At 72.5% G+C, this 922,746-nt stretch carries 821 protein-coding genes, 4 tRNA genes, 6 rRNA genes, 16 pseudogenes and 1 riboswitch (2 of these 848 running past the window's edge); of the genes and pseudogenes, 379 read left to right on the forward strand and 468 right to left on the reverse strand.

Translation table 11 applies throughout. The features are described from left to right. The 7 genes from IOD16_RS22815 to IOD16_RS22845 form a co-directional block, all read left to right on the forward strand. A protein-coding gene (locus IOD16_RS22815; protein WP_201436063.1) for an MEDS domain-containing protein crosses the window boundary here: on the forward strand, positions 1-433 show its 3' portion. 410 nt of this gene lie to the left of the window's left edge; 433 of the gene's 843 nt are visible here — the last part of the coding sequence; its start codon lies beyond the left edge, outside the window; the stop codon is at positions 431-433. Next, positions 430-1,374: a sensor histidine kinase gene (locus IOD16_RS22820; protein WP_201436064.1), complete on the forward strand. Its 945-nt coding sequence runs from the start codon at positions 430-432 to the stop codon at positions 1,372-1,374. Before IOD16_RS22815 ends, IOD16_RS22820 begins: the two co-directional genes overlap by 4 nt. 311 nt (positions 1,375-1,685) lie before the next feature. Continuing rightward, entirely contained in the window at positions 1,686-2,501 is an 816-nt protein-coding gene (locus IOD16_RS22825) for an alpha/beta fold hydrolase (RefSeq protein WP_201436065.1), read from the forward strand. Continuing rightward, on the forward strand, positions 2,501-3,775 hold the full coding sequence (locus IOD16_RS22830) for a PP2C family protein-serine/threonine phosphatase (RefSeq protein WP_201436066.1): 1,275 nt from the start codon (positions 2,501-2,503) through the stop codon (positions 3,773-3,775). The genes IOD16_RS22825 and IOD16_RS22830 overlap by 1 nt, the downstream gene beginning before the upstream one ends. After that, positions 3,763-4,086 (forward strand): STAS domain-containing protein, encoded by a 324-nt coding sequence (locus IOD16_RS22835; RefSeq protein ID WP_123747068.1) that lies wholly within the window; start codon positions 3,763-3,765, stop codon positions 4,084-4,086. Before IOD16_RS22830 ends, IOD16_RS22835 begins: the two co-directional genes overlap by 13 nt. Positions 4,087-4,193: 107 nt before the next feature. After that, complete coding sequence (locus tag IOD16_RS22840; RefSeq protein ID WP_201436067.1) at positions 4,194-5,423, forward strand: serine hydrolase domain-containing protein; 1,230 nt, start codon at positions 4,194-4,196, stop codon at positions 5,421-5,423. Positions 5,424-5,531: 108 nt separating this feature from the next. Further along, complete coding sequence (locus IOD16_RS22845) at positions 5,532-5,783, forward strand: hypothetical protein (RefSeq protein WP_201436068.1); 252 nt, start codon at positions 5,532-5,534, stop codon at positions 5,781-5,783. 62 nt (positions 5,784-5,845) lie between these two features. Here IOD16_RS22845 and IOD16_RS22850 read toward each other — a convergent pair whose 3' ends face one another. From IOD16_RS22850 to IOD16_RS22860, 3 genes are all read right to left on the reverse strand, one after another. Further along, positions 5,846-6,607 carry a zf-HC2 domain-containing protein gene (locus IOD16_RS22850; protein WP_201436069.1) on the reverse strand — a complete coding sequence of 254 codons (762 nt, stop codon included), beginning with the start codon at positions 6,605-6,607 and terminating at the stop codon, positions 5,846-5,848. A 141-nt stretch (positions 6,608-6,748) separates the two neighbouring features. After that, a complete protein-coding gene (locus tag IOD16_RS22855; RefSeq protein ID WP_201436070.1) occupies positions 6,749-7,954 on the reverse strand; it encodes an ATP-grasp domain-containing protein in 1,206 nt (401 codons plus the stop codon). Then, on the reverse strand, positions 7,951-9,015 hold the full coding sequence (locus IOD16_RS22860; protein WP_236594291.1) for a cysteine synthase family protein: 1,065 nt from the start codon (positions 9,013-9,015) through the stop codon (positions 7,951-7,953). Before IOD16_RS22860 ends, IOD16_RS22855 begins: the two co-directional genes overlap by 4 nt. Positions 9,016-9,282: 267 nt before the next feature. Here IOD16_RS22860 and IOD16_RS22865 point away from each other — a divergent pair, with 267 nt between their 5' ends. Genes IOD16_RS22865 through IOD16_RS22875 form a run of 3 tightly spaced genes read left to right on the forward strand, consistent with a single transcriptional unit; the run spans position 9,283 to position 12,723 of the window. Further along, positions 9,283-10,407 carry a FecCD family ABC transporter permease gene (locus IOD16_RS22865; RefSeq protein ID WP_236594292.1) on the forward strand — a complete coding sequence of 375 codons (1,125 nt, stop codon included), beginning with the start codon at positions 9,283-9,285 and terminating at the stop codon, positions 10,405-10,407. Continuing rightward, a complete protein-coding gene (locus tag IOD16_RS22870) occupies positions 10,404-11,471 on the forward strand; it encodes an ABC transporter ATP-binding protein (protein WP_201436072.1) in 1,068 nt (355 codons plus the stop codon). The genes IOD16_RS22865 and IOD16_RS22870 overlap by 4 nt, the downstream gene beginning before the upstream one ends. 43 nt (positions 11,472-11,514) lie before the next feature. Beyond that, positions 11,515-12,723, forward strand: coding sequence for an ABC transporter substrate-binding protein (locus IOD16_RS22875; protein WP_201436073.1), 1,209 nt, complete (start codon positions 11,515-11,517; stop codon positions 12,721-12,723). A gap of 16 nt (positions 12,724-12,739) precedes the next feature. On the opposite strand, the gene IOD16_RS22880 is transcribed toward IOD16_RS22875, so the two are convergent. From IOD16_RS22880 to IOD16_RS22895, 4 genes are all read right to left on the reverse strand, one after another. Next, positions 12,740-13,477 carry a class I SAM-dependent methyltransferase gene (locus IOD16_RS22880; RefSeq protein ID WP_201436074.1) on the reverse strand — a complete coding sequence of 246 codons (738 nt, stop codon included), beginning with the start codon at positions 13,475-13,477 and terminating at the stop codon, positions 12,740-12,742. A 165-nt stretch (positions 13,478-13,642) separates the two neighbouring features. After that, the gene (locus tag IOD16_RS22885; protein ID WP_201436075.1) at positions 13,643-14,629 is read right to left on the reverse strand and encodes a (2Fe-2S)-binding protein; all 987 of its coding nucleotides are present in this window, start codon (positions 14,627-14,629) and stop codon (positions 13,643-13,645) included. A gap of 113 nt (positions 14,630-14,742) precedes the next feature. Beyond that, the gene (locus IOD16_RS22890; protein ID WP_123747062.1) at positions 14,743-16,029 is read right to left on the reverse strand and encodes an SLC13 family permease; all 1,287 of its coding nucleotides are present in this window, start codon (positions 16,027-16,029) and stop codon (positions 14,743-14,745) included. A 182-nt stretch (positions 16,030-16,211) separates the two neighbouring features. Further along, positions 16,212-16,679: a CBS domain-containing protein gene (locus IOD16_RS22895; protein WP_201436076.1), complete on the reverse strand. Its 468-nt coding sequence runs from the start codon at positions 16,677-16,679 to the stop codon at positions 16,212-16,214. 303 nt (positions 16,680-16,982) lie between these two features. On the opposite strand from IOD16_RS22895, the gene IOD16_RS22900 reads away from it, so the two are divergent. Next, positions 16,983-17,936, forward strand: a complete 954-nt coding sequence (locus tag IOD16_RS22900) for a HAMP domain-containing sensor histidine kinase (protein ID WP_201441518.1) — start codon at positions 16,983-16,985, stop codon at positions 17,934-17,936. A gap of 2 nt (positions 17,937-17,938) precedes the next feature. Continuing rightward, positions 17,939-18,595, forward strand: coding sequence for a response regulator (locus tag IOD16_RS22905; RefSeq protein WP_123747060.1), 657 nt, complete (start codon positions 17,939-17,941; stop codon positions 18,593-18,595). A 73-nt stretch (positions 18,596-18,668) separates the two neighbouring features. Here IOD16_RS22905 and IOD16_RS22910 read toward each other — a convergent pair whose 3' ends face one another. From IOD16_RS22910 to IOD16_RS22965, 12 genes are all read right to left on the reverse strand, one after another. After that, positions 18,669-18,956, reverse strand: a complete 288-nt coding sequence (locus tag IOD16_RS22910) for a hypothetical protein (protein ID WP_201436077.1) — start codon at positions 18,954-18,956, stop codon at positions 18,669-18,671. A gap of 86 nt (positions 18,957-19,042) precedes the next feature. After that, positions 19,043-19,429 carry a hypothetical protein gene (locus tag IOD16_RS22915; protein WP_201436078.1) on the reverse strand — a complete coding sequence of 129 codons (387 nt, stop codon included), beginning with the start codon at positions 19,427-19,429 and terminating at the stop codon, positions 19,043-19,045. Positions 19,430-19,546: 117 nt separating this feature from the next. Next, complete coding sequence (locus IOD16_RS22920; RefSeq protein WP_148089041.1) at positions 19,547-19,891, reverse strand: hypothetical protein; 345 nt, start codon at positions 19,889-19,891, stop codon at positions 19,547-19,549. 122 nt (positions 19,892-20,013) lie between these two features. After that, positions 20,014-20,886 carry a universal stress protein gene (locus tag IOD16_RS22925; RefSeq protein ID WP_201436079.1) on the reverse strand — a complete coding sequence of 291 codons (873 nt, stop codon included), beginning with the start codon at positions 20,884-20,886 and terminating at the stop codon, positions 20,014-20,016. 97 nt (positions 20,887-20,983) lie between these two features. Then, entirely contained in the window at positions 20,984-21,316 is a 333-nt protein-coding gene (gene mnhG / locus IOD16_RS22930) for a monovalent cation/H(+) antiporter subunit G (protein ID WP_201436080.1), read from the reverse strand. Further along, positions 21,313-21,582, reverse strand: a complete 270-nt coding sequence (locus IOD16_RS22935; protein ID WP_236594293.1) for a monovalent cation/H+ antiporter complex subunit F — start codon at positions 21,580-21,582, stop codon at positions 21,313-21,315. The genes mnhG and IOD16_RS22935 overlap by 4 nt, the downstream gene beginning before the upstream one ends. Before the next feature lie 5 nt (positions 21,583-21,587). Further along, complete coding sequence (locus tag IOD16_RS22940; RefSeq protein ID WP_201436081.1) at positions 21,588-22,079, reverse strand: Na+/H+ antiporter subunit E; 492 nt, start codon at positions 22,077-22,079, stop codon at positions 21,588-21,590. A gap of 14 nt (positions 22,080-22,093) precedes the next feature. Then, a complete protein-coding gene (locus IOD16_RS22945) occupies positions 22,094-23,476 on the reverse strand; it encodes a complex I subunit 5 family protein (RefSeq protein WP_236594294.1) in 1,383 nt (460 codons plus the stop codon). Next, complete coding sequence (locus tag IOD16_RS22950; protein WP_201436082.1) at positions 23,476-23,952, reverse strand: sodium:proton antiporter; 477 nt, start codon at positions 23,950-23,952, stop codon at positions 23,476-23,478. Before IOD16_RS22950 ends, IOD16_RS22945 begins: the two co-directional genes overlap by 1 nt. Next, a complete protein-coding gene (locus IOD16_RS22955) occupies positions 23,949-24,413 on the reverse strand; it encodes an MnhB domain-containing protein (protein WP_201436083.1) in 465 nt (154 codons plus the stop codon). Before IOD16_RS22955 ends, IOD16_RS22950 begins: the two co-directional genes overlap by 4 nt. Continuing rightward, positions 24,410-26,698, reverse strand: coding sequence for a hydrogen gas-evolving membrane-bound hydrogenase subunit E (gene mbhE / locus IOD16_RS22960; RefSeq protein WP_236594295.1), 2,289 nt, complete (start codon positions 26,696-26,698; stop codon positions 24,410-24,412). Before mbhE ends, IOD16_RS22955 begins: the two co-directional genes overlap by 4 nt. 320 nt (positions 26,699-27,018) lie before the next feature. After that, on the reverse strand, positions 27,019-27,714 hold the full coding sequence (locus IOD16_RS22965; RefSeq protein WP_201436085.1) for a helix-turn-helix transcriptional regulator: 696 nt from the start codon (positions 27,712-27,714) through the stop codon (positions 27,019-27,021). A gap of 86 nt (positions 27,715-27,800) precedes the next feature. Here IOD16_RS22965 and IOD16_RS22970 point away from each other — a divergent pair, with 86 nt between their 5' ends. Continuing rightward, complete coding sequence (locus IOD16_RS22970; RefSeq protein WP_201436086.1) at positions 27,801-28,232, forward strand: hypothetical protein; 432 nt, start codon at positions 27,801-27,803, stop codon at positions 28,230-28,232. A 238-nt stretch (positions 28,233-28,470) separates the two neighbouring features. Here IOD16_RS22970 and IOD16_RS22975 read toward each other — a convergent pair whose 3' ends face one another. Together IOD16_RS22975 and IOD16_RS22980 are read right to left on the reverse strand one after the other, a co-directional pair. Then, a complete protein-coding gene (locus IOD16_RS22975) occupies positions 28,471-29,889 on the reverse strand; it encodes an RICIN domain-containing protein (RefSeq protein ID WP_201436087.1) in 1,419 nt (472 codons plus the stop codon). A gap of 17 nt (positions 29,890-29,906) precedes the next feature. Continuing rightward, complete coding sequence (locus IOD16_RS22980; RefSeq protein ID WP_236594296.1) at positions 29,907-31,340, reverse strand: pectinesterase family protein; 1,434 nt, start codon at positions 31,338-31,340, stop codon at positions 29,907-29,909. A gap of 255 nt (positions 31,341-31,595) precedes the next feature. On the opposite strand from IOD16_RS22980, the gene IOD16_RS22985 reads away from it, so the two are divergent. Then, positions 31,596-33,656, forward strand: coding sequence for a sigma-70 family RNA polymerase sigma factor (locus IOD16_RS22985; RefSeq protein ID WP_201436088.1), 2,061 nt, complete (start codon positions 31,596-31,598; stop codon positions 33,654-33,656). Positions 33,657-33,665: 9 nt separating this feature from the next. Here the strand turns inward: IOD16_RS22985 and IOD16_RS22990 are convergent, their stop codons facing one another. Beyond that, positions 33,666-34,889 carry a PP2C family protein-serine/threonine phosphatase gene (locus IOD16_RS22990; protein WP_201436089.1) on the reverse strand — a complete coding sequence of 408 codons (1,224 nt, stop codon included), beginning with the start codon at positions 34,887-34,889 and terminating at the stop codon, positions 33,666-33,668. Positions 34,890-35,180: 291 nt separating this feature from the next. On the opposite strand from IOD16_RS22990, the gene IOD16_RS22995 reads away from it, so the two are divergent. Next, positions 35,181-35,453, forward strand: coding sequence for a GlsB/YeaQ/YmgE family stress response membrane protein (locus IOD16_RS22995; RefSeq protein WP_123746795.1), 273 nt, complete (start codon positions 35,181-35,183; stop codon positions 35,451-35,453). Between the two features lie 183 nt (positions 35,454-35,636). On the opposite strand, the gene IOD16_RS23000 is transcribed toward IOD16_RS22995, so the two are convergent. The 13 genes from IOD16_RS23000 to IOD16_RS23060 form a co-directional block, all read right to left on the reverse strand. Then, positions 35,637-36,242, reverse strand: a complete 606-nt coding sequence (locus IOD16_RS23000; RefSeq protein WP_123747044.1) for a GTP-binding protein — start codon at positions 36,240-36,242, stop codon at positions 35,637-35,639. A gap of 28 nt (positions 36,243-36,270) precedes the next feature. Continuing rightward, a complete protein-coding gene (locus IOD16_RS23005; RefSeq protein WP_123748569.1) occupies positions 36,271-36,708 on the reverse strand; it encodes a roadblock/LC7 domain-containing protein in 438 nt (145 codons plus the stop codon). Positions 36,709-36,731: 23 nt separating this feature from the next. Then, positions 36,732-38,468, reverse strand: coding sequence for a sensor histidine kinase (locus IOD16_RS23010; RefSeq protein ID WP_201436090.1), 1,737 nt, complete (start codon positions 38,466-38,468; stop codon positions 36,732-36,734). A gap of 16 nt (positions 38,469-38,484) precedes the next feature. Further along, positions 38,485-39,117, reverse strand: coding sequence for a DUF742 domain-containing protein (locus tag IOD16_RS23015; protein WP_201436091.1), 633 nt, complete (start codon positions 39,115-39,117; stop codon positions 38,485-38,487). 44 nt (positions 39,118-39,161) lie between these two features. Continuing rightward, the gene (locus tag IOD16_RS23020) at positions 39,162-39,443 is read right to left on the reverse strand and encodes a hypothetical protein (RefSeq protein ID WP_201436092.1); all 282 of its coding nucleotides are present in this window, start codon (positions 39,441-39,443) and stop codon (positions 39,162-39,164) included. A 33-nt stretch (positions 39,444-39,476) separates the two neighbouring features. Further along, positions 39,477-40,715: an NAD(P)/FAD-dependent oxidoreductase gene (locus tag IOD16_RS23025; protein WP_201436093.1), complete on the reverse strand. Its 1,239-nt coding sequence runs from the start codon at positions 40,713-40,715 to the stop codon at positions 39,477-39,479. Next, positions 40,712-41,554 carry a 4Fe-4S domain-containing protein gene (locus IOD16_RS23030; RefSeq protein ID WP_236594298.1) on the reverse strand — a complete coding sequence of 281 codons (843 nt, stop codon included), beginning with the start codon at positions 41,552-41,554 and terminating at the stop codon, positions 40,712-40,714. The genes IOD16_RS23025 and IOD16_RS23030 overlap by 4 nt, the downstream gene beginning before the upstream one ends. Further along, positions 41,545-42,354 carry a DUF4142 domain-containing protein gene (locus IOD16_RS23035; protein ID WP_201436094.1) on the reverse strand — a complete coding sequence of 270 codons (810 nt, stop codon included), beginning with the start codon at positions 42,352-42,354 and terminating at the stop codon, positions 41,545-41,547. Before IOD16_RS23035 ends, IOD16_RS23030 begins: the two co-directional genes overlap by 10 nt. A 514-nt stretch (positions 42,355-42,868) precedes the next feature. Continuing rightward, positions 42,869-46,111, reverse strand: a complete 3,243-nt coding sequence (locus IOD16_RS23040) for a S8 family serine peptidase (protein ID WP_201436095.1) — start codon at positions 46,109-46,111, stop codon at positions 42,869-42,871. A 361-nt stretch (positions 46,112-46,472) separates the two neighbouring features. Beyond that, on the reverse strand, positions 46,473-46,904 hold the full coding sequence (locus IOD16_RS23045) for a hypothetical protein (protein ID WP_123747037.1): 432 nt from the start codon (positions 46,902-46,904) through the stop codon (positions 46,473-46,475). Between the two features lie 159 nt (positions 46,905-47,063). Continuing rightward, the gene (locus tag IOD16_RS23050; protein ID WP_201436096.1) at positions 47,064-47,222 is read right to left on the reverse strand and encodes a hypothetical protein; all 159 of its coding nucleotides are present in this window, start codon (positions 47,220-47,222) and stop codon (positions 47,064-47,066) included. 196 nt (positions 47,223-47,418) lie between these two features. Next, positions 47,419-47,703, reverse strand: coding sequence for a helix-turn-helix domain-containing protein (locus IOD16_RS41305; protein WP_201436097.1), 285 nt, complete (start codon positions 47,701-47,703; stop codon positions 47,419-47,421). A gap of 7 nt (positions 47,704-47,710) precedes the next feature. Continuing rightward, on the reverse strand, positions 47,711-47,944 hold the full coding sequence (locus IOD16_RS23060; RefSeq protein WP_201436098.1) for a hypothetical protein: 234 nt from the start codon (positions 47,942-47,944) through the stop codon (positions 47,711-47,713). Between IOD16_RS23060 and IOD16_RS23065 the strand changes: the two genes are divergently transcribed. Together IOD16_RS23065 and IOD16_RS23070 are read left to right on the forward strand one after the other, a co-directional pair. Beyond that, positions 47,934-48,749 (forward strand): hypothetical protein, encoded by an 816-nt coding sequence (locus IOD16_RS23065; protein ID WP_201436099.1) that lies wholly within the window; start codon positions 47,934-47,936, stop codon positions 48,747-48,749. The genes IOD16_RS23060 and IOD16_RS23065 overlap by 11 nt on opposite strands. A gap of 793 nt (positions 48,750-49,542) precedes the next feature. Next, on the forward strand, positions 49,543-51,594 hold the full coding sequence (locus IOD16_RS23070) for a TIR domain-containing protein (RefSeq protein ID WP_201436100.1): 2,052 nt from the start codon (positions 49,543-49,545) through the stop codon (positions 51,592-51,594). Between the two features lie 53 nt (positions 51,595-51,647). Here the strand turns inward: IOD16_RS23070 and IOD16_RS23075 are convergent, their stop codons facing one another. Beyond that, positions 51,648-52,205, reverse strand: coding sequence for an EF-hand domain-containing protein (locus tag IOD16_RS23075; protein ID WP_123747034.1), 558 nt, complete (start codon positions 52,203-52,205; stop codon positions 51,648-51,650). Positions 52,206-52,300: 95 nt separating this feature from the next. Between IOD16_RS23075 and IOD16_RS23080 the strand changes: the two genes are divergently transcribed. The 4 genes from IOD16_RS23080 (at position 52,301) to IOD16_RS23095 (ending at position 56,201) form a co-directional block, all read left to right on the forward strand. After that, positions 52,301-53,347, forward strand: a complete 1,047-nt coding sequence (locus IOD16_RS23080) for an SDR family oxidoreductase (RefSeq protein WP_268957741.1) — start codon at positions 52,301-52,303, stop codon at positions 53,345-53,347. After that, positions 53,344-55,017, forward strand: coding sequence for a fatty acyl-AMP ligase (locus IOD16_RS23085; RefSeq protein WP_201436102.1), 1,674 nt, complete (start codon positions 53,344-53,346; stop codon positions 55,015-55,017). The genes IOD16_RS23080 and IOD16_RS23085 overlap by 4 nt, the downstream gene beginning before the upstream one ends. After that, on the forward strand, positions 55,010-55,255 hold the full coding sequence (locus tag IOD16_RS23090) for an acyl carrier protein (RefSeq protein WP_201436103.1): 246 nt from the start codon (positions 55,010-55,012) through the stop codon (positions 55,253-55,255). The genes IOD16_RS23085 and IOD16_RS23090 overlap by 8 nt, the downstream gene beginning before the upstream one ends. An 88-nt stretch (positions 55,256-55,343) precedes the next feature. Continuing rightward, the gene (locus tag IOD16_RS23095; RefSeq protein ID WP_201436104.1) at positions 55,344-56,201 is read left to right on the forward strand and encodes an alpha/beta fold hydrolase; all 858 of its coding nucleotides are present in this window, start codon (positions 55,344-55,346) and stop codon (positions 56,199-56,201) included. Between the two features lie 30 nt (positions 56,202-56,231). Here IOD16_RS23095 and IOD16_RS23100 read toward each other — a convergent pair whose 3' ends face one another. Genes IOD16_RS23100 through IOD16_RS23125 form a run of 6 tightly spaced genes read right to left on the reverse strand, consistent with a single transcriptional unit; the run spans position 56,232 to position 62,579 of the window. Further along, positions 56,232-57,890, reverse strand: coding sequence for a glycoside hydrolase family 43 protein (locus IOD16_RS23100; RefSeq protein ID WP_201436105.1), 1,659 nt, complete (start codon positions 57,888-57,890; stop codon positions 56,232-56,234). Between the two features lie 38 nt (positions 57,891-57,928). Beyond that, on the reverse strand, positions 57,929-58,603 hold the full coding sequence (locus IOD16_RS23105; protein WP_201436106.1) for an RraA family protein: 675 nt from the start codon (positions 58,601-58,603) through the stop codon (positions 57,929-57,931). Continuing rightward, on the reverse strand, positions 58,600-59,955 hold the full coding sequence (locus IOD16_RS23110) for a hypothetical protein (protein ID WP_201436107.1): 1,356 nt from the start codon (positions 59,953-59,955) through the stop codon (positions 58,600-58,602). Before IOD16_RS23110 ends, IOD16_RS23105 begins: the two co-directional genes overlap by 4 nt. After that, a complete protein-coding gene (locus IOD16_RS23115) occupies positions 59,955-60,896 on the reverse strand; it encodes an aminotransferase class IV (RefSeq protein WP_201436108.1) in 942 nt (313 codons plus the stop codon). The genes IOD16_RS23110 and IOD16_RS23115 overlap by 1 nt, the downstream gene beginning before the upstream one ends. Beyond that, complete coding sequence (locus IOD16_RS23120) at positions 60,893-61,645, reverse strand: TenA family transcriptional regulator (RefSeq protein ID WP_201436109.1); 753 nt, start codon at positions 61,643-61,645, stop codon at positions 60,893-60,895. The genes IOD16_RS23115 and IOD16_RS23120 overlap by 4 nt, the downstream gene beginning before the upstream one ends. Then, positions 61,638-62,579 (reverse strand): hypothetical protein, encoded by a 942-nt coding sequence (locus IOD16_RS23125; RefSeq protein ID WP_201436110.1) that lies wholly within the window; start codon positions 62,577-62,579, stop codon positions 61,638-61,640. The genes IOD16_RS23120 and IOD16_RS23125 overlap by 8 nt, the downstream gene beginning before the upstream one ends. Positions 62,580-62,953: 374 nt before the next feature. Between IOD16_RS23125 and IOD16_RS23130 the strand changes: the two genes are divergently transcribed. Continuing rightward, entirely contained in the window at positions 62,954-64,075 is a 1,122-nt protein-coding gene (locus IOD16_RS23130; protein ID WP_201436111.1) for a cytochrome P450, read from the forward strand. A 145-nt stretch (positions 64,076-64,220) separates the two neighbouring features. Continuing rightward, a complete protein-coding gene (locus IOD16_RS23135; RefSeq protein ID WP_201436112.1) occupies positions 64,221-65,468 on the forward strand; it encodes a cytochrome P450 in 1,248 nt (415 codons plus the stop codon). A 45-nt stretch (positions 65,469-65,513) separates the two neighbouring features. On the opposite strand, the gene IOD16_RS23140 is transcribed toward IOD16_RS23135, so the two are convergent. Beyond that, positions 65,514-67,619 carry an ATP-binding protein gene (locus IOD16_RS23140; protein ID WP_201436113.1) on the reverse strand — a complete coding sequence of 702 codons (2,106 nt, stop codon included), beginning with the start codon at positions 67,617-67,619 and terminating at the stop codon, positions 65,514-65,516. Between the two features lie 192 nt (positions 67,620-67,811). On the opposite strand from IOD16_RS23140, the gene IOD16_RS23145 reads away from it, so the two are divergent. From IOD16_RS23145 to IOD16_RS23170, 6 genes are all read left to right on the forward strand, one after another. Then, entirely contained in the window at positions 67,812-68,123 is a 312-nt protein-coding gene (locus IOD16_RS23145) for a trypco2 family protein (RefSeq protein WP_123747020.1), read from the forward strand. Positions 68,124-68,132: 9 nt separating this feature from the next. Beyond that, complete coding sequence (locus tag IOD16_RS23150) at positions 68,133-72,071, forward strand: trypsin-like peptidase domain-containing protein (protein ID WP_201436115.1); 3,939 nt, start codon at positions 68,133-68,135, stop codon at positions 72,069-72,071. Between the two features lie 4 nt (positions 72,072-72,075). Next, positions 72,076-72,543, forward strand: a complete 468-nt coding sequence (locus IOD16_RS23155; protein WP_123747018.1) for a DUF4913 domain-containing protein — start codon at positions 72,076-72,078, stop codon at positions 72,541-72,543. Positions 72,544-72,602: 59 nt separating this feature from the next. Continuing rightward, entirely contained in the window at positions 72,603-73,028 is a 426-nt protein-coding gene (locus tag IOD16_RS23160; protein ID WP_201436116.1) for a DUF3592 domain-containing protein, read from the forward strand. 228 nt (positions 73,029-73,256) lie between these two features. Continuing rightward, positions 73,257-73,694: an RICIN domain-containing protein gene (locus tag IOD16_RS23165; RefSeq protein ID WP_201436117.1), complete on the forward strand. Its 438-nt coding sequence runs from the start codon at positions 73,257-73,259 to the stop codon at positions 73,692-73,694. A 273-nt stretch (positions 73,695-73,967) separates the two neighbouring features. Beyond that, complete coding sequence (locus IOD16_RS23170; RefSeq protein WP_201436118.1) at positions 73,968-75,041, forward strand: alpha-hydroxy acid oxidase; 1,074 nt, start codon at positions 73,968-73,970, stop codon at positions 75,039-75,041. A 36-nt stretch (positions 75,042-75,077) separates the two neighbouring features. Here IOD16_RS23170 and IOD16_RS23175 read toward each other — a convergent pair whose 3' ends face one another. Further along, complete coding sequence (locus tag IOD16_RS23175) at positions 75,078-75,842, reverse strand: ABC transporter permease (protein WP_201436119.1); 765 nt, start codon at positions 75,840-75,842, stop codon at positions 75,078-75,080. 12 nt (positions 75,843-75,854) lie between these two features. Further along, positions 75,855-76,907, reverse strand: a complete 1,053-nt coding sequence (locus IOD16_RS23180) for an ATP-binding cassette domain-containing protein (protein ID WP_201436120.1) — start codon at positions 76,905-76,907, stop codon at positions 75,855-75,857. A gap of 800 nt (positions 76,908-77,707) precedes the next feature. Here IOD16_RS23180 and IOD16_RS23185 point away from each other — a divergent pair. Next, complete coding sequence (locus tag IOD16_RS23185; protein ID WP_201436121.1) at positions 77,708-78,826, forward strand: DegT/DnrJ/EryC1/StrS family aminotransferase; 1,119 nt, start codon at positions 77,708-77,710, stop codon at positions 78,824-78,826. Positions 78,827-78,859: 33 nt separating this feature from the next. Here IOD16_RS23185 and IOD16_RS23190 read toward each other — a convergent pair whose 3' ends face one another. The 6 genes from IOD16_RS23190 to IOD16_RS23215 all read right to left on the reverse strand — a co-directional run bounded on the left by IOD16_RS23190 (position 78,860) and on the right by IOD16_RS23215 (position 85,957). Beyond that, positions 78,860-79,864: an aminotransferase class I/II-fold pyridoxal phosphate-dependent enzyme gene (locus tag IOD16_RS23190; protein ID WP_201436122.1), complete on the reverse strand. Its 1,005-nt coding sequence runs from the start codon at positions 79,862-79,864 to the stop codon at positions 78,860-78,862. Continuing rightward, positions 79,861-81,141 carry an FAD-dependent oxidoreductase gene (locus tag IOD16_RS23195; RefSeq protein ID WP_201436123.1) on the reverse strand — a complete coding sequence of 427 codons (1,281 nt, stop codon included), beginning with the start codon at positions 81,139-81,141 and terminating at the stop codon, positions 79,861-79,863. The genes IOD16_RS23190 and IOD16_RS23195 overlap by 4 nt, the downstream gene beginning before the upstream one ends. Next, complete coding sequence (locus tag IOD16_RS23200; protein WP_201436124.1) at positions 81,138-82,796, reverse strand: prenyltransferase/squalene oxidase repeat-containing protein; 1,659 nt, start codon at positions 82,794-82,796, stop codon at positions 81,138-81,140. Before IOD16_RS23200 ends, IOD16_RS23195 begins: the two co-directional genes overlap by 4 nt. Beyond that, on the reverse strand, positions 82,793-83,812 hold the full coding sequence (locus IOD16_RS23205) for a UbiA family prenyltransferase (RefSeq protein WP_236594300.1): 1,020 nt from the start codon (positions 83,810-83,812) through the stop codon (positions 82,793-82,795). The genes IOD16_RS23200 and IOD16_RS23205 overlap by 4 nt, the downstream gene beginning before the upstream one ends. A gap of 30 nt (positions 83,813-83,842) precedes the next feature. Then, positions 83,843-84,862, reverse strand: coding sequence for a polyprenyl synthetase family protein (locus IOD16_RS23210; RefSeq protein WP_201436125.1), 1,020 nt, complete (start codon positions 84,860-84,862; stop codon positions 83,843-83,845). A gap of 81 nt (positions 84,863-84,943) precedes the next feature. Beyond that, the gene (locus IOD16_RS23215) at positions 84,944-85,957 is read right to left on the reverse strand and encodes a methyltransferase (RefSeq protein WP_123747009.1); all 1,014 of its coding nucleotides are present in this window, start codon (positions 85,955-85,957) and stop codon (positions 84,944-84,946) included. Positions 85,958-86,031: 74 nt separating this feature from the next. Here IOD16_RS23215 and IOD16_RS23220 point away from each other — a divergent pair, with 74 nt between their 5' ends. After that, positions 86,032-86,895, forward strand: coding sequence for a TauD/TfdA dioxygenase family protein (locus tag IOD16_RS23220; protein WP_123747008.1), 864 nt, complete (start codon positions 86,032-86,034; stop codon positions 86,893-86,895). On the opposite strand, the gene IOD16_RS23225 is transcribed toward IOD16_RS23220, so the two are convergent. Further along, entirely contained in the window at positions 86,889-88,058 is a 1,170-nt protein-coding gene (locus tag IOD16_RS23225; RefSeq protein WP_201436126.1) for a cytochrome P450, read from the reverse strand. The two genes, IOD16_RS23220 and IOD16_RS23225, sit on opposite strands and share 7 nt — an antisense overlap. 76 nt (positions 88,059-88,134) lie before the next feature. Between IOD16_RS23225 and IOD16_RS23230 the strand changes: the two genes are divergently transcribed. Together IOD16_RS23230 and IOD16_RS23235 are read left to right on the forward strand one after the other, a co-directional pair. After that, positions 88,135-89,301: a nucleotide disphospho-sugar-binding domain-containing protein gene (locus IOD16_RS23230; protein WP_201436127.1), complete on the forward strand. Its 1,167-nt coding sequence runs from the start codon at positions 88,135-88,137 to the stop codon at positions 89,299-89,301. Then, positions 89,298-90,482 (forward strand): cytochrome P450, encoded by a 1,185-nt coding sequence (locus tag IOD16_RS23235; protein WP_201436128.1) that lies wholly within the window; start codon positions 89,298-89,300, stop codon positions 90,480-90,482. The genes IOD16_RS23230 and IOD16_RS23235 overlap by 4 nt, the downstream gene beginning before the upstream one ends. Here IOD16_RS23235 and IOD16_RS23240 read toward each other — a convergent pair. After that, complete coding sequence (locus IOD16_RS23240) at positions 90,442-91,848, reverse strand: condensation domain-containing protein (RefSeq protein ID WP_201436129.1); 1,407 nt, start codon at positions 91,846-91,848, stop codon at positions 90,442-90,444. The two genes, IOD16_RS23235 and IOD16_RS23240, sit on opposite strands and share 41 nt — an antisense overlap. Then, on the reverse strand, positions 91,841-92,044 hold the full coding sequence (locus tag IOD16_RS23245; protein ID WP_201436130.1) for a hypothetical protein: 204 nt from the start codon (positions 92,042-92,044) through the stop codon (positions 91,841-91,843). Before IOD16_RS23245 ends, IOD16_RS23240 begins: the two co-directional genes overlap by 8 nt. Positions 92,045-92,274: 230 nt before the next feature. On the opposite strand from IOD16_RS23245, the gene IOD16_RS23250 reads away from it, so the two are divergent. Together IOD16_RS23250 and IOD16_RS23255 are read left to right on the forward strand one after the other, a co-directional pair. Further along, positions 92,275-92,931, forward strand: coding sequence for a hypothetical protein (locus IOD16_RS23250; protein WP_201436131.1), 657 nt, complete (start codon positions 92,275-92,277; stop codon positions 92,929-92,931). Between the two features lie 29 nt (positions 92,932-92,960). Next, positions 92,961-94,655: a hypothetical protein gene (locus IOD16_RS23255; RefSeq protein WP_201436132.1), complete on the forward strand. Its 1,695-nt coding sequence runs from the start codon at positions 92,961-92,963 to the stop codon at positions 94,653-94,655. Positions 94,656-94,766: 111 nt separating this feature from the next. Here IOD16_RS23255 and IOD16_RS23260 read toward each other — a convergent pair whose 3' ends face one another. From IOD16_RS23260 to IOD16_RS23270, 3 genes are read right to left on the reverse strand one after another with little or no spacing between them, the layout of a single operon-like run. After that, positions 94,767-96,104: a tetratricopeptide repeat protein gene (locus IOD16_RS23260; protein WP_236594301.1), complete on the reverse strand. Its 1,338-nt coding sequence runs from the start codon at positions 96,102-96,104 to the stop codon at positions 94,767-94,769. Beyond that, on the reverse strand, positions 96,101-97,351 hold the full coding sequence (locus IOD16_RS23265; protein ID WP_201436133.1) for an ATP-binding protein: 1,251 nt from the start codon (positions 97,349-97,351) through the stop codon (positions 96,101-96,103). The genes IOD16_RS23260 and IOD16_RS23265 overlap by 4 nt, the downstream gene beginning before the upstream one ends. Next, positions 97,348-97,791: a hypothetical protein gene (locus IOD16_RS23270; protein WP_201436134.1), complete on the reverse strand. Its 444-nt coding sequence runs from the start codon at positions 97,789-97,791 to the stop codon at positions 97,348-97,350. Before IOD16_RS23270 ends, IOD16_RS23265 begins: the two co-directional genes overlap by 4 nt. 417 nt (positions 97,792-98,208) lie before the next feature. Here IOD16_RS23270 and IOD16_RS23275 point away from each other — a divergent pair, with 417 nt between their 5' ends. Continuing rightward, on the forward strand, positions 98,209-101,796 hold the full coding sequence (locus IOD16_RS23275) for an nSTAND1 domain-containing NTPase (RefSeq protein WP_201436135.1): 3,588 nt from the start codon (positions 98,209-98,211) through the stop codon (positions 101,794-101,796). 142 nt (positions 101,797-101,938) lie between these two features. Next, complete coding sequence (locus IOD16_RS23280; protein WP_201436136.1) at positions 101,939-102,163, forward strand: hypothetical protein; 225 nt, start codon at positions 101,939-101,941, stop codon at positions 102,161-102,163. Positions 102,164-102,219: 56 nt separating this feature from the next. On the opposite strand, the gene IOD16_RS23285 is transcribed toward IOD16_RS23280, so the two are convergent. Then, entirely contained in the window at positions 102,220-103,800 is a 1,581-nt protein-coding gene (locus IOD16_RS23285) for an extracellular solute-binding protein (protein ID WP_201436137.1), read from the reverse strand. Between the two features lie 348 nt (positions 103,801-104,148). Here IOD16_RS23285 and IOD16_RS23290 point away from each other — a divergent pair, with 348 nt between their 5' ends. The 4 genes from IOD16_RS23290 to IOD16_RS23305 are packed head-to-tail and all read left to right on the forward strand — an operon-like array spanning position 104,149 to position 107,226. After that, a complete protein-coding gene (locus IOD16_RS23290) occupies positions 104,149-104,685 on the forward strand; it encodes an EF-hand domain-containing protein (RefSeq protein ID WP_201436138.1) in 537 nt (178 codons plus the stop codon). Beyond that, on the forward strand, positions 104,682-105,776 hold the full coding sequence (locus IOD16_RS23295; protein WP_201436139.1) for an isocitrate/isopropylmalate family dehydrogenase: 1,095 nt from the start codon (positions 104,682-104,684) through the stop codon (positions 105,774-105,776). Before IOD16_RS23290 ends, IOD16_RS23295 begins: the two co-directional genes overlap by 4 nt. 20 nt (positions 105,777-105,796) lie before the next feature. Next, positions 105,797-106,402, forward strand: coding sequence for a cysteine hydrolase (locus tag IOD16_RS23300; RefSeq protein ID WP_236594302.1), 606 nt, complete (start codon positions 105,797-105,799; stop codon positions 106,400-106,402). Next, on the forward strand, positions 106,378-107,226 hold the full coding sequence (locus IOD16_RS23305; protein ID WP_236594303.1) for an SAM-dependent methyltransferase: 849 nt from the start codon (positions 106,378-106,380) through the stop codon (positions 107,224-107,226). Before IOD16_RS23300 ends, IOD16_RS23305 begins: the two co-directional genes overlap by 25 nt. A gap of 58 nt (positions 107,227-107,284) precedes the next feature. Here the strand turns inward: IOD16_RS23305 and IOD16_RS23310 are convergent, their stop codons facing one another. Then, entirely contained in the window at positions 107,285-108,334 is a 1,050-nt protein-coding gene (locus tag IOD16_RS23310; protein ID WP_201436141.1) for an NAD-dependent epimerase/dehydratase family protein, read from the reverse strand. 66 nt (positions 108,335-108,400) lie between these two features. Next, positions 108,401-109,069 (reverse strand): DUF1990 family protein, encoded by a 669-nt coding sequence (locus IOD16_RS23315; RefSeq protein ID WP_201436142.1) that lies wholly within the window; start codon positions 109,067-109,069, stop codon positions 108,401-108,403. Between the two features lie 147 nt (positions 109,070-109,216). Between IOD16_RS23315 and IOD16_RS23320 the strand changes: the two genes are divergently transcribed. Continuing rightward, positions 109,217-109,609, forward strand: coding sequence for an OsmC family protein (locus IOD16_RS23320; RefSeq protein WP_123746992.1), 393 nt, complete (start codon positions 109,217-109,219; stop codon positions 109,607-109,609). Between the two features lie 21 nt (positions 109,610-109,630). On the opposite strand, the gene IOD16_RS23325 is transcribed toward IOD16_RS23320, so the two are convergent. Next, positions 109,631-110,128, reverse strand: a complete 498-nt coding sequence (locus tag IOD16_RS23325) for a MarR family winged helix-turn-helix transcriptional regulator (RefSeq protein WP_123746991.1) — start codon at positions 110,126-110,128, stop codon at positions 109,631-109,633. Between the two features lie 171 nt (positions 110,129-110,299). On the opposite strand from IOD16_RS23325, the gene IOD16_RS23330 reads away from it, so the two are divergent. Beyond that, entirely contained in the window at positions 110,300-111,244 is a 945-nt protein-coding gene (locus tag IOD16_RS23330) for an NADP-dependent oxidoreductase (RefSeq protein WP_201436143.1), read from the forward strand. 340 nt (positions 111,245-111,584) lie between these two features. Then, on the forward strand, positions 111,585-114,329 hold the full coding sequence (locus IOD16_RS23335; RefSeq protein WP_201436144.1) for a PKD domain-containing protein: 2,745 nt from the start codon (positions 111,585-111,587) through the stop codon (positions 114,327-114,329). Between the two features lie 65 nt (positions 114,330-114,394). Here the strand turns inward: IOD16_RS23335 and IOD16_RS40540 are convergent, their stop codons facing one another. After that, entirely contained in the window at positions 114,395-115,489 is a 1,095-nt protein-coding gene (locus tag IOD16_RS40540; RefSeq protein ID WP_236594304.1) for a hypothetical protein, read from the reverse strand. A gap of 273 nt (positions 115,490-115,762) precedes the next feature. On the opposite strand from IOD16_RS40540, the gene IOD16_RS40545 reads away from it, so the two are divergent. Continuing rightward, positions 115,763-116,179 carry a BBE domain-containing protein gene (locus IOD16_RS40545; RefSeq protein ID WP_236594305.1) on the forward strand — a complete coding sequence of 139 codons (417 nt, stop codon included), beginning with the start codon at positions 115,763-115,765 and terminating at the stop codon, positions 116,177-116,179. 30 nt (positions 116,180-116,209) lie between these two features. On the opposite strand, the gene IOD16_RS23350 is transcribed toward IOD16_RS40545, so the two are convergent. The 4 genes from IOD16_RS23350 to IOD16_RS23365 form a co-directional block, all read right to left on the reverse strand. Continuing rightward, entirely contained in the window at positions 116,210-117,490 is a 1,281-nt protein-coding gene (locus IOD16_RS23350; protein ID WP_236594306.1) for an FAD-dependent monooxygenase, read from the reverse strand. 214 nt (positions 117,491-117,704) lie between these two features. Continuing rightward, the gene (locus tag IOD16_RS23355) at positions 117,705-117,986 is read right to left on the reverse strand and encodes a hypothetical protein (RefSeq protein WP_201436147.1); all 282 of its coding nucleotides are present in this window, start codon (positions 117,984-117,986) and stop codon (positions 117,705-117,707) included. Between the two features lie 28 nt (positions 117,987-118,014). Next, the gene (locus tag IOD16_RS23360; RefSeq protein WP_201436148.1) at positions 118,015-118,359 is read right to left on the reverse strand and encodes a hypothetical protein; all 345 of its coding nucleotides are present in this window, start codon (positions 118,357-118,359) and stop codon (positions 118,015-118,017) included. 165 nt (positions 118,360-118,524) lie between these two features. Then, positions 118,525-119,811, reverse strand: a complete 1,287-nt coding sequence (locus IOD16_RS23365) for a M14 family zinc carboxypeptidase (RefSeq protein ID WP_201436149.1) — start codon at positions 119,809-119,811, stop codon at positions 118,525-118,527. A gap of 401 nt (positions 119,812-120,212) precedes the next feature. Here IOD16_RS23365 and IOD16_RS23370 point away from each other — a divergent pair, with 401 nt between their 5' ends. The 4 genes from IOD16_RS23370 to IOD16_RS23385 all read left to right on the forward strand — a co-directional run bounded on the left by IOD16_RS23370 (position 120,213) and on the right by IOD16_RS23385 (position 124,498). Further along, a complete protein-coding gene (locus IOD16_RS23370; RefSeq protein ID WP_236594307.1) occupies positions 120,213-120,440 on the forward strand; it encodes a hypothetical protein in 228 nt (75 codons plus the stop codon). A gap of 327 nt (positions 120,441-120,767) precedes the next feature. Then, positions 120,768-120,923, forward strand: a complete 156-nt coding sequence (locus IOD16_RS23375) for a hypothetical protein (protein WP_201436150.1) — start codon at positions 120,768-120,770, stop codon at positions 120,921-120,923. A 147-nt stretch (positions 120,924-121,070) separates the two neighbouring features. Next, a complete protein-coding gene (locus tag IOD16_RS23380; protein ID WP_201436151.1) occupies positions 121,071-122,492 on the forward strand; it encodes an ABC transporter substrate-binding protein in 1,422 nt (473 codons plus the stop codon). Further along, complete coding sequence (locus IOD16_RS23385; RefSeq protein ID WP_201436152.1) at positions 122,489-124,498, forward strand: ABC transporter permease; 2,010 nt, start codon at positions 122,489-122,491, stop codon at positions 124,496-124,498. Before IOD16_RS23380 ends, IOD16_RS23385 begins: the two co-directional genes overlap by 4 nt. Before the next feature lie 165 nt (positions 124,499-124,663). Here IOD16_RS23385 and IOD16_RS23390 read toward each other — a convergent pair whose 3' ends face one another. From IOD16_RS23390 to IOD16_RS23400, 3 genes are read right to left on the reverse strand one after another with little or no spacing between them, the layout of a single operon-like run. Beyond that, positions 124,664-125,248: a TetR/AcrR family transcriptional regulator gene (locus tag IOD16_RS23390; RefSeq protein WP_201436153.1), complete on the reverse strand. Its 585-nt coding sequence runs from the start codon at positions 125,246-125,248 to the stop codon at positions 124,664-124,666. Between the two features lie 29 nt (positions 125,249-125,277). Continuing rightward, entirely contained in the window at positions 125,278-125,958 is a 681-nt protein-coding gene (locus tag IOD16_RS23395) for an ABC transporter ATP-binding protein (protein WP_201436154.1), read from the reverse strand. Further along, a complete protein-coding gene (locus IOD16_RS23400; protein WP_201436155.1) occupies positions 125,955-127,082 on the reverse strand; it encodes an ABC transporter permease in 1,128 nt (375 codons plus the stop codon). The genes IOD16_RS23395 and IOD16_RS23400 overlap by 4 nt, the downstream gene beginning before the upstream one ends. 195 nt (positions 127,083-127,277) lie before the next feature. On the opposite strand from IOD16_RS23400, the gene IOD16_RS23405 reads away from it, so the two are divergent. The 4 genes from IOD16_RS23405 to IOD16_RS23420 all read left to right on the forward strand — a co-directional run bounded on the left by IOD16_RS23405 (position 127,278) and on the right by IOD16_RS23420 (position 131,968). After that, positions 127,278-128,057 carry a hypothetical protein gene (locus IOD16_RS23405; RefSeq protein ID WP_201436156.1) on the forward strand — a complete coding sequence of 260 codons (780 nt, stop codon included), beginning with the start codon at positions 127,278-127,280 and terminating at the stop codon, positions 128,055-128,057. A 361-nt stretch (positions 128,058-128,418) separates the two neighbouring features. Then, positions 128,419-128,985 carry a hypothetical protein gene (locus tag IOD16_RS23410; RefSeq protein WP_201436157.1) on the forward strand — a complete coding sequence of 189 codons (567 nt, stop codon included), beginning with the start codon at positions 128,419-128,421 and terminating at the stop codon, positions 128,983-128,985. Positions 128,986-129,265: 280 nt separating this feature from the next. Continuing rightward, the gene (locus tag IOD16_RS23415; protein WP_201436158.1) at positions 129,266-130,399 is read left to right on the forward strand and encodes a hypothetical protein; all 1,134 of its coding nucleotides are present in this window, start codon (positions 129,266-129,268) and stop codon (positions 130,397-130,399) included. Positions 130,400-131,086: 687 nt separating this feature from the next. Further along, positions 131,087-131,968 carry a hypothetical protein gene (locus IOD16_RS23420; protein ID WP_201436159.1) on the forward strand — a complete coding sequence of 294 codons (882 nt, stop codon included), beginning with the start codon at positions 131,087-131,089 and terminating at the stop codon, positions 131,966-131,968. On the opposite strand, the gene IOD16_RS41310 is transcribed toward IOD16_RS23420, so the two are convergent. Further along, a complete protein-coding gene (locus IOD16_RS41310; RefSeq protein WP_328809355.1) occupies positions 131,947-133,176 on the reverse strand; it encodes a hypothetical protein in 1,230 nt (409 codons plus the stop codon). The genes IOD16_RS23420 and IOD16_RS41310 overlap by 22 nt on opposite strands. A 374-nt stretch (positions 133,177-133,550) precedes the next feature. On the opposite strand from IOD16_RS41310, the gene IOD16_RS40555 reads away from it, so the two are divergent. Next, positions 133,551-134,477, forward strand: a complete 927-nt coding sequence (locus IOD16_RS40555; RefSeq protein ID WP_236594308.1) for a tetratricopeptide repeat protein — start codon at positions 133,551-133,553, stop codon at positions 134,475-134,477. A gap of 74 nt (positions 134,478-134,551) precedes the next feature. Here the strand turns inward: IOD16_RS40555 and IOD16_RS23430 are convergent, their stop codons facing one another. After that, positions 134,552-134,920, reverse strand: a complete 369-nt coding sequence (locus IOD16_RS23430; protein WP_201436160.1) for a hypothetical protein — start codon at positions 134,918-134,920, stop codon at positions 134,552-134,554. Between the two features lie 336 nt (positions 134,921-135,256). On the opposite strand from IOD16_RS23430, the gene IOD16_RS23435 reads away from it, so the two are divergent. Further along, entirely contained in the window at positions 135,257-135,688 is a 432-nt protein-coding gene (locus tag IOD16_RS23435; RefSeq protein ID WP_201436161.1) for a DUF6892 domain-containing protein, read from the forward strand. 276 nt (positions 135,689-135,964) lie between these two features. On the opposite strand, the gene IOD16_RS23440 is transcribed toward IOD16_RS23435, so the two are convergent. Together IOD16_RS23440 and IOD16_RS23445 are read right to left on the reverse strand one after the other, a co-directional pair. Continuing rightward, a complete protein-coding gene (locus IOD16_RS23440) occupies positions 135,965-136,972 on the reverse strand; it encodes a CU044_5270 family protein (RefSeq protein WP_201436162.1) in 1,008 nt (335 codons plus the stop codon). After that, a complete protein-coding gene (locus tag IOD16_RS23445; protein WP_170185339.1) occupies positions 136,965-137,486 on the reverse strand; it encodes an RNA polymerase sigma factor in 522 nt (173 codons plus the stop codon). The genes IOD16_RS23440 and IOD16_RS23445 overlap by 8 nt, the downstream gene beginning before the upstream one ends. Before the next feature lie 352 nt (positions 137,487-137,838). Between IOD16_RS23445 and IOD16_RS23450 the strand changes: the two genes are divergently transcribed. Then, the gene (locus IOD16_RS23450; protein ID WP_201436163.1) at positions 137,839-140,592 is read left to right on the forward strand and encodes a hypothetical protein; all 2,754 of its coding nucleotides are present in this window, start codon (positions 137,839-137,841) and stop codon (positions 140,590-140,592) included. Between the two features lie 248 nt (positions 140,593-140,840). Here the strand turns inward: IOD16_RS23450 and IOD16_RS23455 are convergent, their stop codons facing one another. Next, complete coding sequence (locus IOD16_RS23455) at positions 140,841-141,845, reverse strand: DUF2399 domain-containing protein (protein WP_201436164.1); 1,005 nt, start codon at positions 141,843-141,845, stop codon at positions 140,841-140,843. A gap of 607 nt (positions 141,846-142,452) precedes the next feature. Between IOD16_RS23455 and IOD16_RS23460 the strand changes: the two genes are divergently transcribed. Then, a complete protein-coding gene (locus IOD16_RS23460; RefSeq protein WP_201436165.1) occupies positions 142,453-144,087 on the forward strand; it encodes an RICIN domain-containing protein in 1,635 nt (544 codons plus the stop codon). Between the two features lie 137 nt (positions 144,088-144,224). Here IOD16_RS23460 and IOD16_RS23465 read toward each other — a convergent pair whose 3' ends face one another. Next, a complete protein-coding gene (locus tag IOD16_RS23465) occupies positions 144,225-145,697 on the reverse strand; it encodes an MFS transporter (RefSeq protein ID WP_201436166.1) in 1,473 nt (490 codons plus the stop codon). A gap of 55 nt (positions 145,698-145,752) precedes the next feature. Next, entirely contained in the window at positions 145,753-146,649 is an 897-nt protein-coding gene (locus IOD16_RS23470) for an ABC transporter substrate-binding protein (protein WP_123746966.1), read from the reverse strand. A 194-nt stretch (positions 146,650-146,843) separates the two neighbouring features. Between IOD16_RS23470 and IOD16_RS23475 the strand changes: the two genes are divergently transcribed. The 4 genes from IOD16_RS23475 to IOD16_RS23490 are packed head-to-tail and all read left to right on the forward strand — an operon-like array spanning position 146,844 to position 152,020. After that, positions 146,844-148,466, forward strand: a complete 1,623-nt coding sequence (locus IOD16_RS23475; RefSeq protein WP_201436167.1) for an ABC transporter substrate-binding protein — start codon at positions 146,844-146,846, stop codon at positions 148,464-148,466. A gap of 46 nt (positions 148,467-148,512) precedes the next feature. After that, positions 148,513-149,535 (forward strand): ABC transporter permease, encoded by a 1,023-nt coding sequence (locus IOD16_RS23480; RefSeq protein ID WP_201436168.1) that lies wholly within the window; start codon positions 148,513-148,515, stop codon positions 149,533-149,535. After that, complete coding sequence (locus IOD16_RS23485; RefSeq protein WP_201436169.1) at positions 149,532-150,404, forward strand: ABC transporter permease; 873 nt, start codon at positions 149,532-149,534, stop codon at positions 150,402-150,404. Before IOD16_RS23480 ends, IOD16_RS23485 begins: the two co-directional genes overlap by 4 nt. Beyond that, positions 150,401-152,020 carry an ABC transporter ATP-binding protein gene (locus IOD16_RS23490; RefSeq protein WP_201436170.1) on the forward strand — a complete coding sequence of 540 codons (1,620 nt, stop codon included), beginning with the start codon at positions 150,401-150,403 and terminating at the stop codon, positions 152,018-152,020. The genes IOD16_RS23485 and IOD16_RS23490 overlap by 4 nt, the downstream gene beginning before the upstream one ends. Positions 152,021-152,041: 21 nt before the next feature. Here IOD16_RS23490 and IOD16_RS23495 read toward each other — a convergent pair whose 3' ends face one another. Then, positions 152,042-152,482 carry a hypothetical protein gene (locus IOD16_RS23495; protein WP_123746961.1) on the reverse strand — a complete coding sequence of 147 codons (441 nt, stop codon included), beginning with the start codon at positions 152,480-152,482 and terminating at the stop codon, positions 152,042-152,044. Positions 152,483-152,575: 93 nt separating this feature from the next. Continuing rightward, a complete protein-coding gene (locus tag IOD16_RS23500) occupies positions 152,576-152,929 on the reverse strand; it encodes a transposase (protein ID WP_201436171.1) in 354 nt (117 codons plus the stop codon). A 672-nt stretch (positions 152,930-153,601) separates the two neighbouring features. Between IOD16_RS23500 and IOD16_RS23505 the strand changes: the two genes are divergently transcribed. The 3 genes from IOD16_RS23505 (at position 153,602) to IOD16_RS23515 (ending at position 161,166) form a co-directional block, all read left to right on the forward strand. Beyond that, on the forward strand, positions 153,602-153,892 hold the full coding sequence (locus IOD16_RS23505) for a hypothetical protein (RefSeq protein ID WP_201436172.1): 291 nt from the start codon (positions 153,602-153,604) through the stop codon (positions 153,890-153,892). A gap of 294 nt (positions 153,893-154,186) precedes the next feature. After that, on the forward strand, positions 154,187-159,787 hold the full coding sequence (locus IOD16_RS23510) for a hypothetical protein (RefSeq protein WP_201436173.1): 5,601 nt from the start codon (positions 154,187-154,189) through the stop codon (positions 159,785-159,787). Further along, positions 159,784-161,166: a hypothetical protein gene (locus IOD16_RS23515; RefSeq protein WP_201436174.1), complete on the forward strand. Its 1,383-nt coding sequence runs from the start codon at positions 159,784-159,786 to the stop codon at positions 161,164-161,166. Before IOD16_RS23510 ends, IOD16_RS23515 begins: the two co-directional genes overlap by 4 nt. Positions 161,167-162,290: 1,124 nt before the next feature. Here the strand turns inward: IOD16_RS23515 and IOD16_RS23520 are convergent. The 4 genes from IOD16_RS23520 to IOD16_RS23535 are packed head-to-tail and all read right to left on the reverse strand — an operon-like array spanning position 162,291 to position 167,845. Beyond that, positions 162,291-163,328, reverse strand: coding sequence for an NlpC/P60 family protein (locus tag IOD16_RS23520; RefSeq protein ID WP_201436175.1), 1,038 nt, complete (start codon positions 163,326-163,328; stop codon positions 162,291-162,293). A gap of 19 nt (positions 163,329-163,347) precedes the next feature. Beyond that, a complete protein-coding gene (locus tag IOD16_RS23525) occupies positions 163,348-163,833 on the reverse strand; it encodes a poly-gamma-glutamate biosynthesis protein PgsC/CapC (protein WP_201436176.1) in 486 nt (161 codons plus the stop codon). Then, complete coding sequence (gene pgsB, locus IOD16_RS23530; RefSeq protein WP_201436177.1) at positions 163,830-165,698, reverse strand: poly-gamma-glutamate synthase PgsB; 1,869 nt, start codon at positions 165,696-165,698, stop codon at positions 163,830-163,832. Before pgsB ends, IOD16_RS23525 begins: the two co-directional genes overlap by 4 nt. Beyond that, a complete protein-coding gene (locus IOD16_RS23535; RefSeq protein ID WP_201436178.1) occupies positions 165,695-167,845 on the reverse strand; it encodes a HAMP domain-containing protein in 2,151 nt (716 codons plus the stop codon). Before IOD16_RS23535 ends, pgsB begins: the two co-directional genes overlap by 4 nt. 304 nt (positions 167,846-168,149) lie before the next feature. Between IOD16_RS23535 and IOD16_RS23540 the strand changes: the two genes are divergently transcribed. From IOD16_RS23540 to IOD16_RS41070, 7 genes are all read left to right on the forward strand, one after another. After that, positions 168,150-168,992 (forward strand): hypothetical protein, encoded by an 843-nt coding sequence (locus tag IOD16_RS23540; protein ID WP_201436179.1) that lies wholly within the window; start codon positions 168,150-168,152, stop codon positions 168,990-168,992. A 158-nt stretch (positions 168,993-169,150) separates the two neighbouring features. Further along, complete coding sequence (locus IOD16_RS23545) at positions 169,151-171,556, forward strand: CapA family protein (protein ID WP_201436180.1); 2,406 nt, start codon at positions 169,151-169,153, stop codon at positions 171,554-171,556. A 265-nt stretch (positions 171,557-171,821) separates the two neighbouring features. Next, positions 171,822-172,427: an NAD(P)H:quinone oxidoreductase gene (gene wrbA, locus IOD16_RS23550; protein WP_201436181.1), complete on the forward strand. Its 606-nt coding sequence runs from the start codon at positions 171,822-171,824 to the stop codon at positions 172,425-172,427. A 162-nt stretch (positions 172,428-172,589) separates the two neighbouring features. Continuing rightward, a complete protein-coding gene (locus IOD16_RS23555; protein WP_201436182.1) occupies positions 172,590-172,763 on the forward strand; it encodes a hypothetical protein in 174 nt (57 codons plus the stop codon). Positions 172,764-172,824: 61 nt separating this feature from the next. Continuing rightward, positions 172,825-173,109: a hypothetical protein gene (locus tag IOD16_RS23560; RefSeq protein WP_201436183.1), complete on the forward strand. Its 285-nt coding sequence runs from the start codon at positions 172,825-172,827 to the stop codon at positions 173,107-173,109. A 246-nt stretch (positions 173,110-173,355) separates the two neighbouring features. Beyond that, a complete protein-coding gene (locus tag IOD16_RS23565) occupies positions 173,356-174,189 on the forward strand; it encodes a hypothetical protein (protein ID WP_201436184.1) in 834 nt (277 codons plus the stop codon). Between the two features lie 120 nt (positions 174,190-174,309). Continuing rightward, positions 174,310-177,381 carry an AfsR/SARP family transcriptional regulator gene (locus IOD16_RS41070; RefSeq protein WP_268957639.1) on the forward strand — a complete coding sequence of 1,024 codons (3,072 nt, stop codon included), beginning with the start codon at positions 174,310-174,312 and terminating at the stop codon, positions 177,379-177,381. 15 nt (positions 177,382-177,396) lie between these two features. Here the strand turns inward: IOD16_RS41070 and IOD16_RS23575 are convergent, their stop codons facing one another. Beyond that, positions 177,397-178,191 carry a Calx-beta domain-containing protein gene (locus IOD16_RS23575; protein WP_201436185.1) on the reverse strand — a complete coding sequence of 265 codons (795 nt, stop codon included), beginning with the start codon at positions 178,189-178,191 and terminating at the stop codon, positions 177,397-177,399. A gap of 281 nt (positions 178,192-178,472) precedes the next feature. On the opposite strand from IOD16_RS23575, the gene IOD16_RS23580 reads away from it, so the two are divergent. Then, positions 178,473-178,613: a hypothetical protein gene (locus tag IOD16_RS23580; protein ID WP_201436186.1), complete on the forward strand. Its 141-nt coding sequence runs from the start codon at positions 178,473-178,475 to the stop codon at positions 178,611-178,613. Between the two features lie 72 nt (positions 178,614-178,685). On the opposite strand, the gene IOD16_RS23585 is transcribed toward IOD16_RS23580, so the two are convergent. Continuing rightward, on the reverse strand, positions 178,686-180,296 hold the full coding sequence (locus tag IOD16_RS23585) for an FtsX-like permease family protein (protein WP_236594309.1): 1,611 nt from the start codon (positions 180,294-180,296) through the stop codon (positions 178,686-178,688). 430 nt (positions 180,297-180,726) lie between these two features. Between IOD16_RS23585 and IOD16_RS40570 the strand changes: the two genes are divergently transcribed. Continuing rightward, positions 180,727-180,942: a hypothetical protein gene (locus tag IOD16_RS40570; protein WP_236594310.1), complete on the forward strand. Its 216-nt coding sequence runs from the start codon at positions 180,727-180,729 to the stop codon at positions 180,940-180,942. A 480-nt stretch (positions 180,943-181,422) separates the two neighbouring features. Here IOD16_RS40570 and IOD16_RS23590 read toward each other — a convergent pair whose 3' ends face one another. Both IOD16_RS23590 and IOD16_RS41075 read right to left on the reverse strand, forming a co-directional pair. Beyond that, positions 181,423-182,187, reverse strand: a complete 765-nt coding sequence (locus IOD16_RS23590; protein ID WP_201436187.1) for an AfsR/SARP family transcriptional regulator — start codon at positions 182,185-182,187, stop codon at positions 181,423-181,425. Between the two features lie 368 nt (positions 182,188-182,555). Continuing rightward, positions 182,556-183,023, reverse strand: a complete 468-nt coding sequence (locus IOD16_RS41075) for a calcium-binding protein (protein ID WP_201436188.1) — start codon at positions 183,021-183,023, stop codon at positions 182,556-182,558. 823 nt (positions 183,024-183,846) lie between these two features. On the opposite strand from IOD16_RS41075, the gene IOD16_RS23600 reads away from it, so the two are divergent. The 3 genes from IOD16_RS23600 (at position 183,847) to IOD16_RS23610 (ending at position 186,248) form a co-directional block, all read left to right on the forward strand. After that, complete coding sequence (locus IOD16_RS23600) at positions 183,847-184,074, forward strand: hypothetical protein (protein ID WP_201436189.1); 228 nt, start codon at positions 183,847-183,849, stop codon at positions 184,072-184,074. Positions 184,075-184,405: 331 nt separating this feature from the next. Then, positions 184,406-185,440 (forward strand): hypothetical protein, encoded by a 1,035-nt coding sequence (locus IOD16_RS23605; protein WP_201436190.1) that lies wholly within the window; start codon positions 184,406-184,408, stop codon positions 185,438-185,440. A 484-nt stretch (positions 185,441-185,924) separates the two neighbouring features. Next, entirely contained in the window at positions 185,925-186,248 is a 324-nt protein-coding gene (locus IOD16_RS23610; protein WP_201436191.1) for an integrase core domain-containing protein, read from the forward strand. 139 nt (positions 186,249-186,387) lie between these two features. Here the strand turns inward: IOD16_RS23610 and IOD16_RS23615 are convergent, their stop codons facing one another. The 3 genes from IOD16_RS23615 to IOD16_RS23625 form a co-directional block, all read right to left on the reverse strand. Beyond that, positions 186,388-187,602, reverse strand: a complete 1,215-nt coding sequence (locus IOD16_RS23615) for an FHA domain-containing protein (RefSeq protein WP_201436192.1) — start codon at positions 187,600-187,602, stop codon at positions 186,388-186,390. Continuing rightward, a complete protein-coding gene (locus tag IOD16_RS23620; RefSeq protein ID WP_201436193.1) occupies positions 187,541-189,058 on the reverse strand; it encodes a protein kinase domain-containing protein in 1,518 nt (505 codons plus the stop codon). Before IOD16_RS23620 ends, IOD16_RS23615 begins: the two co-directional genes overlap by 62 nt. A gap of 1,510 nt (positions 189,059-190,568) precedes the next feature. After that, the gene (locus tag IOD16_RS23625; RefSeq protein ID WP_201436194.1) at positions 190,569-191,471 is read right to left on the reverse strand and encodes a phosphatase PAP2 family protein; all 903 of its coding nucleotides are present in this window, start codon (positions 191,469-191,471) and stop codon (positions 190,569-190,571) included. A 440-nt stretch (positions 191,472-191,911) separates the two neighbouring features. Here IOD16_RS23625 and IOD16_RS23630 point away from each other — a divergent pair, with 440 nt between their 5' ends. After that, positions 191,912-192,544: a GNAT family N-acetyltransferase gene (locus IOD16_RS23630; protein ID WP_201436195.1), complete on the forward strand. Its 633-nt coding sequence runs from the start codon at positions 191,912-191,914 to the stop codon at positions 192,542-192,544. A 238-nt stretch (positions 192,545-192,782) separates the two neighbouring features. Beyond that, positions 192,783-193,817 carry a diacylglycerol kinase family protein gene (locus tag IOD16_RS23635; protein WP_201441529.1) on the forward strand — a complete coding sequence of 345 codons (1,035 nt, stop codon included), beginning with the start codon at positions 192,783-192,785 and terminating at the stop codon, positions 193,815-193,817. 64 nt (positions 193,818-193,881) lie between these two features. Here IOD16_RS23635 and IOD16_RS23640 read toward each other — a convergent pair. The 3 genes and pseudogenes from IOD16_RS23640 to IOD16_RS23650 all read right to left on the reverse strand — a co-directional run. Continuing rightward, positions 193,882-193,983 (reverse strand): annotated as a pseudogene (locus IOD16_RS23640) (IS5/IS1182 family transposase); the annotation flags it as partial. Between the two features lie 169 nt (positions 193,984-194,152). After that, positions 194,153-194,488: a hypothetical protein gene (locus IOD16_RS23645; protein ID WP_201436196.1), complete on the reverse strand. Its 336-nt coding sequence runs from the start codon at positions 194,486-194,488 to the stop codon at positions 194,153-194,155. Then, positions 194,458-194,865, reverse strand: coding sequence for a hypothetical protein (locus IOD16_RS23650; protein ID WP_201436197.1), 408 nt, complete (start codon positions 194,863-194,865; stop codon positions 194,458-194,460). Before IOD16_RS23650 ends, IOD16_RS23645 begins: the two co-directional genes overlap by 31 nt. Before the next feature lie 790 nt (positions 194,866-195,655). On the opposite strand from IOD16_RS23650, the gene IOD16_RS23655 reads away from it, so the two are divergent. The 7 genes from IOD16_RS23655 (at position 195,656) to IOD16_RS23685 (ending at position 201,991) form a co-directional block, all read left to right on the forward strand. Then, positions 195,656-195,859, forward strand: a complete 204-nt coding sequence (locus IOD16_RS23655) for a hypothetical protein (protein ID WP_201436198.1) — start codon at positions 195,656-195,658, stop codon at positions 195,857-195,859. Further along, positions 195,856-196,074, forward strand: a complete 219-nt coding sequence (locus tag IOD16_RS41555; protein WP_201436199.1) for a transposase domain-containing protein — start codon at positions 195,856-195,858, stop codon at positions 196,072-196,074. Before IOD16_RS23655 ends, IOD16_RS41555 begins: the two co-directional genes overlap by 4 nt. A 176-nt stretch (positions 196,075-196,250) precedes the next feature. Then, complete coding sequence (locus IOD16_RS23665; protein WP_201436200.1) at positions 196,251-197,159, forward strand: trimeric intracellular cation channel family protein; 909 nt, start codon at positions 196,251-196,253, stop codon at positions 197,157-197,159. A gap of 824 nt (positions 197,160-197,983) precedes the next feature. Then, positions 197,984-198,931 (forward strand): quinone oxidoreductase family protein, encoded by a 948-nt coding sequence (locus tag IOD16_RS23670; RefSeq protein ID WP_201436201.1) that lies wholly within the window; start codon positions 197,984-197,986, stop codon positions 198,929-198,931. A gap of 236 nt (positions 198,932-199,167) precedes the next feature. Further along, positions 199,168-199,722, forward strand: coding sequence for a GNAT family N-acetyltransferase (locus IOD16_RS23675; RefSeq protein WP_201436202.1), 555 nt, complete (start codon positions 199,168-199,170; stop codon positions 199,720-199,722). Positions 199,723-200,144: 422 nt separating this feature from the next. Further along, positions 200,145-201,347 carry a sensor histidine kinase gene (locus IOD16_RS23680; protein ID WP_201436203.1) on the forward strand — a complete coding sequence of 401 codons (1,203 nt, stop codon included), beginning with the start codon at positions 200,145-200,147 and terminating at the stop codon, positions 201,345-201,347. Next, the gene (locus tag IOD16_RS23685) at positions 201,335-201,991 is read left to right on the forward strand and encodes a response regulator (RefSeq protein WP_201436204.1); all 657 of its coding nucleotides are present in this window, start codon (positions 201,335-201,337) and stop codon (positions 201,989-201,991) included. Before IOD16_RS23680 ends, IOD16_RS23685 begins: the two co-directional genes overlap by 13 nt. 377 nt (positions 201,992-202,368) lie before the next feature. Here IOD16_RS23685 and IOD16_RS23690 read toward each other — a convergent pair whose 3' ends face one another. Continuing rightward, complete coding sequence (locus tag IOD16_RS23690; RefSeq protein WP_201436205.1) at positions 202,369-204,873, reverse strand: ABC transporter permease; 2,505 nt, start codon at positions 204,871-204,873, stop codon at positions 202,369-202,371. A 3-nt stretch (positions 204,874-204,876) separates the two neighbouring features. Continuing rightward, positions 204,877-205,734, reverse strand: a complete 858-nt coding sequence (locus IOD16_RS23695; protein ID WP_201436206.1) for an ABC transporter ATP-binding protein — start codon at positions 205,732-205,734, stop codon at positions 204,877-204,879. Between the two features lie 319 nt (positions 205,735-206,053). Here IOD16_RS23695 and IOD16_RS40580 point away from each other — a divergent pair, with 319 nt between their 5' ends. The 8 genes and pseudogenes from IOD16_RS40580 to IOD16_RS23740 all read left to right on the forward strand — a co-directional run bounded on the left by IOD16_RS40580 (position 206,054) and on the right by IOD16_RS23740 (position 213,647). Next, positions 206,054-207,358 carry an integrase core domain-containing protein gene (locus IOD16_RS40580; protein WP_236594314.1) on the forward strand — a complete coding sequence of 435 codons (1,305 nt, stop codon included), beginning with the start codon at positions 206,054-206,056 and terminating at the stop codon, positions 207,356-207,358. Between the two features lie 296 nt (positions 207,359-207,654). Beyond that, complete coding sequence (locus IOD16_RS23710; protein WP_268957742.1) at positions 207,655-208,074, forward strand: hypothetical protein; 420 nt, start codon at positions 207,655-207,657, stop codon at positions 208,072-208,074. Between the two features lie 1,295 nt (positions 208,075-209,369). Beyond that, a complete protein-coding gene (locus IOD16_RS40585; RefSeq protein WP_236594315.1) occupies positions 209,370-210,086 on the forward strand; it encodes a helix-turn-helix domain-containing protein in 717 nt (238 codons plus the stop codon). A 110-nt stretch (positions 210,087-210,196) separates the two neighbouring features. Continuing rightward, positions 210,197-210,295, forward strand: a pseudogene (locus IOD16_RS40590) (hypothetical protein); the annotation flags it as partial. A 216-nt stretch (positions 210,296-210,511) separates the two neighbouring features. Then, entirely contained in the window at positions 210,512-210,781 is a 270-nt protein-coding gene (locus tag IOD16_RS23725; protein ID WP_201436208.1) for a hypothetical protein, read from the forward strand. 119 nt (positions 210,782-210,900) lie between these two features. Continuing rightward, positions 210,901-211,491, forward strand: a complete 591-nt coding sequence (locus IOD16_RS23730; protein WP_201436209.1) for a DoxX family membrane protein — start codon at positions 210,901-210,903, stop codon at positions 211,489-211,491. A gap of 133 nt (positions 211,492-211,624) precedes the next feature. Further along, positions 211,625-212,821 carry a globin domain-containing protein gene (locus IOD16_RS23735; protein WP_201436210.1) on the forward strand — a complete coding sequence of 399 codons (1,197 nt, stop codon included), beginning with the start codon at positions 211,625-211,627 and terminating at the stop codon, positions 212,819-212,821. A gap of 88 nt (positions 212,822-212,909) precedes the next feature. Then, positions 212,910-213,647 (forward strand): DUF6544 family protein, encoded by a 738-nt coding sequence (locus tag IOD16_RS23740; protein ID WP_201436211.1) that lies wholly within the window; start codon positions 212,910-212,912, stop codon positions 213,645-213,647. Between the two features lie 25 nt (positions 213,648-213,672). On the opposite strand, the gene IOD16_RS23745 is transcribed toward IOD16_RS23740, so the two are convergent. Next, the gene (locus IOD16_RS23745; RefSeq protein ID WP_201436212.1) at positions 213,673-214,287 is read right to left on the reverse strand and encodes a CBS domain-containing protein; all 615 of its coding nucleotides are present in this window, start codon (positions 214,285-214,287) and stop codon (positions 213,673-213,675) included. A gap of 210 nt (positions 214,288-214,497) precedes the next feature. Beyond that, positions 214,498-215,010 (reverse strand): flavodoxin family protein, encoded by a 513-nt coding sequence (locus IOD16_RS23750; RefSeq protein WP_201436213.1) that lies wholly within the window; start codon positions 215,008-215,010, stop codon positions 214,498-214,500. A 156-nt stretch (positions 215,011-215,166) separates the two neighbouring features. On the opposite strand from IOD16_RS23750, the gene IOD16_RS23755 reads away from it, so the two are divergent. From IOD16_RS23755 to pflA, 3 genes are read left to right on the forward strand one after another with little or no spacing between them, the layout of a single operon-like run. Next, complete coding sequence (locus tag IOD16_RS23755) at positions 215,167-216,204, forward strand: zinc-dependent alcohol dehydrogenase family protein (protein ID WP_201436214.1); 1,038 nt, start codon at positions 215,167-215,169, stop codon at positions 216,202-216,204. Then, the gene (gene pflB / locus IOD16_RS23760; RefSeq protein WP_201436215.1) at positions 216,201-218,447 is read left to right on the forward strand and encodes a formate C-acetyltransferase; all 2,247 of its coding nucleotides are present in this window, start codon (positions 216,201-216,203) and stop codon (positions 218,445-218,447) included. Before IOD16_RS23755 ends, pflB begins: the two co-directional genes overlap by 4 nt. Next, positions 218,447-219,172 carry a pyruvate formate-lyase-activating protein gene (gene pflA / locus IOD16_RS23765; RefSeq protein WP_201436216.1) on the forward strand — a complete coding sequence of 242 codons (726 nt, stop codon included), beginning with the start codon at positions 218,447-218,449 and terminating at the stop codon, positions 219,170-219,172. Before pflB ends, pflA begins: the two co-directional genes overlap by 1 nt. On the opposite strand, the gene IOD16_RS23770 is transcribed toward pflA, so the two are convergent. The 4 genes from IOD16_RS23770 to IOD16_RS23785 are packed head-to-tail and all read right to left on the reverse strand — an operon-like array spanning position 219,173 to position 224,594. After that, complete coding sequence (locus IOD16_RS23770; RefSeq protein WP_201436217.1) at positions 219,173-220,780, reverse strand: SulP family inorganic anion transporter; 1,608 nt, start codon at positions 220,778-220,780, stop codon at positions 219,173-219,175. Next, on the reverse strand, positions 220,777-221,112 hold the full coding sequence (locus IOD16_RS23775) for an ArsR/SmtB family transcription factor (RefSeq protein WP_201436218.1): 336 nt from the start codon (positions 221,110-221,112) through the stop codon (positions 220,777-220,779). Before IOD16_RS23775 ends, IOD16_RS23770 begins: the two co-directional genes overlap by 4 nt. 42 nt (positions 221,113-221,154) lie before the next feature. Then, positions 221,155-222,228 (reverse strand): acetate/propionate family kinase, encoded by a 1,074-nt coding sequence (locus IOD16_RS23780; protein WP_201436219.1) that lies wholly within the window; start codon positions 222,226-222,228, stop codon positions 221,155-221,157. Continuing rightward, positions 222,228-224,594, reverse strand: coding sequence for a phosphoketolase family protein (locus IOD16_RS23785; RefSeq protein ID WP_201436220.1), 2,367 nt, complete (start codon positions 224,592-224,594; stop codon positions 222,228-222,230). The genes IOD16_RS23780 and IOD16_RS23785 overlap by 1 nt, the downstream gene beginning before the upstream one ends. Positions 224,595-224,730: 136 nt before the next feature. Between IOD16_RS23785 and IOD16_RS23790 the strand changes: the two genes are divergently transcribed. Then, positions 224,731-225,027, forward strand: a complete 297-nt coding sequence (locus tag IOD16_RS23790; RefSeq protein ID WP_201436221.1) for an HPF/RaiA family ribosome-associated protein — start codon at positions 224,731-224,733, stop codon at positions 225,025-225,027. A 74-nt stretch (positions 225,028-225,101) separates the two neighbouring features. Here IOD16_RS23790 and IOD16_RS23795 read toward each other — a convergent pair whose 3' ends face one another. Genes IOD16_RS23795 through IOD16_RS23820 form a run of 6 tightly spaced genes read right to left on the reverse strand, consistent with a single transcriptional unit; the run spans position 225,102 to position 232,223 of the window. After that, the gene (locus IOD16_RS23795) at positions 225,102-227,621 is read right to left on the reverse strand and encodes an HAD-IC family P-type ATPase (RefSeq protein WP_201436222.1); all 2,520 of its coding nucleotides are present in this window, start codon (positions 227,619-227,621) and stop codon (positions 225,102-225,104) included. Continuing rightward, positions 227,602-228,225: a CBS domain-containing protein gene (locus IOD16_RS23800; protein WP_201436223.1), complete on the reverse strand. Its 624-nt coding sequence runs from the start codon at positions 228,223-228,225 to the stop codon at positions 227,602-227,604. The genes IOD16_RS23795 and IOD16_RS23800 overlap by 20 nt, the downstream gene beginning before the upstream one ends. Beyond that, complete coding sequence (locus IOD16_RS23805) at positions 228,222-228,695, reverse strand: universal stress protein (protein WP_201436224.1); 474 nt, start codon at positions 228,693-228,695, stop codon at positions 228,222-228,224. Before IOD16_RS23805 ends, IOD16_RS23800 begins: the two co-directional genes overlap by 4 nt. Then, positions 228,692-229,114: an OsmC family protein gene (locus IOD16_RS23810; RefSeq protein WP_201436225.1), complete on the reverse strand. Its 423-nt coding sequence runs from the start codon at positions 229,112-229,114 to the stop codon at positions 228,692-228,694. Before IOD16_RS23810 ends, IOD16_RS23805 begins: the two co-directional genes overlap by 4 nt. Further along, positions 229,111-231,750 (reverse strand): bifunctional acetate--CoA ligase family protein/GNAT family N-acetyltransferase, encoded by a 2,640-nt coding sequence (locus IOD16_RS23815; RefSeq protein ID WP_236594316.1) that lies wholly within the window; start codon positions 231,748-231,750, stop codon positions 229,111-229,113. Before IOD16_RS23815 ends, IOD16_RS23810 begins: the two co-directional genes overlap by 4 nt. Further along, a complete protein-coding gene (locus IOD16_RS23820) occupies positions 231,747-232,223 on the reverse strand; it encodes a universal stress protein (RefSeq protein ID WP_201436226.1) in 477 nt (158 codons plus the stop codon). Before IOD16_RS23820 ends, IOD16_RS23815 begins: the two co-directional genes overlap by 4 nt. 198 nt (positions 232,224-232,421) lie before the next feature. Here IOD16_RS23820 and IOD16_RS23825 point away from each other — a divergent pair, with 198 nt between their 5' ends. Continuing rightward, positions 232,422-232,856: a universal stress protein gene (locus IOD16_RS23825; protein ID WP_201436227.1), complete on the forward strand. Its 435-nt coding sequence runs from the start codon at positions 232,422-232,424 to the stop codon at positions 232,854-232,856. 82 nt (positions 232,857-232,938) lie between these two features. Here IOD16_RS23825 and IOD16_RS23830 read toward each other — a convergent pair whose 3' ends face one another. Next, positions 232,939-233,814: a universal stress protein gene (locus IOD16_RS23830; protein ID WP_201436228.1), complete on the reverse strand. Its 876-nt coding sequence runs from the start codon at positions 233,812-233,814 to the stop codon at positions 232,939-232,941. A gap of 186 nt (positions 233,815-234,000) precedes the next feature. On the opposite strand from IOD16_RS23830, the gene IOD16_RS23835 reads away from it, so the two are divergent. The 3 genes and pseudogenes from IOD16_RS23835 to IOD16_RS40595 form a co-directional block, all read left to right on the forward strand. Then, on the forward strand, positions 234,001-234,708 hold the full coding sequence (locus IOD16_RS23835; RefSeq protein WP_201436229.1) for a universal stress protein: 708 nt from the start codon (positions 234,001-234,003) through the stop codon (positions 234,706-234,708). Between the two features lie 106 nt (positions 234,709-234,814). Next, a complete protein-coding gene (locus IOD16_RS23840) occupies positions 234,815-235,465 on the forward strand; it encodes a response regulator (protein ID WP_201436230.1) in 651 nt (216 codons plus the stop codon). 33 nt (positions 235,466-235,498) lie between these two features. Next, a pseudogene (locus IOD16_RS40595) lies at positions 235,499-235,882 on the forward strand (IS481 family transposase); the annotation flags it as partial. 15 nt (positions 235,883-235,897) lie between these two features. On the opposite strand, the gene IOD16_RS23845 reads toward IOD16_RS40595, so the two are convergent. Beyond that, positions 235,898-237,592, reverse strand: a complete 1,695-nt coding sequence (locus tag IOD16_RS23845) for a sensor histidine kinase (RefSeq protein WP_236594317.1) — start codon at positions 237,590-237,592, stop codon at positions 235,898-235,900. Between the two features lie 139 nt (positions 237,593-237,731). On the opposite strand from IOD16_RS23845, the gene IOD16_RS23850 reads away from it, so the two are divergent. From IOD16_RS23850 to IOD16_RS23860, 3 genes are all read left to right on the forward strand, one after another. Then, a complete protein-coding gene (locus IOD16_RS23850; RefSeq protein WP_201436232.1) occupies positions 237,732-238,718 on the forward strand; it encodes an Acg family FMN-binding oxidoreductase in 987 nt (328 codons plus the stop codon). A gap of 71 nt (positions 238,719-238,789) precedes the next feature. Then, positions 238,790-239,881, forward strand: coding sequence for an XRE family transcriptional regulator (locus IOD16_RS23855; RefSeq protein ID WP_201436233.1), 1,092 nt, complete (start codon positions 238,790-238,792; stop codon positions 239,879-239,881). Continuing rightward, positions 239,874-241,064 (forward strand): hypothetical protein, encoded by a 1,191-nt coding sequence (locus IOD16_RS23860; protein WP_201436234.1) that lies wholly within the window; start codon positions 239,874-239,876, stop codon positions 241,062-241,064. Before IOD16_RS23855 ends, IOD16_RS23860 begins: the two co-directional genes overlap by 8 nt. Before the next feature lie 3 nt (positions 241,065-241,067). Here IOD16_RS23860 and IOD16_RS23865 read toward each other — a convergent pair whose 3' ends face one another. Next, positions 241,068-241,682 (reverse strand): hypothetical protein, encoded by a 615-nt coding sequence (locus IOD16_RS23865; protein ID WP_201436235.1) that lies wholly within the window; start codon positions 241,680-241,682, stop codon positions 241,068-241,070. 271 nt (positions 241,683-241,953) lie between these two features. Between IOD16_RS23865 and IOD16_RS23870 the strand changes: the two genes are divergently transcribed. Continuing rightward, complete coding sequence (locus tag IOD16_RS23870) at positions 241,954-242,226, forward strand: GlsB/YeaQ/YmgE family stress response membrane protein (protein WP_123746795.1); 273 nt, start codon at positions 241,954-241,956, stop codon at positions 242,224-242,226. 152 nt (positions 242,227-242,378) lie between these two features. Beyond that, a pseudogene (locus IOD16_RS23875) lies at positions 242,379-242,621 on the forward strand (FAD-binding protein); the annotation flags it as partial. Here the strand turns inward: IOD16_RS23875 and IOD16_RS23880 are convergent. Continuing rightward, positions 242,555-243,145, reverse strand: coding sequence for an IS5 family transposase (locus IOD16_RS23880; RefSeq protein ID WP_201436236.1), 591 nt, complete (start codon positions 243,143-243,145; stop codon positions 242,555-242,557). The pseudogene IOD16_RS23875 and the gene IOD16_RS23880 overlap by 67 nt on opposite strands. Before the next feature lie 392 nt (positions 243,146-243,537). On the opposite strand from IOD16_RS23880, the gene IOD16_RS23885 reads away from it, so the two are divergent. The 4 genes and pseudogenes from IOD16_RS23885 to IOD16_RS40610 all read left to right on the forward strand — a co-directional run. Then, positions 243,538-244,284, forward strand: a complete 747-nt coding sequence (locus IOD16_RS23885; RefSeq protein WP_236594318.1) for an integrase core domain-containing protein — start codon at positions 243,538-243,540, stop codon at positions 244,282-244,284. Positions 244,285-244,319: 35 nt separating this feature from the next. Further along, on the forward strand, positions 244,320-244,544 hold the full coding sequence (locus IOD16_RS40600; RefSeq protein ID WP_236594319.1) for a hypothetical protein: 225 nt from the start codon (positions 244,320-244,322) through the stop codon (positions 244,542-244,544). After that, the gene (locus tag IOD16_RS40605; protein ID WP_236594320.1) at positions 244,541-245,107 is read left to right on the forward strand and encodes a helix-turn-helix domain-containing protein; all 567 of its coding nucleotides are present in this window, start codon (positions 244,541-244,543) and stop codon (positions 245,105-245,107) included. Before IOD16_RS40600 ends, IOD16_RS40605 begins: the two co-directional genes overlap by 4 nt. 66 nt (positions 245,108-245,173) lie before the next feature. Next, positions 245,174-245,386, forward strand: a pseudogene (locus tag IOD16_RS40610) (integrase core domain-containing protein); the annotation flags it as partial. 404 nt (positions 245,387-245,790) lie between these two features. Here the strand turns inward: IOD16_RS40610 and IOD16_RS23900 are convergent. The 3 genes from IOD16_RS23900 to IOD16_RS41315 form a co-directional block, all read right to left on the reverse strand. After that, positions 245,791-245,862 (reverse strand) — tRNA-Val (locus tag IOD16_RS23900). Positions 245,863-245,911: 49 nt separating this feature from the next. Beyond that, complete coding sequence (locus tag IOD16_RS23905) at positions 245,912-246,340, reverse strand: TIGR02611 family protein (RefSeq protein WP_236594321.1); 429 nt, start codon at positions 246,338-246,340, stop codon at positions 245,912-245,914. 566 nt (positions 246,341-246,906) lie between these two features. Beyond that, entirely contained in the window at positions 246,907-247,128 is a 222-nt protein-coding gene (locus tag IOD16_RS41315; protein WP_328809497.1) for a sigma factor, read from the reverse strand. Between the two features lie 277 nt (positions 247,129-247,405). On the opposite strand from IOD16_RS41315, the gene IOD16_RS23915 reads away from it, so the two are divergent. The 5 genes from IOD16_RS23915 to IOD16_RS23935 all read left to right on the forward strand — a co-directional run bounded on the left by IOD16_RS23915 (position 247,406) and on the right by IOD16_RS23935 (position 249,409). Next, positions 247,406-247,831, forward strand: coding sequence for an SsgA family sporulation/cell division regulator (locus tag IOD16_RS23915; protein ID WP_073893954.1), 426 nt, complete (start codon positions 247,406-247,408; stop codon positions 247,829-247,831). A gap of 144 nt (positions 247,832-247,975) precedes the next feature. Continuing rightward, positions 247,976-248,048 (forward strand) — tRNA-Gly (locus IOD16_RS23920). A gap of 58 nt (positions 248,049-248,106) precedes the next feature. Further along, positions 248,107-248,178: transfer RNA gene (locus IOD16_RS23925), tRNA-Cys, on the forward strand. Between the two features lies 1 nt (position 248,179). Beyond that, positions 248,180-248,254, forward strand: a tRNA-Val gene (locus IOD16_RS23930). A gap of 921 nt (positions 248,255-249,175) precedes the next feature. Continuing rightward, complete coding sequence (locus tag IOD16_RS23935) at positions 249,176-249,409, forward strand: hypothetical protein (RefSeq protein WP_201436238.1); 234 nt, start codon at positions 249,176-249,178, stop codon at positions 249,407-249,409. Positions 249,410-249,682: 273 nt separating this feature from the next. Here IOD16_RS23935 and IOD16_RS23940 read toward each other — a convergent pair whose 3' ends face one another. Further along, positions 249,683-250,924 (reverse strand): acetyl-CoA hydrolase/transferase family protein, encoded by a 1,242-nt coding sequence (locus tag IOD16_RS23940; protein WP_201436239.1) that lies wholly within the window; start codon positions 250,922-250,924, stop codon positions 249,683-249,685. 355 nt (positions 250,925-251,279) lie between these two features. On the opposite strand from IOD16_RS23940, the gene IOD16_RS41320 reads away from it, so the two are divergent. Beyond that, positions 251,280-251,480 (forward strand): hypothetical protein, encoded by a 201-nt coding sequence (locus IOD16_RS41320; RefSeq protein WP_328809356.1) that lies wholly within the window; start codon positions 251,280-251,282, stop codon positions 251,478-251,480. Positions 251,481-251,592: 112 nt separating this feature from the next. Next, positions 251,593-252,051, forward strand: a complete 459-nt coding sequence (locus IOD16_RS41325; RefSeq protein ID WP_328809357.1) for a hypothetical protein — start codon at positions 251,593-251,595, stop codon at positions 252,049-252,051. A gap of 222 nt (positions 252,052-252,273) precedes the next feature. Here IOD16_RS41325 and IOD16_RS23950 read toward each other — a convergent pair whose 3' ends face one another. The 3 genes from IOD16_RS23950 to IOD16_RS23960 all read right to left on the reverse strand — a co-directional run bounded on the left by IOD16_RS23950 (position 252,274) and on the right by IOD16_RS23960 (position 255,429). Beyond that, a complete protein-coding gene (locus IOD16_RS23950) occupies positions 252,274-252,618 on the reverse strand; it encodes a hypothetical protein (RefSeq protein ID WP_201436240.1) in 345 nt (114 codons plus the stop codon). A gap of 114 nt (positions 252,619-252,732) precedes the next feature. Beyond that, complete coding sequence (gene ligD, locus IOD16_RS23955) at positions 252,733-253,833, reverse strand: non-homologous end-joining DNA ligase (RefSeq protein ID WP_328809358.1); 1,101 nt, start codon at positions 253,831-253,833, stop codon at positions 252,733-252,735. 186 nt (positions 253,834-254,019) lie between these two features. Beyond that, the gene (locus IOD16_RS23960) at positions 254,020-255,429 is read right to left on the reverse strand and encodes a glycosyl hydrolase (protein ID WP_201436241.1); all 1,410 of its coding nucleotides are present in this window, start codon (positions 255,427-255,429) and stop codon (positions 254,020-254,022) included. A 221-nt stretch (positions 255,430-255,650) separates the two neighbouring features. Between IOD16_RS23960 and IOD16_RS23965 the strand changes: the two genes are divergently transcribed. Then, the gene (locus IOD16_RS23965) at positions 255,651-256,784 is read left to right on the forward strand and encodes an ROK family transcriptional regulator (protein ID WP_236594322.1); all 1,134 of its coding nucleotides are present in this window, start codon (positions 255,651-255,653) and stop codon (positions 256,782-256,784) included. A gap of 148 nt (positions 256,785-256,932) precedes the next feature. Continuing rightward, complete coding sequence (locus IOD16_RS23970; RefSeq protein ID WP_201436242.1) at positions 256,933-257,979, forward strand: LacI family DNA-binding transcriptional regulator; 1,047 nt, start codon at positions 256,933-256,935, stop codon at positions 257,977-257,979. Positions 257,980-258,037: 58 nt separating this feature from the next. Here the strand turns inward: IOD16_RS23970 and IOD16_RS23975 are convergent, their stop codons facing one another. Beyond that, entirely contained in the window at positions 258,038-259,240 is a 1,203-nt protein-coding gene (locus IOD16_RS23975; RefSeq protein WP_236594323.1) for an extracellular catalytic domain type 1 short-chain-length polyhydroxyalkanoate depolymerase, read from the reverse strand. A 691-nt stretch (positions 259,241-259,931) separates the two neighbouring features. Between IOD16_RS23975 and IOD16_RS23980 the strand changes: the two genes are divergently transcribed. After that, a complete protein-coding gene (locus IOD16_RS23980; protein WP_201436243.1) occupies positions 259,932-261,533 on the forward strand; it encodes a glycoside hydrolase family 27 protein in 1,602 nt (533 codons plus the stop codon). A 151-nt stretch (positions 261,534-261,684) separates the two neighbouring features. Here the strand turns inward: IOD16_RS23980 and IOD16_RS23985 are convergent, their stop codons facing one another. Beyond that, a complete protein-coding gene (locus tag IOD16_RS23985; protein WP_201436244.1) occupies positions 261,685-262,818 on the reverse strand; it encodes an epoxide hydrolase family protein in 1,134 nt (377 codons plus the stop codon). 60 nt (positions 262,819-262,878) lie between these two features. Between IOD16_RS23985 and IOD16_RS23990 the strand changes: the two genes are divergently transcribed. Next, positions 262,879-263,826 (forward strand): helix-turn-helix transcriptional regulator, encoded by a 948-nt coding sequence (locus IOD16_RS23990; RefSeq protein WP_236594324.1) that lies wholly within the window; start codon positions 262,879-262,881, stop codon positions 263,824-263,826. A 113-nt stretch (positions 263,827-263,939) separates the two neighbouring features. Here IOD16_RS23990 and IOD16_RS23995 read toward each other — a convergent pair whose 3' ends face one another. Continuing rightward, positions 263,940-264,920, reverse strand: coding sequence for an alpha/beta fold hydrolase (locus IOD16_RS23995; RefSeq protein WP_201436246.1), 981 nt, complete (start codon positions 264,918-264,920; stop codon positions 263,940-263,942). A 125-nt stretch (positions 264,921-265,045) separates the two neighbouring features. On the opposite strand from IOD16_RS23995, the gene IOD16_RS24000 reads away from it, so the two are divergent. Then, complete coding sequence (locus IOD16_RS24000; RefSeq protein ID WP_201436247.1) at positions 265,046-265,996, forward strand: helix-turn-helix transcriptional regulator; 951 nt, start codon at positions 265,046-265,048, stop codon at positions 265,994-265,996. A gap of 145 nt (positions 265,997-266,141) precedes the next feature. Here IOD16_RS24000 and IOD16_RS24005 read toward each other — a convergent pair whose 3' ends face one another. Together IOD16_RS24005 and IOD16_RS24010 are read right to left on the reverse strand one after the other, a co-directional pair. Beyond that, positions 266,142-266,474, reverse strand: a complete 333-nt coding sequence (locus tag IOD16_RS24005; protein WP_201436248.1) for a hypothetical protein — start codon at positions 266,472-266,474, stop codon at positions 266,142-266,144. A gap of 505 nt (positions 266,475-266,979) precedes the next feature. Continuing rightward, positions 266,980-268,257 carry a GAF domain-containing protein gene (locus tag IOD16_RS24010; RefSeq protein ID WP_236594325.1) on the reverse strand — a complete coding sequence of 426 codons (1,278 nt, stop codon included), beginning with the start codon at positions 268,255-268,257 and terminating at the stop codon, positions 266,980-266,982. A 308-nt stretch (positions 268,258-268,565) separates the two neighbouring features. Between IOD16_RS24010 and IOD16_RS24015 the strand changes: the two genes are divergently transcribed. From IOD16_RS24015 to IOD16_RS24055, 10 genes and pseudogenes are all read left to right on the forward strand, one after another. Further along, on the forward strand, positions 268,566-269,210 hold the full coding sequence (locus IOD16_RS24015; RefSeq protein ID WP_201436250.1) for a hypothetical protein: 645 nt from the start codon (positions 268,566-268,568) through the stop codon (positions 269,208-269,210). Further along, complete coding sequence (locus tag IOD16_RS24020; protein WP_201436251.1) at positions 269,207-270,361, forward strand: PrsW family intramembrane metalloprotease; 1,155 nt, start codon at positions 269,207-269,209, stop codon at positions 270,359-270,361. Before IOD16_RS24015 ends, IOD16_RS24020 begins: the two co-directional genes overlap by 4 nt. Before the next feature lie 397 nt (positions 270,362-270,758). Next, on the forward strand, positions 270,759-272,153 hold the full coding sequence (locus IOD16_RS24025; RefSeq protein WP_201436252.1) for an RICIN domain-containing protein: 1,395 nt from the start codon (positions 270,759-270,761) through the stop codon (positions 272,151-272,153). A gap of 191 nt (positions 272,154-272,344) precedes the next feature. Further along, on the forward strand, positions 272,345-272,875 hold the full coding sequence (locus IOD16_RS24030; protein WP_201436253.1) for a DUF6301 family protein: 531 nt from the start codon (positions 272,345-272,347) through the stop codon (positions 272,873-272,875). Beyond that, positions 272,872-273,333, forward strand: a complete 462-nt coding sequence (locus tag IOD16_RS24035; RefSeq protein ID WP_201436254.1) for a TY-Chap domain-containing protein — start codon at positions 272,872-272,874, stop codon at positions 273,331-273,333. The genes IOD16_RS24030 and IOD16_RS24035 overlap by 4 nt, the downstream gene beginning before the upstream one ends. Before the next feature lie 240 nt (positions 273,334-273,573). Next, positions 273,574-273,726 (forward strand): annotated as a pseudogene (locus IOD16_RS41560) (hypothetical protein); the annotation flags it as partial. A 25-nt stretch (positions 273,727-273,751) separates the two neighbouring features. Then, positions 273,752-275,455, forward strand: a pseudogene (locus tag IOD16_RS24040) (DUF6541 family protein); the annotation flags it as partial. A gap of 104 nt (positions 275,456-275,559) precedes the next feature. Continuing rightward, the gene (locus IOD16_RS24045; protein ID WP_236594326.1) at positions 275,560-277,230 is read left to right on the forward strand and encodes a PP2C family protein-serine/threonine phosphatase; all 1,671 of its coding nucleotides are present in this window, start codon (positions 275,560-275,562) and stop codon (positions 277,228-277,230) included. Beyond that, positions 277,227-278,396, forward strand: coding sequence for a cobalamin B12-binding domain-containing protein (locus tag IOD16_RS24050; protein WP_236594327.1), 1,170 nt, complete (start codon positions 277,227-277,229; stop codon positions 278,394-278,396). The genes IOD16_RS24045 and IOD16_RS24050 overlap by 4 nt, the downstream gene beginning before the upstream one ends. Further along, positions 278,393-278,833, forward strand: coding sequence for an STAS domain-containing protein (locus IOD16_RS24055; protein WP_201436257.1), 441 nt, complete (start codon positions 278,393-278,395; stop codon positions 278,831-278,833). Before IOD16_RS24050 ends, IOD16_RS24055 begins: the two co-directional genes overlap by 4 nt. A 64-nt stretch (positions 278,834-278,897) precedes the next feature. Here IOD16_RS24055 and IOD16_RS41080 read toward each other — a convergent pair whose 3' ends face one another. Next, positions 278,898-279,032 (reverse strand): hypothetical protein, encoded by a 135-nt coding sequence (locus tag IOD16_RS41080; protein ID WP_268957640.1) that lies wholly within the window; start codon positions 279,030-279,032, stop codon positions 278,898-278,900. 56 nt (positions 279,033-279,088) lie between these two features. Between IOD16_RS41080 and IOD16_RS24060 the strand changes: the two genes are divergently transcribed. Further along, the gene (locus tag IOD16_RS24060; protein ID WP_201436258.1) at positions 279,089-279,457 is read left to right on the forward strand and encodes a hypothetical protein; all 369 of its coding nucleotides are present in this window, start codon (positions 279,089-279,091) and stop codon (positions 279,455-279,457) included. 231 nt (positions 279,458-279,688) lie between these two features. Continuing rightward, positions 279,689-282,973 (forward strand): SpoIIE family protein phosphatase, encoded by a 3,285-nt coding sequence (locus IOD16_RS24065; RefSeq protein WP_236594328.1) that lies wholly within the window; start codon positions 279,689-279,691, stop codon positions 282,971-282,973. 68 nt (positions 282,974-283,041) lie between these two features. Here IOD16_RS24065 and IOD16_RS24070 read toward each other — a convergent pair whose 3' ends face one another. Continuing rightward, positions 283,042-283,635 (reverse strand): hypothetical protein, encoded by a 594-nt coding sequence (locus IOD16_RS24070; RefSeq protein WP_201436259.1) that lies wholly within the window; start codon positions 283,633-283,635, stop codon positions 283,042-283,044. Between the two features lie 270 nt (positions 283,636-283,905). Between IOD16_RS24070 and IOD16_RS24075 the strand changes: the two genes are divergently transcribed. Further along, positions 283,906-284,178, forward strand: a complete 273-nt coding sequence (locus tag IOD16_RS24075; RefSeq protein WP_123746795.1) for a GlsB/YeaQ/YmgE family stress response membrane protein — start codon at positions 283,906-283,908, stop codon at positions 284,176-284,178. A gap of 79 nt (positions 284,179-284,257) precedes the next feature. Here IOD16_RS24075 and IOD16_RS24080 read toward each other — a convergent pair whose 3' ends face one another. The 5 genes from IOD16_RS24080 to IOD16_RS24100 all read right to left on the reverse strand — a co-directional run bounded on the left by IOD16_RS24080 (position 284,258) and on the right by IOD16_RS24100 (position 290,383). After that, positions 284,258-284,629, reverse strand: coding sequence for an STAS domain-containing protein (locus IOD16_RS24080; RefSeq protein ID WP_201436260.1), 372 nt, complete (start codon positions 284,627-284,629; stop codon positions 284,258-284,260). A 95-nt stretch (positions 284,630-284,724) separates the two neighbouring features. After that, on the reverse strand, positions 284,725-285,732 hold the full coding sequence (locus IOD16_RS24085) for a hypothetical protein (RefSeq protein ID WP_201436261.1): 1,008 nt from the start codon (positions 285,730-285,732) through the stop codon (positions 284,725-284,727). 59 nt (positions 285,733-285,791) lie between these two features. Beyond that, positions 285,792-286,736 carry an acyltransferase domain-containing protein gene (locus tag IOD16_RS24090; protein ID WP_201436262.1) on the reverse strand — a complete coding sequence of 315 codons (945 nt, stop codon included), beginning with the start codon at positions 286,734-286,736 and terminating at the stop codon, positions 285,792-285,794. A gap of 89 nt (positions 286,737-286,825) precedes the next feature. After that, positions 286,826-289,936 (reverse strand): amidohydrolase family protein, encoded by a 3,111-nt coding sequence (locus IOD16_RS24095; RefSeq protein ID WP_201436263.1) that lies wholly within the window; start codon positions 289,934-289,936, stop codon positions 286,826-286,828. Between the two features lie 219 nt (positions 289,937-290,155). Next, entirely contained in the window at positions 290,156-290,383 is a 228-nt protein-coding gene (locus IOD16_RS24100; protein ID WP_201436264.1) for a hypothetical protein, read from the reverse strand. A 431-nt stretch (positions 290,384-290,814) separates the two neighbouring features. Between IOD16_RS24100 and IOD16_RS24105 the strand changes: the two genes are divergently transcribed. The 7 genes from IOD16_RS24105 to IOD16_RS24135 all read left to right on the forward strand — a co-directional run bounded on the left by IOD16_RS24105 (position 290,815) and on the right by IOD16_RS24135 (position 300,172). Further along, on the forward strand, positions 290,815-292,161 hold the full coding sequence (locus IOD16_RS24105; RefSeq protein ID WP_201436265.1) for an ATP-grasp domain-containing protein: 1,347 nt from the start codon (positions 290,815-290,817) through the stop codon (positions 292,159-292,161). After that, entirely contained in the window at positions 292,158-293,591 is a 1,434-nt protein-coding gene (locus IOD16_RS24110; protein WP_201436266.1) for a pyridoxal phosphate-dependent decarboxylase family protein, read from the forward strand. The genes IOD16_RS24105 and IOD16_RS24110 overlap by 4 nt, the downstream gene beginning before the upstream one ends. Then, the gene (locus tag IOD16_RS24115; protein WP_201436267.1) at positions 293,588-294,118 is read left to right on the forward strand and encodes a hypothetical protein; all 531 of its coding nucleotides are present in this window, start codon (positions 293,588-293,590) and stop codon (positions 294,116-294,118) included. The genes IOD16_RS24110 and IOD16_RS24115 overlap by 4 nt, the downstream gene beginning before the upstream one ends. 109 nt (positions 294,119-294,227) lie before the next feature. Beyond that, positions 294,228-295,370: an acyl-CoA dehydrogenase family protein gene (locus IOD16_RS24120; protein ID WP_201436268.1), complete on the forward strand. Its 1,143-nt coding sequence runs from the start codon at positions 294,228-294,230 to the stop codon at positions 295,368-295,370. 360 nt (positions 295,371-295,730) lie between these two features. Continuing rightward, the gene (locus IOD16_RS24125; protein WP_201436269.1) at positions 295,731-296,537 is read left to right on the forward strand and encodes an alpha/beta fold hydrolase; all 807 of its coding nucleotides are present in this window, start codon (positions 295,731-295,733) and stop codon (positions 296,535-296,537) included. 427 nt (positions 296,538-296,964) lie between these two features. Beyond that, complete coding sequence (locus tag IOD16_RS24130; protein ID WP_236594329.1) at positions 296,965-299,079, forward strand: PQQ-dependent sugar dehydrogenase; 2,115 nt, start codon at positions 296,965-296,967, stop codon at positions 299,077-299,079. A gap of 70 nt (positions 299,080-299,149) precedes the next feature. Next, positions 299,150-300,172, forward strand: a complete 1,023-nt coding sequence (locus IOD16_RS24135; RefSeq protein WP_201436270.1) for an SMP-30/gluconolactonase/LRE family protein — start codon at positions 299,150-299,152, stop codon at positions 300,170-300,172. Between the two features lie 13 nt (positions 300,173-300,185). Here the strand turns inward: IOD16_RS24135 and IOD16_RS24140 are convergent, their stop codons facing one another. Together IOD16_RS24140 and IOD16_RS24145 are read right to left on the reverse strand one after the other, a co-directional pair. Continuing rightward, entirely contained in the window at positions 300,186-300,614 is a 429-nt protein-coding gene (locus tag IOD16_RS24140; protein WP_201436271.1) for an HNH endonuclease, read from the reverse strand. Positions 300,615-300,695: 81 nt separating this feature from the next. Continuing rightward, positions 300,696-301,313, reverse strand: a complete 618-nt coding sequence (locus IOD16_RS24145; RefSeq protein ID WP_201436272.1) for a CGNR zinc finger domain-containing protein — start codon at positions 301,311-301,313, stop codon at positions 300,696-300,698. A gap of 137 nt (positions 301,314-301,450) precedes the next feature. Between IOD16_RS24145 and IOD16_RS24150 the strand changes: the two genes are divergently transcribed. The 3 genes and pseudogenes from IOD16_RS24150 to IOD16_RS24160 all read left to right on the forward strand — a co-directional run bounded on the left by IOD16_RS24150 (position 301,451) and on the right by IOD16_RS24160 (position 303,738). After that, a complete protein-coding gene (locus IOD16_RS24150) occupies positions 301,451-302,395 on the forward strand; it encodes a pyridoxamine 5'-phosphate oxidase family protein (protein WP_201436273.1) in 945 nt (314 codons plus the stop codon). 10 nt (positions 302,396-302,405) lie between these two features. After that, positions 302,406-302,779: pseudogene (locus IOD16_RS24155) on the forward strand (DUF1348 family protein). A gap of 140 nt (positions 302,780-302,919) precedes the next feature. Further along, a complete protein-coding gene (locus IOD16_RS24160; RefSeq protein WP_201436274.1) occupies positions 302,920-303,738 on the forward strand; it encodes a lipase family protein in 819 nt (272 codons plus the stop codon). A gap of 57 nt (positions 303,739-303,795) precedes the next feature. Here the strand turns inward: IOD16_RS24160 and IOD16_RS24165 are convergent, their stop codons facing one another. Beyond that, complete coding sequence (locus IOD16_RS24165; RefSeq protein WP_201436275.1) at positions 303,796-305,325, reverse strand: MFS transporter; 1,530 nt, start codon at positions 305,323-305,325, stop codon at positions 303,796-303,798. Between the two features lie 187 nt (positions 305,326-305,512). On the opposite strand from IOD16_RS24165, the gene IOD16_RS24170 reads away from it, so the two are divergent. The 3 genes from IOD16_RS24170 to IOD16_RS24180 all read left to right on the forward strand — a co-directional run bounded on the left by IOD16_RS24170 (position 305,513) and on the right by IOD16_RS24180 (position 309,146). Further along, positions 305,513-306,496 (forward strand): methyltransferase, encoded by a 984-nt coding sequence (locus tag IOD16_RS24170; RefSeq protein ID WP_442978057.1) that lies wholly within the window; start codon positions 305,513-305,515, stop codon positions 306,494-306,496. A 129-nt stretch (positions 306,497-306,625) separates the two neighbouring features. Beyond that, positions 306,626-308,683 (forward strand): NACHT domain-containing protein, encoded by a 2,058-nt coding sequence (locus tag IOD16_RS24175; RefSeq protein WP_201436276.1) that lies wholly within the window; start codon positions 306,626-306,628, stop codon positions 308,681-308,683. Positions 308,684-308,972: 289 nt separating this feature from the next. Further along, positions 308,973-309,146 (forward strand): hypothetical protein, encoded by a 174-nt coding sequence (locus IOD16_RS24180; protein ID WP_201436277.1) that lies wholly within the window; start codon positions 308,973-308,975, stop codon positions 309,144-309,146. A 95-nt stretch (positions 309,147-309,241) separates the two neighbouring features. On the opposite strand, the gene IOD16_RS24185 is transcribed toward IOD16_RS24180, so the two are convergent. Next, positions 309,242-310,429, reverse strand: coding sequence for a PucR family transcriptional regulator (locus IOD16_RS24185; protein ID WP_201436278.1), 1,188 nt, complete (start codon positions 310,427-310,429; stop codon positions 309,242-309,244). Between the two features lie 121 nt (positions 310,430-310,550). On the opposite strand from IOD16_RS24185, the gene IOD16_RS24190 reads away from it, so the two are divergent. The 3 genes from IOD16_RS24190 to IOD16_RS24200 all read left to right on the forward strand — a co-directional run bounded on the left by IOD16_RS24190 (position 310,551) and on the right by IOD16_RS24200 (position 312,690). After that, a complete protein-coding gene (locus IOD16_RS24190; RefSeq protein WP_201436279.1) occupies positions 310,551-311,234 on the forward strand; it encodes a response regulator transcription factor in 684 nt (227 codons plus the stop codon). 185 nt (positions 311,235-311,419) lie between these two features. Then, on the forward strand, positions 311,420-311,821 hold the full coding sequence (locus tag IOD16_RS24195; protein WP_201436280.1) for an STAS domain-containing protein: 402 nt from the start codon (positions 311,420-311,422) through the stop codon (positions 311,819-311,821). 176 nt (positions 311,822-311,997) lie between these two features. Beyond that, complete coding sequence (locus IOD16_RS24200; protein ID WP_236594331.1) at positions 311,998-312,690, forward strand: GAF and ANTAR domain-containing protein; 693 nt, start codon at positions 311,998-312,000, stop codon at positions 312,688-312,690. Positions 312,691-312,703: 13 nt separating this feature from the next. On the opposite strand, the gene IOD16_RS24205 is transcribed toward IOD16_RS24200, so the two are convergent. Next, positions 312,704-313,462, reverse strand: coding sequence for a GAF and ANTAR domain-containing protein (locus IOD16_RS24205; protein WP_236594332.1), 759 nt, complete (start codon positions 313,460-313,462; stop codon positions 312,704-312,706). Positions 313,463-313,815: 353 nt separating this feature from the next. Here IOD16_RS24205 and IOD16_RS24210 point away from each other — a divergent pair, with 353 nt between their 5' ends. Beyond that, entirely contained in the window at positions 313,816-315,399 is a 1,584-nt protein-coding gene (locus IOD16_RS24210; protein WP_201436281.1) for a lipase family protein, read from the forward strand. 16 nt (positions 315,400-315,415) lie between these two features. Here IOD16_RS24210 and IOD16_RS24215 read toward each other — a convergent pair whose 3' ends face one another. Further along, positions 315,416-315,949: a hypothetical protein gene (locus tag IOD16_RS24215; RefSeq protein ID WP_236594333.1), complete on the reverse strand. Its 534-nt coding sequence runs from the start codon at positions 315,947-315,949 to the stop codon at positions 315,416-315,418. 227 nt (positions 315,950-316,176) lie between these two features. Between IOD16_RS24215 and IOD16_RS24220 the strand changes: the two genes are divergently transcribed. Then, positions 316,177-316,641: a RidA family protein gene (locus IOD16_RS24220; protein WP_201436283.1), complete on the forward strand. Its 465-nt coding sequence runs from the start codon at positions 316,177-316,179 to the stop codon at positions 316,639-316,641. Between the two features lie 60 nt (positions 316,642-316,701). On the opposite strand, the gene IOD16_RS24225 is transcribed toward IOD16_RS24220, so the two are convergent. From IOD16_RS24225 to IOD16_RS24240, 4 genes are all read right to left on the reverse strand, one after another. Continuing rightward, entirely contained in the window at positions 316,702-317,541 is an 840-nt protein-coding gene (locus IOD16_RS24225) for a PhzF family phenazine biosynthesis protein (protein WP_201436284.1), read from the reverse strand. A 63-nt stretch (positions 317,542-317,604) separates the two neighbouring features. Beyond that, entirely contained in the window at positions 317,605-318,408 is an 804-nt protein-coding gene (locus tag IOD16_RS24230; RefSeq protein ID WP_236594334.1) for a 2OG-Fe(II) oxygenase, read from the reverse strand. A 126-nt stretch (positions 318,409-318,534) separates the two neighbouring features. Then, a complete protein-coding gene (locus IOD16_RS24235) occupies positions 318,535-318,708 on the reverse strand; it encodes a hypothetical protein (protein WP_170185301.1) in 174 nt (57 codons plus the stop codon). Positions 318,709-318,853: 145 nt separating this feature from the next. Beyond that, the gene (locus IOD16_RS24240) at positions 318,854-321,754 is read right to left on the reverse strand and encodes an alpha/beta hydrolase (RefSeq protein WP_201436286.1); all 2,901 of its coding nucleotides are present in this window, start codon (positions 321,752-321,754) and stop codon (positions 318,854-318,856) included. A gap of 269 nt (positions 321,755-322,023) precedes the next feature. Here IOD16_RS24240 and IOD16_RS24245 point away from each other — a divergent pair, with 269 nt between their 5' ends. From IOD16_RS24245 to IOD16_RS24275, 7 genes and pseudogenes are all read left to right on the forward strand, one after another. Further along, on the forward strand, positions 322,024-322,428 hold the full coding sequence (locus tag IOD16_RS24245; RefSeq protein WP_201436287.1) for a hypothetical protein: 405 nt from the start codon (positions 322,024-322,026) through the stop codon (positions 322,426-322,428). 179 nt (positions 322,429-322,607) lie between these two features. Further along, positions 322,608-323,192: pseudogene (locus IOD16_RS40620) on the forward strand (RNA polymerase sigma factor); the annotation flags it as partial. Between the two features lie 383 nt (positions 323,193-323,575). Further along, the gene (locus tag IOD16_RS24255) at positions 323,576-324,505 is read left to right on the forward strand and encodes a hypothetical protein (RefSeq protein WP_201436288.1); all 930 of its coding nucleotides are present in this window, start codon (positions 323,576-323,578) and stop codon (positions 324,503-324,505) included. A gap of 227 nt (positions 324,506-324,732) precedes the next feature. Further along, entirely contained in the window at positions 324,733-324,945 is a 213-nt protein-coding gene (locus IOD16_RS24260) for a hypothetical protein (protein WP_201436289.1), read from the forward strand. An 83-nt stretch (positions 324,946-325,028) separates the two neighbouring features. After that, a complete protein-coding gene (locus IOD16_RS24265; protein WP_236594335.1) occupies positions 325,029-327,644 on the forward strand; it encodes a CHAT domain-containing protein in 2,616 nt (871 codons plus the stop codon). Positions 327,645-327,959: 315 nt separating this feature from the next. After that, positions 327,960-328,370 (forward strand): STAS domain-containing protein, encoded by a 411-nt coding sequence (locus IOD16_RS24270; protein ID WP_201436290.1) that lies wholly within the window; start codon positions 327,960-327,962, stop codon positions 328,368-328,370. A gap of 98 nt (positions 328,371-328,468) precedes the next feature. After that, positions 328,469-328,699, forward strand: coding sequence for a hypothetical protein (locus tag IOD16_RS24275; RefSeq protein ID WP_123746765.1), 231 nt, complete (start codon positions 328,469-328,471; stop codon positions 328,697-328,699). A 55-nt stretch (positions 328,700-328,754) separates the two neighbouring features. Here the strand turns inward: IOD16_RS24275 and lexA are convergent, their stop codons facing one another. Then, positions 328,755-329,414 carry a transcriptional repressor LexA gene (lexA, locus tag IOD16_RS24280; RefSeq protein ID WP_201436291.1) on the reverse strand — a complete coding sequence of 220 codons (660 nt, stop codon included), beginning with the start codon at positions 329,412-329,414 and terminating at the stop codon, positions 328,755-328,757. Between the two features lie 86 nt (positions 329,415-329,500). On the opposite strand from lexA, the gene IOD16_RS24285 reads away from it, so the two are divergent. Beyond that, positions 329,501-330,172, forward strand: coding sequence for an enoyl-CoA hydratase-related protein (locus IOD16_RS24285; protein WP_201436292.1), 672 nt, complete (start codon positions 329,501-329,503; stop codon positions 330,170-330,172). A gap of 129 nt (positions 330,173-330,301) precedes the next feature. Here the strand turns inward: IOD16_RS24285 and IOD16_RS24290 are convergent, their stop codons facing one another. From IOD16_RS24290 to IOD16_RS24335, 10 genes are all read right to left on the reverse strand, one after another. Next, positions 330,302-331,525 carry a putative PEP-binding protein gene (locus IOD16_RS24290; RefSeq protein ID WP_236594336.1) on the reverse strand — a complete coding sequence of 408 codons (1,224 nt, stop codon included), beginning with the start codon at positions 331,523-331,525 and terminating at the stop codon, positions 330,302-330,304. Positions 331,526-331,810: 285 nt separating this feature from the next. Next, positions 331,811-333,682, reverse strand: a complete 1,872-nt coding sequence (locus IOD16_RS24295) for an FAD/NAD(P)-binding protein (RefSeq protein ID WP_201436293.1) — start codon at positions 333,680-333,682, stop codon at positions 331,811-331,813. A gap of 373 nt (positions 333,683-334,055) precedes the next feature. Then, entirely contained in the window at positions 334,056-334,601 is a 546-nt protein-coding gene (locus IOD16_RS24300; RefSeq protein ID WP_236594337.1) for a TetR/AcrR family transcriptional regulator, read from the reverse strand. 161 nt (positions 334,602-334,762) lie between these two features. Further along, positions 334,763-335,761 carry a carotenoid oxygenase family protein gene (locus IOD16_RS24305; protein ID WP_201436295.1) on the reverse strand — a complete coding sequence of 333 codons (999 nt, stop codon included), beginning with the start codon at positions 335,759-335,761 and terminating at the stop codon, positions 334,763-334,765. Between the two features lie 133 nt (positions 335,762-335,894). Then, on the reverse strand, positions 335,895-336,506 hold the full coding sequence (locus IOD16_RS24310; protein WP_201436296.1) for a hypothetical protein: 612 nt from the start codon (positions 336,504-336,506) through the stop codon (positions 335,895-335,897). A gap of 142 nt (positions 336,507-336,648) precedes the next feature. Next, positions 336,649-338,187 carry an acyl-CoA carboxylase subunit beta gene (locus IOD16_RS24315; protein ID WP_201441544.1) on the reverse strand — a complete coding sequence of 513 codons (1,539 nt, stop codon included), beginning with the start codon at positions 338,185-338,187 and terminating at the stop codon, positions 336,649-336,651. A 65-nt stretch (positions 338,188-338,252) separates the two neighbouring features. Continuing rightward, a complete protein-coding gene (locus IOD16_RS24320) occupies positions 338,253-339,272 on the reverse strand; it encodes an SDR family NAD(P)-dependent oxidoreductase (RefSeq protein ID WP_201436297.1) in 1,020 nt (339 codons plus the stop codon). 34 nt (positions 339,273-339,306) lie between these two features. Next, a complete protein-coding gene (locus tag IOD16_RS24325) occupies positions 339,307-339,813 on the reverse strand; it encodes a flavin reductase family protein (RefSeq protein ID WP_123746757.1) in 507 nt (168 codons plus the stop codon). Beyond that, complete coding sequence (locus IOD16_RS24330; protein WP_123746756.1) at positions 339,810-340,268, reverse strand: acyl-CoA thioesterase; 459 nt, start codon at positions 340,266-340,268, stop codon at positions 339,810-339,812. Before IOD16_RS24330 ends, IOD16_RS24325 begins: the two co-directional genes overlap by 4 nt. 1 nt (position 340,269) lies before the next feature. Further along, positions 340,270-346,056 (reverse strand): type I polyketide synthase, encoded by a 5,787-nt coding sequence (locus tag IOD16_RS24335; RefSeq protein WP_201436298.1) that lies wholly within the window; start codon positions 346,054-346,056, stop codon positions 340,270-340,272. Between the two features lie 438 nt (positions 346,057-346,494). Between IOD16_RS24335 and IOD16_RS24340 the strand changes: the two genes are divergently transcribed. The 5 genes from IOD16_RS24340 (at position 346,495) to IOD16_RS24360 (ending at position 351,628) form a co-directional block, all read left to right on the forward strand. Continuing rightward, a complete protein-coding gene (locus IOD16_RS24340) occupies positions 346,495-347,478 on the forward strand; it encodes a hypothetical protein (RefSeq protein ID WP_236594338.1) in 984 nt (327 codons plus the stop codon). 25 nt (positions 347,479-347,503) lie between these two features. Beyond that, entirely contained in the window at positions 347,504-348,568 is a 1,065-nt protein-coding gene (locus IOD16_RS24345) for a cobalamin-independent methionine synthase II family protein (protein ID WP_201436299.1), read from the forward strand. 261 nt (positions 348,569-348,829) lie between these two features. Beyond that, positions 348,830-350,149 carry an ABC1 kinase family protein gene (locus tag IOD16_RS24350; RefSeq protein WP_201436300.1) on the forward strand — a complete coding sequence of 440 codons (1,320 nt, stop codon included), beginning with the start codon at positions 348,830-348,832 and terminating at the stop codon, positions 350,147-350,149. A 7-nt stretch (positions 350,150-350,156) separates the two neighbouring features. Continuing rightward, positions 350,157-350,762: a carboxymuconolactone decarboxylase family protein gene (locus tag IOD16_RS24355; RefSeq protein WP_123746752.1), complete on the forward strand. Its 606-nt coding sequence runs from the start codon at positions 350,157-350,159 to the stop codon at positions 350,760-350,762. Beyond that, complete coding sequence (locus IOD16_RS24360; protein WP_123746751.1) at positions 350,759-351,628, forward strand: SDR family oxidoreductase; 870 nt, start codon at positions 350,759-350,761, stop codon at positions 351,626-351,628. The genes IOD16_RS24355 and IOD16_RS24360 overlap by 4 nt, the downstream gene beginning before the upstream one ends. A gap of 68 nt (positions 351,629-351,696) precedes the next feature. Here IOD16_RS24360 and IOD16_RS24365 read toward each other — a convergent pair whose 3' ends face one another. Then, a complete protein-coding gene (locus IOD16_RS24365) occupies positions 351,697-353,244 on the reverse strand; it encodes a GMC family oxidoreductase (RefSeq protein WP_201436301.1) in 1,548 nt (515 codons plus the stop codon). Between the two features lie 366 nt (positions 353,245-353,610). On the opposite strand from IOD16_RS24365, the gene IOD16_RS24370 reads away from it, so the two are divergent. From IOD16_RS24370 to IOD16_RS24380, 3 genes are all read left to right on the forward strand, one after another. Continuing rightward, the gene (locus IOD16_RS24370) at positions 353,611-354,603 is read left to right on the forward strand and encodes a DUF1702 family protein (protein WP_236594339.1); all 993 of its coding nucleotides are present in this window, start codon (positions 353,611-353,613) and stop codon (positions 354,601-354,603) included. Further along, a complete protein-coding gene (locus IOD16_RS24375) occupies positions 354,600-355,967 on the forward strand; it encodes a cytochrome P450 (protein ID WP_201436302.1) in 1,368 nt (455 codons plus the stop codon). The genes IOD16_RS24370 and IOD16_RS24375 overlap by 4 nt, the downstream gene beginning before the upstream one ends. Positions 355,968-356,254: 287 nt before the next feature. Beyond that, complete coding sequence (locus IOD16_RS24380; protein WP_236594340.1) at positions 356,255-357,280, forward strand: carboxymuconolactone decarboxylase family protein; 1,026 nt, start codon at positions 356,255-356,257, stop codon at positions 357,278-357,280. A 115-nt stretch (positions 357,281-357,395) separates the two neighbouring features. On the opposite strand, the gene IOD16_RS24385 is transcribed toward IOD16_RS24380, so the two are convergent. From IOD16_RS24385 to IOD16_RS24395, 3 genes are all read right to left on the reverse strand, one after another. Beyond that, positions 357,396-357,620, reverse strand: a complete 225-nt coding sequence (locus IOD16_RS24385) for a hypothetical protein (protein WP_201436304.1) — start codon at positions 357,618-357,620, stop codon at positions 357,396-357,398. A 13-nt stretch (positions 357,621-357,633) separates the two neighbouring features. Then, complete coding sequence (locus IOD16_RS24390) at positions 357,634-358,443, reverse strand: helix-turn-helix transcriptional regulator (RefSeq protein WP_201436305.1); 810 nt, start codon at positions 358,441-358,443, stop codon at positions 357,634-357,636. A gap of 135 nt (positions 358,444-358,578) precedes the next feature. After that, a complete protein-coding gene (locus IOD16_RS24395) occupies positions 358,579-359,340 on the reverse strand; it encodes a helix-turn-helix domain-containing protein (RefSeq protein ID WP_236594341.1) in 762 nt (253 codons plus the stop codon). Between the two features lie 1,838 nt (positions 359,341-361,178). Between IOD16_RS24395 and IOD16_RS24400 the strand changes: the two genes are divergently transcribed. Beyond that, positions 361,179-361,871 (forward strand): TetR/AcrR family transcriptional regulator, encoded by a 693-nt coding sequence (locus IOD16_RS24400; RefSeq protein ID WP_201436306.1) that lies wholly within the window; start codon positions 361,179-361,181, stop codon positions 361,869-361,871. Positions 361,872-362,073: 202 nt separating this feature from the next. Here the strand turns inward: IOD16_RS24400 and IOD16_RS24405 are convergent, their stop codons facing one another. Then, positions 362,074-362,775 carry a DUF899 domain-containing protein gene (locus IOD16_RS24405; protein WP_201436307.1) on the reverse strand — a complete coding sequence of 234 codons (702 nt, stop codon included), beginning with the start codon at positions 362,773-362,775 and terminating at the stop codon, positions 362,074-362,076. Between the two features lie 764 nt (positions 362,776-363,539). Here IOD16_RS24405 and IOD16_RS24410 point away from each other — a divergent pair. The 3 genes from IOD16_RS24410 to IOD16_RS24420 are packed head-to-tail and all read left to right on the forward strand — an operon-like array spanning position 363,540 to position 367,029. Then, a complete protein-coding gene (locus IOD16_RS24410; RefSeq protein ID WP_201436308.1) occupies positions 363,540-364,061 on the forward strand; it encodes a hypothetical protein in 522 nt (173 codons plus the stop codon). Continuing rightward, the gene (locus IOD16_RS24415; protein WP_201436309.1) at positions 364,058-366,007 is read left to right on the forward strand and encodes a CRTAC1 family protein; all 1,950 of its coding nucleotides are present in this window, start codon (positions 364,058-364,060) and stop codon (positions 366,005-366,007) included. The genes IOD16_RS24410 and IOD16_RS24415 overlap by 4 nt, the downstream gene beginning before the upstream one ends. Positions 366,008-366,012: 5 nt before the next feature. After that, entirely contained in the window at positions 366,013-367,029 is a 1,017-nt protein-coding gene (locus IOD16_RS24420; RefSeq protein WP_201436310.1) for an enediyne biosynthesis protein, read from the forward strand. 825 nt (positions 367,030-367,854) lie between these two features. Here the strand turns inward: IOD16_RS24420 and IOD16_RS24425 are convergent. Then, positions 367,855-368,640 carry a helix-turn-helix domain-containing protein gene (locus IOD16_RS24425; RefSeq protein ID WP_123746738.1) on the reverse strand — a complete coding sequence of 262 codons (786 nt, stop codon included), beginning with the start codon at positions 368,638-368,640 and terminating at the stop codon, positions 367,855-367,857. A gap of 1,229 nt (positions 368,641-369,869) precedes the next feature. On the opposite strand from IOD16_RS24425, the gene IOD16_RS24430 reads away from it, so the two are divergent. The 3 genes from IOD16_RS24430 (at position 369,870) to IOD16_RS24440 (ending at position 372,723) form a co-directional block, all read left to right on the forward strand. After that, on the forward strand, positions 369,870-370,526 hold the full coding sequence (locus tag IOD16_RS24430) for a winged helix-turn-helix transcriptional regulator (RefSeq protein ID WP_236594342.1): 657 nt from the start codon (positions 369,870-369,872) through the stop codon (positions 370,524-370,526). A 414-nt stretch (positions 370,527-370,940) separates the two neighbouring features. Next, a complete protein-coding gene (locus IOD16_RS24435) occupies positions 370,941-371,498 on the forward strand; it encodes a hypothetical protein (protein ID WP_123746736.1) in 558 nt (185 codons plus the stop codon). Between the two features lie 4 nt (positions 371,499-371,502). Next, positions 371,503-372,723 (forward strand): DUF6239 family natural product biosynthesis protein, encoded by a 1,221-nt coding sequence (locus tag IOD16_RS24440; RefSeq protein ID WP_201436311.1) that lies wholly within the window; start codon positions 371,503-371,505, stop codon positions 372,721-372,723. 24 nt (positions 372,724-372,747) lie between these two features. On the opposite strand, the gene IOD16_RS24445 is transcribed toward IOD16_RS24440, so the two are convergent. Next, positions 372,748-372,954, reverse strand: coding sequence for a DUF2795 domain-containing protein (locus tag IOD16_RS24445; protein WP_201436312.1), 207 nt, complete (start codon positions 372,952-372,954; stop codon positions 372,748-372,750). 274 nt (positions 372,955-373,228) lie between these two features. On the opposite strand from IOD16_RS24445, the gene IOD16_RS24450 reads away from it, so the two are divergent. Next, complete coding sequence (locus tag IOD16_RS24450; protein WP_123746733.1) at positions 373,229-373,567, forward strand: VOC family protein; 339 nt, start codon at positions 373,229-373,231, stop codon at positions 373,565-373,567. A 111-nt stretch (positions 373,568-373,678) separates the two neighbouring features. On the opposite strand, the gene IOD16_RS24455 is transcribed toward IOD16_RS24450, so the two are convergent. From IOD16_RS24455 to IOD16_RS24475, 5 genes are all read right to left on the reverse strand, one after another. Beyond that, the gene (locus IOD16_RS24455) at positions 373,679-374,095 is read right to left on the reverse strand and encodes an RbsD/FucU domain-containing protein (protein ID WP_123746732.1); all 417 of its coding nucleotides are present in this window, start codon (positions 374,093-374,095) and stop codon (positions 373,679-373,681) included. A 7-nt stretch (positions 374,096-374,102) separates the two neighbouring features. After that, positions 374,103-375,563: a family 43 glycosylhydrolase gene (locus IOD16_RS24460; protein WP_201436313.1), complete on the reverse strand. Its 1,461-nt coding sequence runs from the start codon at positions 375,561-375,563 to the stop codon at positions 374,103-374,105. A gap of 195 nt (positions 375,564-375,758) precedes the next feature. Next, complete coding sequence (locus tag IOD16_RS24465) at positions 375,759-376,259, reverse strand: YdeI/OmpD-associated family protein (RefSeq protein WP_201436314.1); 501 nt, start codon at positions 376,257-376,259, stop codon at positions 375,759-375,761. Further along, positions 376,247-376,426, reverse strand: a complete 180-nt coding sequence (locus IOD16_RS24470; RefSeq protein WP_201436315.1) for a hypothetical protein — start codon at positions 376,424-376,426, stop codon at positions 376,247-376,249. The genes IOD16_RS24465 and IOD16_RS24470 overlap by 13 nt, the downstream gene beginning before the upstream one ends. A 41-nt stretch (positions 376,427-376,467) precedes the next feature. Then, a complete protein-coding gene (locus IOD16_RS24475; RefSeq protein WP_123746730.1) occupies positions 376,468-376,755 on the reverse strand; it encodes a hypothetical protein in 288 nt (95 codons plus the stop codon). A 397-nt stretch (positions 376,756-377,152) separates the two neighbouring features. Here IOD16_RS24475 and IOD16_RS24480 point away from each other — a divergent pair, with 397 nt between their 5' ends. The 5 genes from IOD16_RS24480 (at position 377,153) to IOD16_RS24500 (ending at position 381,985) form a co-directional block, all read left to right on the forward strand. Continuing rightward, positions 377,153-378,124, forward strand: coding sequence for an arabinan endo-1,5-alpha-L-arabinosidase (locus tag IOD16_RS24480; RefSeq protein WP_442978058.1), 972 nt, complete (start codon positions 377,153-377,155; stop codon positions 378,122-378,124). Positions 378,125-378,329: 205 nt separating this feature from the next. Next, entirely contained in the window at positions 378,330-379,601 is a 1,272-nt protein-coding gene (locus IOD16_RS24485; protein ID WP_201436316.1) for an ABC transporter substrate-binding protein, read from the forward strand. Then, positions 379,598-380,569 (forward strand): carbohydrate ABC transporter permease, encoded by a 972-nt coding sequence (locus IOD16_RS24490; protein WP_236594344.1) that lies wholly within the window; start codon positions 379,598-379,600, stop codon positions 380,567-380,569. Before IOD16_RS24485 ends, IOD16_RS24490 begins: the two co-directional genes overlap by 4 nt. After that, the gene (locus IOD16_RS24495) at positions 380,566-381,402 is read left to right on the forward strand and encodes a carbohydrate ABC transporter permease (protein ID WP_201436317.1); all 837 of its coding nucleotides are present in this window, start codon (positions 380,566-380,568) and stop codon (positions 381,400-381,402) included. Before IOD16_RS24490 ends, IOD16_RS24495 begins: the two co-directional genes overlap by 4 nt. Before the next feature lie 4 nt (positions 381,403-381,406). After that, positions 381,407-381,985 (forward strand): hypothetical protein, encoded by a 579-nt coding sequence (locus IOD16_RS24500; RefSeq protein ID WP_201436318.1) that lies wholly within the window; start codon positions 381,407-381,409, stop codon positions 381,983-381,985. A 306-nt stretch (positions 381,986-382,291) separates the two neighbouring features. Here IOD16_RS24500 and IOD16_RS24505 read toward each other — a convergent pair whose 3' ends face one another. Then, a complete protein-coding gene (locus IOD16_RS24505; protein ID WP_201436319.1) occupies positions 382,292-383,290 on the reverse strand; it encodes a LacI family DNA-binding transcriptional regulator in 999 nt (332 codons plus the stop codon). A 129-nt stretch (positions 383,291-383,419) separates the two neighbouring features. On the opposite strand from IOD16_RS24505, the gene IOD16_RS24510 reads away from it, so the two are divergent. Further along, positions 383,420-384,595 (forward strand): MFS transporter, encoded by a 1,176-nt coding sequence (locus IOD16_RS24510; protein ID WP_201436320.1) that lies wholly within the window; start codon positions 383,420-383,422, stop codon positions 384,593-384,595. Here the strand turns inward: IOD16_RS24510 and IOD16_RS24515 are convergent. Both IOD16_RS24515 and IOD16_RS24520 read right to left on the reverse strand, forming a co-directional pair. Continuing rightward, positions 384,567-386,924 carry an ABC transporter permease gene (locus IOD16_RS24515; protein ID WP_201436321.1) on the reverse strand — a complete coding sequence of 786 codons (2,358 nt, stop codon included), beginning with the start codon at positions 386,922-386,924 and terminating at the stop codon, positions 384,567-384,569. The two genes, IOD16_RS24510 and IOD16_RS24515, sit on opposite strands and share 29 nt — an antisense overlap. Next, positions 386,921-387,613, reverse strand: coding sequence for an ABC transporter ATP-binding protein (locus tag IOD16_RS24520; protein ID WP_123746723.1), 693 nt, complete (start codon positions 387,611-387,613; stop codon positions 386,921-386,923). Before IOD16_RS24520 ends, IOD16_RS24515 begins: the two co-directional genes overlap by 4 nt. Before the next feature lie 204 nt (positions 387,614-387,817). Here IOD16_RS24520 and IOD16_RS24525 point away from each other — a divergent pair, with 204 nt between their 5' ends. Together IOD16_RS24525 and IOD16_RS24530 are read left to right on the forward strand one after the other, a co-directional pair. Next, on the forward strand, positions 387,818-389,086 hold the full coding sequence (locus IOD16_RS24525; protein WP_236594345.1) for a sensor histidine kinase: 1,269 nt from the start codon (positions 387,818-387,820) through the stop codon (positions 389,084-389,086). Then, positions 389,083-389,754, forward strand: coding sequence for a response regulator (locus IOD16_RS24530; protein WP_201436323.1), 672 nt, complete (start codon positions 389,083-389,085; stop codon positions 389,752-389,754). Before IOD16_RS24525 ends, IOD16_RS24530 begins: the two co-directional genes overlap by 4 nt. Before the next feature lie 3 nt (positions 389,755-389,757). Here the strand turns inward: IOD16_RS24530 and IOD16_RS24535 are convergent, their stop codons facing one another. Beyond that, positions 389,758-390,876: an alpha/beta hydrolase family protein gene (locus IOD16_RS24535; RefSeq protein ID WP_236594346.1), complete on the reverse strand. Its 1,119-nt coding sequence runs from the start codon at positions 390,874-390,876 to the stop codon at positions 389,758-389,760. Between the two features lie 222 nt (positions 390,877-391,098). Next, positions 391,099-394,206, reverse strand: a complete 3,108-nt coding sequence (locus tag IOD16_RS24540) for a BTAD domain-containing putative transcriptional regulator (RefSeq protein ID WP_201436324.1) — start codon at positions 394,204-394,206, stop codon at positions 391,099-391,101. 126 nt (positions 394,207-394,332) lie between these two features. Between IOD16_RS24540 and IOD16_RS24545 the strand changes: the two genes are divergently transcribed. Together IOD16_RS24545 and IOD16_RS24550 are read left to right on the forward strand one after the other, a co-directional pair. Continuing rightward, entirely contained in the window at positions 394,333-395,193 is an 861-nt protein-coding gene (locus IOD16_RS24545) for an alpha/beta fold hydrolase (protein ID WP_201436325.1), read from the forward strand. 39 nt (positions 395,194-395,232) lie between these two features. Next, positions 395,233-396,420 carry an FAD-binding protein gene (locus tag IOD16_RS24550; protein WP_236594347.1) on the forward strand — a complete coding sequence of 396 codons (1,188 nt, stop codon included), beginning with the start codon at positions 395,233-395,235 and terminating at the stop codon, positions 396,418-396,420. Between the two features lie 208 nt (positions 396,421-396,628). On the opposite strand, the gene IOD16_RS24555 is transcribed toward IOD16_RS24550, so the two are convergent. Together IOD16_RS24555 and IOD16_RS24560 are read right to left on the reverse strand one after the other, a co-directional pair. After that, positions 396,629-397,639: a TerC/Alx family metal homeostasis membrane protein gene (locus tag IOD16_RS24555; RefSeq protein ID WP_201436326.1), complete on the reverse strand. Its 1,011-nt coding sequence runs from the start codon at positions 397,637-397,639 to the stop codon at positions 396,629-396,631. A gap of 1 nt (position 397,640) precedes the next feature. Continuing rightward, entirely contained in the window at positions 397,641-397,841 is a 201-nt protein-coding gene (locus IOD16_RS24560; RefSeq protein WP_201436327.1) for a hypothetical protein, read from the reverse strand. A 237-nt stretch (positions 397,842-398,078) separates the two neighbouring features. Between IOD16_RS24560 and IOD16_RS24565 the strand changes: the two genes are divergently transcribed. Beyond that, positions 398,079-398,438, forward strand: coding sequence for an STAS domain-containing protein (locus IOD16_RS24565; RefSeq protein WP_201436328.1), 360 nt, complete (start codon positions 398,079-398,081; stop codon positions 398,436-398,438). Here IOD16_RS24565 and IOD16_RS24570 read toward each other — a convergent pair. Beyond that, the gene (locus tag IOD16_RS24570) at positions 398,428-398,904 is read right to left on the reverse strand and encodes a DoxX family protein (RefSeq protein WP_201436329.1); all 477 of its coding nucleotides are present in this window, start codon (positions 398,902-398,904) and stop codon (positions 398,428-398,430) included. The two genes, IOD16_RS24565 and IOD16_RS24570, sit on opposite strands and share 11 nt — an antisense overlap. Positions 398,905-399,005: 101 nt before the next feature. On the opposite strand from IOD16_RS24570, the gene IOD16_RS24575 reads away from it, so the two are divergent. Continuing rightward, a complete protein-coding gene (locus tag IOD16_RS24575; protein WP_201436330.1) occupies positions 399,006-399,557 on the forward strand; it encodes a TetR/AcrR family transcriptional regulator in 552 nt (183 codons plus the stop codon). A 101-nt stretch (positions 399,558-399,658) separates the two neighbouring features. Here the strand turns inward: IOD16_RS24575 and IOD16_RS24580 are convergent, their stop codons facing one another. After that, positions 399,659-400,102 (reverse strand): MarR family winged helix-turn-helix transcriptional regulator, encoded by a 444-nt coding sequence (locus IOD16_RS24580; protein ID WP_201441551.1) that lies wholly within the window; start codon positions 400,100-400,102, stop codon positions 399,659-399,661. A gap of 63 nt (positions 400,103-400,165) precedes the next feature. Then, positions 400,166-402,160: an elongation factor G gene (locus IOD16_RS24585; protein ID WP_201436331.1), complete on the reverse strand. Its 1,995-nt coding sequence runs from the start codon at positions 402,158-402,160 to the stop codon at positions 400,166-400,168. 536 nt (positions 402,161-402,696) lie between these two features. On the opposite strand from IOD16_RS24585, the gene IOD16_RS24590 reads away from it, so the two are divergent. Continuing rightward, positions 402,697-403,242, forward strand: a complete 546-nt coding sequence (locus IOD16_RS24590) for a hypothetical protein (protein WP_236594348.1) — start codon at positions 402,697-402,699, stop codon at positions 403,240-403,242. Positions 403,243-403,302: 60 nt separating this feature from the next. Here IOD16_RS24590 and IOD16_RS24595 read toward each other — a convergent pair whose 3' ends face one another. From IOD16_RS24595 to IOD16_RS24615, 5 genes are all read right to left on the reverse strand, one after another. Beyond that, positions 403,303-406,587, reverse strand: a complete 3,285-nt coding sequence (locus IOD16_RS24595; protein ID WP_236594349.1) for a discoidin domain-containing protein — start codon at positions 406,585-406,587, stop codon at positions 403,303-403,305. After that, positions 406,566-408,005: a glycoside hydrolase family 43 protein gene (locus IOD16_RS24600; protein ID WP_201436332.1), complete on the reverse strand. Its 1,440-nt coding sequence runs from the start codon at positions 408,003-408,005 to the stop codon at positions 406,566-406,568. The genes IOD16_RS24595 and IOD16_RS24600 overlap by 22 nt, the downstream gene beginning before the upstream one ends. Positions 408,006-408,034: 29 nt before the next feature. Further along, positions 408,035-410,548 carry a glycoside hydrolase family 127 protein gene (locus IOD16_RS24605; RefSeq protein WP_201436333.1) on the reverse strand — a complete coding sequence of 838 codons (2,514 nt, stop codon included), beginning with the start codon at positions 410,546-410,548 and terminating at the stop codon, positions 408,035-408,037. 67 nt (positions 410,549-410,615) lie between these two features. Further along, complete coding sequence (locus IOD16_RS24610; RefSeq protein WP_236594350.1) at positions 410,616-411,458, reverse strand: hypothetical protein; 843 nt, start codon at positions 411,456-411,458, stop codon at positions 410,616-410,618. 407 nt (positions 411,459-411,865) lie between these two features. After that, on the reverse strand, positions 411,866-413,782 hold the full coding sequence (locus IOD16_RS24615) for a glycoside hydrolase family 127 protein (RefSeq protein ID WP_201436334.1): 1,917 nt from the start codon (positions 413,780-413,782) through the stop codon (positions 411,866-411,868). A 168-nt stretch (positions 413,783-413,950) separates the two neighbouring features. On the opposite strand from IOD16_RS24615, the gene IOD16_RS24620 reads away from it, so the two are divergent. Beyond that, positions 413,951-414,976 carry a LacI family DNA-binding transcriptional regulator gene (locus IOD16_RS24620; protein ID WP_201436335.1) on the forward strand — a complete coding sequence of 342 codons (1,026 nt, stop codon included), beginning with the start codon at positions 413,951-413,953 and terminating at the stop codon, positions 414,974-414,976. On the opposite strand, the gene IOD16_RS24625 is transcribed toward IOD16_RS24620, so the two are convergent. Continuing rightward, positions 414,950-415,810, reverse strand: coding sequence for a TetR/AcrR family transcriptional regulator (locus tag IOD16_RS24625; RefSeq protein WP_236594351.1), 861 nt, complete (start codon positions 415,808-415,810; stop codon positions 414,950-414,952). The two genes, IOD16_RS24620 and IOD16_RS24625, sit on opposite strands and share 27 nt — an antisense overlap. Before the next feature lie 79 nt (positions 415,811-415,889). On the opposite strand from IOD16_RS24625, the gene IOD16_RS24630 reads away from it, so the two are divergent. Then, complete coding sequence (locus IOD16_RS24630) at positions 415,890-416,528, forward strand: GNAT family N-acetyltransferase (protein ID WP_236594352.1); 639 nt, start codon at positions 415,890-415,892, stop codon at positions 416,526-416,528. Here the strand turns inward: IOD16_RS24630 and IOD16_RS24635 are convergent. The 5 genes from IOD16_RS24635 to IOD16_RS24655 all read right to left on the reverse strand — a co-directional run bounded on the left by IOD16_RS24635 (position 416,487) and on the right by IOD16_RS24655 (position 420,775). Continuing rightward, positions 416,487-418,778, reverse strand: a complete 2,292-nt coding sequence (locus tag IOD16_RS24635; protein WP_201436337.1) for a heavy metal translocating P-type ATPase — start codon at positions 418,776-418,778, stop codon at positions 416,487-416,489. The genes IOD16_RS24630 and IOD16_RS24635 overlap by 42 nt on opposite strands. Continuing rightward, on the reverse strand, positions 418,771-419,736 hold the full coding sequence (locus IOD16_RS24640) for a hypothetical protein (RefSeq protein ID WP_201436338.1): 966 nt from the start codon (positions 419,734-419,736) through the stop codon (positions 418,771-418,773). The genes IOD16_RS24635 and IOD16_RS24640 overlap by 8 nt, the downstream gene beginning before the upstream one ends. Positions 419,737-419,823: 87 nt before the next feature. Beyond that, positions 419,824-420,030, reverse strand: a complete 207-nt coding sequence (locus IOD16_RS24645) for a heavy-metal-associated domain-containing protein (RefSeq protein WP_077005321.1) — start codon at positions 420,028-420,030, stop codon at positions 419,824-419,826. A 65-nt stretch (positions 420,031-420,095) separates the two neighbouring features. Continuing rightward, positions 420,096-420,377 (reverse strand): metal-sensitive transcriptional regulator, encoded by a 282-nt coding sequence (locus tag IOD16_RS24650; protein WP_123748523.1) that lies wholly within the window; start codon positions 420,375-420,377, stop codon positions 420,096-420,098. Between the two features lie 206 nt (positions 420,378-420,583). Continuing rightward, positions 420,584-420,775, reverse strand: coding sequence for a hypothetical protein (locus IOD16_RS24655; protein ID WP_201436339.1), 192 nt, complete (start codon positions 420,773-420,775; stop codon positions 420,584-420,586). A gap of 322 nt (positions 420,776-421,097) precedes the next feature. On the opposite strand from IOD16_RS24655, the gene IOD16_RS24660 reads away from it, so the two are divergent. The 3 genes from IOD16_RS24660 to IOD16_RS24670 are packed head-to-tail and all read left to right on the forward strand — an operon-like array spanning position 421,098 to position 423,467. After that, on the forward strand, positions 421,098-422,459 hold the full coding sequence (locus IOD16_RS24660; protein WP_201436340.1) for a HAMP domain-containing sensor histidine kinase: 1,362 nt from the start codon (positions 421,098-421,100) through the stop codon (positions 422,457-422,459). A 5-nt stretch (positions 422,460-422,464) separates the two neighbouring features. Then, complete coding sequence (locus tag IOD16_RS24665; RefSeq protein WP_201436341.1) at positions 422,465-422,680, forward strand: hypothetical protein; 216 nt, start codon at positions 422,465-422,467, stop codon at positions 422,678-422,680. Next, the gene (locus IOD16_RS24670) at positions 422,670-423,467 is read left to right on the forward strand and encodes an alpha/beta hydrolase (RefSeq protein ID WP_201436342.1); all 798 of its coding nucleotides are present in this window, start codon (positions 422,670-422,672) and stop codon (positions 423,465-423,467) included. Before IOD16_RS24665 ends, IOD16_RS24670 begins: the two co-directional genes overlap by 11 nt. Before the next feature lie 4 nt (positions 423,468-423,471). On the opposite strand, the gene IOD16_RS24675 is transcribed toward IOD16_RS24670, so the two are convergent. Beyond that, positions 423,472-423,675, reverse strand: coding sequence for a hypothetical protein (locus IOD16_RS24675; protein ID WP_123746699.1), 204 nt, complete (start codon positions 423,673-423,675; stop codon positions 423,472-423,474). Between the two features lie 45 nt (positions 423,676-423,720). Then, the gene (locus tag IOD16_RS24680; RefSeq protein WP_236594353.1) at positions 423,721-425,880 is read right to left on the reverse strand and encodes an amylo-alpha-1,6-glucosidase; all 2,160 of its coding nucleotides are present in this window, start codon (positions 425,878-425,880) and stop codon (positions 423,721-423,723) included. Positions 425,881-426,066: 186 nt separating this feature from the next. On the opposite strand from IOD16_RS24680, the gene IOD16_RS24685 reads away from it, so the two are divergent. The 7 genes from IOD16_RS24685 (at position 426,067) to IOD16_RS24715 (ending at position 430,969) form a co-directional block, all read left to right on the forward strand. After that, positions 426,067-426,909: a hypothetical protein gene (locus IOD16_RS24685; RefSeq protein WP_201436343.1), complete on the forward strand. Its 843-nt coding sequence runs from the start codon at positions 426,067-426,069 to the stop codon at positions 426,907-426,909. 8 nt (positions 426,910-426,917) lie between these two features. After that, entirely contained in the window at positions 426,918-427,250 is a 333-nt protein-coding gene (gene cmtR / locus IOD16_RS24690) for a Cd(II)/Pb(II)-sensing metalloregulatory transcriptional regulator CmtR (RefSeq protein ID WP_201436344.1), read from the forward strand. Continuing rightward, positions 427,247-427,906, forward strand: a complete 660-nt coding sequence (locus IOD16_RS24695) for a cation transporter (protein ID WP_201436345.1) — start codon at positions 427,247-427,249, stop codon at positions 427,904-427,906. Before cmtR ends, IOD16_RS24695 begins: the two co-directional genes overlap by 4 nt. 126 nt (positions 427,907-428,032) lie before the next feature. After that, positions 428,033-428,326: a hypothetical protein gene (locus tag IOD16_RS24700; protein ID WP_201436346.1), complete on the forward strand. Its 294-nt coding sequence runs from the start codon at positions 428,033-428,035 to the stop codon at positions 428,324-428,326. 7 nt (positions 428,327-428,333) lie between these two features. Further along, complete coding sequence (locus IOD16_RS24705; protein ID WP_236594354.1) at positions 428,334-429,263, forward strand: ornithine cyclodeaminase family protein; 930 nt, start codon at positions 428,334-428,336, stop codon at positions 429,261-429,263. A gap of 103 nt (positions 429,264-429,366) precedes the next feature. Beyond that, on the forward strand, positions 429,367-430,524 hold the full coding sequence (locus IOD16_RS24710; RefSeq protein ID WP_201436348.1) for a glycoside hydrolase family 6 protein: 1,158 nt from the start codon (positions 429,367-429,369) through the stop codon (positions 430,522-430,524). A gap of 91 nt (positions 430,525-430,615) precedes the next feature. Then, positions 430,616-430,969, forward strand: coding sequence for a DUF2203 domain-containing protein (locus IOD16_RS24715; protein ID WP_425471358.1), 354 nt, complete (start codon positions 430,616-430,618; stop codon positions 430,967-430,969). Between the two features lie 36 nt (positions 430,970-431,005). Here IOD16_RS24715 and IOD16_RS24720 read toward each other — a convergent pair whose 3' ends face one another. From IOD16_RS24720 to IOD16_RS24745, 6 genes are all read right to left on the reverse strand, one after another. Next, positions 431,006-433,075: an AfsR/SARP family transcriptional regulator gene (locus IOD16_RS24720; RefSeq protein WP_201436349.1), complete on the reverse strand. Its 2,070-nt coding sequence runs from the start codon at positions 433,073-433,075 to the stop codon at positions 431,006-431,008. Between the two features lie 341 nt (positions 433,076-433,416). Continuing rightward, on the reverse strand, positions 433,417-435,006 hold the full coding sequence (locus tag IOD16_RS24725; RefSeq protein WP_201436350.1) for a S8 family peptidase: 1,590 nt from the start codon (positions 435,004-435,006) through the stop codon (positions 433,417-433,419). A 194-nt stretch (positions 435,007-435,200) separates the two neighbouring features. Beyond that, positions 435,201-435,839 (reverse strand): hypothetical protein, encoded by a 639-nt coding sequence (locus IOD16_RS24730; protein WP_123746692.1) that lies wholly within the window; start codon positions 435,837-435,839, stop codon positions 435,201-435,203. Continuing rightward, positions 435,823-436,218 carry a DUF4383 domain-containing protein gene (locus tag IOD16_RS24735; RefSeq protein ID WP_201441554.1) on the reverse strand — a complete coding sequence of 132 codons (396 nt, stop codon included), beginning with the start codon at positions 436,216-436,218 and terminating at the stop codon, positions 435,823-435,825. Before IOD16_RS24735 ends, IOD16_RS24730 begins: the two co-directional genes overlap by 17 nt. 115 nt (positions 436,219-436,333) lie before the next feature. After that, positions 436,334-436,954 carry an STAS domain-containing protein gene (locus IOD16_RS40625; protein ID WP_236594355.1) on the reverse strand — a complete coding sequence of 207 codons (621 nt, stop codon included), beginning with the start codon at positions 436,952-436,954 and terminating at the stop codon, positions 436,334-436,336. After that, positions 436,951-437,910 (reverse strand): Ppx/GppA phosphatase family protein, encoded by a 960-nt coding sequence (locus tag IOD16_RS24745; protein ID WP_201436351.1) that lies wholly within the window; start codon positions 437,908-437,910, stop codon positions 436,951-436,953. The genes IOD16_RS40625 and IOD16_RS24745 overlap by 4 nt, the downstream gene beginning before the upstream one ends. A gap of 100 nt (positions 437,911-438,010) precedes the next feature. Between IOD16_RS24745 and IOD16_RS24750 the strand changes: the two genes are divergently transcribed. Continuing rightward, positions 438,011-438,811, forward strand: coding sequence for an SDR family NAD(P)-dependent oxidoreductase (locus IOD16_RS24750; RefSeq protein ID WP_123746689.1), 801 nt, complete (start codon positions 438,011-438,013; stop codon positions 438,809-438,811). A 68-nt stretch (positions 438,812-438,879) separates the two neighbouring features. On the opposite strand, the gene IOD16_RS24755 is transcribed toward IOD16_RS24750, so the two are convergent. Next, positions 438,880-439,158, reverse strand: coding sequence for a hypothetical protein (locus IOD16_RS24755; protein WP_201436352.1), 279 nt, complete (start codon positions 439,156-439,158; stop codon positions 438,880-438,882). Positions 439,159-439,210: 52 nt separating this feature from the next. On the opposite strand from IOD16_RS24755, the gene IOD16_RS24760 reads away from it, so the two are divergent. From IOD16_RS24760 to IOD16_RS24790, 7 genes are all read left to right on the forward strand, one after another. After that, a complete protein-coding gene (locus IOD16_RS24760; protein WP_201436353.1) occupies positions 439,211-439,582 on the forward strand; it encodes a hypothetical protein in 372 nt (123 codons plus the stop codon). A 10-nt stretch (positions 439,583-439,592) separates the two neighbouring features. Continuing rightward, positions 439,593-440,117, forward strand: coding sequence for a GNAT family N-acetyltransferase (locus tag IOD16_RS24765; protein WP_236594356.1), 525 nt, complete (start codon positions 439,593-439,595; stop codon positions 440,115-440,117). 73 nt (positions 440,118-440,190) lie between these two features. Further along, entirely contained in the window at positions 440,191-441,108 is a 918-nt protein-coding gene (locus tag IOD16_RS24770) for a sensor histidine kinase (RefSeq protein ID WP_123746685.1), read from the forward strand. Positions 441,109-441,309: 201 nt separating this feature from the next. Continuing rightward, complete coding sequence (locus IOD16_RS24775; protein ID WP_236594357.1) at positions 441,310-442,050, forward strand: alpha/beta fold hydrolase; 741 nt, start codon at positions 441,310-441,312, stop codon at positions 442,048-442,050. A gap of 122 nt (positions 442,051-442,172) precedes the next feature. After that, complete coding sequence (locus IOD16_RS24780; protein ID WP_201436354.1) at positions 442,173-444,611, forward strand: NACHT domain-containing protein; 2,439 nt, start codon at positions 442,173-442,175, stop codon at positions 444,609-444,611. Positions 444,612-444,620: 9 nt separating this feature from the next. After that, the gene (locus IOD16_RS24785; protein WP_201436355.1) at positions 444,621-445,268 is read left to right on the forward strand and encodes an HAD family hydrolase; all 648 of its coding nucleotides are present in this window, start codon (positions 444,621-444,623) and stop codon (positions 445,266-445,268) included. An 8-nt stretch (positions 445,269-445,276) separates the two neighbouring features. Beyond that, on the forward strand, positions 445,277-446,233 hold the full coding sequence (locus tag IOD16_RS24790) for an LLM class F420-dependent oxidoreductase (RefSeq protein WP_123746680.1): 957 nt from the start codon (positions 445,277-445,279) through the stop codon (positions 446,231-446,233). A gap of 58 nt (positions 446,234-446,291) precedes the next feature. Here IOD16_RS24790 and IOD16_RS24795 read toward each other — a convergent pair whose 3' ends face one another. From IOD16_RS24795 to IOD16_RS24805, 3 genes are all read right to left on the reverse strand, one after another. Further along, positions 446,292-447,623 carry a serine/threonine-protein kinase gene (locus IOD16_RS24795; protein ID WP_201436356.1) on the reverse strand — a complete coding sequence of 444 codons (1,332 nt, stop codon included), beginning with the start codon at positions 447,621-447,623 and terminating at the stop codon, positions 446,292-446,294. Positions 447,624-447,932: 309 nt separating this feature from the next. Beyond that, positions 447,933-448,421, reverse strand: a complete 489-nt coding sequence (locus IOD16_RS24800) for a hypothetical protein (RefSeq protein WP_201436357.1) — start codon at positions 448,419-448,421, stop codon at positions 447,933-447,935. A gap of 51 nt (positions 448,422-448,472) precedes the next feature. Continuing rightward, the gene (locus IOD16_RS24805; RefSeq protein ID WP_201436358.1) at positions 448,473-449,741 is read right to left on the reverse strand and encodes a PucR family transcriptional regulator; all 1,269 of its coding nucleotides are present in this window, start codon (positions 449,739-449,741) and stop codon (positions 448,473-448,475) included. Between the two features lie 81 nt (positions 449,742-449,822). Between IOD16_RS24805 and gabT the strand changes: the two genes are divergently transcribed. From gabT to IOD16_RS24840, 7 genes are all read left to right on the forward strand, one after another. Further along, entirely contained in the window at positions 449,823-451,082 is a 1,260-nt protein-coding gene (gabT, locus tag IOD16_RS24810) for a 4-aminobutyrate--2-oxoglutarate transaminase (RefSeq protein WP_201436359.1), read from the forward strand. Next, complete coding sequence (locus IOD16_RS24815) at positions 451,079-452,506, forward strand: aldehyde dehydrogenase family protein (protein ID WP_201436360.1); 1,428 nt, start codon at positions 451,079-451,081, stop codon at positions 452,504-452,506. Before gabT ends, IOD16_RS24815 begins: the two co-directional genes overlap by 4 nt. 3 nt (positions 452,507-452,509) lie before the next feature. Next, a complete protein-coding gene (locus tag IOD16_RS24820) occupies positions 452,510-453,211 on the forward strand; it encodes an effector-associated domain 2-containing protein (RefSeq protein ID WP_201436361.1) in 702 nt (233 codons plus the stop codon). Positions 453,212-453,314: 103 nt separating this feature from the next. Further along, complete coding sequence (locus IOD16_RS24825) at positions 453,315-454,814, forward strand: VMAP-C domain-containing protein (RefSeq protein ID WP_148088990.1); 1,500 nt, start codon at positions 453,315-453,317, stop codon at positions 454,812-454,814. Further along, on the forward strand, positions 454,811-455,836 hold the full coding sequence (locus tag IOD16_RS24830; RefSeq protein ID WP_201436362.1) for an AAA family ATPase: 1,026 nt from the start codon (positions 454,811-454,813) through the stop codon (positions 455,834-455,836). Before IOD16_RS24825 ends, IOD16_RS24830 begins: the two co-directional genes overlap by 4 nt. After that, on the forward strand, positions 455,833-460,164 hold the full coding sequence (gene fxsT, locus IOD16_RS24835) for an FxSxx-COOH system tetratricopeptide repeat protein (protein ID WP_201436363.1): 4,332 nt from the start codon (positions 455,833-455,835) through the stop codon (positions 460,162-460,164). The genes IOD16_RS24830 and fxsT (IOD16_RS24835) overlap by 4 nt, the downstream gene beginning before the upstream one ends. A gap of 182 nt (positions 460,165-460,346) precedes the next feature. Then, on the forward strand, positions 460,347-460,928 hold the full coding sequence (locus IOD16_RS24840; protein ID WP_201436364.1) for a hypothetical protein: 582 nt from the start codon (positions 460,347-460,349) through the stop codon (positions 460,926-460,928). Here IOD16_RS24840 and IOD16_RS24845 read toward each other — a convergent pair whose 3' ends face one another. Both IOD16_RS24845 and IOD16_RS24850 read right to left on the reverse strand, forming a co-directional pair. Further along, the gene (locus IOD16_RS24845) at positions 460,929-462,581 is read right to left on the reverse strand and encodes an aKG-HExxH-type peptide beta-hydroxylase (RefSeq protein ID WP_236594358.1); all 1,653 of its coding nucleotides are present in this window, start codon (positions 462,579-462,581) and stop codon (positions 460,929-460,931) included. Between the two features lie 89 nt (positions 462,582-462,670). After that, positions 462,671-462,886 carry a hypothetical protein gene (locus IOD16_RS24850; RefSeq protein WP_148088987.1) on the reverse strand — a complete coding sequence of 72 codons (216 nt, stop codon included), beginning with the start codon at positions 462,884-462,886 and terminating at the stop codon, positions 462,671-462,673. A gap of 24 nt (positions 462,887-462,910) precedes the next feature. On the opposite strand from IOD16_RS24850, the gene IOD16_RS24855 reads away from it, so the two are divergent. Further along, positions 462,911-463,264, forward strand: coding sequence for a hypothetical protein (locus IOD16_RS24855; RefSeq protein WP_201436367.1), 354 nt, complete (start codon positions 462,911-462,913; stop codon positions 463,262-463,264). A gap of 412 nt (positions 463,265-463,676) precedes the next feature. Next, entirely contained in the window at positions 463,677-464,192 is a 516-nt protein-coding gene (locus IOD16_RS24860) for a lytic polysaccharide monooxygenase auxiliary activity family 9 protein (protein WP_123746668.1), read from the forward strand. 173 nt (positions 464,193-464,365) lie between these two features. On the opposite strand, the gene IOD16_RS24865 is transcribed toward IOD16_RS24860, so the two are convergent. From IOD16_RS24865 to IOD16_RS24875, 3 genes and pseudogenes are all read right to left on the reverse strand, one after another. After that, positions 464,366-465,094 carry an SDR family NAD(P)-dependent oxidoreductase gene (locus IOD16_RS24865; RefSeq protein ID WP_201436368.1) on the reverse strand — a complete coding sequence of 243 codons (729 nt, stop codon included), beginning with the start codon at positions 465,092-465,094 and terminating at the stop codon, positions 464,366-464,368. A 301-nt stretch (positions 465,095-465,395) separates the two neighbouring features. After that, positions 465,396-466,070, reverse strand: a pseudogene (locus IOD16_RS24870) (UdgX family uracil-DNA binding protein). Positions 466,071-466,072: 2 nt separating this feature from the next. Continuing rightward, on the reverse strand, positions 466,073-466,255 hold the full coding sequence (locus tag IOD16_RS24875; RefSeq protein WP_123746665.1) for a CsbD family protein: 183 nt from the start codon (positions 466,253-466,255) through the stop codon (positions 466,073-466,075). Between the two features lie 586 nt (positions 466,256-466,841). Between IOD16_RS24875 and IOD16_RS24880 the strand changes: the two genes are divergently transcribed. Continuing rightward, complete coding sequence (locus tag IOD16_RS24880; protein WP_201436369.1) at positions 466,842-467,354, forward strand: ANTAR domain-containing protein; 513 nt, start codon at positions 466,842-466,844, stop codon at positions 467,352-467,354. Here the strand turns inward: IOD16_RS24880 and treZ are convergent. From treZ to IOD16_RS24910, 6 genes are all read right to left on the reverse strand, one after another. Continuing rightward, the gene (gene treZ, locus IOD16_RS24885) at positions 467,317-469,062 is read right to left on the reverse strand and encodes a malto-oligosyltrehalose trehalohydrolase (RefSeq protein WP_201436370.1); all 1,746 of its coding nucleotides are present in this window, start codon (positions 469,060-469,062) and stop codon (positions 467,317-467,319) included. The two genes, IOD16_RS24880 and treZ, sit on opposite strands and share 38 nt — an antisense overlap. Beyond that, positions 469,059-471,221, reverse strand: coding sequence for a malto-oligosyltrehalose synthase (gene treY, locus IOD16_RS24890; protein WP_236594359.1), 2,163 nt, complete (start codon positions 471,219-471,221; stop codon positions 469,059-469,061). The genes treZ and treY overlap by 4 nt, the downstream gene beginning before the upstream one ends. A 170-nt stretch (positions 471,222-471,391) precedes the next feature. Continuing rightward, on the reverse strand, positions 471,392-473,515 hold the full coding sequence (gene glgX / locus IOD16_RS24895; RefSeq protein WP_201436371.1) for a glycogen debranching protein GlgX: 2,124 nt from the start codon (positions 473,513-473,515) through the stop codon (positions 471,392-471,394). A 51-nt stretch (positions 473,516-473,566) separates the two neighbouring features. Next, positions 473,567-473,905: a hypothetical protein gene (locus IOD16_RS24900; RefSeq protein WP_123746660.1), complete on the reverse strand. Its 339-nt coding sequence runs from the start codon at positions 473,903-473,905 to the stop codon at positions 473,567-473,569. Between the two features lie 91 nt (positions 473,906-473,996). Next, positions 473,997-475,901 (reverse strand): 4-alpha-glucanotransferase, encoded by a 1,905-nt coding sequence (gene malQ, locus IOD16_RS24905; protein WP_201436372.1) that lies wholly within the window; start codon positions 475,899-475,901, stop codon positions 473,997-473,999. 136 nt (positions 475,902-476,037) lie between these two features. Then, the gene (locus IOD16_RS24910) at positions 476,038-476,961 is read right to left on the reverse strand and encodes a LacI family DNA-binding transcriptional regulator (protein ID WP_201436373.1); all 924 of its coding nucleotides are present in this window, start codon (positions 476,959-476,961) and stop codon (positions 476,038-476,040) included. Between the two features lie 109 nt (positions 476,962-477,070). Between IOD16_RS24910 and IOD16_RS24915 the strand changes: the two genes are divergently transcribed. After that, positions 477,071-477,535, forward strand: coding sequence for a peroxiredoxin (locus IOD16_RS24915; protein WP_123746657.1), 465 nt, complete (start codon positions 477,071-477,073; stop codon positions 477,533-477,535). 6 nt (positions 477,536-477,541) lie between these two features. Here the strand turns inward: IOD16_RS24915 and IOD16_RS24920 are convergent, their stop codons facing one another. From IOD16_RS24920 to IOD16_RS24950, 7 genes are all read right to left on the reverse strand, one after another. Further along, positions 477,542-478,126 carry a TetR/AcrR family transcriptional regulator gene (locus IOD16_RS24920; protein WP_201436374.1) on the reverse strand — a complete coding sequence of 195 codons (585 nt, stop codon included), beginning with the start codon at positions 478,124-478,126 and terminating at the stop codon, positions 477,542-477,544. A gap of 2 nt (positions 478,127-478,128) precedes the next feature. Next, positions 478,129-479,079 (reverse strand): LLM class F420-dependent oxidoreductase, encoded by a 951-nt coding sequence (locus IOD16_RS24925; RefSeq protein WP_201436375.1) that lies wholly within the window; start codon positions 479,077-479,079, stop codon positions 478,129-478,131. Between the two features lie 175 nt (positions 479,080-479,254). After that, positions 479,255-480,178 (reverse strand): M23 family metallopeptidase, encoded by a 924-nt coding sequence (locus tag IOD16_RS24930; protein WP_236594360.1) that lies wholly within the window; start codon positions 480,176-480,178, stop codon positions 479,255-479,257. Between the two features lie 309 nt (positions 480,179-480,487). Continuing rightward, positions 480,488-482,602 carry a transglycosylase domain-containing protein gene (locus IOD16_RS24935; protein ID WP_236594361.1) on the reverse strand — a complete coding sequence of 705 codons (2,115 nt, stop codon included), beginning with the start codon at positions 482,600-482,602 and terminating at the stop codon, positions 480,488-480,490. Between the two features lie 326 nt (positions 482,603-482,928). Beyond that, a complete protein-coding gene (locus IOD16_RS24940) occupies positions 482,929-484,035 on the reverse strand; it encodes a carbohydrate kinase family protein (protein ID WP_201436377.1) in 1,107 nt (368 codons plus the stop codon). 22 nt (positions 484,036-484,057) lie between these two features. Next, on the reverse strand, positions 484,058-484,756 hold the full coding sequence (gene shbA / locus IOD16_RS24945) for an RNA polymerase sigma factor ShbA (RefSeq protein WP_201436378.1): 699 nt from the start codon (positions 484,754-484,756) through the stop codon (positions 484,058-484,060). Between the two features lie 180 nt (positions 484,757-484,936). Then, positions 484,937-486,184, reverse strand: coding sequence for an SAM-dependent methyltransferase (locus tag IOD16_RS24950; protein ID WP_201436379.1), 1,248 nt, complete (start codon positions 486,182-486,184; stop codon positions 484,937-484,939). Positions 486,185-486,411: 227 nt separating this feature from the next. Here IOD16_RS24950 and IOD16_RS24955 point away from each other — a divergent pair, with 227 nt between their 5' ends. From IOD16_RS24955 to IOD16_RS24965, 3 genes are read left to right on the forward strand one after another with little or no spacing between them, the layout of a single operon-like run. Beyond that, positions 486,412-487,239 carry an alpha/beta fold hydrolase gene (locus IOD16_RS24955; RefSeq protein WP_201436380.1) on the forward strand — a complete coding sequence of 276 codons (828 nt, stop codon included), beginning with the start codon at positions 486,412-486,414 and terminating at the stop codon, positions 487,237-487,239. A 37-nt stretch (positions 487,240-487,276) separates the two neighbouring features. Further along, entirely contained in the window at positions 487,277-487,462 is a 186-nt protein-coding gene (locus IOD16_RS24960; RefSeq protein WP_123746651.1) for a helix-turn-helix domain-containing protein, read from the forward strand. Positions 487,463-487,466: 4 nt separating this feature from the next. Further along, complete coding sequence (locus tag IOD16_RS24965; RefSeq protein WP_201436381.1) at positions 487,467-488,033, forward strand: nucleotidyltransferase family protein; 567 nt, start codon at positions 487,467-487,469, stop codon at positions 488,031-488,033. 32 nt (positions 488,034-488,065) lie between these two features. On the opposite strand, the gene IOD16_RS24970 is transcribed toward IOD16_RS24965, so the two are convergent. Together IOD16_RS24970 and IOD16_RS24975 are read right to left on the reverse strand one after the other, a co-directional pair. Continuing rightward, a complete protein-coding gene (locus IOD16_RS24970) occupies positions 488,066-488,689 on the reverse strand; it encodes a hypothetical protein (protein ID WP_201436382.1) in 624 nt (207 codons plus the stop codon). 22 nt (positions 488,690-488,711) lie between these two features. Beyond that, positions 488,712-489,530, reverse strand: coding sequence for a lysozyme (locus IOD16_RS24975; RefSeq protein WP_201436383.1), 819 nt, complete (start codon positions 489,528-489,530; stop codon positions 488,712-488,714). 290 nt (positions 489,531-489,820) lie between these two features. Between IOD16_RS24975 and IOD16_RS24980 the strand changes: the two genes are divergently transcribed. After that, entirely contained in the window at positions 489,821-490,246 is a 426-nt protein-coding gene (locus tag IOD16_RS24980; protein ID WP_201436384.1) for a hypothetical protein, read from the forward strand. A 133-nt stretch (positions 490,247-490,379) separates the two neighbouring features. After that, entirely contained in the window at positions 490,380-492,512 is a 2,133-nt protein-coding gene (locus tag IOD16_RS24985; RefSeq protein ID WP_201436385.1) for a transglycosylase domain-containing protein, read from the forward strand. A gap of 548 nt (positions 492,513-493,060) precedes the next feature. Here the strand turns inward: IOD16_RS24985 and IOD16_RS24990 are convergent. Beyond that, positions 493,061-493,825, reverse strand: a complete 765-nt coding sequence (locus tag IOD16_RS24990; protein WP_201436386.1) for a DeoR/GlpR family DNA-binding transcription regulator — start codon at positions 493,823-493,825, stop codon at positions 493,061-493,063. A gap of 103 nt (positions 493,826-493,928) precedes the next feature. Here IOD16_RS24990 and IOD16_RS24995 point away from each other — a divergent pair, with 103 nt between their 5' ends. Beyond that, positions 493,929-494,669 carry an SIS domain-containing protein gene (locus IOD16_RS24995; RefSeq protein ID WP_201436387.1) on the forward strand — a complete coding sequence of 247 codons (741 nt, stop codon included), beginning with the start codon at positions 493,929-493,931 and terminating at the stop codon, positions 494,667-494,669. A gap of 61 nt (positions 494,670-494,730) precedes the next feature. After that, a complete protein-coding gene (locus IOD16_RS25000) occupies positions 494,731-496,302 on the forward strand; it encodes a penicillin-binding transpeptidase domain-containing protein (RefSeq protein ID WP_201436388.1) in 1,572 nt (523 codons plus the stop codon). Positions 496,303-496,327: 25 nt separating this feature from the next. On the opposite strand, the gene IOD16_RS25005 is transcribed toward IOD16_RS25000, so the two are convergent. The 4 genes from IOD16_RS25005 to IOD16_RS25020 all read right to left on the reverse strand — a co-directional run bounded on the left by IOD16_RS25005 (position 496,328) and on the right by IOD16_RS25020 (position 501,760). Further along, positions 496,328-498,256 carry an ABC transporter ATP-binding protein gene (locus IOD16_RS25005; protein ID WP_201436389.1) on the reverse strand — a complete coding sequence of 643 codons (1,929 nt, stop codon included), beginning with the start codon at positions 498,254-498,256 and terminating at the stop codon, positions 496,328-496,330. Between the two features lie 606 nt (positions 498,257-498,862). Continuing rightward, the gene (locus IOD16_RS25010) at positions 498,863-499,678 is read right to left on the reverse strand and encodes an enoyl-CoA hydratase/isomerase family protein (RefSeq protein ID WP_201436390.1); all 816 of its coding nucleotides are present in this window, start codon (positions 499,676-499,678) and stop codon (positions 498,863-498,865) included. 66 nt (positions 499,679-499,744) lie between these two features. Continuing rightward, positions 499,745-499,954, reverse strand: coding sequence for a helix-turn-helix domain-containing protein (locus IOD16_RS25015; protein WP_015103570.1), 210 nt, complete (start codon positions 499,952-499,954; stop codon positions 499,745-499,747). A gap of 177 nt (positions 499,955-500,131) precedes the next feature. Then, entirely contained in the window at positions 500,132-501,760 is a 1,629-nt protein-coding gene (locus IOD16_RS25020; protein ID WP_201436391.1) for an ABC-F family ATP-binding cassette domain-containing protein, read from the reverse strand. Between the two features lie 142 nt (positions 501,761-501,902). On the opposite strand from IOD16_RS25020, the gene IOD16_RS25025 reads away from it, so the two are divergent. Continuing rightward, positions 501,903-502,676 carry an SDR family oxidoreductase gene (locus IOD16_RS25025; protein WP_201436392.1) on the forward strand — a complete coding sequence of 258 codons (774 nt, stop codon included), beginning with the start codon at positions 501,903-501,905 and terminating at the stop codon, positions 502,674-502,676. 138 nt (positions 502,677-502,814) lie between these two features. On the opposite strand, the pseudogene IOD16_RS25030 reads toward IOD16_RS25025, so the two are convergent. The 6 genes and pseudogenes from IOD16_RS25030 to IOD16_RS25055 all read right to left on the reverse strand — a co-directional run. After that, positions 502,815-503,727 (reverse strand): annotated as a pseudogene (locus IOD16_RS25030) (IS110 family transposase); the annotation flags it as partial. Between the two features lie 729 nt (positions 503,728-504,456). Then, positions 504,457-504,915 carry a hypothetical protein gene (locus IOD16_RS25035; protein WP_201436393.1) on the reverse strand — a complete coding sequence of 153 codons (459 nt, stop codon included), beginning with the start codon at positions 504,913-504,915 and terminating at the stop codon, positions 504,457-504,459. Next, a complete protein-coding gene (locus IOD16_RS25040) occupies positions 504,908-505,423 on the reverse strand; it encodes a SigE family RNA polymerase sigma factor (RefSeq protein WP_123746637.1) in 516 nt (171 codons plus the stop codon). Before IOD16_RS25040 ends, IOD16_RS25035 begins: the two co-directional genes overlap by 8 nt. Positions 505,424-505,427: 4 nt before the next feature. Next, positions 505,428-505,817, reverse strand: a complete 390-nt coding sequence (locus tag IOD16_RS25045; RefSeq protein WP_201436394.1) for a hypothetical protein — start codon at positions 505,815-505,817, stop codon at positions 505,428-505,430. 81 nt (positions 505,818-505,898) lie between these two features. Then, positions 505,899-506,585: an acVLRF1 family peptidyl-tRNA hydrolase gene (locus tag IOD16_RS25050; RefSeq protein ID WP_201436395.1), complete on the reverse strand. Its 687-nt coding sequence runs from the start codon at positions 506,583-506,585 to the stop codon at positions 505,899-505,901. A 13-nt stretch (positions 506,586-506,598) separates the two neighbouring features. Then, positions 506,599-507,174: a hypothetical protein gene (locus tag IOD16_RS25055; RefSeq protein ID WP_236594362.1), complete on the reverse strand. Its 576-nt coding sequence runs from the start codon at positions 507,172-507,174 to the stop codon at positions 506,599-506,601. Positions 507,175-507,481: 307 nt separating this feature from the next. On the opposite strand from IOD16_RS25055, the gene IOD16_RS25060 reads away from it, so the two are divergent. Then, on the forward strand, positions 507,482-508,459 hold the full coding sequence (locus IOD16_RS25060) for a helix-turn-helix transcriptional regulator (protein ID WP_123746634.1): 978 nt from the start codon (positions 507,482-507,484) through the stop codon (positions 508,457-508,459). A 61-nt stretch (positions 508,460-508,520) separates the two neighbouring features. Here IOD16_RS25060 and IOD16_RS25065 read toward each other — a convergent pair whose 3' ends face one another. The 5 genes from IOD16_RS25065 to IOD16_RS25085 form a co-directional block, all read right to left on the reverse strand. Next, positions 508,521-511,253 carry a S8 family serine peptidase gene (locus IOD16_RS25065; protein ID WP_442978059.1) on the reverse strand — a complete coding sequence of 911 codons (2,733 nt, stop codon included), beginning with the start codon at positions 511,251-511,253 and terminating at the stop codon, positions 508,521-508,523. A 202-nt stretch (positions 511,254-511,455) separates the two neighbouring features. After that, complete coding sequence (locus tag IOD16_RS25070; RefSeq protein ID WP_201436396.1) at positions 511,456-513,024, reverse strand: deoxyguanosinetriphosphate triphosphohydrolase family protein; 1,569 nt, start codon at positions 513,022-513,024, stop codon at positions 511,456-511,458. 128 nt (positions 513,025-513,152) lie between these two features. Beyond that, positions 513,153-513,269: ribosomal RNA gene (gene rrf, locus IOD16_RS25075) — 5S ribosomal RNA — on the reverse strand. Between the two features lie 114 nt (positions 513,270-513,383). Continuing rightward, positions 513,384-516,465 (reverse strand): 23S ribosomal RNA (locus IOD16_RS25080). A gap of 354 nt (positions 516,466-516,819) precedes the next feature. Beyond that, positions 516,820-518,337 (reverse strand): 16S ribosomal RNA (locus IOD16_RS25085). The 16S, 23S and 5S rRNA genes sit together here, the layout of an rRNA operon. A 513-nt stretch (positions 518,338-518,850) precedes the next feature. Between IOD16_RS25085 and IOD16_RS25090 the strand changes: the two genes are divergently transcribed. From IOD16_RS25090 to IOD16_RS25110, 5 genes are all read left to right on the forward strand, one after another. Further along, on the forward strand, positions 518,851-519,819 hold the full coding sequence (locus tag IOD16_RS25090) for an MASE1 domain-containing protein (RefSeq protein WP_236594364.1): 969 nt from the start codon (positions 518,851-518,853) through the stop codon (positions 519,817-519,819). After that, positions 519,819-520,904: a lycopene cyclase family protein gene (locus tag IOD16_RS25095; protein ID WP_201436398.1), complete on the forward strand. Its 1,086-nt coding sequence runs from the start codon at positions 519,819-519,821 to the stop codon at positions 520,902-520,904. The genes IOD16_RS25090 and IOD16_RS25095 overlap by 1 nt, the downstream gene beginning before the upstream one ends. Before the next feature lie 41 nt (positions 520,905-520,945). Further along, positions 520,946-522,649: a GGDEF domain-containing protein gene (locus IOD16_RS25100; protein WP_201436399.1), complete on the forward strand. Its 1,704-nt coding sequence runs from the start codon at positions 520,946-520,948 to the stop codon at positions 522,647-522,649. 82 nt (positions 522,650-522,731) lie between these two features. Beyond that, complete coding sequence (locus tag IOD16_RS25105) at positions 522,732-523,844, forward strand: carboxylate-amine ligase (RefSeq protein WP_201436400.1); 1,113 nt, start codon at positions 522,732-522,734, stop codon at positions 523,842-523,844. A 68-nt stretch (positions 523,845-523,912) separates the two neighbouring features. Then, the gene (locus tag IOD16_RS25110; RefSeq protein ID WP_123746628.1) at positions 523,913-524,326 is read left to right on the forward strand and encodes a CBS domain-containing protein; all 414 of its coding nucleotides are present in this window, start codon (positions 523,913-523,915) and stop codon (positions 524,324-524,326) included. Between the two features lie 476 nt (positions 524,327-524,802). Here IOD16_RS25110 and IOD16_RS25115 read toward each other — a convergent pair whose 3' ends face one another. The 8 genes from IOD16_RS25115 to IOD16_RS25150 form a co-directional block, all read right to left on the reverse strand. Then, entirely contained in the window at positions 524,803-525,219 is a 417-nt protein-coding gene (locus IOD16_RS25115) for a metal-sulfur cluster assembly factor (protein ID WP_123746627.1), read from the reverse strand. Next, positions 525,216-525,659: a Fe-S cluster assembly sulfur transfer protein SufU gene (sufU, locus tag IOD16_RS25120; RefSeq protein WP_201436401.1), complete on the reverse strand. Its 444-nt coding sequence runs from the start codon at positions 525,657-525,659 to the stop codon at positions 525,216-525,218. Before sufU ends, IOD16_RS25115 begins: the two co-directional genes overlap by 4 nt. A gap of 1 nt (position 525,660) precedes the next feature. Beyond that, positions 525,661-526,938 (reverse strand): cysteine desulfurase, encoded by a 1,278-nt coding sequence (locus tag IOD16_RS25125; RefSeq protein ID WP_201436402.1) that lies wholly within the window; start codon positions 526,936-526,938, stop codon positions 525,661-525,663. Positions 526,939-527,000: 62 nt separating this feature from the next. Next, entirely contained in the window at positions 527,001-527,774 is a 774-nt protein-coding gene (gene sufC / locus IOD16_RS25130; protein WP_201436403.1) for a Fe-S cluster assembly ATPase SufC, read from the reverse strand. Positions 527,775-527,828: 54 nt separating this feature from the next. After that, the gene (locus tag IOD16_RS25135) at positions 527,829-528,149 is read right to left on the reverse strand and encodes a non-heme iron oxygenase ferredoxin subunit (RefSeq protein WP_201436404.1); all 321 of its coding nucleotides are present in this window, start codon (positions 528,147-528,149) and stop codon (positions 527,829-527,831) included. 34 nt (positions 528,150-528,183) lie between these two features. Next, entirely contained in the window at positions 528,184-529,374 is a 1,191-nt protein-coding gene (sufD, locus tag IOD16_RS25140; protein ID WP_236594365.1) for a Fe-S cluster assembly protein SufD, read from the reverse strand. A 1-nt stretch (position 529,375) separates the two neighbouring features. Beyond that, positions 529,376-530,821 (reverse strand): Fe-S cluster assembly protein SufB, encoded by a 1,446-nt coding sequence (gene sufB, locus IOD16_RS25145; protein WP_106620034.1) that lies wholly within the window; start codon positions 530,819-530,821, stop codon positions 529,376-529,378. Further along, a complete protein-coding gene (locus IOD16_RS25150; RefSeq protein ID WP_236594366.1) occupies positions 530,818-531,573 on the reverse strand; it encodes a helix-turn-helix transcriptional regulator in 756 nt (251 codons plus the stop codon). The genes sufB and IOD16_RS25150 overlap by 4 nt, the downstream gene beginning before the upstream one ends. Positions 531,574-531,689: 116 nt before the next feature. Between IOD16_RS25150 and mptB the strand changes: the two genes are divergently transcribed. Beyond that, complete coding sequence (mptB, locus tag IOD16_RS25155; RefSeq protein WP_236594367.1) at positions 531,690-533,252, forward strand: polyprenol phosphomannose-dependent alpha 1,6 mannosyltransferase MptB; 1,563 nt, start codon at positions 531,690-531,692, stop codon at positions 533,250-533,252. Between the two features lie 260 nt (positions 533,253-533,512). Further along, positions 533,513-537,154: a patatin-like protein gene (locus IOD16_RS25160; RefSeq protein ID WP_236594368.1), complete on the forward strand. Its 3,642-nt coding sequence runs from the start codon at positions 533,513-533,515 to the stop codon at positions 537,152-537,154. Positions 537,155-537,413: 259 nt separating this feature from the next. Here the strand turns inward: IOD16_RS25160 and IOD16_RS25165 are convergent, their stop codons facing one another. Next, entirely contained in the window at positions 537,414-539,441 is a 2,028-nt protein-coding gene (locus IOD16_RS25165) for a glycosyltransferase (RefSeq protein WP_201436405.1), read from the reverse strand. Further along, complete coding sequence (locus tag IOD16_RS25170) at positions 539,438-540,079, reverse strand: DUF998 domain-containing protein (RefSeq protein ID WP_328809359.1); 642 nt, start codon at positions 540,077-540,079, stop codon at positions 539,438-539,440. The genes IOD16_RS25165 and IOD16_RS25170 overlap by 4 nt, the downstream gene beginning before the upstream one ends. A gap of 122 nt (positions 540,080-540,201) precedes the next feature. Between IOD16_RS25170 and IOD16_RS25175 the strand changes: the two genes are divergently transcribed. The 3 genes from IOD16_RS25175 (at position 540,202) to IOD16_RS25185 (ending at position 542,925) form a co-directional block, all read left to right on the forward strand. Then, on the forward strand, positions 540,202-541,140 hold the full coding sequence (locus IOD16_RS25175) for an ABC transporter ATP-binding protein (protein WP_236594370.1): 939 nt from the start codon (positions 540,202-540,204) through the stop codon (positions 541,138-541,140). Positions 541,141-541,205: 65 nt separating this feature from the next. After that, on the forward strand, positions 541,206-541,925 hold the full coding sequence (locus IOD16_RS25180; protein WP_201441563.1) for an ABC transporter permease: 720 nt from the start codon (positions 541,206-541,208) through the stop codon (positions 541,923-541,925). Positions 541,926-541,971: 46 nt separating this feature from the next. Then, positions 541,972-542,925 carry a COX15/CtaA family protein gene (locus IOD16_RS25185; protein WP_201436406.1) on the forward strand — a complete coding sequence of 318 codons (954 nt, stop codon included), beginning with the start codon at positions 541,972-541,974 and terminating at the stop codon, positions 542,923-542,925. Here the strand turns inward: IOD16_RS25185 and IOD16_RS25190 are convergent. The 4 genes from IOD16_RS25190 to IOD16_RS41085 all read right to left on the reverse strand — a co-directional run bounded on the left by IOD16_RS25190 (position 542,862) and on the right by IOD16_RS41085 (position 547,158). After that, the gene (locus IOD16_RS25190) at positions 542,862-543,326 is read right to left on the reverse strand and encodes a GbsR/MarR family transcriptional regulator (RefSeq protein ID WP_123746618.1); all 465 of its coding nucleotides are present in this window, start codon (positions 543,324-543,326) and stop codon (positions 542,862-542,864) included. The genes IOD16_RS25185 and IOD16_RS25190 overlap by 64 nt on opposite strands. A gap of 181 nt (positions 543,327-543,507) precedes the next feature. After that, complete coding sequence (locus IOD16_RS25195) at positions 543,508-544,035, reverse strand: DUF742 domain-containing protein (protein WP_201436407.1); 528 nt, start codon at positions 544,033-544,035, stop codon at positions 543,508-543,510. 7 nt (positions 544,036-544,042) lie between these two features. Further along, positions 544,043-544,486, reverse strand: a complete 444-nt coding sequence (locus tag IOD16_RS25200; protein ID WP_123746617.1) for a roadblock/LC7 domain-containing protein — start codon at positions 544,484-544,486, stop codon at positions 544,043-544,045. Continuing rightward, positions 544,483-547,158 carry a nitrate- and nitrite sensing domain-containing protein gene (locus IOD16_RS41085; protein WP_268957641.1) on the reverse strand — a complete coding sequence of 892 codons (2,676 nt, stop codon included), beginning with the start codon at positions 547,156-547,158 and terminating at the stop codon, positions 544,483-544,485. The genes IOD16_RS25200 and IOD16_RS41085 overlap by 4 nt, the downstream gene beginning before the upstream one ends. A 329-nt stretch (positions 547,159-547,487) precedes the next feature. On the opposite strand from IOD16_RS41085, the gene IOD16_RS25210 reads away from it, so the two are divergent. Both IOD16_RS25210 and IOD16_RS25215 read left to right on the forward strand, forming a co-directional pair. Next, the gene (locus IOD16_RS25210) at positions 547,488-547,904 is read left to right on the forward strand and encodes a DUF485 domain-containing protein (RefSeq protein WP_201436409.1); all 417 of its coding nucleotides are present in this window, start codon (positions 547,488-547,490) and stop codon (positions 547,902-547,904) included. Then, positions 547,904-549,478, forward strand: coding sequence for a solute symporter family protein (locus IOD16_RS25215; protein WP_123746614.1), 1,575 nt, complete (start codon positions 547,904-547,906; stop codon positions 549,476-549,478). The genes IOD16_RS25210 and IOD16_RS25215 overlap by 1 nt, the downstream gene beginning before the upstream one ends. Before the next feature lie 122 nt (positions 549,479-549,600). On the opposite strand, the gene IOD16_RS25220 is transcribed toward IOD16_RS25215, so the two are convergent. Together IOD16_RS25220 and IOD16_RS25225 are read right to left on the reverse strand one after the other, a co-directional pair. Continuing rightward, positions 549,601-550,452: an ATP-grasp domain-containing protein gene (locus tag IOD16_RS25220; protein WP_201436410.1), complete on the reverse strand. Its 852-nt coding sequence runs from the start codon at positions 550,450-550,452 to the stop codon at positions 549,601-549,603. Further along, positions 550,449-550,736, reverse strand: coding sequence for a hypothetical protein (locus tag IOD16_RS25225; RefSeq protein WP_201436411.1), 288 nt, complete (start codon positions 550,734-550,736; stop codon positions 550,449-550,451). Before IOD16_RS25225 ends, IOD16_RS25220 begins: the two co-directional genes overlap by 4 nt. Before the next feature lie 103 nt (positions 550,737-550,839). On the opposite strand from IOD16_RS25225, the gene IOD16_RS25230 reads away from it, so the two are divergent. Further along, complete coding sequence (locus IOD16_RS25230) at positions 550,840-552,462, forward strand: DUF885 domain-containing protein (RefSeq protein ID WP_236594371.1); 1,623 nt, start codon at positions 550,840-550,842, stop codon at positions 552,460-552,462. 94 nt (positions 552,463-552,556) lie between these two features. Then, positions 552,557-553,528, forward strand: a complete 972-nt coding sequence (locus tag IOD16_RS25235; RefSeq protein ID WP_201436412.1) for a quinone oxidoreductase family protein — start codon at positions 552,557-552,559, stop codon at positions 553,526-553,528. A gap of 91 nt (positions 553,529-553,619) precedes the next feature. Here the strand turns inward: IOD16_RS25235 and IOD16_RS25240 are convergent, their stop codons facing one another. Next, positions 553,620-554,207, reverse strand: a complete 588-nt coding sequence (locus tag IOD16_RS25240) for an FKBP-type peptidyl-prolyl cis-trans isomerase (protein ID WP_201436413.1) — start codon at positions 554,205-554,207, stop codon at positions 553,620-553,622. 221 nt (positions 554,208-554,428) lie between these two features. On the opposite strand from IOD16_RS25240, the gene IOD16_RS25245 reads away from it, so the two are divergent. The 3 genes from IOD16_RS25245 to IOD16_RS25255 are packed head-to-tail and all read left to right on the forward strand — an operon-like array spanning position 554,429 to position 556,800. Continuing rightward, entirely contained in the window at positions 554,429-555,436 is a 1,008-nt protein-coding gene (locus tag IOD16_RS25245; protein ID WP_201436414.1) for a hypothetical protein, read from the forward strand. 6 nt (positions 555,437-555,442) lie between these two features. Next, entirely contained in the window at positions 555,443-556,090 is a 648-nt protein-coding gene (locus IOD16_RS25250) for a hypothetical protein (protein ID WP_201436415.1), read from the forward strand. Between the two features lie 59 nt (positions 556,091-556,149). Further along, the gene (locus tag IOD16_RS25255) at positions 556,150-556,800 is read left to right on the forward strand and encodes an HD family phosphohydrolase (RefSeq protein WP_123746607.1); all 651 of its coding nucleotides are present in this window, start codon (positions 556,150-556,152) and stop codon (positions 556,798-556,800) included. Positions 556,801-556,886: 86 nt separating this feature from the next. Here IOD16_RS25255 and IOD16_RS25260 read toward each other — a convergent pair whose 3' ends face one another. Continuing rightward, positions 556,887-557,810, reverse strand: a complete 924-nt coding sequence (locus IOD16_RS25260; RefSeq protein ID WP_123746606.1) for a heme o synthase — start codon at positions 557,808-557,810, stop codon at positions 556,887-556,889. A gap of 255 nt (positions 557,811-558,065) precedes the next feature. Between IOD16_RS25260 and tkt the strand changes: the two genes are divergently transcribed. From tkt to IOD16_RS25295, 7 genes are all read left to right on the forward strand, one after another. Next, positions 558,066-560,159, forward strand: a complete 2,094-nt coding sequence (tkt, locus tag IOD16_RS25265) for a transketolase (RefSeq protein ID WP_123746605.1) — start codon at positions 558,066-558,068, stop codon at positions 560,157-560,159. Between the two features lie 22 nt (positions 560,160-560,181). Then, entirely contained in the window at positions 560,182-561,294 is a 1,113-nt protein-coding gene (tal, locus tag IOD16_RS25270; protein WP_123746604.1) for a transaldolase, read from the forward strand. A gap of 24 nt (positions 561,295-561,318) precedes the next feature. After that, positions 561,319-562,935 carry a glucose-6-phosphate isomerase gene (locus IOD16_RS25275; protein WP_201436416.1) on the forward strand — a complete coding sequence of 539 codons (1,617 nt, stop codon included), beginning with the start codon at positions 561,319-561,321 and terminating at the stop codon, positions 562,933-562,935. Next, the gene (gene zwf, locus IOD16_RS25280) at positions 562,932-564,473 is read left to right on the forward strand and encodes a glucose-6-phosphate dehydrogenase (protein ID WP_123746602.1); all 1,542 of its coding nucleotides are present in this window, start codon (positions 562,932-562,934) and stop codon (positions 564,471-564,473) included. Before IOD16_RS25275 ends, zwf begins: the two co-directional genes overlap by 4 nt. Next, a complete protein-coding gene (gene opcA, locus IOD16_RS25285) occupies positions 564,470-565,654 on the forward strand; it encodes a glucose-6-phosphate dehydrogenase assembly protein OpcA (RefSeq protein ID WP_201436417.1) in 1,185 nt (394 codons plus the stop codon). The genes zwf and opcA overlap by 4 nt, the downstream gene beginning before the upstream one ends. Then, the gene (pgl, locus tag IOD16_RS25290) at positions 565,651-566,421 is read left to right on the forward strand and encodes a 6-phosphogluconolactonase (protein WP_201436418.1); all 771 of its coding nucleotides are present in this window, start codon (positions 565,651-565,653) and stop codon (positions 566,419-566,421) included. The genes opcA and pgl overlap by 4 nt, the downstream gene beginning before the upstream one ends. Before the next feature lie 221 nt (positions 566,422-566,642). Beyond that, positions 566,643-567,941 carry a sensor histidine kinase gene (locus IOD16_RS25295; RefSeq protein ID WP_201436419.1) on the forward strand — a complete coding sequence of 433 codons (1,299 nt, stop codon included), beginning with the start codon at positions 566,643-566,645 and terminating at the stop codon, positions 567,939-567,941. Between the two features lie 3 nt (positions 567,942-567,944). Here IOD16_RS25295 and IOD16_RS25300 read toward each other — a convergent pair whose 3' ends face one another. The 4 genes from IOD16_RS25300 to IOD16_RS25315 all read right to left on the reverse strand — a co-directional run bounded on the left by IOD16_RS25300 (position 567,945) and on the right by IOD16_RS25315 (position 571,866). Then, entirely contained in the window at positions 567,945-568,508 is a 564-nt protein-coding gene (locus IOD16_RS25300) for a TetR/AcrR family transcriptional regulator (protein ID WP_201436420.1), read from the reverse strand. Then, on the reverse strand, positions 568,501-569,337 hold the full coding sequence (locus IOD16_RS25305; RefSeq protein WP_201436421.1) for an alpha/beta fold hydrolase: 837 nt from the start codon (positions 569,335-569,337) through the stop codon (positions 568,501-568,503). The genes IOD16_RS25300 and IOD16_RS25305 overlap by 8 nt, the downstream gene beginning before the upstream one ends. A 61-nt stretch (positions 569,338-569,398) precedes the next feature. After that, the gene (locus IOD16_RS25310) at positions 569,399-571,063 is read right to left on the reverse strand and encodes a serine/threonine-protein kinase (protein ID WP_201436422.1); all 1,665 of its coding nucleotides are present in this window, start codon (positions 571,061-571,063) and stop codon (positions 569,399-569,401) included. Next, entirely contained in the window at positions 571,060-571,866 is an 807-nt protein-coding gene (locus IOD16_RS25315) for a hypothetical protein (protein WP_201436423.1), read from the reverse strand. Before IOD16_RS25315 ends, IOD16_RS25310 begins: the two co-directional genes overlap by 4 nt. Before the next feature lie 110 nt (positions 571,867-571,976). Here IOD16_RS25315 and IOD16_RS40635 point away from each other — a divergent pair, with 110 nt between their 5' ends. Beyond that, positions 571,977-572,840, forward strand: a complete 864-nt coding sequence (locus tag IOD16_RS40635; RefSeq protein WP_236594373.1) for a hypothetical protein — start codon at positions 571,977-571,979, stop codon at positions 572,838-572,840. Positions 572,841-572,935: 95 nt separating this feature from the next. Here the strand turns inward: IOD16_RS40635 and IOD16_RS25325 are convergent, their stop codons facing one another. The 5 genes from IOD16_RS25325 to gap form a co-directional block, all read right to left on the reverse strand. Beyond that, positions 572,936-573,280, reverse strand: a complete 345-nt coding sequence (locus IOD16_RS25325) for an RNA polymerase-binding protein RbpA (protein ID WP_015103628.1) — start codon at positions 573,278-573,280, stop codon at positions 572,936-572,938. A gap of 74 nt (positions 573,281-573,354) precedes the next feature. Next, positions 573,355-573,588: a preprotein translocase subunit SecG gene (secG, locus tag IOD16_RS25330; protein ID WP_123746595.1), complete on the reverse strand. Its 234-nt coding sequence runs from the start codon at positions 573,586-573,588 to the stop codon at positions 573,355-573,357. A 90-nt stretch (positions 573,589-573,678) separates the two neighbouring features. Next, positions 573,679-574,467, reverse strand: a complete 789-nt coding sequence (gene tpiA / locus IOD16_RS25335) for a triose-phosphate isomerase (RefSeq protein ID WP_123748504.1) — start codon at positions 574,465-574,467, stop codon at positions 573,679-573,681. Further along, positions 574,467-575,663, reverse strand: coding sequence for a phosphoglycerate kinase (locus IOD16_RS25340; RefSeq protein ID WP_201436424.1), 1,197 nt, complete (start codon positions 575,661-575,663; stop codon positions 574,467-574,469). The genes tpiA and IOD16_RS25340 overlap by 1 nt, the downstream gene beginning before the upstream one ends. Positions 575,664-575,685: 22 nt before the next feature. Continuing rightward, a complete protein-coding gene (gene gap, locus IOD16_RS25345) occupies positions 575,686-576,690 on the reverse strand; it encodes a type I glyceraldehyde-3-phosphate dehydrogenase (RefSeq protein ID WP_073894620.1) in 1,005 nt (334 codons plus the stop codon). A gap of 434 nt (positions 576,691-577,124) precedes the next feature. Here gap and IOD16_RS25350 point away from each other — a divergent pair, with 434 nt between their 5' ends. Then, positions 577,125-579,182: an acyltransferase family protein gene (locus IOD16_RS25350; RefSeq protein ID WP_236594374.1), complete on the forward strand. Its 2,058-nt coding sequence runs from the start codon at positions 577,125-577,127 to the stop codon at positions 579,180-579,182. A 103-nt stretch (positions 579,183-579,285) separates the two neighbouring features. On the opposite strand, the gene whiA is transcribed toward IOD16_RS25350, so the two are convergent. The 7 genes from whiA to IOD16_RS25385 all read right to left on the reverse strand — a co-directional run bounded on the left by whiA (position 579,286) and on the right by IOD16_RS25385 (position 585,774). Next, entirely contained in the window at positions 579,286-580,272 is a 987-nt protein-coding gene (gene whiA / locus IOD16_RS25355) for a DNA-binding protein WhiA (RefSeq protein WP_053721404.1), read from the reverse strand. Continuing rightward, positions 580,263-581,294, reverse strand: coding sequence for a gluconeogenesis factor YvcK family protein (locus IOD16_RS25360; protein ID WP_201436425.1), 1,032 nt, complete (start codon positions 581,292-581,294; stop codon positions 580,263-580,265). Before IOD16_RS25360 ends, whiA begins: the two co-directional genes overlap by 10 nt. Continuing rightward, positions 581,291-582,148: an RNase adapter RapZ gene (gene rapZ, locus IOD16_RS25365; protein WP_442978131.1), complete on the reverse strand. Its 858-nt coding sequence runs from the start codon at positions 582,146-582,148 to the stop codon at positions 581,291-581,293. Before rapZ ends, IOD16_RS25360 begins: the two co-directional genes overlap by 4 nt. A gap of 26 nt (positions 582,149-582,174) precedes the next feature. Beyond that, positions 582,175-584,178, reverse strand: a complete 2,004-nt coding sequence (uvrC, locus tag IOD16_RS25370; RefSeq protein ID WP_236594375.1) for an excinuclease ABC subunit UvrC — start codon at positions 584,176-584,178, stop codon at positions 582,175-582,177. Between the two features lie 113 nt (positions 584,179-584,291). Beyond that, positions 584,292-584,756: a Rieske (2Fe-2S) protein gene (locus tag IOD16_RS25375; RefSeq protein WP_201436427.1), complete on the reverse strand. Its 465-nt coding sequence runs from the start codon at positions 584,754-584,756 to the stop codon at positions 584,292-584,294. A 101-nt stretch (positions 584,757-584,857) separates the two neighbouring features. Then, positions 584,858-585,268, reverse strand: coding sequence for a Rieske (2Fe-2S) protein (locus IOD16_RS25380; protein ID WP_201436428.1), 411 nt, complete (start codon positions 585,266-585,268; stop codon positions 584,858-584,860). A gap of 14 nt (positions 585,269-585,282) precedes the next feature. After that, entirely contained in the window at positions 585,283-585,774 is a 492-nt protein-coding gene (locus IOD16_RS25385) for a hypothetical protein (RefSeq protein WP_123746588.1), read from the reverse strand. 275 nt (positions 585,775-586,049) lie between these two features. Here IOD16_RS25385 and IOD16_RS25390 point away from each other — a divergent pair, with 275 nt between their 5' ends. The 3 genes from IOD16_RS25390 to IOD16_RS25400 are packed head-to-tail and all read left to right on the forward strand — an operon-like array spanning position 586,050 to position 589,092. After that, a complete protein-coding gene (locus IOD16_RS25390) occupies positions 586,050-587,606 on the forward strand; it encodes a helix-turn-helix domain-containing protein (protein WP_201436429.1) in 1,557 nt (518 codons plus the stop codon). 2 nt (positions 587,607-587,608) lie between these two features. Then, positions 587,609-588,091, forward strand: a complete 483-nt coding sequence (locus tag IOD16_RS25395; RefSeq protein ID WP_201436430.1) for a hypothetical protein — start codon at positions 587,609-587,611, stop codon at positions 588,089-588,091. A 44-nt stretch (positions 588,092-588,135) separates the two neighbouring features. Continuing rightward, entirely contained in the window at positions 588,136-589,092 is a 957-nt protein-coding gene (locus tag IOD16_RS25400; protein ID WP_201436431.1) for a helix-turn-helix transcriptional regulator, read from the forward strand. Between the two features lie 56 nt (positions 589,093-589,148). On the opposite strand, the gene IOD16_RS25405 is transcribed toward IOD16_RS25400, so the two are convergent. The 7 genes from IOD16_RS25405 to rpe form a co-directional block, all read right to left on the reverse strand. After that, positions 589,149-590,486 (reverse strand): M28 family peptidase, encoded by a 1,338-nt coding sequence (locus IOD16_RS25405; RefSeq protein ID WP_201436432.1) that lies wholly within the window; start codon positions 590,484-590,486, stop codon positions 589,149-589,151. Positions 590,487-590,739: 253 nt separating this feature from the next. Then, positions 590,740-591,177: a PH domain-containing protein gene (locus IOD16_RS25410; protein ID WP_123746584.1), complete on the reverse strand. Its 438-nt coding sequence runs from the start codon at positions 591,175-591,177 to the stop codon at positions 590,740-590,742. Between the two features lie 8 nt (positions 591,178-591,185). Then, positions 591,186-591,665, reverse strand: a complete 480-nt coding sequence (ribH, locus tag IOD16_RS25415) for a 6,7-dimethyl-8-ribityllumazine synthase (RefSeq protein ID WP_123746583.1) — start codon at positions 591,663-591,665, stop codon at positions 591,186-591,188. Continuing rightward, on the reverse strand, positions 591,662-592,936 hold the full coding sequence (locus tag IOD16_RS25420) for a bifunctional 3,4-dihydroxy-2-butanone-4-phosphate synthase/GTP cyclohydrolase II (protein ID WP_123746582.1): 1,275 nt from the start codon (positions 592,934-592,936) through the stop codon (positions 591,662-591,664). Before IOD16_RS25420 ends, ribH begins: the two co-directional genes overlap by 4 nt. After that, positions 592,933-593,544, reverse strand: coding sequence for a riboflavin synthase (locus IOD16_RS25425; protein WP_123746581.1), 612 nt, complete (start codon positions 593,542-593,544; stop codon positions 592,933-592,935). The genes IOD16_RS25420 and IOD16_RS25425 overlap by 4 nt, the downstream gene beginning before the upstream one ends. Before the next feature lie 9 nt (positions 593,545-593,553). Further along, entirely contained in the window at positions 593,554-594,549 is a 996-nt protein-coding gene (gene ribD, locus IOD16_RS25430; RefSeq protein WP_201441567.1) for a bifunctional diaminohydroxyphosphoribosylaminopyrimidine deaminase/5-amino-6-(5-phosphoribosylamino)uracil reductase RibD, read from the reverse strand. 14 nt (positions 594,550-594,563) lie between these two features. After that, positions 594,564-595,214: a ribulose-phosphate 3-epimerase gene (rpe, locus tag IOD16_RS25435; protein WP_123748501.1), complete on the reverse strand. Its 651-nt coding sequence runs from the start codon at positions 595,212-595,214 to the stop codon at positions 594,564-594,566. Between the two features lie 165 nt (positions 595,215-595,379). Between rpe and IOD16_RS25440 the strand changes: the two genes are divergently transcribed. After that, positions 595,380-596,018, forward strand: coding sequence for an SDR family NAD(P)-dependent oxidoreductase (locus tag IOD16_RS25440; RefSeq protein ID WP_201436433.1), 639 nt, complete (start codon positions 595,380-595,382; stop codon positions 596,016-596,018). A 16-nt stretch (positions 596,019-596,034) separates the two neighbouring features. Here IOD16_RS25440 and IOD16_RS25445 read toward each other — a convergent pair whose 3' ends face one another. The 20 genes from IOD16_RS25445 to pyrR form a co-directional block, all read right to left on the reverse strand. Further along, complete coding sequence (locus IOD16_RS25445) at positions 596,035-598,395, reverse strand: LuxR C-terminal-related transcriptional regulator (protein WP_201436434.1); 2,361 nt, start codon at positions 598,393-598,395, stop codon at positions 596,035-596,037. Between the two features lie 255 nt (positions 598,396-598,650). Further along, positions 598,651-599,184 carry a flavoprotein gene (locus tag IOD16_RS25450; RefSeq protein WP_442978060.1) on the reverse strand — a complete coding sequence of 178 codons (534 nt, stop codon included), beginning with the start codon at positions 599,182-599,184 and terminating at the stop codon, positions 598,651-598,653. A 36-nt stretch (positions 599,185-599,220) separates the two neighbouring features. After that, positions 599,221-600,648: an RsmB/NOP family class I SAM-dependent RNA methyltransferase gene (locus IOD16_RS25455; protein ID WP_123746578.1), complete on the reverse strand. Its 1,428-nt coding sequence runs from the start codon at positions 600,646-600,648 to the stop codon at positions 599,221-599,223. Further along, positions 600,645-601,574 carry a methionyl-tRNA formyltransferase gene (gene fmt, locus IOD16_RS25460; RefSeq protein ID WP_123746577.1) on the reverse strand — a complete coding sequence of 310 codons (930 nt, stop codon included), beginning with the start codon at positions 601,572-601,574 and terminating at the stop codon, positions 600,645-600,647. The genes IOD16_RS25455 and fmt overlap by 4 nt, the downstream gene beginning before the upstream one ends. A gap of 197 nt (positions 601,575-601,771) precedes the next feature. Next, a complete protein-coding gene (def, locus tag IOD16_RS25465) occupies positions 601,772-602,314 on the reverse strand; it encodes a peptide deformylase (protein ID WP_201436435.1) in 543 nt (180 codons plus the stop codon). Between the two features lie 48 nt (positions 602,315-602,362). Then, on the reverse strand, positions 602,363-602,515 hold the full coding sequence (locus tag IOD16_RS25470; protein WP_170185289.1) for a hypothetical protein: 153 nt from the start codon (positions 602,513-602,515) through the stop codon (positions 602,363-602,365). 200 nt (positions 602,516-602,715) lie between these two features. Beyond that, a complete protein-coding gene (ggt, locus tag IOD16_RS25475; RefSeq protein ID WP_201436436.1) occupies positions 602,716-604,503 on the reverse strand; it encodes a gamma-glutamyltransferase in 1,788 nt (595 codons plus the stop codon). 113 nt (positions 604,504-604,616) lie between these two features. Beyond that, on the reverse strand, positions 604,617-606,602 hold the full coding sequence (locus tag IOD16_RS25480; RefSeq protein ID WP_123746574.1) for a primosomal protein N': 1,986 nt from the start codon (positions 606,600-606,602) through the stop codon (positions 604,617-604,619). A gap of 220 nt (positions 606,603-606,822) precedes the next feature. Beyond that, positions 606,823-608,025, reverse strand: coding sequence for a methionine adenosyltransferase (gene metK / locus IOD16_RS25485; protein WP_201436437.1), 1,203 nt, complete (start codon positions 608,023-608,025; stop codon positions 606,823-606,825). Positions 608,026-608,088: 63 nt separating this feature from the next. Then, complete coding sequence (coaBC, locus tag IOD16_RS25490; RefSeq protein ID WP_201436438.1) at positions 608,089-609,327, reverse strand: bifunctional phosphopantothenoylcysteine decarboxylase/phosphopantothenate--cysteine ligase CoaBC; 1,239 nt, start codon at positions 609,325-609,327, stop codon at positions 608,089-608,091. Beyond that, complete coding sequence (gene rpoZ, locus IOD16_RS25495; RefSeq protein WP_053721631.1) at positions 609,324-609,602, reverse strand: DNA-directed RNA polymerase subunit omega; 279 nt, start codon at positions 609,600-609,602, stop codon at positions 609,324-609,326. The genes coaBC and rpoZ overlap by 4 nt, the downstream gene beginning before the upstream one ends. An 83-nt stretch (positions 609,603-609,685) precedes the next feature. After that, positions 609,686-610,285: a guanylate kinase gene (gene gmk, locus IOD16_RS25500; protein WP_201436439.1), complete on the reverse strand. Its 600-nt coding sequence runs from the start codon at positions 610,283-610,285 to the stop codon at positions 609,686-609,688. Further along, complete coding sequence (gene mihF / locus IOD16_RS25505) at positions 610,282-610,599, reverse strand: integration host factor, actinobacterial type (RefSeq protein WP_077005726.1); 318 nt, start codon at positions 610,597-610,599, stop codon at positions 610,282-610,284. The genes gmk and mihF overlap by 4 nt, the downstream gene beginning before the upstream one ends. A 301-nt stretch (positions 610,600-610,900) precedes the next feature. After that, on the reverse strand, positions 610,901-611,701 hold the full coding sequence (gene pyrF, locus IOD16_RS25510; RefSeq protein ID WP_123748498.1) for an orotidine-5'-phosphate decarboxylase: 801 nt from the start codon (positions 611,699-611,701) through the stop codon (positions 610,901-610,903). A 29-nt stretch (positions 611,702-611,730) separates the two neighbouring features. Next, the gene (carB, locus tag IOD16_RS25515; protein WP_201436440.1) at positions 611,731-615,045 is read right to left on the reverse strand and encodes a carbamoyl-phosphate synthase large subunit; all 3,315 of its coding nucleotides are present in this window, start codon (positions 615,043-615,045) and stop codon (positions 611,731-611,733) included. Further along, entirely contained in the window at positions 615,045-616,172 is a 1,128-nt protein-coding gene (gene carA / locus IOD16_RS25520) for a glutamine-hydrolyzing carbamoyl-phosphate synthase small subunit (protein ID WP_201436441.1), read from the reverse strand. Before carA ends, carB begins: the two co-directional genes overlap by 1 nt. Continuing rightward, positions 616,169-616,654: a PH-like domain-containing protein gene (locus tag IOD16_RS25525; RefSeq protein WP_123746569.1), complete on the reverse strand. Its 486-nt coding sequence runs from the start codon at positions 616,652-616,654 to the stop codon at positions 616,169-616,171. Before IOD16_RS25525 ends, carA begins: the two co-directional genes overlap by 4 nt. Beyond that, entirely contained in the window at positions 616,651-617,931 is a 1,281-nt protein-coding gene (locus IOD16_RS25530; protein WP_201436442.1) for a dihydroorotase, read from the reverse strand. Before IOD16_RS25530 ends, IOD16_RS25525 begins: the two co-directional genes overlap by 4 nt. Continuing rightward, complete coding sequence (locus tag IOD16_RS25535) at positions 617,928-618,887, reverse strand: aspartate carbamoyltransferase catalytic subunit (protein ID WP_201436443.1); 960 nt, start codon at positions 618,885-618,887, stop codon at positions 617,928-617,930. The genes IOD16_RS25530 and IOD16_RS25535 overlap by 4 nt, the downstream gene beginning before the upstream one ends. Then, complete coding sequence (gene pyrR, locus IOD16_RS25540; protein WP_123746566.1) at positions 618,884-619,456, reverse strand: bifunctional pyr operon transcriptional regulator/uracil phosphoribosyltransferase PyrR; 573 nt, start codon at positions 619,454-619,456, stop codon at positions 618,884-618,886. Before pyrR ends, IOD16_RS25535 begins: the two co-directional genes overlap by 4 nt. Positions 619,457-619,713: 257 nt before the next feature. Here pyrR and bldD point away from each other — a divergent pair, with 257 nt between their 5' ends. Further along, a complete protein-coding gene (gene bldD, locus IOD16_RS25545; protein WP_015103676.1) occupies positions 619,714-620,202 on the forward strand; it encodes a transcriptional regulator BldD in 489 nt (162 codons plus the stop codon). 130 nt (positions 620,203-620,332) lie between these two features. Here bldD and nusB read toward each other — a convergent pair whose 3' ends face one another. From nusB to IOD16_RS25560, 3 genes are all read right to left on the reverse strand, one after another. Continuing rightward, on the reverse strand, positions 620,333-620,752 hold the full coding sequence (nusB, locus tag IOD16_RS25550) for a transcription antitermination factor NusB (protein WP_123746565.1): 420 nt from the start codon (positions 620,750-620,752) through the stop codon (positions 620,333-620,335). Position 620,753: 1 nt separating this feature from the next. Beyond that, positions 620,754-621,317, reverse strand: a complete 564-nt coding sequence (gene efp, locus IOD16_RS25555; RefSeq protein ID WP_123746564.1) for an elongation factor P — start codon at positions 621,315-621,317, stop codon at positions 620,754-620,756. Positions 621,318-621,393: 76 nt separating this feature from the next. Continuing rightward, positions 621,394-622,479 (reverse strand): M24 family metallopeptidase, encoded by a 1,086-nt coding sequence (locus IOD16_RS25560; protein ID WP_123746563.1) that lies wholly within the window; start codon positions 622,477-622,479, stop codon positions 621,394-621,396. Positions 622,480-622,625: 146 nt separating this feature from the next. On the opposite strand from IOD16_RS25560, the gene IOD16_RS25565 reads away from it, so the two are divergent. Next, on the forward strand, positions 622,626-623,045 hold the full coding sequence (locus IOD16_RS25565; RefSeq protein WP_201436444.1) for a B-4DMT family transporter: 420 nt from the start codon (positions 622,626-622,628) through the stop codon (positions 623,043-623,045). 64 nt (positions 623,046-623,109) lie between these two features. Here IOD16_RS25565 and IOD16_RS25570 read toward each other — a convergent pair whose 3' ends face one another. The 9 genes and pseudogenes from IOD16_RS25570 to IOD16_RS25605 all read right to left on the reverse strand — a co-directional run bounded on the left by IOD16_RS25570 (position 623,110) and on the right by IOD16_RS25605 (position 631,176). Beyond that, a complete protein-coding gene (locus tag IOD16_RS25570; protein WP_236594377.1) occupies positions 623,110-624,657 on the reverse strand; it encodes a beta-xylosidase in 1,548 nt (515 codons plus the stop codon). Between the two features lie 159 nt (positions 624,658-624,816). Next, positions 624,817-625,078, reverse strand: a pseudogene (locus tag IOD16_RS41330) (GNAT family N-acetyltransferase); the annotation flags it as partial. 353 nt (positions 625,079-625,431) lie between these two features. Next, positions 625,432-626,544, reverse strand: coding sequence for a 3-dehydroquinate synthase (gene aroB / locus IOD16_RS25575; protein ID WP_123748497.1), 1,113 nt, complete (start codon positions 626,542-626,544; stop codon positions 625,432-625,434). 19 nt (positions 626,545-626,563) lie between these two features. After that, positions 626,564-627,601 (reverse strand): DNA glycosylase AlkZ-like family protein, encoded by a 1,038-nt coding sequence (locus IOD16_RS25580; protein ID WP_201436446.1) that lies wholly within the window; start codon positions 627,599-627,601, stop codon positions 626,564-626,566. Next, a complete protein-coding gene (locus IOD16_RS25585) occupies positions 627,602-628,120 on the reverse strand; it encodes a shikimate kinase (RefSeq protein ID WP_201436447.1) in 519 nt (172 codons plus the stop codon). Further along, a complete protein-coding gene (gene aroC / locus IOD16_RS25590) occupies positions 628,117-629,316 on the reverse strand; it encodes a chorismate synthase (protein ID WP_123746558.1) in 1,200 nt (399 codons plus the stop codon). The genes IOD16_RS25585 and aroC overlap by 4 nt, the downstream gene beginning before the upstream one ends. 520 nt (positions 629,317-629,836) lie before the next feature. Further along, entirely contained in the window at positions 629,837-630,394 is a 558-nt protein-coding gene (locus IOD16_RS25595) for a prepilin peptidase (RefSeq protein ID WP_201436448.1), read from the reverse strand. Between the two features lie 96 nt (positions 630,395-630,490). Further along, on the reverse strand, positions 630,491-630,943 hold the full coding sequence (locus IOD16_RS25600) for a PTS sugar transporter subunit IIA (protein WP_201436449.1): 453 nt from the start codon (positions 630,941-630,943) through the stop codon (positions 630,491-630,493). Then, positions 630,940-631,176, reverse strand: coding sequence for a glucose PTS transporter subunit EIIB (locus IOD16_RS25605; RefSeq protein ID WP_123746555.1), 237 nt, complete (start codon positions 631,174-631,176; stop codon positions 630,940-630,942). The genes IOD16_RS25600 and IOD16_RS25605 overlap by 4 nt, the downstream gene beginning before the upstream one ends. A gap of 166 nt (positions 631,177-631,342) precedes the next feature. Between IOD16_RS25605 and IOD16_RS25610 the strand changes: the two genes are divergently transcribed. Genes IOD16_RS25610 through IOD16_RS25620 form a run of 3 tightly spaced genes read left to right on the forward strand, consistent with a single transcriptional unit; the run spans position 631,343 to position 633,718 of the window. Beyond that, positions 631,343-632,113 carry a GntR family transcriptional regulator gene (locus IOD16_RS25610; RefSeq protein WP_123746554.1) on the forward strand — a complete coding sequence of 257 codons (771 nt, stop codon included), beginning with the start codon at positions 631,343-631,345 and terminating at the stop codon, positions 632,111-632,113. Continuing rightward, positions 632,110-633,417, forward strand: a complete 1,308-nt coding sequence (locus IOD16_RS25615) for a PTS transporter subunit EIIC (protein WP_123746553.1) — start codon at positions 632,110-632,112, stop codon at positions 633,415-633,417. The genes IOD16_RS25610 and IOD16_RS25615 overlap by 4 nt, the downstream gene beginning before the upstream one ends. Before the next feature lie 31 nt (positions 633,418-633,448). After that, positions 633,449-633,718: an HPr family phosphocarrier protein gene (locus tag IOD16_RS25620; RefSeq protein WP_123746552.1), complete on the forward strand. Its 270-nt coding sequence runs from the start codon at positions 633,449-633,451 to the stop codon at positions 633,716-633,718. Positions 633,719-633,890: 172 nt separating this feature from the next. On the opposite strand, the gene IOD16_RS25625 is transcribed toward IOD16_RS25620, so the two are convergent. From IOD16_RS25625 to IOD16_RS25650, 6 genes are all read right to left on the reverse strand, one after another. Continuing rightward, complete coding sequence (locus IOD16_RS25625) at positions 633,891-634,742, reverse strand: shikimate dehydrogenase (protein ID WP_201441569.1); 852 nt, start codon at positions 634,740-634,742, stop codon at positions 633,891-633,893. Further along, positions 634,739-635,959, reverse strand: coding sequence for an endolytic transglycosylase MltG (gene mltG, locus IOD16_RS25630; protein WP_201436450.1), 1,221 nt, complete (start codon positions 635,957-635,959; stop codon positions 634,739-634,741). The genes IOD16_RS25625 and mltG overlap by 4 nt, the downstream gene beginning before the upstream one ends. Further along, positions 635,956-636,468: a Holliday junction resolvase RuvX gene (ruvX, locus tag IOD16_RS25635; RefSeq protein ID WP_123746550.1), complete on the reverse strand. Its 513-nt coding sequence runs from the start codon at positions 636,466-636,468 to the stop codon at positions 635,956-635,958. Before ruvX ends, mltG begins: the two co-directional genes overlap by 4 nt. Positions 636,469-636,475: 7 nt before the next feature. Beyond that, positions 636,476-639,166, reverse strand: a complete 2,691-nt coding sequence (alaS, locus tag IOD16_RS25640; RefSeq protein WP_201436451.1) for an alanine--tRNA ligase — start codon at positions 639,164-639,166, stop codon at positions 636,476-636,478. Between the two features lie 80 nt (positions 639,167-639,246). Continuing rightward, the gene (locus IOD16_RS25645; protein ID WP_123746548.1) at positions 639,247-639,516 is read right to left on the reverse strand and encodes a hypothetical protein; all 270 of its coding nucleotides are present in this window, start codon (positions 639,514-639,516) and stop codon (positions 639,247-639,249) included. Next, the gene (locus tag IOD16_RS25650; protein WP_123746547.1) at positions 639,513-639,908 is read right to left on the reverse strand and encodes a DUF948 domain-containing protein; all 396 of its coding nucleotides are present in this window, start codon (positions 639,906-639,908) and stop codon (positions 639,513-639,515) included. The genes IOD16_RS25645 and IOD16_RS25650 overlap by 4 nt, the downstream gene beginning before the upstream one ends. 268 nt (positions 639,909-640,176) lie before the next feature. Between IOD16_RS25650 and IOD16_RS25655 the strand changes: the two genes are divergently transcribed. Genes IOD16_RS25655 through IOD16_RS25675 form a run of 5 tightly spaced genes read left to right on the forward strand, consistent with a single transcriptional unit; the run spans position 640,177 to position 646,837 of the window. Further along, positions 640,177-641,559 carry a pyridoxal phosphate-dependent decarboxylase family protein gene (locus IOD16_RS25655; RefSeq protein ID WP_236594379.1) on the forward strand — a complete coding sequence of 461 codons (1,383 nt, stop codon included), beginning with the start codon at positions 640,177-640,179 and terminating at the stop codon, positions 641,557-641,559. Continuing rightward, positions 641,556-643,205, forward strand: a complete 1,650-nt coding sequence (locus tag IOD16_RS25660) for an IucA/IucC family protein (protein ID WP_201436452.1) — start codon at positions 641,556-641,558, stop codon at positions 643,203-643,205. Before IOD16_RS25655 ends, IOD16_RS25660 begins: the two co-directional genes overlap by 4 nt. Next, positions 643,202-643,780, forward strand: coding sequence for a GNAT family N-acetyltransferase (locus IOD16_RS25665; RefSeq protein WP_236594380.1), 579 nt, complete (start codon positions 643,202-643,204; stop codon positions 643,778-643,780). Before IOD16_RS25660 ends, IOD16_RS25665 begins: the two co-directional genes overlap by 4 nt. Continuing rightward, positions 643,777-645,099 carry a lysine N(6)-hydroxylase/L-ornithine N(5)-oxygenase family protein gene (locus IOD16_RS25670; RefSeq protein WP_201436453.1) on the forward strand — a complete coding sequence of 441 codons (1,323 nt, stop codon included), beginning with the start codon at positions 643,777-643,779 and terminating at the stop codon, positions 645,097-645,099. The genes IOD16_RS25665 and IOD16_RS25670 overlap by 4 nt, the downstream gene beginning before the upstream one ends. Then, positions 645,092-646,837, forward strand: a complete 1,746-nt coding sequence (locus IOD16_RS25675) for an IucA/IucC family protein (protein WP_236594381.1) — start codon at positions 645,092-645,094, stop codon at positions 646,835-646,837. Before IOD16_RS25670 ends, IOD16_RS25675 begins: the two co-directional genes overlap by 8 nt. A 118-nt stretch (positions 646,838-646,955) precedes the next feature. Here IOD16_RS25675 and IOD16_RS25680 read toward each other — a convergent pair whose 3' ends face one another. After that, positions 646,956-647,684 carry an SAM-dependent methyltransferase gene (locus IOD16_RS25680; protein ID WP_236594382.1) on the reverse strand — a complete coding sequence of 243 codons (729 nt, stop codon included), beginning with the start codon at positions 647,682-647,684 and terminating at the stop codon, positions 646,956-646,958. A gap of 41 nt (positions 647,685-647,725) precedes the next feature. Then, complete coding sequence (locus IOD16_RS25685; protein ID WP_201441574.1) at positions 647,726-649,060, reverse strand: replication-associated recombination protein A; 1,335 nt, start codon at positions 649,058-649,060, stop codon at positions 647,726-647,728. A gap of 102 nt (positions 649,061-649,162) precedes the next feature. Between IOD16_RS25685 and IOD16_RS25690 the strand changes: the two genes are divergently transcribed. Genes IOD16_RS25690 through IOD16_RS25705 form a run of 4 tightly spaced genes read left to right on the forward strand, consistent with a single transcriptional unit; the run spans position 649,163 to position 651,496 of the window. Beyond that, entirely contained in the window at positions 649,163-649,960 is a 798-nt protein-coding gene (locus IOD16_RS25690; RefSeq protein WP_201436454.1) for a type VII secretion target, read from the forward strand. Then, positions 649,960-650,979, forward strand: a complete 1,020-nt coding sequence (locus IOD16_RS25695; RefSeq protein WP_201436455.1) for a CHAP domain-containing protein — start codon at positions 649,960-649,962, stop codon at positions 650,977-650,979. The genes IOD16_RS25690 and IOD16_RS25695 overlap by 1 nt, the downstream gene beginning before the upstream one ends. Next, on the forward strand, positions 650,976-651,254 hold the full coding sequence (locus IOD16_RS25700; protein ID WP_236594384.1) for a YbaB/EbfC family DNA-binding protein: 279 nt from the start codon (positions 650,976-650,978) through the stop codon (positions 651,252-651,254). Before IOD16_RS25695 ends, IOD16_RS25700 begins: the two co-directional genes overlap by 4 nt. Further along, positions 651,242-651,496 (forward strand): hypothetical protein, encoded by a 255-nt coding sequence (locus tag IOD16_RS25705; protein ID WP_170185287.1) that lies wholly within the window; start codon positions 651,242-651,244, stop codon positions 651,494-651,496. Before IOD16_RS25700 ends, IOD16_RS25705 begins: the two co-directional genes overlap by 13 nt. 94 nt (positions 651,497-651,590) lie before the next feature. Here IOD16_RS25705 and IOD16_RS25710 read toward each other — a convergent pair whose 3' ends face one another. Further along, positions 651,591-652,355: an ESX secretion-associated protein EspG gene (locus tag IOD16_RS25710; RefSeq protein ID WP_201436456.1), complete on the reverse strand. Its 765-nt coding sequence runs from the start codon at positions 652,353-652,355 to the stop codon at positions 651,591-651,593. A 54-nt stretch (positions 652,356-652,409) separates the two neighbouring features. Between IOD16_RS25710 and IOD16_RS25715 the strand changes: the two genes are divergently transcribed. Beyond that, complete coding sequence (locus IOD16_RS25715; protein ID WP_123746539.1) at positions 652,410-653,177, forward strand: helix-turn-helix transcriptional regulator; 768 nt, start codon at positions 652,410-652,412, stop codon at positions 653,175-653,177. On the opposite strand, the gene IOD16_RS25720 is transcribed toward IOD16_RS25715, so the two are convergent. Genes IOD16_RS25720 through IOD16_RS25740 form a run of 5 tightly spaced genes read right to left on the reverse strand, consistent with a single transcriptional unit; the run spans position 653,104 to position 656,266 of the window. After that, positions 653,104-653,640, reverse strand: coding sequence for a hypothetical protein (locus IOD16_RS25720; protein ID WP_236594385.1), 537 nt, complete (start codon positions 653,638-653,640; stop codon positions 653,104-653,106). The genes IOD16_RS25715 and IOD16_RS25720 overlap by 74 nt on opposite strands. Before the next feature lie 29 nt (positions 653,641-653,669). Beyond that, positions 653,670-654,308: a hypothetical protein gene (locus tag IOD16_RS25725; protein WP_201436457.1), complete on the reverse strand. Its 639-nt coding sequence runs from the start codon at positions 654,306-654,308 to the stop codon at positions 653,670-653,672. Further along, positions 654,301-654,567 (reverse strand): WXG100 family type VII secretion target, encoded by a 267-nt coding sequence (locus IOD16_RS25730; RefSeq protein ID WP_123746536.1) that lies wholly within the window; start codon positions 654,565-654,567, stop codon positions 654,301-654,303. The genes IOD16_RS25725 and IOD16_RS25730 overlap by 8 nt, the downstream gene beginning before the upstream one ends. Continuing rightward, positions 654,564-655,805, reverse strand: a complete 1,242-nt coding sequence (locus IOD16_RS25735) for a PPE domain-containing protein (protein WP_201436458.1) — start codon at positions 655,803-655,805, stop codon at positions 654,564-654,566. Before IOD16_RS25735 ends, IOD16_RS25730 begins: the two co-directional genes overlap by 4 nt. Then, a complete protein-coding gene (locus tag IOD16_RS25740) occupies positions 655,802-656,266 on the reverse strand; it encodes a hypothetical protein (RefSeq protein WP_201436459.1) in 465 nt (154 codons plus the stop codon). Before IOD16_RS25740 ends, IOD16_RS25735 begins: the two co-directional genes overlap by 4 nt. Before the next feature lie 274 nt (positions 656,267-656,540). Between IOD16_RS25740 and IOD16_RS25745 the strand changes: the two genes are divergently transcribed. From IOD16_RS25745 to IOD16_RS25760, 4 genes are all read left to right on the forward strand, one after another. Then, positions 656,541-657,116 (forward strand): uridine kinase family protein, encoded by a 576-nt coding sequence (locus tag IOD16_RS25745; RefSeq protein WP_236594386.1) that lies wholly within the window; start codon positions 656,541-656,543, stop codon positions 657,114-657,116. 30 nt (positions 657,117-657,146) lie between these two features. Next, a complete protein-coding gene (locus IOD16_RS25750; RefSeq protein ID WP_123746532.1) occupies positions 657,147-657,566 on the forward strand; it encodes an SRPBCC family protein in 420 nt (139 codons plus the stop codon). Between the two features lie 113 nt (positions 657,567-657,679). Continuing rightward, positions 657,680-658,981 carry an MFS transporter gene (locus IOD16_RS25755; RefSeq protein ID WP_201436460.1) on the forward strand — a complete coding sequence of 434 codons (1,302 nt, stop codon included), beginning with the start codon at positions 657,680-657,682 and terminating at the stop codon, positions 658,979-658,981. 141 nt (positions 658,982-659,122) lie between these two features. Next, positions 659,123-660,250: a lytic polysaccharide monooxygenase gene (locus IOD16_RS25760; protein ID WP_236594387.1), complete on the forward strand. Its 1,128-nt coding sequence runs from the start codon at positions 659,123-659,125 to the stop codon at positions 660,248-660,250. A gap of 27 nt (positions 660,251-660,277) precedes the next feature. Here IOD16_RS25760 and IOD16_RS25765 read toward each other — a convergent pair whose 3' ends face one another. The 4 genes and pseudogenes from IOD16_RS25765 to IOD16_RS25780 form a co-directional block, all read right to left on the reverse strand. Continuing rightward, positions 660,278-661,069 (reverse strand): energy-coupling factor ABC transporter ATP-binding protein, encoded by a 792-nt coding sequence (locus tag IOD16_RS25765; protein ID WP_201441577.1) that lies wholly within the window; start codon positions 661,067-661,069, stop codon positions 660,278-660,280. A gap of 12 nt (positions 661,070-661,081) precedes the next feature. Continuing rightward, positions 661,082-661,723 (reverse strand): annotated as a pseudogene (gene cbiQ, locus IOD16_RS25770) (cobalt ECF transporter T component CbiQ); the annotation flags it as partial. Then, the gene (locus tag IOD16_RS25775; RefSeq protein ID WP_123746529.1) at positions 661,720-662,028 is read right to left on the reverse strand and encodes a PDGLE domain-containing protein; all 309 of its coding nucleotides are present in this window, start codon (positions 662,026-662,028) and stop codon (positions 661,720-661,722) included. The gene IOD16_RS25775 and the pseudogene cbiQ, both read right to left, overlap by 4 nt. Beyond that, a complete protein-coding gene (locus IOD16_RS25780; RefSeq protein ID WP_201436461.1) occupies positions 662,025-662,714 on the reverse strand; it encodes an energy-coupling factor ABC transporter permease in 690 nt (229 codons plus the stop codon). The genes IOD16_RS25775 and IOD16_RS25780 overlap by 4 nt, the downstream gene beginning before the upstream one ends. Before the next feature lie 213 nt (positions 662,715-662,927). Between IOD16_RS25780 and IOD16_RS25785 the strand changes: the two genes are divergently transcribed. Next, complete coding sequence (locus IOD16_RS25785) at positions 662,928-665,414, forward strand: DEAD/DEAH box helicase (protein ID WP_201436462.1); 2,487 nt, start codon at positions 662,928-662,930, stop codon at positions 665,412-665,414. 79 nt (positions 665,415-665,493) lie between these two features. Then, on the forward strand, positions 665,494-668,442 hold the full coding sequence (locus IOD16_RS25790) for an AfsR/SARP family transcriptional regulator (RefSeq protein WP_201436463.1): 2,949 nt from the start codon (positions 665,494-665,496) through the stop codon (positions 668,440-668,442). A gap of 42 nt (positions 668,443-668,484) precedes the next feature. Here IOD16_RS25790 and IOD16_RS25795 read toward each other — a convergent pair whose 3' ends face one another. Further along, a complete protein-coding gene (locus tag IOD16_RS25795; RefSeq protein ID WP_201436464.1) occupies positions 668,485-669,039 on the reverse strand; it encodes an RICIN domain-containing protein in 555 nt (184 codons plus the stop codon). A gap of 1,254 nt (positions 669,040-670,293) precedes the next feature. Between IOD16_RS25795 and IOD16_RS25800 the strand changes: the two genes are divergently transcribed. Genes IOD16_RS25800 through IOD16_RS25820 form a run of 5 tightly spaced genes read left to right on the forward strand, consistent with a single transcriptional unit; the run spans position 670,294 to position 674,748 of the window. Then, positions 670,294-670,602 carry a hypothetical protein gene (locus IOD16_RS25800; protein WP_053721693.1) on the forward strand — a complete coding sequence of 103 codons (309 nt, stop codon included), beginning with the start codon at positions 670,294-670,296 and terminating at the stop codon, positions 670,600-670,602. A gap of 36 nt (positions 670,603-670,638) precedes the next feature. Continuing rightward, a complete protein-coding gene (locus IOD16_RS25805; RefSeq protein ID WP_201436465.1) occupies positions 670,639-671,478 on the forward strand; it encodes a LytR/AlgR family response regulator transcription factor in 840 nt (279 codons plus the stop codon). Further along, positions 671,475-671,861: a DUF485 domain-containing protein gene (locus IOD16_RS25810; protein ID WP_201436466.1), complete on the forward strand. Its 387-nt coding sequence runs from the start codon at positions 671,475-671,477 to the stop codon at positions 671,859-671,861. Before IOD16_RS25805 ends, IOD16_RS25810 begins: the two co-directional genes overlap by 4 nt. Continuing rightward, entirely contained in the window at positions 671,858-673,579 is a 1,722-nt protein-coding gene (locus tag IOD16_RS25815) for a sodium/solute symporter (protein WP_201436467.1), read from the forward strand. Before IOD16_RS25810 ends, IOD16_RS25815 begins: the two co-directional genes overlap by 4 nt. Beyond that, positions 673,576-674,748 carry a histidine kinase gene (locus IOD16_RS25820; RefSeq protein ID WP_201436468.1) on the forward strand — a complete coding sequence of 391 codons (1,173 nt, stop codon included), beginning with the start codon at positions 673,576-673,578 and terminating at the stop codon, positions 674,746-674,748. Before IOD16_RS25815 ends, IOD16_RS25820 begins: the two co-directional genes overlap by 4 nt. Positions 674,749-674,883: 135 nt before the next feature. Here IOD16_RS25820 and IOD16_RS25825 read toward each other — a convergent pair whose 3' ends face one another. Both IOD16_RS25825 and IOD16_RS40640 read right to left on the reverse strand, forming a co-directional pair. Then, positions 674,884-675,135, reverse strand: coding sequence for a hypothetical protein (locus IOD16_RS25825; RefSeq protein WP_123748486.1), 252 nt, complete (start codon positions 675,133-675,135; stop codon positions 674,884-674,886). 103 nt (positions 675,136-675,238) lie between these two features. Next, a pseudogene (locus IOD16_RS40640) lies at positions 675,239-675,580 on the reverse strand (transposase); the annotation flags it as partial. Positions 675,581-675,997: 417 nt separating this feature from the next. Between IOD16_RS40640 and IOD16_RS25835 the strand changes: the two are divergent. The 4 genes from IOD16_RS25835 (at position 675,998) to IOD16_RS25850 (ending at position 679,979) form a co-directional block, all read left to right on the forward strand. Continuing rightward, positions 675,998-676,843: a metallophosphoesterase family protein gene (locus tag IOD16_RS25835; RefSeq protein ID WP_201436470.1), complete on the forward strand. Its 846-nt coding sequence runs from the start codon at positions 675,998-676,000 to the stop codon at positions 676,841-676,843. After that, positions 676,840-677,499 (forward strand): 4'-phosphopantetheinyl transferase family protein, encoded by a 660-nt coding sequence (locus IOD16_RS25840; RefSeq protein WP_201436471.1) that lies wholly within the window; start codon positions 676,840-676,842, stop codon positions 677,497-677,499. The genes IOD16_RS25835 and IOD16_RS25840 overlap by 4 nt, the downstream gene beginning before the upstream one ends. Positions 677,500-677,523: 24 nt before the next feature. Beyond that, positions 677,524-679,002 (forward strand): glutamate--cysteine ligase, encoded by a 1,479-nt coding sequence (locus IOD16_RS25845; protein WP_123746518.1) that lies wholly within the window; start codon positions 677,524-677,526, stop codon positions 679,000-679,002. A gap of 104 nt (positions 679,003-679,106) precedes the next feature. Further along, entirely contained in the window at positions 679,107-679,979 is an 873-nt protein-coding gene (locus IOD16_RS25850) for an effector-associated domain 2-containing protein (RefSeq protein WP_201436472.1), read from the forward strand. A 10-nt stretch (positions 679,980-679,989) separates the two neighbouring features. Here IOD16_RS25850 and IOD16_RS25855 read toward each other — a convergent pair whose 3' ends face one another. From IOD16_RS25855 to IOD16_RS25875, 5 genes are all read right to left on the reverse strand, one after another. Continuing rightward, positions 679,990-681,234 carry an SEL1-like repeat protein gene (locus IOD16_RS25855; protein WP_201436473.1) on the reverse strand — a complete coding sequence of 415 codons (1,245 nt, stop codon included), beginning with the start codon at positions 681,232-681,234 and terminating at the stop codon, positions 679,990-679,992. A gap of 219 nt (positions 681,235-681,453) precedes the next feature. Then, a complete protein-coding gene (locus IOD16_RS25860; RefSeq protein ID WP_201436474.1) occupies positions 681,454-682,884 on the reverse strand; it encodes a cellulase family glycosylhydrolase in 1,431 nt (476 codons plus the stop codon). A 155-nt stretch (positions 682,885-683,039) separates the two neighbouring features. Next, positions 683,040-683,432: a hypothetical protein gene (locus tag IOD16_RS25865; protein ID WP_148088981.1), complete on the reverse strand. Its 393-nt coding sequence runs from the start codon at positions 683,430-683,432 to the stop codon at positions 683,040-683,042. A gap of 37 nt (positions 683,433-683,469) precedes the next feature. Beyond that, positions 683,470-683,877: a hypothetical protein gene (locus IOD16_RS25870; RefSeq protein ID WP_123746514.1), complete on the reverse strand. Its 408-nt coding sequence runs from the start codon at positions 683,875-683,877 to the stop codon at positions 683,470-683,472. A 4-nt stretch (positions 683,878-683,881) separates the two neighbouring features. After that, on the reverse strand, positions 683,882-684,430 hold the full coding sequence (locus IOD16_RS25875; RefSeq protein WP_201436475.1) for a TetR/AcrR family transcriptional regulator: 549 nt from the start codon (positions 684,428-684,430) through the stop codon (positions 683,882-683,884). Between the two features lie 44 nt (positions 684,431-684,474). On the opposite strand from IOD16_RS25875, the gene IOD16_RS25880 reads away from it, so the two are divergent. After that, the gene (locus IOD16_RS25880; protein WP_123746512.1) at positions 684,475-686,082 is read left to right on the forward strand and encodes an AMP-dependent synthetase/ligase; all 1,608 of its coding nucleotides are present in this window, start codon (positions 684,475-684,477) and stop codon (positions 686,080-686,082) included. On the opposite strand, the gene IOD16_RS25885 is transcribed toward IOD16_RS25880, so the two are convergent. From IOD16_RS25885 to IOD16_RS25920, 8 genes are all read right to left on the reverse strand, one after another. After that, entirely contained in the window at positions 686,049-686,849 is an 801-nt protein-coding gene (locus IOD16_RS25885) for a DUF998 domain-containing protein (RefSeq protein WP_201436476.1), read from the reverse strand. The two genes, IOD16_RS25880 and IOD16_RS25885, sit on opposite strands and share 34 nt — an antisense overlap. A 510-nt stretch (positions 686,850-687,359) precedes the next feature. Beyond that, on the reverse strand, positions 687,360-688,346 hold the full coding sequence (locus IOD16_RS25890) for a LacI family DNA-binding transcriptional regulator (protein WP_201436477.1): 987 nt from the start codon (positions 688,344-688,346) through the stop codon (positions 687,360-687,362). A 55-nt stretch (positions 688,347-688,401) separates the two neighbouring features. Next, on the reverse strand, positions 688,402-690,114 hold the full coding sequence (locus tag IOD16_RS25895) for a discoidin domain-containing protein (RefSeq protein ID WP_201436478.1): 1,713 nt from the start codon (positions 690,112-690,114) through the stop codon (positions 688,402-688,404). After that, positions 690,111-691,373, reverse strand: a complete 1,263-nt coding sequence (locus IOD16_RS41335; RefSeq protein ID WP_201436479.1) for a DUF1996 domain-containing protein — start codon at positions 691,371-691,373, stop codon at positions 690,111-690,113. Before IOD16_RS41335 ends, IOD16_RS25895 begins: the two co-directional genes overlap by 4 nt. Positions 691,374-691,626: 253 nt before the next feature. Then, positions 691,627-692,202, reverse strand: a complete 576-nt coding sequence (idi, locus tag IOD16_RS25905) for an isopentenyl-diphosphate Delta-isomerase (protein WP_201436480.1) — start codon at positions 692,200-692,202, stop codon at positions 691,627-691,629. Positions 692,203-692,227: 25 nt separating this feature from the next. Further along, positions 692,228-693,580, reverse strand: a complete 1,353-nt coding sequence (locus tag IOD16_RS25910) for a class I adenylate-forming enzyme family protein (protein ID WP_201436481.1) — start codon at positions 693,578-693,580, stop codon at positions 692,228-692,230. 6 nt (positions 693,581-693,586) lie between these two features. Beyond that, positions 693,587-694,660 (reverse strand): 3-dehydroquinate synthase II family protein, encoded by a 1,074-nt coding sequence (locus IOD16_RS25915; protein ID WP_201436482.1) that lies wholly within the window; start codon positions 694,658-694,660, stop codon positions 693,587-693,589. Between the two features lie 85 nt (positions 694,661-694,745). After that, positions 694,746-695,543 carry a 2-amino-3,7-dideoxy-D-threo-hept-6-ulosonate synthase gene (locus IOD16_RS25920; protein ID WP_201436483.1) on the reverse strand — a complete coding sequence of 266 codons (798 nt, stop codon included), beginning with the start codon at positions 695,541-695,543 and terminating at the stop codon, positions 694,746-694,748. Positions 695,544-695,755: 212 nt separating this feature from the next. Here IOD16_RS25920 and IOD16_RS25925 point away from each other — a divergent pair, with 212 nt between their 5' ends. Next, the gene (locus tag IOD16_RS25925) at positions 695,756-696,712 is read left to right on the forward strand and encodes a LysR family transcriptional regulator (protein ID WP_236595220.1); all 957 of its coding nucleotides are present in this window, start codon (positions 695,756-695,758) and stop codon (positions 696,710-696,712) included. A 140-nt stretch (positions 696,713-696,852) separates the two neighbouring features. On the opposite strand, the gene IOD16_RS25930 is transcribed toward IOD16_RS25925, so the two are convergent. The 4 genes from IOD16_RS25930 to IOD16_RS25945 all read right to left on the reverse strand — a co-directional run bounded on the left by IOD16_RS25930 (position 696,853) and on the right by IOD16_RS25945 (position 700,232). Then, on the reverse strand, positions 696,853-697,563 hold the full coding sequence (locus IOD16_RS25930; RefSeq protein WP_123746504.1) for an AfsR/SARP family transcriptional regulator: 711 nt from the start codon (positions 697,561-697,563) through the stop codon (positions 696,853-696,855). A gap of 87 nt (positions 697,564-697,650) precedes the next feature. After that, positions 697,651-698,010, reverse strand: coding sequence for a cupin domain-containing protein (locus tag IOD16_RS25935; protein WP_123748481.1), 360 nt, complete (start codon positions 698,008-698,010; stop codon positions 697,651-697,653). 396 nt (positions 698,011-698,406) lie between these two features. Next, positions 698,407-698,832, reverse strand: coding sequence for a hypothetical protein (locus IOD16_RS25940; RefSeq protein WP_123746503.1), 426 nt, complete (start codon positions 698,830-698,832; stop codon positions 698,407-698,409). After that, complete coding sequence (locus IOD16_RS25945; protein ID WP_201436484.1) at positions 698,829-700,232, reverse strand: hypothetical protein; 1,404 nt, start codon at positions 700,230-700,232, stop codon at positions 698,829-698,831. The genes IOD16_RS25940 and IOD16_RS25945 overlap by 4 nt, the downstream gene beginning before the upstream one ends. 76 nt (positions 700,233-700,308) lie before the next feature. On the opposite strand from IOD16_RS25945, the gene IOD16_RS25950 reads away from it, so the two are divergent. From IOD16_RS25950 to IOD16_RS25960, 3 genes are all read left to right on the forward strand, one after another. Further along, positions 700,309-701,712: an SDR family NAD(P)-dependent oxidoreductase gene (locus IOD16_RS25950; protein ID WP_236594388.1), complete on the forward strand. Its 1,404-nt coding sequence runs from the start codon at positions 700,309-700,311 to the stop codon at positions 701,710-701,712. A gap of 240 nt (positions 701,713-701,952) precedes the next feature. Continuing rightward, the gene (locus tag IOD16_RS25955) at positions 701,953-702,903 is read left to right on the forward strand and encodes a hypothetical protein (protein WP_123746500.1); all 951 of its coding nucleotides are present in this window, start codon (positions 701,953-701,955) and stop codon (positions 702,901-702,903) included. Further along, positions 702,900-705,182, forward strand: coding sequence for a hypothetical protein (locus IOD16_RS25960; protein WP_201436486.1), 2,283 nt, complete (start codon positions 702,900-702,902; stop codon positions 705,180-705,182). The genes IOD16_RS25955 and IOD16_RS25960 overlap by 4 nt, the downstream gene beginning before the upstream one ends. 31 nt (positions 705,183-705,213) lie before the next feature. Here the strand turns inward: IOD16_RS25960 and IOD16_RS25965 are convergent, their stop codons facing one another. The 4 genes from IOD16_RS25965 to fxsA form a co-directional block, all read right to left on the reverse strand. Then, on the reverse strand, positions 705,214-706,389 hold the full coding sequence (locus IOD16_RS25965) for a hypothetical protein (RefSeq protein WP_148088980.1): 1,176 nt from the start codon (positions 706,387-706,389) through the stop codon (positions 705,214-705,216). A 31-nt stretch (positions 706,390-706,420) separates the two neighbouring features. Beyond that, positions 706,421-707,413 (reverse strand): hypothetical protein, encoded by a 993-nt coding sequence (locus IOD16_RS25970; protein ID WP_123746497.1) that lies wholly within the window; start codon positions 707,411-707,413, stop codon positions 706,421-706,423. A 19-nt stretch (positions 707,414-707,432) separates the two neighbouring features. Beyond that, a complete protein-coding gene (fxsT, locus tag IOD16_RS25975) occupies positions 707,433-711,167 on the reverse strand; it encodes an FxSxx-COOH system tetratricopeptide repeat protein (protein ID WP_201436487.1) in 3,735 nt (1,244 codons plus the stop codon). A 92-nt stretch (positions 711,168-711,259) separates the two neighbouring features. After that, entirely contained in the window at positions 711,260-711,427 is a 168-nt protein-coding gene (fxsA, locus tag IOD16_RS25980; protein WP_170185280.1) for an FxSxx-COOH cyclophane-containing RiPP peptide, read from the reverse strand. A 215-nt stretch (positions 711,428-711,642) separates the two neighbouring features. Here fxsA and IOD16_RS25985 point away from each other — a divergent pair, with 215 nt between their 5' ends. The 4 genes from IOD16_RS25985 (at position 711,643) to IOD16_RS26000 (ending at position 718,400) form a co-directional block, all read left to right on the forward strand. Further along, complete coding sequence (locus IOD16_RS25985) at positions 711,643-712,773, forward strand: FxsB family cyclophane-forming radical SAM/SPASM peptide maturase (protein WP_201436488.1); 1,131 nt, start codon at positions 711,643-711,645, stop codon at positions 712,771-712,773. Then, a complete protein-coding gene (locus IOD16_RS25990; RefSeq protein ID WP_201436489.1) occupies positions 712,770-713,915 on the forward strand; it encodes an aKG-HExxH-type peptide beta-hydroxylase in 1,146 nt (381 codons plus the stop codon). The genes IOD16_RS25985 and IOD16_RS25990 overlap by 4 nt, the downstream gene beginning before the upstream one ends. 230 nt (positions 713,916-714,145) lie before the next feature. Continuing rightward, positions 714,146-717,589, forward strand: coding sequence for a TM0106 family RecB-like putative nuclease (locus IOD16_RS25995; protein WP_236594389.1), 3,444 nt, complete (start codon positions 714,146-714,148; stop codon positions 717,587-717,589). Between the two features lie 169 nt (positions 717,590-717,758). Beyond that, a complete protein-coding gene (locus tag IOD16_RS26000) occupies positions 717,759-718,400 on the forward strand; it encodes a hypothetical protein (RefSeq protein WP_201436490.1) in 642 nt (213 codons plus the stop codon). Positions 718,401-718,458: 58 nt separating this feature from the next. On the opposite strand, the gene IOD16_RS26005 is transcribed toward IOD16_RS26000, so the two are convergent. The 6 genes from IOD16_RS26005 to IOD16_RS26030 form a co-directional block, all read right to left on the reverse strand. Beyond that, positions 718,459-719,448 carry a zinc-dependent alcohol dehydrogenase family protein gene (locus IOD16_RS26005; protein ID WP_201436491.1) on the reverse strand — a complete coding sequence of 330 codons (990 nt, stop codon included), beginning with the start codon at positions 719,446-719,448 and terminating at the stop codon, positions 718,459-718,461. Continuing rightward, the gene (locus IOD16_RS26010) at positions 719,445-720,245 is read right to left on the reverse strand and encodes a carbohydrate ABC transporter permease (RefSeq protein ID WP_236594390.1); all 801 of its coding nucleotides are present in this window, start codon (positions 720,243-720,245) and stop codon (positions 719,445-719,447) included. The genes IOD16_RS26005 and IOD16_RS26010 overlap by 4 nt, the downstream gene beginning before the upstream one ends. Continuing rightward, the gene (locus tag IOD16_RS26015) at positions 720,242-721,213 is read right to left on the reverse strand and encodes a carbohydrate ABC transporter permease (RefSeq protein WP_201436492.1); all 972 of its coding nucleotides are present in this window, start codon (positions 721,211-721,213) and stop codon (positions 720,242-720,244) included. The genes IOD16_RS26010 and IOD16_RS26015 overlap by 4 nt, the downstream gene beginning before the upstream one ends. Before the next feature lie 31 nt (positions 721,214-721,244). Continuing rightward, positions 721,245-722,588 (reverse strand): ABC transporter substrate-binding protein, encoded by a 1,344-nt coding sequence (locus IOD16_RS26020; RefSeq protein WP_201436493.1) that lies wholly within the window; start codon positions 722,586-722,588, stop codon positions 721,245-721,247. A gap of 68 nt (positions 722,589-722,656) precedes the next feature. Then, entirely contained in the window at positions 722,657-723,418 is a 762-nt protein-coding gene (locus IOD16_RS26025; RefSeq protein WP_123746489.1) for a DeoR/GlpR family DNA-binding transcription regulator, read from the reverse strand. 401 nt (positions 723,419-723,819) lie between these two features. Then, the gene (locus IOD16_RS26030) at positions 723,820-724,893 is read right to left on the reverse strand and encodes an alkene reductase (protein WP_201436494.1); all 1,074 of its coding nucleotides are present in this window, start codon (positions 724,891-724,893) and stop codon (positions 723,820-723,822) included. Positions 724,894-725,038: 145 nt separating this feature from the next. Here IOD16_RS26030 and IOD16_RS26035 point away from each other — a divergent pair, with 145 nt between their 5' ends. Further along, complete coding sequence (locus tag IOD16_RS26035; RefSeq protein WP_236594391.1) at positions 725,039-725,509, forward strand: MarR family winged helix-turn-helix transcriptional regulator; 471 nt, start codon at positions 725,039-725,041, stop codon at positions 725,507-725,509. On the opposite strand, the gene IOD16_RS26040 is transcribed toward IOD16_RS26035, so the two are convergent. The 6 genes from IOD16_RS26040 to IOD16_RS26065 form a co-directional block, all read right to left on the reverse strand. Further along, on the reverse strand, positions 725,493-727,013 hold the full coding sequence (locus IOD16_RS26040) for a glycoside hydrolase family 13 protein (RefSeq protein WP_123746486.1): 1,521 nt from the start codon (positions 727,011-727,013) through the stop codon (positions 725,493-725,495). The two genes, IOD16_RS26035 and IOD16_RS26040, sit on opposite strands and share 17 nt — an antisense overlap. 25 nt (positions 727,014-727,038) lie before the next feature. Next, on the reverse strand, positions 727,039-727,878 hold the full coding sequence (locus IOD16_RS26045) for a carbohydrate ABC transporter permease (protein WP_236594392.1): 840 nt from the start codon (positions 727,876-727,878) through the stop codon (positions 727,039-727,041). After that, the gene (locus tag IOD16_RS26050; protein ID WP_201436496.1) at positions 727,875-728,744 is read right to left on the reverse strand and encodes a carbohydrate ABC transporter permease; all 870 of its coding nucleotides are present in this window, start codon (positions 728,742-728,744) and stop codon (positions 727,875-727,877) included. Before IOD16_RS26050 ends, IOD16_RS26045 begins: the two co-directional genes overlap by 4 nt. Next, positions 728,744-730,102, reverse strand: coding sequence for an ABC transporter substrate-binding protein (locus IOD16_RS26055; RefSeq protein ID WP_201436497.1), 1,359 nt, complete (start codon positions 730,100-730,102; stop codon positions 728,744-728,746). Before IOD16_RS26055 ends, IOD16_RS26050 begins: the two co-directional genes overlap by 1 nt. Before the next feature lie 317 nt (positions 730,103-730,419). Next, a complete protein-coding gene (locus IOD16_RS26060; protein ID WP_123746483.1) occupies positions 730,420-731,421 on the reverse strand; it encodes a LacI family DNA-binding transcriptional regulator in 1,002 nt (333 codons plus the stop codon). After that, positions 731,418-731,960, reverse strand: a complete 543-nt coding sequence (locus tag IOD16_RS26065; protein ID WP_201436498.1) for an enoyl-CoA hydratase/isomerase family protein — start codon at positions 731,958-731,960, stop codon at positions 731,418-731,420. The genes IOD16_RS26060 and IOD16_RS26065 overlap by 4 nt, the downstream gene beginning before the upstream one ends. An 80-nt stretch (positions 731,961-732,040) precedes the next feature. Between IOD16_RS26065 and IOD16_RS26070 the strand changes: the two genes are divergently transcribed. The 5 genes from IOD16_RS26070 to IOD16_RS26090 all read left to right on the forward strand — a co-directional run bounded on the left by IOD16_RS26070 (position 732,041) and on the right by IOD16_RS26090 (position 739,652). Then, positions 732,041-732,595 carry a hypothetical protein gene (locus IOD16_RS26070; protein WP_201436499.1) on the forward strand — a complete coding sequence of 185 codons (555 nt, stop codon included), beginning with the start codon at positions 732,041-732,043 and terminating at the stop codon, positions 732,593-732,595. 162 nt (positions 732,596-732,757) lie between these two features. Next, positions 732,758-735,667, forward strand: a complete 2,910-nt coding sequence (locus tag IOD16_RS26075) for a type 2 lanthipeptide synthetase LanM family protein (RefSeq protein WP_201436500.1) — start codon at positions 732,758-732,760, stop codon at positions 735,665-735,667. Beyond that, complete coding sequence (locus tag IOD16_RS26080; RefSeq protein WP_123746480.1) at positions 735,664-735,876, forward strand: hypothetical protein; 213 nt, start codon at positions 735,664-735,666, stop codon at positions 735,874-735,876. Before IOD16_RS26075 ends, IOD16_RS26080 begins: the two co-directional genes overlap by 4 nt. A gap of 89 nt (positions 735,877-735,965) precedes the next feature. Next, positions 735,966-738,905 carry an ATP-binding protein gene (locus tag IOD16_RS26085; protein WP_201436501.1) on the forward strand — a complete coding sequence of 980 codons (2,940 nt, stop codon included), beginning with the start codon at positions 735,966-735,968 and terminating at the stop codon, positions 738,903-738,905. Between the two features lie 60 nt (positions 738,906-738,965). Beyond that, positions 738,966-739,652 (forward strand): peptidylprolyl isomerase, encoded by a 687-nt coding sequence (locus tag IOD16_RS26090; RefSeq protein WP_201441580.1) that lies wholly within the window; start codon positions 738,966-738,968, stop codon positions 739,650-739,652. Here IOD16_RS26090 and IOD16_RS26095 read toward each other — a convergent pair. Further along, positions 739,649-740,374, reverse strand: coding sequence for a hypothetical protein (locus IOD16_RS26095; protein WP_201436502.1), 726 nt, complete (start codon positions 740,372-740,374; stop codon positions 739,649-739,651). The genes IOD16_RS26090 and IOD16_RS26095 overlap by 4 nt on opposite strands. 96 nt (positions 740,375-740,470) lie before the next feature. Here IOD16_RS26095 and IOD16_RS26100 point away from each other — a divergent pair, with 96 nt between their 5' ends. Then, positions 740,471-741,124, forward strand: coding sequence for an MOSC domain-containing protein (locus tag IOD16_RS26100; protein ID WP_201436503.1), 654 nt, complete (start codon positions 740,471-740,473; stop codon positions 741,122-741,124). 29 nt (positions 741,125-741,153) lie between these two features. Here the strand turns inward: IOD16_RS26100 and IOD16_RS26105 are convergent, their stop codons facing one another. Continuing rightward, the gene (locus IOD16_RS26105) at positions 741,154-741,993 is read right to left on the reverse strand and encodes an aldo/keto reductase (RefSeq protein ID WP_201436504.1); all 840 of its coding nucleotides are present in this window, start codon (positions 741,991-741,993) and stop codon (positions 741,154-741,156) included. A gap of 131 nt (positions 741,994-742,124) precedes the next feature. Continuing rightward, positions 742,125-744,149: a phenylacetic acid degradation bifunctional protein PaaZ gene (gene paaZ, locus IOD16_RS26110; protein ID WP_201436505.1), complete on the reverse strand. Its 2,025-nt coding sequence runs from the start codon at positions 744,147-744,149 to the stop codon at positions 742,125-742,127. Between the two features lie 138 nt (positions 744,150-744,287). On the opposite strand from paaZ, the gene IOD16_RS26115 reads away from it, so the two are divergent. From IOD16_RS26115 to IOD16_RS26125, 3 genes are all read left to right on the forward strand, one after another. Continuing rightward, positions 744,288-745,535, forward strand: a complete 1,248-nt coding sequence (locus IOD16_RS26115) for a glycoside hydrolase family 16 protein (RefSeq protein ID WP_201436506.1) — start codon at positions 744,288-744,290, stop codon at positions 745,533-745,535. Positions 745,536-745,557: 22 nt separating this feature from the next. After that, a complete protein-coding gene (locus tag IOD16_RS26120; protein ID WP_201436507.1) occupies positions 745,558-746,637 on the forward strand; it encodes an acyl-CoA dehydrogenase family protein in 1,080 nt (359 codons plus the stop codon). 66 nt (positions 746,638-746,703) lie between these two features. Beyond that, positions 746,704-747,672 (forward strand): LLM class flavin-dependent oxidoreductase, encoded by a 969-nt coding sequence (locus IOD16_RS26125; protein ID WP_201436508.1) that lies wholly within the window; start codon positions 746,704-746,706, stop codon positions 747,670-747,672. Positions 747,673-747,713: 41 nt separating this feature from the next. On the opposite strand, the gene IOD16_RS26130 is transcribed toward IOD16_RS26125, so the two are convergent. Beyond that, the gene (locus IOD16_RS26130) at positions 747,714-748,091 is read right to left on the reverse strand and encodes a chorismate mutase (protein ID WP_236594393.1); all 378 of its coding nucleotides are present in this window, start codon (positions 748,089-748,091) and stop codon (positions 747,714-747,716) included. Positions 748,092-748,171: 80 nt separating this feature from the next. Next, positions 748,172-749,071, reverse strand: a complete 900-nt coding sequence (locus tag IOD16_RS26135) for a proteasome assembly chaperone family protein (RefSeq protein WP_123746473.1) — start codon at positions 749,069-749,071, stop codon at positions 748,172-748,174. A 164-nt stretch (positions 749,072-749,235) separates the two neighbouring features. On the opposite strand from IOD16_RS26135, the gene IOD16_RS26140 reads away from it, so the two are divergent. The 4 genes from IOD16_RS26140 to IOD16_RS26155 all read left to right on the forward strand — a co-directional run bounded on the left by IOD16_RS26140 (position 749,236) and on the right by IOD16_RS26155 (position 752,361). Further along, positions 749,236-749,919: an aspartate/glutamate racemase family protein gene (locus tag IOD16_RS26140; protein ID WP_201436509.1), complete on the forward strand. Its 684-nt coding sequence runs from the start codon at positions 749,236-749,238 to the stop codon at positions 749,917-749,919. 78 nt (positions 749,920-749,997) lie between these two features. Continuing rightward, on the forward strand, positions 749,998-750,540 hold the full coding sequence (locus tag IOD16_RS26145; protein ID WP_123746471.1) for a hypothetical protein: 543 nt from the start codon (positions 749,998-750,000) through the stop codon (positions 750,538-750,540). A 286-nt stretch (positions 750,541-750,826) separates the two neighbouring features. Next, positions 750,827-751,147 (forward strand): YciI family protein, encoded by a 321-nt coding sequence (locus tag IOD16_RS26150; RefSeq protein WP_123746470.1) that lies wholly within the window; start codon positions 750,827-750,829, stop codon positions 751,145-751,147. Further along, positions 751,144-752,361 carry an RNA polymerase sigma factor gene (locus tag IOD16_RS26155; RefSeq protein ID WP_201436510.1) on the forward strand — a complete coding sequence of 406 codons (1,218 nt, stop codon included), beginning with the start codon at positions 751,144-751,146 and terminating at the stop codon, positions 752,359-752,361. Before IOD16_RS26150 ends, IOD16_RS26155 begins: the two co-directional genes overlap by 4 nt. 36 nt (positions 752,362-752,397) lie before the next feature. Here the strand turns inward: IOD16_RS26155 and IOD16_RS26160 are convergent, their stop codons facing one another. Beyond that, positions 752,398-753,219 (reverse strand): TIM barrel protein, encoded by an 822-nt coding sequence (locus IOD16_RS26160; protein WP_201436511.1) that lies wholly within the window; start codon positions 753,217-753,219, stop codon positions 752,398-752,400. Between the two features lie 228 nt (positions 753,220-753,447). Between IOD16_RS26160 and IOD16_RS26165 the strand changes: the two genes are divergently transcribed. Together IOD16_RS26165 and IOD16_RS26170 are read left to right on the forward strand one after the other, a co-directional pair. After that, positions 753,448-754,704, forward strand: coding sequence for a hypothetical protein (locus tag IOD16_RS26165; RefSeq protein ID WP_201436512.1), 1,257 nt, complete (start codon positions 753,448-753,450; stop codon positions 754,702-754,704). A 157-nt stretch (positions 754,705-754,861) separates the two neighbouring features. Then, positions 754,862-755,476 (forward strand): TetR/AcrR family transcriptional regulator, encoded by a 615-nt coding sequence (locus tag IOD16_RS26170; RefSeq protein WP_123746466.1) that lies wholly within the window; start codon positions 754,862-754,864, stop codon positions 755,474-755,476. On the opposite strand, the gene IOD16_RS26175 is transcribed toward IOD16_RS26170, so the two are convergent. Together IOD16_RS26175 and IOD16_RS26180 are read right to left on the reverse strand one after the other, a co-directional pair. Continuing rightward, entirely contained in the window at positions 755,457-756,566 is a 1,110-nt protein-coding gene (locus IOD16_RS26175; RefSeq protein ID WP_201436513.1) for a Gfo/Idh/MocA family protein, read from the reverse strand. The two genes, IOD16_RS26170 and IOD16_RS26175, sit on opposite strands and share 20 nt — an antisense overlap. Continuing rightward, the gene (locus tag IOD16_RS26180) at positions 756,563-757,297 is read right to left on the reverse strand and encodes a sugar phosphate isomerase/epimerase family protein (RefSeq protein WP_201436514.1); all 735 of its coding nucleotides are present in this window, start codon (positions 757,295-757,297) and stop codon (positions 756,563-756,565) included. Before IOD16_RS26180 ends, IOD16_RS26175 begins: the two co-directional genes overlap by 4 nt. 197 nt (positions 757,298-757,494) lie before the next feature. On the opposite strand from IOD16_RS26180, the gene IOD16_RS26185 reads away from it, so the two are divergent. After that, positions 757,495-758,229 carry a MerR family transcriptional regulator gene (locus tag IOD16_RS26185; protein ID WP_268957744.1) on the forward strand — a complete coding sequence of 245 codons (735 nt, stop codon included), beginning with the start codon at positions 757,495-757,497 and terminating at the stop codon, positions 758,227-758,229. Between the two features lie 48 nt (positions 758,230-758,277). Continuing rightward, positions 758,278-759,456, forward strand: a complete 1,179-nt coding sequence (locus IOD16_RS26190; RefSeq protein ID WP_236594394.1) for an alpha/beta hydrolase — start codon at positions 758,278-758,280, stop codon at positions 759,454-759,456. A 162-nt stretch (positions 759,457-759,618) separates the two neighbouring features. On the opposite strand, the gene IOD16_RS26195 is transcribed toward IOD16_RS26190, so the two are convergent. Next, positions 759,619-760,758 (reverse strand): polyprenyl synthetase family protein, encoded by a 1,140-nt coding sequence (locus IOD16_RS26195; protein ID WP_201436517.1) that lies wholly within the window; start codon positions 760,756-760,758, stop codon positions 759,619-759,621. A gap of 374 nt (positions 760,759-761,132) precedes the next feature. On the opposite strand from IOD16_RS26195, the gene IOD16_RS26200 reads away from it, so the two are divergent. Beyond that, complete coding sequence (locus IOD16_RS26200; RefSeq protein WP_201436518.1) at positions 761,133-762,899, forward strand: 1-deoxy-D-xylulose-5-phosphate synthase; 1,767 nt, start codon at positions 761,133-761,135, stop codon at positions 762,897-762,899. A gap of 45 nt (positions 762,900-762,944) precedes the next feature. On the opposite strand, the gene lipB is transcribed toward IOD16_RS26200, so the two are convergent. Genes lipB through IOD16_RS26230 form a run of 6 tightly spaced genes read right to left on the reverse strand, consistent with a single transcriptional unit; the run spans position 762,945 to position 766,892 of the window. Beyond that, entirely contained in the window at positions 762,945-763,625 is a 681-nt protein-coding gene (gene lipB / locus IOD16_RS26205; RefSeq protein WP_201441582.1) for a lipoyl(octanoyl) transferase LipB, read from the reverse strand. A 53-nt stretch (positions 763,626-763,678) separates the two neighbouring features. Continuing rightward, positions 763,679-764,116 carry a 3-hydroxyacyl-ACP dehydratase FabZ family protein gene (locus IOD16_RS26210; RefSeq protein ID WP_201436519.1) on the reverse strand — a complete coding sequence of 146 codons (438 nt, stop codon included), beginning with the start codon at positions 764,114-764,116 and terminating at the stop codon, positions 763,679-763,681. Beyond that, positions 764,113-764,475 (reverse strand): 3-hydroxyacyl-ACP dehydratase FabZ family protein, encoded by a 363-nt coding sequence (locus IOD16_RS26215; protein ID WP_201436520.1) that lies wholly within the window; start codon positions 764,473-764,475, stop codon positions 764,113-764,115. Before IOD16_RS26215 ends, IOD16_RS26210 begins: the two co-directional genes overlap by 4 nt. A gap of 3 nt (positions 764,476-764,478) precedes the next feature. Then, entirely contained in the window at positions 764,479-765,450 is a 972-nt protein-coding gene (locus IOD16_RS26220; protein ID WP_201436521.1) for a beta-ketoacyl-ACP synthase III, read from the reverse strand. Positions 765,451-765,460: 10 nt separating this feature from the next. After that, positions 765,461-766,672, reverse strand: a complete 1,212-nt coding sequence (locus IOD16_RS26225) for a beta-ketoacyl-[acyl-carrier-protein] synthase family protein (RefSeq protein ID WP_201436522.1) — start codon at positions 766,670-766,672, stop codon at positions 765,461-765,463. Beyond that, positions 766,659-766,892 carry an acyl carrier protein gene (locus IOD16_RS26230; RefSeq protein WP_123746455.1) on the reverse strand — a complete coding sequence of 78 codons (234 nt, stop codon included), beginning with the start codon at positions 766,890-766,892 and terminating at the stop codon, positions 766,659-766,661. Before IOD16_RS26230 ends, IOD16_RS26225 begins: the two co-directional genes overlap by 14 nt. Positions 766,893-767,002: 110 nt before the next feature. On the opposite strand from IOD16_RS26230, the gene IOD16_RS26235 reads away from it, so the two are divergent. Continuing rightward, complete coding sequence (locus IOD16_RS26235) at positions 767,003-767,683, forward strand: SDR family oxidoreductase (protein WP_201436524.1); 681 nt, start codon at positions 767,003-767,005, stop codon at positions 767,681-767,683. Positions 767,684-767,705: 22 nt separating this feature from the next. Then, on the forward strand, positions 767,706-768,329 hold the full coding sequence (locus IOD16_RS26240) for a DUF4230 domain-containing protein (protein WP_201436525.1): 624 nt from the start codon (positions 767,706-767,708) through the stop codon (positions 768,327-768,329). Here the strand turns inward: IOD16_RS26240 and IOD16_RS26245 are convergent. After that, positions 768,313-768,981, reverse strand: coding sequence for a TetR/AcrR family transcriptional regulator (locus tag IOD16_RS26245; protein WP_201436526.1), 669 nt, complete (start codon positions 768,979-768,981; stop codon positions 768,313-768,315). The genes IOD16_RS26240 and IOD16_RS26245 overlap by 17 nt on opposite strands. 104 nt (positions 768,982-769,085) lie before the next feature. On the opposite strand from IOD16_RS26245, the gene IOD16_RS26250 reads away from it, so the two are divergent. Beyond that, positions 769,086-769,676: a DUF4386 domain-containing protein gene (locus IOD16_RS26250; protein ID WP_201436527.1), complete on the forward strand. Its 591-nt coding sequence runs from the start codon at positions 769,086-769,088 to the stop codon at positions 769,674-769,676. A gap of 94 nt (positions 769,677-769,770) precedes the next feature. Here the strand turns inward: IOD16_RS26250 and IOD16_RS26255 are convergent, their stop codons facing one another. Beyond that, on the reverse strand, positions 769,771-769,989 hold the full coding sequence (locus IOD16_RS26255) for a hypothetical protein (protein WP_201436528.1): 219 nt from the start codon (positions 769,987-769,989) through the stop codon (positions 769,771-769,773). A gap of 178 nt (positions 769,990-770,167) precedes the next feature. Between IOD16_RS26255 and IOD16_RS26260 the strand changes: the two genes are divergently transcribed. After that, positions 770,168-771,070 (forward strand): RluA family pseudouridine synthase, encoded by a 903-nt coding sequence (locus tag IOD16_RS26260; protein ID WP_201436529.1) that lies wholly within the window; start codon positions 770,168-770,170, stop codon positions 771,068-771,070. Here the strand turns inward: IOD16_RS26260 and IOD16_RS26265 are convergent. Then, positions 771,067-771,636 (reverse strand): DUF305 domain-containing protein, encoded by a 570-nt coding sequence (locus IOD16_RS26265; protein WP_201436530.1) that lies wholly within the window; start codon positions 771,634-771,636, stop codon positions 771,067-771,069. The two genes, IOD16_RS26260 and IOD16_RS26265, sit on opposite strands and share 4 nt — an antisense overlap. A gap of 89 nt (positions 771,637-771,725) precedes the next feature. Beyond that, complete coding sequence (locus IOD16_RS26270) at positions 771,726-772,466, reverse strand: lytic polysaccharide monooxygenase (protein WP_201436531.1); 741 nt, start codon at positions 772,464-772,466, stop codon at positions 771,726-771,728. Between the two features lie 339 nt (positions 772,467-772,805). Between IOD16_RS26270 and IOD16_RS26275 the strand changes: the two genes are divergently transcribed. After that, positions 772,806-772,979: a hypothetical protein gene (locus IOD16_RS26275; protein ID WP_201436532.1), complete on the forward strand. Its 174-nt coding sequence runs from the start codon at positions 772,806-772,808 to the stop codon at positions 772,977-772,979. Between the two features lie 70 nt (positions 772,980-773,049). Further along, on the forward strand, positions 773,050-773,892 hold the full coding sequence (locus IOD16_RS26280) for an alpha/beta fold hydrolase (protein ID WP_201436533.1): 843 nt from the start codon (positions 773,050-773,052) through the stop codon (positions 773,890-773,892). A gap of 42 nt (positions 773,893-773,934) precedes the next feature. Here the strand turns inward: IOD16_RS26280 and IOD16_RS26285 are convergent, their stop codons facing one another. After that, positions 773,935-775,002, reverse strand: coding sequence for a glycoside hydrolase family 19 protein (locus IOD16_RS26285; RefSeq protein WP_201436534.1), 1,068 nt, complete (start codon positions 775,000-775,002; stop codon positions 773,935-773,937). A gap of 171 nt (positions 775,003-775,173) precedes the next feature. Here IOD16_RS26285 and IOD16_RS26290 point away from each other — a divergent pair, with 171 nt between their 5' ends. From IOD16_RS26290 to IOD16_RS26300, 3 genes are all read left to right on the forward strand, one after another. Further along, positions 775,174-775,956, forward strand: a complete 783-nt coding sequence (locus tag IOD16_RS26290; RefSeq protein WP_201436535.1) for an AraC family transcriptional regulator — start codon at positions 775,174-775,176, stop codon at positions 775,954-775,956. A gap of 118 nt (positions 775,957-776,074) precedes the next feature. Beyond that, the gene (locus IOD16_RS26295; RefSeq protein ID WP_201436536.1) at positions 776,075-776,707 is read left to right on the forward strand and encodes an FG-GAP repeat domain-containing protein; all 633 of its coding nucleotides are present in this window, start codon (positions 776,075-776,077) and stop codon (positions 776,705-776,707) included. A gap of 138 nt (positions 776,708-776,845) precedes the next feature. After that, the gene (locus IOD16_RS26300; RefSeq protein ID WP_123746442.1) at positions 776,846-777,355 is read left to right on the forward strand and encodes a carboxymuconolactone decarboxylase family protein; all 510 of its coding nucleotides are present in this window, start codon (positions 776,846-776,848) and stop codon (positions 777,353-777,355) included. Here IOD16_RS26300 and IOD16_RS26305 read toward each other — a convergent pair. After that, positions 777,348-778,823, reverse strand: a complete 1,476-nt coding sequence (locus IOD16_RS26305; protein ID WP_201436537.1) for an alpha/beta fold hydrolase — start codon at positions 778,821-778,823, stop codon at positions 777,348-777,350. The genes IOD16_RS26300 and IOD16_RS26305 overlap by 8 nt on opposite strands. Continuing rightward, on the reverse strand, positions 778,820-779,686 hold the full coding sequence (locus IOD16_RS26310) for an LLM class flavin-dependent oxidoreductase (RefSeq protein WP_201436538.1): 867 nt from the start codon (positions 779,684-779,686) through the stop codon (positions 778,820-778,822). The genes IOD16_RS26305 and IOD16_RS26310 overlap by 4 nt, the downstream gene beginning before the upstream one ends. Before the next feature lie 169 nt (positions 779,687-779,855). Between IOD16_RS26310 and IOD16_RS26315 the strand changes: the two genes are divergently transcribed. Further along, the gene (locus tag IOD16_RS26315; protein ID WP_201436539.1) at positions 779,856-782,747 is read left to right on the forward strand and encodes a glycoside hydrolase family 9 protein; all 2,892 of its coding nucleotides are present in this window, start codon (positions 779,856-779,858) and stop codon (positions 782,745-782,747) included. Between the two features lie 291 nt (positions 782,748-783,038). Here IOD16_RS26315 and IOD16_RS26320 read toward each other — a convergent pair whose 3' ends face one another. Together IOD16_RS26320 and IOD16_RS26325 are read right to left on the reverse strand one after the other, a co-directional pair. Then, the gene (locus tag IOD16_RS26320) at positions 783,039-783,770 is read right to left on the reverse strand and encodes a maleylpyruvate isomerase family mycothiol-dependent enzyme (RefSeq protein WP_201436540.1); all 732 of its coding nucleotides are present in this window, start codon (positions 783,768-783,770) and stop codon (positions 783,039-783,041) included. Positions 783,771-783,779: 9 nt separating this feature from the next. Then, positions 783,780-784,448, reverse strand: coding sequence for an alpha/beta fold hydrolase (locus IOD16_RS26325; protein WP_123746438.1), 669 nt, complete (start codon positions 784,446-784,448; stop codon positions 783,780-783,782). Between the two features lie 42 nt (positions 784,449-784,490). Between IOD16_RS26325 and IOD16_RS26330 the strand changes: the two genes are divergently transcribed. Beyond that, complete coding sequence (locus IOD16_RS26330) at positions 784,491-785,447, forward strand: helix-turn-helix transcriptional regulator (RefSeq protein ID WP_170185278.1); 957 nt, start codon at positions 784,491-784,493, stop codon at positions 785,445-785,447. Here the strand turns inward: IOD16_RS26330 and IOD16_RS26335 are convergent. After that, positions 785,401-786,108 (reverse strand): SDR family oxidoreductase, encoded by a 708-nt coding sequence (locus tag IOD16_RS26335; protein ID WP_201436541.1) that lies wholly within the window; start codon positions 786,106-786,108, stop codon positions 785,401-785,403. The two genes, IOD16_RS26330 and IOD16_RS26335, sit on opposite strands and share 47 nt — an antisense overlap. A gap of 99 nt (positions 786,109-786,207) precedes the next feature. On the opposite strand from IOD16_RS26335, the gene IOD16_RS26340 reads away from it, so the two are divergent. Then, the gene (locus IOD16_RS26340) at positions 786,208-787,248 is read left to right on the forward strand and encodes a serine hydrolase (RefSeq protein ID WP_123746435.1); all 1,041 of its coding nucleotides are present in this window, start codon (positions 786,208-786,210) and stop codon (positions 787,246-787,248) included. Positions 787,249-787,302: 54 nt separating this feature from the next. Here IOD16_RS26340 and IOD16_RS26345 read toward each other — a convergent pair whose 3' ends face one another. Beyond that, positions 787,303-787,488 (reverse strand): DUF397 domain-containing protein, encoded by a 186-nt coding sequence (locus IOD16_RS26345; protein WP_201436542.1) that lies wholly within the window; start codon positions 787,486-787,488, stop codon positions 787,303-787,305. Positions 787,489-787,511: 23 nt separating this feature from the next. Further along, the gene (locus IOD16_RS26350; protein ID WP_201436543.1) at positions 787,512-788,366 is read right to left on the reverse strand and encodes a helix-turn-helix domain-containing protein; all 855 of its coding nucleotides are present in this window, start codon (positions 788,364-788,366) and stop codon (positions 787,512-787,514) included. A 155-nt stretch (positions 788,367-788,521) separates the two neighbouring features. On the opposite strand from IOD16_RS26350, the gene IOD16_RS26355 reads away from it, so the two are divergent. Continuing rightward, on the forward strand, positions 788,522-788,788 hold the full coding sequence (locus tag IOD16_RS26355; protein WP_123746432.1) for a hypothetical protein: 267 nt from the start codon (positions 788,522-788,524) through the stop codon (positions 788,786-788,788). Between the two features lie 33 nt (positions 788,789-788,821). Here IOD16_RS26355 and IOD16_RS26360 read toward each other — a convergent pair whose 3' ends face one another. Continuing rightward, the gene (locus IOD16_RS26360; protein ID WP_201436544.1) at positions 788,822-789,682 is read right to left on the reverse strand and encodes a PP2C family protein-serine/threonine phosphatase; all 861 of its coding nucleotides are present in this window, start codon (positions 789,680-789,682) and stop codon (positions 788,822-788,824) included. 192 nt (positions 789,683-789,874) lie between these two features. Beyond that, positions 789,875-790,846, reverse strand: coding sequence for a quinone oxidoreductase family protein (locus IOD16_RS26365; RefSeq protein ID WP_123746430.1), 972 nt, complete (start codon positions 790,844-790,846; stop codon positions 789,875-789,877). Between the two features lie 285 nt (positions 790,847-791,131). Here IOD16_RS26365 and IOD16_RS26370 point away from each other — a divergent pair, with 285 nt between their 5' ends. Both IOD16_RS26370 and IOD16_RS26375 read left to right on the forward strand, forming a co-directional pair. Next, positions 791,132-791,707 (forward strand): SRPBCC family protein, encoded by a 576-nt coding sequence (locus IOD16_RS26370; protein ID WP_236594395.1) that lies wholly within the window; start codon positions 791,132-791,134, stop codon positions 791,705-791,707. Between the two features lie 87 nt (positions 791,708-791,794). Continuing rightward, positions 791,795-793,147, forward strand: a complete 1,353-nt coding sequence (locus IOD16_RS26375; protein WP_201436546.1) for a Dyp-type peroxidase — start codon at positions 791,795-791,797, stop codon at positions 793,145-793,147. Here IOD16_RS26375 and IOD16_RS26380 read toward each other — a convergent pair. The 3 genes from IOD16_RS26380 to IOD16_RS26390 are packed head-to-tail and all read right to left on the reverse strand — an operon-like array spanning position 793,144 to position 796,228. Continuing rightward, the gene (locus IOD16_RS26380) at positions 793,144-793,977 is read right to left on the reverse strand and encodes a sugar phosphate isomerase/epimerase family protein (protein ID WP_236594396.1); all 834 of its coding nucleotides are present in this window, start codon (positions 793,975-793,977) and stop codon (positions 793,144-793,146) included. The two genes, IOD16_RS26375 and IOD16_RS26380, sit on opposite strands and share 4 nt — an antisense overlap. After that, entirely contained in the window at positions 793,974-795,092 is a 1,119-nt protein-coding gene (locus IOD16_RS26385; RefSeq protein ID WP_201436547.1) for a dihydrodipicolinate synthase family protein, read from the reverse strand. Before IOD16_RS26385 ends, IOD16_RS26380 begins: the two co-directional genes overlap by 4 nt. Then, on the reverse strand, positions 795,089-796,228 hold the full coding sequence (locus tag IOD16_RS26390; RefSeq protein WP_201436548.1) for a Gfo/Idh/MocA family protein: 1,140 nt from the start codon (positions 796,226-796,228) through the stop codon (positions 795,089-795,091). The genes IOD16_RS26385 and IOD16_RS26390 overlap by 4 nt, the downstream gene beginning before the upstream one ends. A 186-nt stretch (positions 796,229-796,414) precedes the next feature. On the opposite strand from IOD16_RS26390, the gene IOD16_RS26395 reads away from it, so the two are divergent. From IOD16_RS26395 to IOD16_RS26410, 4 genes are all read left to right on the forward strand, one after another. Continuing rightward, positions 796,415-797,056 (forward strand): TetR/AcrR family transcriptional regulator, encoded by a 642-nt coding sequence (locus IOD16_RS26395; RefSeq protein WP_236594397.1) that lies wholly within the window; start codon positions 796,415-796,417, stop codon positions 797,054-797,056. Between the two features lie 66 nt (positions 797,057-797,122). Next, positions 797,123-798,163 carry a LacI family DNA-binding transcriptional regulator gene (locus tag IOD16_RS26400; protein ID WP_123746425.1) on the forward strand — a complete coding sequence of 347 codons (1,041 nt, stop codon included), beginning with the start codon at positions 797,123-797,125 and terminating at the stop codon, positions 798,161-798,163. Between the two features lie 151 nt (positions 798,164-798,314). After that, a complete protein-coding gene (locus tag IOD16_RS26405) occupies positions 798,315-799,682 on the forward strand; it encodes a hemolysin family protein (protein ID WP_201436549.1) in 1,368 nt (455 codons plus the stop codon). Next, a complete protein-coding gene (locus IOD16_RS26410; RefSeq protein WP_201436550.1) occupies positions 799,679-800,713 on the forward strand; it encodes a hemolysin family protein in 1,035 nt (344 codons plus the stop codon). Before IOD16_RS26405 ends, IOD16_RS26410 begins: the two co-directional genes overlap by 4 nt. Before the next feature lie 74 nt (positions 800,714-800,787). Here the strand turns inward: IOD16_RS26410 and IOD16_RS26415 are convergent, their stop codons facing one another. Continuing rightward, the gene (locus tag IOD16_RS26415) at positions 800,788-801,450 is read right to left on the reverse strand and encodes an LmbU family transcriptional regulator (protein WP_281277825.1); all 663 of its coding nucleotides are present in this window, start codon (positions 801,448-801,450) and stop codon (positions 800,788-800,790) included. A gap of 157 nt (positions 801,451-801,607) precedes the next feature. On the opposite strand from IOD16_RS26415, the gene IOD16_RS26420 reads away from it, so the two are divergent. From IOD16_RS26420 to IOD16_RS26430, 3 genes are all read left to right on the forward strand, one after another. Then, positions 801,608-802,177: an RNA polymerase sigma factor gene (locus tag IOD16_RS26420; RefSeq protein WP_201436551.1), complete on the forward strand. Its 570-nt coding sequence runs from the start codon at positions 801,608-801,610 to the stop codon at positions 802,175-802,177. Next, the gene (locus IOD16_RS26425) at positions 802,170-803,108 is read left to right on the forward strand and encodes a CU044_5270 family protein (protein WP_123746421.1); all 939 of its coding nucleotides are present in this window, start codon (positions 802,170-802,172) and stop codon (positions 803,106-803,108) included. The genes IOD16_RS26420 and IOD16_RS26425 overlap by 8 nt, the downstream gene beginning before the upstream one ends. A gap of 61 nt (positions 803,109-803,169) precedes the next feature. Continuing rightward, positions 803,170-803,442 (forward strand): hypothetical protein, encoded by a 273-nt coding sequence (locus tag IOD16_RS26430; RefSeq protein WP_201441778.1) that lies wholly within the window; start codon positions 803,170-803,172, stop codon positions 803,440-803,442. A 102-nt stretch (positions 803,443-803,544) separates the two neighbouring features. On the opposite strand, the gene IOD16_RS26435 is transcribed toward IOD16_RS26430, so the two are convergent. Beyond that, positions 803,545-804,753, reverse strand: coding sequence for an MFS transporter (locus IOD16_RS26435; RefSeq protein ID WP_201436552.1), 1,209 nt, complete (start codon positions 804,751-804,753; stop codon positions 803,545-803,547). 171 nt (positions 804,754-804,924) lie between these two features. Between IOD16_RS26435 and IOD16_RS26440 the strand changes: the two genes are divergently transcribed. The 3 genes from IOD16_RS26440 to IOD16_RS26450 all read left to right on the forward strand — a co-directional run bounded on the left by IOD16_RS26440 (position 804,925) and on the right by IOD16_RS26450 (position 808,567). Continuing rightward, positions 804,925-805,749 carry a 3-methyladenine DNA glycosylase gene (locus IOD16_RS26440; protein WP_236595222.1) on the forward strand — a complete coding sequence of 275 codons (825 nt, stop codon included), beginning with the start codon at positions 804,925-804,927 and terminating at the stop codon, positions 805,747-805,749. A 98-nt stretch (positions 805,750-805,847) separates the two neighbouring features. Further along, on the forward strand, positions 805,848-807,629 hold the full coding sequence (locus tag IOD16_RS26445) for a substrate-binding domain-containing protein (RefSeq protein WP_201436553.1): 1,782 nt from the start codon (positions 805,848-805,850) through the stop codon (positions 807,627-807,629). Positions 807,630-808,030: 401 nt separating this feature from the next. Further along, the gene (locus IOD16_RS26450) at positions 808,031-808,567 is read left to right on the forward strand and encodes a hypothetical protein (RefSeq protein ID WP_123746416.1); all 537 of its coding nucleotides are present in this window, start codon (positions 808,031-808,033) and stop codon (positions 808,565-808,567) included. A gap of 55 nt (positions 808,568-808,622) precedes the next feature. On the opposite strand, the gene IOD16_RS26455 is transcribed toward IOD16_RS26450, so the two are convergent. Continuing rightward, positions 808,623-809,582: a helix-turn-helix transcriptional regulator gene (locus IOD16_RS26455; RefSeq protein ID WP_201436554.1), complete on the reverse strand. Its 960-nt coding sequence runs from the start codon at positions 809,580-809,582 to the stop codon at positions 808,623-808,625. 49 nt (positions 809,583-809,631) lie between these two features. On the opposite strand from IOD16_RS26455, the gene IOD16_RS26460 reads away from it, so the two are divergent. Next, a complete protein-coding gene (locus IOD16_RS26460; RefSeq protein WP_201436555.1) occupies positions 809,632-810,033 on the forward strand; it encodes a DUF3224 domain-containing protein in 402 nt (133 codons plus the stop codon). Here the strand turns inward: IOD16_RS26460 and IOD16_RS26465 are convergent. The 9 genes from IOD16_RS26465 to IOD16_RS26505 all read right to left on the reverse strand — a co-directional run bounded on the left by IOD16_RS26465 (position 810,018) and on the right by IOD16_RS26505 (position 818,798). Next, positions 810,018-811,106 (reverse strand): hypothetical protein, encoded by a 1,089-nt coding sequence (locus tag IOD16_RS26465; protein WP_201436556.1) that lies wholly within the window; start codon positions 811,104-811,106, stop codon positions 810,018-810,020. The genes IOD16_RS26460 and IOD16_RS26465 overlap by 16 nt on opposite strands. 91 nt (positions 811,107-811,197) lie before the next feature. Next, positions 811,198-814,086, reverse strand: coding sequence for an aminomethyl-transferring glycine dehydrogenase (gene gcvP / locus IOD16_RS26470; protein WP_201436557.1), 2,889 nt, complete (start codon positions 814,084-814,086; stop codon positions 811,198-811,200). Positions 814,087-814,241: 155 nt separating this feature from the next. After that, positions 814,242-814,332: riboswitch (glycine riboswitch) on the reverse strand. Positions 814,333-814,440: 108 nt separating this feature from the next. Then, positions 814,441-815,007 (reverse strand): MerR family transcriptional regulator, encoded by a 567-nt coding sequence (locus tag IOD16_RS26475; protein WP_123746411.1) that lies wholly within the window; start codon positions 815,005-815,007, stop codon positions 814,441-814,443. A gap of 562 nt (positions 815,008-815,569) precedes the next feature. After that, entirely contained in the window at positions 815,570-816,043 is a 474-nt protein-coding gene (locus tag IOD16_RS26480; protein WP_053720858.1) for a bifunctional nuclease family protein, read from the reverse strand. A 143-nt stretch (positions 816,044-816,186) separates the two neighbouring features. After that, positions 816,187-816,852, reverse strand: a complete 666-nt coding sequence (gene ftsR / locus IOD16_RS26485) for a transcriptional regulator FtsR (RefSeq protein WP_123746410.1) — start codon at positions 816,850-816,852, stop codon at positions 816,187-816,189. Between the two features lie 14 nt (positions 816,853-816,866). Continuing rightward, entirely contained in the window at positions 816,867-817,328 is a 462-nt protein-coding gene (gene garA / locus IOD16_RS26490; RefSeq protein WP_033427969.1) for a glycogen accumulation regulator GarA, read from the reverse strand. A 113-nt stretch (positions 817,329-817,441) separates the two neighbouring features. Continuing rightward, positions 817,442-817,825, reverse strand: coding sequence for a glycine cleavage system protein GcvH (gene gcvH, locus IOD16_RS26495; protein WP_123748469.1), 384 nt, complete (start codon positions 817,823-817,825; stop codon positions 817,442-817,444). 61 nt (positions 817,826-817,886) lie between these two features. Further along, complete coding sequence (locus tag IOD16_RS26500) at positions 817,887-818,474, reverse strand: CDP-alcohol phosphatidyltransferase family protein (RefSeq protein ID WP_236594398.1); 588 nt, start codon at positions 818,472-818,474, stop codon at positions 817,887-817,889. A gap of 81 nt (positions 818,475-818,555) precedes the next feature. Then, positions 818,556-818,798, reverse strand: a complete 243-nt coding sequence (locus IOD16_RS26505) for a hypothetical protein (RefSeq protein WP_123746408.1) — start codon at positions 818,796-818,798, stop codon at positions 818,556-818,558. A gap of 445 nt (positions 818,799-819,243) precedes the next feature. On the opposite strand from IOD16_RS26505, the gene IOD16_RS26510 reads away from it, so the two are divergent. Further along, positions 819,244-819,663, forward strand: a complete 420-nt coding sequence (locus IOD16_RS26510; RefSeq protein WP_201436558.1) for an STAS domain-containing protein — start codon at positions 819,244-819,246, stop codon at positions 819,661-819,663. Between the two features lie 24 nt (positions 819,664-819,687). Here IOD16_RS26510 and IOD16_RS26515 read toward each other — a convergent pair whose 3' ends face one another. Next, entirely contained in the window at positions 819,688-820,443 is a 756-nt protein-coding gene (locus tag IOD16_RS26515) for an ATP-binding protein (protein WP_123746406.1), read from the reverse strand. A gap of 125 nt (positions 820,444-820,568) precedes the next feature. Here IOD16_RS26515 and IOD16_RS26520 point away from each other — a divergent pair, with 125 nt between their 5' ends. Together IOD16_RS26520 and IOD16_RS26525 are read left to right on the forward strand one after the other, a co-directional pair. After that, on the forward strand, positions 820,569-821,000 hold the full coding sequence (locus IOD16_RS26520; RefSeq protein WP_236594399.1) for an ATP-binding protein: 432 nt from the start codon (positions 820,569-820,571) through the stop codon (positions 820,998-821,000). Further along, a complete protein-coding gene (locus IOD16_RS26525) occupies positions 820,997-821,788 on the forward strand; it encodes a SigB/SigF/SigG family RNA polymerase sigma factor (RefSeq protein WP_123746404.1) in 792 nt (263 codons plus the stop codon). The genes IOD16_RS26520 and IOD16_RS26525 overlap by 4 nt, the downstream gene beginning before the upstream one ends. 104 nt (positions 821,789-821,892) lie before the next feature. On the opposite strand, the gene IOD16_RS26530 is transcribed toward IOD16_RS26525, so the two are convergent. From IOD16_RS26530 to IOD16_RS26550, 5 genes are all read right to left on the reverse strand, one after another. After that, complete coding sequence (locus tag IOD16_RS26530) at positions 821,893-822,183, reverse strand: WhiB family transcriptional regulator (protein ID WP_123746403.1); 291 nt, start codon at positions 822,181-822,183, stop codon at positions 821,893-821,895. Positions 822,184-822,291: 108 nt separating this feature from the next. Then, entirely contained in the window at positions 822,292-822,486 is a 195-nt protein-coding gene (locus tag IOD16_RS26535) for a hypothetical protein (RefSeq protein ID WP_123746402.1), read from the reverse strand. Further along, entirely contained in the window at positions 822,483-823,466 is a 984-nt protein-coding gene (locus IOD16_RS26540) for a TIGR03557 family F420-dependent LLM class oxidoreductase (protein WP_123746401.1), read from the reverse strand. The genes IOD16_RS26535 and IOD16_RS26540 overlap by 4 nt, the downstream gene beginning before the upstream one ends. Positions 823,467-823,475: 9 nt before the next feature. Further along, entirely contained in the window at positions 823,476-825,260 is a 1,785-nt protein-coding gene (locus tag IOD16_RS26545; protein ID WP_201436560.1) for a thiamine pyrophosphate-requiring protein, read from the reverse strand. Between the two features lie 96 nt (positions 825,261-825,356). Continuing rightward, the gene (locus IOD16_RS26550; RefSeq protein WP_201436561.1) at positions 825,357-826,013 is read right to left on the reverse strand and encodes a M50 family metallopeptidase; all 657 of its coding nucleotides are present in this window, start codon (positions 826,011-826,013) and stop codon (positions 825,357-825,359) included. 10 nt (positions 826,014-826,023) lie between these two features. On the opposite strand from IOD16_RS26550, the pseudogene IOD16_RS41100 reads away from it, so the two are divergent. The 3 genes and pseudogenes from IOD16_RS41100 to IOD16_RS40645 all read left to right on the forward strand — a co-directional run. Beyond that, a pseudogene (locus IOD16_RS41100) lies at positions 826,024-826,278 on the forward strand (aldo/keto reductase); the annotation flags it as partial. A gap of 140 nt (positions 826,279-826,418) precedes the next feature. After that, entirely contained in the window at positions 826,419-826,727 is a 309-nt protein-coding gene (locus IOD16_RS41105) for an aldo/keto reductase (RefSeq protein WP_268957642.1), read from the forward strand. A 1-nt stretch (position 826,728) separates the two neighbouring features. Further along, entirely contained in the window at positions 826,729-826,875 is a 147-nt protein-coding gene (locus IOD16_RS40645) for a hypothetical protein (RefSeq protein WP_236594400.1), read from the forward strand. A 128-nt stretch (positions 826,876-827,003) separates the two neighbouring features. Here the strand turns inward: IOD16_RS40645 and IOD16_RS26560 are convergent, their stop codons facing one another. Further along, entirely contained in the window at positions 827,004-827,753 is a 750-nt protein-coding gene (locus IOD16_RS26560; protein ID WP_201436562.1) for a DUF4383 domain-containing protein, read from the reverse strand. A gap of 592 nt (positions 827,754-828,345) precedes the next feature. Here IOD16_RS26560 and IOD16_RS26565 point away from each other — a divergent pair. Next, a complete protein-coding gene (locus IOD16_RS26565; RefSeq protein WP_201436563.1) occupies positions 828,346-829,305 on the forward strand; it encodes a zinc-binding dehydrogenase in 960 nt (319 codons plus the stop codon). Positions 829,306-829,364: 59 nt separating this feature from the next. Here IOD16_RS26565 and IOD16_RS26570 read toward each other — a convergent pair whose 3' ends face one another. The 5 genes from IOD16_RS26570 to IOD16_RS26590 all read right to left on the reverse strand — a co-directional run bounded on the left by IOD16_RS26570 (position 829,365) and on the right by IOD16_RS26590 (position 834,402). After that, a complete protein-coding gene (locus tag IOD16_RS26570) occupies positions 829,365-830,066 on the reverse strand; it encodes an anti-sigma factor family protein (protein WP_201436564.1) in 702 nt (233 codons plus the stop codon). After that, complete coding sequence (locus tag IOD16_RS26575; protein ID WP_201436565.1) at positions 830,063-830,617, reverse strand: sigma-70 family RNA polymerase sigma factor; 555 nt, start codon at positions 830,615-830,617, stop codon at positions 830,063-830,065. The genes IOD16_RS26570 and IOD16_RS26575 overlap by 4 nt, the downstream gene beginning before the upstream one ends. A gap of 80 nt (positions 830,618-830,697) precedes the next feature. Next, positions 830,698-831,606, reverse strand: a complete 909-nt coding sequence (locus tag IOD16_RS26580; protein ID WP_201436566.1) for a DUF1996 domain-containing protein — start codon at positions 831,604-831,606, stop codon at positions 830,698-830,700. A gap of 56 nt (positions 831,607-831,662) precedes the next feature. Beyond that, the gene (locus IOD16_RS26585) at positions 831,663-832,109 is read right to left on the reverse strand and encodes a hypothetical protein (RefSeq protein ID WP_201436567.1); all 447 of its coding nucleotides are present in this window, start codon (positions 832,107-832,109) and stop codon (positions 831,663-831,665) included. A 223-nt stretch (positions 832,110-832,332) separates the two neighbouring features. Continuing rightward, complete coding sequence (locus IOD16_RS26590) at positions 832,333-834,402, reverse strand: PQQ-dependent sugar dehydrogenase (protein ID WP_201436568.1); 2,070 nt, start codon at positions 834,400-834,402, stop codon at positions 832,333-832,335. 270 nt (positions 834,403-834,672) lie between these two features. On the opposite strand from IOD16_RS26590, the gene IOD16_RS26595 reads away from it, so the two are divergent. Genes IOD16_RS26595 through IOD16_RS26610 form a run of 4 tightly spaced genes read left to right on the forward strand, consistent with a single transcriptional unit; the run spans position 834,673 to position 838,623 of the window. Further along, positions 834,673-835,878 carry an extracellular solute-binding protein gene (locus tag IOD16_RS26595; RefSeq protein WP_201436569.1) on the forward strand — a complete coding sequence of 402 codons (1,206 nt, stop codon included), beginning with the start codon at positions 834,673-834,675 and terminating at the stop codon, positions 835,876-835,878. Continuing rightward, a complete protein-coding gene (locus IOD16_RS26600; RefSeq protein WP_201436570.1) occupies positions 835,875-836,939 on the forward strand; it encodes an ABC transporter ATP-binding protein in 1,065 nt (354 codons plus the stop codon). The genes IOD16_RS26595 and IOD16_RS26600 overlap by 4 nt, the downstream gene beginning before the upstream one ends. Then, positions 836,936-837,814: an ABC transporter permease gene (locus IOD16_RS26605; RefSeq protein ID WP_201436571.1), complete on the forward strand. Its 879-nt coding sequence runs from the start codon at positions 836,936-836,938 to the stop codon at positions 837,812-837,814. Before IOD16_RS26600 ends, IOD16_RS26605 begins: the two co-directional genes overlap by 4 nt. Further along, positions 837,811-838,623 (forward strand): ABC transporter permease, encoded by an 813-nt coding sequence (locus tag IOD16_RS26610; RefSeq protein ID WP_201436572.1) that lies wholly within the window; start codon positions 837,811-837,813, stop codon positions 838,621-838,623. Before IOD16_RS26605 ends, IOD16_RS26610 begins: the two co-directional genes overlap by 4 nt. On the opposite strand, the gene IOD16_RS26615 is transcribed toward IOD16_RS26610, so the two are convergent. Beyond that, positions 838,624-839,010, reverse strand: a complete 387-nt coding sequence (locus tag IOD16_RS26615) for a DoxX family protein (protein ID WP_201436573.1) — start codon at positions 839,008-839,010, stop codon at positions 838,624-838,626. 126 nt (positions 839,011-839,136) lie between these two features. On the opposite strand from IOD16_RS26615, the gene IOD16_RS26620 reads away from it, so the two are divergent. Then, positions 839,137-840,033 (forward strand): RNA polymerase sigma-70 factor, encoded by an 897-nt coding sequence (locus IOD16_RS26620; protein ID WP_201436574.1) that lies wholly within the window; start codon positions 839,137-839,139, stop codon positions 840,031-840,033. Between the two features lie 3 nt (positions 840,034-840,036). On the opposite strand, the gene IOD16_RS26625 is transcribed toward IOD16_RS26620, so the two are convergent. The 5 genes from IOD16_RS26625 to IOD16_RS26645 all read right to left on the reverse strand — a co-directional run bounded on the left by IOD16_RS26625 (position 840,037) and on the right by IOD16_RS26645 (position 848,882). Beyond that, positions 840,037-841,416, reverse strand: coding sequence for an alpha/beta hydrolase family protein (locus IOD16_RS26625; RefSeq protein WP_236594401.1), 1,380 nt, complete (start codon positions 841,414-841,416; stop codon positions 840,037-840,039). 122 nt (positions 841,417-841,538) lie between these two features. Continuing rightward, a complete protein-coding gene (locus tag IOD16_RS26630) occupies positions 841,539-842,108 on the reverse strand; it encodes an ArsR/SmtB family transcription factor (protein WP_201436575.1) in 570 nt (189 codons plus the stop codon). A 41-nt stretch (positions 842,109-842,149) separates the two neighbouring features. Beyond that, positions 842,150-843,895, reverse strand: a complete 1,746-nt coding sequence (locus tag IOD16_RS26635; RefSeq protein ID WP_201436576.1) for an AMP-dependent synthetase/ligase — start codon at positions 843,893-843,895, stop codon at positions 842,150-842,152. A gap of 11 nt (positions 843,896-843,906) precedes the next feature. Then, positions 843,907-846,027: a molybdopterin oxidoreductase family protein gene (locus tag IOD16_RS26640; protein WP_201436577.1), complete on the reverse strand. Its 2,121-nt coding sequence runs from the start codon at positions 846,025-846,027 to the stop codon at positions 843,907-843,909. Between the two features lie 80 nt (positions 846,028-846,107). Next, the gene (locus IOD16_RS26645; protein WP_201436578.1) at positions 846,108-848,882 is read right to left on the reverse strand and encodes an ATP-binding protein; all 2,775 of its coding nucleotides are present in this window, start codon (positions 848,880-848,882) and stop codon (positions 846,108-846,110) included. 117 nt (positions 848,883-848,999) lie between these two features. Here IOD16_RS26645 and IOD16_RS26650 point away from each other — a divergent pair, with 117 nt between their 5' ends. Beyond that, on the forward strand, positions 849,000-850,193 hold the full coding sequence (locus IOD16_RS26650) for a serine hydrolase domain-containing protein (protein ID WP_201436579.1): 1,194 nt from the start codon (positions 849,000-849,002) through the stop codon (positions 850,191-850,193). Here the strand turns inward: IOD16_RS26650 and IOD16_RS26655 are convergent. Further along, positions 850,190-850,822, reverse strand: a complete 633-nt coding sequence (locus IOD16_RS26655) for a TetR/AcrR family transcriptional regulator (protein WP_170185275.1) — start codon at positions 850,820-850,822, stop codon at positions 850,190-850,192. The two genes, IOD16_RS26650 and IOD16_RS26655, sit on opposite strands and share 4 nt — an antisense overlap. Positions 850,823-850,936: 114 nt before the next feature. Here IOD16_RS26655 and IOD16_RS26660 point away from each other — a divergent pair, with 114 nt between their 5' ends. After that, entirely contained in the window at positions 850,937-851,920 is a 984-nt protein-coding gene (locus IOD16_RS26660) for a PHP domain-containing protein (RefSeq protein ID WP_201436580.1), read from the forward strand. Here the strand turns inward: IOD16_RS26660 and IOD16_RS26665 are convergent. Then, entirely contained in the window at positions 851,883-852,935 is a 1,053-nt protein-coding gene (locus IOD16_RS26665; RefSeq protein WP_201436581.1) for a radical SAM protein, read from the reverse strand. The genes IOD16_RS26660 and IOD16_RS26665 overlap by 38 nt on opposite strands. 212 nt (positions 852,936-853,147) lie before the next feature. Between IOD16_RS26665 and IOD16_RS26670 the strand changes: the two genes are divergently transcribed. The 4 genes from IOD16_RS26670 (at position 853,148) to IOD16_RS26685 (ending at position 856,329) form a co-directional block, all read left to right on the forward strand. Continuing rightward, complete coding sequence (locus IOD16_RS26670) at positions 853,148-853,789, forward strand: sensor histidine kinase (RefSeq protein WP_201436582.1); 642 nt, start codon at positions 853,148-853,150, stop codon at positions 853,787-853,789. A gap of 6 nt (positions 853,790-853,795) precedes the next feature. Then, positions 853,796-854,470, forward strand: a complete 675-nt coding sequence (locus tag IOD16_RS26675) for a response regulator (protein WP_201436583.1) — start codon at positions 853,796-853,798, stop codon at positions 854,468-854,470. A gap of 66 nt (positions 854,471-854,536) precedes the next feature. Then, positions 854,537-855,163, forward strand: coding sequence for a helix-turn-helix transcriptional regulator (locus tag IOD16_RS26680; protein ID WP_201436584.1), 627 nt, complete (start codon positions 854,537-854,539; stop codon positions 855,161-855,163). A gap of 497 nt (positions 855,164-855,660) precedes the next feature. Continuing rightward, positions 855,661-856,329: an NPCBM/NEW2 domain-containing protein gene (locus tag IOD16_RS26685; RefSeq protein WP_201436585.1), complete on the forward strand. Its 669-nt coding sequence runs from the start codon at positions 855,661-855,663 to the stop codon at positions 856,327-856,329. A 95-nt stretch (positions 856,330-856,424) separates the two neighbouring features. Here IOD16_RS26685 and IOD16_RS26690 read toward each other — a convergent pair whose 3' ends face one another. From IOD16_RS26690 to IOD16_RS26715, 6 genes are read right to left on the reverse strand one after another with little or no spacing between them, the layout of a single operon-like run. Then, the gene (locus IOD16_RS26690; RefSeq protein WP_201436586.1) at positions 856,425-857,717 is read right to left on the reverse strand and encodes an ABC transporter substrate-binding protein; all 1,293 of its coding nucleotides are present in this window, start codon (positions 857,715-857,717) and stop codon (positions 856,425-856,427) included. Positions 857,718-857,730: 13 nt separating this feature from the next. Then, complete coding sequence (locus IOD16_RS26695; RefSeq protein ID WP_123746382.1) at positions 857,731-858,831, reverse strand: branched-chain amino acid ABC transporter permease; 1,101 nt, start codon at positions 858,829-858,831, stop codon at positions 857,731-857,733. Further along, positions 858,828-859,715 (reverse strand): branched-chain amino acid ABC transporter permease, encoded by an 888-nt coding sequence (locus IOD16_RS26700; protein WP_123746381.1) that lies wholly within the window; start codon positions 859,713-859,715, stop codon positions 858,828-858,830. Before IOD16_RS26700 ends, IOD16_RS26695 begins: the two co-directional genes overlap by 4 nt. Further along, positions 859,712-861,565 carry an AMP-dependent synthetase/ligase gene (locus IOD16_RS26705; RefSeq protein ID WP_201436587.1) on the reverse strand — a complete coding sequence of 618 codons (1,854 nt, stop codon included), beginning with the start codon at positions 861,563-861,565 and terminating at the stop codon, positions 859,712-859,714. The genes IOD16_RS26700 and IOD16_RS26705 overlap by 4 nt, the downstream gene beginning before the upstream one ends. Beyond that, on the reverse strand, positions 861,562-862,365 hold the full coding sequence (locus IOD16_RS26710; protein WP_236594402.1) for an ABC transporter ATP-binding protein: 804 nt from the start codon (positions 862,363-862,365) through the stop codon (positions 861,562-861,564). The genes IOD16_RS26705 and IOD16_RS26710 overlap by 4 nt, the downstream gene beginning before the upstream one ends. Continuing rightward, positions 862,362-863,147: an ABC transporter ATP-binding protein gene (locus tag IOD16_RS26715; RefSeq protein ID WP_201436588.1), complete on the reverse strand. Its 786-nt coding sequence runs from the start codon at positions 863,145-863,147 to the stop codon at positions 862,362-862,364. Before IOD16_RS26715 ends, IOD16_RS26710 begins: the two co-directional genes overlap by 4 nt. A 210-nt stretch (positions 863,148-863,357) precedes the next feature. On the opposite strand from IOD16_RS26715, the gene IOD16_RS26720 reads away from it, so the two are divergent. The 4 genes from IOD16_RS26720 (at position 863,358) to IOD16_RS26735 (ending at position 866,090) form a co-directional block, all read left to right on the forward strand. Continuing rightward, on the forward strand, positions 863,358-863,720 hold the full coding sequence (locus tag IOD16_RS26720; RefSeq protein ID WP_123746377.1) for an ATP-binding protein: 363 nt from the start codon (positions 863,358-863,360) through the stop codon (positions 863,718-863,720). Beyond that, on the forward strand, positions 863,717-864,463 hold the full coding sequence (locus IOD16_RS26725; protein WP_201436589.1) for a SigB/SigF/SigG family RNA polymerase sigma factor: 747 nt from the start codon (positions 863,717-863,719) through the stop codon (positions 864,461-864,463). The genes IOD16_RS26720 and IOD16_RS26725 overlap by 4 nt, the downstream gene beginning before the upstream one ends. A gap of 49 nt (positions 864,464-864,512) precedes the next feature. Next, positions 864,513-864,881, forward strand: a complete 369-nt coding sequence (locus tag IOD16_RS26730) for a hypothetical protein (protein WP_236594403.1) — start codon at positions 864,513-864,515, stop codon at positions 864,879-864,881. Positions 864,882-865,166: 285 nt separating this feature from the next. Next, positions 865,167-866,090, forward strand: coding sequence for a baeRF2 domain-containing protein (locus IOD16_RS26735; RefSeq protein ID WP_201436591.1), 924 nt, complete (start codon positions 865,167-865,169; stop codon positions 866,088-866,090). Between the two features lie 279 nt (positions 866,091-866,369). On the opposite strand, the gene IOD16_RS26740 is transcribed toward IOD16_RS26735, so the two are convergent. Beyond that, positions 866,370-867,332 (reverse strand): DNA topoisomerase IB, encoded by a 963-nt coding sequence (locus tag IOD16_RS26740; protein ID WP_236594404.1) that lies wholly within the window; start codon positions 867,330-867,332, stop codon positions 866,370-866,372. A 99-nt stretch (positions 867,333-867,431) separates the two neighbouring features. Here IOD16_RS26740 and IOD16_RS26745 point away from each other — a divergent pair, with 99 nt between their 5' ends. Then, complete coding sequence (locus IOD16_RS26745; protein ID WP_236594405.1) at positions 867,432-868,016, forward strand: glutamate-cysteine ligase family protein; 585 nt, start codon at positions 867,432-867,434, stop codon at positions 868,014-868,016. After that, positions 868,006-868,434: an STAS domain-containing protein gene (locus IOD16_RS26750; protein ID WP_123746373.1), complete on the forward strand. Its 429-nt coding sequence runs from the start codon at positions 868,006-868,008 to the stop codon at positions 868,432-868,434. The genes IOD16_RS26745 and IOD16_RS26750 overlap by 11 nt, the downstream gene beginning before the upstream one ends. Before the next feature lie 11 nt (positions 868,435-868,445). Here the strand turns inward: IOD16_RS26750 and IOD16_RS26755 are convergent, their stop codons facing one another. The 3 genes from IOD16_RS26755 to IOD16_RS26765 form a co-directional block, all read right to left on the reverse strand. Continuing rightward, on the reverse strand, positions 868,446-868,796 hold the full coding sequence (locus IOD16_RS26755) for a hypothetical protein (protein WP_123746372.1): 351 nt from the start codon (positions 868,794-868,796) through the stop codon (positions 868,446-868,448). 72 nt (positions 868,797-868,868) lie between these two features. Next, positions 868,869-869,297 (reverse strand): nucleoside deaminase, encoded by a 429-nt coding sequence (locus tag IOD16_RS26760; protein ID WP_201441587.1) that lies wholly within the window; start codon positions 869,295-869,297, stop codon positions 868,869-868,871. Between the two features lie 76 nt (positions 869,298-869,373). Then, entirely contained in the window at positions 869,374-871,110 is a 1,737-nt protein-coding gene (locus IOD16_RS26765) for a CHAT domain-containing protein (protein ID WP_442978132.1), read from the reverse strand. Between the two features lie 961 nt (positions 871,111-872,071). On the opposite strand from IOD16_RS26765, the gene IOD16_RS26770 reads away from it, so the two are divergent. The 4 genes from IOD16_RS26770 (at position 872,072) to IOD16_RS26785 (ending at position 876,164) form a co-directional block, all read left to right on the forward strand. Next, on the forward strand, positions 872,072-873,274 hold the full coding sequence (locus tag IOD16_RS26770; RefSeq protein ID WP_201436596.1) for a S8 family peptidase: 1,203 nt from the start codon (positions 872,072-872,074) through the stop codon (positions 873,272-873,274). 185 nt (positions 873,275-873,459) lie between these two features. Continuing rightward, positions 873,460-874,092: an RNA polymerase sigma factor gene (locus tag IOD16_RS26775; RefSeq protein WP_123746369.1), complete on the forward strand. Its 633-nt coding sequence runs from the start codon at positions 873,460-873,462 to the stop codon at positions 874,090-874,092. Then, complete coding sequence (locus tag IOD16_RS26780; protein ID WP_236594406.1) at positions 874,058-874,522, forward strand: hypothetical protein; 465 nt, start codon at positions 874,058-874,060, stop codon at positions 874,520-874,522. Before IOD16_RS26775 ends, IOD16_RS26780 begins: the two co-directional genes overlap by 35 nt. A gap of 88 nt (positions 874,523-874,610) precedes the next feature. Next, complete coding sequence (locus IOD16_RS26785) at positions 874,611-876,164, forward strand: diguanylate cyclase domain-containing protein (RefSeq protein ID WP_201436597.1); 1,554 nt, start codon at positions 874,611-874,613, stop codon at positions 876,162-876,164. Here the strand turns inward: IOD16_RS26785 and IOD16_RS26790 are convergent. The 5 genes from IOD16_RS26790 to IOD16_RS26810 form a co-directional block, all read right to left on the reverse strand. Then, a complete protein-coding gene (locus IOD16_RS26790; protein ID WP_201436598.1) occupies positions 876,118-876,870 on the reverse strand; it encodes a class I SAM-dependent methyltransferase in 753 nt (250 codons plus the stop codon). The genes IOD16_RS26785 and IOD16_RS26790 overlap by 47 nt on opposite strands. Before the next feature lie 72 nt (positions 876,871-876,942). Then, positions 876,943-877,539: a GTP-binding protein gene (locus IOD16_RS26795; protein ID WP_123746366.1), complete on the reverse strand. Its 597-nt coding sequence runs from the start codon at positions 877,537-877,539 to the stop codon at positions 876,943-876,945. Positions 877,540-877,586: 47 nt separating this feature from the next. Continuing rightward, entirely contained in the window at positions 877,587-878,009 is a 423-nt protein-coding gene (locus IOD16_RS26800) for a roadblock/LC7 domain-containing protein (protein WP_053721145.1), read from the reverse strand. Next, positions 878,006-881,041, reverse strand: a complete 3,036-nt coding sequence (locus IOD16_RS26805; RefSeq protein ID WP_236594407.1) for a sensor histidine kinase — start codon at positions 881,039-881,041, stop codon at positions 878,006-878,008. Before IOD16_RS26805 ends, IOD16_RS26800 begins: the two co-directional genes overlap by 4 nt. 375 nt (positions 881,042-881,416) lie before the next feature. After that, positions 881,417-882,439 carry an ABC transporter substrate-binding protein gene (locus tag IOD16_RS26810; protein WP_123746365.1) on the reverse strand — a complete coding sequence of 341 codons (1,023 nt, stop codon included), beginning with the start codon at positions 882,437-882,439 and terminating at the stop codon, positions 881,417-881,419. A gap of 143 nt (positions 882,440-882,582) precedes the next feature. Here IOD16_RS26810 and IOD16_RS26815 point away from each other — a divergent pair, with 143 nt between their 5' ends. Continuing rightward, a complete protein-coding gene (locus IOD16_RS26815; RefSeq protein WP_236594408.1) occupies positions 882,583-883,830 on the forward strand; it encodes a 4-hydroxybenzoate 3-monooxygenase in 1,248 nt (415 codons plus the stop codon). 543 nt (positions 883,831-884,373) lie between these two features. Here IOD16_RS26815 and IOD16_RS26820 read toward each other — a convergent pair. From IOD16_RS26820 to xerD, 11 genes are all read right to left on the reverse strand, one after another. Next, positions 884,374-885,255, reverse strand: a complete 882-nt coding sequence (locus IOD16_RS26820; protein WP_123746364.1) for an ABC transporter ATP-binding protein — start codon at positions 885,253-885,255, stop codon at positions 884,374-884,376. Next, a complete protein-coding gene (locus IOD16_RS26825) occupies positions 885,252-886,058 on the reverse strand; it encodes an ABC transporter permease (RefSeq protein ID WP_123746363.1) in 807 nt (268 codons plus the stop codon). Before IOD16_RS26825 ends, IOD16_RS26820 begins: the two co-directional genes overlap by 4 nt. Beyond that, positions 886,055-886,822, reverse strand: a complete 768-nt coding sequence (locus tag IOD16_RS26830) for an ABC transporter permease (protein ID WP_123746362.1) — start codon at positions 886,820-886,822, stop codon at positions 886,055-886,057. Before IOD16_RS26830 ends, IOD16_RS26825 begins: the two co-directional genes overlap by 4 nt. Positions 886,823-886,981: 159 nt before the next feature. After that, positions 886,982-890,746: an nSTAND1 domain-containing NTPase gene (locus IOD16_RS26835; protein WP_201436601.1), complete on the reverse strand. Its 3,765-nt coding sequence runs from the start codon at positions 890,744-890,746 to the stop codon at positions 886,982-886,984. Between the two features lie 175 nt (positions 890,747-890,921). Beyond that, complete coding sequence (locus IOD16_RS26840; protein ID WP_170185271.1) at positions 890,922-891,665, reverse strand: pseudouridine synthase; 744 nt, start codon at positions 891,663-891,665, stop codon at positions 890,922-890,924. After that, on the reverse strand, positions 891,658-892,431 hold the full coding sequence (gene scpB / locus IOD16_RS26845; RefSeq protein ID WP_328809361.1) for an SMC-Scp complex subunit ScpB: 774 nt from the start codon (positions 892,429-892,431) through the stop codon (positions 891,658-891,660). Before scpB ends, IOD16_RS26840 begins: the two co-directional genes overlap by 8 nt. After that, positions 892,428-893,327 carry a segregation and condensation protein A gene (locus IOD16_RS26850; RefSeq protein WP_442978061.1) on the reverse strand — a complete coding sequence of 300 codons (900 nt, stop codon included), beginning with the start codon at positions 893,325-893,327 and terminating at the stop codon, positions 892,428-892,430. Before IOD16_RS26850 ends, scpB begins: the two co-directional genes overlap by 4 nt. Then, positions 893,324-893,644 (reverse strand): hypothetical protein, encoded by a 321-nt coding sequence (locus IOD16_RS26855; protein ID WP_123746359.1) that lies wholly within the window; start codon positions 893,642-893,644, stop codon positions 893,324-893,326. The genes IOD16_RS26850 and IOD16_RS26855 overlap by 4 nt, the downstream gene beginning before the upstream one ends. Then, positions 893,641-894,615 carry a ParA family protein gene (locus tag IOD16_RS26860; protein ID WP_201436602.1) on the reverse strand — a complete coding sequence of 325 codons (975 nt, stop codon included), beginning with the start codon at positions 894,613-894,615 and terminating at the stop codon, positions 893,641-893,643. The genes IOD16_RS26855 and IOD16_RS26860 overlap by 4 nt, the downstream gene beginning before the upstream one ends. Before the next feature lie 213 nt (positions 894,616-894,828). Further along, positions 894,829-895,197: an ArsR/SmtB family transcription factor gene (locus tag IOD16_RS26865; protein ID WP_123746357.1), complete on the reverse strand. Its 369-nt coding sequence runs from the start codon at positions 895,195-895,197 to the stop codon at positions 894,829-894,831. Between the two features lie 84 nt (positions 895,198-895,281). Beyond that, positions 895,282-896,187, reverse strand: coding sequence for a site-specific tyrosine recombinase XerD (gene xerD, locus IOD16_RS26870; RefSeq protein WP_123746356.1), 906 nt, complete (start codon positions 896,185-896,187; stop codon positions 895,282-895,284). 294 nt (positions 896,188-896,481) lie between these two features. On the opposite strand from xerD, the gene IOD16_RS26875 reads away from it, so the two are divergent. Further along, positions 896,482-897,108: a DUF1707 domain-containing protein gene (locus IOD16_RS26875; RefSeq protein ID WP_201436603.1), complete on the forward strand. Its 627-nt coding sequence runs from the start codon at positions 896,482-896,484 to the stop codon at positions 897,106-897,108. Here IOD16_RS26875 and IOD16_RS26880 read toward each other — a convergent pair. Then, the gene (locus IOD16_RS26880; RefSeq protein ID WP_236594409.1) at positions 897,097-897,501 is read right to left on the reverse strand and encodes a DUF2752 domain-containing protein; all 405 of its coding nucleotides are present in this window, start codon (positions 897,499-897,501) and stop codon (positions 897,097-897,099) included. The two genes, IOD16_RS26875 and IOD16_RS26880, sit on opposite strands and share 12 nt — an antisense overlap. A 9-nt stretch (positions 897,502-897,510) precedes the next feature. On the opposite strand from IOD16_RS26880, the gene IOD16_RS26885 reads away from it, so the two are divergent. Then, positions 897,511-897,873 carry a hypothetical protein gene (locus IOD16_RS26885; RefSeq protein ID WP_201436604.1) on the forward strand — a complete coding sequence of 121 codons (363 nt, stop codon included), beginning with the start codon at positions 897,511-897,513 and terminating at the stop codon, positions 897,871-897,873. Positions 897,874-898,032: 159 nt separating this feature from the next. Here the strand turns inward: IOD16_RS26885 and IOD16_RS26890 are convergent, their stop codons facing one another. From IOD16_RS26890 to IOD16_RS40650, 12 genes are all read right to left on the reverse strand, one after another. Further along, positions 898,033-898,611 (reverse strand): NUDIX domain-containing protein, encoded by a 579-nt coding sequence (locus IOD16_RS26890; protein ID WP_281277821.1) that lies wholly within the window; start codon positions 898,609-898,611, stop codon positions 898,033-898,035. Between the two features lie 38 nt (positions 898,612-898,649). Next, entirely contained in the window at positions 898,650-900,338 is a 1,689-nt protein-coding gene (locus IOD16_RS26895; RefSeq protein ID WP_442978062.1) for a CTP synthase, read from the reverse strand. A gap of 335 nt (positions 900,339-900,673) precedes the next feature. Further along, positions 900,674-901,612 (reverse strand): copper transporter, encoded by a 939-nt coding sequence (locus IOD16_RS26900; protein ID WP_123746352.1) that lies wholly within the window; start codon positions 901,610-901,612, stop codon positions 900,674-900,676. After that, positions 901,609-902,793, reverse strand: coding sequence for a putative cytokinetic ring protein SteA (gene steA, locus IOD16_RS26905; RefSeq protein ID WP_123746351.1), 1,185 nt, complete (start codon positions 902,791-902,793; stop codon positions 901,609-901,611). The genes IOD16_RS26900 and steA overlap by 4 nt, the downstream gene beginning before the upstream one ends. A gap of 75 nt (positions 902,794-902,868) precedes the next feature. Next, on the reverse strand, positions 902,869-903,633 hold the full coding sequence (locus IOD16_RS26910; RefSeq protein WP_201436605.1) for a hypothetical protein: 765 nt from the start codon (positions 903,631-903,633) through the stop codon (positions 902,869-902,871). A 119-nt stretch (positions 903,634-903,752) separates the two neighbouring features. Further along, complete coding sequence (locus IOD16_RS26915) at positions 903,753-904,376, reverse strand: hypothetical protein (RefSeq protein WP_201436606.1); 624 nt, start codon at positions 904,374-904,376, stop codon at positions 903,753-903,755. Then, positions 904,373-906,154 carry a DNA repair protein RecN gene (recN, locus tag IOD16_RS26920; protein ID WP_201436607.1) on the reverse strand — a complete coding sequence of 594 codons (1,782 nt, stop codon included), beginning with the start codon at positions 906,152-906,154 and terminating at the stop codon, positions 904,373-904,375. The genes IOD16_RS26915 and recN overlap by 4 nt, the downstream gene beginning before the upstream one ends. Positions 906,155-906,229: 75 nt before the next feature. Further along, entirely contained in the window at positions 906,230-907,123 is an 894-nt protein-coding gene (locus IOD16_RS26925) for an NAD kinase (RefSeq protein WP_123746348.1), read from the reverse strand. An 11-nt stretch (positions 907,124-907,134) separates the two neighbouring features. Beyond that, positions 907,135-907,941 (reverse strand): TlyA family RNA methyltransferase, encoded by an 807-nt coding sequence (locus IOD16_RS26930; protein ID WP_123746347.1) that lies wholly within the window; start codon positions 907,939-907,941, stop codon positions 907,135-907,137. A 3-nt stretch (positions 907,942-907,944) separates the two neighbouring features. Further along, positions 907,945-908,118, reverse strand: a complete 174-nt coding sequence (locus tag IOD16_RS26935) for a hypothetical protein (RefSeq protein ID WP_170185270.1) — start codon at positions 908,116-908,118, stop codon at positions 907,945-907,947. Positions 908,119-908,123: 5 nt separating this feature from the next. Continuing rightward, positions 908,124-908,912, reverse strand: coding sequence for an HAD-IIA family hydrolase (locus IOD16_RS26940; RefSeq protein WP_123746346.1), 789 nt, complete (start codon positions 908,910-908,912; stop codon positions 908,124-908,126). 158 nt (positions 908,913-909,070) lie between these two features. Continuing rightward, the gene (locus IOD16_RS40650) at positions 909,071-910,144 is read right to left on the reverse strand and encodes a hypothetical protein (RefSeq protein WP_236594411.1); all 1,074 of its coding nucleotides are present in this window, start codon (positions 910,142-910,144) and stop codon (positions 909,071-909,073) included. Positions 910,145-910,153: 9 nt separating this feature from the next. Here IOD16_RS40650 and IOD16_RS26950 point away from each other — a divergent pair, with 9 nt between their 5' ends. After that, the gene (locus tag IOD16_RS26950) at positions 910,154-911,383 is read left to right on the forward strand and encodes a hypothetical protein (RefSeq protein ID WP_201436608.1); all 1,230 of its coding nucleotides are present in this window, start codon (positions 910,154-910,156) and stop codon (positions 911,381-911,383) included. Positions 911,384-911,472: 89 nt separating this feature from the next. Here the strand turns inward: IOD16_RS26950 and rrf (IOD16_RS26955) are convergent. The 4 genes from rrf (IOD16_RS26955) to tyrS form a co-directional block, all read right to left on the reverse strand. Next, positions 911,473-911,589: ribosomal RNA gene (gene rrf / locus IOD16_RS26955) — 5S ribosomal RNA — on the reverse strand. Between the two features lie 114 nt (positions 911,590-911,703). Next, positions 911,704-914,787, reverse strand: a 23S ribosomal RNA gene (locus IOD16_RS26960). Positions 914,788-915,140: 353 nt separating this feature from the next. Further along, positions 915,141-916,676, reverse strand: a 16S ribosomal RNA gene (locus IOD16_RS26965). A 38-nt stretch (positions 916,677-916,714) separates the two neighbouring features. Beyond that, positions 916,715-917,791, reverse strand: a complete 1,077-nt coding sequence (gene tyrS, locus IOD16_RS26970) for a tyrosine--tRNA ligase (protein WP_236594412.1) — start codon at positions 917,789-917,791, stop codon at positions 916,715-916,717. 92 nt (positions 917,792-917,883) lie between these two features. On the opposite strand from tyrS, the gene IOD16_RS26975 reads away from it, so the two are divergent. The 3 genes and pseudogenes from IOD16_RS26975 (at position 917,884) to IOD16_RS26985 (ending at position 919,993) form a co-directional block, all read left to right on the forward strand. Beyond that, positions 917,884-918,276, forward strand: coding sequence for a hypothetical protein (locus IOD16_RS26975; protein WP_201436609.1), 393 nt, complete (start codon positions 917,884-917,886; stop codon positions 918,274-918,276). 79 nt (positions 918,277-918,355) lie between these two features. Further along, positions 918,356-919,358 (forward strand): annotated as a pseudogene (locus tag IOD16_RS26980) (IS481 family transposase). A gap of 110 nt (positions 919,359-919,468) precedes the next feature. After that, complete coding sequence (locus IOD16_RS26985; protein WP_201436610.1) at positions 919,469-919,993, forward strand: EF-hand domain-containing protein; 525 nt, start codon at positions 919,469-919,471, stop codon at positions 919,991-919,993. Here IOD16_RS26985 and IOD16_RS26990 read toward each other — a convergent pair. The 3 genes in view from IOD16_RS26990 to IOD16_RS27000 are tightly spaced (each overlapping or abutting the next) and all read right to left on the reverse strand, a layout consistent with a single transcriptional unit that may run on beyond the window. Next, positions 919,990-920,628, reverse strand: coding sequence for a DNA-3-methyladenine glycosylase (locus tag IOD16_RS26990; protein ID WP_201436611.1), 639 nt, complete (start codon positions 920,626-920,628; stop codon positions 919,990-919,992). The genes IOD16_RS26985 and IOD16_RS26990 overlap by 4 nt on opposite strands. Then, positions 920,612-922,003 (reverse strand): argininosuccinate lyase, encoded by a 1,392-nt coding sequence (gene argH, locus IOD16_RS26995; protein ID WP_123746342.1) that lies wholly within the window; start codon positions 922,001-922,003, stop codon positions 920,612-920,614. Before argH ends, IOD16_RS26990 begins: the two co-directional genes overlap by 17 nt. Beyond that, positions 922,000-922,746 carry the 3' portion of an argininosuccinate synthase domain-containing protein gene (locus IOD16_RS27000; RefSeq protein ID WP_201436612.1) on the reverse strand. Its footprint extends 195 nt past the window's final position, so only the last 747 of its 942 coding nucleotides appear in the window; its start codon lies off the right edge, out of view; it ends in the stop codon at positions 922,000-922,002. Before IOD16_RS27000 ends, argH begins: the two co-directional genes overlap by 4 nt.

Consider the following 922,746-nt stretch of genomic DNA (forward strand, 5'->3'; position numbering starts at 1 on the left):
CTACGAGCACCAGATCGACCACTACATGGCGGGGCGGCCGTTCTCGGCGCTGTGCGCCTACTCCGCCACGGAGGTGGACGACGACGCGTTCGCGCAGGTCGCGTGCATGCACCCGAACACGAACACGTCCTACCCCGGATTCCGGTTGCACGCCGCCGGCGACCGCACCACCGTCCTGAGCGGCGAGGTCGACTCGACCGACGGCGACCTGTTCGGCCTCGCGCTGCGGCGGGCCGACCCCCGCCCCCGCGACGGGCAGCTGGTGTTCGACGGCGCCGACCTGACCTTCCTGGACCACCGAGGCCTGCTGCACCTGGCCCGGCACGCCGCCGGCCGGGGCGCGTCCGTCGTGCTGCGCACGTCCTGGCCGGGCGTGTCGACGCTGGTGGACCTGCTCGACCTCGCCAACGTCCGAGTGGAGCCCGCCGCGTGACGATCACCCACCTCCCGCCCCTCGGCGACTTCGTCCACCCCGCGGTGTTCTACGCCTCCGACGAGGAGTACCTGGCGCTGCTCGTGCCGTTCGTCACCGAGGGCCTGGAGCAGGGCCACCCGGTCGCCGCCTCCGTGCCCGACGGCCGGTTGCGGCTGCTGCGCGACGCGCTGGGCGACGCCGCGGACGACGTGCTGCTGCTCGACATGGAGGTGGAGGGCCGCAACCCGGGCCGGATCATCCCCGCCGTGCTGCGCCGGTTCGCCGACCGCCACCCCGACCGGCACGTCCGGATCATCGGCGAGCCGATCTGGGCCGGGCGCACCCACGTCGAGTACCCGGCCTGCGCCCAGCACGAAGCGCTGATCAACCTGGCCTTCGCCGGCCGGGACGTCACCATCGCGTGCCCGTACGACACCTCCTCGCTCGACGAGCACGTCGTCGCCGACGCGCTGGCCACCCACCCGCTGGTGTGGGAGGCCACCCGCCGCTACGACAGCGCCCACTACGCCCCCGACGCCGTCGTCGACCGCTACAACCAGTCCTTCGACACCGCCCCGGACGCCGCGACGTTCGAGGTCGCCGGCACCGCCGGCGCCCGCGAGGCCCGCCGCTTCGCCACCGGGCAGGCGGTGCGCCTGGGCCTTCCCGCCGAGCGGGTGGCCGACCTGGTGCTCATCACCACCGAACTGGTGGTCAACGGCCTGCGGCACACCGGCGGCGGGTGTGAGCTGAGCATCTGGCAGGACGGGACCCACCTGGTCTGCACGGTCCGGGACGGCGGGCACCTGACCGACCCGCTCGCGGGCCGCCGACCGGCCGCACCCGACCAGGAAGGCGGCCGGGGCCTGCTGGTGGTCAACCAGCTCGCCGACCTCGTGCGCACCCACACCTCCCCGCACGGCACCACCACCCACGCCTTCCTGCGCGTCACGGGCTGAACGCCGGCGGCCCGAAGGCCGACCCGCCCGGGACGAAATGTGCGGTCCCGCCCCTCCGGAATGCGCACGGAAAGTGTCATCGACATTTTCCACCGCCCGGCGCACCACCCCTCCGGGCACCGCGCCGACCGTTTTCGCGATCCGGATCACGGATTCGTGCCCGGTCGGCCGCGGGTGGAATCGGAGAAGGTGGTCGGGGGTGCGGCGAATCGTCGTGGGGACGGCGGCGGACCGCCCGGCCCGGCTGATCGCGTCCGGCCGGGCGCGTGCCGCCGGCCGCCGTGCCCGGCGCTGGTGGAATACTGCCGTGGGTGGACGCGCTGAACAGGAACAACGTGACCGTGTCGGGCCCGGTGGACGGCCGCCCGGTGGTGTTCTCGCACGGTTTCGGCTGTGACCAGAACATGTGGCGGCTGGTGGCCCCCGCGTTCGCCGACGACCACCGGGTGGTGCTGTTCGACCACGTGGGCGCCGGGCGCTCGGACCCGTCGGCGTGGCAGCCGCAGCGCTACTCCTCCCTGGCCGGCTACGCCACCGACGTCCTGGAGATCCTCGACGAGCTGGACCTGCGCGACGTGGTGTTCGTCGGGCACTCGGTGAGCGCGATGATCGGCGTGCTGGCCGCGAACCGGGACCCGTCCCGGTTCGGCGCGCTGGTCCTGGTCGGCCCCTCGCCCCGCTACGTGGACGACGGCGACTACCGGGGCGGGTTCAGCGCGCAGGACATCGAGGAACTGCTGGACTCGTTGGACAGCAACTACCTGGGCTGGTCGGCGACGATGGCGCCGGCCATCATGGGCAACCCCGGCCGCCCAGAGCTGGGCCGGGAGCTGACCGAGAGCTTCTGCCGCGCCGACCCGGACATCGCCCGGCACTTCGCGCGGGTGACGTTCCTGTCGGACAACCGCGCCGACCTGGCCCGGGTGAGCGTGCCGACCCTGGTGCTGCAGTGCCGCGAGGACGTCATCGCCGCCCGGGAGGTGGGCGAGTTCGTGCACCGGAGCGTCCCGGGCAGCGAGCTGGTCGTGCTCGACGCGACGGGGCACTGCCCCAACCTGAGCGCGCCGGAGGAGACGACGAAGGCCATCCGGGGGTTCCTGACCGGCCAGGGGAGCACACGGCCGTGATGTGCCCCGCCGGGACCGGCCTGGGTGATGCCGACGAGCCCGGGGAGGACGGCGACCCGGCCGTCCGCGAGCCGCGGGTGGTGTTCTCCTCCCTGCTCGAGGACGACGCCGAGGAGCTGTACGACAACGCGCCGTGCGGTTACCTGTCGACCCTCATGGACGGCGAGATCGCCAAGGTCAACGGCACGCTGCTGGGCTGGCTCGGGTACCGGCGCGAGGAGCTGGTCGGGGTCAGGCGCTTCACCGACCTGCTGACCGGTGGCGGCAGGCTCTACCACGAGACGCACTACGCGCCGATGCTGCGGTTGCACGGCGAGGTCCGCGAACTGGCCCTCGACCTGGTGGCCGCCGACGGCCGCAGGCTGCCCGCCCTGGTCACCGCGAAGGTCAAGGTCGGCGAGGAGGGCCAGCCGCTGCTGGTGCGGGTCACCGTGTTCGACGCGCGCGAGCGCCGCGCCTACGAGCAGGAACTGCTGGCCGCCAAGCGCGAGGCGGAGCGGGAACGGGAGCGGTTGGCGAAGCTGACCAGCACCCTGCAACGCACCCTGCTGCCCGACGCGCTGCCCGACGTCGACGGCGCCGAGCTCGCCGCGCACTACCACGTGGCGTCCAGCGACCAGGTCGGCGGCGACTTCTACGACGTGTTCCCGCTGGGCGGCGACCGGTGGGGGTTCTTCCTGGGCGACGTGTGCGGCAAGGGCCCCGAGGCCGCCGTGCTGACCTCGCTGACCCGGTACGCCCTGCGGGCCGCCGCCGTGCGGGACCCCGACCCGGTCGTGGTGCTGACCACCCTCAACACGGTGATGCTCCAGCAACGCAGGCCCGGTGCGCCGCGGTTCTGCACGGTGATCTTCGGCCTGCTCGAACCGGACGGCGACGGGTTCGCCGTCACCATCGCGGGCGGCGGGCACCCGCCACCGCTGGTCCTGCGCGCCGGCGGCGAGGTCGACCTCCTGGCCACGCCGGGCGGCCAGCTCGTCGGCCTCCTGCCCGGCGCCCGCTTCACCCGCGCGAGGACCCGCCTCGGCCCCGGCGACGTGGTGGTCCTCTACACCGACGGCCTCACCGAGGCCCGCCGCGACGACGGCGCCATGCTGGAGGAGGAAGGCCTGGCCGAGGCCGCCGCCACGATGACCGGCAAGGACGCCCCGACCGTGGTGGACCTGCTGGTGCGGCTGTTGACCGACTGGTCGCAGTCCCCTTCCGACGACACCGCGATCCTCGCGATCGGCAACCCCGGCGCGGCCTCCCGGGAGGCACGGTGTTCCACCTGACCGCGGCCACCGACGGCGACGTGCACACCATCGCCCTGACCGGGGAGCTCGACCACCGGTGCACGCCGCGGTTGCACGAGGCGCTGACCCGGCTGCGGCTCGTCGCGGGTGATCGCCTCGTCCTGGACCTGGCGGAGCTGACCTTCTGCGACTCCAGCGGGCTCACCGCCTTCGTCGTCGCGCACGAGCTCGCCGCCGGCGCGGTCGACCTGCTCAGCCCGCCCGCGAAGCTGGTCAGGATGCTGCGCACGACCGGGCTGGCGGAGCTGTTCACCATCCGCGGCGCCGACCAGGGCCGGCCGATCCGGTGAGACGCCGCCGCGTCGGCGGCGGTGTCAGGGCGGTGGCGGCCCGGTGTCAGGGCGGCGCGTGATCGTGGTTCCACCGAGCGAGTCGGATCCACGGGAGGAACTGCGCCATGACGAGCACTGCGGGACCGGGTGTCGAGGACGGTTGGGGCGAGGTCGCCGACGTCTTCCGGGCGAACTTCGAGGGCGAACCAGGCGAGGTGGGCGCGGCGTGCAGCGTCTACGTGGACGGACGTCCCGTCGTGGACCTGTGGGCCGGCTTCGCCGACCGCGCGGCGAACCGACCGTGGACGGGTGACACCGTCGTCCAGGTCGCGTCCACGACGAAGGGCGCGACCGCGATCTGCGCGCACCTGCTGGCCCAGCGCGGCCTGCTGGACCTCGACGCCCCGGTGACCCGGTACTGGCCGGAGTTCGGCGCGAACGGCAAGGAGCGCGTCCTGGTCCGCCACCTGCTGTCGCACCAGGCCGGGCTGCCGGTCGTCGACGGGCCGCTGACGTTCGAGCAGGCGTGCGACTGGGACCCGGTCATCCGCGCGCTCGAAGCGCAGGAGCCGTTGTGGGAGCCGGGCGCCGAGCACGTCTACCACGCCGTCACCTACGGGTTCCTGGTCGGCGAGGTCGTGCGCCGCGTCACCGGCAGGTCCCTCGGCTCCTTCTTCGCCGAGGAGGTGGCCGCGCCGCTCGGGCTGAGCGCCTGGATCGGGCTGCCCGAGGAGCACGAGCCGCGAGTGGCCGCCTTCGAGGACGCCGCGCCGTTCACCCTGGAGGAGCTGCTCGCCGGGATGATCGCGACGACCGGGCTCGACGCGGACACGGTCACCAGGTGGGTCGAGTCGATGTGGAGCCCGGACGCGGTCCAGATGCGCGCGGGCGTGCTCGGCGGCGCCATGGACCCCTCGACCGGCTACTTCCGGACCCGCGAGTGGCGCGCGGCGGAGTTCCCGGCCGCGAACATGGTCGCGGACGCGCGGTCGCTGGCCCGGATGTACGCCGCCACGGTGAGCGAGGTGGACGGGGTGCGGCTGCTCGACCCGGCGACGGTCGGGGCGATGACCGCCGTCCAGACCGACCGAAGCCGGATGTACGGGGTGCCGGCGGGGCTGGACCTCCCGGCCGAGCGCTCGTTCGCCATGTCGCTCGGGTTCTGGCGCGCCTGCCCGCCGATGCCCATGGCGGGGCCGGGGTCGTTCGGCCACCCGGGCTCCGGCGGGTCGATCGCCTTCGGCGACCCGGACGCCCGGGTCGGCTTCGGCTACGTCACCAACCTGTGGAACTACCGGCCGGACGACCCGCGGGCGGCGAACCTCGCCGCAGCCGTCCGGTCCTGCCTGGGGTGACGGCTGCCGCGGGTGGCGGACGGGCTGCCACGGCGTCGGCCGCGGTGCGGGCGGCGCCCGATACCCTTTCCCCATGACGGGCACCGACACCGCAGCGGACCGCTGGTGATGGCGGTCGTCGCCGGCGTGCTCGCCCTGGTCCTCGTCGCGGGCTGCGGCTGGGTGATCGGGATGGGCGGGGTCGGCGACCTGGTGGCGCGGTTGACGCCGCTGGGGAAGCTCACCGCGTTCGGCGGCGTGCTGGTGCTGGTGGCGGCCGCGGCGTGGACGGCCGGGGCGGCGGTGGGACCGGTGGGCGACCCGCCCGCCTCGGTGGCGCCGACGTCCGACCACAGCGGTGACCGCGGGCACGGTGGGTGATCGCGGCGTCGTGGTGGCTGCCCGTCGGGGTCCCGGAGGGGTGAACCGGCCGGGAACGACGGTCAGGCGGCCCGTTTCCTGCTGACCGGTCGCAGGTGCCGCAAGCCGCCGTGCGGGCCCGGGTCCTGTCCGGGGTCGAGGTCGTCCGCGTCGTCGTCGACGTCGAGCCCCGGGTCGTCCGGCAGGACCTCGGTGGGCGTGCCGTCCTCGGGAGCGCGGTGCGTGCGGCGCACGACCACCAGCAGCGCCAAGCCGAGCAGCAGGAAGGCGTGCGAGGTGATCCGGGGAAGCGCGACCGCCCCGGTGACGAGGTCGTTGACGGAGAACGGCACGAGCACCGCGACGAACGCCGCGACGACCGGGAGCACCCCGACGACCGCCTTGGGGCGCAGCGCGGTCCAGAGCAGGCCGAGGCCGAGGGCGAGGTTCCACGCGGTGCTCTCGTTGAACAGGTGCGTCGACGTCTGACCGGCGCCGGGGTGCCCGCCGTGGACGGGGGCGCCGGTCACGCCGAACACCTGCGCCATCCCGAGCGTGAGCTGGACGACGGCGATCCCGGCCAGTCCCATCCGCCAGTACCACCCGCGCGTGGACCGCGACACCGGCGGTGGGACCGGGGTGGCGGCGAGCACGGCCGCGGTCAGGTCGGGCACCTCCGCCGCCGGGCGGACCCGCAGGCCCCGGGTGAGCGCGGCGGCGTCCTCCCGCCACCGCCGGCAGCGGGAGCAGGAAGCGAGGTGCGCGTCGGTCTCCTCGGCGGGCGCGGGTTCGGCTTCGCCGTCGGCGCGCGCGGAGAGGGCTTCGCGGCAGGTGTCGCAGTCCACGTGGCGATTGTCCCCCAGAAGTCGCCGGAAGTTCCGGTTCGCCGACGCGGTCGCGGGCCGGTGGGGCTCGCGGGGCCGTGACCGCGCCGGGTGGCGGCAGTCCGTTCCCGGACCGCCGCGGCGGGAGCGGGCGTGATCGCCTCACACCGCCGCGTCGACCCGGTGCCCGGCCCGGACCACCGGGATGATCCCGCCCGCGGCGGCTTGGGCGCGGTGCAGGGCCAGTTCGGCGGTGGGGGCTTCGGCGAGGACGATGCCGGTGCAGGAGCGCTGGTCGGTCAGGTGCTCCAGCACGTCGCCGGGACTCGCGGTCGGGTACCACTCGGGGTGGCCGGGCAGGTCGGCCAGGCGCTCCAGTCCGGTCCACCCCTCCAGCACGCCCGCCTCGCGCGGGTAGAGCGCCACGAAGCCGGTCGCGGCGCCACCGCCCGGCACGCCGTCGAGCAGGTCCGGTCGGGAGCCGAGGGCGACCTGGACCATCGCGTCGTAGGCGTTGGCGCCCAGCGCGCGGCACAGCGCCTCGCCGACCAGGGCTCCGCCGATGCGGGCGTTGATCTCGACGACCTCGGGGCCGTCGGCGGTGAGCACGAACTCCGTGTGCGCGAAACCGCGCTCGTGACCGGCCGCCGCCAGGACCCGGCCGATCCACTCCCCCAGCTCGGCGAGGTCGGCCGCCGGGAAGGCGACGGGGAAGGACGCCGCCTCCTCCCGGCGCGCGGGCTCGGGCGAGAGGACGCGGCTGAGCACGCCCAGCAGCCGGGTCTCGCCCCGCCAGGAGAGGGTTTCGGCGCTGTAGAGGGGACCTTCGAAGTACGGTTCGGCGATCAGGCGGCCCTTGAACGGCGTCACGGCGGCGGCCAAGAGGGCGGCGTCGCGCTCGGCGGGGGTCCGCACCAGCCACACCGCCCGGGACGACGTGCCCGCGGAATCCTTGAGCACCAGCGGGAACACCGCGGTCGTGACCGGGTCGAGCGGACCGCTGCGGCTCAGGCCGCGCTCGTTCAGCCTGGCCCGGACCGCGGCCTTGTCCCGCAGCACGCGCACCGAGTCGGGCGACGGACCGGGCAGTCCCAGCCGGGCGGCCAGCGCGGCTCCGGGCAGCGCCCACGTGTCGGTCGAGCTGATCAACCCGGCCAGGTCGCCGATGCCACCCAGCACCCGTTCGCACGCGGCGACGTCGGTGGTGTCGACGTCCACGACGCGCAGCCGGTCGCCGCAGCGGGACAGCTCGTGGGTGTAGATCGAGCGGTCGCCCGTCAGCAGCACCAGGTCGTGCCCCGCCGCGCGGGCGGCGTCGGCGATCCGGCCGAGGCCGAAGGTGAGGGCTTCCAGCAGCACGAGGGTCATGGCACGGGGTCCTTCCGGCGTTCCTGGGTGGGGACGATCGGTCCGTGAGGGCGTCGTGCCCAGTCCATCGCGGCCCACGGCGGGGCCAGGTCCTCCAACGAGCCGATCTCCACCGGCGCGAGCGAGGCGGGGTCCAGCGCCTCGCGGTGGCGGTTGAACACGCGTTCGGTGTAGCGGTGGCCGGTGTCCGCGCCGATGACCACGTGCGTGCGGACCGGGTCGCGCCGCGCCTCCCGGGACGCGGCCAGGTGCGCGGCGCCGGTGGACAGCCCGGCGAACACGGCGTGCCGGCGCATGAGGTCGACGGTGGCGGCCATGGCGTGCTGGAAGTCCAGCCAGTGGATGCGGTCGTACAGCTCGTGGTGGACGTTGTCGAAGTGGATGGCGCTGCCGATGCCGGCGATGATCGCGTCGGGGTCGGTGAAGCGCTCGCTGCCGAACGTGACGCTGCCGAAGGGCTGCACGCCCACCAGCCGCACGCGCGGGTCGTGCCGGCGCAGCGCGCGGGTGAGCCCGCCGGTGGACGCGCCGGTGCCCACGCTGCCCACCACGGTCAGGGGTTCGCCGGGCAGCGCCCGGAGCAGCAGGTCGGCCAGTTCGGCGTAGCCGAGGTGGTGCACGGGGTCGTGGTACTGGCGCATCCAGTGCACGTCGGGCCGGTGTGCCAGCAGCTCCCGGACCCGCGCCACCCGCCTGCTCTGGTCCAGGCGCAGGTCGTCCGAGGGCGGCATCTGGTCCACGGTCACGCCCAGGATCTCCAGCTGGGCGCGCATGGTGTCGTTGACCGTGGTCGAGGCGACGATGTGGCAGCGCAGCCCGTAGCGGTGGCAGGCCAGCGCGAGGGCGAGGGCGTAGATGCCGCTGGAGCTGTCCACCACGGTCTGCCCGGGGCGGACCGCGCCGGTGGCGACCAGGTGCCGGATCGCGCCGAGGGCGGCGTAGACCTTGAGGGTCTCGAAGCGGACCAGCACGGTGTTGGGCGTGAGCCGGATCAGCGTCGGCGCCTTGATGGCGTCGGTGACGTGCTCGTGGACCGGCGCCGCCGCGTCGTGGTCGAGCACGGTCCTCACCTGCCGATCGGGCGCGGGCAGCGGGTCGTGCCCGGTGTCGCCGTCATGCGTTCCAGGATCATGGTCGAGGCCCTTCGGGTGTGGTCGCGTCGTCGAGCGCTCCAGCCCTACTGGTCGTCGGGAGGACTCCCCCGGTTCCCGGGCCTCGCGGGAATCACGACCACCGGCCTTCCGCGCGATCGCGGGAACCGGACGTCGACGCCGCACGACTTCTAGGTGGTGGCCGGTTCCACGCCGGAGGGAGGGACGGGGTGCGCGGTGTCGGGTAGTGGCACGGGTGTCGAGGACGTGACCGAGGACGGGGTGGCGGCCCGGACCGCGCCGGGGCGGCGCCCCGGGTCCCGCGGGCGCGTCGGGCGCGTGGCCGGGTTGTTCGGGCTGCTGGTCCTGCTGTTGCTGGGCGTCGTGGTGGTGCTGGTCGCGCAGGGCTCGATCGCCATCCCGGTCGGCGAGGTGCTGCGCATCCTGACGGGTCGGGGCGCCGCGTCCGAGGTCGACCGCACCATCGTGCTGGACGCCCGGCTGCCCAAGGTCGTGGCCGGGTTGCTGGCCGGCGCCGCGCTGGCCGTCGGCGGCGTGCAGATGCAGACGCTGTTCCGCAACCCGCTGGCCGACCCGTTCGTGCTCGGCGTCAGCTCCGGGGCGGTCCTGGGCGCCTCGGTCGTCATCCTCGGCACCGGTGGCGTGGGCTGGCTGTCGGGGTTGGGCGTGGTCAGCCAGCTCGGGGTGACGGGTGCGGCGGTCGCGGGGGCCGCCGTGGTGCTGCTGATCGCCCTGGGCATCGCCCGGCGGGTCGGCGACCCGGTGGTGGTCCTGGTGGTCGGGGTGATGCTGGGTTACCTGGCCGGCGCCGTGGTGGACATGCTGGTCTACTACACCGACCCGGACCGGTTGCAGGCGCTGGCCACGTTCACCCGCGGCTCGGTGCGCAACGTGACGTGGACCGAGTTGCGGGTCGTCGCGGTGTCCTGCGGGGTGGTGCTGGCGCTGTCGGTGTTCCTGGCCCAGCCGCTCAACGCCCTGCTGCTGGGCGAGCGGTACGCGGGCAGCCTGGGGATCGACGTCCGGCGCGTCCACTTCCTGTCCCTGGCGGGCGTCGCCGTGCTGTCCGGGGTGATCACCGCCTACTGCGGCGCCATCGGCTTCGTCGGCCTGGCCGCGCCGCACCTGGCGCGCGGGCTGGTGCGCACCGCCGACCACCGGGTGGTGTTGCCGGCCGCGGCGCTGATCGGGGCGGTGATCGTGCTGGTGGCCGAGTACGTCGCCGGCGGCAACGGGCTGACCCGGACGTCGCTGCCGCTGAACTCGGTGACCGCGTTCGTCGGCGCGCCGGTGATCCTCTGGGTGCTGCTGTCCGGTCGGGCGAGGGGGCAGGCGCGGTGACCGTCGAACCACGTCCGGCGTTGCGGGCGGTCGCGGTGCGCGCGGGCTACCGGCGGCGTCGCCGGCACCCGGAGGTCACCGTGCTGCGCGACGTGCACCTGGCCGCCCGGCCCGGCGAGCTGATCACCCTGGTCGGGCCCAACGGCGCGGGCAAGTCCACCCTGCTGCGCACCCTGGTCGGAGCGCAGCCGCCGTTGGCCGGTCACGTCCTGCTCGACGGCCACGACCTCGCGGCCCTGTCGCCGAGGCAACGCGCCCGGCGGCTCGCGGTCACCCTGACCGAGCCGGTGGACGTGGGTCGGATGAGCGTCGAGGCGGTGGTGGCGCTGGGCCGGATCCCCTACCGGTCGTGGATCGGCGGGGAGGGCCCTCGAGACCGCGTCGCCGTGGACCGGGCGCTGCTCGACGCCGGGGTCGCCGACCTGCGCGACCGCCCGCTGACCGACCTGTCCGACGGCGAGCGGCAGCGGGTGATGGTGGCCCGCGCCCTGGCGCAGGAACCGGCGGTGCTGGTGCTGGACGAGCCCACCGCGTTCCTGGACGTGGCCCGCCGCATCGAGTTCGCGGCGATGCTGACCCGGCTGAGCGCGACCACCGGCGCCGCGATCGTGCTGTCCACCCACGACCTGGCGTTCGCGCTGCGCCGCGCCGACCAGGTGTGGCTGGTCGGCGGCGACGGCGCGGTGACCGCCGGCGCGCCCGAAGACCTCGCGTGCGGCGACGCGATCACCCGCGCGTTCACCGGCGAGAACATGTCGTTCGACGACGCGGCGGCCACGATCGTGGTCGCCGACGACCAGGCGCCCGGCGCCACCGTGCGGGTGGTCGGCGCGGGTCGGCCGCGGCAGTGGGCCGAGCACGCCGCGCGCCGGGCCGGCTGGACGCCCGTCCCGGACACCGCCGACCACGTCCTGACCGTCGAACCCGGCACGCCGTGCCGTTGGCGGGTCGACGGGGCCGGCGTGCCGGACGCGACGCGCGGGCACGGCGTCGGCTTCGGCTCCCTCGTCACCCACCTGCGCGGCTGCGCCGTGCCGTCGCGCGAAGGCGCACGGACCGGCTGACCGCCCGCCCACCGCACCCACGCACCAGCAGGAGAGCACCACCGTGAACGCACTCGTCCGCTCCGCCGTCGCACTGCTCGCACTGCCCCTCGTCCTCGCCGGGTGCGGCGGGTCGAGCCCCGCCGCGTCGGGCGGCCGGGAGGACGCCGAGGGCTGCGTCACCGACTACGTCGAAGGGCGCGACTACTTCCCCGACAAGAGCACGGTCACCGAGTCGGAGCTGTGGGACATCGCCTACCACGGCTCCTACAAGACCATCACGCTCACCGACACCGAGAACGCCGGCGGCGGGAAGCTCACGTACGTGCTCTACCAGTGCGGCACGCCCCGACCCGAGACCACCGGTGACCTGGAGGGCGCGCTGGCGGTCCAGGTGCCGGTCACCAACGTCTCGGTCACCTCGTTCAACGCGCTCGCCATGGTCGAGCGGCTCGGCAAGATCGGCACCGTCACGGGGCTGAGCGGGCAACTGCTGGGCAACGCCGGGAAGGACGAGTGGTACGCCCGCGTGGTGGAGGCCGCGGGGACGCCGATGTCGATCGGCGAGTACACCGACTTGAACGAGGAAGCCGTGCTGGGGTCGCGGAACCAGGTCATCCTGATGTCCGGGTTCGGCCAGGGCTTCGACGACATCAGCAACGCCCGCGCCGCCGGGATGCCCGGGGTGAGCGTGTCCAACCGGGTGGAGCGCCACGCCCTGGCCTCGGCCGAGTGGATCAAGATGGTTTCGGCGTTCTACAACGCCGAGGCCGCCGCCAACGCCGAGTTCGACACCATCAAGGCCGCGTACGAGGAAGTCGTCGCCACCGTCTCGGGCAGGATCGGTGACCGCGAGGCGGGCTACCTGTGCGTCGCGCCGGAGCGCGGCTGCGAGTTCTTCCACGGCCACGGCGCCGAGACCCTGGTCGGTCGGCTGCTCACCCGCCTCGGCGTCGGCAACGTCTTCGCACCCGACAACCCCGCGCCCAACGGGCGGCCGTACGACTTCGAGGAGGCCGTCGGCACCGCGGCCGACGCCGACTTCTTCATCGTCTACGACCCGATGGGGGCGACGCGCGCCGCGCTGGCGGCCGACCCGCGCACGAACCGGTTCCGGCCCTTCCGGGAGAACGCCTTCATCGCGGGCGTGGACCGCAACTTCGAGGAGTGCCGGGCCAAGACCTACCTCGACGTGGACGTGCTCGCCCGCGACTTCGCCATCGGCCTCGCGCCCGAGCTGTTCCCCGGCGTCAAGGGCACCTGCTTCGCCTGACCGGCCGCCTGGCGCCTCAGGCGCGGGTGCCCCGCACGATCAGCCGGCGGGCGTGGTTGTCGTACGGGGAGCAGTCGAAGTCGCCGAAGCACTCCACGCCGGTGAACCCCGCCGCCTCGAACAGCGCCCGCAGCTCGGCGGCGCTGTAGAGGGTGGAGTGCAGCGAGGTGCGCCGCACGTCGTCACCGCGCACCCAGGTCCAGTCGCTGCGCACCCGCGTCCAGTCGTCCAGGACCGTGTCGCGCATGAACACCGTGCCGCCGGCGACGTCCACCGCCTGCGGTCGGCCCACCCACCCGGCGAACACCTCCTTGCCCAGCACGTCGACCAGCAGCCGACCGCCCGGGACGAGGCTGGCGTGGGCGTTGCGCAGCACCGCCAGGTTCTCGCCCGGGTCGGTGAAGTAGCCGAACGACGTGTACATGTTGATCACGAGGTGGTAGGTGTCCGGCTCGACGTGCGCGCGCATGTCCGCCCGCACCAGCCGGGCGTCCAGCTCCGCCCGCTCGCACACCTCGCGCGCCCGCGCGAGCATCGCCTCGCTCAGGTCCACCCCGGTGACCGCCGCCCCGCGCCGGGCCAGCGGCACCAGGTGCGTCGCCGGCCCGCACGCCAGGTCGAGCACCCGGTCGCCGGGCGCCACCTCGAACAACGGTGACGTGGCCACCACCCGCTCCGCCTCCGCCGCGCGGCGCGGCGGGAACATCACCTCGGCGAACCCCGTCCAGAGGTCTTCGTCCTCGTACCAGCCCATGCCGCTCCAGCCGTGTGGTCGTCGCGCGGAACAGCCCCGCCCAGTCCTACTGGTCGTCGGCGGGCGCCGATCGGTTCCCGCGGCCCGTGGACGTGCCCCGCCCGGCTCGACGTCCTGCCGCGCGATGCGGGTGGACCCGGCCGCGTCTCCGACGGCCTCGCGCGGTCACGGGTCGGCCGGCCGGTGACCCGTCCGCCTGGTGACGGCGGCGTCCGCGAGCGGGCAGGCGCGGCACGTGTGGCCGGTCGGGGTGCGGTAGAACAGGCAGCAGCTGCGGCGGGTGCCGTCGGCGGACAGCGCGCCGCGCAGCTGCGGGGCGCTCAGCAGGCGGTCGCCGAGGTCGCCGAGGTCGGCGGGCAGCGTCCGCAGAGCGCTGCGCACGGCGGCCGCGGCGTTGCCCCGCAGCAGCCCGTCGGCGACCTTGACGACGGCGCGCAGCCCGGCGTGGCACGGCTCCAGGTGCTCCTCGACCACGGCGCGCAGCAGCAGCGGCGCGGGATCGCCGCTGGTGGTCCACCCGCCGGGTTCGGGCGAGGACAGCCGCGGGGAGCCGTCCTCGCCGAGGCGGTACCGCAGCCGGTCCAGGTCGGGCACGACACCGCCGACGGCGAACGCGCCGAGGGCCACCGACCACAGCCGGAGCGCCACCAGGAACTGCAGGGTCGAGGCGGCCACCCGCGCCTCGGTCGCCCCGAACCTCGCGCCGACCCGCCGCACGGCCTCGGCCAGGGCGGTGGGATCGGTGTGGAACCCGCGCAGCGGCTCACCGGCGCCGTCCCCGTCGACGGCGGAGTACTCGCTGATCGTCGCCACCGACGCGAGCACGGCGCCGATCTCGGCGGGATCGGCCCGCCGGAGCACGCGCGGCCCGGCCGGCAACGCACGCGCCCACCGGGTCACGGCCGCGTGGTCGGGCAGCTCGACGCGCTCGCCGTCGGCGAACCCGACGTGGCCGCCGGGCCCCGGCCTGACCTCGGCGTCGGCCGGGCCGGAGGCGGTGACGCGCCACCCGGCGCGGGTCACCGCACCGGCGAGCGCCCCGGCGTCCGGGCCGAGGACCCGGCAGGTCGGGGCCGCGCCCGGCGGCACGGGCGGTGGCACGGGCGGTGGCACGGGCGCCGGCTGGTGCGGCGACGACCTGATCGGCCTCACGGGTGCTCCGGGTGGGTGGTGGCTCGGACCGGCGGCGGACGACGCCCTTGCCCGAGTGGTCGTCCCCGAACCGCCGCCGGTTCCCGTGCCTCACCGCTGCGGGTGAACCGGTGTCACGTGAAGTAGCGCAGCCAGACGTAGCCCCAGGCCATCACGGTGCTCAGCACCGTCACGACGATGCCGTACCGGGTGAACTGCCAGAAGCTGATGTGGTTGCCGGTGCGCGCGGCGATGCCGATGGCGACGACGTTGGCGCTGGCCGCCACCGCGGTGCCGTTGCCGCTGAAGTCCGCGCCGAGGGCGAAGGACCACCACAGGGCCTGCCCGGTCGCCGGGTCCGGCACCTCCGCGACCATGCCCTCCACGACGGGGCTCATCGTGGCCGCGTAGGGGATGTTGTCGAAGAAGGCGCCGAGCACGCTGGAGCCGAACAACAACGCGGTGGCCGCGACGAAGTAGTTGTCGCCGACGCCCTGCACCGCCCAGCGGCCGATCGTCTCGATCACCCCGGTGTGCACGAGTCCCGCGACCATGACGAACAGGCCCATGAAGAAGGCCAGGGTGTGCCACTCGACCTCGCGCAGGACGTCGCCGACGTCGGCTTTGGTGGCCAGCATCATCAGCCCGGCGCCCACCAGGGCGACCACGGCCGGGTCGAGGTGCAGCACGGAGTGCAGGCCGAACCCGACGACCACCACGGCGAACACGGCCAGGCACCGGCGCAGCATCGCGGGGTCGGTGATGGCCCGGCGCTCGTTGAGCGCCATCACGGCGGCCACGTGCTCGGGGTGGTGCTGGAACGACTTGCGGAACAGCACCCGGGTCAGCAGCACGAACACCACGAAGATGACGACCACGATCGGCGCCATGTGCACCAGGAAGTCGGTGAACGTCAGCCCGGCGCGACTGCCGATGATGATGTTGGGCGGGTCGCCGATGAGCGTCGCCGCGCCGCCGATGTTGGACGCGAGCACCTCGGCGATCACGTAGGGCTGGGGCGCGATGCGCAGCCGGTTGCAGACCACGATGGTCACCGGGACGACGAGCATGATCGTGGTGACGTTGTCGAGGAACGGCGACGCCACGGCGGTGATCGCCATCAGCATCACCATCAGGCGGTACGGCTTGCCCTTGGCCTTCTTGGCCGCCCAGATGGCGAGGTAGTCGAAGATCCCGGTCTGCTTGACGATCCCGACGATGACCATCATGCCGAACAGCAGGAAGATGACGTTCCAGTCGATGCCGGCGTGCTCGGAGAAGAACACCTCGGCGCCGGGGATCAGGCCCAGCACGGCCATCGCGCCCGACGCGATGAGCACCACCTTGAGCTTGTCCGCCTTCTCCGTGGCGATGAAGAAGAACGCCACCAGGAAGATCGCGAGAGCGAGGACGGCGCTCATCGGTCACGACCCGGGGGGCCGGTCCGGCCGTCGGCGTGGCCCGAGCAAGCGGTGGGTTCGCGGCCTGGTGGTGGTGTGGTCGCGGCACTCGGGCACACGGAAGGCACTCTCCTAAGTGGACGTGGTGAAGCGCACCCGCGTGAGGGCGCGGGTGCTGGGGGACGGTGGTGCGACGGGTGGCGTCAGCCGTCGCCGGGGGTGGCGCCGAACACCGCCAGACCGGTGATGAGGCGTTCCAGTGTGACGGCGCCGAGGAGCGCTCCGCCCGCGTCGACGACCGCCACGAGCGGGCTGTGCAGGCGCGCCATGAGGGCGGCGACCTCCAGCAGGGTCGCGTCGGCCCGCGCGGTCACGGGTTTCACCGGCCGCCGCGGCGCGCAGTCGCCGACCGTCAGGTCGCCCGACTCCAGCCAGAAGCGGTCCGCGTGCGGTTCGTCGACGGCGCGCGCGAGCGCCGGGTCCTCCTGGTAGGCGCTGGGGACCACCAGGCGCAACACCTGGGTGCCGGGCAGCACCATCAGGGGTCGCGACCGCTCGTCGACGACGATGAGGCCCGGCAGGCGGCTCACCGCCATCACCCGCACGGCCTGCGCGACCGGATCGTGGACGGTGACCGTCGGCACGTTCACCGCGATATCGCTAGCGTGCATGGAACCAACCTGTTCGGCGTGGCGGCGGAGGTGGGCCTGCGGCGTGCTGCCGGCCGCGTCACCGGGAACGGGGGCCGCGTGCGGTCGTGCGAACGTCGGAAATCCCGATCCCACCACGGCTTTCACCCCTTCCACCCGGCGTCGTGAACCGTCCGCACCAGTCTGCGAAGTGCGCGGTGACGGCACAATCGGTGCTGACACCCATCCGGGGGCGGTGGTGACGTGCACGTGGCGAATGGGTGTCACCCCGGATGGACAGGCGCCGGACCACCCGGCAGCCTGGGAGCGGAGGAGGCCGTGACCATGTCCCTGTTCTGGCGGATCTTCCTGCTCAACGCCGTGGTGCTGGTCCTGGCCGCGGCGGCGCTGCTGCTCGGGCCGGTCACGGTGTCCACTCCGGTCCTGTTCACCGAAGCGGTGGTCCTGTCCGGCGGGTTGGCGGTGATGCTCGTCGCCAACGCCGTGCTGCTGCGGGTGGGCCTGGCCCCGCTGGACCGCCTCACCCGGGCGATGACCACGACGGACCTGCTGCGCCCCGGTCCGCGTCCCACGCCCACCGGGCACGGCGAGATCGCGCGTCTCATCAGGACCTTCAACACCATGCTCGACAGGCTGGAGGCCGAGCGCGGCGACAGCGCCGCCCGCGCCCTGTCCGCGCAGGAGGCCGAGCGCAGCCGCGTCGCGCGGGAGCTGCACGACGAGGTCGGCCAAACCCTCACCGCCGTCCTGCTGGAGCTCAAGCGGGTGGCCGACCACGCGCCGCCCACCGTGCGCGACGAGCTGCGCCAGGTGCAGGAGACCACCCGGGGCGGCCTGGACGAGATCCGGCGGATCGCGCGCCGGCTGCGCCCCGGTGTCCTGGAAGAGCTCGGGCTCGTCAGCGCGCTCAAGGCGCTGACCACCGAGATCGCCGGCCACAGCGGCCTGTCGGTCCGCCGGCGGTTCGACGGCCACCTCCCCGACCTCGGCAACGAGGTCGAGCTGGTCGTCTACCGGGTCGCGCAGGAGGCGATCACCAACGTCGCGCGCCACGCGGGCGCCGGCCACCTCGACCTCACGCTCAGCCACGACCGCGACCGCGTGGACCTCCGCATCCGCGACGACGGTCGCGGCCTCGGCGACTCGGCCGAGGGCTCGGGCTTCCGGGGCATGCGCGAACGCGCCCTGCTCATCGGCGCCAAGCTCACCGTCCACTCCGAACCCGGCGGTGGCACCGAGGTGCGACTGCGCGTGCCGATCCCCACCCGGAGCAGCTGACCATGCCGAAGCCACCGACCCGCGTCCTGCTCGCCGACGACCACGCGCTGGTCCGCCGGGGTGTCCGGCTGATCCTGGACGGCGAGCCGGACCTGACCGTGGTGGCCGAGGCCGGTGACGGCGCCGAAGCCATCGAGAAGGCCCGCGCCGAACGTCCCGACCTGGCCATCCTCGACATCGCGATGCCCCGGCTGACCGGGTTGCAGGCCGCGCGGGAGCTGTCCCGCCTCCAACCGGACCTGCGGATCCTCATCCTGACCATGTACGACAACGAGCAGTACTTCTTCGAGGCGCTCAAGGCGGGCGCCTCCGGCTACGTGCTCAAGTCGGTCGCCGACCGGGACCTGGTCGAAGCCTGCCGGGCCTCGATGCGCGGCGAGCCGTTCCTCTACCCCGGCGCGGTCACGGCGCTCATCCGCAACTACCTCGACCGCGCCCGCGACGGCGCGGACATCCCCGACAAGGCCATCACCGACCGCGAGGAGGAGATCCTCAAGCTCGTCGCCGAGGGCCACTCCTCCAAGGACATCGCGGGGCTCCTCGTCATCAGCGTCAAGACCGTCGAGCGGCACCGGGCCAACCTGCTGCAGAAGCTCGGCCTGAAGGACCGGCTGGAGCTCACCCGCTACGCGATCCGCGCCGGTCTCATCGAACCGTGACGGCGGGCCGACCCCGCCGACCCCGCCGAACGAAGTCGGCGGGGTCGGCCCGCTCGCCACGAGCACCCGCGCTCTAGGCCACGGCCATGTGCGCGAGCGCCAGCAGGGCGCCGGGTCCGGTCAGCACACCGAGTCCCAGCGCGCCGTAGAGCGGCTTGTCCTTGACGAACATCCCCACCATCAAACCGACTGCCGCCAAGACCATGGCGACGAGCAGAACGAGCACGACGAAGTACATGTACGGGTCCTCACGGGAGCTGCGGTCGTGCGGGCACGCGTCGACCGGCGCCACCGGCGGTGGCGCTGCGACGAGCCCGGCACGGGGAGGCGACACGACGTCGAACAGCCCGCGCGCGTCCACCGCGCCACCCCGACGAGGAGGTGCGCGACGGACGTGGCAGGGCGGTTCGGCTCCGGCCCGGCCGGATCAACCCCGGCTCGGCCGGATCACGCGGTCGGGGGTGCCCGGCTCGACTGCGGCGTCGGCTCCCCGGCGCCCGTGCCGGTGCGGTCGACCTCCCGCGCGGTCGGCGGTCCCGGACGGGTGCGCGCACCCGGCACGGGCGAGTGGGCGGCCCACCAGGTCTCGGGCACCGCCGTGTTCGGCGCGGACCGCGCCGCCATCGACAACCGCAGCCAGTCGTGCAGGTCGTCGCTCATCGACGGTGAGGCCGACGCCGACTCCCCGAGCACCGCTGCCCCGGGCCGCGGCCGAGGTGGCGGCCCGGCGGTTCCGCCGTCGGTGTTCGGCGCGACGCCGGCGCTCACGCCGAGGAGCACGAGCAGGAGGGCGAGCAACAGCCCGAGCCGGTCGGTCTTCTCGACTGCTCGCACCGGCCTGCCCCCCTTCACCGCATCGACGCGCTCTTCCGAGGTGCGCACAGCCTACGTGCTGCCCGGGGCGTCACGGCGCGCGTTCGCCCCGGGCCGGTGGAGAGCCCGTGCGCGGGCTCACGGCCAAGGAGCGGACGAGCAGGAGAACGAGAACGTGTCGGCGGACGCGCCGGTGCTGTCGGTGACCGTCGCGGTCAGGGACAGGTAGGTGCCGCCGCGGCACGACTGGTAGACGTAGGACATGTTGTCCGAGGCGGGCATGGCGCTGCCGTTCTTGGCCCAGTTGATGGTCGTCGGGCCGACCGCGCCGGACACGAGCACGTCGCAGAAGTAGGCGTTGCCGCCGGTTTCGCACAGCACTTGCACGGTCGGCGCGGCGGATGCGGTGGGCGCGGCGGCCAGCAGGGCCGCGCCACCCAGGGCCACGACGACCGCGCGTAACGACTTTCCTGTTCGACTCACGCAAACCTCCAGGTCAGCAGGGTTTCGTCACGCTACCTCCGGTGGCCGGGCGCCGCGATCCGCCACGACGGTGACCGTCCGGCTCGAGGCGGCTTTCTCCGCGTGGGCGAGGACCCGTCCGCTCAGTCGACGGGGACGACCAGCACGTCGCACGGTGCGCCGCGCATCGCATGCCGGCTCACGCTGCCGATGAGCGCGCGCCGCAGCTTCGCGCCCTGCTCGACACCGACCACGACCAGGTCCGCGCCGTGGCGGGCGGCCAGTCGCGAGATGACCTCTTCGGGCCGTCCGGGTTCGACGAGGATGTCGGAGGGCGCGGGCGTCAGGTCTTCGGCCAGCCGCTCGACCTCGGCACGCGCCGGGGCGAGCTGGCCACCGCGCAGCTCGTCGATCGCGTGGTCGTCGGCGCCGTTGAGCCGCAACAGGTTCTCGCCCAGGATCGTGACGGCGTGCGCCAACACGTACCGCGTGCCGCGGGTCAGCGCCAGGCCCAGCTGCGCGGCCCGGAACGACCGGCTCGACGCGTCCACCGCCGACAGCACCGTCGAGTACTCCGGGGTGTCGCCGCCCTTGACCAGGAGCACCGGCACCGGGCTCACCTCGACGACGAGCTCGGCGGTCGAGCCGAGGAAGGCGCCCCGCAGCCAGTGCGCGCCGTGGGCGCCCACGACGACCAGGTCGGCCTGGTGGCGCTCGACCTCCGAGGCGATCACCGAACCGACCGCTCCGGTCACCAGGGCGGTGTCCGCGGGCGCCGGCGCGTCCCGCACCAGTCGCCGCAGCTCCCGGTCCGCGGCCTCCGCCAGCTCGTCGGCCAGGCCTCGCGGCACGACGTGCACGACGGTGACGCCCGCGCCGTGGCGCCCGGCGATCCCGAACGCGCGGCGCAGCGCCACGGCGGCGCCCTCGGAGAAGTCCGTGGCCACCAGGACGCGCCGCACCGGCCTCGCCGCACCGCCCGGACCTTCGTCATCCCCGTGCCGGAGACCAGCCATGCGGCCATGGTCCCACCGGACGGCCGGCCGGGCGACCGGTGACCACAGAGGACTGACGCCGGCCGGCCCGGTCCTCCGCGTGGCCGCGGGAGCTCCGCTACTCCCCCTCGCCGGCGGAGCGGCTGCCGGTCCCGCGCGCCTCCCGGTTGCCACGGCGGTGGGCGGCCCGGGCTATCGCGTGGCCGGCGACCGGCGAGGTGAGCGCGACGAAGGCGATCGCGAGCACGGCGAAGGTGATGATCGTCGCGTCCTCGGTGGCGATCGAGGAGGCCAGGATCGCGACCACCCCGGGCCCGGCGGCCAGTCCCTGCGCGTGCAGCTGGCTGTAGGTGTCGGGCAGCCGCAGGACGCCGACGAGGCTGATCGTGAGCAGCACCAGGCCGATCAGGAGCAGTGCGCCGCCGACCACGTCGAGCACGATGGAGATCACCCGAACGGCCCTCCCGAGTCGAGGTAGCGCGCCGCCGCCACGGTGGCGACGAAGGACAGCAGGGCGAGCGCCACCGCCGCGTCGAAGTAGTACGCCTGGCCCCGCAGCTGGGACAGCAGGGCCAGCAGCGCGATGACGATCACCGCCAGGAGGTCGAGCGCGACCACGCGTTGGAGGGCGTCACGGGCGCGGACCAGCACCAGGCCACCGGCGACCAGCAGCAGGGTCACCCAGAACAGCGCGGGGATGATGACGAAGGCGGGCACGGCGGTCAGGGGAAGACCCGGCGCTGGCGCCGCTCGTAGGAGTGGAGCTGCGCGGCGACCACGGCCTCGGGGTCGCTCGCGTCGAGCACGTGCAGCAGCATCCGGCCACGCCCCTCGTCGAGCTCGACGACGACGGTGTCCGGCACGAAACCGACCCGCACGCCCCAGGCCGCGGCCGAGACCTCGCCACCGCGGGGGATCGGGACCTCGACCAGTCCCGCCCAGGTCGGGCCCCGGCCCACCAGGCAGGCGGCGGTCCGCCAGGTGCCGACCGCCAGGTCGACCAGCGTCCCGCCGAGCAGCGCAGGCACCCCCGCGAGCCGGCGGCCCAGCGGCAGGGTCGACGGCGGTGGTTGACGCGGGCGGACCCGCCTGGACACGACGAGGACCAGGGTCGACAGGACGAGCCCGACGAGGACGTCCCCGGGGTGCAGGCTGGTCAGGGCCAGCAGGTAGATCGAGGTGAGCACGACGACGCGGAGCAGCATGGCGGGCATCCGGACCTCCGTTGTCATTGCGGGTCTACGGCCAGCAAGGCGTCCACCGCGTCCTTGCTGAGCAGGAGCAGCGGCTCGGGCCACAGGCCGGCGGCGAGCACCAGCAGCGCCGACACCGCGGTGAGCAGCCGCTGCGGCAGCGGGCTCGCCACGCCGGTCGCGGACGGGTCGGGCCGCCAGAAGCTGCGCTGGTAGACCTGGAACAGGTAGACCAGCGAGAGCGCGCTGCCGACCACGAGCAGCACCACGAGAGCGGCGCTGCCGGCCACGATCGCGGTGCGGAACAGCTCCAGCTTGCCGATGAACCCGGCCGCCGGCGGCACACCCGCCACGCTGAGCGCCCCGACCGCGAACGCGGCCGCGACCAGCGGGCCCCGCACCCCCGAGGCCAGGAACAGCAACGCCTTGTTCAGCGAGTTGACCACGCTGTAGAGCACCGCGGCCACCAGCCCGACGGGACCACCCACACCCAGCGCGACCAGCACGTACCCGACCTGGCCGATCGCGGAGTAGGCCAGCATCTCGGCCGCGTCGCCACGCGCGACCGCCAGCACCCCGCCGTAGACGATCGACGCGGCGCCCAGCACGACGAGCGCGACCCCGGCGAGCCGCAGCTGCTCGGGGAACAGGTCGACGCCGAAGCGCAGCAGGCCGTAGGCGCCGATGTTCGCCACCGCGCCGCTGAGGATCGCCGCGACCGCGGGCCGGGCGCCGGCGTAGACGGTAGGCAGCCAGAAGTGGAAGGGGAACAGGCCGAGCTTGACGCTGAAGGCGATGAAGAACCCGGCCGCGATCAGGATCGCCGCGTTGGGGTTGACCGCGAGCACCCGCTCCGCCACCTGCCGCATCGCCAGCGCCCCGGTGACGTGGTACGCGCCGGCCACGGACAGCAGGAAGACGAACGAGCCCAGCAGGTTGACCGCGGTGAACACCACCGCCGCCCTCAGCTGGCGCCGCTTGCCCCCGTAGGCGCTGAGCGCGTACGAGGCGGTCATCGCCAGCTCGAAGAAGACGTAGAAGGAGAACACGTCGGCGGTGACGAACAGGCCGGTCAGCCCGGCGCCGAGCAGCACGACCAGGCCGGGGAAGGTGCGCGACCGCACCCCGCCCACCGCCTCGTGCGCGGCGCCGGCCAGCAGCACGAGCAGTGAGAGCAGCGCGAAGGCGACACCCAGCGCGTCCGCCCGCAGCACCACACCCACCCCGGCGGGCCAGCCGCCGGTGACGACCTGCCGGGCGTCCCCGCCGAGCACGTCGGCGGCGAGCACGCCCAGCACGGCGAGGGTGGCCGCGAGCGACGCGACCGCGAGCCAGGCGACCACCCGCCGGCGGCCGTCCAGCGCGACGAGCACGGCGCCCGACACCCAGGGCAGCAGGAGGGCGGTCGACAGCAGCATCAGCGGCCCCGCTCCCGCCCGGCCCGCCGCTCGTCCTCCGGGCGGATGTCGTCTGGGTGGGTCTCGCCTGGGTGAGTCTCATCTGGGTGGGTCTCGGTCTCCTCGCGGTCGGCCTGCCGCTGCCGTTCCAGCCCGGCCTCGTGCTCGGCCTCGGTCGCCGCCAGCTCGTCCTGCTCGGCGGTCCGGAAGACCACGACCGCCCGGTGCACCAGCGCGAGCAGCAGCGCCACCGTGGCCAGCCCGATGACCAGCGCGGTCAACGCCAGCGCCTGCGGCAGCGGGTCGCTGACCGCATCGCCCGGCGCCACCGCGATCGCCGCCCCGCCGCGGCTGAGCGCGGCGGCGATGATGGTGACGACGGCGCACTGCGAGATGAGCATGATGCCCGCGACCATCCGGATCAGGTCGCGCTTGAGCAGCAGGTAGGCGCCGGAGCCGAACAGGACGGCCGCCGCGAGGGCGAAGGCGAGGATCACCGCCGGACCACCCCCAGCGGACGGCCGAACTGGTGCAGCAACGTCGTCAGCACCCCGATGACCAGCAGGAACACCCCGAGGTCCAGCAGCAGCGGGGTGAACAGCTCCAGTGCGCCGACCTTGGTGACGTGGTCCCCCGGGGCGGGGCGGTGGGTCACCGGCGCCTCGCCGAGCAGGAGGGGGAAGAACCCGCTGGCGAGGGCGAGGAGCAGGCCGCCGACCGCGAGCTTCGGCGCGTGGCGCAGCACCGGCAGCGCCACCTCGGCGTCCTCGGCGCCGAGGGCCACGTAGACCAGCGAGATCGCCAGGCCGACGATCACCCCGGCGGCGAACCCGTCGCCCACCTCGGCGTACCCCTTGACGATCAGCGCCGCCGCGACCACCAGGCTCGGGCCGGGCAGCAGCCGGGCGACGACCCGCACCACCGGGTCCGTCGGCGCTTCGTCGCCCCCCGCGCTCACCACAGCCGCCCCCGCCGCATCAGGGTGGCCACGCCGATCACCGCGACCAGCAGCACCGTGATCTCGACGAGCGTGTCCAGGCCGCGGAAGTCGGCCACGATCACCGTGACGACGTCACCGCCGTGCGCGGCCGGGGTGAGCCGGATGTGCTCGGCCGAGACGCTGTCCGCCGCCGGTTGGGACAGGAACCCCCACACCGAGGCGAAGACGGCGAGCCCGGCGACGCCACCGGCCAGGGGGTCCCGCCAACGCCTGCTGGGACGGGCGGGGACGACCGCGTCCCGCGCCGCGTCCCCGCCGGGCATCCGGGCCAGCGCCGCGAGGAACACCAGGGTCAGCATGGTCTCGACCACGACCGCCACCAGCGCCACGTCCGGCGCCCCGACCAGCGCGTACACCGCCGCCAGCGCGAAGCCGACCACCGACAGGGCCAGCGCCACGGCCAACCGGGAGCGGGACCGGGCGATCACCACGGTCGCGATCACGGTCAGCGCCAGCAGCGGCAGGATCAGCCAGTCCGCGCCCGCGACCGCGCCGACGTCGTACGCGCCCGCCGTCGGGGTGGCGGCGAACGCGAGGCCGATCAGCAACCCGGCGGGCACCAGCACCGCGGCGATGCTGGTGCGCAGGTCCCGAACCTCGCGGTCGTGCAGCGCGGCCGACAGGCGGTCCAGCGCGTGCAGCGCCGCCTCGTAGATCCGCCGAGGCCCCCACCTCTCCCCCGCGACCGCGGCGACCCGCGCGACCCGGTCCGCCACCCGAGGCGCGAGCAGCAGCAGGCCGCCCAGCGCCCAGGCGGCGACCGCCATCAGGTTCTCCGGTCGGGCGTCGAGGTGGTACGCCGGGGAGAGCGTGACCGGCCCGCCGGTCGAGACGCGGGCCGCGTCACCGGCCAGCCGCGCGAACGGCGCCACGACCAGGCCCCCGAACAACGCGATCGCGGCCAGGACCACGACCGGGGCGACGAGCAACCCGGACGAGGCGCCGACCTGCCCGCGCGGCGGGCCGAGGAACAGCACCAGCCAGAAGCGGCCGATGTAGGCGAACGTCAGGGTCGCCGCGACGACGGCCAGCGCCGCGGTCACCGGGCCGTGCCGCAACGCCGCGGTGAACAGCAGCTCGTCCTTGAAGAACCCGATCGTCAGCGGCAGCGCGGCCAGCGTCGCGGACGCCACGCCGGCCGCCGCCGCGAGCACCGGCGCGCGGCGGCCGAGCCCGCCCAACCTGGACAGCCGGTCTTCCCCGGTGGCCATCGTCACCGCGCCGGCGGTCATGAACAACGCGCTCTTGGCCATGCCGTGCGCCAGCACGTAGAACGCCGCCGCGCCGTTGCCCTCGGCCCCGCCGATCCCGTACAGCATGACCAGGTAGCCGTACTGCGAGATCGTGGAGTAGGCGAGGACCTGCTTGAGCACGTCCTGCCGCAGCGCCAGCACCCCGCCGACGACCACCGACGTCGCCCCCACGACCACCAGCCCGGTCAGCACCGCCTCGCTGCGGGCCAGCAGCGGGTGCACGCGCCCGATCACCAGCACACCCGCCGCGACCATCGCCGCCGAGTGCAGGTAGGCCGACACGGGGGTCGGCGCGGCCATCGCGCGCGGCAACCAGAAGTGCAGCGGGACCTGCGCGCTCTTGGTCAGCGCGGCCACCGCCAGCAACGCGGCCGCCGCGGTGGTCGTCGTCGACGGGCCGGCCCGGGCCAGCAGCTCCGGGATCGAGAACGTGCCGTGCGCCGCGTAGAGCACCACCGCGGCGACCAGCATCGCCACCGCGGCCACCACCGTGACCAGCAGCGCCATCAACGCGGACGCGCGCGCCCCGCGCTCGGCCCGGTCGAAGCCGATGAGGAAGTACGAGCACACCGCGGTCAGGTCGAAGAAGACGAACACCAGCACCAGGTCCTGCGCGGTGGCCAGGCCCACCATCGCCACCGCGAACAACGCCATCCACGGCCAGAAACGCCACCGCTCCGCAGCGGAGCGGCGCTGGTGCTCCAGGTGCAGGGTCAGGTAGCGGGTGCCGTAGGCGAAGACGAGGGCGCCCACGCCGGTGGCCAGCAACCCGTAGAGCACGGCCAGCCCGTCGAGCGCGAAGCTCAGCCTCAGGTCCAGAGTGGACGCCCACGGCACCGAGAACGCGCCGCCGCCGGCCAGCCACCCGAGCAGGCACAGGGCGAACCCCACCGCCGCGGCCGCGCACGCCAGCCACCCCTGCCAGTCCGCCGCCAGTCCCGGGTGCCCGTCCTCCTCGCGCGTCGCCGCGGCACCGTGAGTGACGACCACGGGCAACTCCTCCAGCCGGACGTCGACTTCTCCGCAACGTACGGGATCGACACCGGATCCGCAGACGGGACGAGTCCACTTGGGACACCCGATCGGGCGACTCCGGCGGGCCGACCGGTGATCACGCCTCCGTTCGCGCGGCGCTCGGCCGCACGATCCCCCGGACGGGTTGACATGGTGTGGATCGCCAACCATCACGACTTGGTCGGTATTGCAAACCACTCATCCGACGGCCTCCCCCGACGGCGGCGGCTACCTGGAGGCCGCCGCGGTCTTCACCGGCGCGCCGACACCCGATCCACCGCGGAGCGGGCGGGTGGTCACCGCCCCGGCAGCGGTTCGAGGCGCACGCAGCAGAGGTACGGGGCCGGGTCGAGGTGGGCCTCGAGGCCGGTGTCGCCGACACCGCGGAGGAGCCCGTCGACCAGGTTGAGGTTCATCCCGCAGACGAGCCGGGTGTGGTCCCGGGCCAGCGCGTGGAACGGGCAGTTGGCCAGGACCACCTGGTCGCCGTCCGCGCGCGGCTCGAACCCGTGCGACTCCAGCACCCCCAGGAACACCTCGGCCGCGGGCCGGTCGCCCCGGGACTCGCCGGCGAGGCGCCCGAGTTCCTCGCCGAGCAGGCGGGCCCGCCGGTCGAGGACCGGCCGCACCGGCTGTTCGGACTGGTCGGCTTCGTCGATCGCCGCCGCGAGCAGGTGGCCGGCGAGGTCGTAGCGGCGTTCCGGCAGTGACACCGCCACGTGGCGCCGCGACCGGCTGTACAGCTTGGCCGGTCGACCCGCCCCCGGTCCGCTGCGGCCGGTGCGCCGCTGGTGGGTGACGTCGAGCAGGTCCTGCTCGACCAGCTGGTCGAGGTGGAACGCGACCGTCGCCCTGGGGATGCCCAGGGCGGCGGCGACCTCGTCCCGGCTCACGGGCGCGGACTGGCGCACGACGTGCTCGTAGAGCCGGCGCCGGGTCGGCTCGTCCAGCGCCGCCACCGCGGCCACGCGCCCCGCAAGCGTCTCGTCCACCCCCGCATTCTAAAACAAACTCCGGTTGACGAAAACTCGCCTCCCGTTCTAACGTCAGCATCAGTTGATTTTAGAAGGAGGCAGTCATGACGAGTCGAGCTTCGGCGTCCCCGCCGCGGGGCGCGGTCGACCGCGCGGCCTGGGGCGACCCCGGCTACCAGGCATTCCTCGCACTGCGGGCGGTGTTCACCGCGGCGCCCGTCCTCTTCGGCCTCGACAAGTTCGCGAACCTGCTCGTCGACTGGCCGCGCTACCTCGCACCGTGGATCGACGACGTCGTGCCGGGCACGGCCCAGCAGGCGATGCACGCGGTCGGCGTGGTGGAGGTCCTGGCGGGCATCGCGGTGGCCTTCGTCCCCCGGTTCGGCGCCTGGCTCGTCGCCGCCTGGCTGCTCGGCATCATCGTCACCCTGCTGACCATCCCGGGGTACTACGACATCGCCCTGCGCGACTTCGGGCTGCTGGTCGGCGCGGTGGCGCTGGCCCGACTGGCGACCAGGTACGCGGGTCCGGGATGATCGCGCCGAGCCGGACGTCGAGGGCGCGGCGCGGGCGGTGGCCGACCTGCTGGTCGCACTCGGGAAGGACCCGTCCGGCCCACACCTGGCCGACACCCCAGCGACGAGGTGGTGCCCGCGAAGGGCATCCCGGTGCAGTCGTGGCCCTCGGCTGGACGCTCGTCGGTCGGCCTTCGACTTCGGGGGCGGCGCGCCCGCCGGCGGGTGGGGACGGGTGGCCCACCCGCCGGCGTGCCGGTCACAGGCCGATGGTGCCCTGAGGACCGGAGTAGGTGCGGAGCAGAGCGGGGACGTCCGCGGCCGCGTCCAGGGTGTAGGCGTAGTAGGACCGCGGGTCGAAGGCGGTGCCGCCGGTCTCCCGCTGACCGGTCGAGTTGACGACGATGCTGCCGGACTGGCGCAGTTGGGCGGTGTCGTCGCGGTAGTACGGGTCCTTCACCCCGTCGTAGTAGGTGTTCTCGATGACCATCTTCGTGTTGCCTCGGGCGTAGTTCCCGTAACCGGTGATCGCCTGCATGTGGTTGTTGTAGAGGTGCGCGTAGGCGACGTTGTCGGTGCTGGGGTTGCGCTGGTTGTTGTGGTGGATCCAGTTGTGGTGGATCGTGATGCGCGCGGTGGTGTTGTCGGTCCAGCCGATGCCGAACGCCTTGTTGTTCTCCGCCAGCACGTTCCAGGACACGGTCAGGTTCGTGGTGTCCTTGCGGCTGTCGATGAGGCCGTCGTTCATGCGGGTGATGGTGTTGTGGTCGATCCAGACGTTGCGCGCGGTGTCCATCTGGATGCCGTCGTAGTCGAAGTCCTTGTCGTCCGGGTCGTCGGACGCCATCCGGGTGTCCCGGATGGTCAGGTTCCGGATGATCACGTTCGACACGGCGGAGAGGTTGAAGCCGCCGTTGACGATCTGGCCGGCGGTGCCGACACCGATGATCGTCTTGTTCGAGGCGACCTTGATCTCGGTCCCGTACGGGGTCGCGGTGATGGCCCGGTCGACCCTGATCGTGTACGGGGCGGCGGCCGAGGCGTAGCGGACCAGGTCCGCGTAGGTGGTGGCGGTGACGGTCTGGCCGCCCGCGCCGCCGGTGGTGCCCGCCGCGCCGGCGAAGCCGTCGGGCGAGTTCGACCACGCCCGGCCGCCGGCGGCCGGGGTGAACAGCCACTGCTTGTTGGAGTTGGCCGTGCAGGTCTCCTGCACCACCGCCACCCCCGCAGCCTTGCCCGCATCCTTGTTCGCCAAGCACAGACCCGACTGCACGTTGACCAACTGATACGTGCCACTACCCGACGACACCAGCCGCCACTGCTGCATCAACCCACCCGAACAACTCCACTGCTGCGCCTGCACGAACATCTCCGCCGTGCCGTACGGGATGTCCAAACACTTCCCCGTCGCCACGTTCACCAACGCATACGCACCAGAACCCGAGGCACGCAACGCCCACTGCTGCATCGCACCGTTCCAACAATCCCACTGCTGCACCAACGCACCGTTCTCCACAGCACCACCGATCACGTCCAAGCACATACCGCTGTTCTTCACGCTGATCGCGTAGGTCGTGCCCGCGGCCGGCACGGCGGCTTGGGCGGCGGGCACCGCCGCGGTGAGGGCGGCGAGGAGGCCGATCACGGCCGCGCCCGTCCTGAGGAGCTTCATTCTCATCGGTGGACGTCCTTGTCTCAACTGATGGGGTTCCAGCCGTCGGTGCCGGCCAGGTACTTCTGCGGGGTGTACTCGGCGGCCTGGGCGTCGCTCAGCTGCGGCCGGTTGCCGTTCACGCCCGAGCCCGAGCCGGTGTTGCGGTACTCCAGGAAGCGGGCGTTACGCCAGTTGTTGGACGACATGTTCGTCCACGGCTCGGCCTTCTTGACCGTCGCGTTGAGCGTCGACTCCCGGTAGAGCACCTGCGCGTCGGGACGCCACGGCCGGCCCAGCTGGGTCGTGTCGCTCGTCGCGCCGTTGACGGTGCACCGGTAGAACAGGAAACCGTACTTCTTCGCGGCCGGGGTGCTCGCCGCCGTGATCGGACCGCCCGTGGTGCGCTTCTCGTGGACGGTGGTGCGGTCGAAGACGATCGTGCCGCCGCCGAAGATGAAGTCGACGGTGCCCTCGACGTAGGAGTCGGCCACGTACGCGCGGGTGTTGTCGTTGACCAGGAACGTGTCCTGGTCGCCCAGCAGCCGGACGTTGCGGAACAGCGCCCGGTCGGCGTTGAGGTGCAGCGCCACCGCCTGGTGCCCGCTCGACGTCGAGTTCTCGTCGAAGTCGTTGGCGATGGTCAGGTTCGTCGCCTCGAAGCCCCTGCCGTCGACGAACACGCTGGCGCTGCCGGACGTGCCGCTGGTGCCGGCCGAGTTGTTGAACACGATCACGGTCTGCGACGCCGACGTGCCCAGGCCCTGGAAGGTGATGTTCGGCTTGTTCGACGGCACCCGCACCACCTCGCGGTAGGTGCCCGGCTTGATCGTGATCACGGTGCGGCCCGAGTCGGCCGGCACGGCGTTCACCGCGTCCTGCACCTTGCGGTAGCGGCCGGTGCCGTCCGCGGCGACGGTCGGCTGGGCGGCCGAGACCACCGGGGTGAACAGCCACTGCTTGTTGGAGTTGGCCGTGCAGGTCTCCTGCACCACCGCCACCCCCGCAGCCTTGCCCGCATCCTTGTTCGCCAAGCACAGACCCGACTGCACGTTGACCAACTGATACGTGCCACTACCCGACGACACCAGCCGCCACTGCTGCATCAACCCACCCGAACAACTCCACTGCTGCGCCTGCACGAACATCTCCGCCGTGCCGTACGGGATGTCCAAACACTTCCCCGTCGCCACGTTCACCAACGCATACGCACCAGAACCCGAGGCACGCAACGCCCACTGCTGCATCGCACCGTTCCAACAATCCCACTGCTGCACCAACGCACCGTTCTCCACAGCACCACCGATCACGTCCAAGCACATGCCGCTGTTCTTCACGCTCACCTGGTACGTGGTCCCGGCCGCCGGCACGGCCGCGGCGGCCGTGGGTGACGTCAGGGTCGCCAATCCCAGGCTTGCCCCGAGCAGGGCCGCGGTGAACCGCGACGCCCTCCCGGTCTTGCCACTTCTGAAGCGCACGACTGCCCCTTCCTCGACCGGCACCGGTGACGGGCAGCCCGCCCGGCAGGGCGGACGGGGCTGCGGAGGCACAGACACCGCCGGCGGGCCGCGATAACGAAACCCGAGGAGGTTCACTCGTTCGGACTACCCGACGGGGACGCGGCGCGCGGTCGTCGAACGATTCGACGATCTTTACAAGCGTTTCCCACCTGTGCCAGCCTCTGCGACCGCGTCGCGTGACGCGCCGGGACCGGGCGGACGAAGGGCTGCGACATGAGGACGACGGTCGACGCCGAGGTCGTCGCGGCCGCCAGGTCGGGTGACCGGCGTGCCCTGGACGACCTGGTCGCCGCCTGCCTCCCCCTGGTCCACAACGTGGTCCGCCGGGCGCTCCCCGGCGACCCGGAGGCGGACGACGTGGTGCAGGAGACGATGCTGAGGGTGGTGCGGGGGCTGCCCGCGCTCAACGACCCGGAGCGGTTCCGCGCGTGGGTCGTCACCACCGCCATCCGGCAGGTCCGCAACCACGCGCGCGGACGTCGTGCCGCCCTGGCCCGGCGGCTGCCGCTGGCCGCGGTCGCGGAAGCGCCCGACCCGCGGGCGCGGGTGGCGGAGGACGCCGTCGAACGCGTGGCGGCGGCGCACGAGCGGCAGGACCTGCTCGCCGCCACGCGGTGGCTGACGCCGGACGAGCAGCGGGTGCTGGCGCTGTGGTGGCAGGAGGTCAACGGGGAGCTGACGCGCGCCGACGTGGCCGAGGCGCTCGCGCTCAGCCCCGCGCACACCGCGGTGCGCGTGCAGCGGATGAAGGAGCGGCTGCTGACCGCCCGCACGGTGCTGCACGCCTGGCGCGCCACACCCCGCTGCCCCGGCCTCGCCGCCACCGGCCGCGGTTGGAGCGGGGCGCCGGAACGGCGGTGGCTCACGCGCCTGGCGCGGCACGTCCGCGACTGTCCTGTGTGCACGGTCGCGGGCCGGCCGCGCACGTCGTCGGAGCACCTGGCGCTGGGGATCGGCTTGCTGGCCGTGCCGTCGGCGTGGTCGGGGCTGCCCGTGCAGGCCGCAGCCGGGCTCGTCGAAGGGATGCGGCGGTTGTTCGACGCGCTGTCGGCCAAACCCGCGCTGCTCGCCGTCCCGGTCCTCGGCGGCGCGGCCGTCGCGCTCACCGTGTGGATCACGCCGCTGCCCGTCGAGGACGGGGTCGCCCTGCCGACGACCTCCACCGCCGCAGCCGCGCTGACCCCCGTCGCGCCGACGTCCGCCGCGGCGCCGGTGGCGCTCTACGTCTCCCCGGACGGCGACGACGCGGCCCCCGGCACGGAAGCCGCCCCGTTCGCCTCGCTCGGGCACGCCGTGTCCGTCGTGCGGCCGGGGCAGACCATCTACCTGCGCGGCGGCACGCACCGGCCCACCGCCCCGGTGGAGATCACCACCAGCGGCCACCCCGGCCACCCGATCACCCTGACGGCCCCGCCGGGCGAGCACGCCGTCCTCGACGCGAGCCGGGTCACCGGCGACGGGCCGTTCATCGTCCAGCGAGCCGAGCACTGGGCCGTGCGCGGCCTGGAGATCACCGGCGCGCCGGGCGCCGCCTACTCGTGCGAGTCGTGCCGTGCCACGGTGTTCCAGCACCTGTCCGTGCACGGCAACCTCGGCACCGGGTTGCGCCTGCACGGCCCCGGCACCACCGACAACCAGGTCCTCGACAGCGACTTCCACGACAACCACGACCCGGCCGGGCAGGAGGCCGACGGCCTGGCGCTGGGGCCGGGGTCGGGCACGGGCAACGTCGTGCGCGGCTGCCGGACGTTCGACAACGTCGACGACGGCCTCGTGGTCGACGGCTTCACCGACCCGGTCACCGTGGACTCCACCTGGTCGTGGGGCAACGGCATCAACCGCTGGTCCTTGCCCGCCGCCGACGGCTCCGGCCACGGCTTCGACCTCGGCGACGTCGGCGCGCACGTGGTCACGGGCAGCGCCGCGTGGAAGAACAACGGCCACGGTTTCGCCGCCGGCGGCGGCACGCCCAAGCAGTTCACCCGGAACAGCGCCCTGCGCAACGCGGGTGACGGCTTCGCCCTGGGCGCGTCGGGCTCGCAGGTGCGCCGCAACTACTCCTTCGGCAACCGGGAGCAGGTCGTGCCCACCCGTCGCGTCCCCGCCGAGGGCAACACCTGGGACGGACCGGGCTGGGGCACCCACGTCCTGCGCGAACTGGACCCCGCCACCGCCGAAGGCCCCCGCGCGCCGGACGGCTCCCTGCCGCCCACCGAGTACCTCACCAACACCAAGGACGCCTCCGTGGGCGCCCCCATGACTGCGCCGCGCTGAACGAGCGGGTCAGGACGGGTCGGCGGTGGGGGTGTGCCGGATCACCAGCAGGGCGATGTCGTCGTTGGCCGGTCGGTCGCCCACGAGGGTGGTCATGATGCGGGTGCAGGCCGCTTCCGGGGTGGACGGGGTCACGACCCGGCGCAGGCTCTCCAGCCGGTCGTCCAGGTCCTGCCCGCGGCGCTCCACCAGGCCGTCGGTGAACAGGGCGACCAACGAGCCGGGCGGCAGGTCGACGCGGGTGCCGCGGCGGCCGGTGAGGCCCAGGTGGTAGCCGATGGGCGGGCCGAGCGCGGCGTCGACGAAAGCAGGCTCGCGGCCGTGCACGGCGAGCACGGGCGGCAGGTGGCCGGCCAGGGCGAGCTCCATGCGCGAGGTCGCCAGGTCGATGACGGCGTAGGCCACCGTGGCCATGGTGTGGGCCTCGAAGTGGCTGGCCTTGCGGTCGAGCTTGCCGAGCACCTCCGCCGGGTCGGCGAACTCCAGGGCGTAGGCGCGCAGCGCGCTGCGCAGCCGTCCCATCACGATCGCGGCGGCCAGCCCGTTGCCGACCACGTCGCCGATCACCAGGCCGATGCGGTGGCCCGGAAGGGTGAACACGTCGTACCAGTCACCGCCGACGCCACTGTCCGTGCCCGGGACGTAACGGGCGGCCATCTCCCACCCGTCCGTAACGGGCAGGTGCCCGGGCAGGAGGCTGTCCTGGAGCATCGCGGCGGCGGCCCGCTCCGAACGCGACCGGTGCACGTGCGCGGCCATCGCCAGCCGGTCGGCCACCAGCCGCAGCAGCTCGACCTCCTCCTCGGTGAACCGGCGGGGCGTGGTGCTGCCGACGTGCAACACCCCGGTCAGCTCGCCCTGGGCGATCATCGGCACGCCCAGCAGGGTCCGCAGGCCCCGCTGCCACAGCAGCGGGTTGACCACGGTGGACTCGTCGACGTGGGTGAGCTGCACCGGTTCCCGGCGCTGCGCCACCTGCCCGGCGAAACCGGCGCCCACCGGCACCCGGACGCCCTGGAAGACCTCTTCCTCCAGGCCGGACGCCGCCCTGGCCACCAGCTGCGCGCCGTCCGCGTCGATCAGCAGGACGGTGGCGGTGTCCGCGGCGAACAGCTCGCGCACCTGCACCAGCAGCACCTCGAGGACCTTGTCCAGATCGAGTTCGCGCAGCGTGCTGTCGGTGACCGCCTCCAACACCCGCAACCGCTTCCCCAGGGCACCTGGGTCGTCCATCCGTCGATCCCATCCTCTGTCTTGATCACGTGCACCGAGCGGGCAGCGCGAGCACGTGACGGATGCCGTGTGAGTCGGTGTCGGTCGGGTCAGCGTACCCGGAGCGGCCGCGGGCAATCCGGGAGCAGCCCGAACGTGACCCTCTCGACGACCGCGCCCCCGGCCCGATGCCGGTCCGCCACCCCCGTTGAACTCCCGGAGGTGTGAAATCCGTGCGATGTGGGCACCCCGACCCCTGTAACGATCACGCCGCGACGCAGAGTCGGCGTGGCACGAGGACAAGGAAGCACTGTGGGCATCCTGGGTTGGATCGTTCTGGGTCTCATCGCCGGCGCCATCGCCAAGGCAATCATGCCCGGCAAGGACCCCGGCGGCATCGTCATCACCATGCTGCTCGGCATCGTCGGCGCCATCCTCGGCGGCTTCATCGGCCGCGCGATCTTCGGCTCCGACATCGGCAGCTTCTTCGACCTGAGCACCTGGCTGCTCGCCATCCTCGGCTCGCTGGTCGTGCTCGGCATCTACCACGTCGTCACCAGCCGAGGCCACCGCGCCCACAGCTGACCCGACACCACCACAGCGCACGGGCCCGCCGGCACACAGCCGGCGGGCCCGACGCTCGTCCCGGTATCCCTGGTATCCCCGATCTCCCGCACGTTGCGCGGTCAGCCCGTGCGGCAGGTGCGGACGGTGACCTGACCGTTGCCGCGTGCGGCCCACCTCGAGCCGTCGCCCCACGACGGTTCGTCAGACGGTCACCGGGTCCGCGGCCTGCTCCACCTTCTGCATCACGTAGGCGATCAGTTGCAGCAGCGTCTGCTTCACCTCGGCGCGATCACGCGCGTCGCAGCGCAGCACCGGGATGCTCGGGTCGATCGCCAACGCGCGCCGGACGTGTTCGAGGGGGTGGTGCAGGATCCCGTCGAACGTGTTGACCCCCACGGCGTAGGGGATCTTGCGGTTCTCGAAGAAGTCGATCGAGGTGAAGGAGTCGGTCAGACGCCGGGTGTCGGCGAGGACGACCGCGCCGAGCGCGCCGCGCACGAGGTGGTCCCACATGAACCAGAACCGCTCCTGTCCCGGTGTGCCGAACAGGTAGAGCAGCAGGTCGTCGCCCAGCGCGACCCGGCCGAAGTCCATCGCGACCGTGGTCGCCATCTTGTTCGGGATGCGGCTGGTGTCGTCCAGCTCGTTGCTGACGGCGGTCATCATCGCCTCGGTCGTCAACGGCTGGATGTCCGAGACGGCGCCGACGAAGGTCGTCTTCCCCACGCCGAACCCGCCCGCCACCACGATCTTCGTGGAGGTGACCGAACCGATCTTCTTCACGGGACCGAAATCGTCCATCTTCATGGTGCGTCGCCCTTCCTTCCTCGGCCCCTCAGTTGGACGCGGAACCGGCGGAGACGCCCTGCTCCGCGTCGTCGGCGCGCTCCCCCGGCGTCAGCTGGGTGCTGAACTTGTCCACGAGCAGCGCCATCTCGTAGGCGATCTGGCCGATGTCGTAACCGGGATCGGCGAGGATCGACATGCACGAGCCGTCGCTGATCGCCATGAGCAGCATGGTGCCCGCGTCCATCTCGACGATGGTCTCCCGGACGTTGCCCGCCTCGAAGCACCGGGCCGCGCCGTCGGTGAGGCTCAGCAACCCCGACGACACCGCGGCGAGCTGGTCCGCGCGGTCCTCCGGCAGCGCGCCGGAGGCGGCGAGGAGCAGTCCGTCGGCGGAGACCGTGATGCCGTGAGCCACACCGGGAACGCGATCCACGAACTCGTTGATGAGCCAAGAGCACTTGTCGACGAGCTCCTGGTAGGTCATCGACCGCGACTTCGACTGTCCGCTCATTGTCCTGTCTCCCTCTCCAGCACGGTCCAACCGCCTGTGTGGTGTTGCCGGCCTCGCATCCGGTCCTCTTGTTCCTTGGCCTTGCGCACGCCGACCTGGTAGCTGGACAACCTGCGCCGCAGGTGTGCCGGGTCGCGTTCGATCGGCTTGTGCCGGTCCGGCCCGTCCGGGACGGCGACCGCGATCCCGGGCACGAGGTTCGCGCCCTTCCGGCGCAGCGGCAGCCCGTCCTCGGTGTAGACGGTCTCCTGCCGCGGCGGCTCGGGGGTGACCGGCGGCGGCGCGTCCCCGTCCGACCGGGCGCCCGCGACCTCGTCCCGCGCCCGGAACCACCGGGACGCCGCACGCACGTCCTGCTTCACGTCGACCGGGGCGGCCGGGGCGACCGCGACGACCGCAGGGGGCGCGGGGGCCGCCTCGGGCGCCGGCGGCGCGCCTCGGTTGCCGGGAACCCTCATCGGCAGGGTCGCGGGGATGTCGTCGTGCTCCTTGCCCCTGCGCTCGGCGGCTTCCCGGCGGGCGCCGCGCAGCGCGTTGTCGCGTTCGGCCCGCCACGCCTTCGACTTGCTGTACCAGGAGGAGACCCGGTGGACGGTCGCGCCCTCGTCCTTGGCGGGCTTGGTCTCCCGCACCCGGACGGTGGTCCTCACCGCCACCGGGTCGGGCACGCCCGCGCGCACCGCTTCCTCCTCCAGCAGCAACGAGCTGGGCACCGAGATGAGCGCCGACACGCCCTCGACCTCGTCGCCGCCGAACAGCTCGACCTTGAGCCCGTGCCGGCCCGCGAGCCTGCCGACCACGAACAGGCCCACCCGGCGTGACCGGGCGATCTGCGCCGAGCCCAGGTTCCGCAGCTGCTCGTTCGCCTTGCGGACGTCTTCATCCGACATGCCGATCCCGTTGTCGAACACCCCGATGGACAGCCCTTCGTGCCTGCCCAGCTCGGCGTTGACCGTGACCTCCTTGTCCGGCGGGCTGAACGCCGTCGCGTTGTCGAGCAGCTCGGCGATGATCCGGATGAGGTCGCCCGCCGCGGTGTTGGAGATCCGCACCGACGGCATGCCCAGCACCCTGATCCGCTGGTACCGGTCGACCTCGGACATCGCCGCGCGGAACACGGCCTCCACGGGCACCGGGTCCTTCGTCGCGCGCACCAGCTCCGTCCCCGCCAGCACGAGCACGTTCTCGTTGTTGCGCCGCATCCGCGTCACGAGGTGGTCGAGCTGGAACAGCAGGTGCGTGTCGGCGGAGGACCGGTCGCCGCTCTCCAGCCGCTCGACCACCTCCAGCTGGCGCTGCAACAACGTCTGCGACCGCCGGAACATGTTGACGAACACCTCGGTGTACCCGGCGCGGACGTCCTCGTTCTCCGCGTCCCTGCGCGACACCGCCGCGCACAGCTGTTCGACCTGCCCGACGAGCAGGCCGAGCCCGGCGTCCGACACCGCGGGAAGACGGTTCCCGAGCGCATCGTCGTCTCCGCCGGCCATGAGGTCGGCGAACGGCACCGCGGCCAGGGCGTCGATCTCGCCGCGCACCGAGGCGCTCGCGCGGTGGAGGCGTCGCACGTCCAGCGCCACCGCCGCCAGGAGCGCGACCGCGCCGGCCGCGAGAGCCGCCACCGCCACGCGGACCCAGCCGCCGGTCGTGAGGTCGGTGACGGCCGCGAGGGCCACCACCGCGAGCTGTGCCGCCGCGGTCGCGGCGATCGTGACGTCCAGGCGTGTGGTCATGGCTGCTCCCTCCTGGTCATCGGGTGTCGGACAGCTGCGACAGCCCGGAGTAGACCCGCCGGAGCAGGTCCATCGACGGCAGGCCGTTGACGAGGGGCGCCGTCTCGTGCACGCGCAGGTAGTCGTTCCCGATGCACTCGCCGATGATCGTCCGGGTCAGGCCGAGCGGTGCGGAGATGGCGACCGCGACCTCGGCGACCGACTGCGGCACGACGCACACCCGGCACACCGCGCGCTGGTCGTCGGTCATCTCCCCGGCGGGCAGGGACACCAGGGGGCGGGCGAGTTCGACCACGGTCTCGAACCCGAAGTCGTCGTCCTGGACGTCGGGACGTTCCGCCGGGCGCACGTACGGCCGGATCAACGCCGCGTCGCCGAGTTCGGGCGCCGGGCCGAGCTCGATCTCCGGGCCCCCCACCCCGCTCGACGGCACCAGGCAGGAGCGCCTCGACCCGCTGTTCTCCTCCCGCACCAGCACCTTGATGGGCACGAGGTCGGTCAGCGCCTCGACCACGATAGCCGCGTCGGTCGGCGGACCGGGTTCCTCCGCCGCCCGCCGGTCGCGGAAGTCGTGCTCGGCCCACTCGCGGTAGTCGGTCCACCCCCCGAAGCGCGCCGGGTCGGGCGAGCCCCGCTTGGCAGTCGTCACGAGGCGGTGGTCGGGAACTGCCACGGCCCGGTCCCGGTTCACCGTCATTTGCGCGCCCCGCGGTCCGTGCGCATGCCGATGCCCCGCTCGGACTCCGGCCAGACCTCGTCGAAGCGCTCCGCGTCCACCGGTGCGACCAAGGTGCGCCGCGCTTCCCGGTACGGCAGCGGAACGACGACGCGCAGCCCGCGGTCCGAGTCGGAGGTGGAGATCGTCACTTCGGTGGTGAGCGACGAGAAGTTGGGGGACTGCGCGACGGCGACGGCGAGGCCGGCGCCGACGAGCAGGCCGAGCACCGCGGTGAGCGCCCGTGGGTTGAGTCGCATCGCTTGTGCCTTTCCAGGTGGTGTGCGGGTCGGCTACACGTGCGACAGCGGCTGCGCGGGCGGCTGCCGGTCGCCGGTCGTGCCGGTGTCCGGCCACGACGCGTCCCGCAGCTTCTTCCCGTAGTCCAGCACCGCCACCGAGCGGTCGAACCCGATGACGCCGGTGAGCCTGCCGTCCCGCAGGTAGCCGGTGAGCGATCGCTGCGAGGTGGACACCTGGTCGAGCGAGACGTGCTCGACGCCGACCGACGGCATCCCGACGGCCTGGATGCGCAGCCCGTGCTGTTCGGACCAGAACCGGGGAACCGGGGTGAACGGCGTCGCCGACTCCCGGCCGCTCAGCAGGCTCTCCGCCGCGGCCCGGCCCATCTCGATCGCGTTGGTCCAGTGCTCGACCCGTCGCGGTTTCCCGTCGAACCGCAGGTTCGGCCAGGAGGCGACGTCGCCGGCCGCGACCACGTCCTCCATCCCCTCGACGTGGCACGTGGCCTCGCACACGACCCCGTTGTCCAGCCGGGCGCCGGAGTCGCGCAACCAGGACACCGCCGGCACCGAGCCGACCGCGACGACCACGCAGGACGCGCCGAGGGTCCGGCCGGTGGACAGCAGCAGCTCGGCGCGGGAGGCGCCGCCCGCCCAGGACCGCACGGTGACGCCGAGTTCGAGGCGGACCTTGTTGCGCCGGTGCAGGTCCGTGAGCCGGGTCGCCAGGTCGTTGTCGAGGAGGTTGTTCATCAGCGTGCCGGTGCGCCCGACGATCGCGACGGACCGGTCCATGGACCTCAGGCTCGACGCGACCTCGCAGCCGATGAACCCCGAGCCGACCACCACGACCTGCTCCCGGGAGCGGTCGAGCAGGTTCTTCATCTTCCGCGTGTCCGCGCGGGTGCGGACCACCACGACCCTCGGGTGGGCGTTCATCCCGCCGGGGTGCCTGCGCGGCTCGACCCCGCTCGCGATGACCAGCCCGTCGTACTCCAGCTCCTCACCGCCGGGCAGGTGCACGACCCGCCGGCGCGGGTCCAGCTGGGACACCGGGGTGTTCAGCCGCCAGGTCGCGTCGAGGTTCTCGGCGGGCGCCGTCAGCACGTCCGCGGCGGCCAGCTCCCCGGTGAGGAACTGCTTGGAGAGCATCGGGCGGTGGACCGGCATGGTCGACTCGGAGCCGACGATGACGATCTCACCGTCGAACCCGAGCTCGCGCAGCCGTTCGGCGGCGCACAGGCCCGCGATGCCCGCTCCGACGACCACGATCCTCGGCAATCCGTTCATGCGTCCCTCCCGGCGACTTCGATGGCCCGCATCGGGCAGGACCGCGCCGCGGAGAGCACGTCCAGGTTGCGGGTGGTGTCAGGGCTCTGCCGGTAGGCCAGCCGACCGTCCTCCTGGAGCTGGAAGACGTCGGGGGCCTCGGTCTGGCAGAAGCCGTAGCGGTGGCAGCGCTGGTTGTCGACGCTCACCTTGAGCGGCGCCGCCTTGTCGACCGGCGCCGCCCGCACCGCGTCGCCCTCGATGAGCCCGACCTTCGCCAGCGCCCCGGGCGGCACGAACCGCACCGCCACGAGCGCGAGGGCGGGCGCCGAGACGGTGAGACCGGCGAGCCACACCAGCTCGAAGTTGCCGTTGGCCCACGCTCCCCACCACGCGTGCGCGGCGGCGAGCACGAACACCGCGTACGCGGTCTGGTGGAACCGCAACCAGTTCCGGTAGCGGAAGACGCGGTGCATCCCGGCCGTGACGACGATCGCCACCATCAGGTCGAAGGCGATGATGCCGAGGGCGTGCCGGACGTAGCCGTTGAGGAACGGGACCACCACCTGCGAGCCCACGACGAGCTGCTCGTCCAGGAACCAGAACCCGAACCCGTGCACCGCCGCGGTCGCGAGGGTGAACGTGGCCAGCATGGAGTGCCCGCTGCGCAGCGCGTGGTGGCCGGTGAACCGGCGGACCCAGCCGGTGGCGGTGAACACGCCCCAGCACAGGGTCAGGCACAGCGAGAGGTAGGACAGTCGCGCGGAGAGCGCCACCACGCCGCGCACGCCGTTGTCGTTCCCGGTGTAGCCCACCGCGAGCACGTCGGCGGTCAGGCCCGTCATCGCGATCACGTCCACGCCCCTTCCTCGGCCTCTTCGTCCTCGACGGCCTCTTCCGGCCGGGTCCGCGAGCCGACCCGGACCACGAGCAGCGTCCCGGCGCCCACCGCCACCAGCAGGACGATCCCGAGGACGAGGTCCACCGGCGCGGGCAGTGCCTGGTACCGCGCGTCCGTGCCGGAGTGCACCGCCAGCGCGTCGGACGTGGCGAGGCCCGTGCTCTCCAGCAGCGCCATGTGCCGCGACACGTAGTCCTCGGCGATCGCGGCGGAGGAGCGGACGACGTCGTTCTCCGTCGTGGACCGCACCGCGGCGATGGCCATGTAGACCGACCCGTGCGCGGCCCTCGTCAGGTTGACGTAGACCCGGTCGAGCTCGTCGCCGCTCGCCGCGCGGATCTCGTCGCGCCAGCCCCGCTGCTGCGGGGTCGGCGCCTGCGGCAGCTGGACCTGCAGGCGGTCCGCGGCCGCGATGTTGTTCTTGTGCAGCACGTGGTGCTCTTCGGCGAGCTGCGCCGCGACCGCCCGCACCTTCGGGTTCGTGCTGCGCCGGGCGACGTCCTCGCTCGCCGGCGCTTCCCACAGGCCCGCTTGGGCGACCGCGACGAGCATCTTCACGTCGGCCGGGTACAGCGGGCCGTGCGGCGCGTCGATGGTCGTGTCCTTCCGCACGCCGTGCCCCGGCGGGTCGCCGTCGTGCCAGCCGCTGGTCGCCGAGACCCCGCACGCCCCGACCGTCCCGGTGACGGCCAGGACGAGTGCCAGCCGGACGACCAGTGACCGCCGCTCGGCGCGCGTACTACGCCAGAAAACGCTCATCGATGCCTTCATCCGAGGTGTTGAGCCGAGGTGTGTGGTCGAGTCCCGCTGGTGGAAGCCGCGGACCGACGGCGTCAGTCAACACGCCGGCCCGGCGGAGCGGAACGACGACGAGGCCTTCAGGTAGCCGCCGTACCCGAAGAGGAAGAACGACCCGTTCGGCCTTGCCCGCCGTCCCGTGTGGTGGTATCCCGGCAAGGCGATCGAAAGGAGTCCACCTGGTCCGTCCATTCAGGACACCGCGTCTCGATTCGTCGCGGCGCCGGCGCGCGGCCGGGCAGCGTGATCACGGTGCTCGACGGGCGCGAGCGGGCCGGCGCGTGGCCGGTGCGCTGGAGAAGTGGCGCGAGGGCGGGAAGACCCGGTCCGTCGCGCCCGATGTGGACCCGCGCCGCCACCACCGGGCGGGCCGCTGTCGCTCAAGACCGGCCGGATGAGGGGTGGGGCCACCGCACGTGACGCGGCGGCGGGCCCCCTCGGTCAGGGGACCCGCCGCCGTGATGCCGGAAAACCCCTACCGGAGCTTGTAAGCGCGGATCAGGGTCTGCTCGAACACGTTGCCCTTGCTGTCCGAGCCCTTCACCCGCAGCGAGGCGTACGCGCCCGGCGCGGCGGCGTTGCGGACCAGCGCGGTGCGGCCGAGCACCGGGGCGTCGGACCACGTGCCGCCGTCGTCGAACGACACCTCGACGCGCACGTGCCGCACCCGCCCGTGGTCACCGCCCGCCTGCTGGGTGATGACCAGCGGCACGGCGAGCGGTCGGCCGGCGGCGGCCGCGCCGTTCGCGTCCAGCTCAGGGGTGAAGCGGACGACGGTGAGCGGCAAGGGCTGCCGCTCCTCACCGGGCGCGGTGCCGGAGCGGAACGTCCACGCCGAGTGCACCCGGGTGGTGAACTCGGAGACCTCGCCCGACCGCGAGCTCTCCACCTCCAGCCGGTAGTCCGCCGGCCCCGGCGGCACGGGGAACGCCCCGATGCCGGGCAGCGGCGTCTCGCCCACCACCTCGCCGTCGCGGTGCAGCGTGGTGCGGGACGTGCCGGTCAGCGAGTCGCCGAAGTTGCCCGAGCCGTCGCCGAAGAGCCACAGGTCGGCGACCACCACGTCACCCACGCGGAACAGGTAGGGCGAGGCCGAGTGCGGCGGTGTCGGGCCGATGACCGGGAACCCGAACGCCTCCGCGTACCTCCGGCCCGGCCGGTAGGTGCGGTCGGGGCTGAGCAGCACCGACTCCAGCGTCTCCGGTGTGCCCTGGAACAGCTGCCAGCGCCAGGTCGCGTCCGCGGCGAGCACGTGGTCGACCGCGCCGGACAGCGGTTCCGACGCGGTCACGCCGCCGTACCCGTAGATGCCGTCGGCGGTCGTCACCCTGCCGGAGTGCTCGCCGATCCGACCGGGCCGGCGAGGGCCGAACCCGGTGCGGACCTCCGTCAGCTCGCCCTTGCCGGGGCGACGCGCGATCCCGGTCGGCGCACCGCCGCGCTCCTGCCACGCGAGCCGGTAGGACACCGGTTTCCCGCCGACCGGCGCGCCGGTGAACTCCGCGCCGATCAGCACGCCGTACGCCGCCGCCGGCAGCTTCGGACCGCTGTTGCCCAGCGCCAGGTCGGCGGGGAACCCCTGCGGGTACACCAGGCCCATCACGGCCGTCGCGCCCTCGTGGTGCCTGCCGAACGCGACGTAGCCGAACCTGGGCTTGGCCCCCTTCTCGGGCGGCGTGATCGTCACCGGCGCCGAGGCGCGCGTGTCGAAGACCACCTCGGTGTCGGCGGTGACCGTGACGTCCGGCCGGAGCAGCACCGTCGTGTCGGGCTCGCCGAAGCGCTGCTCGGACACGGCGGTGTAGACGCCCTTGGGCACGCGGGTGGTGACGTCGCCGTCCGCGTCGGTGATCAGGCTGAACCGGTCGTTGGTGACCCCGATGAGCAGCGTGGAGTAGTTGCCCTCCGGTTGGCCGGACCGGTCGAGCTGGGTGATCCGGACGTCGTAGCTCTCCACCTCGCGGCTGACCGCGACGGGCGTGCGCAGCAGCACGTCCGCGCCGCTCCTGGCGAGGACCAGGCCGGAGTACTCGCCGTCGGCCGCGCCGGACCTGCCGTCGCCGGTGACCGTCACCGCCGCCTCGCCGCCCGCCGGGACGGTGACCGCGGCCGGGCTGACGGAGAAGGTCCCCGCCGGGCCGGGTGTGCCGTCCGGGTTGCGCGCCTGCACGTCCAGGTCGAGCGTCACGGGGGTGGCGCCCGCGTTGCGGTAGGTCAGCGCCTTGCTCAACGGCACGTCGTCGTCGTGCGGCCACTGCTGGACGCCCAGGCTGACGCTCGGGGGCGACGTGGTGAGCGTGGTGGTCATGACCTCGGCCGAGTCGACGCGGCCGGAGCCCTGGTCGAACACGGTCAGGTCGGGGTTGGGCTCGGCCGCCGCCATCAGGGCGGCCTTGAGCCGGTCGCCCGGCCAGTCGGGGTGCTGCTGCGCGAGCAGCGCGGCGGCGCCCACGACGTGCGGCGTCGCCATCGACGTGCCGGACATGGCGTGGTGGTCCGCCGGACCGGCGCCCGGCAGGCTCCGCGACTTGGCGGCCACGATGTCGACGCCCGGCGCGGTGATGTCGGGCTTGACCCCGCCGTCGCCGACGCGCGGGCCGCGGCTGGAGAAGTCCGCGAGGTCGTCGTTCCGGTCGACCGCGCCGACGGTCAGCGCGGCCTCCGCGCTGCCCGGCGAGCCCACGGTCGCCGCGGCGCCGCTGTTGCCGGCCGCGACGACGAACAGCGTGCCGTGCGCCGCGGACAGGGTGTTGACCGCTTCCTCCAGCAGGTCGACCTCCGGCCCGTCGGCGCCGCCCAGGCTGACGTTCACCACGTCCGCGCCCTGCTCGGCGGTCCAGCGCAGGCCGTCGAGGATCGCGGACTCGGCGCAGCCCGCCTGCCCGCACACCTTGGCGTCGAGCAGCTGCGCGCCCGGTGCGACACCGCGGTACCGCGTGCTGTTGCTCGCGATGGTCGACGCGACGTGCGTGCCGTGGCCGATGGTGTCGGTGGCGTCGGGGTCGCTGGTGAAGTTGCGCTCGGCGACCTCCCTGCCCACCAGGTCCGGGTGCCCGCCGTCGACGCCCGTGTCCACGACGCCGACCTTCACGCCCGCACCGGTGTACCCGGCCGCCCACGCGGCGGGCGCACCGATCTGCGGGACGCTGTGGTCCAGCACGGGCCGGCGCACGCCGTCGAGCCAGACCTTCGCCACGCCCGGGGCGGTCAGCAGCGCCTGCCAGTCGGCCCCGGACGCCTTGGCCGCCGTCGTGGCCACCGCGCCCACGGTCGGCAGCTCGCGGTCGACCCGGAGCGCGCCCAACGCCGCCGCCCGGTCGCCGGAGCGCTGGACGATCAGCGGCACGCGGTCGCGGCGGGCGTCGTCGTAGCCGGCCTCGACCAGGCCCGTGACGTCGAACAGCCGCGCGTCCAACCTGCCCTCGGCGAGCGGGCGTGCCGCGTCGCGCGGGACGACGTGCACGTGGCCCCGGCGGTGGAAGGTCAGGTAGCCGATGCCCTCCCGGCCCGCGCCCGCGGTGACCGCGGCGACCCGGTCACCGTCGAGCACGACCCGGTCACCGCTGATGAGCGTGACGACCCGGGTCGTGCCGCCCTTGTGCGCTTCACCGGCCGCCGCCGCCTGCGGCGCCAGTGGCACCGCCGACGCGGCGGCCACCCCTAACGCGAGCACCGCGGCCGGCCACGCCTTGAGCCTCCGTGATCTCGAACCCGACACGAGTTCCTCCCGATCCTCCGGTTGAGGTCGGCGCCACGGAACTGTCGAGTGGTGCGTGGCACGCACCGGTCGGCGCCGACCGGTGCGGACGCTAGGGGCTGCCGGGGTGTTCAGGATCGTGGCCGGTGAACTGAACAACGTCCTCCGAACACCGGACCGGGGAGGCGATGTCGTTGCTGCGCCGGATCCGCATGACGTGGCTCGGGCCGTCGTTGCGCCGGCCGGGAGCAAGCCCTTTCCCGAGCTGTGCTCACCTCACCGGCCTGGGCGCAACGCCTGCTGCCACCGGAGCGCCTTCACCCCTTCCCGTTCCCCCTGGCTCACCGCATCCAGTCCGACGGCTGATCCCTCGAACAGACGGTCACCACCACGCGGTGGCGTTGTTCGCGGTGCACGTCCCGTTCGGGTCGACCACGTAGCACGCCCGGAAGGCGCGGTTCGGGTCGGCGCTCGTCGGGTAGGCCTGCGTGTAGTTGCGGCTGCCCGCGGTGTAGGTCGAGAAGTCGTCCGCCACCCGGTCGCCGTTCAGGTCGACCTCGAAGCGGATGAACTCCGGCCCGCTGTACTGGAGGATCCTGCCCCAGCCGTACTGCGCGCCGCCGCAGTCGCCGTAGCGGACCTGGACGACCCGGCCGTCGACCGTGCGCTGCACCGCCGTCAGCGGGTTGCCGCACGTCGCCGGGTCGCTCCACCACGGAGCGGCCGCGGAGGCGGCCGCGGTCGTGGCGGCGATCAACGTGGTGGTCGTGGCGACGGTCGTCAGGACGGCCGCCACCTTCGTCGTGTTCCTCATCGTTCCCCCTGGTGTCCGGTTCGACGGAGGCGGTCGGCGTCGCGCCTGGGTTCGCGGCCGTGCACGGGGCTGGAAGCCCGCGCCGGTCCCGGTCGGGAGTCGGGCCGAGGCCGCGCGTACCCGCCGACGAGGTCGGCGTCGCACTGGGACTCGGTGTCGTCACTCCCCCATCGACCCGAGCGCCTCACCGCCGACTTCATGGTCGCACCACTGACGGGGAATAGGCACGATCTCGTTCGGGTGAACGCACGGTATCCGATCGCGCCGCGTGACCACCGTTGCCGCGTTGCCCTTCGCCCGGCCCGTCGTCGTGGTCATCCGGCGAGGATGCGCCCGGTGATCGGCACGCCACCGGTTTCCGCGGAAGTCGCCGCACGCTTTCCCGTCGCCGTCGAGCCGGTCCCACCCCCCGGTCGGGACCGGCTCGACGGAAAGCGGTCGACGATCGGGATCGGCGACTGCCCTGGCCTCGGCACGCGGACCCGGTGTGATTCGACCGGTCCGGTATTTCGGCTCACGACAAGTGTGGCGCCATTGTTCGAAGTTCCACCATTGGCTGTTCCGCCATGCAGGAACCGCCACACCGACGGGCGTTCTCACGCGCGTTCCACTCGACGAAGGCGACCGCGGCGCCCAGTTTCAGGATGATCCGGCCCACGTGCGCGCGCACGGTGCGTTCACCGATACCCAGGCAACGCGCGATCTCCCGGTCGGTCTTGTCGCTCGCGAGCACCCCGAGCACTTCGAGCTCTCGCTCGCTGAGGGCGGCGAAGGGCCCCGAGTGCCATTCCGGGCGCACGGTTCCCTCAGCCGACGCGCCGTGACCCGGCACGGTCGTCGTCCCGATCGGTCAGCCCGATCACGGCCGGCACTCCGCCGTCGTCCTCGATGACCAAGCCGCCGTGCGACACCGGGTGGCTGGTCGCGGTCTGCTGGTCGGCGTTGACGCACCACGACACGCCGATCACCGTGAACAGCACCGCCATCAGCACGACCGCGAGGAGTCGCGCTCCCGCCGGCAGCGCACCGATGGAGATCACCACACCCGCCGTGGTCCCCGTCGCCACCATGACGCACGCCATGGCCGGCACCGGACGCGCCAGGCTGGTCAGCAGGGGAACGACGACGTCGCGGACGTTCGGCCGGCCGGTCGGCGCCGCGGGCGGCTGCCGGGTGGTCGGGTTCGACCTCCTCCCGGTGCTCGACGGGCTCCTGCACCGCCTCCGGGTGGTCGACCGGCACGGCTCCGCCCTGCAGCTCGCACCAGAGCACCACGACCTTCTCGACCTGCGGCTCGGGCAGCCCGCACGCGACGACGAACGCCCGGACCTGGTCCATCTTCGTGGGCAGCGAGGAGTTCTTCTGGTCGTTGACGAACCGGTAGGCCGTGCTGCGGGGGATGCCGCCGCGGGTGGCGACCTCGGCCGGGGTGAACCCGGAGCGCACCTGGACCCGGCGCAGCAGGGAGATGAACTCCGCCGGGGTGCGGGCCCCCAGCTCGTCGTCCGCCACGGGCACGGCGCGCGGTCGCTGCGCATCGGGCACGTGCGGCGAGATCGGCACCACGTTCGTCGGTCCTGCGCCGCCGCGCCGCGAGGTGTCCAACCGCTTCCACGCCTCGTGCAGGTGCTCGACCGCGGACCTGTCGGCCGCGCAGGCGCTCAGGACCTTCCGGTAGAAGTGCCACTCGCGGACGCGCTGCTGCACGGCGACCCGCACGACCTCGGTCGACCGGCCCACGTCCTGGGCCAGGCCGGGGAGCGACAGACCGGCCCGCCTGATCTCGACCCGGACGGCGCCGAGGAACGCCGCCGGCGAAGTCCGGTGATCCTGGAGCCGCGGTGACGTCATATGGCGGTGGTAAGCCTGGTGGGTCCGGAGATCCGACGTCCGGCCGGCGGCCGGACGCTGCACGGCGTCGTCGTCTGTATCGAGCGACCATCGAGCATGCGACGCCCTCACACTGGAGGGCGACTCATGGGGTTTGTGCTGTCTCTCGGAAGCCGATCGTTCGCAGGCCGGTGGCCCGCCTCCCGCCACCTCGCCGTTTCCACGGAACACGACGGCATCGCTGGTGAAGGCGCTCCTTTCCACCGCGTGGCCGCACCGCCCGATCCGTCCCGCCGCGTCCCGGCGCGTCCACACCGGGGTTCCGCGTCCATCCACCGGGCCCGGTCGCCCACCCGGCACGACCACCGACCCGGCCGGTGTCCGCGCAGATGGCGGCGATCCCACGGCGTCCAACGACGTGGTCCCACACCGTTGTCGGCGGGTATGTTCGGCGGGCAGACGCACACCGGCTCTGAAGGCACGCCGTGCAGCCGTGTCCCAGGGCCCGTCGGCCTCCTGTTGGCCCAGGAGGCCGACCAAGTCGCCTGCCCACCGCACTCGCCGCTCCGCCCTTCCGCGGATGTGCGGGCGCCGCGCACCGGCCCTCGCAGTGGGCGCCGTCCGGTCGAGCAGCCCGCACGGATTTCGCCCATTCGTCAGCCGGGAAAGCCTCGCCCGGCAATCGTCCGCGACAATGCGGACGGGTAGCTTTGACGACTGGCGACAACAAGAACGTGCGTCCCGATCACTTTCCCCGTGATTAGCGCACGCCTCGTCGATGCGATCACCGAAGTGGAGGACTGATCACGTGGCAGGCGTGTTCGTCAACTACCGGGCCAAGGACAACCCCGTCGCCGCCGCCGCGATAGCTCGGGTCCTGACCGACAACTTCGGTCGGGAGCTGGTGTTCCGGGACTGCGTCTCGATGGCGCCCGGCGAGCCCTACCCGCAGGCCATCCGCCAGGCCCTGCGCGAAGCCGACGTCCTGGTCGCCGTCGTCGGCCCGGACTGGTTGGCCGTGGACCCGTCGACGGGGAGACCGCGCGTCGAGGCCGAGGACGACTGGGTCCGGATGGAGATCGCGCACGCGCTGAGCCACGGCATCCCCGTCGTCCCGGTGCTGCTGCACGACACCCCGGAGAACGCCCGCGCACCGCGGCACCACGAGCTGCCCTCCAGCATCAGGCGGTTCGCGAGCATCCAGGCCGCGCGCTTCAGCCAGCGGCGGTTCGACCAGGACCTGGCCGCCCTGGTGGAACGCCTGGTCGACCTCGTGCCCACGCTCGCCGTGCCGCGGCTGTTCGTGCAGCCCGTGCCCACGCCGGGGGCCGATGTGGCGCCGAGCGTGCTGTTGCGGGCGGAACACGGCGTGGTGCCGTTCTCGGGTCGGCAGCGGGAGCTCGCGGACCTGGTGGCGTGGGCCAACGACCCGGCCACCAGCGCGGTGCGCCTCCTCGTGGGCCGTCCGGGGTCGGGGCGGCGGCGGCTCGCGTTGGAGTTGTGCGACAGGCTGCGCCGCACCGGGTGGTTCGCCGGTGTGCTCGACGGCGAGGCGCCCGCGGCCCAGATCCGCAGGGCCGGCACGGTCGACAAACCCTTCCTGGTCGTCGTCCCGGACGGCGAACTGCGGTCCGAGCGGTTGGCGGTGCTGGCGGAAGCGCTCGTCGACCGCTCGTCTGCTCGCGGCGCCACGAGCAGGTTGCTGGTGCTCGGGCGATCGGCCGGCACCTGGCTGACCCCGTTGCGCGACCACGCGGACCGCCGGGTCGCCACGCTGTTCGCCGACGCCGACCGCGTCGGCGCGATGGCCCTCGACGGCGTTCCGGCCGGTGCGACGCCCGAGGCGGCGGTGGCGGCGTTCGCGGGCGTGCTCGGGCTACCGGTGCGGCCGCAACCCGCCGGGCGGCCGGAGACGGTGCTCGACCTGCACGCGCTCGCCCTGGGCGCGGTCCTCGGGTCAGCCGACCGCGGGGACCCGCCGGCCCGGGTGCTCGACCACGACCGCGACCGGTGGCGCGCGGCGACCGACGACCACAGCGCCCCGGAGACCGCCCGGACCGCGCTCGCGGTGATCGGGACGCTCGCCACGCTGTGCGCCCCGGCCTCGCGGGAACGGGCGGAGGCGCTCATCGCCAGGCTCCCCGAGGTCCTCGGGGAGGACTCCGCGGCCGTGCACGAGTACGTCGGGCTCTTCTCCCGGCTGTACCCGGGACCGCACCCGGTGAACGCGCTGAGCCCCGACCTGCTCGGCGAGCGCCTCGTCGCGGACACCCTGACCGCGCAACCCCTGCTCGTCACGACCCTCGTCGCCGTGTTCTCGGACGAGTGGCTCACCTCGGCGTTGACCGTGCTCGGCCGGGCGCTCCCGCGGCACCACGACCTGGCGCCCGTCGTCCGGTCCTTGTTCCGCGCCGCGCCCCACCGGGTCGAGCCGCTCGTCTTCGACGTGGTCACCAGGCTGGCGGACCCCGAGCCCCTGGCCAGGGCGATCGCCGAGGAGATGGCGACCGTCGACCGGCAGGTGCCCGACGTCGTCTCGCTGCTCATGAAGCTCGCCGGCGCGGACCAGGCCCGCGACCCGTTGCGCGGCGCCACGATCGACGCGATGCTCGACGCGGCCCGGAAGTTCACCGACCGGCTCGCGGAGCACAGCGGCACCACCGTGCCGCCACATGTCACGCGCATCGTCGACGCCGCGACCGACACGGTGCGCGACTTCCTGGTGGGCGGCCTGGACCCCGGCTCGGGACGCATGCCGATCAAGCCGGACGGGAAGCCGATCCTGCCTCCGGGGACGCTGACCCTCCTCCGCGACCTGTTCCACACGCACCCGAAGGGCGACGAGAAGGAAGACGGCTGACCCCGTGCGGTCACCGGGTGTGGCTGATCGCGGGCCACACCCGGCGGGGCGGATCAGACCGCGATCGGGCCGAAGATCCAGTTGCCCCGGACGTCCTCCTCCGGGCTGCGGAAGAACTGCTCGTTGGCGGTGTGGAGCTCGTCGCGCCCGATCCAGCCGTTGCCGTCCAGGTCGAGCTTGTCGAACGCGGCGTTGCCCGCGTCCTCCGACAGGCGGAAGGCGCTGGCCGCCATGCGCACGTACTCGGTCCTGGTGATCCGGCCGTCGCCGTCGACGTCCATCAGGTCGTAGAAGGCGTCGGCGATCGGGGCGATGTGGGTGCGGTAGCCCTCGTCGGACGTCGTCACGAACCGGTCCATGCCCGAGGAGTACTCGTCGACGTCGACGCGGTCGTCCCCGTCGGTGTCCATCGGGCGGGTGACCGCCTCCCACAGCCTGTCGTAGCGCTCCCGGACCAGTTCGCTCTCGGGCGAGCCCGGCGCGTAGCCGAACGCGGTGACGAGCCGGTCCGCGGAGGCCGTGTAGTCCATCCTGTCGATGGCGCCGTCGTCGTCCACGTCCAGCAGGGCGAACAGGTGCGCGAGTTTCCGTTTCAGCAGTTCGTTGAGCACGGGTGCGATCCTTTCTTCAGCGGGGCATTACGCTCACGACGTGAACGTTACTGTCCCCGATGCGAGCACGGTGAGGTTGCCGCGTGGCTAACCATGTGGTAGATGGAGCCAATGGTTTTGTGGCCTCCCATGTGATCAGCGCTCTGGTGGCTCGCGGCGACACCGTGACCGCATTGGCGCGGGCCGACGGGGAAGTGGTCCGGAGGAAGGTCGCCGACGCCCTGACCACGCTGCACCTGAACCCCGCCCTGGTGGAGAAGGTGCAGGTCAGCTCGTTCTCACTGGCCGAACCGGGCCTCGGCATATCGGCCGCCGACGTGTTCGCCGAACCGTGCACGTATTGGCACAGCGCCGCCCTCATCACGTTCTTCCCGCGACGGGAGGCGGAGTTGCACGCGGTCAACGTGGTCGGTTCGGCCAACGCCGTGGCCGCGTTCACCGGGCACGCGAAACCCGGTTCCCGGTATGTCCACGTGAGCACCGCCTACCAACACGGCATCACTGAGGGTAGAGCGTTCGAGCAATGGCCTGACTATGGTCACCCATCCGAGTTCCGAAATGACTACGAGCACTCCAAAAGGGTCGCCGAAGTAGAGCTTTCGCAGACCGGGTTAGCACAGAGGGGTGACGTGCTCGTCGCCCGATTGGGCGTCATGGTCGGCCACTCCGGAACCGGCCGGGCGTTGACGGACCTCGGCATGTACGACTTCCTCCGGGTCATCGCGCTGTTCGCCAGGCGCACCCCCGGCGAACGGGTCCGCTTCGTCTGCCACCCGAGGGCGGCCCTGCACCTGACGCCCGTCGACGGCACCGTGGACCGGCTGCTGGCGCTGGCGGACGGCCCGTTCGACCGGCCGGTGCGGCACCTCGTGCCGCCGACCGCGGTGCCGGTGACCGACCTGTTCGCCGCGATCTCCGCGCACCTGCCCGTCGAGCTGGTCGCCGTCACCGCCGCCGAGGTCGAGGCCGAGCCCTTCAGCAGGTTCGAGGCCATCGTGAACATGCGGTGCAAGTTCACGTCCCCCTACCTGCGCCACGAGTACGGGTTCGAGTCCCACGCGGACGCCGAGCCGCCACCCGTCACACCCCGGATCCTCGACCTGCTCATCTCCTGGTACACCCGCGAGGGGCTGCCCGAATGACGGACTTCGTCACCCGCTTCCGCGCCCGCCCGCGCACCGACCGGAGGGTCTCCTACCTCGCCGACGGGCGTCCGGCGGCCGAGTTGACCCACCTCGAGCTCGACCGGCGGGCGAGGGCCGTGGGGTCCTGGCTGACCGAGTCGGGGATGGCGGGCAGACCGGTGCTGCTGCTCCACCCCGCCGGCCTGGACTTCCTCGTCGCGTTCCTCGGCTGCCTGTACGCGGGCGCCGTGGCGGTGCCCGCGCCCCTGCCCCTGTCGGGCGCCTCGCGGGTGGACCGGGTGGACCGGCTGATCGAGGACTCCGGTGCGCGACTGGTGCTCACCGACGAGGCGCACGTGGGCGTGCTGGACGGCCTGTCGGCGCGGACCGCCGCCGAGGGCCCCGACTCGTGGGAGCCGCCGGAGGTGGACGCCGGCGCCGTCGCCTACCTCCAGTACACCTCCGGGTCGACCAGCAGGCCGCGTGGCGTCGAGGTCACCCACGGCAGTCTGACGCACAACCTGGAGCTGTTCCGGAAGATCAGCGGCGACGTCCCCGTCCGGCGGATCGGCGGCTGGCTGCCGCACCACCACGACATGGGACTCGTCGGGCTCCAGCTCCAGGCCCTGCACGCGGAAGCCGACCTGGTGCTGCTCTCACCGGAAGCGGTCATCGCCCGTCCGATCCGCTGGCTGCGCGCGATCAGCGAGCACCGGGTGGACTGGACCGTGGCGCCCGACTTCGGCTACGCGTGGGCGACCCGCCGGGTCGACGACGCGGACCTCGCCGGACTCGACCTGTCCTGCCTGACGATGGCGGTCAGCGGCGCCGAGCCGATCCGGATCGCCACGCTGGACGCGTTCGTCGACAGGTTCGCGGCGGTCGGGTTCCGCCGCACCTCGCTGAACCCCGGCTACGGGCTCGCCGAGTCCACCCTGGTGGTCACCTGCACGTCACGGGGGCGCGGACCGACCGTCCGCTCGTTCACCCCGGCATCGCTGGCCGCCGGCGAGGTCGTGCCCGCGTCGGACGCCGACGGGGTGCCGCTGGTCGGGTGCGGCGAGCCGGGCGACATGCGGGTGCGCGTCGTCGACCCGGTCACCGGCGCCGTGCTGGACGACGGCACGATCGGCGAGATCGGGGTGGCCGGGCCCAGCCTGGCCGCGGGCTACCACGGCGACCCCGCCGCGACGCGCGCCACGTTCGTCACCGGCCCGGACGGCCGGTGGCTGCGGACCGGCGACCTGGGTTTCCTCCTGGACGGGCAGCTGTTCGTCACCGGCCGGCTGAAGGAGCTCATCATCGTCCGCGGCCGGAACCTGTACCCGCAGGACATCGAGGTCGCCGCGCGGGAGGCGCACCCGGACGCGGGCCGGGGCGCGGCCTTCGGCGTGCGGTCCGCCGATGCGGAGGAGCACGTCGTGCTGGTGCAGGAGATGCGCCGCGCCGCGCAGGCCGACCCCGTCGCGTTCGCCGACGCCGTGCTCGACCCCGTGACCAAGCAGTTCGGCGTGTCGGTGAGCCTCGTGGTCGTCCGCTCGAACACCGTCCGCCACACCACGAGCGGCAAGGTGCGCCGGGGGCACATGCGCGAGCTGTTCCTCGGCGGCGGGCTGGTGGCGCTGCACCGCGAGCTGACCCCGGCGGTCGCCGGCGTCGTCGCCGCCTCGGAGGCGGACCGTGGCTGACGAGTCGTTGAGGGCCTGGCTCGTCGACGCGGTGGCGGGGTACCTGGGGCTGCCGCCGTCGCAGGTCGGCACCGGGGTGGCACTGCGCTCGCTCGGCTTCGACTCCGTGCACGCCATGGGGCTGTGCGTGGACATCGAGGAACGCTGGGGAATCCTCGTGGAGCCCACGCTGGCCTGGGACTTCCCCACCATCGACGCCATCGTCACGCACCTGGCCCCGCAGATCGACCGGACGTGAGCCGGCTGCGGCCGGTGTGCCACCATCGGGTTCGACGGCCGCGACACCGGCACGGCCGGAGCGCTCACCCCTGAACGGCGGAACACCCATGCGAGAGCACGCTGCCGGCGGCGAGGCACGCATCGTCCCCGTCAACGACGTCGAGCTCTGCTACGAGACCTTCGGCGACTCGAACCGGCCCGTACTGCTGCTGATCATGGGCCTGGGGTTCCAGCTCGTGCACTGGCCCGACGAGTTCTGCCGGCGGCTCGCCGAGCACGGCTTCTTCGTCGTCCGGTTCGACAACCGCGACGCCGGCCGCTCCACCCACCTGCCCGGGGCCACCTACTCGCTGGCCGACCTGGCCGCCGACACCGTCGGGCTGCTCGACGCGCTCGGCGCGAGCCGCGCCCACCTGGTCGGAGCGTCGATGGGTGGGATGATCGCCCAGGTCACGGCCGCGCTGCACCCCTCGCGGGTGCTGAGCCTGGCATCGCTCATGTCCACCACCGGCCGCCGCGGCAAGGGCCGCACCTCCCCGTGGCTGCTCCGCCACCTGTTCTCCAGGGGCGCCCGCACCGAGCAGGAGGCCGTCGAGCGGCGGGTGCGGCTGTTCGGCACCATCGGCTCCCCCGGCTTCGAGCAGGACGTCGACGAGATCAGGCGGGCGACCGCGCTCTCGTTCCGCCGTGACCCGGACCACCGGGGAGGCAGGCGCCGGCAGTACCAGGCGGTGCGCGCGGCGGGCGACCGGACCGACCAGCTCGCGCGGATCACAGCTCCCACGGTCGTCATCCACGGGACGGCGGACCGCATGTGCCACCACTCAGGCGGCGAGGCGACCGCGGCCGCGATCCGCGACGCCCGGCTCCTGCTCATCCCCGGCATGGGGCACGACCTCCCGCCCGGCGCGTGGCCGACGATCATCGACGCGATCGTCGGGAACGCCCGCCGCGCCCGGTCCTGACCGGTCCCTCGGAGGAGGCCGCGCCACCGCTCAGCGGCGCACCACCACGGGGATCGTGACCTGGACGGGGACGGTGCCGTGAGGTCCGGTGTCGGCCACGTCGCGGTAGCCGCCGTCGGCCCGCCGGCGCTGGTAGACGACGGTGAGCAGCGCCGGGCGGTGACCGGTGGGGGTGACGGTGACCCGGTCGCCCCGCACGGTGACGGTGCCCGCGTCGGCGGGCCGCAGCACCGCGCGGACCCGGTTCTGCGGGTTCGTCAGGTCGAAACCGGCCCCGCGAGCGCTCCGGACGTCGACCGCCGTGGTCGCGGAGCCGTCCGCGCGGGGGCGCAGCACGGGGTCGTCGGCCCGCAGCCGCAGCGGTCCGACGCCCGACGGCAGCGGCTCGTCGGAGGTGGACGCGTCGATCGAGAGGCCGTCGCCGAGGTGCAGGCGCGAGGTGTACAGGGCCCGAGAGGACGTGGTGGACGGCCGCCCGTGGTGGACGTAGTAGAGCTGCGTGCCGTCCGGTGAGCCGATGACGCTGCCGTGCCCGGTCGAGTACAGGCCCTGGGCGGGGTCCTGGGACAGCACCGGGTTCGCGGCGCTCTTGCGCCAGGGGCCGAGCGGGCCGCCGGCCGTCGCGTAGCCGACGCCGTAGAACTCGTTCTCGTAGTTGTTGGCCGAGTAGGTCAGGTAGTAGCGGGGGTTACCGCTCGCGTCCACGGTCCTGACGGTGGTCGAGCCCTCCGCCCACCGCCGGTCCTTCTTCGCGCCGCCCGAGCCCGCGTAGTCGTGGACGTGCGCGTTCTCCCACTCCTGCGGGTCGGAACCGTAGTCCAGGACCGGGACGTAGCCGTCCTTGCGGACGCCGGGAAGGTCGCCCGGCGCCCGGTTGCGGTCGCGGTACTCGGGCGCGATCGCCGGCATGGTGCGGCCCGCGGGGTCGCGCCACCAGTCGCCGGTCAGCTCGACGGCGTAGATGTTGGACTCCTCGACGTACTTGCCGAGGTCGTGGTCCCACACCCAGTTGCGGTAGGCGTTGCGGGAGAAGTAGAGGTAGATCCGGCCGTCCGCGTCGAAGAAGACGTTCGGGTCGATGTAGGGGATGTAGGTGCCGAGCGGGGCGGTCCGGCCTTCCTCCAGGGTGGCCGGCGGCTTCTTCTGCGCCGCGTCCATGATCAGGTTGACGTCGTGGTACGCCGGGTCGTACGGGTGGTAGTCCAGCGGCGCCTCGGCGATGTCGCGGAACGGTCCCGCGGGTGAGCGGGACACCGCGACGCCCACCTTGCACGGCTCCTCGAAGTCGGCGTGCCCGAAGTGCTCGGCCACGCCGCGGTTCATCCTGGCCGCGTAGAACAGGAAGTACAGGCCGGTCACCGGGTTGTGGTAGACCTCGGGCGCCCAGAACCAGTCGTGCGCCCAGTCGCCGTCCTGCCCGGCCCGCAGCGCGCCGCCCGGCAGGTGCTCCCAGGTGGCGAGGTCGGGCGAGCGGTAGACGGCGAAGTGGTAGCCGGGGTCGGCGCCTTCCGTGGAGTAGGCGTAGTAGTGGCCGCTGGGACCGTCGAACAGCACGAACGGGTCCGCTCCGGGGGTGTCGGCGGCGTTGTGGAAGGTCGCGTCGGTCGACCGGGCCGGGTGGGCCGGGGCGGGGACGGGCACGAGCAGCAGGGTGGCGAACACGGCGACGAGCAGGGCGGTGAGTCGCATACCCGCCATCCTGCCGCGTGGCGGCTCGACGAGGCCGGTCACGACGTCGCCTCCGTGGTCCGCCGCGCGACGTCGTTGTACCCGTGGTCGGCACGTGCGACCCGCAGCGGCACACCCGCCCGCACCGCGGCGAGGACCCCGGCCTCCACCTCGGCCACCCTGGTCGCGGTGGCGACCACCTCGGCCACGAGGCCGGCCGGCACGACGACGACACCGCTCCCGTCGGCCGTGACGAGGTCGCCGGGGCGCACGGTGATCCGGTCGTCCTCCGCGCCGATGGTCACCGGCTGCTGCGCGGCCACCATGCGCACGCGGTTCTTGCCGGATCGCATGAACGCGCCGCGCGCCCACACCGGGTAGCCGAGCGCGCGGATGCCGTCGACGTCGCGGCAGTAGCCGTCGACCACGGTCCCGGCGATGCCCCTGGCCACCGCGACCTCGGTCAGGATGTCGCCCCACACCGTGCAGTGCGGGCCGCCGTTGGCGAGCACGACGACCGAGCCGGGCGGCACGTCGTCGAGGTAGTCCGCGGCGGCGGCGCGCTCGCCCTCGGCCACCGGCTCGAAGGCGACGGTGAACGCGGGACCGACCACTGTGCCCGAGCCGGATTGGCGGGTGGCGCCCCACAGCGCGCCCGACACGCCGAGGACGTCCAGCGCGTCGCTGACCGCCGAGGTGCCGAAGTCCGCGAGCCCGCGGCCGATGTCGGTCATGAGCCGCCGCCGATCACGTGCACAGCCAACTTCCGGCCCCCCTGAAAGATGTTGATCTTCGCGTGGCGGCTCGCCTTGGACCCGAAGCCCGCCACCCGGCCGCCGAACAGGTACGAGTCCAAGCTGATCGGCATGACCTGCACCTGAGCCGATCCGGCCTCGACGACCGGGTAGCCGGTCGGCGCCACCCGCCGCTGCACGAGGTGACCGGCGCGCAGCCCGGCGGCGACGGCCTCGCGCCACGCGTCCGGAGCGCAGTCGTGGCCGATGGTCACGCCGTCGCCCCTGATGTCGTAGTGCCGCTTGAGCACGAACTCGCGCGGGTCGGCGAGCAGCCGGTCGGCCAACGGGCGGCCGTCGTCGTCCACGGCCGCCGGGGTGAGCTTGCGCGACCAGGGCAGCAGCTCGGCGACCAGCTCCCGTTCCGCGGGGGTGAGCAGCTCGGCGAACCCGGGCTGCTGCACGAGCGCCAGCGTCAGCTTGTTCTCCGCGACGTACCGCGCGCCGAACGGGTTCACGTGCACCATCGAGGTGTCCCGCACGGCGCGTTCCCACCGGTCGACGAAGGCCGGGTCGCCGCGGTACGCCGCCCAGGACACCGTGTTGACCTTGTTCCAGCACAGGTCGGCGGGCCGGCCGGCGAACCGCGCCCGGTCGCCGTCGACCTCGATCGCGCGCGGGTCGGCGAGGAACGCGTCCACGCCGGCGGCGCGCAGGCACCGCACCAGCTCGACGCTCTCCGCGTTCGGGGCGCCTGCGGGCTGGAGGACCGCGATGTGCGACGGGTCGGCGCAGCGGCCCGCGTCCCGTTCGGCGGCGGCCCCGGCGGCGGCCCGCAGCGCGTCGGGGAAGCGGTGCTCGCCGGTGTAGGTCAGCCCGCCCGGCGAACTCGACCGGATGCGCGCGACCAGCTCGTTGATCCGCGCGGTGAACAGGGTGCCCGCGGGCGAGTCGGCGTTGTTCTCCAACACCCGCAGCCGCTCCGAACCCGCCTCCAGGTAGCCGTCGAGCCGGCACACCCACGGCGCGTCGCCCACCGCGCGATCGGCGGCGATCAACCGGTCGGCGGCCGGGTCGAGCCCGTAGAAGTCCCGCACGTCCTGCCGCGTCCGGTACAGGGCGACGACCTTGCCGAGCAGCTCGACGTAGCGCGCCAGCAGCGGCGCGAGCCGTTCGGCCTTCTCGGCGCGGACCAGCACGGGGACCGGCGAGAGCGGGAACTCCTTGTTCCGGAACACCGGCCCGGCGGCCACCGCCCGCTCGGTGGCCCGGCGGGTGTCCGCCGGGCGCGCCACGGCGGCGTGGGTGGCGAGCAGGGCCGCCGGCCAGTCGATCAGACCGGTGACGCCCACTACCGGCCACCCGGCAGGCCGAGGTCGACACCGGTCGGCGCGGTGGCGCCGCGCGCCTGCGCGAAGTACGCGTCCACCAGGGCCTTCGTGACCGGACCCGGCGACCCGCCGGACAGGCGCACGCCCGCGACCTCGCGCACCGGACCGAACTCGAGGCCCGTCCCGCACAGGAAGACCTCGTCGGCCGCGGTGAGCCGCTCCTCGGTGACCGCGTCCTCGACGGCCTCGTGGCCGAGCGAGGGGGCGGTCGCCAGCACCCACGCCCGCGTGACACCGGGCAGGACGTGGTCGGAAAGCCTCGGTGTGACGACGCGCCCACCCTCGACGAGGAACACGGTGGCCGTCGGAGCCTCGCTGATCACCCCGTCGGCGGTGCGCAGCACGCACGAGTCGTAGCCGTCGCGCCGGGCCTGCGCGAGCGCGAGACGCGGTCCGGCGTACGCGGAGATGTTCTTGGCGGCACTGGGGAACACCGCGTCCGACGGCCGCTGCCACGTGCTGACGCCCAGTCTCATGCCCTCGTGGTCGCCCGGCCGGCGCTTGCGGCCCGCCCGCGTGATCGTGACCGTCAACGCGGTCACGGCGGCCTCGTCGATGCCGCCGCTGTTGGCCGCGCTCGCCGCGACCCGGACGTAGCCGTCCTCGTCGATCCCCTGCGCGGCGACCAGCTCGTCGATGATCGCGGGCACGTCGGCCGCGCAGTCCTCGTCGAGACCCATGAGCCGGCAGGAGTTGCGCAGCCGGTCGAGGTGCGGCCGCAGCAGCCACGGCGCGACGCCACCGCGGTCCTGCCGGTACAGCCGGATGCCCTCGAACACCGAGATGCCGTAGCGCAACGCGATGCTGCCGACCGGCAACGTCGCCTCGTCGCGCGGCACGAGCGCGCCCCGGTGGTGGGCCAGCGGCCAGACCACCGGGCCGTCGGCGGGCAGGCCCGTCATGCGGTGTGGCGGAACACCGGCTCCGCCGGGTCGTACGCCGTCCGCAGGATCATGTCGAAGTGGCGGTGCCGCAGCTCCAGCGCGTCGGCCAGCGCGGTGATCGCGTCCTGCCGCAGCCCGGGGGTGTCGCAGTAGCGGCGGAGCAGCTCGCGCGCGGCGGCGGCGTGCTCGTCCTCCAGTTCGCTGACGGCGTCCTCGCCCTCGTCCGCCGAGGCGTGGTGCACGAAGAACTCGTACCCCTTCTCCGGCAGGCCGTAGACGTCGCGCATCACCGAGAGCATGCTCTTGCCGCCCTGGTCCACGATCGGCGGCTGACCTTCCATCAGCAGCAGCACCGACGCGACGCCCTGGGTGAAGTGGGCACCGGTGTTGCAGACCCGCACGTTGTGCTCGACGACCGCCGCCGTCTCCGGCACGACCGGCGCGTGGGCCAGTTCGTCGGCGGTGACCCCGACGGCGGCGCCGAAGTCGGCGAAGGTGTCCAGGTGGCGGCCGGAGCCCGACAGCCCGCCGGTCTCCTCCTCGTAGATGTTCTCCACGAGCAGCACGCGCAGCCGGTGGTCCTCGACCCGGGAGGCGATGCCCAGGATGTTGCGGGTCCAGAAGCTCTTGATCGGCCAGCGGTGCAGCACGAAGTCGTGCAGCAGCCTCCGGGTCGCCTTGCCCGCGAGGATCGTCCGGTAGAGCTCGCTGGTCATCTTCTTCCGCGCGCCGATCATCCGGTCGAGCTCGGCGACGAAGTCACTCATCGGCACCTCCGTTGTCGTCGGTGGGGTCGGACGGCGGTCGCCCTCGGCCGGTCAGCGCCAGGATCGTCGCGTCGAGCCCGTCGGTCGCGACCAGGTCGGAGAAGTGGGCCGAGCCGTCCAGGTTCACGTCGAGCAGGCCGCTGACCACGGTCTTCGCCGCGCCGTCGGCGATCATCCGCAACTGGGTGGCCAAGGTGGTGCGGTCGGCGGCGATCGGGTCGAGCCGCAGCTCCGCGCCGTGCCGCACGATCAGGTGCGCGACGATGACCTCCAGCCGCAGGTTGCCGCCGCCCTTGCCGATGCCCGCGATCGACGCGTCCACCGCGGTCGCGCCCGCCGCCAGCGCGGTCGTCGCGTTGACGAACGCCAGCCCGAGGTTGTCGTGGGCGTGGAAGCCCACCGGGACGGGGCTCGCGGCGACCGCCGCGCCCACCCGCTCGGACACCGAGCCGGGATCGAGGCTGCCGTTGGAGTCGGCGAGGTAGACGATGTGCGCGCCGGCGTCCGCGCAGTCCTTGACGGCCACCGCGATCGACTCGGGATCGCGCTCGCTGACCCGCGTCAGGTTCATCGTCACGTCCAGGCCCGCTCCGCGTGCCGCCGCCACGTAGGGCTCCGCCGCCTCGACCGATCCACCCGGGACGAGCACCCGCACCATCGACACGCCCCGGTCGGGCAGTTCGGCGATGCGGTCGACCGGCGCCTCGCCGGGACGCACCATCACGGCGAGGCCCGGTCGCCCGGCCACGTGCGCGAGCGCGTCGAGGTAGGCGGGCGGGCAGCTGGCCGTCGGCCGGCTCGGCTCGTGCCGGTGCCGCAGGTACCCGATCTCCGCGTACGGCACACCGGCGGCCCCGACCGCGCGCACGATCGACTCGGCTTCACGCGTGGTCCAGCCGTGGTCGTTGAAATAACCGCCATCGCGCAGGGTCACGTCGAGAAGAATGGGCGTGGAATTCACGTCGACCGCGCGGTCCGACAGCGGGATAAACCTTCGGCGGAGAAGAGCAAAATCAACCGTCCCCTCGGCTTATCGCCCGATGGCCGACTTCAGCCTAACCGGAGGGTCAGCCAGGTGGCAACCGCTGGTCACACCATCCGCGGCGACTGATCCGATTGCCGTATCAGGCGATGCGCCACAGCGTTGCGGCAATTCGGCGCCCACGTCGACACCATGCGCGACCACGGCTGATGCGCGAAACGCGGTCGTCGCGCCAAGAGACCCGACCATTCGGTGGCTTGCCTCGGCAGCCTGTGCGGCGCGAAGCTGCTGTGGTCCGCGTGAAACCGGCCGGGTGGGGCGAACAAGTGGACGAACTGGAGACGCTCGACGAGCTCCGGGCCCGGCACGGGCCCATCTTCCGGCGCGGGCCGGGCGTGCTCTACGTGGCCGAACCGGCCGAGGCGAAAGCCGTTCTCGCCAACACGGGGGCGCGTTACCGCGAGCATTCGGACTTCTTCCGGACCGGCAACGGCGACTTCGGGCCGCGTTCGGCGCAACAGGAGATCGGCCGGGTGGCGCGGAACCTGCTGCGCGATCACTGGGCCGCGCGGTCGGACCGGCTGGCGGCGACCGTCGAGCGGGAGATCGGCCCGGACAGCCGCTGGCCGGACGCGGGGAACCTGCTGCTGTACGCGTGCTTCCGCGAGGTGCTGACGCCGGAAGGAGACCTGCGCCGGCTCGTCGACCAGGTGGTCCGGCACGCCGTCCTGGCGGGCGCGCGGGACCGGCGGTCGACGTGGTCGCGGGCCGTGCTGCGGCACCGGGTCCGCCGAGCGCTGGTCGCCGAGCTGGCCCTCCGGCGCACCGGGGACGCGCGGGAGCCGGCCGACCTGCTCGACGTCCTGGCCGCCGCGGCGCCGGCCGACTCTTCGCGCACGGCGCAGGCGCGGCTGGCGGAGGTGTTCCTGTCCTTCCTGTTCGCGGTCACGGGCTCGACGGGGTTCCTGCTGGGCTGGTCGGTGTACCTGCTGGGCGCCCACCCCCGGGCGGGCGGCGACCTGGCCGGTGTGGTGCGCGAGGCGTTGCGGCTGTGGCCGGTGGCCTGGAACTTCGGCCGCTTCCCCGCCGAACCCCACCGGCTGGGCGCAACCGAGGTCACGACGTCGGACGAGGTGGTGGTGTGCGGCTACCTCGTGCACCGGGACAGCCGCTTCTGGCCCGACCCCCACGAGTTCCTGCCGCAGCGGTGGTCGGCGGGCGTGCCGCACGGGGGCGCGGAGGCGTTCATCCCGTTCGGCTGGGGCGCCCACACCTGCGTGGCGGCCGGTTTCGCCGTGCACGTGGTCGAGGACGTCCTGCGAGCGCTGCCGCCGGCCGAGGGGTGGCGGGTCGAGGCCCGCGGGCACCGGCCGCACATCGCGGCCGCGCTCGCCCCACCGGATTTCACCCTGCGCGCGAACGGCGCCCGCACCCGTCGAGGGAGGTGACCATGGCCAAGATCATCCACGCCGCGCTGGTGGCGCTCAACATCCGCAAGAGCGATGCCGAGTACCGCTGGTACGTCTACCACCACATCTGATCGGCGCGGGTGGGGAGCGCGGCCACGCGCTCCCCACCCCGGGGAGGCACCTGATGACCGGTCACGACGACCCGGACGTGCTGGCGAACCTGCGCGCGCCCAACGCCGAGCACGACGGGGTGTTCCGGCACGGCGGCGGACGGCTGATGGTGTTCGACGCCGACGCGGCGAGCCGGGTCAACGCCGAGAACTTCGCCGACCTGACGCTGCCCGACCGGTTCGTCGACCGGATCCGCGGCCGCCGCAGCCCGGCCGTGTCGTGGCGGCAGGTGCGGTCGCTGTGGCTGTCGCAGATGCGGGTGCTCAGCGGGGAGGACCGGCTGCGCGCGCTGGCCGACCGCATGGCCGCGGTCCTGGACGACCGCCGCGACCGGCACGTGGACTTCACGTGGCTGGCGCACGAGGTGACGTTCCGCTCCCTGGTCCCCGTCGTGCTCGACGGATTGTCCACAAAGGATCAGGCTTGGCTCGGTCGGGACGCGATCGCGAAGCTGACCCGGCTCGACGCGGGCCCCGGCGGCCAGACCCGGCGGCAGCGGTGGCGGTCCGTCCTCGCCCAGCTGCACACCGGCCGGGTCGTGCGCGAGGAGATCCGCCGCCGGGCGCGCGGCGGACGCGCCCGCGTCGACCTCACCCAGCCGATCGTGGACCGGCTGCTGCCCGCCCTCGGCCCGGACCGGGCGCTGGAGGCGGTGACGACGGTCCTGACCGCGATCGCCGGGCCACCGGGCGCGGTCGCGAGCTGCCTGATGTTCGAGCTGGCGAAACGCCCCGAGTGGGTGGGCACCCTGACGGAGGAGTTCGCGGCCGGCTCCGCCGAGCGGCTGTACCGCACCGGCACCAAGTCCGCGCCGCTCGCGCACCAGTTCGTGAAAGAGGTGCTGCGGATGTGGTCGGCGCCGCTGCTGATGACCCGCAGCGCGCGGGTCCCGCTGACCGTCCGCGGCCACCGGCTCGCCCCGGGCGGGCACTACCTGGTGAGCCCGTACCTGGTCAACCACGACGAGCGGCACTGGTCCGACCCGGACACGTTCGACCCGCACCGGTGGTCGGCCGGCGCGACCCCCCGTCCGCCCGGCGGGCACCACCACGTGCCGTTCGGCTGGGCGCCCACCTCGTGCATCGGCGCCGGCCTGGGCACCACCCAGCTGGTGCTGCTGACCCACCTGCTGTGCACCCGCTTCCGCCTGGAGCCCCGCTCCCCCGACACCGCCCGGGTCTCCCTGGGCTCCGTGCCGCGGCCGCTGGACTTCGACGGATGGGTCCGCGCTCGCGGCCCCTCCGAGCCGGGATCGGCGTAGCGCGGACCGATCACGGCCGGGACCGCGCACGTCGGCCTCGACCTGTCAAACCGACAGCCGACCGCGGAGGGTCGCCGCGCGCGGGTCACCGAGCAGCTCGTACAAGTCGATGGCGGCCTGCCACCGGGCGGCCGCTTCGGCCGGCTGTCCGAGTTCGTCGAGGCTGTCGCCCAGCAACTCGTACGACACCGCCTTGCCCGGCCAGTAGTCGACCGCGGTCAGGATCTCCAGCGCTTGGGCGGCGTCCCTGCCGGCCTGTTCGAAGTCGCCCGTGGCGAGGCGCACCGCACCGAGATCGTTCAAAGCCTTGCCGATGTTGCGCTCGTCGTTGTGCGAGCGCCTGATCTCCAGAGCGCGCTGTGCCTCGGTGAGCGCTGCGTCCAGCTCACCGGTCGCGACGTGCGCCCTTGCCAGGCCGGCCATCGCGGTCGCCTCACCCCAGCTGTCCCCGTCCTCGAGGTGCATCGCCAAGGCCTGCCGGAACAGGTCGATCGCCTCGGCGTGCCGGCCGAGTTGGTGGTAGGCGGCACCGGTGTCGCGCAGTGCCCAAGCGATACCCCAGCGTGTGCCGTCCCGACGCCACTGCGGCAGCGCCGCTTCCAGCCGCTCAAGGGCGCGTTCGGGTCGGTGCAGCCCGATCTCGGCGATGCTCAGGCTGGTGAGCAGCCATGCTTCGGCGGCTGTCTCGCCACGCAGGCGTGCCGACTCGAGACCGATCTCGTGGGTGGTCACCCAGTCCGAGTAGGGCTTGCGGACCAGCAGCAGACCGAACATCAGGACCGCCAACTGCCACGCGAGTTCGTGCTCGCCCGAGTCGGAGGCCTGCTGGACCGCGGCCTTGAGGTTGGGGCGTTCCACATCTCCCCATGCCAGTGCGGAGGCGCGGTCGGGGAACTCGGGAACGGCCGCGCCCGTTTCGGGCAGCGTCACCGGGATCTGGGAGAAGTACGGGATCACGGCGCGCACCGCGGCCTTCGTGGCCTGGGCGTACCAGATCAGCGTGCGACGAATGGCGGCTCGGCGTTCGTCGACCGGCTCGTCGGCTTCCGCGCATTCGCCCGCGTGCAGGCGCAGGAGGTCGTGCATCTGGTAGCGACGGTCGTCCTTCTCGGTCAGGAGGTGCGCCGACGTGAGTTCGGCCAGCACGCGCCGCGCCGGCCCTGGCTCGAGCCCGAGCAGGGCCGCAGCCGCGGCGGCCCCGATGTCACGGCCGGGGAAGAGCCCCAGGAGCCGGTAAGCCCGGGCCACCTGCGGCGCCAGCGATCGGTAGGAGAGCGAGAACACCGGTCGCACGGCGGTCGACTCGTCGCCGGGCGTCACGAGCACATCGAGCCGGTCCCTCTCCTCGGAAAGCTCGTCGACCAGGTCCGAGACCCGCGTCCCGGGGCTGACCAGGAGTTGCGATGCCGCGATGTTCAGTGCCAGCGGGAGATGACCGCAGTACGCGGCCAGTCGGTCCACCGCCTCCGGCTCGTCCACCGCACGTCGTCCGACGACCTGGCGCAGCAGTTCGCTCGCCCGGTCCGGTGACAGCACATCCAAGGACATGCAGTGCGCTCCGTTCTGCACGACGAGACCGACCAACCGGCTGCGGCTGGTCACCAGGACTTTACAGCTCGAGCCCCCGGGCAGGAGGGGACGGACCTGGTCCGGAGCCGAAGCGTCGTCCAGCAGGATGAGCATTCGCCGGTTGTGCAGGAGTGACCGGTAGAGCGCCGCACGGGCGTCAACCCCGTCCGGGATGCGCTCGTCCGGGACGCTCAGGGCCTGCAAGACCACCCCCAGCGCCTCGTCGGCGCCGACGGCCCCTTTCGGGTGATAACCATGCAGGTCGACGAACAGATCTCCGTCGCCGAAGCGGTCACGCACCCGATGCGCCCAGTGCGTGACCAGGGAAGTCTTGCCCACCCCTCCCGTGCCTGCCACGATCTGCACGGCGCCCGGATCACCCTCCCGGGACTCCAGCCAATCGTCTAATCGACCGAGATATTCGGTCCGATTCGTGAAATGGCCGATGTCAGGTGGCAGTTGCCGTGGCGCGGGCAGGCTCCGGGTCGTCTCGTGGAAATGTATCCCGCCATGCACCTGCGCAGCCTGGACCACATTCGTCGCAGATCCGGATAAATGGTTGCCGGAACCGGTTTCGCCCACCTGTCACCCCTGGTGATCCAGAACTTCTGCCTGGGCGGGCAACCTAGTGGATGACGATCACCGAGGCCAGGAGCGCGATCTTTCCGGGCACGTGGCCCGCAGCCGGACGGCCCCGCCCTCCCGAACTCGCCCATGATCCGCTCCCAGGCGGCTACGATACGCCCGAGTGGTGGAATGTTACGGAGGGTGAGCATGGCGTCGGACGGGCACGAGGACGACTGGTTGGACCTGGCGGACGCCATCGACGTGTTGCGGGACCAGCTCTCCCAGGCGCAGCGCCGGGGCAAGGACTCCCCGCTGCGCTTCGTGCTCGGCGAGATCACCGCGGAGTTCGAGATCGAGCTGGTCCGCGCCAAGGGCGGCGGCGGCGGGCTGAAGTTCGGGGTCGTGGAGGCCAGCGCCCGCGGGGAGCGGACGAACCGGTCCACCCAGCGGCTGACCCTGCGCCTGAACCCGCAGCACCGCGACGGCGGGGACGTGGCCGTGGGCGACGACCAGGAGTAGTCCGCCCCGATGGAGCAGGACCAGGTCGTCAAGGTCCACGGCGCCCGTTTCGGCAGTGGCTACCTCATCGCGCCGAGACTCGTGCTGACCTCGTCGCACCTGTTGGCGCCGGGCGCGGACGTCACCGTCTCCGCGCCGGCGTCGGCCCCGGCGGGCGGGCGTTTCGCCGCGGCGGTGCGGTGGGACGGTGGCGCCGCGCTGGACGCCGCTCTCGTGGAGGTCACCGACGCCGACTGGTCGCCGCCCAAGACGCTGCGGGGACACCTCAGCCGCCGCGTGCAGCGGTGGGGTCGGTGCGTGACGGCGGGCAGTCCGGTGCCGGTCGCCGCCCTGGGGTTCCCCCGACAGCAGCGGCAGGACGGCGTCCGGGCCCCGGAGGAGCTGGCCGGTACGGTCAGGCCGCGCGGCCGCGGCGTCCTGGAGATCCTCGACCCGCACAGCCCGTTCGGGCGGGACGAGGACACCGGCACGCCGTGGTCCGGGATGTCGGGTTCGGCCGTTTTCCTGGACGGCGCGGACCTGCTGCTCGGCGTGGTGAAGGAAGACCGCCGACCACGCCACGGCGCGCGGCTGACGGCCGTCACCGCCGAAGACCTGCTCGCCCGTGACGACTTCCGGGCGGTCGTGCGGGCGGCGACCGGCGTCGACCCCCGGCTCGAACCCGCGGAGCTCGCCGACCTGCTGGACCCGGCGACGCCCACGGAGGTGCACTCGCCGGCCATGCTGCTGCGCGCGGACGCCGAGGTGGTGCCGTTCCACGGCAGGGACGAGCTGCTCGACGACCTGGAGCGGTGGTGCCTGGCGGACGGCCCGCCGTCCGCCCGCGTCCTCACCGGCCCGGGAGGGCAGGGCAAGACCCGGCTGGCCCGGCAGCTGATGGCGCGGCTCCGCGCGCACGGCTGGGTGACCGGCGCGGTGCGCGGCGAGCCGGGCGACCTGCGGGCGCTGCGCGCCGTCCAGCACCCGATGCTCCTGGTCGTCGACTACGCCGAGTCCCGGCCCGAGCTGGTCCGGACGCTGTGGGCGCAGACCAAGCGGGCCGCGCACCCCGTGCGCCTGCTGCCGCTGGCCCGCTCGCTCGGCACCTGGACGGCCAAGGCGACGGGCGACCTGCCCGAGGTCAAGCTGCACGCGCTCAGCCCCGAGCCCGAGGACCGCGACCGCGTGTTCCGGGCCGCGGCCCGGGGTTTCGCCCGCCGCCTGGCGGACGGCCTCGGCCGGCCGGACGTCGACTGGCCCGCTCTCGCGGACGCGCTCGCGGTCACCCGCCCCGCCGCGGCGGCGGAAACGGCGCTGACCGTGCAGATGGCGGCCCTGGTCGCGTTGCTGCGCCAGGCGCCGGGCGAGGACCGCCGGCCGCTGGAGGCCGAGCTGCTGGAGGAGCACGAGCGCGTCTACTGGTTGGACACCGCCGAGCGGCGACGCATCGGCGAGCTGGATCCGGGGCTGCTCGAACAAGCGGTGGCGACGGCCGTGCTGTGCCCCGCCGCGGACGAGGACGAGGCCTTCCGGACCATCGCGCGGGTGCTGCCCCACGAGCCGCGCTGGCTGGTCGCGGAGGTCACCGGCTGGCTGCGGGACCTGTACCCGCCCGCCGAGGGCCACTACTGGGGCGGGCTGCAACCCGACCGCCTCGGGGAGTACCACGCCTCCCGGCAGGTCCTCCGCCACCCGGGGCTGCTCACCAGGCACTTCGCCGAAGCCCCGGACCACCAGCGGTCGCAGACCCTGACCGTGCTCGCCCGCGCGGCCGTGGCCCACGCCAACGAGCGGCGCGCGGACGACGCGCGCGAGGTGATCGGGCAGCTGCGCGCCGTGCTGCGCGCGGTTCCCGACCACGCACCGCTGACCGCCGCCGTGCTGCGCGCCCACTCGGACGCCCTGCCGGCGAAGTCCCACGTGCTGCGCGACTACGCCCTCGACGTGGCCCGTGAGCTGAGCGGCCTCTGCCGCGCGACCGGGGACGACCCGGCGGCGCTGCGCGACCGCGCCTGGGCGTCGCACAACCTGGCCGAGCGGCACCTCGCGGTCGGTGGCTGGGCGGACGCGGTGACGGCGGCCGGCGAGGCGGCGGCGATCCGCGAGCGGCTCTCCGGTGACGGCGACGTCCCGACCCACGGTGACGTCCCGACCCACGGCGATGCCCCGACCCACCGCACGGAGTGGGCCGAGTCGCTGCTCGTGCTGTCGCGGGCGTTGCGCGCCGTCGGGCGGCTGACCGAGTCGTACCGGGCGGGCGAACGGGCCCTCGGCCTGTTCCGCGAGCTGGCGGCGGAGAGAGCGCGGGAGGAGGGCAAGCGCGAGCGCGGCCTGGTGCGCGCGCTCATCGGCCAGGCGCAGGTGGTCTGGCAGCTCGACCCGGAGACGATCGGCTTCGACCAGGTCGCCAGGTCCGACGAGTACACCGACGAGGCCGTCCGGCGGGCGCGCGACCTCGTGGAGCGCGATCCCGACCTGGACCCGCTGCTGCTCACCGACGCGTTGGAGCAGCGGGGCACGAACCTCTGGCGCTTCCAGCGGCTCCCGACGGGTCCGTCGCCGAACGAGGAGGCCGTGGCGACCGCCCGCCGGTTGGCGGGCGAGAACCACGACGCCTACGCCGGCGACCTCGCGAGCACCCTGCTCGGCCTGGCGGTCGAGATCAGCACGGCTTCCCCCGGCGACGGGATCGCGTTGGAGCAGGAGGCGATCGACCTGGTGCGCCCGCTGGCCGCCGACCTCCCCGAGGTCTACCTGCCCGAGCTGGCCGCGATCCTGCACAACCTGGCCTGGGACCGGTTCGACCGGGGAGAGCACGCGGCCGCCCGGGACGCCGTCGAGGAGGCCATCGAGCACCGCCGGGCGCCGGCGGACGACCCGCACCGGCTGGAGGTGCCCCGGCTGGCCGGCTCGATCTACGCGCTCGCCTACTTCGAGGCGGACGCGGGCGACCACGAGGCGGCGGTGCGGCACTTCACCGAGACCTTCGCCCTCTACGCGCGCGCGAAGGTCCCGCTCAGCGCCACCCACCTGAGGAGCCAGTCCGCCACCGCCCTCGCGCTCGCGCAGTCCTACGCGGCCCTCGGTCGCACGACGGACGCGCTGAAGTACGTGTCCCTGGCGGGCAGCATCCGGCGTCGACTGCACGAGTACGCCCCGAGCCTGTACTCGGAGGGGTACGCCTACGCCCTGCGCGACCTCGCCGACCTGTACCGCAGGCAGGGCCGGCGGATCCCCGAGCGCATCGTGCTGCGCCACGCCCTGCCGATCTACCGCCGGCTGGCCCGCGCCGACGCGTCGGGACGCGTGAAGCTGGCTTCCTGCCTGCAGGACCTCGGCACCAGCTACGCCGAGGCGTGGTCGACCGCGGACCGGGCGGTCACCGTGTTGCGGGAGGCCTACGACCTGCTCGACGGGCTGCCGGACCGGGACGCGGGCCAGGACGAGCACCTGGCGATGATCTGCGCGGACCTCGCGCAGGCGTTGCTGAAGACGAGCCGCTTCACCGACGCCGTGCGGGTCGCCGAGCACCGGGTGCGGCTGCTCCGCCACCTGTCCGCCGCGGACCCCGACGGCCACGAGTGGCCCCTCTGCTTCGCGCTCCTGCAACTGGCCAGGGGGTTGACCATGGCGGGTTCCCCGGCCGCCGCCTGGCGCACCGCGCTCGAAGCGGAGCGGATCGGCCTGGCGCTGGTCGACCGTCCCGACCGGACGCCGGCCGAGGTCGCGCACCTGCTCTCCTGGCTGGCGCGGACCTTGAGCCTGTGCGGACGGCACGACGTGCGCAAGGCCGCGCGCGCCGTCGAGCCGGCCCGGCGGGCCGCTCGCCACTACCGCCGTCTGGTGGACCGGGATCCCCACGAGCACCAGGCGAGCCTGCGGTGGGCCGTCGACACGCTCGTCACGGCCCTGACCCGGGTCGGCCGGCACGCCGAGGCCGCCGACGTGCAGCTGAGAAGAGGAGCATGAGGCCATGACGGCAGCGCACCCCGACCAGGAGCCGGACGAGTCGGCCGAGGACATCCGGCGGGACGAGGAGAGCGTCGGCCGCCCGGCGGAGCTGTTCTACCCGAACGTCGCCGAGTTCGTCACCGACCGGCTCATCCACTTCATCCCCCGCCCGACACCGGAGTCGGGGCTGGTGTGGTGCTCGAGCTGGTTCAGGCACGCCCAGGCGCTCTCCCGGCTGGACTCCGTGTGGCGCGCGTGGGAGAACCTGCGCTTCGACCCCGCGTTGGGCATGGCGAACTGGTGGACCCACTACGTGGACCCCCACATGCGTGCCCTGATGGACCCGGTGGCCGGCCCGTTCGCCCGCTGCGCCGACGGCCACCGGCCGCACGAGCTGCTGCCGGTCGACCCGATCCCCGACCAGCTCTTCGACGACCAGCGGGACAAGTGGACCTGGCCGCTCGCCGACGACCCGCTCGCCCTCGACTGACCTCCGGGTCATGTCGCGTTCGGGCGCGGTGCGGCGATGTGGTGTGCGGAGGAGGTGCGGTGGCGAAGTCGCTGAAGTCGCTGAAGTCGCGGGCGGGCCGGGTCGTGGCCGGGGTCGTGCTGGTGGGCGCGGTCAGCGGGCTGGTGTTCGTGATCCGGTCCTCGGCCGAGCAGAGGTCCTGGGCGAGCACCGAGGGGACCGTGGTGGAGCGGCTGCGGTCCGGCAAGAGCTTCTCCGTCAAGGTCGAGTACCCCCTCCCGGACGGCACCGGGCAGGTCGCCACCCTGTCCGAGAACGGACCGGCCCGCCACCCGGGCGACCACGTGACGGTCCGCTACGACCTGCGCGACGGCCACGTCGTCGACGCCGCGCCGGCCGACAACGACCAGGCGCACTGGGTGGCGGGCGGCATGTTGGGCGTCCTGGCCCTCGGCTCGCTCTTCGCCACCCTCCTCGCGTGGGCCCCGACCCCGAAACCCGAGTGACCGCCGCCGGCCCCGTCGTCTCCGGCCGGATCGTCGGGTACGCGCGATCGGCGCCGGCCAGGACCTCGGGGCGCGCGGCGACGGTCGACTCCTGACCCAGCGCCGGGACGGTGGCGCACTCCCCCGGCGACGTCGTCGCCCGGCGACGTGGATCGCGTCCGGATCATCGCGGCTGTCTCACCGGACCAGGACGAGGCACGCGGGAATGCCACGTCGCGGATCTTGGCGGTGTGCGCGCTCATCGGCTCCGCGCTCGTGGGTGGCGGCGGGCTCGCGAGCGGCGCGCCACGCCAGGTGGTGTTCGAGAACTCCGGGTCCGACGGGCGCTGCCTCGACGTCACGTCGTACGCCGGCGGCACGCCGGTGACGCTGTACGGCTGCTACGGCGGCGTCAGCCAGACCTGGGTGGTGGAACGGGACCATCAGCAACCACGGCTCGGGGCGCACCATGTGCCTGGACGTGAGCTCCTGCGCCGACAACTCCCCGGTGCACCTGTACCCGTGCCACGACCCGGCCGGCAGTGGACCGTGACCACCGGCAACAAGGTCCGCAACGTCGGCGGCGGTGGCGGCGTCTGCCTGGACGTCCAGTCCTACGTCGACTACGCGCCCGCGCTGATCTTCCCGTGCCAGGTCACCCCGAGCCAGGTGTGGCCCCCGTGGTGAGCCCGAGCGCGAGCCACACGGGCGGCTCCGCCGGCCACTCCCGCGGTCAGTCGCCGGTTCGGCTTCGGCATCCCGACCGAATTCGTCCACTGGGTGACACCGATCAGGGTCCGTCCGGGTGGATTCCGTCATCCTCGGTGATGCGGACACACCCTGACCCACGTGAGGACCCATGAACAGCGACAGCGGACTGCCCACCCCCGTCCGGGCCGGCGCCCCGGCCCGCCACTCGGGCCGCGCGGACGTCGAGCGCGCCGGCCACCGCGCGACGTCATGACCGCACCGACCTTCCACTCGGTGGCCGACGCCGAGCGCTTGGCGGCCGAGCGGCTGGCACCCGATGTCCGGGACTTCGTCTCCGGCGGGGCGGGGGACGAGGTCACGCTCGCCGCCAACCGCGCCGCGTTCGACCGGGTGTCCGTGGTGCCCAGGTCGTTGGTCGACGTGTCCGGGCACGACACCGGCCGTGAGCTGTTCGGCGCGTGGTCGTCGATGCCGCTGGCCATCGCGCCGATGGCGTACCAGCGCCTGGTCCACCCGGACGGGGAGAGCGGGGTCGCGCGAGCGGCCGCGGCGGCGGGTGTGCCGAACGTGCTGTGCATGCTCTCCGCCGAGCCGATCGAGGACGTGGCGGCGGCCGGTGGCCCGCACTGGCTCCAGCTGTACTGGCTCAAGGACCGCCAGGTCGTCGCGGACCTGCTCCGGCGGGCCGAGGGCGTGGGCTGCCGCGCCGTCGTCCTCACCGTCGACGTGCCGCTCATGGGGCGGCGCGTCCGGGACCTGCGCAACGGGTTCGCGCTGCCGCCCGACGTGCGGCCGGTCAACATCGGTGGTGACGTCGGCGAGCGCCGAGCCGGTGATTCGGCGGTGGCCCGGCACACCAGCGCCGTCTTCGACCCGTCCCTGAAGTGGCGCGACCTGGACTGGATCAGGGAGCGCACGCGACTGCCGCTGGTGCTGAAGGGAATCCTGCACCCCGAGGACGCCCGTCAGGCCGTGGAGTCCGGTGTGGACGGTCTGGTGGTCTCGAACCACGGCGGGCGGCAGCTCGACGGCGCGGTGCCCTCCCTCGACGCCCTGCCCGACGTGGTGGAGGCCGTGGGCGGCCGGTGCCGGGTGCTGCTGGACAGCGGGGTGCGCACCGGGGTCGACGTCCTGCGGGCGCTGGCGCTGGGCGCGGACGCGGTCCTGCTCGGCCGCCCGGTGCTGTGGGGCCTCGCCGCGGCCGGGCGGCAGGGTGTCGCCGCGGTGCTCGACGTCATCCGGCAGGAGTTCGAGACCGCGCTCCGCCTGGCGGGCTGCCGGGACGTCGAGGACGCGCGCCGGCTCCGCACGGTCAGGGCGTGATCCGCGCCCGCGGGTAGGCGGCGACCTCGGCCGGGCTCACGAGACCTCCCGGTTGAACAGGCGGATGGACCAGCCGACGGCCACGGCGCAGGCGACGAGCATGACGAGGCCGCCCTGCCAGACCGCGGGCGCGGTGAAGTGGCCGGTGAACAGGGCGCGCAGGGCGTCGGTGGCCCAGGCGAACGGGTTCCACAGCGCCACGTTCTGCACCCACAGCGGCGCCAGGGTCAGCGGGATGAGCACGCCGGCGAGCAGCGACACGGGCTGGCCGACGGTGTTGATCAGCACGCCCAGGCTGTTCTCGTTGCGCACCAGCAGGGCGATGGCGTAGGAGATGCAGATGCTGAGCAGGATCACCAGCGACAGCAGGGCGTAGGCCACCACCAGGTCGAGCGGGTTCACCCGCAGCCCGAACGGCAGGGCCGCGACGGTGATCACCGTCGCCTGGAACTCCAGCAGCGCCACGTGCATCAGCGCCCGGCCCAGCAGCAGGCCGGTGCGGCTGACCGGGGTGACCCGGCAGCGGTCGATGATGCCCGCGCGCAACGAGCTGAGCAGGCCGTAGCCCGCGTACAGGCCGCCGAGCAGGCCCATCGCGACGAACAGGCCGGGCACGTAGACGGCGTAGGCGTCGCCGTAGCTCTCCACGCCGCGGCCCGCCATCGCGACCTTGAGGAAGGGCGCGAACAGCACCAGGAACGTGATCGGCTGGGCCAGGGTCAGCGCGACCACGGTGGGGTTGCGCGCCATGATCCTGGTCTCGAAGGTGAAGATCAGCCAGGTGTCGCGGAGCACTTTCACGCCGGCCGTCCTTCAGTCGTCCAGGGTGCGGCCGGTCTTGGCCAGGAACACGTCGTCCAGGCTGGGCCTGCGGGCCTCGACGGCGTTCGGCTCGATCCCGGCGCGCAGCAGCGCGGCCGTGATGAGGGGGATGGCGGTGGCCGCGCCGTCCACGTACAGGCGCAGGGTCGTGTCGACCGCTTCCACACCGCGCACGTAGCGCTGCGGGGCCAGCACGTCGGCGGCCCGGCGCAGCTTGTCGGCGTCGAGCTGCCCCGCCTCGTCGGGGGCCGCCAGGCCGACCGTGACGACGTCGCCGGAGATCTCCCGCTTGAGGTCCGAGGGCGTGCCCTCGGCGACGATCAGGCCCCGGTCGATGATGGAGATGCGGTCGCACAACGAGTCGGCCTCGTCGAGGTAGTGGGTGGTGAGGAAGACGGTCATGCCGTTGTCGCGCAACCGCCGCACCTCCCGCCACATGCGCGCCCGGCTGGGCGGGTCCAGGCCCGCGGTGGGCTCGTCGAGGAACATCACCGACGGCTGGTGGATCACCCCCAGCGCGAAGTCGAGCCGCCGGCGCTGCCCGCCGGGGTAGGTGCGGACGCGGCGGTCGGCGAACTCCTCCAGGTCGAACGTCGTGATCGCGGCGGCGGCCAGCTGCTCGGCCTCGGCCTTGTGCCGGCCGTGCATCCGGGCCTGGGCGACGAGTTCCTGCCGCGCCGAGGCGTCGTCGTAGGTGCCGCTGGACTGCGCGACGAACCCGATCACGTCGCGGACGCGCGCGGGCGAGCGCACCAGGTCCACGCCGCCGATGCGGGCGCTGCCGCCGTCCGGGCGGACCAGGGTGGCCAGCATCCGCAGCGTGGTCGACTTGCCCGCGCCGTTGGGCCCGAGGAACCCGAAGATCTCGCCCCGGCGCACCGCGAAGTGCACGTCCCGCACGGCTTCCACGGCTTTGGCCTTGCGCCCGCGCTTGCGGTAGGTCTTGCGCAGGCCGCTCGCCTCGATGACCAGGTCCCGCTCCTCGCCGACGGCCCGGTCCGGGGCGACGGGGTCGCGCGCCGACAGCGTTGGGCGGGTGCTCATCCGCTGAGGCTAGGTTAGCTGCGGTGCAACGACAATCACGCTTTCGGACGCGTCGGCGCACCGCCGCGGGGAGTCATCGGCTTCGGCGCTCCGCCGCGACCGGGTGTCCGCGCGCCATCCGGAGCAGGCGGCCACAGGTGGCGCGGCGGGGGTGGGTGGCGCGGCCCGGTCGCGGGTGATCCCGACCAGGTCCACCGGCGGCGGTTCGGGTCTCCGCAGCCCGCGTGGCGGCAGGTCCCCGCCGGCGCGTGCCGCCCGGCGGCCACGAGGTCCGCGTCCGGACCGACCAGCGCGCGCAGCAACGTGCCCTCCCGGCCGCACCACCCCCTCGCTGTCCACTGTGGATGACCTTGCGGCGGCAGCACGACGAGCAGGAACCGTGGCGCCCGACGGCGACCGGGCACATTGACGTTCGACAGGACGCGTGGTGTGATCCCGACTGTGACCGCGCTCGACGCGGTGTCGGTGCAGACGCCGGCTGTCCGCGTTCCCCTCGAAGTCCTCGCAGAACCGCTGGGGTCGACCGACATCCGGGTCCGGCGGTTCGACGGGCTGGGCGGGTTCAGCCACGACCCGGCGCTGTCGTTCGCCCGCACCCGGCGCGCGCCGTGGCCCGGGGCTCCCGACCGCGCGCGCCGGTCAGCCGCTCACCGTCGGGTGGTGGCGGCCGGTCGACGTGCTCGCCGGGCCGGGCGGGTCGGTGGTGGCCGGCGGGCACGACCGCGGACCGCGCCACCTCCGCCTGGTCGGGACCGAGGCGCGCGCTGACCGGAAACCGGCCGCACGACGAAGGAGCACGCATGATCCCCCTGTTCAAGGTCGCGATGTCCGGCACCGCGCCGGCCCTCGTCGAGAAGGTCCTGACCAGCGGCTTCATCGGGCAGGGCGCCAAGGTGGACGAGTTCGAGGCCGCCCTGGCCACCCGGATCGGCAACCCGAAGCTCGCCACCGTCAACAGCGCCACCTCGGGGCTGCACCTGGCCCTGCACCTGGTCACCGGCGGTGTGGGCGGCGAGGGCGGCGAAGTGCTGACCACGCCGATGACGTGCAGCGCCACCAACTGGCCGATCCTGGCCAACGGCTTACGCCTGCGCTGGGTGGACGTCGACCCCGCCAACCTCAACATGGACCTGGACGACCTGGCCCGCAAGATCACCGCGCGGACGAAGGCGATCATCGTGGTGCACTGGGCGGGCTACCCGGTGGACCTGCGGCGGCTGGCCGAGGTGCTGGACCAGGCGGAGAAGGTGCACGGCGTGCGCCCCGTGGTGATCGAGGACTGCGCGCACGCCTGGGGCGCCACGTTCGACGGCAAGCAGCTGGGCAACCACGGCAACATCTCGGTGTTCAGCTTCCAGGCCATCAAGCACCTGACCGCCGGTGACGGCGGCCTGGTCGTGCTGCCGGACAAGGAGCTGGCCCGCCGGGCGCGGCTGCTGCGGTGGTACGGCATCGACCGCGAGACCACCGCGCGGTTCTCGTTCCTCAACGACATCCCCGAGTTCGGCTTCAAGTTCCACATGAACGACATCAACGCCAGCATCGGCCTGGCCAACCTGGAGCACGTGGACGAGGTCCTGGCCAAGCACCGCCGCAACGCCGCGCACTTCGACGCGGAGCTGGCCGACGTGCCGGGCCTGGAGCTGACCGAACGCGCGCCCGACCGCGAGTCGTCGTTCTGGATCTACACGATCAAGGTCGACGACCGCGACGGGTTCATGCGGCGCATGGAGGAGGCGGGCATCATGGCCAGCCAGGTGCACGAGCGCAACGACGTCTACACGACGGTGCGCGAGTACGCCGCGCTGCTGCCCGGTCTGGACAGCGTGAGCACGCGGATGGTGTCCATCCCGGTCGGCTGGTGGCTGACCGAGGACGAGCGCGGGCACATCGTGTCCACCATCAAGGCGGGCTGGTAGGGACGCGCGCCGCGCCGGGACCCGGCGCGGCGCTCACCTCCGCGAGCGCGCGAAGGCCAGGAACCGGTCGTTGGCCGCGGCCGTGCCGACGGTGACCCGCACACCCCGACCGTCCAGGCACGCCACCAGGATGCCCGCGGCCTTGGCGTCGGCGGTGAACGCGGCGCTGTCCTCCCCCAGCGGCAGCCACACGAAGTTGGCTTCGCTGTCGGGCGCGGTGTGCCCGGCGTCGCGCAACCCGGCGACCAGCCGGGCGCGCTGCTCGGCCACGTCGGCGCACCGCCGCGCCAGCTCCTCGGTGACGTCCGGGTCGAGCGCGCGCAGCGCCGCGGCCTGGCCCAGGGAGTTGGGGAAGAACATCATGCCGGTCATCCGCGCGGCCATCACCCGGTCCGGGGGCAGCACCGCGTAGCCGACGCGCAGCGCGGCCAGGCCGTAGGCCTTGGAGAAGGTCCGCACCACGCACACGTTCGGGTGGTCGCGGCGCAGGTCCAGCGCGTCGGGGAAGTCCGGGTCGGTGACGAAGTGCCGGTAGGCCTCGTCGACCACCACGGGCACGTCGGCGGGCACGCGGCCGAGGAACTCCGCCAGCTCGGCGCGGCCCAGCGCGGAGCCGGTGGGGTTGTTGGGGTTGCAGATCAGCACGCACCGGGTGGCGTCGGTGACCGCGTCGGCCATGGCGCGCAGGTCGTGCCGGTAGCCGTCCACGGGCACGGGCACGCTCTTGGCGCCCGCGTTGGCGACGATCAGGGGGTAGCCCTCGAACGACAGCGCCGCGTGCACGACCTCCGGCGCCGGCCCGAACGACTGCACCAGGTGCTGCAACAGCCCTGCCGAGCCCGGTCCGACGAGCACCGCCTCCGGTGCGACGCCCAGGTGCCGGGCCAGCCCGGCGGTGAGCGCCCCGGCCAGCCGGTCGGGGTAGCGGTTGAGCAGCGCCGCGCCGTCGGCGACCACCTGCCGCAGCGCGGGCAGCGGCGGGTAGGGCGTCTCGTTCATGGACAGGTCGTGCAGCCGGTCGGCGTCGACGGCGGTCATCGGACCTCGCTTCCCCTCGGGTCGGCCGCGTGCGGGTCGTGGGCACGCCGGTCGGCGAGCACGCCCAGCTGGTAGAGCCGGTCGACGAACGTCAGCGGCCGGACGTCCGTGCCGGACATGTTGCCCGCGGTGCGCCGCAGCAGCCGGGGGTTGGCCGCGGTGCGGCGCATCATCCGCGCGCCCAGCAGCCGGGGCGCGCCGGACAGCGCGGTGATCATGCGGGCGGCGTTGTGGCTGACCTTCGCGATGTGGTCCAGGCTGGGCCGCCGGGCCGCCTCGTAGGCCGCCAGCGCTTCGTCCACCGCCGCACCACCGTCCACGGCGGACCGCGCGGCCAGCGCCCCGGCCAGCGCCTCGGCGTCGGCCAGCGAGCTGTTGACGCCCTGCGCCGCCATCGGGTGCACGGCGTGCGCGGCCTCGCCGACCAGCGCCAGGCCGGGCACGGCCAGCCGTCCCGCGCGCAGCCGGGACACGCCGAACAGCTGCCGGCGGTGCAGGCTCGCCGCCAGCGCGGGCGCCAGCGGCGCGAGCGCGGGCACCTCGGCGAGCACGCCGTCGACCCAGCGGCCCAGCTCGGCCAGCCCGGTGGCGCGGAACTCGTCCGGCGCGACCTGGACGTAGAGCCGGCAGCGGCGGCCGGGCAGCGGGTAGACCAGGCGCAGGCCGCGCGCGGTGCGGTAGGCGGTCACCTCGCCGGGCACGTCCGCGTCGGCCACGTCGAAGGCCAGCAGCCGGTGCGGGTACTCGTCCCGGTCGACGGTGATCCCGGCGTCCTTGCGCAGCGCCGAGGACATGCCGTCGGCCGCCACGACCAACCGCGCGCGGACCTCGCCGCCGTCGACCGCGACGCCCGCGACCCGGCCGCCCTCGCGCAGCACCCCGCTGACGCGCACGCCGCGCACGACCTCCACGGTGTCGGGCAGCGAGCGGGTGATCGCCGCGCACAGGTCCTCGTAGGCCGCGCACAGCACCTGCCGGTGCGGGCCGGGCAGGGCGCCGTACTCGACGGTGAGCAGCGCGGCGCCGTCGCCGTCGCGGATGGCCAGCCGGTCGACCGGGCGCGCGTCGGCGGCCCTCAGGTCGTCCAACGCGCCCCAGTCGGCCAGCACGCGCACCGCGCCGGGCTGGAGGATCTCGCCCTTGGCGGTCGGCGCGGGGGTGCGCCTGCGGTCCAGCACCAGCACCCTCAGGCCGGTCGCGCCCAGCGCCCGCGCGGCGGCCAGCCCGCCCGCGCCCGCCCCGGACACGACGACGTCGACGGTCCCCGGGAGCGTCATCGGACGGCGGCCCGGTACTCGCCCAGCGCCTTGAGCGCCACGGCCTGCGTGATCACGCCGTTGGCGTAGCGCACGTGGTGGCGGATGTAGTTGCACACCCGCGTGGGCTCCCACCCACCGTCGGGTCCGACGGCGGCCACCAGCCAGGCCGCGCCCCGCTCCACCGCGTCCGCGCCGGTCCCCGCCGCCAGCAGCGCCTGGACCGCCCAGGACGTCTCCTCGACCGAGCCCTCGGTCCCGTCGCCCGGACCCCAGGAGCCGTCGGGCAGCTGGGTGCGCAGCAGCCAGGCCACCGCCTTGCGCACGACCTCGTGCCCGCCGTGCCCGGCCCGCGCCAGCGCGGCGACCACGACGGCGGTCCCGGACGTGTGGTCGCGGTACCACAGGTTCTCGAACGTGCCGTCCGGGTTCTGCGAGGTGAGCAGCCACGCGGCGGCGGAGGCCACGGCCGGGTCGTCGGCGGGGCGACCGGCGTCCAGCAGGGCCTGCACGGCCTGGCTGGTGATCGCCGGGCACGGCCCGTCGTTGGCGAGCTTGGTGTCGCGCACCCACAGGCTCCACGAGCCGCGCGTGTCCTGCCGCCCGGTCAGCCACTCCAGCCCGCCGCGCAGCCGGTCGTCCTCGGCGGCGCCGGGCAGCCCGGCCAGCGCGCTGAGGATCTCGGCCGACTCCAGCGTCACGGGCCAGCCGCGCCGGGTGGAGAAGCTCCAGCCGCCCGCCGGGACGTCCAGGACGGTGAACGGCTCGGTGGTGCGGGCGGCGTGCAGGAAGTCACGGGCCGCGCGCAGCCGGGGGTCGTCGGCGTACCCGGCGGCGACCAGGCCGGTGGTGGCGTAGCCGGTGCGGGTCAGGTCGAGGTTGGCCACCGCGTCCCACGCGCCCTCGGGCCGGACCGCGGCGCGCAGCCAGCCCGCGATGGCGGCGGCGATGTCGGGCGCCTCGCCGGAGCGGGCCAGGCCGAGCAGGACCAGGGCGGCGGGCCACGGGTCCTCGCTGAGCGCCCCGGTGCGGCCCTCGTGCTCGTACACCGCCCGGACCAGTCGCAGCGCCGCCGGACGGGCCAGGCGCAGGGTGAACCGGCGCACCGGGCCCGCGGGCAGCAGGTCGTCCTGCGCCAGCGCCAGGCCGACGAACGGCGCGGTGCGGAACGAGATCAGCCGCCGGCGCAGCTTGTCGGCCAGCACGATCTCCAGCGGCAGCCGCCGCAGCGCCCCCGCCTCGGCGGTCAACCCGGCCAGGGTCAGGAACTGCCGGCACATCAGCGCCACCGCCCGGTCGGTCACCGCGTCCACGCCGCCCAGCGCGGCCAGCGCGGCGCGCCCGGCGGTCACGGCCGTCGCGCTGCGCTCCGGGGAGACGATGCGCAGGGCGGCGGTGGCGATGGCCGTGGGCACGGCCTCGGTGGGCGCGCCGTCCACCCCGCCCCAGCCGCCGTCGCCGTGCTGCCGGTCGCGCAGCCACGCCGCGCCGCCCGCGACCAGGTCGGCGTGGGCGACCGGGTCGGCGGCGTGCAGCGCCGTGATCGTGCCCGCCGTGCCCAGCACGGAGGCGGGCGGGTCGTCGGTGAACGCGCCGTCCGGGCGCTGCCGGGCCAGCAGCGCCTCCGCGCCGCGCTCCACGGCCTTCGCGACGTCGACCTGCGACCCGGCTGTCATGTCTTGTCCTCCAACGGGATCAGGCGGCGCGAACGGACCCCGGACGGCCGGGACGTGCCCAGCTCGTGCCTGCTCCGCATCGCCGACTGCGTCCACCATGTCAGCGCGGCCAGCGGCAGGGCCAGCCCCAGTTGCCAGCCGACGCCCAGGCCGAGGCCCACGACCGCCGAGGCGAGCACGAGCCGTTCGAGCACCAGCACTTCGTGGCTCCGCAGCGCGACGACCACCGGCACGTCCGCGCGCCGCCGGACCAGGGGCGCCAGCGCGAGCACGCCCAGCGCGGCCACGACGGCCAGCGTCCCCAGGTACGCCGCCCGGTCGCCGACCGCGGAGAGCAGCCCGCCCGCCACCGCCGCGCCGATCACCGCCAGGTACAGCGCGAGGACCGTCCACACCGCGAACGGCATGCCGCGGCGCACCGGCAGCGTGCCGTAGCCGCCCGCCCGGTCGCCCTCCACGTCGCGCAGCGCGCCGACCAGGTTGGACGTCGTGTCGTGCAGCCAGAACACCGCCGCCAGCGCGACCACCGCGGCGATCCCCGACGACGGCCACGTCCCGGCCACGCACACCCCGTACACCAGGGCGATCGCGCCGAGCGCGCCGCGCACCAGGTTGCCCGCGATGCCCCGCGCCTTGGCCCACCGGCTGTAGGCGACGATCCCGAACACGCCGAGCACGGCGGCCAGCAACGTCGGCCACCCGCCCAGCACCGCGATCACCGCCACCACCAGCATGCACAGCACACCGCACGTCCGGGCGACGCGCGGGCTCAACCGTCCCGAAGGGATCGGTCGGTGCGGTTTGCCGATGGCGTCCAGGCGCCGGTCGAAGTAGTCGCCCAGGTAGTGCCCGCCCAGCCAGCCCGCGGTGGGCGCGGCCCACGCCGCGAGCAGCCGCCACGGGTGCCCGGCCGCGCCGGCCAGGACCGCGCCGCCGAGCCCGATCAGCCCGACGTACCAAAGCGTGTAAGGGCGCCACGTCTCCACGTGCGCCCGGACCGCCGCGCCGAAGCCCACGCCCTCACCCCCGGCCGTCCGGCGGCGCGCTCACCGCGCGCCGCTCGTGGTCCAGCGCGCGATGTCGGCCAGCGCGGTCGCGTGCGGCGACGGCGGCAGCCCCGCCAGCCCGGCCAGCGCCAGCTCCACGTGGGACACCATCCGCCGGTGCGCGCTCTCCACCGCGCCGGAAGCGGCCACCAGGTCACGGACCCACCGCACGTCGCCCTCCTGGGCGGCACGGCGTCCCAGGACGTCCCGCAGCTCTCGGCGATCGGCCTCGTCGGCCGCCTCGTAGGCCAGCAGCACCGGCAGGGTGGGCCGTCCGTTGAGCAGGTCGCTGTCGCCGGGTTTGCCGGTCTGCTCGGGCGTGGCGACGAAGGCCAGCAGGTCGTCGCGGATCTGGAAGGCGATGCCGACGTTCTCGCCGTAGGAGGCCATCATCGTGCCGATGTCCGCGCCCGCGCCGCCCAACGTCGCCCCGATGTAGCAGGCCGCCCGGAACAGCGCGCCGGTCTTGAGGCGCACCATCTCCTCGTACCAGCGCGCGCCCTCCTCCGGGTCGCCGACGAGGCGCGACTCCAGCACCTGGCCGCGGCACAGCTCGCGGCCGACCTCGGCCAGCTCGCCGACCGCCGCCACCACGCGCGCGGGCGAGGCGGGCCACGGTTCGTCCACAAGCGACTCGAAGGCGCTGAAGATCAGGCCGTCACCCGCGACGATCGCGTTCGGGACTCCGTAGGCGGCGTGCACCGAGGGCCGGCCCCGGCGCAGGTCGTCGCCGTCGATGATGTCGTCGTGCACGAGGGTCGCGGTGTGGACGTACTCCAGCGCGAGCACGGCCGCGGTGACGCGCTGCGGGTCGCCGCCGACGGCCTGCGCGGTGTGCAGCGCCATCAGCGGGCGCAGCAGCTTCCCGGCCGGCACCAGGGCGAACCGCGCCATCGAGGCCAGCTCGTCGGTCGTCTCCGGCCAACGGCGGCGCAGCTCCTCCTGGAGGAGCCGTCCCGACTCGCTGTGGGCCAGACCGTCGAGGAAAGTCCGATGCTGCGGTGAGTCGGAAACGGTCATGCGCGTCCGCCCTTCGACAGGCGACAGGTTTGACGCTCAGCGTGACGGTAAGGCGCGGAGAATCGCGCGGCAAGAGGGCGATCAGCGCAACGCCGCCCGGAACTCCATGAGCGCCAGGCCATCCGAGCCCGCGAACGTCCGCGCCGGCGCCAGGCCGACCGACGCGGCGAGCGCGTCGTGCGCCGCGCGGTCCCGCTCCCGGCCGCCCACCTCCACCAGCATCCGGAGGTCGAACGGCGACAGGTGCGGCACGTGCGGCTCGGTGGGCAGCACCTCGACCACGAGCACTCGTCCGTCCGGGCCGGCCGCTTCGGCGCAACGGCGCAGGATCGTCGCGGCGGAGGCGTCGTTCCAGTCGGTCAGCACGCGCGAGACGACGTAGACGTCCGCGCCCGCGGGCAGGGGCTGGAAGAAGTCGCCCTCGACCGCCTCCACCCGCTCGCCCAGGCCGGTCCCGGCGAACCGCGCCGCCGCGGTGGCCACCGGCTCGGCCCGGTCCACCAGCATCCCGCGCAGGTGCCCGTGCGCGGCCAGCAGCTCGGCCAGCAGCGCGCCGGACCCGCCGCCGACGTCGGCCACCAGACCCACCTCCGGCCACGGGTAGAGCTCGGCCACCTGCGGCGCGGTCGACGCCTGGAGACCGGCCATCAGCCGGTCGAAGTGCGCGCGGTACTGCGGGGTCGCGTCCAGGTCGGACCAGAAGTCGCGGCCGTGCACCGACGCGTAGCCCGGTTCGCCCGTGCGCACCGCGTGCGGCAGGCCGAGCGCGGCCAGGTCCATCCGGGCCGGGAAGGCGTCCAGGTCGAACCTCGTGCCGTAGCCGGTGTCGCCGCGGTCGCGGAGCAGTTCGCCCAGTCCGGTCAACGCGAACACGTCCGGTGAGACCTCCGCGAACACGTCGCGGTGGGCCAAGTGGCGCAACAACCGGCCCAGCGCGTCCCGATCGGCGCCGCAGCGCTGCGCCAGCGCGGTCAGGTCGGTGGTGCCCGCCGCGATCAGGTCGGGCACGCGGAGCGTGACCGCCGTGCGCACGGCCATCGGGGTGACCAGGTCGGTGAGCGCGTCCAAGCGCTCCCCTGCGTTCTCGGGCGCCATCGGCGCAGCGTCCCGAACCGCACCACCGCAGTCAACCCGTGGACCAATGCCCCTTCGTGGCACAGAATGGCCCGATGACGAGTGTGACCGCCCCGGAAATCCGGCTGGTGTCCGGCGCCCTCGGCGCGGAGATCAGCGGTATCGACCTGAACACGTTGACCGACGACCAGTTCGACCTGATCCGCGACCGGCTGCTGCGGCACCAGGTGGTGTTCCTGCGCGGTCAGGAGAACCTGACGCCGCAGGCGCACATCGACTTCGGGCGGCGCTTCGGCGAGGTGGAGCTGCACCCGTACCTGCCGCGGCTGGAGAGCCACCCGGAGATCGTCGTCATCGACTCGGAGGAAGGCGCGAAGGTCGACGTGTGGCACACGGACATGACCTTCCACGAGAGCCCGCCGATCGCGTCGGTGCTGCACCTGATCGACCTGCCGCCCAACGGCGGCGACACCATGTGGACCAACCAGTGCCTGGTGTACGAGTCGCTGTCGGCCCCGCTGCGCGACCTGGTGGACGGCCTGACCGCGATCCACACCATCCGCGTGGGCACCGAGTTCTCCAGCCGCGCCGAGCACCCGGTGGTGCGCGTGCACCCGGACACCGGCCGTCGATCGCTCTACGTCAACCGCCTGTTCACCTCGCACATCCCCCAGTTGTCGCGCAACGAGAGCGACGCCCTGCTGGAGTACCTGTTCCGGTTCTCCGAAGGTCCGCAGTTCACCTGCCGCTTCCGCTGGCAGCCCGGTGACGTGGCGATGTGGGACAACCGGGTGACGCAGCACTACGCCGTCAACGACTACCGCGAGCGCCGCCGGGGTCAGCGCATCACGGTGCTGGGTGACGTGCCGACGGGCAACCCGCCGCGCTGGGAGCACTACGAGCCCGCGCCGGGCGAGCGGTACTGGCCCGACCGGGTCAACGCGGTGGAGGACTACTGATCCTCGCGCCACACCACCGGGAACTCGACGATGCCCCCGTTGATCCGGTCGTGGCGCCACGGCAGTTCCTCGACCGCGACCGCGGGCGCGAGCCCCGGCAGCCGGCGCAGCAGCGTCGCGATGGACAGCTCGACCTCCATCCGGGCCAGGGCCGTGCCGAGGCAGAAGTGCGGCCCGAACCCGAAGGCCAGGTGCGCCGTGCGGGGCACCCGGTCGATGTCGAACACGTTGGGGTCGCCGAAGACCCGGGGATCGCGGTTGGCCACCCACGGCACGGCCATGACGCGGTCCCCGGCGCTCATCGCGACGTCACCGACGGTCACGTCCTCGGTGACGACCTGCACGCGGAACATGCTGCTGACCGCGGTGTACCGCAGGATCTCGTCCACCGCGGCGGGGATCTTCTCGGGTGACCGCACCAGGTCCGCCAGCTGCTCCGGGTGCTGGAACAGCACCCGGACACCCGCGGCCGTCGAGCCGACCTCGAGGCCGCCGCGCAGCAACCCCATGGCCAGCAGGATGATCTCCTCGTCGGACAGGCCGTGGTCGTCGCCGCCCTCCAGCCACACCGACAGCAGGTCGTCGCCGGGCTCCACCCGCTTGGCGGCCAGCTGCCCCGCCAGGTAGACCCACAGCGACTTCGCGGCCTCCGCGGAGTTGTAGTCCACCACCGAGTTCAGGCCCGCGAGCCAGCCGTGGAACCGCTCGCGGTCGGTGGCCGGGACGCCGATCACCTCGCAGATCACCAGCAGCGGCAGGGGCGCGACGAGGCCGCTGACCAGGTCGGCGGGCCGCGGGCCGGCGATCATCGCGTCCACCAGCTCGTCCACCAGTGCCTGCACGCGCGGCCGGTAGTGCGCCATCCGGCGACCGCCGAACGCGCGGCTGCCCACCCGGCGCACCGCCGCGTGCGCCGGGCCGTCCTGGTTGAGGTCGCGCAGCGGCGGGTGCCCCGGCGGCGGCCGGTGGAGCACCCGGCTGAACCGGGGGTCGGCCAGCACCTTGACGCACCCGGCGTAGTCCAGCACGAGCCAGGCGGGCTCCCCGTCGGGCAGCAGCACCCGGCTCACCGGGTCGGTCTCCACCATGCCGACCAGTTCCGGCGACAGCTCGCCGGTGAACGGCTCGAAGGGGTACTGGCGCGGTTCGGGTGTGACGGCCACGGTGGTTAACACTGCGCCCGAACCCCTTCTGCGTCAACGGATTCCGCACACCCCCCGCACCGGGTTACCATGCCGGGTGCGCATTCTGATCTCGACGTGGGGCTGGCGTTCGCACTTCTACTGCCTGGTGCCGGTGGCGTGGGCCTTGCAGGCCGCCGGGCACGAGGTGCTGGTGGCCACCCAGCCGGGGCTCGCGCCGGTCGTGGACGAGGCCGGCCTGGTCGCCGTGCCGCTGGGACCGCACCTGGACTTCGAGGCCGTGTTCACCGACCGGATCGGCAAGGTCGGTGGCAGCACCGGTGACGGCACGCCCGATCCGGACGGTCCGGCGATCACCCCGGACGGCGGTGTGGTCCACATGGCCCAGTCCTGGGTGGACGACCTGGTCGCGTTCGGACGGTCCTTCCGGCCGGACCTGGTCCTGTGGGAGCCGTTCAACCTCGCCGCGGCCGTGGCGGCGGCGGTGCTGGACGTGCCCGGCGCGCAGGTCCTGTGGGGACCGGACCACGGTTCCACGCTGACGTGGGACCACGACGGCGTCTTCGGTCCGATGGCACGACGCTTCGGGATCACGTCGTCGGACGTGCGCGTGGCGGGCGGCCTGATGATCGACCCGGTGCCCGCGCCGCTCCAGGTGCCGCTGCCCGTGCCGAGCCTGCCGATGCGCTACCTGCCCTACAACGGCACGCACATCCTCCCTCCGTGGCTGCGCGAACCGCCGAGCCGGCCGCGCGTGTGCGTCACCGCCGGCACGGTCGCCGGGCCGGGGCTGTCCGAGCGGGCCGACCTCGCCGACGTCATCCGCGCCGTGGCGGGCCTGGGCGCGGACGTGGTCGTCGCCGTGGCCAAGGCCCACCGCGACGCGCTGCCCCCGATGCCCGACACCGTGCGGGTGGCCGACGCGCCCCTCGCGCTGCGCCTGGTGCTGCCCGGCAGCGCGGCGTTCGTCCAGCACGGCGGCGCGGGCACGATGATGACCGCCCTCGTCCACGGCGTGCCGCAACTGGTCCTGCCGCAGGTCGGCGACGAGCACTTCAACGCCGAACGCCTGCTGCTGTCCGGCGCGGGCCTGGTGCTGGAGGAGCCCGATGCCGGGTCGGTGCGCGACAGCGTCGCCGCGCTGCTGGACGGCGGGCCGTGGCGCGAGGCCGCCGAGCAGCTGCGCGACCGCATCCACGCCATGCCCACCCCCGCCCAGGTGGTCGACCGGCTCGTCGCCTACGCCGAAGGAGGCCACCCGTGATCCGCTTCCCGCTCCCGCCCGCGCCGTCGCTGCACCACCCGTCGCCGGAGTACGCGCGCCTGCGCGCCGAGGACCCGGTGCCGAAGGTGGAGCTGCCCGACGGCTCCCCCGCCTACCTCGCGACCCGGCACGCGGACGTCCGCACGGTCTTCAGCGACCCCCGGTTCAGCCGCGCCGCGGCCACCGGGCCGAAGGGTCCGGAGTGGGAGCTGGGGTCGCTGGCCGACGACTCGCTGCTGGGCATGGACCCGCCCCTGCACACCAAGGTCCGCCGCGTGGTCGGCAGCGCGTTCACCGCGCGCCGCGTGGAGGACCTGCGCGCGACGGTGGCCGGGCTCGTGGACGGCATGGTCGACCGCCTCGAAGAGGCCGGTCCCGGCGCGGACCTGAGCGCGCACGTGTCCGCGCCGCTGCCCATCGCGGTGATCAGCGGGCTGTTCGGCGTGGCCGACGAGGACCAGGACCGGGTCAAGGAGTGGTCGGACGCGCTGGTCGGCGACTGGCGGGCCGACCCGGGCCCGCCGCGCGCCGCGCTGGCCTCGTTCGGGGAGCTGATCGAGAAGCGGCGCGCGAACCCCGGCGACGACCTGATGAGCGCCCTGGTCGCCGCGTGGGACCGGGAGGACTCGCTGTCCGAGCGGGAACTGGTGTCCGTCACCGCCGGGCTGCTCGCCGGCGGCCACGAGTCGACCACCAACCAGATCAACCTGTTCGTCACCGTCCTGTCCAGCCACCTCGACCAGCTCGCGGCCCTGCGCGGCGACGACCCGCACGCCGTCGCGGTGGCCGTGGAGGAGCTGACCCGCTACATCCAGCTGGGCGAGAGCGGCATCCTGATGCCCCGGGTCGCCCTGGAGGACGTCGACCTGGGCGGCGTCACGGTGCCGGCGGGCTCGGTCGTGCTGCCCGCCGTGGTGTCGGCCAACCGCGACGAGTCGGTGTTCCCGGACGCCGACCGGCTCGACCTGACCCGCTCGCCCAACCCGCACATCGGGTACGGCGCCGGCGCGCACCACTGCATCGGCGCTTCCCTGGCCCGCATGGAGCTCCAGGAGGCCCTGGGCGGCCTGCTGCGCCGGTTGCCGAACCTCCGCCTGGCCGTGCCGGAGTCGGAGCTGCGCCTCAAGCCCGGCCTGGTGGTCAGGAGCTTCCAGGAGCTGCCGGTGACGTGGGACCGATAGCGGGCGCCGTCGGGTCGAACGCGGCTCGCAGCGCCACCTCCTCGACCGCGTGGAGCATCGTCTCCACCTGGTCGGTGGTGAGCACGGCCATGTCGAACACCATCTGGAGGTGGACCGTGCCGGGGCGGTCCTCGACGCTGATGAACAGCTGGTCGGGCATCGCGTCGAGGTGGCCGTCCCAGGACAGGGACGTCCGGGGCAGCTCGGCCCGCACCCGCTGCTCGGTCACCGGGTCGTCGTCGGCCAGCAGCTCCTCGGCGTCCGGGCGGGTGCTGAACCTCAGGTCGCTGATGCGGCACGTGACCTCGGCCGGGTGGCCGCGCTCCGCGTCGAGGCGGGCCACCAGGCGGTCGAGCTGGTCGGGGTCGTAGTAGGCGCGCATCCACGCGGCCGTCGCCGCGTGCCGGGTCCGCGCCACCACCTCGTCCACCGTGCCGCCCAGGTCCAGCGTCACCACCGAGTTCTGGCTCAGCGTGCCGATCACGTCGGCGAAGCCGGGCCGGAACCGGTTGCTGACGATGACGTTGGTGGTGAGCGGGTCGACGCCGGTGGCGCGGCCGATCGCGATGGCCAGCACGGCCAGCAGCACCCGCGCGGTGTCGGTGCGGGTGCGGCGGGCGATGGCCAGCACCGCCAGGTGGGCGGCCGGCGAGCTGAACCGGCCGTGCCAGTAGCGGTGCCCGAGCCGCCCCTCCGGGTACTTCGGCTCGCCGAACGTCGCGCGCGGCAGGTCCCGGAGCCGTTGCTCCCAGTAGCGCATCGCGCCGTCGCTGGTGCGCCGCACCTCGGGGGTCTGCTCGCGGCGCGCGAGGTCCAGCCCGGTGATGGCGTCGGGGTCCAGCTCGCGGTCGGCCAGCTCGCCGACGCCCAGGCCGGTCATCAGCAGCAGCGTGCCCGTGCCGTCGGCGACGAGGTGGTTGACCGCGAACACCAGGTGCGCCGCCCGGCCGCGGTGCTCCAGCACCGCCAGCCGGACCAGCCACGGGGTGTGCCCCTCGAACGGGGTCATCATCCACTCGAACCAGACCTTGTGGCTGTGCCCCCGAACCTCGGCGGGGTCCGCGTCGTCGTCGAAGGCGGTCACCTCGACGTCGATCTCGCCGGAGGGCACGACCACCTGGCACGGCTCGCCGTCGTCGCCGACGCCGATCGTCATCCGCAGCGCGGGGTGGCGGCACATCATCTCGCCCAGCCGGGCCGCCAGGTCGGCGACGGTCACGCCTTCGGGCAGCGGGTGCGCGCCGCTGTTGTTGTGCGGCCAGCCGGTCGCGCGCATGTCGCGCATGATCGCCTTCTGGCCCCACGTCAGGGGTGCGGTGCCCGCGCCGGGTCCGGAGAAGGGGACGGTGACGCGGCGCTCACGCATCGGCGCGCCCGAGGATCGGGCCGAGGTGGTGGCCGCCGGAGCCGAACGGGCCGGGCCGGACGATGCGCGCGGGCGCGACGAGCAGGTGTCCGGTGTCACCCTTGGTCCAGCTCACCGGCGGCATGGCGCCACCGAGCACGTCCGTGACGGCCTTGGCCTCACCGACCTTGGCGGCGGCGCGCAGCGCGATCTTCATGCCGACCGCGCGGGGCCGAGCGCGGAGTCCCCGCCGATCCGGTCGGTGTCGTTCTTCACCGCGGTGAGCGGCCGCCTCGGGAAGTCGTGGATCTCAGCGGTCATCGTCCACGCTCTCCTTCCCGGCCGGTGACAGGAGATTTCACGCCATCGGGTGCCGGCCGTCAAGCGACCCGTTCGCCGAACCGGCGCTCTGGACCGCGCTCGCGTCGGGACCGCAGAATGTGCGGCATGGCGACGACCGCGCTGGACCCGGTGGCCGGTATCGGTGCGCCGCCGGCCCCGGCTGCCGTCGCGCCACCCGGCGGTGGCGCGCCGAGCTGCGCCGAGCCGGCCGAGCCGGTCGCAACAGCGTTGCGGCACAACGACAAGACCGTCGTCCTGGGCACGGGCGACCGCCACCGGTCCGCGCTGCCGGCCTGTCTCGCCGCACCGCGGTTGGGCCACCCGGCCGCATCCCTTCCCTCGACCGCCGAGGTGCGGTCCGCCCGGTCGGCGGGGGCGGTGCGGCGGCGCGGTGGCCGGTTCTTCGCGCTGCGCGGGCAGACCGGGGCGACGTCCCGGATGGCCGTGCTCGCCCGGACCGTCCCCGGCGAGCGCGCGGCGCGCCACCCGTGGGCCGGGTGTGGTGCCGGGCCGGGCGTCCTGCCGGGCGGGCCCGGTTCGGGGCTCCGAAGTGGACCTGCCGGACACCGACCGGAGCGCCCCGCCGCGCTGCTGGTCGGCGCGGGGCGACGCCGGTCACCGGCAACGGCGACGGCGACCGGCGGATCCGCCCGGCGTCGGCCGGAGTCGAAGGCGTCGGCGGGCGGGCTCGACCACGTCCGGCCGCGGACGGACGGCCTGCGGGCGGTCCTGCGGGCAGTCCTGAGGGCGGCACTGCGGTGAACGCGCCCACCCGGCCCCGCAGACGACGGGTGCGCCTGACCACCGTGCGCTCGGAGGCGGTCGAGTTCGCCGGTCTGGCCCACCGCGAAGGACCGCTGACCCTCGGGCAGCTGAACATCGTGCGCTGGCTGATGCGGACCCCGGACCACTTCCACGCCACCCTGCCCGTGGACGTGCCGGTGCCCCGAGGCGTTCACGTGCCGGACGTGACCGCGGCCGTGGCCGTCCTGGTCGCCCGTCACGAGGGGTTGCGCACCTCGTACTCGGGCCGCGAGGACCCCCGGCAGACCGTGGCGGCGTCCGGGGCGGTCCCGGTGGTCGTCTGCTCCCTGGGTGAAGGCACGTGGGGCGAACCCGACCAGCCCGCGGTCGCGTCGGCGCTCCTGCGTTGGCTGCGGGACACCCCGGACGGCACGCGGCCCGCGGTGCGCCTGGTGGTGGCGGTGGCCCCGGAGCAGGACGACCTGGTGGTCGCGTGCGCCGCCGAGTTCTCCCACATGGCCGTGGACCGGGCGGCGATCGAGGTGCTCAAGCACGAGTTCCGGGAACTGACCGCCACCCCGTCCCTCCGCGAGGTCGGCCCACCGCGCCGCCAACCGCTGGACCAGGCCGAGATCGAGGCCACCCCGCTGGAACGGCGCCGGGCACGGGCGGCGCTCGCGCACCTGGGCTCGTTGTCCCGCCGCACCCCCCGCTCGCTGTACCTGCTCCCCGGCGCCACCGCCACCGGCGAGTCGGCGGCGGTGGAGATGTCGTCACCGGCGGCGGGACGGGCGCTGCGCCGGATCGCCGCCCGGACCAGGGCGAGCCGCTCCAGCATCGTCCTGGCGGCGATCAGCGCCGTCCTGGCGCACCGCACCGGCTACCGGGAGCTGATCCTGCCCCTGCTGTCGGGCAACCGCTTCGACCGCGCCCTGACCGGGTACGTCGGCACCCTCGCCCAGGGCTGCCTGGCCGCCGTGGACGTGGCGGACCACGACTTCGACACCCTGGTCAGGCACACCTGGACGGCCGTCCTGGAGGCCAGCAGGCACGGCCGGTACGACGCCGCGGCCCGCGCGGCGTCGGACGACCGGACGGCGCACGACCGCGGCCTGGTGTTCGACTACGACCCGTTGTTCAACAGCACGGTGCCGGAGTCGTGGTTCGGCCCCAACACCCCCTTCGCCCGCCGAGCGCCCGCGCCCGCCACGTCCGGTGAGACGACGATCCGCTGGCGCTCGACCCCCCGCAACGGCACGCCGCTGCGCTTCGGCCTGACCAGCGTCGAACCCGACCTGGTGCTGGACGTCTGGACCGCCGACACCGGCCTGGTCCCGCGCGAGGAGGTCGAGTCCCTGCTCGCGGCGGTGCAACGCCTGCTCCTCGCCGCGGCCCGCGCGGACCTGACCCCGGCGCGGCAGCGGGAAGCGATCGCCCTGCCGCCCATCGCCCGCCCCGACACCTGGCACTTGGTGGACAACTGCTGGGTGGACCTGACCGAGGTGCAGGCACTGCTGGACGACGCCCTGGCACCGTCCACCAGCCGAGTCCTGCCCGCGGAGCACGGCATCCCCCTGGTGGCGCACCTGACCGCCACCCCCGGGATCCGCACGCCGGAGGAGGCGCACCTCCGCTGCCTGGCCGCGCTCCCCCGCCACCCCGCGGCGCTGGCACCACGCCACTACGTGCTCCACGGTCCGGCTCTCACCGACCCGCCGCTGACCTCCGGCGCCGGCCGCTAGGAGCGGACTCACCCGGACCGGACGGCCGCCGGTCGACAGGACCGCGGCGCGCACCGGCGCGGGAGGAACGGTTCCGGTCGTGCACCGCGGCCCCTGTGGCGAGGACGCCCGTCAAGGACGTCCCGGGGGCAGCACGGGGTCGGTCGGCGAAGCCTCGGTCCGGCGGGGCGCCGGCCGCGGGTCCCGGCCGCCGAAGTCGGCCACCCGGTCCCAGATCCAGTCGGCCATCGACTCGGCGACGGGCTTGTCGGGGTGCCCGGGTCGACGCTCGACCAGCGCCCCGAGCGCGACGATGACCAGGTACGCCCCGGCGTCGTCGGTCATCACCTGTTCCCAGACCTCGTTCTCGGGCCAGTCGGGGTGCGCTGCCGGGTCGGCCTCGATCTCCGCGCCCAGGGCGATGATCTCGGCCGCGGACATCAGGCGGAACGGCCCGGCCGTCCCCCAGGCGGCGCCGGTGCCGGGCAGTTGGCCGTCGTGCCAGGCCACCAGGTCCTCCGCGGCCACGGAGCCGAGCTGGTCGCTCCCGGGCACGTCGGAGATCGCGACCCCTGGCCGGAGGGTGGCGCGCAGGTCGGCGGGCATCACGTCGTCCAACGCCGCCAGCGCGGAAGCCAGGTCGGTGCCGAGCACCTGGTCGCGGAGTTGCCGCCACCCCAGCTCGATCACCCCGCTGCGGCGGATGTCCTCCAGCGTGATGTCCTGGGTGTGCGCCTTGTCGACGATCCGCAGCATCGTCCGGGCCGTGCCCACCAGGTCCTGGAGCAGGTCTTCGGTCGGGTTCTCGCGCAGCAGCCGCAGACCGAGCTGTTCGGCGTCGGTGAACCGGTACTGCACCAGGTAGGACCAGCCGAGCATGAGCGCGACCCACGAGTTCGCCGCATCGGCCCGGATGGCCTCCTCGGCGGCGGGGACGAACCGGTCGGGTGGCGCGAAGCTCCCCAGCAGGTACGCCGCGCGTTTCCCGAGCGCCTTGGGCAGTTCGTCCGGCGCCGTCCGGGAGCACAGCGCCACCGCCTCGTCGAGTTGGCGCCACCCGTCCTCGTGCTCCCCGCAGAGCGCCTGGACGTGGCCCAGCTCCATCCAGTCGCCCCACTCCTCGTGGTCCTCGCCCAGCACCGTGCGCGCCCAGCTCAGCGCCTCGGCGTGGTCGTGCTCGGCCACCGCCAGGTGTCGGAGGGCACGGGCCGCGTTGACGAACTGGTGGTCGCGGCGACCCGCCACCTGGAGGTAGAGGCGGCGTGCCTCGCCGGCCTCGCCGCACACCTCACGGTGGTTGGCGAGCAACAGCGACACGCTGCTCCGCTCCGGCTGGGCGGCGAGCACCCGTGAGGCCAGCTCGGCGACCTCGGGGTGCGCCGGCTGTGCCGCGAAGAGCTCCCAGGCCAGGTCCAGGGTGCGCTCCACGGCGTCGTGGTCGTCGGCGGCCGCGTGGCCGGGGTTCCTCATCGCATGCCTCGCTTGACCCGGTACGCCCGGAGTTGGTCGAAGGTGCCGTCGTCGACGCCGTACTCCAGCACCGGCGCCACCTGGTCGAACCAGGACGTCGTGGACGGGGTGACGCCGCCGACCGCGGCCAGCAGCGCGTCGGTGGTGACCGGCACCAGCTCGCCGCTGCTCATCGACTCGACCATGGCCTGTTGCAGCACGGTGGTCGTCAAGTGGCCGAGGTCGGCGCCGGAGAACCCCTCCGTGGCCGCCGCGACGGTGACGGCGTCCACGCCGTCGGTCGGTTTGCCCTCCAGCGCGCCCTGCACGATCGCCGCCCTGGCGACCGCGTCCGGCGGCAGCACCAGCACCGTCTTGTCGATCCGGCCCGGTCGGCGCAGCGCGGAGTCGATGTCCCACGGCCGGTTCGTGGCGGCCAGGAAGTAGACCCCGTCGTTCACGCCGGTCACGCCGTCGAGCTCCTCCAGCAGCTGGGTGACGAGCATCCGCATCGTCTGCGACCCGCCGCCGCCGGAGGTGCGCCGTCCGCCGAGCGCGTCGAACTCGTCGAAGAAGATCACGCACGGCGCTGCCGCGCGGGCGTCGCGGAACACGCTCTGGATCGCCTTCTCGCTCTCCCCGACCCACCTGCTGAGCAGGTCCGCGAGGGTGACGTGGATGAAGGACGCGCCGAGATCGCCGGCGATCGCCCTGGCGATGAACGTCTTGCCGCACCCGGGTGGGCCGTACATCAGCAGCGACCCGCCCGGTTTCTGCCCGAACGCCGCCGCCAGCTCGGGGTTGCGCAGCGGCGCCAGGAACGCGGTGTCCAGGTGCCGCTTGACCTCGGCGAGACCCACGACGTCGGCCAGCGTCACCGCCGGGCGTTCGGCGTCCCACAGCGACGCCGGCGTGGCGCGGCCGCCGTCCTGGCGGTCCCCGCGGGTCGGGGTCGGGACCTGTTCGGGCGCGCTTGCGCCGGACCGCGCCCTCGGTGCGGGGGACGCCGCCGGGGGCGAGGTCTCGGCGGGCGGCGGCGGGTTCGAGGTTCGCATCCGCGACGCCATCAGCCGGGCGCGCAGCAGGCGGACCCGCGCCGGGTCACCGCCGAGCGCCTCGAACGCCGTCAGCTCGGTGGCGGCGCGGTCCGGGTCCCGCTCCAGCAGCAACGTGATGAAGTCCTCGCGCAACGCCAGGTTGGCGGGGTCGGCCTCCACCTCGCGCGCGATCACCTCGACGAAGCTGTCGCCCGGGTCGGCGCCGCTCACTGCCCGGCCCCCTGGACCCAAGCCTTGAGCAGACCGAGGTTCCCCAGCGGGATGTAGTGACCGAGCCGCGGGTGGTCCAGGGTCACCCCGAAGACGCCGGTCTTCCCGAACGAGGCGACGTAGTCGACCGCCGCCGGCATCGGCACGCTGAACAAGGACGCCGAGCCGCTGTCCGCGTCGACCAGTCCGAGGGCGCGGCCGGCTTCACCCGCCCGTGCGGCGCTGCTGTAGAGGCAGATCATCGGCCCCTGCTCGGCGGCCACGGCGTAGGGACGGGGCCGGTCCGCCGGGCCCCGCGCGATGAAGAACCACTGCTCCAGCGCGGTCACCTGCCGCCACAGCGCGATCTGCGCCGTGGTGTCTCCCGCGGGCGCCGCCCTGACCGCCGCGTCGAGGCGGTCCAGCTCGGCGACCAGCTCGGGGTCGTTGTCTCTGGTCATCCGGTTCTCTCTCGTCTGCTCGGCTGTCCACAGTGGCGGGCATGGCCCTGAACGCGCGCACCCGTCCGGTTCCCAGACCAGAGACAACCACGTCGGCGCACCCGAGGCGTCGTCGGAGACGATGTTGTCCTGCCCACCTCGGCCGTCGTGATGATGCCGCCACCGTCCGTGACGGCGAGGGTGGTCGGCACGGAGCCGGACGGGATCGCCCGCCGACAGCCGACCTCGACCTCGCGCCCGACAAGCTAACCGGGCGACGGACGCACCACATCGGTCGTTCGCACCACACCGACCGAACCGTCACCCCGCACGCCGTCCACGACATCCGAGTCGTACCCGAATGGGTTGCACGACGGCGTACTTATGCGGATCGGCACGGGAACGTCGAAGTCATACTGGCCCCTCGGGGGTGGGCGGGTGGAACTCGAAGGTGACGGGGCGCAGGTCTCGCAGGCGGCGTGGGCGTCCGGCGGTGGCAGCGTCAACCAGGTGGGGCGCGACCAGCACGTCCACCTGGGTGACGGCGCGGGTGAGCGGGTGCGGACGTTCGGGCCCGTGGTCGGCGAGTGCCCCTACCCGGGCCTCGCGGCGTTCGAGGCCGAGCAGGCCGACTGGTTCTTCGGTCGGGACGCGGTGGTCGCCGACCTCGTCGGCCTGGTCGACCGGCGCAGCCGCGAGGGCGGCATCCAGGTGGTGATCGCCCCGTCCGGCGCGGGCAAGTCCTCGCTGCTCCGGGCCGGGTTGGCGCCGAGGCTGGCGCGGGCCGCCCTGCCGGGGTCGGACCGGTGGCGGGTGGTCGTGAGCACGCCCACGGCGGAACCCTCGGTGGAACCGGGTGACGGCGAAGGCCGCGTCGTGCTCGTCGTGGACCAGTTCGAGGAGCTGTTCACGCTGTGCGCCGACGAGGACAGGCGCAAGGCCTACGTCGACCGGCTCGCCGAACTGGCCGCGGACCCGGCGCGGGCGCTCGTGGTGCTCGGCGTGCGGGCCGACTTCCACGCGGCCTGCGCCGACTACCCGCCGTTGCGCGCGGCGCTGCAGGACGCACCCCTGGTCGTCGGCCCGATGGACCGGGCGGAACTGCGGGAGACCATCGTCATGCCCGCCCGGCTGGCCGGCCTGGAGATCGAGGCCGGCCTGGTCGACCTCCTGCTCACCGACCTCGGTGCGACGTCCGGCTACGAGGCCGGGCGGCTGCCGCTGCTCGCCCACGCCCTGCGCGTGTGCTGGCAGCAGCGCAACGGGTCCACGCTCACCGTCCAGGGCTACCGCGACTCGGGCGGCATCCAGCACGCCCTCGCGACCACCGCCGACGCCACCTTCGCCTCGCTCGACGAAGACGGGCAACGCCTGGCGCGCACGGTGTTCCTGCGGCTCGTCCGGGTCGGCGACGGCACCGACGACACCCGGCGCCGCGTGCCGCTGCGGGACCTGCCCGCCGCGGTGGTGGACGCCTTCACCAGGGCCCGCCTCCTCACCAACGACCGCGACACCGTCGAGATCACCCACGAGGCGCTGCTGCGCGACTGGCCGCTGCTGCGCCGGTGGATCGACGACGACCGCGCCGGGCGGCTCGTCCACCAGGCGATCGAGGAGTCCGCCGCCGAGTGGGAGCGCGGCGGTCGGCACGACGCCTCGCTGCTGTACCGGGGCAGCCGGTTGGAGCTGGCACGGTCGTGGGCGTCCTCGGACGACCTCAGCGGCACGGGCCGCGCGTTCCTCCTCGCCTCCGAGGGCGCCCGGCGGCGGGCGACCTCGCGGCGACGGGTCGCCCGCGCGGCCCTCGTCGGGCTCAGCGTCGCCGCGTCGACCGCGGCCGCCGTCGCCTACCAGCAGCAGGGGAAGGCCGTGGAGCAGCGCGACGTCGCGGTCTACCACCGGGTCCTGGCGGAGGCCGACCAGCTCCGCGGCACGGACGCCTCCCTGTCGGCGCAGCTGTCCCTGCTGGCGCACCGGATGCGCCCCGACGACGAGACCTACACCCGGCTGCTCACCGCCGGCCAGGTGCCGCTGCACACGAGGCTGACCGGCCACACCGAGAACATCAACCAGCTCGCGATCACCGCCGACGGGCGGACGGTCGCGTCGATCGGGGCCGATTCGGCCGTGCGGCTGTGGAACCTCGCCGACCCGCACCACCCCGCGCCGCTCGCCGAACCGCTGCCGCTGCCCGACATCGGGTGGGCCGTCGCGTTCAGCCCCGACGGCCGGGTGCTCGCGACCACCGACTCGGAGTCCGCGCGGCTGTGGGACGTGTCCGACCCGACGCGCCCGGCGGCCCTCGCTCCCCTGGACGGCCACGACGGCGCGGTGTTCACCACGGCGTTCAGCCCGGACGGCCGGGTCCTGGCCACCGGCGGGCTGGACCGGACGATCCGGCTGTGGGACGTCGCCGACCCGACGCGCCCCTCGCTGATCGGAGAGCCGTTGACGCAGGACGGCGGCGTGGCGGCGATGGCGTTCAGCCCCGACGGCCGCACCCTGGTCACGGCGCAGGGCCCGGTGCAGAACTCCCGCGACCAGACCGTGCGGCTGTGGAACGTCGCCGACCCCGCGCACGTGGCGCCGTCGTCGACCCCGCTGGTCACCGGTCACGTCAACCCGGTGCTGTCCCTGGCGTTCGCTCCGGACGGCCGCACGCTCGCGACCGGCAGCGCGGACTCCACCACGCGGTTGTGGAACGTCGCCGACCCCGCGCGGCCCGCGTACGTGAACCAGTTGCTCAGCGGCACAGCCCGGATGATCATGGGGTTGCGGTTCAGCCCCGACGGGCGGGTCCTCGCGACCGCCGCCGGCGACGCGACCACGCAGCTGTGGAGCGTGGCCGAGCCGGCCCGGCCGGCCGCGCTCGGACCGCCCCTCGGCGGCCACAGCGGCGCCGTGTCGTCGGTGGTGTTCGGTCCAAGCGGCTCGACCCTGGTCACCGCGGGCTACGACCGCTCGGTCGAGGTGTGGGACCTGCCGGGCACGTGGCTCATCGGGCACACGTCGTCGGTGAACGCGATCGCCTACCGGCCGGACGGTGACGTGTTCGCCACGGGTTCGGCCGACACGACGGTGCGGCTCTGGCGGGCGGGCGACCCGCCCCGCGAACTGGGCCCGCGGTTGACCGGGCACACCGCGAACGTCACCGCGGTGGCGTTCAGCCCGGACGGGCGCACCCTCGCCGCGGTCGGGAACGACCAGACGCTGCGGCTGTGGAACGTCGCCGACCCGACGAGCCCGACCGTGCTCGGCCGCCCGTGGAAGGTGCACGACGCGGCGGTGACGGATGTGGCGTTCAGCCCGGACGGGCGGGTCCTCGCGACGTCCGGCGGCGATGCGACCGTGCGGCTGTGGAGCATCACCGACCCGGCCCGCCCCACCCGGCTGGCCGAGCCGCTGACCGGTTTCTCCCTCCAGGTGCAGACAGTGGCGTTCAGCCCGGACGGGCGCACCCTCGCCGCGGGCGGGGTGGACCGCACCGTCCTGCTGTGGAACGTCGCCGACCCGGCCCACCCCACTCCCGTGCACACGCTCACCGGTCACACCGGGACCGTCTACAGCGTCGAGTTCAGCCCGGACGGGCGGACGCTCGCCTCGGGCGGCGCGGACTCCGCGGTTCGGCTGTGGGACGTCGCCGCGCCCGAGCGCGCCACGGCGGTCGGCGGTCCGATCACCGGCCACACGACGCTGGTGACCGCCCTGGCGTTCAGCCCGGACGGCCGCCGGCTCGCCACCGCGGGAGGTGACGCGACCGTGCGGCTGTGGGACGTCGCGGACCCGGCGCGCGTCTCGGCCGTCGGTCGCCCGCTGGGCGGCCAGTCCAACGCCGCGTACGGGGTCGCGTTCAGCCCGGACGGCCACACGCTGGCGAGCGGCAGCTACGACTACGCGGTTCGCGTGTGGTCGCTCGACGTGGACCGCAACATCGACCGCATCTGCGGCGCGACGAGCGGCGCGCTGACCGAGGAGGCGTGGCGGCGCTACGTCGGCGCGGACCTCGCGTACGCCCCGCCCTGCTGACCGCGTCCCGCCCACGCGTGGCGCCCCTGCGCCCGGATGGGGGTGCGTGGTGCCGACGTCCTGTCGGCACACGTTCGGCTGATGTCCGCGGGGGCCGGCACTGCTTATCTTCGATCCCCAGGTCACCACGCCGGAGGTCTTCATGCCACGTCGCCTGCTCGCCTTCGCGATCACCCTGGCCGCGGCCGTGCTCGTCGCCCCGCCCGCGCACGCCGCCGGCTTCGAGGTCAACGGCTACTGGGCCGACGAGTCCGAGTGCGTGGCGTGGAAGCAGTCGGTCATCGACGAGGGCTGGGCCGAGGTCTACCCGTACGGTGCCTACTGCCTGCACGACGCGCAGGGCTACTACTTCATGGCGAAGTACTGAGGCGACGGCGTTGATCGACGAGCACCGACCCCGCACCCGCCCGGCGCCGAGCGGTGTCAGCGGGTGCCGACGCACCGCCACGCGTCCGCCGCCTGCTTGGCGAAGTCCGGTTCCAGCCGGCCGCCCGCGTTCAGGGCTCGGCCGATGCCCCGGCGGAACGTGCGGCTGAACTCGGTGTAGCAGCCGGTGATCGGCCGGGGTCGGGCCCTCTCGACCGCTACGCGGAGCTGCTGGCTGAAGGGGCGCTTCGCGATGCCGTACGCGGACTGGCGGGTCGGCGCGAACCCGCCGAGCTCCGACAGGATCAGCTGGCTGGAAGGGCTGGTGAGGAACTCGATCAGCGCCTGGGCGGCGCGCGGCTTGTCCGAGGCCGCGGAGATCGCCAGGTTCTGCCCGCCGAGCACGCTCGCCGTGGTGGGGGCCACGACCTTGAACGGCACCCGGTCGCCGATGTCGTCCCGCGCGACGGGCCAGTTGCGCATGTAGGGCGTTCGGCCCGAGGCGAAGACCTCGACCGCCGAGCCGTCCGTCGTCCGCCCGGCGTCGTGGGTCACCAGCTCGGGGTTCTTCGACGCGGCGGCGAGCTTCTCGATGCCCCTGAGGTCCTCCGGCGTGAAGTCGATCGAGCCGTCGGGCGTGAGCAGCAGCTGCCCGTTGGGGCCGACGACTTCGCCGCCGGCGGCCCAGATGGCCTCGAGCGCGGTGATCGTGAGCATCTCCTCGTCGGCGAGCTGCGCGGCGTTCGCGGCCTCGATCTCCTGGGACGTTCTCTTCGCTGCGGCGAGCGGGACCAGCGCCGAAGACCCGAAGTAGGCGTCCCACGACTCGGGTGCGGGGACGTCCGGCAGGTCGGACCGGTAGAACAGCAGGCCCGCGTCGGTGTTGAACGGCAGCGCCCACAGCTTCTCCTCCCACCTGCACGTGGCGAGCACGTTGGGCAGGAAGTCGCTCAACTGGGTCTCGGAAAGCCTCGGGTGGACCAGTTCCCGGAGGTAGTCCTGCTCGGCGAACTCGGCCATCCACACCAGGTCGAGCACGTAGATGTCCGCCCGGTGCGGCCCGCCCGGCCTGACGTCGTTCACCATCCGCTCGTGCTGCTGGTCGGTCTCGCCCGAGGCGAAGTCGAACTCGGCCGGGTTCTGCGGGTGCAGCCGGTTCCACTGCTCGAGCAGCAGCGCCCGGGGGTCGTTCGGGTTGGGCACGAACGCCGTCATGATCCGCAACCTGCCCGGCTCCAGGTCCGTCGACTCCGGCCGGATGACCACCCCGCCCGCGACGAGCGCGGCCACGGCGAGCAGCACCCAGAACGCCCGCAAGGGCGGGCGCAGGGTGAGCCAGAGCCAACCGGTGAGGTCGACGAACCCGATGTTGGCCTGGTCCGGGTCGCGCCACACCTTGCCGACGACCGCCGGCACCAGGTTGATGCCGACGCTGGAGAGCACCAGCACCAAGCCGATCGGCAACCACCGCAACACGGACCCGGTGCCGGCGGGCCCGTCCGCCGACGCGACCGACTGGAGCGACAGCGCCGTGAGACCGACGACGACCAGCAAGTAGACGACGATCACGACGAACCGGTAGCGCGGGCTCCACCGCCGCACCTCGGGCCGGTCGGGCTGCTGAGTTCCGTCCTCCACGACCCCACCTCTCGCACGGCGCGCTCAACCTCTATCACCGCCCGTGCCGGGTGTCGCCCTCAAAGTGCGGCTTTCCCCGTGCACGCCCGTCCAAGGCTCGCCCGGCCTCGACGATGTCCCTTTTCTTGCGGACAACACCGTCTATCGCCAATTTGCGCTGCGGGTGGGACAGCTGCGTTCGAAAGAATTCCAAGCGGTGCCGGCAATTCACACTTTCCAGTGAACACGCGAATCGTTCGACCGGGCAGGCGCAGCCTCCGACATCATGGGGACACCGCCATCGGACACGGTGGCGGGTCGATGGCGCGATTCCAGGTCGCGTCGTCATCCTCGACGGGAGCAGGAAACATGAACCATCCTCAGGCGGCGCTGGGTCGGGTCGACCTCGTCTTCAGGTTGTTCGACGCCAACGGTTCCGGTGAGATCGAGGCGAACGACTTCGAGGTCATGGCCCACCGGGTGGTCGAGGCGGCGCCCCAGTCCGACGCGGCGGCGAAGGAGGCGATGACCGCGGCGTTCCACCGCTACTGGAAGACCCTCGCCGAGGAGCTGGACGACGACCGCAACGGCCGCATCGACCGGGAGGAGTTCGAGGACAGCGTGTTGTCGCCCGAGCGGTTCGACTCCACGATCGACCAGTTCGCCCGGTCGTTGGCCGCGTTGGGCGACCCGGACGGTGACGGCCTGATCGAGCGGCCGGTGTTCACCGCGCTGATGTCCGCCATCGGGTTCGAACGGCAGAACATCGACGCGCTCTTCGCCGCCCTGGAGCCGGACCAGGACGACCGGATCTCCGTGTCGGGCTGGGTGGACAGCATCAAGGACTTCTACCGGCCGGACGCGGCGGGCATCCCGGGCGACCACCTGGTCCCGAGCGCCGGATGACGGCGCAGGTCGGGCTCGCCGTCGGCCGGGGCACCGGCCCCGAGTTAGCGGACGTCTTCGAACGGGTGGTGAACCGGCTGGGGCAGCTGCACGGCGTCGCGCCGGCCATCACCCGCTCACCCCGGGTCTACCACTCCTACTTCTCGCTGCGCGCCGAAGCCGACGGGATCGCGGACGCGCGCCGGCTGACCGAGGACGACGCCGGGCACTACGAGCGGTTCTGCCGGTCGCTGGCCCGGCGGGGCGGCGCCGCGGTGTTCCGCACGGCCGTCAACGCGCAGTCGCTGTACCTGGTCAGGCAGCGGCTGCGGGCGGTGAAGGTCGACGTGATCTCGGCGCCCGGCTCGTCGCCCGACGCGGCGCTGCTGCTCGTCCGGGACGAAGCCCAGGGCTTCTACACCGGGGAGAACCGGCACACGCCGGGGGTGCTCACCCGCACGATGCAGTTCAGCCGGGAGATCACCGACGACGTCATCGCCCACGCGCTGGCGCAGGGGTGGCGGCAGTGGCCGGACGGCGGCGCCGACCGGATCGTCATGGCTTACAAGCACCACCTGCTCGACGGCGCGTTCGACGACTGGGTGCGCGCCGCGGCCGAACGCCACCGGGTGCGGATCGAGCTGAACCAACCCGACACCGTGAACAGGAACCTGATCCAGCACGGGGTGCCGAGGCGGACGGTCGTCGTGGCCGGCAACGAGTGGGGCGACATCATGCACGTCGTCCTGCTGGACCGCTACGGCGGGGACAAGCAGGAGAACCGCTGCTCCGAGAACGTCTACCTGCACCCAGAGCTGGCCGGGTTGGTGGAGTACCAGACCGTGCACGGCTCCGCCGACGACTTGGCCGGTCGCGACACCGTCAACCCGGTGGCCACCGTGCGGGCCGCGGCGGCCGTGGTCGAACGGCACTGCGACGGCGCGGGCGCGATCGAGGCGGCGGAACGGGCGCTCGCCGCCGTGACGGCCCGCGGTGTCCTCACCCCCGACCTCGGCGGGCGGCACTCGACCACGGCCGTGGTCGACGCGCTGCTCGCCGAACTGCCCCCCGGGCGCGTCGAGCGGCCGGCGAGGCTGGAGGCGGGTTCGTGACCCGGACGGCGTTAATCGTCGTGGACCTGCAGAACGACTTCTGCACCGGGCCGGTCGCCACCGCCAGGTACCGCAAGGACCCCGCACACCTGGACGCGGTCACGACCAACGCCGCCCGCGCGGTCGACCTGGCGCGGGAGCGGGGCACCGAGGTGGTGTTCGTCCGCTTCGTCGGCGACGTCGAGCACCAGGGCCCGAGCTGGCGTCGGCGCAACGAACGCGGCGGTCGGGCGCCGACGTGCCGCGAAGGCACCTGGGGCGCGCGGTTCCACAAGGTCGCCCCGGCGCCGGGCGAGCTCGTGGTCACCAAGCACGCGTGCTTCGACGCCTTCCTGACCGACGGCTTCGAGCACCACCTGCGGCGGCGGCGCATCGAGCACCTGGTGTTCGCCGGCGTGTACGCGGACGTGTGCGTGGACTCGACCGCCCGCACGGCCTTCCAGAAGGGCTGGCACATCACGCTCCTGGTCGACAGCACCACCAGCCTGGTGCAGCGCGACGAGGACACCGTGCGGTTCATGGCCGACCTGTACGGGGCCCGCACCACCACCCACGACCGCCCCGACACGTGGTGCGATCCCGCCGGACGAGAGGACGAACGGTGCTCGGTGAGGGCGTCGCACTGACCGCGCTCATGGTCGCGGCCGCCCGCGCGATCGAGACGCACCGCCCGGACTCCCTGGCCCGCGACGACTACGCGGAGCACTTCGTGCGGGCCGCGCCGGCGTCCGCGAGCTGGCCCGTGCACCCGCGTGACGTCCCGGAAGGTGACGCGAATCCGCTGTGGGGCAGGCTCGCCCGCTACTTCGGGCTGCGCACCAGGATGCTGGACGACGTCGTGCTCGGCGCGGGCAACCGCCAGGCCGTGCTGCTCGGCGCCGGCCTGGACACCAGGGCCTTCCGCCTCGACTGGCCGCCCGGCTCCGTCGTCTTCGAACTCGACCAGGCCCCGGTGCTGGCCTTCAAGCAACGGGTCCTGGACGGCCTCGGGGCACACCCGCGCGCCACCCGCCACCCGGTGACCGCCGACCTGCGCGACGACTGGGCGCGACTCTTACCCGGGTTCCGACCGGAGGAACCCACCACCTGGCTGGCCGAAGGCCTGCTGCTGTACCTGCCCGGCGACGCCGAACGCCGGCTGATCGACACCGTGGACCGCCTGTCCGCACCCGGCAGCACCTTGGCCTACGAGGTCAAACTGGTCCGGGAGCATCCCGCGGTCCGCCACAACCCGGTCTACACGTCGACCAAGACCCAGACCGGCATCGACCTGCTCGCCCTGTTCGACGACGATCCCCGCCCCGACTCGGCCGCCGCCCTCGCCGCCCGCGGCTGGACCACCCGGGTCCGCACCCCGTTCGACTTCACCCGCCGGCACGGACGCGGGCCGCTCCCCGAACCCCACGACACCCTGGCCGCCAACCGCTGGGTCACCGCCACGAAGACCTGACCCCCGTGGCTGCCGACGCCCTCGCCGCCGGCCTCGGACATCGGCGCCGGTGCCGTCGTCAGGTCAACGCGTCGGCGCGCTCGTCGTCGCGGAGCCGGTCGCGGCGCAGGGCCGGGGTCGGGCCGGGGGTGGCGCCGGCCAGGCCGGTGAGCTGTTCGCGGGCGCAGTCGGTGCTGCTCACGCGGGGCGTCCAGGCCAGTTCCGTGCGGGCTCTCGTGGTGTCGATCAGGGGTGAGCGGGTGCCCACGTCGAACCAGCCCGGTGACATGCCGATCGCCCGCAGCCGCCACAGCACTCCCACGCCGGCCCGCATCACCGTTCCCGGCACCGGCACGGCGTGGGCGCCCGCCACCCGCGCCAGGTCGGCCGCGGTCAACGTGTCCGCGGCGAGGTTGAACGCGCCCGTGGCGCGGCGGCGCAGGATGCGCACGACCGCGTCGCCCACGTCGTCGGCGTGCACCAGCTGCACCCGCATGGCCGCCGGCAGCGGCAGCAGCGGCACCCGGCCGTCGTCGAGCAGCCGGATCAGCCACCGCGGCACCAGGGGGTCGAAGAACAGCGCCAGGAAACTGGCCGAGGCGGAGCCTTGCGCGACCAGGGTCGGCCGCACCACGGTGACCGCGATGTCCGGGTTCTCCCGCGCGAAGCGGTCCACGGCCGCCTCGACCTCCGCCTTGCCCGCGCCGTACACCGAGCCCGGCACACCGGTGGTCGGCCACGTCTCCGCCACCGGCCGGTCGCCCGCGGGCCGGTAAGCGGCGATGGACGAGGCGTGCACGACGTGCGGCACACCGCCCCGCCGGGCGGCGTCCAGCACCGCCGCGGTGCCCTTGTGGTTCGTGCGGTGCAGCCGCACGCCCTGCCGGACCGGCTGGAACATCCACGCCAGGTGCACCACGGCGTCCGCGCCGACCATGACCCGGTCGAGCACGTCGCGCGCACCCTCCTCCCCCAGGTCGCACGCCTGCCACGTCACGCCTTCGAACACCCCGTCCGCAGGCGGGCGACGGCACACGCCCACGACCCGGTGGTCGGGGCTGTCCGCGGCCAGGGCGCGCAGCAGGCCGGTGCCCACGTTGCCCGATGCTCCGGTGATCACGACTTTCACGACTCGTCCCCGTCCGATCGGACCGTTCCGGTCGGCCTGGACTACCCGTCGGACGACACCGCAACCTCACCCCAGCGGATCGGGCAGGCTCACCCCCCGACCGGGGGATCGCTCCACTGTGGCCGGTGCGACGGCCACCGGGTCGTGGAGCAGGCGCCGCAACCGCTGCCCCGCCCGCCGGTAGAACCGCAACTGCACGCGCCGCCCGAACCACCGCCACCCCCACCGCATCCACCACGGCGCACGCGGGTGCAATTGCGAGTGGCTTCGCGCGACGAACTCGACCTCACCGGTGGCGTGGTGCTTGACCAACGCGTAGTCCACCCGGCCCCGCTCCAGGTGCCCTTCCAGCGTCTCGTACCCCCAGCCCCACAGCGTCCGCTCCGCGGTGGTCTCCTCCCGCACGCCGGTCACCCGCACGCCCATCAGGAACCGCACCCCCGGCAGTCGCGCCTCCAGCAGCATGTCGCGACCGGACAGCTCCGAACCGGGTTCGTAGTACGCGCGGACGATCTCGGGCGGGCTGAACTCGTAGGCCGCGACCAGGGGCTTGGCCCGCCACCACACCCCGCCCTCGACCGGCGGCCCGACCGCCTCCCGCCCCAGCGGGTGGCGGTGCACGTCGAACGTCCACTCCGGACGCCGCACCTCCGCCGGGTCGTAGTTGAGCCCACGACGCCGGAGTCGCCGCAGCAACACCCCCACGTCCACCCGACCGGACCGGACCACCCGCACGACGACTCCAACCTCTCGGGACCTCCCGTCGAGTACCCGAACGCGCGCCGTGAACACGGCAGGGTGGTCCGACGGCTCCCGCGGTTGACCGGCGAGTGGCGGGTTATCCGTCGGCGACGATTCGCGAACAGGCTGGGGACGACGGACATGACGAAGCTCTACAGCACCGCGGCGGTGTCCCGGGACGGCCGCGTGGAGGTCGACGACGCCGAGGGCACCGCACTGGCCGTCACCCAGCCGGTCGAACTGGGTGGCAGCGGGCACGGCTGGGACCCGGAACGCCTCTTCGCCGCGGCCCTGGCCACCTGCCTGCACCAGAGCCTGGTGCTGACCGCGTCATCCGGAGGGCACGACACGGAAGGGAGCGCGGTGCGCGCGGAGGTGTCGCTGAGCGCGCACGGCGCCCAGCGGTACGACCTCGACGCCCGTCTGGTCGTGGAGCTGCCGAACGTCACCGATGACGCGCAGCGACGCACCCTGGTGGACCGGGCGGCGCAGCACTGCCCCCTGGCCAACGGCTGGGAGGTGTCCGTCAGGTGACCGCGTCCCGGCGCGGCGACGTCAGCCCTTGCGGCGGCGAGGCGCGGCCGAACGCGGCGGAGTGGATCGCATGTGGTCGCGCACCGGCGCCAGCAGGGCGGCGAGCTTGGTGACGTCGGCCCGGGAGAGCGGTTCGAACAGCAGGCTGCTGACGACCTCGACGTGTCCGGGCAGCACGGCCGCGAGCAGCGCGCGTCCGGCGTCGGTGATGGTGACCGTGACGCTCCGCTCGTCGTCGGCGGAGGGCGTGCGCTCGACCAGGCCCGCTTTCTCCAGCAGCGCCACCTGGTAGGTCAGGCCGCTGCGGCTGTAGACGACGCCATCGGCCAGGTCGGTCATGCGGTGGCTGCCCGTGGGCGAGTCACCGAGCCGCGCCAGCAGTTGGAACTGCACGTAGCTCAGCTCGCCGGCCTCCTTCAGCTGCTGCTCGACCGCGTGGCGCAGCAGGCTGGTCACCTCGACGAGGTCGAAGTACGCGCCGAGCTGGACGGGGTCGAGCGACGGCGGCGAGTCGGCCATGCCACCAGTCTACTGCTTCGAATTCGAAGGACCATCGGCCGCCCGCCGGGCGTGCCATCGGGGCCGGCCCGCGCCGGACGTGCCGCACATCACTTTGCTTCGAATTCGAAGCAGTTCTACGCTCAGGTCCAGATGCTTCGACTTCGAAGCAAATGGTGAAGGAGAGCAGCCATGAAGACAGTCCGCTTCCACGAGTTCGGCGGCCCCGAGGTCCTGCGCCACGAGGACGTCGAGCAGCCGGTCCCCGCGGCCGGCGAGGTCCTGGTCCGCGTCACGGCCACGACGTTCAACCCCGTCGAGGGCAACATCCGCCTGGGCGTCATGCGGGGCCCGATCCCGGTCGACCTGCCGCACACCCCCGGCCTCGACGTCGCCGGCACGGTCCACGCGCTCGGCGGAGGCGTCGAGGGCCTCGCGGTCGGTGACGAGGTGATCGGTTTCCTGCCGATGACCAAGCCCGGCGCGGCGGCCGACTACGTCCTCGCGCCGGCGACCGCCCTGGCACCGGCGCCCAAGAGCATCCCGCTGGCCGACGCCGCCGCGTTGCCGGTGGTGGGCCTCACCGCCTACCAGGCGCTCTTCGACCACGGTCGGCTGGAGGCCGGGCAGCGCGTGCTGGTCAACGGCGCGGGCGGACCGGTCGGCGGCTACGCCGTCCAGCTGGCGAAGCGGGCCGGTGCGCACGTGATCGCCACGGCCGGCCCGCGCAGCGCCGAGGCCGTGCGGACCGCCGGCGCCGACGAGGTCGTCGACCACACCACCACCAACGTGCTGTCCGCGGTGACCGGGCAGGTCGACCTGGTGCTCAACCTCGCGCCCGTCGACCCGGCGGTCCTGGCCGAGCTGGTCACGGTGGTCCGTCCCGGCGGAGTCGTCGTCAACACGACCGTCTGGATGCCCGCGCCGACCGACGAGGACCGCGACGTGCGCGGCATCGACCTCTACGTCCGCAGCGACGCCGAGCAGCTGGCGGAGCTCGTCGCACTGGTCGACTCCGGCGACCTGCGGGTCGACGTGGCCCGGCGGGTGCCGCTGACCGAGCTGCCGGCGATCCACGCCCAGGCCGCGTCGGGCGCGGTCCGCGGCAAGGTCGTCTTCCTCGTCCCCCACGCCTGACACCCCGCCCCGGGACCGCGCCGCTCGACGGGCCTCGACCGACGACGCCCACCGCCGCCCGACCGGCGCACCCGGTTGCCCGGCATCTGCGAACCACCCGCGGACCAGTGCCAACCGGGCGTGCCGGGCAGTTGCATCCCGGGACTGCGCCGCCCCGCCCCCGCCGCGTCCTCGTCTCCACCACCAGCACCGGCTGGTTCCCGCCCCTCGGGAACCAGCGCTGTCCGTGAGCACCACGTGCAGGCACCCGGTCGGCGCTGGAGGTGCCTCGCTCATACTTGACGCCGGTCCCGCGGCAGAGATGCCCGAGCCGCCCGCCGCGGAGTCCCGAGGAGATCGAGTGCGCCTGTCGAACATCGCCGCCGCAGCGGCGTTCGCGGTTCTCGCCGCCGTGGCGCCGGCGCCGACGGCGCACGCCGCGGCGACCACGCTGCACGTGCGCGACATCGCGACGTGCACCGACGCCGGTGACGGCAGCGCGACCACGCCGTTCTGCACCGTGCAGGCGGCGGCCGACGTGGTCGAACCCGGCCAGGTCGTCGACATCACCGGCACGCAGGACGAGACCGTGACCATCACCCGGTCCGGGACCGCCGACGCGCCGATCGTGTTCGAAGGCGGTGCCGTGCGGCGGCCGACGGGCAGCACCGCGCCGACGATCACCGTGCGCGGGGCGCACGACGTGACGCTGCGCGGCATGACGATCCACGGCGCCACCGCCACCAACGCCGTCGTCATCGACGGCGCCGGCCGGGTCACGCTCGACCGCGGCTCGTTCAAACCGGACGCGGACCCCTACAACGGCGCGCACACGGTGCGCATCACCGGCGGGTCCACGGCGATCACGGTCAGCCGCACGACCTTCGGCACGCGCGGGCGGGCCGTGCACGCCGACGGCGGGGCAGGCGTCACGGTCACCGGCAACCTGATCACCTCGCTCGGCAACTTCGGCGTGATCGCCGAGAACGTCGACGCGCTCGCCGTCACCGGCAACACCTTCCGCGACTCGTGCCACCGCGCGGTCGTGGTCACCGGCGAGACCACCGGCTCCTCCATCCAGAACAACGTCATCTCCGAGGTGCTGTCCCCCACGGACAGCAGCTACTGCCCCAGAGGACCGGTGCACGCGATCGAGGTCGACAGCGCGGCGGCGCCCGGTGTCACGCTCGACTACAACATCCCGTTCCTCGCCGTGAACCCGTACCGGTGGGCGGGGACGGCCTACCAGACCCCGGCCGCCCTGACCGCCGCCACCGGGCAGGGCGCCCACGACCTGCGGACGGACCCGAACAAGGGCACGCCCGCCGTCGACTCCGGCAACGGCGACGCGCCGGGCGTGCTCGACCTGACCGTCAACGGCCCCCGGGTGGACAACCCGCAGGTGCCCGACACGGGCGGGGGTGCGGTCCCCTACGTCGACCGCGGCGCGCACGAGCTTCAGGACCACTTCGTGTCCGGGTCCATCACCGTGTCCGCGTCGCAGGCGCCGGTCGGTGGTGCGGTCACCGTCAGCAGCGCCCTCGGCTCCCAGTGGGGCTCGCCCTTCGCCTGCGTGATCGACTTCGGGGACGGCACGACCACCTCGGGGCCGTGCACGGCGTCCCACGCCTACCGCACGACCGGCGCCTACACCGTCAAGGTGACGGCGACCAGCGAGTCCCTGCTGACCACCGCCCGCTCCTGGCCGCTCGTGGTCGTGCCCGCCGGCGGGACGTTGAACCCAGGCCTGACCGTGAGCAGGCGGGGCGGCATGACGGTGGTGTTCGACGCGGACCCCGGCGGCAGCCCGTGGAACATCGCCACCACCACCTTCGACTTCGGTGACGGCAAGACCGAGACCGTGACCGGCGAGGTGTCGCAGCACCGGTACGACCGGGCCGGCACGTACCAGGTGCGGGCCACCGCCACCGACGCCGGCGGCAACACCGCGACCACCACCACCAGCGTCGCCACGCTCGGCTCCGGCTACGTCAAGCACGGACCGACCCGCTTCCTCGACACCAGGACCGGTGTCGGCGCGCCCGTCCAGAAGGTCGCGCCGTACAGCACCGTGCGGCTCGCGGTCGGTGGCCGCCACGGGGTTCCGGCCGACGTGACGGCGGTGGCCATGAACCTCACCGTCACCGGCGCGACGGCCGACGGGTACCTCACCGCCCACCCCTCCGGGCAGGCGAGGCCCACCGCGTCCGTGGTGGACTTCCGGGCCGGCGGGACCGTGCCCGGGCTGACGACCGTCGCGGTCGGTGGCGGCCACGTCGACCTCTTCAACGGCAGTCCCGGCAGCGTCGACCTGATCGCCGACGTCACCGGCTACTTCACGAAGGCCACGACCGCCGAGGGCTTCACCCCCGTCTACCCGAGCCGGCTGCTCGACACGCGCGACGGCCTCGGCACGGTGTCGCCCCGACCTGTCGTGGCGGGCGAGACGTTCACCCAGCGGGTCGCCGGCCACTACACCGGTGACGTGCCCGGCCAGGCGACCGCGGCACTGCTCACCGTCACCGTGGTCGGCCCCCGCGCACCGGGGCACCTGACGGTCTACCCCTCCGGCACGGCCAACCCGCAGACGTCGAGCCTCAACTACTCGGCGGGGCAGACCATCACGAACTCGGTGATCGTCCCCCTCGGCGCGGACGGCCACCTCGACCTGTACGCGAACGCGACCACGGACGTGGTCATCGACGTCATCGGCTACTTCGCCCGGTTCGGCAAGAGCTACCTCGTGCCCGTGTCACCGATCCGCGCGGTCGACACCCGCAGCGGCATCGGCGGTCCGGCCGGTGCGCTGCCGGGCAGGTCGAACACCCAGTACACCCTGGACCAGGGTGCGCCGAAGCTCGACTTCGGCCCCACCGCGGTGACCTTCAACGCGAAGGTCGTGAACCCGCAGCGCGACGGCTACCTCACCGCGTCCCACCGGGACCCGGACCACTTCCAACCGACCGCCGCGACGCTGAACTTCACCCCCGGCGCGGTGACCAACAACCTCGCCGTCACCGAGCAGGCGACGGCCGGGTTCTACAACGGGAGCGACGGCAGCCTGGACCTCGTGGTCGACGTGACCGGCTACTTCTACGAGCACTGACCGCCGGCGCGGAGCAGCCACGTCGACCTTCCCCACCGGTCGCGCAGCCAGGCCCCGACACGGGTTCAGCCGGATCGCCCACCATCCGGCGCACTGCCGTAGAAGCGCACGTCGCCGTAGATGATCCCCGCCTGCACGGCGTTCCCGACAGAACCGTCGACGTTGTTCCGCACACCGGACCCGGCACCCGGCGGGGGCCGCTGCCCGGCCGCCTCCGCGTAGTCGGACAAGCGCTCCCGCACCTCACCCAGGTAGACCAAGCCCAGCTCCAGATGAGCGGAGCCGAGAGCTACCCGGTCGATCTTCGGAATCTTGCAGGTGCGAGCCCCTTTCGTCTGGACTTCGAACCCCTGTGCCGTCTCGTCACCCAGACCACGCCTCAACAAGGCGGCGGTGGCATCGTGCCAAACCCCTGCCTCCTTCAGCGCCACATCACCTTTTCTCAGCCCCCACCGCACAGAGTGTCCCGCCTCGACCTGAGCGTCGAGGTCGGCCCTGAACAGGCGCTCGAGCACGCCACCTCGGAGCCGTGCGTACCGGGGCGGTCGCACCTCGGACACCGGACGGGCCACGGAGCCTCTCGACAGCCTCTCCGCGAGCCCGCAAAGCTTCAGGTGGATTCGCTTGACCTCCTTCTCGAGTTCACCACCCCCGTAGAGGTTGTCCGGTTGCACCGGGTACATCGCCAACCCGATGACCTCGTTGAAGCCGATCTCGATGTCCGCCAGGGTCCGACCGAAAAGAGCGCGGGAAGTGCAGAGCCCGTCATGGGGAGCGGAACGGTGCCGGTGGTCCTTGCAGCTCCACGCGCTCCACTCCGCCCGCAACCCGTGCAGCCTGGACACGACATCTTCAAGAGCAGAACGAAGCTCTGGACGGGCATGGCCGGCAGCTTCTCCGACGTCGGACGCGGCACCTCTTCGGTAGCGGTGATCGGCGTGGCGGAAATCGCCCCCACCGGGAGAGCCGTACTGCCACGCCCTGCCCAACCAGGGAGCGATCGTCGCGGCCAGGTCATGAGCCTCCCGAGCTTGTTCGGCCATCCGCGCACGCGCTTCCCGCCCTTGACGGTTGATCGCAGCCCTGGCCTCCTTGCTGCTCACAGTCCTGAGTTGCTCGCGCTCCACACGATCCTGGCGCTGCGCCGCCTTGCGCTTCACCGTTCGATTATGGCGCAGCGGGATCAGCCAGTGGACCTTTCACGGCGGGCGGCGGTCGGCGGGCCTCGGGTGGGTGAGTCGCAGCCGTGGGTCCGGTACTCGCTTCGGGGTGCTCTCACGCGAGCTCGGCCACCAGGTCGCCGTCGTTCCTCCGTGCTGGTGAAGGCGCCGCGCGGTTCACCCGCGCTCCGCGCAGGTCGCGGGCGGTGGGTCGCGCACGGGGAAGTCGTGGGCGATCACCTGGTAGAGCCGGTCGATCGCCTGCTCCACCGGTTGAAGGCCATCCCGGGCGACGGGTTCGACACCTCCGGCATGAACCGCACCAAGTCGGCGGACGCGTTCCTGCGCCGGGCGTGGACCGACCAGCAGGTCGCGACCTGCCACCGGTACCTGGCGGACGGGCGGCAGACGGGCATCGGCGCGCAGGACGCCGACCAGCTGGCGTGGGTCCGCGAGTTCTACCGCGACCTCTACGCCACCACCGGCGGCGTGCCCGTGCCCGACACCGCGACCGACGGCGTGGGCGTCAACTTCCCGGACGTGGACCTCGCCGACCCGCGCTGGAACACCTCCGGCGTGCCGTGGCACACGTTGTACTACAAGAACAACTACCCCCGCCTGCAACGGGTCAAGGCCCGCTGGGACCCGCGTGACGTCTTCCACCACGCCCTGTCGATCAAGTCACCGTGACGGCCGGGCACCGCGGGCCGATCGGCGGGGTCAGCCGGTGGTGGAGCCGAACGGCGTGCCGGCGTTGACCGCGGCCACGTCGAAGCCGCAGATCTCCGCGTACCCGTCGATCAGCTCTCGCAGCTCGCGCCGCGAGAACGGCGGCGACTGCTCGTCGAAGCCGTCCGGCGCCGCCCGGTGCGCCAGGTTGACCACGGCCTCCGGGCCGTACTCCCGGTTGGCGCGCTGGATGCGGGTCACCGCCGGGCGGCGCAGCCGGTCGTAGGCGGTCAGGGCCGCGGCCGGGTCGTCGACGGCGGCCAGGTGGTGGGCCATCGCGCGGGCGTCGAGCACCGACTGGGTGGCGCCGTTGGACCCCATCGGCACCATGGCGTGCGCCGCGTCACCCACGAGCGTCGCGGTGCCCACCGACCAGGTGTCCAGGGGGTCGATGTCGGCCATCGGGTACTCCAGGACCTGGTCGCTGCCGCGGATCAGGTCCACCACGTCGACGTCGGCGAAGCGCCAGCCGGCGAGCTGGTCGACGAACACCGACGCGGGCACCGGCTGGTTCCAGTCCACGATGCCTTCGGCGTCTTGCGGGGTGGGGACGACCACCGCCCAGTTCACCACCGCGGTGCCGCCAGGCGCGGCCTCCGTCAGCGGGTACACGACGGCCTTGCGCTCCTCGTCACCCCCGACGACCATGGTGCGCCCGCCGGAGAACGGGGCGCGGTCCGCGGTGCCCCGGTAGATGGTCAGCCCCATCCGCCTGCGCGGTCCGGGGTGGTCGGGGTGGAGCAGTTCCCGCACGGCGGACCGGATGCCGTCCGCGCCGATCAGCACGTCGGTCTCCAGCACTTCACGCGCGCCCGACGGCCCTGCGGCGACCACCCGCCACCGCCCGTCGGCCCGGCGGTCGAGGTCCACGACCCGCAGGCCGGTCGTGACGGCCCCGGCGCCGAGCCGCGCCCGCACGGCATCGAGCAGCACCGCCTGCAACGGCCCGCGGTGGATCGACAGCTGCGGCCAGCGGTACCCCGCCTCCGCGCCGCGCGGCTCGCGCAGGATCAAGTCGCCGCCGCGGTGGTAGTAGCGCAGCTCGGCGGTGGACACCGAGACCCGGGACAGCTCCTCCAGCAGGCCGAGCGCGTCCAGTTCGCGCACCGCGTTGGGCAGCACGTTGAGCCCCGCCCCGACCGGCCGCAACCGCACCGCGGCGTCGATCACCCGGACCTCTCGCCACCCGACCGCGTGCAGGCTCAACGCAGTCGTCAACCCGGCGATCCCCGCTCCCACGACCAGCACCCCGACCACCGGACGCCTCCTCACCTCTCCCTGGTTCCTACCACCGATCACGGGGCGTTGTCGTGGGGGGAGGTGACTCGCGGGGCGGCTTCACCACGACCCCGCGGACCGGTTCAGGTCCGCTGCCCCCATCGAGTTGGCGGACCGGCGCGTTCTTCAACCGACCCGCGTGGTGAACCTGGTACCGCCGCCACCGTCGCGCGACTCGCGCAACGGTGGCGGCGGTGGGCGTGACAGGTCAGCAGAACCAGCCGTTCTGGACCCAACCGTCCTGGTGGACGTTGCCGTAGGCGTGGCCGAAGACCCACTGCCCGCTGGGCGAGTAGCGTTGCACGTCGAAGTTCTCGCCGTAGTACAGGGTGCCGATCACCACGCCCGCCGCCGTGGCGCGGACGTACAGGTCCCGGGCGCAGACCTGGCGGACGGCCTGGGCGTCGACCGGGGCCGCGGAGGCGACCGGTGTGAGGGTGGCCGCGGCGGTCAGCGCCGTGACGGCGGCAGCCAAGCGGAGTGTGCGCATGGTGGGGTGCTCCTCGCGGTTCGTCGGGTCAGTCGAAGGCGAAGCAACTGCGCAGCATGAAGCCCCACTGGCTGTGGTTGTGCCACAGGACGTCGGCGGACCGGCCGTCGGAGGTGATGTAGCGGACCCCGATCCACGTGCCGCGCGGCAGCACGACGATCGGGTCCCGGTGCACGCCGCCGTAGTAGTTGCCGAACAGGGTGGTGGACTCGCAGGTGGTGTGCGCTTCGCGCATCGGCACCCACGGGTCGTTCACGGTCCCGCTGCCGGCCAGGGCGGTGATCGGATCCGGTTGGGCCGACGCGGGCCCGGTGATCCCGGTCAACGCCAGGACGGCGCCGGCCAGGACGAGCAGGACACGTTTTCCTCGCATCATGAGCAGTCCTCTCGGGCAAGGTGAGAGCACGACCTTGTAAGTCCTTACCAGGATGCTCAGATAACCCGCAAGTTATTCACCCGACCGCCGGGCACGCGTGGCCGGGGAGGAGCGGTCGCGGGCGTGGTCGTGCCAGACCACGCCCGCGGACCTGAGGTGAGGTCAGCTCGCGTAGGGGGCCTTCGCCGCCTTCGCCGCCGTCAGGAAAGCGCCCTTGTTCTTGGGCCAGAACAAGCTGTCCACGCACGAGTACTGCGGGAAGAACCCGCCGCAGCTACCGCTGCCCGACCCGATCTCGAACGTGTAGCTCGCGATGCCCAGGTTGCCGTAGGTGAAGTCGTCGGTCGTGCCCGTCGTGTCGCCCTCGGCCACCACCGTGTACCCGTTGAACGCCGCCATCTTCCGGCCCAGCGCCGCCAACTGCGTCGCGTTCGGGTTCGCGTTCCACGTCCAGCCCCACGGGGGCATGATCAGGTTGCCGTAGCTGTGCACCGTGATCATCACGCCCTTGGTGGTCACCGGCGCGGGCTCGGTGTCGCCCGGTCCGCGCTGGTCGGGGAACAACTGCTTGAACCACGCCTCGATCGCCTTGGTCTCCGGCTCGGAACCGGCGGCCGTGCCCTGGTAGGTCTCGCCGCACCGGCTGGTGCCGGCGCCGCCCCACTTGAACGAGGAGTTGCGGTTCAGGTCCACGCCGTAGCTCGGCGCCGAGCACGACGCGCTGGTGTTGTTGGCGTTCTTGCGCTGCATCAGCGGCTGGTTGCCGCCGGACGCGACGATGTCCACGCCGTCTGGGTTGACGATCGGCACCACCCACAGCTCGGTGGTGTCCAGGATGGACGTCACCTCGGCGTCCGTGCCGTACCCCTTGGTGACGTGGTCGATCCACCGCCACGCGAGCTCGCCCGTGGCCAGCTCCCGCGCGTGGATCTGCGCGATCAGCGCGAACCGGGGCTTGGCGGAGTTCGGGCTCAGCGAGCAGTCGCCGGACTGCTTCTTCGTGATGCAGATGGCCCTGATGTCGTGACCGCCCAGGCCGCGCGTCTTGCGCCAGCTGTCGCCGATGTCGTACACCTGCGTCAGCGCCGGGTACGCGGCCGCCACGTCGGTCAGGTGCTTCTCGTGCTCGGCCACCGTCCGGTAGCCGCCGTAGAACGTCTGGACACCGATGTCCGCGGACCGGCCGGTCGCCACCGGCTTGTACACCGAGTCGAACCTGCTCGGCCGGTAGCCGAGCCTGACCAGCCGGTCGGCCACCCGTTGGTCGCCGACCACCTGCACGGCGCCGTCGACGCCGTGCTCGACGTCGAACCCGGCCGACTGCAGCACGTGCTCACCGGCTCCCGGGACCTGCCAGTAGTACGGCGTGGTGTCGGTCGGCTGAGCAACCGCCGCGTTGGTCCCCAGGAGTAGCAGCACCGCCGTGACAAGACCTACCAGAACCTTCATCGACAGACCTCCAGACGAGCCGGCGGCCGAGGCAGGGTGACAGGGGGCCGCCGCGCCGAACGCGAGTATGGAGCACCGCACAGGTCACCAAAACCTACGAACGGGGGTCGCCCCCGGGCGCCGGCGTAACCTTGCGCCAGAGGGAGGAACGGCGTGCCGCCGACAAGCCCTTCCCCGCGGACGGCGAAGGGCGGCCCCGACACCAGTGCAGTCCACAAAGGACTTTTCTTTCCGGCGGTCGGCCGGAGGTGCGCACGCCACCGGCGCACCGGGACGCGTGGGAGCCGGCACCAGGCGGCAACGAGATCGAGGACGGGACGGGGCTCTCCGATGACGGGTATCGCCGACTGGCGCCACGCCGGCCGCGCCACGCCGTTTGCGCCGCGCTCCTCGTGGTGTCGGTGACCGCTCTGCGGACGGCGCTGAGGCGAATCGTGCTCGCCGCGCTCGTCTGCGTGGTGGCGCTGATCGTGCTGTTCATCGGCATGGGCCTGGCCGGTGTCATCGGCTTGTCCTCCGACCCGCACGGTTACGGGATGTTCGCGGCGATCCTGTTCGCGGCGGCGCTCACCCCGATCGCCCTGGTCCTGTGGTTGCTCTACCGGTTCCTGCGACGAGACGGCCAGTAGGCGGCGTCCCCGACGGGGTGGGCGATGCCGACCGGGCATCCCTCGCCGTGCTGCTGCACGGGAGCGACCAGATCGGTTTTCCGCCGTGGCCGCACCACATGAGCTGTTGAGCGCCGCCCGTTCCCGAGCTTGATCAGGTGAGCGGTACGGGCACGCCCTTGCCAGTGGATTATGCCGGGCCGCGGGGAATCGCGGTGCTGCAACGATTCGACCCGCTCGCCACGACGAGCAGCCCGGGGTCGGAGCAGGTCGAAAAGTCTCAGTGAACTCTGAGATCCGGCCGGTAGCGTCGGCGAAACGTTTCCGCGCCAGTCGGGGAAGGATTCGGTGAGGGTGGTGTTCCGGATCGCCAGAGCCGTGCTCAGCCCGGTATCCGTGCTCCTGCACCCGCAGGTCTCGGACGGGACGGTGACCGAGACCCACCCGGCCGACGTCGTCGTGACCACCGCGTCCCGGGTCGACCGCACGCGAGCGCGGGGGTGAACCCAGGCTCCACGTGGCCGACGCGGTGGTCGTCCAGCGGGTCCGGCTCCGCGGTCGACCGGCCGTGCCGGTGCTGAAGCCCATGCGCTGTCCCGCCGGGCGCAACGTCGCCGAACGTCCGCTCGATCGGACGCGAGAGGAGTTGTCGTGGAGGAGAACACAGGGTTGTCGAGGCGCACGTTCCTCGGGATGAGCGCGCTGGGCGTGCTCGGCCTCGCCGGGTGCGGGGGTGGTCCCACCGCGCCGCAGGTCGACGTCCAAGTGCCCCAGGCGCTGCTCGACCAGGCAGCCGCGCTCCGCGGCGGGTCGGTGGGGATGCTGTCGCAGAAGCTCTACTCGGAGACCGCCAACCAGGCCTTGGACCGGTCGTTGCAGGCGTTCGCGCAGGCCACCGGCACCACGGTCCGCAACGACCTGGTCTCCGGTGACGCCGGCGACATGGTCGCGAAGATGGACACCGAGGTGAAGGCGGGCACCAGCCGCGACCTGGCCTTCATGAGCGATCGGCGGTTCGTCGGCCAGCTCCACAACCTCGACGCCCTCACCGACGTCACCGACGTGGTCGACGAGATGCGCGCGCTCTACGGGGAGCCCGCGACGGAGGCGGCGAACTTCTGCGTGTTCGGCGGGCGCTGGTACGCGATCCCGTACCACTTCATCGCGACCGCGATGTACCTGCGCAAGGACTGGTACGAGGAGAAAGGCCTCCCGCTCAAGCCCCACTACACGTGGGAGGAGCTGCGCGATCACGCGTTGGAGGTCTCCGACCCGGCGAAGCGGCGCTTCGGCTGGGGTCTCACGGTGAACCGCTCCGGCGACGCCAACGGCTTCATCACGAACGTCATCAACTGCTACGGCGGCGCGATCGCGGACAACACCGGCACGAAGGTGGTGTTCGACTCGCCGGAGACCGTCGCCGCCGTCACGTTCATCGGCGACATCTACACGAACCCGAAGTACGCGCCGATGCTGCCGCCCGGGGTCGGCAGCTGGACCGACTCGAGCAACAACGAGAACTGGCTGGCGCAGGTCCTGGGGCTCACGCTCAACCAGTTCAGCGTCTACGCCGACTCGAAGACCAAGAACAACCCGGTCTACGCGAACACGCACCCGTTCAACGGCGCCACCGGGCCGGCGATCGACCGGCCGCTCGCGTACGGCGAGTCCAACTCGTTCGTCGTGTTCAAGGGGGCGAAGAACCCCGACCTCGCCAAGTTGGTGGCGAAGTTCATGGCCGGCGGGAGCGCGCTGCTCGGCGTCGCGAAGGGAGCACCGTGCCTGGTGAACCCCGCGTGGGACAAGGTGTGGGACTCCGACCCGCACTACACCAGCGGTGACCCGGCGTTCCCCGCGCTGCGGGAGCAGACCCGCACGCCGCTCCCGCTGACCACCAAGACCGGCTACGCCTTCCCCCAGGCTCCGAGCCCGGGTGAGCAGGCCGCCACCGCCGCCTACCTGCTGACCGACATGATGCAGTCGGTCATCCAGGGCACCCCGCCGGCCGAGGCCGTCGCCTCGACGCACGCCCGGATCGTGCAGGTCTTCGAGCAGCAGGGCTACCCGCAGTGACCGTTCCGCGTCCGCGTCCGGCGCCGGCCCGTCCGGTGCCGGGCACGTCGTCCTCGCTCACCTCCTCGCAGCGGTTGCTCGGGCGCGACTGGCGTCTCGCCGCCGTGTTCATCGGGCCGACGTTGTTGCTGGTGGCAGGCCTGATCCTGGTGCCGATCACCAGCTCGATCTTCACCAGCGCCACCGAGCGCCACGGCGCGGAGACGGTGTTCGTGGGGCTGGACAACTACCTCGCCCTCATCGACGACGCCGTGTTCCACAAGGGCGTGCTCAACTCGTTCGTCTTCACCGCCTACGCCGAGATCTTCAAAGTCACCCTCGGTCTCATCGCGGCGTTGATGCTGCACCACATGCGCCGCGGCCGGGCGATCGTCGCCGGGGTGATCCTGCTGCCGTGGGTGGTCCCGACGGTCGTCACGGCCTTCACCTGGCGGTCCCTGTTCGACCCGATCTTCGGCAGCGTCAACGTCCTGCTCACCGACTCGGGCATCGGGCCCGCCCTCGCCGCGATCGGGCTCGTCGACTCCTGGCCCGCGCAGTGGCTGTCCGATCCCGCGCTCGCGATGCCGGCGGTCATCCTGGTCAACGTCTGGAAGGGCGTCCCGTTCTTCGCGGTGACGTTCCTCGCCGGGCTCAAGGCCATCGACAGCGGTCTCTACGAGGCGGCGGTGGTGGACGGCGCCTCGCCGTGGCAGCGCTTCGCGCACATCACGCTGCCGGGTCTGCGCAACATCATGATCGTGACCGTGCTGCTATCGTCGATCTGGACGTTCAACAACTTCGACCTGATCTGGCTGATGACGCAGGGCGGACCGGGGGACGCCACCGCCCCGTACGTGATGGTGGCCTACTCGAAGGCCATCCAGCAGCTGCAACTGGGCGCGGGGGCCGCGGTCACGCTGGTGATGCTGCCGGTCATCGGCATCCTCGTGGTGATCCTCGTGCGGATGATGCGACGCGGCGACCTGCCCGGCTCGGGCGACTCGGGACGCAGGCGGCTGACCCCCGCGCAGCGCCGGGCGCTGCCGTGGGTGGTCGTCGTGGGCTCGGTGCTCGTGCTGGTCTGGGCGTCACCGCACATCGTGTGGAAGGCCGCGCTCGTGCTGGGCGTGTTCGTCGTGCTCACGGCCGCCGTCGGACGGGTCGTCTCCGTGCTCGCCGCGCGCGGCAACCGGGTGGCCGCCCGGGTGGTCGGCGGCACCGGCAGCGGGATCGCGCTCGTGGGCCTGCTGGGCTTCGTGCTCGCCCCGCTCTACTGGATGACGGTCACGGCGTTCAAGTCCGACGACCAGATCGTCGCGCGCACCGATGACCTCTGGCCGACCCCGTGGAGCACCGAGCAGTTCACCAACCTGTTCACCGGCAGGGCGTTCGGCACCTGGTACGTCAACACGGTCCTCGTCTCGGTGGCGTCCACGGTGATCGCCCTGGTCTGCGCGGCGCTGGCCGGTTACGCGCTGGCGCGGCTGAAGTTCCGGGGTTCGGAGAGCTTCACGGTCACGATCCTGCTCACCTACGTGATGCCGGGCGCGTTGCTGTTCATCCCGCTCTACCAGATGATGAGCGGGATCGGGCTCAACGACTCGCTGTGGTCGCTCGTGCTCGCCTACCCCACGTTCACCCTGCCGTTCGCGACGTGGTTGCTCGTCGGCTACTTCAAGTCGATCCCGGCCGACCTCGAGGAGGCCGCGCTGGTCGACGGCTGCACGCGGTTCGGGGCGTTCATCCGGATCGTGCTGCCGCTGGCCAAGCCGGGCCTGCTCGCGGTCGCGCTGTTCACGCTCACCAACGCGTGGAACGAGTTCCTGTTCGCCTTCGTGTTCATCACGAAGGACGACTACAAGACGCTGCCCGTCGGCATGCAGTCGATGATCTTCGGTGACGTCGTGCCGCAGGGACAGCTGGCCGCGGCCTCGCTGCTGGTCAGCATCCCGGTCGCGGTCATGTACGGGTTCGGGCAGCGCTTCCTGACCGAGGGCCTCACCGCGGGGGCCGTGAAGGGATGAGCCTGCACACCGGGGATCGACCCGGGTGACCAGTGCGCACGTGCCGTCCTCCAGCCCGCCGACTTCGATCACCTGGGCGGGCAGCGCCCACCGGCACTCGTCCACCCAGTCGCGGGGGATGCCGTTCTCGGACGCGTCGCCCCGGGCGGGACCCGTGCCGCTGCGTCACCGATCGGCTCGGCGCGCGTCGAGGTAGGGGCGGAGCAGTCGGTCCAGCAGGCCCAGCACCGCCGCCACCCCGTCGGCCTCGATGTTCTGCGACGCCCGGAGGACGGTCGCGTTGATCAGCTCGGCCATGCGTCCGGTCTCGGTCTCGCCGAGCAGGCTCAGGGAGTCGATGAGCGGCTCCTGGAGCCTGGCGTGCAGCTGCGCGCTGTGCTCGTGCAGCACCGCCGGGTCCATCACCGTCCGCAGCGCCTGGGCGAGCGCCTGCTCGGGCCCGGAGAACAGGGTGACGTTGGCCTCCACGTAGGCCCAGACGCGGTCGGCCGGATCGGTCACCGACGCGACGTGGTCGAGCACCCGCGCCGACCACGTCGGGAACACGTCCGCGGCCACGGCCTCCAGCAGGGCCTCCGCCGAGGGGAAGTACTGGTACACGCTCGACCTCGCGAGCCCGACGCGTTCACCGGCGGCGGCCAGCGTCGGCGCCGCGCCGGTCTCGGCGAGCAGCGCACGTGCCGCGTCCAGGATCGCCCGCCGCTGCCGGGCCCGGTGCTCGGCCACGGTGGGCGCCTGGATGCGGGGCACGTTCTCCTCCTGGCGGGTCGAGCCGTCCACTACGCGGTGACGGGCTCACCCGCCGTCAACCGGCCGTCGACCATCTCGAACACCCGGTCGCAGTGACGCAGCACGTCGTGGTCATGCGTGACGACGACTGTAGCCATTCGCCGCTCGCGCGTTTCGCGGGCGAGCAGTTCCAGGACCTCGTGGCTGCGCTGCCGGTCCAGCGCGGCGGTCGGCTCGTCCACCAGCAGCACGTCCGGTCGGGTGACGAGCGCGCGGGCGATACCGACCCGCTGCCGCTCACCGCCCGAGAGCTGGTGGGGCCTGCGGTCCTCCTTGTGCTCCACGCCCACCGCGGCGAGCAGCTCCCGCGGGTCACGCGGGTCCGTCACCCGTCCGAACGTCAGCGGGAGCCTCACCTGGTCGACAGCGGTCAGGGAGGGGATCAGGTTGTTGCTCTGGAACACGTAGCCGATCCGTTCGCGACGCACGCGCGCCCGGTCCCGCTCCCGTCCCGCCAGGTCGACGCCGCCGACGAGGACGCGGCCCGAGTCCGGCACGGTCAGCCCGCCGGCCACCGCGAGCAGGCTCGACTTCCCGGCCCCCGAAGGGCCGACGACGGCGATGACCTCACCCGGCTCGACGCGCAGGCTCACCTCCTCCAGCGCGACCGTGGTCTCCTCGCCGTCGCCGTAGCGCAGGCTCACCCGCTCCAGCAGCAGTCCTTCGCTCACCGGTTGCCTCCCAGGGCGGTCAAGGGGTCGATCTTGGTGATGCGCAGCACGGCCAGGGACGCCCCGGCCATGCCGAGCACGACCAGCAGCAGCGACGCGATCCCGATCGGCCCCGCCTCCAGCGCGAACGGCATGGGCGTGGCGGAGATGGCGGCGCCGGCGGCGAGGCCGACGCCGACGCCCACGGCCGTCGAGAGCGCCAGCAGCACCAACGACTGGGCCAGGCTGTCGCGCAACACGTACCAGGTGCTCGCGCCCATGGCGCGCAGCACGGCGATCTCCGGTTTGCGCTGGATGGTCAGCACGGTGAAGAACGCGCCCACGACCAGGGCGGAGATGGCGTAGAGGAACACCTGGATCATCCGCAGGGTCGCGGTCTCCGCCGAGTAGCCCGGCGACGCGGCGAAGGAGTCCTCCACCGTCATCGACGTCGTCGCGGCAGCGCTGTCACCGGCGGTGAGGTCCGTCCCGGACGCCGAGCGCACCGCCACCGCGGTGATCTCTTCGTAGGCGTGCGCCGGCGCCTGATCACCCGGCCCGGCCCCGACCCGGATCTCCTGCCACGTGCGCAGGGGCACGTAGCCGACGTCCACGTGGCCGTAGGTGTGCTGGCCGTCCAGCACCCCGACCACCGTCAGCTCCGTGCCGATCCGGTCGATCGTGACGGTGTCGCCGAGGCGGACGCCCGCGTCCACCGCCGTGGCGCTCACCACGACCTCGTGCGGGTTCGACCCGAGTCGCGCGCCCCGTGCCGCGTCCGGGGCGATGAAGGAGCCGGGATCCACCCCGAAGAGCGCCAAGTCGACTGCCACTCCCCCGCTGGTCTTCGCGTTGACCAGCGTGTTCCCGTACGGCGCGGCCGCCGTGACACCGTCCCTGCCGGCCCACTCGCCCACCGCGTCGAGGTCTACCACGCTGCGCGAGAACGCGGCGTCGGCCGCCACGCCGCGCTCGAAGGCGAGCGAGGTGACGGGCAGCTTCTTCAGCCCGGACACGCCGTCGTTCACCAGCCCCACCGACAGCCCGGACAGCAGCACCATCAGGACGGCGGTCAGCGCGACCACCGAGCCCATCAGCGCGAAGCGACTGCGCGCGAACAGCAGCTCGCGAATCGTCAGGAACATCCGTCACACCGCCCAAGGTTTACCGACACCATGTCGGCTACCTTACCGACAGAATGTCGGCAACTTCGCGGCCGGGTGGTCGGCGGCGACGGACGTCACTGCGGAACAGGCGTGCGGCACGAGGCCCGCTGCTCCCGTCATCACTACGATGCGACTCTTCTCACCAGACCGGGTGACAGTCGTTGGAGGCACGTCGTGCGGACGCCGAACGGGTTCGACGATGCCGGGGCCCCGGAGGTCCTCGTGGCGGCCGCGGCCTCCGCCACGGGCCTGTGGGGCTACTTCACGTTCTTCGTCGGTGACCACGTCTCCAGCGGTGGCTTGGGCGTCGCGATCCTGATGGGGTCCTACCTGGTCAACGCCTTGGCGCAGACCTCCCTGCTCCTGCTGCTGCGCGCCTGCCACTCGCTGCGGGTGAGGCTGGTGCTCGGGCAGGTGGACGGCGCGGCGAGCGGGGACCGCTTCGCCCGCGGCAGGCAGCACGGGCAATGGCTTCGCCCGGCGGCCTTCTTCGGTCCGGTCGTCGTCAACTGCTCCGCGATGCTGGTCTTCACCCCCTCCGGGTCGCCCTCCGGGTCCGACGACTTCGGCATCACCACCACGATCTTCCTGTTCACGTTGCTCGGCCTGGCCGCGACGTTGCTCGGCGCGGCGGGGTACTTCTTCGTCGTGCTGCCCCTCACCGGGCTCGTGGGCGCGTTCCTCCCCGAATCGCCGGGCAGGATCGAAGCCTCCCGCGCGGAGGCCGCCGCGAGGTCGTGGATCTTCCCCTTCATCGGCCTGTTCGGTGTCTCCCTGGGCGCGGGTGACGAAGTCCGCTCCTCCGACCTCGGCCAGTGGTTCGCCCACGACCTCGGCTCACCCGTCCCGCTGCCGGGAGTGCTGCTGGTGGTCGCCGTGGTCGGCGCCACCACCCTCATCGTGATCAACAACCGCGCCCGCCGTAAGCGCACTCGAGAACCCGGGCGCGCCTGAACCACCGCAAGCCGACCCAGCGCGAGAAAGCCATCACCGCCGGTAGAACGTTGATGTCACGACGTTGGGGCAAGCACGACGTCAAGGCCTGGACCAGGCCCCGCATGGGCGACGATCTCGCGGTGCCAGGCGAGCAGAGGTGCCCGGTTCACCGACAAGACATCACGTCACCGGCAGCGATCCGCGGACCAGGACAGGGCGGCGAACCAGGACCGGCCCACCGCCCCGCGCGGACCCGGACCCGCGAGCCGCCGACGGAGTATGGCGTCTCGTGCCGAAGCCGCGCAGTGTGGAAAGCGACTTCACACCGGACATGCGAATCCGCCATCGCTTCAACCCCGCAGGCGGCAGACTTGCGTGAATGGTGGCAAGAGCCTCGGCTCAGCTGGTACTCGGCGCGCTCATCCTCACCGGTAGCGCAATGATCTTGTCGGTCCTGCTCAAACCTCCCGTGGTCGGGATGGCCAGTCCGCAGTGGGAGCTGGTGTCACCGGTCGCCGTGCAGGAGACTGCGGCGAAGTGTGACAGCGGGCGGGTCTCACGCAGGAGTGCGAAGCCCGCCACGGGTCCGGTCATGACGCGATCCAACGGCTTCGTGGTCGTCATTGGCGCCTCCAACCAGGTCACTGCCTGCGTTCGGACCGGCGCTTATCCCTCTGCTCACACCGTGGCGTTCCCACCGGACTACCTGCAGACGTCGGTGCTGATGTCGGCCTGGCTGGACGACGGTGCAGGGCCTGTCGGCTACGGAGCCGTTCGCTCGGATGTCGCCGCTGTGGTCATCCACTTCCCCTCTGGCCGAATGATCAGCGCACAGGTGAGTGACGGGTTCTACCTGGCCGACTTGCACGGGCTGTCCCACGATGAGTTGCACCGGCTGTCCTACCAGGCGTTCGACGCCGCAGGAACGATGTTGACCAGCCAATGACGGTGGACCTCGAGGTGAGGTTCACTCGGTAGCCCGAAGCCTCTCCGAATCAGGACGAGGCCGGCCGCGGTGAGCGGGACGACGGGCTCATCGCGACAGGCCCGGAGGCGTTGCACCGGCTGCGTTAGCCGCATGCGAAACTCAACCGAACCAACGAGATCCTCAGGGCCGCGTCCGCGTCCTCGCGACGAGAACCGACCCGCCCAGCGACGGTCGTGGACCGATGACGCCGTGCACCGGCGGGCAGGCTCGTGCCAGGCGGTTGCGGCATCATCTCCCCATGACAGCCGCACGGCTGCTGGCGCGCCGCACCGAGCGGTGGTTCGTCCAGCAGGGAGCCCCGACGATGATCGAGGGCTACGGGTTCTTCACGCACGTGCTGCCGCGGATGCTGCCGGCGCTGGCGACCATCGCGATCGCCTGCCTCGTCTGGCTCGTGCCGCTCGGCGCGGCGGGGTACGGGCGGTGGGTGCTGCTGACGTTGATCCTCGCCAGCGCGCTCACGACCTGGATCGTGCTGTCGGTGTTCGTGCGGCGGCTGCCGCTGTTCACGCGCAACCGCATGATCGCGATCCTCGTCGGGTACGCGGTGGTGCCGGTGATCGTGCCGATCCTGCAGGACACCATCGAGGGCACGCCGGACAGCGATCCGGTGCAGCTGGTGGTGTTCTTCGCGGCGATCTTCGCCGCCGCGTGGTTCTCGGTGACGTACGGGCTGGTGGCATTGCTCGAGGGCGCGATCCGGCACACGGTGAACGACATGCGCAACAGCGTGCACCTGCTCGGGCGGGCGTTGCCGCCGTTGTTGTTCGTGACGCTGTTCCTGTTCTTCACCGGCGAGCTGTGGCAGGCGATGAACCAGCTGCCGTGGCAGCGGGTGAGCCTGGTGGTGGCGTTGTTCGCGGCGATCACCGTCCTCGCCGCGGCCGCGCGGCTCAAGGACGAGATCGGCCGGGTCGAGCAGGACCTGCGCCCCGAGGTCCTGGAGGAAGCCTGCCGGGGCACGCCGCTGGGCGACGAGGAGTTCGACGAGCCGCTGCGCCCGCACAAGCTGAACGGCCGGCAGTCCCGCAACCTGCTGGTGATGCTCGCGATCCGCCAGCTCGTGCAGGCGGCGGTGGTGGGACTCGCGCTGTTCGCGTTCTTCGTGGCGCTCGGCCTGATCGTGGTGACGCCCGCCGTCGCCGAGCAGTGGATCGGAGCGCCACCGGAGCCCGCCAAGTGGGTTCCCGGCGTGCCCGCGGCGATGCTGCGCAACGCCACGTTGTTCGCGGCCTTCGGCAGCATGTACTTCGCCGTGGTGTCGATGAGCGACGCCGAGCAGCGCAGGCAGTTCTTCGCACCCGTGATCGAACGGATCGAGCGGACGTTGGCGGTGCGCGCGGTCTACCTGGCGGTCCGCGAGCGCGCCTAGTGCCGCGTCCCGCAACCTTGATCGGGTAGTGGGTCCAGGTGCGGATGGGTGAGTCGGTGGCGAAGCCGGTCTTGGGTCGGGCTCGGGCGTTGCGCCAGCGGATGTAGACCTCGATCCAGTCCAGTCGGCTGGAGCAGGCCGGCAGGAACACCAACTGGGCGTCGTTGGCGGTTGCCGATCTTGTCGAACTCCCAGGAATGCCGTCGTACTCGGTGACGGTCTCGTTGGGCACTTCGTCGTCGAAGACGCCCGCGGCGGTGAGCTGACGTCCGCCGTCCGGTCGGGCGCCGGAACCTGGTTCTGGCGCTCGCGCCTCAGCCCGTCGTAGAGGGAGTAGGCAGGCAGGCGCTTGTCGTCGTCCGGCAACTGCTTGGACACCACGACGCTGGGCTTGTCCGTGTTGTCCTGGTACTCGAACATCGGGTAGGCGGTGGTGGTCTGCTCACCGCGGGCGTCGTAGACCTCCAGCGGTCGGCCGTAGGCGTCGTAGGTGGCCTGCGAGGCGGTCACCCGGTTTGACCGGGGGCGTCCCACTTGTCGAGCACCTCGACCTTGGTGATGTTGAGCTGCGGTGATCGTGCATCATGAGCTGCGGGGCATGCTCGCGCGCCTGGCGATCCGCTCCGAAGACGAGCGCAGGAGTGCCGCTCGAATCCTGCGGCGCGGCGTGCTCACCAGATCTGAAGAATGGCGCGGACCGATGACGCGCTGCCCACACCACATCCCGGGGTCGGGCAGTATTGCACTGTGAACGACGGCTCCTTGCCCCACCGTCCGGGGCCCGAAGACCCGGTCGACACCGATGAGACGCCGCGTCCTCGGCGCGGCGGACGGGAAGTCGGCCAACGTGCGCGGGCGAGCTCGGACGGAGTGGTCCTGCAGGCCGGCCGGGACCTGACCGTCAGCTTCGCATCACCCGATCGATCCGACACATCGAGATCGCGCGCGCGGCTGCGGATCGCGATCGCCGCGGTCGGGGTGATCGCTGTGGCGGCGGTGACGGCTTCCGTGATCACCTACCTGCGCGGCGCCCTCGTCCACGCCCCGGCCGGAGCACAATCGCCGACGAGCACGAACACCGCCGCGGAGAGCACCTCCTCGTCCTGGCCGCACCCGCCCGTCAAGACTTCGAAGCCCTCCAGGCCGGACGCGTCCATCGGCGAGCCCCAGCCCACCATGGCGAAGAAGGAGTACCGGCTCAAGCCGTCCTCGGACGTGCGGACGAATGACATCGACAAGATCGACCTCGACACGGGCTGCCCGGGCTGGGGCCCGACCTCCATCCCCGTGGGCCGCAAGCGGTGCGGTGAGCTCGCCGACCTCATCGTCGAGGACTACGGGGTGCACGCCCCCAACGACCAACCGCTGCTCACACCCGTGGACGGCCTGGCCACCTACACGTCGTGCCGCGACCGGACCGACGGCGTCGGCACGATCCTCCTGGAGGACCTGCACGAGGGGGCACAGCTGTGCGTTTGGACCGACAAGCGCAACCTCGCCGCGGTTCACATCAGCTCGGTCGCCGAGACCGGGGAAGTGGTCATCGACTACGAACTCTGGACATCCTGACCGCCCGCCCACCGAACCTCGGCACTGTCAACCACCGACCGAACTGCTGTCACCGACTCGACATCCGCGAACGGCACCCCACCAGGTAGACCGCTCGGCGGGAACCACCGGCTCGCGGCGTCGACGCGCGGGAACTGCCGCACGCCCCGGGTCCGCCATTGTGCGGAGTGGTTCGGCGGGGCGCGGTGGAACGCTGGGGTGGTCGTCCGGTCATCGACCAGGTCCGGGAGGTGTCTCCGTTGGTGGCGTTCGAGCCGGAGCCGTCCCGCTTCCCCGGCTCCACGTCGGCCGATGTCGGCGACCTCGGTGTGCGCAACACGGTGTCCGGTGTCGTGGGCGGAGTGGTGCAGGCCGGTGTGGTGCACGGTGGCGTGCACCTGCACACGGCCCAGCCGACCTCCGCCTGGGTGGTGCCGCGCCAACTGCCCTCCGCACCGGCGTTGTTCGTGGGACGAGCTGTGGAGCTGGACGCGCTGGACCACGCCCTGGCCGCGGTTGCGCCGAACGGACGGGGCACCGCTGTGCAGGCTCCGACCGCACGCGGACCGTCCCTCGCCGAGTTCCCGGTCGGGGACGTGGCGACGGGGGTCTCCACCATCGGCGGTGCGGGAGGAGTGGGCAAGACCTGGCTGGTCCTGGCGTGGGCGCACCGTCACCTGGACCGATTCCCCGACGGGCAGCTGTTCGTGGACCTGCACGGTTTCAGCCCGGCGCGAGAGCCGATGGACCCGGCCGTGGCGGTACGGGGGTTCCTCGACGCCCTCGGCGTCGAGCCCGGACGCATCCCGGCCGACCCGGACGCGCAGGTCGCGCGGTACCGCAGCCTGGTCGCGGATCGGCGGATGCTGATCGTGTTGGACAACGCGGCCACCGCCGACCAGGTGATCCCGCTGCTGCCGGGCAGCTCCACCTGCACGGTGCTGGTCACCGGCCGCACCAGGCTCGCGTCGTTGATCGACCGCCACGGTGCCCGCCACCTGACCCTGGACATCTTGACCCGTGACGAGGCGCGTGCCCTGTTGACCGCTCGCCTGGGTACCGGGCGCGTCGCCGCCGAACCCGACGCCGTGGACGAGCTGATCGCATTGTGCGGGAGTTACCCGCTGGCGCTGTCGATCACCGCCCGTCACGCCGTCACCAGCCCTGCCGTCCCCCTGCCCGAAATCGCCGGCGAACTGCGCGAATCGGGTCTGGAGGTGCTCGACCACGACACCGATCCCGCCGCCAGCCTGCCCGCGGTCCTCTCGTGGTCCCTGCGCCGGCTCACCGACGAGCAGCGCACCGTGTTCGCCCTGTTCGGAATCGCCCCCGGTCTCGACACGACCCCGCCCGCCGCGGCCGCGCTCACCGGCCTGACACCGGTCCGTGCCCGCATGGCGTTGTCGGCGTTGGTGGAGGCGTCACTGGTCGATCGGCGCCCGCACGGCCGGTACGCGATGCACGACCTGATCCGCGACTACGCCACCACCACTGCCCACGACCTGCCCCGCGGCGCACGACAGGCCGCGCTGGCACGGGTGATGGACTTCCACCTGCACACCGCCGCCACCGCGGACCACCTCCTCAACACCTACCACCCGTCTTGCCGCCCGCCGCGCCCGCGCCCGGCGTGCACCCGCTCCCGCTGTCCGACACCGCCACCGCGGCAGCCTGGCTGGAAGCCGAACACGCCACCCTCCTGGCCACCCAGCAGGCCGCCGTGGTCCTCGGCCGCCACCACGTCGTCTGGCACCTCGCCTGGGCACTCAACAACTTCCACATGCGACGAGGGCACCTGCGCGACTCGCTCGCCGCCTGGCGGGCCGCGCTGGACGCCGCCGTCCACCTGCCCGACCCGGCCACCCGCAGCCGCGCCCACCGGCACCTCGGCCGCGCCTGTGCCCGGCTGGGCCTGCACGAGGAGTCCCACGAACACCTGGCTCGGGCACTCGACCTGGCGGTGCGCCACCACGACACCGCCGAACAGGCCCACACCCACCGGGTGCTCGCGTTCTTCTGGGGACGCCAGGGGGACGACCGGCGGGCCTTGGCGCACGCCCGACACGCCCTCGACCTGTACCGCGCCATCGGCCGGCCGCTGTGGGAGGCCGACGCGCTCAACTCGGTGGGCTGGTACTGCGCACGCCTCGACGAGCTCGACACCGCGCGTGACCACTGCCACGCCGCCCTCAGCCTGCACCGGCGGTTCCACGACGCCGACGGCGAGGCGTCCACGATGGACACCTTCGGGCTGATCGCCCATCGCGCCGGCGACCACAGGCAGGCGATCGACCACTACCACCAGGCACTCACCCGCTACCGCGCCCTCAGGAACACCTACTTCCTCGCGTACACCCTCGACAACGTCGGCCACCCCCACGCCGCGCTCGGAGAACACGACCAGGCCCGCACAGCCTGGGAAGAGGCGCTGGAGCTCTACCGTGAACAAGGCCGTGACATCGAAGCCCGACGCCTCCGACAACGGTTGCACGACCTCGACACCCTGGTCTCTCCACCGGAGAGCGCCTGATCACCGGGCCGGCTCGCGCAGGACATCCGGTCGGACCGAACGCCGGTACGCCGTCGTATCGGGGTGAACGATGTTCAACGCTTGAGGTGCCACGTCAGCGCCGGCCGCGGACCGGGTTGGTAGCCGCTGAACGTGCCGGTGCGGATCGCGGAGTCGAGGTGGTGGCCGAGGTCGGGGAAGGTCTCGGCGATGCGGGCGACGGCGGCACGGACCGCGCGGGTGACGTTGATCCTGGCCCGTTCCGGGGCCGATCCGGTGGGCCGGGCGCGTCCGCCGAGGCCGAAGGCCGCTTGGCGGTGTCGTCCAGCAGCGGTCCGAGGTCGTCCGAGCCGCAGGCCGTCAACTCGGGCTCGGCAGGCGGTGCGGTCGGCGCGTCGGGACGTGTCGCTGTCGGCGGCCAAGTCGACCACCCGCCAGTTGCCGCCGGCGAAAGCACGCTGCATCTCCCTCAACGCACCCGAGACCGCCGACAGGGACATCTCCGTCGATAACGCTTGAGGCATGCTTGATGCGGACATGTCCCAAGCGTCACAACGCTTCCGACTCACGGGTCGGACGCACCCGTCCTCGGTGGCTCGATCTTCGACGACGAGCCGTTGGCGCGGCCGGGTTTGCCGTTGGAGCGGGCCGCCGCACCGGGGCGCAGACTCCCCGACGGCCTGGCGAGCACCGATTGGTGTCATCGGGTCACCCGAACCGCCGTTTCAGGGCCGAGGACCTGCCCGGAAGGCATGGGTGGACTGCCCGGATTGTCGGGGTGGTCTGGTAGATAGTGGGGCATGTTCCAGGACTTCAACTTCAAGCTGCTGGTCATCGACAAGCTCATGTACCAGGACAAGGTGATCCAGCCGCCGTTCCGGATCGCCGACGTCCTCCATGCCAAGGGCGCCACCGGCGACCTGTGGAAGTACCTGTACGAACAGGACCTCCTGTACACCGTCCTCGAAGAAGCCCGCCAGTACTTCACCGACCTGGAGATCACCCCCGACCAACTGGCCGCCGTGGACGAACTGACCACCGACGGCGGGTTGGCGATCTACCACCAGTGCTCCCCCTTCTGGGACGGCGAGGACGACCTCTTCGACGTCACCTCGCTGGACGACCTCGCCCTGCTGCCCAACCTCCGCGTGATCCACGGCGGCGACGAGGCCATGATGGCCGCCCCCGGCGCCCAGGACACCCTCAAGGCCCGCGGAATCGCCGTGGGGTGAGCAGCCGCGTCCATCGCCACCGCTCAACAGCTCCCGCACCCGGCTGCCGATGTCCGCCCCTGTGCCTGCCGAGAACCTGGTCCGTGCAGGGAAAGACGATCCTTGGGAGCGCTCACGGGCACGGTTGTCAGCCGCCGCGGAATCGACCAGCACGGCATGACGCGGGTGTTCCCCGACCACGACAACCACTGCACGCAGAGGTGGTGCGGCCACCGACCACAACCACCTCTGCGTTCACCGGACTTCAAGCGGTCCAGACTTCAGGCGGTCCGGACTTCAGGGGCGGACGCCGATCCCGTCGACCACCGCCGTCGTCACCGAACCGGACTCCACGACCGTCCCGGCCGGCAGGGTCCCGTCCGACTCGGTCAGCACGCGGCGGTCGCCGATGAACTCGCCGGTGGCCGGGTCGACGATGACCTCCTGGCGGTCGTCGCCGTCGGTCACGGCCAGCGCGACGCCCCGCCTGCCGTCGAGGTTGGCCGACTGGTCGACCACCTCCAGGCCGGGCAGCAGCGCCAGCGCCCGGAACAGCGCGGCCCGCAGGTCGGCGGGCGCCTTGCCGCTGCGCAGCAGGTCGGAGGCGAGGACCAGCGCCTCCTGGTGGTCGCTGGACCCGCGTCCCCGACCGTCCGCGAGCAGGCGCTCCAGCAGCGCTTCCGGCGCGCGGGGCAGGCCGGCGATGAACCGGGCGTTGGGCTGCTGCCACGCCCCCGGGTCCTCCTGGCACTGACGGTCGCACCGGCCGCGGACCTCGTCCTGCGCCGCGGGCCGCAGGTCCACCCCGGCGTTCCGGGCCTGTTCCTCGGTGCCGACCAGCCAGTCCCGCCGACCGGTGTCCCGGGGGCGGACCAGGTACTCCTCGCCCTCGACCGCGGGCAGCCACACCTCCAGGACTTCCTCGCCCAGCCACCGGAAGTCCTGCCCGCCCTGCCGGGTCTGCACCGCGGACCGGCCGCGGCTGATCGCGTACCGGTACTGGCCGGGGCCCAGTACCGGGTCCGTCGTCGTGATCGCGTCCGCCGCCCTGGTCAACGTCTGCGCCGCCTCGGCGGTCGCGGGCGTCGGACCACCCAGCGCGACCTGGGCCAGCACCCCACCCGCGGCCAGTGCGGCGACGCCCGCGGCGACACCCCACCAGCGCCGCGCCGGCCTGCCCGCCGGCCGTCCGGTCGCGGTGAGCGCCAGCACCTTCTCCCGGTTGGTGGCGAAGCTCTCGTCGGTCATCGGAGCCGTGTCGCCGCGCACGTCCCGCACAACGTGGTCCATCTCGTCCTCACGCATCGCGCGCCTCCTCGGTCCTCAGCTTCGTCCTGGCCCTGTGCAGGCGCGTCCGCACCGTCTGCTCCTTGATCCCGAGCACTTCCGCGATCTCCGCCGCGGTCAGCTCGCCCCACGCCACGAGCAGCAGCACATCGCGCTCCTCGGCGCGCAGGCCCGCGATGGCCTCGGCCATCCGCCGGGCGCGCACGTCCGCGTCCACGCTCTCCGCGACCCGGTGGTCGACTTCGTCCTGGGTGGACCGGCGGCCACCGTCCCGCGCCCAGGCCCGCAGCCGGGTCTCTTCAGAACGGTGGTGCCGCCGCAGCAGGTTGGTGGCTATCCCGTACAGCCACGCCTTGGGTCCGGCGCGGGTCGGGTCGAACCCCGCCCGCTGCTCCCAGGCGACCAGGAACACGTCGGCCACGAGGTCGTCGGCCACCGCCGTCCCGGCCCGCCGGGCCAGGTAGTGGTGCAGCGGGCGGGCGTGGGCGTCGTACCAGGCGGCCAGCACTTCGGGTCCGTCCAGCCGCTCCACCGGGGGACTCCTCCTACGCGTCACGGGGACGCTGTCGGTTCGCACGGAACTGATTGCCGCTCGCCGCCGCGAGCGTTCCCGCGCGCCCATCCTCGGTGCCCGCCCCGAGCAGAGCGCGCCAAGGCCGCGAACGCTTCGCCGTCACCGTCCCGCGCTGTCAGGAGCCGGAACACGTGCCGTGCGACCGGGGCCGACCGGCGAAATGCCGACACCGGACTCGATTTGCGAACACCATTTCCGCAGTTGTGCGGAATTCGCAAACCGCATTCCCCTTTCACAAACGCGGGTACGGGGGCACGGGATACAGTCATATTCCCTCATTCGGGATTCGCACTCGCGCCGGAGGAGAACCGTGATCGACATCCACGCCGCCGACCTGCCGTCGCCCGTCGAGGTCATGGACGAACTCCTGAAGCTGGTGCAGGACCTGACCGAACGCCCCAGGTTCGGCGAACTGCCCGGCGGGCGGCCGGGTGCCCGCGCCGGGAACGACCGGGGCATCCCGCTGGTCTGCCTGGTGCGCGAGCGCGAGTCGGCCGGGCTGCTCAAGATCCTGCGCGCGCATCTGAGCGTTGCTCATCCGGGCCGGATCCCGCATGCCTACCACCAGTTCCCGGACGCCGAGGAGGACAACACGTCACCGAGCCAGGTCGCGGAAGTGGGCGCGGTGCTGGCGGAGGTGGCCCGCGAACTGTCGAGTGCGGCCAACGGGCGCTACGGGCGGCACGTGTTCCCGCGTTTCCGGCTCGTCTACTGGTTGATGAACCAGCCCGCCGAAGGCGGCTACGACGAGTCGACCACGAGCCTGCTCACCCGGCTGCGCGAACGCGACCTGCGGGGCCGCAGTGAAGAGGACCTGATTCCCCGGGAAGCGTTCGACAGCGCCGCCGAAGCCGCGCCGTGGTGGGCGCGCGTGGTGCTGAAGTTGTTGCCCTCGTTCTTGTTCCGGGCGAAGCTGCGCGGTCTGGTCCCGGGGCGGGAGTACCGGTGGTTGTTGCGCCAGCCCTACCTCGCGCCGCACGACCCCGGCACGTTCCTCGGCTTCGCCGAACGGCTCACCGGCACGCTCGCGCCCGGCCGGCGCCCGGCGCCGCACGAGGACACCGGGCAGCTCGCGAAGCTCCTGGTCAACGCGTTCCTGGAGGACGTCCGCCAGGGGTACCGGCGGACGCCGTGGCGGGTCCGCTCGGCCCGTCGCACCGTCTACCCGGTGGTGCTGCTCGACGGCATCCGCCGCGACAACGGCGGCTACGCGCTGCTGAAGCTGATCAACGACGTGCGCAACGACACCGGCGCGTTCGATCCGCTGATCATCATCAGCGGCAGCGAGAAGGTGCCACCCGACGCGGCGGCGGCCGACGAACGGGCCCCGGCGTGGGTGGAGAACGCCGGGCGCGCCTACGAGACCTGGACGCGCAAGCTCGCCACGAACAGCCGAGCGCGCCGACCCACGGCGTGGTTCCTGCCGCTGCGGGTCCGACCGGTCGAGATCGAACCCGACGAGGTGCCGCCGCCGGCGACGCTGACCGTGCGGCCGGCCCCGGTCTGGTCGCGCACGTGGGTCCTCGCGGTGGTGGCCGTGCTCCTGCTCGGTGCGGTCGCGGCGAGCGGGTACTGGCGGATCACCACCGTCGCCGAGGAACGCGACCGGCACTGCGGGTTGTCGCCGGGCGATTCGAACTTCGAGACGCTGGCCAGGCTCGACTCCGCGGGCTCCGCCGACTGCGTCGGAGTGAGCAGCAGGGCGATCCCGCTGCTCGACGGCGAGAGCAGTGAGCTCAGGGACCGTTTCATGCGCGTGCAGGAGAAGATCGCCTCGCAGAACGAGCAGGTGGAACAGGCCAACGAGGACAACCCGGACCGACCCTACGCGACGGTCGTGTACGTGTCGGCGATGAGCGGCCGGCCCGAGTTGCTGGCCACGAACACCGCCCGGCTCATGGGCGTGGCCGCGATGCAGGCCCGGTTGTTGGACGACCGCGGCAACGGGCACCCGCTGATCAAGGTGTTGCTGGGCAACGCCGGTCGGACCATGCAGCACGGCGACGAACTGGTCGAGCACCTGAGGACCTGGATGCGCCGCGACCCGACCGTCGTGGGTGTGCTCGGCCTGGCGCAGAGCCGTCAGACGACCCGCGAAACGATCACCAAGCTGGGCAGGCAAGGACTGCCCACCATAGCCGCCACCCTGTCGGCGAACGAGTTCCCCGAGGTGTCGTCGAGGTACTTCCAGATCTCGCCGAACAACGACCGGGAGGCCGTCGTCGCCGTCGAGTACGCGAACAGGGAGTTCGCGGGCCAGGACAAGGTGCAGATCGTGCGTTCGACGGACGACGAAGACCTCTACTCCGCCGATCTCGCCCAGAGCTTCCGCACCCGGTTCACCGACGGGAGCCTGGGGAAGACGAGAGAGGTGCTGCCCGACCTCGCCTACCAGCCCACCACCGACAAAGACCACACCGACGCCCGCGCGATCGGACAGGAGCTCTGCAAACGCACGGCGGACACGCTGGTCGTCTACGCGGGGCGTCCCGGCGAGTTCTCCGACCTCTTGGACGGCATCGCCGGCACGTGCTCCGGACAGCTCGCCCTGCTGGCAGGCGACGACGTCATGCGGCACGCCGCCAACGCGGACCTGCGCGAGAAGCACCCGAGCGTCACCTACGACGTGCTGTCCTTCGCGGTCGGGGCCGAGTTCTGCGGCGCGAAGGAGGACATCTACCGGAAGATGCAGCAGATCTTCAAGTCCGAGTGCGAAGCGGACCAGAGGTCCTTCGTCGACGGTCAGGCGACACTGGCCTACGACGCCCTCGACCTCTACGCGCACGCCATGAAGGAGCTGTTCCCCGTCATCAGGCCGTCGTCCGGCGACCTGTGGAAGACGATCAGCGACATCGGCCGTCCCCCGGTGAACCCCGGCACCGCCGGCGACACCGCCCCCGACCCGAGCAGTCGGCCGGTGCTGGAGGGCAAGAGCGGAAAGATCGACTTCCGGGGAGGTCAGGTGCCGCACGACAAGCGGATCTCGGTCCTCCGGGTCACGCAAGGCGACCCTCCCGTGCTCCGCGCGACCTGCGACCAGTCCTGCGTCCCGACCTCGGGTTGAGCGAGCCGGCCGCCTTCCGCCTCGCGCAGTTCGACGACAGGAACCGAGCCACGAGCCGCTCCCACCTCCGGCCATCGCCGTCATTCGTTCAGGCGTTCCGGGGTCCCGCCCTTCAAGAGGACGCGGCCCGCATCCGCGCACTCGGCGAACGCGCCGTCGCCACCGGCCTGACCTGGCTGGCCTGCGGCGGATCGGGCGCAGGGTGGTCGAGGGGCGCAGGTGGCGGGGATGTGAAGCGGTTCGCGTCGTCAGAGGAGTGACGGCAGCACGTGCTCCTCGGTGACCATCAGGCCCGTGGTGGCCATGATCCCGGCCAGGTCGGGATCCCAGGCGGCCTCCGGGGGGCGGCTGTTCAGCGTCGGCAGTTCGATGCTGCGGGCGATCAGCGTGGCGACGGCCTCGCGGTAGTCGTTCGCCGACATGCGCCACGCCGTGCCGTCGGTCCAGGCGAGGATGTCGTTGGTCGTGCGGATGCCGTCCGGCGTGAAGTCGTTGTGGCAGCGGACCGTCTTGCCTTTGAGGTGGTGCCTGGCCTGGGCGGTGAGGCCGTTCGGGAGCACCATCAACGGGCCGGGCACGCCGGATTCGAGCAGGCGTGGGCTGCGGACGACGGTGATCTCCGGGGTTTCGAGGGTGTCGTTCAGCGTCAGGTAGCCCTGGGAGGTCAGCACCGGGTCGCTGTAGGCGTCCTTGAGGATCCCGGCTTGCTCCCAAGTCATGCCCATGAGTTCGAGCGCCTTGCCCACGATGCGGGTGAGCGGCCGTCCGTCGTCGAGGTCGTTGCCGGCCAGGGCGAACCGGGTCGTCGTCGGCCCGAGGCTGCCGAGCACCCGGGCGGCCTGGTTGGCGAGCATCGGCAACGCGGGCTGCGGGATCTTGCCGTGCCGGCGCACGTACCCGATCCACGGTGCGGCCCACGGTTCGTGCAGCAGGTCGTGCTCGCGCAGTGCGAACTTCAGCACGGCCTCGGCCGTCGACGCTTCCCCGGTGGTGGACATGTCGATCGGCTTGCCGTGCAGCGCTTCCAGCACCTCGGTCAGGGTGCTGCCGTGCGCGCGGACGTGCTCGTCCAGGCGCGCCAGGGAGATCTGCCGGCGGGCCGGGTGCGCGACCGGCTTGCGCAGCAGTTCGGCGAGCGCCGCGGCGGTCTTCTCGTCCTCGACGCGAATGCTGAACGCGGACCGGCCGCCGCCCTCCAGGGTCTCCCGGGCCAGCCGCCACAACTCGGCCAGTTCAAGTCGGTCCAGGTCCACGGTCCGAGTCTAGTTTCGCGATCCGCACGGCGCGCACCGGCTCCGGGCACCTGCGGGGTGCCGGAACTCCGCACCGAGGCGCTGCGGTGATCGCACAGAAGCAGCTGGAGGAGCCCGATCACGGGACCCATCGCGGGTGGCCGGCGGCCGACGCGCTGCGGGCATACTTCCGGTTTCGCGGCCGTCACCCGGACTGACCCCCGGCGGCCACCGCCGGGCTTAATGCGACTATCGAAGCCTCAATTGTTCACAAGTGTGACCAGCACCCGTCGGTTCTGTTCACAAGTATGACCGCAGACATTGATCCGAAGCCGGCGGATGATCAATTGGACCGCCTCCCACCTGGGCGTTCGATGGCATTCGACACTTACTCGACGCCGGTCGCCGAAACCGTCATTGACCGGCCACTTCCAGACCATCTAGCATTCGACGGGAAAGCGATTCCCACAACGACGTGAGGAAGCACCTCGGACGCGTGGTATTGGCCATCGCGCACCGGTGCATTTCTCGCCGGCGGGTTCCGCCCAGCGTGAATGGTCACCGCCGCCAGATCCGGCGTCCAGGTAAGCCAGAAGCGGAGTAGTCGATGAATGTTCAACCTCCCATCGTGCGCGCCGCACGGCCGCGCGGCGCGCGATGGCGTGCGGGCGCGGCAGCGGTGGCGGGCGTCACGGCGTTGGCCGCCACGCTCGTCGCCTGGCCGATCACGACCGCTTCGGCGGCGATCGGCGCGGGCACGTACACGGTGAAGAACGTGGGCAGCGGGCACTGCCTCGACGTTCCCAACGGGAACACGACCGCAGGCGTTCAGCTCCAACAGGCGTCGTGCGGCACCGCCGGCAGCCAGCAGTGGACGTTCACGGCGGTCAGCGGCGGGTACCGGATCAGCTCGGTCGCCACGGGACTGTGCGTCGGCGTGCAGGACGCGTCCACGTCGGCCGGCAAGGCGATCCAGCAGGTCGCGTGCACCGGCGGCGCGGGCCAGACCTGGACGGTGACCGCGAGCGGCAGCAACTACCGCCTGGTGGACACCAACAGCACCAAGTGCATGAACATCAAGGACAGCTCGACCGCCGTCGGCGCCGGGGTGCAGATCAACTCCTGTGACAGCGTGGCCACCAAGCAGTGGACGTTGACCCCGGCGAACGGCGTGACGACCTCGACCACCACGTCGACCTCCACGTCGACGTCCACCAGCACGACGACGTCGACCACGACCACCACGACGTCGAACCCGCCCACGGGCGCCGCGACCGGTTTCGCGGCGATGAACGGCGGGACGACCGGCGGTCAGGGCGGGGCGAGGGTCCGGGCCACCACGGGGACCCAGATCCACCAGGCCCTGTGCAGCCGGGCCGGCAGCTCCACCCCGATCATCATCGAGGTCGAGGGCACCATCAACCACGGCAACACCACTCAGGTGTCGGGCGGCAGCTGCTCGACCGCCTCAGGGGTGATCGAACTCAAGCAGATCAGCAACGTCACGATCATCGGCGTCGGCAGCGGAGCGGTCTTCGACCAGCTGGGCATCCACATCCGCGAGTCCCGCAACATCATCATCCGGAACGTGACGATCCGGAACGTCAAGAAGTCGGGCTCGCCCACGTCCAACGGCGGCGACGCCATCGGCATGGAGAGCAACGTCCGCAACGTCTGGGTCGACCACACCACCCTGCTCGCGTCGGGCGGCGAGTCGGAGGGCTACGACGGCCTGTTCGACATGAAGAACGGCACCCAGTACGTGACCCTGTCCTACAGCACCCTGCGCAACTCCGGCCGCGGCGGGCTGATCGGTTCCAGCGAGAGCGACCTCTCGAACGGGTTCGTCACCTTCCACCACAACCTGTACGAGAACATCGACTCCCGCGCTCCCCTGCTGCGCGGCGGCGTGGGCCACATGTACAACAACTACTACGTGAGCCTCAACGAGTCCGGCATCAACTCCCGGGCCGGCGCCAAGGCCAAGGTGGACAACAACTACTTCAAGAACTCCAAGGACGTCCTCGGGACCTTCTACACCGACATGGCCGGGTACTGGCAGGTCAGCGGCAACATCTTCGACAACGTCACCTGGTCCACGCCCGACAGCGAGCACAAGCCCGCCGGGCCGGACGTCAAGTCCACCACCACGGTCAGCATCCCCTACAGCTTCACGCTCGACCAAGCCGCCTGCGTGCCTACCGTCGTCGGGCGGACCGCAGGCGCCAACACGGGCATGAAGGAGTCGAACGGCAGCTGCTAGCAGCAGCGCTTCGCACGGCGGCTACCGAGCCACACCGGCCCGGTAGCCGCCGTTTCGGCGTGAAAGCCCGAGACCTCGCGGCGGCACGGCTGTCGTCCGCCGCCGAGTCGACGGCACGGGAGGGTCGAGCGCGACTCTCAAGGAGTAGCGACGGTGGGGTTCACCTCGTGGCGCGCTCGGCTCCGGCGGCGCAGGTCCACGACCACGACGACGAGTGCCGCGCACAGGAACAGGCCGGCCACCGCGGTGGCCCGGTCGAGCGCGTCGCGGTGCAGCGCAGCGGGGGCGTCGGTCAGCGTGGAGCCGGCGCCGTAGATCGTCGAGTAGTAGGCCATCGACGCGGCCGCGACGCCGGTGCTGTTGCTGACGCGCTGGCCGAGTTGGCCGATGGCGCCCGCCGCGCTGCCCTGTGCGGGTGGGACGTCCACGAGGGTCATGGAGTGGTTGGGCGAGACCACCAGTCCGCCACCGAGCCCCTGCACGAGTTGCAGCGCCGGGATCACCGCCAGCACGGCCGCCGTCGACAGGTCCGAGTGCAGCAACGCCAACGTGCCCAGGGTGCCGGCGAGCACCAGCAGCATGCCCGTGCCGGTCAGCACCCGGCCGAGTCTGGCCACGTGCCGGCCGCCGAGCCAGGCGCCCAGCACGGACGTGGCCGACGAGGGCAGCACGACCAGGCCCGCCAGGAACGGGGTGACACCGCGGGCTTCCTGGAGGTAGACGGTCAGCGCGAGCGCGACACCCGGACCGGCGGCGAACCAGGTGAGGGAGACGAGCACACCGTTGCGGAACGACGGGATGCGCAGCAAGGCCGGGTCGATCACGCCCGAGCGGCCCGCCGCGACGCGTCGCCGTGACCGGGCGGAGAACAGTGCCGCGAGCACGACCGCCAGGACCAGCGCGAGCCACCGCGCGTCGACGTCGGAGGGTCGACCGGTGGTGAGGATGAGCGGGGTCAGCAACGCGACCAGGGCCAGGCTGCCCAGCACGACGCCGATCACGTCGATGTCCGGCGGGCGCCGCCCACCCTGGTCACGGCCGACGGCGGGCAGCAGGGTGCGCACGGCGACGATCAGGGCGATGCCCACCGGGACGTTCATCACGAACACGCCTCGCCAGCCCAGCAGCGGTGTGGTCACCAGCAGCCCGCCCAGGCTCGGGCCGAGTGCGGTCGCCACGCTCACGCACATGCCGTAGACACCGAACGCCTTGCCCCGTTCGGCCGCCGGGAACAGCTGCTGGACGATGCCCATCACCTGTGGCATGAGCAGGCCGGCGGCGACACCGAGCAGCGCGCGGCCCGCGATGACGACGCCCGAGGTGGGCGCGACCGCGCACAGCACGCCGGCGGCCAGGTAGAGGTAGGCGCCCGCGTAGACGAGCGCGAGCCTCCTGCCCGCGTCGCCGATGCGGCCCGCGGGGACCAGGGTGATGGCGAAGCAGACGACGTAGGCGGCCTGGATCAGCTGGATGCCCGCCGGTCCGGGCCGCAGCGCGCGCTCGATCGCGGGCACGGCGATCGACACCTTGTGGATGTCGAGCAGCAGGAAGCCGGCGGTGGTGCCGCACAACAACAGCACGGCCGGGCGGTTGACGACGGTGGTGGGCATCGCGGGACCCCGTGACGGCGGCGCGACCGCTGACCGCGCCGCCGTCCGCCTGTCCTCAGGCCTCCTGGAGGATCTTGCCGGAGTCGACGAGCGCGCCGAACTCGTTGCCCGAGTCGATCAGCCCCCAACTGGCCACCCAGTCCAAGGTCCGGGTGAACTGGTCCTCCGGGTACGGGCCGGGGTGCACGTAGCGCAGCCGTCCGGTCTTGAAGTCCTCCGGCGCCAGCTCGGCGACCGGCGCCGCCTGGGCGATGAAGTGCTTCAGGTACGGCCGGATGTCCTCGTGGATCCGGTCCACACCGCGCGTCACGGCCCGGTTGATCCTGGTGAAGGTCTCGGCGTCGAGGGAGTCGTTGGCGACCTCCGCGCCGTAGTAGTGCGCCTCGGCGAGCACCTTGTAGCCCTGCTTCTCGGCGACCGTGATCCACGGCTCCATCACCGCGACGGCGTCGATGTCGCCGTCGCGCAGCGCTTCGAAGCGCTCCTTGCCCTTGATGCCGACCAGGTTGATGTCGGCACGGGGCAGGAAGCCCTCCAGCGTTTGCAGCACCAGGTAGTGCGAGCCGTGGTGGAAGTTCACGCCGACCCGGACGCCGGCCAGGTCGCCGGGGACGTTGTACGGCGAGTCGGGGCGGACGATGATCGCCTGGCTGGCGACCGCGGCGCGACGTGCCACCACCTTGCCGTTGACCTGGCTGTCCTGGGAGCGGCGCAGCTGGCCCCACTCGCAGGCGTTGTACAGCTGCGAGGCGCCGGCCTCGAACAGCTTGAAGCTGCTGAACGAGGACACCTTGCGCGGGTCCTCGATGAAGCGGAGCCCGGTTTCGTCGGAGGGCCGGTGGCGGATGAGTTCGACGTCCAGCCCTTCGTCGGTGAAGTAGCCCTCCTCCTCCGCCACGTAGTACGGCAGGTAGAAGACGGCGCTGGTCGCCTCAATCTTGATCTTCGGCATGAGGTATCCCCAAGGACGAACGTTAGAAGTTCTACGGCGAGTGCCCGCCACAGACTAGGACGGCTCCGCGCTTCGCCGTAGAAGTTTCATATAGCGAGACACCATCCACTACACCCGACGACAGCTCTAACGTTCTGGCGCACACGCCGACTGCGGACGGCGCACGTGCTCGAGACGAGAGTGGGTCACCAACGATGAAGCGGCACCTCCGCGACGCGACCGGCCGCGTCCGGCTCCCCCGACGCGCCACCGCGGCGCTCGCCCTGTTCACGTCAGCCGGTCTCGTCCTGTCCGGCTGCGCCGCGGCGGGCGGCGGCGTGCAGACCGTGAGCAGCACGCCGGTCAAGGGTGGCGTGCTGAAGTACCGGGCGGCGGGCGGCGGCAAGTCGCTCGACCCCGCGACCACGACCGGCTACGGCCTGGCCGTGCCGTTGCGCGGCCTGGTCGACTCCCTGGTGTTCAACAACCCGGACGGCACGTTCGCGCCCTGGCTCGCCACGAAGTGGGAGGTCAACGACAACGCCACGCGGTACGCGTTCACGCTCCGCCAGGACGTCACCTTCAGCAACGGCGAGAAGTTCGACGCCACCGCCGTCCGGCTGAGCTACCAGGCGCTGCGCGACGGTGGCGCCAAGTACGCCGTCGCCAACCAGTGGATCGGCGCGCTCGCGCAGATCACCACACCCGACCCCCACACGGTCGTGTTCGACCTCGTCAAGCCGAACTCGTCGTTCCTCCAGGCGGTGTCCAGCACCGTGCTCGGCGTCGTGGCGCCCGCCACCGCCCGACTGCCGTTCGAGAAGCGCCAGGAAGGCCTCGGCATCATCGGCTCCGGGCCGTTCGTGGCGGCCGAGAGCCGCGGCGAGGAGGGCTACACCCTCGTCCGCCGGGACGACTACGCCTGGGCGCCCGAGCCCGCGGCGAACCGGGGAGCCCCCCACCTCGACAAGATCGAGGTGCGCAACATCCAGGACAACAGCATCGCCGCGGCCGAACTGCGCTCCGGCGGCCTCGACCTGCTGCACAACACCGAACCGGCGGACAAGACCGAGTTCTCCACCAGCCGGGACATCACCATCCGGCGGGAGCCGCTGCCGGGCTCGGCGCTCGGGTTCGCCGCCAACATCGACGTGCCGGGACTGGACGACGTGCGGGTCCGCCGCGCACTGGCCCTGGCCGTCGACCGCGACGCCGTGCTCAAGCGCGCCTCGGCGATCGACATCGCGCCCAAGGGCGCCTACACCGCGAGCAACCCGTACTTCACCGACCAGTCCGACAAGATCAAGACCGACGTGGCGGCGGCGGAACGCCTGCTCGACGAAGCCGGCTGGCGGCGGGGCGCCGACGGTGTGCGCGCCAAGGCCGGCGCGCGGCTGTCCCTCGAGCTGGTCTACAGCCCGTCCACCATCTCGCACGAGCCGAACATCGCCGTGGTCCAGTCGCAGTGGAAGGCCATCGGCGTGGAGCTGAAGTTCGGCAGCCTCACCCAGGCGGAGCTGAACCAGCGCCTGCAGTCCGGCAACTACTCGTTCTCGTGGGGCTCGGGCACCCGCCCCGACGCCGACGTGCTGCGCTCCACCTACGGCGGCCTGGACGAGGAGCTGGACGAGGTCTTCGACCAGATCCTGGCCGAGCCGGACATCGCCGCGCGCAAGGCGCTCGCCACGCGCGCCTCGGAGATCGTCCTCGACGAGGCCTACTACATCCCGCTCTACGACTTCATCCAGCCGCTCGCCTACCGCAACAGCACGCACCTGCCGCTGCTGGAGGCCACGCACATCCCGTGGCTCGGCGACGCCTGGATCGACCAGCAGTGACCGGCCGGGGCCGTCGCCGACGGCCCCGACCCGTTGGGAGCAAACGATGAGCGAACCAGTCCCGTCCACTCGCGCCGGCGCCGCGCGCGACCTCGCCCGCGTCGTGGGCGCCAAGCTCGCGCACGCCGTCGCGGTGGTCTTCGCGGCGTACTCCGCATCCTTCTTCCTGTTGTTCGTGCTGCCAGGCGACGCCGTGCTGGCCCGTGTCGGCACCACCGACACCATCGGCTCGGCCGACGTCGCCGACCTCGACCTGGACCTCCTGCGGGACGAGATCGGGCTGTCCGACAGCCTGTGGACCCAGTACCTGAGCGGATTGGCGGGGCTCGTGCGCGGCGACCTCGGCCACTCCCTGATCACCGAGCAGCCGGTCACGACCCTGCTCGGCGAGGTGCTGCCGAACACGATCACGCTGGCCCTCGCGTCGCTGGCGCTCTCGGTGCCGCTCGGCTTCCTCCTCGCCGTGCTCGCCGTCAACCCGCGCGCGCGTGCGGTCCGCTCCCTGGCTTCGCTGGTGCCGTCGGCCTACGTGAGCCTGCCGGTGTTCTGGGTCGGCGTCCTGTTCATCTACTTCTTCTCCCTGACGCTGGGCTGGTTCCCGTCCAACGGCAGCCGGGGGTTCGCCTCGCTGGTGCTGCCCACGGCGGTGCTGGCGCTGCTCGGCGCCGCGCAGTTCGCGCAGGTGCTGATCAGCGGCCTGCGCGCCGAACTGGGCGCCACCTACGCGGCCGTCACCGCGCCGGCCAAGGGCGCCGGTCGCCTCCACACCCTCTACCGGCACTGCCTGCGCAACGCGTCGTTCCCCTTCCTGGCGGTGTTCGGCCTGCGGGTCGGGCAGCTGCTCGGGGGCACGGTCGTGGTCGAGGTGGTGTTCTCCCGCGTCGGGCTCGGCAGGCTGATGGTCGACTCGGTCAAGGCGGTCGACCTGACCGTCGTGCTCGGCCTGGTCGTGGTGCTGGCGGTCGCCTACGTGGCCGTGAACGCCCTGGTCGACATCGGGTACGTGCTGCTCGACCCACGTCTGCGCCGCCGTGCGGCGAGCGCCGTCGCCTCGGAGGTCCGGGCGTGACCGACACCATCGCCACCACCGTCGTCGAACCCCTCCCCACGTCGCCGGGCGCCTCAGTCCCCCTCCGGCACCGGCGGCGGCGGATCCGTGAGCTGCACGTCCTGTCGGCGCTGTTCGCGTCGCTGGTGCTCGTCGCGCTCTTCCCCGGCCTGGTGACGTGGCACGACCCCTACGAGCTCGACGGACTGCCGTTCACCCCTCCCGGCGTCGACTTCTGGTTCGGCACCGACGAGATCGGCCGCGACCTGTTCTCCCGGGTCGTGCACGGCCTGCGGATCTCCCTGTTCTCCTCGGTGCTCGCGGTCGCGGTGGCCCTGGTCGGCGGCGCCGTGGTCGGCGTGCTGTCCGGGCTGCGGCCCGGTGGTCTGCTCGACCGCGGGCTCGGCATCCTCACCGAGGCGGTGATGGCCGTCCCGGGCGTGCTGCTCGCGCTGGCGGTGATCACCACCTACGGCCGCGGCGCGTTCGTGGCGGCGATCGCCATCGGCGTCGGCGAGGCCACCGGTTTCGCCCGGCTGATCCGCGGCTGCGTGGTCCGGTCCGGCACGCTGACCTACGTCGAGGCGGCCCGCACCTGCGGCGCCGGTCCGCTGCGGGTGATCGCCCGACACGTGGTCCCGAGCATCCTGCACCCCGTGCTGTCCTACACCGCGCTGCACTTCGGCCTGGCCATGCTGGCCATCGGCTCGCTGAGCTACCTCGGCTTCGGCGAGGCGCCACCGTCGGCGGAATGGGGCGTGCTGATCGCGGGCGGCCAGAAGTACCTGGCGCACGCCTGGTGGGTCGCCATCGTCCCCGGCCTGGCGCTGACCTCCGTGGTCGTGCTGCTCAGCCGCATCGCCTACCTGTTCCAGGAGGACCGCGCATGACACCGCTCGTCCGCATCACCGACCTGACGGTCACTTACCGGCACGCGCGTGATGGCGCCGTGGACACCGCGCTGGACTCGGTCTCCCTGGAGATCCCCGAGGGCCAGGTGACCGCGGTGATCGGCGAGTCCGGCTCCGGCAAGAGCACCCTCGCCCACGCGGTCGTGCGCCTGCTCCCGCGCAACGGGCACATCGCGGGCGGTCGCGTCGAGTTCGCCGGCGAGGACGTGCTCCGGCGCGGCGACAAGGACTTCCGCGGGCTGCGCGGCCGGCACATCGGGTTCGTGCCGCAGGACCCGATCGCCTCCCTCAACCCGACCAAGACGGTCGGCGCCCAGCTGCGCGAGGCGTTCGCGCTGGCCCACTCCACCCTGTCACCGGACGAGGTCGCCGCCCGGATCCGGCAGGACCTGCTCGACCTGGGGTTCGACGACCCGGACGCGCTGACCGCGCGCTACCCGCACGAGCTGTCCGGCGGCATGCGCCAACGGGTGCTGGTGGCCATCGCCTTCTCCCAGCGACCCGCGCTGGTGATCGCCGACGAGCCGACGAGCGCACTGGACGTGCTCGTCGGCCGGGAGGTGCTGCGCGCCATCCACACCGCACGCGCCAAGCACGGCACCACGGTCGTGCTCATCACCCACGACCTCGCCCTGGCCGGTCGCCACGCCCAGACGGCGGTCGTGCTGCACCGCGGCGAGGTCGTCGAGTCCGGTCCGATCGGCGAGGTCTTCGCCAACCCGGGGCACGACTACACCCGCACCCTGCTGGCGAGTTCCGCCCGGGTGTCGCGGGGCCGCGTGCTGGGCATCGCGGAGGCCTACGTGCGGCGGCCGAACCAGGCGGTGCCGGGTGAGCCCGCCGCACCGCCGGCGATCGAGCTGGTGTCGGTGGCCAAGCGGTTCGGCACCGCCAAGCGCGGCACCCAGGCCGTCGACGACGTCTCCCTGGTCGTGCCGCGCGGCACGACGTTCGCGCTGGTCGGCGAATCCGGCTCGGGCAAGACGACCACCAGCCGGCTGATCCTCGGCCTGGAACGCCCCGACCGGGGCGTGGTGCGGGTCCTCGGCCGTGACGTGCCGCTGCTGCGGCGCGCCGAACTGCGCGCGCTGCGCCGCGACGTGCAGGTGGTGTACCAGAGCCCGTTCGAGTCGCTGAACCCCCGGATGTCCCTGCGCGACATCGTCAGCGAGCCGCTGGACTCCTTCCGGACCGGCACCCGCGCCGAACGCCACGCCCGCGTGCGCGAACTCCTCGACCTGGTGCGCCTGCCCCAGTCCTATGAGGACCGCAAGCCGGACGAGCTGTCGGGAGGCCAACGGCAGCGCGTCGCCATCGCCAGAGCACTGGCGCCGCGACCCGAACTGCTCGTCCTGGACGAACCGGTGTCCGCTTTGGACGCCACCGTCCAGGCACGCGTGCTGGACCTGCTCGTCGAGCTGCAAGGCGAGCTGGACCTGACGTACTTCCTGGTCACCCACGACCTGGCGGTGGTCGCGGACATAGCGCGGCACGTGGCCGTCATGCGCGCCGGACGCATCGTGGAGCACGGGCCCACCTCACAGGTGATCCTGGCGCCACAGCACGACTACACGCAGGCGTTGCTGGCCGCGTGAACCCCGTCCCGGCCGGCCGGTTCAACCGGCCGGGGCGGGCACCACAGCGCGGATGTCCACGTCCAGCACCGTCGACACGGCGGGCAGCACCCGGCACCCCGCGCGGTACTGCTCCAGCAGCAGCTCGACATCCGGCTCGGCCAACCCGTCCACGAGCACCTCGACCAGCACCCGGCCCACCTTGAGCCGGTTCGGGGTGTAGCGGGACGTGCGAGCGCGCACGTTCACGGCCCGCGTGCCGGGGTTGTCCCCGTCGGGGTCGCCGTCGGAGCGCAGCACGTTGAGGAGGTTGACCACGAGCGCGGAGACCAGCAGGTCGAGCGGCCCGGGTGCCCTGCCGGGACCACCCGAGGCCACCGAGCCGTCCGCGAGCAGCTCGAACGCCGGTCCGCGGACGGCGAACCGTCCGCCGACGTCGGTCGTGCAGCCGGTGATGGCGCTGATGTAGTCGTACCCGGTCATCTGCCCTCCGAGAGCGCGAGGTCGCGTGTCCAGTGTGCGCCAACGACCCCTTCGGACCCGAGCCGTACCGCTATTTGGACACCGCGGGACCGGTCACCGCTTGGCCAACTCCGCGGCGAAGATCACCGAGGCCTTCTTCAGCACCTCGATCTCCTCCTCCATCGACCCGATCCGGACGTGCGCGGACTCCAGTTCGGCCTCCAGCTCCGCGATGCGGGCCAGCAGCCGCTCCCGCGGCGCCTGCCGCAGCCTGGCCGCCTCGCCCACGCTGAACATCCCGTCGTCCAGCCGCTTCACCCAGATCCGCAGGGACTGCTCGCCGACCTCGAACTCCTCGGCCACCTCGCGCAGGACCGACCGGTTGCCCGGCTCGGCCTGACGGCGCTCGACGACGCGGCGGACAGCGGCGTTGCGCACCTCGTCGCTGTACTTCCGCTCGAACACCATGACCGCCCTTCCGTCATCACCGTCCCGACACAGCGTAACGACTGTTCGCGCTCCCCGGCCCAGCCAGGGCGCGCTTGCCCGGCGCCCGGGATCGACGGTGCGCGGACCACCCGGCGACCGGCTCGGGACGGTCCGGCCTCCGACCTGAGTTCCAGCCCACGGTGCGCAAGCCGGCCGTGGAGGAGTCGCCGTCGACGAGCTGCGGAGGACCCGTGACGGTGGACGCGGATCACCCGCGGTCCCGGCGAGTTCGCCGAGCAGCTTGCCGAACGTGTGAACTTCCTCGACGCCCGGCACGGGCGGCGGTTCCCCAAGGGGCGGTGAGGAACTTCCGCCAGGTCGGACCATTACGTGTGCCGGGTCGATGCCCGCGTCCTGCAGAACCTGCCAGACCGTCGAGTAGGCGATCAGGCGCCCGAGACGGGCAAGTTCGCCTGGATCCGTCGGACCCCTCGAGGGTTCTCCCTGGCGAGCCGCAGCACAAGCGATCTGATCGCCACTCGTGCCGGTGGGCGTCCGGTACGTCGGTGCGGAGTAGTCCCACTTACGGGCTACGAATCTGCGACGCCAGGCGAGCAGGGTGCCCGGCGTGACCCTGAAGATCTCCGGTCACCGACGACGATCCACCGACCCGGACAGGGCGGCGAGCCAGAACCGGTCTACGGGCTCGTAGTGGACCGGACCCGTGAGCTGCCGGCGAAGAACTGCTTTCTCGTGCCGCAGCACGAGCAGTTCGACGTTCTTTGCCGTCTCGCCGCGCAACACCATGGACGGCAAGGACAGCAGTTTTCAGGTCACCTTGAACAGCAGGGACACATCACCCGGACATGCGCTCAAGACGGTGAAGCTCGCGTTTTACCCGCAGCGATGACTTTTCGAGTGGCACACAATGCGCTGGAAGCCGTGCTCAACGCCTTCGCCATCACGTTGGGTGACCGTCGACCGAACGCCGAAACCTGCTGATCAACAACACCGGACGCCGATCACGAGACAGACCCGCCCTCGATCTAATCGCAGCCACAGGGACCACAACGGTTGATCCGGAAATCCGGGCCAGCGGGAGGAATCGACTGCGCACTCGCCGACAATGTCGCCCGGCCGGTGCCGCCCCGCAGACGTCAACGTGGGCAATACGTCACTTTTGGATTACTTTTCACTCACGGTTTCATGTCACGCCGACGCGTCGCCGAAACCGCAAAAATGTGCACTCGGGTGCCTTCTTTGCGCCATTCGAGTGAGACAACGGCTCACGTCGGAGTGGCGACCCGATTCACTCCTTCGTGTAGGTCGGATGATGGGGTAAGACTTCGCTCCGTGACCGCCGACCTTCCTGCCGAGCTGCGCAAGTGGCTGACGGCGCTCAATGACCCGGACTTCAGCGTCCTGCTCGCGGTGTGCGACCAGCTGCGGATCGCCGCTCAGATGCCCCCTCCGGCCAGAGATGCCCGGCCGCCTGTCCGACGCGAGGTGCGGGCCGCTCGGGCGCACGCGGTCAAGATGTCGTCGCACCAGTTGACGCACCTCGCCGTCGGTGCGCTGTCGATCGCGACCCGGGTGCTGACCACGCACTGCAAGTTCACGCCGGACGTGGTCGGCGACCCGGACCTGGACCAGCTGCGCCGGATGTTGGTCGCCCTGGGCAACCCCCTCGGCCGGTTGGCGCTGTTCGGCCTGCTGCTGGGAGACGTGCCGGTGACAGCCCTGGCGACACGTCACCGAAGCGACCTCGAAGCGGCTCTCAAGGACGCGGGACGGTCACCTACCGCGGCGTTCGCCGAGGCTTACGAGCACTACGAGCACCCGTCCGAAGCCCTCCAGGACGACACCGCGGCGCGTGCGAACGGGAACGCTCAGGGCGTGATCGTTCCGGGCGTGACCGCCGAACCGCGCATGGCCGAGTTGGACGTCCTCGAGAAGGCCCTCGGATCCCTGCGCGATCGTGCCACGCAATTGGCCGAGCTTCTCCGGTGCGTCGCCGACGCCACCGTCCGCGGAACCGAACCGGATCACGATCTCGACAGGTCGTTGACCGAGTACCGCGAGCAGCACAAATCCTTCTTCGACTCGCTCGCCGGGCTGATCGGGAAGGCCGGGATCCCCGACTTCGACAGTGCCGGCGCCTCGCTGGCCGAGTTCCGCGTCGAGGTGTCAGCGCGCCTGGAAGAGGAAGAGGAGACGGCCCGGCTGGCCGCCGAGCAGCGAGCTGCTGTCGCGCGCATCGCCGAACTGCGGAAGCAGCTCGGCGAGCTCGAAGAGCTCGCCAAATCCGTGCCCGACAACGCCCGCGAGTCCTTGCGGGCGGCGGCGCGGGCGGTGGAGGCCGACATCGAGCGGTTGCGGATCGCCGCCGATATGCCATTGACCGAGACCCAGACCTCCGACACCGACACCGCTGTCACCGCCACCGCCGCCACCACCGGGCCGGCGTTGCCGGTGGCGCCGGCTGCCGCGTCGCCCGAGGAGCCGACAGCGGTGCCGATGCGCGACGAAGCTGTGAACCCACCGCTGGAGGAGGTGGCGAGCACCGAGGACACGGCAACTTCGCAGGACAACGACGAACTCGCCATCGGGTTCCCCTGGGAGGAGGGCCAACCGCCGCTGGCGGTGGAACTGGCGGGCAGTGGCAGGCTCGTAGAGGCCTACTGGGTGACCGCGATGTCCGGCGAGCCCAACCGGCGCAGCGCCGTGCTGCAGTTCGCCGTGGCCGCGTACGCGATCAACAACAACACCGACGCCACCGCCGTCCTGGCGGCCCTCGAGCTGGACGCGCAGGAACTGGCCGGTGACGCCGACGCCGCCGCGCTCGCGACCACGGCCGCGCTGCGCGCCGCGCTGATCGCCGGCTGGGGCCACCCGATGCTCACCCAGCTGCGGCCCGAACTGGTGCTGTCGACCCGCTGGGCGACCCTGATCGACACGACGATCGACGCGGTCCGCCGAGGTTTCCGCATCGACGATGGCCTGGGTGGGCTCCTGCTCGAGGACGACGCCCACGAGGCACGCCTGGAACTCGGCCGTCGAGCCCGTGAGTTGGCCGAGGAGCTGCCCCGTCGCAAGAACGCCTACCAGCGGGCGACCCGGGTGTTGCAGCGGTTGATGTTCACCGAGCAGCCGCTGGCCACCGCCCTCGACGTGGTGGCCAAGTGGTCGGACGGCCACGCGGACGGCCACGCCGTGGGTGCCGCGTTGTCGGCGATGAACGCCCCGGGCGCGATCGACGCGATGATCGAGTCCGCCGACGCCGCCATGCGGACTCCGAAGCAGGCGAGGGAACCCATAGTGGCAACCGCGCTCCGGACGTTGGTGCGCGCGATCGAGGAGGTGCGGACGATCCTGCGTGAAGCCGACTTGGTGAGCAGGCGGTTGACCGCCACCCAGTCGGAGGACCAGGCCGTCGCGACCCGGCTGTCCCAGGCGTTGGTGGACGTCGAATCCGCCGAGCTGCCGTCGGGCATGTCCGGTGTCGCCATGGCCCTGTTTCGCCGGTGGTTGCAGCGGCCCGGCGAAACCATCCGGGTCGGGTACGCCGCCGTGGGCGGCGGTGAGGCCGCGTTCAGCCTGGCCGAACCGAGTCCCGACGTCCTGCTGGTGCTGCCGGACCTGCCCAGGGACGCCTGGGGTCGGCCCAACCCGGAGGACCTGCGGACTCCACTGGTGCTGGCCGAGCTGACCCGCGAGCCGGACCTCGAACGGGCCGTCTCCGCCTACTGCGAGCGCGGCGACCTGCGCAGCGCGCGCCGGGTGGTCGAACTGGTGGAGGAGGGTTTCTGGGCGGTCGACCAGCCGGCGGGTCCGCTCCGCGACATCGTGGAGGGCGCCACCCGGTCGTGCACGAAACTCCACAATGCCGCCCTCAACAGGGCACGCGACCTCTTCGCGCGCATTCGCACCCAGAACCTCCTGGACCCCGAGGACGAGACCGCCGTTGCGGGACGGCTGGAAGCGCTGGCCACCGTGGACGACGGCGCGTTCGACGAGGCGTCGGCGAGTCTGGCGCGGCTCGCCGAGGAGCTGGACGCGAAGCATCGTTCGCGGGTCGACGACCTGCGGAACGAGATCGCGACCTTGCCCGTGCGGGCCGCGGACCACGATCGGATCGTCTCGCTGCTCGGTGACGGTGACACCGTCACCGCGTCGGAGTTCATCGCGTTCGTCCGAGCCGGCAAGGCCCTGCCCGAGCAGGTGGAGGAGGCGGCCGGAGACGTCAAGAGCTTCGCCGGGATGTTCGCCCACGAGCACGGGCGCATGCCCGTCGGAGCACTCGAGTGGGCCGAGCTGGCGGCGAACGGGGCGGCGCTCACCTCACTCGCGAGCACGGGTCTCCAGGCGTGGGAATCGCTGAAGAACCACGACGGTGTGAGCGGGGACCGATGGGCGAACGCCGTTCGGGACATCCTACGGACCCTCGGGCTCCAAGCCGCCAACCGTCCGCAGGAGATCAACCGTGGTGCCCGGCGCGGTTTCCGCAAGTTCAGGGTGCAGGGCACCCCGTCCGACGGCTCGTACATCTCGACTCTGGGGTCGGCCGCGAGCAACTACACCGTGACGGTGGTGGTGGAGGAGCACCGCGGCCGTCGGTCGGTGCTCGACGTGCTCGGCCCGGAGGACACCGGACGCGCCAACGTCGTCCTGTACCTCCACCCGATGGACCTGCAGGCCAGGCGGGGCCTGGCCGCGGAAGCCACCCGCAGCCCAGTCCAGGCCCTGGTCATCGACCCCGCGGTCATCGGCTGGGTGGCGGCGAACGCGCCCGGCTCGTGGCGTGCCACCCAGCGCATCACGTTGCCGTGGACGGCCTTGAACCCCTACACCCCCTTCGTGGCGGGGCTGGTACCGCCGGAGGTGTTCGTCGGCCGGGTCCGGGAGATGGCGGAGGTCATCGACCCCAACGGTGGGCTGTTCATCTACGGCGGGCGTCAGCTCGGCAAGTCGGCGCTGCTGCGTCGCGTCGAGGCGACGTTCAACGACGGCGAGTACCGGTTCGCGGTCTACATCGACCTGAAGGGTCGGGGTATCGGGGAGGCGGAGCCGGCCAGCCGGATCTGGCGCGAGCTCGTGCTGGAGCTCAAGAAGGCGGGCGTGCTCTCCGACCGGGTCTCCCAGGACGCCCCCGCCGACGTCGTGGTGAACCAGGTCCGGGCGTGGCTTGACCAGCACCACGGCCGTCGGCTGCTCCTGCTGGCCGACGAGGCCGACGCCTTCCTGACCGCGGATTCCCGCGGGATGCCGACGGCGGGCGGTGTGGCGCACTTCCCCAACGTGCTGCGACTGAAAGAGCTGATGGAGTCGACAGACCGGCGGTTCAAGGTCGTGTTCGCCGGTCTCCACCAGGTGCAGCGCTTCGGACATCTGTCCAACGTGCCGCTGGTCCACGGTGGGCCCGACATCCTGGTCGGCCCTCTGGACCAGGTCGACGCGCGCAGGCTCGTCGTGGCGCCGCTCGCCGCGCTGGGGTACAGCTTCGAGCGGCCGGAGCTCGTCTGGCGCCTCCTCTCGGCGACCAACTACCAGGCCAGCCTCATCCAGATCTTCTGCGAGGAGCTCGTGCGGACGCTGCACAACCGCGTCTCACACGCGCAGGCGTTGCCGGTGCCCATCAGGGAGAGCGATGTCGAGGCGGTGGCCGGCAGCGACCGGGTGCGTGCCCGCATCGCCGAACGTCTACGGATCACGATCAACCTCGAGGACCGGTACCGCGTCCTCACGCTCGTCATCGCCCTGCTGAGCTTGAAGGACAGGTTCAGCACCGATTACGGTCCCGAACAGCTCCTCCAGGAGGCGCGCGAGCACTGGCCGGCGGGGTTCGAGGACCTTACCGCGTCGCAGGTCAGCATCTACCTCGACGAGATGGTCGGCCTCGGCCTGCTGATCCGGCTGTCCGGCCAGAGCAGGTACGCGGTGCGGAGCCCCAACGTGGTGAACATGCTGGGCACCAAGGCGAGCCTGGAGCTGGAACTCCGCGAGACGGCGTTCGACCTGCCCTACGAGTACAACCCGCGGGACGCGCGCAGGCTGCTGCTCAGCGCGCAGGGGATCCAGCGACGCAGCCCGCTCACCGACGGCCAACTGTTCGACCTCGCCGCGGACGGGGCGGTGTCCGTGGTCACCGGCACCGAAGCACTCGGCGTCGCCCGCGTGCCGGCGGCGTTGAAGGACTACGCGGAGATGCGTGGCAGCCGGGTGGAGGTACACGCGTCGACGGCCGACATCGCGAAGGCCGTGACTGCGGCCGTGCGCCGCAAGAGGCCGACCGTCGTGGTAGCGGACCTGCGTGAGGGGACCGTGGCGGAGGTCCTGCAGGTCAAGGACCGGCTGTCCAAGGACCGGTTGGCCTCCGTCCTGCTGGTCAAGCCCGCGGTCGCACGGGAGGTGGGCGCGGCGGTGCCGGCCGAGGTGGTGCGACCCGCCAGGTGGACGGCGAGCAGCCTGCGCAGCTGGCCGGAATGCCCGTTCGACGTGCTGGACTCGCGGGTGCGGCTGATCGAGGCGACCGGTGGGTGGACGGAGCTGGTGGAGGAAGTCATCGCCTGGGTGGTCACGCGCGGTGCGACCCAGGCCCAGGCTCTGGAACGGGTGGTGCAGTCGTCCGCGGACCTCGAGTGGGCGCGGGGCTTCCTCGACCGGGCCGGCGTCGACGGGTCGCTGATCACCCGGATCGGATCGTGGGTCGACTACCTGGACTTGGGCGAGGCGGTGTCTACGATCGACGTGGCCGCGATGCTCGAACTCGACCTGGCGAGCGCCATCGACCTGCTGGACGGCCTGGTCGACCTGGGGGTGCTCGACGAGGGCCCGGACGGCGTCGTGCTCGACCGGGTGGTGCACCGCTGCATCGCCACGGTCCGCGGGAACTCGTGAAGAGCGGTCGCTGGGACCTCGGGTCGCTCCCGGGGCCCCGGCGGCACCTGGACGTGCTGTCGGAAGATCTGGACGGCGGGTGGAGCTGCATCTGGCTCCTGCCGGACGACCTGGTCGTCCACGGCGCCGCGGACGGGCTCGTCGACCTGCTCGAACTCCAGCTCGACAGCGTGCGAGTGCCCCCACCGGAGGTGCGCAAGACGAATGGGCAGCACGTGGGTGCCCAGGTCGCGGGGTCCGCCGCCGACACGCTGCCTGCCTGGGCGCGCAGCACGTCCGGGGTGTTCGACTGGGACGAGTCGATCGACACGGCGCCGGTCACGACCGTGGAGAGCACGTCCTCCGTGGCGGAACGCCTGCTGCTCGCGTTCAAGGACCCGTCCGACGATGCCGGCGACCCGCTCGCCGTGCTGGCGTCGTCGGACTGGCTGCGGCGGAAGGTCGTCGTCGTGCGGGCCTGGGCGGAGCACGACGCGGACGACGTCGCCTCGGTGTTCACCAGGCTGACCGCTTCCTCGAAAGAGCACGGTGTGCCACCGGAGGACCGCACGCGGGTGCTTGTCGCGGCCAGGCCGGGTGACCTGCCGTCCCGCCTGCTCGACAAGGTCGACCCGGTGACGACCAGGGTGCACTGGTGGTGGAGCGCGTGCGACCGGCTCGACACGGCGGTGGTCACCACGGCAACCCGACCCCGGGTCGCCCGGCGGGGGCACTCGCACCGGATCGACGTGCGGGAACTCGTGGCGGTAGAGGTGATCGTCGAGGTGGCCGGTCCCGACCTGCTGCTCGCGGAGGGCCTGGCGTCGTCGTGGGACGGTCGCCGGAGCACGCTCCGCGAGCGGATCGCCGCTTTCGCGCACGCGCAGGACGATCTCGTGCCGGACGCCGCCCGGCGACGGCGCGGCGGTGGCGGGCGACCGGCCGAAGAGCTGAGGCCCGCGTGGAACGCCGGCGCCCTGGAACTCTGGGACGGGCAGCTCCGGATCAGTCCCGCGGTGCGCGGGGCGATCGGCTCCGCGGTCGACTTGGACAACCTCGTGTGGAGGGGGCAGAACCGGGCGCTGATGCCGCTCGTCGACAGCTGCCGGGCACGGCTCGAGCAGACGGTCCGCTCAAGGGCGAGCACAGCCGTCCTCGCCGAGCTGGGCCGGGAGTTCCGCAGCGGAGCACCCGCCGCCGAGGAAGGGAGCGGTCGCGCCACCTTGGAACTCGGCGCGATGGCGTGGGCGGTGTCCACCTCCCGAGTCAGGCTGTCCCGCTCGGACAGGGATCTGCTGTTCTGCATGAGGGACACTCGAAACGCACTCGCCCACCTGAGGCCGCTCGACGACGAGGACCTGGACCGCGTGGCCGCCCTCGTGCCCGACCTGACGTGGTGACGACGCGCCGTCGTGACCTGACCTCGTGTCGCGCACCGGTAGCAGGACCGTTTCGTGACGTGAGGGGGTCACCTCGGTTGGTGGGTCACCGCAGTCGGTCGCCCGGGGAAGGGCTCGTACACGTCATCACGGAGCCAGCACGCGCTGCTGCACCGACTTCCCGGTCGATGCGCTTCGTCGGCTCAAACTGCTGGTGTGCCCGGAGACGGTCCTGCGGTGGCACCGCGACCTCCTCGCGCGCCGCCACGCTGCCGGGTCCCCGTCCCCCGCGGCTCGGCCGACCGTAGACCATCCTGTGCCGCTCGAGAAGTCATCGTCGCTGGTACAGCAAGGGCACAATCGTCTTTGGGAGCATGGCCGGGTAATCGTGTCCCTGCTGTACGAGGTGGCCCGGAAGCTGCTGTCCGTCCCGGCGGTGTTGCTGCGCAGTCAAGCGGTGAAGGACGCCGAATTGCTCGTGCTGCGCCACGAGAACGCCGTACTCCGTCGGCGACTCGCCAGTCCAGTCCGCTACGAGCCCGCGGACCGGCTCTGGTTCGCCGCCGTGTCCGCGCTGGTGGATCGCCGCCGGTGGCGAGAGGTCTCCGCGTCACGCCGGGCACCCCGCTCACCTGGCACCGCAAACTCATGGCCCGCAAGTGGGACTACTCCGCGCACCGACGCACCGGACGCCCACCAACACGAGCGGCGGTGAAGACGCTCGCCGGCCCGGATCGGCCACCGCCTCGCCTGCTCGACGGTTTGGCGGATCCCGCACGACGCGGGCATCGAGCCGGCACCGCGCCGTGGTGGCCCGACCTGGCGCGAAGGCGCCCCGGATGAACGCCCACTGCGAACAGGTCATCGGCACCCTCCGACGCGGACTCCTCGACCACCCCCGATCCCGGGCAAGAGCCACACACGTCAGGTCCTCACGACCTGCGAAGACCACGACGACCGCCACCAACCTCCATCAAGCCCGCGACCACCTGCCACCCGAGACCCGACGACACCCCGCCGCGGTGCACAACCTCGACACCCGCAGAGTGCGCACCCGCATCCTCAGCGGACTCGTCGACGAGTACAGGAACGCCGGCTGACCAGCAGCGATGACTTTTCGAGCGGGGTACCGGCTCCGCGGGAGGTCACAGCCGCCTGGCCGACCGCCACGAAGTCGAGTAGAAGCCGCCGTCGTCCAGGAGCGAGGTGCCGCCCACGTCGCCCAGCGTGGGCCCGTTGATGCGCTCCCTGCTGGAGATGAAGCGGTGGTGGCCGCCGTCGTCGAGGCCGAGGTAGATGCCGACGTGGTCCAGGGTGTCCGGGTCGTCCTCGACCTCGAAGAACACCAGGTCGCCCGGCTGGAGCCGGCTGTAGTCGGTGGCGCGGCGGCGTTCGTTGGCGACGAGCTGCACGCCGGGGCCGAACTCCGAGATGGCGTAGGCGCGCCGGGGCAGGCCCGGTCCCGGGGCGTTGACGCCCAGCAGCGGCATGCCGAGGCGGTAGCCGAACACCAGGCGCACGTAGCCCGAGCAGTCCACGGCGCCGTAGCGGCTGCGCTCGGGCTGCGCGCTGGTGCCGTTGACGAAGTCCCAGGGCAGACCCAGGTAGTCGTAGAAGTCGGACTGCTCCTGCCGGCCCGCGCCGGAGGACTTGACCGGGCCGAACGAGGCGTCCCCCCGGAAGCGCACACCGTTGGCGTCGGTCTCGTCCGGCATGTCGATCAGGTACTCGGTGGCGACGGCGAGCACGTCGGGACCGGTGTCACCGCGTGCTCGGGCGAACCAGTCGGTGAACCAGCCCTCGACCTCGGCGCCGACCCGCCACGGCTGCGGCAGCAACCGCACCCACGAGGAGGTGGTGACGGTCGCGGTGGTCGCCTTGGGCTCGCTGAAGGACCGGCGCGGGCCGACGAGCTGGGCCGTGCGCGCACCGTCGGTGAACACCGCGACGACCACCCCGCCCGCCTTGTCGCGCACGACGGTGCGGGCGGGCGCGTCGAGCCGTTCGTAGACCAGCTGATCGGCCTGCGGGCTCACCGATCCCGGCTCGGTGGTCCGCTCGCCGCCCGACCCGCCGGTGGGGACGTCCGGCCACCAGACGACCAGCGCGACCGCGAGAGCGGCGACCACCAGGGCCGCCACCCCCGCCCGCGGCAGCCACGTGAGTCGCCGTTCCGCCTTCATCCCTGTCGCACCAACCGCTTCAGACCGTGGGCACCAGCCCGATGAGCACGCCGCTCGCCAGGACACCGTATCCGGCCGCGCTGACGGTACCCGTCGCTATCGCGGTGACCAGCGGTGGTTGGCGGACGAGCTGGTAGGCGATGAGACCGGGCACCACGAACCCCAGCGTCTGGTGCGCGAACAGCAGCGGGTAGTCGCTCTGGATCAACATGAACAGCGTCGTCTGCAGCAGCACGCCGGTGAGCACGACGGCGGCGAAGAGTCGCTTGCCGTAGAGGATGACCACGCGCTGCAACAACTTCACCGCGCCGTAGGTGACACCGCTCATGACCACCACGAGCAGCGCGCGCCGGTAGTCCTCCACGAGGGTCAGGGCCAGCCAGCCCGGTGTGATCATGCCGCCGGGCGAGAGGTTGGTGGTGAGGTAGCACGCCAGGGAGAACACGAGGCCGATGGCCAGGCCGAGGGTGGCGACCTCCGGCAGGAGGAGGGATCCGTTGGTCACGACTGCTTCCGGGGTCTGGGAGTGGTGCGGTGGTCGGGGTGCGGTGACGCGTCCTGGTCGGGGGTCCCGTGTCCCGGGCTGTCGAAGAGGTCCCCCCGCGCCGCGCCGTCGGCCTGCGTGCGGTGGGCCGGGCGGGGCGTCACGCCGCCGGGGTGTTCGGCCCGGAAGCGCTCGGTCCCGGGGTCGTAGCGCTGCCGGACCGGTTCCGGGTGCACGCGGTCGGGCGCCGGACGTCGCGGTTCCTGCACCCGGTGGGGGTCCCCGACGGGCAGCCGGCCCCGGGAGGGAGGAGCCACCGGGTTGACGAACCGCGTCTCCGGCGACGCGTCGCGGGACGTCTCCGCCGACCGCCCGGGTCCGGCCGGGTGCCGCCGGTGCTCGTGCGGGCGGGTGTGGACCGGCAACCGCTCACCCGGTGCGCGCGGTGGCTCGTGGCGGGCATCCGGCAGCGGCGAGGGGAACCGGCCGTCGTCCGTCCTGCGGGGCGGGAGGGGACGCGGCCGTCCCCCGGCGTCCGGTCCTGGTGCGGCGCCCCGGGGCGGGGTGGGTCGCGGGGTGCGGCCGGATGGGACGTCCCCGGCGGGTGCGGGCCGGGCCGCCGGGCGCGCGGGCGGCTCGACGCGCGTGCCCGGTTCGACCCGCGCGGCCTTCCCCACCGGCACCTCCGCGGGGGCGGCCTGCTCCGACGGCGGCGGTTCCTCCAGGTGCTCGACGGCTTCGAGGAACATCTCGCCCTGGCCGTGGATGTTGCCGATGGCCACGAGCGACGCGGTCGACTCGACCCCGGCCAGGACGGCGTCGAGGATTTCCTGACCGTTGCGCGCGCCGCCGAGGTCGGTCACCCGGTCGCGCCACCGCTCGTCCACCGCGGCCAGGGCGCTGCGGGTCGGTTCCCCGATGAGCACCACCCGGTCGGGGTCGATCCGCGCCACCAGGGCGCCCATCTGCTGGTTGCGCTCCACGCGGTCCGGTCGGCAGTTGATGACCACGTGCAGGGGGCGGCCGATGGATCCCTGCTCCAGCAGCCGTTCGATGTTCATCAGGGTGGACTCGGGGTCGTTGGCCGCGAAGACGTTGGCCAGCTTGATCCGCTTGTCGCCCGCGATCCGGGTGTGCACCGACAGCACGCCCGGGTCCGGCGGCGCGGACCACATGCCCGCCAGCGCCGAACGCCGGTTCACGCCCAGCAGGTCGGCCACCTTGAGCGCGATGGCGACGTTCTCCTTGAACGTGATCCAGGTGAAGCCCGCCATGTCCTCGTCGGTGACCGACTCGGGGTCGACCGCGATCAGCTCGCAGTCCCGCTTGGCCGCCTCCGCCTCCAGGATGTGCAGCCGGTCCACCTCGGCCGTCACGCACACCCCGCCCACCGGCATGGACCGGCTCAACGACCGGGCCACGTCGTCGAGGGTGGGGCCCATCTCGGCGAGGTGGTCCTCGCGGACGTTGCACAGCACGCCGATGGTGGAGCGGATCAGCTTGCTCTGGTTGATCTCCTGGAGGTCGGGCATGACCGCCATGCACTCGATCACCAGCGCGTCGGACCGGTAAGCGGCGGCACGGCGCACGATGCCGATCTGCTCGACGACGTTCGCGATGCCCCACTTGCGGTAGACCGGTTCCTCGCTGCCGTCGGGGTGGATGAACCGGGCGGCCGTGCCGGTGGTCTTGGCCGTGGTGACCAGTCCCCCGCCGCGCAGGGCCCCCGCGCACAGCCGGGTGATGGAGCTCTTGCCGCGGATGCCGTTGACCAGGACCCGGTGCTCGATGCCGCCGAGCTGGCCGAGGTGCCTGCGCTGCTCGACCACGCCTGCGGCGAACGTGCCGACCGTGAGCAGGACGAAGACGACGTAGAGGTAGGTCACGCCGAGCCCTTCCCGACTCGGGCGCGGGACGCGCGGGCGGCGGTGCGGCGGACCGGTGGGCGGGACCGCGGGGCGTGCGCCGCGGGCTTGTCCACCGGTTTGAGGAACTGGGTGGGGTCGGTGGCCGCACCCCGAGGCCGGCGGACCTCGCCGAGTCGGTCGGGGCCCTGGGTCACCGCCTGTCGGCAGATCTCCAGGCACGAGGCGATGGTGCCGACCTCGTCGTGCCGCTGGGGGTAGATGACCGACTTGAGGTCGCCGCGGACCAGGGCGTCCGCGGCGCGGGAGACCCGGCGGAGCGGGCCGAGCACGGAGAACAGCAACCAGCCGTAGCCGAACAGCGCGACCAGCGCGACGATCAGCGCGACCAGTTGCGCGTAGCGGCGGACGTCGTTGACGGGCAGGGCGAGTTCGGCGCCGGGCTTCTCCGAGACCACCGTCCAGCCGAGCCGGCCGACCTCGCCGCCGACCACGGCCGCGGCGGAGACGATGCCGGGGCCGTCCTCGCCGGGTTGGACGTCGCCGACGGGGTCGCCGCGCTGGGCGCGGGTGGCGCCGTCGCGCAGTGCCGGGTCAGTGACCTGCTCGAAGGCGATGAAGCCGTCCGTGGCGCTGATGGTGCGGAAGTCCCCGTCGACCAGGCGCGCGTGGCCGGGCACGTGGCCCAGCAGGGAGCCGAGGTGCTCCAGGTCGAACTCCCCGACCACCGTGGAGCCCCCTGCCACGGGGACCTCGGCGAAGATCACCGGGACGCGGCCCTCCTGGTTCTGCTGGCGCAGGCCCGCCACCGCCGCCGGGGGTTCGCCGATGCGCAGCGGGGGGCGGCCGACGGGCTCGCCGGCCCGGCCGGAGCGGTCCACCACGTAGAGGCTGCGGTAACGGGTCTGGTCGACCACCATCCGCTCCAGCGCGGACCGCAGGGCGTCGGGCGACCCCGTGCCGGCGGCGACGGCGGACAGGTCGGCCAGGCCGTCGTTCATGCTGCGGCGCAGGGCGTCCGTCGCCCTGGCGGTCTGGGCGCGGACCCCGGCGACGACACCGGCGGGGATGTCGACCTCGGCCGGGCGGAAGGCCACGAGCACCCCGGCCGACCAGGCGAAGACCGAGAGCGCGAGGACGCAGCAGGTGGCGCGCGCGGTGACGCGGCGGCCGGTGACCGGCTCGACGTCGCCGCTCCCGCCGGTCAGGCGGTCCAGGCACAGCCGGGCCGCGGCGACGACACGGGCCACCTCGGCCGTCCCGGTGGGGCGGACGGTGGTGTCCAGGTCACCGGAAGCGAGGGAGAGCAGGTCGGCGCGGGCGGCGAGGACGGGACCGGTGACGACGCGCCGCACGACCACGAACCCGACGACGGCGAGCAGCGCCAGCACGGCGGCGGGAACGATGCCCGAGGTGCCGGCCGCGCCGCTGTGCAGCGGGCCCGCGGCGACCGCGACCACGGCGAGTTCGAGACCGTCGGGGCTGCCCGACGGCACGACCCGCACGTGGGCGTAGGTGCGCTGGACGCGGTCGTCCGGCGTTCCGAGCAGCACACCGGGGCCGGCGACGGCGGCGCGGGCGGCCTCGGCGAGGAAGCGCTCGACGTCGGGGGCGCGGTCGCGGGCCAGCGGTCCCGTGGCGGCGACGACCTGGCCGGACAGGGTGGTGAGCAGGTAGGACTGACGGAGCACGTCGTCCGCGGCCGGCTCGGGCAGTCGCAGGGCCGTCGTCGCGGTGAGCAGTCGGCCGTCGGGCAGCCTGGTGGTGATGAGCAGCACCGGTTCGCCGCCGGCGGTGACCGCCGAGGTGACCGCGGCGTCGTCGACGACCGTCGGGATCACCTGGATCGGGACCTGCTCACCGCGTGCGGCGAGCAGGGAACGACCGGGTTCGGCGAGCACCGCGGCTCCGCGCCACTTGCGGTTGCGCGCCAGGTCGTCCAGCAGCCGGTCCGGTTCGCCGGTGGCGCCGGTGGAGGCGTTCCGCAACTCGCTCGAACCCTGGTTCGCCGTCGCGCCGATGGAACGGGCCACTCCGAGCGCGATCTCCTGCTGGGACTCGAGGAAGGCGGCGGGCACCTCTTCGTCGCCGTCGCCGCTCAGCAGCAAGCCCGTGGTCCCGGCCAGGACCAGGAGCAGGACGAGCAGTGCCGTGGGCAGTAGACGCACCGTGGCCGGAAACGATGTTTCCGGTAATTGGTCCTGCAAACGTCCCAGCCGGACGTCACGGTCTGTAACCGTTTTGTGGCGCACGAAATTTCTCCGACCCCGTCACCCATAAGGAGAGGGGCGCGCCCCCGAACGCGCTACCCCGGTTGATGCAACCCGTAGATTGTGCACCACAAAGTCGCCAACACCTAGCCAAGAGGGGACTACCGATGTGCCGAACGAGTGAATCCACTTTACATCGGTGATCTATATTCGTTTCCGGCGGACTTTTGTGTTGTTTCTCGCCGTGATCAGCATCTCCTTCGTGGGGTGTTACGGAAAGGGCCCTTCCGACGATCCGCCACCGCCCTCCGACCCGGCGGTGGCCCTCGCGGAGCGGGTCGCCGCGTTCGTGGCGGCGCTGCGCGAGGACGCGCCCTACCGACCGCCCACCGCCGAACAGCGCCGGGCGTTCACCGAGGCGCTCACCGCGCTGGGCCCCACCCCGGCGGCGGGGGACGACGACCTGCGCTCCCTCGGCTTCGCCGTGCGGCGCACGGTGGACGAGGAGACCGGCCGCCCCTACGCGCTCGCGGCCGCGGAGGCCGGCACCGAGCACAGCTGGGGTCTGTACGTGGTCGACCTGTCCCGACCGGTGCGGGTCGCGGTGCAGGTCCCGCACCCCGCCAACGACCTGCGCACCGCCGAGATCGGGCTCGACCTGTTCCGCCGGGTGCCCGGCGCCGTGCTCTCCGTGGCGGGCACGCACCGCCGCGTGGCCGCCGGCGCGGGTGACGCCGCCCACCGCACGGACTCGCTGTTCCACGCGGCGGCCGAACGGCACTCGCGCGACCGCGTGCCACAGGTGCAGCTGCACGGCTTCGACGACGACAGCCTCCCGTCCGCGGACCTGGTGCTCTCCCCCGGCGCGGCGCGGGAGGACCCGTCGATCACCCGGGTCGCCGACGACCTCGAAGGGCTGCTGCGCGTGTGCCGGGCGTGGGCGCGCGACTGCGGCGATCTTGAGGGCAGGCGGAATCGGCAGGGAGCCGTCGCGGCGGAGCACGGCGCCTTCTTCGCGCACGTGGAGCTCAACCGCATCACCCGGGTTTCCCCCGAGCAGTGGGAACCCGTCGTCCACGCGCTGGAAAAGGCACTGGGCGGCTGAACCGGCGCGCGGCTGAACCGGCGGACGCCCGGTCCGGCGGACGCCGGAAAACGGTCACGGCACGTGAAACGTCACCATAACCACGAAAGGGTTCTGTTGTGGGCATCATCAGCACGTTGAGACACCGGTGGCCGTGGGTAGCCATTCCCCTGGTCGTGGTGACGGCGGTGGGAGCGGTGGTCTACGCGATCGGCGGCGGCGACTGCGACGACTGCCTGCGGCCGGCCGGCGGCGACAGCATCGCGGTGCGGCTCAAGGTCGCCGGCGAGTCCGGTGAACCGCTGGAGGGCGCCACCGTCACCGTGCACTCGCCGCTGGGCAGCCCGGTCCCGCTGACCTCCGACGACGACGGTGTGGTCGAGGTGCCCGAACTGCCCGGTCCGGCCATGACCGTCGTGACCGCGGACGGGTACCTCGCCGAACCCGTCCCGCTGGGCTGGTCGGACTCCGGCAAGCAGGTCGACGTGAAGCTGTTCGCCCGCGGGGACGACAGGTTCGCCGTCCACTCGGCAGGGGACGTGATGTTCGGCAGGCGCTACGCGACGCCCACCCAGGAGGAGTCCAGCGGGCGCTCGGAGCCCCTGATCCCCGCCGACGACGCCGCCGCGGGCGCGCGGGACGTGGTGGCCGCCATCGCACCCGCGTTCGCCGCCGCCGACTTCCGCACCGTCAACGTGGAGACGGTCATCAGCGACAAGCCCGCGGACGCCGCCTACCCGGGCAAGCGCTACATCCTCCAGTCCGCCGGACCGACCGTGGCAGGTCTCCGCGCGCTGTCCGCGGACCTCGCGGTGCTGGCCAACAACCACTCCCGCGACCTCCTCGACGCCGGCGTGGCCGACACGCGCGCCGCGCTGTCCGGCGCGGGCATCGCGACCGTGGGAGCCGGCGCGAACGCCGCCGAGGCCGCCCAGGCGCACCTGCGCGACGTCGCCGGCACGGGCGTCGGCGTGCTCGCGTACACCAGCGTGGACGGTTCGTTCGTCAACGAGAGCTTCCCCCCGGCGACCGCGCGGCAACCCGGCGACGTCGCCGAACCCGACCGGTGGCAGTACGAGAACAGGACCTGGGGCTACCCGGCGGCGGGCGTGCCGTCCGCGCCGCGCCGCATCCGCGAGGCGTGGGAGCGGTTCAGCGCCGCCGAGGAGAAGGCCTCGGACGACCAGGTGGCGGGCATGTGGGCGTCGCTGGCGGCCGTCTACCCGGAGGTGCAGGACTGGGTGGCACGACGCGGTCACGGCGGCGCGGCCCGGTGGGACGGCGAAACGTCCACCGCCCAGATCGAGCAGGTCGCGAAGTCGTCCCCGCTGGTGATGGTCCAGGTGCACGCCGGCTTCCAGTTCCAGGAGGCGGCGTCGGACAACATCCGCGACATCGCCCGCGAGGCGATCGACGCGGGCGCGGACATCGTGGTCGCCCACCACCCGCACGTGCTGCAAGGACTGGAGTGGTACAAGGGCAAGCTGATCGCCTACAGCCTGGGCAACTTCGTGTTCGAGCAGAACTTCCTGGCCACCTTCGCCAGCGCGTTCCTGCGCACCGTGTGGGAGGGCGACACCCTGCTGGAAGCCAGGCTCTATCCGCTGGAACTGGTGGACTACAAGCCCGTGCCCGTCACCGACACGGCGGCCGAACGCGTCCTGGCGCGCGTGTGGGAGCGCAGCACGTTGCCGCTGGAGTCCTACCGGGACGACGAAGGCGACGTCCGCACCCGTCCCCGCGAGAAGGGAACGCCGGCGCACGTGGTCCTGGAGCGGCACACCGCCCGCCTGGTCGCCGAGCCCGCCGCCGCCCGCGCCCAGGACCAGGCGGTGGGGCCCGGCGCGGTGGTCGACCTCCCGGTGGCCGCGTCGGCGCTCGTCAAGCCGACCGGCGGCGACGGGGTGGACATCGGGCGCGACCTGTACGGCTGGGGGCACTTCGAGGACGAGACCGCCGACGCGTCGATCAGCGAGGCCGTGCACTGGAGCGTGAACAGCAGACGTGAGGGCGTCCGCTCCGGTGACGCCGCACAGGGCCTGCGCGCCCTCCGGCTGGAGGTGCGCGACGGCGACTCGGTGCAGAGCAGGCCGATCGCCCGCATCCCCCTGCCGCGCCACCGGGCGTACCGGGACGAGGACGGCCAGGCCGTCCCCACCGACCCCACCCCGTCGTACTCGCTGGTCGCCCGGGTGCGCCGCTCCTCGACCGCTGCCGCGGAGGCCCGCTTCGACGTCTACCACTTCGACGACAGCAACCCGGCCGAGGACCCGACCTCGGAGGTCGTCGCGACCTACACCAAGGCGGTGGACGTCCCCGCGGACGGGCAGTGGCACCAGGTGGTCGTCGACCTGGCGGTGTCCGAACTGGACAGTGGGCCGACGACGGGCAACATGGTGATGCCGTACCTCAAGGTCTCGGGCTCTTCGGCGCAACCCGCGTGGGTGGACGTGGACGAGCTGCGCTTCGTCGAGTGGCGCGACGCCCGGGGCACGAACTCCCCCGGGGCCTTCACCCTGGCCCGCAACCGCGGCGGAACGGGCGTGACCCTGCCCTACGAAGTCCTGCTCCCGTCCTCCCCCTGACCCGGACCGGCGAGCGGGCCACCCGACCGGACCGCCCGCTCGCCACCCGGCTGCCGGACCACGCCCTCACCGTGCCGTGCCCGTCACACGTCCGCGGTTGCGCGGGTCGATCGCGCGCTGCTGAAGCGCAGGTCAGACCGTGTGAGCGACTCTGGGACCCCACCCGCTCCGGGGGTTTCGGACATCCAAGGGGTGATATCGGTGCACACACCGATGCCGACCGGGTACACCACCGCGACAGTCGTCGACAGCACGGGAGAGCTCGATGTCCGACCTCAAGATCGCCGTCATCTACTACTCCGCCACAGGCAGCGTGCACGCGATGGCCCGAGCCGCGGCCGAGGCGGCCGAGGGGGAGGTGCGGCTGCGGAAGGTGCGCGAGCTGGCGCCGGACGAGGCCATCGCCGGCAACGAGGGCTGGGCTGCCCACGTCAAGCAGACCCAGGACGTCCCCGAGGCGACCTTGGACGACCTGGAGTGGGCCGACCTGCTCATCTTCGGCACGCCCACCCGGTACGGTCTGCCGACGGCGCAGCTGAAGCAGTTCATCGACTCCACCGGCCCGCTCTGGGCGCAGGGCAAGCTGGTCGACAAGGTGGCGACCTCGTTCACCTCGGCGGGCACCGCGCACGGCGGCCAGGAAACCACCATCACCGCGCTGAACAACACCTTCTACCACTGGGGCTGCGTCATCGTGCCACCCGGCTACGCCGACCCCATCCAGTTCCAGGCCGGTAATCCCTACGGCACGAGCCACGTCTCCAACAACGGCCAAACCCCACCCGGCCAGGTGGAACTGGACGCGGTGACCTTCCAGACCCGCCGCGCCGTGCGCATCGCCCGCGCCCTGAAGAAGGGCCTGACCGCCTAGCTCCGGCAGAGCATCGCGCCCAGCTCCACCCCGCGGACGGCCCTCGACAACGTCGTGCCGCACTTGTCCCCTGCGATGCGCCGCACCTGTCGACAACCCGATCCACAGGCCGAAGACTCACCGCCGCTCTGCCCCTGGTCCTCCAGGCCAGGATCACGAGGTGTGGCGCTACGACCGCTGTACCTGATCTTCGTCCGGGTCGCCGGCCGGCTGGTTCTGCCCGACCGGTCGTCGGCGGCCAACGACGTGGAGTTGCCGGTACTGCGGCACGACGTCGCCGTGCCGCGCCGGACCACCCTCGCCCGCGGTGGAACTGAGCCGACCGCGCTGTGCTGATGCGGCACCTGCCCGACTGGCTACACCCGGCCATCGGACAGCCGCCTCGACCGTGCGCCGCGTGCTCAAGCGCCTGCGGGTATCGCCCGAACCCCAGCGTGACACCCACATGGCATGGCGACGGTTCCTCCGCGCTCGGGCAGCCGGCCTGTTGACCTGCGATTTCTTCCACATCGACTGCGCGGTCACCCTCAAGCGGGTCTCTGTGTTCTTCGTGATGAAGGTCGCCGGCTGCCACGTCCACGTCCTCGGCACCACCACCGACCCAGACGGGACATGGACCGCGCAACAAGCCCGCAACCTGCTCATGGACCCCGAAGGCGACGACTCGCGCGGAACCGGGTGAGCGTCACCGCGAGCGATCAGGAGCGGGTGGAACCACGACGGGCGGGCCCGATCCCGGTGCGGCACGCCAGAAGTGCGATGGTGTCGCGCCCGAGAATGCGTCCGACGCGAGTCGGCCGCGGGCTGCTCGGCCGAATGCCGCACCCGCTGAGCCCTCACGGCCACAACAGCACGACAACCGCCGCGCAACCACGTGGCCGGAAGCTGGTGCCGCTCAGCCGAAACACTCCCTCGAAAGGGGCGGACAATGTTCGCACGGGGCACCGGACGCGCTCTGCTCATGACCGGCCTGGTCGTCGCGGCGGCCCTCGCCGGGTCCACCCAGGCGGGTGCCAGTCCATACGGCGGTTTCACCGCGACCTGCTCGTCGGCCGCGGACGCCAACGAGAGGTTCTGGACCAACATGTCGTGGGACACCTTCAGAAGCAAAGACGCGGGATACTTCGCCGACGGGCTGCGCATCACGCAGCTGGACATCGAGGGTCACGACGTGACCGCGACGTGGCAGCCGGGATCGGGCACCCAGCGGGTGCACTGGGGCCTGTCGACCGACCAGTTGGAGTCGCTGGACGCGACGTACTTCAGCCAGGGCCTGCGGCTGGTCGACCTGGACTACGACGGCGACTGGGCCGCGGTGTGGCGCCCCGGCTCCGGTGCGCAGCACTGGCGCTCGGGCATCCCGTCCTGGACCGACTTCAAGAACCAGAACCAGGTGTACTTCGACCAGGGCCTGCGACTGGTCGACGTGGTCGTCAACGCCGACGACGACATCACCGGCGTGTGGCGCGCGGATCAAGGAACGGCCGGGCAGGTGTGGCAGTCGGGCCTGCTCGGCAGCGGCGTGGACGCCAACAACGAGAGCCAGTTCGACCGGGTGAACCGGGCGCGCAAGGAGTCCGGCTGGGAGCTCCAGATCGTCCGCACCCACCCGCACGACTCCTACGTGATGGGCGTGTGGCGGTACCGGGGCGGTTCGTTCCAGCAGAGCACGAACCTGTACCAGACGACCGAGGCCCTGGCGAACATGCGGATCCACTGCCAGGAACGCGGCATGCGCCTGGTGTCGGTCGACGTGAAGTAGACCCTCTCGGACAGCGCGGCCCGGGCACACCGCCCGGGCCGCTCCCGTTCCTCCCTCTCGCGGATCGATCCGCGCGGCGAACCTTGTACGCTGCGAGACGACGGGGCGGGAAGAGGTTCGATGGTGGCTGGCGTCGAGGGCTCATCGGGATCTTCGGGGGAGATCAGGATCCTCGGTCAGGTCGAGGCCATCGGCCCGCTCGGTGTCGCGAACCTCGTCGGCACCAGGCGACGCGCGCTGCTCGGGGTGCTGGCGCTGCGGGCCGGCTCGGTGGTGCCGATCACCGGGCTGATCGACGTGCTGTGGGGCGAGGACCCGCCGCGCACCGCGCTGCGGACCCTGCACAGCCACGTGGCGCGGGTGCGCCAGGCGCTGGCCGCGTGCGGCCTGCCGAACGTGCTGCGCACCAGGGAACCCGGCTACGTGCTGGCGGTGGCACCGGAAATCGTGGACGCGCACCGGTTCGAGCGCACCGTCCGGTCGGCGCGCGAACAGCTGTCCACCGCACCGACCGACGAGGCCGTGGCCAAGCTGCGGCAGGCCCTGGCGCTGTGGCGCGGCGAGGTCCTCTCCGACGCGGAGGTGACCGGCTGGGGCCTGGCCGAAGCCGACCGGCTCCGCGAGGTGCGGCTGGCCGCCGTCGAGGACGTGTGGGACGCCGAGCTGCGGCTGGGCCGCCACCGCGCCGCCGTCGGGGAGCTGGAGCGCCTGCTGGTGCACCACCCCGAGCGGGAACGGCTGGTGGAGCTCCACATGCTCGCGCTGTACCGGTGCGGGCGGCACACCGAAGCGCTGCACGCCTACCAGCGGTTGGGCGTCCGGCTGGCCGAGGAGCTGGGGCTGGACCCGGGCCCGGCGCTGGCCGGGCTCTACGCCGCGATCCTGCGCCGCGACCCCGCGCTCGACCTGCCCGGCCCGGCCAACGGCGCCGTGCGCGTGACGGCCGCGCAGCCCAGGCCCGCACAGCTGCCTGCCAAGCCGGGGCACTTCGCCGGGCGTGACGCGGAGTTGGCCGAACTGGACCTCGTGCCGGCGGAGCACGCGGACGACCTGCCCGTGGTGGTGATCTCCGGTGCGGCGGGGATGGGCAAGACGGCGCTGGCCGTGCAGTGGGCGCACCGGGTCGCCGACCGGTTCCCCGACGGGCACCTGTTCCTCGACCTGCGCGGGCACGACGCCGGGCGGGCGATGACGCCCGAGCAGGCACTGCCCCACCTGCTGCGGAGCCTGGGCGTGCCGGACGACCGCGTGCCGGCGGAGGTGTTCGAGCAGGCCGCGCTCTACCGGTCGCTGCTGCACGGCAAGCGCGTGCTGGTGCTGCTGGACGACTGCCGGGCCACCGAGGACGTGCTTCCACTGCTGCCGGGCACCTCGACGAGCCTCGTGGTGCTGACCAGCCGCACCTCGCTGCCCGCGCTGGCGGCCCGGCACGCGGCGCACGTCACGCACCTGGACGCGCTCGGTCCGGCCGAGGCGCGGCTGCTGCTGGAGACCGTCCTGGGCGCCGAGCGGGTGCGGCGCGAGGCGAGCGCGGTGACCGAGCTGGCGGAGCTGTGCGGGCGGATGCCGCTGGCGCTGCGGATCGCGGCGGCCAAGCTGGCGGGGCAGCCGGCCGGCGCGGTGGGGTCGTTGGTGGCCGAGCTGGCCGGGGCCGACCGGCTCGACGTGCTGTCGGTCGAGGGCGACTCGCACAGCGTGCGCGCGGTGTTCGCCAGCACCTACCGGTCGCTGAGCGCCCCGGCCGCGCGCGCCTTCCGGCTGCTCGGGCTGCACCCCGGTCCGGTGTTCGGCACGGGGCTGGCCGCCGCGGTGTGCTCGGTGCCGCTCGCGGGTGCGCGGCGCGCGATCGAGGAGCTGGGCACCGCGCACCTGGTCACCCGGCAGGACGGCGACCGGTACCGGTTCCACGACCTGATCAGGCTGTTCGCGCGGCAGTGCGCCACCGTCGACGAGCAGGCGGAGGACCGGGAGGCGGCGCTGGACCGGCTGCTGGACCGGTACCTGACCGCGGCCCACCGGGCGAACCAGCTGCTCGACCCCCGGCGCGACCTGGTGGTGCCGTCGCCGCGGCACACCACGCCGGAGGAGCCGTTCGCCGACCGGCACGCGGCGCTGACCTTCCTCGATGCCGAACGCGCCAACCTCCTCGCGGTCGCGCGGCACGCGGCGGAGACCGGTCGGCACACCGCGGCGTGGCAGCTGACCTACCTGCTGACGAGCTTCTTCGACGCGCGCGGCCGATGGACCGAGCGGGTGGAGATGTGCCGGTTCGGCCTGACCGCGGCGCGGGCCGGCGGTGACGTGCGGGCCGAGGGCGAGATGCTGCGCGCGCTGGGCGTGGCCCACCAGATGACCCGGCGGTTCGAGGCCGCGCTCGACAGCTACGGGCAGGCGCTGGCGCACGCGCGGGCCACCGGTGACCGGCAGGCCGAGGGGCACGTGCAGGGCAACATCGCCAACACCCACACCGAGCTGCGCCGCTTCGACGAAGCCGTCACGGCCTACCGCGAGGCGCTCGCGGTGCACGAGGCCGAGGACAACGCGGTGGGCACCGTCCTGGCCCAGCGCAACCTCGGCTACACCTACATCCGGATGGGTCGGGCCGACCTGAGCGTCGAACCGCTGACCCGGGCGCTGGAGCTCAGCCGGCGCCTCGACCACCTGCGGTTCCAGGCGGCGGCGCTGGACACCCTGGGCGAGGCGCTGCTGCAACAGGGCGGGCTCGCCGAGGCCGTCGACCACTTCGAGCAGGCGGTGGCGGCCGGGCGGCAGGCCGGGGACCGGTGGCTGGAGTCCACGGCGCTGGCCCACCTCGCCACCGCGCTGCTCGACCAGGGCGACCCCGCCGCGGCGCTGGGCCACCTGCGGCGGGCGCTGGCTGTGGCCCGGGAACTGGCGGACCGGCACACCGAGGCCTCCGTGCTGAACCTCCTGGGCCGGGCCCGGCTCGAGCTCGGGGACCTCGCCGAGGCCCGCCGGCACCTGCACCTCGCGCTGGCGCTGCGCGAGCGCGTGCCCGACGCCTACGAGGAGGCCGAGCTGCACGACAACCTGGGCGACCTGGAGCTGCGCGGCGGCCGGGAGGCGGAGGCGGCGCACCACTGGGAGCTGGCCGCCGCGCTGTACGGGAAGTCCGGTGCGCCCGCGGAGGCCGAGGCGGTCGCGGGCAAGGCCAGGTCCGGTCGGACCTGACCTCGCCCGCGCGACTCAGCCCTGGCCCGCGAAGGTGACCTTCGTGCTGGTGTTGTCGAAGACCCCGTACGACGTCGAGGTCAGCTCGACGAAGAAGTACTCACCCGGCTTGGGCACGGCGTTGGGCGCCAGCAGCACGACGGCGGGTGCGGTCAGCGCGCCCGCCGGGATGGTGAGGTGACCGTTGGCGACGCCGACGAAGTCCTCGCCCGCGCGGGCCGTGCCGTTGACGGTGCGGTAGGTGACGGTGACCGGCACGTTCGCCACGTGCGAGAGCACGACGGGGATCTCGCGGATCGGGTCGTCGGGGACCCAGGAGATCGTCCCGCCCGTCGACACGACCGGCGGGTGCTGCGGGTCGTCGTCGTCCTGGATCGTGGCCACCGCCTCGGCCTTGGTGATGACGACGCCGGAGCTGCCCGAGGCGAGCTTGACGGAGAACGTCTCCTTCCACTCGATCGCCGCGTCGCGCACGATCGGCACGTGGATCTCCTGGGCGACGGCCGTGCCCGCGCGCCAGGTCAGCTTGCCCGAGGTCGGTGTGTAGTCACCCGGCGCCTTGGCGGTCCCGTCCACGGTGCGGTAGTCCACCGTCACGTCGGTCTGCGCGCAGCCGCCGGCGGTGACGGTGAAGTTCGCCGTCGTGGACCACTCGTCCCCCGTGCCCTCGTTCCCCGCCTTGTCGTCGATGGCGACGTAGAGCTTGTCGCAGGCTTCGCCCGCGTGGGCCGCCGCGTGCGGCAGCAGGACCGCCGGGAGCAGCAGGAAAGCGGTCACCGCGACGGTGAACCGCCGGAAGCAGAACCTCATCGATCTCCCCCTGGACGCAGTTGCCGCCGACCACCTGGTTCGAGTCGGCTCGGACCAAGGGATACCGAGTTCCTGTTGTCGCACGGTTGTCGTGCGTCCGCATCCGCCCCGGCATCGACCAGCACGGCATGACGACCGGCTGTGGGACACCGAGCCCGGAAGCCCTCCTCGGTACATCGCACCGAGCCGGCCGTGGCCGGTCTCCACGTTGTCGGTCAGCCATGCCTGGTTCACGTAGTCCTCGACCGTCTCGGGGCGTCCCGCTTGCACGACACGCGGATTTGATCCTCACCCGGGTCGACGGCGTCAGCTTCACCGAGCCGCCGGGCGGCGATCACCACGGGCCGCTGCCCCGGTTCTACCTCGACGAGGTGCTGTCGGTGGTCCGGCGGTCCGCCGAGGACGCAATGGGCTGCCGTTGAGCGAGTCCACTCCGCCAGACGGCCCCCGGGGACGGTCGACGATGCACCGGCGCCCGCCGACCGCCGGCCAGCTCACTCCTTCGCTGTGACCAGGGAAACAGGCCGCGCTTTCGTCGCGATTGCCGCAGTGATGGCGCTGGTCACCGCCACGATGCCCACCGAACCGATCGCGACGACCACGACGAGCGTCCAGGGGACGACCACCACGGGCACGCCGATCGCTTTGTCGACGGCGCCGGCGATGCCGGCCAGACCCATCCCGGCCACCACGCACCCGAGCACCAGTCCGATGACCGCCGCGGCGGTCGCTTCGGCCACGGCCGTGCGCACCACCTGGGGCTGGGTCAGCCCGGTCACCCGGGAGACGGCGAACTCCCGGCGGCGTTCGGTTCCGGCGATGACCACCGAGTTCACCACGGCCATCAGCGCGTACAGCCCGGCCAGGCCCATCAGCACGGTCAGGATCTTGACGTTGCCGGCCTGGGCGTCCTCCGCGCGGTCGACCGCCCACTCGGCCACCGTCCGCACCTGGCCGAAGCCCGCTTGTCCGATCCGCTCGGCGACGGCGTCCGGGGAGTGCCCCGGCGTGATCTGGACGACGGTCTCGGTCGGCGCCTTCGCCCACACCTGCCGCGGCAGGGCTTGGCGCGGGACCAGGAAGCTGTCCCCCGCCTCCAGGGTCTCCGGCAGGCGGCCGACCACGGTGAGCTGCAGCGACTGCCCGCCGATGTCCGCCGTGAGCACCCGGCCGGGTTCGATCCAGTCGGCGTGCCGCGCCGGGCCGGTGAACACGGTGGCGCCGGTGAGCGCGTCCAGGCTGCCGGCCGACGGGGGCAGGGTGTGCGTGCGCGCGTAGTCGGCAGCGTCCACCGCGATGATCCCGGCGTAGAAGTTCCTCGTGACCACCTGGTTGTCCTGCTCCTTCTCCACGGTGATCGTGATGTCCACGGCGTTCTGACGGGAGGCGACGGCCACGCCCTCGACGCCCGGCAGCCGTTCCGCCTCCTCGCCGGTGGAGGTCACGACGAGGTGGCCGTTCACGGATCGCTCGGCCTCCTCACCGCCGGCGGCGGCGAGTGAGGCGAAGGTGCCCGCCAGCCCGAGCAGCAGGGAGACCAGCACGATCAGCGGCGAGGCCGTGGCCGCGCTGCGCCGCACCCCGTCCCGCAGGTTGGCCTGCGCCAGGCCGATGAGCGTGCTGCCGGGCACGAGAACCCCGAACAGCCCCGCCATGAACGGCACGACCAAGGGACTCAGCAAGCTCATGGCGACCGCGCCGGACAGGGAGATCCCGAGTGCCGCCATCATCGCGCCGATCAGGTCGGCGTCCCGGGCCCACGCCACCAAGGCGATGGTGCAGACCGCGAAGGACAAGCCGAACAGCCACCGGGAAGCGGACATCGCCCGGGCGGCCTTGCCGGTCTCCCGCAGGGCTTCCAGGGGCCGGATCCTCGCCGCCCGCAACGAGGCGGTGAACACACCGGTCAGGGCCACGCCGACACCGATGATCCCGGAGGTGATCACGGCCCACATCCGCCACGGGACGTCGAAACCCTCAGGCAGCAAACCTATCTCGACCAGCAGCCACGTCTGCGCGTACTTGGCGATCACCCCGAACGGCACGCCCAGCGCGGATCCCACCAGGCCGAGCAGCAGTGACTCCGACAGCAGCAGCGCCCGCAACTGGCCGCGGCTACCGCCGGTGAGGCGCAGCAGGGCGAGGTCGCGGCCAGTTGCGGGCGACGGTGAAGCCGAACGTGGAACCCACGATGAAGACCGCGAGGAACATCGCCAGGAACGCGGTCATGCCCGTGACGGTCGCGGCGCCACGGCACCGACGCCGGTCACGGGGCGGAGGCCGACGCGTTGTTCGCCGCGACCGGGGCAACCCCCGTCCAGGGCGTGTCCTGCGGATGTTTCTCCTGATCGTGCGCAGATGATCGTGTGCTGTGGGACGTGGTGAGCGGACGGACAAGGCCTGGACGAGGATCGCACCACTGCTACCCGCGCACAGTGGGCAACAGCGGTCGCGATCTACGTTGAAGCGTTCTGCCTGATCGGGCTCGAGAGCTCGGGGCGGACCCGCGAGGGGTGCCGCGCCAGCGAGTGACCGGTGGGTGCGGTGTCGCTGTATCGCTGCGGCGGTGCGCTGACCGACGATGAGACCGACCGGTTGGCCGAAGCACCGGGCGACCTGCCCCTCGCGATCGGAGAGGCCGCCACCTGGCGGCCCCGGACCGGCATGCAGGTCCCGGAATGCCTGGGCCTGCTACAGGTAAGCGGTGATGTGAACGGCTGCGGGTGCCAGAACTCTGCACTCGGGCGTTGAGCTGCGGCAATTTTCGCCTGCGGTTGGACTGGTCCGATCGCGCGGTGCTCGCCACGTTGGTTCGACGCCTGGCCGGCTGGTTGCGGGAACACCGGTTGGTGACACCGGGAACCATCCTGCGATGGCACCGGCGCCTGGTCGCGAGGAAGCTGCCGGCGCGAACTCCTCGACCGCACCCTCGTCTGGAACCGACCGCACCTACCCCACGCCTTGCACGAGTACGAGAAGTATTGCGACACCCCACCGGCCCCACCAAGGCATCGCCGACGCCCGCCCACTGCGCACACCGCCACCAGCCGTCACCGCCCAAACGGCCCTCACCCGACTCGACATCCACCAACGGCAACAACTGGGCGGCATCCTCAACAAGTACCTCCATCCCGCCTGACCAGCACGGACAGGATTTTCGGCAGGCACAAGGCCGGGATCGTCGGCGTCCACCGCCACCCGCCGGACGCCGAGCACGTCGCCCGACTGCGGTCATCCGGGCCGCGGCCCCAAGCGGCCTCCGACCAGTTCTCGGAGTTCCGACGTGGGAGCCAGGTTCAGGTCCAGTCGGAGCAGGCGGCTGAACCGGTCGAACGCGTGCACCGCCTCGGACTGGTTGCCCTCGGCCAGGTGGACGCGGATGAGGGCGGCATGAGCGCTTTCCCGCAGCGGGTCGGCTCGGACGACCACGCCCGCCGCTGCGGTGGCATCACCGAAACGGCGTTCCGCTACCAACCCGTCCACCACCGCCTCCAACGCGTGGAGCCGGAGTTGCCGCCAGTCCTCGGCTCCGGAGACGGCCCAGTCGTCGTACCAGAGCGGCAACAACTCCGACGACAGAATGGCGACCGCCTGCACGCTCAGGTCCGCCGGGGTGTGCGGGCCCGCCTCCAGCAGGCGGTGGGCGAGCGCTTGGCCGTCGCTCAGGTCGACCGAGACACCGGGCGCTAGTTCCAGGCTGGACACGGTGACCAGCAGCGCGTCCCGGCAAGCGGGATTCATGCGGATCAGCGTCGACCGCAGGGCCGCGTAGGCGTGCCTCTCGGTCGCGTCCGCCCACAGGGAGGCCGCCACGAGCAGTCGTCCCGCCATCTGGTGTCGCATCGCCATGAACGCCAGCAGGCGCTCTGCCCCTCCGGAAACCGGGATGGCCCCGGCCCTGCCGGTGAGCCGGAACCCGTCGAGGAGCGTGATCCGCAGACCTGCCTGGTGCACCCGAGGCGCCAACCGCGCTTCCGTCGCCGCGAGCGGGGTCATGAGCCCGCTGTCGGTGTCGTCAGGAAGATGTCCGGAAAGATGTTCACGAATAGCCTCTCGGCTTCGACTTGCACGTCGTGCGCGGAGCCCGCGCCGTCACCGCCGAATCTGAGCCTGCCGCGAGTGGACCGCCGGCCGACGGCCTGTGGACGAGGTTACCAGCGCAGGCATGACGACTGGACCGGCTCGCAAATGCTTTACCACCACAGGATTTCGCCACGCGTGCATCCGAGCACGTCCCCGCTCAAACCACCCGTTCGGGGGGTTCGTCGGAGCCCTGGACGACGCGCAGAGCGACCCGGTCCCTTCCGAGGGCCGGGTCGTCGTCCGCCTGTGGTGTCCGCGGGTCATCTCGGCATGCCCGAGTGCTACGACTCGCAGCTGCTGCGGAGGTCCGGAGGGATGCCGACGGGGCCGCAGGAGTCGGTGTTGTCACCGCCGTTGAGGGTGTCCTGGGCGAAGTCGGTGCCGGGGCCTCTGAGCGTGTCGTTGCCCGCCGAGCCGTTGAGGGTGTCCGTGCCGAGGCCGCCGTTGAGGGTGTCGTTGCCCACCCCGCCGGTGAGGGTGTCGTTGCCGTCGCCACCGTTGATCGTGTCGGCGTAGGCCGTGCCGGTGACGGTGTCGTTGCCACCGTTGCCGTAGACGGTCTTGCCCGGGTTGGCGCTGGTGCAGTCGATCGTGTCGTTCCCGCCGGACCCGAGCACCGTGGTGTCGGTCTGCGTCACACCTGGACCGATGGTGCACGGGACTGCCGCCGAGGCGACACCGGCACCCACGAAACCACCCATCACGAGGATGCTCGCGGCCAGGATCGGGTAGAGCTGTCGGGCTCGCATATCGTGCTCCGTTCCTTGCTCCGTTCGTGCTCCGGAATTCGGATGACCACATCGTGTTCCGCGAGGCGTTACCGACGCGTGACACTTCGGGGAGGCGCCTAGAGCACGGGACCGGAGTCGAAACCTCGTCACCTTCGGCGCACAGCGCTGTCACGGCGTCGCGAGGCGGGCTCCGGCCCCGTGGGCGGCGAGCCCGGAAACCAGCCGACGGGTTCCGCGTCACCGCTGTCGGTCAGCAGGAGCAGACGCCACCGTTGTTGACACCGGCCGTGCCGTTGGGACTCGTAGCGCCGCTGAGCCCACCGGCGGACGGTGTCGTTGCCACCGAGCGCGTCGACGGTCCCGTTCACCGGGCCCGCCCGTGATGGGGATGACGTTGGTGGCCGAGGTGCCGGTGAGGGTGTCACTGGCGTTCACCGCCGACCTCCGCGCACTCGACCACCGGCACGGCGGAGGCATCTGCCGTCAAGTCGCGGTGTCGCGCCTGCCGTCCGCGCCGACGCTGTTCGACCTGCCCGCGTCCGACGAAGTCTCCCGCCGCTGGCCCTCGCCGTGGCGGACCTGCACAACCAGGGCGGGTGGTCGCGCTTCGACACCGGGCTCACGATCGAGGCGACGCGGCATTTCGGCACGGTGCTGACCCCGGCGCCCTCGGGCGGGCGATGGCCGAGTTCCAGCTCGGCGAACGGGCCGCCGTGTCCAGCGATTCCGCCCTGGCCCCAGCGCTGATCTTCGCCAACCAGGCGGGACGCGGGCGCGGACGGGAAGGCGGAGGACGAGTCCGTAGCGGCCTGGGCCGCGTTCTTCACCGCCACCGACCTCAATGCGAATCGTCGGTGTCGCCCACACCGACCTTGCCCGGACCGCGGATCCCCGGTACGCGGGGTACGCGGTGGCCGTGCCGTCGACCGCCATCGATGATCACGGGCCCGGGATGGCGCGCAGCCGGGCGTTCAGCGTGATCTTCCTGGCGATCTGCCACCTGCTCGACGGCCAGGTCGACGCGCGGTGCTGCTCGGCAACGAATCCGTCGACCAGCGCGAACTGCTGACCTCGACCCGCACCATCGGCCGACTGCCACCGCTGCGCCACGAGACGGCACGGCGTCGCGGCGACTCCTGGGCGCGAGCGCTGGTGGAGCGGATCCGCGCCTTCCACCCCGCCTCCGGGCTCCCGAACCCGGCGGTGTCATCTCGGAGCCGACTTCCGCCTCCGAGTGGTCCGGCCAGGTGTGCGGCCTGCTATCCCGACATTCCGCGCAGTCGACTTCGCCGCAATGTCGTAGCGAGTGCGTCCATTTGGACGACTATGGGGTCGATCAATCCGCCGAAGGTATAGGTTGACGTTGTTACCCCAGCTCCCGGCGGCGCGACACCTCCCGATTGATCACGGAAGTGGAGCGTACTCGCGGTCTTTTCACGGACGATTCCCATCAGCTCAGCCTGCCCCGATCGAGCCGGTGCACGCGCACGCCGTCCGCATCATCGTCGCCGATTATCGGCGCACCCCGCAGGAAATCCTCAACCGTGTTCCAGGAAATGAATCTCATGCGTCGCATCCGTACCGCTTTCCAAGCAGTGTTAGGTGTCACCGTCGTGGCGGGCGGCCTGATCGCCCTCCCGTCGGCGGCACAGGCCATCACCATCCCGGTGGCGTGCAGCGAGAACGCGCTCGTCGCGGCGGTGAACCTGGCGAACTCCACCCCCACCTCGGACACCCTCGTCCTGGCTGGAGGCTGCACCTACCGAATGACCACCGCGCACGGTGGCGGGTCCAACGCGTTGCCGGTCATCACCACCCCGATCGAGATGATCGGCCCCGCGACCGTCACCAACGCCTCGCCGCTGGGTCTCGGACTGTTCCGGATCGCGGAGGTCGGCCCGACCGGCAGCCTCACCCTCACCACCGGCGTCGCGTTCACCGGCGGCAACGTACTCGGCCACGGCGGCGGGATCCTCAACCGCGGCGCGGTCACCCTCACCGGAAGCACCCTGACCGGCAACACCGCCTCGGGCAACGGCGGAGGCCTCGCCAACGACGACACCCCTTCCGGCACCGCACCCGCCGCGACGTTCACCAACAGCCCCGTGTCCGGCAACACCACCCTGCTCGGCGACGGCGGCGGCCTCTACAACGGCCTGCGCGGCACGCTGACCGTCACCGGCGTTTCCGGCAGCCCGCTGTTCATCACCGGCAACAGCGCCGGTCGGGGCGGCGGCATCTCCGCGGTCGACGCCACCGCGACGACCCTCACCCAAACCGCCGTGACCAACAACCACGCGCTGCTGGTCCTGGGCAACTCCGGTGGCGTCTACCGCCAGGGCGGCACGATGACCACCACCAACTCCCCCATCACCGCCAACACTCCGAACAACTGCGTCGGCAGCACTCCCGCAGTCCCCAACTGCACCGGCTGACCACACCGCCGGTCACCCACAGTCCGCTTGATCCGTCACACAAGGAACACATCATCATGGGGATCGTCATCATCGGCGGTCTGATCGACTCGGTCGTCGGCATCGTCAGCGGCACCGCCACAGGCATCCTCGGCGCCGCCGGTGCGGTCCTGTTCCCCCTGCTCGGCCTCTGACACCGAGCTCCGCATGGCACGACCCCCGCCAGGCGCCCGCCGACGGGGGTCGTGCCATGTGCGTCTCGGCCGGCGACCACGACGAGGGTCCCGCCTGCGGCGGCCTTCGTCCTCTCCTGTGGCGGCCGGCGGATGGCCAGCCGAGAAGAGGATGCGACGCGCACCCCGGGACAGAACCGGGGACAACCAGCGGGATAAGACCGGGACACGACCCCACCGAACGGGTGGGGTCGTGTCCGCCGTGCTGCGAACCGCCCCGGCATAACGGCTGCCACACTCCGTCTAGGACGGAGCCAACGGGGAGGGAGCGGGTGGAGGTCCGGCTGTTGGGTGCGGTCAGGATCTACAGCGCCAAGGGCGAGCACAAAGCTGTCCACGACAACCCGACGGGTGCATGCTCACCTCGCTGGCGCTGCACCCACACCCCGGTCGTCGGCACGCTCCGGCGTGAAGCCTTCGACCACATCCTGATCCTGGAAGAACGCCACGCACGACAGGTCCTCGCAACCTACGAAGACCACTACAACCGACACCGGCCCCACCAAGCCCGCGACCAGCTACCACCAGCAGCCCCACCGCAGTCCACGGCCTCGACACCCACAGACCCCACCGCACCCGCATCCTCGGCGGCCTGATCAACGAGTACGAACCCACAGCAGCATAAGCGCAGGTCATACCACGTGGCCGACTTTTGACGCCCCACAGGGGCGCGCAGTAGAAGCTCCTGCCTGCGGCGAAGAGCAGCAGGAGCCGAGTGATGAGGGTGAAAGGGAGTCATCGGCGCGTGGTCAGGACCCAATCCCGGATGCGTTCGGCCAGTCGCGCCGCCTCGTCGACATCACCCGGCGTGATGGCGCGTTTGTGGTGGGCCTGGTTCGTCAGGCGGAGGAGTCGCTGTGCGGCGGACCGGATCTCCCGCGGCACCCAGTCCCGGGTCGCCTCGTCGCCCGCGAGCAGGGACAAGCAGAAGCGCTCGTCGTCGAGACTGTGGTTGACCATGCCGCCGCGATCCCGCCGGACACGATTGACCACGTCGAGCCACCGCGGGCCGTGGTAGTAGCGCAACCTGGCGCACAGGACGGGTTCGACCACCGCGCTCGCGCGTTCGGCCGACCTGACGATCCTGGCGTGCGGGCGCTGGGACAAGTCGGTGGACGACGGCCAGCCGGGTGCCGCGGCACCGGCCAGGTCGGCGGGCGTCACCACCGACGAGCGGTCGGCTGTGCGCCTTTCCAGCCAGGCGAGGTCGGCAGGGGTCACCGCGCGAAGCGCCAGCAGCCACTCGCACATCTCCCGCAGGGATGCGGAGTCGCCGTCGCCGGACAGCCTGACGCCCGTGCGCTCCATCGCGTCACGCACGGTCCGGAGCCGGTGTTCGACCTGGGCGCGGGTGAGACCGAGGGCGGCAGCGACATCCGAGTAGCCGGCAGGACGCGGGTCGTAGTCCCTCAACGGTCTGAGGTAACCGCGAGCGAGTGCCACCACGACCTCCTTCTGCCGATCGTCGAGGAGGGGCGTTTGCGCACGGGTGCTGTCGACGCTCTCGGGTTCGAAGTCGCTCGGCCGCGCGTCACCCACGCCGTCGACGGTGATCGTGAGCAGGTAGGTGGCCTCGTCTCCGGGCACCAACACCGTCAGGGGCGATTCGTCGATCAGCCTGCGGACCGGTGGGCCACCCGGGAGAACGACCGGAAGGGGCACGACCAAGCCGGTCGGGTCGGCCACGTGCAGCACGCGTTTGCGGCTGAGGTTGATCAGCACCCAGAACGCGCCGGTCCTGCTCACGCGCCCGGCCCGGCGGCTGACACCGTGGTCGCGAGCACCCACGACCACGGCGCAGGCGGGATCGCGCCCGAACACCGCGTCCCCGTCACGCAACTCCCTGACCAGACCGTCGAACTCCAGGACCAGCGTTCCCACAACACCCCTAGGAGATCGTCGGGTTGATCCACACGCCGTTGCCCGAGGCGCAGTCGGTGTCGACGTCAAGCGCGATCCGGGAGACTCCGGTGACGTCGAGCTGCCGAAGGGTGCGGACCTCCCCGACCGAAATCGTCTCCGCGACGTGCTGCTCACCGTCGAGCCAGACCCTGAACACCATGGGGTCCGATCCCGTGGTCTTGTCGTCCAAGCCGATCGCCGTGTCGAACTTCGTGAAGACGCGCCCCAGGTCCCACGTCGAGTAGGAACCGCAGAAGTTGTTCGCACCGCTGATCAGCGTCCTGGGGAAGACCTTGTTGTCGACGCGGGACGGCCCGATGTCGTAGTCACTGTCCTCTCCGATCACCGCCATGTCGATCAACGACCTCGGGCCGTCGTTCCTGGTGCTGGCCGGCAGCTCACCGGTCGTGCCGGAGGGTGTGGTCACCGTGGCGGTGGTCCCCGTCGAGTCGGCAGGCTCCGCAGTGCGGTCCGACGACCGCGAGAACGCCCCGTAGGTGATGTTCGCGGCAGCGATGACACCCAACGCGACAAGCGCCCTCTTGCGACCCGGGGTGAGCCACCCGCCCGTGCGGGAGCCCGGCGCCGGAGGCCGCAGCACCTCGGTGCCCTGAGAGTGGGCGGAAGGCGGTGGGAGCGGACCGGATCGGGGCAGTGCGGTGGATGTCGCACCGCGCAGGCCGCGCAACCACGCGCCCGCCTCAGGTCGCCGCTCCGGGTTGTCGTCGAGGATCGCCATGAACCAGGCCAAAGGGTCGTCCCCCTCGAACAGGCCCTGCCCCGCGAGACCGTGCCGCATGGCGTCCGGGGTCGAGGGCCGGTGTCCCCCGGTGAGCACGAAGTAGGTGAGAGCGCCGAACGAGTACTTGTCCGCGGCCGGGCTGTACTCCCCCGACCTCGCGACCTCCGGGGCGTGGTAGCCCGGTGTGCCGGCCGGGAACTCGGTGACGTGGCGTGCGACGCGGAACAGGCCGAAGTCGACCAGCGTGGCTTGTCCGCGCCGGTCGATGATGATGTTCGCAGGAGTGATGTCCCCGTGCACGACCGGCCTGCCCGACGGCGTCGCCTGACCCCCGTGGAGCGCGTCGAGGATCTCCGCCACCTGTCCCAGGTGCCGGAACCGCTCTCCCGTCGCCGGGCCCTGCAAGACCCAGTCCTGAAGGGTGACGCCCTCCACCCAGTTCATGACGAGGTACAGCGCGCGTCCTCCCGAACCTGAGCGACCGCGCGGGTGCATCGAGTCGCCCTCGAAGCTGTCGTGCACCCCGACGACTCCCGGCCTCGCCACCAGGCGCAGCAGATCGACCTGTTCCTGCCAACGCGCCCGCCAGCGGTCGATGTCACCGAGGTGATCGATCCTCAACATCTTCACCGCGACCAGCTCTTCCCCGCCGGCGAGCGTCACGGACGCCTTCCACAAGGTCGCCTCGCCGCCTCCCCCGACGTGATTGGACAGCTGGTACTTGTCCGGGTTGCCGTCAGGCCCTACGAAGAAGCTCTCCATGCCGCGCGCTTCCACTCCTCACCGCGATGACCGGGCCCGTGCGGACAGGACCGCGACCGGGAGTCCGGACGCGACGCCCAGGAGTGCCTCGACCAGAACATCCGGCCCCCCGTCGACCGAAACTCACGGGCTACCGCACGTCAACGCCGCACAAGCCGGTATTGACTGATCACCCCAAGCATCCCTGCGGACTCACCCCAACCGACCCCACCGACCACCACAACGCACAATTGCGGCCACCGACGTTTCGTTGCCCAACGAACATCCGCCCGTACCACTGATCGAGCGCCAGGACGACCTCCACTACTAGCACGTGTCTCAAAGGTGAGGTGACTGGCTGCGTGTCGGTGGCCGGAACGTGGCGAGGTCTCCGGTAAGTGGTTCAGCGACCAAGCAAACCGTTGTGGCGGAGACCTCGTGGCCGGCGTAGCGGCAGCGGAACGGGCCGATCTGGCCGACGCGCAGTGGGTGGTGCCGCGACCACTGTTACCTGTCGGTGTCAGGCCGGGTCGTCCGCCGAAGTGGAGCAGGCGACAGTTGATCGACGGCATCCGGTGGCGGGTGCGTGTGGGTCTCGCCCGAGTACGGGCCCTGGCAGACCGTCTACGGGTTGTTGCGGCCGGGACCTGGAAGCGGATCCTGACCGCGTTGTAGGCCCGCGCCGACGCCCCGGGGGTCGATCGTGTGGGACGTGAGAGTGGATTCCACGGTTATGCGGGCGGACCAGCATGCGGAGGGTGCGCGTAAAGGAGGATCTGCATGTCGAACCGCCCGACACCCCGGCCGACGGGAAGTCGGACGATCACGGGCTGGGGCGGTCGCGGGGCAGGAACAGGCCGTCGCCGCGGTCCACGTGGCGGCAGGCGTCCCAAGGCACCCCGACCACCGCCAAAGCCTCGCCCACCATCGCATATAGACCACGTCGACTGCGCCCTGACGCTCAAACGGGTCTACGTACTCTTCGTGATCGAGGTCGCCGCCCGCTACGTCGACATCCTCGGCACCACCACGAATCCGGTCGGCTCCTGAACCACGCAGCAAGCCCGCAACCTGATCATGGATCTCCGCGACCGGGCAGACGACTTCCGGTTCCTGGTGCGAGACCGGGCAGGCCAGTTCACCACCTCGTTCGACGCCGTCCTCACCGACGCCGGTATCGAAGTCGTGAAATCCCCCGCGATGTCCGCGAGCCAACGCCTACGCCGAACGGTTCGTCGGCACCGTCAGACGTGATGTCACCGACCGACTGCTCATCATCGACCAGTCCCCGGCGGCCTGATCAACGAGTACGAACCCACAGCAGCATAAGCGCAGTTCAGACCCGTGTCCGGCTTCTGGCACCCCACAGGTATCTGTCGACGACAGCATAATTCAGTTAACACTGAAACTATAGAGCCGACACACGCCAAGGTCGTGCCTGTACCGCTCGCGAAGTCATCGGGCCGCACGTCGTACGCCGCGGGGTGTTCCGGTCGGCGACGGTCGGCGGCCTGCCCATACCGGTGTGCGGTCAGGTCGCCAACCGTCGCCAGGAGGCCAGGAACACCAGCGCCGCGACGAGCGACCCGGCCGAGGCGAACGACCCGGCACCGAGGTAGATGTCCCACTCGTAGTCGTGGTCCCGCACCACGCCGGCCAGTCCGGCGCGGGCGAGCGGCACGCCCCACAGGACACCGCCCAGGACCAGTCCGACCACGGCGGACATCGCGGCGATCGCCCCGATGACGACCCGGCCGACCCGGCGACGGCCCTCGTAGCGGTGCAACGCTCCGCGGCGCGCGAGCCACCACGACGCGAGCGCGGCCAGGGCCAGGGCGATCGCGTCCGCGGCGAGGGTGTCGCTGAGCCGGTGCCACTTCGCGGTGAGCGTGTACTGACCGATGCCCACCGCCCACGGCAGCAGGAGCAGCATCACCACGCCGCGCCACCGGTGAGGCGCGACGATCACAGCGGCGAACAGCACGGTCATGGCGATCGCGGTGTGCCCGCTGGGCAGGCTGTTGTGGGTGTAGTCGCCGGTCACCTCCACCAACGGGGGCCGGACGAGCACGAACCGCTTGAGGCCCTGGACGACGATCTGGCCGAGCACGACCACACCGACCGCCGCGACCGCGAGGTCCCACCGCCTCCGCAACACGCCGACCAACGCGATGAGCACCACGGCCACCGCCAGCGAGTACACGGTGATCTCGTCCAGCGCCCGCCACGCCTCACCGGCCTCGGCCGAGTCGACCTGGTCCGCGCCGCGCAACGCGGCGTTCTCCAGCGCCTGACCCGTCGCCGTCCACACGGCCAGCACGTAGACCAGCGCCGCCACCCCGAAAGCCGCGACCGCGATCACCGCCCACCGCCGGGACCGGATCGGTGCCGCGACCTGCTCCGGTCGCCGGTCGGACTCTTCCTCCGATGCCACGCCCACACCCTCCACCACGACGATCAGAGGTCCATCATGGAGCGGGCCGGCGCCCACCGCCCGGTGTGCGACGACGCGGACGAGGGCGACTACCGGACGGTATCCCTGCCTCGGGGGAAGCCCGGTCGCAGCTGCGGAAGGGCCCGTCCACTCCTCGGTGCGAGTCGTGCCCAGGCCGCTGCGGCTCGGGTAGCGCGAGGTTCGGACCCGTGCCCCCACGATCCGCTCCCGGCGCCCCCGGAGGCGGCGCGATCGGGGAAGTCGGTGGCGGCGGGTCTGCCGGTCGTTCTCGGCGGGGTCGTCGGGCACGGAGACCGCGTCCGTCCGTGTCGGCGGATACACGTTCGGCTGCAATCCTGCTCGTGGACCGGTGCCCGAGTTTGGTCACCCGGGTGCGGGGCACCTCCCCCGGCATGGGCCTTGACCACCGCGGTGAACCCGTGAACGTCGCGGAACGGGAACCGGGACTGCCGCTGGGTCGAGCCGACGGTGATGAGCACCCCCGGCTGGTGGCGACCCTGACGGATGCGTTCCGTGACGACCCGCTGTTCGCGTGGCTGTTCCCGGACCGGGCAACACGCCCGCACCGCTCGAAGGAGTTCCTCCAGGCGATCGTCGAGTCGACCGCCGGCCACGGCGGACTCGTGATGGCCTCGCCCGACTACGCGTGCGCCTACCTGGCGTACCCGCCCGGCTGGCACGGCGAATCCGCCGAGGACAGCGCCCTCGACCGCCCGGGGCTACGTGACCGGGCCGACGCCGTGGGAACGCTGACGCGACTGTTGGGACAACACCGTCACGGCCTGCCGCCCCACCTCTACTGCACCTACATCGGCACCAGGCCCGAGGCGCAGGGCCAGGGCAGGGGCCGGGCACTGATGACCGGCTTCGCATCCTGGTGCGACGCCAACGCCGTCGGCTTCTACGCCGAGGCGACCTCACCGAGAAGCCTGGCGCTGTACGAGCGCACCGGGTTCCCCCGCCTCGGCGACCCGATAACCCTGCCGAACGGACCTCGTCTCCAACCGGTCTGGCGCAGCCCCACGAAACCCGGAACCGAGCCGCACCAGTGACCGCCCGGCGGCAGCCGCGGTGACCATGTCGTCGGCGCCACCGCACACCTGACCGCGTCCTGGACCATCCAAGCCGCCGTGAACCTCGTCATGGACCTCGAAGATGAGGGTCGACACGTCCGCGTCCTGCGTCCTGCGGGCCGGAGGGATCGACGATCTCCGCCGCCGACACCGCCAACCGCCGCCGGACCTCGCGGTGATCCCAGGTCGAGGTCGTAACGAACTGCTGCCACCGTCGATGATCGACACCGAGGCGTTCGGCCATCTGATCGGCTCGGCCGGCTTCTGCAGCGCTTCGCGTGTCGTGACCCACGTGTACGTTCGCCTGCCGCAGGGCATCCGGTCCGGTGTCGACCTCGTGAAGGCGGTTCGGGTGGATCCAAGGCGTGACGGGCTTCGTGTGGCGGTGGTCGTTCACCCGGTCGCCGTAGTGGAGCACTCCGGATTCCGGGACCTGGTATCCCGCACCGCCCAGGACCGCGGCTGGTGCGAGCCGCGGTGGTTCGAGACCACCCGTGACGATGCCGGGACGGGGGTGACGGCACTCGCCCTGCGCGACCACCCGCACCTGGTCCTGGCGTGTGGCGGGGACGGCACGGTCAACGCGGTGGCCACCGGACTGGCGCACACCGGGGTGGCGATGGGCATCGTGCCGATCGGCACGGGCAACCTCGTGGCCCGGAACCTGGGGATCGGCAGCGCGGTGGAAGACGCCGTCGCGTCGGCTTTCGACGGGGTGGACCGCCGCGTCGACATGGGTCTGCTGGACGGACGCCCTTTCGTCGGCATGGGCGGGATCGGCCTGGACGCGGAGATGGTCCGCGACACCTCGCCCAGGATGAAGCGCCTCCTGGGATGGCCCGCATACCTACCGGCGGTCCTCAAGGGTCTGAGGTCGGGCGCCAGTCGGGTGGCGGTCCGGTTGGACGACGGCCCGTGGCTGACCCGCCGCGTCCTGGGGGCGGTCGTCGGGAACATCGGCGCTCTGCAGGGCGGGGTTTCCCTCCTGCCGGAGGCTGATCCCGCCGACGGGCTCCTGGACCTGGCGTTGCTGCGCGACGTGCACACCAGGGGTTGGCTCGTCACGGCGGGACGCCTGATCGGTTCCCGCCGGGTGGACGGACCGGCGGTGGAACGATTCCGGTTCCGACGCCTGGAGTTGCGCAGCAACCGCACCAAGCCGTTCGAGGTCGACGGAGAAGTCTGCGGCACGACCAGAACGCTGAAGGTCGAGGTGGACCCCGGAGCGCTCGTCGTCAAGGTGCCGGCATGAACCCGCCGCCTCCGTCCCGAAAGCCATCCGGTCGCCGGCCGTGATCAGCATTCCGGGCGACCGCGACCGAAGCGGCGTCCAGGATCGCTCGCGACCAGTCGACCTCCCCACGCGACCCGAGCTCGTCCAACACCGCCTGGTGCAACCGCCGCACAACGCCGCCTCGCCAACGCCCGACCGTTGCAGCCGCTGCCACAACCGGCCACCGATCAAGCAACCTTCACCAACCTCGACATCCGCCGCCGGCCGCGACTGGGCGGCATCCTCAACGAGTACCACCACGTCGCCTGGCCTGCACGGGCGACATTTCGGCAAGCACAACCTCAAGTCAAAGGTCAAAGCCCGCCAGTCAACTTGGACCGCACAAGCGCGACCAGCTCATCACTGGTCGCCCAGATTCTGACATGCGCCGAAAGGCCGAGTCGCATTTTCGACCACGTGGAACATGCGTAGACCGCGGAAACGTCATTGACATACCAATTCAAGTCTTCGCCGGAAGCCTCCGTAACCACATCCAATGAGCCACCAAAAGAGCTCCGAACTCGAGCAATAAAGCTGGCATCGTCGCTTCTCGAATCGTAAACAATATCCGTCGCCGGCATCGATGCCGCCACTGCGGCGAACATCGCATCACATTCGATCAGCGAGTCGCGGCTGGAAAACTCTCGCACGGACCTGTCCTCAAACCGATCAGCACCCCGCCGTCTAGGCCAATCGACGCGCCTGCCGGACCTGCAGACTCCACCGCATACTCTATTTCAAGAGGACCGTCAGCATCTTCCGGATCGCACATCGGCGAGAAGGTGACCGGGCCGTCGAACAGCCCACTTCGATACGCAAGCCCTCCCCACCGTTGCTGCACGTGCTCGACCAGCGAGACGATATCATCGTACTTTCCTGGCCCGAAGACCTCGACTAGACGACTCCGCAACGCGTCGCCGATCAAATCGACATCATAAGCATACTCCTCGGCATGTGCGCCAAGAAATTCAATGGCCCGTTTCGACAGAGCTCCGGGGTCATCCAAAACGAAGCTGCGCAACCCCATGGTAAATCTCACATCCCAAACTCAGCCAAGAACCGCTGGCAACTCGGGCACGGTGCCATAACTTGCTTGTGCAACGCCGCACCGATCCTCTTCGATTTGCCCCCCATTGTCGTCACCGATGCCGGAGCAGCACCCAACTCCACAACTCGCGCCACCCCGCTCACCTCACTGCATCCCGAATGGGCATGACCACAAGCCTCCAATGCCGCTCGAACTTCCCCCGGAACAACCCCAGGGGCTCCCGCTCGGCTGTGTACGGCTACAAGCAGGCCGGATGGCCGTTCACCCACAGTCTCGCTGACGGTGCCGGGCCGCTGACGTCGAGGTGTGGATTCGGAGATGGCGTCCACCATGTCCTCCAACCGCCCCACTGCACCGTCGCCACAGTTGTGGACAAGAAAGTCCTCGTCGCCAGCCGCAACGTAGTGGGCCTGAAGCCCACGCACGACAAGTCCTCAAAGCCTACGAAGACCACTACAACCGACACCGACCTCACCAGGCCCGAGACCAACTACCACCCGAAGCCCGGCAGCACCCCGCCACGGTGCACGACCTCGACGCCCGCAGAGTGCTCCGCACCTGCATCTCCGGCGGCCTCATCAAGGAGTACAGACATGCCCTCTGACCAGCAGCGATAACTTTTCGAGCGGCACAGGCTGCACGGACGTTCCCCCGGTATCCGAGCCGAAACCATCGCACCTGCTCACGAGGACGAGTACAGCCTGCTCTACCTGACACCTGGAAGCCTGCGGTATGGGCGGCACTGGCGAACACAGCTAACTTCTCCTTCATGAACAAGGAACCGAACTTCTCACTCACCCGCGGCCGAGCGCTGCTGGCGGTGCTCCTGGTCAGCAGCGTCGTGGCCAACGTCGCCACTCAAGCCTTCGGCCTGAGCTCCTACATCAGCGCCGCTTTCGGGATGGTCGCCGTCGCCAGCGGTGTGACGCTTTTCTCCAGCTACCGCAAGAACCTCAAAAGTTCGCGGAAATGAAGCGTGTGCTCCGCGACAAATTATCGTCGCCGCAGAGCGGCGAAGTACTTGCGCCGAGAACAAGTCCGAATGATCGCATTCCTGCTCTACAGGCGTCGGCACTAGTGGACGAGGTGCTTGGCGTGACCCGGCGGGTGCAATGTCGTGTACGGAAGCTGCCATCGCGGGTGGTGGCGTACTTCGTACTCACGTTGTCCCCGGTTCGACTCGAATAGGTATCGGGGCATGTGCCCAAATAGGCACCTTCAGGTGGCCCAGTCCTCCTTCCCGCAGAGGGCTGCTCGCAGGAATGCGCGCTGTGGCCACACTGCTAGCGCATGACGAGATCATCGTCGGATCCTTCATCCGCTTTCGGTAACTGCCACATTCTCGGACATCTCGGGGTCAAGCTGTGTTCGTGGTCATGGAAGTTTTGGGCATCTTGGCTTTCGCGCTCGCGGGCGCCATGGATGCTGCACGGTCGCGTCTGGACCTGTTCGGGATCGGCACGGCGGCGATCCTCACCGCGATCGGCGGTGGCGTACTGCGGGACATCCTCCTCGGGGTCGAGCCACCGATCGGGTTGCTGACCGCGTGGTACTTCGTGGCCAGCTTGGCGATAGCGGCGATTGTGGCCCTCTGGTACCCGCGGCTGTGCCGGTTCGACCTGCCCTTGCGATTCTGCGACGCGATCGGACTGGCCATGTTCGCCATCACCGGCGCGACCAGGGCGATGGAGCAGGGCACGCCGGTCTACGTGGCCGGCATCATCGGCATGATCAACGCTGTCGGTGGTGGCCTGATGCGCGAGGTCCTGGTCATGAGAGTGCCGACGATGCTGCGCAAGGAGATCTACGCGCTGCCCGCGTTCGGTGGTGGGATCCTCGTAGGACTCGGGTTCACCCTGCACCTGTCCCCCGAGGTCGTGGCGGTCGTCACTGTTCAGGTGGTGGTCATCGTGCGAATGTTGGCGGTGGTCCGGAAATGGAACCTCCCGACGGCGCGGATTTACCGGACCCGGAACGCGCTTTCACGCGAACGGCGGCCTGATCCAGTTCCGTCAGGGCCGGCCTTGCGCAGGGAGGAGGATGTCGAACGAACGCTCGAAATGTTTCCTGCCCTGTCCGCCAAGCAGGTCATCGGCCAACGGACGGCGCAGCATCCGCACGGCAAGCGGGTTACTCTGGGCGCAACACCTCAAACCCAGCCTCGTCGGACCGGCCGTCCGTATGACGGGCGGCCGAGGATGACCAAAGATATGGGGTTTCCGCAGGACAACGATGATGGGGATCCCGTCACGGCTCCTATTTCCACAATCTGATGGACTGCGCTGCCCTGTACGACCCGCAACCGTTTCGGCTACGACACGCGTTTCCTGCTCCGACAACCTTTTGAAGCTCTTGATAGAATGATCTTGTCAGGTTGTTTGTTGTTCAGCGGGGTTAATGTGGCCCGGCGTCGGCCCCGGCAGGTCGGGTACGAGCTGTGGGGTCGTTCGAGCCACTGCCGCCGAAGGTCGAACGGCGCTGATGGCCGTGCTGCCTGCAGGTGTGTCCTTGCTTCGGCCTACCCCCGGCCATGGCGATACGTGGACAACGCGGGAACGTTGCTGAGCGAGCGTGATCACATGGTGTTCGGAGCCCTCTTCAACCCGCGCACGTGGGAGCCGTTCAGGCCGCCTGGAACCAGTCGATCGCCCCGCGGCGTCGATTCTGTCCAGCACCTCGTGCAAGCTTTGCCGCGAATCATCATCTGCCGCGGTTCTGGCTGACTGCGGGCTTTGGCCGCGGTGGCGCCGCTGACACCCACGGCGCAGTCCCGCAGATCGGCCAGTGGTCGATCCGGTCGCTCGCTCAGCCCATGCTGAGTGCCGTGCGGCAGCAGCACCACGGAGCAGCACGTGGAAGCCGGCCCCGGTGAAGTCGTCGAAGCCCGTCCCCAAGCGCCGCTGCCAGAAGTGCGGCAGAACGTCGGCCGCCCGGCCCGGATACTGCCGATCACATCACTGAACACGTCCACACCGGAAGCATAGGCACAATCGCGCATGAATGCGGCACATACGCGCATGGCATGTGCTGGTCCAATTTTAATACAGTGGTAGTGCGATCCAATCGGACGCAGCCCCACCGAGGAGAAACACTGATCATGAAGGCTGTCGTTCTGAAGGCATTCGGAGGCGTGGAGAACCTCGTCCTCGCCGACCTCCCCGATCCCCGGCCGCGACCGGGAGAAGTGCTGGTAGAAGTCAGGGCGGCCGGTGTGGGACACGTCGACGTCATGTCCCGCCGAGGTGAGTTCGGTGGTTCTCCCGGTTCCGTACCAGGCATCGAGGTGGCCGGTGTCGTCGTGGCGGTCGGCAGGGACGTCGACGACGCGTGGGTCGGCCGCCGCGTCTACGCGATGCTGGACCGGACCGGTGGCGGCTATGCCGAGCTGGTCACGGCAGACGTCGAGGCTGTCGTCGCTCTTCCCGACCAGGTCGGTGAAGCGGACGCGGTCGCGCTTGGTTTCAACGCGTTGACCGCTCTGACATCGCTCGAACGTGCCGAGGTGCGCAGGGCGGACAAGGCTTTGGTCCGTGGTGCCGGTGGCGGAGTCGGACTGACGGCGACCCTGCTGGGCATCCACCTCGGGGCTGCCGTGACAGCAGTGACCGGCTCCGCTCGTCGCGGTGAACGGCTGGCGGCGCTGGGGGCGTCGACTGTCGTGAACCGTCTTGCCGATGCTCAAGCGTACGAGGAATACGACATCATCATCGACCCGGTCGGCGGCCCGGAGTTCGATCGCTTCCTGGAGAAGCTGGCTCCCAACGGCCGGTACGTGCTGTGCGGAGGAGTGGCGGGTTTCCCCACGCCGGACTTCGGCTCGATCTTGCTCGGCCGGTTCACGGCATCCCCGACCCTGCTCATGCTCAGCCTGTCCTCGATCAGCCGTGCAGAGCTCCGCGCACGCATGGAGAAGCTTTTGGAACTCGTCGCCGACAAGACCATTGCCAGTCCGATCGATGAAACATTCACTCTCGCAGCCGCGGCGCACGCGCATGACAAGCTCGAGTCCGGTGCCGCCTTCGGCAAGATCGTGCTCGTTCCCTGAAACCGATCCCGCGGTTTGCCGCCTTCGTCGGCTCACGCGAGAGCACTCCTGATCGACAGCAATGACAGATGATGCCGAGCTCTCGGCGAGAAATCGCCCCAATGGTTCGACAACCCACGGTCAGCACTCGAACAACGGCCCGACCAGGACGATAAGATCTTCTAGGTGCCACCACGCGGCTGGATGTCGCCGTTGCGAGGCGTTGACAGAGGAGGCGCGTATTGCAGCCTGTGGACTTGGCAACCGTTGAGGTAGCGACCGATCGGTTCACGCTGCGGCCGTGGCGGGAGAGTGACCTGAGCGTGCTGGCGGAGGCCGCGACCGACCCCTACATCACGTCGATCACGACGGTTCCGGCCACGTGCACGACGGAAGCGGGACATGGCTTCCTGCGCCGGATGACGGAGCTGTCGGCCGACGGAATCACGGTGCCACGAGCGATCGCGGACCGGGTCACCGACTCTGTCGTCGGACATATCAGCCTCCGCCTGCGCGATCTCGACCTCGGCCGGGTCGGGCTCGGCTATTGGGTTCTACCGTCGGCGCGCGGCCGAGGGGTGGCTCGCGAGGCTGTGACCGGACTCGCCGACTGGGCGTTCGACCAGCTCGGCTGCCGGCGCGTCGAGCTGTGCATCGAGCCGTGGAACGAACCGTCGAAGCAAGTGGCGCTCAGCGCAGGGTTCGTTCGGGAAGGACTGCTGCGCAACTGGCAGGCCGTGGGCGGGCGCCGGTCCGACGTGGAGATGTTCTCCCGCGTCCGACCGCTCGCATCCGGGTCGGACGACTTATAGGGCTGCTCGAGCCACCATCGGCTCAAGCCGCGGACTCCGTCGCACTTGTATCGATGTGCGCGGAGAGGGACCGGCCACGGTGTCCTCCTCCGCTGCGTCGACGACGTTCCTGCTCGTCGAGCCGGGGCCGGCATCGCCGCCGGGGAGCGAAAGGTACAGCCTGCGCTACCAAGAACCACCTGCAGTCTGGGTCGCTCTGACCAGCGGACGACATTACGTTCTGCCTTGGAATCAACGATGCCATGCGGCTCGTGATTGTTTGGCGCCAGGCGTCGACGGCTGAGCACGTCCGTCCGACTTCTCGACACAGACGACCTCGTGACAGCGACCAGCTTGCCCTGGTGGGGGGGCGACGGCGGGTAGGTCGACTCGGTCCGATGTGGAGTGTGGTGCTCGGACAGGGTCCGGGATCGGGAGGTGGAATGACTCGGGTGTGGCGGCGCCTGTGGGCGTCGCTCGATGCCGTTGCGCGCCTGATAGGTGGCCTGGCGACGGCGTTGCTCGCAATGGCCGTGCTCGTCTGGATCGGCGTGGTCGTGCTGCTCAGCTGCGTTGGTGTCGGCATTGTCCTGGTGCCCTCCGCTCTGAGTGTGCTGCGGGCGGTCGCGAACCGGGAACGGGCCCGGCTCGATGTTCTCGGCCCCGGCCTCGTGCCGCACCGGGCGCGGGCCGCGCTGCGCGACGTGACGGTGCGACGTGAGCTGGCATGGCTGTTGCTGCACGCCACAGCCGGCTTCGCCGCCGGGTTCATCGGGCTCTCGTTGCCGGCCGTGATGCTGCAAAACACGACGTACCCGTTCTGGTACCACTTGCTGCCGCCCGAGGACAACTCCCCCAGCTTCCTCTTCTGGACCATCACGGGTCCCTTGACCGTCGGAGCCACCGGCGTGCTCTGCGGCGCCTTCATCGTCGTGCTCGGGCCGGCGCTGGTCCGGGCGCAGGAGTGGCCGGGCCGGCACCTGCTGGCACCTCCCGCAGGCGCCGACCTCTCGTTGCGGGTCGTCGAGTTGACCGCCACCCGTGCCGCCGCCCTCGACGCGCACGCCGCCGAGCTGCGCCGCATCGAGCGGTCGCTGCACGACGGCACGCAGAACCGGCTGGTCGCGGTGACCGTGCTGCTCGGCGCCGTGCGACGGGCCGTGGACCGCGACCCCGCCGCGGCCCATTCCGCGCTGGACCGAGCTCAGGACGCCGCCGAACAGGCACTTGCCGAGCTGCGTGCGGTGGCGCGCAGCATCCTGCCCCCGGTGCTGGCCGACCGCGGGCTCGCCGGCGCCCTGGCCGGCCTCGCCGGCAGCTGCGGCGTGCCGTGCGAGGTGGTGGTGGACGTACCGGGCCGGTGCGCCGCCTCCGTCGAAGCCACCGCGTACTTCGTGGTGGCAGAGGCCCTGTCCAACGTGACCAAGCACAGCGGCGCCACGAAAGCCGTGGTGGAGGTGACCAGGCAGGGCAGCAGGCTGCTGCTGCGGATCTGTGACGACGGCCGGGGTGGCGCGGACGAACGCGGCGGGTCGGGTCTGGCCGGTATCCGCCGGCGGATCGAGGCGTACGACGGGCGCTTCACCCTGGACAGCCCGGCCGGTGGGCCGACGACGATGCGGGTGGAGCTGCCGTGCGGATCGTGATCGCGGAGGACGACCCGCTGCTGCGCGAGGGATTGGCGCTGCTGCTGCGCGCCGAGTCGCTCGACGTGGTGGCCACCACCGACACGCCGGGATCGTTCCTGGCCGCGGTGGCCGAGCACGAGCCGGATGTCGCCATCGTCGACGTGCGGATGCCGCCCACCCACACCGACGAGGGGATCGTGGCAGCGGTCGAAGCCCGCCGCCGCCGGCCAGGGCTCGCGGTGCTCGTGCTCTCGGCGTACGTGGAGCAGACGTTCGCCACCGAACTGCTGGCCGCCGGCGCCGGCCGGCTCGGCTACCTGCTGAAGGAACGGGTGGGACGGGTCGACGAGTTCCTGACCGCCCTGCATCGGGTGGCCGCCGGCGGCACCGCCGTGGACCCCGAAGTCGTCGGTCAGCTGCTGGCCCGCAACCCGCACACCAGCGCGCTGGGCCGGCTGAGCCCCAGGGAACGCGACGTGCTCGCGCTCATGGCCGAAGGGCTCGGCAACACCGCCATCGCCGAGCGGCTCGTCATCACCGAAGGCGGAGTGCACAAGCACATCCGCAGCATCTTCGCGAAGCTCGACCTCGCACCGGACGACCGGGCGGACCGGCGCGTCACCGCGGTCCTGCGCTACCTCAAGGGCAGCGGACCGAAGTAACGACGGTTCGTCGACCACCCCGGCGAGCGCAGAGCGGCGTTACGCCGCAGCCATCGACCGTTGCCTCTCCGGCCTTCAGCCGACTGGCTCGAAGCACCTCGGGAGCATGAAGACGTGGCTGCGTTGTCCTGGCCGAGCGATTGGCTCCAGCGCTGCGAGTACGAACCGAGCTCCACCCGGATTGCGGACGGAGCGAACCCGGAGCGGGCGGTGAGTCGAACGACTTGGGCCTGTGGCGCAGGGCTTCGAACACCGTCGTCAGCGTGCTCGTCGTCCAGACGCTTGACGACGACAACCGAAGGGCGTCCTCGCGGTGCGGACGCGCCCTTCGGTTGTCGTTCAGCCGGATCGGGACGGTCTGCTGCCCCGGGCGATCGTTACTCTTTGACGCCGATACCCGCGATCGGCGGGATTCGGAGCAGTCGCGCGATGGGCAGGACGGTGGTGAGCAGGGCCAGCAGCGTCGTGCCGCCGATGATGGACACCCATCCCAGCGTGGGAACGTAGGGAACGGTCTGCCCGGTGAGGGTGCGTACCACCGATACCAATGTGATCGCGGCGATGGTTCCACCGATCAGCAGGGAAACGCCGAGCAGGCCGGTCTGTTCCGCGTGAACCATTCTCTTCACCTGCTTGCGGGTGACGCCGACCAAGCGCAACAGAGCCAGTTCACGGCCACGGGTGAGGGCGGCCATGACCATGATGTTGGCGGCGGCCAGGGCGGCGTAGCCGACCATGATGCCGACCAGCAGCTTGTTCAACCAGGATCCCAGCTCCAGATCGTCGGCGAGCTGGCCGGTGAGACCGGCGGTGCTCGTCACGGTGCTACCGGGGTGCCGGTCGGCGACGTCGGCCAGGGCGGTGGTGATGTCAGTGCCCGGTTCGCTGCGGACGAGGATCCGCTCGTAGCCGGTGGCGGCGGTGTGGCCGTCGATGACGTCCTTGGCGACGGTGGCCTCACCGAAACCCATGCCCCGGTCGTAGATCGCGACGATGCGCAGGGTGGCCGGTGTGCCGTCGCCGAGCCACACCTCGACCTGCTCGCCGATCTCCCAGCCGTTGGAATCGGCTTGCAAGGTTGACACCGCCATGGCGGGGCCGCGCAGGTCGGCCAAGCTGCCGCTGCGGACCCGGAGGTCCATCGTGAGCTCGGCGCCGGCCGGATCGATCGCCTGCACACCGCTGGCCTCCTCTCCCCCGGCGGGGATGATCGAGGTATTGCGCATTCCGGTGGCGGCCGCCACGCCGGGAATCCCGCGGATCTCCGTGAGGGCGGAGTCAGGCAGACCCGCGGCGGAGATCACGGCGTGTTGGGCGAGCATCCCGTCACGGTTCTGCTCAACGGCCGCTCGTTGCTGGTTGTCCTGGAGGAACCAGATCGAGCCACCGAGGCCAACCGACAGCACCAGTGCGGTCAGCACGGTGACCATGCTTTGGGCGTTGGCGCGCAGGTTCGCCGCGGCGAGGTAACCGCTGTCGCCCCACACGGCGCGCAGCACCGGGCCGAGCAGCCGGGCGGCCACCCGGTTGATCCAGGGGGCGAGCAGGGCGACCGCGAGGACGAGCACGAACAGCACGCCTATCGCGGTGCCGAGGGCAGCGGTCCCCTTCAGCGCAGTGGTGAGCGTGGTCAGGAAAACGCCACCGGCCAAGGCGACGAACCCGGAGAACAAGCGGATCTTGCTGTTCCGGCGGGGTTCCACAGCGATCTCGCCGAGTGCCTCCGTCGGGCGGATCAGCACCGTCCGACGGGCGGCGATCAGCGCGGCGCCCACCGCCACCGCTATCGTCGCCACCACCACCGCCACCGCGGTCAGCACACCGCCGCTGAACGGGAACGTGTCGGGGATGAACTTGTGGTCGACCAGTTCCCTGCGCAGCCATCGGATGGCGAACCAGCCCGAGGGCACGCCGATCACGACCGACAGCAGACTGAGCAGCCCAACCTCGATGAGGATCAACCGGGTGATCTGGCCGGGGGTGGCGGCGACTGCCCGGAGCAAGGCGAGGTCGCGTCGCCGGTGCCGGACCGCGAGGCCGATGGTTCCGGCCACGACGAACATCACCAGCAGCGCCACGTACCCGCCGAAGACGGTGCCGAGCTGGACCAGCATCCGGCCGGCCGCCGCATCCGCGGACTGTTCCAGCAACCCGCGCTCGGCTCCGGCGTATGCCTTGGCTCCGGCCTCGGTGGCCAGCTCGCGTACGTCGGCGACCACTGCGGCACTGGACGCACCGGGCTCAGCGATGACGCCGACAGCGTCGACCCGGCCCTGCCGCGGGTACACGGCCGCCGCGTGCTCGTCAGTGAAGAACACCGCAGGCAACGCGTCAGGAGCCGGCCGTGGGCCGGCATTGCGCACGAGGCCGCTGATCCGGTAGACGCGTGCCGTCCCATCCACCAGGATCGGGACCTCGTCGCCGGGCGCTGTCGAGCCGGCCAGGCGTTCATCCAGCGCGACCTCCTCACCCTTCTTCGGTTCGGCACCCGAGACCAGCTCGTAGGGGGTGAGCACCGTGCTGCTCCACCCGTGCCCGGTGGCCCCGCCGTTCTCCAGGATCACCGTCACCGACGTGTCCCCCACAACGGTGGCCACACCCGGTACCTGCCGGAGCCGTTCGACCATCGAGGTCGGGACGGTGCCCCCTTCAGGCAGTTCTACGGTGACCTTCTCCTCACCGCTGGTCGTGACCGTGATGTCGCGATGGGCGACAACAACGTCTGTTGCGGCGTAACGCTTCGGCGCGGCCTCGAACCGCAGGCCGGACTCCACCAGAAGTCCCATCGACATCAAGAGCACCACTCCGGCCGTCAAGGCCAGCAGGGTGGCGACCGCGCTGCCCATGCGGTGGCGCAGCATCTTCGCGGCCAGCGTCAGCATCGGTCAGCGCTCCTGCGTCATGTGAGGGCGACGACCCAGCGACGCCAGGTGCTCCGCGATGCGCTCCTGCGTCATGTGAGGGCGACGACCCAGCGACGCCAGGTGCTCCGCGATGCGCTCCGCACCCGGCTGCGGCATGTCGTGCACGATCCGGCCGTCGGCCAGCACCATCACACGATCCGCATACGACGCCGCCACGGGATCATGCGTCACCATGATCACCGTCTGTCCCGCCTCGTCCACCACCGAACGCAGCAGACTCAGCACCTCGCCCGCGGTCTGAGTGTCCAGGGCACCGGTCGGTTCGTCGCAGAAGATGACCTCGGGGCGCGTCGCCAACGCCCGCGCGATCGCGACCCGCTGCTGCTGACCGCCGGACAGCTCCGACGGCCGGTGCGCCAACCGCTCGGTCAACCCGACCCGGTCGACGACCTGCCGCACCCACGCGGCATCGGCGCGTTTTCCCGACAACTGCAACGGCAACACGATGTTCTCCTGCACCGTCAACGCTCCGATGAGGTTGAACGCCTGAAAAACAAACCCGATCTTCGACCGCCGCAGCTTCGTCAGATCCGTCTCGGACAGTCGCGACAACTCCGTGTCACCGACCCACACCTGGCCGCCGGTCGGCTGGTCCAGCCCCGCCGCGGTCTGCAGCAACGTGCTCTTGCCCGAACCCGACGGCCCCATCACCGCCGTGAACGTACCCCGTTCGAACATCACGTCGACGCCCGCAAGGGCAGTCACCGCCTGCGGTCCCGTGCCGTAGACCTTCTTCAGGCCCTGAACCCGCACCGCCGACGTGGAACTGGCAACGCCCGCACCAGGAGATCCATCAGTCTGTACATCATGGATTGACATCACAATAAACCCGAGGTCCTATTCTTTGGTTTCCAGGACAGAACCGTAATGTCGCTCGTCGGCCGAAACGACCCAGGCAGCGGGCGGTTCTTGGTAGCGCAGGCTGCACCTGCCCGCTCCGTGGCGCCGACGTCGACCCGGATCCGAACACGGACGCCATCGGTGTGACATCAGCCGCCGCGGTCTCAAGATCCGGCTGATCCAGTGCACCAAGGCACTGACGTCTTCGCCCACTGCCCGAACATCGCTGCTCAGGGCTTCCACGAGTCCAGCAAGGCTGGAAGCACGCAGAGCAGTACGCCTGTTGTCCGTCCCGACGGTGCTGCTCCGCAGCGAGGCGGCGAAGGACGCCGAACTGCTCGTGCTGCGGCACGAGAACGCGGTCCTCGCCGGCAACTCGCGGGTCCGGTCCGCTACGAGCCCGCGGACCGGTTATGGTTCGCCGCCCTGTCCGGGCCGCTCGATCGTCGCCGATGCCGGGAAATCGTCTCGGTCACGCCGGGCACCCTGCTCGCCTGGCACCGCAGACTCGTGGCCCGCAAGTGGGACCACAGCGCGCGGCGACGCATCGGGCCTGATCTTCGCCCGACTCGGTGAGTGGCTGGTTCTGCTCGGCCGGTCTTCCGCGGCCAAGGACGTCGAACTGCTGGTGCTGCGGCACGAGGTCGCCGTGCTGCGCCGAACCAGCCCCCGCCCGCGGTTGGACTGGGCCGATCGCGCGATGCTCGCCGCGTTGGTCCGACGCCTACCCAACTGGTTACGACAACACCGGTTGGTGACACCGGGCACCCTCCTCCGCTGGCACCGGCGCCTGGTCGCGAAGAAGTGGACGTACCCCAACCGGACCGGCCGCCCACCGGTCCACGACACCGTCATGGCGTTGATCAAGCGGATGGCCCGGAAGAACACCGGCTGGGGCCACCGCAGGATCCAGGGAGAGCTGCTCAAGCTCGGCCACCGGGTAGGCGCTTCAACGATCCGCCGCGTGCTCAAGCGCCTGCGAATACCGCCCGCACCCCAGCGCGACACCCATACCTCCTGGCGACGATTCCTGCGAGCGCAGGCCTCGAGCCTGCTGGCCTGCGACTTCTTCCACGTCGACTGCACCATCACCCTCACGCGGGTCTACGTGTTCTTCGTGATGGAGCTCGCCACCCGCTACGTCCACATCCTCGGCACCACCACCAACCCCGACGGAGCATGGACCACCCAACAAGCCCGCAACCTGCTCATGGACCTTGGAGACCGGACAGACGACCTCCGATTCCTCATCCGCGACCGGGCCGGCCAATTCACCACCTCGCTCGACGCGGACCTCTCCGGCACAGGCATCCAGGTCATGAAGACCCCGCCACGGTGCCCGCGAGCCAACGCCCACGCCGAACGCTTCGTCAGCACCGTCCGACACGAAGCCACCGACCGCCTGCTCATCCTCAACGAACACCACCTGCGGGCAGTGCTGCAGCGCTACGCGAGGCACTACAACCACCGCCGCCCGCACCAAGCCCGAGAACTCGCCCCACCACAACCAGACCATCCGACCGCAGAGCCAGGCTGCACCTCGATACGCCGACGACCAGTCCTCGGCGGCCTGATCAACGAGTACGAACACGCAGCCGCCTAACCGCAGGTCAGGTCCTGTGCCCGACTTTTGACACCCCACAGGGCATGCTCTCGACACGCTGACACTCGCTCTACCAGCGACAACGGTTTCAAGTGGTACAGGGTTGTGGTGGCGCCGTTGTGCGGCACCCGACTCGAAGAAGTGGCAACTGGGCGAATGCCGGCCGGAGCGTCGACCGATACGCTGGAAGAGCACCGCCACCGTTCACCCGACCAGGGGAGCTTTCATTGGCGCGCTTGCGTTTTCTCGCTCACGCCACCGGTGCCGTGGCGCTGGCGGCCGTCTTGTCCGCCGCCGTGCTCACCGGTACTGCCAGTGCGTGCAGTTGTCTGCCCTATGACACCGAACCACAGCGCTACGCACGGGCCGATCACGTGTTCAGCGGCCACGTGTCCGCATCCACCGTGCTGGAGCGCGGCAAGCCCGACTACGTCTGGGACGACCTGCGCGCGTACGCCGTGCAGGTCGACCAAGAGTACAAGGGCGACGTGCCGGCGACCGTGACCGTGACGACCAACTACGCCGGGTCGATGTGCGGGCTCTCGCTCTACGTCGGCCAGTCGTACCTGGTGTTCGCGTTCGGCGACTCCACCGGCGGCGAGGTGTCGTCCCACTACTGCTCCGGCACCCGCCCGGCAAACGCCGGCCCGCCCGTGACGACCACGGCGATGGCCGCCCCGGCCTCAGCACCCGCCTGCACCGCCGCCGCTGCCTGACCGCCCCCGGACCGGATGTGGGTGGCCGCCACCACCCACATCCGGACACGTGTCGCAACGCCTCGGTGACATCCGTTCACAGCTGACGGCGGCGTCGACCCCTGTGCCGCTCGAAAGGTCATCGCCGCTGGTGGAGCGGGAGCGCGGTCGTCTTTGGGAGCATGGCCGGGTGATGGTGTCCCTGCTGTACAGGACGACATGGAGGTTGCTGTCTGTTCCGTCGGTGTTGCTGCGCAGCCAAGCGGCGAAGGATGCCGAACTGCTCGTGTTGCGGCACGAGAACGCCGTACTCCGTCGGCAACTCGCGAGTCCAGTCCGCTATGAGCCCGGGCCGGCTCTGGTTCGCGGCTCTGTCCGGCTTGGTGAATCGTCGACGGTGGTCAGAGATCTTTCCGGTCACCCCGGGCACCCTGCTCGCCTGGCACCACAAAATCATGGCTCGCAAGTGGGACTACTCCGCGCGTCGATGCACCGGACGCCCACCGACCCGGCCCGCGGTCAAGTCGCTCGTACTGCGGCTCGCCAGGGAGAACCCTGTGCCTGCCGATAACCTCATCTATGCAGGTAGAGGACGCGTATAAGCCCAAGAGGCGTCAAGCGCTCACGGGGACGGCTGCCATCCGCAGTGCCGTTGGCTGACGCGGCATGATGACCGGCTGTGCTGCTCCGACTGGCCTATCTGGGCGTGACCAACGCCTTCGCGCTGCTGCGCCTACTGCCCATGAGCAACCGGGACAAGGACACGGCGATCCTGGCGTTGCGGCACCAGATCACTGCCCTGCAACGCCAACTCGGTGACGGCCCGTCCACGGTTCTCCCCCGGCGATCGGGCATTCCTCGCGGCCCTGCTGCACCGACTCCCGGTCGCCACGCCTCGTCGACTCCGACTACTGGTGCACCCGGAGACAGTTCTACGCTGGCACCGAGACCTCCTCGACCGTCGCCACGCAGCCAGCTCCCGCCCCAAGCGGCCCGGCCGACCACGGACCATCCGCTCGATCCGACTCCTGGTACTGCGCCTGGCACGGGAGAACCCAACATGGGGCTACCGCCGCATCCACGGCGAACTCCTCGTCCTCGGCATCAAGGTCGCAGTCTCCACCGTCTGGCAGCTCCTCAAGGACGCAGGAATCGACCCGGCGCCCCAGCGCACCACGACAACCTGGTCGACCTTGTGCCTGCCGATAACTCCATCCATGCAGGTTGAAGCCGTGCGTAGTGTGAGGGGCCGAGGTGCTCGTGAGTGCGGCTACAGGTCCGCAGCGCCCTCGACTGACGCGGCATGATGACCGACTGTGCTGCTCCGACTGACCTACCTCGGTGTGACCAACGCGTTCGCCTTCCTGCGCCTGCTGCCCATGAGCGACCGGGACAAGGACACGGAGATCTTGGCGCTGCGCCACCAGGTCATGGTCCTGCAACGCCAACTCGGAGACGCCCGCCCACGACTGTCCCCCGTCGACCGGGCATTTCTCGCGGCACTGCTGCACCGACTCCCGATCGATGCGCTTCGTCGACTCCGGCTACTGGTACGCCCGGAGACGATTCTGCGGTGGCACCGAGACCTCCTCGCCCGCCGCCACGCAGCCAAATCCCGACCCAAGCGGCCCGGACGCCCACGGACCATCCGCTCGATCCGACTCCTGGTGCTGCGTCTGGCACGAGAGAATCCGACCTGGGGCTACCGCCGCATCCACGGCGAACTACTCGTCCTCGGCATCAAGGTCGCGGCCTCCACGGTGTGGCAGATCCTCCGGGACGCCGGGGTCGACCCGGTACCCGAGCGCACCACGACGACCTGGTCGGCCTTCCTCCGCTCACAGGCCGAGGCGCTACTGGCCTGCGACTTCTTCGAGACCCGCACGTTGAGCGGAGCCCACCTGTACGTGCTCGCGGTCATCGAGCACGCCAACCGCCGGATCCGCGTCCTCGGCGCCACCACGCACCCGACCGCCTCCTGGGTCACCCAAGCCGCCAGGAACCTCGCCATGGACCTCGCAGACGAAGGCTGACACGTACGGTTCCTGATCCGCGACCGGGACGGGAAGTACCCGGCGCTGTTCGACACCGTCCTCGCCGACGCCGCATCCAGGTCGTCCTCAGCGGCGTCGGCATCCCGCGCATGAACGCGATCACGGAACGCCGGCTCTGCAGCTGCCGCCGAGAACTCCTCGACCGCACCCTCATCTGGAACCAACAGCACCTGCTCCACTCACTGCGCGAATACGAGCAGTTCTACAACACCCACCGACCCCACCAAGGCATCCACAACGCACGACCGCTACGCGCCCTGCCACCCCGTCACCGACCAAGTCGCAGTCACCCACCTGGATATCCGCCGGCGACAGCGGTTGGGCGGCATCCTCAACGAGTACTACCAGGCCGCCTGACCCGCACGGACGACATTTTCGGCAGGTACAAGGTCAACGTCGGACTGGTGCTCGGCGTCGGCGTCAACGCGCTGTGCGCGCTGTTCCCCCGACGCCGGCTGGTGCTGCTCGGCGACGTGCTGACGACGACGGCGACGCTGGCCGCGCTGACGTCGATGTCGGCGGTGTGGCCCTTCCGGTTCGACGACGCGCAGATCCCGTGGACGACGATCACCCGCACCACGCTGACCATCGTGCTCGTCGCCGTGTCGGTCGCCCTCGTCGTCCAGCTCGTCAAACTCCTGCACTCCTTGGTGGCGCCGGACGTCGACCCGTGACGACCGACCTCTGAAGGTGGTGCCGGACGTCCTCGTCGGGCAAGGACCTTCGACCGCGTCGCACAGCCGCCGCCGGCGGGAAGCTCATGTCGAACACGAGATCAAGAAGGAGAGAAGCCATGACAGCGCTCAGCCACTCCGGTGCCACGACAGGCGCCACGGCCCGTACGACCGCGACGACGGCGGTCCGCGCCGACGCCGGGGCCATCGCGCTCGCGGTCCTGCGGATCACGACCGGGTTCGTGTTCCTGTGGGCGTTCCTCGACAAGGCCTTCGGCCTCGGCTACGCCACCAAGGCCGCCAACGCCTGGATCAACGGCGGCTCGCCCACCAAGGGCTTCCTCAGCCGGGTCGCGGTCGGCCCCTTCGAGTCCACCTTCCACGCCATCGCGGGCGCCTGGTGGGCCGACTGGCTGTTCATGCTCGGCCTGCTCGCCATCGGCGTCGCCGTCACCGCCGGCGTCGGCCTCCGCCTCGCCGCCATCGCCGGAACCCTCATGATGCTGCTCATGTGGGCCGCCGAATGGCCCCTCGCCCAGTTCACCTCGGCCGGCGAGCCCAGCATGTCCACCAACCCGATCGTCGACTACCACATCATCTACGCCGTCGCGCTGATCGCCGTGGCATTGGCCGGCGCGGGCGCCACCTGGGGCCTCGGCCGCTGGTGGGCGACCCTGCCGGTGGTCCGCGACCACACCTGGTTGCGGTGACGCACGTGGGAGCGGGCGGACCTCGTCGGTCCGGCCGCTCCGACGCGTCCGCGTGACGCGATCTCGTGGTCATGACCGGGCGAGACCGGTGCCACCCCCTCCCAGCTCGACGAACCCACCGAGGAGACATCCCGTGCTGTCCGCTGCTTCCGCCGAGGTGGTGCGCGCGACGTTGCCCGTCGTGCGCGACCACGCCGTCGAGATCACCGGCGTGTTCTACCCGTCGATGTTCGCCGCCCACCCCGAGCTGCTCGACCTGTTCAACCAGGGCAACCAAGCGAGTGGGCAGCAGCGCGTCGCGCTGGCCTCCGCCGTGGTGGCCTTCGCCGAGCACCTGCTCGACCCCGCCGCCGTGCCGTTCGCCCCCGTCGCCGAGCGCATCGCGCACAAGCACGTGTCGCTGGGCATCCGCGCCGAGCAGTACCCGATCGTCGGCCGCCACCTCATGGCCGCCGTCGGCACCGTGCTCGGCGACGCCGTCACCCCCGAGGTCGCCTCCGCGTGGGACGAGGTCTACTGGCTGCTCGCGTGCGAGCTGATCGCCGCCGAGGCGCGGCTGTACGAGCGCGGCGGCGTCGACCCCGTGACGCTCTGGCGGCGTTGGCGGGTGGCCAAGCGTCAGGACGAGGCCGTCGACGCGGTGTCGTTCACGCTCGTGCCCGACGACGGCGGCCCGGTGCCCGACTTCGCACCCGGCCAGTACGTCTCCGTCGCCGTCGACCTGCCCCACGGGCGACGCCAACCCCGGCAGTACACCCTGTCGCAGGGCTCGGCACGCGGCTCCCTGAGGATCACCGTGCGCCGCGTGCGCGCTCACGGGAACGCCCCGGACGGCGCGGTGTCCAACCACCTGCACGACCACGTCCACGCCGACGACACCCTCCTGGTCGGCCCTCCGGCGGGGGACAACGTCCTCGCCGCCGGGACCGGCCCGGTGCTGCTGGTCAGCGGCGGCATCGGCATCACCCCCACCGCGGCGATGCTCGACCACATCGCCCGCACCGACCCCACCCGACGGGTGGTCGTGGCGCACGCCGAGCGCCGCGCCGAACGGCACGCGCTGCGCGCCGAGATCGACCACCTCGCCTCCAGCCTGGCCGCTGCCGACGTGCTCACCTGGTACGAGACCGGCGAAGGCGAACGGCACGGCCTGCTCGACGTCGACGCCGTGCCGCTGCCCACAGACCTGACCGCCCACGTCTGCGGCCCGCTGCCGTTCATGCGCCACGTCCGCGACGGCCTGCTGCGCCGGGGCGTACCCGCCGACCACATCCACTACGAGGTGTTCGGACCGGGCATGATCGACCGCACGAACGGTTCACCGGCATGACGCGGCCGGAAGTCCCCTCCCGCCGGTTGCCTTCGGCCCTGCCACTCGCACAACGGTTCGAGCAGGCTCAGATGTGGAGGTGCCACCCATGACGAGCACGATGCACGCCGGTCCGATCACCGCGGACGACATCGCCCACCTGCCCGAGCCGGCACAGCGCCACCTGAAGTTCACCCGCGTGCTGGGACGTCCGGCCGACGTGTCGTTCCACGCCACCGCGCACGGCTTCTTCCGCACGCGCCCGAACCGGAACTGGATCGCCTGCATCAGCGAGCAGCACAACGACGCCACCGGCCTGACCCGCGACTTCCGCATGCGCCTCAAGCTCGCCCACGTCGTCCCGGTGCGGGCGGAGGACGTCTACGAGCACGGGCACGGCCGGATGCACGCCACCGCCCTGGGCCTGCTCCCGGTCGCCGCCGGCAGGGGCCACGAGTTCGACCTCGGCGAGCTGGTGACGTTCCTCAACGACGCCGTCCTGCTGGCGCCGTCGATGCTGCTGCGCCTGCCCGTCGAGTGGACCACGGTCGACGGGCACACCTTCGGCCTCACGCTGACCGACCACGACAACACGGTCACCGCGCACGTCACCGTGGACGACCGGGGCGCACCACGAGAGTTCAGCACCGAGGACCGCTGGGCCGACCTGCCCGAGGGTCTGGTCAAGACGCGCTGGTCCACCCCGGTCGACGGCTGGTGCCTGGTCGCGGGCCGCATGCGCCCCCGGCGCGGCACCGCGGTCTGGCACCTGCCCGACGGCCCGTTCGCCTACGCCCAGTTCGACTACACGAACGCGGACATCACCTACAGCACAGTGCCCGACTGACACGCCACCCAGACGGGTGTGCACCTCACGCGGTGCCGTCGGGCTCGGCCACCTCCACGCCGACCACCCCCGGCACCGCGCCGGCCACCACGGTGGCGACGTGCCGCTCCACGTCATTCGCATCTTCACCCGCAAGAGTGACCATCCCGTGGGTGACGGAGATCCGCCACGGGACGCGCCCCGCCGCGACGGCCAGCTGGTGCCGCACGTCGGTCGCGATGACGTCGTCGTCCCGCGCGATCATGCGCAACAGGTCACGCCTGCTGACCACGCCGACGAGGACGCCGTTTCGCACGACAGGGACGACGCGCAGGTGCTTGTCCAGCATGAGCCTGCTCAACTCGGACACGTGCGTGCGCGGGTCGACCGCGACCACATCGGTCACCATGACCTCCGCGACGGTCGTCGACGCCGGTGCGAGCGGCTCGGGTGGTCGTCCGTGCACGAACGTCCTCGGGTCGGGGAGGACGCGGTTGCGCAGCAGATCCGCCTCGGCGACCACGCCCACCAGGCGGTCGCCGCCCTCGACCACCGGCAGCGTGGTGAAACCGTGCTCCACCAGCAGTCGCGCGGCGTCCTTGGCCGCCATCCCCGGCCGCACGGTCACCACGGCATGGGTCATCAGGTCCTGGGCCTTCATCACGATCTTCCCTTGATCCGGTGATTTCCGTCGACAGCGCCTCCGGTGGACGGCCATTCCTGGCCGGCGAGTCCTCACCAGGGCCTACCCGGCACGCCGGATCGGAAACCGCGCGCGGCAGACCACGGACCGTTCACCGTCCGTAGCGGTGTGGCTGGTGGTCTGCCGTCGTGTCGGTTGTGAGCGCACTCCGCACGACCAGCAGGCGGGTCACGTCCGGCTGGTGGCGCGGATGGTCCGGACCCAGGCCGTCGCGCGCTCGATCTCACCCTCCAGCAAGGGGCCCGGGGTGCCGGCCACGTAGAACGACACCGGCGCGCCCGCAACGGTGAAGCGCAGCCGCCGCAAGCGCCTCGTGATCGCCTTGGCGGCCGAGCCCGGCAGCCATCCCACCTTGACCTTGGTGTCGAACGCGATGGCCCGCACGGTGTGGTCGCCGGGCGCGAGCGCGTCGAGCCACTCGCGCACGCCGCGTCCCCGCGACACCAGCTCACCGGTCGCCTGGTCGGCGGCGGACTTGCGGGTGGAGGCCCGGCTCAGGCTGAACGCGTGCGTCGGCGCGCCGACCACGAGCAGGTCGACGTCATCGGGTAGCACGTCCGGCGCGGCGGCGACCTCCACGACGTCGACGTGCCTGCCTTCCGCCAGAGCCGCGCCCACCGCCTCGGCGACCGCCCTGGTGTTGCCGAACATGGATTCGAAGACCACGAGTGCCCGTGCCATCGCCGGTACCGCCCTTCTTCGTCGTCTCACCACGCTGCCCTTCCTGCGGACCGGTCGACAGCGGCCAACCGCCCCTGTCCTGCCGGGACCTCGGGCCCTGTCTCGCGGACCGGCCCGGGTGGACGCTCGGAGTGGACGGAATTCGAGGAGGAGACGATGAAGGCACTCGTTTATCACGGTCCCGGCCGACGGGCGTGGGAAGACGTGCCCGACCCGGAACTGGTCGACCCGACCGACGCGGTCGTGCGGATCACCGCGGCCACGATCTGCGGCACGGACCTGCACATCCTCAAGGGCGACGTGCCAGAGGTGGAGCCCGGCCGGATCCTGGGCCACGAGGGCGTGGGCGTGGTGGAGCAGGTCGGCGCGGCGGTCACCGGCATCAAGCCCGGTGACCGGGTGCTGCTGTCGTGCATCAGCGCGTGCGGGCGCTGCGAGTACTGCCGGACCGGTGTGTACGGGCAGTGCCTGGGTGGTGGCGGCTGGGTGCTGGGCCACACAGTGGACGGCACGCACGCGGAGCGCGTCCGGGTTCCGTTCGCGGACACCTCGACGTACCTGCTGCCCGACGGCGTCACCGACGCCGCCGCGGTGATGCTGTCGGACATCCTGCCCACCGCCTACGAGGTCGGCGTGCTCAACGGCGAGGTCGAGCCGGGCCAGACGGTCGTCGTCGTGGGCGCCGGACCGATCGGGCTGGCCGCGATCGAGACCGCGCGCCTCTACAGCCCCGGCCACGTCGTGGCGGTGGACCTGGCCGAGTCGCGGCTGGAGGCGGCCAAGCAGTTCGGCGCGGACCTGACCGTCAACGCGGCCGACGACGTCGAGCGGGTGGTCTTCGAGCTGACCGGCGGCAGGGGCGCGGACCTCGCGGTCGAGGCGGTGGGCGTGCCCGAGACCTTCGAGCTGTGCGCGCGGCTGGTCCGCCCCGGCGGGCGGGTCGCGAACGTCGGCGTGCACGGCAAGCCCGCGACGCTGCACCTGGAGCAGCTGTGGATCCGCAACGTCACCATCACCACCGGCCTGGTGGACACGGTGACCACGCCCACGCTGCTGACGATGCTGGCGAACGGCCGGCTCGACGCCGAGCGGTTCGCCACCCACCACTTCGCGCTGGACGAGATGGACCTCGCCTACGACGTCTTCGCGCGGGCGGGCGAGACCGGTGCGCTGAAGGTGGTGTTGACGCGATGACCGCGGTGGAGGAACGCCTCGAAGCGTGGACCGGGTTCAGCGGCGAAGGGTGGCGGCACGGCATCGACGTGCGCGGGTTCATCCAGGCCAACTACACCCCGTACGAGGGCGACGACGAGTTCCTGGCGGCGCCGACGGAGCGGACCGCAGGCCTGTGGCGGGATCTGTCCGGGCTGTTCGCCGAGGAGCGCAGGCGCGGGATCCTGGACGTGGACGTGCACACTCCGTCCACCATCACCTCCCACCGGCCGGGCTACCTCGACCGAACGCAGGAGTTCATCGTCGGGTTGCAGACCGACGCGCCGCTCAAGCGGGCCATCATGCCCAACGGTGGTCTGCGCATGGTGGAGGCGAGCCTGACGGCTTACGGCTACGAGTTGGACCCGGCCGTGCGCGAGGTGTTCACCAAGTATCGCAGGACGCACAACGACGGCGTGTTCGACGCCTACACCGAGCAGATCAAGCGCGCCCGCCGTGCGGGCGTCATCACCGGTCTGCCGGATGCCTACGGGCGCGGGCGGATCATCGGCGACTACCGGCGGGTCGCGCTGTACGGCGTCGACCGGCTGATCGACGCCAAGCGGGCCGAACGGGCCGCGATCGACGACGTGCCGTCCACCGAGGCGATCATCCGGGACCGCGAGGAACTGGCCGAGCAGATCCGCGCGCTGGACGAGCTGAAGCAGATGGCGCGGTCCTACGGCGACGACATCTCCCAGCCGGCGACCACCGCCCGTGAAGCCGTCCAGTGGCTGTACTACGCCTACCTGGCGGCGGTGAAGGAGCAGAACGGCGCGGCGATGTCGTTGGGCCGCACGTCCACGTTCCTGGACGTGTACTTCCAGCGCGACCTGGAAGCCGGGCGGCTGACCGAGTCGCAGGCGCAGGAGCTGGTCGACGACCTGGTGATCAAGCTGCGGATCGTGCGCTTCCTGCGCACCCCCGCCTACGACGAACTGTTCTCCGGCGACCCCACCTGGGTCACCGAGAGCATCGGCGGCATCGGCGAAGACGGCCGCCCGCTCGTGACCCGGACCAGCTTCCGATTCCTCCAGACCCTCTACAACCTCGGTCCGGCGCCGGAGCCGAACCTGACCGTGCTGTGGTCGCCCGCGCTGCCGGAGGGCTTCAAGCGGTTCTGCGCGCGGGTGTCGGTGGACACCAGCTCCATCCAGTACGAGAACGACGAGCTGATCCGGCCCCGCTTCGGCGACGACACCGCGATCGCCTGCTGCGTGTCGGCCATGAAGGTCGGCAAGCAGGTGCAGTTCTTCGGCGCTCGGGTCAACCTGGCCAAGGCACTGCTGTACGCGATCAACGGCGGCCGCGACGAGCTGACCGGCGAGCAGGTCGCGCCACACCGTCCTCCGATCACGGGCGAGTACCTCGACTACGACGAGGTGCGCACGGCGTTCGACCGGACGCTCGACTGGCTGGCCCGCACCTACGTGGACGCGCTGAACATCATCCACTACATGCACGACAAGTACGCCTACGAGCGCATCGAGATGGCCCTGCACGACCACCCGGCCCAACGGCTGCTCGGCTGCGGCATCGCCGGGCTGTCGGTCGTCGCGGACAGCCTCTCCGCGATCAAGCACGCACGCGTCAAGGTGATCCGGGACGACACCGGCCTGGCCGTCGACTTCGCGGTGGAGGGCGACTTCCCCCGATACGGCAACAACGACGACCGGGCCGACACCATCGCGGTGGGGCTCGTGAAGGACTTCATGGCGCTCGTGCGCCGCTACCCCGCCTACCGCGACGCGGTGCACACCCAGTCGGTGCTGACCATCACCTCGAACGTCGTCTACGGCCGCCACACCGGCAACACGCCGGACGGCAGGCGCGCGGGCGAGCCGTTCGCCCCCGGCGCCAACCCGATGAACGGCCAGGACCGCCACGGCCTGGTGGCCGCGGCCCTGTCGGTGGCCAAGCTGCTCTACGACGAGGCGTTGGACGGCATCTCGCTGACCGCGAGCATCACGCCGAACGGGCTGGGCCGCGACACCGCGGAACGGGTGATCAACCTCGTCGGCGTGCTCGACGCCTACACCGACGCCGGTGGCTTCCACCTCAACGCCAACGTGCTCAACCGGGAGGTGCTGCTGGACGCCATGGAACACCCGGAGAAGTACCCGCAGCTGACTATCCGGGTTTCGGGGTACGCGGTGAACTTCGTGCGGCTGACGCCCGAGCAGCAGCGCGACGTGGTCAACCGCACGTTCCACGGGGCACTGTGATGACCACCGGGGCCGTCCACTCCTGGGACCTCGCCACGGCGGTGGACGGCCCCGGCACCCGGTTCGTCGTGTTCACCGCCGGGTGCCCGCTGCGCTGCCTGTACTGCCACAACCCGGAAACCCGGTTCGCGCGGTACGGGCGGCGCGTCAGCGTGGACTCGGTCATCGCCGAGATCGAGAAGTACCGGCGGTTCATCCAGGTCGCCGGGGGCGGCGTGACCATCAGCGGCGGCGAACCGCTCCTGCAACCGGAGTTCACCGCCGAACTGCTGCACGCCGTCAAGGGCATGGGCCTGCACACCGCCCTGGACACGTCCGGGTTCCTCGGCGCCCGGGCCACCGACGAACTGCTGGCCGACACCGACCTGGTGCTGCTGGACATCAAGTCCTGGGACCCCGCCGCCTACCGGCACGTCACCGGCGGCGAGGTCGCGCCCACGCTGGAGTTCGCCCGCCGCCTCTCGGACCTGGGCAAACCGATGTGGATCAGGTTCGTCCTGGTGCCGGGCCTGACCGACGATCCCGCCAACGTGGAAGGCATCGCCTCGTTCGTGTCCACCCTGTCGTCGGTCGAGCGCGTGGACGTGCTGCCGTTCCACAAGATGGGCGCGCCGAAGTACGAGGCCACCGGCCTGCCGTTCCTGCTCGCCGACACCCCGACACCGGACGCGGAACTGGTCGAGCGCGTGCGCGGGCAGTTCAAGGCGCACGACCTGCGGGCGTGATCAGGGCAGCAGGTCCCGTTCCCTCAGGAGGATCCGGGCGTGGTCGATGGCGTCGGGGGTGTGGTCGAAGACGGGCAGGTCCGTCGTGCCCAGTGCGCGGCGGTGCTCGTCGCGCACGCCGGAGAGCAGGACGGTGATGCCGCGGTGTTCCAGGCGCCGCACGGCGTCGCGCAGCACCTGCACGCCGGTGGCGTCGACGGCGGACAACCGCGACATCCGCAGGATCACCACCGCGACGGGCGTGACCTCCGTCAGCTCCAGCAGGAACCGGTGGGCGGCGGCGAACAGCAGCGGGCCGTCCAGCCGGTAGGCGACGATGTGCTGGGCCAGCAGGGCGCGTTCCTCGTCGCGGTGGTCACCCGGTTCCAGCGGCACCTCCTCCAGCCGCGCGGTCCGCGACACCGCGCGCAGGGCGAACACGCCGGCCAACACCAGGCCGACGATGACGGCGGTGACGAGGTCCAGCGCGAGGGTCGCCACGGCGGTCAACCCGAGCACGGCGGCGTCGGAACGGCCGGCCCGGGCCAGCGCCCGCACCGAGCCGACCTCGACCATCCGCACGGCCGTGGCCAGCAGCACGCCCGCGAGCACGGCGAGCGGGACGCCGGCCACCCACGGCGCGGCGACCAGGACGATCAGCAGGAGCACGACGGCGTGGACGAGGGCGGCGAGCCGGGAGGTCGCGCCGGAGCGAACGTTGACCGCCGTGCGGGCGATGGCCGCCGTGGCGGGCACCCCGCCGAACAGCGGTGCCACCAGGTTCGCCAAGCCCTGGCCGAACAGCTCCCGATCCGGGTCGTGCCGCTGGTTGACGCTCATCCCGTCGGCGACCGCGGCCGACAGCAGGCTCTCCAGCGCGGCGAGCGCGGCCACGGCCACCGCCGACGGCAGCAGCGACCACAGCGCGCCGAAGTCCAGGAACCCCCACGACGGTGCGGGCAGCGCTCTCGGCAGCGTCCCGATCGTGGCCACGGGCAGCGTCGTCCACTGCGCGGCGACGGTCGCCACCACGACGGCCGGCAACGAGAACGGCACACCGGGACGCCACCGAGCCCCGATCAGCATCACCGCAGCCACCCCGCCCGCCAAGGCGACGGCCTCCCAGTGCGGGGCCGCGACGAAGTTCCCGACAGCCGCCGCGGCCGCGAGCACCACGTGGTCCTCGCCGGACGCGGGCACCCCCAGGGCCGCGGGCACCTGCTGCAACGCGATCACCGCCGCGATGCCGATCGTGAAACCCTCCACCACCGGAACGGGCACGTACCGCATGTAGCGGCCCGCGCGAGCGACCGCGAGCAGCACCAGCAAGACTCCGGCCAGCAGACCGACGGTGAGCACGCCGTCCACGCCGTAGCGCGCGACGATCGGCACCAGCACCACCGTCATCGCACCGGTGGGTCCGGACACCTGGAGGCTGGAGCCACCGAACACCGCCGCCAGCGCACCCGCCACCACGGCCGTGACCAGGCCGGACGCCGCCCCCAGCCCGGAGGCGACACCGAACCCGAGGGCGAGCGGCAGGGCCACGATCGCCACCGTCACCCCGGCCACGAGGTCTCTTCGCGTCGCACCGGCCCAGTCCGCTCTGGCCGGCAGGAACGCCGTCACGCCCGCTCCTCTTCGCGCAGCATCGACAGCAGCTCGTTCTGACCGGTCAGCAGACCTGTCAGGACCTTGCGCGCGACGCGCAGCAGCTCCGCCACGTCGTCGCTGGTCAGCGCGTAGACCACGGTCGTGCCGTCCCGGGTCGCCGTGACGATCCCCGAACGGCGCAGCACCGCCAGCTGGGCCGAGAGGCTGGAGGCCTCGATGCCGATGTCGGCCAGCAGGTCGCGCACCGGCTTCGGGCCGTCCTGGAGCAGTTCGAGCACCCTGATGCGCGCCGGATGCCCCAGCATGCGGAAGAACTCGGCCTTGGCCTGGTACAGCGGGAGTGGCACGACGGCCTCCGACAAGTTGTGAAGTTGAAAACTTCTTCAACTCTACAACACGGTATCGGCAGCCAAGGCGGCCCGCGCACCGGCCGCGATTTCCATGTCCTCCCGGGCGGTGACCACCCAGACCGGCGTCCGGGACGCCTCCGCGCCGACCCGGGCATCACCCGAAGCCGCGGCGTTGGCCTCGCGGTCGAGGACGAGACCCAGGAACTCCAGGCCGTCCACCACTCGGGCGCGCACGTCGCCGTCGTGCTCGCCGATGCCGCCGGTGAACACCAGCAGGTCCAGTCCGCCCATCGACGCGGCCATGGCGGCGATGCCCTGGCGCAGGCGGTGGGTGAACACGTCGAGGGCCAGCCAGGCCTTCGGATCACCCTGAGCCGCGGCAGCGTGCACGTCGCGCAGGTCGGCGCATCCCGAGAGACCCAACAGCCCGGAGTGGTGTGCGAGGCCGTCGGCGAGTTCACCGGCGCCGAGGCGGTCCGACAGCCACAGCAGCAGGCCGGGGTCCAGGTCGCCGCTGCGCGTGGCCATGGGCAGACCCGCCAGCGGCGTGAAGCCCATCGTGGTGTCGACCGAGCGGCCGTCGTGGACGGCGGCCAACGAGCAGCCCGCGCCGAGGTGGCAGGTCACGACGCGGGTGCCGCCGCCCGCCAGTTCGACCGCGCGCCGGGCCGCGTAGGCGTGGGAGAGGCCGTGGAAGCCGTAGCGGCGCAGGTCCCAGCGATCACGCCATTCCGCCGGCAGCGGGTAGGTGGACGCCGCGGCGGGCAGGGTGCGGTGGAACGCGGTGTCGAAGCACGCCACGTGCGGCACGTCGGGGAACAGCACCCGGGCCGCGTCCATGCCTGCCAGGGCCCTGGGCTGGTGCAGCGGCGCCAGGTCCGTCAGAGCGGCGAGATCCCGGCGCACGGCGGGCGTGATGACGATCGGGCCGGTGAACCTGGCGCCGCCGTGGACGACGCGGTGGCCGACGGCGTGCACGGGCGGCAGGCGCAGGTCGAGGTCGGGGGTGCCGTCCCAGCGTTCGACGTGGTGCTGGGCCAGGACGGTGTCGTCCTGGCCCAGCACCGACAGCTTCAGGCTCGAGGAGCCCGCGTTGACGACCAGCACGTTCATCAGTACGGCCAGGTCCAGTCGCGGATCTCGGGCAGGTCCTCGCCGTGCTCGCGGATGTAGGCGTGGTGGCGGGTGCGCTGGTCCTGCATGTGCTGGCGCAGCCCGGCCGCCTTGACGCCCAGGCCGGGGACGCGGTCGATCACGTCGATGACCAGGCGGTAGCGGTCCATGTCGTTGAGCACGAGCATGTCGAAGGGCGTGGTGGTGGTGCCTTCCTCCTTGTAGCCGCGCACGTGGATGTTGTGGTGGTTGGTGCGGCGGTAGGTCAGGCGGTGGATCAACCACGGGTAGCCGTGGTAGGCGAAGAGCACCGGCTTGTCGGGGGTGAACAGGGCGTCGAACTCGTGGTCGGGCATGCCGTGCGGGTGCTCGGTCTCCGGCTGCAGGCGCATCAGGTCGACCACGTTGACCACTCGGACCTTCAGCTCGGGCAGGTGCTCGCGCAGCAAGGCGGTGGCGGCCATGATCTCCAGGGTCGGCGCGTCGCCGGCGCAGGCGAGCACCACGTCGGGCTCGGTCAGGCCGTCGTCCGTGCCGGCCCACTCCCAGATGCCCGCGCCGCGCGCGCAGTGCAGCGCCGATTCCTCGGGGCTGAGCCAGTCGGGGGTGTAGTTCTTGCCCGAGACGATGACGTTGACGTAGTCGCGGCTGCGCAGGCAGTGGTCGGCCACGGACAGCAGGGTGTTGGTGTCGGCGGGCAGGTAGACGCGGACGACTTCGGCCTTCTTGTTCATCACGTGGTCGATGAAGCCGGGGTCCTGATGGCTGAAGCCGTTGTGGTCCTGGCGCCACACGTGCGAGGAGAGCAGGTAGTTCAGCGACGCGACCGGGCGCCGCCAGTCGATCTCGCGGTGGGTCTTGAGCCACTTGGCGTGCTGGTTGAACATCGAGTCGATGATGTGGGTGAACGCCTCGTAGCAGTTGAACAGGCCGTGCCGCCCGGTGAGCAGGTAGCCCTCCAGGAAGCCCTGGCACAGGTGCTCCGACAGCACCTCCACCACCCGGCCGTTGGTCTCCAGGTGCTCGTCGGTCGGCAGCTTCTCGGCCAGCCACTGCTTCGCGGTCACCTCGAACACGGCGTCCAGCCGGTTGGACGCGGTCTCGTCCGGGCCGAACACGCGGAAGTTCTTCTCCTCCGCGTTCAGTGTCATGACGTCGCGCAGCATCCGGCCCAGCGCACGGGTCGGTTCGGACGTGGTGGTGCCGTGCTTGGTCACCTCCACCGAGTACGGGGTGGTGCCGGGCATGCGCAGCTCGCGCAGCAGCAGGCCGCCGTTGGCGTGCGGGGTGGCGCCCATGCGCAGCTCACCGCGCGGTGCGAGGGCCAGCAGTTCGGGCTTGGGGTGGCCGTCGGCGTCGAACAGCTCCTCGGGGCGGTAGGACCGCAGCCAGCCCTCCAGCAGCGCCAGGTGCTCGGGGTTGTCGCGGACACCGGCGAGCGGGACCTGGTGCGAGCGCCACGTGCCCTCCACCGGCACACCGTCCACCTCGGACGGCCCGGTCCAGCCTTTCGGGGTGCGCAACACGATCATCGGCCAGCGGGGGCGCTCGGTGTCCCCGGCACGGGCCGCCTCCTGGATTCGGTGGATCTCGTCGAACACCTCGTCGAAGACCTCGGCCATGCGCGGGTGCAGCACCGCCGGGTCGTCGCCCTCGACGTAGAACGGCGCATAGCCGTAGCCGCGCAGCAACGAGTCCAACTCCTCGTGCGGGATGCGCGCCAGGATCGTCGGGTTGGCGATCTTGTAGCCGTTGAGGTGCAGGATCGGCAGCACCGCCCCGTCGTGGGCCGGGTCCAGGAACTTCGTGCCGTGCCAGCTCGCCGCCAGCGGGCCCGTCTCCGCCTCGCCGTCGCCCACCACGCACGCCACGACCAGGTCCGGGTTGTCGAACGCCGCGCCGAACGCGTGCGCCAGGGAGTAGCCCAGCTCACCGCCCTCGTGGATCGAACCCGGCACCTCCGGGGCCACGTGGCTCGGCACGCCGCCGGGGAAGGAGAACTGCCGGAACAGCCTGCGCATGCCCTCACCGTCGCGCTGCACGTCCGGGTGCGTGTCGGTGTAGGAGCCCTCCAGCCACGTGTTGGCCAGCAACGCCGGCCCGCCGTGACCAGGACCGGTCACGAACAGCACGTCCTGGGACCGGTCGTTGATCACCCGGTTCAGGTGGGCGTAGAGGAAGTTCAAGCCCGGCGTGGTCCCCCAGTGGCCCAGCAGCCGGGGCTTGATGTGCTCCGGGGTGAGCTCTTCGCTGAGCAGAGGGTTGTCGAGCAGGTAGATCTGACCCGCCGACAGGTAGTTGGCCGCCCGCCAGTAGGCGTCGATCAAGGACAGGTCCGGCGCGGTGTTCTCCGGCTGCTGCGACATCTCGCTCTCCTGACGATCTCGGGGTGATGGTTCCCAGCCTGGTCCCGTCATCGATCCAGACCCAGTTCCGGGAGTCCCCGCCGGCCGGGGACCTTGGTCACTGTCGACCCGTGCCGGGCAGGACGAGACTGGAGGCATGAGCCACGTGCACGAGATCGCCGACATCCGGGTCGACCTGGCCCCTGGGCTGCCCGGCGAGGCCGGCGAGTACGCCCGCGCCAAGATCGCCACCATCGCCAAGTACGCCCCCGCCGACATCGCCTACGCCAGGGTTCGGCTGAGCCCCGACGGGCAGCGGCTGCTGGTGGCGCACGCGTCGCTGGACGTCAACGGGACACCGGTGAACGCCGAGGCGAGCGCGCAGACCTACCAGGAGGCGGTGGACCTGCTGCGCGACAAGCTGCAACACCAGCTCGCGAACGTCGGTCGCTGACCCCGTCGGCCACAAGCCGGTGATCCCGGGAACTCCCCGGGATCACCGGCTCAGTCGTGTCGGCGACCGTCCGGTCATCGGCGGCGCAACCACTTCTCCGCCTCGACCACGGCATAGGCGACGACCGCCACCGACGCGACCACCGCCCAATCACCCCACCCGATCGGCGCGGTGTGGAAGAGGGTGTGCATGAACGGTGCGTAGGTGAACAGCAGTTGCAGGACCGCGGTGACGGCGATGCCGACCAGGAGCCACGGGTTGCGGCGGAAGCCGACGTGCGGACGCAGGTCTCGCAACGACCGGCAGTTGAACAGGTAGGCGACCTGGGCGGCGACGAAGACGTTGACCGCGACCGTGCGCGCTTGGTCCAGCGTGCCGCCGTGCAGGTGGAACGCGGCGAACGAGCCGGCCAGCAGCACGGCCGAGACGAGCAGGACGCGCTGCACCAGGGCGCCGGTCAGCAGGGGCAGCGACGGTGGCAGTGGTGGGCGGCGCATGACGTTCGGCTCGCGCGGTTCGAAGGCCAGGGTCAGGCCGAGCGCGACGGCGGTGGTCATGTTGATCCAGAGGATCTGCACGGGCAGGATCGGCAGGGCGGTGCCGAGCAGGATCGCGGTGAGGATGACCAGGCCCTCGGCCATGTTCGTGGGCAGGGTCCAGATGATGAACTTGCGCAGGTTGTCGAAGACCGCGCGACCTTCCTCGACGGCGGCGCGGATGGACGAGAAGTTGTCGTCGGTCAGCACCATGTCCGCGGCCTGCTTGGCGACCTCGGTGCCGCCGCGGCCCATCGCGACGCCGATGTCCGCTCGCCGCAGCGCCGGTGCGTCGTTGACGCCGTCACCGGTCATCGCGACCACGTGCCCGTCCGCCTGGAATTGCTTGACCAGCCTCAGCTTCTCCTCGGGCGAGACGCGGGCGTGCACGGCGTCGTCGGGCAGGGAGAAGTGGGCGGCGATGGCGCGGGCGGTGCCGAGGTGGTCGCCGGTGATCATGCGGACCACGATGCCCGCGTCCTGGCAGGCGCGGACCGCGTCGACGGCCTCGGGCCGGGGCGGGTCGTGCATGGCCTGCAGACCCAGCAGCACGGCCCCGTGCAGGACGTCCTCGGTCAGCGGGATGTCCTCGGGCACGTGTGCGCGGGCGAAGGCGAGCACTCGCAGCCCGCGGCTCGCCAGTTCCTCGGCGGCGGTGTGGTCGGTGGAGCCGGTGAACCCGAAGATCCGCTCGACCGCGCCTTTCAGGTAGACGACACCGCCTTCTTGGCGGGTGGCCATGAAGGCGCGTTGCGAGGTGAAGGGTAGCTCGTCCACGCGTGCGGGCACGTCCTCGGACGTCAACCCGGCCTTGCGGGCGGACACGACGAGCGCGGCTTCGGTGGGGTCGCCCACGGCGGTCCAGCCGCCGTCCTGCAGGACGACGTGGGCGTCATTGCACGCCAGGCCGGCCAGCAGGACCTCGCGCGCGGCATCCGGCGGTGGCGGGTGCCCGCCCAGCGGTGCGTAGCCGATCCCGTCGACCTCCCACCGCTGCCCGCCGGCGGCGACGACCTGGCGGACGGTCATCGCGTTGGCGGTGAGCGTGCCCGTCTTGTCGGTGCAGATGATCGTGGTGGAGCCCAGTGTCTCCACCGCGGGCAGGCGGCGGATGACGGCGTTGCGCCGGGCCATGCGGGCGACACCGATGGCCAGCGTCACCGTCACGGCGGCGGGCAGCCCTTCGGGGATCGCGCCGACCGCCAGCGCCACGGCCGCGGTCACCATCTCGGCGAACGGCTCGCCGCGCAGCATCCCGATCACGACGGTGACCACGGCCAGCCCGAGGATGACGGCGGTCAGCAGCTTGCTGAACCGGGCGAGTTTGCGGGTCAGCGGTGTCTGCACGGTCGTGGTGCTGCCGACCAGCCGGTGCACGTGCCCGATCTCGGTGTCCGCGCCGGTCGCGACCACCACTCCGCGCCCGCCTCCGGTGGTGACGAGCGTGCCGGAGAAGGCCATGTTCGTGCGGTCGGCCAACCCGGTGTCGTGCGGCACCGGCAGCGGGTCCTTGGCCGACGGTTGCGACTCGCCGGTCAGCGCGGACTCGTCGACCCGCAGCTCGCGCGTGCGCACGAGCCGCAGGTCGGCGGGCACCTGGTCGCCTTCCTCCAGCACCACCAAGTCGCCGGGCACCACGTCGTCGGAGGTGATCCGCGCGGCGACACCCTCGCGGATCACGGTCGCCTCGGTCCGGACCATCGCCTCCAAGGCGTCGAGCGCCTGTTCGGCCCGCACCTCCTGCAAGTAGCCGACGATCGCGTTGACCAGGACCACGCCCAGCACCACGGAGGCGTCCACGGTCTCGCCCAGCGCCGCGGTCAGCGCCGCGGCACCGAGCAGCACGTAGATCAGGGGGTTGTGGAACTGGGCGAGCATCCGCCGCAGTCGGCCGGGGCCACGCCGCTCGGGCAGCCTGTTCGGGCCGAGCGAGGCCAGCCGTTCCCCGGCCACCGCCCCGGACAGGCCGGTGTCGGCGTCGGTCTCGGCGAGCAGCACGACCTCGTGCACGGGCATGCCGTGTGGTGCGGCCTCGCGTTCAGCCGTGGTCGACGGCATGACGCGTCTCCGGGAAGCGGACGTCGACCACACCGGCCACCGCGCCCGCGAGCACGGCGGCCACGTGCCGGTCGCGTTCGTCGTCCAACTCGTCCACGATCGCCACCCGGCCGTCCACCACCGACACCGTCCAGCGGTGCGGGTCGGCGTACAGGCCCAGTCGGCGTCGGACCTCGGCGGCCAGGGTCCGGTCGTCCCGGCTGACCGCGCGGAGCATGTCGCGGCGGGTGACGATGCCGACCAACCGCTTGCCGTCCACCACGCACGCGCTGCGTGCGCCGTGCTCCACCATCCGCCGGGCCAGCTCCGCGACGTCCGTGCCGGGCGCTGCGGCGACCACCGGCTCGCTCATCACGTCGGCGACGGTCCTGCGGGGGACGGCACGCGCCCGTGACGGCTCCCCGTGCACGAGCGAGCGGGGGTCGACGGGCAGCCGGTCGCGCAGCGCGTCGGTCTCGGTCACCACGCCCACCAGTGTTCCGGACTGGTCGACGACCGGCAGCGCGGTGAACCCCTTGGTGGCGAGCAGTGCTGCCGCGTCACGCGCGGATGTCCCGGGCGACACGGTCACCACGTCACGCGTCATCAGGTCGCGGACCCTCATCGCCCGGCCTCCTGTCCCGCACCGACCGCGGTCCCGTCGTGCTGCCCGTCGTTCGGCGGTAGGACGACGACGGGCACGGTCGCGTGCCGCACGCAGTGCGCGCTGGTGCTGCCCAACAGCACCTGCCGCAACCGGCTGCCGCTGTGCGCGGCCACCACGAGCACCGACGCGCCCCGGGCCTGCGCCTCCAGCGCCTCGGCGGCCGGTCCCCGCACGCAGTGCCGGATGATCCGCGGGAACTCCAGCCGGCCCACGGACGCCGCGCGCAACGCGTCGTCGACCAGTGCCTCCGAACGGTCCCGAGCGTCCTGCTCGGACGTCATAGCCCAGTCGGCCAGCGGTTCGTAGGAGTAGGCGTTGACCACGTGCAGCGGCAGTCCGCGCCGCGCTGCCTCGTCCATGGCCCACCTCAGGGCGCGGTCACCCGTCGGGGTGCCGTCGACACCGACCACGATCGGACCTGCGTTCATGACTGCACCTCGTTCAGCTCGATGACGATCTCCGGCGCGTGCCGGAGCGTGTTGTGCACGGTGCAGTGCTGGACCACGGCGAGCAGGGCGGTCTTGCGCCGCTCGGACAGCCCGGCCGGCACTCGCACGGCCAGGCACACCTCGGCGACGCGGGCCAGCGGGTCGGAGGCAGTCCGGTACCGGGCGGTCACCGCCAAGCCGCGGCGCGACTCGCCGTGGCGGTCGAGGAACCGGCCCGCGTAGAAGGCGGTGCAGGCGGCCATCGACGCGACCAGCAGCTCGACCGGGGTGGGGCCCAGGTCGTGGCCGCCGGACTCCTGCGGCTGGTCGGTGTGGACGTGGTGGTCGCGCATCCGCACCACGTACTCCTCCCCGGACTCATAGGTCACTTCGACCGGGACGGTGGCGGTGGCGGTCATGACGTCCTCCTCGGGTCGCGGAGCCTGCGCAGGAACGGATCGACCGGTTCGGCGGGCGCGACGCGGACCCTGGCGTCGACCGCCAGCACCCGCCGCCCGGTCAGGACCAGGGGGTTGAGGTCGAGTTCGGCCATCTCCGGGACGAGCTCGGCGAGCCGGCCGACCCGCAGCAGCACGTCGCGCACGGCCGCTTCGTCGTGCTCGCGGAACACCTTCCGCGAGGCGCGGAAGCCGTGGAGCAGGTCGTCCACGTCCGCTTCCGACAGCGGTGCGAGGGCGGCGGCGCGGTCGTCGACCAGGTCGGTGTCCACGCCGCCCAAGCCGGTCACCACGAGGGGACCGAACCGGGGGTCGGTCACCACTCCCACGATCAGCTCCCTGCCCCGGTCGGCCATGGGCTGCACGAACACGCCGTGCAACTGCTCGCCGAACCGCTCGCGCAGCGACTCGAAGGCGTAGGTCACGGCGTCCTCGCCGGCCAGGTCGAGCAGCACACCGCCGCCCTTGCTCTTGTGCAGCAGCCCGCGCGCCACGGCCTTCAGCGCGACGGGTCCGCCAACGGACCGCTGCGCGGCCACCGCGGACTCGGCGTCCCGGACCAACACCCCACCGAGGACGGGCAACCCGAACGCGCCCAGCAGCCGCACCACCCGATCGGGGTCCAGCCACCCGCCTCCGGGTTCGGCCGCGAGGTGTTCGGCGACGACGGCGCGGGCGGTCGGCAGGTCGATCCCCGACAACCCGCCGGGGCGCGGCGCCGGGCGGCGCAACCACGTGGCGCGTTCGGCCAGCGCGGCGAGCACGGCGGCGGCACGGGCGGGCTCGGTGTAGCGGGCGATGGCGTCCTCGCGCAGCGACACCGCCCCGTCCTGGTCGGTGCTCACCGCGAGCACCGGCTTGGCCGCGGGGTGGATGCCACCGGCCGGGTCGCCCAGCGCGGTGGGCACGGTGACCGCGATGACGGCGTCCACCGCCGGGTCGGCGACCAGCAGGTCCAGGCAACGCCCGAACGTCGCCCCGTCGACGACGGCGGTGGTGTCGACCGGGTTGCGCGGGCTCGCCGTGCTCGGCAGCAGGGCCGTCAACGCCTCGACCGTGTCCGGGCCCAGGTCGGCGATGGCCAGCCCGTGCCGGACGCAGGCGTCCGCGGCCAGCACACCCAGTCCGCCCGCGTTGCCCAGCACGGCGACGGAACGCCCGGCGGGCAGCGGGGTGGCGTGCAGCGCGGCCAGCACGTCGACCATCTCGCCGACACCGTCCACCGCGATCACGCCCGCCTGCCGGAACAACGCGTCCCGCGTCACCGCCGGCGTCGCGGTCGAGGCGGTGTGCGACGCGGCGGCACGTTGACCGGCCTCGCTGCTCGCGGCCCGGATCGCCAGCACCGGCTTGCGCCGCGCCACCCGCCGGACCAGGCGCGAGAACTTGCGCGGGTTGCCGAACGACTCCAGGTACAACGCCACCGCGCGCGTCCGCTCGTCGCGCTCCCACCACAGCAGCAGGTCGTTGCCGGACACGTCGTACTTGTCACCGGTCGAAACGAGCTGCGAGGTGCCCAGCCCCAACCGCCGCAGCTGCTCGGCCGCGGCGATCGCGACCCCACCGGACTGCGTGACCAGGCCGATCCCACCCGGCTCGGTCCGGTCGCGGGTGAAGGTGGCGTCCAGCCTCACCTCCGGGTCCGTGCTGGACACGCCCACGCAGTTCGGGCCGACCATCCGCATCCCGTACCGGCGCACGACCTCCAGCAGGTGGTCGGGCTCGACGCCGGAAGTGATCACGACCAGCGCCTTCACCCCACGCCGACCGCAGTCCTCGGCGACCCGCACGACCGCCTCAGCGGGCACGCACACCACCGCCAAGTCGGGCGCCTCGGGCAGGTCCGCGACCGCCGGGTGGCACTTCACACCCAGGATCCGCCGGGCGTGGGGGTTCACCGCGTACAACGCACCGGTGAACCCGCCGTCGACCAGGTTGGCCAGCACCGCGTTGCCCACGGAGGACGGCTTGCGGCTCGCGCCGACCACCACCACCGAGGCGGGCTCGAGCACCGCGCGCAGGCTGGACACGTCGGCGGCCCGCTCCCGGTCGGCGACGGCCTCCAGGTAGCGCTCACCGGGGTCGAGACCCAGGTCGACGCGGATCTCACCGCTGTCCGCCGTGGACGTCCACACCAGACCCAGGTCGGCGAAGACCCGCAACATCTTCGAGTTCACCGTGAGCACGTCGGCACGGAACCGTCGCACACCCCGCCCGCGCGCCAACGACACCAGGTGCTCCAACAACAACGTGCCGACACCGTGCGACTGCCGGTCGTGCGCGACCACCAACGCCACCTCGGCGGTCTCGTCGTCCAGCAGGACGTAGCTCGCGGCCCCGACCAGCGCGTCCGAGGCGAACGCGCCGATCACGACGTGCAACGGCTCCACGGCCGAGGTCAGCCGGGCGACGAACTCGTCCAGGTGACGGGGCGCGGCACCGAAGAACCTCAGGTAGCGGTCGTCCGCCGGCAAGTCGCGGTGCAGGGCGAGCAGGGCGTCGGCGTCGGCCGGCCCCAGCTCGCGCAACGCCACCACCGACCCGTCGGCCAACAACGCCCGGTCGACGTTCAGCGAGGCCGTCGAGGAGGCGGTCACAGCAGCGGTCCCGGGGTGATGACGGGCTTCGGCTCGACGTGCTCGGGCCTGGGCTCGCGCACCACGACCACGGGACACGACGCGTGGTGCACGCAGTAGGAGCTGACCGAACCCAGCAGCACCTCTCGGACCGGTCCAGCGCCCCTGCTGCCGACCACCAGCAGCGCCGCGTGCCGCGACGCCTCGGCCAGCACGTCGCGGGCGTCGCCCTCGGCGAGCACGGTCCGCACCTCGACACCGGCTTCGCCCACCACGTCCTCCAGCACGCGTCGGTGGTCGTCGCGGATCTTGTCGCGGTCCAGCCCGGCGGCGATGGTGGCCGTCATCGGTCCGATCACCACGCCGTAGTCGACGTGCCAGGCCAGGATCGCTTCCACCGCGCAACCGCGCAGCTTCGCCTCCTCGACGGCCCAGCTCAATGCGGTTCGGCTGACCGGTGAGCCGTCCACGCCCACCACGATCGTCTCGTCCATTGCCCCTCCTCGGGTGCTCACCCCCAGCCTCGCGGGGGTGGAACACCGAGGTCAGTGGCCGCGGTCCCGTCGGCGACGGGACCTTCGACCCTGAAGGCGGCGCGGGATGCGCATCGTCCCTTGAGGTTGGGGACCTAGGGCCCTGCCGGTCCCACCGCCGCAGGGCGAACGCTCCAGGTAGAGGGAGAGGAGAAGGCCATGATGCTCGTTGGTGTGGACGGTTCACCGGCCAGTCGTGAGGCGCTGCGCTGGGCGTTGGCCCAGTCGGTGAAGACCGGTGAGACCGTCGAGGCGACGATGGCGTGGCTGCGCGAGCCGGAGTTCCTGGCAGCCGCGTCGATGGGCGTGCACCCGCACGCCGACAAGCCGGGCCACCGGCACCCGGCGCGCGAGCTCCACACGATCGTGGAAGAGGTTCGTGCGTCCGTGCCGGGTGCGCCGCCGGTCAGCGAGGTGACCATCATCGGAGAGGCGGGCACCGCGCTGGCCCAGGCGTCCCGGCAGGCGGACCTGCTCGTGGTCGGCACCCACGGGCACGGCAGGTTCACCGAGCTGGTCCTGGGCAGCGTGGCGGCGGACTGCCTGCGGCACGCGACGTGCCCGGTCGTGGTCGTGCCGCCTGCCCGGACCTGACTCCCGTCGGGGTTCGCTCACACGGCGCGACGGAACGGGGGACCGGTCAGGTGACCGGTCCCCCGTTCCGTCGACCCCGCGTTCAGTGCTCCCCGGTGGTAGGTCGGACGACGGCGAGGGGGCAGGGCGCGTGGTGGATCAGCGCCTGGCTGGTGGAGCCGAGCAGCATGCCGGTGAAGCCGCCCGTGCCGTGGCTGCCCACGACCAGCAGCCGGGCGTCCCCCGCCGCCTCGATCAGCGCCCGGACGGGGCGGTCGTGGACGACGACGCGGTCCACGGACACGTCCGGGTACTTCTCCTGCCAGCCCGCCAGGCGCTCGGCCAGCAGACGCAGCTGCTCGTCCTCGACCTGCGACCAGTCCACGGTGAAGCGCGAGTGGTAGGCGCTGTCGACCAGGAAGTCGGTCCAGGCGATGACCGCGGTGAGCGGCGCGCCGAGCAGGGACGCCTCGGCGAAGGCGAAGGCGATCGCCTCCTCGCTCGTGGGCGAGCCGTCCACGCCCACCACGACCGCACCGTCGCGGCGGATGTCGTCTCGGACGACGACCACCGGACTCTCGCCGTGCGCGGTGACCGCGACGGCGACGGAGCCCACCAGCAGGCCGGAGAAGCCGCCCAGCCCTCGGGAGCCGAGCACGACCAGCCGTGCCCCGTGCGAAGCGGCGATCAGGGCGGCGGCGGGTCGGTCGACCACGACGGAGGTCTCGACCTCCACCCCGGGGGCGACCTCGCGGGCGGCTGCCGCAGCCTGGTCGACCCACTGCCGTCCCTGCTTCTCGAACGCCTCCCGCACCTCGTGGCCGGTCAGCACGATCTCGGGGTAGCCGCGGACGGGCAGCAGGTAGGCGTGCACGAGCTTGAGCGGCGCACGGTGCCGGGCAGCCTCCCCGGCCGCCCACTCCACGGCCGTCAACGCCGACGCCGAACCGTCCACACCGACCACGATCGGGGCACTCATCACAGGTTCCCTCCGAATCCGACGTCGGGATCGCAGGCGGACCCCGGGTGTCTCCGGTTCCGACGCTAGGCAGCCGACGCCCCGAGGGCAGTGGTCGTAGGTCCTCAGCGGGCAGGGACCTACGACCACCGCCGGACACCGGCCACGACCCTGTGCCGCGGACGCCGGGCGGAGCACCGTGGAGCCATGACCGACCGGATTCCCGCGCCCGTCGTCGTGACGGGTGACCACTCCCCCTGGGGCGAAGCCGCCCTCCGGTGGGCGGCCGAGTACGCCGTGGCAACCAGGTCGCCGCTGGAGGTGCGCCCGCCGGCCGCCGACCCCGTCCGCGACCTGATGCCGGTGGGGTGCCGTGCCGGTCTCCTCGTGGTCGGCTACCGCGGCGTGAACGGCACCGCGTTCGGCCTGGGTCGGCTGGTGTTGCCGCTGGTCGAGCACGCGGCGTGCGACGTCGTCGTGGTCCGCGGCGCGGCCGAGGCGTTGCGCCGCGCCCACCGCCGGGTCACCGTGCTGCTGTCCGGTGACGTGGCCGACGACGACCTGGCTCTCGCCCGTGCCGTCGCCTACGCCGAGCAGCACCACGTGGCGCTGCGGGTCCTGCACGCCACGCCGTCGCTGCCGGTGCGGGCCGACGACCCCGTGTGGCCGGTGACCCACGCCGACGACGTGCTGCGCGGCACCCGGCACACCTCGGTGCTGGCCAGGATGCACCCGCACGAGGCGATCACCCGCTACGCCGACACCGACCTGCTCGTCCTGGCCGGACACGGTCCCGTCACCCGCGCGGCGCTGCACCACGCCCCCTGCCCAGTCCTCGTGGCCCACCGCCACCCGGTCGACGTCGCACCCCCGCGCTCCGCCGAACACGATCGAGCAGCCCACGCCGTGCACTGACACGATGGGAGGACCTTGAGCGCGCGGCGGGAGGGTCTTTCGACCCTGTGTCGGACGACCCCTGTGGGCGAAGGTCTGATCAGACGGACGACGGAGGGGTGGAGCGGTGGCTCGGGTGTTTCTGGTGGACGACCACGAGGTGGTCCGCGTCGGCGTGCGGGAACTGCTCAACAGCGCGGACGACCTGGAGGTGGTGGGCGAGGCCGGGTCGGTGGCCGAAGCGCTGGCCAGGGTGCACGCCAGCGGAGCCGACGTCGCGGTGCTGGACGTGCGGCTGTCCGACGGCAACGGCATCGAGCTGTGCCGCGAGCTGCGCTCCCAGCTGCCCGACCTCAAGTGCCTGATGCTCACCTCGTTCACCGACGACGAGGCCCTGTTCGACGCCATCATGGCCGGCGCGTCCGGGTTCGTCCTCAAGCGCATCCTCGGCAACGACCTGCAGAACGCCGTCCGCAAGGTCGCCGCCGGCGAGTCCCTGCTCGACGCCCGCTCCACCGCCGCCCTGCTCAACCGCATCCGCCGCGAACGCGAGGAGGGCGACCCGGTGCGCACCCTCACCGAGCAGGAGCGCACCGTGTTCGACTACATCGGCGAGGGCCTGACCAACCGGCAGATCGCCGAGAAGATGTTCCTCGCCGAGAAGACCGTCAAGAACTACGTCTCGCACCTGCTGGCCAAGCTCGGCCTCGAACGCCGCACCCAGGCCGCCGTCCTCGCCACCCGCCTGCGCAAGCCCGCGCCGCCGTCGGAGGGCTAGTTGTACCGCCCTGGGAGGTTGTGGCGGTTCGACGCGACCGAGCGGTTCCAGGTCTCGTCGACCACCGTCGCCCGCTGGGCCTCGCGTTACCGCGAGCCGGGCATGGCCACCGTTCCAGCCGACCGCGCCACAGCCCGCGTCGCCTGCCCACCCGCTGCGAACGCAGGATCGTGAAGGTCCGCCTGACGCGGCTGCGGGGCGGGCCCGCATCGCCTACCTGCTCGGGTTGAACCCCTCCACGGTGCACCGGGTGCTGCGCCGCTTCGGCCTGGCCCGCCTGGCGCACCTGGACCGGGCCACCGCCGCACCGGTGCGCCGCTCGAATACGCCGCGCCCGGCACCCTGGTCCACGTCGACATCGAGAAGCTGGGCAACGTCCTCGACGGCGGGGGCCACGAAGTCCCTCCCCGGGTCGCGCACGGGTCAGTACAGCTAGTTCAGCGGGACCTGCCAGGTCAGCCGGGTGCCGCCGCCGGGTTCGCCGGTCACCGAGCAGGTGCCGCCCAACGCGGTGGCCCGCTGCTCCAGGTTGCGCAACCCGCTGCGGGCGACCCGCGGCGGCAGGCCCACACCGTCGTCCACGACCGAGATGGTCAGCTCGGCGCCCGCCTCCACCGTGAGGACCAGTTCCTTCGCCCGCGCGTGCCGCACGGCGTTCGTCACCGCCTCCCGCACCACGGCCTCGGCGTGCTCGCCGATGTCGTCGGGCACCGAGTTGTCCACCGTGCCGGTCATCCGCACGGTCGGCGTGACCGGCGCGTCCTCGGTCAGCTCGGTGACCAGGTCCAGCAACCGCCGCCGCAGGCCCGGCAGGTCGTCACCGGCCTGGAGGTCGAAGATCGAGGTGCGGATCTCCAGCACCGTCTCGTCCAGCTGGTGCACCGCCTTGCGCACCCGCTCCCGCACCTGGGGCTCGCGGATCGCGCCCAACGCGCCCTGCAGGCTCATGCCGGTGGCGAACAGCCGCTGGATCACGTGGTCGTGCAGGTCACGGGCGATCCGGTCGCGGTCCTCCAGCACGTCCACCAGCCGCCGCGCCCGCTGGTTCTCGGCGAACTCCAACGCCACCGCCGCCTGATCCGCGAACGACGCCAGCACCGGCACCTGGTCCGCCCCGAACCGGGCGCCGCCCTTCTCCCGCGCCACCAACAGCACACCCGTCACCGCCGAGCCCACCCGCAACGGCACCGCGACCCCCGGACCCGCGTGCACCTCCGCATCACCGAGCCGGCCTTCCAAGTCCTCGACCAGCATCGGCGTACCGGAGGCGAGCACCTCCCCCACGACCGTCCCGGCGCCGACCAGCACACCGCCCATCAGGCCCTCGACCTGCTCACCCACGCCGGCGACCATGCGCAGCCGCTGCCCGTCCAAGCCCTCGGTCTGCACTATCAGCGACATCGACGCCCCTGACAGCTCCCGGGTCCGCAGCGCGATCAACCGCAGCGCGTCGTCGACCGAAGCGCCGCCCAGCAACTCGGTGTTGACCTCCGCCGTGGCCTCCAGCCACCGCTCCCGCATCCGGGACCGCTCGAACAACCGGGCGTTCTCGACCGCCACGCCCGCCGCCGCGGCCAACGCGGTCAGCACCACCTCGTCATCGGCGCTGAAGTCGTTGCCGTCGATCTTCTCGGTCATGTAGAGGTTGCCGAACACCTCGTCGCGCACCCGCACCGGAACACCCAGGAAGCTGTGCATCGGCGGGTGGTTCGCCGGGAACCCCACCGACGCCGGGTGCTCGGCCAGGTCGTGCAACCGGATCGCCCGCGGATCCTTGATCAACAACCCCAACAGCCCCTTGCCCTCCGGCAGGTGCCCCATGTGCAAGCGCGTCTCCGGGTCGATGCCCACGTAGACGAACTCCGACAGGTTCTCCTGCGTGCCCAACACGCCCAACGCGCCATACCGCGCGCCGACCAGCTCGACCGCCGCCTGCACGATCCGCTGCAACGTCGAGTCCAGCTCCAGCCCCGCGCCGACCGCGATGACCGCGTCCAGCAGACCTTGCATCTTGTCCCTGGTCGACGCGATCTCGGTCAGTCGCTCACGCACCTCGTCGAGCAGTTCGTCCAACCGCAACCCGCCCAGCAGGCGGTGCGGAAGCTCCTCGTCAGCAGATCCGGCCACGGGACCAGCCTTCCACCCCTGCCGGACACGGCCAAGTCCGGCCGACCCTGCCAGAACGGGACCTTCGACCATGTGTTCCCGCTCCCCTGCGACGCACAGTGGGGATGTTGGTTCGATCAGGGAAGCGGGCAGGGACGACATGGCAGACATGACCGAGGTGCTCGGGCTCGCGGCGGACGAGATGACCGACGTGCTCACCGCCGCCACGCTCGCCCCATCGGTGCACAACACCCAACCCTGGCGATTCCGCCTCGCACCCGACCGGATCGAACTGCACCCCGACCCGACCCGCAGGCTGCCCGCCACCGACCCCGAGGACCGGGAACTGCGGCTGTCCTGCGGCGCCGCCCTGCTCAACCTCCGCCTCGCCCTCCTCGACCGCGGCATCCGACCCCTCGTCACCCTCATGCCCGGCGCCGACGCGCCCGGCGCGCTCGCCACCGTCCGCCGAGGCGGCCACCGCGACCTCGACGAGGAGACCCGACAACTGATCAAGGCGATCCCCGCCCGGCGCTCCAACCGCAAACCGTTCCGCGACGTGCCGGTGCCGGTCGAGCACCGGCACGCGCTGGTGCGGGCCGCCGAGCGCGAGCGGTCGTGGCTGCACATCGTGACCGACCGCGGCGAACGGGCCCGGCTGCAGGGCTTCGTGGCCAAGGCGCAGCGCATCCAGGCCGACGCGCCGCAGGTGCGGGCCGAGCTGACCGGCTGGACCGGCCCGCGAACCGGCGACGGCATCCCACCCAAGTCCGCCGGCATCCAGCCCGCGCCCCAGGACGAATGGGCCATGCGCGACTTCCACGCCGCGGAGCGCCCCCCGGGCAAGGACTACGAGTCCGACCCGCTCATCGTCGTGCTCTGCTCGTTCTACGACGGTCCCCTCGCCGAACTCCAGGCAGGCCAAGCCCTGCAACGCGTCCTGCTCACCGCCACCACCCTCGGCCTGTCCGCGTCCTTCATGTCCCAGGCGATCGAAGTGCGCCCCGTCCGCGACGAACTCCGCCGCGCCCTCGGCGGCACCCTCGAACCCCAGACCGTTCTCCGCATCGGCTACGGCTCACCGGTCCCCGCCAGCCCTCGCCGCGCCGCCCGTGACCTCCTCCTGGAGCCGATCCGCACGACCTGAATCTCCGTGAGACCGCAAACTTGTCCACAGCTCTGTGGACAGTCGGAATGATCTGACGTATCTTTGCGTGCATGAGCGGCTTCGTGGCTGGTGATGCCAACCCTGATCTGTTGGTCGCCGCACGTGAGGCGCTCGGGTGGACGCAGAAGCGGCTGGCCGAGGAGCTGACCCGGCTGGCGAAGGCCGACCCGGAGATCAGCCAGGGTTACGTCTCCCGCGCGGAGAAGGGCTCGCTGACGGTCGCCGGGGAGCGGCTCGAACTGTTCGCGAGCGCCCTGGGCGCCACCCCGGACCTCCTCGTCAGCGACTCGAAGTTGTGGTCACTCGGCGAAGGGTGCCTCTATCATCGCAACCGCGCGTCGACCAAGGCGTCGACGCTGCGACGACTGCACGCTCGGATCAACCTGTTGCGCCTCTACCTGCGGAGACTCGCCGCCGACTCCACCGTGCCCCTGCGGGAGTTCACGCTCGTTCCGATGCGGGTCGGGGACATCGACGGCCCCGAAGATGCCGCCCGCGCGCTCAGGCGCACCCTCGACCTCCCGGACGGGCCGGTCGAGTCCGTGACCGCCATCGCCGAGCAGGTGGGCGCGCTGGTGGTGCCGATGTCGCTGGGCGGACGCGAGGTCGACGCGACGAGCCTGCACCCCCCGGGAGAGGCGCCGGTGTTCGTGGTCAACACCGACGCGCCCGCCGAGCGCCGACGGTTCACCCTGGCTCACGAACTGGGACACATCGCGTGCGCCCCCGCGCCGGACATGGACGTGGAGGACATGGCGCAGGCGTTCGCCGGCGAACTGCTCGCACCGGCAGCCCAGGTGCGCGGCGACCTTCGCGCCGCGCCGATCACGCCGGCGCGGTTGTTGCAGCTGAAAGCGCACTGGCGCATGTCCGCGGCAGCGCTGCTGCGCCGCGCGGTCGACTTGGCGGTCATCACGGACTCCCGGTACCGCACGCTCAACACCCAGATGTCCGCGCTCGGCTGGAAGACCGGCGAACCCGAACCGCTGCCGGACGAGGCGACGACGGTCGTGCCGGCTCTCGTGGCCGCCGCGGTCCGTTCGACCGGCGGCATCGCCGCCGCGGCGGCGAAGGCGGGGACGACCGCCGAGAACCTTCGGGCCATGCTCGGCGACGACGTGTTGGGGGCAGACGATGACTGATCTGCACGACGGGAGCGCCTCCTCGCCGAACGACGACCCGGTGAGCCCGCTCGCGCAACTCGCCGACCTCCCCTCGCCGAAGCGACCTGCGGGCAGCGTCGGCACCCTGCTCGATCGCATGCTGATCTACGCCCGCCCGGACCAGGTTCCTGTGCTGCGGCCGCACGTCAACCTCGAGCGCAGCGGGTTCGTCATCGCCGGCGCCACGGCGAGCAGGCGCATGAAGTTGCTCGCCGAGGACGGTTTCGACGGGCTCGTCCTGGTCGATCCCGCCGCCTACGAGAAGCACGTCGCCACCGTGGGCGCGCCGTTCTGGTCCCCCGAGGACCAACTGCTCCCGACGAGCCTCGAAGACCTGCTCGACCAGCAGTTGATGGCAGGCGCACCGGCGGCGCTCACCCCCACCAAGTTCATCACCGCGGGCGACACCGACTCGCTCAAAGCAGCGGCACGGCAGGTGAAACTCCTGCGGCGCAACGACATGATTTTCGTGGCTCCACTGGACATCTCCTTCCTCGACCGGAAGTTCATCCGCCAGACGACCGCCATCCTGGCCGACGCCGACTGCCCTGTCGCACTCGTGCTCGGCAAGCAGTTCGACCCGCTCGCACAGGCCGCGACACGCATCATCCCGAACCTCCGGACGCTCGCCGCGACGATCGAGCTCATGCCGATGCGCACGGACTTCAACGCGTTCGACCTGGTCGCCCACGGCGCCTTCGCCGGCGCCATCGGCACCGGCGGATCCGTTCGACACGCCGTCGAGCCACCGCAGAAGCCCATGGCGTTCAACCAGGACCCCTCGCCGAGCGTCCTGGTCCCCGAACTCATGTGCTGGTGGAAGGGCAACAAGCTCGCCGAACTGTTCGGCGCCAAGGAGCACCTCGCGCCACGCTGCCCTTGCGAGGTCTGCGCCACGAGGAAGCTGACCAGGTTCCTCAAGCGGACCGACAAGAACGAGGCCATGGCACACGCCGTGGCCGTCTGGTCCACGTACGCGGCCGACATGCTCGACGCGCCGACGCTGCGCCAGCGCGCCCAGTACTGGCGGAACGTCTGCCGCAACGCGCTGCACCACCACAAGCTCATCCCCGCCCAGCTGAAGCTGGCGAAGCCGCTCAAGCCGCAGAAGTCCTTGGAGGTCTGGGCCGAGCTGCCGCCCTGGCCCACCGACCAACCGTGAGCGTCAGCGGTCCAGCGCGTGGCGGTAGACGCGCTCGCAGAAACGCCACCACGCGACGGACGGTCGCCACTCCGACAGAGGTTCCGGCTCCAGCACCACGGTCGGCGCGGCACGCGGACCCACCGCGACACCGACGCCGTACCACGACGCCTCGGCAAGGACCTCGTCAGCGTTCTCGGGAAGCTCCCGCGTGACGAACATCCGCGGGCAGTGAGCCGCGAACGCGGACGCCCGCTCAAGACCATCCCGCCAGTGCACGGCATGCACAACGGCGAGCAGCGGGGTCACCGCGGGAACGACGAGCCGCGTCACCGAGCGGCCCGTGAACTCCACCACCCCAGCGGGTGCCCGCCGGAGAACGCGAAGACTCGACGGATCGATCGAGGAAAGGGGCAGCGCCTCCCGGAGAGGCAGTTCCATGAGAACGTCGAGCAGTTCCATCGAGTCGAGGTGGCCGAGGCCCTCACCACGTCGACGACCGTGTTCGGCGTGATCAGTGCGGTGGACGATCGTCGCCGAGATGCCGAAGAGCCGCGCCTTCGTCTCACTCGTTTCCTTGTCGACCATTGCAGACGCGGCACCTGACATCGCTGCCGCCGCGTGGGCCGGGTAGGTCATGGTTCGCCCCTCCTCGGGAGGGCCGAGGCGGCGCGGTCAGCGTTCTGCACGACGTGATCCTTCCTCAACACGCCGGCACCTGCCCACCTCGGGTGTCACGTTCCAGCCACGACCTGCACGTTCCGACCCGTCTGGCCGACCAGGGCCCGGCATCGTCCCCACCACGACGAACACATCCCAGGTGTGAAATCCGTGCGATGTGGGCACCCCGACCCCTGTAACGATCACGCCGCGACGCAGAGTCGGCGTGGCACGAGGACAAGGAAGCACTGTGGGCATCCTGGGTTGGATCGTTCTGGGTCTCATCGCCGGCGCCATCGCCAAGGCAATCATGCCCGGCAAGGACCCCGGCGGCATCGTCATCACCATGCTGCTCGGCATCGTCGGCGCCATCCTCGGCGGCTTCATCGGCCGCGCGATCTTCGGCTCCGACATCGGCAGCTTCTTCGACCTGAGCACCTGGTTGCTCGCCATCCTCGGCTCGCTGGTCGTGCTCGGCATCTACCACGTCGTCACCAGCCGAGGCCACCGCGCCCACAGCTGACCCGACACCACCACAGCGCACGGGCCCGCCGGCACACAGCCGGCGGGCCCGATCCACGTTCAGCGCCGCACGGCGGCCAAGGCTTGATCGAGACCGTCGCGGACGTCGAACGCCTTGTCCGGTGACGACAGTGGTGGCGAAGGCAGCACGGCGTCCCGGTCGTCCCGCGCGCCGAAGGGCACTCCACCAACGGACAGGCCCAAGCACCCGCAGGCCTGGTGCTCGACATGCGCGGGCTCAACACGGTTCACCACGTGACCGGCCGCGAGGTCGTCGTCGACGCCGGCGCCCGATGGAGCGACGTCCTAGGAGCTGTTTGGGGTTCGGATCATGTGGTTGGGGTCAGGGTCTTCAGCCACATGATCGCTCCTCGTAAGTGCAGTCCGGCCTCGTAGCTTTGTGGTGTCTTGTCGTAGCGGGTGGCCAGGCCACGCCATGTCTTGATCTTCTGGAAGCACCGTTCGACGGTGTTGCGCCGTCTGTAGCGCACGGGATCGAACGAGACCGGCCGCCCTCCGGCGGAGCCCTTCTTCCTCCGGTTGGCCTGCTGGTCGGTCTTCTCCGGGATCACCGCCGTGATCCGGCGGCGGCGCAGGTAGGCCCGGTTGGCCTTGGAGGAGTACGCCTTGTCCGCGGCCACCGCGCCCGGACGGGTGCGGGGCCGCCCGACCCGGCCGGGAACCCGGATCCGGTCCAGCACCGTCCGGAACCGTGGGCTGTCGGCTGCCTGGCCGGGGGTGAGCACGAATGCCAGCGGCAGCCCGGCGGCGTCGACCGCGGCGTGGATCTTGCTGCTCAGCCCGCCCCGGGACCGGCCGAGCCCGGCCGCCTCAGCCCTGTGCCTGCCGATAACTCCATCCATGCAGGTTGAAGCCGTACATAGCGTGAGAGGCCGAGGTGCTCGTGAGTACGACTGCAAGCCCGCAGCGTCCTCGGCTGACGCGGCATGATGACCGATTGTGCTGCTCCGACTGGCCTACCTCGGTGTGACCAACGCGTTCGCGTTGCTGCGTCTGCTGCCCCTGAGCGACGGGGACAAGGACACGGAGATCCTGGCGCTGCGCCACCAGATCACGGTCCTGCAACGCCAACTCGGAGACGCCCGCCCACGGTTCTCCACCGCCGACCGGGCCTTCCTCGCGGCACTGCTGCACCGACTCCCGACGCAAGCACTTCGTCGACTCCGGCTGCTGGTGCGCCCGGAGACGGTGCTGGCGGTGGCACCGCGACCTTCTCGCCCACCGCCACGCAGCCAGCTCCCGCCCCAAGCGGCCCGGCCGACCACGGACCATCCGCTCCATCCGACTCCTGGTGCTGCGCCTGGCCCAGGAGAATCCTGCTTGGGGCTACCGCCGCATCCACGGCGAACTGCTCGTCCTCGGCATCAAGGTCGCAGCCTCCACCGTCTGGCAAATCCTCAAGGACGCCGGAATCGACCCGGTGCCCCAGCGCACCACGACGACCTGGTCAGCCTTCCTCCGCTCACAGGCCGACGCGCTACTGGCATGCGACTTCTTCGAGACCTCCACGTTGAGCGGCACCCACCTGTACATACTCGCGGTCATCGAGCACACCAGCCGCCGAATCAGAGTCCTGGGCGCCACCGCGCACCCGACCGCGTCCTGGGTCACTCAAACCGCCAGAAACCTCGTCATGGACCTCGAAGACACAGGCAACACCGCACGATTCCTGATCCGAGACCGTGACGGGAAGTTTCCCGCCCTGTTCGACGCCGTACTCGCCGATTCAGGCATCGAGGTCGTTCTCAGCGGCGTCCGGATACCGCGCATGAACGCGATCATGGAACGCTGGATCCGCAGCTGCCGCCGCGAACTCCTCGACCGCACCCTCATCTGGAACCAGCAGCACCTACTCCACGCCCTGCGCGAGTACGAGAAGTACTACAACACCCACCGACCCCACCAAGGCATCGCCAACGCCCGACCACTGCGCACACTGCCACCAACCGTCACCGACCAAGCAGCCCTCACCCGACTCGACATCCGCCAACGGCAACGACTGGGCGGCATCCTCAATGAGTACCACCACGCCGCCTGACCAGCACGGACGACATTTTCGGCAAGCACAGGGGTGTGACGTTACGACTGCTGTACCTGATCTTCGTCCGGCTCGTCGGCTGGCTGATTCCGCTCGGCCGGTCCTCCACGGCCAAGGACGTGGAGTTACTGGTGCTGCGGCACGAGGTCGCCGTTCTGCGCCGGACCAACCCCGCCCGAGGTTGGACTGGACCGATCGTGCTGTGCTCGCCGCGCTGGTTCGCCGACTCCCCCGACGGCTGTGGGAGCACCGGTTGGTGACACCGGGAACCATCCTGCGCTGGCATCGACGCCTGGTCGCGAGGAAGTGGACCCACCCGCACCGCACCGGCGGACCGCCGGTCGACGACACCGTCGTGGCGTTGATCGAACGAATGGCGCGGGAGAACACCGGCTGGGGCTACCGCAGGATCCAGGGCGAGCTGCTCAAGCTCGGCCACCAGGTAGCCGCCTCAACGGTTCGCCGCGTGCTCCAGCGCCTGCGACTACCGCCCACACCCCGGCGTGACACCGACCTGTCATGGCGACGGTTCCTCCGCGCCCAGGCCACGAGCATGCCGGCCTGCGACTTCTTCCACGTCGACTGCGCACTCACCCTCAAACGCGTCTACGTCTTCTTCGTGATGGAAGTAGCCACCCGCTACGTCCACATCCTCGGCACCACCACCAACCCCGACAGGGCATGGACACCCAACAAGCCCGCAACCTGCTCATGGACCTCGACAACCGGGCAGACGACTTCCGGTTCCTCATCCGCGACCAGGCCGGCCAGTTCACCGCCTCGTTCGACGCGGTCTTCTCCGGCGCGGGCATCCAGGCCGTGAAGATCCCCGCCACGGTGTCCACGAGCCAACGCCAACGCCGAGCGGTTCGTCGGCACCGTCAGGCGAGAAGTCACCGACCGCCTGCTCATCATCAACGAACGCCACCTGCGCACGGTGCTGGACCACTACGCGACCCACTACAACCACCGCAGACCACACCGAGCACTCCAGCTCGCACCACCACGACCCCACAAGCCAGCAGAGCCGAGCCGCACGTCGATACGCCGCCGACCAGTCCTCGGCGGCCTGATCAACGAATACGAGCACACAGCCGCCTAACCGCAGGTCAAACCGCGTGACCGACTATTGGCACCCCACAGGTGTTCGGCCCTCGGGCACCCTCCCGCGACGGCACCAGCCAGGTCACAAGGAAGCGGACCGGCACACGGTGACAGCCGATCCGACCCCGGCAAGACGTCGCACAAGTCGCCCCAACCGACCCGAACGGCAACCAACCGCACCCCGCGATCTCTTCGGTGCGTACGAAGTGTTCACCACGAAACTTAGGGTGTCGGTCAAGGCCGTGGACGCGCGACCAGCAGTTTTGTCATCGGAGACAGAAAAATCCGACCACAAATGCGATGGCACCCAAAGGAGGTCTGCTCCCAAACTGCTCCCCGGAACGATCACCGGCCCGCAGACGATGATCCGTCTGCGGGCCGGTGACCTGCATAAACAAGCTGTGGGCGATACTGGGATCGAACCAGTGACCTCTTCGGTGTGAACGAAGCGCTCTCCCGCTGAGCTAAACGCCCGTATTCAGTTCTCACATCCGCTCTCGCGGTGTGGTCATAGCTTACAACATCATCCCCGCGAACCAAAAATCGGGCTCTGCAGCCAGGCCCAGTCGAGGCCGAACCAGCCGCCTACCAGCGAGAACGCGCCGAGCAGCCAGCACGTTGCGATCACCACGAGGCCGGTGGCGGCCAGGACCAGTGCCTTCACCAAGAGGTTCTGCCGCCGCAACCACGCGACCCACGCGTCGTAGTAGCGCTTGGCGAACCGCAGCACCCGGCCTGCCCACTCGAACTCGGTGGCCAGGATCGCCAGCCCGGCGAAGACGACCAGCCAGCCCGGTCCGGGGTACGGGATCATCAGGACGCCCGCGACCAGCACCAAGCCACCGACCACGCCGACACCGATGCGGTAGGCCAGGTTCAGCGCGGGGTTGCGACGAAACCAGGGACGGTGTTCCGCGCCCTTGCCGGTGTCTTCGCGCTGTTCTGTGCTCATACCCACATCATCGCCCATTCGTCGTTCACGCAGGACCCGCCTGGCCGGATGCCACCACCGCTGATGGCGCGCGGGCATGGTGCGGCCCTCTCCAGCGAGATACCGAAGCCGTCGTGCCGGTGCGCGGCGGGCGACCAAGTCGACAATCGGACGTCCGACTTACCTCCGGCGACGTCGAATGTGGTCAAAGCCACAGGCTCCGGGGTGCTGCCCACACATCACCAGAGTTCGCGGCGATTCGCAGACATCGAACCCGACACGAAGACGAGCGCCGCTGCGGCTGAGAGCAACTTGTGCCCCCACTGACCGGCAGGGACGCGACGTCGTGCCGGCGGCGGAACTGCCTCCGCTGGAGTCGAGGTGTGCGCACCTGGCCCTGACGTTCGGGAAGCCGTTGCACCGCCTTGCGCACTTCGGTGTCCGCGCAGCGCTCAGCGTGGCGCGGTCCGCGCCTTCCGTCGGTGTGACGTTGCGCTCAGAGGCCTCGTCGGTCAAGGGGAGGCGTCGTCTACGCTGACAGTTCTCGCGACGGACCGCGTCGACCGCGCGGTGGTGCACCACGGTCATCAGGCAGGTACGAATCCGCCGCGTGAGTGGTCGTAGGCCGCGGGGTTGCGCCAGAGGGCCGGGAACGGCTCATGGACGACGTCCTCGGCCAGGTCGGGGTCGACACGGATCCGCCGGGCCAGTGAGTACGCCGGTTTCGCGTATCGGTCGTAGAGTTCGCCGAACGTCGTGCGGTCGCGACCGCCACCCGTGCGGCGAGGTCCACGTCGGTGGGACGCGATCCCGGGCCGTGACGCGGTGGAGGTGAGCCAGCCACCAGAGAGGTCCTCACGTCCAACATTCGCGCAACAGCCGGTACCGGGTTCAGGTCAAACCCAGCAAGATGGGAGCAGCCTGACCCAGTGGACACGGAACGCATCGAGGTGGTCGCCCAGTGGAGTTGGATGACCCCAATCGGGTGATAAACCATCGGGAGTCGAGCGTTCCTCGCCACATATACGTCACAAGTAGAGAACTCGGTCGTTCCATTGGCCGGGAAGGGAGAAGAGGGTAACGACGATGCGCAACGACCACGTGACACTCCGCTCAACAGCGGTCTTCGACCTGCTGGCGCCGAGGACCCCGGCCGTCCCGGTGCAGGTGGAGCTTCGCTATGACACGAAAGACCCGTACGCGGTAGTCGCCGCGTTCCGAACCGGCCGTGCCGGATGGGTGGAGTGGGTCTTCGCCCGCGATCTGCTCGCCGACGGCCTGATCGCCGACGCGGGGGACGGCGACGTCCGGATCCGCCCGGCCGCAGACGACCCCGAAGTCGTGGTGATCGAACTGAGCTCGCCGTCCGGCCACGCCATGTTCGAGGCCTCGGCCCAGGAACTGGCCGACTTCCTCGACCGGACGTACGACGTCGTGGTGCCCGGGAACGAGCACCTGTGGGTCGACGTCGACGAGGCCCTGACCCACCTCATCTCCAACGACCTGACCTAAAAGCGCAGGTAGCGGGCCCGCAGGGAGGTCAACGACCCCCCGATTTGATCCCGCTGCGGTGCATGTAATAAAGTTCCTCTCGCACCGAGGAAGACCGGAACGACAAGCCCCAAAAGGGAAAGTTCCACGAAATCCACGGGGCATGCGGATGTAGCGCAGTTGGTAGCGCATCACCTTGCCAAGGTGAGGGTCGCGAGTTCGAGTCTCGTCATCCGCTCGGCAGAGGGCCCCTTGGGCTCAGGCCTGACTCCTGGGTGCTAGCCTTCAGGAATCACGGCGGAGTGGCCGAGTGGCTTAGGCAAGGGCCTGCAAAGCCCTGTACACGGGTTCGATTCCCGTCTCCGCCTCGGACGATTAGCTCAGCGGGAGAGCACTACCTTGACACGGTAGGGGTCACTGGTTCAATCCCAGTATCGTCCACCATCTATAAACGCAGGTCAGACGGCCCATCGGTGATCTTCACCGATGGGCCGTTCTGCTGTGTGAGGGCACAGCGGGAGTAAACGATCTTGATGTGATCGTCGACACCGTAAGTGGTCACCCCTGTCAGACCTGCGGGAGCCCCGCTGCGTCCGGTGTACGCCGCCGTGTCGGCCAACGCGCTGTCCGCAGGTGAACACACCGCTGCGCCATCGTCCGCACCTGCCACGGCGTGAGGCCGCTCGTCCTGATCACCGGTGTTGACCCGAAGCCGCCGGCACGGGTTCACCCCGATCAACCCTCTGTCGACCTGATCCGACTCGATGTCCCTCGCCCGAACGATCGGCGAACCCGGCCTCCGAACCATGCCGCTCGACCCGTGCCATACCTACGACTCCCTCGTCACGACGGAACCGCGCCCCCACGGACGCAGCAGGTATGGACGCTCCATAAAGGATCAGATGTCAGACCATCGTTCCTCCACCCCGGAAGCTCAAGTGCGCTCACCGCCACCCCGACACCCGACCCACCAACACGTCATCAAACGAGTTGCACATCATTGACATGTTCTTCGTGGTGGAGGTGATCGCCTGCGACCGTGGTTCGAGGCAAGTGGCGGCCACCTACGTCCTGGAAGTCGACCCCGATGAGTCGGCAGGTCGGCTGCTGGTCGACGGTCCGCGACCCTGAAGGCTTCGCCGTCATGGCCGGCGGATGCGTTCCGATCGAGCGGATTCCGCCAGGTCCACGACGTGTCCAGGGGTCAGAGGGCCGGTCGCACGCCCACACCGGATCAGGTCCCGGATGTCACAGCGGAGAAAGGTTGAGGGTCGCTCGAATGGGGTAACAGTGGATGCCGAGGCGCATCCGCGCTCAGGTGGAGTGCGGCAGCGATGTCCGTTCAGCACATGAAGGACCACAGCCATGAGCAGCGACGCCCGTCCCATCCAGAGTTCCACCGAGCACACCGGGAGCACTCCGGGTAGCAGCCGTGGCGGCGGTGTGATCAGCGGCCAGGTGAGCACCGCCCCGACCGCCGAGGTGGTCGCGACCCCGATCTACGACGAGTTGGCCGCACGCTTCGACTTGCCTCGCGGCCGTGCGGGCGAAGGGCACGGGACCGGGTCGATCGACGTCGAGCACTCCCCCGCCGCGTAGGTGGACGAGGAGCCCGCAACGATGCGTCCGGTCTGCCGATCTGCGGTCCATGTCTCCAGCCCACGGGTGTCGCAGGCAGGCCACGCCGGGTGAAGCTCCGGCCGGATCGAGCACGCGGCGGTCCCGGTGGACGTGCTGCCGGCCGCACCGCCCGGCTGGCAGCCGCCTGGCTGCACCCGGTGCGGGTCCCACCTCTGACGCACTGTCCGACGCGGTGACCGAACGAGTGCGAGCTCGCCTCCGTTCGACACGGCTCGAAGGCAGGTGTCGGCTTCAGGCCGGTGGCCGCAGCGGGAACCCCAGATCGCGGCCGGCTTCGGTCAGTTCGTCGCGGGCTCGTGGGTGGGCGACGTGGTCGATGATCTGCTGCGCCTGCTCGCCGGCGTCGTGGCCCCAGATCGTGGCGGCGCCCTGTTCGCTGACGAGGTAGCTGTGCTGGAACGAGGTGACCGGGCCGGCCAGGCGAGGCACCACGGTGGACACGTCGGCCTTCGGGTGCCAGGAGGGCAGGGCGACGATCGCCCTACCTCCCGGTGAGTGCAGGGCGCCGACGACGAAGTCGGTCTGCCCGCCGAACCCCGAGTAGATGACCCCGTGCACCCGGCTGGCGTTGGCCTGGGCGTACAGGTCCACCTGCAACGCGCTGTTGATCGAGACCAGGCGCGGCCGGCGGGCGATCAGACCGGGGTCGTTCGTCTTCTCCGTGCGCAACAGCCGGACCCGCGGGTTGCGGTCCACCCAGCGGTACAGCTCCGGGCTGCCGAACACGAACGACGCGGTCACCGGGGTGTCCGGGTCCAGTGCGCCGGCCCGTTCCAGGCCGAGCACACCGTCGCTGAACATCTCCGACCACACCGCGAGGCCCTTGCGCCCGGTCAGCGAGGCGAGCACCGCGTCGGGGACGGCGCCGATGCCCATCTGCAGGGTCGCGCCTTCCGGCACGAGCGCCGCGACCCGCTCGGCGATCGTCCGGGACACCTCGCCGGTCACTCGGGGCGCGGGCGAGGTGAGCGGCTCGTCGGCCTCGATCGCGTAGTCCACCTCCTCGCAGGGCACCACCCCGTCGCCGTGGGTGTAGGGCATTCGCGGGTTCAGCTGGGCGATGACCAGTCCGCCTCGGGACCGGACCGCCTCGATCGCCGCGGGCAGGATGTTCACCTCCGTGCCCAGCGACACGCAGCCGTCGACCGGCGTGGAGGTGTGGACCAGCACGATGTCGGGCGGCAACGCGTGCAGCAACAAGTGCGGCACCAGCGACAACCGGGAGGGGAAGTAGCGCAGCGCCCGCTTGCCGCGCATGCCCGGCCCGACGAACGGTGTCTCCAGCACCACGCCCTCGCGGTCGGGAATGCCGGATTGGGCGTTCAGCGCGAACAGGCGGTACTCGGCCACCGCCTTGTCCAGCACCTCCAAGGCGCGGTGCGGGGTGGCGTGGTTCCCGCTGACCACCACCCGCGGGCGAGTGGCGACTGCGGGCAGCACCGCGGCCAGCTGTGACTCGGACAGAACTCGCATGGAATCGATCACCCAACCGGGTCGGAGGTGCGGTGCGGCGTTGTCGGGCGCGGTCGGCCTGACGGGCGTCGGCCGCGGTGCGAGGCCCGGCGGGTACCCCGCACACCCTGGGACAACCCGGGATTCGGCCGGCCGTCATGTGATCGGATGATGAGAGCTGGGTGCCGTGCGCCGGCAGGTCGAAGGTCGGCCAGGGCGATCGGCCAAGCGGTTCCAGATCGATGTCGTGGGGTGTTCATGCAGCCCTCGCGGGAGTCGGGTGGGGTTCTCGTAGGTCGTGTTGATCTCGACCAGATGAGTTGCCGGGACGACCGGCCGTGGGGGCATGATGTCGGTGCTCCGATGCGGGTCGAGGATGGGGAAGTTCGTGTTTGTCGTGAACTTGGCTGAGCGGCCAGATCTGTTGGAGCCGGCGCTTGCTCTGGGCGATATCGGTGCCGAGTTCATGAAGCACGACCAGATCGGTGCGCTGATGAGGGCTCGCCGTCTCGCCGTCCGCTGGCCTGAGTACTTCCTGGTCGTTCTCGACGGCGACGTTCCTGCGCCCGGGCGGTGAGCGTGCCCCTGGTTTCCCGGACACCGAGCGGGCGGAGCTTCCGGATCAGGGTTGGGACGGGATCATCATCTGGGCCATCGAGGACGCACTGGATGAACGCCCCCCGACGTGCGTGGCTGCGCTCGACGTGCAGGTCACCGATGACCGACGAGGCGAAGGGATCGCTGCGGAGGCATTGACGTTCTTGCGGCAATCGGTTCACGAGCGCGGTCTGAGCCGGCTTGTCATTCCGGTTCGGCCGACGACGAAGGATCGGCTTCCGTCTTCGTCCATGGAGCAGTTTCTTGGCAGGCGACGCCCGGACGGGTCATCAGCCGACCCGTGGGTTCGTGCTCATGAACGTCTGGGCGGGCAGTTCGTCAAGGTGGCGCCGTTTTCCATGACCATCGTCGGCTCTCTCGCCCAGTGGCAGTCGTGGACAGGCAGCTCGCTGGTTGAAGGGGCGAACGTGGTCGACGGCGCCCTGGCGCCGGTGCTGGCATCAACGGAGTTGGATGTCGGTGTCTATGTGGAGCCGAATGTCTGGATGGAGCACACAGTTGGCCAGCCGGAATCAGCTGATGGTGGGTGATGCGCCCGGAACGGCGAGCCGCTCCTGCTCGACCGACTCGAGTCGACAGGCCGAAAGCAGGTCGTCGATCGGGGACCATCTTTCAACCAGTTCTTGACGACCGCTCGACGACCAGCGCGGCGGCGAGGTCCCACGATGTCGTAGATGACCCGCAGGCTCCGCCCTCGGTCACCACCGTCTGCAGTGGGTCATCGAAGTCGATGGAGTCGGCTATGCCTGCGTTCACATGCCGGTGCCGGAGGTGGGGGGACGCGCTATGCGGAAGGATCTCCGACGGGTGAGGGATCGCCGTACCGATGCCGCCGAACCGCCTCTACAGTTGTCCGGCCAGACAGGGAAGCGCGGTTCACCTTTTGCAGCCCAAGGGGTGACGACTGCGCACAGGAACGAAGAGATGTTCATTTTGAGAAAAATGCTCGGGATGCTGCTCGTGATGTAACTGGCCACGGCGATGACCATGGTCGGCACCGGGACCGCGAGCGCCACCGAAACCTCCTCACCGCGATCGACGGCCGATGCGGGGGTCATGGCATCGCCGAAGTGCTGCCGGCCGGAGGCGTTGACCACTGGCCGGGAGCAGCACCGTGAGAGCAGATCGAGAGCCAATCCCAGTGCCCGTCCACCATAGAGCTCGCTTCCTGCCCGCCGTGACTCCCGCATCCACCACCCGCGAGGTGACGGTCAGTGGCCGGGGTGGTGGACTTCCCGTGGGGCGCGGTCGTCGCGCAGGCCGCGCCAGGACGGGTGACGCAGCCGGTGGTCGGTGGTCCAATTCCGGAACTCGACGTCGCCGACGAGCACCGGCTCGACCCACCGCGCGTCACGGGCGAACTCGCGCGGGACCGACGTGCCGAACGGGTTGCTCGAACGTTGCAGCCCGGCCAGCCGCTGCCGCAGGTCGGCCAGGGCCCGGTCGGTGAAGCCGGTGCCGACGTGCCCGACGAACACCAGGTCGGCCCCGTCGTAGGCGCCCAACAACAGCGAGCCGACCGTGCCCGAACGCCGTCCTCGTCCCGGCTTCCACCCGCCGACGACCACTTCCGCGGTCCGGCGCAGCGGTGTCTTGACCCAGGCCGGTGACCGTCGCCCCGGTTCGTAGCGGGAGGTGGCGCGTTTGCTGACGATGCCCTCCAGCTCGTACTGCCCCGCCACCCGCAGGATGGCCGCCGGCTCGGTGTCGGGGAAGCACGGCGGCACCTGGACCGCGTGCTCACCGGGCAACCGCAACCCGGTCAGCATCGCCCGCCGCTCCGCGTAGGGCAGGTTCCAGACGGAACGCCCGTCCAGCACCAGCAGGTCGAACACGTAGTAGGCAATCGGTGCCGCCCTCAGCGCCCGCACCCCGACCGTGTCGCCGGTGCGTCGTTGCAGCAGCTCGAAGCTGGGGCGCTGATCCGGACCGAGGGCGACGATCTCACCGTCGAGCACGACCGTGCGTCCTCCCACCACCTCCGGCAGCACCCGCAACTCCGGGAACCTGTCGGTCAGGTCCAGCTGGTTGCGGCTGAGCACCCGGACATCACCGCCCTGGCAGTACGCCACCCCGCGGTAGCCGTCCCACTTGAACTCCACCACCCAACCCGGGCCCGTCGGCGGATCGCCCGGCGTCGCGAGCATCGGCGCGATGATCGGCTGGTCACCGGGCACAACGGCCGCACGTCCCACCCCGACCACCTCCGGCACCGACAGGTAGTCATCGTCACCGGGAATCAGCCGCGGCGCGAGCGCACGACCGGCCAACAGCCACCTCCGCGCCACCCGCACCACACGATCGGCTGGCACGGGCACCGCGGGAGGTCATTGCGGCATGACCATCGGTACGAGCTCGCTCTGGCCGCAACTCGTCGCCGACTTGAACCACCTCTATGGGGCGACGCCCTGGGAACGCAGCCAACAGGAACCTTGGCCCTGCGGTCGCTGTGGCGGCCCGCCGTGGGACGACGGGCCGCCGTTGGTCGTGCACGAGGTCTACTTGAGGTTGGGCAGTTCGTCGCGGGTGACGACGTAGCTGTGGTTGTAGACCTTCTGGAGATGGCTGACGGAGTTGCTGACGGTGAGGTGGTTGCCGTGCCACGTGCCGAACAGCACCCAGCGGGTGTTGGTGGACTGCAACCGGTCGGGGTCGGGGATCGGCCCGTTCTCGTGCAGGGCGATCGGGACCGTGCCGCCGACGATGTTGCGCACGGCGTTGTACATGGAGTTCTGCGGGTCGTAGTTGCCGTCACCGGCGTAGGTGTCGGCCCCGCCGATGTCCACGACCGACTTGCCCGGGTAGAACGACGCCTGCGGCTGGCCGTTGTAGCCGTGCAGCCACACCAGGTTGTTCAGGCCCTTGGTGTTGGTGAAGTAGTTGTACATGAAGTTCCACAGCCGGTTGTACTGGCCGCCGCCCTCCTTGCTCCACCAGAACCACGTGCCGCCGGCCTCGTGGAACGGCCTCCAGATCACCGCCGCACCCGCGTTCTCCAACTGCTGGAGCATGGCCGCCGCCTGGTCGAGGCGGTCGATGAAGGAGCGGTACTCGGCCGTGCCCGACGTCAGCACGGCGTTGATCGACACCTGCATCTGGGTGCCCTCGTAGGTGTCCGGCTTGGTCGGCGCGCCCATGTGGTAGCCGATCATCGGGATGCCGCCCGCCTGCCACCACGCGATGGCCCGCGGCGCGAGGTCCTTGGAGTCACCGAAGTCCAGCGCCCGGATCGCCGGGTACCTGCCCGTGTTGTTCCGGATGTAGTTGATCTCGTAGTCCGGGCCGCCGATCCACGTCGACTCCTGCTGACCGGAGAGGATGTGGTTGCCGTACTGCGAGTGCACGTAGCACAGCAGCTTGCGGGCCTGCGCCGTGGCGTTCGGGTTGACCGGGTTCACCGAGCACTGCGGGTTCGGGCCGGGAGTGGTCCCGCCGGTGCGCCACTGCTGGTTGGCCTGGCCGTTGCAGTTCCAGGTGAGGACGGCCGCGCCGTTGGCGGTGCCCTGGTTCTCCACGTCCAGGCACAGGCCGGACTGGGTGGCGGTGATGCTGCCGTCGGAGTTGGCCCGGAAGCGCTGGTTGGCCTGGCCGTTGCAGGTCTGGATCGCCAGGCGGGCGCCGGGGGTGGTCGACTGGTTGGGCACGTCCAGGCAGCGCGAGCCACCGAAGACCCTCAGCTCCCCTGATGCGGAGAACTCCCACGCCTGGTTGGCCTGGCCGTTGCAGTCCCAGATGTCCACCGCCGTGCCGGCGGTCTGGGAGTTGCCGACCACGTCCAGGCACCTGTTCGACCCCGCTCCCACGAGCGGGGCGGGGGCGGCGTCGGCGGGAACACCGACCACGGTCAGGGCCGGGATGACCAGCGCGAGGGCGAGCAGGGCTCTGCCCGTGCGTCGTAGGGCGCGCATGCAATCTCCTTTGATCCACGCGGTGTGACGACGATGCGGTGCAGCACATTGTTAAGCTCAAGATGAAACAAAGTCAACGGTGTCGTGTGGGCACTCGACCGGCCCGTTGACGAGCGGCGACGGCTCAGACGCGCGCACGACGCCGGTAGCGTTCCGTCGCTCGCCGGGACGTCGCGCTGTCGACCGCGAGGGAGGACGACTACGGACGGTATCGTCGCGTCGTGACGTCGCCACCCCGTGCCGGCACCACGTCGACGTGGCCGGACCTGCCCGAAGCCGCCCGCGACGTGCTGCTGGACGTGCTGCTCCACGGCCCCGGGCCGCGCGCCGAGATAGCGCTCCGGCTGCGCCTGTCCCGGGCGACGCTCACCCGCGCGGCCAGGGCGCTCGTCGCGCACGGCCTGCTGGTCGAAGGCGGCACCGAACGGCGCTCCTCCACCGGCCGCCCGTCGGAGATCCTGCACGTGCGCGGCGAGGCACACCGCTTCCTCGGCGTGAAGCTCACCGCCGACCGCTGCTACGCCGCCGTGACCGACCTGACCGCCACGCCGTCCGAAGCCGTCGAGCAGCCGTTGCGCTCCACCGATCCCGACGAGGTGGTCGCCCGGATCGCCGCGATCGCGGCCGACCGGCCGGGGCTGACCGGCATCGGCATCACGCTCGGCGGCGTCGTGCGCGGCGGCGTCGTGGCCGACGCCGGGTTCCTGGGGTGGCGGGACGTGCCGCTCGCGTCGGCGGTGACCGGGGCGACCGGGCTGCCGGTGACCGCCGACAACGACGTGCAGGCCCTCACCTCGGCCGAGCACTGGTTCGGCGCCGGCGCGGGTGTCGACTCGATGGTGCTGATCACCATCGGCGCCGGCGTCGGTGTCGGCCTGGTCGTCGACGGCAGACTCGTCCAGGGCGCGCACGGGCTGCCGCCCCGCTTCGCCCACCTCCTCGTCGACCCCGCAGGGCCGCAGTGCGGCTACGGCCATCGCGGCTGCGCCTCCAGCTACCTGATGAGCCACGTCATCCTGCGGCGGCTCGACGGGTGCGCGACCTACGGCGAAGCGGTCGAGCGGGCCCGGGCCGGGGACCCGGACGCCGGACGGGTCTTCGCCGAAGCGGGCTACGCGCTCGGCATCCTCATCGGGCACGCCGCCAACTTCATCGACCCGGCCAAGATCCTGCTCACGGGCGACGGCCTGCCCCTCTACGGGATCGCTTCCGGGCAGGTGCGCGCGGGCATCGGGAACACCTACGAAGACGACCCCGCCCTGATCGACCTGGACGTGCGACCGTTCGACTTCGGCGAATGGGCGCGTGCCGCCGCGGCCCTCGCCATCAGGGCCGCGATCACCGGCGCCGCCTGATCCGACGAACTGGGGGGCAGCCGTCTCGTTGAACGTTCCATGAGCGGTGGCGGACGGCCGGGCCGGCCGACATCGGACGCTGTAACGGGTTAGCAACGTTGAGCGTTCAATGTGCCCAGGTCGTCACCGGCGGTGGATCATGGGGTCGGTGCGCGGAGGTGGAGAAGCGCCCGCAGGCGGTGCGGGCCGGACCAGACGGCGGATCGGCATCGTGGACGTGGCCGCCGCCGCGGGTGTGTCGCGGCAGACGGTGTCCAACGTGCTCAACGGTCGCGAGGCGTACTACTCCGCCGCCACCTTCGAGAACGTCACCGACGCCATGCGAAGGCTGGGCTACCAGCCCAACCGCGCCGCCCAGACGCTGCGCTCGCGGCGCACGATGCAGATCGGCTACCACATCTTCGGCGAGCAGCTGGACCGGGCGCAGGGCTTCACCCTGCACTTCCTGCTGTCCTTGATCAAGGCCGGCGCCGAGGTGAACCACCAGGTGCTGGTGTTCACCCACCACCGTGAAGATCCCCTCGGCGTCTTCGAAGACCTCGTCGCCCGCCACGCCGTGGACGCGGTCATCCTGTCGGAATCCGGCGTCGAGGACGAGCGGGCCCGCTTCCTGGCCGACAACCACATCCCCTTCGCCTGCTTCGGCCGCCTCGCGCCCGACCTGCCCCAGCACTGGGTCGACGTGGACAACGTGACGGGCATGGGCACGATCGTGGACATGCTCGTCGTCGAAGGCCACCGGCGGTTCGCCTACCTCGGCGCCGACGGCGACCAGTACTGGAAGACCGAACGCCTCGACGGCTTCACCCGCCGCCTGGCCCACCACCGGGTCCGCCTGCCCAAGACCTCGGTCTTCCGCGGCCCCGACCAGGGCGTCCGCCGTCGCGCACGCCAACTGCTCACCGGCAAGAACCCGCCCAGCGCCATCGTGACGGGCAGCGACGCCGTCGCCGCCGTCGTCATCGGCGTCGCGCACTCCCTCGGCCTCAAGGTCGGCACGGACGTGGCGGTCACCGGCTTCGACGGCGGTGGCGTCGCGTTGGCGACCGACCCCACCCTGACCGGCGCCCGCATCCCCGTCGAGCGCATCTCGCACGAGCTGGTCACCCGCTGCCTGCGCCAGGTCGAACGCGGCCACGACGACGACCCCGGCCTCCTGCTGCCCACCGAACTCGTGCGCGGCGGCAGCGCCTGACCGCGAGTGCCGCGCGCCGCCGGTCAGGGGCGCGGCGGCCGACGCCGGTGCCGGCGGGTCACACGCGGTTCCACTTCTGGTTGTTCTGGCCGTTGCAGGTCCACAGCCGCGCGGACGTGCCGTTGGTGGTCGAGCCGCCGGTGACTTCCAGGCACAGTCCCGAGGCCACGCCGGTGATCGAGCCGTCGGCGTTGAGCCGCCACTTCTGGTTGGCGCCCCCGTGGCACGTCCAGATGATCACCAGGGTGCCGGCGGTCGTGCCGGCGTTCTCCGCGTCGAGGCAGCGCCGGGACTCGCCGCTGTAGGCGGCGAGCTCCTGCGTCGTGGTGGACGTCCACTGCTGGTTGGGTCCGTTCCAGCAGTCCCACACCTGGAGCCGGGTGCCGGCGGTGGTGGACTGGTTCGGCACGTCCAGGCACTTCCCGGCGCCCACCGAGCGCAGCGGACCGGTGGCGCTGCCGCCACCGCCGCCGTCCAGCCCGAGGAAGGCGATGGCGTAGGCGAGCATCCCCGCCTGCGGCAGGGTGTGGCCGGTGCCGGTGATGCCGATGCCTTCCACCGTGGCCCTGGTGCCGGTGTCGCCGTAGCGGGTCCGCGTCCAGCTCGACTGCGGGCGGTCGGTGGAGGAGGGGGTCTGGCTCAAGCCGCGGAGGTTGGTCCACTGCTTGATCTCTTCGCCGAAGTTGCGGTAGGCCAGGGTGGTGTCCTGGTCGCCGTGCCACAGCTGCACCCTCGGGTAGGAGCCGGTGTAGCCGGGGTACATGGACCGGGCCAGGTCGCCCCACTCCTGCGGGGTCTTGACGACGTTCCCGCCGGAGCACTGGCTGTTCCACAGCGAGCCGTTGGTGGTCGCGAAGCACCCGGCGGGCACGCCGGAGAAGGCGGAGGCCGCGGCGAAGACGTCCGGGTACTGGGCCGCCAGCACGTTCGTCATCATCGCCCCGGACGAGAACCCGCTGACCACGATGCGGGCCGGGTCGACGTTGTGGCGCTGACGGGTCCAGCCGACCATGGACATGATGCCCGTGGAGTCGCCGCCGCCGTTGCGGGTCAGCCCGGCGCGGGTGGACACGTCGAAGCAGTGCCCGGTGCCGTCGAAGACCGCGCCGGCCGATCCGCCGCAGTACTGCACGAGGACCGGCGAGGCGGGACGAGGTGCCACGTTGTCGGGCACGTAGACGTACATGCCGAGGGTGGTGGGGTTGGCGCGGAAGTCGGTGACGCGGGTCAGCGTGGCGGCCGCCGCGGGCCCGGCCGACACCAGCGCCCCTCAGCGCACGTCGCCGCTCGCCGCGTCGGCGGGTGCGGGGCGGCAGGCGGCGGGCGCGGCGGCGTTCCGGCCACCGCGGGATGGCCGGGGTACGAGAAGTGGGTGCGAGAAGGGCGGTCGTGTCGTTGTGCGCGCGGTTCGGGAATCGGCTGCGCGACGAGCGCGTGGACCGAGGTCGCCACGAGTGCCGCACCGGATCGCGGGGCCGTGACCCGCGATCCGGTGTAGCCGCGGAGAGGCCGGCGAGTCAACGCACCACCTCAGCTCAATTGTTAGCGCTCACCTGCGGTTAATGTCGTCGAATTATCGTCGAATCACCTGGCCCCGAAATCGCATAGTCGCAGGTAGAAGCAGTTCTGCGGCGATAAGCGAACATGCCGTCTCACATGGATACCTCACGGCCACTAACGAGCGCTCCTTTTCCCGAGAAGCGTCTTGTGAGCGTGAACAACGGGTGCGACACTGTCTTTCGTCGAAGCCGGGCGCCGGTGACGGAGCCGCCCCGTCACAGCCCGCCGGCGGACCTGTCCAACCCGGAATTCCGGCGCACCGGGCAACGCTTCGCCCGACCGTGCGGCAGCACGGGTGGCAGCCGGAATGTCGTACGCACCGAGGAGTGAACCAGGTGACAGCAACACGACTTCCCCGCCCCCGCAGGGCGGCAACGCTGGTGGCGGCAGGCATGCTGCTGCTGTCCGCGGTGACGGCGGCGCTGCCCACGCCGTCCGCGCAGGCGTTGGAGAACGGTGTGGCGCGCACCCCGCCGATGGGGTGGAACTCGTGGAACACGTTCGGCTGCAACATCAACGAGACGTTGATCCGGCAGATGACCGACACGATGGCCGGTTCCGGGATGCGTGAGCTCGGCTACCAGTACGTGGTGGTGGACGACTGCTGGATGAACCCCAACCGCGACTCGTCGGGCAACCTCCAGGGCGACCCGAGCCGGTTTCCCAGCGGCATGAAGGCGCTGGGCGACTACATCCACTCCAAGGGCTTGAAGTTCGGCATCTACCAGGCGCCGCTGTCGGAGACGTGCGCGCAGTACTTCGACTCCTACCCCGGCTCGACGGGGGCCCTGAACCACGAGGAGCAGGACGCCCGGCAGTTCGCCGCGTGGGGTGTGGACTTCCTCAAGTACGACTGGTGCTCGCCCAGCGGCACGATCGACGACCAGGTGCGCACCTTCGCGAAGATGCGCGACGCCCTCAAGGCCGCCGGCCGGCCGATCGTCTACAGCATCAACTCCAACAGCATCCACGACAAGACCGGGCCCCGCCGCAACTGGAGCGACGTGGCCAACATGTGGCGCACCACCGAGGACATCACCAACAAGTGGGACACCGGGCAGACCAACGGCTACCCGATGGGCATCCAGAACATCGTCAACGTCACCGTGCCGCTCGCCTCCTACGCCGGACCGGGCGGTTTCAACGACCCCGACATGATGGAGGTCGGCCGCGGCGGCATGACCGACACCGAGATGCGCAGCCACTTCGCCCTGTGGGCGATCATGGCCTCACCGCTCATCGCCGGCAACGACCTGCGCAACATGAACGCCGCCACGACCACGATCCTCAAGAACGCCAACCTCATCGCCATCAACCAGGACAGCCTCGGCCTGCAGGCCCGGCAGATCTCCAACGACGGCACCCGCCGCGTCCTGGCCAAGCGGCTGGCCAACGGCAACGTCGCGGTCGCCCTGTTCAACCAGAGCGGCGGCACGACCACCGTCTCCACCACCGCGAGCGCCATCGGCCTGTCGGGCAGCTCGTTCACGCTGCGCGACGCCTGGACCAACGGCACCACCACCACCTCCGGCGCCATCTCGGCCAGCGTCCCGGCCCACGGCACGGCGGTGTACGTCGTCAGCGGCGGCGGGGGCCCCGTGCCCACGTCGTTCTCCCTGGTGAGCCAGAACTCCGGCCGCTGCCTGGACATCCCCGGCAGCACGCCGACCAACGGCGCCCTGGCCCAGATCTGGGACTGCAACAGCCAGACCAACCAGCGCTTCACCACGACCACGGCCGGTGAGCTGCGCGCCTACGACGGCGCCAAGTGCCTGGACGTCTACAACCAGGGCACGGCCAACGGCACCGCCGTGACGTTGTGGGACTGCAACGGCCAGGCCAACCAGCAGTTCCGCCTCAACTCCGACGGCAGCGTGACCGCGGTGGCGTCGGGCAGGTGCCTGGACGTCAACGGCGGCGCCACCGCCAACGGCACGAAGGTCATCATCTGGGACTGCCACGGCGGCACCAACCAGAAGTGGACCCGCACCTGACCTTCGGCGCGACCACGGCCTTCGGGTTCGCCACCGACCGGAACCGCACAGGTCGCGGCGGTGCGGGAGCGTCACGCTCCCGCACCGCCGCGACAACCGTGCCCGGCACCCGCGGGAGAGACCTCGACCGCCGACACCAGGCGCTGTGGGGTCACCGCAGTGCGGTGAAGAACGCCCGGATGTCGTCGACCACGGTCTCCGGGACCTCGAGCGCGGCGAAGTGGCCGCCCTGCTCGAAACGGCTCCAGTGCACGATGTTCGAGTTGTCCCGCTCCGCGAACACCCTGATGGTCTGGAAGTCGTCGGCGAACACGGCCACGCCGGTCGGGGCGGCGTTCACCGGGGCGGGCTCGTCGGCGGGGGCGGCCGCGTTGTCGAAGTAGGACCGGGCCATGCCCGCGGCGGCGTTCGCGAACCAGTTGACGGACACCTCGGTGAGGATGGTCTCCAGCGGCACCAGGGACGTGCCGTTGCCGAAGGAGTTGAACAGCTCGCTGTAGGCGAGCATCCCGATCGGCGAGTCGCTGAGCCCGGCCGCGACCGTCTGCGGCCTGCTGGCGTTCATCGTGTTGTAGCCGCCGACCTTCTGGAACCACCGCATGTGCTCCAGACCGGCGTAGTCCCGCGGTTCGAGTCGTTCGAACTCCGCGGGGTCGCCCGACGGGAAGGAGAACAGCTGCAGCACGTGCAACCCCAGGAAACCCTCCGGGGCGAGGATGCCGAGCTCACGGGCGACCATCGCGCCGTGGTCGGAGCCGTGGACCCCGTAGCTCTGGTAGCCGAGCCTGCGCATGAGGGTGTCGTAGGCGCGGGCCACGCGGGCGGTGGTCCAGCCCGATTCGGTGACCGGGTTGGAGAAGCCGTAACCGGGCGCGTCCGGCACGACGACGTGGAACGCGTCCTCGGCCCGCCCGCCGTGGGCGACGGGGTCGGTGAGCCTGCCGATCACGTCGAGGTAGTCGACCGACGAGCCCGGGTAGGTGTGCGCGAGCAGCAGCGGCGTCGCGCCCTCGTGCGGCGACTCGACGTGGATGAAGTGGATCGGCTGGTCCTCGATCTCGGTGATGAAGTGCGCGTGGGCGTTGACCCGCTCCTCGGCGGCCCGCCAGTCGAACGCGCGCCACGCCGTCACGGCCTCCCGCAGGTAGTGGTTGGGGGTGCCGTGCTCCCAGGTGTCGCCCGGCGCCGGCTGCGGCAGGCGGGTGCGGTCGAGGCGCCCGGTCAGGTCGTCCAGCTCGGCCTGGGTGACCTCGATGCGGAAGGGGCGGATCTCCGTGTTCGTCATGGCACAGACGCTAGAGTGCATATAGGAATGGTTCGTTCCTATAAGTCGGAGGTCGTCGCAGTGACCGCGGACACATCGGCGCGGCTCCTCGCGCTCCTGGCGCTGTTGCAGTCACGCCCGTCGTGGAGCGGCGCCGAACTCGCCGACCGGCTGGGCGTCACGACCCGCACCATCCGCAACGACGTGGAACGCCTCCGCGTGCTCGACTACCCGGTCCGGGCCACCCGCGGCGCGACGGGCGGCTACCGGCTCGGAGCGGGCGGCAAGCTCCCCCCGCTGCTCCTGGACGACGAGGAGGCGGTCGCCGTGGTGATCGGGTTGCGCGCCGGCCGCGGCATCGCCGGGCTCGAGACCTCCAGCGCCCGCGCGCTGGCGAAGCTCGAACAGGTCCTGCCGCCGCGCCTGCGGCCGACGGTGGAGGCGCTGGCCTCGGTCGTCGACCACGCGCCGGAGAACACCGACACCGACGCCCCGGACCCCGAGGTCGACCCGGCCGTGCTGCGCACCATCGCGACCGCGATCCACGACGTCGAGTGGTTCCGCTTCGACTACCGCGACGCCTCGCTGCTCGTCGAGCCCTACCGCCTGCTCGCCTGGAAGCGGCGCTGGTACCTCGTGGCCCGCGACCCGTCCAGTGGCGAGTGGGACGTCTACCGGGCCGACTGGATCACGCCACGCATGCGCACCCACCGCCGTTTCGCCCCCACCACGCTCCCCGACGAGGACTACACGAGCTTCACCATGCGCCGTGTCGCCTCCAGCGGCTGGCAGGTGCACGCACGCCTGCGGATCGACGCGCCGGCCCAGGCCGTCCTCGACCGCATCCACCCCGCCGTCGGTGTGGTCGAGACCGTCACCGACACCACCTCGGTCCTCGTCACCGGCGCCGACTCGCTGGACACGATCGCCGCCTACATCGGCATGCTGAACATGGACTTCACCATCGAGTCGCCCAGCGAGCTCAGGCCGCTGCTGCGGACCCTCGCCGAGCGCTACGCCCGCGCCTGACCACCCCGGCGGCGCGCCTCACGGGCCGACGAGGCATCCGGTCAAGGCCGATCACGCCGCGAACCGGCGCGAGCGAACCGTGCGACACCGAGCGACCGTCGCCGTCGCGGCGATCAACGCAGGGCTCCGACCCCCGTGCCGGACGCGCCTTGGGCGGCAGCCCGCCCGGCCAGCCACTCCAGGATCGCCCGGTTCGTCTCGTCCGGCTTCTCCTGCTGGATCCAGTGACCGCAGTCCAGGCCGACCACCTCCACGTTCGGCACGAACTCCGCCAGTCGCCCGGCCCTCAGGACCGTGTCGCGGTCGCCGTAGACCATGAGCGCGGGCTGCCGGACGACCGGGTCCGCGTCGGCCAGCAGGCGCCAGTTGCGGTCGAGGTTCCGGTACCAGTTGATGCTGCCCGTGAAGCCCGTCGACTCGAAGGCGGAGACGAAGACGGCCAGTTCGCCGTCGCTCATGACCGGCTCGCCGAGGGGCGTCTCCGCCCTGGCGAGGTCGATCATCGCCATGCCCGGCTGAGGCGGCGCCGGGGGCTGGTTCTTGCGGAACAGGTTGCGCAGGAACCGGGCCGCGTGCTCGTCGAGCACGGCGTCCGCGACGCCCGGCTGCCGGTTGAAGTGGACGAAGTAGAAGTCGGCGCCGAGCACGGCCTCCATGGACTCGATCCACGGCACCTCTCCGCGCTCCTGGTAGGGCAGGCTCAGCGCCACCACGCCGTTCACCCGGTTCGGGTGCAGCAGGGTCAGGCCCCAGACCACGAACGCGCCCCAGTCGTGGCCGACGAAGGTGGCGTCCTCGTAGCCGTAGTGGTCGAGCAGCGCGACGAGGTCGCCCGACAGGTGCTCGATGTCGTAGTCCGCCACGTCGGCAGGACGGGACGAGTTGCCGTAGCCCCGCTGGTTCGGGACGATGACGTGGTAGCCCGCCGCGGCCAGGGCCGGCACTTGGTGGCGCCAGGAGAAGGCGTGCTCCGGCCAGCCGTGACACAGCACGATGGGCTTCCCCGCGTTCTCGCGGCCCGCTTCGAAGACCTCGAGTTCCACGCCGTTGACGCGGACGAGGGTGGGTTCGGGGAAGTCGGTCGGAGTGGACATCGCGTTTCCTGTCTGTCATGGGGACGTCAGCGCCGGCGCGGCCGACGGCTGATGCGGTCGTGCCGCCATCGTGCCGACCGAAACAGGTCACCCCGTGACCGGTTTTCTGTGCGAGTGTCGGCGGTGTGCGAGCCGACCGGTTGATGGCCCTCCTCCTGCTGCTGCAACAGCGCGAGCAGCTGACAGCGGCGGACGTCGCCCGGGAGCTGGAGGTGTCCGAGCGCACCGCCCGCCGTGACTTCGACGCCCTGGCCATGGCCGGCGTGCCCGTCTACTCGATCCAGGGCCGGGGCGGCGGCTGGCGGCTCGTGGGCGGCGCCCGCACCGACCTGTCCGGGCTGACCGCGAGCGAGGCCCGAGCCTTGTTCCTGGTCGCCGGCCCGGCTTCGGCGGCGACGCCGGCCGTGAAAGCGGCGCTGCGCAAGCTCGTCCGCGCCCTGCCGGAGCCCTTCCGGGTGCAGGCCGAGGCGGCGGCGGCGTCGTTCGTCACGGACCCGCAACGGTGGGGGTCGGGCCCGGTCGAGCGCCGGCCGCCGCCTCGCTTCCTCGACGTGCTCCAGGACGCGGTGATCCGCGGCGTCCAGGTGCGCCTCGGCTACGTCGACGGCAACGGCGCCGAAACCGAGCGGACCACCCACCCGCTGGGCATCGTCGCCAAGGGCTCGTCGTGGTACCTCGTCGGCAACACCGACGCCGGCCGGCGGACCTTCCGGATCGACCGCGTGTCGTCCGCCGACCCGACCGACGACCCCGTGCTCCGACCCGACGACTTCGACCTCGCCGAGAGCTGGCGCGAGATCGCCGACGAGGTCGAACGCAGGCGGACGCCCCTCGAGATCCAGGCGACCTGCGCGCCCGACGGGATGGCCCGGCTCCGGATGGTGCTCGGCGACCGGCTCGAGGTCGGAGGTTCCACGACCGACGGCCTCATCGAGGTCGTGATCCGCGGCTACAACGAGTACGCGCTCGCCGGCGAGCTCGCCGGGATGGTCGAATGGATCGAGATCACCGGTCCCGCGGGTGTGCGAGACCACTTGGCCCGCATCGGCACCGCACTCGTCGAACGGTACGGCTGAGACCTGCCCGTCGCTGCCGCGGCGTGGTCGGCAGGCGGGTCGGAGCGGGACTCCACCCGTCGTCGACAGCGAGTCGATCGACTAGGACGGCCGCAGGGCCCTCACCGGCGCGCGTCGGGTTGCGGCGCGCGCCGGTGACAGCCGTTCACAGCCGGCGGCGGCCTCGACCCCGCAGTCGAGCGCGGAGCACCGCGTGCCGGGCCCCGGTGCCCAGGTGCCGCTCCCGTCGGGCTCGGACGCGGCCTCGCCGGGTGGTGTGGTGGCCGCGGCCGGACGACGGGCCGTGGACGTGCTCGTCGCCCTCGAACACCCGCCGCCGGTCGCGGTCGGGCAGGGGGACGGGGATGCGTTCGCGGAGGAGTGCCCTCGGTGTGCGGGCGCCGGGTAGGCCGAGGTGGTCGACCACCCAGAGCGCTGCGCGGTCGATGCCGGGCCCGGGACGTTCCGCGGGCAGGACGGTACGGCGGAGTTCGCTCATGATCTCCGTGACTCCAGTGCTCGTGCAGGAGGCGTGGTGCGGCGCATCGCCTCGGGACCAGTGGTGTGCGGCCGGCGCCGATCACGCGGCGCGGGCTTCGAACGGCACGGCGGAGGGCGGCGGGGAGTCGCTCGAACCCGCCGTCGGCCTCTCCGGACGTCACTGGTCACTGCTGCATGCCGGCCATGATGGTCAACCCGCCGACCGCCGGTCAACGGGGTTTCCGGGGGACCCCGCCCGGGTCGACGCCATCGCCAGTCCCGGGCACCCGCCACCTACGAGCACTCCGCCGACGCGCTGTTCACCGAAGCCGGAACGTCACCGGCAAGCTCCTCAGGGACGACGACTACGGGAACTCGGTTTCCCGCCGGCCATGCCGGGTGACGACCGCACCGTCTCCCAGACCTACCTCCTCGGCCGTCCCGCGTACGAACGCGACCGCCGCGCACGCGGAGCAGAGGTCGCGGCGGTGTGAACGGGAGCGGGCCGACCGGGGCGGCGGCGTTCACCCGGTGCGCGGGTCCCCCGCCTGTCGTGCCCGGAGGGGTCGGCGGTTGAGGTAGGCGGCCAGGCCGCCGAGCTCCTCGTTGGCGATGAAGGCCGACCGCACGTTGAGGAGGGCTTCCTCGGCGTGGGCGTGGCAGCCCCACGCCGCGTCGCCCCAGGCGTCGGCGACCTTGAGCTCGGCCGGTGCGGCGCACCCGTCGGCGCCGCCGAGCGCGCACTGCCGGGGATGCGGCGCGGCGGCCTGCGCGGCTTCGGCGGCGTGCATCCGGTCGGCCAGCTCCGCCGCGGCTTCGGCGCGCTGCTCCGCTTCGGCGCGGAGCTCCTGCTCGGCGCGCATCGCCTTGGTCAGCTCGGCGTGCGCCGCTTCGGCGCGGGTCTCGGCGTCACGGCGGGCCTGCTCGGTGTGGTGGCGTTCGATGGCCAGGGCCGCGGTGCCGGCGAAGACGCGGGCCAGGGCGAGGTCGGAGTCCTGCGGGGCGCGCGGGGCGCGGTGGTACATGGCGAAGGTGCCCAGCAGGCTCCCGTCGCGGGCCAGGATCGGGGTGGACCAGCACGCGGCGAGCCCGGCCCGGTCGGCCAGGTCCCGGAAGTCGTCCCAGAACGGGTCGGTGGCGATGTCGGTGACCACGACCGACTCCCGCCGGTGGGCGGCCGTGCCGCACGAGCCGACGCCCTCGCCGGTGGCGATCCCGTCGATGGCCCGGTTGTAGAAGTCGGGCAGGCTGGGCGCGGCGCCGTGGCGCAGGCGCCGGCCGTCGGGTTCGGCGAGCAGGACCGAGACGAGCACCTCCTGCGGGGCGAGGTCCTCGATGCAGCGGGCCATCCCGTCGAGGACCTCGGTCAGCGGCGCCTGCCGGGCGATCTGCTCGAGCAGGGCGCGGTGCTCGGCCATCAGGTGCTGGGCGTGCTTGACCTGGGTGGTCTCCACGCCGATCACCCGGACCCCGACGACCTCGCCCCCGCCGTCGCGGCGCGGCTCGTAGGTGAAGTCGAAGAACGCCTCCCGCGCGTGCGGGCCGGCGCCGAGCACGACCCGAACGTCACGACCGGTGCAGGGCTCACCGGTGCGGTAGACCTCGTCGAGCAGGGCGGTGAAACCCTGACCGGCCAGTTCCGGCATCAGGTCCACCAGCGGGACGCCGGTGCGCGCCCGGTGCTCGCCGATGGCGGCGAAGAACGCCGGGTTCGCCGTCTCCACCACGTGCGCCGGACCCGTCAGGGAGGCGAACACGGCGATGGACTGCCCGAACAGGACCCGCAGGTCCTCCCCGGCCACCTGCCCGGCCACCTCAGACCCCGCGGCGAAGGGTCCCTGCTCTGGCGCCGCTGTCATCGAGTGATCCATTTCTCGCCTGTGGTGCCCGAATACCGGCGCCGTAAACACGCGGGGGCGAGGTTGTTCCCGGGCCGGACACCGTGCCCCGGCACAGCAGTCCGGGACGGGCACCCGTCCCGTGGATCACGACAGGTCGGACTGGTCCGGAAGGAGCACGCGACGATCCATCATGCGGGTGAGTGCGCGGCGTGCCTACAGTACGGCGGGCCCTCCCCCAGGAGCGCCTGGTCGGGCCGAGAGGAGTCGCCGTGGCCGCTGGTGCGCAGGGATCCCCGCCCGGGTGGGTGCCGGTCGAGCACCGCGTCCTCGGACTCGACCGGCGGACGTTCACGCCCGCCCTCGTCGTCCTGGTGGTCGCGCTGGCGCTGGGCTACGGGCTCGCGGCGCTCAACGCGGCGATCCCCTGGCACAACGAGGTCCGGGCCGGTGACGTGCTGGACCTGGGTGACGGCGCGACGGCCGTGCCGCCGGTCGGCTGGCACCTGGAGAGCGGCACGCTGGTCGGCCGAGGACAGGAGAGCCCGGTCCGGCTCCAGGCGCTGCTGGCTTCAGGCGGAGCGACGGTGGAGCTGCGCGGTGCGGCCTTCGAAGGTACCGCGGAGGCGTTCCTCGACCAGGTGCGGCGCTCGCAGGGCGACGACGTGCGCGGTGTGAGCGGGTCGCGCGCCACGCTCACCACCGACGCGGGAGTGGTGGGCGTCGCGCAGAGCGCCACGGGGCCGGGCGGAGACGGGCTCGACGTGGCGTTCAAGGTGGCCGTCGGCGCGGACGGGCCGGCCGAGGCGGCGCCCGCGCTGCTGGTGCGGGTCCGCACCGCGCCGGGCCAGTTCGAGCGCTACCGGGGCGGCGTGACCGCACTGCTGCGCAGCATCACGCCGGGAGGGGGACGATGACCGACGTCGCCGCGGGCAAGGCGGCCCGGCTAGTCGCGATCGAGCAGTCCGGGTGGGGCCTGCCGTTCCGGTTCCTCCAGCCGCACAACGCGGCGTTCTGGGTGTACGTGCTCGGTGTCGGCGGCGGCGCGCTGACGATGCTGCGCTACTTCGCCCAGGGCGGCGGGTTCTACGCGCCGGCGCTGACCGGGGGCGTGCTGCTGTTCGGGCTCTACCTGGTGCCCTGGCTGCTGCTCCTGCGCCACCACAACCGCTACACCCGCCAACCGGCGGGTCTGCTGGCGACCGGGTTCGTCTGGGGTGGCGTCGCCGCGACGTTCTGGATCGCGCTGCCGGCCAACACCGCGTTGCTCGACATCTGGGCGAAGGTCGGCGGCACCGCGTTCGCCGCCGACTGGGCGGCCGGGCTGACCGCGCCGATCACCGAGGAGTTCGCCAAGGCGCTCGGGCTGGTGCTGCTCATCGGCCTGGCACCGCGCCTGGTCCGCAGCGCCTACGACGGGTTCATCATCGGCGCGTTCACCGGCCTGGGGTTCCAGGTCTTCGAAGACGTCCTGTACGTGTTCAACGGCGCCACGCAGAGCTTCGGCGTCGACCAGTTCGGCTCGTCGCTGCACGTGTTCCTCCTGCGCGGCGCGTCCGGGATCGTGTCGCACGCGTTGTTCAGCGCGATCTTCTGCGCGGGCCTGATGTGGGTGCTGGGCCGCGCGCCCGGCGAGCGCGACGTGCCGCGCGGCGTGCTGACCATGCTCACGGCGATGGTCTTCCACTTCGCCTGGGACGACATGGCCGCCATCAGCGGCGGTGGAGCGCTGTTCTTCCTCGTGCTGCCGCTCGTCGTGGTCGTCGAACTGGCGACCCTGTTCCACGTCCTGCGGCACGCCGCGGGACGCGAACGCGCGTGGGTCAGGGACCTGCTCGGACCGGAGGTCGCGACGGGCGCCGTCGACCCGCCCCTGCTCGACGCGGTCAGCGGCCTGCGCAAGCAGCGCAAGGCCTACCGCAAGCACCTGCGCAGCCGACGCCGGGCACGGCACCTGATCGAGGGCGCACAGGACCTCGCCCACGAGATCGCCCGCTCAGGCGGCGAGGAGACACCCCCGGTCGCCCACGCCCGGGCCGAACTCCTCCGTCTCCGCGCCACCCCCTGACCCGCGGCACCGACCTGTCCGGCCGGGCCGGGCACCGTCAGCGCGCGACTGCCCCTGATACCCGAGCCGCCGCGCAGGCGCTCTCGCGAGCTAAAAGAATTCGCACCGCTTTAGCACCCGACAATGCGGTCGACCATTCACCCTTTGACCAGTCGAAACATTTTCGGCGCACCTTGACCGCGCGCAGGACGTCCTCCACAGTCTGATGAATGCGACCGGCACCCGTGCAGTGGCGCTTCAGCCCGTGCGCCTGTTCTCGGCTTTCGCACCGACCACGCTGACGCAATCGTCGTTCGCGCGGCGAGCGCGACGGAACACCCCGGCGCAAGCGGCCCGCACCGGGCGCTGCCCGCGCCGCTGCCACGCTGCCCCGACCTCGATGAAGAGGAGCACACGCATGGCCGGATCAGGCCACCCGCCCACCGCTGCCCCACCAGCCCGCAGACGTCGCCTGGCCGGCGTCACCGCTGTCGTCGCCGTGCTGCTGGGCGGAGTGGTCACGGCGCTCGGCGCCGCGCCCGCGTCGGCGGCCACCGTCGACACGACCGCGTGGTACGCGTTGGTCAACCGCAACAGCGGCAAGGCGTTGGACGTCTACAACTTCGCCACCAACGACGGCGCCCGCATCACCCAGTGGACCCGCAGCGACGGCACCAACCAGCAGTGGCAGTTCGTCGACTCCGGCGGCGGCTACTACCGGGTGAAGTCCCGGCTGTCGGGCAAGGTCCTGGACGTCCAGAACTTCTCCACCGCCGACGGCGGCGCCATCGTGCAGTGGGCCGACAACAACAGCACCAACCAGCAGTTCCGGCTCGCCGACTCCGACGGCGGCCACGTGCGGCTGGTCAACCGCAACAGCAACAAGGCGGTCGAGGTGCAGGGCGCGTCCACCGCCGACGGCGGCAACGTCGTGCAGTACAGCGACTGGGGCGGCGCCAACCAGCAGTGGCAGCTCGTCCGCGTCGGCGGCGGGACGACCACGACCACCACCACGACCACGACGCCCCAGCCGGGACGTCCCATGGTGGAGAACAACTTCCAGGTCACCCGTGAAGGCGCGTACGGCGACAACCGCTTCACCGTGTTCCGGCCCTCCGACCCCCAGGCCGTCGGCCGTCCCCTGCCCGTGCTGGCCTTCGGCAACGGCGCTTGCGCGCACACCAACAACAGCGAGGTCACGCGGCTGCTGACCGCCGTCGCGGCGAAGGGCATCGCGGTGGTGGACATCGGTTCCGCCAACGGCTCGGCCAACGGCCTGCCCAGCGGCTCCCCCATCCCCTCGCTCCTGACCGACGCCCTGACCTGGGCCGAACGCGAGCAGAACCGCTCCGGGGCGGCGTTGTCGCAGCGGCTCGACCTGACCAGGATGGCCACCGCGGGCCACTCGTGCGGTGGTCTGGAGGCCCTGATCGCCGCCCAGGACCGCCGGGTCGACGCCACCGTCTCGTTGAACAGCGGGCTCTTCGCCGACGGCTCGTTCGGCTACCCGCGCTCCGAGCTGTCCAAGCTGCACGCCCCCGTGCTGTACCTGGACGGAGGCCCCTCCGACATCGCCTACGACAACACCAGGGCCAACTACAACCTGACCACCGTCCCCGCCGTCCTGGCCGAGAACCCCCAGGCAGGGCACGGCGGCTTCATCACCGGTAGCCAGATGACCGACGCCGTGACCGCGGTCGTGCAGTTCCTCGACATGGTCCTGAACGGCAACCAGACCGCCCGCGACTACATCCTGGAACCATCCGGGCTGGCGTCCAAGACGCCTTGGACCGTGGCCAGGAAGAACTTCTGATCACGGGAGACGGCCGTCGCCGGCACGCGCGGGAACACCACGCGTGCCGGCGACGGCCGTTCCTGACCTCCTTCGTGCGTTCCCGCTCATGCAGCGGCGGCGGGTAGGTCAGCGGCCACGACCAGGCCGACAGCACCGCCGTCCAACGGCGCCGAAGCGGCCTGCCTTAAGGTGGCCCGTCGGAGGTCCCCGTGACAGAGCAGAGCAGCCCGGCCGCGACGACGGGCAGGGCGATCCGCGACGAGATCGGCGCGCCCGGTCGCGAACGCGTTGACGGGGACCACTCCGCGATGTCCCCCGCCGAGGTCTGGGAGACCGTCGACTTCTGGGCCGGTGTCCCGTGGCCGGTGTCCCGCGCCGAGGCGCAGCGGAGGGCGGTCGACCGCCTCGGCTGGGCGATCGACGTCCAGGAGGGGCTGGGGTACCTGGTCAACCCGGCCTTCACCCCACCGGAGGTGTCGATGTCCGGCATCGACACCGTGTCGTCCGTGCGCTTCCGGATCGCGGACGAGGTCACGGAGGAGACACCGGCGACGAGGGCCCTCCTCGGCGACCTCTTCACGCTGGTGGTGCGCGAGGGGACGGCCCGGCTGGGGCGTCCGTCCATCAGGCGTGACCGCGGGTGCACCGACGCGACCTGGGAGATGGGGCCCGCCCGGGTCACCGCCTCGCTGTGGTCGAGGTGCGCGGCGGTCCGCTTCACCACCCCGGGGGACCGGTGACCGCGGTGTCGGACTGGGAGGCGTTCGGCGGGGGTCTCACCGAGGCGTTGCGGGAGGTGTCCGACCGGGTCTTCCTGGTCGTCTTCTCGCGGGCCGAACCGCGGGTGTTCGTGCAGTTCGCCGGTGGCGAGCACGAGCTGCACGCCGAGGCGGGGTCGCCGGCCGCGGACCCCGGGCCGCTGGCCGCGGCCGGGTGGGCGCCGCCGACCGGTGACGCCCCGCCGAACTGGGCCTGCACCTTGCCGCTGCCCGCGTTGACGGTGGAGTACGCCGCGTTGGCGGCGCGCTGCGTGGTGGCGTTGCGCGACGTCCACGGGCTCCCCGGTCCCGATGAGCTGGTGTACAAGGCATGGCGCGACGCGGAGTGGCCGTCCGACGCGGTGCCGGCCGCCCGACGGGACCGGGGTGAGCACCCGCTGGTGCTGTCCTGGCTGGGCATCCCGCCCGCGGCCGGGTGACGAGCAGCCAGGTCCCCCGCGGGGTGGTGGCCGACGTCAGGCGGTGCCGGCGGCGGTCGATCCCGGTGCGATGCGAACAGCCGCAGGTGCTGCCAGGCCTCGGCCGTCGTGGGAATTCGCCGTGAGGACGACTTGTGCCGGACGGGATCGACGCGCAACCGGCAGGCGTCCCGCGCGCCCTCAGGAAGGCGAGTCGGGGAGGAATCGCACTTCCTGAGGACGTCTCGTGGGGGGACGAACATGTCGTGGTTCAGCGTTGTGCCCGTGGCACTGGTCGCGGTCGGGTGGCTGTGGGGACCGGGGTTGCCGGTGGGCTACCTGTTGGGGTTGCGGGGGATCGCGGCGTTCGCGATGGCTCCGGTGATCAGCGTCGCGGTGATCGCGACGGCGGCGGTGGTGGCGGGGGTCGGCCGGTGTCGCGTGGTCGGCGCCGGTCGGGTTGGCGGCGGTGCCCGTGGCCGTCGGGCCGGCCGGGCTGCTCGCCTTCCTGGTGCGGCACAAGGGGTTGTTGTCCGCGAGGACCGATCCGCGGCAGATCGCGCCGGCCGTGGTGGCCGGGTCGCTGCCCGCGTTCGCGCTCGCCGCGATCGCCGTCGTGCGGGCGGTGGGCACGCCGGACGGGGTGTCCCAGGTCTTCGACACGCCGTTCCACTACAACGCGTTGGCGCACATCGCCGACAGCGGGGACGCGTCGTCGCTGACCCTGTACGCGCCGGGCGACCCGGAGACGCCCGGCGGCTTCTACCCGGCGGCGTGGCACGACCTCACCTCGCTGGTCATGATGTCGACCGGGGCGTCGATCCCGGTCGCCGCCAACGTGGTCTGCGCGGTGATCACGGTCGTGGTGTGGCCCGTGAGCTGTCTTCTGCTGGTGCGGCAGCTGTTCGGGCGCGACGTGGCGGCGTCGGCGGTCGCCGGTGTGCTGTCGATCGCGTTCCCCGCGTTCCCGTGGGACTTCTTCGGGTGGGGCGTGCTGTGGCCGAACCTGCTGGGCCTGGCGTTGGCGCCGGCCGGTTTCGCGGCGGTGCTGACGGTCACCGGGTGGGTGAAGGACGACTTCCTCGGCCGGGGTCGGGCGTGGCTGCTGCCGGCGATCACGCTCGTGGCCGCCGGGTTCGCTCACCCGAACGTGGTGTTCTCGTCGATCGTGCTGTCGCTCTTCCCGGCCGGTGCGGCGGTGTTCGCGCGGGCACGGGCGCTGCGCGCCGACGGTCGTGCGCGGCGCGGTGTCGTCGAGTGCGCCGCGTTCGTCGCGGTCGTCTTCGGCGGCTGGCTGTGGGCGGCCACCACGCCGGTGCTCGCCGACGTGCGCGACTGGAACGCGTGGAAGTCGTTCGAGACACAGGCCGCCGCGGTCGGCGAGGTGCTGCTCAACGCGACCGACCTGCGTGAGGCGCTGTGGCCGCTGTCGGCGCTGGTGATCCTCGGCACGGCCACCGCCCGCCGCACGCCCGCGATCCGCTGGGTGCTCGCCGGCCACCTGGTCTCCGGGCTGCTGTACGTGCCGGCCGCCGCGCTCAACCGCGCCGACACCGACCTGCTCACCGGCTATTGGTACAGCGACTCGCACCGCCTGGCCGCGATGCTGCCGATCACCGGTGTGCCGCTCGCGGTCGCGGGCGTGCTGTTCCTGTCCGGGAAGCTGCTGTCCCGCGCGCGGCGGCTGCCCCGGCCGGCCGCGGCGGTCGGGCTGACCGCGGTGCTCGTCGTCACGACGGCCGGCCTGTACTCGACGGACCGCGAGGCGCGGGTGGCCGTGACCTACCCGAAGGCGCGGGAGCACCAGCTCGTCACCGACGAGATGCGGGAGTTCCACCCGCGGATCGCCGAGCGGGTCCCGGAGGACTCCGTGGTGCTCGGCAACCCGTTCGACGGCAGCGTCTACGGGGCATCGCGGGCGTGCCCGGGGCGCGGGGGTTCGAGCTGGTCGGCCGGGCCGGGTCGACCCGGCTCTACCGGATCACCGCGTGCACCTCGGCGAGTCCGGTCGCCCACCGCGCCACCCGGCGATAAAGCGCAGGTCAGGCGGCCTGTCGGTGATCTTCACCGACAGGCCGCCCGCGGCGGTGGGCGCGGACGTTCGTCACCCGATCGCGTGAACGCAGTGGTGCGGGTAGCCTGAGGTCAGGCTCATGCCGGCTCCCCGGAGCCACCCGGCGGCGGACGAGGACCTGACCCGCCCGATGACGTTATGAGGTGACGGGCGCCGCCAGGATGCCTTCCGACGTGACCGATGTAGCCGATGCCGATGTGACCCTTTCCGCTCGTCGCGCGGTCGACGGGCGCGGGCAGGCCGCGCCCTACCCGTTGCTGGTGGCCGACGCCGACGGGGTGATCAGGTCCGTCAACTCCTCGGCCGGCGCGCTGTTCCCCCTGGCCCGGACCGGCGGGACGCTGGACGGCGCGGTCAGCGGCTGGTTGCTGCGGGCGCACGAGGAGACCACGGCCGGCGGCGTGGCGGTCCGGGCGGCGGGGGTGGTCGGCGAGCGCAGCTTCGAGGCGCACCCGGTCCCCGAGGGCGACGCGGTCGCCTGGTGGTTGGTGGAGGACACCGACGTCCGGCTGGCGCGTGAGGCGCTGCGCGTGGAGCAGGAGCGCACCGCCCTGTTGGGCCAGGTCTCGTCCGCCCTGCTGACCTCGCTCAACCCGCAGCGGTGCATGCAGGTGACCGCCGAGCTGGCCGCGGCGCACCTGGCCGACGCGGCGCTGGTCGTGGCGCCGGGCGGCACGGGCCGCGGGCTGCCGGTCACCGCGTGCGAGCGCGGCGGGGAGAGCACGTCCGCGGTGTCGGACGCCGACCCCGAGCAGGTCGTCGGGTTGGCGGAGGCGTTGCAGGGGTTCCCGCCGGTGCCCTCGCGGTGGATCGACCCGGAGGCGATGCCGGACTGGCTGGTCCCCGACGGTTTCGGGCCGGTGGGCTCGGTGGTGCTGACGCCGCTGCCCGGCCACGGCGTGCCCGCCGGCGCGCTGGTGCTGCTGCGCCTCCAAGGGCAGGAGGGGTTCACCGAGGAGGAGGAAGGCTTCGCGCGGTTGTTCGCGGCGCGTGCGGGCGCGGCGATGTCGGCGGCGCGGATGTACGCCCACCAGGCCGGCCTGACCGAGCTGCTGCTGCGCGAGCTGCTGCCGCCGACGCTGCGGCGCATCGGCGGGGTGGAGTTCGCCGGCCGCTACCGGCCCGCGGGTGACACCGAGCAGGTGGGCGGGGACTTCTACGACGTGCACCCGCTGGTCGCGGAGGGCACGCGCACCGACCGCGCCCAAGCCGCCGAGCAGGCCAACGCGTCGCTGGTGGTGCTGGGCGACGTGTGCGGCAAGGGCATGGAGGCCGCGGTGCTCACCGGGAAGGTCCGCACCACCCTGCAGGCGCTGCTGTCGCTGGCCGACGACCACCTGCGGGTGCTGACCATGCTCAACGACGCCCTGCTCAACTCGCACCACACCCGTTTCGTCACCCTCGTCCTGGCCTCGGTGACCAGGGTTCCCGAAGGGGTCCGGCTGCGGTTGACCAGCGCCGGGCACCTGCCTCCGCTGATCCTGCGCCGCGACGGGAGCGTGGAGGAGTCCGACACCGCCGGCACCCTGATCGGCGTGCTGCCCGAGATCTCCGCGACGACCGCCGAGGTGCTGCTGGAGCCGGGCGAGACGTGCCTGCTCTACACCGACGGCGTCACCGAGGCCCACGGCGGGCCGATGGGGCGGGAGATGTTCGGCGAGGAGCGGCTGAGCCGGGCGTTGGCCACGTGCGCGGGCATGCCCGCCGAAGCGATCGTGGAGCACGTGCACATGCTGGTCTCCCGTTGGGTCGGCACCCGCGACCAGGACGACACCGCCCTGCTGGCCATCACCGCGCCCCGTGGCCGGCACCCGGGCGCCGTCGACGGCCGGCCCACCGCATGACCGGTCCCTCCGGCCCGCCGATCCCGCACGCGCCGGCCACGACGATGAGCCCCGACCACGCGGACGCCCGGCCGGAGGGGTTCCGCGCCGACCTGGGGACCGGGGACGGGGCGGGTGGCGTGGTCGCCGCGACGGTCGAGCGGCTGTGGCCGGCGCTGATCGCGGGCGACGAGTACGCCGCCACCGACGTGGTACTCGACGCGCTCGCCGCCGGCGTGCCCGCCGAGACCGTGCTGCTCGACGTCATCGGCGCCGCGCAGGCCCGGGTCGGCGTGGAGTGGGCGGCCAACCGGGTCACCGTGGCGCAGGAGCACGCCGTCACCGCCATCAACGACCGGGTGGTGGGCGTGCTGTCCGCGAGCCTGCCCCGGCTCCGCCCGCACCGGGCACGGGTCGCCGTGGCGTGCGTGGACGGCGAGTGGCACGCCCTGCCCGCCCGGCTGCTGGCCGAGGTGCTGCGCCTGCGCGGGTTCGCCGTGGACTACCTCGGCGCGCAGGTTCCCACCCCGCACCTGGTGGCCCACCTGCACCGCACCGGGCCGGACGTCGTGGCGCTGTCGGCGTCGCTGGCGACCCGGCTGCCGCGCACGCACGCGGCCATCACCGCCTGCCAGGCCGCGGGGGTCCCGGTCCTGGCCGGTGGCGCCGCGTTCGGGGCCGACGGCCGCCACGCCCGCCGCCTGGGCGCGGACGCGTGGGCGCCGCACGCCCGTGCCGCCGCCGACCTGCTCGTGGCGGACCCGCCCGGCCACCCCCGCCCGGCGAGCACGACCGCGGACCACCTGCCCCACCTCGGCGACCAGGAGTACACCTTGGTCGCGCGCGGCACCGTCCAGCTGGTCAAGAACGTCTACACCGGTCTGGAGCAGCGGTTCGACGCGATGCGCGCCTACAGCGACCTGCAGCGCGAGCACACCGCCGACGACCTGACCCACATCACTGAGTTCCTCGCCGCCGCCCTCTACACCGACGACGCCGCGGTGTTCACCGACTTCACCGCCTGGACCGCGCACATCCTGACCACCCGCGGCGTCCCCGGCCACCTCCTGCCCGCGGCGCTGCGGTTGCTGGCCGACGAACTGCGCGACTTCCCCCGCGCCACCGCCATGCTCACCGCCGCCCGTCGTCGCCTCCCCGCCCCTGACGCCGGGTCCTCCGCGTCATGACCCGACTTCCGTCGTCCCCGCTGCGCCTGACCGTCACGTCCGCGCACCACCGGCGCCTGACCGTCGCCGTGGCCGGCGATCTCGGCTTCGAGAACGCCGACCAGCTCGCCGACACCGTCGCCCGCGCCCTGCGCGGCGGACCGGTCGGCGACGCCGCCGTGCCCGCGGCGGGCGCGACCTCGGCCGAACCGGCGACCGCCGAACGCCGCCTGGTGCTCGACATGACCGGGCTGACCCACTTCGACTCCTACGCCCTGTCGGTGCTGCTGTCGTTGCGCGGCACGGCCGCCGAGCACGGCATGCGGCTGGTGCTCGACCACCGCCCCGCGCACCTGGACCGCCTGCTGCGTCGAACGGGCGTGCACCCCCTGTTCGACGAGCCCGCCCTCCCCGCGCCGGAACGGCAGGCGCAGGCGGTTCCCGACCACGAGCGGTGAACCGCTCACGCGCCGGGCGGTCCCGCGTCCGTCCACACAGGCCGCAGCCGCGTCGGCGGTGTGGTCAGCGCGCCCCCGACGGCGGGTTCAGCGGCAGCCACTGCTCGAACCGGGTGGTGGACAGCCGCGCGTCGGGACCCGGCAGCGGCGAGTCCTTCTCCAGCAGGGCGCCGAAGCACCGCGCGCCCTGGTCGGTCACCACCTCGCGCGGGTCGCCCTGGAACGCGAGCCACGTCGTCGCCGGCCATCGGCTGGATGGGCGTCGGACAGGCGGACGGTGTCCCCGTCCGCGGCCGCCTGGGCGGTGCTCCGCACGAACTCGAAGAACTGGGTGGCGCGCACGAGCGACAGCGCCACGTGGTGGCCGACGCCCGCTTCTCCTCGGCGGCGGCGAGCAGGTTCGCGGTGGAGGTGCGGAAGAAGTGCAGCACGGCGTCGTCGGCGAACGACGGCGAGTCGGCCACGTCGACCACGACCTGGGCGCCGGCCAGCGCCTCGTCCAGTCCCGCGCCGGTCAGCACGTCCGCGCCCGAGTCGGGTGACGCGGGCACCGCCTCGTGGCCGTGCCCGCCCGACCAGCGCACGAGCTCGGCACCCGGCCGTTCCGGACGTCTCCCGCGATGAAGACCGGACACCCTCCCCGTCGTGACAGCCGGCGGGCACCGTCGACGCGGATGCCCGAGCCCGTCGACACGAACGCCGACCCGTAGCTGGGCGCCGAACGCGGCGAGGCCCTGGAGTTCGCCACGCCTACGCCGAGATCGCCGACATCCTCCGGTCGACCGGAGGCAGACGACCCCGGACGCCCGGCGGGAACTGCCGGCCGCCTTCACCGCCGCCGCCCGCCCCGGTGACGTGGCCTCGCTGGAGCGGCTCTTCGCGCCGGACGTGACCAGCCTGTCCGACGGCGACGGCAGGGTGGGCGTCGCGCGCAAGCCGTGCGCCGTGCTGCTGCGCCACGGCGCCGACTTCGGCGTGGTCGCGGTCAGCGCCACGACCGAGGGCATCGACCACGTGCTGTGGCCGCTCGACCCCAGGAAGATCACGGCCGTGTCCGACGCGATCTCCTCCCCCGTCGAAGACCACCGCGGTGCCCGGCCGGGGCAGGCGACTGCGGCAGGTCTGACCGGCGCGCCGGGCGGGTCTTCGTCGTCCACGAGTGAAGACCGGGTACCGCCGAGGTCCGTGACACCCCGGTCCGCCGCGGTGCCGGCGAGCGTCCGGCGGAGGTCGTGGGCGGCCGGTGTGGCCACGACCGCTCGGCCGTGCGGGATGTTCGGCGGGCGCGTGGGTACCCTCGGCCCAGTCGTTTGCCTGGTCGTCCGGGTTCCGGGCTGGAGCCCGCCGACCGGTTCGCGCGAAAGTGGAAGGTTGGCGCACATGGATGCCGCGTCCGAGGCGGTGCCGGCTGAGGCCACCGACCTGCGCGAACTGGTGGACGGGCTGGCCGTGGTGCTCTGGCAGGCCGACGCGCGGACCCGCCGCTGCACGTTCGTCTCCGCCCACGCCGAGCGGCTGCTGGGCCACCCGGCGAGCCGTTGGCTGACCGAGCCGGACTTCCTCGGCTCGCTGATCCTCCCCGAGGACCGGGCCGAGGCCACCGAGGCCCGGTGGCGCGACGATCCCGACCGGGACGTGTTCGAGGTGGAGTACCGGGCGGTGACCGCGCGCGGCGAGGTGCGGAGGTTGAAGGAGAAGCTGCACGTCGTGCGGCATCCCGACGGCACGCCGAAGACGGTGCGCGGTGCGTTGAACGACGTCACCGCGCGTCACGCCGAGCTGGAGCGGCAGCGGTTCCTCGCGGTCCTCGACCGCGAGCTGCAACGGCTGGACGACGCCGAGGAGCTGATGGCGCTGGCGACGCGCCTGCTCGGCGAGCACCTGCGGGTGGACCGGTGCGCCTACGCGCGGACCGAGGCCGACGAGGACCACTTCGTGATGAGCGGCGGCTACGCCACCGGGCTGCCCCCGCTGCCCGGCCGGTTCGCCATGCGCGAGTTCGGCGAGGGCGCGCTGCGCGCCATGCGCGCGGGCGAGCCGTGGGTGGTGGACGACAGCGCGAACGACCCCCGGCTCGGTCCGGCGGACCTGGACGCCTACCGGGTCACCGGCATCCGGGCGGTGATCTGCCTGCCGCTGCTGCGCGGCGGGCGGTTCGCCGCGGCGATGGCCGTGCACCAGGCGACCGTCCGGCACTGGACGCCGGAGGAGGTCGAGGTGGTGTCGGTGGTGGTCAACCGCTGCTGGGAGTCGTTGCAGCGCGCGCACGCCGACCGGGCGCTGCGCGACAGCGAGCAGCGCCACCGGCTGCTCGTGGAACGGGCCACCGACGCCATCTGGGTGCTGGACCACGAGCTGCGGTTCGTCGAGGTCAACCAGGCCGCGTGCGCGCTGCTCGGGCAGGGCCGGGACGACCTGGTCGGCCGCGCGGTGGGCGACCAGGTCGTGCCGGGGGCGCTGGACCGGTTGGCCCGGCTGACCGCCGACCTGTCCGCCGCCCGGGTCGTCACCGAGGTGTGGGGCCTGCGCCGCGCCGACGGCACGGTGGTGGAGGTGGAGCTGAGCATCCAGGCCACCCCGACCGGCGTGCAGGCGATCGGGCGCGACGTCACCGAGCGGCAGCGCGCCGAGGCCGAGCGGGAGCGGCTGCTGCGGCGCGAGCACGAGATCGCCGAGGCGCTGCAGCGCAGCCTGCTGCCCCGCGAGCTGCCCGCGCTGGACCGGCTGGCCACCTCCGCCCGCTACCTGCCCGCTTCCACCCAGTCCCGGATCGGCGGCGACTGGTACGAGGTGCTGCCGCTGGGCGGCACCGCGGTCGCCCTGTCCGTGGGCGACGTCGTCGGCAAGGGCCCGACCGCCGCCGCCGTGATGGGGCAGCTGCGCAGCGCCCTGGCGGGCTACCTGCTCGACGGCCACTCCCCCGCCGCCGCGCTGGAGCGGCTCGACGCGTTCACCGCGCGGGTCAACGGCGCGGCGGGCAGCACCTGCGCCTGCCTGACGTTCGACTGGAGCACCGGCGGGCTGAGCTGGGCCGCCGCCGGGCACCCGCCGCCGCTGGTCCTCGACGCCTCCGGCAGCGCGCGGTTCCTCTCCGGGGACACCGGAGCGGTGCTGGGCGCACCGGGACGCGCGCCCTACCTCGACAACACCACCGGCCTGGAACCGGGCGCGTCGGTGGTGCTCTACACCGACGGGCTGGTCGAACGCCGCGGCGCGGTGATCGACCAGGGCCTGCGGCGGCTGCTCGACACCGTCCGCGACGCGCACGACCTGCCGCCCCGAGCGCTCAGCGACGCCATCATCGGGTCGATGCTGGCCGACGGCCAGGACGACGACGTGGCCCTGGTCCTCGCCCGTCACCTGCCCCCGCCGCTGCGCAACACCGTGCCGGCGCGGCCCTCCGAGCTGGCCGTGATGCGCCGCAACGTCGAGGCGTGGGCCGCCACCGCCGGCCTGTCCCCGGACCAGCTGGACGACCTGCAACTGGCCCTCGGCGAAGCCGCGGCGAACGCCGTGGACCACGCCTACCCGGACGACGTGCCGGGCGAGTTCACCTACGACCTCGCCACCACCGCGACCGGCGTCCGCGTCACGGTCCGCGACCACGGCCACTGGCGGCCCGAGCCGGAGGACAAGGGCTACCGGGGCCGCGGCCTGCAGATCATCCGCTCGATCGCCGAACGGGCCGTGTTCCACCGCGCCGAGGACGGCACGACCGTCGAGTTCGACCTCGCCGTCGAGCCGACGGGCGCGCCGGTGGCCGCGGTGCGCGAACCGACCAGCGGGCACCCGGCCGTCACCGGTTCCGCCGACGACGCCCCGGTGCAGGTCCTGCGCCTCACCGGCGACGTGGATCTCATGACGGTGGACGACCTGCGCGCGGCCCTGACCGCCGGGATCGACTCCGTCGACCCGCGACCGGTCGAGATCGACCTGGGCCAGGTCGGCTACCTCAGCAGCTCGGGCATCGCCCTGCTGCTGGACGCCGCCGCCACCGCGCACCGCGCCCACCGCGCCCTGACCGTGCACGCCGTCGAAGGGACCGCGCCCGCGCGCGTGCTGTCGTTGTCCGGCCTGCACGGCCTGACCGCCGACACCCTGTCCCTGCGGATCACGGTCGACCGCACCGAGGCCGACTAGGTTCGCCGGTCGTCGACCGCGGGCCCGGCGCCGTCGAGGTCGTGGGCACCTGTGCCCACCCGCCGCGGTCAGTAGGTTCCGGTGTGGTGTTTGAGGGCCAGGAGCTTGTGGCGGTACATGCGGCACAGGGCCACCAGGAGGTGGACCTGTTCACCCGGGTTCAGCGGGCGCAGCTGCTCCACGAGGTCGTCGGGGTGCAGGTCGGCGTCGGCGGCCAAGCGCTGGTTGAGGATGTCGCGGGCGAGGTCGTGCGCGCGGTCGCCGATCGCCAGCCGGTCGACGGCGCGCAGGTCGTAGGTGTCCGGCAGGGGGAACCGGACGAGCGGCTCGGGGTAGCGGGCCGTCATGAGCTGCACGGCGATGTTGACCAGGCGCGCCACCAGGGCCGCCGCCCGGTCGAGGTCGTCGAGCATGACCGCCAGCTCGTCCACCGTCACCGTGTCCGGTTCGAACGCCGGCGGCGCGTCGACGTCCACGTCGAACCGGTGCAGGGCCAGGGTGATGTTGTCCAGCACGCGTTCGGGGTCGACCAGCACCCGCTCGGGGTGGCCGGTCTCGACGCTGGCCCGCGGGTGCCACGGGTCGAGGAACTCCCGCACCTCCGCCTCCGCGTGGACGTGGGCGTCGGGTAACGGTCGTCGGGGACGCGGGAACTGCTCCACCGCCCTGCCTCCTCATGCCGGATCCACCTGCCGGATCGCCGCCGGATCGCCACACCGCGACCGCCACCGGCGGCCGTTACTGCGGTGTCCCCGCCGGTATACCCACTACGGGGCGGGACTACGAAACCGGTCTGCGCCGTCGACGTTCTTCGACGTCACCACGCCACTGAACTCCCGGAGGTGTGAAATCCGCGCGATGTGGGCACCCCGACCCCTGTAACGATCACGCCGCGACGCAGAGTCGGCGTGGCACGAGGACAAGGAAGCACTGTGGGCATCCTGGGTTGGATCGTTCTGGGCCTCATCGCCGGCGCCATCGCCAAGGCAATCATGCCCGGCAAGGACCCCGGCGGCATCGTCATCACCATGCTGCTCGGCATCGTCGGCGCCATCCTCGGCGGCTTCATCGGCCGCGCGATCTTCGGCTCCGACATCGGCAGCTTCTTCGACCTGAGCACCTGGCTGCTCGCCATCCTCGGCTCGCTGGTCGTGCTCGGCATCTACCACGTCGTCACCAGCCGAGGCCACCGCGCCCACAGCTGACACCGACACCACCACAGCGCACGGGCCCGCCGGCACACAGCCGGCGGGCCCGACGCTTGTGCCCGTACCGGGCCCGGTCCTATGAAGCGTCGGCCTGGGCGGCGGCCAGCGCGTTCTCCAGCGTCTCGTGCAACGGCAACAGCTTGTCCATCGCGGTGGCGGTCAGCGACCGGCGCACGGCCCGGCTGGCCACCACGTGGACCGGTCGGCGTCCGAGCGAGGCGCTGTGCGCGCGGATGTGGCCGAGGGCGGCGATTCCGGAGGAGGCGAAGAACGGCACCCCGGACAGGTCGATCACCAAGGTGTCCACCCCGCGGTCGAGCAGTTCCACGCAGCGTTCGAGCAGATCGTCACTGTTGGCCATGTCGATGTCCCCGACCACGCGAACGATCGTCGCGTCGCCGTGCGAGTCGGTGGTCAACTCCGGGGTGGGTGAGTCAGCAGCATTCACCGCACCATCATGACCGCTGCTCCCGGCCGGCCTGACCAGGGGCGGCGGTCGTCACCGTCGGTGGTGGGGCGGTGTGCTGCCTGTCGCGGGTCGGCTCAGTCCGTGACCATCCGCGCTTCCATCTCCTCGAAGCTCTTGAGGTCCCAGGTGCCGAACTGCGACGGCTCGATGTCGTAGTAGGCGGCGAAGGCCACGACCCGCTCGATCGTGATGTTGTTCGAGTCGGCGAACCGGACGAGCTCGGCCGCGACCACCGGGACCGCGACGGTCGGCACCGGGGTGGGCGCGGGTTCCTCGTCCACGACCTTCCTGGCGCGCCGGGGCTGCGTGGTAGTGGTGGTGGTGCGGACCAGTTCCTCGCCGGACACCAGCGCTCGCATCACGCGCTCCAGCTCGTCGAGCATCCGCGTGTCCTTGGCGGTGAGCGCGAAGCCGTCCCGGACGACCGCCAGGTCGCTGCGGAACTTGGGGTGGCGCTTGTCCTTGGAGCCGTCCTCGGGTGCGATCGTCGCGTGCGCGGAGGTGATGTAGCCGCCGTCTACGAAGCAGTGGATGTGCGGGTACTCCTCCACGCTGCCCTCGTCGCCCCAGATGTACCGGTCGCGCCCCGGTCCGTCCTTGGTCCTCCGGTCCACGCCGACGCCCGGCGGCAGCCGGAGCGGCCACTGGATGGACAGCTCGGTGGTCGGTTTCGCCTGTTTGATCCGGTCCAGGACCGCGACGGCGGTCTTGAAGGAGGCGTTGACCAGTTTCGGCGGGAACTGCGGGGCGGAGTACCCGGCCTCGTTGAACCAGGTGGCCAGGGCCGCGATCTGGTCGTTCGTCAGCTCGACCGCGTGGTTGGCCGCCGTCGGCCAGATCTCCTTCCGGCCGGCCTTGCGCTGCCACCGCACGCCCCCCGCGGCGAACTCCGTCTTCTCCACCTTCCCGCCGACGGCCGCCTCGACGGCGACGGCGAGCTCGTTCCACTTGGTGAAGTCGTCGAGCAGCACGACGTGGGCGCTGTCGCCGCCGCCGCCGATGTTCCGCACGAACCGGTAGCGGTGCAGGAAGTGGTAGTCGTTTAAGTGGTACTCGTCGCCGCTGTCGATCCTGATCTTCACGGGGGCCTCCTGCCGACGGATGTGGCGTAGAGGGTACCGGCGGACGCGCGGCGAGGTGGCTAGGCCGGGAAGCGGCCGCGGCGCCACTGCCAGTGGCGGCCGGCGGTCAGGTGGTCGAGGACCGCGCGGTGCAGCGCGGTGCGGCGCGGCAGTCGGTCGAGCGGTGTGGTGAGGGTGCGGAACGCGAACCGCAGCACCTCGACGTCGGCGTCCAGCCCTTCCGGCTCCTCGTACGGCTCCAGCTCGAACCTCCGCTGGAACCGGATGATGTTCGAGTCCTCGGGCAGGTACTCCCGCAGCTGCGGGTCGAGCAGCCAGGAGCCGCAGGCGAACGCCGTGAAGCGCTCGTCGGGGAAGTGCCGGGGGAAGAAGGCGCGTGCCTCGTCGAGCGACGCGGTGACCGCTTCCGGGGTCAACGGCCCGGACTCGGGGATGTGCAGGTCGATGGCGCCGTCGCCGCGGTGGTGCTGCAGCCGGCCCAGCTCGTAGACGGCGCCCCGCGCGTGCAGCGTCAGCCAGCTCTGCATGACCGGCCAGCCCTCGCCGTGCATCCGCCGGTCGATCGCGAGGTTCCGACCCAGGTCCGCGAGGGTCGTCCACGACACGGCGTCCGCCACGCCGTGGTCGCGGTGGTAGGCCCTGACGACGTCGACCAGGGCCAGGTACGCGTACGCGTAGAGGTGCCGCCAGGCGGGGCCGCGGTCGCGCGGCAGCGCCGGGCCGGGCGGCAACCAGCCGTGGCCCCCGAGGTCGGCGCGGACCAGGGCGACCGACCGGTCGAGCAGCCAGCGCAGCTCCGGGGTCCACAGTGGAGAGTCGGGGTCGGGCCAGCCGGCCATGATCTCGGCGGCGTCGTCCGGCCGCACCCCGAGCCGGTCGAGGATCGCGGGCGCGTCGGCCTTGGCGGGCAGCGGAGCCGACGGCAGGTCGCCGGCGAGCCGGCGCACGCGGTCGACGTCCTCGACGGCTACCCCGAGCCTGGCGGCGGTCTCGTCCGGATCCACGCCGGCGATCCTACCGGTCGACCGGGTCGCCTCCCCGTCCCCGGGACCGCCCGGACCGGTGATCGCGCGACCGGGCGGGGCCCGTCGGGTCAGACCTCCCCGCAGCACGCCCGAGTGGCCCACTCCGGTTCGTGCCACCAGTGCCCGGGGTCGTGCGCCACGTCGTGGTCGTGCGACCGCGGTCGGCCCGGAGGGACGGGCGGCGGTGTGCGGAACGGCGCGAGGAGGTCGTCGACGCGGTGGGTGGTCCCGCCGACGACGACCTGCCGCACCGCCGCCGCGGCGCGGATGTCGGCCAGCGGGTTGCCCGCGACGAGCGCGATGTCCGCGTGCGCTCCCGGCCGCAGCGTGCCCACCCGACCCGACAGGCCCAGCCACGCCGCCGGGTTGCGGGTCGCCGTGGTCAGGGCCTCCACCGGGGTGAAGCCGAAGGCCACCATGGCGCGCAGGTTCTGGTGCGTCGACGTGGCCACGGTGTCCAGCGGCGCGTCCGTGCCGCAGATCACGAGCCCGCCTTCGCGGTGCACGCGCAGCACCATGTCCACCCAGCCCGCGAGGATGTCGCGCGACCACGGCGACTCCGGCTTGCCCGCCACCTCGGCGTCGGCGGCGTACCGGTCGTACTCCCACGGCGGGAACAGCACGCGGGTGCGTTCGTCGGTCACCAGGGACTTGTCCTCGGCGTAGAGGGCGCGGGAGTGGAACAGGGTCGGCGTGACCGACATCCCGGAGCGCGCGAACAGCTCCACCACGTCCTGGTAGGCCCGGCCGGTGCGGCTCACCGTGTGCGAGTAGCCGAGCCTGTTGGTGGCTCCGACGTGCTCCATGCCGTCCATGCCGATCGCCGCGGCCGGGTACAGGTAGTGCGACGACAGCGGGACACCGACGCGGTGCGCGGCCCGCACCGCTTCCCGCTGCAGCTCCACCGGCAGCCGCACGTAGGTCTTCACCAGGTCGTAGTCGAGTTCGAAGGCCCGCTTGAGCTCCAGGTCCAGCTGCTCGCGCGACAACGTGGGTCGCATGAAGTTGTAGTAGACGCGCGAACCGTCGATCGCCTCGCCGGTGCCGAAGAACCTCGGCCCCACCAGCGCGCCGGCCTCCAACGCCTCCTTGGTCTCCAGCATCTGGTAGACCGGGTCGCCGGGCGAGCGGACCGTCGTGATGCCGTACGCGAGCCACAGCCTGCCCTGCCGCGCGCCCCACTGGCGGCCGCGCAGGTGCCAGTGGTTGTGGGCGTCGACCAGTCCGGGCATGGCGACGAGGTCGCGCGCGTCCACCACCCGCTCCCCCGCCGCCGCGCGGTGCGGCCGGACCTCCTGGACCCGGCCGTGCTCCACGACGATGTCGACGTCGTGGCGGAGGCCGCCGCTCTCCCCGTCCCACACCGCGCCGGCGTGGATGATCCCGCGGTGCGGCGGCGCCGGCCTGCGCCAGGAGAAGTCCAGGCGGATCGTGCGGGACGGCCCGCCGTCGAGGCGGACCCGGCGCAGCACCCCGTCGCGGAGGTGGACCAGGGCGTCCGGCCCGCACCACACCGGGGAGTCGGTCACCTCCCGGGTCACCTGGCGCGGGTCGCCGAGGAACCGGCCCTCGGCGTCGACCGCGACGACCCAGGCGACGCTCTCCACGACGAACGCCAGGTGCCGGCCGTCGGGCGACCACACCGGGCCGTCGTCGCCGCGGGTCGCGATCGAGCGGAACGGCATCGGCTCGGTGTAGCGCAGTTCGCCGTCGGACAGGCGCACGGTGAGGATCTGGCTGGTGCCCTCGCGGAAGCGCCGGGAGAACGGCTTGACGGCGGCGAGCGCGAGCACCGTCCCGTCCGCCGACCACGTGGGCCTGCCGGGTTGGAAGAGCGTGGGCGTGACCTGCCGGTGGCTTCCGGCCGCGATGTCGAGGACCCACACCGCGCCGTCCTGGTCCACGTAGGCGACCCGCTTGCCGTCCGGGGAGAACCGCGGCAGCGTCTGCGCGCCCGCGACCGCGCCGCCCAGCGCGGTGTCGTCCCCGGTGACCAGGTCGCGCAGGCGCAGCGCGGGAACGCCCTGCCGGTCGCTGGAGTACACGATGGACCGGCCGTCCGGCGCGAAGTCCGGGTCGGAGTCGAAGAACGCGCCGTCGGTGAGCCTGCGGGGCCTGCCTCCCGTGATCGGGACGACGTGGACGGCGTTGAGCGCGCGGAACGCCACCTGCCGCCCGTCCCGCGACACGACGGGGCTCGCGATGCCCCGCACCGGACCGCCTTCGGCCTCGCGCGCGGGACGGCGGGGTGAGCGGCGGGCGACCGGCACGACGGCCTGGAACGGGATCTCGCGGACCGCGCCGGCGAGCTCGCGGCGGCGGATCCGGCCGTCGGCGGTGTAGAGGGCGGAGTCGCCGGTCCAGGTCGCGGCGAAGCCGAAGACGTCCTCGCCGGTGGTGACCTGCCGGTCGCCGAGGACGAGGTCGGCGCGGGCGCCCCGCACGAGGGTGTAGCTCGGCGTGCGGTCGTCCGGTCCGAAGGCCGCGCCGTGGACGCGACCGCCCGCCGGCGCCGTGGCGACGCGGACGCGTTCGGCGGTGGGGACCGTCACGACGTCCACGGCGTTCTCGTCCACGGTGAAGACGATCCGCTCGCCGTCCGCGGACCAGCGCGGCGCGGCGGCCTCGCCCGGCGGTCCGGCGAGCGCGGTGACGTCACCCGAGGCGACGTCGAGGAGCCAGACCCCGTAGGAGCCGCCGCGGTCGCTGGTGAAGGCGATGCGCTTGCCGTCCGGGGAGAACGCCGGCTCCCGGTGGTCGAACCGGCCACGCGTGAGCTGCCGCGGCTCCCCGCCGCCGACGTCGACGACGTGCAGGTGGAAGTTGCCGTCCCGATAGGACTGGAAGGCGATCGACCGGCCGTCCGGCGACCACGACGGCAGCGTGGCGTCCTGGAGGTCGGTGGTCAGCCTGCGCGCCGTGCCGCCGCGCGCCGGCAGCACCCAGATCGCCGTCACCAGGTCCATCGCGAGCCACCGGCCGTCGGGCGACGGGGCGACCGAGATGTTCGTGCCCTCCCGCAGCACGGCCCCGGCCTCGGCGCTCCCGCCCGGATCGTCGTCCGCCCGCGCGCCCGGCGGCGCCACCGCGGCCAACGCGCCCGTGGCGCCCAACGCGGCCGCGATCCGACCGGAGCCGGCCAGCACCGCGCGACGTGACAGGTCTCCCCCGGTGGTCATGCCCCTGCTCCCCTCCCCCGGACAAACCGCTGGCCCCCCGTCAACGACACTGCCACAGCCCGCGGCGCCGGTCATGCGCCGCTCACCACGCGGTCACGGCTCCGAACGGCCACCGTCACTCGACCGGATGGCGTCACCCTTCCTGCCTACGGCGCGGGCGCGTGCTCGAACCCGTCGGCGACGCGCCCGGATCGGGATAGGCGCTCTCCGGGCGCACCGTCACACGTTGTCCCAGATGGTCGGGCGGTCGGCGATGGCCGCGGTGGGGAGGATGCCCGGGTCGAGCCAGAAGCCGGTCCCGAGGAAACGGGTGATCGTCTCCTCCCGCGGAGCGGTGTCGACGTGGTTCCGGTCGTGCCAGTCCGGGTCGTAGTACGTGTTCGGGTGCCGGTCGCCGCTGTCGCACAGCACGGTGGCCACCGAACCCGTGCGCTTCTCGCGGAGCATGTCCGCGATGATCGGCGGCGCGGCGAGGAAGTTGGTGCCCGAGGAGACCCCCGGCTCCCGGGAAGCCGGGGGGTGGCGGCCAGGACCTTCATGGCCGCCGAGGACGCGTGCCGGGAGAACACCGCCGACGGCCCGCCAGTCGTACGCGCGCTCGGCGTTGGTGAACCGGTCGAGGTGGTGGTCGCCGCACCGCCGGGTGAGGCGCCGGGCCTCCCGGTGGACCAGACCCGGGTCGACCGTCGCGACCTCGCCTCCCCGACGCTTGATTGCTTCGTCCAGGTCCGTGCAAGGCGACCGGTCGGCACGCCGGCGGGTCCACCTGAACGAATCACCGTTGATGTGGTTGCGGGATCGGTCGACATCCGACCCGGAAGTGTGAACCACAGCGCCGTTTTCCGCTCATCGAAGCGGGCAGGACTTACGTTGCCCGGATGGATGACCACGGACGAGTGGACGGTCCGGTCCGCGTGACGCCGCACGGCGTGGCGGCCGGACCGGGCTCGGCCGCGTTGGCGACGGCGGTCGACGAAGTCGTGTGGTACGACCGGTCGGCGTTCATCACGGCCGCGTGCGGACCGGCCATCCCGGGCCTGACCTACCGCCCCCGGCCCCGGCACGCCACCGGTCCCGCCGTCGGGCACGGCGGCCGACCCGGTGCGGGACGGCGGGTGTCGGTCACGTTCGCCCCGGAGGACGACGGCGCCGCACGTCCGTGGGAGCACGACCCGGCCGCGCGGTTGCTCGCGCCACCCCGGCCGGTGGCCGAGTGGGCCGCGGACAAGATCAACGCCGTGTCGGTCTTCCGCGCCGCCGGGGCGCGCACCCCGCCGTCGGTGGTGCTCCCGGCCGGCGCGACGACCGTTCCCGACGAGGTGTCGGGCTGGCTGCGCGACGGCCCGGTGGTCCTGCAACGGCGCGCCAACAACCTCATCGGCCGCGGCACCAGGCTGGTGCGCGCGGAGGAGGAGCTGGCCGAGGCGGCGGCCCCCTGGTCGGGTGAGCCGCTGAAGGTCTCCCGCCACGTGCCGGGGTTGCCGATCACGGTGTCGGGCTGCGTGGGTCGCGACGTGACCGTGGTGTCGGGGGTCTCGCACCAGCTCGTCGGGATCGCCGAGCTGGGGGCCGGCTGGGGCACCCACTGCGGCAACCAGCTGCTCGGCGACGCCGACGTGCCGGCGGGGTCGGCGGCGCGGGCCCGGTCGGCGTGCCACGCGGTGGGCGAGCGTTTGCGGGCACGGGGGTTCCTGGGCGCGTTCGGCATCGACGCGGTCCTCGACCGGGACGGTCGCGTGTGGGCCGTCGAGATCAACCCCCGGTTCCAGACCGTCGTGTCGCTGGTGCACGCGGTCGAGGTCGGGCGGGGGCTGTTGCCGTTGCTGGGCGTGCACGTCCTGGCCGACCTCGCCCCGCTCACCCCGGTGCTGGCCGCGGGCGACCCCGATCCGTCCGCTCCCCCGTTCAGCCAGCTCGTGGCGCACTTCGCCGACACCGGCCGGGCCCGGGGAGTGCCGGAGACCGGGTGCTACCGGATGGTCGCCCCGGGCGACGTCCGCCGCGTGGCCGACCGCGCGCTGTCGCGGTTGGGCCCCGACGAGGCGCTGGTGTGGGCGCACGCCGCCGAGGGCGACCCGGTCGGACCGGGCGACGAGGCGGTGCTCGTGCAGTTCGGGCACCGGGTGGCCGCCGTCGAGCACCCGCCCCGCCTCACCTCCGACGCGCGGGCGTGGCTCGACGCGCTGCGCCCCACCGCGCGGCCGCTCGCGGGACGTGACCGGTGATCGGCCGGGACGACGCCGGTGAGCTGCGCCGGCTGGCCCACGCGGTGGCCGACCTGGTGGTGGACCACCACCTCGGGCCCGCGACCTCGTCGCCGGGGCGCCGGGCCCGACCGGAAGACCTGGCGTGGCTGGACGAACCGGCCCCGCGCGGCCCCACGCCCGCCGACGTGGTGCTGCCCCAGGTCGTCGACGGGATCCTGCCCCACCTGGTGAAGGCCGACCACCCGCGCAGCTTCGCCGGCGTCCCAGGCCCGGCGGACCCGGTGGCCGCCCTCGCCGACGCGGTGGCCACCGGGCTGAACCTCACCACGGTGAACTGGGCGCTCGCCGCGGGCCCCTCCCAGGTGGAGCTGGTCACCGCCCGGTGGTTGGCCGCGGCGTTGGGCATGCCCGCCGGCAGCGGGGGCGTGTTCACCTCCGGCGGCTCCGTCGCCAACCTGACGGCCGTCGCGGTGGCCCGCGACCGGCTCGGCCCGCCGCCCCACGACCGCGTCCCGGTCGTCTACCTCGGCGAGCAGGCCCACCCCGGCGTCGGCCGCGCCCTGCGCGTGCTGGGCTTCGCGCCCGCGCAGACCAGGGTGCTGCCCTGCGACGACGACCGCCTCGTGCCCGACGCCGTGCGCGCCGCCGTGGACGCCGACCGCGCCGCCGGGCGCCGGCCGCTGATGCTGGTCGCCACCGCGGGCACCACCAACACCGGCACCGTCGACCCGTTGGCCGAACTGGCGCGGGTGTGCCGGGACGAAGGGCTCTGGTTCCACGTCGACGGCGCGTTCGGCGCGGCCGCGGCCCTGGGCTCGACCGGGAGTCCGCTGCTGGACGGGCTGTCCGAAGCGGACTCGGTCGCCGTCGACCCGCACAAGTGGATGTTCCAGCCCTTCGGGTTGGGCTGCCTGCTGCTGCGCGATCCCGGCGCGCTGGCCGAGACCTTCCACCTGGGCTCCGACTACCTCGCGGCGATGCACGACCCGGGGCAGTCCCGCGACCTGGGTGCGAGCGGCATCGAGTACACGCGTCCCTTCCGGGCGTTCCGGTTGTGGTTCAGCATCAAGGTGCACGGCCTGGACGCGGTGCGCGACGCCGTCGACCGCGGCCTGGCCCTCGCCTCCCACCTGGCCGCCGAGGTGCGCCGGCGGCCGGGCTTCGAGCTGCTCACCGGCCCTCGCCTGGCCGTGGTGTGCTTCACCCACCGCGCCGCCGGGCGCGACGCCCCGGCCCACCGCCGGATCAGCGACCTGCTCCTCGACCAGAGCCCCGGTTCCCTGCTGCTGCCCACCCTGGTCGCCGGCCGTCCCTGCTTCCGCGCCTGCACCACCAACCCCCGCACCACCGAGCAGGACCTCGACACCCTGCTCGACCACGTCGACCGACTCGCCGTCGCCGGACTGGCAGGCCACGGCGGGCCATCGGGTTCCCGGGAGGAACGATGATGTGCGCACACAGGAGACTGACCGCGGCGCTGCTCGTCGCACTGCTGTCGGTGATCGCGGCGCCCGGCGCCCGGGCGCAGCCGACCCACCGGGCGGCCGAAGCGCTGACGACCTGCGCCGGGACCAACACCGTGCGCTTCGACCCGGGTCTGCGGCTGCTGCCGCGACAGGTCGGGATCTCCGGCAGCGGCGCCTACGACTGCGCCTCCACCGACCCGGCCATCACGTCGGGGACCTCCGTCGTCACCGGCTCGGGGGCGTTGGGGTGCCTGACCTCCGACGGGAGCACCACGGAGGTCATCACGTGGAACACCGGCGAGCAGAGCAGGCTCGCCTACACCTTCGCCCTCATCGTGCAGCCCGGCGGTGAAGCGGTCGTCGTCGTCGTGGGCTCCGTCGAGGCCGGCAAGTTCGCGGGCAGCCCCATCGCCTCGCCCGGCGCGCAGGTGACGCTCACCCCGCTGCGGTGCCTCACCGACACCGGCGTGGAGCTGATCACCGGACCGTCGACCCTGCTCATCGGCTGACCTCCGCGCGGGCGCGGCCACCGGCGGGCGGAGGCGGACCCTTGATCATCGTCGGGTGGCGCGCCACAGTGTGCGGACGAGGCGCGCTCACCCGGGAGGACCCGAACCCATGACCATGCCGATGCCCGACGACCACCCGCTCGGCCCACCCGCGGACGAGCGGTCGTGGGTCCGGGTCGCCACCGAACTGGCCGCCGGGTTCGCCGCCACCACCGACGAGGCCGACCGGACCGCGCGGCTGCCGGTGGAGAACCTGCGGGCGCTGCACGCCGCCGGCCTCGACCAGGCCACCCTGCCGAGGGAGCTGGGCGGGCAGTCGCTGAGCTACCGCACCGTCGGCGCGGTCCTGCGGGTCCTTGCCGCCGCGGACCCGTCCACCGCCTGCCTGTGGCTCATGCACATCGGGGCCGCCGAGGGCCTCGTCCGCCACGGCACCCCCGAGCTGGCCCGGTACTACGCCGACGAGCTGATCGCCGGACGCCGCTTCGCCAACGCCCTGTCCGAACCCTCGGGCGGCAACCAGTTCCTCTCACCCCAGCAGGTCGCCGAACCCGTCGACGGCGGGTACCGGCTCACCGGCGCGAAGCGGTTCGTGTCCGGCTGCGAGATCGCCGACCACTTCCTCGTCAACGCGCTCGTGGACGGCCAACCCACCCTGTTCGGGCTCGAACCCGACCACACCGTGACGTTCGAGCCGCAGGACACCCTGGGGCTGCGCGCCACCCGCAGCCACCTGGTCGGGCTCAACGGCACCGTGCTCCGCTCGGACCGGCGGTGCCCGCCCTCCCCCGTGCCCAAGCCCAACCACATCGCCGCGGGCCTGGCCTGGCTGTCGCTCGGCATCGCCGACACCGCCCTGGACACCCTCGTCCGCTACGCCCGCGGCCGGACCCTGCCCTCCACCGGGCGCCCCCTGGCGGACGAGCAGCACCTCCAGTTCGACGTCGCCGACGCCGTGCTCCGCCTCGAAGCGGCCGCGCTGGTCGCCCACAACAGCGCCTGGCTGGCCGACCGGGACTCCCCGCACTTCCTGCCCTCCGCGCTGCGCGCGAAACCCACGGCCAACCGCGTCGCCCGCGACATCGCGCAACTGTGCCTCCAGGTCGGTGGCGGCTCCGGCTTCGTCGCGACCTCGCCGATCCAACGCATCTTCCGCGACGCGCAGACCGGGTGGCTGATGGCGCACTCCGTGGAGTTCTGCCTCAACCACATCGGGACCGAGGCCATGCGCGCGCCCGGCGAGCAACCCTGACCGGCGCGCGCGGGGTCAGCCGCCGACGTGGATGCCGGGTCGCCGAGCCGGGTCGGGCTCGTGGGTGCGGATGATCTCCCGGTCCACCGGGGCGGTGTCGCCGCGGCGGAGGTCGTCACCGCGACCGACGCCGACACCATCATGGCCAGGATGCCGGTGGCGCAGGCGCCCGCCTGGGCGTCGACGTCGGCCCGGCGTGCTGCCCGGGCCCTCCGGCCCGACCGGCCGCACCCGGTGCTCCGGCAACCACTGCCCCCACCGGCCGCAAAGATTCCGTCAGGGCACCGGACGCGACCGGTCGGCGTGGCGACGTATCGTTCCACCGCAGCGAACCCCGAGTGCTCCACGCGGAGGCAGTCCATGGCCGACTCACCCGCCGGTGTCGCACCGCGGACCTCCACGCTCGTGGTCGACGACGGCACCGCGATCGCCTACCACCGCTGGGAACCGGACCCCGGCGTCGACCCCCACCCCGTGCCGGTGGTGCTGCAGCACGGCTTCGCCGCCGACACCTCGGTCGAGTGGGCCGGTCGCGGCACGGTGGCGGCCCTCACCGCGGCCGGTCGCGCGGTCGTGGGCGTCGACGCCCGCGGTCACGGCCTCTCGGGGAAGTCACCCGACCCCGCCCGCTACGGCGAGCCGCGCATGGCCCGCGACCTGCGCGCGGTCGTCGCCGCCCTGGGCGTCCCCGCCGTGGACCTCGTCGGCTACTCGATGGGCGCGATCATCTCCCTGCTCACCGCCGCCGGGGAACCCGCCGTGCGCACCCTGGTCGTGGGCGGTGTCGGCGCCGGGGTCGTCGAGGTGGGCGGCGTCGACACGCGCGTGCTGCCCAACGACGTCCTGGCCGACGCGCTCCTCGCCGACGACCCGGGTCCCGTGCCACCCGAGGCCGCCGGCATGCGCGCGTTCGCCGAAGCGGTGGGAGCCGACCTGCCCTCCCTGGCCGCGCAGGCGCGCGCCGCGCACCAGGGCGGCATCGACCTCGGCGCGATCACCGCCCGGACCCTGGTGATCGCCGGTGACGACGACCCGCTCGCCCGACGACCCCACGTGCTCGCCGACGCCATCACCGGCGCCCGGCTGCACGTGGTGGCGGGCGATCACGGCGGCGCGGTCGGCAGCCCCGCGTTCCGGAGCGCCGTCCTCGACTTCCTGACCGGCTGACGTCCCGGCCGCCCCCGGTCGGACCGGGCACCGCACAGCGGCAACCCGAAAGCGCAGGTAACCAGCGCTGTTAACGCTAACGCGGGCGGGTGGACCCGTTGTTGGTCTTGTCGGCGGCAAACCGGTTGCGCTACGGTGCTTCTGGGAGCGCTCCCAATCACGCTCACCCGGCACGCGACGACCACGACGCACCCTGCTCGCAAGGAGGCGAAGCATGGCTCCACGTGCGCAGAAGTCATCCACGCCGCTCGCGAACCGCCGCAGACCCGGCCCGGTCCCCTCCGCGACCGCCGATCGGCACAGCTGAGCGCAGCTCCGCTCGAACACCCCCGGTGCAGGTCGACCGCCATCGACGCAGCATTGTTCCGCCTCAATTTTGTTAGCGATAACAAGGCAAATTGGCCTTGCATTCCGCGAGAGGAACACCATGCGAGACTCCCTGGCGACGAGGAAGGGCCCGGTCCACCGCCCGCGACTGCGGGTGGTGCCGGTGGTGGCGCTGTCCCTCCTCGGCGTCGTCCTCCCGGTGTCCGGCGCCTCGGCCGCCACGGTGGACACCACCGCCTCGTACGTCCTCGTCAACCGCACCAGCGGCAAGGCGCTGGACGTGTACGGACGCGCCACCACCGACGGCGCCCGGATCTCCCAGTACACCCGCAACGACGGCGCCTGGCAGCAGTGGCAGTTCATCGACGCGGGCGGCGGCTACTACCGCGTCAAGTCCAGGCACAGCGGCAAAGTCCTGACCTTCCCGTCCACCGCCGACCGCGCCGGCCTGGTGCAGAGCACCGACGCCGACCGCGCAGACCGGCAGTTCCGGCTGGCCGACTCCGCCGGCGGGCACGTGCGCCTGCTCAACCGGGCCAGCGGCAAGGCCGTGACCGTGCTCGACTCCGCCACCACCGACGGCGCCCGGGTCGGGCAGCTCCCCGACACGGACCGCGCGGACCAGCAGTGGCAGCTCGTCAAGCTCGGCGCCGACACCACGCCACCGACCCCGCCGGGCAACCCCCGCACCTCGAACCTGACGTGCGCCGGGGTGACGTTCTCGTGGTCGGCGTCCACGGACGACGTCGCGGTGGCCTTCTACGACATCTACCACGACGGGCAGCTCATGACGTCGGTGCCGGGCACGGCGCGGTCGGCCGACCTGACCGTCGCGCCGGGCGCCACCTGGGGCCTGTACGTCAACGCCCGCGACGCCGCGGGCAACGTCTCCCAGGCCAGCTCCACGGTCACCATCACCGTGCCGCAGTGCCAGGCCGACACCGAGCCGCCCACCACCCCCGCCGGCGTGACGGCGACCGCGTCCGGCACGACGGTCACGGTGCGCTGGACGGCGGCCACCGACAACGTCGGCGTCACGGGCTACGAGATCCTGCGCGACGGCGCCCAGGTCGGCTCGACCAGCGGCGCGACCACGACGTCGTTCACCGACAGCGGCCTGACCGCGAACACCCGCTACCAGTACCAGGTGCGGGCGCGTGACGCGCAGGCCAACCGCTCGGCGGCGAGCACGGCCGTCGCCGTCACCACGGGCAGCACGTGCGCCACGGCGCTGTGCTCGGTCACCAAGGTCGCCTCCGAGACCGACCTGCCGTGGGGCCTGACCACCCTGCCCGGCGGGCAGGTGCTCTACGGCCGCCGCGACGCCTTCGAGATCGTCCGCCTCGACCCCGCCACCGGCGCGAAGACCACCGTCGGGCGCGTGCCGAACGTGGCGGGCACCGACGGCGAGGGCGGGGTCCTGGGCCTCGCCGTGGCCTCCGACTTCACCGCCGACCCCTGGCTGTACGTCATGCACACCACCACGACCGACAACCGCGTGGTGCGCATCCGCTACACCGACGGCGCGCTCACCGGCACCCCGCAGGTGCTGCTGACCGGCATCCCGCGCAACAAGTACCACAACGGCGGCCGGCTGCGGTTCGGCCCGGACGGCACGCTGTACATCGCCACCGGCGACGGCCAGAACGGCGACTGGGCCCAGGACCTCGACAACCTCGCCGGCAAGGTGCTGCGCATCAAGCGCGACGGCACGATCCCCGCGGACAACCCCTTCGGCACGCCGGTGTGGAGCTACGGCCACCGCAACCCCCAGGGCCTGGCCTTCGACTCCCAGGGCCGGTTGTGGGAACAGGAGTTCGGCAACTCCGTCATGGACGAGACCAACCTGATCGTCCGCGGCGGCAACTACGGCTGGCCGGCCTGCGAGGGCACCACCGGCAGCTGCGGCGAACCCGGCTTCGTCGCGCCGAAGCGCACCTACCCCGTCGCCGAGGGCTCGTGCAGCGGCATCGCCGTGGTCCGCGACGCCCTCTACATCGCCTGCCTGCGCGGCGCGCGGCTGTACCGGGCCGAGATCTCCGGCGACGGCCTGACCAACGTCGAGCAGCACCTCAACGGCGTCCACGGCCGGCTGCGCACCGTGGAACCGTCCGCCGACGGCGGCCTCTGGCTGACCACCAGCAACCGGGGCGACAAGGACAGCATCGCGAACAACAGCAACGAAAGCATCCTGAAAGTCCAACTCGGACGGTGAACCGCGCCGCCGGGCCGGGCGGACGTCCCGGCCCGGCGGCACGGCTTCCCCGACCACGAAGGGAGTCGCCATGACTCACCGCAGGACGTCGCGCCACCGCCGCACGCGCACCCTCACGGCGGTGGCGATCGCCATCGCGGGCCTCGTGACCCCCGGCGCGCCCGGCGCTCTCGCCGCCGCGGCGACGGCCGCGCCGTGCACACCCGGAGCGACCTACGGGCCGCCGTTACCCGCGCAGTCGGTGTCCGCCCAGCTCATCCGAGGGGGGTTCAACTTCCTCGAGGGCCCGACCTGGGACCAGCGGACGGGCACCTTGCTGCTGTCCCACATGCAGAACCCCAGCGGCCCCCAGGGCGTGCAGCCGTCGTCCGTGCTCCGGTACACGCCACCGGCCACCTTCGAGACGTTCATCGCCGACTCCGGCAGCAACGGCCTCGCGGTCACGCCCGACGGCACGCGGTTGCTCGCCGCCACCCACGACAACCGCACCCTCTCCTCCTACAGCCTGGCCGACCGCAGCCGCGCCACCGTCGCGGCCAACTACCTCGGCCGCGCGTTCAACTCCCCCAACGACGTGACCATCGGCCAGGACGGCACCACCTACTTCACCGACCCGAACTTCCAGCGCGGCAACCGCGCCGACGAGCAGGGCGGCCGCACCGGCGTCTTCCGCGTGCGCGACGGCGTGGTCAGCCTCGTCGACGACACCCTGCGCCAACCCAACGGCATCGTCCTGTCGCCCGACGGCAGGACGCTCTACGTCGGCGCCACCAGCAGCAACGCGATCATGAAGTACACCGTCTTCCCCGACGGCAGCACCGGCAACCGCACGACGTTCGCGAGCATGCGGACGCCCGACGGCGCGACCGTCGACTGCGCGGGCAACCTGTACTGGGCCTCCTACGACGAAGGTCTCGTCCACGTCTTCTCCCCGTCGGGCGCGCGGCTCGGCACCGTCTCCGCCGGGCGCAACAGCACCAACGCGGCGTTCGGCGGACCGGACGGGCGGACGCTGTTCATCACCTCCGGGATCGCCGGCGGCGGGTTCGGCCTCTACCAGACCCGCCTGAACGTGCCGGGCAACCCGTACTGAGCGAGCCTCGGCGCTACTGCCGCTGGTGTTCCGGCACGACACCAGCGGCAGCCGCCGCCTCGCCGCCCTCGGGCGCCGCCGGGGCGGCCAGGCTCCCGAACCGCAGCGCCAGCTCGGCGTTGACCTCCACGTGGCGGAGCAGGAACGCCCGCTCGTCCAGCCGCTTGCGCCGCAACCACCCGGTGACCTCGGTGTTGCACTTGCTCGCGTTGCACGATCCGCACGCGGGCACGATGTTGTCGAGCGTGTACCGCCCTCCGCGTGACAACGCCTGCACGCAGTCCTTCTGGAGGGGCACGCCCGCGGCCCCGCAGTAGGCGCAGCCACCCCAAGCCGCCTTGAGCGCGGTCCACTCCGCCACGGAGAGGTCGTTCTCGGCGCGCTCCATCCGGCGCTTCCGCTTGCGCGCGGCACGTACCTTCCTGCTGCCTCCCACGGCCATGCGGCGGACCTTACGCCCACCGATCGTGTGCCGGACCACGACCTTGTTCGATCTTCACTGAAGCTATAGAGATGTCGAAGGTCAGGCCGGCGTGCCGCGGTGGCGCTGGTAGTGGCGGGCGGAGCGGGCACGGTTGCCGCAGCCCGCGGAGCACCACTCCCGGCGGGGGTGGTTCTTGAGGAAGTACAGGACGCAGGCCGGCGCGAGGCAGGCGCGCAGCTGGTCGCGGGTGTCCCCGCCGAAGAGCGCGACGGCGTCCTCGGCGATGGCGGAGACGGCGGCGGAGGCAGCCGGTCCCCCGGTGCGCGGGTGCCGCGAGGGCGCCCCGCCCGGCGCCCAGGACAGCGCCGACCACCTCGGCGTGTCGCCGGCGGCCCGGTTGAGCGCGGTCACGGCCGCTTCGAGGCCGCGGTCGGCGACGGCCGCCGGGCGCGGGTCCCCGGTGACCTCGGCGGCCAGCCGGCGCAGCGCGTCGCGCAGGCCGATCAGCCGGTGGCCGAGGCGGTCGAGGTCGGCCGCGGTGAGCGCGTCGAGGTCGCCGGGCGCCATCAGGTCCGTCCGGGCGGCGACGGCGTGCAGCCAGGCCTTGATGCCGTCGCGGTCGCGCAGCGAGTCGTGCACGCCGTCCCGGTCGGCCCAGATGGTGTTCATCAGCTCCACCGGGAGCGGTTCGCCCAGCAGCGGCGCGTCCGTGTCCATGCCGTGGAGGCTAGCGCACTTCTAACGGTTGCCCAGGCCTCTGTCCGTTGACAGCGGACATGCGCGCGTGCGACAGTTCTTCTAATGGTTACTGGCGTGTCCAAGCGTCAGAATGGGTGCCGAAGGAGCGTTGCCGCATGACCGGTCCCACCCACGCCGAACGCACCGACACCACCGGCTTCCACGAGGGCGAGCTGGCCGTGCAGCGCCTGGCGGGCGTCTCCGCGGCCGCCGCGCGGCTCTCCGGGATGGCGGCCCCCGGCCGGCTGGGCCTCGGCGCGGCCCGGTTCCTGGCGGAACGGACCTTCGCCGCCCTCACCGCGCGCGACGCCGACGGCACCCTGTGGCTCTCCCCGCTCACCGGCCCGCCGGGGTTCCTCCACACCGACTCCCCGACCACCCTCGCCGTGCGGACCCGCCCGGCCGAGGGCGACCCGCTCCGCGACCTGCCGGCCGACCAGCCGGTGGGGCTGATCGCGATCGAGTTCGCCCTGCGCCGGCGCCTGCGCGTCAACGGCACGCTGTCCGACGCCGGGCCCCGCGGGCTGCGCGTCGACGTCGAGCAGGCGTTCGGCAACTGCCCGCAGTACATCCAGGCCCGGCGCCTGCGCGGCGCGCCCGTCACCGCCCCCGGCGCCGCGCCGGTCCGCCGCGGGACGGACCTCGCGCCGGAGGACGTCGACCTGATCCGCCGGTCCGACACCTTCCTGCTCGGCACCACCCACCCGACCCGCGGCAACGACGCCTCGCACCGCGGCGGGGCTCCCGGGTTCGTCCGCGTCGAGGACGGGAAGCTGTGGTTCCCCGACTACCCGGGCAACAACATGTTCACCACCCTGGGCAACCTCCGGGCCGATCCCGACGCCGCGCTGCTGTTCTCCGACTTCGCCACCGGCCGCACCCTGCACCTGTCCGGCCGGGCCGAGGTGGAGTGGACCGCCCCCGGCGTCCCCGGTGACGACGGCCGCACCGGCCGCCGCGTCCACTTCACCCCCCGGCAGGTGCGCGCCGGCCACCTGCTGCCGCTGCGGGCCGGCCCCGCGGCGCCGGCGCCCGACAACCCGCCGCTCACCGCACCGTGAAGGACAGCCCGTGACCGCCGCACGTCCGCCGTTCCCGCCGTTCGACCTCGACGCCGCCCTGACCGGGGTCCAAGCCGCCGAGGACGCCTGGAACACCCGCGACCCGCACCGCGTCGCCCTCGCGTACACGCCGGACTCCGCCTGGCGCGACCGCGACGCCTTCGTCACCGGCCGCGACGAGATCGTCGACTTCCTCACCGCCAAGCGGCGGGACAGTGGTTCCGCTCCTACGGCAACGAGCTGTGGGAGTTCGCCGACGACGGCCTGGTGCGCCGCCGCGAGGCGAGCATCGACGACCTGCGCATCGACGAGGCCGACCGCCGCCACTTCGGCCCTCGGCCCGAGCACGAGCGAGGTCCCGGCCACGACCTCCCGCTCGCCTGACGTCGGCGGGTGACAGGGCGGCACGGTGGGGTGAACGGCGTCGCGCCGGGTGGCGCGGTGGTCGGCGGCGGAGGTAGGCACGAGTGGTGCGGCGAGGACCGGAGCCGCCGTCGACGTGTTGTCTCCGTGAGGGATGGGCGATGTCCGCACCGACGCTGAACCACCGGGCCACCGGGTACGACGCCCGCCAGGCGTACTGCATGGCGAAAGCCGCCGAGCTGGCCTACCGGGACCGGGACGAGGTCGAGGCCACCGCCGCGGGGTGGGGCTTCGACCGGGTGCGGCACCACCACTCGACGTTCGAGCCGCCATTCGCGATCAGCGACACCCAGGCGTACACGATGGCGAGCCCCACGATGATCGTCACCGCGTTCCGGGGCACGGAACCGGCGCGGTTGCGGGACTGGCTGTCCGACACGACCACCCCGCCGTGGCCGGGACCGGCGAACACCGGCCTGGTCCACTACGGCTTCGCCGAGGCGTTGCGCGCGGTGTTCCCGTCCGTGCTCGCGGCCGTCGAGGAGCTGCGGGACGACGAGCAGACGGTGTGGTTCACCGGGCACAGCCTCGGCGGCGGCCTGGCCATGCTGGCCGCCGCGTGGCTGCACTTCGAGGAGCCCGCGCTGTCCGCGCGGGGCGTCTACACCTTCGGGCAGCCCCGGACGTGCAACCACGCCCTGGCCGACGCCTACGACCGGGCGCTGTCCGGGCGGACGTTCCGGGTGGTCAACAACAACGACGTCGTCGCGCAGGTCCCGCCCGAGCCGGTGTTCCGCCACGTCGCGGCACTGCGCCACATCGACTCCTCCGGCAGGGTCCGCACCTCCACGTCCGTGGTGGGCAACCTCCTCGACCGCGGCAAGGGGATGACCGCCGACCCCTTCGCCCCCGCCGCCGACGGGGTGCGGGACCACCTCATGAAGGCCTACGTGGCCGCCCTGGAGAAGAACCTCCCCTGAGCCCCCGTCCGGTACTGGTAGGGGATCGCCGACGCTGGCGCGCCCCGGGCTGAGCGGTCAGCTGGTCGCCGGAGCCGGCACCCGCTCGGCGTCGTCCGCGGGGCGGGTCCGGCGCAGCGCGGTCATCCCGACCACCGCGAACACCACGACCACCGAGGCGCCGATGACGGCGACGGTGTGCAGCCCGGCCGCGAAGGCGTCCCGCGCGGTGGCGAGCACGTCGGCCGCCAACGGGGCGGGGAGGGCGCCCGCCGCCTGCACGGCGCCGGCCATGCTGTCCGTCGCGAGGGCCGCGGTCTCGGCGGGCACCTCCGGGGGAAGGACCACGTGGTCGCGGTAGACGGCCGTGCCGACGCTGCCGAACACCGCGATCCCCATGGCGATGCCGAACTCGCCGCTGGTCTCCGACATCGCCGAGGCGGCGCCGGCCTTGCGCGGCGGCACCGAGCTCACCACCATCTCGGTGCACAGCACGCCCTGCGGGCCCATCCCGAAGCCCGCGATCGCCATGCCCGCCACCACGAACGCCACCCCGCCGTCGCCGGTGGCCCGGGTGAACAGCACGATCCCGCCCGCCGCGACCAGCATCCCGAACCCGAGGACGAACTCCGGCCGGAACCGCCGCGCCAGCCGCGGCGCGATGAGCGACCCGACGACCACCGCGCCGGCCTGCGGCACCAGCCAGAGCCCGGCCTGCACCGCGCTCAGCCCGGCGACCAGCTGCAGGTACTGGCTGACCAGCAGGAAGACGCCGCCCATGGTGAGCGCGCCGACCAGCATGACGCCCACCGCCGCGCTGAACGCCCGCACCCGGAACAGCCGCAGGTCCAGCACCGGGTCCGCCAGGCCGCGCTGACGGCGGACGAACACCACGCCCACCGCGACGCCGGCGGCGAGCACGACCGCGTTCAGGACCGACACGCCGTCCTTGGCCGTCTCCTTGAGGGCGTAGACGACCGGCAGGATCGCGCCGAGCGACAGCACCACGCTGGCCGGGTCGAGCCGCCCGGCGGCGGTGTCGCGGTACTCGGGCAGCAGCTTCGGCGCGACGACCAGCAGCAGGACCATGACCGGCACGGCCATCAGGAACACCGAGCCCCACCGGAAGTGCTCCAGCAGCACGCCGCCGACCACCGGCCCGACCACCATGCCGCCCATGAAGCAGCTCATCCACACCGCGATCGCGGTACCGCGCTGCCGCGGGTCCCGGAACATGTTGCTGATCAGCGCCAACGTGGACGGCATCAGCGTCGCGCCGGCGATCCCGAGCACGGCCCGCGCCGCGATGAGCGCCTCCGGGCTGGTGCTGAACGCCGCCAAGACCGACGCCGCGCCGAACGCCGCGCCGCCCGCCATCAGCAGCTTCCGCCGACCGATCCGGTCGCCCAGGGTGCCCATCGTGACCAGGAACCCGGCGATCATGAAGCCGTAGACGTCGATGATCCACAGCAGCTGGGTGCCGCTCGGGCGCAGGTCGGCGGCCAGGTGCGGCACCGCCAGGTGCAGCACGCTCATGTCCAGCGACAGCAGCAGCGTCGGCAGCGCCAGCACCGCCAGCCCCCACCACTCGCGTCGTCCTGCCCTCATCGCCGTCTCCCCCGTCGTCTCGGTGGTGTCCTGTCACCCTTGAGTCGAACGGCGACGGCCCGGATCGACAGCGCGGCCGGAGGTTTCTCCGAGGACTTCCTTCGAGCGGTGGGGCGACCGGCCTGACCGGTGGTCCGACCCGCGCGTCCCTGCGATAGTGACTCCGGTGGGACGACCTGAGGATGACGTGAGCGCGCTCCGCGCCCTGGCCGGGTTGGCCACCCCGATGGCGCTCCGGGTCGCGGTGACCCTGGGGTTGCCGGACCGGCTGCTCGGCGACGGTCCCCCCACCGACGACCTCGCGGTCGAGCTCGACGTCGACCCGGTCGCGCTCGGGCTCCTGCTGGCCCACCTCGCGGAGCTGGGGGTGGTCGAACGCACCCCCGCCGGCTACCGGACGACCGAGTACGGCGCGCACCTCCGCGCCGACGCCGGCAACGGCCTGGCCGACCTCCTCGGCCTGGACGCGGCGGGCGGGCGCGCGGAGCTGGCGTACGTCGAACTCGCGCACAGCGTCCGCACCGGCCGGGCCGCCTACCCGCGCCGGTACGGGCAGGACTTCTACGCGGACCTGGACGAGCACCCGCGCCTGCGCGAGTCGTTCGACCGCCAGATGACGCGCCGGTTCCGCGCGCACATCCCGACGATCGCCGCCGCCTTCGACTGGTCCCGGTTCGCCACCGTCCTGGACGTGGGCGGCGGCCAGGGCGGCCTGCTCGCCGCGATCCTGCTCGCCCACCCCGGCACCCGCGGCCACCTGGTCGACCTCCCGGCGACCGCCGCCGAGGCCCGCCGCGTCTTCGCCGCCCACGGTCTCGAAGGCCGGGCCGAGGCGACCGCGGGCAGCTTCTTCGACCCGCTCCCGTCCGGCGCGGACGCCTGCGTGCTGTTCGACGTCCTGCACAACTGGGACGACGAGCACGCCGACCGCATCCTGGGCCGGTGCGTCGAGGCCGTCCACCCCGGCGGCCGCGTGCTCGTCGTCGAAGGGGTCGGCGGGCTGCGGGCGAGCAGCGCCAGCGACCTGGACATGCTCGTGATCTTCGGCGGCCGGGAGCGGCGCCTCGACGAGTTCCGCGCGCTGGGCGCGTCGCACGGCTTGGCCCTGGACGACGTCGTCGTCCTGACCGACCACCGCTGCCTGCTGGAATTCCGGCTCACGGCCGGGTAGGCGACACCGGGCACCTCATCACCGACCGGAACTCGCCGGCGTCACTTCAGCGCGAGTTCACGCTTTTCCGTTAACGCACAGTGATCATCCCGGTACCATCCGTCAGAGGGTGGACCGCGAGGGGGCGGCATGGGCGTTCCTCGGCGTGATCGACTCGGGCGACGGGTCGTGCACAACGGGTTCGACGGGCAGGCGGAGACCGTCGTCCAGGCCGGCGTGATCAACGGCGACCTGATCACCCCGCGGGCGCGGCCGGTGCTGGACGACGCCGCCGACCTCCTGGCGGCCGTGGTGCGCCGGCAGTGGGAAGCCGAAGCGGAGGTGCGCGCGCTGCGGCGGCCGGCGCCGTTGCGCCTGCGCTGGGCGCCCACCCACCGACCGGTCTCCTACCCGGACGCGGCGGCGATCACGGGCGGCGACCTGGACGACCTGGAGCGGCTGTCCGCCTCGCTCGCCGACCGGCAGTTGGTGGTCCTCGGCGCGCCCGGCGCGGGCAAGTCCGCGACCGCGCTGCTGCTCGCCTTGGCCCTGCTCGAACGCCGCGCGCCCGGCGAACCCGTGCCGGTGCTGCTGTCCGTCTCCTCGTGGAACCCGCACAACGAACACCTCGAGGACTGGATCATCCGCCGGCTGGAGACCGACTACCCGGCGTTGCGCGACCGTGCCGCCTACGGGCGGCACGCGGCCCGCCGCCTGGTGGCCGGGCAGCGCCTGCTGCCGCTGCTCGACGGGCTGGACGAGCTGCCGCCGGACCTGCTCGCGCCGGCGCTGGAGGGTGTGCGCCGCGCGTTCGGCCCCGGCAGGCCGCTGGTCCTGACCTGCCGCGGTGACGAGTACGAGGACGCGGTGCGCACCGGCGGCGTGGGGCTGCCCGCCGCGGTGGTCGAGCTCGAGCCGGTCGCCGCCGACGACGCGATCGAGTTCCTCGCCGCCTCGTTGCCGCGGGTCGTCCGCCGCTGGGCGCCGGTGCTCGACACCCTGCGCGCGAACCGGGACCCGGTGCTCGCGCGGTCGCTGTCCACGCCGTTGACGCTCAACCTCGCCCGCGCCGTCTACGGCCGCCCCGACCGCGACCCCGCGGAACTGGTCGACCGGCGCCGGTTCGCCGACCCCGCCGCCCTGGAACGGCACCTGCTCGACTCGCTGGTGACCGCGGTCTACGGCGACCCGCCGCCCCCGTCGCCGAGGCTCGCGCCCCTGCCCTCGAACACCGGTCGCTACCCGGCCGACCGCGCCCGCCGCTGGCTCGGCTTCCTGGCCCGCCACGCCGCCGGGAACGCGGGCGGCGACATCGCCTGGTGGCGGCTGCCCCGGCCCCGCCTGGTCCTGACGACCGCCATCACCGGCCTGTTCTTCCGGGCGGCGGCCAGTGAGCACTCCGCCCTCGCGGTCGGCTTCGCGCTGGGTGTCGCGTTCACCTGGCTGATCGGCACGGTGCGGCGCCGGGCGCCGTGGCGTCACGTGCTCCTCGCACCCGTGGTGCTCGGCGTGGCGGTCTTCTTCATCGTCTACCGCTACCCCGGCTCCCCCGGCACGATCGCGGCGGCCGGGGTGTCGCTCGCCCTGCTGGTCGGCATCGCCCTGTCGGTGAACCGCCCACCGCACCGGACCGGGCTGCGCCTGCACGGGCGTGGCAAGGCGATCATGGCCAGGATGGCGCTCAGCCTGGTGCTCACGGCCGCCGCCGCGGCCGCGGCGGTGCTCCTGTACGGGATGCGCGACGGACGGGAGCTGGTGGTGCTGCCTCTCGCGCTCGGCGTGACAGTGGCCGTGGCCTTGGGGCTCGGCGCCTGGCTGACCGCCCCACCGGACAGGTTCAGCGTGCCCCGACCGGACAGGTCCCTGCGAGGTGACGTCGCGTCGACCGCCGTGCGGCTGCTCGCCTGGGTCATGGCGTTCCAACTGCTCGTGGTGGTCACCGTCGTCGTGAGCGGCAAGTCCGTCGACACCCCGATCCTGTTCGCGGCGCTGAGCTTCGGGGTCGGCACCGGACTCGGTTCCGTGGTCGACAACGCCTCGGTGCTGTACGCGGCCTCACTGGCCTGGTGGGCGTTGCGCGGCAAGCTCCCGTGGCGGCTGATGCGGTTCCTCGACGACGCGCACCGACGCGGCGTGCTCCGGCAGACCGGCGCGGTCTACCAGTTCCGGCACGCCAGCCTCCGACGCCACCTGGCCGGGTCCGCATGAGGTCCGGTGGGCCTTCGCGCCCTCGGTCTGGTCGGAGCACACGACCGAGTGGACGACGGTGGTAGCGGACGACTTGTTCTTCGCCTGAATTGAGAGCTTGGCGACGTCACCGCCCGCAACGTGCACCGCCACGCCGAGCCTGCGGGCCACCCGGGGCCGAGGTGGTGCCCGCGGGGGCTGCCGGCGCGCACGCCCCCGTGCACGGCCACCCGCGTGTCCGGCTGCCCGACCGCGAGCCGCACCCACCCCGCGGAGGCGCGGTGCGCCGAGCCGGACGGAGGCCCGCGTCGTGCCCGCGTGCCGGCGGACGTTGTCGAGCGCCTCACGGGTCGCGTCGGCGAACACCGCCGCCACGTCGGACGGCAGCGCAGCTCGCGCCCGCCCCCGGTTCCCGCGCGGCGACGTCACCGGCGCCCCGGCCGGGAACGGGCACCCGGGCAAGGGCTTCCAGCCGGCGGCCTGACCGCGAAGCGACACCGTGCTCTTCGGCGGGCGGCGCGACGGGTGCCGCCGCACGGACGCGCCGGTCGACCGCCGACGGTCCGCCCGGGTCGGCCGTCAGGGCGCCCGGTCGTCGGACGACGGCCAGTCGAGCAGCTTCGCGCCCAGCACCGCGACCTGGAGCGACAACGCCTGGGTCGGGTCGTCCACGGTGTACCCGGTGAGTTCCGCGACGCGTTGCAGGCGGTAGGTCACCGTGCGGACCCCGAGGTGCAGCTCCCGTGCGCAGGCCGCCGTCACCTGGCCGTTGGCGAAGTAGGACGACAGCGTCTCCAGCAGCGGCCCGGCGCCGCCCCGGGCGCTGCGGAGGGGTTGCAGGACGACCGACACGAGGTCGGCCAACGCGGCGCTGTCGCGCAGCAGCACCCGGTAGACCAGCAGGTCGGCGGCCCGGTGCAGGTGTCCGGGCAGGTGCAGCCGTTCGGCGATGTCCAGGGCGTGCGTGGCCTGCTCGAACGAGCGGAGCACGCCGCCGGGGCCGGAGTGGGCGCGGCCCAGGCCGACCCGCCAGTCGGCGCCCGGCCCCAGGACGGCGGCCACCTGGCGCGCGAACTCGTCCGGCACCTCCGCCATCGTCTCGGGCGCGACGCAGACGAGCAGGCCCTCCTTGGTGGTGACCAGCACGCCGCGCGAGTCGACGCGCAGGGCCAGCGCCGTCTCCACGGCCCGGGCCACCTCGCCGCCGTCGACCACCGGGCGCGCCGAGCGGACGGCCGCCACGACGTTGCTGCCGGCCAGCCGCAGGCCGAACCGCTCCGCCCGTTCGGCCAGCTGCCCGAGGTTGCGCCCGTCGAGCAGGTCGTCGACGAACTCGCGGCGGAACGACTCCTCCTGGCGCACGGACCAGCGCTGCGCTTCCTCGTAGCCCTCCGCGAGCGCGGTGGCGGCCGCGTCGGCGGCTTTGAACACCGCCTCGCCCGCGGCGCGGACGTCGTCGGCGTCGGTCGCCGACCGCACACCGGCCAGCGACCGCCACGCCAGCCAGGTGGCGCTCAGGTGCAGGTCGATCACCCCGTGCAGGGTGACGCCGCGCTCCGCCGCGCGGGCGCCGACCTCCCGGCGGGCCCGGAGCTGCTCCGGCCGCAGCTGCCGCCTCGTCGTGCTGACCTCGTCCAGCTCCTCCAGGTAGCCCTCGAGGAGGTCGGCGGGCACGCCGTGCGCGTCGCGGCCGGCCAGGTCCGCGATCCCGGCCAACGGGTCGACCCCCTGCTCGGGCGTGCGGATCGCCCGCCTGGTTCTCGCCATGCGCAGGAGTCTGACAACCACCGGGACGTCGCCGTCGACGCGGCCCCCGCGCGGGGTGAACCTTGCGTTCAGCTTGCGAATCCGGGCAGGTGCCGGTGACGTGGGGCAGGATCGCGGTGTCATGGATTTCTCAGTGCTGCTGGTCGAGGACGACGAGCACATCAGGCAGGCCCTCGGCCTGGCCCTCGCGGACGAGGGCTTCGCCGTCACCGACGCGGTGTCCGGCGAGGAGGCGCTCGGCCTGCTCGCCGCGGCGGAGCCGGACGTGGTGCTGCTGGACCTGATGCTGCCCGGCGTGGACGGCCTGGAGGTCTGCCGCACCCTGCGTGCGCGCGGCGACCTGCCGATCATCATCGTGACCGCCCGCGCCGACGCCGCCGACGTCATCGCCGGGCTCGAGGCGGGCGCCGACGACTACGTCACCAAACCGCTGGTCGCCAGCGTCCTCGCCGCGCGCATCCGCGCCCTGCTGCGACGGCGCGGCGGGGGTCGGCAGGACGAGGTGCTCCAGGTCGGGCAGCTGGAGATCCGCCCCGACGTCGGCACGGTCCACCGGGACGGCGCCGAGGTGCACCTCACCCGGACCGAGTTCCGGCTGCTGGTCGAGCTGGCCTCGGCGGGCGGCCGGATCGTCACCCGCGAACAGCTCCTGCAACGCGTCTGGGGCTACGACTACTTCGGCGACACCCGGCTGCTCGACGTGCACATCCGCCGGCTGCGCCGCAAGGTGGAGGCCAACCCCGACGACCCCGCCCTCGTGCTGACCGTGCGCGGCGCGGGGTACCGGCTCGACGCGGACTCCTGACGTGGGGATTCGCCGGCCACCTCGTGAGTGGTCCTCCTCACGGACCGATCTGCGCTGGTGAGCGGTTGTGAATGCCTCACGGGGGTCGTATGGTTGTGGTGTACAGCTGCCACTACGGGGAGCGACGAATCGGGTTGAGCAGAAGCTCGGTTGTGTTGGTTCTGGTACCAACCGAGGAGTGCTCAGTGAGCGAAACCTGCACCGAGACGACACCCGCCACAGCCACCCGCATCACCGACCACGCAGGCATCACCGTGGTCGCGGTGACCGGTGAGATCGACATGTCCTGCGAGCAACCCATCCGGGCGACGATCCTGAGACAGCTGGATCGACGCCCCGACGGCCTCGTCCTCGACCTCGCCGAGGTCGACTTCTTCGGCTCGGCAGGCATCCAGCTGGTGGTGGAGGCGGCCCTGCGCGCGGAACGCCTGGACGTGCCGCTGGCGGTGGCGACCGACCGGCGCACCGTGCTGCGCCCGCTGGAGATCACCCTGGTGAACGAGACGGTCGACGTGCACCCCACCCTGCGCGACGCGCTCGCCGCGCTGCGCGCCGGCGTGCCTTCCCGGCAGGCGGCGAACCGGTAGTCCGCCGGACCGCGGCGTCGAGCGGACGACCGTCGCCGGGCACGACCCGGCAGGCGTCGCACGACCGCCGCGGCGCGTCCGCGCGCTGTCCGACGTCCCCGGGAGAAGAGCCGGCCGCAGGTGGTGTCCGCGGTCGGGGCCCGTGGCGCACCTCACCGGTGACGACGAGGACGGGTGTGGACAGGGACCTGGTGACGCGGATGGTCGCGGAGTGCGCGGCGCAGCCCAGTCGGGGCGACTGGGCTCGGGCGGTGTGCGCGGTGTCCGTGCGCGCGGTGGCGGGCGTGGACGGCGCGGCGTTGACGTTGCGCGGCTCGTCGCGGGCGCAGGAGATGCTGGGCACCAGCGACCCGTGGTCGGCCGGGCTGGAGGAGATCCAGTACACCCTCGGTGAAGGGCCCGCGGTGGAGGCGTTCGCCGGGGGCGGACCGGTGCTCGTCGCGGACGTGCACGCCGACCGGCTGCGGTGGCCCGGGTTCGCCGAGGCGGGCGCGGTGGTCGGGGTGGGGGCGGTGTTCGCGTTCCCGTTGCGGGTCGGCGACGTCCGGCTGGGCACCCTGGACCTCTACCGACGGCGCTCGGGCGCGCTGCGCGCCGACGCGGTGGCCGACGCCTCGGTGCTGGCCGACGTGGTGACGCTGGCCCTGCTGCGGCACGTCGAGCGCTTCGAGGAGGACGACCTGCGCCGGGTCGTGTCCTACCAGGACGTCGACGTGGCGACCGGGATGGTGGCCGCGCAGCTGCGGATCAGCCTCGACGACGCGTTCGCCAGGCTGCGGGCGCGCGCGTTCGCCACCGACCGCTCCGTGCGGGAGGTCGCCGGCGACGTGCTGGCACGCGGCGCCTCACCGGACCGGCTCGCCGACTGACCGGCGGGGTCCGTCAGCCGTCCGCCAGGATCTCCTCGATGAACTGCTCGGCGTAGTCGCGGAGCTTGACGTTCGCCCGCTGCGAGCGGTCGACCAGCATGTCGAACGCCTTGTCCGCGGACACCCGGTGCACCGCCATGACGATGCCCTTCGCCTGGTCGATGACCGCCCGCGAGGTCAACGCCTGCCGCAGTTGCACCGCCTGCCCGCGATCGCGCAGGTGGCGGCGGGCGCCGCGCAGCACCGTCTCCGCGGCCGTGGTGTACAGCTCCAGCAGCGCCGCGTCGAGCGCCCGGAACCCGTCCGGCCGTCGGCTGTAGAGGTTGAGCGAACCGGGCGCGCCCTCGACGCGGAACGGCGCCGACAGGTACCCGGCGACGTCGAGCCCCGCCACCAGCTCGCCGAACGACGGCCACCGGCCCGGCAGCTCGGCCGGCAGGGCGCGCACGACCTGCCCGGTCCGGGCGGCTTCCAGGCACGGCCCCTCGGCGGCCCGGTACTGCGCGTGGTCCACGTCCAGCGCCGCCTGGTCGGTCGCCGCGCCGGTCACCGGGTCGCCGTCGGTCAGCAGCGTGACGCTGACCAGGTCCGCGCCCGGGATCGCGTGCGCCACCTGTCTGCAGATCCGGTCGAGGACGACCGCCAGGTCCTCCTCCTGCTCCAGGAGCCCGGACAGCCCCTCCAACGCGCCGGTGACCTCGTCCAGCCGCCGGACCAGCCCTTCGGCGAGGTGGTCGTCCGCCACAACCCGCTGCCCGCCGCCCATCGCCATCCGCCTCCCGTCGGTGCCGGCCAACGCTGTGGCCCGCGGCCGCCACCACGACCCGTCGCCCTTATCGTGCCCACTTCGCGGCGCCGTCACACGTGCCGCACGAAGGCGTGACGCGGTTCGGGAGCGGACCGGCGACGCACCCGACCGGGGTTCGCCCCGGCCTTGCCGGGCCGGCGTCGCCGACCACGCCGGGGCGGATCATCCGGAAGTCGGGCCGAACGACCGGGAACAGGCACGCCTCCGGCTCCGCGCGGGCGTCCGGCGCGGCGTCGACGCCCGGGAGGCGCATCGCGCGTCGACACCGACGGTGTTCACCCGATCGGTACGTCGAAAGGCGCTACCGTTCGGGTGAGATGACCGCACCCACCGGGCCCGGGCCCACCAGAGCGCCGGGCGCGCTGATCCGCGCCGACCCGCTCGCGCGCCGGTTCCACCCGGACCACGCCGAGGCCGCGTACCGCGTGTTCTACCAAGGCGTCGGGCACGACGGCCGGGGCCGCCTGGTCACCGGGTCGGTGTTCATCCCCGAGGGCGCCCCGCCCGCCGACGGCTGGCCGGTGGTCAGCTACGCCCACGGCACCACGGGCCTGGCCGACCGCACCGCGCCGTCGCGCACCGGCCTGCTCCGGCTGGAACGCGCGCACATCGCCACCTGGCTGCGGGCCGGGTACTCCGTCACCGCGACCGACTACGAAGGCCTCGCCACCCCCGGCCCGCACCCGTACCTCAACGGCGAGGCGGTCGCCGACGACGTGATCGACATCGTCCGCGCGGCCCGGCGGCTCGACCACCCGCTGGACCGCCGGTGGCTCGTCGCGGGCTTCTCGCAGGGCGGCCACGCCGCCCTGTTCACCGCCCTGGTCGCCACGGGGTACGCGCCGGAGCTGGACTTCCTCGGCACGGTCGCGCTCGCGCCGCCCGTGCACCTGGCGCGGGTCATCGCCACCCGCACCAGCGACGCGTCCGGCGCCGTGTGCGCGTTCGTGCCGATCGTCCTGGCGGGCATGCGCACCCGGCACCCGGGCTTCGCCGCGGGTTTCCTCACCGAGCGCGGCGCGGGCCTGGTCGACCTGGCCGAACGCGTGTCCCTGGTCGAGATGTTCCGCGCCACCAGGGCGGTCACCAACGGCGAGACCGGCCTGACCGACCTGACCCGCCACGTCGACGTGGCCCGGGTGCTCGACGAGTGCCGCGTCCCGGTCACCCGCCTGGACCGCCCGGTCTTCCTCGCCGCGGCCGGGCTCGACGAGATCGTGCCGCCGGCCGTGGTCCACGACTTCGCCGACGACCTCGCCACCGCGGGCAGCGCGGTCCACCTGACCACCTACCCGGACGCCGACCACGGCACGATCCTCGCCGCCGCGCACCCCGACGCGACGGACTGGGCGACCGCGGTCACCGGCCACACCCACGCCCCGCCCGCGCCCGCCGCCCGCTTCGACCTGCTGGACGCGACCGGCGACGGCTACCTGCGGCGCGACGACTACGAGGTCTTCGCGCTACGGCTGGTCCAGTCGTTCGGCCACCCGCCCCGCTCGGCCGCCGCGATGGCCGTCCGCCTCGGCTACCGGGGCCTGTGGCGCGCGCTGGCCGCCGAGTCCGACACCGACGACGACGGCCGCGTCGGCAAGGCCGAGTTCCTCGCCTGGGCGGCCCGCGCCACGCACACCGCGTTCGACCGGACGCTAGGCCCGCTGGCGGCGGCCGTGCTGGCGCTGGTCGACACCAACGGCACGGGCGTCCTGGAACGCGACGAGTTCCTGACCCTGACCACCCGGTGCGGCCTGCCCGACCCCGACGCCCGCGCCCTGTTCGAGCGGCTCGACACCGATCGGCGCGGCACCGTCGAGGCGGCCGAGATCATCCGCGCCACCAGGGAGTTCTGCCTGGACCCGACGCCGGACAAACCCGGCCGGTGGCTGTTCGGCCGGTTCTGACCCCGCCGGCCCGGGGTCAGGTCTGCGGCCACATCGAGTAGACGACGTCGTCCCCGTCCGCGCACACGACCTGCGGCAGCGCCGGCTCCGGGACCTGGTTGCAGGTCATCGAGCCGACCACCAGCGGCGCGAGCCCGGGGGTCGGGTCGCGGCGCTGGGCGTAGTAGTCGACCAGCACCGCGGCGGCCCGGTCGCACGTCAGCCGGCCCGACGGGGTCTCCACGACGACGGCCAGCATCGGCTTGCCCAGCGCGCCGGGGAACGGGTCGTCGCAGTACCGGGCGGGCGCGCCCTCGTCGATCGTCGGCACCGGCACGGGGTCGGGCTCCGGGTCGGGTTCGGACGTCGGCTCCGGGGTCGAGTCGGAGGTCGGCCCGGACGTGGGCCCGGAAGTGGGCCCGGAAGTGGGCCCGGAAGTGGACTCCGCCCCGGCCGCGGTCGTCGGCACCCCCGCGCCGGAGCCGGTCACCGTCGCCGAGCAGCCCGTCACCAGCGCGAGCGCCGCGACAAGCAGCACCACCGGTGGCGCGCCCCGGCCCGCACCCGGCACGTCCTGGCTTCTCGCGGTCGATCGCCTCGCGGGCGGCAGCGTCTTCACGGTCACTGTGACGTGCCGGCGGGCCCGGCGGTTGCGACCGGTCCACCCGGCCCGGCACCCGCCACCGCCCGGAGCCGTGAAGCGGACCGCCAAGCGCGTTCCCGCACTTTTCGGGGAATTCGATCGGAACAACGCGGGTGTACTCTCCTGTCCCATCCCTTCCGACTTCAGGGAATGCCATGACTGTCGACGTGCGCTCAGCCCTGTCCGAACTCGGTCTCGCATTGCCTCCGGTGAGCCCGCCGAAAGGCGCTTATCTGCCGGCGGTCCGGAGCGGCACCCTCGTGTTCGTCTCGGGACAGGTGCCGATGGTGGACGGCGAGGTCACCACCATCGGCAAAGTCGGCGCCGATATTTCACCCGAACGAGCAAAAGAACTCTGCCGGCAGTGCGCATTGGCGGCGTTGGCGGCGGTCGACTCGGTGGTCGGCCTGGACCGGCTCGTCCGGGTGGTGAAGGTCGTCGGGTTCGTCGCGTCGGCCCCGGGGTTCACCGGGCAGGCCACCGTCGTGAACGGGGCCAGTGAGCTGTTCGGGGAATTGCTCGGCGACGCAGGCCGGCACGCCCGCAGCGCCGTCGGTGTGGCCGAGCTGCCGCTGGGAGCCCCGGTCGAGGTCGAGGTCGTGGTCGAGATCGCGGGGTGAGGCCGGACGCGGCGGGCGCGGACGGCTGATGTCCTCCCCACCCGCCGGGACGGCCGTCGGTCACGGCAGCAGGACGGCGGACCCGGTCACGGCGATACCGCTCCCCGCCCCCGCCGGGACGGACACGTCGATCCGGCTCGGCCGCCCCATGTCGTGGCCCTGGTGCACGACGATCTCGCCCGGCGTCGGCATCAGCCCCAGCTCGCGCAGGTAGCCGCCGAACGCCGCAGCCGCCGCCCCGGTGGCCGGGTCCTCCACCACACCGCCCGGCGGGAACGGGTTGCGCGAGTGGAACACGGTCGGCGACTCCCGCCAGACCAGGTCGACCGTGGCCCAGTCGCGGCGGGCCATCAACTCGGCCAAGGCGGGCATGTCGTAGTCCAGCCGGGCCAGCCGCTCCCGGTCGGCCGCCGCGATGACCGGGTGCCACGCGCCCGCGTACGCCGCGCGGGGCGGCAGGGCGGGGTCGAGGTCGTCCACGGACCACCGCAGAGCCCGCAACAAGGTCGCGAGGTCGTCGTCCCCGATCGGCTCGACGCGTGGCGGCACGCTCACCAACGTGGCCACGACGGCGCCGTCGGCGGCGCTCGTGGTCGACACGGACACCGGGCCGGCCTTGGTCCGCAGGTCCAACGGTCCGACGCCGTGCCGTTGCGCGTACGCGACCGCTGTGGCGATGGTCGCGTGACCGCAGAACGGCACCTCGACCAATGGGCTGAAATAGCGGATGTCCAGCACCCGGTCGCCCGCGGGGACGACGAACGCGGTCTCCGAGTAACCGATTTCCGCGGCCGCGGCCAGCATCTCCGACTCCGCGAGACCGGTCGCGTCGAGCACCACACCGGCCGGATTCCCGCCGCCAGGGGCGGCACTGAAAGCGGAATATCTCAGGATTTCCATTCCGGCATGCTAGCCAGAGCACCGAAAGGAGGTCAAAGAGACCACCTGTCCACCACGGCCGGATCAGCCCCAGACGAGTATTTCGCCGGTGTCGGTGAGCCCCAGCGAAAACCCGAGCGCGATCCGCCGGCCGCCCCGACTGGGCCGCACCGCGTGGAAGTTGCGCGGGTCGAACAACAGCGCCTCTCCCGGCGAGGGCGCCAGTTCGAACGATTCGGCGGACCCGACGACCGCCTCGCCGAAGCCGTAGGAGCCGGGCAGCCTGAACTGCTCGTCGGCCGGGCTCCAGCGGTGCCGCCACACCACCGTCTCACCGCCGGACTCGGGCACGCTCAAGTACAGGTTGAAGGCGAACTGGGCGATCAGGTGGGCGTCGAGCAGGGTGCCGGAGAACTCGCGCGACGCGTCGTCGTAGTGGACCTGGAAACCGCCATTGGGTTCACGGGCGACACCCGCGCCCATCTCCTTGCCGTCACGCGTGCCGACCGCGACCGCTCCGGGCCAGTGCTCGCCCAGGCGCGCACGGCACAGTTCGAAGGGGTCGAACGACAGGTCGAGGGCCGCCCACGCCTTGCGCGACGATTCCACCGCGTCCCAGTAGCCGTCGGCGACGCGCCCGTCCTCGCGGTGGTCGCTCACGCCCACCCCGAACCGCATGACCTGCGGGTAGACGCGTTCCTCGCCGTACGAGTCGAACTCGGCCCCGACCAACGCGTCGAGCACCTCGTCGCACAGGGCGGCCGGCACGAAGTCCGGCACCCGGATGGCGGCGCACCGGCCGGCGGCGAGATCCGCGATCTGCGCACGGCGGAGAACAGGTGTGGTCACGGCGAAGAAGTGGGGGTCGTGCAGGTCGACTGGGCTCACCGTCATCACCCGTTCCCACGAGTCGGAATGGCGCGCCTCGAGCATATCGCCACGTGCTCGCGGTAATCGCCCGCCTTTTGGTCGTATCGTTTGCCGAACCCGGCCGACCGAACGGCGAACAGACCGTCAGCGGAAGACGGAACGGGCTTCCACCTCGAGCGCCCGCTGATCTTCCTCCAGCGTCTCGAGCGCAATTTTGCGGGCTAGGTCGAGCTGATCTCGCCTGACCATTCCGGACGACCCGGCCGAATAACCCGAAGGCGGCCGATTGTCATCCCCGTCGTCCTTGGCGAAGATCATGAGGCACCTCTCGCAGCGTTTGCATCGGCAAGCGTTCATCGTCGGACCACTGGTCTGCGGCGGAACCCGGTTCCGCCGGCAGGCTCCCCGGACCTGCCGCAAACTACACCAGTTCTAATCGTGGATGGCGAACGCGGCGTTACATTCACTCTAGTGAGGCATCATCCGATCGGGCGGACGGACGCAACTCCCGACGGAGACGGGCAAGCAGTCGGCGCGTGCGGTTCGTGACGGGGTGCTGCGACCCGTAAGCCTTTGCCTGATCGTCCACCAGGATCGCGAGGTCCTTTTCTTCGACCGTGCCGAGACTGACGCGCACAAGGCACAGGGAATAACGCAGCGCCAACGCCTCGCGCGCGTGCCGGTCGTCCGCGACGACGCGCAGCGCGTCGGCGAGCTCCGCTTCCGCCCGGCCCAGCTCGCCTTGGGCGAGCAGGCTGTTCGCCAACGTCCGGCGGACCGACAGGGTCTCCGGGTGCCGCCCCGACCACAGGCGCAGCCGGACCTCCAGGATGTCGCGGAGCATCCGCTCGGCCTCCGGAGCGCGCTTGAGCGCGAGGACCGTCCGCGCGAGGCTGTGCTTGACGACCATCATGTCCGAGTGCTCGGGACCCCGGACCGTCTGCTCCGCGTCCACGATCCGGCGCAGCAAGGGCTCCGCCTCGGCCCAGCGCCCCTGTTCGGCGATCGCCTTGGCGTGCTTGTGCATGCTCGCCAGCGTGTCGGGGTCGTCGTCGCCGAGCACGCGCTGCCGCGCCGCGACCACCTTGGCCAGCTCCTCCTCGGCGGCCAGCGGTTGGTCGCGCTCCAGGGCGATCCGGCCGCGCTCGTGCCGCAGCCCGAGGATCTCCGGGTCGTCCTGGTCGAACCTGAACCGCCCGCAGTTCGCGATCAGCGACTCGACCAGGTCCGAGCCGGGGTTGAGGATGCCGGTGGCGATCAGGTAGCGGGTGCTCGACTTGGCGAGCCGCAGGGCCGCGGCGACGAGCCGGCGGTCGGTCGGCGGCGGACCACCGAGCAGGTACGCCTTCGTCAGCTCCACGGAGTGGGTGATGACCTTGTTCCACACCGTCCACGACTCGGGCTGGTCCGGGTCGTGGACGGCCGTGGCGGCCAGCAGCATCTCGATGTCGAGGCCGTAGTAGTCGTCGCGGCGCTCCAGGACGTCCTGGTCCTGTCGCATGACGCTGTGCACCAGCGGGTGCAGGGTGAGCATCCGTCCGAGGTCGGGGTCGGCCACCCCGGCGACGCGCTGCAGTTCCACGAGGCCGAGGTCGGCCAACGCGTCCAGCGCGGGCAGGTAGTCCTGGTCCGAGGTGGCCTCGAAATCGGTCAGCAGCGGCGTTTCGGTCAGCGAGAGGCTGGTGAACAGCATGTGGTACGGGATCGGCGCGATCTGGAAGCACGCGAGCAGCTTGAGCAGCGAGGCGGCCCAGGGCTGGCGGCGCGCGGCCAGCAGGTCGAGCGACAGGATGAACACCTCGGCGACGATCCCCAGGCCCAGCGACTCGCTGTCGGACCCGCCGGTGTCCTTGAGGCGCAGCTCGAACGCGGCGCGGTAGCTGCGGAAGCCGGTGATCGAGGGAGGGCCGGAACCGGCGTGGTCGCGGATCACCGCGTTGAGGTACTGGGCGGCGGCGTGCAGCGCCAGCGGCAGGCCTCCCAGCGCCACGGCGAGGTCCCGGGCCTCCTGGGAGGTGCCGCCGTCGGGCACCCGTTCGGTCAGCATGGAGGCGCCGTCGTCGGGGTCCAGCGGCGGCACCGCGTGCACGGTCGCCCAGTCGCCCCAAGTGGCCCGACTGCGGTCACGGCTGGTGACCAGGACCCGGCCGTGCGGTGAGGCGGGTTTGCGCAACCACCCCGTGCCGTCGGACACCTGCTTGGTCGTGGGGTCGAGCAGTTGGGGGTCGTCGGCGTTGTCGAAGACGAGCAGCCACGGCTCGCCGGTCGCGTCGAGCAGGCGCCACAGCAGGTCGGCCGCGCTGCGCGGGCCCGCGTACCAGGCGGTCTCCGCCTCGTCGCGCGGCGCGCCGAGCTGGTTCGCCACCTCGCGCATGGAGAGGTTGATCCGGGGCACCTCGATCCACCAGACCCGGTGTCCGGCCTTCTTGGCGCGCGCGGCGACCTCGAGCGCGATCCGGCTCTTCCCGGAACCGCCGATGCCGCCCAGCACGTGCACCTTCGACTGCCGGTCGTAGACGATGGACGCGACGAGCTTGCTGCGCCCGTACAGCTTGGGCAGGCCGTCGAGCCGCGGCGTGACCGAGACGGCCGGTCGGCCCGCGTCCGGCTTCTCGACCACGGTCTCGGAGGTCGCGACGGACGGCGCGCCGCCCTGGTTCAGCACGTCGAGCACGTGCCCTCTCAGCACGCGGTAGGACGAGGACGCCGAGTCCTCCGGCTGGATGATCGAGAAGTGGTCGCCGTCCACCATGCCGCTGTTGTGGAAGAGCCAGGCGCTGGACCTCGGCGGGACGATCCGGTCCTGCAGCCCCCCGTAGGCCGCGATCGGTATCCGACAGGTCGACTCGCTGACGCCCGTGGCGTTGACGACGGCGCGGAACAACGTCCGCTGGGTCTCCACGATCGCGGTGTCGAACGGCCGCAGTTGCGCCTCTTGCGGGTTGTTGGGGTACCACCACTTGCGGATGCCGAGGAAGAACTCGGAACCGTCGTTGGGACAGGCGAACATGACGACCTGCTTGATCCTGGCCAGCGACTCGCCCTCGCCGCGCCACAGCGTCCTGGCCAGGAACCGCTGGGTGATCAGCCCGCCCTGGCTGTGGGTGACCAGCAGGATCGACGACGACTCCCCCAGCTCGTGCCGCAGGTAGGTGCCGAGGCGGTCGGCGATGTCGTCCGCGGTCGCGATGCGCCGGTCCGGCCGGAAGCTGAATCTCGGCGAGGGGTACTCGAATAGGTGGGTGCGCACCCGACCGGAGAAGTCCGGGTCGGTCGCGACCAGGTGCGCGAACCGGTCCCAGGTGCGGCCGGCGGAGAACAGCCCGTGCACGAATACCGCGTCGACCGGTTCGGACCGTGCCATGGGCCCTCCGAATGACTGAACTCCGCGCAAATACCCAGACCATAGCCCTCGCGAACAGGGGCGGTACCGCAGTATTGCGGCGTTTTTCGAATGGTGACCGGACATTCGGGCCATCACCGGAATTCACCTCCGACCGGAATATCGTCCACTTCTCGGCGCTTGCCGGGCATGGCGCGGTCGCGCTTCGGAACTGCCCTTCGACGTCACAGCGCGGTAACGGTTGGGTGAGGTGGGCGCGGTGGTTTCGGCGGGGCGGTTTGCTGTGCGCCATGAACACGAAGGTCGCGTCCGCGCTGCTGGTGCTGGGGTTGAGCGCCTCCCTGGTCGGGTGCTCCAGCAACGAGGACAAGTTCGTCGAGGAGTTGAAGGCCGCCGGGTTCACCGCGGTCGGCGAGCCGCGCAGCGAGTCGGAGAAGAAGTCCAAGAAGATCGGCAAGCGGACGGTCAAGTCCTCGCAGAAGACCATCGAGGTCACGGTGCGGGTCAAGGGCTGCGACCTGGAGTTCGCGAAGGTGTCCGGGCAGTCCGGCTACTGGCTGGACGAGCTGCACGTGAACGGTCAGGAGCCGGACTGGCCCGGCTACCCCGAGAACCTGAAGCAGCAGGACGTCGTGGCCGCGTTCGCGGGCTCCCAGCCGAAGCCGGACGGCTTCAAGGACTGCTACCAGCCCTAGCCCGCGACGGGCGAGCGGCCCCGTCCCCGGTCACGGGGGCGGGGCTTTTCGCCGTCCCCCGAAGGCGTGTCCGGCGAACACAGGAGTTGTCCACCGCACTAGTGCGGGCAACTTGTCGCGCGCTCGTGGTGGTGTAGCGGTCGAACGCGCGGAATCCGCCCGGAAAGGGAGTGGGAGCACTGCCCGGAACACCGACCGGCTTCGACCCCGAGCCCCACTGGCTGGGCCTGGAGGGGGCGGAGCGGCACGCCGCCTGCCTGCTCGCCGCGCGCGCCGGCGACCGCCGGGCGCTGGACGCGGTGATCGCGGACCTGACGCCGCTGGTGTGGCACGTCGCCCGGGGGCACGGGCTGGACCGCGCCACCGCGGAGGACGTGGTGCAGACGGTCTGGCTCGCCCTGCTGCGCGACCTCGACCGCGTCGCCGACCCGCGCGCGTTGGCCGGGTGGCTGGTCGTCACGGCGCGCCGCGAGGCGAAGCGGACCTGGACACCGGCCCGCCGCGAGGCGTCGGTGAGCGACGACACCGCGGAGCTGGTCGGCGAGTACGGGCTGCCCGAGGACGCCGTGCTGCTCGACGGCCGGGACCGCCGGCTGTGGCGGGCCTTCGGCCGGCTCTCCCAGCGCTGCCAGGAACTCCTGCGGCTCGGCGCCCTGGCCGGCCGGGCGGGCGCCGAGGCGCCGGCCGCGCCGCGCGGGAGCCTCGGCCCGAGCCGGGGGCGGTGCCTGGACGTGCTGCGCGCGCACCTCGACGCCGAGACGGGGTGGCCGGGCCTGCCCTCGCCCGCGCGGCCGCAGCACCCGCCCCGCGACCCGCGGGTGCGGCTGCGCTCCGACCGGCCGGTGGTCGCCGGTGCGCCGACGGAGGTGGAGTTCGGCTACACGGTGGTCCGGGACGCCCTGACGACCTCCGGGCACGACACCGCGCCCGTGTCGGCGCCGGTCCGCGTGCTGCTGCACGTCGAGGGCGCCACCGTCGAGCCGTTGACGAGGGTGTTCCGCCTGCCGGCCGACGTCGACGCGGAATCGGTGCGGTTCCGCGTGGTGCCGGGGGCGCGGGGCACGCTCGAACTCGTGTTCCGGGTGTACCTCGGCGACGGACACCTGCTCCAGGAGGTCCGCGCCGACCTGCCGGTCGGTGAGGCCTGATGCGGGAGCTGACGAGCACCGTCACGGTCGACCACAGCGACCGGCTCCGGTCCATCCCGGACACCCGCCGCGACCGCACGATCCACCTCCGGTTCCTGCGCCTGGCCGACGGCTACCTCGCGCAGGCCTGGGGCAGCGCGTTCCCGCACGACGGCGGCGGCCACCAGGGGCGCGTGCTCCTGGGCGCGTCGACGTTGGAGGCGGGCATCGACGACCTGCGCGCGCGGTGGCGCGCGGCGCTGACCGACGAGGGCGCGGGTCCGACCGGCCGGCCGTTCGTCGACGAGTGGGACCTGGCCGGTCGGGACGTCGACGAGGCGGTGCGGTCCCTCGCCCGCGCCGGCCACGACCTGTTCGCCCTGCTGTTCCGCCACGGCGACGCGGGGCTCGACGAGCTCCGCGACCGCCTCGTCGCCGCGATGCGCGCCGGCGAGCACGTCGTCACCGTCGAGTCCGACGACCTGCGCGTGCCCTGGGGGCTGCTCTACGTCCCGCTCGACGACCACGCCCCGGTGTGGGACGACGGGCACCGCTGGGACCCGCGCGGCTTCTGGGGCTACCGCCACCTGATCGAGCACACCTCCTCCCGCGCCACCGGAGCCGACCCGACGGTCCCCCCGGGCGGGGCCGGGCTCGGGGCCGCCCCGAGCGGCCCCGACCACCTCGGCCGCCGGGAGGTCGGCGACCCCCTGCCGCACCGGGCCGCCGGCTGCCCGGTCGAGGCGCAGGTCGACCCGCCGCGCGCGTTCGCCCGCGAGTACGCCGCGAGGCTGGCGGAGGCCCTCTCGGCGCCCGGCGCCACGCTCGGCGACGTCGTCCGGGACCTCGCCCGCGCGTTCCTGGACGAGCACCGCAACCCGCTCGGGTTGATCTTCTCGCTGCGCCGCGGGATCGACGCGCACGTGTCGTCGGCGACGACGGACCGGTGATCGGACTACCCGCCGTGGTTCGTTACCTGAATGGGTGACAGTTGAGGGTGTTTACGCACGGCAGGAGCCGTATGCCTACCCGATGTGCGAAATTCCCTCTCGATGGTTACGCCGTTGTGCCACTATTACCCTGTTCGAGCGGTACGAGGGGTCCGCTGAACTTGACTCAGAGCAATCGTCTGAGTCGTTGTAAGGCCAAGACAGATCCTCAGGGGAGGGAGATCGTTTTGTCGACGCCCACCGAGACCAAGATCGACTTCGTGGACGAGAACACCGAGACCGTCGAGACCGTCCAAGGGGACGGGACCGCGGCCCCGGTCGCCCCGGAGACCACGCCGGAGCAGCCAGGACACGAGCACCACCACCACAGGCTGGAGAACGGCGAGTTGTCGCCGCTGTGCTCGGGTGGAGGGTGCGTGGACTCGCCGCCGGCGAAGTGAGCTGTCAACCGTGATCGAGCCCGTCGACCGGATCTCCTGGTCGGCGGGCTTTATCACGCTGCGTTGTGTGATGTCATGGAAGTGTGCCTGAACCCGCTTCCGCCGATGAAGCCGCGGTCATCCGCGAAGCACGCGAACTGCACCGCCGCGGAGTCGACGCCTCGTGCGTCGGCCGGCACCAGGAAGCGGCCCGGTTGCTGCGGCGCGGGCAGGACCTCGCGAACACCATCGACCCCGTCGACCCGGTGGTCCGCTCCGAGTGGCTCGCCACCCGGATCCGGTTGGCCTCGACGGTCGCGGCCGAGATGGCGGAGACCTCGGGCCCGACCGCCGGGTTGGCCGGGCTCGCCGAGGCGCGGCGGCTGATCGAGGACGTGCCCGATCCCGTGGTGAAGGCCGAACTGCGCGGGCGGGTCGAGCACAACCGCGGCCTGCTGCTGCTGAACGCGGGGTTCATCGAGGACGCCATCACCGCCTTCGACACCGCGCTGGAGCACAAGGAACGCCGCCTCGCCGCGGGCGGGACGGTGTCGGTGCTCGTCGACCTGGTCGTGAAGACGCTGCGGAGCAGGGGCACGGCGCACACGCGGCTGGGCTCCGTGCGCCAGGCGCGGCTCGACCTCACCAGGGCCGTCGCGCTGGCCACCGAGCACGGGCTGCCGGACCGCGCGGCCGACGCGAACCACGCGCTCGGCCTGCTGGACCTGCGGGTCGGCGACGTGCCGGCGGCGCTGCGGCGCTACCAGCTCATCGAGCGGTCCTACCGGCAGCACGAGCTGGACGTGCCGGTGCTGCTCGGCCTGAACCGCGCCCAGGCGCTGATGTCCGCGGGCCTGGCCGACGAGGCGGGCGACCAGCTCGACACCCTGCTGCCGGAGATGCGCGCCGAGCAGAGCGTCACCCGCGACCTGGCCGACGTGGAGCTGTACCGGGCGGTGGCCGCGTACATGACCGACGACCTCGACCTGGCGCGCGCGATGGCCTCGTCGGCACGGCGGCGGATGCGTCGCTGGGGCTGCGAGACCTGCGTCGCGAACGCGACGCTCATCGGGCTGCGCGTGGACACCCGGCTCGCGCTGCGGTCCGGACGGGTGTCCCGGTCGTTGCCCGGTCGCGCCCTGGCCTTCGCCGACTCGCTGCCCGTGCCGCGGCTGGCCGAGCAGGCCGCCCTCGCCCGGATGCTGGCGGTGCGGCTGGAGATCCGGCGCGGCGACGTCGAGGCGGCGCGGAGCATCCTGGACCGGGTACCGCGGCCCGGGAAGCTCGCCCCGATCGACTACCGGATGCTGCGCCGGCTGTGCCGGGCGGAGCTCGCCCTCGCCCTCGGCCGCCGGGCCGCCGCGCTCGCCGAGATCCGGGCCGGCCTGACGGACCTCGACCACGTGCGCGACCGGATGGGCGGCCTCGACCTGCTGTCCGGGACCGCGCTGCACGGCCGGGAGCTGGCGGAGCTGGCCGTCCAGCTGGTGCTCGACGGCGGCCACGCGCGGCGGTTGTTCTCCTGGCTGGAGCGGACGCGGGCGCAGACCTACCGCTACGAGCCGCTCACCCACCTCGACAACCCCGAGCTGGCCGAGCGGATCGCCGAGGTCCGCAGCCTCACCCAGTCCATCCACCAGGCCGAGCACTACGGCCACTCGACCACCGCGCTGCGCGGCCGCCGGGCCGAACGCCTCCGCGAGGCCAACCGGCTCGGCTGGCACACGGGCCGGTGGGGCAGGCCGCGGCCGGTCGCCGGGCTGACCGACGTGCTGGCGCGCCTCGGCGACCGGGCCCTGGTGAGCTTCGCGTCGTCCGAGGACGACCTGGTCGCGGTGGTCGTGGTCGGCTCCGACGTGCGGCTGGCCCGGCTCGGGTCGGCCGAGCGGGCGGCCGAGAGCGCCCGGATGCTGAACGCGGACCTCAACGCGCTGGCGCCCGACCACCTGCCGGAGCCGCTGGTGCGGGTGATGTCGGCGTCGGCGCGCAAGCAGGCCGACCGGCTCGACGCGCAGCTGATCCGCCCGCTGGCCGAGCTGATCGGCGAGCGCGAGCTGGTGATCGTGCCGACCGGCGCGCTGTACGCGGTGCCGTGGGGCGTGCTGCCGACGCTGCACGGGCGGCCGGCCGTCGTCGCGCCGTCGGCCACCGCGTGGCTGGCCGCGGACCGGGCCGAGAGCAGGCCCGCCGGCCGGGCGGTGCTGGTGCGCGGCCCCGGGCTGCCCGCCGCCGTCGGCGAGATCGACAAGCTCGGCGCGCACTACACCACCGCGGCGCTCATGTCGGGCCGGCGGGCGTCGGTCGCCACGGTGCTGGAGGCGCTGGACGGCGCGGGGATCGCGCACCTGGCCGCGCACGGCGTCCACGAGCCGGAGAACGCCCTGTTCTCCCGGTTGGAGCTGAGCGACGGCCCGCTCTACGCGCACGAGATGGCCGGTCTCGCCCACCCGCCCCGGCAGGTCGTGCTGGCCGCGTGCGAGCTCGCCCTCAACCGGATCCGGCGCGGCGACGAGCCCCTCGGCTTCGCCAGCGCCCTGCTCGCCAGCGGCTCGCAGCTGGTGGTGGCCCCGCTGAGCCGGGTCGGCGACCAGGCGTGCGCCGCCGCGATGGACGACTACCACCGCAGCCTGGCCGCCGGCGCGCGGCCGGCCGTGGCGCTGGCGGACGCGATCGCGGTCGACCCGCTGCGGCGGCCGTTCGTGTGCCTCGGCAGCGGCTGAGCCCTTCGCCGGGCTCGTCCGTCGCCGCCGAGGTGCACCGGCTCACCGACCTGCGCGGTCTGGCCGGCACCCCGGGACTCGCCGACGCGCCAGTCGGTCGCTCGTCGACCCCGGCGGGCTCGCCCTCGCGCTGGGCGCGGCCCTCCGGCCCGACCTCGCTCCTCCGGGGTGAGGCGTCGCTCCCTTGAGGACGGATGAGGACGCCGGCCCGCCCACCTCGACGGCACTGGCGGCGCTTTGGCGGTGTCGGTCGCGCGTCGAACGGGTAATGGTGGGAGACGGTGTCGCAGCCGGGATCGGGGTGAGGGAGCGGCCGTGCACGGTGATGGAGAGCAGCCGCCGGTGACGGTCGAGGACGCGGGTGACGACGGTGTGGTGATCGCCGCCGTGCACGGCGACCTCGACGTCGACAGCTTCCGCGACGTGCGGGAAGCGTTGTTCACCTGCCTGAACGGTCGCGCGTCCGCGCTGGTGGTCGACCTGGGCGACGTGGGGTTCTTCGGGTCGATGGGCATCGCGGTGCTGGTCGAGGCGCGGCAGCGCGCGGACGTGGTGGGCGCCGGGTTCGCCGTCGTGGCGGGCAGGCGCACGGTGGCGCGGCCGATCCGGATGACCGACACCGAGGACCTGCTGCGGCTGCACCGCACCCAGGACGAGGCGCTGGCCGCGGTGCGCTCCCGGTCCGGGCGGGGCGCGGACGCCGAGTTCTCGTGGTGGTCGTCGTGAGGCGGTCCCGGACGGAGAGGTCCGGTCGGGGCGGGCCGTGACGGAGAAGTCCGCCGGCCCCGGCTCGACTACTCTCGGAGGGGTCGGAGGGAGCGGTCGTGACGGATGAGGAGCTCGTGGTCGAGTTCGCCCTGACCCGGCTGGACAACCCCGGCCTCGACCTGGAGGAGATCGCCGCGCTCGTGGTGCGGCGCGGCGGGCACGACCGCGTGGTGGAGTTCGCCTCGCGGAACCTGGCCACGCGCGGCGAGCTGCGGGGCGCGGCGTTCCCGTCCGCGGTCGAGCACGTGCTGCGGGTCGTGCTGACCCTGCGCGGCCCCGCCGACTGACGCCCGCCGGACGCGGCGGTCCGCCCCGGGGCCGCCTCGCCGTGGCGGGCGGGTGTCAGACGCTGCGCAGCACCGAGACGACGGCCCCGAGGATCTCGGCCCGGTCGCCGTCGATGACGTCGTAGGCCGGGTTGCGCGGCTCCAGGAGGACGTGCCCGCCGCGCCGGCGGTAGACCTTGACGGTCGCCTCGCCGTCGATCATCGCGGCGACGATCTGCCCGGAGTGCGCCTCGTGCTGCTGCCGCACCACCACGATGTCGCCGTCGCAGATCGCCGCGTCGACCATCGAGTCGCCGCGCACCCGCAGGCCGAACACGGTGCCGCGCCCGGTCAGCTCGCGCGGCAGGGTCAGGACGTCGTCCACGTGCTCCTCGGCCGCGATGGGCGTGCCCGCGGCGATGTGGCCGACCACGGGCACGGGCACGGAGTCGGCGCTCTCCCGCGTCGGCGGCCGGTGCAGGAACAGGCGCACGTCCATCGGCCGGGACACGGCGGCGCCGCGCCGCAGGAAGCCCTTCTCCTCCAGCGCCGCCAGGTGCTTGGACACCGAGGACGACGACCGCAGGCCCACCGCGTCGCCGATCTCCCGCGTGCTCGGCGAGTACCCGTGCCGGACCACCCAGTCGCGGATCACCGCGAGGATCCGCTGCTGGCGCGGCGGGAGGGTGGAGGTGTCCAGGTGCTCGAAGGCGTCGAGATCGTCGTAGGCGGTCACCTGCGCGATCATAGAGGCGGGCTGGCACCGGCCGCGTCCGAGCACTAAGTTACCGACTGGTAGCGAACCGGACCCCGGAGGAACCCATGCCGACGCTCGACCGCCAGGACGACGTGTTCACCCTCGACCTCGGGGACGATGAGAACCGGTTCCACCCCGACTGGATCGCCTCGGTCGACGCGGCCCTCGGCGAGGTGGAGCGGGCGGAGGGCGCCCGCGCCCTGGTCACCACCGCCACCGGCAAGTTCTTCTCCAACGGCCTGGACCTCGAGTGGCTGGTGGCCAACGGCGAGCGCCACCGCGAGTACGTCGTGTCCGTGCACGGCCTGTTCGCGCGGGTGCTGTCGCTGCCCGTGATCACGGTGGCCGCGATCCAGGGGCACGCGTTCGCCGCCGGCGCGATGTTGTCCCTGGCGCACGACTTCCGCGTGATGCGCGCCGACCGCGGGTACTGGTGCCTGCCCGAGGCCGAGATCGGCATCCCGTTCACGCCGGGCATGTCCGCGTTGATCCAGTCCCGGCTGACCCCCCGGACCGCCCACGAGGCCATGACGACCGCCCGCCGCTACGGCGGCGTCGCCGCGCTCGACGCCGGCATCGTCGACCACGCGGTGGACGAGGACGCGGTCCGGTCGACCGCGGCGGGGATCGCCTCGGCGCAAGCGGCCAAGGCCGGTCCGACCCTCGGCGCCATCAAGGCGCGCATGTACGCGTCCACTGTGGACCGCCTGCGCGACGAGGACGACCCGCTCGGCTGAGCGGACCGGGGAGTGGCCTCCGACCCGGGGGTCGACATCGGAGGCCACTCCGGGCAGCACCCGACCGCGGCGGCGACGCGGTCGTGCTGCGGCGGGGTGACACCGCGGCGCGGCGGGTGGACCGGCGCGTCACCGTGACTCGTGGGCCTCCAGGGCGAGCTGCCTCAGCTCGGCCGTGCACATCATGAACCGGTCGGTCGGCAGGTGCTTGAAGTAGTAGCCCACGTCCGCCCCCAGAGCGAACACGTGGACCGGCACCCCCGCCCGCCTGCCCGCCTCCACGGACTGGCGCAGCCCGGACATGACCGCCGGGTGCCGCGTCTGGTACGAGGAGGCGACCCGGTGGTTGCCCCGGTCCGCGGCGAGGTAGAACTGCGTCAGGTCCTTGGTGCCCATGAAGATCTCGCTCGCGCCGGCTTCGCAGAACTCCGTCACCGAGTGGACGGCGGCGGGGGTTTCCACGAAGACCGACAGCGGCACGTCGTCGGGCAGCTCGAGCCGCTCCCGCAGGCGCAGGAACTCGTCCTGGTCGTTGATGAACGGCACCGCGAAGTTCAGCCGGTCGAAGTCCGGACCGAGGTGCTCCCGCACGTGGGCGCGCAAAGCCCGGAACGCGTGCGGGTAGTTCGGCTCGTGCAGCAGCCAGCGCGCGCCGTGCAGGCCGAGTTCCGGATTCGACTCGTGGTCGACGTCGACGTCGTTGGTGATCTGCGCGGCGTCGTCCGACCGGAGGTCCAGCAGCCTCATCACGAGGCGTTGCCCGGGGACGAGCTGGTCGACGATGGCGCACAGCTCCGCGCCGATGGCCGCGCCGTAGCGCTCGGCCTCGGGAATTCCCGCGCGCAGCGCGTCGAGGGGGCTGAGCCCCGACGAGAGGCAGACGAACTCCTCGCGGATGAAGAACGAGGTCACCTGGTCGACGCGGGGTTGGATCGCGTTCGTCGACTGGATGTCGGTCGCGTCGGCGATCACGACGCAGACCGAGCGGAGGTCGTCGGGGGTGACGGTGGGGTATTCGACGGAGTTCACCGAGACTTCGGATTCGCCGAGGGTGACCGATTCGCGGTCGGTCCGCACGGTCACCTCCCCGACCAGCCCGACGAGTTCGGCGTGGGGAATCCGCAGCACCGGGATTCCCCGCGACCGGCACAGGGATTCCATGTGACCGGTGCGGCCACCGCCGGAGCAGACCACGGCGGCCGACCTGACGATGGTGTCGTAGAGCTCGGGGCCGAGCGCTTCGACCACCAGCACGGAACCGGGCAGCGGTCTTCCGGTGTGGTTGGCGATGCCGCGAACACTCGTCGACGGCGAACCGACGAGCAAAACCCCGGGGATCTCGCGCGGGCTCACGGCATCCTCCTACCGATTCCGACCGGTGTGCGGACCTGGCGTGGGAGTCGGCCTGACCGCCGACCCGCGGGGCCGACGTCGTCGTGCACGACATCGGCCCCGGGTTTGTGTGGAACACGACGAGGCATGGCACGAGCCTCGCAGTCGGCCGGCCGGCGCCGCATCTTCTCGAGTGCGAGGTCGTGGTCCATTCGTGCGACACCGCCTTCGGCCGACGGGCAACGGCGAAGTAGTCGGGTGGTCGGGAACCGTGCGGAAATGGTCGATAGATGAGCGGAGTTCGGTTCAGGCGACCGGCTCCACCGCCTCTTCGAGGCCCAGCAGGAAACGGAGTTCGCGCGGGGTCACGGAGAGGTCGGTCAGCTTCGTGGTGGCGGCCGAGCTCACCGCGAACCGCAAGGCGCGATCACTCGGCGGTGACGCGCCGCCGCGCGCGGCGAGTTCGCGCAGCCGCTGGATGTTCCCCTCGAGCCGGGCCGCGAGCGACTGGCGTTCGTCGTGGTGGCGCGCGGCCATCCGGCGGACGTCGAGCATGACCGAGTGCTCGACGAGTTCGCGCGATTCGGGATCGGCGGCGTCGGCCACCGTTCCGGCGATCTCGCCGCCCGACACGTCGTAACACGATTCGAGGCGGTGCAGCGTGGTGGCCGCGACTTCCACGGAGTGGTTCTTGATGGCGGCCAGGTTGAACGTGAACGCGCCGGTCCGGCCGTTGCGGACGATCTCGTCGCCCTCCCGGGGGCTGCCCACGACGGACACGGGACCGGACGGCGTGCCGTCGGGCCCGAGGAGCCGGCCGTAGGGGTCGACCTCGACGCCGCGCCCGGTGCGCCGGTGCGGCACGGCGATCTCCTTGCGCAGCAGGTTCGACCACAGCGTCGAATCGGCGCGCTCGTAGTTCGTCTCGCGCCCGAAGTTCGACACCACGAGATCCGCTTCGATCGTCCGCGTCGAATCCCGGTCCGCGACGGACAGCACCAACGTGCCCGTTCCGGTGGCCCGGATGTGCTGCACGCGACCGGTGGTGAGCGCGATCTGCTTGTCCTCGCCCATCGCCGCGTCGACGATGTCCGTGGTGTACGACATGGCACTCACCCGCAGCACGGCCAAAAGCGTCCCGTAACCGTCCAGCAGTGCCCGAAGCTCGTCCGTGGGAATCCGCTCCAGAATCGCGGGCAGGTACGGCTCCCACGATTTCGCGACCCGTTCCGTCACCACCACCGGAGATATCTCGGGATGCTCGCGGGTGAGGACGGCACAGGCCCGGTCCCATTCTTCGCGGAATCGGCGGACGAATTCCTCGCGGCCTTCGTAGTGGTCGCCGAGCAATTGCGGAGCGGGTAGTTCGAGCACTTGGTGCCGGTGGTCCGGCGGATAGGTGCGGGGCGTCAGCCCGGAACCGGAGATCATGTAGATCCGGCCTTCGTGGCCCCGGCGCAACAACAGCGTCGCCGAGTCGTACGCGCTGAGCAGCGTGCCGACGATGGCGACGACGCCGTCCTTCCGCACGCCGAGCAGCCGCTCGATGCCGCTCTTGGAGTACGGGCTGCGCACGAACGACGGGTGCTCCAGCACCTCGGCCGCGAACGCCGGGTACTTCGTCTCCAGCCCGGTGGCGAGCACGACGTGGTCGGCCTCGATCACCGCGTGCCCGTCCTCGCCGCCGCCGAGCGGCTCGACCAGGTGCTCCACCACGACGTGCGCGTGGTCGTCGAAGACCTCCACGTCGACCACCTCCCCGTCGACCTCGACCAGCCGCACGCCCGTCGCCGCCTCGCGGACGGCCTCGGCGAGGCGGTTCTCCAGGTAGTCCTGGTAGATCCGGCGCGGCGCGGGGCCGGACTCGGTGAACTCGAAGTCGCGCCAGTCCGCCGGCCAGTCCGACCGGTCGGCCTCGTGGTTGGCCCAGCGGATGAAGTCGTCGACGTCCTCGCGGAATGCCGACATGCGGCCCGCCTGGATGTTGAACACGTGGTGCCAGTGGTTGCTCTCGCGCTGGTACGCCACCCCGGAGCTCCGGTATTCCGGACGACGTTCCACCAACACCACCTCTAAAGGCTCGCGGGCGAAGCGGAGAAAGCGGATGGTGGTCGCGGTGCCGGCCAGACCCGCGCCGACGACGACTACCCTGCGAAACCGGCCGAAGCTTTTCACCATGCCACCTCTGTCCCCTCTGGCGCTACCCGCCGAAGCCCGGGACGGAGTGGCCGAAGCCGCACCGCCCCGCACCGCGCATTGGGTGATCGGGCAGTAGAATACCTGCCATCCTGCGAGGTGGACATGCCGCGAGACCCAATCGTTCCTCGGATTTCACGTCGGCGCCGGCCGACCGTTCGACACGACCGCACCGGCGATCACCGCAGGTCACCGCGCCACGACCGGAACGGGTCGGCACGGCGGATTTCCGCACATTCCCGAAGCTTTTTCCGGCCGCGTGCTTGACTTTTCTTCGAACGACTCCCCGGAAAACGCCGGAGGCCGTCGACGGCGCGTCGACGGCCTCTCGCGGCGGATGGGGAGGGGCCCGGCGTCAGGTTCCGCCCGACCGCGGCGCGGCGGCCGGGAGGAGCGCTTCGGCCAGGCCCCGTCCCCGCTTGGCGGGGCCGTCCGGACCGAACGACTGACCCGACGCGTGCAGGCCTTCGAAGACCAGCACCAGGTGGTCGGACAGCGCGTCCGGGTCCTCGACCCCGAGCTTGCCCGTCAGCTCCCGGAACCGCGCCCTGGTCCACGACTTCGCCGCGAGGGCGTTGCGGTGCGCGGGCAGCCCGGGTTCCGGGAACTCGGCCATCGACATGAGGAACTTGCAGCCGCGGAACGTCGCGGAGGACACCTCGGCGAACATGAGGTCGAACACCGCCAGGATCTGGTCGCGCGGGTCGGGGCCCGCCTCCTCGACCGCGGCGGTGAACCGGTCGCGGAGCTCCAGGTCGGCGAGCTCGACGTAGGCGCCGACGAGGTCGTCCTTCGACGCGAACAAGCGGTAGAGGGTGGTGGGCGCGACGCCGGCCTCGGCGGCGACGAGGTCGACGCCCGTGGCGCGGATCCCCCTCTGGTAGAACAGGTCCCCGGCCACTCGCAGTACGTGGGACCGGGTCTCAGCAGCGGATCGGTGCACGGTTCCCCTTGCCGTCTGCCACGCTAGGGATGGTTCCCTCCAGGCTACTCGGGTCCCGGTGGCACCACCATCGGCCGCGAGGGCCGACCGCCCGCGGCGTCCGGCGCGGCGGACCGGGCTCACGCCGCGTCGCCGCCCGCGAGCCACGTCGCGCACCGGGACGCCTCGACCGCGAACGGCAGGCGCACCACCGCGACCGGCGGACCGGCGAGGTCGGCCGCGTCCAGCACCAGCACCTCGTCACCCGCGACGACCACCACCCAGCCCTGGCCCTCGTCCTCGCCGCTCGGCACGAACACCGGCTGGCCGGGCGTGACGCCGAGCTCGCGGCGCCACGTGCAGCCCAGCGCCACGTCGTGGCGGACGACCGCGGCGCCCGCCGTGCCGAACACGAAGCGGTGACGGCGGCCCGCGAGGCGCTCGTCGACGACGCCGACGTCCATCGCCGGCAGCTCGACCCGGCGCACGCCGCCGGTGGCGAGGTCCAGCGTGTGGCGGCGCAGCACGCCCGGCGCCCACACGGCGTCCACGACCACGCGGCCGAGGTCCTCGTAGGCGTTGACCAGGGACAGCACCTCGCCCTCGGCCACCTCGAACCAGAGCGGGCGGCCGTAGGCGAGCAGGCCGATGCGCGTGGGGCCGGTGGCCGGGCCGGAGTACGGGTCGCGCAGGCCGACGAGGTCGGCGGCGCGGCTGTAGTACGGCGCCGAGTCGAAGACGACCACGAACCGGTCCGTCACGCCGACCGCGCGCATCCGGGGCGCGCCGTCCAGCGGGAAGGGCTCCGCGCGCAGCACCTCGCCGTCGAGGCCGAGCGTGACGTGCTCGGCGTAGCCGAGGTCCGGGTGCGACATGGCCGTGTGCCACACCTGGCCGTCGAAGACGGGGCGGGCCATCGTGGCGCCCGAGGGCCAGTCGGCCGGCGCGAGGGCCGCCGGCCTGGGCCCGCGGTACCACCGCGCGCCGTCCGGCCCCAGCCGGACACCCGACACGCCGTACTTGCCGGACCAGACGAGCGCACCGTCCAGCTCGGCGGGCAGCGCACCCCGCACCACCAGCGCTTCCGCGACTTCCCGTACCGACGCGACCACGCCCACCACCCCGTCCACGCGTTCCATAACACTGTCTTACTACTATTTATAGCGGCGTTATGGAACCTCGTCAAGACGATCCGGCCCTCGGCGACGGGTATACCCGGATGGCGTATTGCGCCCCCGTTCGGCGGCTCGCCGGACAGCCCCCGCCGGGCCGTCACGGGTGGTCCTCCGGCTCCGGCGCGACCGCGGCGGCCTCGATCCCGAGCGGCGCGGCGCGACCGGCCGCGAGCGGGCGGCGCCGGGTGAGGTCGTGGTCGAGCTGCCGGGCCAGGCGCGGGATGGTGGTGGAGGTCAGGTAGCCGTCCGCGCCGGCGTCGAGCATGCGGCGGACCGGGCCGTGGAAGCTGACCGCGAGGCGGTCGTCCTCGACCTCGGCGACGATGACGCGGGCCTGCGGGAACATCGACCGGAGCAGCCCGATCAGCTGCGGGCTGCCCGGCGGCACCAGCAGCACGTCCGCCGTCTTCGGCGCCGCGTGCAGGTCGAGCACGATGTAGTCCCCGCCCAGCGCCGCCGACAGCGCCGCCCTGGCCGACCGGGACAGCTTCATCGCGGTGGCGACCACGGTCACGTCGCGCACCGACGGCTCGCGATCGCGGTCCACGTGCCGCGCGCCCGTGCCGGTGACCGTCGCGATCGGCGCGCCCTCGCGCGTGACGACCAGGCTCTCGCCGGGCCGGAGGGCGTCGAGGAGCGCGACCACGTCCTCGGGCAGGCGGGTCACGTCGAGGTGTCGTGCACCGGGCTCGGCGCGGTCGTCGGTCATGCACTACGGGACGGGTGTGACCCCTGCGGCGTTGTCCGGCGGGCGCCGCGGACCCGCCGCGCCCCGCGCGGCCGAACCGGGCCCGGACGCGGCAACGGCACCTCGCTGTGGGACGAGGTGCCGTTGTGGAGGTGCCGCGGGGCTACAGCGGCACGTTGCCGTGCTTGCGCGCGGGCGTCGGGCGCCGCTTGTCGCGCAGCATCGCCAGTCCCCGGGCGACCGCGGACCGGGTGTGGGACGGGTCGATCACGTCGTCCACGAGGCCCCGCTCGGCCGCGTAGTACGGGTGCACGAGCTGTTCCGAGTACTCCGCGAGCAGCTCGGCCCGCAGCGCGTCCGGGTCGGCCGACGCGGCGAGCTCCTTGCGGAAGATGACGTTCACCGCGCCCTCCGCGCCCATCACCGCGATCTCGTTGGTGGGCCAGGCCAGCGCCAGGTCCGTCCCGATGGACCGGGAGTCCATCACGATGTACGCGCCGCCGTAGGCCTTGCGCACGATGACCTGGATGCGCGGCACGGACGCCTCGCAGTAGGCGTAGAGCAGCTTCGCCCCGTGCCGGATCACGCCCGCGTGCTCCTGCGCCGTGCCCGGGAGGAAGCCCGGCACGTCCACGAGGGACACGAGCGGGATGCCGAACGCGTCGCAGAACCGCACGAACCGCGCCGCCTTCTGGGACGCCTCGATGTCCAGCACGCCCGCGAACACCAGGGGCTGGTTGCCGACCAGCCCCACGACCGCGCCGTCGATCCGGCCGAACGCGACCACCACGTTGCGCGCCCACCCCTCGTGCACCTCGAGGAACTCGCCGTCGTCGACCAACTCCTCGATCAGGGTGCGCATGTCGTAGGGCTTGTTCGGCTCGACGGGCACGATCGAGGCGAACTCCGGCCGCACGTCGTCCACCGCGCCGACGGGCTCGAAGGCGGGCGGGGACTCCAGGTTGTTCGACGGCAGCATCGACACCAGGTAGCGGACGTCCTCCAGGCACGACTCCTCGTCGTCGTGCACGAACGACGCCACGCCCGACAGCTCGCCGTGCACCGACGCGCCGCCCAGCTCGTCGTGCGTGACCTTCTCCCCCGACACGGCCTGCACCACGTCGGGACCGGTCAGGTACATCTGCGCCGTGCCGCGCACCATGAACGTGAAGTCGGCCAGCGCGGGCGAGTACGCGGCGCCGCCCGCGGACGGCCCCAGCACCACCGCGATCTGCGGGATGACGCCGGACGCCTCGACCTGGCGGCGGAAGATGCCGCCGTAGCCGTCCAGCGCCATCACGCCTTCCTGGATGCGCGCGCCGCCGCTGTCGTTCAGCGCGATGATGGGCGAGCCGGTGTCGATGGCCATGTCCATCACCTTGTGGATCTTCGCCGCGTGCGCCTGGCCGAGCGAGCCGCCGAAGATGGTGAAGTCCTGCGCGTAGACGAACACGCGCCGGCCGTCGATGGTGCCCGAGCCCGCCACCACGCCGTCGGTGTGGGGGCGGTGCTCGGACACCTTCAGGCCGTGCGCCTGGTGCCGCCGGTAGAGCTCGATCTCGGTGAACGAGCCCTTGTCCAGCAGCATGTCCAGGCGCTCGCGCGCCGTGTGCTTGCCGAGCGAGCGCTGCCGGCGCACCGCCTCGGCGTTGGACACCGCGCGGTCGCGCAGGTCGTCGTTGCGCTCCCGCAGCAGGTCCATCGTGCGGACGGGCAGCTCGGGCCGGAAGTCCGAGTGCTCGCTGACGTGGTCGATCCCTGAAGTGGTCATCGGCGTCCTGCCTGGCGATCGGTCACCGCACCGGTGTCGGCGAGCCACCGCACGGCGTCGGTGACCGTGTCGGCGAACGGGCGGGGTTTGAGGTCGAACGTGCTCGCGGCCGGGTCGACCCGGACCGCCGCGCCGACCGTGGCGATGGCCCCGTACTCGGCGGGGATGTGCCACGGCCAGAACGGCTGCACCAGGTCGACGAGCCGCCCGACGGGCGTCATCATCGCCGCGGGCAGGAAGACCGCGGGCAACGCGCGCCCGGTGGCCTCCCGGACACCGGCCAGGTACTCCTTCATGTCCAGGTAGTGCCCGGGGCCGAAGTGCCGGCCGACGGGGCCCGGGGCCGCGTCCGGGGACAGCAGCGCCGCGTGCAGCGCCGCCGTGTCCCGCACGTCGCCGATCTGCAACCCGCCCGCGGGCCACATCGGCATGATCCCGCGCACCGTGTTGCGCAACCGGTCGATCTGGTCGCCGAGCTTGGGGTCGTGGGGCCCGAGGAGGGCCGGCGGGTAGCTGATGACCACCGGCGCCCCCTCGTCCTGGTGCCGTCTCGCGATGGCCTCCGACGCGGCCTTGGTCGCCGCGTACGGCTCCCGGGTCGTGCCGACGGGCGACTGCTCGCGGATCACCCGCACACCGGGCGTGAACAGCGCCGCGATGCTCGACACGTGGACGACGCGGCCCGCGCCGGCACGGCGGGCGGCGGAGAGCACCACCTCCGTGCCGTGCGCGTTGGTCCGCAGCATCTCCGCCCGCCTGCGCCGGTCGAACGAGTACACCGACGCCGCGTGGACCACCGCGTCCGCGCCCCGCACCGCCGCGGCGACCGATTGCTCGTCGGTCACGTCCCCGACGACGACGTCCACCGCGTCGGGCGGCACCTCCAACGGTCGCGTGGCGGCTTCCACCGCGCCCGCGTCCCGGACCAGCAGGCGGACCCGGTGGCCGGCGCGCACGAGCTCCGCCACCGTGTGCGAGCCGACGAAACCGGTACCTCCGGTGACGGTCACCAGCATGTGCACTCCTTCCCGAAGCGTGCGGACCCGGAGGTCAGACCTGGTGGAACGAGCTGCCGTAGAACAGCAGCGCCGACGCGTCCGCGCCGCGACTGGACCTCAGCACCTGACCGACGAAGATCGTGTGGTCCCCGCCGTCGTAGAACTGCACCAGCTCGCACTCCAGCCAGGCCAGCGAACCGTTCAGCAGCGGCGCGCCGCTGTGCGGTCCCTCGATCCAGTCGACCGCGTCGAACTGCTCCGGCCCGAGCGGCCGGCGCTTGTCGGCGAAGTACTTCGCGGTGTCCCGCTGGTCGGCGCCCATGATCGACACGCCGAACCGCTTGGTGTTGGCGATGGCGTCGTGCATGACCGCCGAGTGGGCGATGCAGGCCAGCACGAGCGGCGGGTCGAGCGACACCGAGGTGAACGCGTTCGCCGTCATGCCGTGGGCGTGCTCGCCGCCGACGGTCAGCACCGTGACCCCGGTCGCGAACAGGGACATCGCGTCCCGCAGCGTGGTCTCCTCCATCGTGGGCGCCGACTCGTACATGTCCCTCATCCCCCCAGCCCGGCGCGGGCGAGCACCGGGGCCTCGGCGTAGGGCGCGAGCGCCTTCCGCAGGTCTTCGGGCACCCGGGAGGGCACCGTGTTGGTGTTCGGGCCGCGCATGCACGCGATCCGCTGCCGTCCCTTGGCGACCAGGACCTCCTGGCCGGCGGTGACCTTGACGTAGTCGAAGCTGAACTGGATCTGCGTCTGGGTCAGCTCCTCCAGCCGCATCCGCACCGACAGGTCGTCGAAGAGGGTGATCTCGGAGAAGAACTCGCACTCCACCTTGAGGGTGAACAGCTTGAGGTCGTCCTGGAGGTCCTTCAGCACGCTCGGCGCCTTCTCCTTCAGGAACATCTCCCGGCACCGCCCCTGCCACCGCAGGTAGTTCACGTAGTACACGTTGCCGACGAGGTTGGTCTCCTCGAAGCCGACCGTGTGGCGGATCTCGTAGTAGTCGGTCATGTCAGCCCTCCTTGCCCACGAGCACCGCGAACACCACCGGCTCGGCCCGGTCGACGACGGTGGTCACCCAGGTGGCGACCTTGGCGTCGCCGGTCGACAGCACGGCCCAGCCGTCCGGGTGGACCCGGTCGACGGTCAGCGCCTGCGTGGTGGAACCGGTCTTGCGCAGGCACTCCAGGGCACTCCACACGCGGGTGCCGGCGATGGCCGCCGTCTCGCCCACCTCGGAGGCGAGCAGGTCGCGCACGGCGATCAGGTCGTCGCCGAGCAGCCCCGCCCAGTCCTCTTCGGACCGGCCGACGGCCTCCTCGACGTCCACGCCGAGCGTGCCGCCCGGCGCCGCCGCGGCGAACGTGACGCCCGCGCTGTGCGAAGCGGACACCTCGGCCCCGTCGACCTCGGGCTTGCCGTCGGGGCGGTAGCGCACCTCGACGGGGCGGTCCAGCGCCCGGCTGAGCGCGAGCGCGGTCTGCGCCCGGTGCTCCGGCGAGGTGTCGGTCGGGTCGGGCTCGACCACGATCGCGCGGCTGCCGCCCAGGACCCGCTCCAGCGAGCGCTCCAGGTAGGAGCCGAGCATGGTCGGCGTCCACGGTCCCGCGCCGTCGCGCTTGCGCACGGCCCGCAGCACCAGGCCCTCCCACCGCTCGACGAGCCGGCCCTCGGGGTCGCGCACGTCGAGGTCGTAGGTGTAGCTGTCGCCGTCCTGCGACCGCTCGCGGGCGTCCAGCACCACGTACTGGGCCAGCTGGTCGACCGGCGCGGCCAGGTAGAGCCGCTCCACGCTCTGCGGCAGCAGCGTGGCGTCGGGGACGCAGCACTGGATGGCGTGCATCATCACGTCCCGCGTGCCCGGGTCGGCCAGCATCCGGTCCTGCGGCAGGAACGGGGCGAACCAGGTGGCCACGGACGTCGTGGCGACCTCGGCCACCGCGTGCCGGGCGCTCGCCCGCCGGTAGCCCTGCAACCGCTGGAACCGCTTGCCCTGGAACAGGACGCTGCCGTACAGCTCGGTGACCGGGTCGACCGGCACCAGCGGCAGCACGGGGGCGCCGTCGACCACGTCGCCGGGGATCGCCGGCCGCGGGAACCGCAGCCGGGCCCGGAAGTGGTCGGCGGAGAACCCGGTGTCCTCGGCCCGGATCGCCACGTCCACCGTCTCGGCGTCGCGGGCGAGCGCGGCGATGCGCACCGTCAGCGAGCCCCCCGGCCGCACGACCACCGGCCGCAGGAACTCCACGTCCTCCAGCAGCGGCGGCGAGTCGTGCCCGGTGAGGGCGCTGGCCACCTGGGTCATCGCCTCCATGCCGATGACCGCCGGGAACAGCAGGTCGCCTTCGAGGAGGTGGTCGCCCAGGTACGGGTCGCTGCCGTCGGACAGGTCGGCCTCGGTGACCAGCTCCACCGCCGGGTAGTGGACCAGGACGCGGTCCACGAACCTGGCCAGCGGCAGCTCGGTGCGGGACATCTCCAGCGTGGGCAGGCCCGCCGCGCGGCCGGAGACCACGAGCACGGGGCCCGCGGTCGGGTCGGCCAGCACCTCGCGGAGCACCGCGATGCCCGCGTCGGTGGAGATCGGCGTGATGCCGTCGCGCATCAGCGCCTCGACCACGCCCAGCCGCTCGCCCATGCCGGCGCCGGACCAGACGGACCACTCCAGCGCCAGGACCCTGGCGCCGGGGTGCTTCACGCCGAAGTCGACGGTCAGCTCGCTCATCCAGTCGTTGGCGGTCGAGTAGTGCGCCTCGCCGCGCAGTCCCGCCCGGCCGATGATGCTGCCGAACGTGACCAGGAGCTTGATCCGGTCCTGGTCCACGGCGTCGAGCACCGCGGTGAGACCGGCGATCTTCGGCGCCAGCGTGGCGTGGAAGTCCTGTTCGGACAGTCCGGTCAGCGCCTTGGGCTCGTTGCGGCCCGCGCCGTGCAGCACGGCGGTCACCTCGCCCAGCTCGGCGCGGAACTTGGCGACCGCGACGGCGATCTGCTCGGCGGAGGTCACGTCGGCCCGCTCGTAGCGGTGCTTGATGCCCGCCGCGGTCATCCGGGCGAGGTTGGCCGCCAGCTCGGGGTCGGCGGCCGGGTCGGCCCGACCGATCAGCGCCAGGGACGCGCCCGAGTCGGTGGCCATCGCGATGGCGCACTCGGCCGTGATGCCCTTGCCGCCGCCGGTCACCAGCAGCACGTCGTCCGAGTCGAGCGGACTCCCTTCCGCAGGAGTGGGCGCCACCCGGCCGGACACCGCGCGCAGCACCGGCACGGTCCGCACGCCGTCGGCGTCGTACCGGACCTGCGAGAAGCCGGTCGTGGCCGCGACCTCGGCCGCCACCCGGCGCACCACGTCGGCCTCCGACCCGGTCAGCCCGGGCGCGAGGTCGACCAGGGTCACCGGGATGTGCGGCGCCTCCAGGTGCAGCGTGCGGGCCAGGCCCGACGCGCCCAGCTTGTGCTGCACGACCGCGAGCCTGCGGCCGGACGCCAGCACGTCGTGCGCGGCCTCGAGGAACAGGCCGACGTGCGCGTCGCCGCCCTCCGGCGGCAGCAGCAGGAGCACGCCGTCACCGGGCAGGCCGGCCTTCAGCGGCTCGGCCAGCGGGTGGCCTTCGGGGGCGTGCACGGTCCACTCCCCCACCGCCCCGGGTGTCGCCGCGACGAGCTCGCGCTCGACGTGCTCGACCAGGAACGGCCGCACCCACGGCGCGACGCCCGGCACCTCGCCGTTGTCGCGCTCGTCGGTGTGCGCCGTCTCGGCCAGGTTGTCGATCAGGTCGGCCAGCTCGCCCATCCGCACGGTGGCGAAGTTGGTCGTGCCCTCCAGGGCCGGGCGGCCGAGGCTGCGGGTGACCTCGTTGACCAGCTGGCCGACCGTGATGGAGCTCAGGTGCAGGTCGTCCAGCGGGTGGGTGTCCGCGGTGATGGCGTCCAGCGGCAGCTCCACGCGCTGCGCGGCCAGGCGGCGCAGCAGTTCCAGCGTGGACTCGCCGTCGGAGCCGGCTGCCGTCTCGGGCTTGGCCGCCTTGGCCGCGGCGGAGGCGTTCCGCTCGGCCGAGCGCAGGCTCGAGTCCAGCGCGGGCGCCGTCTCGCAGGGGCTCGCCAGGAACGTCATCGTGCCGTCCAGCGGCAGGTCGCGCAGGACCCGGTCGCTGAACAGGACCTCGGTGCGGACCGGCGCGCCGAGCACGTGCGCGGCGGCGACGACGGTCAGCAGCGACGTGAGCGAGCCGCTGTCGGTGTCGACGGAGAGCACGGGCTTGTCGGGCGCGATCTCCTCCAGCAGGCCGGTGAGGACGCGGCCGGGGCCCACCTCGACGACCAGGTCGGTCACGGCGGCGGCCTTGGCGGCGGCCTCGTGGAACCGGACCGGGAGGGTGATCTGGTCGCGCAGCAGCTCGCGCAGGTCGGCACCCGCCTCCAGCACCTCGCCGGTGACGGTGGAGTGCACCGGGCGGATCAGCCGGCCGAAGTCGAAGTCGACCAGCCGCTCCGCCATGGCCGCCGACGCCGGCGACACCAGCGGCGAGTGGAACGCGTGGGAGACGTTGATGCGGGTCGCCTGCACGCCCTCGGCCCGGGCCACCGCGCACACCCGGTCCACGGCCTCGGCCGGGCCGGACAGCACGGTCTGCGCGGGGCCGTTGTACCCGGCGATGACGACGTCCTCGCCGGCCGCCAGCTCGAGCGCCCGCTCGGGCGTCGTGCCCAGGCCGGCCATCGCGCCGCCGCCCTTGCCGGCGCTCGCCATGACGCGACCGCGCTCGGCGGCCAGCGACAGCACCCGGTTGGCGCTGAGCGCGCCGCCCCAGTGCAGCGCGGACAGCTCGCCGAGGCTGTGCCCGACGGCCGTGTGCGCCTCGATGCCCAGCTCCCGCAGCACGTTCAGCGCGGCCAGCGAGCCGGCGACGATGCGCGGCTGCGCCACCTCGGTGGCGACCTGGTCGCCGTCGGTGGGCAGGCCGGCGGTCCGGAAGACCTCCTCGGCGACCGGGAAGCGGCGGCGGATGGCGCCGACCGCGCCCCGACCGGAGCCCTGGCCCGGGAACAGGAACGCCAGGCGCGGCGCCGTGGTCCGGTCGTCCAGGAACACGCCGTCGTTGGCGTCGAAGAGCGTGGCGCCCTCGCTCACCGCGACCATCAGCCGCTCGACCTTGCGCTCGGCCTCCTCGGGCGTGCGGGCCACGACGGCGCCGCGCAGCGAGGCGCCGCCCAGCCGGGCCGACAGCGCCGCCGCCAGGTCGCCCAGCTCGGCGAACGCCAGCTTCGGCAGCAGGGCGGCGACCTCGGCGACGCGGTCCTTCAGCGTCGTGCGGTCGGGCGCGTCGAACAGCAGCACCTCGGCGTCCTGGCGACCGGCGACCAGCGCCTTCGTGCGGACGTCGAGCTGCTCGCGGCGCGGCGCGTCGGGCGAGGCCTCCAGGGCGATGTGGGTGTTGATGCCGCCGAAGCCCATGGCCGACACGCCGGCGCGCACCGGCTGGTCGTCCGGCCACAGCTCGGCCTCCACCGGCACGTACATCACCGCGTCGTCGGCGGTCAGCTTCGGGTGCGGGTCGTAGTGGCCCGTGCCCGGCGGGATGACCTGGTGGTGCACGGCGAGGGCCGCCTTGATCAGTCCGGCGACCCCCGCCGCGGCCTTGGTGTGCCCGAAGTTGCCCTTGACGGTGCTCAGCGCGGCGGGCCGGGCGTTCGGGTCGGCGGTGCGGCGGGCCGAGGACAGCGCCTCGATCTCCGTCTCGTCGCCCAGCGCCGTGCCGGTACCGTGGCCCTCGAAGTAGGACACCGACTCCAGGCCGTAGCCCGCGCGGCCGTAGGCGCGGTGCAGGGCCAGGCGGTGGCCGTCGGCCTCGGGGCGGGTGATGCCGCCCTTGCCGTCCGACGAGACGCCCCAGCCGGCGATGGTCGCGTAGATCCGGGCGCCCTTGGCCAGGGCGTCCTCCTCGCGCATCAGCACGAGCGAGCCGGCGCCCTCGCCCGGCCAGAAGCCGTTGGAGTCCTTGTCGTAGACCTTCATCACGCGCTTGGCCAGCGCGCCGGTCTTGGCGAAGCCGATGACCTCGAACGGGTCGATCGACAGGTCGACACCGCCCGCGATGGCGACGTCCATGTCGCCCTCGACGAGCGACTTGGCGGCCGTGGCGACCGACAGCAACGACGAGGAGCACGCGCCGTCGACGGTGTAGCCGCCGCCGCGCAGGTCGAAGTAGTTGCAGATGCGGCCGGCGATGGTGTTGGCCAGACCACCCGCCAGGGTGTCCTCGTTGATCTCCGGGAACGGGGCCTTGTAGTCCACTTCCAGCTGGCTGAGGAAGCCCGCGATCTCGTCCTCGGGCCAGCCCTTGCCGGTCAGCGCCGCGGCGACGGTGCGCCGCACGTACGGCCAGCGCAGCCGCATGACGTTCGCCCGGGAGAACTCGCCGGTGAGGCTGTTGCCCAGCACCACTCCGGTCGTCCGCTTCGGCAGGCCCTCGCCGTCGGGGAAACCCGCGTCGGCCAGCGCCTGGGAGGTCACGTCGAGCGCCAGCCAGTGCGTCAGGTCGGTGGAGCGGAACGTGCTGCCCGCGACGCGGTAGCGAACGCGGTCGAACTCGAAGTCGCGCAGCACCGCCGCCTTCGTGGTGTAGAAGCGGTCCGGTGCTTCGGGGTCGGGGGAGTAGTAGTCCGCCTGGTTCATCCGCTCGTCGGGCAGCCTGCGGAAGGCCCGACGACCGGCCAGGACGTTCTCCCACAGTTCCCCGGTTGAACCGGCATCGGGGTAGCGCAGGCCGATGCCGACGATTGCGATCCGCTCACTGCTCATGCTTTCACCGTCTTTGAGGACATCGGGGGTTCTGGATGGTCCGAGAAATCTGCCGTGCACGGAAAGACAAAAACACCCGTGACACTTCGTAAATGTGCGCAACGTAAGACTGCACGACCGCCCGACGACACTGCTTCTCCGATTTTGCCCTGCTGACCTGCGCTTTTCCATAACAGCGTGATTTGAATTCCGCGGGTGACCGCCGGGTCACCCGCGGGCGCCGCCCGGCCGGACACCCGCGCGGCCCGCCGGCCCGGAGACCTGCGGACTCGGCTGATCGCGTCGCCGTATGCCACCCGACGTGGACCGTTCGGCCCACCAGGTGCGCACACCGGAAGAAGCACCCAAGACATAACGCTGGGATGCTTTGCGGGCCCCGAAACGACGCCGCGAAGGGGCGCACATCGGCCGATCGGCATTGCTCCGGAGAGGGAACACATGGCGCGCACCGGAACCAACAGACTCGTCCGGCGGGAGCCCGCGTCGACGACCGTGGCCACGTCGTCGTTCGTCAACGGCCACTTCCCGCGCAGGCGCGGGCTCATCCTCGTGCTCAGCTCGATCGCGGGCTTCCTGCTGACCGTGGTGTGGTCGGCGCAGTTCGTCGACTCGACCATCGGTGACAGCGTGGCCAACACCCTGCTCGGCCACGACGCCAAGGAGACCCCGATCCAGGGCATCGCGGCGGGCATCGCGTTCGCCTTCGTCAGCGGCATCGCGGGCACCTTCACCGCGTGCAACATCGCCGCGTTCGGCGCGGTCGCGCCGATGCTCGGCGCCTCCGGGTCGCGCTGGTCGAAGCTGGCCGCGACGCTCAAGCCGGTCGGGTGGCTGGCCGTCGGCATGATCCCGGTGTCCGCCCTCTACGGGGTGCTGGTCGGGATCGTCGGCACGAGGATGCCCCAGTTCGCCACCGCGGCGAACCAGCCCGGCACCCTGAGCAGCCGCAGCATCCAGTCGCTGATCGTGTTCGGCGTCATCGGGCTCGTCATGGTCTACCTGGGGCTCGCCGCGCTCGGCTACGTGCGCGACCCGTTCCGCAAGATCGCCAAGCGGTTCCCGAACGCCCCGATGGTGTTCATGGGCGTGCTGATCGCCGGGTTCCTCATCGGTCGCCCGTTCGGGCTGTTCCGGCAGATGTTCCGCGACGCGGCGGAGAGCCACAACCCCCTGTACGGCGCCGCGGCGTTCACCCTTCAGTCGGTAGGCAACATCGTCATCATGGCCCTACTGTTCCTCGCGCTGGCGTACTTCACCGGCGGCCGTCTGCAGCGGTGGCTCTCCGCGAAGCCGAGCCGGATCGCCGCTGTGACGGCGGCCGCGCTGATCATCGCCGGTGTCTTCACCTTCATGTACTGGGACATCAGGATGCTGGCGCGGCGGGAGATCATCCCGTGGTACCCGACCGCGCCTTGGGCCTGATCACGTCGAGGGGAACAAGCACACCATGGGCATACCGACCGAGCCGATCGGCAGCGTCCCGCGTCCCGCGGAGCTCCTCAAGGGCTTCCAGGACCACGCGGAGGGCCGCATCGACGCCGCTGCGCTGCGCGCGCTGACGGACCAGGCGTTGGCGGACACGGTCAGCCGGTTCGAGGCCACCGGTTCGCCGGTGGTCACCGACGGCGAGCAGGACAAGCCGAGCTTCCTGACCTACCCGGTGGCGGGCATCCCCGACCTGGCGGCGGGCGGCGCGGTCGTGCCGTTCGCCGACGGCCACACCCGTGAGCTGCCCGTGCTCACGAGCGGGCCGTTCCGCTACTCCGCGCACGCCGTGGACCTGCTGCGCGCCGCGCAGCAGCTCACGGCGCTGCCGGTGAAGCAGCCGGTGATCGCGCCGTCGGCGCTGGCCCTGCTCTACCCGGCCGACGGGATCGACGGCTACTCGCGCGACGAGTTCGTCGCGGACCTCGTCAACGAGACCGAGGCCGACATCCGCGCCTGCCTCGACGCGGGGGCGGCCGTGGTGCAGCTGGACTTCACCGAGGGGCGGCTGTCGCTCAAGCTCGACCCGTCGGGCGGGCTGCTGCGCGACTTCGTGGCGCTCAACAACGCGGTGCTGGACCGGTTCTCCGCCGAGGACCGGGCCAGGATCGGCCTGCACACGTGCCCCGGCGGCGACCAGGACTCCACGCACAGCGCGGACGTCGACTACGCCGACCTGCTGCCGGACCTGTTCCGGATCAAGGCGGGCCGGTTCTACGTGCAGCTGGCCAGCGAGCCCGACCGCCGTCGGGTGCTGGGGATCATCAAGGAGCACCTGCCCGCCGACGCGCGGGTCTTCATCGGCGTCACCGACCCGATCGACCCGCGGGTCGAGACGGCCGAGGAGGTGCGCGACCGCGTGCTGGAGGCGGCCGAGTTCCTCCCCGTCGACCGGCTGGGCACCTGCGACGACTGCGGTTTCGCCCCGTTCGCCGACGACACCTCCACCTCGCGCGACACGGCGTTCGCCAAGATCGCCGCGCGCGTCGAGGGCACCAGGCTCGCCGAGGCGGCCCTGGGGATCTGACCCGCTGTCCACCGACGCCGGGGCGGCCGCGAATTCGCGGCCGCCCCGGCGTCGTCGTGCCCGCGTCCTCTTGCGCGCCGACAACGCGGGAACAGCAACGTGCGAGAAGAGGAAAGCCGACCCGTAACGCTGTAATGCATAAATGCATTTCCCTTCGGGCCCGCAAGGCACGGAGGGAGTAGGCGGCGCGTCACCGGCGCCGAGACGATCGCAGGCGGGCGGCGTCGTGCCGCCCGGCCGAATCGCACGACGGGGGCGAGGATGACCAAGACCACTGGCCGCCTGGTGCGGCTGCCCGGACTGGTCCTGCGCTGCGCGTGGGTGGGCGCCATCGTGTTCTGCTACGGCCTGCTCATCGCCGGGTCGGCGGTCGGCGCGCGGTTCCGGCGCTCGAAGGACGGGCGCGGCCTGCGCGACGGCGACCGGTGGGTCCGGATGCTGACCCGCCTCGGGCCGTCCTACATCAAGATCGGCCAACTGCTGAGCACCCGGCGCGACCTGCTGCCGGAAGAGGTGACCACCCCGCTGGGCCGGCTCACCGACGGCGCCTCGCCCCCGCGCAGGCGGCGGATCGAGCGCGCCGTCCGGCACGCCTACCGCGACCGGCCGTGGCCGTTCCGGGAGTTCGACTGGGAACCGGTCGCCTCCGGCAGCATCGCGACGGTCCACGAAGCCGTGACGCTGGACGGCAGGCACGTCGCGGTCAAGGTGCGCCGTCCCGGCATCGAGCGCGTGATGTGGCAGGACTTCACCCTGACCTCCTCGGCGATGAGCCTGATGGGCATGCTGCCCAAGCTGCGCAAGATGCCGTTCAAGCTCATGCACGGGCAGGTCGGCGGCGCGATCCTGCGGCAGCTCGACTTCGCGGCCGAGGCGGCGTCGCTGACCGCGTTGCGGGCCAACCTGGAGGGCGGCTCCCGCACCGTGACCATCCCGGCGCCGCTGCCGGAGCTGTGCACGCCCGAGACCGTGGTCATGGAGTTCATCAGCGACCTCAGGCGGTTCGAGCCGGGCGAGCTGGACCTCGACACCAGGCGCTCGGTGCAGCGGGCCGTGCTCGGCACGGTCTACGAGATGCTGTTCATCGACGGCTTCGTGCACTGCGACCTGCACCCCGGCAACCTGTACTTCGACCTCAACGCCGACCTGGTGATGCTGGACGCCGGCTTCGTCATCCAACTGCCCGACCCGGTGCGCCGGTCGTTCGCGGACTTCTTCATCAACATGGCGATGGGCGACGGCTGGATGTGCGCCCAGATCGTCATCGAGAGCGCCGCCGAGATCGCCGACGACTGCGACCTGGAGGGCTTCCGCGCCGCGCTCGGCGAGCTGGTGGCGGAGACGTCGGGCGCGAAGTCCGGCGACTTCGACCTGGCCACCTTCGCCGGCCGGCTGTTCGACCTGCAACGCCGCTTCGGCCTGTTCCCCGCGCCGGAGTTCGCCTTCCCCCTGCTCTCGCTGCTGGTCATCGAGGGCATGATCAAGGGCTTCGACTCCGACCTCGACTTCCAGGCCGAGGCCATCCCGGTGCTGCGCCGCCGCAACATCCCTCGTGACGCCCCATCCGCTGTTGAAAGGTGAGTCGAGCATGGACGCAACCACCCACGTCCGGGTCCCGCTGGTCGACGAGGGTCAGGCCGAAGGCCGCCTCGCCGAGCTGTACGCCGACATCAAGAGCAACACCAACCTGCCGTTCGTGCCGGACATGTTCCGCCTGCTGTCCACCCGGCCGGACCTCCTCGAAGGGGTGGTCGCCGGCTACAAGGGCATGTTCATCACCGGCATCATGCCCCGGCAGACGCGCGAGCTGATCGCGGCGTGGACGTCGAAGGTCAACCAGTGCCCCTACTGCGTCGGCACGCACAACTTCTTCTTCCAGGCCTTCGGCGGCCCCCAGGAGACCGCGCAGGCCGTGGAGTCCGCCGAGTCCGTCGAGGACCTGCCGGTGGACGAGAAGCACAAGGTCCTGCTGCGCCTGCTCACCAAGCTCAGCAAGGAGGCGTACAAGATCACCGACGTCGACTGGAAGCTGGCCACCGACGCCGGCTGGACGTCGGAGGAGCTGCTGGAGGGCTTCTTCATCGCCGGCATGTTCAACTTCATCACCCGCATGGTCGACGGGCTGGGCCTGGGCTTCTCGGTGGCGGCGAGCCGGGTGTCGCAGCAGGAGGTCCCGACCGGAGGCGACGCGTGACGGCGTCCCGCGCGGTCCTCATCACCGGCGTCAACTCCTCGGGCGGGCTCTCCTCCGGCACCGGCCGCGCCACCGCGCTGCGCCTGCACCGCGCCGGCTGGCCGGTGTACGCCACCGGGCGCGACCTCGACGGGCTGAAGGACCTCGCCGAGGAGGGCATCACCACGCTCCAGGTGGACGTCACCGACGAGGAGTCGATGGTGGCCGCGGTGGAGCGGATCACCGAGGACCACGGCGCGGTCGGGGTCCTGGTGAACAACGCCGCCTACAGCCTCAACGGCACGATCGGCGAGACGCCGATCGACCAGGTGCGCCGGCAGTTCGAGACGAACTTCTTCGGGCTGTCCCGGATGACGCAGCTGGTGCTGCCCGGCATGCGCGAGCAGCGCTCCGGCCGGATCATCATGATGTCGTCGATCTTCGGCCTGTTCGCCACCCCCGGCCGCGGCTACTACCAGGCGACCAAGCACGCCCTGGAGGCCATCAGCGACTCGCTGCGGCTGGAGGTGAAGCCGTGGGACATCAAGGTGTCGATCATCGAGCCGTCGCCGATCCTCGGCTCGTTCGTGCCGACCACGGTCGGCGACCTCGGGCTGGACACCGACAGCGACCTGTACGCCGACTTCTGGGAGCGCTTCGTCGTCTGGCACGGCGCCTACCGCGAGGTCGACAAGCCCAAGGGCCGCGGTCGCACGGCGGTGCGCTCCGGCAAGGTCGCGGAGACCATCGAGAAGGCCATCACGGACCCCAACCCGAGGATCCGCTACCGGCTCGGCCTGCCGACCCACCTGCTCAAGCCGCAGCGCGCGATCTTCGGCGACCGGGCCTGGGAGGTGTTCGTCACCAAGTTCTTCCCGCAGCCGTGACGACTGCACCGCACGACGGAAGCGGCTCCGGACCTTCTCGGTCCGGAGCCGCTTCCGTCGTGGGGGTCTCAGCCCTCACGCAACCAGGCCGCCATCCGCTCCCCGATCATGATCGAGGTCAGGTTGGTGTTGGCGCGCACCGTGCTCGGCATGATGGACGAGTCGGCGACGTACAGGGACTCGGTGCCGTGCACCGCGCCCCGCTCGTCCACGACCGAGTCCGGGTCCGAGGCCGGTCCCATCCGGACCGTGCCGACCGGGTGGTAGGCGCTGTCCAGACTGGTCTTCACGTACTGCCGCACCATGTCGTCGTTGTCGATCATGGCGTCCCGCAGCACCACGAAGCCCTGGCCGAGCTTCATGATGTCCGGGTGGTGCGCCAGCTTCCACGCCGTGCGGACGCCGTCGACGAGGATGTCCATCTCGCGCTCGTCGTCGAGGAAGTTCAGCACGATCGTCGGCTGGGCCGCGGGGTCGGCGGAGGGCAGCGTGATCCGGCCGCGGGAACCGGGGCGCTGCGACACCACCATCACGCCGAGGATCTCGGTGGCGCCCGCCAGCATCTGCAACTCCGGGAAGTGCGCCAGCGAGAAGTGGTTGACCATGTAGTACTGGAGGTCGTTGAACTCGCCGGTCACCGGGGACGTGGTGCGCAGGATCTGCTGGAGGAACGCCTCGGTCGGGTCGATCACCCCCGGCTGCGGCACCAGGAACGCGCCGGTCCGCTGGTGGTCGACCAGGTTGCCGCCGACGCCCGACAGGTCCGCGCGGACGTCGATGCCCAGCCGGCGCAGGTCCTCGGCCGGGCCGATGCCGGAGCGCAGCAGGATCATCGGCGACGCGACCGCGCCGCTGGCCAGGATGACCCGGCGGCCCTCGACGAGCTCGTAGGAGCCGCCCTTCGCCGCCGCCATGACCCCGATCGCCTTCGCGCCGTCGAACACCACCCGGTCGACCGACGTCTCGGCCCTGATCTCCAGGTTCGGCCGCTGCCGGATCAACCGCAGGTACGTCGTGCCGGTGGTGGCCCGGTGCACCGGGTCGTGCCGGGTGGACGGGATCGAGCCGACACCGGTCGCGTCGGGGTGGTTGTGGTCCTTGACCTCCGGGAAACCCGCCGCCAGGCAGGCCTCGACGAACGCCGTCTGCCCCGGCGACAGCTCCTCCGGCCGCCACCGGCGGATCGGCATCGGCCCGCCGCCGCCGTGGAACTCGCTGTCGCCGAAGTCGTAGTCGTTCTCCAGCTTGCGGAAGTACGGCAGCACCTCCTCGTAGGACCACCCGGGGTTCCCGGCGGCGGCCCAGTCGTCGTAGTCCTCCGCGACACCGCGCAGACCCACCGTCGCGCCGACCGCCGACGAGCCGCCGGCGAGCTTGCCGCGGGGGAAGCGGATCCGGCGACCGTCGTGGACGTCCGCCCGGAAGGTCCAGTCATTGCCGTCGAACGACATGGCGCGGCCGTAGAAGATCTCCTCCGGCAGATCCTCCGGCTCGACGTAGTCCGGGCCGCCCTCCAGGAGCAGCACGCGTCGCGCGGGATCCTCGGTCAGCCGGGCCGCGAGCGCCGCACCGGCCGACCCGGCGCCGACGATGATGTCGTCATATTGAGCCGTCATGAGCAGTCCTCGAAAGATTGGGCGCTTCGGGCGCAGGGTTCTGCGACCCGCCCGCCGAGCCTCGCACCGGCCGCGATGACCTTGCTACTCGCGCGTTGCCCGGCGTGCGCGCCGCCGTCGACCCCGTCCGACCGAGTAGAGGAACACTCGGTTTCACCGGTCGAAAAGCGCCCGAGAATGCGTCTCGCACCGGAAATGCCGCACCGGCCGCCGCCTTCTCCGATCATGCCGACTTCGCTGGCCACGGTGCCCGCGGAGGGGCTCGGCGGGCACGCTGGGAGTAGGCATCCGGGCGCGGTTGCGCCGACCATTTCAACCAAGTCCGAAACGCCGCGGCCACCCGTGGCGGGACGAAGGGAGCGAACATTGTCCAGCTCTTGGGGCGCGCTCAGGCGTCGCATCCTGACTCCCAACATCTCGGCGACGAAACTGTCGGTGCGCGGCTTCCACTACAAGGACGAGACCGCGCGGGAACTGCTGGAAACGGTCGGCCGGTCCTTCCTGGAGGGCTACGGCTACGCCGCCGAGTCGCGTGAGCCGCTCGAGGCCGAGCAGAAGCTCGAGAAGATGCCGTACAAGTTCCGCGGCTTCGCCTACGAGGGCGCCGGGATGGGCTTCGCGGTGCGCGACGCGCTCCCGTTCGGCCGGGGCGGGCGGACCGGGCGGTTCCTCCAGGGGCGGGCCAGGAACCACGACTACATGGTCCTCGTCGGCGTCGGCTGGGCGATGGCCCGGGTGCCGAGGTCGCGCTGGTCCAAGCTCGGGTTGGACGACCCGCTGCTGCGCTGGCTCGCGCTCGACGGCTACGGCTTCCACCAGGCGTACTTCCACACCGAGAAGTACGTGCGCGAGCAGTACCGCGAGCCGGCCTTCCCGTGGCCGACCGACGGCTCCAGCTGGTACTCGCCGCGCGGCATCGACCAGGGCATCGGCCGGGCGCTGTGGTTCGTCGGCGGCGCCGAGCCGAAGGTCGTGGCCGACCTGATCGAGTCGTTCGCCGAGGAGCGCCACGCCGACCTGTACGCGGGCTCGGGGCTGGCGGCCACCTACGCGGGCGGCCTGCCCGAGAGCGAGCTGCGCTGGTACGCCGACCGGGTCGGCCCCTACCTGCCCAACGTCGCGCAGGGCAGCGCGTTCGCCGCCACCGCGCGGGTGGACCAGGGCCTCGTCGTCGACCACACCGGTGTGGCGACCAAGGTCTTCTGCGACATGACGCCCGACGAGGCGGCGAAGCTGTGCCACGACACCCGGCCGCCGGCGGTCGCCGAACTGCCCGAGCAGCCCGGGATCCCGGCCTTCGAGGTGTGGCGCAGGCGCATCACCGCGACGTTCACGACCGATGCGGATGTGACGACATGACGACGACCGACACGGCGGGCGCGCGACGGGCCGTGCCCGGACCGCCGCGCAGCGAGACGCTGAGCCTGCTGGCCAGGATGGCGCGGGACCGGCTCTCGGTGATGACCGGCGTGTCCCAGCAGTACGGCGACGCGGTCCGGCTGCGGCTCGGCCCGAAGTCGATGTACTTCTTCAACCACCCCGACCACGCCAAGTACGTGCTCGCCGACAACCCCGGCAACTTCGTCAAGGGCATCGGCCTGGTGCACGCCCGCCGCGCGCTCGGCGACGGCCTGCTCACCAGCGAGGGCGAGCTGTGGAAGGCGCAGCGCAAGACGATCCAGCCGGTCTTCCAGGCCAAGCGGATCGCGGGCAAGGCCGACGTGATCGCGCAGGAGGCCGCGGGCCTGGTCGCCAAGCTGCGCGGGCACCGCGGCGGTCAGCCGATCGACATCAGCGAGGAGATGACCGGGCTGACGCTCGGCGTGCTCGGCCGCGCCCTGCTCGACGCCGACCTCGGCGCGTTCGAGTCCATCGGGCACTCGTTCGAGGCGGTCCAGAACCAGGCGATGTTCGAGATGATGTCGTTGAGCACGGTGCCGCACTGGGTGCCGCTGCCCATCCAGCGGCGCTTCCACCGCGCCAGGGCCGACCTGGACCGCATCGTCGCCCAGCTCGTCGAGGAGCGCCGGGCGAACCCGACCGCCGACGGCGACGACATCCTGTCCCGGCTGGTCGAGGCGACCAGGAACGAACCCGACCCGGTGGTCGCGCACCAGCGGGTGCGCGACGAGATGGTGACGCTGCTGCTGGCCGGGCACGAGACCACCGCGAGCACGCTCAGCTGGACGTTCTACCTGGCCGACAAGCACCCCGAGGTGTGGGAGCGGATGCACGCCGAGGCCGTCGAGGTGCTGGGCGACCGGCAGCCGACGTTCCAGGACATCCCCCGCCTGAGGTACACCACCCAGGTGATCCAGGAGGTCATGCGGCTCTACCCGCCGGTGTGGATCCTGCCGCGGGTGACGCGCGAGGAGGACGTGATCGGCGGGTACCACGTGCCGGCCGGCGCGGACGTGCTGCTCTGCCCGTACACCCTGCACCGGCACCCCGGTTTCTGGGACGAGCCCGACACGTTCGACCCGGACCGGTTCTCGCCCGGCCGGTCGTCCGGCCGGTCGCGGTACGCCTACATCCCGTTCGGCGCCGGCCCGCGCGTGTGCGTGGGCAGCGGCCTCGGGATGATGGAGGCGACGATCGTGGCCGCCAGCGTGGTGCGCGAGCTGCGACTGTCCACTGTGCCCGGTTACGACGTGCGCGGCGAGCCGATGCTGACGCTGCGCGTGCGCGGCGGGCTGCCGATGACCGTGCGGTCGGCCGCGTGAGGCGGGAGCCGGCGCCCCGGCCGGCCGGCGCCACGAGCCGCGGCGCCGCGTCCACCTGACACGGAGCCCGGCCGGGAGGCGGGAATCACCGGTGGGTGCCCGGAGTGCGCGCGCAGCGCCGGACGGCCGAACCGGGTCGTGGCACCTTACCAGCGGCGGAAGTTTCAATTACGCTGTGATTCTTCTTTCTCCCGATCCCTGAAGCGCCGGCGGAGGAACCGATTCCCATGCGACCAACACTGGTACAGGCCGGCTTGCGCGGGCTCTCCACCGCGCAGGTGCGGCAGGTGCGCGCAGTGCGTTACGGCGCGGCCGAGCAGGACGTGGCCCGGGTCTACCGGGAGCTCGAACGCGACTTCGGCGTGCTCGCGCCGCCGATCGCGCTGCACGCGTCGTCACCCGACGTGCTGGCGGCGGCCTGGTTGATGCTGCGCGAGACGCTGCTCGTGCCCGGCACGGCGTCGAGGGCGCACAAGGAGGCCGTCTCCACCGCCGTCTCCGAGACCAACAACTGCCCGTTCTGCGTCTCGATGCACTCGTCGATGCTGATCGACCTGGTGGGCTACCGCGACGGCGCCATCCCGGACCCCGGGACCCGTGCGGTCGCCGAGTGGGCGACCGCGAACGCCACCCCGGACGGGGCGGCCGGGCACCCGGTGCCGTTCCCGGCCTCGCAGGGCCCCGAGATGATCGGCACGGCGGTGATACTGCAGTACCTCAACCGGATGGTGAACATCTTCCTCGGCGAGCTGCCGCTGCCGCCGGGGGCGCCGGCCGCGTCGATGACCGTCGTGCGCCGGGTGCTGGTGTGGCTGATCAAGTCGGCCGAGCGGCGCGGACCGCGGCCGGGCGCCTCGTTCGACCTGCTGCCGGACGCGCCGCTGCCGGAGGACATGAAGTGGGCCGAGGGGCACGCCGCGATCGCCGGCGCGTACGCGCGTGCCGCGGCCGCCGTCGACGAGGCCGGTCGCCGGTCGGTGCCGGCCGAGGTGCGCTCGCTCGTGCTGGAGCACCTGGCGCGCTGGGACGGCAAGCCGATGGGCGTGAGCCGCGCGTGGGTGGAGGACGCGATCGCCGGGCTGCCGGAGGACCAGCGGGACGCCGGGCGACTGGCCCTGCTGACCGCGTTGGCGTCCTACCAGATCGACCAGTCGGTGCTCGACCGCTTCCGCGCGGGGCGGCCGGACGACGGGTCGCTGATCGACCTGACGTCGTGGTCGAGCCTGGCCGCGGCGCGGCGCGTGGGCAGCTGGATGACGTTCCGCGCGCAGGACGAAGCCCTGCCGCCGGCGGCGAGCTCGACGCACGAGTGACGGGAGTCCGCCGGCGGCTCCGGCCCGACACCGGGAGCCGCCGGCGCCGCCACGTCCGGCGTCCGGCGGCATCGCGCCGGGAAAGCGTTGCGGCAACGGGGATCGCGGGCGGCGGTCAGCTCCGGTGCCGCTCGTCGGGCGGGGCGGCCAGCGCCGAGCCGAACCGGTCGACCACGACCAGCAGGAGCACGGCGGCCAGCAGACCCGCGCCCGCGCCGATCCACGCCCCCACCAGCCGACCCACCCGCCAGCCGATCGCGCCGCCCGCCCCCACGAGCACGAGCAGCGCGGCCACCGCGGCCGGCCCGACCACCCACTTCCACGAGCCGGCGCGACGCACCAGGCACCTCCGGTCAGCGGGCCCGCGCGTCGAGGGGCGTCGCGCGGCCCAGCGGCGTCCGGGCGGCCGGCACGGCCAGGTCGACGTCCGGCGCTTCGCGGGTGTCCAGTTCGGGCAGCGCGAGCAGGATCGGCAGGTCCAGCGTGGACGCCGACCTGGTCTCGATGTCCGCCTCCGCGGTCCGGCCCGCCCGCACGGAGCCCGCCTCGGCGGCGCCGACGAACAACGGCCGCCGCTTGGACGGGTTGGGGTCGAGGTCGTCGACCGCGACCACCGCGACCCGGAGGTAGAACCGGCCCTCCGGCAGCGCTTCGAGCCGGTAGGGCCCCGAGCCGTCGCGGATGTCGCACGCGACCGGGACGCCCTGGGCGATCGGGTCCTTGAACGCGCCGACGTACACGCGCACGGGCGTCGAGGTCTCCGGCACGCCGACCCACCCGGCCACCGCGCCCGCCTGGGTGCCGCGCGCCGGTCCGGAGAACGACGACGGCGACAGGATGCCGCCGTAGGACAGCGCGCGGTAGCGGGCGGGCGGGACGCCGACGCTGCGGGTGAAGCGGCTGGTGAACGTGCCGAGGCTGTTGTAGCCCACCATGTACGAGATCTCGGTGACGCTCAACGACGTCTCCAGCAGCAGCTGCTTGGCCTTGGTGAGCCGGATCGCGGTGAGGAACCGGCCCGGCGAGGTGCCGGTCAGCGTCCGGAACACCCGGGAGAAGTAGAACTTGCTCAATATCGCGGTGTCCGCCATGTCCGCCAGGGAAAGCGGCTCGTGGTACCGGCTCCACATCGTGTCGATCGCGCGCTCTACCGCAGTCTGCACAACGGTTCCTCCATTCCACTCGCTGAAGCGGTCACGGTGAGCACCCGCGCGGGCCCGGGGGTCCGTCCGAGGATGCTCCGCCGGTGTGGCGGGGTCTACTCCGCGCTTGCGGTGCGGCGTCGGCGGCAACGGCGGCTACCGCCGACCCGTGCCGACCGCGACCGCGACCGGTTCGGGCGTCCGCTCGCGCATCCGGACGCTGATCCGCAGGTGCTCCCCCGGGCCGGTGGCGATCACGTGGCCGATCCCGCCGGCGAACTCCAGGCCCGACCCCGACAGGCGCGGGTTGCCGGCGCGCAGCGCGACCGCGACGCACCGGGTGGCCGAGGCGCCGACGACGAGCTCGTGGTGCAGCGGGCCTTCGACGAGCGTGCTCGACGCGAACACGCTGCACGGGATCAGGTCGTCGATGAGACCCACCGTCACCTTCGACTCGTCGTCCCCCGCGGGGACCTCCAGCGTGCCGACGACCGAGCCGCTGCCGCCGAAGCGGGGCATCGGCATCGCGTCGAACACCGACGAGCCGGTCTCCAGCGGGTTGTCGAAGTCGGGCAGCGCGACGGCCGCGAGCAGGCCGCTCACCGCCGGGTTGCGGTACTGGGTCGGCGAGAGGCCCACCGCCCGGGTGAACCTGGTGGTGAACGTGCCCACGCTGCTGTACCCGATCGTGGCGACGATGTCCGCGACGTTCATCCACGTGGTCAGCAGCAGGCGTTTCGCCTCGAACAGCCGGACCGCGGTCAGGTATCGGCCCGGCGGCACGCCCACCGCGGCGTGGAACAGGCGGGAGAAATGAAATGGACTGACCAGTGCCGCGCCGGCCACATCGCGCAGGGTCAGTGGTTCGTAGTAGTGCGTGCGCATCAACGTGATGGCGCGCTGAACGGCATCATGCACGGTCGTTTCCCTTTCGGCCTGAATAGCGGTCGAATGATTCGCGGCACGGCGCCACGCGGCCGGACGTGCGACGCCCCGACGTCGTGCGGTCCGAGGTAGAGCCGCTGCGGCGCGGCGCGAACCTATCCACTCGCTTTATCGTGAATACGGCGGTTCCTACACGATGTGCCGATCTTCACCACCCCAGATGGCCTTTGCGCGAAGCCCCCAATAACTTCGCAACGGGAAGGACGCTAGCAGGCAGGGGTGGCGCTGGAAATTGCCCGAGAACCAGACCGCAATATGTGAGAGGACCCTGACCCGTTCCGCCCAACCGGTACGGCCGGGCAGGCGCACCCCGGTTCACCCGACCGCCGAGGCGGGTCGCCGGCCGTCACGAAGGGTGACAATTTACTCACCGGCTGTCCGAGGGACCTGATCCGACCACTCGGCGGCCCCTCCGAGGACCGCCCCGACCTCGGATCCGAGGGCCGAACCGAGCAGAGCTCGCAGGTCGGAAGGGCTGTCCGCGCCGATCCCGCACCGGGCACCCACGGTCACCGACCTGGGCGTCGCCCCCTCGGCGCGTCGACCGAACGGCCGGTGCGAACTCCCCCGTCATCGCTAAGTGTAACGGTGTCATGCCATCACCGACCAGCGCCGATCCGAACCCGTCCGTCACCGGACGCCCAGTCGAGACGGTAAATGCCAATCGGGCCCGCATAAGGACCGGTGATCGATTTCCCGGAATTCCACGCGACCGGGTTCCCGGCCATTCCACACCGATCTCCGCGATCTCCGGAGCGGGCGTCGGATCCCCGGCCGCGGCTGTCCGCATCGGGATCCCGCAGGTCGATTCGACCCGTCACCACCCTTCGCGGCCTCGATGCGCGACCGCCTCGCGGGGGTCTCCGAGTCGCCGACCGGCGCGATGGCCGTTCGGCTCACCGATCAATTCGGCCATTCGCCGTACCGCGCGTCCGCGGGCACGCCCCTTGCTTGATCGATCCGTCTGCCCTACTGTTGGCCGCAGACGATAGGGATGGTTCCCTTACATCGGTTGGCACCCGATTGGAAGACGACCCGGGAAGGTGGGCGACGAGCGCACGCGCGAGCGTCCACCGATCCGGAACGACCCCGTACCGCGTGGCCCGCTTCCCGACGTCCGCGTCGCCCCGATCGGCGCGGTCGACGGCCCGGCGGGCGCCGCGCCCCCGTCGTTGACCGCCCGCGCGGCCCTCGTCGTGGCCGCGCCGGTGGCCGGCCCGCCCCAGCCCACCCCGGAACCGGCACCCCAGGCCGACTCCGAGGTGGCGCCCGCGGTGGTGGAGGAGAAGTCGGCGAACCGAGTCGTCTGCTCCACCACGGGCGAGGCAGCGGCAATCCCCCGACCGCTGCCTCGCCCCACCGCACCCGCCGCGCACGCTCCGGTGTGGACGATCGCCGGCGCGGTCTCCGCGCCGTGCCAGGTGTTTCCCCGGAATCGACAGGACGTCGGTTCGGCAAGCCGAACGACCCGGAGGGCGCGGGGTCCGACCCCCGGCCGCCGCGAACGCGGTGCGTCACCACCACGGCGCCGGCCCGGATCGGCGGCCGGCTCACCGCGCCGGCGGTCCCGACCCGGCCCGCGGACCGACCCAGCCGCCCAGCGGGCCGGCGCGGACCCGTCGTCCGATCCCCGGCCTCACGCCCACGACGACCCGGCCGTGCCAGGCGATCTGAAGGGCGGCTCCGACACGCCCCGGGAGGTACGCTCGCCAGGTCCGCACCCCCGAACGGGGAGCGCGTGTCACACGATCGGCGCACCATAGCATAACATCGTTACACAAAGAATAACGGTGTTGTGCAACACTGTCAAGGTGAGTCCTCGCAAGCTGGATCCGGAAACGCGCGCCACCCTCGTGGACATCGCGGCGCGACTCCTGGCCGAGCACGGCGCCGAAGCGCTGTCGACCAGGAAGATCGCCGCCGAGGCCGGCACGTCGACCATGGCCGTCTACACGCACTTCGGCAGCATGAGCGGCCTGGTGCGGGAGATGGTGCACGAAGGCTTCGCCCGCCTGGAGCGCCAGTTCTCCATGGTGGTGCGGACCGACGACCCGGTGGCGGACATGGCCGTGCTCGGCTACGCCTACCGCCAGAACGCCAAGGCGAACTCCCACCTGTACGCGGTGATGTTCGGCGGGCAGTCGCTGGCCGGGTTCTCCCTCACCGACGAGGACCGCCAGTACGGCCGGTACACGCTGCTGACCGTCGTGGAGTGCGCCACCCGCTGCATCGAAGCCGGCCGGTTCCGCGACGGGGACCCGCTGCTGGTCGCGCACGAGATGTGGATCGCGACCCACGGCCTGGTCAACCTCGAGCTCGGCGGCTACCTGATCGACCCGGTCGACGCCGACCGCTGCTACGACACGATCCTGCACAGCCTGCTCCTCGGCGTCGGCGACGACGCCCAGGCGGTGGCGGCCTCGATGGCCGCGTCGAAGAAGCGCCGGGCCCACGAGGTCGAAGCCGACCCGGCCCCCGCGGAACCGGCCACCACCCACCGCTGACCCCGGCCGGGACCCACCCGGGCCCGCCCCTCCCCCACCTCGACTCCCCGTGCCCGATCCGGCTGCCCCGACACCGGCCGCCGCGTTCCGGCACGACGCGAGCGCGGGGGCCGGGCCGTGTCGCAGCCCTGCCCCCGCGCTCGCGAGAGATGTCCACCCATTCCGGGCACCGGTACCGGCACCGGCCCCGGTCCGCGGCCCGCTACGCCTTGTACCGGGTGCCGTTCCACCAGTTGTCGTTGGGCCCGTGCGAGTCCTCGACGTCGTAGGTGTCCTTGAAGCGCCACCAGTCCCAAGGGTGCTCGAGCTGGTCTTCCTGCCGCCCCAGGTGGGTGATGTCCAGGTAGTTGTAGAAGCTCTTGAAGATGTCCCCACCGCGGTCGAAGATCGAGTAGGTGAAGAAGACGTCCTCGCCGTCCCGGTAGAACGAGCTGACGCCCGGCGACTCGCCCTTGTCGGTGGAGACCTCGTAGTCGTAGTTGAAGTCGCTGCCGAACGACGAGTACCACGGGATGTTCCAGCCCATGCGCTCCTTGAACGGCGTGAAGTCCGCCACCGGCGCCCGGGAGATCATGACGAACGTGGTGTCGCGGGCCCACATGTGCGAGAGCTCGCCGACGCTGTCCGCCTGCATGGAACAGCCGATGCAGCCCTCCGTGGCGCCCGGGCTGAACATGTAGTGCCGGACGATGAGTTGGCGGCGGCCCTCGAACAGGTCCAGCAGCGAGAGCCGGCTGCCGCCCGGACCCTCGAAGGTGTACTTCTTCTCGACCTTCACCATCGGCAACCGGCGGCGCTCCTCCGCGATCATGTCGCGGGCGCGCGTGACTTCCTTCTCCTTTTCCAGAAGCGCTTTGCGCGCCTCCAACCACTCTTGCCGGGAGACAACTTTCAACTGGCTCATCGGTTCTCCTCAGGATTGTCGGGGGAACGACTCCACCGATCCCCGGCCCGGCGGATGGCGAGTGGTGCCACCTGCGGCGGCCGGGGACTATCCCTCGTCAGAATATGTGGATTCCGCGCGACCAAACTTCTTCGAGATTGACGTCTTGACAGCACGGATTCGATCTGAACACGCTGCGTGACGCCGGTGTCACGGAGATTGCGAAGATCGGCGGAGGACGGCCCGACGGCGTGCGCACGCCCGGTGACGTGGGCGTGGGGCGGCGGCGGGACTGTCCAGCATGAGCGCCCGGCGGGCGGCGCGCATCCGCGTTCGTGCTCACCTGCGGCAAGCCGGAAGAATCCGCCGGCCGGGCCGTCACGGACAATGCCGACGCCGCCGGGGCACCTGAATATGATCGTCCAAAAGCGACCGGGATCGACCCGGCGGGCCGTCGGTAAATGCGCCGGAAGACCTGTCGCGTCACCCGGACAGCGCACGCGGCAAGTCGTCGGGTAAGTCAGTAGCTAAATGCAACCTCCAGGGTGCGCCAAGTCGGCCCCGGGTACCGCAAAACACCACTTGCGCCGCCCTGACCTGCGAGAACGACCACCAGGGGCGCTCAACACGGACGTCCGGAGCGGGCCGAAGACCGCATCGGCAAATGCTCCTGCACGTGCACCGCCCGGTGAGCAAGCCTGAAGTAGCTACCCTCGTGAACCCTCTGCAACTCTTTTCCTCGTTCGCTTGTCCGGTGACGGGTCGCCCGAGCTGGGGGGACGAGGTTGAGTGCACTGCGCGCCTCGCGGCGCAATTATCCCGAGATCGTCGGGCGCCAGTCCGACACCGATGGCGCCTATGCGGTCGTGCGTGGACCCGCCGGAATGGGATTCGTCGCCGGCCGCGGCGGGCAGGCGCACCGGTTCGCGAACAAGAACCGGCTCAGGAACGAAAGCCACTCGCGGCCCGGCGGCATCGGGCGGCCGGTGGCCCGGGTGCGGTGGCCCGGAAATGGGTCGCGGGAAAAGTTTCCCTTTCCCGCGGCAGGCCGGGACACCGGTCGTGGCACGTGGTTCGTCGGCGAGTCCGACGCCGAGCGCGTCGCCGACCTGATCGACCAGTGCCCGGAGCGCCGGGACGAGGCGCCGCGGACCGCGGCGCCGACCGGCGCACCGGGCACGGCAGCCCCGTTCACCGGGGATGTGCGCGCCGCGCCGCCGGTCGCCGACGGCGCGGCGCCCGTGTTCGAGACGTGGCGGCGACGCATCGCCGAGCAAGTCATCCACCAGGAAGGAGTCAGCTTGTGACCTCCACAGCCAGTTGGCTGCGCAGGCAACTACCCGGCGTCTTGGCACTCGTGCTCGTCGCGGCCACGTTCTTGGTGGCCCGGCTGCCGGAGGTGTCGGCCGAGGAGCGGCAGGAAGTCGCGGCCCAGTTCGGGTTCCAGCCCGAGTCGATCGCCCTGCCCGGCGGCTACACGCAGCAGACCATCCGCCAGGTGAACCAGCGCTACCAGCACATCAACGCCTGGATCTCCTCGGTCGGCTCGGCGGTCGCGATCAACGACCTCGACGGCGACGGCCTCTCCAACGACCTGTGCTTCGTCGACGTGCGCACCGACCAGGTGATCATCACGCCGGCCCCGGAGGCCGGCCGGACCCCGCGCTACGAGCCGTTCGCGCTGTCGCCCGGCTCGCTGCCGATGAACGACGTGATGGCGCCGATGGGCTGCGTGCCCGGCGATTACAACGAGGACGGCCGGATCGACCTGCTGATCTACATGTGGGGCCGCACGCCGATCCTGCACCTGGCCCAGGCCGGCGCGACGGGCATGGACGAGGACACCTACGAGGCGACCGAGCTGGTGCCCGGCAAGTCGTCCGGCACCTACGACGGCCCGGAGTGGAACTCGAACTCCGCGACCGTCGCGGACTTCGACGGTGACGGCCACGCCGACATCTTCATCGGCAACTACTTCCCGCACGGCCCGGTGCTGGACCCGTCCAAGAACACGGGCGTCTGGATGAACGACTCGATGTCCGCCGGCTTCAACGGCGGCGAGGACTACATCTTCCTGTCGAAGGGCGCCTCGGGCGACACCCCGAAGTGGGAGATGTCCGACCCGTTCCCGCTGGAGGTCTCCCGCGGCTGGGCCCTCGCGTCCAGCTCCACCGACGTGAACGGCGACCTGCTGCCCGAGCTGTACGTCGGCAACGACTTCGGCCCGGACCGCCTGCTGTACAACATGTCCACGCCGGGCAACCTGAAGTTCGAGGTGGTCGAGGGCTCGAAGGGCCCGATGGAGCCGAAGTCCAAGAACGTCGGCATCGACTCCTTCAAGGGCATGGGCGTCGACTTCGGCGACCTGAACGGCGACCAGGTGTTCGACATGTACGTCAGCAACATCACCGCGTCGTTCGGCATCGAGGAGTCGCACTTCGCCTTCATGAGCCAGGAGAACAACCTGAGCCGGGTCACCTCCAGCCTGGAGGACGGCGACGCGATCTGGGAGGACGAGAGCGCGCCGCTCCAGCTGGCCTGGTCCGGGTGGGGCTGGGACGTGAAGCTGTCCGACCTCGACAACAACGCCGAGCTGGAGGTCCTCCAGGCCACCGGCTTCGTGAAGGGCGACGTGAACCGCTGGCCCCAGCTGCAGGAGTTGGCCACGGCCAACGACACGCTGCTGGACGACCCGATGTGGTGGCCGATCGTCGGCCCCGGTGACGACGTGGGCGGCAACCACCACTTCCACTTCTTCGCCAAGAACAAGGAAGGCTTCTACAGCGACCTGTCGGGCGACCTCGGCATGGCCGCCCCGATCCCGTCGCGCGGCATCGCGACCGGTGACGTCGACGGCGACGGCAAGCTCGACATGGCCATCTCCCGGCAATGGTCCGACCCGGTCCTCTTCCACAACGACGGCGGCTCCGGCAACGGCTTCCTCGGGCTGCGCCTGACGCACGACGAGCAGCAGACCGCGGGCGCGTTCCCCGGCGCGGGCTCGCCGGTCATCGGCGCGGAGGTCACGATCACCTCGTCGTCCGGCAAGAAGCAGATCAACCGCGTCGACGGCGGCAGCGGCCACTCGGGCAAGCGCAGCCACGAGGTCCACTTCGGACTCGGCACCGACAACGGGCCGGTCCAGGCGCACATCAAGTGGCGCGACCGGGACGGCGAGATCCACGAGCAGGACATGACACTGAACCCGGGTTGGCACGACATCCAGCTCGGCGACCAGGCCAAGGAGAAGTGACGGAAATGGCCGAGACCAAGACGGTGGCGGCGAGCCCACCACGGCACGACCCCAAGGTCATCAAGGCGCTGCGGAACTTCGCGATCTCGATCAGCGTCTTCAACATCATCGGCTACACGATCCTCGGGTTCGAGCAGGCGTGGCTGTGGCCGTTCATCGCCATCGCCACCGCCTACGCCGTCGAGATCGGGCTGGAGTGGATCGGCGCCCGGCAGGAGGGGCGCGCACCGCGCTACGCCAACGGCGGTCTCAAGGGCATGGTGGAGTTCCTCTACCCGGCGCACATCACCGCGCTCGCGGTGAACATGCTGACCTACGTCAACGACCAGATCTGGGTGATGATCTTCGGCGTGGTCGTGGCGGTCGGCGCCAAGTGGGTCCTGCGGGCTCCGGTGAAGGGCCGCCTGCGGCACTACATGAACCCGTCGAACTTCGGCATCGCGGTCGTCCTGCTGGTGTTCCCCTGGGCGTCGGTCGCGCCGCCGTACCACTTCAGCGAGCACGTCGGCACCTTCTTCGACTACCTGATCCCGGGCATCATCCTGGTCGCGGGCACCATGCTGAACGGCATGCTGACCGGCCGGTTGTGGCTGATCGTGGCCTGGTTGGTCGGCTTCGCGCTGCAGGCGATCATCCGCGGCGTGCTCCTGGACGTCTCCATCCAGGCGGGCCTGGGCATGATGACCGGCATCGCGTTCGTGCTCTACACCAACTACATGGTGACGGACCCGGGCACGTCACCGTCCAAACCGGCCGCGCAGGTCGCGTTCGGCGGCGGCGTCGCCGCGGTGTACGGCGTCCTGATGGGCATGAGCGTCGTGTACGGGCTGTTCTTCGCCACGGCGATCGTCTGCCTGATCCGCGGCGGCTTCCACTGGACGGTGCACTTCATCGAGAAGCACCGCCTGCAGGTGGAGAAGCAGAAGCAGGCGGAGGCGGCGCAGCAGGTGCTGGTCGAACCGTCCGCCGCGGACCCGGCCCTCAACGGCGCGCCGAAGCAGGGCGCGGTCGTCGCCACCTGACGGAGGAGCTCGGCACGCACGACCCCGTGGACGGGGCCGTTCGACAGCCCGCCACCACACCGGTGGCGGGCTGTCGGCTTGTCCGGCCGGGTCCGTCGCGGACAGTGCGCGGAAGGGCTCCGGGTGAGGCATCTCCGGGCTCGCGCGGGTCCAGGTGGACACTCTGGGTAGGACTTCGCTCCGACGCGACCGGTGGCCTCGAAGCCCGGGGGCCGCGTGGAGCGCGAAGTGGACGGACATGCCGGAACGCGGTTTTCGCGCTGCGTAGCCGATCGGTCGCGCCGGGTGCCGATCGCCGGGTGCGGGAGGGCGTCGGAGGCGGCGCCGGGCCGGAAAGTCGGGCAGCACCCCGGAACAGCCGATTCGCACTCCGTAGCCGCGCGGTCGCGTGGTGTGTCGACAGGCGGGCCGTGCCGCCCCCTGGAGGCTTCGCAGCGGCGCGACGGCGGCACGGCGGGGTCGGAGTGGCGGCTCGGGAGGTCGAGGCGCCAGGGGGCGATCCGGCGTCCGACGCGGTCGACCCCGGGCCGGGATCGCGGAAAACCGACGGTGCTTCGGTATTCGGATACGGCGTGCCGAAGAAAGGTCTGCCCTTTCGGGCACCCGACCGGACGGTCTTCCGGGCGAATCGCGTTCCGGCACCGGGCATTCGGGGGCACGGCGTGCCGGCGCACAGTGGGTCGGGAGCGGCGATTCGGGCGCACCGCGGTTGCGCGCACGGCGTTGCGCGCACAATGGTTCAAGCGCACAACGATTCAGGCGCAGAACGCGGAGGACCCGCCGTCCGGCCGGGACGGCGGGTCCTCCGAGTGGTCTGGCCGGCCGTCAGCTCGCCGCGCCGGCGTCCAGGGCGACGGTGCGGATGTACGGCAGTGCGAGCAGCACCGGCGGGTCCAGCGTGCCGATCGGGCGCAGGCTCAGGTCGACGTCCTTGACCTGGGCGCCCGCCCGCACCGGCACCGGGCCGTACGAGGCCACGTTGAGCGACTGGTCCTGTCCGAACGGCCCCTCGCCGGCCATCGATCCGCGCCCCAGTGCGACGGAGTGGGCCAGCATGTGCCAGGTGCCGGGCGGCACGTTGGTCAGCACGTACGGTCCCGGCCGGTGGAGCATGGTGCACCGGACCGGCTTGCCCTGCGGGATCCGGTCCGGGAACAAGCCCAGGAAGATGATTCCCGGCGCACCCCCCAGAGGTGCGTGGATCTCTCCTTGCACGGTGGATGTGCGCGCGTCGGAGCTGCGCCTGGTCAGGGGGATCGGCGGAGTCAGTCCCCCCAGCTGGCGGTACGTCGACGGCGACACGCCGACGCTGCTCCGGAACCGCGAGCTGAACGTGCCCACACTCGTGTAACCCACCCGATGGCTGATATCGGTTACGGCCAAGGTGGTGCAGACCAGCAGCCGTTTGGCCTCCTGCAGCCTGATCGCGGCCAAAAATCGGCCGGGCGAGACGCCGGTGACCCGCTGGAAAGCCCTCGAGAAGTGGAATTTGCTGTACATGGCGGTGCGGGCCATGTCGTCTATGGTGAACTGCTCACCCAGATTCTGGTGCATGAAGTCGATGACCCGGCCTACGGCCCGTTCTATTACGTCCTCCACTACGACCCCCATTCGCAGATGTAATGAAAGCTGAAACACGCCGCCTCGACCCGCCGGACGACCCATAGCGTGGTGATGAACTGACGCTTCGTCGCGTCCCGACTCCAAGCGAAACCTTCCGGTACCCCCAGTACCCCCGATTTTTGCAAGCTACCAGGGGCCCAACAGCCTGCGCAAGGTGCGCAGACGCCGTTAACCGACCCACCCCATGATCGTCATTCACCCCGTTCCGATGATCTTGTGAACGCTCCCCGGCTCTATTTCCGATGACCATGGAACAGATTCTCGGTCACCAGGGGAGGTTATTGATGCGCCTTTCGGGTGATGTTGCGCCGAGCCCGCCCCGGACCTGGTCCATCGGCTGTGACGGCCGGCACGGGACGACCGCCGGAGCCCCGGTGGTCATATCCGGAGACCTGCCCGGCCCGTTTTCAGCCGGTATACGGCAATCACGAAGATGCGCCGGCAACCGTCCGCGAGGGACACTGGATCCTCTTCACGCGAGACCGGCGAGGGCTATTCCCGACGCCGCCGACCCCAGGGCCGCGGGCACCGCCCCGGCCATTTTCCGAACAATGGCCGACCGCGGCCGGCGCGACCGGCCGGGCCGACGTCCGCCCACTCGGGACGGAGATCGTCCCGGAGCCACGCGCACGCGTGAGGCCGGCCCGCGCCCACCGGGGGCCGCGGGTCCGGCGACGTGCGGGCCGCGGCGGCGCGGCACGCGGCACGTCGGGTGGGGAGCATTCGCAAGCGCGCCAAGGATCACCGGGCCGGCGCAGGCACCACACTGGACAGAGCGGCACGGGCGCGCGCCGAGGACCGCCGCGTCGCCGAACGGCGCGCGAGCGCGCACCGGACGCACCGTCCGGTGTGGACGCAGCACCCCGCGCGCCCGGCGGCGCGAAGGCCGCGGGGGCGGAGTGAAGCCGCGCGGATGGGCCGGTACCAGCCCATCCGCGCGGGAGGCGGTCGCTCAGTCCGAGGAGGACGCGCGGGCCGCCCGCGCGTTCCGCTCGAGCGGGCTGGGGGTCCCGCCGACGAGTCGGAACACGGCATCGGCACGGAGCTCGGGCGCCGGGGGATCGCCCGGCGGCACGACCTGACAGGTCACGGCCACCGGCACCCCCCGGATCTCGGTCCGCGGTCGACGTCTTGATCCCACAAGCTAACGGAGGTCGGTCCTATAAAGCAACCAACTAGTGCGGTTCCCGTACCGACCCCGACTAGACTGGGAGACCGTGGCGACCAGACGACGGTACGACGACGCGTGCACGGTGGCCCGCGCGCTCGACCTCGTCGGGGAGCGGTGGGCCCTGCTGGTCGTCCGCGAGCTGCTGTTCGGGCCGAAGCGGTTCACCGACCTGCGGACCGGGCTGCCGGGCGCGAGCCCCAACGTGCTGTCGCAGCGGCTGCGCGAGCTGGACGAGGCGGGCGTGCTGCGCCGCCGCAGGCTCCCGCCGCCCGCCGCCGCGTGGGTGTACGAGCTGACCCCGTACGGCCACCAGCTCGAACCGGTCGTGTTCGCCCTGGGCAAGTGGGGTGCGCAGGCGTCGGGCCCCCTCGACGGCAGGCCGCTCAGCGTGGACTCGATGATGCTCGCGATGCGGACGCTGTACGACCCGGCGCGGACCCGCGGGGTGGTCACCGACGTGGTGGTCGAGCTGGGCGAGGACGGGTTCCGCGCCACCGCCACACCCGACGGCCTGCGGCTGGTGCGGGAACCCGTCGACCGGCCGGACGTGGTGATCCGCACGGACACCACGACGCTCAGCGGCGTCGTCTCGGGCGGGCGCACGCTGACCGAGGCCCTCGACTCCGGGGACCTGGTCCTGGTCGGCGACGACGCCGTGGCGACGCGGTTCTTCACGTTGTTCTCCCGCGAACGGCTGGCGTAGCGCCCGCCTGCACATCCCGGGCGCCACACCGCTACGGGATGCCGCTCCGGTCCGGATCGTTATCATTCCACGCGACTACGCCGAATGGCAGTAATAGGCCGGAACACCGCACGCCCGTAGCACACGGTCGCCGTTCGCACTTCTTCCAGATTGCTCTCCTCCGGCCCGTTCACACCCGGTCGGGCATTCCGGGACCGCAACCCGGAAGAGGACAATCACATCGGAGCGCTATACAGTCGACCTGCGGGTTCCCATGCGGTGACCAGGGGTGACCACCGTACCGACGCGTGGCCCGATTACCTTCTCCGCGATTGCGCAGTCCGCACGCAGGCGTTCTTGGCGCGTCTGAAACCCGATATCGTCGCTGGTCACGGGAATCGATCGGATCGAGACCGGCGCAGCAGGAGGAAACCCATGGTCGACACTCACGCCCATATCCACTCGACGGGCGGTCCGCTCAACACAGTCAGGCACAAGCCCGCGCTCTACGTGTTCACGTTGATCGTGCTCGCGCACTGGGCGGAGCACATCACGCAGGCCGTGCAGATCTACGCGCTGGGCTGGCCCGTGCCGCAGGCCAAGGGCGTGCTCGGCCTGTGGTTCCCGTGGCTGGTCACGTCCGAGGTCATGCACTACGGCTACGCGCTGGTCATGCTCGTGTTCCTCTTCGCGCTGCGGAAGGGGTTCGTCGGCCGCTCGAAGACCTGGTGGACGGTCGCGCTCGGCCTCCAGTTCTGGCACCACATCGAGCACCTGCTGCTGATCATCCAGGCGTCCGCCGGGACGAACCTGCTCGGCAAGCCGGCGCCGACGAGCATCATCCAGCTGATCATCCCGCGGGTGGAGCTGCACCTGTTCTACAACACGGTGGTGTTCATCCCGATGGTCATCGCGATGGTGCTGCACATGCGGCCCTCCGCCGAGGAGCGCTCGCAGATGCACTGCTCGTGCGCGGTCGGCGCGCCGGCCTGATCGCATGCACAACCACGGCGCCGTCGGCCTGCCGCTCGGCTTCACCCTTCTCCGGCTGATCCTGCTCGGCGCGGTGACCGTGGTCGCCGGCTGGGCCCTGGTCCGGCCGTTCGCGCCCACCACGTCGGGGTTGTCGACCCGGCGGGTGGTCACCGGGTCCGCCGGCATCGGCGGCGTCGTGGTGCTGCTCATCGCGGAAGCGTCGTGGCTGCCGCCGTTGGCGGCGGTGGCGTTGATCGGCCTGCTCGCCGTGCCGCCCGCGGTGCGGGCCGAGCGGCCGGTGCTCGGCCGGCTCGTGGTGGCGGTCGCCGTCCTCGCGACGGTGGCCGCCGGCACCTGGTTCTCCGGGCCGCCCTCGTCGTTCGCCTACATCACGTTGATGGCGGCGTTCGTCGGGGTGTCCTGGCTCGTGCTGTGCCCGCCGACGGCGACGGTGCGCGTGGTCGGCGCGGCGCTCGGCGTGACCCTGCTGGCGGGCCTCGGCCAGGTCACCATCGCCGGGCAGCTCGCCACCCCGGCCACCGGGGACCCGCTGCTGACCCGCGTGGCGCTCGGCGGGGGAACCGTGGACGTGCTCGTGGTGCCGCACATGCCCGGCTGGAACGTCGTGCAGACCACCGACACCCCGCTGTCGGTCGGCAACGCGCCCAACGCCCTGGTGCCCGCGCTGCCGCGCGACGGGACGACGGGCCGGTGGGCGTTGGTGTGGCTGCCCGAGGGTCGCAGCGACCTGTGGCTGGACCGGTCGGGCACGCGCACCACGGTCCCCGTGAACACCGGGACCGTGGCGTGGTCCGGCCCGGACGTCCGCGGCCCGGAGGGTCCGGACTACGCGTCCGCGGTGCTGGCGGCGAAGCTGACCGGCAAGCGCGGCGACCTGCCCTGGCCCGGGCTGACCGACTCGGACGCTGCGGCGTTGCGCGCGGAGGTCGCGTCGATCGGCGGGCCGTTCGCCGTCGTGGCGGACGGGTCGCGGCGCGCGGCCGAGGCGGCGGAGGTCGTGCGCGACGAGGCCGCACGCCTGGGCTTCGCGGTCACCCCCGGTGCGCCGGAGGTCCTGGTGCTCGGCGGAACCCCGCCGCCGGACGCGCGGAGCCGCCTCGCGCCGTGGCTGACGCCCCCGGACCTGACGACTCCCGAGGGGAGCCGGTACGCGCGGACGCTGTCGGCCGCCTTCCCCGGCGCCACCCCGTCCCGCGCGGGCCTCGCGGCCTGGTCCGGCTGACCGCGACCGCCGTCCGGCGGGGCGCTACCGGGGCCGGTCGCCGCCGGACTCGACCGCGAGGAACACCTCGTGGAGGCTCGCGTAGTCGGTCTCCGGTATCGCCCGCAGCGCCTGGACCGCGGTCGCGTCGCCCTTGCGGATCGCCGCGTCGAGCAGGTCGTCCCTGCTCGCCGGGAAGGCCACCTCGGTCAGGCAGTCCTTCAGGTGGTCGCGGGTCAGCGTCCCGGCCATGGCTCCTCCAGTTCTCTCGCCTGCCGGTGCGATACCCCCGACCCCGGCCGCGAAACGCGGTTCGGGCGCACCCACCCGGGTATTCCGGCTGGGCGAGCGCCGACGACGTGACCGTCACCGCGCCCGGGACCGACCGGGCCCGGCCGCCGCCGGCACTCCACTTCGGACGGTCCACCCGCGGACCGCCCGGGGCGCCTTGTCCGATCTTGCTCGATCCGCCCGGCGGGCCGTCGCGGCGTTGACCTCCCGTCGAGGCCTCATTAGCGTCGATCCCGTGACTGCCGAACGCATCGCTCCCGTTGTCCCGACAGACGACCTCGCCGGCGCGGTCGAGCGGTGGTCCGCGTTGCTCGGCGTGGCGCCGACGTTCGTGGACGGCGACCGCTGGGCCCAGTTCGACGTGGCGGGCGGGCGGTTGGCCCTGTCCGGCGCGGACCGCGTGCACGACGGCCCGGCCGTGTTGGTGAAGGTGCCCGACGTCGAGGAGGCGCGGACCCGCGCCCAGGCCCTCGGGTTCCGGGTCGGCGACATCACCACCGGCCCGCACGAGCGGCGCTGCGTGGCCGTCGGTCCCGACGGGTACGCGGCGATCCTGCACAGCCCGCTCGGCTGAGCGGGCCCACGCGACACCCACCCCCGTCCGGGTGCGATTCCGGGTCGCCGGCGGGCAGGTCCGGCCCCCGACCCGCACGCACGCCGGCGCGAGCGGGTCGGGGACCGGGGATCAGGAGATGGCGCCGACCGTCAGCAGCACGTTCGCGTAGTGCCGGCCGTCACCGGTCGCCACGCACACCGCCAGTTCCGGCGCGCGGCAGGCCGCGTAGAAGTCCTGCCGCGCCAACGGCCGCAGCGGCAGGTCCGGGCCCAGCACGCGCTCGTAGTCGGCCCACGCCTCCGGGGTGCCGAGGTCGTCCGGCCGCATGGTGTGCACGGCCTCCACCGGGATCGCCGACAGCACCGGCGCCAGCACCTCGTCGACGGAGACGAGGCCGGGGCGCAGGTTGAGGTGGATCACCTCGGCCCGGTGGTGGACGTTGGTCCGGTGCGCGTAGTTGGCGTCCGCGATCAGGACCTTCGACCCGTGGCCCGCGGTGGCCAGGGCGTGCAGCAGCGGCGGGTGGAGCAAGGGGTAGCGCAGCACTTTTCGGTCACTCCAGGATGAACGTGGCGTCGGCGCGTGCGACGGCGTCGGGTGCGGTGGTCAGGTTGACGGTCGTGCCGTTGTGGCGGATGTACTCGCCGGGGAAGTTGGTCGATTCGAACGACACCGCGGAACCGGAGGCCAGGCCCGCGCGGCGGTGGAACGAGGCGTCGGCGCGGAAGACGGCGCTGCCGTCGTTGCGCTCGACCCACATCTCGTGGTTGCGGTGCCGCAGGTAGTAGCCGGGGAAGTTGGTCGACTCCAGCGACACCGTGCCGGAGCCGTTCAGGCCCGTGACGACCCGGAACTGGGAGTCGGCCAGCGGCGCGACGTTCGCCTCGACCCGGCCGCGGTACTCCCAGTGCCGGACGAAGCGGTCCGGGTAGTTGTACGACTTGAGGCGCACGGGCGTGACGCCGTCGGCCACCGGGATGCCGAAGTCCGGCGTGCCGTCGGCGTTCCAGTAGACCTTCTGCACGCGGGTGCGGCGGTTCGGGTCGCGCAGCGGGTCACCGGAGATGTCGCGGTAGTTGCGGTCGTGGTAGACGAGGATGTCGCTCTGCCCGTCCTCGGAGACGGTGAACGAGTTGTGCCCCGGGCCGTACTGGCCGGTCGCGGCGTTGGAGGCGAACACCGGGTTCGCGCCCTTCGTCCACGACGACGGGTTGAGCAGGTCCGCCGAGGCCGATGCGGTCAGCATGCCGAGGCAGTAGTTCGCGTCGGTGGCGCTGGCCGAGTAGGTGAGGAAGACCCGGCCGTTGCGCTGGATCACCGTCGGCCCCTCGGCGACCTTCACCCCGCCGCGCGTCTCCCACGCCAGCGTGGGCACGGTCAGCCTGGTCACCGTCCCCGTGACGCTCCACGGGTTGGCGCCCATCCGGGCGAGGTAGAGGTTCGAGTTCGTGGAGATGCCGGGCTCGGCCTGCGCCCAGGTGAGGTACCGCGTGCCGTTGACCACGAAGGTCGACATGTCCAGGGAGAAGGTGTCCCACGGGACGTTGACCTTGCCCCGCTCGGTCCACGTGCCGGTCAGCGGGTTGGCGCTGCTGTTCTCCAGCACGTAGGGCCGGATCCGCCAGATGTCGTCGGTGCGGCCGGCGGCGAAGTAGACGTACCACTTGCCGTTGATGAAGTGGATCTCCGGCGCCCAGATGTGCGCGCCCATCTCCCCCGACGAGTGCTTGCGCCAGATCACCGACTCCGAGGCGCTCGCCAGGCCCTGGATCGTGGTCGCGCGGCGCAGGACGATCCGGTCGTACTCCGGCGCGGTCGCGGTGAAGTAGTAGTAGCCGTCGGTGTGCTTGAAGATGTGCGGGTCGGCCCGCTGGTTCGCCAACGGGTTGGTGTACTGCACGGCCGGCGCGGCCTGCGCGGCGGGCGTCACCACCAGGCCCGCGAGCGCGGTCACGGCCGCCACCGCGACCACCGCCAGCCTGCGGGCTGTCCACCGGGGAACGGCACTGTTCATCGGTTCCACTCCATCGTGGCGTCGGGATGCGGCGCTGTTAACGCTAACAGCGCAGGTCACGCGCCTCAAGACCCCATTACGAGACGATTGAGGTCCGGGTAGCGGCACACGGCCCGCTGCCTCACATTCGCCCGCCATAGCGGCTGGTTATCGGCGTGATTCGCGGCCACCACTGGTGTTAGCGATAACATTGCGCTACGTTCGCCACCAGCGCGGGCATCGACTTGCCGGGTGGGCGGACGCGACTCTCCCCCCGTCCACCCACCCGGCCACCACGTGAGGTCCACTGTGGACCGCGTTCACCCCTGCCAGGTCGTCCGCGATCCGGCTCAGCCGCGCGGCACGCGCGGCCGGCGTCCGCGCTGTCACGAGCCGGAGGAGCAGGGCGTGCCGCCGCGTCCGGTCGAGCCGCTCGAACCGCTCCCGCGCGCGGTCCGCGCCCGCCGGCGCCTCGACCGGGTCGGGCGGCACGGTGGCGTCGCGCTGCCGCTGGTGGGCCGCGTCCCACCGGCCGTCGGCCCGCGCGGCCGCGATCGCGGCGAAGCCGCCCGCCCGCACCCGCCCGGCGGCGACGAGCGCCTCGACCTTCTCGACGTCGACGCGCGACCACGAGCTGCCCGGCCGGCGCGGCGAGTACCGCTGGAGGTAGCGGTCGTCGTCGAGGCCCTTGCGGTGGCTGTCGACTACCCGTGGCACAGGGCGACGTCGAGCGCCTCGGCGACGCTGGGCGACGGGCGCCCCGACCCCTTCTTGGCGATCTTGAGCCAGGCCCCGCCGCTCGTGCCGTGGTGCTCGGCCGGCCACGCCTCCCACCCGGCGGCGTCGGCGAAGTCGAGGGTCGGCGTGTCGGTGAGCGCGTCCATGACCCATCGTGCGCGGTCAAGTGCTCACCGGGTGAGCACTTTCAGGCGTCGGACTCGCGGCGTTCCGCCATGGTGTCGGGCGCGGACTCCGGGATCTCGGTGCGCACGTCGGAGTCGCGCAGCACCTCGCGCGCCTGGGCCTCCGGGTCGGCGCTGCCGGTCCGCCGCTCCTCGGGCAGCAGGGTCGCCCTGGTCCGCGACCTGCGGTCGACGTCGTTGCGCTCGTCGAACACCGGTGGCTCGTCGAGGTCGTGCGCACGCCTGAGGCGCGCCTCCTCGGACTCCGGGAGGTCCGTGGCGCCGAGGTCCAGCGGTTCCTGGTGCGTCATGGTGTTGCCATACCCCGACGGCGGCGTTTTGACTCCCGCGCGGCACCGCGGGGTGCGGACCAGGCTGCGGGGCCCCTGAGCTGATCAGACCGCTTGTGAGCGCTAACAGCCACTGCTGCCCCAGGTTCCCGGCCTGCCTGTTAGCGATAACAGAGAGGGTTGCCCACCCGAACGGGCCTGCGCTACGGTGCCGGGGAAGCGCTCCCAGTCCGGCCCACCGGCAGGCGACCGGAGGCGCGTCACGATCCCCGCTCGCAAGGAGGCGACGCACGGGTCCGCGCAGGTATGCCGCCGGCGGGTCGCGACGCCGAGCCTCCCTTCCTCCCAGCACCGCCGTAGTCCACTCAGGACACCCACGCCGCCGCGTCCAGTCCATCCCGAGAGTATCGAGGAAACCGTGGCTGCATTGAGGAAACGCGCTCTCGCCACCTTCGTCACCGCGCTCGCCGTCACCGGCGTGACCGTCGTGGCCGCGCCACCGGCGTCGGCCTACCCCGGACCCGGGGTCGTCACCGGCGACATCCGGGTGCACGACCCCAGCGTCGTCAAGAGGCCCGACGGCAGTTACCTGGTCGCGCACACCGCGGACGGCATCGGCCTGAAGACCTCGACCGACCGCACCGCCTTCCGCAACGCGGGGGCCGCCTTCCCCAACGGCGCCTCCTGGACCACCACCTACACCAACGGCAGCCGCAACCTCTGGGCGCCGGACATCTCCTACCTCAACGGGCAGTACTACATGTACTACTCGGCCTCGTCGTTCGGCTCGAACCGGTCGGCGATCTTCCTGGCCACCAGTCCCAGCGGCAACGCCGGCACGTGGACGCACCGCGGCCTGGTCATCGAGACGCGCACCAGCGACAACTACAACGCCATCGACCCCGACCTCGTCGTGGACGACCAGGGCCGCTGGTGGCTGAGCTTCGGCTCGTTCTGGTCCGGCCTCAAGATGATCGCGCTCAACCCGTCGACGGGCCTGCGCTCCGACTCCACGGTCCGCTCCATCGCCGGCCGCAACGGCGGCGCGATCGAGGCGCCGAACATCGTCAAGCGCGGCAGCTACTACTACCTGTTCGTGTCGTTCGACTACTGCTGCCGCGGCGCGCAGAGCACCTACCGGGTCATGGTCGGCCGCTCGACCAGCGTCACCGGTCCGTACGTCGCGCGCAACGGCACGGCCATGACCTCGGGCGGCGGCACGGAGATCCTCGCCGGCCAGGGCAGCGTCCACGGCACCGGGCACCAGGACGTGTTCTCGGACGTCGACAGCGACATCCTCGTCTACCACTACTACGGTGACGACGGCGCGTCCCGCCTGGGCATCAACCTGCTCGCCTTCGACTCCGCCGGGTGGCCGTACGTCCGATGACCACCGACCGGCCGTCCGCCACCGTCCGCCGCGCCTCGCGGCGGGTGGTGGCGGCGGCCGGGGCGAGCGACCCCCGATCGGCGGCGGCACGGCTGCCAAAGTGGGCATTGACGTTGGCGCAACCTGCTCGTAGCCTCCCGGAAAGCGCTTTCCCTCCCACACCGCGCACGGCATCGGGAAGCGGTCGAGACCGGAGGATTTTCGGATGGGTGCACTGAAACGTTTCAGAGTCCTGGCGACGTCGATGGTGGCGCTGCTGGCGGTCGCCTGTGGCGGCAGCGGCGGCAGCGGCGACGAGACCCAGGCCGGTCCCGCCACGCTGCGGTTCTCGTGGTGGGGGAACGCCGAGCGCGCCGAGTTGATGCAGAAGGCGATCGACCTCTTCCAGAGCAGGAACCCCGAGATCAAGGTGACCCCGAGCTTCCAGGAGTTCGAGGCGTACTGGCAGAAGATGGCCACCGAGACCGCGGGCGGCAACGCCCCGGACGTGCTGCAGATGGACTTCGCCTACATCCGCGAGTACTCCGACCGCAACGCGCTCTACGACCTGAAGAAGCAGGACGGCAAGAACCTCGAGCTCGGCGACCTGCTCGAAGGGCTCAAGGGCGCGGGCGAGATCGACGACAAGCTGTACGGCGTGCCGACGGGCGGCAACACCTGGGGCTACATCTACAACCCCGCGCTCTACGCCCAGGCCGGCGTCGAGGAACCGAAGGAAGGCTGGACCTGGGACGACTACCGGTCCGCCATCAAGACGATCGCGGAGAAGACCGGGGTCCCCGGCGGGGGCAACTACATCGGCAGCTACTACAACCTGGAGCTCCAGCTGCGCCAGGAGGGCAAGTCGCTCTACACCGAGGACGGCAAGCTCGGCTTCGACCAGGCGCGGCTCAAGGAGTTCTTCGAGGAGGGCAAGGCGCTCGCCGACGCCGGGGTCGCCCTGCCGATCGAGAAGGGCGTGCAGATCAAGCCCTCGCACGCGCTGGAGATGGACCTCATCGCCGGCGACCTCGGCTGGGACAACTTCATGGCCCGCTACGACAAGGGCGCCAAGGCGGAGCTGAAGCTGGGGCCGGTGCCGTCGGACAAGGCGGACGCGGGCGGGCAGTACCTGAAGCCGTCGATGCTGCTGAGCGTGTCGCAGAAGACCGAGCACCCGGCGGCGGCGGCCAAGCTGGTGTCGTTCATGGTCAACGACCCGGAGGTCGGCAAGATCTTCGGCGCCAACCGCGGCCTGCCGCCGACGAACGCGCAGCGCGCCGCGGCCCAGCTCGAAGGTCCCCTGGCCGCCGTGGCGGCCTACGAGGACGACCTGAAGGACAAGTTCGGCAAGACGCCTCCCGCGCCGCCCAAGGGCGCCGGCACGTTGGAGCAGGCGTTCATCCGGATCACCGAGGAGCTCCAGTACGGCCGCATCTCGGTGGACCAGGCGGTCGACCAGTTCTTCACCGAGGCGGAAGAGACCCTCGGGTCGTGAGCCGGGCGACGATCGCGCCGGATCGCGGAGCCGAGGTCGCCGTCGCCGCGGGGACGGGTTCGCGCAAGCGGGCCCGTCTGCCCGGCGACGGCCTGGCGGGCTACCTGTTCCTGTCACCGTGGATCATCGGGATCGTCCTGCTGACCCTCGGCCCGATGGTGACCTCGCTGTACCTCTCGTTCACCGACTACGACCTGTTCAACACCCCGACCTGGATCGGGTTGGAGAACTACCAGCGGATGTTCTCCGACGCGCGGTGGCTGCGGTCGGTCCAGGTCACCGCGATCTACGTGGCGCTGGCCGTGCCGATCAAGCTGGCCGTGGCGCTGGCCGTGGCCGTGCTGCTCAACGGCAAGCGGGCCGGCCAGGGCTTCTACCGGGCGGCCTTCTACGGGCCGTCGCTCATCGGCGGCAGCGTCGGCGTCGCGATCGTGTGGAAGATGATGTTCAGCGACGACTCGGTGGTCGACCAGCTGCTGCTGCGCTTCGGCGTCGACACCGGCGGCTGGGCGGGCAACCCGGACTTCTCGCTGATGATGCTGGTGCTGCTGGCGACGTGGCAGCTCGGCGCGCCGATGGTGATCTTCCTGGCGGGGCTCAAGCAGGTGCCGCGGGAGCTGTACGAGGCGGCCGAGGTCGACGGGGCGGGCCGCGGGCGGCGGTTCTGGTCGATCACGCTGCCGATGATCTCACCGGTGCTGTTCTTCAACCTGCTGCTGGAGACGATCAACGCCTTCCAGGTGTTCACCTCGGCGTACGTGGTGGGCGGGCCGAACGGGCAGCCGGCGGGCAGCACCCTGTTCTACACGATCTACCTGTTCGACCGCGGGTTCGGCGACTACCGCATGGGTTACGCGTCGGCGATGGCGTGGATGCTGCTGCTCGGCGTCGGCCTGGTCACCGTGTTCCTGTTCCGCACCGCACGGGGTTGGGTGTTCTACTCCGGGGACTCGGGGGACAAGCGATGAGGCAGTCGTTGACCAGGGTGGCGTGGCACGTCGGCGTGCTCGCCCTGCTCGCCGTCGTGCTGTACCCGATCGTGTGGGTGGCGGCGGCGACGTTCAAGCCGTCCGAGGCGATCGTCGGCAGCCTCCGGCTGCTGCCCACCGACCCGACGTTCGCGAACTACGAGCGGGTGTTCGAGGGCGTCGTCGGGATCGGCGTGGGCCGGTTCTTCTGGAACTCCGCCGTGCTGGCGGTGCTGTCGGTGGTGGGGACGGTCGCGTCGTCGGCGTTGGCGGCCTACGCGTTCGCCCGGCTGCGGTTCCGCGGCCGGACCGTGCTGTTCGGCATCATGATCGCGACGCTGTTGCTGCCGTTCCACGTGCTGATCATCCCGCAGTACATCGTGTTCCAGAACCTGGACCTGGTGGACACGTACGTGCCGCTGCTGGCGGGCAAGTTCCTGGCGTCGGAGGCGTTCTTCGTGTTCCTGATCGTGCAGTTCATCCGGCAGCTGCCGCGTGAGCTGGACGAGTCGGCGAAGATCGACGGGGCCGGGCACTGGATCGTGTTCTGGCACATCATCCTGCCGCTGTGCCGGCCGGCGCTCATCACCACCGCGATCTTCACGTTCATCTGGAGCTGGAACGACTTCTTCGGCCCGTTGATCTACCTGAGCACACCGGACAAGTACCCGTTGCCGTTGGCGTTGCAGCTGTTCATCGACGAGACGACCGGCTCGGACTTCGGCGCGCTGATGGCGATGTCGATGCTGGCGCTGGTGCCGGTGATCCTGTTCTTCCTGTTCTTCCAGCGGTTCCTGGTGGAGGGTGTGTCGACGTCGGGGTTGAAGGGGTGAGCCGGTGAAGCGGTTCTCGTTGTTCGGCGAGTGCCTGATGGCGGGGCTGCTGGTGCTGCTGGCCGCCCTGCCGGTGGTGACGGCGGTGCCGGCGCTCGCGGCCGGGTGCGCGCACATCAAGGCCCACGTCGACGGGGAGACCACGTCGATCCGGTCGTTCTTCGAGCGGGTGCGGTCGGCGCTGCCCGGCGGGTGGGTGGCGTCGCTCGGGGTGGCGGCGGCGTTCGCCGTGCTCGTGGTGGACGTCGTGCTCCTGCGGACGCGGGTCGCCGGCGGTGGCGTCGTGGCCGTGGTGTGCGGGGTGGCGGCGGTGGGTCTGGCGGTGGTCGTGCTGCGCGCCGCGGCGCTGTGGTCGCCGGGTTCGCGGTGGCCGGCCGTGGCGCGGGCGGCGGGGCGACGTGCCGCGTCCGACTTCGGGGGCTCCCTGCTGCTGGTCATGTCGCTGGCCGTGATGCTGGTCGTGACCTGGCAACTCCCGCCGCTGGTGGTCCCGATGGCCGGCTGCGTGCTGATGGCGGCCGTCGCGGTCGACCGCCGCCACCAGCCGGTGTCTCCGGTCGCCGGGAGTTCGACTTCCCGTTAAACTGCCCCTGACCAGCTCTTTCCCCCTACCTCCCCGTCCACGATCGAGTGAATCTGACCCCGATCAACAACCAGAACGCCGTTATCGAAGGCCTCGAACGTCGGTTGGAACAACGAGGCCGGCAACCAACCCCCGCCCCTCAACCCACCACCCCACCCCCCACACCCCGCACCCCTCGACTCACCGCCCCACCACGGGCCGCCCCACCACAGGCCGCCCCGCAACGGACCGCCCCGCAACGGACCGCCCCGCAACGGACCGCCGGCGGTCGACCGGTCGGGCTCGGCCACGTCGCCGGGTGAGTGGTCAGGTGCTCGCGCGGAGGACCAGGGTCGACGGGTAGAAGGTCTGCGGGGGCCCGGGTCGGCGGTCGAGGACGGCGGTGGCGGCGCCGGTGGTGATCGCTTCGACGGGGTTCGTGGTGGTGGTCAGGCCGGGCCGGCTCAGGGTCGCGTAGGCGATGTCGTCGAAGCCGGCGACCGCGACGTCGCCCGGCACGTCCACGCCCGTGCGGCGCAGGGCCGTCAGCGCGCCCAGCGCGGACAGGTCGCCCAAGGCGAAGATCGCGTCGGTGTCCGGCCAGCGGGTCGTGATCTCGGCGGCGGCGGACTCGCCGGTGGCCGCGGTGAAGTCGCCGGCGACCAGGCGGGGTGGGGCGCCGGCGTCGGCGAGGGCGCGGCGGTAGGCGGTGAGGGCGCGGTCGGTGCAGGGCAGCCACGAGGGGCCCGTGATCATGGCGATCCGGCGGCGGCCCGTGGCGAGGAGGTGTTCGACCACCCTCCTCGTGCCGGTGGCGTTGTCGACGTCGAAGGACGGGATGTCGCGGGTGCCTATGCCGATCGAGGCGATTCGGGCGCGGGCGCGTCGGGGGACCGCGGCCAGCGCCGCGGGCGTGGGGTTGACGACGATGATGCCGCCGATGTCGCGGTTCTCGGCCAACCTGCCCAGTTCGGCCGGGTCGTGCAGCGGTAGCCAGTGGAGGGACGCGCCGACGCCGTGCGCGGCGGCCGTGGTGGCGGTGGCGGCGGTCACGCGGGCCGCGTAGGGGTCGTTGAGCACGTGCGCGGTGTGGCCGCCGACGGCTACGGCGATGCGCGTGCCGCTGCGGGTGGCCAGGGCGCGGGCGACGGGGTTCGGGGCGTAGCCCAGGTCGCGGGCGGCTTCGGCGACTCGGTGGCGGGCGGAGGCGGAGGCCGGGCCGCGGACGCTCAGGGCGCGCGACGCGGTGGCGACCGACACGCCCGCTCGGCGCGCCACGTCCGCCAAGGTCGGTTCGCCCGCCGACCCCCGCGCTTCCTCGACCACGGCGGCGAGTGTGCCAGGCCGGCCCTTGTGGTGGAAGCGCTTCCACAGGTGGGGTCGGGTCCGGCGAGCAGGGTGCGGGAGGGGCGGAGCGCGGTGTCGGGGTCGAACCGGGGAAGCGAGGACGTCGAGGTGACGTCGGGTGGTGTCAGGGGTGCGGCGGTCGGGGTGGCGGTCACGTTCGGGCTCAACGGGGTCGCGGTGGCGTCCTGGTTCGCCCGCGTGCCCGCCGCCCGCGACGCGTTGGGGCTCGGCTCGGGCGCGCTCGGGTTGTTGCTGCTGGCGATGTCGGTGGGCGCGACGGCGGCGATGCTCACGGCCGGCGAGGTGACCCACCGCCTCGGGGCCCGCCGCACGGTGCGCGTGTCGGCGGTCGGGGTGTCGGCCGGGTTGGTGGTCGCGGGCGCGGCCATCGGGGTGTGGCCGTCGGTGTCGGCGACGGCGGTCGGGTTGTTCCTGCTCGGCTACGGGTCGGGCACGTGCAACGTGGCGATGAACGTCGAAGCGGCGGCGGTCGAGCGGGTGCTCGGTCGCACGGTCATGCCGAGGTTCCACGCGGTCTGGAGCCTGGGCACGGTGGCCGCCGCCGGCCTGGCCGCGGCGGCGGCCTGGCTGGACGTGCCGGTGACCGCCCACCTGGCGGGTGTCGCGGTGGTCGCGGTGGCGGGCACGGTCGTCGCCGCGCGGTCGTTCCGGCACGGCGCGGACGACGCGGCCGGCGGGAAGAGCGGTGTGCCGGCCGCGTGGCGGGAGCCGCGCACGCTGCTGATCGGGGTGCTGGTGCTGGTGCTGGCGTTCACCGAGGGCACCGCGAACGACTGGGTCGCGGTGGCGTTCGTGGACGGGTACGCGTTCGGGCCGGCGGCGGGCGCGGTCGTGTTCGGCGTGTTCGTGGCGACGATGACGTTCGGCCGGGTGGTGGGCACGGTCGCGCTCGACCGCTGGGGGCGGGCGCCGGTGCTGGTGGGCACGATGCTGCTGGCGATCACCGGGACGGCCCTGGCGGTGCTGGGCGGCGAGCCCGCGGTGGCGGTGGCCGGGGTGGCGTTGTGGGGTCTGGGCACGTCGCTCGGCTTCCCGGTCGGCATGAGCGCCGCCGCCGACGAGGAGGGCCGGGCGGCGGCCCGGGTCAGCGTGGTCGCGGTCATCGGGTACACCGCGTTCCTGGCCGGGCCGCCGGTCGTGGGGCTGCTCGGGGACCAGGTCGGTGTCCTGCGGGCGCTGCTGGTCGTGCCGCTGCTGCTGCTCCCGGCGCTCGCCCTGGTCCCCGTCGTCCGCCCTACTCGGTCCGCAAGGCCGTCGCCGTAGACGTCTTCGCCGCCCAGGTGGCCGGTGGCGCCGCGCCCGCGATCGCGATCAGCAGGCCGCCGGCGCCGAGGAGCAGCAGCGTGAGCGGGTCGAGCACGGCGAACGCCGACGGGGGCAGGCCGAGCCCGGCGCTCTCCCCCATCGCCGGCAGCACGGCCCGGTGCAGCGCGACCCCGGCGGGCACGCCGACCGCGCCGCCGACCACCCCGATGACGACGACCGAGGCGATCACCATGGCGATGGTCTGCCGGGGTGTCATGCCGAGTGCTTTGTGGACGCCCAGGTCGCGGATGCGTTCGCGGGTGTCGAGGACGACGGCGTTCAGCACGCCCATGGCGGCGACCGCGACGAGCATCAGGGTGAGCGCGGCCGTCAGGCTGTCGATGAGCACGATGGTGTCGCTGATCTGGGTGGAGCCTCCCGCCCGGGCGGTGACGTCGAGCGGTTTCAGCGCCGTGTTCAGCCCGTCGAGGTACGCGGTGACGTCGGTGCCGGGCCGCACCGCGATGTGGTGGCTCACGTCCGCGGACCCGGACGCGTAGGTGGCCGAGTCGGTCAGCACCACCATGCCGTCGTGGCTCATCTCGAAGACGTCGCCGACGATCCGCAGGGTGACCGGGTTCGCGCCGTCGTTCACCGTCACGGTGTCGCCGACCCGGGTGCCGGTGGCGGTCAGGAACGTCGTGGGCGCGACGGCCTCGCCGGGCTGCGCGAACCAGCGGCCGGACACGAGCTGGTAGCCGTCCCAGGTGGCGTCGCCGGTGAACGAGACGAGCGCGGTCGTGCCGGCCACCCCGCTGACGGTCACGTTCGTCCGGGTGGTGCGGTAGTGCGCGCGCGTCCCGGCTTGTGCGTCGACGACGGCCGAGACCGCGACCGGGTCGGCCGGGCGGGCACCAGGACCGGGCCCGGGCCCGGGGCCGGGGCCGGGGCCGGGGCCGGGACGGCGATCGCCGCCGGCGCCTTCCACGCCGATCGTCACGTCCGCCGAGTCGTGGTCGCGGGCGATCTGGATCTGGTTGAGCGACGCCGCCAACCCGACCGCGAACGTGACCGCGGTGGCCCCGAACAGCACCGCCGCCACCATCGCCGCCGCACGGGCGGGCCGGGCGAACGGGCGGGCCAGGCCGAGGCCGACGGGTCGCGGCAGGGCCAGCCGGGCGGTCAGCCCGGCGGCCCACCGGCCGCGGCCGGGGCGCGGGGTTCGGCCGACGGCGATCGCGTCCACCGTGCGCAACCGCCCGGCGCGCAGCGCGCTCGCCCACGCCACGGCCGACACGAGCGCCAACGCGCCGGCGACCACCGCGGCGTCCACCCACGGCGCCACGGTCAACGTCACCGCGCCGTAGACGTCCTCGGTCTCGGCCAGCACCGGGATCGCGAGCAGGTTGCCCGCGACGACGCCGACCGCCGCGCCGGCCGCCGCCGGGACCAGCGCCTGCCCCAGGTACGCCCACACGACCTGCGCGGGGGTGAAGCCGAGGGCTTTGAGGATGCCGATCCGCCGGGTTCCCGCGCCGACCGCGCCCGCGACCACGTTGCCCACCACCAGCAGCGACATGACCAGTCCGAGCACGCCGAACGCGATCAGGAACGGCACGAACACCGCGGTGCTCCGGTCGGCCGCCCGCTTCAGCACCAGCCACGACTGCGACCCGCTCAGCGCGTCCTCGGGCATCGCCGCCGCGACCGCCGCGCGGGCCGCGTCGACCTCCTCGGTCGTGGCGGCGGACGCGAAGCGGTACAGCACCTGGTAGCCCTCGGGCTCGGTGATCCAGGACGGTGGCACCCAGCCGTCGGCGGTGCGGCTGACCGAGCGGGCCACGCCGACCACGGTCACCGCGGAGCCGTCGGCGAGGGAGAGGCGGCGGCCGACGCCGGAGCCGGTCGGCGAGTGCGCGTAGGGCCCGTCGGCGGACACCACGACCTCGCCCGGCTCGTCGGCCCACTCCCCTTCGGTCACCGTGACCGCGTCCACGGGTCCGCCGGCGGGGTCGGCCCGGCCGACGACCGTCATCGGCGCCTCGTCGCCGCGTCCGCCGCCGCTGGGCGTGACCGACTTGGTGGGGAACGGCCCGGCGGAGGCGGTGACGCCCGCGACGGGCGCCACCAGCTGTCCCGCCGTGGTCTTCGTCGCGTCGAACCACGCGGACAGGTGCGCGCCGCGCTGCTCGGCGAACGCGTCGTCGAACGGCGCGGTGGACGCCACCAGCAGCGACCCGCCGAGCACGGACGACGTGACGGCCATCGTGGTGGCGAGCCCGATCACCGCGGTCTGCACCCGGCGGCGCGCGATGCCCGAGCGGACGACCCGGCCCAGGCCGCTCATCGGGTCGGCGCCGCGGCGACGTCGCCCGCGATCCGGCCGTCGACCAGCCGGATGGTGCGGCGGGTGCAGGACCGGGCGAGCGCCAGGTCGTGGGTGACCACCACGATGGTCTGGCCGTCGGCGTTCAGCTCGGTGAGCAGCGCGCTGACGTCCTCGCCGGAGGCGGTGTCGAGCGCGCCGGTCGGTTCGTCGGCGAGCAGCAGCGCGGGCCGGTTCATCAGCGCCCGCGCGACCGCGACCCGTTGCCGCTCACCGCCGGACAGCCGGCCCGGGTAGGCGCGGGCGTGCCGGGCGACGCCGAGCTGGTCGAGCAGTTCCGCCGCGCGTCGGGCCGCGGTGCCGCGCGCCATGCCCGCGAGCTGGGCGGGCAGCACCACGTTGTCGGCCACGGTCAGGTCGTCGAGGAGGTTGAAGAACTGGAACACCATGCCGATCCGGGCCCGCCGGTGGCGCGCGGACGCAGCCTCGCCCAGGCCGTCGATCCGCACGCCGGCCACGGTGACGGCGCCGGTGTCGGGTCGGTCGAGGCCGGCGATCAGGTTGAGCATCGTGGACTTGCCGCTGCCGGACGGGCCGAGGACCGCGACGGCCTCCCCCGCCCGCACGGTCAGCGTCACGTCGCTCAACGCCGGTGGCCCGTCGTCGTACCCGCGGCTCACGTCACGCAGTTCGATCACCGGCGTGGTCATGGTCGGCTCCCTGGTTCGTCCTCGATGTGGCGCGGTGGACGCTAGGAGCGGCGCGGACGCGGGCGCGTCGGTCGGCGGGGGCATTTCCGGTAGCCCGCCGGGACGACGGCGGCGCGGTGTCATCCCTGAGGTGTAGTCGAGCGGTGTAGGCGGAGGGGTCGCCGGGTGGATGTCCGCGGCCGGCGGGTCGGTGAGAATGGCCGGGTGACTATCGCGCCGGTGGTGGACCGACTGCGGGCCTGGGCGGCGCTGGTGCTGCCGCCGACCGGTCCGCTGCCACGGCCCACGGTGCGCAACTACGTGTTCGACGCGGTGCTGGCGCTGGTCGTCGGCATCGCCTCGGTGCGGTACGCGGTCGACTCGCAGGACGTGCCGGCGCGCGTCGTCGTGGTCGGCGGTCTGCTGCGACCGGTGCCCCTGCCTCCGCCGCCGCAGCCCGGGGTGATGGCGGGTGCCGTGGTGATCGCGGTGGTGGGCGCGGTGGCGTTGGCGCTGCGCCGCCGCTATCCGCTGGCCGTGCTGTGGGTGGTGCTGTACGCGACGTCGGCGTCGCCGTCGGAGTCGCCGGGGCTCACGTTCTACGCGTGCGTCATCGCCGCCTACTCGGCGGCGGCGTACAGCCCGCACCGGTGGCCCGCGCTGGCGAGCCTGCTGGTGGCGGTGCTGGTGGTGGCGGTGTTCCGGGACTCCGAGCTGCCGGTGGTGCCGAACGAGTACGTGCCGCTGCTGGTCCTGGTGCCGCTGATCGTGGCGGCGAACGGCCTGCGCACGTGGAAGGTCCGCACGGACGAGGGCCGGGCGCAGGTGTCGGCGTTGGAGCGCGAGCAGGCGGAGGCGTTGCACCGGGCGGTGGAGCACGAGCGGGCCCGCATCGCCCGCGAGCTGCACGACGTGGTGACGCACCACGTGAGCGTGATGACGATCCAGGCGGGTGCGGCGCGCAAGGTGATGGCGTCCTCGCCGGGGCAGGCGCGGGAGGCGTTGCTGGCGGTCGAGGCGGGTGGGCGGGCGGCGATGACGGAGCTGCGGCACGTGATGGGGTTGCTGGCGGCGGACGGCGCCGACCCGGCGGACCTGGCGCCGCAGCCGGGGCTCGACCAGCTGGCGGCCCTGGTCGCCCGGCTGCGGGACTCGGGGGTGCCGGTCGAGTCGACGGTGAGCGGGCAGCCGCGCCCGCTGCCGTCGGGGGTGGAGCTGGCCGCCTACCGGGTGGTGCAGGAGGCGTTGACGAACGCGGTCAAGCACGCCTCCGGCGGGTCGGCGGCGGTGACCGTGGTCTACGGCGCCGACCACCTCCGGGTGGAGGTGGTCGACACCGGCGGGGAACCCGGTCCCGGTGCGGCCGCGGGCGACGGGCACGGGCTGATCGGCCTGCGGGAGCGGTTGGCCGTGTACGGCGGCACGCTGGACGCCCGGCCCCGCGCCGGCGGCGGTTACCACGTCACCGCGTCGATCCCGGTGCAGGCGCCGTGAACGCCCCGCTGCGGGTGGTGGTCGCCGACGACCAGGTGTTGGTGCGCACCGGTTTCCGGATGATCCTCACCGCCGACGGCATCGACGTGGTCGGCGAGGCGACCAACGGCCTGGAGGCCGTGGAGGCGGTGCGGCGGACCGTGCCGGACGTGGTGCTGATGGACATCCGGATGCCGGAGCTGGACGGCCTGGAGGCCACCCGCCGCATCCTGACCGGGGCGCGGCCCGAGCCGCGGGTGATCATCCTGACCACGTTCGACCTGGACCACTACGTCTACGCCGCGTTGTCGGCGGGCGCGAGCGGGTTCCTGCTCAAGGACGTGACGCCGGAGCACTTGGTCGCCTCGGTGCGGATGGTGCGCTCCGGCGACGCGTTGCTGGCGCCCGCCATCACCCGCCGGTTGGTGGAGCGGTTCGCGGACCGCGGTGCGGGCACCGCGTCGTTGCACCGCGACCTGGCCGCGTTGACCCCGCGCGAGCTGGAGGTGCTCGGCCTGCTGGCGCGCGGGCTGAGCAACGCCGAGCTGGCCGGGAAGCTGCACCTGTCCGAGGCGACGGTGAAGACCCACGTGGCGCGCATCCTGGCCAAGCTGGGACTGCGCGACCGCGTGCAGGCCGTCGTCGTGGCCTACGAGACCGGTCTGGTCACCCCCGGCGGGCGTGGCTGAGGTTCAGCCGAGGAACCGCACGTCGGGGTGCCGGTCGGACGGTCCGTCGAGCAGGTGTCGCGGCCGGTGGCGCAGGTGCCGGTCGAAGAACGCGGTCAGGTAGGCGCGTTGGGCGGCGGTGCTGCGGTCCGGGTCGACGGCGCCGATGACCGGCGTCGTCACCGCCGGGTCGAGGCCGAGGTGCGCGGCCAGTCGCGGCAGCAGCGACTGGTGGTCGGTGAACGAGGAGTGCTCGCCGTCCGGCAGGTGCAGCTGCCGTGACCAGGCGCGGTGGCGGGCCAGGAACGACTGCCACGACAGGTCGGACGCCGCGCTGTGGTCGCCCGCACTCATCAGCAGGAACGGCCGGTCCAGGCCCTCGGTGGCGACGCGGCCGAAGTCGCCCGCGGCCTGGTCGTAGGCCATGCTGCCGTCGAGGTTCGCGCCCGCGTCGATCCTGCGGTCGGTCAGCATGGTCTCGCCGGCGGTGAACCCGCCCGCCGAGTGGCCGACCACGCCGACGTGGGACAGGTCGAGCGAGCGGGCCAGGCCCGCCGGCGGGCGGCGGCGGGCCGCGTCCGGGTTGCCGCCGCGGGCCAGGACTTCCAGCTGGTCCAGGACGAAGCTCGTGTCCCGCACGCGGGTCGCCATCAGCTTCTTGTTGACGTCGATCGTCAGCGGCGGGACGGAGCGCGGCGCGACCCGGCCGTCCGGGAACCGCACCGCCGGCGGCTCGTGGGTGTGGTCGATGGCGACGACCGCGTAGCCCTCGCTCGCCAACTGCTCCGCGAGTCCGGTGCCCAGGGCGCGGGGGTTGCCGCGTCCCGGCGAGTACAGCACGACGGGTCGGCGGCCGGGGACGGCCGGCGCGTCGGGGACGGAGTGGGTGGCGAAGCCGTAGTCCAGCTCGGCCGGGTCGATGCGCAGGGCGCGGGCGTCGCTCGCGGCGACCACCTCGGCGACGCCGGGCGGCAGGTACGGCGCCTTCCCGTCCCCGTCCGCCCTGGCGGGGTACCGGATGGTGACCATCAGCTCCCGGGTGGCGCCCGGCACCCACGGGTCGGGGCGGGCGTGGTCGACCAGGTGGAGTTCGGTGGTCCCCACCGCGAAGGGGCCGGTGGGGGCGGGGAGTTCGAATCTCACCGGCGACACCGCGGCAGCGGGTGCGGGTGCGGCCGTCCGGGGTGGGACTGTCGCGGGTGGGGCTGTCCCGGGTGCGGCCGTGGCGGGCACGGCCGTGGCCAACGTCGCGCCGGCGAGCAGCGCCGGCAGGATCACTCGTTTTCCAGTCACCCGGACGAACCTAGGGCGGTCCGGGTGCGCACCGGATCAGGACGATCACCCAGCGGCACCCTGAGCCGCCCACTAGGTGACGTCGAATCCGGTCCACTGTGGAGCGCCCAGCGCGGCGGCGATCCGCCGCGCCCGCCGCCGGTGCCCGGCGGCCTGTCCGGGACGGCCGAGCGCGGCGGCGAGGGCGGCGAGGTGGTGGGCGGTCGGGCCGAACGCGACCAGGCCGCTGCCCGCGCCGGCGAGCTCCCCGGCCGCCGGGAGGAGCCGGTCGTAGAGGCGCGCCATGGTCGGCCGGTCGCCCGCTTCGACGGCGACCACCGCGTGCAGGCACGTCCTGGCCTCGAACAGCAGGTCGTGCGGCGAGTCGGGGACGACGGCCGCGAGCGCTTCGGCGCGCTCGCCCCGCGCCAGCAGGACGACCGGGCGCGCCCACGGCTCGTACGGGCCCCAGTCGGCGTCCGGCACGTCGCCGAGGCCCAGCAGCGCCAACGGCAGGATTCCCCTTTCCACGCCCGGCATCCCGGCGCCGGACAGGCGGGACGCGGCGGCGCGGTAGGCGGCCCGCGCCTCGTCCCGCCGCCCGGTCACGGCCAGGCGCAGCGCGGTGTACCAGGTGGTGAAGACGCCGACCAGCGGCAGGTCGTGCCGTTCGGCGAGCGCGTCGGCCGCGGCGGCGTGCCGGTCGGCGGCGGCCAGGTCGGCGAGCGCGGCGTGGGACTGCACGAGGATGAGGTGGGCGAGCACCTCGAACGTCACCAGGCCGTGGCGGGCGGCGAGGTCCAGCAGCTCCGCGCCGATCCGGGCCCGGTCCGGCGCGAGGCCCGCCCGGTGGCACGTCTGGAGGAACCGGCCGTTGAGCGCCAGGGCCAGCAACGCCGGGTCGTCCAGCTCGCGGGCGACGGCCTCGGCTTCGAGGGCCGCGTCCCGGCCACGCCGCCCGGTGTCGGCGCGGCGTTCCATCGCGATGGTGACCAGGAGGCGGGCGCGTTCGGCGTCGTGGCCCGGCGGCAGGGCGTCCAGCGCGCGTTCGGCCGCGTCGACGAGGTCCGCGGACAGGGCTTCGTCGTCGTTGGTGGTCCAGATCGCGGGCACGTCGAACGAGCCGATCGTGCGGGCGGTCAGCACCGGGTCGCCGGCCACCTCGGCGACGGCGCGCGCCCGGTGCCGGCGGGCCTGGTCGAGGTCGCCGGTCACGGCCAGCGCCCGCACCAGGCCCATCACGGCGTCGAGGCGGTCCGGTCCTCCCGTCCGGGCCAGCGTCTCGCGCCACCACCTGGCCGCCTGGTGCGGCGCGGACCGGCGCTCCGCGCGTTCCGCGGCGGCCCGGGTGTGGTGGGCGGTCCGCGCGGCGGCGACCCGGTTCCCGGCGCGCAGGAGGTGGTGGGCGACGGCCTCGACGTCGTCGGGGCGCACCCGCTCGACGACGTCGGCGGCAGCGGCGTGCCACCGGGCCCGGCGGGCGTGCGCGATGTCGTCGTACAGCGTCTCCTGCACGAGCGCGTGGGCGAACCGCAGCCGGTCGGCGTCCGGCTCGACCAGGAAACCCGCGAGCAGCGCCGACTCGACGGAGTCCAGCACCGCGTCCTCGTCGCCCGCGAGCGGGACCAGCACGTCCAGGTCGACCTCCTGGCCGAGGACGGACGCCTGGCGCAGGTGGGTGCGCGCCGTGTCGGAGAGCTGGGCGAGGCGGTGGCGCAGCACGTCGCGGACACCGGCGGGGACGGTGCTCAGGGCGGGGTCGGTCTCCCAGAGGCGGGTCAGCTCGCGGACGAAGAACGGGTTGCCGCCGCTGCGGGTGTGGATCGCGCGCACGTCGGCGTCCGTCGGCGCGCGGTCGGTGACGGCCTCGACCAGGTCGCGCACCCGGGCTTCGGTCAGGCCGCCCAGGTGGACGCGGGCGGGCTCGGTGCGGGCGGCCCGACCGAGGGCTCCGGTCAGGGCGGCGGAGATCTCGGTGGAGCGGTAGGTGCCGACGATCAGCACCCGGCCGGCGTCCGGGTCGGCGGCCAGGGACGTCACCAGCGCGAGGGTGTCGTCGTCGGCCCGGTGCAGGTCGTCGAAGACCAGCAGGACCGGCTGCTCCCGCCGGGCCAGGGCGGCGGCGATCGCGCGGTGCCGCTCGAACCGGCCGGCGGGCAGGTCGTCCCCGAGCGCAAGCGCTTCCGCCATCCGCGTCCACGGCCAGGCGGCGGGCGCGTCCTCGGCGCACGTGCCCCACGCGGTGGCCCAGCCGGCGGCGGCGAGCCGGGCGGCCAGCTCCTCGGCCAACGCCGTCTTGCCCGCTCCCGCCGTGCCCGAGACCAGCGCCAGCCGCCGGCCCGTCCGCGCGGCCCGGACCAGCTCGGCCAGCTCGTCCGCGCGGCCGACGAACGGGGTGGACCGGGCGCTCGACGGCTCGGGCGGTGGTTCGGGCGCGAGGGCCGGCGACTGGGCGAGGATGTCGGCCTCGAGCCGCCGGAGGGCGTGGCCGGGGTCGACGCCGAGCTCCGCGCGCAGCACGTCCCGGGACTGGCGGAGGGTGGCCAGCGCCTCGCCCTGCCGTCCGGTCCGGTAGAGGGCGAGGGCCAGCAGCCGCCGGCCGTCCTCGCGCAACGGGTGCGCGGTGACGTGCGCCCGCAGGTCCGGCACCGACTCCGCCGCCGCGCCCAGCGCCAACGCCGCCTCGGCCCGCCGTTCCACGGCCAGCAGCCGCACCTCGTCCAGCCTCGCGGCCTCGCCGTGCGCCCACGGCCGGTCGGCGAACTCCGCGTACGCGGGGCCGCGCCACAGGTCGAGCACGTCGTCCAGCAGCGCCTTCGCCTCCGCCGGCCGGCCGGCGGCCAGGGACCGGGCCGCCTCCCCCACCGCCGCCTCGAACCGCCAGGCGTCGACCTCGTCCGCCTCGCCCGCCCGCAGCGCGTACCCCGGCGGCACGGTCACCAGCAGCCGGGCGGGCGCGCGGGGTGGGCGGTCGGGTTCGAGGGCCTTCCGCAACGCGCCGACGAACGTCTGCACGGCGCCCAGCGCACCGTCCGGCGCGTCGTCGTCCCAGAGGTCGTCGATCAGCCGCGTCACCGGCACCACCCGGCCCCTGGCGACCAGCAGGCGTGCCAGCACCGCGCGGTGCCGCGGCCCCTTGAGGTCGAGCGGCCCGCGCCCACCCACGGCTCCCAACGGGCCCAACACCCGGAAACGCACCATCGCCGACACCGTATCCGACCTGGTCCAGGCGTGCGCCGGGGTGCTGATCGGCTGCTGACCGGGCGCTGATCGGCGCCGCCCAGAGTGGGTCGGGCAACCGCACCCCGACCGAACCCGGAGCCGCACGTGAAGGTCACCGAGCAGCGCGTCACCGTCGCCGACGGCGTGGCGCTCAACGTCGCCGTGGGAGGCACGGGCAGCCCCGTCGTGCTGCTGCACGGCTTCCCCCAGACCCACCTGATGTGGCGGCACGTCGCCGCCGACCTGGCCGCCGACCACACCGTCATCTGCCCCGACCTGCGCGGGTACGGCGACAGCGACAAGCCGGCCGACGACGGCCGGGCGTACTCGAAGCGCACGATGGCCGCCGACGTCGTCGCCCTCGCCCGCGCGCTCGGGCACGACCGGTTCGCGCTGGCGGGCCACGACCGGGGCGCGCTGGTCGCCGTCCGCGCCGGGCTCGACCACCCCGCCGCGGTCACCCACCTGGCGTCGCTGGACGTGCTGCCGACCCTCGACACGTGGGACGTCATGCACGGCGTCACCGCGGCCGTCGGTTTCCACCTGTACCTGATGGCCCAGCCGCCCGGCCTGCCCGAGGCGATGATCGGCGCGTCGGCGGACGCGTTCTTCGGCCACTTCCTCGACACGTGGGCCGTCGACCCGGCCGCGATCCCGGCCGACGTCCGCGCCGCCTACCTGAAGGCGTCCCGCGAGGCGGTCCCGTCGATCGTCGCCGACTACCGGGCCTCCGCCACCGTGGACGTCGAGCACGACCTGGCCGACCGGGAAGCCGGGAACCGGCTGCGCATGCCGGTGACCGTGCTGCAGCAGGACTGGGGCACGGTCCTCGGCTTCGACGCCGCCGACCGGTGGCGGCAGTGGGCCCCGGACCTGGACCACCGCACCGTCACGTGCGGTCACTTCATGGCCGAAGAGGCGCCCGGCGAGGTCGTCAGGGCGCTGCGGGACCTGCTCGCCCGCTAGATCCGGTGGGTGACCGGTTCCGGTGGCACGCTTCGGGGCGTGGACTTCCCCGGCGGCGTGCCGCTGACGGACGACGCGGCGCTCGACTGGGCCGCCGACGACTTCGGGCACGTCGTGCGACGGCGGCCGGTCGGTGTGCTGCGCCCGACGTCCGCCGACGACGTCCCGGCCGCGGTGCGGCTGGCCCGCGCGCACGGCCTCACCGTCGTGCCGCGGGCCGAAGGTCACTCGACCGGTGGACAGGCGCAGGCGCCCGGCGGGCTCGTGCTGGACATGACCGGCTTCCGGACCGTGCACCGGGTGACGTCCGAGCACGTCGTCGTGGACGCGGGCGCGCGGTGGAGCGACGTGCTCGCCGCCACCCTGCCGCTCGGCGTGACACCGCCCGTGCTGACCGACTACCTCGGGCTGTCCGTGGGCGGCACGCTGTCCGTCGGCGGTCTCGGCGGCGCGAGCCACCGCTTCGGGGCGCAGACGGACACCGTGCTCGAGCTCGACGCCGTCACCCCCGACGGCGTCCGGGTGACGTGCTCGCCGACCCGTCACCCGGAGGTGTTCGACGCGGTGCGCGCGGGAGGTGGCCGGCGGGGCGTGATCCTGCGGGCGACGGTGCGGCTCGTGCCCGCGCACACCCACGCCCGCTGCTTCCGGCTGCGCTACGACCGGGTGGGCGACTTCCTGCGCGACCAGCGGCTGTTGGCCGCCGAACGCCGGTTCGACCACCTGGAAGGGCGGGCCAGGCCGGACGGCGCGGGGCGGTGGTCGTTCCGGATCGACGCCACGGCCTACTTCACGCCGCCGGAGCCGCCGCCGGAGCCGTTGGCCGGGTTGCGCCACCGGCGTGAAGCGGCCGACGCCGACACCGCCACCTACCGCCGCTTCGCCAACCGGATGGCCGACGACGTGGCGGCCCTGCGCGTGCTCGGGCCTTGGCGGTGGCCGCACCCCTGGCTCACCGTGCTGCTGCCCGACACCGCCGTCGAGCAGGTGCTGACCGCGTCGTTGGCGGGGCCGGCGGTCGGCGAGAACGGCGTGGTGCTCGTCTACCCGGTGCCGCGCGCCGTGCTCCGCACACCCGGCCTCCGCGTGCCCGACAGCCCGCTCGTGTTCCTGCTGGCGTTGCTGCGGACCGCCGACTCGGCCCCGACCCTGCGCGCCATGCTCGAGGACAACGACGTGCTGCGCCGCCTCTGCCTCGCCGCCGGCGGCACCACCTACCTCCTCTGACCCCGCGTGTCCTACGTTCCGGTCACGCGTGTCCTACGTTCCGACCGTGCGTGTCCTACGTTCGGAACACCCATGTTGAACGCTCGGAACACACGCTCGCCGTGCCGAACGTTCAACACGGGGTACCGGAACGTAGGACACGCGTGACGCGAACGTAGGACACGCGTGTTCCGAAGGTAGGACACGCGAAGTGGTGGGCGGGTGCTGGTCAGTCGGGGCGTTCCGGCTCGGCCTTGGCGCGGCGGGCCCGCAGCGAGCCGGGACGCGCCTTCATCGACGGGTCGCGCCGCGTCTTGACCAGGCTCGCCACGGTCACCACCGTCAGCACCACGAGGATCACCGCGAGGCTGAGCAGCGTCGGCACCTCCGGCACGCGCGGGTCGAGGTCCTCGTGCGCCCAGTGCAGGATCAGCTTCACCCCGATGAACGCCAGGATCAGCGACAGGCCCGTCGACAGGTACACCAGCCGGTCGAGCAACCCCTTCACCAGGAAGAACAACGCCCGCAAGCCGAGCAGCGCGAACGCGTTGGCGGCGAACACGATGTACGGCTCGGACGTGATCCCGAAGACCGCCGGGATCGAGTCCAGGGCGAACAGCACGTCGATGCTGCCGATCGCCAGCAGCACCACGAACAGCGGCGTGGCCATCCGGCGGCCGTCGACGCGGGCGAACAGCTTGCCGTCCTGGTAGTCGTCGGCGATCGGCAGCACCCGGCGCGCGGTCTTCACCACGAGGTTGTCCTCGACGTCCGGGTCCTCGTCCCGGTGCCGGAACAGCTGCACGGCCGTGTAGATCAGCAGCAGGCCGAACAGCAGGAACACGAACGAGAACAGCGCCAGCAGCGTCGCGCCGACCGCGATGAACACCGCGCGCAGCGCCAGCGCCAGCACGATGCCGAACGTCAGCACCTTGTGCTGGTGCTCCTCCGGCACGGCGAACGTCGACATGATGATCACGAACACGAACAGGTTGTCGACCGAGAGGCTCTTCTCCACCAGGTAGCCGACGAAGTACTCGGTGCCGGCCTGCCCGCCGTACGCCAGCGTGAACCACACGCCGAACAGCAGGGCGAAGAGCACGTAGAACACCGACCACGCGGTCGCCTCGCGGATCTTGACGCGGTGCGGGCGCAGGACCGCCAGCACTAGGTCCACCGCGATCAGCACGAGGACCAGGCCGATGGTGAGCGCCCAGGTGAGCCCTCCGATGTCCGCCACGTCAGCGGCCCCGGCGGGCGGAGGTGGGCGGGACCGGCGGCGGTAGCGGGTTCGGCGGCACCGGGTCGGGTCCGGTCGGGTGCGGCCGGCGCGGGACGGGGTCCGGGGTCGACGGGTCGGGCGGGTCCGGTTCGTGGCCGCGGGGCGGGGAGGCGGAGGGGCGGGCCGGGTCGGGCCGGTGGGCGCGGAGTTGCGGGGTCACGCGTGCCTCCTCGTGGAGTCGTTGCGTCGCGGTGCGCGATCACCGCCGAGCACGGCGCGTGGTCGAGCACAATGTGACGCACCGGGCCGCACGGCGCACGGCGGACCGCGCGGGGACCGGAGGAGTACCCCGGCCCGCGGACGGCGTGACCGGGGCCCCTCGGCAGGGCGTAACGCCGCACCGGACCAGGACGACGCCACGGTCACACATGAGGTCCACACCGAGGGGCGGCGTGCCATGACCGATCGGCATGGGCGGGGCGCGGATCTCGCCGTCGGCACGACCGAGGCGCGCGGCCTCGCGGTCACCCGGGTCGTCGGCGAGGTCGACCTGGCGGGTGTCGACCTGGTCCGCGCCGAGCTGGACGCCCAGCTGGCCCGGCGGCCACCGGTGCTGGTGGTGGATCTGACCGAGGTGACCATCCTGGGTTCGCTCGGCATCGCGGCCCTGCTCGACGCGCACCACCGCGCGGTCGCGGTCGGGGTCCGGTTCACGGTCGTGGCGAGCCGCCGATCGGTCGTTCACCCGTTGGAGCTCACCGAGGTCGACCGGGTGCTGACCGTCGTGCCGTCCCTCGATCAGGTGGTCATCGGCTGACGTTCTCGCGCGCCTCGCGGGGACGACGGGCGTAGTGCGCCACGATGCTCACGGTGGCCGCGAGGAAGACGAGCTGCATGAGCGTGCGCGGCACCAAGGCGTCGCCGAACGACGGTGAGATGCCCTGCCGGGCGGCGTAGACGTTCGCCGGGAACATGCCGACCAGCATCGCGGTCAGGCCGGCCGCCGCCCACGGCGCGGTCCGCCGCCACAGCACGCCCGCCGCGCCCGCGAGTTCCAGCACGCCCGTCACGGTGATCACGAGACCGGGCGCGGGGACGGCGGGCGGCACCATCGCGATCAGCTCCTCGCGCAGGCCGGCGAAGTGCGCCACCCCGGTCGCGACGAACATCGCCGCGACCCCGCACCGCACGGCGAACGGCCAGGCGGGGACGCGGGTGACGCCGACGGCCCGCAGGCCGACCAGGGCGAGGGTGACCAGGACGAGGATCACGAGCGGTGCCACGGGCACTCCTCCGACGACGGACACGACGTGAACTTGACAGTGGCAAGATTGACGGCGACCCGCGAACTTGTCAATGACTAGATCGCGGGTAGGCTGCCGGGGTGACCACGGAGCGCCCGTACCACCACGGGGACCTGCGCCGCGCCGTCCTGGACGCGGCGGTCGAGGCGATCACCGAGCACGGACCCGCCGGCGTCGGCCTGCGCGACCTGGCCCGGCGGGTCGGGGTGTCGCACGCGGGACCGGTGCACCACTTCAAGGACAAGGCGGGCCTGCTCACCGCGCTCGCCGCGGAGGGCTTCACGCTCCTGGCCGACGCGCTGGACGGGACGGTGGCGGCGGGCGGCGACATCGTCGACCTGGGCGTGGCCTACGTGCGCTTCGCGGTCGGGCACCGCGCGCACTTCGAGGTGATGTTCCGGCCCGACCTCCTGCGCCCCGACGACCCCGCGTTGACCGAGGCGCGCGACCGGGCCGGCGCGGCCCTGGCGGACGGCGTCGCCGACCGGCCCGACCCGGCGTCGGCGTCGGTCGCGGCCTGGTCGCTCGTGCACGGCTTCGCGACGCTGTGGAACACCGGCGCGCTGTCGCGGGCCGGCCGGGACCCGGAGGCGATGGTGCGGGCCTTCGCGGGCTCGATGTTCCCGACCTAGCGGGCGGCCGGGCGCGCGTCACGACCGCCGGCGCGGCACCTCCACGCACGCCGACCGACCGACCGGCCACAGCCGGTCGGTCGGGTCCGGCGGGACGACCGTCACCGCTCCTCCACCAGGTCGCCCAGGTCGCGCAGGGTCCCGGTGACGGCGCGCAGCTCGGCCAGGGGCATGCGGGCGGCCACGTCGTTCGCCCACGCCGCCTGGCGCAGCTCGACCTCGCGCAGGGCCGCCCGGCCGCGCGGGGTGAGCGCGAGCAGCCGGGCCCGGCGGTCGCGCACGTTGTCCCGGAACTCGGCCATGCCGTCGCGGACCAGGCCGGCCGCCGTCTGCCGGACGGCCTGCCTGGTCAGCCCCATCACCCGGGCCACCTGCGCGATCGTGCGCGGCCCGTGGTCCACCACGCCGAGCACCTGCCACCGGGCGCTGGTCAGGCCCGCCGGCTCGGCCAGCCCGTCACCGGCGGCGAGGAGCAGGCCGTTCACCCGGAACACCTCGACGAGGAGGTTCGAGAACTCGCGGCCACGATCGGACAGGTCGGTCACATCGGACAATCTGGCAGGTTGACAAGTACCTGTCAAAGCCGGTCGACCGGTGAGCGCCGGCGGTCACCGGTCGGCCAGGTCCCGGTTGGACAGGAACCGCAGGTACTCGTCGAGGTCGAGCGGGTTGCCGTCCGTCCTGGCCCGGGTCGGCGCCGGCCCGCGGACCCGGCGGGCGGGGCCCGGTTCGTGCCGGATGCTCCCCTCGCCGCAGGTCAGACCGGGCAGGGCGGCGGCGAGGTCGTGCAGCGAGCGCGCCGGGAGGTCGCCCGGCACGCGCCACACCGGGCCGGTCGCGACCGCCGGGCCGAGGTCCGCGCCCAGCGAGAGCAGCAGGCCGGTCACGGCGCTGAGCGCGTCGTCCGGCACCTCCACCTCGACGGTGGAGCCGGGCTCGTGCACGGCGCTGCCCGCCTGCCGCAACGCCCGCAGCAGCACCACGGGCGTCAGGTGGCGGAAATCGGCGGCGACCGTCATCGGCGCGTCGAAGCCGACGCGCGTGATGGTCACCGCGCAGTCGGTGACCTCCCACCCGTGCAGGCCTTGCCGCAGCGTCGCCGTCGCCGCCTCCTCGATCGCCCGGTGGTACGCCTTCGGCAGCAGGCCGAGCTGGGCCTGCCTGGTGAAGGTGCGGCCGGAGCCCGGCGGCAGCGGCTCGACGCGCACGCCGACCGTCTGCCAGAAGTCGTTCGGCCCGCGCGGGTCGAACTCGTGCACCGACTCGCCCCGGCCCACCGGCCGTTCGAAGTACACCGGCCGGGCCTGCTCGAACACCGCCTCGACGCCGAACTCGCGGTGCAGCCGCTCGGCGATCACCTCGCGCTGCACGGCCCCGTAGAGCAGCACGGACGTCGTGCCGCCGCCCGCCGCCCGGGTCCGGATGAGCGGGTCCTCGTCGGCCAGCCTGGTCAGCGCGGCGTGCAGCTCGGCCGCCCGGCCGGGTTCCCCGGGCCGGACCACCGACTCCAGGATCGGCGGCGAGAAGTGCGTCCTCCCGCCGTCGTCGTCCGCACCCAGCCGATCACCCACGCGCACGTGGGGCAGCCCGCGCAGCTTGCCGATGTCGCCCGCGGTGAGCGGCCCGGCGCCGCCGCCCACGACCTCCAGCCCGGCGACGCGGCCCCGGTGCTCCTCCACCGCGCCCGAGGGGTCCCGGCGCCGGAACGCCACCCGCTGCCGGCCGTGCAGCGTCCCGGAGAACAGCCGCAGGTAGGCGACCTTCTCGCCCTTGCCGGTGCGTTCGACGGCGAACACGGCGCCGCGCAGGTCGTCGGACGGGGCCGGCCGCGGCGCGAGGAACCCCCGGATGCCGTCGGCCAGCTCCGCCGTGCCCGCGCCGGACACCGCCGAGCCGAAGTACACCGGGTGCACCAGCCCCCGGCACGTCTGGTCGCGCAGCGGCGCGGACACGTCCTCGGGCACGTCGCCGTCGATCACCCGGCCCAGCAGCGGGAGGTCGTGGTCGGCCAGGAGCTCGGCCGCCTCCGCCCGGAACGCGCCGTCGGCGGCGGGCCGGGCGACGACCCGCGCGTCCCGCGCGCCCAGCCGCTCGACCCGCACCATCGGGAGCACGGCGGGCGTCAGCCGGCGGCGGATCTCGGCGAGCAGGTCGTCGTGCCGCGCGCCCATCCGGTCGATCTTGTTGACGAAGAGCAGGGTCGGCAGGCGCAACCGGCGCAGCGAGCGCAGCAGCACCCCGGTCTGCGCCTGCACGCCCTCGACCGCCGAGATCACCAGCACCGCGCCGTCCAGCACGGACAGGGCGCGGTCGACCTCGGCGACGAAGTCCGGGTGCCCCGGCGTGTCCACCAGGTTCACCTGGAGGTCGCCGAGCCGGAACCAGGCGACGGCGGAGCGGATCGTGATGCCGCGGCGGCGTTCCAGCTCGCCGCTGTCGGTCTGCGTGTCACCGCTGTCGACGCTGCCGAGCCGCGGGATCGTCCCGTGGTCGAACAGCAGCCGCTCGGTGAGGCTGGTCTTACCTGCGTCGACGTGCGCGAGCACGCCCAAGTTGAGGGTTCGGGTGGTGATGACGGTCCTCGGGGGTGTGGGAAGGGGCATCCGGACGGAGCAGACCGTCGAGTCGCCGCATCTCATTCCTCCTCAAGGCGTGAACACCTGCGCGGCACACCGTAGGGCGGACACCCGGCTTCGCGCCGGCCGATTTCACCCGGTGGTGCGCGGCGGCGGTGCGCGGCGCGGCGGACGACCGGTTCCACGCCCGTTCCCCAACGGGCGTGGAACCGCTCCCCTTCCCCCTGCCCCCCTTGCCCCCTGCTTCCCCTCTGATCCCCCCGGATCCCCTCGCCCCCCGGCTCCCCGACCTGCATCAATCCTGATCGACGGAGCCACCGGGAACAATGTCGCACCCAGGCCGCTCCGAGACCCGGTCAATTGCCGGGTTCCGGCAAAGAAGCCCCGGCGGGCGGGCCACACCGCCATACCACGGTGAAGCTAGTCAGAAAATCTCCCACTTGGCTGCTGTGCGGTAACTTGCCGGCACCTAAGCTGCTGTCCGACGACCCCTGCCGCATCCCTGCGCCGAACCCCGGTCGACCCCGGACCGGCGAGGGCTGCCCGTCGAAAGGACAGTCCCCATGCGTACCGGTCGATTCCGCGCCGCCGTCGTGGCCGCCGCCACCGCCCTGCTCGCCATCACCGGCGCGACCGCCGCCTCGGCCGCGCCCGCCGAAGTCGTCCAGGACACCGTCTTCCAGCCCGCCGCCGACACCCCCGTCACCGCCCTGGTCACCAAGCTGACCCACGCGCAGGCCACCGCGCGCTTCAGCGCGGCCGGCATCTCGTGGACGTCCAGCGGCGGGTGCAGCGACCGCAACAACCCGACCTGCACCTCGTTCACGCAGATCAACCTGACCACGGTGCAGGGCGCGGAGACGCTCAAGCGGGCCACCGGCTGCGCGCTGACCATCACCGGCGGCACCGAGACCGGCCACGCCAGCGGCACCTACAGCCACTGGAACGGCTACAAGCTCGACTTCCGCCTCACCACCTGCCTCACCAACTACGTGAAGGGCACCTTCACCTCCATCGGTGGCAACAAGTGGCAGTCCGGCTCCGGGAACGTCTACTACCTCGAGAGCAACCACTGGGACGTCACCTACTACAACTGCGGCGGCTGCTGACACCGCCGCGTGGAAGGGGGACCGGCGGCGCGACCGGTCCCCCCTCTCACACCCTCGCGGTCACCCGAAGGCCTTCACCTCCAGCAGCCCGACCGAGCCCGCCCCGCTCCGCAGCACGACCCGCAACCGCGTCGTGCTCACCGGCGTGAACGTCACCTCCTGGTAGGCGTCCGGCGCGACCGGGTAGCCGCTCGCGCCCGCCACGTCCACGTAGGCCGACCCGTTCCACTGCTGCACCTTCCACGACGCGGGCACCCGCACTCCCCCGTTGTCGTCGAAGAAGTACACCCGAGCCGACCGCACCGACTGCGCCGACGCCCACGTCAGCTCGGCCCACTGCTCGCCGGTCTCGGGCCAGGTGCCCCACCGCGGGTTGACGGCGTCGTCGGACGACGGCGGGTCGACGCCGTCGTTGATCGCGGCCACCGACTCCCACGACGAGGTGTAGGACGCCGACGGCGTGGCGGAGGCGGCCAGGTTCACCGGCGGCTGCGGATCGGTGCCGCCTCCCCTGCTGTAGGCCTTCACCTCGGTCAGCCCGGTCCTGAACCCGGGGGCGTGCGTCACCTGGACCCGGATCCGCTGCGTGGACACCGGGGTGAACGCGACCCGGTTGTAGTTGGCCCTCGGCGTGGCCGGCGTCCTGCCCTGCGCCGCCGCGCCGACCCACGTGGAGCCGTTCCAGTACTGGATCGCGTACGACGACGGCGCCCGGTACCGGTTGCCCGCCCGGTCGTCGCGGAAGTGCAGCCGCACCTCGTCCACCGTGCGCTGCTGCCGGAAGTCGATCTCGTACCAGTCCGCGGCGTTGGGCGATCCCGAGGTGCCCCACAGCGGCTCGTTGATCGGGAACCCGTCGACCGCGGCCCCGACCGACGTGCCGGACGCCGTGTACGACGCCGTGACGCCCGCGCCCTGCGCCAGGTTCGGCGCGGTGGAGGTCAGGTCGACGCCCGCCTTGGCGAACATGTCGACCATCCGCGCGCCGCCGTGCGCCACGTCCTGCGGCGCCTGCAACCCGGTGACCGCCGCGGAGTGGTTCACCGTGCCGGCGCCGGAGGGGAACGTGACCTCGCCGTTGGCCGGGTTGTAGAGCACGCGGGTCAACCGGTCGACGGTGAACGCGCGCGTGCCGTCGAGGTAGACCGAGTAGCCCTGCGGCACGCCGTTGTAGCGGGTGACGCCGTCGGCCGGGTCGTCCCACACCACGCTCAGGTCCATGTTGCGGTAGCGCAGGTTGTTGACCGCGAAGTGCGACCAGCCGATGGTGATCGGCGACAGCTCGATCCGGGTGTCGGTGCGCGGGCGCAGCCCGGCCACGTCCTCCACCACGGTCCAGTTGCTGCTGCCCAGGATGTTGTGGTGGATCCACGACCGGTAGTCGATGCTGCGGCTGCCGGAGTTCCAGTCGGCCCAGAACTCGTTGGCGTCGGGCCACTGCGTGTTGCCGCCGACGTACTGCGCCCAGGTGTTCCAGTAGAGCAGCTTCTTGTAGTCCTCGGCGGTCATCCACTGGTTCGGGTAGTTGCGCAGCACCGAGGAGTACAGCCGGAACTGGACGGTGGAGTTGATGGTGGAGAAGTTGTTGGAACCGGGGTGGCCCGCCTGCGCGGCCTCCGCCTTGTCGCGCTGGTTGGCCGTGTAGAACGGGAAGACCGGGTACTCGTTCGGGTCGGCGAACAGCCGCAGCGCCTGCTTGTACTGGTCGGTGTTCGGCATCAGGCCGACCGAGAACGGGTAGTAGTTGTTGATCTCCTTCCACGGCACGTGGGTGTTCGTGGCCACGTGCTTGTGCTCCAACAACTGCCGCGACGGGTTCCACAGGGTGGTCACCACGCCGTTGCGGATGCGGTCGGCGAGCGCTTGCATCTCGCTCGCCTTCGCGGTGTTGCCGGTCAGCGCGTAGGCCTGTTGCGCGGCCATCGCGCCGCTCCACACGTACGCCGTCTCGGCGCGGTCGAGGTTGCCCGCGCGCCAGTCGAACGACACCGCGTCGGCGTCGTTGCCCGTCATGGCGCCCCAGTCGTACTCGATGACGCCGTTGTTGTTGGTGTCGTAGGTGGCCAGTTGCCCCTTCACGTCACCTTCGGCGTACTTGGCCAGGTTGCCCGCGACGCCCGGCCGGCCGCCGTGGATCTGGTAGCTGCGCCACGCCGCCTCGGAGATGTACTGGGTGTAGGAGTTGGACCAGTTCTCCGGGTCGCCGGGGTTGTCCATGAACCGGCCGCCCTTGGACGACTGGCCGACCGACAGCCACGGCCCGTACGAGTAGACCGGGTCGCGCAGGTACTTCAGGTCGTCGATGTGCATCGGCTGGGTCAGCGCGATCGCGTTGTTGTAGCCGGTGACGCCCTCGATCGAGACCGGGAACTGGAAGTCCTGCCCCGGGATGTCCACGTCGAGGTGGTTGAAGCGCATCAGCCACCAGCGGTAGTAGACGTTCTTCTTGATCGCCGGGTCGGGCACGTCGATGTAGGGGATGTTGTCCGCCCACCACCGGTTGTAGTCGCGCACGTGGGTGGCGAACGCGACCGACGGCGAGTGGCCGCGGTAGGCGTTGTACTCGGTCAGCGACTCGGGGATCTCGTCGGTGACGAAGCCCATCACGACCTTGGTGGTGGCCGACTGGCCCGCGCCCAGCGTGACCGACCGGGTCAGCGCGCCGCTCGCGGCGGCGAACCCGTCGCCGGCCAGCCTGGGCCGGATGGTGGTGAGGTTGTTCTTCACCTGCCGCGAGCCGGTCAGCTCGGCGCCGCTGACCGCGGTCGCGTAGGGCGAGGTGACGCGCAGCGGCAGCGTGGCCGACGCCGAACCGGTGTTGGTGACGGTCAGGTTGGTGACGGCGACGTTGTTGTGCGTGATGAACTTCGCGACCTCCACCCGCACCCCCGTGCCGGTGTAGACGCCCTTCCAGTGGCTCGGGGCCTGCCAGCGGCTCGACACCTGCTCGGTCAGCGTCCCGGAGCCGACGGTGATCGCGTAGGCGTTCTGGCTGCTGATGTTGTCCCAGTAGGCGGCGTTGCCGCCGAACCCGATCACGGCCGGGTTGTGGGTGTACATGAACGCGCCGCGACCGCGGGTCATCAGCCACGGGCCGGCCGGGTCGTTGCCCGGTCGGGCGAGCAGGCGGTCCACCCAGAAGTCGGTGCCGCCGCTCTCGGCGTCGTAGATCGCGCGCATCGTGCTGCCGGTGCTGTAGCCGACCGGCGGCGCGGGGACCGAGGGGCCGTTGAACGTGGGGTAGCCGATCGTCTGCGCGGCGGAGGCGCCCTGCACCGGCACGAGGAGCGCGCCGAGCACCACCACGGCCGCCAGCCGTCGGGTCACGCCTGGAAGGCCTGCCATTCCAACACCCCCGTCGAGAAGTCGGGCTTCGAGGTGATCGACAACCGCAGCCGCGTGGTGTTCACGGCGGTGAACGTGGTGGTGTTGAACGCGTTGCCCGCGACGCCGCACGCCGACTGGCCGGGCACGCCGACGTAGGCGCTGCCGTTCCAGTACTGGACCGCGCACGACGCGGGCAGGTCGATGCCCTGGTCGTCGTCGAACCAGTAGGTGGCCACCTTGTTGATCGAACGGCTGGTCGGCCACTGGTACTCGACCCACTGCGTGCCGCGCTCGGGCCAGTTGCCGTAGGCGAGGTTCGAGCGGTCCGCCGAGTCGGCGGGCGTGCCGCCGTTGTTCAGCGCCGCCAGCGACTCCCACGTCGAGACGTAGGAGGTGGACGCGGTCGCCGACGGGGCCAGGTTCGTTCCCGTGCCGGGACCGGTGCCCGGGTTCGGCGGCGGGCCGGTCGTGGTCTGGGTGACCTTGCGCATCGTGCCGTCGGCGTTGAACTGCAGCAGGTCCACCGCGACGGACCGGCGGAAGTTGCCGCCGCCGGGCGCGTTGGCGTTGTGGTAGACGATGTACCACTGCCCGTTGAACTGCACGACGCCCGCGTGGTTGGTGGTCGAGGAGACCTTGTCGAGCACGACGCCGCGGTGCGTCCACGGCCCCAGCGGGTTGGTGGCGGTGGCGTAGCGCTGGCAGGCGTAGCTCGAGTCGGTGACGCAGCCGTTGGTGTCGTTGGCCGCGTACATCAGGTAGTAGAGGCCGTTGCGCTTGAACATCCAGGGCGCTTCCCAGAAGTTCGCCAGGCCCTGCGGTGTGGTCACCGCGCCGTCCAGCTCGACCATGTCGGGCTTCAGCTTCGCCGCCCGCGCGCCCCAGTAGCCGCCCCAGTAGAGGTAGGACTGGCCGTCGTCGTCGGTGAACACCGTCGGGTCGATGTTCAGCCCGGACGAGTTGGGCGTGCTGTCGCTGATCAGCGGGCCGCCCTTGGCGTCGCGGAACGGGCCGAGCGGGCTGTCGCCCACCGCGACGCCGATGTCCATCCAGCCCGCGCCGTTGCCGTTGACCGACGTGTACCAGTAGTACTTGCCGTTCTTCGGCTCGACCTCGCTCGCCCACGCGTCCGCGCCCGCCCACGGGAACGTGCCGATGTTCGCCTTCGCGCCGTGGTCGGTCCAGTTGGCGGCGTCCGTCGAGGACAGCACCCGCCACTCGCGCATGAGGAAGTTGTTGTTGCCGGTCGCGGCCTCGTCGCGGCCCGCGTAGATGTACATCGTGTTGCCGACGACGAGGGGCGCCGGGTCGGCGGTGTAGTAGCTCGTGATGATCGGGTTGGCCGCGGAGGCGGTCGGTGCGACGGCGACGACGGCGGCGGAGGCGACGAGCGCGAGTGCCGCGCCCAGCCTCACCGCCCGGATTCGGGTGCCCATGAGTGAGTCCTAACGGTGGGGGATGGTGACTAGCGGCCGGTGGCGTGCAGGTCGGCCACTTCGGCGGCGGTGAGGGCGCGGCCGTAGACCCGGAAGCCGTCCACGGCGCCGTCCAGGTAGGGGTCGCCCGGGTACTGGGAGCGCCTGATCCAGTTCTGCGTGGTGCTGCCGAGCGCGGACGGCCGCACGGTCAGCGCCGCGTTGCGGGCCGCCTCGACCCCGTTGACGTAGAGCACGCCGAGGTCGCCGGCCTGCGTCACGGCCACGTGGGTCCACGCGCCGGCGGGCAGCGGTGACGGCGCGTCGATGCGCTGCTCGGCGCCCGACCCGCCGGTGGTGATGGCGAACCTGGCGCCGCCCGCCGATCCGCGCGGCGTCAGGAACAGGGACGAGGTGGCGCCCGTCCCGAAGTCGAACACGCGCGCCCAGGTGGTCACCGCGTCCAACCGCACCCAGGTGGCCACGCTGAACGCCGCGGCGCCCACCAGCAGGCCCGCGGGCAGCAGCACGTGCTCGCCGGCGCCGCCGAGGTCGACGGCCGAGCCGGTGCGTCCCGCGGTCCACCGGGCGCCGCCGGCGAGGGTGGCGGTCCGGCCGTTGCCGGTGGCGTCGGCCGCCACCGAGCCCGCCGCCTCGTCGAACGGGTAGTGCGCGATGAACGGCGGCGGCGCGGGCGTGTCGGTGACGTTCCAGTAGACCGTGTAGCGCTGGCCGTGCAGCTGGTAGAACGGCAGCAGCGTGACCTGGCCGGTGCTCGCCGTCGCCGTGTACCGCAGCGGGGTGGTCGTGGCCCGCAGGGTGCCCGGCTGGAGCGTGGGCATCGACGTCAGGTTCGTCGTGCCGTAGGCGCCCGCGAGCACGATCGGGCCGTGCTCGACCGCCTGCACGGCCGGGTTGTCCGGCGCGGGCTCCCGGGTCAGCGCCATCGGCAGGCTGAGGTCCACCACGTCGCCGCTGCTCCACGTCCGGTCCAGGCGCGCGTACGTGCCCGGCGTGGTCGCCACGTCCTGCACCACGCCGTTGAGCTTGAGCTGGGCGCCCGCGGCCCAGGACGGGACGCGCACGCGCAGGTCGATCCGGCCCGAGCCGGTGACGGTGAGCCGGGTGGCGGCCGACTCGGGGAACCCGGTGTCCTGCCGCACGGTGATCCCCCGGCCCGGCCACGTGAGCGCGGAGGCGATGAACAGGTTGACGTACAGGGTGTCGCCGGCCTGGAAGTAGATGCTGTCGGAGTGCTTGGTGTTGGTCTCCATCCCGGTGCCGTGGCAGCAGGTGAAGTCCTGGTAGTCGTTGCTGTAGGTGCGCCGGCCGCCGGGTCGCAGCGGCACGTAGTAGCTGTGGTGGCCGTGCGCGGAGGCCGGGTTCTGGCCGCCGAGCAGGTGGTTGTACAGCGCCTTCTCGTGGAAGTCGAAGTAGTGCGCCTTCGGGTCGGTGCGGAACAGCTGGCGGGTCAGCTTGAGCATGTTGTAGGTGTTGCAGCACTCGCACGTGTTGTCGGACAGCTCCGACGCGATCCGGCCCGGCGCCTTGAAGTACTCGCCGTTGGAGTTGCCGCCGATGGCGTAGGTGTGCGTGCCGACGACGATGTGCCAGAAGTTGGTCGCGATGTCGCGGTACCGGGTCAGGCCGGTGGCGTGGTACTCGCGGATCGCGCCGAGCGCCTTGGGGATCTGGGTGTTGGCGTGGTAGCCGTTGAGGGCGTCGGTGTTCGCCGCCAGCGGGTCGAAGACCTCGGCGTGGTCGAAGTGCTGGGCGGCGGTGAGGTGCGCCGGGTCGCCGGTGAGCTGGTAGAGGTTGGCCAGCACCTCGTTCACGCCGCCGAACTCCGTCTTGAGCATGTTCTGCCGCTGGGTCGGGGTCAGCCGGCCGTTGCGCGTGCCGACCCACGCGGCCATCCGGGTCAGGACGGTGAGCGCCTGGGCGTTGCCCGCCAGCAGGTGCATGTCCAGCAGGCCGGCCATGATCTTGTGCAGCGTGTAGTACGGCGCCCAGACCTGCTGGCGGGCCTCCACGCGGTCGATGAAGCTCTCCGGGAACGCGGACAGGTAGCCGGTGGTGAACCCGGCCGCCTGCGCCCGGTCCTGGCAGGCGGCGAGCTGGGTGACCAGGTAGTCGCCCTTGCTCCGGAACGCGGTGTCGCCGGTGCTCGCGTACGCCTGGGCGAGCGCGGTCAGCACGTGGCCGGTGGAGTGGCCGCGCAGCTCGGTGGTCGGCGACTCCCAGCCGCCGCACGCGGCGGCTGACGACGGCAGGCCGACGTTGAGCCGGAACGTGTGCAGCAGCCGGTCGGCGTCGAGGAACTTGAGGTAGGCGTGCGTGCGGGAGGTGTTGGTCTGGAACGGCCCGGCCAGCAGCGTCACCGCGCCGAGCGGGAACGGGTGCGCCGACACGCCCGTGTCCGGTCTCGCGGCGGCAGTGGTGGTGGTGGTGGTCGGGTCGGTGGCGGCGACGGCGGCGCCGGTCAGGGCGGGCAGGGCGGTGGCCGAGGCGACCACCGCGCCCGCGCGCAGCACGGCACGGCGGGATGGGGTGGGCAGGGACATGGTCGTGACCTTCCGTGGCAGAGGGGCCGGCGCCCCCGGTGCAGGGTTCGGGGGCGCCGGCGGTCGCTCAGCGGCCGTAGCGGCTCTTCAGGTGCCGCCACCAGTCGCGGAACATCCAGGCGTCGAACTCGGTGATGGTCGTCGCGCTGCCCGCCTTCATGAGGAAGCCGCCCACGCCGGACGGCGTCCAGTCGTAGAAGTCGTCCAGTCCGAAGGTGTGGCCGATCTCGTGCAGCAGGATGTGCACGTCGGGCGAGCCCAGGTTGTTGACGAAGTACTCGCTGCCGATCCGCTGACCCCAGTCGCCGCCCGCGCCGCCGCCCATGCCGGCGGTCAGCCACAACGACTGGTCGTAGTGCCGGGGCACCCCGCCGGGGCAGTTGCGGTACTGGCCGTCGCGGACGAAGAACCGGCCGCACTGCTCGGCGCACTGCGGCGCGTTCTCCCGGATGTTGTTGACGTAGACGTCGACCGAGTTGTCGCTCCACTGCAACGTGGCGCGGTCGCGCACCGCCCAGCCGACGACCTTGATCGGGACCTGCGCGTAGGGCCAGTTGTTGTGGCCCACCATGAGGTCCGTCCACTTCTTGTACTGCTCGGCGAGCTTCGCGTGGATGCGGTCGCGCAGCGACGCGCTCACCGGCGCCGACGAGTCCCACCGCACGCAGAAGTTCAGGTAGCCGCCGTTGGCGAAGACCTGGTCCCAGCCGTAGTTGCGGAACCCGTACAGGTCGCCGTAGGTGCTCTCCTGGTGCGACCACACCTGGTTCAGCGGGGTCACCAGGTTCGACGGCGGGCTCCACGTCGCCGGGTTGGCCGCGGCCGTGACGTCACGCGCCTGCTCGGCCTGCGCGACGCCCGCGCCGCTCACCGCCAGCGCGAGCGCGAGCGCGGTCAGCACTGTTCTCATCCATGGTCGTGACACGACGATCTTCCTTCCGGTTGCCGGACGAAGCAGCGTCGGACGCGCGAGGTCAGCCCTGGAAGGCTCCTGGGGCGACCCCGCGGACGTGGCTGCGTTGCATGGCGGCGAAGAACGCGGGGCAGGGCACTGCCCCGGGCACCACGGCGGAGGTGGTGGTGCGGCCGTCGGCGCGGACCGGCTCCCCCGGTTCCCCCGCCGCGGCCCCGAACGGGTCGCGCGTCATCAGGGCGCGGCGGGAGGCCGCGGCGTCGGCGCCGCGCCGCCTCCCGGGCCCGGCGTGTCCGCCGCGGAGGCGACACGAAGCCGTCTGGTTCTCACCGGTCTCTCCTTTGAGCACGGTTCGGGTGGTGTGTCCGGCCGGGTGGCCGATCAGGGCGGGTCGGCCGGCGGGGTCAGGTGGCGGGCAGCCAGACCCGCATCGTGGACGGGCCGCCGCGCGCCCACCGGTGGTACGGCACGAGGTTCAGCGGGGTGCTCGGCCGGGTGCGGTCGTCGGTCGGCCGCGGCGCGCCGTAGGGCCAGTCGTCCGGGCCGGGGGCGGTGAACCGGGCGCGCACCTCGACGCCGGACCCCGCGTCGACCGGCGGCACGGTGGCGTCCACGCGCAAGGTGTCGAGGTCGACCTCGCCCTCGGACTCGGCGCAGTACACCAGCGGCCCGCGTTCCACCGCCACGCACCCGCGCGTCGCGTCGATCCTCGGGTCGGGCGCGGTGAAGCGGGGCCGGGTCGGCAGCTCCAGCCGGATCTCCTCGCCCACCGCGAACGACCGGTACACGACGATGTCGCCCACCGGCACGTGCCGGCGGCCGTGGGTGGTGACCAGCTCGGCGCCCGCCGCCCACTGCGGCACCCGCAGGGTGATCGACCACGGCTGGTCGTCGGTCTTGGTCACGCGCACGGTCACGGCGCCGTCGTCGGGCAGGCCGGCGCGCACCCGCAACCCCACCTCGCGGCCGTCGTCCAGCCGGGTGGAGATCTCGGAGTCGGCGTACTGGTGCAGGCGGACGCCCGTGTCGTCGACCGTGACGAGGTAGCACGAGAGGGCGGCCAGCAGGCGGGCCGCGTTCGGCAGGCAGCACGACACCTCGAACCACGGCGCCCTCGGCCCGCCGCCGAACCCCAGCTGTTCCTCGTCCGCCGCCAACGCAACCGTGGGCGTGCGCTGGTGCAGGGTGTGCGCGTAGAAGAACGACCGGCCGTCGTCGCCGATCGCGGTGGCGACGACGTTGTAGAGGATGCGTTCGATCACCTCGTCGTACCGGCCGTCGCCGGTGGCCAGCAGCAGCCGCCAGGCGAGCATGATCGCGGCCACCCCGGCGCACGTCTCGGAGTACGCCCGGTCCGACGGGAGCACGAAGTCGTCGCCGAACGCCTCGTCGGCGTGCCGGGAGCCCATGCCGCCGGTGAGGTAGGTGCGCCGGGCCAGCGTCCGGTCGAACTGGGCCGCGACGGTCCGCAGCAGCTCGTCGTCACCCGTCTCGACCGCGACGTCCACGGTGGCGGCGGCCAGGTAGAGCGCGCGCACGGCGTGGCCGTGCAGCACGGTGGACTGCCGCACGGGCTGGTCGTCGCTGAAGTACGACCAGCCGAAGTGGTGGCGCGGCAACGTGCGGTGGCCCCGGCGCTCGATGAACAGCGCGGCCTGGTCCAGGTAGCGCTGCTCGCCGGTCAGTCGGGCCAGTTCCACCAGGCCCAGCTCGATCTCCGGGTGGCCGCAGACACCGGGCGTGCCGTCCGGCCCGAACGCCTCGCAGACGTGGTCGGCGGCGCGGCGGGCCACGGCCAGCAGCGGGTCGGCGTCACCGCCGCCGGTGCGGGCCCTGGCGACGGCGGCTTGCAGCAGGTGCCCGGTGCAGTAGAGCTCGTGGCCCCACAGCATGTCGCTGTACCGGGCGGGTTGGCCCGGGCGACCGAACGCGGTGTGCAGGTAGCCGTCCGCCGCCTGGGCCGCCGCGACCACGCCGGTCAGCTCGGCGATCTGCGCGTCGAGGGCGCCGGTCTCGCCCGTGCCCCGCCCGACCTCCCAGGACATCGCCTCCAGCAGCTTGTAGACCTCGGAGTCGGTGAACTCCCGGCCGCGGCGGGTGGCCGACGCGGCGTCCCGGGCGGTGAAGTTGCCCGTCCAGCCGAGGCGGTCCTGCCACGACCGGGCGTGCGGGAGGGACGCGGTGGCGTTGACGTCCTGCCGTGCCCGCCAGAAACCGCCGGTGATCCGGACCTCGTCCTGGCCCAGCGGGCGCAACCTGCCCCGCGAAGGCACGACGGGACGTCCCCCGACGGCAGTGGTGTCCGGTGACGTCACTGTCATCCCAACCTCCCGCGATCCGTGTGCCTGGTCAGCACTGTGGCAGCCGAAAACGTTTTCGGCAATCGTCCTTGTGGCGTCTCGGGAATGTGCTCCAGGATGACCTCTGACGGTCGTGAAGAGCGCCTACAATCGATTCGGCGTTCGACAAAACGTTTCGAAAGGCTTTCGATGGGCAGACGCCGGTCCGACGCGGTGACCCTCAGCGACGTGGCGCGGCTGGCCGGCGTCTCGATCTCCACCGCGTCCAAGGCCATCAACGCCAGGGACGAGGTCGCGCCCGCCACCCGCGAGCGCGTGCTGCGGGCCGCCGCCGAGCTGTCGTTCCAGCCCAACGCCCTGGCCCGCGGGCTCATCTCCGGTCGGACGCGCACCATCGGGCTGCTCACCGACGAGCTGGGCGGCCGGTTCGCCATCCCGATCCTGTTGGGGGTGGAGAACGCGTTGGCCAACGAGCAGATGTCGGTGCTGCTGTGCGACGCGCGCGGTGACGCGATCCGGCGCCGGCACTACATCAGCACGCTGCTGGCCAGGCAGGTCGACGGGTTCATCGTCCTGGGCGACGACAACGACATCCGGCCGTCGCTGACCCGGGACATCCCGGTGCCGGTCGTGTACGTGTACTGCGAGTCCAGCGACCCCGAGGACCTGTCGGTGATAGCCGACGACGAGGGCGGCGCGCGGCTGGCGGTGGAGCACCTGGTGTCGTTGCAGCGCAGGCGCATCGGCCACATCACCGGGCCGCAGGCCTATCGCGCGGCCCGTGACCGCGTGACCGCGTTGCACCGGGTGCTGGGCGAGCACGGGCTGGGCCTGGCGGGCGGCGCGCCGCTGTACGGCGAGTGGTCGCAGCGCTGGGGCAGGCACGCGGCCGGGATGCTGCTGGCCACCGATCCCGACGTGGACGCGGTGTTCTGCGGGAACGACCAGATCGCGACCGGTGTCGCGGACACGTTGTCCCACTGGGGGAAGCGAGTGCCGGAGGACGTGGCGATCGTCGGCTACGACAACTGGGAGGAGTTCGCCGCCGACTGCCGGCCGCCGCTGACGACCGTCGACCTCGACCTGGAACGGCTGGGCACCACGGCGGCGCGGTACCTGTTCGAGGCGTTGGACGGGCGTCGCCCGTCCGGGGTGGTCCGACAGCCGTGCCGGCTGGTCGTGCGCGAGTCAACGTCGGCGGTCGGCCGCGGCTGAGCCCGCCGCGCCGGGGTCGTGGGCTTCCCGGGGTTCGTCGGGTTCGAGGAAGGCGGCGATGCCGTCCAGCACCCGGCGCAGGCCGAAGTCGAACCAGCCCTCCAGGTCGGCGGGGGTCGGCGGGTCGGCGGCCAGTTCGGTCAGCCAGGGGTAGCGGTTCGAGCCGACCACGCCCGCGAGGCGGCCGAGCCGGTCGTGCCACCAGCCGCGGGCGCTGACGCCGGTGTCGCGGACCGCTTCGGACTCGGCCACCGCCATCATCGCCGTGCCCTGCACGTAGCCGCTCACCAACAGGTAGACCGAGAGCGCGGTGCGGTGGTCCAGGGGCAGGGCGGCCAGGAACCGGTCCACGGTCTCCAGGACGGAGCGGCCCAGTGGCGGGCGGGTGGTGCCCAGCGCGGCCAGCGACCACGGGTGCCGCCGGTAGAGCGCCCATTCCTCGCGGGCTTCGTGGTCGAGCAGGGCGCGCCAGCCGGTCGCGCCGGGCGGGGGCGGGCGGTGGTCGGCGAGGACGGTGTCGACCATGGCGGTGACGAGGTCGTCCTTGCCGGACACGTGCCGGTACAGGGACATCGTGGAGGCGCCGAGCCGGGCGGCGACGAGTCGCATCGAGACGGCGGCGAGTCCTTCGTCGTCGGCGAGGCGGATGGCGGCGCGGACCACCAGGTCGCGGTCGAGCGGCGCCGCGGCCTCACTGTCCACGAAGGACCGTCGGGGGACCGCGCCGTCCTTGCGCGCGCGGTAGGCCCGCGCCTGGCACGACCGGCCGCAGTACCGCCGGGGCCGACCGCGGGTGGGGTGCGTGATCTCGGCGCCGCACTGCGCGCACCGCACGACCGGCCTCCTTTCGTCACACCCGCGTTGTGTGACGTATGGCGTTGAACACGAGCTGTCGGCTCGAAATGCTGTGGTCGTGTACAGCGTACGAGGTGCTGGTGTCGAGGAACTGGACCGGATCGCGCCGGCCTGCGCGGCGGCGTGCGCCGACGAGGCGGTGACCGCGTGGGCGTTGGCCGGGCACGACTTCTCCGCCCTGTTCCGCGAGTGGCTGGCAAGCGCGTTGACCGAGCACGAGGTGGTGATCGCCGAACGAGGCGGGGTGGTCGTCGGCGTGTCCACGTGGATGGCGTCGGCGTCCGCGGAGCCGGCGCGGCGGCAGGCGGAGGCGGTGGCGGAGCAGGCCCGGGCGAACCCGGCGTTGCGGCGGATGGCGGCGGCGGTCGCGCTCCCCCACCCCGACGTGCCGCACCTGTACCTGGCCTCGATGGCGGTGGTCCCGGAGAGCCGCGGGCGAGGCGTCGGCACCGCCATCCTGCGCCACCGCCTCACCCGCGCCGACGCCGAACGCCAACCCGTGTACCTGGAGGCGAGCACCCCGCGCAGCGCCGCGCTGTACGCGCGGCACGGCTTCGTCCCCTCCGGGGCTCCCCACGCCCTCCCCGACGACGGCCCCGTGCTGCACCCGCTCTGGCGCCCGCCCGCGCCACCACCCGCGTCCGCGACGACCGGGTCAGGCGGCGGCGGGCACCTTGCCCCGGGTGGACCCCGCTGACCGCGTCAGCCCCGACCGGGTGGTCGCGGTGCCGCGGAAACCACGCAGCCGCAAGCTGTTCGACACGACGAACACGCTGGAGAACGCCATCGCGGCGCCGGCGATCATCGGGTTGAGCAGCCCGGCCGCCGCCAGCGGCAGCGCCGCGACGTTGTACGCGAACGCCCAGAACAGGTTGCCCTTGATCGTGGCGAGGGTGCGCCGCGACAGCCGGATCGCGTCCACCGCCGCACGCAGGTCGCCCCGCACGAGCGTCAGGTCACCGGCCTCGATCGCCGCGTCCGTGCCGGTGCCCATGGCCAGGCCCAGGTCGGCCTTCGCGAGCGCGGCGGCGTCGTTCACGCCGTCGCCGACCATCGCCACGACCTTGCCCTCGCCCTGGAGCCGGGCGATCACGTCCACCTTGTCCTTCGGCAGCACCTCGGCGATGACCTCGGCGACCCCGACCTCGGCGGCCACGGCGCGCGCGGCGGCCTCGTTGTCACCGGTCAGCAGCACGGGCGTCAGGCCCAGGCCGCGCAACTGCCGGATCGCCTCCGCGGACGTCGGCTTCACGGTGTCCGCCACGACCAGGACCGCCCGCGCCTCGCCGTCCCACGCCACCAGGACCGCGGTGCGCCCCTTCTCCTCCGCCGCGCGCTTGGCCTCGGCCAGCGGACCGTCCAGGTGGACGCCCCACTCGGCCAGCAGCCGCTCGCGGCCGACGATCAGGGCGTGCCCGTCGACCACGCCCTGCACGCCCAGCCCTTCGAGGTTCTGGAACCCCTCGACGTCGGGCAGCTCGCCCGCGCGGTCCAGGGCGCCGGTCGCGATCGCCTTGGCGATGGGGTGCTCGGAGGCGTGCTCCAGAGCGCCGGCCAGCCGCAGCACCTCGTCCTCGGTCACGTCCGCGGCGGTGTGCACGGACACCAGGCTCATCCGACCGGTGGTGACGGTGCCGGTCTTGTCCAGCACCACGGTGTCCACCCGCCGGGTCGACTCCAGCACCTCCGGCCCCTTGATCAGGATGCCCAGCTGCGCGCCGCGCCCGGTGCCGACCAGCAGCGCGGTCGGCGTGGCCAGGCCCAGGGCGCACGGGCAGGCGATGATCAGCACCGCGACCGCCGCCGTGAACGCGCCCGACACGCCGCCGCCGGCGCCGAGCCAGAACGCCAGCGTGCCGACCGAGAGGGCGATCACGACGGGCACGAAGACCGCCGAGATCCGGTCGGCGAGCCGCTGCGCCTGCGCCTTGCCGTTCTGCGCGTCCTCGACCAGCCTGGCCATCTGCGCCAGTTGGGTGTCGCCGCCGACCCGCGTCGCGCGGACCACGAGCCGCCCGCCGGCGTTCACGGTCGCGCCGACCACCGGGTCGCCGGGACCGACCTCGACCGGCACGGACTCCCCGGTCAGCATGCCGGCGTCGACCGCCGAGCTGCCGTCCGCCACGACGCCGTCGGTGGCGATCTTCTCGCCCGGCCGGACCACGAACCGGTCGCCGACCGCGAGCTCGCCGATCGGGATGCGGACCTCGCGCCCCTCGCGGAGCACGGCGACGTCCTTCGCGCCGAGTTCGAGCAACGCGCGGAGGGCCGCGCCGGCCCGCCGCTTCGACCGGGCCTCGAAGTAGCGGCCCGCCAGGATGAACGTCGTCACCCCGGCCGCCACCTCCAGGTAGATCGCGCCGGCGCCGTCGGTGCGGGAGATCGTCAGCTCGAACGGGTGCGTCATGCCCGGCGTGCCCGCGGTGCCGAACAGCAGCGCGTACAGCGACCAGGCGAACGCCGCGACCGTGCCCATCGAGACCAGCGTGTCCATGGTGGCCGCGCCGTGGCGCAGGTTCGTCCAGGCGGCGCGGTGGAACGGCCACGCGCCCCAGACCAGCACCGGAGCCGCCAGCGTGAGCGAGATCCACTGCCAGTGGGTGAACTGCCACGCCGGGATCATGGCGAGCAGGACCACCGGGGCGGAGAGGGCCGCGGACACGACCAGCCGCCGGCGCAGCGCGGCGGTCGGGTCTTCCTCAGCGGTGGCGGCGGGGGTTTCGGGCTGCTCGGGCACGGGCAGCGCGGCCTGGTAGCCGGCGGCCTCGACCTGGTCGACCAGGACCTGCGGGTCGACGGCCTCGGGGAAGGTGACGCGCGCCTTCTCGGTCGCGTAGTTCACCGTCGCGGTCACGCCGTCGAGCTTGTTGAGCTTGCGCTCGATCCGGGCCGCGCACGAGGCGCAGGTCATGCCGGTGATCGCCAATTCGATCCTCGCCTCAGCCATGACCGTGCTCCTCCTCGGCGTCGCCGGGTGCTCCATCGGTGTGGGTACCCCCGGCACCCGCGGTGGTCACGGTGAACTCGGCCGTGCGGACGACGCCGTCGTGCCGGAAGTCCAGGAACAGCCGGTAGCCACCGGCCGACGGCACCTCGGCGACGAACGCGATCTCCGGGCCGGCGGGGGTCCGGCCGTCACCGGGAGCGCCCTCGGGGTGCACGTGGAGGTAGGCCAGGTCGCCCTCGCGCAGCGCCACCAGATGACCGTACGCCGCCAGGTGGGGCTGCAGGTCGGTGACCGGCACGCCGTCCTCGGCCACGGTCAGCCGCAGGGCCGAGGCCTTGCCCGGCACGAGGTCGCCGTCCAGGCGGACCTGGTAGCCGTCGACCTCGGCGACGCGGGACGGCTCGTGGGCGCGCGGCTCGAACACACCCGCCGCGCCGACGTCGACACCGAGCGTGACCGCCTCGCCACCGGTCGGCTTGAAGTCGGCGAAGACGCGGTAGCTGCCGGCCTCGGGCACGTCCAGCGGCACGGTCCACGTGCCGTCCGGCGCCATCTCGGGGTGGACGTGCCGGAAGTTGGAGGTGTCGCGCCGGACCGCGACGAGGTGCATCCGCTTGTCGTGCTCGACGTCGTAGGCGGTGACGGCCGTGCCGTCCGGGCCGAGGACGCGGAAGGAGAAGGAGTCGGTTCCCGTGGTCAGCGTCGTGTCGGTGGGCGTGAGGGTGTACCCGCCCCTGGACGACGCCAGCCCCGCGGGCTGGTCGTTGCGCGTGGTCTCCGCGACGGTGCCGCCGTGGTCGTCCCCGTGGCCGGCGCCCTCGGCGCCGGACGTGCCGTCGTGACCGCTCGGCGCGGCTTGGACGGCGAAGGGACCGACAGCGCTACCGGCCGCCCAGGCGCCACCGGCGACCAGGGCGAGTACCGCACCGTAGGCGGAGAGCTTCGCTGTTGTGCTCATCGGTCAGTCCTCGAGACTGGAGGAGCCCGTCACACGGGTCGACGGGCTCCGGGTCGGCTGCTGTGCCGTGGTGGGTGGCGGGGTGGGTCAGCCGGCGAGGGCGTAACCCGCCTCTTCGACGGCGGCGCGGACGTCCGCCTCGGCGACCGGGGCGGCGCTGGTCACCTTGACCGCGCCGGTCGGCAGGTCGACGTCCACGCCGGTCACGCCGTCGATCTTGGTGACCTCCTCGGTCACGGACGCGACGCAGTGGCCGCAGGTCATGCCGGTGACGGTGTAAGTGGACTCGGCCATCGGGTGCTCCTGGTTCATCGTTCGGGTGGTCGGTTCGGGGTGAGTGGCTGTTCGGGGTGGGGACGCTAGGAGCGCACCAGGCGGGCGATGGCCTCGCTCGCCTCGCGGACCTTGGCGTCGGCGTTCTCGCCACCCCGGGTGAGGGCATCGGCCACGCAGTGCTTCAGGTGCTCGTCGAGCAGCCCGAGGGAGACGGCCTGGAGCGCCTTGGTCGCCGCGGCGATCTGGGTCAGGACGTCGATGCAGTACTCGTCGTCCTCCACCATCCGCTGCAAGCCGCGGACCTGCCCCTCGACCCGGCGCAAGCGCTTGAGGACGGCGTCCTTGTCAGAGGTGTAGCCCCGCATGTCCACTCCCTTCGGTCACCTGTCGCGTGCCCGTCAGGGACATTCATACCCCCGGGGGGTACCTGAGTCAACTTGGACGTCAGGGGCGGTGACTGGCGTCACCCACGAAAGGGTCACGCCCGGACCCTACCCCCGTACTGTATCGGCGACCGGGCCGAGGAGGGTGCGGGGAGGGGCCGGGGGTTCGGGGAAGGCGGGGCCTGGCGTCAGGCCGTGCACCGGAAGCAGAAGTGAGGGCCCACCGGGCGGTCCAGGCCGTGCCAGCCCGCGGCGACCGCCTGCCCCCACAGCGCCGGCCATCTGACGGCGGACTCCTCGGGCCGGTTGTGCACACGTCCGCAGTGGTCGCAGATGAGGACGAGCGCGGACACGTCGTGGTCACCGGGGATGGCGGTCACAGTGCGGGCATCGACTTCCTGTCGGGTGCGGGCAGGCGGGTCGCGTCGGAGGAGGCGAGGCCTGGTCGGGCACCCGGGATTCTCGTGGTGGGGCGGGCGCGGGGAGCGGGAAAACGCCCGCTCCGAACCTTGCGATCAGCTTGCGATCCCTGCGGAGGGCGCGGGGGTCGGGCAGGCTGGTGCGGGTGTGGGTGCGGCTCGGCGGTGGAGACCGGCTCTATTCGACCTGGGGCCCTCACGGGCGCTCCAGGCAGGCCGAAGCACCCGAACCCACGTCGGATCGGGCCCCGGTGGGCGTGCGGGCGGTCGGGGTGGGGTGGTGATGCGTCGGTTCTCGTTGCGGTGGCGGGTCGCGCTGGTCATGGGGTTGGGGTCCGTGTTGTTGACCAGCGCGGTGGCGGTGGCGGTTTGGAACCTCACGTCCGGGTACATGTTGCGTCAGCGCGAGCAGAGCGCGGTGCGGCAGGCAGAGGTGAACGTGAGGTTGGTCGACGCGGCGTTGAGCAGCGGCTCGGACGGGTTGACGGGGCTGTTGACCGGGCTCACCACGGGGCCCGACTCGACCGTCCTGCTGTTCCACGGCGGCCAGGTGCTGACCAGTGGGCGGCAGGTGGACGCGCGGGAGCTGCCGCGCGGGTTGGTCGACCTCGGGCGGGCGGGCACGCCTGCCGCGCAGCGGCTCATGGTGGACGGCATCCCGGTGCTGGCGGTGACGTTGCCCATCGAGTCGACGGACGGCGCGTACGTCGAGCTGGCGCCGCTGGTGCAGTTGGACCGCACGTTCCGCTTCCTCAGCGCCCTGCTCGTCGCGGTCACGGTGGCCAGCGGGATGCTGGGGGTGGCGCTGGGCTCGTGGGCCGGCCGGCGGGCGCTGCGGCCGTTGACCGAGTTGACCAAGGCCGCGTCCCGGATCGCGGGTGGCGACCTGGGCGCGCGGCTGCCCACGCAGACCGACCCGGACCTGACGTCGTTGGCCGGCACGTTCAACGCGACGGCCGAGGCGCTGGAGCAGCGGGTGCGGCGGGACGCGCGGTTCGCGGGCGATGTCAGCCACGAGCTGCGGTCGCCGTTGACGACCATGGTCAACGCCGCCGAGGTGCTGCGCCGCCGCCGGGTGGAGGTGCCCGGCACGGCGGGCAAGGCGTTGGACCTGCTGACGTCCGAAGTGGACCGGTTCGCGCGGATGGTGGTGGACCTGCTGGAGATCTCCCGGGCCGACCAGCTGGCCGAGGACCCGGCGTCGGAGACGATCGACCTGGTGTCGCTGGTGGCCAACGTCGTCGCGGCCCGGCCCGGTGGTCCGGTCGCGATGGAGACCGGGTCGCCGCCGCCGCGGGTGCTCGGCGACCGCCGCCGGCTGGACCGGGCCGTCGACAACCTGCTCGACAACGCCGAACGGCACGCGGGCGGCGTGGTGCGGATCGGGGTGTTCTCGCGGGATGGCAAGGCGCGGATCGAGGTGGACGACGCCGGGCCCGGTGTGCCGCCCGAGCTGCGGGACCGCATCTTCGACCGCTTCGACCGCGGCGCCCGGGCCGGGCGCCGCGGCGCGGACACCGGCAGCGGGCTCGGGTTGGCGCTGGTCGCGCAGCACGTGCAGCGGCACGGCGGCACGGTGCGGGTGGAGGACCGGCCCGGTGGCGGGGCCCGGTTCGTGGTGGAGCTGCCGGAGGCCGAGGCATGAAGGTCGTGACGATCTTGCTGACCGCGGCGGCGCTGGTCACGGCGTGCGGCGTCACCACCCAGGACGAGCCGCAGCCGTTGGTCACGTCCACCGCGAACCCCGTGCCGACGCCGACGCTCACCCAACGGCCCGATCCGACGACGACGGAGACGACGACGGAGACGACGGAGACGGTGACGGGGGCGACGACGGTGACGGGAGCGGGGGCGGGTGAGGAGTGAGCGAGTGGTCGCGGTGCTGGTCGGCGTGGTGGTCGTGGTGGGCGTGGTGGTCGGTGGCGCGTTCGCGTTCCAGCGCGAGCTCGTCTACCTGCCGACCGGTGGGCCGTTGCCGAGCGCCGGGGAGGTGGGCGGGCGGGACGTCGTGGTGACCACCGGCGACGGGGTGCGGTTGGCGGCCTGGCACTTTCCGGTGGGGTCGGCGCGGGCGACGGTGCTGGTGGCGCCGGGCAACGCCGGCAACCGGTTGACGAGGGTGCCGCTGGCGCGGGCGTTGAACGCGCGGGGGCTGTCGGTGCTGCTGGTCGAGTACCGGGGGTTCGGCGGCAACCCCGGGCGTCCGACGGAGGCCGGGTTGGCGCTCGACGTGCGCGCGGCCCGCGAGCACCTGCTCCGGGAGGGGGTGCCGGCCGAGCGGTTGATCTACTTCGGGGAGAGCCTGGGGTCGGCGGTGGTGGCGGAGCTCGCGGTCGAGCACCCGCCGGCCGGGGTGGTGCTGCGGTCGCCGTTCACGGATCTCGCCTCGGTCGGGGCGCGGCACTACCCGTTCCTGCCGGTCCGGTGGCTGCTGCTCGACGAGTTCCCGACCGAGCGGCTCGTGGCGCGGCTGGACGTGCCGGTCACCGTCGTCTACGGCACGGCGGACTCGATCGTGCCGCCGGAGCAGAGCCGGGCGGTGGCGACGGCGGCGCGGGGGCGGACCGCGGAGGTCGCGGGTGCCGACCACAACGACCGCGTGCTGCTGGACGGCGCGCAGGTGGTCGACGCGGTCGACGCGATGGCCGGCTGACGCGCTACCAGGCGCCGTCCGGTTCGTCGGGCAGCGGCACGGCGCGGTGCTGGTCGGCGACGTCGGCCGGGTCGGCTTCGGGCACCTCCGGCAGCTCCGGGGCCTGCGACCGGCCGACGGCGGCCTCCTCGTCGACGATTCCGGTGTCGGGTTCGGGTTCGGCGGTCCGCAGCTGGTCGGCCACGTCGTTCGACGGCTTCTCGATCACGGTGATCCTCCACGGCGGCGCGGGCGGGACGACGCCCGACGGGGTTCACCCCCCGGCGGGTGGCTCAAACCCGCGGGCGGGGTCGACGGTCCAGTCGGGTGGCAGGCCGGAGACCTCGACCCGCTCGCCGGCGGCCGTGACGCGCGCGGTCACGGGGCCGAGGCGGAGGCCGGTCAGGGTCACCTCGCCCCAGCGCGGGGGCAGGTGGGGGTTCGTGGTCACGGTCCGGTTCGGGACGTGGGGCGACAGCCCCAGGCAGGCTCGGACCAGCAGCAACGGCGAGGCGCTGGCCCACGCTTGCGGCGAGCACGACGTCGGGTAGGGCACGGGTGGGTTGAAGTCGTCGCGGGAGAAGCCGCAGTACAGCTCCGGCAGGCGTCCGCCGAACGCGGCGGCGGCGTCCAGCAGGCCGTCCGCCAGGCGGTGGGCCAGGTCGACCGCGCCGGGCAGGTGGGCGTAGCGCAGCAGCCCGGCCACGGCGATGGCCGTGTCGTGCGGCCACACGGACCCGTTGTGGTAGCTCATCGGGTTGTAGGCGCCCATCGTGGACGCGAGGGTGCGCAGGCCGTAGCCGGTGTCCATGTCGGGCTCGGCCAGCCGCCGGATCACCGCGGCCGCGTGCTCGTCGGTGGCGATGCCCGACCACAGGCAGTGGGCGACGTTGCTGGTCAGCGCGTCCACCGGCTGCTTGCGGCCGTCCAGCGCGACGGCGTACCAGCCCCGGTCCGACAGCCAGAACGCCTCGGCGAACCGCCGGCGCAGCTCGCCGGCGCGGTGGCGCAGGCGGGCGGCGGTCGCCGGGTCGCCGAAACCCTCGGCCAGCTCCGCCCGGCCCAGCAGCGCCGCGTGCACGTAGCCCTGGACCTCGCACAGGGCGATCGCCGGGTCGGCCGGTCGGCCGGAGGCGTGGTTGACGCCGTCGGGGCTGTCCTTCCAGCCCTGGTTGGCCAGGCCCCGGTCGGTGGCGCGGCGGTACTCGACGAACCCGTCGCCGTCGCGGTCGCCGTGCCGGTCGACCCACGCGAGCGCGGCGTCGGCGGCGGGCAGCAGGGAGCGCACCACGTCGGGGTCCGCGCCCCACCGCCAGCTCTCGGCGAGCAGCATCACGAACAGCGGTGTGGCGTCGACCGAGCCGTAGTAGTGGTTGCCGCCCAGCACGGCGGCGCTGTCCGGGCCCCGGCGCAGCTCGTGCAGGACGCGGCCCGGTTCCTCCTCGGTCAGCGGGTCGACCGCCGTGCCCTGGGTCTCGGCGAGGGTCTGCACCGTGCCCACCGCCAGGTCCACGTCCAGTGGTAACGCCATCCACGCGGTCAGCAGGCTGTCGCGGCCGAACAGGGTCATGAACCACGGCGCGCCGGCGGCGGCGAACTGCCTGCCGCCGCGCGCCGGGTCGTGGATCCGGAGCGCGCCGAGGTCGCTCCGGGTGCGGCTCAGGACGCCCGTCAGCACCGGGTCGCTCGCGGTGACGGCGGTGCTCGCCGCGCGCCACCGCCGGATCCTGCGCGCGGGTCCGCTGGTCTCGACCCGCTCGCCGTGCAGGAGCCGGGGTCGCACCGGGTCGCCGGCCGCGGTCGGCCGCACGACGACCTCGGTGGTCCACCGGCCGCCGGCGGGCAGGGCCACGTGCCAGCTCAAGGTGCCCGGTGTGACGTCGGGTCCGGCGGTGGCGGTGACCGTCACGCCGCGCGAGCCGTTGCCCCGGTTGTGGAGCACCAGTTCCGGCCCGGTGGCGACGGCGTCGCGGTCGTGGCGCCCGGCCCGGCCCTCCTTGACCGCGAACAGGTCGGCGAAGTCGGCGTCCACGTGCAGGTCCAGCCGCGCGGTGGTGGCTTCGCGGCCCAGGTTGTCGACGGTGATCGTCTCGCGCATCCCGTCGTCGACGAGCCGTTCCCGCACCAGCAGCAGGGTGCTGTCGCCCGAACCCGCGGCCGGCGGCCGTCTGAGCACGAACCTGGCGGCGAACGCCTCGGGGTGCGACACCGACAGCGGGTGCGGCGCGGCGCCGTCGAGCCGGAGCTGCCACCGCGACAGGACGCGCGCGTCGCGGAAGAACAAGCCGTGCGGCGTGCCGGGCCCGATGTCGCCGTCGGCGGTCGAGAGGCAGAACGTGGTGCCCTCGACCAGGGTCGTGGTGCCGCCGGTGAGCGCCGGTTCGCCCGCGTTGAAGGGCTCCGGCGGAAGGTCGGCGCGGTACTCCATCACCATGCCCGACAACTCTTCCCACTGGGCCGGGAACGGCAGCCACCGTGCGGCGCAGCGGTGGTTGCGCGGTTCGGCGGACGGGAGCGAACCTCGGGTTTGGTCCTCGAAGTACGGTGGGGAAAGCGTTGCGGTCGAAGGCATGTCGCGCTGTCGATCTCCGGCGCGACGATCACGGGAGGTGCTGCGCCGATGGCGGTGGACGGGGACTTGGTGCCGATGCGGGCGGACTTCGACGTGGTGTGGCGCGGGTACGACCGCGGCCACGTGCGGCGCTACGTCGAGGGCGTCGAGGCCGAGCTCCGCGTGCTGGCCGTCGACCGCGACGCGGCCGAGGCGCGGGCCGACGACCTCGCCCGTCAGCTGGAGACCGCCCGCGCGGAGATCCGCGTGCTGCGGGAGCACGTCGACCGGATCTCCCGCACGCCGATCGACCCGGACGCGCTCGCCGCGCGGCTGCGGCGGATGGCGGAGCTCGCGCACGAGGAGGCGGCCGAGATCACCGCGCGGGCGCGGGCCGTCGCCGAGAACCACTGGGCCACCGCGGAACGGGCCGCGGCACGGGTGCGCGAGCGGTCGGAGCGGCTCGTCGCCGAACTCGACGCCCAGCGGCGGCAGGCCGAGGCCGAGCACCGGACGCTGATGCGGGAGGCCGGCGAGCGGCTCCTGGCGACCACGCGCGAGGCCGAGCGGCGCAGGCGCGAGCTTGACGAGCGGGCGGCGGCGGTGCGCGAGGAGGTCCGGGTCGACTTCGAGCTGGCGATGAGCGCGCGGCGGGCCGAGTCGATGGCGGCGGTGGCCGCGCGGGAGGCGGCGGCCCGGGCACGGGCCGACCGGCTGGTCCGCGAGGCCGAGGACCACGCGCGGCGGATCGTGACCGAGGCGCGGCAGCGGGTGGACGAGCTGCGCGCCCGCCGTGACCGCATCGCCGCCGGGCTGCGCGGCGCGCGGGAGCTGCTGGCCCGGGCGAACCCGTTGCTGGACGAGATCCCGGTGCAGCGGACGAGCACGGAAGATACAGCCGACGCTGTATAGTTCGGCCGGTGCTGACGTGTGAAACGCGCGAGACCGCGCTCGCCCGACTCGGCCGGGCGCTGGCCGACCCGACCCGGTGCCGCATCCTGGTCGCGTTGCTCGACGGTCCCGGCTACCCGGCGCGACTGGCCGAGCAACTGGGGCTGACCAGGTCGAACGCGTCCAACCACCTGTCGTGCCTGCGTGGTTGCGGCCTCGTCGTGGCCACCTACGAGGGCCGTCAGGTGCGCTACGACATCGCCGACCCGCACCTGGCCCGCGCCCTCCGCGCGCTGCTCGACGTGGCGCTGGCCGTCGAGCCGACGCCGGACTGCGCCGACGACGCGGTGGCCGCGCGATGAGCGCCGAAGCGGCCGCGTGCGCGGACGGCTGCTGCGTCGTCGAGTCGGCCCCGGCCCCGGACCCGGACCGCCGCGGCGCGCTCACCCGGCGGGTCCGCCTGCTGGTGGCCGCCACGATCACCTACAACGTGGTCGAGGCGGTGATCGCGATCAGCGCCGGAACCGTCGCCTCCTCCACCGCGCTCATCGGCTTCGGCCTGGACTCGGTGGTGGAGGTCGCCTCCGCCACCGCCGTCGCCTGGCAGTTCGCCGCCGAGGACCACGAGGCCAGGGAACGGGTCGCGCTGCGCGTGATCGCCCTGTCGTTCTTCGCGCTGGCGCTCTACGTGGCGGTCGAGTCGGTCCGCGCCCTGCTCGGCGCGCAGGCCGCCGAGCACTCCACCGCCGGCATCGTCCTCGCCGCCGTCTCGCTGGTCGTGATGCCGGTCCTGTCGCGGGCCCAGCGCGCGGCGGGCCGGGAACTCGGCTCGGCCAGCGCCGTCGCCGACTCGAAGCAGACGCTGCTGTGCACGTACCTGTCCGCCGTCCTGCTGGCCGGCCTGGTCCTCAACAGCGCGGTGGGCTGGTGGTGGGCCGATCCGCTGGCCGCGCTCGTCATCGCCGCCGTGGCGGTCAAGGAGGGCCGGGAGGCCTGGCGCGGCGACCACTGCTGCTGACGGACGGACTGTCCAGCGTCCGGACTGCGTGTCCAGGGTGCGGGACATGACGGCGGATGCGATCCTGGCGGCCCTCTACGCCGAGCTGGCCGCGGCCCGCGCCGAACCCATCGACGACGAGGGGCGATGACCTCCTACCTGCTCGTGGACGAGACGAAGGTGCGGCGGCGTGGCGGGGCAGGTGTGCCCGGTGGTGAGCGTCGGCTCGACGCCGACCGCGCGCGCCGCGGCCGACCTGACCGGCGTGACCGAGGTCGCGCGGGCGACTTCGTGTTCTCCGCCCTGGTGATGGCGGGCATCGGCGTGTGCGCGGTAGTCATGGTGACCGGGCACCGGCCGGGCCGGATCATGACCGACGCCGGCCGGGAGCACGGCACTACCGGCTCGCCGATGACGCGGGCACGACGTGGAAGCGGGTGAACGGCTGGTGATCTTCCTGTCGGAAGAGGAGACGCGGGCGCTGGTGACCCGGGAGCTGGCCTACGAAGCCGCCCTCTCGGCGTTGCTGGAGGCGGCGGACGGCGGTGTGCTGTTCCCGGCCGTGGTGGGCCACGGCTCGTCGCCCGCCAACCGGTTCACGGTGAAGTCGGCCGCCGCCGCGCGGGCCGCCGGGGTGAAGGTCGGCAGCTACTGGCCGGGCAACACCGAGCGCGGGCTGCCCCGGCACAACTCGGTGATCCTGCTGTTCGACCAGTCGGTCGGCCGGGTCGCGGCGGTGGTCGAGGCGGGCTTCGCGAACGCGTACCGCACCGCCGCCGCCGACGCCGTGGCCGCCGACGTGCTGGCCCGGCCCGACGCGCGGTCGTTGGCGGTCTTCGGCGCCGGTCCGCAGGCGTGGCACGAGTGCCTGGCGCTGGCCCGGGTCCGCGACCTGTCGGTGGTGCACGTGGTGGCGCGTGACGCGGCACGCGGCGCGCGGTTCGTGGCCGACCTGGCGGCGGAGGGGGTGGCGGCGGTGCTGACCGGGCCCGAGGAGGCGTGCCGGTCGGCGGACGTCATCGTCACCGCGACGACCGCGCGGGCGCCGCTGTTCGAGGCGGGGTGGGTGCGGCCGGGCACGCACGTGGCGAGCATGGGTTCCGACGGCAAGGGCAAGCAGGAGCTGCCGGTGGAGCTGCTCGCGTCCGCGCGGCTGTTCTGCGACTGGCCGGCGCAGTCCGTGGCGATCGGCGAGTTCCAGCACGTGCCCGACGCCCGGCCGACCGCGGTGGGCGACGTCCTCGCGGGCCGCGCGACCGGTCGGTCGTCGCCCGACGACGTGACGGTGTTCGACAGCTCGGGCATCGCGCTGCAGGACCTGCACCTCGGCGTGGCGCTCCTGCGCGCCGCCGGTCACACCCCGCCACCGGCCGGCTGACCAGGCCGCGAGCGATTCGGGGGTTGTGATGCAGCTCATGAGGACGCATGCTTGCGGCCGGTTGGGAGCGCTCCCAAATCAGCGTTCCGTGAGGAGCAGTCGAGTGGACAACGGACCGGGACGACGGCGCGTCGGGCTGACCCTGGCGGCGACCGCGGTGTGCGCGTTGATCGGCGTGAGCGGCGCCGGAGCGGAGGAAGCGGTGACGGCGTCGGGACCCCCGCACCTGCCCAAGGGCACGTCCTTCTACGTCGAGCCGGACGGCAACGCCGCGCGGCAGGCCGCGCGGTGGCGCGCCGAGGGGCGCACCGCGGACGCCGACCTGATGGCGGGGGTGGCCGCGCAGCCGACCGCGATCTGGTTCACCACGGCGGGCGCGGAGCAGGTGCGGCGCGACGTGCGCGACGTCGTGCGCGCCGCGCGGGCGAAGGACCAGGTGCCGGTGCTCGTGGCGTACTTCGTGCCCTACCGCGACTGCTCGCAGTGGTCGGCGGGCGGCGCGCGCAGCGAGCAGGAGTACCAGGAGTGGATCGACGCCTTCGCCGCCGGCATCGGTGACGAGAAGGCGGTCGTGGTGGTCGAGCCGGACGGCCTGGCCCTGCTGACCAGCGAGCCGTGGTGCACGATCGGACCGGACGAAGAGCTGGTGCCCCAACGGTTCCGCGAGATCAACCACGCCGTGGACACCCTCAAGCGGGGCAAGCACACCCGCGTCTACCTCGACGCCGGGCACTCCGCGTGGCAGGCGCTGAACGACTACGACGCGGGCTACGGCGAGCCGCGGCAGCAGCTCGGCATCGTCAACCGCCTGCTGCGGGGCGGCATCACGCGGGCGGACGGTTTCGCGCTCAACACCTCGAACTACCGCTTCACCGAGGACCTGGTGCGGTACGGCACGCGCATCTCCAAGTGCATCCACCTGCGCACGCAGGAGGGCGCGACCACCTGCCCGGCCGACGCCGAGCTGGACGCGATGCCGGTGCGCAAGTCGAAGATGACGCACTTCGTGCTGGACACCAGCCGCAACGGCCGCGGCCACTACACGCCGGGCGAGGGCGAGACCGACTGGTGCAACCCGCCCGGCCGCGGCCTCGGCGAACGCCCCACGGCGAACACCGGCATCCCGCTGGTGGACGCGTTCCTGTGGATCAAGCGGCCCGGCGAGTCCGACGGCGAGTGCCAGGGCGGCCCGGCCGCCGGCCGCTGGTGGCCCGAGCAGGCCCTGGAACTGGCGAAGCTGGCCACCCCGCCGCTGCGCTGACCGGCTTGTCGGGGGCCACCGGCCGCTGGTGGCCCCCGACCCGGCCGGTAACCTGTCCGCGTACGGCTACCGCGGCGGACCAGGGGTGACAGTGTTCAGCGTGCCCGAGGCGCGAGAAGAGCTGACCCGGCTCCTGCCGGTGCTCACCGAGATCGTCGAGGTCCGGGCCGACGCCGCCGAACTGGCCGCCTCGCTCGACGGCGGCAGCCCCACCGACCTCGGCGGCCTGCCCGAGCTGAAGGCGGCGCAGGCCCGGCTGGACGACCTCATGACCACCGTGCAGGCGACCGGCGCCGAGCTGAAGGGCTTCGCGCCGCTGCTGGTCGACTTCCCGTCCGACCTCGACGGCGTGCCGGTGCTGCTGTGCTGGCTCGAAGGCGACCAGGGCCTCGACTGGTACCACCGGGCGGACCTCGGGTTCGCCGGCCGCCGGCCCCTGGCGTGACCGGCCGGCCGCCGGCCGCCTGACAGGCGCACGTGTTCACGTCGAACGTGCCGACACCCCTGTGCGCGCACCCCGTTGCCGACCACCGCTGCCCGGACGGGAGGCGCCGCTTTCCGCGCGCAGCGCGAGGAACCCCGCCAAGCACGCCGCCAACCCTCGGGCCACCTCGGGAAAACCGAGCCTGGACGCCTGGTCGACGCACGCGGTGAGCACACCCGACTCGACCTCGAACCACTCCCGCGGCGCGGCGATCGCCTCATCCGGCAAGTCCGGACCGCCCCGGCCCCCGAGCCGCTCCTCCGCCACGCCGGCCCGGACGAGCCACCCGCCCAGCACCCTTCCCAACGCCGCGTCGCGCTCCGCCGACGATTCCTCGGCGGCCACGCGTTCGGCCGCGAAGTCGTGCACCAGGCCGTGCAGCCGGAACCGCTCCTGCCCCACCCGGTCGCGCCCGAGCACCTCGACCAGGTGCACGTCGGCCAACGTCTCCAGCGACCGGTCCACGTCGCCGCCCACCAACGCGCCCGCCACCCACGCGGGCCACTCGGGTGTCGCCGACAGGCCGAGCCGGCGCAGCAGCAGCCGCGCGGACGGGTCGAGCAGCCGGTAGCCGGCCGCGATGACGGCCCGCACGTCCAGGTCGCCCAACGACAGCTCGTCCAGCCGGCGACGCTCTTCGGCGAGCCGGTCCCGGAACTCGGCCACCCGCCACGTCGGGTGCACCGCGAGCCGCCCGGCGGCCACGCACAGCGCCAGCGGCAGGTTGCCGCACAACGCGACGATCCCTCCCGCCGCGTCCACCTCGGCCGCGATCCGCTCCGCGCCCGCGACGCGCGACAGCAGCTCCAACGAGTCCTCGACGGCCAACGCGGGCAACGTCCACCGCGCCGCGCCGACCAGCGCGCCGAGCTGGTGGCGCGAGGTGACCACGGTCGCGCACGACGAGCCGCCCGGCAGCAACGGGCGCACCTGGGCTTCCGCCGCGACGTCGTCCAGCACCACCAGCACCGCGCGGTCCGCCACCGTGCTGCGGTACAGCGCGACCCGTTCCTCGGGGTCCTCCGGCACCACCGCGCCGGCCACGCCGAGCGCCCGCAGGAACCGGCCGACCACGACGTGCGGGTCGACCCGGTCCCGGTGCGATCCGCCCAGCGTCGCGAACAACTGGCCGTCCGGGAAGCGCTCGACCACGTGGTGCGCCACCGCCACGGCCAACGCCGTCTTGCCGACCCCGCCGGGCCCGACCAGCACCGCGAGCCCCGGCCCGGCCGCCCGCAACGCCGTCACGACCTCGCCGTGCACCTCGCCGCGTCCGGCCGGCGTCACCAGCCCGAGCGGCAGTTGGCGCGGCGCCACGGCCGGCGCGGCCCGCCGGGCGACAGGCACCTCGCCGCGCAGGATCCGCCGCTCCAGCTCCCGCAACGCCGAACCCGGCGCCACGCCGAGCTCGACGTCCAGCGTCCGGTACGCCTCCCGGTACACCTCCAGCGCCTCGACCTGCCGCCCGACCGCCACCAACGCCACCATCCGCACCTCGTACAACCGCTCCCGGTACGGGTGCTCGGCGATGAGCGGCGCGACCTCCCCCAGCACCTCGTCGTACCGCCCCAGCGCGAGCCGCGCCGCCAACCGCCCCTCCCACGCCGCGAGCCTCTCCTCGTGCCAGCCCACCCGGACCGGTCCGGCGAACTCCTCGTCCACGTCCGCCAGCGCCGCCCCCCGCCACAACCCCACCGCCGCCCCGAACGACTCCTCGGCAACCCCGTGGTCCCCGACCTCCGCCGCCCGCCTGCCCCGCTCCACCAGTGCCCGGAACTCCGCCAGGTCCACCTCGACGGCGTGCGCGGCCAACGCATAACCGGTGGGCCGGGTGATGATCACGCCGTCGTCCAACTTCGCCCGCAACCTGCTCACCAGGTTGTGCAACTGCGCGCGGGCCGACCGGGGCGGCCGCTCCCACAGCCCATCGATCAGCCGCTCCACCGGCACCACCCGCCCCACCTCGACCGACAACACCGCCAGCACATACCGCTCACGCGCGCCGCCGACCGGCACGGCATCTCCCCCGCGCCACGCCGTCACCGGCCCCAACACCCCGATTCGCACCAACCCGGTATACCGCAGCCACCAACCGCCAACGCGGCCAGAACCGGCCTCTGTCCTATAGCGGAACCCCACCCCCAACTCCGCCACCCACCCACCTGTCACCCACCGCCGAGGCCCGATTTGACATGGGTTCGGGTGCTTTAGGCTGGACGAAGCCGGCAGGCCTGGCGTGACGCTCTTCCCCGCCGGGCCTGCCGGCTTTGGCCTGCCTGGAGTGCCCGTAAGGGCCCCGTGTCAAATCGAGCCGGACTTGAAGATCTTCACCGACCCGGACTCAACAAACCGGGACTGACCGACTCGCGCTCACCCGATCCGAATGGCGATCCGAATCGCCGATCCGCTCAGAACGCAATCCCCCAACCATCGATCTTCCCGGTGTCGTACGCGTACACGTCCTTCACCCGCAACTTCCACGTCCCGTTCTTGTTCTCCGCCGACGTGTCCACCTTGAACGTCTCGTGAATGCCGTCCGCGGAGTTCTCCCCACCCGAACGCCGCAGCACGAACACCGCGCCGCTCGGACCGATCAGGTCCACCGCCAGGTCGGCGGTGTAGGGGTGCACGATGTCGACCTTCACCGAGGTCGTCGCCGTGCCGCGGCCTTCGCACCCGGACACCGCGATCTCCGACGTCACGGCTTCGCCGGCGTCGGGGATGGCCACGTCCTCGGTGTTCGTGCCGCCTTCGCACGTCGGCGGCTTCGGGTCGCCGCCGGTGATGAACCCCGTGTACAGCAGCTTGTTCGGCGTGCCGGGCCCGGAGTTCTTGACCACGCCGTCGGTCGCGTTGTCGATCAGCGCCTTCGCCACCTCGGCCGGGGTCGCCGCGGCCCGGGCCGGGCTCGCGCCGAGGTACAGCGCCGCCGCGCCCGCCACGTGCGGTGTCGCCATGGACGTGCCGCTGATCGTGCGCTCCGCGCCGTTGTTCCAGGTGGACGTGATGTTCGTGCCGGGCGCGAAGATGTCGGTGCAGCGACCGAAGTTGGAGAACGACGACCGGTTGTCGGTGTTGTCCGTCGCGTTGGTCGTGATCGCTTCCGGGGTGCGCGCCGGCGACGTGTTGCACGCGTCGCGGTTGTCGTTGCCCGAGGCCACGGCGACCGTGACGCCCGCCGCGACGACCTTCTTCACCGCGTCGTCCACCGACGTGCTGGCCGATCCGCCGAGGCTCATGTTGGCCACGGCCGGTTTGGCCGCGTTCTGCGCCACCCAGTCCAGGCCGCCGATGATCTGCGACCACTGGCCGGAGCCCTGGCAGTTGAGCACCCGCACGCCGACGAGCTTCACGGCCTTGGCCACGCCGTAGGTGGTCGAGCCGATGGTGCCGGCGACGTGCGTGCCGTGACCGTTGCAGTCCTGCGCTTCGGCGTCGTCGTCGATGAAGTCGCGCCCGTCCGCGGCCCGTCCGCCGAAGTCGGTGTGCGCCTTGTGGAGCCCGGTGTCGACGATGTACGCCGTCACGCCCGCGCCGGTGCTGTTGTAGGTGTACTTCTTGTCCAGCGGCAGGTTCTTCTGGTCCACCCGGTCCAGGCCCCAGGTGGGGTTCTCCTGGGTTTCGGTGGCGTGCGCGACGCCGTCCTGCTCGACGTACTCGACCGCCGGGTCGGCGGCCAGCCTGCGCGCCTGCGCCGCGCTCATCCTGGCGGCGAAGCCGCGCATCGCCGCCGTGTAGGTCAGCTTGACCTCGCCGCCGTACGTGCCGACCAGGGCTTCCGCCACCGCGGGCGTCTGCTGCACGGTGACCGCGGTTTCCCGGAGCGCGACGATGTAGCTGTCCTTCACCGCGTCCGGCCGGTCGGCGCCGATGATGTCGCCCTCGGGTTGCCACCCGGCGGGGTGGCCGTGGCCGTAGCCCGCGCCGGCCAGCAGCAACGCCGAGGTGGCCAGGGTGGCGGTGACGACCCGTCGCCGGGTCGAGCGATCGTGTCGCATCGGTTGTTTCTCCGTTCCACTCGGCCGCCCAGCAGGGGTGTCGGTGAGACTGACGGCCACGTGGACCCACCCTCCGGTGACGACGGACGCCTGACGATCCGGATGGCGGTACGCGCGACACGCAGACCAAGGCGGCAGCGGTCTCCGGACCTCGACCGGTTCGTCATGACTTCGACTACCCGGCCGGTGCGCGCTCATGCGTCCGGAGCAGTCACCGGATCGGGCGATCGGCCGCGTCGACTGCCCCGATAGGCCCTCTCGCGGACCCGGGCGAGGGCCGCCGGCGCCAGGTCGAGGCCGGGCGGGCGGTTGCGGATCGGGTCGAGCGCGGGCAGGTCGCGGTCGACGTCGAGCGGTCGGACGACGAGCCTGCCGACCGGTCGCCACGGCGCGCCGACCTCCAGCGTGAACCCCAGCTCGGCCGGCAGCCCGGCCAACGACGTCGAGCGGAGCCGGTGGTCGTCGGGGACGGCGGCCAGCCACACCAGCCGGCCGCGCCAGCGGAACGGGCTGATGCTGCCGTAGCGGCCGCTGGTCCACGTGCGCGCGAACCGCGGCAGCACGCGGGCGACGCAGGTCGACAGCAGCACGTCCCACGGTCCGGGCAGCCGGAACGCCAGCCCGAGCACGTCGGGCAGACCGCCCGGGGTGCCGGCGCCCTTGGACAGCCGGCCGGACACCTCCGTCACGCCGACCGGCAGCGGCAGCGCGGGGTCGAACGTCGTGGTCAGCGTGCCGTCGAACCACCGGCCGCGCGGGTGGAACGCCTTGGCGTCCCGCGCGGCGGCCAGCCCGCGGAAGGCGGGTTCGACGAGGTCAGGCACTGCGCGCATGCGGGTTGCCCTTGAGCGCCGCGCCGAGCGCCACCATGCCCAGGCCCAGCCCGAAGTGCAGCCAGTCGTCGGCGTCGTCGACCGGCACGAAGTTCGCCGTGCTCGCCTTGTCCACGACCAGCCCGTACAGCCACAGCACCAGGTACACGGCGCCGCCGCCGATCAGGTACGCCCGCGCGGCCGACGCCGTGCGCGCCATCGCCAGGCCCGCCACGCCGAACAGCAGGTGCACCAGGTTGTGCAGCACGGACACGTGGAACACGCCGAACAGGTGCGCGCCGGACCCGGGGCCCGCGAACGTGATCCGGTCCAGGTGGGTGGTGATGCCGGGCACGAACCCGAGCACGCCCACGACCAGGAACACGACGGCGACCGCCATGGCCGCCGCGCGGACGGGGTGGGGCAGTCGCGTGCTCGCACTCACAGCGGATCACCTCGCCTCTGACGGTGGCTCCCCGCTCGACTACCCCGTGATCACCGCCCGAAACAGCACGTCACCACCCCGCGGTGACCGGCCCTTCGTCGGCGCCCGGTCTGGCTCTCCCCCTGCTTCCCCGTGACACACGACCTCCCGCACCACCCACAGCGCCACCACCCACGCCACCACCCACCGCGCCGGCGCCCCCGACCGCACCGCCACCCACCACACGACCGCCGACCACGCCCTGCTCCCCCATCCTCTGCCCCGGCTTCTCCTCCGCCCGCGCCACCGCACGCCCGGTCGCCGCCGAGGCCACGTCCGGGTAGCGCGGGAACAGCCGGTCCAGGTCCGTCCGCTCGAACACCCGCCGCACGTGCGGCGGCACGGCGGCCAGCCGCAGCCAACCGCCCGCGCGCTGCGCCCTCGCCCTGGTGCGGACCAGCGCGCTCATCGCCTGGGCGCCGCAGAACGCGACCCCCGACATGTCGAGCACGATCCGGTCGCGTCCCTCGCTCACCAGGCGGTCCATCCGGTCCAGCACCCGGCGGGCGCCCGCCAGGTCCAACTCCCCGGTCGCCACGACCACCGCGCACCCCGTCCGGTGGGACTCGACCGACAGCGCCAGCATCCCGATCCCCTCACGCCGCCAAGCGGTGCTCTTCGCGCCACCAGGCAGTTCTAGTCGGCTCTTCACGCCACCCGGCAGTACTCGTCGTCGTCGTCGCCCGCCCCGAGCAGGGCGAGCAACAGCCCTTCCCTGGTCGACCAGGGACAGATCTCCACCTCGTCGTACCCCGTGGCCACCATCAACGCCTCCGCCACCAGGGCTCCCGCCAACGACTGCTCCGCGCGGTGCGGGGAGATGCCCGGCAACCGGGCGCGGCGCGGCACGGGCATCCGGGACAGCCGGGGGATCCAGCCGCGCAGGTCGGCCAGGCGCAGGGCGCGCGGCACGAACGGCCCTTCGTGCTGCGGCCGGGCCCCGGCCAGTCGCGCCAACTGCTGGAACACCTTCGAGCAGCCGACGGCCCGGTGCTCGCCGACCGACGTCCCCTCCAGCGCGGCCACCACCCGGTCGTGCACCAGCACCTGCTCCTTCGCCAGGCCGCGGTGGTCGCGCGGCGTGGTGCGGTTGAGCGCCAACCGCCGGGTCAGCGTGCGGGCGCCGAACGGCAGCGAGCGCGTGAACGACGGCTCCACGTCGTCACCGGCCGCGAGTTCCACCGTGCCGCCGCCGACGTCGAGGACCAGCAGGGGGCCGGCGCGCCAGCCGAACCAGTGCCGCGCGGCGCGGTACGCAAGGCGGGCCTCTTCCTGGCCGGGCAGCACGCGCAGCCGGGTTCCGGTGCGGCGGGCGACCTCGGAGATGACCTGCTCGGCGTTGGACGCGTCGCGGATGACGGAGGTGGCGAACGGCACCAGGGCGGAGACCCCGGCGCGTTCGGCGATCCGGTGGGCGGCGTGGACGGCGGTCACAACCTGTTCCACGCCTTCCGGGCGGAGTCGGTTGTCCCGGTCGAGCGCGCGGTCGAGCCGCAGCCGGGTCTTGTGCGAGACGACGGGGTGCAGCGGCGAGCCGGACACGACGACCAGGTGTGCGCTGAAGCAGCCGACGTCGAGCACACCGACCTGGTCGGGTCGTCCGGACATACGTCACCACCATCCGAGAGCCAGAGGTACCGAGAGGAGTTCCCGAATGCGCATCGGGTGAAACCGGATTGGGTGATCCGACTCCGGGTAGTTCTCGGCCATGAGTGCTTCGGAGAGGCCGTTCGCGGTGGTGACCGGCGCGTCCAGCGGGATCGGGCTCGAGCTGGCGAGGGTGTTCGTCGAGCACGGGTTCGACCTGGTCGTGGCGGCGGAGAACGACGTGGTGCACGACGTCGCGCGGGAGCTGGCCGCCGGCGGGGCGCGGGTGGACCCGGTGCGGGCGGACCTGGCCACGTTCGAGGGGAACGAGGACCTGGTCGCGGTGGTCGAGGAGGTGGGACGGCCGGTGGACGCGTTGGCGGTCAACGCCGGGATCGGCATCGGCGGCGACTTCGTCGACGACAGCGACCTGCGCAGCCACCTGCGGGTGGTCGACCTGAACATCTCCTCGGCGGTGCACCTGGCGAAGCGGCTGCTGCCCGCGATGGTGGAGCGCGGGGCGGGCCGGGTGCTGTTCACCTCGTCGGTGGCGGCGACCGCGCCCGGGCCGTTCCACTCGGTGTACGCGGCGTCGAAGGCGTTCCTGGCGTCGTTCTCGCAGGCGTTGCGGGAGGAGCTGCGCGACAGCGGGGTGACGGTGACCGCGCTGATGCCCGGTCCGACCGACACCGACTTCTTCCGCCGGGCGGGCATGACCGACACGAAGGTCGCGACCGGGCCGAAGGACGACCCGGCCGACGTCGCGCGGGCGGGGTTCAAGGCGTTGATGGACGGCGACGACCACGTGGTGGCCGGTTCGCTGCTGACCAAGGCCCAGGCCTCGGCGGGCCGCGTCCTGCCGGACCCGGTCAAGGCGCGGGCCATGCGCGGGATGACCGAACCGGGCTCGGGCCACTCCTGAGCCCGCCGACACCGACCACCGCCCCGGGACCAGGCCTCCGGGCCGGAGGCCGGGGTTCGGCACCCCGGTCAGAACTCCGGGATCTCCGGCACCCGCCTTTCCCGCCGACCGGTCGTCCCTCCCCTCCCCGACCCGTACGCCCGGACCGGCTCCCCCGGCGTGTCCGACTCCGGGATCTCGTCCCCGATCAGCGACCGGTACGCGTCGACCTCCTGCGGGGTCGGGTCGATCGGCGCTTCCTCGGCGACCTCGTCCGGATCGACGAACTCGTCCGACCCGACCGACCCGTCCGCCGACTCCGCCGACTCCGCCGCCACCGGCTCCACCGGTTCCTGTGCTGCCTTCATGACCACCGGTTACCCCGTGTGCGCCCGCTCGAACGGGGGTAGCCGTGACGCCGTGACCATCCACGCGAGACGAGACGTGCCCGCCCTGCCCGACCTGGTGTTCGCCGCCGCCGCCGACCCCGCCCGCCTGGCCTCCTGGCTGCCCGACCCCTACCAGGTCGTCGGCCGCACGGACGACGTGCTGATCCTGCGCGCCGAGGACGGTCCGCACCAGGTCGGCCTCGCCGCCGACTACGACCGGCTGCTCCTGGCGTGGACGCCGCTGGCCGGCCACGGCTGCCGGGGTGAGCTGCGCGTCTCGCTGGTCGGCGCGGCGGGCAGCGTCGCCGAGCTCCAGGTCGACGGCTGCCCCGACGACCAGTTCCCGTCGCGCCTGCTCGAAGCCCTGGCGAACGAGGTTGAGCGGAACCTCACCGCCGGCTGATCATGCGGCGGTGGACTTCCGCCCCGCCCTGCCGGACGAACTGCCGCTGCTGCCCCCGATCGAACGGGCCTGCGGCGAGCCCTTCCGCGACTTCGGCATGCCCGAGATCGCCGACGACGACCCGATGCCGGTGAGCGCCCTGGCCCGGCTGCACGTCTGGGTGGCCGCCGACCCGGACCCGGTGGCCTGGATCGCGGTCGACGTGCTGACCGCGGACCGCGCGGCGCACGTCGAACAGGTGTGCGTGCACCCCGACCACGCCCGGCGCGGCATCGGCGCGGCGCTGCTGGACCACGTCGAGCGCTGGGCCGCGGCACGGGGGCTGGCGGCGCTGACCCTCACCACGTTCCGGGACATCCCGTGGAACGCCCCCTACTACCGCCGGCTCGGGTTCCGCGAGGTGGCGGTCCTGTCCCCGGGCCTCACCGCCGTCGTGGCCGCGGAAGCGGCACGTGGCCTGGACCCGGCGACACGCGTGTGCCTGCGCAGGCCGCTCCGCGACGGGGCCGCGCGCGATACTGGACGGGTGCGGTAAGCAACCGTTCCCTCCCGTTGTCGTCCGCCACCACCACCTCATCCCCACCCGCAACCGTTCGGAGGTCCCCCCGGTGGTCGACTTCGTGCACGAGGCGCTGCTCTACCGCGACGACGAGGAGTACCTCGCGGGGACAGTGCCGTTCGTGCGCGACGGCATCGCCGCCGGTGAGCCGGTGCTGGTGGCCGTGCCGCAGCGGGGCATCGACCTGCTGCGGCACGCGCTGGGCGGCCGGGCCGAGCACGTCGAGTTCCTGGACATGAGACGCGCCGGGCGCAACCCGGGCCGGATCATCCCGGGAGTGCTGGCCGCGTTCACCGACAACGCCGCCACCACCGGCCGGGTGCGGATCGTCGGGGAGCCGGTGTGGCCGGAGCGCACCGAGCTGGAGTACCCCGCCTGCGTGCAGCACGAGGCGATGGTCAACACCGCGTTCGAGGACCGGTGCGCCTGGATGCTGTGCCCGTACGACACGGCGAACCTCGCACCGGAGGCGCTGCGCGACGCGGAGGCCACGCACCCGTTCGTGGTCGAGGGGCAGCGGCGTCGGCCCAGCGCGGGCTACCGCGAGCCGTTCCTGATCGCCGACGAGTTCAACCGGCCGCTGCCGTCGCCGCCGCCGGACGCGCTGACCCGCCGGTTCGACCTGGACGCCCTCGCCGTCACCCGGCGGCTGGTGGCCGGGTTCGCCGTCGAGACGGGCCTGTCCGCCGACCAGGTGGAGGACCTGGTCCTCGCGGTCAACGAGCTGACCACGAACAGCGTGGTGCACGGTGGCGGCTTCGGCACGCTGCTGCTGTGGCGCGAGGGCGGCACGGTGGTGTGCGAGGTGCGTGACGCGGGCCGGATCGCGAGCCCGATGGTGGGCAGGCGCAACCCCGGCGCGAGCGCGCGCGGCGGGTACGGCGTGATGCTGGTGAACCTGCTGTGCGACCTGGTCCGGGTGCACACGCACGAGGACGGCACGGCGACCCGCGTCTACGTCGGCTGACCTCCCGTCACACCGAAGCGGACCGAAGCGGCCTCGCCGCGCACTCCGCCCGGCCACCCCCACCGACACCCGCGGGCACACCCGCCGACACGGGCAGATCCTCGGCCGCGCCCGCCGACCCCGTGTCCACGCTGGTCACGAATTGCGCTTTGCCCGCGATCCCCTGCCACCGCACCCGGGTCGACCGGCAGAATCGGCCACGTGACTCCCGCACTTCTGCTCGCCCACGGGGCCGGTGGCACGGTCCGCGCCAACTTCAGCCCCCTCATCCCGCGGCTGTCGCGCAACCGCAAGGTGCACGCGGTGGACTTCCCCGGCTCCGGGACCACCCCCCGCGCGACCGGTCCGCTCGACCTGGACGACCTCGCCGACCGGCTGGTGGCCACCGCCGAGGGCGAGGAGCGGTTCGCGGTCGTCGGCTACTCGATGGGCTGCGCGGTCGCCGTGCGCGTCGCTCAGCGCCACCCCGAACGCGTGACGGCCTTGGTGCTGACCGCCGGGTTCGCCCGCATCGACGACGAGACCCGGGAGCGGATGCGGCAGTGGCGCCGGCTGGTGGACGCCGACCGCGCCGAGCTGGCCCGCTTCCTCCTGACGATCGCGTTGGGCGAGCCGTTCCTGCGGCGGATGACCGCCGAGCAGACCGACGGCTTCCTGGAGCTGATCGCGCTGACCATCCCGCCGGGCACCCCGGAGCAGGTCGACCTGGTGCAGCGGATCGACCTGCGCGACGAGCTGCCGTCGCTGGCCGTGCCGACGCTGGTGATCGGCGCCAAGCACGACCGGCTGATCGCGCCGGGCACCACGCGCGAGCTGGCCGACCTGATCCCCGGCGCGCGGTGGGCGGAGCTCGACAGCGGCCACTCGCCCGCCGTGGAGGCGCCCGCCGAGTGGGTCCGGCTGATCGAGGAGTTCCTGGACTCCGCCGCCGTCCACCGCTGATCACCCGCCGCACGCCCGTGCCAGACCGCCGCCGACCCGCGCACGACAACCGACCCGCGCGCCACCGGGGGTCCGCGCGCCTCCGCCGTTCCGCGCGCGCCGACCCACCCGACAGCTCACCGGTGCACAACCGCTTCAGCGGCACGGCGTCGTTCGTGTTGCAGGCCCGGGACGTGCACGGCGACGTGCACGTCCACCTGCCCCCGGCGGCGGGGCCGGTCGACCTCGCCGCGGCCGAGCTGGCCGCGCTGGTGCTGGCGCAGTGGCGCGACGAGTCGGCCGCCCGCGACGTGTTCGACCCCGCCCCGCTGCCGGTGGTGTGGCGGGCGGGCCGCGAGCTCGCCGACCACCCGGAGAACATCGGCGGCGACGTGCCCGGGGGCGACGACCTCGCCCGGCTGGCCGAGGCGTTCCGCGCCCTGCCGCACGGCAGGCTGGTGGTGCTCGGCGAGCCGGGGTCGGGCAAGACGACCTTCGCCATGCTGATGGCCCAGCAGCTGCTCGTGGACCTGCGCCAGGGGCAGACGGTGCCGGTGCTGCTGTCGGTCGCGTCGTGGGACCCGGCGCGCGAGAAGCCCGCCGGGTGGTTGCTGCGCCGGATCACCGAGGAGTACCCCGGTCTGCACGTCACGCACGGCCGGGCCGCGGTCGAACGGTTGGTGCGCGACCGGCGGGTGCTGCCGGTGCTGGACGGGTTCGACGAGCTGCCCGAGCCGGTGCGCGGCCGGGCGCTGGCGGAGCTGCACAAGGGGCTGGGCGAGATGATCGTCACGTCGCGCGCCGCCGAGTACGAGGCGGCCGTGGCGGACGGCGAGCTGCTCCGGTCGGCGACCGTGCTGCGGGCCGAGCCGCTCACCGCCTCCGCCGTCGTCGCGCACCTCCGCACGGCCGTCACGCCGGGCCGGTTACCGGCCTGGGAGCCCGTGCTGGCCGCGGTGGCGGACGACCCGGGTGGCGACCTGGCCGCCGCGCTGTCCACGCCGTTGGCGGTGTGGCTCGCGCGCCGCGTCTACCGCGCGCCGGGCGCCGACCCCGCCGAGCTGACCCGCCTGCCCCACCGCGCGGCCGTGGAGGACCACCTGCTCGACGGGCTGATCCCGGCCGCGTTCGACGACGAGCGGCGCGGCCGGTGGGACGTCGGGCAGGCCACCCGGTACCTGCGGTTCCTGGCCGACCACCTGACGGCCCGCCGCGAGCAGGACATCGCCTGGTGGCGGCTGGGCCGGGCGCGCCCGGCGAGGGTCGCGTCCATCACCCTGGCCTCGCTGGTCGCCGGGGTCGTCCTGGCGGCGCTGGTGATCGCGGACCTCGGCTTCACCCACCTCGACCGGCTCGGCTGGTTCCCGACCGGCCTCGGCTTCCCGATGGGCGTGGTCGTCTGGCTGTTCGTGGAGTTCACCTCCGGCGGGCTGACCCCCGACGGCCGGGCGCCCACCGGCAGGTCGGGCCGGTTGGCGTGGCGCAGGCGGATCCGGGCGCTGGTCCAGGAGGCCCGGCACCGACCGCGCCAGGCCGCGATCGCCGTGGGCGGCTGGGTGGGCGGCACGGCGTTCATCGGCCTGCCGCTGGCGTCCGTCGGGGACTACTTCGGGTGGTTCCTGCTGCCCGCGGCCCTGCTGCTCGGGTTGGCCAAGTCGGTGCTGATGTCGCCGGTCGACGCGGACCGCGCCGTCGACCCGGACGCGCTGCTGCGCGGCGACCGCAAGGCGGTGCTCGCGGTCCTGCTGCTCGTCGCGCCGCAGGTCGGCTCGCTCATGTACGTGCCGACGCTGCACCAAGGCAAGCCGGTCGTCGTGCAACTGCTGCTGGGCGCGGTGTTCATGGTCGGCTCGTGGGCCGGGTGCGGCGCGGTGGTGCTGCTGGTCAGCGCGTCCGGCCGGTGGGTGGTGACCCGGGTCGGCCTGGCCCTGACCGGCCGGCTGCCGTGGGCGGCCGCGGAGTTCCTGCGCGAGGCGCACCGGGCGGGCGTGCTGCGCCGGGTGGGCGGCGTCTACCAGTTCCGGCACGTCCGGCTGCGCGACCGGCTGGCCACCGCGCGGCCCGAGCCGGCCCGCGGCCTCACGACGGTGCCGGTCCGGGGCAGCGAGGTGCTGTTCCGGCAGGCGAACACGGTCTCGCGGGCGCGGGCGGCGCTGCCGATCGGCGTCGCGGCGGCGTTCGCGGTGTTCGTCGCGTTCGGCGCCACGTCCCGGCTGTTCCTCCCGGTCTGGGTGCCGGTGGTCCTGCTCGGCGTGAGCGTCGCGGCGCTGCACTGGCACGTGCGCGGCGCGCCGTTGCGGCCCAACCGGCTGCGGGTGGAGCCGACCCGGCTGGTCGTGTCCTGGCACGGCCGCTCGCGCGGGTTCGCCCCCCGCGAGGTGGGCGGGCTGGAGATCCGGCCGGTCGGCGCCGGGACCTACTGCCTGCGCGTGCGCACGAGGGCCCGGATCCGGCCGGTCGGCGACGACGGGTGGCTCGTCGTGTGGCCGCTCGGCGCCACCGCCCGGCAGCACCCGGAGCTGGAACGGGCGCTGGCGCGGTTCGCGAGGTCGGCCGGTTTGCACGTCGCCCGGTCGGGTTAACCAGGCCGCATGACCAACACGCTCGTCCTCGACGTCGACGGGACGCTGGTGGACACCAACTACCACCACGCGGTGGCCTGGTTCCGCGCGTTCCGCCGCTTCGACATCACGGTGCCGACCTGGCGCCTGCACCGGGCCATCGGGATGGGCGGCGACAAGCTCGTCGCCGCCGTCGCGGGCGAGCACGTGGAGCGGCAGCACGGTGACGAGCTGCGCGAGGCGTGGGAGGCGGAGTTCGAGCCGATGCTGCCCGAGGTCAGGCCGCTGGAGGGCGCGCACCGCCTGGTCGCCTCGGCGCTGGAGCGGGACCTCGCGGTGGTGCTGGCCAGCTCCGGCAAGCGCCACCACGTCGACCACTACCTGAAGCTGATCGACGCCTCCGACCTCACGTCCACCTCGTCGGACGACGTGGAGGACACCAAGCCCGCGCCGGACCTGATCGAGGTGGCCTTGCGGCGGGCCGACGCCGGCGGTCGGGCCGTGGTCATCGGCGACTCGGTGTGGGACTGCGAGGCCGCCTCCCGGGCCGGGCTGCCCTCGGTGTGCCTTCGCACGGGTGGTTTCGGCGAGGCCGAGTTGCGCGACGCCGGCGCGTCGGCAGTCTACGAGGAACTCGACCAGTTGCGGGCGGACCTCACCGACCTGCCGATGGCGTAGGAGGAATCGTGCGGATCGGTTACACGCTGATGACCGAGCAGGCCGGGCCGCGGGAGCTGGTCGAGCACGCCGGGCTGGCGGAGCAGGCGGGGTTCGACTTCGAGGTGATGAGCGACCACTACTCGCCGTGGCTGGACGAGCAGGGGCACGCGCCGTACGCGTGGAGCGTGCTCGGGGCCGTCACGCAGGCCACCGAACGGGTCGAGCTGATGACCTACGTGACCTGCCCGACCGTGCGCTACCACCCGGCGGTGGTGGCGCAGAAGGCGGCGACCGTGCAGCTGCTGTCCGGCAACCGGTTCACGCTGGGCATCGGCGCGGGCGAGAACCTGAACGAGCACGTGGTCGGCCGCGGCTGGCCGCCGGTGAACGTGCGGCACGAGCTGCTGCGCGAGGCCGTGGAGATCATCTCCCAGCTGTTCGACGGCGGGTACGTCAACTACTCGGGCCAGCACTTCCGGGTCGACTCGGCGAAGCTGTGGGACCTGCCCGAGCAGCGCGTGCCGATCGCGGTGGCGGTGTCGGGCAACCAGTCGGTGCGCACGTTCGCGCCGCTGGCCGACGCGATGGTGGCGACCGAGCCGGACGCGGCGCTGAGCCAGGAGTGGGACGTCTTCCAGGGCAAGCGGTCGCGCAAGATCGGCCAGCTGCCGATCTGCTGGGACCCGGACCGCGACGCGGCGGTCGAGCGCGCCCACGAGCAGTTCCGGTGGTTCGCGGGCGGCTGGAAGGTCAACTCGGAGCTGCCCGGCACGTCCGGTTTCGCCGGCGCCACGCAGTTCGTGCGGCCGGAGGACGTGGCCGAGCGGATCCCGTGCGGCCCGGACGTCGGCCCGGTGGTGGAGGCGGTGGCGAAGTTCCGCGAGGCGGGCTTCACCGACCTGGCGCTGGTGCAGATCGGCGGCGAGCACCAGCGGGAGTTCCTGGACTTCGCCAAGGGTGAGCTGCTGCCGGCCCTGCGCTGACCGCGCACCACCCCCTCGACGAACCACCCGACCGACCACCCCGGGTGGGGACGTCGGATCAGCCCCGACCGGACGACCCGCCGCGGTCCCGCGACGGCGGCCCGGTCACCACCGTGGGCGGGCCGGGGTTCGGCAGGACGACGACCGGCCCGTTCGAGGGCACGTCGACCGGCGTCTCCGGCGGGGTCTTGGTGGCCGTGGTCGTGGTCGTGGTGGCCGCGGTCCCGGTCACCGGGACGCCGCCGGCGGCGTCGTCCCCGGTGCTGCCGGCCGGCACGTCCGACGTCGGCGCGACCTGCACGACGGTCACCGCGGACGGGTCGCCCGGCGCCGTCGCGCCGGTCTCCCGCGCCTGCTCGGCGAGCGGGTCGGCCGAGGTGGTGGTCGTCGTCGGCCGGCCGGCGCGCTCACCGGACTCCGGCTCGGACGGGCCGCTCATCGCGAGGTACCCGACCAGGCCCAGCACCACCGCCGCGGCGGCCCCGCCGACCAGCAGTGCCCGGCGGTCGGACCTCGGCTCGGGCTCGACCACCGCGGGCCGGTCCACCACCGCCGCCGCGGCGACCAGCGGCGACAGGCCCGCGCTCGCCCGCTGCGCCTCGGTGAGCAGCCGCTCGCACTCGGCCGCCGACGGCCGCTTGGCCGGGTCGGACGCGGTCATCGCGGTCAGCACGGCGGCCCACGGGTCGGGCAGGTCGACCGGGATGCGCGGCTCGCGGTGCAGCCGCGACAGCGCCGCCTCCGTGTCGCCGCCCGGGTACTCGGGCCGCCCGGTGAGGCACTCCAGCAGCACCAGGCCGAGCGCGTAGACGTCGGCGGCGGGCAGCACGTCGCCGCCGCGCACCTGCTCGGGCGCGAGGTAGCCGGCCGTGCCGACCAGGATGCCCGACCTGGTCACGCGGGTGACCTGGCCCTGCAGCGCGAGGCCGAAGTCGGCCAGGTAGGCCCGCCGCCCGGTCGGGTCGAGCAGGATGTTGGACGGCTTCACGTCCCGGTGCACCACGTCGTTGGCGTGCACGTGGGCCAGCACGCCCGCGATCTGCGCGCCGATCGCGGCCACCGCCTCGGGCGCCATCGCGCCGCGCATCCGGCGGCGCAGCGTGCCGCCGTCGACGGGCTGCATCACGAAGTAGGGCCGGCCGCGGAAGCTGCCGGTGCCGTACACCTCGACCAGGCCGGGGAACCGCAGCGCGTCGAGCACCTGCGCCTCGCGGTCGAGCCGGATCCGGTCCTCGCCGGCCGCCTCGCCGAGGAAGAACTTGATCGCGACCTTCCGGTCGAGGCGGGTGTCCAGCGCCCGGTACACCTCGGCCATGCCGCCCGACCCGTACAGGTTGCCCAGGGCATACCTGCCGTCGACCACCTCTCCGGTCAGGTCACCGTCCCACATCCGGTTGAACCTCCGCTGTGTCGACGACGTCGGCCCGGACGCCGGAAGCTACCGGTACGCCGGCGGCGTGGGCCACCCGGTTCGCCGTTTCGCGGACCCCTACCCGTAGCACGGCTGTCACAAACCACCCATCTCTTCGGGATGCCGAACGTCCCGGCGAGGGACGGGCGAAAGCGGTCGGCGCGCGGCGGGACGACCCGGACGAAGGGTACGAGCAGGGGCTCGCCGATCGGTCGACCCGACCGGCCGAGCGTCGAAGATCACCCGGACGAGTGAACTCCGGCGCACGGTCGGGCGACTCGTCACCCGTTACGGCGTGGCGGTCGCGCAAGTGCTCGTCGGCGGGGTCGTGGTGCTGGTGGAGGGCACGGTGGTCACCGGCGGACCGGCCGAAGCGGGCCGGGTGCCGCTGCAGTAGTGCGACTCCACCCGGCCGTCGGCCGAGTCGCCGTGCGCGAACACGACGTACTCGACGCCCGGGTAGAGCCGGATGCCGCACAGCGCGCCGCTGGTGGGCGTGACGACGTCGACCCGGCGGGGCACGTCGCCCTTGTACTCGGTGCGGACGGCCACCGCGTACCGGTACTTGTCGTCGTAAGGCGACGCCGGGTCGCCTGCCTCCAAGGTCTCGCTGCGCACGACCCCGGAGAACACGTGGGTCGCCCGTTCGTAGCGCTCCCCCTCCGTGCTGGGCACGCAGCTGCAAGCGCTGGCGGGACTGGTGAACACGGCGGTGAGCAGGGCGGCGGTGACGGTGACGACACCGGCCGCGTGGGCCAGGAAGCGGAAGCGCGCCAAGGGGTCCCCCTCGAGAAGGAGCGTCGGCGGCGGTGCGCGTCCAGCGTACGGTCAGGCGTGCAAGGCCAACCAGAGCTCGGCACGCGTGCCTGCGGGTTCCAGCGAACGCCCGAGCAACCGCTGCACGCGGTCGAGCCGGTTGCGCACGGTGTGCCGGTGCACGCCCAGCCGGGCGGCGGCGGGCTCGGCCTGGCCGTGGCACGCCAGCCACACCCGCACCGTCTCGCGCAGCACGTCGTCCAGCGGCGCGAGCAGGGCGGCGGCGAACTCGGCCGCGTCCGGCGCGAGCAGACCGGCCCCGGCGACCTCCTCGAACGCGTCCACACCGGCCTCCAAGGCGCGCAACGCCTCCCGGTAGCCGCGCGCGACACCGCCCGCGTCCACCGGGCTGGACGCGGCGGCGGGCACGTCCACCGCGCGGGCCAGCACGACGACCCGCCCGTCCACCTCCGCCCAGAACCCGGCCGGCTCGACCCGCTCGCGCAGCACGAAGACCCGGAACGGCGGCTCCGGCAGCCCGTCCACCGGCACGCCCGCCAGCGCCAGCCGGAACCGCGCGGCCCGCAGCTCCCGGCGCACCGCCTCCACGTCGTCCGACCTGGCCAGGGCGACCGTCAGCAGCGACGCGGCGGTGTTGACCACGCCCGCGTCCAGCGGCGCGCGGGCCGCGACGGCGAGGTAGCCGCGCCGCCCCAGCACCTGCATGGCGACGTGCCGCCCGTCCGCCTGCCACGCCGCGCCGGCCGGTCCGCCCGTCGCCGCGAGCCGCCGCACGTGCCCGGCGAGGTCCGGCAGCGCGCCGACCACGTGCACCGGCGTGCCGTGCGGGTCGAGCACCGCCGCCGCGCCGTCGATGAGCCGGGCCAGCCGCCGCACCACGCCCGGCGGCCCGTCGCCGACGGCGGAGCGGGTCAGCGCCCGCTGGGCCGCGCCGGTGCGCGCCAGCGCCGCGTACTCGTCCGCCGCGACGGCCCGCGAGACCGCCTTGGCGATCGCGATGAACGGCGTGGCCCTCGGCACCTCCAGCAGCGCCAACCCGGCGTCCCGGGCGGCCCGGACCAGGTCGTCCGGCACGGTCTCGTGGCTCAGCCCGGTGCCGAAGCCGAGCCCCGCCGCGCCGGCCGCCACCAGCCGCCGCACGTACCCGTCGGGCGGGCCGAGCGCGATGCCGGTGGTCAGCAGCAGCTCGCCGCCCTCCAGGAACGGCGTCGGGTCGGCCAGCTCGGTGCTGTGCGCCCACCCCACGACCCGGTCCAGCCCCGCGTCCACGTGCACGGTCAGCCCGACCTCGCGGGCCAACGCCCCGACCGTCAACACCATGGACGGTGTGTACATCCCCGCGCCCCCGGTTCGCCACTGCGGACACTGTCGTCCGGCGGGCGACCGGTCGATGCTGGACCCATGTCCCGACTGCGCACGGAGATCCCCGGACCCCGGTCACGCGAGCTGGCCGAGCGGCGGGCGGGCGCGGTCGCGGCGGGCGTCGGCTCGGTGCTCCCGGTGTTCGTCGACCACGCCGAGCCCGGCCTGCTGGTCGACGTCGACGGCAACCGGCTGATCGACCTGGGCTCCGGCATCGCGGTGACCGGCGTCGGCAACCCCGCGCCCGGCGTCGCCCGCGCCGTGCGCGGGCAGGTCGACCGGTTCAGCCACACGTGCTTCACGGTCACGCCGTACGAGGGCTACCTGGACGTGTGCGAACGGCTGGCCGAGCTGACGCCCGGCGGCCACGACAAGCGCTCGGTGCTGCTCAACTCCGGCGCGGAGGCGGTGGAGAACGCGGTCAAGATCGCCCGCCACGCCACCGGCCGGCCGGGTGTCGTGGCGCTGGACCACGGCTACCACGGCCGCACGAACCTCACCATGGCGTTGACCGCCGAGGAGATGCCCTACAAGCGCGGCTTCGGCCCGTTCACGCCCGGGGTGCGCCGGGTCCCCGGCTCCTACCCGCTGCGCGACGGCCTGACCGGCGCGGAGGCGGCGCGGCGGGCCGTCGCCGCGGTCGACCGGCCCGAGGGGGTCGCGTGCGTCGTGGTCGAGCCGATCCAGGGCGAGGGCGGTGTCATCGTGCCCGCGCCGGGTTTCCTCCCGGCCCTCGCCGACTGGTGCCGGTCGCACGGCGTCCTGCTGGTCGCGGACGAGGTCCAGACCGGGTTCTGCCGCACGGGCGACTGGTTCGCGTGCGACCGCGAAGGCGTGGCGCCGGACCTCGTCGCCACGGCGAAGGGCATCGCGGGCGGGCTGCCGCTGGCCGCCGTGACCGGGCGCGCCGACGTGATGGACGCCGTGCACGCGGGCGGGCTGGGCGGCACGTACGGCGGCAACCCGATCGCCTGCGCCGCCGCCGTCGCCGCGATCGACACCATGCGCGACCTCGACCTCGTCGCCGCCGCCCGGCGCATCGAGGCGACCGCGCTGCCCCGGCTGCGCGGCCTCGCGCCGGACGTGGTCGTGCAGGCGCGCGGCCGCGGCGCGATGCTGGCCGTGGAGCTGGCCTCCGCCGACCAGGCGGCCCGGGTCGCGGCCCGCTGCCACGCCGCCGGGGTGATCGTGCTGACCTGCGGTGCCCGTGGGAACGTGATCCGCCTGCTGCCGCCGCTCGTCATCCCGGACGGGCTGCTGGCCGAAGGCCTGGACGTGCTTGAAGGAGCCCTTCAGTGACGACGCCGTACTGGGTCGCGGGACAGCCCGCGACGAGCGAGGACCTGGTCGAGATCCGCACGCCGCACGACGGCGCGCGGGCCGGCGTGACGTCCAACGCCACCGCCGAGGACGTGGAACGGGCCGTCGCCTCCGCGCACGCCGTGGCCGCCGGGTTCGCCGACCTGCCCGCGCACGCCAGGGCGGCGGCGCTGGACCACGTGTCGCGGCGGCTGGCCGAGCGCGCCGACGAGGTGGCCGCGCTGATCACCGCCGAGTCGGGCAAGCCGGTGAAGTGGTCGCGGGTCGAGGTGACCCGTGCGGTGTCGACGTTCCGCTGGGCCGCGGAGGAGGCGCGCCGGTTCTCCGGCGAGTTGCAGCGGCTGGACACCGACCCGGCGGCGAACGGCAGGCTGGCGCTGGTGCGCCGGGCGCCGCGCGGACCGGTGCTGGGCATCGCGCCGTTCAACTTCCCGCTGAACCTGGTGGCGCACAAGGTCGCGCCCGCGCTGGCGGTGGGCGCGCCGATCGTGGTCAAGCCCGCGCCGACGACGCCGCTGGTCGCGCTGCTGCTGGGCGAGCTGCTGGCGGAGACGGACCTGCCCGCCGGGTCGTGGTCGGTGCTGCCGGTGCCCAACGAGGTGGCGGGCGCGCTGGCCGAGGACCCGCGGCTGCCGGTGGTGTCGTTCACCGGTTCCGGGCCGGTCGGCCACTCCATCCTGGACCGGGTGCCGCGCAAGCACGTCGTGCTGGAGCTGGGCGGCAACGCGGCGGCCGTCGTCTGTCCGGACTGGACGGACGTGGACTGGGCCGCGCAGCGCATCGCCACGTTCTCGATGTACCAGGGCGGGCAGTCGTGCATCTCGGTGCAGCGCGTGTACGCGCACGAGGACGTGTACCCGGCGTTGGCCGAAGCCGTGGTGTCACACGTGCGCAAGCTCGGCACGGGCGACCCGGCCGACCCCGCCACCGACGTCGGCCCGCTGATCGACGAGGCCGCCGCGCGGCGGGTCGAGGCGTGGGTGGACGAGGCCGTGGCGGCGGGCGGGCGGGTGCTGGTCGGCGGCCGGCGGACGGGCGCGGCCTACGAGCCGACCGTGCTGGCCGACGTGCCGCCGGGGTGCAAGGTGGTGGACGAGGAGGTGTTCGGGCCGGTCGTGGTGCTGGACCCGGTGCCGTCGGTCGAGGAGGCGTTCGACCGGGTGAACGCGTCCCGGTTCGGGTTGCAGGCGGGCCTGTTCACGCACGACGTGCGGGTGGCGTTCCGGGCCGCCAAGCGGCTGGCCGTCGGCGGGGTGATCGTGGGCGACGTGCCGAGCTTCCGCGCCGACCAGATGCCGTACGGCGGGGTCAAGGAGTCGGGAACGGGTCGGGAGGGGGTGCGCGCGGCGATGGAGGACCTGACCGAGCAGCGGGTCCTCGTGCTCACGGGGCTGGAGTTGTAGCGCTTGGCGCCCGGGCACGCCGTCGTCGCGATCGCCACCGACGCCGCCGCCGACCTCGACCGGGGCCGGCGGCTGCTGGCGGCCGTCCTCGACGGGCCCGCCCGCGCCGCGCCCGGCCACCACGACGTCCTCTTCACGCGACCGCCGTCGGCCCGGTTCGCGGTACGGCTCACCGAAGCCGTCCACCGGCACAACGACTCGTCCGCGAGCCCGCTCCGCTTACGGTTGGCCATGGCTCACGGCGAGGTCTCCACGGCGCTCGCCGTGCTCGGCTCGGCCGCCCTGCGGTCCGCGCACGCGGCCACCACCCGTCCCGTCACGATCGCGGTCACGGACGGCTACGCCCGAGCCCGCCCGCTCACCGACCACGACCGGCACCGGCTCGTGCGGGTGCCCGACGTGCCCGAACCGGTCTGGCTGCTCGACGCCCGCGTGCCGGACGCCGAGGCCCTCTTCCACGCGCTGATGGCGCTGCCGTCGATGCGGCGGGAGGACTCGCGCCGACTGGTGCTGGACCTGCTGCCGCCCGCGATCACGGCCCTCGTGCCGCACCACCCGACCGACGCGCTGCACGTGAGCGGCCTGCTGCTGGCGTGCCTCGAGCACGAAGGGGGCCTGAATGCCCTCCGCCACGCTTTGCACGTGGTGGAAGGCGAGGATTCCACACCAATGGCCCGGATCGACACCCTATTGCGCAATGAATGAAACCCCGACCGGTACCGACAATCCGTAACGTGCAACCCGGAACAGGCCGATACCGGAAGGGGTTTGACCACTGGGCGCAGACCGCTCGAACGGGGGACCACCGATGGTCCATGCGGACGATGACGGCGGCCGGGGGCTGCTCATGCCACTGGTCGACGTGCTGGCGCGCGTCCCGAGCCTCGCCGATCGGGCCGGTCGGGTGCTGGTCATCCGCATGATGTCCGCGGAATTGCGGGAAACGCTGATGGTCGAGGAGCACCAGACCGCGATCGGGCACCTGTTCAACCTCGCCGAAGTCTGCCAGCAGAGTCCCGAACGCCTCTCGGCGCTGGTCCGCATCGTGAGCCGCTTCGACCACGACGCGCAGTCGATGGTTGAATTGCGCCGCGTCGTCGCCGAACTGACGCCGTTGGACCTCTTCCCGACCCACGAACGAGCAAGGCTGTTCACATTGCTGGCTGGCGTCGTCGTGCCCGACATCGCGGACATCTACCGCGTCGTGGCCGGTCCGACCGCGCCGAGCCTGTACGGGCCGACGACCTACCCCGAGGTGTTCCGGGTCCTGGAGACGCTGAACGCGGGCGCGGACGGCGTGCCGCGGCCGCTGGTGTTCGTCGAGCACATCGCGGCGCGCGTGCGCACCGAGCTGGCGATCGAGCTGCACCGGTGGACCGAGTCGCAGGCGGTGTCGATGAACCTGCTCCCGGAGCTGACCGCGGTCCGGGACAGCCTGCGCCCGGAGACCGCCGAGCCGCTCACCCCGCCGCCCGGCTCGCCCGCCTACCTCGTGCTGCAACTGCGCCGCGAGGGGCCGAGCGGGGAGAGGTTCCGCCTGTCGCACTGGCGGCAGCTCGGCCGGCCCGCGCCGTGGTCGCCGCTGCACGGCGCGGACTCGGTCGGCACGCTGGACGAGGTCAAGCGGCAGGTCGCCGCGCTGATCGAGCGGGTCGAGGACGACTGGGCGCAGTACAGCCCGGACATCCGCATCGAGTTCGTGCTCGACTACGAGAACCTCAACCTCGACGTCGACCAGTGGCCGTGGGAGAACAGCGACGACGAGGTGGTCGTGCCGATGGGCTGCCGCTACCCGGTGGTGGTGCGCAGCCTGGAACGGATGACCACCCGCAAGTACCACCGGGAGTGGCGGCAGCGGTGGACCGAGCTGACCGGGCAGCTGGGCCGGTCGGCCGGGCTCGCGCGCACCTCGACCTGCCGCGCGCTCAGCGGCACCGAGCAGGGCCTGCGGGAGCTGCTGACCCGGTTCAACACCGAGCGCGGGCTGGTGTCCCTGGTGCTGAGCGCGCCGCCGTCGCCGGAGCACGCGGGCCGTGACGAGGTCGCGGCCGGCGTGAAGGCGGGCGTGCCCCTGGTGGTGTGGCACCGGCAGGACTGCGGCACCCCGGAGTTCGGCGACGTCGTCGAGTCCGTGCTGCACGGCCAGGACGAGCTGCACCTGCTGGAACGCGTCCGCCTGGCCCGCAACACGGCGTTCAAGGAACGCCACCACGTCGGCGAGGCGCTGACGATCCTCTACGACGACCCGGAGCGGATCGTCGTGCCGAGCCAACCGGGTCCGCCCCGGGAAGGGGTTGCGGTCGGATGAACGACGGCGTTGTCCACTCCGGCGAAGTCCACGCCGGCACCGTCTACCACGGCACGGGTGGCGTCGCGCGGACACCGGTCGCGAACCTGCCGCCGCCCCCGCCGTGGCGGACGTTCACCGGTCGCGGCAGCACGTCGCGGCCCGCCGACGACGGCGGCGAGGGCGACCGCCGGGTGGGCGGCGTGCGCGCGGTGCGGCGGACACCCCACCCGAACGAGGTCGCGATGGTGGACGCGGCGATCCGGCTGCGCCGCCCGCTGCTGGTCACGGGCGCGCCCGGCACGGGCAAGTCGTCGTTGGCCTACCTGGTGGCGCGCGAGCTGGGCCTGGGCCCGGTGCTGCGCTGGCCGATCACCAGCCGCACCACGCTCAAGGACGGCCTGTACCTCTACGACGCCATCGCGCGCGTGCAGGCGGTGGGCGCGAACGACCGGGACTCCGGGATCGGCGACTACGTCCACCTCGGGCCGCTGGGCACCGCGCTGCTGCCCCACGACCTGCCGCGCGTGCTGCTGATCGACGAGCTGGACAAGGGCGACATCGACCTGCCCAACGACCTGCTCACCACGTTCGAGGAAGGCGAGTACGAGATCCCGGAGCTGGTCCGGTACGCCAAGCACCGCGACGAGGTCGAGGTGCTGACCCAGGACCGGGGGCACACCGCGACCGTGCACCACGGCGTCGTGCGCTGCCGCGAGTTCCCGATCGTGATCATCACCAGCAACGGCGAGCGCGAGTTCCCGCCCGCGTTCCTGCGCCGCTGCCTGCGGCTGCACGTGCCGCAGCCGGGCAAGGAGCAGCTGGCCGAGATGGTGGCGGTGCACTTCGGCGACGCGCACGGCGTGGACGTCGCCAGGCTCATCTCGGACTTCCTGGCGCACCGCGCCGACGTCGGCACCGTGTCGGCCGACCAGCTGCTCAACGCCGTGCACCTGGCCACCTCCGGGTCCTACCAGCCGGACGAGGAGTGGGCCGAGCTGCTCAAGGCGATCTGGCACCCGCTGGCCGCGGAGGCCGGATGAGCGGACCGCGGGCCGAGCCGCCGGCCGGTCGGGTGCTGCTGCAGCACCTCGACGCGACCGACAGCCGGGTGGAGGTGCTGCGCACGGCGGACCTGACCTTCCGCGAGGTCCGGGACTCGCTGTGGCTCGCCGGCGCGCTGCGCCCACCCGGGTCCGAGCCGACCGCGACCGCGCGCGAACCCCGGGACGACGACCCGCCCACCCCTCCCCCGCCGTCGTCGGACGATCCGCCGCCGGACGTCGCGCCGGAGCCCGGGGCGGACCGGGAGGCGTGGACGCAGTCGCGGGTCGAACCCGACCCGGGCCGGGTCGAGCGGTGGGCGCGGACGGCGACGACGCTGGTCCGCGCCGACCCGGTGCCCGCGCCGGGCGGCGCGGTGAGCGCGGGGTCGGCGTGGCCGACCGTGCCCGCGCTGCCGGAGCGGCGCGGGATCAGCCGGGCGTTGCGGCCGTTGGCGCGCCGCCGGCCGTCGCCCCGGTCGACGGTGCTGGACGAGGAGGCGACCGCGGTGCGGGCCGCCCGGGACGGGCTGTGGCTGCCGGAGTGGCGGGCCGCGCCGTGGCGGCGGTTCGAGGTGGCGCTGGTCGTCGACACGACCGTGGCGGCCGAGCTGTGGCGGCAGACCGTGCGGGAGTTCCGGGTGCTGCTGGAGCGGCAGGGCGCGTTCCGGGACGTGCGGACCTACGAGCTGGACAGCTCGCGCACGGCGGCGCGGGACGTGGTGCTGCGGTCCGAGGGCGGCGCCCGGCACGAGTGGCGCTACCTGGTCGAGCCGTCGGGCAACCGGATCGTGCTGGTGCTGACCGACACCGTCGGCCGCGCCTGGCACAGCGGCGCGGTGGGGCACGTGCTGCACGCGTGGGGCCGGTCGATGCCGGTCGCGGTGGTGCAGACGCTGGCGCAGCGGCTGTGGTCGTGGGGCGGCCTGCCGACGAGGCGGGTGCGGCTGTCCGCGCCCGCGCCCGGCGTGCCGAACCGCAGGCTGCGCGTCGCCGGCGAGGTCGACGGCGGCACACCGGTGCCGGTGCTCGGCCTGTCCGCCGAGTGGATGGCGGGCTGGGCCAGGCTGCTCACCTCGCCGGGCTCGGAGTGGGTGGAGACGACGGCCGCGGTGGTCGCCCCGCAGACCGCGCCCCCGGCGGAACCCGCCGCCGAGGAGCCGGTGAGCGCGGTCGAACGGGTGCTCCGGTTCCGCACCTACGCGTCGGTGGACGGGTTCCAGCTCGCGGGGCTGCTGGCCGCGACGCCGTTGAGCCCGAAGCTGATGGGGCTGGTGCAGCGCGTGCTGCTGCCCGGCTCGGACCTCTCGGCGTTGGCCGAGGTGATGCTCGGCGGCCTGATGACGCGGCTGCCCGGGGCGAACGGCGCGACCGACGCCGTCGCCTACGACTTCGACGCCGGTGTGCGGGAGGAGCTGCTGGCCACGTCGCGGCGCTCGGACACCGCCCGCGTCGCGCGCGTGCTCGACGCCTACGCGGGCGCCGACAACGAGGCCGTCCACAACTACCGGCTCGCGTTGGACGAGCCGGACCGCACCCCGGAACCGGCGCCGACGCCGGAGAACGTGCCGTACCTGAAGGTGCAGGAAGCGGTGTTCCGCGCCCTCTCCGGGGCCGCGTACTCCCGCCGGTCCAAACGCATCCGAGAGGTGCTGGGCCCGGGTGATCCGACCCGTGTCCCGCCCGCGGGTCCGGACGGCGGCACACCCGACCAGGAGAACGACTCTGTGACGAATCTCGACACCCGACCACCGGCGCCAGTGGTCGGGTCGCTGCCGCGCGAAGGAGAAGACGTGAACGCTCCCGGTAGCCCACTGTTCACCGGCGAGCGGCTGCCCGGTTCCACACAGCCGCAGGTGTGGGGTCACGTGCCGTTGCGCAACCCGGACTTCGTCGGCCGCGACGACCTGCTGGAGTCGCTGCGGCTGCGGTTGAGCGAGGCCGGTCCGACCGCCGTGCTGCCGGAGGCGCTGCACGGCATGGGCGGTGTCGGCAAGTCGCAGACCGTGGTCGAGTACATCCACCGGCACGCCTCGGAGTACGAGGTCGTGTGGTGGATCCCGGCGGAGCAGCCGGCGCAGATCAAGGCGAACTTCGTCGAGCTGGCCAAGAGGATCGGCGTCGCCGCCTCGGGCTCGGCCGAGACCGCGGTGCCGGCGGTGCTGGAGGCGTTGCGCCGCGGCGAGCCGTTCCGCCGGTGGATCCTGGTGTTCGACAACGCCGACCGGCCGCAGGACGTGCGCCAGTACTTCCCCGCGGGCACCGGCCACATCGTCGTCACGTCCCGCAACTCCGAGTGGGGCGGCTTCGCCCGGCCGGTCGCGGTGGACCTGTTCACCCGCGCCGAGAGCATCGAGCTGCTGCACCGCCGCGCGGGCGACCTGGACGACGCCGAGGCCGACGCCCTGGCCGAGGCCCTCGGCGACCTGCCGCTGGCCGTGGAGCAGGCCGCCGCGTGGCGGGCGCAGACCGGCATGCAGGTCTCGGAGTACCTCCAGCTGCTGCAGCAGAACCGCACCGAGCTGCTGGAGGCGGGCACGTCCAGCGAGGACCAGCTCCCGGTCGCGGCGGCGTGGAACGTGCCGCTCAACCGGTTGAAGAACGACCACCGGGCCGCCCTGCAGCTGTTGCAGGTGTGCGCGTTCTTCGGCCCCGAGCCCATCTCGCAGAAGCTGTTCCGCGGCGTGCGCGACATGCCCGTGCCCGACGCGCTGCGCGAGGCGCTGGGCGATCCGATCAAGCTCAGCCGGGCGATCCGCGAGATCAGCCGGTACAGCCTCGCCAAGATCGACCACCGCAACAACGCCCTGCAGCTGCACCGCCTCGTGCAGACCGTGCTGAAGAACCGGCTGGACAACGACGAGCAGGACCGCATGCGGCACGCGGTGCACGTGCTGCTGGTCAACGGCGACCCGGGCGACCCGGACGCCTCGACCAACTGGCCGCGCTACGCCGAGCTGATGCCGCACGCCCTGGTGTCGAAGGTGGTCGACTGCCAGGACCGCTGGGTGCGCGTGCTGGTGATGAACCTGGTCCGGTACCTGCTCAACGCGGGCGACTTCGGCGGCGCGCGCGACCTGGCCGGCCAGGCGTCGGAGTCGTGGCGCAAGTCGTTGGGCGAACGCGAGTTCGACACGTTGGAGATCACCCGCCGGTACGGCATCTCGCTGCGCAGGCTGGGCCGGATCGAAGAGGCCCGCACGCTCAACCAGCGGACCTACGAGCTGTTCCGCGAGGTGATCGGCGAGGACCACGAGGGCATGCTGAACATGCTCGACACCCTCGCCCTGGACCAGCGGGCGCAGGGCGTGTTCCGCGAGGAGCTGGAGACCAGGCAGCGCATCTACGACCGGGCCGTCGAGATCCTGGGCGTGGACGACCCGCAGACCCTGTCCTACGCCAACAACCTGGCCAGCTCGTTCCGGTTGATGGGCGACTACGCCAAGGCGCTGGAGATCGACCAGGACGTGCTGCACCGGCGCGACGCGGTCATGGGCAGCGACCACCCGCTCACCTTCGCCTCCTTCAACAGCACGTGCATGGACCGGCGGGAGCTGGGCCGCTACACCGAGGCCGCGCGGCAGCAGGAGGGTTCGCTGGCCGTGCAGCGGGAACTGCTCGGCGAGGACCACCCGCAGGTGATCGGCGCGTCGCGGAGCCTGGCGGTGGCGCTGCGCAAGGCGGGTGAGCACGTGCGCGCCAAGGAGCTGATCGAGGACGTCATCAGGCGCTACCGCAAGCGCCACGGCGACGAGCACATCGACACCACCACGGCGCGGATGAACCTCGCGCTGGACCTGCGGCACCTCGGCGACCTCGACCGGTCGCTGGAGCTGGCGCGGCGCAGCCACGAGACGTTCCAGCGCATCGTGGGCCGCAACCACCCGTACACGCTGGTCACCGGGATCGGCCTGGCCGTGACGCACCGGGCGCGGGGCGAGGTCGACGCCGCGCTGGCCCTGAACCGGGAGCTGCGCGCGACGTTGACCGACGTGTTCGACGCCGACCACCCGTTCACCCTGGTGGCGGCGACGAACCTGGCCAGCGACCTGGCCGCCGAGGGCAACCACGCGGAGGCCCGGGCGTTGGACGAGGACACCCTCGAACGGTCGACCCGGACGCTGGGCCCCGAGCACCCGTCGACCCTCGCGGTCGCGCTGAACCTGTCGATCGACCTGGGCGACCTCGGTGACGAGAACGCGGCGGCGGTGCTGCACGCCCGCACGGTCACGAGCTACCGCAAGGTCCTCGGCGACGAGCACCCCGGCACGATCGCGGCCACCCAGTTCGCCCGGGCGAACTGCGACACCGACACGATGCAGTTCTGACGCCCCGGCCGGTGGAGCCGCCGCCTCACCGGCTCCCCGACTCCACCGGCCGAGACGTCACCGACCACGCGCGCGCCCACACCGGGGCGTGGCGCGAGTCCCGGCTGCCGCCGGACAACACGAACCCGCTCCGGAGCCGACCCGGCACCCGGGGGAACCTGCCCTGCCCGAAGGAGAAGACGGTGAACGTCCTGGATGGGTCGGCGTCGCGGCCGCGTCGCTTGCGGATCGGTTTCAACCTCGACGTGGTCGGCTACTCCACGCGGTCCTGGCAGCTGCGCAAGATGGCACAGCGGCGGGTGTCCGAGCTGACCGACGACGTGATCGCCCACCTCGGGATCGACCGTGCCGCCGTCGACCGCCAAGGCACGGGAGACGGCGTGTTGGCCTTCCTGGCCGCGGAGCTGGAACCGTCCTGGGTCCTGCCGCGGCTGCTGCGCACCTGCCAGGAGCTGCTGCACGCGGACAACAAGCTGTACACCGACCGGATCCGGCTCCGCATGGCGGTCACCATGGGCTCGATCGCGCCCTCGGAACCGGGGTTCGCCGGTGAGCCGGCGACCGAGCTGAGCAGGTTGATCGACAGCGACGCCGCGCGGGCGGCAGTGGTGCGGCACGAGGACCGCGACCTGGTCGCAGTGGTGTCCGACATCCTGCACTCCCTGGCCGTCGATCCTTCTGACGACACGTACGCCCGCTGTCGCGACAGGGGCGAGGGCAACCCCGGGAACGGGTGGCTGTGGATCGGACGACCGCCGGCCTGATCAGCCCGACCCGGCCGGCGCCGTGCCGGTGGACCCGTCGAACCAGGCCACCAGCCGCACCGGTGACGGCGCGGCGCCCGTCCGCACGGCCACGGCGCGGTGCACGGCCCGCACCAGCTCCGGCGCCCGCCGCATCACGTCCGAGTCGAGCGCGAGGCCCAGGCCCGCCCACGAGGCCACGTCGTGCGGTGTGGCGCGCAGCCTGGCGGCGTAGCCCTCGGCGGCCGAGTCCCGCTCGCCGCGCAGGTAGGCGTGGTCGGGCCCGTCCCGGTGCGGGGCCCGGTCGAACTCGCGCGGGTCGAGCACCCGCAGCTTGAGCAGCGCCGCGAGCAGCGACTCGCCCGACCCGGCCGCGGGCACGACCGAGCCGCGGCCCGGGTGGCCGGGCGGCCGGCCGTCGAGCCAGGCCGCGACCGCGTCGAGGACCGCGCGCGGGTCGGGGCGGGCGTGCCGCAGCCGCCAGGTCATCGCGTGCTCGGCGGTGATCTCCTCGACGGCGGTGACGACGTCGGGCGGCGAGTCCACCGGACGGCACGCCGCGAGCCGCACGGCCACCGCCGCGACGAACTCGCGCCCCAGGTCGGTCAGCTCGACCGAGCTCCGCACCCCGTCCACGGCGTGCCCGACCTGCCGGGCCCGGTGGGCGAGGGTGAACTCGGCGCGCCGGGCCAGTGCCGCGGGCGCGAGGCCGCGCTGGGTGTGCCAGAACTCCACCACGCTGACGAACGCGTAGATGCCGTGCAGCAGCCCGTCGAGCGGTCGCGGGTCGTCCCGCCAGGGCGCGTAGTGCGCCGCCGCGCCGTCGGAGGTGTGCAGGTCGACCAGGTCGAGCAGCGCGTTGACCTTCGAGTGCTGCAACTCGTGCACGAGCGCTTCGCCGAACTCCGTCGCGGAACGCTTGGGCGACATGGCGATCGCGCCGAACGCCGCCGACGAGGACGCCGCGAACACGTCCCGCCGCGCGTCCAGCGGCACCACGGTCGACAGCCCGGCCGACAGCTCCTCCGCCGCGCCGGGGTGCCGTGCGGTCAGCAGCTCCCATGCCTCGTCCAGGTACTTGACCCACTCGTCCCAATCGCCGTCGCCGAGCGGGCCGGGCGGCACCGGCCCGCCGAACTCGCGGTACGGGCCGAGGTCGTCCACCACCACGTCGATCGTGCGGCCGCGCGCCGATCCGCGGTGCCGCCGGACCGGTTGCCACCGCACGGGTCCGGGCGCCTCGACCACCGTGCCGGACGCCGAGTTGACCACCTTCGCCTGGCCGACGGGGAAGCGCCCGCCCAGGCGGTACGCGCCGACCGTCGGCAGCGTCACGGCGCCGTGCACCACCGGCACGGTGACCGCGCACGGCTGTCCACTCCGGACGGCCGCGGCGGCGGCGACGGCGTGGAACCAGCCGACTTCCGACCACAGCGGTGTCGCGTCGGCCGCCGTGCCCAGCACCTGGCGCAGGGCGCGGCTGAGCCAGACGCCGACCGAGTGGTGCATCAGGACGTCTTCGACCACGTCCGGCGCGACCCGTTCCACATCGGACAACAACGTCCACGCGCCGTCGAGGTCGGCGAAAGGGCCGAGCCGGTCCGCGATCGGGGACGCGGCTTCCAGGAATGCGCGCAGGCGCAGCTTGCGGATGCTGTACTGGGTTCTCCGCAAAAGTGCGATTCCGGCTGCGGACACGGATCCCGCGCAGATCTCGTCGAACACGAATCGGGGCAAGCGGTGAGTGCTCAGCCCGACCTGGTTCACCCCTGTCCCGCCTGTTCCTGGACCGAACTGCCGAAGTCGCCCGACCGGAACCGGTCGAGCGTGCGGCGAACGGCCTGGTCGAGCACGGTGTCGCGCAGCGTTCTCATCTCGGACAACGACGTCGAAGTGAGGTCCAACAAGTCCGAGGACAGTTCTTCTGGTGTTTCCACGGTCATACCGGCCGCCTCCCCGATACCGCCCGATTCCATCATGCACGAACGGGCACAGGTCCGGGAGTGGCCGAACGGATAATGCGCCCGACGGCCACCGCCCCTACGACGAACGGCCCCGACCCGCCGGTGCGGCCGCCGATCGCGGACAGGGCACGGGTCGGGTCGAAGGCCGGGCCGGGCGGCATCGGGTTGCCCGTCGACCGGCCGGTGCTGGTGCTGGTCGGCGGCGGCGGGATGGCCGGAACGGGCTGGAGGCGTCGGGTCGCGGTGCTGCTCGAGGTGGCGCCGCTGCTCGACGCGTGCGACGACGGGTGGGTGGTTCCCGATGATCGGGGAGGCGGCGGAGGTCTCGGTGCACCTGGCCGCGTGCCGGTGCTCATGACGTCGGAGGGTGGAAGCCAGGCCCACCCGCGATAACAAGATCGACCAGGAACGGCCATTCAGCGCTGTCGAGGTGGTGTCGGGGCGTCTTCGGGGCGTGAGCCGTCTGGTTCGGCGGCTTCGTGGTCGCTCGCGTGGCAGGGCTGGTCGTCCGCCGAGGGGTGGTCGTGGTCCTGCCCGTCGTCGCCAGTCGACGGGTTCGGTGGCGGTGTTCACCCATATGGATTCCGGGCGCAGCGGCCAACCAGCCTGCGCCACCCATGCCGGACTCCGCCATGTCACCCGGACAGGACATCTGGGCCTCAACCGACCAGTTGACTGTTGTCACCGGGCAATCACAGAGAGTATGGTCTAGACCGGCCGCCGCGTTTGGGTGAACGCACCACCCAGCGCGCTCGGGTTGGCGTTCGCCACAAGCGTTTCCGCCCATCCGATCAGAGGAGTCCACATGTCACTCCGCCGAAGGATCGCCGCGGTGGCGGCAGGCGTGCTCGCCGCGCCGCTCGTGACGGTCGCCCTGCCCTCGGCGCCCGCGTTCGCGCACGGGTACGTCTCGTCGCCGGCCAGCCGTCAGGCGCAGTGCGCCCGCGGTGTCGTGTCGTGCGGCGACATCAAGTGGGAGCCGCAGAGCGTCGAAGGCCCGAAGGGCCTGCGCAGCTGCAACGGCGGCGTCGCCCGGTTCGCCGAGCTGAACGACAACAACAAGGGCTGGCAGGTCGCGAACACCGGCCAGACCGTCACCTTCAACTGGACCTTCACCGCACGGCACCGCACCGCGAACTACGAGTACTACGTCGGCGGCAGGCGGGTCGGTTTCGTCGACGGCGGCATGCAGCAGCCCCCGGCCACCGTGTCGCACACGGTGAACCTGGGTGCGTCCGGCCGTCAGACGGTGCTCGCCATCTGGAACATCGGCGACACCTCCAACGCGTTCTACGCCTGCATCGACGTCAACGCGAGCTGATCCGCGAGAGTCCTACCCCCAGTCCGCGAGAGTCCTGCGTTCGCGCACCCCGAGTTCAACGCTCACGCGCCACCAGCCCGGCGTCGAGCGTTGAACTCAGGTGTCCTGGACGTTGGACTCTCGCGGCACGGGCGTTGGACTCTCGCGGCGTGGGCGTTGGACTCTCGCGGTGGTCAGGCGGTGAAGCCGCCGTCGACGTGCAGCTGCGCGCCCGTCACGTAACGGGCCTCGTCGGACGCCAGGAACGCCACCGCCGCCGCGATCTCCGACGGCTCCGCGTAACGCCCCACCGCCGTGAAGCCGCGCACGACGTCGGCGCCAGCGCCGTCCGCCGGGTTGGCGTCGGTGTCTGTCGCACCGGGGTGCACCAGGTTCACCGTGATCCCCCGCGGCCCCAGCTCACGCGCCAGCGCCTTCGTCATCCCCACCAGCGCCGCCTTCGACGCCGCGTAGAGCGAGAAGCCGGGGAACACCGCCCGCCCGGCCACGTTGCTGCCGATGCCGATGACCCGCCCGCCGTCGCCGAGGTGCGGCAACGCCGCCTTGACCGCCACGAACGCCGCCCGCACGTTCACGTCGAACGTCCGGTCGAACTCCGCCACCCCCAGCTCCTCCACCGGTCCGACGATGAACTCGCCGGCGTTGTTCACCAGCACGTCCAGCCGCCCCAGCACCGCGACGGTCTCCTCCACCGCGGCGGCCACGGCCTCCGCGTCGCCACTGTCCGCCCGCACGGCCACCACCCGCCGCCCCAGCGCTGTCACCCGGTCGACCACGTCACCCGGGCTGGTCCGGTAGGTGATCGCCACGTCCGCGCCCAGCTCCGCCAACCGCACCGCGGTCGCCGCGCCGATGCCCCTGCTGCCGCCCGTGACCAGGGCGACCTTGCCGTCGAAGTCCATGCCCTGATCGTGCCGGGGCGACGCGGTCCGTTCCGGCGGGAATCGGACGTCGCGCCGCACCGGTTCCCGCGTCCCGGATCGGCCGCGGAATATCCGTTGCGAGGGTCGCGGGGGCTCGCATAGGTTCGTGGTACACGAGGAAGGAGGTGGTCCCAAGTTGAATAGCTATAGGACTCGTCGTGAGGTGGCTGTCCGCTAGGACCGACCTTTCCCAGGTGGTCTGGGCGAATCCCAGGCAGCCACCCGGCCCCCGTGACCCCGAGCCCAGTCCAGCTCGGCCCGCACCTGGTGCGGGAAGCGGTCAGGGGGCCGTTTCACGTTCTCCGGCGCCCCGCCGGGCGGCGCGGCCCAGGTGGGCGCGCACGGCCCGCAGGTCGGCCAGGAACCTGCGGCAGGCCTCGTCACGGTCGGGGGCGCGCAGCACCGCCGAGGGGTGCACGGTCGCGGTCACGTCGTGGTCCTCGGCCCGCTCGACCCGGCCGCGGCGTTCGGTGACCTTGAACGAGGGACCCAGCACGGCCTTGGCCGCCGTCGCGCCCAGGCACACCACCAGCTCGGGCCGGATCGCCGCCAGTTCCGCGTGCAATCAGGGCAGGCAGGCGACCACCTCGCCGCGCGTCGGTGTCTTGTGGATGCGCCGCTTGCCGCGCTCGGCGGGCACGAACTCGAAGTGCTTGACCGCGTTGGTCAGGTAGACGCCCTCACGTGCCAGGCCGGCCTCGTCGAGCGCCTTGTCCGGCAGCTTGCCCGCGGGTCCGACGAACGGCTCGCCCTGCCGGTCCTCGACGTCTCCGGGCTGCTCGCCGACGAGCAGCAGCCGGGCGTCGGCCGGTCCGGCGCCGAACACGGTCCGGGTGGCCGCCTCGTACAGCCCACAGCCCCGGCAGCCGGCCGCGGCACGGCGAAGCGCCGCCAAGCCCGAGCCCTCGGGGGGCACGAACTCGGCGGCGCTGGAGGCGTGACGAGCCGGCGGCACGTCTAGCGGTTGTCCCCGCGGAAGGCGTCCTTGACCTTCTCGCCGGCCTGCTTCAGCGAGCCCTTGGTCTGCTCGGCGCGGCCCTCGGCCTGCCACTGCTCGTTGTCGGTGGCGTCGCCGACGGCTTCCTTCGCCTTGCCCTTGAGCTCCTCGGCCTTGTTGCTGATCTTGTCGTCGGTCCCCATGGCCGTTCCTCTCGTCTGGGCTCTTCTCCGTCGCCCAGGGGATACCCCTCGCCCGGACGGGGAAACGCCGATCCGTGATCGCACATCTCGTGGCCGTCGTCATGGACTGCCCTCCGGGCCAGGTCAGTGCCCTGGAGGAGGGCTGGTGGCCGGTTCCCGGAGATCGTGTTCCGCGCCGGTGGAAAGCCCCTGAAGGGGTGGCGTGCCGCAGGTTGCCGGGCGCCGGGCCGATGCTGCTGCTATAGCCGGTCGACGCGCCGAAGCGGGCCGTGAACGGGTCGCGCCCCGACCTCGCGGCCGACGCCGACCCGGCCCTGCCGCGGGCGGTGCGCGCCGCCCCGGCGGGCGACGAGTTCCGCGGGCCGCCGCCACGCTGGAACCCCTCCAGTTGCGCCGCACCGCCCGTCCTCTACTACGGTGATCGTCTACGCGGTTGAAAAGCCAGCCGCAAGCCACCCGGCGCCCGCGAGGGCACCAGGGTCAGCGAGAGCTGTGGGCTTGCCGGGTGCTGGCACCCGCGTGTCCGGACGCTCTCGCACCGCTGGCCTGGCTGACCGGTACCGACGTGCGAGAGAGGAGCCCGACCGTGGTCGGGGACAACGGGCATGACGATTCGCTGACCGCGCGGATCGCCAGCCTCGAGGCCGAGATCGTGGGGCTGCGCAAAGCGGTGCAGACGCGCACCGTGATCGGGCAGGCCACCGGATTGATATCCGCGGTGCAGGGCTGCACGCCCCAAGAGGGGTTCCAGCTGCTCGTGCGGATGTCACAGCACCACAACGTGAAGCTGCACACCATCGCGCTGAAGCTGCTCGACCTCTCGACCGAGCTGGGACCGAGGCAGGCCGTGCGCGCCGTGCACGCCTCCGCCGAGCCGGTGCCCGAACCGGCCGACGGCCACGTCGCCGTGCCCGAGTGGCCCGGGGTGGAGGTGGTGAACGCCGCACGCGGTCTGGTCGCGGCCTACGACGCGGCTCAGTACTCCGGCGACGACCGCCCGGAGGTGCGAAGACAGCTGGCCGACCAGGTCGAGTCGGCCGGTCGGCTGTTGGCCGAGAAGCTCACCGAGGTCGGTTGGCTCGTCCCCGACCCGGGGTAGTGACCGACGCGCGGTCGACGATGGCGAAGGAGTCGGCGGGCAGGCGCACCACCTGCCCGTCCACTCCCACCTCCGCCGACGTGAGCAGCACCTCGCCCACCTCGTCGTCGAGCCGCACCTCGGTGTCGTCCCCGAGGTTGCACAGCACCCGCAGCGAGCCCCGGTGCAGCACGAGCACGTGGCCTTCCTCGCGCACGATGAACCGGTCCAGACGCGGGTCGGCGAGTTCGGGGCGCGACCGGCGCAGCGCGATCAACGCCCGGTAGAGGTCGGCCGGTTCCCGGTGGCCGGGCTCGGACACCTCGTCCCAGCGCAGCGTCGACCGCCGCACGGTCTCCGGGTCGATCGGGTCGGGCACCTCCGACTCGCCCCACCCGTGCCGGCCGAACTCGCGCCGCCGCCCGGTGCGCACGGCCTCGGCCAGCTCCGGGTCCGGGAACGACGCGAAGAACTGCCACGGCGTGCTCGCCGCCCACTCCTCGCCCATGAAGATCATCGGCGTGTACGGGGAGCACAGCACGATCGCCGCGCCCACGACCTGCCGCCGCCACGGCACCGCGGCGGACAGCCGGTCGCCGGTGGCGCGGTTGCCGACCTGGTCGTGGTTCTGCAGGTAGGCCAGGAACCGGTAGCCGGGCAGCCGGTCGCGGTCCACCGGGCGGCCGTGGCGCCTGCCCCGGAACGACGACCACGTGCCCGCGTGGAAGAACACCTCGCGCAGCGTCCTGCCCAGCGCGCCCTCGAAGTCCGGGTAGTAGCCGGTCGTCTCGCCGCTCAACGCCACGTGCAGCGCGTGGTGCAGATCGTCGGACCACTGGGCGTGCAGGCCGAGGCCGCCGCCTTCGCGCGCGGTCACCAGCCGGGCGTCGTTGAGGTCCGACTCGGCGATCAACGTCAACGGCCTGCGGACGGTGGCCGACAACGCGTCCACCTCGACGGCCAGCTGTTCCAGCAGGTGCTGCGCGCTGCGGTCCACGAGGGCGTGCACGGCGTCCAGCCGCAGCCCGTCGACGTGGAAGTCGCGCAGCCAGCCGGTCGCGTTGTCGATGACGTAGCGGCGCACCTCGTCGGAGTCCTCGCCGTCGAGGTTGAGGCCCGGTCCCCAGTCGTTGCTGCCCGCGAAGTACGGCCCGAACCGGTCGAGGTACGCGCCGGAGGGCCCGAGGTGGTTGTAGACCACGTCCAGCAGCACGGCGAGGCCCCGCGCGTGGCAGGCGTCGACGAACCGCTTGAACCCGTCCGGCCCGCCGTACGGCTCGTGCGCCGCGCCCCACAGCACGCCGTCGTAGCCCCAGCCCGCCGTGCCGTCGAACGAGTTCACCGGCATCACCTCGACGTGCGTGACGCCCAGGTCCACCAGGTGGTCCAGCCGTTCCACCGCGCCGTCGAACGTGCCGGCGGGCGTGAACGTGCCGATGTGCAGCTCGTAGATCACCGCGCCGGGCAGCGCGCGCCCGGTCCACGCCTGGTCGGTCCACTCGAACGCCGAGTGGTCGTAGACGCGGGACGGGCCGTGCACGCCGTCCGGCTGCCAGGACGAGCGCGGGTCGGGCAGCACGTCGTCGGAGTCGTCGAGCAGGAACCCGTAGTCCACGCCGTCGACGTCGGCGTGCCACCACCCGCCGGCGCCGGCGGTCATCTCGTGGTCCCGACCGTCGACCCGCACCCGGACGCGCTCGCGCGCCGGGGCCCACACCGAGAAACTCACCGATCTCCTCTTACCAGCAGTGCCACGGGGTAGCGGTCCAGCATCCCGGCCAGCGACGGGTCGGCCGGGCGGGAGGTGAGCACGTCGGTCCACTCACCCGGCGGCAGCGGCAGCACCGCGTCGCCCCAGCCGCCCGCGTTCGCCAATCCCACCGGCAGCCGGGTCGCCACCGCGATCAGATCCGTCCGCTCGAAGGCGACTACGTGCGGTGCGGTCCGCCCGGACGCTTCCAGCGGCCGGTAGCCGCGGAACAGCTCGGGCCGGTCGCGGCGCAGCCGCAGCGCGCGCTGCACGACGAGCAGCTTGGCCGCGCCCGAGTCGTCCACGTCCGGCAGCCAGCCGTCGTCGAGCCGGTCCAGCAGCCGCCGCCGCACCTCGTAGTCCACCGGTCGCCGGTTGTCCGGGTCGACCAGCGACAGGTCCCACAGCTCGCTGCCCTGGTAGATGTCCGGCACGCCGGGCGCGGTGAGCTGCACCAGCTTCTGGCCGAGCGCGTTGGACCAGCCGGGCACGACGATCCGCTCGACGAACGACGCCACCTCGGCCGCCACGGGACCGGACAGCACCTGCTCGGGCCACGCCGCCACGGCCGCCTCGAACGCCTCGTCGTGGTCGACCCACGTGGTGCGGACCTTCGACTCCTTGGCCGCCTTGTCCAGGTAGGCGCGCATCCGGTCGGCGGTGATCGGCCACGCGCCGACCAGCGACTGCCACGCCAGCATGGTCAGGGACGGTTCGCCGATCGGGTGCGCGGCGGTCCACCGGCGCACCGACTCGGCGAACTCGCCGGGCAGCTCGGCCAGCACGGCGAGCCGGGCCCGCACGTCCTCCGAGCGCTTCGTGTCGTGCGTCGACAACGCCGTCATGGTCGTCGGCGAGCCCGCTTCCCGTGCCGCCGCGCGCGCGTGGAACTCCTCCGGCGGCACCCCGAACCGGTCCGGCGCGCCGCCGACCTCGTTGAGCGCCACGAACCGGGTGTACCGGTAGAACGCGGTGTCCTCGGTGCCCTTCGCGACCACCATGCCGGACGTCTGCTGGACGCGGGTGGCCAGTTCGCCGTGCGGTTCGGCGCGCACCTGCCGGTCCAGCTCTCGGGCCGCCGGCGACGTCGCCGCCCGCACGGCCGCCGTCCACGCGTCGAGCCCTTCGGGCAGGTAGGAGCGGTAGACGGGGAAGTTCACCAGGACTTCGGCGACCGCCCGTTCGGCTTCTTCGCGGTCCGCGTCGCGCACCAGGGCCGCGATCCGCCGCACCTCGGCGCGCAGGATCGTCCGGGCCACCAGGTCGCGGCACTCGTGCTCGACGGCGGCGAAGTCGGTGGGCACGCCGAGCTCCTCGGCCAGCGCGGTGAACGCCGCCTCGCCCGCCGGGTCCACGAACAGGCCGCCGACTTCGCGCAGCGCGTCGTAGCCCGTGGTGCCGTCGACGGGCCAGCTCACGGGCAGCCGCTCGTCCGCGCCGAGGATCTTCTCCACCACCAGCCACACGCCGGCGCGTTCCCGCAGCCGCCGCGCGTACCCGCCGGGGTCGGCCAGGCCGTCGGGGTGGTCGACCCGCAGCCCGGTGACCTCGCCGGCCGCGACCCAGCGCAGCACTTCGCCGTGGGTCGCGTCGAACACCTCGGGGTCCTCGACCCGCACCGCGGCGAGCGTGGTGATGTCGAAGAACCGGCGGTAGTTCAGCTCGGTGTTGCCGCGCCGCCAGAACGCCAGCCGGTAGTGCTCGTGCTCCTCCTCCGACTCCTCGTCGGCGGCGAAGGGCAGCAGCAGCGGCCCGGAGTCCCAGTCGATGTCGAAGTACTTCGCGTACCGCGACCCCCGGCCGTGCCGGAGCACGTCCGCCCACCACTGGTTGACGTCGTCGTGGCCGACCGCCATGTGGTTGGGCACGATGTCGAGCACGAACCCCAGCCCGGCCCTCTTGAGGGCCTTGTGCAGCGCCACGCGCCCCGACTCGCCGCCGAGCTCTTCCCGGGCGCGGGTCGGGTCGACCACGTCGTAGCCGTGCGTGGAGCCGGGCACGGCCTCCAGCACGGGCGAGGCGTACAGCGCGCCGACGCCCAGGGCGTCCAGGTAGTCGACCACGGCCTCCGCGTCGGCGAAGGTGAAGTCGGGCGTGAACTGGACCCGGTAGGTCGACGCGGGCGCCGCGCCGACCACCTCTCCCCCGGCCGACGCTCGCCCCGAACCGGCCGCTTCGTCACCGATCCGAGGTTCACCGACCGGAGGCTCACCGGTCGAAGGCTCACCGGTCGGTGACGCGTCGCTCCGCAGGGGTCCCCCCTGGGGGGCCCCTGCTGTCAGGTTACCGGCGGGGTCCGACAAGTCCGTCACTCCTGCTCCAGCCGCTGCAGCACGACCAGCGAGCGGGCGACCAGGGTCAGCGTGCCGCCTCCCGGCACCACGTCGCCCTGACCGGGCAGGGTGACCTCGCCCGTCGCGGTGTCGATCACGACCGTCCACTGCGGACCGTAGCCTTCCTCGGGCAGGGTCACCTCGATGTCCTCGTGGTGGGCGTTGAACGCGAGCAGGAACGAGTCGTCCAGCACCCGCATGCCCCTCGGGTCGAGGTCGGGGATGCCTTCGCCGTTGAGGAACACCACGACGCAGCGGCCGAAGTCGTCGCCCCAGTTCTGCTCCGTCATCTCTTCACCCGAAGGTGTGAACCAGGCGATGTCGCGGAGTTCGTCGCCCTTGCGGATCGGCTTGCCCTGGAAGAACCGGCGCCGCCGCAGCACGGGGTGCTGCCTGCGGAACGCGGTCACCGCCGAGGCGAACTCCAGCAGGTCGCGGTTCTTCTCCGCCAGCGTCCAGTCCACCCAGGACAGCTCGGTGTCCTGGCAGTAGGCGTTGTTGTTGCCGTGCTGCGTCCGGCCGAGCTCGTCGCCGTGCAGCAGCATCGGCACGCCCTGCGACAGCAGCGTGGTGGCCAGCAGGTTCCGCCGCTGCCTGGCCCGCAGGTCGTTGACCTCGGGGTCGTCGGTCGGCCCTTCGACGCCGCAGTTCCACGACCGGTTGTCGTCCGCGCCGTCGCGGCCGTCCTCGCCGTTGGCGTCGTTGTGCTTGTCGTTGTACGACACCAGGTCGTTGAGGGTGAACCCGTCGTGCGCGGTGACGAAGTTGATCGACGCGTACGGGCGGCGGCCGTCGTCCTGGTACAGGTCCGACGAGCCGGTGATGCGGGACGCGAACTCGCCGAGCGTGGCCGGTTCGCCGCGCCAGAAGTCGCGCACCGTGTCGCGGTACTTGCCGTTCCACTCGGTCCACAGCGGCGGGAAGTTGCCGACCTGGTAGCCGCCCGGCCCGACGTCCCACGGCTCGGCGATCAGCTTCACCTGCGAGACCACCGGGTCCTGCTGCACCAGGTCGAAGAACGTCGACAGCCGGTCCACGTCGTAGAACTCGCGGGCCAGGGTGGCGGCCAGGTCGAACCGGAACCCGTCGACCCGCATCTCCGTCACCCAGTACCGCAGCGAGTCCATGATCAGCTGCAACGTGTGCGGGCTGCGGACGTTCAGCGAGTTCCCGGTGCCGGTGTAGTCCATGTAGAACTTCGGCTCGTCGTCCACCAGCCGGTAGTACGCCTGGTTGTCGATGCCGCGCATGGACAGCGTGGGCCCGAGGTGGTTGCCCTCGGCGGTGTGGTTGTAGACCACGTCGAGGATGACCTCGATGCCCGCCTCGTGCAGGGCGCGCACCATGCCCTTGAACTCCTGCACCTGCGTCCCGGTCTCCGGCATCGCCGTGTAGCCGGCATGGGGCGCGAAGAACCCGATCGTGTTATAGCCCCAGTAGTTCCGGAGGCCTTTCTCCTGCAGTCCGTGATCGGTGATGAAGTGGTGCACCGGCATCAGCTCGACCGCGGTGACGCCGAGGCCCTTGAGGTGGTCGATCACCGCCGGGTGCGCCAGGCCCGCGTACGTGCCGCGCAGGCTCTGCGGCACCTCGGGGTGCTGCATGGTCAGGCCGCGCACGTGGGTCTCGTAGATGACCGACTCGTTGTACGGCGTGTTCGGCGGGCGGTCGTTGGACCAGTCGAAGAACGGGTTGACCACGACCGCCAGCGGCACGTGGCCCGCCGAGTCGAGGTCGTTGAGCGCGTCGGGGTCGCCGAACCGGTAGCCGAACAGCGACTCGTCCCAGTCGACGTCGCCGGTGATCGCCTTGGCGTACGGGTCGATGAGCAGCTTGTTCGGGTTGCAGCGCAGGCCGCGCGCCGGGTCGTGCGGTCCGTGCACGCGGTAGCCGTACAGCTGACCGGGGCCGACGCCGAGGAGGTAGCCGTGGTGGACGAAGCCGTCCACCTCGGGCAGCCGCACGCGGGTCTCGGTGCCGTCGCCGTCGAACAGGCACAGCTCGACGTAGTCCGCGACCTCCGAGAAGAGGGTGAAGTTGGTGCCGACGCCGTCATAGGTGGCGCCGAGCGGATAAGGAGTTCCGGGCCAGGGCCGCACAGGGTTTTTCCTCCGGACGAGCTGGAACGATCCGACCCCTACCGTTCTAGGTCAGGGTCGGGAGCCGTGCGACCTGACGAGCTGGCCGCGGGCCGCGACGAGGAGCAGCCGGGCCTCTTGGAGTTCGCCGTAGCGCAGGTGCTCGCAGGCCGCCTCGGCGCAGGCCACCGCCTGGGTGAGCGCGTCGTCCGCCCCGGCGTCGACGCGCCGCAGGGCGGTCCTCAACGACTCCTCGGCGTGCCCGATCCCGGCGAGCGGGTCGGCCAGGTTCGACGGCCGGACGTCCACCAGGACCCTCTCGACGGTCGACTCCAGGGCGACCGCGGGGCTGCTGTGGGGAACCGCCTGTTCGGGCACGAGCCCGGTGCGGGTCATCAAGTCGGTGTTCACGGGTGACTGCCACCTCCAACCATGGCGCGGGTGACTGGCTGACGATACTCCGCGGCCGGGCCGCGTGCTGTGACGTGCGGGTTTCGCTTCATCACGGGCCGTTCCCGCCCGCCGCGGGCGGACGACCGGCGGCCAGCGCCACCGCCGCCCGCCGCACGCCCGGGTCGTCGAACAGGTCGGCGAGCGCGACGGGCAGCGGGATGCGCCAGTTCGGGTACTGGTCGGTGGTGCCTGGCAGGTTCGGCTGGCGCGTCTCGCCCAGCGCGTCCTGCGGGGAGGTCAGCACGAGCACGGAGCGGACCTTCGCGAGCAGGGCGTGGAACCCGGTAACCAAGTCATCGGCAGGGACACCTTCTTGCTTGAGGAGTTCGAGCAACTCGCCGCGTTCCCGGTCGGCTGCTTCATATTCCCCGTCCGCGGGTCCTTCAAACTGCCCCAGGTCGGCTCGCACCCGGACGTGTTCGGCGGCGAGGAACCCGGCCACGGTCGGCAGGTCGTGGGTGGAGATGGAGGCCATGGCCGACGCGGTCCACTTCTCCGGCGGGATCAGCGGGTGGTCCGGCAGGTCGTACTCGCGCTGGAACCACAGCACCGCGGAGCTGAGCATCCCGTGCTCGTGCAACGCCTCGGTGACCTTCGGCTCCACCGTGCCGAGGTCCTCGCCCACGACGACGGCGCCCGCCCGGTGCGCTTCCAGGGTCAGCACGGCGAGCATCGCCTCGGGGTCGTAGTGGACGTACGTGCCGCGCTTGGGCGCCTCGCCCGGCGGGATCCACCACAGCCGCCACAGGCCCGCGACGTGGTCGATGCGGATGCCGTCCGCGTGCCGCAGCACGCTGCGCACCACGGCCCGGAACGGCTCGTAGCCCTGCTCGGCGAGCCGGTCGGGCCGCCACGGCGGCAGGCCCCAGTCCTGGCCCAGGCGGCTGAACGCGTCCGGTGGCGCGCCGACCGTGACGTCCGCGGCGAACGCGTCGCGCACCGCCCACGTGTCCGCGCCGCCGGGGTGCACGCCGACCGGCAGGTCGTGCACGACGCCGACGGCCATGCCCGCGTCGCGGGCGGCCCGGCGCGCGGCGGCCAGCTGCTGCTCGCACAGCTCCTGCAGCCACGCGTGGAACGCCACCCGCTCGGGGTCGGGGGTGGCGGTCGCCGGGTCGCGCTGCGCCGGCGGCCACTCGCGCCAGTCGGGCCCGTGGGCCTCGGCCAGCGCGCAGAACCGGGCGAAGCCCAGCAGCTCGCCCTCGGGCGCGCGGTGCTCCTGGCGCCGCCAGAGCAGTTCGAGCGCCTTCGCCTTGGCCGTCCACACGGCGTCGTAGTCGATCAGCTCGGTGTCGTTGGGCGGGCGCAGCGCGTCGATCTCCGCGCGGGTGGCGTCGTCGGCGTCCCGGTAGGCCTGCAGGTCGGAGATCCGCAGGTAGAGGGGGTTGGCGAAGCGGCGGCTGGACGGGGAGTACGGGGAGCGCTCCACCGGCAGGGTGGGGCTGATCGCCTGCACCGGGTTGACCAGCAGCACGCCCGCGCCGAGTTCGGTCGCGCTGCGCCGGGCGAGGGTCGCGAGGTCGGCGTAGTCCCCCATGCCCCACGACTCGGCCGAGCGCATCGCGTAGAGCTGGAGCATCCACCCCCACGCCCGGGGCACGGGCGGGAGCCGGCGCGGCGCGACGATCACGGTGCGCGTGCCGAGCCGGTGGTAGCCCGGCGGCAGCACGGCGGGCAGCTCGACCCGGCCGCCGTCCTCCAGCTCGACCGCGCGGTCCCCTCCCGGGTCGGTCTCGTCCAGCACGTCGCCCTCGCGCAGGACGATCGTGCTCGGGGGTCGTTTCGGGGCGGCGAGCGCGCGGCGCACCGCCTCCGGCGTCGAGGCGTCCACGTCCAGCTGCGCGAGCACCGCGACGACCACATCCGGGTCGACGTCGGCTCGGCGTTGGTTCGCGTCCTCGTAGTGGGTGGCCACGCCGTGGGCCTCGGCCAGTGCCGCGAGCTCGTCGTCCACGTCGGACAGCTTCGCCTTCCCCGTCGGTTGGGATCCAGACCGGTGACAAGTGGTCACCCGAAGGTTGCAGGAAGTTGCCCGGGGTTGATAACCCAGGCGAGTGATGCCCAAACCTGTTCACCCGGTATTCACGCGCTCAGGAATCGCGGGCTGGTCCGGTCGACCCGCGCACCACCAGCTGCACCGAGGGCGGCTCGGTCTCGTCCTGCTCGCCGCGCAACCGGGCCAGCAGCACTTCCACGGCGTGCTCGCCGCGTTCGCGCCACGCGCCCTCCACCGCGGTCATGCCCACCGCGCGGGCCAGGTCGGTGCCCTCCAGGCTGACGATCGACACGTCGCCGGGCACGTCGCGCCCGTCGCGGCGCAGCCGCAGGAACACGCCGAGCGCCACCTCGCCGCTCGTGCTGATCACCGCGGACGGCAGCCGCTCGCCGTCCAGCAGCGCGTCCACCACCTGCTCGCCGCCCGCCACGGTCGAGGACGACCACAGCGTCCACTCCGGACGGACCGGCAGGCCCTGGGCGACGAGCACCTCGTCGTAGGACTCGTCGATGTCGCCGGCCAGGACCAGCGCGACGTCCCGGTGGCCCGACCCGGTGAGGTGGCCCACGGCCAGCCGCAGCGCCTCGCGCAGGTCGTCGTCCCACACCGCGACCACGGGCACGTCCAGGCCCGACAGCGCGGCGTCCTCGGCGTCGGTGAGGTTGACCGCCAGCGCCAGCACGCCGTCGACCCGCCGGGCCAGCGGCAGCTCGTCGAAGAACCGCTTGCGCGCCTCGGCGTCGCGCAGCACGTAGAGCAGCACGTCGTACCCGGCCTGCCGCAGCGCGCCCTCCGCGCCCGCGAGCAGGTCGCCCCGCCCCACGTCGGCGGTGAGCACCGCGACGGCGTAGCGGCGCCCGCCCGCGAGGCTGGACGCGTCCCGGGCGATCGCGTACCGCATCCGCTTGGCGACCTCGGTGACGTACCGGCGGGTCGCGTCGGACACGCCGGGTTCGCCGCGCAGCGCCCGCGACACCGTCGCCGCGGACACCCCGGCGGCCCGTGCCACGTCGGACATGCTCGTCAACTCACACCTCCCGGCCTGGTACGAGATTAGCGAGAACCGTACGGTTGCCTCGGCGCGAGCACCCTGCGAGACGTGATCGACACCCGGCGGAAGGACCTCCATGAAGCCCGGCGACCAGGCACCCGACTTCACCCTGCCCGACCAGGACGGCACGCCGCGCGCCCTGTCCGACCTGCTCGCCGACGGGCCCGTGGCGCTGTTCTTCTACCCCGCCGCGATGACCTCCGGGTGCACCGCGGAGAGCTGCCACTTCCGGGACCTGGCGACCGAGTTCGCCGAGGTGGGGGCGCAGCGGGTGGGCATCAGCCCGGACTCGGTGCAGCGGCAGAACCAGTTCGCGACGCTGAACGACTTCGACTACCCGCTGCTGTCCGACGGCGACGGCGCGGTGGCCGCCGCGTTCGGCGTGAAGCGCCGCTTCGGCCCGCTGCCCGTGAAGCGGCACACGTTCGTCATCGACACCGACCGCACCGTGATCGAAGTCATCAAATCCGAGTTCGCCATGAACGCGCACGCCGACAAGGCGCTCACCGTGCTGCGCGAGCGGGCCGGCCGCGCGACCTGACCTCGGCTAGTCGGGTCTGAGGCCGGCGAGGACGAAGTCGGCGATCTCCCCGCCGAGCCGGGTGGGCGACTTGGGCCCGTCCGGCCGGTACCAGGTGGGCAGCTGGTTGACCACGCCCAGGGCGATCAGGACCACCGTGTCGGCGGGCACGGCGGAGCCGAACCCGCCGTCGCGCTGGGCCTGCTCGACCACCGACCGGAACGTCTCGTGGTAGCGACGCCGCTCGGAGCGGAAGGCGGCCATCCGGTCCGCGTCGAGCCGGTGCATCTCGCGCACGAACACCGCGGTCTCGTCCACGCTCGCCGCCGTCGTCTCGACCAGGCTGACCACGATCCGCCGCACGGTGGTGGCCGCGTCGAGGTCGGCCGACACGATCCGGTCGAGGTCGGCCATCTGCCGCCCGATCAGCGCGCGGTAGATCTCGAACAGCAGGTCGTCCTTGGAGCCGAAGTAGTGGTAGAGGGCGCCCTTGGTGACCGAGGCGGCTTCGACGACCTCCTGCACGGTCGTCGCGTCGAACCCCTTCGCGGCGAACAACCGCACGGCCGCGCCCACGATCCGCTCGGGCGTCGACCCGGCCCGCCGCGCCACGGTCAGGCCCCCGGCGCCAGCGCGCGCACCAGGTCGAGCTGGTCCCCGCCGGTGGGCAGCAGGGCGATGACGGGCGTGTCGACGCCGTTGGCCGCGTACTCGGCCACGCGCGCCCGGCACCGGTCGACGCCGCCGTGCACGATCAGGGCGTCCACCACGTCGTCCGGGATGAGCGCGCCCGCGCCGCGCCGGTCGCCGGACGCCCACGCCTCGTGCATCGGCCGCAGCGCCTCGCCGCGGCCCAGCCAGTCGTGGAACGCCGCGTAGGCCGGGACGGTCAGGTAGGTGCTGATCAGCATGCGGCCCAGCGCGCGGGCCGCGTCGGCGTCCTCGGTCGGGCACACGAAGATCCGGGCGGCCAGCTCGCCGCCGCCCATCTCGGCGCGCACCTTCGGCACGTCGGCGGCGCCGAGCCAGTTGGTGATGGCGCCGTCGGCCTCGCGCCCCGCCAGCCGCAGCATGCCGGGGCGCAGCGCGGCCAGCATGATCGGCACGGGGTGCGCGGGGGCGCGCTCCAGCTTGAAGCCGCGCACGGTGAACGTCTCGTACTCCTCGGAGACCTTCTCGCCGGTCAACGCGGCCTTGAGGAACCTCAGCGTGTCCCGCGTGCGCTTGAACGGCTCGTTAAACGGCACGCCGTTCCACCGTTCGACGATGGCGGGCGAGGACGAGCCGATGCCCAGCACGAACCGGCCGCCGGACACCTCGGCCAGCGTCGCGGCCGTCATGGCCAGCGTCGCCGGGCCGCGCGTGTAGACGGGGGCGATGGCGGTGCCGAGCCGGACGCGGTCGGACCACTGCGCGGCGAGCGCCAGCGGCGTGAAGGCGTCGGTGCCCGCGGTCTCGGCCGACCACACGTCGGTGTAGCCGAGCCCGGCGAGCTCGGCCACCAGCGCGCGGTGGTCGAGCACCGGCACGCCCGTCAGCGGCAGGGTGATTCCCCAACGACCCACGATCGCCTCCCTGAAGGTGTCCGACGGCCACCGTACCTCAGGTACCGACCAGTCGGTATGCCCATCGGGGCGGTCCCACCCGTCGTGCCCGCGGGGCCCCGGACGCCGTTCTGCCCCGCCGGTCGGGTCCGGCGGGGCAGAACGGGGACGTGCGGTGCGACGGGTGCGCGAGGCGTCAGAGGGAGATGCCGCGCTCGCCCAGCCAGCCGACCGGGTCGATCTTCTGCGAGCCGTTGACCCACACCTCGAAGTGCAGGTGGGGGCCGGTGGACTGGCCGCGGTTGCCCATGGTGGCGATCTGCTGGCCCGCCTGGACCTGCTGGCCGGCAGCCACGAGGGTCTCGTTGACGTGGCCGTAGATGGTGATGGTGCCGTCGTTGTGCTGCACGCGCACCCACAGGCCGAAGCCGGACGCCGGGCCCGCCTCGACCACGACGCCGTCCATCGCGGACAGGATCGGGGTGCCGATGGAGTTCGCGATGTCCACGCCGTAGTGCGTCGTGCCCCAGCGGGAGCCGAAGCCGGAGGTGAACTGGCCCTCGGCGGGCTTGACGACCGTCGGGCGCCTCGCCGCCGCGGCGGCGGCCTCCTCGGCGGCCTTCTGCTCGACGGCCCGGGCCTGCTCCTGGGCGATCCGGGCGTTCTCGGCGTCGACGCGGGCCTGCTCGGCCGCCGCGGCGTCCTGCTGCCGCTTCAGCTCGGCCTGCCGGGCGGTGAAGCCCTCGGACGCGTGGCGGATCGCCTGGTCCACGTGCTGCCGGACGAAGAGCCCTTCGGAGCGCATGAGCTTCGCCGCCTCGAACGCGGGCTCGACGGCGTGCACCGTGCGGACGTCGGGCTGGGCGGGCGCCGCGCTGTGCACGAGCGCCGCCGCCAGGTCGGAGCCGGCGGCGACCGGGAGGAACCGGGTGTCGCCGCCGTCGAAGCCGCCGCCGGCGGCGCCCACGCCGGTGGCGAGGGCGCCTGCCGCGACCACTGCGGCCGCGACCCGGCCACTGACGGGTTTCCGATCGCACTCGGCGCGATGGGAGCGGTTGCCGAACGGCGTGCGGGGCGCGGTGAACGCGCGTCGACCGTCGGCCTTCGTGTGCCGTGCCAAGGTAGTGCCTTCCTGCATCGGGGAGCACGGCCCGGCCACAGGGACGCCTGGCGGGGGATCCAGGCTGGCGGCGCTTTCGGGGAGCGACGCCGTGTCCCTATGGTGACCGAACCGTGACATGCGGCGGGGACCGTAACCCGATGTAACAAGAAAGGGCAAGCCTCGGCACTACGACTAGTGCTTTTTGGTGATGCACCCCACTGATCGTCACGCAGCGTGTTGTAGTAACCGGCAGTTCCGTATCGGGCCGTTATGAAACCCCTGGTCAGAGGCGACGTCGAGGCTGACGCAACCCGTGACGAAGGTCGACTACCGGTAGCGCGGCTCGACCGGCGGCAGAGCGGCCGGCGGCTTGCCCTCGTGGATCACCCGCATGGCGTTGAACCACGTCGGCGCAGCCACCTGACCACCGAAAACACCGCCGGCGTCGTTGGTGCCGCAGAGCCTCGGCGGGGTGCCGTTGCAGATCACCTGCGGCGCCACCCCATCGGTGAACGTCATGACCGCGCCGGCGAACTGCGGGGTGGCGCCGATGAACGCCACCGACCAGTGGTTCTCGGTGGTGCCGGTCTTGCCGATCATGGGCCGGTTCCAGCCGTTCGCCGCGCCCGCCGCCGTGCCGCCGGGCTTGGTGTCCCCGCTCATGCCGACGGCCAGCGCGTTCGCCACCTCGGGCGCCACGGCCTGGTCGCAGGGCGCTTCCTTCAGCTGCACCGGCCGGCCGTTGCGGTCGACGACCTGCTCCACCGGCGTCGGCGGGCACCACTTGCCGCCGCTGACGATCGTCGCGGCGACGTTCGACAGCTCCAGCACGCTGGTCGGCCCGGCGCCGAGGGTGAACGAGCCGCTGTTGTCCCGCTTGTAGACGTCGCCCTGGGACGGGCCGTTGGAGCCGTCGGCCTTGAGCGGGTCGCCGCGCCAGTCGACGCCCTGCATCGACTCGCGCAGCCCGAGCCGGTAGGCCATGTCGACCACGTTGTTCAGCCCGGCCTTCTCCTCCAGGATGATGAACGCGGTGTTCGGCGACTGGGCCAGCGCCTCGGTCAAGGTCATCTTTTCCTTGTAGTCGCCCGCGTTCTTGACCGTGTAGGGCTTGCTGCCGTCCTTGTAGACCTTCGAGGTGTAGGTCTTCGGCACGTCGATCTGCTTGTCGATGCCCGTGATGCCGCGCTCCAGCGCCGACGCGGCGGTGAACACCTTGTAGATCGAGCCCGCGCCGAACTTGGTGACCTCGGCGGGGATGGAGTAGGCGCTCTGCCCGGCGTCGGCGTTGTTGCCGAAGTCGCGGTTCGCGGCCAGCGCGCGCACCCGGTGCTTGTCCGCGCCCGGCTCCACCACGGCCATCGCGTTGGCGACGCCCGGCTGGGTCTTCGGCACCTGCCCCTCGGCGGCCTCCTTGGCCGCGCGGGTGGCGACCGGGTCCATCGTGGTGGTGATCGTGTACCCGCCGCGCAGCAGCTCCTCGGTGGGCAGGCCCGCCTTCTCCAGGTAGTCGATCAGGTAGCGGCAGAAGAAGCCGTAGACCGGCCCGTCGCCCGCGCCGACGCAGCCGTTGGGCAGCAGCCTCAGGTCGGGCACGACGCCGATGTCGGCGGCCTTGTACTCGGCGGCCTTCTCGTCGGCGACCTTCGCGTCCGGGCCGAACGCGCCGTTGTCGCGCATCCGGTCGATCACGGTGTTGCGGCGCTTGATCGCGGCGTCGACGTCGGAGCCCGGGTTGAGCCTGCTCGGCTCGTTGACCAGGCCGGCGAGCATCGCGGCCTGCGGCACGGTCAGCTTGTCCGGGGTGGTGTCGAAGTAGGTGCGGGCCGCGGCGCCGACGCCGTACGCGCCGTTGCCGAACGGGACGACGTTGAGGTAGGCGGTGAGGATCTCGTCCTTGCTCATCTTCTGCTCGAGCTGGGTCGCGATCCGGGCCTCGCTGATCTTGCGGCCCAGGGTCGCCTCGGTGGCCTTCTCGTAGGCCTCCTCGGAACCCTTGCCGACGACGAAGGCGAGGTAGTTCTTCACGTACTGCTGGGTCAGCGTCGAGGCGCCCTGGCTGGTCTCGCCGTCGACGCCCGCCTTGGCCGCGGCGCGGGCGATGCCCTGCCAGTCGACGCCCTTGTGCTCGAAGAACCGCTTGTCCTCGATCGCGATGATCGCGGCCTTCATGGTGTCCGCGATGCCCTCGGACGGCACCGGCACGCGGTACTGGTCGTAGAGGTAGGCGATCGGCTGGCCGTGCATGTCCAGCACCGTCGTCACCAGGGGCAGCTCGGCCTTGGTCAGCTCACCGGAGGTCTGGTCCACCGTGTCCGCGGCCCGGTTGGACGCCAGGCCGAGGCCGCCCACCACCGGGAACAGCACCGCCGCGACGAGCACGCCCGCCATCAGGCACAACCCCACCAACTTGACCAGACCTGTCGCGCGCGCGGCGAACACTGAACCAGCAACCCCTTCCACAACCCCGCGGGAACCCCCACTGACTAAGTCGCACGAAGAGCACCGCGGGTTGCTCCGCCGGGAGCAGAAGTTTCGGCGCGATCTTCGACGACGCTCGTCGAAGTTACTCCTGCCCGCCGGAGGCCGTGGTCAAACCCCACTGGGCCGGACGGGGGAGCCCGCCAGGCACGGGAAGGTGATCAGCCTCACGCCCGCCCGGCGGCACGCCCGGCCCCCACGGCCCGGGGTCCGATCGGTGTCGCGACCCGTCCATGATCGAAGGGGCGGGGGCCGCCGGCAAGGTCACGATCAGGTGGTCCCGGTGGTCAGCTCGACGCGCGCAGCCGGATCGTCGCGCTGGCCCGCCGCACCTCGACGCCGGTGTGGTCCGGCACCACGTCCTCCAGGAACCCGTAGCCCTTCAGCTCCTCGTCCGGCCGCCGCGACACCGTCCGCCACCACGTGGCGATGTCCACCCACCCCGGCGCGGACAGCGAGCCGCCGAAGTGCTGCACGGAGAGCGCGGCGCACAAATTCGCGAACCGCACGCGGTGCGCCAGCGGCCAGCCGGACAGCGTCCCGAGCACGAACCCGGCGCCGAACACGTCCCCGGCGCCGGTCGAGTCCAGCGGCGCGACGTTCAGCCCCGGCACGTCCACCACCTCGCCGGTGGCCGAGTCGACCGCCACCGCGCCGCCGCCGCCGCGCGTCACCACCACTACGGGCACGTGCTCGGCCAACGCCATCGCGGCGCGCTCCGGCGTGTCGCACCGCGTGTACCGCTGGGCCTCGGCGTCGTTGGGCAGGAACACGTCGTACTGCTCCAGCCGCCGCAGCAGCCCGGGCGCCCACAGCTCGGTGCGGTCCCACCCGATGTCGGCGAACAGCAGCGCGCCCTGCTCCTTCGCCTGCGCCACCCACCGCTCGTCCTCGGCGCCCACGTGCACGAAGCACGCCCGCGTGCGCGGCGGCGGGTTCAGGATCTCGTCGGCGGACACGGGCGGCTGGTGGCCGTGCGTCACCATCGACCGGTCGCGGTCCATCGCCATGGACACGGTCACCGGCGAGTGCCAGCCGTAGTACCGGCGGCAGTGGGTGAGGTCGACGCCCTCCTGCTCGGAGAGGACCTCCCAGCAGAAGTCGCCGTAGGCGTCCTCGCCGAACGCGGCGGACAGCGCGGTCCGCAGTTGCAGCCTGCTCAGCGCCACGGCGAGGTTCGCGATCCCGCCGGGGCACGAGCCGAGCCCCTCGGCCCACACCTCGGTGCCCGGGGCGGGCGGTCGGGGCAGGCCGGTGAAGATGATGTCGAGGAACACCGTGCCGGACAGCAGCACGTCGAACTCCGGGTCGGGTCCCGCGCCCGGCGCGGGCGGCGACGCCGACCGGTCCGACGGCGGCACGAGCGGTGGCACGGGCGGAGGCGTGGCGGCCATGGCCCCACGATGCCAGTCCGGGTCAGCCGTCGACAGCCGCGAACATCTCGCGCATTCGGGCCAGCGCACGGTGCTGCGCGACGCGCACCGCACCCGCGGTCGAGCCGACGGCCGCCGCCGTCTCCTCCGCCGACAGCCCCACCGCGACCCTGAGCACCAGGATCTCCCGCTGCCGCTCGGGCAGCTTCTGCAGCAGTTGGGTGACGTGGCCGATCAGCTCGCCGGTCATGGCCCGCTGCTCCGGTCCGGCCTCCAGGGTCGGCGTGTCGGGCAGTTCGGGCACGACTTCGGCCCGGCTGCGCACCGCGCGTCTTCGGGCGTCGGCGACCTTGTGCGCGGCGATCCCGTACACGAAGGCCAGGAACGAGCCGGGCTCGTAGTGGTACCTGCCCAGCGCCGACACCACGGCCAGGCAGACCTCCTGGGCGATGTCCTCGGCCGAGACGAGCGTGCGCTCCCTCGACCCGACCCTGGCCCGGCAGTAGCGCAGCACCAGCGGCTGGATGCGCGCCAGGAGCTGGCCGACCGCGCGCGGCTCGCCGAGCAGCGCCTCGTCGACCAGCTCGGACAGCTCCGCCTCGGCCAGCCACCGGGCGGTCACCTGTCGCGGCCCCTCGCCGACGACCAGCCTGACCTCGGGACGACCTGGCACGTCAGCGGCGTAGCGGACCGCGCCGACCCCCACTTCGACGTCGGCTCGCACGGATGCGTGCTGCACCATCCGGCGACCTCCTCACGCTTGTGTCGAACCTCCGGCCATCCCGGCTCATTGATGAAGAGCACGCAGCGGCGCTCCTGATACGGGACGGGCCGAAGCCGACCACGATCCGACTGAGCGTGGTCGGGACAGCACCCGACGGTGACGGCGGATGGGGCCGTTCGGCGCAGTGGCCGGGGGCGGCTACTTCACCGCGGCGAACTGCCGGACACCCAGGTGGCCCACCCGGAAGCCCGCTTCGGAGTAGGCCAGGTAGAACTCCCACATCCGCCGGAACGTGTCGTCGAAGCCGATCGCGGCGACCTCGTCCCACCGGGACAGGAACCGCTCCCGCCAGCGGCGCAGCGTCTCGGCGTAGTCGCGGCCGAACTCGCGGCTGTCGACCACCCGCATCGCGGTGTGCGCGCGCACGGTGTCCTCGATCGCCCGGACGGACGGGATCAGGCCGCCGGGGAAGACGTACTTGTGCACCCAGCCGTAGCTGCCCGCGCTCGCGCGCATCCGGTCGTGGGGCATGGTGATGGACTGGAGCCCGAACCGGCCGCCGGGCAGGAGCGCCCGGTCGACCGCGGCGAAGTAGGCGGGCCAGTACTCGGCGCCGACGGCCTCGACCATCTCGACCGACACCACGGCGTCGTAGCGGCCGCGTTCCTCCCGGTAGTCGCGCAGGTGGACGGCGACGCGGTCGCCGACGCCGGCGTCCTGCGCCCGCCGCACGGCCAGGGCGCGCTGCTCGGCGGACAGGGTCAGGGACGTGACGGTCGCGCCGCGCCGGGCGGCCCGGATCGCCAGCGCGCCCCAGCCCGTGCCGATCTCCAGGACCCGGCTGCCCCGGCGCACGCCCGCGTAGTCCAGGACGCCGTCGATCTTGCGCAGCTGCGCGTCGGCGAGCGTGCCGCCGCAGCCGTCGAACCAGGCCGACGAGTAGGTCATCGTGTCGTCGAGGAAGATCCGGAACAGGTCGTTGGACAGGTCGTAGTGCCGGTGGGCGTTCCGCCTCGAGTTGGCCACGTCGTTGCGGTCGGACTCGGGGTGGCGGCGCTCGACCCAGCGGCGCAGCGGCTGCAGCGCCGGCGGGACCAGGGTGGTGAGCCCGGCCGCGAACGCGGTCAGCAGGTCGGCGGGCTCCGCGGACGTCCAGTCGCCGACCATGTACGCCTCGCCGAACCCGATCTTGGCGTCGACGCCGAGCCGGCGGAAGAACGCGTCGGGCCGGTGCACGCGCATGGCGGGCGCGGCCGGACCGCCCGCGCCGAGCACCTGCCCGCCGGGCAGCTCCACGCGCACCGGCGCCGCGCGCACCGCGCGGCGGAACAGCGACTCGGCGATCCGGGCCCGCACGACGGACGGCGGCGGGCTCCACAGGCCGGGCCAGACGCCTTGGCCCGGACGGGGCAGGTCGGGGGCACGCCGGGTGGTTCTCAGCGACATCGGCCACTCCTGGGACTGCCGGCACGCGGCGCCCACGACGCCGTGCACCGCCGGACGGGTGGTGGCGCCGGCCCACGCGCGGCCCGCGCCCGTCCATGGTGGCACCGCCGCCGGAGCGGGCAAGCCGGCGCCGCCGCGACGGCCCGCCGCGACTCCGGCCGGTCACCGCGCGCGAGAATGCGCACCGCTACCCGTGGACCGGTCGAGTGATGGGACAGAGGATCACCGTGATCGAACAGCTGAGCGTGCGGACCGACGAGGGCGACTTCGACGCGATCGCGGCGGGCCCCGAGGACGGCCGGCCGGTGCTGCTGCTGCACGGCTTCCCGGAGGCCGCCGTCGAGTGGGAGCACCAGGTGGCGGTGCTCGGCCGCGAGGGCTTCCGGGCGGTGGCGTTCGACCAGCGCGGCTACTCCCCCGGCGTGCGGCCGGAGCGGGCGGCCGAGTACGGCGTCGACGCGCTGGTCGGCGACGTGCTGGCGGTCGCGGACTCGTTCGGGTGGTCGGTGTTCGACCTCGTCGGCCACGACTGGGGCGGCGCGGTGGCCTGGTGGACCGCGGCCGAGCACCCCGGGCGGCTGCGGAAGCTGGCGGTGGTGTCCACGCCGCACCCCGGCGCGTTCGCCGAGGCCCTGCGCACCGACGAGGACCAGCACCTGCGGTCCGGCTACCTGACCGACTGGCGCAACAGCACCACCGAGAAGCGGATGCTGGACGAGGACGGCGCGGCGCTGCGGCAGATGTTCGAGTGGCGGGTGCCGCCGAGCCGGGTGGACGAGTACGTGCGGCGGCTGGCCGAGCCGGGCGCGCTCACGGCCGCGTTGAACTGGTACCGCGCCGGGCGTCCGGGCGGCAGGGCCGGGAAGGTGTCCGTGCCGACGATGTACGTGTGGAGCACGGAGGACGTGGCGTTCGGGTCGACGGCGGCGTTGAGCACCGGCGACTGGGTCACCGGCCCGTACCGGTTCGAGATGCTGGAGGACGTGTCGCACTGGGTGCCGGAGGAGGCGCCGGAGGCGTTGACGGCGCTCCTGCTGGAGCATCTCTCGTCCTGATTGAACCGTCCCCGGGTCGCCGCACGTGTTCCCGCGTATGACGGAGTTGACCTACTCGGAGCGCAGGGTCGCGACCCTCGCCGCGTGTGGCCACAGCAACCGGGCGATCGCGATGCGGTTGCACATCACCGTGAGCACGGTGGAACAGCACCTGACCAGGGTCTACCGCAAGCTGGCGGTGGCCGGCCGGGCGGAGCTGAGGGGGCACCGGGCCCTAGTGTGACCGCATGGCGGTCGCGGGGTTGCTGCTCGCCGCGGGCGCCGGGCGGCGGTTCGGCGGGCCCAAGGCGCTGGTGGCGCACGGCGGCGTGCTGTGGGTCGACCGGGCCGCGGCGGTGCTGCGCGACGCGGGCTGCGCGCCGGTCGTCGTGGTGCTCGGCGCCTCGGCGTCGTCGGTGCGCGCCCGAGCGGCGCTGACCGGCTGCGTCGTGGTGGAGAACCCCGACTGGGCCACCGGCATGGGCTCGTCGCTGCGCGCCGGGCTGGACGCGCTGGCCGGTGTCGCGGCCGACGCGGTCGTCGTGCTGCCGGTGGACACGCCGGGCGTCACGGTCGCCGCGGTCGAGCGGCTGCGGGCGCTGGCGTCCCCGGGGGCGCTGGCGCGGGCCTCCTACGACGGCGCGCCCGGCCACCCGGTGCTGATCGGCTCCGGGCACTGGGCGGGGGTGGCCGCTTCGGCGGTCGGCGACGCCGGCGCGCGCGACTACCTGCGCGCGCACGGCGCGCTCGACGTGCCGTGCGGCGACGTGGCGGACGGCGACGACGTGGACCACCCGCGGGACCTCCCGACCTGAGCGGTGTCCGCCGGGCGGCGGGCGCGTGGCCGTCACGCGGAGGTCGGGCGCTGCTCCTCCGCGTCGGGCTGCACGACGGGCAGCGGGCCGGAGATGATGCGCGGCATCGGCACGTCCAGCGACGGCGCGGTGTCCGCGGTCCAGCGGTCCGGCCCGTCCACGTGGCCGGCGAGCAGGGCGCGCGCCTCCGCGGTCGCCTGCTGCACGATCTCGCGGGCCCGCTGCTCGGCCTCGGCGAGCCGCCGCTGCGTCTCCTGCTCGGTCTCGTCCAGCAGCACGGCCTGCTGCCACGCCACCTCCTCGGCCCGCTTGAGCATCTGCTCGCTGCGCTCCCGCGCGTCGGTCTCGAAGGCGTCCGCCTTCTGCCTGGCCACGTGCATCAGGTAGCGGATGCAGCCGGACACGGCGTTGTCCTTCGCGTAGCCCGCGTGCAGCACCCGGTACTCGCCCAGCTCGCTGCGCGCGTCCTCCAGCTCCCGCATCAGGTCGTCGGCGGTGGCCACGGCCCCGTCCCGGTCCAGCCGGAGCACCTCCAGCTCCTCGCGCAGGCGGGCCGCCTCCTGCCGCGAGCGGGCCAGCTCCCCGTCCACCTCACGCCGGTCGTAGCCGCGCCACCGCACGGGGAAGGCCGTGCCCTGGGACTTGTCGATGTGCATGGCTGCCGCCGTTCCGGACGACTCAGCCCCGGGCCAGCGCCACGAGGTCGTCCATGGTGCCGTTGAACAGGTTCTGGTCGATCGGGGTCGACGTGTGCTGCCAGATCGCGTGCGCCGACCAGCGGTGCGGCAGCGGGCCGACGCTGTCGGCGTAGCGGGCCACCCACAGCGGGTTCGTCCCGGTGAAGTCGCCGAGGCTGCCCGTGCACAGGTCCCACCAGGTGGTGGACGTGTAGATCATCGGCCAGCGGCCGGTGCGCAGCTGGTAGGTCTCGCTGAACTGCCGGATCCAGGCCACCATCGCCTCGGGCGCGAGCCCGTAGCACTTGTCCTCGCCGTACGGGTTGTACTCGACGTCCACCGCGCCGGGCAGCGTGGCGCCGTCGGCGGCCCAACCGCCGCCGTGGTCCACGAAGTAGTTCGCCTGCGCCGCGCCGTCGGACTTGTCGGGCAGCGCGAAGTGGTACGCGCCGCGCACCATGCCCACCTCGCGCGAGCCGTCGTACTGCCGGCCGTACTCCGGGTTGACGTAACCGGTGCCCTCGGTGGCCTTCACGTAGGCGAACCGCATCCCCTGCGCCCACCAGTGCGGCCAGTCGACCTCACCTTGGTGGCTGCTCACGTCCATGCCGGGGACGGCGGGGCCGGGGAGCACGAGCTCGGACGCGTCGACCGGGTGCGCGCCCTCGTGCTTGGCGATCTGCGAGCCCGCCGCGTGGTCGGCGGAGCCCTCCACCCCGGGGTCGGCCCCGGTCGCCGGCACGTGCAGGGCGGCGAGGCAGAGGAGCACCACCGCCGACGCGGTCGTGCGGGACGGCCACCTGTGTGATCGCGCCGGCATGGGACTTCCTCCCCTTCTCCGCCCGGGCGGAGCCGTGCTCGACCCGACGGCTCGCGGTGGCTCGTCGCCGGGACTTTCTGCTCGAACGGCTACCACCGCACGTGCCCGGACAACCTGAAGAAGTCGTTTCCACCTGATCGAATGACAGAAGCCGTCTTTCGCGGCACACCATGTGACCATCGAGTGTGCGTGCGTGACGATCAATTCGTCGACCACTGGGGAAAGCCGGCATGAAGTGCCACTTCCGGGGGCACTCACCCGATGAGCGCGACGCACGGAAGGTGAGAGCCATGACGACGAGCCAAGTGGACTGGGAGCCGTTCATCGAGTCACTGCACGAGGCGGCCGCCCTGTGGGACCGGGGCCTCGCGTGCCGGGCCAGTCGGCCGCAGGTCGACGACGACGTCGACGCCGACCCGCCGCGGGTCGTGCCGATCACCGAAGCCGAGGCGGAACGGCTGATGAGGGCCGTGGCGTTCCTCGCGCGGCGGCTGAGCGTGGCCGCCGAGTGCGTCGTCTACGTGACCGCCGAGTCGAGGCTGGAGCCCACCGAGGGCGACCCGGCGGCGCAGGCGGACGCGTTGTCGCTGACCGCGCTGCACGCCGCCGCGATGCGGCACGCGGCCGACCTCGCCAGCGCCGCCTTCACCCGCTGCGACACCGTCGCGCTCAACCGCCTCGACGCCACCGCGGTCAGCCGCCTCGACGCCGCGTGAACCGACGCCCAAGAGAAATGTTCACGAACGGGTGAACAATGGTGGACTAAACACCAGGTCGCGATTATCCGCAGTTGCGGTGAAACCGGCTCCCCGGTGTTTCCACCGCCCGTCCGGGCGTAACTCCCCAGACATGCGCACCGCCTCCGTCGCGAAACTCATCGGCCTCTGCCTCGTGGCCGGGGTGCTGGTCGCCGGGATGGCGATCCCGGTCGTCGGCGCCGCCGGCCTCGTGTCCAACCGGGTGAGCGACCACGTCGCCGCCACCACGGTCAGCATGATGGACTCGCCGCCGCCGCTGATGACGACGATCACGGACAAGGACGGCGTCCCGTTCGCCTACCTCTACGACCAGTACCGGGTGCTCACGCCGCCGGACAAGGTCGCGCAGGTGATGAAGGACGCGCTGGTGTCCGCCGAGGACCGCCGGTTCTACGAGCACAACGGCGTCGACTGGCTGGCCACGCTGCGCGCCGCGCTGCGCAACCAGTCCGACGGCTCCGTCTCGCAGGGCGCTTCCACGCTCACGCAGCAGTACGTCAAGAACCACCTCGTGCACGTGCTGGAGCGGGAGGACGCCGGCGGGCAGAAGAAGGCGCAGGAGCAGACCCTGGCCCGCAAGCTGCGGGAGGCGCGCATCGCGGTGCAGGTGGAGTCGCAGCTCACCAAGGACGAGATCCTGTCGCGGTACCTGGACGTGGTCCCGTTCGGCGGCACGATCTACGGCATCGCGGCGGCGTCCCAGGCGTACTTCGCCACCACGCCGGACCGGCTGACCGTGCCGCAGGCGGCGCTGCTCGCCGGGATGGTGAACAGCCCGACGTTCCTGGACCCGGAGTCCCGGCCGGACAAGGCGATCGAGCGGCGCAACATCATCATCGACCGGATGGTGGAGAACGCCAAGCTGTCCCGCGAGCAGGCCGAGGTGCACAAGCGCGCGCCGCTGGGCCTGGCCGAGCCCGTCCGCCCGCTGCCGACCGGGTGCGTCGGGTCCGGTGTGGAGTTCGGCTTCTACTGCTCGTTCGTGATCAACCACCTGACCCGCAACGGGTTCTCGTTGAACGAGCTGAAGGTCGGCGGCTACACCATCCAGACCACTTTGGACCGCTCGCTCACGCAGCAGGCGAAGCTGGCGGCCGAGACGCAGGTGCCGAAGACGACGGAGGGCATCGCGAACACCGCGGCGGTCGTGCGGCCGGGCAAGCAGCGGCACGAGGTGGTGGCGCTGGTGGCCAACCGGGACTACGGGCTGCACAAGGAGCAGTTCCAGACGCAGTTCGACCTGCCGAGCGCGGTGGAGAACAAGTTCGGCGCGGGCTCGGTGTACAAGGTGTTCACGGCCGCGTCGGCGTTGGAGAAGGGCGGGCTCGGCATCGAGAGCGTCATCGAGTCGCCCGGGTCGTACGCCTCGCGCGTGTTCCGCGGCGGCGCGCCCGGGTGCCCGGGCACCGGCGAGCCGTTCACCTACTGGTACTGCCTGCGCAACCACGACGGCAGCTACCCGCCCCGGATGCCGTTGAAGGAGGCGCTGGCGACCTCGCCCAACACGGCGTTCGTGATCCTGGAGGAGCGGGTCGGGTTGGACTCGGTGGTCGACATGGCCTACCGGCTGGGGATGCGGGACACGCTGGCGACGAACATCGCGGGCGTGCCACCTGACCCGAAGTCGAAGCAGAAGGAGCTGCGGGTGACGCAGGCCGACTTCTACAAGAAGGCCGGGAACGCGTCGTTCACGCTCGGGCCGGCGCCGACCAGCACGCTGGAGCTGGCGAACGTGGCGGCGACCCTGATGTCGGGCGGCGTGTGGTGCCCGCCGACGCCGATCGTGAAGGTCACCGACCGCAACGGCAAGGACACGGGGTTCACCGACGCGCCGTGCGAGCAGGTCGTGGAGGAGCCGCTGGCGAACGCCCTGGCGGTCGGGCTGAGCGGCGACGACCAGGACCGCGGCACGGCCGCGGCGGCCGCGAAGGACTACGGGTGGACCCGCCCGGCGCTGGGCAAGACCGGCACGACCGAGGAGTACAAGTCCGCGGCGTTCCTGGGCGCGACCCCCGACTACGCCGGCGCCGTGCAGGTGTTCAACGACAGCACTTCGCCACGGGGCATCTGCGTCAAGGCAGGCCCACCCCGGCTGTGCGGCGAGGGTGACATCTACGGCGGCACCCTGCCCGCGCGCACCTGGTTCGACTTCATGATGAAGGCCCACGCCAACCTGCCGGAGAAACCGCTACCCCCGGTCGAACCGCGGTATCTTCGCCCCTGACGTCCGACGCCTGCTTCCCGGCCACCCGACGCCACCGCCACCCCAGGCACCCCGCCGTCACACCATCGGGTGATCATCGCCCGACAATGTACGGAAACACTGTTACCGCACCTCGGTTGATATGACCGAGCGCCGAACCACCCCGCCTACCGCCCAGCCCTCCACCCGCCCACCGGCCACCCCGCCCACCGACCACCACGGCCACCACCCCGGCACCACCCCCAGCCGCCGCCCTGACGCCGCCGCGCGACGGATCGCAGGACCCGTCCCGACCCACCGCGAGACCTACCGCCCCGACCCCGCCGCCCGGCCCGCACGCCGCGACGAACCGCACGACCCGCCGGCTGCCCATCGCGCGACGCAGGAGCGGCAGCCCTGCGAGCACGCCGCGACCCCGGCCGGCACGTTCCGCGGCCCCGCCGACGATGGCCCGCAGGCAGAGCGCCGCCCGGCCCGACCGGGCCTGCCGTCCGACCCCGCCGACCGGGCCTGCCAGAGGCACCTGCGCCACCAGTGGCACCAGTGGCGCGCCACGGGCATCGCGGCCGTCAGACGAGCCTGACTTCCACCCCTGCCTCCCGAATCCGGCTCACCTCGTCCTCCGGCGCGTCCGCATCGGTGACGAGCACGTCGATCTCGCCCACCGCGCACACCCGGCCGAACGCGGTGCGCCCGAACTTCGAGCTGTCGATCGCCGCGATCACCCGTGCCGACGCCTCGACCGCGGCCTTCTTCACCGCGCCTTCGGCCAGGTCGTGCGCCGAGACGCCGTTGCGCGCGCTCAACCCGCAACTGCCGAGCACCATCGTGTCGAACCGCATCACCCGGAACGCGTGCTCGGTCAACGGCCCGACGAAGGCCAGCTCGCCGGGCCGGATGTCGCCGCCCGGCAACACCAGCCGCACCTGCTCCGCCCCGCGCAGCTCGTCCGCCGAGTGCAACGACAGCGGCAGCACGGTCAGCCGACGCTCGCCCAGCCGCCGCGCGACCTCCACCGTGGTGCTGCCGCCGTCGAGCACCACGGTCTCGCCGTCGTCCAGCAGCGCGGCGACCGCGCCGCCGATCCGCCGCTTCGCCTCCAACCGCTGCCGCGCCCGCGCCGCGTAGGGCGTCTCCTCCCCCGTCAGCATGCTCACCGCCGCACCGCGCACCCGCCGGAGCAGCCCTTCCCGCTCCAGCACGTCGAGGTCGCGCCGCACCGTCATCTCCGAGGTGCCCACCAGCTCCGCCAGGCTGCCGACGGACACCCGCTCGCCGCCCCGCAAGCGGTAGAGGATCTTCTCGTGGCGCCAGGACACGTCCATGGCGTTCATGTGAACACCGAGGATGTTCGGAGGTCAACACCCTGGCGGGTGATGGGACGATCCGGTAGGACTTGGCACCAGCACCGTTTGGTATAGACCACTGGAGGACCGCATGACGACCGAGCCCGTGACCGACACCGACTACGGCGACGTCGTGCGCACCCACCTCACCAGGGTGGAGCAGCAGAACGCGGCGGCCCTGGACGACGTGGCCGAGCTGGTGCTGGCGAGCGTCCGCGCGGACGGCATGGTGCTCACGGCGGGCGCGGGCCACTCCCTCGCCGCCGTCGCGGAGACGTTCTACCGCGCGGGCGGCCTGGCCTGCGTCCGCCCGATCTACCACCCCGAACTGCTGCCCATGCACGGCGCGGTGAGCAGCACCTCCGCCGAGCGCCGCTCCGGGCTGGCCGCCGAGGTGCTGCGCGAAGCGGGCCTGGCCGCGCACGACGTCCTGGTCGTCTTCTCCACCTCCGGCGTGAACCCGTACCCGGTGGAGCTGGCGATGCTCGCGGCGGACGCCGGCTGCCCCGTGGTGGCGGTGACGTCGGTCGCGGCGAGCGCGCTCGCACCGCGCCGCGCGGGCACCACCCTCGCCGAGAACGCCACCGTGGTGCTGGACAACCTGGTGCCGCCCGGTGACGCGACCTACCCGCTCGCGGACCCCGTCACCGCCGCCGTGTCCACGATCGCGACCGCGTTCCTGTGGAACCTGCTGATGGTGCGCCTGTTCGACAAGGCCGCCGAGGCGGGCGTGGCGCTGCCTTTGTGGCGCAGCGCGAACGTCGAGGGCGGGGACGCGGCCAACGCCGACCTGCTGCGCAAGTACCAGACGCGGGTGCCCCAGCTGGGCTGAGTCGACGTTCACGAATCCTCCACACGTCCGGGTTAACCTCCGAACGCCGAGGGGGGAACTCGTGGACCAGAAGACGAAGCGCTGGGTGTTGGCCGGTGGGGGCGCCGCGACGGTCGCGGTGATCGTCGCGGGCGTGCTGGTGCTGTGGCCGGACGACGACCGGGCAACCGCGCACGGACCCGACCGGGTGGCGCCGGGCGTCGTCGCCCAGCAGTTCTTCACCGCGGTGACGTCCGGCCAGGCGGGACAGGCGGCGGCGGTCACCGACGCGGCGGACGTGGCGGGCGAGGTGATCGCCCGGACGCGGCAGGGCATGTCCGGCGCGGCGTTCCAGGCGCGGCTCGGCCGGCTGCCGCAGGTCGCCGACGGCGTCACGACGACCGAGGTGGACGCGGACATCACGTGGACGCTGCCGGGCGGCGTGCCGCTCGAGTACGCGACCGAGGTAGAGCTGCGGCTGGTGGACGCCCGGTGGCGGGTGCACTGGGCGCCGACCGTGCTGCACCCGCGGCTCGCCGAGGGCCAGAGCCTGGCCTACACGACGACGCCCGCCGACGGCGCGCTGCTGGACCGCACGGGCCGGCCGGTGCCGCCCGGCTTCGCGCCCGTGGTGATGGACTCGGTGCGCGCGGCCGTCGGCGCGGTGAAGGGCACGCCCGGCTGGCAGGTCGCCGTCGTGGACCGGGCCGGGGCGGCGGTCGCCGTGCTGCTGGAGCAGAAGGCGCAGGTCGCGCAGTCGACGACGGTCACGCTGGACCCGGCGACGCAGGCCGCCGCGCAGGCCGCGGTCGACCAGGTGGGCGCCCAGCAGGCCATGCTGGTGGCGATCCAGCCGTCGACCGGCGAGATCCTGGCGGTGGCGCAGAACCCGGCCGTCGGGCACGACCCGCTCGCGCTCTACGGCCACTACGAGCCGGGGTCGACGTTCAAGGTCGTCACGGCGACGGCGGCGATGACCGGTGGCCTGGCGACGGCCGACACGCCGGTGCCGTGCCCGGGCCAGGCGACCATCGGCACCCGGCACATCACCAACGACGACTCGTTCGAGCTGGGCACGGTGCCGTTGCACCGGGCGTTCGCGGCGTCGTGCAACACCAGCTTCAGCCAGTTGGCGGCGTCCCTGCCCGCGACCGCCCTGCCCCGGGCCGCCGCGTACTTCGGGCTGGCGTCGGACTTCGCGGTCGCGGGCATCACCACGAACACCGGCAAGGTCCCGCCCGCCGAGTCCGTGCCGGCCAGGGTGGAGGCGGGCATCGGCCAGGGTGAGGTGCAGGCGACGCCGTTCGGCATGGCGCTGGTCGCCGCGACCGTCGCCAACGGCCGCACGCCCGTGCCGCGGCTGATCCGGGAGATCCCGACCGAGGGCCAGGCGCCGGCGGCGTTGCCCGGCGGGGTCGTGGGCGCGTTGCGGTCGATGATGGGCGAGGTCGTCACCGGCGGCACGGCGCGCGAACTCGCCGGGTACGGCGCCGTGCGCGGCAAGACCGGCACCGCCCAGTTCGGTGACGGCACCCGGTCGCACGGCTGGTTCATCGGGTACCGGGGCGACCTGGCGTTCGCGGTGCTGGTGGTGAACGGCGGCTCGTCCAAGGCCGCGATCGCCGCCACCGGCACGTTCCTCGGCGGGCTCTAGCGGCTCGTCCGTCGCGACACGGCGGTCAGACGGCCGTCTCCATGTCGGCAGCCGACCCCCCGGTCGGCCCCGAGGTCGGCCCCGAGGTGGACGTCGAGGTGGGCGCTGCGGCGAACTGCGTGCGGTACAGCTCGGCGTAACGTCCCTCGGCGGCGAGCAGTTCGGCGTGCGTGCCGCGTTCCACCACTCGCCCGTCCTCCACGACCAGGATCTGGTCGGCCGCGCGGATCGTCGACAAGCGGTGCGCGATGACCAGCGCGGTCCGGCCGCGCAACGCCTCGGTCAGCGCGACCTGCACCGCGGCTTCCGACTCGGAGTCCAGGTGCGCGGTCGCCTCGTCCAGGATGACCACGCGTGGCCGGGCCAGCAGCAGGCGGGCGATGGTGAGCCGCTGCCGTTCGCCGCCGGAGAGCCGGTAGCCGCGCTCGCCGACCACGGTGTCGAGGCCGTCGGGCAGCGCTTCGACGAGGTGGTCCAAGCGGGCGCGGCGCAACGCGTCCCACAGTTGCTCCTCGGTCGCCTCCGGCCGCGGGTAGGCGAGGTTCGCCCGGATCGTGTCGTGGAACAGGTGACCGTCCTGGGTGACGACGCCGACGGTGTGCCGGATCGAGTCGAACGCCAGCTCGCGGACGTCCACACCGGACAGGCGGATCGCGCCGGAGTCGACGTCGTAGAGCCGCGGCACCAGGGAGGCGATGGTCGACTTGCCCGCGCCCGACGACCCGACGAGCGCCACGAGCTGCCCCGGCTCGGCCCGGAAGCGGATGCCGTGCAGCACTTCCCGACCACCGCGGGTGTCCAATGTGGCCACTGATTCCAGTGAGGCCAGTGAGACCTCGGCCGCCGCCGGGTAGGCGAACCGGACGTCGTCGAACTCGACGGACACCGGGCCGTCGGGAACGCGGCGCGGGTGCTCCGGCTCGGCGATCATCGGCTTGAGGTCGAGGACTTCGAAGACCCGTTCGAACGACACGAGCGCGGTCATCACGTCGACCCGCGCGTTGGCGAGGGCGGTGAGCGGCGAGTAGAGGCGGGTCAGGAGGAGCGCGAGGGAGACGACCGTGCCCGCCGCCAGGTGACCGGTCAGCGCGAGGTAGCCGCCAAGGCCGTAGACCAGCGCTTGGGCGAGGGCGGACACCAGGGTCAGGCCGGTCATGAACCAGCGGGTCGCCATCGCGGTGCGGACGCCGATGTCGCGGACGCGCGCGGCCCGTTCGGCGAACTCGGCCGTCTCGGCCTCCGGCCGGCCGAACAGCTTCACCAGCGTCGCGCCCGGCGCGGAGAACCGTTCGGTCATCTGGGTCGTCATGCCCGCGTTCAACGTGGACGCCTCGCGCTGGAGGTCCGCCATCCGGCTGCCCATGCGCCGCGCGGGGATCACGAAGACGGGCAGCAACACCAAGGCGAGCGCGGTCACCTGCCACGAAAGGGTGAACATCACGCCCAGTGAGAGCCCCAGTTGGATGACGTTGGTGACCACACCGGAGAGCGTCGACGTGAACGCCCGCTGCGCACCGATCACGTCGTTGTTCAGCCGGCTGACCAACGCCCCGGTGCGCGTTCGGGTGAAGAACGCGATCGGCATGCGCTGCACGTGCTCGTACACGGCGTGCCGCAGGTCGTGGATCAACCCTTCCCCGATCCGCGCCGACTGCCACCGCTCGACCAACCCGAGCCCCGCGTCCACCACCGCGATGCCCGCGATCACCACGGCCAACCACACCACGACCGACACGTCCCGGCCGCCGACGATCGCGTCCACGACCCGCCCGGCCAACACCGGCGTACTGACCGCGAGCACCGCCGACACGACCGTGAGCAGCAGGAACACGATCAGCTTCGACCGGTGCGGCCCGGCGAACCCCACCACCCGCCGAAACGTCCCGCGCCGCACCGCCGTCGGCGCGTCCGACGCCCGCATCGCGCTGCGCATCAATCCCCAGGAACCGTCCACGACAGACGGTAACGCCCACAGCCCGCTCGACGTTCCCGTTCGTGCGGACCGCGACAGGCTCGGAAGCGGCTGCACCCCCAGGACGGAGCCGCAGACATCACCATCCGGCTGCGGCAACCACGCGTGGACCGAGTGGTCGGCACAGCTACCGAGAAGCGGCGGCGAGGCCGCGTCAAAGGCGACAGGCGCAGCGGGGGCGGTGCGGCATGCCGCATGCGGCAGCAAGGGTGCCAGCGGTGAGTGGCGGCGATGCGGCAGGTGCGCGGCGACCACGGCGATGGCGGACGGGCGGCAGGTGACGGACGGGTGGGCGGAGCCGTGGGGCGGGCCGCCATCACCAGCCATGAGCCGCCGCCGGTCCGCCGCCGCGCGAGCGGGGTGCGACAGGCCGGGCCGGACGGAAGCGGCCGGCGTGGGTCTGGAGGGCGGCTGGCGGGGCCGGGAGGGCGGGGATCGGCGACGGGGTTTGGGGGTGGAGGTCAGCGGTGGGGTAGGTGGTTCGGGTGGGGGTGGTTCGGGGCTCGGTCATAATCAACCGACGTACGGGAACAGTGTTTTCGGACCGTTTTGGCCCCGATTCCACCCGATCGTGTTCAGCCCCGTTGGTCAGCTCTGGCCGCCGGCGAGGGCGGACAGTTCGGTGAGTCGGCGCAGTTGTGCCTCGCGTTCGGCCCGCAGTTGGTCGTCTTCCGACGCGCCGTCGGCGGCCGAGGCCAGCAGTGCCAGTGTCTCCCGCACAGCACCGGGCATCGGTTGCAGTAGTTGGCCGACCAGGGCGTCGACCGCGTCGTCCAGTCCGTCGGCGGGCACGACGGAGGTCGCGAGGCCGATTCGCACTGCTTCCTCGGCGCCTACCCGGCGGCCGGTCAGGCAGATTTCGGCCGCGCGCGAGTACCCGACCAGGCGCACCAGGGGCAACGTGCCGCCGAGGTCGGGCACCAGGCCGAGCGACGTCTCGGCCATGCAGAACTTGACGTCGTCGGCGGCCACGCGGAAGTCGCACGCCAACGCGAGCTGGAAGCCCGCGCCGATGGCGTGCCCGCGCACCGCGGCGATCGTCACCCGAGCCGGGTCGCGCAGCCAGCGGAAGCCCTCTTGGAACTCCGCGATCAGCGCGGCGCCTGCTTCGGGTCCCCGTCGCGTGATCTCCGGCAGACCCGGTTCGCCCTCCACCGGGGCGCCCGTGAACATGCGCCGGTCGAGCCCTGCGGAGAAGGCGCGACCGGAACCCCGGACGACCACGACGCGGACGTCCGGGCCCAGCTGTTCCCCGATCGTCCGCAACGCCACCCAGGTCGACGGCGTCTGCGCGTTGAGCACATCGGGACGGTCGAGCGTGATCGTCGCGCGCGGTCCGTCCACGACGAGCCGCACGCCTCCGCGTTCCAGCAGGTCGGCGTCGATGGTGGTCGGTGCCGACATGCGTGAACCTCCGGGTTTCGTCAGGCGTCGTCTCTCCTCGACGCCCTGTGGTTACCGGAGGGTAGCTTACTTCTTCTTCGTGCGGGTGGCGCCACCGCGACCGCGCAGCTGCACACCGGACTCGCTGAGAACCCGGTGCACGAAGCCGTAGGAGCGCCCGGTGGACTCGGCCAACGCCCGGATGCTCGCGCCCTTTTCGTACTTCTTCTTCAGGTCAGCGGCCAGCTTGTCCCGCGTGGCGCCGGTGATCCGGGCGCCCTTCTTCAGGTCAGCCACCTTGTCCCGCCTTCCGTAGACAGCAGGTCGGGCCTTCGTAAGCCCCTGTCGTCGCAATGATCGAACACGAAGACCAAGAACGCCAGGTGATCAAGCGAAATGATCTGCGAGCGGTCGTTTGATCACTGAGAGTCGATCAGTGCTCACGTTCGGGTGAGAGAGGCGGAAACTGTTGGCTCAGGCCAACTGCACGAGTTCCAGGTACTCCTGGGACCAGTGATCCTCGGTGCCGTCGGGCAGCAGGATCACCCGCTCGGGCTCAAGGGCCTCTACCGCGCCGGGGTCGTGCGTGACGAGGACGACCGCGCCCTCGTACCGCCGCAGCGCGTCGAGCACCTGTTCGCGGCTGGCCGGGTCGAGGTTGTTCGTCGGCTCGTCCAGCAGCAGCACGTTCGCCGCGCTCGACACGAGGCCGGCGAGCGCCAACCGGGTCTTCTCGCCACCTGACAGCGTGCCGGCGGGCTGTTCGAGCTGTTCACCGCTGAACAGGAACGTGCCGAGCAGCGAGCGCAGCTGCTGTTCGGGCGTGTCCGGGGCGGCGTGGCGGATGTTCTGCCAGACCGTGGCCTCGTGGTCGAGCGTCTCGTGCTCCTGGGCGAAGTAGCCGAGCTTGAGGCCGTGGCCGGCGATCACCTCGCCGCTGTCGGGGCGTTCCATCGAGCCGATCAGCCGCAGCAACGTGGTCTTGCCGGCGCCGTTCAGCCCGAGGATGACCACGCGTGAGCCGCGGTCGATGGCCAGGTCGACGCCGCTGAAGACCTCCAGCGAGCCGTAGGACTTGCTCAGGCCTTCGGCGGTCAACGGCGTCCTGCCGCACGTGGCGGGCTGCGGGAAGCGGATCTTGGCGACCTTGTCCGCCTGGCGGGTGTCCTCCAGGCCGGACAGCAGCTTCTCGGCGCGGCGCGCCATGTTCTGCGCGGCGACCGCCTTGGTGGCCTTCGCGCGCATCTTGTCGGCCTGCGCCATGAGCGCGCCGGCCTTCTTCTCCGCGTTGGCGCGCTCGCGCCGGCGGCGCTTCTCGTCGGCGGCGCGCGCTTCGAGGTACTTCTTCCAGCCCATGTTGTAGATGTCGACCTCGCCGCGCGTCGCGTCGAGGAACCACACCTTGTTGACCACGTCGTCGAGCAGCTCGACGTCGTGGCTGATCACGACCAGGCCGCCTTCGTGCGACTTGAGGAACCCGCGCAGCCAGGCGATGGAGTCGGCGTCGAGGTGGTTGGTCGGCTCGTCGATCAGCAGGATCGTGCTGGACTTCGTGCCGACGCCGCCTTCGGAGGCGGCGAACAGGATGCGGGCCAGCTCGACGCGGCGGCGTTGACCGCCGGACAGGGTGCGCAGCGGCTGGGCGAGCACCCGCTCGGCCAGGCCGAGGTTCGCGCAGATGCGGGCGGCTTCGCTCTCGGCCGCGTACCCGCCGAGGGCGGCGAACCGCTCTTCGAGGCGGCCGTACTTGCGGACGGCGGCCTGCAGTTCGGCGTCGTCGACCAGCTCGGCCATCGTGGACTGCATCTTCTCCATGTCGCGGAGGAGCTGGTCCAGGCCTCGTGCGGAGAGCACGCGGTCCTTGGCGATGACCGACAGGTCGCCTTCGCGCGGGTCCTGCGGCAGGTAGCCGAGCTCGCCGGTGCGGCGGACCTCGCCCGCGTACGGCTGGCCCTCGCCCGCGAGGACGCGCAGGGACGTGGTCTTGCCCGCGCCGTTGCGGCCGACGAGGCCGATGCGGTCGCCGGACTGGACGCGGAGGGTGGCGTCGGACAGCAGGATGCGCGAGCCCGCGCGCAACTCGAGATCGGTTGCGGTGATCAAGTTCTACTCCGGGTGTGTGGTCGTGCGAGGTCAACGGCGCGGCTGGCGCGGGACCTACTCGATCAGGATGACCACGAGCCCCAGTCTACGGGGTGGGAGCCACCGGATTAGCAGTGTGTGTCCACCGGCATACATTGCCGGTATGACTTCGGACTTCACGGGCAGGGCGGCCCTGGTCACGGGCGCCAGTCGGGGCATCGGGCACGGCATCGCGCTGGAGCTGCTGTCGCGCGGCGCGTCGGTGGCGATCACGTCGCGCAAGGCGGAAGCGGTCACGGCGGCGGCCGAGTCGCTGGCCACCACCGCGGGTGTGTCACCTGATCGTGTGCTGGCGGTGCCGGGGAACGCGGGCAACGCGGACGACCGCGCGCAGGCCGTCGAGTCGACCTTGGAGCGGTTCGGGCGGCTGGACGTGCTCGTGAACAACACCGGCATCAACCCGGTGTTCGGCGCTCTGGTGGACGCGGACCTCGACGCGGTGCGGAAGATCTTCGACGTGAACGTGGTCGCCGCGCTCGGGTTCGTGCAGCTGGCGTGGAAGGGGTGGATGCACGAGCACGGCGGGGCGGTGGTGAGCATCGCGTCGGTGGGTGGGCTGCGGTCGACGGGGGTGATCGGGGCGTACGGGGCGAGCAAGGCGGCGTTGATCCGGTTGACGGAGGAGCTGGCGTGGCAGCTGGGGCCGAAGGTGCGGGTGAACGCGGTCGCGCCGGCGGTGGTGAAGACCCGCTTCGCCGAGGCGCTGTACACCGGGCGTGAGGAGGAGGCGGCGGCCGGGTATCCGATGAAGCGGCTCGGGACGCCGGAGGACGTCGCGCGGCTGGTCGCGTTCCTGGCTTCGGACGCCGCCGAGTGGATCACCGGTGAGACCGTGCGGGTGGACGGCGGCCTGCTCGCCACCGGCACGCTCGGGTAGAGCGGCGGCACGGCGGAGCGGGACGACTGGTCGACCCGCCCGAGGCGGACGACGGCGGGGCTCATAGGCGGACGAGTCCCGCCGTTGGTGTCGACGGGCGGGATCTGGGGAGGGGCACGCGGCAGCGGGGCGAGGGCGGATCAGGGCGGCGTCGTGTTTCTTCCCCTGGTCGCGTTTGTGCTGGTAGTAAGCCCTGCTGGTCGAATCGGGGAGGGCTGCGAACGCGGCGAGGAAGAACGCCCGTTTGAGTTTGCGGTTGCCGGTGCGGGCCGGGTGTTCGCCTTTGAGCGAGGGACCGGAGCTGCGGGTGACCGGGGCGATACCGGCGTAGGCGGCCGGGTGCCCGGAAGACTTGAACCCCGAGGTGTCGCCGATCTCCAGCAGGATGCGGGCTGCGGTCCTGACCCGATGCCGGGCACCGGGATCAGGACGTCGGCAAGAGGGTGCGCATCGAGTATCCCTCGACCTCGGTGGCGACCTGTTGCGTTGCCGGAGCACGGTTTGAGGCTGTCGGCCAAGCGGGGCGGCACGGTGTCGGCCGCTGCTGTGCCGGGGACTTGTCACGGTCTGCTGGGGCCGCCGCGGCGGGAGAGGACCTCCAGCGCCGCCGGGTGGCTGACCCTGGGGCTGATCGCTCGTTCGAGTGCGGGGTGGACGCCGGTGAGCAGGCCGCGGATGCGGTTGGTGATCCGGGTGGCCTCGCCGGCCAGGTCGTCGTCGAAGCCGACCAGCACGTCCAGTTCGGCCAGGGCCTCGTGGCCGAGCGGCCGGGGCGGAGGTCGGCGATGCGGCGCATGGCCAGGCCGGGCAGGTAGGCGACCTTGTGGCGGGCGGCGCGGGCGACCGGCAGCGCACCGATCGTCGCGGGCTGGTCGACCCCCACCGGCAGCGGACCGTGGGCCTCGCGTTTGTCGAACAGTACCCGCAGCCGCGGTTCGCTGTTGGGCAGGGCGGCATCGTGCAGCCGCTTCCCTTCGGGGTCCAGGCCGACCGCATGGTGCTCGCCCTTGCCGACGTCCAGGCCGAGGAACACCTGGTAACCGCTGGTCAACGAGCGTGCCGTTCGTTCGTCGCGGGGTCGTGGGCCGGCACCCACGTTACGACGAGACCTGCCCGGCGGCGGCCGTGTCCCTATCAGCGGTCCGGCGATGCCACCGGGCCCGGTGACACCACCCCCGGATCATGCCTTCGACTGGGGGCCCGAGTCCTGCCGGACCGGCGACCACGACTCCTTGATCAGGAGCTACGAGAAAGGCAACAGGGTGCGGAGCGTGGGGGTGCGCGGGCAGAAGATGGCACGTCAGCGAGCGGAGGGTGGCGAGCGGGGGGCAGGGGCGGGCGACCGGGCGATGCCCGGCAGTGGCAGCGCAGCGGGGTGAGCGAGGCCGAGTGAGCCGTGGGGGATGGCGCGGGAGTGCAGACGAGGGCGGGGCGGACCGCTGGGGACGCCTGGGTGGCAGCGCAGCACGGTGGACGGAATCAGTGCGTGGAGGTAGGGGCGGCTGGTCGGAGGTAGTGGATGACCAGACGGTGGCGGTGGAGCCGTGGCGCCTGCGCGAGGGTGGCCGGGGCCGACGGGCGGGCGATGCTCGGCAGGGTCGGCGCAGCGCGGCGGACGAGGTCGAGTGAGTGGTGGGTGGCGCGGGGCGAGCGGGTGGTGGGTAGGGGCGGTTGGACGCAGGCGGCGGGCGGTTGGCGATAGGTGGGTGGTGGTCATGGGCGTGCCGGCCGGGTGACGTGGCCGGGCGAGGGTGGCAGGCCGGGATGTGGACCCTGGGGGTCAGCGGGTGGTTTGGAGGGGGCCGGTGTTGGTGGGGCTCGTGGTTCTCGTGGTGGAGGGGGCGATCGTCGAAGTGGTCACCGAGGTGGTGATCGTGGAGGTGGTGACAGCGGTGTGGCCGGTGGTGGTGGGGTTGGGGTTGGGGGTGGTGGACGCCGGGTTCTCCTCCGAGGACGAGAGGGGGTCCGGGGTGGTGGGGTGGGGTTGGGCCGGGGTGCTCGTGGTGGGCAGCGGGGGGCCGGCGGGGCTGTTGTCGTCGTGGTTCGGCGGTTGGTTCAGGGCGAAGGCGATCACCACGGCGACCACGGCGGTGCCGGTGCCGGTCGCGGCGACGGCGTAGGTGCGCCGGCGGCGTTTGACGGCGGCTCCCCGGTAGACGATGTCCACGGCCCCGAACGTGCGTGGCTGCGGCTTGATGTTCAGTTCCTCGAAGGTCTTCTTCAGCTCGTCCTCAAGCACCGCGCGACACCTCCTGCCACAAGTCGCCGAACTCCGGTCCCAGCCTCTGCCGCAACGCCTTGAGGCCGCGGCTCGTGTTGCTCTTCACGGTGCCCACCGAGCATCCGAGGGCCGCGGCCGTCTCCTCCACCCCCAGGTCGTGCCAGTACCGCAGCACGAGCGTCGCCCGCTGCTTCGCGGGCACGGCGCTCAGCGCCTTCCACACCACCAGCCGGTCTTCGCTCAACGACCCGGCCGCCGGCACCTCCGGCATCACGTCGGTGAGCTTCTCCCGTTTCCACCGCACGCGGCGGCGCTCGGCCAGGAACGTGCGCACCACGATCTGCCGGAGGTAGGCGTCCAGCCCTCCGCCCTGCGCCGGTTTCGGCCCGGCCAGGTAGAACTTGAGGAACGCGGACTGCACCACGTCTTCGGCCTCGTGGTGGTTGCCGCACAACAAGAACGCGGTGAAGCGCATCGAGTCGGCGCACCGGTCGAAGTGGTGGGTGAACTCCGCGTCCCAGCTCACGCCGTCAGCGCCTCGTGGTGGCCGTCGTCGAGGTCGGCAGCGGCGTCGGTTGCGGGGGCAGCACGGTCGTGGTCGTCGGGAACGCGTCCGGCGACGTGGTCACCACGGTGGTGGTCACGGGTGGCTGGGACACGGTCGGCTCCGGGCGCGGGCTGGTCGTCGTCGGCCACGCCTCCGGGCTGGTGCTGACCGTCGGCTGCGGCGACGTCTCGATCGGCGCCGCGGACGTGGGCGAGGTCGCGACCGGTGACGTGGTGACCGAGGTGACGGGTGGCCTGGTCGTGGTCGGCGCGGGCGGTTCGTCGCCGCCGCCGGACGCCAGCGCGGTCCCGGCCACGGCGATACCGCCGAGCACGACGGCCCCCGCCGCCAGCACGAGTCGTTTGCGCAGCAAGACTGCTCCTCGGGTTCGTGGGGCCGCCGCGGGTCGGTGCCCCCTCACCCTGCTAAATGCGGTCGGGTGCGGCGGGGGTTGTCACGAGTTCCGGGGAGTTTCCCGGACCACGACCTCCACCGCCCGCGCCCGTTCGGCGGCCTCGTCCAGGACCGCCCGCCGAGGCTCCGGCACATCCAACACGCGCGGTGACGCCAACGCGAACACCTCCCCCAGCCGGCGGTCACCCCGCAGTGCCTCCAACGCCTGGCGGTCGCCACCGAGCACGACCGCGTCCAGCTCGCCGAGCCGAGCCGGAGGCGCCAGCACCCTCGCCGCGTCGTCGGCCGCCGCTTGGAGGGCGACCCGGGCCTGCCCCTCCCGGCGCCGCGCGTACCGCTGCTGCGACCACCCGCCCGCCTTGTTGCGCCCGTGCACCTGGTGACTGTCGGTGGTCGACACGAGCACGAGGCCGTCCTGCGCCACCCCGATGCTGTGTCCGCCGAGCCGCACCAGCAGCAGCCCGATCCGGCGGGGCGCGAGCGCGTGGGCCAGCACCGCGTCGAGCACCAGACCTTCGGACTCACTCGCGGGGGTGAATTCACCGAACGTGGAGGCCACCGAGGCCGTGGTCCCGTCGGCCGCCGTGACCAGGCAACGACCGGGGGTCACCGAGGTGGTGACGACCCCGCCGTGTCGTGCGGCGAACCGCGTGAACCACCCGGTCAGGCGTTCGGGCGGCACCTCGACCGCCCGGCCGCCGCCGGAGACGGGCCGGACCTTGCTCACGGCGGCACGGCGGTCACGCCGGCGCGACCGCGACCCAGACCGGCAGCGGGTGCCCGCACTCGGCGGGCGAGAGCCGCTGCACGGCGCCGAACCCGGCGTCGGTGAGCGAGGCGGACATCTGCTCGGGTGACAGGACGCGGTGCCGGGTGGACACGGTGTTGGCGACCTCCCACGTCCCCGCGCCGCGGACGAGCCGCACGACCTCCAGGGCGTAGGACTCGCCGTCGGCCGCCCAGTCCCACAGCTGCACGGTCACCTGCCGCTCCGGGCCGCGCCCGGACACCTTCGGCGGGGGCGCGGTGGGCCGGAGCCGGCCGAGCTTGTCCAGCTCGGGGACGGCGGCGACGAACAGGCCGCCGGGCCGCAGCACCTGCCGGGCCAGCAGCAGCGCCTGCTCGAGCGCGTTCTCGTGGGCCAGCCGGGGCAGCAGGTCGTCGCCCGCGCGGACCACGTCCACGGGCGGCCCGCCGTGGTGGCGCACGACGTCGAGCAGGTCGAGCACCACGTGGTGGCCGTCGCCGAGCACGGCGGCGGCGACCTCCGTCAACGGGTCCTCCGGCAGGGGCACGAGGTCCTGGGCGGCGGTCACCGGGCACACAGTAGGCCCAACGGATCAACGACCGCCAACGGCGCGTGGCCGCCGGGGCACGGACAGCACCGGACCCGCATCGGGGCCGAAGGGGCGGACCCCAGGACCCGAAGCTGCCGTTGCACAATGTTACCGACGGGTTTACAAAGGGAAGAGCACGGATGTTCACCACTTGACAGAACGATGCCCATCCCAGTGAACTCGTAACCCGTATGGCCCAATCAATGACTCCACCTGGAAGGCACCAACGCCCTGCGTTGGCGGGTAGGGTCACTGGGGCGTGATCTCATGACAGCGGGGAGTCACAATGACCAACGCTGCCGGTCGACCCAACCTGTCCGTCGACGAACTCGACTCGACGGGCCACGGCAGTCTTGCGCAGCTTCTCACCACGGGACCGTTCCCCGAGGCGCTGAGAGCCGCGATCAAAGCGAGCAGGCTGAGTCTCGACCGCATCCAGCACCGGCTCGCGCTGCGCGGGGTCACCATCAGCGTCGCGACGCTGAGCTACTGGCAGTCCGGCCGACGCCGACCCGAGCGACCCGAGTCGCTGGAGGCGCTGCGCCACCTGGAGACCGTGCTCGGCGTGCCGCAGGCGGGCCTGTCCGCGCTGCTCGGCCCGCCGCGCCCGCGTGGCAGGCGGTCCCGACCGACGACGATGATGCCGATCGACGCGCTGTGGGCGCGTCGTGAGCGGGTGGCGAGCCTGCTCACGAAGGTGGACACGTCGTCGGACGTGAAGCTGGGCCGGATCAGCCAGCACGACCGGATCGAGATCGCCGCGGACGGCGGTCAGCGCTCGGTGTGGGTGCGCCAGATCCTGCGCGCCGAGCAGGACGGCCCCGACCGGTGGGCGCTGGTGTTCGAGACCGAGCAGGCCAACGTGCTGCCGCAGGTGGTGAACCTGCGCAACTGCCACCTCGGCCGCGTGGTCGAGGACACCGAGGCCAACATCATGGCCGCGGAGATGATGTTCGACCGGCCCCTGACCAGGGGCGAGACCATCATCATGGAGTACGAGCTGCTGTTCGCCGAGGGCCACTACCCGGCGGGCAACAACACCTTCGCGCGCAAGTTCCGGCTGCCGGTGCGCGAGTACGTGATCGAGGTGCGGTTCGACCAGTCGAACCTGCCCGCCCGCTGCCAGCAGTTCAGCGTGCCCGCGGGCGACGACACCCCGTCCCGGCGGCGCAACCTGGCCCTGGACGCGGCGGGTGGCGTGCACGCCGTGGCGCTGGGCTTCGGGCCCGGCGTGTTCGGCATCCGCTGGGAGTGGCCGAAGTAACACGTGAACAAAAGGGCCCCGGGAGCGTGCTCCCGGGGCCCTTCTCACACGCTGGTGACCACTAGACGTAACCGTTGATCTTCAGCGAGACGGAGCGGATCGAGCCGCGGTCGGACGCCGCACCGTCCGTGACCTTGAACGTCCACGTGCCGTCCACCGGCTCGGCCAGCAGCGCGCCCAGCGGGGTGGTGGGCCGCCACGTGCCGGTGTACGGCGCCAACGCGCTGGTCACCGACGAGAACGGCTGCGCGGCGGTGTCGTCGAACACGACCTGGCACAGGTTGTTGCCCGTCGCGCCGTTGCGCTGGAACAACGTGGCGGTCGCGCCGGACGGCGAGGTCAGCGTGCCGACCAGGTCCCCGACGAACGTGTGGTCGATGCCGACCGTGGTCGCGCCCGTCGTCGTGGTGCAGGTGTCGCCGTCGATCGAGAACGCGATCCTGGAGCCGCGGCCGACGCCGCTGACCGGGATCTCCACCGAGACGCCGGTGGCGTCGTTGTCCGGGATGGCCACGACCGGCCCGGCGTAGGCGAACGTCTTCGCGTCACGGGACGGCTCGCCGACGTTGAGCGTGAACGCGCTCGTGGTCGGCGAGGTGGAGCCCGCGAACGTCACCCTGGCGTCCAGTCGGACCGCCGAGCCGACGCCCATCGACGCGGGCACGGTCACCTTGAACGTGTTGGTGACCGTCTGGCCGACCTCGACGTTGCCGTAGGACTTCGACCGCGGCGCGATCGTCACGCCCGCGGTGGGCGTGGTGAGCACGAGGCTGGTCGACGCGGCCATGCCGTCGCCGGAGTTGACCACCGGCACGGTGACCGTGGCCGTGGTGCCCGGCTTCAGGTACTGGCTGCCGTCGGCGTCGTTGACCACGGACGGCTTCACGGCCTTCGCCAGCGGCTGCGGCGACGCGCCGGTGTAGGCCAGCACCAGGTCGGCGCGCACGACGCCCGCGCCGGTCCGGTTGTCCACGCCCGCCTCGACGAGGTCGATCGCGGTCGCGGTCATCGCCTCCCGCACCTCGGCGGGCGCCAGGCCGGGGTTGCCGGACAGCACCAGGCCCGCGATGCCGGCCGCGTTCGGCGCGGACGCCGACGTGCCGAAGAACGGGTTGAAGCCGGCCACGCTGGTCTGCACGCCGTCGGCCGCGGTCAGGTCGGGCTTCTGCCGCAGCTCCTCGCGCGGCGTGCCGTCGGGCGCGAAGAACACGCGACGCGGACCGTCCGAGGTGAACCGCTCGGGCTTCTGCGTGCCGTCGAACGCGTTCGGGAACGGGCCGCGCGGGTTGGCCGGGTCACCCGGCTCCAGGTCGAACGGCAGCGGGTTGTTCGCCGGCGCCGCCGCCACGCTGATCGCACCCTTGGCCGCGGAGTGGCCGCGGGTCACACCGGGCGTGGCGAACTTCTTGAGCCCGTCGGAGGAGTCCTTGAAGCGACCACCCAGGGCGCTCAGCGCCAGGTACTTGTCCTCGCCGCGGAACTTGACCACGGCCAGCCGCAGACCGGCCGCGCTCGTGGGCGTGTTCAGCCGCTCGTACGGGTCCTGGCTGCCGTCCTGCACGCCCTGGCTGAACGCCACCACGTTGCCCTGCGAGTTCGCCAGGTACAGGTCGTAGTCGTTGAACGACGAGGTCAGCGGGTCGGACCAGAACAGCGTCACGGGCACGTTGGCCGAGCTGTCCGACAGCGGGTTGAACACCTGCTTGGCGTCCGGCGAGGGGTTGAAGTCGTGCGCGGTGCCGGCGAACTTGCCGACGCCCACACCGGAGTCGACGAACTGGCCCTCCCAGTGGCCCGAGGTGCCGTCGGCGACGTTGCCCTCGTTGCCCGCGGAGGAGAAGAACAGCGCGCCGTCCGCGCTGACCGCGTCCACGGCCTGCGCGATCACGCCGTCCTGGAACGGCGACTCGTTGAAGTAGAGGATGTCGTCCACGATGACGTCGCAGCCCAGCTGGAAGCGCAGGGCGCGGATGTTGTCGGCGAAGCTCGCGTCACCGTTGACCGCGGTGGCGAAGCCGAGGCTCGCGTTGGGCGCGATGTCGTGGAGGATCTCCAGCATCGCGGTGCCCTCGTTGCCGGAGCCCTCCTGGCCGGCGAGGACCTCGACGCCGGCGGGCAGTTCACCGGCGGCCTGCGACAGCGCGAGCGAGTCGACGCCGTCGGACAGCGCGCACAGCTTCACGCCGGTGCCGGTGACGCGGAAGTCGGCACGGGCGGTGTCCGCCGCGTGCGCCCGATCACCCTCACCGGTCTTGACCGCCTGCGGTGCGATCAGCGCCTCGCGGGTGCGGGTCTCGATCTCCCGGGCCTTGTCCTCCTTCGAGACCGCCGGGTCGGCCTTGCGGTCCTGCTTGTTGAACGTCTTGTACTCGACCGCCGTCTCGACGCGGCGCACGTCGCCGCGGGCGGACAGCTTGGTCAGCGCACCGAGCGGCAGCTGCGCGCGGACCGTCCGGCCCTCGGTGGACACCGAGCGGATGGCCCCACCGGCCGTCTTCACCGCGGCCACCAGGTCGTCGGTGACCTTGAACGCGCGGATGTCCACCACGACGGTGTTTCCGCTTTGGACCTTCACCCCGGTCTGGAGGGCGGGCAGCTTGGTGAACGTGGTGGCGTTCGTCCGGCGCCGCTGCTCGACCACGAGCGCGCTGTCCACTTTGGACTCGGCTTCGGTGAGCGACCTCTTGATGTCCTGCAGCGCGGCGATCTGCGCGGCGGTCTTGTCCTCGACGCCCTTGGACGCCTTGGTCGGATCGGCGGAGGCGGGCGACACGACGCCCAAGGTCAACAGCACGGCGGCACCCGCCGCGATCAGGGCGTTTCTTCGCAGATGACGTTTCGGTGAGCGCACAGGCGTCTCCCCCAGAATCTTGCGTGCCCCCGACGCACGCGGCCCTCGGCCGGATGTCTCCGACCGAGGGGTCAACGTATTGCGCACGGACAAGTACCGTCTGCCACCGTTCGGCCTACTTCTCAGACGGTAGATCCATCACATTTCACAGTACGAACGCATCTGTCCACAGCTGACCGGTGCGTCCGGACAGTGCGTCGAGCAGCGCCGCGGCCTGGTTGTCGGTGAGCGAGGCGATGAAGTCGACCACGGCGCGGCCCCGCGCCAACGCCCGCACGGCGTCCGGACCGGACGGCGTCTCACCCGTCGCGCCGACCAGGACCGACGGGTCCGTGCGCGCCAGCGCCGCGTACTCCTCCCCCGCCAGCTCCACCAGGTCGTGCAGCCGCCGCGGCAACCGGTTCGCCTCGTGCCGGTCGGTGACCCACTGCTCCAACGCCTCGACCAGTGCCGTGAGCAGCCGCGCCTGACCGCGCTGGTGCAACGCCAGGTCGGGCCGCAGCAGCACGAACCGGCGGTGCACGAACTTCAACACCTGCACCTCGTGCCACTGCGGCACGGCCAGCACCACGTGCCCCGACCTGGTCGTCGGCTCCTCCACCACACCGACCGAGTCGACCAGGCGCCGCGTCCAGCGGGCGGAGAACCCGGCCACGGCCTGCTCCGCCTCCACCGAACCGTCGAACGGCACCGCCAGCAGACCGTCGACCAGCTCGGCCCGCACCTTCGCCACGGCCTGCGCGAACACGTCGTCGTCCACCGCCCACGAGTCCTTCGCGTGCAGCCGCCGCCGCAGCGCCTCCAGCGAACGACCCGGGCGGCGTTCCTGCGCGGCGAGGTCCGCGTCGCTCAACCCCGCCAGCTCCACCGCGTGCTCCAGCCACGTGTTCAGCTCGGTCGAGACCGCGGCGTGCTGTAGCACACCCACCCGGTGGAAGTCCTCCAGGTCGTGGATGGCGTAGGCGATGTCGTCGGCCGTGTCCATGACCGACGCCTCGACCGTCTGCTGCCACGGCTCCAGCCGGGCCGTGTAGAACGCGCGGGACTGCTCGACGTCGTCCAGCTCGGTGACGTAGGCGGAGAACTTGCTCGACCCGGTGCCCGGCCCGTCGGTCGGTTCGGCCGCGCCGCGGGGCGGCGCGGGCAGGTCCCTCGGGTGCGGCTTCGGGTACGACAACCGCGTCCACGGGTACTTCAGCATCGCCGCGCGCACCGCCACCGTCAGGTCCAACCCGACCGCCGCCGGTCCCCGCACGTCCGTCGTCGTGACGATCCGGAACGACTGGGCGTTGCCCTCGAACCCGTCCGACAACCCGAACCGGTGCCGCGCCAACCGGTCGAGGACCTGCTCGCCGAGGTGCCCGAACGGCGGGTGCCCCAGGTCGTGCGCCAGCGAAGCGGCCTCCACCACGTCCGGGTCGCAGCCGCCGAGCTTCTCCAGCAGGTTCGCCACGTCGGGCCGGGTGCCGAGGCGTTCGGCGATGGCACGGGCCGCCTGCGCGACCTTCAAGCTGTGCGTGAGCCGGTTGTGCACCAGCAACCCGGAACCGGTCGAGCTGACGACCTGCGTCACACCGCCGAGCCGGGCGAAGAACGGCGAACTCGCCACCCGGTCACGGTCCACCCGGAACGGGTTCGTGGCCAGGTCCGAGTGGACGGTGGCGCTCCCGCCGGAGCGGCGCTGCGTTCGGGGGTCGACCGGCTCGTGGTGCATGGCAGGAAACTACTCAACCCCACCCGCTGGTGCCGAGGATCCCGGTCACACCGCCCTCCGCCGGCGGTGCTGAACGCGAAAAAGCCTTCAGGGGCACCCTGTCCGGGTGCCCCTGAAGGCGAAGAATTGTTCGGCGGCGTCCTACTCTCCCACACCCTCACGAGTGCAGTACCATCGGCGCTGGAAGGCTTAACTACCGGGTTCGGAATGGGACCGGGTGTTCCCCAACCGCTATGACCACCGAAACACTATGAAATTACCAACCCGTAGGCACCACACCCCACCCCACACAAAGCAGGGTGGACCGTGATGGTCCGGTTCGGTTCTTTCAGAACCGCACAGTGGATGCGTAGCGTCTTCATGACAAGTCCTCGGCCTATTAGTACCGGTCAACTCCAGCCGTTACCGACCTTCCATCTCCGGCCTATCAACCCAATGGTCTCTTGGGGGCCTTAACCCACAAAGGGGTGGGATACCTCATCTAGGAACAGGCTTCCCGCTTAGATGCTTTCAGCGGTTATCCCTTCCGAACGTAGCCAACCAGCAATGCCCTTGGCAGGACAACTGGCACACCAGAGGTCCGTCCGTCCCGGTCCTCTCGTACTAGGGACAGCCTTCCGCAAGTATCCTACGCGCGCGGCGGATAGGGACCGAACTGTCTCACGACGTTCTAAACCCAGCTCGCGTACCGCTTTAATGGGCGAACAGCCCAACCCTTGGGACCTACTCCAGCCCCAGGATGCGACGAGCCGACATCGAGGTGCCAAACCATGCCGTCGATATGGACTCTTGGGCAAGATCAGCCTGTTATCCCCGGGGTACCTTTTATCCGTTGAGCGACCACGCTTCCACAAGCCATGGCCGGATCACTAGTTCCGACTTTCGTCCCTGCTCGACCTGTCGGTCTCACAGTCAAGCTCCCTTGTGCACTTGCACTCGACACCTGATTGCCAACCAGGCTGAGGGAACCTTTGAGCGCCTCCGTTACCCTTTGGGAGGCAACCGCCCCAGTTAAACTACCCACCAGGCACTGTCCCTGATCCGGATCACGGACCGAGGTTAGACATCCAGTACGACCAGAGTGGTATTTCAACGACGACTCCACACTGACTGGCGTCAGCGCTTCACAGTCTCCCACCTATCCTACACAAGCCGAACCGAACACCAATACCAAGCTATAGTAAAGGTCCCGGGGTCTTTCCGTCCTGCCGCGCGTAACGAGCATCTTTACTCGTAGTGCAATTTCGCCGGGCCTGTGGTTGAGACAGTCGAGAAGTCGTTACGCCATTCGTGCAGGTCGGAACTTACCCGACAAGGAATTTCGCTACCTTAGGATGGTTATAGTTACCACCGCCGTTTACTGGCGCTTAAGTTCTCAGCTTCGCCCCGAAAGACTAACCGGTCCCCTTAACGTTCCAGCACCGGGCAGGCGTCAGTCCGTATACATCGTCTTGCGACTTCGCACGGACCTGTGTTTTTAGTAAACAGTCGCTTCTCGCTGGTCTCTGCGGCCGAAAAATCCTAGCCCGCAAGGGGCTTCAAATCCCTCGGCCCCCCTTCTCCCGAAGTTACGGGGGCATTTTGCCGAGTTCCTTAACCACAGTTCGCCCGATCGCCTCGGTATTCTCTACCTGACCACCTGTGTCGGTTTGGGGTACGGGCCGCATGAACACTCACTAGAGGCTTTTCTCGGCAGCATGGGATCACTCTACTTCGCCTCAATCGGCTATGCATCACGTCTCAGCCTTGACGATGTGCGGATTTGCCTACACACCGGCCTACACGCTTACACCAGTACTACCACTCACTGGCGGAGCTACCCTCCTGCGTCACCCCATCGCTTGACTACTACAAGTTCAGGTCCCGCGCTCCACATCGCCCCTCATCCGAAGAATCAGAGCGGGCTTCGGGCGGTTAGTATCACAAGGTTCGCCATGGGCGCGTTCACACGGGTACGGGAATATCAACCCGTTGTCCATCGACTACGCCTGTCGGCCTCGCCTTAGGTCCCGACTTACCCTGGGCGGATTAGCCTGGCCCAGGAACCCTTGGTCATCCGGCGGACGAGTTTCTCACTCGTCTTTCGCTACTCATGCCTGCATTCTCACTCGTCCAGCCTCCACACCTGGATCACTCCGGCGCTTCAATGGCTGAACGACGCTCCCCTACCCATCCCAGCATGACACTGAAATGACACGGCTTCGGCGGTGTGCTTGAGCCCCGCTACATTGTCGGCGCAGGACCACTTGACCAGTGAGCTATTACGCACTCTTTAAAGGGTGGCTGCTTCTAAGCCAACCTCCTGGTTGTCTGGGCGACCCCACATCCTTTCCCACTTAGCACACACTTAGGGGCCTTAGCCGGCGTTCTGGGCTGTTTCCCTCTCGACTACGAAGCTTATCCCCCGCAGTCTCACTGCCGCGCTCTCACGTACCGGCATTCGGAGTTTGGTTGATTTCGGTAAGCTTGTGGGCCCCCTAGACCATCCAGTGCTCTACCTCCGGCACGAAACACACGACGCTGCACCTAAATGCATTTCGGGGAGAACCAGCTATCACGGAGTTTGATTGGCCTTTCACCCCTAACCACAGCTCATCCCCCAGGTTTTCAACCCTGGTGGGTTCGGGCCTCCACGCGGTCTTACCCACGCTTCACCCTGGCCATGGCTAGATCACTCCGCTTCGGGTCTAGACCACGCGACTCAATCGCCCTATTCGGACTCGCTTTCGCTACGGCTACCCCACACGGGTTAACCTCGCCACGCAGCACTAACTCGCAGGCTCATTCTTCAAAAGGCACGCCGTCACCCCGAAAGGCTCCGACGGATTGTAGGCACACGGTTTCAGGTACTATTTCACTCCCCTCCCGGGGTACTTTTCACCTTTCCCTCACGGTACTAGTCCGCTATCGGTCACCAGGTAGTATTCAGGCTTAGCGGGTGGTCCCGCCAGATTCACAGCGAATTTCACGAGTACGCTGCTACTTGGGAACATCACTAGGAGATGTCGGGTTTTCACGTACGGGACTCTCACCCTCTACGGCCACGCTTTCCAGACGCGTTCCGCTAACCACGACATTTTATGACTCCTTGCCAGTCCGGCAGAACCGGCCAGTAAGTCCCACGACCCCGTACACGCAACCCCTGCCGGGTATCACACGAATACGGTTTAGCCTCTTCCGCTTTCGCTCGCCACTACTCACGGAATCACGGTTGTTTTCTCTTCCTGCGGGTACTGAGATGTTTCACTTCCCCGCGTTCCCTCCACACGCCCTATGTGTTCAGGCGTGGGTGACCCCACATGACTGGGGCCGGGTTTCCCCATTCGGATACCCTTGGATCTCAGCTCGGTTGACAGCTCCCCAAGGCTTTTCGCAGTCTCCTACGTCCTTCATCGGCTCCTGGTGCCAAGGCATCCACCGTGTGCCCTTAATAACTTGCCACAAAGATGCTCGCATCCACTGTGCAGTTCTCAAAGAACAACCAGACACCATCCCACTACTGCCCACGCCTACCCGATCCGAAGACCAGCGGTTCGCGGACGGAGACCGTCCTGTCGTTTCTCGCTGAAAGAGACACTCACGTGTTCCCTCAGGACCCAACAGCGTACCGAACACTGGACCAAGCCCCCACACGACCCTTCCACGCTCCCGAAGGAACAGTACTAACTCGTGCAGCAACAAGACCGAATGCATTAGCCAGCATCCACATCATTGAGCAACCATCCGACGATCATTCGCCGCCGGCATGGCTCTCCACAGGCCACCCGAAAGTGACCGGTGAGGAATGCTCCTTAGAAAGGAGGTGATCCAGCCGCACCTTCCGGTACGGCTACCTTGTTACGACTTCGTCCCAATCGCCAGTCCCACCTTCGACCGCTCCCCCCAGCAAGCTGGTTGGGCCACGGGCTTCGGGTGTTACCGACTTTCGTGACGTGACGGGCGGTGTGTACAAGGCCCGGGAACGTATTCACCGCAGCGTTGCTGATCTGCGATTACTAGCGACTCCGACTTCACGGGGTCGAGTTGCAGACCCCGATCCGAACTGAGACCGGCTTTGTGGGATTCGCTCCACCTCACGGCTTAGCAGCCCTCTGTACCGGCCATTGTAGCATGTGTGAAGCCCTGGACATAAGGGGCATGATGACTTGACGTCATCCCCACCTTCCTCCGAGTTGACCCCGGCAGTCTCCCATGAGTCCCCGCCATTACGCGCTGGCAACATGGAACGAGGGTTGCGCTCGTTGCGGGACTTAACCCAACATCTCACGACACGAGCTGACGACAGCCATGCACCACCTGTACACCAGTCCGAAGAGGCCTACATCTCTGCAGGTTTCCGGTGCATGTCAAGCCCAGGTAAGGTTCTTCGCGTTGCATCGAATTAATCCACATGCTCCGCCGCTTGTGCGGGCCCCCGTCAATTCCTTTGAGTTTTAGCCTTGCGGCCGTACTCCCCAGGCGGGGTGCTTAATGCGTTAGCTGCGGCACGGAGGACGTGGAAGTCCCCCACACCTAGCACCCACCGTTTACGGCGTGGACTACCAGGGTATCTAATCCTGTTCGCTCCCCACGCTTTCGCTCCTCAGCGTCAGTATCGGCCCAGAGACCCGCCTTCGCCACCGGTGTTCCTCCTGATATCTGCGCATTTCACCGCTACACCAGGAATTCCAGTCTCCCCTGCCGAACTCAAGTCTGCCCGTATCGACTGCAGGCTCCACGTTAAGCGTGAAGTTTTCACAGCCGACGCAACAAACCGCCTACGAGCTCTTTACGCCCAATAATTCCGGACAACGCTCGCACCCTACGTATTACCGCGGCTGCTGGCACGTAGTTAGCCGGTGCTTCTTCTGCGGGTACCGTCAGTTGCCCTTCGTCCCCGCTGAAAGAGGTTTACAACCCGAAGGCCGTCATCCCTCACGCGGCGTCGCTGCATCAGGCTTTCGCCCATTGTGCAATATTCCCCACTGCTGCCTCCCGTAGGAGTCTGGGCCGTGTCTCAGTCCCAGTGTGGCCGGTCACCCTCTCAGGCCGGCTACCCGTCGTCGCCTTGGTAGGCCATTACCCCACCAACAAGCTGATAGGCCGCGGGTCCATCCTGTACCGCCGGAACTTTCCACCCCACAAGATGCCTAATGGAGTCATATCCGGTATTAGACCTAGTTTCCCAGGCTTATCCCAGAGTACAGGGCAGGTTACCCACGTGTTACTCACCCGTTCGCCGCTCGTGTACCCCGAAGGGCCTTACCGCTCGACTTGCATGTGTTAAGCACGCCGCCAGCGTTCGTCCTGAGCCAGGATCAAACTCTCCAATAAGGAATGTTTGATCGCTCCGAACAACACTGACATGAATGTCAGTTGTCCAGTAACAATCTCAAAGGAAACCTCTTGACGAGGTTCATAAATTTACTGGCTATTCGGCACGCTGTTGAGTTCTCAAAGAACACGCGCTCACCATTTCGTTCCGCAGTCTTACCGCGGTTCAATCCGGGGCTTTGTGTTTCCGGTGTTTCGCTTGCTGTGGTTGAACCTTAGCTTGTTCGTTTTCGCGGTGTCAAATCGGCTGGTTTCGGCTTCTCGGCTCCGCGCTGAACTCGCTTCGCATTCAATTTGGTTCTACCGTCCGGGGCGGAGGCAGCACTCTGTGCTGCTGATTCAGTCCCGGGGGCTTCTGCGCGCCGCGCTCCGTTCCGGTTTCTCTCCGGCCCGTTCCGCGCTGGCAGAGAGAAAGTTACACCCCGCCCCCCGCAGAGACAAATCGGGGGGTCGGTTACGTCATCTCCGCAGCTAGGCGTGGTGCGACCTCCGAGGACGGTGGATGCTGTGCCGGTGCAGCTCTCGCCTCGGCTCGGCCGGTACGCGCTCCACGTCGTCCTCGTCGCGGCTGGTTACTACGCGGGCGCGCTGGTCGGTCTCCTCCAAGCACTCGTCAACGACCAGGTGACACCGCTGTGGCCGCCTACCGGTGTCGCGGTGCTCGCGCTCCTGCTGGGCGGGCTGAAGATGTGGCCGGGCATCGCGCTGGGCGCGTTCGCGGCCAACTCGACGCTCTCCGACCTCGGCGCGACGGTCCTCATCACCGCCGGCAACACGATCGGTCCCGTGGTCGCCTACCTCCTGCTGAGGAGAGCGGGCTTCCAGCCGGCGATGGACCGCACGCGTGACGCGCTCGCCCTGGTGTTGTTGGGCGGGCTCGTGGGCATGGCGGTCAGCGCCACGATCGGCGCGGGCACGTTGCTGGTGACGGGTGTCATCGACGGCGGGCTGTTCTGGTCGACGTGGACGGTGTGGTGGACCGGTGACGCGCTGGGTGTGCTGGTGTTCGTGCCGATCGTCCTGGCGTTCCGCTCGTTTCGGGTGCGCGGCCACACCGCGCGCCGGTGGGCGGAGGCCGCCGCGTTGGTGGTGAGCACGGCGGTGGTGATGGCCGTGGCGAGCACGCACGATTTGCGGCTGATGTACCTGGTGTTCCCGTTCCTGATCTGGGCGGCGCTGCGCTTCCAGCACCTGGGCACGGCGCCGTGCGCGTTGATCGCGTCGACGCTGGCGGCGCGGGGCGCGGCGCGCAGCACGGGTCCGTTCGCCGATCTGGACCTGCCGGTGCGGATGGTGACGCTCCAGGCGTTCAACGGGACGGCGGTGTTGACGGCGTTGCTGCTGTCGGCGGTGATCTCGGAGCGCAACGCGGCGCGTGAGGCGATCGAGCGGACGGTGACGCAGTTGGCCAGCGTGGTGGCGCGGCACCAGCCGCTGGTGCTGGGCGATCTGCTGCCGCCGAAGCGGCGGGAGGAGCGCTAGTGGACGTGGTGGTCGTGGGTGGTGGGCCGGCGGGGCGGGCGTTGGCGCGGGCGTGCGCGGCGCGGGGTCTGGGCACGGTGCTGGTCGATCCGGACCCGGGGCGGTTGTGGCGGGCGACCTACGCGGCGTGGGTGGACGAGTTGCCGGCCGACGCGCCGGTGGCGGTCAGCACGTCGAGGGCTCGTGCGGTGACGACGGCGGAGCACGTGATCGGGCGGGGTTACGCCGTGCTGGACAACGAGCGGTTGCGGTGGTTGCCGGACGGTGTCCGGGTGGTCGCGGGGCGGGTGGTGGCGCGCACCGAGCGGATGGTGGTGTTGGCCGACGGGCGGGTGTTGACCGGGCGGGTGGTCGACGCGAGCGGCGCGGTGGGTGGTCGGGCGGCGCAGACGGCGGTCGGTGTGGTGGTGCCGGCGGCGGTGGCGGCGCCGTTCGTGGGCGCGGATGAGGCGTTGATCATGGACTGGCGCAGGCCCGCGGCGGCGACGACGGGTGATCCGACGTTCCTCTACGCGATCCCGGTGTCGGCGGACGAGGTGTTGTTGGAGGAGACGTCGTTGGCGCGCCGGCCGGGGCTGCCGCTGCGGGAGTTGCGGTTGCGGTTGCACGCGCGCCTGGCCGGGCACGGCATCCCGGTGCCGGCGGACGAGGAACGGGTGCGCATCCCGTTGGACGGGCGGGCGCGCGACGGGGCGTTCGGCGCGGCGGCGGGGTGGATCCACCCGGCGACGGGGTACAGCGTGGCGGCGGCGTTGCGGCGGGCGCCCGTCGTGGCGGATGCGATCGTGGAGGGCCGTGCGGTGCGGCGGTCGGGGGTGGAGCGCACGGTGCGCGCGTTGCGGTTGAGAGGTCTGGAGGCGTTGCTGGCGCTGCCGCCCGACGAGGTGCCGGAATTCTTCGACATCTTTTTCCGGTTGTCCGGGAGTCTTCAGCGCGACTACCTGGGCGGGCACGACGACGCGCTCGATGACCTGCGCGGGACCGTGCGGGCGATGCTCCGGCTGTTCGGCTCGGCGTCATGGGTTATGCGCGCTCGGTTGGCATTTCCTGTGCAATCGGCCAAAAGTGCGGGAACACCGGGTTAACGGTCTCGGCAAAAGAAGATCGACCGGGCACGATCGACGCCGTGCCCGCCTTGCTGGATGACGTCCGGTTCGCCTTCCAGCCGTTGTTCAACCTCCACACCGGAGGGGTCGTGGCGGTGGAAGCGCTGGCCCGACCGCACGACGGCACCGTCCAGGACCTGCTGCGGATGGCGTTCCGCGCCGGGTACCTGGCCAACACCGACGTGGCGCTCGCGTGCCGCGCGGTCCGGGACGCGGCCGACCACGGGCTCGGTCTGCCGCTGCACGTGAACCTGCTCGCGTTGACGGTCGCGGACAAGCCCGAGCTGATGGCTCCGCTCTACGGCGCGTTGCGCGAGGTGGGGCGCACCCCGGCCGATGTGGTGGTGGAGGTCGGCACGCCGTACTCGCGTGCGCCGCGCCGGTTGTTGGTCCGGGGCGTCGAGCGGTTGCGGGAGGACGGGTTCCGGATCGGTCTGGACGGGGTCGGTGAGGGTGATTCGCCGTTGTCGCTGCTGACCGAGGTGCGGCCGGACGTGATCAAGCTGGACCGGGAGGTGGTGGTGGCGCTGCCCACCGATCCCGCCCGGTTCGCGTTGGCGCAGGCGTTGCAGCACTTGTGCGAGCACATCGGGTCGCTGGTCGTCGCGGAGGGTGTGGAGACCGAGGCGCAGTTGGCGGCGTTGCGCCGGTTGGGGGTGCGGCTCGCGCAGGGCAACCTGCTGGCGGGCCCGCAGCGGCGGCCCAAGGTGGATGCGACGATCGCGGCGGTGTTGAGCGAGGTGAGCGACCCCGAGTCGGTCACGAGCACGATGACCGCGCCGTTGCGGCGCCAGGCGGGGCCGAGGGTCACCGACTTCCTGCACCCGGCGACCACGCTGCCCGACTCGGCGACGTCCGAGGAGGTGCGGGACGTGCTGGCGAACCAGCCGACGGTCAGCGGCGTCGTGCTGGTGGACGGTGAGGGCAGGCCGCGGTGGACCGTGGACCGCAACCGGTTCCTGCTGGCGGTGACGGGGCCGTTCGGGCACGCCCTGCACGCGAAGCGGGAGGCGGCGCGGTTGGCGGACCGGCCGAAGCTGATCGGTTCGGGGTCCAGCGCGCTGGAGTTGCTGGACGTGGTGGCGCACGCGAACCGTGAGCGCACCAACGACGACTTGGTGGTCGTGGACGACGACGACCGCTGCCTCGGTGTGGTGCGGGTCGCGGACGTGGTGCGCGGTGTGGCCGAGATGAAGGTGGAGCAGGCCGCGGCGTTGAGCCCGTTGACGCGGTTGCCGGGCAGCGACTCGATCGCGCGCGAGGTGGATCGGCGCATCCTGGGTGGCGAGTTGTTCGCGGTGGGGTGGTTGGACGTGGACGCGTTCAAGCGGGTGAACGACTCGGCGGGGTTCGCGGCGGGTGACGATCTGATCCGGGCGATCGGCCGGGTGCTCACCGAGGGCGCGCCGTCGTTCCCGGCGGTGCAGGTGGGGCACGTCGGCGGGGACGACTTCCTGGTGGTGGCCGGGTTGGACGAGGTCGTGCCGTTCGCCGCGGGTGTGCTGGACGTGCCGTTCGAGGTGGAGGGGCGTGGGGTGACGTTGTCGTTGGCGACGTTGATCTGCGCGGCCGGGTCGGTGGGGTCGTACCGGGAGGTGTCCCGGTTGCTGGCGCCGTTGAAGGAGCACGCGAAGTCGTTGCGGGGCACCAGTTGGGTGTTGGGGCGGCCGGGCAGCGACCACGTCGACGTCCTGCGCGGCGGGCCGCACCTGGCGGTCGGCTAGGAAGTTCACCGCAAAGCCGCATGTGCGGCCGGTTCGGTTACTCATAGCATCAGGAGGACTACCCTGCGTCGGGAGGTCCCTGGTGAGCGAGGTCACCGTCCTACCGCTTCCGCGAGTCGTCTCGGACCTGCCGTTGTCGGTGGGGGTCGAGGAGGAGTTCCTGCTGGTCGACGCGGGCACCGGGGAGCTGGTGCCGTTGGCGGCCGAGGTGTTGGGCGGCGCCCGTCCGGGGCTCGACCTGCAGACCGAGATCACGCTCTACCAGGTGGAGAGCGCCACGCGGGTGTGCCGGAGCATGGCCGAGGTGCGTGAGGAGCTCTTGTCGGCACGGCGGGCGCTGGCCGCGCTGGCGGGTGTGCACGACGCGCGGATCGTGGCGACCGGGACCCCGGTGCTGGGTGGCGTCTACCCGCCGCCGTTGACCGACTCCGACCGGTATCGCACGATCGCCGCCGAGTACGGGTCGTTGATCGACGGGCTGACCATCTGCGGCTGCCACGTGCACGTCGGGATACCGGACGAGGAGACCGGGGTGCTGATCAGCAACCACCTGCGGCAGTGGCTGCCGGTGCTGTTGGCGATCAGCGCGAACTCGCCGTTCGCGAACGGGCGTGACACGGGGTACGCGAGCTGGCGCTACCTGTCGTGGAGCCCGTGGCCGTCGGCGGGCGCGCCGCCGTGGTTCGAGTCGCCGGAGGACTACCACCGCGCCACGGGGGTGCTGCGGTCGGCGGGGGCGGCGTTGGACCCGGCGATGGTCTACTGGGACGTGCGGCTGTCGGAGCGGCACCCGACGGTGGAGCTGCGGGTGTGCGACGTGGCGGCGACCGTGGACGAGGCGGTGCTGCTGGCCGCTTTGGTGCGGGCGATCGCGGCGACGGCGTCGGCCGGTGTGCCCGCGCAGCGCGTGCCGGACCTGGCGGTGCGGACGGCGTTGTGGCGGTCGGCGCGGGACGGGTTGGACGGCGCGGGGATCGAGCCGTTGAGCGGTCGGTTGGTGCCGGCGCAGGACATGGTGCGGGCGCTGGTGGACTGGACGCGTCCGGCGCTGCGCGAGGCCGGGGACGAGGACCTGGTGGTCGACGGCATCGACCGGTTGCTGGTGGACGGCACGGGCGCGGTGCGGCAGCGGCGGGCGTTCCGGCGGCGGGGGTCGCTCGCGGACGTGGTCGAGATGCTGGTGGCGCAGACGTAGCCGCCGCCGAGGTGCCGGCCGGGCCGGACCGGCGCATGCTTGGTGGCAGGCGAACAAGGAGGTTCGGCATGACCACCGCACGGGAGATCATGAATTCCGGTGTCCAGTGCGTCAAGGAGGACCAGAGCCTGCTCGACGCGGCCCGGATGATGCGGGACCTGAACGTCGGCTCGTTGCCGATCTGCGGCAAGGACGACCGGCTGCACGGCATCATCACCGATCGCGACATCGTGCTGCGCTGCGTGGCCGAGGGCCGTGACCCCGCGTCGATGCGGGCCGGTGACATGTCGGGGCACCTGCACTGGGTCGAGGCGGACGACGACCTGTCGCACGTGCTGCGGACCATGGAGGACAACCAGATCCGCCGGCTGCCGGTGATCGAGTCGCACCGGTTGGTCGGCATGGTGTCGGAGGCGGACCTCGCCCGGCACTTGGACGAGTCGCAGATCGCGGAGTTCGTGGAACGCGTCTACGCCCGCTGACTCTGACCCGCCCACTGGCCTGCTCTTCCCAATGGAAGGGCTTCGTGTCATCCCGCCGACCTGGCTCCGCCCTACCGCGCGTGTCAAGGGGGCCGGTTCACCTCTGCCCACGGCATTCACCGAGGGCCGCCCCCTTGATACGTGTGGGTAGCCCGTAGGGAGGTCGGTGGGATGACACGAAACCCGACCCACAACGGACCCGGCACATCACCACGAACCCGGTCATCCTGCTGATCTGCCCGTCCGGCGAGGACTCTTTCAGTTTTGGTTCTTGCTCTTCGACCTGGAGCTTGATCTTTCGTCTTCGACCTTCCCCTCACCGGAACCAAGCCCTCCGGTCCAGGCCGCCATCACCAAACAGGGGCCCCCTCACCGGGGACCCCTGCGACACTCCAGCCGAACGACACTCCAGCCGAACGACGACCCCGCCAGACAGCGAACCCGCCAGACAGCGAACCCGGCCAACCGTGAACCGGTCAGACCGTGAACCCGAGGGCCCGCAGCTGCTCACGGCCGTCGTCGGTGATCTTCTCGGGCCCCCACGGCGGCATCCACACCCAGTTGATGCGGAAGTCGTTGACGATCCCGCTCGCACCGCCGCCGCCGCCCACGAGCGCCGACCGCGTCTGGTCCTCGATGACGTCCGTCAACGGGCACGCCGCCGACGTCAGCGTCATGTCGATGAGGGCGACGTTCTCCTCGTCGACGCGGATGTCGTAGACCAGGCCCAGGTCCACGACGTTGATGCCCAGCTCCGGGTCGACGACGTCACGCATGGCTTCTTCGACGTCGTCCACCGCGGCCACGTCTGCCTTCGGCGCGGGCGGCTCGGGCATGCCCTCGATGCCGCGCACCACGTCCTCTTCGGCGGTCATGCCTTGTTCGGCGGTCATGCCTTTGCTCCCTCGCTGCGTGCCACCGCGTCCTTGAACGCCATCCACCCCAGCAGCGCGCACTTCACGCGCGCCGGGTACTTCGCCACTCCCGCGAACGCGATGCCGTCCTCCAGGACGTCCTCGTCGGGTTCCACCTGGCCGCGGCCCTGCATGAGTTCCACGAACGCGTCCATCTTCTCGAACGCCTCCCCCAGCGGCTTGCCGACCACCAGGTCGGTGAGCACGGAGGTGGACGCCTGGCTGATGGAGCAGCCCTGCCCGTCGTACGACACGTCGCGCACGGTGTCGCCGTCGAGCGAGACCCGCAGCGTCACCTCGTCGCCGCACGTGGGGTTGACCTGGTGCGACTCGGCGTCGTACGGGTCGCGCAGGCCGCGCCCGTGCGGGTTCTTGTAGTGGTCCAGGATGATTTCCTGGTACATCTGCTGCAGCTGCACGTCAGACCACCCCGAAGAACTTCTGCGCCTCGCGGACGGCGTCGACCAGGGCGGTCACCTCGTCCGGTGTGTTGTACAGGTAGAAGCTGGCCCGCACGGTGGCGGCGGCGTTCATCCGCCGGTGCAGGGGCCACGCGCAGTGGTGGCCGACGCGGACCGCGACGCCCAGGCTGTCGAGGACCTGGCCGGCGTCGTGCGCGTGGATGCCGTCGACGACGAACGACACCGCGCCGCCTCGGTCGACCACCTCCGTGGGGCCGACGACCCGCACGCCCGGCACTTCGGCCAGGCCGCGCAGCGCCAGTTCGGTGAGCTGGTGCTCGTGCGCGGCGATCCGGTCCATGCCGATGGCGTCGAGGTAGTCGACCGCCGCGCCGAGCGCCACGGCCTGCGACGTCATGGGCACGCCCGCTTCGAACCGCGCGGGTGGCGGCGCGAACGTCGACTGCGCCATGTGCACCATCTCGATCATCGACCCGCCGGTGAGGAACGGCGGCAGGGTTTCGAGCAGCTCGCGGCGCCCGTACAGGACGCCGATGCCGGACGGGCCGAGCATCTTGTGGCCGCTGAACACCGCGAAGTCCACGCCGAGCGCCTTGAAGTCGACCGGGCCGTGCGGCACGGACTGGCAGGCGTCGAGCACGGTGAGCGCGCCGGCGGCGCGGGCCGCGTCGGCCAGCACCCGGACCGGGTTGACGGTGCCGAGCACGTTCGACTGGTGGGTGAACGCCACCACCTTGGTGCGGGCGTTCACCAGCTCGTCCAGGTCGGACAGGTCGAGCCGGCCTTCGTCGGTGACGCCGAACCAGCGCAGCGTCGCGCCCGTGCGGGCGGCCAGCTGCTGCCACGGCACGAGGTTCGCGTGGTGCTCCATCTCGGTGACGAGGATCTCGTCGCCGGGGCCGAGGCGGAACCGCTCGGCTTCGGGGCCCGCGGTGGCGGCGTTGCCCATCGCGTAGGCGACGAGGTTCACGCCTTCCGTGGCGTTCTTGGTGAAGACGATCTCGCCGTAGTCGACGCCGACGAAGTCGGCGATCTTCTGCCGGGCGCCCTCGTAGGCGTCGGTGGCCTCTTCGGCCAGTTGGTGCGCCCCGCGGTGCACCGCGGCGTTGGCGGTCTCCAGGAAGGCGCGCTCGGCGTCGAGGACCTGCCTCGGGCGTTGCGAGGTGGCGCCGGAGTCCAGGTAGACCAGCCGCTTCCCCTCCCGCACGGTGCGGCCCAGGATGGGGAAGTCCGCGCGGACGGTAGCGACGTCCAGTGCAGTGGCGGTGGTGGTCACTGGTCCGACGCCTCCTCTCGGTACGTGGTCACGGACAAGGTGTTGCCCCACAGGGTGCAACGTCAGGCGATGCCGGCTGCTTCCGGCTTTCCGATGTACTTCACGTAACCCTCGGCTTCGAGCTGGTCGGCCAGCTCCGGACCGCCGGACTCGGCGATGCGGCCACCGGCGAACACGTGCACGAAGTCGGGCGAGATGTACTTGAGGATCCGGGTGTAGTGCGTGATCAGCATGACGCCGGCCTCACCGGACTGCTTGTACCGGTTCACGCCCTCGGACACGACGCGCAGCGCGTCGACGTCCAGGCCGGAGTCGGTCTCGTCGAGGATGGCGATCTTCGGCTGGAGCAGCCCGAGCTGAAGGATCTCGTGGCGCTTCTTCTCGCCGCCGGAGAAGCCCTCGTTGACGGAGCGCTCGGCGAAGGCCGGGTCGATGTCCAGCTCGGACATCGCCTCCTTGACCTCCTTGACCCAGTGGCGCAGCTTCGGCGCCTCGCCGCGCACGGCGGTGGCGGCGGTGCGCAGGAAGTTCGACATCGAGACGCCGGGCACCTCGACCGGGTACTGCATGGCGAGGAACACGCCCGCGCGGGCGCGCTCGTCCACGGTCATCTCCAGCACGTCCTCGCCGTCCAGCAGCACGCTGCCGGAGGTGACGGTGTACTTGGGGTGCCCGGCGATGGCGTAGGACAAGGTGGACTTGCCCGAGCCGTTGGGGCCCATGATCGCGTGGGTCTCGCCTGCCTTGATGGTCAGGTCGACGCCCTTGAGGATCTCCTTGGAGCCGTCGTCGGTGTTGACCGAGACGTGCAGGTCCTTGATCTCCAGAGTGGCCATTGGTACTTCGTTCTCCTGGTGTTGCGGGCGAGAAAAGTCAGTTCGTAGCCAGGGTCAGTTCACAGCCGCGGTGACGTCCACGTAGACGTCGTCCCCGCGCAGTTCGACGGCGAACACGTCGACCGGCTCGGTGGCGGGCGGCGAGGACGGGCGGCCGGTGCGCAGGTCGAAGCACGACCCGTGCAGCCAGCACTCCACGCCCTTGCGCGTCACCTCGCCCTCGCTGAGCGACACCTCGGCGTGCGTGCACAGGTCGCGCAGGGCGTGCACGGTCCCGCCGTCGCGGACGAGCAGGACCGGGGTGTGCTCGTCGCCGACCTCGAACGCGGCGGGTTTGCCGTCGTCGAGGTCGGTCAGCGAGCACACCCTGTTCATACGGTGCCTCCGCTGGGGCACGCGCGTCGGCTCGTCACACGCCCACCGCTTCGAGCTCCGCCTCGATCGCGGCTTCCAGGCGCTCGCGCACCTCGGGGACGGCGATCTTCAGCAGGATCTCGTGGAAGAAGCCGCGCACGACCAGTCGGCGCGCCTGGTCCTCCGGGATGCCCCGGGCCTGGAGGTAGAACAGCTGCTCGTCGTCGAACCGGCCGGTGGCGCTGGCGTGGCCCGCGCCTTCGATCTCGCCGGTCTCGATCTCCAGGTTGGGCACCGAGTCGGCGCGCGCGCCGTCGGTGAGCACCAGGTTCCGGTTGAGCTCGAAGGTCTCGGTGCCCTCGGCGGCGGCGCGGATGAGCACGTCGCCGATCCACACCGTGTGCGCGTCCTCGCCCTGCAACGCGCCCTTGTAGACCACGTTGCTGCGGCAGTTGGACGCCGAGTGGTCGATGAAGGTGCGGTGCTCCAGGTGCTGGCCGGCGTCGGCGAAGTACAGGCCGAGCAGTTCGGCGTCGCCGCCGCGGCCGGTGTAGGTGACCGCCGGCGTGAGGCGGACGACGTTGCCGCCGAGGGTGATGACGGTGTGCTTGAACGAGGCGTCGCGGCCCAGCTTGGCGTGGTGCGACGAGACGTGCACCGCGTCGTCGGCCCAGTCCTGGATGGCGACCACGGTGAGGTGCGCGCCGTCGCCGACGACGAACTCGATGTTGTCGGCGTACGCGCCGGAGCCGCGGTGGTCGATGACGACGACGGCCTCAGCGAACTGCTCGGCGTGCACGTGCAGGTGGCCGTAGGCGACCTGGCCCTCGCCCGCGCCGGTCACCGTGATGGTGGTCGGCTCGGACTTCGCGTCACCGGGGAGGGTGACGACGGTGGCCTCGGTGAACGACGTCCAGGCCTGGGCGGCGACGCGGTCACCGGGGGTGCCCGCGACGCCGAGGCGCTCGTCGCCGCGCGCCACGGTCTCGACCGTGACGCCCTCCGGCGCGTCGACCTCGACGTTCGCGGTGCCGGTGGCCTCGGCGCCGTTGTGCAGGTTCGCCAGGCGCTTCATGGGGGTGAAGCGCCAGATCTCCTCGCGACCGCCGGGCACTTCGAACGCGTTCACGTCGAAGGACGTGAAGTGGTCCGCGCGCGAAGAGATCGGGGCGGTGCCCGTTTTCCCGGCGCGACCGTGCGAGTGAGCCGTCAGGCCGTGTTGCTGGTCTTCGGTGGTGACGGCCATGTCAGCCGACGGCCCCTTCCATCTGCAGCTCGATCAGGCGGTTCAGCTCGAGGGCGTACTCCATCGGCAGCTCGCGCGCGATGGGCTCGACGAACCCGCGCACGATCATCGCCATGGCCTCGTCCTCGTTGAGACCGCGGGACATCAGGTAGAACAGCTGGTCCTCGGAGACCTTCGAGACCGTGGCCTCGTGGCCCATCGACACGTCGTCCTCGCGGACGTCGACGTACGGGTAGGTGTCCGAGCGGCTGATGTTGTCCACCAGCAGCGCGTCGCACTTGACCGTGGACTTCGAGTGGTGCGCCCGCTTGTTGACCTGGACCAGGCCGCGGTAGGAGGTGCGGCCGCCGCCGCGCGCCACCGACTTCGACACGATCGTGGACGACGTGTGCGGCGCCATGTGCACCATCTTCGCGCCGGCGTCCTGGTGCTGGCCCTCGCCCGCGAACGCGATCGAGAGGACCTCGCCCTTGGCGTGCTCGCCCATCAGGAACACGGCCGGGTACTTCATGGTGACCTTGGAGCCGATGTTGCCGTCGATCCACTCCATGGTCGCGCCCTCTTCGGCCTTGGCGCGCTTGGTGACCAGGTTGTAGACGTTGTTCGACCAGTTCTGGATGGTCGTGTAGCGGCAGCGACCACCCTTCTTGACGATGATCTCCACGACGGCGGAGTGCAGCGAGTCCGACGAGTAGATCGGCGCGGTGCAGCCCTCGACGTAGTGCACGTACGCGCCCTCGTCGACGATGATCAGCGTGCGCTCGAACTGGCCCATGTTCTCGGTGTTGATCCGGAAGTAGGCCTGCAGCGGGATGTCGACGTGGACGCCCTTGGGCACGTAGATGAACGAGCCGCCCGACCACACCGCGGAGTTCAGCGCGGAGAACTTGTTGTCACCCGAAGGGATGACGGAGCCGAAGTACTCCTTGAACAGCTCCGGGTGCTCGCGCAGCGCCGTGTCCGTGTCGAGGAAGATGACGCCCTGCTCCTCGAGGTCCTCGCGGATCTTGTGGTAGACGACCTCGGACTCGTACTGGGCCGCGACGCCGGACACCAGGCGCTGCTTCTCCGCCTCCGGGATGCCGAGGCGGTCGTAGGTGTTCTTGATCTCGTCGGGCAGGTCGTCCCAGGTCGCCGCCTGCTTCTCGGTCGACCGGACGAAGTACTTGATGTTGTCGAAGTCGATGCCCGACAGGTCGGAGCCCCAGGTCGGCATGGGCTTGCGGTCGAACAACCGCAGCGCCTTGAGCCGGAACTCCAGCATCCACTCGGGCTCGTTCTTCTTCGCCGAGATGTCCCGAACGACGTCCTCGTTCAGGCCCCGGCGAGCGCTCGCGCCTGCCACGTCCGAGTCGGACCAGCCGAACTCGTAGTTGCCGATGCTCGCCAGGGTCTCTTCCTGGGTGAGCGGGGCTGTGGTGGTGCGCTGCTCGGCAGCGGCAGTCATGCGGGCTCCCCTCCATCTGAAGTCTGATCGTCGGCTCCGCCGACTGGAGTCTGGTCGTCGGTTCCGCCGACCGTGATCCGGGGTGTGTTCGGGATGTGCGTCGTGCACACGGCATCGCCGCGGGCGATGGTGGCCAGGCGCTGGACGTGCGTGCCGAGCAGGTCGGCGAACGCCGCCGTCTCGGTCTCGCACAGCTGCGGGAACTCCGCCGCGACGTGCGCCACCGGGCACAGGTGCTGGCAGAGCTGCTCGCCCGCCCCCACGTGGCGCGCCGAGGCAGCGTAGCCCTCCCTGGTCAGGGCCACCGCCAGGGCCTTGGCCCGCTCCGCGGCGTCGGGCTGGGACACGATGGCCGCGCGGTGCTGGTCGACGAATGCGGACACCCGTCGTTCGGCGAAGGCTCGTACCGCCTCCTCCCCGCCCTGTTCGGCGAGGAACCGCAGCGCGGCCACGGCGAGGTCGTCGTAGGCGTGCCCGAAGCGGGCCCGCCCCTGCTCGGTCAGCAGGAAGAGCTTGGCCGGGCGACCCCGGCCGCGCTGACCCCGTCGAGAGGCCTCCCTGCTGGTCGCCTCGCCGTCGGCCACCAGCACGTCGATGTGCCGGCGCACCGCCGTGGGGCTCAGGCCCAGCTGCTCCGCGACCGAGGCCGCGGTCACCGGGCCCTGCTCCAGGAGGAGCCGTGCGACGGCGTGCCGGGTACGGCCGTCGTGCCCGGACGGCACAGCGGTCGAAGAGGTCCCGGCGTTTTTCACAACACCAGTGTTGCGTATTTCGCGGGCCGCCGCAAAGATCGGCCCTCGTCGGGTGACCCGAGTCACGCGTTCGAGCCGGTCGCTACCCTTCGGGCGTGGCGGCGGGCGGAATGGTGATGGCGAACCGAAGCGAGATCGGCGAGGCAGCACCCCTCGACGCGCCCGAACGGCGACAGCTCGACGTGATCCGCCGATGGGGCACGGTGGGCGCGTTGCTGCTGGCCGTCGGGTCGCTCGGGTCGGGCGCCGCGCCCATCTTCAGCCCGCTGCCGGGCACGCCGCTGCTCGGCCTGTTCCCCCGGATGCCCAGCGCGTCGATGGCGGTCGCGTGGACCGGCATCTTCCTCATCGTGTCGGCCTGGCTGTGGCTGGGCCGGTTCGCCCGGCCGGGCCGCCCCCGGCTGATGTCGCGCAGCCAGCTCGACCGCACCCTGCTCATGTGGATCACGCCGCTGGTGTTCGTGCTGCCCATGTTCAGCCGGGACGTCTACAGCTACCTGGCGCAGTCGCAGATCGCGGCCAACGGGCAGGACCCGTACGAGCTCGGCCCGGCCACGGCGCTGGGCGTCGAGCACGACCTGACCAAGAACGTGCCGAACATCTGGCGCGAGACGCCCGCGCCGTACGGGCCGCTGTTCCTGGCCGCCGGGCGGGTCATCTCGATGGTGACCGGCGACAGCGTCCTGCCCGGCATCTTCCTGCACCGGCTGCTGGGGCTCCTGGGGCTGGCGATGATCGTGTGGGCGCTGCCCCGGCTGGCCCGGCGGTTCGGCGTGCCGCCGGTGAGCGCGCTGTGGCTGGGAGCGGCGAACCCGCTCGTGCTGTTCCACCTGGTCGTGGGCGTGCACAACGAAGGCCTGGCGATCGGCCTGATGCTGGTGGGGCTGGAGTTGGCGCTGCGGAAGATGCCCGTGGTCCCCGGCACGCCGATGACGCGTGAAGAGCTGCTGTGGATAGTCCTCGGCGCGACCATGATCACGTTCGGGGCGGCGGTGAAGATCCCGGCGGCCCTGGCCCTCGGGTTCCTGGGCGTGCTGATCGCGCGGCGGTGGGGCGGACGGCTCGCCGACCTGCTGCGGGCGGCGCTGTTGCTGCTGGTCATCTCGGGTGTGGTGATGGTCGGGACGTGCGTCGGCACCGGGCTCGGGTTCGGGTGGGTGGAGACGCTGAACGTGGCCGGCACGGTGAAGAGCTGGATGTCGCCGCCGACCGCGATGGGGTTCATGGGCGGCGGCCTCGGGCTGGCGCTCGGGCTGGGCAACCACACCGAGTCGGTGATCGTGCTGATGCGGATCGTGACCCAGGCCGTGTCCGTGGTGATCGTGGCGACGCTGCTGTGGAAGGCGTTCCGGGGTCGGATCAAGGCGGTCAACGGCCTGGGCGCCGGGTTGGGCGCGGTGCTCGTGCTCGGGCCCGTGCTGCAACCGTGGTACGTGCTGTGGGCGGCGTTGCCGCTGGCCACAGCCGTGCTGGCACGTCGGTTCCGGGTGTTCGCGACGACCGCGAGCGCGGTGATCGCGGTGATCCTGCCGCCGACGGGCTCGGCGTTCGACGGGCGGGCCTACATCGTGCCGCAGGCCGTGGCGGGCGCCCTGATCACGTTCGCCGTGTGCCTCTTCGTCGCCCGCAAACAGGTGATCCCCCTCATCAAGCGCGACCCGCTCCCCGGCTCCGCCTGACCCCACCGCGCGTGAGTCCTACCTTCACGCGGCGTGAGTCCTACCTTCACGCGGCGTGAGTCCTACGTTCGGAACAGCCGAGTTGAACACTCAGCACACGCGGCGTCGGCCGAGGCTCGCGTCGAGCGTTGAATTCACCCCTCGTGAACGTAGGACTCTCGACGCGTGGACGTAGGACACGCGCGGGTGTAACCGGGTGGGGGCGGTGGGCGAGGTAGGGGGTGCGGGAGGATCGGAGATCCGCGGGGAGGGGAGGCCTGGTGGACGTGCCCAGGGAGCAGATCCGGTTCGCCGTCGTGCTCAACGGGGGTGTGAGCCTCGCCGTCTGGATGGGCGGGGTCGTGCTCGAGCTCGACCGCCTGACCAGGGGCGACGGCCCGTACGCCGACCTGCTGGACCTGGTCGGCAGCACGGCCCGCGCCGACGTCATCACGGGCACGTCGGCAGGCGGCATCAACGGCGCCGCGTTGGCGTTGTCGCAGGTCAACGCCAACGCCCGGCTGGAACGGCTGCGTGACCTGTGGGCCGAGCAGGGCCGCATGGAGCAGCTGCTGCGCACGCCGTTCCGGGGGCAGCCCGCCTCGCTGCTGCGCGGCGACGAGTTCTTCCTCCCGCGGCTGCGCGAAGCGCTCGAACGCCTGACCTCGGACTTCGTCCCGCAGGAGGACCGGCCGGTCGACCTGCGCATCACGACCACGCTGCTCGCGGGCGTCCCCACGGTCACCCACGACGACCTCGGCCAGACCCTCGTCCAGGCCACCCACCAGGGCAGCTTCTCGTTCCGCCGCGACCCGGGCGGCCGGGACGACTTCGCCGCCGAGAAGCTGCCCGCGCTGGTCAGCCGGCTGGCGCTGGCCGCGCGCTCGTCGGCGTCGTTCCCGTTCGCGTTCGAGCCGTCGTTCATCCCGGTCGCGCCCGGCGCCCCCGACGGCGACAAGCCCAACATGGCCGAGGTCGCGTCCTGGGCCAACGGCACCGACAACCGGTCCCGCTACGCCGTCGACGGCGGCGTCCTGGTCAACACGCCCACCAAGGAGGCGTTGGAGGCCATCGACCGGATGCCCGCCGAAGGCCCGGTGCGGCGGGTGATGCTGCTGGTGTTCCCGCACGCCCCCGAGGCGGTCGTGGAGCCGGTGGCCCCGGTGGACGGCGCGCTGCCCAGCACCATGGCCACCGGCGGCAAGCTGCTCGGCGCGCTGACCAGCCAGAGCGGGCGGACCTACGTCGACCGCATCGAGGAGCACAACCGCAACGCCGCGTCCCGCCGCGGCGGCCGCAACGCCCTGCTGGACCGGCTCGCGTCCGGCGGCTCGGTCACCGGCAGGGTGTACGCGCTGGCCGAGACGCTGCACGACCACTACGAGGACGTGCGCATCCGGCACGCGGCCCGTGACGTCACGACCCGCCAGTTCGAGGTGCCGGGCGCGAACGCCGCCGGCTGGACGTTCGAACGGGTCCGCGCGGCGGCCGAGGCGGCGCAGCGCGAGTACCGCGCCGACCACAGCAGGCTGCCGTACGTGCCGACGCGGCCGCAGCCCGCCGCGTTGCCGGCGCACGGCTGGCCGTGGGGCATCACGATGGCCGAACGGCTCGCGTCCGCCGCGATGGACGTGCTCAAGCGCCTGGTGTGGGTGATGCCGGACGCCCAGCGGCTCGCGCTGGCCCGCACGAACCTGTTCGACGTGCGGGCGAGGCTGCGCGCCGCCCGGATCGAGCTGGACGGGCACTGGACCACCGAGGGCACCGAGGAGCTGGACCAGTCGTACTGGGAACGGCGGGTCGTCCGGTTCGCCGCGAAGATGCTGGACGAGCCGGACGGCGTCGGGCAGCGGGTGCGCGAGCAGGTGGAGCGGATCGCGGGCGTGCTCGGTGACGCGCACGACATCCTCGACCAGCTGGACGACGAGCAGCTGCGGGTCGGCGAGCTGCGGTCGTGGCACCGGCTGCTGACCGAGCCGCGCACCGACGCGGAGGCCGCGGCGTGCCTGGTGGCGGGCGAGCTGTGGCTGTCGCGGGTGCTGGCGCTGGAGGTCGCGACGACGTGCCTGGCCGACGACAGCCGCGGCGGCCTCGACCAGGCCGTGGAGCTGGTGCAGATCAGCCTGCAGACGCGCAACGCGTTCGCCGAGTACAGCGTCACCGCCGAGGACAAGGCGGGTGGCGCGTCGCTGCACCGGTTCTCCGGGTTCCTCAAGCGGTCCTGGCGGGTCAACGACTGGATCTGGGGGCGGCTCGACGGCGCGACCATGCTGTGCAAGGTGCTGTTCGACCCGAAGCGGCTGCTGCGCGTCGACCGGTTGACCGGCGTGGGCGGCGACCCCGTCGAACGGGCCGCGGCGAAGGTCGACGAGCTGGTGGCGCAGCTGTTCGGCGACGGCGTGCCGGACGAGCTGGCGCCCTGCGTCGAGCGGGCGAAAGCCGAGCTGGGGGCGGTCTACGCGAACCCGGAGGGCGACCACCCGCCGACCTGTGCGGCGTTGGCGGAGCTGGCCGCGTGGAGCCTGCACGTGCGGATCATCTGCGAGGAGCTGCCCGCGCTGCGCGCCGCGATCCTGGCCGACCGCCACGAGGGCGCGGACCGGCGGTCGCGCGGCGAGCTGTTCCTGGAGGAGCAGGCGGCGCTGCTGGCCCGGCTGCCCGTGCGCACGGACGCGGAGCGGGTCGAGGTAGGCGTGCGGGGGTTGAGCGCGTTCGACCGGGCGGGCATCGGGCGTGAGCCGCTGGTGCAGGAGGCGAGCAGCGACCAGGTGATCCGGACGGCGGCGACGGCCGCGGCGGTGGCGATCACCGTGGCCGACAGCGACAACTCCGGGCTGGGCACGGCGAAACCGCTGACCAGGACGTTGCGCGGGGCGGCGCTGCTGCCGTACTGGACGATCACCGGGCTGACCAGGGGCGGCCGGTTGGCGCAGTTCCTGGGGCTGCTCGGGTTCGCGCTGGGCGGGGCGCTGCTGGTGCTGTCGCTGTTCGACCTGCTGCCGCCGTGGGCGGTGGGTCCGGCGGCGGCGTTCGGCGGCGGCACGCTGCTGGCCGCGTTCGGCTACGCGGCGCTGCGCTCCGGGACGCTGCTGCACGGGCTCGTGCTGCTGTCGCCGGTGATCCCGCTGGTGACGGTGGCGATCGACCGGACCAGGAACGCGTTGGCGGGCGAGGCGGGCGACCAGGCCGTGACGGGCATGGTGGCGGTCGGCGGTGTGCTGCTGGTCGTCGTGGGGTTGCTGATCATCGGCAGCCTGCCCGCGCCGGTGGGCACGCCGCTGGCCGTGCTGGGCAAGATCCGGCTCAAGCCCCGGCTGCTGGTGCGGGTGCTCGTGGCGGCGGCGATCGTGGTCGGCGTGTGGGCCGTGGTGCGGTACCGGCTGTACGACCTCAGTCCGGCGCTGGTGGTGGTCGGCACGGTGGTGGCGATCGTGTTCGGCGCGGTCACGTCGTACGTGCTGGGCAGTTCGCTGCGCCGGTGGCGGCAGGTCGACGGGGTGTGGGACACGGAGGCCGCCGAGCCGCCCGCGTCGGCGACCGCCGGGTGGGCCGCCGTGTACGGGGCCGTGCTGCTGGTCGTCGCCGCGGTGGTGCAGGTGTTCTCGCTGCGGTTCACCGGGTGGGAGGCGGTGCTGGGCACGGCGTTGGCGTTCGGCTTGGTGCTGCTGTCGGTGACGACGTGGTGGGTGCCGCTGCGGGCCAGGCGGACCATCGCCACGTCCCTGGTGGAGCAGATGTCCATCGTGGACTTCGAGGCGGAGGACGTGGCCGAGGTGCTGCTGCGGCGGCTGGAGGGGCACGGGATGCTGTTCAAGTTCCTCACCGAGCTGGACGCCGACGGCAAGCCCCGCCTCAACGCCGGTGGTCTCCGCGTCGCCCACCGCGCCGCCTACCGTTCCACCACCGGCTCCGACATCGACTGACCCCGCGAGAGTCCTACGTCCACGCGGCGAGAGTCCAACGTTCAGGGCCCGTGAGTTCAACGCTCGCACTGTGGCCTCGCGCGCTGAGCGTTGAATTCAGGTGTCGTGGACGTTGGACTCTCGCGGCCTGGAGGTTGGACTCTCGCGGCGTGGAGGTTGGACTCTCGCGGCCTGGACGTAGGACTCTCGCGGCCTGGAGGTTGGACTCTCGCGGCGTGGAGGTTGGACTCTCGAGGGGTGGGGGTTGGACTCTCGAGGGTCAGGCGGCGAGGGCGGGGGTCTGGTCGATGGCGGGCAGGCCCAGGGCGCGGGCGTAGAGGGACTCGAAGGTCTCCAGGGTGGTGTCGATGGCGTGGGCGGCGATGAGGTCGCCGGACGCGGCGCCCATCCGGGCGGTGACGGCGGGGTCCGCGGTGACGGCGTGCAGGCGATCGGCCAGGCCGCGCACGTCGCCCGGCGTGAACAGCCAGCCGTTGCGGCCCGGTTTGCACAGGTGCGGCAGCGCCATCGCGTCCGCGACCACCACCGGCTTGCCCGCGGCCATCGCCTCCATCGTCGCCAGGCTCTGCAGCTCCGCGATGCCCGGCATGCAGAACACGTCGGCCGCGGCGTAGGCGTCCAGCAGCTCGGACTCGCGCACGAAGCCGCGGAAGCGGACGCGGTCGGCGATGCCCAGGTCACGCGCCAGCAGCTCCCACTCCGCCCGGCACGACCCGTCGCCCACGATCTCGGCGTGCAGCCGCGGCACGAGCGCCAACGCCCGCAGCAGCTCGTCGACCCGCTTCTCCTCGTCCAGCCGGCCCACGAACAGCACGGTCGGCGCGTCGGTGTGCCGCACGGGGCGGCGCGACCGGTAGCGGTCGATGTCGATCCCGCACGACACCGGCACGGCCCGCGCCGGGAACCCGTTGTCGTGCAGCAGCTGCACGGCGCGCGGCGTCGGCGCGGTCACCACGTCCGCGAGGCCGAACACGCGGCCCAGGTCGCGCCACGCCCACCGCGACGCCACGCCCTGCGACCACGCCGGCACGCGGGCGTGCCCGAACAGGTTCTCCGGCATGAAGTGGTTCGTCGCGACCGTCGGGATCCCCCGCGACGCCGCCTCCCGCAGCGCGTACCGGCCCACCACGAAGTGCGCCTGGACGTGCACCAGGTCCGGCCTCAGCCCTTCCAGCAGCGCGCCGACGTCCTTGCGGACCTGCCACGGCAGCCCGATGCGGAACGTGCGGTGGAACGGCGTGCGGTGCGAGCGCACCCGGTGCACGGTGATCCCGTCGGCGCGCTCGGTGCGGGCCGCGCCGTCCGCCGACACGCAGATCACGTGCACGTCGTGGCCGCGGCCGGCGAGGCCGGTGGCGAGGCGGTGGGCGAACCGGGCCGCGCCGTTGACGTCCGGGGGGAACGTCTCCGCGGCGATCACGATCCGCATGGCGCGTCCGTTGGTCACTGTCGTCTCCGATCTGGTGGGAACTGCGGGAAGGGTTCGAGTGCGGGCCAGCGCGACGACGCCGCCGACGGCGACCGCGGCGCAGGCGAGTTCGGCCACGCCGACGAGCGGGCTGGTCCGGGTCGCCTCGCCGAGCAGCCCCGCGCCGATGCCGACGGCCACGAGGGGGTCCACCACGGTGAGGCAGGCGACCGCGAGGTGCGGCGGTCCGCTGGCGTAGGCGTGCTGGATGAACCAGCCGCCGACGACGAGGGCGGCGACGATGCCCGCCGCCGAGAACGCGGTCGTCCACACCAGGCCGCCCTGCTGGACGTCCTGGGACACCGACCGCATGAGCACCGACACGAAGCCGTAGGCGACGCCGCCCGCCGCGCCGAAACCGAGGGCGCGCACCGCCGGCCGGGTCGACAGCACGCCGACCAGGCCCGGGGCCGCGATCAGGCCGAGCGCCAGCAGCGCGGCCTTCAGCTCGGCTTCCGGCGCGACCGCGGTGGGCGTGGCGCTGCCCGCGGCCAGGAGCACGAAGGCGCCCACGCCGAACGTGGTCCACGCGACCGCGGGCAGCTCGCGGCGGCGGCCGTCGAGGACCGCGGTGATGCCGATCGCGACCACGCCGACCGGCTGCACCACGCTCAACGGCGCCATCCCCAGGGCCGCCGCGTGCACGCCGGCGCCGAGGACGAGCAGCACCAGGCCCAGCAGCCACCGGGGCCTGCGCAGCAGCTCCAGGACCCGCAGGGCGGCGCCCTCGCCGGCCCGCACGGCGTCGTGCTGCAGGCGTGCGGCGAAGGCGAAGAACACCGCGCCGACGACGGCGAGCAGGACGGCGAGCCACGTCATGACGTCTCCTCGCGGCGCAGGACGGCGGAGGCCAGCGCGAACAGCAGGGCGTAGAGCAACGCGAACAGAACACGCTCGAAAAGCCCGAGGACGACCGCGCCGCTGCCCGGGAAGAGCACCGAGACGTGGCTGAGCATGAATGCCACCGAGGTGATTCCGGCGGCAATGGAAAAACGACGCAGGGTGGTACTGGGGATGAACGTCCGGGAAATCAGCCACCCGGCCAGCGGCAGGCTCGCGAACATCACCGCGCCCGCGTAGCGGTGCACCGCGCCGGCGAACGACGTGGGCGCGCCGATCGGGTCGGTGGGGAACACCGTCGCCACCGCCAGCCCCGCCGACCACAGGCCCATCAGCACCGCCACCGGTCCCCGCCTGGGCAAACCCGCCCGGATCAGGGTGACGAGCAGGCCCGCCGACGCCGCCGCCAGGGTCAGCGACGTCGCGGCGAGCAACCCGCTGCCGTGGTCCACGAAGATGTAATCGCTGATCGTGTGGGCGATCGGGCTGAGCTCACCGACCGACGCCACGTGCAGGTAAACAATCGGGAACAACGACAGGACGAGTCCCCCGACGACCGGCGGCGACACCGCCGTCCGACTTTCCCCCCGGATCTCCACCACGAGGAAAATCTTCACCCGGAATGGTGACCGAAGATATCGGGAACACCCCCGAGACGACCCTGAAGCCACCCGGAGAACCCTGGTGGGGCTGACCCCACCACCGGGGTGGGGCCGGCCACGCCCTAGGCTTCCGCGTCGTGAGCCCGCACCCCCAGCACCCTGCCGTGGAAGTGTCGGGGCTGGTCAAGCGCTACGGCTCCACCGTCGCGGTGAACGGACTCGACCTCACCCTCGACACCGGCTCGGTCCTCGCGCTCCTCGGCCCCAACGGCGCCGGGAAGACGACGACCGTCGAGGTGTGCGAGGGGTTCCGGGCGGCCGACGGCGGCGAGGTCCGCGTCCTCGGCCTCGACCCGGGACGCGACGGCGACGCGCTGCGGCCCCGCATCGGCGTCATGCCGCAGGGCGGCGGCGGCTATCCGGGCGTGCGGGCCGACGAGATGCTGCGCCTGGTCGCCGCGTGCGCCGCGAACCCGCTCGACCCCGCGTGGCTGCTCGACGTGCTCGGGCTGACGTCCTCGGTGCGCACCCCGTACAAGCGGCTGTCCGGCGGGCAGCAGCAGCGCCTGTCGCTGGCGTGCGCCCTGGTCGGACGGCCCGAGCTGGTGTTCCTCGACGAGCCCACCGCCGGCATGGACCCCCAGGCGCGCCGCCTGGTGTGGGAGCTGGTGTCGGCGCTGCGCGCGGACGGCGTGAGCGTGCTGCTCACCACCCACCTCATGGACGAGGCCGAGGCGCTGGCCGACCACGTCGTCATCGTCGACGCCGGCCGCGTCGTGGCGCAGGGCAGCCCCGCCGAGCTGACCGAGCACCACGCCGACGACCGGCAGCTCCGCTTTCGCGCCCGACCCGGGCTGGAGCTGACGCTGCTGCGCGACGCCCTGCCGGAAGGTTTGCAGGTGCGCGAGGCCAGCCGGGGCACCTACCTGGTGCACGGCACCATCGACCCGCAGGTCCTCTCCACGGTCACCTCGTGGTGCGCCCAGCAGGGCGTGCTGGCCGAGGAGCTGACCGTGGCCAGGCGCAGCCTGGAGGACGTGTTCCTGGAGCTGACCGGCAGGGAGCTGCGCTCGTGACGGAACCACCGACCTTCGCGCCGGGCACGTTCACGCCCGCGCCCGGCCGCGGCAAGCTCGGGCGGATGCTGGTCGCCCAGGCCCGCACCGAGACCCTGCTCACCCTGCGCAACGGCGAGCAGATCCTGCTGACCGTGCTCATCCCGGCGGCGCTGCTGGTCGCGATGAGCCTGATGGACGTCATCCCGGTGCCCGAACCGCGGGTCGGCTCCGCGACCGCGCGCATCCTCGCGCTGGCCGTGATCTCGTCCGCGTTCACCGGGCAGGCGATCGCGCTGGGCTTCGACCGCCGTTACGGCGTGCTCAAGCGGCTCGCCGCGACCGCGCTCCCCCGCTGGCTGCTCGTCGCCGGACGGGTCGCCTCGGCGTTGGCCGTGGTCGCCGTGCAGGTCGTGATCATCGCGGTGATCGCGCTGCTGCTGGGCTGGCGGCTGCCGTCCGCGACCGGCCTGCTGTGGGCGGCCGTGCTGATCGTGCTCGGCACGCTGTCGTTCGGCGCGCTCGGCGTGCTGCTCGGCGGGGCGCTGCGGGCGGAGGTCGTGCTCGCGCTGGCCAACATCGTGTGGTTCGCGCTGCTGCTCGTCGGCGGTGTCGCGCTCGGCCTGGACACCCTGCCGGCGTGGCTGGCGACCGTCGTGGACGCGCTGCCGTCCGCCGCGCTCGCGCTCGCGCTGCACGACGCCGTGGTCGACGGGGCCGCGCCGCGACCCGGCCACGTCGCCGTGCTCGTGGTGTGGGGCGTGGCCGCGGGCGCGCTGGCGACGAGGACCACGAAGCTCGGGTGACACCCCCGGGCGGCGGTTCTCAGCCAGTGGTACCTACCATCGGGTCGTGTCCGTCCCATCCTGGTTCACCACCTTCCTGAGCACGTTCCAGCGCGCGTTCGCCATCGCCGTCGTGATCGCCCAAGGCGGCATCGCGGTCACCGGGTCGATCGTGCGGGTGACCGGGTCGGGCCTCGGCTGCCCTACCTGGCCGCAGTGCTTCGAGGGCAGCCTCGTGCCGGTCGAGCACCCCGAGGTGGCGTCGCTGCACCAGTGGGTCGAGTTCGGCAACCGCACGCTGACCGGTGTCGTCGGCGTCATCGCGGGCCTGTGCGTGCTGGCGGCGTGGTTCAACCGGCCGCGGCGCAAGCGGGTCGTGGTGCTGGCGCTCGTGCAGTTCGGCGGCGTCGTGGTGCAGGCCGTGATCGGCGGGTTCACCGTGCTCACCGGCCTGCTGTGGTGGACGGTGAGCGTGCACTTCCTGGTGTCGATGGCGCTGGTCTGGTTCGCCGTGCTGCTGGTCGCGGCGCTGGGCGAGGGCGACGAGCCGGCCCGGCCGCGCGTGCCCCGGCCGCTGCTGGCGCTGCAGGGCGTGCAGGCGGTCGTGCTCGGTCTGCTGCTGCTGGCCGGCACGTTCGTCACCGCCGCCGGGCCGCACGCGGGCGACGCGGCCACCCCGCGCCTGGACGTGTCGGTGGACACGTTGTCCCAGCTGCACGCCGACCTGCTGTTCCTGTTCCTGGGCATGCTGATCGCGCTGGGCTTCGCGCTGCGCGGCCACCCCGTGCCCCGGCGGCCCTACTACGCGCTCGTGGCCGTGGTGCTGTCGCAGGGCGCGCTGGGCATGGTGCAGTACTGGACCGGCGTGCCCGAGGTGCTGGTCTCGCTGCACGTGCTGGGCGCCGGCGCGGTCGTCGTCGCCACCGCCGCCCTGTGGGTCTCCACCCGCGAACGGCCTCAGCGCGACGACGAGGGCCTGCGGTCCCAGACGGCGGGCAGCTCCGTCGCCAGCCACGTGTAGAGGTCGTCCACGGTCCGCAGCCGCACGGCGCGTTCCGGGTCGCCGCTCATCAGCCGCATCCCGGCCTCGGTCAGCTCGCGCACGCTCACCATGGCGTCCAGCTTGCGCTGGATCAGGTCGACCCACCGCTTCTCGTTGATCCGGTACTGCGCCGCCTGCCGGCCGCGCCGCGTCCGCTTCGTCACCAGACCGGCGTTGACCAGGAACTTCAGGTTCGTGCTGATCGAGCCGCTGCTGGCCTCCAGCTCCTGCGACAGCTCGGCGGCGGTCCGCTCCGTCGGCTGGCACACCAGCAGGTAGCCGAGGATGCGGCCCCCGATCAGCGGGATGCCCTCCTCGGCGAAGTGCGCGGCGAACCGCTCGATCCACGCCGACAGCCGCGTTTCCCGTCCGACGCTCATCCGACCCCCTCGGCTCGACGACCGGCACTTCGGTCGACACTGAAGCCACGATAGGTCGTGTGCTGATCATCACGCAAAGGCGGCGCGCCGAGCCGAGCGTTCAACTCGGGTGTTCCGAACGTAGGACACGGTGGTCCTGAACGTAGGACACACGGGGGGGTGGAGGGTGGACTCTCGCGGGTCAGAGGCGGCGGAGACCCGCCAGGACGCGTTCCATCAGGCCCAGGTCCGGCAGCTCGCCGTCGGAGGTGGCGGTGCGGTGCACGTCGATCAGGCCGCGTTCGGCCATGTCGCCGAGCAGCACCTTCGCCACGCCCAGCGGCAGGCGCAGGAGGGCGGCGATCTCCGCCACCGACCGCGGCCGGGACACCAGGGCGATCACCTCGTGGTACTCGGACTTCATGGCTCCCGGGTAGTCCCAGTCCACCGCCGACACCAGCGTCTCGATCTCCAGCTGGAACGACGAGGTGGTCCGCCCGCCGGTCCACGAGTAGGCGCGGACGATCGACGCCGCCTCCTCGCGCGGGTACTCGAACTCGTCCTCGTCGTCGAAGACCGGGCGGTGGGGTTTGGTGTCCCCGCTCCCGGACTGGTGCTGCTCGGGCTTCGGCCGCTCCTGCCTGCGACGGCGGGAGGAGTCGAGGCTGAACCCGTTGAGCAGGGCGGCGAACGTCTCGTCCGACGCCCCGGTCTCCTCGTTCCGGTCCATGACCACCTCACGCAGAAGGGCGGGCCATCATCCGCTTCGCGCCGTGGAGCTGGGCGCGCAGCTCGGGGGTCAGGAGCTGGCCGACCTGGTCCACGACCACGGTCATCTCGTAGGCGACCTGGCCGACATCGGCGTCCGGTGCGGCCAGCACCGCGAGGCACGAGCCGTCCCTGATGGACATCAGCAGCATGATCCCGTACTGCATCTCGATCACCGAGCGCAACACGCCGCCGCCGTCGAAGCACCTCGCCGCCGACTCGGTCAGGCTCGCCACGCCCGCCGCGATCGCGGCCAACTGGTCGGCCCGGTCGTCGGGCAGCCCGTTGGACGCGGTCAGCAGCAGGCCGTCCACCGAGATCACCACGGCGTGGGCCACCCCGGGCACGCGATCGGCGAAGTTGCTCACCAGCCACCCGAACTGGTCGACCTGTCGCGACTTCTGCGTGCTCATCCGCTCTCCTGCCCAGCTCGATTCTCACCGGAACCCCGCACACCTTGCCGGATCCCGGTCTGGTAGCTGGCGAGGAAGCCGCGTGTCGCCTGCGGATCCCTCCGTACGGGTGCCACCCCGTCGGGCGCACTCGGCCGTTCGGCCACCAGATTGGTCCGCGGCTGCCTCTTGGGCAGTTCCGCCGGAATGTCGTTCTCGGGCTTGTCGTTCACGGGCGCCTCCCCGCGCGCGTGGGTGTCCGCGGCCCGGTGCCGCGCCGGTTCCCCAGGCCCCGAGGAGGCCGGTCCGGTGGACGCCGGTCCGGAGGGCGCCGGTCCGGAGGGCGCCGGCGCGCCGCCGAACCAGGTCGAGGCCGGCCGTCGCGGCGCGGACGCGGGCGCGGCGGGCGGCGCGGCGGACGGTGTGGCGGGCGGCTCGTCGACGGTGCGCCCCCGGAAGGGGGACCACCCGTCGTCCTTCAGCGGCACGGCGGGCGGCAGGACCGGCTGCGGGAGGACGGGCGGCGACGCGGAGGCGCGCGGCAGGACCGGCTGCGGGCCGGTCGACGGCGAACCCGCGGCACGCGGCAGGACCGGCTGGGGCCCGGTCGGGTACGGCTGGGCGCCGGCGGCGCGGGGCAGCGCGGGCTGCGGGCCGGTGGAGCGGGGCTGCGCGCCGGCGGCGCGGAGAGCCAGCTGCGGCCCGGTGGACGGTGACGGCGCCGGGATGGCCGGCTGCGCGGCCGGCGGCCGGGCCGGTGTCGGGCCGGTCGCGCGGACCAGCTCGGCGGGCAGCGCCACGACCGCGCGCAGCCCGTCGCCCTGCTCGCGCAGCGACACGTCGATGCCGTGCCGGCCGGCGAGCCTGCCGACCACGTACAGGCCGAGCTGGCGCGACACGGGCAGCTCGCCGGAGTCCTCCGACGCGGCCAGCGCGATCCGGCGGTTGGCCTGCGCCAGGTCCTCCTCCGACATGCCGACGCCGACGTCGACCACGTCGACGAACACGCCGCCGCCGGGCCGGGCCCGGCCGCCGACGACCACCTGGGTGCGCGGCGGCGAGAACGCGGTGGCGTTGTCCAGCAGCTCGGCGACCAGCCGGACCAGGTCGCCCGCGGCGTAGCCGACGACCTCGACCGACGGCGTGGTCTGCACGACGACCCGCTGGTACTGCTCGATCTCGGACGCGGCGGCGCGCAGCACGTCGCCCAGCGGCACCGGGCGGGTGAAGCGGCGGGCCACGTCGCTGCCTGAGAGCACCATCAGGTTCTCGTTGTTGCGGCGCATCCGGGTGGCGAGGTTGTCCAGCTTGAACAGGTTCGCCAGCTGCTCGGGGTTCTCCTCCTGCCGCTCCAGCTCCTCCATGAGCTTGAGCTGCCGCTCCACCAGGCCCTGGCTGCGGCGGGACAGGTTGATGAACGCGTTGCGCATGCCGGTGCGCAGGTCGGCCTGCTCGGCGGCGGAGCTGACCGCCTGCCGGTGCACCGCGTCGAACGCGCGCGCCAGCTGGCCGAACTCCTCCCTGGTGTGCACGGGCACCGGCGTGACGCTCACGTCGTGCGCGGCGTTCTCCCGCAGCTGCGCCACCAGGGTGGGCAGGCGGTGCTCGGCGACGTCCAGGGCGGCGGTGCGCAGCGCGCGCAGGGACCGCAGCAGGTAGCTGCCGACGACGTAGCCGACCGCGGCGGCGGCGAACATCGAGGCGAGCAGGATCACCGACGCCGCGCCCGCCCGGTCGCTGGTGGCGTCCTGCAACCGGCTCGCGGTGGAGGTCAGCTGGCCCTCCAGCGACCGCAGCACGACGCCGAGCTGCCTGAGGGTGGCCTCCGAGCCGCGGTTCCAGGCGTCGGCCTTGACGAACAGCTCCACCGCGGTGGAGTTGGTGCGGATCTGCTGGAACAGGCTGTTGCGCAGGTCGACGTCCTGGCCCGCCACGGTGCTGCGGTAGTCGGCCTGCTGCTGCGGCGTGGCCACGGCGGAGAAGTCGGCCAGCTTGTCCTGCTGGCGGGTGTAGGACTGCTCCAGCGCGGTGACCTCGGAGTCGAGCAGCCGCACGCGGCTGATGCCCGCCTGCACCGTCGCGTGCTGCCAGGACACCTGCTCACCGGCCATGGCGAGGTTGTGCAGCGCGGTCGCGGTGCCGGACAGCGCCGGGTCGCCGAAGTCGCCGACCATGGCCTGGTCGAAGTCGAGCAGGGCGCGCAGCACCACGGTGTAGCCGCCGATGCCGCCTTCCAGGTCGACACTGCCCGACACCACCCGTTCGCGCAGCTGCGGCAGGCCGTCGAGCTGGACGACCACGTCGCGGAACCGGGCGTTGGCGACCTCGCCGAGGGTGGTGGTGCGCTCCATCAGGTTCCGCACGCCGGCGGTGGCGTTGTCGGTGGCCCGCGTCAGCTCACGGAACTCGGCCTCGGGCACGCCGGCGCCCTCGGTCCGCTGCGCCGACCGCGCCCGTTCCGCCTGCACGCCCGCGATCAGCGGGTCCATGCCGGCACGCAGCGTGACGACGCGCTGCATCGAGGAGTAGGTGTCGGCGCTCTTGACGTACCCGCGGATCTGCACCACGCCCGCGCCCACGGCGACGAGCACGGGCACCGCCAGCACGGCGGCGAGCTTGACCGGCAGACGCCAATTCCGCCAGTCCGCGACGGCGCTCCACCACTGCCCGCGCGCGTTGTTGTCGCCAGTCACCAGACAAGCCCCGGAAAGTCCGTAGTTGTTTCGAAGTTGAACGACGTCGACGCATTGATGACCGACGAGCGTGATGTTGCTGGGCGGATAGTAGGTGGTGGACAGGCGCGGGACAACGACCTTGCGGTAGGTCCTCATCCGATCGGCGCAGCGTGACGACCCGGGGCGCCTCGGATGCCAAACGAGACGACGGTCCGGCATCGACTGAGCAGCGGCGACACGACCGTTGGCGGCACGTCGTTGACTGGCGGCGCAGCGCGGTTACGCTGAGCGCCCGCCGGCGGCCGCGCATCCGCGTGCTCGGCGAGGCAAATCCCCGTGGAGGATTGATGACGAAGGCGATCCTGCCTCCGACGGATTCCAGACCCGCCCGCGGCGGGCGCGGCTTCGCCACTTTCGACGACCCCGGGTCTTCCCTGTTGGTCGACGAAGCGGGCGACCCGGACTTCGTCGCGCTACAGGCGAGCGCTGATTTCCGCGAGCTCCGCCGGCGGATAACGATCTTCGTGGTCCCGGCGACGTGCGGATTCCTGCTGTGGTACTTGGGATACGTGGCGCTGTCGGCGTACGCGCCCGACTTCATGGCCACGCCGGTGTGGGGCGTGATCAACGTCGGCCTGCTGTTCGGGCTGCTCCAGTTCGTCTCCACCATCGCGCTGACGCTGGGCTACGCCCGCTACGCGCGGCGCACGCTCGACCCGCAGGTCGTCGCGGTCCGCGCGCTCACCGCGGAGGACCAAACCTGATGGGCGGCAACACCACGATCAACCTGGGCGTGTTCGGCGTCTTCGTGCTGATCACCCTCTACATCGTGTACCGGGCGGGCAGCCGCAACGCCACCGCGTCGGACTACTACGCCGCGGGCAGCAGCTTCACCGGGCCGCAGAACGGCATCGCGCTCTCGGGCGACTTCCTGTCCGCCGCGTCGTTCCTCGGCATCTCCGGCAGCATCGCGGTCAACGGCTACGACGGGTTCCTCTACTCCATCGGCTGGGTCGTGTCCTGGCTGCTCGGCCTGATGATCATCGCGGAGCGGTTGCGCAACACCGGCCGGTTCACCCTCGGCGACGTGCTGGCGTTCCGGATGCGGCAACGCCCGGTGCGCGCCGCGGCGGCCAACGTGACCCTGGTGATCTCGCTGTTCTACATGATCGCGCAGATGGCGGGCGCGGGCGCGCTGATGGCGCTGCTGCTGGACGTGCACAGCAAGGTCGGCCAGTCGGTGATCATCGCCGTGGTGGGCATCGTCATGGTGCTGTACGTGCTGGTGGGCGGGATGAAGGGCACCACGTGGGTGCAGATCATCAAGGCCGTCTTCCTGATCATGTGCGTGACGCTGCTGACGGTGTTCCTGCTGGGCAAGTTCGGCTTCAGCCTGTCGGCGATCCTGGAGACGGCGTCGCGGAACACCCCGCTCGGGCCGGAGGTGCTGGAACCGGGCGTGCGGTACGGCGCCACCCCGACCAGCCGGCTCGACTTCATCTCGCTGGCGCTGGCCCTGGTGCTCGGCACCGCGTCGCTGCCGCACGTGCTGATGCGGTTCTACACGGTGCCGAACGCCCGTGAGGCGCGCCGCTCGGTGGTGTGGGCGACGTGGATGATGGCCACCTTCTACCTGTGCACGCTGGTCATCGGTTTCGGCGCGCTGGCGCTGGTCGGCTCGAAGGAGATCTCGGCGGCGCCGGGCGGCGAGAACTCGGCCGCGCCGCTGCTGGCCTACGAGGTCGGCGGCGCGGTGCTGCTCGGCGTGGTGAGCGCGGTGGCGTTCGCGACGATCCTGGCGGTCGTGGCCGGTCTGACGTTGACGGCGTCGGCGTCGTTCGCGCACGACGTGTACGCGAACGTGATCAAGCGCGGTCAGGCCGACCCGCGGTCGGAGGTCCGGGTCGCCCGGCTGACCGCCGTGGTCGTCGGTCTGCTGGCGATCGTCGGCGGCATCGCGGCCAACGGGCAGAACGTGGCGTTCCTGGTGGCGCTGGCGTTCGCGCTGGCGGCGTCGGCGAACCTGTCGACGATCATCTACTCGATGTTCTGGAAGCGGTTCAACACGCCGGGGACGCTGTGGGCGGTGTACGGCGGGCTCGGGTCGTGCATCTTCCTGCTCGCCTTCTCCCCCGCCGTGTCCGGCGCGAAGTCCTCGATCTTCCCCGACGTCGACTTCGCCTGGTTCCCGCTGAGCAACCCGGGCCTGGTGTCGATCCCGTTCTCGTTCCTGTGCGGCTACCTGGGCACGATCCTGAGCAAGGAGAAGGCCGACCCGGCCAAGCAGGCCGAGATGGAGGTCCGGTCGCTGACCGGCATCGGCTCCGGCCTGAAGTGACACCAGCGCGGTGAGCCCGCCGGAACGCCGGGGCCGAGTGCTCCGGCGTTCCGGCGGGGCGCGGTGTTCGGCGGTTCGGCGGGGGGGCGGTGTTCGGCGGTTCGGGCGGGTTCGGCCTGCGGCTACCGCCCGGAGAGGGCCGCCCGGACGGCTGAGGCGAACCGGAGCGGGGCGGTGGGGTCGGTGTGGCGGAAGCCCAGCGAGGGTTCGACCAGTTCCAGCTCCAGCAGCAGCGGGGCGTGGTCGGGGCCCGGGATCAGGTCCACGCGCGCGTAGAGGAAGTCGGGGCGGCGCAGGCCGGTCAGCTCGGCGGCGGCGTCCAGGACGTCCTCGGCGACCCGGCGTTGCGCGGGTGACGGCGACGCGCCGGTCAGGCGTTCCACGATGTACAGCCCGGACTCGTCGTACTCCGCGTCCGGCGTGAGCATGGCGCCCTTGGTGAACGCGTGCGAGTACTGGCCGCCCAGGAACACCATCGCGGTCTCGCCGACGGAGTCCACGTGCGACTGGTACGGCTGCACGAGCGCGGGCGCGGCCAGGGCGGCCAGGTGCGCGGCGGCCGTCTCGTGGTCGCCGGCCGCGACGCGCAGCGCGCCCCGCGACCCCGCGCCGACGGTCGGCTTCACCACGAACTCGCCGTCCGGCCAGTCGGCGAAGCCCGGCCCGGCCACCGCCGTCGGCACGACGGGCACGCCGTGGCGCGCCAGGTCGACCAGGTAGGTCTTGTCGGTGTTCCACCGCACCACGGACGCCGGGTTCACCAGCGCGGGCTCGGCGTCGCACCACGCCAGGAACTCCGGCAGCCGCTCGGGGTAGTCCCAGGTGGACCGCAGCACGACCAGGTCGGCCGACGTCGGCGTGCCCCAGGCCGCCCACGACGCGTGCACGCCGACGTCGGCGAGTGCCCCGACCAGGGCGTCGTCGTCGCCGTCGCCGGCGGGCAGCGCGTCGCAGGTCGCGAAGACGACCTTCACCGGCCGGCCATCTTCCGCCGGTGCGCCGGCCCGATCTTCACCGCGGCCGTCGTCTCCCGGTCCCACTCGTGCCGCTCCAGGTCGGCGACGGCCTCCACCAGCGCCTCCGCCGACGCCACGTCCGGCAGCACCACGTCGCCCATGGCGCCGTCGTCGCCGACCAGCACGACCCGCGCGCCGGCCCGCCCGACGTTCTCCACGACCGCCCGGGAGGGCTTGCCGTGCGCGGCCACGAACGCCGTCGCCGTCTTCACCGCGCGCCCGATCTTCTTGTCCTCTGCCACGTCGGCCAGACTAGAACCTGCCGGTAACTTCCGCGCACGTGACGGCACTCACGGGCCCGGGACATGCCGGCCCGCTCCCGGACCGCGGGGTAGCTTGCGGGGCGTGACCGATACCCCACACCTCACCCACCTGGTCGAACAGTTCCTCGCGTGGCACTTCGACCGCAACCCGGGCAGCGCCGCGATGTTCGGCTCGTCGGCCCACGACCACACCCTCGGCGACTTCAGCGCGGGCGCGTTCACCCAGTACGAGCGCGACGCGGGCACGTGGCTCGACCGGTTCGTCGCGGTCGAGGTGGACGACCTCCAGGGTTCGGTGGACCGCGACCTCGTCGTCGCCGTGCTGCGCGGTGTGCGGGCGAAGGCGACGTGGCCGGAGTGGCGGCGCGACCCGTCCGTCTACACCTCCGCGGTGCTGTACCCGTTGTTCAGCGCGTTCCTCAACCGGCTGCGGCCGGAGCCGGAGCTGGTGGCGAGCGTGGTGAAGCGGCTGGCGGAGGTGCCCGCCGTGCTGGCCGCGTGCCGGGCGAACCTGGACGTGGGGCTGGCCGCGCCGAGGATCGTGCGGCGGGCCGCCGACCAGGCCCGCACCGGGCGGGCGTTCCTGACCGCCACGCTGCCCGCCGAGGTGTCCGACCCGGCGCTGCGCGCGGAGCTGGCCGAGGCCGCCGAACCGGCCGCGCGGGCGTTCGACGAGCTGGCGGCCTTCCTGGACGAGTTCGGCGGCCGCGCCGGGGGCGACTGGCGGATGGGCGAAGGGCTCTACTCGACGCTGCTGCGCGAGCAGGAGGTGCTGGGGTACGGCGCGGCGGAGCTGCACGAGCGGGGCCGAGCCGCCTACGCCGAGCTGGACGCCGAGATGCGCGAGCTGGCCGGCGCCGACGACTGGCACGCGGTGATGGCGGCGTTCCAGGACGACCACCCGCCGACGCCGGAGGCGATGCGCGACGAGTACGAGGCGGAGACGCGGCGGGCGCGGGCGTTCCTGGTCGAGCACGGCCTGGTGACGTTCGCCGAGGGCGAGGAGTGCCGGGTGGTGCCGTCGCCCGCGTTCCAGCGCCCGGTGCTGTCGGTGGCGTCCTACATGTCGCCACCGCCGCTGACCGACCAGCGGACCGGCCACTTCTTCGTGCCGTTCCCGCCGGACGGGTTCACCGCCGAGCAGACCACCCAGCGGCTGCGCACGAACTCGCGCGCCCAGCTGGCCACGATCGCGGTGCACGAGGCGTACCCCGGCCACCACTGGCACCTGTCGTGGCTGGCCGCGCAGGACCGGCCGGTGCGCAAGGTGTTCCGCACGCCGTACTTCTCCGAGGGTTGGGCGCTGTACGCGGAGAAGCTGCTGCGCGAGCACGGCTACTTCACCGCGGAGGTCGTCGGCGACGCGGCCAAGGCGCGGGCGCAGGAGTTGGCGCACGTCGAAGCGCGGTTGTTCCGCGCGGCGCGGATGATCGTGGACACCGCGCTGCACTGCGGTGAGATGACCGTCGAGGAGGCCGAGGAGTTCATGACCACGAAGGCGTCGCTCACGCCGGGCACGGCGGCCGGCGAGGTCAGCCGGTACTGCGCCTGGCCGACCCAGGCGCCGTCGTACCTGACCGGCGCGTTGGAGATCGAGCGCATCCGGGCCGAGCACACCGGGTCGTTGCGCGAGTTCCACGACACCATCGCGGGCGCGGGCGCGTTGCCGCTCGGCCTGGCGCGCAAGGTCGCTCTCGGCAGGTGAGACACGTCGCCGGCGGCGGTCGGGCGCGGAACACGCCGGCCGTCGCGGCGGTTGGCGTAGTGACGTAGGGACAGAGCAACCAGGAGGACGACAGATGCCCAAGGCAGTGGTGGTGCGCGCGACCGGCGGGCCGGAAGCGCTGGAGTTCACCGACGTGGCGGCGAAGTCGCCCGGCGCGGGCGAGCTGCTGGTGGACGTGGCCGCCGCCGGGGTGAACTTCATCGACTGCTACCACCGCGAGGGCCGCTACCCGCTGGCGCTGCCGTTCGGGCCGGGGCAGGAGGGCGTCGGCCGGGTGAGCGCGGTCGGGCCGGACGTCACCGGTGTCGCGGTGGGCGACCGGGTGGCCTGGGCGCAGACCATCGGCAGCTACGCGGAGCAGGCCGTGGTGCCCGTGAAGGACGCGGTGCCGGTGCCGGAGGGCGTGGACGACGACACGGCCGGCGCGCTGCTGCTCCAGGGCCTGACCGCGCACTACCTGGTCGCGTCCACGTACCCGGCGCGGAAGGGCGACACGGTGCTCGTGCACGCCGCCGCCGGTGGTGTGGGGCTGCTGCTGGTGCAGTTGGCCAAGGCGCGGGGCGCGCGGGTGATCGGCACGGTGTCCACCGAGGAGAAGGAGGCGTTGGCGCGCGAGGCCGGCGCCGACGAGGTGATCAGGTACGACCGGGTCGACTTCGTGCCCGAGGTGCGGAGGCTGACCGACGGCGTGGGTGTCGCGGCCGTGTACGACGGCGTCGGCGCGACGACGTTCGACGGGAGCCTGGCCAGCCTGAAGCCGCGCGGCACGCTGGCGTTGTTCGGCGCGTCCAGCGGGGCGGTGCCGCCGTTCGACCCGCTGCGGCTCAACAACGCGGGTTCGGTGTTCCTGACCCGGCCGTCGCTGGGCGCGCACGTGGCGACCCCGGAGGAGAGGCAGTGGCGGACCGGCGAGCTGTTCGCCGCCGTCCTGGACGGTTCGCTGAAGGTGCGGATCGGCGGGCGCTACCCGCTGGCCGAGGCGCGGCGGGCGCACGAGGACCTGGAAGCGCGCCGCACCACCGGCAAGCTGCTGCTCCTGCCCTGACACCGGCGGGCGCCGGCGGAACCCGGGCCCGGACGCGCGCAAGGGCGGCCCCGGCGCGGGACCGCCCTTGCGCCGCTCCCGGCGGGACGACTCAGCCCGCGACCTTGACCGCGTCGATCACGAAGATCAGCGTCTCGCCCGGCTGGATGTCGCCCTTGCCCTCCGGGTACCCCTTGTCCGACGGCACGACGAGCAGCCGGCGACCGCCTTCCTTGAGCCCGATCAGGCCCTCGTTCCAGCCCTGGATCACGCTCGCCTGGCCGATGTTCGCCAGCTCGAACGGCTCGCCGCGGTCCCAGGACGCCTCACGGGTCCGCTGGTCGCGGAACGTCGCCAGCACGTAGTGCAGCTGGGCGGTGGAGCCGGGCTTGATCTCCGCGCCGGTGCCCTCGGTCAGGTCCTCGACGACCAACCCGTCCTGCGGCGTGCAGCCGGTCGGGACGGTGATCGTCGGCTTCTCCCCCGCCGCGCCGGTCACCTGGTACTGCGCCACCTCGCACGGCGGGCCGCTCGGCTCGGGCAGGTCGGCCTCGGTGGGCCGCGCCTCGGGCTGCTCCGCGGTCGCGGACGGGGTGGTGGTCAGGGTGGACGGCCGGTCGCTAGCGGTGCACGCGGTCAGCGCCAGACCGGCGGACAACAGGGAGACGAGAGCGAGGGCCGTACGGCCGACAGTACGCATGGTTGCCGAGCTTAGGGTTCACGCCCGCGCGGCGCGCCGCGGCCCCACCGGCAGGCCCAACGCCGATCACGGTGCGCTGCTGTCGATCTACGAAACAATCCGCAAATGTGCCACTAATTACCGCTTCCGCCGTTGCTCGGGCGCGCGTACAGTAACTCCGCGCACTTGATCGCATACCGACAGCATTCGGCCGATCGAGTGCCCACCAAGGAGGTGACCTCGTGTCCGCGGAGCCGAAGGGCGTCCGCAGCAACTTGTTACAAGAATTGTTCTGGACCAGAACAGGCCTGCTCCTGCTCACCCTGGTCGCCACTTCCGGCAGCAGTCTGGCCATTTCCAGCACAATGGATCAAGGAGCGCTGCGCACGTTCCTCACGTCGGTCGGCACCGGCACCCTGATCTCCGCCGTGGTCGGTTTCGGTCAGACGTTGATCACCAATTCGGCCGCGCAACGGGCGTTGATCACACCGGTCGTGGAGGAGAGCCGCCGGGCCCTGCGCGACCTCAACGCCGAGTACCGGGCGCTGGACCGCGAGTTCTTCCCCACTCACGTGTTCGAGCCGACCGCACGGCCCGACCCGGCGTTCAACCAGGTCATGATGCAGGACCTCGAACGCACCCGGCTGTACGTGTTCCGCGGCTTCGCGGGTCGCTACGCGGCGGGCCGGCTGCTCCTGTCGCAGTCGGAGTGCGAGCTCAGAGCCGTCCTGGCCGACCCGCGGGACGACGACGCGATCAGCGGGCGCGCGCGGTACCTGCTGCGCAACGAAGGCGTCGACGGCGACTACGACGCGATCGCCGAGCGGTTGCGCGAGCAGATCTCCATCGGCCTGGTGGGCTTGTTCCTCGCCCGCGGCCGGTGCTCGCGGATCGACCTGACGATCGTGTCCGACCCGCCGCTGGACCGGCTGGAGCTGTTCGACGACAGCGTCTGGCTCACCCTCTACAGCAACACCAGCGCGGGCGTCATCCGCTTGTACCCGCGCACGGTCCGGTTCGCCGAGGGCTCGTTCATCTACGGGATGGAACGTGCCGAGTTCCTGCGCATCAGCAATTCCAAGGCAGGGCTCCACATCGTCATCACCCCGGGCACCAGTCGGGCGGACTTCCTCGCCCTGTTCGAGAAGATCACCGGCAACCCGCTCACCGAGGACGGGTTCCGGTCGCTCGAGGAGAAGTTCCACCGATTCCGCAAAGAATTCTCCGCCTCCGCTCAGCTGGGGAGCTGATAAGTCGTGCTCACCGAGTTCACCGGGTTCTCCGCCCTCGCGGAGCTCGCCACGCTCATCGCCGTGGCCGACCCCCCTGTCGTCGACCACTGGGGACACGTCGAGAGGCGTTTCCGGGAGTGGGCGGGCCGACCCGGCCTGCGGGAGAGGCTGCGCGGGCACCTGCGCGCCCTCTCACCGCAGGACGAGATGCGCGTCGTGGCCAGGTCCCGCGAGACGACGACCCACTTCGCGTGGTGCCTGCGGGACGAGCCGGCCGAGCCCTTCACGTTCTGGCTGCACGAGTACAAGCCGCAGCGGGACTGGCGACCGGGCTACGCCGACTCCATCCACAACCACCGCTACCACTTCTGCACCACCATCCTGTCGGGCTCCTACCTGCACGAGCGCTTCACCGCGGACGTGGCCGACGACGGCCGGCGGATCGTGTCCACCACCCTGCTGCGCAGCGCCGAGGCCCACGAGGGCGCCTCGGGCACGATGCTCGCGCACGAGTTCCACCGCATCCCGAAGGCCGCCGACGACACGATGACGTTCCTGGTCAAGTCGCGCGCGGTCAGCCCGTGGAGCCTCAGCTACGACCCCGACACCCGGACCAGCCACCGGCACGTGCCGGTCGAGGCGAGGTTGGAGGTCCTGACGAACAACCTGTAACCCGCGCCAACGATCTTCGCGCGCACCTACCATCGGCCCACCCGGCACGGGAGGGTCCAATGAGTACTGTCACCAAGGCAGTCACGGCGCAGGCGATCTCCGAGGTGCGGGGCGAGGTGTGGCGGCTGTGCCGCGACCTCGCCGCGAAGCTGCAGTTCCACGGCTGGCACCACGTCAGCTTCGTGCGGGACAAGGCCGTCCACTTCGCCCGGCGCAACGGTTCGGACGTGACGCTGGTCGAAGTGGCCGCCCTGGTCCACGACGTGAACTACATGGTCCGGCGCAACTCGCTGCCGGTGGACGGCAGGCGGCTGCGGCTGGACATCCTGGCGCGCGCGGGCGTGCCGGACGACGTGGCGGCGCGGGTGGACGCCGTGGTCGAGGAGGCCGAGATGCGCACCCGCCACCGCGACATCTCGCTCGAGGCGCAGGCCCTGTCGGACGCGGACACGCTGTTCAAGGCCCTGCCGGTGACGCCGGTGGTGCTCGCGCCCAAGTACCTCGAAGAGAACGGCATCACGCTCAAGGAGCTCGCGCACAAGATCGTCGGCGAGCAGCGGGGCAAGCACGACGCGGGCTACTACTTCTACGACCCGGAGGCGGCGGCCACCTACTCGCGGTGGGCCACGGCGAACCTGGAGCTGTGGTCGTGCATCGTGGAGTCGCTGGACGACCCCACCGTCACCGAGCTGCTGTCGGCGGTGTCGTAGGCCACCCGTTCGACTGAACTTCACCGCACCCTGTCCGACCTGCGGTTCCGGCCGTTATCCGCAAATATGCGGAAAGTGCATCAAGGTCAGAACGGCCAGCCGAGCACCGGCAGGCCGATCACCGCGTCCACGGCCAGGCCGCAGAACACGAGCATCAGGTACAGGTTCGACAGGTGGAAGAACTTCATGGTGTTCGTCGACCCGCCGCGCCGCACGACACCGTGCAGCCGGTGGGCGAACACCGCGAACCACACGCCCGACGCCGCCGCGACCGCGACGTAGATCCACGACGTCACCGGCGCCAGCAGCAGCGTGCACCCGACCGTGATCCACGAGTAGATGACGATCTGGCGGGTGACCTGCTGCGCCGTCGCCACCACCGGCAGCATCGGCACGCCGGCGCGCGCGTAGTCCTCCTTGAACTTCATCGCGAGCGCCCACGTGTGCGGCGGGGTCCAGAAGAAGATCACGCCGAACATCACCAGCGCGGGCCACGCCACCGTGCCGGTCACCGAGGACCAGCCGATGATCACCGGCATGCAGCCGGCCATGCCGCCCCAGATGATGTTCTGCGAGGTACGGCGCTTGAGCACGAGGGTGTAGACGAAGATGTAGAACAGGATCGTGGCCACCGCGAACACGGCCGACATCAGGTTCGTGGTCAGCCACAGGAACCCGAACGACACCACGCCGAGCACGATGCCGAAGACCAGCGCGTTGCGCGGCGGGATGGCGTCCTTCGCCAGCGGCCGGGCGCTGGTCCGCTTCATCACCGAGTCGATGTCGGCGTCGACGTAGCAGTTCAGCGCGTTCGCCGAGCCCGCGGCCAGGGTGCCGCCCGCCAGGGTGCACGCGATCAGCCACAGCGGCGGCAGGCCGCGGGCGGCCAGGAGCATCGCCGGGATGGTGGTGATCAGCAGCAGCTCGATCACCCGTGGCTTGGTCAGCGCCACGTAGGCGCCGACGACCTGCCGGGGCGACCGCGCCGGAGCCTCGGTGACGGCACTCATGGCGTCGCGCTCCTCGTCAGGTCTGGGGATGGACAGATGGTAACCGCGTGGTGTCCCAGCAGCCCGTTCGGGTACTCCCTGAACGCACCAACGACCCCTGTGCGTACACCCACAGAGCGTGAGTGCCACGCGTGTCCGCTAGTCGGACTAGGCTGGCCGGCGGACCTTGGTAGCCGCGGATCGGGCCTGACGGGATCGATTAAGTTCACGCCGGCCGTCACAACCGCCGCCTAGTGAGTTTGGAGCTGGAAGTCAGTGTCCGTCACCGATGACATCGCCCGGTTGACCGAAGCCCACCTGCCCGAAGATTGGACCGACCTCGACAAGCGCGCGGTGGACACCGCGCGCGTCCTGGCCGCCGACGCCGTGCAGAAGGTCGGCAACGGCCACCCCGGCACCGCCATGAGCCTCGCGCCGCTGGCGTACACGCTGTTCCAGCGCGTGATGCGGCACGACCCGGCCGACGCGGACTGGATCGGCCGCGACCGGTTCGTGCTCAGCGCCGGCCACTCGAGCCTCACGCTGTACGTCCAGCTGTTCCTCAACGGCTACGGCCTGGAGCTGGACGACCTCAAGGCGCTGCGCACGTGGGGCTCCAAGACCCCCGGCCACCCCGAGCACCGGCACACCAACGGCGTGGAGATCACCACCGGCCCGCTGGGCCAGGGCCTGGCCTCCGCCGTCGGCATGGCGATGGGCGCGCGCCGCGAGCGCGGCCTGTTCGACCCGGACGCGCCGACCGGGCAGAGCCCGTTCGACCACGACATCTTCGTGATCGCCTCCGACGGCGACATCGAGGAGGGCGTGACGAGCGAGGCGTCGTCCCTGGCGGGCACCCAGAAGCTGGGCAACCTGACCGTCGTCTACGACGACAACAAGATCTCCATCGAGGACGACACCACGATCGCGCTGTCCGAGGACACCGCGAAGCGCTACGAGGCCTACGGCTGGCACGTGCAGGTCGTCGAGGGCGGCGAGAACGTGGCCGGCATCCTCGAGGCGCTGCGGAACGCGAAGGCCGAGACCGAACGGCCCTCGTTCATCCTGCTGCGCACGATCATCGGCTACCCGGCGCCGACCAAGCAGAACACCGGCGCCGCGCACGGCTCCGCCCTGGGCGGCGACGAGGTCGCCGAGGTCAAGCGCATCCTGGGCTTCGACCCGGAGCAGACCTTCGAGGTCTCCGACGAGGTGCTCGAGCACACCCGCTCGGTCATCAAGCGCGGCGAGGCGGCCAAGTCCGAGTGGCAGAAGTCGTTCGACGCGTGGGCGCAGGCGAACCCGGAGCGCAAGGCGCTGCTGGACCGCCTGGTGAACAACGAGCTGCCCGAGGGCTGGGCCGACGCGCTGCCGTCGTGGGACCCGGACCCGAAGGGCGTGGCCACCCGCAAGGCGTCCGGCGAGGTGCTGAACTCGCTCAAGGACGTGCTGCCCGAGCTGTGGGGCGGCTCGGCCGACCTGGCCGAGTCGAACAACACCACGATGAAGGGCGTCGAGTCGTTCGGCCCGGAGTCGATCTCCACCAAGATGTGGAAGACCAGCCCGTACGGCCGCACGCTGCACTTCGGCGTCCGCGAGCACGCCATGGGCTCGATCCTCAACGGCATCGCGCTGCACGGCCCCACCCGCCCGTACGGCGGCACGTTCCTGGTGTTCAGCGACTACATGCGCCCGGCGGTCCGGCTGGCCGCGCTGATGAAGTCCCCGGTCGTCTACGTGTGGACGCACGACTCCATCGGCCTCGGCGAGGACGGCCCCACGCACCAGCCGATCGAGCACCTGGCCGCGCTGCGCGCCATCCCCGGCCTGACCGTCCTGCGACCGGGTGACGCGAACGAGACCGCCGCCGCGTGGCGCGCCATCGTCGAGAACGCCGAGGGCCCCAAGGGCATCGCCCTGACCAGGCAGAACCTGCCGGTGCTCGAAGGCACCAAGGAGAAGGCCACCGAGGGCGTCGCGCGCGGCGGCTACGTGCTGGAGGGCGACGAGGACCCGGAGCTGATCCTCATCGCGACCGGCTCGGAGCTCCAGATCGCGGTGGAGGCGCGCCGGGTCCTCGAAGCCGAGGGCGTCGCCGCCCGGGTGGTGTCCATGCCCAGCGTCGAGTGGTTCGACGCGCAGGACAAGGGCTACCAGGAGCAGGTGCTGCCGTCGTCGGTGAAGGCGCGCGTGGTGGTCGAGGCGGGCATCGCCCAGCCGTGGCACCGGTTCGCGGGCGACGCGGGCGAGATCGTGTCCATCGAGCACTTCGGCGCTTCGGCGGACTACCAGACGCTGTTCCGCGAGTTCGGGTTCACGACGGAGAACGTCGTCGCGGCGGCCCGCCGCTCGCTGGCCCGGACCAAGTAAGAGACTTCAGGGAGTTGACGAGATGAGCACCAATCCGCTGGCCGCGCTCAGCGACGCGGGCGTGTCGATCTGGCTGGACGACCTGTCCCGCGAGCGGCTGGACTCCGGCAACCTGTCCGGCCTGATCGCCGAGCAGCACGTGGTGGGCGTGACCACCAACCCGACGATCTTCGCCACCGCCCTGTCCAAGGGCTCGGCCTACGACGCGCAGGTCCGGGAGCTGGCCGCGCGCGGAGCCGACACCGACGCCGCGGTCCGCGAGATCACCACCACGGACGTGCGCAACGCGTGCGACCTGTTCCGCGACATCTACACCGCCACCGACGGCGTCGACGGCCGCGTGTCGATCGAGGTCGACCCCCGGCTGGCCACCAACACCGAGGCCACCGTCGCCGAGGCGCTCGACCTGGCCAAGGCCGTGGACCGGCCGAACCTGCTGGTGAAGATCCCGGCCACGGTCGAGGGCCTGCCCGCGATCACCCGGGTGCTCGCCGAGGGCATCAGCGTGAACGTGACGCTGATCTTCTCCGTCGAGCGCTACCGGCACGTGATGGAGGCGTTCATCACCGGCCTGGAGCAGGCCAGGGCCAACGGGCACGACCTGCACGGCCTGCACTCCGTGGCGTCGTTCTTCGTGTCGCGGGTGGACAGCGAGATCGACAAGCGGCTCGACGCGCTGGGCACCCCGGCCGCCGCCGCGCTGCGCGGCGAGGCCGCCATCGCGAACGCGGTGCTGGCCTACGCGGCCTACGAGGAGACGTTCCGGGGTGAGCGCTGGGAGGCGCTGGCCGCCGCGGGCGCCCGCGCGCAGCGTCCACTGTGGGCGTCCACCGGCGTGAAGGACCCGCAGTACTCCGACACCCGGTACGTCGACCAGCTCGTCGTAGCCGACACAGTCAACACGATGCCGGAGAAGACGCTGCACGCCGTCGCCGATCACGGCAAGATCGAAGGCGACGCGGTCACCGGCCGCGCGGCGCGGGCGCAGGAGGTCTTCGACGGGCTGGTCGAGGTCGGCATCGACCTGGACGACGTGTTCGTCGCGCTGGAGACCGAGGGCGTCGACAAGTTCGAGAAGTCGTGGGCCGAACTGCTCGACACGGTGACCGGACAGCTGAACCAGGCCAAGGGCTGAGAGCCGAGAACGGACAGGACTGACATGACCGAGGTGATCTCCGTGGAGATCGTCCGCACGCCGAACCAGGACCAGGTCGACATCGTCGTCGGCGACCTGGTCCGCGACTCGGCGCCGAGCAGGCTCACCGCGGGGGACGCCACCCTGTGGGGCGCCGACGCGGAGCCGGAGGCGTCGATCCGCCTGGCGTGGACGACGCTGCACGAGACGTCCCGCCCGCTGGTCGCGGAGATCACCGCGCTGCGCGACGAGCTGCTCGCCGAAGGCGTGGACCGCGTGGTCCTCGCCGGCATGGGCGGCTCGTCGCTCGCGCCCGAGGTGATCACGGGCACGGCGGGCGTCCCGCTGGTGGTGCTGGACACCACCGACCCCGGCCAGGTGGCCGAGGCGCTGGCGGGCGACCTGCGGCGCACGGTCGTGGTGGTGTCGTCCAAGTCGGGCGGCACCGTCGAGACCGACAGCCACCGGCGGATCTTCGAGGCGGCGTTCGCCGCCGAGGGCGTCGACGCGGCGTCGCGGATCGTCGTGGTGACCGACCCGGGCTCGCCGCTGGAGGCGGCGTCGCGGGAAGCGGGCTACCGCAAGGTGTTCCTGGCCGACCCGCACGTCGGCGGCCGGTACTCGGCGCTGACCGCGTTCGGCCTGGTCCCGTCGGGCCTGGCGGGCGCGGACGTCGGCGCGCTGCTGGACGAGGCGGCGTCGGCCGCGCCGCTGGTGTCGGCCGACTCGCCGGACAACCCGGCGGTGGTGCTGGCGGCGACGTTCGCGGTGGCGCACGCGCACGGCGCGGAGAAGGTCGTGCTCGCCGACACCGGCTCGGGCATCGCCGGGTTCGGCGACTGGGCCGAGCAGCTGATCGCCGAGTCGACCGGCAAGAACGGCACCGGCCTGCTGCCCGTGGTGGTCGAGGGTCCGGGCGCGCCCGGGTTCGTGGACGCCCGCACGGACGCCACGACCGTCGCGATCGGGCCGGCCACCGGCTCGTCGAGCATCGCGGTCGAGGGCACGCTCGGCGCGCAGTTCCTGGTCTGGGAGTACGCGACGGCGCTGGTGAGCCGGGTGCTGGAGATCAACCCGTTCGACCAGCCCGACGTCGAGGCGGCGAAGAAGGCGTCCCGGTCCCTGCTGGACGCGCCCGCCGCGTCGCCCGTCGAACCGGCCTTCGTGGACGGACCGATCGAGGCGTACCCCAGCGAGGGCTGGCTGCCGGCGGACGTGAAGACGGTCGCCGAGGCGCTGCGGGCGCTCGTCGCCGCCGCGCCGGGGCACGGCTACCTGTCCGTGCAGGCCTACCTCGACCGGATCGACGACGCCTCGTTCGCCCTCGTCCGCCCGGAGTTGGCGCAGCGTTCACACCTGCAGACCACCTTCGGGTGGGGGCCGCGGTTCCTGCACTCGACCGGCCAGTACCACAAGGGCGGTCACCAGAACGGCGTGTTCCTCCAGCTGACCGGCGCGTCCGAGACGCGGTTGGACGTGCCCGGCAGGCCCTACGACCTCAGCACGTTGCAGCTGGCCCAGGCGCTGGGCGACGGCCAGGTGCTCGCCGAGCGCGGGCGTCCGGTGCTGCGGCTGCACCTGACCGACCGCGTCGCCGGGCTCGCGCAGCTCGTCGAGGCGATCCAGGAGGACGGTTCGTGACGACGCCGACCAAGCGCAACCCCCTGCGCGACCCGCGGGACAAGCGGCTCCCGCGCATCGCCGGGCCCTCCGGCCTGGTCATCTTCGGCGTGACGGGCGACCTGTCGCGCAAGAAGCTCATGCCCGCCATCTACGACCTGGCCAACCGCGGCCTGCTGCCGCCGGGCTTCGCGCTCGTCGGCTTCGCCCGCCGCGACTGGGCCGACCAGGACTTCATGGCGGTCGTGCACGACGCCGTCAAGGAGCACGCGCGCACGCCGTTCCGGCAGGAGGTCTGGGACCAGCTCGCCGAGGGCATCCGGTTCGTGCAGGGCACCTTCGACGACGACGCCGCGTTCGACTCGCTCGCCGCGACGCTCTCCGACCTGGACCGCGACCGCGGCACCGGCGGCAACCACGCGTTCTACCTGTCGGTGCCGCCCAGCGCGTTCACCACGGTGGTCAACCAGCTCAAGCGCGCGGGCCTGGCCACGCCGCCGAACGACAACCCGGGCCAGTGGCGCCGGGTGGTCATCGAGAAGCCGTTCGGCCACGACCTGGCCAGCGCGAAGCAGCTGAACAAGACCGTCAACGACGTCTTCCCCGAGGAGTCGGTGTTCCGCATCGACCACTACCTCGGCAAGGAGACGGTGCAGAACATCCTGGCGCTGCGCTTCGCCAACCAGCTCTACGAGCCCATCTGGAACGCCAACTACGTCGACCACGTGCAGATCACCATGGCCGAGGACATCGGCCTGGGCGGTCGCGCGGGCTACTACGACGGCATCGGCGCGGCCCGCGACGTCATCCAGAACCACCTGCTGCAGCTCCTCGCGCTGACCGCGATGGAGGAGCCGGTGTCGTTCCGGCCGAGCGACCTGCGCGCGGAGAAGGTCAAGGTGCTCTCGGCGACGCGCTCGATCGGGCCGTTCGACGAGACCACCGCCCGCGGCCAGTACACCGGCGGCTGGCAGGGCGGGCAGAAGGTGCTCGGGCTGCTGGAGGAGGGCGGGTTCGCGAAGGACTCGGTCACCGAGACCTACGCGGCCATCACCTGCGAGGTGAACACCCGCCGCTGGGCGGGCGTGCCGTTCTACCTGCGCACCGGCAAGCGCCTGGGTCGCCGCGTCACCGAGGTGGCCGTGGTGTTCAAGCGCGCGCCGCACCTGCCGTTCGACGACACCGCCACCGAGGAGCTGGGGCAGAACGCCCTGGTGGTGCGGGTGCAGCCGGACGAGGGCGTGACCATCCGGTTCGGGTCCAAGGTGCCGGGCAACTCGATGGAGGTCCGCGACGTCACGATGGACTTCGGCTACGGCCACGCGTTCACCGAGTCCTCCCCCGAGGCCTACGAGCGGCTGCTGCTGGACGTGCTGCTCGGCGAGCCGTCGCTGTTCCCGAAGAACGACGAGGTCGAGCTGTCCTGGGAGATCCTGGACCCCGTGATCGAGCACTGGAGCGCCACCGGCGCGCCGGAGAAGTACAAGGCAGGCACCTGGGGGCCGGCGTCGGCGGACGAGATGCTGGCCCGCACCGGCAGGCACTGGAGGCGTCCGTGATCATCGACCTGCCCTCGACGACCACGTCGCAGGTCAACAGCAAGCTCGTGCGGCTGCGCGAGGAAGGCGGCGCGGTCACCCTCGGCCGGGTGCTGACGCTGGTCATCGTGACCGACGACGGCACCAAGACCGAGGACGCCATCGACGCGGCCAACGACGCCAGCCGCGAGCACCCCTGCCGGGTGATCGTGGTGGCGCGCGGCGCGCGCAAGGCCGCGCCCCGGCTCGACGCGCAGATCCGCGTCGGCGGCGACGCGGGCGCGTCCGAGGTCATCGTGCTGCGCCTGTACGGCGAGCTGGCCAACGAGGGCGCCTCGTGCGTCGTGCCGCTGCTGCTGCCGGACACCCCGGTGGTGGCGTGGTGGCCGAACGAGGCGCCCGCCGTGCCCGCCGAGGACCCCATCGGGCAGCTCGCGCAGCGCCGGATCACCGACGCCGCGGCGGAGAAGAACCCGATCCGGGCGTTGGAGCAGCGCAAGGTCGGCTACACGCCGGGTGACACGGACCTGGCGTGGACGCGGCTGACGCTGTGGCGGGCGATGCTCGCGTCGGCGTTCGACCTGCCGCCGTACGAGAAGGTCACCGAGGCCGAGGTGAGCGGCGAGGCCGACTCGCCGTCGACCGACCTGCTGGCCGCGTGGCTCGCCGGGTGCCTGCGGGTGCCGGTGAAGCGCGCGCGGGCCAGCCGCGGCGAGGGCATCGTCGACGTGCGGCTGGAGCGCCGGTCCGGGGTGGTGGAGCTGTCGCGCCCCGACGGCAAGGTCGGCGCGCTGACCCAGCCCGGCCAGCCGGAGCGGCGGGTCGCGTTGCAGCGCCGCCAGGTGCGCGACTGCCTGGCCGAGGAGCTGCGCCGGCTCGACCCGGACGAGGTGTACGAGGCGGCGCTGCGGTCGCTGGGCAAGGTCGTGCGCGGCCGGACCACGCCGAAGGCCGCCGCCACCTCGACGCGCAAGCCCGCACGCGCGGCGTCCGGGAGCGCGTCCGGTGCTGTCAAGGCGAAGTCGGACGGCGGGCTCGTCACCCAGGTCGGTGACAGCCCGATGGACGGCAAGGCAGGTGCGAAGGCGGACACGGACGGCAAGCCCGCGAAGGCGTCGGCGAAGACCGCCGCGCCGAAGTCCGGCTCCAAAGCCGGCGCGAAGGGCGCGCCCAAGGCGGCGAAGGCGAAGGCCGGCTCGTGAGCCGGCCCGAGCTGGTGGTGCACCGCGACGGCGACCTGCTGGCCGCCGCCACGGCCGCCCGCCTGGTCACCGCGCTGGTGGACGCGCAGGCCGCGCGCGGGTCGGCGTCGCTGGTGCTGACCGGCGGGCGGACCGGCATCGCGGTGCTGGAGCACCTGCGCGCCACCCCCGCCCGCGACGCGGTGGACTGGACCCGGGTCGACCTGTACTGGGGCGACGAGCGGTTCCTGCCCGCCGGGCACCCCGAGCGCAACGAGACGCAGGCGCGGGAGGCGTTGCTGGACCACGTGCCGGTGCCGGCGTCGCGGGTGCACGTCATGGAGCCGTCGGACGGGCGGTTCGGCGACGACCCGGAGGCCGCCGCCGAGGCGTACGCCGCCGTGCTCGCCGCCGCCGAGGGCGACGGCGCCGTGCCGCCGTTCGACGTGTGCCTGCTCGGCGTGGGCGAGGAGGGGCACGTGGCCTCGATCTTCCCGGAGTCGCCGGCGGTGGCGGAGCGGGAGCGCCCGGTCGTCGCGGTGCGCGACTGCCCCAAGCCGCCGCCGACCCGGGTGAGCCTCACCCTGCCCGCCATCCGCGCGGCGCGGGAGGTGTGGCTGATGACGACCGGTGCGGCGAAGGCCGCCGCCGTGGCCTCGGGCGTGGCCGGCGAGGACGAGTCGCGGCTGCCCGCCGCCGGCGCGCGCGGCCTGCACCGGACGCTGTGGCTGCTCGACTCGGCCGCCGCCGCGAAGGTGCCGGACACCCACACCCCGCCGTCGGCCTGACCCCCGCCGTCCCGCTGCCGCCGTCGCCCGCCCCGGGCACGGCGGCAGCGGCGTTCCCGGGGTGATGTGGAGCACTCACCGGCCGTTCCCCCGCACGTTGTCCGCTCACCGGACGTTCGCGCTCGCAATTTTGTGCGGCGCCCGGCGTCCCGTTCGGGTAATCACAGCATCTCGAAGGGTGAGCGGGTCGTCCGAGCGGGTCGGGGGCGGAAAGGCGGGTCATGCCAAGCGTGATGACAGCGCAGTACGGTGAGGACCGGCGGACAGCTGACACAGGAGGTCGGACCCTGGCCGGCAACGCTGTCGAAAGGCTGCCGAGCGGTCGGGACAACGGCGTCGCGACCGAGCGGGTGCGGCGTGCTGCCTTCCACCGGGTGGTCGGGCGGTTCCTGGGCCGGGTGCTCGGCAGGCACCGGCAGCTCGCGTTCGACGCGGCGGCCGTCGGCATCGCGGCGCTGGACGTGTGGCTGCGGGTCGTGCCCGAGGCCGAGCCGTACAACTACGTGCTGTCGGTCGTGGCGGTGGCGGCCGTGGCGTTGCGCCGGCGGTTCCCGTTCCTGGTGGTGCTGATCACCGTGCCCGGTTTCCTGGCCGGGTGGGCGCAGTTGGCGGCGATGATCGCGCTGGGCACGTTGGCGCGGCAGCAGTTGCTGTCCGCGCAGACCTACATCGGCGCGGCCCTGGTGTGGCTGAGCCGGTTCTTCGTGTGGCCGCTGGACGAGTTCGTGGCGCTCGACTGGAAGACCCACGTCCACAACGCCATCTACGGGTGCATCGTGGCGGGGATGCCGATCGCGATCGGGTTGCTGGCGCACGCCCGGGAGGAGTTGTCGGCGCGGATCTCCGAACTGGCGGCGAGCCGGGAACGGGAGCGGATGCTGCACGCGCACGCCGTGCGGGCGGACGAGCGGGCCCGGTTGGCCCGGGAGATGCACGACGTCGTGTCGCACCAGGTGAGCCTGATCGCGATGCAGGCGGGCGCGCTGCGGATGACCGCGGCCGACCCGGACGCGAGGCAGGTCGCCGGGACGATCCGGATGTTGAGCACGAGGACGCTGGACGAGCTGCGGCAGCTGGTGAGCGTGCTGCGGACGACCAGCGGCGACGACTCCCCGCAGCCCCGGGTCGAGGACCTGTCGCAGCTGGTCGGAGCCGCCGGCATCACCGCGACGTTGACCGTGCGGGGCCCTGTGGCCGACCTGCCCGCCCCGGTGTCGGGCGCGGCTTACCGGACGGTGCAGGAGGCGTTGACGAACGTGCGGAAGCACGCGTGCGGGGCGGCCACCGCCGTGTCGGTGATCGCCGATGCCGACCAGCTGCGGGTGGAGGTCCGCAACGAGGCCCCGGAGGGCGCCGCGGGGTCGGTGGACGGGGCGGCGCTGCCCAGCGGTGGCCACGGTCTGATGGGGCTGCGGGAACGCGCGGCGCTGTTGGACGGTGAGCTGGAAGCCGGACCCACCGACAACGGCGGCTTCGCCGTGAAAGTGACGTTCCCCCTGTTCAGGACGCTGGAAACCTGAGTCTCAGGCGCGGCGCGGAGGTGTCCGCACCCCGGCGACCACCATGTGGATCAACAGGTCGTAGGACTCGTCCAGCGTCTCGGGGAGCTGGAACGCGTTCTCCGCTTCCAGCAACGCGAAGCCGTGCATGGCCGCGCGCAGGCACCGGACCGCGTGGATCGCCGCGGAGTCCTCCAAGCCGTACCCGCGGAGGGTGGCCAGCACGATGCCGACCAACCTCTCCCCCGCCCGCGCCACCATCGGCTCGGGCGCCTGGATGATCACGGAGTAGCGGTGCGGGTGACCCACCGCGTAACCCCGCCAAGCCGTCATGAGCGCGCGGATCGCCTCGTCGGCGGATCGACCGAGCACCGCCCCGCCGATCCGGTCGGCCAGCTCCTCCGTGATCCGCACCGACAGCAGGGCGCGCAGCTCGGCCAGGCTGCGGACGTGCTTGTACAGCGACGGCGTGGCCACACCCGCCCGGGAGGCCACCGCCGCCAGGGTCAGCGCGGCGGGACCCTCCTCGTCGACCAGGCGCAGCGCGACGTCGACCACCGCGGTCGCGGACAGCGCCGCCCTAGCCACGGGCGCCCGCCCCGAGGAAGGCCAGGACCGCCGCGGCCACCTCGGCCGGGAACTGCGCGTGCGGGTAGTGGCCCGCCCCCTCGACGACCTCGACGCGGCCCAGCCCCGGCGGCATGGCGGCCACGACGCCCTCGCCCTCCGCGCGGGCGTCGACCCAGTCGGGGTCGAGTGAACCTTCGACGACCAGCGCGGGGCACCGGAGGTCGCCGAGCACGGCGCCCGCGTCGGTCGGCGCGGACATGCCCATCTTCCCCACCACCGCCATCCGACCGGACCTGCGCAGGTCCGCGTCGAGCGCGGCGAGGTGCCCGGCGAAGCCCGCGGGCTTGGCGCCGGGGTAGGCGTGGTGGAGGTAGCGCTTCCACAGCCCGACGCTGCGGAACATCCCCGCGCCCATGAGCAGCAGCATCCCCTTGCGGTAGCGGGGGTTCGAGAGGAGACCGCCGAAGTCGACCCGCTGCGCCCGGGTGAACGGGCTGATCTGCACGATCGCGGTGACCGACCCGGGCTCCCGGGCGGCGGCGATGGCGACGGAGCCACCGGCGAACGAGTGGCCGACGAGCACGGCCGGGCCACCCAGGTGCCGGACCACGGCCAGCAGGTCGGCCGCCGAGTCGGTGCGGGTGTAGGACGGCCAGCCGGTGCTGGACTCGCCGTGGCCGCGCTGGTCCACGGTGGCGACGCGGTACCCGGCGCCGGCGAGCCGGGCGGCCACTTCGCGGTAGGCGCCGCGGTTGTCGCCCATGCCGTGGGCCAGCACGATCAGCGGCCCCTCGCCGGTCACGTCGTAGGCGAGCCGTCCGCCGTCGAGCTCCAGGAACTCGGTCATGTCCACTCCCACGGTCGGCTAATGTCTGTAACTCAAAAGCTAATGGCATTAGCCGAGTCTGTCAACCGACGCCGCGCGCCCCGCGCCGGGTGGCCACGGCCGTGCACACCGCCGCCGCAGCGCCCAGCCCGCCGCACACCAGCGCCGGCCACAGGTCGGGCGGGTGCCGCAGCAGCACCGACGGCAGCAGCCACCCGGCCACGCCGAGCGCGAAGCCCAACGGCCCCGCCACGACCACCGCGCCGGTCCCCGCCTGACGCCGCCGCAGGGACCGCACGACCGACTCCAGGTACGCGAGCGCGAACAGCAGCAACACCGCGCTCCCCGCGCCCATGATGCTGACCATCGGGTGCGTCGTCGGCCGGAGGAGGTAGGCGGTGGACCGGCCGTCGGCCGTCACGGTGGCCACCGCGGCGCCGCCCACGATCCACCGGCTCGCGCCGGGCAGCTCGAACGTCAGCGGCGACGCGGCGGCGTCGGCGGGAGGGGATGCGGGCACGTCGGCCAGGGTGATCCCGGCGGCCGTCACGGCGAGGCGCGCGGTCGCGGGGTCGCCCTGGCCGACGGCGACCGGCTTGCTCAGGTCGGCGTCGAGGATCGGCAGGTCGCGGGTCGGCGCGGCGAAGGGGAGGGCGATCATCACGGCGGCGGCGAGGCCCGCGGCCAGGGCGAACCACCGGGCGGGTCCCGGGGCGGCCAGCACCTGCGCCGCCGGCACGAGGGTCTGCGCGCCCAGCCGCACGGGCGGTGTCGCCGGGGTGTCCACGAGCGTCGCCCGAACGGGGAGGTCGAGGCTCTCCCGCGGCCCGGAGGGGCCCGGCGCGGAGCGGTTGCCGGCGGCGGCCACGTGGGGGCTCAGGTGGACCGGCGCGCCGAGGCGCAGCAGCCAGTCCCGGCCGAAGAGCTCGGCCGCCGCGCCCGCCAGGTCCACCGCGAACGTCTCCGCGTTGCGGTACCGCGCCCGGGGGTCGCGTTCGAGACCCCGCATGATCACCTGGGCGAGCGGGCTCGGCACCTCGGTCAGGGGACGGGGCTGCTGGTGGACGTGGCGCTGGATCATCGCCAACGCCCCGCCACCGCTGTCGAACGGCAGCCTGCCGCTCAGCAGCTCGTACAGCACCGTCGCCGCGCCGTAGACGTCGGCCGCCGGGCTCAGCGGGTTGCCCAGGGCCTGCTCCGGGGACAGGTACGCGGGCGTGCCGAGCACCTGCCCGCCGTGCGTCACGAGCGTCGCGCCCTCGCTCACCACCTGCGAGATCCCGAAATCGGCGACCTTGAGCACCCCGCCGGAGGTGAACAGCAGGTTCTTCGGCTTCACGTCCAGGTGCAGCACCCCGGCCCCGTGCGCCGCGTGCAGCCCCGACAGCATCGCCAGACCGATGGCGCACGACGACGCGGGCGTGACACCCGAACCGGTGAACCTCGACCACACCGTGCCACCGTCGAGCTTCTCCATCACCAGCAGGTGCTCGCCGCGGTCCTGGACGTAGTCGTAGACGGGCACGATGTGCGGGTGGTCGAGCCGCGCCAGCAGCCGCGCCTCGTGCGCGAACCGCGCGCTCATCCGCTCGTCCGAGGCGAGCACCCCGGGCAGCCGCTTCACCGCCACCGCCCGCCCCAACGGCCGGTGCACGGCCGCGTACACGACCCCCATCCCGCCGCGCCCGACCTCCGCGCCGAGCTCGTACTGCGGCAGCGCCGCGACGACGTTCGCCGACACCGTCACGCCACACCGCCCGGCAACGGCCGCGTGATGCGCTGCGTGGCCTCGGGGTCGACCGGACCGGCCGGGCCCCCCGGACCGACCGGGCGCAGGTCGTCCACGTCCGGGTGAGGTGTCAGGTAACCCAGGGCGAACGCGACCGCGGCCGCGCCCAGCACGAACGGGATCTCCGCCGCCGGCGACGGCGCCATGACCCGCAGCACGGACAGCGAGATCACCGCCACGAGCCCGGTGCCGACGCCGGCGGGCAGGAACCGCATCGCCCGCTGCCACCGGTTCGCGGGCAGCCGCCGGCGCGCCAGCGCGAACAGCGCGCCCGCCCACGCCAGCAGGGTCAACCCGAACACCGCGAGCCCGAACACGCCGTAGACCGACCACATCGACCCGCGCACGTCACCGGTCATGCCGATCGACGCCACCACGTCGCGGTTGGTGTCGAGCACCTCCAGCTCGGTCGGCAGCAACCCGGTGGCCTGGGCGCCGAGCTGCCCGAGGTCGAGCACGAACCCGCGCGTGACGCTCTCCCGGGCGGGCACGTCGAACGGCACGGTCGTGTCGTAGGAGAAGAACGTCAGCGCCAGCGCCGTGCCGGACAGCCGGATCGTCTTGACGTGCCGGACCGTGTCCGTTCCGTTGTGGACGGTCACGGAGATGAGGGAGGAGCGCGACGGGTCGAGCAGCAGCTCGTCCTCACCGACCGGGGCGCCGTCCACCGTGGCGTCGATGGTGACCGCGTCCCCGGCGGCGTGCGCCGGGGCGACGCCGAAGAAGATCCCGCACAGGAGCAGTAAACCGACGCTGCTCATAATGCGTCTCACAAGGGCACCTCATCGGGGGGTAGCGGACTGGTCCGGGAGTCGGCATGCGATCGGCAGGAACACTAGCTTTACTCGGTGCCTCGGCATATGCCGTTACGGTGCTTGTAGCGGCACCGGTATCGGCGCAGCAGCAGGGCGTCGCGACCGCGAGCCCGGACTCCGGCCCGGCGGGCAGCACGTTCACGGTGAGCTGGACCGGCGTGTACCTCGACCCGGACTGCTCGAACTACACCGTGCAGCTGCTGTGGGACGGCGGGCGGGTGATCGGCAGCGGCAGGCACGCGGGTCGCGGCGCGGGGTCCGGTTCGGCGACCGTGCCGCCGGACGCGGGTGTCGGCGTGCACCGGGTCACGGCACGTCCGCAGTGCGCGGCGACGTCGTCCCCGACGGACAACTTCACGGTGACGGCGAGGCCGACCACGACCACCACCCCGCCGCCGGTCACGACCACGACCGCTCCCCCGGTGACCACGACGAGCACCACGCGCCCGACGACCACCACCACCCGGCCGACCACGACGACCACCACCACGACCACGACGACGACCACGACGGGCAGTTCCGCGTCGACCTCGACCGTCGGCACGGTCCCGTTCGACGGTGACGGCGCGTTGACCCTGGACAAGGACAACATCCAGCCGGGTGACCCGTTGACCGCCACCGGCACGGGGTGCGAGCCGGGGTCGCCGGTGCGGCTCAGCTCGCTGGGCGAGGCCGTCGGCGCGGCGAAGGCGGACGACTCGGGCACGTTCAGCACCCGGGTCGAGTTCACCACGATCCAGCCGGGCCGCCACGTGATCCGCGCCGACTGCGGGGTGGTGCTGGTGGGCAGCGTGGACGTGGCGTTGACCAGCTCGACCGGTGGCACGACGTCCACCCTGGTGATCCTGGTGTTCTTCCTACTGGTGGGCGCGATCATGGTCCGCCGCCAGTTCTCCGGCCTGTTCACCAGGCGGAGCTGACCGGGCAGGGACGGAGAGCGGGCGGGAACGGAGACGACGACGGCCCCGGCGGGAAGTCCCACCGGGGCCGTCGTGCCGTTCTCGCCCGAGCCTGTCTAGGGCTCTTCGCGCTGCTTGCGCAGCTTGGTGAGCGCCTCTTCGAGGATCGCCTCACCGTCCGCGTCGGAGCGCCGCTCCTTCACGTACGCCAGGTGCGTCTTGTACGGCTCGTTGCGCGGCGGAGCAGGGGGTGCCTGCTCGTCGCGCCCGGCCGGCAGACCGCACCGGGGGCAGTCCCAGTTCTCCGGGATCTCGGCTTCGACCGCGAACGACGGCCGAGACTCGTGCGCGTTCGCGCACCAGTACGACACCCGACGTCGGGGCGCGGACTCGCCGCGCTCCGATTCGCCCATCGGGCCTGCGCCGACGCGGGTACCGCGAATCGCGTTACCACCAGCCATCGACCCTCACACCCCCACCACGTGGATTCCCTGTGTCCGCGTCGGCCGACGCCGTCGGCGCCCGCCGACCTGTGTCAGTTGACCTTCAACAGCAGTCCGATGCCCACGATGGCGATGACCCAGACCGAGCCGACGAACAACGTCAGCCGGTCGAGGTTCTTCTCGACCACGCTGGAACCGGACAGGCTCGACTGCATGCCGCCGCCGAACAACGAGGACAGACCGCCGCCACGCCCGCGGTGCAGCAGCACGAGCAGGATCAGCAGCACGCTGGAGACGAGCAACAGGATCTGAAGGAACAGGATCATTTCTTCCTCGCTGTCAGGCAGGTGACGCCACAGAGTACCCGGTCGACTGCCGACCGTGGACCACCGCGGGTGAAGAGTGTGTCAGTCACATCAGGGTAGAGGGCCGCCCGCCGCGAGTGCGCACAGCTTGGCGAACTCGTCCGCATCCAGGCTCGCACCACCGACAAGAGCGCCGTCGACGTCCTTCTGGGAGATCAACTCGGCGATGTTGCCCGACTTGACTGAGCCGCCGTAAAGCACTCGAACGGCCGAAGCGACGTCCTCGCCGTGGAGCTCGGCGAGCTTGACCCGAATGGCGGAGCACACCTCCTGCGCGTCCGCCGACGAGGCGACCTTGCCGGTGCCGATCGCCCACACCGGCTCGTAGGCGATGACGACGTCGCGCACCTGCTCGGCGGTGAGGCCCTTCAGCCCCGCGACGAGCTGGTCGGTGCAGTGCGCGACGTGGCCGCCGGACTCGCGGACGTCCAGCTGCTCGCCGAGGCAGAAGATCGGGGTGACGCCGTGCTTGAGCGCCGCCTTGACCTTCTTGTTGACCACCGCGTCGTCCTCGTGGTGGTACTCGCGACGCTCGGAGTGGCCCACGGTGACGAAGGAGCAGCCGAGCTTGGCCAGCATCGGGCCGGACACGTCGCCGGTGTAGGCGCCCGAGTCGTGCGGCGACAGGTCCTGCGCGCCGTACTTGAGCAGCAGCTTGTCGCCGTCGACGAGGGTCTGGATCGACCGGATGTCGACGAATGGGGGCAGCACCGCGACCTCGACCTTGGCGAAGTACTTCTCCGGGAGCGAGAAGGCGATCTTCTGCACCAGGGCGATGGCCTCGAGGTGGTTGAGGTTCATCTTCCAGTTGCCCGCGATGAGGGGCTGACGCTGGGCCATCACTCGGTTCCCCCGCTCGACCCTGCAAGCAGGTCTTCGTCCAACACAGACACGCCGGGCAGTTCCTTGCCCTCCAGGTACTCCAGGGACGCCCCACCGCCGGTGGAGATGTGCGAGAACCCGTCTTCGGGCAGGCCGAGGGCGCGCACGGCCGCGGCCGAGTCGCCGCCGCCGACCACGGTGAACGCGTCGCTCTTGACCAGCGCCTCGGCCACCGCGCGGGTGCCGCCGGAGAAGGCCTCGAACTCGAACACGCCCATCGGGCCGTTCCAGAACACGGTCTGCGCGTCGGCGAGCTTCGCCGCGAACAGCTCGCGGGTCTTCGGGCCGATGTCCAGGCCCTGCCGGTCGGCGGGGATGGCGTCGGTGGCGACGACCTCGAACTGCGCGTCGGGCGCGAAGTCGACGGCGGCCAGCACGTCGACCGGGAGCACCAGCTCGACGCCGCGCTCCTCGGCCTCGGCGAGGAAGCCGCGGACCTGGTCGAGCTGGTCGGCCTGGAGCAGCGAGCCGCCGACCTCGTGGCCCTGGGCCTTGAGGAAGGTGTAGGCCATGCCGCCGCCGACGAGGAGCCGGTCGACCTTGGTGAGCAGGTTCTTGATGACGCCGAGCTTGTCGGACACCTTCGCGCCGCCGAGCACGACGACGTACGGGCGCTGGAGGTCGTCGGTGAGCTTGCGCAGCACCTCGACCTCGGCCAGCACGAGGCCGCCCGCGTAGTGCGGGAGCTTCCGGGCCACGTCGTAGACCGACGCCTGCTTGCGGTGCACGACGCCGAAGCCGTCGGAGACGAAGGCGTCGGCCTTGGCGGCCAGCTCGTCGGCGAGGGCGGCGCGCTCGGCGTCGTCCTTGCTGGTCTCGCGGGCGTCGAAGCGGATGTTCTCCAGCAGCACGACGGTGCCGTCGCCGGCGGCCTCGGCGCCGATCGCGACGTCCTGGCCGAGCAGCTCGCCGAGCCGCTCGGCGACGGGCGCGAGGGAGAACCTGGGGTCGGGCTCGCCCTTGGGGCGGCCGAGGTGCGCGGCGACCAGGACGCGGGCGCCCGCGTCCACGAGCGCCTTGATGGTCGGCACCGACGCGCGGACGCGGCCGTCGTCGGTGATCCGGTCGCCGTCGAGGGGGACGTTCAGGTCGGCGCGCACCAGGACGCGCCGACCCGAGACACCCTCGCTGAGCAGATCGTCGAGAGTCTTCACAGCGAGTGATCCGCCTCTGTGCTCAGAGCTTGCTGGCGACGAGGTTGACCAGGTCGGCGAGGCGGTTGGAGTAGCCCCACTCGTTGTCGTACCAGCCGACGACCTTGACCTGGTTGCCGATGACCTTGGTCAGCGGCGCGTCGTAGATGCACGACGCCGGGTCGGTGACGATGTCGGCCGACACGATCGGGTCGGTGTTGTAGCGCAGGTAGCCCTTGAGCGGACCGTCGGCGGCGGCCTTGTAGGCGGCGTTGACCTCGTCCACGGTGACCTCGCGGCCGACGGTGACGGTCAGGTCGGTGGCCGAGCCGGTGGGCACGGGCACGCGCAGGGCGTAGCCGTCGAGCTTGCCCTTCAGCTCCGGCAGGACCAGGCCGATCGCCTTCGCGGCGCCGGTGCTGGTGGGCACGATGTTGAGCGCGGCGGCGCGGGCGCGGCGCAGGTCCTTGTGCGGCGCGTCCTGCAGGTTCTGGTCCTGCGTGTAGGCGTGGATCGTGGTCATGAGGCCACGCTCGATGGTGAAGCTGTCGTGCAGCACCTTGGCCAGCGGGGCCAGGCAGTTGGTGGTGCACGAGGCGTTCGAGATGACGGTCTGCGAACCGTCGTACTGGTCGTCGTTCGCGCCCAGCACCACGGTGAGGTCCTCACCCTTGGCCGGCGCGGAGATGATGACCTTCTTCGCGCCACCCTCGTCCACGTGCTTGCGGGCGGCCGAGGCGTCGGTGAAGAAGCCGGTCGACTCGACGACGACGTCGACGCCGAGGTCCTTCCAGGGCAGCTTGCCGGGGTCGCGCTCGGCCAGCGCCTTGATGACCTTGCCGTCGACCGCGATACCCTCGTCGGTCACGGTCACCTCACCGTCGAGGCGGCCGAGGATGGAGTCGTACTTGAGCAGGTGGGCCATGGTGTTGACGTCACCGAGGTCGTTGAAGGCGACGATCTCGATGTCGTGCCCGCTGGCCTGAACGGCGCGCCAGAAGTTGCGACCGATGCGGCCGAAACCATTGACACCTACGCGAACCGTCACGGTGAGTCTCCTCGGTACTCGACTGGCGTTGTCCGCCAGGGGCGTGCAGTCATGGGCTGACCAGGCAGCCGAGAGCCAGCCTAGCCTCCGGCCTGCGTCCCTGGTCACGTGGACCACCAGGATCTCTTTATCGAACAAGAAAATCCAGCTCGACCGGCTTGTTACTTCTGGGTAACTCGGTGGCCGGGGCGCGGTGACCCCGGGGTGCGGCCGGGTCGTGCCCCGGCGCCGGGCCCGCCGTCCCCCAGGGTATGACGCTCAGTGCTCGCCCGCAGGGCGCGCGGTCGCGTGACGGAGGGTGGCCGTCGTGGGCGTTCGCCACGGGTGCCCTGGACGCGGGACACGGTCGTCCCGACCGCAGGACACGCCCGGGGCGAGGACGGACTGATACACGATCGGGTTAAGCTGCGCCGCTTTCGATTCGAGGCGAGGCGGTGGCTGTGGCGCTGGTGACCGGTGAACCACCCGTCGCGGCCGCGCGTGCCGCCGAACGCCCCGCGGTCCGCGCCGACATCCAGGGCCTGCGCGCGTTGGCCGTCGCCCTGGTGATCTGCTACCACCTGCGCCCCGAGTGGCTGCCCGGCGGTTTCGTGGGCGTCGACGTCTTCTTCGTGCTCTCGGGCTTCCTGATCATCGGCACGCTCACCGGCGAGGTCCGGCGCACCGGCCGGGTCGGGCTGCTCGACTTCTACGCGCGGCGGATCCGCAGGCTCCTGCCCGCCGCCACCGCCGTGCTGCTGGCCGTCACCGCGGCGGTGTTCGCGGTGCTGCCCGAGTCGCGGTGGCCGACCGTGCTGCGCGAGGTGCTGTTCTCCGCGGTCAACGCGCAGAACTGGCTGCTGGCCGTGCTGTCGAACGACTACGGGCACGCCACCGCCGGCGCGTCACCGGTGCAGCACTTCTGGTCGCTGGCCGTCGAGGAGCAGTTCTACCTGGTCATCCCGCTGGTGCTGCTGGCCGCGGCGGTCCTCGCGGCACGGCTGGGCGGTGGGCCGGTGCGGTACGCGGCGGTCGCGGTCGGCGTGGTCACGGTCGCGTCGTTCGCGTTCTCCGCCTGGTACACGCCGGTGGACCCGGGCGCGGCGTACTTCGTCACGCCCACGCGGATGTGGGAGCTCGGGATCGGCGGCCTCGCCGCGATGGCGCTGCACCGGCTGCGGCCGGGCCGGGTGGCGCGCGCCCTGCTCGGCTGGGGCGGTCTGGCGGCGGTGCTGGCGAGCGCGTTCTGGTTCTCCACCGACCTGGCGTTCCCCGGCTGGGTCGCGGCGCTGCCGACGTTCGGGGCGGTCGCGATGCTCGTCGCCCGGGAGGACTCGCTCGCCCGCGTGCTCGGCCTGCGCCCGCTGACCTACGTCGGCGACATCTCCTACAGCCTCTACCTGTGGCACTGGCCGGTGATCGTGTTCGTGCTGGAGCTGACCGGGCGCGAGTCGCTCGCCGGGTACGAGGCGCTCGCCGCCGGCGTGAGCCTCGTGCTGGCGGCGGTGTCGAAGCACTTCGTCGAGGACCCGTTCCGGCGGCGGCGGCCCGCCCGCAGGCGCGTGACGTACGGGCTCGGCGCGGTGATGGTCGCGGTGACCGTGGCGGTCGCGTCGGGCGGGTGGGCGTCGGCCGAGTCGGCGTTGGCCGCGTTGCGCGGCCGGTCGGTGATCGACGCCGACCACCCCGGCGCGCTGGCGCTGGACCCGGGCCGGCCGCTGTCCGCGCCGACCGGCGTCCCGCTCGCGCCCGCGCCCGCCGTGGCCGGGGAGGACTGGCCGCACGACGACTGCGTGACGCGCGACCTGCCCGACGGGTTCAAGTCGTGCGTGTTCGGCAAGCCGGAGGCGCCCAGGACGCTGGTCGTGGTCGGCGACTCGCACGCCGCGCAGTTCAGCACCGCGCTGGCCGCGTTCGCCCGGCGCGGCGGCGGCGACCAGTGGCAGGTGCACCTGCTGGCGCGCAACGGCTGCCCGTTCTCGACCGCGCCGCCGACGGAGGCGGGCACGCCGCTGACCGTCTGCTCCGAGGAGAACCTGAAGAAGCTCGACCACATCCGCGACCTCGCGCCCGACCTCGTGGTCACGGCCGCCATGTCGCCGGAGTCCTACCTCAAGGACCTCAAGTGGACGTGGGAGTCGACCGCCGACATGGTCGACGGGTACCGGACCGTGCTCTCCGCGCTGTCCGACGCCGCCATCCCGGTCGCCGTGATCCGCGAGCTGCCCCGGCCGGAACGCCCGGTCGCGCCGTGCCTGGAACGCCGCCCCGACGATCCGGCCGACTGCGACACGCCCCGGGAGCGGGCCGTCGGCTCGCCGTCCGACCCGCTGGCCGACGCCGCGACCGGTCTGCCGGGCGTGCGGGTGGTCGACCTGACCGACTGGATCTGCCGCGCCGACACCTGCCCGGCCGTGGTGGGCAACGTGGTCGTCTACCGCGACAACCACCTCACCGACACCTACGTGCGGTCCCTGGCCGACCCGCTGGTCGCCGCCCTGGGGTTGGGCTAGGACGTGCCGCGGGCGGGCGCGGCACGTCGTGAGCGTTCAACTCGGGTGTCCTGGACGTGGGACACGCCTGTTCCGGACGTAGGACACGCGCGGGCTTCCCGGGTCAGACCTCGGCGTCGAGCATGTCGGCGGTCACGGCGGACTCGGTGTCGGGCATGCCCAGCTCCTTGGCCCGCTTGTCCGCCATCGCCAGCAGGCGGCGGATGCGGCCCGCGACCGCGTCCTTGGTCATCTGCGGGTCGGACAGCTGGCCCAGCTCTTCCAGGGACGCCTGGCGGTGGGCCAGGCGCAGCGCGCCCGCGGCGGCCAGGTGGTCCGGCGCTTCGGCGCCCAGGATCTCCAGCGCGCGCTGCACGCGGGCGGCGGCGGCCACGGCGGCACGGGCCGAGCGGCGCAGGTTGGCGTCGTCGAAGTTCGCCAGGCGGTTCGCCGTCGCGCGCACCTCGCGGCGCATCCGGCGCTCCTCCCAGGCCAGCACGCTGTCGTGCGCGCCGAGCCTGGTCAGCATCGCGCCGATCGCGTCGCCATCCCTTATCACCACGCGCTCCGCGCCGCGGACCTCGCGCGACTTCGAGCCGATGCCCATCCGCCGCGCCGCGCCGACCAGCGCCAACGCCGCCTCCGGCCCCGGGCAGGTCACCTCCATCGACGACGAGCGGCCCGGCTCGGTCAGCGAGCCGTGCGCCAGGAACGCGCCCCGCCACGCCGCCTCCGCGTCGCACACCCCGCCCGACACCACCGGCGCGGGCAGGCCGCGCACCGGGCGCCCGCGCGGGTCCAGCAGACCCGTCTGCCTGGCCAGCCCCTCGCCGTCCTTCACCACGCGCACCACGAACCGGGTGCCCTTGCGCAGCCCGCTGGACGTGATGGTGAACACGTCCGACTGGTGCCCGTACAGCTCGTGGATCTCGCGGCGCAGCCGACGCGCCGTCGAGCCCAGGTCCAGCTCCGCCTCGACGACCACCCGGCCGCCCACGATGTGCAGCCCGCCCGCGAACCGCAGCAACGAGGCGACCTCCGCGCGGCGACAGCAGGTCTTCGAGACGGCCAGCCTGCTCAGCTCGTCCTTCACCGCCGACGTCATCGCCACGGCGCCTCGCCTCCCCTGCTCGTCCGGTCTTCCTGGAGGGTTGTACTCGACGCCCCGCCGGTCTCGTCACCAGGGCCGGCCAACGCCCGGGTGATGCTCGACGCCAGCGCGGTCGGGTCGTGCCGGTCGGGCGCGCCGGCCACGGCGATGGGCGCGAGGTGCGCCGCAGCGCCGAGAGCTGCGGCGGCCCTGCGCAGCCGGTCCGGAACGGGCACCGCGTCGACGTCCGCGATCACCGCGTCCACCCGCAGGGCGGGCGCGTGCGCGCACAGGACGTCCAGGTGCAGCTCCGGCGAGAAGCCGTCGGTTTCCCCCGGTTGGGGGACGAGGTTGAGCACGACCACCTTCCGCGCCGACGTGCGCACCAGGGCGTCGTGCAGCTCGGGCACGAGCAGGTGCGGCAGCACGCTGGTGAACCACGAGCCGGGCCCGAGCACCACGACGTCCGCGGCGAGCACCGCCTCCACCGCCTCCGGGCAGCCGCGCGGCGCCTCGCCGGGGCCGCCCGGCCCGTTGAGCCGGATCCGCTGCACGCGCCCCGGCGTGGTGGCGACCGCGACCTGGCCCCGGATGCGGCGCACCACGTCGGCGTCGTCGTCCAGCCCGGTCACGTCGGCCTCGATCGACAGCGGCTCGGTGCACATCGGCAGCACGCGACCGCGCACGCCGAGCAGCCGGCCCGCTTCCCGCAGCACCGCCACCGGGTCGCCGAGCTGCTCGAACAGGCCCGCCAGCACCAGGTTGCCGACGGCGTGGCCGGCGAGCGCGCCGGTGCCGCCGAAGCGGTGCTGGAACAGCGTCGACCACAACGCGCTCGACTCGTCGGCGCCCGCCAGCGCCACCATCGCCTTGCGCAGGTCGCCGGGCGGCAGCAGGCCCAGCTCGCGGCGCAGCCGCCCCGAGGAGCCGCCGTCGTCCGCGACCGTCACCACGGCCGTCAGGTCGTCGGTCACCCGGCGCAGGGCGGTGAGCGTGGCGTGCAGCCCGTGCCCACCGCCCAGCGCGACCGCTCTGAAGCTCACTCGCGTCCCAGGTCCCGGTGCACGACCTTGACGGCCATGCCGTCCTCGCTGGCCAACCGGCCCGCGAGCTCCTCGGAGATGGCCACGCTGCGGTGCTTGCCGCCGGTGCAGCCGACCGCCAGGGTCAGGTACCGCTTGCCCTCGCGCCGGTAGCCGGCGCCGATCAGCCGCAGCAGCTCGTGGTAGCGGTCCAGGAACTCCTCCGCGCCCTCCTGCGTGAGCACGTAGTTGCGCACGTCGCCGTCCAGGCCGGTCTGCTCGCGCAGCTCCGGGATCCAGAACGGGTTCGGCAGGAACCGCACGTCCATCACCAGGTCGGCGTCCATCGGCAGGCCGTACTTGTAGCCGAAGGACAGCACCGTGACGCGGGTGCGGGTCGCCGACTCGCTGCCGAAGGTGTCCTCGATCTTGGCCCGCAGCTGGTGCACCGACAGCGCCGAGGTGTCCAGCACCAGGTCGGCCTCCTCCCGCAGCGGCGTCAGGAGGACCCGCTCGGCCTCGATGCCGTCGGCCAGCCGGCCGTCCGCCTGCAGCGGGTGGCCGCGCCGCACCGACTCGAACCGGCGGATCAGCACGTCGTCGGTGGCCTCCAGGAACAGCACCTTCGGCTTGTAGCCGCGCGCGTCCAGGTCCTTGATGACCGCCGCCAGGTCCTCGGTGAACGCGCGGCTGCGCACGTCCATCACCACCGCGACCCTGGTGATCGCGCCCCTGGCCTGCGCGCCGAGCTCCACCATGGTCGCGATCAGCTCGGGCGGCAGGTTGTCCACCACGAACCAGCCCAGGTCCTCCAGGCACTTCGCGGCCGTGCTGCGGCCCGCCCCCGACAGGCCCGTCACCACCGCGACTTCGATGCCGGACTTCTCGCCGGCCGGTGCGCTCACTTGTGCTCCTGTCGGTGTTCGACCACCGGCTCGGCCGCCGGTGGTCCGATCTTCGACTCCGTCGACGGCACTTCGGTGCCCGCCGCGCCCAACGTCGAGCGCACGGCCTCCGCGGTGCGCCGGCCCACTCCGGGCACACCGCTGATCTCGTCGACGCTCGCCTCGCGCAACTTCTTCAGCGAGCCGAAGTGCTTCAACAACGCGGCCTTGCGCGTCTGGCCCAGGCCCGGGACGTCGTCCAGCGCCGAGGTGGTCATCCGCTTGGACCGCTTCTGCCGGTGGTAGGCGATCGCGAACCGGTGCGCCTCGTCGCGCACCCGTTGCAGCAGGTACAGGGCCTCGCTGGTGCGGGGCAGGATCACCGGGTCCGGTTCGCCGGGCACCCACACCTCCTCCAGCCGCTTCGCCAGGCCGACCACGGCGACGTCGGTGATGCCCAGCTCCGCCAAGACGTCGGAGGCTACCTGCGCCTGGGGCGCGCCGCCGTCCACCACCAGCAGGTTCGGCGCGTACGCGAACCTGCGCGGCTTGCCGGTCTCCGGGTCGATGCCGGGCGTGGCGCCGCCGGTGTCCTTGTTGTCGCGCAGGTAGGCCTGGAACCGACGGCGCACCACCTCGGCGATCGAGCCGACGTCGCCCTGCTCGGCGCCCTCCCGCACGGCGAACCGGCGGTACTCGGACTTGCGCGCCAGGCCGTCCTCGAAGACCACCAGCGACGCGACCACGTCCGTGCCCTGCACGTGGCTGATGTCGGTGCACTCGATGCGCAGCGGGGCCGTGTCCAGGCCCAGCGCCTCCTGGAGCTCCTGCAGCGCCGCCGAGCGGGCCGTCAGGTCGCCCGCGCGGCGCAGCTTGTGCTGCTGGAACGCCTCCTTGGCGTTGCGCTCCACGGTCTCCATCAGCGCCCGCTTGTCGCCCCGCTGCGGCACCCGCAGCGCGACCCTGCTGCCGCGCAGGTCCGACAGCCACTTCTCGACGGCCTCGGCGTCGTCGGGCAGCTCCGGCACCAGCACCTCGCGCGGCACCGGCGCCGACTCCACGCCGCTGGCCCGCGCCGACTCGACCTGCTCGCCGTAGAACTGGGTGACGAACTGGTCCACCAGGCCGGTCACGCCGGTCTCGTCGACCTTGTCGACCACCCAGCCGCGCTGGCCGCGCACCCGGCCGCCGCGCACGTGGAAGACCTGGACCGACACCTCCAGGTCGTCCTGCGCGAACGCGACCACGTCGGCGTCCGTGCCGTCGCCGAGGACGACGGCCTGCTTCTCCAGAGCCCGCTTGAGGGCGGCCTGGTCGTCGCGCAGGCGGGCGGCCTTCTCGAACTCCAGCTCCTCGGCGGCGGCGGTCATCTCGCGTTCGAGGCGGCGCACCATCGAGTCCGTCCGGCCGGCCAGGAAGTCGCAGAAGTCCTCGACGATGTCGCGGTGCTCGTCCGGGCTGACCCGGCCCACGCACGGCGCGGAGCACTTGTCGATGTAGCCGAGCAGGCAGGGGCGACCGATCTGGCCGTGGCGCTTGAACACGCCCGCCGAGCAGGTGCGCGCCGGGAAGACGCGCAGCAGCAGGTCCAGCGTCTCGCGGATCGCCCAGGCGTGCGCGTACGGGCCGAAGTAGCGCACGCCCTTGCGGCGCGGGCCGCGGTAGACGTGCAGGCGGGGGAACTCCTCGTTCAACGTCACGGCCAGGACCGGGTACGACTTGTCGTCGCGGTAGCGGACGTTGAAGCGCGGGTCGAACTCCTTGATCCAGTTGTACTCCAGCTGGAGTGCCTCGACCTCGGTGCCGACGACGGTCCACTCGACGCTCGCGGCGGTGGTCACCATCTGCCGGGTGCGCGGGTGCAGGCCGGCGACGTCGGCGAAGTAGGAGTTCAGGCGTTGGCGCAGGCTCTTGGCCTTGCCGACGTACACCACGCGGCCGCCGGCGTCGCGGAACTTGTAGACGCCGGGGGCTTCGGGGATGGTGCCTGTCGCAGGGCGATAGGTCGACGGATCGGCCACACGCAAAGCGTACGTGGGAGCACCGACAGCCTCGCCGAGGCCGACCCCGCGCCGGGTCGGGTCGGGTCTGCTACCGGTTCCCCGGCCGGGGGGCGGCCCGGCCGGGCGGCAGGTCAGGCGGGCACGACCTGGCCGGCCTCCACCTTCACCGGCACCTCCGCCAGGCCCTTCGTGGCCGGGCCCTTGGTCACCGCGCCGTCCGAGGCGTTGAAGGTGCTGCCGTGGTTCGGGCACGTGATCACGCCGCCCTCCGGCGGCGACACGGCGGTGCCCTGGTGCGGGCAGGTGGCGTCGAAGGCCTTGACCGTCTCGCCGGTGCGCACCAGCACGAGCGGCTTGCCGTTGGCCGGGTTGCCGGCGATCAGGCCGCCGCCCTCGGGCACGTCGGCCAGCGCCGCGATGATCGGAGGGCCGGCCGGGGTGGTGCCGCCGCCCGGCGCGGTCCCGCCGGTCGTGCCGGTCCCGCCCGGGGTGGGTTCGCTGCCGCACGCGGCGAGGCCGCCCGGCACCGCCAGCGCGACCAGCACGCCGCACAGCATCGAGCGACGGGACAGCCCTGTCTTCTCCAAGGAACTCAAAACAGGTCCTCCGCTAAGTGGTGGTGGGTAGTCGTCCGGACACACGCAATACGACACCACGTGAAGCGGGGTTCAACACTTCCACCACTTGGGACGGTTCTTCAGGAAAGCACCACGTCCAGGCCGGACACGGCCACCGCCACCTCGGCCAGCCCACGCGGCGACGGGCCGGACAGCACCGCGCCGGTCGCCGGGTCGAACGCGCTGCGGTGCGTGGGGCAGCTGATCGTGCCGCCGGCGGGCGGGTTCACCGTCGTGCCCTGGTGCGGACAGGCCGGGTTGAACGCCCGCACCTCCGACTCCGACGGCCTGACCAGCAGCAACTGGCCGTCGCCGCCGACGTCGACCAGCGCGCCGGAGCCCACCGGGACGTCCGCGAGCCCGGCCACCCGGTCGCCCGCACGGGCCGAGCCGACGCCGGGCCGACGCGCCGGCTCGCCCGCGCCGCAGGCGGTCGACGTCACGCCCGCGGTCAGGGCGAGCAGGCCGCACAGCAACGTCCGTCGGTCCACCCGCCCATCTTCGCCTACCGGTCCTTCGCCACCGCCGTCCGGGCCAGCGCCAGCACCGCCGTGAACGGCGGGAACCAGTGCCGCGAGTGCGACGGCGGGTTCGCCCACCGCAGCGACCCGTAGCGGGTCATCGTCGGCGGCAGCGCGATGCGCTGCGGCGAGCGGACGAACTGGACCTCGGCCGGCGCCTTCAGGTGCGTGGGCAGCAGGGCGACCAGCTCGGCGAGGAAGATCCAGTGCTCCCGGGGCCCGGGGATGACGGTCACGGGACCGGCGAGCATCCGGGCCTTGAGGTCGGCCAGGACGCGCGAGCCGATGCGGGCGGGCATGGCCAGGGCGGTGGTGGCCGGTCCGAGCGGCAGGAACACGCCCTGCTCGGTGACGGACACCTTCCAGCCCAGCAGCCGGTAGCCCGCGATCGCCTCGCCGAGTGCCTGCTGGTGCGCGCGGTCGCGTGGTCCGTATCGCGGGCCGTTGTCGGCGGTGGTGGCGGCGGTGATGCTCATCGGCGGAGGTCCCTCCCCGGTCGGGTGGAGTGGGCGGTGTGCCCGGGCCGCGGGGGTCGTCCCGGCACCGGCACACCACGCAGCGTCGGCCCGATCGGGACGTTTCACCACACCGTTGTCGGGTCGGATCCATGCACCGGACGGATCACCCTCATCCACCACCCGGCGTCACCGGGTCCCCCGCCCGGGGCCTACCCCGCCTTATGCACGAAATGCATGGACTCCTGATCACATCTCTATACACTGGTGAGCACGCTCAGTGACGGGAGCGAGCCATGGAACGGAAAGCTCGAAGAGCAGCCAGTACCAGGCGCGCATGCCCGACGTGCGGGGCGCTGATCGCCGCCGACAACACCGACCTGCTCTGCCAGCGTTGTCGCCGCAACGCGCGGACCGAGCTCTACGGACCACCCGAGGTGCCCGGGGACTTCTGGGACCACGAGGCGATGGCCGCCGCGTTCTCCGACCGGGACATGGGCGCCCTCCTCGCCGCCTACCGGCACCACCCCCAGCACGTCAGTCGAGTCACCCAAGACCGCCTGGCGTCCTGGCTGGGGATCTCCCAGGCGCAGCTGTCGCGGTACGAGACCGGCGAGAACCCGATCGACCGGATCGACCGGCTGCGCCACTTCGCCAGGGCGCTCGGCGTCCCGGCCGACCGGCTGTGGTTCGACCGCGTCGGAATCCCAAGCCAGGCGGACGCCGATCGCGGCGCCCCGCCCGATGTGCTCGCCGCGGCGTGGGACGCGTCGAGCATTGCCAGATCGGTCGAGGAGACGGCGAGGAACGACTTGGCGATCAGCAGACGAGCGGCGCTCACCGGAGCCGCCGCGGTGGCGATGGGTCCCGCACTGGTCGAACCGTTGCAGCGGTGGCTGCACCCCTTGCAGCCCCTGTCCAAGTGGTCGTCCAGCGCGGCGATCAGCGAGGAGGAGCTGGCGGCGTTGCAGCGCGTCGCCGACGGGCTGCGCGGGTGGGGCGGTCGGGGCGGGTACGGGTTGGCGCGCAAGGCGGTGCTCGGGCAGTTGGAGGAACTGGCCGAGCGGCTGTCGCGGGCGCCGGCGGGCCCCACCACGGAACGGGCCTTCTTCATCGGGGCCGAGCTGTCCAAGGTGGCGGCCAGCATGTCGTGGGACGCGGGCATGCACGACGCCGCGCAGCGGTACTACGTGCTCGGGGTGCGCATGGCGAAGGCCGGGCGCAACGACCCGTTCGCCGCCCTGTGCCTGGCGGCGATGGCCAGGCAGATGTTCGACCTGGGCCGGCCCGAGGACGGTCTGGAGCTGGTCCAGCTCGGCCAGTACGGCACGCGGCGCAACGCCACCCCGACGTTGCAGGCGCTCCTGCTGACCCGGGAGGCGTGGGCCTACGCGCAGATGGGTCGGGTGCGGGAGTTCCACCGGGCGGTCGGGCAGGCGCAGGACAGCTTCGCCCAGCGGCGGCCCGGTTCGGACCCGTGGTGGCTGGACTCGTTCGACGAGGCGGAGCTGGAAGGGGTCATCGGGGCCCGGATGCGCGACCTGGCCGGGCACGACCCGAAGCAGGCGCCGATGGCGGAGCAGCACATCCGGCGGGCGCTCGACCTGCGCGACCCGGCGAGGGTGCGCAACCGGGCGTTCGACGTCATCGGGTTGGCCCGCACGAAGATGGTGGCGGGCGAACCCGAGGAGGCGTGCGGCCTCATCCAGCAGGTGCTGCCGACGGCGGCGGGCCTGGCGTCCGGGCGGGTGGTGCGCAAGCTGCAGGACTTCGCCAAGGAGGCCGAGCGGCACCGCGACCTGGCGGTCGTGCGCGACACCCGTGAAGCGATCCGCGGGGTCCGGACGGCCTAGTGATGCGGGTGGGGATCACCGGGCACAGCAAGCTGGCGCCCGATTGCGTCGACGCCGTGCGCGAAGCCATCCGCGCGGCGTTGGAGGCCGAGGCGGCGGGCGGGTCATCCCTGGTCGGGGTGACCTGCCTGGCGCCGGGCGCGGACCAGTTGTTCGCGCGCGCGGTGCTGGAGCTGGGCGGCCGGGTCGAGGTCGTGCTGCCCGCGATGGACTACCGGGACAAGCTGAAACCGGAGAAGCGGGCCGACTACGACGAGCTGCTGGCGCGGGCGCACGTGGTCAGCGTGCTGCCGAACGAGCTGTCGGGCCGGCACGCGTACGTGATGGCGAACGAGCGGATGCTCGCGTCGGTGGAGCTGCTGATCGCGGTGTGGGACGGGCAGCCGCCCGACGGGCGCGGCGGCACCGCCGACGTCGTGGAGACGGCACGCGCGTCGGGCGTGCCGGTGGTGGTCGTCTGGCCGGAAGGAGCACGACGGGGCTAGGACGCGGACAGGAGCTGTCCGCGTTGGCCGGCAGACTGCGGCTCATGCTGGAGACCTCGGCCCGTCTGCTCAAGCTGCTGTCGCTGTTGCAGGTGCGCCGCGACTGGACCGGGGCGGACCTCGCGCACCGGCTCGGCGTCGACGTCCGGACCGTGCGGCGCGACGTCGACAAGCTGCGCACCCTCGGCTACCCGGTCAACGCCGCGCCGGGCGTGTCGGGCGGCTACCAGCTCGGCGCGGGCGCCGAGCTGCCGCCGCTGCTGCTGGACGACGACGAGGCCGTGGCGGTCGCCGTGGGGTTGCGCACGGCGGCCAACGGCAGCGTGGCGGGCATCGAGGAGACCTCCGTGCGGGCGCTGGCCAAGCTGGAGCAGGTGCTGCCGTCCCGGCTGCGGCGGCGGGTGAACGCGCTCCAGGCGCACACCATCGCGTTGCCGACGCGCGGGGTGCAGGTCGACTCGGCCACGTTGACCGCGATCGCCATCGCGTGCCGCGACCACCAGCGGCTGCGGTTCCCCTACGCCGGGCGCGACGGCGGCACGAAGCGGCACGTGGAGCCGCTGGGCCTGGCCCACACCGGGCGGCGGTGGTACCTGGTGGCGTGGGACGTGGACAAGGAGGACTGGCGCACGTTCCGGGTGGACCGGATCGAGGAGGAGCCGACCCCCGGAGCCCGCTTCACCCCGCGCGAGCCACCGGCGGAGGACCTGGCGTCGTACGTGGCGCGGCAGCTGTCCGTCGCGCCGTACCCGCACGAGGCCCGGCTGATCATGCACGCGCCGTACGACGTGGTCGCGGCCCGCACCTCGTACGGCTCGGTGCACCTGGAGCGGATCGACGACGAGCGGACCCGGCTGACCGTCGGCGCGCCGTCGTTGGAGGACGTCGGCCTGTGGATCGCGATGATCGGCGTCGACTTCGAGGTGGAAGGCCCGGAGGAGCTGCGACAGCACCTCCGGGCCACCGCCGGGCGCCTGCTGCGCGCGGCCGGCGACACCTGACCGGCCACCCGGCCACCCGGCCGCGCGCACCCGCCGTCGCCGTGCCGTCCCGACGGTCAGGCCCGGGTGCGGGCCAGGCGGTAGGCGGCGGCGCCGATCAGCTCCAACGAGATCTGCAGGCGGTCCGGGCTCACGTTCTGCGCGATCGTGTCCTCGGGGGTGTGGTAGAGCGGTTCCAGCTCGTGCGGGCCGCCCTCGCCGCGCCAGCTGAAGTTCGCCGCCGCGATCCCCCGCTCGTGGAACGGCACGTGGTCGCTGCTGCCCCGCGGCACCGGGCCGTGCGCCTGCGCGCCGTAGCCCAGGCGTGCCGCGGCGGCGGCGACCTGCGCGGTGGTGGCGTTGTCGCCGCCGTCCACCGAGAGCAGCCAGTACGCGGTGGCCGGCCCGTGGCTGGTGGCGACCATGTCGTTCTGGAAGACGCCCGCGATGCGCGCCGCGTCCGCGTCGGCCAGCTGGTTCACGTAGTGGCGGGACCCGAGCAGGCCCTGCTCCTCCGAGCCCCACAGCGCGAACCGCAGTGCCCGGTGGGTCGGCAGGTGGCGCAGCACCCGGGCCAGTTCCAGGGTCAGCACCGTGCCGCTGCCGTCGTCGTTCGCGCCGGGCGAGCCGGGCACGCTGTCGTAGTGCGCGGTCACCATGACCACGCCGTTGTCCCGGCCGGGGAACGTCGCCGGCCGTTCGGCGAGCACGTTGTAGGAGGTCAGGCCCGCGAGGTGGGTGGTGGACACGGTCACCGTGACGGCGCCCGCCGCCCGCAGCCGCTCCACGTGCACCTGCGCGACGCCCAGCACCGGCACGGCGACGTTCGCGGTCAACGCCGGGGAGAACGCGCCGGTCTTGCCCGCGGGCGGCGTCGACACCCGGCCGACCAGCACGGCCGCCGCGCCCAGCCGTGCCGCGTCCAGCACCGCCGTGGAACCGGTCGGCACGTTGACCAGCAGCGCGACCTTCCCGGTCAGGTCGGCGGGCAGGGACGAGCCGTTGTCCAGGTCCACCACCGGGCCGCTCGCGGTCACGCCCAGCGCGCCGAAGCGCGACGCGCCCGCCTGCCACGTGTCCTGCCCGACAATCAGCGTGGACAGGTACTTGTCCGGCACCGCGAACGGCTGCGACGTCACCTGGTAGCGCAGGTCGCGCAGCACGGAGGCGACGTAGTCGCGGGCCCGGTGCTCGGACTCCGTGCCGCCGATGCGCTGCCCGATCCGCTCGCTGAGCACGCGCAGGTGCTCCATCGCCTTGCGCGCCCGCACCCGACCCACCACCGGGTAGTCGCCGAGGGACAGGTCGGGCGCGTCGGACGCGCCGGGCCGCTGCGCCCGTGCCGCCGGGTTCAAGCCGAGCGTCACCGCGCCCGCCACGGCCGCGGCACCGGTCAGGAGTGAACGTCTGCGCATGTGCGGACCCCCAAGCTCGTAGATCACCCGAACCTAGGCAGGGGCCCGAACCCCGACAAGAGTCCCGTTGGAGGACACCCGTCGGCCAACGGCACCACGACGATCAGCGCTTACGCCGCCACCCCCGACCGGGTACGCGAACGCTCAACTCAGGGGTCCTGAACGTAGGACACACGCGTCCTGAACGTAGGACACACGCGTCCTGAACGTACGACACACGCGTCCTGAACGTAGGACACGCGCGGGACCGGGGTCAGGTGGTGGCGGCTTTGTGCAGGTCGCGCAGGGCGCGGACGGCGGCGACGGCGTGGTCCCGGTCCACCGCCTGGACGGCCATGATCGACACGTACTCGTCGTCCGGCAGCTCCAGCCGCGCCCACGACGCGCCGTCCGGGAACGACACGTGCAGCACCTCCGGCCAGGCGAAGCGGTGCACCGTCACCACGTTGCGCACCTCGACGCCCTCGGCGTCGGCCCGCACCCGCGGCCTGGCCAGCAGCAACATGCCGCACGCCAGCAGCACGCCCAGGAAGACCATCGCCACCTGGTCGGACGTCCGGAAGATCACGCCGGTCGGCGTGTCGCCCAGCAGCAACCCGACCACGGTGAACACCGCGACCAGGAACACCGCGCTGACCCACGCGACCACGCGGATCCTCTTCGGGCGGAACTCGATCACGTCGGCGGTCACGGCGGTCCTCACGAGCCCGCTCGCAGCCCGCGCAGCACGAGCGCCGTGCCCAGCGCCGCCACGCACGCCTCGAAGCCCTTGTCCTCCGCCGAGTCCGGGAACCCGGCGCGGGCCAGCGCCTGGTCCTCGTCGTCGGTGGTCAGCACACCGTTGCCGACCGGGGTGGACTCGTCCAGCGCCACCCGGGTCAGGCCGGCGGTCAGGGCGTCGCACACGTACTCGAAGTGCGGCGTGCCACCCCGGATCACCACGCCCAACGCCACCACCGCGTCGTGCGTGCGGGCCAGTTCCTGCGCCACCACCGGCAGCTCCACCGCGCCCGCCACCCGCACCACCGTCGGCGACGCGACACCGGCCCGCGCCGCCGCGGCCAACGCCCGCTCGACCAGGTTGTCGGTGATCTTCGTGTGCCAGCGGGTGGCCACGACGCCCAGCGTCAGCCCCGCCGCGTCGGGGACGACGTCCTCGGGTCGCCCTTCGCCGCTCATTCCGCTCCCTCCGTGGTGGACACCACCGCGCCGCCCTGCGACAGCGCCTCGTACTGCTCGAGCTGGTGCAGCTCGTGACCCATCCGGTCGCGCTTGGTGCGCAGGTACCGCAGGTTCTCCGGGTTGGGCGAGATCGGCAGCGGCACCCGGTCGAGCACGGTCAGCCCGTAGCCCTCCAACCCGACCCGCTTGGCCGGGTTGTTGGTCAGCAGCCGCATCGACCTGATGCCCAGCGAGCTGAGGATCTGCGCGCCGGTGCCGTAGTCGCGCGCGTCGGCGGGCAGCCCCAGGCCCAGGTTCGCGTCCACCGTGTCCGCGCCCCCGTCCTGCAGCTGGTAGGCCTGCAGCTTGTGCATCAGGCCGATGCCGCGGCCCTCGTGCCCGCGCATGTAGAGCACGACGCCGCGCCCCTGCGCGGCCACCGCCTCCAGCGCCGCGTCCAGCTGCGGGCCGCAGTCGCAGCGCAGCGAGCCGAACACGTCGCCCGTCAGGCACTCCGAGTGCACCCGGACCAGCACGTCCTCGCCGTCGCCGAGGTCGCCGTAGACCATCGCGATGTGCTCGATGCCGTCGAGCTTGCTGTCGTAGCCGACCGCGGTGAACGTGCCGTGCGCGGTCGGGATGCGCGCCTCGGCGACCCGCTCCACCTGCGTCTCCACCCGCCGCCGGTAGGCGATCAGGTCCGCGATGGTGATCAGCGCCATGTCGTGGTCGGAGGCGAACACCTCCAGCTCGTCGCGGCGGGCCATGTCGCCCTCGTCCTTCTGCGACACGATCTCGCAGAGCACGCCCACCGGCGCCAGCCCTGCCATCCGGGCCAGGTCGACGGCGGCCTCGGTGTGCCCGGGGCGGCGCAGCACGCCACCGTCGCGCGCGCGCAGCGGCACCACGTGACCGGGCCGGTTGAAGTCCTTCGGGCCCGCGTCCGGGTCGGCCAGCAGCCGGATCGTCCGCGCCCGGTCCGCCGCCGAGATGCCGGTGGAGACGCCTTCCCGGGCGTCCACGGTCACGGTGTACGCGGTGCCGCGCTGGTCCTGGTTCGTGTGGTACATCGGCGGCAGGTCCAGCCGGTCGCAGTCGCCCTCGGTCAGCGACACGCACACGTACCCGGACGTGTAGCGGACCATGAAGGCCAGCAGCTCCGGCGTCGCCTTCTCCGCGGCGAAGATGAGGTCGCCCTCGTTCTCCCGGTCCTCGTCGTCCACCACGACGACGGGTCTGCCCGCGGCGATGTCCGCGATGGCCCGCTCGATGTCGGCGAAGTCGTTCACCGGGCCTCCTCGGCGCGCAGGTGGGGCAGCGCGAGCCGCTCGACGTACTTCGCGAGCACGTCCACCTCCAGGTTGACGTGGTCGCCCGGCGCACGCCGGCCGAGGGTGGTGAGCTCCAGCGTGGTCGGGATCAGGCTCACCGAGAACTGGTTCTCCGACACCTCCACCACGGTCAGCGACACGCCGTCCACGGTGATCGAGCCCTTCTCCACCACGTACCGGGCCAGGGCCGGCGGCAGTCCGATGTGGACGACCTCCCAGTGCTCGGCCTTCTCCCTGGCCAGCACCACCCCGGTGCCGTCGACGTGGCCCTGCACGATGTGGCCGCCCAGGCGCTGGCCGACGGCGGCGGCGCGCTCCAGGTTGACCTGGTCGCCCTCGGCGACCTTGGCCAGGCTGCTGCGGGTCAGCGTCTCGCGCATCACGTCCGCCGTGAACGCGCCCTCGGCGACGTCCACCACGGTGAGGCACACGCCGTTGACCGCTATCGAATCGCCGTGCTTCGCGTCGCTGGTCACCAACGGGCCCGCGATGGTGACGCGCGCCGCGTCCGGCAGGTCGGTGACGGCGACGACCTCACCCAACTCCTCGACGATCCCGGTGAACACCGTTCCTCCTCAACGCGCGGGGACTGCGGAGACCCGCACGTCCGGCCCGCACATACTGACCTGCTCCACGACCAAACCCACAGCGTCGGTGACGGTCGACACCCCCGCGTCCCGCAGCGCCTGCGGACCGTCGCCCAGGAACTTCGGGGCGAGGTAGGCGAGCACCCGGTCGACGCGGCCGGCCGCCACGAACGCACCCGCCAGGGTAGGCCCGCCCTCCAGCAGCACGTCGACCACGCCCCGCGCGACCAGCGCGCCGAGCACGACGTCCGGGTCGTGCGTCCGCAGGTGCATCGTCTCCGCCTCGTCGTCCAGCACGCGTGCCCCCGGCGGCAGGTCGCCCGTCCCGACGACGACCCGCAGCGGCTGCCTCACCCCATCCTGCCCCGGACGGGACCTCCGCGCGGTCAATCGCGGGTCATCCGTGCGGACGGTGCCGGCGCCGACCACGATCGCGTCCACCGCCGCGCGGAACTCGTGCACCTCGGCCCGCGACTCCGCCGAGCTGATCCACCGGCTCGTGCCGTCGCCCGCCGCCACCCGTCCGTCGAGGCTGGCCGCGTACTTCCACGTCACGTGGGGCCGCCCGGTCCGCGCGTAGTGCAACCAGGCCCGCAGCGGTCCCCGCCGCACGACCTCGCCCGACAGCCCTTCCTCGACCAGGACGCCCGCCTCCCGCAGCACGGCGGCCCCGCCCGCGGCCTTCGGGTTCGGGTCCGCGACCGCGAACACCACCCGCGCCACCCCGGCCGCGAGCAGCGCCCCGGTGCACGGCGGCGTCCGCCCGTGGTGGGCGCAGGGCTCCAACGTCACCACGGCCGTGCCGCCCCGGGCCGCCTCGCCCGCCTCCGCCAGCGCCACCACCTCGGCGTGCGCGCCACCGGGCGGCCGGGTCGCGCCGACGCCGACCACCGCACCGCCCGCGTCCAGGATCACGCAGCCCACCGGCGGGTTGGGGCTGGTCGTCCCCCGCACCCGCTCACTCGCCGCGACGGCCAGCGCCATCGCCTCGTCGACGGTCACCTCGCGCGCGCCGCCTGCTCGCGCAACCGCTCCAGCGCCGCGCCGGGGTCGGCCGCGTCGTACACCGCGGAACCGGCCACGAAGCAGTCCACCCCGGCCTCCGCCGCCTGCTCGATCGTGTCCGCGTTGATGCCGCCGTCGATCTCGACCACCAACCGGAGGTGCCCGGTGTCCACCAACCGCCGGGCGACCCGCACCTTGTCCAGCACCTCGGCCATGAACGACTGCCCGCCGAACCCCGGCTCCACCGACATGACCAGCAACGTGTCGTAGTGCTTCAGCACGTCCGCGTACGGCTCGATCGCCGTGCCCGGTTTCAACGACAACCCGGCCTTCGCACCGGCCGCGCGCAGGTTCTTCGCCAACCCGACGGGGTCCGCCGCCGCCTCCACGTGCACCGTCACGTTGTAGGCGCCCGCCTCCGCGTACCCGATGGCCCAGCGATCCGGGTCGTCGATCATGAGGTGGCAGTCCAGCGGCAGGTCGGTCGCCTTGCGCAGCGACTTCACCACCGGCAGCCCGATGGTCAGGTTGGGCACGAAGTGCGCGTCCATGACGTCCACGTGCAGCCAGTCCGCCGAGGGCACGGCGGCGGCCTCGTCGGCGAGTCGGGCGAAATCGGCGGACAGGATGCTCGGGGCGATCATCGGCTGGTGGACCACGGCTGCCGAGTCTAGGCTTCCGCGATTGCCCGGACCTGGCCGGGAGCCACATTTCACCCCCCGCTTTCCGACTACTCACGCAGGTAGTTCCCTAGCCGGTGTGCCTGCCATAACGTGCACACCGGGGGCAGCAACTGGGGAGCACTGGGGATGAATGCCGAATTCCGCCACAAGATCGCACTGATCACCGGGGCCTGTTCGCCGCTCGGCGCCGAGGTGGTCGAGTCGCTGGCCAGGCAGGGCGCGCTGGTCGCGGCCGTCGACAGCGACGGCGCGAGACTCGCCGACCTCGTCGAACACCTCCACGCACAGGGCCTGCGGATCGCCGGCAGGCAGATCGACGTCACGTCCAGCGCGGCCGTGGACGCCCTCGTCGACCAGGTCGAACGCGAGTTCGGCGCCATCGACGCCCTCGTCGCCACGGCGGGCGCCCTGCGCCCCGGCCCGGTCCTCTCGATCACCGACGACGACTGGTCGCACTGCTTCGCGGTCAACGTGGACGGCGTGTTCAACATCTCCCGCGCCGTCGCCACCAGGATGGTCGACCGGGGCAGGGGCACGATCGTCATGGTGCCCGCCCACGTGATCGCCGTGCCGAGGTCGGGCTTCGCCGCCTACGCCGCCTCGCGCGCCGCGGCCATCGCCTTCACGGAGTGCCTGGCCGTCGAAGTGGCCGCCCACGGCGTCCACTGCACCGTGGTGGCCCCGACCGACGTCCGCCGCGTCACCGACGAAGTCAGGTTCCTCCTCACCGACCCGACCCCGATCTCCAACGCCGTCGGCGCTTGACCGACCACACACCACCTCACACCTTCGAATCCTTCGCACTGCCCTGCTCGTGCGCCAACCTCGCCAACTCCACCCTCGAACCGATCCCGAGCTTCCGGAAGATCCCCCGCAGGTGGTAGTTCACCGTGTGCGGCGACAGGAACAGCTGCTTCGCCACCTGCCGGTTGGTCAACCCGGCGCCGACCAGCCGGGCGATGTCCCGCTCCGCGCCCGACAACAACCGCCACTCCTCCGCCCCGCCCCCGACCCGCACCCCACCCCGACCCGAACCCCGACCCTCACCCGACCCCGAACCCGGCCCCGACACACCGCCGCCACCGCGTAACCGCGCCAACTCCCCGTCCGCCCCCATCCGCTCGAAGATCCGCGACGCCGCCGTCGTGTGCGCCGAAGCCCGCGCCACCTCACCGGCCTCGGCCAGCACGACCGCCAGGTCCTCGTTGGCGTTGGCCCGCGCCCACGGGTGCCGGTGCCGTTCCGCGACCTCCAGCAACCGCTCCGCGTCCCGGTCCACCAACGCCCGCGCGTGCCCGGCCGCCACCGACACCGCCGGGAACCCCGGGTTCTCGGCCGCCAGCCGCTCGGCCGCGTCCACGACCTCGCCGGCCAACCCGCTGTCGCCCGCGGCCAAGGCCTGCCGCGCCATCCACGACGCGGCTCCCGGCTCCTCGATCAACATCCGGCGGGCCGCGGCGGGGTCGTCCATCCGCTCGCGCGCCAGCTCGGCGGCCCGCTCGGGCCCGCCCCGGGCGTGGGCCAGCAGCAACTCCACCCAGTCGTACTGCCCCGAGTGCAACACCGCCTCGCCCGCCGCGAGGTCGGCCCGGTACCGGCGCACGTGCTCGGCCGCCGTCACCACGTCACCCCGGTGCAGCGCCACCGTCGCCAGCACGGTCGAGGCGAGCGGCACCAGGATCCGCAGCCCGCGGTCCCGGGCGGTCGACAGCCCGCGGCGCGCCGTCGCCAGCGCGTGGTCCAGCTCCCCCGCCTGCACCAGCACCCTGGCCCGCGCGATGGTCCGGGCGGTGGGCGCGCCGGCTTTCACCGCCTCGTCGTCGCACGCCGCCCCGCCACCCGCGGCGCCGTCGCGGACCAACCTCTCCGCCTGCTCGAACCGGCCCAACGCGGACAGCTTCAACGCGAACGACACCGCCGACTGCGACTGCCACCACGCGGTCGGCCCGTCGAGCTCCCAGCGGGTCGACTCGCGACCCCAGTACATGCCCTCGGCGATCTTCCCGGCGTTCCACTCCAGGCACGAGTGGACCGTCGCCGCCATCACCACGTCCGCGTCGGCCGGTTCGCGGTCACGCGTCGTCAGCACCGACAACGCGTGCGCGCCCGCCCGGCTCCCCGTGGCGAAGTACAGCGACAACAACCGCCCGGCCCCCGCCAGCCGGCGCAACGGCGCGGGCGCGCCCGGCGCGCCCAGCACCTGCTCCATCGCGGACACCGCGTCGGCGGGCCGGCCGTCCGCCAGCAGGATCCCCGCGAGCACCACGTTCAGCTCCGCCGCCGCCCCGGCCGGCACGCCACCCACCAGGCTCTGCCGCGCCAGCGCGATGGCGGAGCCGAGCTTGCCGTTGGCGGCCAAGGACCGCACCGCGCTCACCGCGACCGCGCCGTGCTCCTCCTCCGCTTCCGGGCTGTGGGCGGGCTCGGCGGGCCGGCCCGCCTCGGCCTGCCTCGTGCGCAGCACCTCCGCGTCGTGCCGCAGGGCGTGCCGCACCGACCCCGGCATCGAGTCGACCACCGCCCGCCACACCAGGTCCGACCCGAACTCCAGCCGCTCGTCGACGCACACCACCAGCCCGGAGGCCAGCACCTCGTCCACCACGAGCAGCAGCGCGCCGGTGGTCTCGTCCATCAGCGCGGCCACGTCCCGCAGCAGGAACGACCGGCCGATCACGGCCGCGACCCGCAGCACCTGGGTGGCCTTGGCCGACATCGCGTCGACCTGGCCGCGCACCACCGCCCCGACCCGGCGCGGCAGCCACCCGCCGAGCGGCCGGGCCACGCCGTCGCGCACGTCGAGCCGGCCTTCTTCCTTCAGCCCCGCCACCAGCTCGGCGACCAGTCGCGGGTTGCCGCCCGCGCCCGCCGTCAACGAGGCCAGCTCCGGGTGCGGCGCCGCGTCCACCAGGTCGGTGACCATCCGCTCGACCGCGTCGTCGTCGAGCGGCCCGAGCGGGAGCACCTCCCCGTAGCGGCCCAGGGCCTCCCGCATCTCGACGGCGTCGCCGCACAACGCGACCAGCACCGAGACGACCGGCTTCCCAGCCCCGACCCCCAGGCCGGCCGCCAACCCCAGCAACGCCGCCGGGTCTTCGTGCGCCTGATCCACCACGATCAGCAACGGCACCCGATCGTTTTCCACTCGTTCGAGTGCCGCGGCCACGTCGGCCGACTCCGCCAAACCGCCACCCGAAACGGGCACGACGGCGTAACCCCGATCGCGGGCGGCGGCGACCGCCTCGCGCAACAGGGATGTCTTTCCGGAGCACGGCGGGCCGTCGATGGCCAGCAGGCCACCGGGCGCGGACAGGAAGCGGAGAACCGAAGCCCATTCACGATCCCGGCCGTACAAATTCGACACAATCCAGACTGCTACGCGTCTCGACTGGCTGTCAATTCAGCCGGTTGCGCCGTTACCGTCGTTTTCACCTAATGCGACGAGCGGCGCCACCCGATCCAGTTCACGCACCACCGACGCGGGATCGGTCGCGAACACCACCCCGGCGGAGCGCAACACCGCCAAGTGGCCTTCGAACGCGGGGTGGGCCGCCTGGTCGTCGGACAGCTGGGGCAGCACCACCATCGGCGCGCGGCGGCCCAGCGCTTCGCACAGCACGGTGAGCGCCTGGTTGTCGGCGATCCCCAGGGCGAGCTTGGCCAGCGAGTTCGCGGTCGCCGGCGCGAACACGAACGCGTCCGGCACCGGGTGGGGCTTGGGCTCGGTGGGCAGGCGGGACGTCCACCGCACCGGCAACCCGGTCAACGCCCCGAGCGCCTCCGTCCCGGGCTCCAGCCACCGGGCCGCCGAGGGGGTGAGCGTGACGGCCAACCGCCACCCCTTCTCGGCCAGCGGCCGGGCCAGGGCGTCCACGAACCACCGCTCGACCCCGCCCGCCGCCGACGCGACCACCCCGAGCACCGCACCGCTCACCCGGACCACTCCCCCCACCGCTCCCGCCGACGACGGCTACACGGGCCGCCGCAGGATCGCGCAGAACATCGCGTCCGTCCCGTGCTTGTGCGGCCACAGCTGCACCTGCGGCCCGTCGCCCAGGTCGGGCACGCCGGGGAAGAACTCCCGCGCGTCCAACCACTCGGCCTCGGTCCGCCGCGCCACGTCGCCCACCACGCCCACGGTCTCCGACAGGTGCGGCGTGCACACCACGTACGCCACCACACCCCCCGGCCTGACCAGGGACAACGCCGCCGTCAACAGTTCGCGCTGCAACTTCGCCAACGGCGCGACGTCCGACGGCTGCCGCCGCCACCGCGCCTCCGGACGGCGTCGCAACGCGCCCAGCCCGGTGCACGGCGCGTCGACCAGCACCCGGTCGAACCCGCCTTCCTCCAGCCCGGACTCCCGGCCGTCGGCCACGTGCACCGCGATCGGCAGGTCGCCCATCGCCTTGCGGATCAGCTCCGCCCGGTGCGGCGCCTTCTCGACCGCGTCCATCGACGCGCCGGACAACCGGGCCAGCGACCCCAGCAGCACGGCCTTCCCGCCGGGTCCGGCGCACAGGTCCAGCCACCGCTCGTCCCGGCCTTCGACCGGCACCCGCGTCAACGCCACCGCGCACAGCTGGCTGCCCTCGTCCTGCACGGTCGCCAGCCGTTCGCGCACCGCCTCCAGGTCGCCCGGGTCGCCCGAGCCCGCGTCCAGGTGCACCCCGTAGGGCGAGTACGGCGCCATCTCGCCACCGGTCATCGCGGCCAGCTCGTCCGCGGCGCACTCACCGGGCCTGGCCGCCAGGTGCACGGCCGGCCGCATGTCGTCGGCGGCCAGCGCCTCCCGCAACGGCTCGCCGCGACTGCCGAGCGCCTCCGCGAACGCTTGCGCGATCCACCGGGGGTGCGCGTTGGCCATGGCCACGTACCCGATCGGGTCGGTGTCCTCGTCCGGCGCGACCTCCTCGACCCAGGCGGCCTCGTCCTGGCCGGTGACGCGCCGCAGCACCGCGTTCGCGAACCCGGCCGCGCCCGAGCCCCGGTCGGCGCGCACCAGGTCCACCGTCGAGGCGACCGCCGCGTGGGCCGGGATGCGGGTGCGCAGCAGCTGGTACGCGCCCAGCCGCAGCGCGTCCAGCACCGCGCCGTCCACTTCGGACAGCGGCCGGTCGGTGCAGGCCGCCAGCACCGCGTCCAGCAGCCCCTGCGCGCGCAGCGACCCGTAGGTCAGCTCGGTCGCCAGGGCCGCGTCGCGCCCGGTGATCCGGCGTTCCCGCAGGATGCCCGGCAGCACCAGGTTCGCGTAGGCGTCGCGCTGCCGGACGGCGCGCAGCGTGTCCAGCGCGGCCTGCCGCGCCGGGTCCTCCACCGGCGGCCGGGCCGGGCCGGTGCGCCCGCGTGGCGGGTGCGCCCGCTGGGGGCGGGATGGACGCGAAGACCTCTGGGTCATGAAATCCGTTCCCCCGCCTCGATCCGGGCGCCGCGCGCCCAGTCGGTCGCCGACATCCGCTTCTTGCCTTGCGCCTGCACCTCGCCCAACGCCACCGGGTCGGTGGCCGTCCCGACGAGCACGCGCTTGCGCTCCACCCGGATCTCGCCGGGCGCGAGCGGTTCCCCCGCCTCGACCGGGAGCACCGGGCCGAGCTTGAGCCGTTCGCCGCGGAACTCCGCCCACGCGCCGGGGTCCGGCGTCACCGCGCGGGCCACCCGGTCGATCGCGACGGCGGGCGTGCCGAAGTCGAGCCGCGCGTCGTCCACGGCCACCTTCGGCGCGTGGCTGACGCCCTCCGCGGGCTGGTCCACCGGCCGCAGCGTGCCGTCCGCGATGCCGTCCACAGTGGACAGCAGCAGGCGCGCGCCGGACTCGGCGAGCCTGCCGAGCAGGTCACCGGCCGTGTCCCGGTCGCGCACCCGCTCGGTCACCACGCCGAACACCGGGCCCGCGTCCAGCTCCTTGACGATGCGGAACGTGGTCGCGCCGGTGATGTCGTCGCCGTGCCGCACGGACGCCTGCACGGGCGCCGCGCCGCGCCAGGCCGGCAGCACCGAGAAGTGCAGGTTCACCCACCCGTGCCGCGGGATCGCCAGGGCGGACTCGGGCAGCAGCGCGCCGTAGGCCACCACCGGGCACAGGTCCGGCTCCAGCTCCTTCAGCCGCGCCTGGAACGCCGGGTCGCCCGCCTTGGCCGGCGTGAGCACCTCGATGCCGCGCTCGTCGGCCAGCGCCGCGACCGGGGAGCGCTCCACCCGGCGGCCGCGGCCGGCGGGCGCGTCCGGCCGCGTCACCACGGCCACGACCTCGTGCCGGCCGGACTCCAGCAGCGCCCGCAACGACGGCAGCGCGACCTCGGGCGTGCCCGCGAAGACCAGCCGCATGTCAGACCCCTCCGCAACGCACGTCGGGACTCGGACGGGACGGCCTGGCTCCTTGGACGAACACGCACTCTCCTCGCATCTACCGCGACACCGCGGACCGCAAGTCTAGAAGAGCGCCTCGCGCCCAGCTCGCCCGCGAGGCCGACCCGGGGACGACGGGGGGACGACCGGGCCCGCCGGTCGCGGAGCAGCGGCGATCAGGCACCGAACAACGGGTGCGGCGACTGCTTGATCGTCGGCACGCCGCCGTCGAACCACGACTGCTGCCGGATCGCCCGCATGGCCTCCTTGCGGGTCCGGTCGTCCAGCCGGTCCAGGAACAGCACGCCGTCCAGGTGGTCGGTCTCGTGCTGGATGCAGCGGGCCAGCAGGTCGGTGCCCTCGACCTCGATCGGCTCGCCGTGCATGTTCCAGCCCCTGGCCACCACGTGCCGGTGCCGGCGGCAGTCCCACGACATGCCGGGGATGGACAGGCAGCCCTCCGGGCCGTCCTGCTCCTCCTCGCCGACCACCTCGAACGTCGGGTTGACCAGGTGACCGGCGAACCCGTCGCAGTGGTAGGTGAACACCCGCAGGCCGACACCCAGCTGCGGCGCGGCCAACCCGGCCCCGCCCGCCTCGCTCATGGTGTCCCACAGGTCCTTGACCAGCTTGCGCAGCTCCGCGTCGAAGTCGGTGACCTCGACGGCGGGCGTCCGCAGCACCGGGTCGCCGAACAGCCTGATCGGTTGGACGGTCACGCGCACTCCTCGAAGCCTGGGGGAAGGTCCCAGTCTACGAAAGCACGCTCAGTGCTCCAGGTCACGGCCGAGGAAGGCGACGCCGACCAGCGCGGCCAGGAAGTGCCCGACGAACCGGGCGGCCGTCACGACCGGCGTCACCGCGCCGGCCACCGGTTCGGCGACCGCGCCGGTCGTGGATGTCATCGTGATGGTGGTCATGTCCGCTCCTCAGCTCCTCGCGTCCCTCCAGGGTGCGCTCGGGGGACGTCGGCGGGCGTCCGCTCGGAGTAGCGCCCCCCCCCCCGACCGGGACTTCCGGCTCAACGCGGTCGACTGCTCAGGGCCGGGCCGAGCCGCGCACGACCCGACCCGACCGGCGTGGTCCCACCCGGCTGAGGGGCGGGTGGGACCACACCACGTCATCGCGTCGGCCACACCGCCCGCGCCGCGCCGCCGCCGCGGCGGGTCGTCTCGGCCGCCGCGCGCCACCGGCCGTCGGGGAGGCGTTCGACCGCCGTGACGGCGCCGATCTCGGCGGTCGAGGTGAACCGGTGCCCCAGAGCGCGCAGCGCGGCGGCCTCCGCGCCCGCCAGGAACGCGGGTTCGGCCTGGGTGTCGGCGGCGTTGCGCTGGGACGCGCGCGGCGCGGCGATGGCCTCGACCAGCGGTGTGTCGCGGTCCAGCCGCCGGGTCAGCACCTGCAGCACGGTGGTGATGATGGTCGCGCCGCCGGGCGAGCCGAGCGCCAGCACCGGCTTGCCGTGCTGCAGCACGATCGTCGGCGTCATGGACGAGCGCGGGCGCTTGCCCGGTCCGGGCAGGTTCGGGTCCGGCACGCCGGGCGTGACCGGCGTGAACGAGAAGTCGGTCAGCTCGTTGTTGAGCAGGAACCCGCGACCCGGCACCACGATGCCGCTGCCGCCCTCCTGCTCGATGGTCAGCGTGTAGGCGACCACGTTGCCCCAGCGGTCGGCGACCGTCAGGTGCGTGGTGTCGGTGCCCTCGTACGGCGTGGCGGCCGGCTCGCCGCTCGTGCCGCACGGCGTCGGCTCGCGCGGGTCGCCCGGCGCGACCGCGCCGGTCATGGCCGCCGTCGGCGAGATCAGGCACGCGCGGCTGTCGGCGAAGCGCTGCGACAGCAGCTCCGCGGTCGGGACGTCGCCGAACGCCGGGTCGCCGACCCAGCGGTTGCGGTCGGCGAAGGACAGCCGGCTCGCCTCCAGGAACCGGTGCAGGTACTGGACCGGGGTCTCCGCGCCCAGGTCCGTGGTCTCCAGGATGTTCAACGCCTCGCCGGCGGTCGTGCCGCCGGACGAGGGCGGCGCCATGCCGAACACGTCGTGGTCGCGGTAGCGGACCCGGGTCGGCTCGCGCAGCGGGGCCTCGTACCGGGCGAGGTCCGCCGCCGTCAGGTCGCCGGACCGGACCTCGCGGGTGGCGCCGGGCCTCACCGGTGGCTGCCGGACCGCCGCCACCAGGTCGCGGCCCACCTCGCCCCGGTAGAACGCCGACATGCCGTCCCGGCGCAGCCGGCGGTAGGTGTCGGCGAGGTCCGGGTTGCGGAACGTGCTGCCGACCGCGGGCGGCGCGCCGCCGGGCAGGTACAACGCGCTGGTCGAGGTGAAGTCGGCGAACCGGTCGGCGTTGGCGGCGACCTGCCGGTGGAACGTGGCGTCGACGGTGAAGCCGCGCCGCGCCAGGTCCTCCGCGGGGCGCACGGCCTGGTCGAGCGACCACGTGCCCCACTGCCGCAGCGCCTGCTGCCAGGTGCGCGGCGTGCCCGGCACGCCCACGGACAACCCGCTGGTCATGGCCTCGGCGAACGGGATCGGTCGGCCGTTCTCGACGAACAGGTCCGCGTCGGCGGAGGCGGGCGCCGTCTCCCGGCCATCCACTGTGGACACGCGGTGGGTGCGGGCGTCGTAGTGCACGAGGAACCCGCCGCCGCCGATGCCGGCCGAGAACGGGTCGGTGACGCCCAGGGCGGCGGCCACGGCGACGGCGGCGTCCACCGCGTTGCCGCCGCGCCGCAGGACGTCGACGCCGATCTGCGAGGCGTCGGGGTCGACGCTGGACACGACGCCGCCGAAGCCGACCGCCTCGGGCACGCGCGGCGGGTCGGCGGCGGAGGAGGCGGTGGCGGTGGCGGGCAGGAGAGGTGCGACGAGGAGTGATGCGAGGACGCTGGCGACAGTCGACCGGAGCATCGTTCCCTTCTACCCCACCCCGGCGCGAAGCAGAACCACCCGGGAGTCGCCGGGTCGGGTCGGGCGGCAGAGGACTTCGAGGGTGCGGGCCCGGGCCGGGCGGGACGCCGGGGTCAGAGGACTTCGAGCGGGTCGAGCTTGACCCGCACCACGTCCGGCTCCTTGCGGGCGCTGCGCACGGCCAGCACGTCGGCCAGCAGCGCCGCCAGCGCGCGGCCCTCCGCCCTGGCCACCCGGACCAGGGCGCGTTCCTTGTCCTCCGACAGCGGCACCGGGCCGAGGATCTCCCCCGTCGACGGCAGGTCCAGCTCCTCCAGCACGCCGGCCAGCGCGTCCGGCGCGCCGTCCACGGTCGCCATCCGCACGGCGGGCGGGAACCCCAGCTCGGCCCGCGCCGCCAGCTCCTGCCGCGCGTGCCACACCGGGTCCCACCGGACCAGGGCCTGGACCGGAGCCAACGAGGAGTCCGCGACCACGACCACCCGCCCGGCCTCGTGGACCAGCGCCGCCGCCGTCATCCACCGGCGCAGCGCCTCCTCCGCCGCCCGCAGGTCGGCCCGGCCGAGCAACGCCCAGCCGTCCAGCAGCAGGGCCGCGCCGTAGCCGCCCGGGGCGAACGGCTCCGCGCCCGGCGTGGCCACCACCAGCGACCGGCCGCCCGGCACGTCCGCCAGCACCTCGTCGCCGCCGGACGTGCGGACCGGCACGCCGCTGAACGCGCGCCCCAGCTCCTCGGCCGTGCGGCGGGCGCCGATGATCTGGCCGCGCAGCCTGCGCGAGCCGCAGTTCGGGCAGCGGTACGCCGCCTCCGTCGCGCCGCACCACCGGCAGTACGCGGGCCTCGGCACGCCGTCCTGGGTGCCGCCCGGCAGCGCCAGCGGGCCCGCGCACCGGCGGCACCTGGCCGGTGACCGGCACTGACCGCAGGCCAGCGCGGGCACGTACCCGCGCCGGGGCACCTGGATGAGCACGGGGGTGTCGGCGGCCAGGGCGGCCCGCGCCGCGTCGAAGGCGATCGAGGGCAGCCTGGCCGACCTCGCCGCCGCGTCCTTGACCTCCTGCCAGTCGCTCTCCCCCACCGCCGCCACCCGCGGCGCCACGGCGCGCAGCGTGTCGCGGGCCGCGACCACCTCGTGCGCCCAGCCGCTGTCCACCAGCAGCTGCGCCTCGGCGGTCCGGGCGAAGCCGCCCACCAGCAGGGACGCGCCGGTCAGGTGCGAGCGCTGCACCAGCACGTCGCGCACGTTCGGGTACGGCATCCGCGGCTCGGAGTGCAGGTCGTCGCCGTCGTCCCAGATCGCGACCAGCCCGAGGTCCCGCACCGGCGCGAACGCCGCGCCGCGCGTGCCCAGCACCACCCGCACCGCGCCCCGCCGCACGGCCAGCCACCGCTTGTACCGCTCGGACGGGCCGAGGTCGGCCGACAGCGTCACCACGCCCGCCTCGCCCACCAGCGCCGCGCACGCCCGGTGCAGCCGGGCCAGGTCGCGGTGGTCCGGCACGACCACCAGCGCGCCCTTGCCGGTGCTCGCCACCGACGCCGCCGCCTCGGCCAGCCGGGCCGGCCAGTCCTCGGCGGGCAGCGCCTGCCACACCGCCCGCGCGGCCCGGCCGGACCGCAGCGCGTCCAGCAGGTTCGGGCCGAACGGGTAGCGCGCCCACCCCTCGTCCGGCGGCGCCGCGGGCAACGGCGCGGGCTCGTCGGAGGGCCGGGCCTCGGCCCGCGCGTGCCGGGGCGGGATCGCCATCCGCAGCACGTCGATCAACGACCCCGCGTACCGGTCGGCGACCACCCGCGCCAGCTCGGCCACCTCCGGCGACAGCACCGGCTCCGGCGAGATCACCCGGTCCAGGAACGTCAGCTTCCGCCCGTACTCCGAGGACTCCGCCCGTTCCAGCAGGTAGCCGTCCACGAGCTGGCCGGCGAACCGCACCCGCACCCGGCAGCCGGGCACGGCGTCCGCGTCCTGCTCGGTCGAGACCTGGTAGTCGAACGGCCGGTCGAGGTGCGCCAGCGGCACGTCCACGCACACGCGGGCGACCGGCAGCGAGGCGGCGGGAACCCGCTCGCCGCGCCTGGTCGTCGCCTCGCCCGCCACGGTGGAGGTCTACCAGAGACCGGGGTGCGCGCCCGCAACCCGGTGCCCCACCGCGAACCGTCCGGTCATGACCCCAGTATCGAACAAACGTTCGAGCCAAGCAAGATCACGGGCGGGTGACCCGGCCCGTGACGCCCCCGGCGGACGCAGGACGGGCACGGCACCCCGGAATCGGAGTGCCGTGCCCGTCCTGGAGATCGGCTCGACCGCGCCGGAGCGGTCAGGCGCCGGCGGCGGCGCGGAGGGCGTCGGCCCGGTCCGTGCTCTCCCACGGCAGGTCGACGTCGGTGCGGCCGAAGTGGCCGTACGCAGCGGTCGGGGCGTAGATCGGGCGCAGCAGGTCCAGGTCGCGGATGATCGCGGCCGGGCGGAGGTCGAAGACCTCGCCGATCGCCTGCTGGATCTTGGTCGGGTCGACCGTCTCGGTGCCGAAGGTCTCCACGAACAGGCCGACCGGGGCGGCCTTGCCGATGGCGTACGCCACCTGCACCTCGATGCGCGTGGCCAGACCCGCCGCCACCGCGTTCTTCGCCACCCAGCGCATCGCGTACGCCGCGGACCGGTCCACCTTCGACGGGTCCTTGCCGGAGAACGCGCCGCCGCCGTGGCGGGCCATGCCGCCGTAGGTGTCGACGATGATCTTGCGACCGGTCAGGCCGGCGTCACCCATCGGGCCGCCGATGACGAACCGGCCGGTCGGGTTGACCAGCAGCCGCACGTCCGAGGTGTCCAGGCCGAGCGCGTCGACCTCGGGGGCCACGACGTGCTGCCGGATGTCGACGCCGAGCAGCTTCTCCAGGTCGATGCCGTCCGCGTGCTGCGTGGACACCACGACGGTGTCCAGCCGCACCGGCTGGTCGCCCGCGTACTCGATGGTGACCTGGGTCTTGCCGTCGGGGCGCAGGTACGGCACCGTGCCGTCCTTGCGGACCGCGGTCAGCCGCCGCGACAGCCGGTGCGCCAGCGCGATCGGCAGCGGCATCAGCTCGGGGGTGTCGGTGCAGGCGTAGCCGAACATGAGGCCCTGGTCGCCGGCGCCCTGCTTGGCGATCTCGTCCTCGGTGCCCTCGACCCGCTCCTCGAACGCGGTGTCCACGCCCTGCGCGATGTCGGGCGACTGCGAGCCGATGGCCACGTTCACGCCGCACGAGTAGCCGTCGAAGCCCTTGGCCGACGAGTCGTAGCCGATCTCGACGATCTTGTCCCGCACGATCGACGGGATGTCGGCGTAGGCCTCGGTCGTGACCTCGCCCGCCACGTGCACCTGGCCGGTGGTGACCATCGTCTCCACCGCGACGCGCGAGCGCGGGTCCTTGGCCAGCAGCGCGTCGAGGATCGAGTCGCTGATGGCGTCGCAGATCTTGTCGGGGTGCCCTTCGGTCACCGACTCACTGGTGAACAGCCTGCTGCTGTGCTGGCTCACGACACTCCCTAACTGTCCGATCTGCGAATGGTGCCAAGCTTACTGAGCGTCCGGGCGCGAACGTCACCGTTCGACGGTCGGGGCGACGGCGTCCCACAATGCGGACGCCAGCCGCGCCTTCGAGCCGTGCGGGATCGGGGTCTCCGCGCCGTCGGCGGACAGCAGCCAGCCGGCGTTGTCCTCGACCTCGAAGGCGCGACCGTCGCCGACGGCGTTGACCACGAGCCAGTCGCAGCCCTTGCGCTCGAGCTTCGCGCGGCCGTAGTCGAGCACACCGGTGTCGGCGTCCCCGGTCTCGGCCGCGAACCCCACGACGACCTGCCCCGGCCGCCGGGCGGCGACCAGCTCGGCCAGGATGTCCGGGTTGCGGGTGAGGGCGACCGGGTCGGGGTCGCGATCGGTCTTCTTGATCTTGTGCTGGACCAGGTCCACCGGGCGGAAGTCGGCGACGGCCGCGGCCATCACCAGGACGTCGGCGGTGGCGGCGACGGCGTGCATCGCGTCCCGCAGCTCCAGCGCCGAGCCGACGCGCACGACGTCCACCCCGGCGGGCGCGACCAGGTCCGCGGTGTGCGCGGCGACCAGCGTCACCCGGGCGCCGCGCTGGGCGGCGACCCTGGCCAGCGCGAAGCCCTGCCGGCCGGACGAGCGGTTGCCCAGGAAGCGCACCGGGTCGAGCGGCTCGCGCGTGCCGCCCGCCGACACGGCGACGTGCACGCCCTCCAGGTCGCGCGGCAGCGCGTCGGGGCGCGCCAGCAGCAACCGGGCCAGGTCGACGATCTCGGCGGGCTCGGGCAACCGGCCCTTGCCGGTGTCCTTGCCGGTCAACCGGCCGCTGGCGGGCTCGGCGACGATCACGCCGCGCGAGCGCAGCAGCGCCACGTTGGCCCGGGTCGCCGGGTGCTCCCACATCTCGGTGTGCATCGCCGGCACGAGCAGGACCGGGCAGCGCGCGGTCAGCAGCGTGTTGGTGAGCAGGTCGTCGGCCAGGCCGTGGGCGGCCTTCGCGATCAGGTTCGCCGTGGCGGGCGCGACGACGACCAGGTCGGCGTGCTGGCCCAGCTTCACGTGCGGCACCGAGGGGACGTCCTCGAACACCCCGGTCTGCACGGGCCGGCCGGACAGCGCCTCGAACGTGGCCGCGCCGACGAACTTCAGCGCGCCCTCCGTGGGCACGACGCGCACGTCGTGGCCGGACTCGGTGAGCCGGCGCAGCACCTCGCACGCCTTGTAGGCGGCGATGCCCCCGCCCACCCCGAGGATCACGGTGGGGCGTTCGGGGGCGGCGACGGCCTCGGTCACTCGCCCTCGGTGTGCTCGAGGAGACCCGCGTGGATCTCCCGGAGCGCGATCGACAGCGGCTTCTCGCGCGGGCCCGGCTCGACCAGCGGGCCGACGTACTCGAGCAGGCCCTCGCCGAGCTGCGCGTAGTAGTCGTTGATCTGGCGCGCGCGCTTGGCGGCGTAGATCACCAGCGCGTACTTCGAGCTGACCTGCTCCAGGAGGTCGTCGATCGGCGGGTTGGTGATGCCCTCCGGAGTACCCGAGAGCGGGCCCAGCTCGGTGTGCGTGGTCACTCGTCAACGCTCCTGCGGTTCAGGGGTGGGTCTGTGCTGCCGTCGTGTCGAGACAACCGTCCCGTGCCTCGCGACGCGCGTGCTCACGCGTCGGGCACCGGGCCGACCACCAAGTTTAGCAAGCTCACGGCGGCGGATCGCACGTCGTCGTTCACCACGACCTCGTCGAACTCCGGCTCGGCCGCCAGTTCCTCCCTGGCGATCTCCAACCGGCGGGCGACGACGGCGGGGTCCTCGGTGCCGCGGCCGGTCAACCGGCCGACCAGGTCCTCCCACGACGGCGGGGCCAGCATGACCAGCCGGGCCTCCGGCATCGCGACCCGGACCTGCCGGGCGCCCTGCAGCTCGATCTCCAGCAGGGACGGCGTGCCGGCCGCCAGGGCCAGCTCCACCGGCGCCTTGGGGGTGCCGTAGCAGTTGCCCGCGAACTCGGCGTGCTCCAGGAGCTCGCCCCTGGCGACCATCTCGCGGAACTCGGCGGTGTCGACGAAGTGGTAGTGCACCCCGTCGACCTCGCCCGGCCTCGGCTTCCTCGTGGTCACCGAGACGCTGAAGTGGATCTCCGGTTCCATCCGGCGCAGCTCGGCCAGCACGCTGGACTTGCCGACGCCGGACGGACCGGACAGAACGGTGAGGCGGGGCCGGGCGCGAACGCCCGACCCCACCCCGGTGCCATCACTCACTCGCCGCTGAACTCGGTGAGCAGCGCCTTGCGCTGCCGCTCACCCAGGCCGCGCAGCCGACGGGACGGAGCGATCTCAAGGCGCTCCATGATCTGCTGCGCACGCACCTTGCCGACGCCCGGAAGCGCCTCGAGCAGCGCGGACACCTTCATCTTGCCAAGGACCTCGTCGCTCTCGGCGGCCTTCAGCACGTCGGTCAGGTTCGTGCCGCCACGCTTGAGGCGCTCCTTGAGCTCAGCCCGAGTGCGACGAGCGGCAGCAGCCTTCTCCAGCGCTGCGGCCCGCTGCTCCTCGGTAAGCTGGGGAAGGGCCACGATTTCCTCCGTGGTGTGGGAATTTCAATTCTGGATCGGTGCCGCGACCGTACCGAGCGCAATTGCCTGGGTACAACGTGGGTCCCAGTCAGGTGAATCTTTCAGCGCTGGAGTGGTTGCGGCGGGTGGTAGTAGTACCAACACCCACCGACAAGCCCGTCACCGCCACCGGTAACGCCTTGCGCACGCCGTGTGTGGTATGCGCTCGATGGGTGATGGACCTGTCGGTGGGCAGGACCGTACCAGGGAACGTTTGCGCAGGTGAGCGGACCACGTGAAGCGTGTCGCGATTTGATCGTGATCACATCTCCAGGGAGCGCCGCACGGCGGCCGCCGCCGACCGCAACTTTGCGGCTTCCGGGCCGTGCCTGAGCACGTCCCGGGAGGTCGTCGGGAGCACCCCGCGCAGGTCCGCGCCGAAGAGCGCGCGCAGGTCCGCGACGGTCGCGCCTTGGGCCCCGAAACCGGGCGCGAGGACGTATCCGTGCAGGTCGGAGAGGTCCAGCCGGTGCTCGCCGACGGTCGCGCCGACCACCAGGCCGACGTCGCCGAGCGGTTCGAGACCGGCGTTCGCGCGGGCCGCGGCGTCCACGACCGACTGCGCCACGGAACGCCCGTCGGGCCCCACCGCGCGCTGCACCGAGGCGCCCTCGGGATTCGAAGTCAACGCGAGGACGAATATTCCGCGACCGCTCGCGGCGGCGGCTTCCAGGGCCGGGTCGAGCGACCCGAAGCCGAGGTACGGCGACGCGGTGACCGCGTCGCCGGCCAACGGGGAGCCCTCGGTGAGGTACGCCGCCGCGTACGCCGCCATCGTGGAGCCGATGTCGCCGCGCTTCGCGTCCACCAGCACGAGCGTGCCGCTGTCCCTGAGGTCCGCCACGACCCGTTCCAGCACCGCCACGCCCCGTGACCCGTGCGCCTCGAAGAAAGCCGCCTGCGGCTTCACCAGCGCCACGTGGCCGCCGAACGCCTCCACGCAGGTCAGCGCGAACCGCTCCAGCCCCGCGGCGTCCTGGGAGAGGCCCCAGGACGCCAGCAGGCCGGGGTGCGGGTCGATGCCCACGCACAGGGGGCCGTGCTCGGCCACCGCCTTCGCCATCCGCGCGCCGAACCTCTCGCCGACGACCCTCACGCGTCACCCCGCAGGGCCGCCTGGAGGGCCTGGAGGGGCCGCACGCCGATGTCGCCGCGGATCGCGGCCTCGATGCCGTGCACGGCCGCCGCCGCGCCCTGGATCGTGGTCACGCAGGGGATGTCCTTGGCCACGGCCGCGGTGCGGATCTCGTAGCCGTCCACGCGTGGCCCGTGGTTGCCGTACGGGGTGTTGATGATCATGTCGACGGTGCCCGCGAGGATGGCGTCCACGATGTTGTCGGCGCCCTCGAAGTGCTTGCGCACGATCGTGCAGGGGATGCCGTTGCGGCGCAGCACCTCGGCCGTGCCGGCGGTGGCCAGCACCTCGAAGCCCAGGTCGGCGAGCCGCTTGACCGGGAAGATCATGGCCCGCTTGTCCCGGTTGGCCACCGACACGAACACCCGGCCCGACGTGGGCAGGGAGCCGTAGGAGGCGGTCTGGGACTTGGCGTAGGCCATGCCGAAGGACACGTCGATGCCCATGACCTCGCCGGTCGACTTCATCTCCGGGCCGAGCAGCGAGTCGACGCCCTTGCCCTCCGGCGTGCGGAACCGGTGGAACGGCAGCACGGCCTCCTTGACCGCGACCGGGGCGTGCGGCGGCAGCTTGGCGCCGTCGCCGGTCTTGGGCAGCAGCCCCTCGGTGCGCAGCTGGGCCACGGTGGCGCCGAGCATGATCCGGGCGGCGGCCTTGGCCAGCGGCACCGCCGTGGCCTTGGAGACGAACGGGACGGTGCGCGAGGCGCGCGGGTTGGCCTCCAGGACGTACAGCACGTCGTCCTTGAGGGCGTACTGCACGTTGAGCAGGCCGCGCACGCCGATGCCCTCGGCGATGGCCAGCGTGGACCGCCGGACCGCCTCGACGTCGGACTCGCCGAGCGTGATCGGCGGCAGGGCGCACGCCGAGTCGCCGGAGTGCACGCCGGCCTCCTCGATGTGTTCCATCACACCCCCGATGAACACCTCGTGGCCGTCGTAGAGGGCGTCCACGTCGATCTCGATGGCGTCGTCGAGGAACCGGTCGACCAGCACCGGGTGCTCCGGGCTGACCTCGGTGGCGCGCTGGATGTAGCCCTGGAGGGTGTCCTCGTCGTAGACGATCTCCATGCCGCGACCGCCGAGCACGTACGAGGGCCGCACCAGCACCGGGTAGCCGATCTCGTCGGCGATGGCCTTGGCCTGCGCGAACGAGGTGGCCATGCCGTACTTCGGGGCGGGCAGCCCGGCGTCGGCGAGGACCTGGCCGAACGCGCCGCGCTCCTCGGCGAGGTGGATGGCGTGCGGCGGGGTGCCCACGATGGGCACGCCCGCGTCCGCGAGGCGCCGCGCCAGGCCCAGCGGCGTCTGGCCGCCGAGCTGCACGATCACGCCCACGACCGTGCCGGAGCGCTGCTCGGAGTGGAACACCTCCAGCACGTCCTCGAACGTCAGCGGCTCGAAGTACAGCCGGTCGGCCGTGTCGTAGTCGGTGGAGACGGTCTCCGGGTTGCAGTTGACCATCACGGTCTCGTACCCGGCCGCGCGCAGCGCCATGGCCGCGTGCACGCACGAGTAGTCGAACTCGATGCCCTGCCCGATCCGGTTCGGTCCCGAGCCGAGGATCAGCACCTTCGGCTTGTCGCGCTGCTCGGCGACCTCGCTCTCGGCGTCGGGGTCCAGCTCGTAGGCCGAGTAGTGGTAGGGCGTCCTGGCGGCGAACTCGGCGGCGCAGGTGTCCACCGTCTTGAACACCGGCCGCACGGCCAGCCGGTGGCGCAGCGAGCGCACGCCGTCCTCGCCGGCCAGCTCCGGGCGCAGCGCGGCGACCTGCCGGTCGGACAGGCCCGCCCGCTTGGCCTTGCGCAGCAGCCGCTCGTCCAGCACGGGCGCGTCCTCGAGCTCGCCGCGCAGGTCGACCAGCCAGGCCAGCTGCTCGATGAACCACGGGTCGATCCGCGAGGCCTCGTGCACCTGCTCGATCGTCGCGCCGAGGCGCAGCGCGCGGTCCACCGTGTACAGACGCCCGTCGTGGCCGTTGCGCAGGGCGTCCAGAGTGGACTCCAGCGTCACGGCGGGGTCCGTGCCCGAAGGGTCGGGCACGGTCCAGAAACCGGCGGCTTTCGTCTCCATGGAGCGCAACGCCTTGCCCAGGGCCTCCACGAAGCTGCGGCCGATGGACATCGCCTCGCCGACCGACTTCATGGTCGTGGTGAGGGTGCTGTCCGCGCCGGGGAACTTCTCGAACGCGAACCGCGGCACCTTCACCACGACGTAGTCCAGCGTCGGTTCGAAACTGGCCGGAGTTTCACCGGTGATGTCGTTCCGGATCTCGTCGAGCGTGTAGCCGATGGCGAGTTTCGCGGCGATCTTGGCGATCGGGAAACCGGTCGCTTTCGACGCCAACGCGGACGAGCGGGAGACGCGCGGGTTCATTTCGATGACGACCATGCGGCCGTTCCCGGGGTGGATCGCGAACTGGATGTTGCAGCCGCCGGTGTCCACCCCGACCTCGCGGATGACCGCGATGCCGACGTCGCGCATGTGCTGGTACTCGCGGTCGGTGAGCGTCATCGCCGGGGCCACGGTCACCGAGTCGCCGGTGTGCACGCCCATCGGGTCGATGTTCTCGATGGAGCAGACGACGACCACGTTGTCGTTGCGGTCGCGCATCAGCTCCAGCTCGTACTCCTTCCAGCCGAGCACGCTCTCCTCGACCAGCACCTCGGTGACCGGGGACTCGGCCAGGCCGCTCGCGGCCAGCCGCTCCAGCTCCTCGGGGGTGTGCGCCATGCCGGAGCCGAGGCCGCCCATGGTGAACGACGGCCGGATGACGACCGGCAGGCCCAGGTCGGCGACGGTCGCGCGGACGTCGTCCATGGTCTTGCAGACCGCGCTGCGCGGCACGTCCGCGCCGATCTTGCGGACCAGGTCCTTGAAGATCTGCCGGTCCTCGCCGCGCTGGATGGCGTCGATGTCCGCGCCGATCAGCTCGACGTCGTACTTCTCCAGGACGCCGCGCTCGTGCAGCGCGATGGCGGTGTTCAACGCGGTCTGGCCGCCCAGCGTGGCCAGGATGGCGTCCGGCCGCTCGGCCGCGATGACCTTCTCCACGAACTCCGGGGTGATCGGCTCGACGTAGGTGGCGTCGGCGAACTCAGGGTCCGTCATGATCGTCGCCGGGTTGGAGTTGACCAGGGAGACCCGCAGGCCCTCCTCGCGCAGCACCCGGCACGCCTGGGTGCCGGAGTAGTCGAACTCGCAGGCCTGGCCGATGACGATCGGGCCGGAGCCGATGACCAGCACGTGCTTGAGATCAGTCCTCTTCGGCATCAGCGGCCCTCGCCCATCATCGTCACGAACTCGTCGAACAGCGGTGCGGCGTCGTGGGGACCGGCCGCGGCTTCGGGGTGGTACTGCACGCTGAACGCGGGCACGTCCAAGGCCCGCACGCCCTCGACCGTGCCGTCGTTGGGGCAGTAGTGGCTCAGCAGCACACGGCCGAAGTCGGAGGTGAACTCCTCCCCCGGCTCGCCCTCCAGCGCGAACCCGTGGTTCTGCGCGGTGATCGCCACCTTGCCGGTCGCCACGTCGATCACCGGGATGTTGATGCCCCGGTGGCCGTAGCGCAGCTTGTAGGTGTCGCGGCCGAGCGCGCGGCCGAGGATCTGGTTGCCGAAGCAGATGCCGAACAGCGGGATCCGCCGGTCGAGCACGCCGCGGGTCAGCTCGACCGCGTGCGCCTGGGTGGCCGGGTCGCCCGGCCCGTTGGACAGGAACACGCCGTCCGGCCGCACCGCGACCAGGTCGTCCAGGGTCGAGGTCAGCGGCAGCACGTGCACCTCGATGCCCCGCTCGGCCATCATCCGCGGCGTGTTGGACTTGATGCCCAGGTCGAGCGCGGCGACGGTGAGGCGGCGCTCGCCGACGGCCTCGACCACGTACGGCTCGGGCGTGGTCACGTCGCCCGCGAGGTCCGCGCCCACCATGGCGGGCGCGCTGCGGACGCGGTCCAGCATCTCCTCGACGCCGCCGAGGTCGTCGCCGGAGAACACGCCCGCGCGCATCGCGCCCTGCTCGCGCAGGTGGCGGGTCAGCATCCGGGTGTCGACGCCGGAGATGCCCACGACGCCCTGACCGGCCAGCGCGTCGTCCAGGGTGCGGGTGGACCGCCAGTTGGACGGCACCCGCGCCGGGTCGCGCACCACGTAGCCGGAGACCCAGATGCGGCCCGACTCGTCGTCCTCGTCGTTCCAGCCGGTGTTGCCGATCTGCGGCGCGGTCTGCACCACGATCTGGCGGTGGTAGGACGGGTCGGTCAGGGTCTCCTGGTAGCCCGTCATGCCGGTGGAGAACACCACTTCGCCCAGGCTCGCGCCGACCGCGCCGTAGGCCTCGCCGCGGAACACGCGGCCGTCTTCCAGCACCAGTGCCGCGTTCGTCTTGACCGAGTTGTTCATGCGGGGCCTCCCAGCGCTTGCACCCACTGCTCGTACACGTCCTTGTCGTCGCCCCGGAACCCGGTGTCGAACACCTGGTCGCCGAGGTGCCAGCGCACGACCAGCAGGCCGTCCGCCGTCATCACCTTGCCCGCGAGGCCGCGGGCCGTCCGGGCGCCGTCCACCCGGTCCGCCGGGATCCACAGCGCGCTCGCGCCGGTGCGCTCCACCAGCACGCCGCTCTCGGTGAGCTTGAGGGTCGCCTCGGCGCGGTGGCCGATGTCGCCGACCGCCACCCGGTCCTGCCAGTCGTCGCCGATGGTGGTGCCGACGTACACGCCGGTCGTCTCCAGCATCGTCGCGCCGGTCTCGGCGGGCGGCTGCGGGAACTCCGGCAGCACCCCGGCCTGCCGGCGGGCGCGCCGCCGCCAGCCGTGCCACATGCCGTACAGGCACAGCAGGAAGATCGCCAGCACGGCGAGGGAGAGCAGCACGCGCGTCATGCCGGGATCCTTCCGCCGACCGCCGTCACGCGCCCGCGCAGCAGGGTCGCGACCACCGCGCCGGGCAGCTCCATGCCCTCGAACGGGGTGTTGGCCGCGATGCTGGCGAACTCCGCGCCGCGCACCGTCCAGGTGGCGTCCGGGTCGACCAGGACGAGGTTGGCGGGCTCGCCGACCTCGATCGGCCGGCCCTGGTCGGGCAGGCCCGCGATCCCGGCGGGCCGCTCGCTCATCACCCGCGCCACGCCCCGCCAGTCCAGCAGACCGGTCTTGACCATGGTCTCCACCACGATCGACAGCGCGGTCTGCAGGCCGAGCATGCCGGGCCGGGCCGCGGACCACTCGGTGTCCTTGTCCTGCACGGCGTGCGGCGCGTGGTCGGTGGCCACGCAGTCGATGACGCCCTCGGCGAGCGCCCGGCGCAGCACCTCGACGTCGGCCGCCGTGCGCAGCGGCGGGTTGACCTTGTTCACCGGGTCGTAGGTGGCCAGCCGCTCGTCGGTCAGCAGCAGGTGGTGCGGCGTGACCTCGGCGGAGACCTCCGTGCCGCGGGCCTTGGCCCACCTGAGCACGTCGGCGGTGCCGGTGGTGGAGACGTGGCAGACGTGCAGCCGGGCGCCCGCGTGCAGCGCCAGCAGGCAGTCCCGGGCCACGATCGACTCCTCGGCGGCGGCGGGCCAGCCCTGCAGGCCCAGCCGGGAGGCCTGCTCGCCCTCGTGCGCCTGCGCGCCCACGGTGAGCCGGGGCTCCTCCGCGTGCTGCGCGACGACCACGTCCAGCGCCTTGCTGTACTCCAGCGCGCGCCGCATGATCAGCGGGTCGTGCACGCAGTGGCCGTCGTCGGAGAACATCCGCACGCCGGCCTTGGCCATCGTGCCCAGCTCGGCGAGCTTGACGCCCTCCAGGCCGACGGTGACCGCGCCGACCGGGTGCACGTCGACCAGGCCGACCTCGCGGCCGCGCCGGGCGACGTGCCGGACGACGACCTCGTTGTCCGCGACCGGGCTCGTGTTGGCCATGGCGAACACCGCCGTGTAGCCGCCCAGCGCGGCGGCGGCCGAGCCGGTGGCGATGGTCTCGGTGTCCTCGCGGCCGGGTTCGCGCAGGTGGGTGTGCAGGTCGACGAAGCCGGGCAGCAGGACCGCGCCGTTCCCCTCGACCACGTCCGCGTCCTCGGTGATCCCGCCGATCGCGGCGATCACGCCGTCGCGGATCAGCACATCGGTCGGGTCGCCCTCGCCGTACGGTCGTACTCCCCTGAGGATCAAGGGGTTCACGCGGTCTCCTCCTCGTGGGCAAGCAGGTGGTAGAGCACGGCCATGCGCACGTGCACGCCGTTGCGCACCTGGTCGGTGATGGCGGCGCGGGGCGAGTCGGCGACCGCCGAGGCGATCTCCATGCCGCGCAGCATCGGACCGGGGTGCAGCACGACGGCGTGCTCGGGCAGCAGCTCCAGCCGCCGCTCGCTCAGGCCGTAGGCGATCGAGTACTCGCGGGCCGACGGGAAGAAGTGCCCGTTGCCCCCCGCGCCGGCGGGCCCGCCGTACATCCGCTCGGCCTGCACCCTCAGCAGCATGACCGCGTCGAGGCTGGGCAGCGCGGCGTCCAGCTCGTGCGAGACGGTCACCGGCCAGCTCTCCACCCCGGTCGGCAGCAGCGTCGGCGGCGCGACCAGCGTCACGTCCGCGCCCAGGGCGGTGAGCAGGTGCACGTTGGACCGGGCGACCCGGCTGTGCAGCACGTCGCCGACGATCGCGATCCGGCGGTCCCGCAGGTCGCCGAGGCGTTCCCGCAGGGTGGCCGCGTCGAGCAGGGCCTGGGTGGGGTGCTCGTGCATGCCGTCGCCGGCGTTGACCACCGACGTGCCCGCCTCGTGCAGCCAGCCGGCCAGCCGGTGGGCCGCGCCGGACGCCGGGTGCCGCACGATGACGCAGTCCGCGCCCGCCGCGGCCAGGGTCAGCGCGGTGTCGCGCAGCGACTCGCCCTTGCCCACGCTGGAGCCGGAGGACGAGACGTTCACCACGTCCGCGCTCATCCACTTGCCCGCGATCTCGAAGCTGACCCGGGTGCGGGTGGAGTTCTCGTAGAACATCGTGATGACCGTGCGACCGCGCAACGTCGGCAGTTTCCGCACCTCACGGCCTTCGAGGGCCTGCTTGAGGCTCGCCGCGGTGTCCAGGATGGCCGTCGCCTGGTCCGGGTCGATGCCCTCGGTGGTGAGCAGGTGCTTCACCGCAGCACCACCCCGTCGCGCTGGTCGAACTCGTCCAGCAGCACGTGGACCTCCTCGGTGCGGGCCGTCGGCACGTTCTTGCCCACGTAGTCCGCGCGGATCGGCAGCTCGCGGTGGCCGCGGTCGACCAGGACGGCCAGCTGCACGGCGCGCGGGCGGCCGTGGTCGCGCAGGGCGTCGAGCGCGGCGCGGATCGTGCGACCGGAGAACAGCACGTCGTCCACCAGGACCACGAGCTTGTCGTCGACGCCGCCCTCGGGCAGCTTGGTCGCCTCCAGCGGGCGGGTGGGCCCTCGGCGCAGGTCGTCCCGGTAGAGGGTGACGTCCAGCGTGCCGGTCGGCACCTCGACACCCGAGAACTCGGCGATGCGGACGGCCAGCCGGCGGGCCAGCGGCGCTCCCCGGCTCGGAATCCCCATCAGGACTACTGCGGGTGCGCTCGGTGCATCAAGAGCGGTCTTCTCGATGATCTGATGGGCCATTCGGGCGACGGTGCGCGCGACGTCGCCGGCCGACAGGAGCTCTCGCTCCCCGGCCGGGTCCGTCGCGCCACGTTGACGTGGCGCCACGGTGGACCTCCTTCCCCGCCTCGCTGGACGGGTCCTTAAAGGACGTCGGACACCCGGCTGCGACCGGGCTGACCAGCACCGTATCAGGCGCGCGCGGTCAATCTTCCGGGTGGTGTGCGTGGTCTCGCCCACCTGTCCCATCGAGATCAGCTTGACCTGGTGACCACGGAGAGCAATCATTACTCTGCGTATTGATCTAAGCCTCCCCGCGGCAGTCCCCTACCGGCTGACGGGGCGAATGAACGGAGAACCGCCACATGGGCGACTACGCCAAGGCGCTGGGGGCAAAGCTCCGCGCGATCCGCCAGCAGCAGGGCTTGTCTTTGCACGGCGTCGAGCAGAAGTCCGGCGGTCGCTGGAAGGCCGTGGTCGTCGGCTCGTACGAGCGCGGCGACCGCGCCGTGACCGTGCAGAAGCTCGCCGAGCTGGCCGACTTCTACGGCGTCCCGGTGGCCGAGCTGCTGCCGGAAGGTCGGGTTCCGTCCGGCGCGGAACCCGCCACGAAGATCGTCATCAACCTGGAACGGCTGCAACAGCTGCCGGCGGAGAAGGTCGGGCCGCTCGCGCGGTACGCGGCCACCATCCAGAGCCAGCGCGGCGACTACAACGGCAAGGTCCTGTCCATCCGGACCGAGGACCTGCGGTCGTTGGCGATCATCTACGACATGACGCCCGGCGAGCTGACCGAGCAGCTCATCGACTGGGGCGTGCTGCCTCCCGAGGCTCGTCCGGCCAAGGAGGACTGAGCACGCGGAAAAGGGCCACCCGGCGGTTCGCCAATGGGTGGCCCTTCCGACCTGTGACCTGCTCGTGGGCAGGCGCCGGGCGCGCGGCCGCGCGAGGTGCGGCCGCGGCGCGCGGCCGGGTGGCGCGTGGCTAGAGCACGGCCCGGAGCTGGTCGGCGATGACCGCGATCCGGCCGAGCACGCCGTTGACGAACCGCGGCGAGTCGTCCGTGGACAGGCCCTTGGCCAGCTCGACCGCCTCGTCGATCGCGACCGCGTCCGGCACGTCCGCGGCCCACAGCAGCTCGTAGAGCCCGATCCGCAGCACCGCGCGGTCGACCGCCGGCATGCGCTGCAGCGTCCACCCCTCCGCGTGCTCGGAGATCAGGTCGTCGATGCGCGCGCGGTGCGCCGTGACGCCTTCCACCAGGACGATCGTGTAGTCGTTCACCGGCGGCACGTCCGTCGAACCGACCCGGTCCGCGATCAGCGTCACCGGGTCGGCGCCCCGCAGGTCGGCCTCGTAGAGGACGTCCAGCGCGCGTTTGCGGGCCTTGCTCCGTGCGCCCATCTCAGCCGTTCACTCGACCCAGGTAACGGCCGTCGCGGGTGTCGACCTTGATCTTCTCGCCGGTGGTGACGAACAGCGGCACCTGGATCTCCGCGCCGGTCTCCAGCGTGGCGGGCTTGGTGCCGCCGGTGGAGCGGTCGCCCTGCAGACCCGGGTCGGTGTGCTGGATCACGAGCTCGACCGAGGTGGGGAGCTCGATGAACAGCGCGACGCCCTCGTGCATGGCGACGATCGCTTCCTGGTTCTCCAGCATGTAGTTCGCCGCGTCGCCGACCGTGTCGGCCGGGATGCTGATCTGGTCGTAGGTGTCGCCGTCCATGAAGACGAAGTCGGCGCCGTCCTTGTACAGGTAGGTCATGCCGCGCTTGTCGACGGTGGCCGTCTCGACCTTGGTGCCCGCGTTGAAGGTCCTGTCCACGACCTTGCCGGACATGACGTGCTTCAACGTGGTGCGCACGAAGGCGCCGCCCTTGCCCGGCTTCACGTGCTGGAACGCGGTGACGGTCCACAGCTGGCCGTCGAGGTTCAGCACCAGGCCGTTCTTCAGGTCGTTGGTGGTGGCCACGGTGGTGGGCTCTCCTGTTGCGTGAGTGGAGGACGACGTCGGCTTGGCCGACGAATCCGATTCGGGCGATCCGACTTCAGATGACCACGAGCTCCTTCGTGGTCAGGGTGAGGAGCTCCGGGGCGCCTTCGCGCACCACGAGCGTGTCCTCGATGCGGACACCACCCTTCCCGGCCAGGTACACACCGGGCTCGACGGTGACCGCCATGCCGGGCAAGAGTGTACCGTCACCCGCCTTCGACAGCGCTGGAGCCTCGTGGATCTGCAGGCCGACGCCGTGGCCGAGGCCGTGCAGGAACTCCTCGCCGTACCCGGCGTCCTCGATCACGCCGCGCGCCGCCGCGTCGACGTCCGAGACCCGCGCGCCGACCGCCAGCGCGGCCCGGCCCGCCGCCTGCGCGGCCGCGACGAGCTGGTGCAGCTCGCGCTGCCAGTCCGCGGCCCGGCCGACGACCAGGGTGCGGGTCATGTCGGAGTGGTAGCCGTCGACCAGCGCGCCGAAGTCCAGCTTCACGAAGTCGCCGTCGCGGACCGGGGCGTCGGTCGGCCGGTGGTGCGGCACCGCCGAGTTAGCGCCCGTCGCCACGATCGACTCGAACGACGGCCCGGCCGCGCCGTGGTCGAGCATCCGGCTCTCCAGCTCGCGGGCGATCTCCTTCTCGCTGCGGCCCGGCCGCAGGCCGCCGTGCTCGACGAGGCCGGCCAGCGCCCGGTCGGCCGCCGCGCACGCCATGCGCAGCGCCTCGACCTCGGCGTCGTCCTTGACCAGCCGCAGCCGTTCGACCAGGTCGGCGGCGCGCACCAGCTCGGCGCCGTCGGCGGCGGCGGTGAGCACGTCCAGGCCGTCCACGGTCACGTGGCGGCTCTCGAAGCCGACCCGGCCCGCGCCCGCCTTCGCGGCCCGCTCGACCAGCGCCGCGTCGCACGGCCGGTCGATGACCCGCCGCAGGTCCGGCACCTGCGCGGCGGCCTGCGTGAGGTAGCGGCCGTCGGTGCAGAACACCGTCGCGTCGTCGGAGTCCGCGTGCACGAGCAGCGCCGCGTTCGACCCGGTGAACCCGGTGAGGTAGCGGACGTTGAGCAGGTCGGTCACCAGCAGCGCGTCCAGCTCCCGGTCCCGGAGCGTGGCGCGCAGGGCGGCGCGGCGAGTGGAGTGCGGCATGCCAGCAGCCTAAGCCCCGGTCGACCGCCTGACCCTGCCACTCGATCGGGTGAACCGTGCTGAATCGTGCGACGGTTCGCGTGACGGATAGTGGGGACCTCGGCGGGCCCTGGGTGGGACCGCCGGACCGACTTAGGGTGGGGCGCATGCGCGCATGGCTGGTCCGAGGGTTGTGGCTGGGTCTGTTCCACGGCGGGGTGCAGACCGGCGCCTCGGCGGTGAGCGTCCACAGCCCCGACGCCGCCTCGTCGACCCGGTACATCGCGATCGGGCTGGTGGTCGTCATCGGCGTGCTGTGGGGCGCGTTGGACGCGTGGCGGCAGCTCGACGGGCGGGGCATGGTGTGGTTCGCCGCCGCGCTGGTGGCGGGCCCCCTGGCCGGGGTCGTGGGGGTGGCCGGCCGGTCGTGGGTGGACCAGACGGGGCTCGAGTCGCTCGGCCCGGCGCTGACCGGCGGCGCCGCGTTCACCGCGTTGCTGGTGATGGCGACGGCGGCGGTCGGGATGGGCGTCGGCAACGCCCTGCCCCAGCCGGACGACTCGCGCCGGCCCGACGGGTCGCGCTAGCGGTCGCGTGCCGGGGCCGGGGCCGGGGCCGGGGCCAGCGTCGACGTCGACGTCGACGTCCGGCTCAGCGGCGCAGTGCGCCGGCCTTCTCGTAGGAGTCCCACTCCTTCTTGGTGACCGAGGTGAGCTGCGACGAGTTCAGCGTGACGACCTCGATCGCGGCCTCGCCCCTGCCGAGCGCCCACAGCCGGCCCTCCAGCACCAGCCCGACCTGGCCGTCGGGTCCGCGCACCGCCTTCGCGCCCGCCGGGACCTCCGCCGCGACCGGCAGGTCGTCCACGACCGGCGGCCGGCGGTTCAGCACCCTGGTGGCGAGCCGGTCGGTCACCGAGCGGCGCTCCAGCCGCACCACTTCGCCGTCCAGCACGAGGTCCGTGGTGTTCGCGGGCGACGGCACGGCGTAACCGCGCAGCAGCGGCGCCGAGTCCTCGTGCGCGCAGCCGGGCACGTTCGCGAGGTCGAGCCCGAACTGGGTCAGGTCGGTCGGGGCCGCCGCCGCGCCGTCCAGGGTCGCGCGGACCACGTCCACCGCGATCCGGCCGCACGGGTCGTCGGCGTTCACCGGCGCGTGCCCGAGGGGCGTGCGGACCAGGCCGGGGCCTTCCCGCCAGGGGCCCGGGATGTGCACCTGGGGGTGCGGGTTCGCGGTGAACTCCTTGTTCCAGAAGGTCAACGTCGTGCCGTGCTCGGTCTCATGGGCGATGACGAACGCGTGCAGCGCGGCCACGTACATCCAGTCGGCGCTGAACGCGTCGACCACCGAGCGGGTCCGCTTCGACCGCGTGTCGGGCACCTGCTGGAAGCCGCCGGGCCCGAGGGCCTGCACGCCGGAGGCGAACGTCGGGTCCTTGGAGCGCAGCACGAACTGGCCCGCGCCGTTCCACCCGGCGGCCTCGCCGGTGGTGTCGGTGAACATCAGGTGGAACCAGCCGTCCACGACCACCACCGACGGCTGGCCCGCGCCGTAGGTGTTGTCCCGGACCTCGTCGTAGGACGGGCTCACGATCGGCTTGCCGCCGGCCGCGCGCGTCCACGTGGTGCCGTCCGGGCTGGTGGCGACCCCGATGGCGTTGCCGTTGGCGTGATCACCCGCCGCGCCGGTGTAGTAGAGGTAGTAGGTGTCGCCGACCTTGATCACCGACGGGTCGCAGGTGTGCACGCCGTCGAAGCCCGTGACGCTGCCGGACAGCACCGGGACGGCCTGCGCGCCGCCGGGGGCGGCGAACGGACCGGCCGCCGAGGCGCTCTCCGCGTAGAGCAGGTCGTCGCCGGGTGGCGCGGCCACCATGAGCTGGCTGCACCACCACATGCGGTGGCGGCCGCCCTCCAGCAGGATCGTCGGCCCGTAGTTGTACGGCGCGTCCCCGCCGTGCGCCACCACACCGCCGCTCTGCCGGCCCCGGTCGGCGGTCAGCGGCACCGGCTTGGGCGCCTGCTCGGCCGTGCCGCCCGGTGGATCGGACGTGGCGGCGCCGCTCGGCGCGGGGGACGAGCCGGACGCCGACCTCGATGCCACCCCTGGCGCCGACGCCGGTGCCGACGCCGGGTCGGCGACGCTCGGAGCGCAGGCCGCCAGCAGCGCGACGGCCATCGCGGCCCCGAGGAGCCTCACCGCTCCCACACCGGACCTGGACATGGCGGGACGGATCTCCACTTCTGTTTCCGGCGACCTGGTTCTGGCGACCTTCTGGTTCTGCGACGTCCGGACACCGGGACCACGGCCACGGCCCGGTCGCGGTCCAGTGTAGAGATCGACTCCCCCTGCCGAGTGTCAACCGGACGAGGCCACGAGCTCCACCTCAAAGCCGTCCGTGTTCTCCAGGTACGCGGCATAGTGATCGGGACCACCCGCGTGGGGATACCTGTCCGCGAACAACGGCACCCACCCGTGACCGGCCGCCGCCACCGCCAACCGATCGACCCCCGCCCGGCCGTCGACAACGCTGGTGCTCGACCCACCCCAGTTCGGTGAGCAACCAGCCGATGCTGTGCTCGGCGCGGCCCAGATCGGGCACCCACAACTCGACGTGGTGCAACCCCCAGCCACCATCCCCACCACCACCCGCCCGCCACCGTCCTCTGATGATCACCCGAAAGGGGCACGAGCGTCGGGGATGAATGGTAGGCCGGAATTTGTTGCCGGAAGAAAGAAGGTGTGGCACCCGGCCCCTGGTGCATGTGACGGCTGGTTCTGCCCGACCACCGCGCCGACCGAGCCGGGATCGACGCGACCGGGCCGACCACAGGGCGGTCGAGCGCGGGGCGGACGGGCGGATGGCCGGATCACGGTCGCCGGGTCGGTTCAGGGCTGGTGGTCAGCCCAGGGCGGATCGCTCGACGCGGTCGGCTGAGCGATTCGCCGGGGACGGTCGGGTCGGTGGGGCGGTCAGAGCAGGATGCTCCCGCCCGACTTCGGCTTCGGCTCGGACGCGACCGCGGAGTAGGCCGCGGCGATGAGCGCCGGGTCCGGGCCCTCCAGGCGACCGGGCTTGGCCAGGCCGTCCAGCACCACGAACCGCAGCACGCCCGAGCGGGTCTTCTTGTCCGACCGCATGCCCTCCAGGAGCTGGCCGAGCGCGTCCGGGTCGTAGCCGGTCGGCAGGCCGAGCGAGGTGAGGATCGAGCGGTGGCGGTCGGCGGTGGCGTCGTCCAGCCGGCCCGCCAGGCGGGCGAGTTCGGCGGCGAACACCAGGCCGACGCTGACCGCCGCGCCGTGCCGCCAGCGGTAGCGCTCGCGGCGTTCGATGGCGTGCGCGAGGGTGTGGCCGTAGTTCAGGATCTCCCGCAGGTCGGACTCGCGCAGGTCGGTCGAGACCACGTCGGCCTTGACCTGGATCTTGCGGCGGACCAGCTCCTCGATCACGTCGCCGGACGGGTCGAGGGCGGCTTCCGGGTCGGCTTCGATCAGGTCGAGGATCACCGGGTCGGCGATGAAGCCGCCCTTGACCACTTCGGCCATGCCGGCGACGAGTTCGTTGCGCGGCAACGTTTCCAGCGTGGTCAGGTCGACCATGACGGCGTCCGGCTCGTAGAACGTGCCGACGAGGTTCTTGCCCGCGTCGGTGTTGATGCCGGTCTTGCCGCCGACCGCGGCGTCCACCATGCCGAGCAGGGTGGTGGGCACGTGGACCAGCTTCACGCCGCGCATCCACGTGGAGGCGACGAACCCGGCCAGGTCGGTCACCGCGCCGCCGCCGAGGCTGACCACGACGTCCGTGCGGCCGAGGCCGATGCGGCCGAACACGTCCCAGCAGTACCCGGCGACCCGCAGGTCCTTGCCGTCCTCGGCGTCGGGGACCTCGACGCGGTGCGCGTCGATCCCGGCGGCCTCCAGCTCGCCGCGGACCGCTTCGGCGGTCTCCGCCAACGTCGGCGTGTGGACGATCGCCGCCCTCGCCGTGCCCTTCAGGGTCTCGACCAGGTCGCCGAGCAGGCCGCGGCCCACCACCACGTCGTACGGTCGTTCCGCGGCCACGCGGATCCGCACCGGCTCGCCCATCACCACTCCCCTCGTCGGGTCACCATTCGACCACGTCCGGTCCGAGCACGTCGCCGCCCCACACCCCGGCCAGCACCCCGGCCTGGTCCTTGATCGCGCGCCGGGCCGTGCCCTTGACCTTCGACCAGCCCGTGAGCTGGAACGTCACCGTCCGACCGCGGAACTCGTGCCGCCACGCGCCCACGACCCGGCCGTGCACGACGAGCGCGCCGGGGCTGCCGACGGGCCGCCACACCCGCTTGGCGACGTCCGGGTCGGCGACCAGGCGGCGCGGGCCGAGCAGGTACGGGTCGCGCGGGAACAGCAGCAGGCCGGCGGGCGGGTCGGGCGCAGGCGGCACGTCCTCGTGCGCCAGCAGCGGTTTGCCGTCGACCCGCACGGGACGCAGGTCGGGCCACGTGTCCTGAGGTCCCGCGCCGAGCCACTTCTCCGCGTCGGCCTTGGCGAACGGGCCGACGAGCCGCGCGTAGTCGCGCAGCAGGACCGGCTCGCCGGGGTCTTCGACGTCGGGTTTCCCGGTCGGGCGGCGGAACACGAGCTTCGCGCCCAGGTGTTCCAGTTCGACGCCCGCGAGGAGCGTGGCGAGGCGGAACACGTTCTCGATGACGTGGTGGGCGTCGCAGGTCGGGCAGTGCGGGGTGACGGCCTCGGGCAGCAGCGGGCTGATGGCGGCGGACAGCTCGCCCTTGGTGGCCGTGTCGCCGGGGAACTCGCGGTGCAGGACGTCGACGACGAGGTCGAGGTGCGCCAGGTCGGGTGTCGGGTGCGCGCCGCACCAGGCCGCCAGTTGCCGCGGGGTGCGTGGCCGGAGTTGGCGGCGCAGCGCGGGCAGGTCGTCGCGGCGGTGCAGGTGCGGTGCGCCGCGCAGGCTCAGCACGCGGACCAGGTCACGGGCGTCCACGGTGTCCTCGCGGCGGCCGCGCACGCCCAACGCCGCCGCGCCCGTCTTCGGCGGGCTGTCCACCACGCCCAGCGGCAGCACCGCGTCGGGGTCGTCGCCGTGCAGACCTTGCGCCGCGGCGCGGTGTGCGAGGACCTGCGCCCCGGTCAGGTCCACTCAGGTCCCTTGCGCCGGTCCCGTCGGGCGCAGCACGGCGTCGACCACCTGCTCCGGCGTGAGGTCGTCGGTGGTCACCTCGATCGTGGCGACCTCCCGGTACAGCGGCAGGCGCGCGTCCAGCAGGGACTTGAAGGTCGCGCGGGGGTTCACGCCCGCCAGCAGCGGCCGGGCGCTGGACATGCCGGTGCGCCGCACGCCCTCGGCCATGCCGACGTTCAGGAAGACCACGGTGTGCCCGGCGAGCCGGCCGCGGGTGGTCGCGGACAGCACCGCGCCGCCGCCGAGCGCCAGCACGCCGTCGTGGCTGTTCAGGCCTTCGGCGACGGCGTGTTCCTCCATCGCGCGGAACGCGGGCTCGCCGTCGTCGGTGAAGACGTCGGAGATCGGTTTGCCGGCGGTGGCGACGATGTCGTCGTCGGTGTCGCGGAAGGCGACGTCGAGGCGTTCGGCGAGCAGCCGGCCGACGGTCGTCTTGCCGGCTCCGGGTGGGCCGAGGACGACGAACCGGGGGCTCACAGGCCCTCCCAGCGGGCTTCCAGCGCCTCCAGGTAGGAGGCGACGTTGCGCTTGGTCTCGGCGATCGAGTCGCCGCCGAACTTCTCCAGCGCCGTCTCGGCCAGCACGAGGGCGACCACGGACTCCAGCACCACGCCCGCGCGCGGCACCGCGCACACGTCCGAGCGCTGGTGGATCGCCACCGCGGGCTCTCCGGTCCGGACGTCCACAGTGGACAGGGCGCGGGGCACCGTCGAGATCGGCTTCATGGCGACGCGGACGCGCAGCGGCTCGCCGTTGGTGATGCCGCCCTCCAGGCCGCCCGCCCGGTTGGAGCGCCGCGTGACGCCCTTCGGTCCCGGGCCGCGGTCGATCTCGTCGTGGGCTTCGCTGCCCCAGCGCTCGGCGGTGGTGAAGCCGTCGCCGATCTCCACGCCCTTCATCGCCTGCACGCCCATGAGCGCGCCGGCCAGCCGCGCGTCGAGGCGGCGGTCCCAGTGGACGTGCGAGCCGAGGCCCGGCGGCAGGCCGTAGACGATGACCTCGATCACGCCGCCGACCGTGTCACCCGCCTCCTTCACCGCCTCGACCTCGGCCACCATCGCCTCGGTGCCGCGGGCGTCGAAGGCCCGGACGGGGCTCGCGTCGACGGCGGCCAGGTCACCCGGGCCGGGCACGGGCGCGTCGGCGGGCGTCTTGGCCTTGCCGATGGAGACGACGTGGCTGATCACGTCCGCGTCGAAGACCTGCTTGAGGAAGTGGCGGGCGACGGTGCCCAGCGCGGTGCGGGCGGCGGTCTCGCGGGCGCTGGCGCGTTCCAGCACGGGGCGGGCCTCGTCGAAGCCGAACTTCTGCATGCCGGGCAGGTCGGCGTGGCCGGGACGTGGCCTGGTCAGCGCCTCGTTGCGGCCGGTGGGCTTGAGCTCGGACGGGTCGACCGGGTCGGCGGACATCACCTTCTGCCACTTGGGCCACTCGGTGTTCCCGATCCGGACGGCGACCGGGCCGCCCTGGGTGAGCCCGTGGCGGACACCGCCGAGGATCTCGACCTCGTCGGCCTCGAAGCCCATGCGCGGGCTCCGACCGAAGCCGAGCCGACGGCGCTCGAGTTGAGCGGTCAGGTCGGCAGTGGTGACCTCGACCCCGGCGACCATGCCTTCCAGCACGGCGACGAGGGCCGGTCCATGGGACTCCCCAGCGGTGATCCAGCGCAGCACGCCGCGATCCTTCCACAGTGTGAACGCGGGCCGGACGGCCAGGCCGGCGTGCTCCCGGCGTGTCCCGCCCAGTGGACGCCCAGCCGTCCTCCACCGCGGTCCGCGACGCTCCGACCAGGGCGTCCCCACGTGATCACGCGGGACAGCCCCGACGAATCGCCCGGGGAACGGCGAGGTCGGCCACGCCGCCGACCGCTGTCCCTCGTCCTGACCGACGGCGATGGCAACGCCCGCGCTCGGGTCATGGCCGGCGTCGCGTGGTCGGCCGGAGTGTCGGTGCCGGAACGTGGCGAGGTCTCAGGTGATCGGGGGTCGGCGACCAGGCAACCTGCCGTGCCGGAGACTCCGTGGGCGGTGCTGCGACCGCCGCGGCCCCGTCGCGGCCGGCCACAGCCCCATGGCCGACCGCCCCTACCTGCGACGATGCGGAATCAAGGCCACCGCCGACATCAGCGCCGTCGACATCTGGCGACGTCCGGCCGGACCACGGTCCAGCGGTGGCGTGCCATCGCCACCCCGCTCACCCGGCCGACACCGCGACCAGCCACGTCGCCGCCAGCAGACCCGGGCCGTGCGGTAAGCCGTCGCCACGCCACCACAGGCCCAGCACGAGCGTCACCGCGCTAGCCAGCACCGCGCCGAGGAGCAGCGCCGGCCAGGAGACCGAGGCCAGCACCGCGCCCAACGGCCCCGCCAGCTTCACGTCTCCCCCGCCCATCGACGACGGCGACAGCACGCGCACCAGCAGGTGGAAGCCGCCGAACAGCAGGCATCCCGCCAACGCGCGCCACAGGTCCGCCCCGGACAGCCACAGCGCGACCCCGACGGCCGGGTACGCGGGCAGCGTCAACGCGTCCGGCAGGCGGCGGTGGCGCAGGTCGGTCACGGTCAGCAGCACGCCGAGCCACGCCAGCAGCAGCGGCACGGGCAGCCAGTGCGGTGGCGCCAACGCCCAGGCCACGAACCACAACACCGCCGTCGGCGCGGCGCACCACAGCCAGCACACGTCCGCACCGCGAGGGAGGCGGCGGAGCAACCCGGCGCCCACCGCGCCGGCCAGGAATCCCGAGATGACCATGGGCCAAGCGTCGTCCCGGGAATGCCCGGGGCGCAACGAGAAGTGCGGGTGAATGGACCATTCACCCGCACTCGTCCCGTCAGCCCCGGACCGGGGTCAGCGCCGCCACGAGAACAGCGCGTCACCCGCCGCCACCGGACCGCCGGCCTGGTCCAGCAGCACCTCCGGCGCCGCGTCCAGCGCGATCACCGGGCAGATCGGCGCGAAGCCCGCCGCCTCCACCTCGGCCGGGTCCCACGTGACCACGGGCTGCCCCGCGCGCACCGCCTCGCCCTTGACCACGTGCAGCGTGAAGCCCTCGCCCTTGCGCTTCACCGTGTCGATCCCGAGGTGCACCAACACCGCCGCGCCCTCCGAAGTGGCCACGACGAACGCGTGCGGGTGCAGCGTCACCACGGTCCCGTCCACGGGGGACACCACGTCCGCCCGCACTCGCTCCGGCTCGACCGCCACCCCCGGACCGACCATGGCCTGCGCGAACACCTGGTCCGGCACCTCGGTCAACGGCACGACGCGCCCGCTGACCGGGCTGGTGACGCGCAGCGTCACAGCAGGTCCTCGATGTCGCTGGCGATCGTGTCGGCCTCGGGCCCCACGACCACCTGCACGACGTTGCCCGCCCGCATCACGCCGTGCGCGCCCAGGCCCTTCAACGCCTTCTCGTCCACCAGGGAGCCGTCTTCCAACTCACAGCGCAGGCGCGTGATGCACGGCTCGATCTCCACGATGTTGTCCGCGCCGCCGAGCGCGGCGAGGATCCCCGCCGCCTTGTCGTCCGCCACTTCACAGTCCTCTCTCGACACCTGCCCTGAGGGTGCCACCGCTCGGGCACGGTCCCGTAACGGCGGTTGACACCCGGTTGGCGCGCGGAGCATCCTCCCCGCACCAACTGGTCTAGACCGGAAAGTACCAATGCCGGTGTGGACGCGCGAGCACCGGGGAGGTGTCATGAGCCGGCACGAGATCGTCGACGGGCCCAAGCCCAAGCACGCCCAACTGCGCGACATCCTGCGGCGCATGGCCGAGCAGGAGCTCCCGCCGGGCTCGTCGATCCCGTCCGAGCGCGACCTCGCCGAGCAGTACGGTGTGTCCCGCATCACAGTACGCGCCGCCGTGGGGCAGCTCGTCACCGAGGGCCTGCTGACCAGGGCGAAGGGCCGCGGCACGTTCACCGCTCGCCGCCGCCTGGACGTCCAGCTGTACCTGGAGTCGTTCACCGACGACATGCGCCGCCGCGGCCTGACCCCCGCCACCGAGGTGCTGGCCTGCGCCGAGGAGGCGCCGTCACCCGAGGCGACCGCCGCGCTCGGCCTGCTGCCGCACGAACCGGCGTGCCGGCTCGTGCGGCTGCGCCGGGCGGACGGCGTGCCGCTGGCCGTCGAACGGGGCTGGTACAACCCGCGGGTCGTGCCGGACCTCGACCGGCACGACCTCACCACCTCGCTCTACACCCTCATCGCCGACGCGTACGGCGTCCAGCTCGACCACGCGGGCCAGACCGTGTGGGCCGAGGGCGCCGACCCCGAGACCGCGAAGCTGCTGGCCGTGCGGCCCGGCAGCCCGCTGCTCGTCTTCCGCCGGGTCTCGAGCTCACGAGGCAGGCCCGTCGAGGACATGACGTCCTGGTACCGGGGCGATCTCTACCAGGTGACCATGCAATTGGACCGGACCGTCCCGGGTTCCGGCCCGCACCACTCCGCCAAGGGAGGTACCCCATGAGCGCCAGCGCCCCACAGGCGACCGGCGGTCGTGAGATCAAGGGTCTGGCCGGGCTGCAGCGATTCGGCCGCAGCCTCATGCTGCCGATCGCCGCACTGCCCGTAGCCGCGCTCCTGCTACGACTCGGCCAGGACGACATCCTCGGCAAGGACTGGCTGGGCTGGAACGCCGTGGCCGGCGTCATCGGCGGAGCGGGCAACGCCCTGTTCGCCAACCTGCCGCTGCTGTTCGCCGTCGGTGTCGCCATCGGCTTCGCCCGGCGCGGCGACGGTTCCACCGCGCTGGCCGCCGTGGTCGGCTTCGTGGTGACCGAGGCCGTGTTCAAGGCGATGTCGCCGCTCGTGCTGCCGCTGCCCGCGGACGCGGCGGCGGACGCCAAGCAGGAGATGATCAACTACTCGGTGCTGACCGGCATCGTGGTCGGGTTGATCGCCGCGGTGCTGTGGCAGCGGTACCACCGCATCAAGCTGCCCGCCTACCTGGCGTTCTTCGGCGGCCGGCGGTTCGTGCCGATCCTCGTGGCGGGCGTGATGATCCCGGTCGCGGTCGTCATGGGCCTGGTCTACCCGTGGTTCGACGCGGGCCTGACCTCGGTCGGCGAGGCGATCTCCGGCAGCACGATCATCGGCGCGGGCATCTACGGCACCATCAACCGCCTGCTGCTCCCGCTGGGCCTGCACCACATCCCGAACACGTTCATGTGGCAGGTCTTCGGCGAGTACGAGGGCAAGACCGGCGACATCCAGCGGTTCTTCGCGGGCGACCCGTCCGCGGGCACGTTCATGACGGGCTTCTTCCCGATCTTCATGTTCGCGCTCCCGGCGGCGGCGCTGGCCATCGTGCACACCGCGCGCCCCACGCAGAAGAAGGTCATCGCGGGCATCATGGGCTCGGCGGCGCTGACCTCGTTCATCACGGGTGTGACCGAACCGCTCGAGTTCGCGTTCATGTTCGTGGCGTGGCCGCTGTACGTGATCCACGCGGTGCTCACCGGCACGTCGCTGGCCATCAGCAACGCGCTCGACATCCACAGCGGGTTCGGGTTCTCCGCGGGCGCCATCGACTACGCCCTCAACTTCAACATCTCGACCAAGCCCCTGCTGATCCTGGTGCTGGGCGTGATCTACGCGGCCATCTACTACTTCCTGTTCCGCTTCGTCATCACCAAGTGGAACCTGAGGACGCCGGGCCGCAGCGAGGACGAGGACCCGGAGGCCGACCCGAGCATCGTCGAGGACGGTGACCGGGGTCGTCGGGCCGGGAAGCGCGACAAGGAAGGCCGGTCGGACGCGACGGCGTCCTGACGGCGGACGAGAAGGAACGAGAGGACGGGTCATGCCTGAGCGACGGGTCACCGTGGCGAGCAAGGTCGGACTGCACGCGCGCCCTGCCGCACTGCTGGCGAAGGCGGCGGCCGGGCAGCCGGTGAAGGTCACCATCCGCAAGGACGACGGCCAACCGGTCGAGGCGGCGAGCGTGCTGGGTCTGATGACGCTCGGCGCGATGCACGGCGACGAGGTCGTCCTGGCCGCGGACGGCGACGGCGCGGACGCCGCGCTGGAGGCGATCGCGGAGATCATCGCCACCGACCTCGACGAGGGCTGATCCCCTCAGCACGACGACCGGGCCCTGCTCGCACCCTCGCGCGAGCAGGGCCTCGGCGTGTGCTGAGCGTTCAACTCGGGTGTTCCGAACGTAGGACTCACGCGTTCCGAACGTAGGACACACGCGTTCCGAACGTAGGACTCACGCGTTCTGGATGTAGGACTCGCGCGGGTCAGAGAGGGAGGGGGAGGAGGTCGCCGGTGGCGGCGCGGAGGGCGGCGCGCATCGCCTCGCGCGGCGCGGGCAGGCCCGTGAACTGCTCGGACTGGCCGAAGGCCTGGTGCAGGAGCATGTCCAGGCCGGTGGCGAGGGTGCGGCCCCGGCGCCGCACGGCGTGGGCCAGCGGCGTCGGCCACGGGTGGTAGATGACGTCCAGCACGCACGGCGCCCCGGCCAACGCGTCGGCGACCGGCTCGGTCGCCTCCGGCGGCACGGTGCTGACCAGCACGTCCGAGGCCGACGCCAGGGCGGCGAAGTCGGCGGTGTCCCAGGTGACGACGTCCAGCGCCAGGCCCAGGCGGGACGCGCACGACTCCGCCTCCGCCGCCCGGCTCGCCGAGCGGACCACCAGCGTCACCGCGCGCACGCCGACGGACGCCAGCGCCACCAGGGCCGCGGTCGCCGTGCCGCCCGCGCCCAGCAGCACCGCGCGCGAGCCGGACGTGAAGCCGCACGAAGCACGCAGCGCGCCGAGGACGCCGTCCACGTCGGTGTTGTCCGCACGCCACCCGCCGTCGACCGGCACCAGCGTGTTCGCGGCCCCCACCCGCACGGCCCGCGACGTCGCCGACGTGGCCACCGCCAGTGCCGCGCGCTTGTCCGGCATCGTCACCGACAGACCCGCCCACGCCTGGTCCAGGCCCGCGACCAGGGACGGCACCTCCTCGGCCACGCACTCGACGCGCGTGTACTCCCAGCCGGTCAGGCCCAGCGCCGTGAACGCGGCGTTGTGCAGCACCGGGGACAGCGAGTGCGCCACCGGCGAGCCGATGACCGCCGCGCGTCGAGGCTGGACCGCGGTCAGAAGACGCCCCTCTCGCGAGCGTCGTCCGAGACGACCAGGTGCTCGTCGTAGGTGTTCGTGAAGCACGACGTGCCGTCCTTCTCGCACTTCACGAAGTACATCCACGGCCCGTCCTCGGGCGTGATCGCGGCCGTGATCGCCTCCCGGCCGGGCGAGCCGATCGGGGTGGGCGGCGGACCCTGCACCTGGTAGGTGTTGTACGGCCCGGACGCCTCGCGGTCCTCGTCGCTGGTGGTGATGATCGGCCGGTCCAGCTTGTAGTTGACCGTGGAGTCCAGCTCCAGCTTCTGCGGCTTCGCGAGCCGGCTGTAGATCACCCGCGAGATCTTGCCGAAGTCCTTGGTCAGGCCTTCCTTCTCGATCAGGGACGCGATGACCAGCACCTCGTAGGGCCGGAAACCCGTCTTGCCCGTGCCGGACGGGATGCCGTAGCCCTGCAACCGCGTGAGGGACGTGGCGAGCACGCTCTTGAGCAGCTCGACCGCGTCCGCGCCCGGCTTGAGGTGGTACAGGCCCGGCACGATGAGACCTTCGAGGCGGTTCGACTTCGGCGCGGCGAGGACGTCGGGCAGCGCCCAGTCCGGCAGGCCGAGCGCGGCCGGGTCGGCGTTGTCCGCCGCGTCGCGCAGCTGCGCCGGCGTCACGCACTGCTTGGCGCCGCCCAGCTCGACGCAGGAGGCGTCCGACAGCAGCGACAGGATGCCCTTGGTGACCTTGCCGTCGGGGGCGGTGATGTCGTGCAGCACGTAGCCGCCCTTGACCTCCAGCGGCACGACCTTCGCCGCCGGGTCCACCATCCGGGCCACCGCGGCCTCGCCGGACATCTTGGTCTTCATCAGGTAGAACCCGGGCTGGATCGCGGTGACCCGCGAGTCGCCGGCGCCCGCCTCGGTGAACGCGCGCGAGCTCGCCACCACGCCCTGCTCCTTGAGCGTGGTCGCGATGGTGGTGACGAGGTCGCCGTCCTTGACCTCGACCACCACGTCCGCCTCGCCCGCGCCCGCGAAGTCGTCGTACGAGCCGATGCCGCTCAACGTGCGGTAGCCGTAGTACGCGCCGACGCCGCCGCCGGTGAGCACCAGCGCCACGACGACCCACAGGATCGTCCGCTTGCGCCTGCGCTTGGCGCGGCGGGCCGCGGCGTCGCTCCTGCCGCGTGCGACCCGCTCGTCGTGGCGGGTCTCTGGATCGGTGAACAACCCGAGGTCGTCGTTCACGAGCCGTCCTTAGCTCCGGGGGCCCGCTCCGCGTCGGATCGAGCCACTTGTCGCGCCCGTGCGTCCAGCCAGGACTGCAGGATCTCGACAGCGGCAGCCTGGTCGACGACGGCGCGTTGCTTCTTGCCGCGCACCCCGCGCTCGGCGAGCACCCGGCTCGCCGTGACGGTGGTCAGCCGCTCATCGGTGAGCCGCACCGGAACCGGTGCGACGCGCTCGGCCAACGCCGCAGCGTACGCCGACGCCGCCTCGGCCGCCGGCCCGTGCCTGCCCGCCAAGGTGCGCGGCAGCCCGACCACGACCTCCACCACGTCGTGCTCGGTGACGAGTCCGGCCAGGTCACGCAGGTCCCCGCCGGTCTTCGCGTCACGCGCCAGGGTGACCAGCGGCGTGGCGAGGAACGCGCCCGGATCGCTCAGCGCCACCCCGACGCGCACCGCGCCGACGTCGACGCCCAGCCTCCGGCCGAGGCCGGGGTCGTCGACGCCGGGGCGGTCGGCGGAGGTCAATGCGCCCTCACCGGGAGGAAGCACTTCGGCCGGCTTCGAGGGCGCGGTCCACCTCGGTCCGCAGGGCGGCGACGGCCTCGTCGACGCCGGCCGGGTTCGTGCCGCCGCCCTGGGCGAGGTCCGGCTTGCCGCCGCCGCGGCCGCCGACGGCCGGGGCGAAGGCCGGCACCAGCTTGCCGGCGGCGAGACCCAGGTCACGGGCGGCGGACGTGGTGGCGACCACGAAGCTGACCTTGTCGCCGTCCGGGGCGAACAGGCCGACCACGCCCGGCTTGTCACCGAGCCGGTTGCGCACCTCGCCGGCGATGGTCCGCACGTCGGCGCCCGACGTGCCCTCGGGCAGCCGCAGGGCCACCAGGGACACGCCGCGCACGTCCAGGGCCTGCTCGGCCAGGGAGCCGGCGTTGGCCACGAGCTGGGCGGCCCGGACCTTCTCCAGCTCCTTCTCGGCCACCCGCAGCCGCTCCACCAGGGCCTCGACCCGGGCGGGCACCTCGGCGTCGGGCACCTTCAGCATGGCGGCGACGTTCTGCACCAGGGCCCGCTCCTGGGCCAGGTACTTGAAGGCCTCGATGCCGACGTAGGCCTCCAGGCGGCGCACGCCGGAGCCGACGGACGACTCGCCGATCACCGTGATGGGGCCGATCTGGGACGAGTGCTCGACGTGCGTGCCACCGCACAGCTCGCGCGACCACGGCCCGCCGATCTCGACCACGCGCACGGTCTCGTCGTAGGTCTCGCCGAACAGGGCGACGGCGCCCATCTCCTGGGCGCCACCCATGTCGGTGTAGACGACCTGCACCGGGAGGTCCTTGCGGACGGCCAGGTTGGAGACCTCTTCGATCTCGCTGCGGGCCTCTTCGGACAGGCCGCCGGTCCAGGCGAAGTCCAGCCGCAGGTAGCCCGGCTTGTTGTACGAGCCGCTCTGCAGGGCCGACGGGCCGAGCACCTGCCGCAGGGCGGCGTGCACGACGTGCGTGCCCGAGTGGCCCTGGCGGGCGCCCACGCGCCACTCCGGGTCGACCCTGGCCTCGACGTGCTCGCCCTCGGCGATCTCGCCGCTGACCACGCGCACCTGGTGCACCCACAGCTTGCGGGCGACCTTCTGGACGTCCACGACCTCCAGCTCGGCGTCGGCCGTGACGATCGTGCCGGCGTCGCTCTCCTGGCCGCCGGACTCGGCGTACAGCGGGGTGCGGTCGAGCACGACCTCGACGATGTCGCCCTCGCGGGCCGACTTCACCCGCTTGCCGCCGCTGACGATGCCGCGCAGGGTGGCCTCGCTGGCCAGCTCGGTGTAGCCGGTGAACTCGGTGGCGCCGAGCTCCAGCAGCTCCCGGTACACGGTCTGGTCGCCGTGGCCGGTCTTCTTGCCGGCGGCGTCGGCCTTGGCGCGGGCGCGCTGCTCGGCCATCAGCTTGCGGAACCCGTCCTCGTCCACGGTCAGGCCGGCCTCGGCGGCCATCTCCAGGGTGAGGTCGAACGGGAAGCCGTAGGTGTCGTGCAGCTGGAAGGCCTTGTCACCGGGCAGCGTGGCGCGGCCGTCGGCCTTGACCTGCCCGGCGGCGGTCTCGAAGATCCGCGACCCGGCGTCGAGCGTGCGCAGGAACGTGTCCTCCTCGGCCTTGAGGACCTGCTGGATGCGGGCGAAGCCGGAGACCAGCTCGGGGTAGGAGGGGCCCATGGCGTCGCGCACGACCTCGGCGAACCGCACCAGCACCGGCTCGGTGACGCCGAGCAGGCGGGCCGAGCGGACGATGCGGCGCAGCAGGCGGCGCAGCACGTAGCCGCGGGCCTCGTTGCCGGGGGTGACGCCGTCGCCGACCAGCAGCACGCCGCTGCGGGCGTGGTCGGCGATGACGCGGAAGCGCACGTCGTCGGTGGCGTCGGCGCCGTACTGGCGACCGGAGAGCTGCTCGGCCTTGGTGATCACGGTGCGGACGAGGTCGGTCTCGTAGACGTTGTCGACGTCCTGCAGCAGCATGGCGACGCGCTCGACGCCCATGCCGGTGTCGATGTTCTTGTCGGGCAGCTCGCCGAGGATCGGGTAGTCCCTCTTGGCGCCGCCCTCGCCGCGGACGTTCTGCATGAAGACCAGGTTCCAGATCTCCAGGTACCGGTCCTCGTCGACGACCGGGCCGCCCTCCTCGCCGAAGGCGGGGCCGCGGTCGTAGTAGATCTCCGAGCACGGGCCGCACGGGCCGGGCACGCCCATCGACCAGTAGTTGTCCTCGATGTCGCGGCGCTGGATGCGCTCGGGCGGCAGCCCGGCGACCTTCTGCCACAGGCCGGCGGCCTCGTCGTCGTCCAGGTAGACGGTCACCCAGATGCGCTCGGGGTCCAGGCCGTAGCCGCCGTCGGCCTGCGGCCTGGTGACCAGGTCCCAGGCCAGCCGGATGGCGTCTTCCTTGAAGTAGTCGCCGAAGGAGAAGTTGCCGGCCATCTGGAAGAACGTGTTGTGCCGGGTGGTCTTGCCGACCTCGTCGATGTCCGGCGTGCGCACGCACTTCTGGATGCTCGTCATCCGCGGGGCGGGCGGCGGGGCCTCGCCGAGGAAGTACGGCTTGAACGGCACCATGCCGGCGTTGACGAACAGCAGGTTCGGGTCGTCGAGCAGGAGGGAGGCGCTGGGCACGTACTTGTGGCCGGCGTTCTCGAAGTGCTCGCGGAAGCGCTTGATGATCTCGTGGGTCTGCACGGTGAAGTCCTTCGGGAGTGTGGAAGCGACGTCGGCCTGGCCGACGGTCGGGCGTGGGCGCGGTGAGGCGAACGAACGACCTACTTGGCGTCGTTCGCCCCGCGCGCTCGCCGACCCGGCGTGAAGCCCGTCTGACGTTCCACGGTGTCCTGCAACTCCTGTTCGCGCTCCGACATTCCGGCGCGCACCTCGGCGCCGAACGAGCCGAGGGCGCCGGCCAGCTCGCGCAGGCCCTGGCCGACGTTCTCGCCGATGCCCGCGGGCGTGGCGGCGTGCGCGGCCTGACCCGCCTTGCGGGTGGCGAAGACGCCGGCGGCGATGCCGAGCCCGAACCAGAACAGCCGCCTCATCGCCTGCCCCTGCGTCGAGTGTGCTTGCTGGAGATCTCCTTGGTCGCGCGCCGGGCGCGGATGGCCTTGCTCACGCCGTAGGACAGCGCGGCGGCCTTGACCAGCGGACCGCCCAGCGTGGCGGTGAACAGCGAGGTGAGCGCGGAGACGTTGCCGGTGACCGCGCGGGCGTTGGCGGTGATCCCGTCCACCCGCTCCAACTGCGTGTTCACGTGCGTGATCGTCGTGTTCGCGCCGGTGAAGAGCGGGTCGCTGTTCTGGTGCGCCTTGCGGATGGCGATCGTGGCCTCGTCCAGCGTCCGGCCCAGCTTGATCAACGGGATCGCCAGCAGCAGCACAAGCAGCACGAACGCGCCGGCGGCGACCAGCGCGGCGATCTGCCCTGGCGACACGGATCCTCCTGGTGGATTGCACGGCTCAAGGTGGTGGCCAAGGTTACCGCGACCGCGCCGGGGCCTCCGAACGAGATCGGGGCACGGGTGTGCCACCTGGTGGGACGCCTGCCCAAGACCCCCCATTTGGCGTCGATTCGATCGTGGTCGCGGCGGCTAGCGTGGTGACGCGAGTGATCGTCACAGCACGGATGGTGACGGAGGGCTTGACACACACCACGCCGAATAGATGAGGTAAGCCTAGCCTTAGTCGATCGTCGGAGGTGTCGTGTTCGCCGTCAGCCCCTCCGCAGGACCGATCCCGCCGGGCAGACCCGCCGACGTGCTGGCCAGGGCCCGCCGGGTGCTCGGCGACGTGCCCGAGCACGGCATCGGCGCGGACGCCGCGCTGGCCCGCGTCACGACCGTGCTGACCGAGGGCGGTGTCGACCTGACCAGCCCGTTCGCCGCCGCCCACCTCCAGCCGCCGCCGCTGGCCGTCGCCGTCACGGCGGACGCGCTGGCCGGCGCGGGCAACGCCTCGCTGGACACCTACGACTCCGGCCCCGCCGCGCTCGCCGTGGAGCGGTGGGTCGTGGCGGCGCTCGCCCGGCTGGCCGGGTTCGACGCCGACGCGGACGGCGTGTTCACCCCCGGCGGCACGCTGTCGAACCTGACCGCGCTGCTGCTGGCCAGGGACGCGGCGGCGGCCCGGCTCGGCCTGGACGTGCGGGCCGACGGGGTGGGCGCGCTGCCCGACCCGGTGGTGTGCTGCTCGGAGCTCGCGCACTTCTCGGTCGCGCGGGCGTGCGCGGCGCTGGGCCTCGGCGAGCACGCGGTGCGCACGGTGTCGGTGGACTCGCGCCGGCGGATGCGGCCGGACGCGCTGGCGGCGGTGCTGCGCGCGGGCGGCACGCCGGTGGCCGTCGTGGCGACCGCGGGCACCACGGACTTCGGCTCGGTCGACCCGTTGCCGGAGGTGGCGGAGATCGCCCGCGAGCACGGCGCGTGGCTGCACGTGGACGCCGCCTACGGCTTCGGCGCGTTGTTCTCGACGAAGCTGGCCGGGCTCGTGGACGGGCTGGCGCTGGCCGACTCGGTGACCGCGGACCTGCACAAGATCGGCTGGCAGCCGGCCGCGGCGAGCGTGCTGCTGGTGCGCTCGGCGTCGCTGTTCGGCCCGCTGGAGCGCTCGGTGGCCTACCTGAACCCGGAGGACGACCGGGCCGAGGGCTACGACGGCGCGCTCGGCCGGTCGTTGCAGACCACGCGCCGGCCGGACGCGGTGAAGGTGGCCGCGACGCTGCTCGCGCTGGGCCGCGCCGGGCTGGGCGCGCTGGTCGACCGGTGCCACGAGCTGGCCGGGCACGCCGCCGCGCTGATCTCCGCCGACCCGTCGTTCGAGCTGGTCGGCGACGCGACGCTGACCACGGTGGTGTTCCGCTACCGGCCCGCCGACGAGTCGCTGGCCGACGAGGTCAACGCGCGGCTGCGCCGGGCGCTGCTGCGGGCCGGCGCGGCGCTCATCGGCCGCACCGAGGTGGACAAGGCGACGTGCCTGAAGTTGACCCTGCTCAACCCGAACGCCCGGGAGGCGGACCTGGTCGCGCTGCTGGCACTGGTCCGCGATGCCGGTTCCGCCGCCGAACGACTTGTGGAAGGAGCCGCATGACACGCGATCCGCTGGAAGGCGACCCCCGGTCGACCGCGGAGCACGCGCACTTGGAGGCGTTGCTGCGCTGTTGGGTGCGGGAGCGCGACGTGCCGGTGACCGACCGGGTGCGGATCGAGGTGCTCGGCCTGCCGCTGGAGGCGGACGTGCGGTACGCGTCGCCGACCGGGCGGCACCGGTTCGGGCCGGTGACGCTGGCCGGCCGGCCCGCCGACCCGGTGGTGGCGGCGGCCCTGGTGGGCGCGGAGCTCGGCGGTGACGCGGCCGACCTGGTCGAGCGCACCGCCGAGTCGGTGCGCCGGGTCGCGGAGTTCGTCGCCTACCGCCGCCGTGCGCCCGTCGGCCCGGCCGACCGGTTCCTCGACAGCGAGCAGCGGTTGATGCTCGGGCACCTGCACCACCCCGCGCCCAAGAGCCGCGACGGCCTGTCCGCCGCCGACGACGCCCGGTACGCGCCGGAGCTGCGCGGCTCGTTCCCGCTGTTCTGGTTCTCGGCGGCCCGGGAGGTCGTGTCGCACGGCTCGGTGGCCGGCCCGGACGCGGTGACGCTGATGTCGACGCTGGCCGGGCGCAGCCCCGAGCCCGGCCGGGTGCTGGTGCCCGCGCACCCGTGGCAGGCGCACGACCTGCTCGCCAGGCCGCGGATCGCGTCGCTGCTGTCGCGCGGGCTGCTGGAGCCGCTCGGCGAGTTCGGGCCCGCGTGGTCGCCGACCTCCAGCCTGCGCACGGTGTACCGGACCGGCGCGCCGGTGATGCTGAAGCTCTCGCTGGGCCTGCGGATCACGAACTCGCGGCGCGAGTCGACGTCGACCGAGCTGCGCCGGGGCTCGGAGGTGCACCTGCTGCTGGAGTCCGGCTACGCGGCCGGCACGGAGAAGGCGCACCCCGAGTTCAGCATCGTGCGCGACCCGGCCTGGCTCGCGGTGGACGAGGGCGGCGACGTCACCGGGCTCGACGTGGCCGTGCGCGACGTGCCGGCGGACCTCGGCGACTCGCGGTGCCTGGCCGGCATGGTCGCGCCGCGGCCGGGCATCGGGCGTTCCCTGCTGGGCGAGCTGGTGCTGCGGCTCAACGCGGCCGAGTGGGTCGCCGACTACACCGACCGCGTGCTGGTGCCGATGCTGCGGCTGTACGCGGAGACCGGCATCGGGCTGGAGGCCCACCAGCAGAACACCCTGGTGCGGCTGGACCCGGCGGGCCGCGTGGTCGGCGGGCGCTACCGGGACAACCAGGGCTACTACCTGGCGTCCTCGCACCTGCCCGGGGTGCTGGAGCGGCTGGGCGTCGAGGAGTCGACGCTGGCCGTGGCGGACGACTCGGTCGTGGACGACCGGCTCACCTACTACCTGCTGCGCAACCAGGCGTTGGCGGTGATCGGCTGCATCGGGGTGGAAGGGCTGGCCGACGAGCGCGACCTGCTCGGCGTGCTGGCGGCCCGGCTGGAAGCGGCGCTGCCGTCGCTGGCCGAGGCGGGGCCGGACGGCGACCGGCTGGCCCGGCGGTGGCTGGAAGCGGACGTGCTGCCGTGCAAGGCGAACCTGCTGACCAGGCTGGAGGGCATCGACGAGGTGCTCGCGCCGCTGGACGCGCAGTCGGTGTACTTCGACGCGCCCAACCCGTTGCGGGAGGGCCGGTGCGCCCGGTGAGCCACCTCGACGCCTACCGGCAGACCGACGACCTGTCGGCCGTGCCCGGTCCCCCGCTGCCCGCGCTCGCCGGCGGCTGGCGGGCCCGGGTGGTCGACCCGGACACCCGCGACCTGGACCTGGTGCACCGCTGGATGCAGGCGCCGCACGTGGCCGCGTTCTGGCACCAGGCGTGGCCGCGCGGGCAGTGGGAGGAGGAGCTGCGGCGGCAGCTGTCCGGGCGGCACTCGTTGCCGGTGCTGGTGAGCCGGGGCGAGGACCCGGTGATCTACCTGGAGGTGTACCGGGCCGCGCGGGACGTGGTGGCGCAGGTGTACCAGGCCCGGCCGCACGACCTCGGGCTGCACGTCGCCGTCGGCGAGCTGTCGATGACCGACCAGGGGCTGGTGCGCAAGCTGCTGCCGGAGGTGACCGCGGCACTGTTCGACGCCGACCCGCGGTGCACGCGGGTGCTGCTGGAGCCGGACGTGCGCAACCGGCGGGCGATCGCGTCGTTCACCGCGGGCGGGTTCGCGCCGGTGGGCGAGGTGTTGTTGCCGGACAAGGTCGCCCTGCTGATGGTGCGCACGCGATGAGCGGCGGGAAGGCGGTCGCCGACGTGGTGGCCATCGGGTGCGGGCCGTTCAACCTCGGGCTGGCCGCGTTGGCGTCCACCGTGGACGACCTGGACGTGGTCGTGCTGGAGGCGCGCCCGGAGCTGCGCTGGCACAGCGGGGTGATGTTCCCCGACGCGGTGCTGCAGGTGAGCTTCCTGGCCGACCTGGTGACGCTGGTCGACCCGACGCACCCCCTGTCGTTCCTGGCCTACCTGCGCGACGCGGACCGGCTGTACCCGTTCTACGTGCGGGAGAGGTTCCACCCGACCCGCCGCGAGTACGAGGACTACCTGAGGTGGGCGGCGTCCCGGCTGCCGGTGCGGTTCTCGCACACCGTGACGTCCGCGCGGTGGGCGGACGACCGGTTCGTGGTGTCGGGGCCCGGGTTCTCGGTCGAGGGGCGGCACCTGGTGCTCGGGGTCGGCACCGCGCCGTCCGTGCCGCCCGCGCTGGCCGGGCTCGGGGACCGGCTGGTGCACAGCTCCGACTACCTGCACCGGTCGCCGACCGCCGACCGGGTGACCGTGGTGGGGTCGGGGCAGTCGGGCGCGGAGATCGTGCTGGACCTGCTGCGGCGCAACCTGGACGGCGGGCCGGCGGTGACGTGGCTGACCCGCACGCCGGTGTTCGCGCCGCTGGACTACACCAAGCTGGTGCTGGAGATGACCACGCCGTCGTACGTGCGGCACTTCCACTCGTTGCCGCAGGACCGGCGGGACGCGCTGCGCGCCGGGCACTGGCGGCACTACCGGGCGATCTCGGCGGAGACCCTGGAGGAGCTGCACGACCTGCTGTACCGGCGGGAGTGGGAGCACGGGCTCGCGCCGGTCGAGCTGCGGCCCGGCGTGGCGGTGGCCTCCTCCGCCGTGGACCCGGCTTCCGGCGAGGTGGTGCTGACGTGCGCGCACCGGGACACCGGCAGGACGTTCCGGCACCGCACGGACCTCGTCGTGGCCGCCACCGGGTACGCGCAGGCCCCGACGCCGTTCCTGGAGCCGTTGGAGCCGCACGTGCGGCGGGACGACCAGGGCCGGTACGTCGTGGCGCTGGACCACTCGATCGCGCTGGACCCGCCCGTCACCGGCCGGGTGTTCGTGGCCAACGCCGACCTGCACAGCCACGGCGTGGCCGCGCCCGACCTCGGCATCGGGGCGGTGCGCAACGCGACCATCGTCAACGCGGTGACCGGCCGCGAGGTGTACCCGCTGCCCGAGCACACCGCCTACACCAGCTTCAGCGCCCCGGGGGCGGCTCCGGGCGACCGGGGGGACGCTGGGCGAGGAGACGACGGTGACTGACCTGTGGCGCGAGTGCTCGGCGGCGTTGCTGGCGAAGGCGATCGGCGAACTGTGCTTCGAAGGGCTGCTCACCCCGACCGGCGACCACGAGCTCCGGTTCGAGGACGCGGTCTACACGTTCTCCGCGACGCGCACGGCGTTCGGCGGGTGGGTCGTGCGGCCGGGATCGGTGCGCCGGGCGGCGTCCGGCATCCTCGGTGACGACGTGGTGGAGCCGTGCGACGACGTGCAGCTGTTCGTCGTCGACGCGTTCCGGCACCTGCGGGTCGACCCGGCCACCACCGCCGGTTTCCTGGCCGAGGTGACCGCCACCCTGGCCGCCGACGTGGCGCTCGCCTCGACCTCGCGGCCGGTGGCGGAGCTGGCGCCGCTGCCGCAGGCGGAGCTGGACGGGCACCTGACCGGGCACCCGTGGCTGATCGCGAACAAGGGACGGGTCGGGTTCTCCGCCGACGACCTGGCCCGGCACAGCCCCGAGGCGCGCACACCCGTGCGGCTGCCGTGGCTGGCCGTGCACCGGGGGCTGGCGGAGTTCCGCGGCACGTCGGCGCTGTCCGAGTCGTCGGTGCGGGCCCACGAGCTGGACCCGGTGACGGTCGAGCGGTTCACCGAGTCGTTGCGGGAAGCCGGGGTCGACCCGGAGGCCTACGTGTGGCTGCCCGCGCACCCGTGGCAGCTGGACCACGTCGTGCGCACCCTGTGGGCGCCGGAGCTGGCCACCGGCCGGATCGTGGAGCTGGGCGAAGCCCCGGACTGGTACCTGCCGACCCAGGCGATCCGGACCGTGTCCAACGTGGACTCGCCGACACGGTACCAGGTCAAGCTGCCGCTGCGGGTGCTGAACACGTCGGTGTACCGGGGCATCCCGCCGCACTGCACGCTCGCCGCGCCGGTCGTCACCCAGTGGCTGTCCGGGCTGTGGGCGGCCGACAAGCTCCTCGGCGAGTGGGGCACCGACCTGCTGGGCGAGGTGGCTTCGGTGACCGTCCGGCACCCGCAGCTGTCCCGCGCGGGCGCCGTGCCGTACCAGTGGCTGGAGACGATGGGGTGCATCTGGCGCGAACCGGTGGCGCTGCGGCCCGGTGAGCGCTCCTGGTCGTTGGCGGCGCTGCTGCACGTGGACCGCACCGGCCGACCGCTGGTGCTGGAGTACCTCGGGGACACCGACCCGGCGGTGTGGTTCGCCGCGCTGCTCCGCGCCCTGCTCCGGCCGCTGCTGCACGTGCTCTACACGTACGGCGTCACGTTCAACCCGCACGGCGAGAACGTCGTGGTGATCACCGATCGCGACCACGTGCCGGTGCGCGTCGCCCTGCTCGACCTGGTGGACGACGTCAACGTGTCCGTCGACCGGGTGCCGGCGCGCGGCCTGGAACCGGACGCGCACGACCCCGTGCTGCCGCGCAAGCCGTGGCCGGTCCTGCGCCAGTACGTCGTGGACGCCCTGCTGATCGGCGTCCTCCGCCCCCTGTCCACCCTGCTGCCCCTGCCGGAGGACCGCTTCTGGGGCCAGGTCCGCGGCGAGGTCGACGCCTACCGCGCCCGCTTCCCCGAGCTGGCGGCCCGGATGGACGAAGGCTCCCTGACCACCCCGACCTTCCTCCGCTACCCGCTCAACAGCTACCGGATCACCCTGGGCTACCGGGACCTGACCGCCCGCCCCCCGGTGCCGCAGACGGACACCCTGCCGAACCCGCTGCACCCCGCCGCGCCGATCCCCCCGCCCGACGGCTGGTGACCGTCCGGGACGGCGAGTCCTCGGCCCGGCGGACCCGCGACGCGGTCGAGCACCGGGGCGCGGAACGGGACGCGGCCGCCTCGTCCGGTATCCCCGGCCGGACGAGGCGGCCGGTGGTTCAGGCGCGGGCCAGGGTCAGGTAGGCCAGGCCGAACCGGGCGCGGTAGCCCTTCAGCCAGCCGTCGCGGTGGTCGTCGACGATCGCGCGGACGTCGGCGGCTTCCGGGTGGTCGGGGTGGTCGAGCAGCCAGCGCTCCCGGGAGGCGCACCAGCGGGACTCGAAGCTGTCCCACTCGTCCCGGCTCGCGGTGGCGAGGTTGAGCAGGCGGTAGCCGCAGGCCATCGCCAGGTCGACCAGGTCGGCGAGGGCGCCGAACTCCTCCTCGCCGAAGATCTCGACCGACCTGTCGTCGGGCGGCTGCTCCCAGAAGCCGTCGCCGAGCAGGAGCGTGCCGCCGGGGCGGAGCCGGGCGCGCATGGCCTCCAACGTCTGCCGCGTGCCGCCCCACGCGTGCGAGGCGCCGATCGAGATCGCCACGTCGGCCGGCTCGGTCTCCCACGCGGTGACGTCGGCCAGCTCCAGCGTGACGCGGGACGCCAGCCCCCTGGCCTGGACGTTCGCCCGGCCGCGGGTGATGGCGTAGTCGTCGCTGTCCACGCCGGACCCGAGGGCGTTCGGCTCGTGCTCCACCGCCCTGAGCAGCAGTTCCGCCCAACCGCACCCGTAGTCGACGACCCGCTCCCCCGGCCGCAGGTGGAGGCTGCCGATCAGGTCGTAAGCCTTCGCGTCCGAGAGCGGGGTGTTGAAGTCGAGCAGGGCGTGGCCGTTCAGGGGGACGTCTGTCACGGGGCACACCGTGTCAGAACCCCGACGGATCGGAAATGGATTTACTCCTGGCCGCGGACGGCCTTGCGCAGTCTCGGCAGCCGGTCGGCGAGGACGCGCTCCGCTCCCCGGCCCGTCGGCTGGTAGTAGTCCCGGCCGACCAGGTCGTCCGGCGCGTACTGCTGGGTCACCACGCCCTCCGGCACGTCGTGCGGGTAGCGGTAGCCCTGGGCGTTGCCCAGCTTCGCCGCGCCCGCGTAGTGGCCGTCGCGCAGGTGCGCGGGCACCGAGCCGATCGCGCCCTTGCGCACGTCGGACATGGCCTCGCCGATCGCGGTCGTGACGGCGTTCGACTTGGGCGCGGTGGCCAGGTGGATGGTGGCCTGCGCCAGGTTCAGCGCGCACTCGGGCAGCCCGATCAGCTGCACGGCCTGCGCCGCCGCCACGCACGTCGGCAACGCCGTCGGGTCGGCCATGCCGACGTCCTCGCTGGCGTGGATCACCAGCCGCCGCGCGATGAACCTCGGGTCCTCCCCTGCCTCGATCATCCGGGCCAGGTAGTGCAGCGCGGCGTCCACATCCGAACCGCGGATCGACTTGATGAACGCGCTGGTCACGTCGTAGTGCTGGTCGCCCTGCCGGTCGTAGCGCACGGCCGCCTTGTCGACCGTCGCCTCCAAGGTGGCCAGGTCGAGCACGCCGCCGTCGCCGACCGAGTCGGCGGCGGCTTCGAGCGCGGTGAGGGCCCGCCGGGCGTCACCGCCGGCCAACCGGACCAGGTGGTCCTCGGCGGCCTGCTCGACGGTGACCGCGCCGCCGAGGCCGCGTTCGTCCCGCACGGCCCGCTCGACCAGCACGCGCACCGCGTCGTCGGTCAACGGCCGCAGCTGCAGCACCAGCGAGCGGGACAGCAGGGGCGACACGACGGAGAAGAACGGGTTCTCCGTGGTCGCCGCGACCAGCAGCACGATCCGGTCCTCGACCGCGCCCAGCAGCGCGTCCTGCTGGGTCTTGGAGAACCGGTGCACCTCGTCGATGAACAGCACGGTCGACTCGCCCGAGCGGACCAGGCGGCGGCGTGCCTCCTCGATGACCGCGCGCACCTCCTTCACCCCCGCCGACAGCGCCGACAGCGCGGCGAACCGCCGGCCGGTGGCCTGGGACACGAGCGTGGCCAACGTCGTCTTCCCGGTGCCCGGCGGGCCGTAGAGCATGATCGAGGCGGGCGACGAGCCCTCCACCAGCCTGCGCAGCGGCGCGCCCGGACCGAGCAGGTGGTCCTGCCCGACCACCTCGTCCAGGGTGCGCGGGCGCATCCGCACGGCCAGCGGCGCGTTGGCGGCGATGCGCGCCGCCTTCTCCTCCGGGTCGACGCCGAACAAGCCGTCGTCGAACATCCCCTCGTTCACGTGTTCGACTGTAGCTCCCCCGTGCACTGCCGCTGTCCGAGCGTGCAACGACGGTTCCGCCGCAGGTCGTCGACGGTGCAGGGTGACCGCATGAGCACGCTGAGTCCGGAGCGGATCGCCCGGCACGCGCACGACGCGGGGTTCCGCGGACAGGACCTGACGATCGCCGTGGCGGTCGCGCTGGCCGAGTCCGGCGGCGACACCCGGGCGCACAACTCCACCCCGCCGGACGACTCCTACGGGCTGTGGCAGATCAACATGCTGGGCTCGATGGGCCCGGCGCGGCGGCGCGAGTTCGGGCTGGAGTCGAACCGGGAGCTGTTCGACCCGGCGGAGAACGCCCGTGCGGCGAACAAGATCTCCGGTGACGGCCGGTCGTGGACGCCGTGGTCGACCTACACCAACGGGGCGTACAAGCGTCACCTGGACGAGGCGCGGCGGGGCGTCGAGGCGATGAAGCGCGGCGGCTCCGGCGGGGGTTCCGGCGGGGGCGGCTCACGCGGCGGGTCGGGCGGCGGGTCGGGCGGCGGCGGGTTCTCCGTCGACCTGGGCGTGCTGCGCGACTACGCGCGGCGGACGCGGAACTCGGCCGACGACCTCACCGCGCTCGGCCGGCGGCACGTGCGCGAGGTGCGCGAGATCGCCGAGGACAGCTTCGGGCGCATCGGCAAGCAGTCCGGGTTCGCCGACGCGTTGGACAACTTCGGCGCGGCGCTGCGCAAGCAGGTCAAGGCGGTCGCGCACAACACCGACGCGCTGGCCACGTCCGCGAGCCGCTCCGCCCGCGCGTACAAGGAGCAGGAAGACGACATCGCCGGTTCGCTGGGCGGCAAGGCAGGCGGCAGGACCGGCGGCAGCGGCGGCATCAGCGGCGGAGGGGAAGGGTAGTGGACACCCGAGCGATGGCCCGGCACTTCGCCGAGAGCATGATCGGCCACCGGAACTCGTTGGCGGGCAAGGCCGAGGACGCGGTGAAGGTGCAGTACGCGCTGCACCAGACCGCGACCGGCCTCACCGACGGGCACGAGGACCAGGCCAAGGCCGCCAAGACCGTGCTGGAGCACTGGAAGGGCGACAACTCCGAGGGCTTCGAGAAGCGCTCGAACCGGCTCGGCAGGCAGTTGCGGGTCACCGCCGACGCCGCCCGGGACGCGGAGAAGATCGTCGCCGGCGTCACCAGCGCGTTGACGACCGGCCACACGCGGGCGCGGCAGGCCGTGGACGAGTACCTGGACAAGGCGTCCCGGCTGCTGGACGCGGGCAAGGCCGTCGGCACGCAGGCCGCGCTGCTCAAGGCCGTGGCGCAGGCGGCCGACCTGGAGCCGAAGTACACCAAGGAGACCACCGAGACCGTCCGGCACGTGCGGGGCGAGCTGGAGGACGCCGCCCGCAAACTGCGCGCGCTGGAGAAGGACGTCGAGCACGACGGCGTCGCGGACGGCCGGGCCGAACGCACCCGCGGCTCCACCACACCGTCCAAGGCGCGGGCCCGCGGCCGTTCGCGGACGATCATCTCGGCTGCCCGCAAGGAGCTGGGCACGCGGGAGAACCCGCCCGGCAGCAACCGCAACCCGTACGGGCCGACGGCGGCGTGGTGCTCGTCGTTCGCCACGGCGATGTGGCGCAAGTCGGGCGTGGACATCCCGCTGCTGCCGTTCACCGGCGACGTGTTCCGGTGGGGGCAGAAGCACGGCAAGGCGTACACGAGCCTGAGCGCCGTGAAACCGGGTGACGTGCTGCTGTTCGGGAGCGGGCCGAGCAGCCCGGCGACCAGCAAGCACATCGGGATCGTGGAGAAGGTCTCCGGCGGGACCGTGACGCTGATCGAGGGCAACTCGGGCGACAGCGTGCGGCGCAACACCCACCGGCTCAGCTCGGCGACGTTCTACGGAGGGGTGCACCCGTGATCACGGGGAACGCGCACGACCCGGACACGGGGATCGCGGTGGAGGTGGGTCCCGGCGGCGGGCTGCGCGAGCTGGCGCTGGACTCGCGGTCGGTGCGGCTGGGGCAGACGGGGTTGGCGCGGGCGATCCTGGCGCTGGTCGACACGGCGACGGCGCGGGCGAACGCGCGGGCGCGGCACGAGGTCGGTGACGACGTGTCGGCGTTGGGGCTGGACGTGCGGGCGAAGCTGGTGGAGTCGGTCGAGGACACGACTCCCGAGACGTGGCGGGTGTGATGGGGCTCGGCGAGCGGTTGGACTCGATCCGGTGCGAGGCGTCCGGCCGGGGCGTGACGGTGGTGGTCGACCTGCACGGGAAGCCGGTGGACCTGGCGTTCACCCGGGAGGCGCTGGCGATGCGGCCCGCCGAGCTGGCCGGCGTGATCCGCGAGCTGGCCGACGAGGCCGCCGCGGCCGCCGTCGCCGAGGGCATGTCGGTCCTGTCCGACGTCGTCCCACCGGACCTGCTCACGTCGTGAGCGTTCAACTCGGGTGTTCCGAACGTAGGACACGCGCGAGCTGAACGTAGGACACGCGCGAGCTGAACGTAGGACTCTCGCGGGAGTCGTGGGTTCAGCTCGCGCGGGTTCGCGCCAGCAGGGCGGTCACGTGGCGGGTCAGCCACGGGGTGTCGGCCGGTGAGAGGTGGACCCATTCGGTGTGGTGGGCCTCCTCGGTGGTCAGCGCGTAGCGGCCCGCGGCGGTCTCGGTCCAGCTCAGCACGCGGGAACGGCCCCGCGGTCCGGTGGCGGCCAGCTGACCGGTCGACCTGCGCGGCGAGTCCACCAGCGTGGTGATCGACCGGGTGGCGCGGCCGGTGATGCCGGCCTGGGCGAGGGTGCGCTCCAGCGCGGTGTGGCCGGACTGGGCGTAGGCGTCCATCGCGGCGGCGAACACGGACCGGGGCATCCGCACCTGCTCTCCCGGGCCGGCCGGCGCGTCGCCGATGACGCGCGTGATCGCGACCGCCAGGTCGGTGACCGGCTCCAGCGCCACCTCGCGGTCGTTCAGCACGGCCAGCACGCCGTGCCCGCCCCGGGCCGTGGCCAGCACCCGCCACGGGTGCGGGCGGAACACCAGCGCGTCCACCGCGACCTCGCCGTGCGCGAGCAGCGCGAACAGGTCCTCCAGCGCCGGCGACACGTCCTCGCCGTCGGCCAGCCCCGCCTCGGTCAGCGTGCGCAGGACCTCGGCGCCGAGGGCGTCCCGGTCGTCCATCGTCTCGCCGTGCGACGGCACCTCCAGGGGGTAGGGCGGCTCACCCACGCCCAGGTCCTCCCACAAGAGGTCGAACTCCAGGTGGGACAGGACGACCGCGGTCGCCGAACGTCGCGCCATGAGGCCAGAAGGTAGCGCCCGGCGGCGTCTCGCGCGGCCGGTTGGGCAACACCGGTGGCTACGCTGCTCCCCGTGGACGTCGCCGGCGGGTTCCTGACTGTGCGGGCTTCCGGCGCGGCGGCGGCCAAAGCCGCGCTCAGCGGGGGTGCGGCCACCCCGGAGCACATCCAGCTGCTGGTCGGCTGCACGGTCTCGGGCGGGGTGCCGGGCAACGGCGCCGCGCTTCGGTTTCCCGATTGCGCGCTGCACGTGCTGCCCGACGTGGTGATGCTGACCGTGGCCGAGGCCCGCCTCACCGTCGGCTTCGGCGAGCTGAAACCGCTGATGTTCCGACCGGTCCCGGTCGACGCCGCGCTGGACGCCGTGTTCTGCGGCGCGGTGGCGCACGTGCTCGCCGCCGCGCACGCCCTCGACCCGCACGGCCTGTCCCACCACCTGCTCGGCCTGGCCGAGCTCGTGCTGCGCAGCGCGTTGCGGGCCGAGCTGGAACGCGTGGACTCCCTGGTCGCCCGGCGGCGCGAAGCGTTGGAGTACATGCGCGAGCACCTGGCGGACCCGGCCCTGAGCGCGGACCGGGTCGCCGAGGCGTTGTTCATCTCCCGCCGCCGCCTCTACCAGCTCTTCGACGACGGGCAGGGCGTGTCCGAGCGCATCCGCGGCCTGCGGATCGACCGGGCCAAGGCGTTGCTCGCCGACCCGGCGAAGGCGGCGCGCGGCATCGGCGAGATCGCCAAGGACTGCGGGTTCGTCAGCGCCGCCCACTTCTCCCGGACGTTCCGCCAGGTGGTCGGCCGGACGCCGAGCGAGTTCCGTCACCGCTGAACCGCACGCCCGAGACGAACCGGCCCGCGATGCCCGCCACCTCCAGCCAGCCGCGCCCGGTCGGCGAGTGCAGCGTGAACACCGCGATCCGCGGCTGGTCCGGGTCGCTCACCACGACCTGGAGCTGGGCGCCCGGCCCGGCGACCGGGATGCGCTCCACGATCACCACCGGGTAGCCGGTCGCCGTCTCGCCGCGGGTGACCTCGCGGATCGACGGGCCGTCGAGGTGGAAGCCCAGCTCGTCGGGGTCGGCGGGCCGGTCGACCGCCACCACGCCCGCCATCAGCAGCGCGGGGTCCGCGTCCCGGTGCTCGACCACGGCCAGCAGGCCCGCGCCGTGCCGGTGCGCCAGTTCCGCGGCCTGCGTGGCGGACACCTCCAACCCGGGGTCACGGGTGCCTTTGAGCCGTCGCAGCACGGTTAACAGCTCCGCCGCGGTGCGTTCGGGACTGCCGAGTGCCACCGGGGTCACCCCCGGCACGGGAGCGAGTCTCACCCCAGGCCCGCCCGGAACGCCGCCGCCGCGCCCCTGGTGGACGCGGGTCGAGGTGGGCCGAGCAGCACGGACGCCAGGTCGGCGGTGAGGGACGAGAAGCTCGTCAGCGTGTCCGCGATGACCGTCGACGGCTCCTCGGCACGCAGCCGGTCGGCGACCCGCCTGGCCTCCGCGCGGTGGTCGCGCTCCAGCAGCCGGGCCTCCTCCAGCACGTCGTCCAGCTGCCGGCGCAGCTCGTCGTGCCGCGCCGCGGCCCGCTCGTGCGCCTCGCCGTCGGCGGCGGTGAAGGACGCCATCGCCCCGGTCCGGTCGAGCTCGTCGGACGCCTCGGCGAGCGCGCGCCGCACACCGAGCGCGCGCCGGTCCAGCTCCTCGGCACGCCGCTGGTTGCCCAGCAGCGTGGTGGCCCAGCCGTCGAGCACCTCGGCCGCCGCCCGCATCGCGCGCCGCACCGCCGTCAGCTCCGACACCACCGCCTCCAACCGCGTCCTGAACCCGTCCGCCGCCGCGCCCGTCCACGGTTCCGGTGGCGCGCCGGGGACTGTAAGGGCAACCGACAACCGCTCGCTCGCCGCCACCACCGCGCCCGCGTGGCCCGGCGCGGGGTCGAAGCCCAGTCCCCGGTAGTCAGTCATGGCGCAGCTCGTCGGCCTGCCGGTAGGTCTCACCCGCCGCGCGCAACGCGTCCGCCACGGCGTCCAGCTCCACCCCGCGCAGCACGGCCGCCCACTCGGCCACCAGCCGGTCGACCGCCTCGGTGACGCCTTCCGGCCCGAGGTCGCCCGAGGGCTGCTCCAGCGCGGACGCGGTGGCGCGCACCTCGTCGGACACCTCGTCCAACCGGCCCGCGAACGCGGCCAGCTCGTCCGGGTCGACCTGGTAGCCGCCGCTCATTCGCCGAGCACCGGCGGGAACGCGGGCGGCAGGTCGTCGAGCAGGTCGAGGCCGAGGTCGTAGCGGTTGCGGTGCTCGCCGTCGTCCTCGCGGTTGCCCGGCGCCATCGGCGGGTACATGCCGAAGCCCTGCGGGCCGCCCGCGCCGACGACCGGTCCGACGCCGCCCCGGGCCGCCGCGCCGCCCGGCACCGCGCCGAGCACGCCGGACGCGCCACCCGGGCCGAAGCCTCCTTGACCGGCGCCGCCTCCCGGGCCGCCGACGCCGGGGCCGAAGGAGCCGCCACCGCCCGGCGCGAACCCGGACTGCGACCCGAACCCCGACTGCGGCCCGAACCCGGACTGCGAGCCGAACCCGCCGGGGCCGCCGTAGCCGCTGCCGGGGCCGGGCACACCGGCCGCCGCGGCGGACGTGGTGCCCTCGGGCCGCACGCCCGGCTGGGACGGTGCCGGGTCGACGGGCGGCTGCCGGTCCTGGAGCGGCGCGGGCCACGTCGGCGGCACGGGCCCGGGGTTCGACGGCGGCGGCGTCCACGTCGGCTGGGCCCACGCGGGCTGCGTCCCGGTCGGCTCGGTGACCACCGGCGCCTCGTCGAACACCGGCAGCTCGCGCCCGATGCCGTGGCTGGCGGCCTCGTACTGCTCCATCACCCGGACCGCCCGGTCCATGGCCTCCTGCTGCTCGCGCTTGTCCGGCAGGTGGTCGTCCAGCAGCTGCTTGAGCATGTACGCGCCCTGCGGGCCGTCGAGCGTGGTCACGTCGTAGCCGGCGCGGAACCACTGCTCGGCGTCGGGGTGCACCGGCTCGGGGATCGCCCGCGCCGCCTCCTGGACCGCCGAGGTGTAGCCGTCGAGGCCGCCGCCCACCTGGAACGCGTGCTCCGAGGACCGCGCGCCCCACTTCGTCAGCTCCGACACCGACTCGGCCGCGGCCACCGCCGACGGGCCCCGCCACGACAGCGCGAGGTTCTGCACGATCTTCTGCACGTCCGCGGTCGCCTGGTCGATGTCGGCCGCCAGCCGCTGCCACTCGTACGTGCGGGTGGCCATCTGCGCGGCGTCGGCCGACTTCACCATGTCCCAGAGCTGCCGGTGCGTGTACGCCCGCCAGTTGATCTTGCCGAAGTTCTCCGGCTCCCGGTTGGCCCGGCGCTGCTGCACGCGCTTCTCGTTGCGCCGGCGCGTGGCCGCCGAGTGGTCGTGGAAGTCGGACCAGTACCCGCCCTTGCGCTCGGTCACCGCAGCCGCCCGAGGTCCTGCCGCACCTGCTCGTCCTGGGCCTGCTGGGTCTTGCCGACCTGCTCCAGCGAGTCGCGCAGCAGCGCCAGCTCCCGCACGTACGACCGCAGCGCCGTGCGCACGCCGCCGCCGACGTCGCCGCCGCGCAGGCCGAACGCCCGGCGCATGTTCAGCGCGACCGGGCCCTTGCCGTCGCCGAGCGGCTGGTCCATCTCGCGGTCCGCGCGGGCCAGCAGCTCGCTCAGCACCCCGTGCAGCCGTTCCAGGTCGGACACCGCCGTGGTGAAGGAGGCCAGGTCCAGCTCGATGAAGTCACCGCCCTCGGCGACCACGCCCGCCGCGCCCGCGCCGGTCGGCCCGGACACCACCGGCACCGCGACCGCCTCCGACCCGCGCTGCTCGTCGCGCAGCTCTTCGCGCATCCGCCTGGCGTCCTCGACGCCGCGCACCCTGACCACCATGGACCACATCGTCCTGTGCCCGCGCGCGGGTGACCAGAGCGGGTGCACAGCGGGAGCAACGGCGGTGCACGATCGGACAAGCCCACCACCCGGAGGGGCCCCGCCACCAGCCGGAACGGGACCGGGTCGGAACCGGGCCGGATGGCGGACGAGCGGACCGCCCGCGACCGGGCGGAGGAGGCCGACCGATCACACCGGCCGGTGGTGCGGGAGCAGGGCGGGAGCTGTGCGAAAATCGGCACCCGTGCCGTCACCTGCCGTTCACGCGCGCGCCGTGTTGCTCGCCGGCCCCTCCGGTTCGGGCAAGTCCACCCTCGCCGCCCACCTCGGGCTGCCCGTGCTGCGGCTCGACGACTACTACCGCGAGGGCGACGACCCGCTGCTGCCCCGCGACGAGACCGGCCGGGCGGACTGGGACGCGGAAGGGTCCTGGAACACCGCCGACGCCCTCGCCGCCGTGGTCGAGCTGGCCACCACCGGCACCGTCGAAGCCCCCGTGTACGTGCTCGGCGAGGACCGGAGGGTCGGCTGCCGCACGGTGACCGCGCCCGGCCTGTTCATCGCCGAGGGCCTGTTCGCGGACCGGCTGGTGGCGGGCTGCCGCGAGGCGGGGGTGCTGGCCGACGCCATCGTGCTCGCGCCGAACGCGGTGGTGACGTTCGCCCGCCGCTTCGCCCGCGACGTGGCCGAGGCCCGCAAGCCGGTGCCGCTGCTGGCCCGCCGCGGCCTGCGGCTGCTGCGCGAGCACGCCGGCGTGGTGCGCCGGTGCGTGGACGCGGGCATGCGCCCGGCCCGCCCGCACCACGTGGAGCTCGCCACGATCGGGGGCATGGCCCCCGCGTCGGTGTAGCCCGGGAGTGCCGGGGGTACTGCTGCCGGCATGGCTGAGTTCGAGCACGAGCAGACGGTGCCGGTCGACGCGCGGGTGGTGTTCGACCTGGCCCGGGACGTGACCGCGATGCAGGCGTGGCTGCCGGACGGGCTCCAGGTCGAGTCGAGCGGCCCCGAGCGCGTCACCGGCCGGGTGTCCATGGGCGACGAGATCGACGAGGCCGAGGGCTACCTGGCCGAGGACGCCGAGCAGCGCCGGCTGGAGTGGGGCGACCTGGAGGGCGGCGGCTACTCGGGCTGGCTCCAGGTCGACGACGAGGGACCGGGCCGCAGCCGCGTGGTGCTGCACCTGGACGTCACGGGCGAGCACCACGCGGCGGTCGGCGGGGAGGCGCACGAGATCACCGACGAGTACCTCGTGCAGGCGCTGAGCCGGCTCGCAGCGCTGGCGGCACAAAGCGTGACGTGACCGTCTTCACCGCACATCAGGTTTGAACGCGGAAAAGCGGCACCTAGGGTGAACGCCGTTCACCCGGGCACGTCCGCACGTCGAGGCCCCGGACCACCGTCGAGGGAGCTTCGATGTTCCGCGCCTTGCGGAGCCGCAACTACCGTCGCTGGGCGTTCGCCGACCTCGTCTCGGTGACCGGCTCGTGGATGCAGTTGATCGGCCTGAACTGGGTCGTGCTCGACCGCACCGGCTCGGCCGCCTCGGTCGGCCTGTCGGTGCTGCTGGGCGCCCTGCCGCCGGTGCTGCTCGGCCCGTGGGCCGGCGCGCTGGCCGACCGGCTGCCGGCGCGCCGGACCATCCTCGTCTGCCAGGCCCTGCACGCCGTGCTGGCCGCGGTGCTCGCGCTGGTGGTGTGGCGGGGCGCGCCGATCACGGCGGTGTTCGCGCTGACGTTCGCGGCCGGCCTGGTGTCGGTGTTCGACCTGCCCGCGCTCGGTCGGTTCGGCGCGCGGGTGGTGCCGCGGGAGGACCTGGGCAACGCGGTCGCGCTCGGCTCGGTGCTCAGTTCGACCGGCCGCATCCTGGGCATGAGCGGCGCCGCCGTGCTGGCCGCCGCGCTCGGCTCCCCCGCCCTGTTCCTGATCAACTCGGTGAGCTTCCTGGCCGTCGTGGTCGCGGTGCTGACCATCCGCCGCGCCGAGCTGCACCCGTTGGCGAAGAGCCCGGCCGACGGCGCGGGCGTGGTCGCCGGCCTGCGGTACGTGGCGGCCAGCGGACGGCTGCTCCTGCTGTTCGCGCTCGGCTTCACGCTGTCCAGCCTGGGCCGCAACTACCAGGTCACGATGGCCGCGATGAGCGCGGACGCGACCGCGTACGGCCTGCTGTCGACGGTGTTCGCGATCGGCACCGTGGTCGGCGGGCTGGCCGCGGCGGCGCGCCGGGCGCTGACCGTGCGGCTGCTGCTGGTGGTCGCCTGCGCGACGAGCCTGCTGCAGGTGACCAGCGGGCTGGTGCCGGGCACGCTCGGCTTCGCCGTCGTGCTGCTGCCCATCGCGGCGGGCGCGGTCGTCATCGACACGACCATGAGCACCTGCGTCCAGCTCGACACGGCGGACGGGATGCGCGGCAGGCTGCTGGCGGTCAACTCGGCCGTCGGGGCGGCGGCGGGCGCGGTGGGCGCGCCGCTGCTCGGCTGGCTGTGTGAACGGATCGGCGCCCCGGAGACGCTGGTGCTGGCGGGCATGGTGACGTTGATGGTGACGGTGTTCGCGGCCTCGGTGCTGGCCGTGCCGCCGCACCACCGCACCGCGCTGGCCCACCGCGTGCTGCGCCGGCCGCACCGGGTGGCGCCGCCCGCCGGCCACCCGGGTCAGCCGCACGGCCCAGCGCGCCCCGCGAAACGCCGGAACCGGCGTGCACGCGTCCGGGTGTAGCCGGACACGCCCATAGGGCGGCACACGCTGCGCCGCTGAGATGCACTGCGTAATCGCCCATTCACAGATCGAGGTGCGCGCGGTTACAGTCATGCTTGTTCCTGGGAGCGCTCCCAGAACCTCAACGAGGAGGTGAACGACGTGACGGCCCGACGATGGATCGCGCTGGCCTCGGCCGGTGTGGCCGGCCTGCTGATCGCGACGCTCGTGAACGTGGTCAGCCCGACCGCGGCGTCCGCACACGGCGCCATGATGACCCCGGGCAGCCGGACCTTCCTGTGCTGGAAGGACGGCCTGTCGCCGCAGGGCGACATCCGGCCGCAGAACCCGGCCTGCGCCGCCGCCGTCTCATCCGGCGGCACCAACGCGCTCTACAACTGGTTCGGCGTGCTCCGGTCCGACGGCGCGGGCCGCATGAGCGGCTTCATCCCCGACGGCAAGCTGTGCAGCGGCGGCAACCCGACGTTCTCCGGGTTCGACATCGCGCGCAACGACTACCCGGTGACGCACCTGACCGCCGGCGCGAACTTCAACATCACCTACAACAAGTGGGCCGCGCACCCCGGCAGGTTCGACCTGTACATCACCAAGGACAGCTGGAGCCCGACCCGGTCGCTGGCGTGGAGCGACCTGGAGAGCACGCCGTTCGACAGCGTGACCAACCCGCCGGACAGCGGCGCGGTGGGCACGGTCGAGGGCAAGTACTACTGGAACGCGAAGCTGCCCTCCGGGAAGTCCGGTCGCCACATCATCTACTCGGTGTGGACCCGCTCGGACAGCGCCGAGACGTTCTACAACTGCTCCGACGTCGTGTTCGACGGCGGCAACGGTCAGGAGACGGGCGTCGGCACCGGCGGCGGGACGACGACCACCACCACGACCACCACCACGTCGACGTCGACCACCACCACGACCCCGACGTCGACCACGACCACCACTCCCACGACGCCCACCCAGCCGGGTGACGCGAGCTGCATGGCGATCTACAAGATCACCAGTGCGTGGTCGGGCGGCTTCCAGGCCGAGGTCGAGCTCATGAACCACAGCAAGAGCGCCTACAACGGCTGGACCGCCACCTGGACGTGGGGCGGCAACCAGGCGATCAACAGCCTGTGGAGCGGCGTCAAGTCCGGCTCCGGCTCGCAGGTGGTCGTCAAGAACGCGGCGTGGAACGGCACGGTGGCACCGGAGGCATCGGTGAAGTTCGGCTTCACGGCCAACTACTCCGGCGCCAACTCGCTGCCGACGGTGTCCTGCACCAGCCCGTAGTCCCCCTGTCGGGCTGATCCGGGAGCTTCACCCCAGGTGGAACCCGAACGGGAGCTCCAGCCGGTGCCGGGCGAGCAGCCCGGTGTCGGCCAGGAGCTCCCGCGTCGGTCCGTCGGCCACCACGACACCGCCGTCGATCAGCACGCTGCGCGGGCACAGCTGCAAGGCGTAGGGCAGGTCGTGGGTGACCATGAGCATGGTGCGGTCCAACCCCAGCAGCACCTCGGCCAGCTCTCGGCGGGCCACCGGTTCCAGGTTCGCCGAGGGCTCGTCGAGCACCAGGATCTCGGGGTCGCAGGCCAGCACGGTGGCCAGCGCGACCCGGCGACGCTGCCCGCCGGACAGGTGCAGCGGCGACCGGTCGGCGAAGTCCGCCATGCCCACGGCGGCCAGCGCGCGGGCCACCCGCTCGTCGAGCTCCGCGCCGCGCAGCCCGAAGTTCGCCGGGCCGAACGCCACGTCCTGCCGCGCGGTGGGCAGGAACAGCTGGTCGTCGGGGTCCTGGAAGACCACGCCGACGCGGCGGCGGATCTCCTTGAGGTGCGCCTTCTCCACCGGCAGCCCGGCCACCTCGACCCGGCCGGACCCACCGCCCAGCACACCGTTGAGGTGCAGCGCGAACGTCGTCTTGCCCGCCCCGTTCGGGCCGAGCACGGCGACCCGCTCACCGCGTTCCACCCGCAGGTTCACCCCGAAGAGGGCCTGGTGGCCGTCCGGGTACGCGTACGCCAGCTTCTCCACCACGAGCGCCGGCGCGGACCGCCGCGGCTCGACGGGCGCCACGTCCTCAGCGCCGCCCGCGCCCGCCGCGTCGGGCATCCGGCCCGTCCAACCTCGCGACACCATCGCCAGGTGCACCCTCTCGCCGCGCTCGTAGGACCGGATGAACAGGCTGCCCACGCCGCGCGCGGTCGCGCCGAGCTGCCAGAGGAACCGCGGGTCGTCGCCCCGGGAGATCCGGGCCACCCGCATCCGCTTGGCCTCGCCCACGATCACCTCGGCGTACCGCAGCATCAGCGTCGCGATGGTGATCAGCACCGCCGGCGTCCGCAGCCGTTGCAGGCCGAGCAGCAGGTCCTGCGGCGAGGTCGTGGCCGCGAGCGTCAACGACGTCAGGAGCCCGAGCGTGCCCTTGACCAGGATGTTCCACCCGGCCATCGTTCCCTCCGCCGACACGGACAGGCCGAGCAGGTCCACCCGCCCGCCCCCGCCGGTGATCGGCAGCAGCAGGGCCAGCAGCACGAACGGCGCCTCGATCACCGACCGCGCGGCGAACCACCGCACCGGCACGCGGGCCACCGCCCAGACCGCCGCGAGCGCGAGCAGGTAGGCGCCGAACGCCCAGAACGCCTCGCGCGGCGTGGCCACCACGCACAGCACCGCCACCACCGCCGCGACGATCTTCACCTGCGGCGCGAGGCGGTGCACCGGCGAGTCGCCCGGCCGGTGCAGGAACCCGTGTCCCGCGCTCACCCCACGTCGGGCTTCGCGTCGGCGGGCTTCCCGGGACGCTTGCGCAGCACCCGGAACAGCCCGCCCGCGACGGCCAGCGTGACCGCCACGCCGAGGACGCCCGCGAGCCCGGTGAACCGGTCGTCGCCGCCCAGCGCGTAGTCGGCCAGCGGCCACCCGGACAGCGGGTGCTCCCGCGCGTGCTCGGCGATGCCCTGCTGCTCGGTGACGTGGTCCAGCCCGTCCGGGTCGGAGTCGGCGAAGTAGGACACCACGCCCGCCAGCAGCACGCTGACCACCGCGAACCCCAGGAAGAAGCGCTTCACGCCCTCAACTCCAGCTTCTGCGGCACGCCGCGCAGCAGGTGCACCAGGTCCGGCCGGACCGCCGCGACCGCGGTCACGGTCACCGCGGTGATCACGCCCTCGCCGATGCCGATCAGCACGTGCACGCCGAGCACCGCGGCGGCGACCGTGCCGAACGCCACACCGCCCTGGCCGCCGATGGCGTACTCCAGCACGAAGCCGAACGACGCCAGCACCGTGTTGACCAGCGCCGACACGAACGCGACCGCGGCGAGCCCGCCCTTGCCCCGGGTCGCGAGCCGGCGCAGCGCCAGCGCCGTGAGGTAACCGACCGCGGTGCCGAGGAGGGCCATGTTGGTGACGTTCGCGCCGAGCGCGGTGACACCGCCGTCGGCGAAGAAGAGGGACTGGACGACCAGCACGATCGTCACGCACAGCGCGCCGACCCACGGCCCGACCAGGATCGCGGCGAGCGCGCCGCCGAGCAGGTGCCCGCTGACGCCGGGCAGCACCGGGAAGTTCACCATCTGGGTGGCGAACACGAACGCCGCCACCAGGCCCGCCATCGGCGCGGTCCGGTCGTCGAGGTCGCCGCGCGCCTTGGCCAGGGCCACGCCCACCCCGGCCACCGCGACCGCGACGAACAGCAGCGAGGTCGGCGCGTTCAGCAGGCCGTCGCTCATGTGCATTGCCACCGGTTCGGACACGGGCACCACGCTAGTTGCCAGTCGTCCGCAATGGCCAGCTCGATGCAACAACGATTCCGGTCACCGCGCCGGGCGAACCGGGTCGTCCGGACGGCTCGCGCGACGCCCTCCGGAGTCGTCCGCGCGCCTCGCCGCACCCCTGCGCGGCGACGCCGACCAGCGACGATCACACGATCGTGGGGCACGGGTCGGTGGCACTATGCTCTGCCTGCGATGACTCTCACCGACCGCCTGCCGGCCACCCCTGACCCCGACGTCCTCTACGACACCTTCGCCGACTGGGCGCGAGAGCGGGGGCTGTCGCTGTACCCGGCGCAGCAGGAGGCGTTGATCGAGATCGTCTCCGGCTCGAACGTCATCCTCAGCACGCCCACCGGCTCGGGCAAGTCGCTGGTCGCCATCGGCGCGCACTTCGCCGCCATCGCGGAGGGCAAGCGGACCTACTACACCGCGCCCATCAAGGCCCTGGTGTCGGAGAAGTTCTTCGCGCTGATCGAGACGTTCGGCGCGGACAACGTCGGCATGGTGACCGGCGACGCCAGCGTCAACGAGACCGCGCCCATCATCTGCTGCACGGCCGAGATCCTGGCCAACATCGCGCTGCGCGACGGCACGAAGGCCGACGTCGGCCAGGTCGTCATGGACGAGTTCCACTTCTACTCCGAGCCCGACCGCGGCTGGGCCTGGCAGGTGCCGCTGATCGAGCTGCCGCAGGCCCAGTTCCTGCTGATGTCGGCGACGCTGGGCGACGTCACGTTCTTCGAGAAGGACCTGACCCGCCGCACCGGCCGCACGACGTCGGTGGTGCGGTCCGCCGAACGCCCGGTGCCGTTGAACTTCCAGTACGTCACCACCCCGCTGCACGAGACGATCGAAGACCTGCTGCACGGCCGCGAAGCGCCGATCTACGTGGTGCACTTCACCCAGGCGTCCGCGCTGGAACGCGCGCAGTCGCTGATGAGCGTGAACGTCGCCACCCGCGCCGAGAAGGACGCCATCGCGGCCACGATCGGCCGGTTCCGGTTCACCTCCGGGTTCGGCAAGACGCTGTCCCGCCTGGTCCGGCACGGCATCGGCGTGCACCACGCGGGCATGCTGCCGAAGTACCGGCGGCTGGTCGAGCAGCTCGCGCAGGCGGGCCTGCTCAAGGTCATCTGCGGCACGGACACCCTCGGCGTCGGCATCAACGTGCCCATCCGCACGGTGGTGTTCACCGCCCTGTCCAAGTACGACGGCCAGCGCACCCGCCACCTCAAGGCCCGCGAGTTCCACCAGATCGCAGGCCGGGCGGGCCGCGCGGGCTACGACACCGTCGGCACGGTCGTGGTGCAGGCGCCCGACCACGTGGTGGAGAACGAGAAGGCGCTGGCCAAGGCGGGCGACGACCCGAAGAAGCGGCGCAAGGTGGTGCGCAAGAAGGCCCCCGACGGCTTCGTGTCGTGGAGCGACCAGACCTTCGATCGGCTCAAGAGCGCCGAGCCGGAGCCGCTGACGTCGAGCTTCCAGGTCAGCCACGCCATGCTGCTCAACGTGATCGGCAGGCCCGGCGACGCGTTCGGCGCGATGCGGCACCTGCTGGAGGACAACCACGAGGACCGGCCCGCGCAGCGCAGGCACATCCTGCGGGCCATCCAGATGTACCGGGGCCTGCTGGCGGCGGGCGTGGTGGAGCGGCAGGGCGGCGAGATCCGGCTCACCGTGGACCTCCAGGTGAACTTCGCCCTCAACCAGCCGCTGTCGCCGTTCGCGCTGGCCGCGATCGAGCTGCTGGACCGCGAGTCGCCGTCCTACGCGCTCGACGTGCTGTCCGTGGTGGAATCCACTCTGGACGACCCCCGCCAGGTGCTGTCGGCGCAGGAGCACAAGGCGCGCGGCGAGGCCATCGGCGCGATGAAGTCCGAGGGCATCGAGTACGACCAGCGGATGGAGCTGCTGGAGGAGGTGACGTACCCGAAGCCGCTCGCCGAGCTGCTGGAGGCCGCGTTCACCACCTACCGGCGCGGGCACCCGTGGGTCGCCGACCACCACCTGTCGCCGAAGTCCGTGGTGCGGGACATGTTCGAACGGGCCATGACGTTCGCCGAGTACGTGTCGCACTACCAGCTCGCGCGCTCGGAGGGCCTGGTGCTGCGGTACCTGGCCGACGCGTACAAGGCGCTGCGGCAGACCGTGCCCGAGGACGCCAAGACCGAGGAGCTCAGCGACCTGCAGGAGTGGCTGGGCGAGCTGGTCCGCCAGGTCGACTCCAGCCTGCTGGACGAGTGGGAGAAGCTGCGCAACCCCTCGGAAGAGGAAGCGGCGGACCTGTCGTCGAGCGACGCGCCACCCGCCGTCACCGGCAACGTGCGGGCGTTCCGGGTGCTGGTGCGCAACGCGTTGTTCCGGCGCGTCGAGCTGGCCGCCCGGCGCGACTACTACGAGCTGGGCCGGCTGGACGGCGACGCGGGCTGGACCGCCGAGGAGTGGCAGGACGCGCTCGACCCGTACTTCGAGGAGCACGACGAGATCGGCATGGGCCCGGACGCGCGCGGACCGGCGTTGCTGCTGATCACCGAGGAGCCGGGGCTGTGGCGGGTCCGCCAGGTCCTGGACGACCCGGCGAAGGACCACGACTGGGGCTTCACCGCCGAGGTCGACCTGGCCGAGTCCGACGAGATCGGCACGGCCGCCGTGCGGATCACCGAAGTCGGCAGGCTCTAGCCGGCCTGGGGTCCATCCGGTGGTACTGCGGCGCGGACCGGGGCACGAGCATGTCAACGTCGGGAGAGAACGGAGGCGGTTGGCCCTGTCGCAGGACGAGTTCGGCGTGCTGGGGTCTCTCGTGGTCCGCCGGAACGGCCGCTCGGTCCCCGTCACCGCCGCCAAGCACCGCATCGTCCTGGCGACCCTGCTGCTGGACGCGAACCGCTCGGTGCCCGCGAGCGACCTGATCCGCCGGGTGTGGGGCGAGACGCCGCCGGACCGCGCCGCGCAGACGCTGCCGGTGTACGTGATGCGGTTGCGGCGCGCGCTCGGCGAGCCGCCGCTGATCCACACCACGCCCACCGGCTACCGGATCGACCTGCCGCCCGGCGCGCTGGACCTGCACCGGTTCGAGGCGGCGGCCGAGCAGGGCGCGAAGCTGGCCGCCGCCGAGGACTTCACCGCCGCCGCCGACGCCTACGAACGCGCGCTGGAGTGCTGGCACGGGCCGCCGCTGGCCGACGTGCCGTCGGAGTCGCTGCACGAGACCGAGGCGCCGAACCTCGTCGAGCAGCGCTTGCGGGTGATCTCCGAGCTGGTGGACGTGAAGCTGCGGCTCGGCCGGTCCGACGAGGTGGTCGCCGACCTGCGCCGGCTGACCGCGCAGCACCCGCTGCGGGAGCGGTTCTGGTCGCAGCTGATGGTGGCGCTGTACCGGGTGGACCGGCAGGCCGATGCGCTGGACGCCTACCGGCAGGCGTCCACGACGCTCGCGCGGGAGCTGGGCGTGGACCCGAGCGACTCGCTGCGCGCCGTGCAGCACGCCATCCTCACCGGCGACCCGGCGCTGCACCAGCCGGTCGCGAGCACGTGGGCGCCGGTGTCGCAGCTGCCCGCGCCGGTGGGCAACTTCGTCGGCCGCGGCGCGGAGCTGACCCGGGTGACGGGGCTGCTGGAGCGGGGCACGGCCACCGTGGTCGTGTGCGGGCCGCCGGGCGTCGGCAAGACGGCGTTCGCCATCTCGGTGGCGCACGCGGTGCGCGACCGGTACCCCGACGGCCAGCTGTACGTGAACCTGCGCGGGCACTCCACGTCGCCGCCGCTGCCGACGTCCGCCGTGCTGGCGCGGTTCCTGCGGGCGATGGGCGTGCGGGCCGACCACATCCCGGTCGACGAGCAGGACCTGGTCGCCGGCTACCGGGCCCGGCTGCGCGGCCGGCGGGTGCTGATCACGCTGGACAACGCCGCGTCGGTGGAGCAGGTGCGGCCGCTGCTGCCCGCCGACCCCGGCTGCTCGGTGCTGATCACCAGCCGCAACGAGCTGCGGCTGCGCGGCACGACGGTGCGGCTGGACGTGCTGCGCGGCGACGAGGCGTGGAAGCTGCTGGCCCGGTCGCTGGGCGCGGAGGCCGCCGTGACGCAGTTCGACGCGCTCGGCGAGCTGGCCCGGCTGTGCGGGTACCTGCCGCTGGCGCTGCGGATCGCGTTGGGGAACCTGGTGGGCTCCTCGCACGTGGACGTGGCGTCGTACGTGGAGGAGCTGCGCGGCGGCGACCGGCTGGCCGTGCTGGCGGTGGACAACGATGACACGGCGGCGGTGCGGCGGGCGTTCGACCTGTCGTACGCGGCGCTGGCGCCGGCCGCGGCCCGGCTGTTCCGGCTGACCGGGCTGCTGCCGGGACCGGACTTCAGCGTGTTCGGAGCGGCGGCGTTGCTGGACGCGCCCGAGGACGTGGCGCGCGGGCTGCTGGAGGACCTGGCGTCGGCGCACCTCGTGCAACGGGTCGGGCCCGACCGGTTCGCCCTGCACGACCTGCTGCACGACTACGCGGCCGACCGCGCCGAGGCGGCGGGCGAGGACCTGGACGCGGCGCGGCGGCGGCTGTTCGACTGGTACCTGCGCACGGCCGTCGAGGTCGGCGACGTGCTGTACCCGGAGCTGGGCACGTCCGGGCCGCCCCGGATGAGCCCGGACGAGGCCAGGGCGTGGCTGGCCGCGGAACGGGCCAGCGTGCTGGCGGCGACCGAGCACTGCGCCGCGCGCGGCCCGCTGCCGATGGCGTGGCAGCTGATCAACTCGGTGAGCGGGTACCTCGGGTCGCACGGGCACCACGTGGAGTTCCTCAACGCCGTCGGCGCGGCGCTGGGCGCGGCGCGGGCGGCGGGCGACCACGACGCCGAGACGTTGATGACGGTGTGGCTCGCGACCGAACACCGCAACCTGGGCAACCTGCGGGCCGCGCAACGGCACCTGCGGGCCGTGCGGCCGTCCGCGCGGGCGGAGTGGCTGCACGTCGGGTTGGACGGGATCGTGCACCTGGAGCTCGGCGAGCTGCCCGCCTCGCTCGCCGCGTTCGAGCGGATGGCGGAGCTGGCCGAGGTCGAGGGCGCCCTGCCGCACGTGCGGATCTCGGCGTTGACCGGGCTCGGCGCGGTGTGGCTGATGCGCGGCGACCTGGTGACGGCCGAGTCGTTCCTGTCCTCGGGGCTGGCGCTGGCGCAGGCGGCCGACGGGGTGAACATCGAGGCGGCGTGCGCCGCGCTGCTCGGGCGGTGCAGCACCGCGGCCGGGGACTACGCGCGGGCCGCGGAGTTGCAGCGCTACGCGTTGGAGGCGTGGTACCGCAGTGGCGCGCGGCACCCGCGGGCGGAGGCGATGGCGCACCTGGCGGCGGCGTTGTGCCTGGGCGGGGAGCACGCGGAGGCGATGCGGACGGCCCAGCGGGCGTTGGCGCTGGTGCAGGAGCTGGGCGGGAGCCGGCGGATCGAGTCGGAGGTGCACAACGCCCTCGGCCTGGTCCTGCGCCACCTGGGCAAACCGGGGCTCGCCGTGGCGGCCCACCTGCGCGCGCTGGAACTGGCCACGTCCTCCGACTACCGCTACGGCGTCGCGCGTTCCCACGTCAGCCTGGTGCACGCCCTGTCCGCCGACGGCCGCCGCGCGGAAGCCCTCCGCCACGCCCGCGTGGGCCGCGACCTGGCCTCCCGCAGCGGCTTCGGCGAGTTCGAATCCCTCGCCGCCGCCGCCCTGTCCGACCTGACGTGACGGTGCGGCGGGGCGGCCGACCGCCGCCCCGCCGGACCGCGCTCAGATCTGGAGCTCCCACACCTGGTCGAGGTAGGAGGTGTTGCACCCGGCCTGGAAGACCTGCGTGTTGGAGAGCACGGCGCCCTGCACGGCAAGGCACTTGCCGCTGTAGACGTTGAGGATCTTGTAGCCGAGGAGGTAGTTCCCCGAGTAGTACGCCTGACGCACCCACTGCTGGTCCGTGTACGTCCCGCAGTCGATCTGGAACGCCGGTGCGTTGTGCTGCTGGACGGCCAGGCAGCGGTTGGTGTGCTCGTTGCGGAGCCGGTAGGACCCGTTGTAGGGCTCCCACCGCCAGTACTGGTCGGCGAACGCGGGGTTGCAGTCGATCTGGAACACCGCGCCGCCGTTGACGTTGCTCGGGCCGTGCACCGCCGCGCAGCGGTTGGTGTAGTGGTTGGTCATGCGGTACACCTCGGCCGACTCCGCCGCGGCGGCCTGCTCGACCGGGTTCCCGTCCGCCGGCCCCGCCTGTGCCGGGGACACGACCACGACGACAGCCGCCACCGCGGCGAACAGCACCGCGGCCAGGCGTGCCAGTGTCAAGCGCGACAAATCGTTCCTCCTCTTCGTCCGGCGGGCGCCCCTCGTCGAGGCGCCCGGACGTGCCGGGTCGACGACGTCGACCGCACCGTGAATGCCGATCGGACCGTGCTCAGACGCCGTACCGGCGTTGGTCGGCGTGGTCCACCGCGTCGTACCGGTAGACCGGGGCGCCGTCGACGTTGCCGGCCCCCTGGACGGCCAGGCACTGGCCGCTGTGCTGGTTCCGGAGCGGAAGACGTCGGCGCCGCCGGCCTGCGCCTCCCACTTCCGGTCCGCGTAGGCGGGCGTGCCGTTGATCCGGAAGGCCGGGCGTCGGTCCCCCGCACCGCCAGGCACCTGGCCGTGCAAGCGTTGCTCACCTGCGAGTGCGCGAGCGCGCCGGGGTCCTGGCTCGTGCGCCTGGTCACCTGGAGGCCCGACGCGGCGATCTCGGCGATCTCGGCGTCGACGGTGTCGGCCGGCGAGGCCGCCTGGGAAGCGGGCGAGAACATCAGGACCGCGGTCACCGCGGCGAGGAGTCACACCGCGAGCCTGACGACGGTTCTTCGGGCAGACATCATTCACCATCCCTTTCGGATTCGACCTGCGACAGCCCGGCCCGCTCGGATCGGACGAACCCGGATCCGAGCGATGCGGTCGGATCCGCACGCGACCCGGAAAGCGCGGCCGCCGAATTCCACTCCTCACGGCCGGCAGTCACCGCCGCGCGCTCGTGGATCCGATGAAACGACAAGAGCCCCGGTCGAGCCCCGAGACCACGCGTACCAATTCGCCCGCACCACCGGACCGGAATTGCGAGCACGACGATACTGCATCCCGAAAAGCTGTCAACCGAAGAATCGAGCGCCCACTTCGACGGGCATCAGAATGAGCACCCGGCCCAACCGGACAGTAAATCCACGAAGAGGTCGCGAGGGCAATGCGCGTGCGGAAGGTGAGCGCCTCGCACCGCTACGACGACAGTTGCGCGCAGTGCCTCGGGACAACCCGACCGGGGGTGCTCCGTCCCTCTGGCGGGACACCGGGTCAGCGTCGGACGTGCGTGTCGAACGCTCAGCGCCCACGTGTCGAACGCTCACGACCCTCGAAATCACCACACGAGTCACCTGACCGGATGACACGAGTGGCGCACGCGGAGGTCCTGGAGGTTCGACCCGCGGCCGCAGCGCCGATTGAGACCACTCCTCCGGGTCGTTGACCGCGTGGTCGGTGGACGAGAGCATCGGGTTTCGATACTTCGGCGGCTCACTCGTGGGGGATGTCATGGATTCCGATCCGCACGTCGGACTGGCGCGGATCGTGGACCCGGCGCCGCGCACTTCCGCCGAATTGGTCTGCGCCCTGACGGAGCTGGCACGGCTGGCGAACGAGTGGTCCGACGTGGTGCGCGGGCTGCACGAGCCGACCCGGCGCCTGGTCGGCAGCGCGGCGGCGGCGTCGGTGTCGCTGGCCGCGCGCCGGGCCGAGGAGGCGTTCCTCGAACTGGAGATGACGCTGGGTGACGCCCAGGCGGCGCGCCGGTCATTGCCCTTGGCCACCCCGAAGGGTGAGGATAGGCGTCCGGTGGTCTAATCGCCGACGCCGCCGACCACACCACATTGGAACTCCATGACCTCAGGACTTCCCTGCCCTCTCTGCGAGGGCCCGGAGCGCCGCGGGGCGCTTGAACGGACACTGAGGGTGCTCGCCGTCGACGACGAGGCCCCCGCGCTGGAGGACCTGGTCTACCTGCTGCGCTCCGACCCGCGCGTCGCCCACGTGGAGGGCGTCACGGACGCGACCAAGGCGTTGCGGACGCTGCACCGCGCCATGGACGCGGGCCAACCGGTCGACGCCGTCTTCCTCGACATCCGCATGCCGGGCCTGGACGGGCTCGACCTGGCCCGCGTGCTGTCCCGGTTCGCCCAGCCGCCGCGCATCGTGTTCGTCACCGCGCACCAGGAACCCGCGGTCGAGGCGTTCGAGCTGAAAGCGCTCGATTACCTCCTCAAGCCCGTTCGGGCGGAACGGCTGGCCGAATCGGTGCACCGGATCGTGCACGAGGTGCTCGATTCGAAGTCGCCGGAACCGGTCGCCGCCGCGCCGGCCGAGAAAGCGCCCGAAGTGGGCGACGAAGTCATCCCGGTCGAACTCGGCGGCATCACCAGGTTCATCAGGTTGGCGGACATCCGGTACGTCGAGGCGCACGGCGACTACGCCCGGCTGCACACCGCGACCGGCAGCGGGCTGGTCCGCGCCGCGCTCAACGGGCTGGAGGAGCGGTGGCGCTCCGCGGGGTTCGTGCGCATCCACCGCAGCCACCTCGTGTCGCTCGGCCACATCGACGAGCTGCGGCTGGAGGACGGCCACCTGAGCGTCAACATCGGCGGCGCGGTGCTGCCGGTCAGCCGGCGCCACGCCCGGCACCTGCGGCAGCTGCTGGTGCGCCGCAACCGGCAGCCGTCGTGACCTCGCCGCAGCGGCCGCACACCCAGCGGGTCGTGGTGACGAGCCCGCGCACCCGCGCGCCGCGCGCGCCCCGGCCGTACCCCGCGTCGCGGGAGATCGACGAGCAGAGCGAGCTGGGCGCGGTGTACATGCGGTCGCTGATCCGGACCCAGCGGCGGCTCGGGCTGCTGCTGTGCGCGGTCGTGTGCGGCAGCGTGGCGGCGCTGCCCCTGGTGTTCACGCTCGCGCCCCAGGTCGCCGCGCAGCGGCTGCTGGGCCTGCCGCTGCCGTGGCTGCTGCTGGGGCTGCTGGTGTTCCCGGTGTTCGTGCTGGCGGGCTGGTTCTACGTGCGCCAGGCCGAGCGCAGCGAACGCGAGTTCGCGGAGCTGGTGGAGCGTTCGTGAGCAGTGGGTACGGCATCGTCGCGGTGCTGGTCGTCGCGGTCGGCACGATGCTGGTCGGCACCTACGGGCTGCGGATCTCGCGCACGACGTCGGACTTCTTCGTCGCCTCGCGCACCGTCTCGCCGTGGTGGAACGCCTCCGCGATCGGCGGCGAGTACCTGTCCGCGGCGTCGTTCGTCGGCATCGCCGGGCTGATCTTCGCGCACGGGCCGGACATGCTGTGGTTCCCGGTCGGCTACACGGCGGGCTACCTGGTGCTGCTGGCGCTGGTCGCCGCTCCCCTGCGCCGCAGCGGCGCGTACACGCTGCCGGACTTCGCCGAGGCGCGGTTCGCGTCGCCGGCGGTGCGCGCGGTGGCGAGCGTGTTCGCGCTGGGCATCGGGTGGCTGTACCTGTTGCCGCAGCTGCAGGGCGCCGGCCTGACCCTGCACACGGTGACGGGCACCCCGGACTGGGTGGGCGCGCTGGTGGTCGCGCTGGTCGTCACCACGAACGTGATCTCCGGCGGGATGCGCAGCATCACGTTCGTGCAGGCGTTCCAGTACTGGCTCAAGCTGACCGCGATCGCGGTGCCGGTGGTGTTCCTGGTGATGGCCTGGCACGCGCACGGCGCGCGGGACCTGACCGGGCCGCAGTTCCCCGAGTTCCCGAAGCAGACCACGGTCACGTTCGACTCGGACACCACGTTCGACGCCTCCCGCGCCACGCCCTTCAACGGCTCCGGCCGGGTCGACGGCCGGCGGGTCGACGGCGGCGGCCGGTTGACCGTGGGCCGGCACGAGGTGGCCGCCGGCACGCGGCTCACGTTCCCCGAGGGCGCGGCGGTGCCGCACGTGCGGTCGATCCCGTCGAACACCAACGACGTGTGGGCGCTGCCGATGCGCGGCGGCGAGCGGTTCCCGCTGTACGCGGTGTACTCGCTGATCATCGCCACGTTCCTGGGCACGATGGGCCTGCCGCACGTGATCGTGCGCTTCTACACCAACCCGAACGGGCGGGCGGCGCGGCGCACGACGTTGATCGTGCTGGGCCTGCTGGGCGTGTTCTACCTGATGCCGCCGATCTACGGCGCGCTCGGCCGGCTCTACACGCCCGAGCTGCTGATGACCGGTGACACGGACGCGGTGGTGCTGGTGCTGCCGAGCCGGATGATCGACGGGCTCGGCGGGCAGCTGCTGGGCGCGCTGGTGGCCGGTGGGGCGTTCGCCGCGTTCCTGTCCACGTCGTCCGGCCTGATGGTGTCGTTGGCGGGGGTGCTGAGCCGGGACGTGCTGCGGCTGCGGGGCGTGCGCGGGTTCCGGGTGTCGACGGTGCTGGCCGTGCTGGTGCCGCTGGGCATGACGTGGCTGGTGGGCAAGGTGCCGGTGGCGGACATGGTGGGGCTGGCGTTCGCGGTGGCGGCGTCGTCGCTGTGCCCGCTGCTCGTGCTGGGCATCTGGAGCACGCGCATCTCCACGGTCGGCGCGGTCGCCGGGATGGTGGCGGGCGGCCTGCCCGCCCTGGTGGCCGGGCTGGTCACGATCAGCGCCGGTGGCGGCGGCGCGTGGTACCACGTGTTCCTGGCCCGGCCCGCCGCGTGGACCGTGCCGCTCGGTTTCGTCGTGATGTACGTGGTGTCGCTGCTGACGCCGCGCAAGGTGCCTCCGGGGGTGAACCACGTCATGGTGCGCTTGCACGCGCCGGAGAACCTGGGTCTGCGCAGTCAGGACCGGTTGTGACCGCGTTGTGGACAGCGGGCGCGATCCTGCTCGTCGGCCTCGCCGTGGTGACCACGCTGTGGTGGACCTCCCGCACCCGCAACGACTTCCTGACCCACGAGCAGCGGATCACGTTCGAGACGCTGCACACCGCGTGGTCCGCCGCTCCCCCGCTGCGCGCCGGGTTGGTGCCGGAGGCGGCGAAGAAGTCGGCCAAGCACCTGCGGACGCTGCTCGGCACGCCCGCGCTCGCGTTGACCGACGAGACCGAGGTCGTGGCGTGGGAGGGCGACGGCGAGCACCACGCGGCCGAGGCGATGGGGCTGGCCGCCGACGTGTTCTCCACCGGCCGCACCCGGGCGTTCGACATCACCTGCTCCGCGCCCGACTGCCCCGTGCACACGGCCGTCCTCGCGCCGCTGACCGTGGAGGGACGGGTGGTGGGCGTGCTGGCGGCCTACAGCCGGGAGGCGTCGGCCGGGTTGGTGCGGGCGACGAACGAGGTGGCGCGCTGGGCGTCGGGCCAGCTGGAGCTGGCCGAGCTGGACCGGTCGCGGACCCGGTTGGTGGAGGCGGAGGTGCGGGCGCTGCGGGCGCAGATCTCGCCGCACTTCATCTACAACTCGCTGTCCGCCATCGCGTCCTACGTGCGCACGGACCCCGAGCGCGCTCGCACGCTGTTGCTGGACTTCGCCGACTTCACCCGCTACTCGTTCCGCCGGGCGGGTGACTTCACCACGTTGTCGGAGGAGCTGAAGTCGATCGACCAGTACCTGGCCCTGGAACGGGCCCGGTTCGGCGAGCGGCTGAAGGTGACGTTGCAGATCGCGCCGGAGGTGCTGCCGGTGACCGTGCCGTTCCTGTGCCTGCAACCGCTGGTGGAGAACGCCGTGCGGCACGGGATGGAGGGCAAGGTCGGGCCGGGCCACATCTCGATCCTGGCGGCAGACGCGGGCGAGGAGGCCCACATCACCATCGAGGACGACGGCATCGGCATGGACCCGGACGCGCTGCGCCGCACGTTGGCGGGCCAGGTCGGCGAGACGGCCGGGATAGGGCTGGGGAACATCGACGAACGCCTCCGGCGCTGCTACGGCGACGACTACGGCCTCGTCGTGGAAACGGCCCAGGGGCTGGGGACGAAGATCAGCGTGAGGGTGCCGAAGTACCAGGCGGGCGTGCACGCCTGACCGCGCGAAAGCTGCCCGCCGCCGCCGAGGAGGGCGGGTGCCGGCGAGCCCGGCGGCGCGGTTGAGCGAGCTGTCGCCCAGGACCCGGCGGCCCGAGCCGGTGGGGCGGCGGGGCCGGTGCCAGGGTCGGGCCGGTCAGGCCGCGTAGACCGCCAGGCCGAGGGCCGCGGCGCCGGCGGCGGTCAGGCGGGCGGCCGCGAGGTCACCCGGCGCGACCGGGCTCGCGGCCTCGATCAGGCCGGCGTGCACGAGCGCGCGGGCCGTCGTCGGGTCGCAGAACGGCAGACCGTCCACCCGCACGTCGGGTTCGGCGCTGCGGGTCAGCTCGACCCGGTTCGCGACGGTCGCCTTCAGCAGCGCGACCTCGCGTCCGGACAACTCGGTCATCGGGGAACACCTCCATCGGGACGAACGGCGCGGCGGGCGCCCCGGTTCGCAGTCGGGACGCCCGCGTTGCCACCGTCGGTCCCCGTTCGGCTCAGCCCACGGCGCGCGCGCCGCGTCGTTCCGCCGCTTCCAGCACCAGCCGCAACCACTCGGCGTCGCCCGCCGCGCCGTCCATCGCCGCCCGGCGCAGCCGCAGCCACAACCCGGCCTCGCTCCACTCCTGGAACCGGCGGTGCACGGTCGGCACGGTCACGCCGAACGTCGGCGGCAGGTGCCGCCAGGCGCAACCGCTGGTCAGGACGAACACGATCGCGGTGAAGATGGCGCGGTCCGACACCCGGCCCCGGCCGCCGCCCTGGCGGCGCACCTTCGCGGGTGGCAGCAGCGGCTCCACCACCGCCCACAGCGACGGCGGCACCAGGCGCACGGCCAGTTGCTCGATCACGTCGGCGTGCGGCGGTCGTGGCGGCGCTTCCGGCGCCCGGCGCACCCACGGCTCCTGCCGCTGGGCGTCACCGCGCTGGCGGGCGCGCAGCAACATGGCCAGGGCGGCGTCGTCCGTGCGCCTGGGGGCGACCGCGGGGTGCGTGTGCTGTTGCACCTGGCGGGCGATCTCCGCGCCCACCGTTCGACCGAACGGCTGCGCTGGTCGTACGTAGTTGGTCATCAGGTCCTCCGCCCAGGACGTCGTGATGCCCATCACGCTAGGAACACCGACGCCCCCTGGTAAGAGAACGCGCGACGAACGGGAGTGGTCCAGCGTCACGCGGCCACCATCACACCGCCGAGCGGCCACACAGGAGCGACGAGCGGATGAGCGGTCACTCCCCGATACTCGCTGCGCACGGATACGCTCGAAGGTGTGAGCACTGCGCCGCGACTCCTCGCCACCAGCGACCTGCACGTGACGTACCAGCAGAACCGCCAGTTCGTCGACGCCATCCGACCGCACTCGCCCGACGACTGGCTGATCGTGGCGGGTGACGTGGCGGAGAAGTTCGACGACGTCGAGTGGGCGCTGGGCGTGCTGCGCGGCCGGTTCGCCAAGGTGGTGTGGTCGCCGGGCAACCACGAGCTGTGGACCACGAAGGACGACCCGGCGCAGGCCCGCGGCGAGGTGCGCTACAAGCAACTCGTCGAGCTGTGCCGCGCCATCGACGTGCTCACCCCCGAGGACGAGTACGCGGTGTTCGAGGGCGCGGGCGGCCCGGTGGCGGTGGCGCCGCTGTTCACGCTCTACGACTACACGTTCCGCCCGGCGGGCACGATCGACAAGGCGTCCGCGCTGGCCGTCGCGCAGGAGGCCGGTGTCATCTGCACCGACGAGTACTTCCTGCACCCCGACCCGTACCCGAGCCGCGAGGCGTGGTGCGCGGCTCGGATCGAGGAGAGCGAGCGCCGGTTGCGCGCTGTGGACAGCTCGTTGCGCACCGTGCTGATCAACCACTGGCCCCTCGTGCGCGATCCCACGTTCGTGCTGCGGTACCCCGAATTCGCCTTGTGGTGCGGCACCGAGCGGACCGCGGACTGGCACCTGAGGTTCCGCGCGGCGGTGATGGTCTACGGGCACCTGCACATCCCGCGCACGATCCGCAAGGACGGCGTCCGCTTCGACGAGGTGTCGCTCGGCTACCCGCGGGAGTGGCAGCCGCGCGGCTGGACCGCCGCGCCGCTGCTGGACGTGCTGCGCGAAGGGGACGCACGGTGATCACGGACCTGCTCACGCCGCCGGTGTCGGCGTTCGACGCGTTCGACGACCCCGACGGGGTGGTGTTGTTCCCCCAGGAGGCGGAACACGTCGCCCGGGCGGTGGAGAAGAGGCGCAAGGAGTTCGCCACGGGCCGGCACTGCGCCCGCACGGCGTTGGCCGGTCTCGGGTTCCCGCCCGCGCCGCTGCTGCCCGGCCCGAACCGCGAGCCGACGTGGCCCGAGGGCGTCGTCGGCAGCATCACGCACTGCAAGGGCTACCGGGCGGCGGCCGTCGGCCGGGTGTCCGAGGTGTGGACGATCGGGATCGACGCCGAGCCGAACGAACCGACCCCGGACGGCGTGCTGGAGGCCGTCGCGGTGCCCGGCGAGCTGGCCCGGATGGGTGATCTGCGGGCGTCGAGCGACAAGGTGGCGTGGGACCGGCTGCTGTTCAGCGCCAAGGAGACGGTCTACAAGGCGTGGTTCCCGCTGGCGCGGAAGTGGCTGGGGTTCGAGGATGCCGAGGTGACCCTCAACCCGGACGACGGCACGTTCACCGCCCGCATCCTCGTCGAGCCCCCGGTGGTGGACGGCGTCGTGCTGGACGGCTTCACCGGGCGCTGGCTGGCGCGGGAGGGGTTTGTGGTGACCGCGATCGCGGTACCCGCGCGCTGATCGAGGTGTGCGGAAGGCGGCGGTATGGGCGACGACGTCGGGCGACAGCAGTTCACCCGCGATGACCGGACGCGGTACCGCACGAAGGTGCGCCGCTGCCTGGACGTGTTCGCCCGGATGCTGGGCGAGTCCAGGTTCGAGTTCGACCGGCCGACGACCGGGTTGGAGATCGAGCTCAACCTGGTCGACGACGCGGGCGACCCGGCGATGCGCAACGCCGAGGCGCTGGAGGCCATCGCCGACCCGGACTTCGTGACCGAGCTGGGCCAGTGGAACCTGGAGATCAACGTCGCGCCGCGGCTGCTGACCGGCGGCGGGATCACGGCGTTCGAGGACGTCGTGCGGACGTCGTTGAACGAGGCCGAGCACAAGGCGCGGGGCGTCGACGCGCACATGGTGATGATCGGCATCCTGCCGACGTTGCAGCCGAAGCACCTGGCGGTGGACGCGCTGTCGGGCAACCCGCGGTACGCGCTGCTCAACGAGCAGGTGCTGGCCGCGCGGGGCGAGGACCTCCAGATCGGGATCAGCGGTGTCGAGCGGTTGCAGCTCACCGCGGACTCGATCGTGCCGGAGGCCGCTTGCACCAGCACCCAGTTCCACCTCCAGGTGTCGCCGGAGGACTTCGCGGCCTACTGGAACGCGGCGCAGGCCATCGCGGGCGTGCAGGTCGCGATCGGCGCCAACTCGCCGTTCCTGCTGGGCAAGGAGCTGTGGCGGGAGACGCGGATCGCGTTGTTCCAGCAGGCCACGGACACGCGCAGCGACGAGCTGAAGGAGCAGGGCGTCCGGCCGCGGGTGTGGTTCGGGGAGCGGTGGATCACGTCGATCTTCGACCTGTTCGAGGAGAACGTGCGGTACTTCCCGGCGTTGCTGCCGATCTGCGACGAGGAGGACCCGTTGCAGGTGCTGGAGCGGGGCGACACGCCCTCGTTGGCGGAGCTGCGGCTGCACAACGGCACGATCTACCGGTGGAACCGGCCGGTGTACGACGTGGTGCGCGACCAGCCGCACCTGCGGGTGGAGAACCGCACGTTGCCGTCCGGGCCGACGGTGGTCGACATGCTGGCGAACGGCGCCTTCTACTACGGCCTGGTGCGCGTGCTGGCCGAGGAGGAGCGGCCGCTGTGGTCGCAGATGTCGTTCAGCGCGGCGGAGGAGAACTTCACGTCGGGCGCGCGGATGGGCATCGACGCACAGGTGTACTGGCCGGGGCTCGGCACCGTGCCGGTGGCGGAGCTGGTGCTGCGCCGGCTGCTGCCGATGGCGCACGAGGGTCTGGTGCGGATGAAGGTGGACCCGGCGGAGCGGGACCGGCTGCTCGGCGTGATCGAGCAGCGGTGCCTGACCGGCGTGAACGGGGCGACGTGGCAGGCGCGCGCGTTCCACCGGCACTACGACCACACGGCGCTGGACCGGCCCGAGGCCCTGCGGCGGATGCTGCGCACCTACCGGGACCTGATGCACACCAACGAACCGGTCCACAGCTGGCCGGTCTCCTGACCCGGTTCCCCGACCCGGGCCGCTAACCTGGACGTGTTCCCCCTCGCGGGGTGTTCCGGCGAAGCGTTGGCGGCACGGGGTTCGGCGGCCGAGGTCTGGTGGACATGGATTCGCACAACGAGGTGTCGGGGACGGTCCGCGGACCGGTCGTGCAGGCGGGTGTCATCACCGGAGGCGTGCACCTGCACCTGCCGGGCGACGCGGGTCGGCGGGCGGAGGTCGACCGCGCCCGGCGGCACGTGGCCGAGGGCGACCACCTGGCGAGCCGCTTCACCGGGCTCACGGCGTTCCTGCACCGCCGCCTGCTGGAGGCGCAGGAGGACACCGTCCGGCTGACGTGGGAACGCGACCACCGCCTCGACGACGGCCACCGCCGCGAGGAGGCCGTCGGACGTGCCCGTGACGCGGAACGCCGGACGGCACGGCAGCTGGACCGCGCCGCGGCGGCACGGCTGACCGCGCTGCGCCTGGCCCTGGCGGCCCGGGACGGCCTGCGGCAGGTGGACCCCGGAGCGGACGACGTCGCCGAGCCGCCGGCGGACCCGCCGCCGGACTCCGAGCTGGACCCGGATGGCGTCGACCGGTGGCTGGAGCAGGGCACCGGCGGGGTGCAGCGGCTGGCGCGAGCGCTCGGCGAGCCGCTACCCGGGAAGGGTGCTCCCGCCGACGTGGGCACGCGCCCCGGCGACCTCCTGGGACCGCTGGTGGACGCGCTGGCCGCCGTGCCCCTGCTCGCCAACACGGCCAACCGCACCCTGGTCGTCCAGCTGCTCGGTCAGCGCTCGGGCGTCGCGCTGTCCGTCCCGGAGAGCCCCCACCCGCGGGTCCACGTGTCGTCGATCGTGCTGGCCTGCCTCGCCCAAGCCGGCGGGATCGACGACCTGCTCGGGGTCCTGGAGATCCTTGAACCGGGCACCTTGCCGCTCGCCGAGGTCCGCCTGGTCGTGGCGCGGTGGCGGCGCGCCACCTCCGCCTGAGGCACGGCGGTCAGCCGGACGAGTCGTCGACCAGCGCCTCCATCGCGTCGGCCTGGCGCGCCGCGATGGCGCGGCGCCACCACAGGTCGCCCTCCGGACGGCCCTTGTGCAGGGCGGACAGGCTGAGCATCGCGTCCGGGTGGCCCGCCTCGGCGGCGCGGGTGAACCAGGTCGCGGGCCGGTCCGCCACCGGCTCGACCCGGCGACCCGGCCGGTGGGCGGCGGCACGCCTGGCGGCGCCGCCCCAGCGGGTCAGCAGCATCCCCAGCTCGTGCATCGCCTGGGCGTCGCCCGCGCCCGCCGCGCGGCGCAGGCAGCGCTCGGCCCGGTCGACGTCGTCCTGCCGCCGGGCCAGGACGCCGAGGACGACGAGCACGCGGGTCGCCGCGTCGCGTTCCCGCCGGTCCAGGGCGGTGGCGTCCAGCGGCGGCAGCGCGGACCACAGGTCGTGGTCCACCTCGACCCCGGCCGAGGTCGCCGCCCGCGCCAACCAGTCCTCGGCCTCGCCGACCTCGCCCCGGTGCGCCAGCAGCAGCGCGAGGGCGGCCATGGCGGACCTGCGACCGGTCCCGGCCGCCTCCCGGTAGGCCTCTTCGGCCTGGCCCAGGTCGCCCCGGGCCACCAGCACCGAGCCGAGGTGGCCCAGCGCGTCGACGTGACCGGCCGAGGCGGCACGGCGGTGCCACGTCCCGGCCTCGTCGAGGTCACCGCGCTCCGCGAGGACCGAGCCGAGCTCCACCATGAAGAACGGCTCGTCGGTCACCTCCACGGCCCGGCGCAGCCACCGCTCCGCCTCGGCGAGCTCTCCCCCGGCCCGCAGCCGCGTGCCGAGCACCGCGAGGGCCCGGGGGTCGCCCGACTCGGCGGCGCGGCGGTACCACTCGTCGTCGGCCCGCCCGGTCGACGACATCAGGTCGGCCACCGCGGTCATGGCTTCCTGGTCGCCGTGGTCGGCGGCTTCCCGGTACCAGCGCTCGGCGTCGTCGAGCCGGCCGTCCCGCCGCGCGATCCGCGCCAGGCCGTGCATGGCGACCGTGTCGCCCTTCGCCGCGGCACGCGCGTACCAGCGCGAGGCTTCGGCGACGGCGCCGCGCTCCTCGCAGAGCAACCCCACCAGGTTCATGCCGTCCACGTCACCGCGGTCGGCGGCGGCGCGGTACCAGACCTCCGCCGCCGCGACGTCACCGCGGCGTGCCGCGGCCACCCCCAAGCCGACCACGGCCGCCGTGTCACCGCTGTCCACCTTCTTGCGCACGTGTCCCCCTGCGTCTCGCCCCACCTCCGATGCTGCCGCAAGGCCGGGCCCCACGCACTCACGGCGTCGAAGATCCCCCGATCGCCGGGGTGAGGACGACGTCACGTGCCGTGGCCGTGGTGGCGCAGGGGATCGCTTCCCGCCGTCGGCGGCACCGCGGCGCGCGGACCGCGGTCGCGGTGGCGCGGCGCCGCCGACGGGAGGTCGGGCGGGGACCGGTCAGCTCGTCGGGAAGTTGTCCGGCGTCCTCATCCGGTCGCGGATCCAGACGCCGGCGGGCTTGAGCACGCCCGTGCCGGCGAAGGTGGACCCGGCGCACGTGCCCTCCTTGAACACCGCGCCCGAGCGGAAGTCGTCGGAGAAGTTCCAGTTCGTCCAGCCGATCTTGTTCGCGGCCAGGAAGTCCAGGTACTTCTGGCTGTACGCGAAGTCGTTGGCGCCGTCGCCGGTGTAGGTCTGGGTGCCGAACTCGGTCACGAAGATCGGCAGCCGCGACGCCGCCCGCTGCAACGCGGCGAAGTACTCGTCCTGGTGCGACGCCGCGTAGAAGTGGAACGTGTACATGAAGTTCGTGGCGTTGACGGGGTTGTTGACGATGTCCTGCTCGCTGCGGCCGTCGGAGATGCCGAGCGAGCCCCACCCGTGCGTGCCGACGAACACCACGCCGTCCGGGTCCTGCGCCCGGATCACCGGGATCATCTGCTCGGCGTAGGACTTGATCCCCGCCCACGAGACGTTGTTCGGCTCGTTCGCGATGTCGTAGATGATGTTGGTCTTGTCCCGGTGCCGCTGCGCGACCTCGGTGAAGAACGTGCGCGCCAGGGAGATGTTGGCGTTCGGGTCGCCGGGGTCGAGCTGGTGCCAGTCGACCAGCGCGTACATGCCGCGCCGGGTCGCCTCCTCGATGTAGCCGTGCACCAGGTCGGTGAACTTGCGCGGGTTCGTCTCGTACCCGTCCTCCTGCACGTACATCGAGATCCGCAGGACGTCGGCGCCCCAGTCGGTCGCCAGCGCGTCCAGCGAGGCGGTCTTGACGCACTGCGAGTACCACTGGATGCCGTGCGTGCTCATGCCGCGCAACTGGATCGGCTTCCCGTACTGGTTGCACAGCTTCACGCCGCACACCCGCAACTGCCCGTTGACGTCCGCGGGCCGGCCGGCGGACGTCGTGCCGGTGTCGACGGTGAGCCGGTCGAGGTTCGGGCCGCCGTTGGCCGTGGTCGCCGTGACGCGCACGCGGTTCGCGCCGGCGGCCAGGGACGCGGTCGCCGACCCGGTGCCCCACGTGGACCAGGCGCCGGTGCCGGGGAACGCCACGCTCACGCCGGCCGAGCCGTTGACCGTGACGCTCACCGGCCGGCTGGTGGTGGTGCCGTTGGCGTAGCGGAAGGACAGCGTCGCGGGTCCGGCGGTCGCGGCGGTCACGGTGAACTCGACGTACGCGCCGGAGGCGTTGTCGTAGTTGACGAACCCGCCGCCGGTGTAGCCCGCGTGGTTGGACTCGACCAGGCCGCCGGAGATCGTCGCGCTCTCCGCCTGGTGCTCGGTGACGGCCGCCGCGACGACGTCGTCCGCCGAGGCCGTCGGCACGGACAGGACCGCCGCGACCAGCGGCGTCAGGAGGGTCAGTACGGGCCATCGGGGTGCCACAGGGCGCCTCCCACGGTTCAGGGGTGAGGTGGAACACGGTGGCGGCGGTTCAGTTAGGAAACTTTCCTATCTGTTGGGTGGATCACAGCACCCCGGGACGCCCGCTGTCAACGGTTCGGGCGACCGCGCGGGGCGAGGGATCGGGCGAGGGGTGTCTAGGAGACCTGGGCGGAGGCCCGGCGGGCGCGCAGGTGGGTGCTCGCGCTCCACGCCGAGACCAGGCCGGGCAGCAGCACGTGCCACGGCAGGCGGGCCAGCACGTCGAGGCGCACGGTCAGCACGATCCGACCGGACGCGCCGCCGTCCAGCCACAACACGCGCAGCGGCACGTCACCCGACACGTCCTCGACGGCGGCGAGCGCCACCAGGCACGAGGGCAGCGACACGCGGTGGACGCACGACTCGGCGGTGAAGCCGTCGGCGCGCAGCACCTCGTGCCGCACGAACAGGGACCGCACGGCGGCGACCAGGCGTCGTTCGCCCACCCCCGCGCGGACCTGGACGGTCATGGACTCGTACCCGGCGGTCGCGACAGGCCGTGTGGACACTCAGCGCCTTCCCTAGTGAGGTCAGCCTAAGTTAGCACTAGTAGTCGTCGCCGCCGAAGAACGTTTCCTCCAGCCGGTCCGCCGTGCCCGCGAGCAGCGCCAGCGGCTCGGTGAACTCGTGGATGTCCAGGTCCGACAACGGCAACGAGTGCCGCAGCACCACGTGGTCGCCCATGATCGCCGCGCCGCACGCGATGGTCGAGTTGCCGACCTCGGCGAGGAACGCGTGCAGGTCGACCCTCGCCGCCAGCCCGATCGGCGAGGCGATCTGCACCCACTCGTGCAGCTTGTCGAGCACTTCGCGGACCAGGACGACCACCTGGGTCCGCTCGTCGTCCTCGTCGTACTGCTCGAAGTTGAACAGGATCCGGATCTCGTCCTCGTTCTCCGCGATCACGTCATAGGTGTCGTGCACGTATGCGGCGAGGTCGCCCCAAGTGGCCATGCGGTCACCCTACGGGCGCGACCGCCGCCCACACCGCATCACCGACCAGATCCGCCGCCCTGGTCAGGTCGAGCACGCCCATGAGGTGCCGCCGGGCGCACTCGTGCGCGGGCCCCATCACCACGGCGTCCAACGCCCACAACGGGATCTCGCGCAGCTCGCCCGCCGCCATGCGCTGGGCGAACCAACGCGCGACCGGCTCGAACACCTCCGCTTTCACGGCGGGATCGGCGGTCGCCGGCGCGGCGTAGAGGAACCGGGCCCGACCGGGGTGCTCGGCGACCCAGCGCAGGTACCGCGCCGCCACCTCCCGCACCACCTCCTCCGGGCCGCCGACCTCCAGCGCGGGCGCCACCGCCGCCACGCAGTGCGCGAAGCTCTCCCCGTACAGCACGGTGAGCAGGCCCGCCCGGCTGCCGAAGTGGTGGTACACGCTGCCGTTGGACACCCCGGAGCGGGCGGTCAGCGCGCTGATCGTGACCGCGTCCAACCCGCCCTCGTCGACCAGCGCGAGGGCCGCGTCGAGCACTGCCCGCCGACCAGTCGATCTCACAGGGTTAGAGTACCGCTCTAGAGCGTCGCTCCCTGGAGGTCACCGTGGCCCGTTCCATCCCCGATCTGCTGCGCGAACGCGTGCGCGAGACCCCGGACGCCGAGGCGTTGCGCCACCGCGAAGGCGCCGGGTGGACGTCCCTGACCTGGGCCGAGGTCGGCGAGCAGGTGCGCAGGCGGGCGCTGGGCTTCCGCGGGCTCGGCGTGCGCGACGAGGCGCGGGTCGCGATCATGGCGACCACCAGCGTCGACTGGATCCTCACCGACCTGGCCGTGCTCGCGGCGGGCGGCGTGACGACGACCATCTACCCGAGCAGCACGCCGGACGTCGTCGCGCACATCGTCCGCGACTCGGGGAGCGTGCTCGTGGTCGCCGACCCGGAGCTGACGGGCAAGGTCGACGCGAAGGTCGTCACGACGGACTGGGAGCCCGACGAGGCCGAGGGCGACTACGACGCGATGGTCGACGAGCTCACGCCGGACCGGCTGGCCACGCTGATCTACACCTCCGGCACCACGGGCACGCCCAAGGGTGTCGAGCTGACCCACGACAACTGGCTCTACACCGCCGAGGCGATCCGCGAGCTGGGCGTGCTGACGCCCGAGGACCTGCACTTCCTGTGGCTGCCGATGTCCCACGCGTTCGGCAAGGTGCTCCAGGTCGGGATGCTCGCGACCGGCGTGCCCACCGCCGTGGACGGCGACGTGGACCGGATCGCGGCCAACCTGCTCGACCTGCGCCCGACCGTGGTGGCCGCCGCGCCGCGGATCTTCGAGAAGATCCACCAGCGGGTCGTGGCCTCCGTGCGCGAGGCGGGCGGGGTGAAGGCGAAGCTGTTCGACTGGGCGTTGGCCGTGGCCGAGCACCCCGACTGGAAGGTGCGCCGGGCCATCGCCGACAAGCTGGTGTTCAGCAAGCTGCGCGACCGGGTCGGCGGCCGGGTCAAGTACTTCGTGTCCGGCTCCGCGCCGCTGTCACGGCCGGTCGGCGAGTTCTTCGACCGGGCGGGCATCACGATCCTGGAGGGCTACGGCCTGACCGAGTCGTCGGCGGCGTCGTTCGTGAACCGGCCCGGGGCGAACAAGCTCGGCACGGTCGGCGAGCCGCTGGTCGGCACCGAGGTCCGCATCGCCGACGACGGCGAGGTGCTGATCGGCGGGCGCGGCATCATGCGCGGCTACCGCGGGTTGGCCGAGGAGACCTCCGCGACGTTGCGGGACGGCTGGCTGCACACCGGCGACATCGGCGAGCTGGACGAAGCCGGCCGGTTGCGCATCACCGACCGGAAGAAGGAGCTGATCAAGACCTCGGGCGGCAAGTACGTCGCGCCGCAGGCGGTGGAGGGCCTGGTCAAGGCGGGCAGCCCGTACATCGGCAACGTGCTCGTGCACGGCGACGGCCGCAACTACTGCGTCGCGCTGGTCACCCTGGACGCCGACCTCGCGCCCGGCGACCTCGACGCGGACGCCGAGGTGGGCCGGGCCGTGTCGGCGGCGAACGAGAAGCTGGCGCGGCACGAGACGATCAAGAAGTTCGCGGTGCTGCCGAAGGACTTCTCGGTGGACGACGGCACCCTCACCGCGAGCCTGAAGATGCGGCGCAAGGAGATCGAGGGCCGCTACAAGGACGTGCTGGACGGCCTGTACTCCTGAGCCCCGACCGGCCGGTCCGGCGTGGCGGGCTGGTCCGGTGTGGCGGGCGGGTCCGGTGTGGCGGGCGGGTCGGGCGTGGCGGGCGGGTCGGGCGTGGCGGGCCGGTGCGCCACCGCGACGGCCCACACCGCCGCGACCAGCACCGCCACCACCTCGGTCAGCACCAGCAGCCGTTCGACGTACCCGAGCGGGATCACCCGCCACCAGGACGTGCCCACGACCGCGTTCACGCCGATCGCGTACAGGATCGGCGTGAACGCCAGGGCCGACAGCACGCCGAACCGGAACGTCCACCGGGCGTGCGCGCCCCACACCGGGTCGCGGCGCCACGGCCGGGCGAGCAGCACCGCCGCGACCGGCAGCGCGACGAACGCGAGCAGGCTGCCGAAGCGGTGGATGCTGCCGCTCATGCTCGGCCCGATCGCCCAGTTGTTCTTGGGGAAGATCACGACCAGCGTCAACCCGACCGACCACGCGGCGAACGCCACCGAGCCCACCGAGTTCCACTTCGCCACACCGTGCCGCACCAGCACCGCCAGCACCGCCACCGAGCCGGACACCAGCAGCAGGACCGCGGTGTCGAACACCCAGCGCTGCGGCCCGAGCGCGTACTCGCTGATGGTGCGCCGGAGGTGCCGGGTGGATTCGCCCAGCTGGTAGACGTCCATCCCGCCGACCAGGGCGACGGTGAGCAGGACCGCGACCGCGCCCGCGAGGGCGACGAAGCGGGCCAGGGACCGGGTCGGGGCGGGTTCGGCGGGCAGCACAACGGACAGAACGGACGGCGACCGGCGTGTTGTTCCGGTGTTCGGCGATCGACAGCTCAGCGACAGCTCGCCGACGCCCGTGACACCTCGCCACCCGCCCGAGTCCCGGACCACTCGACCAGGCGAAGAACGCAACCCAGGACAACCTGAACCGCATTACTCACGTTAGCCGGAGAAAACGGCCGGCCGGCGGCGGGGACGGTCCTGGGCGAGGAACGACCACGAACGAGGAGGGCACCAACGACCGACCAACCCACAACCACCAACCACCCCACCCGCCCGCCCGCCCGCCACCCACGGACAGCCACCCGCCACCCGCCACCCGCCGACCCGACCGCTCGAGCCCGGTGTGCCTGCGCGGTGCGGAGACCTGCCAGTGCCGGTGGTCTGCCGGTGCCGCTGGCGCGCGGGTGCCGGTCGCACGCAGGTGCCGGTCGCGCGCAGGTCGCGTCCCGGCCGCGAGGCGGGCGGGTTCGGCGTCGGGCGGGTTCGGCGTCGGGCGGGTTCGGCTCAGCTGGAGCGGCGGACCACGAGGGTCGGTGCGAACACGACGGAGCTGACCGGGCGGTCCGGGCGTTCGACCCGCTCCACCAGCAGGCGGGCCATCTCGGCGGCCATGTCCTCGACCGGCTGGCGCACCGTGGTCAGCGGCGGGTCGCACTCGACGGCCGGGCTGCTGTCGTCGAAGCCCACCACCTTGACGTCCTCCGGCACCCGCCGGCCGCCGTTGCGCAGCACCGGCAGCGCGCCGGTCGCCATCAGGTCCGAGGCGACGAACAGGCCGTCGACGTCCAGGTCGACCAGCCGCCGGGCCGCCGCGGCCCCGCCTTCGCGGGAGAAGTCGCCCTCGACCACCACCGCCTCGGGCAGGCCGTGCCGGGCCACGGCGTCGCGGAAGCCGCGCAGCCGGTCCTGGCCGGCGGGTGTCTCCAGCGGGCCGGTGATGGTGGCCAGTCGCCGGCACCCCGACGCGACCAGGTGGTCGGCGGCGAGGGCCGCGCCGGCGGCCTGGTCGACGTCGACGTAGGTGATCGACATCGGTCGGACCGGGCGTGCGGCCAGCACGACCGGCAGGTTGGCCTCGATCAGCTGCCGGGGCAGCGGGTCGGCGCCGTGGGTGTGGATCAGGATCACGCCGTCCAGCCTGTGCTGGCGGATGTCGTCCACCACCTCGCGGTGGTCGCCCGTGGTCAGCACGAGCTGCACGCCGAGCGGCCGGATCACCGGCAGCACGCCGCTGACCACCCGGCCGAAGTACGGGTCGTGCACGGTGCGCCCCTCCTCCGGCAGGACGAGCCCGATGGCTCCGGCCCTGCGGGTGACGAGCGAACGCGCCGCGCGGTTGGGCGTGTACCCGGTCGTGGAGATGGCCTTCTCCACGACTTGGCGCAGCTCACGGTCCACCGTGGCGACCCCGTTGACGACCCGGGACACCGTGGCCCGGGAAACCCCCGCGATCCGCGCGACCTCTTCCAACGTGACTGGTCTGCGGTCCACGTCAGCCTTTATACCGGGAGGTGCGGCCCCGCCGAGGCAGGACCGCACCCACCCGTCACTGGTAGACGCGGACGTAGTCGACCAGCATGCGCTGCGGGAAGACCGTGGTGGCGTCCGGCGGGCCGGGCCAGTCACCGCCCACCGCGTTGTTGAGCAGGATGAAGAACGGCTTGTCGAACACCCACGGACCCCGGGTCGCCTCCACCGTCGCCTTGTCGATGGTGAGGACGGTCACGTTGTCGATGCTGAACACCATGCCCTTGCTGTTCCAGTCGACCCGGAACAGGTGGAACGCGTTGGCGTAGTCCTGGCCGATGTCCCGCACCTGCCCGATCCCGCCGCCGCCGAAGTACGCCGGGCCGTGGATCGTCTGGTACGCGGTGTTCGGTTCGCGGCCCAGGTGCTCCATGATGTCGATCTCGCCGCTGGCGGGCCACGGGGTGCCCTTGAAGATGTCGTTGCCGAGCATCCAGAAGGCGGGCCACAGGCCCTTGGTGCCCGAGACCTTGACGTTGGCCTCGATGCGGCCGTAGGTCCACGACGCCTTGCCCTCGGTGATGAGCCTGGCCGACGTGTACTGGCACGTGCCGCTGCCGCTGACCGGGTCGACCGGGCACGCCGAGCCCGGCGTGACCTCCCGCCTGGCCTCCAGCACCATGTTGCCGGCGCCGTCGGTGAACGCGTTGCGGTTGTCGGTGTAGTACTGGAGCTCCGCGTTCTGGCCGGTGCCGATCTCCGGCCGCCACTTGGCCGCGTCGGGCCGCGTGCCCGCGGGGGCGTTGAACTCGTCGCTCCACACGAGCCGCAGCGGGTTGCCGGGGTCCGGTGCCTGCGCCGGTGGCGGTGTGGGGCTGCCGCCGGTGCCGTAGACCTGGAACTCCCACAGCGAGTAGCCGTACTGGCCGCTGCGCTTGGTCAGGTTCACCCGGACGTACCGGCCTGTGCCGGACACGGTGAACGTCTGCTTGAACCCGGTGCCGTTGGTGACGGTGTGGATCGTGGTCCAGCTCGTGTTGTCGGTCGAGGTCTGGATCTGGAACCCGGTGGCGAACGCCGGGTCCCACTGCAGCACGACCTTGCTGACCTGCGCGGTCGCACCCAGGTCGACGGAGATCCAGCCCGGGTCGACCCAGCCGGTGGTGGCGTTGGTGGCCCAGCGGGTGGCCGGGTTGAAGTCCAGCGCCTTGGCGGGGGTGCAGCCCGGGCACGCGCCGTCGTCCTGGAACGACGAGGCGGACGCGGGCTTGTTGTAGGACAGCAGCTGCTCGCCCGGCGGGTTGCCGCCGGTCGTGCCGGTGCGCACGGCGAACTCCCACAGCGACACGCCGTACTGGGTGGCGCGGGCCGTGGTGTAGACCCGGACGTAGCGGCCCGTGCCGGTGAAGGTGACGTTCTGGGTGCCGCCGGCGCCGGTCGTGGTCTGGTGGACGGTCGTCCACGTCGAGCCGTCGGCCGAGACCTGGAGCTGGAACGCCGTGGCGTACGCGGCCTCCCACTGGAGGGTCGCGCCGCACACCTCCCGGCTCGCGCCCAGGTCGACCCGCAGCCACTGCGGGTCGCTGAACGCGCTGGACCAGCGGGTGCCGGTGTTGCCGTCGACCGCCGAGGCGGCCGTGAACGGGCTGCCGGTCTCGACCGACGACGCGGTGGCGGGTGCGTTCAGCGCCGCGTTGGCCGTGCCGCACTCCGCGGCCTGCACCGCGGTGACCGGCATGACGAGCGCGGTGAGCAGGGCGAACGCCGCGCCCAGGCGGATCGGGGTCCTCATGGGCGGCCGTCCGCGCCGCACTTGATGATCGGGTTGATGCAGTCGTGCACCCGGCGGGCGAGTTCCGCCTCCGGCCACGCGTTGAAGAAGTCGCCGTGCATGGTGAAGCCGGGTCCCGAGGCGAGCTTGAACCGCGCCGGGTCGCCGCTCACCGGGTAGCGCAGCACCTGGCGCAGCTTCGGCACCGGCACCGGGTGGGTGGCCGGGCAGTCCGCGTTGACCGGGTACGCCATGTGGCTCTTGTGGTCCGCCGAGTCCAGGTCGCGGCCGTTCCAGCACTGCGGGAAGTCCAGGTAGGACTCCAGCATGGTGCCGGACGGGCAGTTCACGAAGTCCTTGGACGCGCCGACGTGGCCCGCGTGCAGGCAGGACCAGCGCGAGATCGTGCTGGCGTCGGGCTGGGTGGCCTTCGCGTTGCCGGCCACGATCCGCAGGCCCAGGGGGAACGGCTGGATGCGCGCGATCACGTCGTCGCGCACGCCTTCGCCCAGGTAGTAGAACGTGGTGCCGGTCGGTTCGACGGGCTGGTTGTCCGCGTACAGGGTGGGGACCCAGTAGGAGGACAGGTCGACGCCCGGGTTGCAGTTGCTCGTGCCGGCCAGCAGCGACTGGACGGTGGAGCGGGCGTTGGTGGTGGTGTTGCCGAAGAAGCTGTGCATGTGCGACGCGCCGGGCAGGTTCGGGGCGACGATCGGGTCGTCCGGCAGGCGGTGGCTGTAGGGGCACTCCGCCAGGAACTCGGCGACCCGCACGATCGGGCCGCTGGAGTTGGTGACGCCGAAGACCTGGAACTCCCACAGCGACACGCCGTACTGGGTGGCGCGGGCGGTGGTGTAGACGCGGACGTACCGCGCGGTGGCCGAGACGTTCAGCGTCTGCACGCCGACGTTGCCGGACGCGGTGGCGATGGTGTTCCAGGCGTTGCCGTCGGCCGAGGTCTGCAGCTGGAAGGAGCGCGCGTAGGCGTTCTCCCAGTTCAGCATGACCTGGCTGATGGCGGTGGACGAGCCGAGGTCGACCCGGAGCCACTGCGGGTCGGCCGCGGCGCTGGACCAGCGGGTGCCGGTGTTGCCGTCGACGGCGGCGGTGGCGGGCGTGCCGCCGTTCTCGGTGGAGGAGGCGGTGACGGGTTTGCCCTGGGACAGCAGGACCGGCGCCGCGGAGGCGGGAGAGGTGACGAAGGTCAGCGCGGACGCGGCCAGGGCCGTGACGGCGAGTGCGGTGACCAGACGACGCCATCGGCGAATGGTGGGGATCACGACTCCCCTTTCGAAGGGCGTTGCGGGGAAGGTTCAGAGAGCGCTCTCACAGCGGAACGTAAGACGGCCTCCTGTATCAGTCAAGGAAAGGAGGCAGTTCCGGTCATCCCGGAACAGCGACCCAGAGAGCGCTCTCTGAGCTGAGCGTTCAACTCGGGTGTTCCGAACGTAGGACACGCGCGACCGGAACGCAGGACACGCGCGACCGGAACGTCGGACACGCGCGACGTGGAGGTAGGACTCTCGCGGTGGACTAGGTGCGGGCGGCCGGGGGGAGGGCGGCAGGGGAGGCCGTCGGCCAGGTCAGGGGGTCCGGACCGAGGGCCCACAGCTCGGCGACCTGGAGGGCGCACCACGGCGAGACCGGGCGGGCGCCGGCCAGGACGGCCGGGGCGAACTCGGCCCACGGCGCCCACTCGAACGAGTCGACCTCGTCCGGGTTCGGCTCCGGGTCGCCGGCGACCAGGCCGCGGAACACCGGGCACATCTCGTTCTCGGTGACGCCGTTCTCCATCACCGCCCGGTAGCGGAACGCGGGCAGCACCAGGTCGAGGGTCACGTCGGCGAGGCCGAGCTCGTCGACCAGCCGCCGCGACACGGCCGCGGCCACCGGCTCGTCGGGCGCCGGGTGGCCGCAGCACGAGTTGGTCCACACGCCCGGCCACGTCTTCTTGTGCAGGGCGCGCCTGGTCAGCAGCAGCCGGCCCGCCCCGTCGAACAGGTAGGACGAGAACGCCAGGTGCAGCGGGGTGGACGCGTGGTGCACGGAGGCCTTGTCGGCCACGCCGATCCCGGCACCGGACTCGTCCAGGAGCACTACTTGTTCCACGACGCCCACCCTGCCACACCGGCGATCATCGCGCGTCGGCGAGCGCCCTGGGGTTGCGCACGAGCTTGCCGCCCGCGGTGCGCGGCAGCGCGGGCAGCACGTGCACCCGCTGCGGCTGCTTGAACTCGGCCAGCCGCTCGGCGCACCACGCGGCGACCTCGTCCGGGGTCAGCGCGGCGGACGAGGTCGCGACGTAGGCCTCGATCACCGTGTCGTGCACCGCGATCGCCTCGGTGACCAGCGGGTGCGCGCGCAGCGCGGCCTCGACCTGGGTCAGGTCCACGTTGCTGCCGCGCACGACGACGAGCGAGTCGGCGCGGCCGAGCAGCCGCAGGTTGCCGTCCGCGTCGAACTCGCCGCGGTCACCCGTCCGGAACCACCCGTCCAGGTATCGGGTGGGGTCGCCCTCGTCGAGGTACGGCGACTGGTCCAGCGCGACCTCGACGAGGCCGTCCCGCACCCGGATCGTGGTGTCGGACAGCGGCTTGCCCACGGCCGGCCGGGTCGTGCCCGCCACGTCCACGGTCAGCGCGCCGGTCTCGGTGGTGCCGAAGCACTCGCCGACCGCGAAGCCGTAGGCGGCGGCGAACCGCTCCGCCACGTCGGGCGGCATCAGCTCGCCGCCCGCGAACGCGCCGCGCGCGGTGCGCAGCGCGGACGGGTGGGCGGCCGCCGCGAGCAGCGCGAAGTGGAACGGCAAGCCGGTGATGAAGTCGACCTCGTGCCGCGCGGCGGTCCGCAGGACGTCCTCCGCCGTCGGCTGCCCGGCGAACACGAGGTGCACGCCGGTCGCCAGCGCGTGCAGCAGCCCGCCCATCAGGCCGAAGCTGTGGGCGGTGGAGTTGAGCAGCAGCAGCCGCTCGCCGCGGCCCGGCATGCCCTCGGCCGCGCCGAACCGCATCACCTCGCGGATGATCGACTCGGTGCTGCGGCCGACGACCTTGGGCCGGCCGGTGGAGCCGGAGGTGAACTGGACCAGCCGGTGGCGGGTCGCCGCGGGCCGGCCGTCGGGCTTCGGCTCGGTCACCAGCTCGTGGCGCTCGCGGAAGGCGGCGCCCGGCCGGCCGGTGGCCCGCACGACGAACTGGGGGCGGGTCAGCTCGCGCAGCACGTCGACCTCGGCGGGCTTGAGCCGGTGGTCGATGGAGACCACCCTGGCGCCGAGGCTCCACAGGGCCAGCACCACCTCCAGCTGGGTGAAGCTCGGTGGCACGTGCAGCGCGACCGTGCTGCCCTCCCCCACCCCGGAGGCGGCGAACAGGCTCGCCTCGGCGGCGACGGACGCGCGCAACGCGCCGTGGGTCACGGTGTGCTCGTGGCTGAACACCGGCACGTCGTCGCCTTGACGGGACAACAGGTCGGTGACGAACTCGCGCATCTTGGCTCAGGTCTCCTTGCAGAACTCGCCGATGGGGATGCCCACGTGCCGCTGCTCGGTCGCGATGTAGCCGAGCAGCTCGTCACCGCGTTGCAGCTCGGTGACGTTGCGGACCTTCCCGCCGGGGCCGAGCACCCGCACGTGCCAGTCGTCCTGCACGGTGAGGCTCACCTCGACGCCCTCGGGCGAGTGCGCGGTGATGGTCAGGATCGGGCGCGATTCGAGCTTGGCCCGGCCGACGGTGAGCTTGCGGGTGCGGCCCTCGGAGTTGACGGCGAGCACCGTGCTGCCCGAGCGCAGTTCGGACAGGTAGTTGGTGCGGTTGTCCGGTCCGAGCACGTAGGAGTGCAGGGCGCCGGCGTTGACCCGGAACGGCCGGGTCGGCATGTAGGGCAGCGGGTGGGTCTCGCTGCAGCAGAGGATGAAGCCGGAGGAGAACGAGCCGACGAGGATGCCCTCGTCCTCCTGGAAGTGCGAGGCGGTGTCGACGCAGACGCGGTCGCCGAGGCCGTTGTGGGTGATGCCGTCGACGGTGAGCGTGGTGAGGTCGAGGGGCGCGGTGGTCGCTTCGAGCAGCCTGGCCAGCTTGAACACGTCGTTGGCGTCGCGCGGGGCCATCAGCACGCCGTCGGAGCCGTGCTCCAGCACGTCGAGCACGATCGCGGCCTCTTCGAGGTCGGCCACGACGGTGACCAGCTTGCCGGACGCGCCGTCGGCGGCCGCGATGACGATCTCCAGCGGGATCTTCGTCGGGTCGGTGAACGCGACCACCGCGTGCCCGAGCCGCACGGCCGCGGCGCACGCGAGCTTGAGCGTGCGGTCGTCGCGGACCTGCACGAACGCCGCGTCGGTGGTGAGCCGGTCGAGCGCGTCCTGGTCGTCGACGACGACGGTGACCAGGTGCGGGCTGTCGACCGCCGCGTCGGCGACGAGCACGCGGGTGATCGTGGGCGGCAGCGTGTCCAGCAGCGCCGGGTCGTCGGAGACGACGCCGGCGAGGCGGGCGTGCACGGCGGCGTCCACGACGGCTTCGCGGTGCGCTTCGGGGACGGTTCGGAGGTCGATCCAGGCGAACTTCAACGGTTCTCCAAGGGGTGAGAGCCCGATCGGCGTGCGGACGGGCCGCCGCCGGTCGGATGACCGGCGGCGGCCGTTGGCGACAAGCTCATGACGAGGCCACGACGCCCGTCATGGCGCGGACCAGGTCCGCTTCGGTGTCGTCGTGGACGATCGAGGCCAGTTCCGCGACCAGCGACATGGGCGCGGGCGCGGTGAACACGCGGCGGCCGACGGCCAGGCCGGCGCAGCCGACCCCCATCGCGGTGCGGGCGTGGTCGACCACGCTGCCGCCGGTGGCGGGGCCGCCCGCGACCAGGACCGGGATGGGGCAGCTGGCGATCACGTCGGTCATCCGCTGGGTGGGTCGCGCGAGGTTGGTCTTGACGATGTCGGCGCCGAGGTCGACCGCGATGTTGACCACGTGGGCGAGCAGCGCGGGGTCGTCGGGGTCGGTGATGCGCGGGCCGCGCGGGTAGACCATGGCGATCAGCGGCACGTTCCACTCGTCGCACGCCTTGGCGACCACGCCGAAGTCGGCGAGCTGGCGCTCCTCGGTGTCCGATCCGATGTTGACGTGCACGCTCACCGCGTCGGCGCCCAGCCGCAGCGCCTCGTCGACCTCGCCGACGATGACCTTGGCGTTGGTGTCGGCGGCGTGCGCGGTGCCCGCGCTGAGGTGGACGACCAGCGCGCAGCCGGCGAGCACGTCCGGGTCGATGGTCCGCACGCGTCCTTTGTGGACGATGATGGCGTCGGCGCCGCCGACCACGACGGAGTCGATGAGCTCGTGCCACCGGTCGCGCGGCACCACCGGACCGTCCGAGACGCTGTGGTCGAGCGGGACGAAGAGGTACCTGTCGTCGCGCGGACGGGAAAGGCGTCGCAGCCGCAACGCTTTCGTCATGTCGCTCACACCTCCTCGGTGTTCGGTGGCGGCCACCAGCAGGGTGGTCGAACCGGTGAGCGCGGCGGGAGGTGTGAGGTGGCGATAACTCGGCAGTTATGCTCCTGTTGGAGCAACGGGCAGGGGTTCACCGCGGCGCCCGGTCCTCGCCCCGACCGGCCTCCGCGATCGGTGTTCGGTTTGTCTTGTTGCCCTAGGCTGCCGCAGTGAACATGGAGCTCAGGCATCTCCACGTCGTGCTGACCGTGGCGGAAGCGGGCAGCATCAGCCGGGCCGCCTCACTGCTGAAGATCGCGCAGGCCGGGTTGACCGCGCAGTTGCGGCGCATCGAGCGGGGCTTCGGTGGTCCGTTGTTCCTGCGGCGCACCGACGGGGTCGAGCTGACCGAGCTCGGCCGCCACGTCGTGCTGCGGTCCCGTGACCTGGTGGAACGGTTCGACGACCTGCTGGTGACCGCGCGCAAGCTGGCCGCGGAGAGCGACGTCACGGGCATCCGGCTCGGCGGTGTGGCCGGGTCGCTGACGCCGCTGCTGGTCGGCGTGGTGCGCTCGTTGCTGCCGGCGCACCCTCAGACCACGCACCTCGAACGCACCAGCGACGCGGTGCTGGACCTGGTGCGCGCGGGAAAGTTGGACCTGGCGCTGGTCACGGAGTTCCCCCAGAGTCCACTGCGGATTCCCGAACAGGCCGGCTGCCGGACCGTCGTGACGGAACCGATGCTGGTCGGGATCGCGGTCGGGCACCGGTTGTCGGCGCGCAACGAGATTCGGCTGTCCGAACTGGCCGACGAGGAGTGGGCGGTGCCCGACGAGAGCTACGGCGGCGGGAGGCTGAACCTGCACCTGGCGTGCGAGGCGGCCGGGTTCACGCCGCGGTGCGCGCACTTCGGGGTCGACCCGGCGTCGGCGTCGGAGCTGGTGCGCTCGGGGCACACCGTGGCGTGCTTCTTCCCGACCGGTCACGACCTGCCCGGCGTGCTGCTGAAGCCGATCGTGGGCAACCCGGTGCACCGGCGGGTGACGGTGGTGTGGCGGCGGGACTGCGCGGCGGCCGAGTACGTCGACGAGATCCACGCGGCGCTGCTGCGCGCCTACCAGGAGCGGATCTGGGCGCACGGTCCCCGCACGGCGAAGCTCGCCGCCACCGGGTTGACCGTGGCGGCCAGCTGACGTCCCGACCGGCGCCGCCGGCGCGTCGAGGTCCCGGGCCGCGGGCCTGGGTGCCGCCCGGCACTGGTCCGCGGCCCGGAGTCCTCTCGTCGCCGGTCGTCCCGGCTCGGCGAAGGTAGCGGCGTGCGGTTAAGCGCCGCCTAAACGCCCAGCGCATCGCGGTACAGCTCGCGCAGTTGCGGTCCGGGTGGCACGCCGAGCTCGTCGGCCAGGGTGCGGCGGACGTCCTGGAAGACGCGCAGCGCCTCGGTCCTGCGGCCGCACGCCAGCAGCGCCGTCATGAGCTGGTAGCGCAGGTTCTCGGAGAACGGGTGCTCGGCCACCAGCGGGGTCAGCGCCTCCGCCGCCTGGGCGTGCCTGCCCAGTGCCAGGTCGGTGTCGATGGCCGCTTCCAGGGTGGCCAGGTGGTGGGCTTCCAGCGGCGCGCAGAGCCAGGCCCGCAGCGGTTCGGAGGCCGCGCCGGCCAGCGGCGTGCCGCGCCACAGCGCCAGCGCCCGGGTGTAGAGGTCGCGCCGGTGCTCCAGGTCGTCGGTGCGGGCGGCCCGCGCGGTCAGGTCGCGGAACCGCAGGGCGTCCACCTGGTCCGGTTCGGCCCGCAGCACGTACCCGGCGTCCTGGTGCGTCACCGGCACGCCCGCGCCGCGCAGCGCGGAGACGTGCACCTGGAGCGACTTGCGGGCGCGCGGCGGCAGGTCGTCGCCCCACACCAGGTCGAGCAGCCGGTCCACCGGCACCGGTCTGCCGCAGTGCGCCGCGAGCACGGCCAGGACCTGGCTCGGCTTGCGCCGCAGCGGACCCGGCTGCGCGCCGTCCCGCCGGACCTCGACCGGGCCCAGGATCCGGAACTCCACCCCGACCCCCGGTCGCGTTGAAGGTTCACCAACAGAGACGCGACTGTGACGACAATGCCCGTTGCGCGGTTCCGCGGGCAGGGCGGTTCAGCGGGCGTCTTCGTCGCGCGCGCTGAACCGCTCGGCCATCTCCACGTCCCACCAGGCGGCGAAGAACTGGAAGTCGGCCTCGCCGTCGTTGACGAGCTGGTGCTCCTCGTACGGGCGGAAGTGCACGATGTCGCCCGCCGCGAACGGCGACCGGCCCTCGTCGGTGACGATCTCCGCCGCGCCCTGGACGGCCACCCAGACCTCGTGCTCGCGGTGGGCGTGCGTGTTCGACGCCGCGCCCGGCTGCACCACGCACCACGAACCGTCGAACGGCGCGTTCACCAGCGGCCACGGCATCAGCCTGCGGGCCACCAGCCCGCTGTCCCGGACCAGCTCGCCCGGGTCGAGTCGGCGCATCTCCACGGCTATCGCCCCACCACGGCGGCAGGCTCCACGTGTCCCACGGTTGCTCTCCCAGCGCCGACCGGAATCCGACGTTGTCAACGGCGAACGCTCGGGCGCGGGGCGCCGGAGGTTATCGCCACGGCACGCCGGGGCGGAAACCCATTGCCACCGAACGGCCCACCGCCAGAACCTATAGATCACCGTGCGCGGCGGCCACACGCTTGAGCACGCTCGTTCGCCACGAGCGCGCGGCGGGTTCGGTCGGCTGTCCCCCGCCGAGCCGCGCCGGCGCGCGTCCGACCCGGCCGTACCGCAGGTCGGAGCGTGCGGGCGGGCGGGACCCGGCCGGCGGCGCGGCCACCGGCGCGGTCCGCTCGTCCTTCGGGAACGCGAAACCCGGGCGGCCGGTCAGCGGTCGGCGTGCCGCAGCACGCTCTCCACCTCGGTGCGGAACGCGTTGACGCCGTCCTCGCCCTCGGGCGCGCCGTGCGCTTGCAGCAGGTGCAGCAACGCCACGCCGTTCGCGGACCGGCGGGACAGCGCGCGGAACGAGAACGCGGCCTCGTAGACGGTGATCGCGGTGGCCGACGCCGCCGCGACCGTCGCCAGGAACGCCCACAGCGCGCGCCGCCCGTCGTCGGCCACGGCCACCGCGCCCAACGCCGCCGCCGCGGTGAACAGCAGCACCGACAGGCCCGTGGTCCACCGGCGGGCGGCGGTGTAGCGGGCCTGGGCCTGCTCGAACCCGGCGAGGCGTTCGCCGACCCGGTGCCGCAGGTAGGCGCGGAGGAACTGCTCGCGGTGGTCGTCGACCACCGTCGCGGCTCGGGTCATGTGCGGCTCACCGATTCGTGCCGGAGCCGCGCCACGGCCGTCGCCAACTCACGGGCGCGCTCATCGCGCTCGGCGTCGTCGACGGCGGGTGGTGCGGCGAGGTGGTCGAAGTACAGGGCGCGCAGCTGCTCGGCCCGGACCTTGGCGTCGGGGTCCTCGCCGGACCGCGCCACGACCGCGAGCACCGCCGCCGCCGCGCCGGACACGGCGAGCAGCACACCGGGCCACGGCTCGTCGCGCAGCCAGACCTGCAACGCGGCGAACACCGTGGTGCCGAACCCGGCGGCGATGGCGAGCACCACCAGCAGGCGGGCGCGGTCGCGGGCGCGGAGGGCCGCGACCTCGCACTCGTGCAGCACGGGGGCCACCACCTGGTTGGCCTCGTGGATCGCGTCGGCCAGCAGCGGGTAGTCCAGCACGTAGCCGGGGTCGATCACGGGGTGCGGCTCGGGCGCGCGGAACCGCACCCGGGGCCACACGGCGGGCGGCGGCACGTCGGCGTGCAGCTTGGCGCCGGGCCGGTTGCCCAGCACGCGCCGCAACACGGCCGCCACCTTGTCCGCGCCTTCGTCCAGGTGCACCACGGCGACCTGGCCGCTGCGCACCAGCACGGCGAGGTCGTCGTCGCGCTCGGCGACCACCGCCTGCGTGACGGACCCGGCGGGCGTGGCGGCGGGTGGTGCGGGGATGGCGGCGGTCGAGCCCTTCGCGGTCTCGACCTCGGCGACCGCGCCCTCCACACCGGCGGCGGCATCGGGCGTGGCGGCATCGGGCGTGGCAGCGGGCTCGGCGGTGGGGGCGGTCGCGGGTTTGCCGCTCGCGATCTCGTCGGCCAGCCCGCCCGTGCCGGCGAGCACGAGCAGCGGCCGGTCGCGGCCCAGGTGGTCGACCAGGGCGGCCCGCGCCACCTCGCCGCCGCCGACCAGCACCGCGAGCGCCGGGCGCTTCGGCCCGGTCACGGCGTCCACCGCGCGGAACAGCGCGGGCAGCTCCTCGCCCCACTTCGACCCCGGCACGAGCACCGCCGTGTCGTGGTTCACGTTGAGCCGCACCTCACCGGCCGCGGGCTCCGCGTCCTCCGCCGCGACCCGACCGGACGGCGCGACGCCGACCAACCGCGGCCACCGGCCCTCCAGCGACTCGGCGGCCAGGCCGACCAGGTGCGTGACGCCCACGTCCGCACCCGCCGTGACCACGACCGCGTCCGAACCGGCCGCCGTCGCGAGCACCGCGCGCAGCACCGGGAGCACGGCGGCGGCGAGGTCGGTGCTCAGCGCGTCGGCCGAGCCGAACACCGCCAGGACCGGGCGGCCACGCGGCAGGCCGAGGGCACGCGCCCGGATGTCGGCGTCGGGATGGGCCAGTCGCCGCACCCGCGGCCCGGTACCCGCTGTAGGCATGCCGGGCACCCTAGCGCCGGCTCACGTGAATTTCACCCGTCCGGGGTCGGATTTCACCGCAGGTAGAGTGCTGGACGTGTCGATTGACCCCGCCGAACTGCAAATCGCCCTAAGGGTGCTCGCCCAAGTGGACGAACTGGACACCGAGCACCCGGACGCGGTAGCCGTCCGCCGGGCCACCGCCGGCATCTGGAAGAGCCTCCGCAAGCGCCGCAAGGCCGACCGCCGGGCCACCGTCACGGCCGCCGACCGCGCCGTCATCGAGGCGACCGCGACCGGCTCGCCGTCCCGCATCGACGACGAGACCCGCGGCGTGCTGCTGCGGGAGCCGGAGCCCGGCGCGAAGGCGGGCACGTTGCTGCGCGCCCGGTCCTGCTACACGTGCAAGAAGCGGTACACCGAGGTCGACGCGTTCTACCACCAGCTGTGCCCGGACTGCGCGGCGCTGAACCGGGCCAAGCGCGACCAGGGCGCGGACCTGACCGGCAAGCGCGCCCTGCTCACCGGCGGCCGCGCCAAGATCGGCATGTACATCGCGCTGCGGCTGCTGCGAGACGGCGCGCACACCACCATCACCACCCGGTTCCCGCGCGACGCGGTGCGCCGGTTCGCGTCCATGCCCGACAGCGCCGACTGGCTGCACCGGCTGCGCGTGGTCGGCATCGACCTGCGCGACCCGGCCCAGGTCGTGCAGCTGGCCGACTCGGTGGCCGCCGCCGGACCGCTCGACATCCTGATCAACAACGCCGCGCAGACCGTGCGCCGCTCGGCCGACGCCTACGCGCCGCTGGTGGCCGCCGAGGCGGAACCGCTCAACCCGAGCCGGCTGCCGTCCGGCGCACTGCCCGAGCTGGTCACCTTCGGGCACACCACGTCCGCGCACCCGGTGGCACTGGCGGGCACGTTGGCCGACACCATCCCGGCGGTCACGGCCCTGGCGCTGACCGCCGGGTCCCGGGAGATCGACGCGGGCGGCCTGGTGCCCGACGAGGCGCCGGTCAACAGCTGGGTGCAGCGGGTCGACGAGGTGGACCCGGTCGAGCTGCTGGAAGTGCAGCTGTGCAACAGCACCGCGCCGTTCATCCTGATCTCCCGGCTGCGGCCGGCGATGGCCGCCTCGCCCGCGCGCCGCAAGTACGTGGTGAACGTCTCGGCGATGGAAGGCCAGTTCAGCCGCGCCTACAAGGGCCCGGGCCACCCGCACACGAACATGGCCAAGGCCGCGTTGAACATGCTGACCCGCACCAGCGCCGAGGAGATGCTGACCGAGGACGGCATCCTCATGACCGCCGTCGACACCGGCTGGATCACCGACGAGCGGCCGCACCCGACCAAGATGCGGCTGGCCGCCGAGGGCTTCCACGCGCCGCTGGACCTGGTCGACGGCGCGGCCAGGGTCTACGACCCGATCGTGCGCGGCGAGCTGGGCGAGGACCTGTACGGCTGCTTCCTGAAGGACTACGCGCCCTCGCCCTGGTGAGCCCGTTCGCCGCGGGTGATCACCTCAGCGTCGACCGCGGCCACCGCGGCCAGTCCCGGCAGCACCAACCGGGATGGGCCGAACGGGGTGCGCCGGTTAACGGATCCGTGCCCGTGTGCGACTCTCCGTCGGTAGGCTGAAGCTTTCGCTAGGCCGCCGCGAGGCGACGGGGGTGGGCATGGACGGCGGGCGGGCCGGTCGAGCCGCCGCGCTGCCGCGCGTGACCGGGTCGGTGGCGCCGTGGTGACCGCGCCCCGGGTCAACCCGTTCCCGCTGCCGGGCTGGGAGAGCACGCCGATGCGCCCGCTGCGCCCGTGGCACCGGCCGGCGCACCGCGACTACTACGTGCCCGTCGACGGCACCGAGGAAGCCTTCGACCTGTTCCGCCAGGAGATGGGCGACCTGGGCGTCCTGCTGGAGTACGGGCGCCTGGCGCTGGTCACCGGCGAGTCCGGGTGCGGCAAGACCGCGTTGGTCAACCGGTGCGCGGACTGGGTCGTCGGCGAGCTCGGCCGGCGGGACATGCGGGGCCTCGTGCTCGACCTGACCGGCTGCCTGCCGACCGACCAGGAGCTGTCCATCGACCAGCGCACCGCCGAGGTGTGCGACCGGATGTTCGACCTGCTCGTGGACGCGGGCGCGCTGCGCCAGGAGAGCGAGGACCGGCTGGACGCGGTCCGGGACGTGCCGCGCCGCGTGTTCCCCCGCCTCGGCCAGGCGCTGCGCGAGGACGTCGCCCTGATCGTGCTGCTGCCCAGCCCGAACGAGCTGGTGGACGAGGTGATCCGCTACACCCGGACGCTCAACAGCGCGAAAGTGCTGTTCCTCACCGAATCCGCGTATTTGAGCACGGACGAGGTGGCCGACGTCGTGCGGCAACTGGAAACCTGGGTGCCGCCGATCGCCCTGCACGTCGGCCCGCTCGACACCGGTGACGCGCAACGATTCGCCGAGGACCGGCTGGCGCGCCACGCGGAAGCGGGCAGTTATCCACGGATGAGTGATGGCGCGATCGAATTGGTGGCCAAGCACTGCCAATCGGTCGCCATGCTGCAAAGATTTTTACATGGCACTTACGAGCACAAACGTGACACGGGACTAGGGTACAGCGAGACCGACCTGGTGACCGTCGAGGACATCAGGGCGTTCTTGAACACGAAGTCCCGGAATGGACCGGTGAATGGGCCATGAGCGACCGCAGCGATCTCCCGCCCTCGCGGAAGAACCCCTTCTCGCCGATGGCGGTCGCCCGGATCACGGACTTCGACGCCGACCCCGACGCGGTCGACGTGGCGATCACCACCGACGCGACGCGGCAGGCGCTCGCGCACCTCACGTCCTACCTGGACGCGCCGCCCGCGCGCGGCGGCCGTGACCGCACCGGCACCGTGGTGGCCGTGCTCGGCGACTACGGCACCGGCAAGACGCACCTCGCCGTGCGGCTGGTCCGGCACGCCCGGCAGGTGCTGGCCGACCCGACGCACGCGCTGTACCTCGACGCGACCGCGGAGAGCTTCATCGAGCTGTACCGGCGGTTCATGCAGAAGCTCGGCCGCGAGGGCGTGCGGGCGCAGGTCAGCGAGTACTACGCGGACATCGTCGCGGACTCGTTGCAGAGCAGCGGCCTGACCAGCGACATGCTGGAGTGGCTGGGCAGCAGGCAGCTGGAGCCGCAGGAGGTCGTCGAACGGCTGGGCCTGATGGAGAGCGCGTTGCTGCGCAAGGTCCAGGACACGCTGCGCGAGGTGACCAACGACAAGGACTTCGGCACCGCGCTCACCCTGCTGCTGCGGCCGGGGTTCGAGCACTCGGTGTGGTCGTGGCTGCTCGGCGGCGCGCCGGACCAGGTGCTGGTGGAACGCGGCATCGACACGCCGATCGACACCGAGGTGGCCGCGCTGGAGGCGATGGGCGTGTTCGCCCTGCTGTTCGGCGGCCGGCAGCGGCGGTTCGTGCTGGCGGTCGACGAGCTGGACAAGATCTTCTCCGCCGACAGCCGCCCGCAGGCCCGGACCATGGCCGCGTTCCAGACGTTGTTGCAGGTGTTCGCCAAGGCAGGCGCGTGCCTGGTGCTGTGCGGGCTGCCGGACTTCAAGTCCGTGCTGCCCGCGGCGGTGCGGCAGCGCATCCCGTACACGGTGGTCATGTCGGGGCTCAGCCAGGGCGAGGTGCGCGAGTTCGTCGAGCTGGCGCAGGAGCAGGTGTTCGGCTCTCGGCAGCTCGCGCCGTTCACCGTCGACACCACGCGGTACCTGCGCGACCTCGCCAGGGGCAACGCCCGCAACGTGATCCGGCTGTGCCACCGGGTGTTCCGGATGGCCGACGACCTGTCCCGCACGCCCGGCCACGAGTTCGCGGTCACCGAGGACATGGTGCGGCAGGCGGCGCGCGACCTGTTCGGGTCGTTGAGCTCCGACGACGTCGACGGCGTGGTCCGCCGGCTGCTGGACGCGAACGGCCTCGACTACCTGCACCGGCACCTGCTCGGCACGGTCGAGGACTCGCTCGCCGACTTCTGGGTCACCTTCCCCGAGCACACGACCGGCTGCGCCGTGCTGATCACCCGGTCCCTGCTGGAGAACGGGGACCTCGGCGCGGTGCGGCGGCGGATCTCCGCGGTGCGCGAGGCCGAGCCGGACGCCGAGTTGATCCTGCTGGTCAACGGCGTGGTGGCGGACGGCGTGGCGATCCAGCTGCGGGAGCTGCTCGGCCGCGAGCCGCTGGTGTACGTCGACCGGACGTTCGCCGACGACTTCAAGTCGCTGGTGAGCGCGTCGCGGCGACCGCCGGGCGACGCGGACCCGCTGTCGGCGCTGCGGTGGCGGATGGACCAGCTGGCCAAGCAGCAGTCGAGCATCTACGGGTTCATCGAGCACCTGGCCGAGCACATGGACGGGGTGCGGGCGTCGTCGGACCGGCAGCTCGGCGCGATCCAGCGGCAGCTCGGCGCGTTGGCGGGCGGCCCGCCGGGCCGCGCGGCGGAGGCGGCGGCGAGCAGGCTGCCCGGCGAGGTGGAGCGGCTGTTCCGGGACGCGGTGGACGCGTTGGAGGACCTGACGCAGGTCGACGTGATGTTCGAGGAGGCGTTCGACCACGCGCCGACGACCACCCAGGAGGCCGTGCACCGGCGGCTGCGGACACCGGAGTTCACCCAGGCCGCCGCGCAGGCGGAGTTCATGCGCAAGGCCGTGCAGGCGTTCCGGGCCGCGGTGTCGCAGTGGTACCAGGCGCCCGAGGACGGTGACGCGCAGGACCGGCTGGAGGAGCTGTGCGGCATCTACGACGGGATCGTCGAGTTCCTGCCGCTGTTCCTGCTGGACCCGCTGTTCAAGCTGCCGCCGTGGTCGGCGCGGGCGGGCGGGCTGGTGGCCGAGGTGGGCCAGGGCTCGCGCCGCGCCCGCGTGCACGAGGCGTTGCGCAACCTGAGCCCGCGCGTGCGGCGCGCGGTCTTCCGCTCGTCCCCGGCGTGAGCGCCGACGCCCAGGGCGTGGGCGCGGCCGCTCAGGGCGTGGGCTTGACCCGGTAGGCCGTCGCCGTCTGCGGCGCGGGCGCGGGCTTGAGCGGCACCCTCGGCACGCGCGTCGGCCGGCGCACGGGCACCGGCGGAGCGGTCGCCTGACGGGCCGCCGACCAGCGGTCGTAGGCGCCGTTCGACACGGCGTGCAGCAGGTTCACCACCACGACGGCCGGCGCCACCACCGCGATGACGCCCGGGAACACCGGTTCCAGCAGCAGCGCCAGGATGATCGCGGTCAGCCCGTTCTGCTGGCCCAGCGCCAGCCGCACCCGGTCGCCGCGCCACCGCTTCGGCACCGTCAGCCCGAACGCCACCACGGCCTGCGCGCCGAACGCCGCCGCGCCGAGCACCGCGCCGACCCCGGCCAGCGCCCAGCTGAACTCGGCGGCCAGCACCAGCCCGACCGCGGCGATGGCCAGGAACATGCCCGCCTGCGCCAGCCCGTCCACCCACCGGCCCAGGTTCGGCCGGAAGAACAGGCCCAGCACCGCCAGCGCCGGCAGCAGCGAGTGCCGCACCGCGACGAAACCGATGGCGAGCACCGCCACCACCATCACCGCGCGCACCGCGTACCGGACCGCGCGGCCACCGGCCTCGGCCCGCCGCACCCGCCCGCGCACCAGGGTCCACAGCATGAACGCCACCCCGGCCAGCGCCAGGTTCAGCACCAGGTCGACCGCGAACGAGCCCACGCCGCCGACCGCGCCGCCCCCGAGCGCGAACGCGGTGATGTAGACCGTGAGCAGCACCGTGATCGGGTCGTCGAACGACGCCCACGCCGACAGCAGCGCCTTCGCCGAGTCCGACATCCGCGACTTCGCGTGCATCGCGGCGACCGACAGCGGGTCGATCTGCGCCACCGCCACCGCGAGGACCAGGTGGGTCGGGTCGCGGAACGCGAAGAACATCACGCCGAAGATCAGCGCGACTTTCGCCAGCACGCCGATCGTGACCGCCAGCACCACCGTGCGCAGTTGCCTGCGGAATTCCGCGATCACGATCCCGCTGGTGCTCGCGTACAAACCGAATCCGAGCAGCGCGCTGATGAAGAACCCGTACACCGGCGACCGGTCGACATCACGAAGTCCGAACTGCCAGGCGACGAGCCAGCCCGCGCCAAGCGCCGAGAGGAGCGCGGCCGAGCGGATCACGGGCGTCACCATTCCACGGTAGGCACCGGTGGATGAGCGTTCAAGGACCGATTGGAGTGAGTTCTTCCGCCAACGCGGACATTCGATCATCCGCCGCCCGCACGCGTGCCTGGTCGATCGTCACGCCGACCAGGTATTCGCCGGCGCGCAACCGGTAGTAGTAGATCGCGCCCATCTCGACGTCCAGCACGAGCCGGGCCATCAGCCCGCCGACGACGGGGTTCACGGCCCGGTTCAGCTTCGTCGTCAACGCGCCGAACTCCTGCGCGAGACCGTGGTAGAACCGGCGCCGCGCGTCCACCGTGACCTGCTTGAAGAACGGCGCCAGCGACGGGTCGCCGAGGCAGTCGACCATGGCCCGCACCTCGCCGCCGTCCACGTGCGCGACCAGGTGCAGGTCCTGCGCCCGCACCGCCGCCAGGCACGCGGTCAGCGGCCCCTCCCCCGCCGTCACGTGCGCGCCCGCCTCCTCGCCCACCGTCACGTGCGCGACCACCTCCTCGCCCACCGGCAGCGGCGCGACGTCCTGCGCGCTCTCCCACCCCCCGGGGTTGAGCGAGCCGAGGCTGAGCTGGGCGCGCAACCGGGTGGCGAGCCCGGCCACCGCCCGGTCCGCCTCCTCCACGGCGGGGTGGCCGAGCAGCGGCCCGGCGCCCGTGTGGTCCAGCACCAGTCCGACGACGTGCTCGGTCGGCACCACGGAGTCGCAGAACAGCGCGCCCTCCTCGGTGTGCAGCACGGTGCGGATCAGCCGGCCCGTGCGCACCTCCTGCAACGTCCGGTCCAGCGTGGCGACCTGGAACGTGAGGTGCCTGCCCAGCCGCTTGAGCTCCTCGCGGCGGGTGCCGCCGGGCAGCGCGTCCGGCGTGGGCGGCGGGTCGCCGAGGGCGTCCATGCCGAAGTCGAACACACCGCTGCTGTAGTGCGCGAGGTAGTGCAGCGCGGGTGTCTCCGCGATCGCTGCGTGGCACGCCTGCCGGGCCAGGTCGAACTCCGGGCCCACGTGCTCGGCCTGCTCCTCGTGCAGCTCCACGCCACTCCCTCCTGCGCGGTCAGGTGTGCGGGACGTCGACATCGCACTCCCGCCAGTCCTGGTCGGTCGGGTGGGCCGCGAGTCGCAGGTTGTGCGCCGCCGCGGCGGTGTGCGGGTGATCGTGCCCCAGGAACTCCAGGCAGTCGGTGTGCGCCTCGGCGATCAGTTCGGCGGCCCGCTCCGCGTCACCGGCCGCCGCGTGCACCCGGGCCTCGTCGACGGCCGCCGCCAACGTCCACGGGTGCGTGTCGCCGAGCCGTGAGCGCAACGTCCGCGTCGCGGCCTCCACCTGGCTCACCGCGCCCGCCGGATCGCCCGCCGCGCGCAGCGCCAGCCCGTAGCCCAGCTTGCACAGCGCCACGAACGGGTGGTCGTCGCGCAGGCCGACGTGCTGCTGGAAGCCGGTCAGGGCGGTGCGGGCGAGCTCGACGGCCAGCTCCGGGTCGACGCCGACGCGCCGGTGGTCGGCGGCAAAGCTCAACGCGCAGCCCAGCGTGTACGGGTGGTGCGCGCCGAGGACCTCGCGGTAGTCCCGCAACGCCTTGCCGGTGCGTTCCTTGGCCTCCTTGGCGCGTCCGACCAGGCGCAGCGCGATGGCGCGGTTCCACTGCACGCCGATCTGCACCTGGTTCAGCTCGTGCCGCAGCGCCTGCAACTGCTGCGAGGCGTACAGCAACGAGTCCAGCGCCTCCGGGTAGCGGCCCAGCTCCCGCTGGTACAGCCCGATCTGCGCGAGGGTCGCCCACGTCCGCGCGTCGCCCGTGCCGAACAGCCGCCTGCGCCTGCGGTAGTTGTCCTCCTCCAGCGCGAGCGCGCCCGCCGCGTCACCGGACAGGAACATGGAGGACGCCAGGTTGTTCGCCGCGCTGCGGGTGTCCGGGTGGTCTTCGCCGAGCACCGTGCGCAGGCCCTCCCAGGTGGCCTGGTCCTCGGCCAGCGCCTCGGCGAACAGGCCGAGCCCGCGCAGGTCGCCGCCGCGGCCGCGGGCGGTGATCAGCGGGCGCGGGTGGGTCAGGTCCAGCGCGCGCCGCTGCTGGGCCAGCGCCAGGTCGTCCAGCCGCAGCGCCTCGGTCGGCTCGCCGAGCACGCGGTGCACGTTGGCCAGCTCGGTGGCCAGCCGGTTGCGCAGCGGGTCGGCCGGGCCGAACCGCTCGGTCCACGCGTCCAGCAGGGCCCGGCCCGGCTCCAGCGCGGCCCGGCGCACGCCCGCGCCGCCGTCGGTGAACAGGAACCGCACCTGGTTGACCAGCCAGCGGCGCACCTTCAGGTCGTCGCCCGCCAACGCGCCGGAGGGGATGACGTGCTTCTGCAGCTCGGCGAACCGGGCGTGCCGGGTCGGCGACTCGCCCTCGACCTCGGTCGGGGCCAACGCGGCCAGCGCGGCGAGCACGTCGGCCCGCCGCTCCTCCCGCTCGGTCGGCGACATGCGGCCGCGTAACGCGCGCTGCACCACGCGGTGCATGCGCAGCGAGTACTGGTCGCCCCAGTCGACGCGGAACAGCCCGTACCGCGCGCCGTACCAGAGCACCCGGTCGATCTCGGCGGCGTCGAGCTCCAACGGCTCGGCGTCCACGCCGCCCGCGGCGATCACCCTGGCCAGGAACGCGGGCGAGCGCACCAGGCCGAGGTCCGCGCCCTCCGGCGACAGGAACGCGGCCAGCTCCGCGACCAGCACCGCCAACCGGCCGGTCGCGTTGTCCCGCAACGCGTCGACCGCGACGTCGACGACCCGCGCCACACCGTCCGGTTCGGACCGGCCGAGGCGTTCGAACAGGGTGCGGGTGGCCCAGGCGGCGGCGTCGGAGTCCCGGGACCCCATGCCGACCTCGGTCCGCGCCGTCTCGGCCAGCCACGACGACGCCAGGTCCAGCGCCAGCGGCAGGTGGCCGACGGCGTCCGCGACCTGACCGGCGTCCTCCGGGGTCAGCCCCGGCACGCGGTCCAGCAGCAGGCGCACGCTGTCCTCCGCGCGCATCGGCACCAGCTCGACGGCCTGCCCGTCCACCGGTCCCGACGTGATCAGCACGTGTCCGCCGGCGCCGGCCGGCAGCACGTCGGCGAGCGCGTCCGGGTCGTCGGCGTTGTCGTAGACCAGCAGGAACCGCGTGTACGCCGGGTCGTTCGACAGCCGCTCCAGCGCGGACAGCGTGCCGTAGTCGGTCGAGCCCGGCTGGCGCAGCCGGACCGCCAGCTCGGCCAGGCCGGTGAGCACCGACTGGCGGTCGTGCGCGGACAGCCACCACACCGCCGCGTAGTCCGACGAGAACCGGTAGGCGTACTCCAGCGCCAGCTCGCTCTTGCCGACGCCGGGCACGCCGTTCACGGTCACCACCGCGCGCTCGTCGCCGGCCGCGGCGAACTGGTCGCGCAACGCCTCCAGGTCCTCGTCGCGGCCGACGAAACCGGGGTGGCGCGGCGGCAGCTCGAACACGCCCGGGTCGCTGCCCGGCACCCGCATGCCCGGCTCGTGCACCGTGCCGGGCCGGTCGATCAGGCCGAAGTGGCTCAGCAGCCGGGCGCTCAACGTCTCCGGGGTGTGCCGGCGCACGTCCAGCCCGCCGTCCGCGGGGCCGTCCTCGGCCAACCGCAGCCGCAGCACGGTCAGCGGCAGCGCGGGCAGCTCCACCGGACCCAGGTGCGGCGACGACAGGATCAGCACGCCCGGCGGCACGGCCGCCTCGAACCACTCGCGCGCCTCCGCCAGCCGGCGCACCTGCGCGCCCGCGCGTTCCAACTGGCCGCGCACCCAGTCCGCCCAGGCCCGGTCACGCGGCGCGTACACCAGGGCCACGCGGTCCGGCTCGGTGGTCGACGTCAGCCCGAACACCCGCCGGTAGCGGGAGCGCAGCACCGACGACACCGGGACCACCTCGGTGACCGCGCCGCCGGTGACCGCCGCGGCCAGCCTGCCGTACTGGGCCTCCAGCGCGCCGCCGCTGGTCGGCTCCTCCACCAGGATCGCCAGCAGCGGGTCGAACGCGTCGAACGGGCGGTAGGGGATCTCGATCGTGCCGCCGTCGGGCACCCGCTTCGCCTGCCCGGCCAGCAGCTCGGCGAACGCGGCGCGGATCGCGGACCGGATGCGCTGCGCCCGCGACTGCTCGTCGGCGTCGTCGAACAACGTCGCCACCGGCACCACGTCGATCCGGATCGGGGCGCGCTTGCGCAGCCGACCGGCCAGGTCCGCGGCGTCGGCGATGGCCCGGGGACGCGGCCGGAAGCACACCACGGCCAGCTCGCACAGCGTCGCGATCAGCGTCAGCGTCTCGTCGCCCGCGCCGGTCGGCGCGTCGATCAGCACCTGGTCGTAGTCGGACTCGGCCAGCCGGGCCCGCAGCTCGGCGATCGCGCCCGCGTCGCCGTGCCTGGTCTCGGGCCGCGGCCTGCCCGCCGCGTCGGTCGGCATCGGCGACACCACGTCGATGTGGCCGGGGACCGTGACGTCGCCCGCCGGCGGCGCGAACCGCTCCACGACGGGCGTCGGGTCGTCCTCGCCCAGCGGGTCCGCGCGGTAGGCGGTCAGCAGCCCGCGGCCCACCGCGTCCGGCAGGCCGAGGCGGGCCACCAGGAACGGCTCCAGGTACTCGCGCACCCGCGGCACCTCGGAGCCCCAGTCCACGACCAGGACCCGTTGCCCGGCCGCGGCCAGCACCCACGCCAGGTTCGCCACCGCGCTGGTGCGGCCGGTTCCTCCGGTGGCCGACAGGAACGCGGTGACCCCGGTGGGGCCAGGTGTGGTGCGCGGGGTGCTCATCTGCTGCTCCTGAGCGGCGGGGGGACTTGGGAATACCGGTGACGCGGGCCGCGCGCCCGCGACTCAGCCGCGTTTCACCCGAACGGCAGCGGTCACAAGGAGCTCTCGAAGGCCGCGAACCGGTTGGGCAGCTCCGCGTTCTCCGCGAGGATCCGGTGCAGCGCGGCGCGCAGCGCGGTGTCCGGCAGCTCCGCCAACCGGGCCAGGTCCACGCCCGTGACGTCCAGGAGCTCGGACTCCAGGACGGGTTCGGCAGTCATCTCCGACCAACCCCCTAACCGCAATGCTGCGGTTTTCACCGCAGCCGCCTGATTGCCGGCGAACGCCGGCGGCGCACTTCCCATCGTAGTGAACGACAACGGTCACCGTCGGGAATCCACCGATTGGCGGAGGTAGCGGGCGGCGCGCTGTGTTTGATTGCTCCTGGGGTTCTCGATTGCTTGTGGTGCGGGGGAATGTCCGGGGGGTGGTGGCGGTGGACTCGGGGAATGGGTTGCCGTTCCGCCAGTTCGTGCTCAAGGTGCACGGCAGGTGCAACCTGGCGTGCGACTACTGCTACGTCTACGAACTGGCCGACCAGCGGTGGCGCTCCCGACCGAGGGCGATGTCGCCGGAGATCGTCGCGCACACCGCCGAACGGGTGGCGGAACACGTGCGCGGGCACGGGTTGCCGGAAGTCGAAGTGGTGTTGCACGGCGGTGAGCCGCTGCTCGCCGGACGGGCCGCGATCGAGTCGCTCATCACGCAGTTCCGCTCGGTCGTGCCCGTTCCGGTGCGGTTCGCCGTGCAGACGAACGCGACATTGCTCGACCGCGGATTCCTGGAGCTGTTCTCCGCGCACGGCGTCCGGGTCGGCGTGAGCGTCGACGGCACGCCGCAGGCGCACGACCGGCACCGCGTGCGGCCGGACGGCAGCGGCAGCTGGGCGGCGGTGCGAGCCGCGTTGACGGCGATGCGCTCCTACCCCGGGGTGTACGGCGGTCTGCTGTGCGTGGTGGACCTCGACGAAGACCCGGTGCGCGTCTACGAGTCGCTGCTCGGGTTCACGCCGCCCGCGGTGGACTTCCTGCTGCCGCACGGCAACTGGTCGGCGCCGCCGCCGGGACGCGTCGCGGACGCGGCCTCGACGCCGTACGCGGAGTGGCTGATCGCCGTGTTCGACGTCTGGTACGCCCGGCCGGTGACGCGCGTGCGGCTGTTCGAGGAGCTGCTGGCGGTGCTGCTGGGCGGGCGTTCCGGGGTGGAGGGGATCGGGTTGAGCCCGTCGGCCCAGGTGGTGGTGGAGACCGACGGCACGGTCGAGGCGTCGGACATCCTGGCGTCGTCCTCGCCGGCGGCCTCGGCGACCGGGCTGCACGTGGCGCGCGACCCGTTCGACGCGGCGTTGGACCTGCCGGACGTCCGCGCCGGGCGGTCGGGCCTGGCCGGGTTGTCCGAGCAGTGCCGCCGGTGCCCGGTGGTGTCGGCGTGCGGCGGCGGGCTGCGGGCGCACCGGTTCCGGGAAGGGGCCGGGTTCGACCGGCCGTCGGTGTACTGCCCGGACCTGGCGCGGCTGATCGGGCACGTGCGGACGCGCGTGGCGGCGGACCTGGCGGCGTTGGCGTGACGGTCGGGCCGTTCCGGGTCTCCGCCTCCGACTTCGCCGCCCTCGCCCGCGGCGGGGGCGGCGCGGCGGTGCGGACGCTGCGGCTGGCGCGGCGCAGCCGGACGTTGCTGATGATCAGGTCCATCGCGGCGGACCCGGCGGCGCGGGAGGCGTTCTCGCTGCTGCGGGAGGTGGCGCGGGTCGCGCCGGAGGCGGTGGACCGGGTGCTGGACCACCCGTCGGTCGGCGCATGGGCGACGCGGACGGCGTTGGCGGTGCGCCGGGGAGCCGAGGCGCGGCCGGCGGAGCTGGCGTTCACCGCGGCCGCGGCGGCGGTGCGGGCGGGTGTGCCGGTGGACCTGGAGTTCCCGCCGGCGCGGGTGTTCTCGCTGCCGTCGCTGGGCGTGGTGGTGGGTCCGGGGCTGGCCTACGAGCCGTTGCCGGAGATCCGCTTGGGCGCGCACTCGCTCCAGGTGGACCTGTGGGCCGGCGGCGGCGTGCCGGACGAGCTGCCGGTGGCGTCGTCGGTCGACCTGCCGTGGTGGCAGGACGCCCTCGGCTCGGCGTGGGACCTGCTCACCGCCGACCACCCGGTGCTCGCCGCGGAGTTCGCCGAGGTCGTGTCGGTGCTGACGCCGATGCCGTCGTCGCCCACGGGCACGAGCAGCGCGACGTTGGCCGACGCGTTCGGGTGCGTGTTCCTGTCGCCGACGCCGGACGCGGAGACGCTGGCCGTGACGCTCGCGCACGAGGCGCAGCACAGCAAGCTGGTCGCGTTGACGGACCTGTTCGCGCTGGTCAAACCCGGCAGCGACGCCTTGTTCTACGCGCCGTGGCGGGAAGACCCGCGGCCGGCGGCCGGTCTGCTGCACGGCACCTACGCGCACCTGGGCGTGGCCGGTTTCTGGCGCGCCCGGCGCGGCATGGCCGCGCGGGTCGAGTACGCGCGCTGGCGCTCGGCCGCCCTGATCACCGCCGAGGCGCTGCTGGCCGGCGACGAGCTGACGCCGACCGGCACCCGTTTCGTCACCGAGCTGGCCGCCGTCCTGCGCGCCTGGTGCGCCGAGCCGCTCCCCCCGGCCGCCGAAGCCGTGGCCGCCGCCGAAGCCGCCGCCCACCAGGCCCGCTGGCAAGCCGCCAACGGCCCCCTCCCCCGACCGTAGGCCCGCCGAGAGTCCAACCTCCACGCCACGCGAGTCCAACCTCCAGAACGCGCGTGTCCTACCTCCAGAACGCGCGTGTCCTACGTTCGGAACGCGTGTGTCCTACGTTCGGAACACCCGAATTCAACGCTCAGCACGCGTGACGCGCGCCGGGTGGCGGTGGCCGCAGTCCGGCGACTCGCCGCGCGCGGTCCGCCGGGTTGGCGGGTCCGGCCGCGATACTGCCCGCCATGCTCACCGCCGACGGCCACCTGGTGCACTCCCCGGCGGACCTGGTGGACCTGTTGGAGTGCGACCACCGCGCCCGGCTGTCGCTGGCGCTGGCCACCGGCCTGCCCGGCGCGCCCGTGCCGGACGCCCGGCCGAACACCCTCGCCACCCGGCACGGCCACGCGCACGAGCAGGCCGTGCTGGCGAAGTTCCGCGCCGCGCACGACGTCGTCGAGATCCCCCAACCCGCGCCGACGCACGCGGCCCTCACCCACGCGGCCGAGCTGACCGCGCAGGCGATGGCCGCCCGGGCGCCGGTGATCTACCAGGCCGTCTTCTACGCCGACGGCTTCCACGGCCGCGCCGACTTCCTCGTCGCCACCGACCGCGGCTACGAGCCGCACGACGCCAAGCTCGCCCGGCACGCCACCCCGGCCGCCGTCGTCCAGCTCACCGCCTACGCCAACGCGCTCGGCCGCCACGCCGGACCCGCCATGCACCTGCTGCTCGGCGACGGCACCACCAAGACGTTCCAGGTCGCCGACTTCCTCCCGCTGGTCCTCGACCTCCGGACCCGCCTCACGGCACGCCTCGCCGCACCCGCCGCCCTGCCCGAACGCCTCTGGGACGACGAACGCCCGGCGTGCGCCACCTGCCGCTTCGGGCGGCACTGCGCCACCGGCCGGGAACGGGACCGCGACCTGTCCCTGGTCGCCGGCATCCGCACCGACCAGCGCCGCAAGCTCGCCGCCGCCGGCCTCGGCACGATCGACGCCCTGGCCAACGCGACCCGCGACGACCGTCCCGCGACGATGTCCGCCGCCACGTTCACCGGTCTGCGCGCCCAGGCCGCGCTCCAGGTCATCCAGGACGACTCCCGCACCGACGACGACCCGACCGGCAAGGTCGCCTACGAGGTCGTCGCGCCCGAAGCCCTGGCCGCGCTGCCCGCGCCGAGCACCGGCGACCTGTTCTTCGACATGGAGGGCGACCCGTTCGCCCTCGACGGCGAGGGCTTGGAGTACCTGTTCGGCGTGGTCGACGGCGACGAGCGCTTCACGCCGTTCTGGGCGCACACCCGCCCGCAGGAGAAGGTGGCGTTCGAGCGGTTCGTCGACCACGCCACCCGGACGCTGCAGGCCCACCCGGACGCCCACGTCTACCACTACGCGCCGTACGAGGTGAACGCGCTCAAGAAGCTCGCCGCCCTGCACGGCACGCGCGAGGAGGCCGTCGACCACCTGCTGCGCTCCGGCGCGCTGGTCGACCTCTACGCCGTGGTGCGCAAGGCCCTGCGCGTGTCCCAGCGGTCGTACTCGATCAAGTACCTGGAACCGCTGTACATGCCGGAGGCACGCGCGGGCGAGGTCACCACGGCCGTGTCCAGCATCGAGGCGTACGAGGAGTTCCTGGCGCTGCGCGACGCCGACCCGGCCCGCGCCGAGGACGTGCTCACCGGCATCGCCGACTACAACACCTACGACTGCGTCTCCACGCTGCGGCTCTACCGGTTCCTGCTGGAGGTGCGCGCGGAGGCGGGCATCGAGCCGCACGTGCCGGAGCCGTCGTTCACCGAGGAGATCGAGGACGAGCTCGCCGCCCAGCGCCGGGCCGAGCGCGCCGAGCGCCTCGCCGCCGTGGTCGACCCGCTGCTGGAGGGCCTGCCGGACAACCCGGCCGAGGCGACCGACGACGAGCGGGCCCGGGCGTTGCTGGCCGCCGCCGTCGGCTACCACCGGCGCGAGACGAACCCGGCGTGGTGGGACTTCTTCCGGCAGGTGGCGGCGCCGCTGTCCGAGCTGGAGTCCGACAGCGCGTGCGCGGTGCCGGTGTCGGTGCGGGCGCAGGACTGGGCGATGCCGTCCGGGCGGGTCCGCAAGGCCAAGCGCGAGGTGCGGGTGTGGTGCGACCCGGACCGGCCGCACCCGTTCGCGAAGGGCGACCAGGTCCGGCTGCTCTACCCCGGCAAGCCCGCGAACGTGACCCGGGACGCGGTGGTGCTCGCCGAGTCGGCCGAGGACATGGTGGTGCTGGAGAGCGTCGCACCCGACGACGTGCACGGCGAGCAGCCCGTCGCGGTGCTGCCCGGCAGCCCGGTCCAGCCGAAGCCGAAGGACGAGGCGGTCTACGAGCTGGCGCGCTCGGTCGTGGACGTGCTGCCGGCGCTCCCGCCGCACCCCGGCGTCGACCTGGCGCGCCGCACGCCGCCGCGCCTGAGGACCGGCGTGCTGCCCAGGGGCGACGACGTGATCGCCGACGTGATCGCGGCGGTGGACGCGCTGGACGGCTCCACGCTCGCCGTGCAGGGGCCGCCCGGCGCGGGCAAGACCTACCTCGCCGGCCGGCTGATCGCGCACCTGATCCGCGGCGGTCGCAGCGTCGGCGTGACCTCGACCAGCCACAAAGCGGTGGAGAACGTGCTGGGCGCGGCCCTGGCGGCGGGCCGGGAGCTCGGCGTGCCGATCCCCACGGCCAAGCGGGCGAAGGGCGCGCCCGCGAAGGACTGCTCGTGGGAGCAGCCGCGCGACAACCCGGCGCTGGTGCGGTGGCGCGCCGACCAGGGCGGCGGGCACCTGGTCGGCGGCACGGCGTGGACGTTCGCGAACGCGGCGCTGCGCGAGCAGCCGTTCGACGTGCTGATCGTGGACGAGGCGGGCCAGTTCGCGCTGGCCGACGCGCTGGCCGTGTCGACGTGCGCGCGCAACCTGGTGCTGCTGGGCGACCCGCAGCAGTTGCCGCAGGTCGTGCAGGGCACGCACCCGGCGGGCGCGGAGGCGTCGGCGCTGGGGCACCTGATCGGCGACGCCGACGTGATCCCGCCGGAGCTGGGCTACTTCCTGGACCAGACGAGGCGGATGCACCCAGCGGTGTGCGCGCCGGTGTCGAACCTGTCCTACGCCGGGCTCCTGCACGCCCACCCCGGCGCCGCCGCGCGCGGGGTCGACGGCGTGCCGTCCGGGGTGTACGTCCACTCCGTGCACCACTCGCATAACACCACGTCGTCCGTCGAGGAGGCGGACGCGGTGGTGGGGGTGGTGCGGTCGCTGATGGGTCGCCTGTGGACGGACGGGCCGGACGCGCGGGCGTTGGACGACTCGGACATCCTGGTGGTGGCGCCGTACAACCTCCAGGTGCGGTTGGTGCGGCGCGAGCTGGAGAAGCACGGCTACGAGCACGTGCGGGTCGGCACCGTGGACCGGTTCCAGGGCCAGGAGGCGCCCGTGGTGATCACCACGATGACCTCGTCGGCCGCCGTCGACCTGCCGCGCGGCCTGGACTTCCTGTTGTCGCGCAACCGGTTGAACGTGGCGCTGTCCCGGGCCCAGGCCCTGGCGGTCGTGGTGTGCTCGCCGAGGCTGGTGGAGGCCGACATCCGCGGCGTCGACCAGCTGCGCCTGGTCTCGGGGATGATCGGGTTGATGGCCGACGCCGCCCGGTGGGACGTCGACGGCACCACCCCCTGATCCGGCGACGACGACTCAGCGTCCCCTTCGTCCTCTTCGTACTCCGGCGAACCACTCGTCCCAGATCACAGTTTTACGGGCAGTAGTTACAGAACCCCCAATCGTGTTGTTATAAACCCCCCGATATGGTGACGCGGTTCTCCTCAGCCCTTCCCTCAGGAGCCCTCACATGCAGTTCGCCAGAGTCGGTGCCCTGGTCGGCGCCGCTGTCGCCGCCGTCGCCGCGACCGTCTTCGCCGCTGTCCCCGCCTCCGCGCACACCCCCAAGCTCGAGGCGTCGTGCAAGGACGGCACGACCACCCTCAGCGTCAAGCTCACGGCCTACTCGCAGAACAAGACCAACCACATCAAGGTCACCCTTGATGACGCCCAGGAGCTGGAGAACAAGGACTTCAAGGCCGGCTTCGAGGGCAAGTACTCGGCCAGCGGCGACGTCAAGCGCGTGTTCGTGGTCGAGGTGACCGCGGGCGACAACGCGCAGTACTCCTTCAAGGAGACGAAGACCGTCGAGGCGTGCGTCGTCCCCACGACGACGACCACCACCACGACCACCACCACGGTCGAGACGACGACCGAGGAGACCGAGCCCACGACCACCACCACGACGGTGGAGGTCACCACCTCGGAGTCCTCGGCGCCCGCCACCTCCACCACCACCACGACCGCCGCGGTCGTGCCGGTGGCCGACACGGGTGACGGCCTGGCCAACACGGGCGCGAGCATCGCGATCCCGCTGGTGATCGGCGTCATCCTGCTCGGCGGCGGCGCGGCGCTGCTGATCGTGCTGCGCCGGCGCGCGGCCAACAACTAGCACCGAGCGGACCGGCCCCGGACACCCGTCACGGCGGGTGACCGGGGCCGGTCCGCGTTCACGGCAGCACCTGGATCTTGCGGCCCCGCCCCGCCCGGAAGCGCTCCAGGGCCGGGGCGTAGTCCGCCAGCGGCAGGCGGTCGCTGATGAACACCTCCGGGTCCAGCACGCCCGTGGCGAACAGGTCGGCCGCGCGTTCGAACGAGTGCAGCACCGCCATCGACCCGGTGATCGTGATCTCCTGGTTGTAGATGCGGTACGGGTCGATGGTCACCCGCGCCGCGTAGTCGGCGACGCCGAACTGCAGGAACGTGCCGCCCTTCGCGACCCGGCCGAGCCCGTCCTGGATGGCCTTCTCGTTGCCCGTGGCGTCGATGACGACGTCCCACCCCCGCGGCCGGTCGAGCTCGTCGGGCGACGACGCGGTGGCCGTGACGCCGAGCAGCTCGGCCGTGGCCAGGCGGTCCGGGTTGAGGTCCACCACCTCGATGGACGACGCGCCGGTGAGCTTGCCGAGCTGCAACATCATCAGGCCCATCGTGCCCGAGCCGTAGATCAGCACCCGGCCGCCCACCTGCGACCGCAGCACGTCGTAGCCCCGCACCGCGCACGACAGCGGCTCGATCAGCGCCGCGTCCTCGGTGCGCACGTGGTCGGGCAGCTTCACGCAGTTCGCGACGGGCGCCAGCGCGTACTCGGCCGCGCCGCCGCCGGTCGTGACGCCGATCGCGGCCCACCGCTCGCACAGGTTGCCGCGCCCGGACCGGCACATGCGGCACTCGTGGCAGTACAGCGACGGGTCCACCGCGACCCGGTCGCCGACCGCCAGCTCGGTGACCTCCGACCCGGTCTCGACGATCACCCCCGCGAACTCGTGCCCCGGCACGACCGGCAGCGTCGGCGCGAACTCGCCCTGCAGGATGTGCAGGTCGGTGCCGCACAGCCCGCACGCCGCGACGTCCACGACGACCTCGCGCGGCCCGGGCGTCGGGTCCGGCACCTCGGTGACCTCCACCGCGCCGACCCCGGTGATGACGGCTGCTCTCACTTCACGGCTCCCAGCGAAAGGCCCTGGACCAGCTTGTCCTGGGCGGCGAACCCGGCGACGAGCACCGGCAGCGACACCACCACGGCGGCGGCGCACACCTTGGCCAGGAACAAGCCCTGGCTGGTGACGAACCCGGTGAGGTAGACCGGCGCGGTGCCCGCGACCACACCGGTCAGCACGCGGGCGAACAGCAGCTCGTTCCAGCTGAAGATGAAGCAGATCAACGAGGTCGCGGCGATGCCGGGCATGGCGACCGGCGCGACGACCCGGCGCAGCGTGGTGACCAGGCCCGCGCCGTCCAGCGCGGCGGCCTCCAGGATCTCGCCGGGCACCTCGGCCAGGAACGACCGCATCAGCCACACCGCGATCGGCAGGTTCATCGACGTGTAGAGCACGACCAGGAACGAGATGTTGTCGAGCATCCCGGTGTGCTGCGCGACCAGGTAGATCGGCAGCAGACCGGCCACGACGGGCAGCATCTTGGTGGACAGGAAGAAGAACAGCACGTCCGACCACTTGTCGACCTTCTTGATGGAGAGCGCGTACGCCGCCGGGATCGCCAGCAGCAGCACGAGCAGGGTCGAGCCGATCGACGCGCTCAACGAGTTGATCAGCGGCGGCCACGGCGCCGAGTCGAAGAACTCGGCGTAGCCGTCGAACGTGATCGGCGCGGCCAGGGACGGCGGGTTGGTCGCCGCGTCCGGCTCGCTGTGCAGGGAGGTGAGGACCATCCACGCCACCGGCGCGAAGAACAGCAGGCCCGCGCACCACGCGGCCAAGCCCAGGACCCGTTTCACACCCGCACCCCCGTCCGGTTCGCGGCTCGGCCGCCGTCCTCGCGCAGCAGCGACGACACCACGCGCAACGCGAACGTGGCGATGATGATCGAGCCGACCACCACGACCACGCCCGCGGCGGACGCCTGGCCGTAGTCGTGCGCCTGGTAGAAGGTCTGGTAGATCGTGTACGGCAGGTTGGCCGTGCCGAGGCCGCCGGAGGTGATGGTGAAGACGGCGTCGAAGTTCTGCACGATGTAGATCGAGCCGAGCAGCGCGCCCAGCTCCAGGTACTGCCGCAGGTGCGGCAGCGTCAGGTAGCGGAACACCTGCCACGCCGTGGCGCCGTCGATGCGCGCGGCCTCGACCGCGTCCTGCGGGCGGCTCTGCAGGCCCGCCAGCAGGATCAGCATCATGAACGGCGTCCACTGCCACACCAGCGACGCCTCGACCGCGAGCAGCGGCATGCCGCTGATCCACTCCGGCTGCGGCGCGCCGTCGCCGAACAACCACGTCAGCACGCCGTTGAACAGGCCGTACTCCGGGTTGTAGAGCGCGTGCTTCCACAGCAGCGCGGCGGCGACCGGCACCACCAGGAACGGCGCGATCAGCATGGTGCGCACGACACCGCGCCCGGCGAACTCCCGGTCGAGCAGCAGCGCCAACCCCAGCCCCAGCACCAGGCAGACCACCACCACGGTGACGGTCAGCAGGACCGTGACGCCGATGGCGCTGCGCAGGTCCGGGTCGGTGAACACGGCGGCGTAGTTGTCGAGGCCCGCGAACCCGCGGTTGGCCGGGTCCAGCGAGTTCCACCGCATCAGCGAGATCACCAGCGTGGCCACGAACGGCAGCTGGGTGACCACGATCGTGAAGACCAGGGCGGGCAGCAGCGGGGCGCGCCGTGCCCAGCGCGCCGCCGCCGGCCGACCGGTCCGCGCCGGCGGCGTCGGGCCGCGCCGGGCCGGGGCCTCCCGGACGGCGGTCACCGGGCCCTCCCGATGGGGGTGGGGTTGCTCATCACTTCCCCCGGTGCTTCTCGGCCACGACCTCGGCCAGCGCCTGGCTCTCCTCCAGCGCGGCGTCGACGGTGGTCGAGCCCGCGATGGCGGCGCTGATCTTCTGCGACACCTGCGTGCCCAGGTCGGTGAACTCGGGGATGCCGACGAACTGGATGCCGCTCGCGGGCCGTTCCTGCACGCCGGGGTCGGTGGGCCTGGCGCCCGCGATGGCCGCCTCCGCCTGCTTGGCGAACGACCCGCCGGCCGCCAGGTACTCGGGCCGCTGGTAGGTCGACGAGCGCTTGCCGTCCGGCAGCCTGGACCAGCCCAGCGTCCTGCCGACCAGCTCCTCGTAGCCCTTGCCGGACGCCCACGACACGAACTTCCACGCGTTGTCGGCCTTCCCGCTGGCCTTCTGGATGCCGAACGCCCACGTGTACAGCCACGCCGAGGACTCGGTCTTGACCACCGGCGCCTGGGCGAAGCCGAGCTTGCCCTTCACCGGCGAGTCGTCGGCCTCCAGCAGGCCGGCGGCGACCGTGGCGTCGTACCACATGGCGACCTTGCCCTGGGTCATGTTGTTCAGGCACTCGGCGAACCCGGCCTGCGGCGCGCCCGCCTCGCCGTGCGCGCGGACCAGGTCCACGTAGAACCCGGTCGCCTCCTTGAACTCCGGCGCGGTCAGCTGGGCCTGCCAGTCCTTGGTGAACCACGTGCCGCCGAACGTGTTGACCACCGTGGTCAGCGGCGCCATCAGCTGGCCCCAGCCGGGCTGGCCGCGCAGGCAGATGCCCTTCATGCCGGGCTGCGCGCCGTCGACCAGGGCAGCGATCTCGGCGACCTGCTGCCACGTCGGCCTCTCGGGCATGGTGAGGTTCTTGGCGTCCAGCACGTCCTTGCGGTACATGAGGAACGACGACTCGCCGTAGAACGGCTGGGCGTACACCTTGCCGTCGGCGGCGGTCAGGGACTGGCGGATCGGTTCGAGGACGTCGTCCTGGTCGAAGCCGGTGTCCTCGGCGACGTAGTCGTCCAGCGGGGTGAGCCAGCCGTTCTTGGCGTAGATCGGCGTCTCGTAGTTGCTGATCGTGGCCACGTCGTACTGGCCCGCCTGGCTGGAGAAGTCCTGGCTGATCTTGTCGCGGACGTCGTTCTCGGGCAGCACGGTGAAGTTGACCGTGATGCCGGTGTCCTTGGTGAAGTTGTCGGCGGTGAGCTTCTGCAGGTCCTGCATCTGCGGGTTGTTCACCATCAGCACGTTGATCGAGTTCTCGGCGCCGCCGCCCCCGCCGCCCGCGCCGGCGCACGCGGTCGTGGCCAGGAGCACCGCGGCCAGCAGGCCGCCATAGCGCAATGACTTCATCGTCTTGCCTTCCTTCGGGCGAGCGGAACCAGGCCCCTGGTGCTCCGGGGCCGCTGCGTGGGTTGGGGTCAGGCCCGGACGACCTTCGGTCCGAGCAGGGCGTAGCGGTGGGCCTCGCCGGCGGGCAGCACGGAGTCCGTGACGACCGCCTCCAGGTCGGCGACGTCGCCGAACCGGTGGAAGCTCGACACGCCGAACTTCGTGTGCACGCCGACGAAGACGCGCCGGCGCGCCGAGGCCAGGGCCTGCGCCTTGACCGCGCCCACCGCCGGGTCCGGCGTGGTGAGCCCGTGCTCGCGGGAGATGCCGTTCGCCCCGATGTAGGCGAGGTCGATCACCATCTCCGAGAGCATCCGCGTGGCCCAGTGGTCGACGGTGGCCAGCGTCCGGCCGCGCACCCGGCCGCCGAGCAGCAGCACGGTCGCGGACGGCACCTCCGACAGCACGGCGGCGGTGGGCAGGGACGCGGTGATCACCGTGAGCGGCCGGCCGGTGGGCAGTGCCTCGGCGACGAGCTGCGGCGTGTAGCCCTCGTCGATGAAGACCGTCTCGGCGTCACCGAGCCGGTCCGCGGCGGCCCGGGCGATGCGCCGCTTCTCCGGCACCATCGACGCGGACCGGAACTTCAGGCCCGTCTCGTAGCCGGCGCTCTCCACCGGGAACGCGCCGCCGTGCGTGCGGCGGACCAGGCCGTGCTCGTCCAGCAGGCGCAGGTCGCGTCGCACGGTCTCCTGCGCGACCTCCAGCTCGGCCGCGATCTCGGCCACGTCGACCCGGCCGTCCGCCCGTGCCCGGGCCAGGATCCGGCGCTTGCGCTCGTCCGCCCGCACGTCACCTCCCTGCCCGCTCGGACCGTCGCTGCCCGTTCGGGCCGCGCCTAAGGTGTAACACCGGCCGATTGGTGTGGCCACCGCCACAGCCAGGTGAACGATGCCCGGGTTCCGCCCGCTTAGCCTGACCGAACACACACGATCGAGTGAATCCGTGCCCGAACGGGCCTCACTTCCTGCCCGTTCACACCCCAGAACGCACGGCGAGGCCCCCGAGTTCGCGCGACTCGGGGGCCTCGTCGTCGTCCCACTGTTCAACTCGGGTGTCCTGAACGTAGGACTCTCGCGTCCTGAACGTAGGACTCGCGCGAGAGTCGTACGTTCGCGCCGCGCGTGTCCTACGACCGGAACGCGCGTGTCCTACGTTCGGAACACCCGAGTTGACCGCTCGGAACAGCCGGTCAGGCGTTCACGCTGGTCAGGGCCGGGTAGTCGGTGTAGCCCTGCTCCGCGCCGCCGAAGAACGTCGACTGGTCCGGCGTGTTGAACGGGCCGCCGTTCGCCAGGCGGGCGGGCAGGTCCGGGTTGGCCAGGAACAGCGCGCCGAAGCTCACCGCGTCCGCCACGCCCTCGTCCAGCAGGGACAGGTGGTCCGGGCCGGTCACGCCGTCCGGCGTGTGCGGGTTGAGGATCAGCACGCCGGAGAACCGCTCGCGCAGCTCCAGCGTCAACGCCCGGTCGCCGGCCTCGCCGATGTGCAGGTAGGCCAGGCCGAACGGCTCGATCGCGTCGACCAGGGCCGGGTACAGCTCGGCGGTCGTCTCCTCGGCGATGTCGTTGTACCGGTTGAACGGCGAGATCCGCAGGCCCACGCGGGCGCCGCCGATCGCCTCGGCCGTGGCGCGCACGACCTCGACGGTGAACCGGATGCGGTTCTCCACCGAGCCGCCCCACTCGTCGTCGCGCAGGTTGGTGTTGTCGGCCAGGAACTGGTGCAGCAGGTAGCCGTTGGCGCCGTGCAGCTCGATCCCGTCGAACCCGGCGTCGACGGCCCGGCGCGCGGCGGCGGCGAAGTCGGCGATGGTGGCCTCGACGTCGGCCGGGCCCAGCTCGACCGGCGTGACGAGCTCGGTCATCCCCTCGCCGGTGTACAGCTGGCCCGCCGCGCGCACCGGTGACGCCCCGACGGGGTGCAGGTCGCCGGGCAGCAGGCTCGGGTGGCCGATCCGGCCGGAGTGCATGAGCTGCGCGAAGATCCGGCCGCCCGCCTCGTGCACCGCGTCGGTGACGACGCGCCAGCCGGCGACCTGCTCGTCGGTGTGCAGCCCCGGCGTGTGCGGGTAGCCCTGGCCGACCGCGGACGGCTGGATGCCCTCGGTGATGATCAGCCCGGCGCTGGCCCGCTGGGCGTAGTACTCGGCCATCACGGGCGTCGGCACCGTGTCGTACGCGCGGCTGCGAGTCATCGGCGACATCACGATCCGGTTGGCCAACTTGGTGCCGGCGAGGTCGAGCGGCTCGAACGCGGTGCTCATGTCTTCCTCCAGGTTGCGGTATTACCTGTCCGAACAGCTAACAACACGGAGTGCATTCCGATGTTTCACTGTGACAGCGCTCACGATCCCGGGCGGCTAGACTCGAACCATGGCCTCGACCGGACAAAATCCCACGTCAGCGCCCATGCTCCAGATCGATGAGGACGGGCGCGTCAGCCACGCGATCTTCCGCGTCGCCCGCCTGCACCGCATGCTCGCGGGTCAGCTGCTCAGGCAGGCAGGCCTGCACCCCGGACAGGAAATGGTCATGATGCGCCTCTGGGACCGCGGTCCGCAGCGGCAGTCGGACCTGTGCGGCGAGCTGGGCGCGGACTCGCCGACCATGACCAGGACCGTGCAGCGGCTGGAACGCGCGGGCTTCGTGCGCCGCTCACCCGACCCGACCGACGGCCGCGCCGTGCTCGTCGAGCCGACCGCCGCCAGCCAGGCGCTGCGGCACCAGGTCGAGCGCATGTGGCGCGAGCTGGAGGAAGCCACCCTCGGCGACATGGACGAAGACCAGCAGGCCGAGACCCTGAGGGTGCTCGGCCTGCTGGAGTGCAACTTGGCGGTCCGGGCGAACAAGCCCGTCGGTCGGCCTAGCGGGCAGGCCTGATCCAGGCCGCGGTGTCCGGCGGCACGGCGCCGTCCACGAGGGGCCCGCTGCTCAGCAGCACGGCGTCGTGCGCGGGCAGCGCGACCGGCTCGGCGGACAGGTTGAGCACGCACGCGAAGTCGTCGCCGCGGCGGAACGCGACCACGCCCGGTCCGAGCTCCAGCCACTCCATCGGCCCGTCGCCCAGCGACGGCTCCGACCGCCGCAACGCCAGCACGGTGCGGTAGTGCGCGAGCATCGAGTCGGGCGCGGCGGTCTGCGCGGCCACCGACAGCGACCTCCAGTGCTCCGGCCGGGGCAGCCACGACGGGCCGTCGTCACCCCAGGGGATCGGCACCCGGCACCCGTCACGGCCCCGGTCGGTGTGGCCCGAACGCACCCACACCGGGTCCTCGCGCAGCTCGTCGGGCAGGTCGTCCACCTCCTCCAGCCCCAGCTCCTCCCCCTGGTAGACGTAGACGCAGCCGGGCAGCGCGGTGGTCAGCATGATCGCCGCCCGCGCGCGCTTCGTGCCCAGCTCCAGGTCCGTCGGCGTCAGGTGCTGGCGCCGGCCGAAGTCGAACGACGAGTCCTCCCGACCCATCCGCGACACGTGCCGCGTCACGTCGTGGTTGGACAGCACCCAGGTCGGCGGCGCGCCGACCGGCGCGTGCGCGGCGAGCGTGCCGTCGATGACCCGCCGCAGCTCGCCGGACTCCCACGGGCAGCACAGGAAGTCGAAGTTGAACGCCGAGTGCAGCTCGTCCGCGCGCAGGTAGCGGGCGAACCGCTCCGGGTCGGGCAACCACATCTCGCCGACGAACACCCGCTCGTCCGGGTACTCGTCGAGCACCTTCCGCCACGAGCGGTAGATGTCGTGCACGCCGTCCTGGTCGGAGTACGGCAGCTCGGCGTCCGGCCTGGAGAAGTCCTTGACCAGGCCGTCGGCGACGTCGATGCGGAACCCGTCGACGCCCCGGTCCAGCCAGAACCGCAGGATCGACTCGAACTCGGCCCGCACCCGCGGGTTGGTCCAGTTCAGGTCCGGCTGCTCCGGGCTGTACAGGTGCAGGTACCACGACCCGTCCGGCGCCTGGCTCCACGCCGGCCCGCCGAACCGCGACCGCCAGTCGTTCGGCGGCTCGTCGCCCTCGTGGAACCAGAACCGGTCCCGGCCCTCCCCCGCCAACGCCTCCTGGAACCAGGGGTGCTGGTCGGAGCAGTGGTTGGGCACGATGTCGATGATCACCCGCAGGCCGACCGCGTGCGCCTCGCCGATCAGCTTCTCCGCCTCGACGAGCGTGCCGAACACCGGCTCGATGTCGCGGTAGTCGGCGACGTCGTAGCCGCCGTCCGCCAACGGGGACGGGTACCAGGGGCTGAGCCAGATCGCGTCCACACCCAACTCGGCGAGGTACGGGAGCTTCTGGCGCAGACCCGCCAGATCCCCGATCCCGTCGCCGTTGCCGTCGGCGAAGCTGCGCGGGTACACCTGGTAGATGGCCGCACCGCGCCACCAGTTCATGTGGATTCCTCCCTCGGTGATGTGTTCAGCCCTTCACGCTGCCGGCGGTGAGACCCGCCAGCACGTGCCGCTGGAACACCAGGAACAGGCCGATCATCGGCACGCTGGACAGCACGAGGCCGGCCAGCAGCAGGTTGACCGGGGTGTCGGGGGCGAAGCGCTGCAACGCGACGCTGAGCGTCTGCCGCGCCGGGTCGGAGAACACCAGCAGCGGCCAGATGAAGTCCTTCCACGCGGCCACGACCGCGAAGATGGACACGACCGCCAGGATCGGCCGGGACAGCGGCAGCACGATCCGCCACAGCATGGTGAACTGGCCGGCTCCGTCGATCCGCGCCGCCTCCAGCACCTCCGCGGGCAGCTGGTCGAAGAACCGCTTGAGCAGGAACACGGTGAACGCGTTGGCCGCGCCCAGCAGCCACAGCGCCAACGGGTTGTTGAGCAGCCCGAGGTCGGCGATCGTCAGGTAGGTCGGCACCAGCAGCACCGCGGCGGGCATCATCAGGGTCAGCAGCATCATGCCGAGGATCCCCTTGCCCAGCACGGGCTTGAGCCGTGACAGGGCGTACGCCGCGGGCACGTCGACCGCGAGCTGCACCGCCCACACCCCCACCGCGACGACGATCGTGTTGAGGAAGTACCGGCCGAGGTCCATCAGCTCCCACGCCTCGACGTACGTGCCGGGCGTCCACGTCCGCGGCAGGATCGTCGGCGGCACCCGGGCCAGCTCCACGGCCGGTTTCATGGCCGAGAGCACGACCCACACCAGCGGCACCACGAAGACCGCGGTGAGGATGACGGTCGTGACCGCCAGCGCGACCTTGTAGCCGACGCCGGCTCGTCCCGGCGCGATCAACGTCCTCACGCGTCCGCCTTCCGCGTCACCCGCAGGTACAGCGCGGTGAACGCGCCGAGCACCAGCAGCAGCAACAGGCTCAGGGCACTCGCCGTGCCGAAGTCGTTGTAGTAGAAGGCGTAGCGGTACAGCAGGAGCAGCACGGTGACCGTGGAGTCCTCGGGCCCGCCGCCGGTCATCACGTACGGCTCGGTGAACACCTGCATCGTCGCCACGACCTGCAACAGCAGCAGCACCAGCAGCACGAACCGGGTCTGCGGCACCGTGACGTGCCACAGCCTGCGCAGCACGTTCGCGCCGTCCAGCTCGGCCGCCTCGTACAGGTCTCCGGGGATGCTCTGCAATGCGGCCAGGTAGATCAGCGTGGCGGTGCCCAGGTTCGCCCAGGTCGCCACGATCACCAGCGACAGCATCGAGGTGTCGGCGCTGTCCAGCCACGCCGCGCCCTCCAGCCCGAGCCCGCGCAACGCCGAGTTGAGCAGGCCCGGGCCGGGGTCGTACATCCACTTCCAGATCAGCGCGGCCACCACCGGCGGCAGCATCACGGGCAAGTACACGATGAGCCGGAAGTAGCCCTTGAAGTGCCGCAGCTCGTTGAGCACGACCGCGAGCAGGAACGGCACCACGAAGCCGAACACCAGCGCCAGCGCGGTGAACAGCAGCGTGTTGCGCCACGCCGTGGCGAACAGGGGGTCGGCGAAGAGCCGCTCGAAGTTCTCCCAGCCGACCCACGTGGGCTCGGTGACGAAGTCGACCTGCTGGAAGCCGAGCACCGCCCCACGCGCGATCGGGTACCAGGAGAACACCGCGAAGCAGATCAGCGCGGCGGACAGGAACCCGTACGCGGTCAGGTTCTCCGCGACGCGGCGGCGCATCACTTGACCTGGGCCAGGACGGGGTTCACCTTGGCTTCCGCGTCGGCCAGGAGCTGGCTGATGTCCGCGTCGCGGTTGGTGAGCACCGCCTGCATGACGTTGTCGAGGATCGCGTACACCTGCTGGGCGTTCGGCGGCTCGATCCGGCCCTTCGGGGTGGCGTCCACGTAGGACTTGAAGTTCGCCACCGGCACGGTCGCCAGGCTCTCCTTGAGCTGGGCCTGCTTGGCGGCGATGTCACCGGTCCAGACGTCGGCGACCGGCGGCACGGGCAGGCCGATCGGCTGGCCCTGGTCCTTGTACCGCTGGAGGTTCTTCTCGAACCGGTCCGGGTTGAGGAACTTCCACTGGACCCACTTCAGCCCGGCCTTGATCTTCTCCGGCGTGGCCTTCGGGTTGAGCATGTAGCCCTCGCCGCCGATGAGCGTGCCCTCGCCGTCCGGGATGCCGGTCAGGCCGTAGTTCGCGTAGTCGCCCTTGAACTGGTTGACCAGCGTCGGCACGTTGTCCGGCGCGGCCAGGTACATGCCGAGCTGGCCCGCGCCCATCATCTGCTGGACGTCCTCGATGACGAGCAGCTGCTTCTCGCCCATCGTGTTGTCGGCCCAGCGCATGTCCTTGAGGTGCTGGAGGGCTTCACGGCCCTTGTCGTTGTTGAAGTCCGCGACCCACTTGTCGCCGTCCTGGCGGGCGACCTGGCCGCCGACGGAGTACATCCACGCGGTGAAGTGCCAGCCGCCCTGGTTGTTCTTGCTGTACTCGGCGAAACCGACCTTGCCGTCACCGAGCGCGGTGATCTTCTTGGCGGCCTCGCGGACCTCGTCCCACGTCTTCGGCGGCTGGTCGGGGTTCAGGCCCGCCTGGGTGAACAGCGCCCGGTTGTAGAGCAGGCCCATCGAGTAGTTGGCGGTGGGGACGCCGTAGACCTTGCCGTCCTTGCTGAAGACGTCGCGCAGCTCCTGCCGGATGGCGTCGTAGTGCGGGACGTCCTTCACGTAGTCGGTGATGTCCGCGGCCTGCTTGCGCGCGATGAGGTTCGCCGGGTCGGTGAAGTAGGCGTAGAAGACGTCCTCGAGCTGGCCGCCCGCGAGCTTCGCGGAGAACGTCTTGGGGTCCATGAACCCCTCGTGCGGCTCGATGTCGATGTCCGGGTTGGCGGCCTCGAACTCGGCCACGTCCTCGTCGAAGACCTTGCGGTCGAACGGCTGGGTCTGCGGCGGCTGGCCGTTGACGGAGATCGTGACCTTGCCACCGGCGGCGGCGCCGGTCTCGTCGGCTTGCGAGCACGCGACGGCGGCCAGGCTCAGGCTGCCTGCCAGCAGCAACCCCGCCGCTCTGCGGAGGCTGGTTGAGTTCATGGGGGCGGACCCTCCTCGGGTGTGGTGTGGCGCACACGGTAAGTCGCCCCAACACTCCGCCGCAAGATGTCTACGAAAACTCGCAACTTCCCGACATCAACTCGTAAGCTGCCCCCCTCACCCCAACGCGCGAGAGTCCTACCTCCAACGCGCGAGAGTCCTACGTCCACGCACCCCGAGTTCAACGCTCAGCGCAGGCGGCGCCTGTCGTGAGTGTTGAATTCAGGGGTCGTGAACGTAGGACTCTCGGGTTGTGAACGTAGGACTCTCGCGCCCGGAAGGTTGGACTCTCGGGGCCCGGAGGTTGGACTCCCGGGTCAGCGGGGGGCGGGGGCGGTGGAGGAGCGGACGACCAGCTCCGGTTCGAAGAGCAGTTCCTCGTCCGGGACCGGGGTGCCGGCGATCTGGTTCGCCAGCAGCTCCACGGCGGCGCGGCCCATCGCCTCGATCGGCTGGCGGACCGTGGTCAACGGCGGCTCGGTGCAGGTCATGAGCGGCGAGTCGTCGTAGCCGACCACGGACACGTCGTGCGGCACCTTGAGGCCGTGCCGGCGCACGGCGCGCACGGCGCCCAACGCCAGGGGGTCCGAGGCGCACAGGATCGCGGTGACGCCCCGGTGCAGCAGGCGCGTGGTGGCGGCCTGCCCGCCCTCCAGCGAGAACATCGCGTGCTCCTCGAACAGCTCCACCCCGGCGACCGACGCGCACGACAACAACGCGGTCAGCTTCCGCCGCGACGGCATGTGGTCCGACGGGCCCAGCACCGCCCCGATCCGGGTGTGCCCCAGCGCCACCAGGTGCCCGAACGCCTGCTCGACGGCCACCGCGTCGTCGCACGACACGCGCGGGAAGCCGAGATCGTCTATGGCCGCGTTCACCAGCACGGCGGGCAGCTTGCGCCGCGTCATCTGCCGGTAGTGCTCGTGCGACGCGTCCGCCTGCGCGTACTGCCCGCCGGCGAACACCACCCCGGACACGTGCTGCTCGAACAGCAGCTCCAGGTAGTCCGCCTCGGTCACCCCGCCGGCGGTCCGGGTGCACAGCACCGGCGTGAAGCCGCGCTGCGCCAGCGCGTTGCCGACCACGTCGGCGAACGCGGGGAAGATCGGGTTCTGCAGCTCCGGCAGCACCAGACCGACCAGCCGGGCGCGTTCACCGCGCAGCTGCGTCGGCCGCTCGTACCCGAGCACGTCCAGGGCCGTGAGCACGGCCGAGCGCGTCGCGTCGGACACCCCCGGCTTGCCGTTGAGCACCCGGCTGACCGTCGCCTCGCTCACGCCGACCTTCGCGGCCACTTCCGCCAACCGCCGTTGCGTCATGGAGCAACTATACGGCAGGACTTACGTTCCGTTTGCGTTGACTTGCACTCATTTGCGAGTTCGACGGCGGCCCGCAGCACCGAGCACCGCGGCACGACCCGGTCCACCAGCCCGGTGCGCAACGCCTCCTCGGCGGTCACGCGCCGTGCCACCAGCACCTGGTCGCCCGTCACCCGACCGTCCGTCACCCACCCGAGCCCACCGTCGGCGGCCAGCACCCGCCAGTCGCACGCCATGGCCAGCTCCGCCGCCTCGCCGGACGGGTTGCCGCCGATCGCCGCGACCACCGGCACGGGCAGGTTCACCAGTTCCCCGGCCACGCCGCGCAACGCCGCCGCCACCGCCTCCCGCTGCGCCACCGACCCCCGGACCAGCCGTTCGGTGCCCGCGGCGCACAGGCCCGGGTCGACCAGGAGCACGACCGCGCGGGCCTCGGCCAGCACCGGCAGCACCGCGCGCACCTCGGCCAGGACCGTGTCCGACGGCTCGTCGATCCGGATGACCGCGATCCCGCCGGAGACGTCGAGTGAGACGGTCATGAGCCGCCATCGTGGCCGACGGTTCCCCCGGTTGTCATGTTCCACCCCACTATCGGGTGATGGCGGGGTACAAATCCCCTGTGAAGCGGTGGGTGGTGGCGGTGGCGTTGGTCGGCCTGACCGGGTGCGCGGTGCCCGTGGCGGGGCAGCCGACAGCCGGGCCGGTGTCGTCGGTCCCCGGGACGGACGCCGGGCCCGAGGTCGTGCGCTGGATGAACAACTTCTGCGGCGTGGCGAAGTACATGGTCGCCTCGGGCGGGGTGTCGTTCGACCAGACGCAGACCGACCCGGCGGCGGCCAAGAAGTCGGTCAGCGACTCCCTCGGCCGGGTGATCGACGTGCTCGACGTCGTCCTGCACGACCTGGACGAGCTGACACCGGCCCCGTCGCCCGCCGCGGACACCGCGGTCGAGGTGATCAGCGAGCCGTTGACCAGGGCGCGGGACAAGTTCGTCTCGGCCAAGTCGACGGTCGACGCGGCGGCGGAGATGACCACCGACGTCTTCTCCACGGTCATCCAGGACATGACCGAGGCCGTCACGGTGATGAACGAGGCCGTGGAGAAGATGGACGTGGTCTCGCTGCCGGACGAGTTCCGCGACGCCGCCGCCCGGGCGGAGAACTGCGCGACCTGAGGTCCGACCGCGCGCCACGCCGTCCGTTCACCTCCCCGCAAGGCGCTGGTGACCTGCGACGGAAGCCTTTTCCGCACATCTGCGGACTCACGCCCGCCCACTCGCAAATCTGGGGGCGGTGCCCCCATGTGCGCCGCGGCACGCCCGTGACACGTTGTGCGCGTGTTCCCCTCCGCCGTCGACCGGCCGCCCGCAGCGTGGTGGCTCAGCGGTGTGCGCGGGAACCCCCAAGAGCTGGTCGTCCCCCGTGGACGGCCCTCATGGGCCGCGTTCGTGGAACGCGCCACCACGACCGCGGCCCGTGCAGACTTCGCCGGCGGCGGGCCGACCGCCGACGCCGACAACCCGGCCGAGGCGTTCGCGCACGCGCTGAGACCCCTGGTGCGCGCGGCGGTCGCCCTCGACCCCAGGTTGGACGCCGACTTCGCCCACGCGCTGGGCAGGCGGCTGGCCCGGATCGCCGCGCGCACGCTCGTGCTGGAGCTCAACCTCGACCGGGTCGGCGGGCGGCTCGTCGGCGACACGCCGCGGGAGCGGTTCGCCGACTTCGTCCGGGGTGTCGACCTGCCCGCGCTGTTCGGCCGGTACCCGGTGCTGGCCCGGCTGCTCGGCCAGGCCTGCCTGCACGCGGTCGAGGCGCACGGCGAGCTGCTCGACCGGTTCGCCGCCGATCGGCCGGAGATCGTGCGGACCCTCCTCGACGGCCGTGACCCCGGCTCCCTGGCGCAGGTGGAGACGGGCCGGGGCGACCCGCACGCGCGGGGCCGCTCGGTGGCCGTGCTGACCTTCGCCGACGGCCGCCGGGTGGTCTACAAGCCCCGGCCGGTGGCGTTGCACCAGGCGTTCGCGGACCTGGTGACCTGGTTCGACGGGCACACCGGCCTCGGCCTGCGGCTGCCGCGGGTGCTCGCCCGGCCGGGCCACGGGTGGCTGGAGTTCGTCGAGCACCGCCCGTGCGCGGACGTCACCGAGGTCGGCCGGTTCTACCAGCGGCTCGGCGCGCTGATCGCGCTGCTGTACGCGGTGGACGGCACCGACATGCACTACGAGAACCTGGTCGCGGCGGCCGACCAGCCGGTGCTGGTGGACGTGGAGACGCTGTTCCACCCCACGGTGGGCACGGCGACGGACCCGGCGGTCCGGGCGCTGGCCCGGTCCGTGCACCGCACCGCCGTGCTGCCGCGGGTGCTGCTGGGCGAGCACGGCGCGCTGGACGTCGGCGGCATGGGCGGCGACCACGGCGACCGGCCGCCGACCGAGGGCGTGGCCTGGCTGCACCCCGGCACCGACCGGATGCGCCTGGTGCGCAGGCCCATGCCGATGCCGCCCGCGCACAACCGGCCCGTGGTGGACGGCCTGGAGGCCGAGCCCGCCGACTACCAGGGCGCGCTGCTGGCCGGGTTCCGGGTCGGCTACGACGCCCTCTGCGACCACCGGGCCGACCTGCTCGGCCCGGACGGGCTGCTGAGCGCCTTCGCCGACCTGCCGGTGCGGTTCGTGCCGCGGATGACCCAGCTGTACGCGACGTTGCTGGACGAGTCGACGCACCCGGACGCGGTGCGCGGTGCGGCGGACCGCCAGGACGTCCTCGACCTGCTGTGGGACGGCACGGCGGACGACGACGTGTCACGCGCCCTGGTCCCGCACGAGATGCGCGACCTGTGGGCGGGCGACGTGCCGCTGTTCACCACCCGGCCGGGCAGCCGCGACGTGTGGACCTCGACCGGGCAGCGGCTGCCGGGCCTGCTGCCGTCCTGCGCGCTGGACGCCGTCACGGCCAAGGTCGCCGCGCTGGACGAGGTGGACAAGCACGACCAGCAGTGGCTGATCAGCGCCGGGCTGGCGAGCCGGCCGCGGCCGGTCGACCACCGCACCGGCCGCGGGGTCGCCTCGCCGGTGGAGGCGGGCGTCCCCGACCCGCAACGGCTGCTGGTCGCCGCGTGCGGCATCGCCGACGAGGTGCTCGCGCACGCCACGACCGCCGACGGCCGGGTCAACTGGGTGGGCCTGGAGCTGGTGGACGACCGGCACTGGGCGGTGGCCCCGATGGGCGCGGGCCTGTCCAACGGCTACACCGGCGTCGCGTTGTTCCTGGCGCAGCTCGGCGAGCTCACCGGCGCCGCCCGGTACACCGAGTTCGCGCGCGACGCGGTGCGGCCGATCCCCGGGTTGCTGGCCGCGTTCGCCGAGGACGCCGGGATGGCGGCGGCCGTCGGCAGCGGCGCGTTCCACGGGCTGGGCGGCATCTCCTACGCCTTGGCACGGCTGGCGAACCTGCTGCACGACGACGGGATCGGCGACTGGCTGAGGTCGGCCGTGGAGGTCGCGACCGCGGTCGAGGCGATCGGCGAGGACCCGGCCAACGTGGTCGAGGGCTGGGCGGGCGGCCTGGCCGCGATGCTGGCGGTGCGGGCGGAGAGCGGCTTGCCCGCCGCCTCGGCGCTGGCCCGCGCCTACGCCGACCGGCTCGCCGCGGCCACTCCCGGCGGCGACGGCTTCGCGCGCGGCCGGGCCGGTGTCGGCTGGGCGTTGCTGCGCTACGCGCGGGCGGCGGGCGATCAGCGCTACGGTGTGGTCGGCCGGGCGAACCTGCGCGCGGACCACGCGCTGCGGCAACGCCTGCTCGACGTGACCGAGGCGGACCACAGCTGGTGCTCCGGGCTCTCCGGCGCGGTGCTCGCGCACTGCGCGCACCCGGACCAGCCGGTCGACGCGCACACCCTGCACCTGGACCGGTGCCTGAACGCCTTGGCGGTGCACGAGCCCTTGCGCGACCTGAGCCTGTGCCACGGCGAGCTGGGCGTGATCGAGTCCTTGACCGTCCTCGCCGAACGCGGGCACGGCCTGGCCGCGGCCATGCGCACCCGGCGCGCGGGACTGGTCCTCGGCGCGCTGGACCAGTACGGGGCGCGCTGCGGCACGCCCGGCGGCGTGCCGTCGGCCGGCCTGCTCACCGGGTTGTCCGGTATCGGGTACGGCTTGCTCCGCCTAGGTTTTCCCGAGCGGGTGCCTTCGGTGCTCCTGCTCGGATCAACGCACGACATCGACCCCCTCGAGGAGATCACCCGATGAACGACGCCAACCGCGACGAGGTCACCACCTGGAGCGAGGACCAGGACGGCGACCACCCCGCCGGCGAGATGGCGCTGTCCCGCAGGGCCAAGGCGGGCGCCCGCGCCCGCGCGCTGGCGGGCCTGACCCTGGCCGTCGGCGCGTACGCGGCGGTGACCGTGAGCGAGAGCACCATGACCACGGTGAGCGCGCCGGGCCTGCCCCTGTAACCAGCTTCACCCTGCCGCCGGACTGCCCGCCCACACTGGGGGTGCGGGCAGTTTGGCATGCGGCCGATCGGCTTGACTAAGGTCGGCGCATGCACACCCGCGCGCCGGTCGTGGTCGGCCGCGACGAAGAACTCCACGTGCTCGACCGCATGCTGGCCGACGCGGGCACCCACCGGGGCCGCGCGGTGTTCCTCGTCGGCGAGCCGGGCATCGGCAAGACCCGGTTGGCGCGCTTCGCCGCCGGCGCCGCCTTCGACCGCGGCATGCGGGTGCTGCGGGGTCGCGGCAGCACGATCGGGCCGATCGTGCCGTTCCGGCCGCTGGCCGAGGCCCTGATGTCCCTGCTGCGCGCCGGGGACGGGCTCGACCTGCGGGAACTGGGCCCGTACCGGTCGGCGCTCGGCCGGTTGGCGCCCGACTGGAGCCCGGAATCGGCCGGCGCCGAGGAGCAGCGGCCCGCGCACTCCGTGCTGGTGCTCGCCGAGGCCGTGCTGCGGCTGCTGGCCGTGGTCGGCCGCACGCGCCCGTGCCTGCTGGTGCTGGAGGACCTGCACGAGGCGGACGCCGAGACGCTGGCGGTCGTCGACTACCTGGTGGACAACCTCGACCAGGCGCCCGCCGCGCTGCTGGTGACCACCCGCGCCGACGCCGGCCCCACGCTGGACGTGGTCCGTTCGGCCGCGCAACGGCAGGCGGGCGTGCTGGTGGAGCTGCGCCGCCTGGACGAGCGCCAGGTGCGCCGGATGGTCGGCCTGTGCCTGGAGGCGGAGGACCACGAGGTGCCCGCCGAGGTCGTGCGGCGGCTGTGGGCGGACAGCGCGGGCAACCCGTTCGTGGTCGAGGAGATGCTGCACGGCCTGGTGAACGGCGGCCTGCTGGTGCGCGGGCCGGGCGGCTGGCAGGTGCTGGGCGAACTGCGCATCGACGTGCCGTCGGCGCTGGTCCGGTTGATCGCGCACCGCACCGACCGGCTGGGGCCGCAGGGGCGCGAGGTGCTGTCGGTGGCCGCCGTGCTGGGCCACCGGTTCCCGCTGCCGGTGCTGCGCCGGGTGACCGGCATGGACGACCGGGCCCTGCTGTCGCACCTGCACGCCGGCGTGGCCGCGCAGCTCGTCACGCCGGACGAGCCGGTGCCCGACTGGTACGCGTTCCGGCACCCGCTGACCGCCGAGGCGCTGCTGGCGCAGATGCCGCCGCCGCACCGGGCGGAGCTGGCGCGGCGGACCGCCGACGCCGTCCGGGAGCTGCACCCCGACCTGCCCGGCGAGTGGTGCGCGCTGGTGGCGTCGCTGCGGCTGGACGCCGGGCAGACCGCCGAGGCGGGCGCGTTGCTGGCCGAGGCGGGGCGGCGGGCGCTGGCGGGCGGCGCGGCCGGGTCGGCGGTGCGGCTGCTCGACCACGCGCACCGGCTGCTGGCCAGCGAGGTGGACGTGGCGGTCCGCGCGGACGTGCTGGACTCGCTGCTGCCCGCGCTCGCCGAAGCGGGCCAGTTCGAGCGGGCGTTCGCGCTGGTCGACGCGGTGACCGAGCTGAGCGCCGCCGGGTTGGGCCGGGTGCGGCGGGCCGAGCTGCACACCAAGCTGGCGCAGGTGGCCAACACCGCGGGCCGGTGGACCGACGGCATGGCGCACGTGGAGACGGCACGCGCGCTGCTCGGCGCGGACGCGACCGACGAGCACACCGCGCGGCTCGACGCCGTGGCCGCGTTCCTGACGTTGAACCTGGAGGTGCCGGACCGGATCGAGTCGGCCGAGTTCCTGGCCAGGCGGGCGGCCGACGCGGCGAAGCGGGTGCCGCTGCCCGAGGTGGGCTGCGAGACGTGGCAGCTGCTCGGCGTGCTGGCCCGCGACCGGGACCTGGACGAGGCGGCCGAGTGCTTCACCCGGGCGCGGGCGCTGGCCGAGGAGCACGGGCTGCCGATCCAGCGGGCGTACGCGGTGATCCGGCAGGCCGGCCTGGACTGGCTGGCCGAGGGCACGGCGGCGGAGCTGGCCGAGGCGCGTGAGGAGGCGTTGCTGATCGGCGCGATCAGCGTGGCCTACAACGTGGACGCGATCCTCGGGCTGGACACCGTGCTGCGCGGCCAGTACGGCGCGGCGGCGGAGCGGCTGACCCGGGTCGTCGCCGACACCCGGCGGTTGCAGCTGCGGAACCTGACCCTCTACGGGTTGATGGCGCAGGCGACGGCGGCGGCGCACCAGGGCAGGCGGGCCGAGATGGACGCCGCGATCGAGGCGTTCGACGAGATCGGCGGGGTCGGCTCGCAGGAACGGCCGCTGTGCTTCGGGTTGGCGCGGGCGTTCTGCGCGCTGCTGGAGGAGGACCGGGTGGCGGCCGGGCACGACCTGGCGCGGGCCGTCGCGCACGAGGCGGAGACGCCGACCGTCTACCACCTGTCCGGTCGGCACGGGTTGCAACTGCTGCTGGACGCGTTGTCGGGCGCGTTGGACCTGGACGGCTACCGCGCGGTGACGCGGTCGGCGGCGGCCCGGATGCGGTGGAACCGCGGCTTCGCGCAGTTCGCGCTGGCCGTGCTGCTGGGCAGGCTCGGCCGGGAGGCGGAGGCGGCGCAGGCCGTGCGCGCGGGGCGGGAGGCGGCGGCGATCCACCCGCTGGCCCGCCACCTGGGGCTGCGGTTGGTGGCCGAGGCGGCGGTCGCCGACGGGTGGGGCGAGCCGGTGAGCTGGCTGCGCGGCGCCGAGGAGTACTTCCACCAGGCCGGGCAGCCCGCCGTGGCCAGCGCGTGCCGCGGTCTGCTGCGGCAGGTGGGCGCGTCGGTGCCGCAGCGGCGGACCGGGTCCGACCAGGTGCCGCGCGAGCTGCGGGCGCTGGGCGTGACCGTGCGCGAGTTCGAGGTGTTCCGGCTGCTGGCGGGCCGCCTGGGCAACAAGGCGATCGCCACCCGGCTGCACATCTCGCCGCGCACGGTGGAGAAGCACGTGGCCAGCCTGATCGCGAAGACCGCGCGGCCGGACCGGGAGTCGTTGAGCGCGTTCGCCGCGTCGCTCGGACCCGCCGACCGGCCCTAGCAAGGCGGTCGCGGGTCCGTTAGACCTGGTGCGGTGAGAATCCTGGTGGCAGTGGCGCTGATGGCGGTCCTGGGCGGCGGGGTGGCGCAGGCCTCCCCCGGCACACCGGACGCGGGCACGCCGGGCACGACTCGCGGGCCGTGCGCGTACACCGTGACGCCGGACGAGCCGGCCGCCCGGCCGGTGCCGCTGCCGCCCGACCCGCGGCACACGCCCGACCGCGGCCACCCCGAGGTGCTGTTGCAGACCAACCAGGGCCCCGTGCCGCTGGTGCTGGACCGCGCGAAGGCGCCGTGCACCGTCCAGAGCTTCCTGCACCTGGTGCGGAAGAAGTTCTACGACGACACGACCTGCCACCGGCTCACGGCGTACCCGACGTTGAAGGTGCTGCAGTGCGGCGACCCGGCGAACACGGGTGAGGGCGGTCCCGGCTACCGGTACGGGGACGAGCTGCCGACCGACCTGGCACCCGTCCCGAACGACCCGACCGGCCTGCGCCGCGTCTACCCGCGCGGCACCCTGGCCATGGCCAACGCGGGCCCGGACACCAACGGCAGCCAGTTCTTCCTGGTCACGTCGGACTCGGTGCTGCGGCCGAACTACACCGTCTTCGGTCGCATCACACCCGCCGGGCTCGCCACCCTCGACGAGGTCGCCGCCGGCGGCATCGTGCCGAACCCGGACAGCGAGGTCGACGGCCGCCCGGCCCTGACCACGGACGTCGAGCGGGCCAAGCGCACCCGCTAGGAGACCGGCGCGCTCACCCGGATGTCGGCGTTCCAGTCGGTGAAGCGGTGCAAGGTGCGCTGGAAGACGTTGTCCTCCAACGTCTTCAGCACCTGCTCCACCCGCACCGGCAGGTCGCCCGGACCCACCCACACGGTGGCGGACGCGGTGAAGCCCGACTCGTAGGCCGCCAGCAGCTGGGCGCGCCGCGAGCTGCCGGGCGTGCGCTCGGCCTGCGACCGCAGGTCGACCAGGAGCGTGTAGCGGCGCGTCGACACGCCGTCGAGCTCCTCGTCGCGCTGCTCCACCAGCAGGCTGCCGGCCAGCGACTCCACCACCGAGGCCGGGTCGACCTCGTCGGCCAGGCCGGCGACCGTGGTGTCCGCCCGCACGGGCGCGCGGTCGGCCAGGTCGAGCCTGGTCCAGGTGCCGCCCTCGGTGCGGGAGTAGCCGGCGTCGGCCAGCACGACGACGTCGGTGGACGAGTCCTGCCGCAACGACACCAGCCGGCCCTCGCGGGCGCGCAGCAGACCGCCGTCGAGGGTGACGCGCCGCCCGGTCATGGTGGTCTCGGTCGCGAACCGGACCGTGCCCTGCTCGTCGGCGCGGGCGGCCAGGCCGGTGATCAGCGTGGCGCTGTCGTCCACCGCCGGGCCGAGCGCCGGCGCCGGCAGGGCTGTCCGCTCCGCGCAGCCCGCCAGCGCCACCCCGGCCAGCAGCAACGCGACGACGGACCTGCGCATGTCTCCCCCCACGGACGGTGAACAAGGCCCATCCTCCCCCACCGGCGACCGATGAGGAGTGCGAACCCCGAAAGTGGCTCGGCTACCGTCGTGGTCATGCCTCACGTGCTCTCCGTCAACGTCGGCTCCCGCGTCGAGTTCGACCAGGCCGCCGTCGGCCACACCGGTATCGGCAAGCGCCCGGCGCCCGGCCCCGTGGAGGTCCGCGCGCCCGGCCCGGTCGGCAGCGGCCTGGTCGGCGACCACATCTCCGACGACCGCCGCCACGGTGGCGACGACCAGGCCGTTTACGCCTACGCGCGGGAAGACCTCGACGCGTGGGCGGTGGAGTTGGGTCGCGCCGACCTGCGGCCGGGCCTGTTCGGCGAGAACCTGACCACGGCGGGCGTCGACGTGTGCGGCGCGCGGATCGGGGAGCGGTGGCGCATCGGCGGGCTGCTGCTGCAGGCGACGAGCCCGCGCGTGCCGTGCCGGACGTTCGCCGGGGTGATGGAGGAGGACGCGTGGATGAAGACGTTCACCCGTCGCGGGCTGCCCGGCACGTACTTCCGGGTCCTGGAGCCCGGCACGATCACGGCCGGTGACGAGATCGTCATCGAGCACCGGCCCGACCACGGCGTCACGATCGCGTTCGCGTTCCGGGCCCTGACGCTGGAGCCCGCGTCGCTGCCGGACGTGCTGGCGGCCGGCGACGACCTGACCGAGGACCTGCGACGCCGGGTCGAACGGCGGACGTCCGACCCGGCGTAGCCGGAGCCGCGCGAGGCGGCTCCCGGCGCTCAGGCCAGCGCGGACAGCTTCTCGAACTCCTCGTCGGTCAGCTCGATCCGCGCCGCCGCCACGTTCTCCTCCAGGTGCGCGATCGACGACGTGCCGGGGATCGGCAGCACCACGGGCGACTTGCGCAGCAGCCACGCCAGCGCGAGCTGCGCGGGCGTGGCGCCGTGCTCCTTGGCCGCCGCGTCGAGCACGCCGCCCGGACGGGCCAGCTCGCCGGTCGCCACCGGGAACCACGGGATGAACGCGATGCCCAGCTCGGTGCAGCGGTCCAGCACGGCCTCGTGCCCGCGGTTGGCCAGGTTGTACAGGTTCTGCACGCTCACGATCGGCGCGACGGCGCGGGCGGCCTCGAGCTGCTCGACGTCCACCTCGGACAGTCCGATGTGCCGGATCTTGCCCTCTTCCTGCAGCTTGCGCAGCTCGCCGACCTGGTCCTCCAGCGGGTAGTCCGGGTCGACGCGGTGCAGCTGGTAGAGGTCGATGCGCTCGATGCCGAGCCGGACGAGGCTGGTCTCCACGGCCTGCCGCAGGTACGCGGGCTTGCCGAGCATGGGCCACTCGTTCGGGCCGGTGCGCAGCAGGCCGCCCTTGGTCGCGACGACCAGGTCGTCCGCGTACGGGTGCAGGGCCTGCCGGATCAGCTCCTCGTTGATGTGCGGGCCGTAGGAATCCGCGGTGTCGATGAAGTTGACGCCCAGCTCGACGACCCGGCGCAGCAGGGCGATCGCGTTGTCGCGGTCGGCCGGGTACCCCCAGATGCCCTCACCGGTGAGCCGCATCGCTCCGTAGCCGAGGCGGTTGACGGTCAGGTCGCCGCCCAGCGAAAAGGTCTCAGACACCTCTGGTGCTCCTCGTGTGACTCAGGTGTTGCACGGTCTCTCCTCGCGCCAACCAGACGGAGTGCGCCGGTTGTTCCCGTTCGGGTTGATCATCTCGGCGCACGTCCACCTGGTGGACCCCTAACGGCCCCCTACTGCTTGGCGACGAGCGTGAGCACGTCGTACTTGGCGACCGACTCGCCCTTCTGGTTGACCAGGTCGGCGTCCCAGCGGACCTCGCCGTACTCCTGGTCCTCGCGCGGGGTGATCTGCTTCGCGGTCAACGTCACGGTCAGCTCGTCGCCGGGGAACGTCGGCGTGAGGAACCGCAGGTTCTCCAGCCCATAGTTGGCCAGCACCGGGCCGGGCTCGGGCGAGACGAACAGGCCCGCGGCGAACGACACCACCAGGTACCCGTGCGCGACCCGGCCGCCGAAGAACGGGTTCGCCGCCGCGGCCTCCTCGTCCATGTGCGCGTAGAACGTGTCGCCGGTGAACTCCGCGAAGTGCTCGATGTCGGCCAGCGTCACCGCGCGCGGCCCGGCCACCACCGTGTCGCCGATCCTCAGCTCCCGCAACGACTTGCGGAACGGGTGCACGTCCGTCTCGGTGCGCGGCGCGCCCGTCACCCACCGCCCGGTGACCGCGCTCAGCACCCGGGGGCCGGCCTGCACCGCCGTGCGCTGCATGTGGTGCAGCACGCCCCGGATGCCGCCCATCTCCTCACCGCCGCCCGCCCGGCCCGGACCGCCGTGCACCAGCATCGGCAGCGGCGAGCCGTGGCCGGTGGACTCCTTGGCGTCGTCGCGGTCCAGCACCAGCACCCGGCCGTGCCAGGGGGCCACGCCCAGCACCACGTCCCGCGCGAAGTCGGTGTCGTGCGTGACGACGGAGCCGACCAGGCTGCCCGCGCCCCGCGCGGCCAGCTCGACCGCGTGCCCGGCGTCGCGGTAGGCCATCAGCGTCGAGACCGGCCCGAACGCCTCCACCTCGTGCGGCTGGGCGTGGTCCGGGTCGGCCTTGAGCAGCACCGGTGACAGGAACGCGCCGCGCTCGGCGTCGGCATCCACCACGTCCACGCGGTCCGGCGAGCCGTAGACGACCTCGCCGACCTCCATGAGCGCCTTCAGCGAGCGCCGCACCTCCTCGCGCTGCTCCAGCCCGGCCAGCGCGCCCATCCGAACGCCCTCGGTCGCGGGGTTGCCGATGACGACCTTCGCCAGGCGTGCGGCGGCGGCGTCGGCGACGGCGTCCAGGAGGGAGGCGGGGACCAGGGCGCGCCGGATCGCGGTGCACTTCTGGCCTGCCTTGACCGTCATCTCGCTGACGAGCTGCTTGACGAACAGGTCGAACTCGGGGGTGCCCTCGACCGCGTCCGGGCCGAGGATCGAGCAGTTCAGCGAGTCCGCCTCGGCGTTGAACCGCACGCTGTTGCGCACCACGGTCGGGTGGGTGCGCAGCTTCCGGGCGGTGGACGCGGAGCCGGTGAAGCCGACCAGGTCCTGGCCGGTCAGGTGGTCGAGCAGGTCGCCCGCGCCGCCGGTGACGAGCTGCAGGGAGCCTTCGGGGAGCAGGTCCGAGGCCAGCATCAGCTCGACCAGCTTCTCGGTGAGGTAGGCCGTCTGGGAGGCGGGCTTGATCAGTGACGGCACCCCGGCGATGAACGCGGGCGCGAACTTCTCCAGCGGGCCCCACATCGGGAAGTTGAAGGCGTTGATCTGCACGGCCACGCCCCGCAGCGGGGTGGCGACGTGCTGGCCGACGAACGTGCCGCCCTTGCTCAGCGGCTCGACGTCGCCGTCCACGTAGACGTGGTCGTTGGGCAGCTCGCGCTTGGCCTTGCTCGCGTAGCCGAACAGCACGCCGATGCCGCCGTCGACGTCGATCAGGGAGTCCGTCCTGGTGGCGCCCGATCGGGCGGACAGGGCGTACAGCTCGTCGCGGTGTTCCCGCAGGTGCGAGGCGAGGGCCTTGAGCAGGGCCGCGCGCTGGTGGAACGTCAGCTCCCGCAGCGCCGGTCCGCCGACGCGCCTGCCGTGGTCCAGCGCCGCCGCCATGTCGATGCCCTGCGACGAGATCCGGGCGATCTCCTCGCCGGTCACCGCGTCGTGCAGCGGCGCTCCTTCGACGGACGGGGCGTGCCAGCGACCTGACACGTAGCTGCGCAGCATGGCCATCGGGTGTCGACCTCCTCGTCGGGCCGGTGGGTGTCCCGGCATGACCCGACAGTAAAGCCTTCCCACTTTCATCGTGACTTGATTCAAGGTCATGCAGTAACTTTTGGACCGGCCGCCGCCAGAGTGAGAGGAGTGTCGATGAGGACACGAGTGGTGGTGAGCGCGGTCGTGCTCGCCCTCAGCGGGCTGGTCGGGCCGGCCGCCCAGGCCGGCCCCGCCCCCGCCCCCGCGCCGGGCGCCGCCGACGTGGGCGCCATGGCGGTGACCTTCGCCGAGGAGTTCAACGGCTCGGCGGGCACGCGGGTCGACGCCTCCAAGTGGAACACGGAGGTCGGCGACAACAACGGCAACAACCGCGAGCACCAGTACTACACGACGTCGGCGAGCAACGCGGCCATGGACGGCGCGGGCAACCTCGTCATCACCGCGCGCAAGGAGAACCCCGGCAACTACAACTGCTGGTACGGCCGGTGCCAGTACACCTCCGCCCGGATCAACACCGCCGGCAAGTTCACCACGACCTACGGCAAGGTCGAGGCGCGGATGAAGATGCCGCGCGGCAAGGGCATCTGGCCCGCGTTCTGGATGCTGGGCCAGGACATCAACTCCGGCAACCCGTGGCCGAACAGCGGCGAGATCGACATCATGGAGTTCCTGGGCCACGACCTGGACACCGTGTACGGCACCATCCACGGTCCCGGCTACTCCGGCGCGGGCGGCGTGGGCGCCGCCTTCAACGGGCCGAACTTCGCCGACGGCTTCCACACCTTCGCCATCGAGTGGTCGCCGACGGGCATCGCGTGGTCCGTGGACGGCAACGTCTACCAGCGCCGCACGCCCGCCGACGTGAGCGGCAAGCAGTGGGTGTTCAACAAGCCGTTCTTCATCATCCTGAACCTCGCGGTCGGCGGCGAGTGGCCGGGCTACCCGGACGCGAGCACCACGTTCCCGCAGCAGTTCGTGATCGACTACGTGCGCGTGTCGACGGCGGACGGCAACCCGCCCGCCGGCGGCCGGATCACCGGCATCGGCGGCAAGTGCGTGGACGTGGCCGGCGCGAACTCCGCCAACGGCACGCCCGTGCAGCTGTACGACTGCAACGGCACCGCGGCCCAGCAGTGGTCGCGGCCGGGTGACGGCACGATCCGCGCGCTGGGCAAGTGCCTGGACGCGGCGTCGGGCGGCACGGCGGACGGCACGCTGGTCCAGCTGTGGGACTGCAACGGGAGCGGCGCCCAGAAGTGGGCGGTGAGCGGCGCCAACGACATCGTGAACATCCAGGCGAACAAGTGCCTGGACGCGCAGAACAACAGCTCCGCCAACGGCACCCGGTTGCAGCTGTGGACCTGCCTCGGCTCGGCCAACCAGAAGTGGGCCGTGGCGTGACCGGACCCGGCATGATCAGGGCATGCACAGCCTGATCAGAGCGGAAGCGGCCAAGGCCGACCACGACCGCCGACTCTCCCCGGCGGTCGTGGCGGCACTGGTCGAGGCGGGCGCGACGCGGATGCTCGCGCCCGCCTCCCTCGGCGGCGGCGAGGTGGACCTGCCGTCGTGGGTGGTGGCGATCGAGGACCTGGCCCGCGCGGACGGGTCGGCCGGGTGGACCGCGATGACGACCAGCGCGACGTCGTCGCTGGCCTGGTACCTGCCGCCGGACACGGCCGCCGAGGTGTTCGGCTCGCCGAAGTCGGTGATCGCGGGCACGGCCGCCCCGGTGGGCGCCGTCGTCGCGGCGGACGGCGGCCACCGCGTGACCGGCCGCTGGGGCTGGGGCAGCGCGGTGCCGCTGTGCGACTGGGTGGTCGGCGGCGCGATGACCCCGGACGGCCCGCGGCTGATGATCTTCCCGTCGGCCGACGTGACGGTGCACGACACCTGGCACGCGACCGGCCTGCGGGCGACGCAGTCCCACGAGTGGGAGGTCGCGGACGCGTTCGTGCCGGCACGCCGCCAGGTGTGGCCGCCGGCCCTGCGGGTGCCCGGACCGCTGCCCGCGTTCCCGTTCTTCGCGTTCCTGGCCGTCGGGGTGGCGGCGGTGGCCCTGGGGATCGCCGCCCGGTCGGTCGAGGAGGTCGAGGCGCTGGCGGTGACCAAGACGCCGCAGCACGGCCGAGGCCCGCTGGCGGAGGAGGCGGACGCGCAACGCGACCTGGGCACGGCCGAGGCACGGCTGTCGGCGGCGCGGGCCTTCCTGCGCGCCGAGGTGGCGGCCCGGTGGGCGGCGGCGGTGGCCGGCACGCCGAGCACGCCGCAGGAGCGGGCACGCCTGCGCCTGGCGTGCTCCCACGCCGCGGCGGAAGCCTCGTCGATCACCCGCCTCGCGTTCGACGTCGGCGGCGGCACCTCGGTCTTCGAGTCCTCGCCGCTCCAGCGCTGCCTGCGGGACGCCCAGGTGGCCGCCCAGCACGCCATGGTGTCCCGCCGCCTGTTCGAGACCTACGGCAAGGTCAAACTGGGCGTCCCCACCGACACCACCCGCCTGTGACCCCTCCCCCTCGCCCGGTGGTCCGCGGACCGGAATGTGGTGGCGGCCGGAACCGTTGACCTCGTCGTGAGGCTTTCCGTGCTGGACCGGTCCCGGGTGCGGGCCGGGAGCGGCCACCCCGAAGCGCTGCGCGACACGGTCGCGTTCGCCCGCCAGGCGGAACAGCTCGGCTACCACCGCTTCTGGGTCTCCGAGCACCACGGCGTGCCGGGCGTGGCCGGTTCCGCGCCGACGGTGCTGGCGGCGGCCGTCGCCGCGGCGACGTCCCGGATCAGGGTCGGCACCGGCGGCGTGATGCTGCCCAACCACCAGCCGCTGGTCGTCGCCGAGCAGTTCGGGGTGCTGGAGTCGCTGTTCCCGGGCCGGATCGACATGGGCCTCGGGCGGTCCGTCGGCTTCATCGACGCGGTCCGCAAGGCGTTGGGGCACGACAAGGAGGACGCCGCCGACTTCGGCCGCGGGCTCACCGAGCTGCTGGGCTACTTCACCGGCGACCGGGCGGTGCGCGGCTACCCGGCCGACGGCCTGCGCGTGCCACCGTTCGTCCTGGCCACCGGCGCGGGCGCCCGCGTGGCCGCCGCGCACGGCGTCCCGCTGGTCATCGGCTCGTTCCGCGGCGAAGACGCCATGATCGACGCCATCACCGCCTACCGCACCGGGTTCCGCCCGTCGACCTGGGCCGAGGAGCCGTACGTGGTGATCTCGTCGACGGTGGCCGTCGCGGACACCGCGGAGGACGCCTGGCGGCTCCTCGTGCCGGAGGCCTGGGCCATGGCCCACTCCCGCACCCGAGGCGACTTCCCGCCGCTGAGCGCGCCGGACGACGTCCTCGCCCAACCGATGACCAGCCGTGAGCGCGGGCTGTTCGAGCAGTCGCTCCGAGGCCACGTCCACGGCACGCCGTCGGAAGTCGCCAAGGCCCTCGACCACCTCGTCCACCGCACCGCCGCCGACGAGGTCCTCGTCACCACCAGCACCTACGACCGCGCCGCCATGCTCGACTCGTACCGCCTGCTGGCCGGTCTGTACCTCTGACCGGCTCCCCGCTCACCGCCCTCGAACGGGCTGGCGACCGGTCACGCCCCGGACGGGCCCCCGGCGCCCCGACCCGCGGCGTGCTGCGCCAGCTCGACCTCGATGAACGCCCCGATCATCGCCCGCCACACCGCCTCCGCCACCACGGGCTCCAACCCGGCCGCCGCCGCCCGCTCCCGCACCGACGCGATCACCTTCGCGACCCGGTCCGGCGCGCGGACCGCCTGGTCGTCCACCTTGAACGCCGCGGCGGCCCGCACCAGGTCCTGCCGTCGCGCCAGCAGGCGCACCAGCTCGGAGTCGATCACGTCGATCCGCGCCCGGACCTCGTCCAGCGAGGCCGGAGGCAGCGCCGGGGACGGGGTCGGCGTCGCGGGCGAGGACGCGGAGTCGAAGTCGGGCACCCCGACATCATCCACGACCCACCCGGTCGGGCACCGGCCCGCCCGGCCCCGCGCGGCGTGGTGCGGGGCCGACCGGTGGCGTGGTGAGCGGCCGGTCAGTGGTCGCGTTGCTGCTCGGCCAGGAAGCGCTCGAACTCCGCGCCGAGCTCGTCGGCGCTGGGCAGCTGTTCGTCGTCGTTGATCAGCAGGTTGTCCGACGCCTCGGTGAAGGCGTCGTACTGCCGCTCCAGCGCCTCGACGACCTGCGCGACCTCCGCCGACTCCGACACCTGCCGGGTGATCTCGGCGTCCGTGCGCCGGGCCGCCTCGTTCAGGGCGGCGGCCTGGACGACCAGGCCCGTCGACTTCGTCAGCGCCTGGAGCAGGCTCAACGCGGCGGCGGGGTAGGTGCCCTGCGCGAGGTAGTGCGGCACGTAGGCGGCGAAGCCCATGGCGTCGTGGCCGGACTCCCCGAGCCGCAGCTCCAGCAGCGCCGACAGGTTGCCCGGCACCTGCACCCGGCTGAACGGCGAGCCCTCCACGACCAGCTCCGGCCTGGTGGCGTGCGAGATCACCGACAGCTTCCGGGTGTGCGGGACGCCCATCGGGATGCCGTGGAAACCGATCGCGAGGCGCAGGCCCCACCGCTCGATCAGCGACCGCACCGCCGCGGCCACCGCTTCCCACCGGCGGTCCGGCTCGGGACCGGTCATCAGCAGGAACGGCGTGCCCACCGCGTCGTGCATCAGGTGCACCACCAGCTCGGGGGCGTCGTAGGACTCCCACCGGTCGGTCGCGTAGGTCATCGTCGGCCGCCGGGCGCGGTAGTCGATCAGGTCGTCGACGTCGAACCGGGCGATCACCCGGTGTTCGTGCACCTCCAGCAGGTGGGCGGCCAGGGTCGCGCCCGCCGCACCGGCGTCCATGAAGCCGTCGAAGTGGTGCAACAGCACCGCTCCGGTCAGGTCCGGGACGTCGGAGTCGACCTCGAACAGATCCTCCGGGTCCAGCGCCACCGCGTGCCTCCCCAAGTGCTCACATGCCAGTCCTCCCCTCCGTCAACGTCGGCCGACCACTGATCCATTCCCCGATCCCGTCGGGCATTCGAGCGAGACGGACGAGCCACGGTGACGGAGCTAATCCGGTTGCCCGCGGACGGTGGGCCGACACAATCGTCGCCATGCGAACCATCGGGTTGATCGGCGGGATGAGCTGGGAGTCGTCCGCCGAGTACTACCGGCTGCTCAACGAGGAGACGCGGCGCCGGCTCGGCGGGCACCACTGCGCGCCCAGCCTGCTGCTGACCGTCGACTTCGCCGAGGTCGAGCGGTTGCAGCGGACGGGCCAGTGGGAGCGGTCGGGCGAGCTGCTGGCCGAGGCCGCGCGCAAGCTCGAAGGCGCGGGCGCCGAGTTGGTCCTCTTGTGCACCAACACCATGCACAAGGTCGCCGACGCCATCACGGACGCCGTCAAGGTGCCGTTCGTGCACATCGTGGACGCCACGGCCCGGAGGTTGACCGGGTACCGCAAGGTGGGCCTGCTCGGCACCCGGTTCACCATGGAGCAGGACTTCTACCGCGACCGGATGCGCGCGCACGGCGTCGAGGTGGTCGTCCCGGACGAGCCGGACCGCACGCTCGTGCACGACGTGATCTACCAGGAGCTGACCCGCGACCGGGTCGAGCCGGCGTCGCGCGCCGCCTACCGGGACGTGATGGCACGCCTGGTCGACCGGGGCGCGGAAGCGGTGGTCCTGGGCTGCACCGAGATCACCCTGCTGGTCGACCAGTCCGACAGCGCCGTGCCGCTGGTCGACTCCACCCGCGTCCACGTCGAGGCGGGCGTCGACCTCGCGCTGGCCTGAGGCCGGGGCGGGCACCCGGATCGACGGTCGGGGATCTCCCTGAGGCCCGCCACGTCGGCGTGCGGCAGAGTGGACGGCATGGAGCTCACCCCGCGCGCCCTGTTCGGCCTGGCCAGGACGACCGTCGAGACCGCCGTGTCGGTGCCGGGCCGCGTGCTCGACCTGCTCGGCGCGGCGGAGGCCGTCGTGCGCCGCGCCGACGAGATGGTCACCCGCACCGAGCGGGTGCTGGCGGAGACCGAGGCGCTGGTCGGGCGGGCGAAGGCGGTCACCGCGGCGGCCGAGGACGTCACGACCGACGTCGGCCGCACCGCCCGGACGTCACGCGAGCTGCTGGACAGCTACGCGCCCATCGCGCAGAAGGCGCAGCCGCTGGCTCAGCGGTTCGTGGACGACCTGTCGCCCCACGAGGTGGACGCCGCCGTGCAGCTGGTGGACCAGCTCCCGGTGCTGACCAAGCACCTGATCGAGGACGTGCTGCCGATCCTGGCCACGCTGGACCGCGTCGGACCGGACATCCACCAGCTGCTGGAGGTCACCAACGACGTCCGGCAGGCGATCCTGGGCATCCCCGGCTTCACGTTCATGCGCCGCCGCGGCGAGGCCAAGGAAGACGACTAGGCGCACCGGGAACGTCGCCGGCGTGGGTGGAGCTGCTCGGCGACCGGCGACCCGACCCCGACGAGCGGTTCGCACTCGCGTCGGTTGCTCCTCGTCGAGCTCGGGCGGATGCGGCCGCGTCACCGGGCGGCTTGGCGACGGGTTCCGGCGCCGCGTCGGACAGCGCGGCGTCGGCCTCGGCCGCGGCCGGCTCCCCCGCCGCGGAAAAGATCTTCAGACGGGGTGTCCTCCTCGGCGGACCCCGTTCGTCGTAGTGGTGGAATGCACCGGACGACAGGGGAGACCGATGAAGTACATGCTGCTGATCTGCGTCGACGGCGACATCGAGCCGACCGAGGGCGACCCGACCATCGAGCAGTGGCTGGCCGAGGTCGGGGACCGGCGGCTGGACGGCTCCCAGCTGCGGTCGGTCCAGGACGCCACGACCGTGCGGACGCGCGGTGACGAGGTGCTGCTGAGCGACGGGCCGTTCGCCGAGACGAAGGAGCAGATCGTCGGCTACGACGTCGTCGACTGCGCCGACCTGGACGAGGCGATCCGGATCGCCTCCCGGCACCCGTGCGCGCGGTTCGGGTCGGTCGAGGTGCGGCCCTTCTACACCGGATGACGGTCGAGGCGGAGGTCTCGGAGCTGTTCCGGGCCGAACGGGGGCGGATCGTGGCGACGCTGATCCGTCTCACCGGCGACTGGGACCTGGCCGAGGAGTGCGTGCAGGACGCCTTCGCGCGGGCGCTGGAGTGCTGGCCGCGCGAAGGCGTCCCCCAGCGCCCCGGCGCGTGGTTGACCACGACCGCCCGCAACCGCGCGCTGGACCGGTTGCGGCGGTCGAGCGTGGAGGCGGCGAAGCTGCGGGAGGTGGTGGCGACGCCGGACGACCCGCCCGGGGAGGAGGACGACGGCATCGGCGACGACCTGCTGAGGTTGGTCTTCACGTGCTGCCACCCGGCGTTGACGCTGGAGGCGCGGGTCGCGCTGACCCTGCGCACCGTCGCCGGCCTGACCACGCCGGAGATCGCGCGGGCGTTCCTGGTGCCGGAGGCGACGATGGCCAAGCGGCTGGTGCGGGCGCGGCAGAAGATCCGCAACGCCCGCATCCCGTACCGGGTGCCGCCGGCCCACCTGCTGCCCGAGCGCACGGGTGGCGTGCTGGCTGTGCTGTACCTGTTGTTCAACGAGGGCTACGCGGCCGGCGGTGGCGCCGACCTGTCGCGGCGGGACCTGTGCGTGGAGGCGATCCGGCTGGCACGCACGCTGGTCGCTTCGATGCCCGACGAGCCGGAGGCGGTCGGGCTGCTCGCGCTGGCGCTGTTGCAGGACTCCCGCCGGGACGCGCGGTTCGACCACGCGGGCGACCTCGTGCCGCTCGACGAGCAGGACCGGTCCCGGTGGGACGGCGCGCAGGTCGAGGAGGGCGTGGCGCTGCTGGACTCGGCGCTGCGCCGCGGCCGGCCGGGTCCGTACCAGGTGCAGGCCGCCATCGCCGCCTGCCACGCCACGGCCGCGCGGGCGCAGGACACGGACTGGCCCCAGATCGCCCTGCTCTACGGCGAGCTGGTCAAGCTCGTCCCGTCGCCGGTCGTGCGGTTGAACCGGGCGGTGGCCGTGGCGATGGCGGACGGCCCGGCGGCCGGGCTGGCGCTGGTGGACGACCTCGCCGACGAGGTGACCGGTCACCTGCTCCCGGCCACCAGGGCGGACTTCCTGCGGCGCCTGGGCCGCGGGGCCGAAGCGCTCGCCGCCTACGAGCGGGCCCGCGCCCTGGCCCCGACCGACGCCGAGCGCCGCCACCTCACCCGCCTGATCGGCGCGTTGGGCGGGTGAGGTGGCGGCCCGGGAGCCGCGTCTCGCGCGCGGGCCTCAGAACCGCAGGTCCACCAGGTAGTCGTACCCCACCCGGGCGGTGACGAGGGCGTCGCGCGGCTGGTCGTTCTCCACGATGTACTCGGTCACGTTCGCGGCCCGGAAGATGGCCGCGAAGTCGATCGTGCCGGTGCCCGGGTCGGCGAACGACCCGTCGGCCGCCCGGTCCTTCACGTGGAACTGCCGGACCCTGGGGAAGTTCGCCCGGTGCACCGCCACCGGGTCGACCCCGCCGGTCACCGCCCAGTACAGGTCCAGCTCCAGGTGCACGTTGCGCGGCGTCGTCCCCGCCGTGATCACGTCGAACGGCCGGACGCCCGCCAGCTCGGCGAACTCGTGCGCGTGGTTGTGGTAGCCGAGGCTCAGCCCGGCGCGCCGCAACCTGTCCCCCGCCGCCTCCAACCGCGCGGTGAACGCCCGCCACTCCGCCAGGGTGGCGTGGTTCACCCACGGCACCACCACGTACCGGTGCCCGAGGGTGCGCGCGTCGGCGATCACCTGGTCGAGGTCGCCGTCGATGCCCACGTGGCTGGACGTGGCCCGCAGCCCGCACCGCCGCAGCACGGCGGCGAACTCGGCCGCGCTGCGACCGTACGTGCCGGCCAGCTCGACCTTGCGGTAACCGATGTCCGCCAGCGCCGACAGCACGGGTTCCGGGTCGTCGCCCATGATCCCGCGCAGGGTGTAGAGCTGGATGCTGATCGACTCCTTCGGCACGCGGCGGCGGCGCGGGTGGCCGGCGGCGGACGCGGTGGCGGGCAGGGCGACGGCCGCGCCGGTGGCGAGGGCGGTGCCGAGGAACGTGCGGCGGGACGGCATGGGTGACTCCTCGATCAGCTGACGTCGGTCGTCCGGGCATCGCGGCGACGGCCTTGTGGTCCAGCTCACAACGCAAGGCGTGCGCCATTCTGTTCAGGATCAACCGAAGTTCGCAAGACTTTTGCCAGTTCTAGACAAAAGTCAGGGCCGAACGGCCGAAGCCCCCGCCCTCGCGCGCACGGTCCGTCGACACCGACGCCCCGGCCCGCGGTGGTCCACAATGGGCCGGTGGACGTGCTGCCGTGCGGGCATGCCGCGTACGCCGCCGACTCCCGAGGCTGCGCGCACCTCGTCGTGGAACGGCCCCCTGACCACTACGGGTGGTTCACCGGGGTCGGCTTGGCCTACGACCGGCTCTGCGAGGCGTGCGCGAAGCGGGACGACCCGCCCCTGATCGTGCTGTGCGTCGGGTGCGAGGAGCGGGTGGAGGACTACAGCGAGCTGGTCGGCTGGCTCGGCCGGCCGGAGGTCCGCCGGCACGACGCCGATCCCGGAGGCACGTGGACGAGCGCCGACTGCGCGGCGGAACCGCTGAACGCGTGGAGCGTGGCGGCCTTGCCCGGCGGTTGGCTGGTGCTCACCGAAGCCGGTCTGGTGCGCGTCGACGGGACCGGGACGGCGTTCGTCGCGCCGGTGTCGCTGCCCGTCGAGCCGGCGGACCTGCGCTCGCCCGACCCGCCGCGCCCGGCGCTGCACACCTCGCCGGACGGGCGGCACGCCGCGGTGGTGACCGACTTCGGCCGGCACGGCGTCGTGCTCGACCTGGTCGCCGGCGCGCCGGTGCTGACCCTGGACCGGGGTGACTACCGCTACCGCCAGACGTGCTTCCCGCTGGCGTTCGTCGGCTCGGACCGGGACGCGGTCGTCGTCGCCGCGACCGACTGGAACCGGCTCGACGCGATCGACCTCGCCTCCGGCCGGCTGCTCACCGGGCGGGTGACGGCGTGGTCGGGCGACGGGCCGAAACCGGAGCACTACCTGGACTACTTCCACGGCGCGCTGCTGCTCGACCCGTCGGGGCGGTGGCTGCTGGACGACGGCTGGGTGTGGAGCCCGTCCGGCGTGACGCTCGTGCACGACGTGGCGGCGTGGCTGGGCGGCGACGCGCACGCGACCGAGCACGGCAGGCAGCTCGCCGTGCGGGAGGCGTGGGACGTGCCGATGGCGTGGGTGGACGAGCGCACCGCGGTGCTCCAGCCGATCGACCGCCACGACCGGCCGGCGGTGGCCGGCGTCGAGGTGCACGACGTGGTGGACGCGCGGCGGGTGGCGGCGTTCGCCGGTCCGGTCGGGCGGATGTGGGGGCACGACGGCCTGCTCTACGTCGGCACGGCGGCGGGGCTGGAGGTCTGGGACCCCGTGGACGGCGCGCGGACGGGCGTGGTCGAGGGCTTCACGCCGATCGCGCACAACCCGCGCACCGGCAGGTTCGCCGAACTGGCGGCCGGACGGCTCAGGACGTGGACCCCGGAACCACCACCGTGAGCCGGGCGCCGCCGGGTCGGAGTCGTCGCTCCATGCGGGAGGTCCCCTTGATCCGCGCGCGGGCCCACGTCGTGTTCTCCGGCAGGTCGTCACCACCCAGCACATCTCCGACTGCGGGCTCACCCACCTGGCCGTCGGCGTGCGGCATGATGTCCGCGTGCGCGAGACGACGGCGGGCCCCGCGACCGGCGGTTACGCGAAGGGCCGCATCCGGCGCGAGGACATCATCACCGCGGCGGTCGCGGTGTACGGGGAGGCCGGGTACCACGGGTCGTCGTTGCGCGAGATCGCCAAGCGCGCCGGGATCACGCACGCGGGGCTGCTGTACTACTTCCCCACCAAGGAAGCGCTGCTCGCCGCGGTGCTGGAGCGCCGTGACGCGGAGGACGCCGAGCGGGAGCAGCTCCAGGCCGCTCCCGGCGTCGACGTCCTGCGCCACTTCCTCGCCCTGGCCGAGCACAACGTGCGCCACCCCGGCATCGTCGACCTCTACTCGCGGCTGGCCGCCGAGGCCGTCGCCGAGGACCACCCGGCGCACGACTACTTCGTCCGCCACTACCGGGCGGCCCGCGAGGGCGTGGTCGGCTCGTTCCGGGCCCTCGCGGACCGCGGCGAACTCCGCCCCGGCGTCGACCCGGCGGCGGCGGCGCTGACGTTCGTCGCGTTGATGGACGGCTTGCAGGTCCAGTGGCTGACCACGCCGGACGAGGTCGACCTGGTCGGCTCGTTGCGGTTCTACCTCGGCGGCCTGCTCACCGTCCCGCTCGGCTGAGGGTCGTCGCGGTCGGGTCCCAGTCGACCGGCAGGGCGGGTGGCGGCTCGACCGTGCTGCCGACGTCCACCGCGCGCCCCGACCCGATGGACCGCTCCACGGCCAGCATGGCGTCCAGCACGTGGTACGCGAGCTCGCCGGAGGCGCGTTCCGGCTCGCCGGCCCGGATCGCCCGCGCCAGCTCCAGCACACCCGTGCCGCGCGTCGCCTGGTGCCCCTGCGGCGCAAGCGTTTGCACGCCGTCGAACAGGTGCACCGCGGTCGCGCCGCCGAAGCCGTTCGGGTCGGGCAGCACGGCGGTGCCCAGCGTCCCGGCGACCTCCACGAAACCCGTGCGGGACAACGCCGAGTCGAAGCTGAACACGGCCTGCGCGGTGCCGCCGCGCTCGAACTCGACCAGGGCGGTCACCGTGGTCGGCACGGTCACCGCGAACTCGACGCCCGCGCGCGGCCCGGAGCCGATCACCCGCGTGTCCCGGGCCCGACCGCCGGTGGCGGTGACCCGGCTGATCGGGCCGAGCAGGTGCACCAACCCGGTCAGGTAGTACGGCCCCATGTCGAGCAACGGCCCGCCGCCCGCCTGGAACAGGAACTCCGGCGCGGGGTGCCAGCTCTCCGGGCCCGGCGTCTGGAACAGGGCCAGCGCGGTGCGCGGCTCGCCGATGCGCCCGGCGTCGACGGCCCGCCGCGCGGTCTGCCACCCGGCGCCGAGCAGGGTGTCGGGCGCGCACGCGACGCGCAGGCCCCGCCGTGCGGCCAGGTCGAGCAGGTCGCGCGTGCCGCGCAGGTCCAGCCCGAGCGGTTTCTCCACCCAGACGTGCTTCCCGGCCTCGACCGCGGCCCGGCTGACCGCGACGTGCGCGGCGGGCACGGTCAGGTTGACCACGATCCCGATGTCCGGGTCGGCCAGCAGCTCCTCCACAGTGGACGATCGCGGCACGCCGTGCCGGATCGCCCGCGCCGCCGCGCGTTCCGGGTCGAGGTCGGCCACGGCCCGCACCCGCACGTCCGGGAAAGCGGTCAGGTTGCGCAGGTACTCGTCGCTGATGACGCCCGTGCCGACGACCCCGACGCCGACCGGGGCGCTCACGCCGCGACCTCGGCGAGGAACGCGTAGCTCTCGGCCAGGCCGGCGAACAGGTCGCCGTCGTAGGCGTCGAACTCGACCACGCGCAGCGCGTGCGGCGCGGCGGCCAGCACCTCCGCCACCGGCACGCGCCCCTGACCGGCCGGGACCTGGCCCGACGCGTCCTGCGCGAGACCGCCGTCCTTGACGTGGATCGCGTGCACGCGGTCGCCGAGGCGGCGCAGCAACGCGGGCGCGTCCTCGCCGCCGACCGTCGCCCAGTAGGTGTCGACTTCCAGCACCACCTCGGGGTCGAGGCGGTCGGCCAGCACCTCGAACGCGCTGCGGCCGTCGATCCGGGACGCCAGCTCCCACCAGTGGTTGTGGTAGCCGACGCGGACGCCGTGCTCGGCGGCGACCCGGGCGGCGGCGTTGAGCGCGGACGCGGTGGCGGCGATGTCGGCCGGGTCCCGCCAGCGCTCGGCGTCCACGTGCGGGTCGATCACCACCTCGATGCCGCACTCGGCCGCGGCGGCGAAGACGGCGGCCTGGTCGGCGCCGATGAGCTGCGCGTGCGCGGTCGGCGCGGTGAGGCCGTGCTCGGGCAAGGCGGTGCGCAGCACGTCGGCGTTCTCCAGGACGCCGTAGGGCTCGACGTGGGTGAAGCCGATGGCGGCGAGGCGCCGCAGGGTGTCGGAGGGATCGGCCGCGAACGCGTCGCGGACGGAGTAGAGCTGCACGGAGGTCCTGCTCATCACGGGCTCCTGACGTCGTCGTCGGCATGCGTGGAAGCGCTCCCACAGATTTCTACCACCTGGTAGAAATTCGCGCTACGGCGTGCCGTCGTCACCCGTCCGGGCAATGGACTTGAACCTGACGCCACGTGAGGTTCCAGGGTCGGTGCCATGAGCGCTGAGGGTGCCTCGACCAGCCGCGGTGGAGCGTCGGCGCCCTGGCCAAGGTCGCCGGGATGACGGTCCGGACGCTGCACCACTACGACGAGCTGGGCCTGCTGCGGCCCGGCGAGCGCACGCCGTCCGGCCACCGGCGCTACACCGAGGCGGATCTGCACCGGCTCTACCAGATCCGGCTGCTGAGGCAGCTCGGCATGTCGTTGGAGGAGATCGGCGGCGTGCTGACCGGCGCGGCCGACGCCGGGCCGCTCGCCCGGGTGCTCGCCGCGCACCTGGGACAGCTGGACGAGCAGGTGTGGCGGCTCAACGCGCTGCGCCGCCAGACGAGGGGTCTGCTCGTCCAGCTGAGCGGGCCGACCCGGCCGGACCCCGACCGGCTCCTCGCCTTGCTGGGCAGCACCACGATCTTCGACGGGCACCTCACCCGGGAACAGCGCGACTTCCTGGACGAGCACGCCTTCGAGGTCGGCCCGGACGCCCGCAGGAGGCTCGACGAGGAATGGCCCGACGTGCTCGCGAAGGTGGTCGGGCACTACCGCGCGGGCGACCCGGTGGACGACCCGGAGGTCCGCCGGACCGCCCGGCGCCTGGTCGACGTCGGCGAGACGTTCGCCGCCGGCGACCGGGAGATCCTGCGCTCGATGGGGGCGTTCTTCCGGGAGAACGGCCGGGGCGTGCTGCGGGACGTGCTGCCGGGGCAGCCGGTGGACGACCTCGGCGACGGCCTGTGGGACTACGTGGCCCGCATGTACGCGGCGCTGTCAGCCGACTGAAGAACTGCCCGGAACCGAACAGGGGGAGACATGTTCCACAGGACGAGTGTGCCCGCAGCGGCCCTGGCGGTCCTCGCCGCGACGCTGACCGGCGTCGCCGAGGCCGAGCCGGGCCCGGACGCGCGCCCGGCCCCGGACCTGGTCTTGAGCCTGCCCGCGCCGACCGGCCCGCACCACGTCGGCGTCACCGCGCTGCACCTGGTCGACACCGAGCGGCCGGACCCGTGGTCCGGTGACGGCCGGCCGCGCGAGGTGGTGGTCTCGGTGCACTACCCCGCGTCGGACGTCCGCGACCACCCGGTCGCGCCGCAGCTGACGCCGGGCGCGGCGGCGGCGTTCCCGTCGTACGCGCCGTGGGGGTTCCCGCACCTGCCGACCAGCGGCGTGGACTGGGCCGCCACGCTCACCCACTCGCACGTGGACGCGCCGGCGCGTCCCGGGCGCCGACCGGTCGTGCTCTACAGCCCCGGGTTGGTCGAGCCGCGCGCGTTCGGCGTGAACACCGCCGAGGAGCCGGCGAGCCGGGGCTACGTCGTGGTGACGATCGACCACCCCGGCGAGACCTTCACCGTCGACCTGCCGTCCGGGCTGCGGCCGGTCGGCCTGCCCGGTCGGCCCGACGCGGATCCGCCGCTCTACCGGGCGGTGATCGCCACCCGGCTCGCGGACACGGACCTCGTGCTCGACCGGCTGGAGGTCCTGGCGGCGGGCGGCAACCCCGACGCCGGGGGCCGCGCGCTCCCGAGGCACCTCGGCCGCGCCCTCGACCTGCGTCGGGTCGGCATGTACGGCCAGGGGCTGGGCGGCACGATCGCCGCCGAGGCGATGTACGAGGACCAGGGCGGGCGAATCGACGCGGCGATCAACCTGGAGGGCTTCCTGGACTACCACCCGGAGCAGCCCGGCCAGGACGGCGAGCTGCTGCCCGTCGCCCGGCACGGAGCCGGCCGGCCGTTGCTGCTGATCGGCACCGAGGGCTTCCGGAACGACCGCTACCGGCGCGCGTGGGCGGCGGCGCTCGCGCACGACCACGTCCGGCAGCACGTGATCGCCGACGCGAACCACTGGGCGTTGACCGACTTCGCCGCCACCGTGCCGCAACTGCACGCGGCGGGCTTGATGGACGACGCCGGGCGCGCGGCGATGGTCGGCGCGCTCGACCCGGCCGTCGCGGTGCCGACCGTGCGCCGGCACGTGGTGTCCTTCTTCGACCGCGCCCTGCGCTAGGACCGCAGGGCCGCCACCGCGGCGGCCGGGTGGTCGGCCGTGATGCCGGTGGCCGGCGCCGGCCCGCGCGCCGGGTTCGACCAGGCCCGCCGCACCGCCCACAGCGGCCTCACCGGGTCGACGTCGGCCGGACCCGAAGGAGCCGCCCGGCTCGTCGAAGGCTCACGTGCCGCTGCGCGTGCGCTGGGCCGGTGTGGTCACGCTCCTCGGCCGGCGGGTCGTGAGGGCGACCAGCTCCGCCAGCGACGCCTTGGCGGCCGGGCTCGTCGCCGACGACCGCAGCGCGCCCGACGCCCGGTCCGCGCGGGCCTTGATCAGCCGTTCCACCCGGGCCACCGCCCCGGTCGCGACCACCACGTCGCGCAGCCGCGCGGCCCGCTCCTCGTCCAGCTCCGGATCGCCGTGCAGGGTCGAGATCACCTCGAGCTGCTCGGGGGTGGCCTGCTGCCGGGCCAAGGCCATCAGCACGGTCGGCCTGCCGCCGCGCAGGGCCTGCGGGGAAGGCCTGCCGGGCACCTCGGGGTCGCCGAACACGCCGAGCAGGTCGTCGCGCAGCTGGAACGCCTCGCCGACCGGCCTCCCGTACGCGCCGCAGAACCGGGTCAGCGCCTCGCCGCCGCCGGTGGGCGCCTCGCCGCCGCCGGCCAGCGCCACGCCGACGCGCAACGGCAGCTCCACCGCGTACCGGGCGGTCTTGAGCCGGATCATCCGCCACGCCGACCGCACCGGGTCCGCCGTGGAGCGCGGGTCGCCGCCGAGGTCGAGGCACTGCCCGGCGATCAGCTCGGTGCGCATGGTGTGCAGCAGCGCGCGCACCTCGCGCCACCGCGCCCGGTCGACCTCGGCCCGGTCCAGCAGCTCGTCGGTCCACGTGGAGCACAGGTCGCCCGCCAGGATGGCGAGGTTCACGCCGAACCGCTCGGCCGCCGTCGGGTCGCCGTCGACACCGGGGAACCGCTCGGCGAGCGCCCGGTGCACGGTCGGCCGGCCGCGCCGCAGCTCGGCGTGGCTCATGATGTCGTCGTGCACCAGCGCGAAGGTGTGGAACATCTCCAGCGCCGCGCCGGTCCACGCCACCGCGGGATCGTCGGACGAGCCGCCCGCGGCGAGGAAACCGCAGTGGCACGCCGAGGGTCCCAACCGCGGGCCGCCGGCCACGAACCCGCGCAGCACGTCCACCAGCGGCGGCAGGCACGGGTCGGGCGCGGTGCGCGCCTTCTCCGCCAGGAAGCGGTCGAGCGTCGCGTCCACCCCGGCGCGGACCTCGGCGAGGTCGCCGCGCACGGCGTCGGTGACAGTCATGGAACCTCCACGAGCACGGACAGGACCGGCTTCCGGTGAGCACGCGCGGAGCGGGCGCGCGTCGGGTGCGCACGGCCGCGGTCCAGCGGCCGGACGTGGCCACCTCCCGGCGCTCTCGAAGCTAACACCGGCGGGGCGGGACCGACGCCCGACGACCCGTTCGGGGACCGTCCCACCTGCGTCTCCGGCCCTTGGGCGACGACGTCGGAAGCAGCGGTTCCCCGTTTTCCGCGAACCACACGCACACGTCCGTGTGGCGCCCGCGATCTCGTTCGCGTGAAACGCGGCGGCCCGCTTGTCCCGGCCGGCCGGGTGCGGCAGGTTCGCCTCACCCCACGTTGCCGCAAGGCCTTCGCACCGCCTGGAGTGGCCTGATGACCGACACCACCACCCTGCCCGGGGCCGCCCGGTCCCCCGCGCCCCGGATCACCGGCCCGGCCGACCTGCGCGGCCTGTCGCGCGGCGCGCTGGACGAGCTGGCGCGCGAGCTCCGGGCACGCCTGGTCGAGGCGGTGGGCCGCACGGGCGGCCACCTCGGCTCGAACCTCGGGGTGGTCGAGCTGACGGTGGCGCTGCACCGGGTGTTCCGGTCGCCGCACGACCGGGTCGTGTTCGACACCGGTCACCAGTCCTACGTGCACAAGATGCTCACCGGCCGGGCCGACGGGTTCGCCGACCTGCGCCGCGAGGGCGGCCTGTCCGGTTACCCGAGCCGGGCGGAGTCGCCGCACGACCTGGTGGAGAACTCGCACGCGTCCACCGCGCTGTCCTATGCGGACGGTCTGGCGCGGGCGGCGCGGCTGCGCGGCGAGCACGACCGGCACGTGGTGGCCGTCGTCGGCGACGGCGCGCTCACCGGCGGCATGGCGTGGGAGGCGCTGAACAACCTCGGCGGCCTCGATCACCCGGTCGTGGTGGTGCTCAACGACAACGGCCGGTCGTACGCGCCGACGGCGGGCGCGGTCGGCAGGCACCTCGCCACCCTGCGCGCGGGCGGCGGCGGAGGCGTGTTCGCCGCCTTCGGGTTGGCCTACCTCGGCCCGGTCGACGGGCACGACGTCGCCCGGGTGGAGGAGGCGTTGACCGCCGCGAAGGCGTTGGGGCGCCCGGTCGTCGTGCACTGCGTGACCGAGAAGGGCAAGGGTCACCCGCCCGCGGAGAACGACCCGGTGGACCACCTGCACGCCGTGTCCGCGCCGTCGGCCTCGCGCGGTCCGGGGTGGACGTCGGTGTTCGGGCGGCACCTGCTGGTGCTCGCCGACCGGCACCCCGACCTGGTGTGCCTGACCGCGGCCATGCCGCACCCGACCGGGCTGACCGCGTTCGCCGAGGCGTTCCCCGACCGGGTGCTCGACACCGGGATCGCCGAGCAGCACACCGTGACGTGCGCGGCGGGCCTGGCCATGGGCGGGCTGCGGCCGGTGGTGGCGGTGTACTCGACGTTCCTGACCCGGGCGGCCGACCAGGTGCTGATGGACGTGGCGCTGCACCGGCTGCCGGTGACGTTCGTGCTCGACCGGGCCGGGGTGACCGGTGAGGACGGTCCCAGCCACCACGGCGCGTGGGACCTGGCGCTGCTGCGCGGCGTGCCCGGGATGCGGGTGGCCGCGCCCCGGGACGGCGCTCGGCTGCGCGAGCTGCTGGACGAGGCGGTCGCCGACGACGGGCCGACCGCGGTCCGCTTCCCCAAGGGCGTCGTCGGCGCGGACGTCGCCGCGGTGGACCGGTTGGGCCGGGTGGACGTGCTGCACCGGCCGTCGCGGCGGGACGTGCTGCTGGTGACCGTCGGCGGGCTCGCGTCCGACGGGGTGGCCGCCGCCGTGGCGCTCGCCGGCGAAGGCATCGGCGTGACCGTGTGCGACCCGCGCTGGGTGACCCCGGTCGACCCGGCGGTGGTGGCGTTGGCCGCCGAGCACCGGGTGGTGGTGTGCGTGGAGGACGGCGTGCGCGGCGGCGGCGTCGGGGAGGCGGTGGCCGGCGCGCTGCGCGAGGCCGGGCTGAGCCGCCGCACCCGGGTGCTCGGGCTGCCGGACGACTTCCTGCCGCACGGCTCGCGTGCCGACATCCTGCGCATGCACGACCTGGACGCCGCCGGCATCGCCCGCACGGTGGCCCGCTTCCTGCCGGGGTGGACGTCGTGACGCGCTTCTCGCCACCTGCGTCCGGCGGTCACCGGCGGTCGGCGGTCACCGGCGGTCGGTCGCGAACACCCTCGTCAGGTGGCGTTCGACCACCGGCGCCACCTCGGTCGGCGTGACCCGGCGGCCGAGTTCGGCGGACAACGACGTGACGCCGGCGTCCTCGATGCCGCAGGGCACGATCCGGTCGAACGGGGTCAGGTCGGGATCGCAGTTGAGCCCGAACCCGTGCAGGCTGGTGCACCGCTCGATGCGGACGCCGATCGCGGCGACCTTGCGGTGCTGCCCGTGGGCGCGGGCCGCGGACGGCGGCACGTCCGGCGCGGGCGGTCGGTCGCCGAGCACCCACACGCCGCTGCGCCCGGCGAGCCGTGCCGTCGCCACGCCGAACTCGGCGCACGTGCCGATCAGCGCCTCCTCCAGCCTGCGGACGTGGCCGACGGAGTCCAGGGGCACGGGCAGCTTCACCACGGGGTAGCCGACGAGCTGGCCCGGACCGTGCCAGGTGATCTCCCCGCCGCGGTCCACCGTCACCACCGGCACGTCGTCGGCGGGGAACGCGGCGGCCTTCGTGCGCTTGCCCGCCGTGTACACGGGCAGGTGCTCCTGGAGCACGCAGACGTCACCGATCTCGTCCGCCACGCGCAACGCGTGCAACCTCCGCTGCTCCGCGTACGCCTCCTCGTACCCGACCGCGTCCCGCCCGAACCCACCGCGCACGAACCGCATCGCACCCACGGTCACGAGTCTAGGTACCTCTCGGGGCGGAGGTCGGCGGCCGATCACGGGCGGAGGGTGGTGGTGGTTCGGGTGGTGGTGGTGATCCGGCCCACGGTCATCACGAGGTGGCCGTCGGCGGTCGACTCGCCGGTGAAGACGGTCGTGTCGGCGAGGCGGTCCAAGACGCGCACCGAGTGGTGGACGACGCAGCCGGGGACGACCGGCCGGTGGAACTCCACGTCCGCGATCGCGCCGAACAGGACGACGCGGTCGGGGGCCGGGTTGCCCCAGGACGACAGCAGCACGGCGGCCTGGCACCAGGATTCGACCAGCAGCGTCGACGGGTAGTCGCCGGGACCCGTGCGGGCGTAGCAGGGTTCGTTGGCGCTGACCGCTTTGAGCGCGGTCAGCGACTCGCCCGGCACCACGTCCAGCACGCGGTCGACCAGCAGCACCGGGTGGCGGTGCGGCAGGAGCCGGAGGATCTCGGGGTAGGTCATGACGTCTCGTAGCGCAGCTTGATCCGGGCGACCACGCCGTCGTCGTCGCTCACCACCGCCGCGCACCGCCGTCGCGCGTCGTCCCAGGTCAGGCGCACGGTCAAGGTGGCGCCGGGGAACGTCGGCCGCACGAACCGGGCCGATTCGACGGCGGCCAGCCGCGCCGTGCCGAGAGCGGTCGCCGCGCGGTGGGCGAACTCCACCACCGCGACGCCGGGGAAGATCGGGAAGCCCGGGAAGTGGCCCGCGAACACCGGGTCGTCGGGCGCGACGACCATGCGCGCGACGGTGGTCGAACCGGACCGCTCCAGCACTTCCACGCCCGACGCGAGGTAGCCCGACGCGAGTGGACCGGTCACCGGTCAGCCTTCCCCGAGCACGCCGAAGTCGGCGGTCACGTCCGGCCACACGAGCGTGGTCGCGCCCCAGGTGAGCCCGCCGCCGAAGGCCACCGCCAGCACCCGGTCGCCCGCCTTGAGCCGGCCGGTCGCGGCGGCGTCGGCCAGCAGCACGGGGATCGAGGCGGCGGCGGTGTTGCCGATCTCGTCCAGGTCCGCCAGCACCTTCGAGTCCGCCAGGCCGAGGCGGCGCGCGACGGCGTCGCAGATGCGCCGGTTCGCCTGGTGCGGCGCGAGGTGGTCGACGTCGTCCGGGCCGAGGCCGGCGCGGGCCAGGGCGTCCAGCGCGACGTCCGACATCCGGTCGACCGCGGCCCGGAACACCTCCTTGCCGCTCATCCGGAAGTAGCGCTCCCCCGCCGGCACCTGGATCAGGTCGGCCCCGGTGCCGTCGCTGCCGAGCACGCACGGGCCGATCGCGCCTTCGCCCTCGCCGACGACCACCGCGCCCGCGCCGTCGCCGAAGATGACCGCCGTGCCGCGGTCGTCCGGGTCGAGGATGGTGGAGAAGGTCTCGGCGGCGATCAGCAGCACGGTCCGCGCCGCGCCGCTCGCGATCAGGCCGACCGCGTTCGCCAGGCCGTACAGGAAGCCGGTGCACACAGCGGCCACGTCGTGCGCCGGCACGCCGACCATGCCCAGCCGGGCCGCGACGTCCGGCGCGATGGCCGGGCACGACCGGTCCGGGGTGGTCGTCGCCACGATCACCGCGTCCGCGGTGGACGTCCCGGCGGAGCGCAGGGCCCGCGCGCCCGCGTCGACGGCCAGGTCCGACGTGGACGTGCCCGGCTCGACCCACCTGCGGGAGCCGATGCCGGTGCGCGACCGGATCCACTCGTCCGAGGTGTCCAAGCGGGCCGCCAAGTCGTCGTTGGTGACGACCCGTCCGGGCAGGCTCGCGCCGACGCCGAGGATCACCGCACCGCGGTAGGTCATCGTCCCTCCCTCACGCCTTGGCGATGGCCAGCACGGCGTTCTGCCCGCCGAACCCGAACGAGTTGCTCAACGCCAGGTCGATCCCGCGCGGCACGACGGCGGTCGCCACGTCGAGGTCCAGCCGGGGGTCGAGGGTCGTCAGGTTCGCGGTCGGCGGCACGACGCCCTGCTCGACCGCGAGCACGGTGAACACCGCCTCCGCCGCGCCGGCCGCGCCGAGCAGGTGCCCGGTCACGCCCTTGGTCGACGTCACCAGCGGCCCAGACGGCAGCAGCTCCGCCAGCACCCGCCCCTCCACCAGGTCGTTGAGCTGCGTGGACGTGCCGTGCGCGTTGACGTGGTCGACGTCCGAGGCCGACGCGCCCGCGTCCGCCAACGCCGCTCTCGTCGCCGCGGCCACGCCCCGGCCCTCGGGGTCGGGGTTGGTGATGTGGTGGGCGTCGGCGGTCGCGCCGTACCCGACGACCCGCGCCCGGACCCGCCGCCCGTCGGCGCGCGCGTCCTCCGCGCGCCGCAGCACCAGCACCGCCGCGCCCTCCCCCGCCACGAACCCGTCCCGGTCGACGTCGAACGGCCGGGACGCGGTCGCCGGGTCGTCCCGCCGCGACAGCGCGCCCATCCGGGCGAACCCCGCCATGGTCAGCGGGTTGAGCAGCGCGTCGACGCCGCCGGCCAGCACCACGTCGCACCGGCGCGCGGCGAGCAGGTCGCACGCGACGCCGATCGCGGTGGCCCCGGACGCGCACGCGGTCGACACCACCAGGTTCGGCCCGCGGAAGCCGAACTCGATGGCGACCTGGCCCGCGACCATGTTCGGCAGGTGCATCGGCAGCACCAGCGGCGACACCCCGGTCGGGCCGTCGGCGAGCAGCACCCCGTGCTGCCGCTCGAAGGTCTCGCCGCCGCCCGCCGAGGTGCCGATCACCACGCCGACCCTGGCCGAGTCCCACGTGGCGAGGTCTTCCCCGGCGACCGCCTCCCGCGCCGCGACCAGCGCCAACCTGGTGAACCGGTCGAGCCGGACGGCCCGCCGCGCGCCGAGCAGCGCGTCGGCGTCGAAGTCGGGGACGCGGCAGGAGATCGTCACCTCGTGGCCGGCGAGCAGCGGGTCGCGGGCGGCGGTGGACCGGCCCGCGCGCACCGCCGCCCAGCCGGCCTCGACCCCGACGCCGCCCGGGGTGACCAGGCCGAGCCCGGTCACCGCGATGTCAAGGCCGGTCACCGGCGCGCTCCCGCATCAGCGCCACGATGTCGCCGACGGTCTCCATGTCGAACAGCTCGTCGTCGCTGATGTGCAGGTCGTGCTCCTTGCCGAGCACCATCGACAGCTCCACGAACGCCAGCGAGTCCAGGTCGAGGTCGTCCTTCGTGGCGTCCGGGGTGATCTGCTCCGGCGCGACCTTCAGCGTGTCCACGAGGATCTTCTTCAACGTCTCGTACACGGCGATCTCCCAAAGTCCACCCGGATCCTGCCCGTCATCGAACCTCATCGGCCGGATCGGTGGCCAACCAGGGAGAATGTCGGCGGGGTGCGACTCTGGGGGAGGACGGCATGGCGGACGCGCCGGTGGCGGTCGTGACGGGCGGGAACCGGGGCATCGGGCTGGAGGTGTGCCGGCAGCTGGCGGAGCTCGGCCACGTCGTGGTGCTGACCGCGCGCGACGCGGCCAAGGCCAGGTCGGCGGCCGGACGGCTGGGCGTGGACCACCACCGGTTGGACGTGACCGAGGACGCGTCGGTGGCCGCGCTGGTCGACCACGTGACCACGCGGCACGGCCGGCTGGACGTGCTGGTGAACAACGCGGCCATCCACTACGACACCTGGCAGCGGGCGTCCTCGGCCGATCTGGGGGTCGTCCGGGAGGCCATGGAGACCAACTTCTACGGGCCGTGGCGCACGGTCCTCGGCCTGCTGCCGCTGCTGCGGGCGGCCCGGCGCGCGCGGGTGGTGAACGTGTCGAGCGAGGCCGCGTCGTTGGCGTCGATGGGCGGCGGCACGCCGGCTTACGGGACGTCGAAGGCGGCGTTGAACGCGTTGACCTTGACGTTGGCCGCCGAACTGCCTGGGATGAAGGTCAACGCGGTGTGCCCGGGGTGGGTCGCCACTGACATGGGCGGACCCGGCGGGCGGCCGGTGGCGCGGGGCGCGGCGAGCGTGGTGTGGGCGGCGACGCTGCCCGACGACGGGCCGACGGGCGGGTTCTTCCGCGACGGGAAGCGGGTTCCCTGGTAGCGCGCCGGGGTAACCCGGCGGCATGAAGTGGCGCATCGGTGTGGCGGCGGCGGTGCTGGTGGCGGTCGGGGTCCTGGTGGCGGCGGTGTTGGTGGTGCCCCGGTTGTTGACGGGCACGGACACGATCGACCGCAGCCAGCCGGCGTTGTTGCAGTCGTTGCGGGACCTGAGCCAGTACCACGCGTCGGCGGGCGAGTTCCAGGTGGTGCTCGACATCGAGCGCGACGTCCGGTACGTGCCGTCGGCGCTGGCCGGGCAGCGGACGCTGTTCGTGGCGGCCGGGACGGTGAACGCCTACGTCGACTTCGGCGGGCTGGCCGAGGGCGCCTTGGAGGTGTCGCCGACGACCGCGTCCGGCGAGGCGCGGAAGGTCCGGTTGGCGCTGCCCAAGGCGGTGCTGGACAAGCCGAACCTCGACCAGGAGCGGTGTTACGTGTTCGCGCAGGAGCGCGGGCTGTTCGACCGGCTGACGTCGTTGGTGCAGACGCAGGACCAGCAGCCGTTCTACGTGGCGGCGGAGCAGAAGATCTCCGACGCGGCGCGGGAGTCCGGGTTGGCGCAGCGGGCGGAGGACAACACCCGCAAGATGCTGACCGGCATGTTCGGCGCGCTGGGCTACCAGGTCGAGTTCACGAGCCTGGACTGACCTCGGCCGGGAGCCACCCCGCCAGGGCGTCGAGGATCACGCCGAGCCCGAACGGGAACTCGTCGGCGAAGTCGTTGCCCGGTCGCAGGACGTGCTCGGTCGCCATCTCCACGAGGTGCGGGTACTCGCCCTCCCCGAAGTGCGCCATGATGTCCGCGGTCACCTCGGTGGCGGAATCGGGGCCGTTGAAGGGGAGCGCGGCCTCTTGGACCGCGAACCCGTACACGTAGCTGTCCAGCAGGGCGTAGGCGTGGGCGGTCATGGCGACCGAGAAGCCCGCGCGGCGCAGGGTGCCGATGGTCGCGTCGTGGTGTCGCAGCGTCGCCGGGCCGGGCGCCTTGCGCGACTCCAGCAGGCCGATCGCCCACGGGTGGCGCTTGAGCACGTCACGGGCGGAGTCCGCCCGCTTGACCATCTCGTGCCGCCAGTCGCCGCCGGGCGTCGGCAGCTCCATCCGGGCGAAGACCAGGTCCACGATGCCGTCGAGGATCTCGTCCTTGTTCTTGACGTGGTGGTAGAGGGACATCGGCTTGACGCCGAGCGCGTCGCCGAGGGACCGCATGGTCAGCCCCGCGAGGCCGCCCGCGTCGGCGATGGCGACGGCGGCGCGCAGCACGCGGTCCCGGCTCAGCGGTGCTCCTGCCTTCGACATCCGACCTCCGTGGTGACGGTTGCGCGGTGGTGACGGTCGCGTACTTAGTAAGGTACCGTCTGCCTTACTAAGTAAGGCCAGCACCGCCGGCGAAGGGGAACCCCATGTCAACGAGAGCCATCGGCCGGGCCATGGGGGCGCTGTTCCTCCTGGCGTTCGTCGCGTACGGCACCGGCACCGCCCTGGTCGGTTCGGGGTCGGGCGCGCGGGTGGCCGCGGGAGCCCTGCTGATGCTGGTGAACTCCGCCGTCGTGGTCGGCATCGGCGTGCTGGCGTTCCCGGTGCTGCGACCGCACGGCGAGCTGACCGCGCACGCGTACCTGGTCGGCCGGGCGGCGGAGGCGGCGCTGTTGGCCGTCGGCGTCGTGTTCGTGCTGCTGCCGGCGTCGGCCGGGGTGGGCGCGGCGGGCAACCACTACAGCTACCAGGTGGCGATGATGGCCGTGGGCGCCGTGGGCGTGCTGTTCTGCCGGGTCCTGCTGCGCGCCCGTCTGGTGCACCGCGCCATCGCGGTGTGGGGCGTGGTCGGCTACGCCGTCTTCCTGCTGGGCGCGGTCCTCGAAGTGCTCGGCTACGGCGTCGGCGTGGCGCTCTCCGTCCCGGGCGGCCTGTTCGAGGTCGCGCTGGGGGTCCTGCTGATCGCCAGGGGCTTCGCCCGGTCCGAGGTCGACCGGGAACCGGCGCTGGCGGGCTAGCGCATCGTCGCGCCGCCCGCCCCGGCCAGGGCGAGGACGGCCTCGTGGTGCGCGGAGGGGACGGGGTGCTGCGCGAGCCGGTCGCGCGGACCGATCAGGTGGACCTTCCGCCGGGCCGCGGGTTCCCGCTGCCGCAGCGCCACCACCCCCGGGCGAGGAGGCCGGCCGCCGGCGCGGTGAGGAGGATGCCGCCGACGAGCGCGAGCACGTCCCCGTCGGCCCGCGCCGGCAGCAGGACCCCGAAGAACGCGGGCAGCACCGCGAACGCCGCCGCCGTGCCGAACCCCCTGGACCAGGGGTTGAGCCGGACCACCTCGACGAACTCGCCGTACCCGTGCCGCCCGGCGACCTCGACGGCCTCGGCCCGGGTGCCCGCCCGGACCGGCGTGCCGCCGCGTCGCCCTCCCCCGTCACGGGCCCGCGATCACGTCGACCGCCAGGGCGCCGGAGGACACCGGGCCCCGGTCCGGAACGGCGTATGCTGCCCGACGATGAGGCGCAAGCTCCGGCCGCCGCTGGACCAGCGGCACGGCCTCGACCCGGCACGGCTGCGGTTCCCCGACGACGGGCCGTGGACGACGGTCCGCGACCACCTGGTCGACCGGTTGCCCCGGGTCGCGCCCGAGCGGATCGACCTGATGCTCGCCGAGGGCCGCGTGTACGGCCTCGCCGGCCCGATCGCGCCGGACGCCCCGTTCACGCCCGGCGGCGCGGTGTGGTTCCACCGCGACCTGCCCGACGAGGTGGCGGTGCCCTTCGAGATCCGGGTCGTGCACCGCGACGACGCCCTCCTCGTGGTCGACAAGCCGCACTTCCTGGCCACGATCCCGCGCGGCAAGCACGTGGTCGAGACGGCGCTCGTCCGGCTGCGCCGCGACCTCGGGCTGCCGCAGCTGAGCCCCGCGCACCGGCTGGACCGGGTGACCGCCGGCCTGGTCATGTTCGTGGTCGAGCCGACCCTGCGCGGCAAGTACCAGACCCTGTTCGCCGACCGCGCGGTGCGCAAGGAGTACGAGGCCATCGCGCCGCACGACCCCGCGCTGACCCTGCCTGCCCGCGTGAGCAGCCGCATCGTGAAGGTCAAGGGCGTGATCACCGCGCAGGAGGTGCCCGGTCCGCCGAACGCCGAGACGCGGGTCGAGCTGGTCGAGCACCGCGCCGGCTGGGGCCGGTACCGGCTGCTGCCGCTCACCGGCCGCACGCACCAGCTCCGCCTGCACATGGCCTCGCTGGGCGTGCCGATCCGCAACGACGACTTCTACCCCGTCCTGCGCGAGAAGCCCCTGGACGACTTCACCGACCCGCTCCAGCTGCTGGCGAAGGTGCTCGAGTTCACCGACCCGGTGACGGGCGAGCACCGTCGCTTCACCAGCGGCCTCGGGCTCGACCTCTAGTCCAGGTAGCCGAGCATCTGCGCGATCTGCGCGGTGCGGGACTGGAAGATCCGCTCCGCCAGGTCCTTCGCCTGCGGGTTGACGCCGCCCTCCTTCTCCAGCTTCGCCATCGCCACCGCGTTGTGCTGGTGGCCGATGAGCAGGTTCAGGAACGCCTTCTCGAACTCGCCGGCGCCGGTCGCGGCCAGTTCCGCGATGGCCTCCGGGCTGGTCGAGTGGTCACCGCCGTGGCCGGCGTGCAGCTGCGGGTTGTCGCCCGCCGTCTCCGGCTGCTCCCAGTCCGCCAGCCACTTCGTCATCGAGTCCACTTCGGACAGCTGGGTGACCTCGATGGCCGCGGCCAGGGTCTTCACCTCCGCGCGCACGGGGCCGTCCTTGGCCAGGCGCGCGATCTCCAGCGCGGCCCTGTGGTGCGGCACGGACATCTGGAGGAACATCACGTCGGTTTCGTTGAACTCGTCGGTCTCCACCACGGTCGACACGGGTGGCGGTGTCGCCGCGGGCGTGGCGGAGCCGCATCCGGCCAGCACGAGCAAGCCGGCCACCAGGGCTGCGAGGCGTCGCAAGGTCGTCCTCCTTCACCGGACGGCCCGCCCGCGCCGTCACAGGGTCGGCGCGGACGGGCTGCGGTCACATCGGCTCTACGTCAGGGTGTTCAGAGCCGCTGCCACAGGGACGCGGTGTTCGGCGGCTCCCAGCCCACGAGGGACGTGTGGGCTTGGATGCAGCGGTAGCCGACGCCGCCGTACGTCACCTGCGAGCCGACCGAGTAGGCGGTGTTGGGCGCCCACGTGCCGCCCACCGGGGGCGCGGTCGTGGTCGTCGTGGGCCGCGTGGTGGTGGTCGGCGTGGTCGTGGTGGTCGGCGTGCCGCCACCGGAACCCACCTGGAGGTCGACGCACGAGTAGAACGCCATGGGCGTGTCGGCGATGTTCCAGACCGCCAGCAGCTTGATCCGGCCGGTGCGACCGCCCAGGCTCACGTTGTGCGTCACGGTGGCCGCGGGCTGCCGGCCGCCGTCGTTGAACTCGGCGATCTTCGAGCCGCCGACGAAGTACTGCCACGTGGTGGTGGAGTGCCGGGCGGTGAGCGTCCAGTTGAACGTCACGTTGTTGCCCACCGAGGTGGTGGGCCACGCCCGGCTGTCGTCGTTGAGCTGGGCGAACTGGCTCAGGCCGGCGTGGCAGTTGTTCTGCCCCTTGGCCCCTTCCACGCTCTGCGGCTCGTAGACGATCGGGCCGCAGTTCGAGACTCGGCCCTGCGCGCACATCGCTTGCCTGCTGGGCGGCGACGAGATGTAGCCGTGCGCGCTCGCCGTCCCCGCCGACATCACGACGAAGAACGGGGTGATGCCCACGGCGGCCAGTACCACCGCGAGCTTGCGTTTCAGGCTCATGTGTCCAGCTCCTTCGGAGGAGACCCGGAGGGGTCTCCAAGGCAGGGTCCATTTCCGCGGCGGCCGGAACACGCGACGCGTGACGAGCCGGGGACGGTCCGTCACACCACGCGATGTGGTCTAGACCATAATCGTGAACGTCATCCGGGTCAAGGATCTGAACCGACTGGTCCAACCGCCCGTGACCCCGACTGTGAACGCGCCTGCGGGCGCAGGACGACCTCGAGGCCGAGCAGAGCGAGCTCGACCGGGCCAACGCCGACCGCGAGGCGACGGACCGGCAGGCAGGCCGAGGACGCGCGGGCGCAGTGCCGGTCGCTCAGCGCGACCGACCAGGCGGTGCTCGCGACACCCGGTGACACCCCGGACGTCGCGGTGCCGCCGGGGACCGCCGGCGTGGCGCTCGACTTCGCCCTCGCCCCGGCGCGGGGAGCAGTACGCGGACCCGACGCGTGGGACTGCCCCAGCCTCACCCAGGCCGCCTGCCGCGAGGCGGGCGTGGCGTTCCCGTGAAGATCACCGCCATCGACTCAATTGGCCCGATCGGTGTGATCCGGCGCTTGGTTGGCTGACACTGAGCTGTATGGAGGAGCACAAGGTCATCGCGGACGACGGCCGCGTGTTGTGGGCAGCCGACACGGGCCGCGCCGGACCAGGGCCCGCCGCACCGGGGCGGGGTGAGCCGCTGGTGCTGTGCCACGGCGGCCCCGGGCTGTGGGACATGTTCGACGGTCTCGCGGAGCTGCTGGCCGACCGGGTCCGGTTGATCCGCTGGGACCAGCGGGGCGGCGGCCGGTCCGAGCGCGAGGGGCCTTACACGATGGCCCGCACGCTGGCCGACCTCGACGCCGTCCGGGTCCACTTCGGACTCGCCAGGATGGCGCTGCTCGGCCACTCCTGGGGCGCGGACGTGGCGCTGCACTACGCGTTGGCGCACCCGGACCGGGTCTCGTCGCTGGTCTACGTCTCCGGCACCGGGTTGGGGCAGGACTGGCGCGCGGAGTACCGGCGCAACCGGGCCGAACGGCTGGCCGAGCCGGCCGTCCCGACCGCCCCGGGCCCGGTCGGGCGGGACGCGGCGGTCCGGCTGTGGACGGCGGACTTCGCCGACCCGGGGACGGCGCGGTGGCGGGCCGAGGAGCTGGCCACGCCGTGGTTCGGCGTGAACGAGGAGGCCAACGCCGCGTTGAACGCCGAGTCGCACGCGTGGGACGAGGCGGAGCTGATCGCGCGCTGCCGCGGCCTGGACGTGCCCACGCTGATCGTGGACGGCGCGGCGGACGTGCGGCCCCGGTGGTCGGTGGACTCGCTGGCCGACGCGCTGCCGGACGTGGCGCGGGTCGTGCTGCCCGGCGCGGGCCACGTGCCGTGGGTCGAGTCGCCGGGGTCGTTCGGGTGGGCCGTGCTCGCGCACCTGGACCGGTGACGCGGGACGGGGGCCGCCGCGCGACCCCCGCCACCACGCCGCTCAGCAGTACAGGTTGGCGCCCGCGGGCACGCCCAGGATGCCGACGAACCGCTGGTAGGCGTCGACCCGGCTCTGGACCTGCGCCGGGTTGCGCCCGCCGCACTCCAGCGACCCGTTGATGCTGCGGATCGTCTCGCCGAAGCCGTACCCGTTGACCATCGCGTTGTGCGGGGTCATCGTGCCCGGGCCGGACTGGGTGTTCCAGTACCAGAGGGCGGTCTTCCAGGCCACCGAGGCGTCGTTCTGCACCAGCCACGGGTTGGTGAGCAGCGGCAGGCCCAGCGCGTCGCCCGCCGCCTTGTAGTTGAAGTTCCAGCTGAGCTGGATGGGACCGCGGCCGTAGTAGGCCGCCTGGCCCGCGGGGCAGCCGTAGGGCTGGCCCGGGTCGCAGTAGTGCGGGTAGTTCGCCTGGTTCTGCTCGACGATGTGGACCAGGCCGCCGGTCTCGTGGTTGGCGTTGGCCAGGAACGCCGCCGCTTCCTGCCTGCGGACGGTGTCCGAGCCGGTCTTGGCGAAGCCGGGGTACGCGCCGAGCGCGGCCGTCAGCCCGGAGTAGGTGTAGAACGGGTTCCGGTTCGGGAACATCTGCTGGAACTGCGCCTCGCTCACCACGAAGCCGCCCGGCACGGGCGTGCTGGTCGTGGTGGTCGGGGTCGACCCGCAGTCGTGGGGGTTCCAGTACCAGGTGCTGATGACCGGGTCGTAGCCCGGGTTGTCGTGCTCGGCGATGTAGTACCTGCCGTCGGTGTAGCGCACGATGCTGCCGGCGGTGTACCACTGGCCCTGCACCCACGCCGGGTAGTCGCAGGCGGGCGGCGGCGTCGTGCCACCGCCGCAGGTCCCCTGGTCGGCCCAGACCGCGGCCGAGCCGGGGGTCTCGTTCTGGGTCCACCACTTGGCCTGCCAGTTGTGCCCGGAGTGCGACGCCGACATGCCGACTGTGTAGACGGCCGACGGGGTCCACGCGGACGCACAGGCGGCCGCGGCGGCGGTGTTGGCCACCACGACGGTCAGCGCCGCCCCGACCACGAAAGCGGCGATCGCCGCCACTGCGCGGAATCTCGACACAAAGATCCCTCTTTTCCGTTCGAGCGCCCTCGGACGTGTGATGGGGGCCACTCAACCGGAAATGGTCTACACCAGTCAAGAGCAAAGGCGAATCCCTCGCACATTCCATGGGAGCGCTCACACGGACGTGTTGCCGACCATCGCGGGTGCGACGCGACCGCCGGTGTTTCAATGGGCGGCGTGCAGTGGACGCGGTACTGGCGCGCGGCGGATGAGCCGGTCGAGGCGATGCACGCGCACTTCACCTCGCACCGGTACCACCGGCACAGCCACGACGCCTACTCGTTCGGGGTGACCGAGCAAGGGGTGCAGGCGTTCCGGTGCCGGGGCGGCGCGCACACCAGCGCGGCGGGCGAGGTGCTCGCGTTCAACCCCGACGAGGCGCACGACGGCCGCACCGCCACCGAGGACGGCTTCACCTACCGGATCGTCCACATCGGACCGTCGCTGGTCGCCGAGCTGCTGCCGCGGCTGCCGCTGTTCCGCGACCCGGTGGTGCACTCGCCGGCGTTGGCCGACGCGTTGCGCCGCCTGCACACCGTCCTGCAGGACGGCCACCTGGCCCGTGACGAGCACCTGATGCGCGCCGTGCTGGCGATGGCGTCCCACGTCGTGCCGCTGCCCACGACGACCGGACCGCGGGGCGACCCCTCCGCCGCGCGCGACCTGATCGAGGCCCACCACGCCGACGACGTCACCACCGAGGAGCTCACCAGGGCGACCGGCCTGAGCAGGTTCGCGCTCTACCGGGCGTTCCGCGCCGAGTACGGCCTCTCCCCCAGCGACTACCAGCGCCAACGCCGCCTGCGCGCGGCCAGGCGGCTGCTCGCGGACGGCCGCCCGGCGGCCGAGGCGGCGGCGCTCGCGGGTTTCGCCGACCAAGCCCACCTGACCCGGTGGTTCCGCCGCTGCTACGGCATCACCCCCGCCGTCTACGCCCGCTCTGTGAGCTGAGTCACAGCACGGAACGTCGGGTGCCACCGGCCGTCTCCTGGGTGGTGACGCGATCGCGTCGGGGGAAACAGGTGCCACGAGGTGTCTTCGTGGTGCCCGCCAACAGGGGGAGATCATCGTGGTGAAGGCATTTGCGCCCGCGCTCGCGCTCGTCGCGGCCGTTCCGGCGCTGTGGGGGACGGGTGCGGCGGCCGGCGCGGGGGACGTGGTGAGAGGGCCGGACCTCAACGGCGACGGCCGCGTGGACCGGGTCGTGGTGGGGGCCGTCGCGGGCGACCCGGAGCAGCAGGAGCTCGTCGCCGTCGTCCGCGGCGTCCGGTTCACCGCCCGGATGCCGCTGCACAGCTTCTTCGGCCTGCGGCCACTGCGCTTCGCGGACGTGGACGGCGACGGTCGCGACGAGGTGGTGGTGACCGAGTCCGTCGGGGCCAACACCGAGCTCTTCACGGTGTGGGGCTTGGGCGAGGCGGGTCTGCGCGCCGTCACCGAGGCGACCGGCCGGCCGCTCGTGCTGGCGGAGGGCGGTGGGGTGAGCGCGATCAGCGGGTACGGGTGCGAGGGCGTCGGCGACGAGCGCCGGCTCGTGGTCGTCCGCGGCGAGGTGGTGTGGTCCAGCGACCCGATGGTGTACGCGGGTGAACGCGTCGCCCACACCGTCCGCGACGGCGTCGCCACGGCGACCGCCACCACGCCGGTGCTCGCCGGCCGGGACGCACCGGCCTACCGGGTCGACCTGGGGTCCTGCGCCTGACGCGCGTCCGGACGCGGGCCACAACGGCCGTACGGGTGAACGAGCGCGGCGATCCGGGCGAGCCCTTCACATAACTGTGTTGTGTTTTCGTCCGATCGCCCGCTCGACCGGGTGTCACGCCCTCGGGACACTGATCACATGCCGCACATCGAGTTGGACAACGCCCTGCCCGGGATGGCCGGGTTGATGAACTACCGCCCCGAGACGGGCCGCCCGCTCAGCGAGCTCACCGAGGTGCTGTTGCGCGGCCCGAGCGACCTGACCCGCGGCGAGCGCGAGCTGATCGCCACGCACGTGTCCGAGTTGAACAAGTGCAAGTTCTGCGCGGGCTCCCACGGGGCCTTCGCCGCCGCGCAGCTGCCCGAGGACTACGAGCACACGCCCAAGATGGTGGCGTTGCTCGACATCGCCACGGCGGTGACCGACAGCGGGCGCGCGGTGACGGCCGAACTGGTCGCGAAGGCGAAGGAGAACGGCGCCACGGATGTCGAGGTGCACGACACCGTGCTGATCGCGGCGATGTTCTGCGCGGCCAACCGCTACGTCGACGGGCTGGCCACGTGGGCGCCCGACGACCCGGAGGCCTACCAGCGGATGGCCGAGAGGATCGTGCCCAACGGCTACACCTCGATCATCGGCATCAGCTGACGCGCCGGAACTCCGCCCACCACCGGTTGCCGGTGCGGTCGACCAGCACGGCGCGGAGGTCCTCGTCGGCGTACGACTCGACCTCCGCGCGCACCAGCGGCCACGGCGGGCCGGCCACCGGCTCGTCGTCGTCGCGGGCGTGCGCCAGGAGGACGAACGTGCCACCGGGCGCGACGAACCGGCGCATGGCCGCGATGGCCGCCGGCCGCACGTCGGCGGGCAGCGCCTGGGCGATCAGCACCTCCACCACCACGTCGAACGCGCCCGACCACTCGGCGGGCGGGTCGAGCAGGTCGGCCACCACGAACCGCGCGGCCGGGAACCGCTGCGCCGCCACGCCCACCGCGGTCGGCGAGATGTCGAACCCGAGGGTGTCGAACACCAGGCCGGCGAGGAACCCGGCGTCCTGCCCGTACCCGGCGCCGACGACGAGCGCGCGCCGGCCCGTGCCGTCCTCGTCCTTGAAGCGGTCCAGGATCAGCTGGTGCGGTTCGTCCCGGTGCCACGGCACGTCCACCTCGCCGCGGGCCGCGGCGGCGTAGAGCCGTTCGAACGCCGTGCCCGCGTCCGCCGAGCCGAGCCGCCGGATCCGGGCCAGCACCTCGTCGCGCCCGGGCTCGGCCGAGTCGGTGTGCGCCACGATCGCCGGGACGACCACGTCCCACACGCCCGGCGGCAGCTCGTGCCCGCAGTCCTCCAGCAGCAGCAACGTCGCGCCGGGCACCTCCCGCGCCATCGCCTCGCCGTGCCCCGGCGGGGTCAACGGGTCCACGTCGCCGTGCACGACCAGCGTGGGCGCCGTGATCGTGCCCAACCGGGACCGCCACGACTCGACGTGGCCGATCCCGAAGTGGTTGCGGCTCGCCGCGATGTCCCGCGCCCGGTCGAACACCCGTCCGGCCGCCGCACGCGCCGCGGCCGCGTCCACCGGCCGCCCTCCGGCGTAGGGCCGGTCCGCCGCCGCCAGGTGCTCGACCACGGCGTCGCGGTCGGTCCAGTCGGGCGCGGGCGGCGCGCCGGCGGCGAAGTGCTCCAGCAGCGCGGGTGACATGGGCGGCAGGTCCGGGGCGCCGGGACCGGCCGGGCTGGTGGCGATCAGCGTCAGCGTCGCCACCCGGTCGGCGTTGTCGAGCGCGAGGAGCTGCGCGAGGCCGCCGCCCATGGAGATGCCGACGACGTGCGCCCGCGTGACCGCCAGGGCGTCCAGCACGCCGACCGCGTCCGCCGCGAGGTCCGCGAACCCGTAGCCCGGCTCTCCCGGCGGGTAGGTCACCGACCGCCCGGTGTCGCGGTGGTCGTACCGGATGACGTAGCGCCCGCCGTCGGCCAGCCGCGCGCAGAACCCGTCGGCCCACGACAGCATCGACCCGGTCGCGCCGGCGACGAGCAGCACCGCCGGGTCCGCCGGCGTGCCGAAGGTCTCCACGCACAGGTCGACGCCGTTGGCCTTCGTGATCCACCCGGTCACGTGCCCACCGTAGCGCGCGCGACCAGCTCGGCCTGCCGGAAGCGGTCCTCGGTGAAGGGCATCGCGACCACCCGGTCCGCACCCGCCTGCGCCAGCCGCCCGAAGTGGTCGCGGGCCTGCTCGACCGACCCGGTCACCAGCGCCTCCCGCGCCTGCTCCTCGGTCAGCCCGTAGTCGGTCATCGACCGGATCCGGTGCTCCACCGCCGCCGCGGGCACGTCGCCCAGCGCCACGCCCACCCCGACCGTCACCCCGCACACCGGCCGACCGTGCTCCTGCGCCAGCTCCCGCAGCCGCGCCACCCCCGTCGACACCGCCCGCGACGGCACGAACGCCGGGTACCAGTGGTCGCCGAACCGCGCCGCCCGCCGCAACGCGGCCCTGCCCCCACCGCCGACGAGCACCGGCGGCATCACCGCGCCCGGCGACAGCGCGACGTCCGCGCCGTGCACCCGCGCCGCCCGGCCCCGCACCAGGTCCGGCAGCACGGCCAGGGCCGCGTCCGTCCGCCGGCCCCGTTCCGCGAACGGCACGTCGACCGCGTGCCACGCGGCCTCGCCGTGCGCCGCGCCGCCGCTGCCGACGCCGAGCAGCACCCGTTCCCCGGACAGGTGCTGGAGGGTCGCGACCTGCTTGGCCGCCCAGGCGACCGGCCGCAGCGGCAGGACCATCACGCCGAACCCCAGCTTGACCCGACCGGTCGCGGCGGCGACGGCCGCGAGGACCAGCGTCGCGTCCAGGAACGGGGTCACGGGGACCAGGTGGTCGCCGTGCCAGACCGACTCCAGCCCCAGCCCCTCGGCGTGCCGTGCGTGCGCCACCGGGTCGGTCCCGAACCCCGGCAGGGTGATCCCGACGTCCATCAGCGCGGCTCCACGATCATGCTCACAGCGTGTGACCTCCAGTTAACTGGAGGTCAAATTCAGTCTTGTGAATGTGCGACGAGTCACTCTAGAGTCCCTGGGAGCGCTCCCTGGGAGCGCTCCCAGAAGCGTCGTCAACCGTCAGAGCAGACGGAGGAGACCCAAGTCCATGAGATCGCTTCCTTCTCCCCGGTGGCGCCGCCAGGCCACCGCAGCCCTCGCACTAGTGGCGGTCAGCGGCGCGCTAGCGTCCGGAACGGCCTACGCGGCCGACTACGAGAGGCTCGTCAACGGCTCGTTCAGCGCCGGCTCCGCCGACCCGTGGTGGGCCAGCGCGGGCGTGTCGAACCGCGTCACGAACGGCGAGCTGTGCGCCACGGTCACCGGCGGCACGGTCAACCCGTGGGACTCCCTGATCGGCCAGAACGGCGTGCCGTTCGAGGCGGGCCAGTCCTACACGATGTCCTTCGACGCCTACGCCTCGGTCGCCAGGCCGGCGGCGGCGGTGGCCGGTGAGGGTGTCAGCCCGTACCGGCAGATCGCGAAGCACGACGTCGCGCTGACCACGACGAAGCAGCACTTCACCTTCACGTTCACCTCGGAGCTGGACTTCCCGGACGCGGGGCCCGGGCAGGTCACCTTCCACCTCGGCGCGCAGGCGGCCGACACGACGGTCTGCGTGGACAACGTCTCCCTCGTCGGCGGCGTGAAGCCGCCGGGCGGCGACCCGGCCAACCCGCCGAAGAAGATCAACGTCAACCAGGTCGCCTACGTGCCCGGCCTGCCCAAGCAGGCCACGCTGACCTCGGACGCGCTGACCGCGCAGACGTGGGCGCTGAAGAACTCGGCCGGCACGACCGTGGCGACCGGTCAGACCGTGCCCAAGGGCTCCGTGGACCCCGAGTCGGGCGACTCCACGCACCTGATCGACTTCTCGTCGTACGACACCGCGGGCACCGGCTACACGCTGACCGTCGGCACCGAGACGAGCTTCCCGTTCGACATCGCGACGGACCAGGTCAAGAAGCTGCGCTACGACTCGCTGGCGTACTTCTACCACAACCGCAGCGGCATCCCGATCGAGGCGCAGTACGTGGGCGAGCAGTACGCGCGCCCCGCCGGCCACCTCAACGTCGCGCCGAACCAGGGTGACAACAACGTCCCCTGCCTCGCGACCATCACCTGCGGCTACACGCTCGACGTGCGCGGCGGCTGGTACGACGCGGGCGACCACGGCAAGTACGTCGTCAACGGCGGCATCTCGGCGTGGCAGGTGCTCAACACCTACGAGCGCGCGAAGCTGATCGGCGACGCCGCCGCGCTGGGCGACGGCAAGCTGAACATCCCGGAGAAGGCCAACGGCGTCCCGGACATCCTGGACGAGGCCCGCTGGGAGGTCGAGTTCCTGCTGAAGATGCAGGCGCCCGACGGCATGGTGCACCACAAGATCCACGACCAGAACTGGACCGGGCTGCCCCTGCTGCCCCACCAGGACCCGCAGGCCCGCCGGCTGTCCGCGACCAGCACGGCCGCGACGCTGAACACGGCCGCGGTGGCGGCCCAGGCGGCCCGCATCTGGAAGACGATCGACCCGACGTTCTCGGCGAAGGCGCTCGCGGCGGCCACCAAGGCGTACGCGGCGGCGAAGGCGAACCCGAACAAGATCGCCGACCCGAACGACGGCACCGGCGGCGGCTCCTACAGCGACGCCACCCTGACCGACGAGTTCTACTGGGCGGCGGCGGAGATGTTCGCCACCACCGGCGAGTCCACCTACCGGACCGACCTCACGTCGTCGACGCACTACAAGGGCAAGAGCCTGACCACGCGCGGCTTCGACTGGGGCTCCACCGGCCCGCTGGGCGACATCACGCTGGCGCTCGTGCCCAACGGCCTGCCGGCCGCGGACGTCGCGGCGATCAAGTCGGCGTTCACCGGCGTGGCGGACTCGCTCCTCACCCAGATGGCCGGTCAGGCCTACCCCGCGCCGTACCGCCCGACCGAGGGCTACGACTGGGGCTCCAACGGCCTGGTCGCGAACAACATCTCGGTGCTCGCGCTGGCGCACGACTTCACCGGCGCGGCCAAGTACCGCGCGGGCGTGTTCCAGGGCCTGAACTACCTGCTCGGCCGCAACCCGATGTCGTACTCGTACGTCTCGGGCTACGGCGACCAGGCGGTCAAGAACGTGCACCACCGGCACTGGGCGAACCAGCTCGACCCGACGCTGCCGAACGCGCCCGCGGGCGCGCTCTCCGGTGGCCCGAACAGCGCGCTGCAGGACCCGATCGCCGCGCGCCTGCTCACCGGCTGCAAGGCCCAGAAGTGCTTCGTGGACCACATCGAGGCGTACTCGGTCAACGAGGTCACGGTCAACTGGAACTCCGCGCTCGCGTGGATCGCCAACTGGGCGGCCGAGAAGGTCACGACCGCCCCGCCGGTCGACACCACCGCGCCGTCGACGCCGGGCACCCCGGTGGCGTCGGACATCACCACGACGGGCGCGAAGCTGACGTGGACGGCGTCCACCGACGCGGAGAGCGGCGTCAAGGAGTACGACGTCATCTCCGTCGAGGGCGACGCGCTGCGCGTGGTCGCCACGGTCACCTCGCCGTCGGCGACGCTGACCGGGCTGCGGCCCGACACGGCGTACAGCTTCACCGTGGTGGCGAAGAACGGCGCGAACCTGCGTTCGGCCATGTCGCCGCAGGCGAGCGTGCGGACCAAGCCGGACGTGGTGGCGGGCTACTGCAAGGTGACCTGGCAGGCGTCCTCGTGGTCGACCGGCATGTCGGTGAACGTCACCGTGACGAACACCAGCGCCCAGGCGTGGAACGGCTGGAAGCTCGAGTTCACCATGCCGGGCAACCAGAAGATCACGCAGGGCTGGTCGGCGACGTGGGCCCAGTCGGGCCAGGCGGCGTCCGCGACGAACCTGTCGTGGAACCGCACGCTGGCGCCCGGCGCGTCGACGGGCATCGGCTTCAACTCCTCCGGGTCGGGCTCGACGACTCCGCCGACCGACTTCCGGGTGAACGGGAACCCCTGCACCGCGGGGTGACCTCGCAGCACGGACGGTCCGGCGCACGGACCTCCGCATGACCGGTGGCGGGGTTCCCACGAACCCCGCCACCGCCCACTCCGAGAGTCCAACGTCCACGGCGCGAGAGTCCAACGCTCGGAACGCGAGAGTCCAACGCTCAGACACCCTGAGTTCAACGCTCGGGCATACCGACCGGTCTGCCGAGTGTTGAATTCAGGGGTCCTGAACGTCGGACTCTCGCGCCGTGAGCGTTGGACTCTCGCGCTCTGAGCGTTGGACTCTCGCGCTGTGAGGGTTGGACTCTCGCGGTTAGGGGTTGGTGGAGGCGTTGCGGGAGCGGCGGTTCGGGGGTGGTGGGTCGACGACGACCTTGACCACGGCCTTCAGCCGCTCCACCGTGCCGCGGGGCGGCGGGGCGGTGACGCGTTCGCGCAGCAGCGGCAGCCCGTCACCCGTCAACGCGTCCAGCCCCACCGCACGGCCGCTCATCGCCAGCACCAACGACTCGGCGTCACCCCGCACCACCGCGCCCGCGCCCGACGCCCAGCCGGTGTCCACGGCCTCCAGCCGCAGTCCCGCCAACCGGGACCCCAGCGCGTAACCCGGCGACGGTTTGGCGGCCAGGTGCTGGAACGCCACCCACAGCCGGTCCTCCGGCACGTCCCGCCCGATGCCCAGCGGCACGCGGATGTCGTAGTCGTGCAGCACGATGTCGGTCAGCACGGGGTCGTAACCCGAACGCGGGATGGTGGTCCTCGACGTCGACCACCGGCGCAGCCGGGCGGTGAGCTCCGAGGTCGGCAGCCGGGCGGCCTTGGCGGTCAGCTCCCGGTTGAGCCGGTCGAAGTCGGCGGCCATGGACACGATGCCCCAGTAGATCTTGAGCTGGCCGAACCTGAGGTAGGTGGTCAGGTGCGCGCCGACGTCGTGCACGGTCCACCCCGCGGACAGGCTGGGCGTGGCCAGTTGGCCCGCGTCCAGCCCGTCGAGGAGGTCCGCCATCCGCCGCCGCTCTTCAACGAGCATGTCGTGGACCTTCATCCGTCCACGCTAGGGCGTGCGATCGATCACACTGTTATCCCGGCTTGCGGACTTCAACGCGGACAGGAACCGCTCCGGCGCGTCGCGCAGCACGTTGTGCCCGGCGGGCCACGCCTCGACGTGCCAGGTCGGGTCGTCGCGGAGCCGTTCGTGGGTGGTGGCCAGCGGGCTGTCCGGGAACTCGGCCATGAACAGGTACCGGCGGTCGGTGACCTGGTCGACGGCGCCGGTGATCGACGCCCGTTGCAGCAGGGTGGCCAACGGGTGGTGCGTCGCGCGCTCGTCGAAGATCGGCAGCGGGGCCGTGGCGAACCCGTCCCCCGCCGCCCCTTCGACGTACCACTTGCGCCAGTCGCCGTGCACGATGTCGTACGCCGACTCGCCGTCACGCGGCACGAACGCGTCCACGTACACGAGCGTCGCGACCCGGTCCGGCGCGCGGTCGGCGACGACGGTGGTCACCATGCCGCCGTAGCTGTGCCCGACGAGCACGGCGTCCCGCAGGTCGTGCCGCTCGAACAGGTCGAGCACCTCGGCCACGTGGTCGTCCAGGTTCACCCGTCCGGTGCTCAACGTGACCGCGTGCACCTCGTGGCCCTCGGCGCGCAGCCGTTCGGAGATCGGGTCGTAGTACCAGCCGCCGTGGCAGGCGCCGGGAATGAGCACGTAGGTCGTCATGGCCACCACGCTAGGAGGCCTTTAGGACATAGGATGTCCGTGATGACGATGCCGGGGAGGATGTTGCGCCTGCTGTCGCTGATGCAGGGCAGGCGTGACTGGACGGGGCCGGAGCTGGCCGAACGGCTGGGTGTCACGGACCGGACGGTGCGCCGCGACGTCGAGCGGCTGCGGGAGCTGGGCTACCCGGTCGACGGCACGACGGGCACGGCGGGCGGGTACCGGCTCGCGTCGGGCCGCAACCTGCCGCCGTTGCTGCTGGACGACGACGAGGCGGTGGCTGTGGCCGTGGGTCTGCGCACGGCGGCGGGCGTGCACGGCATCGAGGAGTCGTCCACCAGGGCGTTGGCGAAGCTGGAGCAGGTGCTGCCGTCGCGGCTGCGGCAGCGGGTCGCGGCGGTGCGGGACGCGATCGCGGTCATGGCGGTGGACGGCCCGGTGTCCGACCCGGCGGCGCTGGGCGTGCTGGCGTCGGCGTGCCGGGACCACGAGGTGGTCGCGTTCACGCACCGGGGCCGGGAGCGGCGGGTGGAGCCGCGCAGCCTGGTGACGGCCTACCGGCGCTGGTACCTGCTGGCCTTCGACCCGGAGCGGGAGGACTGGCGTACGTTCCGGGTGGACCGGATGGTCGCGCCCCGCGCCACGGGTCGCCGCTTCACGCCGCGGGAGCCGCCCGAGGGCCCGGCCGCGTACGTGGCCCGTTCGCTGACCACCGCGCCGTACCGGCACACGTGCACGGCCGTGGTCGACGCGCCGGCGTCGGTGGTCCGGTCACGGCTGGTGGTGGCGTTGCCGGGCCGGGTGGAACCGGTCGACGACCGGACGTGCCGGGTGCGGTTGGGCGCGGACGACATCGCGCACGTGGCCGCGGACCTGCTGCTGCTGGGCGCTCCCTACACGCTCGACGCCTCGCCGGAGGTCCTCGCGGCGTTGCGCGAGGTCGGCTCCGGCATCACCGGTGGGCGTCCTGGCCCGCCGGGCGGATCAGGATCTCGTTGACGTCCACGGTCGGCGGCTGGCTCACCGCGTACAGCACGGCACGGGCCACGTCCCGCGGGTCGAGCTTGGGGTCGGCCGCCCGCGACGCGGGGATGCCGCCGGTGTCGGTCAGGCCGGGTTGCACCAGCGTGACGCGGACGCCCGTGCCGACGCACTCGGCCCGGATCGCCTGCGCGAGCCCCGTCACCGCCCACTTGGTGGCCGAGTAGAGGTTCCCCGGCCGCACCCCGCGCCCGGCCGCCGACCCGGTCAGCACCAGGTGGCCGGCGTGGCGCATCAACGCGGGCATCGCCGCCCGCGCGGTGAACGCGGGGCCGCACACGTTCGTCAGCACCATGTCGCTCCACTCGGCGGGCGGCGCGCCGCCGGTCGTGGTGAACGAGGTCGTGACGCTCGCGCCCGCGTTGGCGAACACCACGTCGAGGCTGCCCCACTCCTCCTCGACGCGCCCCATCAGGGCCGCGAGCTGCTCGTACACCCGCACGTCGCACGAGGCCGCCCACACCCGGTCGGGTCCGCCGAGCTGCGCGGCGAGCTCCGCCACCGCGTCCGCGTCACGGGCCGTGAGGACCAGTCGGTACCCGGCCTCGGCCGCCAGGCGGGCGGTCGCCGCGCCGATGCCCCGGCCGGCCCCCGTCACCAGGAATACTCCTGCTCCCATGGGGTGCAGGTTACCGCTGGTCAGCTCCGATTCACCGGATCGGAGCAACAAAACAGCGGCCTGCGGCGTCTTACGGGAACATCCACTGATTGGGGGCACATGAACATCAACCGCAGGTTCGCGCTGGGGCTGGGCTCGGCGGCGGCGGCGAGCGCCGTCCTCGGTTCGACCGCCGGGACCGCGCAGGCCCAGACGACCGAGGCGGAGTGGGACGCGGTGATCCCGACGACGGCCGAGCAGGCGCGCCGCAAGATCTCGCTGAAGTACGCGTGGGAGACGGCGCGGGCGCGGGGCACGTGGTCGTCCTACATCGGCGTCGCCGACCCGGACGGCGTGGTGAAGCCGGCCGTCGAGGCCGAGGCGGACCGCGTGGTCGAGGCCTACAGCGTGAACAAGGTCGCTGTCGCGCTGGCCGTGCTGGACAAGGTCGACCGGGGCCTGATCACGCTGGACCAGCGGGTCGAGGTCACCTCGGACATCGTCATCCGGGACACCGACGGCATCTTCCACCTCGACGGCGGCTATCCGAGCTCGGTGACCGTGGGCCACGCCCTGGCCAACCTGCTCACGGTGTCGGACAACACCGCGGTGCGCCTGTGCGGCCTGGTCGTGCCCGCGCTGGAGCTGAACGAGATCCTGCGCGCCAAGGGCTTCGTGCACACGCAGGTCGTCCCGGTGGCCAACCCGAACCGGTTCTACCTCGGCACCACCACGGCGCGCGAGACGTTCACGATGCTGCGCAGGCTCGCGGCGGGCGAGCTGCTGTCGGCGGCGTCGACCCAGCACCTGTTCACGGTGCTGCGGTCGTTGACGTCGTTCACCGACGGGATCCGGCTCAACCTGACCTCGGCGGAGCGGCTGAACGTGGCGACGAAGGCGGGTTGGGAGGCCGACGGCCGCAACGAGGCGGGCATCGTGTTCGATGTGAACGGCAAGCCGATCATCACCTACGCGCTGTTCGCGTCCGGCCAGTACAGCGGCAACCAGGCGGTGAACGAGGAGAACTACGGGGCCACCCACCCGGCACTGCGCGCCCGCGCCGCCCTGGGCCGCACGCTGTACGACTCGGTCCTCCGCATCACCGCGAACACCCCGCGCACCTACCGCACCCCGCAGTACCGCCCGGTCAACGGCGGCTGACGCACGCGCGACGGAGCCCGCCCCACGAGCACGGGGGCGGGCTCCGTCGCGCGGTCAGGAGTTCTTGAGCCCGGCCAGGAACTTCCGCCACTCCCCTGCCGGGAACGACAGCGTCGGGCCGGCTGGGTTCTTCGAGTCACGGGTGGCGACTCCCTCGCCCACCGGCGCTACTTCGACGCAGGACGGACCTTCCCCGCTGTGGCTGCTCTTGCGCCAGGCCGACCGATCCTCGTGCTTCACAGTCGCCGGAACCTCCTTCGTTGCTAACGCGCGGCGATCTCGGCGATCAGCGCGGCCGAGTCGTCAGGGCTCTTGGCCACCGCTACCAGGTGGTCGAAATCAGACCGGAAGCGCGTGATGTCGGCGTCCGATTCCAAGAATATCTCGCCTGCCTGGCTGTCCACGTGGACCAAGTCGTGGTCCAGCGGATCTTCGAAGTCCATGACGATGAACTCGCCCGGCATCCCGGGGTGCGCGCCCGCGCTGAACGGGACGACCTGGATCGTCACGTTCGGGGCGGTGGCCGCTTCCACCAAGCGGTCGAGTTGCGCCCGCATGACGTCCCGGCCCCCGACCTCGTGGTGCAGCGCGGCCTCGTCGAGGATCGCCCACAGCTTGATCGGCCGGTCCTTGGTCAGGACCGCCTGTCGCTCCATCCGGGTGCGCACCCGGTCCTCGACCTGTTCGGGAGTGGCCGCGTACGAGATCCCGCGGACCACCGCGCGGGTGTAGTCCTCGGTCTGGAGCAAGCCGGGGATGAACATGGCCGAGTAGTGGCGGAGGCCGTGCGCATCTCGTTCGAAGCTGATGTAGGTCGTGTACTCCTCGCGCAGGCTCTCGTGCCAGGGCTGGATCCAGCCCTCCCCCGCCGACTGCTTGTACAGCGCCTTCAGGCGGAGCTGCTCGTCGGTCGGGATCTCGTACAGCTTGAGCAGCATGTCCAAGGTCCGGTACTGCGGGCGGGCACGGGCGGTCTCGATGCGGTAGAGGGTGGTGGAGTGCAGGCCGGTCCGCTCCTCCACGTCCTCGCGGCGCAGGCCGGTGCCGTCGCGGAGCCTCCTGAGCTGCCCGGCCAACCTGCGCAACCTGATGGTCGGCGTGCTCCTCTTCGCGGCCACGATGTCCGTCCTCCTCGGTGCTGCACGGCGAACGCAAGGCCCCTCTCTGCGTTTTTTGCGTTCCACGTCGGAGGTCGGCAGCCTTGCGGGCAGTCACCGTATCGACGACGCAGCGTAATCACCACCACCTGGACCGGTGGGGCGGGAGGAGCGACATGACCGAGCAGGAGTTCGCCGTGCTGGTGCAGGAAGTCGCGCGGGAAGAAGCACCGAGGCTGTTCGCGATCGTGGAGGAGCAGGGTGACCGGGAGAGCGTCCGGGTGGCGGGCTACGGCGTCGCCTTCGAGGACCGGGCCGAGGTCAGCGCCGTGGAAGGCGGCTTCCACCTCAGCTCCCAGAGCCCGGAGAGCGCGCGCGTCCTGTTCGAGATCAGTTCGCGGTCGGCCGGGACGCGGCGGGCCCACCTGGTGTGGCTCCGGTAGGGGCCGGGTGGCGCGTGCGCGCCACCCGGCTCGTCAAGCGACTACTTCGACGGCACCTTGGGCAGGGTCTGCGTCGGGCTCTCGTCCGGCGGCGGGTTCTGCGGGTCCGGCGGGTTCTTCTGGTCGGCGTTCGACATGGTTGTTCCTCTCGTCCGTGCCATGAGCGGTCGCAGGGCGGTCGGGGTGGGGGATGACCAGGGCCGTGACGTCGTCACGGCTGCCGTGCGCGCGGGCCGCGGCGACCAGTTCCTCGGCGCACCGCTGCGGGTCGTCGCCGTGGTCGAGGAGCAGCCCGCGGAACTCCTCGTGCGGCAGCTTGAGACCGTCGGAGGCGAGGACCAGCAACCGGGCGACCGCCTCGAAGCCCTCGACGCCGTAGAGCGGGACCCGGCCCAGGTTGTGCCGCAGCTTGTGGTCGTGCGCGGCGGCTTCGGCGTCGGTCGCGCCTTGGCCGCGCATCTCCTCGCCGAGGGTGTGCGGGGTCGTGAAGCGGCGCAGGGTGCCGTCGTCCTTGAGGCCGTAGGCGGAGCTGTCGCCGGCGTGGGCGATGCGCCAGTAGCCGCCCGACCGCACCGACGCCACGACGATCGCGCCGTTGGGCTCGGGGCTGTCGTCGTCGTCGTGGTCGGCGTAGGGGGCCGAGGCGGCGACGACGCCGAGCACGGGCGTGCCCCGGGCGGCCACGCGGGCGGCGACGGACGCGGCGACGTGGGCGAAGTCCACGACCTCGGGGGTCGAGCCGGTGCCGTCCACCACCGCCGCCGCGAACGTGTCGCGGTACGCGTGGTGGGCGTGGGCATCGGCGTTGAGCGGGCGGCTCGGCCCTCGGGAGGTCGCCGCGCCGACCTGGACGCGGGCGGAGGACACCACCGGGATACCGGCTGACGTGGTCATGGGGCGGATCCTCTCGCGGCGACGACCGCTTGGCCGTGACCGTAGAGCGAAAATCCCCACAACAGCGCGGGAAACACCTGTCAGAACCGCGCGCGCCACTCAGCCGGGTGATCCGGCGGCGGGCGGGCACGCCGTGCGACCGCCCGCCGTCCCGCCGCACCGGCGGCGACACGGCGGTCGGCGGCTCCTCGCTCAGGGGATCAGCAGCAGCTTGCCCGTCGAGGCGCGCTTCTCCAGGTCGGCGTGCGCGACGCTGGCCTCGGCCAGCGGGTACTTCTGTCCGATGTGGACGGTGATGGCGCCGTCGCGCACCCAGGCGAACAGGTCGTCCGCCCGGCCCATCAGCTCCTCGCGGGTGGCGATGTAGTCCGGGATCATCGGCATGACCAGGCGAGGGGAGCCCGGCTTGCCCGCCCTCATGTCGATGGACGTGATGGGACCGCTGGTCTGCCCGTACAGCACGATGGTGCCGCGCGAGCGCAGGGCGGCGAGGTCGCCGTCGATGGTGTCGTGGCCGACGCCGTCGTAGATGACGTCCACGCCCTTGCCGCCGGTCAGCTCCCTGGCCGCGGCGGCGAAGTCGACCTCCGTGTACCGGATCACCTCGTGGGCGCCCGCCGCCCGGGCGACCTCTTCCTTCTCGGCGGTGGACACGGTGCCGATGACCCGCGCGCCCCGGAGCCGGGCCACCTGGGTGAGCAGCCGGCCCAGGCCGCCGGCCGCCGCGTGGACGAGCACGGTCTCGCCGGGGCTCACCGGGTAGCACGACCCGGTGAGGTAGTGGGCGCTCAAGCCCTGCAGGAGCACGGCGGCGGCCTGCTCGGCGCTGACGCCGTCGATCACCGGCACGACGCTGTCGACGGAGACCACGACCTGCTCGGCGTAGGAGCCGGTCGGGCCGAAGACGAGGCTGGCGACGAGGTCGCCGACGGCGACACCGGTGACACCGGCTCCGACGGCCGCCACGGTCCCGGAGCACTCCAGGCCGGGGACGTACGGGAGGTCGCGGGGGAACAACCCGATCCGCTGGTCGATGTCGTGGAAGTTGACGCCGGCCGCGGCCACGTCGATGAGCACCTCGCCGGGACCGGGCGCCGGGGTCGCCCACTCGCCGAAGGTTAACTGCTCGGGACCGCCTTGATGGTGCACTACGGTTGCACGCACTGCGCTCACCCTTTCGCTGACCACGAAGTCCGACGGGGGCAAACGTCCCCGTGTATCCGAATTCTCTTCGCAATCAGCCCCGGCGTTACCCCCCATTATTGCTGCTCACGGTGGGTATAGCGCCGGTAAACCTAAAGTGACTTAGATCACCTCCAACACTTCGGGCCTTGTAGCGCAACTTACGGGTTGCACCTCGACGTGGTCCGGTGCGACCATGGCGACACGCCCGGGTTCCCGTGCGGTCCACGCCGACCAGCCCCCGCCCGTCGGCCGGGAAGGACCCCCTTGACGCCCGTCGTGACCACCGCCCACCACCACGCGCACCCGGGAGAGACCATGGACGGCCAGGACTTCAGCACCACCATCTCGACGCACCGGACACCGGACGAGGTGTTCGCCGCCGTGGTGGACACGAGGGGGTGGTGGTCCGAGCACATCGACGGCGGCACCACCCGGGTCGGCGACCGGTTCACCTACCACTACTTCGACAACCACCGCTGCACCGTCGAGCTGACCGAGGTCGTGCCCGGCGAGAAGGTCGTGTGGCGGGTGCTGGACAACTACTTCAGCTTCACCCAGGACCGCACCGAGTGGACCGGCACGGAGCTGGTCTTCGCCATCTCCCCCACGGCCGACGGCGCCCAGCTCCACTTCACCCACGTCGGCCTGGTGCCCGAGTACGAGTGCTTCGACCTCTGCTCGAAGTCGTGGGGCTTCTACGTCGGGACCAGCCTGCGCGAGCTGATCGACACCGGCAAGGGCCGCCCCAACACCAGGACGGCGGGCGGCGAGCTGTACCGGGCGCCGACGCCGGTCCGGTCCGTGATCGGCACGCGCGCGGCAGCGCCGCGGCGCCCGTGACCGGTCGTCGGCCGGCGGCACGTTGACAATCCGTTCCCGGTTGTATCCGGAGCGCGACGCGCGCCTCCTGTAAGCAGGGGGTGAACGATGACCGACCTGCTGCACCACCGCGCGCCACGGCGGGAAGTGCCTCCTCCGCTGCGCCGGTCCCACGACATCCAGGGCAACGTCCTGGCCGCGTTCAACAAGGACCACCAGCTGTTCCGGTTCGTCCGCTTCACCGACGACCGGCTCGGGCGCACGTGGCTCGCCGCCATGCTCGGGCACCTCGACGCGACCTCCGACGTGGAGGACTTCAACGAGCTGTTCTCCTTCGGGCGCACGACGTCCGGCGGCGACCCCGCCGGACTGAGGGCCACCTGGGCGAACGTGTCCCTCACGCCCGAGTGCCTGATCGACCTGAGCGTCAACCCCGACGCGACCCGGGAGGACCTGCGGGAGCACTTCCCGCACACCGCCGAACGAGCGGCGCGGGCCAACGGCGACACCGGCGACTCGGCGCCCGCCCACTGGCTGTTCGGCCGCGCGGACCAGCGGGTGGACGCCGTGGTCACGGTCGCGTCCGACGACCCGGACCGCCTGGCGGGGACCGCGCGCGACCTGGACGTGCTCGACACCCTGCTCGGCGTCACGACGGTCCACGAGCAGCACGCCGCCACGCTCCCGGGTGACCGGCGCGGGCGCGAGCACTTCGGTTACAAGGACGGCATCTCGCAGCCCGGCGTGCGCGGTTTCCACCACGAGGACCGCGACCGGCCGGGCCACCGCGCCGGCCGGCCGGGGACGCTGCTGGTGAACGCGGGCGAGTTCGTGTTCGGTCACCCGGCCGAGTCGCCCCGCCCGCACGCCGCCGCGTGGCTGACGGACGGCTCGATCCAGGTGGTCCGCCGCCTCACCCAGGACGTGGACGGCTGGCGCGACGCCGTGGAGCGGCACGGCCGGGGACCGGAGCTGATCGGCAGGCGCCCGGACGGCCGCCCCCTGGCCGCGCGCCCCGGCCACCCCGACGGCGGTCACCCCGAGGACCCGGTGCGGCACAACGACTTCGACTACGCCGACGACCCGGCGGGCACGGCGACGCCCTGCCCGGCCCACATCCGCAAGACGAACCCGAGGTCGTTCACGCACCGGACGCCCCGGGAGCACCGGGTGCTGCGCCGGGGCATCCCGTTCGGCCCCGCCGCGACCGGGTCGGCCGACGACCACGAGCGCGGCCTGGTGTTCGTGGCCCACTGCACGTCGTTGGCCGAGCAGTTCGAGTACGTCCAGCGGACGTGGGCGCTCAACCCGGACTTCGCGCCGGGCGAGCGCGGCGCGCCCACCGGGGTCGACGCCGTGATCGGCGGCGGCTTCGTGCGGACCACCGGCGCGCTCTACGCGCTGACGCCGTCGATCAGCACCCTCAGACTGCTCGCCGCGGGTCGCGAGCTGCCCCGTTAAGGGGTGACGGGGAGTCGGTCGTGGCCGCCGTCCACGACCGGCTCCCAGCCCGTCGCGTGCCGCCGCACGAGGTCCGCCGCGACCGCGTCGAACGGCCGCGCCCACACCTCCTCGTTGAACACCTCGACCTCCACGAACCCGTCGTACCCGGCCTCGGCGACGAGCGAGGTCAGCCCGACCAGGTCGATGTGCCCGTCACCGGGCAGCCCGCGGCCCAGCAGCACGTCCGCGGGCAGCGGCGTCACCCAGTCGCACACCTGGTAGGAGTGGATGCGCGGGCCGGCCCGCCGGACGTCGTGCGCCAGCGCCGGGTCCCACCACACGTGCAGGGCGTCCACGACCACCCCGACCACCGAGGGCGGGTACGGCGCGGCCAGCTCCAGCGCCTGCCCCAACGTCGACACCACGCCCCGGTCGGCGCAGAACACGGGGTGCATCGCCTCCACCGCCAACCGCACGCCGGCCGACTCCGCGTGCGGCGCCAGGACCTCCAGCGCCGACGCGACCCGGCCCCGCGCCGCGACGAGGTCGCGGTCGGGCACGCCGCCGGGCACCAGCACCAGGCACCGCGCGCCCAGCGCGGCGGTCTCGTCGATCGCCCGCCGGTTGTCGTCCAACCGCTGGTCGGAGCCGGTGAAGAAGCCGCCGCGGCACAGCGACGAGACCTCCAGCCCGGCCGACGCGACCAGCGCCGCGGTCCGGGCCAGCCCGTGCTCGGCCACCGGGTCGCGCCACAGCCCGATCCCCGGGATGCCGTTGCGCACGCACACGTCGACCACCTCGGGCACGGACGCCCGCTTCACCGTGGCCTGGTTCAACGAGAGCTTCACGTCAGCACGTCCAGCAGTCGTCCCCACCGCCGGGCGGCGAGGTCCGGGTCCGGCAGCAGCCCGGCGAGGTCCGCCAGCCGCAACGCCTCCCCGAGGTGCACCACGTCCCGGGCCGACTGGAGGCCGCCGACCATGCCGAACGCGTCCTGGAACCCGCCGAGCCAGGCCAGGAACACCACACCGGTCTTGTAGTGGTAGGTCGGCGCGCCGAAGACGTGCCGCGACAACGCCACGGTCGGCTCCAGCACCTCGTGGTACCGGGCGCGGTCGCCCGCGGCCAAGGCGCGCAGCGCGGTCGACGCGGCCGGCGCGATGGCGTCGAAGATGCCCAGCAACGCGTCGCTGTGCCCGAGCTCGTCGCCCGCGATCAGCTCCGGGTAGTTGAAGTCGTCGCCGGTGTAGCACCGCACGCCCGCCGGCAGCGACCGCCGCAGCCCCACCTCGTGCGAGGCGTCCAGCAGCGACACCTTCACGCCGTCGACCTTGTCCGGGTAGGCCTTGACGAGGTCGAGGAAGTGCCCGGTCGCGGCGGGCACGTCCGCCGAGCCCCAGTAGCCGCGCAGCGCCGGGTCGAAGGCCGTGCCGAGCCAGTGCAGGATCACCGGCCGGTCGACCTCCTCCAGCAGCGCCCCGTACACCTCCTGGTAGTCCTCGGGCCCGCGCGCGGTGGCGGCCAGCTTCCGGCTGCACATCAGGATCGGTTGCGCGCCCGCCTCCACGACGGCCGCCAACTGCTCCCGGTAGGCCGTCAACGGGTCCGCGGTGTCGTGGTCGGTGCCCACGCCCGCCGCCAGCCTGCCGGTCGCGATCGACGCGCTGCGCCGGATCAGCTCCAGCGCGGTGTCCCAGTCCAGGCCCATGCCGCGCTGCGCGGTGTCCATGGCCTCGGCGACGCCGAACCCGTGCTCCCACAGCCGCGTCCGGTACGCCAGCGTGGCGTCCCAGTCGAGCCGCGCGGGCGCGCCGGGGACGTTGCCGCCGAACGGGTCCGCCACCACGTGCGCCGCCGCGAACGCCACCCGCGAGTCGAACGGACCGGTGTCCCACGCCTTCGGCGCGCCGAGCCGGTGCTCGCGGAACGCGCCGTCCCGGCCGGGCAGCTTCACCGACGTCACGCCGGCACCTCGATCCGACGGCCGGTGCGGGAGGACTCCAGGCCCAGCGCGGCCAGCCGCACCGTGCGCACCCCGGAGTGGAAGTCGTGCGCGTACGGCGTCCCCAGGGCGACGTGCTTCAGGAACTCCTCCCACTGCACCATGAACCCGTTGTCGAACACCTCGTTGTCCGGGACTTCCTGCCACAGCGACCGGAAGTCGATCGACGACGGCACGTCCGGGTCCCACACCGGCTTGGGCGTGATCGCCCGCGACTGCACCTTGCAGTTGCGCAGCCCGGCGACCGCGCTGCCCAGCGTGCCGTCCACTTGGAACTCGACCAGCTCGTCGCGGTTCACCCGGGTCGCCCACGACGAGTTCACCTGCGCCACCACGCCGCCGGCCAGCTCGAAGATCGCGTACGCCGCGTCGTCGGCCGTCGCCTCGTACGGCGCGCCGTTCTCGTCCCACCTCGTCGGCACGTGCGTGACGGCCCGCGCGGTCACCGCCTCCACCGGGCCGAGCAGCCCTTCCAGCAGGTAGCTCCAGTGGCAGAACATGTCCACCACGATCCCGCCGCCGTCCTCGGCGCGGTAGTTCCACGACGGGCGCTGCGCGGCCTGCCAGTCGCCCTCGAACACCCAGTAGCCGAACTCGCCGCGCACGGACAGCACCCGGCCGAAGAAGCCGCCGTCCAGCAGGCGCTTGAGCTTGCGGATGCCCGGCAGGTAGAGCTTGTCGGCCACCACGCCGTGCTTCACGCCCGCCGCGTCGGCGTGCCGGGCCAGCCCCAGCACCTCCTCGGGCGTGGCCGCGACCGGCTTCTCGCTGTAGACGTGCTTGCCCGCGTCGATCGCCGCGGTCAGCGCCGACACGTGCGCCGACGTCACCTGCGCGTCGAAGTAGACCGACACGTCCGGGGCGCCGAGCGCCGCGTCGAGGTCGGTGGTCCAGCGCGGCAGGTCGTGCCGCTCGGCGATCTCCTTGAGCTTGGCGGGGTTGCGGCCGACCAGCAGCGGCTCGGGGACCAGCACGTCGTCACCGACCCGGATCCCGCCGCGCTCGCGGAGGGCCAGGATCGACCGGACGAGGTGCTGCCGGTACCCCATCCGCCCGGTGACCCCGTTCAACGCGACGCCGATCGTGCGCACCGCCATGCGTACACCCCGCTCACATTCGTGGAAAGCGCTTTCCAACACGCTACGGTCGGCCCCTCGCGGACGTCAACCTCCGGGTGGGCCGCCGGCGTCCGGTCCGGGGCGTCCGCTTCGATCGGACCACCCGGACCACCTGGTAGCGACTATCTTGATGATAGTGAATACCATAGAGTTAGTCTCTATCGCATGAATGACGAAGGACCGAACTTGCGCGAACGCCGGCGGGAGGAGACCCGACGCCTGGTCCAGTCGTGGGCGATGCGGCTGTTCGTCGAGCGCGGCTACGACGCGACGACCGTCAACGACGTCGCACGGGCCTCCGGCGTCTCGCCGATGACCGTCTACCGGCACTTCCCGACCAAGGAAGACCTGGTGCTGCACGACCGGTGCGACGACTCGCTCGCGGAGCGGGTCGCGGCCCGGCCGGCCGACGAGCCCCCGGTGCGCCGGATCGGGCGGGCCCTGGTCGACGCGACCCGGTCCCTCCTCGGCCCCGCCGGGGGCGCGCGGTCGCCGGAGCACGACCTGCTCCTCGCCCGCCTCCGGCTGGTGGTCGACACGCCCGCGCTGCGCGCCCGTCACCTGGACAGCCAGTACGCCACGCGGAAGTCGCTCGTCGACGCGGTGCTCGGCGACGCGCCGGACCCGGAGGCGGAGTTCCGCGCGCAGGCCGCGGCCGGCGCCTGCCTGGCCGTCCTGCACGTCGCGCTGGTGCGGTGGGCGCGGGAGGACGGGCGCCCCGACCTGCCCGACCTGATCGCCGCCGGGCTCACCGCCGCCTTCGACGACGATTCCGGCCGGCCACCCGCGAGCCGCCCCACTCGGTGACTTCGCCTTCGGCCGGTGCGCCGCAACGGCTAGTCTCGCCCGACCAGGAACGCGAAGGAGGCGGCGTTGACGTCGCGGCAGGTCACGCTGGCGGAAGTGGCGAAGCACGCGGGCGTGTCCCTCGCCACCGCGTCACGCGTGCTCAACGGCAGCACCCGGCAGGTCAGCGAGGAGCTGCGCGAACGGGTGCTCGGCACCGCGCGCGGGCTCGGCTACCTGCCCAACGCCTCGGCGCAGGCGCTCGCCCGCAACTCCAGCGTGCTCGTGGGCCTGGTGGTGCACGACATCGCCGACCCCTACTTCTCCAGCATCGCCGCCGGTGTGACGAGGATCGCCGAGGACGCGGGGCTGGTCGTGGTGCTCGGCACCACGGGCCGCGACCCGCGCCGCGAGGTGGAGCTGGTGAACACGCTGCGCGCGCACCGCGCCCGCGCCCTGGTGATCGCGGGCAGCCGCACCACCGACCGGTCGGCGTCACGGCTGCTCGCCGAGGAGATCACCGCGTTCACCGCGCAGGGCGGCCGGGTGGCGTGCGTCTCCCAGGCCAAGCTCGGCACGGACACCGTGGTGCCCGCGAACCGCTCCGGCGCCCGCGCGCTGGCCCGCCGGCTGGCCGCGCTCGGCCACCGTCGGTTCGCCGTGCTGGCCGGCCCGCCCGACCTGGTGGTGGCGCGCGACCGGCTGGCCGGGTTCAAGGCCGGGCTGGCCGACGAAGGGCTGGAGCTGCCCGACGCGAACGTCATCGCCAGCGACTTCACCCGCGACGGCGGGCACGCGGCCGTGGCCGACCTGGTCGCCGCGCGCACCGGCGCGACCTGCGTGTTCGCCGCGAACGACGTGATGGCGCTGGGCGCGATGGCGGGTTTGCGCGAGCACGGCCTGCGGGTGCCGGAGGACGTCTCGGTGGCGGGGTTCGACGACATCCCCACCCTGCGCGACCTGGTGCCCGCGCTGAGCACCGTGCGGCTGCCGCTGGAGGAGATGGGCGAACGCGCGGCGCGGCTGGTGCTGGACGACGTGGTCGCGTCCCCGCGCACGGTCCGGGTGGCCGGCGAGGTGGTGCTGCGGGCCTCGACGTCACCGCCCAGCGGTATCGGACTGCGCTGACCGGTGATTACGCTCTATTCTGGACACCGTTCGACCACCCCTCACGAGGAGTGATCTCTTCCGTGCGCGACGCGCAGTCCCCGGGCTGCAGTACCGAGCCGGGTCCGATACCCGGCTGCCAGCCCCACCCGGCCCACCACCGGTGGGCCCGATGACCATCCTGTTCAGCCTGCTCGGCCTCGCCGCCGTGGTGGTCCTCACCATCGGCACGTTCATCGCGGTCGCCGCCGAGTTCTCCCTGACCGCGCTGGAACGCAGCACGGTCGAGGCACACGTCGCCCAAGTGGGTGATGCCAAGGCCCGGACCGTGGAGAAGGCGCACCGGTCCCTGTCGTTCCAGCTCTCCGGCGCGCAGCTGGCGATCACCATCACCACGCTGATCACCGGCTACATCGCCGAACCCGCCATCGCCGAGCTGATCTCCCCCGCGCTGACCGGCGTCGGCGTGCCCCCGGCCGCGGCCGCGCCGATCGCGTTGACGCTGGCGCTGGCGCTGGCCACGTCGCTGTCGATGGTGTTCGGCGAGCTGGTGCCGAAGAACCTGGCCATCGCCAAGCCGCTGGAGACCGCGCGTGCCGTCGCCGGCGTGCAGGCCGGGTTCTCGGCGGTGTTCAAGTGGCTGATCAGCCTGCTCAACGGCACCGCGAACTGGCTGGTCCGGCGGCTCGGCGTCGAACCCGCGGAGGAGCTGGCGTCGGCCCGCTCGCCGCAGGAGCTCGGCGCGTTGATCCGCTCCAGCGCCGAGCAGGGCACCCTCGACCCGAGCACGGCGACCTTGCTGGACCGCTCGCTGCGCTTCGGCGACCGCACGGCGGAGGAGCTGATGACGCCGCGCGTGCGGGTCGAGTCGCTGCGCTCGGACGCGACCGTGCTGGACCTGGTGGCGAAGGCGCGGGAGACGGGGTTCTCCCGCTTCCCCGTCTACACCGGCGACCTGGACGAGGTGCGCGGCATCGTGCACGTCAAGCAGGCGTTCGGGGTGCCCCGGTCGCAGCGGGCGACCACGCCGGTGTCGGCGCTGACCCGGCCGGTGCAGACGGTGCCCGCCACGTTGGAGGGCGACGCGCTGCTGGACCGGCTGCGCGCCTCGGGCCTGCAGACGGCGCTGGTCGTCGACGAGTACGGCGGCACGGCGGGCCTGGTCACGTTGGAGGACCTGGTCGAGGAGATCGTCGGCGACGTGCGCGACGAGCACGACCGGCGGGAGACCTCGCCGGTGCGGCGGCTCGGCGGCGAGGCGTGGCTGGTGTCCGGGCTGCTGCGCGACGACGAGGTCGCCGAGGCGACCGGGTTCCGGATGCCCGAGGGCGACTACGAGACCGTGGCCGGCCTGGTGCTGGCCCGGCTCGGCCGCATCCCCGACGCGGGTGACGAGATCAGGGTGGACGACTGGCGGATCACCGTGGTGCAGATGGACCGGCACCGGGTGGCCGAGCTGCGGGTGGCCAGGGTCGACCCCGCGGCCGACCCGTCGGCGCTCGACCCGTCGGGACCGGACCGGTCGGAGGTGCCCCGGTGATCGTGCTGGTGATCTTCCTGCTGCTGGCGGGCAACGCGTTCTTCGTGGGCGCCGAGTTCGCCATCATCACCGCCCGCCGCGACCGGCTGGAGGCGTTGGCCGAGCAGGGCGGCGGCCGGGCCCGCACGGTGATCAAGGCGGGCCGCGAGCTGCCGCTGCTGATCGCGGGCGCGCAGCTCGGCATCACGCTGTGCTCGCTCGGTCTGGGCGCGCTGGGCGAGCCGGCGGTGGCGGCGCTGCTGGAGGCGCCGTTCCACGGCGTCGGCGTCCCGGACGCGGTGCGGCACGGCGTGGCGTTCGCGTTGGCGCTGATCATCGTCGTCGCGCTGCACACCGTGCTGGGCGAGATGGTGCCGAAGAACCTGGCCATCGCCGGTCCCGAGCGCACCGCGCTGCTGCTGGTGCCCGCGCACTACTGGTTCTGCCGGCTGGTCGCGCCGCTGCTGCGCGGGTTCACCGTGGTGTCGACGGCGGTGCTGAAGCTCGTCGGCGTGACGCCGAGGGACGAGCTGGAGTCGGCCTACACGCGCGACGAGCTGGCCCTGCTGATCGGCCAGTCGCGGCAGGAGGGCCTGCTGGAGGACTCCGAGCACCGGCGGCTGACGCAGACCCTGTCGTCGGCCGAGCGGACCGTGGCCGACGTGCTGGTGCCGTTGGACCGGATCACGTCGGTGCCGTCGCGGCCGACCATGGAGGAGGTGGAGGCCGCCGTGTCGGCCACCGGCTTCTCCCGGTTCCCGGTGCGCGAGGACCAGCGGCTGATCGGCTACCTGCACGTGAAGGACGTGCTGGACCTGGCGCACGCCGACCCGGCCACGCGGGTGCCGCCGAGCCGGGTGCGCGGCCTGCCCCGGGTGCCGGTGGACGCGACCCTGGACGACGCGGTGGCGGCGCTGCGGCGCTCGCAGAGCCACCTGGCGCAGGCCGTGTCGGCCGACGGCGTCGTGCGGGGCCTGGTGGCGTTGGAGGACCTGGTCGAGGAGTACGTCGGCACCGTCCGGGACGGCACGCACGTGCGCCGCGAGCTGTGACGGGTGGTGCGGGCGCCACAGATCCCGGCGCCCGCACCACCCCGGCGGCCCCTACCGCCCCGGCAACCGGCGGATCACGACGCGGGCCGCACAGCGGGCAGGCCGACGTACTCCCGCTCCGCCGACAGCTCCGCCGGCGGCGGCACGCTGACCAGTTCGAGGTCCTGGTCGGCGGCGCGGTCGAGGGCCGTCACGATCCACGCCTCGAAGTCGGCGTTGGCGGCCATCGCGGCGCGCCGCCACCGGTCCACCGCGTCGCTGCCCGCGTTGACCCGCGGCATCACCACCCGCTCCGGCTTCGAACCGGGGTGGCGGCTCTCCCGCAGCGCCCGGCGCAGCGCCGTGCGGGACCAGCTCTCCCGCTGCGCCCGGTCGAGCCACTCGTCCTGCTCGGCCGGCGGCAGCGCCGCGACCTCGGCGTGGTGCTGGAACGGCAGGCCCTGCCGCCGCCGTGACGGCTCGAACTTGCGCGCGATCCACGCGTAGTTGCGCAACGTCTGGTAGTCCAGTCCCACGGCCTCGACCGCCCGGCGGTACCGGTCGGTGTACCTGTCCTGGCCGAAGACCAGCCAGTCGCCCAGGTACCACGCCGACGAGCTGGCGATGCGGGAGATCCGCTGCCCCGCCTGCTCCCACGACTCGAACGTGACGTCGCGCGGGAACGCCAGCCCCACCGGCGTGGTGAGGATCCGGCCTTCGACCGCGCCGCCGGGACGACGGCGCGGCACTGCGTTCACCTTGTCCACTTGCTCCCCCTGATCGCTTATGGGTGTCCTTGCTACCCCAGGGGTCCTCACACACCGGTCAACTTCCGCTCACACCGTGAACCCGATCGAGCCGGCCGGCGGACAACAGGTGACCGCCCTTCACCGGGAACCAGCCGGAAAGGCCACCATGACACCCACCGACGCCGAGATCATCGACCGGTCGCGGCACGAGCCGGACGCCTTCGCGGCGATCTTCGACCGGCACGCGCCGCACATCCGGCGGTACCTCGAGCGCAGGCTCGGCGCCCAGGTCGCGGACGACCTCGTCGCCGAGACGTTCCTGACCGCGTTCGACAAGCGGCAGCGCTACGACCGGGCTCGACCGGACGCCCGGCCGTGGCTCTACGGCATCGCGACGAACCTCGTCGGCCGGCACCGCAGGCACGAGGCCCGCCGGCACCGGGAGCGCTCGGCGGAGACCGCCGAGCACGACCACGCGGACCGCGTCGCCGCCGAGGTGGCCGCGTGGGCCGTGCGCTCCCGGCTGGCCGGGGCGCTGGCCGGGCTGACCGCCGGAGACCGCGACGTGCTGCTGCTCGTGGCCTGGGAACAGCTGGCCTACGAGGAGGTCGCGGCCGCGCTGGCGATCCCCGTCGGCACGGTGCGGTCCCGCTTGCACCGGGCCCGGCGCAAGGTCAGGGAGGCGTTGGGCGGGCAGAACCCCACCGAGGTCGAGGAGTTGCTGAACAATGGATGAGCTGCGGTTGCTGCGCGAGATGGGCGACGAGACGCCGTTGCCGGACGAGGCGGCGCTGGCGCCCGCGCGGGCGGTGCTGCTGGCCGGGATCGCCGAGCGGGGACCGGTGCGGCTGCGCAAGCGCCGGTCGAGGTACGCGCTGGTCGGCGCGTCGGTGGTCGGGCTGGCGGCGGCCGTCGCGGCGACGATCACGCTGCTGCCCTCCGGTCGGCCTGCCCCGGGTGGTCAGGCGCTGACCACCGCGTCGTCGGCCGCGGCGGTCGAGGCCGAACCGGTGACCGACCCCGTGCGGCTGCTGGCGTTCGCCGCCAGGGCGGCCCGCGCCGATCCGGCCGCGCCGCCGCGCCCGGACCAGTTCGTCTACACGCGCAGTGAGGCGGGCGGTGATCCGGCGCGGGAGATCTGGCTGTCGGTGGACGGTGTCCACGACGGGTTGCTGACCAACCACGACGGCTCGACGTCACGGCTGCCGGGGTGCGTGGGCGGGCAGCGGGACGTGTTCAAGGACCCCGCGGTGGTGCTCGGCACGGAGCCGTGCGAGCCGCGGCCGGCGTACCGGTCCGACCTGCCGACCGACGTGGACGGGATGCTGGCCCACCTCGACGCGAATGCCAGTGGCGAGCCGGGCAGCGTCAACGCGCGCGGCAAGGACGTCCTCGCCCTGATCAACGAGTCGCTGCTGCCGCCGCTGACCAGGGCCGCGCTGTACGAGGCGGCGGCCCGCGTGCCGGGGCTGTCGGTGGTGCGGGACGCGCGTGACGCGGCGGGCAGGCCGGGGGTCGGCATCACCTGGCCCGTGCCGCCGGGCGCGTCACCGGACGCCGAGCCGGTGACGGTCGTGTTCGACGCGCGGACCTACGAGCTGCTCGGCACGAACTTCCACGCCATCACCGCGCAGGCCGTGGTGGACCAGGTCGGGCAACGCCCCTGACCGCGCGGGTGGGACCGGTCCGCCGGGGCGTGCCCGGTCCCACCCGACTACGGTTGGTCACGTGGATCCGCGTGAGGACGACGACGAGGAAGACGACTTCGACCCCGAAGAGGACGAGGACGGGTTCGACGACGACGACGTCGAGGACGAGGACGACCTGTTCGGCGTGACCTCGGAACCCCGCACCATCTGCCACCTGTGCGGCGGGGCGGGTTTCATCGCCAACCCGACCTCCGCGGTCATCGGGGGCGCGCCGCGAACCGTCGACAACGGCCGCGAGTGCCCGCACTGCGTGGGGGCGCGCAAGTTCCCCGGCCTGGTCCCCCCGCTCTGACACCCCGGCGCGACCCCGACCGGCCCGACGTTGCCGGACCCCGCCGGCGGAATGAGAACAGGGCCCCGGGCGAGGACCCCTGCGCAGCGCGGCCGGCGGGCGTCAGCGGCCGGCGGCGACCAGTTCCGCTTCCCGGAACGCCCGGGGCGAGAGTCCCCGCCAGGCGGTGATCAGCGCGCCCACCTGCACGACCGTGGCCATCACCCACACCGCGCGCACGCCGAACCCGGCCGCCACGAACCCGCCCGCCAGCGCCCCCAGCGGCGTCAGCCCCCAGGCCAGCGCGCGGTGGCTGGTGAGGACCCTCCCCAGCAGGGCGGGCGGTGTGAAGCGCTGCCGGCTGGACTGCGAGCAGACGTTCCACACGATCACGGTCGCCGACTGGGCGAACATCAGCGCCCCGATCGCCCACGCCCACGGCGGCAGCAGGACGAACAGCGCGATGGTCACCACCATCCCGACCTGGGCCAGCCGCATCGACCACGCGTACCCCAGCCGGTCGACCACCCGGGCCACCACGAACGACGACGCCACCCACCCGGCCGCCATCGCCGCCTGCATCACGCCGTAGCCGACCGCGCCGAGCCCGAGCAGGTCCCTCGCGTACAGCACGAACATCGACATCGTGGCGCTCGCCGCGAACGACCCGAGCGCCACCGCCACCGTGATCGACAGCAACAACCGCGTGCCGACCAGGAACTTGAGCCCCTCCCCGATGTCGCGCAACGGGTGCTTGGTGGTCGACGGCGCCGAGCGAGCCGAACGCAGCCCCCGGACCAGCGCCAACGCCACCAGCGCGGCCGCGACGGCGACCCACGCGGGCGTGCCCAGGCCGAACGCCACCAGGAAACCCGCCGCCGGCGGCACCACGAACTGCACCACGCCCCGGTCGATCAGCATCAGCCGCGTGTTCGCCGCCGGCAACCGGCCCGGCTCCACCACCTCCGGCACCAGCGCGCCCGTCGTGCCGTCACCGAGCACCTGCGCGGACGTCACCACGAACGCCAGCACCACCAGCAGCGGCAGGCTCAGCGCGTCCGTCACACCCGCCACCGCGAGCGCCAGCGCCGCGCACCCCTGCACCGCGTAGGCCCACGTCAGCACCGTGCTGCGCCGCACCCGGTCGATCACCACGCCCGCGAACAGCGAGAACACCAGCCACGGCGCCTGGCCCACCACGTTGACCAGCGACAGCTGCCGCGGGTCGGACGTGATGGTCGCCGCGATCCACGGCAACACCGACAACATCAGGCCTTCGGCCACCGAACCGGACACCACGACGGCCTGGAGCCGCACCCACCCCCTGGACATGGTTCACACCTTGCCCGTCGGACGCCGCCGACACCGGACCTTTTAGCGTGGAGTGGACCCGTCGGCGGGCGCGGGACCGCCTCCGACCGGGGCGAAGTACCCTGATGCGTTGTGGGGGCCGTCCTGTCGCAATCCGAGTGGACCGCGCGCCGTGACGCGCACGCGGCCCGGATGCGCCGGTGGACGGGGCCGCACCACGAGCGCAAGGCCGCCGGCCGCAAGCACCCCGTGCTGGACTTCCTGTTCTCCTACTACTCGCACCGCCCGTCCCGGCTGGAGCGCTGGCACCCCGGGCCCGGCGTGGTCCTGGAAGGCGACGCCGCGCTCGCCTACCTGAAGTGGCCCGTCTACCGGCGCACCCCCGACGGGGTGACGCTGGACGTGGAGGCGTTCGCGCGGGAACGGGCCAACACGATCGAGTTCGCCGGGCGGCTGCTGGCCGCGACCGCCGGCCGCGCGCCCCGGCTCGGCTGCTTCGGGCTGCACGAGTGGGCGATGGTCTACCGGCAGCGGCCGGAGCAGGTGCGGCACGACGCGTGGCCGTTGCGGCTGGGCAGCGAGGGCACCGACCGGGTGGTGGAGTCGCAGCGGGTGCAGTGCGGGCACTTCGACGCGTTCCGCTTCTTCACCCCCGACGCACGGCCGCGCAACGCGGTGCAGCCGACCCGCGAGACCCAGGTCGACCTGGAGCAGCCGGGCTGCCTGCACGCCAACATGGACCTGTTCAAGTGGGCCTACAAGCTGGATCCGGCGACACCGTCGGAGCTGGTCGCGGACTGCTTCGAGCTGGCCGTGCGGATCCGCGAGCTGGACATGCGGGCCAGCCCGTACGACCTGGCCGAGCTGGGCTACGAGCCGGTGCGGATCGAGACCCCCGAAGGTCGCGCCGAGTACGTTCGGCGGCAGAGCGCGTTCGCCGAGGACGCCGCGCCGCTGAGAGCCAGGCTGATCGAGCTGAGCCGGGTGCTCGCCGAAGCCCCCGTGCCCGCTCGATGACCTGGAGTGACTTCACCCGGGCCACCGACCGCACCTGTTAGCGTGACGCCGGTCGGGATTCGCCAGCCGTACCCGGTCGGACGCTGAGAGGGAAGACGATGTCTCGACACCGCGCGCTGCGGACGAAGGTGCGGCGCGGCATCGCGACGTGGCCCGTGGCCATCGTCGGCTTGGTGGTCCTCCTCGTGCTCGGGTGGCTCGGCTGGAACTGGGTCGGCGGGCTCGTCGACCGCCGTGCCGCGGCCCAGGCGGGCGACTGCAACGAGGGCCACGCGCTGCTCCGGGTCGCCTCGACGCCCAGCGTCGCCGAGGCGGTCAAGCAGGTCGCCGAGGCGTGGAGCAGGCAGCGGCCCGTCGTCTACGACCACTGCATCCAGGTCGAGGTGCAGTCGATCGACTCCGAGGTCGTCCTCGAAGGCCTCACCCAGGGCTGGGACACCGCCGAGATCGGCGAACGGCCGCACGCGTGGGTCACCGACTCGATGCTGTGGGCGAACCGGCTCGGCGCGCAGAACGCCGCCCTGCTCGGCGCGGTGCCCGAGTCGATCGCGGCCAGCCCCGTGCTGCTCGCCCTGCACCAGGACGCGGCGCAGGCGGTGCAGTCCGGCTCCGGGTTCCGCTGGACCGACCTGCCCGACCTCGCGGGCGCGGCCGACGGCTGGGGCCGGTTCGGGCACCCCGAGTGGGGCCGGTTCACCGTCGCCATGCCCGACCCGACGGCGAACACGGCCACCGCGATGGCCGTGCAGTCGGCGCTGGCCGGCGCGAGCCCCGAGGGCAAGGGCCCCGTCACCACCGAGATGCTGGCGCTGGACCCGGTGAAGAGCACGATGGGCCGGTTGTCGTCGTCCAAGCCCGAGCAGACGCCCGCGAGCACGTGGGAGGCGTTGAAGACGCTGTCCGACGGCGTCGCGGTGAACGCGGCGGGGTTCAGCGCGGTGCCGGTGTTCGAGGTGGACCTGTACCGGCACAACACCGGCAAGGACAGCGGCACGCCGCCGTCGCAGCCCCTGTACGGGGTGGCGGCGGGCGGGCCGACGCCGATCGCGGACTTCCCGTTCGTGCCGCTCGCCGGTGACTGGGTCGGCGAGGCCCAGGTGCGCGCGGCGCAGGCGTTCCGGGAGTTCCTGCACGAACCGGACCAGCAGAAGATCCTGGCCGCCGCGGGACTCCGGGTCGACGCGACGACCGAGCGGCCCAAGCCGTCGCCCGGCATCCGCTGGGCCGCCGTCACGGACACGCTCACGCCCGCCGACGCGAACACGACCCAGCAGATCTCGGCCGCGTGGGCGACCGCGGACGGCGGCCAGGTCGTCACCGTGCTCGTGGACACGTCGAAGTCGATGGAGGAACCCGGCGGCGAGGGCCGCAGCCGGATGGAGTGGGTGAAGCAGGCGCTGTCCGGGCAGGTCAACCGGTCGGTGTCCGGGTCGCTCGGGCTGTGGGAGTTCTCCCGGCAGCTCGACGGCGACAAGCCGTACCGGCAGCTCGTGGCCACCGGGCCGGTCGCCACCCAGCGGCAGGCGCTGCTGGACGGCGTCGCCGAGCTGGCGCCGCGCAGCGCCACCCAGCTCTACACCAGCGTGCTCGCGCTGTACGAGCGGATGCTGGCCGAGCACCAGGACGGCAAGCGCAACCGGATCGTGGTGCTCACCGACGGCGTGAACGACGGCGGGCTCACGTTCGAGGAGCTGACGTCGCGGCTCGCGTCGATCAAGCAGCCGGGCAAGGACATCGCGATCAGCGTGATCGCGCTCGGCCCCGACCCGGAACGCGCGCCGCTGTCGGAGCTGGCCCGGTCCACCGGCGGCACGCTGTCGGTGGTCGAGGACGGCCGCGGCGTGGACGCCGCGCTCGGGCAGCTCCTCTCGGCCGACTAGCCGCGACCGGCACGGGTCGACGCGGCTCGGCACGGCTCGGCGCGACTCGATCGGCTGCCCACCGCGACCGCCGGCGCCCCGGCGCGGCACTCGAACGGCGGCAGCGGTCGCGGCGGCGACCCGTTCACCGCGCACGGCGGCTGCGGCGCGTGGCGACATCGCGTCGAAGTGCGCCGAACGAAGGACCGCGGTGCGTCATTCGACCTGTTAAATTCACACCCGAATCATTTCCGATCTTTCCCGGAATCGGATCGCGCCTGGCCGGTGGCCACTATTTGATCGTTATTCGCCGCCCAATCGCGCGCCGAGCCGGTTGATCCCCACCCAATGGTCTCGTAACTTCGAGTGCTTCGACGTCCCTGCACAACGTCGAGATCCCTGCACACGAAAGGACGAACAAGATGAGGAAACTCTTCTTGGCGCCTGCCCTGCTGGCGCTGGTGCTCGCCGTTCTCGTCGCGCCCAGCTCGCAAAGCGCGTTCACCGGGGAAGGGCACGCCACCAGCGTGGTGGAATTAGCGGTGGCGGCGCCCGCGAACGCGCTGTCCGACCCCTCGGTGGCGGCGTGGCCCGTGCCGAACGCCCGGACGTACCGCATCCTCAGCTCCTGCTCGCCCTACGCGTCGGCCATCCGCACCGGCGCGCGGGCGTGGAGCGGGCTGACCGAGAGTTCCAGCGGCACCCCCGTCGAGTGCCGCAACGGCTACATCACCGACTGCGGCGGCGGCAGCCGGGTCGTCGGCTGCAACTGGGGCGCGGGCCAGCGGATCGCGCTCTACATGGGCGGCGTGAACGACGACGCCCTCCTGGCCGCCCACGAGTTCGGCCACGACTGGTACGGCCACTCGTCCTACCAGTGCGCCGGCTGGGGCAGCCCCGCCGAGGTGATGGCGCCGACCATCTGCAACTTCAACGGCGCCACCGCGTCCGTCGGGTAACCGGTCACCGGGACGGGGGAGCCGCTCGGGCCTCCCCCGTCCCGGGGTCGCGCGGTCACCGCCGGTAGACGGCGGCCATCGCGGCGATCCTGGCGATGACGCGCTCGCGCAGCTGCGGCGGTTCCAGCACGTCCACCTCGGGACCGAGGCGGAGCAGGTCCACCAGCGCGTGCTCCAGCGACTCGACCGGCACCCGGACCGTCGTCCACTCGCCTTCGGGTTCGACGTCGTCGAGTTCGCGCGCCGCGACGAGGCCGAGCAGCACCCGGGCGCTCTTGAGGCCGTTCGGCGTCATCCGGACCGTCACCCGCATCGGGTACATGCGCTCCTCGAACCGCTCCGACCAGTCGGCCCAGTACCCGGCCAGGTCGAACCCCTCCGGGCGGTCGAACGACTCGTCGAGCGCGGTCAGCTCCAGCACCCGGGAGACCCGGTAGGTGCGCAGGCCGTCGGTCCGGGCGACGAGGTACCAGGTGCCCGCCTTGAGCACGAGCCCGAGCGGCTCCACCGTCCGCTCCACCTCGACCTGGGCCCACCGCACGTACCGGATCCGCAGCCGCCGCTGCTGCCACACCGCCTCCGCGATCCCCGCCACGTGCGGCGTCCCCTCGGCGCCGCGGAACCAGCCGGGCGCGTCCAGGTGGAACCTCTCCCGGATCCGCGCGGCCCGCGACCGCAGCTCCGGCGGGAGGGCGGCGAGCACCTTGAGCTGCGCCGCCGCCACCACCGCGCCCAACCCCAGCTCCGCCGCCGGGCCGGGCAGGCCGGCCAGGAACAGCGAGTCGGCCTCCTCGGTGGTCAGCCCGGTGAGCCGGGTGCGGTAGCCGTCGACGAGCTGGTAGCCACCCGCCGGGCCGCGGTCGGCGTACACGGGCACGCCGGACGCGCCCAGCGCCTCCACGTCGCGGTAGACGGTCCGGACCGAGACCTCCAACTCGTCCGCCAACTCCCGCGCCGTCATCCGGCCGCGCGACTGGAGCAGCAGGAGCAGGGACAACAACCGGCTGGCACGCATCGCCCCATCCTGACAGGAGCTGTCAGGTACGCCCGGCAAGCTGACTCCCATGAGCACCGCACAGGCCAACGCCGAGATGAAGAGCTGGGACGAGCACACGTGGGACGGCAGGCGCCACGACGAGGTCACCGGCCCGAAGCAGACGGTCGGCGGCATGACCACCGCCTACACCGGTGACCTGGAAGCCGCGGGCGACCTGCGCTTCGTCATGTCCTACACCGACGACGGCTCCTGCGCCTCCACCGGCTACGAGGTCGTCACGGGCACCTTGAACGGCCGCGAGGGCAGCTTCGTCCTGCACCACACCGGCGGCTACCGCGACGGCGTCGCCACCGGCACGTTCACCGTCACCTCCGCCACCGGCGACCTCACCGGCCTCACGGGCACGGGCCGGCTCACGTGGCCGCAGGGCGAGCCGGGCCGGTTCGAACTGGACTACGAGCTGCGCTGACCACCGAGCAGGTCCCACGGCTGCCCGGTCCTCCCGGCCGCCACGGCGAGGACCAGCCGCTCGCGGACCAGCACGGACAGACCGCTCCCGCGGTCGGTCCCGCGGTCCGCGAGCGCGGAAGCGGTCCGCAGCCCCTCCACCGGGCCGACCGGACGCTCCAGCACACCGAGGAACAGCGCTCCGGGCTCTCCCGCGAGGAGGTCGGAGGGCGCCCAACCACCGCGCAACGGCCGGTCCGCGACGCGGATGCCGGTCGGTGGCGCGCTGCGGTACAACTGCTCCTCGACCCGCGCCCGAGTGGTGAGCACCTGCTCGAAGAGGTACTCGGTGTCGCCGTCTCCCGACCGCCGATCACCCGGCGACCCGACCGCCGGTGCTTCCGCCTCCCCGTCCCGCCGGTCGGTGAAGTCGAGCGGGAGCCGCTGCTCCGAACCGGCCTTGCGGTAGACGTCGACGGTGACGTCCGTGCCGGCGAGGTAGCACCAGGTCATCACCAACGGGTGATCGCCGTGGGCCTGCGCCCACGGCAACAGCGCGTTCAGGCGATCCCACGGTTCCTTCGTCACGCTGACCGGCCGTCGTTCCGTCCGCCCGCGCGCCTCACCGGCGAGCCACTGGCCCTTCAAGGCGAACAGGAGGTCGGGCCGCACCCCGGAGCGGGCGAACCGCCCCGCCGACGTGGCGGGCAAGGCGTCGAAGTCGTACAGCGGCCCGAACCGGCTGATGCCCTCCGTGTTCCGGACGCGTTCGGTCAGCATCCCCAAGCCCACGGCCTCGGTCACGAACGACTTGATGCGGCGCGCGCTCGACCTGAACTCATCGGCGCGCAGCACGAAGGCGCCGGCGGTCGTGGTCCTCAGGTACGAGGTGACCAACGCCAGCTCCAGCAGGCGAGTGCCGTGCTTGACCGCGTGCGGAGCCGCCGGAGCGAGCGCGTTGACCTCGAGAGCCTGCAACAGGTCGACGTCGACCGGGCCGGCTCCGTCCTCCCGGACGATGTCCTCGACCTTCGGCGTCCCACTGGACGAGTGGCCCACCAGGTAGACGTGATCACGAACGGTCACCAGGCTCATCCGGCGGACTCTAACCAACCCCGGTCCGCCGGTCGCGGACCGGGACGGCGGGCCACCACCTTTCGGTCGGTGGCCCGCCACGCGTCCTCGGTCAGCCGCCGTAGGCCGAGACCGGCGGGCAGGAGCAGACCAGGTTGCGGTCGCCCTTGGCGCCGTCGATGCGACGCACCGGCGGCCAGATCTTCGGCGCCGAGGCGCCCGCCGGGAACACCGCCACCTCGCGGCTGTACGGGTGGTCCCACTCGGTCGCGATGCAGGCCGCCGTGTGCGGCGCGTTGCGCAGCGGGTTGTCGTCCGCCGGCCACTCGCCCGAGCCGACGCGGTCGATCTCGTGCCGGATCGCGATCATCGCGTCGATGAACCGGTCGATCTCGGCCAGGTCCTCGCTCTCCGTCGGCTCCACCATGAGCGTGCCCGCCACCGGGAACGACATGGTCGGCGCGTGCAGCCCGTAGTCGGCCAGCCGCTTCGCCACGTCGTCCACCGTCACACCGGTCGCCTTGGTGATCGGCCGCAGGTCGAGGATGCACTCGTGGGCCACGAAACCGCCCTCGCCGGTGTAGAGCACGGGGAAGTGCTCGTCCAACCGGCGCGCCACGTAGTTCGCCGCCGCCACCGCGGTCAACGTCGCCCGCCGCAGCCCGTCGCCGCCCATCATCCGCACGTACGCCCACGAGATCGGCAGGATCGACGCCGAACCCCACGGCGCGGCGCTGATCGGGCCGACACCGGTCGCCGGGCCGGCCGCCGGCTGGAGCGGGTGGTTCGGCAGGAACGGCGCCAGGTGCGAGCGCACGCCGATCGGCCCGACGCCCGGGCCACCGCCGCCGTGCGGGATGCAGAACGTCTTGTGCAGGTTCAGGTGCGACACGTCCGACCCGAACTTGCCGTACCGCGCCAGGCCGATCAGCGCGTTGAGGTTCGCGCCGTCCACGTACACCTGGCCGCCCGCGTCGTGCACCAGCCCGCACACCTCGCGCACGGTGTCCTCGTACACGCCGTGCGTCGACGGGTAGGTGATCATGATCGCGGCCAGCGAGTCGCGGTGCGCGTCGATCGTCGAACGCAGGTGCTCGACGTCCACGTTGCCGCGGTCGTCGCACTTGACGACCACGACCCGCATCCCGGCCATCACGGCGGAAGCGGCGTTGGTGCCGTGCGCGCTCGACGGGATCAGGCACACGTCGCGGTGCGAGTCGCCGTTGGCCAGGTGGTAGGCGCGGATCGCCAGCAGCCCCGCGAACTCGCCCTGGCTGCCCGCGTTGGGCTGCAACGACACCGCGTCGTAGCCGGTCACCTCGGCCAGCCACCGCTCCAGGTCCGCGACGATCGTCAGCAGGCCGGCGGCGTCCGACGCGGGCGCGAACGGGTGCAGGTCGGCGAACTCCGGCCACGTCACGGGCTCCATCTCGGCCGTGGCGTTGAGCTTCATCGTGCACGAGCCCAGCGGGATCATGCTGCGGTCCAGCGCCACGTCCTTGTCCGACAGCGCGCGCAGGTAGCGCAGCAGCGCGGTCTCGGAGCGGTGCGCGTGGAACACCGGGTGGGTCAGGTAGTCGCTGGTGCGGCGCAGGTCGGCGGGGATGCCGTCGGCGGTGTCGGCGTCCAGGCCGTCCACGTCGCCGACCGTCACGCCGAACGCCTGCCACACCGCGACGAGGTGCTCGCGCGTGGTGGTCTCGTCGCACGCGATCGACACCACGTCCTCGTCGACCTGCCACAGGTTCACGCCGAGGTCGCGGGCGGCGGAGACGACGGCGGCGGCGCGGCCCTCCACACGGGCGCGCACGGTGTCGAAGAACTCGCCGTGCACGACCTCGACGCCGCCCTCCAGCAGCCCGGCGGCCAGCACGGTCGCCATCCGGTGGGCGCGGGTCGCGATGGCCTTCAGCCCTTCCGGGCCGTGGTACACCGCGTACATCGACGCGATCACCGCGAGCAGCACCTGCGCGGTGCAGATGTTGCTGGTCGCCTTCTCCCGGCGGATGTGCTGCTCACGCGTCTGCAGCGCGAGGCGGTAGGCGAGCGAGCCGTCGGCGTCCACGGACACGCCGACGAGCCGGCCGGGGAGCTGCCGCTCCAAGCCCTGGCGCACGGCCATGTACCCCGCGTGCGGCCCGCCGAACCCGATCGGCACGCCGAACCTCTGCGTGGTGCCGATGACCACGTCCGCGCCGATCTCGCCCGGGGGGCGCAGCAGCGTCAACGCCAGCAGGTCGGCGGCGACGACGGCCTGCGCGCCGGCCTTGTGGATCTCCTCGACGACCGCCGCGTGGTCGCGCACCACGCCGGACGCGCCGGGGTAGGACAGCAGCACGCCGAAGAAGTCGCCGCCGAGGCCGAGGCCCTCGATGCCCTGCGACAGGTCCGCGGTGACGATCTCGATCCCCAGCGGCTCGGCACGCGTCTCGATGACGGCCAGCGTCTGCGGCAGCGTGTCGGCGTCCACCACGAACTTGGTCGACTTCGACCGTCCCGCGCGGCGGACCAGCGTCATCGCCTCGGCGGCGGCGGTGGACTCGTCCAGCATCGACGCGTTGGCCAGCGGCAGACCGGTCAGGTCGGCGACCATCGTCTGGAAGTTGAGCAGCGCTTCGAGGCGGCCCTGGGAGATCTCCGGCTGGTACGGCGTGTACGCCGTGTACCAGGCGGGGCTCTCCAGCACGTTGCGGCGGATCACCGGCGGCGTGGTGGTGCCGTAGTAGCCGAGCCCGATCATCTGCGTCATCGGGCGGTTGCGCGCGGCGAGGGCGCGCAGCTCGGCCAGCGCCTCGGTCTCGGTGGCGGGCGCGGGCAGGTCCAGCACCAGGTCGCGCTCCCGGATCGACTCGGGGACGGCGTGCTGCGCCAGTTCCTCCAGCGAGCCGACGCCGATCACGTCGAGGATGCGGGCCAGCTCGGCGGGCCGCGGGCCCACGTGCCGGTCGGCGAACGGGGTGCCGTGCTCGAGTGCGGCGAGGGGGATGCGGTCCTGCGTCATCGGTGCTGGCCTCCAGGGCTCCGGACAGACTTCTGCCGTTGCCCTCCCCCTCTGTCTTCTGCCCGGCGTCGGGCGCCTGAGAGCTTCACCCGGCTGTCGGGTTTGCACCGTCGGCGGGGTCGGTCGGTGGTGGCCGACCCGCTTTCCAGAGGCGTCTCACCCGCACGGTCCTTGCGCCTGAGAGGTTCCGGGGAGGATTTGCTCCTTCGGCGCCGAGACTGGCTCGGACTCTCCCGCACGGGATAAAGCGACTACGCGCGAAATCGTACCCGGCAGGTGGGTGAACGGCACCGCCGGCGCGACGCGGATCTCACCGCGTGGCGCCGCTCGTCACCTGCCCGCCGGCAGGCCCGGTCAGCCGATGGCCCTGGTCCGGCGGCGACGGGACAGCTCGTCGTTGGCCGGCTCCACGATCTCCGCGCCGTCCGCCCGTTCGGCGGGGAAGTCGTGGATCGTGCCGCTGATCTCCCGCATCGCGCCGGAGACGGCGATCCCGAACACCCCCTGGCCGCCCTGGAGCAGGTCGACCACCTCTTCCGGCGACGTGCACTCGTAGACGGTGGTGCCGTCGCTGAACAGCGTGATCCGGGCCAGGTCCTGCACGCCGCGGCGACGCAGGTGGTCGACCGCGACCCGGATGTTCTGCAACGAGACACCGGTGTCCAGCAGCCGCTTGACGACCTTGAGGACCAGGATGTCCTTGAACGAGTAGAGCCGTTGGCTGCCGGAGCCCTGGGCACTCCTTATCGTCGGGTTGACCAGCCCCGTGCGCGCCCAGTAGTCCAGCTGGCGGTAGGTGATGCCCGCGATCTGGCACGCGGCGGGGCCGCGGTACCCGACCAGTTCGTCCGGCAGCGAGGAGTCCGGGAACAGCTCACCCTGTTCGCCGGATCCGGCCCGGATGGGCGCTTCCTCGACCACGCCTGCCTCCCCTCGGTCCGGTCACGACGACCGGCGACCAACGTGAAGCCGCCGCGGTGTCCGAATCACACCGTGGCAATTCACCTGAGTTCGACGGTAAGACCGCCTAGGGGGCAGGTCAACGCGACGCGCGGGACGTGTCTGACCTCAACGTGAGGTTGAGGTTGAGAGAGTCGGCCGTCGTAAGCCATTCGGGTGACGTTTAGTGATCGTTTAGCCGATCAAGGTTGACGTTGTGTAACCCAGCCGCGTGACCCTCGGAGGGATCACGTGGACCCGATCCACAACGGACCGCACACGCCCGCGAGACGCCGTTCACGGCTCGGGACCGCACGGCTCGGCCCTTCACGACACCGCCCGACCCCATCGGTCCTGTCAAGCACCCGACCCGCTTGTCCCCAGCCGGGCGTGACGCCACCGAGAGGCCGATCCCCGGGTGCGCGGAGCGGACGGACGCGGTCGCAGGGGCCGGCGGGCATGCGGGACTCCGGACCCCCGGACCGCGGCCACCGATCGACCTGGAGCGGGGCCCGGACCCGGACCCGGGTGGACGGACGCTGAACTACGTGTCCGCGCCGCGGAAGTCCTCGGGCGAGACGGAGTCGAGGAACTCGCGGAACTTCTCGACCTCGTCCTCCTGCTCGTCCGGGATGATGAGGCCGGCTTCCGCCAGCACCGACTCCTCCGCGTGGATCGGCACGCCGATCCTCAGCGCCAGCGCCACCGAGTCGCTCGGCCGCGCGGACACCCGGATGTCGCCGTCGAAGACCAGCTCGGCGAAGTACGTGCCTTCTTGCAGGTCCGTGATCCGCACCTGCTCCAACTGCCGGCCGAGTGCCCCGATGACGTCCTTGAGCAGGTCGTGCGTCAACGGCCGGGCAGGACGGACACCTTGCTGCTCCAACGCGATCGCCGTGGCCTCGACCGATCCGATCCAGATCGGCAGGTACCGTTCGCCCTCGGTTTCGCGCAGCAGCAGGATCGGCTGGTTGGCGGGCAGTTCCACCCGCACGCCGACGACGCGCATTTCGCTCATCGGGTCTCGCCTCCCTCAGCGCGCTGAAATTCTGGCGTCCCCGCTACCAACGAGGATCCCCCACGTACTCTTTCGACGCTACCCGCCAAGCGGGCCCTGTGCGCAACCGCCCGCCCGCTTCCGATCACGATGCGGACACGCGTTCACCTCGGCGAAACCGGGCGTCCGACGACGTCACGCAGGCCCACCTTCACCAAGAGTGTGTGCAGCGTTACGGACAGCGCCGCCAACTCCCGCACGACCTCGTCACGTTCGCGCGGTTGGCGCCCCGCGCCGACGACCTGCTCCACCAGCCCGACCTCGCGGTCGGCCGCGGCGCGGAACGGGCGCAGGTGGCGCGCCTCCAGCCCGTGCTCGGCCATCGCCCGCACGGTGGACGCGATCTGCACCGCCTCGTGGTCGTAGAACCCGCCCGCACCCGGCCTGATCAGGCCGTGCTGCTCCAGGTCCGCCAACACGCCCGGCTCGATGCCCGCTCGCGCCAGCAGGTCTTCGCGGGTGACCCGGTGCCCGGCGGCCGGGGTGAGGTCGACCCCGCGGGTCGCCTTCTGGTCGGCCGCGTCCAACTGCTCCTTGATGACCTTCAGCGGCAGGTACCTGTCCCGTTGTGCGGACAGGACGTACCGCAGGCGGTCCACGTCGGCGGACGTGAACTGCCGGTACCCCGAGGCCGTGCGCGCCGGGCGGACCAAGCCCTCCGACTCCAGGAATCGGATCTTGGAGATGGTGACGTCGGGGAAGTCGGGCCGCAGCTGGGCCAGCACCGCCCCGATGCTCAACACCCCGCGTGGCCGCCCGGCCGCCGTCACCGGAGCCCCATCGCTCAGGCCCCCTGGCCCCCGGCGCCCGGACCGGTCAGGAACACGAGGCGGAACTTGCCGATCTGCACCTCGTCGCCGTTCGCCAGCACCGCCTGGTCGACGGGCTCGCGGTTGACGTAGGTGCCGTTGAGGCTGCCCACGTCGATGACCACGAACTCGCCGCCCTCGCGGCGGAACTCGGCGTGGCGGCGGGAGACCGTCACGTCGTCGAGGAAGATGTCGCTGTCGGGGTGCCGCCCCGCGCTGGTGGTGTCGCGGTCCAGCAGGAACCTCGACCCCGCGTTGGGGCCGCGCTTGACCACGAGCAGCGCCGATCCGGCGGGCAGTGCGTCGACACCCGCGACGGCCGGCTCCTGGGCGGGCGCCTCGGCGCCCTCGACCTCGGCGAGGAAGTCGGCCCGGAAAACGGAGGTCCGCTCCGGGGACTGCTCGGGCGGAACGCCTGGCCCGTCGTTCGTGCTCACCTGAGCTCTCCTCCTGCTGCTGGAACCGTCGAGACCGCTAGAACCTATCGTGCCCGAACCCTGGTCTGAGGAGCGGCTCCCCCACCGACCGAAGAGCCGCCGGAAGATCGACGTCACTCCGCGGCCGCCAGCTCCTGGTACGCGGCGGCGTCGAGCAGGTCGTCGACCGCGGAGGGGTCCTCCAGCCGCAGCTCCACCATCCACCCCTCGCCGTACGGGTCGGAGTTCACCAGGTCGGGCTGCTGGTCGAGCGAGTCGTTGCGGGCCACGACCTCGCCGGCGAGCGGCGCGTAGATGTCGGACACGCTCTTGGTCGACTCGACCTCACCCAGCGTCTGCCCGGCGGCGACCTGCTCGCCGAGTTCCGGGAGCTGGACGAACACGACGTCACCCAGTTGTTCCTGGGCGTAGTCGGTGATGCCCACGCGCACGGTGTCCTCACCGGTGCGCAGCACCCACTCATGTTCCTCGGTGTACTTGAGCTCCTCGGGAATCACCGCGGTGTGCTCCTTCAATGACGGTGGATCAACGCTCCGCCGGATCTTCCCACGTCGGCGTTCAGGCCGGCGCGACACCCGGCCGTCGGCGCATCGCGAGGGTGAACTGGTAGACGTACAGCACGCCCGACCACAGGTACAAGGCTCCTCCCCAGACCATGAACGCGTACGCCACCGGACGGGCGATCTGCGCGGCGGTCGAGGCGCCCTGGGCGAGCAGGAGCATGGGGAACGCGTACAGCAGGTTGAACGTGGCCGCCTTGCCGAGGTAGTTGACCTCGAACGGGCCGTAGCCGCGGGACCTGAGCACGGGCAGGCACACCCCGACCACGAGCTCGCGGCCGACCAGCACCGCCGCCACCCACCAGGGCACGATGCCGCGCACGACGAACGCGAGCAGCGTGGCGAGGATGTAGAGGCGGTCGGCGGCCGGGTCGAGCAGGGCGCCGAGCTTGCTGGCCTGGTCGAGCCAGCGGGCGATCTTGCCGTCGAGCCAGTCGGACAGGCCCGCCGCGACGAGCACGACCAGCGCCCAGCCGTCGGCGTGCGGCCCGAGCAGCAGGTACAGGAACAGGGGCACGCCGAGCAGCCGCAACACGCTCAGCGCGTTCGGGATGGTCAGCAGCCGGTCGGCTGGATCGTGCGACACGTCCGCACTGTAGATGGCCGCCCGGCGTGCACCGGTGGTCGACTCGCGGTGCGGGCCCGGCGGGCTCGCGCGCGGTCCCGCTCAGTTGTTCGACCGGGTGCGGCTCCAGCCGCGGCGTTGGAGTTCGTCACCGCTGAGCGCCTGCGGACGACCTCGGTCGTCGACGCCGACCCAGCGGGCCCGGAAACCTTCGAGCACGTAGGCGTGGCCCTTGCTCCAGACCACGCTGCACGGGGCTGTGGGCAGCGGCGCCGCGCCTGTGGCGCCGGCACGCGCCGCCCCGCGCTTCGCGGGCTCGGACTCGGTTTCCGTTCTGGTGCTCATGTGAAATCCCTCCACCGGGGTTGTCGCTCACGGCTCTCGCGGCGTTATCCCCGTCACCCGATTCTGCGCGACTGTGGTCGAGACCACCTCCTCATCCGTGCCCGGTCTCGACCGGCGGGCGGTTGCGTCGCCCAGTTGCGCGCGGCGTTCGGGAACGCTTCCCCCGAGGTGTAGCCCGCCCTGGCGGTACCAAACCGTTCACCGTCCGTCGTCCGCCGCACACCGAACGGCCCACTACACTGGGACCTATCAGGGCGCCACCCACGCGGCTTGTGGTGTCGCCACGGGCTACGTACGGTGGGCGGCGCAGCGGTTGAGCCAACAGCCGCGCCGGGAAGTCCGGCTAGCGGGGAAACGTTTCCGCCACGCTGCTGTTGAGTGCTGCGCGCACATTTCGTGCGTCCGGGCTTCCCACCCAGCGGTTCCAGCTGAAGAGGAGTGCCTCGTGACGGTTCAGGATCCGGACGTCGTGGCGACGAGCGGAGCCGAGTCCGCCGCGGTCGACAGCCCGCGGGCAGGACAGCTCGGGCTCGCCGTGCGCACCCCGGCCGAAGGCGTCACCGTGGTCGGCGTGAGCGGTGAGGTCGACATGCTCACCGCGCCGCAGCTGCGGGCGGAGTCGCTGCGCCACCTCGACGCGGGCAGCACACTGGTGCTGGACCTGTCGGGTGTCAGCTTCCTCGGCTCCGCCGGTCTGGCGGTGCTGGTGGAAGCGTCGCAGCACGCCAAGCGGCGTGACGCGGAGTTCCGCGTGGTCGCCGTGGCGCGCGCCGTGACCCGCCCGCTGGCCGCCACCGGCCTGGGTGGGGTGTTCAGCGTGTTCGAGTCGGTCGAGCAGGCGCTGGAGTTCCACGAGTCCCGCTGAGCGGCGGAGGTTGACGGAGCGGGGCTACACGTGCGGCACCAGGTCGACGACTTGGTCCACGCCCGCCGCGACGAGTGCGCGGCGGGCGTGGCCGTCTTCGGGTGCGCGCACGACGACCCGGTTGCCCGCCGCCGCGGCCGCCTCGGCGACCGCCCGCAGGCCGCGGACCAGGCCTTCGCTGCGCTCGCCCAACGCGCGCAGGTCGACGACGACCGGTACGGTCCCGCCGCGTGCGGCGGTCAGGATGCGGCGGCGGACGGCGGGCGCGGCGTGCGCCGGCACGTCGCCGCGCACGTGCACCTCCACCCAGCCGTCACGCGCGGTCACGTCGACCGGATCGGCCGGCACCGGCGCGGGCACGAACGTGCCGCGCGACGTGTGCCTCGGCGCGAGGACGAGGGTGACCGTGGTGCCGCCCGCACCCCGGTCGACCAGCACTTCGTCGACGTTCTCGCGCATCAGCAGCAGCCCGCGACCGCGGGCGGTCAGGGTGGGCGGCGGCACGCGCCAGCCGCCGTGGTCGGTGACCACGACGCGCACGCTGCCGTCGGGTCCGGCGTGGGCCTCGATGTGGACGAGGCCGTGCTGGTCCGGGCCGTAGGCGTGCTCCACGGCGTTGCTCGCGGCTTCGTTGACCGCGAGGAGCAGGTCGTAGCGGTCGTCTTCGGTCAGTCCTTCGGCAGCCAGCCAGGCGTCGAGCCGGGCGCGGACCACCGCGAGCTGCCCGGGCTGGGCCGGGAACTCGACACCCCAGTGGTGGTCGGCGAGTTGATCGGTCAATGGGCCTCCCCGTCGCACCAGTCAGTCTTCCCGGACCGCGCGCGGGTTACACGTGTGAACGACGATCAATTCGGGTACCGATAGCTTCAGCAGCACAACGAGACAGAACGGACGACGAGGTGAGCGTGTCGCACACTGAGCCGCGAAGCGGTGAGTCGGATAACGCCCTGGCCGGGGTCGAGTTGCGGATGGCGGCCGACCCCACGCAGCTGTCGATCGTCCGAGCCGTGGCGGCGGACATCGCCATGCGGCAGGACTTCGACCTTGACTCCATCGAGGACCTGAAGCTGGCGGTCGACGAGGCGTGCTCGACCCTGATCTCGCTGGCCGACCGGGGTGCGGTGCTCAGCGCCCAGTTCGTCGTGGTGGACGGTTCGGTGCAGGTGTTCACCAAGGTGGGCTCGCAGCGGTCGGCGCCACCGGACCGGGACAGCTTCGGCTGGCGGGTGCTGAGCGCGCTGGTCGACTCCGTGACGACCTGGGTCGCGCCGCAGGCGGAGGCGTTCGAGGTGCACATCGACCTGGTCAAGAGGTCGTTGGGGACGGTGGATGCGTGACGGGGACGGACGGGGGCACGACGCGGTCCAGCACCCAGGGTGACTACGACCACCTGGCGCCGCTGTTCGTCCGGCTCGCCGCGACCGCCAAGGACGACCCGGCGCGGGAGCGGCTGCGCGACGAGCTGGTGACCGAGCACCTGCCGGTGGCCAAGCACATCGCCCGGAGGTTCGGCCACCGCGGTGAGCCGCACGACGACCTGGTGCAGGTGGCCACGGTGGGGCTGATCAACGCCGTGGACCGGTTCGACCCGGAGCGCGGCAGCGACTTCCTGTCGTTCGCGGTGCCGACGATCATGGGCGAGGTCCGGAAGTACTTCCGGGACTCCAGCTGGTCGGTGCGCATGCCGCGGCGGCTCAAGGAGCTGCACCTGGCGATCAACGCGGGATCGGCGCGGCTGTCGCAGCAGCTGGGTCGCGCGCCGACGCCGAGCGAGCTGGCGCAGCACCTGGGGTTGAGCCGGGAGGAGATCCACGAGGGGCTGGCGGCGGGCAACGCCTACCACAGCGCGTCGCTGGACGACCTGCTGGTGGCCGACGACAGCTCCATCTCGCTGGGCAGCACGCTCGGCGAGGAGGACCCGGAGCTGGAGGCGATCGAGCAGCGCGAGGCGCTGCACCCGTTGCTGGAGAAGCTGCCGGAGCGGGAGCGCAAGATCGTGGTGATGCGGTTCTTCGGGAACATGACGCAGACCCAGATCGCGCAGAAGGTCGGCATCTCGCAGATGCACGTGTCGCGGCTGCTGGCCAAGACGCTCCGCCAGCTGCGCGAGGGCCTGACCGAGTAGCGCGCACGGCTGTGACGCACGAAGGCCGCCTGACTCCGATGTCAGGCGGCCTTTACGCGTTTCGGGGGGACCGGGGGGTTGAGGGCGGGCCCGAACAGCGCTGATCAGGCGGCGGAGCGGCGGCGGTTGGCGATGACGCGCCGCCTCTCGTCCTCGCCCATGCCGCCCCACACGCCGTAGGGCTCCTGCACGGCGAGCGCGTGCTCGCGGCACGGGTCCACGACGGGGCAGCGGGCGCAGAGCTGCTTGGCCTTGTCCTCGCGGGCGGCCCGGGCCGAGCCGCGCTCGTTGTCCGGGTGGAAGAAGACCGCGCTGTCACGGCCTCGGCACAACCCTTCCTTCTGCCAGTCCCAGACATCGGTGACGGGCTTGGGCAGGCGCGCGGTGCTGGTCATCGGATGAACCCCCTTGCGGTGTCACGGTGCTTGATCACGGCTTACCCGCTGGTCCCCCGGTGGCAAACGTGGTGCGCCTCAATCGGATGGATTACCGAAGCAGGTGGATTACTCCGGTTCTTCCTGCGCGAGCCGCTGGTCGAGGGTCTCGCCCTCGCGCTGCTCGCGCGGCGTGGTGCCGTGGCGGTCCGCGCCGCTCCAGTGCTCGGGCGGCTCGATGCCGCGCTCCAGCGGGTCGACGCCCAGCTCGTCCTCGTCCAGCTGCTCGATCTCGTCCAGCGGGCGTTCGTTGGGGTCGGTCATCGCACTCCTCCCGGCGCGGTGGCGGCACCGTCCAGCTCGGGCGCCACGGACTCGGCCCAGAAGGAGAAGAACTGCTCCTGGTCCGGGCCGATCTGACTGACGTACACCTCGTCGTAGCCCGCGTCGGCGAACTCGCGGACGCGGTCCAGGTACGGGCCCGGGTCGGGCCCGACGGGCAGGGCGGAGGCCATCATGTCCTCGGTGACCAGCGTCGACGCCTGCTCGAAGTGGCGCGGCGTCGGCAGGACCTGGGCCAGCTCGCCGGGCAGCTGCTCGTTGGCCCACAGCCGGTGGGCCGTCTTCACGGCCGCCTCGGCGGACGGCGCGTGGCACACCTTGAACCCGCCCTGGGTCGGTTTGCCCGCGCCGCCGGCGGCGCGGAACTTCTCCAGCAGCGACGGGTCCGGCATCGTGGAGCACAGGCCGTCGCCGATGCGCCCGGCCACTTCCGCCGCTTTCGGCCCGAACGCCGACACGTACACGGGAACGGGCGACGACGGCACCGTGTAGAGCCGGGCGTTCTCGACCGTGTAGTGCTCGCCGCGGTGGCTGACCTCGTCGCCGGTCCACAGCGCCCGCATCACCTCGACGGCTTCTTCCAGCATTTCCAGCCGTTCCGGCGCGGACGGCCACGGGTCGCCGAAGATGTGCTCGTTCAACGCCTCGCCGGTGCCCACCCCGAGGGTGAACCCGCCCTGGCACTGCACGGCGGCCGTGGCCGCGGCCTGGGCCACCACCGCCGGGTGAATCCTCACCGTCGGGCAGGTGACCGCGGTCGTGATGGGCAGGGACGTGACCTCCGACAGCGCCCCGATGACGGACCACACGAACGGGCTGTTGCCCTGCTCGCGGTTCCACGGGTGGTAGTGGTCGGAGATCCACAACCTGTCGAACCCCGCCTGCTCCGCCCACCGCGCCTGCCTCACCAGCTCACGCGGTCCGTGCTCCTCGCTGGAGAGGAAGTAACCGATGCTGACCATGGTCCCCGGTTACCCGCGCAGGAATTCCTGAACCTTGGTCGCCACCCCGCGCCTGACCACGTCCCACGCGTCCGGGTCGCCGCGGAGCATCGCCTCGGCGGTCGCCTTGGCCTGCTCGAACGTCGTGTGCGGCGGGATCGGCGGCACGTTCGGGTCGCACCGCACGTCCAGCACCACGGGACGGTCGGCGGTCAGCGCCTCCTCCCACGCCCGACCCAGGTCGGCCGGGTCGGACACCGCCACGCCGCCCAACCCGACGGACCGCGCGAACGCCGCGTAGTCGACGTCGGGCAGCACCTGCGACTCCTCGAACTTCGGCGCGCCACCCATCGCCCGCAGCTCCCACGTCACCTGGTTGAGGTCGTTGTTGTGCAGGACGCACACCACGCACCTCGGGTCCGACCACTCCTCGTGGTAGCGGGCGACGGTGATCAGCTCGGCCAACCCGTTCATCTGCATCGCGCCGTCGCCGACCAGCGCCACCACCGGCCGTTCCGGGTGGGCGAACTTCGCGCCGATCGCGTACGGCACCCCCGCGCCCATGGTCGCCAACGTGCCCGACAACGATCCCCTCATCCGCCCGCGCAACCGCACCAGCCGCGCGTACCAGTTGGCCGCGGACCCCGAGTCGGCGGTCACGATCGCGTCCTCGGGCAACCGGGGCGACAGCTCCCACATGATCCGCATGGGGTTCACCGGCTCCGCGTCCACGAAGGACTGCCGCCGCAGCGTCCCCCACCACTCGGCCACGTTGGCCTCGACGGTCTCCCGCCAGGACCGGTCCTCCTGGCGGCGCAGCAACGGGAGCATCGCCCGCAACGACGCCCCCGCGTCGCCGACGAGGTTCACCTCGGTCGGGTAGCGCATCCCGATGAACCGCCCGTCGACGTCCACCTGCACCGCCCGCGCCTTGCCGAACTCCGGCAGGAACTGGGAGTACGGGAAGCTCGACCCGACGATCAGCAACGTGTCGCAGTCCCGCATCAGCTCGTAGCTGGGCTTCGTGCCCAGCAACCCGATCGACCCGGTCACCCACGGCTCGTCGTCGGGCAGCACGTCCTTGCCCAACAACGCCTTCGCCACCCCCGCGCCCAGCACCTCGGCCACCTGGCGCACCTCGTCACCGGCCCCGCGCGCACCCTGCCCCACGAGCACCGCCACGCGCTTGCCGGCGTTCAGCACCTCCACCGCCCGCTCGACGTCGTCCGAGGAGGGCACCGCCGTCGACCACCCGCGGCTGGGAGCGCTCGACGGCACGTGCTTGAACGCGTGCTCGGGCGGCGAGTACGCCAGCTCCTGCACGTCGGCCGGAATGATCAACGCCGTGGGCGCCCGCTGCGCCTCGGCGGTCCGGATGGCCCGGTCCAGCGCGTTGGGCAGCTGCTCCGGCACGGTCACGTCGACCAGGTACTCGGACGCGACGTCCTTGAACAACGAGTGCAGGTCCACTTCCTGCTGGTAGCTGCCGCCGATCGCGGTGCGCGCCGTCTGCCCGACGATCGCCACCACCGGCACGTGGTCGAGCTTGGCGTCGTACAGCCCGTTGAGCAGGTGGATCGCCCCCGGCCCGGACGTCGCCATGCACACCCCGACCCGCCCGCCGAACTTCGCGTACCCGACGGCCGCCAGGGCGGACATCTCCTCGTGCCGCGACTGGATGAACCGGGGCCGGTCCCCGCTGCGCCCGAAGGCCGAGACCAGCCCGTTGATGCCATCACCCGGGTAGGCGAACACGTGCTCGACACCCCAGTCACGCAGGCGGCGCAGCACGAAGTCGGCAACGGTGTCGGCCATGGCGTCCTCCCCGGAAAACAAAGGAGTACCCGCCCCCCACCGCCCTACTCGGCCCTCACCACGACGAACCCGCCACCGCCCAACCACCTCTCGCACTCACAACGGCAGCAACAGCCGCCCACCCACCACCAACGTCCCCACCGTCACCACGACGAACAGCAGCACCCACACCAACCCCGGCACCCGCGTGATCCGGGCCAGCTGGTCGGCGTCGGACTGCCGCGCCAGTCCCCGCATCCGCCGACGCTGCAACTCCCCCACCGGCCGCACCCCGCCCAGCAGCAGGAACCACGTCACGAACAGCGCGAACGCCGCCTGCCACTCCGCCGTCGCGTACCAGGACACGGCGAACATGATCGCCCCGGTCACCACCACCGACAGCACGCCGAACGCGTTGCGGATCATGATCAGCATGCCGACGAGCAGCCCCACCGTCGCCCACAGCAACGGCCGGACCTGGTCGGACGTCACCAGCACCGCCGCGCCCAGTCCGAGCAACGACGGCGTCACGTACCCCGCGAAGTACATCAGCACGACCGCGAAACCGGTCGGCCTGCCGCGCGACACGGTGACCCCGGACGTGTCCGAGTTCAGCTTGATGCCCTCCAGCCGCCGGCCGGTGAGCAGCGCGACGAGGGCGTGCCCGGCCTCGTGCGCGATGGTGATGACGTGCCTGCTGTACCGCCACACACCGGGACTGGCCACCAGGACCAGCGCCAGCACGGCCGGGGCCCATTTCGTCAGAGTCGACATCGCCACCAGCATGCCACTCGACCTGGACCGCGCTCCAACACCCAGGCTGACCTCCGTAAGACGACAGCGCATCGGTTCACTGGAGGTCAGCGCCCTGGCGCTGGGCACGCTGCCGTTCGGCACCCGGGTGGACCGGGAGACCTCGTTCGCGATCGTGGACCGCTTCGCCGAGGCGGGCGGCACGTTCGTGGACACGGCCGACGACTACGCGTTCCGGGACGGCGGCACGGGCGACGAGAGCGAGCAGGTGGTCGGCCGCCGGCCGGCCGCGCGGGGCAACCGCGACGACATCGTCCCGGCCACCAAGGCGGGTGCCCGTCCGCGGACTCCCGGCCGCGGTCTGGAGACGCCGAAGGCCTGGCCGGCGACACCGTCCGCGGTGCCGCCGCCGCGAGCCTGGCGCGGTTGGGCACGCACCACGTCGACCTCTACCACAGCCACATCGAGGACCGCAGCGTCACGCTGGAGGACACGCTCGGCGGGTTCGCGTCCCTCGTCGAGGCCGGGTCGGTGCGCGAGATCGGCGCCCGCAACCACGCCACGTGGCGGTTCGAGCGGGCTCGATCGGTGTCACGGGCCAACGACCGGCCGCTCTGCACCGCGGTTCAGCAGCGCCACAGCTACCTGCGCCCCCGACCGGGCGTGAAGCTGCCCGAGAGCGGTCACGTGCACATGACCGACGAGCTGCTCGATCTACGCGGCGACCGGGGGTGACGTGACGCGGGTGGCGTACTCGGCGCTGCTCTCCGGCAGGTACCGGGACAAGCCCCTCGGTGAGGCGTACGACCACCCCGGCACCACCAGACGGCTGGAGATCGAGCTCGACGACGACCAGGCGGACCGCCTGGACTGCGCCGCCTGACCCGTCGACGGGCCTCACCGCGCCCGTCCACAACGCACAACGGTGCACGGTCCACCCGGGACCGTGCACCGTTCGCGACTCTTCCGCCAGAACTGCGACGTCGGGACTCCGACGTCAGAACTGCGACATCACCGGCTGAACCGGGACTTGTGCTGCTCCGCGATCGCCGGGTCGATCGGCTGGACCGGCCGCGGGCTCATGGTCGGGTCCATCGATTCGATCCGCTCGTCGCGGCGCACGCCGTGCCGCGCGTCGTCGACGCGCTGCGTGGGCATCTCCTGCGTCACCGGGTCGGCCTTGGGGTCGCGAATGCTCGCTTCCCGCTCGTACCGCGCCTGCTCCTCGCGCCGATCCCCGAACGACCGGTCGGCAGCCGTCCGGTCCACGACCGTCTCCTCCGGACCGACCGCGTCGATCGGGGGCTCGGTCACGATCTTGCGCCGCGCCGGCAGCACCGCGATCAGCAGACCGACGGCGGCGAGGCCGAGGTGCAGCCAGTTGTCGTTGACGTTGAGCGCCAGCGGGTTGCCGAGGCCGGACACGGGGTTGTTGGAGAACACCCCGGCCAGCGCCAGGCCCCACAGCAACACAGCGCCGTAGCCGATGAACAGGAGCCAGCCGTACAGTCGGGCCAGGCCGGACGTGCTCGCCATGAGCAGGCCGAGCACACCGAACGCCAGGTGGACGACGTTGTGCAGCGGGTTCAACGTGAACCCGAGCAGCATCGCGTGCTGGTCGCCCGCGAAGTCGCCGAACCCGGTGCGCACGAAGCCCAGCACACCCAAGGCGAGGAAGACCAGGCCGACCAGGCCTGCCAGCACCTGGGCGGGTTGCAGGCCCGCGACCTTGACGCGACCGACCGTCGAGTGGTGGGTCATCTCGCCCTCCAACTGAGGACCACGAGCCCGTCTGACCGGGCTCCGGACGCCCACCGACTACCCGTCCGGTCCGAACCGCAAACAGCCCGGCCACCGACCTCGGGCCGACTGGCGGCGGGGGACGGGCGCACGAACCCGTCCCCCCTTTCCCGACAGGAGTCACACACCCCGCCGTGCCGGGGTTTATCCGCCCCGACCCACCCCATGAAGGTCGGGCCGCCGTGGCCACGCCGAATGCGCGCCGATCATTGCGACCAATAGGCCGATACGATTTCCGAATAATCACGCACCGTATCGTCGGATTCGACGTACGGGCAGGTCAGGAGCGCTGGCCCCGGTCACCGGACGTACACGTCGCGGAGCCGTTCCACTCGGTCTCCCTGCTGTTCACGAAGGTCCCCTTTGTGGTTCGTCGAACACCACTGCGGTGTCGGTACGACTATCTCCGAACAGACGTCTCTCGTCAAAGCAATTACGACGTTCGCCAATTGGCCGAGCCTCCCTTCCGGCCCGGCCGCGCCATGATCGCTTGACCTCGACTTAACTCGAGCTCCTAGCGTGGCGGGCAGGACTTCCGGAGGGGGATCACGAGATGCACGCCATCGTTCAGCACGAGTTCGGTCCGGCCGAGAACCTGCGCTACGAGCGGGTCCAGGACCCGGAGCCGGGCGCCGGGCAGGTGCGGATCGCGGTGTCCGCCGCCGGGGTGCACCTGCTCGACACGTCGATCCGCCGCGGCGAGCACGGCGGGCCGTTCCCGCTGCCCTCGCTGCCGATGACGCCGGGTCGGGAGGTCGCGGGGGTCGTCACCGCGCTGGGTGGCGGGGTCGAGCCGCACTGGCTGGGCAAGCGGGTCGTCGCCCACCTCGGGCAGGCGAGCGGCGGGTACGCGGAGCAGGCCGTGGCGAACGCCGCTTCGCTGCACGAGCTGCCCGACCACGTGTCCGACGACGCGGCCGTCGCCATGATCGGCACCGGCCGCACCGCCGTCGGCGTGCTGCGCGTCGCCGAGCTCACGCCCGACGACGTGGTCCTGGTGACCGCGGCCGCCGGCGGGCTGGGCTCGTTGTTCGTGCAGGAGGCCAAGGCGATCGGCGCCGAGGTGGTCGGCGTGGCGAGCACCGCCAAGCTGGACCTGGTCCGCCGGCTCGGCGCGGACGTGGTGGCCGACTACACCAGGCCGGGCTGGGACGAGGGCATCGGCCGGCGGGTCACCGCCGTGCTCGACGGCGTCGGCGGCGAAGCGGGCCGCAGGTCCCTCGAACTGCTCGGCGTCGGCGGCCGGATCCTGCTGTTCGGCTGGTCCGCGGGCGAGCCCACCGCGATCGACACGTCAGACCTCTACCGCCTCGGCATCACCGCGTCGGTCGTCGTCGGGCCGCGGATGATGAAGGGCACGAGCCTGCGCGGGCTCGAGGAGCTGTCGATGCGCGCGCTGACCGAGGGCCGCCTCATCCCGTTGACGACGACGTTCCCGCTCAGCGAGGCCGCCGAGGCGCACACCGCGCTGGAGAGCCGCGCCACCGTGGGCAAGGTCGTGCTCAAACCCTGACCCCGCCCCACGGCAGGGCCCCGTGCGCGACGCGCGCACGGGGCCCTGCCGACCCCTCGCTACACCGGCACCACGACGATCCGCTCGTCGTCGAAGTTGCGCACCTCGATCGCCGCGACGTCCTCCGGCGCGATGAGGGCCGAGCCGTCGAGGTTGGTGCCGTCCTTCTCACCGGCCGCCGAGACGAGCCAGCTGCCCGCCTCCGCCCGCCGGCCGTCCTTCGCCACGACGAACAACCTGCACTTCTCGTCCCGCTCGACGCCGGCGACGGACGCGTTCACCCGGACCCACCCGGCGGCCGGCCTGACCTGCACGGTCATCCGCGCGCCGGTGTCCGGGTCGGTGGCCGACCCGACCTTGGTGCCGGCGGGCGGCGCGGGCACGGTCGTCGTCTGCTGGACGGCGCCCACGTCGGGCGCGGTGCTCCGGCCGACGGCGAAACCACCGCCGAGCACGACCGCGGCGACGGCCGCCGCGACCAGGCCCAGTCCGACCCGGCGGCGGCGCAGCCGACCGCCGCGCTCGGACCGCACCTGCCGCAGCGCGCGGCGCAACAGCAGGTCGCCGCCCTCGGGCGGGCCGTCGAGCAACGCCTCGGGTGGCACGTCGCCCATGGCCTCCTCCACCGCCCGCAGCTCGGCCAGCTCGGCCGCGCACCCCGGGCAGGACGCCACGTGGTCCTCCACGGCACGCGCCTCCCGCTCGTCGAGCGCGCCCAGCACGTATGCGCCGAGCAGTTGCGGATCGTGGTCCGCGGTCATCCGGCCACCCCCTTCAGCGCGACCTGCTGCCCGACGAACGTCTCTCTCAACGCCCGCAGCGCGTAGTGGGATCTCGACTTCACCGTGCCCGGCGGCACCCCTAACGCCTCGGCCGCCTCCGTCACGCTCCGGCCGCGGAAGTAGATCTCCAGGAGCACGTCGCGGTGATCCGGCGACAGCCGGTCCAGGGCTGCGAGCACCACCATCGAGTCCACCACCGAGTCCGCGTGGTCGTGCTGCACCGGCGGGACCGACGCCGGCGTCTCGGCCACCTCCCGCGGCCGGGCCGCCTTCGCCCTGAAGCGGTCCGTGACGATGTTGCGCGCCACCGTGAGCAGCCAACCCCGGACCGAGCCCTTGCCGTTCACCAGCGCGTCCGGGTGCCGCCAAGCGCGCACGAGGGTTTCCTGGACGACGTCCTCGGCCGCCGCCCGATCGCCGGTCAACCGCGTCGCGTACGCGAGCAGCGCCCGACCGTGCTCCTCGTAGAGGGATCGGATCAGTGCCTCGTCGGCCGCGGCCTCCCGTTTCCGGGACCACAGAGCCGCCATCCACCCACTCCTCTCGTCAACTCCCGCCCCCGACACGCACGGCGGGCGGGTTCGGTTCACCGCGGGCGGGGAGAAGTCCGTCAGGAACAGGTCTCGCCGGTGTTGAGGCAGGTCGCGACGCGCTCCATCAGCCCGGCCGGCATGGCGTTGACGAACATCGCGTGGTCGGTGCGCGGGTCGCGCCCCTGCTCGGGGAAGCTGTCGACGGCGAACGGCCGCCCGGCCGGCACGGCGTAGGCGACCCGCACGCGCAGCTTCGGCATCGGGAAGGTGCCCTGCCGGCACACCCCGTTCGAGCCGGGGAACTCGGCGTGCGCCCGGTGGCTCGGGCTGTCGGTGTTGCGGCCGTCCCAGCAGCTCGGGAAGTCGAACGTGCGCAGCACCTCCCGGCCCGGCGGGCACTGCGGGTAGCGGTCGGTGTGCCGGTCCTCGAACCCGGCGCAGCTCCACCGGGCCCGGCCGCGGCCGCTGGTCAGCGCCGCCGGGTCACCGGTGATCATGCGCAGGAACCCCGGCATCGGCACGACCTGGCTGACGGGGCTGCCGGTGAACGTGATCTCCACCCTGGCCGGTGGCAGCACCTCGCCGGTGTTGCCGTGCGGGCCGCCGCCGGGCGCGTGCGCGTCGTGCCCGGTCCGGTCGGTCAGCCGCAGCACCGGCCAGTAGTAGGTGGACCGGTCCTGCGCCGGGCAGGTGGTCGCGGCGGCGGCGAGCGAGTCGTCGGTGGAGCCCGCGTGCGTGCTCAGGTTGCCGACGTACTCGTGGGTGTGGTGCGCCCCGGCCGGCTGACCCGGCGCGATGACCATGTTGTCGGCGTTGAGGTGGCGCGGTTCGTTGCGCCCGCAGTCGACGCGGAACGTGCCGGTCGACGCGTCCGGGGTGGTGGCGGCGGACTCGACCGCCACCGGCACCTCGTCGATGGCCGCGGTGCGGCCGTCGGCGCAGCCCGTCGCCAGCACGAGCACCAGCAGCAGGGGCGACCACCTCACGTCCGACAGCTTATTCGGACAGCGCCGGGTGAACGCCTGGGCGGTCGGCGGGCCGGCTACTCGGAGGTGACCAGGACGCGACCGTCCTCCGTGACCACGTCGACGGTGGCGAGGTCGTCCGGGTCCACCACGGCGGCGCCCGCCAGGGCGGTGTCGCCGAGCCGGGAGGCGACCCAGCCGCCCGCCGTGTAACGCCGGCCGCGCACGTCGGTGACCACGAGCCGGCACCGCTCCCCCGCGTCGACGCCGGCCACCACCGCGCGCAACCGCACCCAGCCGTCGGCGGGCGTCACCGTCGTGGTGATCCGCACGCCGTCGGCCGTGGTGGCGACCAGCACCCGTTCCCCGGGCACGCTGTGCCGGCCGAGGTGGACGCCCCCGGCCAGCACCGCGACGGCGAGCGCGGCGCACACCGCCGCGACCACGCCGCCGCGACGCCTGCGGTCGCGCGCCTTCTCGGCGCGGACCTGGCGCAACGCGCGTTCGAGGACCGGATCGGGCATCACTCCTCGTTCAGCTCGTGCTCGGACGTGTCCCGAGCGGGGACGGGTTGCGGCGGGGCGGGCTGACGGGGCGGGTGCGGCGGCTGGTGGTGTTCATCGGCGGGTGCCTTCCTCTGCTGACGGCTGGCGCACCCCTCACACGCACCCGCGGCGCGTTCGGTTCAACCGTTCGCGGATCGGCTCCGACACCCGCCTCGCGAGCGTTCGCCTCGACCGCGGCCGATCAGTTCAGCTGCACCCTCAGGATCCGGGAGTTCGAGTTGTTCGGCGTGCTGTCCCGGTCGTCGCTGGTGGTCAGCCACAGGCTGCCGTCCGGCGCGGGCTCGACCGTGCGCAGCCGGCCGTACGTGCCCTGGAAGTGGGTCGTCTCCGAGCCGACCGAGGTGCCGCTGATGACCAGCCGGTAGAGCCTGCTGCCGCGCAGCGTGGCGACGTACAGGGCGTTGTTGACGATGGTGATGCCGCTGGGCGAGGCGTTGGCCGTGCTCCACGTCCGCTTCGGCGCGATGTACCCGGCGCAGCTGCCGGACGTGCCCTCGCACGAGGGCCAGCCGTAGTTGCCGCCGCGCTCGGACAGGTTCAGCTCGTCCATGATCGTGTTGCCCAGCTCGGCCTGCCACAGCCTGCCCTGGCCGTCGAACGCCAGGCCCTGCACGTTGCGGTGCCCGTAGGTCCACACGTACCGGGCGTTGCCGCCGTTGCCGTAGAACGGGTTGTCGGTCGGCGCGGAGCCGTCGGCGTTGAGCCGCAACACCTTGCCGCCCAGGTTCGACAGGTCCTGCGCCCAGTTCCCGTTCTGGCCGTCGCCGGTGCCCGCGTACAGCTTGCCGTCCGGGCCGAACCGCAGCCGGCCGCCGTTGTGGTAGCGGTTGCGGGGGATGCCGGTGAGCAGCACCTGCAACGACGACTGCACCAGCGCGTTATTCTGCACCTTCATCCGCACGATCCGGTTGTCGTTCGCGGCGGTGTGGTAGATGTACAGGTAGTTGTCGGTCGCGAAGGTCGGCGACACCTCGATGCCCAGCAGCCCGCCTTCGCCGCTCGTCGTGACGACGTTCGGCACCGTGCCCAGGGTCGTCCTCACCCCGGACGGCGACAGCTTGACGATGTCGAACGCGTCGCGCCGGGAGTAGACGCCCGACCCGTCGGGCAGGAAGTCCAGGCCCCACGGCACGTCGTTGTCCGTGGCGAGCTGCGTCACCGCGCCGACCTGGTCGCCGCCGGAGGACGTGGTGGCGGTGATCGCGCCGCTCCAGTCGGACACGTTGCCGACCGCGTCGTAGGCCCGCACGTTCATCAGGTACGAGGTGTTCGGGCGGCGTCCGCCGATGGTGGCCGACGTGCCCGTGGTCTCGCCCACCGGCGCGCCGCCGGAGAGGACCTCGTAGCGGGTCACGCCGATGTTGTCGGTGGCCGGGTTCCACGCCAGCGACACGGAGTTCGCCGTGACGCCGGTGACGCGCAGCCCGGTCGGCGTGGTCGGCCGCTCGGTGTCGGCCTGCGCGGGCGGGGTGGTCACCGCGAGGTTGTCGCCCGCCTGGGAGATGTTGCCGGCGGCGTCCTTGGCGTTGACGTAGTAGACGTAGGAGCCGTTGGGGCTCAGGCCGGTGACCGTGGTCGACGTGCCGGTGACGGACTTGACGAACTGGCCGCGCTGGTAGACCTCGTAGGACGTCACGCCGACGTCGTCGGTCGCCGGGTCCCAGGCCAGGTCGACCGAGGTGGGCGTGACGTTGGCCGAGCGCAGGTTCGCGGGCGGCGACGGCGGCGCGGTGTCGACCCGCCCGGTCTCGCCGAACACCTGGAACTCCTGCAACGAGTAGCTGTTGTAGGGCGCGGTGCGGCAGCGCGTGGTGCCGTGCATGCGGACGTAGCGGCCGTTCCCGGCCACCACCAGGTCCTCCACGCCGCCGGCGCCGTTCGCGGTGGCGAAGACGCTGGTCCACGTGCTCGCGTCGGACGACGTCTCGATCCGGTAGGCGCGGGCGCACGAGAGGTCCCACTGGAGCCGGACCCTCGTGATCGTCGCCGCGGTCCCGAGGTCGACCTGGAACCACGACGGGTCGAGGCCGCCCTGGCTGGCCCAGCGGGTGGCCGGGTTGCCGTCCACCGCCAGCGCGGGCGCGAGACCCGAACCGCCCGATGTGGACGCGGTGGCCGGTTTTCCTTGGGACAGCAGGACGGGAGCCGCGCTCGCGGGCGCGGCGGACACCAAGGCGGACGCCACCACGGCGAGCGCGGTGGCGAGCGCGCCGAGCGAGGTCGGCCAGGCGCTCCTGGTACGGGGTGCCACAGATGCCTCCACAGTCGTTGACGACTCCCCCGCCAGGCAGGGGATTGGTGCGGCGGTGGGGTGGCGGCAGGACGAGGCGGCGGGCGACGAGGACGGGCCGGCGGGCGATCAGGGTCTGCGTCTGCGGAACTTGCGCAACTGTTGACCCCCGAGCCGGTCGCGTGTAGTCATCGTCGGTGTCACCCGAAACGGTAAGGGCTTTCCCGAACAGCGTCCAGTGGTGTTCGTCCAGTGGTCCTCTCAGGTGGTGAAGGGGAGCGAATGCGCCCGATGTCGCGGTTCCGCCTGTCCGCCGCGCTCCTGCCCGCCGCCCTGGTGGCGGCCGCGTGCGGCGCGCCCACCGGCGGTCCCGCCGCGCCGACGTACGCCTCGGTGCCGGCCAAGCCGTCCGCCCCGGTCGAGCTCAACGTGCTGGACGTGGCCGGGAACCTCCAGCTGACCCAGGGCATGATCGAGGAGTTCGCGACCGCGAACCCGGACGTGGTCAGCAAGGTCAACTACACCAAGTCGACCGCGCCCGACATGCCCGGCAAGCTCAAGGCCGAGCAGAACGCGGGCCGGTCGCAGACCCACCTGGTGCTCACCGGCACCGACGGGCTGGCCGCGGTGATCGACCAGAAGCTCGCCCTGCGGGTGCTGCCCGACCACGAGGACCGGTTCCCCGGGCTGTCCGACGCCTACCTGCCCTCCGCCGCCGCGATGCAGGAACTGGCGCAGGGACAGGGGATCACGATCACCTGTTACCCCGCCGGACCGCTGCTCGAGTACGACCCGGGCAAGGTCGCCGCGCCGCCGCGCACCACCGACGAGCTGCTCGCCTGGGCGAAGGCCAACCCCGGCAAGTTCCAGTACGCCGTGCCCGCGAATTCCGGCCCCGGCCGCACGTTCCTGATGGGCCTGCCCTACCTCTTGGGTGACGCCGACCCGAAGGACCCGGAGAACGGCTGGGAGAAGACCTGGGCCTACCTCGCCGAGCTGGGCGAGCACGTGGACCACTACCCGTCCGGCACGACCGAGACGATGAAGAACCTGGCCGACGGCACCTCGCACATCGTGGCCACCACCACCGGCTGGGACATCAACCCGCGCGTGCTCGGCACCGTGCCGGAGGAGATGCGGATCGCCACGCTGGAAGGTTTCCACTGGGTCACCGACGCGCACTACGCCGTCGTGCCCAAGGGCGTGTCGCGGGACGTGCTGTCGGCGAACCTGGCCCTGATCAAGTGGATGTTGCAGCCGGCGCAGCAGGCGAAGGCCTACGACAAGGGCTACTTCTACCCCGGGCCCGCGGTCGAGGACGTCACGCTCGACATGGCGCCGCAGGAGTCGCGCGACGCGATCGAGCGGTACGGGCGGCCCGAGTACGACGACCTGATCGAGAACACGCCGCAGGAGACCTCGCTGCCCGCGACCGCGCAGGTGAAGGCGTTCCAGAAGTGGGAGCGCGAGATCGGCAGCGGGAAGACGCGCCGATGAGCGACCGGTTCGCCGAGCTGCACGTCGACGGCGTCCGGCGCGTCTTCGGCGAGCACGTGGCCTTGCAGGGCTTGGACCTGACCATCGGGGGCGGCGAGTTCGTCGCGCTGCTCGGGCCGTCCGGCTGCGGCAAGTCGACCGCGTTGAACTGCCTGGCCGGGCTGCTGCCGCTGTCCGGCGGCCGGATCGTGCTCGACGGCAGGCGCATCGACCAGCTCCCGCCGGAGAAGCGCGGCTTCGGCATGGTGTTCCAGAACTACGCGCTGTTCCCGCACCTGAGCGTGCGGCGCAACATCGCCTTCGGCCTGGCCATGCGCAAGGTCGCCAAGGCCGAGCAGGCGCGGCGGGTCGACGAGGCGCTGCGGATGGTGCGGCTGACCGACCAGGCGGACAAGTACCCGGCGCAGCTGTCCGGCGGGCAGCAGCAGCGGGTGGCCATCGCGCGGGCGATCGTGCTGGAACCGCCGCTGGTGCTGATGGACGAGCCACTGTCCAACCTGGACGCCTCGCTGCGGCTGGAGATGCGCTCGGAGATCCGCAGGCTGCACCAGTCGCTCGGGCTGACCACCGTCTACGTCACGCACGACCAGGAGGAGGCGCTGGCGCTGGCCGACCGGCTCGTGGTGCTGCGCGACGGCGCGGTGCAGCAGGTCGGGTCGCCCGAGGAGGTCTACGCGCACCCGCGCAACCAGTACGTGGCCGGGTTCATGGGGTACCGCAACCTGCTGTCGGTGTCGGTGACGTCGGTGGCCGGCGAGCACGCGACCGTGTCGCTCGGCGGGGTGCCGCTGACCGGGGTGAACCGCGGCGGCGTGACCCCCGGCGCCGGTGGCGCGGTGGTCGCGATCCGGCCGGAGGACTTCACCGTGGCCATCGCCGCGGCGGACAACGTGCTGCGGGTCGAGGCCGAGATCGTCGAGTACCACGGGCGGGAGCAGGCCGTGGAGGCGCGGTTGCCGGACGGGCAGCCGTTGCACCTGCGCACCACCAGCAGGCTCGCGCCGGGCGACGTGGTGCGGCTGCGGGTGCCGGTCGAGCGGGTCCTGGTGTTCGGGGCATGAGCGCGGCGGCCCTGCGGCACCGGCTCGCCGAGCGCGGCGTGGACCGGGTGCTGCTGCTCCTCGTGCCGGGCGCGGTGTTCGTGGCGCTGCTGTTCCTCTACCCGTTCCTGTACGGGTTGCAGCTGTCGTTCCAGCCGGAGCGGGGCGGGCCGCTGGCCAACTACGAGCGGTTCTTCACCGACGCGTACCTGCGCGACACGATCTGGATCACGCTCCGGCTCGGGCTGCCCGCCGCGCTGGTCAACGTGCTGGCGTCCGTCCCGATCGCCTACCGGATGCGGGGGCGCTTCCGCGGCAAGCGGCTGATCACGACGCTGCTCGTGGTGCCGATCACGCTCGGCACCGTGCTCACCGCGGAAGGGCTGCTGCAGTACCTGAGCCCGGTCGGCTGGTTCAACAAGGTCCTGACCGGCGTCGGCGTGCTGGACGAGCCGGTGCGGCTGGTGCACGGCTACTGGGGCGTGCTGTTCTCGCTGGTCATCACCGGGTTCCCGTTCGCGTTCCTGCTCACCCTGTCGTACCTGTCGGGCATCGACCCGTCGTTGGAGCGGGCGGCGGCCACCCTGGGCGCGACGCCGCGGCAGCGGTTCCGGCACATCACCATGCCGTTGCTGGCGCCGGGGCTCGCGGTGACGTTCTGCCTGTCGTTCGTGCTGGCGTTCTCGGTGTTCCCGTCGGCGGTGATGGTCGGCGACCCGCAGGGGTCCACCCACGTCATCTCCATCGCCGCCTACAACACCGCGTTCCGCGACTTCGACTACTCGATGGGCTCCGCCGTGGCGATGATCATGGCGGTGGTGATGCTGCTGGTCATCGGCCTGGTGCTGCTCTGGCGCTCCACCCTGTACCGGGGTGCGACGGGAGGCAAGGGATGAGGCCCGCGGCCTGGTTGACGTGGGGCGCGCTGGCGTTCTTCGCGGTGAACCTGCTCGGCGTGGTCGGCGCGGTGCTGGTGAACTCGTTCAGCGTGCGGTGGTTCGGCACGTGGTGGCCGGCCGGGTTCACCACGGCCTGGTACGCCGAGGCGTGGCGCGAGTACGGCCTGTTCGACGTGCTCGTGGTGACGTCGCAGGTGTCGGTGGCCGTGGTCGTGGTCTCGGTGCTGATCGGCGTGCCCACCGCGTACGCGCTGGCCCGGCGGGACTTCCCCGGCAAGAAGCTGCTGAGCCTGCTGTTCCTGCTGCCGATCCTGATGCCGCCGATGACGTACGGCATCCCGCTGGCGACCGTGCTCTACAAGTTCCACCTGGCCGGGAGCACGACCGGTGTCATCGTGGCGAACCTGGTGCCGTCCGTGCCGTTCGTGGTGCTGACCATGACGCCGTTCATCGAGCAGATCGACACCAGGCTGGAGGCCGCCGCCCGCATGTGCGGCGCGCGCACGTCCGCGGTGTTCCTGCGGGTCCTGGCGCCGTTGCTGCTGCCGGGCGTCCTGGCCGCGTCGATCCTGGTGCTGGTGCGGACCGTGGGCATGTTCGAGCTGACGTTCCTCACCGCCGGCCCGGACAGCCAGACGCTGGTGGTGTCGCTGTTCTACTCGGTGTCCGCCGCGGGCATCCGGGCGCAGCAGACGGTGGACGCGATGGCCGTCATCTACACCGCGTCCATGCTCGTCCTCCTGGTGATCGCCCTGCGGTTCGTCAACCCGACCCAGTTGGTGACCCGGGTGAAGGACCCCGCCTAGTCAGCCGGTGAGGGGCTCGGCGACGAGGCGGCCCCACACCACGAAGGCCAGCAGGGCCAGGTAGACCAGGTCCACCACGACCAGCTTCGATTCCCGGCGCCGGACGCGGACGACCGTCGCGCCCACCATGACGACCACCAGGCCGGTGGCGGCCACCGGCACCAGCGCCGGCGCGATGCCCAGCACCGCGGGCAGGACCAGGCCCACCGCGCCCAGCACCTCCAGCGCGCCGATCGCCTTGATGGCGCCCGCGCTCCAGTCCTCGGTCCACGCCGCGCTGGGACCGGCGGCGGCTATCTTCTGCTTGGGCAGGACGAGCTTGCCGGCGCCGCCGAAGAAGTAGGCGGCGGCGAGCACGCCCGTGATGATCCACAGTGCGAGGTCCACGGTGTTCCTCCTGGTCGAGTGGCTTGTCGACCACGAGACGCCGGCGTGCCGAGCCCTGTGACAGACCGGTCCCATGACGCGCGTCACACGGCGTCGGGCAGGCGACGCGGAGACGGGAGCGACCCGATGGGCGGCACGGCGCGGACGCGTCCCGCGACCGAGGCGTTCGTCGCCCACCGCAACCTGCTGTTCACCGTGGCCTACCAGATGCTCGGCTCGGCCGCCGACGCCGAGGACGTCGTGCAGGAGACCTGGCTGCGGTGGACGGGCGTCGACCTCGGCACCGTGCGCGACCAGCGGGCGTACCTGGTCCGGATCGTCACCCGCCAGGCGCTCACCCGGCTGCGCTCGCTCGCCAGGCGCAAGGAGTCCTACGTCGGCCCCTGGTTGCCCGAGCCGCTGCTGACCACACCGGACGTGGCCGAGGACGTCGAGCTGGCCGACAGCGTCTCGATGGCGGTGCTGCTGGTGCTGGAGACGCTCGCGCCGACCGAGCGGGCCGTGTTCGTGCTGCGCGACGTGTTCGCCGTCGGCTATGACGAGATCGCCGAGGCCGTCGACAAGACCCCGGCCGCGGTGCGCCAGATCGCGCACCGGGCCAGGGCCCACGTCGCCGACCGCCGGCCGCGCGGCGCCACGTCGCCGGACGAGACGCGGGCCGCGCTCTCGGCCTTCCGGCGGGCGGTCGAGACCGGCGACCTCCAAGGGCTGCTCGACGTGCTCGCGCCGGACGTGGTCGTCCTCAGCGACGCCGGCGGGTTCAAGCAGGCCGCGCGCAAGCCCGTCGTCGGCGCCGACAAGGTGGCCCGCTTCCTGGCCGCCCGCTGGGACGTCGTCGGCGCCCGGACCACGGTCGAACCCGTGCAGGCCAACGGCGGCCCGGCGCTGGTGCTGCGGCTCGACGGCGAGCTGGACGGCGTGGTGGCGGCACGGCTCGAGGGCGGTCTCGTCACCGGGCTGTACTTCGTGCGCAACCCGGAGAAGCTGTCGCACGTGACGCGGGAGACCGCCCTGAGCCGATGACGGTCACGGCAGCAGCAGACCCCAGTGCACGGCCCAGGGCACGAACAGCACGCCACCGGCCAGCAGCAGGCCCAGCCGCACCCGGTGCCCCGCGGCGAGGTCGGTCCTGACCTGCCACGCCCGCACCGCCGTGACGACCGCCGCCACCACCACCGCCACCGCCAAGGCCTGGAGCGCGAGCCACGGCAGCGGCCGGCCGAGCACCACCGCGCCGAGGCTCTTCGCCCCGTCGGACGCGAGGTGGCCGAGGTAGCCGACCAGGCCGAGGACGCTCAGCAGGCCGGTCGTGGCGAGCAGGCGCGCCGGCCGGCGCACGGGCGGCGCGCTCCGGTGCCGCCGGACCGCCGCGCTCAGCCCGTACCCGGCGAACGCCACCAGCAGCAGCGCGGCCGCGACGAGCTGCACCGCCGGCGACCCGGGCTCGACCGGCGTGCTCTGCCGCTCCTGCCGGGACGGCGGGCCGACGTCGACGGCGCGCGGTCCGGTGGCGGTCACCCAGGCGGCGACCTGCGCCAGGTAGTCCGGGGAGATCTCGTCGCCGCGCTGGAACCCGTCCGGTGACCGGCGCATCGTGTGGTCGGCGCCGGGCACCGCCCGCAGCGTGTGCTCGCGGTTGCCGGCCCGGTCGAGCGACTCCTGGAACACGCGCAGGCTCTCCGCGCCGGGGATCACCCGGTCGAGGTCACCCCACAGGCCGAGCACCGGTTGGGTGAGCCGGGCCAGCACCGGCGCCGGGTCGTAGCCGGACTCGGGGAACAGGTCCGCGCCGACGAGCAGGCCGAGCGTCGTGCGGGTGACCGTGTCGACCAGGGACCCGGACACGCCGGCGGCGGCGAGCCGGTTGGCGAGGTTCCAGGACTGCTGCCGCTCGGGCGCCACGCCGGGTGCGCCGACCGTGACCACGAAGGCGACGTCGGGCGAGCCGGCCGCGGCCAGCGGCGCCACCCAGCCGCCCTCGCTGACGCCCCACAGGCCGGTCCGGGCCGGGTCGACGCCGGGGTGGGTCGTCAGCGCGCGCAGCGCGGCCAGGGCGTCGTCGGCCAGCAGCTCGAAGTCGACGTCGGACTTGGACCGCTTCGGCCGCTTGTCGTAGATCAACGTGACGATGCCGGACCGGGCGAAGGCCTCCGCCTCCTGGCGGTAGCCGTCGCGCGAGGCCCGGCCGGAGCCGTGGACCATCACCATGGCCGGGTGCCGGCCGGCCGTGTCCGGGGCGATCACGGTGCCGTGCAGCGTCAGGTCGCCGCTGGTGAAGGTGACGTCCCGCTCGACCAGCCCGGCCGGGTCCGCGTGCGCGGGTGGCGCGAGGACCAGTCCGACGGCCAGTGCCGCGAGCAGCCGGACGAGGGCGCGACGAAGTCGCGAGTTGCGTTCGGGGAGCACGGGTGCTCTCCTTCCCGAGGAGGTTCGCACGTACGAGGAACACGCCGGATTCGGCGTGGTGCTGCGGCTTCCGCCCGCCCGGGTCGTCGAGTGCCAGCTCGACGGCCCGGGTTCCCCTTCGGTCAGGGGCGGTCCGCGGGGCCGGGGACGGGGAACGCGAAGAAGCGCACGGCGACGTGCCGTGCGCCCGCGGGTGTCTCGTCCACCGGTCGTTGGTAGCGCTTGAGCAGCGCCATGTACTCGTCGAAGAACTCGTGCAGCTCGGGCAGCGTCACCCGCACCGAGCCGCGCGAGTAGGGCAGCGCGTCCGACCACTCGCCCAGCTCCGACCGCTTGGCCAGGAACTCGGCGAACAGCTCCTCGTCGGCGGCCAGCTTGAGCTGCCGGAGCTGGTCGACGAGGGTCCGCACTTCCGGGTCCTCCGGCGCCCGGGGCCCGCGCAGGTCCTGCACGGGCGCCCGCCACCACCGTTCACGGCCGCGTGCGCGCTCGGGCACTTCCTCCACGAACGCGTGCTTCGCCAACATCCGGAGGTGGTAGCTGGTGGCGCCGCTGCTCTCGCCCAGCGCCTTGCCGAGGGTGCTGGCCGTCGCCGGACCGTGCTGCCCGAGGTGGCGCAGGATGCGTTGGCGCAGCGGGTGCGCGAGCGTGCGCAGCTCGTCGACGTCGGAGATCTCGCGCGGTGCCACCATGCTGCAAAGCTATCGTTGCAAAGCCCTCTTTGCAACTCCGGTCAGCGGTACAGCCCGTCGTAGAGGGCGGCGTGGGCGGAGTGCACGACCTTCCGCTTGACCTTCAACGTCGGGGTCAGCTCCCCGTCGTCCTGGCTCAGGTCGCGGTCCAGGACGGTGAAGCGCTTGATCTGCGAGACCGGGGCGAAGTGGGAGTTCGCCTCGTCCACCACCTCCTGCACCAGAGCCCGCACCTCGGGCGTGCGGGCCAGGGCGGGCAGGTCGGTCGGCAGGCCCCGAGCCTTCGCCCACGGCACGATCTCGTCCCCGTCCAGGGTGATCAACGCGACCAGGTACGGCTTGAGGTCGCCGTACACCACGGCGTGCGAGATCCAGCGCGACTGGCGGAGCTGGTTCTCGACGTTCGCGGGCGCGATGTTCTTGCCGCCGGCGGTGATGATGATGTCCTTCTTGCGGCCCGTGATCGTCACGAAGCCGTCGTCGTCGACCTCGCCCAGGTCGCCCGTGTGCAGCCAGCCGTCGGTCAGCACCTCGGCGGTCGCGGCGGGGTTGTTCCAGTAGCCCGCGAACACGTGCGGCCCCTGCATCAGCAGCTCGCCGTCCTCGGCCACCTTGAGCTGCAGGCCCGCCATCCCGAACGTGCCGACCGAGCCGAGCTTGTGCCGCGCCACCGTGTTCACCGTGCCGACGCCCGTCGACTCGCTCATGCCGTAGCCCTCCAGCACGGGCACCCCGGCGGCGGTGAAGAACTCCAGCACCTCCACCGAGATGGGCGCCGCGCCGGACAACGCCTGCCGCAGCCGGCCGCCGAAGATCGCCCGGACCTTGGCGAACACCGGATCCACCCGGTCGAACGCGGCCGACAGCCCGGGCGTCAGCGGCCGGCCCGCGGCCTGCGACCTGCGCACCGCCAGGCCCACCTGCACGGCCTGCCGCAGCTGCTCCTCCGGCACGCCGGCCGTGGCGGCGGTGTAGATCTTCTCGAAGATCCGGGGCACGGACGGCAGGAACGTCGGCCGCACCTGCGCCAGCTCCGCCACCACCTTCGACGTGTCGCCGCCGTAGAACGCGACCGTGTGGCCGGTGTAGAGCGCGCCCAGGTGCACGATCTGCGCGAACACGTGCGCCAGCGGCAGGAACAGGTACGCCACGTCGTCCGGCAGGACGTACGACAGCTCCTCGCTGAGCCGGCACATGGTCAGCCAGTTCCGGTTGGTCAGCACGCAGCCCTTGGGCGGCCCCGTGGTGCCCGAGGTGTAGATGATCACGGTCGGGTCGTCGGGGTCGATCGCGGCCCGGCGGTCGTCCAGCTCGCCCGGCAACGGCGACGTGCGCCCCTGGGACCGCAGCTCGTCCAGCCCGCCGCCCTCGATCACGACCACGTCCCGCAGCGCGGGCACCCGCGAGCGGATCGACTCGACCTTGTCCCGCTGCGCGTCGTCCTCCGCGACCACGAGCACCGCGCCCGAGTCGCCGATGATCCACGCGCACTCCTCCGCCGCGCTCGACGGGTAGATCGGCACCACGATGCCGCCCGCCGCGAGCACCGCCAGCTCCACCGCCGACCACTCGACCCTGGTGTCCGCCAGCACGCACACCCGGTCGCCCGGCTCGACGCCCAGGTGCACCAGCCCGGACGCCAGCTCCATGACCCACTCGGCGACGTCGGTGAACGTCAGGTCGTGCCACTGCCCGTCCCGCGGGTGGCGCCACGCCACCCGGTCGTCGTGCGCCTGGGCGGCCACGAAGGGCAGGTCGGCGATGACGCGCGCCGTGGTCACGGGCATGGCGGTGCTCCTCACTGGGCTGCGGAAGGGGTGACGCGCACGTGGACGCCGTTGAGCACCGCGGTGCCGGACAGCGGGTCCACGGCCAGGTCGTCGGTGAGCAGGTTGACGTTGACGCCGGGGTGGGCGCGCGCGGTGGCCAGTCGCGTGCCGGGCCGGTCGTGGCCCCAGCCGTGCGGCAGGCTGACCACCCCGGCGGCCAGGTCGGCGCTGACCTCCACGGTCGCCTCGACCTCGCCGACCCGTGACGTCACCCGCGCCAGGCCGCCGTCCTCGAGCCCCAGCCGCGCGGCGTCGTCCGGGTTGACCACCAACGTGCACAGCTGCTTGCCCTTCACCAGCGCGGGCACGTTGTGCAGCCACGAGTTGTTCGACCGCAGGTGCCGCCGCCCGACCAGGACCAACCCGTCGACGGGCGCCCGCAACGCCGCCGACACGCGCGGCACGTCGGCCACGATCGGCTCGGGGCACAGCTCGATCCGCCCGGACGGCGTGCGCAGGACCTCCGGGACCCGGCTCGTCAGCGGGCCGAGGTCGACGCCGTGCGGTCGGGAGACGAGGTCGTCCACCGACAGCCCGTACGCCCCGGCCCTCAGCCGCGCGTCCAGCAGGCGTTCCTCGCGGGTGCGCTGCGACCCGCCCGACAGGCCCGCCAGCGCGTCGAGGTCGGCGTCCGCCCCGAGACCGGCCAGGATGCCGGTCAACCGCAGCAGGATCTCGCCCTCGTCCCGCTCGTCCGGGCCGAGCGGCACCGGCGCGGGCGAGTACTTCGCCACGTTGCGCACCGTGAACGACAGGAACGCCAGGTCGTAGTGGGCGCGCCGGCTGGGCGGCGGTGGCGGCAGGATGACGTCGGCGTGCCGCGTCGTCTCGTTGAGGTACGGGTCGACCGACACCATGAAGTCCAAAGTGGACAAGGCCGCGTCCAACCGGGCCGAGTTCGGCACCGACAGCGCCGGGTTGCCCGCGACCGTGACCAGCGCCCGGACCTGCCCGGCGCCGGGCGTCTCGATCTCGTCGGCCAGCGTGACCACGGGCAGCTCCCCCGCCACCTCGGGCAACCCGCGCACCCGACTGCGCCACCGGCCCGTGGTGAACCCCTTGCCGCTGCCCGTGCCCCGCTTCATGTGCGCGGGCATCGGGAACATCGCCCCACCGGGTCGGTCGAGGTTCCCGGTCAGGACGTTCAGCACGTCCACCAGCCAGCTGGCCACCGTGCCGAACTCGACCGCCGTCGTGCCGATCCGCCCGTACACCGCCGCCCGGGACGCCGACGCGAGCCGGTGCGTCAACGCCCGGATCTCCTCGGCGCCGATGCCGCAGCGCGACGCCACCGCCTCGGGCGTGAACGGCAGGCTGAGCTCCCGCACCCCCTCCACGCCGGTCACGTGCGGCGCGAGCGCCTTCAGGTCTACCAGCGACGCGGCGAACAGCTCGTTCACCATCGCCAGCAGCAGGAACACGTCCGTGCCGGGCACGATCGGCAGGTGCCGGTCGGCCGCCGCCGCCGTGCGGCTGCGGCGCGGGTCGACCACCACGAACGCCCCGCCGCGCCGGCGCAACGCCTTCAGCCGTCCCGGCGCGTCCGGCACCGTCCAGAGGCTGCCGTTGGAGGAGAACGGGTCCGCGCCCAGCAGCAGCAGGAAGTCCGTCCGGTCGATGTCCGGCACCGGGATCGAGTAGATCCCGCCGAAGAGCAGCCCGGACGACACGTGCTTCGGCATCTGGTCGACGGTGGCGGCGGTGAAGAAGTTGCGCGACCCCAGCGCCTTGCGCAGGCCGCCCGCGTACAGCCCGCCGGCCAGCGAGTGCACCGTCGGGTTGCCCAGGTACATCGCCACCGCGTCCCGGCCGTGCTCGCCGATGATCGCGCTCAGCCGCTCGTCGACCAGGGCGAACGCCTCACCCCACGACACCGGCTCGAACGACCCGCCCCGACGGGCGAGCGGTCCGCCCAGCCGGTCCGGGTCGGCGTCCAACGCGCCCAACGAGGCGCCCTTCGGGCACAGGAACCCGCCGCTGAACCCGTCCTGCCGGTCACCCCGGACAGCCGTGATCCGATCGTCCTCGATCGTCAGCTCCAGCCCGCAGGTCGCCTCGCACAGCGGACATGTCGTGAACGCGGTGCGCATACGCCTCCTCAACCGGACCCGCCACGCCACCCATCCGACCCGCCCCGGTTACCACCGGGTAAGTCCGGCTTCCACAACAACTAAGAACGGCCGTCCAGGACCCTCGCCAGCTCCAGCCGCGACGACACCCGCAGCTTCGCGTAGATCCGCGACAGGTACACCTCGATCGTGCGCGGGCTGTAGTGCAGCGCCGCCGCGATGTCCCGGTTGCGCATCCCCTGCTGCACCAGCCGCGCCACGTTCTCCTCCGCCGCCGTCAGCACCCCCGGCGCACGCCCCCGCGCCCTCGGCACCTTCGCGCCCAGCTCCTTCAGCCGCCCGCCGGCCTGCCGGCGCAACCCGTGCGCACCGACCCGCTGGAACACCGCGTAGGCCTCGAGCAGCTCCTCCACCGCCGACCCGTCCACCTGCCCCAACGCCAACTGCCCCCGTGCCCTCTCGAACACCAGCCCGCCGACCTCGGCTTCGCGCACCGCCTCGCGCAGCACCGCGCCGTCCCGCTCGACCAGGCCGATCGCCCGCCGCACCGCGGTGCGGCTCCAGGGCGCCACCCGGTCGGCCGCCACCACCCGCAGCCTCCCCAGCACCCGCCGCGCCTCGTCCACCCGACCGGCGGCGAGGTCCAGCTCGACCAGCCGGCCCAGCAACGCGCAGCTGTACGCCGACATCCCGTCGTCGTCGACCGCCCGCACCAGCACGGTCCGCGCGCCCTCCGCGTCACCCCGCGCCGCCAGGTACCCGGCCATCGCCAGCGCGTGCAGCCGGGACATGTTGGGGCTGCTCGGCGCGGCCAGCGCCGCCAGCCGCGCGGCCACGTCCAGCTCGCCCCGCCAGGTGCGCACCTCCAGCTCGATCGCGCGCAGCCCGTCCAACATCAGCAGCTCCTGCCGCGACTCCAGCTCCGCCGCGGCCCGACCCACCCGCTCCAGGCAGGCGTCCCACGCGCCGCCGAACCAGTCCAGCGCCACCCGCGCCATCTCCAGCTCGCCGCGGAACGCGTGCCCGCCCGCCCGTTCCCGCAGCTCCTCGGCCCGGCGCAGCCGCCACGACGCGTCGTGCACCAGGCCGGCCAGCGCCCCGGTGGACGCGCTCACCGCCAGCGCCTGCAACTCCAGCGCGGGCTGGCCGGCCGCCGAGGCCAACGACCGGTTCGCGTAGTCGACCGTCTTGTCGTGCCGGAACAGCATCGACGTGAGGACCGCCAGCCGGTCGAACACCACCACGCCCTCGGCGGCCGACGTCAACGGCATGGCCTCGATCCGCTCGGCGGCGGCCAGCGCCTCCGCGTGCCGCCCGGTGAACACCAACAACAACGCCCGCTGCGCGTGCATCGCCGCCGGTGCGTCGCCGGCCGCCAGCTCCGCGTCCGCGAGCCGCAGCGCCTCCGCGAACCGGCCCACCAGGAACATGCTGCTCAGCACCACCACCGCGCACCGCGACCGGTCCGCGCCGGGCGGCAGCGCCGCCAACGCCGCCAGGCCGGGCCCGATCGCCGCGCCGGGCCGTGACGCGTGCGCCAACGCCCGGCACTGCGAGGCCAGCAACCCGGCCCGTTCCGGGGCGGCCACCGGCAGCAGCTCCAACGCCCGCGCGCACAACGCCGCGGCCGTCTCCGGCGCGGTCGTGCGGTTCGCCGCGGCGGCCTGCGCCATCACCCGCACCGCCCGCAGGTCACCCGGCGGCGCGGACTCGGCCAGGTGCCAGGCCAGCTCCATCTCGTCGACCGCCAGCCCGCGCGCCCGGTCGTCCAGCAGCCGGGCGCTGATCAGGCTGTGCAGGTGGCGGCGCTGCGCGGGCCCGATCTCCTGGTACAGCGCCTCGCCGACCAGCGCGTGCGAGAACCGGTAGCCCCGGTCCTCCTCCCGCACCACGATGTGCGCCCGCAGCAGCCCGTCGAACGCGTCGACCACCGTCTCCTCGGGCAGCGACGACACGCGTGCCAGCAGCCCGATCTGGTCCAGCCGCACCCGCCGGAAGATCGACACGGCGCGGGCGACGGCCCTGGTGTCCCGGTCCAGCGGCGCGACCCGCCGCAGCACCGCCTCGCGCCTGGTCAGCCGGATCGCCGACGGCGACACGGTGAGCCGGGCCCGGTCGCCGTCCACCGCGACCAGGTCCAGCTCGCGCAGCGACCGGGCGATCTCCACCGCGAAGAACGGGTTGCCGTCCGCCCGCTGGTGCACCTCGTGGGCCAGGCCGTCGTCCACCGGCGTGCCCAGCACGGTCGCCACGATTTGGGCCACGTCGCCGCCGCTCAGCGGGGCCAGCCGCACCCGGACCACGTCGGCGTGCCGTTCGAGCCGGTCCAGCAGCTCCTCGACGCCGGGGTTGCGGTGGTGCTCGCGCACCGCCGTGACCAGCGCCAGCGGCGCGGCCGTGACCCGGCGCAGCACCACGGCGAGCAGGGCCAGCGAGTCGTCGTCCACCTGGTCGACGTCGTCCAGCACGAGCGCGGCGGGCCGTTCGGCGGTGAGCCCGGTCAGCGCCCGCGCGACCAGCTCGCACGACCGCCCGAACCAGGTCGCGTCCGGCGCCGCCGTCAGGTCGAGCGCCTCCAGCGCCGCGCGCACCTCGCCCGACGCCGGTCCCGCCCCGGCCACCGACCGCAGCGCCGCGGCCACCGCCGCGTACGGGATGCGCCTGCTGACGTCGTCGGACTCGGCGGCGGCGACGGCGCACCCCCGGTCACGCAGCCGGCGGCCCACCTCGGCCAGCAGGCTGGACTTCCCGATCCCGGGCTCGCCCGACACCACGACCGCCACCACCCCGGCCGCGGGCACGCGCCCGACCGCGTCGAACACGGCCGCCAACTCGGCCTCCCGGCCGACGAAGGGCCGGCCGACCAAAGACGACAACAGGCGACCTCCCGCCGTCGGAGCGGCCACCACCCTACCGACTGAGGAATCCCTACTCACGTGCGGCCGCTCGCGGTGGTGGCATGGGCGGCACACGGAACCGCACCTGGAGGGTCGATGACGGTCGAGGGGACTTGCGCCGACGGGTTCGCCGAAGTCCGCGCCGAGTTCGAGCGCAACTTCGCCGAGCGCGGCGAGGTCGGCGGTGGCGTGCACGTGACGCTCGACGGCGAGACGGTGGTCGACCTGTGGGGCGGCGACGCGGGTGGGCGGGCGTGGACGGAGGACACGATCACGCACGTGTGGTCCTGCACGAAGGGCGCGACCGCGTTGTGCGCGCACGTGCTGGCGTCACGGGGCGAGCTGGACCTGGACGCGCCCGTCGTGCGCTACTGGCCGGAGTTCGGGCAGAACGGCAAGGCGGACGCGCTGGTGCGGCACCTGCTGGCGCACCAGGCGGGGTTGGCCGCGGTGCGCGAGCCGGTCCCGCCGGGCGGGATGGGCGACTGGGAGCTGATGACCGGCCTGCTGGCGCGGCAGGAGCCGTTCTGGGCGCCCGGCACGCGGCACGGCTACCACGCGTTGACGTTCGGGCACCTGGTCGGCGAGGTGGTCCGGCGGGTGTCCGGTCTGCCGCTGGCCGAGTTCTTCGAGAAGGAGGTGTCCGGTCCGCTGGGGCTGGACTTCTGGCTGGCGCTGCCCGAGGACCTGGAGCCGCTGGTCGCGCCGACCATCCCGGCCGAGCGGGGCGAGGCGCTGCCGAGCGTGTACGCGGCCGCGATGGGCACGCCCGGGTCGATGCAGGCGCTGCTGGTGGGCAACTCCGGCGGGTACGTCGCCGCGTCGGACACCCCGGCGGCGCACGCGGCGCAGTACGGCTCGGTCGGCGGGATGAGCAACGCGCGCGGCCTGGCGCAGCTGTACCGGCCGCTCGCGTCGGGCGGCGAGTACAACGGGGTGCGGCTGGTGGACGAGGCCCAGGTCCCGGTCATGTCGGGGGTGGTGTCGGCCGGGTTCGACGAGATGCTGCTCGCGCCGACCCGGTTCTCGCTGGGCTTCGCGAAGGCCGTCGGCAACCTGCACATGCCCGCCGTGGAGCGCGGCGCGCTGATGTCGGAGGACGCGTTCGGGCACTCCGGGATGGGCGGCTCGCTGGGGTTCGCCGACCCGGGCGCGCGGATGTCGTTCGGCTACGCGATGACGCGGATGGGGCCGGGTGTGGGCGTCAACGCGCGCGGACAGTCCCTTGTGGACGCCGTCTACCGCTCCCTGGGCTACCGGCAGGCGCCGAACGGCGTCTGGTTCTCCTAGGCGCCGAGGCCGTAGACCGAGCGCAGCCAGACGCACGTCAGGGTGTCGACCAGCTCGCGGTCCCGCGCCGCCGACCGGCGGGACCGCGACCGGCTCAGGAAGGCCTGCTCGTTCATCGCCACCAGCACCCCCGCCAGCGACTTGGCGTCCGGGCCCGGCGGCGCGACGCCCGCTTCCCGCTCCAGCTCGATCCGGGACGCGGTCGCCTCGACGAACCGGCGGGCGACACCGGTCCAGAACTCGCGCATCAGCGGGTCGGTGTCGCGCGCACGCACGGCCGCGCGCAGCACCGGCCCGTGCTTGCGCCACAGCGCGAGGCTCGCGCCCAACGCCCGCCGGATCGAGTCCTCGGGCGGTTCGCTGCCGCGCCGCAGCCACGACGACGCCGCCTCGTAGAGCGCGTCGAGGACGCCGCCCGACAACGCGTGCAGCACCGCTTCGCGCGACGCGAAGTGGAAGTAGAACGTCGACCGCGAGATGCCCGCCCCCGAGGCCAGCTCGTCGACCGCGATGTCGTCCAGGGAACGGGTTTGCAGCAGCCGTTCGGCGGTGTCGAGGATCGCCTGCGAGGTGAGGTCGCCCTTGCTGGGCCTGCGTCGCGACCCGACCGTGCCGGCACGTGGGGACATGGCGGACATCCTCGGTTCCGGGCAGGTGCGCCCGCAAGGTTTTCGCGGGCAACGCCGCCAAGTCGAGAGAAGGTTGACGCGCACCACCGCGCCGGTCGGGGTAGACAATGGGGTGTGGATCCGCTCTGGGCACTGCGACAGGTGGCGTTCCAGCTCGAACGCGCCGGTGAACCCACGTACCGCGTCCGGGCCTTCCGCAAGGCCGCCGAGGTGCTGGCGGCGTTGCCGGACGGCGAGGTGGCGCGCCGGGTCGCGGCGGGCACGCTGACCGACCTGCCCGGCATCGGGAAGGCCACCGCCGGCGTGATCGCGGACGCCGCGGCCGGGCGCGAGCCGACCTACCTGAGCCGGTTCCGCGAGCCGGTGGTGGGCGGGCAGGCGCTGCGGGCGCTGCTGAAGGGCGACTGCCACACGCACTCCGACTGGTCCGACGGCGGCAGCCCGATCCGCGAGATGGCCGAGACCGCGCGCGACCTCGGGCACTCGTGGATGGCGCTGACCGACCACTCCCCCCGGCTCACCGTGGCCAACGGGCTGTCCGCCGACCGGCTCCTGGAGCAGCTGGACGTGGTGGCCGAGCTGAACGCCGAGCTGGCGCCGTTCCGGATCCTGACCGGCATCGAGGTCGACATCCTGGACGACGGCTCGCTCGACCAGCGGCCCGAGCTGCTGGCGCGGCTGGACCTCGTGGTCGCCAGCGCGCACTCGAAGCTGCGGATGGCGGCGCCGGAGATGACGCGGCGGATGGTGGCCGCCGCCGCCAACCCGCACGTCGACGTGCTCGGGCACTGCACGGGACGGCTGGTGGTCGGCAAGGGACGGCCGGAGTCGACGTTCGACGCGGAGGCGGTGTTCTCGGCGTGCGCCGAGCACGGCACCGCGGTGGAGGTCAACTCGCGGCCGGAGCGCCGCGACCCGCCCGGCAGGCTGCTGCGGCTGGCGGTCGAGCTGGGGTGCACGTTCGCGATCGACAGCGACGCGCACGCGCCGGGGCAGCTGGACTGGCTGTCGTTCGGCTGCGAGCGGGCCGAGGAGTGCGGCGTCACCCCGGACCGGGTGATCAACACCCTGGAGGCGGCGGAGCTCCTGGCCCGCTGACCGGCGCCCGCCAACGGCCCGCGGTGGCCGGGCGTTGGGTCCTCGACGCGCGGACCAGGTGGCCGTACCACGGGATCAGCGGCCCGGTCCGGCCGTCGACCAGGCGTTGCCACGTGGCGCGGCACAGGGCGAGGAACGGCCCGGCGTCCCAGTAGCGGGCCAGTTCCGCCAGCGGCCGGCTCTGGACGTTGCCCAGGCCGTAGCGGCGATCGAAGCCGTAGGCCACCGGCACCGCCGCGCCGTTCGCCTCGACCACCAGCGGGGTGAGCCAGCGGCCCAGGGGTTGCGCTTCGTCCACCGGCACGGCCATGAACGCCTCCGGTTTGCGGGTCAGCATGGTGCGCGGCACCGCGTCCAGCTGGACGGCCACGCCGTGCTCCTCCGCGATGCGGCCCAGCTCCACCGCCGCGTACGCCAGCTCGACGGCGTCCGGGCGTTCGCCGGCCATCAACCTGTTCGCGGCGCCTTCGGGTTCCAGCGGGTGCACCTGGAGCAGCAGGGCGCCCGACTGGACCGCGGCCAGCGCGACATCACCCAGTTGGGTCGCATTCCCCTGGGTCAACGTGGTGATCACGCCGACCGGGATGCCGGCTTCGGTGAGCCTGCGGATGCCGGCCAGCGCCTTCTCGTAGCACCCCTCCTGGTCGCGGATCCGGTCGTGCGTGGCGCGGTCGCCGTCCAGCGACACGGCCACCAGGTCGACCAGCCCGCGCACCAGGCCGATGCGGCGCTGCGTCAACGCCACCGCGTTCGTGGTCACGGTGGTCCGCATGCCGGCCTCGCGGGCGGCGCGCAGCAGCGCGGGCAGTTCCGGGTAGAGGAACGGCTCACCGCCGGAGACGTTCAGCACGTCGTAGCCCAGCGCGGCCGCGTCCCGCACCACGGCCGACAGCACGGAGATGGGGATGGCCTCGGCGACGTCCGGGCCGGAGCTGGAGTAGCAGTGCAGGCAGCGCAGGTTGCACAGCCTGGTCGGGTGGACCTGCAGGACCGCCCGGCCACTCGTCTGGCCCATTTCCACCCTCCAGGTGCTCGATATCCCTATGGAGGGAGCTAGAGGCGCGGTGATACGTCGAGCCGTCAACACTCTTCGCCGTCATTCCCTCCAAAGTGGGAACCTCGTCGTGAGGTGAAACGGCCTGTGACGGCACGGCGACTCTCCATACGGGCGAGGCGGCCGGCGTCACGACGCGGCAGCCCGCGTGCTCAACCACGGGGGAGGGGACCATGCGCCGCGAGTTCATCGTTCCCGACGACGACGACGCCGCCGCCGAGGCGAGGCGCGGGTTGCTGCGGGACCTGCACGACGGCCTCGGTCCGGCGCTGGCGGCGATCGCGCTCGGGCTGCGCGCGGCGCGGCACCTCGCCGCCCACGACCCGGCCTCGGTCGGTCCGCTGCCGGCCCGGCTGGAGGACGAGGCGCACGCCGCGGTCGACGACGTCCGCCGCCTGGCATCGGGCTCCTGCCCGGCGGTGCTGGCGCGGCTCGGCCTGGCCGGGGCGGTGCGGGCGCACGTCGCCTCGTTGGCCGACCGGCACCCGGTGCGGGTGGACGTGCGGTGCGCGGACGTGCCGGACCTGCCGGTGCGCGTGCAGGTGGCGGCGTACCGGATCGTCTGCGAGGCGTTGACGAACGTGGTGCGGCACGCGGGCGCGCGGCACTGCTCGGTGCGGCTGAGGTTCGACGGCCGCCTGCACGTCGAGGTGGTGGACGACGGCATGGGCCTGGCGCCGGGCCGAGGGGGCGGCGTCGGCCTCGGTTCGATGCGCGACCGCGCCCGCGAGGTCGGCGGCACCTGGCGGGCGGAGCACGCCGCCGCGGGCGGCACCCGGGTCGCGGCGGAGCTCCCGCTCGCGGGCGGGGCGTGAGCCGGCGTGCCGGCGCTGCGGGTGCTGGTCGTGGACGACCACCCGCTCTTCCGGTACGGCCTGGCCGCCGCCCTGGCCGCCGCGCCCGACACCCTGGTGGTCGGCGAGGCGTCCGGCGGCGGGACGGCGGTGTCGATGGCCGCCGCGCTGCACCCGGACGTGGTGGTGATGGACCTCAACATGCCGGACCTGGGCGGGGTGGAGGCGACGCGCCGGATCGTGGCGCGCGACCCGGGCGTCAAGGTGCTGGTGCTGACCATGTTCGACGACGACGAGTCGGTGTTCGCGGCGATGCGCGCGGGCGCGCTCGGCTACCTGCTCAAGGCGTCCCGGCCGACGCAGGTCGTGCGCGCGGTGCGGTCCGTCGGCGAGGGCGAGGCGATCTTCAGCCCGGCGATCGCGGCGCGGTTGCAGGCGTACTTCGGCAGCGCGCCGCGCGAGCGGGCGGAGGCGTTCCCGGAGCTGACCGCGCGGGAGCGGGACGTGCTGCGGCTGATGGCCGGCGGCCGGGGCAACACCGCGATCGCCCGGTCGCTGGTGCTCAGCCCGAAGACGGTGCGCAACCACGTGTCGAACATCCTGCGCAAGCTGCACGTGGCCGACCGCGCGCAGGCCGTGTCCCGGGCGGAGCGGGCCGGTCTGGGCGGGGACCCGGGACAGGTCGGGACGGTGCGCCCGTAGTGCCGGGACGCGGCGGGCCGCCACGATGGCGGTGGCACACCGGGGGCACGAGGCGGGAGCACGGAGATGAACGCGCACCAGCAGATCGCGGTCGTCCTGCACGCGACGGACGCCATCACCAGGGCCGGCGTGACCGCGGCGTTGCGGCCGCGGCCCGAGATCCGGTTGGTCGGGCCGGACGAGCGGGCGCCCGTGGCGCTGGTCGTGCTGGACCGGCTGGACGGCGAGGCGCAGGCGCTGCTGCGCCGGTTGCAGGCGCCGGGCGGCGCGGGCATCGTGCTGGTGGCGGGCGACATCGCCGACCAGGAGCTGCTCACCGTGGTCAGCAGCGGCGTGTCCGCGGTGATCCGCCGCGGTGACGCCACGGCGGACGCGTTGGTGCGCTTGGTGAAGGCCACCGCGGCGGGCCACGGCGCGCTCCCGGCGGACCTGCTCGGCCGGCTGCTCGACCGGGTGTCGCGGGTGCAGCGCACCGTGCTCGACCCCCACGGCTGGAGCATGGCGGGCATGTCGGACCGGGAGACCGAGGTGCTGCGGCTGATCGCGGACGGCTTCGAGACCCGCGAGATCGCCGAGAAGCTGTGCTACTCGCAGCGCACCGTCAAGAGCATCCTGCACGACATCACCAACCGGTTCCAGCTGCGCAACCGGGCGCACGCGGTGGCGTACGCGTTGCGCGAGGGCCTGATCTGACGCGCACGCCGGGCGGCACCCGGCCGGCGCCCACCTCGGCGGCGCGAACGGCATCACCACGTCCACGGCGAACTCGTCCACCAGGTCGCCGGTGTTGCGCACGACGACCGTGCGGGTGACGTCTTCGCCGGGGCCACGGCCAAGCCGGTGGCGGACAGCGCCGCGGTTGCGCCCATGGGTGGAATCCTCCGGCGGTCGGACCCGTCCCGGCAGTGGCGCAAGGGCGGGACGGGGTGCGTCCGGCGTTGCCCCGACGACCGTGCGGCAGGCGTTCCCCCCGGGGCAGCGCCGACTGCCCGTGCGGGCGGCGGCCGGCCGCGAATTGCGTCCCGTCACCGTTCCACCGCAATCGTGCGGATTACTCGTGAAACTACTCGCATTGACGTTTCCCGACGTGCGTCGGGCGAATCGGTGTTAGCGTGCTCCGCCCGTCGACGAATTGTCCGGCGGTTTCGTCCCGAGTTCGGCTCACGTCTTGGACCGAAGGGGTCACCGACATGGATGACCAGGACCCGACCAGCGCGCCCGTGCGCCGCAAACCGGGATCGGCGGTCTGGCTGTCGGCCGCGGGCGTCGCCGTGCTGGCAGTGGGGATCGTCATCGGCAGCACGTTCGACGCCGAGCCCGCCACCCCGGTCGGCGCGAGCACGACCACGTCACCGCAGGTCGAGACGTCGACAGTGGTGGCCTCGGCCCCGGAGAGCGTCGCCGCGGGGAGACCGGGCGCCGTCTGGCTGGCCGACCTGCCGCCGGTCGACAGCAGCTCGATCGACGACATGTACGTCGAGAGCCCGTGGACGGCCGCCCCCGCGAAGGTGCGGGGCGTGACCTACTCGAAATCCGTTTCCGCCACCGGGGCGTGGTGTTCGGCGGCCCAGCTCACCTTCGCGTTGAACGGCGAATACGACCGGTTCACCGCCCAGGTCGCCATCGCGGACGATTCATTGATGACGAAAGAACTGGACTTCTACGTGCTGGTCGACGACCGCCGCGTGACCGAAGTCCCGGACACCGGCCCCACCCCGCGACCGGTGGACCTCGCCGTCACGGGCGCACGCCTGCTGACCATCGGCATCGAGCCGCCGTCGGCGGACCGCAGCGACTGCCCGGGACCGGAACGCGTCGGTGTCTGGGCCGACCCGGCCCTCACCCCCGCCGCCGGGTGATCGGCCCGGACGCGGCGGTCGGCGGCCCGTGAACGGCGGCACCCCGGCCGCGACGAGCGCGACCGGGGTGCGTCGGATCAGGTGGGTCGGGGAGATCAGGTGTAGCAGGGCTTCTCGAACTTGAAGTCCTTCGCCGTCGTCCCGGTGAAGAAGTCCTCCACCAGGCCGACCCCGGTCGCCGCCTGCTCGTCCGGCTTGTAGATCAGCGTCTGCCGGAACGCGGAGTCGTTCGCGTTGCCCGCGAAGTTGCCCGCGCCGTCGGGCAGCATGCCCTCGTAGTCCACCGAGTTCAGCTGCCGCACGGCCGCGAGCACACCGGCCCGGGTCAGGTCCTTGTTGGCGGCCGCCTTCTCCAGCGCCGCCTTCAACGGGTAGGACCACACCCAGCCGGCCGTGTAGCCGTCGTTCGGCGTCACGCTCGGCAGGGCTTCGCGCAGCGCCTTGTGGCCCGGCGTGTCCGTCGCCCACGACTTCCACGGCGCCGACTGCAGGTAGAGCGCCTTGATCGCGGGCGCCGCCGGGCTCTGCATCAGGCCCTGGTTCCACGTCGGCGACGTGCCGATGAACTTGCCCTTGAACCCGCGCGCCGCCGTCTGGCCGATGATCACCGCCGCGTCGGTCGGCCCGGTCGTCAGGATCACCACGTCCGGCTTGCTCGCCAGCACCGCGTCGATCGCGCCGCCCTGGTTGTCCTGGCCGGTCTGGGTGACCGCGTTGGAGAACGTCAGGCCGCGCTTCTCCGCCGCGATCTTCGCGCCCGCCGCCGCGTCGTCGCCGTAGTCGCCGGGCAGGTGCACGGCCATCACGCTCTTCGCGCCGAGCTTGTCCGCCGCGTAGTCGACCGAGTTCATCGACTCGACGCAGTAGTTCGCGCCCGACTCCAGGACGACTTCCTCCACGCCCCACAGCGACGTCCACGACGCCGGCACGCCGACCATCTGCGTGCTCTCCAGGTCGGGGAGGATCGCCGCGGTCGTCGGCGAGCCCAGGGTCTGCGCCAGGGCCAGGATCTTGCCCTTCATCTCCTGGTAGACCTGGTTGTGGATCTGCGGGTTGTACTTGTTGTCCTTGACGTAGGAGGTCACGTCGACGTCGTAGCCGCCGATGCCGCCCTTGTCGTTGACGCGCTTCCAGAACGCCTTCTGCGACTCCGTGATCGGCACCGCGAGCGTCTTGAACGGCCCTTCGGTCAGGTCGGAGATCGACCCGAGGTAGATGCAGCCCCGGTCACTGTGGCCGGTGTCCGGGCACGGCTCGCTGGTCACGCCGAAGTCGACCTTGATACCGCCCTTGCCCTCCTGCGGGGCCGCGCCGTCGCCGCCGCGGCACGCGACGGCGGCCAGCGCCACCACGGAGAGCACCGCGAGCACCGCTCTGTGACTTGCCATCCCATCCACCCTTTCAGTACGAGAAAGGCCACGTGCGCCAGTAGTTGCGGACGCGCACCCAGATACCGAACAGGCCACGTGGCTCCACGATCAGGAACACCACGATCAGCAGCCCGTAGAGGACCGCCTCGACCTGGAACACCGTGACCGCACCGGTCGCGTCTGCGCTGATGAACGGCAGCACCGTCGGGAGTTCCCGGGTGATGCGCGGCAGCAGCGTGATGAACAGCGCGCCCATGATCGCGCCGGAGATGGTGCCCGCGCCGCCGATGAGCACCATGGCGATGTACTGCACCGACAGCAGCAGGCCGAACGAGCCGGGGTCGAAGAACCCGTTGACCACGAACAGCAACGAGCCCGCCACGCCGGCGTAGAACGACGACACGGCGAACGCGAGCGCCTTGTACCGGGTCAGGTCGACGCCGATCACGGCCGCCGCGAGGTCCCGGTCGCGCACCGCCGCGAACGCCCGCCCGATCCGCGACCGCACCAGGTTGCGCGCCAGCACCGCGAAGATCACCAGCAGCACGAACATCAGCAGGTACAGCTGCTGGGGCCCGCTGAAGAACTCCGACGGCCGGTCCAGCCGCACGCCGAACAGCTCCGGCACCGCCGCCGGCCGGCCCACGCCGGGACCGCCGGTCAACGACGTCCACTCGCGGAAGACGTGCTCCCCGAGGAACACCAGCCCCAGCGTCACGATCGCCAGGTAGAGACCCCGCAACCGGACCGCGATCGGCGCCACGACCAGTCCCGCCAACCCCGCCACCAGCCCGGACGCCAGCAGCCACACGGGCAGCGACGTCACGCCGAACCCGAGCACCCGCCCGTCGGGGTCGCCGGAGAGCGCCGCGCCCGTGTACGCGCCGATGGCCAGGAAGAACGCGTGCCCCAGCGACACCTGCCCGGCGTACCCGGTCGCGATGTTCAGCCCGATCGCGCCGATCGCCGCCACGAACCCGGTGGCCAGCAGCATCAGCAGGTCGTCGGTGATGGCGAACGGCACCAGCAGCGCCACCACCACCAGCGCCCCCGTCCACGTCCGCTTGGGGCGCGTGTTGAGGAACGCCATGTCCTGCGCGTAGGAGGTGTAGAGCTCCGGACGACCCTTCACAGGCGTTCCACCTCCTTGCTGCCGAACAGCCCGTAGGGCCGCACCAGCAGCACGACCAGCATCAGCACGTACGGCGCGACCAGCGCGAAGTTCGGGCCCAGCCACGGCGCCACGTCACCCTGGTAGGTGCCGACCAGCGACTCCACCACCCCGACCGCCAGCCCGCCGACGACCGCGCCGCCCAGCGAGTCCAGCCCGCCGAGGATGATCGCCGGCAACGCCTTCAGCGCGATCACCCACAGCTGCTGGTCCACGCCCGCGCCGGTCGCCACGAACACCCCGGCCAACGCGGCCAGACCACCCGCGATGGCCCACGACAGGGCGAACACCGAGCCGACCGAGATGCCCTGCGCCAGCGCGACCTCCTGGTCGTAGGCGACCGCCCGCATCGCCAGCCCGACCCGGGAGAACCGGAAGAACGCGAACAGCACCGCGACCACGACCACCGTGGTGCCGAACATGACCAGGTACCGCTGCTGCACCTCGACGCCGAGCAGCGTCGCCGTCGACAACCCCCACGGGTCGCCGACCTGCCGCACGTCCAGCCCGATGAACGCGTTGGTCACCACGCGCACCACCACGTCCACGCCGATGGTGATGATCGCGACCACGAACACCGGCTTGCCGATCATCGGCCGCAGCACGGTCCGCTCCACGCCCAGCGCCAGCACGGCGATCAGCACCGCCGCGATCGGCACGGCCGCGAAGAAGCCGACTTCCGCGGCCAGGTAGCTGACCAGCACCGCGCCCGCCAGCATGAACGCCGGCTGCGCGAAGCTGATCACCCTGGTGGACTTGTAGATGATGACGAAGCCCAGCGCCAGCAGCGCGTAGATCGACCCGGAGCCGAGGCCGCGGATCAGCGATTGCAGGAACTCGGTCATCCGCGACCCCCGGCGTACATGTCGTCGACGAGCTCGCCGAACACCTCGGCCAGCGCCGACCGCTTCACCTTCTGCGTCGCGGTCAGCTCGCCGTCCTCGTGGTCGAGCTCCTTGGGCAGCATCCGGAACTTCTTGACCTGCTCCACGGTGGCGAACCGCTCGTTGACCCGCGTCACGATGTCCTGCACCAACTCGCGCACCTCGTCCTTCTCCGCGAGGTCGCGGTAGGTGGTGTAGGTGATCCGGCGCTGCCGGGCCCAGTGGCCGACGGTGTCCTGCTCGATGCCGATCAGCGCCACCAGGTAGGGGCGCCGGTCGCCGAGCACGACCGCCTCCTTGATGTACGGCGACGACTTCAGCGCGTTCTCGACCTCGGACGGCGCCACGTTCTTGCCGCCCGCGGTGATGATGATGTCCTTCATCCGGTCGGTGATCCGCACGTGCGTGCCGTCGACCCACTCGCCGACGTCGCCGGTGCGCAGCCAGCCGTCCGGGGTCGTCGCCCGCCGGGTCGCGTCCTCGTCGCGCCAGTAGCCCGCGAACACGCCCGCGTGCCTGGTCTGGATCTCGCCGTCGTCGGCGATCCGCAGCTCCACGCCGGGGTGCGGCTCGCCGACGGTGCCGACCTTCACCCGGCCGGGCCGGTTGCCGGTGGCGACGGCGGTGTTCTCGGTCATCCCGTACACCTCGTGCATCGGCACGCCGATGCCCATGAAGAACCGCAGCACCTGCGGCGAGATGGGCGCGGCGCCCGACGACGCGTACCGGACGTGCCTCATGCCGATCCGCGCCTTCAACGCGCGGAAGCACAACAGCCAGCCCACCCCGTACTTCAGCCGGGTCGCGACGGTGTGCCGGCCGCCGTTGCGCACGAGCTGCTCGCCCAGGCCGTCGGCCACGCGCAGCCAGAACCGGGTGGTGGCCCGCTTGAGCCGGGTGGCGCTGGAGGCGTTGATCGTGATGGCCGCCAGCACCTTCTCCCAGATGCGCGGCACGCCGAACAGGATCGTCGGCTGCACCTCGCGCAGGTTCGCCTGCACCGTCTCGATGGACTCGGCGAAGTGCACCTGCACCCCGGCCGACGCGCTGAACCAGGTGGTGAAGATGCGTTCGGCGACGTGGCACAGCGGCAGGTACGACAGCGTGATGTCCTTGGGCGACGGTGGCGGGTCGGTGAACCCGCCGCCCTCGATCAGCGACTCGACCGCGAACTCGACGTTCGCCACGGTGAGCATCGCGCCCTTGGGCGGCCCGGTCGTGCCGGAGGTGTAGATCAACGTCATCACGTCGTCCGGTTCGACCTCGCGCATCCGGTGCGCGACCGCGTCCGGGTGGTGCGCGCGGTGTTCCGCGCCCATCGCCAGGAAGTCGTCCCACGACAGCAGCTTCGGGTTGTCGTAGCGGTGCCGGATGCCGCGCGGCTCGATGTAGACGATCCGTTCGAGGTCGGGCAGGGCGTCCAGCACGGCCAGCGCCTTGTCCACCTGCTCCTGGTCCTCGGCGATGAGCACGCGTGCCGCGGAGTGCGACAGGAGGTAGGCGACCTCGGCGGCCGGGTTCGTCGGGTACAGGCCCACGGTGACCGCGCGCACGGCCACCGCGCCGACGTCGGCGTAGAGCCACTCGCGGCGGTTCTCCGAGCCGATCGCGACCCGGTCGCCGGCGTCGACGCCGAGCGCCAGCAGGGCGTGGCCGACCAGCTCGGCCTGCGCCCAGTACTGCGACCAGGTGACCTCGCGCCAGATGCCGAAGTCCTTGGCCCGCAACGCCACCGCGTCCGGGGTGCGGGCGGCCCGGTCGCGGATGCGGGTCACCACGGTGGTGAGCCCGGTGGTGGTGGCCGCGGTCATGCCGCACCTCCCACGCCCTGGTGCGCCTCGCCGAGGTAGGCGCGCACGACGTCCGGGTCCTGCTGCACCTCGGCGGGCGTGCCGGTGCGGATCGGCTTGCCGAAGTCGAGCACCATCACCCGGTCGGCGAGGTCCATCACCAGGCCCATGTCGTGCTCGACCATGATCATCGCGATGCCGAGCTCGTCGCGGACGTCGAGCACGAACCGCGCCATGTCCTCGGTCTCCTCGACGTTCATGCCGGCCACCGGCTCGTCCAGCAGCAGCACCTTCGGTTCCATCGCGAGCGCGCGCCCGAGCTCCACGCGCTTCTGCACGCCGTAGGGCAGCAGGCCCACCGGCAGGCGTCGCCACTGCTCCAGCTCGAGGAAGTCGATGACCTCCTCCACGGCCTCCCGGTTGGCCAGCTCCTCGCGCCGGGCCCGGCCGACCCACGCGAACGCGGCCAGCGCCCCGTACCGCATGTGGTTGTGCCGGCCGAGCATCAGGTTCTCGACCACGGTGAGGTGCGCGAACAGCTCGATGTTCTGGAACGTCCGGGCGATGCCCATGGCGGCGATCTTGTGCGGGCGCCTGCCGAGCACCTCCTCGCCCCGGAACCGGACCGAGCCCTGCTGCGGCCGGTAGACGCCGGACAGCACGTTGAAGATCGACGTCTTGCCCGCGCCGTTGGGGCCGATGATGGCGAACAGCTCGCCCGCGGCGACGTGGAACGACACGCCGTCCACGGCGGTGACGCCGTCGAACGCCAGCCGCACGTCCCGCACTTCCAGCACGTTGCCCTCGTCGGGGGTGCTCACGACAACCACCGCTTCCGCCGCTTGTAGTGCTTCACGTCGCGGAACGACTGCGCGGTGGCCTCGCCGCGCAGGCCCAGGTAGAACTCGCGCACGTCCTCGTCGGCCAGCAGCGCGGCGGCCGGCTTGTCCATCACGACCTTGCCGGTCTCCAGCACGTAGCCGTGGTCGGCGATGGACAGCGCCATGGTCGCGTTCTGCTCGACCAGCAGCACCGTCGTGCCCGTCGCGTTGATCTTCACGATGAGGTCGCGGATCTGCTGGACCATGAGCGGGGCCAGGCCGAGGCTCGGCTCGTCCAGCAGCAGGTAGCGCGGCTCGGACATCAGCGCCCGGCCGATGGACAGCATCTGCTGCTCGCCGCCGGACAGGTAGCCGGCGCTCTGCCGCCGCCGTTCGCACAACCGGGGGAACAACTCGTACATCCGGTCCAGGTTCTGCTTGACGCCGCGCGGCCTGCTGTGGCCGCCGATGCGCAGGTTCTCCTCGACCGTCAGCTCGGCCAGGATGCGCCTGCCCTCCAGCGCCTGCTTCACGCCGAGCGACGCGATGCGCGTCGGCGAGGAGCGGTGGATGGGTTCGCCGTCCAGGGTGATCCCACCGCGGGTGATCTTGCCGTCGTGCACGTCGAGCAGGCCGGACAGCGCCCGCAGCAGCGTCGTCTTGCCCGCTCCGTTCGCGCCGAGCAGGGCGACGATCCGCCCCTCCGGAACCCTCAGGCTCACGCCGCGCAGCACCAACATCACGTCGTCGTAGACCACCTCAAGGTTGTTCGCCTCGAGCACCAGGCGCCTCCGGGGATGTCGGGGAGGCGATCAGTATGACTCCGATCACAGGGTTACCTACCGCTGTTCGCAAACCGTGATGAACCAGCCCACGGCATGTTCGGCTTTCACGATTCTGTTGCTCAGTCCTGTGTGGACTGGTGTAGGCCACGGGGTCCGTGGGTATGCCCCCGGCGACCGCGACGAGGGTGTGAGGAGCGTTCGCCACACATGGACGACTCGGAGGTGGAACTCAGGTTGGCGGCGAAGCCCGCCCACCTCTCGGTCATCCGCGCGGTGGCCGCGGCAGTCGCCCGGCGCACCCCCGAACTGGCCATCGACCTGGTCATCGCCGTCGACGAGGCGTGCAGCGCGTTGATCTCGCGCACCCTCGACCCCTCGGCCGTGCTCCGGTGCCGGTTCGCCCGGGAAGGTGATTCCGTTCGGTTCCGCGCAGAGGTCCGGTCATCGGCCGTCACCGTCCCCGACCACGACTCGTTGTACTGGCGGGTGGTCAGCTCCGTGACCGACGCGGTGGCCACCTGGGTCGATGGGGAGGGCCGGTTGCGGGTCGAGCTGAGGTGCCGGGCATGAGCGCGGTGGACTACCAGCCGTTGTTCCACGAGTTGGCGGAAGCCGAGCGGGACGGCTCGCGCTACCAGCGGTTGCGGGACCGGCTGGTGACCGAGCACCTGCCGATGGCCAGGCACATCGCCGACCGGTTCGCCGAGCGCGGCGAGTCGGTGGAGGACCTGCGGCAGGTGGCGGCGGTCGGGCTGATCAACGCCGTCGACCGGTTCGACGTGTCGCGCGGCATCGACTTCCTGGCGTTCGCCGTGCCCACCATCACCGGCGAGGTGCGGCGGTACCTGCGCGACCAGGGGTGGGCGGTGCGCGTGCCGCGGCGGTTGAAGGAGCTGTGCGTCGCCATCGACACCGCGCGCGTGGAGCTGTCCCGGGTGTCCGGGCGCACGCCGACGCCGAGCGAGGTCGCCAGGCACCTGGGCATCGGGGTGGACCAGGTGTACGAGGGGCTGCACGCGACGTCGGCGTACCACCTGCTGTCGCTGGACGAGCAGTCGATCAACGACGAGCTGACCTACGCCGACCGCCTGATCTGCGACGACCCGGCCCTGGAAGTGGTCGAGCTGCAGCACGCGTTGGATCCGATGCTCCGCGGGCTACCCAAGAGGGAAAGACGGATCGTCGTGCTGCGGTTCTTCCGGGGCATGACGCAGAGCCAGATCGCGGACTCGGTCGGCGTGTCGCAGATGCACGTCTCACGCCTGCTGAGCCGATCACTGGCCCGGTTGCGGTCGCTGCTCGACGACGAGTAGCGGCCGTGCGCCGTCGGACCGGCGCGAGGCGAAAGGGGTGGTCGCAGTGGTGACGAGCCCGGTGGGTCTGACGTGGCCGCAGCGGACGGCCCTGATCTTGGGCGCGCTGCTGGTCGCGTGGGGCGTGGTGGACCTCGTGCGGTCCGAGCCCCGGTTGGCGGTGCTGCACCTGGTGACCGGCGTGGTGCTCGGCGCGGCGGCCGTGCGGACCCGGGTGGCACGGCTGGTCGGCGTCATGATGGGCGTCGTGTACCTGGTCGTGTTCGCGTTCGGGGTGGGCGAGCCGGGCGGCGCGATGGACGCCGGCATCGTCGGCAACGCGGTGCACCTGCTGATCGGCTTCGCCTCCGTGGGCGTCGCCGAGAGCTGCGCGTGGTGCGAACAACGCGCCCGCCGCCGCACCGCCGGCTCCGGCTGACCCCCTGACCCTCCCCAGTCCTCCCCGCTTTCCCCGCGCCTCTCCCCGGACTCCCCCGGACCCTTTCCCGGGCCTCCCCCGGACCTCCCCCCGGACCCTTTCCCGGACCTTGCCCCGGACCCTTTCCCGGATGGATCACCGGGCCGTTCCCACAACCGTCCCCGAGCAATCGGCTCAACCGGGTATTCGACGTGATGGGCGCACCTTTCTCGCGCCGGTCGACGCGGTTGCACCACCCCCCGTTCGGGTACCAACCGTGTAACCCGAACGGGGAGGACCGAACCGATGCACACGGCGAGTCTGAAAAACCTGGTCGACGTCGAGGGACCGTTCGTCTCCGTGTACCTCGACGTCGGCGACCACGTGGACCTGCGGTGGCGGGCGATGCGTGATCAACTTCAAGCCATGGGCGCCGACCCGTACCTCGTCGCGTTGGCGCACAACGCGATCGTGTCCGGCGTGACCCCGCGCGGCCTCGCCGGGCGTGGCCTGATCGTGGGCGGCGGGCGGGTGCTGGTCGACCAGTACGTCCCCGTCCCGCCGACCGGCTACACGGCCCGCTGCGGCCCGCTCCCCTACGTCCTGCCGCTGGTCGACCTGTCCGAACCCCTCCTGCCGCACGTGGTCGTGCAGGTCGGCGAGCACGGCGCGGACCTGCGCGGCGTCGACCCGACCGGCCGCCCGGTGGCCGTGGCGACGGTGGGCGCGCGCGGACCGGGCCGCCGGCTGGACGCCGCCGAACTGGCCGACGTCGCCGAGGAAGCCGCCACCCTGGTCGACCGCCTGGGCGCACCGCTGCTGGTGCTGGCCGGTCCGCTGGCCGGGCGGCGATCACTGCGGGTCGCCCTGCCGAACCGCTACCACCACCTGGTGGTGGAGGTGGAGGGGCCGCCGGACCGGGCCGTGCTGCACCTGGCCGGTCGCGCGAACCAGGACGCCCGGCGGGCGGTGGTCGAACGGTTCCGCGACGAGTCCACGCGGCTCACCGGACGCGCCGTGCACGGGCTGGTGGCGGTCAGGCAGGCGCTGGCCGAGGGCCGGGTCGACACCCTCCTGCTCACCGATGCGCTCGTCGGGTCGCAGCAGGTGGACGACGAGCGGGCCGACGAGGTGCTGCCGTTGCGCGCGGTCGAGTGCGGGGCCGAGATCGTGATCGTCGGCGGGGCGGTTCGGCTGCACGAGGACGTCGGGGCCCTGCTCCGCCAGTGACATCCCGCGGCACCGCGGCTCCGTGACACCGGCGTTCCTCAGCGAGACCCGTCCACCTCCGGCGCCCGGTGCCGGCCGGCGTCACGATGCCGGGGCTGGGGCCGGCCGGTGCGGGGTGGTTGGTGGTTGGTCGTGATGGTCGGCGGTGGTTGGCGAGGGCTCCTCATGGTTTTAACCGAGGTGCGGTAACAGCGTTTCCGTACATTTTCGGCCATTGATCACCCGATCGTGTGACCGAACGACCCGCCGGCCTGCGAAAACACGGAAAGCGAAGCTGTTTCACTTCCGCAGCATCCGCAGCACGGCGCGCTCCACTGTCCCACGATCAGCCGACTTCGCCCTGATCATCACCCCGTCGTGGTACAGCCGGACCACCCTTGGGTCGATGTAGGACTTCCGCGCCACCGCCGGGGTGTTGCCCAGGCTCTCGGAGACCTCCTTCACCACGGCCACCTCCACCCGCTGCCGGCCCCGCTTCGTCTCCGGCCGCCCTTCCCGCGCGAACGCCGCCGCCGCCAGCACCGTCGCGTGCCACGTCCGCAGGTCCTTCACCGAGAACTCGGCCCCCACCATCTCCTTGAACCGCTCGTTCACGTCGTCCGACCCGACCGCGCGCCCCCGCTGGTCGACCAGCAGCCGCTCGTCCCCGCCCCGCCCCCGCAGCAGCCCCCGGACGGCCCGCGCCAGCACCTCGTCGTCCACGACCGTGGTGAACTCGATGCCGCCCTTCGCCGGGTAGCAGAACTCCACAGTGGACCGCCGAACGGCCACGTGGGAGCACAGCAGCGTCGCCACGCCGTGGGTGCCGTTGTCCGCCGCGTACGTCTCGCCGCCGACCCGGAACACCCCGCGTTCCAGCACCGCCAACGCCACCGCCAGCACCCGCTGCCGCGACCGCCCCCGGCCTTCCAGCTCCCGCCCCAGCTCCGCCCGGAACCCCGGGAGCAGCGGCGCCAGCGCGAGCACCCGGTCGTGCTTCTCCTCGTCGCGGTCCTGCCGCCACCGCTCGTGGTAGAGGTACTGGCGGCGCCCGGCCGCGTCCGTGCCCACCGCCTGGATGTGGCCGTTCGGGTGCGGGCAGACCCACACGTCGCGCCACGCGGGCGGGATGACCAGGGACTTGACCCGCTCGACCGACCCGGCGTCCAGCGGCTCGCCGTCGGCGTCGGCGTAGCTGAACCCCCGACCGCGGGCACGCCGGCGCCAGCCGGGGCCCGACGGATCACTGCGGCGCAACCTCACAGCGCCGTGGTTCCCGGCCACGACCACGTGAAACGCCGGCGTGCGAAAGAATCTGAAACACGGTGGTTGAAACTTCGCCCGATTGGGTATGGGACCGTCATGACCGAGCCGTGGACCGTCGGGGTGGAACAGGAGTTCCTCCTCGTCGACCCCGAGACGCGCCGGCCCGTGCCGCCGGCCGACTCGGTCGCGCAGCACGCCGGTGCGGGTCATGACGTGCAGCGGGAGCTGACGCCGTTCCAGATCGAGGTCGCCACGCCGGTGTGCGAGACCACCGAGGAGCCGGCGGAGCAGGTCGTCGGCACCCGCGAGGCGGTCGTCATCGTCGAGGTCATCCGGGCGTTCGCCCGCACGGCCGCCGAGTCGGGTGAGCCCGGACGGGTGGACGACGTGATGTTGCGCGCCGCGTGCTGGCGGGCCGCGCGCGACGGCGTGGACGGCCTGGCGGTCGACCCGCGCACGGGCAACCTGGTGCCGGCCCGGGATCGGCCGGCCGAACTGGTGTCGTGGTGCGCGGACGCGCTCGGCGACGCCTCCGCGCTGTCCATTGTGGAAGATCACGTGGCCTGGTCTGGCGCGCACGGCAGCGGCGCGGCGCGCCGGCGCCGGGCTTTCGGCGGTTCGCCGGACGCGCGCGGACCGGTCGACCTGATCTTGGCTGAAACGGTCGACGATGCCCGTTGAGGTCTACCGTGGAGGATTCGACGCCGCGCCGGCGTCGCTGAATGAGAGGAGTACCGGCGTGCCAGAACCCGCGGCAACGCTCGCTTCCGTTCGGGTCGACAGACCCGCGGACGGCGTAGTGGTGCTGCACGTGTCGGGCGAGTTGGACACGAGCAGCGCTGAGGAGCTGACCAGGCCTCTCACGGAGCACCTGGTGGAGGACGTGCGAGGTGTGGTGGTGGACCTCGGCGGGGTGCGCTTCCTCGGCTCGGCCGGATTGGAGTCGCTGGTCGTCGGCAGTCAGCGGGCGAGCGGTCTCGGCGTTCCGCTGGTGCTGGTCGCGACCAGCCGGGCGACGCAGCGGCCGATCGAGGCGACCGGGCTCAGCTCGGTGTTCACCGTCGTCGGTTCCGTGGAAGAGGCCTTGAGCCGGTTCTAGGGGCGCAGGCCCTACCAGAACCGGCGGACCGTCCTGATGGCGCAGCGCACCGCCCCCACCGGGGGCAGTGCGCCTGCCGGGGGCACCACCCAGCGTGATTCGGCGGCCGGGATCCGGCGCGGCCCGTGCCAGTAGCGGACGTCCGGCGGCGGCACGTGCCGCGTCCCGGGTTCCGGGTCTGGTCTGGCGAGGAACAGCCAGCGCAGCCGGGGACCGGGGATGGCGAGGATCGGCCCGAGCGGTCCGGCGGAGCGCAGGCAGGTGCTGACCTCGGCGCCCCAGCTGGCGGGCACTTCCACCGCCACCGCGCCTTCGGCGAGCACGAAGCAAGCCAGTGATTCGTCGACGTGCCACGGTTCCATGCCCGCTGATGGTGGCGTCGGCCCGTGTCGGGATTGTGTCGCCGCACGGCGCGGCGCGTTAATCCTGGGCCGTCAGTCCTGTCCGATGTCCTCGAACCACAGCTGTGGCCGGGCGGCGATGAAGTCGGTCATCATCCCGACGCACGCCTGGTCGTCCAGCAGGGTGATCCGGACGCCGTGTTCGGCGAGCCAGTCGTGACCGCCGTGGAACGTCCGGGCCTCGCCGATCACCACGTGGGGTATCCCGAACTGGCGAACGAGCCCGCTGCAGTACCAGCACGGTGACAGCGTGGTGACCATGACCGTGTCGCGGTAGCCCGGCCGGCGGCCGGCGGCGCGGAACGCGGCGGTCTCGGCGTGGGTGGACGCGTCGTCGTCCTGCACCCGCCGGTTGTGGCCGCGGCCCAGGAGGGTGCCGTCGGCGGTGAAGAGCGCCGCGCCGATCGGGATGCCGCCTTCGGCGAGCCCGGCGCGCGCTTCGGCCACCGCCACCGCCAACATGTCCCGTGCGTCCGCGTTCTCGTCCACCGCGCCAACCTACTGGGGCCGCGCGGTCTCCACGAGTCCCGAGCGGGGGTCACGCGCCGAAGCACAGGAACCCGGCGCTCGCGGCGAACGCGGTGTCGCCGTCCTCCCGGTGCGCTTCCTGCGCGCCCGCCAGCGCGACGGCCGGCGAGTGGCCCGCGCCGAGCCTGCGGTGCAGGTCGACCATCAGCGGTGTGGTCACCTCGGCCGGCACGGGGATGACCGGTGCGACGAGCGTCCGGGTGCCGAGCCCGAGCAGGGCCGCGGTGAACCCCATCAGCTCGTCGCCGGGTCGCACCGCCGACAGGCCCGAGTCGCACGCGGACAGCACGACCCGCGCGGGTGGTGTGCGCAGCCGTTCGAGGTCGTAGACGGTCAGCGGGCCGTCGGCCAGTTCCAGGGCGGAGAACAGCGGGTTGTCCGCGCGGAACGAGCCGTGCGCGGCCACGTGCGCGAGCGGCGCGCCGTCCATCGCCGACGCCACCGCGTCCACCGTCGCCGCGCCGCCCACCAGCACCGAGGCCGGCGCCGTGCCCGGGTCGAGCGACGCGATGGCCGAGATCTCCGTCGGCGCGGCCGGCAGCCGCGGTCCCGCCGCCAGGACCACCCGGTCGTGCGACACGAGGACGGAGGTCGCCGCGCGCAGCCACACCGTCGCCGACGGCACCACGGTGACGGCGCGGCCCCGGCAGGCGGGCAGCGCCGACCACGGCAGGCCGCCGAGCCGGCCGGTCGGCGCGAGCACCAGCGGCCGGTCGTCGAGGCGCCGCCGCAACGGCTCCAGGAGCCTGTTCTGCAGCAGCCGGGCCGCGTGCTCCGCGCCCGCGCGCACCGCGGCGCGGTCGACGTGCCCGGGCAGCGTCACCAGCCGGTGCAGGGCGAAGCGCAGCAGCCGCAGCTCCCGCAGCGCGCCGTCGAGCGGGCCGAGCCGGTGCAGCGACGCCCGGCCGCCCGCCACCACCACGGCGAGCAGCTCGCCTTCGTGGTCGACGTACTCCACCAACGCCGAGGTGCCCAACGCCCGTGCCAGCTCGCCCACCGCGGGCGGTTTGAACACCGCGCCGCCGCCGCCGGTCCGCCGGGTCAGCTCGCGCACCCGCTGCTCGCCGCGCACCTGCCGCTGCCGCAGCGCCGCCGTCGGCCGGCCCGCCGTGGACGCCGCTTCCAGGTCCGCCGTCACGGCCCGCAGCTCGGCCAGCGCGTCGGCCAGCCCGGAGTCCTCCGGCGGCCGGGCGGGGGTCATCCGCAGCGTGCCCGCGCGCCACGCCTCGGCCCAGCTCAGCACCCGTCCGGCCCGGCCGCCCGCGACCGCCGTGCGCAGTCCTTCCGAGGCCAGTGCCGCGCCTTGTGCGCCGCTCAGCGCGCGCAGTTCCGTCGCGCCCAGGGACACCCGGTACTCGTCGAGCAGCGCCAGGCCGCGCCGCAACGCGATCTGCGCGCCGCGCGCGCTGCCGAGCAGGTCGCGCCGCAACGCCTCGGCGTACCAGCCCTGCACGCGGTGCGCCGCCGGGCCGCCGCGCCGGGCCGTGCCCGCCGCGGTCAGCTCGGCCACCGCGCGCGAGTGGTCGCCCAGGTCGCGCGCGACCAGCGCCCCGTCGACCCGCGCCTCCAGGCCGGCCATCCGCCAGCCGAGCGCGTCCAGCCGGGTCGCCACCTTGGTCAACGCGGTGACCAGCGCCTTGGTCCGCTGCCCGCTCAGGTACGCGGCGCGCAGCTCGACGTGGCGCGCGCCTTCCGCCCACACCTCGCGCTTCTCGCGGCGGAAACCCTTGCGCGCGGCCACCGCCATCTCCACGGCGCGGTCCAGGTCGCCTTCCAGCAGCGCGATCCTGGCGCGGTAGAACAACGCCTCCGACCGGGCCAGCACGAGGTCGCCGCCCAGTTCCTCCAACGCCAGGTCGGCCGCCGCCCGCGCCTCCTCCAGCAGCGGCACGGACACCAGCAGCTCCAGCCGGTTGATCAGCAGCGCCGGCCGCGGCACCGCCAGCCGCCGGTACTCCCGCTCGGCCTCGGCGAACATGGTCAACGCGCGCGGCACGTCACCGGCGCGGGAGGCGGAGATGCCCGCGTTCCACCGCACGTCCGCCACGGCCAGCGCCTGGTCCAGCTCCCGGTAGAGCACGGCGGCGCGGTCGAAGTCCTCGTCCGCCGCGCGCAGCCCGCCGGTGTAGGCGCGCAGCAGCCCCCTGTTGTTCAGGGCGCGTGCTTCCACCAGCCGTTCGCCGAACCGGCGCACCACCTCGATCGCGCCGTTGTACTCGCGCAGCGCCTCGTCGTAGCGGCACAGGTAGTGCAGCACCAGGCCCCGTTGCATCCGGCCGCTGCCCGCGTCCACGCCGCGCAGGTTCGGCAGCGCCGCGTTGATGGCGCGCAGCGCCTGCGCGTGCCGGCCGGTGTTGGACAGCACGAACGCGAGGCTCATCCGGGCCAGTGCCGCCGCGCGCGCCGACCCGGCCTGCTCGGCGATGCGCACGGATCGCCGCAAGTGGCGCAGCGCCGCGTCGAAGTCGTGCAGCTCGCGCAGCGCGAGGCCGATCGCGCGTTCCGCCGCGGAGGCTTCCTCGCCGTCGCCCGAAGCCCGCGCCGCCCGCAGCGCGGACCGGCCGATCTCGATGGCCGCGCGCGGATCCCGTTGCCGGGCTTCCAGCGCTGCGGCGGCGGAAACCCCTGCCACGAACCCACCTTATTACCAAGTGGGCTGTGGTAGCTTGCTCACACCCAGCACCCGTCGACGCTGCTGTGAGGCCTCGGTGTCCGATCCATCGACTCGCTCCGGGCTCTACCAGGAAGCCTTCCAACAGGCCATCCGCACGCACCAGAGCTACCGCCTCCACCCCGAGCGCGGCCGGGAGTTCGTCTTCGTCGCCGGTGAGCTGCTGACCATTCCCGAGGACGTCGACCGGGTCAGCCGGAAGCTCGCGCAGAACAACATCGGCACCACGCGCGGCCGGGACTTCGCGGGCATGGCCCGGTTGCTGCTGTCCCGCAACCCCGACGACATCCCGGAGATCGTGCGCCTGCTGCGCGACCCGGCGCAGTGGCCCGGTGAGCGCACGCCGTTCGTGCAACCGCACCACGTGCTCTTCGGCCACGGCGGCAACATGCACGGCAACCCGGGTGAGCCGCCGCGCGTCGGCACGCCGCTGGCGGCGCCGAACCCGGCGAACGGCGGCGTCGGCCGCGGCGTCGTGGTCGGCGTCCTCGACACGGGCATCTCGGCGACCGCCGCGGTCGACCACCCGCAGTGGCTCGGCGGCGCGTTCACCGCCAAGGCCGAAGAGGTCGACGCCGCCTACCGGTACTCCGACGTGTTCGCCCTCGAAGGCGGTCACGGCACGTTCGTCGCGGGCGTGGTCCGGCAGGCCGCGCCGGGCGTGCGGATCGACCCGGAGAAGGCGCTGGACCCGAACGGGCTGGGCACCGAGGAGCAGTTCGCCCGCGCGCTGTCGTCGTTCGACGAGAAGGTCCAGATCGTCAACATCTCGATGGGCTGCTTCACCCAGGACGACACCGCCTCCGAACCCATCCGGCGGGCGCTCGCGGCCCTGCCGCGCGACGTCGTCGTGGTGGCCTCCGCGGGCAACCAGGGCACCACCCGGCCGAGTTGGCCCGCCGCGCTGCCCGGCGTGGTCGCCGTGTCCGCGATCGCCGAGGAGCGCGACGGCAGCCGGTCACCCGCCTGCTACAGCAACCACGGGTACTGGGTCGACGCGTGCGCGGTCGGCAACCGGACCAGCACGTTCCTCAAGGGCAGGTGGGAGCTGCCGGGACTGCCGGTGGACGTCTTCGACCGGTTCGCCTACTGGCTGGGCACCTCGTTCGCCGCGCCGCACGTGGCCGGGCGGATCGCCGCGACGATGACCGAGCGCGGCCTGACCGCGGTCGGCGCCCGCGACCACCTGCTCGTCGGGCGGCCGGAGTTCTTCCCGGGCTACGGTGTCTTCTGCGGTTGACGACGTCCGCGACCCCTCGGGTGGCGGGGGTCTCACGGCGGTCCGGCCGAAGCTTGTATCTCGCGACCGGGTCGCCACTCCGTAGTGTGTGGCAGCGAAGAAGCCGAAGTCCGTGACCCGGCCCGGGTCCGCGCCGGCGCACGCCGGTGCGGAGGCGCGGAACCCCCGGGACCAGAGGAGGGGACGTGACCCCTGCTTCCCCGATCGCCGTGCTCGTGAGCGCGGCGGCGGAGGGCGACCAGGACGCGTGGAACGAGATCGTCGCGCGCTTCACGCCACTGGTGCTGGCGGTGGTGCACCGGCACCGGTTGCGCCACGCGGACGCGGCGGACGTGCACCAGACCGTGTGGTTGCGGCTGGTGGAGCAGCTCGGCAGGCTGCGCGAGGCGGACGCGTTGCCCGGGTGGATCGCCACGACCACCCGCAACGAGTGCCTGCGGATGCTGCGGATGCAGCAGCGCACCCTGCCCTACGACCCGCAGTCCGAGGACGAGCCGGCGAGCCCGGACGACGCGGTCGCGGATCTGGACGAGGAGTTGGAGGCCGCCCAGCGGCGGCAGGCGCTGCGCGAGGGCTTCCGCTCGTTGTCCGAGCAGTGCCGGGTGTTGCTGGCCAAGCTCATGGCCGACCCGCCGCCGAGCTACGGGGCGGTCGCCGAGCAGCTGGCGATGCCGGTGGGCAGCATCGGGCCCACCCGGATCAGGTGCCTGGAGAAGTTGCGCAAGACTCCCGCGGTGCTGAAGCTGGTCGAGCCGCGGCCGGCGGGCGGAGGAGGTGTGGTCGGTGTTGAGGGACGATCCGGGGTGGGAAAGCGATGAGGTGCTGCTGCGGGAGTTGAGCGCGGCGCTCGCCGAGGAGCGCGACGTGCCCGAGCACCTGCTCCAGGCCGCGCGCGCCGCGTTCACGTGGCGCACGGTCGACGCCGAGCTGATCGCCTTGACCAGCTACGACTCCGTGCTGGACGAGGAGCTGGCGGCGCGGGCGCGGGCGACGCAGACCGCGCGGCAGCTCGTGTTCGACGCCGAGGGCGTGTCGGTGCAGGTCGAGGTGACCGAGGCGGGTGTCGCGGGCCAGGTGCTGCCGGCGCGGCCGGGCCGGGTCGCGCTCGTCACCGCGACCGGGCCGGTGGAGGAGTCGGAGCTGGACGAGCTGGGCCTGTTCCTGCTCGGCCCGCCACCGTCGGGCCCCGTCCGGTTCCGGTGCGAGGTGGGTGGCACGACGGTGATGACCGAATGGGTATGTGTTTAACCCGATTCGGTGAAGCCTTGACGGCGGTGGCCGGTGGTCCGGAAGATGCGCGGTGACCTGATCTTCACCCACCGTCGCACACCCATCCATGACCGAGCCAGTCCGCGTCACCGCCGCCGAGGGAAGTGCTCCCACGGCGATCGAGGCGTGGGCGCTGCCGGAGCTGTTCCGGCAGGTGTTCGTCGGCTCCACGGCGGGCATCGCGATCTTCGACGCGCGCGGCGCGCTGGTGGGCGCCAACCCGGCGCTGGAGGCGATGCTGCCGCCGGAGGACCTGGCGACCCTGTTCGTCGACACGCCGCCCACCGCGGACGAGACCAGGGTGCAGCGGCAGTTCACCGACGCGGCGGGCGAGCCGATGTGGACCGAGGTCGCGCTGTCGGTGGTGCGCGACGACGACGGCCGGCCGCGGTGGCACGTCGCCGTGGTCGAGGACACCACCGAGCAGCGGGTGCTGCGCGACTACCTGCGCCACCAGGCGCTGCACGACGTGCTCACCGGCCTGCCGAACCGGCAGAGCTTCCTGCCCGGCCTGGAGCGGGCGCTGAGCCGGCCGGGGTCGATCACGTTGTGCTACCTGGACGTGGACAGCGTCGCCATCGTCAACGACGGCCTCGGCTACGAAGCGGGCGACGAGCTGCTCAAGGTCGTGGCGCAGCGGCTGACCGCGGTGTTCGCGGACGAGAACGCCACCGTCGCGCGCATCGGCGGCGACGAGTTCGTCGTGCTGATCGAGGACTCCCCCACCACGCCGGGCATCTCCGCGCTGGCCGAGGCGATCGAGACCGCGCTGGTCGAGCCGGTGCGGCTGGCCGGGCACGGCGTCGGGGTGTCCGCGGGCATGGGCTTCGTGCGCACGTCGGCGCGCGGGTCGGACGCGATGGCGTTGCTGCGCCAGGCGCACAGCACGCTGCGCCGCGCGGAGAGCGGCGGCAAGGGCCAGTGGGGCATCTACGACGCCGGGCAGGACGCCCGCGACCGCGCCCGGTCCTCGCTGATCGCGACCATGCCCGGCGCGTTGCAGAACGGCGAGATCGCCCTGGACTACCTGCCGGTGGACCGGGACGGCGAACGGGTCGCGGTGGCGGCCCGGCTGCGGTGGCACGAGGCGGAGTACGGCCCGGTGTCGCACGACGAGTGCCTGCGGTTCGCCGACGAGCTCGGGCTCAGCGGCCAGCTGGCCGAGTGGGTGCTGGACGAGGCGTGCGCCTTCGCCGCGGCCGAACGGCTGCCGGTGCTGGTGCGGCTGTCACCGGACCAGTCGCGCGACCCGGACCTGACCGCGCCGGTCGTCGAGGCGTTGCGGACCGCCGAGCTGCCGCCGGAGCTGCTGTGGCTGAGCCTGTCCGCGCGGTGCCTGTCGGCGCCGGGTCAGGCCGAGGACCTGGACGTGGTGGAGGACAACCTGATCGCGTTGGGCGACATGGGGGTCCGCCTGCTGCTGCACGACGTCACGTTCGGCTTGCCGGAGCTGTCCGCCGTGGAGCGGCACGGGCTGCACGGCGTGCAACCGGCCGTGCCGACGGGCGAAGCGCTGGCGCGCCAGGCCCTGTGCGCCGTGCTGCCGCTGGTGCGGGCGGCCGGCGCGCTGATCGTCAGCGACGGCGCGCTGCCGGGCGCGGACCTGGTCGTGCGATCGTGATGATCTCCGGGCTGGTCGCGGTGGGCGGGGTCCGGTCCCAGTTGCCGTAGCGCTCGGCCACGTCGAACCCGGTCTCCCGCAGCAGCGCGTCGAGGTGCTCGGCGTCGGTGAACCGCAGCGTGCCGCGGTCGACGCGGGGCTCCGGCCAGTCCGGGCTGCTGAACGTCTCGGTCATCGTGACCAGCCCGTCCACCACGCTCTCCACGAAGTGCTCGACGCGCACCCGCTCGCCGCCGTGGCCGACGATCTCGGTGCCGTTCTCCGGCGTCCAGCGCTCCCACGCCCGCGCGCCGGGGTCGCGGGTCTCGAACGCGAAGAGCCCGTCCGGCGTCAGCGCCCGCCGGATCGCGGTGAACTGGGCGCGCACCTCGTCGTCGGTGAGGAAGACCTGGAACGCGTGCCCGGTCATCACGACCAGGTCGAACTCCCCGTCGAACGCGACCGTGCCGAGGTCGCCGCGCACCCAGTCGACACCGGGGTCGCGCCGCGCCTGCAGGAGCATGCCCTCGGCCGGGTCGAGCCCGACCAGCCGGCCCTCGTGCCCGCCGGCGCGCGCGGCCTTGAGCAGCGTGCCCGTGCCGCAGCCGACGTCGAGCACCGCGGTCGCGGCCGACACCAGCCCGAGGTAGAAGCGGTCGTCGTCGCCGAACCCGTTGATCAGGTCGTAGTAAGCCGCCAGGTCCGCGTCCTCGAAAGCGTCCGCCACCCGTCCGAGTGTGGCCCGCACGGCGGCGGGCCGCGACCGGTTTTCCGGCCGCGGCCCGTCACGCGGGGTGGATCAGGCGAAGGTCGGCTGCCGCATCGCGTGCTGCACCAGAGTGATCAGCGTCTGCTTGGTCGACTGCCGGTTGCGCGCGTCGCAGGGCACGATCGGCACCGACTCGTCGATCGTCAGCGCTTCCCGGATGTCCTCGATGCGGTGGTGCAGCAGGCCGTCGAAGCAGTTCACGCCCACCACGTACGGCAGCTCCCGGTCCTCGAAGAAGTCGATCGAGGCGAACGCGTCCGACAGCCGGCGGGTGTCGACCAGCACGACCGCGCCGATCGCGCCGCGCACCAGGTCGTCCCACATGAACCAGAACCGGTGCTGACCGGGTGTGCCGAACAGGTACAGGATGAGGTCGCTGTCCAGCGAGACCCGGCCGAAGTCCATGGCCACCGTGGTGGTCATCTTGTTGGGCGTGGCCGAGAGGTCGTCCACGCCGACGCTGGCCTCGGTCATCACCGCCTCGGTGGTCAGCGGCACGATTTCCGACACCGACCCGACGAAGGTCGTCTTGCCGACACCGAACCCGCCGGCCACCACGATCTTCGTCGACGTCACGGTCAGGCTCGCCGCGGGTGACCCCGGCCGGCCGGGAGCGCCACCGCTCATGTTGCTCTGCTTTCCCTAGTAGTAAAACCTCGCCGGGTGGTGGGACCTCAGCCGCGCATGGCGACGTGCAGCTGCGAGCGGATCTCCGGGGTGAGCTGGACGCCGACCCGCTCGACCAGCCGCGTCATCGCGTAGCCGATCAGGCCGATGTCGCAGTTGGGCGCGGCGAGCACGGCCAGGCACGAGCCGTCGCTGATGGACATGAGGAACAGGTAGCCCCGCTCCATCTCCACCACGGTCTGCTTGACGTCACCCGCCTCGAAGCAGCGCGCCGCGCCGAGGTTCAGGCTGACCAGGCCCGACGCGACGGCCGCGAGCTGCTCGGCGCGGTCGATCGGCAGCCGCTCCGAGGACGCGAGCAGCAGTCCGTCCGCGGAGACCACGATCGCGTGTGCGACGCCCGCGACCCGGGCGACGAAGTCATCGACCAGCCAACTGAAGTTTTCGAGTTCCTCGGTTGCGGTGGTCACTTCTGCTCCTTGGTCTGATTGCCGCCGTTGGCGGGGGTGTTGTCCTCGAACGACACGCCGTCCCACGGCATGCCGGCGTCGTCGCCCGCCTGCCGGCCGAGTTGCACACCTCGCTGGTAGGTGGCGAAGCGCTGGCGCAACCGGTCGGCGGACCGGCGCGGCGACACCGCGGTCGCCACCCCGGCCGACGTGGCGCTGTTCGCCGACGGCTGCGCCGCCGCCGGCGCCGACCCGCGCGGGGAGGGCGCGGAGAGCGAACCCGGCATCAGGCGCGCCTTGGGGACGCGCTTGGGCAGGCCCGCGGTGGTCGTGTCGTCGACCGGCGCCTTGAGCGCGCTGGTCGCCGTCGTCCACCCGTCGTCCGCCGCCGCGCCCCAGCCGGGCGTCGAGGACGCGCCGGACGACGGGATCGCCGACGGCGCGGGCTCGCGCTTGGGCAGGCCGGCCGGGGTCGAGCCGCGCGGCTCGGGCGGCGTCGGCTTGCTCGGCGCGGGCGGTGGCGTGATCAGGTCGGAGCGGTCGGTGTACGCGGTCTGCTCCGACGCGGTGCCGACGTGGCCGCCGTGGCCGTTGTCGGTGCCCATCAGCTCGGCGCGGTCGGCGAACATCGTCCGCTCGGACGCGGTCTCCGGCGGCACCGTCGACGGCGGCTGGTCGGCGGCCTCGCCGCGCGCCACCCCGCCCTCGGCCTCGCCGCCCTGGAACCAGCGCGACAGCACGTCCTCGTAGATCGGCAGCCGCTGGGTCGAGGCGTCGTCCTCCTCGGGCTCGACCACCGGTGCGGGCTCGGGCGCCGCCGGGCGCCTCGCGGCCGACGGCGGGTAGGAGTAGTCCGGGACCTCCTCGCCGGGCGGCGGCACGGTCTCGGTCACGGTGGCGGTGAACAGGTCGTCCACCGGGGTCTGCTCGACCTGGAAGTACCCGCCGGGCTCCGCCTCGTGCGTGTGGACGACCTGCGGCCCGGTCGTGGCGGGCAGCTCCAGCGGCGCGTAGCCGCCGGGCGCGATCTCCGGCGTCCACTTGGGCACGCCGGCCAGCACGCCGACACCGCTCTCCTCCAGCTGCGGCACGGCCTGGCGCTGCGGCAGCGCGGCGGGCGCGGGCCTGGGCGCGAGCGGCTCGGGACCGCGGTGCAGCAGGTCCATGGGGAGCACGACCTGCGCCGTGACGCCACCCTCTATGTCGTCGTTGTTGCTCAACGTGACCCGGATGTTGTGGCGCTTGGCGAGCTGGCCGACCACGTACAGGCCCATCTCGCGGGCCACCGACACGTCGACCTCGGGCGGGTCGGCGAGCTTGGTGTTGGCGTCGACGACGTCCTGCTCCTGCATGCCGACACCGCGGTCGTGGATGCGGATGGACACCTCGCCGCGCCGGGTCTCGATCGCCCGCACGGTCACCTTGGTGGTGGGCTTGGAGAACGCGGTCGCGTTGTCCAGCAGCTCGGCGATGAGGTGCGCGAGGTCGTTGACCACGCGGCCCTGCACCTTCAGCTCCGGGGCGGGCGCGATCTGGATCCGGGCGTACTTCTCGACCTCGGACACCGCGGCGCCGAGCACCTCGGAGATCGGCACGGGCCGGGTGACGCGGCGGTTGACCGTGGTGCCGGAGAGCACCAGCAGGTTCTCGCTGTTGCGGCGCATCTGGGTGGCCAGGTGGTCCAGCTCGAACAGGCTGGCCAGCTGGTCGGGGTCCTGCTCGTCCTGCTCCAGCCGGTCGATGACGGTGATCTGCCGCTCGACCAGCGCCTGCGAGCGCCGGGACAGGTTGATGAACATGTCGTTGACGTTCGCGCGCAGCGCCACCTGCTCGACCGCGAGGCGGACGGCTTCGCGCTGCACGGCGTCGAACGCGCGGGCCACCTGGCCGACCTCTTCGGTCGTGTTGATCGGCACCGGCACCAGCGCCTCTTCCGCGGCGCGGGCCGGGTCGCGGTGCGTCCGGATCCGCTTGATCGCGTCGGGCAGGCGGTTGCGGGCCACGTCCAACGCGGTGCGGCGCAGCACGCGCAGCGGCGTCAGCATCGAGCGGGCGACGAAGGCCATGAGGGCGAACGCGATCACCAGCGCGACGGCGACCAGCGCCGCGTCACGCCACGCGGACGCGCGGGCGGCCTCGGTCAGGTCGACGGAGGCCTGGTCGGCCTGCCGCTCGATGTTCTGGGACACCTCGCGCAGCAGCGCCGCGGTCTGCTCGCCGACGGCCATGACGTCGCCGTCCGAAATGGACACCTCGCCGCCGTCGTCCTGCTGCACCAGCGCCAGCTGCACCAGGCTGTTGCGCGCGTCGACCGGCGTGCCGGACACGGTGTCCGACAGCAGCTGCCGGTTCTCCTGGCTCGCGGTGACCGCGAAGTCGGTGAGCGCCGCGTCCAGTCGGGACTGGGCCGCGCGCAGCGCGTTGGCCTGGCCGGGCGCGAACTCGCCGCGGGTGGCCGTCGACAGCAGGATCGAGTTCTGCTGCGTCAGCTGCTCCTTGGCGGAGTAGAGCGCGAGGTTGGCGCCGGCCAGCGGGGTGATCGTCTCGTTGCTCAGGCTGCTCGCGGTCGCGCGGTGCACCTGCGCCAGCGCGGCCAGCACCTGGCCGTAGGCGCTGTGCACCGAGATGTCCGGGTACCTGGTGTTGGTCACCGTGTTCCGCAGCGCGTTGAGGCCGTCCAGCGACTGCAACGACTTCTGGAACGCCTCGCGCACCGCGTCGTCGACACCGGTCGTGGAGGCCGCGACGTCGCGCAGCCTGCCGACCTCGACGTCGACCTTGCTCGAGCGCGTCTGGAACTCGGGGCCGTTCGCCCCGCGTCCGCCCGCGACGAACCAGACCGCGGCGTCGCGTTCCAGCTGCAGGGCGTCGGACACCGCCGCCACCTGGGCGGACAGCTGGAGCTCCCGCTGGACCTGGCCGAACAGCTCCACGTCGTCCAGCTGGGTGTTCAGCCGCAGCCCGGCGAGCGTCAGCGTGCTCAGCGCGGGCACCAGGAGCACCACCGCCAGCTTGCTGCGCAGGCGCCAGTTCCGCAGGCGCCACCGGGACACTCCCCGGTCGCCGGGCACGGCGCCTGTGCTGGGCCCCGAGTCGGGTGGACCGCTTCCAGCGGCACCCGTGTCGAGTTGAATCCGCTCCGGATCTCTCCCGGAGGCGTGGTCGTCGTGACCGCGCACCGTCAGCACACTCCCCAGCCCGGTGAAACGACACTTCCCTACAAACCCGGTGGATCTTGGTGGAAAAATCCGCCGAGTCATACCGCCGTTCGGACGAGGAAGCCGGTAGTTTGCAAATCAACCATTGTCGCGCAGACCACACGTGGACGCGCTAAACGATCGCTAACCGGCGTTCATGGTTTTTTCACGCCCTCGACCCGAACGGGAAACACCCGAGGGGGAGCCCGGTGGACGGGCTCCCCCGTCGGATCAGCTACCCGACGCCGTGACCAACATCGGCTTGACGTCGAAGTCCTTCTCGAGCAGGCCATAGGTTCGCATCAGCCCCGCCACGCGCTGCAGGCGGGTGGCGTCGAGCGTGGTCGGGAACTCGCCGAAGTGCACGAGGCTGGCGGTTTCCTTGTCGACCTTGGCGTACTCGACCAGCAGCGGCTCGACCGTGGGGCGGTCCGCCGCGTCGCGCTGGCCCTTCGCCATCGCGCGCTGGAACGCGGCGACGGTGTTCGGGTTCTCCTTCACGAACTTGCCGGTCGTGGCGTAGCCCGCGATCGGGATGTCCGCGGTCGGGCCGGACGCCGCGTCGAGCACGGTGATCTGGCCGCTCGTGCGCTGGGCGCGGCTGATGAACGGCTCCACCATGAAGGCCGCGTCGACGGTGCCGTTCTGGACCGCGGCTTCCATGTCCGGGAACGGGAACTCCTTGAAGTTGACCTTGGCGGGGTCGACGTCGTTGGCTTCCAGCGTCGCCTTCGCGGTGAGCTCGGCGATGTTCCGGAACGTGTTGATCGCGATGGTCTTGCCCTCGAGGTCCTTCGGCGACTTGATCGGGGAGTCGGCCTTGGCGAGGATCAGGAACATCTCGGGCTTGGCCTGGTAGCCGTCGCTGACCAGCTTGAGGCCGTCGACGGCCTTGGCCGCCTCCTTCGCCTCGGCCGCGAAGAACGAGACCCAGTTGCCGAAGGAGATGTCGAGGCTGCCGTTGATCAGGCCCGGGATGGCCATGGCGCCACCCTGGATGATCTCGGGCTTGACCTCGAGGCCCTCCTCCTTGAAGTAACCCTTCTGGATCGCGACGTGGACCGACGCGACGTCGAGGATGTTGAGCAGGCCGACCGTGATCGTGGCCTTTTCGACCTTGCCCGGTGCTGCGGCCGTGGTGGGCTTCTCCTCGGAGCCACCGAGGAGGCCGCAGCCGGAGACGACGGCGAGCATCGCGACAGCGGAGACTACGCCGAAGATCCTTCGTGCCGAGAGGCCGACTCTTCGAGTCATGGGGGGCATCTCCTGTTGGAGTGAAGACTTTGCGGGGGCAGGATGCACGAGCGACAGGGGCGCTGTGGAACCACTCAAAGTGACACGAGTGGTTCGACAAGACCCCAGTCGACCGACACTCGAAGGCTGATCCACTACCTTCGGTGAGCATCTTTGCACAGGCTGTCCAGAGGTTGGGGTATGCGGTGAGCGATCTTGACGCGGAATGGGCCGTACAGAGCAACCGGCGCCCGGTGGGCATCGTCGGAGCGGGCCCGGCGGGATTGACCTTGGGGAACCTGCTCCGCGAGGCCGGAATCCCCTGCGTGGTGCTGGAAAAAGGCACCCGCGAGTACATCGAGACCCGGCCGCGCGCCGGGGTGTTGGAGCACCGCGCGGTGCAAATGTTGACCGAGCACGGTCTCGCGGACCGGTTGCTCCAAGAGGCGGACAGGCATGGCGCGTGCGAATTCCGGGTGAACGGTGAAGCGCACGAGGTGGACTACGCCACCCTGTACGACGGCCAGACGCACTACATCTACCCCCAGCAGGAGGTCGTCCAGGACCTCGTGCGGGTCTACGTCGACGAGCGCGGCGGCGAGGTCCGGTGGTCCGTCACGGACGTGCAGGTGCACGGGGTCGAGTCCACGGAACCGGCTCTGACCTGGACGAACGCGGACGGCACCCGGGAGCGGCTCGACTGCTCGTTCATCGCGGGCGCGGACGGGTTCCACGGGGTGACGCGGCGCAGCATCCCGGCGGGCGCGGTGCAGGAGTTCAGCCACCAGCACGGCATCGAGTGGCTGAGCATCCTGGCCGAGGCCCCGCCATCCACCCACAAGGTGATTTACGCACTTCACCCGGATGGATTCGCGGGTCATATGCTCCGCAGTTCCACGGTTTCGCGCTACTACCTCCAGGTCCCGGTGGACGACACCGTCGACAACTGGCCGGACGAGCGGGTGTGGGCGGAGCTGCACAAGCGGCTGGCACTTCGGGACTCCGACTGGAAGCTCACCGAAGGGCGCATCGTCGAGAAGCGCATCCTCGACATGCGCAGTCACGTGGTCGAACCAATGAACCACGGCAACCTGTACCTGCTCGGCGACGCCGCGCACATCATCACCCCGGTGGGGGCCAAGGGGATGAACCTCGCGCTGCACGACGCCGAGGTGCTCGCCGACGCCCTGACGCGCTACCACCGAACGGGTGATGAGACGGGGCTGCGGAGCTACTCCGACGTGTGCCTGCGACGGGTGTGGCGTGCGCAGGAGTTCTCGCAGTGGATGGTGTTCATGATCCACCGGTCGCCGGAACCGTTCCTGAGCCGGTTGGGTCAAGCCCGACTCGAACACCTCATCGCCTCGGGGTCGTCCGCGGGCTATTTCGCCCAAAACTACGTGGGGCCCTAGGAAGAACATCTTACGATTAGCGGGGCCCGTTCCGGGGGGGAGCGCCCCGCACGGACACCGGGATACCGGCGCCTTGTTCTCCGCCACGACACAGGAATGTGCCGGCCCCGGAGAACAAGGCACTGGTCCGCCGGCAAAGGCCCACATTCGAAGTCCTGCCGCAACCACACATTCGCGCGCCTTGACCGATGCATTCGTCGCCGATTCCACCCAGTGGTCGGCCGGGCGCGCGCCACGACATCCCGTCGAGGGCCCACCGAGGCCGCCGGGACAATTGATGAATCCCTCCGCCGGGCCGCGCGGAAATGTGCCCGACGCACACGGCGCGTGATCGACCGGCGACCGAGCGGTGATCATGGGCGAAGGCCGGCCGCGCCGAGAAAGATGTCGAATCGTTGTGAACGATCGTCGTCGAAACCCGCACCCGAAAACGTTTCCGACCGGCCCGCGCACGACGAACGGGCGACCCCCGGCGCCGGCCCCTGAGAGGGCCGACGAGCCGCGGATCGCCCGTCCGGCGATGTGGCGCCTAGAAAAGGCCGATCACGTCGTAGCGCGCTCCTCGGCCTCGGCGCGCGAGGCCTCCGCCCGCTCCGCCTCGGCCCACTTCGCCGCCTGCTGCTCGTTCGCCTTGCGCCGCGCCTTGACCTCCTCGGAGGTCTTGCCGACGTTCAGCAGCCGCGCCACCTCGGCCCGCAGCGCGACGAACGCCTCGGACTCGCGGGTGGTGATCTGGTCGCGCTGCGCGGGCAGGTCGACCTTGAGGTCGGCCACCACCGACGCGGGCGACGTGGAGAGCACCAGGATCCGGTCGCCCAGGTAGACGCTCTCGTCGATGTCGTGCGTCACCACGAGGACCGTGGTGTCCTGTTCGGTGCGGACCTTCAGCAGCAGGTCCTCCAGCTCGAACCGGGTCTGCGCGTCCACCGAGGCGAACGGCTCGTCCATCAGCAGCAGCGCGGGCCGGTAGGCCAGGGCCCTGGCGATGGCGACGCGCTGCTGCATGCCGCCGGAGAGCTGCCACGGGTACTTGCGGCCGGCGTCGGACAGCCCGACCCACTCCAACGCCTCGGCCGCGCGGGCCCGGCGCTCGGCGCGGCCCAGGTTGCGGCGCAAGGGGAACTCGACGTTCTTCTGCACCGTCAGCCAGGGGAACAGCGAGCGGCTGTAGTCCTGGAACACCACGGCGAGGTCGTCGGGCACGCCGCGGACCTCGTCGCCGTGCAGGCTGACCTCGCCGCGGGTCGGGCGGATCAGGCCGGAGATGGTGCGCAGCAGCGTGGACTTGCCGCAGCCGGACGGGCCGACCACGCACACCAGCTCTCCGGTGCCGACGGTGAACGACAGGTCGGCGATCGCGGTGTGCGCGCCGTCCTTCGCCTGGTAGGTGTGGCCGAGGTCGGCCACTTCGAGCATCGCGGTCATACTGCTTTTTCCTCCACCGTCGCGGGGGTGCGCTCCTGCTTCGGCTGCCACGCGAGGGCTTGGCGCTCGAAGCCGAGGAGCACGGTGTTGAGGGCATAGCCGAGGACACCCAGGAGGATGATCCCGGCCCACATGTCGGGGAAGTCGAACTCCCGCTGTGCGACGAGGAGTTGCGACCCGATCCCGTTGTCGGTTCCGACGAGTTCGGACACGACCATGAGCACCAGCGACAGCGACAGGGAGACCCGCAACCCGGCGAAGATCTTCGGCGCCGCTGAGGGCAGGACGACACCGAGGATCCACTGTGGCTTCGGGATGCGGAACACCGCCGAGGTCTCGAACTTCGTGGCATCGACGGAACGGGCGCCGTCGATGCTGTTGAGCAGGATGGGCCACAGCACGCCGAAGATGATCGTGGCGAGCTGCATGGTGGTGCCGACGCTGAACACCAGCAGGAACACGGGCACCAGCAGGGGTGGCGGGATCGAGCGCATGAACGTCAGCAGCGGCCCGACGTACTCCGCGGCCTTGTCCGAGCGGCCCAGCGCCACGCCGAGCGAGACGCCCACGAGCGCCGCGATGCCCCAACCGGCGAGCAGCCGGCCGATGCTCGGGAACACGTGGTCGAACACCGTGTCGGTGAGGAACAGGTCACCGGCCGGTCCGGACAGCCACAGCTCGTGCGCCGCCGCGGCGATCTCGGTGGGGCGGGGGAAGAACGTGTCGTCGGCGTACCAGGTGAGCAGCTCCCAGACCACGACGAGGCCCACGAACACCGCCCACCGCTGCAGGAATCGACTCACGACCGACCTCCGGTGACCGCGCTCCAGCCGACCCAGCGGCGCTGCGCGCGTTCGAGCCCTTCGTTGAGCAGGTAGCCGATCACGCCCGCGACCGCGGTGCCGGCCAGGACGACGTCCATCCGGCCGCCGCCGCTGCGCGCGTTCGCGATGTACTGCCCGATGCCGCCGGAGCCGCCTTCCAGCAGCTCCACGCTGACGATCACGACCAGGCTGGTCGTGGCGGCGAGCCGGATGCCGGTCAGCACGAACGGCATCGCGCTCGGCAGCGCGACCGACGCCAGCACGCGCACCCGGCCGGCGCCGAACGCGCGCGCCGTCTCGACCAGCAGGGGGTCGAGCTCGTCGAGCGCGTAGATGGTGTTGAACAGGATGGGCCAGATCGCCGCGTACACCGCGAGGACGATCTTGGTCTCGGGCCCGATGCCGAGCAGCAGCACCGCCAGCGGGATCAGCGCCACCGAAGGGATGGGCCGCAGGAACTCGACCACGGCGCGGGTGGCGTGCCGCACGGGCGCCACGCTGCCCAGGACGAGGCCGAGCGGGACGGCGATCCCGACCGACAGCGCCACGGCGATGACCACCGCGAGGAGCGTCGCGACGACGTCCCGCAGGAAGGGCTCATCCCCCAACAGCTTCACGAGTTCCACCGCTACGACGGACGGCGGTGGCAAGTACTCCGCGGGAACCAGCCGGGACCGGCCGAACAGCTCCCAGATGACGAGGAACCCGGCCACACCGAGCAGTCCTCGGGTGAGCGCACGCACGCGCAAACGCCTCTTCCCAGTTGATCAACCCCAGCCAACCCGGCTCAATCTAGAGAGTGAAGTCCCCCGCCACAATGAGTGGCGGGAAAACTTCATGATGTGATCTTGCAAATTGCTGTCAGCGGGCGCTGAAGCGACCCGGTGGGCGGTCCCGCCCGGCTAGGGCCGGTCGCACGGCGGGTCGTAGGGCACGTCGGGGAAGTAGCCGGCCCACTGCCGGCCGGTGATCCCGGGGTGCGCGGTGGCGCAGATCCGGCGCACCACCTCGTCCAGGTCGGTCTCCCAGAACCGCAGCGCCGAGTCGCCCGCGCTCACCAGGGTGTGCCCGTCGGGCGCGAACGCCACCGAGCCGGCGCCCGACGAGTGCGCGGCGAACACCGCCGACCGGCGGACGGGCCCGTCGGCCGGCACGTCGTGCAGGCGCAGGTTCCCGTCGGCGTCCGCGACCACCAGCAGGTCGTCGTGCACCGCGACCGCGCGCACCGCCGGCCCGAGCGGCTCGGCGGAGGCGAACCGCACCGCCGAGTCGTCGCCCGGCTCGTGCCCCTCCTCGGGCTGGCGCCACAGCACGGCCTTGCCGTCGGACTCCACCGTCACCACGCCACCGGGCGCCGACGCCACCGCGGCGAAGTGCTTGGCGACGTCCAGGCCGTCGCGGCGGATCCGCCGGGGCCACATCGGCGTGGCCGTGTCCCACTCCTCGACCGACCCGCCGTGCTTGGCGACCACCAACCGGTCCCCGGTCCGGTCGAACGCCAGCGCGCTGGTCACGAGCTCCGGGTTGGCCTCGTCGACGAGCTCGGCGGTCTTCGTCGTGGTCGCCGCGTTCCACAGGCGCGTCACGCCGTCCTCGAGCCCGCCGGTGGCGAAGTGCCCGCCCTTCGGGCTGAACGCCACCAGGTTCGCCCGCCCGGCCTCGCCGACCAGGTCCGGCGAGGCCGGGTTGGCGGTCCGCCACACCCGCACCCGCGTGTCCTCGCCGACCGTGACCAGGTGCTCGCCGTCCGGGCTGAGCGCGGCGGCCCGGACCGGGCCGGGGTGCGCGGTCAACGGCCAGGCGGTGCGCGGGCCGCGCGGCTCGGAGATGTCGACGAGCCTCAGCACGCCCTCGACGTCCACCGTGGCGGCCAGGCCGCGGTCGGCGGCGACCACGACCGAGAGCAGCGTCGCCGGGTGCGCCACCGGCAGGTCGGTGAGGTCGGTGAGCCGGGCGGCGCGGTCGCTCCCCGTGGTGACCAGCGCGCGTCCCTCGTCGGTGAACGCCAGCGCGGTGACCACGTCGAGGTGGCCGTCGAGGGTGGCGGCCTCGACCGGCGCGTGCCGGTCGGTGACGTCCCACAGCCGCGCGGAGCGGTCGCCGCCCGCCGTGGCCAGCACCCGCGCGTCGCCGTCGAAGGCCAGGGCGCGCACGTCGCCACCGTGGCGCAGGGCGGCGGTCTGCCGCGCGGGTCCACCCCGGTCGGCGGCGTCCCACAGCCGCACCACCCGGTCCTCCCCCGCCGTGGCCAGCACCCGGCCGCCGTCGCCGACCGCCAGCGCGGTGACCGCGCCGACGCCGTCGACCAGGACGCCGGACGTGCCGGTGGCCAGGTCGACCGCGAGCACCCGGTCGCCGGCGCCGACCGCCACCACGTGCTCGGCGATGAACGCCACCTGGCCCGACGACTCGGCGGTCGGCGGCAGCTCCACCCGCGTGCCGCGGCCGGCCAGGTCCCACGCCCGAGCCGGCGCGGTGAGGAACCCGGCGACGAGGTGGCGGGCGTCCGGTGAGAACGCGAGGGCCAGCGTCGGCCCGTTCGACAGGTCGCTGAGCCGGTGCGTGATCACGGGATGGCGGGGGTCCGTCACCCGCCACACCACGATGTAGTCCTCCGACGCGCCGGCGAGCCACCGGCCGTCGTCGGAGAACGCCAGCACCTTGGGGACGCTCATCCCGGTGAGCACGCCGATGTGCTCCGGGCGGTGCGGGTCGGTGATGTCCATCAGGCGCACGTCGGCGGTGGTGGTGTCGTCGACGACGGCGAGCAGCGAGGCGGCCGGGCTGACGGCCATCGTGCGGACCGCCCCGACCCTGGTCGCGTACGGCCCGGTGAACGCGGCGAACAGCGCGTCCTCGGTCTCCGGCAGCGGCGCGAGCCGGTGCGCGGCGAGCGTGAGCTGCCACGACAGCGCCGGGTCGGTGTCGCGCAGCGCGGCGGCCTGGGTGATCACCTTGTGCGCCAACGCGATGTTGCGCTGCTCGGTCGCGGACCGCTCGGCGCGCACGGCGAACACGATCGCGCTGGACGCGAGCACCAGCAGCACCGCCATCACCGACACGAGCTGCCGCAGCCGCCGCGTGCGCCGGTGCTCGATCGCGCGCACCGCGTCGTCCGCGGCGATGCCGGCCTCCAGGAACCGGATCTCGCCGGGCGTGAGCCCCCGCGTCCCGTCGACCCACTCGCGCACGAGCGCCAGCCGGGCGCCCCGGTACAGCGCGCCGGGGTCGCGGTCCAGGGTCTCCCAGGTGTGCGCGGCCTCGGTCAGCATCCGCTGCACCCGCAGGCCCGCCCGGTCCTCGGCGATCCAGTCCCGCAGCCGCGGCCAGTTGCGGATCAACGCCTCGTGCGCCAGCTCCACCGAGTCCCGGTCCAGCACCACCAGCCGGGCCTGCGCCAACGCGGCCAGCACCGCCGCGCCGTCACCCTCGGCGTGGTGGTCGACCTCGGCGCGGGCGACGCGGCGCTTGGTGTCCTCGGTGCCCTCGCCGACCGCGATCAGCCGCAGGAACACCTGCTTGGCGATCAGCTGCCCGGCCGGGCCCATCGCCGTGTAGACGTGCTCGGCGCTGCGCGCGATCGAGTGCTCGACCCCGCCGACCTCCTCGTAGCCCGCCAGCGTCAACGCGACACCGCGTCGACGGCGCCACGTCTCCAGCAACGCGTGCGACACCAGCGGCAGCGCCGCGGGCTGACCGGCCGCGTCCGCGACCAGCCGGGTGACCAGCGCGGTCTCCACCTTGCAGCCGACTGCGACGGCGGGCGACACGATCGCCTCGCGCAGCTCGTCCGCGGTCATCGGGCCGACCAGGACGTGCCCGCCGCGCAGCGCCTCCACCAGCTCCGGGTACTGGCCGCAGTGCCCGAGGAAGTCGGCCCGCACCCCGAGCACCACCCGCGTGCGGCTGGTCGGCGCGGACGCGGCGGTGGTCAGCGCGGTGATGAACGCGGCCCGCTCGGCGGGGTCCTGGCACAGCGTGAAGACCTCTTCGAACTGGTCGACCACGATCAGCAGGTCGTCGTCGCCGCCGACCAGCGCCTGCCGCACGCGCAGGTGCAGGTTCCCCGGGTGGGCGGTGAACTCGGCGACCAGCGCGGGCGCGTCCCGGCCGGTGCTCGCGGCGACCCGCACCGCCAGCTCCTCCACCGGCCGCGCGCCGGGCGTGAGCACCACCGAGGGCCGGTCCCACGTCGCCACCAGGCCCGCCCGCAGCACCGACGACTTGCCCGACCCGGACGCGCCGAACACCCCGGCGAACCGCCGTTGCCCGACCAGTCCCACCACGTCGCGCACGACGCGGTCGCGGCCGAAGAACCGGTCCGCGTCACGCACCTGGAACGGCGCCAACCCCGGGTACGGGGCCTTGGTCCCCTCCGGCGGTGTGCGCGGGTTCGCGTCGGCGAGCCGTTCGGCCAGCGCCCGCCAGCGCGCCTCCCACGCCGCGGCGTCACCGCCGCAGGCGCGCACGTACGCCAGGGTGACCGCGAGGCTCGGCAGCTTCCGGCCGTTCGCCGCTTCCGACAGCGCCGCCGCCGAGTAGTGGGCGTCCCGGGCGAGCCGCCGGTAGGTGGGGCTGCCCGCCCGTTCCCGCAGGGCCCTCAGGTCGGCGGCGAACTCGCCGAGGTCACGGCTGTCCGCCCGTAACGGGCCCTCCGGTCTCGCCATCGGTCGTCGCCCTCCCCTTCGACGAGGGCGATTGTTCAGAAAAGCCTGTTCAGCGTCCACGCGCTGACACTGAACAACCCGTCTGCCGTAGGAATGGCGGTGGAGCCGCGTACGGGTTCCTCAGGGGGGAGGGGCGCTTGGTGGTGAAGGGGGACTCCACCAAGCGCCTCCCCGGCTACAGGCCGACGGCCTTGTAGAGGGAGCCGACTTCCTGGCGGTTGAGCACCCGCATCGAGCCGGGGCGCTGGTTGCCGAGGCGCACGTCGCCGACGGCGGTGCGGACCAGGCTCTCGACGGGGTGGCCGACGTGGTCGAGCAGGCGGCGCACGATGTGCTTGCGGCCCTCGTGCAGGACCACCTCGACCAGCGCCTTGCCCGGCATCGACGAGATCAGCTTGAACGAGTCGACCGCGATCGGGCCGTCCTCCAGCTCGACGCCCGCGCGCAGCCGCTTGCCCAGGTCCTTCGGGATCGGGCCGGGCACCTCGGCCAGGTAGGTCTTGGTGATCTCGTAGGACGGGTGCATCAGCCGGTGCGCGAGGTCGCCGTCGTTGGTCAGCAGCAGCAGGCCCTCGGTGTCGGCGTCCAACCTGCCGACGTGGAACAGGCGTTCCTTGCGGTTGTGCAGGTAGTCGCCGACGCACGGGCGGTGCGCGTCGTCGTGCATGGTGGACAGCACACCGCGCGGCTTGTTGAACGCGATGGTGACCACGTCTTCCTTGAGCACCACGCGCACGCCGTCGACGTGCACGACCGCGGTGTCCGGGTCGACGCGGCGGCCCTGCTCGCGGACCACCTCGCCGTCGACCTGGACGCGGCCGAGTTCGATCAGCTCCTCGGCGACCCGCCGCGAGGCGATGCCCGCCTTGGCGAGCACCTTCTGGAGCCGGATCCCCTCGGGGTGGGCCTGGTCAGACATCGTCGATCGCATCCACTTCGGGCAGGAGGGGGGCGATCGGCGGCAGGTCGCCCAACGACGACAGCCCCAACCGCTCCAGGAACAGTTCGGTCGTGCGGTAAAGGATGCCACCCGTGTCGGAGTCCGTGCCCGTCTCGGCGATCAGGCCGCGCGCGACGAGCGTGCGGATGACCCCGTCCACGTTCACCCCGCGCACCGCCGCGATCCGGGCCCTGGTCACGGGCTGCCGGTAGGCGATGACCGCGAGTGTCTCCAACGCGGCCCGGGTGAGCTTGGCGCGCTGCCCGTCGAGCAGCAGCTTCTCCACGAATGGCGCGAAGCGGTCCCGCGTGTAGAACCGCCAGCCGTCCCCGATTCTACGCAGGTCGATGCCGCTGCCCTGCCCGGTGTACCGGTCGGCCAGCCGGCGCAGTGCGGCGGTGACGCGCTTCACGGACTGGTCGAGGACGCCCGCGAGCTGCTCCTCGGCGATCGGGCTGTCCACGACGAGCAGGATCGACTCCAGCGCGCCGTCGAGCTCGGCGTCGTCGGAGAGGTCCGGCAGCCCGCCCGCCTCGGCCTCGTCGTCACCCTCCACGACCGTCGGCGGCGGCGGCGCCGTCACGCCGGCGGCCGGCGGCGCGGCGGCTTCCCCGGGCGTCCCGGCCGGCGGCCCGGACCCGGTCTCCCTGGCCTCCGCGGCCTGCTCGAACCCGGCCGCGACCGACTCCACCGCGACGTCGGGCCCGGCCGCCGGCGCGGGGCCGACTGCTCCGTGGTCGCTCACCCGTACTCCTCGTCCTCGTCACGGGCCTGCGCCCTCGCCTGGTCGACCGTGCCGCCGACCCACGTGATGCGCAGCTCGCCCAGCGGATCGGGCTGCTCGAAGGCCAGCGACTGCTCCCGGTACAGCTCCAGCAGCGCCAGGAACCGCGCCACGACCTCCATGGTCTCCGTGCACTCGGCGATCAGCTCGGCGAACGTCGCCGTGCCCAGCTCCGCCAGCCGTGCCCGCAGCATGTCCGCGTGCTCGCGCACGGACACCCGGTGCTGGTGGATGTGCGAGGTCGACACGGTCGGCGGCGGTTTGGGCCGGAACACGACCGCGGCGATCTCGCTGAACCGCCGCACGTCCACCCCGAGCATCACCTCGGGCAGCAGCCCCTCGTACCGCTGCTCCAACGCCACCGAGCGCGGGTAGCGCCGGTACGCGCCCCGCTCCAGCTCCGCGAACAGCGCCGCGACCTGCTTGTAGGCCCGGTACTGCAGCAGCCGCGCGAACAGCAGGTCCCGCGCCTCCAGCAGCGCCAGGTCCTCCTCGTCCTCCACGTCGCCCGAGGGCAGCAGCCGGGCCGCCTTGAGGTCGAGCAGGGTCGCCGCGATGACCAGGAACTCGGTCGTCTCGTCCAGGTCCCACTGGTCGCCCAACGCCCGGATGTAGGCGATGAAGTCGTCGGTGACGGTGTGCAGCGCCACCTCGGTCACGTCCAGCGTGTGCTGCGAGATCAGCTGGAGCAGCAGGTCGAACGGTCCCTCGAAGTTGGTGAGCTTGACCTTGAACCGGCCGTCGTCCGGCGCGGGCGGCTCCACCGCCTCGACCGGCGCGGCCTCGTCGGGTCCGGTCCCGACCACCTCGACCGGCGCGGCCACCCCTGGTTCGGTCCCGGGCGCGTCACCGCTCACTGCTCGCGCAACCTACGCACCAGCAGCGAGTCCTCGCCGTGCCCTTCGAGGTCGTCCAGCACGATCGCGATGGCCTCGCGGACCACGCGGCCGCGGTCGACCGCGAGACCGTGCTCGCCGCGCAGCGCCAGCCGCGCGTGCTCCAGCGCCAGCAGCTCCTCGTCGGACACGTACACGGTGATCTTCGTCGAGTGCTTCTGCCGCCCGGTGCCGCGCCGCTGCGCCGCGGGCTCCTGCGCGGGCACGTCGGCGGCGGCGCCGGTGGTGGTGAGGCGGAACAGCTCGGACGCGCCCGGCAGTGATGGGCGACGGGTCACCGGGCGATCACCTCGCGCGCCAACGCGCGGTAGGCCTTCGCGCCGCCCGAGCGCGGCGCCCAGCTGGTGATCGGCTCGCCGGCGACGGTCGTCTCCGGGAACCGGACGGTGCGGTTGATCACCGTGTCGAACACGACGTCGCCGAACGCCTCGACCACACGCGCCATCACCTCGCGGGAGTGCAGGGTGCGCGGGTCGTACATGGTGGCGAGGATGCCGGTGATCTCCAGCTTCGGGTTCAACCGCTCCCTGACCTTCTCGATGGTGTCTATCAACAGGGCGACCCCGCGCAGGCTGAAGAACTCGCACTCCAGCGGGATGAGGACGCCGTCAGCCGCCGCGAGGGCGTTGACCGTGAGCAGGCCGAGCGACGGCTGGCAGTCCACCAGCACGTAGTCGTAGTGCTCGATGACCGGGCGCAGGGTGCGCACCAGCGTGTGCTCCCGGCCCACCTCGGAGACCAGCTGGATCTCCGCGGCGGACAGGTCGATGTTGCTGGGCAGCAGGTCCATGCCCTCGACCGGGGTTCTCATGATCACATCGCGGACGCCGACGTCGCGTTCCATGATCACGTTGTAGATCGTCTGGTCGAGCTGGTGCGGGTGCACGCCGAGGCCGACCGACAACGCGCCCTGCGGGTCGAAGTCGACCAGCAGCACCTTGCGGCCGTACTCGGTCAGCGCCGCGCCGAGGTTGATGGTGGACGTGGTCTTGCCGACCCCGCCCTTCTGGTTGCACACCGCGAGGATCTTCGCCGGGCCGTGCCCGGCGACGAGCGGTGGGTCGGCGACGTAGCGCAACGGGCGGCCCGTCGGCCCGATGTCGCCCGCGACCTGCTCGGTCGCGTCTTCGTCCGCGGGTGCGGCGTGCGGGGCGAGGCTCAGCTCGACCGAGGCGCGCGGCACACCGGACGGTTGCGGGGGTGGTGGGGGTGGGCCCCACGCCTGACCCGCGTGCTCCGGTGTCGACATCGCCTTCCCGATTCCTAGTCCTCTGCCTGGGCGCAGCCTAGGCACACCGGGGGCCACCGGCAACGCGCCCCGCCGAAGCGCGGTCGATCGTTCTCAGCGCGTGTCGCGAGGTTCGGGGCGGCGGGTGGACGCGTCGGCGGCGCCGGCTGCCACCCCGGGCTGCCGACCCGGGTTGTCGGCGCAGGCTGTCGGCGCAGGCTGTCGGTCCGGGACTCAGGACGCCGCGCCCGCCGGCGTCCCGGACCGGTCGGCGGTGTGGTGGCCGAGGTCGCGGCAGTGCCGCTCGGCCGCGCGGAGCACGACGTCGAGCAGCCCGGGGAACAGCTCGTCGAGGTCGTCGCGGCGCAGCGACACCCACCGCTGGTTGCCGCGGGCCCTGGTCCGGGTGATGCCCGCTTCCCGCAGCACGCGCAGGTGCTGCGACAACGTCGACTTGGCGACCTCCACCATGAGCGCGCCGCACAGCCGCTCACCGTCGGACTCGATCTGCCGCACCACCGCCAGCCGGGTGGCGTCGCTCAACGCGTGCAGCACCGCGCCCAGCTCGATCGCGCTGCGCTCGGGCTCGTCCAAGTTCGGCACCGGGTCGACACCTCCAGCTCGTCGGGCTCATCGGAAGCGGGTGGGGTCCCGGTCGGGCGAGCGCCCACGGTACCCGTGGCCGGCTCATGTTCCACCCGATGCGCGAGGATGGGCGGTCGCGTACACCTCGCGCAAGGTGTTGACGGTGACCAGTGTGTAGACCTGCGTCGTCGTCACGGAGGCGTGACCCAGCAGTTCCTGCACGACCCGCACGTCCGCGCCGCCTTCCAGCAGGTGGGTGGCGAACGAGTGCCTCAGCGTGTGCGGCGAGACCTCGGCTTCGACCCCCGCGCGTTCGGCCGCGGCCTTCAGCACGTGCCACGCCGTCTGCCTGGTCAACCTGCCGCCCCGGGCGTTGAGGAACAGCGCGGGCGTGCCGCGCTTGGCCAGCGCCGGGCGGGCTCGCACGAGGTAGGCCTCCAGCGCCGCGAGCGCCGGACGGCCCACGGGCACGATGCGCTGCTTGCCGCCCTTGCCGTCGAGCAGCACGGTGCGTTCGGCGGCGTCGACGTCGTCCACGTCGAGCCCGACCACTTCGGAGATCCGCGCGCCGCTGGAGTACAGCAGCTCCAGCAGCGCGCGGTCGCGCAGGTGGGCCGGGGTGTCGGTGGGGCCTTCGAGGAGCTTCAGCACGTCGTCGACGGGCAGGGCCTTGGGCAGCCGGCGCGGCGGGGTCGGCGGGTGGACGGCGCGCGCCGGGTCGTGCGCCGTGATGCCTTCGAGGTGCGCGAACTTGTGCAGGCCGCGCACGGCGACCAGGGTGCGGGCCGCGGAGGAGGCCGCCAACCCGGCTTCGCGCAACGTGGCCAGGAAGTCCCCGACCAGCGCTTCGGTGACGTCGGCCAGGTCGTGCACCCCGCCGGCCGCCAGGTGCGCGGCGTACCGGCGCAGGTCCCGCCCGTAGGAGTCGAGCGTGTTGCGCGCCGTGCCCCGCTCCACCGCCAGGTGGTCGAGGTACGCCCGCACCGCACGTGAGACGGGCGTCACCACCTGCTCCGGGTCCGCCGGACCGCTCCCCTCGCGAGGGCTCACCGCCGGGCCGGCAGCACCGGCCGCGCCCCGCGCGCCGTCACCGGGTCGTCGCCGATCGCCTGCCGGAAGTCCTGGTCCACCAACGCCGTCACGTAGGGCAGTGTGACGTTCCCGAGCGCCCACGTCGAACTGCGCGGCGCCGCTCACCCGCCGGGGCGAATTCCGGTCGGGAACTCCGGCCGCGCCCGTGACGAGCAGGTCGACCAGCGCGTTCCGGCTCGGAGGACGGCCTGCGGCTGTTAGCGTTCAGGTGTGTCGGAACCACACCAGGTGCGCATCGGCGACCAGCAGCGCGAAGAGGCGATCAGCGCGCTGAACGACCACTTCGCGGCCGGTCGCCTGGAGATCGGCGAGTACGAGCAGCGCGTCGGCTACGCGTCCGCGGCCCAGTCCGCGCAGGAGCTGGCCGCGCTGTTCCACGACCTGCCGCAACCGCACCCGGTGTTCCTGCCGCCGGGCTACCCGCCGACGGCCGCGTACCCGCCGCCCGGCTACACCGCCCCACCCGGCTACACCGCCCCACCCGGTTACGCGGGCACGCCCGGCCAGGGCTTCCCCGGCTACCCGCCGCCCGGCTACGCGGACCCGTCCCAGACCCACGGCGCCGCGTACGGCTACCCGCCCGGGTTCACCCCGAACGCGCCGTACGGCCTGGACCCGCTGACCGGCCGGCCGCTGTCGGACAAGTCGCGCATCGCGGCGGGCGTGCTGCAGCTCGCGCTGCCGTTCGGCATCGGCCGGTTCTACATGGGTGACACGGCGATCGGCATCGCCCAGCTGCTGACCTGCGGCGGGTGCGGCATCTGGTCGCTGATCGACGGGATCATCCTGCTGGTCAACGGCGGCACCGACAGCCAGGGCCGCAAGCTACGCGACTAGGTTCCGGGCGAGCATCCACGTGACGGCCAGCGCCACCACCGGCACGCCGACCTTCCCCGACACCGGCGGCGTCGGCCGGCCTCGCCTGGCCGCCCGGAACCACCGCGCCCACAGCCACACCAGCAGCGGCAGCCCCACCAGCAGCATCACCGCGTTGAAGTGCCAGGCGCCGACCAGGTCGCCGTGCAGCAGGGCGTGCACCATCCGGGTCGACCCGCAGGCCGGGCACTGGATGCCGGTCAACGCGTAGAGCGGGCACGGCGGCAGGAGCGACCCGGGCTGGTTGGGGTCCACGAACAACAGCACCCCGCACCCGCCCACCGCCGCCGCGGCCACCGCCAACGGCCATCGCACGCCCACGAACGCCATTATCCGCTCCCAGACCTCGGACACCCACCGATCATGGGCTTCTCCTGGTACGCGCGCCGCGCCGCCGACGCGACTTCGCCCCTGCCGCACCGCGCGTCGTCGTTCCGCTCGTGCGTGCGGCGCTGCCACGCGGCGCCGTACGAGGACACCATGCGGTACCTGGAACTGGTGGCGGGCCCGTTCCAGCACGACGAGCGGGCGTTGACGGCGGCGCTGGACGTGCTGCTGGTGCTGCGGGACCGGTGGAAGCTGCACCTGGCGGCCTGCGCGGCGGTCCGCCGGGCGGAGAAGCGGCAGGGCCGGCGGACACCGCGCGGCGCCACGCCGTTCGACCGCGAGTACGAGCGCCCGCCCCTGCCCGACCTGCACCTGAACGGGCGCCCCGGCGGGCCCTGAACGTTCAACTCACGTGTTCCGAACGTAGGACACACCTGTTCCGAACGTAGGACACGCGTGTTCTGGACGTAGGACACGCGGGGGCCGGAGGTACGACTCCCGCGAGAGTCGTACGTCCAGCGCCCGCGTGCCGCACGTCCGGGCGCCGCGAGTTCCGGGTCAGGAACTGCGGGCGGCGAAGCGGGTCGGGCGGTCGGTGAACGGGGCGTCGGAGGGGCGCCCCGTTCCGCCGCCGGTGATCACGGCGTGCGCGGCGAGCAGCCCGGACACGGCGGGGCCGTTGACGATCTCCCCGGCCAGGACCATGTCCACCGCCTCGGCCAACGGGAAGCTCTTCGCCTCCAGGTCGGCCTCTTCGTCGCCCTGCACGTCACGATCGACCTCGGTGAGCCCACGAGCCAGGAACACCCGCACCACCTCGTCGGTGAACCCGGGTGACACGGCGACGTCCACCAACGTCACCCACTCCGACGCCGCCAGCCCGACCTCCTCGGCCAGTTCCCGCTCCGCGGCGGCCAGCGGCGTCTCGTCACCCCCGTCCAACAGCCCGGCCGGCAGCTCCCAGAGCCGCCGGCCCAACGGGTGCCGGTACTGGTGGATCAACCTCACCGCACCGGCCTCGTCCAAGGCCACCACCGCCACCGCGCCGAGGTGTTCCACCACCTCGCGCGATGCCGTACCGCCACCAGGCATGGCGACCTCGTCCACCCGCAACGCGACGACGCGCCCGACGTGCACGTCCCGCGACGAAACAGTCCCGAACTCGTGCCGAGGAGTCACTGCGCGGCCCCCGCGGTCTCGGGCAGCGGCAGCCGGTCGGCCAGCCGGTAGTCCAACGCCGCCTTCACGAACGCCGCGAACAGCGGGTGCGGGCGGGTCGGGCGGGACTTCAGCTCCGGATGCGCCTGCGTGGCCACGAAGAACGGGTGCACGTCGGCGGGCAGCTCGACGAACTCCACCAGCCGCCCGTCCGGCGACGTCCCGGAGAACACCAACCCCGCGTCGCCCAGCTTCGAGCGGTAGGCGTTGTTGACCTCGTACCGGTGCCGGTGCCGCTCGGACACCTCCAGCGACCCGTACGCCGCCGCCACCTGCGAACCCGGCAGCAACGACGCCGGGTAGGCGCCGAGCCGCATCGTGCCGCCCATGTCCCGCTGCCCGGAGACGACGTCCTCCTGGTCGGCCATGGTGCTGATCACCGGCGACCCGGTGTCCTCGAACTCCGAGGAGTTCGCGTCGGCGATGCCCGCGAGGTTCCGCGCCGCCTCGATGACCAGGCACTGCAACCCCAGGCACAGGCCCAGCAGCGGGATGCCGCGGGTCCGGGCGTAGGTGATCGCGCCGATCTTGCCCTCGATGCCGCGCACCCCGAACCCGCCGGGGATGAGGATCGCGTCGAGCCCGCCCAGGGCGTGCGCCGCGCCGGACGGCGTCTGGCACTCGTCGGACGGCACCCACACGATCTCGACCTTGGTGCGGTGCGCGAACCCGCCGGCCCGCAGCGCCTCGGTCACCGACAGGTAGGCGTCGGGCAGGTCGACGTACTTGCCGACCAGGCCGACGCGGACCTTCTCGGACGGGTTGTGCACGCGCTCGAGCAGGTCGCCCCACACGGTCCAGTCGACGTCGCGGAACGGCAGGTCCAACCGCCGCACCACGTACGCGTCCAGGCCCTCGCCGTGCAGCACCTTGGGGATGTCGTAGATGGACCGCGCGTCCACCGCCGCCACCACGGCTTCGTTGTCCACGTCGCACATCAGGCCGATCTTGCGCTTGAGCGCGTCCGGGATCTCCCGGTCCGCCCGGCACACGATGGCGTCGGGCTGGATGCCGATGTTGCGCAGCGCGGCCACGGAGTGCTGCGTCGGCTTGGTCTTCAGCTCGCCCGACGGCGCGAGGTAGGGCACCAGCGACACGTGCAGGAAGAACACGTTGTCGCGGCCGACGTCGTGGCGCACCTGCCGGCACGCCTCCAGGAACGGCAGCGACTCGATGTCGCCGACCGTGCCGCCGACCTCGGTGATCACCACGTCCGGGACGACGCCGTCGGGGCCCGGCTCGGCCATGGCCCGGATGCGCCGCTTGATCTCGTCGGTGATGTGCGGGATCACCTGGACGGTGTCGCCCAGGTACTCGCCGCGCCGCTCCTTGGCGATGACCTCGGAGTACACCTGCCCGGTGGTCACGTTCGCGTCACCGGAGAGGTCCCGCGCCAGGAACCGCTCGTAGTGGCCGATGTCGAGGTCGGTCTCCGCGCCGTCGTCGGTGACGAACACCTCGCCGTGCTGGAACGGGTTCATCGTGCCCGGGTCCACGTTGAGGTAGGGGTCGAGCTTCTGCATGGTCACCCGGAGACCACGAGAGGTGAGCAGCTGTCCGAGGCTGGACGCGGTCAACCCCTTGCCGAGGGACGACGCGACACCCCCGGTGACGAAAACGTGCTTGGTCGTACGTGCCTGCTGCACCAAGGAGGCTCCCCGTGGTCTGGATGTCCGCTAGGGGCCGGCTGCGGTGGTTCCGCACAGCTCAGCGCCCTGTCCACGGGCCCTAACGCTAACACGCCGCCGGTCACCCAGCGCGCCGGCGGGCACCCAAGCGGGTCACTCGGATGGCCTAGGCAGGCTCGAACAGGCGACCACAGGGCCGCGAACGTCCCGGGAACCACGCGAGAACAGCCCGCGAACCGCACGAGAACCAACCACTGGAGAACACCGTCGCCGAACCGGCACGGCGCGAGGCATCCGTCCGCCCGAGCCGACGCCACCGCGAACCCCCGGCTCCGGGCGGCCGGCCCAGCGGGTCAGCCGGATGCGCCCGGTGCGGGGCCTTCGGCGTTGCCCGCCACCCCGTACCGGCCGGCCTTGCCGTCCAACTGCTCACGCAGCGCGAGCACCACCACCACCCGACCGGCCGCCGTGTCCGCGTGGTCCACGGTGGACAGCACCGAGGTCGCCGCCGTGTCCGCCCGCACGACCCCCACCGCGCCCGTGCCGTCGGCCGACCCGTCACCGCCCGCCAGCACCGCGCCCGCCCCGGACCGATCCAGCTGGGTGGCGAACCGCGCCAGCACCGCCGCCCGGTCGGCCGCCGAGTCGCCCGGCACCGCCCCGCCGGTCAGCACCACGGCCAGCTGAGCGGGCCGCAGGCCTTGGTCCGCCTTGACGAACCCCGCGCTGGACAGCCCGCCGAGCGCCGCCGCCTGCTCGTCCGGCGTGGCCTGCGGCTGGTTGTCGTCCTGGGCCAGCAGCAGCACGGAGCCGAGCAACCCGCCCGCCCTGGTGCCGGGGTCGCCGCCGGTGGGCAGCAGGGTGCCCGCGGGCTGGAGCCGGGCGACCAGGTCGAGCAGCTGGTCGGCCTTGTCCGGGTCGGTGAACGACTCGGTGAGCTGGAGCTCGCCGGTGACCGTCGCCCCCGCCGAGCGCAGCAGGTCGGTCACCGCGTCCCGGTCGTCCGGGGCGGCGTCGGCGGTGGTGACCAGCAGCACGGTCCGGTCGGCCAGCTGCCCCTTCACGGCCAGCGGTCCGACGGTGCTCGCGAACCGGTCCGCGTCGGCGAGCCGGGCGTCCAGGCCGTGGCGCTCGGACTGCAACGCGGAGACCTCCCGGCCCAGCGCGCCGTTGTCCTCGTTGAGCCCGGACAGCAGCCGGCCGCTGATCGCGGTCGAGCCGAGCACCACCCCGACGGCCAGGGCCAGGAACACCGCGGTGATGGAGACGATGTGGTAGCGCAGCGAGATCACCCGAACAACCCCCCGAACCAGTCGACGACGGAGTGCAACGCGTCGGCCGCGAGGTCCACGTAGACCTGGCCGACCCCGGACACCGCCACCGCGGCGGTCATCGCCGCCACCACGGCCAGCACCAGCAGGACGACCAGCCCCGACGACACCCGGGCGCGGTGCAGGGTGGCGACGGCGTGCCCGTCCACCAGCTTGTTGCCGAGCTTGAGCCGGGTGAGGAACGTCGAGGGGGTGGACCCGGCGTTGCCCCGGTCCAGGAACTCCCGCAGGCCCGCCTGAAGGCCGACGGTCACCACCAAGGACGCGCCGTGGGCCTCGGCCAGCAGCAGCGCCAGGTCCTCGGCGTTGCCGGTCGCGGGGAACGTGACGGCGCCGATGCCCAGGTCCTGGATGCGCTCCAGGCCGGGCGCGTGGCCGTCGATCTGCGCGGGCACCACGACCTCCGAGCCGGACCGCAACGTCGCGGTGGCGATGGCGTCCGGGTCGCCGACGATGACGTCCGGGGCGAACCCGGCGTCGTGCAGGGTGTCCGCGCCCGCGTCGACGCCGATCAGCACCGGCCGGTGCTCGCGGATGTAGCGGCGCAGCTTGCGCAGCTCCTCGGCGTGCCGGGGACCGCCCGCGACGACCAGCACCTGCCGGTCGCGGATCGGCACGAGCAGCTCGGGCACGCCGAGGCCGTCCAGGAGCAGGGCCCGTTCGCGGCGCAGGAACTCGATCGTGTTCGCGGAGAACGCCTCCAGCTGCGCGGCCATGCCCGCCTTGGCCTCGATCATCGCGTCGGCGATCGACTCGGTGTCCTGCGCGACGCCGCGCGCGACCTCCTTGTCGCCGACGAACACCCCGCCTTCGTGCAGCCGCAGCTTCGTGCCGTCCTTGACCTCGCGCAGCACCGCCGTGCCGACGCCGTCGACCAGCGCGACGCCCGCCTCGATCAGCAGCTCGGGGCCGAGGTTCGGGAACCGGCCGGAGATGGACGTCGAGGCGTTGACCACGCCGACCACCCCGGCGTGCACGAGGGCCTCGGCGGTGCGGCGGTCGATGTCGACGTGGTCGAGGACCGCGACGTCACCGGGTCCCAGCCGGCGCAGCAGGTCGCCCGAGCGGCGATCGACCCGCGCCACACCGGTGACGCCTGGCAGTTCGTGGTGCGCGCGGCCGAGCAACCCGGAGAGCTTCATGAACCGATGGTGACTCACGTCGCGCGCGGTCGGCCGCCAACACGCCGAGCCGATCCGGGCTGGTCAGTGACACGGTCAATCCACAGTGGACGGATTACCCCCGGTCGGGTGACGTCGTTCGTCGGCCGCCGAACCCGGCGCGCCGGGCGGTCGGGGGAGGTCGGTCACGGGCGGCAGCTCGGCCGCCGGCGGCGCCGCGGGGCCGGCCGGCGGGGCGGGTTCACCCGGTGGGACGGTCAGCTCGGTCACGGGGATGGGAATGCCGAACGGCGGCGTGTCGTCGTCGTCCGCCACCTGGTACACCGACGCGCCGGCGGGCCGCGGCTCGCGGGCCGGCCAGTCGTGCGCCACCACCGCGCCGACGAGCATCACCAACCCCGCCGCGCCGACCAGCCACGTGCCCGTGCCGATGAACTCGTGGTTGACGACCACGGGCGACGCCGAGCTGGAGCCGAACAGCGTCCGCAACGTCTCCAGCGCGGTCCACAGCGCGCCGACGACCACCCCGACCGCGGCGAGCACGCCGAACCGGCCGACCGCGGCGAGCAGTGGCGACCGCAGTTGCAGCAGCGCGCCCACACCGGCGAGGACGGCGGCGAAGACCAGGCCGTAGCCGTAGACGGGGAAGTCGAAGTCGACGCCGGCCGGGTTCACCGCCGGCGGTTCCTGCACGTACTCCCACCCGGTGAGCGCCACGAGGCGCTGCACGCCGTTCGGGATCGGGCCGTCCGACCCGGGCCGCACCGCGGTCTCCACCCCGTACAGCGGGAACAACGAGCCCAGCACCACCATGAGCGCGCCCGCGCCGATGGTCAGGACGGCGATCGCGCGCCGGGTCATGTGGCCCTCTCCTCCGTGCTCGGTCGCGTGCCGCGGCCCGGCGGACCGACCAGTCCACATCTACCAGCAAACCCGGGCCGCCCGGCGACACGCCCGTCAGGAGCCCCGCCTGTCGCCGGTCAGGAGCCTTCGGCTCGGCGGTCGAACTCGGAGTCGGGGAGCTGCGCGACGTCCACCACCGGAATGCCGAACGGCGGGGTGTCGGTGTCGTCGTCGGACCCGTCCACCCGGTAGACCACGGCCCCTCCGGGGCGGGGTTCGGGCCGCCGGGCGTGCAGCAGCACGACGCCGACCACCGCGACCAGCACCGCCGCGACCAGCAGCACGATGCCCGCGCCGACCTCCACGGTGTAGCTGTCGTCCGGTTGCCGCGACGCGTTGCCGACCGCGGACGCGACGGACGCCCCGGTCGCCCACACCGCGCCGGTGAGCAGGCCCGTGCCGCCGACCGCGAGGTAGCGGGCGGCCAGGCGCTGGTGCTCGGGCAGGAACGCCAGGGCGACCGCGACGGCCAGCAGCACGGCCGCCACCACGATCGGCACCCCGTACTGCGGGCTCTGCACCGGGCCCAAGTCCATGCCCGCCGGCAGGTTGGAGAAGACGAAGTCCCAGGAGGTCGCCGTGACCGTGAGCGAGCCGCCGGCCTGGTCGTTGCCCTCCTGGTACAGCGGCAGGAACGTGCCGACCACGGCCACGACACCGGCCGCCACCAGCAGCACCGCGCCGAGCAGGCGCCTGCTCACCTCTTCTTCGCCTTGCGCCGCACCACGGGCACGCTGTCCTTGTCGGCCTTCGCCGCCGCCAGCAGCTCCTCGGCGTGCGCGCGGCCGGTGTCGGTGGAGTCCATGCCGGCGAGCATCCGGGCCAGCTCGACGACGCGCTGCGACTCGTCCAGCTTGCGCACGCCGCTGCGGGTCAGCACGCCGTCCGCGGTCTTGTCGACCACCAGGTGCCGGTCGGCGAACGCGGCGACCTGAGGCAGGTGCGTGACCACGATGACCTGGTGGCTGCGCGCCAACCGGGCCAGCCGACGGCCGACCTCGACCGCGGCCCGGCCACCGACACCGGCGTCGACCTCGTCGAACACCAGCGTGGGCACCGGGTCGGAGTGCGACAGCACGACCTCGAGCGCCAGCATCACCCGCGACAGCTCACCGCCGGACGCGCCCTTGTGCACCGGCAGCGCGGGCGCGCCGGGGTGCGCGATCAGCCGCAGCTCCACGTCGTCCACGCCGCTGGCGCCCGCGTGCAGCAGCTGCGAGCCCACCTTCAACGCCTGCGGATCGCCCTGCTCGGCCACCCGGGGCCGCACCGCGACCTCGACCGTGGCGTGCGGCATGGCCAGGCCGGTCAGCTCCTCCGACACCGCCCGGCCCAGCTCCTCGGCCGAGGCGACCCGTTCGGCGGTCACCCGCAGCGCGTAGCCGGCCAGCTCGACGGCCAGCTCGTCGCGCCGCGCGGCCAGCGCCGCCAGCGCCTCGTCCGACGTGTCCAGCCCGGCCAGCCGCGACGACGCGTCCCGCGCCCACTCGATCACGCCGTCCACGTCGGCGGCGTACTTGCGGGTCAACGACTTCAGTTCGGCCTGCCGGGCGAGCACCTGCTCCAACCGGGCCGGGTCCGCGTCCAGGTGCTCCAGGTAGGAGGCGATCTCCGCGCCGACGTCGGCCAGCAGCGTCTCGGCTTCCACCAGCCGGGGCTCCAGGTCGCGCAGCTTCGGGTCATCCGACGCGACCAGCCGCCGCCGCGCCTCGCCGATCAGGCCCAGCGCGCCGGGCACGTCCGGGTCGCCGTCGGGTGAGCCCGCCACCGCGTACTGCGCGCCGGACGCGGCTTCCCGCAGCTGGTCGGCGTCGGCGAGCCGGCGCGCCTCGGCGACCAGCTCCTCGTCCTCGCCGGGCTTCGGGTCGATCGAGCCGATCTCGGTCAGGCCGTGCCGCAGCATCTCGGCTTCGCGCGCCAGCTCGTGCGACCGCGCGGTGCGCTCGGTCAGCTCGGTCGCCACCCGCAGCCACTCGTCGCGGACCTTGCGGTAGGACCGCAGCGGCTCGGCGACCTCGTCGCCGGCGAACCGGTCCAGCACGGCGCGCTGCTCGGCGGGCCGCAGCAGCCGCAGCTGGTCGTTCTGCCCGTGCACCGCGATCAGCTGCTCGGCCAGCTCGGACAGCACGCCGACGGGCACGGAGCGGCCGCCGAGGTGGGCCCGGGAACGCCCGTCCGCGCCGACGGTGCGGATCGCGATCACGCTGCCGTCGTCGTCGGGCTCGCCGCCGACCTCCTCGGCGACCTTCGCCGCCGGGCTGCCCGCGGGCGCCTGGAACCGCCCTTCGACCACCGCCTTGTCCGCGCCGTTGCGCACGCGGGACGCCTCGGCCCGACCACCGCTCAGCAGGTGGAGCCCGGTCACGACCATCGTCTTGCCCGCGCCGGTCTCGCCCGTCACCACGGTGAAACCGGCATCGAGCTCAAGGGTGGCCTCGTCGATCACACCGAGGCCCTGGATGCGCATCTCGGCCAGCACGCACGGAACACTACTGGGCGACGAGGGCGAAGCGTGTGCTCGGGGGAGGGTGTCCCCGTGTCGATCAAGCCGGTCTCACTCCGCCGACGGACCCCGCCACCCCTGCACCGGCAGCTCGAACTTCTCCACCAGCCGGTCGGTGAACGGTCCCGGCCGCAACCGGACCAGCCGCAACGGCATGCTGCCGCCGACCACCTCGACCCGCGCGCCCGGCGGCAGGTTCACCGTGCGGCGACCGTCCGCGCACAGCACCGCCGGATGACCCTCGGGGTCGACCTCCAACGCCACCACGGACGCCGGCGACACCACCAGGGGCCGGGCGAACAGGGCGTGCGCGTTGCTCGGCACCACCAGCAGCGCCTGCACGTCCGGCCACACCACCGGGCCGCCCGCGGAGAACGCGTACGCCGTGGACCCGGTCGGGGTCGCCACCAGCACGCCGTCGCAGCCGAACGCCGACACCGGCCGGCCGTCCACCTCCACCACGACGTCCAGGATCCGTTCCCGGGTGCTCTTCTCCACGCTGGCCTCGTTGAGCGCCCACGTGCCCTCCAGCACCTCGCCGTCGATCGACGCGGTGATGTCGAGCGTCATCCGCTCCTCGACGTCGTAGTCGCGGTCGACGACGTGCTTGATCGCCTCGTACAGGGCGTCGGAGTCGGCCTCGGCCAGGAAACCGACCCGGCCCAGGTTCACCCCCAGCACCGGCACGCCCGCGGCCCGCGCCAGCTCGGCGGCGCGCAGCAGCGTGCCGTCGCCGCCGAGCACGAACACCAGCTCGCTGCCCTCGGCGGCCTTGTCGTCGGCCGGCACGACCTGCGCGAAGCACGACGGGTCCAGGTCCGGCGCCTCGTCCTCCAGCACCCGGAGCTTCACCCCGCCCGCCGCGAACCGCGCCGCGACCTCCTGCGCCACCAGCACGTTGCTGCGCCGCCCGGTGTGCACGACGAGCAGGATCTCCCTGGTCACTGGATCCGTTCTCACTGGGGACCTTCCGCTACGGCGGCGCGCACGAGCGCGGTGGCGTCCGCCGCGTCCAGGGGCTCGCCCCGGCGCAGCCAGACGAAGAACTCGACGTTGCCCGACGGGCCGGGCAGCGGGCTGGCGGTGACGCCGTGCAGGCGCAGGCCGAGGCCGGCCGCGGACGCGACCACGTCCAGCACCGCCTCCGCCCGCAGCTCCGGGTCGCGCACCACCCCGCCGGAGCCGAGGCGTTCCTTCCCGACCTCGAACTGGGGTTTCACCATCGGCAGCAAGTCGCCCTCCTCGTCGAGGCACGCGGCCAGCGCGGGCAGCACCAGCCTCAACGAGATGAACGAGAGGTCGGCGACCACCAGGTCGACCGGGCCGCCGATGTCCTCGGGCGTCAACGAGCGCACGTTCGTCTTGTCCTTGACCACGACCCGGTCGTCGGTGCGCAACCGCCAGTCCAGCAGGCCGCGCCCGACGTCGGCCGCGACGACCTGCCGCGCGCCCTCGCGCAGCAGCACGTCGGTGAACCCGCCGGTGGACGCGCCCGCGTCCAGGCACCGCCTGCCCTTGACGTCGACCCCGTCGAACGCCTCCAGCGCGCCGACGAGCTTGTGCGCGCCCCGGGAGGCGTAGTTCGGGTCGTCGGTCTCGCGGACCACCAGCGCGGTGTCCAGTTCGACGGCGGTGGCGGGTTTCGTGGCCACGGTGCCGCGCACGGTCACCCGGCCCTCGGCGACGAGTTGGCTGGCGTGCTCCCGTGACCTGGCCAGCCCGCGGCGGACCAGTTCGGCGTCCAGCCGAGCCCTGCGCGGCACCGGTCAGACCTTGTCGATGGTGGACAGCGCGGCCGTCAACGCCGTGTGCGCGTCGTCGAACCGGGCCACGTGCTCGACCACGTCCAGCGCGGCCAGCCCGTCGAGACCGGCCAGCGCGTCGTCGATCCCGGCCACGGGATCGCGGGGCGGGCCGGGGAGGGGAACCTCGAAGCTCACAGGATTCAAGGTAGCCGATGGAGCACGGACAGGTCGGCAGCCACGTAGGTCGGGCGGCGGTCCGCCGGTAGTTCGTTCACTTCGGCTTCGGTGGACACCCCGGTGAGCACCAGCAGCGAGTCCATGCCCGCGTTGACCGCGCCCGAGATGTCCGTGTCGAGCCGGTCGCCGACGACCAGCGGCCGTTGCGCGCCCGCCGACTTCGCCGCCTGCTCCAGCAGCGGCGTGGCGGGCTTCCCCGCCACCAGCGGCTCCACCCCGGTCGCCGTCCGCAGCGCGGCGACCAGCGACCCGTTGCCGGGCAGCAGGCCGCGTTCGGTGGGCAGGGTGGCGTCGACGTTGCAGGCGATCCAGTGCGCGCCGCCCTGGCGGATCGCCACGCACGCCTCGGCCAGCTCGCGCCAGCCCAGGTCCTGCGACAGGCCCTGCACGACGGCTTGGGCGTGCTCGGCGGTGCGGGTGGGCCGGTAGCCGCGCAGCCGCACCTGCTCGGCGAGCGCGTCGGTGCCGAGGACCAGCACGTGCGCGCCCTGCGGCACCAGGTCCAGCAGCATCGCCGCGCCCGCCTGGGCGCTCGTGCTGACCTCGTCCAGCGCGGCGGCGAAACCGAGCTCGGTCAGGTGCGCGGCCACCGTCTCCGGCGACCGGGAGGCGTTGTTGGTGACGAACCGGATGCCGGTGCCGTGCTCGCGGGCGGCGGCGACGGCTTCCACCGCGCCGGGCACGGCTTCCTGCCCGCGGTAGACCGTGCCGTCGAGGTCCAGCAGCAGGGCGTCGTAACGGTCCAGCAGCACAGGCGTCTCCGTTCGGTGTTCCCGGGGGTGCTCCGGTGTGAACAGTCTGAAGGCTCGGCGCCGGGTGGCGCCGAGCCTTCAGGTGTGACTTCGGTCTTGTGGCCGCGCGGCCCGGCGGGTGTTGACCGGACCGGGCGTTCTCGCCGGGCTCGCGGAGGTCAGTCCTGCGGGCTGAGGTCGAACGCGCGCTCGGCGGCGTCGGTCTCGTTGTCGTCGTCGGCCTGGGCGGCGTTGAGGAACCACTTCACGGCTTCCTCGGTGCGACCGGCGGCTTCGAGGTTGTCCGCGTAGGCGTAGAACAACCGCGCGCTCCACGGGTCACGCCGCTTCTCGTCCAGGTCGTCGCCCTGCAACGCCACGACGGCCGCGTCCAGCTGCCCCATGTCGCGCCGGGCGCCGGCCGCGACGATCCGCAGCTCCACCGCCTCGTCCGGGGACAGCAGCGCCACCTGAGCCTCGCGTGCCAGCTCGATGGCCCGCTCGGGACGCCCCAGCGCCCGCTCGCAGTCGGCCATCACCGCGACGTGCCCGGTGCCGTGCGACATGCGCCGGGCGGTCCTCAGCTCGGACAACGCCTCGGCCCACTCGCCGGCGTGGTAGGCGGCGAGACCGGCGGCCTCCCGGACCACCGCGACCCGCGCCGCCTTCGTCCGCGCGTACCGCGCGTGCTCCAGCGCCAGCTCGGGCTCGCTGTCGATCAGCATGCCCGCCGCCGCCAGGTGCCGGCCCACGATCTCGGCCAGGCCCTTGGGCAGCCCGCGCAGCTCCTGCTTCACCTCGGGGTCGAGGATGGAGATGTCGGCGTCCTCGGGCAGCTCGGGCGTCCGGGCCCGGGTGTACACGCGCTCTTCGGACTCACCCTCACCAGCCGCAACCGGCCCGGTCGCTGACGCCTCGACCTCCGGCGCACCGGTGTCCGCCGCCGCCTCGTCGTTCTCGTCGTCGTCGGCTTCGGACTCCTCGTCCGACGCCTCGACCTCCGCCGTCACCGACTCGTCGGCGACAACGGCCTCACCCTCGACGGCCTCGGTCTCGACGGCGTCGACCGCTACCGCGTCACTTTCGACGGCGCTCGCCTCGACCTCGGCCGAGGTGTCCTCGGTGACCGGCTGCCCGTCGGCCTGGGCGACCCGCTCCTGGAACCGCGCGGCCCGATCACGGCTGCGCGAGTCCCGCTTGTCGCTGCCGGGCTTGTCGTACGCGGGCTTGTCCTGCCCAGCCTTGTCCTGCACGGCCTTGTCGTGGCGAGGCCGGTCATCGCGCCGCTGGTACCCACCGCGGTCGCCACTGGGCCGGTCATCGCGACGCGGGTAGCTGGAACGCTCCCCACCGCGGTCACTGCCGGCCCGGTCATCCCGCCGCTGGTAACCACCGCGGTCACCACTGGGCCGGTCGTCACGCCGGGGGTAGCTGGGACGGTCACCGCTCGGCCGGTCGTCGCGGCGCTGGTACCCACCGCGGTCGCTGCCGCCCCGATCGTCGCGGCGCGGGTAGCTCGGGCGGTCGCCACTGGGGCGGTCATCGCGACGCGGGTAGCTGGAACGCTCCCCACCGCGGTCACTGCCGGCCCGGTCATCCCGCCGCTGGTAACCACCGCGGTCACCACTGGGCCGGTCGTCACGCCGGGGGTAGCTGGGACGGTCACCGCTCGGTCGATCGTCGCGGCGCTGGTACCCACCGCGGTCGCTGCCGCCCCGATCGTCCCGACGCGGGTAGCCGCCGCGGTCGCCACTGGGCCGGTCGCTGCTCGAACGGTTCGGGCGGTCGCTGCCCGCGCGGTCGTCGCGCTTCGGGTAGCTCGGGCGGTCGCTGCCGCTCCGGTCGTCCCGGCGCGGGTAGCTGGGCCGGTCGTCGCGCCGCTGGTACCCACCCCGGTCGCTGCTCGAACGGTCGTCGCGCCTCGGGTAGCCGCCGCGGTCGCTGCTGGGCCGGCCACCACCGGCCCGGTCGTCCCGACGCGGGTAGCTGGGGCGTTCGCCGCGGTCCGCTCCACGAGGAGCGGCATTGCGGTCGGAGGTGCGGTCGGAGCCGCGGTCGTCGCGCCGGTCGTAGCGCGGACGCTCACCACGGCTGTCGTCGCGCCGGAACCCGCCCCGGTCACCGGTGCGGTCGTCGCGTCGTGGGGCGCCACCGCGGTCGTCGCGGCGCGGGTAGCTCGGCCGGTCGCCGGAGTCGCGGCGGAAACCACCGCTCCGGTTGTCATCCCGTCGTGGGGCTGCGCCGCGGTCGTCACGGGGCTTGTCGTAGCGAGGGCGTTCGCCCCGGTTGTCGTCGCGCCGGTCGCCGCCACGGGGCTTGTCGCCACTCGTGTACCGGTCGTTGCCTGGCCGCTCGTCCCTACGCGGTCCACCGCCACTGCTGGTGGTCGGCTTGCGGCTTCCCTGGGCACGGCCACCGTCATCGGATCGGCGCGGTCGGTCTCCCTGGCCACGCTGACGGTCGCCGGGTCGATCCCCGAACCTGGGCACTAGCTCCTCCTACTGGTGGACACGCCGAAAGGGCTTGTGGTTGAAGCACAAATCAATGTGCCCCCAACCACAAGCCCTTTCAGGGAAAAATTGTTCGGCGGCGTCCTACTCTCCCACACCCTCACGAGTGCAGTACCATCGGCGCTGGAAGGCTTAACTACCGGGTTCGGAATGGGACCGGGTGTTCCCCAACCGCTATGACCACCGAAACACTATGAAATTACCAACCCGTAGGCACCACACCCCACCCCACACAACGTCGGGTGGACCGTGATGGTCCGGTTCGGTTCTTTCAGAACCGCACAGTGGATGCGTAGCGTCTTCATGACAAGTCCTCGGCCTATTAGTACCGGTCAACTCCAGCCGTTACCGACCTTCCATCTCCGGCCTATCAACCCAATGGTCTCTTGGGGGCCTTAACCCACAAAGGGGTGGGATACCTCATCTAGGAACAGGCTTCCCGCTTAGATGCTTTCAGCGGTTATCCCTTCCGAACGTAGCCAACCAGCAATGCCCTTGGCAGGACAACTGGCACACCAGAGGTCCGTCCGTCCCGGTCCTCTCGTACTAGGGACAGCCTTCCGCAAGTATCCTACGCGCGCGGCGGATAGGGACCGAACTGTCTCACGACGTTCTAAACCCAGCTCGCGTACCGCTTTAATGGGCGAACAGCCCAACCCTTGGGACCTACTCCAGCCCCAGGATGCGACGAGCCGACATCGAGGTGCCAAACCATGCCGTCGATATGGACTCTTGGGCAAGATCAGCCTGTTATCCCCGGGGTACCTTTTATCCGTTGAGCGACCACGCTTCCACAAGCCATGGCCGGATCACTAGTTCCGACTTTCGTCCCTGCTCGACCTGTCGGTCTCACAGTCAAGCTCCCTTGTGCACTTGCACTCGACACCTGATTGCCAACCAGGCTGAGGGAACCTTTGAGCGCCTCCGTTACCCTTTGGGAGGCAACCGCCCCAGTTAAACTACCCACCAGGCACTGTCCCTGATCCGGATCACGGACCGAGGTTAGACATCCAGTACGACCAGAGTGGTATTTCAACGACGACTCCACACTGACTGGCGTCAGCGCTTCACAGTCTCCCACCTATCCTACACAAGCCGAACCGAACACCAATACCAAGCTATAGTAAAGGTCCCGGGGTCTTTCCGTCCTGCCGCGCGTAACGAGCATCTTTACTCGTAGTGCAATTTCGCCGGGCCTGTGGTTGAGACAGTCGAGAAGTCGTTACGCCATTCGTGCAGGTCGGAACTTACCCGACAAGGAATTTCGCTACCTTAGGATGGTTATAGTTACCACCGCCGTTTACTGGCGCTTAAGTTCTCAGCTTCGCCCCGAAAGACTAACCGGTCCCCTTAACGTTCCAGCACCGGGCAGGCGTCAGTCCGTATACATCGTCTTGCGACTTCGCACGGACCTGTGTTTTTAGTAAACAGTCGCTTCTCGCTGGTCTCTGCGGCCGAAAAATCCTAGCCCGCAAGGGGCTTCAAATCCCTCGGCCCCCCTTCTCCCGAAGTTACGGGGGCATTTTGCCGAGTTCCTTAACCACAGTTCGCCCGATCGCCTCGGTATTCTCTACCTGACCACCTGTGTCGGTTTGGGGTACGGGCCGCATGAACACTCACTAGAGGCTTTTCTCGGCAGCATGGGATCACTCTACTTCGCCTCAATCGGCTATGCATCACGTCTCAGCCTTGACGATGTGCGGATTTGCCTACACACCGGCCTACACGCTTACACCAGTACTACCACTCACTGGCGGAGCTACCCTCCTGCGTCACCCCATCGCTTGACTACTACAAGTTCAGGTCCCGCGCTCCACATCGCCCCTCATCCGAAGAATCAGAGCGGGCTTCGGGCGGTTAGTATCACAAGGTTCGCCATGGGCGCGTTCACACGGGTACGGGAATATCAACCCGTTGTCCATCGACTACGCCTGTCGGCCTCGCCTTAGGTCCCGACTTACCCTGGGCGGATTAGCCTGGCCCAGGAACCCTTGGTCATCCGGCGGACGAGTTTCTCACTCGTCTTTCGCTACTCATGCCTGCATTCTCACTCGTCCAGCCTCCACACCTGGATCACTCCGGCGCTTCAATGGCTGAACGACGCTCCCCTACCCATCCCAGCATGACACTGAAATGACACGGCTTCGGCGGTGTGCTTGAGCCCCGCTACATTGTCGGCGCAGGACCACTTGACCAGTGAGCTATTACGCACTCTTTAAAGGGTGGCTGCTTCTAAGCCAACCTCCTGGTTGTCTGGGCGACCCCACATCCTTTCCCACTTAGCACACACTTAGGGGCCTTAGCCGGCGTTCTGGGCTGTTTCCCTCTCGACTACGAAGCTTATCCCCCGCAGTCTCACTGCCGCGCTCTCACGTACCGGCATTCGGAGTTTGGTTGATTTCGGTAAGCTTGTGGGCCCCCTAGACCATCCAGTGCTCTACCTCCGGCACGAAACACACGACGCTGCACCTAAATGCATTTCGGGGAGAACCAGCTATCACGGAGTTTGATTGGCCTTTCACCCCTAACCACAGCTCATCCCCCAGGTTTTCAACCCTGGTGGGTTCGGGCCTCCACGCGGTCTTACCCACGCTTCACCCTGGCCATGGCTAGATCACTCCGCTTCGGGTCTAGACCACGCGACTGGAACGCCCTATTCGGACTCGCTTTCGCTACGGCTACCCCACACGGGTTAACCTCGCCACGCAGCACTAACTCGCAGGCTCATTCTTCAAAAGGCACGCCGTCACCCCGAAAGGCTCCGACGGATTGTAGGCACACGGTTTCAGGTACTATTTCACTCCCCTCCCGGGGTACTTTTCACCTTTCCCTCACGGTACTAGTCCGCTATCGGTCACCAGGTAGTATTCAGGCTTAGCGGGTGGTCCCGCCAGATTCACAGCGAATTTCACGAGTACGCTGCTACTTGGGAACACTGTAAGGAGACGGTGAGTTTTTTCGCGTACGGGACTCTCACCCTCTACGGCCACGCTTTCCAGACGCGTTCCGCTAACGACACCGTTTTATGACTCCTTGTCAGTCCGGCAGAACTGACGAACAGGTCCCACGACCCCGTACACGCAACCCCTGCCGGGTATCACACGAATACGGTTTAGCCTCTTCCGCTTTCGCTCGCCACTACTCACGGAATCACGGTTGTTTTCTCTTCCTGCGGGTACTGAGATGTTTCACTTCCCCGCGTTCCCTCCACACGCCCTATGTGTTCAGGCGTGGGTGACCCCACATGACTGGGGCCGGGTTTCCCCATTCGGATACCCTTGGATCTCAGCTCGGTTGACAGCTCCCCAAGGCTTTTCGCAGTCTCCTACGTCCTTCATCGGCTCCTGGTGCCAAGGCATCCACCGTGTGCCCTTAATAACTTGCCACAAAGATGCTCGCATCCACTGTGCAGTTCTCAAAGAACAACCAGACACCATCCCACCATGCCCACGCCTACCCGATCCGAAGACCAGCGGTTCGCGGACGGAGACCGTCCTGTCGTTTCTCGCTGAAAGAGACACTCACGTGTTCCCTCAGGACCCAACAGCGTACCGAACAGAAGACTCGAACCCTCGGGAGACCCTTCCACGCCCTTACGGACAGTACTAACTCCCCGGACAATCCCAGATTCTGTATATAGCCAGCATCCACATCATTGAGCAACCATCCGACGATCATTCGCCGCCGGCATGGCTCTCCACAGGCCCTCCGAAGAGAACCGGTGAGGAATGCTCCTTAGAAAGGAGGTGATCCAGCCGCACCTTCCGGTACGGCTACCTTGTTACGACTTCGTCCCAATCGCCAGTCCCACCTTCGACCGCTCCCCCCAGCAAGCTGGTTGGGCCACGGGCTTCGGGTGTTACCGACTTTCGTGACGTGACGGGCGGTGTGTACAAGGCCCGGGAACGTATTCACCGCAGCGTTGCTGATCTGCGATTACTAGCGACTCCGACTTCACGGGGTCGAGTTGCAGACCCCGATCCGAACTGAGACCGGCTTTGTGGGATTCGCTCCACCTCACGGCTTAGCAGCCCTCTGTACCCGGCCATTGTAGCATGTGTGAAGCCCTGGACATAAGGGGCATGATGACTTGACGTCATCCCCACCTTCCTCCGAGTTGACCCCGGCAGTCTCCCATGAGTCCCCGCCATTACGCGCTGGCAACATGGAACGAGGGTTGCGCTCGTTGCGGGACTTAACCCAACATCTCACGACACGAGCTGACGACAGCCATGCACCACCTGTACACCAGTCCGAAGAGGCCTACATCTCTGCAGGTTTCCGGTGCATGTCAAGCCCAGGTAAGGTTCTTCGCGTTGCATCGAATTAATCCACATGCTCCGCCGCTTGTGCGGGCCCCCGTCAATTCCTTTGAGTTTTAGCCTTGCGGCCGTACTCCCCAGGCGGGGTGCTTAATGCGTTAGCTGCGGCACGGAGGACGTGGAAGTCCCCCACACCTAGCACCCACCGTTTACGGCGTGGACTACCAGGGTATCTAATCCTGTTCGCTCCCCACGCTTTCGCTCCTCAGCGTCAGTATCGGCCCAGAGACCCGCCTTCGCCACCGGTGTTCCTCCTGATATCTGCGCATTTCACCGCTACACCAGGAATTCCAGTCTCCCCTGCCGAACTCAAGTCTGCCCGTATCGACTGCAGGCTCCACGTTAAGCGTGAAGTTTTCACAGCCGACGCAACAAACCGCCTACGAGCTCTTTACGCCCAATAATTCCGGACAACGCTCGCACCCTACGTATTACCGCGGCTGCTGGCACGTAGTTAGCCGGTGCTTCTTCTGCGGGTACCGTCAGTTGCCCTTCGTCCCCGCTGAAAGAGGTTTACAACCCGAAGGCCGTCATCCCTCACGCGGCGTCGCTGCATCAGGCTTTCGCCCATTGTGCAATATTCCCCACTGCTGCCTCCCGTAGGAGTCTGGGCCGTGTCTCAGTCCCAGTGTGGCCGGTCACCCTCTCAGGCCGGCTACCCGTCGTCGCCTTGGTAGGCCATTACCCCACCAACAAGCTGATAGGCCGCGGGTCCATCCTGAGCCGCCGGAACTTTCCACCGCCGGAACTTTCCACCCCACAAGATGCCTAATGGAGTCATATCCGGTATTAGACCTAGTTTCCCAGGCTTATCCCAGAGTACAGGGCAGGTTACCCACGTGTTACTCACCCGTTCGCCGCTCGTGTACCCCGAAAGGGCCTTACCGCTCGACTTGCATGTGTTAAGCACGCCGCCAGCGTTCGTCCTGAGCCAGGATCAAACTCTCCAATAAGGAATGTTTGATCGCTCCGAACAACACTGACATGAATGTCAGTTGTCCAGTAACAATCTCAAAGGAAACTCGCCCGTCGGCGCCTCCGCCATCGCGGCCTCCAGCGTCGACAGGTCCAGCCCGCGCAGCTCGCCGCGGCCGAACAGGGCCTGGCTCGCCGCGATGACCTGCTGCGTCTCGTGCTCGCCGTGCACCAGGTTGGTGAACTCCTCGGCCAGCTTCTTCTGCGCGGCGCGCAGGTGCGGCGCCTCGGTGGTCTGCCGCTCCAGCTCGGCGATCTCCTCCTGGGTCAGGAAGGTGAACAGCCGCAGGTAGCGCAGGACGTCGGCGTCTCCCACGTTCACGAAGTACTGGTACCAGGCGTACGGCGAGGTCATCTCCGGGTCGAGCCACACGTTGCCGCCGCCGGTCGACTTGCCGAACTTGCGGCCCTCGGCGTCGGTGACCAGCGGCGCGGTCAGTGCGTGCACGGAGCCGCCGTCGACCTTCCGGACCAGGTCGACGCCGCCGATGATGTTGCCCCACTGGTCGGAGCCGCCCACCTGGAGCCGGGTGCCGAACTTCCGGTTGAGCTGGAGGTAGTCGTGCGACTGCAGGAGCAGGTAGCTGAACTCGGTGTAGGACATGCCGTCGCCTTCGAGGCGGCGCTTCACCGTCTCCCGGGCCAGCATGACGTTGACGGAGAAGTGCTTGCCGACGTCGCGCAGGAACTCCAGCACCGAGACGTTCCCGGTCCAGTCCAGGTTGTTGACCACGACCGCGCCGGTGGGGCTGTCGTCGAACTCGACGAACCGCTCCAGCTGGCCGCGGATGCGCCCGGCCCACTCGGCCACGGTGTCCAGCGTGTTGAGCGCGCGCTCCGCGCTGTCACGCGGGTCGCCGATCATGCCGGTGGCGCCGCCCGCCAGGACGATCGGCCGGTGCCCGGCGCGCTGGAAGCGGCGCAGCATGAGCAGCGGGACGAGGTTGCCGGCGTGCAGGCTGGGCGCGGTCGGGTCGAACCCGGCGTAGAGGGTGAGCGGACCGGCGTCGAGGTCCTTCCGCAGCGCGTCGAGATCGGTGGACTGCGCGATCAGGCCGCGCCAGGACAGCTCATCGAGGATGTGCTCGCTCACGGACAGCCATTCTCCCCTACCTGCGCAAAGCAGTTTGAGGCGGTGCCGGTGGCGGGTAGTCGGCGATGGGCCCTACTGAGAGGACCACGGCGATGACCTTCCCGAACCGCGACCGACGTCCCTCCGACCGTCCCACCGAGCACCTGCGCCCGGCCGAGCCCGTGTACCGGGAGGAGGCGGTGTACCCGCGTGAGGAGGAGGTCGTCGAGCGCGGGGACGGCAGGGTGCGGGCGGTGCGCGTGGTGTGCGCCGTGATCGACCTGCTGTGCTGGTTGTTCGCGATCGTGCTGGCGATCCACATCTTCCTGGTGATCGGCGGCGCCAACCCGGCGAACGGGTTCGCCCAGCTGATCGACTCCTGGTCGGCGGGGGTGTCGCTGGGTCTGCGCGACCTGTTCACGCCGGCGAGCGCCGGTCTGCGGACGTTGCTCAACGACGGCTTGGCGGCTTCTGTCCGGGGAGGTTGTGAACGGTCCGACACGTAGTCGGATGATGTTGGAATGAGGGAGGGCCTCCGGGTTCGGTGTGGATTGCGACGTCTACACCTGACCGACGGAGGCCCTCGTGACCCACGCTAACGCACCGCTGACTCCGGCGGGCAGGCTGCGCCTGGCCCGGTGTGTCGTGGAGGACCGGTGGCCGTTGCGGCGGGCCGCGGAGCGGTTCCAGGTGTCGGTGTCCACCGCGAAACGCTGGACGGACCGCTACCGCGACCAGGGTGGTGCGGGCATGGTCGACCGGTCCTCGCGTCCGCGTACGAGTCCGCGCCGCACTCCGACCCGGACCGAGGGCGGATCGTCAAGGTGCGGGTGCTGCGCCGGTGGGGCCCGGCCCGGATCGCCTCACATCTGGGCCTGGTGTGCTCGACGGTGCACCGGGTGCTGGTCCGCTACCGGTTGGCGCGGCTGTCACACCTGGACCGGGCCACCGGTCGCGCGGTGCGGCGCTACGAACACGCCGCGCCCGGCGACCTGGTCCACGTGGACATCAAGAAGCTCGGCAACATCCCCGACGGCGGCGGCCACAGGGTGCACGGCCGGCACGCGGGTCGGGTCGGCGCAACAGCTCCGCACATCGCGATCCCGACCGGCCCCGCACGACCCACCGCCATCCCAACCTGGGCTACTCCTACCTGCACAACGCCGTGGACGACCACAGCAGGCTCGCCTACACCGAGATCCTGCCCGACGAGACCAAGGGCACCGCGACCGCGTTCTGGACCAGGGCACAGGCGTTCTTCGCCGCCCACGGCATCACGGTCAAGCGGGTGCTGACCGACAACGGGTCCTGCTACCGCTCACGCCTGTGGCACGACACCCTCACCGGTGCCGGGATCACGCACAAACGCACCCGCCCCTACCGGCCCCAGACCAACGGCAAGGTCGAACGCTTCAACCGCACCCTGCTCGACGAATGGGCCTACGCCCAGCCCTACGCCTCGGAGGCCGAACGACGAGCGGCGCTGCCGCGATGGCTGCACACCTACAATCACCACCGCGGCCACACCGCACTCGCAGGCCAGCCACCCGCCAGCCGCGTCCCCAACCTCACGGGGCAGTACAGCTAGCCGGCCTCGGGTGGTGCTACCGACCGTCACCGCGATGTCACTCGGGCGCGCAGCGATTTGCCCCGGCTGGTCAATTGTCCTCGCGGCGTTCCGCGACCAAGTTTGCTGGGGTGGCCAGCGACTTGCAGCGCAAGAAGACCTCCATCGTGTTCACCGCCATGGACTCGAACGGTGACGGGTTCCTGGAGCGTGCCGATTTCGAGGCGTTGACGGACCGGTGGGTGCGCATCCGGGGCGGGAACGGGCAGGACGACCGGTTGCGGCAGATCATGATGGGCTGGTGGGAGACGCTGCAGGTGGCGTCGGACCACGACCACGACAACAGGGTGGACATGGACGAGGTGCTGTCCGTGGTGAGCGACCTGGGCACCATGCTCGACCTGGTGGTGGCCACGGCGGAGTCGATGTTCGAGGCGGTGGACGAGGACGGCGACGGCCAGGTGTCCGCGCCCGAGTACGGCCGCATGATCCACGCCTGGACCGGGGACGACTCCCCCACCGACGCCGTGTTCGCCCGGCTCGACCTCGACGGCGATGGCGTGATCTCGAAGTCCGAGTTCGTCCGGCACTGGGTGGAGTTCTGGGCGGGCGACGACGCGGACGCGCCCGGCACCCACGTGTTCGGGGAGATCTAGCGCGGGTCCGCCGTGACGCGCGTGCGGCGGGTGCCCCGGCGGTAGGCGCTGACGGCGGGCGAGTCGATCCAGAACCGCCACGGCACGTCGACCGCCACGGCCACGCCGACGCGCGGCCCGGTGCGGATGTCGGCGGGGTCCACCGGCTCGCCGGCCAGCAGCCGCACGGTCGCGTCCGGCTCGGTCAGGTCCACGCCGTTGTGCGCGCGGTCCAGGCCGAGCACGCCGGTCAGCCGGGCGGGGCCCTTGGCCAGTTCGGCGGCGCTGCGCGCGGTCGGGCGGCGGGCGTGGGCCAGCTCGGACCCGGTGACCACCTCGCCGGCGCGCAGCAGCACCGCGCCGGGCACGCCGTCGGTCAGCGACACGACGTTCGCGCAGAAGTGCATCCCGTAGACGAAGTACACGTAGAGCCGGCCGGCCGGGCCGAACATGACGTCGTTGCGCGGGGTGCGGCCCCGGTAGCAGTGCGAGGCGGGGTCGTCACCGCCCCGGTACGCCTCGACCTCGACGATCCGCACCCCGACCACGCCCTCGTCGGTGGTCGACTCGATGACGCTCCCGAGCAGGAGCCGCGCGGCGTCGACGGGGTCGACCGCGAGCTCCCGCTCGGTGAGCTGCCTAGGCGTTGCGGGCAACGGAGACCTTGTCGCGCAGCCTCTTCAACTGCTCGGCCACGCGGTCGGGCGCGGTGCCGCCGTGCGCGTCCCGGGACGCGATGGACCCTTCCACGGTCAACACGCTACGCACTTCGGGCGTCAGCGCGGGAGAGATGGTGGCGAACTCCTCGTCGGTCAGCTCCGCGAGCCCGACGCCACGCCCCTCGGCCACCCGGACGCACTCGCCCGCCGCCTCGTGCGCCAGCCGGAACGGCACGCCCTGCCGCACCAGCCACTCGGCGATGTCGGTGGCCAGGGTGAACCCGGCGGGCGCCAGCTCGGCCATCCGCGCGGTGTCGAACCGGGTGGTGGCGATCATCCCGGCCAGCGCGGGCAGCAGCAGCTCCAGCTGCTCGACCGAGTCGAACAGCGGCTCCTTGTCCTCCTGGAGGTCCCGGTTGTAGGCCAGCGGCTGGGCCTTCAACGTCGCCAGCAGCCCGGTGAGGTTGCCGATGAGCCGGCCGGACTTGCCCCTGGTCAGCTCGGCGACGTCCGGGTTCTTCTTCTGCGGCATGATCGAGCTGCCGGTGGCCCACGCGTCGTCCAGCACGGCGAAGCGGAACTCGGCGGTGGTCCAGATGATCACCTCTTCGGCGATCCGGGACAGGTCGACGCCGATCATGGCCAGCACGAACGCGATCTCGGCGGCGAAGTCGCGCGAGGCGGTGCCGTCGATGGAGTTCTCCACCGGGCCGTCGAAGCCCAGCTCCGCGGCCACCGCGGCCGGGTCGAGGCCGAGCGACGAGCCGGCCAGCGCGCCCGAGCCGTAGGGCGACACGGCGGTCCGCTTGTCCCAGTCGGCCAGCCGGTCGACGTCGCGCAGCAGCGCCTGGCCGTGCGCGAGCAGGTGGTGGGCCAGCAGCACGGGCTGCGCGGACTGCAGGTGCGTGCGGCCGGGCATGACGGCGGTGGCGTGCGCGGACGCCTGGTCGGCCAGCGCGTCGACCACGTCCAGGACGCCCGCGGCCACCCGTTGGGCGGCGTCGCGCAGCCACATCCGGAACAGCGTGGCCACCTGGTCGTTGCGGGACCGGCCGGCGCGCAGCTTGCCGCCCAACTCGGGTCCGGCGCGCTCGATCAGGCCGCGTTCCAGCGCGGTGTGCACGTCCTCGTCGGCCTGCGTCGGGGTGAACGACCCGGAGGCCACGTCGGCTTCCAGGGCGTCCAGCGCCGTCAGCATGCGCTCCAGCTCGTCGGCGGTCAGCAGGCCGGCCCGGTGCAGCACGCGGGCGTGCGCGCGGGAGCCCCTGATGTCGTACGGGGCGAGTCGCCAGTCGAAGTGCGTGGACGCGGACAGCCGCGCCATCGCCTCCGCCGGTCCTCCGGCGAACCGGCCACCCCACAATGAACTCACGTGATCGAATCCCTCTTCGCGGCGATCTTGGTCGGCAGGCCCCGCGGTGACGCGGGGCCTTGGCTGAAGTCTGGCAGCGGCGGCTCGCCGCGTCGGTCGGCGACGACCGCGCGGCCACCGTGCAGCACGAGCCGGACCTCGCCGGACACGTGCGGCTGGGTGTCGTCGATGAAGCTGTCGAGCGCCCGCTTGAGCGGCGAGAACCACAGGCCGTCGCGCACCAGTTCACCCCAGCGACGCTCGACCCGCCGCTTGAAGCGGGCCAGGTCGGGTTCCAGGGTGGCGTCCTCCAGGCCGCGGTGCGCGGTGGTCAGGGCGACCGCGCCCGGTGTCTCGTGGACGCGGGCGCCGCGGCCGGACCCCCGCGCGCCCGCGCGCCGGTTCAGCTCCTGGACGGCCTGCAGCATGGTGACGGTCTCGCCGTCGATGGCGACCGGTCTGCCCCGGTCGAACGTGATCACCAGCTCGTCGGGGTCGACCGGGTCGACCGGCGGGGTGCGGTCCGCGGGGTGCGGCACGTGGTCGTGGACCAGCGCGAGGACGCGCAGGTCGGGCGCGAGCGCGCGGATGCCCGCCTCCAGGCGGACGCCGTCGTGGCCGGCGCAGCCGTGCGCCACCGCCGTCGCGCCGTGCCGGGCGGCGGCCCCGACGAGGTGCTCGGCGACGAGCGGCGGGTACAGCGCGGACGCGGGCCGCAGGGCGTTGGCGCGCAGCGCGGGCAGGCAGTACCGGTCGGCGAACTC

Source organism: Saccharothrix sp. 6-C (genome assembly GCF_016695385.1).
Taxonomy (GTDB): Bacteria; Actinomycetota; Actinomycetes; order Mycobacteriales; family Pseudonocardiaceae; genus Actinosynnema; species Actinosynnema texasense.

Bases quoted from the DNA above. Each gene is read 5' to 3' on its own strand.
- IOD16_RS22830 (WP_201436066.1), top strand. From the start codon at position 2,501: ATGTGCCCCGCCGGGACCGGCCTGGGTGATGCCGACGAGCCCGGGGAG.
- IOD16_RS22840 (WP_201436067.1), top strand. From the start codon at position 4,194: ATGACGAGCACTGCGGGACCGGGTGTCGAGGACGGTTGGGGCGAGGTC.
- IOD16_RS22845 (WP_201436068.1), top strand. From the start codon at position 5,532: ATGGCGGTCGTCGCCGGCGTGCTCGCCCTGGTCCTCGTCGCGGGCTGC.
- IOD16_RS22855 (WP_201436070.1), bottom strand. From the start codon at position 7,954: ATGACCCTCGTGCTGCTGGAAGCCCTCACCTTCGGCCTCGGCCGGATC.
- IOD16_RS22880 (WP_201436074.1), bottom strand. From the start codon at position 13,477: ATGGGCTGGTACGAGGACGAAGACCTCTGGACGGGGTTCGCCGAGGTG.
- IOD16_RS22890 (WP_123747062.1), bottom strand. From the start codon at position 16,029: ATGAGCGCCGTCCTCGCTCTCGCGATCTTCCTGGTGGCGTTCTTCTTC.
- IOD16_RS22895 (WP_201436076.1), bottom strand. From the start codon at position 16,679: ATGCACGCTAGCGATATCGCGGTGAACGTGCCGACGGTCACCGTCCAC.
- IOD16_RS22900 (WP_201441518.1), top strand. From the start codon at position 16,983: ATGTCCCTGTTCTGGCGGATCTTCCTGCTCAACGCCGTGGTGCTGGTC.
- IOD16_RS22905 (WP_123747060.1), top strand. From the start codon at position 17,939: ATGCCGAAGCCACCGACCCGCGTCCTGCTCGCCGACGACCACGCGCTG.
- IOD16_RS22925 (WP_201436079.1), bottom strand. From the start codon at position 20,886: ATGGCTGGTCTCCGGCACGGGGATGACGAAGGTCCGGGCGGTGCGGCG.
- IOD16_RS22940 (WP_201436081.1), bottom strand. From the start codon at position 22,079: ATGCCCGCCATGCTGCTCCGCGTCGTCGTGCTCACCTCGATCTACCTG.
- IOD16_RS22945 (WP_236594294.1), bottom strand. From the start codon at position 23,476: ATGCTGCTGTCGACCGCCCTCCTGCTGCCCTGGGTGTCGGGCGCCGTG.
- IOD16_RS22970 (WP_201436086.1), top strand. From the start codon at position 27,801: ATGACGAGTCGAGCTTCGGCGTCCCCGCCGCGGGGCGCGGTCGACCGC.
- IOD16_RS22975 (WP_201436087.1), bottom strand. From the start codon at position 29,889: ATGAGAATGAAGCTCCTCAGGACGGGCGCGGCCGTGATCGGCCTCCTC.
- IOD16_RS22985 (WP_201436088.1), top strand. From the start codon at position 31,596: ATGAGGACGACGGTCGACGCCGAGGTCGTCGCGGCCGCCAGGTCGGGT.
- IOD16_RS22990 (WP_201436089.1), bottom strand. From the start codon at position 34,889: ATGGACGACCCAGGTGCCCTGGGGAAGCGGTTGCGGGTGTTGGAGGCG.
- IOD16_RS23000 (WP_123747044.1), bottom strand. From the start codon at position 36,242: ATGAAGATGGACGATTTCGGTCCCGTGAAGAAGATCGGTTCGGTCACC.
- IOD16_RS23005 (WP_123748569.1), bottom strand. From the start codon at position 36,708: ATGACCTACCAGGAGCTCGTCGACAAGTGCTCTTGGCTCATCAACGAG.
- IOD16_RS23010 (WP_201436090.1), bottom strand. From the start codon at position 38,468: ATGACCACACGCCTGGACGTCACGATCGCCGCGACCGCGGCGGCACAG.
- IOD16_RS23020 (WP_201436092.1), bottom strand. From the start codon at position 39,443: ATGCGACTCAACCCACGGGCGCTCACCGCGGTGCTCGGCCTGCTCGTC.
- IOD16_RS23025 (WP_201436093.1), bottom strand. From the start codon at position 40,715: ATGAACGGATTGCCGAGGATCGTGGTCGTCGGAGCGGGCATCGCGGGC.
- IOD16_RS23035 (WP_201436094.1), bottom strand. From the start codon at position 42,354: ATGAGCGTTTTCTGGCGTAGTACGCGCGCCGAGCGGCGGTCACTGGTC.
- IOD16_RS23045 (WP_123747037.1), bottom strand. From the start codon at position 46,904: ATGAGGAACACGACGAAGGTGGCGGCCGTCCTGACGACCGTCGCCACG.
- IOD16_RS23050 (WP_201436096.1), bottom strand. From the start codon at position 47,222: ATGACCACGACGACGGGCCGGGCGAAGGGCAACGCGGCAACGGTGGTC.
- IOD16_RS23065 (WP_201436099.1), top strand. From the start codon at position 47,934: ATGGAGATCACCACACCCGCCGTGGTCCCCGTCGCCACCATGACGCAC.
- IOD16_RS23085 (WP_201436102.1), top strand. From the start codon at position 53,344: ATGACGGACTTCGTCACCCGCTTCCGCGCCCGCCCGCGCACCGACCGG.
- IOD16_RS23095 (WP_201436104.1), top strand. From the start codon at position 55,344: ATGCGAGAGCACGCTGCCGGCGGCGAGGCACGCATCGTCCCCGTCAAC.
- IOD16_RS23100 (WP_201436105.1), bottom strand. From the start codon at position 57,890: ATGCGACTCACCGCCCTGCTCGTCGCCGTGTTCGCCACCCTGCTGCTC.
- IOD16_RS23105 (WP_201436106.1), bottom strand. From the start codon at position 58,603: ATGACCGACATCGGCCGCGGGCTCGCGGACTTCGGCACCTCGGCGGTC.
- IOD16_RS23115 (WP_201436108.1), bottom strand. From the start codon at position 60,896: ATGACGGGCCTGCCCGCCGACGGCCCGGTGGTCTGGCCGCTGGCCCAC.
- IOD16_RS23120 (WP_201436109.1), bottom strand. From the start codon at position 61,645: ATGAGTGACTTCGTCGCCGAGCTCGACCGGATGATCGGCGCGCGGAAG.
- IOD16_RS23135 (WP_201436112.1), top strand. From the start codon at position 64,221: ATGACCGGTCACGACGACCCGGACGTGCTGGCGAACCTGCGCGCGCCC.
- IOD16_RS23145 (WP_123747020.1), top strand. From the start codon at position 67,812: ATGGCGTCGGACGGGCACGAGGACGACTGGTTGGACCTGGCGGACGCC.
- IOD16_RS23150 (WP_201436115.1), top strand. From the start codon at position 68,133: ATGGAGCAGGACCAGGTCGTCAAGGTCCACGGCGCCCGTTTCGGCAGT.
- IOD16_RS23155 (WP_123747018.1), top strand. From the start codon at position 72,076: ATGACGGCAGCGCACCCCGACCAGGAGCCGGACGAGTCGGCCGAGGAC.
- IOD16_RS23170 (WP_201436118.1), top strand. From the start codon at position 73,968: ATGACCGCACCGACCTTCCACTCGGTGGCCGACGCCGAGCGCTTGGCG.
- IOD16_RS23180 (WP_201436120.1), bottom strand. From the start codon at position 76,907: ATGAGCACCCGCCCAACGCTGTCGGCGCGCGACCCCGTCGCCCCGGAC.
- IOD16_RS23185 (WP_201436121.1), top strand. From the start codon at position 77,708: ATGATCCCCCTGTTCAAGGTCGCGATGTCCGGCACCGCGCCGGCCCTC.
- IOD16_RS23190 (WP_201436122.1), bottom strand. From the start codon at position 79,864: ATGACCGCCGTCGACGCCGACCGGCTGCACGACCTGTCCATGAACGAG.
- IOD16_RS23195 (WP_201436123.1), bottom strand. From the start codon at position 81,141: ATGACGCTCCCGGGGACCGTCGACGTCGTCGTGTCCGGGGCGGGCGCG.
- IOD16_RS23200 (WP_201436124.1), bottom strand. From the start codon at position 82,796: ATGACAGCCGGGTCGCAGGTCGACGTCGCGAAGGCCGTGGAGCGCGGC.
- IOD16_RS23210 (WP_201436125.1), bottom strand. From the start codon at position 84,862: ATGACCGTTTCCGACTCACCGCAGCATCGGACTTTCCTCGACGGTCTG.
- IOD16_RS23215 (WP_123747009.1), bottom strand. From the start codon at position 85,957: ATGGCGCCCGAGAACGCAGGGGAGCGCTTGGACGCGCTCACCGACCTG.
- IOD16_RS23220 (WP_123747008.1), top strand. From the start codon at position 86,032: ATGACGAGTGTGACCGCCCCGGAAATCCGGCTGGTGTCCGGCGCCCTC.
- IOD16_RS23240 (WP_201436129.1), bottom strand. From the start codon at position 91,848: ATGCGTGAGCGCCGCGTCACCGTCCCCTTCTCCGGACCCGGCGCGGGC.
- IOD16_RS23245 (WP_201436130.1), bottom strand. From the start codon at position 92,044: ATGAAGATCGCGCTGCGCGCCGCCGCCAAGGTCGGTGAGGCCAAGGCC.
- IOD16_RS23250 (WP_201436131.1), top strand. From the start codon at position 92,275: ATGGCGACGACCGCGCTGGACCCGGTGGCCGGTATCGGTGCGCCGCCG.
- IOD16_RS23260 (WP_236594301.1), bottom strand. From the start codon at position 96,104: ATGAGGAACCCCGGCCACGCGGCCGCCGACGACCACGACGCCGTGGAG.
- IOD16_RS23270 (WP_201436134.1), bottom strand. From the start codon at position 97,791: ATGACCAGAGACAACGACCCCGAGCTGGTCGCCGAGCTGGACCGCCTC.
- IOD16_RS23280 (WP_201436136.1), top strand. From the start codon at position 101,939: ATGCCACGTCGCCTGCTCGCCTTCGCGATCACCCTGGCCGCGGCCGTG.
- IOD16_RS23290 (WP_201436138.1), top strand. From the start codon at position 104,149: ATGAACCATCCTCAGGCGGCGCTGGGTCGGGTCGACCTCGTCTTCAGG.
- IOD16_RS23295 (WP_201436139.1), top strand. From the start codon at position 104,682: ATGACGGCGCAGGTCGGGCTCGCCGTCGGCCGGGGCACCGGCCCCGAG.
- IOD16_RS23320 (WP_123746992.1), top strand. From the start codon at position 109,217: ATGACGAAGCTCTACAGCACCGCGGCGGTGTCCCGGGACGGCCGCGTG.
- IOD16_RS23325 (WP_123746991.1), bottom strand. From the start codon at position 110,128: ATGGCCGACTCGCCGCCGTCGCTCGACCCCGTCCAGCTCGGCGCGTAC.
- IOD16_RS23330 (WP_201436143.1), top strand. From the start codon at position 110,300: ATGAAGACAGTCCGCTTCCACGAGTTCGGCGGCCCCGAGGTCCTGCGC.
- IOD16_RS23355 (WP_201436147.1), bottom strand. From the start codon at position 117,986: ATGCGCACACTCCGCTTGGCTGCCGCCGTCACGGCGCTGACCGCCGCG.
- IOD16_RS23360 (WP_201436148.1), bottom strand. From the start codon at position 118,359: ATGCGAGGAAAACGTGTCCTGCTCGTCCTGGCCGGCGCCGTCCTGGCG.
- IOD16_RS23365 (WP_201436149.1), bottom strand. From the start codon at position 119,811: ATGAAGGTTCTGGTAGGTCTTGTCACGGCGGTGCTGCTACTCCTGGGG.
- IOD16_RS23400 (WP_201436155.1), bottom strand. From the start codon at position 127,082: ATGTTCCTGACGATTCGCGAGCTGCTGTTCGCGCGCAGTCGCTTCGCG.
- IOD16_RS23410 (WP_201436157.1), top strand. From the start codon at position 128,419: ATGGTGGCAAGAGCCTCGGCTCAGCTGGTACTCGGCGCGCTCATCCTC.
- IOD16_RS23415 (WP_201436158.1), top strand. From the start codon at position 129,266: ATGACAGCCGCACGGCTGCTGGCGCGCCGCACCGAGCGGTGGTTCGTC.
- IOD16_RS23420 (WP_201436159.1), top strand. From the start codon at position 131,087: ATGGCGCGGACCGATGACGCGCTGCCCACACCACATCCCGGGGTCGGG.
- IOD16_RS23430 (WP_201436160.1), bottom strand. From the start codon at position 134,920: ATGCAGCGTGCTTTCGCCGGCGGCAACTGGCGGGTGGTCGACTTGGCC.
- IOD16_RS23435 (WP_201436161.1), top strand. From the start codon at position 135,257: ATGTTCCAGGACTTCAACTTCAAGCTGCTGGTCATCGACAAGCTCATG.
- IOD16_RS23440 (WP_201436162.1), bottom strand. From the start codon at position 136,972: ATGCGTGAGGACGAGATGGACCACGTTGTGCGGGACGTGCGCGGCGAC.
- IOD16_RS23465 (WP_201436166.1), bottom strand. From the start codon at position 145,697: ATGCCCACCACCGTCGTCAACCGCCCGGCCGTGCTGTTGTTGTGCGGC.
- IOD16_RS23470 (WP_123746966.1), bottom strand. From the start codon at position 146,649: ATGCCGAAGATCAAGATTGAGGCGACCAGCGCCGTCTTCTACCTGCCG.
- IOD16_RS23475 (WP_201436167.1), top strand. From the start codon at position 146,844: ATGAAGCGGCACCTCCGCGACGCGACCGGCCGCGTCCGGCTCCCCCGA.
- IOD16_RS23480 (WP_201436168.1), top strand. From the start codon at position 148,513: ATGAGCGAACCAGTCCCGTCCACTCGCGCCGGCGCCGCGCGCGACCTC.
- IOD16_RS23490 (WP_201436170.1), top strand. From the start codon at position 150,401: ATGACACCGCTCGTCCGCATCACCGACCTGACGGTCACTTACCGGCAC.
- IOD16_RS23495 (WP_123746961.1), bottom strand. From the start codon at position 152,482: ATGACCGGGTACGACTACATCAGCGCCATCACCGGCTGCACGACCGAC.
- IOD16_RS23500 (WP_201436171.1), bottom strand. From the start codon at position 152,929: ATGGTGTTCGAGCGGAAGTACAGCGACGAGGTGCGCAACGCCGCTGTC.
- IOD16_RS23520 (WP_201436175.1), bottom strand. From the start codon at position 163,328: ATGAAGGCGGAACGGCGACTCACGTGGCTGCCGCGGGCGGGGGTGGCG.
- wrbA (WP_201436181.1), top strand. From the start codon at position 171,822: ATGTCCGACCTCAAGATCGCCGTCATCTACTACTCCGCCACAGGCAGC.
- IOD16_RS23565 (WP_201436184.1), top strand. From the start codon at position 173,356: ATGTTCGCACGGGGCACCGGACGCGCTCTGCTCATGACCGGCCTGGTC.
- IOD16_RS41070 (WP_268957639.1), top strand. From the start codon at position 174,310: ATGGTGGCTGGCGTCGAGGGCTCATCGGGATCTTCGGGGGAGATCAGG.
- IOD16_RS23575 (WP_201436185.1), bottom strand. From the start codon at position 178,191: ATGAGGTTCTGCTTCCGGCGGTTCACCGTCGCGGTGACCGCTTTCCTG.
- IOD16_RS23590 (WP_201436187.1), bottom strand. From the start codon at position 182,187: ATGACCCCGCTCGCGGCGACGGAAGCGCGGTTGGCGCCTCGGGTGCAC.
- IOD16_RS41075 (WP_201436188.1), bottom strand. From the start codon at position 183,023: ATGCGAGCCCGACAGCTCTACCCGATCCTGGCCGCGAGCATCCTCGTG.
- IOD16_RS23600 (WP_201436189.1), top strand. From the start codon at position 183,847: ATGCGAATCGTCGGTGTCGCCCACACCGACCTTGCCCGGACCGCGGAT.
- IOD16_RS23620 (WP_201436193.1), bottom strand. From the start codon at position 189,058: ATGGAGAGCTTCTTCGTAGGGCCTGACGGCAACCCGGACAAGTACCAG.
- IOD16_RS23635 (WP_201441529.1), top strand. From the start codon at position 192,783: ATGATCGACACCGAGGCGTTCGGCCATCTGATCGGCTCGGCCGGCTTC.
- IOD16_RS23650 (WP_201436197.1), bottom strand. From the start codon at position 194,865: ATGGGGTTGCGCAGCTTCGTTTTGGATGACCCCGGAGCTCTGTCGAAA.
- IOD16_RS23655 (WP_201436198.1), top strand. From the start codon at position 195,656: ATGAACAAGGAACCGAACTTCTCACTCACCCGCGGCCGAGCGCTGCTG.
- IOD16_RS41555 (WP_201436199.1), top strand. From the start codon at position 195,856: ATGAAGCGTGTGCTCCGCGACAAATTATCGTCGCCGCAGAGCGGCGAA.
- IOD16_RS23670 (WP_201436201.1), top strand. From the start codon at position 197,984: ATGAAGGCTGTCGTTCTGAAGGCATTCGGAGGCGTGGAGAACCTCGTC.
- IOD16_RS23680 (WP_201436203.1), top strand. From the start codon at position 200,145: ATGACTCGGGTGTGGCGGCGCCTGTGGGCGTCGCTCGATGCCGTTGCG.
- IOD16_RS23690 (WP_201436205.1), bottom strand. From the start codon at position 204,873: ATGCTGACGCTGGCCGCGAAGATGCTGCGCCACCGCATGGGCAGCGCG.
- IOD16_RS23695 (WP_201436206.1), bottom strand. From the start codon at position 205,734: ATGTCAATCCATGATGTACAGACTGATGGATCTCCTGGTGCGGGCGTT.
- IOD16_RS23730 (WP_201436209.1), top strand. From the start codon at position 210,901: ATGACAGCGCTCAGCCACTCCGGTGCCACGACAGGCGCCACGGCCCGT.
- IOD16_RS23740 (WP_201436211.1), top strand. From the start codon at position 212,910: ATGACGAGCACGATGCACGCCGGTCCGATCACCGCGGACGACATCGCC.
- IOD16_RS23745 (WP_201436212.1), bottom strand. From the start codon at position 214,287: ATGAAGGCCCAGGACCTGATGACCCATGCCGTGGTGACCGTGCGGCCG.
- IOD16_RS23750 (WP_201436213.1), bottom strand. From the start codon at position 215,010: ATGGCACGGGCACTCGTGGTCTTCGAATCCATGTTCGGCAACACCAGG.
- IOD16_RS23755 (WP_201436214.1), top strand. From the start codon at position 215,167: ATGAAGGCACTCGTTTATCACGGTCCCGGCCGACGGGCGTGGGAAGAC.
- pflB (WP_201436215.1), top strand. From the start codon at position 216,201: ATGACCGCGGTGGAGGAACGCCTCGAAGCGTGGACCGGGTTCAGCGGC.
- pflA (WP_201436216.1), top strand. From the start codon at position 218,447: ATGACCACCGGGGCCGTCCACTCCTGGGACCTCGCCACGGCGGTGGAC.
- IOD16_RS23780 (WP_201436219.1), bottom strand. From the start codon at position 222,228: ATGAACGTGCTGGTCGTCAACGCGGGCTCCTCGAGCCTGAAGCTGTCG.
- IOD16_RS23785 (WP_201436220.1), bottom strand. From the start codon at position 224,594: ATGTCGCAGCAGCCGGAGAACACCGCGCCGGACCTGTCCTTGATCGAC.
- IOD16_RS23790 (WP_201436221.1), top strand. From the start codon at position 224,731: ATGAGCCACGTGCACGAGATCGCCGACATCCGGGTCGACCTGGCCCCT.
- IOD16_RS23795 (WP_201436222.1), bottom strand. From the start codon at position 227,621: ATGCCGTCGACCACGGCTGAACGCGAGGCCGCACCACACGGCATGCCC.
- IOD16_RS23800 (WP_201436223.1), bottom strand. From the start codon at position 228,225: ATGAGGGTCCGCGACCTGATGACGCGTGACGTGGTGACCGTGTCGCCC.
- IOD16_RS23805 (WP_201436224.1), bottom strand. From the start codon at position 228,695: ATGAACGCAGGTCCGATCGTGGTCGGTGTCGACGGCACCCCGACGGGT.
- IOD16_RS23810 (WP_201436225.1), bottom strand. From the start codon at position 229,114: ATGACCGCCACCGCCACCGTCCCGGTCGAAGTGACCTATGAGTCCGGG.
- IOD16_RS23820 (WP_201436226.1), bottom strand. From the start codon at position 232,223: ATGGACGAGACGATCGTGGTGGGCGTGGACGGCTCACCGGTCAGCCGA.
- IOD16_RS23825 (WP_201436227.1), top strand. From the start codon at position 232,422: ATGATGCTCGTTGGTGTGGACGGTTCACCGGCCAGTCGTGAGGCGCTG.
- IOD16_RS23830 (WP_201436228.1), bottom strand. From the start codon at position 233,814: ATGAGTGCCCCGATCGTGGTCGGTGTGGACGGTTCGGCGTCGGCGTTG.
- IOD16_RS23835 (WP_201436229.1), top strand. From the start codon at position 234,001: ATGACCGACCGGATTCCCGCGCCCGTCGTCGTGACGGGTGACCACTCC.
- IOD16_RS23850 (WP_201436232.1), top strand. From the start codon at position 237,732: ATGGCAGACATGACCGAGGTGCTCGGGCTCGCGGCGGACGAGATGACC.
- IOD16_RS23855 (WP_201436233.1), top strand. From the start codon at position 238,790: ATGAGCGGCTTCGTGGCTGGTGATGCCAACCCTGATCTGTTGGTCGCC.
- IOD16_RS23860 (WP_201436234.1), top strand. From the start codon at position 239,874: ATGACTGATCTGCACGACGGGAGCGCCTCCTCGCCGAACGACGACCCG.
- IOD16_RS23865 (WP_201436235.1), bottom strand. From the start codon at position 241,682: ATGACCTACCCGGCCCACGCGGCGGCAGCGATGTCAGGTGCCGCGTCT.
- IOD16_RS23905 (WP_236594321.1), bottom strand. From the start codon at position 246,340: ATGAGCACAGAACAGCGCGAAGACACCGGCAAGGGCGCGGAACACCGT.
- IOD16_RS23915 (WP_073893954.1), top strand. From the start codon at position 247,406: ATGCGCAACGACCACGTGACACTCCGCTCAACAGCGGTCTTCGACCTG.
- IOD16_RS23935 (WP_201436238.1), top strand. From the start codon at position 249,176: ATGAGCAGCGACGCCCGTCCCATCCAGAGTTCCACCGAGCACACCGGG.
- IOD16_RS23940 (WP_201436239.1), bottom strand. From the start codon at position 250,924: ATGCGAGTTCTGTCCGAGTCACAGCTGGCCGCGGTGCTGCCCGCAGTC.
- IOD16_RS41320 (WP_328809356.1), top strand. From the start codon at position 251,280: ATGGGGAAGTTCGTGTTTGTCGTGAACTTGGCTGAGCGGCCAGATCTG.
- IOD16_RS23960 (WP_201436241.1), bottom strand. From the start codon at position 255,429: ATGCGCGCCCTACGACGCACGGGCAGAGCCCTGCTCGCCCTCGCGCTG.
- IOD16_RS23980 (WP_201436243.1), top strand. From the start codon at position 259,932: ATGCTGCTGCTGTCCGCGGTGACGGCGGCGCTGCCCACGCCGTCCGCG.
- IOD16_RS23985 (WP_201436244.1), bottom strand. From the start codon at position 262,818: ATGACGAACACGGAGATCCGCCCCTTCCGCATCGAGGTCACCCAGGCC.
- IOD16_RS23995 (WP_201436246.1), bottom strand. From the start codon at position 264,920: ATGTCCACTCCGACCGACTTCCCCGAACCCACCCTCGTCCGCGTCAAC.
- IOD16_RS24005 (WP_201436248.1), bottom strand. From the start codon at position 266,474: ATGAGCGAACTCCGCCGTACCGTCCTGCCCGCGGAACGTCCCGGGCCC.
- IOD16_RS24020 (WP_201436251.1), top strand. From the start codon at position 269,207: ATGACCGACGTCGCCGCGGGCAAGGCGGCCCGGCTAGTCGCGATCGAG.
- IOD16_RS24025 (WP_201436252.1), top strand. From the start codon at position 270,759: ATGGCCGGATCAGGCCACCCGCCCACCGCTGCCCCACCAGCCCGCAGA.
- IOD16_RS24050 (WP_236594327.1), top strand. From the start codon at position 277,227: ATGACCGGTCCCTCCGGCCCGCCGATCCCGCACGCGCCGGCCACGACG.
- IOD16_RS24055 (WP_201436257.1), top strand. From the start codon at position 278,393: ATGACCCGACTTCCGTCGTCCCCGCTGCGCCTGACCGTCACGTCCGCG.
- IOD16_RS24060 (WP_201436258.1), top strand. From the start codon at position 279,089: ATGGGCGTCGGACAGGCGGACGGTGTCCCCGTCCGCGGCCGCCTGGGC.
- IOD16_RS24095 (WP_201436263.1), bottom strand. From the start codon at position 289,936: ATGACCACCGGGGGAGACCTGTCACGTCGCGCGGTGCTGGCCGGCTCC.
- IOD16_RS24100 (WP_201436264.1), bottom strand. From the start codon at position 290,383: ATGCTCCGCGAGAAGCGCACGGGTTCGGTGGCCACCGTGCTGTGCGAC.
- IOD16_RS24105 (WP_201436265.1), top strand. From the start codon at position 290,815: ATGGATGACCACGGACGAGTGGACGGTCCGGTCCGCGTGACGCCGCAC.
- IOD16_RS24115 (WP_201436267.1), top strand. From the start codon at position 293,588: ATGATGTGCGCACACAGGAGACTGACCGCGGCGCTGCTCGTCGCACTG.
- IOD16_RS24120 (WP_201436268.1), top strand. From the start codon at position 294,228: ATGACCATGCCGATGCCCGACGACCACCCGCTCGGCCCACCCGCGGAC.
- IOD16_RS24125 (WP_201436269.1), top strand. From the start codon at position 295,731: ATGGCCGACTCACCCGCCGGTGTCGCACCGCGGACCTCCACGCTCGTG.
- IOD16_RS24130 (WP_236594329.1), top strand. From the start codon at position 296,965: ATGCGAGACTCCCTGGCGACGAGGAAGGGCCCGGTCCACCGCCCGCGA.
- IOD16_RS24135 (WP_201436270.1), top strand. From the start codon at position 299,150: ATGACTCACCGCAGGACGTCGCGCCACCGCCGCACGCGCACCCTCACG.
- IOD16_RS24140 (WP_201436271.1), bottom strand. From the start codon at position 300,614: ATGGCCGTGGGAGGCAGCAGGAAGGTACGTGCCGCGCGCAAGCGGAAG.
- IOD16_RS24145 (WP_201436272.1), bottom strand. From the start codon at position 301,313: ATGGACACGGACGCGCCGCTGCTGGGCGAACCGCTCCCGGTGGAGCTG.
- IOD16_RS24150 (WP_201436273.1), top strand. From the start codon at position 301,451: ATGACCGGTCCCACCCACGCCGAACGCACCGACACCACCGGCTTCCAC.
- IOD16_RS24160 (WP_201436274.1), top strand. From the start codon at position 302,920: ATGTCCGCACCGACGCTGAACCACCGGGCCACCGGGTACGACGCCCGC.
- IOD16_RS24165 (WP_201436275.1), bottom strand. From the start codon at position 305,325: ATGAGGGCAGGACGACGCGAGTGGTGGGGGCTGGCGGTGCTGGCGCTG.
- IOD16_RS24175 (WP_201436276.1), top strand. From the start codon at position 306,626: ATGGGCGTTCCTCGGCGTGATCGACTCGGGCGACGGGTCGTGCACAAC.
- IOD16_RS24185 (WP_201436278.1), bottom strand. From the start codon at position 310,429: ATGGCGAGAACCAGGCGGGCGATCCGCACGCCCGAGCAGGGGGTCGAC.
- IOD16_RS24190 (WP_201436279.1), top strand. From the start codon at position 310,551: ATGGATTTCTCAGTGCTGCTGGTCGAGGACGACGAGCACATCAGGCAG.
- IOD16_RS24205 (WP_236594332.1), bottom strand. From the start codon at position 313,462: ATGGCGATGGGCGGCGGGCAGCGGGTTGTGGCGGACGACCACCTCGCC.
- IOD16_RS24210 (WP_201436281.1), top strand. From the start codon at position 313,816: ATGACCGCACCCACCGGGCCCGGGCCCACCAGAGCGCCGGGCGCGCTG.
- IOD16_RS24220 (WP_201436283.1), top strand. From the start codon at position 316,177: ATGACTGTCGACGTGCGCTCAGCCCTGTCCGAACTCGGTCTCGCATTG.
- IOD16_RS24225 (WP_201436284.1), bottom strand. From the start codon at position 317,541: ATGGAAATCCTGAGATATTCCGCTTTCAGTGCCGCCCCTGGCGGCGGG.
- IOD16_RS24235 (WP_170185301.1), bottom strand. From the start codon at position 318,708: ATGATCTTCGCCAAGGACGACGGGGATGACAATCGGCCGCCTTCGGGT.
- IOD16_RS24240 (WP_201436286.1), bottom strand. From the start codon at position 321,754: ATGGCACGGTCCGAACCGGTCGACGCGGTATTCGTGCACGGGCTGTTC.
- IOD16_RS24245 (WP_201436287.1), top strand. From the start codon at position 322,024: ATGAACACGAAGGTCGCGTCCGCGCTGCTGGTGCTGGGGTTGAGCGCC.
- IOD16_RS24255 (WP_201436288.1), top strand. From the start codon at position 323,576: ATGCGGGAGCTGACGAGCACCGTCACGGTCGACCACAGCGACCGGCTC.
- IOD16_RS24285 (WP_201436292.1), top strand. From the start codon at position 329,501: ATGCCGACGCTCGACCGCCAGGACGACGTGTTCACCCTCGACCTCGGG.
- IOD16_RS24295 (WP_201436293.1), bottom strand. From the start codon at position 333,682: ATGGTGAAAAGCTTCGGCCGGTTTCGCAGGGTAGTCGTCGTCGGCGCG.
- IOD16_RS24305 (WP_201436295.1), bottom strand. From the start codon at position 335,761: ATGGAACGCGTGGACGGGGTGGTGGGCGTGGTCGCGTCGGTACGGGAA.
- IOD16_RS24310 (WP_201436296.1), bottom strand. From the start codon at position 336,506: ATGACCGACGACCGCGCCGAGCCCGGTGCACGACACCTCGACGTGACC.
- IOD16_RS24315 (WP_201441544.1), bottom strand. From the start codon at position 338,187: ATGGACCTGCTGCGGGAGCGCAACGACGACCTGCGCGACCGCGCGGTG.
- IOD16_RS24320 (WP_201436297.1), bottom strand. From the start codon at position 339,272: ATGCTGGTGACCGTCACCGGAGGTACCGGTTTCGTCGGCTCGCACACG.
- IOD16_RS24325 (WP_123746757.1), bottom strand. From the start codon at position 339,813: ATGAGGGACATGTACGAGTCGGCGCCCACGATGGAGGAGACCACGCTG.
- IOD16_RS24330 (WP_123746756.1), bottom strand. From the start codon at position 340,268: ATGACCGACTACTACGAGATCCGCCACACGGTCGGCTTCGAGGAGACC.
- IOD16_RS24335 (WP_201436298.1), bottom strand. From the start codon at position 346,056: ATGAGCAGTGAGCGGATCGCAATCGTCGGCATCGGCCTGCGCTACCCC.
- IOD16_RS24340 (WP_236594338.1), top strand. From the start codon at position 346,495: ATGGCGCGCACCGGAACCAACAGACTCGTCCGGCGGGAGCCCGCGTCG.
- IOD16_RS24345 (WP_201436299.1), top strand. From the start codon at position 347,504: ATGGGCATACCGACCGAGCCGATCGGCAGCGTCCCGCGTCCCGCGGAG.
- IOD16_RS24350 (WP_201436300.1), top strand. From the start codon at position 348,830: ATGACCAAGACCACTGGCCGCCTGGTGCGGCTGCCCGGACTGGTCCTG.
- IOD16_RS24355 (WP_123746752.1), top strand. From the start codon at position 350,157: ATGGACGCAACCACCCACGTCCGGGTCCCGCTGGTCGACGAGGGTCAG.
- IOD16_RS24365 (WP_201436301.1), bottom strand. From the start codon at position 353,244: ATGACGGCTCAATATGACGACATCATCGTCGGCGCCGGGTCGGCCGGT.
- IOD16_RS24375 (WP_201436302.1), top strand. From the start codon at position 354,600: ATGACGACGACCGACACGGCGGGCGCGCGACGGGCCGTGCCCGGACCG.
- IOD16_RS24405 (WP_201436307.1), bottom strand. From the start codon at position 362,775: ATGAGCCAGTTGAAAGTTGTCTCCCGGCAAGAGTGGTTGGAGGCGCGC.
- IOD16_RS24420 (WP_201436310.1), top strand. From the start codon at position 366,013: ATGGCCGAGACCAAGACGGTGGCGGCGAGCCCACCACGGCACGACCCC.
- IOD16_RS24425 (WP_123746738.1), bottom strand. From the start codon at position 368,640: ATGGGGGTCGTAGTGGAGGACGTAATAGAACGGGCCGTAGGCCGGGTC.
- IOD16_RS24435 (WP_123746736.1), top strand. From the start codon at position 370,941: ATGGTCGACACTCACGCCCATATCCACTCGACGGGCGGTCCGCTCAAC.
- IOD16_RS24440 (WP_201436311.1), top strand. From the start codon at position 371,503: ATGCACAACCACGGCGCCGTCGGCCTGCCGCTCGGCTTCACCCTTCTC.
- IOD16_RS24445 (WP_201436312.1), bottom strand. From the start codon at position 372,954: ATGGCCGGGACGCTGACCCGCGACCACCTGAAGGACTGCCTGACCGAG.
- IOD16_RS24460 (WP_201436313.1), bottom strand. From the start codon at position 375,563: ATGAACAGTGCCGTTCCCCGGTGGACAGCCCGCAGGCTGGCGGTGGTC.
- IOD16_RS24470 (WP_201436315.1), bottom strand. From the start codon at position 376,426: ATGGACGCGCTCACCGACACGCCGACCCTCGACTTCGCCGACGCCGCC.
- IOD16_RS24475 (WP_123746730.1), bottom strand. From the start codon at position 376,755: ATGACGCACCAGGAACCGCTGGACCTCGGCGCCACGGACCTCCCGGAG.
- IOD16_RS24485 (WP_201436316.1), top strand. From the start codon at position 378,330: ATGGGTGCACTGAAACGTTTCAGAGTCCTGGCGACGTCGATGGTGGCG.
- IOD16_RS24495 (WP_201436317.1), top strand. From the start codon at position 380,566: ATGAGGCAGTCGTTGACCAGGGTGGCGTGGCACGTCGGCGTGCTCGCC.
- IOD16_RS24515 (WP_201436321.1), bottom strand. From the start codon at position 386,924: ATGAGCGGCCTGGGCCGGGTCGTCCGCTCGGGCATCGCGCGCCGCCGG.
- IOD16_RS24520 (WP_123746723.1), bottom strand. From the start codon at position 387,613: ATGACCACGCCGGTGATCGAACTGCGTGACGTGAGCCGCGGGTACGAC.
- IOD16_RS24540 (WP_201436324.1), bottom strand. From the start codon at position 394,206: ATGGTGCGTTTCCGGGTGTTGGGCCCGTTGGGAGCCGTGGGTGGGCGC.
- IOD16_RS24565 (WP_201436328.1), top strand. From the start codon at position 398,079: ATGACCGATCGGCATGGGCGGGGCGCGGATCTCGCCGTCGGCACGACC.
- IOD16_RS24585 (WP_201436331.1), bottom strand. From the start codon at position 402,160: ATGCCCCTTCCCACACCCCCGAGGACCGTCATCACCACCCGAACCCTC.
- IOD16_RS24590 (WP_236594348.1), top strand. From the start codon at position 402,697: ATGCGTACCGGTCGATTCCGCGCCGCCGTCGTGGCCGCCGCCACCGCC.
- IOD16_RS24595 (WP_236594349.1), bottom strand. From the start codon at position 406,587: ATGGCAGGCCTTCCAGGCGTGACCCGACGGCTGGCGGCCGTGGTGGTG.
- IOD16_RS24600 (WP_201436332.1), bottom strand. From the start codon at position 408,005: ATGGGCACCCGAATCCGGGCGGTGAGGCTGGGCGCGGCACTCGCGCTC.
- IOD16_RS24605 (WP_201436333.1), bottom strand. From the start codon at position 410,548: ATGTCCCTGCCCACCCCATCCCGCCGTGCCGTGCTGCGCGCGGGCGCG.
- IOD16_RS24610 (WP_236594350.1), bottom strand. From the start codon at position 411,458: ATGAGAACAGTGCTGACCGCGCTCGCGCTCGCGCTGGCGGTGAGCGGC.
- IOD16_RS24615 (WP_201436334.1), bottom strand. From the start codon at position 413,782: ATGACAGTGACGTCACCGGACACCACTGCCGTCGGGGGACGTCCCGTC.
- IOD16_RS24620 (WP_201436335.1), top strand. From the start codon at position 413,951: ATGGGCAGACGCCGGTCCGACGCGGTGACCCTCAGCGACGTGGCGCGG.
- IOD16_RS24635 (WP_201436337.1), bottom strand. From the start codon at position 418,778: ATGGCTGAGGCGAGGATCGAATTGGCGATCACCGGCATGACCTGCGCC.
- IOD16_RS24640 (WP_201436338.1), bottom strand. From the start codon at position 419,736: ATGAGCACAACAGCGAAGCTCTCCGCCTACGGTGCGGTACTCGCCCTG.
- IOD16_RS24645 (WP_077005321.1), bottom strand. From the start codon at position 420,030: ATGGCCGAGTCCACTTACACCGTCACCGGCATGACCTGCGGCCACTGC.
- IOD16_RS24650 (WP_123748523.1), bottom strand. From the start codon at position 420,377: ATGCGGGGCTACACCTCTGACAAGGACGCCGTCCTCAAGCGCTTGCGC.
- IOD16_RS24660 (WP_201436340.1), top strand. From the start codon at position 421,098: ATGCGTCGGTTCTCGTTGCGGTGGCGGGTCGCGCTGGTCATGGGGTTG.
- IOD16_RS24680 (WP_236594353.1), bottom strand. From the start codon at position 425,880: ATGGTGATGGAGTACCGCGCCGACCTTCCGCCGGAGCCCTTCAACGCG.
- IOD16_RS24685 (WP_201436343.1), top strand. From the start codon at position 426,067: ATGGCGGTGGACGGGGACTTGGTGCCGATGCGGGCGGACTTCGACGTG.
- IOD16_RS24695 (WP_201436345.1), top strand. From the start codon at position 427,247: ATGAGCGCCGAAGCGGCCGCGTGCGCGGACGGCTGCTGCGTCGTCGAG.
- IOD16_RS24700 (WP_201436346.1), top strand. From the start codon at position 428,033: ATGACCTCCTACCTGCTCGTGGACGAGACGAAGGTGCGGCGGCGTGGC.
- IOD16_RS24725 (WP_201436350.1), bottom strand. From the start codon at position 435,006: ATGCGACACGATCGCTCGACCCGGCGACGGGTCGTCACCGCCACCCTG.
- IOD16_RS24730 (WP_123746692.1), bottom strand. From the start codon at position 435,839: ATGCGCGCAGTGCCTGACCTCGTCGAACCCGCCTTCCGCGGGCTGGCC.
- IOD16_RS24735 (WP_201441554.1), bottom strand. From the start codon at position 436,218: ATGGCGGTCGCCGTCGTGTTCCTGGTCGTGGGCGTGCTCGGGTTCGTG.
- IOD16_RS24745 (WP_201436351.1), bottom strand. From the start codon at position 437,910: ATGTCCGGACGACCCGACCAGGTCGGTGTGCTCGACGTCGGCTGCTTC.
- IOD16_RS24750 (WP_123746689.1), top strand. From the start codon at position 438,011: ATGAGTGCTTCGGAGAGGCCGTTCGCGGTGGTGACCGGCGCGTCCAGC.
- IOD16_RS24755 (WP_201436352.1), bottom strand. From the start codon at position 439,158: ATGAAGGCAGCACAGGAACCGGTGGAGCCGGTGGCGGCGGAGTCGGCG.
- IOD16_RS24785 (WP_201436355.1), top strand. From the start codon at position 444,621: ATGACCAACACGCTCGTCCTCGACGTCGACGGGACGCTGGTGGACACC.
- IOD16_RS24795 (WP_201436356.1), bottom strand. From the start codon at position 447,623: ATGTGGGACGGTGACCTGACCGGAGAGGTGGTCGACGGCAGGTATGCC.
- IOD16_RS24805 (WP_201436358.1), bottom strand. From the start codon at position 449,741: ATGGTGTTGACGGTCGGGGCGTTGGCCCGCGAGGTCGGGCTGACCGTG.
- gabT (WP_201436359.1), top strand. From the start codon at position 449,823: ATGTCCCGACTGCGCACGGAGATCCCCGGACCCCGGTCACGCGAGCTG.
- IOD16_RS24825 (WP_148088990.1), top strand. From the start codon at position 453,315: ATGGTCCATGCGGACGATGACGGCGGCCGGGGGCTGCTCATGCCACTG.
- IOD16_RS24830 (WP_201436362.1), top strand. From the start codon at position 454,811: ATGAACGACGGCGTTGTCCACTCCGGCGAAGTCCACGCCGGCACCGTC.
- fxsT (WP_201436363.1), top strand. From the start codon at position 455,833: ATGAGCGGACCGCGGGCCGAGCCGCCGGCCGGTCGGGTGCTGCTGCAG.
- IOD16_RS24850 (WP_148088987.1), bottom strand. From the start codon at position 462,886: ATGATGGAATCGGGCGGTATCGGGGAGGCGGCCGGTATGACCGTGGAA.
- IOD16_RS24860 (WP_123746668.1), top strand. From the start codon at position 463,677: ATGTCACTCCGCCGAAGGATCGCCGCGGTGGCGGCAGGCGTGCTCGCC.
- IOD16_RS24865 (WP_201436368.1), bottom strand. From the start codon at position 465,094: ATGGACTTCGACGGCAAGGTCGCCCTGGTCACGGGCGGCAGCAGGGGC.
- IOD16_RS24875 (WP_123746665.1), bottom strand. From the start codon at position 466,255: ATGGGGACCGACGACAAGATCAGCAACAAGGCCGAGGAGCTCAAGGGC.
- IOD16_RS24910 (WP_201436373.1), bottom strand. From the start codon at position 476,961: ATGTCCGACGTGGCACGGGCCGCCGGGGTGTCCGCGGCGACGGTGTCG.
- IOD16_RS24915 (WP_123746657.1), top strand. From the start codon at position 477,071: ATGAAGCCCGGCGACCAGGCACCCGACTTCACCCTGCCCGACCAGGAC.
- IOD16_RS24940 (WP_201436377.1), bottom strand. From the start codon at position 484,035: ATGGCCGCCACGCCTCCGCCCGTGCCACCGCTCGTGCCGCCGTCGGAC.
- shbA (WP_201436378.1), bottom strand. From the start codon at position 484,756: ATGGTGCAGCACGCATCCGTGCGAGCCGACGTCGAAGTGGGGGTCGGC.
- IOD16_RS24950 (WP_201436379.1), bottom strand. From the start codon at position 486,184: ATGTCGCTGAGAACCACCCGGCGTGCCCCCGACCTGCCCCGTCCGGGC.
- IOD16_RS24960 (WP_123746651.1), top strand. From the start codon at position 487,277: ATGACGGAGTTGACCTACTCGGAGCGCAGGGTCGCGACCCTCGCCGCG.
- IOD16_RS24965 (WP_201436381.1), top strand. From the start codon at position 487,467: ATGGCGGTCGCGGGGTTGCTGCTCGCCGCGGGCGCCGGGCGGCGGTTC.
- IOD16_RS24970 (WP_201436382.1), bottom strand. From the start codon at position 488,689: ATGCACATCGACAAGTCCCAGGGCACGGCCTTCCCCGTGCGGTGGCGC.
- IOD16_RS24975 (WP_201436383.1), bottom strand. From the start codon at position 489,530: ATGCCGGCGCGATCACACAGGTGGCCGTCCCGCACGACCGCGTCGGCG.
- IOD16_RS24980 (WP_201436384.1), top strand. From the start codon at position 489,821: ATGACGACGAGCCAAGTGGACTGGGAGCCGTTCATCGAGTCACTGCAC.
- IOD16_RS24985 (WP_201436385.1), top strand. From the start codon at position 490,380: ATGCGCACCGCCTCCGTCGCGAAACTCATCGGCCTCTGCCTCGTGGCC.
- IOD16_RS24990 (WP_201436386.1), bottom strand. From the start codon at position 493,825: ATGAACGCCATGGACGTGTCCTGGCGCCACGAGAAGATCCTCTACCGC.
- IOD16_RS24995 (WP_201436387.1), top strand. From the start codon at position 493,929: ATGACGACCGAGCCCGTGACCGACACCGACTACGGCGACGTCGTGCGC.
- IOD16_RS25010 (WP_201436390.1), bottom strand. From the start codon at position 499,678: ATGTCGGCACCGACCACCATCGACGCCGACCTGCTGGAACGCGGAGGC.
- IOD16_RS25025 (WP_201436392.1), top strand. From the start codon at position 501,903: ATGACTTCGGACTTCACGGGCAGGGCGGCCCTGGTCACGGGCGCCAGT.
- IOD16_RS25060 (WP_123746634.1), top strand. From the start codon at position 507,482: ATGACCAACGCTGCCGGTCGACCCAACCTGTCCGTCGACGAACTCGAC.
- IOD16_RS25070 (WP_201436396.1), bottom strand. From the start codon at position 513,024: ATGCACCACGAGCCGGTCGACCCCCGAACGCAGCGCCGCTCCGGCGGG.
- IOD16_RS25110 (WP_123746628.1), top strand. From the start codon at position 523,913: ATGACCACCGCACGGGAGATCATGAATTCCGGTGTCCAGTGCGTCAAG.
- IOD16_RS25115 (WP_123746627.1), bottom strand. From the start codon at position 525,219: ATGACCGCCGAACAAGGCATGACCGCCGAAGAGGACGTGGTGCGCGGC.
- sufC (WP_201436403.1), bottom strand. From the start codon at position 527,774: ATGGCCACTCTGGAGATCAAGGACCTGCACGTCTCGGTCAACACCGAC.
- IOD16_RS25135 (WP_201436404.1), bottom strand. From the start codon at position 528,149: ATGAACAGGGTGTGCTCGCTGACCGACCTCGACGACGGCAAACCCGCC.
- sufD (WP_236594365.1), bottom strand. From the start codon at position 529,374: ATGGCCGTCACCACCGAAGACCAGCAACACGGCCTGACGGCTCACTCG.
- sufB (WP_106620034.1), bottom strand. From the start codon at position 530,821: ATGACTGCCGCTGCCGAGCAGCGCACCACCACAGCCCCGCTCACCCAG.
- mptB (WP_236594367.1), top strand. From the start codon at position 531,690: ATGGCGAACCGAAGCGAGATCGGCGAGGCAGCACCCCTCGACGCGCCC.
- IOD16_RS25165 (WP_201436405.1), bottom strand. From the start codon at position 539,441: ATGACGTGGCTCGCCGTCCTGCTCGCCGTCGTCGGCGCGGTGTTCTTC.
- IOD16_RS25180 (WP_201441563.1), top strand. From the start codon at position 541,206: ATGCTGGTCGCCCAGGCCCGCACCGAGACCCTGCTCACCCTGCGCAAC.
- IOD16_RS25190 (WP_123746618.1), bottom strand. From the start codon at position 543,326: ATGAGCGTCGGACGGGAAACGCGGCTGTCGGCGTGGATCGAGCGGTTC.
- IOD16_RS25195 (WP_201436407.1), bottom strand. From the start codon at position 544,035: ATGGACCGGAACGAGGAGACCGGGGCGTCGGACGAGACGTTCGCCGCC.
- IOD16_RS25200 (WP_123746617.1), bottom strand. From the start codon at position 544,486: ATGAGCACGCAGAAGTCGCGACAGGTCGACCAGTTCGGGTGGCTGGTG.
- IOD16_RS25210 (WP_201436409.1), top strand. From the start codon at position 547,488: ATGACGAAGGCGATCCTGCCTCCGACGGATTCCAGACCCGCCCGCGGC.
- IOD16_RS25215 (WP_123746614.1), top strand. From the start codon at position 547,904: ATGGGCGGCAACACCACGATCAACCTGGGCGTGTTCGGCGTCTTCGTG.
- IOD16_RS25235 (WP_201436412.1), top strand. From the start codon at position 552,557: ATGCCCAAGGCAGTGGTGGTGCGCGCGACCGGCGGGCCGGAAGCGCTG.
- IOD16_RS25240 (WP_201436413.1), bottom strand. From the start codon at position 554,207: ATGCGTACTGTCGGCCGTACGGCCCTCGCTCTCGTCTCCCTGTTGTCC.
- IOD16_RS25255 (WP_123746607.1), top strand. From the start codon at position 556,150: ATGAGTACTGTCACCAAGGCAGTCACGGCGCAGGCGATCTCCGAGGTG.
- IOD16_RS25260 (WP_123746606.1), bottom strand. From the start codon at position 557,810: ATGAGTGCCGTCACCGAGGCTCCGGCGCGGTCGCCCCGGCAGGTCGTC.
- tal (WP_123746604.1), top strand. From the start codon at position 560,182: ATGAGCACCAATCCGCTGGCCGCGCTCAGCGACGCGGGCGTGTCGATC.
- IOD16_RS25275 (WP_201436416.1), top strand. From the start codon at position 561,319: ATGACCGAGGTGATCTCCGTGGAGATCGTCCGCACGCCGAACCAGGAC.
- IOD16_RS25295 (WP_201436419.1), top strand. From the start codon at position 566,643: ATGCCAAGCGTGATGACAGCGCAGTACGGTGAGGACCGGCGGACAGCT.
- IOD16_RS25305 (WP_201436421.1), bottom strand. From the start codon at position 569,337: ATGACCGAGTTCCTGGAGCTCGACGGCGGACGGCTCGCCTACGACGTG.
- IOD16_RS25315 (WP_201436423.1), bottom strand. From the start codon at position 571,866: ATGAGCAGCGTCGGTTTACTGCTCCTGTGCGGGATCTTCTTCGGCGTC.
- IOD16_RS25325 (WP_015103628.1), bottom strand. From the start codon at position 573,280: ATGGCTGGTGGTAACGCGATTCGCGGTACCCGCGTCGGCGCAGGCCCG.
- secG (WP_123746595.1), bottom strand. From the start codon at position 573,588: ATGATCCTGTTCCTTCAGATCCTGTTGCTCGTCTCCAGCGTGCTGCTG.
- tpiA (WP_123748504.1), bottom strand. From the start codon at position 574,467: ATGGCCCAGCGTCAGCCCCTCATCGCGGGCAACTGGAAGATGAACCTC.
- IOD16_RS25385 (WP_123746588.1), bottom strand. From the start codon at position 585,774: ATGAGCATCACCGCCGCCACCACCGCCGACAACGGCCCGCGATACGGA.
- IOD16_RS25390 (WP_201436429.1), top strand. From the start codon at position 586,050: ATGGAACGGAAAGCTCGAAGAGCAGCCAGTACCAGGCGCGCATGCCCG.
- IOD16_RS25395 (WP_201436430.1), top strand. From the start codon at position 587,609: ATGCGGGTGGGGATCACCGGGCACAGCAAGCTGGCGCCCGATTGCGTC.
- IOD16_RS25400 (WP_201436431.1), top strand. From the start codon at position 588,136: ATGCTGGAGACCTCGGCCCGTCTGCTCAAGCTGCTGTCGCTGTTGCAG.
- IOD16_RS25405 (WP_201436432.1), bottom strand. From the start codon at position 590,486: ATGCGCAGACGTTCACTCCTGACCGGTGCCGCGGCCGTGGCGGGCGCG.
- ribH (WP_123746583.1), bottom strand. From the start codon at position 591,665: ATGAGCGGCGAAGGGCGACCCGAGGACGTCGTCCCCGACGCGGCGGGG.
- ribD (WP_201441567.1), bottom strand. From the start codon at position 594,549: ATGGCGCTGGCCGTCGCGGCGAGTGAGCGGGTGCGGGGGACGACCAGC.
- rpe (WP_123748501.1), bottom strand. From the start codon at position 595,214: ATGATCGCCCCGAGCATCCTGTCCGCCGATTTCGCCCGACTCGCCGAC.
- IOD16_RS25440 (WP_201436433.1), top strand. From the start codon at position 595,380: ATGAATGCCGAATTCCGCCACAAGATCGCACTGATCACCGGGGCCTGT.
- IOD16_RS25455 (WP_123746578.1), bottom strand. From the start codon at position 600,648: ATGACCCAGAGGTCTTCGCGTCCATCCCGCCCCCAGCGGGCGCACCCG.
- fmt (WP_123746577.1), bottom strand. From the start codon at position 601,574: ATGCGGCTGGTCTTCGCGGGCACGCCCGAGGTCGCGCTGCCGTCGTTG.
- IOD16_RS25470 (WP_170185289.1), bottom strand. From the start codon at position 602,515: ATGACCACCATCACGATGACATCCACGACCGGCGCGGTCGCCGAACCG.
- ggt (WP_201436436.1), bottom strand. From the start codon at position 604,503: ATGCTCCGGTCGACTGTCGCCAGCGTCCTCGCATCACTCCTCGTCGCA.
- pyrF (WP_123748498.1), bottom strand. From the start codon at position 611,701: ATGGCGAAGGCGGTGGCCGAGCACGGCCCCCTGTGCGTGGGCATCGAC.
- carB (WP_201436440.1), bottom strand. From the start codon at position 615,045: ATGCCGAAGAGGACTGATCTCAAGCACGTGCTGGTCATCGGCTCCGGC.
- carA (WP_201436441.1), bottom strand. From the start codon at position 616,172: ATGAACAACTCGGTCAAGACGAACGCGGCACTGGTGCTGGAAGACGGC.
- IOD16_RS25525 (WP_123746569.1), bottom strand. From the start codon at position 616,654: ATGACGCGCGTGCTGCTCTCCCTCGCCGTGCTGGCGATCTTCCTGCTG.
- bldD (WP_015103676.1), top strand. From the start codon at position 619,714: ATGGGCGACTACGCCAAGGCGCTGGGGGCAAAGCTCCGCGCGATCCGC.
- nusB (WP_123746565.1), bottom strand. From the start codon at position 620,752: ATGGGCGCACGGAGCAAGGCCCGCAAACGCGCGCTGGACGTCCTCTAC.
- IOD16_RS25560 (WP_123746563.1), bottom strand. From the start codon at position 622,479: ATGCCGCACTCCACTCGCCGCGCCGCCCTGCGCGCCACGCTCCGGGAC.
- IOD16_RS25565 (WP_201436444.1), top strand. From the start codon at position 622,626: ATGCGCGCATGGCTGGTCCGAGGGTTGTGGCTGGGTCTGTTCCACGGC.
- aroB (WP_123748497.1), bottom strand. From the start codon at position 626,544: ATGGGCGAGCCGGTGCGGATCCGCGTGGCCGCGGAACGACCGTACGAC.
- IOD16_RS25595 (WP_201436448.1), bottom strand. From the start codon at position 630,394: ATGGTCATCTCGGGATTCCTGGCCGGCGCGGTGGGCGCCGGGTTGCTC.
- IOD16_RS25610 (WP_123746554.1), top strand. From the start codon at position 631,343: ATGAGCCGGCACGAGATCGTCGACGGGCCCAAGCCCAAGCACGCCCAA.
- IOD16_RS25615 (WP_123746553.1), top strand. From the start codon at position 632,110: ATGAGCGCCAGCGCCCCACAGGCGACCGGCGGTCGTGAGATCAAGGGT.
- IOD16_RS25620 (WP_123746552.1), top strand. From the start codon at position 633,449: ATGCCTGAGCGACGGGTCACCGTGGCGAGCAAGGTCGGACTGCACGCG.
- IOD16_RS25645 (WP_123746548.1), bottom strand. From the start codon at position 639,516: ATGAGGCGGCTGTTCTGGTTCGGGCTCGGCATCGCCGCCGGCGTCTTC.
- IOD16_RS25660 (WP_201436452.1), top strand. From the start codon at position 641,556: ATGACACGCGATCCGCTGGAAGGCGACCCCCGGTCGACCGCGGAGCAC.
- IOD16_RS25670 (WP_201436453.1), top strand. From the start codon at position 643,777: ATGAGCGGCGGGAAGGCGGTCGCCGACGTGGTGGCCATCGGGTGCGGG.
- IOD16_RS25685 (WP_201441574.1), bottom strand. From the start codon at position 649,060: ATGTTCGACGACGGCTTGTTCGGCGTCGACCCGGAGGAGAAGGCGGCG.
- IOD16_RS25690 (WP_201436454.1), top strand. From the start codon at position 649,163: ATGAGCACGCTGAGTCCGGAGCGGATCGCCCGGCACGCGCACGACGCG.
- IOD16_RS25710 (WP_201436456.1), bottom strand. From the start codon at position 652,355: ATGGCGCGACGTTCGGCGACCGCGGTCGTCCTGTCCCACCTGGAGTTC.
- IOD16_RS25725 (WP_201436457.1), bottom strand. From the start codon at position 654,308: ATGACTGACTACCGGGGACTGGGCTTCGACCCCGCGCCGGGCCACGCG.
- IOD16_RS25730 (WP_123746536.1), bottom strand. From the start codon at position 654,567: ATGAGCGGCGGCTACCAGGTCGACCCGGACGAGCTGGCCGCGTTCGCG.
- IOD16_RS25740 (WP_201436459.1), bottom strand. From the start codon at position 656,266: ATGGTGGTCAGGGTGCGCGGCGTCGAGGACGCCAGGCGGATGCGCGAA.
- IOD16_RS25750 (WP_123746532.1), top strand. From the start codon at position 657,147: ATGGCTGAGTTCGAGCACGAGCAGACGGTGCCGGTCGACGCGCGGGTG.
- IOD16_RS25755 (WP_201436460.1), top strand. From the start codon at position 657,680: ATGTTCCGCGCCTTGCGGAGCCGCAACTACCGTCGCTGGGCGTTCGCC.
- IOD16_RS25765 (WP_201441577.1), bottom strand. From the start codon at position 661,069: ATGCCCGACGCGGCGGGCGCGGGCGGCGCTGAGGACGTGGCGCCCGTC.
- IOD16_RS25785 (WP_201436462.1), top strand. From the start codon at position 662,928: ATGACTCTCACCGACCGCCTGCCGGCCACCCCTGACCCCGACGTCCTC.
- IOD16_RS25800 (WP_053721693.1), top strand. From the start codon at position 670,294: ATGGATTCCGATCCGCACGTCGGACTGGCGCGGATCGTGGACCCGGCG.
- IOD16_RS25805 (WP_201436465.1), top strand. From the start codon at position 670,639: ATGACCTCAGGACTTCCCTGCCCTCTCTGCGAGGGCCCGGAGCGCCGC.
- IOD16_RS25825 (WP_123748486.1), bottom strand. From the start codon at position 675,135: ATGACCGAGTTGTCCGGACGCGAGGTCGCGCTGCTGAAGGCGACCGTC.
- IOD16_RS25845 (WP_123746518.1), top strand. From the start codon at position 677,524: ATGGGCGACGACGTCGGGCGACAGCAGTTCACCCGCGATGACCGGACG.
- IOD16_RS25850 (WP_201436472.1), top strand. From the start codon at position 679,107: ATGGATTCGCACAACGAGGTGTCGGGGACGGTCCGCGGACCGGTCGTG.
- IOD16_RS25870 (WP_123746514.1), bottom strand. From the start codon at position 683,877: ATGGCCACTTGGGGCGACCTCGCCGCATACGTGCACGACACCTATGAC.
- IOD16_RS25895 (WP_201436478.1), bottom strand. From the start codon at position 690,114: ATGAGGACCCCGATCCGCCTGGGCGCGGCGTTCGCCCTGCTCACCGCG.
- IOD16_RS25910 (WP_201436481.1), bottom strand. From the start codon at position 693,580: ATGCGCGAGTTCGTCACCGACCTGTTGTCCCGTCAAGGCGACGACGTG.
- IOD16_RS25920 (WP_201436483.1), bottom strand. From the start codon at position 695,543: ATGACGAAAGCGTTGCGGCTGCGACGCCTTTCCCGTCCGCGCGACGAC.
- IOD16_RS25925 (WP_236595220.1), top strand. From the start codon at position 695,756: ATGGAGCTCAGGCATCTCCACGTCGTGCTGACCGTGGCGGAAGCGGGC.
- IOD16_RS25935 (WP_123748481.1), bottom strand. From the start codon at position 698,010: ATGCGCCGACTCGACCCGGGCGAGCTGGTCCGGGACAGCGGGCTGGTG.
- IOD16_RS25940 (WP_123746503.1), bottom strand. From the start codon at position 698,832: ATGACCCGAGCCGCGACGGTGGTCGACGACCACCGCGAGCAGTTCCTC.
- IOD16_RS25945 (WP_201436484.1), bottom strand. From the start codon at position 700,232: ATGCCTACAGCGGGTACCGGGCCGCGGGTGCGGCGACTGGCCCATCCC.
- IOD16_RS25960 (WP_201436486.1), top strand. From the start codon at position 702,900: ATGAGCGACCGCAGCGATCTCCCGCCCTCGCGGAAGAACCCCTTCTCG.
- fxsT (WP_201436487.1), bottom strand. From the start codon at position 711,167: ATGAGCACCCCGCGCACCACACCTGGCCCCACCGGGGTCACCGCGTTC.
- fxsA (WP_170185280.1), bottom strand. From the start codon at position 711,427: ATGACTGCCGAACCCGTCCTGGAGTCCGAGCTCCTGGACGTCACGGGC.
- IOD16_RS25995 (WP_236594389.1), top strand. From the start codon at position 714,146: ATGCTCACCGCCGACGGCCACCTGGTGCACTCCCCGGCGGACCTGGTG.
- IOD16_RS26000 (WP_201436490.1), top strand. From the start codon at position 717,759: ATGCAGTTCGCCAGAGTCGGTGCCCTGGTCGGCGCCGCTGTCGCCGCC.
- IOD16_RS26020 (WP_201436493.1), bottom strand. From the start codon at position 722,588: ATGAAGTCATTGCGCTATGGCGGCCTGCTGGCCGCGGTGCTCCTGGCC.
- IOD16_RS26030 (WP_201436494.1), bottom strand. From the start codon at position 724,893: ATGAGCACCGCGTTCGAGCCGCTCGACCTCGCCGGCACCAAGTTGGCC.
- IOD16_RS26035 (WP_236594391.1), top strand. From the start codon at position 725,039: ATGCTCCAGATCGATGAGGACGGGCGCGTCAGCCACGCGATCTTCCGC.
- IOD16_RS26040 (WP_123746486.1), bottom strand. From the start codon at position 727,013: ATGAACTGGTGGCGCGGTGCGGCCATCTACCAGGTGTACCCGCGCAGC.
- IOD16_RS26050 (WP_201436496.1), bottom strand. From the start codon at position 728,744: ATGCGCCGCCGCGTCGCGGAGAACCTGACCGCGTACGGGTTCCTGTCC.
- IOD16_RS26055 (WP_201436497.1), bottom strand. From the start codon at position 730,102: ATGAACTCAACCAGCCTCCGCAGAGCGGCGGGGTTGCTGCTGGCAGGC.
- IOD16_RS26060 (WP_123746483.1), bottom strand. From the start codon at position 731,421: ATGACGCAACGGCGGTTGGCGGAAGTGGCCGCGAAGGTCGGCGTGAGC.
- IOD16_RS26065 (WP_201436498.1), bottom strand. From the start codon at position 731,960: ATGACCGTCTCACTCGACGTCTCCGGCGGGATCGCGGTCATCCGGATC.
- IOD16_RS26080 (WP_123746480.1), top strand. From the start codon at position 735,664: ATGAACGACGCCAACCGCGACGAGGTCACCACCTGGAGCGAGGACCAG.
- IOD16_RS26085 (WP_201436501.1), top strand. From the start codon at position 735,966: ATGCACACCCGCGCGCCGGTCGTGGTCGGCCGCGACGAAGAACTCCAC.
- IOD16_RS26090 (WP_201441580.1), top strand. From the start codon at position 738,966: ATGGCGGTCCTGGGCGGCGGGGTGGCGCAGGCCTCCCCCGGCACACCG.
- IOD16_RS26095 (WP_201436502.1), bottom strand. From the start codon at position 740,374: ATGCGCAGGTCCGTCGTCGCGTTGCTGCTGGCCGGGGTGGCGCTGGCG.
- IOD16_RS26100 (WP_201436503.1), top strand. From the start codon at position 740,471: ATGCCTCACGTGCTCTCCGTCAACGTCGGCTCCCGCGTCGAGTTCGAC.
- paaZ (WP_201436505.1), bottom strand. From the start codon at position 744,149: ATGGCCATGCTGCGCAGCTACGTGTCAGGTCGCTGGCACGCCCCGTCC.
- IOD16_RS26115 (WP_201436506.1), top strand. From the start codon at position 744,288: ATGAGGACACGAGTGGTGGTGAGCGCGGTCGTGCTCGCCCTCAGCGGG.
- IOD16_RS26120 (WP_201436507.1), top strand. From the start codon at position 745,558: ATGCACAGCCTGATCAGAGCGGAAGCGGCCAAGGCCGACCACGACCGC.
- IOD16_RS26140 (WP_201436509.1), top strand. From the start codon at position 749,236: ATGCGAACCATCGGGTTGATCGGCGGGATGAGCTGGGAGTCGTCCGCC.
- IOD16_RS26145 (WP_123746471.1), top strand. From the start codon at position 749,998: ATGGAGCTCACCCCGCGCGCCCTGTTCGGCCTGGCCAGGACGACCGTC.
- IOD16_RS26150 (WP_123746470.1), top strand. From the start codon at position 750,827: ATGAAGTACATGCTGCTGATCTGCGTCGACGGCGACATCGAGCCGACC.
- IOD16_RS26155 (WP_201436510.1), top strand. From the start codon at position 751,144: ATGACGGTCGAGGCGGAGGTCTCGGAGCTGTTCCGGGCCGAACGGGGG.
- IOD16_RS26160 (WP_201436511.1), bottom strand. From the start codon at position 753,219: ATGCCGTCCCGCCGCACGTTCCTCGGCACCGCCCTCGCCACCGGCGCG.
- IOD16_RS26180 (WP_201436514.1), bottom strand. From the start codon at position 757,297: ATGAGCAGGACCTCCGTGCAGCTCTACTCCGTCCGCGACGCGTTCGCG.
- IOD16_RS26195 (WP_201436517.1), bottom strand. From the start codon at position 760,758: ATGACTGTCACCGACGCCGTGCGCGGCGACCTCGCCGAGGTCCGCGCC.
- IOD16_RS26200 (WP_201436518.1), top strand. From the start codon at position 761,133: ATGACCGACACCACCACCCTGCCCGGGGCCGCCCGGTCCCCCGCGCCC.
- lipB (WP_201441582.1), bottom strand. From the start codon at position 763,625: ATGCGGTTCGTGCGCGGTGGGTTCGGGCGGGACGCGGTCGGGTACGAG.
- IOD16_RS26210 (WP_201436519.1), bottom strand. From the start codon at position 764,116: ATGACCTACCCCGAGATCCTCCGGCTCCTGCCGCACCGCCACCCGGTG.
- IOD16_RS26220 (WP_201436521.1), bottom strand. From the start codon at position 765,450: ATGACCTACCGCGGTGCGGTGATCCTCGGCGTCGGCGCGAGCCTGCCC.
- IOD16_RS26235 (WP_201436524.1), top strand. From the start codon at position 767,003: ATGGCGGACGCGCCGGTGGCGGTCGTGACGGGCGGGAACCGGGGCATC.
- IOD16_RS26240 (WP_201436525.1), top strand. From the start codon at position 767,706: ATGAAGTGGCGCATCGGTGTGGCGGCGGCGGTGCTGGTGGCGGTCGGG.
- IOD16_RS26245 (WP_201436526.1), bottom strand. From the start codon at position 768,981: ATGTCGAAGGCAGGAGCACCGCTGAGCCGGGACCGCGTGCTGCGCGCC.
- IOD16_RS26250 (WP_201436527.1), top strand. From the start codon at position 769,086: ATGTCAACGAGAGCCATCGGCCGGGCCATGGGGGCGCTGTTCCTCCTG.
- IOD16_RS26260 (WP_201436529.1), top strand. From the start codon at position 770,168: ATGAGGCGCAAGCTCCGGCCGCCGCTGGACCAGCGGCACGGCCTCGAC.
- IOD16_RS26270 (WP_201436531.1), bottom strand. From the start codon at position 772,466: ATGAGCCTGAAACGCAAGCTCGCGGTGGTACTGGCCGCCGTGGGCATC.
- IOD16_RS26280 (WP_201436533.1), top strand. From the start codon at position 773,050: ATGGAGGAGCACAAGGTCATCGCGGACGACGGCCGCGTGTTGTGGGCA.
- IOD16_RS26290 (WP_201436535.1), top strand. From the start codon at position 775,174: ATGGGCGGCGTGCAGTGGACGCGGTACTGGCGCGCGGCGGATGAGCCG.
- IOD16_RS26300 (WP_123746442.1), top strand. From the start codon at position 776,846: ATGCCGCACATCGAGTTGGACAACGCCCTGCCCGGGATGGCCGGGTTG.
- IOD16_RS26310 (WP_201436538.1), bottom strand. From the start codon at position 779,686: ATGGACGTCGGGATCACCCTGCCGGGGTTCGGGACCGACCCGGTGGCG.
- IOD16_RS26315 (WP_201436539.1), top strand. From the start codon at position 779,856: ATGAGATCGCTTCCTTCTCCCCGGTGGCGCCGCCAGGCCACCGCAGCC.
- IOD16_RS26320 (WP_201436540.1), bottom strand. From the start codon at position 783,770: ATGAAGGTCCACGACATGCTCGTTGAAGAGCGGCGGCGGATGGCGGAC.
- IOD16_RS26325 (WP_123746438.1), bottom strand. From the start codon at position 784,448: ATGACGACCTACGTGCTCATTCCCGGCGCCTGCCACGGCGGCTGGTAC.
- IOD16_RS26330 (WP_170185278.1), top strand. From the start codon at position 784,491: ATGACGATGCCGGGGAGGATGTTGCGCCTGCTGTCGCTGATGCAGGGC.
- IOD16_RS26335 (WP_201436541.1), bottom strand. From the start codon at position 786,108: ATGGGAGCAGGAGTATTCCTGGTGACGGGGGCCGGCCGGGGCATCGGC.
- IOD16_RS26340 (WP_123746435.1), top strand. From the start codon at position 786,208: ATGAACATCAACCGCAGGTTCGCGCTGGGGCTGGGCTCGGCGGCGGCG.
- IOD16_RS26355 (WP_123746432.1), top strand. From the start codon at position 788,522: ATGACCGAGCAGGAGTTCGCCGTGCTGGTGCAGGAAGTCGCGCGGGAA.
- IOD16_RS26360 (WP_201436544.1), bottom strand. From the start codon at position 789,682: ATGACCACGTCAGCCGGTATCCCGGTGGTGTCCTCCGCCCGCGTCCAG.
- IOD16_RS26375 (WP_201436546.1), top strand. From the start codon at position 791,795: ATGACCGACCTGCTGCACCACCGCGCGCCACGGCGGGAAGTGCCTCCT.
- IOD16_RS26390 (WP_201436548.1), bottom strand. From the start codon at position 796,228: ATGGCGGTGCGCACGATCGGCGTCGCGTTGAACGGGGTCACCGGGCGG.
- IOD16_RS26395 (WP_236594397.1), top strand. From the start codon at position 796,415: ATGAATGACGAAGGACCGAACTTGCGCGAACGCCGGCGGGAGGAGACC.
- IOD16_RS26405 (WP_201436549.1), top strand. From the start codon at position 798,315: ATGACCATCCTGTTCAGCCTGCTCGGCCTCGCCGCCGTGGTGGTCCTC.
- IOD16_RS26420 (WP_201436551.1), top strand. From the start codon at position 801,608: ATGACACCCACCGACGCCGAGATCATCGACCGGTCGCGGCACGAGCCG.
- IOD16_RS26425 (WP_123746421.1), top strand. From the start codon at position 802,170: ATGGATGAGCTGCGGTTGCTGCGCGAGATGGGCGACGAGACGCCGTTG.
- IOD16_RS26435 (WP_201436552.1), bottom strand. From the start codon at position 804,753: ATGTCCAGGGGGTGGGTGCGGCTCCAGGCCGTCGTGGTGTCCGGTTCG.
- IOD16_RS26440 (WP_236595222.1), top strand. From the start codon at position 804,925: ATGCGCCGGTGGACGGGGCCGCACCACGAGCGCAAGGCCGCCGGCCGC.
- IOD16_RS26445 (WP_201436553.1), top strand. From the start codon at position 805,848: ATGTCTCGACACCGCGCGCTGCGGACGAAGGTGCGGCGCGGCATCGCG.
- IOD16_RS26450 (WP_123746416.1), top strand. From the start codon at position 808,031: ATGAGGAAACTCTTCTTGGCGCCTGCCCTGCTGGCGCTGGTGCTCGCC.
- IOD16_RS26455 (WP_201436554.1), bottom strand. From the start codon at position 809,582: ATGCGTGCCAGCCGGTTGTTGTCCCTGCTCCTGCTGCTCCAGTCGCGC.
- IOD16_RS26460 (WP_201436555.1), top strand. From the start codon at position 809,632: ATGAGCACCGCACAGGCCAACGCCGAGATGAAGAGCTGGGACGAGCAC.
- IOD16_RS26465 (WP_201436556.1), bottom strand. From the start codon at position 811,106: ATGAGCCTGGTGACCGTTCGTGATCACGTCTACCTGGTGGGCCACTCG.
- gcvP (WP_201436557.1), bottom strand. From the start codon at position 814,086: ATGACGCAGGACCGCATCCCCCTCGCCGCACTCGAGCACGGCACCCCG.
- IOD16_RS26480 (WP_053720858.1), bottom strand. From the start codon at position 816,043: ATGAGCGAAATGCGCGTCGTCGGCGTGCGGGTGGAACTGCCCGCCAAC.
- IOD16_RS26505 (WP_123746408.1), bottom strand. From the start codon at position 818,798: ATGAGCACCAGAACGGAAACCGAGTCCGAGCCCGCGAAGCGCGGGGCG.
- IOD16_RS26530 (WP_123746403.1), bottom strand. From the start codon at position 822,183: ATGACCAGCACCGCGCGCCTGCCCAAGCCCGTCACCGATGTCTGGGAC.
- IOD16_RS26535 (WP_123746402.1), bottom strand. From the start codon at position 822,486: ATGACCGACCCCAACGAACGCCCGCTGGACGAGATCGAGCAGCTGGAC.
- IOD16_RS26540 (WP_123746401.1), bottom strand. From the start codon at position 823,466: ATGGTCAGCATCGGTTACTTCCTCTCCAGCGAGGAGCACGGACCGCGT.
- IOD16_RS26545 (WP_201436560.1), bottom strand. From the start codon at position 825,260: ATGGCCGACACCGTTGCCGACTTCGTGCTGCGCCGCCTGCGTGACTGG.
- IOD16_RS26550 (WP_201436561.1), bottom strand. From the start codon at position 826,013: ATGTCGACTCTGACGAAATGGGCCCCGGCCGTGCTGGCGCTGGTCCTG.
- IOD16_RS26560 (WP_201436562.1), bottom strand. From the start codon at position 827,753: ATGACCCACCACTCGACGGTCGGTCGCGTCAAGGTCGCGGGCCTGCAA.
- IOD16_RS26565 (WP_201436563.1), top strand. From the start codon at position 828,346: ATGCACGCCATCGTTCAGCACGAGTTCGGTCCGGCCGAGAACCTGCGC.
- IOD16_RS26570 (WP_201436564.1), bottom strand. From the start codon at position 830,066: ATGACCGCGGACCACGATCCGCAACTGCTCGGCGCATACGTGCTGGGC.
- IOD16_RS26575 (WP_201436565.1), bottom strand. From the start codon at position 830,617: ATGGCGGCTCTGTGGTCCCGGAAACGGGAGGCCGCGGCCGACGAGGCA.
- IOD16_RS26585 (WP_201436567.1), bottom strand. From the start codon at position 832,109: ATGCCCGATCCGGTCCTCGAACGCGCGTTGCGCCAGGTCCGCGCCGAG.
- IOD16_RS26595 (WP_201436569.1), top strand. From the start codon at position 834,673: ATGTCGCGGTTCCGCCTGTCCGCCGCGCTCCTGCCCGCCGCCCTGGTG.
- IOD16_RS26600 (WP_201436570.1), top strand. From the start codon at position 835,875: ATGAGCGACCGGTTCGCCGAGCTGCACGTCGACGGCGTCCGGCGCGTC.
- IOD16_RS26605 (WP_201436571.1), top strand. From the start codon at position 836,936: ATGAGCGCGGCGGCCCTGCGGCACCGGCTCGCCGAGCGCGGCGTGGAC.
- IOD16_RS26610 (WP_201436572.1), top strand. From the start codon at position 837,811: ATGAGGCCCGCGGCCTGGTTGACGTGGGGCGCGCTGGCGTTCTTCGCG.
- IOD16_RS26620 (WP_201436574.1), top strand. From the start codon at position 839,137: ATGGGCGGCACGGCGCGGACGCGTCCCGCGACCGAGGCGTTCGTCGCC.
- IOD16_RS26630 (WP_201436575.1), bottom strand. From the start codon at position 842,108: ATGGTGGCACCGCGCGAGATCTCCGACGTCGACGAGCTGCGCACGCTC.
- IOD16_RS26635 (WP_201436576.1), bottom strand. From the start codon at position 843,895: ATGCCCGTGACCACGGCGCGCGTCATCGCCGACCTGCCCTTCGTGGCC.
- IOD16_RS26640 (WP_201436577.1), bottom strand. From the start codon at position 846,027: ATGCGCACCGCGTTCACGACATGTCCGCTGTGCGAGGCGACCTGCGGG.
- IOD16_RS26650 (WP_201436579.1), top strand. From the start codon at position 849,000: ATGACGGTCGAGGGGACTTGCGCCGACGGGTTCGCCGAAGTCCGCGCC.
- IOD16_RS26655 (WP_170185275.1), bottom strand. From the start codon at position 850,822: ATGTCCCCACGTGCCGGCACGGTCGGGTCGCGACGCAGGCCCAGCAAG.
- IOD16_RS26665 (WP_201436581.1), bottom strand. From the start codon at position 852,935: ATGGGCCAGACGAGTGGCCGGGCGGTCCTGCAGGTCCACCCGACCAGG.
- IOD16_RS26670 (WP_201436582.1), top strand. From the start codon at position 853,148: ATGCGCCGCGAGTTCATCGTTCCCGACGACGACGACGCCGCCGCCGAG.
- IOD16_RS26680 (WP_201436584.1), top strand. From the start codon at position 854,537: ATGAACGCGCACCAGCAGATCGCGGTCGTCCTGCACGCGACGGACGCC.
- IOD16_RS26685 (WP_201436585.1), top strand. From the start codon at position 855,661: ATGGATGACCAGGACCCGACCAGCGCGCCCGTGCGCCGCAAACCGGGA.
- IOD16_RS26690 (WP_201436586.1), bottom strand. From the start codon at position 857,717: ATGGCAAGTCACAGAGCGGTGCTCGCGGTGCTCTCCGTGGTGGCGCTG.
- IOD16_RS26700 (WP_123746381.1), bottom strand. From the start codon at position 859,715: ATGACCGAGTTCCTGCAATCGCTGATCCGCGGCCTCGGCTCCGGGTCG.
- IOD16_RS26705 (WP_201436587.1), bottom strand. From the start codon at position 861,565: ATGACCGCGGCCACCACCACCGGGCTCACCACCGTGGTGACCCGCATC.
- IOD16_RS26720 (WP_123746377.1), top strand. From the start codon at position 863,358: ATGGACGACTCGGAGGTGGAACTCAGGTTGGCGGCGAAGCCCGCCCAC.
- IOD16_RS26725 (WP_201436589.1), top strand. From the start codon at position 863,717: ATGAGCGCGGTGGACTACCAGCCGTTGTTCCACGAGTTGGCGGAAGCC.
- IOD16_RS26735 (WP_201436591.1), top strand. From the start codon at position 865,167: ATGCACACGGCGAGTCTGAAAAACCTGGTCGACGTCGAGGGACCGTTC.
- IOD16_RS26745 (WP_236594405.1), top strand. From the start codon at position 867,432: ATGACCGAGCCGTGGACCGTCGGGGTGGAACAGGAGTTCCTCCTCGTC.
- IOD16_RS26750 (WP_123746373.1), top strand. From the start codon at position 868,006: ATGCCCGTTGAGGTCTACCGTGGAGGATTCGACGCCGCGCCGGCGTCG.
- IOD16_RS26755 (WP_123746372.1), bottom strand. From the start codon at position 868,796: ATGGAACCGTGGCACGTCGACGAATCACTGGCTTGCTTCGTGCTCGCC.
- IOD16_RS26760 (WP_201441587.1), bottom strand. From the start codon at position 869,297: ATGTTGGCGGTGGCGGTGGCCGAAGCGCGCGCCGGGCTCGCCGAAGGC.
- IOD16_RS26765 (WP_442978132.1), bottom strand. From the start codon at position 871,110: ATGGCGGTGGCCGCGCGCAAGGGTTTCCGCCGCGAGAAGCGCGAGGTG.
- IOD16_RS26785 (WP_201436597.1), top strand. From the start codon at position 874,611: ATGACCGAGCCAGTCCGCGTCACCGCCGCCGAGGGAAGTGCTCCCACG.
- IOD16_RS26795 (WP_123746366.1), bottom strand. From the start codon at position 877,539: ATGAGCGGTGGCGCTCCCGGCCGGCCGGGGTCACCCGCGGCGAGCCTG.
- IOD16_RS26810 (WP_123746365.1), bottom strand. From the start codon at position 882,439: ATGACTCGAAGAGTCGGCCTCTCGGCACGAAGGATCTTCGGCGTAGTC.
- IOD16_RS26820 (WP_123746364.1), bottom strand. From the start codon at position 885,255: ATGACCGCGATGCTCGAAGTGGCCGACCTCGGCCACACCTACCAGGCG.
- IOD16_RS26835 (WP_201436601.1), bottom strand. From the start codon at position 890,746: ATGGCGAGACCGGAGGGCCCGTTACGGGCGGACAGCCGTGACCTCGGC.
- IOD16_RS26840 (WP_170185271.1), bottom strand. From the start codon at position 891,665: ATGTCTGACCAGGCCCACCCCGAGGGGATCCGGCTCCAGAAGGTGCTC.
- IOD16_RS26860 (WP_201436602.1), bottom strand. From the start codon at position 894,615: ATGTCGACACCGGAGCACGCGGGTCAGGCGTGGGGCCCACCCCCACCA.
- IOD16_RS26885 (WP_201436604.1), top strand. From the start codon at position 897,511: ATGGGCTTCTCCTGGTACGCGCGCCGCGCCGCCGACGCGACTTCGCCC.
- steA (WP_123746351.1), bottom strand. From the start codon at position 902,793: ATGAAGCTCTCCGGGTTGCTCGGCCGCGCGCACCACGAACTGCCAGGC.
- IOD16_RS26910 (WP_201436605.1), bottom strand. From the start codon at position 903,633: ATGACCCGGCGCGCGATCGCCGTCCTGACCATCGGCGCGGGCGCGCTC.
- IOD16_RS26975 (WP_201436609.1), top strand. From the start codon at position 917,884: ATGACCTTCCCGAACCGCGACCGACGTCCCTCCGACCGTCCCACCGAG.